The organism is Achromobacter sp. GQ309 (assembly GCF_059759315.1).
In genome coordinates, this window is sequence record NZ_JCAXDP010000002.1 from 56,499 (window position 1) to 897,103 (window position 840,605).

Annotated in this window: 749 protein-coding genes, 1 tRNA gene, 4 pseudogenes, 1 riboswitch and 1 other annotated feature (1 of these 756 only partly in view); of the genes and pseudogenes, 350 read left to right on the forward strand and 404 right to left on the reverse strand. The window is 65.8% G+C overall.

The window, feature by feature from the left end; all coding sequences use genetic code 11:
- The 3 genes from AC6CIE_RS05635 to AC6CIE_RS05645 form a co-directional block, all read left to right on the forward strand.
- On the forward strand, positions 1-869 hold the 3' portion of the coding sequence (locus AC6CIE_RS05635) for a Bug family tripartite tricarboxylate transporter substrate binding protein (RefSeq protein ID WP_175121465.1). 109 nt of this gene lie to the left of the window's left edge; the window shows 869 of its 978 coding nt (coding positions 110-978); its start codon lies off the left edge, out of view; its stop codon occupies positions 867-869.
- A gap of 95 nt (positions 870-964) precedes the next feature.
- A complete protein-coding gene (locus AC6CIE_RS05640) occupies positions 965-1,330 on the forward strand; it encodes a hypothetical protein (protein WP_452000419.1) in 366 nt (121 codons plus the stop codon).
- A 155-nt stretch (positions 1,331-1,485) separates the two neighbouring features.
- Positions 1,486-2,082, forward strand: a complete 597-nt coding sequence (locus tag AC6CIE_RS05645) for a DUF4202 domain-containing protein (protein WP_175136460.1) — start codon at positions 1,486-1,488, stop codon at positions 2,080-2,082.
- An 87-nt stretch (positions 2,083-2,169) separates the two neighbouring features.
- Here AC6CIE_RS05645 and AC6CIE_RS05650 read toward each other — a convergent pair whose 3' ends face one another.
- The 7 genes from AC6CIE_RS05650 to AC6CIE_RS05680 all read right to left on the reverse strand — a co-directional run bounded on the left by AC6CIE_RS05650 (position 2,170) and on the right by AC6CIE_RS05680 (position 8,866).
- On the reverse strand, positions 2,170-2,913 hold the full coding sequence (locus AC6CIE_RS05650) for a ProQ/FinO family protein (RefSeq protein ID WP_452000417.1): 744 nt from the start codon (positions 2,911-2,913) through the stop codon (positions 2,170-2,172).
- Between the two features lie 82 nt (positions 2,914-2,995).
- Complete coding sequence (locus AC6CIE_RS05655; protein WP_452000416.1) at positions 2,996-4,468, reverse strand: hypothetical protein; 1,473 nt, start codon at positions 4,466-4,468, stop codon at positions 2,996-2,998.
- Positions 4,469-4,697: 229 nt separating this feature from the next.
- Positions 4,698-4,919 carry a YMGG-like glycine zipper-containing protein gene (locus tag AC6CIE_RS05660; protein WP_056318016.1) on the reverse strand — a complete coding sequence of 74 codons (222 nt, stop codon included), beginning with the start codon at positions 4,917-4,919 and terminating at the stop codon, positions 4,698-4,700.
- An 8-nt stretch (positions 4,920-4,927) separates the two neighbouring features.
- Positions 4,928-5,317 (reverse strand): hypothetical protein, encoded by a 390-nt coding sequence (locus tag AC6CIE_RS05665; RefSeq protein WP_175121468.1) that lies wholly within the window; start codon positions 5,315-5,317, stop codon positions 4,928-4,930.
- Positions 5,318-5,481: 164 nt separating this feature from the next.
- A complete protein-coding gene (gene hpaI / locus AC6CIE_RS05670; protein ID WP_175121469.1) occupies positions 5,482-6,288 on the reverse strand; it encodes a 4-hydroxy-2-oxoheptanedioate aldolase in 807 nt (268 codons plus the stop codon).
- Positions 6,289-6,313: 25 nt separating this feature from the next.
- Positions 6,314-7,837: a UxaA family hydrolase gene (locus AC6CIE_RS05675; protein ID WP_175121470.1), complete on the reverse strand. Its 1,524-nt coding sequence runs from the start codon at positions 7,835-7,837 to the stop codon at positions 6,314-6,316.
- A gap of 6 nt (positions 7,838-7,843) precedes the next feature.
- Positions 7,844-8,866: a tripartite tricarboxylate transporter substrate binding protein gene (locus AC6CIE_RS05680; RefSeq protein WP_175121471.1), complete on the reverse strand. Its 1,023-nt coding sequence runs from the start codon at positions 8,864-8,866 to the stop codon at positions 7,844-7,846.
- Between the two features lie 142 nt (positions 8,867-9,008).
- On the opposite strand from AC6CIE_RS05680, the gene AC6CIE_RS05685 reads away from it, so the two are divergent.
- On the forward strand, positions 9,009-9,968 hold the full coding sequence (locus AC6CIE_RS05685) for a LysR substrate-binding domain-containing protein (RefSeq protein WP_175121472.1): 960 nt from the start codon (positions 9,009-9,011) through the stop codon (positions 9,966-9,968).
- Positions 9,969-9,993: 25 nt separating this feature from the next.
- Here the strand turns inward: AC6CIE_RS05685 and AC6CIE_RS05690 are convergent, their stop codons facing one another.
- Genes AC6CIE_RS05690 through AC6CIE_RS05725 form a run of 8 tightly spaced genes read right to left on the reverse strand, consistent with a single transcriptional unit; the run spans position 9,994 to position 16,320 of the window.
- The gene (locus AC6CIE_RS05690; protein WP_175121473.1) at positions 9,994-10,995 is read right to left on the reverse strand and encodes a metal ABC transporter solute-binding protein, Zn/Mn family; all 1,002 of its coding nucleotides are present in this window, start codon (positions 10,993-10,995) and stop codon (positions 9,994-9,996) included.
- Positions 10,992-11,897 (reverse strand): metal ABC transporter permease, encoded by a 906-nt coding sequence (locus AC6CIE_RS05695; RefSeq protein ID WP_175121474.1) that lies wholly within the window; start codon positions 11,895-11,897, stop codon positions 10,992-10,994. The genes AC6CIE_RS05690 and AC6CIE_RS05695 overlap by 4 nt, the downstream gene beginning before the upstream one ends.
- Positions 11,894-12,664, reverse strand: coding sequence for a metal ABC transporter ATP-binding protein (locus AC6CIE_RS05700; protein WP_239213696.1), 771 nt, complete (start codon positions 12,662-12,664; stop codon positions 11,894-11,896). Before AC6CIE_RS05700 ends, AC6CIE_RS05695 begins: the two co-directional genes overlap by 4 nt.
- Complete coding sequence (locus AC6CIE_RS05705; protein ID WP_175121475.1) at positions 12,661-13,614, reverse strand: metal ABC transporter substrate-binding protein; 954 nt, start codon at positions 13,612-13,614, stop codon at positions 12,661-12,663. Before AC6CIE_RS05705 ends, AC6CIE_RS05700 begins: the two co-directional genes overlap by 4 nt.
- A gap of 44 nt (positions 13,615-13,658) precedes the next feature.
- Positions 13,659-14,267 (reverse strand): DUF6162 family protein, encoded by a 609-nt coding sequence (locus tag AC6CIE_RS05710; protein WP_175121476.1) that lies wholly within the window; start codon positions 14,265-14,267, stop codon positions 13,659-13,661.
- A gap of 18 nt (positions 14,268-14,285) precedes the next feature.
- The gene (locus tag AC6CIE_RS05715; RefSeq protein ID WP_175121477.1) at positions 14,286-14,612 is read right to left on the reverse strand and encodes a hypothetical protein; all 327 of its coding nucleotides are present in this window, start codon (positions 14,610-14,612) and stop codon (positions 14,286-14,288) included.
- The gene (locus AC6CIE_RS05720; protein WP_175121478.1) at positions 14,609-15,148 is read right to left on the reverse strand and encodes a PA2404 family protein; all 540 of its coding nucleotides are present in this window, start codon (positions 15,146-15,148) and stop codon (positions 14,609-14,611) included. The genes AC6CIE_RS05715 and AC6CIE_RS05720 overlap by 4 nt, the downstream gene beginning before the upstream one ends.
- Entirely contained in the window at positions 15,145-16,320 is a 1,176-nt protein-coding gene (locus AC6CIE_RS05725; RefSeq protein ID WP_175121479.1) for a PepSY-associated TM helix domain-containing protein, read from the reverse strand. Before AC6CIE_RS05725 ends, AC6CIE_RS05720 begins: the two co-directional genes overlap by 4 nt.
- Positions 16,321-16,527: 207 nt before the next feature.
- Between AC6CIE_RS05725 and AC6CIE_RS05730 the strand changes: the two genes are divergently transcribed.
- The 5 genes from AC6CIE_RS05730 to AC6CIE_RS05750 all read left to right on the forward strand — a co-directional run bounded on the left by AC6CIE_RS05730 (position 16,528) and on the right by AC6CIE_RS05750 (position 21,523).
- Entirely contained in the window at positions 16,528-16,992 is a 465-nt protein-coding gene (locus AC6CIE_RS05730) for a DUF2946 family protein (protein ID WP_175121480.1), read from the forward strand.
- A gap of 73 nt (positions 16,993-17,065) precedes the next feature.
- The gene (locus AC6CIE_RS05735) at positions 17,066-18,481 is read left to right on the forward strand and encodes a PepSY-associated TM helix domain-containing protein (RefSeq protein WP_175121481.1); all 1,416 of its coding nucleotides are present in this window, start codon (positions 17,066-17,068) and stop codon (positions 18,479-18,481) included.
- Positions 18,482-18,569: 88 nt separating this feature from the next.
- Positions 18,570-18,983: a DUF2946 family protein gene (locus AC6CIE_RS05740; RefSeq protein WP_175121482.1), complete on the forward strand. Its 414-nt coding sequence runs from the start codon at positions 18,570-18,572 to the stop codon at positions 18,981-18,983.
- A gap of 209 nt (positions 18,984-19,192) precedes the next feature.
- A complete protein-coding gene (locus tag AC6CIE_RS05745; RefSeq protein ID WP_175121483.1) occupies positions 19,193-21,253 on the forward strand; it encodes a TonB-dependent copper receptor in 2,061 nt (686 codons plus the stop codon).
- 72 nt (positions 21,254-21,325) lie between these two features.
- Positions 21,326-21,523, forward strand: coding sequence for a hypothetical protein (locus AC6CIE_RS05750; RefSeq protein WP_175121484.1), 198 nt, complete (start codon positions 21,326-21,328; stop codon positions 21,521-21,523).
- A gap of 37 nt (positions 21,524-21,560) precedes the next feature.
- Here the strand turns inward: AC6CIE_RS05750 and AC6CIE_RS05755 are convergent, their stop codons facing one another.
- Together AC6CIE_RS05755 and ppk2 are read right to left on the reverse strand one after the other, a co-directional pair.
- Positions 21,561-21,815: an RNA-binding protein gene (locus AC6CIE_RS05755; RefSeq protein WP_175121485.1), complete on the reverse strand. Its 255-nt coding sequence runs from the start codon at positions 21,813-21,815 to the stop codon at positions 21,561-21,563.
- A 17-nt stretch (positions 21,816-21,832) separates the two neighbouring features.
- Entirely contained in the window at positions 21,833-22,654 is an 822-nt protein-coding gene (gene ppk2, locus AC6CIE_RS05760; RefSeq protein WP_175121486.1) for a polyphosphate kinase 2, read from the reverse strand.
- 236 nt (positions 22,655-22,890) lie between these two features.
- Here ppk2 and AC6CIE_RS05765 point away from each other — a divergent pair, with 236 nt between their 5' ends.
- From AC6CIE_RS05765 to AC6CIE_RS05800, 8 genes are all read left to right on the forward strand, one after another.
- A complete protein-coding gene (locus AC6CIE_RS05765) occupies positions 22,891-23,136 on the forward strand; it encodes a hypothetical protein (RefSeq protein ID WP_175121487.1) in 246 nt (81 codons plus the stop codon).
- 29 nt (positions 23,137-23,165) lie between these two features.
- On the forward strand, positions 23,166-23,558 hold the full coding sequence (locus tag AC6CIE_RS05770) for a PRC-barrel domain-containing protein (RefSeq protein WP_175121488.1): 393 nt from the start codon (positions 23,166-23,168) through the stop codon (positions 23,556-23,558).
- A gap of 59 nt (positions 23,559-23,617) precedes the next feature.
- Positions 23,618-23,899 carry a hypothetical protein gene (locus AC6CIE_RS05775; protein WP_239213693.1) on the forward strand — a complete coding sequence of 94 codons (282 nt, stop codon included), beginning with the start codon at positions 23,618-23,620 and terminating at the stop codon, positions 23,897-23,899.
- 19 nt (positions 23,900-23,918) lie between these two features.
- Positions 23,919-24,920 (forward strand): non-homologous end joining protein Ku, encoded by a 1,002-nt coding sequence (ku, locus tag AC6CIE_RS05780; RefSeq protein ID WP_175121489.1) that lies wholly within the window; start codon positions 23,919-23,921, stop codon positions 24,918-24,920.
- A gap of 2 nt (positions 24,921-24,922) precedes the next feature.
- Positions 24,923-27,667, forward strand: coding sequence for a DNA ligase D (ligD, locus tag AC6CIE_RS05785; protein WP_498091602.1), 2,745 nt, complete (start codon positions 24,923-24,925; stop codon positions 27,665-27,667).
- 132 nt (positions 27,668-27,799) lie between these two features.
- On the forward strand, positions 27,800-28,345 hold the full coding sequence (locus AC6CIE_RS05790) for a cytochrome b (RefSeq protein WP_246282787.1): 546 nt from the start codon (positions 27,800-27,802) through the stop codon (positions 28,343-28,345).
- 33 nt (positions 28,346-28,378) lie between these two features.
- On the forward strand, positions 28,379-28,618 hold the full coding sequence (locus AC6CIE_RS05795) for a DNA-3-methyladenine glycosylase (RefSeq protein WP_498091604.1): 240 nt from the start codon (positions 28,379-28,381) through the stop codon (positions 28,616-28,618).
- Positions 28,619-28,812: 194 nt separating this feature from the next.
- Complete coding sequence (locus AC6CIE_RS05800) at positions 28,813-29,664, forward strand: symmetrical bis(5'-nucleosyl)-tetraphosphatase (protein ID WP_498091606.1); 852 nt, start codon at positions 28,813-28,815, stop codon at positions 29,662-29,664.
- A gap of 10 nt (positions 29,665-29,674) precedes the next feature.
- Here the strand turns inward: AC6CIE_RS05800 and AC6CIE_RS05805 are convergent, their stop codons facing one another.
- Positions 29,675-29,956, reverse strand: a complete 282-nt coding sequence (locus AC6CIE_RS05805; protein ID WP_498091608.1) for a hypothetical protein — start codon at positions 29,954-29,956, stop codon at positions 29,675-29,677.
- Between the two features lie 214 nt (positions 29,957-30,170).
- Between AC6CIE_RS05805 and AC6CIE_RS05810 the strand changes: the two genes are divergently transcribed.
- Together AC6CIE_RS05810 and AC6CIE_RS05815 are read left to right on the forward strand one after the other, a co-directional pair.
- Entirely contained in the window at positions 30,171-31,610 is a 1,440-nt protein-coding gene (locus AC6CIE_RS05810) for an NAD-dependent succinate-semialdehyde dehydrogenase (protein WP_175121493.1), read from the forward strand.
- 335 nt (positions 31,611-31,945) lie between these two features.
- Positions 31,946-32,569, forward strand: coding sequence for a class I SAM-dependent methyltransferase (locus AC6CIE_RS05815; protein WP_255595738.1), 624 nt, complete (start codon positions 31,946-31,948; stop codon positions 32,567-32,569).
- Positions 32,570-32,639: 70 nt separating this feature from the next.
- Here AC6CIE_RS05815 and AC6CIE_RS05820 read toward each other — a convergent pair whose 3' ends face one another.
- On the reverse strand, positions 32,640-33,362 hold the full coding sequence (locus AC6CIE_RS05820) for a carbonic anhydrase family protein (RefSeq protein ID WP_452000396.1): 723 nt from the start codon (positions 33,360-33,362) through the stop codon (positions 32,640-32,642).
- 268 nt (positions 33,363-33,630) lie between these two features.
- Between AC6CIE_RS05820 and AC6CIE_RS05825 the strand changes: the two genes are divergently transcribed.
- The 8 genes from AC6CIE_RS05825 (at position 33,631) to AC6CIE_RS05860 (ending at position 41,086) form a co-directional block, all read left to right on the forward strand.
- Positions 33,631-33,867 (forward strand): LapA family protein, encoded by a 237-nt coding sequence (locus tag AC6CIE_RS05825; protein WP_175121496.1) that lies wholly within the window; start codon positions 33,631-33,633, stop codon positions 33,865-33,867.
- 77 nt (positions 33,868-33,944) lie between these two features.
- Positions 33,945-34,379, forward strand: coding sequence for a hypothetical protein (locus AC6CIE_RS05830; RefSeq protein WP_175121497.1), 435 nt, complete (start codon positions 33,945-33,947; stop codon positions 34,377-34,379).
- Between the two features lie 40 nt (positions 34,380-34,419).
- Entirely contained in the window at positions 34,420-34,917 is a 498-nt protein-coding gene (locus AC6CIE_RS05835) for an outer membrane lipoprotein (RefSeq protein WP_498091610.1), read from the forward strand.
- A gap of 290 nt (positions 34,918-35,207) precedes the next feature.
- The gene (locus AC6CIE_RS05840) at positions 35,208-35,864 is read left to right on the forward strand and encodes a response regulator transcription factor (RefSeq protein ID WP_218343904.1); all 657 of its coding nucleotides are present in this window, start codon (positions 35,208-35,210) and stop codon (positions 35,862-35,864) included.
- Between the two features lies 1 nt (position 35,865).
- Positions 35,866-37,281, forward strand: coding sequence for an ATP-binding protein (locus AC6CIE_RS05845; RefSeq protein ID WP_498091612.1), 1,416 nt, complete (start codon positions 35,866-35,868; stop codon positions 37,279-37,281).
- 108 nt (positions 37,282-37,389) lie between these two features.
- Positions 37,390-37,809 carry a YgiW/YdeI family stress tolerance OB fold protein gene (locus AC6CIE_RS05850; RefSeq protein WP_498091614.1) on the forward strand — a complete coding sequence of 140 codons (420 nt, stop codon included), beginning with the start codon at positions 37,390-37,392 and terminating at the stop codon, positions 37,807-37,809.
- 130 nt (positions 37,810-37,939) lie between these two features.
- A complete protein-coding gene (gene ribA / locus AC6CIE_RS05855; RefSeq protein WP_255809482.1) occupies positions 37,940-38,521 on the forward strand; it encodes a GTP cyclohydrolase II RibA in 582 nt (193 codons plus the stop codon).
- Between the two features lie 132 nt (positions 38,522-38,653).
- Complete coding sequence (locus AC6CIE_RS05860) at positions 38,654-41,086, forward strand: membrane-bound PQQ-dependent dehydrogenase, glucose/quinate/shikimate family (RefSeq protein WP_498091616.1); 2,433 nt, start codon at positions 38,654-38,656, stop codon at positions 41,084-41,086.
- Between the two features lie 85 nt (positions 41,087-41,171).
- Here the strand turns inward: AC6CIE_RS05860 and AC6CIE_RS05865 are convergent, their stop codons facing one another.
- The 8 genes from AC6CIE_RS05865 to AC6CIE_RS05900 form a co-directional block, all read right to left on the reverse strand.
- Positions 41,172-41,387 carry a hypothetical protein gene (locus tag AC6CIE_RS05865; RefSeq protein ID WP_218343895.1) on the reverse strand — a complete coding sequence of 72 codons (216 nt, stop codon included), beginning with the start codon at positions 41,385-41,387 and terminating at the stop codon, positions 41,172-41,174.
- Between the two features lie 100 nt (positions 41,388-41,487).
- The gene (locus AC6CIE_RS05870; RefSeq protein ID WP_498091617.1) at positions 41,488-42,432 is read right to left on the reverse strand and encodes a 2-hydroxyacid dehydrogenase; all 945 of its coding nucleotides are present in this window, start codon (positions 42,430-42,432) and stop codon (positions 41,488-41,490) included.
- A gap of 19 nt (positions 42,433-42,451) precedes the next feature.
- Entirely contained in the window at positions 42,452-43,153 is a 702-nt protein-coding gene (locus AC6CIE_RS05875) for a GntR family transcriptional regulator (RefSeq protein ID WP_498091618.1), read from the reverse strand.
- A gap of 5 nt (positions 43,154-43,158) precedes the next feature.
- The gene (locus tag AC6CIE_RS05880; RefSeq protein ID WP_498091620.1) at positions 43,159-44,160 is read right to left on the reverse strand and encodes a 5-oxoprolinase subunit C family protein; all 1,002 of its coding nucleotides are present in this window, start codon (positions 44,158-44,160) and stop codon (positions 43,159-43,161) included.
- A complete protein-coding gene (gene pxpB, locus AC6CIE_RS05885; protein WP_498091622.1) occupies positions 44,157-44,921 on the reverse strand; it encodes a 5-oxoprolinase subunit PxpB in 765 nt (254 codons plus the stop codon). Before pxpB ends, AC6CIE_RS05880 begins: the two co-directional genes overlap by 4 nt.
- On the reverse strand, positions 44,921-45,952 hold the full coding sequence (locus AC6CIE_RS05890) for an ABC transporter ATP-binding protein (protein WP_498091624.1): 1,032 nt from the start codon (positions 45,950-45,952) through the stop codon (positions 44,921-44,923). Before AC6CIE_RS05890 ends, pxpB begins: the two co-directional genes overlap by 1 nt.
- A gap of 1 nt (position 45,953) precedes the next feature.
- The gene (locus AC6CIE_RS05895) at positions 45,954-47,660 is read right to left on the reverse strand and encodes an ABC transporter permease subunit (protein ID WP_498091626.1); all 1,707 of its coding nucleotides are present in this window, start codon (positions 47,658-47,660) and stop codon (positions 45,954-45,956) included.
- A 52-nt stretch (positions 47,661-47,712) separates the two neighbouring features.
- Positions 47,713-48,762, reverse strand: a complete 1,050-nt coding sequence (locus AC6CIE_RS05900) for an ABC transporter substrate-binding protein (protein ID WP_286936383.1) — start codon at positions 48,760-48,762, stop codon at positions 47,713-47,715.
- A 145-nt stretch (positions 48,763-48,907) separates the two neighbouring features.
- Between AC6CIE_RS05900 and AC6CIE_RS05905 the strand changes: the two genes are divergently transcribed.
- Positions 48,908-49,684, forward strand: coding sequence for a LamB/YcsF family protein (locus AC6CIE_RS05905; RefSeq protein WP_498091628.1), 777 nt, complete (start codon positions 48,908-48,910; stop codon positions 49,682-49,684).
- Here AC6CIE_RS05905 and AC6CIE_RS05910 read toward each other — a convergent pair.
- Positions 49,678-50,616: a LysR family transcriptional regulator gene (locus AC6CIE_RS05910; protein WP_498091629.1), complete on the reverse strand. Its 939-nt coding sequence runs from the start codon at positions 50,614-50,616 to the stop codon at positions 49,678-49,680. The two genes, AC6CIE_RS05905 and AC6CIE_RS05910, sit on opposite strands and share 7 nt — an antisense overlap.
- Before the next feature lie 293 nt (positions 50,617-50,909).
- On the opposite strand from AC6CIE_RS05910, the gene AC6CIE_RS05915 reads away from it, so the two are divergent.
- The 5 genes from AC6CIE_RS05915 (at position 50,910) to AC6CIE_RS05935 (ending at position 56,470) form a co-directional block, all read left to right on the forward strand.
- Complete coding sequence (locus AC6CIE_RS05915) at positions 50,910-51,899, forward strand: N-carbamoyl-D-amino-acid hydrolase (RefSeq protein ID WP_498091631.1); 990 nt, start codon at positions 50,910-50,912, stop codon at positions 51,897-51,899.
- Positions 51,900-51,934: 35 nt separating this feature from the next.
- Entirely contained in the window at positions 51,935-52,963 is a 1,029-nt protein-coding gene (locus AC6CIE_RS05920) for a threonine ammonia-lyase (RefSeq protein WP_498091633.1), read from the forward strand.
- A 137-nt stretch (positions 52,964-53,100) separates the two neighbouring features.
- A complete protein-coding gene (locus AC6CIE_RS05925) occupies positions 53,101-54,087 on the forward strand; it encodes a Bug family tripartite tricarboxylate transporter substrate binding protein (protein ID WP_498091635.1) in 987 nt (328 codons plus the stop codon).
- Between the two features lie 5 nt (positions 54,088-54,092).
- On the forward strand, positions 54,093-55,547 hold the full coding sequence (locus tag AC6CIE_RS05930) for an N-acyl-D-amino-acid deacylase family protein (protein ID WP_498091637.1): 1,455 nt from the start codon (positions 54,093-54,095) through the stop codon (positions 55,545-55,547).
- 197 nt (positions 55,548-55,744) lie between these two features.
- Positions 55,745-56,470 (forward strand): type 1 glutamine amidotransferase, encoded by a 726-nt coding sequence (locus AC6CIE_RS05935; protein ID WP_175185256.1) that lies wholly within the window; start codon positions 55,745-55,747, stop codon positions 56,468-56,470.
- Between the two features lie 69 nt (positions 56,471-56,539).
- On the opposite strand, the gene AC6CIE_RS05940 is transcribed toward AC6CIE_RS05935, so the two are convergent.
- The 3 genes from AC6CIE_RS05940 to AC6CIE_RS05950 all read right to left on the reverse strand — a co-directional run bounded on the left by AC6CIE_RS05940 (position 56,540) and on the right by AC6CIE_RS05950 (position 59,073).
- On the reverse strand, positions 56,540-57,244 hold the full coding sequence (locus tag AC6CIE_RS05940) for a ribonuclease activity regulator RraA (protein ID WP_175121516.1): 705 nt from the start codon (positions 57,242-57,244) through the stop codon (positions 56,540-56,542).
- A 65-nt stretch (positions 57,245-57,309) separates the two neighbouring features.
- The gene (locus AC6CIE_RS05945; RefSeq protein WP_498091639.1) at positions 57,310-58,245 is read right to left on the reverse strand and encodes a dihydrodipicolinate synthase family protein; all 936 of its coding nucleotides are present in this window, start codon (positions 58,243-58,245) and stop codon (positions 57,310-57,312) included.
- A gap of 42 nt (positions 58,246-58,287) precedes the next feature.
- On the reverse strand, positions 58,288-59,073 hold the full coding sequence (locus tag AC6CIE_RS05950) for an SDR family oxidoreductase (protein ID WP_286936399.1): 786 nt from the start codon (positions 59,071-59,073) through the stop codon (positions 58,288-58,290).
- Positions 59,074-59,351: 278 nt separating this feature from the next.
- Here AC6CIE_RS05950 and AC6CIE_RS05955 point away from each other — a divergent pair, with 278 nt between their 5' ends.
- The 4 genes and pseudogenes from AC6CIE_RS05955 to AC6CIE_RS05970 form a co-directional block, all read left to right on the forward strand.
- Positions 59,352-60,260, forward strand: coding sequence for a LysR substrate-binding domain-containing protein (locus AC6CIE_RS05955; protein ID WP_286896269.1), 909 nt, complete (start codon positions 59,352-59,354; stop codon positions 60,258-60,260).
- Between the two features lie 67 nt (positions 60,261-60,327).
- Positions 60,328-60,654, forward strand: coding sequence for an ArsR/SmtB family transcription factor (locus tag AC6CIE_RS05960; RefSeq protein ID WP_175121987.1), 327 nt, complete (start codon positions 60,328-60,330; stop codon positions 60,652-60,654).
- 39 nt (positions 60,655-60,693) lie between these two features.
- Positions 60,694-61,773, forward strand: coding sequence for an ACR3 family arsenite efflux transporter (gene arsB, locus AC6CIE_RS05965; RefSeq protein ID WP_498091641.1), 1,080 nt, complete (start codon positions 60,694-60,696; stop codon positions 61,771-61,773).
- A 25-nt stretch (positions 61,774-61,798) separates the two neighbouring features.
- Positions 61,799-61,894 (forward strand): annotated as a pseudogene (locus AC6CIE_RS05970) (arsenate reductase); the annotation flags it as partial.
- A 38-nt stretch (positions 61,895-61,932) separates the two neighbouring features.
- Here AC6CIE_RS05970 and AC6CIE_RS05975 read toward each other — a convergent pair.
- The 4 genes from AC6CIE_RS05975 to AC6CIE_RS05990 form a co-directional block, all read right to left on the reverse strand.
- A complete protein-coding gene (locus AC6CIE_RS05975; protein WP_498091643.1) occupies positions 61,933-62,958 on the reverse strand; it encodes an HAD family hydrolase in 1,026 nt (341 codons plus the stop codon).
- 85 nt (positions 62,959-63,043) lie between these two features.
- Positions 63,044-64,186 (reverse strand): formylglycine-generating enzyme family protein, encoded by a 1,143-nt coding sequence (locus AC6CIE_RS05980; RefSeq protein WP_175121521.1) that lies wholly within the window; start codon positions 64,184-64,186, stop codon positions 63,044-63,046.
- 55 nt (positions 64,187-64,241) lie between these two features.
- Positions 64,242-65,564: a tetratricopeptide repeat protein gene (locus AC6CIE_RS05985; RefSeq protein WP_498091645.1), complete on the reverse strand. Its 1,323-nt coding sequence runs from the start codon at positions 65,562-65,564 to the stop codon at positions 64,242-64,244.
- Between the two features lie 144 nt (positions 65,565-65,708).
- Positions 65,709-66,752 (reverse strand): bestrophin-like domain, encoded by a 1,044-nt coding sequence (locus AC6CIE_RS05990; protein WP_498091647.1) that lies wholly within the window; start codon positions 66,750-66,752, stop codon positions 65,709-65,711.
- Positions 66,753-66,863: 111 nt separating this feature from the next.
- Here AC6CIE_RS05990 and AC6CIE_RS05995 point away from each other — a divergent pair, with 111 nt between their 5' ends.
- Both AC6CIE_RS05995 and AC6CIE_RS06000 read left to right on the forward strand, forming a co-directional pair.
- The gene (locus AC6CIE_RS05995) at positions 66,864-68,525 is read left to right on the forward strand and encodes an arylsulfatase (protein WP_175121524.1); all 1,662 of its coding nucleotides are present in this window, start codon (positions 66,864-66,866) and stop codon (positions 68,523-68,525) included.
- 154 nt (positions 68,526-68,679) lie between these two features.
- Positions 68,680-69,615 carry an SMP-30/gluconolactonase/LRE family protein gene (locus tag AC6CIE_RS06000; RefSeq protein WP_498091648.1) on the forward strand — a complete coding sequence of 312 codons (936 nt, stop codon included), beginning with the start codon at positions 68,680-68,682 and terminating at the stop codon, positions 69,613-69,615.
- Between the two features lie 8 nt (positions 69,616-69,623).
- Here the strand turns inward: AC6CIE_RS06000 and AC6CIE_RS06005 are convergent, their stop codons facing one another.
- The gene (locus AC6CIE_RS06005; protein ID WP_175185263.1) at positions 69,624-70,109 is read right to left on the reverse strand and encodes a DUF6644 family protein; all 486 of its coding nucleotides are present in this window, start codon (positions 70,107-70,109) and stop codon (positions 69,624-69,626) included.
- A gap of 13 nt (positions 70,110-70,122) precedes the next feature.
- Complete coding sequence (locus tag AC6CIE_RS06010) at positions 70,123-70,509, reverse strand: DUF6152 family protein (protein WP_498091650.1); 387 nt, start codon at positions 70,507-70,509, stop codon at positions 70,123-70,125.
- 537 nt (positions 70,510-71,046) lie between these two features.
- Here AC6CIE_RS06010 and AC6CIE_RS06015 point away from each other — a divergent pair.
- The 3 genes from AC6CIE_RS06015 (at position 71,047) to AC6CIE_RS06025 (ending at position 73,875) form a co-directional block, all read left to right on the forward strand.
- Positions 71,047-72,396: an APC family permease gene (locus AC6CIE_RS06015; protein WP_175121528.1), complete on the forward strand. Its 1,350-nt coding sequence runs from the start codon at positions 71,047-71,049 to the stop codon at positions 72,394-72,396.
- A 40-nt stretch (positions 72,397-72,436) separates the two neighbouring features.
- Positions 72,437-73,321 (forward strand): SAM-dependent methyltransferase, encoded by an 885-nt coding sequence (locus tag AC6CIE_RS06020; protein ID WP_175121529.1) that lies wholly within the window; start codon positions 72,437-72,439, stop codon positions 73,319-73,321.
- Positions 73,322-73,410: 89 nt separating this feature from the next.
- Positions 73,411-73,875 carry an Rrf2 family transcriptional regulator gene (locus AC6CIE_RS06025; protein WP_286896287.1) on the forward strand — a complete coding sequence of 155 codons (465 nt, stop codon included), beginning with the start codon at positions 73,411-73,413 and terminating at the stop codon, positions 73,873-73,875.
- A gap of 7 nt (positions 73,876-73,882) precedes the next feature.
- Here AC6CIE_RS06025 and AC6CIE_RS06030 read toward each other — a convergent pair whose 3' ends face one another.
- The 7 genes from AC6CIE_RS06030 to AC6CIE_RS06060 all read right to left on the reverse strand — a co-directional run bounded on the left by AC6CIE_RS06030 (position 73,883) and on the right by AC6CIE_RS06060 (position 80,922).
- Positions 73,883-75,190 carry a type II toxin-antitoxin system HipA family toxin gene (locus AC6CIE_RS06030; protein WP_498091652.1) on the reverse strand — a complete coding sequence of 436 codons (1,308 nt, stop codon included), beginning with the start codon at positions 75,188-75,190 and terminating at the stop codon, positions 73,883-73,885.
- Between the two features lie 16 nt (positions 75,191-75,206).
- A complete protein-coding gene (locus AC6CIE_RS06035) occupies positions 75,207-75,551 on the reverse strand; it encodes a helix-turn-helix transcriptional regulator (protein ID WP_175136502.1) in 345 nt (114 codons plus the stop codon).
- Positions 75,552-75,689: 138 nt separating this feature from the next.
- A complete protein-coding gene (locus AC6CIE_RS06040; RefSeq protein WP_498091654.1) occupies positions 75,690-76,631 on the reverse strand; it encodes a S66 peptidase family protein in 942 nt (313 codons plus the stop codon).
- Positions 76,632-76,900: 269 nt separating this feature from the next.
- The gene (locus tag AC6CIE_RS06045; protein WP_495603368.1) at positions 76,901-77,608 is read right to left on the reverse strand and encodes a pseudouridine synthase; all 708 of its coding nucleotides are present in this window, start codon (positions 77,606-77,608) and stop codon (positions 76,901-76,903) included.
- Positions 77,609-78,204: 596 nt separating this feature from the next.
- Positions 78,205-79,281, reverse strand: a complete 1,077-nt coding sequence (gene ydiK / locus AC6CIE_RS06050; RefSeq protein WP_175121533.1) for an AI-2E family transporter YdiK — start codon at positions 79,279-79,281, stop codon at positions 78,205-78,207.
- A 479-nt stretch (positions 79,282-79,760) separates the two neighbouring features.
- The gene (locus AC6CIE_RS06055; protein WP_498091656.1) at positions 79,761-80,117 is read right to left on the reverse strand and encodes a hypothetical protein; all 357 of its coding nucleotides are present in this window, start codon (positions 80,115-80,117) and stop codon (positions 79,761-79,763) included.
- Between the two features lie 37 nt (positions 80,118-80,154).
- Complete coding sequence (locus AC6CIE_RS06060; RefSeq protein ID WP_175121535.1) at positions 80,155-80,922, reverse strand: hypothetical protein; 768 nt, start codon at positions 80,920-80,922, stop codon at positions 80,155-80,157.
- A 137-nt stretch (positions 80,923-81,059) separates the two neighbouring features.
- On the opposite strand from AC6CIE_RS06060, the gene AC6CIE_RS06065 reads away from it, so the two are divergent.
- The 4 genes from AC6CIE_RS06065 (at position 81,060) to AC6CIE_RS06080 (ending at position 89,391) form a co-directional block, all read left to right on the forward strand.
- Positions 81,060-83,876, forward strand: a complete 2,817-nt coding sequence (locus AC6CIE_RS06065; protein WP_498091658.1) for an ATP-binding protein — start codon at positions 81,060-81,062, stop codon at positions 83,874-83,876.
- The gene (locus tag AC6CIE_RS06070) at positions 83,873-85,108 is read left to right on the forward strand and encodes an EAL domain-containing response regulator (protein ID WP_498091660.1); all 1,236 of its coding nucleotides are present in this window, start codon (positions 83,873-83,875) and stop codon (positions 85,106-85,108) included. Before AC6CIE_RS06065 ends, AC6CIE_RS06070 begins: the two co-directional genes overlap by 4 nt.
- A 9-nt stretch (positions 85,109-85,117) precedes the next feature.
- Positions 85,118-88,387 (forward strand): hybrid sensor histidine kinase/response regulator, encoded by a 3,270-nt coding sequence (locus AC6CIE_RS06075; RefSeq protein ID WP_498091662.1) that lies wholly within the window; start codon positions 85,118-85,120, stop codon positions 88,385-88,387.
- A gap of 335 nt (positions 88,388-88,722) precedes the next feature.
- Positions 88,723-89,391: a response regulator gene (locus AC6CIE_RS06080; RefSeq protein WP_175121538.1), complete on the forward strand. Its 669-nt coding sequence runs from the start codon at positions 88,723-88,725 to the stop codon at positions 89,389-89,391.
- Between the two features lie 119 nt (positions 89,392-89,510).
- Here AC6CIE_RS06080 and AC6CIE_RS06085 read toward each other — a convergent pair whose 3' ends face one another.
- Both AC6CIE_RS06085 and poxB read right to left on the reverse strand, forming a co-directional pair.
- The gene (locus AC6CIE_RS06085) at positions 89,511-90,569 is read right to left on the reverse strand and encodes a DNA-binding protein (RefSeq protein WP_498091664.1); all 1,059 of its coding nucleotides are present in this window, start codon (positions 90,567-90,569) and stop codon (positions 89,511-89,513) included.
- Positions 90,570-90,910: 341 nt separating this feature from the next.
- Complete coding sequence (gene poxB / locus AC6CIE_RS06090) at positions 90,911-92,638, reverse strand: ubiquinone-dependent pyruvate dehydrogenase (protein ID WP_498091666.1); 1,728 nt, start codon at positions 92,636-92,638, stop codon at positions 90,911-90,913.
- A gap of 219 nt (positions 92,639-92,857) precedes the next feature.
- On the opposite strand from poxB, the gene AC6CIE_RS06095 reads away from it, so the two are divergent.
- The 3 genes from AC6CIE_RS06095 to AC6CIE_RS06105 all read left to right on the forward strand — a co-directional run bounded on the left by AC6CIE_RS06095 (position 92,858) and on the right by AC6CIE_RS06105 (position 97,665).
- A complete protein-coding gene (locus tag AC6CIE_RS06095) occupies positions 92,858-93,976 on the forward strand; it encodes a site-specific integrase (protein ID WP_438860974.1) in 1,119 nt (372 codons plus the stop codon).
- A gap of 112 nt (positions 93,977-94,088) precedes the next feature.
- Positions 94,089-95,639, forward strand: a complete 1,551-nt coding sequence (locus AC6CIE_RS06100; protein ID WP_175121541.1) for a sensor domain-containing diguanylate cyclase — start codon at positions 94,089-94,091, stop codon at positions 95,637-95,639.
- A gap of 271 nt (positions 95,640-95,910) precedes the next feature.
- On the forward strand, positions 95,911-97,665 hold the full coding sequence (locus AC6CIE_RS06105; RefSeq protein WP_498091668.1) for a GGDEF domain-containing protein: 1,755 nt from the start codon (positions 95,911-95,913) through the stop codon (positions 97,663-97,665).
- A gap of 205 nt (positions 97,666-97,870) precedes the next feature.
- Here AC6CIE_RS06105 and AC6CIE_RS06110 read toward each other — a convergent pair whose 3' ends face one another.
- Positions 97,871-98,026, reverse strand: a complete 156-nt coding sequence (locus tag AC6CIE_RS06110; protein WP_175121543.1) for a hypothetical protein — start codon at positions 98,024-98,026, stop codon at positions 97,871-97,873.
- A 331-nt stretch (positions 98,027-98,357) separates the two neighbouring features.
- Here AC6CIE_RS06110 and AC6CIE_RS06115 point away from each other — a divergent pair, with 331 nt between their 5' ends.
- The 4 genes from AC6CIE_RS06115 to AC6CIE_RS06130 all read left to right on the forward strand — a co-directional run bounded on the left by AC6CIE_RS06115 (position 98,358) and on the right by AC6CIE_RS06130 (position 101,706).
- Complete coding sequence (locus tag AC6CIE_RS06115) at positions 98,358-98,936, forward strand: TetR/AcrR family transcriptional regulator (RefSeq protein WP_175136511.1); 579 nt, start codon at positions 98,358-98,360, stop codon at positions 98,934-98,936.
- Positions 98,937-98,989: 53 nt separating this feature from the next.
- The gene (locus AC6CIE_RS06120) at positions 98,990-99,469 is read left to right on the forward strand and encodes a nuclear transport factor 2 family protein (RefSeq protein ID WP_175121545.1); all 480 of its coding nucleotides are present in this window, start codon (positions 98,990-98,992) and stop codon (positions 99,467-99,469) included.
- A gap of 236 nt (positions 99,470-99,705) precedes the next feature.
- Positions 99,706-100,176: a tripartite tricarboxylate transporter TctB family protein gene (locus AC6CIE_RS06125; protein ID WP_175121546.1), complete on the forward strand. Its 471-nt coding sequence runs from the start codon at positions 99,706-99,708 to the stop codon at positions 100,174-100,176.
- A gap of 3 nt (positions 100,177-100,179) precedes the next feature.
- Positions 100,180-101,706: a tripartite tricarboxylate transporter permease gene (locus AC6CIE_RS06130; protein ID WP_175121547.1), complete on the forward strand. Its 1,527-nt coding sequence runs from the start codon at positions 100,180-100,182 to the stop codon at positions 101,704-101,706.
- Positions 101,707-101,825: 119 nt separating this feature from the next.
- Here the strand turns inward: AC6CIE_RS06130 and AC6CIE_RS06135 are convergent, their stop codons facing one another.
- Both AC6CIE_RS06135 and AC6CIE_RS06140 read right to left on the reverse strand, forming a co-directional pair.
- Positions 101,826-102,272 carry a carboxymuconolactone decarboxylase family protein gene (locus AC6CIE_RS06135; protein ID WP_175121548.1) on the reverse strand — a complete coding sequence of 149 codons (447 nt, stop codon included), beginning with the start codon at positions 102,270-102,272 and terminating at the stop codon, positions 101,826-101,828.
- A 150-nt stretch (positions 102,273-102,422) separates the two neighbouring features.
- Positions 102,423-102,743 (reverse strand): Rdx family protein, encoded by a 321-nt coding sequence (locus AC6CIE_RS06140; RefSeq protein ID WP_175185278.1) that lies wholly within the window; start codon positions 102,741-102,743, stop codon positions 102,423-102,425.
- 87 nt (positions 102,744-102,830) lie between these two features.
- On the opposite strand from AC6CIE_RS06140, the gene AC6CIE_RS06145 reads away from it, so the two are divergent.
- Positions 102,831-104,036 carry a multidrug effflux MFS transporter gene (locus AC6CIE_RS06145; RefSeq protein ID WP_218343806.1) on the forward strand — a complete coding sequence of 402 codons (1,206 nt, stop codon included), beginning with the start codon at positions 102,831-102,833 and terminating at the stop codon, positions 104,034-104,036.
- On the opposite strand, the gene chrA is transcribed toward AC6CIE_RS06145, so the two are convergent.
- Positions 104,033-105,289, reverse strand: coding sequence for a chromate efflux transporter (gene chrA, locus AC6CIE_RS06150; protein WP_175121551.1), 1,257 nt, complete (start codon positions 105,287-105,289; stop codon positions 104,033-104,035). The genes AC6CIE_RS06145 and chrA overlap by 4 nt on opposite strands.
- A gap of 239 nt (positions 105,290-105,528) precedes the next feature.
- Here chrA and AC6CIE_RS06155 point away from each other — a divergent pair, with 239 nt between their 5' ends.
- On the forward strand, positions 105,529-106,008 hold the full coding sequence (locus AC6CIE_RS06155; RefSeq protein ID WP_175121552.1) for a carboxymuconolactone decarboxylase family protein: 480 nt from the start codon (positions 105,529-105,531) through the stop codon (positions 106,006-106,008).
- Positions 106,009-106,029: 21 nt separating this feature from the next.
- Here the strand turns inward: AC6CIE_RS06155 and pdxR (AC6CIE_RS06160) are convergent, their stop codons facing one another.
- Positions 106,030-107,472, reverse strand: a complete 1,443-nt coding sequence (pdxR, locus tag AC6CIE_RS06160) for a MocR-like pyridoxine biosynthesis transcription factor PdxR (protein WP_498091671.1) — start codon at positions 107,470-107,472, stop codon at positions 106,030-106,032.
- A gap of 111 nt (positions 107,473-107,583) precedes the next feature.
- On the opposite strand from pdxR (AC6CIE_RS06160), the gene AC6CIE_RS06165 reads away from it, so the two are divergent.
- The 4 genes from AC6CIE_RS06165 (at position 107,584) to AC6CIE_RS06180 (ending at position 122,991) form a co-directional block, all read left to right on the forward strand.
- Complete coding sequence (locus AC6CIE_RS06165; RefSeq protein WP_175121554.1) at positions 107,584-108,042, forward strand: GNAT family N-acetyltransferase; 459 nt, start codon at positions 107,584-107,586, stop codon at positions 108,040-108,042.
- Positions 108,039-108,677: an FMN-dependent NADH-azoreductase gene (locus AC6CIE_RS06170; RefSeq protein WP_498091673.1), complete on the forward strand. Its 639-nt coding sequence runs from the start codon at positions 108,039-108,041 to the stop codon at positions 108,675-108,677. Before AC6CIE_RS06165 ends, AC6CIE_RS06170 begins: the two co-directional genes overlap by 4 nt.
- 625 nt (positions 108,678-109,302) lie before the next feature.
- Positions 109,303-122,199, forward strand: coding sequence for an autotransporter-associated beta strand repeat-containing protein (locus AC6CIE_RS06175; RefSeq protein WP_498091675.1), 12,897 nt, complete (start codon positions 109,303-109,305; stop codon positions 122,197-122,199).
- Positions 122,200-122,391: 192 nt separating this feature from the next.
- The gene (locus AC6CIE_RS06180) at positions 122,392-122,991 is read left to right on the forward strand and encodes a hypothetical protein (RefSeq protein ID WP_498091677.1); all 600 of its coding nucleotides are present in this window, start codon (positions 122,392-122,394) and stop codon (positions 122,989-122,991) included.
- A 25-nt stretch (positions 122,992-123,016) separates the two neighbouring features.
- Here AC6CIE_RS06180 and AC6CIE_RS06185 read toward each other — a convergent pair whose 3' ends face one another.
- Both AC6CIE_RS06185 and AC6CIE_RS06190 read right to left on the reverse strand, forming a co-directional pair.
- On the reverse strand, positions 123,017-124,594 hold the full coding sequence (locus AC6CIE_RS06185) for a TerC family protein (RefSeq protein ID WP_175185286.1): 1,578 nt from the start codon (positions 124,592-124,594) through the stop codon (positions 123,017-123,019).
- A gap of 395 nt (positions 124,595-124,989) precedes the next feature.
- Positions 124,990-125,397 carry a hypothetical protein gene (locus AC6CIE_RS06190; protein WP_175136519.1) on the reverse strand — a complete coding sequence of 136 codons (408 nt, stop codon included), beginning with the start codon at positions 125,395-125,397 and terminating at the stop codon, positions 124,990-124,992.
- Between the two features lie 113 nt (positions 125,398-125,510).
- Between AC6CIE_RS06190 and AC6CIE_RS06195 the strand changes: the two genes are divergently transcribed.
- The 4 genes from AC6CIE_RS06195 to AC6CIE_RS06210 all read left to right on the forward strand — a co-directional run bounded on the left by AC6CIE_RS06195 (position 125,511) and on the right by AC6CIE_RS06210 (position 130,694).
- Complete coding sequence (locus AC6CIE_RS06195; RefSeq protein ID WP_481144828.1) at positions 125,511-126,269, forward strand: gluconate 2-dehydrogenase subunit 3 family protein; 759 nt, start codon at positions 125,511-125,513, stop codon at positions 126,267-126,269.
- On the forward strand, positions 126,262-128,034 hold the full coding sequence (locus AC6CIE_RS06200; protein ID WP_175136521.1) for a GMC family oxidoreductase: 1,773 nt from the start codon (positions 126,262-126,264) through the stop codon (positions 128,032-128,034). The genes AC6CIE_RS06195 and AC6CIE_RS06200 overlap by 8 nt, the downstream gene beginning before the upstream one ends.
- Positions 128,031-128,960, forward strand: coding sequence for a c-type cytochrome (locus AC6CIE_RS06205; RefSeq protein WP_218343794.1), 930 nt, complete (start codon positions 128,031-128,033; stop codon positions 128,958-128,960). The genes AC6CIE_RS06200 and AC6CIE_RS06205 overlap by 4 nt, the downstream gene beginning before the upstream one ends.
- A gap of 97 nt (positions 128,961-129,057) precedes the next feature.
- Positions 129,058-129,110, forward strand: a sequence feature (sul1 is cis-regulatory element that is thought to sense ions involved in sulfur or methionine metabolism; They are found in Alphaproteobacteria).
- 117 nt (positions 129,111-129,227) lie between these two features.
- Complete coding sequence (locus AC6CIE_RS06210) at positions 129,228-130,694, forward strand: SulP family inorganic anion transporter (RefSeq protein ID WP_498091678.1); 1,467 nt, start codon at positions 129,228-129,230, stop codon at positions 130,692-130,694.
- 47 nt (positions 130,695-130,741) lie between these two features.
- Here the strand turns inward: AC6CIE_RS06210 and AC6CIE_RS06215 are convergent, their stop codons facing one another.
- The 4 genes from AC6CIE_RS06215 to AC6CIE_RS06230 are packed head-to-tail and all read right to left on the reverse strand — an operon-like array spanning position 130,742 to position 135,798.
- On the reverse strand, positions 130,742-132,379 hold the full coding sequence (locus AC6CIE_RS06215) for an ABC transporter ATP-binding protein (RefSeq protein WP_498091680.1): 1,638 nt from the start codon (positions 132,377-132,379) through the stop codon (positions 130,742-130,744).
- Entirely contained in the window at positions 132,376-133,206 is an 831-nt protein-coding gene (locus tag AC6CIE_RS06220) for an ABC transporter permease (protein WP_498091682.1), read from the reverse strand. Before AC6CIE_RS06220 ends, AC6CIE_RS06215 begins: the two co-directional genes overlap by 4 nt.
- Positions 133,207-133,209: 3 nt before the next feature.
- Positions 133,210-134,184, reverse strand: coding sequence for an ABC transporter permease (locus AC6CIE_RS06225; protein WP_239213319.1), 975 nt, complete (start codon positions 134,182-134,184; stop codon positions 133,210-133,212).
- Between the two features lie 9 nt (positions 134,185-134,193).
- Entirely contained in the window at positions 134,194-135,798 is a 1,605-nt protein-coding gene (locus AC6CIE_RS06230; RefSeq protein WP_498091684.1) for an ABC transporter substrate-binding protein, read from the reverse strand.
- Positions 135,799-135,995: 197 nt separating this feature from the next.
- On the opposite strand from AC6CIE_RS06230, the gene AC6CIE_RS06235 reads away from it, so the two are divergent.
- From AC6CIE_RS06235 to AC6CIE_RS06255, 5 genes are read left to right on the forward strand one after another with little or no spacing between them, the layout of a single operon-like run.
- Positions 135,996-136,763, forward strand: coding sequence for an endonuclease/exonuclease/phosphatase family protein (locus AC6CIE_RS06235; RefSeq protein WP_175121567.1), 768 nt, complete (start codon positions 135,996-135,998; stop codon positions 136,761-136,763).
- Positions 136,760-137,950, forward strand: a complete 1,191-nt coding sequence (gene clsB / locus AC6CIE_RS06240) for a cardiolipin synthase ClsB (protein WP_175121568.1) — start codon at positions 136,760-136,762, stop codon at positions 137,948-137,950. The genes AC6CIE_RS06235 and clsB overlap by 4 nt, the downstream gene beginning before the upstream one ends.
- Entirely contained in the window at positions 137,947-138,948 is a 1,002-nt protein-coding gene (locus tag AC6CIE_RS06245; protein WP_175121569.1) for a lysylphosphatidylglycerol synthase domain-containing protein, read from the forward strand. The genes clsB and AC6CIE_RS06245 overlap by 4 nt, the downstream gene beginning before the upstream one ends.
- 8 nt (positions 138,949-138,956) lie before the next feature.
- Positions 138,957-140,087 carry a DUF3182 family protein gene (locus AC6CIE_RS06250; RefSeq protein WP_498091686.1) on the forward strand — a complete coding sequence of 377 codons (1,131 nt, stop codon included), beginning with the start codon at positions 138,957-138,959 and terminating at the stop codon, positions 140,085-140,087.
- Positions 140,074-140,832: an alpha/beta hydrolase family protein gene (locus tag AC6CIE_RS06255; protein ID WP_175121571.1), complete on the forward strand. Its 759-nt coding sequence runs from the start codon at positions 140,074-140,076 to the stop codon at positions 140,830-140,832. The genes AC6CIE_RS06250 and AC6CIE_RS06255 overlap by 14 nt, the downstream gene beginning before the upstream one ends.
- Before the next feature lie 38 nt (positions 140,833-140,870).
- Here AC6CIE_RS06255 and AC6CIE_RS06260 read toward each other — a convergent pair whose 3' ends face one another.
- The 6 genes from AC6CIE_RS06260 to AC6CIE_RS06285 all read right to left on the reverse strand — a co-directional run bounded on the left by AC6CIE_RS06260 (position 140,871) and on the right by AC6CIE_RS06285 (position 145,963).
- The gene (locus AC6CIE_RS06260) at positions 140,871-141,977 is read right to left on the reverse strand and encodes a DUF748 domain-containing protein (protein ID WP_286936452.1); all 1,107 of its coding nucleotides are present in this window, start codon (positions 141,975-141,977) and stop codon (positions 140,871-140,873) included.
- 176 nt (positions 141,978-142,153) lie between these two features.
- Positions 142,154-142,840 carry a PIG-L family deacetylase gene (locus AC6CIE_RS06265; RefSeq protein ID WP_286936453.1) on the reverse strand — a complete coding sequence of 229 codons (687 nt, stop codon included), beginning with the start codon at positions 142,838-142,840 and terminating at the stop codon, positions 142,154-142,156.
- Between the two features lie 37 nt (positions 142,841-142,877).
- Entirely contained in the window at positions 142,878-143,306 is a 429-nt protein-coding gene (locus tag AC6CIE_RS06270) for a PRC-barrel domain-containing protein (protein ID WP_175121574.1), read from the reverse strand.
- Between the two features lie 213 nt (positions 143,307-143,519).
- Positions 143,520-143,861 carry an ElaB/YgaM/YqjD family protein gene (locus AC6CIE_RS06275; RefSeq protein ID WP_175121575.1) on the reverse strand — a complete coding sequence of 114 codons (342 nt, stop codon included), beginning with the start codon at positions 143,859-143,861 and terminating at the stop codon, positions 143,520-143,522.
- 88 nt (positions 143,862-143,949) lie between these two features.
- A complete protein-coding gene (locus AC6CIE_RS06280; protein WP_175121576.1) occupies positions 143,950-144,150 on the reverse strand; it encodes a hypothetical protein in 201 nt (66 codons plus the stop codon).
- A 40-nt stretch (positions 144,151-144,190) separates the two neighbouring features.
- Entirely contained in the window at positions 144,191-145,963 is a 1,773-nt protein-coding gene (locus AC6CIE_RS06285) for a thiamine pyrophosphate-requiring protein (protein WP_498091688.1), read from the reverse strand.
- A 285-nt stretch (positions 145,964-146,248) separates the two neighbouring features.
- On the opposite strand from AC6CIE_RS06285, the gene glgA reads away from it, so the two are divergent.
- Genes glgA through treY form a run of 8 tightly spaced genes read left to right on the forward strand, consistent with a single transcriptional unit; the run spans position 146,249 to position 165,318 of the window.
- Positions 146,249-147,817 (forward strand): glycogen synthase GlgA, encoded by a 1,569-nt coding sequence (gene glgA, locus AC6CIE_RS06290; protein WP_498091689.1) that lies wholly within the window; start codon positions 146,249-146,251, stop codon positions 147,815-147,817.
- A gap of 12 nt (positions 147,818-147,829) precedes the next feature.
- Positions 147,830-151,027, forward strand: a complete 3,198-nt coding sequence (locus tag AC6CIE_RS06295) for an alpha-1,4-glucan--maltose-1-phosphate maltosyltransferase (RefSeq protein WP_498091690.1) — start codon at positions 147,830-147,832, stop codon at positions 151,025-151,027.
- Between the two features lie 17 nt (positions 151,028-151,044).
- Positions 151,045-154,401, forward strand: coding sequence for a maltose alpha-D-glucosyltransferase (gene treS, locus AC6CIE_RS06300; protein WP_498091692.1), 3,357 nt, complete (start codon positions 151,045-151,047; stop codon positions 154,399-154,401).
- Positions 154,398-156,602: a 1,4-alpha-glucan branching protein GlgB gene (glgB, locus tag AC6CIE_RS06305; RefSeq protein ID WP_498091693.1), complete on the forward strand. Its 2,205-nt coding sequence runs from the start codon at positions 154,398-154,400 to the stop codon at positions 156,600-156,602. The genes treS and glgB overlap by 4 nt, the downstream gene beginning before the upstream one ends.
- Before the next feature lie 4 nt (positions 156,603-156,606).
- On the forward strand, positions 156,607-158,718 hold the full coding sequence (gene glgX / locus AC6CIE_RS06310) for a glycogen debranching protein GlgX (RefSeq protein ID WP_286936464.1): 2,112 nt from the start codon (positions 156,607-156,609) through the stop codon (positions 158,716-158,718).
- On the forward strand, positions 158,715-160,502 hold the full coding sequence (gene treZ, locus AC6CIE_RS06315) for a malto-oligosyltrehalose trehalohydrolase (RefSeq protein WP_498091695.1): 1,788 nt from the start codon (positions 158,715-158,717) through the stop codon (positions 160,500-160,502). The genes glgX and treZ overlap by 4 nt, the downstream gene beginning before the upstream one ends.
- A complete protein-coding gene (gene malQ, locus AC6CIE_RS06320) occupies positions 160,499-162,694 on the forward strand; it encodes a 4-alpha-glucanotransferase (RefSeq protein WP_239213339.1) in 2,196 nt (731 codons plus the stop codon). The genes treZ and malQ overlap by 4 nt, the downstream gene beginning before the upstream one ends.
- The gene (gene treY / locus AC6CIE_RS06325) at positions 162,691-165,318 is read left to right on the forward strand and encodes a malto-oligosyltrehalose synthase (RefSeq protein ID WP_498091697.1); all 2,628 of its coding nucleotides are present in this window, start codon (positions 162,691-162,693) and stop codon (positions 165,316-165,318) included. Before malQ ends, treY begins: the two co-directional genes overlap by 4 nt.
- Positions 165,319-165,435: 117 nt before the next feature.
- Here the strand turns inward: treY and AC6CIE_RS06330 are convergent, their stop codons facing one another.
- Both AC6CIE_RS06330 and AC6CIE_RS06335 read right to left on the reverse strand, forming a co-directional pair.
- Positions 165,436-165,612: a hypothetical protein gene (locus AC6CIE_RS06330; RefSeq protein ID WP_175121586.1), complete on the reverse strand. Its 177-nt coding sequence runs from the start codon at positions 165,610-165,612 to the stop codon at positions 165,436-165,438.
- Between the two features lie 163 nt (positions 165,613-165,775).
- Positions 165,776-166,687: an EAL domain-containing protein gene (locus AC6CIE_RS06335; RefSeq protein ID WP_175185308.1), complete on the reverse strand. Its 912-nt coding sequence runs from the start codon at positions 166,685-166,687 to the stop codon at positions 165,776-165,778.
- Between the two features lie 300 nt (positions 166,688-166,987).
- On the opposite strand from AC6CIE_RS06335, the gene AC6CIE_RS06340 reads away from it, so the two are divergent.
- Both AC6CIE_RS06340 and AC6CIE_RS06345 read left to right on the forward strand, forming a co-directional pair.
- Entirely contained in the window at positions 166,988-169,111 is a 2,124-nt protein-coding gene (locus tag AC6CIE_RS06340; RefSeq protein WP_498091699.1) for an FUSC family protein, read from the forward strand.
- 141 nt (positions 169,112-169,252) lie between these two features.
- Entirely contained in the window at positions 169,253-170,089 is an 837-nt protein-coding gene (locus tag AC6CIE_RS06345; RefSeq protein ID WP_175136543.1) for a universal stress protein, read from the forward strand.
- A gap of 115 nt (positions 170,090-170,204) precedes the next feature.
- Here AC6CIE_RS06345 and AC6CIE_RS06350 read toward each other — a convergent pair whose 3' ends face one another.
- The 3 genes from AC6CIE_RS06350 to AC6CIE_RS06360 form a co-directional block, all read right to left on the reverse strand.
- A complete protein-coding gene (locus tag AC6CIE_RS06350) occupies positions 170,205-171,161 on the reverse strand; it encodes a 2-hydroxyacid dehydrogenase (RefSeq protein ID WP_498091701.1) in 957 nt (318 codons plus the stop codon).
- Between the two features lie 180 nt (positions 171,162-171,341).
- Entirely contained in the window at positions 171,342-171,494 is a 153-nt protein-coding gene (locus AC6CIE_RS06355) for a DUF3309 family protein (RefSeq protein ID WP_076520934.1), read from the reverse strand.
- A gap of 46 nt (positions 171,495-171,540) precedes the next feature.
- Positions 171,541-171,705 (reverse strand): hypothetical protein, encoded by a 165-nt coding sequence (locus AC6CIE_RS06360; protein WP_167427925.1) that lies wholly within the window; start codon positions 171,703-171,705, stop codon positions 171,541-171,543.
- Between the two features lie 183 nt (positions 171,706-171,888).
- Between AC6CIE_RS06360 and AC6CIE_RS06365 the strand changes: the two genes are divergently transcribed.
- On the forward strand, positions 171,889-172,941 hold the full coding sequence (locus AC6CIE_RS06365; RefSeq protein WP_498091702.1) for a DNA topoisomerase IB: 1,053 nt from the start codon (positions 171,889-171,891) through the stop codon (positions 172,939-172,941).
- On the opposite strand, the gene AC6CIE_RS06370 is transcribed toward AC6CIE_RS06365, so the two are convergent.
- Positions 172,942-173,193, reverse strand: coding sequence for a hypothetical protein (locus tag AC6CIE_RS06370; protein ID WP_056561187.1), 252 nt, complete (start codon positions 173,191-173,193; stop codon positions 172,942-172,944).
- A 147-nt stretch (positions 173,194-173,340) separates the two neighbouring features.
- Between AC6CIE_RS06370 and AC6CIE_RS06375 the strand changes: the two genes are divergently transcribed.
- The 3 genes from AC6CIE_RS06375 (at position 173,341) to AC6CIE_RS06385 (ending at position 175,059) form a co-directional block, all read left to right on the forward strand.
- Positions 173,341-173,670, forward strand: a complete 330-nt coding sequence (locus AC6CIE_RS06375; protein WP_175136547.1) for a four-helix bundle copper-binding protein — start codon at positions 173,341-173,343, stop codon at positions 173,668-173,670.
- A gap of 95 nt (positions 173,671-173,765) precedes the next feature.
- On the forward strand, positions 173,766-174,086 hold the full coding sequence (locus AC6CIE_RS06380) for an ElaB/YgaM/YqjD family protein (RefSeq protein ID WP_224776797.1): 321 nt from the start codon (positions 173,766-173,768) through the stop codon (positions 174,084-174,086).
- An 82-nt stretch (positions 174,087-174,168) separates the two neighbouring features.
- On the forward strand, positions 174,169-175,059 hold the full coding sequence (locus AC6CIE_RS06385; RefSeq protein ID WP_218343765.1) for an SDR family oxidoreductase: 891 nt from the start codon (positions 174,169-174,171) through the stop codon (positions 175,057-175,059).
- A gap of 72 nt (positions 175,060-175,131) precedes the next feature.
- Here AC6CIE_RS06385 and AC6CIE_RS06390 read toward each other — a convergent pair whose 3' ends face one another.
- Positions 175,132-175,776, reverse strand: coding sequence for a DUF4142 domain-containing protein (locus AC6CIE_RS06390; protein ID WP_498091703.1), 645 nt, complete (start codon positions 175,774-175,776; stop codon positions 175,132-175,134).
- A gap of 7 nt (positions 175,777-175,783) precedes the next feature.
- A complete protein-coding gene (locus tag AC6CIE_RS06395) occupies positions 175,784-176,374 on the reverse strand; it encodes a hypothetical protein (RefSeq protein WP_175121594.1) in 591 nt (196 codons plus the stop codon).
- Between the two features lie 168 nt (positions 176,375-176,542).
- On the opposite strand from AC6CIE_RS06395, the gene AC6CIE_RS06400 reads away from it, so the two are divergent.
- On the forward strand, positions 176,543-176,809 hold the full coding sequence (locus tag AC6CIE_RS06400; RefSeq protein WP_175136549.1) for a hypothetical protein: 267 nt from the start codon (positions 176,543-176,545) through the stop codon (positions 176,807-176,809).
- A gap of 51 nt (positions 176,810-176,860) precedes the next feature.
- Here AC6CIE_RS06400 and AC6CIE_RS06405 read toward each other — a convergent pair whose 3' ends face one another.
- On the reverse strand, positions 176,861-177,076 hold the full coding sequence (locus AC6CIE_RS06405) for a hypothetical protein (RefSeq protein WP_498091704.1): 216 nt from the start codon (positions 177,074-177,076) through the stop codon (positions 176,861-176,863).
- 151 nt (positions 177,077-177,227) lie between these two features.
- Here AC6CIE_RS06405 and AC6CIE_RS06410 point away from each other — a divergent pair, with 151 nt between their 5' ends.
- The gene (locus AC6CIE_RS06410; protein ID WP_175185471.1) at positions 177,228-177,602 is read left to right on the forward strand and encodes a hypothetical protein; all 375 of its coding nucleotides are present in this window, start codon (positions 177,228-177,230) and stop codon (positions 177,600-177,602) included.
- A gap of 6 nt (positions 177,603-177,608) precedes the next feature.
- On the opposite strand, the gene AC6CIE_RS06415 is transcribed toward AC6CIE_RS06410, so the two are convergent.
- The gene (locus tag AC6CIE_RS06415) at positions 177,609-178,994 is read right to left on the reverse strand and encodes a sigma-54-dependent transcriptional regulator (RefSeq protein WP_175136551.1); all 1,386 of its coding nucleotides are present in this window, start codon (positions 178,992-178,994) and stop codon (positions 177,609-177,611) included.
- A gap of 176 nt (positions 178,995-179,170) precedes the next feature.
- On the opposite strand from AC6CIE_RS06415, the gene AC6CIE_RS06420 reads away from it, so the two are divergent.
- A complete protein-coding gene (locus AC6CIE_RS06420; protein WP_281359546.1) occupies positions 179,171-180,175 on the forward strand; it encodes a sigma-54 interaction domain-containing protein in 1,005 nt (334 codons plus the stop codon).
- Positions 180,176-180,332: 157 nt separating this feature from the next.
- The gene (locus AC6CIE_RS06425) at positions 180,333-181,778 is read left to right on the forward strand and encodes an RNA polymerase factor sigma-54 (RefSeq protein ID WP_498091706.1); all 1,446 of its coding nucleotides are present in this window, start codon (positions 180,333-180,335) and stop codon (positions 181,776-181,778) included.
- A gap of 122 nt (positions 181,779-181,900) precedes the next feature.
- Here AC6CIE_RS06425 and AC6CIE_RS06430 read toward each other — a convergent pair whose 3' ends face one another.
- From AC6CIE_RS06430 to AC6CIE_RS06440, 3 genes are all read right to left on the reverse strand, one after another.
- Positions 181,901-182,263, reverse strand: coding sequence for a hypothetical protein (locus AC6CIE_RS06430; RefSeq protein WP_175136553.1), 363 nt, complete (start codon positions 182,261-182,263; stop codon positions 181,901-181,903).
- A 145-nt stretch (positions 182,264-182,408) separates the two neighbouring features.
- Positions 182,409-185,405 carry a GAF domain-containing protein gene (locus tag AC6CIE_RS06435; protein ID WP_218343756.1) on the reverse strand — a complete coding sequence of 999 codons (2,997 nt, stop codon included), beginning with the start codon at positions 185,403-185,405 and terminating at the stop codon, positions 182,409-182,411.
- Positions 185,406-185,504: 99 nt separating this feature from the next.
- Positions 185,505-186,782: an MFS transporter gene (locus AC6CIE_RS06440; RefSeq protein WP_498091707.1), complete on the reverse strand. Its 1,278-nt coding sequence runs from the start codon at positions 186,780-186,782 to the stop codon at positions 185,505-185,507.
- A 104-nt stretch (positions 186,783-186,886) separates the two neighbouring features.
- On the opposite strand from AC6CIE_RS06440, the gene AC6CIE_RS06445 reads away from it, so the two are divergent.
- Together AC6CIE_RS06445 and AC6CIE_RS06450 are read left to right on the forward strand one after the other, a co-directional pair.
- Positions 186,887-187,786, forward strand: a complete 900-nt coding sequence (locus AC6CIE_RS06445; protein WP_498091709.1) for a LysR family transcriptional regulator — start codon at positions 186,887-186,889, stop codon at positions 187,784-187,786.
- A gap of 172 nt (positions 187,787-187,958) precedes the next feature.
- Positions 187,959-189,584, forward strand: a complete 1,626-nt coding sequence (locus AC6CIE_RS06450; protein ID WP_498092108.1) for a mucoidy inhibitor MuiA family protein — start codon at positions 187,959-187,961, stop codon at positions 189,582-189,584.
- 17 nt (positions 189,585-189,601) lie between these two features.
- On the opposite strand, the gene AC6CIE_RS06455 is transcribed toward AC6CIE_RS06450, so the two are convergent.
- Positions 189,602-190,786 (reverse strand): EAL domain-containing response regulator, encoded by a 1,185-nt coding sequence (locus tag AC6CIE_RS06455; RefSeq protein WP_498091710.1) that lies wholly within the window; start codon positions 190,784-190,786, stop codon positions 189,602-189,604.
- Between the two features lie 358 nt (positions 190,787-191,144).
- On the opposite strand from AC6CIE_RS06455, the gene AC6CIE_RS06460 reads away from it, so the two are divergent.
- The 4 genes from AC6CIE_RS06460 (at position 191,145) to AC6CIE_RS06475 (ending at position 194,821) form a co-directional block, all read left to right on the forward strand.
- Positions 191,145-192,278, forward strand: coding sequence for a 3-deoxy-7-phosphoheptulonate synthase (locus AC6CIE_RS06460; protein ID WP_239213366.1), 1,134 nt, complete (start codon positions 191,145-191,147; stop codon positions 192,276-192,278).
- Positions 192,279-192,404: 126 nt separating this feature from the next.
- The gene (locus AC6CIE_RS06465) at positions 192,405-192,899 is read left to right on the forward strand and encodes a hypothetical protein (protein WP_175121604.1); all 495 of its coding nucleotides are present in this window, start codon (positions 192,405-192,407) and stop codon (positions 192,897-192,899) included.
- A 319-nt stretch (positions 192,900-193,218) separates the two neighbouring features.
- Positions 193,219-193,941, forward strand: a complete 723-nt coding sequence (locus tag AC6CIE_RS06470) for a response regulator transcription factor (protein WP_175121605.1) — start codon at positions 193,219-193,221, stop codon at positions 193,939-193,941.
- A 10-nt stretch (positions 193,942-193,951) separates the two neighbouring features.
- On the forward strand, positions 193,952-194,821 hold the full coding sequence (locus tag AC6CIE_RS06475) for an HpcH/HpaI aldolase/citrate lyase family protein (protein WP_498091711.1): 870 nt from the start codon (positions 193,952-193,954) through the stop codon (positions 194,819-194,821).
- Positions 194,822-194,913: 92 nt separating this feature from the next.
- Here AC6CIE_RS06475 and AC6CIE_RS06480 read toward each other — a convergent pair whose 3' ends face one another.
- Positions 194,914-195,042, reverse strand: a complete 129-nt coding sequence (locus AC6CIE_RS06480; RefSeq protein WP_302477431.1) for a hypothetical protein — start codon at positions 195,040-195,042, stop codon at positions 194,914-194,916.
- On the opposite strand from AC6CIE_RS06480, the gene AC6CIE_RS06485 reads away from it, so the two are divergent.
- The 4 genes from AC6CIE_RS06485 to AC6CIE_RS06500 all read left to right on the forward strand — a co-directional run bounded on the left by AC6CIE_RS06485 (position 195,041) and on the right by AC6CIE_RS06500 (position 200,319).
- Positions 195,041-196,672, forward strand: a complete 1,632-nt coding sequence (locus AC6CIE_RS06485) for an ATP-binding cassette domain-containing protein (RefSeq protein ID WP_367352126.1) — start codon at positions 195,041-195,043, stop codon at positions 196,670-196,672. The genes AC6CIE_RS06480 and AC6CIE_RS06485 overlap by 2 nt on opposite strands.
- Before the next feature lie 137 nt (positions 196,673-196,809).
- On the forward strand, positions 196,810-197,679 hold the full coding sequence (gene asd, locus AC6CIE_RS06490) for an archaetidylserine decarboxylase (RefSeq protein ID WP_175121608.1): 870 nt from the start codon (positions 196,810-196,812) through the stop codon (positions 197,677-197,679).
- A 101-nt stretch (positions 197,680-197,780) separates the two neighbouring features.
- On the forward strand, positions 197,781-199,013 hold the full coding sequence (locus tag AC6CIE_RS06495; RefSeq protein WP_498091713.1) for an alpha-hydroxy acid oxidase: 1,233 nt from the start codon (positions 197,781-197,783) through the stop codon (positions 199,011-199,013).
- Between the two features lie 136 nt (positions 199,014-199,149).
- Entirely contained in the window at positions 199,150-200,319 is a 1,170-nt protein-coding gene (locus tag AC6CIE_RS06500; protein WP_498091714.1) for a metallophosphoesterase, read from the forward strand.
- 67 nt (positions 200,320-200,386) lie between these two features.
- On the opposite strand, the gene AC6CIE_RS06505 is transcribed toward AC6CIE_RS06500, so the two are convergent.
- Both AC6CIE_RS06505 and AC6CIE_RS06510 read right to left on the reverse strand, forming a co-directional pair.
- Positions 200,387-200,842 carry an Lrp/AsnC family transcriptional regulator gene (locus tag AC6CIE_RS06505; protein ID WP_056561122.1) on the reverse strand — a complete coding sequence of 152 codons (456 nt, stop codon included), beginning with the start codon at positions 200,840-200,842 and terminating at the stop codon, positions 200,387-200,389.
- Between the two features lie 96 nt (positions 200,843-200,938).
- Positions 200,939-201,730 (reverse strand): MetQ/NlpA family ABC transporter substrate-binding protein, encoded by a 792-nt coding sequence (locus AC6CIE_RS06510; RefSeq protein ID WP_239213423.1) that lies wholly within the window; start codon positions 201,728-201,730, stop codon positions 200,939-200,941.
- A gap of 192 nt (positions 201,731-201,922) precedes the next feature.
- On the opposite strand from AC6CIE_RS06510, the gene rocD reads away from it, so the two are divergent.
- Entirely contained in the window at positions 201,923-203,158 is a 1,236-nt protein-coding gene (gene rocD / locus AC6CIE_RS06515; protein WP_498091716.1) for an ornithine--oxo-acid transaminase, read from the forward strand.
- A gap of 56 nt (positions 203,159-203,214) precedes the next feature.
- The gene (rocF, locus tag AC6CIE_RS06520; protein ID WP_279974090.1) at positions 203,215-204,153 is read left to right on the forward strand and encodes an arginase; all 939 of its coding nucleotides are present in this window, start codon (positions 203,215-203,217) and stop codon (positions 204,151-204,153) included.
- 72 nt (positions 204,154-204,225) lie between these two features.
- Here the strand turns inward: rocF and AC6CIE_RS06525 are convergent, their stop codons facing one another.
- Positions 204,226-204,966, reverse strand: a complete 741-nt coding sequence (locus AC6CIE_RS06525; protein ID WP_175185322.1) for an IclR family transcriptional regulator — start codon at positions 204,964-204,966, stop codon at positions 204,226-204,228.
- A gap of 225 nt (positions 204,967-205,191) precedes the next feature.
- On the opposite strand from AC6CIE_RS06525, the gene AC6CIE_RS06530 reads away from it, so the two are divergent.
- Both AC6CIE_RS06530 and AC6CIE_RS06535 read left to right on the forward strand, forming a co-directional pair.
- Positions 205,192-206,400, forward strand: coding sequence for an ABC transporter substrate-binding protein (locus AC6CIE_RS06530; protein WP_175185323.1), 1,209 nt, complete (start codon positions 205,192-205,194; stop codon positions 206,398-206,400).
- A 67-nt stretch (positions 206,401-206,467) separates the two neighbouring features.
- Positions 206,468-207,529: an alcohol dehydrogenase gene (locus AC6CIE_RS06535; protein ID WP_175136565.1), complete on the forward strand. Its 1,062-nt coding sequence runs from the start codon at positions 206,468-206,470 to the stop codon at positions 207,527-207,529.
- Between the two features lie 86 nt (positions 207,530-207,615).
- Here AC6CIE_RS06535 and AC6CIE_RS06540 read toward each other — a convergent pair whose 3' ends face one another.
- The gene (locus AC6CIE_RS06540; RefSeq protein WP_498091717.1) at positions 207,616-208,128 is read right to left on the reverse strand and encodes an RES family NAD+ phosphorylase; all 513 of its coding nucleotides are present in this window, start codon (positions 208,126-208,128) and stop codon (positions 207,616-207,618) included.
- Entirely contained in the window at positions 208,125-208,595 is a 471-nt protein-coding gene (parS, locus tag AC6CIE_RS06545) for a type II RES/Xre toxin-antitoxin system antitoxin (RefSeq protein WP_175185325.1), read from the reverse strand. Before parS ends, AC6CIE_RS06540 begins: the two co-directional genes overlap by 4 nt.
- Before the next feature lie 242 nt (positions 208,596-208,837).
- Here parS and AC6CIE_RS06550 point away from each other — a divergent pair, with 242 nt between their 5' ends.
- Both AC6CIE_RS06550 and AC6CIE_RS06555 read left to right on the forward strand, forming a co-directional pair.
- Positions 208,838-209,215 (forward strand): DUF423 domain-containing protein, encoded by a 378-nt coding sequence (locus AC6CIE_RS06550; RefSeq protein ID WP_175121616.1) that lies wholly within the window; start codon positions 208,838-208,840, stop codon positions 209,213-209,215.
- 73 nt (positions 209,216-209,288) lie between these two features.
- Positions 209,289-210,197 carry a DMT family transporter gene (locus AC6CIE_RS06555; RefSeq protein WP_175136568.1) on the forward strand — a complete coding sequence of 303 codons (909 nt, stop codon included), beginning with the start codon at positions 209,289-209,291 and terminating at the stop codon, positions 210,195-210,197.
- A gap of 11 nt (positions 210,198-210,208) precedes the next feature.
- Here AC6CIE_RS06555 and AC6CIE_RS06560 read toward each other — a convergent pair whose 3' ends face one another.
- Positions 210,209-210,847 (reverse strand): glutathione S-transferase family protein, encoded by a 639-nt coding sequence (locus AC6CIE_RS06560; RefSeq protein WP_498091719.1) that lies wholly within the window; start codon positions 210,845-210,847, stop codon positions 210,209-210,211.
- 5 nt (positions 210,848-210,852) lie between these two features.
- Positions 210,853-212,016, reverse strand: a complete 1,164-nt coding sequence (locus AC6CIE_RS06565; protein WP_498091721.1) for a PQQ-dependent sugar dehydrogenase — start codon at positions 212,014-212,016, stop codon at positions 210,853-210,855.
- Positions 212,017-212,166: 150 nt separating this feature from the next.
- On the opposite strand from AC6CIE_RS06565, the gene AC6CIE_RS06570 reads away from it, so the two are divergent.
- Entirely contained in the window at positions 212,167-212,778 is a 612-nt protein-coding gene (locus tag AC6CIE_RS06570) for a glutathione binding-like protein (RefSeq protein WP_239213381.1), read from the forward strand.
- A gap of 33 nt (positions 212,779-212,811) precedes the next feature.
- On the opposite strand, the gene AC6CIE_RS06575 is transcribed toward AC6CIE_RS06570, so the two are convergent.
- A complete protein-coding gene (locus AC6CIE_RS06575; RefSeq protein ID WP_498091723.1) occupies positions 212,812-213,768 on the reverse strand; it encodes a LysR family transcriptional regulator in 957 nt (318 codons plus the stop codon).
- 118 nt (positions 213,769-213,886) lie between these two features.
- Here AC6CIE_RS06575 and AC6CIE_RS06580 point away from each other — a divergent pair, with 118 nt between their 5' ends.
- Genes AC6CIE_RS06580 through cuyB form a run of 3 tightly spaced genes read left to right on the forward strand, consistent with a single transcriptional unit; the run spans position 213,887 to position 217,085 of the window.
- Positions 213,887-214,864, forward strand: coding sequence for a Bug family tripartite tricarboxylate transporter substrate binding protein (locus AC6CIE_RS06580; protein ID WP_218343732.1), 978 nt, complete (start codon positions 213,887-213,889; stop codon positions 214,862-214,864).
- A 9-nt stretch (positions 214,865-214,873) separates the two neighbouring features.
- Entirely contained in the window at positions 214,874-216,325 is a 1,452-nt protein-coding gene (locus tag AC6CIE_RS06585) for an N-acyl-D-amino-acid deacylase family protein (protein ID WP_498091724.1), read from the forward strand.
- Positions 216,326-216,341: 16 nt separating this feature from the next.
- On the forward strand, positions 216,342-217,085 hold the full coding sequence (cuyB, locus tag AC6CIE_RS06590; protein ID WP_175121624.1) for a cysteate racemase: 744 nt from the start codon (positions 216,342-216,344) through the stop codon (positions 217,083-217,085).
- 49 nt (positions 217,086-217,134) lie between these two features.
- Here cuyB and AC6CIE_RS06595 read toward each other — a convergent pair whose 3' ends face one another.
- From AC6CIE_RS06595 to AC6CIE_RS06620, 6 genes are all read right to left on the reverse strand, one after another.
- Positions 217,135-217,836 carry an ABC transporter ATP-binding protein gene (locus tag AC6CIE_RS06595; RefSeq protein ID WP_175122001.1) on the reverse strand — a complete coding sequence of 234 codons (702 nt, stop codon included), beginning with the start codon at positions 217,834-217,836 and terminating at the stop codon, positions 217,135-217,137.
- Positions 217,836-218,603, reverse strand: a complete 768-nt coding sequence (gene livG / locus AC6CIE_RS06600) for a high-affinity branched-chain amino acid ABC transporter ATP-binding protein LivG (protein ID WP_175121625.1) — start codon at positions 218,601-218,603, stop codon at positions 217,836-217,838. The genes AC6CIE_RS06595 and livG overlap by 1 nt, the downstream gene beginning before the upstream one ends.
- The gene (locus tag AC6CIE_RS06605) at positions 218,600-219,835 is read right to left on the reverse strand and encodes a high-affinity branched-chain amino acid ABC transporter permease LivM (protein ID WP_175121626.1); all 1,236 of its coding nucleotides are present in this window, start codon (positions 219,833-219,835) and stop codon (positions 218,600-218,602) included. The genes livG and AC6CIE_RS06605 overlap by 4 nt, the downstream gene beginning before the upstream one ends.
- Positions 219,835-220,761, reverse strand: coding sequence for a high-affinity branched-chain amino acid ABC transporter permease LivH (gene livH / locus AC6CIE_RS06610; RefSeq protein WP_175121627.1), 927 nt, complete (start codon positions 220,759-220,761; stop codon positions 219,835-219,837). Before livH ends, AC6CIE_RS06605 begins: the two co-directional genes overlap by 1 nt.
- Before the next feature lie 191 nt (positions 220,762-220,952).
- On the reverse strand, positions 220,953-222,068 hold the full coding sequence (locus AC6CIE_RS06615; RefSeq protein WP_105238831.1) for a high-affinity branched-chain amino acid ABC transporter substrate-binding protein: 1,116 nt from the start codon (positions 222,066-222,068) through the stop codon (positions 220,953-220,955).
- Between the two features lie 470 nt (positions 222,069-222,538).
- Positions 222,539-223,093, reverse strand: coding sequence for a queuosine precursor transporter (locus tag AC6CIE_RS06620; protein ID WP_175121628.1), 555 nt, complete (start codon positions 223,091-223,093; stop codon positions 222,539-222,541).
- A gap of 520 nt (positions 223,094-223,613) precedes the next feature.
- Between AC6CIE_RS06620 and ugpB the strand changes: the two genes are divergently transcribed.
- The 4 genes from ugpB to AC6CIE_RS06640 all read left to right on the forward strand — a co-directional run bounded on the left by ugpB (position 223,614) and on the right by AC6CIE_RS06640 (position 228,045).
- Positions 223,614-224,927, forward strand: a complete 1,314-nt coding sequence (gene ugpB, locus AC6CIE_RS06625; RefSeq protein ID WP_175121629.1) for a sn-glycerol-3-phosphate ABC transporter substrate-binding protein UgpB — start codon at positions 223,614-223,616, stop codon at positions 224,925-224,927.
- A gap of 225 nt (positions 224,928-225,152) precedes the next feature.
- On the forward strand, positions 225,153-226,034 hold the full coding sequence (ugpA, locus tag AC6CIE_RS06630; protein WP_498091726.1) for a sn-glycerol-3-phosphate ABC transporter permease UgpA: 882 nt from the start codon (positions 225,153-225,155) through the stop codon (positions 226,032-226,034).
- A 21-nt stretch (positions 226,035-226,055) separates the two neighbouring features.
- A complete protein-coding gene (gene ugpE, locus AC6CIE_RS06635; protein WP_175121631.1) occupies positions 226,056-226,907 on the forward strand; it encodes a sn-glycerol-3-phosphate ABC transporter permease UgpE in 852 nt (283 codons plus the stop codon).
- Between the two features lie 49 nt (positions 226,908-226,956).
- Entirely contained in the window at positions 226,957-228,045 is a 1,089-nt protein-coding gene (locus AC6CIE_RS06640) for a sn-glycerol-3-phosphate import ATP-binding protein UgpC (protein ID WP_498091728.1), read from the forward strand.
- 181 nt (positions 228,046-228,226) lie between these two features.
- Here the strand turns inward: AC6CIE_RS06640 and AC6CIE_RS06645 are convergent, their stop codons facing one another.
- Positions 228,227-229,354 (reverse strand): branched-chain amino acid ABC transporter substrate-binding protein, encoded by a 1,128-nt coding sequence (locus tag AC6CIE_RS06645; RefSeq protein ID WP_175136576.1) that lies wholly within the window; start codon positions 229,352-229,354, stop codon positions 228,227-228,229.
- Between the two features lie 268 nt (positions 229,355-229,622).
- Here AC6CIE_RS06645 and AC6CIE_RS06650 point away from each other — a divergent pair, with 268 nt between their 5' ends.
- From AC6CIE_RS06650 to AC6CIE_RS06690, 9 genes are all read left to right on the forward strand, one after another.
- Positions 229,623-230,216 carry an RBBP9/YdeN family alpha/beta hydrolase gene (locus AC6CIE_RS06650; RefSeq protein WP_498091729.1) on the forward strand — a complete coding sequence of 198 codons (594 nt, stop codon included), beginning with the start codon at positions 229,623-229,625 and terminating at the stop codon, positions 230,214-230,216.
- A gap of 740 nt (positions 230,217-230,956) precedes the next feature.
- Complete coding sequence (locus AC6CIE_RS06655) at positions 230,957-238,573, forward strand: SDR family NAD(P)-dependent oxidoreductase (protein WP_498091730.1); 7,617 nt, start codon at positions 230,957-230,959, stop codon at positions 238,571-238,573.
- Between the two features lie 7 nt (positions 238,574-238,580).
- Positions 238,581-239,921 (forward strand): aminotransferase class I/II-fold pyridoxal phosphate-dependent enzyme, encoded by a 1,341-nt coding sequence (locus tag AC6CIE_RS06660; protein ID WP_498091732.1) that lies wholly within the window; start codon positions 238,581-238,583, stop codon positions 239,919-239,921.
- A gap of 200 nt (positions 239,922-240,121) precedes the next feature.
- Positions 240,122-241,264 (forward strand): non-hydrolyzing UDP-N-acetylglucosamine 2-epimerase, encoded by a 1,143-nt coding sequence (gene wecB, locus AC6CIE_RS06665; protein ID WP_498091734.1) that lies wholly within the window; start codon positions 240,122-240,124, stop codon positions 241,262-241,264.
- A gap of 96 nt (positions 241,265-241,360) precedes the next feature.
- Entirely contained in the window at positions 241,361-242,215 is an 855-nt protein-coding gene (gene kdsA / locus AC6CIE_RS06670) for a 3-deoxy-8-phosphooctulonate synthase (protein WP_498091736.1), read from the forward strand.
- A 402-nt stretch (positions 242,216-242,617) separates the two neighbouring features.
- Positions 242,618-243,577, forward strand: coding sequence for a KpsF/GutQ family sugar-phosphate isomerase (locus tag AC6CIE_RS06675; protein ID WP_498091738.1), 960 nt, complete (start codon positions 242,618-242,620; stop codon positions 243,575-243,577).
- Between the two features lie 17 nt (positions 243,578-243,594).
- Positions 243,595-245,661: a capsule polysaccharide biogenesis protein gene (locus AC6CIE_RS06680; RefSeq protein WP_498091740.1), complete on the forward strand. Its 2,067-nt coding sequence runs from the start codon at positions 243,595-243,597 to the stop codon at positions 245,659-245,661.
- Between the two features lie 220 nt (positions 245,662-245,881).
- The gene (locus tag AC6CIE_RS06685; RefSeq protein WP_498091742.1) at positions 245,882-246,928 is read left to right on the forward strand and encodes a capsule polysaccharide biogenesis protein; all 1,047 of its coding nucleotides are present in this window, start codon (positions 245,882-245,884) and stop codon (positions 246,926-246,928) included.
- 86 nt (positions 246,929-247,014) lie between these two features.
- A complete protein-coding gene (locus AC6CIE_RS06690) occupies positions 247,015-248,544 on the forward strand; it encodes a hypothetical protein (RefSeq protein ID WP_498091744.1) in 1,530 nt (509 codons plus the stop codon).
- Between the two features lie 575 nt (positions 248,545-249,119).
- Here the strand turns inward: AC6CIE_RS06690 and AC6CIE_RS06695 are convergent.
- From AC6CIE_RS06695 to AC6CIE_RS06755, 13 genes are all read right to left on the reverse strand, one after another.
- On the reverse strand, positions 249,120-250,961 hold the full coding sequence (locus AC6CIE_RS06695) for a glycosyltransferase (RefSeq protein WP_498091745.1): 1,842 nt from the start codon (positions 250,959-250,961) through the stop codon (positions 249,120-249,122).
- Complete coding sequence (locus AC6CIE_RS06700; RefSeq protein ID WP_498091747.1) at positions 250,961-252,457, reverse strand: capsular polysaccharide export protein, LipB/KpsS family; 1,497 nt, start codon at positions 252,455-252,457, stop codon at positions 250,961-250,963. The genes AC6CIE_RS06695 and AC6CIE_RS06700 overlap by 1 nt, the downstream gene beginning before the upstream one ends.
- 83 nt (positions 252,458-252,540) lie before the next feature.
- Positions 252,541-253,197 carry an ABC transporter ATP-binding protein gene (locus AC6CIE_RS06705; protein ID WP_498091748.1) on the reverse strand — a complete coding sequence of 219 codons (657 nt, stop codon included), beginning with the start codon at positions 253,195-253,197 and terminating at the stop codon, positions 252,541-252,543.
- A 6-nt stretch (positions 253,198-253,203) separates the two neighbouring features.
- Positions 253,204-253,965 (reverse strand): ABC transporter permease, encoded by a 762-nt coding sequence (locus tag AC6CIE_RS06710; protein ID WP_498091749.1) that lies wholly within the window; start codon positions 253,963-253,965, stop codon positions 253,204-253,206.
- A 36-nt stretch (positions 253,966-254,001) separates the two neighbouring features.
- Entirely contained in the window at positions 254,002-254,991 is a 990-nt protein-coding gene (locus AC6CIE_RS06715; protein WP_498091751.1) for a polysaccharide biosynthesis/export family protein, read from the reverse strand.
- Positions 254,992-255,123: 132 nt separating this feature from the next.
- The gene (locus AC6CIE_RS06720; RefSeq protein WP_498091752.1) at positions 255,124-256,230 is read right to left on the reverse strand and encodes a KpsE/RkpR family capsule polysaccharide export protein; all 1,107 of its coding nucleotides are present in this window, start codon (positions 256,228-256,230) and stop codon (positions 255,124-255,126) included.
- Between the two features lie 160 nt (positions 256,231-256,390).
- Positions 256,391-258,046 (reverse strand): LTA synthase family protein, encoded by a 1,656-nt coding sequence (locus tag AC6CIE_RS06725; RefSeq protein WP_498091753.1) that lies wholly within the window; start codon positions 258,044-258,046, stop codon positions 256,391-256,393.
- Positions 258,039-258,833 (reverse strand): SDR family NAD(P)-dependent oxidoreductase, encoded by a 795-nt coding sequence (locus tag AC6CIE_RS06730; protein WP_498092110.1) that lies wholly within the window; start codon positions 258,831-258,833, stop codon positions 258,039-258,041. Before AC6CIE_RS06730 ends, AC6CIE_RS06725 begins: the two co-directional genes overlap by 8 nt.
- Before the next feature lie 252 nt (positions 258,834-259,085).
- Complete coding sequence (locus AC6CIE_RS06735) at positions 259,086-259,586, reverse strand: Dps family protein (protein ID WP_175121647.1); 501 nt, start codon at positions 259,584-259,586, stop codon at positions 259,086-259,088.
- A gap of 176 nt (positions 259,587-259,762) precedes the next feature.
- Positions 259,763-260,713 carry a LysR substrate-binding domain-containing protein gene (locus AC6CIE_RS06740; RefSeq protein ID WP_175121648.1) on the reverse strand — a complete coding sequence of 317 codons (951 nt, stop codon included), beginning with the start codon at positions 260,711-260,713 and terminating at the stop codon, positions 259,763-259,765.
- Between the two features lie 78 nt (positions 260,714-260,791).
- Positions 260,792-262,882 carry an ATP-dependent DNA helicase RecG gene (gene recG, locus AC6CIE_RS06745; protein WP_498091755.1) on the reverse strand — a complete coding sequence of 697 codons (2,091 nt, stop codon included), beginning with the start codon at positions 262,880-262,882 and terminating at the stop codon, positions 260,792-260,794.
- 39 nt (positions 262,883-262,921) lie between these two features.
- Positions 262,922-263,308, reverse strand: coding sequence for a Rid family detoxifying hydrolase (locus tag AC6CIE_RS06750; protein ID WP_056561027.1), 387 nt, complete (start codon positions 263,306-263,308; stop codon positions 262,922-262,924).
- Positions 263,309-263,404: 96 nt separating this feature from the next.
- On the reverse strand, positions 263,405-264,331 hold the full coding sequence (locus tag AC6CIE_RS06755) for a LysR family transcriptional regulator (RefSeq protein WP_175185336.1): 927 nt from the start codon (positions 264,329-264,331) through the stop codon (positions 263,405-263,407).
- Positions 264,332-264,427: 96 nt separating this feature from the next.
- On the opposite strand from AC6CIE_RS06755, the gene AC6CIE_RS06760 reads away from it, so the two are divergent.
- Genes AC6CIE_RS06760 through AC6CIE_RS06770 form a run of 3 tightly spaced genes read left to right on the forward strand, consistent with a single transcriptional unit; the run spans position 264,428 to position 267,167 of the window.
- The gene (locus tag AC6CIE_RS06760; protein WP_498091757.1) at positions 264,428-265,786 is read left to right on the forward strand and encodes an acyclic terpene utilization AtuA family protein; all 1,359 of its coding nucleotides are present in this window, start codon (positions 264,428-264,430) and stop codon (positions 265,784-265,786) included.
- A complete protein-coding gene (locus tag AC6CIE_RS06765) occupies positions 265,783-266,166 on the forward strand; it encodes an AtuA-related protein (RefSeq protein WP_218343728.1) in 384 nt (127 codons plus the stop codon). The genes AC6CIE_RS06760 and AC6CIE_RS06765 overlap by 4 nt, the downstream gene beginning before the upstream one ends.
- A 38-nt stretch (positions 266,167-266,204) precedes the next feature.
- Positions 266,205-267,167: a Bug family tripartite tricarboxylate transporter substrate binding protein gene (locus AC6CIE_RS06770; RefSeq protein ID WP_498091759.1), complete on the forward strand. Its 963-nt coding sequence runs from the start codon at positions 266,205-266,207 to the stop codon at positions 267,165-267,167.
- Between the two features lie 81 nt (positions 267,168-267,248).
- Here the strand turns inward: AC6CIE_RS06770 and AC6CIE_RS06775 are convergent, their stop codons facing one another.
- Complete coding sequence (locus AC6CIE_RS06775; protein WP_175121654.1) at positions 267,249-268,025, reverse strand: ferredoxin--NADP reductase; 777 nt, start codon at positions 268,023-268,025, stop codon at positions 267,249-267,251.
- Between the two features lie 346 nt (positions 268,026-268,371).
- Here AC6CIE_RS06775 and AC6CIE_RS06780 point away from each other — a divergent pair, with 346 nt between their 5' ends.
- The 3 genes from AC6CIE_RS06780 to AC6CIE_RS06790 all read left to right on the forward strand — a co-directional run bounded on the left by AC6CIE_RS06780 (position 268,372) and on the right by AC6CIE_RS06790 (position 272,014).
- Positions 268,372-269,415, forward strand: a complete 1,044-nt coding sequence (locus AC6CIE_RS06780; protein ID WP_105238804.1) for a Fe(3+) ABC transporter substrate-binding protein — start codon at positions 268,372-268,374, stop codon at positions 269,413-269,415.
- 146 nt (positions 269,416-269,561) lie between these two features.
- Positions 269,562-271,232, forward strand: coding sequence for an ABC transporter permease (locus AC6CIE_RS06785; protein WP_452000214.1), 1,671 nt, complete (start codon positions 269,562-269,564; stop codon positions 271,230-271,232).
- A gap of 5 nt (positions 271,233-271,237) precedes the next feature.
- Positions 271,238-272,014, forward strand: a complete 777-nt coding sequence (locus AC6CIE_RS06790) for an ABC transporter ATP-binding protein (RefSeq protein WP_218343727.1) — start codon at positions 271,238-271,240, stop codon at positions 272,012-272,014.
- Between the two features lie 63 nt (positions 272,015-272,077).
- Here AC6CIE_RS06790 and AC6CIE_RS06795 read toward each other — a convergent pair whose 3' ends face one another.
- Positions 272,078-273,055 (reverse strand): Bug family tripartite tricarboxylate transporter substrate binding protein, encoded by a 978-nt coding sequence (locus AC6CIE_RS06795; protein ID WP_175121657.1) that lies wholly within the window; start codon positions 273,053-273,055, stop codon positions 272,078-272,080.
- Between the two features lie 207 nt (positions 273,056-273,262).
- On the opposite strand from AC6CIE_RS06795, the gene AC6CIE_RS06800 reads away from it, so the two are divergent.
- Positions 273,263-274,009 carry an SDR family NAD(P)-dependent oxidoreductase gene (locus AC6CIE_RS06800; protein WP_175121658.1) on the forward strand — a complete coding sequence of 249 codons (747 nt, stop codon included), beginning with the start codon at positions 273,263-273,265 and terminating at the stop codon, positions 274,007-274,009.
- 54 nt (positions 274,010-274,063) lie between these two features.
- Positions 274,064-274,528 (forward strand): RidA family protein, encoded by a 465-nt coding sequence (locus AC6CIE_RS06805; RefSeq protein WP_498091761.1) that lies wholly within the window; start codon positions 274,064-274,066, stop codon positions 274,526-274,528.
- A gap of 6 nt (positions 274,529-274,534) precedes the next feature.
- Here AC6CIE_RS06805 and AC6CIE_RS06810 read toward each other — a convergent pair whose 3' ends face one another.
- From AC6CIE_RS06810 to AC6CIE_RS06830, 5 genes are all read right to left on the reverse strand, one after another.
- Positions 274,535-275,440, reverse strand: coding sequence for a LysR family transcriptional regulator (locus AC6CIE_RS06810; RefSeq protein WP_498091763.1), 906 nt, complete (start codon positions 275,438-275,440; stop codon positions 274,535-274,537).
- A gap of 54 nt (positions 275,441-275,494) precedes the next feature.
- On the reverse strand, positions 275,495-276,367 hold the full coding sequence (locus tag AC6CIE_RS06815) for an alpha/beta fold hydrolase (protein ID WP_498091765.1): 873 nt from the start codon (positions 276,365-276,367) through the stop codon (positions 275,495-275,497).
- 231 nt (positions 276,368-276,598) lie between these two features.
- Positions 276,599-277,189 (reverse strand): CGNR zinc finger domain-containing protein, encoded by a 591-nt coding sequence (locus AC6CIE_RS06820; protein WP_498091767.1) that lies wholly within the window; start codon positions 277,187-277,189, stop codon positions 276,599-276,601.
- Between the two features lie 102 nt (positions 277,190-277,291).
- Positions 277,292-278,197, reverse strand: coding sequence for a pirin family protein (locus tag AC6CIE_RS06825; protein ID WP_175136602.1), 906 nt, complete (start codon positions 278,195-278,197; stop codon positions 277,292-277,294).
- 103 nt (positions 278,198-278,300) lie between these two features.
- Complete coding sequence (locus tag AC6CIE_RS06830) at positions 278,301-278,999, reverse strand: pirin family protein (protein ID WP_498091769.1); 699 nt, start codon at positions 278,997-278,999, stop codon at positions 278,301-278,303.
- Positions 279,000-279,180: 181 nt separating this feature from the next.
- On the opposite strand from AC6CIE_RS06830, the gene AC6CIE_RS06835 reads away from it, so the two are divergent.
- A complete protein-coding gene (locus AC6CIE_RS06835) occupies positions 279,181-280,092 on the forward strand; it encodes a LysR family transcriptional regulator (RefSeq protein WP_175121665.1) in 912 nt (303 codons plus the stop codon).
- Positions 280,093-280,164: 72 nt separating this feature from the next.
- Here AC6CIE_RS06835 and ntrC read toward each other — a convergent pair whose 3' ends face one another.
- The 5 genes from ntrC to rdgB form a co-directional block, all read right to left on the reverse strand.
- A complete protein-coding gene (gene ntrC / locus AC6CIE_RS06840) occupies positions 280,165-281,670 on the reverse strand; it encodes a nitrogen regulation protein NR(I) (protein WP_498091771.1) in 1,506 nt (501 codons plus the stop codon).
- Positions 281,670-282,734 carry a nitrogen regulation protein NR(II) gene (gene glnL, locus AC6CIE_RS06845; RefSeq protein ID WP_056560977.1) on the reverse strand — a complete coding sequence of 355 codons (1,065 nt, stop codon included), beginning with the start codon at positions 282,732-282,734 and terminating at the stop codon, positions 281,670-281,672. The genes ntrC and glnL overlap by 1 nt, the downstream gene beginning before the upstream one ends.
- Positions 282,735-282,922: 188 nt before the next feature.
- Complete coding sequence (gene glnA, locus AC6CIE_RS06850; RefSeq protein WP_175136605.1) at positions 282,923-284,335, reverse strand: type I glutamate--ammonia ligase; 1,413 nt, start codon at positions 284,333-284,335, stop codon at positions 282,923-282,925.
- Positions 284,336-284,518: 183 nt separating this feature from the next.
- Complete coding sequence (gene hemW, locus AC6CIE_RS06855; RefSeq protein WP_498091773.1) at positions 284,519-285,739, reverse strand: radical SAM family heme chaperone HemW; 1,221 nt, start codon at positions 285,737-285,739, stop codon at positions 284,519-284,521.
- A gap of 35 nt (positions 285,740-285,774) precedes the next feature.
- Complete coding sequence (gene rdgB, locus AC6CIE_RS06860) at positions 285,775-286,398, reverse strand: RdgB/HAM1 family non-canonical purine NTP pyrophosphatase (protein ID WP_175121668.1); 624 nt, start codon at positions 286,396-286,398, stop codon at positions 285,775-285,777.
- A gap of 202 nt (positions 286,399-286,600) precedes the next feature.
- Between rdgB and AC6CIE_RS06865 the strand changes: the two genes are divergently transcribed.
- Positions 286,601-288,454: an EAL domain-containing protein gene (locus AC6CIE_RS06865; RefSeq protein WP_255595646.1), complete on the forward strand. Its 1,854-nt coding sequence runs from the start codon at positions 286,601-286,603 to the stop codon at positions 288,452-288,454.
- A gap of 150 nt (positions 288,455-288,604) precedes the next feature.
- Here AC6CIE_RS06865 and AC6CIE_RS06870 read toward each other — a convergent pair.
- Positions 288,605-290,134: pseudogene (locus tag AC6CIE_RS06870) on the reverse strand (methyl-accepting chemotaxis protein); the annotation flags it as partial.
- Between the two features lie 136 nt (positions 290,135-290,270).
- Here AC6CIE_RS06870 and AC6CIE_RS06875 point away from each other — a divergent pair.
- Entirely contained in the window at positions 290,271-291,431 is a 1,161-nt protein-coding gene (locus AC6CIE_RS06875; RefSeq protein ID WP_105238791.1) for an acyl-CoA dehydrogenase family protein, read from the forward strand.
- A 16-nt stretch (positions 291,432-291,447) separates the two neighbouring features.
- The gene (locus AC6CIE_RS06880) at positions 291,448-292,821 is read left to right on the forward strand and encodes an MmgE/PrpD family protein (protein ID WP_498091775.1); all 1,374 of its coding nucleotides are present in this window, start codon (positions 291,448-291,450) and stop codon (positions 292,819-292,821) included.
- Positions 292,822-293,043: 222 nt separating this feature from the next.
- Here AC6CIE_RS06880 and rph read toward each other — a convergent pair whose 3' ends face one another.
- Positions 293,044-293,778: a ribonuclease PH gene (rph, locus tag AC6CIE_RS06885; protein ID WP_175136609.1), complete on the reverse strand. Its 735-nt coding sequence runs from the start codon at positions 293,776-293,778 to the stop codon at positions 293,044-293,046.
- Positions 293,779-293,962: 184 nt separating this feature from the next.
- On the opposite strand from rph, the gene AC6CIE_RS06890 reads away from it, so the two are divergent.
- The gene (locus AC6CIE_RS06890) at positions 293,963-294,895 is read left to right on the forward strand and encodes a YicC/YloC family endoribonuclease (RefSeq protein WP_498091777.1); all 933 of its coding nucleotides are present in this window, start codon (positions 293,963-293,965) and stop codon (positions 294,893-294,895) included.
- A 49-nt stretch (positions 294,896-294,944) separates the two neighbouring features.
- Here AC6CIE_RS06890 and AC6CIE_RS06895 read toward each other — a convergent pair whose 3' ends face one another.
- Both AC6CIE_RS06895 and AC6CIE_RS06900 read right to left on the reverse strand, forming a co-directional pair.
- Complete coding sequence (locus tag AC6CIE_RS06895) at positions 294,945-296,504, reverse strand: amino acid permease (RefSeq protein WP_175121672.1); 1,560 nt, start codon at positions 296,502-296,504, stop codon at positions 294,945-294,947.
- A gap of 158 nt (positions 296,505-296,662) precedes the next feature.
- A complete protein-coding gene (locus AC6CIE_RS06900) occupies positions 296,663-298,162 on the reverse strand; it encodes an AMP nucleosidase (RefSeq protein ID WP_370633028.1) in 1,500 nt (499 codons plus the stop codon).
- Positions 298,163-298,530: 368 nt separating this feature from the next.
- Between AC6CIE_RS06900 and AC6CIE_RS06905 the strand changes: the two genes are divergently transcribed.
- The gene (locus AC6CIE_RS06905) at positions 298,531-299,127 is read left to right on the forward strand and encodes a C40 family peptidase (RefSeq protein WP_175121673.1); all 597 of its coding nucleotides are present in this window, start codon (positions 298,531-298,533) and stop codon (positions 299,125-299,127) included.
- A gap of 95 nt (positions 299,128-299,222) precedes the next feature.
- Here the strand turns inward: AC6CIE_RS06905 and AC6CIE_RS06910 are convergent, their stop codons facing one another.
- Positions 299,223-299,993, reverse strand: a complete 771-nt coding sequence (locus AC6CIE_RS06910; RefSeq protein ID WP_175121674.1) for an SDR family oxidoreductase — start codon at positions 299,991-299,993, stop codon at positions 299,223-299,225.
- 256 nt (positions 299,994-300,249) lie between these two features.
- On the opposite strand from AC6CIE_RS06910, the gene gmk reads away from it, so the two are divergent.
- From gmk to AC6CIE_RS06925, 3 genes are read left to right on the forward strand one after another with little or no spacing between them, the layout of a single operon-like run.
- A complete protein-coding gene (gmk, locus tag AC6CIE_RS06915; protein WP_175121675.1) occupies positions 300,250-300,882 on the forward strand; it encodes a guanylate kinase in 633 nt (210 codons plus the stop codon).
- Between the two features lie 44 nt (positions 300,883-300,926).
- Entirely contained in the window at positions 300,927-301,130 is a 204-nt protein-coding gene (rpoZ, locus tag AC6CIE_RS06920) for a DNA-directed RNA polymerase subunit omega (protein ID WP_006219679.1), read from the forward strand.
- 22 nt (positions 301,131-301,152) lie between these two features.
- Positions 301,153-303,447: a RelA/SpoT family protein gene (locus tag AC6CIE_RS06925; protein WP_175121676.1), complete on the forward strand. Its 2,295-nt coding sequence runs from the start codon at positions 301,153-301,155 to the stop codon at positions 303,445-303,447.
- Between the two features lie 67 nt (positions 303,448-303,514).
- Here AC6CIE_RS06925 and glnQ read toward each other — a convergent pair whose 3' ends face one another.
- From glnQ to glnH, 3 genes are all read right to left on the reverse strand, one after another.
- Complete coding sequence (gene glnQ, locus AC6CIE_RS06930; RefSeq protein ID WP_175121677.1) at positions 303,515-304,243, reverse strand: glutamine ABC transporter ATP-binding protein GlnQ; 729 nt, start codon at positions 304,241-304,243, stop codon at positions 303,515-303,517.
- Positions 304,240-304,896: a glutamine ABC transporter permease GlnP gene (glnP, locus tag AC6CIE_RS06935; protein ID WP_175121678.1), complete on the reverse strand. Its 657-nt coding sequence runs from the start codon at positions 304,894-304,896 to the stop codon at positions 304,240-304,242. Before glnP ends, glnQ begins: the two co-directional genes overlap by 4 nt.
- A 165-nt stretch (positions 304,897-305,061) precedes the next feature.
- Positions 305,062-305,814 (reverse strand): glutamine ABC transporter substrate-binding protein GlnH, encoded by a 753-nt coding sequence (glnH, locus tag AC6CIE_RS06940; RefSeq protein WP_175121679.1) that lies wholly within the window; start codon positions 305,812-305,814, stop codon positions 305,062-305,064.
- 168 nt (positions 305,815-305,982) lie between these two features.
- Between glnH and AC6CIE_RS06945 the strand changes: the two genes are divergently transcribed.
- Complete coding sequence (locus AC6CIE_RS06945) at positions 305,983-307,017, forward strand: C45 family autoproteolytic acyltransferase/hydrolase (protein WP_175136613.1); 1,035 nt, start codon at positions 305,983-305,985, stop codon at positions 307,015-307,017.
- A 25-nt stretch (positions 307,018-307,042) separates the two neighbouring features.
- Here the strand turns inward: AC6CIE_RS06945 and AC6CIE_RS06950 are convergent, their stop codons facing one another.
- The 3 genes from AC6CIE_RS06950 to nudC form a co-directional block, all read right to left on the reverse strand.
- Positions 307,043-310,666: a hydantoinase B/oxoprolinase family protein gene (locus AC6CIE_RS06950; protein ID WP_452000200.1), complete on the reverse strand. Its 3,624-nt coding sequence runs from the start codon at positions 310,664-310,666 to the stop codon at positions 307,043-307,045.
- Positions 310,667-310,754: 88 nt separating this feature from the next.
- Positions 310,755-311,264: a winged helix DNA-binding protein gene (locus tag AC6CIE_RS06955; protein ID WP_191578669.1), complete on the reverse strand. Its 510-nt coding sequence runs from the start codon at positions 311,262-311,264 to the stop codon at positions 310,755-310,757.
- Between the two features lie 137 nt (positions 311,265-311,401).
- Positions 311,402-312,172: an NAD(+) diphosphatase gene (nudC, locus tag AC6CIE_RS06960; protein WP_175121683.1), complete on the reverse strand. Its 771-nt coding sequence runs from the start codon at positions 312,170-312,172 to the stop codon at positions 311,402-311,404.
- Between the two features lie 293 nt (positions 312,173-312,465).
- On the opposite strand from nudC, the gene AC6CIE_RS06965 reads away from it, so the two are divergent.
- The 5 genes from AC6CIE_RS06965 (at position 312,466) to AC6CIE_RS06985 (ending at position 318,184) form a co-directional block, all read left to right on the forward strand.
- Complete coding sequence (locus AC6CIE_RS06965; protein ID WP_175121684.1) at positions 312,466-313,440, forward strand: TRAP transporter substrate-binding protein; 975 nt, start codon at positions 312,466-312,468, stop codon at positions 313,438-313,440.
- A gap of 7 nt (positions 313,441-313,447) precedes the next feature.
- On the forward strand, positions 313,448-313,948 hold the full coding sequence (locus tag AC6CIE_RS06970; RefSeq protein ID WP_175121685.1) for a TRAP transporter small permease: 501 nt from the start codon (positions 313,448-313,450) through the stop codon (positions 313,946-313,948).
- A complete protein-coding gene (locus AC6CIE_RS06975) occupies positions 313,941-315,242 on the forward strand; it encodes a TRAP transporter large permease (protein WP_175121686.1) in 1,302 nt (433 codons plus the stop codon). The genes AC6CIE_RS06970 and AC6CIE_RS06975 overlap by 8 nt, the downstream gene beginning before the upstream one ends.
- 332 nt (positions 315,243-315,574) lie before the next feature.
- Positions 315,575-316,645, forward strand: a complete 1,071-nt coding sequence (locus tag AC6CIE_RS06980) for a porin (protein ID WP_218343708.1) — start codon at positions 315,575-315,577, stop codon at positions 316,643-316,645.
- 237 nt (positions 316,646-316,882) lie between these two features.
- Entirely contained in the window at positions 316,883-318,184 is a 1,302-nt protein-coding gene (locus tag AC6CIE_RS06985) for an alpha/beta hydrolase (RefSeq protein ID WP_498091781.1), read from the forward strand.
- Positions 318,185-318,221: 37 nt separating this feature from the next.
- Here the strand turns inward: AC6CIE_RS06985 and AC6CIE_RS06990 are convergent, their stop codons facing one another.
- From AC6CIE_RS06990 to AC6CIE_RS07020, 7 genes are all read right to left on the reverse strand, one after another.
- Positions 318,222-319,028, reverse strand: coding sequence for a putative hydro-lyase (locus AC6CIE_RS06990; protein WP_498091782.1), 807 nt, complete (start codon positions 319,026-319,028; stop codon positions 318,222-318,224).
- 28 nt (positions 319,029-319,056) lie between these two features.
- Positions 319,057-320,406 carry an amidase gene (locus tag AC6CIE_RS06995; protein WP_498092112.1) on the reverse strand — a complete coding sequence of 450 codons (1,350 nt, stop codon included), beginning with the start codon at positions 320,404-320,406 and terminating at the stop codon, positions 319,057-319,059.
- Between the two features lie 90 nt (positions 320,407-320,496).
- A complete protein-coding gene (locus tag AC6CIE_RS07000; protein WP_498091784.1) occupies positions 320,497-321,180 on the reverse strand; it encodes a DUF2848 domain-containing protein in 684 nt (227 codons plus the stop codon).
- A gap of 66 nt (positions 321,181-321,246) precedes the next feature.
- On the reverse strand, positions 321,247-322,530 hold the full coding sequence (locus AC6CIE_RS07005; RefSeq protein WP_218343705.1) for a TRAP transporter large permease: 1,284 nt from the start codon (positions 322,528-322,530) through the stop codon (positions 321,247-321,249).
- The gene (locus AC6CIE_RS07010) at positions 322,527-323,147 is read right to left on the reverse strand and encodes a TRAP transporter small permease subunit (RefSeq protein ID WP_175121692.1); all 621 of its coding nucleotides are present in this window, start codon (positions 323,145-323,147) and stop codon (positions 322,527-322,529) included. Before AC6CIE_RS07010 ends, AC6CIE_RS07005 begins: the two co-directional genes overlap by 4 nt.
- Positions 323,148-323,278: 131 nt before the next feature.
- The gene (locus AC6CIE_RS07015) at positions 323,279-324,325 is read right to left on the reverse strand and encodes a TRAP transporter substrate-binding protein (protein ID WP_498091786.1); all 1,047 of its coding nucleotides are present in this window, start codon (positions 324,323-324,325) and stop codon (positions 323,279-323,281) included.
- A gap of 339 nt (positions 324,326-324,664) precedes the next feature.
- On the reverse strand, positions 324,665-325,552 hold the full coding sequence (locus AC6CIE_RS07020) for a LysR family transcriptional regulator (protein ID WP_175121693.1): 888 nt from the start codon (positions 325,550-325,552) through the stop codon (positions 324,665-324,667).
- Positions 325,553-325,645: 93 nt separating this feature from the next.
- Between AC6CIE_RS07020 and AC6CIE_RS07025 the strand changes: the two genes are divergently transcribed.
- Positions 325,646-326,608 carry a DMT family transporter gene (locus AC6CIE_RS07025; protein WP_218343703.1) on the forward strand — a complete coding sequence of 321 codons (963 nt, stop codon included), beginning with the start codon at positions 325,646-325,648 and terminating at the stop codon, positions 326,606-326,608.
- 118 nt (positions 326,609-326,726) lie between these two features.
- Entirely contained in the window at positions 326,727-327,917 is a 1,191-nt protein-coding gene (fabV, locus tag AC6CIE_RS07030) for an enoyl-ACP reductase FabV (protein WP_191578927.1), read from the forward strand.
- Between the two features lie 66 nt (positions 327,918-327,983).
- Here fabV and AC6CIE_RS07035 read toward each other — a convergent pair whose 3' ends face one another.
- Both AC6CIE_RS07035 and AC6CIE_RS07040 read right to left on the reverse strand, forming a co-directional pair.
- Positions 327,984-328,286 (reverse strand): hypothetical protein, encoded by a 303-nt coding sequence (locus AC6CIE_RS07035; protein ID WP_498091788.1) that lies wholly within the window; start codon positions 328,284-328,286, stop codon positions 327,984-327,986.
- 57 nt (positions 328,287-328,343) lie between these two features.
- Positions 328,344-329,021, reverse strand: a complete 678-nt coding sequence (locus AC6CIE_RS07040; RefSeq protein WP_498091789.1) for an ABC transporter ATP-binding protein — start codon at positions 329,019-329,021, stop codon at positions 328,344-328,346.
- Here AC6CIE_RS07040 and AC6CIE_RS07045 point away from each other — a divergent pair.
- Positions 329,020-329,667, forward strand: a complete 648-nt coding sequence (locus tag AC6CIE_RS07045; RefSeq protein ID WP_175136625.1) for an arylesterase — start codon at positions 329,020-329,022, stop codon at positions 329,665-329,667. The genes AC6CIE_RS07040 and AC6CIE_RS07045 overlap by 2 nt on opposite strands.
- A gap of 16 nt (positions 329,668-329,683) precedes the next feature.
- On the opposite strand, the gene AC6CIE_RS07050 is transcribed toward AC6CIE_RS07045, so the two are convergent.
- The gene (locus AC6CIE_RS07050) at positions 329,684-331,642 is read right to left on the reverse strand and encodes a SurA N-terminal domain-containing protein (protein ID WP_218343698.1); all 1,959 of its coding nucleotides are present in this window, start codon (positions 331,640-331,642) and stop codon (positions 329,684-329,686) included.
- 353 nt (positions 331,643-331,995) lie between these two features.
- Between AC6CIE_RS07050 and AC6CIE_RS07055 the strand changes: the two genes are divergently transcribed.
- From AC6CIE_RS07055 to AC6CIE_RS07065, 3 genes are read left to right on the forward strand one after another with little or no spacing between them, the layout of a single operon-like run.
- Complete coding sequence (locus AC6CIE_RS07055) at positions 331,996-333,321, forward strand: M20/M25/M40 family metallo-hydrolase (protein WP_498091790.1); 1,326 nt, start codon at positions 331,996-331,998, stop codon at positions 333,319-333,321.
- Positions 333,318-334,067 carry a glycerophosphodiester phosphodiesterase gene (ugpQ, locus tag AC6CIE_RS07060; protein WP_175136628.1) on the forward strand — a complete coding sequence of 250 codons (750 nt, stop codon included), beginning with the start codon at positions 333,318-333,320 and terminating at the stop codon, positions 334,065-334,067. Before AC6CIE_RS07055 ends, ugpQ begins: the two co-directional genes overlap by 4 nt.
- Positions 334,068-334,080: 13 nt before the next feature.
- On the forward strand, positions 334,081-334,971 hold the full coding sequence (locus AC6CIE_RS07065) for a 23S rRNA (adenine(2030)-N(6))-methyltransferase RlmJ (protein WP_175121701.1): 891 nt from the start codon (positions 334,081-334,083) through the stop codon (positions 334,969-334,971).
- 175 nt (positions 334,972-335,146) lie between these two features.
- On the opposite strand, the gene AC6CIE_RS07070 is transcribed toward AC6CIE_RS07065, so the two are convergent.
- The 3 genes from AC6CIE_RS07070 to AC6CIE_RS07080 form a co-directional block, all read right to left on the reverse strand.
- Positions 335,147-336,577 (reverse strand): dihydrolipoyl dehydrogenase, encoded by a 1,431-nt coding sequence (locus AC6CIE_RS07070; protein WP_175121702.1) that lies wholly within the window; start codon positions 336,575-336,577, stop codon positions 335,147-335,149.
- A 274-nt stretch (positions 336,578-336,851) separates the two neighbouring features.
- Entirely contained in the window at positions 336,852-337,580 is a 729-nt protein-coding gene (locus AC6CIE_RS07075) for a glutathione peroxidase (protein ID WP_108005634.1), read from the reverse strand.
- A 177-nt stretch (positions 337,581-337,757) separates the two neighbouring features.
- Positions 337,758-337,958 carry a heavy-metal-associated domain-containing protein gene (locus AC6CIE_RS07080; RefSeq protein WP_175185363.1) on the reverse strand — a complete coding sequence of 67 codons (201 nt, stop codon included), beginning with the start codon at positions 337,956-337,958 and terminating at the stop codon, positions 337,758-337,760.
- Positions 337,959-338,109: 151 nt separating this feature from the next.
- Here AC6CIE_RS07080 and AC6CIE_RS07085 point away from each other — a divergent pair, with 151 nt between their 5' ends.
- Both AC6CIE_RS07085 and cueR read left to right on the forward strand, forming a co-directional pair.
- Positions 338,110-340,392 (forward strand): heavy metal translocating P-type ATPase, encoded by a 2,283-nt coding sequence (locus AC6CIE_RS07085; protein ID WP_498091792.1) that lies wholly within the window; start codon positions 338,110-338,112, stop codon positions 340,390-340,392.
- Complete coding sequence (gene cueR / locus AC6CIE_RS07090) at positions 340,389-340,781, forward strand: Cu(I)-responsive transcriptional regulator (RefSeq protein WP_175121705.1); 393 nt, start codon at positions 340,389-340,391, stop codon at positions 340,779-340,781. The genes AC6CIE_RS07085 and cueR overlap by 4 nt, the downstream gene beginning before the upstream one ends.
- A gap of 97 nt (positions 340,782-340,878) precedes the next feature.
- Here the strand turns inward: cueR and rlmD are convergent, their stop codons facing one another.
- From rlmD to surE, 7 genes are all read right to left on the reverse strand, one after another.
- Positions 340,879-342,372 (reverse strand): 23S rRNA (uracil(1939)-C(5))-methyltransferase RlmD, encoded by a 1,494-nt coding sequence (gene rlmD / locus AC6CIE_RS07095; RefSeq protein WP_313067971.1) that lies wholly within the window; start codon positions 342,370-342,372, stop codon positions 340,879-340,881.
- A 158-nt stretch (positions 342,373-342,530) separates the two neighbouring features.
- Entirely contained in the window at positions 342,531-343,283 is a 753-nt protein-coding gene (locus tag AC6CIE_RS07100) for a TorF family putative porin (protein WP_175121707.1), read from the reverse strand.
- 344 nt (positions 343,284-343,627) lie between these two features.
- A complete protein-coding gene (locus AC6CIE_RS07105) occupies positions 343,628-344,296 on the reverse strand; it encodes a hypothetical protein (RefSeq protein WP_498091794.1) in 669 nt (222 codons plus the stop codon).
- A 195-nt stretch (positions 344,297-344,491) separates the two neighbouring features.
- Positions 344,492-345,271, reverse strand: coding sequence for a 3'-5' exonuclease (locus AC6CIE_RS07110; RefSeq protein ID WP_498091795.1), 780 nt, complete (start codon positions 345,269-345,271; stop codon positions 344,492-344,494).
- A complete protein-coding gene (locus AC6CIE_RS07115) occupies positions 345,268-346,128 on the reverse strand; it encodes a peptidoglycan DD-metalloendopeptidase family protein (protein WP_175121710.1) in 861 nt (286 codons plus the stop codon). The genes AC6CIE_RS07110 and AC6CIE_RS07115 overlap by 4 nt, the downstream gene beginning before the upstream one ends.
- A gap of 16 nt (positions 346,129-346,144) precedes the next feature.
- Complete coding sequence (locus AC6CIE_RS07120; RefSeq protein WP_175121711.1) at positions 346,145-346,966, reverse strand: protein-L-isoaspartate(D-aspartate) O-methyltransferase; 822 nt, start codon at positions 346,964-346,966, stop codon at positions 346,145-346,147.
- Positions 346,951-347,709 (reverse strand): 5'/3'-nucleotidase SurE, encoded by a 759-nt coding sequence (gene surE, locus AC6CIE_RS07125; protein WP_175121712.1) that lies wholly within the window; start codon positions 347,707-347,709, stop codon positions 346,951-346,953. The genes AC6CIE_RS07120 and surE overlap by 16 nt, the downstream gene beginning before the upstream one ends.
- A 94-nt stretch (positions 347,710-347,803) precedes the next feature.
- Here surE and plsY point away from each other — a divergent pair, with 94 nt between their 5' ends.
- Positions 347,804-348,442, forward strand: a complete 639-nt coding sequence (gene plsY / locus AC6CIE_RS07130; RefSeq protein WP_175121713.1) for a glycerol-3-phosphate 1-O-acyltransferase PlsY — start codon at positions 347,804-347,806, stop codon at positions 348,440-348,442.
- A 66-nt stretch (positions 348,443-348,508) separates the two neighbouring features.
- Here the strand turns inward: plsY and tsaD are convergent, their stop codons facing one another.
- A complete protein-coding gene (gene tsaD, locus AC6CIE_RS07135) occupies positions 348,509-349,540 on the reverse strand; it encodes a tRNA (adenosine(37)-N6)-threonylcarbamoyltransferase complex transferase subunit TsaD (RefSeq protein WP_218343689.1) in 1,032 nt (343 codons plus the stop codon).
- A gap of 110 nt (positions 349,541-349,650) precedes the next feature.
- On the opposite strand from tsaD, the gene AC6CIE_RS07140 reads away from it, so the two are divergent.
- The gene (locus AC6CIE_RS07140) at positions 349,651-350,943 is read left to right on the forward strand and encodes an NCS2 family permease (RefSeq protein WP_056560820.1); all 1,293 of its coding nucleotides are present in this window, start codon (positions 349,651-349,653) and stop codon (positions 350,941-350,943) included.
- Between the two features lie 58 nt (positions 350,944-351,001).
- Here AC6CIE_RS07140 and AC6CIE_RS07145 read toward each other — a convergent pair whose 3' ends face one another.
- Positions 351,002-351,358: a VOC family protein gene (locus AC6CIE_RS07145; protein WP_498091797.1), complete on the reverse strand. Its 357-nt coding sequence runs from the start codon at positions 351,356-351,358 to the stop codon at positions 351,002-351,004.
- Positions 351,359-351,604: 246 nt separating this feature from the next.
- Between AC6CIE_RS07145 and AC6CIE_RS07150 the strand changes: the two genes are divergently transcribed.
- Both AC6CIE_RS07150 and AC6CIE_RS07155 read left to right on the forward strand, forming a co-directional pair.
- Positions 351,605-352,627: an LLM class flavin-dependent oxidoreductase gene (locus AC6CIE_RS07150; protein ID WP_175121717.1), complete on the forward strand. Its 1,023-nt coding sequence runs from the start codon at positions 351,605-351,607 to the stop codon at positions 352,625-352,627.
- 166 nt (positions 352,628-352,793) lie between these two features.
- Positions 352,794-353,168, forward strand: a complete 375-nt coding sequence (locus AC6CIE_RS07155; RefSeq protein ID WP_006388150.1) for a thioredoxin family protein — start codon at positions 352,794-352,796, stop codon at positions 353,166-353,168.
- 96 nt (positions 353,169-353,264) lie between these two features.
- Here AC6CIE_RS07155 and AC6CIE_RS07160 read toward each other — a convergent pair whose 3' ends face one another.
- From AC6CIE_RS07160 to AC6CIE_RS07240, 17 genes are all read right to left on the reverse strand, one after another.
- Positions 353,265-353,852, reverse strand: a complete 588-nt coding sequence (locus AC6CIE_RS07160) for a YigZ family protein (RefSeq protein WP_495601674.1) — start codon at positions 353,850-353,852, stop codon at positions 353,265-353,267.
- A 108-nt stretch (positions 353,853-353,960) separates the two neighbouring features.
- Positions 353,961-354,767, reverse strand: coding sequence for a transporter substrate-binding domain-containing protein (locus AC6CIE_RS07165; protein WP_286936601.1), 807 nt, complete (start codon positions 354,765-354,767; stop codon positions 353,961-353,963).
- Positions 354,768-354,777: 10 nt separating this feature from the next.
- Positions 354,778-355,551, reverse strand: a complete 774-nt coding sequence (locus tag AC6CIE_RS07170) for an ABC transporter permease (protein WP_175121720.1) — start codon at positions 355,549-355,551, stop codon at positions 354,778-354,780.
- The gene (locus tag AC6CIE_RS07175; protein ID WP_498091799.1) at positions 355,548-356,546 is read right to left on the reverse strand and encodes an ABC transporter substrate-binding protein; all 999 of its coding nucleotides are present in this window, start codon (positions 356,544-356,546) and stop codon (positions 355,548-355,550) included. The genes AC6CIE_RS07170 and AC6CIE_RS07175 overlap by 4 nt, the downstream gene beginning before the upstream one ends.
- A 68-nt stretch (positions 356,547-356,614) precedes the next feature.
- Complete coding sequence (locus AC6CIE_RS07180) at positions 356,615-357,385, reverse strand: ABC transporter ATP-binding protein (protein WP_175121722.1); 771 nt, start codon at positions 357,383-357,385, stop codon at positions 356,615-356,617.
- A 106-nt stretch (positions 357,386-357,491) separates the two neighbouring features.
- Entirely contained in the window at positions 357,492-358,709 is a 1,218-nt protein-coding gene (locus AC6CIE_RS07185) for an MFS transporter (protein WP_498091801.1), read from the reverse strand.
- Between the two features lie 183 nt (positions 358,710-358,892).
- On the reverse strand, positions 358,893-360,497 hold the full coding sequence (locus AC6CIE_RS07190) for an ABC-F family ATPase (RefSeq protein ID WP_498091803.1): 1,605 nt from the start codon (positions 360,495-360,497) through the stop codon (positions 358,893-358,895).
- Positions 360,498-360,658: 161 nt separating this feature from the next.
- Positions 360,659-361,732, reverse strand: a complete 1,074-nt coding sequence (locus AC6CIE_RS07195) for an LD-carboxypeptidase (RefSeq protein WP_481144681.1) — start codon at positions 361,730-361,732, stop codon at positions 360,659-360,661.
- Entirely contained in the window at positions 361,729-362,220 is a 492-nt protein-coding gene (tadA, locus tag AC6CIE_RS07200; protein ID WP_498092114.1) for a tRNA adenosine(34) deaminase TadA, read from the reverse strand. Before tadA ends, AC6CIE_RS07195 begins: the two co-directional genes overlap by 4 nt.
- Positions 362,221-362,230: 10 nt before the next feature.
- Positions 362,231-363,079, reverse strand: a complete 849-nt coding sequence (locus AC6CIE_RS07205) for a haloacid dehalogenase-like hydrolase (RefSeq protein ID WP_175121726.1) — start codon at positions 363,077-363,079, stop codon at positions 362,231-362,233.
- A gap of 148 nt (positions 363,080-363,227) precedes the next feature.
- The gene (locus AC6CIE_RS07210; protein WP_254594272.1) at positions 363,228-363,740 is read right to left on the reverse strand and encodes a hypothetical protein; all 513 of its coding nucleotides are present in this window, start codon (positions 363,738-363,740) and stop codon (positions 363,228-363,230) included.
- 157 nt (positions 363,741-363,897) lie between these two features.
- Positions 363,898-364,239 (reverse strand): monovalent cation/H(+) antiporter subunit G, encoded by a 342-nt coding sequence (gene mnhG / locus AC6CIE_RS07215; protein ID WP_175121727.1) that lies wholly within the window; start codon positions 364,237-364,239, stop codon positions 363,898-363,900.
- The gene (locus AC6CIE_RS07220; protein ID WP_056317324.1) at positions 364,236-364,517 is read right to left on the reverse strand and encodes a K+/H+ antiporter subunit F; all 282 of its coding nucleotides are present in this window, start codon (positions 364,515-364,517) and stop codon (positions 364,236-364,238) included. Before AC6CIE_RS07220 ends, mnhG begins: the two co-directional genes overlap by 4 nt.
- A complete protein-coding gene (locus AC6CIE_RS07225) occupies positions 364,514-364,996 on the reverse strand; it encodes a Na+/H+ antiporter subunit E (protein WP_175121728.1) in 483 nt (160 codons plus the stop codon). The genes AC6CIE_RS07220 and AC6CIE_RS07225 overlap by 4 nt, the downstream gene beginning before the upstream one ends.
- Positions 364,996-366,627 carry a monovalent cation/H+ antiporter subunit D gene (locus AC6CIE_RS07230; protein WP_498091805.1) on the reverse strand — a complete coding sequence of 544 codons (1,632 nt, stop codon included), beginning with the start codon at positions 366,625-366,627 and terminating at the stop codon, positions 364,996-364,998. The genes AC6CIE_RS07225 and AC6CIE_RS07230 overlap by 1 nt, the downstream gene beginning before the upstream one ends.
- Positions 366,624-366,968: a Na+/H+ antiporter subunit C gene (locus tag AC6CIE_RS07235; RefSeq protein WP_175121730.1), complete on the reverse strand. Its 345-nt coding sequence runs from the start codon at positions 366,966-366,968 to the stop codon at positions 366,624-366,626. The genes AC6CIE_RS07230 and AC6CIE_RS07235 overlap by 4 nt, the downstream gene beginning before the upstream one ends.
- A complete protein-coding gene (locus AC6CIE_RS07240; protein ID WP_175136642.1) occupies positions 366,968-369,883 on the reverse strand; it encodes a monovalent cation/H+ antiporter subunit A in 2,916 nt (971 codons plus the stop codon). Before AC6CIE_RS07240 ends, AC6CIE_RS07235 begins: the two co-directional genes overlap by 1 nt.
- 555 nt (positions 369,884-370,438) lie before the next feature.
- Between AC6CIE_RS07240 and AC6CIE_RS07245 the strand changes: the two genes are divergently transcribed.
- Positions 370,439-371,425: a Bug family tripartite tricarboxylate transporter substrate binding protein gene (locus AC6CIE_RS07245; protein WP_498091807.1), complete on the forward strand. Its 987-nt coding sequence runs from the start codon at positions 370,439-370,441 to the stop codon at positions 371,423-371,425.
- Positions 371,426-371,845: 420 nt separating this feature from the next.
- Positions 371,846-372,838 (forward strand): hypothetical protein, encoded by a 993-nt coding sequence (locus tag AC6CIE_RS07250; protein ID WP_498091809.1) that lies wholly within the window; start codon positions 371,846-371,848, stop codon positions 372,836-372,838.
- On the opposite strand, the gene AC6CIE_RS07255 is transcribed toward AC6CIE_RS07250, so the two are convergent.
- From AC6CIE_RS07255 to AC6CIE_RS07270, 4 genes are all read right to left on the reverse strand, one after another.
- Positions 372,768-373,631: a DMT family transporter gene (locus AC6CIE_RS07255; protein ID WP_498091811.1), complete on the reverse strand. Its 864-nt coding sequence runs from the start codon at positions 373,629-373,631 to the stop codon at positions 372,768-372,770. The two genes, AC6CIE_RS07250 and AC6CIE_RS07255, sit on opposite strands and share 71 nt — an antisense overlap.
- 438 nt (positions 373,632-374,069) lie before the next feature.
- Positions 374,070-376,745 (reverse strand): AAA family ATPase, encoded by a 2,676-nt coding sequence (locus tag AC6CIE_RS07260; protein ID WP_498091812.1) that lies wholly within the window; start codon positions 376,743-376,745, stop codon positions 374,070-374,072.
- Positions 376,742-377,869 (reverse strand): metallophosphoesterase family protein, encoded by a 1,128-nt coding sequence (locus AC6CIE_RS07265; protein WP_498091814.1) that lies wholly within the window; start codon positions 377,867-377,869, stop codon positions 376,742-376,744. The genes AC6CIE_RS07260 and AC6CIE_RS07265 overlap by 4 nt, the downstream gene beginning before the upstream one ends.
- Before the next feature lie 223 nt (positions 377,870-378,092).
- Positions 378,093-379,394: a D-amino acid dehydrogenase gene (locus AC6CIE_RS07270; RefSeq protein WP_498091816.1), complete on the reverse strand. Its 1,302-nt coding sequence runs from the start codon at positions 379,392-379,394 to the stop codon at positions 378,093-378,095.
- A 135-nt stretch (positions 379,395-379,529) separates the two neighbouring features.
- Here AC6CIE_RS07270 and AC6CIE_RS07275 point away from each other — a divergent pair, with 135 nt between their 5' ends.
- The 4 genes and pseudogenes from AC6CIE_RS07275 to AC6CIE_RS07290 all read left to right on the forward strand — a co-directional run bounded on the left by AC6CIE_RS07275 (position 379,530) and on the right by AC6CIE_RS07290 (position 381,869).
- Entirely contained in the window at positions 379,530-379,997 is a 468-nt protein-coding gene (locus AC6CIE_RS07275; RefSeq protein ID WP_175121736.1) for an Lrp/AsnC ligand binding domain-containing protein, read from the forward strand.
- Between the two features lie 159 nt (positions 379,998-380,156).
- Positions 380,157-380,745, forward strand: a pseudogene (locus AC6CIE_RS07280) (DUF502 domain-containing protein); the annotation flags it as partial.
- 256 nt (positions 380,746-381,001) lie between these two features.
- Positions 381,002-381,259, forward strand: coding sequence for an RNA-binding S4 domain-containing protein (locus AC6CIE_RS07285; protein ID WP_175121737.1), 258 nt, complete (start codon positions 381,002-381,004; stop codon positions 381,257-381,259).
- A gap of 34 nt (positions 381,260-381,293) precedes the next feature.
- Positions 381,294-381,869, forward strand: a complete 576-nt coding sequence (locus AC6CIE_RS07290; protein ID WP_175121738.1) for a restriction endonuclease — start codon at positions 381,294-381,296, stop codon at positions 381,867-381,869.
- Between the two features lie 14 nt (positions 381,870-381,883).
- On the opposite strand, the gene AC6CIE_RS07295 is transcribed toward AC6CIE_RS07290, so the two are convergent.
- A complete protein-coding gene (locus AC6CIE_RS07295) occupies positions 381,884-382,324 on the reverse strand; it encodes a nuclear transport factor 2 family protein (protein ID WP_239214526.1) in 441 nt (146 codons plus the stop codon).
- A gap of 160 nt (positions 382,325-382,484) precedes the next feature.
- Between AC6CIE_RS07295 and AC6CIE_RS07300 the strand changes: the two genes are divergently transcribed.
- On the forward strand, positions 382,485-382,904 hold the full coding sequence (locus AC6CIE_RS07300) for a DUF2784 domain-containing protein (protein ID WP_498091818.1): 420 nt from the start codon (positions 382,485-382,487) through the stop codon (positions 382,902-382,904).
- A 34-nt stretch (positions 382,905-382,938) separates the two neighbouring features.
- Here the strand turns inward: AC6CIE_RS07300 and AC6CIE_RS07305 are convergent, their stop codons facing one another.
- The 3 genes from AC6CIE_RS07305 to AC6CIE_RS07315 all read right to left on the reverse strand — a co-directional run bounded on the left by AC6CIE_RS07305 (position 382,939) and on the right by AC6CIE_RS07315 (position 386,896).
- A complete protein-coding gene (locus tag AC6CIE_RS07305) occupies positions 382,939-384,066 on the reverse strand; it encodes an acyl-CoA dehydrogenase family protein (RefSeq protein ID WP_498091820.1) in 1,128 nt (375 codons plus the stop codon).
- A 180-nt stretch (positions 384,067-384,246) separates the two neighbouring features.
- The gene (locus tag AC6CIE_RS07310) at positions 384,247-386,067 is read right to left on the reverse strand and encodes a glycoside hydrolase family 15 protein (RefSeq protein ID WP_175136652.1); all 1,821 of its coding nucleotides are present in this window, start codon (positions 386,065-386,067) and stop codon (positions 384,247-384,249) included.
- A gap of 7 nt (positions 386,068-386,074) precedes the next feature.
- A complete protein-coding gene (locus tag AC6CIE_RS07315) occupies positions 386,075-386,896 on the reverse strand; it encodes an SDR family oxidoreductase (protein ID WP_498091821.1) in 822 nt (273 codons plus the stop codon).
- A gap of 272 nt (positions 386,897-387,168) precedes the next feature.
- Between AC6CIE_RS07315 and AC6CIE_RS07320 the strand changes: the two genes are divergently transcribed.
- Together AC6CIE_RS07320 and AC6CIE_RS07325 are read left to right on the forward strand one after the other, a co-directional pair.
- Positions 387,169-388,065, forward strand: a complete 897-nt coding sequence (locus tag AC6CIE_RS07320; RefSeq protein ID WP_452000186.1) for an NAD(P)/FAD-dependent oxidoreductase — start codon at positions 387,169-387,171, stop codon at positions 388,063-388,065.
- Between the two features lie 113 nt (positions 388,066-388,178).
- Positions 388,179-389,234, forward strand: a complete 1,056-nt coding sequence (locus AC6CIE_RS07325; RefSeq protein ID WP_255595886.1) for a sensor domain-containing diguanylate cyclase — start codon at positions 388,179-388,181, stop codon at positions 389,232-389,234.
- Positions 389,235-389,380: 146 nt separating this feature from the next.
- Here AC6CIE_RS07325 and AC6CIE_RS07330 read toward each other — a convergent pair whose 3' ends face one another.
- On the reverse strand, positions 389,381-390,355 hold the full coding sequence (locus tag AC6CIE_RS07330; RefSeq protein WP_498091823.1) for an alpha/beta hydrolase family protein: 975 nt from the start codon (positions 390,353-390,355) through the stop codon (positions 389,381-389,383).
- 143 nt (positions 390,356-390,498) lie between these two features.
- On the opposite strand from AC6CIE_RS07330, the pseudogene AC6CIE_RS07335 reads away from it, so the two are divergent.
- Positions 390,499-391,062, forward strand: a pseudogene (locus tag AC6CIE_RS07335) (aspartate/glutamate racemase family protein); the annotation flags it as partial.
- 124 nt (positions 391,063-391,186) lie between these two features.
- Here the strand turns inward: AC6CIE_RS07335 and AC6CIE_RS07340 are convergent.
- From AC6CIE_RS07340 to AC6CIE_RS07365, 6 genes are all read right to left on the reverse strand, one after another.
- The gene (locus AC6CIE_RS07340) at positions 391,187-392,917 is read right to left on the reverse strand and encodes an ABC transporter substrate-binding protein (RefSeq protein ID WP_175136656.1); all 1,731 of its coding nucleotides are present in this window, start codon (positions 392,915-392,917) and stop codon (positions 391,187-391,189) included.
- A gap of 119 nt (positions 392,918-393,036) precedes the next feature.
- Positions 393,037-393,345 (reverse strand): DUF2160 domain-containing protein, encoded by a 309-nt coding sequence (locus AC6CIE_RS07345; RefSeq protein ID WP_056317261.1) that lies wholly within the window; start codon positions 393,343-393,345, stop codon positions 393,037-393,039.
- 27 nt (positions 393,346-393,372) lie between these two features.
- On the reverse strand, positions 393,373-394,185 hold the full coding sequence (locus AC6CIE_RS07350; RefSeq protein WP_218343667.1) for a carbohydrate ABC transporter permease: 813 nt from the start codon (positions 394,183-394,185) through the stop codon (positions 393,373-393,375).
- Positions 394,178-395,068 carry a carbohydrate ABC transporter permease gene (locus AC6CIE_RS07355; RefSeq protein WP_175121750.1) on the reverse strand — a complete coding sequence of 297 codons (891 nt, stop codon included), beginning with the start codon at positions 395,066-395,068 and terminating at the stop codon, positions 394,178-394,180. Before AC6CIE_RS07355 ends, AC6CIE_RS07350 begins: the two co-directional genes overlap by 8 nt.
- On the reverse strand, positions 395,065-396,153 hold the full coding sequence (locus AC6CIE_RS07360) for an ABC transporter ATP-binding protein (protein ID WP_175136659.1): 1,089 nt from the start codon (positions 396,151-396,153) through the stop codon (positions 395,065-395,067). The genes AC6CIE_RS07355 and AC6CIE_RS07360 overlap by 4 nt, the downstream gene beginning before the upstream one ends.
- Entirely contained in the window at positions 396,153-397,238 is a 1,086-nt protein-coding gene (locus AC6CIE_RS07365; protein ID WP_498091825.1) for an ABC transporter ATP-binding protein, read from the reverse strand. Before AC6CIE_RS07365 ends, AC6CIE_RS07360 begins: the two co-directional genes overlap by 1 nt.
- Before the next feature lie 221 nt (positions 397,239-397,459).
- Between AC6CIE_RS07365 and AC6CIE_RS07370 the strand changes: the two genes are divergently transcribed.
- Both AC6CIE_RS07370 and AC6CIE_RS07375 read left to right on the forward strand, forming a co-directional pair.
- Positions 397,460-398,251, forward strand: coding sequence for a DeoR/GlpR family DNA-binding transcription regulator (locus AC6CIE_RS07370; RefSeq protein ID WP_224776955.1), 792 nt, complete (start codon positions 397,460-397,462; stop codon positions 398,249-398,251).
- A 92-nt stretch (positions 398,252-398,343) separates the two neighbouring features.
- Positions 398,344-399,942: a glycerol-3-phosphate dehydrogenase/oxidase gene (locus tag AC6CIE_RS07375; protein ID WP_498091827.1), complete on the forward strand. Its 1,599-nt coding sequence runs from the start codon at positions 398,344-398,346 to the stop codon at positions 399,940-399,942.
- Between the two features lie 17 nt (positions 399,943-399,959).
- Here AC6CIE_RS07375 and AC6CIE_RS07380 read toward each other — a convergent pair whose 3' ends face one another.
- The 3 genes from AC6CIE_RS07380 to curA form a co-directional block, all read right to left on the reverse strand.
- A complete protein-coding gene (locus tag AC6CIE_RS07380; RefSeq protein WP_175121755.1) occupies positions 399,960-400,559 on the reverse strand; it encodes an HD-GYP domain-containing protein in 600 nt (199 codons plus the stop codon).
- A gap of 144 nt (positions 400,560-400,703) precedes the next feature.
- A complete protein-coding gene (locus tag AC6CIE_RS07385) occupies positions 400,704-401,384 on the reverse strand; it encodes a type 1 glutamine amidotransferase domain-containing protein (RefSeq protein WP_498091828.1) in 681 nt (226 codons plus the stop codon).
- On the reverse strand, positions 401,381-402,430 hold the full coding sequence (gene curA / locus AC6CIE_RS07390) for an NADPH-dependent curcumin/dihydrocurcumin reductase (protein WP_175121757.1): 1,050 nt from the start codon (positions 402,428-402,430) through the stop codon (positions 401,381-401,383). The genes AC6CIE_RS07385 and curA overlap by 4 nt, the downstream gene beginning before the upstream one ends.
- Before the next feature lie 163 nt (positions 402,431-402,593).
- Here curA and AC6CIE_RS07395 point away from each other — a divergent pair, with 163 nt between their 5' ends.
- The 10 genes from AC6CIE_RS07395 (at position 402,594) to AC6CIE_RS07440 (ending at position 412,690) form a co-directional block, all read left to right on the forward strand.
- On the forward strand, positions 402,594-403,346 hold the full coding sequence (locus AC6CIE_RS07395) for a TetR/AcrR family transcriptional regulator (protein ID WP_367352072.1): 753 nt from the start codon (positions 402,594-402,596) through the stop codon (positions 403,344-403,346).
- 2 nt (positions 403,347-403,348) lie between these two features.
- Positions 403,349-404,302, forward strand: a complete 954-nt coding sequence (locus tag AC6CIE_RS07400; RefSeq protein WP_481147242.1) for an HlyD family secretion protein — start codon at positions 403,349-403,351, stop codon at positions 404,300-404,302.
- Positions 404,299-405,246 carry an ABC transporter ATP-binding protein gene (locus AC6CIE_RS07405; RefSeq protein WP_175136667.1) on the forward strand — a complete coding sequence of 316 codons (948 nt, stop codon included), beginning with the start codon at positions 404,299-404,301 and terminating at the stop codon, positions 405,244-405,246. Before AC6CIE_RS07400 ends, AC6CIE_RS07405 begins: the two co-directional genes overlap by 4 nt.
- Positions 405,243-406,388 (forward strand): ABC transporter permease, encoded by a 1,146-nt coding sequence (locus tag AC6CIE_RS07410; protein WP_175121761.1) that lies wholly within the window; start codon positions 405,243-405,245, stop codon positions 406,386-406,388. Before AC6CIE_RS07405 ends, AC6CIE_RS07410 begins: the two co-directional genes overlap by 4 nt.
- A 5-nt stretch (positions 406,389-406,393) precedes the next feature.
- Positions 406,394-407,863 carry an efflux transporter outer membrane subunit gene (locus tag AC6CIE_RS07415; RefSeq protein ID WP_498091830.1) on the forward strand — a complete coding sequence of 490 codons (1,470 nt, stop codon included), beginning with the start codon at positions 406,394-406,396 and terminating at the stop codon, positions 407,861-407,863.
- 132 nt (positions 407,864-407,995) lie between these two features.
- On the forward strand, positions 407,996-408,727 hold the full coding sequence (locus AC6CIE_RS07420; protein ID WP_175185393.1) for a response regulator transcription factor: 732 nt from the start codon (positions 407,996-407,998) through the stop codon (positions 408,725-408,727).
- A 66-nt stretch (positions 408,728-408,793) separates the two neighbouring features.
- Positions 408,794-409,276 carry a YbaK/prolyl-tRNA synthetase associated domain-containing protein gene (locus AC6CIE_RS07425; RefSeq protein ID WP_175185394.1) on the forward strand — a complete coding sequence of 161 codons (483 nt, stop codon included), beginning with the start codon at positions 408,794-408,796 and terminating at the stop codon, positions 409,274-409,276.
- A gap of 23 nt (positions 409,277-409,299) precedes the next feature.
- The gene (locus AC6CIE_RS07430; RefSeq protein ID WP_498091832.1) at positions 409,300-411,324 is read left to right on the forward strand and encodes an FUSC family protein; all 2,025 of its coding nucleotides are present in this window, start codon (positions 409,300-409,302) and stop codon (positions 411,322-411,324) included.
- Between the two features lie 3 nt (positions 411,325-411,327).
- Positions 411,328-412,113: an NRDE family protein gene (locus AC6CIE_RS07435; protein ID WP_498091833.1), complete on the forward strand. Its 786-nt coding sequence runs from the start codon at positions 411,328-411,330 to the stop codon at positions 412,111-412,113.
- A 142-nt stretch (positions 412,114-412,255) separates the two neighbouring features.
- The gene (locus AC6CIE_RS07440; protein ID WP_175121766.1) at positions 412,256-412,690 is read left to right on the forward strand and encodes a carboxypeptidase-like regulatory domain-containing protein; all 435 of its coding nucleotides are present in this window, start codon (positions 412,256-412,258) and stop codon (positions 412,688-412,690) included.
- A 61-nt stretch (positions 412,691-412,751) separates the two neighbouring features.
- Here the strand turns inward: AC6CIE_RS07440 and AC6CIE_RS07445 are convergent, their stop codons facing one another.
- Complete coding sequence (locus AC6CIE_RS07445) at positions 412,752-413,126, reverse strand: MAPEG family protein (RefSeq protein WP_056560668.1); 375 nt, start codon at positions 413,124-413,126, stop codon at positions 412,752-412,754.
- 266 nt (positions 413,127-413,392) lie between these two features.
- Here AC6CIE_RS07445 and AC6CIE_RS07450 point away from each other — a divergent pair, with 266 nt between their 5' ends.
- On the forward strand, positions 413,393-414,229 hold the full coding sequence (locus AC6CIE_RS07450) for a CPBP family intramembrane glutamic endopeptidase (RefSeq protein WP_498091835.1): 837 nt from the start codon (positions 413,393-413,395) through the stop codon (positions 414,227-414,229).
- Positions 414,230-414,241: 12 nt separating this feature from the next.
- On the opposite strand, the gene AC6CIE_RS07455 is transcribed toward AC6CIE_RS07450, so the two are convergent.
- The 4 genes from AC6CIE_RS07455 to arfB form a co-directional block, all read right to left on the reverse strand.
- Positions 414,242-415,297 (reverse strand): alkene reductase, encoded by a 1,056-nt coding sequence (locus tag AC6CIE_RS07455; RefSeq protein ID WP_175121768.1) that lies wholly within the window; start codon positions 415,295-415,297, stop codon positions 414,242-414,244.
- Positions 415,298-415,348: 51 nt separating this feature from the next.
- Positions 415,349-415,696: an ArsR/SmtB family transcription factor gene (locus tag AC6CIE_RS07460; RefSeq protein WP_175136674.1), complete on the reverse strand. Its 348-nt coding sequence runs from the start codon at positions 415,694-415,696 to the stop codon at positions 415,349-415,351.
- Between the two features lie 69 nt (positions 415,697-415,765).
- Positions 415,766-416,488 carry a DUF2238 domain-containing protein gene (locus tag AC6CIE_RS07465; RefSeq protein ID WP_498091837.1) on the reverse strand — a complete coding sequence of 241 codons (723 nt, stop codon included), beginning with the start codon at positions 416,486-416,488 and terminating at the stop codon, positions 415,766-415,768.
- Positions 416,489-416,496: 8 nt separating this feature from the next.
- Positions 416,497-416,913 carry an alternative ribosome rescue aminoacyl-tRNA hydrolase ArfB gene (arfB, locus tag AC6CIE_RS07470; protein WP_175121770.1) on the reverse strand — a complete coding sequence of 139 codons (417 nt, stop codon included), beginning with the start codon at positions 416,911-416,913 and terminating at the stop codon, positions 416,497-416,499.
- A 201-nt stretch (positions 416,914-417,114) separates the two neighbouring features.
- Here arfB and queE point away from each other — a divergent pair, with 201 nt between their 5' ends.
- From queE to AC6CIE_RS07525, 11 genes are all read left to right on the forward strand, one after another.
- Entirely contained in the window at positions 417,115-417,747 is a 633-nt protein-coding gene (queE, locus tag AC6CIE_RS07475) for a 7-carboxy-7-deazaguanine synthase (RefSeq protein ID WP_175121771.1), read from the forward strand.
- 28 nt (positions 417,748-417,775) lie between these two features.
- A complete protein-coding gene (gene queD, locus AC6CIE_RS07480; protein ID WP_056560642.1) occupies positions 417,776-418,219 on the forward strand; it encodes a 6-carboxytetrahydropterin synthase QueD in 444 nt (147 codons plus the stop codon).
- Between the two features lie 152 nt (positions 418,220-418,371).
- Positions 418,372-418,845, forward strand: a complete 474-nt coding sequence (locus tag AC6CIE_RS07485) for a MarR family winged helix-turn-helix transcriptional regulator (RefSeq protein ID WP_175121773.1) — start codon at positions 418,372-418,374, stop codon at positions 418,843-418,845.
- Positions 418,842-420,893, forward strand: coding sequence for an FUSC family protein (locus AC6CIE_RS07490; protein ID WP_498091839.1), 2,052 nt, complete (start codon positions 418,842-418,844; stop codon positions 420,891-420,893). The genes AC6CIE_RS07485 and AC6CIE_RS07490 overlap by 4 nt, the downstream gene beginning before the upstream one ends.
- Positions 420,890-421,102 (forward strand): DUF1656 domain-containing protein, encoded by a 213-nt coding sequence (locus AC6CIE_RS07495; RefSeq protein WP_175121775.1) that lies wholly within the window; start codon positions 420,890-420,892, stop codon positions 421,100-421,102. Before AC6CIE_RS07490 ends, AC6CIE_RS07495 begins: the two co-directional genes overlap by 4 nt.
- A 2-nt stretch (positions 421,103-421,104) precedes the next feature.
- On the forward strand, positions 421,105-422,019 hold the full coding sequence (locus AC6CIE_RS07500) for an efflux RND transporter periplasmic adaptor subunit (protein WP_498091841.1): 915 nt from the start codon (positions 421,105-421,107) through the stop codon (positions 422,017-422,019).
- Between the two features lie 67 nt (positions 422,020-422,086).
- Positions 422,087-423,508 carry an efflux transporter outer membrane subunit gene (locus tag AC6CIE_RS07505; protein ID WP_239214570.1) on the forward strand — a complete coding sequence of 474 codons (1,422 nt, stop codon included), beginning with the start codon at positions 422,087-422,089 and terminating at the stop codon, positions 423,506-423,508.
- Positions 423,509-423,664: 156 nt separating this feature from the next.
- Positions 423,665-424,498, forward strand: coding sequence for a hypothetical protein (locus AC6CIE_RS07510; protein ID WP_498091843.1), 834 nt, complete (start codon positions 423,665-423,667; stop codon positions 424,496-424,498).
- A gap of 13 nt (positions 424,499-424,511) precedes the next feature.
- Positions 424,512-426,236, forward strand: a complete 1,725-nt coding sequence (locus AC6CIE_RS07515) for a thiamine pyrophosphate-binding protein (RefSeq protein WP_498091845.1) — start codon at positions 424,512-424,514, stop codon at positions 426,234-426,236.
- Positions 426,237-426,295: 59 nt separating this feature from the next.
- Positions 426,296-427,273, forward strand: coding sequence for a Bug family tripartite tricarboxylate transporter substrate binding protein (locus AC6CIE_RS07520; protein WP_175121780.1), 978 nt, complete (start codon positions 426,296-426,298; stop codon positions 427,271-427,273).
- 1 nt (position 427,274) lies between these two features.
- On the forward strand, positions 427,275-428,069 hold the full coding sequence (locus AC6CIE_RS07525) for an SDR family NAD(P)-dependent oxidoreductase (protein WP_452000169.1): 795 nt from the start codon (positions 427,275-427,277) through the stop codon (positions 428,067-428,069).
- Between the two features lie 111 nt (positions 428,070-428,180).
- Here AC6CIE_RS07525 and AC6CIE_RS07530 read toward each other — a convergent pair whose 3' ends face one another.
- Positions 428,181-429,005, reverse strand: a complete 825-nt coding sequence (locus tag AC6CIE_RS07530; protein WP_498091847.1) for an IclR family transcriptional regulator — start codon at positions 429,003-429,005, stop codon at positions 428,181-428,183.
- Complete coding sequence (gene ypfH, locus AC6CIE_RS07535; protein WP_498091849.1) at positions 429,005-429,709, reverse strand: esterase; 705 nt, start codon at positions 429,707-429,709, stop codon at positions 429,005-429,007. Before ypfH ends, AC6CIE_RS07530 begins: the two co-directional genes overlap by 1 nt.
- Before the next feature lie 197 nt (positions 429,710-429,906).
- Between ypfH and AC6CIE_RS07540 the strand changes: the two genes are divergently transcribed.
- The 5 genes from AC6CIE_RS07540 (at position 429,907) to AC6CIE_RS07560 (ending at position 437,537) form a co-directional block, all read left to right on the forward strand.
- Positions 429,907-431,400, forward strand: coding sequence for an amino acid permease (locus AC6CIE_RS07540; protein ID WP_498091851.1), 1,494 nt, complete (start codon positions 429,907-429,909; stop codon positions 431,398-431,400).
- Between the two features lie 119 nt (positions 431,401-431,519).
- Positions 431,520-432,224 carry a translesion DNA synthesis-associated protein ImuA gene (gene imuA, locus AC6CIE_RS07545; protein WP_175121783.1) on the forward strand — a complete coding sequence of 235 codons (705 nt, stop codon included), beginning with the start codon at positions 431,520-431,522 and terminating at the stop codon, positions 432,222-432,224.
- Positions 432,154-433,623 (forward strand): Y-family DNA polymerase, encoded by a 1,470-nt coding sequence (locus AC6CIE_RS07550; protein WP_498091853.1) that lies wholly within the window; start codon positions 432,154-432,156, stop codon positions 433,621-433,623. Before imuA ends, AC6CIE_RS07550 begins: the two co-directional genes overlap by 71 nt.
- 1 nt (position 433,624) lies before the next feature.
- Positions 433,625-436,939: an error-prone DNA polymerase gene (locus AC6CIE_RS07555; RefSeq protein WP_498091854.1), complete on the forward strand. Its 3,315-nt coding sequence runs from the start codon at positions 433,625-433,627 to the stop codon at positions 436,937-436,939.
- A 214-nt stretch (positions 436,940-437,153) separates the two neighbouring features.
- Entirely contained in the window at positions 437,154-437,537 is a 384-nt protein-coding gene (locus AC6CIE_RS07560) for an I78 family peptidase inhibitor (protein ID WP_175121786.1), read from the forward strand.
- On the opposite strand, the gene AC6CIE_RS07565 is transcribed toward AC6CIE_RS07560, so the two are convergent.
- The 11 genes from AC6CIE_RS07565 to AC6CIE_RS07615 all read right to left on the reverse strand — a co-directional run bounded on the left by AC6CIE_RS07565 (position 437,534) and on the right by AC6CIE_RS07615 (position 446,170).
- Positions 437,534-438,559, reverse strand: coding sequence for a LysR family transcriptional regulator (locus tag AC6CIE_RS07565; RefSeq protein ID WP_376784665.1), 1,026 nt, complete (start codon positions 438,557-438,559; stop codon positions 437,534-437,536). The genes AC6CIE_RS07560 and AC6CIE_RS07565 overlap by 4 nt on opposite strands.
- Positions 438,560-438,584: 25 nt before the next feature.
- Positions 438,585-439,319: an amino acid ABC transporter ATP-binding protein gene (locus AC6CIE_RS07570; protein WP_175121787.1), complete on the reverse strand. Its 735-nt coding sequence runs from the start codon at positions 439,317-439,319 to the stop codon at positions 438,585-438,587.
- Positions 439,320-439,331: 12 nt separating this feature from the next.
- Complete coding sequence (locus AC6CIE_RS07575) at positions 439,332-440,021, reverse strand: amino acid ABC transporter permease (protein ID WP_175122014.1); 690 nt, start codon at positions 440,019-440,021, stop codon at positions 439,332-439,334.
- Entirely contained in the window at positions 440,014-440,703 is a 690-nt protein-coding gene (locus tag AC6CIE_RS07580; RefSeq protein WP_175121788.1) for an amino acid ABC transporter permease, read from the reverse strand. The genes AC6CIE_RS07575 and AC6CIE_RS07580 overlap by 8 nt, the downstream gene beginning before the upstream one ends.
- A 123-nt stretch (positions 440,704-440,826) precedes the next feature.
- Entirely contained in the window at positions 440,827-441,648 is an 822-nt protein-coding gene (locus AC6CIE_RS07585; protein WP_175121789.1) for an ABC transporter substrate-binding protein, read from the reverse strand.
- A gap of 74 nt (positions 441,649-441,722) precedes the next feature.
- Positions 441,723-442,925, reverse strand: coding sequence for an aminotransferase class I/II-fold pyridoxal phosphate-dependent enzyme (locus AC6CIE_RS07590; protein ID WP_498091855.1), 1,203 nt, complete (start codon positions 442,923-442,925; stop codon positions 441,723-441,725).
- On the reverse strand, positions 442,922-443,602 hold the full coding sequence (locus AC6CIE_RS07595; protein ID WP_498091857.1) for an RraA family protein: 681 nt from the start codon (positions 443,600-443,602) through the stop codon (positions 442,922-442,924). Before AC6CIE_RS07595 ends, AC6CIE_RS07590 begins: the two co-directional genes overlap by 4 nt.
- A gap of 157 nt (positions 443,603-443,759) precedes the next feature.
- A complete protein-coding gene (locus AC6CIE_RS07600) occupies positions 443,760-444,680 on the reverse strand; it encodes a ParB N-terminal domain-containing protein (RefSeq protein WP_498091859.1) in 921 nt (306 codons plus the stop codon).
- Between the two features lie 27 nt (positions 444,681-444,707).
- On the reverse strand, positions 444,708-445,319 hold the full coding sequence (locus tag AC6CIE_RS07605; protein ID WP_175121793.1) for an LON peptidase substrate-binding domain-containing protein: 612 nt from the start codon (positions 445,317-445,319) through the stop codon (positions 444,708-444,710).
- Positions 445,320-445,332: 13 nt separating this feature from the next.
- The gene (locus AC6CIE_RS07610; RefSeq protein ID WP_175121794.1) at positions 445,333-445,740 is read right to left on the reverse strand and encodes a carboxymuconolactone decarboxylase family protein; all 408 of its coding nucleotides are present in this window, start codon (positions 445,738-445,740) and stop codon (positions 445,333-445,335) included.
- Between the two features lie 85 nt (positions 445,741-445,825).
- The gene (locus AC6CIE_RS07615; RefSeq protein WP_498091861.1) at positions 445,826-446,170 is read right to left on the reverse strand and encodes a GFA family protein; all 345 of its coding nucleotides are present in this window, start codon (positions 446,168-446,170) and stop codon (positions 445,826-445,828) included.
- A 121-nt stretch (positions 446,171-446,291) separates the two neighbouring features.
- On the opposite strand from AC6CIE_RS07615, the gene AC6CIE_RS07620 reads away from it, so the two are divergent.
- A complete protein-coding gene (locus AC6CIE_RS07620; RefSeq protein ID WP_175121796.1) occupies positions 446,292-446,720 on the forward strand; it encodes a VOC family protein in 429 nt (142 codons plus the stop codon).
- Between the two features lie 16 nt (positions 446,721-446,736).
- Here the strand turns inward: AC6CIE_RS07620 and AC6CIE_RS07625 are convergent, their stop codons facing one another.
- Positions 446,737-447,591: an IclR family transcriptional regulator gene (locus AC6CIE_RS07625; protein WP_498091863.1), complete on the reverse strand. Its 855-nt coding sequence runs from the start codon at positions 447,589-447,591 to the stop codon at positions 446,737-446,739.
- A 135-nt stretch (positions 447,592-447,726) separates the two neighbouring features.
- Between AC6CIE_RS07625 and AC6CIE_RS07630 the strand changes: the two genes are divergently transcribed.
- Positions 447,727-449,388, forward strand: coding sequence for a GMC family oxidoreductase (locus AC6CIE_RS07630; protein ID WP_498091865.1), 1,662 nt, complete (start codon positions 447,727-447,729; stop codon positions 449,386-449,388).
- A gap of 73 nt (positions 449,389-449,461) precedes the next feature.
- On the forward strand, positions 449,462-450,802 hold the full coding sequence (locus AC6CIE_RS07635; protein ID WP_175121799.1) for an MFS transporter: 1,341 nt from the start codon (positions 449,462-449,464) through the stop codon (positions 450,800-450,802).
- A gap of 78 nt (positions 450,803-450,880) precedes the next feature.
- Here AC6CIE_RS07635 and AC6CIE_RS07640 read toward each other — a convergent pair whose 3' ends face one another.
- The 3 genes from AC6CIE_RS07640 to AC6CIE_RS07650 are packed head-to-tail and all read right to left on the reverse strand — an operon-like array spanning position 450,881 to position 456,700.
- A complete protein-coding gene (locus AC6CIE_RS07640) occupies positions 450,881-452,317 on the reverse strand; it encodes an efflux transporter outer membrane subunit (RefSeq protein WP_498091867.1) in 1,437 nt (478 codons plus the stop codon).
- Between the two features lie 3 nt (positions 452,318-452,320).
- Complete coding sequence (locus AC6CIE_RS07645) at positions 452,321-455,482, reverse strand: multidrug efflux RND transporter permease subunit (RefSeq protein ID WP_481145703.1); 3,162 nt, start codon at positions 455,480-455,482, stop codon at positions 452,321-452,323.
- 39 nt (positions 455,483-455,521) lie between these two features.
- Complete coding sequence (locus AC6CIE_RS07650) at positions 455,522-456,700, reverse strand: efflux RND transporter periplasmic adaptor subunit (RefSeq protein ID WP_498091869.1); 1,179 nt, start codon at positions 456,698-456,700, stop codon at positions 455,522-455,524.
- 211 nt (positions 456,701-456,911) lie between these two features.
- Between AC6CIE_RS07650 and AC6CIE_RS07655 the strand changes: the two genes are divergently transcribed.
- Positions 456,912-457,463 (forward strand): TetR/AcrR family transcriptional regulator, encoded by a 552-nt coding sequence (locus tag AC6CIE_RS07655; protein WP_175121803.1) that lies wholly within the window; start codon positions 456,912-456,914, stop codon positions 457,461-457,463.
- A gap of 45 nt (positions 457,464-457,508) precedes the next feature.
- Here AC6CIE_RS07655 and AC6CIE_RS07660 read toward each other — a convergent pair whose 3' ends face one another.
- The 3 genes from AC6CIE_RS07660 to AC6CIE_RS07670 all read right to left on the reverse strand — a co-directional run bounded on the left by AC6CIE_RS07660 (position 457,509) and on the right by AC6CIE_RS07670 (position 460,899).
- Positions 457,509-458,519: an aldo/keto reductase gene (locus AC6CIE_RS07660; RefSeq protein ID WP_175136701.1), complete on the reverse strand. Its 1,011-nt coding sequence runs from the start codon at positions 458,517-458,519 to the stop codon at positions 457,509-457,511.
- Positions 458,520-458,627: 108 nt separating this feature from the next.
- Positions 458,628-459,680, reverse strand: a complete 1,053-nt coding sequence (locus tag AC6CIE_RS07665; protein WP_175136702.1) for a serine hydrolase domain-containing protein — start codon at positions 459,678-459,680, stop codon at positions 458,628-458,630.
- A gap of 22 nt (positions 459,681-459,702) precedes the next feature.
- Positions 459,703-460,899 carry a pyridoxal-phosphate-dependent aminotransferase family protein gene (locus AC6CIE_RS07670; RefSeq protein ID WP_175136703.1) on the reverse strand — a complete coding sequence of 399 codons (1,197 nt, stop codon included), beginning with the start codon at positions 460,897-460,899 and terminating at the stop codon, positions 459,703-459,705.
- Between the two features lie 200 nt (positions 460,900-461,099).
- Here AC6CIE_RS07670 and AC6CIE_RS07675 point away from each other — a divergent pair, with 200 nt between their 5' ends.
- From AC6CIE_RS07675 to AC6CIE_RS07705, 7 genes are all read left to right on the forward strand, one after another.
- Entirely contained in the window at positions 461,100-461,858 is a 759-nt protein-coding gene (locus tag AC6CIE_RS07675) for a GntR family transcriptional regulator (protein ID WP_175136704.1), read from the forward strand.
- Positions 461,859-461,881: 23 nt separating this feature from the next.
- Entirely contained in the window at positions 461,882-463,468 is a 1,587-nt protein-coding gene (locus tag AC6CIE_RS07680; RefSeq protein WP_175185423.1) for an ABC transporter substrate-binding protein, read from the forward strand.
- A 63-nt stretch (positions 463,469-463,531) separates the two neighbouring features.
- A complete protein-coding gene (locus AC6CIE_RS07685) occupies positions 463,532-464,449 on the forward strand; it encodes an ABC transporter permease (RefSeq protein ID WP_175121809.1) in 918 nt (305 codons plus the stop codon).
- 1 nt (position 464,450) lies between these two features.
- Positions 464,451-465,359 (forward strand): ABC transporter permease, encoded by a 909-nt coding sequence (locus tag AC6CIE_RS07690; RefSeq protein WP_175121810.1) that lies wholly within the window; start codon positions 464,451-464,453, stop codon positions 465,357-465,359.
- 2 nt (positions 465,360-465,361) lie between these two features.
- Complete coding sequence (locus tag AC6CIE_RS07695) at positions 465,362-466,351, forward strand: ABC transporter ATP-binding protein (protein WP_105238664.1); 990 nt, start codon at positions 465,362-465,364, stop codon at positions 466,349-466,351.
- On the forward strand, positions 466,348-467,328 hold the full coding sequence (locus AC6CIE_RS07700) for an ABC transporter ATP-binding protein (protein ID WP_105238663.1): 981 nt from the start codon (positions 466,348-466,350) through the stop codon (positions 467,326-467,328). The genes AC6CIE_RS07695 and AC6CIE_RS07700 overlap by 4 nt, the downstream gene beginning before the upstream one ends.
- Positions 467,325-468,725 carry a M20 family metallopeptidase gene (locus tag AC6CIE_RS07705; protein WP_218343629.1) on the forward strand — a complete coding sequence of 467 codons (1,401 nt, stop codon included), beginning with the start codon at positions 467,325-467,327 and terminating at the stop codon, positions 468,723-468,725. Before AC6CIE_RS07700 ends, AC6CIE_RS07705 begins: the two co-directional genes overlap by 4 nt.
- Here AC6CIE_RS07705 and AC6CIE_RS07710 read toward each other — a convergent pair.
- The 3 genes from AC6CIE_RS07710 to AC6CIE_RS07720 all read right to left on the reverse strand — a co-directional run bounded on the left by AC6CIE_RS07710 (position 468,709) and on the right by AC6CIE_RS07720 (position 471,554).
- Positions 468,709-469,623 carry an MBL fold metallo-hydrolase gene (locus AC6CIE_RS07710; RefSeq protein ID WP_175121813.1) on the reverse strand — a complete coding sequence of 305 codons (915 nt, stop codon included), beginning with the start codon at positions 469,621-469,623 and terminating at the stop codon, positions 468,709-468,711. The genes AC6CIE_RS07705 and AC6CIE_RS07710 overlap by 17 nt on opposite strands.
- 83 nt (positions 469,624-469,706) lie before the next feature.
- Positions 469,707-470,663 carry an alpha/beta fold hydrolase gene (locus tag AC6CIE_RS07715; protein WP_452000155.1) on the reverse strand — a complete coding sequence of 319 codons (957 nt, stop codon included), beginning with the start codon at positions 470,661-470,663 and terminating at the stop codon, positions 469,707-469,709.
- Positions 470,664-470,804: 141 nt separating this feature from the next.
- Entirely contained in the window at positions 470,805-471,554 is a 750-nt protein-coding gene (locus AC6CIE_RS07720) for a hypothetical protein (protein ID WP_452000154.1), read from the reverse strand.
- 117 nt (positions 471,555-471,671) lie between these two features.
- Here AC6CIE_RS07720 and AC6CIE_RS07725 point away from each other — a divergent pair, with 117 nt between their 5' ends.
- Positions 471,672-472,376, forward strand: a complete 705-nt coding sequence (locus tag AC6CIE_RS07725; protein WP_498091872.1) for a hypothetical protein — start codon at positions 471,672-471,674, stop codon at positions 472,374-472,376.
- 90 nt (positions 472,377-472,466) lie between these two features.
- On the opposite strand, the gene AC6CIE_RS07730 is transcribed toward AC6CIE_RS07725, so the two are convergent.
- Entirely contained in the window at positions 472,467-474,920 is a 2,454-nt protein-coding gene (locus AC6CIE_RS07730) for a mechanosensitive ion channel domain-containing protein (RefSeq protein WP_498091874.1), read from the reverse strand.
- A gap of 375 nt (positions 474,921-475,295) precedes the next feature.
- On the opposite strand from AC6CIE_RS07730, the gene AC6CIE_RS07735 reads away from it, so the two are divergent.
- Positions 475,296-476,270 (forward strand): Bug family tripartite tricarboxylate transporter substrate binding protein, encoded by a 975-nt coding sequence (locus AC6CIE_RS07735; RefSeq protein ID WP_498091875.1) that lies wholly within the window; start codon positions 475,296-475,298, stop codon positions 476,268-476,270.
- 14 nt (positions 476,271-476,284) lie between these two features.
- Here the strand turns inward: AC6CIE_RS07735 and AC6CIE_RS07740 are convergent, their stop codons facing one another.
- The gene (locus AC6CIE_RS07740; RefSeq protein WP_498091877.1) at positions 476,285-477,241 is read right to left on the reverse strand and encodes a class I SAM-dependent methyltransferase; all 957 of its coding nucleotides are present in this window, start codon (positions 477,239-477,241) and stop codon (positions 476,285-476,287) included.
- Positions 477,242-477,339: 98 nt separating this feature from the next.
- Positions 477,340-477,954 (reverse strand): TetR/AcrR family transcriptional regulator, encoded by a 615-nt coding sequence (locus AC6CIE_RS07745; protein WP_498091878.1) that lies wholly within the window; start codon positions 477,952-477,954, stop codon positions 477,340-477,342.
- Between the two features lie 225 nt (positions 477,955-478,179).
- Between AC6CIE_RS07745 and AC6CIE_RS07750 the strand changes: the two genes are divergently transcribed.
- Positions 478,180-478,773: a hypothetical protein gene (locus AC6CIE_RS07750; protein ID WP_498091879.1), complete on the forward strand. Its 594-nt coding sequence runs from the start codon at positions 478,180-478,182 to the stop codon at positions 478,771-478,773.
- Between the two features lie 81 nt (positions 478,774-478,854).
- On the opposite strand, the gene AC6CIE_RS07755 is transcribed toward AC6CIE_RS07750, so the two are convergent.
- The 3 genes from AC6CIE_RS07755 to AC6CIE_RS07765 all read right to left on the reverse strand — a co-directional run bounded on the left by AC6CIE_RS07755 (position 478,855) and on the right by AC6CIE_RS07765 (position 481,721).
- Positions 478,855-479,172 (reverse strand): hypothetical protein, encoded by a 318-nt coding sequence (locus AC6CIE_RS07755; RefSeq protein ID WP_498091881.1) that lies wholly within the window; start codon positions 479,170-479,172, stop codon positions 478,855-478,857.
- Positions 479,162-479,668, reverse strand: coding sequence for a 2-thiouracil desulfurase family protein (locus tag AC6CIE_RS07760; protein ID WP_218343620.1), 507 nt, complete (start codon positions 479,666-479,668; stop codon positions 479,162-479,164). Before AC6CIE_RS07760 ends, AC6CIE_RS07755 begins: the two co-directional genes overlap by 11 nt.
- A gap of 145 nt (positions 479,669-479,813) precedes the next feature.
- On the reverse strand, positions 479,814-481,721 hold the full coding sequence (locus tag AC6CIE_RS07765; RefSeq protein ID WP_498092116.1) for an NYN domain-containing protein: 1,908 nt from the start codon (positions 481,719-481,721) through the stop codon (positions 479,814-479,816).
- 120 nt (positions 481,722-481,841) lie between these two features.
- Between AC6CIE_RS07765 and AC6CIE_RS07770 the strand changes: the two genes are divergently transcribed.
- The 11 genes from AC6CIE_RS07770 to AC6CIE_RS07820 all read left to right on the forward strand — a co-directional run bounded on the left by AC6CIE_RS07770 (position 481,842) and on the right by AC6CIE_RS07820 (position 491,414).
- Entirely contained in the window at positions 481,842-482,417 is a 576-nt protein-coding gene (locus AC6CIE_RS07770) for a GNAT family N-acetyltransferase (RefSeq protein WP_218343617.1), read from the forward strand.
- A 180-nt stretch (positions 482,418-482,597) separates the two neighbouring features.
- On the forward strand, positions 482,598-483,536 hold the full coding sequence (locus AC6CIE_RS07775; RefSeq protein WP_367352033.1) for a motility protein A: 939 nt from the start codon (positions 482,598-482,600) through the stop codon (positions 483,534-483,536).
- On the forward strand, positions 483,533-484,621 hold the full coding sequence (locus AC6CIE_RS07780) for an OmpA/MotB family protein (RefSeq protein WP_498091883.1): 1,089 nt from the start codon (positions 483,533-483,535) through the stop codon (positions 484,619-484,621). The genes AC6CIE_RS07775 and AC6CIE_RS07780 overlap by 4 nt, the downstream gene beginning before the upstream one ends.
- A gap of 145 nt (positions 484,622-484,766) precedes the next feature.
- Entirely contained in the window at positions 484,767-485,153 is a 387-nt protein-coding gene (locus tag AC6CIE_RS07785) for a hypothetical protein (RefSeq protein ID WP_175136724.1), read from the forward strand.
- Positions 485,150-485,341, forward strand: a complete 192-nt coding sequence (locus tag AC6CIE_RS07790; RefSeq protein ID WP_175121827.1) for a helix-turn-helix transcriptional regulator — start codon at positions 485,150-485,152, stop codon at positions 485,339-485,341. Before AC6CIE_RS07785 ends, AC6CIE_RS07790 begins: the two co-directional genes overlap by 4 nt.
- A gap of 94 nt (positions 485,342-485,435) precedes the next feature.
- Positions 485,436-485,789, forward strand: a complete 354-nt coding sequence (locus AC6CIE_RS07795; protein ID WP_056570518.1) for a YciI family protein — start codon at positions 485,436-485,438, stop codon at positions 485,787-485,789.
- Positions 485,790-485,932: 143 nt separating this feature from the next.
- Positions 485,933-486,346, forward strand: coding sequence for a YciI family protein (locus AC6CIE_RS07800; RefSeq protein ID WP_175121830.1), 414 nt, complete (start codon positions 485,933-485,935; stop codon positions 486,344-486,346).
- 41 nt (positions 486,347-486,387) lie between these two features.
- Positions 486,388-486,795 carry a VOC family protein gene (locus tag AC6CIE_RS07805; RefSeq protein WP_175121831.1) on the forward strand — a complete coding sequence of 136 codons (408 nt, stop codon included), beginning with the start codon at positions 486,388-486,390 and terminating at the stop codon, positions 486,793-486,795.
- Positions 486,792-488,090 (forward strand): RNA polymerase sigma factor, encoded by a 1,299-nt coding sequence (locus tag AC6CIE_RS07810; RefSeq protein ID WP_367352029.1) that lies wholly within the window; start codon positions 486,792-486,794, stop codon positions 488,088-488,090. Before AC6CIE_RS07805 ends, AC6CIE_RS07810 begins: the two co-directional genes overlap by 4 nt.
- A gap of 106 nt (positions 488,091-488,196) precedes the next feature.
- Positions 488,197-488,844 carry a TetR/AcrR family transcriptional regulator gene (locus AC6CIE_RS07815; RefSeq protein WP_498091885.1) on the forward strand — a complete coding sequence of 216 codons (648 nt, stop codon included), beginning with the start codon at positions 488,197-488,199 and terminating at the stop codon, positions 488,842-488,844.
- On the forward strand, positions 488,841-491,414 hold the full coding sequence (locus AC6CIE_RS07820) for a PEP/pyruvate-binding domain-containing protein (protein ID WP_498091887.1): 2,574 nt from the start codon (positions 488,841-488,843) through the stop codon (positions 491,412-491,414). Before AC6CIE_RS07815 ends, AC6CIE_RS07820 begins: the two co-directional genes overlap by 4 nt.
- Before the next feature lie 6 nt (positions 491,415-491,420).
- Here the strand turns inward: AC6CIE_RS07820 and AC6CIE_RS07825 are convergent, their stop codons facing one another.
- Positions 491,421-492,899 (reverse strand): sensor histidine kinase, encoded by a 1,479-nt coding sequence (locus AC6CIE_RS07825; RefSeq protein WP_367352027.1) that lies wholly within the window; start codon positions 492,897-492,899, stop codon positions 491,421-491,423.
- Positions 492,896-493,615 carry a response regulator transcription factor gene (locus AC6CIE_RS07830; RefSeq protein ID WP_056570500.1) on the reverse strand — a complete coding sequence of 240 codons (720 nt, stop codon included), beginning with the start codon at positions 493,613-493,615 and terminating at the stop codon, positions 492,896-492,898. The genes AC6CIE_RS07825 and AC6CIE_RS07830 overlap by 4 nt, the downstream gene beginning before the upstream one ends.
- Positions 493,616-493,757: 142 nt before the next feature.
- Here AC6CIE_RS07830 and AC6CIE_RS07835 point away from each other — a divergent pair, with 142 nt between their 5' ends.
- The 7 genes from AC6CIE_RS07835 to AC6CIE_RS07865 all read left to right on the forward strand — a co-directional run bounded on the left by AC6CIE_RS07835 (position 493,758) and on the right by AC6CIE_RS07865 (position 499,335).
- Positions 493,758-494,477 carry a cytochrome b/b6 domain-containing protein gene (locus AC6CIE_RS07835; RefSeq protein ID WP_498091888.1) on the forward strand — a complete coding sequence of 240 codons (720 nt, stop codon included), beginning with the start codon at positions 493,758-493,760 and terminating at the stop codon, positions 494,475-494,477.
- A 10-nt stretch (positions 494,478-494,487) separates the two neighbouring features.
- On the forward strand, positions 494,488-495,276 hold the full coding sequence (locus tag AC6CIE_RS07840) for a molybdopterin-dependent oxidoreductase (RefSeq protein ID WP_498091889.1): 789 nt from the start codon (positions 494,488-494,490) through the stop codon (positions 495,274-495,276).
- Between the two features lie 40 nt (positions 495,277-495,316).
- Positions 495,317-495,643, forward strand: coding sequence for a pentapeptide MXKDX repeat protein (locus AC6CIE_RS07845; protein ID WP_498091891.1), 327 nt, complete (start codon positions 495,317-495,319; stop codon positions 495,641-495,643).
- 60 nt (positions 495,644-495,703) lie between these two features.
- Complete coding sequence (gene msrB / locus AC6CIE_RS07850; RefSeq protein ID WP_175136734.1) at positions 495,704-496,213, forward strand: peptide-methionine (R)-S-oxide reductase MsrB; 510 nt, start codon at positions 495,704-495,706, stop codon at positions 496,211-496,213.
- 33 nt (positions 496,214-496,246) lie between these two features.
- Positions 496,247-496,966 (forward strand): peptide-methionine (S)-S-oxide reductase MsrA, encoded by a 720-nt coding sequence (gene msrA / locus AC6CIE_RS07855; protein WP_218343606.1) that lies wholly within the window; start codon positions 496,247-496,249, stop codon positions 496,964-496,966.
- A gap of 185 nt (positions 496,967-497,151) precedes the next feature.
- On the forward strand, positions 497,152-498,267 hold the full coding sequence (locus AC6CIE_RS07860; protein ID WP_498091893.1) for a GGDEF domain-containing protein: 1,116 nt from the start codon (positions 497,152-497,154) through the stop codon (positions 498,265-498,267).
- A gap of 12 nt (positions 498,268-498,279) precedes the next feature.
- On the forward strand, positions 498,280-499,335 hold the full coding sequence (locus AC6CIE_RS07865) for an RNA methyltransferase (protein WP_498091895.1): 1,056 nt from the start codon (positions 498,280-498,282) through the stop codon (positions 499,333-499,335).
- A gap of 54 nt (positions 499,336-499,389) precedes the next feature.
- Here AC6CIE_RS07865 and AC6CIE_RS07870 read toward each other — a convergent pair whose 3' ends face one another.
- Positions 499,390-500,268 (reverse strand): LysR substrate-binding domain-containing protein, encoded by an 879-nt coding sequence (locus AC6CIE_RS07870; RefSeq protein WP_498091896.1) that lies wholly within the window; start codon positions 500,266-500,268, stop codon positions 499,390-499,392.
- A gap of 145 nt (positions 500,269-500,413) precedes the next feature.
- Here AC6CIE_RS07870 and AC6CIE_RS07875 point away from each other — a divergent pair, with 145 nt between their 5' ends.
- Both AC6CIE_RS07875 and AC6CIE_RS07880 read left to right on the forward strand, forming a co-directional pair.
- On the forward strand, positions 500,414-500,809 hold the full coding sequence (locus tag AC6CIE_RS07875) for a RidA family protein (RefSeq protein ID WP_175136739.1): 396 nt from the start codon (positions 500,414-500,416) through the stop codon (positions 500,807-500,809).
- A 1-nt stretch (position 500,810) separates the two neighbouring features.
- Positions 500,811-501,962 (forward strand): NADH:flavin oxidoreductase, encoded by a 1,152-nt coding sequence (locus AC6CIE_RS07880; RefSeq protein ID WP_498091898.1) that lies wholly within the window; start codon positions 500,811-500,813, stop codon positions 501,960-501,962.
- 113 nt (positions 501,963-502,075) lie between these two features.
- On the opposite strand, the gene AC6CIE_RS07885 is transcribed toward AC6CIE_RS07880, so the two are convergent.
- Both AC6CIE_RS07885 and AC6CIE_RS07890 read right to left on the reverse strand, forming a co-directional pair.
- Positions 502,076-503,449, reverse strand: a complete 1,374-nt coding sequence (locus AC6CIE_RS07885) for an amidase (RefSeq protein ID WP_498091900.1) — start codon at positions 503,447-503,449, stop codon at positions 502,076-502,078.
- Positions 503,450-503,506: 57 nt separating this feature from the next.
- Positions 503,507-504,460 carry a tripartite tricarboxylate transporter substrate binding protein gene (locus AC6CIE_RS07890; protein ID WP_498091902.1) on the reverse strand — a complete coding sequence of 318 codons (954 nt, stop codon included), beginning with the start codon at positions 504,458-504,460 and terminating at the stop codon, positions 503,507-503,509.
- 156 nt (positions 504,461-504,616) lie between these two features.
- Between AC6CIE_RS07890 and AC6CIE_RS07895 the strand changes: the two genes are divergently transcribed.
- The 5 genes from AC6CIE_RS07895 to AC6CIE_RS07915 all read left to right on the forward strand — a co-directional run bounded on the left by AC6CIE_RS07895 (position 504,617) and on the right by AC6CIE_RS07915 (position 510,490).
- Positions 504,617-505,498 (forward strand): LysR substrate-binding domain-containing protein, encoded by an 882-nt coding sequence (locus AC6CIE_RS07895; protein ID WP_175136743.1) that lies wholly within the window; start codon positions 504,617-504,619, stop codon positions 505,496-505,498.
- Positions 505,499-505,673: 175 nt separating this feature from the next.
- Positions 505,674-506,174, forward strand: coding sequence for a hypothetical protein (locus AC6CIE_RS07900; RefSeq protein WP_452000131.1), 501 nt, complete (start codon positions 505,674-505,676; stop codon positions 506,172-506,174).
- 174 nt (positions 506,175-506,348) lie between these two features.
- Positions 506,349-506,855 (forward strand): sigma-70 family RNA polymerase sigma factor, encoded by a 507-nt coding sequence (locus tag AC6CIE_RS07905; RefSeq protein ID WP_175121851.1) that lies wholly within the window; start codon positions 506,349-506,351, stop codon positions 506,853-506,855.
- A 47-nt stretch (positions 506,856-506,902) separates the two neighbouring features.
- Positions 506,903-507,937: a FecR domain-containing protein gene (locus tag AC6CIE_RS07910; RefSeq protein ID WP_498091904.1), complete on the forward strand. Its 1,035-nt coding sequence runs from the start codon at positions 506,903-506,905 to the stop codon at positions 507,935-507,937.
- Between the two features lie 135 nt (positions 507,938-508,072).
- Positions 508,073-510,490, forward strand: coding sequence for a TonB-dependent siderophore receptor (locus AC6CIE_RS07915; RefSeq protein ID WP_498091906.1), 2,418 nt, complete (start codon positions 508,073-508,075; stop codon positions 510,488-510,490).
- 51 nt (positions 510,491-510,541) lie between these two features.
- On the opposite strand, the gene AC6CIE_RS07920 is transcribed toward AC6CIE_RS07915, so the two are convergent.
- Positions 510,542-511,339: an AraC family transcriptional regulator gene (locus AC6CIE_RS07920; protein ID WP_279974099.1), complete on the reverse strand. Its 798-nt coding sequence runs from the start codon at positions 511,337-511,339 to the stop codon at positions 510,542-510,544.
- 217 nt (positions 511,340-511,556) lie between these two features.
- Here AC6CIE_RS07920 and AC6CIE_RS07925 point away from each other — a divergent pair, with 217 nt between their 5' ends.
- Genes AC6CIE_RS07925 through AC6CIE_RS07935 form a run of 3 tightly spaced genes read left to right on the forward strand, consistent with a single transcriptional unit; the run spans position 511,557 to position 513,887 of the window.
- Positions 511,557-512,525 carry a Bug family tripartite tricarboxylate transporter substrate binding protein gene (locus tag AC6CIE_RS07925; protein WP_498091908.1) on the forward strand — a complete coding sequence of 323 codons (969 nt, stop codon included), beginning with the start codon at positions 511,557-511,559 and terminating at the stop codon, positions 512,523-512,525.
- Positions 512,518-513,399 (forward strand): PhzF family phenazine biosynthesis protein, encoded by an 882-nt coding sequence (locus AC6CIE_RS07930; protein WP_498091910.1) that lies wholly within the window; start codon positions 512,518-512,520, stop codon positions 513,397-513,399. Before AC6CIE_RS07925 ends, AC6CIE_RS07930 begins: the two co-directional genes overlap by 8 nt.
- On the forward strand, positions 513,387-513,887 hold the full coding sequence (locus tag AC6CIE_RS07935) for a RidA family protein (RefSeq protein WP_498091912.1): 501 nt from the start codon (positions 513,387-513,389) through the stop codon (positions 513,885-513,887). Before AC6CIE_RS07930 ends, AC6CIE_RS07935 begins: the two co-directional genes overlap by 13 nt.
- Positions 513,888-513,976: 89 nt before the next feature.
- On the opposite strand, the gene AC6CIE_RS07940 is transcribed toward AC6CIE_RS07935, so the two are convergent.
- Positions 513,977-514,528, reverse strand: a complete 552-nt coding sequence (locus AC6CIE_RS07940) for a Dps family protein (RefSeq protein WP_175121857.1) — start codon at positions 514,526-514,528, stop codon at positions 513,977-513,979.
- Positions 514,529-514,686: 158 nt separating this feature from the next.
- Between AC6CIE_RS07940 and AC6CIE_RS07945 the strand changes: the two genes are divergently transcribed.
- Entirely contained in the window at positions 514,687-515,865 is a 1,179-nt protein-coding gene (locus AC6CIE_RS07945; RefSeq protein WP_498092118.1) for an MFS transporter, read from the forward strand.
- Between the two features lie 1,215 nt (positions 515,866-517,080).
- Here the strand turns inward: AC6CIE_RS07945 and AC6CIE_RS07950 are convergent.
- Both AC6CIE_RS07950 and AC6CIE_RS07955 read right to left on the reverse strand, forming a co-directional pair.
- A complete protein-coding gene (locus AC6CIE_RS07950) occupies positions 517,081-517,293 on the reverse strand; it encodes a YbdD/YjiX family protein (protein WP_105238611.1) in 213 nt (70 codons plus the stop codon).
- A gap of 21 nt (positions 517,294-517,314) precedes the next feature.
- Complete coding sequence (locus tag AC6CIE_RS07955) at positions 517,315-519,402, reverse strand: carbon starvation CstA family protein (protein WP_498091913.1); 2,088 nt, start codon at positions 519,400-519,402, stop codon at positions 517,315-517,317.
- 314 nt (positions 519,403-519,716) lie between these two features.
- Here AC6CIE_RS07955 and AC6CIE_RS07960 point away from each other — a divergent pair, with 314 nt between their 5' ends.
- The 7 genes from AC6CIE_RS07960 (at position 519,717) to pdxR (AC6CIE_RS07990) (ending at position 527,216) form a co-directional block, all read left to right on the forward strand.
- Complete coding sequence (locus AC6CIE_RS07960; protein WP_498091915.1) at positions 519,717-521,141, forward strand: cache domain-containing protein; 1,425 nt, start codon at positions 519,717-519,719, stop codon at positions 521,139-521,141.
- Entirely contained in the window at positions 521,138-521,794 is a 657-nt protein-coding gene (locus tag AC6CIE_RS07965; protein WP_175121861.1) for a response regulator, read from the forward strand. The genes AC6CIE_RS07960 and AC6CIE_RS07965 overlap by 4 nt, the downstream gene beginning before the upstream one ends.
- A gap of 153 nt (positions 521,795-521,947) precedes the next feature.
- The gene (gene folE, locus AC6CIE_RS07970) at positions 521,948-522,493 is read left to right on the forward strand and encodes a GTP cyclohydrolase I FolE (RefSeq protein WP_056316955.1); all 546 of its coding nucleotides are present in this window, start codon (positions 521,948-521,950) and stop codon (positions 522,491-522,493) included.
- Between the two features lie 279 nt (positions 522,494-522,772).
- Complete coding sequence (gene tauA / locus AC6CIE_RS07975) at positions 522,773-523,801, forward strand: taurine ABC transporter substrate-binding protein (RefSeq protein ID WP_175121862.1); 1,029 nt, start codon at positions 522,773-522,775, stop codon at positions 523,799-523,801.
- Positions 523,802-523,907: 106 nt separating this feature from the next.
- Positions 523,908-524,741 carry a taurine ABC transporter ATP-binding protein gene (locus tag AC6CIE_RS07980; RefSeq protein ID WP_175121863.1) on the forward strand — a complete coding sequence of 278 codons (834 nt, stop codon included), beginning with the start codon at positions 523,908-523,910 and terminating at the stop codon, positions 524,739-524,741.
- On the forward strand, positions 524,734-525,561 hold the full coding sequence (locus AC6CIE_RS07985; RefSeq protein WP_105238604.1) for an ABC transporter permease subunit: 828 nt from the start codon (positions 524,734-524,736) through the stop codon (positions 525,559-525,561). Before AC6CIE_RS07980 ends, AC6CIE_RS07985 begins: the two co-directional genes overlap by 8 nt.
- Positions 525,562-525,671: 110 nt before the next feature.
- Positions 525,672-527,216, forward strand: a complete 1,545-nt coding sequence (gene pdxR / locus AC6CIE_RS07990) for a MocR-like pyridoxine biosynthesis transcription factor PdxR (RefSeq protein ID WP_498091917.1) — start codon at positions 525,672-525,674, stop codon at positions 527,214-527,216.
- Positions 527,217-527,303: 87 nt separating this feature from the next.
- Here the strand turns inward: pdxR (AC6CIE_RS07990) and AC6CIE_RS07995 are convergent, their stop codons facing one another.
- The 11 genes from AC6CIE_RS07995 to xsc form a co-directional block, all read right to left on the reverse strand.
- The gene (locus tag AC6CIE_RS07995) at positions 527,304-528,719 is read right to left on the reverse strand and encodes an NAD(P)/FAD-dependent oxidoreductase (RefSeq protein WP_343738780.1); all 1,416 of its coding nucleotides are present in this window, start codon (positions 528,717-528,719) and stop codon (positions 527,304-527,306) included.
- 8 nt (positions 528,720-528,727) lie between these two features.
- On the reverse strand, positions 528,728-529,120 hold the full coding sequence (locus tag AC6CIE_RS08000; protein WP_175121866.1) for a nuclear transport factor 2 family protein: 393 nt from the start codon (positions 529,118-529,120) through the stop codon (positions 528,728-528,730).
- A 113-nt stretch (positions 529,121-529,233) separates the two neighbouring features.
- The gene (locus tag AC6CIE_RS08005; protein ID WP_498091919.1) at positions 529,234-530,337 is read right to left on the reverse strand and encodes a CobW family GTP-binding protein; all 1,104 of its coding nucleotides are present in this window, start codon (positions 530,335-530,337) and stop codon (positions 529,234-529,236) included.
- Position 530,338: 1 nt separating this feature from the next.
- Positions 530,339-531,994, reverse strand: a complete 1,656-nt coding sequence (locus AC6CIE_RS08010; protein ID WP_498091921.1) for an amidohydrolase — start codon at positions 531,992-531,994, stop codon at positions 530,339-530,341.
- A 79-nt stretch (positions 531,995-532,073) separates the two neighbouring features.
- Complete coding sequence (locus tag AC6CIE_RS08015; RefSeq protein ID WP_498091923.1) at positions 532,074-533,096, reverse strand: ABC transporter ATP-binding protein; 1,023 nt, start codon at positions 533,094-533,096, stop codon at positions 532,074-532,076.
- Positions 533,093-534,094: an ABC transporter ATP-binding protein gene (locus tag AC6CIE_RS08020; protein WP_498091925.1), complete on the reverse strand. Its 1,002-nt coding sequence runs from the start codon at positions 534,092-534,094 to the stop codon at positions 533,093-533,095. Before AC6CIE_RS08020 ends, AC6CIE_RS08015 begins: the two co-directional genes overlap by 4 nt.
- Complete coding sequence (locus AC6CIE_RS08025) at positions 534,091-534,993, reverse strand: ABC transporter permease (protein ID WP_175121871.1); 903 nt, start codon at positions 534,991-534,993, stop codon at positions 534,091-534,093. Before AC6CIE_RS08025 ends, AC6CIE_RS08020 begins: the two co-directional genes overlap by 4 nt.
- Positions 534,990-535,958, reverse strand: a complete 969-nt coding sequence (locus tag AC6CIE_RS08030; RefSeq protein WP_175121872.1) for an ABC transporter permease — start codon at positions 535,956-535,958, stop codon at positions 534,990-534,992. Before AC6CIE_RS08030 ends, AC6CIE_RS08025 begins: the two co-directional genes overlap by 4 nt.
- Positions 535,959-535,969: 11 nt before the next feature.
- On the reverse strand, positions 535,970-537,547 hold the full coding sequence (locus AC6CIE_RS08035; protein ID WP_175139207.1) for an ABC transporter substrate-binding protein: 1,578 nt from the start codon (positions 537,545-537,547) through the stop codon (positions 535,970-535,972).
- A gap of 122 nt (positions 537,548-537,669) precedes the next feature.
- Positions 537,670-538,590: a bifunctional enoyl-CoA hydratase/phosphate acetyltransferase gene (locus AC6CIE_RS08040; RefSeq protein ID WP_175139206.1), complete on the reverse strand. Its 921-nt coding sequence runs from the start codon at positions 538,588-538,590 to the stop codon at positions 537,670-537,672.
- A gap of 99 nt (positions 538,591-538,689) precedes the next feature.
- Positions 538,690-540,501, reverse strand: a complete 1,812-nt coding sequence (gene xsc / locus AC6CIE_RS08045) for a sulfoacetaldehyde acetyltransferase (protein WP_498091927.1) — start codon at positions 540,499-540,501, stop codon at positions 538,690-538,692.
- Positions 540,502-540,662: 161 nt separating this feature from the next.
- On the opposite strand from xsc, the gene AC6CIE_RS08050 reads away from it, so the two are divergent.
- Positions 540,663-541,421, forward strand: coding sequence for an IclR family transcriptional regulator (locus tag AC6CIE_RS08050; RefSeq protein ID WP_175139204.1), 759 nt, complete (start codon positions 540,663-540,665; stop codon positions 541,419-541,421).
- Positions 541,422-541,430: 9 nt separating this feature from the next.
- On the opposite strand, the gene AC6CIE_RS08055 is transcribed toward AC6CIE_RS08050, so the two are convergent.
- Positions 541,431-541,949: a hypothetical protein gene (locus AC6CIE_RS08055; RefSeq protein ID WP_498091929.1), complete on the reverse strand. Its 519-nt coding sequence runs from the start codon at positions 541,947-541,949 to the stop codon at positions 541,431-541,433.
- Between the two features lie 146 nt (positions 541,950-542,095).
- Here AC6CIE_RS08055 and dbpA point away from each other — a divergent pair, with 146 nt between their 5' ends.
- Positions 542,096-543,484 carry an ATP-dependent RNA helicase DbpA gene (gene dbpA, locus AC6CIE_RS08060; protein WP_498091931.1) on the forward strand — a complete coding sequence of 463 codons (1,389 nt, stop codon included), beginning with the start codon at positions 542,096-542,098 and terminating at the stop codon, positions 543,482-543,484.
- A 75-nt stretch (positions 543,485-543,559) separates the two neighbouring features.
- Here the strand turns inward: dbpA and AC6CIE_RS08065 are convergent, their stop codons facing one another.
- Genes AC6CIE_RS08065 through AC6CIE_RS08075 form a run of 3 tightly spaced genes read right to left on the reverse strand, consistent with a single transcriptional unit; the run spans position 543,560 to position 549,908 of the window.
- Complete coding sequence (locus AC6CIE_RS08065; protein WP_498091933.1) at positions 543,560-545,929, reverse strand: DUF6493 family protein; 2,370 nt, start codon at positions 545,927-545,929, stop codon at positions 543,560-543,562.
- Positions 545,930-545,937: 8 nt separating this feature from the next.
- Positions 545,938-548,520 (reverse strand): DUF6493 family protein, encoded by a 2,583-nt coding sequence (locus tag AC6CIE_RS08070; RefSeq protein ID WP_498091935.1) that lies wholly within the window; start codon positions 548,518-548,520, stop codon positions 545,938-545,940.
- On the reverse strand, positions 548,517-549,908 hold the full coding sequence (locus tag AC6CIE_RS08075; protein ID WP_175139199.1) for an SWIM zinc finger family protein: 1,392 nt from the start codon (positions 549,906-549,908) through the stop codon (positions 548,517-548,519). The genes AC6CIE_RS08070 and AC6CIE_RS08075 overlap by 4 nt, the downstream gene beginning before the upstream one ends.
- A 349-nt stretch (positions 549,909-550,257) precedes the next feature.
- Here AC6CIE_RS08075 and AC6CIE_RS08080 point away from each other — a divergent pair, with 349 nt between their 5' ends.
- The 4 genes from AC6CIE_RS08080 to AC6CIE_RS08095 all read left to right on the forward strand — a co-directional run bounded on the left by AC6CIE_RS08080 (position 550,258) and on the right by AC6CIE_RS08095 (position 553,305).
- Entirely contained in the window at positions 550,258-550,665 is a 408-nt protein-coding gene (locus AC6CIE_RS08080) for a DoxX family protein (protein ID WP_175121881.1), read from the forward strand.
- A 268-nt stretch (positions 550,666-550,933) separates the two neighbouring features.
- The gene (locus AC6CIE_RS08085) at positions 550,934-551,101 is read left to right on the forward strand and encodes a hypothetical protein (protein WP_175139197.1); all 168 of its coding nucleotides are present in this window, start codon (positions 550,934-550,936) and stop codon (positions 551,099-551,101) included.
- A 31-nt stretch (positions 551,102-551,132) separates the two neighbouring features.
- A complete protein-coding gene (locus tag AC6CIE_RS08090; protein ID WP_498091937.1) occupies positions 551,133-552,692 on the forward strand; it encodes an adenylate cyclase in 1,560 nt (519 codons plus the stop codon).
- Positions 552,693-552,768: 76 nt separating this feature from the next.
- Positions 552,769-553,305, forward strand: coding sequence for a peroxiredoxin (locus AC6CIE_RS08095; protein ID WP_175121884.1), 537 nt, complete (start codon positions 552,769-552,771; stop codon positions 553,303-553,305).
- A gap of 42 nt (positions 553,306-553,347) precedes the next feature.
- Here AC6CIE_RS08095 and AC6CIE_RS08100 read toward each other — a convergent pair whose 3' ends face one another.
- The gene (locus tag AC6CIE_RS08100) at positions 553,348-554,796 is read right to left on the reverse strand and encodes a CoA transferase (protein ID WP_343738181.1); all 1,449 of its coding nucleotides are present in this window, start codon (positions 554,794-554,796) and stop codon (positions 553,348-553,350) included.
- A 307-nt stretch (positions 554,797-555,103) separates the two neighbouring features.
- Here AC6CIE_RS08100 and phrB point away from each other — a divergent pair, with 307 nt between their 5' ends.
- Both phrB and AC6CIE_RS08110 read left to right on the forward strand, forming a co-directional pair.
- Positions 555,104-556,522: a deoxyribodipyrimidine photo-lyase gene (gene phrB, locus AC6CIE_RS08105; protein ID WP_498091939.1), complete on the forward strand. Its 1,419-nt coding sequence runs from the start codon at positions 555,104-555,106 to the stop codon at positions 556,520-556,522.
- A 94-nt stretch (positions 556,523-556,616) separates the two neighbouring features.
- A complete protein-coding gene (locus tag AC6CIE_RS08110; RefSeq protein ID WP_498091941.1) occupies positions 556,617-557,639 on the forward strand; it encodes a PAS domain-containing protein in 1,023 nt (340 codons plus the stop codon).
- Here the strand turns inward: AC6CIE_RS08110 and AC6CIE_RS08115 are convergent.
- Positions 557,629-557,961 carry a tetratricopeptide repeat protein gene (locus tag AC6CIE_RS08115; protein WP_498091942.1) on the reverse strand — a complete coding sequence of 111 codons (333 nt, stop codon included), beginning with the start codon at positions 557,959-557,961 and terminating at the stop codon, positions 557,629-557,631. The two genes, AC6CIE_RS08110 and AC6CIE_RS08115, sit on opposite strands and share 11 nt — an antisense overlap.
- Positions 557,962-558,119: 158 nt before the next feature.
- Here AC6CIE_RS08115 and AC6CIE_RS08120 point away from each other — a divergent pair, with 158 nt between their 5' ends.
- The gene (locus AC6CIE_RS08120) at positions 558,120-558,611 is read left to right on the forward strand and encodes a glutathione peroxidase (protein ID WP_498091944.1); all 492 of its coding nucleotides are present in this window, start codon (positions 558,120-558,122) and stop codon (positions 558,609-558,611) included.
- On the opposite strand, the gene AC6CIE_RS08125 is transcribed toward AC6CIE_RS08120, so the two are convergent.
- Positions 558,608-559,075 (reverse strand): Lrp/AsnC family transcriptional regulator, encoded by a 468-nt coding sequence (locus AC6CIE_RS08125; protein WP_498091945.1) that lies wholly within the window; start codon positions 559,073-559,075, stop codon positions 558,608-558,610. The two genes, AC6CIE_RS08120 and AC6CIE_RS08125, sit on opposite strands and share 4 nt — an antisense overlap.
- Positions 559,076-559,197: 122 nt before the next feature.
- On the opposite strand from AC6CIE_RS08125, the gene AC6CIE_RS08130 reads away from it, so the two are divergent.
- From AC6CIE_RS08130 to AC6CIE_RS08155, 6 genes are all read left to right on the forward strand, one after another.
- Complete coding sequence (locus tag AC6CIE_RS08130) at positions 559,198-560,103, forward strand: DMT family transporter (RefSeq protein ID WP_175186129.1); 906 nt, start codon at positions 559,198-559,200, stop codon at positions 560,101-560,103.
- 168 nt (positions 560,104-560,271) lie between these two features.
- Positions 560,272-560,970 (forward strand): glutathione S-transferase N-terminal domain-containing protein, encoded by a 699-nt coding sequence (locus tag AC6CIE_RS08135; RefSeq protein ID WP_175186128.1) that lies wholly within the window; start codon positions 560,272-560,274, stop codon positions 560,968-560,970.
- Between the two features lie 17 nt (positions 560,971-560,987).
- The gene (locus AC6CIE_RS08140) at positions 560,988-561,452 is read left to right on the forward strand and encodes a GNAT family N-acetyltransferase (protein WP_367351997.1); all 465 of its coding nucleotides are present in this window, start codon (positions 560,988-560,990) and stop codon (positions 561,450-561,452) included.
- 38 nt (positions 561,453-561,490) lie between these two features.
- Complete coding sequence (gene lplB, locus AC6CIE_RS08145) at positions 561,491-561,766, forward strand: lipoate-protein ligase small subunit (RefSeq protein ID WP_056318682.1); 276 nt, start codon at positions 561,491-561,493, stop codon at positions 561,764-561,766.
- Positions 561,763-562,539: a lipoate--protein ligase family protein gene (locus tag AC6CIE_RS08150; protein WP_498091946.1), complete on the forward strand. Its 777-nt coding sequence runs from the start codon at positions 561,763-561,765 to the stop codon at positions 562,537-562,539. The genes lplB and AC6CIE_RS08150 overlap by 4 nt, the downstream gene beginning before the upstream one ends.
- 28 nt (positions 562,540-562,567) lie before the next feature.
- A complete protein-coding gene (locus AC6CIE_RS08155; protein WP_175121894.1) occupies positions 562,568-563,386 on the forward strand; it encodes an RsiV family protein in 819 nt (272 codons plus the stop codon).
- 187 nt (positions 563,387-563,573) lie between these two features.
- Here the strand turns inward: AC6CIE_RS08155 and AC6CIE_RS08160 are convergent, their stop codons facing one another.
- From AC6CIE_RS08160 to mltG, 11 genes are all read right to left on the reverse strand, one after another.
- Positions 563,574-564,863, reverse strand: coding sequence for a Glu/Leu/Phe/Val family dehydrogenase (locus AC6CIE_RS08160; protein WP_175121895.1), 1,290 nt, complete (start codon positions 564,861-564,863; stop codon positions 563,574-563,576).
- 338 nt (positions 564,864-565,201) lie between these two features.
- Positions 565,202-566,149: a formimidoylglutamase gene (gene hutG, locus AC6CIE_RS08165; RefSeq protein WP_175186126.1), complete on the reverse strand. Its 948-nt coding sequence runs from the start codon at positions 566,147-566,149 to the stop codon at positions 565,202-565,204.
- Positions 566,146-566,934, reverse strand: a complete 789-nt coding sequence (locus AC6CIE_RS08170) for an amino acid ABC transporter ATP-binding protein (protein WP_286898685.1) — start codon at positions 566,932-566,934, stop codon at positions 566,146-566,148. The genes hutG (AC6CIE_RS08165) and AC6CIE_RS08170 overlap by 4 nt, the downstream gene beginning before the upstream one ends.
- Positions 566,931-567,599 (reverse strand): amino acid ABC transporter permease, encoded by a 669-nt coding sequence (locus AC6CIE_RS08175; RefSeq protein ID WP_056570374.1) that lies wholly within the window; start codon positions 567,597-567,599, stop codon positions 566,931-566,933. Before AC6CIE_RS08175 ends, AC6CIE_RS08170 begins: the two co-directional genes overlap by 4 nt.
- Positions 567,596-568,339: a transporter substrate-binding domain-containing protein gene (locus AC6CIE_RS08180; RefSeq protein ID WP_175121897.1), complete on the reverse strand. Its 744-nt coding sequence runs from the start codon at positions 568,337-568,339 to the stop codon at positions 567,596-567,598. The genes AC6CIE_RS08175 and AC6CIE_RS08180 overlap by 4 nt, the downstream gene beginning before the upstream one ends.
- A gap of 126 nt (positions 568,340-568,465) precedes the next feature.
- Entirely contained in the window at positions 568,466-569,206 is a 741-nt protein-coding gene (locus AC6CIE_RS08185; RefSeq protein ID WP_175139186.1) for an IclR family transcriptional regulator, read from the reverse strand.
- A 181-nt stretch (positions 569,207-569,387) separates the two neighbouring features.
- Positions 569,388-570,266, reverse strand: coding sequence for an ankyrin repeat domain-containing protein (locus AC6CIE_RS08190; protein ID WP_175121899.1), 879 nt, complete (start codon positions 570,264-570,266; stop codon positions 569,388-569,390).
- 38 nt (positions 570,267-570,304) lie between these two features.
- Complete coding sequence (locus tag AC6CIE_RS08195; protein ID WP_175121900.1) at positions 570,305-571,075, reverse strand: TatD family hydrolase; 771 nt, start codon at positions 571,073-571,075, stop codon at positions 570,305-570,307.
- 17 nt (positions 571,076-571,092) lie between these two features.
- Positions 571,093-572,142, reverse strand: a complete 1,050-nt coding sequence (holB, locus tag AC6CIE_RS08200; protein WP_427984975.1) for a DNA polymerase III subunit delta' — start codon at positions 572,140-572,142, stop codon at positions 571,093-571,095.
- Complete coding sequence (gene tmk / locus AC6CIE_RS08205; RefSeq protein ID WP_175121902.1) at positions 572,139-572,762, reverse strand: dTMP kinase; 624 nt, start codon at positions 572,760-572,762, stop codon at positions 572,139-572,141. The genes holB and tmk overlap by 4 nt, the downstream gene beginning before the upstream one ends.
- Positions 572,759-573,859 carry an endolytic transglycosylase MltG gene (gene mltG / locus AC6CIE_RS08210; protein ID WP_370647798.1) on the reverse strand — a complete coding sequence of 367 codons (1,101 nt, stop codon included), beginning with the start codon at positions 573,857-573,859 and terminating at the stop codon, positions 572,759-572,761. The genes tmk and mltG overlap by 4 nt, the downstream gene beginning before the upstream one ends.
- Before the next feature lie 159 nt (positions 573,860-574,018).
- On the opposite strand from mltG, the gene ygfZ reads away from it, so the two are divergent.
- A complete protein-coding gene (gene ygfZ, locus AC6CIE_RS08215) occupies positions 574,019-575,017 on the forward strand; it encodes a CAF17-like 4Fe-4S cluster assembly/insertion protein YgfZ (protein ID WP_367351994.1) in 999 nt (332 codons plus the stop codon).
- A 53-nt stretch (positions 575,018-575,070) separates the two neighbouring features.
- Here ygfZ and AC6CIE_RS08220 read toward each other — a convergent pair whose 3' ends face one another.
- From AC6CIE_RS08220 to AC6CIE_RS08250, 7 genes are all read right to left on the reverse strand, one after another.
- Positions 575,071-575,760, reverse strand: a complete 690-nt coding sequence (locus AC6CIE_RS08220; RefSeq protein WP_175121905.1) for a VIT1/CCC1 transporter family protein — start codon at positions 575,758-575,760, stop codon at positions 575,071-575,073.
- Positions 575,761-575,833: 73 nt separating this feature from the next.
- Positions 575,834-576,271: a PaaI family thioesterase gene (locus AC6CIE_RS08225; RefSeq protein WP_175121906.1), complete on the reverse strand. Its 438-nt coding sequence runs from the start codon at positions 576,269-576,271 to the stop codon at positions 575,834-575,836.
- 1 nt (position 576,272) lies between these two features.
- On the reverse strand, positions 576,273-577,163 hold the full coding sequence (gene mmsB, locus AC6CIE_RS08230; RefSeq protein ID WP_175139178.1) for a 3-hydroxyisobutyrate dehydrogenase: 891 nt from the start codon (positions 577,161-577,163) through the stop codon (positions 576,273-576,275).
- 124 nt (positions 577,164-577,287) lie between these two features.
- On the reverse strand, positions 577,288-578,463 hold the full coding sequence (locus AC6CIE_RS08235; protein ID WP_498091949.1) for an enoyl-CoA hydratase/isomerase family protein: 1,176 nt from the start codon (positions 578,461-578,463) through the stop codon (positions 577,288-577,290).
- Positions 578,460-579,614, reverse strand: a complete 1,155-nt coding sequence (locus AC6CIE_RS08240; RefSeq protein WP_175121909.1) for an acyl-CoA dehydrogenase family protein — start codon at positions 579,612-579,614, stop codon at positions 578,460-578,462. Before AC6CIE_RS08240 ends, AC6CIE_RS08235 begins: the two co-directional genes overlap by 4 nt.
- A gap of 261 nt (positions 579,615-579,875) precedes the next feature.
- Positions 579,876-580,223 carry an RnfH family protein gene (locus AC6CIE_RS08245; protein WP_175121910.1) on the reverse strand — a complete coding sequence of 116 codons (348 nt, stop codon included), beginning with the start codon at positions 580,221-580,223 and terminating at the stop codon, positions 579,876-579,878.
- The gene (locus AC6CIE_RS08250) at positions 580,213-580,647 is read right to left on the reverse strand and encodes a type II toxin-antitoxin system RatA family toxin (protein WP_056316825.1); all 435 of its coding nucleotides are present in this window, start codon (positions 580,645-580,647) and stop codon (positions 580,213-580,215) included. The genes AC6CIE_RS08245 and AC6CIE_RS08250 overlap by 11 nt, the downstream gene beginning before the upstream one ends.
- Before the next feature lie 137 nt (positions 580,648-580,784).
- On the opposite strand from AC6CIE_RS08250, the gene smpB reads away from it, so the two are divergent.
- Entirely contained in the window at positions 580,785-581,294 is a 510-nt protein-coding gene (gene smpB, locus AC6CIE_RS08255; protein ID WP_224776897.1) for an SsrA-binding protein SmpB, read from the forward strand.
- 1 nt (position 581,295) lies between these two features.
- On the opposite strand, the gene AC6CIE_RS08260 is transcribed toward smpB, so the two are convergent.
- The 3 genes from AC6CIE_RS08260 to AC6CIE_RS08270 all read right to left on the reverse strand — a co-directional run bounded on the left by AC6CIE_RS08260 (position 581,296) and on the right by AC6CIE_RS08270 (position 583,964).
- A complete protein-coding gene (locus AC6CIE_RS08260; protein ID WP_498091951.1) occupies positions 581,296-582,483 on the reverse strand; it encodes a GGDEF domain-containing protein in 1,188 nt (395 codons plus the stop codon).
- A gap of 26 nt (positions 582,484-582,509) precedes the next feature.
- Entirely contained in the window at positions 582,510-583,436 is a 927-nt protein-coding gene (locus AC6CIE_RS08265; RefSeq protein ID WP_008167745.1) for an SPFH domain-containing protein, read from the reverse strand.
- 96 nt (positions 583,437-583,532) lie between these two features.
- On the reverse strand, positions 583,533-583,964 hold the full coding sequence (locus tag AC6CIE_RS08270) for an NfeD family protein (RefSeq protein ID WP_175139175.1): 432 nt from the start codon (positions 583,962-583,964) through the stop codon (positions 583,533-583,535).
- A gap of 170 nt (positions 583,965-584,134) precedes the next feature.
- Here AC6CIE_RS08270 and AC6CIE_RS08275 point away from each other — a divergent pair, with 170 nt between their 5' ends.
- Entirely contained in the window at positions 584,135-584,875 is a 741-nt protein-coding gene (locus AC6CIE_RS08275; protein WP_498091952.1) for a glutamine amidotransferase, read from the forward strand.
- Positions 584,876-585,011: 136 nt separating this feature from the next.
- A complete protein-coding gene (locus AC6CIE_RS08280) occupies positions 585,012-585,857 on the forward strand; it encodes a bifunctional transcriptional activator/DNA repair enzyme AdaA (protein ID WP_367351990.1) in 846 nt (281 codons plus the stop codon).
- Positions 585,858-585,916: 59 nt separating this feature from the next.
- On the opposite strand, the gene AC6CIE_RS08285 is transcribed toward AC6CIE_RS08280, so the two are convergent.
- The 5 genes from AC6CIE_RS08285 to ppsA form a co-directional block, all read right to left on the reverse strand.
- Positions 585,917-586,912, reverse strand: a complete 996-nt coding sequence (locus tag AC6CIE_RS08285; protein ID WP_498091954.1) for a DUF6708 domain-containing protein — start codon at positions 586,910-586,912, stop codon at positions 585,917-585,919.
- The gene (locus AC6CIE_RS08290) at positions 586,912-589,608 is read right to left on the reverse strand and encodes a T6SS effector BTH_I2691 family protein (protein ID WP_498091956.1); all 2,697 of its coding nucleotides are present in this window, start codon (positions 589,606-589,608) and stop codon (positions 586,912-586,914) included. Before AC6CIE_RS08290 ends, AC6CIE_RS08285 begins: the two co-directional genes overlap by 1 nt.
- Positions 589,521-590,393, reverse strand: a complete 873-nt coding sequence (locus AC6CIE_RS08295) for a DUF4123 domain-containing protein (protein ID WP_498091957.1) — start codon at positions 590,391-590,393, stop codon at positions 589,521-589,523. Before AC6CIE_RS08295 ends, AC6CIE_RS08290 begins: the two co-directional genes overlap by 88 nt.
- A 7-nt stretch (positions 590,394-590,400) precedes the next feature.
- The gene (locus AC6CIE_RS08300) at positions 590,401-592,551 is read right to left on the reverse strand and encodes a type VI secretion system Vgr family protein (protein ID WP_498091959.1); all 2,151 of its coding nucleotides are present in this window, start codon (positions 592,549-592,551) and stop codon (positions 590,401-590,403) included.
- Positions 592,552-592,819: 268 nt separating this feature from the next.
- Positions 592,820-595,186, reverse strand: coding sequence for a phosphoenolpyruvate synthase (ppsA, locus tag AC6CIE_RS08305; protein ID WP_498091960.1), 2,367 nt, complete (start codon positions 595,184-595,186; stop codon positions 592,820-592,822).
- A gap of 215 nt (positions 595,187-595,401) precedes the next feature.
- Here ppsA and ppsR point away from each other — a divergent pair, with 215 nt between their 5' ends.
- Positions 595,402-596,229, forward strand: coding sequence for a posphoenolpyruvate synthetase regulatory kinase/phosphorylase PpsR (ppsR, locus tag AC6CIE_RS08310; protein WP_175121920.1), 828 nt, complete (start codon positions 595,402-595,404; stop codon positions 596,227-596,229).
- Positions 596,230-596,292: 63 nt separating this feature from the next.
- Here ppsR and AC6CIE_RS08315 read toward each other — a convergent pair whose 3' ends face one another.
- From AC6CIE_RS08315 to AC6CIE_RS08395, 17 genes are all read right to left on the reverse strand, one after another.
- The gene (locus AC6CIE_RS08315; RefSeq protein WP_175139170.1) at positions 596,293-597,081 is read right to left on the reverse strand and encodes a TrmH family RNA methyltransferase; all 789 of its coding nucleotides are present in this window, start codon (positions 597,079-597,081) and stop codon (positions 596,293-596,295) included.
- Positions 597,078-597,686 carry a ribonuclease HII gene (rnhB, locus tag AC6CIE_RS08320; RefSeq protein ID WP_498091962.1) on the reverse strand — a complete coding sequence of 203 codons (609 nt, stop codon included), beginning with the start codon at positions 597,684-597,686 and terminating at the stop codon, positions 597,078-597,080. Before rnhB ends, AC6CIE_RS08315 begins: the two co-directional genes overlap by 4 nt.
- Entirely contained in the window at positions 597,673-598,869 is a 1,197-nt protein-coding gene (lpxB, locus tag AC6CIE_RS08325; RefSeq protein ID WP_498091964.1) for a lipid-A-disaccharide synthase, read from the reverse strand. The genes rnhB and lpxB overlap by 14 nt, the downstream gene beginning before the upstream one ends.
- On the reverse strand, positions 598,866-599,660 hold the full coding sequence (lpxA, locus tag AC6CIE_RS08330; protein WP_175121924.1) for an acyl-ACP--UDP-N-acetylglucosamine O-acyltransferase: 795 nt from the start codon (positions 599,658-599,660) through the stop codon (positions 598,866-598,868). Before lpxA ends, lpxB begins: the two co-directional genes overlap by 4 nt.
- Entirely contained in the window at positions 599,661-600,116 is a 456-nt protein-coding gene (gene fabZ, locus AC6CIE_RS08335) for a 3-hydroxyacyl-ACP dehydratase FabZ (RefSeq protein WP_006385190.1), read from the reverse strand.
- Positions 600,117-600,183: 67 nt separating this feature from the next.
- Positions 600,184-601,281, reverse strand: a complete 1,098-nt coding sequence (gene lpxD / locus AC6CIE_RS08340; protein WP_175139166.1) for a UDP-3-O-(3-hydroxymyristoyl)glucosamine N-acyltransferase — start codon at positions 601,279-601,281, stop codon at positions 600,184-600,186.
- Between the two features lie 18 nt (positions 601,282-601,299).
- Entirely contained in the window at positions 601,300-601,860 is a 561-nt protein-coding gene (locus tag AC6CIE_RS08345) for an OmpH/Skp family outer membrane protein (RefSeq protein WP_175121926.1), read from the reverse strand.
- Between the two features lie 109 nt (positions 601,861-601,969).
- A complete protein-coding gene (gene bamA, locus AC6CIE_RS08350; protein ID WP_175121927.1) occupies positions 601,970-604,306 on the reverse strand; it encodes an outer membrane protein assembly factor BamA in 2,337 nt (778 codons plus the stop codon).
- 53 nt (positions 604,307-604,359) lie between these two features.
- Entirely contained in the window at positions 604,360-605,691 is a 1,332-nt protein-coding gene (gene rseP, locus AC6CIE_RS08355) for an RIP metalloprotease RseP (protein WP_498091966.1), read from the reverse strand.
- Positions 605,692-605,733: 42 nt separating this feature from the next.
- Complete coding sequence (locus AC6CIE_RS08360) at positions 605,734-606,933, reverse strand: 1-deoxy-D-xylulose-5-phosphate reductoisomerase (protein ID WP_175121929.1); 1,200 nt, start codon at positions 606,931-606,933, stop codon at positions 605,734-605,736.
- Positions 606,930-607,787 carry a phosphatidate cytidylyltransferase gene (locus tag AC6CIE_RS08365; protein ID WP_175139162.1) on the reverse strand — a complete coding sequence of 286 codons (858 nt, stop codon included), beginning with the start codon at positions 607,785-607,787 and terminating at the stop codon, positions 606,930-606,932. Before AC6CIE_RS08365 ends, AC6CIE_RS08360 begins: the two co-directional genes overlap by 4 nt.
- A 51-nt stretch (positions 607,788-607,838) precedes the next feature.
- Complete coding sequence (gene uppS, locus AC6CIE_RS08370) at positions 607,839-608,603, reverse strand: polyprenyl diphosphate synthase (protein ID WP_175121931.1); 765 nt, start codon at positions 608,601-608,603, stop codon at positions 607,839-607,841.
- A gap of 175 nt (positions 608,604-608,778) precedes the next feature.
- Positions 608,779-609,339, reverse strand: coding sequence for a ribosome recycling factor (gene frr / locus AC6CIE_RS08375; protein ID WP_056316760.1), 561 nt, complete (start codon positions 609,337-609,339; stop codon positions 608,779-608,781).
- A 15-nt stretch (positions 609,340-609,354) separates the two neighbouring features.
- Positions 609,355-610,071, reverse strand: coding sequence for a UMP kinase (gene pyrH / locus AC6CIE_RS08380; protein WP_054425864.1), 717 nt, complete (start codon positions 610,069-610,071; stop codon positions 609,355-609,357).
- 179 nt (positions 610,072-610,250) lie between these two features.
- Positions 610,251-611,129, reverse strand: a complete 879-nt coding sequence (gene tsf, locus AC6CIE_RS08385) for a translation elongation factor Ts (protein ID WP_092582300.1) — start codon at positions 611,127-611,129, stop codon at positions 610,251-610,253.
- 180 nt (positions 611,130-611,309) lie between these two features.
- Positions 611,310-612,059 (reverse strand): 30S ribosomal protein S2, encoded by a 750-nt coding sequence (gene rpsB, locus AC6CIE_RS08390; protein WP_175121932.1) that lies wholly within the window; start codon positions 612,057-612,059, stop codon positions 611,310-611,312.
- A gap of 457 nt (positions 612,060-612,516) precedes the next feature.
- Positions 612,517-612,801 (reverse strand): hypothetical protein, encoded by a 285-nt coding sequence (locus AC6CIE_RS08395; protein ID WP_286936300.1) that lies wholly within the window; start codon positions 612,799-612,801, stop codon positions 612,517-612,519.
- 206 nt (positions 612,802-613,007) lie between these two features.
- On the opposite strand from AC6CIE_RS08395, the gene map reads away from it, so the two are divergent.
- From map to AC6CIE_RS08420, 5 genes are all read left to right on the forward strand, one after another.
- Entirely contained in the window at positions 613,008-613,829 is an 822-nt protein-coding gene (map, locus tag AC6CIE_RS08400) for a type I methionyl aminopeptidase (protein WP_175121933.1), read from the forward strand.
- 15 nt (positions 613,830-613,844) lie between these two features.
- On the forward strand, positions 613,845-616,451 hold the full coding sequence (locus tag AC6CIE_RS08405) for a [protein-PII] uridylyltransferase (protein ID WP_498091968.1): 2,607 nt from the start codon (positions 613,845-613,847) through the stop codon (positions 616,449-616,451).
- A 68-nt stretch (positions 616,452-616,519) separates the two neighbouring features.
- Positions 616,520-617,233: a MarC family protein gene (locus tag AC6CIE_RS08410; protein ID WP_056570280.1), complete on the forward strand. Its 714-nt coding sequence runs from the start codon at positions 616,520-616,522 to the stop codon at positions 617,231-617,233.
- Between the two features lie 49 nt (positions 617,234-617,282).
- Positions 617,283-617,765: a disulfide bond formation protein B gene (locus AC6CIE_RS08415; protein WP_498091970.1), complete on the forward strand. Its 483-nt coding sequence runs from the start codon at positions 617,283-617,285 to the stop codon at positions 617,763-617,765.
- A gap of 17 nt (positions 617,766-617,782) precedes the next feature.
- Entirely contained in the window at positions 617,783-618,304 is a 522-nt protein-coding gene (locus tag AC6CIE_RS08420; protein ID WP_175121936.1) for a M48 metallopeptidase family protein, read from the forward strand.
- Between the two features lie 85 nt (positions 618,305-618,389).
- On the opposite strand, the gene purF is transcribed toward AC6CIE_RS08420, so the two are convergent.
- The 4 genes from purF to folC form a co-directional block, all read right to left on the reverse strand.
- A complete protein-coding gene (purF, locus tag AC6CIE_RS08425) occupies positions 618,390-619,910 on the reverse strand; it encodes an amidophosphoribosyltransferase (RefSeq protein WP_175121937.1) in 1,521 nt (506 codons plus the stop codon).
- A 30-nt stretch (positions 619,911-619,940) separates the two neighbouring features.
- The gene (locus AC6CIE_RS08430) at positions 619,941-620,429 is read right to left on the reverse strand and encodes a CvpA family protein (RefSeq protein ID WP_175186107.1); all 489 of its coding nucleotides are present in this window, start codon (positions 620,427-620,429) and stop codon (positions 619,941-619,943) included.
- Entirely contained in the window at positions 620,429-621,259 is an 831-nt protein-coding gene (locus AC6CIE_RS08435; RefSeq protein ID WP_498091972.1) for an SPOR domain-containing protein, read from the reverse strand. Before AC6CIE_RS08435 ends, AC6CIE_RS08430 begins: the two co-directional genes overlap by 1 nt.
- A 73-nt stretch (positions 621,260-621,332) precedes the next feature.
- On the reverse strand, positions 621,333-622,643 hold the full coding sequence (gene folC / locus AC6CIE_RS08440; RefSeq protein ID WP_175139159.1) for a bifunctional tetrahydrofolate synthase/dihydrofolate synthase: 1,311 nt from the start codon (positions 622,641-622,643) through the stop codon (positions 621,333-621,335).
- 166 nt (positions 622,644-622,809) lie between these two features.
- Between folC and AC6CIE_RS08445 the strand changes: the two genes are divergently transcribed.
- The 4 genes from AC6CIE_RS08445 to AC6CIE_RS08460 all read left to right on the forward strand — a co-directional run bounded on the left by AC6CIE_RS08445 (position 622,810) and on the right by AC6CIE_RS08460 (position 626,659).
- The gene (locus tag AC6CIE_RS08445; protein WP_498091974.1) at positions 622,810-623,226 is read left to right on the forward strand and encodes a cupin domain-containing protein; all 417 of its coding nucleotides are present in this window, start codon (positions 622,810-622,812) and stop codon (positions 623,224-623,226) included.
- A gap of 67 nt (positions 623,227-623,293) precedes the next feature.
- On the forward strand, positions 623,294-624,265 hold the full coding sequence (locus AC6CIE_RS08450) for a Bug family tripartite tricarboxylate transporter substrate binding protein (protein ID WP_191578080.1): 972 nt from the start codon (positions 623,294-623,296) through the stop codon (positions 624,263-624,265).
- Positions 624,262-625,503: a CaiB/BaiF CoA transferase family protein gene (locus AC6CIE_RS08455; RefSeq protein ID WP_498091975.1), complete on the forward strand. Its 1,242-nt coding sequence runs from the start codon at positions 624,262-624,264 to the stop codon at positions 625,501-625,503. Before AC6CIE_RS08450 ends, AC6CIE_RS08455 begins: the two co-directional genes overlap by 4 nt.
- Positions 625,493-626,659 carry an acyl-CoA dehydrogenase family protein gene (locus tag AC6CIE_RS08460; protein WP_175139156.1) on the forward strand — a complete coding sequence of 389 codons (1,167 nt, stop codon included), beginning with the start codon at positions 625,493-625,495 and terminating at the stop codon, positions 626,657-626,659. The genes AC6CIE_RS08455 and AC6CIE_RS08460 overlap by 11 nt, the downstream gene beginning before the upstream one ends.
- 21 nt (positions 626,660-626,680) lie before the next feature.
- On the opposite strand, the gene AC6CIE_RS08465 is transcribed toward AC6CIE_RS08460, so the two are convergent.
- Positions 626,681-627,418 (reverse strand): IclR family transcriptional regulator, encoded by a 738-nt coding sequence (locus AC6CIE_RS08465; RefSeq protein WP_175121945.1) that lies wholly within the window; start codon positions 627,416-627,418, stop codon positions 626,681-626,683.
- Positions 627,419-627,556: 138 nt separating this feature from the next.
- Between AC6CIE_RS08465 and AC6CIE_RS08470 the strand changes: the two genes are divergently transcribed.
- The 7 genes from AC6CIE_RS08470 (at position 627,557) to AC6CIE_RS08500 (ending at position 632,827) form a co-directional block, all read left to right on the forward strand.
- On the forward strand, positions 627,557-627,934 hold the full coding sequence (locus tag AC6CIE_RS08470; protein ID WP_175121946.1) for a flagellar protein FlaG: 378 nt from the start codon (positions 627,557-627,559) through the stop codon (positions 627,932-627,934).
- Between the two features lie 143 nt (positions 627,935-628,077).
- A complete protein-coding gene (gene fliD / locus AC6CIE_RS08475; RefSeq protein ID WP_498091977.1) occupies positions 628,078-629,472 on the forward strand; it encodes a flagellar filament capping protein FliD in 1,395 nt (464 codons plus the stop codon).
- Between the two features lie 20 nt (positions 629,473-629,492).
- Entirely contained in the window at positions 629,493-629,921 is a 429-nt protein-coding gene (fliS, locus tag AC6CIE_RS08480; RefSeq protein WP_175121948.1) for a flagellar export chaperone FliS, read from the forward strand.
- A 47-nt stretch (positions 629,922-629,968) separates the two neighbouring features.
- A complete protein-coding gene (locus AC6CIE_RS08485) occupies positions 629,969-630,319 on the forward strand; it encodes a flagellar protein FliT (RefSeq protein ID WP_175121949.1) in 351 nt (116 codons plus the stop codon).
- The gene (gene fliK / locus AC6CIE_RS08490; protein ID WP_498091979.1) at positions 630,316-631,683 is read left to right on the forward strand and encodes a flagellar hook-length control protein FliK; all 1,368 of its coding nucleotides are present in this window, start codon (positions 630,316-630,318) and stop codon (positions 631,681-631,683) included. The genes AC6CIE_RS08485 and fliK overlap by 4 nt, the downstream gene beginning before the upstream one ends.
- Entirely contained in the window at positions 631,683-632,009 is a 327-nt protein-coding gene (locus tag AC6CIE_RS08495) for an EscU/YscU/HrcU family type III secretion system export apparatus switch protein (RefSeq protein WP_175126254.1), read from the forward strand. The genes fliK and AC6CIE_RS08495 overlap by 1 nt, the downstream gene beginning before the upstream one ends.
- A gap of 14 nt (positions 632,010-632,023) precedes the next feature.
- Entirely contained in the window at positions 632,024-632,827 is an 804-nt protein-coding gene (locus tag AC6CIE_RS08500; protein WP_175139215.1) for a flagellar brake protein, read from the forward strand.
- An 89-nt stretch (positions 632,828-632,916) separates the two neighbouring features.
- On the opposite strand, the gene fliE is transcribed toward AC6CIE_RS08500, so the two are convergent.
- Positions 632,917-633,249, reverse strand: coding sequence for a flagellar hook-basal body complex protein FliE (gene fliE, locus AC6CIE_RS08505; protein ID WP_175126255.1), 333 nt, complete (start codon positions 633,247-633,249; stop codon positions 632,917-632,919).
- 331 nt (positions 633,250-633,580) lie between these two features.
- Here fliE and fliF point away from each other — a divergent pair, with 331 nt between their 5' ends.
- The 13 genes from fliF (at position 633,581) to fliR (ending at position 645,008) form a co-directional block, all read left to right on the forward strand.
- Positions 633,581-635,257 carry a flagellar basal-body MS-ring/collar protein FliF gene (fliF, locus tag AC6CIE_RS08510; protein ID WP_175126256.1) on the forward strand — a complete coding sequence of 559 codons (1,677 nt, stop codon included), beginning with the start codon at positions 633,581-633,583 and terminating at the stop codon, positions 635,255-635,257.
- On the forward strand, positions 635,247-636,257 hold the full coding sequence (fliG, locus tag AC6CIE_RS08515; protein ID WP_175126257.1) for a flagellar motor switch protein FliG: 1,011 nt from the start codon (positions 635,247-635,249) through the stop codon (positions 636,255-636,257). Before fliF ends, fliG begins: the two co-directional genes overlap by 11 nt.
- Complete coding sequence (gene fliH / locus AC6CIE_RS08520; RefSeq protein ID WP_498091981.1) at positions 636,250-636,993, forward strand: flagellar assembly protein FliH; 744 nt, start codon at positions 636,250-636,252, stop codon at positions 636,991-636,993. The genes fliG and fliH overlap by 8 nt, the downstream gene beginning before the upstream one ends.
- 86 nt (positions 636,994-637,079) lie before the next feature.
- Positions 637,080-638,507: a flagellar protein export ATPase FliI gene (fliI, locus tag AC6CIE_RS08525; RefSeq protein ID WP_056318674.1), complete on the forward strand. Its 1,428-nt coding sequence runs from the start codon at positions 637,080-637,082 to the stop codon at positions 638,505-638,507.
- Positions 638,500-638,952: a flagellar export protein FliJ gene (gene fliJ, locus AC6CIE_RS08530; protein ID WP_175126259.1), complete on the forward strand. Its 453-nt coding sequence runs from the start codon at positions 638,500-638,502 to the stop codon at positions 638,950-638,952. Before fliI ends, fliJ begins: the two co-directional genes overlap by 8 nt.
- Before the next feature lie 24 nt (positions 638,953-638,976).
- Positions 638,977-640,362 carry a flagellar hook-length control protein FliK gene (locus AC6CIE_RS08535; protein ID WP_498091983.1) on the forward strand — a complete coding sequence of 462 codons (1,386 nt, stop codon included), beginning with the start codon at positions 638,977-638,979 and terminating at the stop codon, positions 640,360-640,362.
- Positions 640,363-640,531: 169 nt separating this feature from the next.
- Entirely contained in the window at positions 640,532-641,176 is a 645-nt protein-coding gene (gene fliL, locus AC6CIE_RS08540) for a flagellar basal body-associated protein FliL (protein ID WP_175126261.1), read from the forward strand.
- 2 nt (positions 641,177-641,178) lie between these two features.
- A complete protein-coding gene (gene fliM, locus AC6CIE_RS08545) occupies positions 641,179-642,186 on the forward strand; it encodes a flagellar motor switch protein FliM (RefSeq protein ID WP_175126262.1) in 1,008 nt (335 codons plus the stop codon).
- Positions 642,179-642,736, forward strand: coding sequence for a flagellar motor switch protein FliN (gene fliN, locus AC6CIE_RS08550; protein WP_286936275.1), 558 nt, complete (start codon positions 642,179-642,181; stop codon positions 642,734-642,736). Before fliM ends, fliN begins: the two co-directional genes overlap by 8 nt.
- A gap of 11 nt (positions 642,737-642,747) precedes the next feature.
- Positions 642,748-643,071: a flagellar biosynthetic protein FliO gene (fliO, locus tag AC6CIE_RS08555; protein ID WP_056570231.1), complete on the forward strand. Its 324-nt coding sequence runs from the start codon at positions 642,748-642,750 to the stop codon at positions 643,069-643,071.
- Between the two features lie 34 nt (positions 643,072-643,105).
- A complete protein-coding gene (fliP, locus tag AC6CIE_RS08560) occupies positions 643,106-643,897 on the forward strand; it encodes a flagellar type III secretion system pore protein FliP (RefSeq protein WP_370633024.1) in 792 nt (263 codons plus the stop codon).
- An 18-nt stretch (positions 643,898-643,915) separates the two neighbouring features.
- Entirely contained in the window at positions 643,916-644,185 is a 270-nt protein-coding gene (gene fliQ / locus AC6CIE_RS08565) for a flagellar biosynthesis protein FliQ (protein ID WP_008163193.1), read from the forward strand.
- A gap of 34 nt (positions 644,186-644,219) precedes the next feature.
- Positions 644,220-645,008 carry a flagellar biosynthetic protein FliR gene (gene fliR / locus AC6CIE_RS08570; protein ID WP_175126266.1) on the forward strand — a complete coding sequence of 263 codons (789 nt, stop codon included), beginning with the start codon at positions 644,220-644,222 and terminating at the stop codon, positions 645,006-645,008.
- A gap of 75 nt (positions 645,009-645,083) precedes the next feature.
- Here the strand turns inward: fliR and AC6CIE_RS08575 are convergent, their stop codons facing one another.
- The 16 genes from AC6CIE_RS08575 to flgB all read right to left on the reverse strand — a co-directional run bounded on the left by AC6CIE_RS08575 (position 645,084) and on the right by flgB (position 663,869).
- On the reverse strand, positions 645,084-646,679 hold the full coding sequence (locus tag AC6CIE_RS08575) for a methyl-accepting chemotaxis protein (RefSeq protein WP_175139148.1): 1,596 nt from the start codon (positions 646,677-646,679) through the stop codon (positions 645,084-645,086).
- A gap of 243 nt (positions 646,680-646,922) precedes the next feature.
- Entirely contained in the window at positions 646,923-648,647 is a 1,725-nt protein-coding gene (locus AC6CIE_RS08580; RefSeq protein ID WP_175126268.1) for a methyl-accepting chemotaxis protein, read from the reverse strand.
- 137 nt (positions 648,648-648,784) lie between these two features.
- The gene (locus tag AC6CIE_RS08585; protein ID WP_175139214.1) at positions 648,785-649,252 is read right to left on the reverse strand and encodes a hypothetical protein; all 468 of its coding nucleotides are present in this window, start codon (positions 649,250-649,252) and stop codon (positions 648,785-648,787) included.
- A 29-nt stretch (positions 649,253-649,281) separates the two neighbouring features.
- On the reverse strand, positions 649,282-651,153 hold the full coding sequence (locus AC6CIE_RS08590) for a methyl-accepting chemotaxis protein (RefSeq protein ID WP_498091985.1): 1,872 nt from the start codon (positions 651,151-651,153) through the stop codon (positions 649,282-649,284).
- A 102-nt stretch (positions 651,154-651,255) separates the two neighbouring features.
- Positions 651,256-653,112: a methyl-accepting chemotaxis protein gene (locus AC6CIE_RS08595; protein WP_498091987.1), complete on the reverse strand. Its 1,857-nt coding sequence runs from the start codon at positions 653,110-653,112 to the stop codon at positions 651,256-651,258.
- Between the two features lie 141 nt (positions 653,113-653,253).
- Positions 653,254-654,513, reverse strand: coding sequence for a flagellar hook-associated protein FlgL (flgL, locus tag AC6CIE_RS08600; protein WP_498091988.1), 1,260 nt, complete (start codon positions 654,511-654,513; stop codon positions 653,254-653,256).
- Positions 654,514-654,559: 46 nt separating this feature from the next.
- Positions 654,560-656,233, reverse strand: a complete 1,674-nt coding sequence (flgK, locus tag AC6CIE_RS08605) for a flagellar hook-associated protein FlgK (protein WP_175126209.1) — start codon at positions 656,231-656,233, stop codon at positions 654,560-654,562.
- A 73-nt stretch (positions 656,234-656,306) separates the two neighbouring features.
- Positions 656,307-657,284: a flagellar assembly peptidoglycan hydrolase FlgJ gene (flgJ, locus tag AC6CIE_RS08610; protein ID WP_191578098.1), complete on the reverse strand. Its 978-nt coding sequence runs from the start codon at positions 657,282-657,284 to the stop codon at positions 656,307-656,309.
- A 5-nt stretch (positions 657,285-657,289) separates the two neighbouring features.
- The gene (locus AC6CIE_RS08615) at positions 657,290-658,426 is read right to left on the reverse strand and encodes a flagellar basal body P-ring protein FlgI (protein ID WP_279975072.1); all 1,137 of its coding nucleotides are present in this window, start codon (positions 658,424-658,426) and stop codon (positions 657,290-657,292) included.
- A gap of 3 nt (positions 658,427-658,429) precedes the next feature.
- The gene (locus tag AC6CIE_RS08620) at positions 658,430-659,119 is read right to left on the reverse strand and encodes a flagellar basal body L-ring protein FlgH (RefSeq protein WP_498091990.1); all 690 of its coding nucleotides are present in this window, start codon (positions 659,117-659,119) and stop codon (positions 658,430-658,432) included.
- Positions 659,119-659,904: a flagellar basal-body rod protein FlgG gene (gene flgG, locus AC6CIE_RS08625; RefSeq protein ID WP_105238493.1), complete on the reverse strand. Its 786-nt coding sequence runs from the start codon at positions 659,902-659,904 to the stop codon at positions 659,119-659,121. The genes AC6CIE_RS08620 and flgG overlap by 1 nt, the downstream gene beginning before the upstream one ends.
- Before the next feature lie 51 nt (positions 659,905-659,955).
- A complete protein-coding gene (locus AC6CIE_RS08630) occupies positions 659,956-660,720 on the reverse strand; it encodes a flagellar basal body rod protein FlgF (RefSeq protein WP_175126212.1) in 765 nt (254 codons plus the stop codon).
- 38 nt (positions 660,721-660,758) lie between these two features.
- Entirely contained in the window at positions 660,759-662,231 is a 1,473-nt protein-coding gene (locus AC6CIE_RS08635) for a flagellar hook-basal body complex protein (protein ID WP_498091992.1), read from the reverse strand.
- Positions 662,232-662,300: 69 nt separating this feature from the next.
- On the reverse strand, positions 662,301-662,999 hold the full coding sequence (locus tag AC6CIE_RS08640; RefSeq protein WP_175126214.1) for a flagellar hook capping FlgD N-terminal domain-containing protein: 699 nt from the start codon (positions 662,997-662,999) through the stop codon (positions 662,301-662,303).
- Between the two features lie 20 nt (positions 663,000-663,019).
- Complete coding sequence (flgC, locus tag AC6CIE_RS08645; RefSeq protein ID WP_105238489.1) at positions 663,020-663,439, reverse strand: flagellar basal body rod protein FlgC; 420 nt, start codon at positions 663,437-663,439, stop codon at positions 663,020-663,022.
- Positions 663,440-663,461: 22 nt separating this feature from the next.
- On the reverse strand, positions 663,462-663,869 hold the full coding sequence (flgB, locus tag AC6CIE_RS08650) for a flagellar basal body rod protein FlgB (RefSeq protein ID WP_175126215.1): 408 nt from the start codon (positions 663,867-663,869) through the stop codon (positions 663,462-663,464).
- A 178-nt stretch (positions 663,870-664,047) separates the two neighbouring features.
- Between flgB and flgA the strand changes: the two genes are divergently transcribed.
- From flgA to AC6CIE_RS08665, 3 genes are all read left to right on the forward strand, one after another.
- Positions 664,048-664,761, forward strand: a complete 714-nt coding sequence (gene flgA / locus AC6CIE_RS08655; RefSeq protein WP_175186090.1) for a flagellar basal body P-ring formation chaperone FlgA — start codon at positions 664,048-664,050, stop codon at positions 664,759-664,761.
- Between the two features lie 126 nt (positions 664,762-664,887).
- Positions 664,888-665,181: a flagellar biosynthesis anti-sigma factor FlgM gene (gene flgM, locus AC6CIE_RS08660; RefSeq protein ID WP_056570190.1), complete on the forward strand. Its 294-nt coding sequence runs from the start codon at positions 664,888-664,890 to the stop codon at positions 665,179-665,181.
- A 31-nt stretch (positions 665,182-665,212) separates the two neighbouring features.
- On the forward strand, positions 665,213-665,686 hold the full coding sequence (locus AC6CIE_RS08665; RefSeq protein ID WP_175139611.1) for a flagella synthesis protein FlgN: 474 nt from the start codon (positions 665,213-665,215) through the stop codon (positions 665,684-665,686).
- Positions 665,687-665,769: 83 nt separating this feature from the next.
- Here AC6CIE_RS08665 and flhF read toward each other — a convergent pair whose 3' ends face one another.
- The 16 genes from flhF to flhD all read right to left on the reverse strand — a co-directional run bounded on the left by flhF (position 665,770) and on the right by flhD (position 684,849).
- Positions 665,770-668,640: a flagellar biosynthesis GTPase FlhF gene (flhF, locus tag AC6CIE_RS08670; RefSeq protein WP_498091994.1), complete on the reverse strand. Its 2,871-nt coding sequence runs from the start codon at positions 668,638-668,640 to the stop codon at positions 665,770-665,772.
- Entirely contained in the window at positions 668,637-670,757 is a 2,121-nt protein-coding gene (flhA, locus tag AC6CIE_RS08675; protein ID WP_286936259.1) for a flagellar biosynthesis protein FlhA, read from the reverse strand. Before flhA ends, flhF begins: the two co-directional genes overlap by 4 nt.
- 3 nt (positions 670,758-670,760) lie before the next feature.
- Complete coding sequence (gene flhB / locus AC6CIE_RS08680; RefSeq protein ID WP_175126220.1) at positions 670,761-671,915, reverse strand: flagellar biosynthesis protein FlhB; 1,155 nt, start codon at positions 671,913-671,915, stop codon at positions 670,761-670,763.
- 249 nt (positions 671,916-672,164) lie between these two features.
- Entirely contained in the window at positions 672,165-673,712 is a 1,548-nt protein-coding gene (locus AC6CIE_RS08685) for a methyl-accepting chemotaxis protein (protein ID WP_254594347.1), read from the reverse strand.
- A gap of 290 nt (positions 673,713-674,002) precedes the next feature.
- On the reverse strand, positions 674,003-674,635 hold the full coding sequence (gene cheZ, locus AC6CIE_RS08690) for a protein phosphatase CheZ (RefSeq protein WP_056570181.1): 633 nt from the start codon (positions 674,633-674,635) through the stop codon (positions 674,003-674,005).
- A gap of 8 nt (positions 674,636-674,643) precedes the next feature.
- Positions 674,644-675,033, reverse strand: coding sequence for a chemotaxis response regulator CheY (gene cheY / locus AC6CIE_RS08695; RefSeq protein ID WP_056316584.1), 390 nt, complete (start codon positions 675,031-675,033; stop codon positions 674,644-674,646).
- Between the two features lie 51 nt (positions 675,034-675,084).
- Positions 675,085-676,143: a protein-glutamate methylesterase/protein-glutamine glutaminase gene (locus AC6CIE_RS08700; RefSeq protein WP_175126221.1), complete on the reverse strand. Its 1,059-nt coding sequence runs from the start codon at positions 676,141-676,143 to the stop codon at positions 675,085-675,087.
- A 22-nt stretch (positions 676,144-676,165) separates the two neighbouring features.
- Positions 676,166-677,020, reverse strand: a complete 855-nt coding sequence (locus tag AC6CIE_RS08705; RefSeq protein WP_498091997.1) for a CheR family methyltransferase — start codon at positions 677,018-677,020, stop codon at positions 676,166-676,168.
- An 8-nt stretch (positions 677,021-677,028) separates the two neighbouring features.
- The gene (locus tag AC6CIE_RS08710) at positions 677,029-678,732 is read right to left on the reverse strand and encodes a methyl-accepting chemotaxis protein (protein ID WP_175139608.1); all 1,704 of its coding nucleotides are present in this window, start codon (positions 678,730-678,732) and stop codon (positions 677,029-677,031) included.
- 93 nt (positions 678,733-678,825) lie between these two features.
- A complete protein-coding gene (gene cheW, locus AC6CIE_RS08715) occupies positions 678,826-679,326 on the reverse strand; it encodes a chemotaxis protein CheW (RefSeq protein WP_129247084.1) in 501 nt (166 codons plus the stop codon).
- Positions 679,327-679,343: 17 nt separating this feature from the next.
- Positions 679,344-681,515: a chemotaxis protein CheA gene (gene cheA, locus AC6CIE_RS08720; protein ID WP_498091999.1), complete on the reverse strand. Its 2,172-nt coding sequence runs from the start codon at positions 681,513-681,515 to the stop codon at positions 679,344-679,346.
- Positions 681,516-681,543: 28 nt separating this feature from the next.
- Positions 681,544-681,924, reverse strand: coding sequence for a response regulator (locus AC6CIE_RS08725; RefSeq protein WP_175126093.1), 381 nt, complete (start codon positions 681,922-681,924; stop codon positions 681,544-681,546).
- Entirely contained in the window at positions 681,921-682,916 is a 996-nt protein-coding gene (gene motB, locus AC6CIE_RS08730) for a flagellar motor protein MotB (RefSeq protein ID WP_175138974.1), read from the reverse strand. Before motB ends, AC6CIE_RS08725 begins: the two co-directional genes overlap by 4 nt.
- An 11-nt stretch (positions 682,917-682,927) precedes the next feature.
- Positions 682,928-683,797: a flagellar motor stator protein MotA gene (gene motA / locus AC6CIE_RS08735; RefSeq protein ID WP_056570169.1), complete on the reverse strand. Its 870-nt coding sequence runs from the start codon at positions 683,795-683,797 to the stop codon at positions 682,928-682,930.
- A gap of 116 nt (positions 683,798-683,913) precedes the next feature.
- Positions 683,914-684,492, reverse strand: a complete 579-nt coding sequence (gene flhC / locus AC6CIE_RS08740; RefSeq protein ID WP_175126091.1) for a flagellar transcriptional regulator FlhC — start codon at positions 684,490-684,492, stop codon at positions 683,914-683,916.
- A 33-nt stretch (positions 684,493-684,525) separates the two neighbouring features.
- The gene (gene flhD, locus AC6CIE_RS08745; RefSeq protein WP_046806433.1) at positions 684,526-684,849 is read right to left on the reverse strand and encodes a flagellar transcriptional regulator FlhD; all 324 of its coding nucleotides are present in this window, start codon (positions 684,847-684,849) and stop codon (positions 684,526-684,528) included.
- Positions 684,850-685,274: 425 nt separating this feature from the next.
- Between flhD and AC6CIE_RS08750 the strand changes: the two genes are divergently transcribed.
- The 5 genes from AC6CIE_RS08750 (at position 685,275) to AC6CIE_RS08770 (ending at position 691,477) form a co-directional block, all read left to right on the forward strand.
- Complete coding sequence (locus AC6CIE_RS08750) at positions 685,275-686,030, forward strand: RNA polymerase sigma factor FliA (RefSeq protein WP_175186085.1); 756 nt, start codon at positions 685,275-685,277, stop codon at positions 686,028-686,030.
- Positions 686,031-686,234: 204 nt separating this feature from the next.
- Positions 686,235-687,839: a methyltransferase regulatory domain-containing protein gene (locus tag AC6CIE_RS08755; RefSeq protein WP_498092001.1), complete on the forward strand. Its 1,605-nt coding sequence runs from the start codon at positions 686,235-686,237 to the stop codon at positions 687,837-687,839.
- Positions 687,840-688,093: 254 nt separating this feature from the next.
- Complete coding sequence (locus tag AC6CIE_RS08760) at positions 688,094-689,863, forward strand: flagellin N-terminal helical domain-containing protein (RefSeq protein ID WP_498092003.1); 1,770 nt, start codon at positions 688,094-688,096, stop codon at positions 689,861-689,863.
- 417 nt (positions 689,864-690,280) lie between these two features.
- Positions 690,281-691,078: a hypothetical protein gene (locus AC6CIE_RS08765; RefSeq protein ID WP_498092005.1), complete on the forward strand. Its 798-nt coding sequence runs from the start codon at positions 690,281-690,283 to the stop codon at positions 691,076-691,078.
- A 204-nt stretch (positions 691,079-691,282) separates the two neighbouring features.
- The gene (locus tag AC6CIE_RS08770; RefSeq protein ID WP_056316520.1) at positions 691,283-691,477 is read left to right on the forward strand and encodes a putative motility protein; all 195 of its coding nucleotides are present in this window, start codon (positions 691,283-691,285) and stop codon (positions 691,475-691,477) included.
- A 176-nt stretch (positions 691,478-691,653) separates the two neighbouring features.
- On the opposite strand, the gene AC6CIE_RS08775 is transcribed toward AC6CIE_RS08770, so the two are convergent.
- The gene (locus AC6CIE_RS08775; RefSeq protein WP_498092007.1) at positions 691,654-692,157 is read right to left on the reverse strand and encodes a MarR family winged helix-turn-helix transcriptional regulator; all 504 of its coding nucleotides are present in this window, start codon (positions 692,155-692,157) and stop codon (positions 691,654-691,656) included.
- 109 nt (positions 692,158-692,266) lie between these two features.
- Here AC6CIE_RS08775 and AC6CIE_RS08780 point away from each other — a divergent pair, with 109 nt between their 5' ends.
- Entirely contained in the window at positions 692,267-693,454 is a 1,188-nt protein-coding gene (locus AC6CIE_RS08780; RefSeq protein WP_498092009.1) for an MFS transporter, read from the forward strand.
- A 210-nt stretch (positions 693,455-693,664) separates the two neighbouring features.
- Here AC6CIE_RS08780 and lpdA (AC6CIE_RS08785) read toward each other — a convergent pair whose 3' ends face one another.
- From lpdA (AC6CIE_RS08785) to aceE, 3 genes are read right to left on the reverse strand one after another with little or no spacing between them, the layout of a single operon-like run.
- Positions 693,665-695,470 (reverse strand): dihydrolipoyl dehydrogenase, encoded by a 1,806-nt coding sequence (lpdA, locus tag AC6CIE_RS08785; RefSeq protein WP_498092011.1) that lies wholly within the window; start codon positions 695,468-695,470, stop codon positions 693,665-693,667.
- 12 nt (positions 695,471-695,482) lie between these two features.
- Entirely contained in the window at positions 695,483-697,162 is a 1,680-nt protein-coding gene (aceF, locus tag AC6CIE_RS08790; RefSeq protein WP_498092013.1) for a dihydrolipoyllysine-residue acetyltransferase, read from the reverse strand.
- A gap of 12 nt (positions 697,163-697,174) precedes the next feature.
- Positions 697,175-699,883, reverse strand: a complete 2,709-nt coding sequence (gene aceE, locus AC6CIE_RS08795) for a pyruvate dehydrogenase (acetyl-transferring), homodimeric type (protein WP_175138964.1) — start codon at positions 699,881-699,883, stop codon at positions 697,175-697,177.
- Between the two features lie 352 nt (positions 699,884-700,235).
- Between aceE and AC6CIE_RS08800 the strand changes: the two genes are divergently transcribed.
- The 6 genes from AC6CIE_RS08800 (at position 700,236) to AC6CIE_RS08825 (ending at position 706,926) form a co-directional block, all read left to right on the forward strand.
- On the forward strand, positions 700,236-701,990 hold the full coding sequence (locus AC6CIE_RS08800; protein WP_105238467.1) for a PAS domain-containing sensor histidine kinase: 1,755 nt from the start codon (positions 700,236-700,238) through the stop codon (positions 701,988-701,990).
- Entirely contained in the window at positions 701,987-702,613 is a 627-nt protein-coding gene (locus AC6CIE_RS08805; protein ID WP_056570132.1) for a response regulator transcription factor, read from the forward strand. Before AC6CIE_RS08800 ends, AC6CIE_RS08805 begins: the two co-directional genes overlap by 4 nt.
- Positions 702,610-703,461 (forward strand): bifunctional methylenetetrahydrofolate dehydrogenase/methenyltetrahydrofolate cyclohydrolase FolD, encoded by an 852-nt coding sequence (gene folD, locus AC6CIE_RS08810; RefSeq protein ID WP_175126081.1) that lies wholly within the window; start codon positions 702,610-702,612, stop codon positions 703,459-703,461. The genes AC6CIE_RS08805 and folD overlap by 4 nt, the downstream gene beginning before the upstream one ends.
- A 239-nt stretch (positions 703,462-703,700) precedes the next feature.
- A complete protein-coding gene (locus tag AC6CIE_RS08815) occupies positions 703,701-705,767 on the forward strand; it encodes a M3 family metallopeptidase (RefSeq protein ID WP_498092015.1) in 2,067 nt (688 codons plus the stop codon).
- Between the two features lie 180 nt (positions 705,768-705,947).
- Positions 705,948-706,562 (forward strand): SCO family protein, encoded by a 615-nt coding sequence (locus AC6CIE_RS08820; protein WP_175185180.1) that lies wholly within the window; start codon positions 705,948-705,950, stop codon positions 706,560-706,562.
- 112 nt (positions 706,563-706,674) lie between these two features.
- Positions 706,675-706,926, forward strand: a complete 252-nt coding sequence (locus AC6CIE_RS08825) for a GlsB/YeaQ/YmgE family stress response membrane protein (RefSeq protein ID WP_008158223.1) — start codon at positions 706,675-706,677, stop codon at positions 706,924-706,926.
- Positions 706,927-707,052: 126 nt separating this feature from the next.
- On the opposite strand, the gene adeC is transcribed toward AC6CIE_RS08825, so the two are convergent.
- From adeC to AC6CIE_RS08840, 3 genes are read right to left on the reverse strand one after another with little or no spacing between them, the layout of a single operon-like run.
- Positions 707,053-708,531: an AdeC/AdeK/OprM family multidrug efflux complex outer membrane factor gene (adeC, locus tag AC6CIE_RS08830; RefSeq protein WP_286939233.1), complete on the reverse strand. Its 1,479-nt coding sequence runs from the start codon at positions 708,529-708,531 to the stop codon at positions 707,053-707,055.
- Positions 708,531-711,710 carry an efflux RND transporter permease subunit gene (locus AC6CIE_RS08835; RefSeq protein WP_175185178.1) on the reverse strand — a complete coding sequence of 1,060 codons (3,180 nt, stop codon included), beginning with the start codon at positions 711,708-711,710 and terminating at the stop codon, positions 708,531-708,533. The genes adeC and AC6CIE_RS08835 overlap by 1 nt, the downstream gene beginning before the upstream one ends.
- Before the next feature lie 13 nt (positions 711,711-711,723).
- Positions 711,724-712,917, reverse strand: a complete 1,194-nt coding sequence (locus tag AC6CIE_RS08840; protein WP_498092121.1) for an efflux RND transporter periplasmic adaptor subunit — start codon at positions 712,915-712,917, stop codon at positions 711,724-711,726.
- Positions 712,918-713,266: 349 nt separating this feature from the next.
- On the opposite strand from AC6CIE_RS08840, the gene AC6CIE_RS08845 reads away from it, so the two are divergent.
- Entirely contained in the window at positions 713,267-714,178 is a 912-nt protein-coding gene (locus AC6CIE_RS08845; protein ID WP_175126096.1) for a LysR family transcriptional regulator, read from the forward strand.
- Positions 714,179-714,279: 101 nt separating this feature from the next.
- On the opposite strand, the gene AC6CIE_RS08850 is transcribed toward AC6CIE_RS08845, so the two are convergent.
- Positions 714,280-715,011 (reverse strand): pseudouridine synthase, encoded by a 732-nt coding sequence (locus tag AC6CIE_RS08850; protein ID WP_175126076.1) that lies wholly within the window; start codon positions 715,009-715,011, stop codon positions 714,280-714,282.
- 159 nt (positions 715,012-715,170) lie between these two features.
- Here AC6CIE_RS08850 and AC6CIE_RS08855 point away from each other — a divergent pair, with 159 nt between their 5' ends.
- Positions 715,171-715,794, forward strand: a complete 624-nt coding sequence (locus AC6CIE_RS08855; protein ID WP_175138961.1) for a chorismate--pyruvate lyase family protein — start codon at positions 715,171-715,173, stop codon at positions 715,792-715,794.
- A 117-nt stretch (positions 715,795-715,911) separates the two neighbouring features.
- Here AC6CIE_RS08855 and AC6CIE_RS08860 read toward each other — a convergent pair whose 3' ends face one another.
- The 14 genes from AC6CIE_RS08860 to AC6CIE_RS08925 all read right to left on the reverse strand — a co-directional run bounded on the left by AC6CIE_RS08860 (position 715,912) and on the right by AC6CIE_RS08925 (position 731,375).
- Positions 715,912-716,775: an isocitrate lyase/PEP mutase family protein gene (locus tag AC6CIE_RS08860; protein WP_218343511.1), complete on the reverse strand. Its 864-nt coding sequence runs from the start codon at positions 716,773-716,775 to the stop codon at positions 715,912-715,914.
- Between the two features lie 10 nt (positions 716,776-716,785).
- Complete coding sequence (locus AC6CIE_RS08865) at positions 716,786-718,135, reverse strand: FAD-dependent oxidoreductase (protein ID WP_498092018.1); 1,350 nt, start codon at positions 718,133-718,135, stop codon at positions 716,786-716,788.
- Positions 718,136-718,179: 44 nt separating this feature from the next.
- On the reverse strand, positions 718,180-718,788 hold the full coding sequence (locus AC6CIE_RS08870) for a cysteine hydrolase family protein (RefSeq protein ID WP_498092020.1): 609 nt from the start codon (positions 718,786-718,788) through the stop codon (positions 718,180-718,182).
- A gap of 9 nt (positions 718,789-718,797) precedes the next feature.
- The gene (locus tag AC6CIE_RS08875) at positions 718,798-720,846 is read right to left on the reverse strand and encodes a hydantoinase/oxoprolinase family protein (protein ID WP_498092022.1); all 2,049 of its coding nucleotides are present in this window, start codon (positions 720,844-720,846) and stop codon (positions 718,798-718,800) included.
- Positions 720,843-722,513, reverse strand: a complete 1,671-nt coding sequence (locus AC6CIE_RS08880) for a hydantoinase B/oxoprolinase family protein (RefSeq protein ID WP_105238454.1) — start codon at positions 722,511-722,513, stop codon at positions 720,843-720,845. The genes AC6CIE_RS08875 and AC6CIE_RS08880 overlap by 4 nt, the downstream gene beginning before the upstream one ends.
- A 10-nt stretch (positions 722,514-722,523) precedes the next feature.
- The gene (locus AC6CIE_RS08885) at positions 722,524-723,024 is read right to left on the reverse strand and encodes a LeuD/DmdB family oxidoreductase small subunit (protein WP_498092024.1); all 501 of its coding nucleotides are present in this window, start codon (positions 723,022-723,024) and stop codon (positions 722,524-722,526) included.
- Positions 723,021-724,289 carry a 3-isopropylmalate dehydratase large subunit gene (locus AC6CIE_RS08890; protein WP_175126068.1) on the reverse strand — a complete coding sequence of 423 codons (1,269 nt, stop codon included), beginning with the start codon at positions 724,287-724,289 and terminating at the stop codon, positions 723,021-723,023. Before AC6CIE_RS08890 ends, AC6CIE_RS08885 begins: the two co-directional genes overlap by 4 nt.
- A gap of 2 nt (positions 724,290-724,291) precedes the next feature.
- Positions 724,292-725,002 (reverse strand): ABC transporter ATP-binding protein, encoded by a 711-nt coding sequence (locus AC6CIE_RS08895; RefSeq protein WP_175126067.1) that lies wholly within the window; start codon positions 725,000-725,002, stop codon positions 724,292-724,294.
- A complete protein-coding gene (locus AC6CIE_RS08900; RefSeq protein ID WP_056570099.1) occupies positions 724,999-725,754 on the reverse strand; it encodes an ABC transporter ATP-binding protein in 756 nt (251 codons plus the stop codon). Before AC6CIE_RS08900 ends, AC6CIE_RS08895 begins: the two co-directional genes overlap by 4 nt.
- Positions 725,747-726,718 (reverse strand): branched-chain amino acid ABC transporter permease, encoded by a 972-nt coding sequence (locus AC6CIE_RS08905; protein ID WP_498092026.1) that lies wholly within the window; start codon positions 726,716-726,718, stop codon positions 725,747-725,749. Before AC6CIE_RS08905 ends, AC6CIE_RS08900 begins: the two co-directional genes overlap by 8 nt.
- Before the next feature lie 2 nt (positions 726,719-726,720).
- Positions 726,721-727,593, reverse strand: a complete 873-nt coding sequence (locus AC6CIE_RS08910; protein ID WP_175138953.1) for a branched-chain amino acid ABC transporter permease — start codon at positions 727,591-727,593, stop codon at positions 726,721-726,723.
- An 8-nt stretch (positions 727,594-727,601) separates the two neighbouring features.
- Entirely contained in the window at positions 727,602-728,807 is a 1,206-nt protein-coding gene (locus AC6CIE_RS08915) for an ABC transporter substrate-binding protein (protein ID WP_218343504.1), read from the reverse strand.
- 19 nt (positions 728,808-728,826) lie between these two features.
- Positions 728,827-729,624 (reverse strand): GntR family transcriptional regulator, encoded by a 798-nt coding sequence (locus tag AC6CIE_RS08920; protein ID WP_175126063.1) that lies wholly within the window; start codon positions 729,622-729,624, stop codon positions 728,827-728,829.
- Positions 729,625-729,686: 62 nt separating this feature from the next.
- Positions 729,687-731,375, reverse strand: coding sequence for a diguanylate cyclase (locus tag AC6CIE_RS08925; RefSeq protein WP_498092028.1), 1,689 nt, complete (start codon positions 731,373-731,375; stop codon positions 729,687-729,689).
- 47 nt (positions 731,376-731,422) lie between these two features.
- On the opposite strand from AC6CIE_RS08925, the gene AC6CIE_RS08930 reads away from it, so the two are divergent.
- Both AC6CIE_RS08930 and AC6CIE_RS08935 read left to right on the forward strand, forming a co-directional pair.
- On the forward strand, positions 731,423-732,157 hold the full coding sequence (locus AC6CIE_RS08930) for a hypothetical protein (protein ID WP_498092030.1): 735 nt from the start codon (positions 731,423-731,425) through the stop codon (positions 732,155-732,157).
- Positions 732,150-733,274 (forward strand): hypothetical protein, encoded by a 1,125-nt coding sequence (locus AC6CIE_RS08935; protein ID WP_498092032.1) that lies wholly within the window; start codon positions 732,150-732,152, stop codon positions 733,272-733,274. The genes AC6CIE_RS08930 and AC6CIE_RS08935 overlap by 8 nt, the downstream gene beginning before the upstream one ends.
- A 61-nt stretch (positions 733,275-733,335) precedes the next feature.
- On the opposite strand, the gene AC6CIE_RS08940 is transcribed toward AC6CIE_RS08935, so the two are convergent.
- The 4 genes from AC6CIE_RS08940 to AC6CIE_RS08955 all read right to left on the reverse strand — a co-directional run bounded on the left by AC6CIE_RS08940 (position 733,336) and on the right by AC6CIE_RS08955 (position 736,961).
- On the reverse strand, positions 733,336-734,928 hold the full coding sequence (locus AC6CIE_RS08940) for a DHA2 family efflux MFS transporter permease subunit (RefSeq protein ID WP_498092034.1): 1,593 nt from the start codon (positions 734,926-734,928) through the stop codon (positions 733,336-733,338).
- Between the two features lie 19 nt (positions 734,929-734,947).
- On the reverse strand, positions 734,948-735,640 hold the full coding sequence (locus tag AC6CIE_RS08945) for an SDR family oxidoreductase (RefSeq protein WP_279975492.1): 693 nt from the start codon (positions 735,638-735,640) through the stop codon (positions 734,948-734,950).
- Between the two features lie 116 nt (positions 735,641-735,756).
- Entirely contained in the window at positions 735,757-736,350 is a 594-nt protein-coding gene (locus AC6CIE_RS08950; RefSeq protein WP_498092036.1) for a TetR/AcrR family transcriptional regulator, read from the reverse strand.
- Positions 736,351-736,424: 74 nt separating this feature from the next.
- Positions 736,425-736,961 (reverse strand): YaeQ family protein, encoded by a 537-nt coding sequence (locus AC6CIE_RS08955; RefSeq protein WP_175126133.1) that lies wholly within the window; start codon positions 736,959-736,961, stop codon positions 736,425-736,427.
- A 184-nt stretch (positions 736,962-737,145) separates the two neighbouring features.
- Between AC6CIE_RS08955 and AC6CIE_RS08960 the strand changes: the two genes are divergently transcribed.
- Positions 737,146-737,799, forward strand: coding sequence for a LysE family translocator (locus AC6CIE_RS08960; protein ID WP_175126132.1), 654 nt, complete (start codon positions 737,146-737,148; stop codon positions 737,797-737,799).
- Between the two features lie 543 nt (positions 737,800-738,342).
- On the opposite strand, the gene AC6CIE_RS08965 is transcribed toward AC6CIE_RS08960, so the two are convergent.
- From AC6CIE_RS08965 to ggt, 5 genes are all read right to left on the reverse strand, one after another.
- The gene (locus tag AC6CIE_RS08965; RefSeq protein ID WP_279975488.1) at positions 738,343-740,211 is read right to left on the reverse strand and encodes a dipeptide ABC transporter ATP-binding protein; all 1,869 of its coding nucleotides are present in this window, start codon (positions 740,209-740,211) and stop codon (positions 738,343-738,345) included.
- Between the two features lie 14 nt (positions 740,212-740,225).
- Positions 740,226-741,104 (reverse strand): ABC transporter permease, encoded by an 879-nt coding sequence (locus AC6CIE_RS08970; protein WP_175138943.1) that lies wholly within the window; start codon positions 741,102-741,104, stop codon positions 740,226-740,228.
- Complete coding sequence (locus tag AC6CIE_RS08975; RefSeq protein ID WP_056316436.1) at positions 741,101-742,045, reverse strand: ABC transporter permease; 945 nt, start codon at positions 742,043-742,045, stop codon at positions 741,101-741,103. The genes AC6CIE_RS08970 and AC6CIE_RS08975 overlap by 4 nt, the downstream gene beginning before the upstream one ends.
- A 129-nt stretch (positions 742,046-742,174) precedes the next feature.
- The gene (locus AC6CIE_RS08980; RefSeq protein ID WP_175126130.1) at positions 742,175-743,686 is read right to left on the reverse strand and encodes an ABC transporter substrate-binding protein; all 1,512 of its coding nucleotides are present in this window, start codon (positions 743,684-743,686) and stop codon (positions 742,175-742,177) included.
- Positions 743,687-743,733: 47 nt separating this feature from the next.
- Entirely contained in the window at positions 743,734-745,362 is a 1,629-nt protein-coding gene (gene ggt / locus AC6CIE_RS08985) for a gamma-glutamyltransferase (protein WP_498092038.1), read from the reverse strand.
- 93 nt (positions 745,363-745,455) lie between these two features.
- On the opposite strand from ggt, the gene AC6CIE_RS08990 reads away from it, so the two are divergent.
- Complete coding sequence (locus tag AC6CIE_RS08990) at positions 745,456-746,358, forward strand: LysR substrate-binding domain-containing protein (protein WP_498092040.1); 903 nt, start codon at positions 745,456-745,458, stop codon at positions 746,356-746,358.
- 3 nt (positions 746,359-746,361) lie between these two features.
- Here AC6CIE_RS08990 and AC6CIE_RS08995 read toward each other — a convergent pair whose 3' ends face one another.
- From AC6CIE_RS08995 to AC6CIE_RS09005, 3 genes are read right to left on the reverse strand one after another with little or no spacing between them, the layout of a single operon-like run.
- The gene (locus AC6CIE_RS08995) at positions 746,362-748,533 is read right to left on the reverse strand and encodes a phosphocholine-specific phospholipase C (RefSeq protein ID WP_175138942.1); all 2,172 of its coding nucleotides are present in this window, start codon (positions 748,531-748,533) and stop codon (positions 746,362-746,364) included.
- A gap of 35 nt (positions 748,534-748,568) precedes the next feature.
- Entirely contained in the window at positions 748,569-748,763 is a 195-nt protein-coding gene (locus AC6CIE_RS09000; protein ID WP_175126126.1) for a hypothetical protein, read from the reverse strand.
- A 21-nt stretch (positions 748,764-748,784) separates the two neighbouring features.
- A complete protein-coding gene (locus AC6CIE_RS09005; RefSeq protein WP_498092042.1) occupies positions 748,785-750,770 on the reverse strand; it encodes an alkaline phosphatase family protein in 1,986 nt (661 codons plus the stop codon).
- Positions 750,771-751,632: 862 nt separating this feature from the next.
- On the opposite strand from AC6CIE_RS09005, the gene AC6CIE_RS09010 reads away from it, so the two are divergent.
- From AC6CIE_RS09010 to gspN, 10 genes are all read left to right on the forward strand, one after another.
- The gene (locus AC6CIE_RS09010) at positions 751,633-752,076 is read left to right on the forward strand and encodes a hypothetical protein (protein WP_451999973.1); all 444 of its coding nucleotides are present in this window, start codon (positions 751,633-751,635) and stop codon (positions 752,074-752,076) included.
- A gap of 364 nt (positions 752,077-752,440) precedes the next feature.
- Positions 752,441-752,869 carry a type II secretion system major pseudopilin GspG gene (gspG, locus tag AC6CIE_RS09015; RefSeq protein WP_175126123.1) on the forward strand — a complete coding sequence of 143 codons (429 nt, stop codon included), beginning with the start codon at positions 752,441-752,443 and terminating at the stop codon, positions 752,867-752,869.
- Positions 752,841-753,329: a type II secretion system minor pseudopilin GspH gene (gene gspH / locus AC6CIE_RS09020; protein ID WP_451999971.1), complete on the forward strand. Its 489-nt coding sequence runs from the start codon at positions 752,841-752,843 to the stop codon at positions 753,327-753,329. Before gspG ends, gspH begins: the two co-directional genes overlap by 29 nt.
- Before the next feature lie 232 nt (positions 753,330-753,561).
- The gene (gene gspI / locus AC6CIE_RS09025; protein WP_498092123.1) at positions 753,562-753,963 is read left to right on the forward strand and encodes a type II secretion system minor pseudopilin GspI; all 402 of its coding nucleotides are present in this window, start codon (positions 753,562-753,564) and stop codon (positions 753,961-753,963) included.
- Between the two features lie 2 nt (positions 753,964-753,965).
- Positions 753,966-754,571, forward strand: a complete 606-nt coding sequence (locus tag AC6CIE_RS09030; RefSeq protein ID WP_191579435.1) for a type II secretion system protein GspJ — start codon at positions 753,966-753,968, stop codon at positions 754,569-754,571.
- 15 nt (positions 754,572-754,586) lie between these two features.
- Positions 754,587-754,889 carry a hypothetical protein gene (locus AC6CIE_RS09035; RefSeq protein WP_498092129.1) on the forward strand — a complete coding sequence of 101 codons (303 nt, stop codon included), beginning with the start codon at positions 754,587-754,589 and terminating at the stop codon, positions 754,887-754,889.
- The gene (gene gspK / locus AC6CIE_RS09040; protein ID WP_498092125.1) at positions 754,862-755,812 is read left to right on the forward strand and encodes a type II secretion system minor pseudopilin GspK; all 951 of its coding nucleotides are present in this window, start codon (positions 754,862-754,864) and stop codon (positions 755,810-755,812) included. The genes AC6CIE_RS09035 and gspK overlap by 28 nt, the downstream gene beginning before the upstream one ends.
- On the forward strand, positions 755,809-756,801 hold the full coding sequence (gene gspL / locus AC6CIE_RS09045; RefSeq protein ID WP_498092044.1) for a type II secretion system protein GspL: 993 nt from the start codon (positions 755,809-755,811) through the stop codon (positions 756,799-756,801). The genes gspK and gspL overlap by 4 nt, the downstream gene beginning before the upstream one ends.
- Entirely contained in the window at positions 756,798-757,382 is a 585-nt protein-coding gene (locus AC6CIE_RS09050) for a type II secretion system protein M (RefSeq protein WP_498092046.1), read from the forward strand. The genes gspL and AC6CIE_RS09050 overlap by 4 nt, the downstream gene beginning before the upstream one ends.
- 79 nt (positions 757,383-757,461) lie before the next feature.
- Complete coding sequence (gene gspN / locus AC6CIE_RS09055) at positions 757,462-758,226, forward strand: type II secretion system protein N (RefSeq protein ID WP_498092048.1); 765 nt, start codon at positions 757,462-757,464, stop codon at positions 758,224-758,226.
- Positions 758,227-758,443: 217 nt separating this feature from the next.
- Here gspN and AC6CIE_RS09060 read toward each other — a convergent pair whose 3' ends face one another.
- Both AC6CIE_RS09060 and AC6CIE_RS09065 read right to left on the reverse strand, forming a co-directional pair.
- On the reverse strand, positions 758,444-759,640 hold the full coding sequence (locus AC6CIE_RS09060; RefSeq protein ID WP_498092050.1) for an MFS transporter: 1,197 nt from the start codon (positions 759,638-759,640) through the stop codon (positions 758,444-758,446).
- Positions 759,641-759,738: 98 nt separating this feature from the next.
- Complete coding sequence (locus AC6CIE_RS09065) at positions 759,739-760,647, reverse strand: LysR family transcriptional regulator (RefSeq protein ID WP_498092052.1); 909 nt, start codon at positions 760,645-760,647, stop codon at positions 759,739-759,741.
- Between the two features lie 153 nt (positions 760,648-760,800).
- Between AC6CIE_RS09065 and AC6CIE_RS09070 the strand changes: the two genes are divergently transcribed.
- Complete coding sequence (locus tag AC6CIE_RS09070) at positions 760,801-761,937, forward strand: alkene reductase (RefSeq protein ID WP_498092054.1); 1,137 nt, start codon at positions 760,801-760,803, stop codon at positions 761,935-761,937.
- Positions 761,938-762,194: 257 nt separating this feature from the next.
- Here AC6CIE_RS09070 and gspE read toward each other — a convergent pair whose 3' ends face one another.
- Both gspE and gspD read right to left on the reverse strand, forming a co-directional pair.
- Positions 762,195-763,622: a type II secretion system ATPase GspE gene (gene gspE, locus AC6CIE_RS09075; protein ID WP_498092055.1), complete on the reverse strand. Its 1,428-nt coding sequence runs from the start codon at positions 763,620-763,622 to the stop codon at positions 762,195-762,197.
- Complete coding sequence (gspD, locus tag AC6CIE_RS09080; RefSeq protein ID WP_498092057.1) at positions 763,619-766,000, reverse strand: type II secretion system secretin GspD; 2,382 nt, start codon at positions 765,998-766,000, stop codon at positions 763,619-763,621. The genes gspE and gspD overlap by 4 nt, the downstream gene beginning before the upstream one ends.
- Before the next feature lie 176 nt (positions 766,001-766,176).
- Between gspD and gspF the strand changes: the two genes are divergently transcribed.
- Positions 766,177-767,382: a type II secretion system inner membrane protein GspF gene (gene gspF, locus AC6CIE_RS09085; RefSeq protein ID WP_175126113.1), complete on the forward strand. Its 1,206-nt coding sequence runs from the start codon at positions 766,177-766,179 to the stop codon at positions 767,380-767,382.
- A 102-nt stretch (positions 767,383-767,484) separates the two neighbouring features.
- Here the strand turns inward: gspF and AC6CIE_RS09090 are convergent, their stop codons facing one another.
- From AC6CIE_RS09090 to AC6CIE_RS09100, 3 genes are all read right to left on the reverse strand, one after another.
- Positions 767,485-767,823: a P-II family nitrogen regulator gene (locus tag AC6CIE_RS09090; protein ID WP_006386376.1), complete on the reverse strand. Its 339-nt coding sequence runs from the start codon at positions 767,821-767,823 to the stop codon at positions 767,485-767,487.
- Between the two features lie 196 nt (positions 767,824-768,019).
- A complete protein-coding gene (locus AC6CIE_RS09095; protein ID WP_498092059.1) occupies positions 768,020-770,086 on the reverse strand; it encodes an NAD(+) synthase in 2,067 nt (688 codons plus the stop codon).
- A gap of 124 nt (positions 770,087-770,210) precedes the next feature.
- The gene (locus tag AC6CIE_RS09100) at positions 770,211-771,578 is read right to left on the reverse strand and encodes a mechanosensitive ion channel family protein (protein ID WP_175138929.1); all 1,368 of its coding nucleotides are present in this window, start codon (positions 771,576-771,578) and stop codon (positions 770,211-770,213) included.
- Between the two features lie 136 nt (positions 771,579-771,714).
- Here AC6CIE_RS09100 and argH point away from each other — a divergent pair, with 136 nt between their 5' ends.
- Together argH and AC6CIE_RS09110 are read left to right on the forward strand one after the other, a co-directional pair.
- A complete protein-coding gene (gene argH / locus AC6CIE_RS09105; RefSeq protein WP_498092061.1) occupies positions 771,715-773,136 on the forward strand; it encodes an argininosuccinate lyase in 1,422 nt (473 codons plus the stop codon).
- 114 nt (positions 773,137-773,250) lie between these two features.
- Entirely contained in the window at positions 773,251-775,269 is a 2,019-nt protein-coding gene (locus tag AC6CIE_RS09110; protein ID WP_498092063.1) for a PEP/pyruvate-binding domain-containing protein, read from the forward strand.
- Between the two features lie 18 nt (positions 775,270-775,287).
- On the opposite strand, the gene AC6CIE_RS09115 is transcribed toward AC6CIE_RS09110, so the two are convergent.
- Together AC6CIE_RS09115 and AC6CIE_RS09120 are read right to left on the reverse strand one after the other, a co-directional pair.
- Complete coding sequence (locus AC6CIE_RS09115) at positions 775,288-776,265, reverse strand: Bug family tripartite tricarboxylate transporter substrate binding protein (protein WP_286890233.1); 978 nt, start codon at positions 776,263-776,265, stop codon at positions 775,288-775,290.
- A 1-nt stretch (position 776,266) separates the two neighbouring features.
- Positions 776,267-777,541, reverse strand: coding sequence for an amidase (locus AC6CIE_RS09120; protein ID WP_343738683.1), 1,275 nt, complete (start codon positions 777,539-777,541; stop codon positions 776,267-776,269).
- A gap of 32 nt (positions 777,542-777,573) precedes the next feature.
- On the opposite strand from AC6CIE_RS09120, the gene AC6CIE_RS09125 reads away from it, so the two are divergent.
- Positions 777,574-778,542, forward strand: coding sequence for a LysR substrate-binding domain-containing protein (locus AC6CIE_RS09125; protein ID WP_498092064.1), 969 nt, complete (start codon positions 777,574-777,576; stop codon positions 778,540-778,542).
- Positions 778,543-778,564: 22 nt separating this feature from the next.
- Here AC6CIE_RS09125 and lpdA (AC6CIE_RS09130) read toward each other — a convergent pair whose 3' ends face one another.
- The 6 genes from lpdA (AC6CIE_RS09130) to cadR form a co-directional block, all read right to left on the reverse strand.
- Complete coding sequence (lpdA, locus tag AC6CIE_RS09130; protein WP_498092065.1) at positions 778,565-779,968, reverse strand: dihydrolipoyl dehydrogenase; 1,404 nt, start codon at positions 779,966-779,968, stop codon at positions 778,565-778,567.
- Between the two features lie 2 nt (positions 779,969-779,970).
- Positions 779,971-781,419: a dihydrolipoamide acetyltransferase family protein gene (locus AC6CIE_RS09135; protein WP_498092066.1), complete on the reverse strand. Its 1,449-nt coding sequence runs from the start codon at positions 781,417-781,419 to the stop codon at positions 779,971-779,973.
- A 1-nt stretch (position 781,420) separates the two neighbouring features.
- The gene (locus AC6CIE_RS09140) at positions 781,421-782,464 is read right to left on the reverse strand and encodes an alpha-ketoacid dehydrogenase subunit beta (protein WP_175126103.1); all 1,044 of its coding nucleotides are present in this window, start codon (positions 782,462-782,464) and stop codon (positions 781,421-781,423) included.
- A gap of 2 nt (positions 782,465-782,466) precedes the next feature.
- Positions 782,467-783,699, reverse strand: coding sequence for a 3-methyl-2-oxobutanoate dehydrogenase (2-methylpropanoyl-transferring) subunit alpha (locus AC6CIE_RS09145; RefSeq protein WP_105238419.1), 1,233 nt, complete (start codon positions 783,697-783,699; stop codon positions 782,467-782,469).
- Between the two features lie 199 nt (positions 783,700-783,898).
- A complete protein-coding gene (locus AC6CIE_RS09150) occupies positions 783,899-784,492 on the reverse strand; it encodes a nitroreductase family protein (RefSeq protein ID WP_498092068.1) in 594 nt (197 codons plus the stop codon).
- A gap of 104 nt (positions 784,493-784,596) precedes the next feature.
- The gene (gene cadR / locus AC6CIE_RS09155; protein ID WP_498092070.1) at positions 784,597-785,031 is read right to left on the reverse strand and encodes a Cd(II)/Pb(II)-responsive transcriptional regulator; all 435 of its coding nucleotides are present in this window, start codon (positions 785,029-785,031) and stop codon (positions 784,597-784,599) included.
- Positions 785,032-785,128: 97 nt separating this feature from the next.
- Between cadR and AC6CIE_RS09160 the strand changes: the two genes are divergently transcribed.
- From AC6CIE_RS09160 to AC6CIE_RS09180, 5 genes are all read left to right on the forward strand, one after another.
- Complete coding sequence (locus AC6CIE_RS09160) at positions 785,129-787,645, forward strand: heavy metal translocating P-type ATPase (protein ID WP_498092071.1); 2,517 nt, start codon at positions 785,129-785,131, stop codon at positions 787,643-787,645.
- Positions 787,646-787,795: 150 nt separating this feature from the next.
- Positions 787,796-788,695 (forward strand): helix-turn-helix domain-containing protein, encoded by a 900-nt coding sequence (locus tag AC6CIE_RS09165; protein WP_343736756.1) that lies wholly within the window; start codon positions 787,796-787,798, stop codon positions 788,693-788,695.
- Positions 788,696-788,886: 191 nt separating this feature from the next.
- Complete coding sequence (locus AC6CIE_RS09170) at positions 788,887-790,572, forward strand: thiamine pyrophosphate-binding protein (RefSeq protein ID WP_343736755.1); 1,686 nt, start codon at positions 788,887-788,889, stop codon at positions 790,570-790,572.
- A gap of 49 nt (positions 790,573-790,621) precedes the next feature.
- Entirely contained in the window at positions 790,622-791,608 is a 987-nt protein-coding gene (locus tag AC6CIE_RS09175) for a tripartite tricarboxylate transporter substrate binding protein (protein WP_498092073.1), read from the forward strand.
- A 34-nt stretch (positions 791,609-791,642) separates the two neighbouring features.
- Complete coding sequence (locus AC6CIE_RS09180) at positions 791,643-791,960, forward strand: NIPSNAP family protein (RefSeq protein ID WP_056316357.1); 318 nt, start codon at positions 791,643-791,645, stop codon at positions 791,958-791,960.
- Positions 791,961-792,068: 108 nt separating this feature from the next.
- Here AC6CIE_RS09180 and speG read toward each other — a convergent pair whose 3' ends face one another.
- A complete protein-coding gene (gene speG, locus AC6CIE_RS09185; RefSeq protein ID WP_175124181.1) occupies positions 792,069-792,653 on the reverse strand; it encodes a spermidine N1-acetyltransferase in 585 nt (194 codons plus the stop codon).
- A gap of 184 nt (positions 792,654-792,837) precedes the next feature.
- Between speG and AC6CIE_RS09190 the strand changes: the two genes are divergently transcribed.
- On the forward strand, positions 792,838-793,629 hold the full coding sequence (locus AC6CIE_RS09190) for an IclR family transcriptional regulator (RefSeq protein ID WP_175124180.1): 792 nt from the start codon (positions 792,838-792,840) through the stop codon (positions 793,627-793,629).
- 25 nt (positions 793,630-793,654) lie between these two features.
- Here the strand turns inward: AC6CIE_RS09190 and AC6CIE_RS09195 are convergent, their stop codons facing one another.
- The 11 genes from AC6CIE_RS09195 to AC6CIE_RS09245 form a co-directional block, all read right to left on the reverse strand.
- Positions 793,655-795,226, reverse strand: coding sequence for an ABC transporter substrate-binding protein (locus AC6CIE_RS09195; protein ID WP_175138920.1), 1,572 nt, complete (start codon positions 795,224-795,226; stop codon positions 793,655-793,657).
- A gap of 144 nt (positions 795,227-795,370) precedes the next feature.
- Complete coding sequence (locus AC6CIE_RS09200) at positions 795,371-796,573, reverse strand: pyridoxal-phosphate-dependent aminotransferase family protein (protein ID WP_498092075.1); 1,203 nt, start codon at positions 796,571-796,573, stop codon at positions 795,371-795,373.
- A complete protein-coding gene (locus tag AC6CIE_RS09205; protein ID WP_105238407.1) occupies positions 796,570-797,310 on the reverse strand; it encodes a class II aldolase/adducin family protein in 741 nt (246 codons plus the stop codon). Before AC6CIE_RS09205 ends, AC6CIE_RS09200 begins: the two co-directional genes overlap by 4 nt.
- Positions 797,311-797,328: 18 nt before the next feature.
- Positions 797,329-798,036 (reverse strand): FMN-binding negative transcriptional regulator, encoded by a 708-nt coding sequence (locus tag AC6CIE_RS09210; RefSeq protein ID WP_498092077.1) that lies wholly within the window; start codon positions 798,034-798,036, stop codon positions 797,329-797,331.
- Positions 798,037-798,044: 8 nt separating this feature from the next.
- Positions 798,045-799,025 carry an alpha/beta hydrolase fold domain-containing protein gene (locus AC6CIE_RS09215; protein WP_175138918.1) on the reverse strand — a complete coding sequence of 327 codons (981 nt, stop codon included), beginning with the start codon at positions 799,023-799,025 and terminating at the stop codon, positions 798,045-798,047.
- Between the two features lie 48 nt (positions 799,026-799,073).
- Positions 799,074-800,000 (reverse strand): 2-hydroxyacid dehydrogenase, encoded by a 927-nt coding sequence (locus AC6CIE_RS09220; RefSeq protein WP_498092079.1) that lies wholly within the window; start codon positions 799,998-800,000, stop codon positions 799,074-799,076.
- An 11-nt stretch (positions 800,001-800,011) separates the two neighbouring features.
- Positions 800,012-801,664, reverse strand: coding sequence for a dipeptide ABC transporter ATP-binding protein (locus AC6CIE_RS09225; RefSeq protein ID WP_495601805.1), 1,653 nt, complete (start codon positions 801,662-801,664; stop codon positions 800,012-800,014).
- A 5-nt stretch (positions 801,665-801,669) separates the two neighbouring features.
- On the reverse strand, positions 801,670-802,533 hold the full coding sequence (locus AC6CIE_RS09230; protein WP_175138915.1) for an ABC transporter permease: 864 nt from the start codon (positions 802,531-802,533) through the stop codon (positions 801,670-801,672).
- A gap of 8 nt (positions 802,534-802,541) precedes the next feature.
- Positions 802,542-803,483, reverse strand: a complete 942-nt coding sequence (locus AC6CIE_RS09235; protein WP_175185139.1) for an ABC transporter permease — start codon at positions 803,481-803,483, stop codon at positions 802,542-802,544.
- Between the two features lie 18 nt (positions 803,484-803,501).
- The gene (locus tag AC6CIE_RS09240) at positions 803,502-805,085 is read right to left on the reverse strand and encodes an ABC transporter substrate-binding protein (RefSeq protein WP_498092080.1); all 1,584 of its coding nucleotides are present in this window, start codon (positions 805,083-805,085) and stop codon (positions 803,502-803,504) included.
- Positions 805,086-805,144: 59 nt separating this feature from the next.
- Positions 805,145-806,578 (reverse strand): amidase, encoded by a 1,434-nt coding sequence (locus AC6CIE_RS09245; protein WP_367351912.1) that lies wholly within the window; start codon positions 806,576-806,578, stop codon positions 805,145-805,147.
- 305 nt (positions 806,579-806,883) lie between these two features.
- On the opposite strand from AC6CIE_RS09245, the gene AC6CIE_RS09250 reads away from it, so the two are divergent.
- Entirely contained in the window at positions 806,884-808,380 is a 1,497-nt protein-coding gene (locus AC6CIE_RS09250) for a M81 family metallopeptidase (RefSeq protein WP_498092081.1), read from the forward strand.
- A gap of 72 nt (positions 808,381-808,452) precedes the next feature.
- On the opposite strand, the gene AC6CIE_RS09255 is transcribed toward AC6CIE_RS09250, so the two are convergent.
- Both AC6CIE_RS09255 and AC6CIE_RS09260 read right to left on the reverse strand, forming a co-directional pair.
- Positions 808,453-809,157, reverse strand: a complete 705-nt coding sequence (locus AC6CIE_RS09255) for a riboflavin synthase (RefSeq protein WP_056569982.1) — start codon at positions 809,155-809,157, stop codon at positions 808,453-808,455.
- A 140-nt stretch (positions 809,158-809,297) separates the two neighbouring features.
- On the reverse strand, positions 809,298-810,734 hold the full coding sequence (locus AC6CIE_RS09260) for an aldehyde dehydrogenase family protein (RefSeq protein ID WP_175138979.1): 1,437 nt from the start codon (positions 810,732-810,734) through the stop codon (positions 809,298-809,300).
- Positions 810,735-811,025: 291 nt separating this feature from the next.
- Here AC6CIE_RS09260 and AC6CIE_RS09265 point away from each other — a divergent pair, with 291 nt between their 5' ends.
- The 5 genes from AC6CIE_RS09265 (at position 811,026) to AC6CIE_RS09285 (ending at position 814,259) form a co-directional block, all read left to right on the forward strand.
- Positions 811,026-811,829 carry a FadR/GntR family transcriptional regulator gene (locus AC6CIE_RS09265; protein WP_498092083.1) on the forward strand — a complete coding sequence of 268 codons (804 nt, stop codon included), beginning with the start codon at positions 811,026-811,028 and terminating at the stop codon, positions 811,827-811,829.
- A 17-nt stretch (positions 811,830-811,846) separates the two neighbouring features.
- A complete protein-coding gene (locus AC6CIE_RS09270; RefSeq protein WP_498092085.1) occupies positions 811,847-812,629 on the forward strand; it encodes a 3-oxoacyl-ACP reductase in 783 nt (260 codons plus the stop codon).
- 135 nt (positions 812,630-812,764) lie between these two features.
- Positions 812,765-812,986 (forward strand): hypothetical protein, encoded by a 222-nt coding sequence (locus AC6CIE_RS09275; RefSeq protein ID WP_063952506.1) that lies wholly within the window; start codon positions 812,765-812,767, stop codon positions 812,984-812,986.
- Positions 812,987-813,330: 344 nt separating this feature from the next.
- Complete coding sequence (xth, locus tag AC6CIE_RS09280) at positions 813,331-814,113, forward strand: exodeoxyribonuclease III (protein WP_175185134.1); 783 nt, start codon at positions 813,331-813,333, stop codon at positions 814,111-814,113.
- Positions 814,114-814,183: 70 nt separating this feature from the next.
- A tRNA-Ala gene (locus AC6CIE_RS09285) sits at positions 814,184-814,259 on the forward strand.
- 148 nt (positions 814,260-814,407) lie between these two features.
- Here AC6CIE_RS09285 and AC6CIE_RS09290 read toward each other — a convergent pair.
- The 4 genes from AC6CIE_RS09290 to AC6CIE_RS09305 all read right to left on the reverse strand — a co-directional run bounded on the left by AC6CIE_RS09290 (position 814,408) and on the right by AC6CIE_RS09305 (position 818,415).
- Entirely contained in the window at positions 814,408-815,118 is a 711-nt protein-coding gene (locus AC6CIE_RS09290) for a metallophosphoesterase (protein ID WP_498092086.1), read from the reverse strand.
- A 2-nt stretch (positions 815,119-815,120) separates the two neighbouring features.
- Positions 815,121-816,167, reverse strand: a complete 1,047-nt coding sequence (locus AC6CIE_RS09295) for a nucleotidyl transferase AbiEii/AbiGii toxin family protein (RefSeq protein WP_498092088.1) — start codon at positions 816,165-816,167, stop codon at positions 815,121-815,123.
- Positions 816,168-816,193: 26 nt separating this feature from the next.
- Positions 816,194-816,862: a DUF6088 family protein gene (locus tag AC6CIE_RS09300; RefSeq protein ID WP_498092090.1), complete on the reverse strand. Its 669-nt coding sequence runs from the start codon at positions 816,860-816,862 to the stop codon at positions 816,194-816,196.
- Between the two features lie 101 nt (positions 816,863-816,963).
- A complete protein-coding gene (locus AC6CIE_RS09305; protein ID WP_498092092.1) occupies positions 816,964-818,415 on the reverse strand; it encodes a sodium:solute symporter family protein in 1,452 nt (483 codons plus the stop codon).
- Between the two features lie 101 nt (positions 818,416-818,516).
- Positions 818,517-818,623: riboswitch (TPP riboswitch) on the reverse strand.
- Between the two features lie 228 nt (positions 818,624-818,851).
- Between AC6CIE_RS09305 and AC6CIE_RS09310 the strand changes: the two genes are divergently transcribed.
- On the forward strand, positions 818,852-820,138 hold the full coding sequence (locus AC6CIE_RS09310; protein ID WP_175185130.1) for an LLM class flavin-dependent oxidoreductase: 1,287 nt from the start codon (positions 818,852-818,854) through the stop codon (positions 820,136-820,138).
- 32 nt (positions 820,139-820,170) lie between these two features.
- Here AC6CIE_RS09310 and AC6CIE_RS09315 read toward each other — a convergent pair whose 3' ends face one another.
- Complete coding sequence (locus AC6CIE_RS09315) at positions 820,171-820,404, reverse strand: hypothetical protein (protein ID WP_498092094.1); 234 nt, start codon at positions 820,402-820,404, stop codon at positions 820,171-820,173.
- Positions 820,405-820,658: 254 nt separating this feature from the next.
- Positions 820,659-821,342, reverse strand: coding sequence for a MarC family NAAT transporter (locus AC6CIE_RS09320; protein WP_279975433.1), 684 nt, complete (start codon positions 821,340-821,342; stop codon positions 820,659-820,661).
- A 264-nt stretch (positions 821,343-821,606) separates the two neighbouring features.
- Between AC6CIE_RS09320 and hutG (AC6CIE_RS09325) the strand changes: the two genes are divergently transcribed.
- Both hutG (AC6CIE_RS09325) and AC6CIE_RS09330 read left to right on the forward strand, forming a co-directional pair.
- Positions 821,607-822,410 (forward strand): N-formylglutamate deformylase, encoded by an 804-nt coding sequence (gene hutG / locus AC6CIE_RS09325; protein WP_175138903.1) that lies wholly within the window; start codon positions 821,607-821,609, stop codon positions 822,408-822,410.
- A gap of 32 nt (positions 822,411-822,442) precedes the next feature.
- The gene (locus tag AC6CIE_RS09330; RefSeq protein WP_498092096.1) at positions 822,443-823,456 is read left to right on the forward strand and encodes a LysR family transcriptional regulator; all 1,014 of its coding nucleotides are present in this window, start codon (positions 822,443-822,445) and stop codon (positions 823,454-823,456) included.
- 90 nt (positions 823,457-823,546) lie between these two features.
- On the opposite strand, the gene AC6CIE_RS09335 is transcribed toward AC6CIE_RS09330, so the two are convergent.
- The 4 genes from AC6CIE_RS09335 to AC6CIE_RS09350 form a co-directional block, all read right to left on the reverse strand.
- A complete protein-coding gene (locus AC6CIE_RS09335; protein ID WP_481145006.1) occupies positions 823,547-824,479 on the reverse strand; it encodes an electron transfer flavoprotein subunit alpha/FixB family protein in 933 nt (310 codons plus the stop codon).
- Positions 824,479-825,228, reverse strand: a complete 750-nt coding sequence (locus tag AC6CIE_RS09340) for an electron transfer flavoprotein subunit beta/FixA family protein (RefSeq protein ID WP_191577349.1) — start codon at positions 825,226-825,228, stop codon at positions 824,479-824,481. Before AC6CIE_RS09340 ends, AC6CIE_RS09335 begins: the two co-directional genes overlap by 1 nt.
- A gap of 67 nt (positions 825,229-825,295) precedes the next feature.
- Entirely contained in the window at positions 825,296-825,892 is a 597-nt protein-coding gene (locus tag AC6CIE_RS09345; RefSeq protein WP_498092098.1) for a HutD/Ves family protein, read from the reverse strand.
- Complete coding sequence (locus AC6CIE_RS09350; RefSeq protein WP_498092100.1) at positions 825,876-827,063, reverse strand: NAD(P)/FAD-dependent oxidoreductase; 1,188 nt, start codon at positions 827,061-827,063, stop codon at positions 825,876-825,878. Before AC6CIE_RS09350 ends, AC6CIE_RS09345 begins: the two co-directional genes overlap by 17 nt.
- A gap of 204 nt (positions 827,064-827,267) precedes the next feature.
- Between AC6CIE_RS09350 and AC6CIE_RS09355 the strand changes: the two genes are divergently transcribed.
- Genes AC6CIE_RS09355 through AC6CIE_RS09365 form a run of 3 tightly spaced genes read left to right on the forward strand, consistent with a single transcriptional unit; the run spans position 827,268 to position 829,831 of the window.
- Positions 827,268-828,266 carry an aliphatic sulfonate ABC transporter substrate-binding protein gene (locus AC6CIE_RS09355; protein WP_279975427.1) on the forward strand — a complete coding sequence of 333 codons (999 nt, stop codon included), beginning with the start codon at positions 827,268-827,270 and terminating at the stop codon, positions 828,264-828,266.
- A gap of 18 nt (positions 828,267-828,284) precedes the next feature.
- Entirely contained in the window at positions 828,285-829,055 is a 771-nt protein-coding gene (locus tag AC6CIE_RS09360) for an ABC transporter permease (protein ID WP_175124152.1), read from the forward strand.
- Positions 829,043-829,831, forward strand: coding sequence for an ABC transporter ATP-binding protein (locus tag AC6CIE_RS09365; RefSeq protein ID WP_191577345.1), 789 nt, complete (start codon positions 829,043-829,045; stop codon positions 829,829-829,831). The genes AC6CIE_RS09360 and AC6CIE_RS09365 overlap by 13 nt, the downstream gene beginning before the upstream one ends.
- Here AC6CIE_RS09365 and AC6CIE_RS09370 read toward each other — a convergent pair.
- Entirely contained in the window at positions 829,828-830,865 is a 1,038-nt protein-coding gene (locus AC6CIE_RS09370) for a LysR substrate-binding domain-containing protein (RefSeq protein ID WP_498092102.1), read from the reverse strand. The genes AC6CIE_RS09365 and AC6CIE_RS09370 overlap by 4 nt on opposite strands.
- A gap of 93 nt (positions 830,866-830,958) precedes the next feature.
- Between AC6CIE_RS09370 and cydC the strand changes: the two genes are divergently transcribed.
- Entirely contained in the window at positions 830,959-834,567 is a 3,609-nt protein-coding gene (cydC, locus tag AC6CIE_RS09375) for a thiol reductant ABC exporter subunit CydC (protein WP_498092103.1), read from the forward strand.
- A 456-nt stretch (positions 834,568-835,023) separates the two neighbouring features.
- Positions 835,024-836,910 (forward strand): ABC transporter ATP-binding protein, encoded by a 1,887-nt coding sequence (locus AC6CIE_RS09380; protein WP_239214361.1) that lies wholly within the window; start codon positions 835,024-835,026, stop codon positions 836,908-836,910.
- 165 nt (positions 836,911-837,075) lie between these two features.
- On the opposite strand, the gene AC6CIE_RS09385 is transcribed toward AC6CIE_RS09380, so the two are convergent.
- A complete protein-coding gene (locus AC6CIE_RS09385; RefSeq protein ID WP_498092104.1) occupies positions 837,076-837,708 on the reverse strand; it encodes a LysE family translocator in 633 nt (210 codons plus the stop codon).
- A gap of 132 nt (positions 837,709-837,840) precedes the next feature.
- Between AC6CIE_RS09385 and AC6CIE_RS09390 the strand changes: the two genes are divergently transcribed.
- A complete protein-coding gene (locus AC6CIE_RS09390; protein WP_105238374.1) occupies positions 837,841-838,323 on the forward strand; it encodes an Lrp/AsnC family transcriptional regulator in 483 nt (160 codons plus the stop codon).
- A 167-nt stretch (positions 838,324-838,490) separates the two neighbouring features.
- Here AC6CIE_RS09390 and AC6CIE_RS09395 read toward each other — a convergent pair whose 3' ends face one another.
- Positions 838,491-839,165: a DJ-1/PfpI family protein gene (locus AC6CIE_RS09395; RefSeq protein WP_498092106.1), complete on the reverse strand. Its 675-nt coding sequence runs from the start codon at positions 839,163-839,165 to the stop codon at positions 838,491-838,493.
- A 90-nt stretch (positions 839,166-839,255) separates the two neighbouring features.
- Between AC6CIE_RS09395 and AC6CIE_RS09400 the strand changes: the two genes are divergently transcribed.
- Positions 839,256-840,143, forward strand: a complete 888-nt coding sequence (locus tag AC6CIE_RS09400; RefSeq protein WP_498092127.1) for a GlxA family transcriptional regulator — start codon at positions 839,256-839,258, stop codon at positions 840,141-840,143.
- The last annotated feature ends 462 nt before the right edge of the window (positions 840,144-840,605 follow it).

The window sequence follows — 840,605 nt, forward strand, 5'->3', positions numbered from 1 at the left end:
TCGTCGTGCCTTACCCGCCCGGCGGCTCGTCGGACATCATCGCGCGCATCCTGGCGCCCCGGCTCGCCGAAGTGCTCAAGCAGACCGTGGTCGTCGAGAACAAGCCCGGCGCCAACGGCAACCTGGGCGCCGGTCTGGTGGTGCAGTCGGCTAACGAAGGCCACACGGTCCTCTTGTGCGACGTCGGCGCGCTGGCGATCAGCCCGTCCGTCTACACGAAGCTGACCTTTGATCCGTCCAAGGACCTGCGCGCCGTCGGCATGCTGGCGTACTCGCCCCACGTGTTGGCCGTGCATCCCGACGTGAAGGCCAAGACCGTGCAGGATCTGGTCGAGCTGTCCAAGAAAGAACGCATCAACTTCGCCGTCACCGCGATCGGCAGCGCGCCTCACCTGGCGGCCGTCGCGGTTCAGCAGGCCACGGGCGCGCAGTGGGAATACGTGCCGTACAAGGGCGGTTCGCAGGCGGTCACCGACACCATCGGCGGCCAGACGCAGATCATCATGAACGGGCTGCTGGCCACGCTGCCGCACATCAAGTCCGGCAAGCTGCGCGCGATCGCGATTTCCAAGAGCGAACGCATGAAGCTGGTGCCGGACATCCCCACCATCTCCGAGCAGGGCGTGAAGGGCTTTGAGTCCGGCACGTGGCAAGGCGTGATGGCCCCGTCCAACATGACCGACCCGGTGGCGGCCCGCCTGCAGATGCTGATGGCGCAGATCGTCACCCAGCCGGACGTCACGGCGCAGTTGAACGAGCAGGGCGCCGAGATCGTCACCAAGAGCCCGGCCGAACTTGCGCAGTTCTTCAGCAGCGAGCGCGCGCGCTGGGCCAAGGTCGTGGCCAGCACCGACATCCGCCTGGATTGAACGGCGCCGATCCCGCCTTGCTAGGGGCGGGGTTCGGGAGCACACTGGAATTGCGTCCAGGCTTCGGCCTGGACCGATTCCGTGGAGCCCGGTCAATGAAACCCTTGTTTGCCGCGGTGCTGGGAGCCTTGGGTGCGTTGTCGGCGCTGACCGCTGCGCCTGCGCTGGCGCGCGATCCGCTTCCGACGGTGCCATCCCCGCCAACGTCAGCCCGCACCTTGCCGGATACGTGCCTGGGCACCGATTGCCCGCGCATTATTGACCCGGGCAAGATCAATCGGGATTGCCTGGGCACCTCGTGTCCGGGGTCCCGCTATCCGTCGCCGGCGGCAACGCCCACGCGGCCGCAGGATCAGCCCGGGCTGAAGGCGCCCACCCGGACCTGGCTGCCGCCGATGCCGCCCCGGCCGGGTCAGACGCCAATAGGGCCGCTGACGCCCGCGCCGGCGCTGCCGCGATAGTCGCAGGGCGTGCGCATTATTCGTCGCCTTGCGGCGATCACGAAACGGCATGGTCGGCGCACGGCGCCCCAGGCCGCAGGTATGATGGCCTGCTTGCGCCTGTCAATCTCCGCGCCGGCCCACACGCGCCGGGCTTTCCGAAGACACCACACCCCATGAACGACCGCCTGCAGCAGACTCTGCGCCGCTTCGACGACTACAACGCCGCCGACCCCAACACGTTTACCTGGGAAGGCGAATCCTGTCCGCAGGAGCTGTTTCTTGCGCAAAAGCTGCACGAATGGGTCATGAAGCTGGCGCCCGATGCTTCCGAACCGCTGATCCTGGCGTCCCGGTGCCAGCATATCGGCCGCTGGGAAATCGCACGCGCCAGCTATCCCGAAGGCCGCATCGGCTACCTGACGTGGCGCAAGGCGCTGGCACGGCATCACGCCGGCATCGCGCAGGAGATCATGGAGGAAGCAGGCTATCCGCAGGCAGATTGCGAGCGCGTGGCGGCGATCCTGATGAAGCAGGGCATCAAGCAGGATCCGGACGTGCAGGTCATGGAAAACGCGCTGTGCCTGGTGTTCCTGCAATACCAGTACGAGGCCTTTTACCCGGCCCACGAAGACAAGATCGTCGAGATCCTGCGCAAGTCATTGCTGAAGATGGACGGCGCGGGGCATCAGCAGGCCATGACGCTGACCTATTCCGAGAAGGGCATGGGCTACATCAAGCAGGCGCTGGCGGCGCTGGAGCCGGCAGGCTAGATACAGCCGCATCAATGCAGAAAGGCCTGCGCCAGGCCGGGAAACATTGTCCCGGCCTGGCGCAGGCCTGAATTGCTTTTGGCGGGCTTATTCGGACGCTTGGGGCGTGACGTCTGCGGACGTCGCACCGGCGGCCTTCGTGTCGGCGGCTTTCACCTCTGCGGCTTTCACATCCACGGCTTTCACATCAGCGGATGGCACGTCGGCAGGTTGCGTGTCAGGGGCGGCGTCAGCAGCCGGCGCCGGGGTCTGCTCAGCAGCCGTCTGCGCCTTTTTCTCGGCCCGTGCGCGGGCGGCGTTGCGCGACGCGTTGCGAGATGCCATGCGCTTGGCGTGACGCGCTTCGTTGGCGGTCACGGCGCCGGCGGGTTCGCCGTTCAGGTCCACGCGCGGCGCGTCCTCGACCATGCTGGCCCAGTAGCGGCGGCCATCGCACCAGGTCTTGACGGCTTCCTTGATCTGCGCCTCGTCGAGTTGCAGCTGCTCGGCATGTTGCACCACGTCCGCCAGCACGCCCAGCTTGAGCGGCAGCTTGGGCGCGGGGTTCTTGGGGAAAGCCTTGGGAAAGTGACGTTGCAGGCGCGAAATGGCGACGACCACGGGATCGACCGGCGTCTCGCGCTTTTCGGGACGTGGCGCACGCTGGCCCTTGTCGCCGCCTTGCGCGCGCTTTGCCTTGTCGCCGCCTTGCGGACGCGGACCCTTGCCGGCGCCTTGCGGGCGGCGCGGCTTGTCCGTGCCTTGCGGTCGCGATTCGTTCTTCGAGCCTGCCTTGTCAGGCGACTGCTTGATAAGCAATTCCCGGATCGCGGCTAATTGTTCTAGTCCCATGTGCTACACAAAAAAAAGGTTGAGGCGGCGAGCGTATCCGCTGCGCCGCCAGTTGTCGGCCTTTCAGCAGCCCTGAAAACTTCTACCCGGAGATGACCACGAGCAGCGCCAGCGACAGCAGGATGCCGAACGCGGCCAGGGCAAACGGCAGTAGTAGAACATACACGCCGCGTTCTTGCCCCCGTCCATGCGCCAAACCGGCCGCAATCGACATCCGGACCGGCGAAAAAATCCCCATCGACGTGCCCGAGACGTGCAGCAGCGCGGCGGCCGCGGGCACGTTCAGACCGGCCTGAAGCGCTAATGATAGCTGGGAAGACATGAACAGGCTGTTCGGCGCATTGCCGCTGTTGGCCAGAATGCCGAACGCGCCGGCCAGAAGCGGCGTGATCAGGATAGCCCAGTCGCGCAGGCTCGAGAATAATCCATCGGCATACGCCCGGGAAATGCCCGCGCCCGCGAGTACCTCGGCCATCATCGCAAACAGAAAGACGGACATGACGGCATGACGTCCTGTCATCCACGCGGCGCGTGCTTGAGCCCGCAGCGCGCCCGGGTGGCGTTGCCAGGCAGCTATGGCGACCGCGCCCGCGATCAGCCAGCTTCCGGCGTGCAGAAAAGGCATCCAGGCCGGCAGGTCCGGATAAGGCTTGAAATCGGCCACGCCGGCAAGGCCGCGATTCAGGCCGGGGACGAGCCGCGTAGCCACCAGCCAGGCGATGAGGGCGATGTAGGGCAGGGCGCGGCGTGCGGCGTCCAGCGCTTGCCCGCGATCGGGCCTGCGGTCCGCCAGGAAGCGCAGCACGATCAGCGGACCATAGGCTGTCAGCAGCGCCGTTTCCGGTCCCAGCAGTGCGGTCGCTGCCGTCAGCAAGGCCAGGCTCGCGGCCATCCAGCCCGCTTCACGCCCCAGTTCGGCCGCAGGCGCGGACAGCGCCGCGCGTGCGGCAGTGCGCCAGTACAACGCCAGCCACACCCCCATCAGCAGCGCCACGGGCACCATGCTGTAAAGAGCAAGCTGCGTGGCCGGCACCCGCGCGTAGGCCGAGGCCAGCAACGTGCCGCTTCCCATCGCGCCCCACGGGATGAGTGTCTGGCTGAGCAGCGCGAACACCATGGTCTCGCGCGGCTTCAGGCCCAGCGGGCGGATCAGCATCACCGTTCCCAGCATGCCCACGCCGAAGCCCGTGGCGGACTCGGCAAACGGGCCGACCAGGAAACAGGCGAAGAAGAGCAGCCGGCGCCGTGCGAGGGGTTCGAGACGCATGGCGTCCGGCGGATTGCCTGCCGCGCCCTTGCTCATGCCGCCCTGCGCCGCCATCTGCCAGAACAGCAGGCCGCCGAGGATGTAGGGGGTGATGATCCAGCCGATCCAGAGTCCGCGTTCCAGGGCAACGGCCAGTTGCGCCAGCGCGAACGGCGCGGGCGCGGCGAGCAGGGCGATGGGCAGCGCCGCCAGCAGGCCCAGCGCGGCGGCGATGGTCGTGTTGACGCGCCCGCTCGCGATCGCGGCGATCACGGTCAGCGCCGGCAGGGACCACAGCAGGTACATCATGAAAGAAACATCCGCATCGCCCGGGTGAAGTCGCGGCGCAAAGCGTATCAGTCTATGGCCGCAGCGGGTAGCTGTGGCGATGGGCGGCGCGAACGTGGATGACGAAGGCGGCGGGCGGGGTGCAGGCAGGGACGCGGACGTGCAGGCAGACCCCAGACGCAAGAACGCCGGCTGGCGTTTGCACGCGAGCCGGCGTTCGGGGTGACGGGTCAGGTCGGGATTGCGTTGTCTACTGGTTCGCGCCGCGGATGTTGCCGGCGATACCGCCGGCTGCACCGCCAATGGCGGCCCCGGTCCAGGCACTGCCCCCCGCGATGGCGGCAATGCCGGCGCCCGCCGCGGCGCCCATCAAGCCACCCGTGACGGTGCCTTGCTGTTCCTTGGTCATGTTGGTGCATGCGGCCAGCGATGCCATCGCAATGGCCAGGCCTATCGTGCGGATAGTCTTCATGGCGGCTCCTAGGGGGTGCGTTTCGTCTTGGTGGCAGGCACGACGATCTCAAACCAGATCGTCTCCATGACGGGGCGATCCAATTGGCCCGGATTGGCGGCATACCAGCGGTCGATGGTCTCGCGCACCGAGTCCAGCGTCTGGTTCTGAAGGCCCGCGGAGAACTTGGGCACCAGCGTCTGGGTATCCGGCACGGCCCGGCGTTGCTGATAGGCGCGTTCAACCTCAAGCGCATTGGCCACGCCCAGCAGATAGGCCTTCTTGAGGTTGGCGTCGGAATCGGTCCAGTGCTTGCCGGTGATGATCGGGGCGGGGTCCGAGGGGGCGGCCGTGACAGCCGACCCGACAAGCATCGAGAGGGCTACGGTCGCTGGGCCAAGCAGGTGTTTTACTCGCATCGCATCGCTCCTGTTGGGGGAACAAAAGATAGAAAACAACCTTCGCGCGCGATTCGGGCGGGGGGATCGAGATGACCGATCGAAAAGCGGTACCGATCAATTTATGCCTGAATGCGTGGTCATGCAAGACCGGATTACAGGACGGATCGGCCGCTTCGGGATGCTCAATAGGCGGCGGACGGGGCGGGCGCCGCGGCGTTCGGGTCCGCGCAAGAGAAGCTTGCCGCCAGCCGGCGGGCGCTATTTGCGTAAAGCAGCACGTCAACGCCTACCGCCACGAAGGTGCAGCCCAGTTCCAGGTAACGGCGCGCCAGCGCGGGGTCCGATGTCAGGGTGCCGGCTGCTTTGCCGTGTTCGATGATGACTTGCATGGCGCGCTCGATGGCGCTTTGCACGTCCGGATGCCCGGGCCGCCCCCGATACCCCATGGACGCGGCCAGATCGGCCGGCCCGATGAACACGCCATCCACGCCGGGCAACTCGCAGATCGCCTCCAGGTTCGACAGCGCCTGCACCGTTTCCGCCTGCACCAGCAGGCAGATCTCGTCGTCGGCGATTTCCAGGTAGTCCTGACGGGCGCTCCAGCGAGATGCGCGCCCCACGGCGCTGCCCACGCCGCGTATGCCTTGCGGCGGATAGCGGGTCGCGGCCACCAGGGCGCGGGCTTGATCGGCGGTGTCGACCATCGGCACCAGCAGGTTCTTCGCGCCGATGTCCAGCATCTGCTTGATGAGTGCGGTGTCTCCGGCCACCACGCGCACCACGGGCTGGGCGCGGTAGGGCGCGACGCTCTGCAGGGCGGCCAGGGTGCCGCGCAGGTCGTTCGGTGCGTGCTCGCCGTCGATCAGCAGCCAATCGAAGCCTGCCGTGGCGGAAACCTCGGCCAGATAGGGGTCGGCCATCGAGAGCCACAGGCCGACCTGGGCCTGGCGCGCGGCAAGGGCCGTCTTGAAAGGATTGTGTGCGGGCATGCGAGAAGGTTCCTGAAATGACGGGTCAGCTGACGATGCCCAGATGCCAGGGCACGAATTCATGGTTGCCCAGGCCCAGTGCTTCGCTCTTGGTCGGCGCGCCGGAGGCCGCGCGCAGGATATGGTCGAAGATGCGTTGTCCCATCTGTGCGATGTCTACCTCGCCATCGAGCACCGCGCCGCAATTGATGTCCATGTCTTCCACCAGGCGCGCATACATGCTGCTGTTGCTGGCAAGTTTGAGCGTGGGCGCGGGCTTGGAGCCGAACATCGACCCGCGGCCTGTCGTGAAGCAGATCAGGTTGGCGCCGCTGGCGATCTGGCCGGTGACGGCGACGGGGTCGTAGCCGGGCGAATCCATGAAAACCAGGCCTGCGCGGTCGATGGGCTCGGCATATTCATACACGGCCTGCAGCGGCGTCGTGCCGCCTTTCATGGCGGACCCCAGCGATTTCTCGAAAATGTTGGCCAGGCCGCCTTGCTGGTTGCCGTGGCCGACGACGCCGTTGAACTGCGCGTTGTGTCCGGCCGTGTACCTTTCCCACCAGGCCAGCCGGTCCAGCAGTTTCTGGCCCACTTCCGGCGTGACGGCGCGGCGGGTCAGCAGGTATTCCACCCCGTGGATCTCCGGGGTTTCGGACAGGATCGCCGTGCCGCCGTGCCGCACCAGGATGTCCATGGCTGCCCCCAGCGCAGGATTGGCCGTGATGGCGGAGTAGCCGTCCGATCCGCCGCATTCCAGACCGATCTTGAGGTGGCTTGCCGGCACGGGGCTGCGGCGCGCGGCATCGGCCAGCGGCAGCATCTCGTTGATGGCCCGGATGCCGGCCTCGATCGTGGCCCGGGTGCCGCCCGTGTCCTGCATCACGAGCGTACGCACCCGCGCGTCCCCGGCCAGATCCTGCGATTCGATCAGCGCCGACACCTGATTGCGTTCGCAGCCCAGCCCTACGATCAGCACGCCGGCCAGGTTCGGGTGCCGCGCGTAGCCGGCCAGCGTGCGTCGCAGGACGTCGAAATGCTCGCTGGGCGACGACATGCCGCAACCGCTCGTCTGCGCGAACGCCACTACGCCGTCCACGTTGGGAAACGCGGCAAGGCGTTCGGGCGTGAAGTGCTGCGCGATGTGGTGGATGACCGTCGCGGAACAGTTCACCGACGCGAGGATGCCGATGAAATTGCGCGTGCCCACCCGGCCATCCCCCCGAACGTAGCCCTGAAACGTCGCGCGTTCGGCCTCGGGCAGGATGTCGACCGGCCGCACATCGCGGCAGAAGCCCGGATCCCGCTCGAAGTCGGCGAGCGCAAGATTGTGTGCATGCACGTGCTCGCCGGCTTCGATATCGCGCGCGGCCACGCCGATGATCGCGTCGTACTTGCGCACGGGCGTGCCTGCCGGAATCCGGCAGGCCGCAATCTTGTGGCCGCCCGGCACCTGCGCGCGTACCCGCAGGCCCAGCGCCGGGATAGGCATGCCCAAGGCCAGGGCCTCCCGGGCGACCAGCACATTGTCGTTGGCGTGCAGCCGGATCAAGGGATTGGAAGTCACCGGGGATCAGCCTTTCTGCAGCATTTCTTTCAGTTTCAGGCGCGCGATCAGCGCGGTCTCCTGCGCATAGACCGACGCCACATAAGCCTGGTAATCCGGTCCGTCCAGGTACATCACCGGCGCATCGATGCGGTCGGCCACCTGCTTGAAGGCGTCGCTCTTGACCGCAGTGCGGAAGGCCTCGCGCAGCTTGCGCTCGACGGCGGGGTCCAGGCCCTTGGGCGCGCCGATGCCGTTGGGGGCCTCGACCACGACGTCGTAGCCCAGTTCTTTCAGGGTGGGCGCCTCCTTGAAACGCGAGGCGCGCGACTCGCCCCAGGTCGCCAGAAGCCGCAGCTTGCCTGCCTCGACATGCGGCGCCCACGAGCTTGAATCCGCCAGCAGATCGATCTGCCCGCCCAGCACATCCTGCAAAGCGGCCGCGCCGCCCTTGTAGGCAATCGCATTGAAACGCACGCCGGCTGTCATGGCGAACTCTTCCATGCCCACATGCGTCGCGCCGCCGATGCCGGCGTGGCCGTATGTCAGCTTGCCGGGATTGGCCTTTGCGTAAGCCACGACCTCCTGCAACGTCTTGAACGGCGAGCTGGCAAGCACTGCGATGCCGAAGGTCTGGCCCGACGTACGGGCCAAATAAGTCAGCTCGCTGCGCGGATCAAGCTGCAACAGTCCCAATTGCGAGAAACGCGCCACCGAAATGGGAATCTGGCCGATGTTGTAGCCGTCGGGCTGCGCCTGCGACAGCGACTTCGTGCCGATCATGCCCGAGGCGCCCGCGCGGTTCTCCACCACGATGGACTGGCCGAGCACGCCCGACGCTACTTGGCAGAGCGCGCGCATGGACTGGTCCGCGGTGCCGCCGACGGGCCAGGGGCAGATGAAGGTGATGGCGCGCTGCGGATAGTCCGCGGCGCGTGCCAGGCCGGGAGCCAGCAGGCCGGCCGCGCCGGCGCCAGCCATGGCGCCCAGACAGGCGGCGCCCGCCAGGAACCTGCGCCGGTCCCGGTCAGGGGTGGGGATGTGCCTCATGGTTTGTCTCCGATGTGATTATTTTTGTGAGCACCCTCAAGGCTACAAGGCCGCCCGGATCTATTCTCGTGAGCTTATATATAACTATCCAATAGAATTGCCGCATCGATAGATAACAAGTCTGATATGTAAGGACGTTGGTATGGCGCACCTGGACCGCGTGTTCCGCTCAAACCTGAAGCTGCGTCACCTCCAATTGGTGGTGGCGCTGGACGAGTTCCGGCATTTGGGGCGCACGGCCGAGTTCATGGCGGTCAGCCAGCCGGCGGTGTCGCGCATGCTGTCGGAGGTGGAGTCCATGCTGGGTCTCGCGCTGTTTGCGCGGTCCGTGCGCGGCACGGAGCCCACCGACGCGGGCGCTGCAGTGGTGCGCTTTGCGCGCGGCGTGCTGGCGCAGTACGCGCGCACGCGTGATGAGATCGACGCCGCCGCAAGCGGCGCGGCCGGCAAGACGCGGGTGGGGGCGATGGCGGTCGCGTTGCCGGTGCTGCTGGCGCGGGCCGTGCATGCCTTGAAGCTGCGGTCGGCGCGCGCAACCGTCCTGATCGAAGAGGGCGACCTGACCCATCTGCTGCCCAAATTGCGGCTGGGCGAACTGGATCTGTTCGTGGGAAGGCTGGAGCCAGGCTACGCCGCGCCCGATCTGCATGCCGAAGCGTTGTTCGAAGAGCCGATGGTAGTGGTGGCGGCGCCCGGCAGCGACGTGGCAGGCCGCAGCGCACCGGGGTGGGCGGATCTGGCGGCGTTGCCTTGCGTGATGCCGCCACCGTGGGCGTCATTGCGGGTAAAGCTGGAGCAGCAGTTCCATCATCGCGGCCTGCAACCGTCGTCCGATCTGATGGAAACGTCGTCCTACCTGTCTACGCTGACTTTCATTCGTGAGCGCAATGCGGTGGGATTTCTGGCGAAGTCGGCCGCCCGCAGTTTCGAGCGCCAGGGCCTGTGCCGGATCCTGGACGTGCCGTTGGACTTGGCGTTGCCGCCGGTCGGCATCATCACCTTGCGTGAAGCCCGGTTGCCTGCGGCCAGCGCGCACCTCATCGAATGCCTGAAGGGCGAGGCAACGGCGCTGATGGCTGATGCGGCAAACGGCGCCGGTTAGGCCGGCGCCGTTCCCGCGATGGGCTTTACTTCGCGGCGGTGGTCTGGGCTGCGGCGGGCGCCAGCGCCTGCAGGAGCAGCTTGGCGTTGGCCTGCAGGTCGGCAACGGGATCGGCCCCGTCGGTGGCCAGCACGACGGCCTTGGCGCCGCCGGCTTCGATGGCCTGGCGCAGTTCCGGCGTGGGCTCGCGGTGCAGCAGCGCGGCGGCCGCGCCGTTGTCCTTGAGAGTGGCGGTCAGCGCCGCCAGCGTCTCAGGTGTCCAGTCCTTGTCGTCGCGCGCGTTCGTGTCGATCAAATCCAGATTGAACTCGGCAATCAGGTAGGGCAGGCGCTCGGATAGGCTGACGACGGCCACGTTCTCAGCCTGAGCCAATCCGGCCTGGCTGCTGGCGTTCAATTCGACCAGCGTGCGCTTGATCTGCGCCAGGTTCTCGGCGATGCGCTTGTCGTCGGACGGGGACAGGCGCCCCAGATCGGCGGCGACGATGTCGGCCATGCGTCCCAGGTTGACGATGCTGAGCCACGGGTAGGCGGCAAACTGTCCGCCGGGGCGCGTGTCGCTTTGCAGGGCAATGCCGTTCAGCGCACCATCGAGCGGGCGGGCGGCGTCGATTTCGACGATGCGGATGTTGGTGCGCCGCGCGTTGGCGTAGAGCGGATCGTCGGGCCAGATGGAGCGCAGGCCGACCGCGGCGTCCGCCGATGCGGCGGCCTTTTGCAGCGCAGCGCCGCCGCGCCCGCTGAAATACGACGTGAGGCGGGTGGCGGGCAGGTTGGCGGGCGCGGCGCGCTCCACACGGATGGTGCTGCCTTTGGCCAGGCTGTCGGTCAGCGCAAACACGACGGGATGCGCGGCCAGCACGGTGACGCTGCCCGTGGCGGCGGCCGTGGCTTCAGGCTGCGCGGCGCGCGCGGCGCGGCCGGATTTGGCCGCTTCCTGGGCCTGCGCCGTGACGGCGGCGCCCAGCGCGGATGCCAATGCCACGGCCAGGGCGGCGCGGCGCAGGGTGACTGACTTCAAACTCATGCTGCATTTCCTTTCAGGCCGGGGACCAGGCCGCGTGCCAGGGCCGAGATCGCAAACAAAACACCCGCGACCAGAATGATGGCCGCGCCGGATGGGATCGGCAGTTCCAGCTCGATCGGCAACATGATGCCGGCCAGTGTGCTGAACAGCGCGAACAGCACCGACATCGTGAAAAAGCCCTTGAGCGACTGCGCCAGCATCCGCGCCGCAGCCGCCGGAATCACCAGCAGGGCGCCGACCAGAATGGCGCCGATCACCTTGACCGAGGCCACCGTGACCAGCGTCACCAGGATCACGAACAGGTAGTCCATGGCCTTGACAGGCACGCCGCGCACGGCGGCCAGCTGCGGATTGAAGCTCGCCAGCATCAGCCGGTTGTAGTTGGGCAGGGCCAGCGCCAGCGCCAGGATCGCCACGCACGTCAGAACCGACAGGTCGTTGCTGTTGACGGTAAGCACCGAGCCGAACAGCACGTTTTCCAGGATGTGGATGTTGATGCGGCCTGACAGCACGAGCAACAGGCTTGCGCCCAGCGCCAGCGACACCGACAGGAACACGCCAATCAGCGTGTCGGGCGTGAGGCGCGTGCGATTGCTGAGGAAATTGAGCAGGATGCCGAAGATGAGGCAATAGCTGAACAGGCTGCCATACGGCCCGGTGTAGGGCTCGCCCAGCAGGATGCCGATTGCGACGCCGGTCAGCGCGGCATGGCCAACGGCTTCCGAGAAGAACGCAAAGCGCTTGACCACGACCAGCGTGCCCAGGCCGCCCAACACCGGTCCGATGATCAGGCCCGCAAGCAGGGCGTTGATGACGAAGCCGAAGGCCAGCGATTCCGGCAACACGCCGGATTCCGCCGCGCTCTGAATGAGCTGGCGCAGGTTGTCGAAAAAGGCGTTCATGCGGCGCGCTCCTGCGGCTGATTGCCAACGCGCGGCCGGGTTGAAAAGAGCGCAAGCAGGCGGTCGGGCGTCAGCACCTGCGCGGGCGGGCCGTCGCAAAGCACCTGGCGGTTCAGGCCGGTGACGCGATCGGCCAGGCGGCCAACGGCCTCGAGGTCGTGTTCGATCCACAGCACGGTCACGCGCTGCGCGCGCCAACTGTCCAGCAGTTCTTCAAACACGCGCACGCCGGCTTCGTCCAGCGCCGACATGGGTTCGTCCAGCACCACCATCGACGGGCTGGGCACCAGGCCCTGGGCCAGCAGCACGCGCTGGCGCTCGCCGCCCGACAGCGCGCCCATGCGGCGGTTGCGCTTGTCCTGCATGCCAACGCGTTCCAGCGCGTCGCCGATTTCTTTCGATTTCGCGCGCGACAGGCCAAGGAACGCAGGTTTGCGCTGGCACATCGCGGCCATGAAATCGTTGACGGTCATGGGCAGGCCACGATCGAACTCAAGGGCCTGGGGGATGTAGCCGATGACGCCCGCCCGGTCGCCCGGCCACGCCACGCTGAGCTTGCCGCGATGCGGCATCTGGCCCAGCAGCGTCTTGACCAGCGAACTCTTGCCGCCGCCGTTGGGGCCGACCAGCGCATGCACGCTGCCTGCCGCAACGGTAAAGGCGACGTCGCTGAGGATGTCGGTACGGCCGAGCGTCAGGGAGATGTGGTCGAAGGTCAGCGTGGGACCCATTGCGCCGCCCGGGTGAGCTGTCACGGGGCCGGTCACGCGCCGGCCTCTTCGATGGCGCGCACCACGGTGGCCAGGTTCTGCTTCATTTCTTTTTCGAACTGCTCGGGGCTGTATTCGCCATACGAGATGTGCGACAGCGCATACAGCTTCACGCCGGTCTCGCGCTGGATCGTCTCGACATACGCGGACGGGAAGTTAAGCTCGGAGAAGATCACCTTGACGTCCGCCGCGCGCAATTGCTCGATGGTGCCCTTGAGCTGCGCGGGGCTGGGCTCGATGCCGTGCGCCGGTTCCACGACCGCAGTGACTTCCAGGCCGAACTCTCGCAAGAGGTAGTCGTAGGCGCCATGGATCGTGGCCACGCGCAGGTCCGCGTTGGGCGCTTTTGCAAGCTGGCCAAGGGCGTCGGCGCGCAGCTTGCGCAGACGCTGGCCATAGGCGCGTGCATTGGCGGTGTAGGTCTGCGCGTTGGCCGGGTCGATACGGCCCAGTTCGCGTGCAATGGTGTTGATCTGGGCGATCGAGGCGGTGATCGACAGGAACGTGTGCGGATTCACGACCTTGCCGGAATCGCCGCCGCCGCGTGCGGCCATGCCCACGGCCGCCAGCAGCGGCACCTGCGCGTTCGCTTCGATCACGGGGATCTTCGGCGTTTCGCTGGCGGCGATCATGCGGTCCGCAAAGTCGTCATGGCCGATGCCGTTGAGCACCACGACATCCAGGGTGCCGATGCGCTTGATGTCTTCGGCACGCGGCTCGTAGGCGTGCGGATTGAAGCCCACCGGAATCAGCGGCACGACCTCGGCCTTGTCGCCCACGATGTTGGCGACGTAGCTGTAATAGGGATGCAGCGTCACGCCGATCTTCAGGCGCTTGGCCTCTTCGGCGTGGGCGGGCGCGGCGAAGGCGCCGGCCAGCAGCGCCAGCGCGGCGATCGGCGCGGCGCAGCGGCGCAGGAGCTGTGAGAAAGACGAAAAGGCAGACATAAATCCGTAGGCTCGTGTCGGAAGACGAAGGGGGAGGGGCCCGGTCAGGGCTTGTTCTGGCGGGTCACGCCGGCGTCGAACTGAGCGACGACCTGGCGCCAGCCCGCGGCGGCCAGCGCGGCGTCGTCGGTGGCAGCGGGCACGCGGGCCGCGGCATCGCGGGCCAGCCAGACATCGGCTTGGGCGTCCGCGCCATGGTCATGACCATGGCCGTCCTTGGCGTGGCCGTCTTCGGTGCGCAGCAGGAATGATCCGGCCAGCGCAACGTCGGCCGTCTGGCCCACGTATAGCGCCTTACCGCTCTGGCGTTGGAGCCGCCAGGCGTGTCCACCGCGCACGGCGGTGCTGTTGTCCGCCACAAACGGCGGCAGCCCCTGCGCGGCCAGTTCTTCAACCGAAGGCAGCGGCTCGCCGGCCTGCAGCGCGAAGCCGATTTCCTCGTAGGCGACGCGCAGGTCGGCGTAAATGCCTTGTTCGGCGGGCGTCAGGTCGCGCCGCGCATCGATCTGGGTGGCGGCGAGCGGCGCGCTTTCGGGCGGCGCTTCACGCAGGCCGATGTAACCTGCGGCGGCCGCGACGATGACCAGGCAGGCGCCCAGCACCGCCAGCGTCTCGTGTCCGGCGCCCGCGGGTCGGATGACTTGTGTATGCATGCTGCGAAGGGCCGGGGCTTACTGGATGTCGACGTGGTCGATTTCAACGACGTGGCCGGGGCCCGCGTCGAACAGCACGTAGAACTCGCCGTTGGGCCGCTTGAACGACATCTTGGAATCGGCATCCAGCTTGCCCGGCACGATGATCTGTTCATCGTACGAGATCACGTCCATGGTGACGCCGGCGGCGCCGCTGCCGTCGGAGAATCCGCCGGTGCACTGGATCTGTTCCTTGCCATCGGCCTTGCATTCGGCCATGGGGTTGTGCGCCAGGGCGGTGGCGCTGGCGCTCAGCAGCGCGCCCAGCAGGGCAGCGCGAAGGCCGTTAGCGAAAATTGCATTCATCGGGATGCTCCTTGTTTCTTCAGCCACTCGACGGTGGCGGGGGAGGCCATGGCAAGCGGCCAGGCCGCCTGGTGCACCGAACCGTCCCAGCCTTCCGCGGTGACCCAGAGCTCGGCGTCCGGGGCGGTGCGCGGCGGGATCGGCACGGTGGCAAAGGCCCGGTGCGGGCTGCCAAAGAAAATCGAACCTGCGGCACGCAGGCTGCGCGGTTTGCCCACGCGCACGTAGACCGCGCGGATCTGATCCTTGCAGCCTTCGCACTGGGCCATGGTGAAGGTCTTGACCATGCCGGCGGGGTCGGACTGGGGCGGCTCGACCTTCCACTCGGCAAACTTCAACTTCCAGGGACCCACGTCCAGCTCGCCCGCGGGGCGCTGGCCCAGCCCCATCAGCCCGCGCGACAGCGCCAGGTTGTCGAAATACTTCGGGACGTAAATGATGGGCAGGATGAGCAGCAGCGCGCTCAGGTGGAAGCGCCAGCGGCGCCAGAAACTGGGTTTGGCCGCGGCGGCGTCCAGGGTGGCGGTCTTGCTCATTCGGTCACCTCGCGAGCGGCGGTACGGTCTGCGCGGGCAGGGCGCAGGGCTTTGGCAGTGGCTTGCGCGGTGCGCTTGGTCCAGATCAGGAGGCCGCTGAGCGACATCATGGTCAGCAGGAGGCCAAACAGGAACCACACCAGCTTCAGCCAGAAGCCGCCGAAGTCGCCGGTATGCAGCGGCCGCATGGATTCGGTGAAGAACTCCAGGCCGTTGCGGTCGGAGAGGCGGCGCACTTCCTCGACCGCGCCGTTGTACGGATTGATCTTGGCGTACTGGAACATCAGCGGGTACGCGCCGCGGCCCGAGATGGTGATCGGGTCATACGCGTTGCCGGGGAAGAAGACGTGCTGCGTTTCCAGGCCGGGCAGTTCGCGCTCGGCAATGGCAACGATCTCGTCGAGCGGCAGGCGTTTGACGGTTTCGCCGGCGGCGACGGTGGGCACCTGATCGCGGGCTACGACAGCCGGCACGCCCTGGGTCGAAATGGTGGTCGCCGTATCGGACAGGATCGCCTGCGCCAGGAACCAGATCGCGCTGACCGAAATCAGCAGGATGAACCAAACCGACCACAGACCCGACAGGCGGTGGAAGTCGCCCCAGAAAATGCGAGCGCCCTGGCCGACGCGCAGACGCGGCTTCTGGAAATAGGCGCGCCAGAACCGCTTGTAGACCACCAGTCCGGTGATCAGCGACAGCAGCATCGGAATCGACAACAGCGAGACCAGATACCAGCCCCAGCTATAGCCATTGTTGAACGGGATCAGCAGCCAGCCGTGCAGCGCGCGCATGAATTGGCGCAGGTCGAAGTTCAAGGCCGGACCTTGCACGTGGCCGGTGTACGGGTTGACGTAGATCGAGGTGAAGCGTGCGCCCGGATAACCCACGGCGGCCGTCAGGGCAAACTGCGATTCCTCAGGCCAGGACAGGCGCTGAACCGACGCTTCGGGTTCCTGTTTGGCGATGGAGTCCATCAGGGCCTGGTAGCCCATGCGGGGCGTATCGGCATCGGGCGCCTGGGCGCGAACGGCGGGGTTGATGAGCCAGACGATTTCCTGGCTGATGACGGCGATGGTCCCGGTCGCACAGATGAAGAAAAGGAAAATCCAGATTGGCAAGGCCAGCCAACTGTGGACGAGAAACCATAATTTGGAGCGCGATGGCTTGGCCATTCAAAAGCTATCCGGTAGACAGAAGAGGGTTGCCTGGTCCCCATTTAAGGGAGGCGTCAGGCGGAATTCTAGCAATAATAGTTCTCAATTGTCTTAGTCGCCCCTTTGCTCCGGCGCGCCGCGCCGGCGCAAAGCATCCGGAATTGACGGCCCGATGTTTAAAATGCCGGCTTGGCGACGGAATCGGCCGTCGCCCGGAAATCCCGCATGCCCGCCCGATCGTCCTGTCCGTCCTCCCGTCCAGTCTGCGCCGCCACCCTCGTGCGGCTGTTGCTGCTGCTTCTGCTGGTGGTGCGGGCGTTCGTGCCGGTCGGATACATGCCGGACGCGCAGGCGCTGAAGCAGGGACGCCTGGAACTGGGCTTCTGTGCCGCGGGCGGCGGGGTGTTTCCCGGCATGTCGGGCAGGGCCGATGCGCACACTGCCCACACCGATTCCTCTCATGACCACCATGAGCACCACGATTCTTCCCAGCACGTGGGCGCCGGCCAGGAATGTCCGTTCGGGCTGAGCGCACACCCGGCGTTGCTCGTGCCGCCCACCGTCGCGCTGGTTCCTGCCTTGCTCGGCTGGTGGGTGCAGGCGCCCCGACTGACCGACAGTCCGCGGCCGCCCATGCCGGCCGCCGGGCCGCCGCTGGGACAGCGCGCTCCGCCTCGAATCACCGGATGACATCCGTCGCCGTGCGCGCCAAGCGCACGATTGCCGCCTGCTGCAGGCGGCGTCCGTTGTTTTCGAGATCATCATGTCCACCGAGACCCTGGTTAGTCCGGCCGCCTCCACGCGGCCGAGGGCGGCAAGCGGCAGCGCGTTGCTCGCGCTGATCACCCGGCTGCATTTCTATATAGGCCTGTTCGTCGGCCCCTTCATCCTGGTCGCGGCCGTGACCGGCACGCTGTTCGTGCTGACCCCGCAACTGGAAAACCTCATCTACGCCGAGCAGTTGCGCACCACTTCCACGGGCGCGGCGCAACCCCTCGCGGCGCAGGTCCAGGCAGCGCAAAGCCAAGTCGGACCGGGTCCGCGCCTGTTCGCCGTCCGGCCCGCGCCCGGCCCCGGCGAAACCACGCGCGTGATGTTTACGCAGCCCGGCATGGGCGATTCCGAAGCCCGCGCGCTATTTGTGGACCCCGTCACGCTGAAGATCCAGGGCGACATGGTCGTCTACGGCACCAGCGGCACGCTGCCTTTCCGGACCAAGCTGGACTACCTGCACCGCAACCTGATGCTGGGTGACCTGGGCCGCAACTACAGCGAACTGGCGGCGTCGTGGCTCTGGATTGCGACGCTGGGCGGTCTGGTGCTGTGGTTTGCCCGGCGCGGGCGCGACAAGACGTTGGAAGCCCGCAGCCCGCGCCTGCGCGCCCGGCGCTGGCATGGACTGCTGGGGTTGTGGATCGGCATCGGCCTGGTGTTCTTCTCGGCCACCGGGCTGACCTGGTCCAACTGGGCCGGTGCGCGCGTGGACCAATTGCGCGCGCAGTTGGGGTGGATCACGCCGGCGGTGTCGTTGAAACTGCCCGACGCCGGGATGCCCGCCATGGCAGCCATGCCCGAGGGCGGCGAGCATGCCCATCATCATGGCGACCAGCATGACCACGCCGCCATGTCGCCGGCGCCGGACACCGTGCCGGCGGGCTTTGACCGGGTGTTGCAGGCCGCGCGCCAGGGCGGCATCGACAGCAGCCTGCTTGAAATCCGGCCGCCGCGCGGCGCTGGCCAGGCGTGGTTGGTGCGCGAGGTGGACCGCTCCTGGCCCACCCAGGTCGACACCATCGCCGTGGATCCGACCACCTATGCCATCACCAGCCGTGCCGACTTCGACACCTTTCCGCTCATCGCCAAGCTGATCCGCTGGGGCGTGGACATGCACATGGGCATCCTGTTCGGCTGGCCCAATCAACTCCTGATGGCCGCCATTGGCATCGCCCTGACGACGATGATCGTGCTGGGCTACCGGATGTGGTGGCTGCGCCGTCCGGCCGCGGGCGCGACAGGGCAGACGCTGACTCACGCCTGGCGCGAGCTGTCCTGGCCCGGACGGATCGGCGTGGCGGCCATCGCGCTGGCGCTGGGATGGAGCCTGCCGGTGATGGGCGTGAGCCTGGCCGTATTCCTGGTCATTGATGTGTTGCGCTGGGTAGCCGCCAGACGCGCTTGATATGCGTCAACGGGCAGTGCAGATGGGCGCGGGCAGACCGGATTCGGGGCCGGAACCGCGCTACCATCTGCGGCGTCAAGGGGATTTGATGTACACAAGCGCCACTGCTGCCAGACGATGGGTTTCGCTGTTCGCGGCGGCCCTGTTCGTCTTTCAGGCGCTGATTGCCTCTGCGGCACTCGCCGCACCAAGTCCCGCCGGTATGTCGGGCGCCGCCGGCGCCACCACCATCATCTGCACGGCCAGCGGGCCGCGCGTTGTCACCATCGGCATCGAAGGCGCCACGCAAGGCGCCGAGCAGCACAGCGGCGCCATGCCGCATTGCTGCGTCGCCGGCTGCGCCATGTTGGGCGGCGCCACGCTGCCCGGACTGTGGCTGCTTGCCTGGCTGCTGCCTACGCTGGCGCAGCCTGCTACGGCGCCGGCCGCCGACGTTTCTTACTTCTCCAGTGCGCACGCCCGGCTGCAGCAGCAGCCGCGCGCGCCGCCACCCGTCGCCTGACGGCACCTCTCTCAGCATCACCGGTTTGCATCGCGGCGCCCACGGTTGACGGCCGCGCCGCCGGTTAGCGCCTGCTCATATCGCCGCTTTTGGCACGGATCCGTTTGAGGGCCCGGGCGCCGAGGCGCGCCCATGCATGGCCCGTCCGCGCGGGGGCGACGCCCCGATTGCAGATTCCGACTCAGATTCCAAGTTGATCCAGATTCCCTATGCGTAAGCAACCGCAATTCGTCCGCATGACCTGCCTGGCCGCCGCCGTGGCCGCCACATTTTCCGCCGCCGCGCAGCCCATCCAGGACGGCGTAACCACGCTCGATCCCGTTGTCATCATGGGCGTGGCGCCCAGCGCGCCGCTGACCTTCACGACCGATCCGAAGCTCCCGCGCCAGCCGCTGCCAGCCAGTGACGGCACCGACTACCTGAAGACCATTCCCGGCTTTTCGGCCATCCGGAACGGCGGCACCAACGGCGACCCGGTGCTGCGCGGCATGTTCGGTTCCCGCCTGAACATTTTGACCAACGGCACCTCCATGCCCGGCGCCTGCCCGTCGCGGATGGACGCGCCCAGTTCCTATATTTCGCCCGAGAACTTCGACCAGCTCATCGTCATCAAGGGACCGCAGACAGTGCTGTGGGGGCCGGGCGCGTCCGCCGGCACCGTCCGCTTCGACCGCGACACACCCCAGTTCACCGAGCCGGGCGTGCGTTTTGACGGCAGCCTGACCGGCGGCTCGTTCGGGCGCAACGACCAGACGGCGGACCTGACCATCGGCAACGAAAAGGTCTACACCCGGATCACCGCCAACCACTCGCATTCGCAGGACTACAAGGACGGCGACGGCAACACCGTGCCGTCGCGCTGGGACAAATGGAACGCGGATGTCACGCTGGGCTTCACGCCCGATGCGGACACGCTATATGAACTGACCGCCGGCACGGGCGACGGCGAGGCGCGATATGCCGGGCGCGGCATGGACGGCTCGCAATTCAAGCGGGAAAGTTTTGGACTGCGCTTTGAAAAACGTAACCTCGGGCCCGTCCTGAGTCAGGTCGAGGCACAGCTCTATTACAACTACGCGGACCACGTCATGGACAACTACACGCTGCGCGCGCCGGACCCGTCCAGCGCCATGGCGATGGCGATGGCCTCGGACGTGGACCGCGCAACCTGGGGCGGACGTGTCGCCAGCACCTGGAATCTGTCGCAAGACACCAGCCTGGAGGCAGGGATGGACTTCCAGCAAAGCCGCCACCGCGCCCGCAGCGGCTCGGACACCATGTCCTATCGCAGCCAGCCGTGGGTCAAGGACGCCGATTTTTCCAATACGGGTGTCTTTGGCGAATTGACCTGGCGCGCCGCACCGGACAGCCGCGTGATTGGCGGCGCCCGCGTCGACTGGGCGTCCGTCAAGGATTTCCGGCAGACCACCGGCGGCATGATGATGGTCATGCCCAACCCCACGGCGGGCGAACGGCGCAACGACACGCTCCCCAGCGGCTTCCTGCGCTATGAAAAGGATCTGGAATCGCTGCCCGCCACGCTCTATATCGGGCTGGGTCATGTGGAGCGGTTCCCAGACTACTGGGAACTGTTCTCGCCCAAGCGCGGTCCGGCCGGCTCGGTCAACGCCTTCCAGGGCGTCAAGCCGGAAAAGACGACCCAGCTTGATTTTGGCGCCCAGTACAAGACGGAAACGCTGGATGCGTGGTTCTCGGGGTATGCGGGGTACGTGGACGATTTCATTCTGTTCAATTACACGTCCGGCGGGATGATGGGGGCCACCTCGCAGGCGACGAACGTGGATGCCCGGATTTTTGGCGGGGAGTTTGGCGCGTCCTATGCCGTGACGCCGAGCTGGAAGGTGGGCGCCACATTGGCCTACGCCTGGGGCCAGAACCGCAGCGACGGCCGCGCGCTGCCGCAGATTCCGCCGCTGGAGGCCAAGCTCACCGCCGCCTATGACGACGGCACCTGGTCGGCGGGCGCCTTGTGGCGCATCGTCGCCCCGCAAAAACGCTACGCGCTGAACGAAGGCAACGTCGTGGGCAAGGATTTCGGTCCCAGCGCCGGATTTGGCGTGTTTTCCCTTAATGCGGGTTACGTCGTGAACAAGCAGGTTCGGTTGTCGCTGGGCGTGGACAACGTGTTCGACAAGACCTACAGCGAACACCTGAACCTGGCGGGGAATGCCGGATTTGGCTATCCGGCGGGCACGGCGGTGAACGAACCCGGCCGCAGCGTCTGGGCTCGGGTCAGCGTCCGATACTGACCGAAACGGGGTTGGGCACGCTACTTGCTGAAAGGGGGGTGAGGGTCATTCCTTGTCTTATGGAGAAGCATCATGGAAGAGTTCAAGTACACGCCCACCTTGTCCACCCCCCAGCCGATGACAAATGGCGAACGTTGCGCGTTGCGAACGCTTGCTGCGGCGCAGCAACTTTTGCACCCGGATCGTCCGCCGGCCGTCCTGATGTCGACGGTCGAAGCCGAATTGGCCAAATATGTAAAAGATACCTACCGGCCGCGCACGGCTTGGTAAGGCGCCAGGGCGGGGCGCCGCGCACTGACGGCGCCCGTCACGCGATCGGCGCCCGCATCACCAGCGCCGAGATGGTGTGATTTTTCCAGAACATCTGGTGGATACGGGGCAGCAGGGCTTGCAGCTCCGGCTCCGTCACGCCGTCGAACGTGACCAGTACGGCGGGACGATTTCCTTCGCTGGGGACGCGCTTCATGCCGTCCGGCGAAGGAAAGCCGTACTTGACCAGGAACGCCCGGACATCTTCGTCGCTGGTGGTGTCTTCCACCTGATTGATGAGCAGCGCTGCCATGGCGCAACCTCCAGAGGTCAGAATTTTTCGGGCACATACCGGAACGGATGTTCCGGCTGCGTGTAGCCCTTGGGCTTCTGTCGTTTGGGCAGGGTGATTTTTTCCCTGGCGCTGACGGTGTAGGGAATGTGTTCCAGCAGGTGGGTAATGATGTTCAGCCGGATTCGCTTCTTGTCGTCGGATCGTCCGACGTACCAGGGCGAGATCGACGTATCCGACGCCCGGAACATCTCGTCCCGGGCACGCGAGTAGTCGTACCAGCGGCTGTACGAATCCAGGTCCATCTTCGTCAGCTTCCAGGTCTTGCGCGCATCGTTGATGCGCGACTGAAGGCGGCGTGTCTGTTCCGCCTCGGTGACTTCCAGCCAGTATTTGAAGAGCAGGATGCCGGAGTCGATCATCACGCGTTCCACCAGCGGCACGGCTTTCAGAAAGGCGTCGACCTGCGCCTGGCTGCAAAACCCCATCACGCGCTCAACGCCAGCCCGGTTGTACCAGCTGCGGTCGAAGATCACGACTTCGCCCGCCGCGGGCAGGTGTGGCAGGTAGCGCTGCATGTACATCTGGGATTTTTCGCGCTCGGTGGGGGCGGGCAAGGCCACGACGCGAAAGACGCGGGGGCTGACACGCTCGGTCAGCGCCTTGATCGTGCCGCCTTTGCCGGCGCCGTCGCGCCCTTCGAACACGATGCAGACCTTGGCGCCCGTATCGACGACCCATTGCTGCAGCTTGACCAGCTCGACGTGAAGTTGGGCCAGTTCCCTTTCGTACTGCTTATTGGAAAGCTTGCCCGCCTCGGCGGTCTCGGGATTGTCCTTCTGCTTTTTCTTGTCGCCCATCGTCGCGCTCCGGAAGTCTTCCTGCCACGAATGAACGGCGCACGCGGGCGCCACATTTGATCTGAATATATTGCCGATTCAAGGCGGTTTGGGAGCGCGTTACCAATGGAATTATGGTGCCGCAGTCCGCCGCGCCATTGGGTGGTGGTCACCCGACGAAGGCTTCGGGAACGTTATTTGCTGTCGGGGTCCCCGGCCACGTTTCCGCTGGCCGCAGCGAACCTGAGGTGACGAAAATGGAACCAGATCATTCCGTTGGGCAGACATCTTCCCAGGACAACGCCGTAGAGGCGACCTCGACGCCCGACGATCTGCCGGTGCGGCCTGGGGCAGGCTCGCCGAGTACGGGCGGCGCGCCGTCGGTCAAGCCGTCGGATGCCAGCGAGAACACGCAGGGCAACGAAGTCAGCAACGAGGACATGGAGCCATCGGACGCCTCCGAATCCAATCCCGATCCCGCCGACTCGCAACGCACGTCCTGAACACCAAGAGACCCCGAGGAGATCCGATCATGATCGTAAAGACTGCAATGCTGGGCGTGGTTGCGATGCTGGGCGCCGCTGGCGCCGTGTCCACCGGCTGGGCGCAGGGTGCGCCGCAGTCCGTGACCGAAGTGCGAGTCGATGTCGCCAAGGTCGAGGCCGGCTACCGCGCCTCGAAGATCATCGGAGCGACCGTCTACAACGGCAAGAAGGAAAAGATCGGCACCGTGGATGATCTGATCCTCGGCCCGCCCGATTGGGCGCCGTATGCGGTGTTGTCGGTGGGCGGGCTGCTTGGCGTCGGCAATCATCTTGTGACGGTTCCGCTGTCGAAGATGCAGGTCGCCGGCGACCAGTTCCAGCTGCCGGACGCTACGAAGGACACGCTCAAGGCGCTGCCCGAATTCAAGTACGCCAAGTAAACCGGCGCGGGGCAGCACGCTCCGCACCCCATGCCTGATCCACGCCCGCAGGAGGCCACATGCAGATCGAACCCGTCGACGAACCCCGCCGTTACGAATCGCCCTCGCGTTCTTCATTGGTTGCGCAGATCAAGGACATCGACGCCCGCAGGCCGGATTTTCCAGGCGAACACATCATCGTGTTTGGCGTGGGCGTGCTGCTGATGTTGTCCGGCATGCGCAGCCGCACGCTGTTGCGGCGCACCCTGGTCACCGCCGCCGGGACCGCCTTGATCGGCCGGGCGGCAAGCGGGACGGGCGGTATTGCCCGCGTCGCCCGCATCGTCAAGCGCCTGGGCTGATCACGCGCAGGAGACCGTCATGGCAGCAAGAACGATATGGAAAGGAGCGATTTCCTTCGGGCTGGTCCACATTCCCGTGGGCCTGCACACGGCCACGACGGAGTCCGGCGTGGACTTCGACTGGCTGGACAAGCGCTCGATGGACCCGGTTGGTTACAAGCGCATCAACAAGCGCACCGGCAAGGAAATCGACAAGGACAACATCGTGAAGGGCGTGGCGTACGAGGACGGCAAATACGTCATCGTGTCGCCCGAGGAGATAGCCGAGGCCTATCCTCGCACCACGCAGACCATCGAGATCCAGCAGTTCGTGGACGCCGGGGGCGTGTCGTTTGTTTATCTGGAGCGACCCTACTACGTCGCGCCCATCAACAAGGGCCACAAGGTGTACGCCTTGCTCCGGGACACGCTGGTCAAGACAGGAAAGATCGGCATCGCCAAGGTCGTGATCCAGACCAAGCAGCACCTGGCGGCGCTGATTCCGTCAGGCGACGCGCTGGTGCTGAACTTGATGCGCTGGGGCGACGAGGTGAAGTCGGTGGAAGGGCTGGATCTGCCCAAGGCCGGCGCCAAGAACATGACGCCCAGCGCCAGCGAGATGAAGATGGCGAAGATGCTGGTCGACGACATGTCCGGCGAATGGGATCCCGAACAGTACAAGGACGAGTTCAAGGCCGCCGTGATGGAGCTGGTGGAGCAGAAGGCGCGCGCCGGCGAGACCGAAACCGTCATCGAGCCGCAGGAAGCGTCGCCCGCGTATGCGGACAACGTCATTGACCTGACCGAGCTGCTGCAGCGCAGCCTGAAGGGGGGCAAGGGCGGGTCCAAGGCGGCCAAGTCCGACGAAGGCGATGACAAAAAGGCAGCCAAGGTGCCGGCCAAGAAGACGGCGGCCAAGTCGGCCAAGAGCGCAAGCAAGACGGCCAGCAAGTCGGCGAGCAAGGCGACGGGTAAAACCGCCAGCAAGTCGAGTGACAAGAACACCGGCAAGACAACGAGCAAAACGCGCAAGGCGGCCTGACCATGGCTGACACGCTGAAGAAGTACCGCGAAAAGCGCAACTTCGAGATCACGTCGGAACCCGCCGAGGGTGGCGAGGCCAACGAGGATGCCCGCGCCTTCGTCATCCAGAAGCACTGGGCCAGCCGGCTGCACTACGACTTCCGTCTGGAACTGGACGGGGCCATGAAGAGCTGGGCGGTGCCCAAGGGGCCTTGCTACGACCCGGCGGTCAAGCGCATGGCGGTCCAGGTCGAGGATCACCCCATTGCCTACAACCAGTTCGAGGGGCAGATTCCCGAAGGGCAGTACGGCGCCGGCAAGGTCATCATCTGGGACGAAGGCAAGTGGATGCCGGTGGGCGATCCGCGCAAGGGCTATCGCGACGGCCACCTGAAGTTCGACTTGCAGGGCGTGAAGATGCAGGGCCGCTGGGCGCTGATCCGGCTGAAGGGCAAAGAGTCGGAGAAGCAGCCGCCCTGGCTGCTTATCAAGGACCGAGACGATTTCGCGCGGCCCGAGCGGGAATTCAGTGTGGTGGACGAAATGCCGGATAGCGTGGTGCCACTGCGCAAATCTGCGAAGGCCAAGCCGGCAGGCAAGGGCGGCGAGGCGACAGCCAAGCCGAATTCCGCAGCCAAGACGTCGCCTCCCGCAGCGAAATCCCGCGCCAAATCCAAAGCTCCCGCGGAGGCGGCGGCTGACGACCAATCCCAGGATCAGGACGACAACACCGCCGACGATCAGTCCGCGTTGCCCGGTGTAGCCGCCGACTTGCCCGCGCAACTGAAACCCCAGCTCGCCACGCTGGTGGACGGCGTGCCTCAGCATGCGCCGGACTGGCTGTACGAGATGAAATTCGACGGCTACCGGCTCGTCGTCCGGATCGAAGGCGACGATGTCCGGCTGTTTACGCGCAACGGCCACGACTGGAGCGCCAAAATGCCGCATCTGGTCGAAGCCATGCGCGCATTGCCCGCCAAATGGGCGTGGATCGACGGCGAAATCGTGATGCTGGACCGCGAAGGCATTCCGAACTTCCAGTCGCTGCAAAACGCCTTCGACAACGATCGGACACAGGACATCGTGTTCTACGCCTTCGATCTGCCGTTCATCGGGATGCGGGACCTGCGCCAGGAACCGCTGGGTGTGCGTCGGGCCCTGTTGCAGCAACTGATGGACGCTGCCGAAGACGACCAACTGCGATTCAGCGAGGCCCTTGAGGCCGCGCCGTCAGATCTGGTGGCAACCGCGTGCAGGATGGGGCTTGAGGGCATCATGGCCAAGCGCCTGTCGTCCCCGTACGTGTCCCGGCGCAGCGACACCTGGGTCAAGGTCAAGTGCGCCCGGCGTCAGGAGTTTGCGATCGTCGGCTACACGGCGCCCAAGGGCAGCCGGGCCGGGCTGGGCGCGCTGCTGCTCGCGGTCACCGAGCAGGATGGCAGCCTGCGCTATGCCGGCAAGGTTGGCACGGGGTTCGACGACGCAAGTCTGGTGTCCCTGCAGAAGCGTCTGGCGGCCATCGAGACGGACAAGAAGCCGGTCACGAATGCGCCCGCGGCGGGTGGCGTTCGCTGGGTCAAACCCGAACTGATCGCCGAAGTGTCGTTCGGCGAATGGACGAGCGGCGGCCACATCCGTCATTCCGTATTCCGGGGCCTGCGGCAGGACAAGCCGGTGAAGGCGATTTCCCGGGAGAAGGCGGTGCCGGTCGAGGACGTAGACGGCGACAAGGGCAACAGGAAATCCGCTTCGAAGGCGGTGCCTGCTGCCAGATCCGCAGCCAGATCTGCCACGGCATCTGCCGGCACATCAAAGGCATCTTCAAAAGCATCTTCAAAGGCGCCCACACCCGACTCCGATGTCAAAGCCGCGCCCGGCGGCAAAACCAGCCGCGCCAAGGGCGGCAAGCTCACCAATCCGGACCGGGTCATCGAACCGTCCACCAAGCTCACCAAGCTGGATCTCGCGCGCTATTACGGCCTGATCGCGCCGCTGATGCTGGAGCATCTGAAGGGCCGGCCCGTGTCATTCCTGCGCGCGCCCGCCGGCATCCAGGGCGAATTCTTCTTCCAGAAGCATCTGGAAGCCGCGATGCCCGGCGTCAAACCGTTGCCCGCCAAGCTCGATCCGGATCATCCGCCGCTGCTCGAAGTCCCGACCGCAGAGGCCATCATGTCCGCCGTGCAGATGAACGTCGTCGAATTTCACACCTGGAACGCCGTCAAGACGTCCATCGACAAACCGGATCGCATGATGTTCGACCTGGACCCGGGCGAGGGCGTGCCATGGCCGACCATGCAACAGGCCGCCAATCTGGTGCGCGTGCTGCTGCAGGAGATCGGCCTTCAGGCCTGGCTGAAGACCAGCGGCGGCAAAGGGCTGCACGTGGTTGTGCCGCTACGCAAGCAGTACGACTGGGACACGGTAAAGCGGTTTTCCCAGGCGATCGTGCAGCACCTGGCCCGGACGCTGCCGCAACTCTTCGTCGCCAAGAGCGGCCCGAAGAACCGCGTCGGCAAGATCTTTGCGGATTACCTGCGCAACGGGTTCGGGGCGACGACGGTATGCGCGTGGTCCGCGCGGGCGCGGCCCGGTCTGGGCATTTCGGTGCCGGTGACGTGGGACGAGCTGGACAAGCTCACCAGCGGCGCGCACTGGACCATTCAGGATGTGCATTCCCGGCTGGATGCGGGCAACACGCCTTGGGACGACTACGCGCCGCAGTCGCTGACGGCCGCCATGTCGGCGATGGAGTTCGAACCATGATCAGAACGCGTCCACTGCCGTCCTGCTGGCCAGCCGCCATTGCAATTGGTTGCACTCCGCGCCGGGCGCGTTGGCACAATGCCCGGAGCAGGTTTTCCCTTGCGCAGCATGGATCTCCGAAGGAGCCTCCCTATGCCACCCCGCGTCGCCGCCTCAAGCGTGATGGACCACCCGGACGGGTATGGAATCGTCAGCCGCGTCCTGCATTGGCTCATGGCCGTGCTGCTGGCGTGGCAGTTCACCAGCGCGGCGTCGCGGCAGTTTCTGCCGGACACCCCGATCGAGGATTTCTTCTGGGCCTCGCATACCTCGCTTGGCCTGTTGCTGCTGATCCTGGTGCTTGTACGCGGCGCCTGGGCCATCGCCAACTGGGGCAAGCGGCCGGACAGCGGCCTGCTGGCGGGCTTCGGGCATCTTGTCCTGTACCTGATGATGATCGCCATTCCCACGCTGGCGCTGTTGCGCGCCTACGGGCGGGGCAGGGGATATTCTGCCTTCGGCATCCAGATCTTCAGCCCCCGCGACCAGGAGATCGAAGCCCTGGTCGAACTTGGCAACGCCTGGCATGGGCTGTTGGGCTGGACGTTGCTGGCGCTGGCCGCGGGCCACATCACGATGGCCTTCGTGCACCGCAGGGCGGATGGACGGCGGGTCTTGACTCACATGACCAAGGGATGACGGCCGGCGCGGCGGCGGTCACAGGAGGGAATCATGCAGCGCGATGAGCTCTTGGCACTGATGATCTCAGTTTCCGCACCCGCACCCCGTCTGGACGAGTGGGACCGGGTGCTCTCCATCTACGCGGGATACCTGGAAGGCGTCGCGCCCAAGCTGTCTGAAAAGGAATTGGGCAACTTCATCGGCGCCGGCGCCATGTTCTACCGCACGCTGTGCCAGGCGGATTCCTATCGGCAGGAATCCGTCTGGGGGCGCCGCAAGAAGGAGGTTTAGTCCCCAAGGAGGGTTAGTCCCCGGATGCAAATATTTACATGGGCATGGGGCTTGCTGTCCTGCCGGCACGAAACCATTGATTCGTGCCAGGAAATGGCCAGCGAGAAGGACAGAACATGCTACGCAGACGGGTAAGACAGCCAATCCGCCGACATTCCATCACCCCAGCAGCGGCCTTTGCCGACGATTCGCCTTTGGCGGACGACGCAGCCGAAGCACCACGGCCCGCCATCTGGGCGATCGGCGACGTGCATGGCTGTTGTCAGTCGCTGGACGCACTGCTGGCCAGTCCGGAGATCGCGGGCGACCCCAACTGCAGATTCTGGTTCGTCGGCGACCTCGTCAATCGGGGGCCCGAAAACGCGGAGACGCTGCGCCGGGTCATGTCCCTGGGCGACCGCGCCACGGTGGTGCTTGGCAATCATGATCTGCGCGCCCTGGGGGTCGCAGCGGGATGTGTGCGGCCGGACGCCCGCGACACCCTCAACGATCTGTTCGACGCGCCGGATGCAGATGTCCTGCTCGACTGGCTGCGCGCGCTGCCCCTGATCCATGTGCAGGATCGTCACGTCCTGGTGCACGCGGGGCTGTATCCCGGTTGGGACGTGCTGCAAGCCATGGCGCACGCCGGGGAGGTCGAGGCCATGCTTCGGGACAATGACTGGCGCCGTCACCTGCGAACCCTCTTGGGAGCAGCGCCGCTCGCCTGGAACGCCAGGCTGGAAACGCAACTGCGTCTGCGCTTCATCGTCAGCGCGTTCACCCGCATGCGCCTATGCACCCGCAATGGGGCGTTGGCGCCCGGCGCCAAGTCCACGCCGGGGCGCTGGCCCCGCGAGACCCTGCCTTGGTACAACCTGCCGCGACGCGCGGGCGCCGACAAGACCATCGTGTTCGGCCACTGGGCGACGCTGGGCCTGCTGGTGCGGTCGGACGCCGTGTGCCTGGACACGGGCTGTGTGACGGGCGGCCCGCTGACGGCCTATTGTCTTTCCGACCGAAAACTGGTACAGGTGGCGCGCGAGGCGCTCGCCCAGGTTGCCTGACCGCAGCCGGTCACGCGAACAGACGGTAAGCCACGCCCAAGCTGAAGAGCAGCGCCGTGCCGATGGCGTAGAACGCCAGCGACAGCCAGGCGCTCAGCGGCACGCGCGCCGGCGCGTCAGCGTCTGCGGGCAGGGCCGATTGCGGCGCCGTCAGCACTGCTTCATTGGCGGCTTTGGGGCTGAAGCCCGGGCGGGCCACGGCATCCGCGGTGCGGGCAACGGGCGCAATGCCCAGGGAGACAAGGCGGGTGCCGGCGGGAGTCGGCGTCAGAACGGGTTCCGGTGAGCTCATGGGAAGCCTCCGCAGTGGGGTTGGGTAACGAAAGGCGAAACCCCTACAGCAAGCTGCGTGCCCAACTCTTGCCCGTCAGCCGGACGGTCCGATCACGGCCCACTTCCCGTCTCCCGCCCAAAACACTTACGATACGGCAGGCGCCGGGTGTTTATCGCCGCGCTTGCCCGAATCGACTGACACGTGACGGCCGCATTTCAACCACGGAGCATTCATGAACGGTTACCCAGATACTCTTCTCCTGATCGACAACGAATGGCGCGAGGCCCGCGGCGGCGCGCGCATCGACGTCGTCAATCCCGCCACCGGCCAGAAGATCGGCCAGGTGGCCAGCGCCTCCCGCGAGGACCTGGACGCTGCGCTGGCGGCAGCGCAACGCGGCTTCGAGACGTGGCGCGACACCTCCGCCCACGAGCGTTGCGCGGTCATGCGCAAGGCCGCGGTCCTGCTGCGCGAGCGCGCGGACGACGTGGCACGCCTGCTGACGCAGGAACAGGGCAAGCCGCTCGCCGAAGCGCGTGGCGAAGTGCTGGCCGGTGCGGACATCATCGACTGGTTCGCCAACGAAGCGCTGCGCGTCTACGGCCGCATCGTGCCGTCGCGTAATCCCGCCGCCCAGCAATTGGTCATCAAGGAACCGGTCGGCCCCGTCGCCGCGTTTACGCCGTGGAACTTCCCGGTCAACCAGATCGTCCGCAAGCTGGGCGCCGCGCTTGCCACGGGCTGCTCCTTCCTGGTGAAGGCGCCTGAGGAAACCCCGGCCTCGCCGGCCGCGCTGCTCAACTGCTTTGTCGACGCCGGCATCCCGAAGGGCGTTCTGGGCCTGGTGTTTGGCTCGCCGGCCGAGATTTCCAGCTACCTGATCCCGCATCCGATCATCCGCAAGGTCACCTTCACGGGTTCCACGCCGGTCGGCAAGGAGCTGGCCGCATTGGCCGGCCGCCACATGAAGCGCGTCACGATGGAGCTGGGCGGTCACGCCCCGGTGATCGTGGCGGAAGACGCCGATGTCGAACTGGCGGTCAAGGCGTCGGGCGGCGCCAAGTTCCGCAATGCCGGTCAGGTCTGCATCTCGCCGACCCGCTTCCTGGTGCACAAGAACGTCAAGGCCGCCTTCGAGCAGGCCTTCGTGGCCCATGCCGAAAAGCTCAAGCTGGGCGATGGCCTGACCGAAGGCACGACGCTCGGCCCGCTGGCCAACGACCGCCGTCTGGCCGCCATGGACAAGATCGTCAAGAACGCGGCCGAGAAGGGCGCGCGCGTGGCCACCGGTGGTCAGCGCGTGGGCAGCGCAGGCAATTTCTTTGCGCCGACCATCCTGACCGACGTGCCGCTCGAGGCCGATATTTTCAACGAAGAGCCGTTTGGTCCCATCGCGGCCATCCGCAGCTTCGAGAACCTGGACGAAGCCATCCGCGAAGCCAACCGCCTGCCGTTCGGCCTGGCCGCCTATGGTTTCACGCGCTCGATCAAGACGGTGCACGAGCTGTCGCGCCGCCTTGAAGTGGGCATGCTCTGGGTCAACCAGCCCGCAACGCCTTCGGCTGAACTGCCGTTCGGCGGCGTGAAGGATTCCGGCTACGGTTCCGAAGGCGGTCCCGAGGCGCTCGAGGCGTACCTGGTCACCAAGGCCGTCTCGGTCGTGGGCGTCTAAGCCCGCGTCAGACCTCGCCTGACTAGAAACAGGCCGTATCCGGAACACAACCGGTTACGGCCTTTTCATTTGTGCCGTTGATTCGGGTTTTGAGCTGGATTTCTTGTCGGCGGCCATCCTTTAGATGTCTTTCGTCTGGGCGATTGGCGCGGTCGCTCGCATGCCGCAGAATCGGCGCTGCACCATCCGGCGCCTCGCGCGTTGCGATCTTTCGATCCTTTCGCCGTTCTTCATTTGACAGGGTCGCTTACGCACCGTTGCCGGTCGCGCCCGCCGCCCGCAGGTAAGGTCTCCCTGACCATGTCGCCCCGGAGATAGACGTTTCGATGTTTTCCATGTCGCCCCTCAAGACCCTTGCCCGGCACAAGTCCCACGCTGGCCCGGCCATGAACTGGCTGAAGGAACGCAAGCAGTTCGTCAAGGCGCTGCTGTCCAACCCGGCGGCGGTCGGGGCAGTGGCCCCTTCGAGCGCGGCGCTGGCCGCCGCCATCACGGAATCGATTCAGCCCCGAGCCGGTAAGGTCCTCGAACTGGGCTGCGGAACCGGCGTCTTCACCCGGGAGATGCTGCGCAAGGGGATTGCGCCGTCCAGCCTGGTCCTGGTGGAGCAGGACTCCGAAATGAGTTCCAGCCTGCGCAGCCAGTTCCCGGAGGCAGCCGTCCTGCAGGTGCCGGCGCAGGAGCTGTCCCGGGACAGCCATCCGGAGCTTCACGGCATCAGCGCGGCCATCTGCGGTCTGCCCCTACGGAACATGAGCGGCGCGCATCACCATAAGCTGCTGACCGCCGTGTTCGAGGCGATGCCGCCGGGCGGGTCCATGCACTTTTTCACCTATGGCGTGAAGTGTCCGATCTCGGCACGGGTGCTTGAGGATTGCGGCCTGTACGCGCGGCGGGTGCGCTTTGTTCCGATGAACCTGCCGCCGGCCTCGGTATACAGCCTGAGCCGGTTGCCCTGAGGGCAGGGCGGGCGCGCCGCGATCGAGGATCGGTTTGCGCGCCCGACGGGCCGTTTTCGGGCGGGGTCCGCTATGCCAGGAAGGTCAGCATGCCGTTGCTCAGGTCGTACATCGACCCGACGATCTTGATCTTTCCTTCCTTTTCCAGCCCGGCAAGAATCGGGCTGTTCTTGCGGATGGCCTCGACGGTGTGTAGCACATTCGTCCGCGCCACGGCGTCCACGAACTGGCCATTTTTGCCGTTTCGTTCTCCGGTGTACTTCGTCGCCTCGACCGCCGGTTTGATGACGTCCAGCAGGGCGGTCAGATGGCCTAGCTGAACGTTGTCGATCGCCCCGGCCACTGCGCCGCATGCCGTGTGCCCCATCACCAGAATCACCTTGGCGCCCGCCGCCGCGCAGGCGAACTCCATGCTGCCCAGCAGGTCGTTGTTGGAGATGTTGCCGGCGATGCGCCCGTTGAAGGTTTCGCCGATTCCCGTGTCCAGGATGATCTCGGCGGGGGCGCGCGAGTCGATGCAGCTCAGGATCACCGCCGCAGGAAACTGGCCAATGGCGCTGGAACGCTTCTGCGCAAGATAGTCGTGCTTCTGAGGCTTGCCCGCCCGAAAGCGCGCATTGCCCCGTTTCATCATGTCAATCACCTGGTCCGGCGTCATCGCGTCACGCTGCGCCTGCGTCAGTGATGCGGCTGGCGCGTCGCCGGGCGCAAACGCCAGGCCAGCCATCGCCGCCGCGCCAACGCTGGCCTTCAACCAGCCGCGCCGTCCCAGGTCCAGAGGGTGCCCAGCCATGCAACAATCCTTGATCGCTTCCATGAGGTGTCCCCTATAAGCAGCCCACAACGATAGACCGCGGGACGCGGCTATTCGATGATGGGCCGGCCACACATGCCGTTTTTGCGGCGAGAGACATTCTGTTCCTGTTTGCGGCGGCGAACAATGACGGCTGCACGCGGCCCTGTTTTTCTTGTTTTCGCGCCGGATGAGTGGCATAGTTTTTCGCACGACGGGCCCCAGGGTGGCTTCGGGGCGGTTCGACAACGAATACGAAAGGTGCCTCATGCGTTACCTGTACATCGTATTGATCGTGTTGCTCACGGCAATGGTTTTGTCGTTCAAGATCCAGAACTTCGAATCCGTCACGCTGACGCTCTGGACCTCCACCTTCACTTTGCCGGCGTCGGTTCTCGTCATCGGCGTCTACATCCTGGGCATGCTCACAGGCGGCTTTCTGCTCAGCCTGCTGCGTTCCGCCTTCCGAGGGGCAACCGGCCGTCCCGCCGGGCCCACCCCCTGACGATTCCCCAAGCGCCACCCGGCTTGCCGCCATGCGCCCGCAGTCAGGGCGCGAACGCGTACTTAGGAGCAATCCCGATGAAAAGGCTATTCCTTGTCCTGACCACGTGCGTGCTGGCCGGCTGCGCCGGCACGGTCGCAACGAAGAACGACCTGGCAAAGTACGGCACGCCACCCAGCGACGACGACCTGTACCAGTACATGTCGTCGCTGCGCGACACCATGCCGCCGACCCGGTATGTCAGTTATCGCGACAAGGGGTACGCGGAATCTGTGAAAAAGACCACGGTCATAGCGGAGGATGGCAAACCGGTGTCCGCCTGGCAGTACGACTTTGAAGTCGCCGGCTACGACCAGCCTGGCCCCGAGCAGCCGCAGTGGACCGCGCGGCGCGTCGTGTTCTTCAATGGCCGCGCGATAGGCGGTTTCGATGCGAACGGGAAGTTCATGCGCACGAGCGCCCAGCCGCCAGCAGCGGCCGCGCCCGCACCCACGCCGGCGCAGCCGCGCTAGGCCTCGGCATACCCCATTGCGCCGTTCCGGAGAACCCACCATGCAAAAGCCTCAGCAGGCCGCCCCGCGTCGTCCCCTGACCCTTATCGCCGCATCCGGCGTTCTTGGCCTGGCAACCGTCCTTGCCGGTTGCGCCAACCCGTCCGCGTCGTCCCGCGTCTACACCTTCGACCAGGCGCAACGCGCCCAGACCGTCACCCTTGGCTACGTCATCGGCGTGCGGCCCGTCACCATCCAGGCCGCCCAGACCTCGGGCCTGGGCGTCATCGCCGGCGGCGCGCTGGGCGCCGTGACGGGCAGCGCCGTGGGCGGCGGTTCGGGGCGCCGTATCACCACCGTCGGCGGCGCGGTTGGCGGCGCCATGGCAGGCAACGCCATCGAAAACGCCAGCGCTCGCCGGGCAGGGCTGGAAATCACCGTGCGCCTGGATTCGGGCGACGTGCGCGTCATCACGCAGGAGGCAGACGTGCCGATTTCGACCGGCCAACGCGTTCAGATCGTGACGCAGGGCGGCGTGAGCCGCGTGGGCGGGATTTGACGTCGATGTAGTGCCATTCAAACCGTGATTGCCGCTGGATGCGGAGATTAGGCGGCTTATTCTCCGCAAATTTTGCGGAGAATAAATCGCTCGAAGCTCACCACCACCCAATGGGCCGCCATCGCCAACTGTTCGCCCGATACGGCACTGCGCGACATCACCGATCTCCTGAATCGGAACATGCTCCGCAAAGCGGCCGCGGGCGGACGCAGCACGAGCTACGAATTACCGGAATGACGTCCCGCCGCCAGGCTTAAGATTCGCTTCATCCTGTCGCGTATAGTCAGCGCATGCGTATCCTACTGGCCGAAGACGATGTATCCCTGGGCGAGTCGATCGAATCGTGGCTGGAGCTGGACGGCTACGTCGTCGACCGCGTCACGCGCGGCGATCTTGCCGAGACCGCGCTTGCCACGCACGACTATCATTGCGTCCTGATCGACCGCGGGCTGCCCGGCATGACGGGTGACGACCTGCTTCGGCGATTGCGGGCGCGGCGCGACAACGTGCCGGCCATCATGATCACCGCGCGCGACGCGGTGCCCGACCGCATCGAAGGCCTGGATCTGGGTGCGGACGACTATCTGGTCAAACCGTTCGATCTGGAGGAGCTGTCCGCCCGCATCCGCGCCGCCTTGCGCCGCCGCGACGGCAACGCCACGCCGGCGCTGGAACACGGCGGTGTCTCGCTCGACGTGGCCGGCAAGCAGGTCCGTTACCACGGCGCGCAGGTGGAGCTGACGGCGCGGGAGTTCGCCATCCTGCACGCGCTCATCCGCCATCCCGGCCACATCGTGTCCCGCGCGCAACTCGAAGAAGCCCTGTACGGCTGGGGCGACGAAGTCGAAAGCAACACGATCGAAGTGCACATCTACAACCTGCGGCGCAAGCTGGCGGCCGACCTTATCAAGACGGTGCGGCGCCAGGGTTATCGCCTGGCCGACTGACATGCGCTGGCGCAAGAAGACATCCAGGACTCCATCCAACGCCGCGTCGAAGGCCCCGCGCGGCTATTCGCTGCGGCGGCGCCTGATCGGCACGACACTCGGCTCCAGCATCCTGGTCGGACTGGTCAGCACCCTGATCGTGCTGGCCATCGCACGCAAGGAGGTCAACGACGCCTACGACGACTGGCTGGAAGAGGGCGCGCGGCTGGTGCTGGCGCTGGGCGAAGGCAGCATCGGCCGCGTGGCCGGCGAGCGCTCCCCGGCCGACACGCAATCCGCGCTGCGTCTGGACTACCAGCTGGTGTCGCGCACGGGAGAAGTGCTGTTGCGCGGCGAAGACGCGCCCAAGCGGCCGTTCGTGGACCCCGAGCGGCGCGGCGACCGCTATTACGACGTGCGCGCCGACGGCGAGGACTGGCGCGTGTATGTCCGCCACCACGACACGCTGGGGTTTTCGGCACAGGTCGGTCAAGAGATGGACGAACGCACCGATCTGATCTGGGACATGCTCGAATCGCTGGCCTGGCCGCTGGTCGGCCTGTGGGTCCTGTTGGGGCTGATCAACTGGTTTCTGATCTGGCGGCTGCTCAAGCCCCTTGCGCGCATGACGCGCGGCATCGAGGGCAAGTCGCCGACGGACCTGTCGCCCGTGGCCGAGGAGAGCAGGGCGTATGAAGTCCAGTCGATCACGGCGGCGCTGAACCGTCTGCTGGGCCGGCTGGATCATGCGCTGGAAGCCGAGCGGCGCTTCACCGCGGATGCCGCCCACGAACTGCGCACGCCGCTCGCCGCGCTGGCGTCGCGGATCCAGGTGCTGCAACGCAGCCATCCCGCCGAACAGGCGCCGGCGCTTGCCGCCCAGTTGCAACGCCTGCGCGCCGACATGATGCGCACGACCAGCCTGGTCGAAAACCTGCTGCAGCTGGCGCGCCTGGACCCGCAATCGGCCGATGCCATGCCCCGCGAGCGCGTTGAAGTGCCCAGCCTGCTGCAGGACGCCGCCGACGCCTGCGCGCCCACGGCGGCGGCGCAGGGCACTACGATAACGATCGATGCGCGCGAAACGGCACTGGCCGGCAACCGCGATGCGCTTTTTACCGCCTTGCGCAACCTGATCCATAACGCGGTGTCGTACGGCCGCCAAGGCGGCCAGGTGCGGGTCGCTGCCGAACGCGCGGGTCAATACGTCGCGCTCAGTGTGAAGGACGACGGCCCGGGCGTGGCCCCGGCCGATCTCGAGCGCTTGACGCAGCGCTTCTATCGCGTGCTGGGCACCAATGTGCCGGGAAATGGCCTTGGCCTGTCCATCGTCGCGCGCGTGGCGGATATGCACCGCGGGCAATTGCAGTTCGGGCCGGGGCTGGGCGGCCGGGGGCTGGGTGTGACGCTACTTGTGCCCATCGATACGAAGGCGTGACGACATCACGGTCGCATCCGAGCCTAAAGCTAAGGTCTGCTTCATCTTCGGGGCGTCAAATGACGCCATGTTCAACAACGAAGCGCAATCCGCGCAAGGAGCTGCACCATGACCCAGACTACCCGTCGTTCCAAGTTCATCCGCACCTTCCTGGCCAGCGCCGTGCTGGCCGGCGCCGCCGTGGCAGGCGTGGCGCACGCGCAGGGCTACACGGGCCCCAGCACCGGCAAGCCGGCGGCGCAGGGCTATAGCGGCCCCAGCACGGTGGCCGTCACCACGGTCAAGGAATTGCTGGCCAACGGCCGCGATGACCAGAACGCCATCCTGCGTGGCCGGATCGTCTCGCACGACGGCGACGATCACTACACCTTTGACGACGGCACGGGTCAGATCCGCGTCGAAATCGACAACGACGACTTCCCCGCCGGCCAGAAGATCGACGACAAGACTCAGGTCGAGCTGCGCGGCGAACTGGACCGCGATCGCAACAACGTCGAGTTCGATGTGGACAGCGTCCGCGTGATGTAAAGAGCGTGCGGCGGGCGCATACGGTATTCTGTCGGCCTCAAGTCGATACCCGTACCTGTTTGTCGTGAACCCCGTAACGCCCCCCGCCGCGGTCCAGCTGCCCGAAGCCACCATCCGCGCCACCGTCGGGTTGCCCATCCGTCTTGCCGACGGCTCCGAGGCACAGGCGTTGGCGTACAGCTTTCACGGCCTGGCCGACGCTCGCGACCATCTCGCCCTCAAATTCGGGCAACCCGGCCCGCAGCCGCTTGTCCGCCTGCATTCCGAGTGCATGACCGGCGACGTCTTCGGCTCGTTGCGCTGCGACTGCGGCCCGCAACTGCAGGAAGCGTTGCGTCTTATGAGCCAGGAGGGCGGTTACCTGCTGTACCTGCGCCAGGAAGGGCGGGGCATCGGCCTGTATTCCAAGATCGACGCGTACCGGCTGCAGGAATTGGGCTACGACACCTACACCGCCAATCTGGAACTGGGCCACGGCCTGGACGACCGCGACTACACGCCGGCGGCGCAGATGCTGCGGGCGCTGGGCGTCGATGATCTGGAACTGCTGACCAACAATCCCGACAAGCGCACGCAGTTGGAACGCATGGGCATCCGGGTTAGCGGTTGCCGCCTGACAGGGGTTTATCCGAACGAACACAACAAGGGCTATCTGCTGGCCAAGGCGCTGCGCACGCAGCATCGGATCGAGCTCGGCCAGACCGAGGAGTGATGGCCCGCAAGTCCGCTAGCCGCCCCCCGGGCGGCTTTGCTTTTCCCGAATGTAAGGACAAACCCTTATACTCTGGGCCGGTCGATGGGCCGCATTGCCGGCTGCATGGCCGTATCGTGTTTTGGAATTCCTATGAATCAACAACATAAAGACCTGTCCGCGCTCGCAAAAGCGTGGCTGTTTGTGCTGGGCGCGTGCATTCTGGCCGCCGGGCTCTTTTTCGGTTACCACGGCGCTCGCCTGGTGGCCCTGAATGGAAGCTGGTATTTCGTGGTGTGCGGCGTCGTACTTGCCGTCTGCGGCATCCAGATCGCCCGCCGCCGCCCCAATGGCGGCCTGCTTTTCGCGTTGGCGCTGGTCGGCACCGCGATCTGGGCGGTCATCGACGTGGGCCTGCAATTCTGGCCGCTCGTCTCCCGCGTGCTGGTGTTCGTGGGCTTCGGCATCCTGGTCGCGCTGTCGCAGCCGCTGCTGCGCCGGGCACAGAAGCTGCCCGCCAACCCGGCGCCGTCCCGCATTGCGGCCGCCGTGCTGGCGCTGGCCTTTATCGCGACCGTGGCCGGCATGTTCGTGCCGCACGCGCCCGTGTCGCAAGGCGAGACCCTGGCGCTCAAGCCCGTCGCACCCGGCCAGGAACAGAAGGACTGGGCGCACTACGGCAACACCGCCGGCGGCACCCGCTTTGCGGCGCTGGACCAGATCACGCGCGACAACGTGAAGGACCTTGAGGTTGCCTGGACCTACCGCACGGGCGACACCCCCGTCAGCCCCGGTGGCGGCGGTGCCGAAGACCAGCAGACCCCGCTGCAGATCGGCAACCGCGTGTTCCTGTGCACCCCGCACAACAACGTGATTGCGCTGGACGCCACCACGGGCAAGGAACTCTGGAAGGTCGAGATCAACGCCAAGCAGAAGAAGTGGATGCGTTGCCGCGGCCTGGCCTATTTCGATATCGATGCGCCGCTTAAGCAGCCGACCGTCGAAGGCGCGACGCCGGTCAAGGCCGTGAGCCTCGCCGCCGGCGCCGCCTGCCGCCGCCGCATCCTGATGAACAGCGTGACGCCCGAGCTGATCGCGCTGGACGCCGACACCGGCGCCTTCTGCGCCGACTTCGGCGACCAAGGCCGCGTGGACCTGCGCGCCGGCATGGGCAAGGGCGCCGACAAAGGCGAGTATTACCCGACCTCGGCCCCGACGCTGGCCGGCACGACCATCGTCATCGGCGGCCGCGTGGCGGACAACGTCAGCACCGACATGCCTGGCGGCGTGGTGCGCGGTTTCGACGTGGTGACCGGCGAGCTGCGCTGGGCCTTCGATCCGGGCAACCCGGAAGACCAGGCCGCGCCCGCAGACGGCCAGACCTACGTACGCTCGACCCCGAACGTGTGGGCGCCGATGTCGTATGACGCCCAATCGAACACCGTGTTCATGCCGGTTGGCAGCGCCGCGGTGGACCTGTGGGGCGTGAAGCACACCGCGCTTGACCGCAAATACGGCGCCTCCGTGCTGGCCGTCGATGCCAGCACCGGCCGCGAGAAGTGGGTCTACCAGACCGTGCATGACGACCTGTGGGACTTCGACGTCCCGATGCAGCCGTCCTTTGCCGACTTCCCCGTCGACGGCAAGACCGTGCCCGCGCTGGTGTTCGGCACCAAGGCCGGCCAGATCTTCGTGCTGGATCGTCAGACCGGCAAGCCGCTCACCCGCGTCGAAGAACGCAAGGTGCCGGCCGGCAACATCCCCGGCGAAACCTATTCGCCGACCCAGCCGTTCTCGGTCGGCATGCCTTCGATCGGCGCGAACGACATGAAGGAATCGGACATGTGGGGCGCCACGCCGTTCGATCAGCTGCTGTGCCGTATCCACTTCAAGTCCAAGCGCTACACGGGCCTGTTCACGCCGCCTGGCACGGATCCGTCGTTGAACCTGCCCGGCTCGCTGGGCGGCATGAACTGGGGCGGCATCTCGATCGACCCGGTGAACGGCTACCTGTTCATCAACGACATGCGCGTCGGCCTGGAAGTGCAACTGGTCGAAGCCGGCGCCAACGCCAAGAAGAGCGACGGCAATGAAGCCGCCGCCATCCAGGGCCCCGTGGCGCTGTCGGGCACGCCCTACGCGATCAACGCCAAGGTGCGCTTCATGTCGCCGCTGGAGATCCCGTGCCAGGCGCCGCCGTTCGGTACGCTGACCGCCGTGGACCTGAAGACGCAGAAGATGGTCTGGCAGGTGCCGGTCGGCACGGTGCAGGACACCGGTCCCTTCGGCGTCAAGCTGGGTCTGCCGATTCCGATCGGCATGCCCACCATCGGCGGCACGCTCGCCACGCAGGGCGGCCTGGTGTTCATCGCCGCCACGCAGGACTACTACCTGCGCGCGTATGACGCCGGCACGGGCAAGGAAGTGTGGAAGGTCCGCCTGCCGGTCGGCAGCCAGGGCACGCCCATCAGCTACAAGTCGACCGTCGATGGCAAGCAGTACATCGTCATTTCGGCCGGCGGCGCGCGCAACTCGCCGGACCGTGGCGATTATGTGATCGCCTACGCGTTGCCGGGCGAGGTCTGAGCCTTGCGGTAGGTTGAACGCTAGGGCGCTCCACGGAGCGCCCTTTTCGTTGTGGGCGAGGGCAGCGGACGTGGTGCTGCGGGACCTAACCGCTGTGCCGATGCTTGCCGGTCTTGATGAACAGGTCCGAGAAACTTTCCCAGTCCTGCAGGTACACGAACATCTCGCCGTCATCGCCTTCACACAGCGCGGATCCCCGGCTGCTTTCCTCCCAGAATGCGAAGAAGGGAAGCCGGCGGATGTCGTCCAGGCGCACCAGACGGTCTTTCACGATGGGCAGCCCAAAGTAGGTTGTGGTCATATGCCGAGCCTCGATGTTGCGACAGGGAGGAAAAATCTTACCGGCGAAAGCGAACAGCCAAGAAGAGCTAAAGAAGGTAGTGCGCCAGGACTGCTGCGGGTCAACACAATGGCGTGAGCAGCGGCTCGTCGGCGTATAGACGGTCCGTGTTATCCAGGAACATCTGCACCATGGCCTGCATGGCCTCGGGCGACCACCCGGCAACGTGCGGCGTCAACACCACGTTGTGCTGATCAGCAAGGCCCGCAGGCAATTGCGGTTCGCCTTCATAAACATCCAGCGCAGCACCCGCAATCGTCTGCTCGCGCAGCGCGCACTCCAGAGCGGCGGTGTCCACCACGCTGCCGCGCGCGATGTTGATTAGATATCCATTCGCGCCCAGACGCGAAAGGACGCCGGCATCGATCAGGTGGAAGGTCGCGTCGCCACCGGGGATGGCGACCAACAGCACGTCAGACCATTGCGCCAATTCTTCCAGCGTTGAAAAGTAACGATGCGCCGAACCCGTGCGTGGACGGCGGTTGTGGTATCCGATCTGCATTTCGAATGCCTGCGCTCGCAATGCCACTTTTTCGCCAATTCCGCCAAGGCCGACAATGCCCAGCTTCTTGCCCGACACGTTGGGAGGCAGCGGCAACTGGGTGCGCCACACGCCTTGCCGCGTAAGCTGGTCCAGACGCGGAATGCCACGGATAACCGCGATCATCAGGCCCATGGCGTGGTCGGCGACACAACTGTCGTTGGTGCCGGCCCCGTTGGCGACCTTGATGCCGCGCTGCCTGGCGTGATCCAGGTCGATTTTTTCGTAACCGGCGCCCATCGAATACACCAACTTCAAATTGGGCAAGGCGTCCATCTGCTCCGCCGTCAAGCCAATGGCGCCGATGGTCATCACCACCTCAACGCGCGAGGCGTGGTCGGCAATGGCCTGCGCGTACTGCTCTGGCGTCGGCGTGAAGATGACTTCGAAGTGGCGGGCGATCTGGTCGCGGTCGGACTGCGTGACCGGATTCATGATGATGAGTAGAGGCTTTGGGGAAGACATGCTGGGAGGGGAATCCATATCAAATTTCGGTGTGCCGGGCGACCAGACCGACGCGCACGTTGCTCAAGTGGGCTTGCATCGCCGCGCGCGCGCCTTCCGGGTTGCGGTCCACAATAGCCTGCAGGACGGCAATGTGCTCGTCGCAGCCAGGGATCAGCCGCTCCGGCGCGCCATTCTGGTCAAAACATCGCGCCTTGATGCGCAGGTCGTGGATGGCCTGCGCCATCAGCCGGTTGCCGCTAGCCCGGGCGATGCTGTCGTGCAGCAGGTTGTCGACACGATGATTCTCTTCGTGAGTGGCGTGTTGCCGGCGCCGGATCTCTTCGACCTGCTGGAGCAGGGCAGCAGTCTCAGCCGGGGGCATGCGGGTCGCGGCCGCGGCGGCCGCGTCGCCTTCCAGCAATACGCGCATCTGGAAGATTTCCAGGTACTGGCGCAGCGACGGTTCCGGCACGATCAGTTGGCCGCGGGCGGTGCGAACCGCAAAGCCCGCCCCGATCAGCCGGCTCATCGCTTCGCGCAGCGGCGTGCGCGATACGCCGAGCGCGCTGGCGAGCGTGCGCTCCTGCAGCGGCCGGTTAATGGGCAATTTGCCGAGCTGGATCATGTCCAGCATGGTCGAATAGGCCTCTTCGACCAGGTCTCGCGCGTCGGCGGAGGGGGCAGTTGCCGCCTGCCGAAGGTGGGGCGGGGATGCTTCCATGGCGTGCGTGATGGACATGGGGATCAGGGAAAGAGTAGGGGGAAGATGGGAAAGTTCGGATCGGCCCGTAGCGCAGCTTCACGGTCGCGGATCCAATCCAAATAGTCCCGCCAGCGTTGCACGGCCTGCGCCGGTTCCAGCGGCTCGAAGCGCACCCGCTGGCCCGGCCGCATCTGGGCGAGCCGGGGAAGGTCGGCGGAGATCACGGTTGCGATCTTCGGATACCCGCCGGTGGTCTGGCGGTCATTCATGGCAATGAGGGGCTGCCCCGCGCCCGGGATCTGGATGCTGCCTGCCGCAATGGGGTCGGTGATGATGTCGGCGCCCTTGGCGTGCGCGATGGCCGGGCCTTCCAGGCGCAAGCCCATGCGGTCGGACTGAGGCGCCAGGCAATACGTGGCTCCAAGAAAGCGTTCGATTTCAGCCGGTGCAAAGTGGTCCTGCTGCGGCCCGAGCACGATGCCGACGGGCTCGTCCCGGTAGAACCAGCCGGTGTCGCGGGCCGCCAGCCACCGTCGTGGGAAGCGGCTTCGGCTATCGCCCGTGCCGAGCAAGTCGCCTCGCGCCAGCGCACGGCCATCGAGGCCCCCGAGCCGGGCGCGCGTAAGCGTGGACGCGCTGCCCAGGACGGGCGTGACGGCAATGCCGCCACCGACCGCGAGATAGCCGCGAACGCCGCGCTCCAAGGGCCCGATCGTCAATGTGGCCCCCGCTGGCAGACGATGGGACTGCCAAGGAGTCAGGGCGCGCGCGGGCAATGCGCCGGTTGCGGCGATGTGCAGAGTGGCAGTACCAGCGAAAGCGATTGCACAGTCTGCGTCCAGCACCGTCAGCCGGCCGCCCAGCAAGGTGAATTCCAGCGCTGCGGCGTTGGGCGTGTTGCCGACGAGCGCGTTGGCCAGGCGCAGCGCACCCGGATCCATGGCGCCCGATGGCGGCACGCCCATGTGCTCATAACCCGCGCGGCCCAGGTCCTGCACCGTGGTCAGCATCCCGGGCACTTCGACGCGTAGCCGGGCTTTCATGGCCGGACTTCCCTTTGTGGCTGCGGACGGCTGGCGGGATCGTCCTGCTGGGCGGCCAAGTGTTCGAACGCGTCGGCGTCGATTGGCGTGAACACGACCTCGTCGCCAGCTTCGAACAAGAAGGGCTGGGCATGGCGCAGATCAAAACTGCGCCAGGGCGTGCGGCCGATCAGGTGCCATCCGCTGGGCCCGGGCACCGAGGCGATGGCGGTCTGCTGCCCGCCAATGTTGACGCTGCCCGCGGGCGTGTGCGCGCGGGGCATGGCGCGGCGGGGCGTGTGCAGCAGGGGATCGAGGCCCCCTAAATACGCGAATCCGGGCAGGAAACCTACCATGTAGACCCGGTAGACGGGCGCCGTGTGGCGCGCGATGAGCTGCGCGGGGGCCAACTGGTGTAGGTCCGCGAGCGCCTGCAGGTCCATCCCGTGGTCGCCGCCATAGCAGACGGGAACCTCCCAGCGGCGTGGAACGGGCATGGGCGCGCCAGCACAGGCGTCAAGGCTGCGTGCGATCAGGTCGCGCACTGCGCCGTGCCCAATCAGGAGCGGATCGAAGCCCACCGCCAGCGAGCGGTACGCGGGGACCACGCTCGACAAGCCTCGAGTCTTGCGCAAGGCGCTTCGCAGCTTGTGCGCCAGCGCCAGCACCTGTGCGTTCGTGTCGGCGTCGATACGGTCGGCGAACTCGATCAGCAGCGTGCGGTCACCTGCGGGAACGATGCGAGGCACCGGGGAAGGCGTGGAGATTGGCGCGGCGGTCATCATGCTGCGTTGGCGAATTCCATGGCGTCAGCCGGATGAAAACCCCATGTCACGGCCTGGCCCGGCGTGCGCTGAGCCACGTCCTCGTTCAACGGCGCATAGGCCAGGATGATCTTGTCATAGGCTGCGATGAAGACCTTCCAGTGCACGCCGCAGAAGGTCGACGCCACCACTTTTCCCGAATGCCGCTGATCGCCGCCGGCCAGACGGCTGCCCAGGCGCAGATGTTCAGGACGCACGCCCAACACACCGTCGTTGGCGGGCAGGAAATTGCATTCGCCCAGGAAGCCGGCGACGAACGCACTGGCAGGCGTGCGGTACAGGCTCTCCGGTGATCCGGCCTCGACAATGCGGCCCTGTTCCAGGATGACGATGCGATCCGACAGGTTCATAGCCTCTTCCTGGTCATGCGTGACAAAGACGACGGTCAGCCCCAATTCCTGGTGCAGCCGGCGCAATTGAAGCTGGATGGACTGGCGCAGGTTCTTGTCCAGCGCGCCCAGCGGCTCATCCATCAGCAGGATGTCCGGGTTGAACACCAGTGCGCGGGCCAGCGCGACGCGCTGCTGCTGACCGCCCGACAGCGCACCCGGCTTGCGGTCCTGAAGCGGAGCGAGGCTCACCAGATCCAGGGCTTCCAGCACGCGGCGGCGGATGTCTCCATCGTTCAAGCGACGCATGCGCAGCGCAAACGCCACGTTCTCAAACACGCTCATGTGAGGGAAGAGGGCGTAGTTCTGGAACACCATGCCGATGTTGCGATCCGCGATTGGGATGTGCGTGACGTCGCGTCCCCCGATCGTCACCACGCCCGCATCCGGATGTTCGAATCCGGCAATGATCTTGAGCAGCGTGGTCTTGCCAGAGCCGGACGCGCCCAGCAGCGTGCAGAACTCGCCTCGGGCCACGGCCAGGTCGACGTCGGGCAGGGCGACTGAATCGCCATAGCGCTTGTGGATGCCCGCGAGCGTCAGCGGCTTTCCTTGGCTTTCAGGCGGGCGTTGCGGGAGGATGTCGTTAGCGTTATGCATGTCAGTGTTCCTTCTTTTTGCTGATCAGCAGGTTGGCGAGTAGAATGAGTGCCGTTGCGCCGACCAGTAGGCAGGAGGCGGAGATAACGGTGGGATCGAAGTCGTTGGCCAGGCCTTCGAACATCAGTTTTGGGAGGGTGCGGTTGCGTATCGTCGTCAGGAATAGCGCCATGACCACGTCGTCGAAAGAACTGACGAAGGCGAAGACGGCGCCGCCGATCAGGCTGGGGATCAGCGCCGGCAGCATGACCAACCTGAACATCGCGGGCCAGGTGGCGCCCATGCCCAGCGCAGCAAGCTCGAGGCTCGGATCCAGGCTGCGCAGCGCCGCGCGCATGGTGATGTAGACGTACGGCGCGGCCAGCACCGTATGACCAAGGATCACGGCCATGGAGTTCGCGACCCAGCCGACGGGCGCGAACAGGTAGTACAGCGCGACCGCCGTGACGATGGCTGGGACAGACATGGGGACGATGAAGAATGCGTCCAGCCAGCCTTGATGGCGCTTAGCCAATCTGCTGACCCCCAAGGCTGCTGCAGTGCCCAGCGCCGTCGCAAGCAGGGTGACGACGATGGCTATCCGAGTGCTGGACGCCAAGGCGGCCAGCCACTTGCCATCGGTAAAGAAGTTCTCGTACCACCGCAGCCCATAGCTGGGTGGCGGAAAGATGGGGAAGTCCGTCGTGCCGAAACTCATCGGGATGACGACGACGATGGGCAGCAGCAGGAATACGGCGCATATCACGCCCAGCACTGCGGATACCCGGCCGCCCGGCGTGCGTCGATAGCCCGTGTGGTTGCTGCCCTTGCCGGAGCTGGCGCTGATCAGATTGTTCAGGCCGAACAGCCGGTTGAACAGCCACAGCGATAGCAGCACGGTGGCTAGCAGCACGCCAGCCAGGGCCGACGCCAGCCCCCAGTTCAGCTCTTCCGTGATGTTGTGCGAAATCAGTTCGGCAGCCATGCGCTGGGCAGGCCCGCCCATCAGCGACGGCGTGATGTAGTAGCCGACCGCGTTCATGAAGACGATGATGCCGCCCGCAACGGCGCCGGGACTGGTCAGAGGCAGGATGACCCTGCTGAAGATGCCTGCGGATCCTGCACCCAGGCCTTGCGCGGCCTGCACCAGACTGCCGTCCAGGGACCGGAACGAGGCATAGAGCGGTAGCACGACAAAGGGCATGAGCACGTGCGTCATGCCCACCATCACACCGGTGAAGTTATAGAGAAATGCCATCGGCTGGTCCAGAATGCCCACTGTCGTCAGCAGCGTGTTCAACGGCCCGTTCTTGCCCAGCAAGGCGATCCACGCCGATGTGCGCACCAGCGCGCTGGACCAGAAGGGGAGCAGCACCGTGAAGAACAGCACGCGCGCCACCGTGGGCGACACGGTCGCCATCAGGTAGGCCAGCGGATAGCTCAACAGCACGCAGGCCAGCGTGACCGCCGCGGCGATCGTGAACGTGTTGACGAGCACGATGCGGTAGATCGGCGTGTCCAGCAGATGGCGATAGTGGCCCAGCGTCAGTCCGCCGTCCTCTCCCTTGAAACCGTTGCCGAGCAGACCTGCAATCGGGCCGGCAAAGAACAACAGCAGGAAAAGCAGCAGCGGCAGCGCGGCAAGGGCCGCAACGCGGCCGCGCCGGGAGGCGGCGGCCCGGCGCGGTGTGGCGACGGGCAGGGAAAGGGCGTCGGTGCTCGTAGTCATGGCATCTTGGCGCCGGCGCGCACACCGGCGTCTGAGTGAAGAGGCAGAAAGATCAGCGGGCGCGGACCTGGTTGTAGCGTTCGGTGATGGCCGGGCCGTTCGTATCCCAGAACTCCGAATTCAGGAAGATGCTGTTCTTCAGGCGCTCGGTGGTCGACGGCAGACGCTCCAGGCGTTTGGCGTCGATCAGCGGCAGCGCTTGCTCGGTGGTCGGGCCGTACGCGATGTACTTGCTGAATTCGGCCTGGTGCTTGGGCTGGATCATGTAGTTCAGCAGCTTGATGGCCGCGTCTCGATTTGGCGCGCCCTTGACGATGGCGAAGTAGCCGACCTGGGCGATGCTGTCGCCCCAACCCATGGCGATGGGCAGACCTGAATCGATGCCTGCCTGGAAGCGGCCGTTCCAGCCCAGCGCCATCACCACTTCGCCGCTGCCCAGCGCGTTGACCGGTTCCGCGCCGCTCTTCCACCAGCGGGCGACGTGCGGCTTGATCTCGTCGATCTTCTTGAAAGCACGATCCAGGCCTTCAGGGGTGGCCAGCACCTTGTACACGTCGGCAGGCGCGACGCCGTCGGCGATCAGCGCCGCTTCGATCACCGTCGCGGGATCGTCCTGGAGGGTGCGCTTGCCAGGAAACTTCTTCACGTCCCAGAAATCGGCGAACGTGCTGGGCTGAGGCTTGCCGGCAGGGAACGCCTGCGTCGAAAAGCCGATGTTGGTGGAGAAGATTTCGGACGGCACGCCGTAATCGTTGCGGGCATTTGCGATGACGTGGTCCTGGTTGACCATGTCCGGCGTGATCTTCTCGAAGACGCCAAGCTTGATGCCGCGTGTGAGGCGGGCGCTGTTCTCAGTCACCACATCCCACGTGATCGACTTGGTGTCGATCATGGCGCGAATCTTCGCGACCTGCGGATCGGTGTCCTCGTGAACCGTAATGCCGGCCTCCTTGGAAAAGGGCTTGAGCCACGCGTCCCGGATTGCGCCTTGGTAGTTGCCTCCCCAGCTTGCGAAATTGAGCTCGGCCGCTTGTGCGGCGCCCGTGGCCATCGCCAGCGCGGCGGCGACAGTGCACGTGACGTTCTTCCATGTGAAATTCATTGCTTGGACTCCGTTCCATAAGAAAAGCGCGGTGGGCAGACTCGCCCCGATCCAGGGCATTTCGCCTCGGCAAGTCCTTGGCATGCAATTTGCATGCCAACGGTATGCCAAACATTCAAACTCGCCTTTTCTCGGAGTCCTTCAGATGCACGATGTAGACCTCAATTCCGACCTGGGAGAGAGCTTCGGCCACTATAAGATCGGTGCCGACGAGGCCATGCTGGATCTCATCACGTCGGCCAACGTGGCCTGCGGTTTTCACGGTGGTGATGCATCCGTGATGCACCAAACCGCAGCATCCGCCCTAAAGCGGGGCATCGACGTGGGCGCCCATCCGGGCTTCAACGACCTCTGGGGATTTGGACGGCGCAAGATCGTCGGCGACAGCCCGCAGGCTATCGGCGACATGCTCGCGTACCAGATCGCCGCAATGCAGGGCATGGCGCGCGCGGCCGGGCATCGCGTGACGCACGTGAAGGTGCACGGCGCATTGGCCACGCTGGCGTTCGAGGACCGCGCGCTTTCCGAGGCGCTGACCTGGGCGATGCGCACGCTCGATCCGGAACTGGTGCTCGTCTGCACGCCGTACAACGAAACCGAGCGCGCGGCGCGCCGGGCGGGCATCCGCGTGGCCTGCGAGGTCTTCGCCGATCGTCTCTATGGCGACAACGGGCTCACACTGCCGCGCAGCGAGCCGGGCGCCGTCATCCACGATCCGGCCGCGGCGGCTGCGCAGGCGCTGCGCATGGTGCGAGAACAGGCAATCCGCACAGTGGGGGGCAGGGTGGTAGAGATGCCGGTGCACACGATCTGCGTGCACGGTGACAACCCGCAAGGCGTGGAGATTGCGCGCGCGGTGCGCGATGCGTTGCTGGAAGAGGGCGTGCGCCTGCGGCCGATTTCGCAGCTGGACTTTCAGTAGGGCGCGTCTTTTTGCGCTTGCCGGATCAGCGTCTTCAGCACGGTCGCGAAACGCTTCGCCGTGTTGGAGAGCGGGCTGCTGGCCGAATGCAGCAGATGAATGGCATGGCTGAGCGCGGGTTCGGTCGGCAGCAGGATGAAGTCTTTGCGGAAGCTGGGGTGATAGCCGAACGACTCGATCAGCGCCACGCCCACCCCCTGGCGCACCAGCGACAGCGCTTCGGGCGTGGAACGTATTTCGATCTGCGGGTGCACTGACGCCGCTCCCGAATGGAGGAACCGGCTGGCCAGACGTCCGAACGGCGTGTCTGCGCCATAGCCAATGAGCAGATGGCCTTGCAGGTCGTCGGCCCGCAGCCGGCTGCGCACCGCCAGCGGATGACCGCGCGGCACTGCGCACCCCAGCCACCCTTGGCCGATCTCCTCGCTGACGATATTGGCGTTCACCGGCGGGGGCATCGAGGCGATACCGAAATCGGCCTGTCCCAGCAACAGGTGCGGCAGCAGCGCGTCGAAGGCCAGCGGGCGGTAGCGGATGGGCGTATCGGGATGCCGTTCGCGAAACTTCTGGATCGCGTGCGGGATGAGCCATTCGCTGAAGCTGGGGCTGGAAACGAGGCTTACGGCGCCAGCCGAACCCGCGCCCAGCGCGCCCGCCAGATCGTTGAAGCGATTGACGCGGCCGAAGATCTCTTCGGCCTCGACAAAGAGGCGGCGCGCCTCGGGAGTGGGATGCAGACGCCCCTTGACGCGCTCGAACAGCCGGTAGCGCAAACGGTTTTCGGCCGAGGCGAGCAGACGGCTCACGGCGGGTTGCGTCACGGACAGCATGCGACCCGCTTCGCTGAGCGAACCGGTCAGCATCACGGCGTGAAAGACCTCGATCTGGCGAAGCGTCAGCGCTCCGGGCGCAGAGGGAAGGGGGCCGGACATAAGAAAGAGCTCGTGGACGGGAACGCGTTGCCGGCCATTTTATGCCTGGGAAGCGCGGCTGCGTGCACACAACGGACCCGCCATGACCTTTTGCGCGCAACCCATAACTAAATGCACAGTCCCGACGCCGGGTCCGCAAGGCCTGCGTAGCGCACAAAACGCTTTGTTTTCAAGGCTTGGCGAGTCCCGGGTGCGAGCGCCGGACGGGGCATTTCGCTTGGCGGGCCGTCTTTGCGCACCGCCGGCGCCGCGTCATGCTGCGAGCCATATCGCAACCCATCTCAGGATTTTCCATGTCCCGCATCGTCACCGTCGCTGCCGCCCAATTGGGTCCGATCCAACGTTCCGAAGGTCGCGATGTTGCGATCGGCCGCATGATACGGCTGATGGAGCGCGCGCATCAGCGCGGCGCGCAGGTCGTGGTGTTTCCGGAGCTGGCGCTGACGACTTTCTTTCCCCGCTGGTATTGCGAGGACCTGGACGAGGCCGACGCCTGGTTCGAACCCGGCCTGCCGTCACCCGCCACACAGCCGCTGTTCAATGCCATCAAACGCTTCGGCTTGATGGTTTACCTCGGCTACGCCGAACTGGCCTGGGAACCGGACGAGCAGGGCGTGGTGCGCAAGCGCCGGTTCAACACGTCTGTCGTGATCGCGCCAAACGGCGAAATCGTGTTCAAGTACCGCAAGGTCCATTTGCCCGGCCACGCCGAGTTTGCCGAACATCGCCAGGTCCAGCATCTGGAAAAGCGCTACTTCGAAGTAGGCAACCTGGGCTTTCCCGTCGTACGCGCGCCGGTCGCATCCGGTATCGACGCCAATCTGGGCATGCTGATCTGCAATGACCGGCGGTGGCCGGAAGCCTGGCGCGTGCTCGGCCTGCAACAGGTCGAACTGGTGATGCTAGGCTACAACACGCCCAGCCGGAACCAGGACAACCGCGGATTTGAGGCGCACCACCTGAGGGTGCTGCATTCGCATCTGTCCATCCAGGCCGGCTGCTACCAGAACGCCACCTTTGCCGCGGCCGTCGCAAAGGCCGGCACCGAGGACGGCCACGAACTGCTGGGCCATTCCATCATCGTCAATCCGCAGGGCGAGATCATCGCGATGGCTGCGACGTGGGACGACGAGCTGATCGTCGCCGACTGCGACCTGGACTTGTGTGAATTGGGCCGCAGCACGGTCTTCAACTTCGCCAAGCATCGCCGTCCCGAAGCCTATAGCCGGCTGATCGAGCAGACCGGCAGCGTCGCGCCCGCCGTCTGGACGCCGTCCGCCTGATGCGTCCCAATTCTTCTCCCTTGCTGGATAGCTCCATGACCGCGATGCCCCTGCCTCTGACCATCGAACACGAAATGCTCGGCACCCTGCGCGTGCCGGTATACGCCGACGTGACCGCCGCCGCCCAGCGGCTGGCGCCCCATGTGCGCCGTACCATGCTGTTGCGCTCGCCCGTCCTTGATGAACTGGCGCAGGCGCCAGTCTGGCTGAAGCTGGAGAACCTCCAGGTGACGGGTTCGTTCAAGGCCCGTGGCGCGTTCAATGCCTTGCTGAACATGGAGCCAGCCCAACGCGAGCGTGGCGTGGTGGCGTATTCGACCGGCAATCACGGCCAGGCTGTCGCGTGGGCCAGCCGCTGCCTGCGCGTTCCCGCCACCATCGTGATGCCGGTCGACGCGCCGGAAAACAAGGTGGACAAGGCGCTGCGCCATGGCGCCAGGGTCGTGCGCTACGACCGCACTCGCGAAAGCCGCGAAGAGATTGGCATGCGTCTACTGGCCGAAACCGGCGCCACGCTGCTGCCGCCCGGCGACCATCCCGACGTGCTGGCAGCCCAGGGCACGCTGGCGCTGGAAGCCCTGCAGGACCTGCCCGCCGCAGCGCTTGCAAACCTGGGTCTGTTCGCGACGCCGTGCGGCGGCGGAGGCATGGCGGCGGGCTGTTCACTGGTGTTGCGCGAGCTTGCTCCACAAGCCCGGATGGTGGCCGTGGAGCCCCTCGAATTCGACGACACGGTGCGGTCGCTGGCCTCCGGCAAGCGTGAAACCAATCCGGCGGGCGCCAAGACCTTGTGCGACGCGCTGCAGGCTGCGACGCCGGCCGAACTGCCCTATGCGATCAACAGCCGGTCCCTGAGCGCTGCCGTGTCCGTGAGCGACGACGAAGTCGCCGCCGCCATCCGTTTCGCGCTCGAAGAACTGCGCCTGGTGATCGAGCCGGGTGGGGCGGTTGCGCTTGCCGCGTTGCTGGCGGGAAAGCTGTCGGCCGACGGCCGCGATGCGGTCATCGTGCTCTCAGGCGGAAACATCGATCTACCGCTTTTGCGTCAGATCGCCCTGGACTGAGCGCTCGCGCCGCAGTCCGGAACGGCGGGACCCTTTCAGGCCTGCCGAGCAGTAACGGCGCCCATCGGGCGCCTTGCAACCCACGCGGGACGCAGAGCCCGCGCGGATACACCTATAACAGTCCAAGGAAGAAAACCATGTCCACGTATCAAAGCAGCGCCAAGCGCTGGCTCGCGGCCGCGAGCGCAGCATTTACCTTGATGGCGGCGTCCGCCGCGCAGGCCGCTTATCCCGAACATCCGGTCACGATCGTCGTGCCGTTCAATACCGGCACCACGCCCGACCTGGTGTCGCGCCTGCTGGCCGCGGAAATGGCCAAGCAGACGGGCGGCAACTTCGTGGTGCAGAACCGCACCGGCGCGTCGGGCATCATCGGAACCCAAGCGGTAGCGAACGCCGCGCCAGATGGCTACACGATTGGGTTTGCCAACGTCGCTACGCTTGCCATCAATCAAAGCCTCTACGCCAAGCTGCAGTACGACGCCGACAAGCAGTTGGCGCCTGTCGCGCTGACGGGCTCCGTGCAGAATCTGCTGGCCGTGCGCCCCGGCTTGAACGTCAAGAGCGTCGCCGAGCTGATCGCCATGGCCAAGAAGGACCCGGGCAAGCTGGTCGTCGCCTCGGGCGGCAATGGCACCACCGGGCACCTGAGCGCCGCGATGTTCGGCACGATGGCGGGCGTGGAATTCATGCATGTGCCGTACAAGGGCGGTGTCGAAGCGGATCTGGCCGTGCTGCGCGGCGAAGCCGACCTGGTGTTCGACAACATTTCGTCCATCGCGGGTTTCGTGGAGCAGGGCAAGGTCGTGCCGCTGGCCGTCACCGATCTTCAGCGCGATCCGTCGATGCCCAATCTGGCGACGCTGGATGAGCAGGGTCTGAAGGGCTACCGTGCGGTGGCCTGGACCGGGTATGTGGCGCCGGCGGGCACCGATCCGAAGGTGCTGGACTTTCTGAACGCCGCCTTCAACAAGGCCCTGCAATCCCCCGGCGTGCAAGAAAAGCTCAAGAGCATGGCCTATGTGCCGAACATCGGCCCGCGCCAGCAGCTCTTTGAGCGCGCGCACGCGGAGCGCCCGGTCTGGGCTCAGGTGATCCAGCAAGCCAACGTCAAGATTGACTGAATCTTATGAACCACGAACGCTACGACCTGCTGATCCGTGGAGGCACGGTAATTGATGGAACCGGCGCTGACCGCGTCCGGGCCGACGTGGGCGTGAGCGGCGGCCGCATTGCGGCCGTCGGCGACCTGGACGGCGCCACCGCCGATCAGGTGCTGGAGGCGGGCGGCCGGATCGTGTCGCCCGGCTTCATCGATACGCACACCCACGATGACCGCTACCTGTCGATGGATCCCGGCATGCCCGCCAAGCTGAGCCAGGGCGTCACCACGGTCGTGACCGGCAACTGCGGCATCAGCCAGGCACCGTGGCGTCCGGGTTGGCGAGACGAGGTGCCGGCGCCGATCAACCTGCTGGGCAACGAGTTGGCCGACTTCCCGTACGAGACCTTCGGCGCCTACCTGGAAAACCTGGACCGGCATCCGCCCGCCGTGAATGCGGCTTGTCTGGTGGGACACACGTCGCTGCGCGCCGCCGCGATGGCCGACCTGAACCGCCCCGCGACGGCGGCCGAGATCGAACACATGCAGGCCTTGCTTCGCGAAGCCATGGAGAGCGGCGCGATCGGCCTGTCGACCGGCACTGCATATCCTGCGGCCATGCCAGCCACGTTGGATGAACTGATGGCTGTTGCCAGCGTGCTGCGCGAGCATCGCGGGCTTTACGCCAGCCATATCCGCGACGAGGGCGACCGCATCTTCGCCGCGCTGGATGAGGCCTTCGCCGTGGGCGCCGCCGGCGATGCGCCCGTCCTGATCTCGCATCACAAGCTGATCGGTCCACGCAATCATGGCCGCTCGGTTCAAACGCTTGCGCACATCGACAAAGCGGGGCAGGGGCAGAAGGTGGCGCTGGATTGCTATCCCTACGTTGCAGGATCCACCATCCTGCGCAAAGACCGCCTGGCGGTGTCCAGCCGCGTCATCGTGACCAAGTCGGTGCCATATCCCCAGTACGCAGGACGCGATCTGGACGACATCGCGCTTGATATGGGTCTGAGCCCGGAGGACGCGGTCGATGCACTGCAGCCGGCTGGCGCGATCTACTTCATCATGGACGAGACGGACGTCCAGCGCATCCTGGCGTACCCGGGCACAATGATCGGCTCGGACGGCATGCCGCACGATCCCGCGCCGCACCCGCGTCTGTGGGGCACGTTCCCGCGGGTCCTGGGCAATTACTGTCGCGACATCGGATTGTTCACGCTGGAGCAGGCCGTGCACAAGATGACGGACAAGCCCGCCGCTTACTTCCGCCTGCCGCAACGCGGCCGCATCGCGGAGGACTACGCGGCCGATCTCGTCGTGTTCGATGCAAACACCATCGCCGACACCGCAACCTGGTCGTCGCCGACGAGCCAGGCAGTGGGCATCGACTACGTGCTGGTCAACGGCAGCGTTGCGTGGCAGGCGGGAGCCGCCACTGGATCGCGCCGTGGCAAGGTGATTCGGCCGGGCCGCTGAGCACGCATGACCGGCGGTTTGACCGGCTGATTGCCCCGGGACAAAGTGGGCCACGAGGAAGGTCTCTCGTGGTCCTAGCCATATTACGCATAATGTGTATTATGTAAAGTACTAAATAGGCGTTTTTGTCCCGCCACCACGCCGCCATCAGATAAGATGCGCGCCAAGCCTCCCCAACCCATCCCCATCCAGACCCCATGACCCCGCGCGTCGCCATCATCGAAACCATGGAGAACACGCAGCTCGGCCTTCTGCTGAGCGCGCTGAATGAAGCCCAGGCCGACATCACCTGGTTCCGCGTTTATCGCGACGGTCTTGGCGACATTGCCCTTGACGACTTCGACGCCCTGATCGTTCCCGGCGGCTGGCCGAGCGCGCAGGACGATGATCTTTATCCTTACCTGCCCAAACTCGTCGCGCTGATGCGCACATTTGGCGACGCCGGCAAGTCCGTGCTGGGCATCTGCTTAGGTGCGCAGGTGCTGGCCCGCGCCTACGGCGCCGACAACCTGTTGGGAGTGGCGCGGGAGTTCTCCTGGACGCCGCTGACCGTGACGGACGATGGGCGCGCCGATCCGCTGTTTGCCGAATTACATGGCGGCTTCACCAGTTTCCAGTGGCACGTCGACACCTACACCCTGCCCCCGTCCGCCCTCCTTCTGGCCCGATCCGAAATGGTCCAGAATCAGTGTTTCCGCGTGGGGCGGGCAACTTACGGCATGCAGTTCCACTTTGAAGCCAGTGGCGACGTGGTTCACGACTGGACGCGCGGCAATCCCGAGCGGGTCAATCGCATTGCGCCGGGCTGGCTGGAGACCCAGGCGGCCGAGGACCGGGCCCGCTTTGCCGCCGACGCCGACGAAGCCGGCGCGCGGATCGCCCGCGCATTTGTGGCCACCATCGGCCAGCGCGCGCGGACCTGATCGACACCGGCCCGAACAAAAAAGGCGATGCCAGGTTTCCCGGCATCGCCTTTTTGCTTTCACCGAGGGTCAGCGCTTCTTGGACGCCTCGTATTTCGCCTTGTTGGCTTCGTTCGGCGGGTACAGGCCCGGCAGCACGGCGCCATTGTTGACCTCGTCCATGATCCAGCCTTCAAACCGTTCCTGCTCGACGGCGGCGTCAACCACGTCGGCCAGCAGCGCGGCCGGGATGACGACGGCGCCGTCCTGGTCGGCAACGATCACGTCATCGGGAAAAACGGCCACGCCGCCGCAGGCGACGGGCTGCTGCCAATCCACGAACGTCAGGCCGGCCACCGACGGAGGCGCCGCCGCCCCGCTCGCCCAGACGGGCAGCTTGGTTCCCAGTACACCGGCCAGATCGCGCACGACGCCGTCGGTCACCAGTCCCGCGACGCCACGCTTGGCCATGCGGGCGCACAGGATGTCGCCCCAGATGCCGGCGTCTTTCACGCCCATGGCGTCGACCACCGCGATGCAGCCAGAGGGCATCTGTTCGATGGCGCCGCGGCTGGATTTGGGCGAGGACCATGATTCCGGCGTGGCCAGGTCTTCGCGGGCCGGCACGAAGCGCACCGTGAACGCGCGGCCGACGATGCGTTCGAGGCCTTGCGCCAACGGGAAGGCGCCGCGGATCCAGACGTTGCGCAGCCCTTTCTTCAACAAAATGGTGGTCAGTGTTGCCGTCGTGACGCCGGACAGCGCCTTGAAATGAACCTCGTCCGAAACGGTCATGGGTTTTTCTCCCTGTGAAATCAGAATGGGCGCTCAGCGCGCCCGAGCTCGATGCGGCAGATGCCTTAAACCAGATCCCGCGCGCGCGCGTCGCGCTTGCCCAGGCGCGCCAACAGATGATCGACCTCGGTCCGCGCCTGCTTGGTCAGCGCAGCACCCGGCCGGCGTTGCGCCGCACTGGTCAGGATGCCCCGGCGCATCATCACGTATTTGCGCACGGCCAGGCCGACACCCGGCTGCTGTTCGTAGCGCAGCAGCGGCAGGTGCGCATCGAACAGATCATGCGCCTCTTCGGTCCTGCCCTCGCCTACCCATTTGACGAAGTCGCACAGCATGTCGGGAAAGCAGTATCCGGTGTTGGCGCCGTCGGCGCCGCGCGCCATTTCGTAGTCCAGGAACAGGCCGTTGTTCCCGCACAGGATCGAGATATGCCGCATGGCGCCTTCGGCTTCAAAGCGGCGCAGCGCCGAGATCTTCTCCAGGCCCGGCCAGTCTTCGTGCTTGAGCATGACGCACGAAGCCAGATCGGTCACGATCCGCCGGATGACCGTGGGCGCCATCTGCACCGAGAACGTCAGCGGATAGTCCTGCAACACAAACGGAACGTCGTCGCCAATGGCCTCCACCGCCTGGTGGTAGTAGTTGACGATCTGATCGTCGGTGCGCAAGGTGTTGGGCGGCGCGATCATGACGCCGGCCGCGCCACGGTCCATCACCTCGCGCGTGAGCGAACGCATGGAGGCGAAGCCGGGCGCGGACACGCCCACCACGATGGGAATGCCCTGCGATTTGCCGATCACCTGCGAGGCGATTTCCAGGGATTCCGCGAAGTCCAGTTTGGGCGCTTCGCCCAGTTGGCCCAATACGGTCAGGCCGGTCGAGCCGCAAGCCAGATAGAACTCCATCATGCGGTCGATCGAGGCGTGGTCGACGGAACCATCGTCAAAGAACGGCGTCGGGGCGATGGGATATACGCCTTTCGCGTCAGCAGTCAGTTTCATGGTCTGTTTCTTCAAGAAGTGGGTTGAGTCAGGCGTCAGGCCTTAGATGCTTGCGATGAGGCCGCCGTCCACCCGGATCGTCGATCCGGTGATGTAGCTGGCCCGCGCGCTGGCCAGAAACGCAACCGCATCGCCGTATTCCTGCGGGTCACCGTAACGACCCACCGGAATGGCGCTGGTGCTTTCGCGGCTGACGTCCTCTACGCTGCGCCCTTCGCGCTTGGCCCGGGCTTCGTCCAGAAAAGAGATGCGCGCCGTCGCAATGCGGCCCGGCAGCACGATGTTCGACGTGACGCCGTCCTTGCCCACTTCGCGCGCCAGCGTCTTGGACCACCCCACCAGCGACATGCGCAGCGCGTTGGAGATGCCCAGATTCGGAATCGGCGCGATCACGCCCGACGAAGTGCTGGTGATGATGCGGCCCCACTGCCGTTCCCGCATGCCCGGCAGGATGCGATCAGTCAGCTTGATGACGGACAGCACCATGCCTTCAAAATGCTCGCGCCAAAGATCGGCTTGCTGCCCGAAAGACGGCGTGGGCGGCGGGCCGCCGGTGTTGTTGACCAGGATATCGACAGGACCCACGTTGGCCTCGATCCACGCCACCTGGCTGTCAAAGGCGTCCAGTGCACGCAGATCCCATTGCAGGGCAAAGGCAGACAGGCCCTGAGCCTTGATGCCGTCGGCGGTGGCCGTTGCGGCGTCAAGGTTCAGATCGGCGACGACCACCTTGGCGCCTTCGCGCGCCAGCGACTGTGCAATGGCGCTGCCCAGGCCACCGCCGCCGCCCAACACCAGCGCCGTCTTGTCTTTGATACCCAAATCCATCTTTACCTCCGTACGAAAAAAGCTTGATCAGTCAGCGCTGAGCGCTGGCCGGCCTATCTTGACCGCGTCGAGCCACCCTGCGCCTGATGGATCGCAAGGTGAACCATGTAGACCTCATTTTCTTGCCAAAGCGCGTCGCGGAAAAACGGAAAATTGTTGGATAGATCATTCGTTTTATGAATGATTTGCCAGTTGCAACGTATGCGTCTCCCAGCGTGAAAACTGTCAACGCGGGCAATTCCGCTATATTGGGGCCACCATTTTCATGCACGAATTGAATGAACCCGCGCCGCCTCACCCCCTCCATGTCCCTGCTGTTGGCCTTTGAAGCCAGCGCCCGTCATCTGAGCTTTACGCGAGCGGCTACCGAGCTTGCGCTGACGCAAAGCGCGGTTAGCCGGCAGGTGCAGGCGCTGGAGGATCTTCTGGAAGTCGCGCTCTTTCGCCGGGAAAAGCGGCGGATTGTGCTGACCGAGGCGGGCACGGGATACCAGAAAGAACTGGCCGCCGCCCTGCAGCGCATCCGCAGCGCATCGCTTCAGGCGATCTCGCACCGCACTGGCCGAGGCGCCTTCCACCTGGCCGCGTTGCCCACGTTTACGGCCAAGTGGCTGATGCCCAGGCTGCACCGCTTCTATGCGCGCCATCCCGGCATTCTGGTTCACCTGCATTCACGCGTGACGCGCTTCGACCTGGATCTGGCCGGCATCGACGCCGTCATTGCCGTGGGCGATGGCGACTGGCCGGGACTGGTCCCGCATCGGCTGATGAATGAACACGTCATCCCGGTCATCAGCCCCGACATCGCCGCGCGCCAGACCATCCGCAGGCCCGCAGACCTCATCCAGCACGTGCTGCTGCAAGTCGCGGCCCGGCCGGCCGTGTGGCAACGCTGGTTCGAAGCCCACGGCCTGCCCGTGCGCTCGATGCGCTGGGGCGCGCAGTTTGAACTGACAACGCACCTGATCCAGGCGGTGGCGTCGGGCTTGGGCGTGGGGCTGTTGCCGACCTTCCTGGTGGAGGATGAGTTACGGCAAGGCGTGCTGGCGCCCGCATTGGATGAGGAATTCAGCACGGGCGCGGGATACTTTTTCCTTGCGTCGCCAGACAAGTTGGCCATCCCGGCGGTGGCGGCGTTTCGGGATTGGTTGCTGGATGAGAGCGCGGGGGGTGAATTCCCGCGTTGATCTCAAGCGGGCCGCATCCGCGTTCACCACTATTCAACAGTTCAACAATCGTTGTATTATCCGGCGCATGAATGAAGAACATGCCGTGCTCGCCCTCGCCGCCTTGGCCCATTCCCAACGCCTGCGCGTATTCCGCGCCCTGGTCGTCGCCGGACAAGAAGGCCTGACCCCCAGCGTGCTTGCCGACCAGCTTGCCGTGGCGCGCAACACGTTGTCATTCCATCTGAAAGAGCTGGCGCATGCGGGACTGGTCTCCATCGAACAGCAAGGCCGCAACCTGATCTACCGCGCCGACTTTTCCCGCATGAACGGCCTGCTGGGCTATTTGACCGAGCACTGCTGCGCGGGCGCGCCTTGCGCAGTCACCGATCGCGGCGCGTGTGAATCCTGCTGACCCAGCCCCCCTACCTACCGCCCTTCTCTCCTGCAACCCATGCCCTCCACCGCACCCGCCGCACGTCTGGCGCCCCAGCGCCCTTCCATGAGCGTCTTCGAGCGCTATCTCACCTTGTGGGTTGTTCTCTGTATCGTCCTGGGCGTGACATTGGGCCAGGCGGCCCCCGGCGTGTTCCAGGCCATCGGTCGCATGGAAGTCGCCCAGGTCAATTTGCCGGTCGGCATTCTGATCTGGGTGATGATCATCCCGATGCTGCTGAAGGTGGACTTTGGCGCGCTGGATCAGGTCAAGCAACACTGGCGTGGTATCGGCGTGACGCTGTTCATCAATTGGGCAGTCAAGCCGTTCTCCATGGCCTTTCTGGGCTGGCTGTTCATCCGCCACGTTTTCGCCGCCTGGCTGCCGGCCGACGAGCTCGACAGCTACATCGCGGGTCTGATCCTGCTTGCCGCCGCCCCGTGCACGGCAATGGTGTTCGTCTGGAGCCGGCTGACGGGCGGGGATCCGGTTTTCACGCTATCTCAGGTGGCGTTGAACGACACGATCATGGTGTTTGCCTTCGCCCCGGTGGTTGGACTGCTGCTCGGCCTGTCCGCCATCAGCGTGCCGTGGGACACGTTGCTGGTTTCCGTTGGGCTGTACATCGTGGTGCCGGTCATCCTGGCACAGGTGTGGCGCCGCGCGTTGCTGCGGCGCAGTCAGGCGGCGTTCGATGCCGCGTTAGCGCGGATCGGTCCGTTCTCGATGGCCGCCCTGCTGCTGACGCTGGTCCTGCTGTTCGCGTTTCAGGGCGAAGCCATCATCGGGCAGCCCTTGGTGATAGCGATGCTGGCGGTGCCCATTCTGATCCAGGTGTTCTTCAATTCCGGCCTGGCGTACTGGCTCAACCGGCGCGTCGGTGAAAAGCACAGCATCGCGTGCCCGTCCGCGCTGATCGGCGCGTCCAACTTCTTCGAACTCGCGGTCGCAGCTGCGATCAGCCTGTTTGGCTTTCAGTCCGGGGCGGCGCTGGCAACGGTGGTCGGCGTGCTGATCGAGGTCCCCGTCATGCTGCTCGTCGTGCGGATCGTGAATCGGAGCAAGGGCTGGTACGAAGCCGGCGCCACGCGCAACTGACGCTGCGATGGCCATCGGACATGCCATGAGTTCGATCACGATCAATCACAACCCTGCTTGCGGAACCTCCCGCAAAGTCCTTGCGCTCATTCGCAACAGCGGCGAAGCCCCCACCATCGTCTGGCCCGGACGATAGGCGCCGCCGCCCTCCGCTGCGGATCACTGCCAATCCTGCGCGTAGATCCGCTTCCACTCCTTCTCCATATCGACGACCGTCCATCCACTGGCCCGCGCCGCGTCCAGGGCCTTGTCCAGACGACCGACGCTCGAATCCCGGTCGTAGGCCCATTCGCGCTTGGCGTCGGTGTGGTGAACGATGCCGCCGAACCGCTTGCCCGGCCCGGCGGTGGTCCATTGCAGCATCTGCAGGTCGCCGTCCGAGTTGCCGAAGGCCAGTATGGGACGCTTGCCGATGTGACGCTGGATGGCCACGGGTTTGCCGGGGCCGTCGTCGTTGAAGTCCAGCTTCGGCAACCGCATCAGCGCGTACCCGTTGCCGCTTGCCACGAATTCGCTGCCGAACGCCGTGCCGATGACCTGTTCCGGCTGGATGCCGTAGGCCTTCTGCGTCCAGGCCCGCATGAACTCGGTTTCGCCGCCCGACACGATGTAGGTCTTGAAGCCGCGCGCGCGCAGGTAATCCAGCAGCTCCCGCATCGGCACGTACGTCATGCTGTCGTACGGCAGTTTGGTGCGCGGATGGCGCGCGGTTTGCAGCCACTGATCGACGCGCTGCGTGTATTGCGCGACGGGCATGCCGGTGTTGGTCGCCAACACGATTTCCATCATGCCGCGCTCGCCGGACTTGGCCACCGCGGCATGATCGTTCTGCAGCACCGCCATGAACGGCTGACGCGTGGCCCAGTCCGGATGCGATGGCGCCAGCGCGTGGACCTCGTCCATCGAGAACATCACCTGGAAGTAGATCGGCTTTTCGCTCCACAGCGTGCCGTCGTTGTCGAACACGGCGATACGATCTTCCTCGGGCACGAAGTCCGGGCTGCCCGGTTCGGTGACTGCCTTCACGAACGCGACGATGGCCACACGGGATGGCCCGTCGGTCCAGGACGCCAACTCCGCCTGCTTCTGGCGGTCGGACGCGGCGCAGCCGGCCAGCAGGCACACGATGCAGAGCCACATCCTGGCTAGCCGCCGCATGGAGCGATATTGAATCGAAGCTTGCATGACGATCTCCCGAGCGCGCGCATGGCGCGGTGGTGACATCCTTTGAACGATTTCCCCTGTCCGCGCCCCGCACGGCGAACAGGCGTCAACGGCTGGCGATGCTGCCTTGAGACGCCTGCGCCGCCTTCCACTGCTGCGGTGTCATGACGGTGCGAAAGCCGATATGCGACATGGGGTTGAGCGGGTCCGTGCCGCGCCGCGCGCTGGCGCGGTAGCTGATGCAATACGTGTCGCTGCAAAGAAAGGATCCGCCGCGGGTCACGCGCTTGGGCGCCGACACGGGCGTGCCGCCGTCGTCGGGATCAAAGCTGTCGGCGGGTCCGGCCGGGTCCTGCGGCGGCTGGCGGTACTGCGCCTGAAACTTGAAGGCATCCGCGCGATACCAGTCCGACGTCCATTGCCAGACGTTCCCCGCCATGTCGTACAGGCCATAGCCGTTGGGGGCGAAGCTGCCTACCGGCGTGGTGCCGACCTGCACCTTTTCATCCTTGACGACGGGAAACGGCTGCGGCTGCCGGGTGTCCCAGATGTTGGCCATCGCCTTGCCCTGCGGAAGCAGCTCGTTGCCCCACGTATACGTAGCCTGCTCCAGGCCGCCCCGCGCGGCGAACTCCCACTCGGCCTCCGTCGGCAGCCGCTTGCCCGCCCACGTGGCGTAGGCTTGCGCATCCGCGTAAGACACCTGCACGACCGGGTGATCGTCCTTGCCGTCGATGTTGCTGCCCGGCCCCTCGGGGTGCCGCCAGTTTGCGCCCGGAACAAAGCGCCACCAGCGCGAATAGTCGCGCAGCGACACCTCGGTCTCCGTGCCGGTGAACACCATGGCGCCCGCCTGCAAGGCGCTGTCGTCCGGACGCGGCGTGCCAGCCGGAAGCTGGACACGCAGGTCTTCCCAGCGTGGTTTCTGCTCGGCGGTCGTCACATAGCCTGTCGCCTCGACGAAGCGGCGGAACTGCGCGTTGGTGACGTCGTGCACGTCCATCCAGAACCCGCTGACGCGCACTTTGTGCGCCGGGCGCTCGTTCGGCTGGGACATCTGGTGGTCGTTGCCCATCAGGAATTCGTTGCCGGGTATCCAGGCCATCGCCGCCGGTCCCTGCTTGCCGTCTCCCAACGTGATGACGTGCGGCCCCGCCGGTGGCGCGGAGACCACGACATACGCGCCGATCGCGCCTGTCGCGCCCAGTATTGCCACCAACGCCAACCCGATCTTCGCGTGCTTTTTCATGCGCGTTCTCCTTGAAGAGAATCCTTTCGCAATGCAGGCGTATCTTTTGATGCCGTTACAGCGCCGCAGCCCGCGAGGCCAGCTTGCGGTTGCCCTCGCTGTTGGGCTTGAGACTCATGCGTTCGGCGGTCAGCACCTTCGCAAGCGACCGCGCGCCACCACGCAGCGCCGCCTCGACCAGCGTCAGCGCCAACACGTCGCGCTGGGCGTGGCTGCCGCCGAACCGGTGCGCAATCAGGCGCACGTCGCGCAACAGATCCGCGGCCAATGCGTAGTCTTTGCGCGTGAAGGCCACCAGCGCGTGCGCCACCGGCAGCCCCACGTCGCGCGTCATCATCGCGTTGGTGCCGGCGCCCTGAGCGGCGGCTTCCATGGATTCGATCAACGACTGTGCCGCTGCCCCGTCGCCGGCGCCCAGGTAGGCCATCAACGCATGCACATCGTTAAAGGCGTAGTAGCCCGTGCCGCCGCACGCCTGCCAGACTTCGGCAAGCTGCCGCCACCGCCAATCGACATCGATCCCACGCAGCAACAGGCGCCACAGCATGGCCGACGCGTCGATCAGGTCAAGCACCTGCCCGGTGGATGTTTCGCGCAGCCGGTCGTCGTACATGGCAAGCACTTCGGCGATGTCCTCGCGGTCGAGGTGGAACAGGGCCAGGTGCCACCAGTTGTGGATGGACAGCATGTTGTCGCTGAACCAGTCGTCGCGCCGGCCGTTCAGCCAGGCAATGCCCTCGTCCACCCTGCCCTGCATTTCCAGCACATGAGCCACCGCGTGCACGGCCCACGGATCGCGGGGGTTCAGGTCCAGCGCGCGGCGGCCCTGGGCCTCCGCTGCGGCATAGAGATTGGTCTCTTCCAGCCCGAAGGCGTGCATGCCCAGCACGTAGCCGTAGTCGGGCATCTTGCAGGTCCACGCGGGCAGAATGCCGGCCACGCGGTCGCGCAACATGGCCGAGCGGCCAAGCAGGAAGTCGCCGATGTGGCCCACCTGCAGCGCCAGGGTGTCGTGCGGGTAATCCGCAAGGATGTCGGCGTAGCGCCGCAACGCGGTAGAGAAATTGCCGTCGAGCCAGGCGCGCGCCGCCGCCGTATGACGGCGCTCGCGATCATTGGCGATATCGACGAGTGCTTCGGCAGCCTCAACGCTTTCGCGTAGCAGCGGTTCGACGCACTTGTCGCTGGCGGTGATCATCATGCCTGCGCGCAGCAGGTGGCCCATGACGAAGACGGGGTCTTCGGAAAGCGCCCCGTCGATGATGCCCAAGGGATCGCCGTAATAGCCGTGGAACAAGCTTTGCGCCTGTTCGTATGCGGCCATCGACGCCGGTTCATCGCTGGAAACGGGATTGCCCCGCACATCGCTCAGCGCCATGGTGATCTCCCAAAGGGCCGGCCCGCGATGGGCTTCGGAAATATAAGCACGGATGCCGTGTGCCGGCAAAACGCAACTGCGCTAGTGCGACTGCACCGAGTTCGCGGGTATGGGCATACGCCCGCGCTTACCGCAGCCTCGGCGTCACGGGCGGGAAGACGGCGGGTCAACCATCGCCTGGCGTTGCGACACCAGCAACGCGTCGCTCTGGTCGATGCGTATCGTGCCGATTCGTGGAAATTCAAAGTCGATGATGATGTACAGCGCCGCGGTCATGACCAGCGCGTAGATCAGCTCGTGCAGTAGCGTCCCCCGTTGCGTTGCGGCCAGCTTCACGCCCACCAGCCCGGCGCAGATCAGCGCAAGAAACCCCAGGAAAACGTAGGCCGCCATGGGCGGATGCACCTTCTGGGCGGCGACAAGCGCGGTCGCCGCATCGAACATGTCATTCACTGCCTGCACGTACGAGGCCGCCAGCGGCGGCGCAACATCGTCCCGCGCCGCCCCGACGGAGGCCCGCCAGATGTCCATTTGCAGCGCGCTGGCCTTGGCCGCAATTCCGGTCCGCGCATCCAGATCGGCGACATGGCGTTCATAAAGGATCCGTTGATCGACGTAGTGGCGAAATTGCGCCCGCAGCGCCGGCTGCGCAGCGGGAGGCAGCAGATCAACCCGCAGCCATGCCGTGCCGATGGCGTTGACTTCCTGGATCAAGAGATCGCGCCGGTCCGACATACGCTGCGCCGCGCCCGAGAACGTAAACGCGACCAGCAGCCCCAGCAGCGCAAACACCGATGCCTCGATCGCCGCCACCCCTGCCCCGCCGTTCTCCTCAAGTTTTCTGCCCAATCGCTTGCCCATTGCGATGGCGCCAAACAGCGCCACAAAGAACGCCGCCGCCAAGCCTGCCAGGAGAAATGAGTAGTCCATGGGAACCTCGCGAGTGCGATTACCGGAGGAACGTGCGAGCGGTACGCTGGCGCGTCCGGAACGCATCAACGATAAGAGCAACGCGCGCAGGCTGGCAATCGCGCAAGCGCAGTCAACGCGTGATACAGCCGTGCCGGTCCGTGTTGACCAATGCGGCGCACGCATGCAAGCGCATCGCAGAATCTCGTTGACAGGCGGGAAAGGAAGATGAAAATTATTGCAGTTCAAATCCCGCGGACGATGCATGGCGGATTGCAAGTCCCGGACTGCGCGTCCCGGATTGAACACCCCCAAGTACGTAGGCCAATGTGAACCGCACGGTTTGCAGCTTCGTGCGGTTGATTTCACTCTCACACGACGGAGTTGAAAATGGCGACCAAACGAACGCTCACTTGCGGTGCCGCAGCACTTCTCATGGCGGGAGCGGCAATCTGTGCCCCCGCCTCCGCGCAGGATCAGCGCAAACCCAACATCATCCTGCTAGTCTCCGACGACACCGGCCTCGGCGATCTCGGTCCGTATGGCGGCGGCATCGGCCGCGGCATGCCAACGCCGAACATCGACCGGCTCTCTTCCGAAGGCATGACCTTCTTCTCGTTCTACGCGCAACCCAGCTGCACCCCCGGCCGCGCAGCGATGCAGACCGGCCGCATCCCCAATCGCAGCGGCATGACCACCGTGGCCTTTCAAGGCCAGGGCGGCGGCCTGCCGGCGGCCGAATGGACGCTCGGGTCGGTGCTGAAGACCGCCGGCTACAAGACGTTCTTCACGGGCAAATGGCATCTGGGCGAAGCGGACTACGCCTTGCCCAACGCCCAAGGCTACGACGAGATGAAGTATGCGGGCCTCTATCACCTGAACGCTTACACCTACGCGGATCCCACGTGGTTCCCGGACATGCCCGCGGACGTGCGCGAGATGTTCCAGCGCGTCACCAAGGGCGCATTGTCCGGCAACGCCGGCGAAAAGCCGCGCGAGGAGTTCAAGATCAACGGTCAATACGTCGACACGCCCATGGTCAACGGCCGCGAAGGCGTCGTCGGCATTCCGTTCTTTGACCGGTATGTCGAAAAGGCCTCGCTGGACTATCTGGACCGCAACGCCAAGTCCGAGCAGCCGTTCTTCATGAGCATCAACTTCATGAAGGTGCACCAGCCCAACATGCCGGACCCCGACTACATCCATAAGTCCATGTCCAAGAGCAAGTACGCGGATTCGGTCGTGGAACTGGACGCACGGATCGGGCGCATCATGGACAAGATCCGCGAGCTGGGCCTGGACAAGAACACGCTGGTGTTCTACACGACGGACAATGGCGCCTGGCAGGACGTCTACCCCGATGCGGGCTACACCCCGTTGCGCGGCACAAAGGGAACGGTGCGCGAAGGCGGCAACCGGGTCCCCGCGATCGCGTGGATGCCCGGCAAGATCGCCGCGGGCGCCAAAGATCACAGCCTGGTGGGTGGCCTGGATCTGATGGCGACGTTTGCCGCGGTTGCCGGCGTGAAGCTGCCCACGAACGACCGCGAAGACAAGCCGATCATCTTCGACAGCTATGACATGTCGCCCGTCCTTTTTGGCACCGGCAAGTGCGACCGCAAGTCGTGGTTCTACTTCACCGAGAACGAGTTGTCGCCGGGCGCCGTGCGCGTTGCCAACTACAAGGCGGTGTTCAACCTGCGCGGCGACGACGGCGCGGTGACGGGCGGGCTTGCCGTGGACACGAACCTGGGGTGGAAAGGCGCGGAGTCCTATGTTGCGACCGTGCCTCAGGTGTTCGACCTGTGGGCCGACCCGCAGGAGCGTTACGACATCTTCATGAGCAACGTCACGGAGCGAACCTGGACGATGGTCATGATCAACGACGCCGTCGCGCCGCTGATGAAGACGTACATCGACTACCCGCCCCGCAAGATGCAAAGCGAAGGCTATGACGGACCGCTGACCTTGTCCGGCTACGAGCGGTTCCAGTACATCCGCGACAGTCTGGCGAAGGACGGCTTCAAGCTTTCCCTGCCCACTGGAAACTGACGCCGGCACGCCGCGGTTCACCTGATTCGGGTGAACCGCACGGACGCGGGACCCGCCCGGGCAGGCGGCTTGCTGCTACAGGCGGATGGACGCGGCAATTCCATCCCGGCAAGCTAGCCGCCTGCCAGCTTGCGACCCGGCTACAGGAGGTCCCATGTGGGAACCCAGCGAACGCTATCCCGATCCGGCCATTGAGGTGCTGGATCTCCGATTCCGCAATATCCGGCTCAATAACGCGGGCATCGAACGCCTGGCGACCGGTGTCCGCTATGGCGAGGGCCCGATCTGGTTCGGAGACGGCAGGTGCCTGATCTGGAGCGACATCCCCAACAACCGCCTCTTGAAATGGGACGAGGAAACGGGTGCGGTATCGGTGCACCGTCAGCCTTCCGGGTACACGAACGGCAACACGCGCGACCGCCAGGGCCGGCTCGTCAGTTGCGAACATGGCGAGCGGCGCGTGGTGCGGACCGAGTACGACGGCTCAGTGACGGTGCTGGCCGACCGGTTCGAGGGCAAGCGCCTGAATGCGCCGAACGACGTGGTTGTGCGGCGAGATGGATCGATCTGGTTCTCCGATCCGGTATTCGGCATTCTGAGCAACTACGAAGGCTTCAAGGCCGACCCGGAACTTCCGACACACGTCTATCGGCTGGACCCCGGCACCGGGGAGCTGCAGGTCGTGGTCCGGGGCGTCCACAATCCCAACGGTCTGTGTTTTTCGCCGGACGAACGGCTGCTGTATGTCGTGGACAACGGATCTTCTCCTAACCGCATCCTGGTCTACGGGGTTGGAGAGGACGGCACGCTGGATGAAGGGCGCACGTTTGTGGAGGCAAGCGTTGAGGCGATCCCGGACGGCATCCGCTGCGATACCGACGGCAATCTTTGGGCCGGCTGGGGGCCGGGTCCGGAACTGAGCGGCGTGATGGTCTTTGCACCGGACGCCACGGCCATCGGCCGCATCGCCCTGCCCGACCGCTGCGCCAATCTGTGCTTTGGCGGCGCGCGGCGCAACCGGCTGTTCATGGTGACCGGCCAATGCCTGTTTGCGCTGTATGTGAATGCGCAGGGCGTCCCTTACTGCTGACCGGGCCGCTACAGAAACCCGATCCAGCGCCCCGCGATCAGGCATCCCAGCCAAAGCGCCAGCGACGCACCTGCCTGCGCGCGAAGCATCCCGGTTGGCCGGCCGCCGTTTTCGACGCCGGCCCACGCGCGGCCCCGGTGCACGAGCCAGGCGTTGACCGCACCGGCGGCCAGCAGCGCCATCTTCACCAGGAATGCGGGATTTTCCAGATACTCAAGCGGACGCACCGAAAACAGCAACGCGCCCGTCAGCACCGCCAATGCAAGGCCCGTTGCGGCTGTGCGCGCCAGCACCGGCGCCAGAACGGCCAGCGCGTTCGGCTTCAGGATGCCGAGCAGGCGCAGATCCAGCGGCACGATAGACCCGATCAACAGGCCGATGGCGCCAATATGCGCGGCGTTCACCAGCAGATAGAGAACGCCGGACCGGCGCAACCACAGCGCCGGCGGAACGGATTCAAGGTGTTCGAGCGCAAGCCGCAGCAGTTCAGGCATCCGGCGCGGGTGCTCAGGGTTTCTTGATGCGGCTTGGGTAAATGTCGTAGGTCTTTCCGCCCACGGTCACCTGGACGGCCTTCATGCGTTTGGCGGCCGCGTCCTGGTCACGGTTGCCGACGGCGGTGATCGCATCGCCGGGCTTGGCGGAACCTTCCACGAATCCGGCTTCCTTTGTCTGGCTGGGGTTGCCGAGTTCCACCGTCCACACGCCGTCCTTGGCCCGGACCTTGAGCGTGGGGTGCGGCGGGGCGATCTGCACCTGTTCGACCGATCCCTGCAATGTCATTTGTTCGGATTCTGCCCACGACCAGCCGTGGTGCGCCATGGCCGAGGGGACGACGCCGCCGATGGCAGACAGCGCCAGTGCGGCGATCAACGCGCGATGGGAAAGCTTCATGTCGATGCTCCTGAAGTGCGGTGGCTGCCGTTCGTCCGCGCGAAGGCGCAGGCGTGAGCGCGAAAAAGCAGGATAGCAGCCGACTCTTGAGATGGGTGTGAATTTATTTGGCGGTCGGGAGGCGAAAAATCAGCGCTCGAATCCTGAGAATTTACTTCTAAGAATTTACCTTAGCTTGCGGCTGTTCCTTTTTAATTATCTGGTAATTAATCAATAGCTTAACGCCGATTAATGAGATAACGGATGAAGTCGAAATGGCGCCCCGCGTCGCTTGCGCCTGCCGCGTTCACCCAGGAAAACCCTGCGGAACTTTCCCTGTTCGGTAACGGTCGCTTTATGTTCAGGCAATTGTCAGCATATGCCGACATTTGCCCAGAAGCCGTTTCCGCGCGTCCACCCCCGGGAGAATTGCATGTCATTGCTCCGCTCGCGTTTCCTCGCGAATCTGCCCTCCACTTCCACCGCGCGCCCCCCTGATCTCCTTTCTCTCCACGCCCTTTCGCTGCATGCCGATCCATGTCCACGCGGCGTGCAACCATGAGCGCCGTTCCTGACGCCGTGAACAATCGCGCGCCCACCGGCCTGTCGGTCATGGACGCAACCATGGTGCTGGTCGGCGTCGTCATCGGCATCGGCATCTTCGGTTTCCCGCCTCTTGTCGCGCAGCATGCCCATTCAGACGCCATGTATATCGGCCTGTGGTGCGCGGGGGGGCTCGTCATGCTGGTGGGCGCCCTTTGCTATGCCGAACTTGGCTCGGCGTATCCCGGCGCCGGGGGCGAATACCTGTATCTGACCCGGGCTTGGGGTGCGCGCGTTGGGCTGATGTTTGCCTGGGCGCGCTGCTCCGTCATCCAGACGGGGGCGATTGCGGTCGTGGCGTTCATCTACGGCGACTATGCCAACCGGCTGTTGCCACTGGGATCACAAGGGCCGGCCGTGCACGCGGCCATCTCGGTGGTCGTGCTGACGGGCCTGAACATGATCGGCACGCGTTATTCCAAGCGGCTGCAATGGGTCTTTACCCTGCTGACGGTGATCGCCCTGGCCGCGGTGCTGATCGCCTGCCTGACGGCTTCGGGTGGCGAGGCGCTCAAGACCCCGGACCCCGCGCCGCTGTCGGGCAACACCGCAGGCCTGCTGGGCATGGGCATGGTGTTCGTGCTGCTGACCTATGGCGGCTGGAACGAAGCCGCGTACCTCAGTGGCGAACTGCGCGACCCCGGGCGGAATATGAGCCGGGTGCTGCTGATCGGCACGGCGGTCGTCACCGGCGCCTATGTGCTGACCAACATCGCCTTGCTGGAAATCTTTGGCTTGCAGGGGCTCCGCGACACGCCCGCGCTGGGCGCCGAGGTCATGCAGCTTGCGGCCGGCCCCTATGCCGCGGCACTGCTCAGCCTGACCATTTGCGCCACGGCGCTCAGCACCATCAACGGCACCATCATCACCGGCGCGCGGGTGTATTACGCGCTGGGCCGGGACGTGCCGCGGCTGCAGGCGCTTGCCGGCTGGAGCGACCGCAACGAAACGCCGGTCAGCGCGTTGGTGGCCCAGGGACTGATCACGCTGGCGCTGGTGGCGCTGGGCGCCTTCAGCCAGAACAGCGTGCAAACGATGGTGGCGTACACCGCGCCCGTGTTCTGGCTGTTCATGATGCTGGTGGCCGCGTCCGTCTGGCGCCTGCGCCGCCTGGATCCCGATCGCCCCCGGCCCTTCCGCGTGCCGCTCTTTCCGCTGCCTCCCTTGCTGCTGGCGCTGACCTGCGCCGGGCTGGTGGTTTCCAGCGCCATGTACGCCGGCGCCGGCGCCCTGATCGGGTTGGCCGTGCTGGCAGCCGGCGTGCCGCTCATGCGACTGCTCAAGCCCGCCCAGGCCATCGGCTAACTGGTTCTTCCCTGTCCTCTTCGTCCAAGGAACCCTCACCATGCAACGCTCCAACGTACGCTTCAACGCATCTTCCAAGTCCGCGGTTCAGGCGTTCACCCCGCGCCTGCGTCTCGCAATGCTGGCCTCGGCAATGGCATTCGCGCTGTTGGGCGCGAGCGCCGCCATGGCGCAGACCGCCGCGGCGCCCGCCAAGGCCGGGGAACAAAAGGCCTATGTGCCCGACGTCGGCCAGGAAGGCAAGGACGTCATCTGGGTCCCGACCCCGCAAAGTCTCGTGGACAAGATGCTGGACATGGCCAAGGTCACGCCCAAGGACCGGCTGATGGACCTGGGATCGGGCGATGGCCGCACGGTCATCACGGCCGCGCAGCGTGGCCTGACCGCGCAAGGCATCGAGTACAACCCCGACCTGGTCGAGCTGTCGCGCCAGAACGCCAAGCGCGCCGGCGTGGCCGACCGGGCCACCTTTGTGGCGCAGGATCTCTTCACCACAGACCTGTCGCAGGCGGACGTGATCACGATGTTCCTGCTGTCGACCATCAACGAGAAGCTGCGGCCAAAGCTGCTGGAACTGCCGGCCGGCACCCGCGTTGTGTCCAATACGTTCCGCATGGGCGACTGGGAGCCGGACGCCTCCGAGACCGTCACCGAGAACTGCCAGACCTATTGCACGGCGCTGTTGTGGATCGTGCCGGCCAAGGTTCAGGGCAAATGGGATCTGGGCGGCCAGACGCTGCAGCTGGATCAGCACTATCAGGTGCTGTCCGGCAAGCTGGGATCCGTGCCGATCTCGGACGCCCGCCTGGACGGCACGTCGATCACCTTCACCGCCGACGGCGTGCGTTATGCGGGCGTCGTGAACGGCCGCACCATGAGCGGCACCGCCGCCGGCAAGGGCAACTGGCAGGCCAAGCGGAGCTGATCTTCGTGCGTTGGACGTCGCGCGCGGCGCGGCCTTGTGTGGCCGCGTCGCGTTGACCGTCCCCGGCGTCATGCAATAGCATCTGTTGCATGAGAAGAGACAGCAAGCTTTCCGGCGTCCTGCACGTTCTGCTGCATATGGCCGAGCACCCCGGTCCCATGACCTCCGACGACCTGGGCCGCGTCATGCAGACCAACCCCGTGGTGATCCGCCGCATCATGGCCGGCCTGCGAGAGCAGGGTCTGGTCCGCTCCGAAAAAGGCCACGGCGGCGGATGGACGATTTCCTGTGACTTCAACGCAGTGACGTTGCGCGATATCTACGACGCCCTGGGCGCACCGGAGATCTTTGCGATGGGCAATCGCAGCGAGTCGCCGGGATGCCTGGTGGAAGAGGCGGTGAATGCGTCGCTGGACGACGCGTTCGAAGAGGCGCAGCGTCTGCTTCTGGATCGGCTCGGCAAAGTCACGCTGGCCGCCCTGAGCCGCGATTTTCACGCGCGCATGGTGGAACGCGGGCAAGCGTTTGATCCGCAGGCCATCCACGAGGGGTGATCGCCCCCTACTTCCACGGCTGACGCCACGCCATCAACGACGCTTCGACGTGAGCAATTTCGGCCTGCGACATCCCGGCTTCTTCGTAAAATCGCTGGCGCTCGCGCACCACATCCAGGACGCGGTCGATGATCGATCGGGCGGCCGCTTCCGACCGGAGTCCGAAACGCCGGTACTCGGTCAGGCAATTGGCAAAGGTGCTGTCACGGCCCTCAGCACCGATATGCAGGTAATGCCGCGCCGACCCTTCCTGGGTTACCACATCAAACAGCGGCGACATCCGGTAGGTGTGCGCGCCTTCGTCCTTCAGGAAGCCGACGTTCTTCAGGTGATCGTCCGTGTTGTGAACGGCCACGTTCAGGACCATCCGCGCATAGAGCTCCAGCAGATCCTGCACAGGATTCGACGAGATGCGGCGCGCCACGTCGGCCAGCCGCGCGTAGGAATACGTGGCTTTACCGCGCGGCCCGTCCAGCTCGCGCTTGCCGATGTGGACCGACGGGCTGATCAGGGAAGCGCCACTCAGGAAATGCCGCCGCGCAATGACTGGATCCGCCCCTTGCTGGACCGGCAATAGCTCGCGGTCGAACCGGTGCGTCAGCAGCACCGCGCCAAGATGCGTCTGCGCCAGGCGGATCTCGGGCACGTTCAGCCCGATGGCGCGGGCCATCTGCAGGTTGGCGTACTCCACGCGCTGGCGGTCGTAGGACTCGCCCTTGCGGGGAAACTTCGCGATCCACATCTCGCCTTCCGCATCCCGGACGATCGTTTTGGGACGCGCGCCGCCGATATCCCACGAACTACCCAGGATGTCGCGATACAGCCCCTTGGGCTTGATGCCCTGGTCGATGTCAGTCAGCAGGTCCGCCAGGGATTCGAGCTGGCTGACTTCGGGCAGCCGGTAGGTCTTGCGCATGTTGGGCGTCAACTGGCGGGCGCTGAAAAACAGCGCTCCTACGCCCATGCCGCGGCCCTTGAGCAGGACTTCGTTTTCGCTCACCCGGGCGCCCGCATTGTCCACGCGCATCACATTGCGGCCCCAGGCATCCGGCGCGGCATCGAAAATGGCGCCCAGTGTTTGATAGCGGCTTTCGGTGCGGAATGTGGTCGTCGAATCGGTGAGGGGCAGATTCAGCGGGTCCAACGAAAACGCGCGCGGATCGTTCACGTAGGACTGCACATACGTGAACTCGGCAAAAAAATGGTTCTCGTCGGTGTCGTCCAGGGTCAGGATTCCGGCCAACACGGCCTCGCCCCGGATATCCACGTAGACGAAAAGCTCGCTTTCGACGGTTTTATGCTTTTTGGCTGGCACGATGGCGACCGCCGCGTTACAGGCTGGAAGGATCGGCGCGATGCGAATGCTGCGCCTTGCCGCTGCCCCGGGCGGGCCGGCGCATGGCATCCAGCCGCTTGCCGACGCCATCGAGGTCAGGATCTCCCAGCGCGAACAACTGGTCGCCAAAGCCGTACTGCAGCAACGCTTCAAATGCCAGCGCCAGGGATACGCCCCCATCGCCGCGCTCAAGCCGGTTGATGGTCGCTCGCGAAACCCCCATGCGGCTGGCCAGCATCGCTTCTGTTTCGTTGCGGCGCAAGCGCGCGGTGCGGATGCGCGCACCTAGACGAGCCAAAGCTTCGGCCGCCTCGAAACTGGGTTCGATCTTCTTTTTCATGACGCAATAATAGTGCTTTAAACGCGTTAATGCACTATTAATAAGTCAAACTTCTCACGGAGGGAAGTCGCTTTTATAGTGCACAAATGCACCTAATGCGCCATTAATGAGGCAAACCCCTGTCCCGCGGCGCATTCCTCACCGCGTCACGGCCTGATCCAGCCGCAACGCCGCCCGCCCGGTGTCCAGCGTGACGCGCGCGCCCAGCGGCAGGGTCAGATTGGGTTCGCCGTGTCCGCTGGGCCAGCCGGCCAGGACCGGGATGCCGCGCGCGGCAAACTGTTCGATCACCAGCGGATACAGCAGGCTTTGCGCCTGCGCATCCTCCAGATTCGTGCCGATGATGCGGGTGAAATTGCCCACGATCACGCCCTTCAAACCGTCAAACTTGCCGGCGGCGGCCAATTGACTCAATAGCCGGTCCACGCGAGGCAGCGCCTCGTTGACGTCTTCAAAAAACAGAATGGCGTCGCGGGTATCGATCTCGTGCCGGGAGCCGATCAATGCGGCGATGAGCGCCAGGTTTCCGCCGACCAGTCGTCCGCTTGCCGTGCCCGCAACCAGTTCCACCGCCCGTGTATCCGGGGGAGGCTGAATCCAGGCGCCCTGCCCGATCTGCCCGCCCAGCATGGCCAGCAGATGGGATTCAGTGGGCTCGCGCTTGCCCGCGACCAGATCCTGCGCCAGCATCGGCCCGTGAAACGTCACAAAACCGGCGTGGCGCTGCATGGCCAGATGCAGGGCCGTGATGTCGCTGTAGCCGATGAAGGGCTTGGGATGTTGGTGAAGCAACGCGAAATCCAGCTTGTCCAACAGCCGCCATGAGCCGAAACCGCCCTGCAGGCACCACACCGCGCCGATATCCGGCGCGGCAAACGCGGCATGCAAGTCGTCCAGACGCTGGGCGTCGGTACCGGCGAGGTATTCATAGGGGGCGTCGAGCCGCGTGCGCGATGCCGGCATGACCACCGGCACGAAGCCCCGGTCTTCCAGCCATTCCGCGGCAAGATCGCTGGCGTTTGGCGCCGCGGACGCAGGCGCCACAATCGCGACCTTCGCGCCGGGCCGCAGGGCAGGCACGGGTGCGGCCGCCGGTTTCGCGTGAGAAGGCGGCGGCGCGGTGTCGCGCCGTGCGGCGGCATTCTGGGCAGACTGGGATGTGGCGTTTGGTGAACCCTGCCGCCCGCCTGCGCAACCTGCCAGGCCAAAGCCGGCCAGGCAAAGCGCGCCGGCATTGAACAACATCCGTCGACGTCCGGCGTCCGGGGAGCCGCCATCAACGCGCGGCGTGGTCTGCGGATGCGCCGCGAACACAGAATCGGCAATCTGGGAGCTGGTTGGTCCGCCCATCAGAATCGCTCGTAGTCCAGCCGGTAGCGCCATTGTCCCGCGGCAAGGCCTGCCATCGGCAAACGCCCGATCCGCAGACGCCGCAATGCCAGCAAGCGCAAGCCCGCCGCATCGCACACGGCTTCAATGAACCCCGGCGGGGGCGACTTCAGCGCAAAGCGAAGGTGGTTCTCGTTCTGCCAGCTGACCTTCATCGGCGTGGCGGCGCGCCCTTCATAGGCCATGCCGCGCTGCATACGGGCCAAGTCCGCTTCGCTGAGCTTGCCTTCGACATGCGCGATATATTCCTGCTCCACGTGCCGGCCCTCCTCCACCAGCTTGCGGGCCACGGCGTACTCCTGGGAATAGACGACCAGGCCGCTCGCAGCGCGCTCCAGCGGCGTCACCAGCTTGAGCCCATTGAACATGCGTTTCAGGTAGCGCTGGCCCGACCGGTCTCCGGGCATCAGGTTCTCGGGCAGGATGAGGTCGCGCGCCGAGCCGGGCTGGTCGTCGGCATACATGCCGGCCGGCTTGTGGACCAGCACGGTGACCGGACGGCCTTCTTCGAGCCGTGCGCCGGGCAGCAAGCTCACAACCTGAGAGGGCGCGACTCGCAACCCCGGCTCTTCCTGCACTTTGCCGTCGACGGTTACCCAACCGCCTTCGATGTAGCGCTCGGCATCGCCGCGCGAACACGGCAGCTCGGCCGCCAGGCGCTTGGCCAGGCGATCGGTGTTGCTTGCGGCAGCTTGCGCGGAGGGGTTGGAGCGATCGCGGCGTTCGGAAGTGTTTCGCACGGGCCGGGCGGCGGCGCCCTTCGCGCTGGCTTTGGGCCCGCCCGCTTGCGATTTAGCGCCATAGCATTCACCGGGCTTGCGGTCGCTTGCAGCGCGTCCGCTGCTTTGGCGTTCGGTGGCTTTCGGCCCGCCGCTTTTCGCCTCAGTGGCTCGACGTGCTGCTCCCTTGGATTCGATGGCCCTGCGCTCAAACGCGTCAGTCTTTCCGGCGTTGGAGACGCCCCGGCTTTGACCAGCCGGGGCACGCTGGAACGGTTTGCTCGTCGCAGCGGACTCGTCCGATCTCGCCGGACGTGCACTGCGGTTTGCCGCGCTGCGCTTGGCGGGACGAGAGGTCAGCGTGAGCGTGCCGGGCTTGGTGGGCCGCATCGTGTTGCTCATCGTCCCCCCTCCTGATGCAGCGGATTGAAACGGTGAAGGAAAAGGTCAGTCACGCCTGCAGGCGCCAGGAGAGAAAGCATTGTCATCGGTGTTGCCGGGTATTGCGAAAAGCGGGCCACATGGCCCGCACCTTGAGACGGATGTTACGCCCTTTTCTGCCGCGGTCCGTCGGGCGGGTCCACGTTCAAGGCGGCTTCGTCTGGGTAGACGTCTGCGGGCGGCGGCACTTCATCGATCCACGCCTTGAGCAGCGTCGACGTCACCGCCAGAATCACCGGACCAATGAACAATCCGACGATGCCGAAGGCGAACATGCCGCCCAACACGCCGGAAAGTATCAGCAGCATCGACAGGTTCACCCCGCGCTTGATCAGCAGTGGCCGCAGCAGGTTGTCCAGCGTTCCCACCACAATGGCCCAGACCAGCAGCACGGCGGCCGCCAGCTTCATATCGTTCTGGAACAGCCAGGCGACCCCGCCCAGCATGGGCAGAAACGGGCCGAGCTGCGCCAGGCACAGCATCACCATGAGCGCGGTCAGAATCCCCGCCGCAGGCACGCCCGCAATCCAAAGCCCGATGCCGCCCAGCGCCGATTGCACCACGGCGGTCACAACGATGCCTAGCGCCACCGCGCGGATCGCAGACGCGGCCAGCCTGATCGCGGCAACGCCGCGCTGGCCCGCAAGCCGGTTGGCAAAGCGCCGCGCAAAATCGGCCGCAATGTCGCCTTTGCTGTAGAGGATGCCAGCGATGATCACGGTGATCAGCATATGCATCACGAACACGCCGACGATGGCGGCGTGACCGAGCAGCCAGTGCGCGGCGGTGGTCAGGTACGGTTCAATCCGCGCCAGCAACCCGCCAGCGCCCGCGTCCGACAACGTCTGCCACTCCTGGGCGATGCGGGGGCCGGCCAGCGGAATGCTGCCGATCCACGCCGGCGGCGCCAGCAGTGCATAGTCGGGCAGGCTCTTGACGGCCGCCATGATGGCGCCGCCGTGCAGCGCCAGCGTGGAGATCGCCTGATACAACGGCAGCACGATCACGAACAGCAGGATGAGCAGCATTGCCACGGTGGCCAGCCAGCGCCGCCCGCCGCAGTGCCGCTGAATCGAGAGCAACACCGGCCAGGTGGCGACCACGATGGTCGTGGCCCAGATCAGCCCGGGCAGAAAGGGACGCAGGACATACAGGCTGCCGATCATCAAGGCCAAGAGCATGACGATCACAAGCAGAACCCGGGCTATGTCGACGGACTGGCGTGGTATCACCCGCGGCTCCTGGCGGGGCTTTCGCCCCAGGTTGCGGTGGATGCGGACTGGCGGCGCCCGCCCTGCCAGCCATCGCGATCAATCGAATGTATCCGAAATCCGCGCGAAGCTGAATGGGAACATTACTTGCTCGGCTTGCCGCTGCGGCCGGCCGGGTTCGCCGGTCCGGGGCGCAGGCAAACAGTGTGGAGGTGTGCCATGAAAAGCATGGCTTTCGCCGGCGTATTGCTGGCAATCGTGTTGAGCGGCTGCAGTTACATGGATTCTCACCGCTCCGACGGGTCGCACGCCGCGCGCGCAACCCATTCCGACCCCGCCAATTACCATCGGTCTGATTTTGGCGAGCCCAACAACGAACCATTCCAGGGAACTTACCCGGGACGCTGACCCGCCGATGGGCCGAACGTTGCTACCGTCGGGCGCAAGGGCTACGAAATGCCCAGCATCGTGCGAATCCGGCTGCGGATCGCGCCGGAATACGCCCAGCACCAGACCGCGAGGGCCAGCATCGCCACCGTGAAGTAGGCGCGTGCGCCCTCCGGCACGGGATACATTTGCGACAGGGTTGGGAAGGGTTCAAAGCCGATGAAGTCGGTGGCCGCCAGCGTGCTGAAAATCAGGGCCAGCACCGGACCAGTGAACCGAGGGCGCTCGCCCCGAGTCTGGGGGGAAGCAAGAAAGCACCAATGTAACCAGCGTATGAGCTGGATGCCCACGGCGACCAGGGGAATAAGCAGCGCAAGCTGTAGCACCAGCAGCGCCAAAATGACTTGAGTAGGAAGCATGCGCGGATTTTAATCGGATCCGCGGTGTGGCCTTTTTCTATGCCCCCATTTGAAAAGCGCGCCAGCTGGGGCCTGCGCTGGCCAGCCACTCCTGGACATACTGAAGGCTCAAGGCGATTGACAGGGCCTCGCCCTGAAACAGGACGTCGGGCTGCGCGCGGAGCCAGTTGAAGTCGTCGATCCTGCGGATGTCTTGCGCCAAGACCTTCAGGCCTTGGCGTGACGCTTGCCCCAGCAGGCTGAAGAAGCGCTCTTGCAACGGGCGGCGGGTACAGATGCCTTCCGGGATGCCCACCCGCAGGCCCGTGGCGCGAAGTGTGCCGAATGGAACTTGCGCCGAGGGCAGCAGCCGCACGCGTAACGCAGGCTGCAGTTCCTGGTAGCTGTGGAAAAGCGTCGCGCCCTGCGCCAGGCGGTCGCTGAGGGGGACGTTGTACGTGACCTTGGCGCAGGGATAGATGGGCTGGCTGAGCTGCGCTTCTTGCAGCGTGTCACGCAATTGGTCGCCAGCCACGGCGCCAATGCGCAGATCCTGGCACAGCTGCTGCGGAAGCAGGATATCGGAGTGGACGTTGAGCGGATGGTCCATCGACAGCGTTGCCATGCAGCCCGCCGCGCGGAAGATTCGCCCGGCGCGGCGCAAGGCATCTGCCGAAGCGGCATTGGCGAGCAACGCGGAAGTAAGGCGGCTGTGACCGCCGACCAGCGCCATTTCGCGGACAACCCCTTTGGCGTCCAGCACGGGTTGGATTCGTAACGGCTCGCTGACGAGTGAGGCGGATTCGGCCTGGTTGATAGCGTTCATAAGGCGACGAGTTTATGGATCACAATTTCACAAACCAATCGTAAAAGTACGATTTGCGTTGCCATTTGCCCGCGTCATCGGCGCATTTTCAAAGTTTTCTTACATCCGCCGTTTGGGGCCATACCTACGATGGGCGCATGCCTGTCAAGGAATCCAATACCCTCTCGCCAGACGTCCAGCCAGTCCCCCGAGCCCCCACGCTGCTCTTGCATCTCTTCGCCGCCGCATTGCTCGCCTGCATCGCGGCGGCCGCTGCATTTCTGCTCTACTGGTCCTTCACCAGCACGGTTTCCACCTACCGGCGCCAGATGAACGCGGCCGCGTACAACGCGCAGATCTTCTTCGATCAGCGGGAGTCGCTGCTTCGCTCGCTGGCGTCCAGCCTGGTCCGCAACACCGATTCCGCGCCGGCCTCCGAAACGCCGCGTCAGTTTGGCAACACAGGGCAGATCAACGTCTTCCCCCTGCACGAAGGTCCCAACGCCTACGACTGGGCGTTGATTCTCACCCCGCGCGATCTCAACGACATTGCGTTCGCGCAGACGCAACTGCTCTTCAGTTCCGTTCGAAATGGGCAGACCACCTATCTCACGCCCCGCCCCGGCCAACCCGCCGGTCCGGATCACGCCGCGCAATCCTGGCTCGCGCGCAAGCTCGCCGTCGCCAATCCCAACGCTGCGCACGGCGGGCAAAACGCCATCAGTTGGCTCAAGCCTCAGCTGAATAACGCCAAACCCCTGTATCTGTACACGCCTGTCGATGCTTCCACGCCGAACGCCGGATGGATCGGCCTGGAACTCGGCGACATCAACGCGGCCATCGACCCGTCTTCGCTGCAGGGCGGCAGCTACCTCCTGCATGACCAGGATGGCGCGCCCGTCCTGCATAGTCCGGACGACGCGCAAACCCTGGCGGGGCTAAGCCGCTACGCCGGACGCGAGGACTCATTCGGCTTGTGGGGATCCGGCCTGCTACCCCGCTACGTCGTGCTCAGCAAGTCCGTCGGCGAAGACGGCTGGCGGTTGGTCTATTACATGCCGATCAGCCGGATCCTGGATGACGCCGCCTACGCCATCCAGGCCACGCTGGGCGGCGCGCTTCTGCTGTGCGCTGCGGTCATCGTCGGCATTCGGCACATCCGCCGGAAACTCGTCGCCCCCGCCCTGCGCCAGTACGAGGCCCTGGCAGAAAGCGTGTCCCTGAATCGAAGACTGGTCGAAGTCGCGCCCGTGGGCCTGTGTCTCTTGCGCCGGGCAGATGGCATGCCGCTGCTGTCGAACGAACTCGCCAGGGATTGGTTGCTGGAAGACCCCGCACTATTGGCCCGGCTGCTGGCCGACGACGGTCATGGCGCCCAACGCGAATACCCGCTGGACGACGGACGGTGCCTGTACCTGACCTTCGCGCCCATCACCTATCGCGCCGAGGAAGTCATCCTCTGCGGCATCAACGACATCACTGCATTCAAACGGGTCGAGCACTCCATCACCCAGGCCAAGTTGCACGCCGACGCCGCGAACCACGCCAAGACGGTGTTCCTGACCACCATGAGCCACGAGATCCGGACACCGCTGTTCGGCATCCTTGGCACGCTTGAACTGCTTGGCCTGACCGCCATGGACGCCCAGCAGAAGCACTACCTTCATACGATGCAGCAGTCCTCGGCAACCCTGCTCAGCTCCATCAACGACACGCTGGACCTGTCGCGCATCGAGGCCGGCTACCTGAAGCTCGAAACCTCGGAGTTCTCGCCGGTTCAGTTGCTGGACAGCGTCATTGGCACCTATGCGGCGCGCGCCGACGCCAAGGGACTGCACCTGTACGCACTGGCCGATGTGGCCGCGCCGGCGCAAGTTCTGGGCGACTCGACCCGCGTCCGCCAAATCCTCAATAACCTCGTCAACAACGCCATCAAATACACCAGTTCCGGGCAGGTGGTGCTGCGCTTGCAGGTACTCAGCCAGGACGCGCATTTCGCCACCCTGAAATTCCAGGTGGCGGACACCGGCATGGGCATCTCGGCAAAGCACCACGCGCGGCTTTTCGAACCCTACTTCCGTGCTGAATCCGGTGATAACCAGAATGTCCCTGGCACCGGCCTCGGGCTTGCCATATGCCGGCGCCTGTCCGAGATGATGAACGGAACGCTTAGCGCCGTCAGCGAACCCGGCCTGGGCACCAGCATGTCGCTCACCCTGACCCTGCCGCGCGTCGGCGGTGTGCGCACGGACCTGGGTGTGCGGCTGGATTCCAGGCCGGTCTTCGTGCGGGGTGCCAACAACGAGGTGGTCGCGAATCTGTGCCAGTGGTTGCGTCACTGCGGCGCCGTGGCAATGCCCTATAAGACCACCCTCCATGGCCGGCGCGAGGGCAGCGTCCTTGTGGAAACGTGGTCACGCGATTTGACGCCGGCCGTCTGGAGCGGCGCTCGGGTTTTTGCGCAACCCCCGGGCGTTCAGCCGCGGCCGGCTCGCAACACCTGGACGGCCGACAGCCATAGCCTCGCCAGCATCGTCGCGGCGGTCCGGCTGGCGCAGGACAGCGTCGCCACCAAGACGCTTCCCGCGCTGGAGCCGTCGCGAGACGCGCTCGACATGCACCTGCTGGTCGTTGAGGACAACCCGGTCAGTCGTCAAATCCTGCGCGAACAGCTTGAACACCTGGGATGCACGGTGGTTGTGGCGGCAGACGGCAACGACGCGTTGGCACTGCCCGAACTCCCCGAGTTCCACGCCATCCTGACCGACCTGCACATGCCAGAGCTGGACGGCTACGCCCTCACCCGCGCGCTCAGAAGCCAGGGCTACACCCGCCCGATCGTGGGAATCACCGCCAGCGCCTTCACCGAAGACCTGCGGCGCAGCTCGGAAGCCGGCATGAACACCGTGCTGCTCAAACCGCTGGCGATTGCCGCGTTGTGCCAGGCGTTGATGCCGTTCAAGGAAGCCGCATGACGAGAAAGCTGTCGGAGTACAGGGTGCTGATCGTGGACGATCATCCATTTCAATGCGTTCACCTGGCCGACCAGCTCGCTTCGGCCGGATTTGGCCGGGCGGATGTGGCGTCTTGCGCCGAGACCGCCCTGGCCAAGACCGCGCGGCAGCCGTATCACCTGGTGCTGATCGACCTGAACATGGCCGGCATGGATGGCGTGCAATTCATCGACCGGCTGTCCCGGCACGAACAACCTCCCATGCTGGCGATCGTGTCGGCTTGCCTCAAAGGCATCATCAACAGCGTCGCCATGATGGCCAAGGAAAAGGGACTTGCCGTGCTGGGCTCGTTCTCCAAGCCGTTTACCCCGCACCACGCCTCCCAATTGGCCGGCCTGCTCAGCCGCAATCCGCCTGAATCAACGGCACCCACGGAACCGCAACTCGTGCGCCGCACGACGGGCCCCGTATTGGACCGTGCCGCGATCGATAACGCGCTGCATCAGGGGCACCTGCAAGCATGGTTCCAGCCCAAACAATCGCTTGCCACCGGGCGGATCGTGGGCGCTGAGGCGCTGGCGCGGTGGCTGCACCCGGCATTCGGCTGCCTGCCGCCAGACACATTTCTCGCCGCGGTGCGGGCGCACGGGCTGGACAAGGCTCTGCTGCGACATATCCTGGAAGCCGCGCTGAACGCGCACATGCACTGGCGCCAGATGGGCTTTCGGGTGCCCGTCTCCGTCAATTTGCCCACCCAGTGCCTGGACGACCCGGATCTGCCCGACGACCTCGAGGAAATCGTGGCGGCCAAGCGCGTGGCGGCGTCCGAAATCACCTTCGAACTACTCGAGGACGAGACACCGACCATACAAGGCCAATACTATATGGGGGCCAGCCGATTGCGGTTGAAGGGTTTCGGGTTGGCACAGGACGACTTTGGCCGAGGATACAGCTCCATGTACAGCCTGATTTCGACGCCGTTCACCGAACTGAAAATCGACCGCGCCTTTGTCAGTGGCGCGGCACACGACGAAAGCCGGTCGGCGGCGCTGGTGTCTTCGGTACGGCTCGGGCGGCAATTGGGCTTGCAGGTCACCGCCGAAGGCGTGGAAACCGCCCACGATCTCGCGTTCCTCCGCCGCATCGGCTGCGACTGCGTCCAGGGGTATTTCATATCCCCCGCCGTCACCTCCGACCGCTTCAGCCAGATGCTCGCCAGCGAGCGGCAGGCGGCAAATCCTGAGTATCGGTGAGAACCGGCCATGCGAAAGCCCGATACCCCGTTTGCCCGGATCACCCGTACCTCTCGCTGGCTGAATTTCGCCCTCTTCGGCATCTTGCCCTTTGCCCTGGTCCTGGTCGGTGCGCTTTATTGGGGACTGAACCGCATCGTCGAGCAAGAGAGCGATCGTCTGAAGCTCGACTTCTCCATTCTGGTCGGCTACATCCAGGCCCAGGAGCAATTCCTGGGAAAGCTCCGCGCCCACAGCCCCTCGCTGCCCGCCGAAAACCTCTCGACAGAAATCACCCTGCAGGCGACCGACGTGCCAGAGCGTTTCGGCATGCAGCTCTTTGAAGGTCAACATTCCTACGCGGAAATGGCTTTCTCGCTGGCGTGCGAGCAGGCCTCTGACTGCCCCACCGCAGGCCGCCGCCTTGCGAACCTGGGCGAGTTCGTGGCGGACTTCTATTCAAGCTACTGGGCGGCGTCCTACTATCCCGCCTCCACGATCTTCCTGGTCAACCAGTCGGACAGCATCAGCATGAGCGTGCCCGCCGTCGGCGCCGTGTCGGGGTATGAGCGCCTGAGTCCCACCGCTTTCCTGACAGTCACCGACGCCATCAGAACGGAGTTGCGCCGCCTGCAGACGGTCCGCCAACGCCTTATTGATCAAGACCTTCCCGGGCATCGCGACCCTCCCAGATCCGGACGCGTCCATTGGTTCAGGTTGGAAGCGCTTTCCGGCAGCATGCTGGGCCTGCTGTACGCCGACATGCCGCAATCTGTCTGGTCCACGGCACGGGATGGAACGTCTGCCGTCTACGCGGCCACGCAATTCAATCATCAGCGGATCAACATCTTCGAAAAGACCCTGCGCAAGCCGCTGCACGGCGGGTTCTGGCTGACGCACCGCAGCGAGGGGCTGCTGCTCGGAGAACCGCCCGGACCGACCGGAACCAAGGACGGCCTGGAATACACGGCGGAAGGGATCGTGCTGCGTATCACGGACCCGTCGGGAGTTTGGACTGGCACTTATCGCGTCAGTTATGGCGCCTTCTTCCAGGACAACCTTTGGCTGCCCGCCATCGCGGGTCTGCTGATTCTGCTCAGCCTTGGGACCGGCATCATGTCTTCGCGATGGTACAGCCGCCACGTCATCGCCCCGGCCTCGAATGCGCAACGCGACATCGTCGAAAAGGAAGAATTCAGCCGGACATTGATCGAGACCGCACCCGTGGCGCTGTGCGTATTGGCGCGGCCCGGCGGTGAAGTCGTATTCGGCAACAGCCTGGCGCTTCAATGGCTGGGCGCGGAGGCCGGCCGGGAGCTGGACAACTCGCCGCAGACCAACCTGTTCCTGAGGCAGGTGCTCGGCGCAGCCGGTCCGGGCACGATCGCCAGTTTTCAGGCCACGGATGGACGTCCGTTGTACGTGGCCTATGCACCTACCCGCTACAACCACCAGGACGTGGTGTTGTGCGCCTTCTCGGACATCAGCGCCCGCGCGGTCGTTGAGCAGGCCCTGACGGAGGCCAAGCGCGAGGCAGACAGGGCCAACGAAGCAAAATCGACCTTCCTGGCCACGATGAGCCACGAGATCCGAACTCCTCTCTACGGGGTGCTGGGCACGCTGCAACTCATGAGCCTCACCACCTTGGACGCCGAACAGCGTCAGCACCTGGAGCGCATGCAAAGCTCGTCGGCGATCCTGCTGCAGCTCATCAGCGACGTTCTGGACATCACCAAGATCGAAGCCGGGCAACTCGCGCTGGAGTTTTCGGAGTTCAACCCCCGCGAACTGGTCGAAGAATGCACCAACGCCTACGCGGCGATGGCCGAACAGAAGGGGCTGCTGCTCTTTTGCTGCGTGGACGTCGCCGTGCCCGAATGGATGACGGGCGACCCCGTGCGTATCCACCAGATCCTCAGCAACCTGCTCAGCAACGCCATCAAGTTCAGCGACTCCGGGCATGTGATCGTCCGGCTGACAGTGGCGCAAGTGCTGGCCGACCGCACGCATCTACGGCTGCAGGTGGTCGACACGGGGATTGGCATCCCCAAGGAAGGACAGGCGCAGCTTTTTGTGCCGTTCTATCAGATCGACAGCGGCTCACATACCGTGCGCGGCGCTGGCATCGGATTATCCATCTGCGCACGCCTGGCCGGACTGATGGGCACCAGCATCAGTGTCACCAGCGAACTCGGGCTGGGCAGCAGCTTTTCATTGGATTTGCCGCTACAAGTGGCAGCCGGCCAGCCATTCAGCCCGCCCGACTTGAGCGGCCTGACCGTATACGTCCGAAGCCCGCATCACGAACTGTCCGAAAACATCAGCCAGTGGCTGAAACGCTGGGGCGCCAAGGCAGTTCCCGCGCCCGCTCCCCTGCCCGCCGGCACGCCAGACGACATCCTTGTAGATGTCCTGAATCCGGGCAGCGGCAACCTGCACGACTGGGCCGGCCACCACGTGCTGGCCAGCGCAAGCGCCAAGCCACCCACCGCGCGCACCGTCCGGGTCATTGCCAGCATCGAACACATTGCGGCCGGCATCCTGGCCGCGGTTCGCGGAGAACATACCGTGGATCCCGAATCCGACATCAGCGCTTTAGCCCCGCTTGGCCTGTCGATCCTCGTCGCCGAGGACAATCCGATCAATCAGGCGACGCTGCAGCATCAACTCGAACAACTCGGCTGCGAGGTCACCCTGGCGTCCGACGGCGCGGAAGCGCTGATGTTGTGGGGGCTTACGCGTTACGACGTGGTCCTGACCGACGTGAACATGCCGCGCATGAATGGCTATGAACTCGTGAAGGCATTGCGGGCCCAAGGCGCCACCGTTCCCGTCATTGGCGTCACCGCCAACGCCATGCGCGAAGAAGAAGAGCGCTGTCTGGCGGCGGGCATGACCTCCTGGCTGGTCAAGCCCATCAGCCTTTCCACATTGCGACGGCATCTTCAGGGAAGCCGTGCGCCATCGGCTGACATTGCCGACGCCACGGCCCCGCCGCGCGCAACGCGCCAACCCGAGCCCGCGCCGGCCGTGCCGGAAAAGTACCGCGCATTGTTCGTCGATACGATGGAAGCCGATATCGCACAGATGGTCCGGGCCCTCGAAACGAACGACCAACGCTTGTTGAGCCGCACGCTGCACCGGATGCGCGGCGCATTGAGCGTCATGCAAATGACCGCAATCACGGAACGCCTGGAAGCATTGGAGGAGCAGTTGCGCAGCGCCGGGCTGAATGCGGCTGCCCTGGCTGAAAGCCATGCGGTGGTCGAGCTGCTGCGCGATACGCTGGCCCAGGTCTAGCCTTCAAATTCGGACGCCGAACAATCCGATATTGCGCCGATGCCGACTGGCTTTCGAAGCTTGTCTATGTATTGAATGGGTATCGGGCGGTAGATTCAGCGGCTTTCTCAGCAGCCCTGGCCGCCTGCTTCGCGCGTTTTCTGCCTGCAGCCCAACCGTTTCTCCTCGCCTTTTCAGTGGAGTTTGAACATAAAATGGTCACCGACGGACGTACCGAAATTCCTGGCGCTCTCAGCCTGGCGGGGCCAGCCACGGACCGGCTTCCCCGTGCCGTGTCGCAATCCGGACACCCGGGATTACCAGGCGCAGTCGAACATCAACGCGATGGCGGGACCATGATGAAGCTTTCGTCCGATCAGGATGTTCGGATCATCGTCGCCGACGACCATCCCATCATCTCCCTCGCGCTCGCGGATTCCCTGAACGATGTGCCCGGGTTTACGGTGGTGGCCACTGCTCGATCAGGCCTCGAACTCGTCACTGCCGTGCAGGACCATCCCTGCCATCTCATCGTCACCGACTTTTCAATGGCCGCACGGTCCGCGGACGAAGACGGCCTGCGGCTGATTGAGCGATTGCAACGCCTGTTCCCGGAAATTCCCATCGTGGTCTTCACGATGTTGTCCAACAGCGGTATCCTGAACCAGCTTCGCCAGGTGGGCGTGGCGGGAATCGTCAGCAAGGAAGAGCCGATCGATGAGCTGGTGTCCATCTGCGTGCGCGCGCTGAGCGAAAGCGGGCCGATCCTGTCGCACAGCATCAGCCAGCGGCTCAGCCAGAACGACGTGACCATGGGACGTGCCGGCAAGGGAAAGGGGTTGTCGCCAAAAGAGCTGGAGGTGGTGCGGATGTTTGCGCAGGGCCTATCCGTTACCGAGATCGCGCGGCGCCTTCATCGTTCAGTGGCAACCATCGGCACGCAAAAACAGTCGGCGATGCGCAAGTTGAACATCGAGACCAACGCCGAACTGCTCCGGTACGCGGATGAGCAAGGTTTTTCTTGAAGATGAGAAGGCAGCGCCCCGGAAGATTCGGCTTCCGGGGCATCTTTTTCGGTTCTTTCCCGGCACGCTGCTCGCATCGAAATATACGAAATCGGGGCGCGCCATCCACCACGCGCGAATCACAGTCCTTCAGCACGCGCCGCCACTACCGGATCCGCTTGCTGCGAAGGCTGCGCTGGCCTCGGCGTTTCCTGGATTGCCAGCAAGCGGCTCGCCAAATCACCGAACTGGGCGTCTCGCGACTTCAATTGCGCCAACAGATCATTCACCTGCGCGGATGCCGTAGCCAGGCGCTGCGCCAGTTCGGATTCGCGCGCCTGACTGGCCTGTAGCGCATTGGCCGCGGCGACGGCTTCGGTTTGTTGCAGGCGCTGGTCGGCCAACCCCTGCGCCTGCAAGGCGGCCGCCTGCTGTTCGGACGCGCGAAGTTGCGCTTGGGACGCGGCAAGCGCGTCCCGCAGTTGATCTGCCTGTTGCTGGGCGGCGGACAGCGATGCATCCAGGCGGGTTTGCAGGCGCTTTACGCTTCCTCGCTCCGCATCCAGTTCGTTGAGCCATCGCCGCTCGTGGGCAGCGTGGCGCGCTTCCAACGCTGCAATGGCCTGTGCGTGGCGGTCGCGATCCTGTTCGGCGTCAGCCAGCAGCGCCTTGTTGGCGCCGCGTGCGTCCTCCAGGCTGTCCTGCGAGGCGGCTAGCGCCTTGTCTCGCTGGCGCAATTGCGCTTCTGCCGCTTGCAGGCGGGCTTCGGTGGTTGCCAGTTGGGCCGTGGCGACTTTCAACGCTTCCTGCAGGTCGTGCTCGCGCTCAAGCAGTTGCGCTTCGCGCTGTTCCAGCTGCTCGGCTTGCGCCGCAAACCGTTCCCCTTCCCGTGCCAGCTCTTCCCAGCGCTCCTGATAGGCCTGGGCCTGTTCTGCCCTGGCCGCCGCCAGCGCCGCTTCCCAAAAATGCGTCGCCGCTTGTGCAATCGGATCCGGCACGGCAGGCGGTGCAGCGAAAGCGCCCGGATCCTGGATGCGCGCGCCGAGGGCACGAAACCAGGTTTCCAGATGCGGGCTAACTGTGTTGGGGGACCCCCGGCCGATCTTCTGCCGTACCCGCTCGATCGTGGGGCGGGCGCCTTCGAGCAACAGCGCGTCTGCCGCGGTCCAGACATCTGATTCGGTGATTCCAGTGGCCATGTTGATGTTTTGTCGAGTTGGGCGGGGGAATTAGTCACGATAATGGAACCTTATCGCGAGTTGTCTGCAATTTATGTTGTATATCTTACATCGTACGTATGATTTCGTACATTCAACTCGAAAGATATGCGTACTTGCCGCTAGCGCGCAAGTCATCCGGACGTCCGCGCTCTTCGAGACGCTTCTGCCGCAAATATTTGGTGGAACTCGGTTAGTCGCTGAGCAAATCACAAGACAGGCGCGGGCACGAGGCTGCTGCCCCCTTCCCTCGCGATTTCGCAAAAGACCCACTCGGCTAACGCGCCGCGCCCGTCGCCAGAATGTCACCCGTTCGGTTCACCTCACCGCCCCAGATTTGTCCTCGCCAGTTCGATTACCTCGTCGCCCCTGCCATTCATGATGGCCTTCAGCATGTACAGCCCAAATCCCTTGGCCTGTTCGAGCTTTATCTTGGGCGGGACGATCAGCTCTTGCGACGAGGTCAACACATCGACCAGCACCGGGCCGGGATGGGCAAGCGCTTCCTGCAGCGCGGCATCCAGGAATTCGGACGATTCAACCCGGATGCCGCGTACGCCGACGGCCTCGGCCATGGCGGCGAAATTGGGGGTTTGCAGGTCGGTGCCGGTATCCAGGAACCCGGCCGCTTTCATTTCCATGGAGACGAAGCCGAGCGAGCCGTTGTTGAAGACGACGATCTTCACGGGAAGCTGCAACTGCGACAGCGACAGAAAGTCTCCCATCATCATCGTGAACCCACCATCGCCGGACATGGAAATCACCTGCCGACCCGGCGCCGCTGCCTGCGCGCCGATCGCCTGGAGCATCGCGTTGGCCATGGAGCCGTGGTTGAAGGAACCCAGCAAGCGGCGCTTGCCGTTCATGGTGAGATATCTTGCCGCCCATACGGTGGGCGAACCGACTTCCGCCGCAAAGATGGCGTCGTCATCGGCCAATTCGTTGATGCGCCGGGCCAGATACTGGGGATGCAGCGGCCGGCCGGCGGGCGCGGGAGCGGCCAGGTTGTCGAGCTCTTTGCGGGAGTCCCGGTAGTGCCGAAGCGCGGCGTCCAGGAAGGCGCTGTCCTGGCGGTCGTCCAGTTGCTCGAGCAACGCGGCGATGGTCTCGCCCACGTCGCCAGCAATACCCATCGTCAGCGGCGCGCGCCGGCCCAGGGCGCTGGGATCGCGATCGACCTGCACGATCTTTGCGTGTTTGGGATAGAACGGGCGGTACGGAAAATCCGTGCCCAGCATCAGCAGCAGGTCGGCGTTTTCCATTGCGTGATAGCCGGAAGAAAAGCCGATGAAGCCGGTCATGCCGACGTCGCAAGGGTTGTCCCATTCGACGTGCTCTTTGCCGCGCAGCGCATGGATGACAGGAGCCTTGAGCCGCTGGGCCAGCGCGACCACCGCATCATGGCTGCCGGCGCAGCCGCTACCGGCCAGGATCGACACCTTCCCTGCCCCGTTCAGCAGCTGGGCCAGCTTCTTCACCGCCGTCGCGTCCGGGCGGATGTGAGGAGGCGCCGGAGGCTGCGGCCACGAGGCCGGCACGTCCGAAGGCGCTGCAGCGAGCGCCACGTCGCCAGGTATCACCAGGACGGACACGCCTTGCCTGCCGACCGCCGTATTGATGGCGCGGGCCAGTATTCCCGGAAGTTGCGCCGGGTTGGAGACAAGCTCGACGAAGTCGGAGCATTCCTTGAACAGGTCCTGCGGATGGGTTTCCTGGAAATATCCCAACCCGATCTCGGACGACGGAATGTGGGCGGCGATGGCCAGCACCGGGACGCGGCTGCGCTGGCAGTCGAACAGGCCATTGATCAGGTGCAGATTGCCGGGTCCGCAACTGCCGGCGCATACCGCCAGCGTGCCGGTGATGGCAGCTTCTGCGCCGGCGGAGAAAGCCGCGGTTTCCTCGTGGCGGGTGTGCATCCACTCGATCCGGCCCATCCTGCGAAGGCTGTCGTTCAGTCCATTGAGACTGTCGCCTGTCACGCCCCAGATGCGGCGGACGCCAACTTCGGCAAGCACTTTGACAAGATAGTCTGCGACGGTTGCGGCCATGGATTGCTCCTTGAGGGAACGCCGCCGGGACACTTACCGCTACGGTTTGCCCTAGCGTCGGAAGTTGACTTGCGTGCGGGAAATCGTAGCACCGCGCCCGGCGCCATGCGCAACGGCCGGACGCCGGTAGCGCCACGCTCACCGGCTAACATGACGGGATTATTCGACTGTTTTATTACCAAAACCAAAGGGACGGCCAACTGCCGTGGGCGCGGAAACATGAATGATTTGCCTGGCATGGCCCCGGCGCTGACAGCCGCCCTGGCGCCGCTGGATCCGGACACGCTCGACAGCCACGCCGACGCCGCCGTGCGCGACCTGCTGCGCGAAGGCAGTTCGGCCAACACGGCATCAAGCTACCGCGCGGCGATCCGATACTGGTCGGCGTGGTTCGGGTTGCGGTATGGCAAGGCCTTCGCCTTGCCCGTGTCCGAGGCCGCAGTCATTCAATTCGTGGTGGACCACGCGCAACGGTCTTCCGATACCGGCCTGGAGTGGGAGCTGCCGCTGGCTCTGGACCGGGAACTGGTGCGGCTGAAGGCGAAAGGCAAGCTTGGCGCGCCCAGCCTGAACACGCTGCTGCAGCGCTTGTCCGTGCTGTCCAAGGCGCATGAGTTGCTGGGGCACCCGAACCCCTGTCGCGGCGCCGCTGTGCGGGAGCTGGTGTCCAAGACCCGCCGGGCCTATGCCCGCCGCGGCGTGGCGCCCGCCCGCAAAGAGGCGCTGACGCGCGAACCGCTTGAAGCCATGCTGGACACCTGCGACGACTCGTTGCGCGGCAAGCGGGACCGTGCGCTGCTGCTGTTCGCCTGGGCGAGCGGCGGCCGCCGCCGCTCGGAGGTGGTGCGCGCCACGATGGAAAACACCCGCCGCACGGGCGATGGCTATCTTTTTACGATGGCGCATTCCAAAACCAACCAGACGGGCGCCGTCCGGGCGCAGGACCAGAAGCCGATCCTGGGCAAGGCTGCTGAAGCGCTGGCCGACTGGCTGGCAGCCAGCGGCGTTCAGCAAGGGCCGATCTTCAGGCGGGTCCGGCGTGGCGATGTCGTGGGCGAGCCGCTGGCGGCCGCGGCCGTGCGCGACATCGTCCTGGAACGCAGCCGGCTGGCGGGGCTGGACGGCGCGTATTCGGCGCACAGCCTGCGCTCGGGCTTTGTGACGGAAGCCGGCCGGCGCAACGTGCCGCTGGGCGACACCATGGCGATGACCGGCCACGCCAGCGTGGCGACGGTGATGGGGTACTTCCGGGCCGGGGCGGCGGCGCAATCGCCCGCGGCGCGCCTGCTGGACGACCCGCCTGCCCCAGACCTACAGGATCCGCGCAACCTGCCGTAATGCAGGCAGTGACTTTACAATCACTGCGCTCCGGCCCTCGTCCCGACCGATATCCTTCGAATCAACGGTAAGCGCCCGGACGCCTGGCTCGTCCCCTGCCCGTTCCGATCCCATGCAAATCAATCTCCGCGGGCTTGTGCTTGCGCTTACCGTCTTCAGCGCCATCGCCGCCACGGCCAATGCCCTGTATGCAAGCTATCGCGTGCAGCGGGAGCAATTGATCGAGAACACGCTCGAATCGAACCGCGTCTATGCGACGAAGCTGGCCGAAGGCGCGGCCAGTTTTCTGCGATCGGCGCAGCAGCAGTTGGGATACAGCGCCCGGCACATGCCCGATCTGATGGCGTCCCCGGATCGCCTGGCTGCCGAAGTGATGCGCGTGCAGCAACAGACGGACAGCTTCAACTCGGTGGGCGTGGTGGGCGCGGACGGCACCATCCTGGCCACCACGGCGTCTTTCCGCAACTTTCTGGGCGTGCAGGTCGACAGCCCCGGCAGCCGCGCCGCCTTGAGCAAACGCCAGCCCATGATCAGCAAGCCGTACGTGTCCATCGCGGGCAATCTGCTGATCAACGTCACGCACCCGATCTTTTCGAACGACGGCGTCTACATGGGGTACGTCGGGGGCACGATCTACCTGCGTAATGAAAGCGCGTTGAACGAGCTGCTGGGCAAGCATCATTACCACGACGGGTCGTATCTGTATGTGGTGGATGGCGATGGACAGCTTCTCTATCACACCGATCCCGCGCGCGTCGGCGAAATAGTCCTGACGAATCCGGTGGTCGCCTCGGTGATCAAGGGCAATACCGGCGCGATGCGCGTCATCAATACCAAGGGCGTGGACATGCTGGCCGGGTACGCGCCGGTGCCCATCAGCGGTTGGGGCGTGGTGGCGCAGCGCCCCGCCCAGGTCACGCTGGAACCGATCCACGACCTGATCTGGGCGTTGCTGGGCTATGCCGCACCGCTGGCGGTGGCTTTCCTGCTGGCCATCTGGTGGTGCGCCCGCATGATTTCGCTGCCGCTGTCGCAACTGGCCACGAACGTGGAGCATCAGGACGTATCCGTGGCGATGCAGCGCGTGCAGTCGGTGAAAGCCTGGTACTTCGAGGCCGAACGGCTCAAGCGCGCCGTGATGGCCAGCTTCACGAGCCTGCAGGACAAGATCGGCAAACTGAACCTGGCGAGCATCACGGACCCGCTGACCGGGCTGCGCAACCGACGCGGCACGCAGGACGCGGTGGACCAGATGCAGGCCGGCAGCACGCCGTTTTCGGTGGTGGCGCTGGATATCGATCACTTCAAACGCATCAACGATACCTACGGCCACAACGTCGGCGACGAGGTGATTCGCGATATGGCGCAGATCATGCGTGAATGTTCGCGGCCGTCGGACGTGCTGTGCCGCAATGGCGGTGAGGAGTTCCTGATCCTGTTGCCCGGCGTGGCGGCGCGGGAGGCGGTGAATGTGGCCGAGCGGCTGCGGGCGCATATTGCAGAACGGCCATTGCACGGCGCCAACCGCGTGACGGTATCGGCGGGCGTGGCCCAGTGGCCGTCGACGGGGCCGGACGTGGATGAGACGTTCCGGGCGGCCGACGCGGCGTTGTATGTGGCCAAGCAGCAGGGGCGCAATCGCGTCGTCATGCACGAGGCGTGAAGCCCGGCAGGTGAATTCGCCGTGGCGGCGCCAAGCCGCAGCGGCTCGGAATCAGGATCCAAGTGCGCGTTCCAGCAAGAGGCCTGGGCAGATATGACACGAAGACCGGCCGCCGCAAGGTTTCGCAGAAAACCGCAATTAACTGCATTCCAGCGAAATATTCTTGCCCGCACAAATTGAAATCCGGCGGAATCTGCCAAAACCCCAATATCAGCTAGGGCAATTACAGTATTCTGCGCAGCTTCGACTTTGCCTGGACCTGCACGCCGAGATGTTGCGCCCCGCCGTCGCGCCAAAATCCCTGGAACGTCATTTCATCGCGCTGGCTGTAGGCGTGCTGTTGCTGGTGTCGGTTCTTGCCGGCATCCTGCTGTACCAGAACTGGCAGTCGTACGGCGCGGCGTCGCAGGCGCGGCAGGCATTTGCCTCGGTGCGCGCGACGATCCGCGTCATGGAGCGAGCCTCCGCCGAACGAGGCCCCATGAACGCCGCGCTGGGATCTGCCCTGCCCGTGCCGCCGGAGGTCATGGCATCGCTGGCCGCGGCTCGGACACGCACGGACAGCTTGATCGAGGCGCTGCTGGCGCTGCACGCCGGCGCCGACGGCAATGCCAAGCGCGGCGAGATCCGACGCATACGCCTGTCACTAGCCGAAGCGCGCCAGGACGTTGACCGACTGATCGCCGCCCCGCGCGATCAGCGATCCGGCCAGATGCTGTGGGACGCGGTCAGCGCCATGGTGCGCATCATTCCGCAATGGCAGGCGAGCCTGGCCGCCAACGCGGGGCTGGTCATGCGCAGCGAAGCCAATGCGCCCAGCCTGTTGACGCTGGCACTGCTGGCCAGCGAGCTGCGCGAACAGGCCGGCCTGCTCGGTTCCACCTACACGCCCGCTTTAAGCCAGCGCCGGCAGTTGACCGACGAGGAACAGTTCCGTATCGAACGCGTGCTCGGCAGGATCGACGAGTTGCACGCGCTGATCAGGGCTCGGATGGCGACACATCCGGATGTGCGGGCGACCGAGGTGTATGCGCGGATGGAAGCGCGCTACTTTGGCGAAGGCCTGGCCTACCTTGACGATGTGCGCGAGCAGGCATCGCGGCAGTGGGACGAAGCCTCTGTCTCGACTGGCGATCTGGCCGCGGCGTATGTGCCGATGATGGGCGCCATCACCGAATTCCGCGACGTGCTGCTGGACGAGATGGAACGTCACATCGACGCGCACCGCATGTCAGCGGCCCGATTGCTTGCCGTGACCCTGGCGGCGACAGCCCTGCTCGTGGCGGCGCTGGCCGTGGCGCTGGTGCAATTCCGCAAGCGCGTGATCCAGCCTTTTGCACTGGCCACGCGCATCATCGGATCAATCGCCAGCGGGTCGACGCCGGCCAAGATTCCACCGGGCAAATACCATGGCGAAGTCGAGGAGGTCTTCAATGCGCTGCGCGTGTTGAAGGAAAACGCCGCGGCGCGCAAGCGCCTGGAGACGGAGCGCGACCGGCTGATTGCGGACTTGGCGCATACCGCCGAAACGGACTACCTGACGGGATTGTTGAACCGGCGCGCCTTCGAGAAGCGGTTTGAGGCGGCGTGCGCCCATTGGGACGAAAGCCAGCCGATGCTGGCCTTCATCCTGTTCGATATCGACCACTTCAAGACCATCAATGACACGTACGGCCATGCGAGCGGCGACCTGGCGCTCAAGGCCGTGGCCGATCTATGCCGCACAGTCTGGCGTCAGTCAGATGTGGTCGCGCGCGTGGGCGGAGAGGAATTTGCCGTGCTGTGCCGCACGCGCGGCGCGCAGCAGGCGGTGGAGATGGCGGAACGGATGCGTGCAAGCATCGGCGCGAGCACCGTCACGTCGGAAAGCGCCGCCACGTTTGGCCTGACGGCCAGCTTCGGCGTGGCATGCATTTCCTGGAGCCATGCGGAATCCGTCAGCGGCCTTTTCCGTGCCGCTGACGAACTCTTGTATCTGGCGAAATTGAACGGGCGCAATCAGGTCCAGCAACGCACCCTGGGATGACATCGTTTCTGGCGGCCCGGAAGTTTGGTGGCCCAGAAGCTAGACGGCCCAGAAGCTAGACGGCCCAGAAGCTAGACGGCCCAGAAGCTTGACGGCCCAGAAGCTTGACGGCGGCTGGGCCGTCTAGCTTCTGGGCCGATGGGCGATGCGCTCAGCGGATTACCTGACTACTGCTACCTGCAGAGCGGATTGCCCGCTTGCCGGATTACGACTTGACGCGTGAAACGTCGGCCTGCTTGGAGGTCTCGGCGCTACGGGAAGGCGCGTCGTGACGGTCGGACTGCTTGTTGGATTCGGGCGCTTTCCAATTCAGCGGGGGGATCTCGAAGCTTCCCTTCTTGGCAGTCAATTGATGAGTCATAAGCATGCTCCTGGACAGGCACATGGCTTCCCCCGCCGAGCACCATGCACAGATTCTGGCGGGCCATGAATGCCGCGGGTGCGGGGGAGCATTCAGAAAGCAGGCGGCGCCGGGAAGAGGTATCGGCAGTTTTATTGTTTTTTTGCCGATAGATAAAAGATTTTAGCTCAAAGTTGACAGAAATAGCAAGCAGGAGTACCGGATGCCGTTTGCTCGCGGCATCCATTCGATGCCAAGCGGTGCTGGCAACGACTCAAAACTGCGAGTGATTGACTTTGGAGAATGATCGTTCTACCATCTGCCCATTGCAGATAGAACGATCATTCTCCATATGTCCGACACCGCCCTCACCCCCGCTTCCGACGTGCATGAAAAGCTGCTGCGCGCCACCGAACATCTGATCTATGGCGGAGGCATCAATGCCACCGGCATGGACCTCATCGTCAAGACCTCTGGCGTATCCCGCAAGACCATCTACAACCACTACGGCACGAAGGAAGTCCTGGTTGCCGCTGCACTGACGGCCCGCGACGAGCGTTGGATGCAGTGGTTCATCGACGCCACGACCCGCGCGCCCTCGCCGCGAGCGCGCCTTCTGTCCATCTTCGATGCGCTGCGCGAATGGTTCGCGTCGGACGGCTTTCGCGGCTGCGCGTTCATCAACGCCGCCGGCGAAATCGGCGACGCGGACAGCCCGATCCGCGCGGTTGCCCGGCGCCACAAGGAACGTTTGCTTGCCCACGTGCTGTCGCTGGTGCAGGCCGCAGGTCTGCCGCACGCCGATGAGCGCGCGCGCCAATTGCTCGTGCTGATCGACGGTGCGATTGCCGTGGCCATGGTCACGGGCGATGCGTCCATCACCGACAGTGCCGAACGCGCCGCCCAGGCGCTGCTTGACGCGGACCACTGAGTCCGCGTCCTCCACTTGCTTTTTTCACCCCCCCTGTCCATGAGGCCTTTGCCATGACGACCCCCTCCGAAGTCCGCCCGCCCCTTCCCCCCTTCACGCACGAAAGCGCCATCCAGAAAGTGCGCCTGGCCGAAGACGGCTGGAACAGCCGCGATCCCGACAAGGTTTCGCTGGCCTACAGCCTGGACACGCACTGGCGCAACCGCGCCGAGTTCGCAACGAACCGCGAGGAAGCGCGTGCGTTTCTGGCGCGCAAATGGGCGCGCGAGCTGGACTACCGCCTGATCAAGGAGCTGTGGGCCTACAACGGCAACCGCATCGCGGTGCGCTATGCCTACGAATGGCATGACGATTCGGGCAACTGGTTCCGTTCGTATGGCAACGAGAACTGGGAGTTCAACGAAGACGGCCTGATGTTCAACCGCTATGCGTGCATCAACGACATGCCGATCAAGGAAGCGGACCGCAAGTTCCATTGGCCGCTGGGACGCCGTCCCGACGATCATCCGGGGCTGTCGGAACTGGGCCTGTAGTACCCATCAATACGCATGCGCGCATGTGATCCGCATGCGCGCAACGCCCGCTTTTCGCTTGAAAACAGCCTAGGGATTTCCCCCGGTTTCGTGGCGATACGCACACCCGCGCGCAACTTTCGCGAACCTTGAAAGGTGAACGGAAGTTTGGATTTTTAGACTCCCGCATTCATTGCAGTGTCAGCTTTTGTTCAGACCGCAGTCAGACATAAGCACAACAACGGGAGGAAAAGACCATGCAATCAAAAAGCAGCGCCGTACGGCGCGAGGCGTGGGCCGCGGGCACGATGATCGTGCTGGGCCTGGGCGCCATCGCGCAGGCGTCAACCTACACATTGGGAAGCCTTGATCGCATGGGTCCTGGCATGTTCCCCGCGATTCTGGGCGTGCTGCTCGTCCTTCTGGGGCTGGCCATTGCCAAGACGGCGACGTCGCCCGTGGTTGCCGAGGAAGATGCCGAAGAAGTGGCGCCGCCCGAGTGGCGCGGCTGGGGCTGCATCATCGGCGGGTTGCTGTCCTTCATTCTGATCGGCAAGTTCGGCGGCCTGGTGCCGGCGACCTTCGTGCTGGTCTTCATCTCTGCCATGGGCGATCGCCAGCACACCTGGCGCAGCGCAGCCATTCTTGCCGCCGGTGTGACGGTGCTTGGCGTGGCGGTTTTCTCCTGGGCCCTGCAGCTCCAGTTTCCGTTGTTCCGCTGGGGTTGATCCATGGAAATCTTCAATAACCTGATGCACGGGTTCTCTGTCGCGTTCGCGCTGGACAACCTGATGTGGGCCATCTTCGGCGTGTTCATGGGCAACCTGATCGGCGTGCTGCCGGGCATGGGCGTGCTGGCCGCCATTTCGATCCTGCTGCCGCTGACCTACACGATGACGCCCACCGCGGCGTTGGTGATGCTGTCCGGCATCTACTACGGCTCGCAATACGGCGGCGGGATCACGTCGATCATGCTGAACCTGCCGGGCACCGCGTCGCATGCGGTGGCGTGTCTGGACGGCAATCCGCTGGCGCGCAACGGCAAGGCCGGCTCGGCGCTTTTCATGCTGATGTTCTCGTCGTTCTGCGGCGCGTCCGTCGGCATCCTGGCGATGATCCTGTTCTCGCCGCTGCTGGTTGACGTTGCGTTCAAGTTCGGTCCGGCCGAGTACTTCTCGATGATGATGCTGGGCCTGCTGGCCGGCGCCACGCTGGCCAAGGGATCGGCGATCAAGGGCGTGGCGATGGTCGTGGTCGGCCTGCTGCTGGGCGTGGTGGGCACGGACGTCAACACAGGCACGATGCGCTTTCACTTCGGCATCCTGGAACTGTCCGATGGCCTGCAGATCGTGGCGCTGGCCATGGGCCTCTTCGGCGTGGCGGACTTCCTGAAGAACATCAATCGCATCGGCGGCGACAGCAAGGTCACGTCCGCGAAGGTGAGCCTGAAGTCCATGCGTCCGGAAGCCGGCGACATCAAGCAATCGCGCGGCGCGCTGGTGCGCGGCACGGCCATCGGCGCGGCGTTCGGCATCCTGCCGGGCACGGGTCCGACCATTGCGTCGTTCATCTCGTACGCAACGGAAAAGAAGGTTGCAAAGGAACCGCGCCGTTTCGGCCGCGGCGCCATCGAAGGCATCGCCGGTCCGGAAGCGGCCACCAGCGCCTCGACGCAGACCAGCTTCATCCCGACCATGAGCCTGGGCATCCCTGGCGACCCGGTCATGGCGCTGATGCTGGGCGCGCTCATCATCCACGGCATCCAGCCGGGTCCGCAGATGATGATCGAGCACGCCGACATGTTCTGGGGGCTGATCGCCAGTTTCTGGGTCGGCAACGTGCTGCTGCTGCTCTTGAACCTGCCGCTGATCGGCATGTGGGTGCGCCTGTTGACCGTTCCCTTCCGCTATCTTTTCCCTGCCGCGCTGTTCTTTGTCTGCGTGGGGGTCTACAGCACGAACAACAACCTGTTCGACGTGGGGATGGTGACCTTGTTTGGCGCGGCGGGTTACGCGCTGATCCGGCTGCGGTTTGAACCGGCGCCGCTGCTGCTGGGCTTTGTGCTCGGGCCGATGGTGGAAGAAAACTTCCGCCGCGCCCTGCTGCTGTCGCGTGGTGAGCTGTCGATCTTCGTGACGCGGCCCATCAGCCTGGGCTTCATCCTGGCGTGCGTGGGACTGATCGCGTTGCTCGCGGTGTCGGCCCTGCGCGCACGCAAGGCGCGCGAAGCGCTCAAGCACGCGGAGTCTGCTGCGTAACCGCAAGGCAAGTTTCGGGGTAGTGCTGCTTTGGCCGGTCTCGCAAGGACCGGCCTTTTTTTTGCGTATCGCTGGCTGAGCACAAACGCCGCGCACGTCTGGCTGGCGTTGTGGGGCCTTTATGCCTTGGCGGCGACGGGAACCCGGAAGGGAACGCCCAATCGATTGAACGCGTTCATGGCAGCGATCGCGATCGTGAGATCGACCAGGTCCTTGGGCGCGAACGCGGCCGAGGCGGCGGCGTAGGCTTCGTCCGAGGCGTGCGTTTCGCTGACGCGGGTCACTTCCTCCGCCCACGCCAACGCGGCGCGTTCCTGGTCGGAGAACAGGTGGTGAACTTCGTCCCACACGGGCACCAGCGTGATCTTGTCGACCGACATGGTCTTGCGCAGGTCACGGGTGTGCAGGTCGATGCAGTGTGCGCAGCCATTGATCTGCGAGACGCGCAGGAAAACGAGATGCACGAGTTCCGCGGGAAGCGCCGTGCGCTGCGTGACGTAGTGATGGATACCAAAGAGGGCTTTCGCGCCATCGGGAGCGGTTTCTTGCCAGTTCAGGCGGGTCATTCCAATTCCTTTTGCTGTGGTTGATGACCGCAACATTACCCTGCCGCATGCCGGTGCAACAGGGCCAAGAATTGGCGTATTGACTGATCCAAGATGACCGCACCCCGTCCTGGCCAGCGGCATTGCCTACCTTTTCCCGAAGGCGGCCTTTCAGCGTTCGGGTGCGGACGCGTCGCTGCCGCCATGACCGTCGATGTGCCCAAGCGGGCGGCCCGGATCCAGGCGGTCGCGCACGCGCTGCTTCAGCACCTTGGCGTCGGGAAAACCGCCGTCGCGCTTGCGGTCCCAGATCAGGTCGCCGTTGTAGGTGATCTGGAAGATGCCACCTGTACCCGGCTGCAGCGCCACTTCGCCCAGATCGGTCGAAAACGTGGATAGCAGTTCCTGCGCCATCCAGCCGGCGCGCAGCAGCCATTGGCACTGCGTGCAGTAGAGGATGACGATGCGAGGGCGCAAGGCGGGCGGGTTCATGGGAAAGGCATTCTACGCCAGGCCAGCGACGCGCGATCATGGATAATGTCGGGTTTTCCCGGGTCTGCAATGGGCCCAGAGCCTGCAATGAAGTCTGCCTTGACGCCCCGAGGCCAGCGCTGGCTGATCGGTCTTTTGATGGGACTGGTCACGCTTACGCCGATGGCCATCGACATCTACCTGCCCTCCCTGCCCGCCATGGCGCACGCGTTTGACGAGCCCATCGGCGCGCTGCAGGCCAGCATCACGCTTTTCATCTTCGCGGTCGGTCTGGGTCAGGTCTTGATCGGACCGCTTGCCGACCGCTATGGCCGGCGGCCCGTGGCGCTGTGCGGGGCGCTGGCGTATCTGGCGGGCTCCGCGCTGGGCGCGGCGGCGACATCGCTCGACGTGTTCTATGCCGCGCGCATTGTGCAGGGACTTGGCGCGTGTTCCGCGTCGCTGGTGGCGTTTGCCGCCGTCCGCGATTGCTTCAGCCCGGCCGTCGGCGCGCGCGTCTATAGCTATCTGAACGGCGCGCTGTGTACGGTGCCCGCGCTGGCGCCGATGGTGGGCGGCATGCTGGCGCTCCACGCGGGCTGGCGCAGCACGTTCGTGTTCATGGCGGTGTTCGCGCTGGCGTTGGCGGCGCTGCTTGCGCTGCGCTTCGAGGAGACGCGGGCCAAGCAGGCCCACCGCCCGGGCGCGCTGTACAGCCTGCCCCGCTATGCGCCCATCGTTGCCAGCGGCAGGTTCCTGTACTTCGCGTGCTTCGGCATGGCGGGCATGGCCATGATCCTGGTGTTCGTGTCGGCCGCGCCGGTCGTGCTGGTGCAGCAACTCGGCTATTCAGAGCTGGGATTTTCGGCGTGGTTCGGTGGCAATGCGGCCATCAACATCGCCGCCTTCTTCCTGGCGCCGGCATTCATCGCCCGGTATGGCCGCTACACCATGGTGCGCGTCGGCATGACGGCGTTGCTGCTGGCGTCGGCGTTGCATCTGGGGGCATGGCTGTGGGCGCCGCTTTCCGCCTGGATCTTCATGCTGCCGGTGGCGGTGCTGACCGTGGGGTTCTCGCTGGCGTTGGGATCGGGGTTGAGTCTGGCGCTGGAACCGTTCGCGGACCGCGCGGGCACCGCTGCAGCGGTCTACGGGCTGTTCCAGATGAGCGGGTCGGCCGTGATCGCGACCGTCTTGCTCGATAGCGGGATGGCGCCGCAGGCCGCCATGGCGTTGATCGGGGCGGTGATTGTGGCGCCGTTGCTGCTGCTGTCGCCGGCACTGGGCCGGCGGATTGATGCACGCAATGGCTAGACCAGCCAGCCCAGCGACCAGCCGCTGACGGCGGCCAGCAGCACCACCCACACCGGCGACCACCGGCCATAGACCAGCAGCGCAAACAGCAGCAACGCCAGGCCGAAGTCGGCCTTGCCGAGAATCGCGCTGGTCCAGACGGGGTCGTACAGCGCGCCGAGCAGGATGCCGACGACGCTGGCATTCACGCCGGCCACCATATTGCGCACCCCGGGCCGGCGGCGCAACGTATCCCAGAATGGCAGCGCCGCGGCGAGCAGCAAGGCGCCCGGCACGAAGATGACGCACAGCAGCGTCAGGCCGCCCGCCCAGCCGGACAAGGGGCCGGACGACATGGCGCCCAGGAACGCCGCGAAGGTGAACAACGGGCCGGGCATGGCCTGCGCCGCGCCGTATCCGGCCAGAAATTCCGCGTTGGACACCATCCCGGAAGAGACGGACGCGGTTTCGAGCAGCGGCAGCACCACGTGCCCGCCGCCGAAGACCAGGGCGCCGGCGCGGTAGAAGCCGGCGATCTGGCTGGCCAGCGCCCCGTCCGACAGCAGCGCCCACAATGGCAACCCTGCCATCAACGCGGCAAACAGGCCCAGCGACACCAGACCCGCCACGCGCGGCACGCCCGACGAGGCATTGGACAGGACGGGCCGGGGCGGCAATTGCAGGAAGGCCGCGCCGATCACCGCACCCAGCACGACTGCCCCGATCTGCGCCAGCGCCGTGGGCAGCACCACGGTGAGCAATGCGGCGGCGATAGCCAGCGCGGCGCGCGGCCTGTCCGGACAGAGCGATCTGCCCATGCCCCAGACCGCCTGCGCCACGATGGCGACCGCCGCGACCTTCAGGCCATGGATGGCGGCCGATTCGGACAGCCAGCCATAGTGAGCAAGTCCCATGGCAAAGCCGATCAGGGCGAGCGCCGATGGCAGCGTGAATGCGATCCACGCGGCCAGCATGCCGGCCCAGCCGGCCCGGCGCAGGCCGATCGCCATGCCGACCTGGCTGCTGGCGGGGCCTGGCAGAAACTGGCACAACGCGACCAGATCGGAAAACGCGTAGTCATCGAGCCAGCGTCGCCGGTCGACGAATTCAGTGCGGAAGTAACCCAGGTGCGCCACCGGTCCGCCAAAGGACGTCAAGCCCAGGCGCAGGAAGACCAGAAACACTTCAAGGCAGGATCCGCGGCCTGTCTGGGCGCGTGCGCCGGTGGCCGGCTTGCTGTCGACATGTTCGTCATGGGGGGATGGGTGCGGCATCGGCTCGGGCTTCTTGGGAGTCGGGGCGGCGATGTCTTTCGGGCCCCAGTTCCAAGCTTATAGCCGGGCCACGGCCGGGATTCAATCGGATAAATGTCAGGAATTGGCGCTTGCCGCGCCTTGCTCGCGGCGGATCATGGCCCATACCAAAAGCGGATTCATGGCACTTCAGCGTTAGGCTAATCGGCCGCATCATGGTCCGGTCAGTTCAACTTCCATCGCATCAGAAAGGTATGCACATGAGCCAGCGTTTGAATTATTTCCAGGTGTCCGAAGTCCTGTCGAAGAAGTATGTCGATCTGAGCATGGCGCTCAAGAAAACCGCCGTGGTCCAGGAATTGGGAGACCTGGTCGATATCCGCGCCTCGCAGATCAACGGCTGCGGATTCTGCCTGGACATGCACGTAAAGGAAGCGACTATCAAAGGCGAGCGCGCGTTGCGCCTGCATCACGTCGCCATCTGGCGCGAATCGCCGCTTTTCTCGCCCCGTGAACGCGCGGCATTGGAATGGACCGAGGCGCTGACCACCCTGCCCCCTCATGGCGTGCCGGACGCAATCTACGACGCCGTGCGCGCCCAGTTCACGGAAAGCGAGCTCTCGGACCTGACGTTCCGGGTGGTCGCGATCAATGGCTGGAATCGCCTGAACGTCGCCTTCCGCACTGTTCCGGGTTCGGCCGACCAGGCCTTTGGCCTGGACAAGGCGGGCCTGAACTGACCAGCGCTTGCCTTCTGCGATTCACATCAGTTGCAGGATCCGGCGGGCCAGTTGCTCCGCCTGCTCGGCCGACACGATGTTGGTGAAGCTCATGAGCAGGCCGGAGCGCGCATCGGGCGCCGCCGACCAGTGCGACAAGGCTTGCGCATACAGGCCGTGCTGCAGCATGCGCGACGCCAGTTCGCGATCGGTCTGATGGCCTTCCAGGCGCGCCACCAGGTGCATGCCGCCCGGCTGCAAATCGATGCGCAAGCGGGACCCCATCACATCGGTCAATGCTGCCGCCGTGGCGTGGCGCCGTTCGCTGTACAGGCGGCGCATGCGCTGGATGTGACGCGCGAAATGGCCTTCGTTGATGAACGACGTCAGCACGGCCTGCGTCAACGCCGGTGCGCCGCCCGCCAGCAGCATGCACAGGCGCTCGAAACGAGGCACCTGCTCTTCGGGCACGACCAGATAGGCAAGCCGCATACCCGGGAACAGCACCTTGCTGAAGGTGCCCGAGTACAGCACCCGGCCCTGCCGGTCCAGACTTTTCAGCGCGGGCAGCGGACGGCCGACGTAGCGGTACTCGCCGTCGTAGTCGTCTTCCACGATCCACGCGCTGTTGCGTTCGGCCCAGTCCAGCAAGGCTTGGCGCCGGGGCAGCGACAGCGACAGGCTCAGCGGACTTTGATGCGCGGGCGTCACGACGGCCGCCCGGGCCCGCGGCTCCTGCGCGATGCCCGCCTCCACCACCAAACCTTCCGCGTCCACACGCACGGGCACGGCCTGCATCCCGGCCTGCGCCAGCAGCACCCGCGTGGGCGGATAGCCGGGGTCTTCCACCCAGACCGAATCGCCGGGCTTGAAGAGCGCCTGCATGATGAGCTGCATGGTGTTGTTGTAGCCCGACGTGATGAACACCTGGCGCGGCGTGCATTGGATGCCGCGCGCGACCTGCAGGTAAGCCGCCGTGGCGGTCCGCAGCCCAGGCAGTCCGGCGGGATCCGGGTAGCCGAGGTCGGGCGGCTGCATGCCGCGCAGATGCCGCGCGCCCAGCCGCGCCCAGATCTTGCGCGGAAAGGCGTCTAGCGCGGGCAGCCCCATCTGGAATGGCAGCGGCGCGGCCGGCCGCGGCCAGCGATCTTCGACCACTTCGGCGGGCCGGGCCCGGGCCGCCGGGGCCGCCGAGGCCACCGAGACCATTCGCGCGGCGGGTTGCAGGTTGGGTGCGACCACGGTGCCCGCTTGGCCGCGCGCCTGGATGTACCCTTCCGACGCCAGCAGCGAGTAAGCGACTTCAATGGTGCCGCGCGCCACGCCGATTTCCTTGGCGAGCGCGCGTGCCGACGGGATGCGGTCGCCGGGTTTGAGGGCGCCTTCGGCGATGGCGCTACGGAAACGCTCGTAGACCTGCCGGTACAGCGGGAGGCCGGCGGCGTCGGCGACGGTTTGCAGAGCGTCGGGTGTTGCAGGAATCATGGCATAGTCCGTAAGCGCATTTATGGCCCTTCAAATTATGGCATGCGCTTTTTAAGATTCGTACTCACGGTGGGCGTACGTTCAGCGCCCCAACCCCTGAGGGACTGATCCATGCATACATCCTCCACTGAGCCGGCACTGCGCCATCTGGAGACGCCGGAAGAATGGCGGGCTTGCCTGCCGCTGATGCGCGAACTGCGTCCGCATCTGGCCCAGGCGGACGACTTCGTCCAACGCCTGGCCCGGATGCACCAGGAAAACTACCGGCTGCTGGCCGTCATGCGTGACGGCCAGGCGGTGGCGCTGGCGGGATACCGCTATCAGGAAAACCTGATCTATGGGCGCTTCATGTACGTGGACGACCTGGTCGTGGATCCCTCGGCGCGCGGCAGCCGCTGGGGCGCCCGGCTGATCGCCGAACTGGACCAACTCGCTCGCGATGCGGACTGCGACAAGTTTGTGCTCGATACCGGGCTGGGCAACGCGCTGGCGCAACGCTTCTATTTCCGGCAGGGCCTGTTGACCAGCGCCATCCGGTTCAGCAAACCCTTGAAAGGAAGTTCCGAATGAGCATTCTTCGAATTCGCTGCAGCCCGCGGGGGCTCGAGTCCGAAAGCTATCGCCTGTCGCAGCAGATCATCGACCGGCTGACGCGGACGGGTCCGGCCGGCGGCCTGGACGTCGTGGAGTTCGACGCGACCACCCTCACCCATGCGGATGGCGACTACGCGGCTGTGCTGGCGGCGCGAGACGAACCCGAAGCCGACGGACTGGAAAATGGCTCGCTGCTCGCGTCCGGCGATCTGATCCGGATGCTGGACGAGGCCAGCCACGTCGTGCTGGCGACGCCGATGCACAACTTCACCGTGCCCTCCTCGCTGAAAGCGTGGCTGGACCACGTGGTCCGGGTCCGCCACACGTTTCACATCACGCCCCAAGGCAAGGTTGGCCTGCTCGCTGACAGGCCGGTGTATGTCGCGATTTCGTCGGGCGGCGCGTTCAGCGGTGAAGAGGCCCGTCAGCCGGACTTTCTGACGCCGTACCTGCGTCACGTACTGGCGACGATCGGATTGACGCAGGTGACCTTTGTCGCGGTCGAGGGAACGGCCCGGGGCCCGGAATGGCTGGAGGTTGGCCGGGCGCGTGCCCAGGCTGCGCTGGGCACAATTTCGTTCGAAAGAACGTCGGAGGAAGCGCCCGCCTGAGGCCGTTTACGCTTGCTTGCGTTTTGATGCGAACGCCGCACCTGGCAGTCCCGAAATCCCGCCGGATTTCGGGACTTTTCATTTCCGGATTTTGCGCAAAACGAGGCGCGGATTATCAGGCGATTCGCAATTGATTTATCCGAACCCAGCAATTCGCATTCCCGGATCGCCAGATGAAATAACGTGCCGAAGAAATTTCATAGCATCCCGCTGCCGCTATATCGCAGAAATATTTGCGTATTTTCAATGACTTGAGCCACTAAGTTGAATTCAATCCTGCAATCGTATTCAAGTATTTATTTTCCTCATAAATCTGCGAACGATTAAATGTCATTGCGCCGCAACATTATCAATTACCAATAATTCAAATTGAAACATCAGAAACTACACGTAGGTTGCATACAGAGATAATCCGCAATTATGTCGAACTATGTCGTTACGTTTGACGCGAATTGTTTACAGCCGCGACCCTCATTTGCCCCCAACACTGACCCCTATTCAGCGGACGGGACAACAACATCAACCGCCGCCGGGTACCTGAAGTTGCAGCACCGCCTTGTCCGTTTGCGGCTGGTTGATGTGTGCGAAAAACGGGTAAGGCTCCTTCCGTCCCCTGGAGCTGACAATGACATCTGGCCACCGGCATGGCTATTTCCCCGTTCCCCTTCATCTGAACTATGTCTGGCGCGTCCTCGCGCTGCTAATGCTGCCCATGCCAGCCGCGCTGGCATGCACGACGACCGGCGCCAGCATCCTCTGCAATGACGCGTGGACGCTGTTGAATCCGAACACGGTCACCAGCAGCGCCAACGACGTTTCGGTACTGGTGACGCCGGCAGGCCAGTCCTCAGGGCCTTTGGTCGCACTGCCGGGCTCGGCCGCCGTCAAGCTGACCGGCCGCAACACCACGCTCACCAACCAGGGACTGATCGACCCCACGCTGTCCCTGGCGGCGGTCGGCACGTCTGGCGCGATCATGGGCAACGCGTCAAACGCCGGCGCAGTACGCGTCAACAACAGCGGCACGTTGTACGGCGCCGGCCTGTCGGTGCTGGGTCTGCAGGTGCTCACCACGCTGGACGGCGCCGCCCTCTCCCTGCGCAGCAATGCCACGGGCAGCATCAACATCGACAACTCGGGCACGATCGGCCTGAAACCGGGCCTGCTTTCCCTGTCGTTGCTCAATCTCAGCCCCGTCATTGCCGCCTATGGCGGCGCGCCGGTCACCGTGAACAATGCGGCGGGCGGTGTCATCAACGGTCGTGTGGGCCTGGGCCGATCGGCCACCGGCAACAGCTTCGTCAACGCGGGCACGATCAATGGCAGCGTGAGCATGGGGCAAAACAGCACCAACACGTTCACCGCCGTGACCGGGTCAACCATCTCGGCGGGCGGCCCGGACGTGGGCGTCGACCTGGCCGTGGCCGGCCTGGACGTCAGCATCGCGCTGGGCTTTGCCCAGGGCGGCACGGTGGACGGCGGCGCGAACGGCAACAACACGCTGGTGTTGCAAAATCCCGGCGCAACCGGCACCACCGGCACCGGCACGGCAAGCTCGACGGTGTACCGCAACTTCAACAACCTGCGCGTCAATGGCGGCACCTGGACGATCAACGGGCCGTTGGTCAGCGGCCAGACCACGCTGAACGGCGGCCTGGTCAACTTCGACAGCAACACCGCATTCGGCGCTGGCACGCTTGTCGGCAACGGTGGCGCCATTGCGCCGGCCACGTCGGGGCTGTCGTTGGCGAACGCCATCCAGCTCAATGCGGGCGGCCTGGGCGTCCAGGGCACGAACAACATGACGCTGGCCGGCAACATCTCCGGCGCCGGCGCGCTGGACAAGTCCGGCGCGGGCGTCCTGACGCTCAATGGCACGAACACGCACATTGGCGGCGTGCGGCTCGGCGGCGGCGGATTGGCGCTGGGCGGCAACAGCGCGCTGGGATTGGGCGACCTCGTTGTGTACGGCGCGTCGTCGCTGCAGCCCGGCAGCGCCACCAGCCTGTCCAACAACATCGTGCTCGGCGCCGACCTTGCCCTGACCAACCCCTCCGCCCTCACCCTTTCCGGCACGCTGTCGGGCGGCTCGGCGCTGGTCAAGAGCGGCGCCGGCATCCTGACCCTCACGGGTGCGAATTCGCATGCCGAGACGCGCATTAGCGCCGGTGGATTGGTCGTGGGCAACAACACTGCGCTGGGCGCGGGGCCGCTCACCGTCAACGGTGCGGCGACACTGGCCTCATCAACCAGCGTCGCGCTGCAGAACGCGATGGTGTTGAACAATGCACTGACGCTGAACGGCGCCGAAACGCTGACGCTGAACGGGCCGATCAGTGCCGCGGGATCGCTGGTGAAGACCGGGTCTGGGGTGTTGAACCTGAACGGCGCCAACACCTATGCGGGCGGCACCACGCTGGCTGGCGGCACGGTCAACGTGGGCGCGCCCGGCGCCCTCGGCACCGGCGCGGTCACCGTCAGTGGCGCGACCACCCTCGCCGGCTCGGGCGTGGCGTTGGGCAACAACTTTACGCTCAGCAACGCGCTGACCGTGGCTGGCGCCAACAACCTGACGCTCAACGGCACGCTGTCGGGCGCCGGCGGCACACTGGTGAAGACTGGCACCGGGTCCTTGACGCTGAACGGCACCAACAGTTTCGGCGGCGGCACGCTTGCGGCGGGAACGATCATCGCAGGCGCGAACAACGCGCTGGGCACCGGCGTGGTCAACGTGACCGGCGCGGCTGCCGTGGACAGCACTGCGCCCGTCAGCCTGGGCAACCAGTTCGTGCTGGGCGACCGGCTCACCGTGGGCGGCAGCCAGGCGCTGACCCTGGCCGGCGCGCTATCGGGCGGCGGCACGCTGGTCAAGAACGGCAATGCGAACCTGACCTTGTCTGCCGTGAACACGCACTCCGGCGGCGTACTGCTCAACGGGGGCGAGTTGACGCTGGCGAACGCGCAAGGCCTGGGCTCCGGACTGCTTGACGTCCAAGGACCGGCGACGCTGGCCGCGGGCAATCTGACCGTGGACAACAACGTCCGCCTCGGCAACACGCTGGGCATCGCCACCGGCGGACAGGCGTTGAACCTGTCGGGCAACCTGTCCGGCGGCGGAGCCATCGCCTTGAACGACGCCGGCACGTTGACGCTCTCGGGCAACAACACGCATGGCGGCGGGGTCGCGCTGAACGCGGGGACGCTGATCGCCGCGAGCGACACCGCGCTGGGCAGCGGCACACTGGCCGTCGGCGCAGACGCCACGCTGCAGAGCACGGCGGCGCGAAACTTCGTCAACAACGTTGCACTGACCGGCAACCTGACGGTGGCCGGTGCGAACGATGTCGGATTGGCCGGCGCGATTGCCGGACCCGGGCGCGTGGTGATGAACGGCCCGGGCACGCTGACACTGTCGGGCGCCAACACGCATGGCGGCACAACCATCAGCAGCGGCACCGTGCTGGCTGGCGCGGGCAGCCTGGGCGCAAGCGTGCTGAACAACTCGAAACTTGTGATCGGCCAGAACGTGGATGCGACCTACGCGGGCGCGATCAGCGGATCAGGCAGCGTGGATGTGGCGGCCAACGCACAGACGCTGGTGCTGAGCGGCAACAACACATTCACCGGCGGTTTGAATCTGTTGTCCGGCACGGTGGAGACGCGCGGCGGACAAGCGCTGGCTGACAGCGTGGCCGTAAACCTGGGCGCCGGCTCGGTGTTGCGGCTGGCGGACAGCGAGACGTTCGGCTCGCTTGCCGGCGCCGGCCGGCTGGACCTGGGCGCTGGGGCGACGGTGCAGATGGGGCAGGACAACGCCAGTTCGATTTTCGGCGGCGCGCTGACGGGCGCGGGCAATGTGGTCAAGAACGGCACCGGCACGCTGACGCTTACGGGCAACAGCACGCAAAGCGGCTCGTTCGACCTGGTGTCCGGCGGGCTGGACGTGAACGGCAGCCTGGCCAGCACGCAAGTGAATGTGGGCGCCGGCGCGACGCTGGCGGGCTCGGGCGTCCTGAGCGGCGTGACGACGATTGCCTCGGGTGGGGCGCTGTCGGCCACATCAGGCCAGACCCTGACGCTAGGGGGACTGACGCTGAATCAGGGCTCGCAGTTCAACGTGGCGCTGGGCGCGCCGCAGGCCTCGCCGCAGACGCTGGTGCAGGTCAACGGCAATCTGACGCTGGACGGTGACCTGAACGTCACCGACAAGGGCGGCTTTGGTGAAGGCGTATACAGGCTGATCACCTACACCGGCCAGCTCACGGACAACGGGCTGGCGCTGGGATCACTGCCCCCGGGCACCGTGCCGTCGAATCTGCAGATCCAGACCGCCGTGAACCAGCAGGTGAACCTGGTGGTGCAGACCACGGGCAGCAGCGTGCAGTTCTGGAACGGCGCCAAGCAGCTTGCGGATGGCACGCTGGCCGGCGGTGCAGGCACCTGGCAGGCGGGTTCGACCAACTGGACCAATCAGGCTGGCGCGCTGACCCAAAGCTGGGCGGGCAACTTCGCGGTGTTCGGCGGCGCGTCGGGTGGCGCGGTCACCGTGGCCGGCGAACAGGCCGTGACCGGCATGCAGTTCTTCACCGACGGGTACGCGCTGCAAGACGGCGCAATCCGCCTGGCTGAGGGCCCCAACAATTTCCGCGTGGATCCGGCGCTGACCGGCACGGTGAACAGCGTCATCCGTGGCGCTGGCGCGCTGAACAAGCGTGACCAAGGCACGCTGGTGCTGGGCGGCGCGAACGAATACACGGGCGGCACGCAGATCAGCGAAGGCGTGCTGCAAGTCAGTGCCGACAACAACCTGGGCGCGGCGGGCACGGGTCTGGCCTTTGCCGGCGGCACGCTGCGCGTGACCGGCACCGGCTACACCGGCACCTCGCGCGCCATCGACATCGGCGCCGGCGCGGGCTTCGACATCGCCGATGCCGGCAATGTCTTTACCCTGAACCAATCCCTGTCCGGCGCGGGCCGCATCACCAAGTCGGGCGCGGGCACGCTGGCACTGGGCGGCAACAACGCCGGCATCGGCGGCGTGACGCTGGCGGACGGAACGATTGCCGCGGGCAGCAACACGGCATTGGGCTCGGGAGTGCTGAACGTCACGGGCGGCGGCGGACTGAATGCGACAACCGCCGTGACGCTGGCGAACGACGTCGCCATCGGCGCGGGCGCGACGTTGACCAATGCAGGCACGAACGACCTGACGCTGAACGGCGCGGTGTCGGGCGCGACCGGCTCGCTGGCGAAGGCAGGTAGCGGCACGCTGACGCTCGCCGGCAACAACACCTATGGCGGCGGAACGGCGTTGATCGGCGGCGCCATCCGCGTCGGTAGCGACACTGCGCTGGGCACGGGCGCGCTGAACGTAGCCGGCGCGTCCAGTCTGTTGTCCGACGGCACGCATGCGCTGAACAACGGCATCGTGCTGGACGCAGCGCTGACGACCGGCGGGGCCGGCAATCTGACGCTTAACAACACGATCTCGGGCAACGGCACCCTCATCAAGTCGGGCGCGGGCACGCTCACGCTCAACGGCGTGAATGCGTACGCAGCTACACGTTTGGACGGCGGCCGTCTGGTGCTTGGCAACAATGACGCGCTGGGCGCGGGCGCGTTGACCGTCACGGCCGACGCCGCGGTGGACAGCGCCGCCGGCCTGACGCTGGGCAACGCGATCAATGTGGCATCCGGGGCCGATCTGACGCTGGCGCAATCGCAGGACGCCACGCTGCTCGGGACCATCAGCGGCGACGGCGGCCTCATTGCTGGCGGCGTGGGCACCACGTTGACGCTTTCCGGCGCCAACACGTACACGGGCGGTACGCAACTGAACGGTGGCAATCTGCAGTTGGGCCAGAACGGGTCGCTCGGCACCGGCGCCCTCCTCGTCAACGCCGACGCCGGCCTGTCGGGTACGACGGGCGGCCCGGCGTTGAACCTGATCAACGACGCGACGCTGAACGCGGCCCTGAACTTAACCGGAGACCGCGACATCACGCTGAGCGGCGTGGTCGATGGCGCAGGTTCGCTGACCAAGAGCGGCCCATCGACGCTGACGCTTGCCGGTGCAAACACCTATACCGGGGGCACCACGCTGGCCGCAGGCGCCTTGCGCGTTGGAGACGATGCGGCGCTGGGGACCGGCGATCTCACGGTCAACGGCGCGGCCACGCTGGGGTCGACACAGGCCGTGACGCTGGCCAACAACGTCATTCTGGGTCAGGCGCTGAACCTGGATACGACCAACGGACTGCGCTTTGACGGCGAGGTTTCCGGAACCGGCGGTCTTGCCGCCGCCGGCGCGGGCTCGCTGACACTGGCCGGCGCCAATACTTACGCGGGCGGAACGCAGATCGATGGCGGCACGCTGCAGGTCGGCGGCGATTCATCGCTGGGCACCGGCGCCCTGACGATTGGTGGCGCGGCGGTTTTGCAGGGGCTGAGCACGCCGGTGACGCTGGCCAACGCCGTGGCGTTGAACGGCGGCCCGCTGGAAGTGTCGGGCGCGCAGAACGTGACGCTGGCGGGCGACGTGTCCGGCACGGGCGGTCTTGCCAAACTGGGCGCCAACACGCTGACGCTGACGGGCGAGAACACCTATCAAGGCGGGACGACGCTGGGACAAGGCCTGATCGTGGTTGGATCGGACCGGGCGTTGGGCACGGGTGCGCTCACCGTCTCGGGCGATGCGGCGCTTGACACGGCAGCGGCCACGACGCTGGCAAATCAGATCGCACTGGCCGGCGGCGACCTGACCGTGAACGGCAGCCAGGATCTGACGCTGACGGGCGACATCAACGGCGGCAACGCATTGATCAAGAACGGCGGCGCGACACTGACGCTGTCGGGCGATAACGGCTACGCCGGCGGCACGACGCTGTCGGCCGGCACGCTGGTCGCGGGCAGCAGCTCCGCGCTTGGGACGGGCGCGCTGGATGTCACGGGTCGCGCAACGCTATCGGCGGCCGACGGCGTGACGCTGGCCAACGCCGTGGCGCTGACCGACTCGCTGACGGCGGATGGCGCGGGCAACTGGACGCTAGCTGGCGACATTACCGGCAACGGCGCACTGGTCAAGACCGGCGCTGGCACGCTGACGCTGGCCGGCAGCAACAGCTACGCCGGTGGCACGCAGCTCCAGGCCGGCGCCATCACCGGCGACACCGACAGCATCAACGGACCCGTCGTGGCCAGCGCGGGCACCACCCTCACCTTCGATCAAGCCGCCGCGGGCGCCTACGCTGGCGCGCTGTCCGGCGCGGGCAATCTGGAAAAGGCGGGCTTGGGCACGCTGACGCTCGGCGGCAGCAACGCGCTGACCGGTGGCGTCGGCGTCGCGCAAGGCACGCTGGTCACGCAGGGCAACAACCTCTTCGCTTCGGCGTCCGGCGTGCGCATTGACGACGGAGCCACGCTGCAACTGAGCGGCTCCGAATCCATCGCAGCGATTTCCGGCGCGGGCAAGCTGCAGGTGGACGGCAGCCTGGGGCTGGGCGGCGCGGCGGATAGCGTCTTCGGTGGCGATCTGGCCGGCGCGGGCAGCATCGCCAAGACCGGCACCGGCTCGCTGGCGCTGAACGGCGCCAGCAGCCACTCGGGCGTGTTCGACATCAACGGCGGCACGGTGAACCTGGGCGGCACGCTGGCCAGCAACACGGTCAACGTCAACGGCCCGGCCGCCACCCTTACCGGCACCGGCACCGCCAACGGCAACGTGAACGTGAACAACGGCGGCCGGATTGCGGTGAGTTCGGCCGCGCCGGGCGCGCTGACACTCGGGTCGCTGACGCTGGACAACGCGTCCTTCATCGACGCGCAGCTGGGCGCGCCCAACGCGGGCAGCCTCATCAACGTGCACGGCAACGTCGATCTGAACGGCACGCTGAACATCGATGGCACACCTGACTTTGGCGTGGGCGTGTACCGCATCATTGCCTACTCGGGCACGGCGACGTCGATGAACCTGGCGCTGGGCACCCTGCCGCCGGGCGTCATCACGCTGCAGACCAACGTGGCCGGCCAGGTGAACGTCCTGAACGAGTCCCAGGCTGGCGAGATCCAGTTCTGGCAAGGCGGCACGGGCACCTGGGACGCAACGACCCAGAATTGGGCCGACGCCACCGGCACGGCTGGTACGTGGGGCAGCCGCTTCGGCGTCTTTGAAGGCACGGCGGGCACGGTCACGCTGGCCGGCACGCAAGGCTTCCAGGGCCTGCAGTTCTCCACCGATGGCTACACCCTGACCGGCGGCGCGCTGAACGCGCTGCCCGGCAGCGATGGCGTTGCCACCTTGCGCGTCGAACCGTCGATGACGGCAACGCTGGACACGCCCCTCCAGGGGAACACGACCATCGCCAAGCGCGACGGCGGCACCCTGGTCTTTACGCAGGCCAACAGCTACGTCGGCGACACGCGGCTGGAAGGCGGCGTGTTGGAGATCAGCGCGGACGACCAGCTTGGCAACGCCGCCAATCGCGTCGTCTTCGATGGCGGCACGTTGCGCTATGCCAATACCGCGCCCGGCACGACTGCACGGGAGATTGCGCTGGACGGCACAGGCGCCATCGACGTTACCGGCGGCGCGCTTACCGCGGCCGGCACGATATCGGGCGCCGATCCCGTGGCCACGCTCACCAAGACCGGCGCGGGCACGCTGGTGCTGGCAGGCGCCAACACCTACGCGGGCGGGACGGTGCTGCAATACGGCGAGATCAAGGTCGCCTCGAATACGGCACTGGGCACCGGCCTCTTCACGGCGGCCGACGGCACCACCCTGTCGAACGACATCGCCGTCGCGCTGGCGAACGATGTCGCCCTGCAAGGCGGCGTGACGGTCGCGAATGGCGCGGCCATGACGCTGTCCGGCGATGTATCGGGCGCGGGCGGCATCATCAAGACCGGCCCCGGCACCTTGACGTTGTCAGGCGCGAATTCCTACGAAGGCGGCACGCGCCTGAATGCCGGCCAGATTACCGTGGGTGCGCCGGGCGCGCTGGGAACCGGCACGCTGACGGCGGCCAACGGCACGGCGCTGGACGCGTCGGCGCCCGTGGCCCTGGCCAACGACGTGCAGCTTGACGGCACGCTGACCTTGCCGGGCAGCGCCACGCTGACGCTGAACGGCGACATCGGCGGGACTGGCGGCCTCATCAAGAATGGGACGGACACGCTGGCGCTGAACGGCGCAAACAGCTTTCAGGGTGGCGTGGCGCTCAACAGCGGCACGCTCGCGCTGGGCAGCGATACGGCCCTGGGCGTCGGGCGGCTGACCGCGGCCGACGGCACCACGCTCTCGGCCAGCGTCCCGGTCAACGCCAGCAACGCTATCACGCTGGCCGGCACGACGACGATCACCGGCGCCGATTTCGGCCTGTCTGGCGACATCGACGGCGCGGGCGGACTGGTGAAGACCGGCGCCGGCGTGCTGACGCTGTCCGGCGACAACAGCTACCAAGGCGGCACGCAGCTTTCCGGCGGCACGCTTGCCATCGGCAGCGACACCGCCTTGGGCACGGGCGCGCTGACCGCGGCGGGCGGCACCACCCTGCTGGGCCTGGGCGCGGCGCTGACCAACGACGTGCAACTTCAAGGTCCGGTCACCGTGGGCGGCGCGGGCAACCTGGCGCTCAATGGCGTCGTGTCGGGCTCCGGTCCGCTGACCAAGGATGGAACGTCGACGCTGACGCTGGGCAACGCCAACACCTACGACGGGGGCACCGTGCTGGCCGGCGGAACGATCATCGCGGGCAACAACGCCGCACTGGGCACCGGCGGCCTGACCGTCGCGGGTGCGGGCACGCTGCAGGCCGGCGCGCCCGGCATTGCGCTGGGCAATGATATTGGACTTGGCGCGCCACTGACGGTGTCGGGCGTCGACGACCTGACGCTGGCCGGCAACATTGCCGGCCCCGGCAGCCTCATCAAGACCGATGCCTCGACCCTGACGCTGACGGGCCAAAACCAGTACACGGGCGGCACGACGCTGGCGGGCGGCACGCTGATCGGCGACACCAGCAGCCTTACGGGCAACATCGCCACCTCGACGGGCACGTCCGTCGTCTTCAACCAGGCGCCGGGCAGCGGCACGTACGCCGGCGCCATCACCGGCGGCGGTGGACTGGTCAAGGACGGCGCGGGCACGGTCACGCTGACGGGTCCCAATGCCTATACGGGCGGCACGGTAGTCAACGCCGGCACGCTGGCCGGCAACGCCACCAGCCTGCAAGGCAACATCACCGTGGTGGACGGCAGCGCCATCGTGTTCAACCAGAACGGCGCCGACGGCACCTATGCCGGCAACATCAATACGGTCGGCAACAACACCGGCACGCTGACCAAGGACGGCGACGCGTCGCTGACCTTGACCGGCTCCAATAACGTTGGCGGCGGCACCACGGTCAACAGCGGCACGCTGCTGGTCGACGGCACGCTGACCGGTGGCCCCGTCACGATCAACCCCGGCGGCAATCTGGGCGGCTCGGGCTCCGTCGCGGCAGACGTGGAATTGGAGGACAACGCGCGACTGGTGGCAGGCACCCCCGGCAATCCGATCTCGTTTGCGCGCAGCCTGGCGCTGTCCAACGGGACGCAGCTCGACTTCACGCTCGGCACGCCGAATTCGGCCACGACCGCCGTGACGGTGGCCCAGAACCTGCGGCTGGATGGCGTGCTGAACATCACGGACGGCGGCAACCTGGGCACGGGCGTCTACCGCCTGTTTGCCTATGGCGGCACGCTGACGGACAACGGCGTACAGTTCGGCACGCTGCCGTCCAGCCTGGCCACGGCTGACCTGCAACTGCAGAACCAGCCCAACCAGATCAACCTGGTGCTGCAGACGCAACCCGGCGAGATCCAGTTCTGGAACGGCGCCAAGACCACGCCCGACGGCATCATCGCGGGTGGCACCGGCACGTGGAACGCCGCGGGCACCAACTGGACCGACACGGCGGGGACCACCGCCGACCGCTGGAACGGCAAGTACGCGGCTTTCTCGGGCGCGGCGGGCACGGTCACTGTCGAAGGCACGCAGAACGTGACCGGCCTGCAGTTCCTGACCGACGGCTACACGCTGGAACCGGGCACCGCCGGCGCCATCGCGATCGCGCAGGCGCAGACGCCGGTCCGGGTTGAAAGCGGCGCCACTGCCACGATCTCCGCGCCCATCACCGGCGCCGGCGGCATCGAGAAGCTGAACGGCGGCACGCTGGTCCTGGACGGCATCAATACGTACACCGGCAACACCGCCATCCGCAGCGGCGTGCTGGAAGTCAGCGCCGACGAGCAGCTTGGAAACGGCGGCGCCGTGTCGCTGGACGGCGGGACGCTGCGCATCGCGGACTCGGCCTTTGCCACGACGGCGCGCAACATCTCGCTGGATGGCGTGGGCGGCGGCATCGATGTCGTCGCGGCGGGTCAGACCTTCACGCTGAACCAGGCGCTCAACGGCGCCGGGGCGCTCACCAAGCAAGGAGACGGCACGCTGGTGCTGAACGGCGCCAACGGCTACACCGGCGGCACGGTCATTGCCGGCGGCACGCTGGAAGGCAGCAGCACCAGCATCGCCGGCGCGGTCAGCACGGCGGCCGGCACGACGCTGCGTGTGAACCAGTCCGCGGACGGCGTCTTGTCCGGCCCGGTCAGCGGACAGGGCCAATTGGTGAAGGAAGGCGCCGGCGCATTGACGCTGGCCGGCGTGTCGAGCTACAGCGGCGGGACCCAGGTCAATGCCGGCACGCTGATCGGCGACACGTCCAGCCTGCAAGGCGCCATCGCCAACAACGCGGCGCTGGTCTTCAACCAGGGCGCGGACGGCGCGTTCAGCGGGACGTTGTCCGGCAGCGGCAGCCTGGTCAAGCAAGGCAGCGGCACGCTCGCCATCAACGGCAGCCACGCGTACACCGGCAATGCCATGATCGAAGGAGGCACGGTCGTGCTGGGCAGCGCGCAGTCGCCCGCCACGCTGCCCGCGTCCGTCCAGGTCAGCCCCGGCGCCACGCTGGCCGGCACTGGCACCATCGCGGGGCTGGTCAACGCCGGCACGGTCCAAAGCGCGCCCGCTGCGGGCGGCGGCCTGAAGGTCAGCAACAACTTCAGCAATGCCGCCGGCGCCACGCTGGCCGTAAATGTGGGGCCCAGCACGGCCACCAACCTGCACGTGGCCGGCACCGCAACGCTTGACGGCGCATTGCAGGTGACCAACACCGCGCCACTGACCGCAAACAGCGCCTACACGGTGGTGACGGCGGACCAGGGCGTGCAAGGCACCTTCGCCTCGACGGCCCTGCCCCAGCTTGCGTTCCTGGACGGCGCGGTGGTCTACGACCCCAACAACGTCACGGTGACCTTCCAGCGCAACGACACCGGGTTCGAGACGGTGACGGACACGGCGAACCAGAACGCGGTGGCGCAGGCATTGGGACAGATCGATCCGGACTCCCCGCTGTATTCGTCGATCGTGGGATTGAGCCGGGACGAGGCGCCGGAGGCTTTCAAGCAGTTGTCGGGCGACAGTCACGCCTCGTTGTCGTCGGCAATCGTGCGCAGTTCGGAATCGGTGCGGACGCTGCCGCTGAATCACCTGCGCGACAGCCTGCGTAGCGAAGGCCGCGGCCAGGACGGCGCGTGCGGCGAACAAGGCCGCAGCGCGGGCGGCTACGCCGAGCGCTTCTCGTGCCAGCGCAACGTGTGGACCGAGGTGCTGGGCAACTGGCAGAGCCAGGACGGCGACGGCAACGCGCCCAGCTATCGCCAGCGCACCGGCGGCGTGCTGGCCGGCGGCGACATCCGGGTCGGTGACGGCTGGCGCGTGGGCGTTGCGCTGGGCTACCAGGACAGCACGATCTGGCAGGACAGCCGCAATGCCAAGGCGGACGTGGATAGCTACAGCGTCACGGTGTTCGGCGGCAAGTCGTTCGTCCAGCCCAGCGGCAATGCGTGGAACGTCATGGCAGGCGCGGCGTACAGCTGGCAGGACATCGAGACGAAGCGCAACCTGGCCATCGGCGGCGCAAGCCAGGAGCTGAAGGCGGATTACCGCGGCAACACCACGCAGATCTTCGGTGAGCTGGGCTATGCCATGCCGGTCTCACCGAATGCGACCGTCGAACCCTTTGTCGGCGCCGCGTGGATCAAGCAGCGCATGGGCGGCTTCTCGGAAGACGGCGGCTCCGCAGCCCTGTCGGCAGACAGCCAGAGCAACGACATCACCACCACAACGGTCGGCTTGCGCGGCAACCTGGACACGCAGATCGCGGGCGCGCCCGCCCGCCTGCGCGCCACGCTCGGCTGGCGCCACGCCATGGGAGATGTAGACCCCGACCGTACGATGGCCTTCGGTTCGGGTCCGGCGTTCACGGTTGCGGGCACGCCCATCGCCCGCAACGCCGCAGTGGCTGAAGTGGGTGCGGAAGTCGCCGTGTCCAAGAACGCCGCGATCGGCCTGAGCTACCAGGGCCAGTTCGGCAGCGGCAGCCGCGAGAACGCGGGCTTCCTGAACGTGCGCTGGAACTTCTGACGCACGCGGCGCCATCCGGCTGGTATCCGGATGGCGCCTGTCCGACCCGCTGGCGGCCGAGGGCGCAATGCCTTCGGGCGATCCGTTCGGGCCGCATTGACACCCTTGATTTAGGCGCTTTACGCTACCCCGCACTCGTGGTCCAACCGGGCGTGGTTCTGCCCTGGCGCACCAAGGTGCGGGAGGCGCGTCATGACGCTGAGCAGACCTGGCGCATTCGCGTGCGCGTTGCTGATGCTGGCTTTACTGGCGCCGGCCGGCGCGCTGGCCGCATGCAGCGACAAGACCTTGCGCGGGATGTCCGACGCGGGCCGCAGCGTGACCACAATTGCCAAACGCTGTGGCATGAGCGCGGCGGCGGTGAAGGAAAGACTGGGAGCGGGCGACGCGAAAGCCAACCGCGCGCCCGCCGAAACAGTGACGCCGCGCGCGACGCCTGGTGCGGAAACGCGCGCGGCGGCGGCAGGATCCGCCGCGACTTCTGCAGCGCAGTCCGCCGAAAACGCCGCCGAAAAGCCCGCAGCAAAATCCGCGGCAACTGCCGCGACGAGATCCGCGGCAACGGCGGCCACCGCGCCGTCGGCCAGCGCCGCCAAACCGTCGGGCAAGGCGCCGACCGAGCCGCAGAAGCACCCGCCGGGCACCGTGCTGGAGCTTTGCGGATGCTACGGCAGCATGGAATACGGCTTTACCGAGCCGAACGAGCAGTGCGTCAGCGGCTTGGCGGTAGCGACGCGGTGCCCGGGCTATTGCCCGGTGAACCGGTCGCCGTGGCGCCGCATCTGCAGCTGAGGCGGTCGCCCGCCCCGCCCTTCGATCAATCGGCCGCGCTGGCCTGCGGCTGATGCGGCCGCGCATGCACCTGGTCGATGCGCAGCCCGTCACGACGCGTCACCTCAAAGCCCCAGTCGCGCAGCATCACGGTATCGCCCGTTTCCGGGATCCGGCCGCCCGCGCGCAGCAGGCACCCGGCCAGCGTCGCATCGGGATAATCGTCGGCAAGCGCCGGCGCTTCCAGCAGGCGCGCCGCTTCGTCCACGGACAGCCGTCCGCCCAGCAACCACGAACCGTCGGAAAGCTGCAAGGCTTCGGGCTGGTCTTCCTGGTGTTCCGGCATGTCGCCCGCCACCGCTTCCAGCACGTCCATCGGCGTGACCAGGCCTTCGCACACGCCGTGTTCGTCCACGACGATCAGCATGTGATCGCGCGAGGCGCGCAGCTCATCCAGCACCTTCAGCACCGGCGTGGTTTCCATTACGTAGCGCGGTTCGCGCGCCAGTTCCACCAGGTCGATCGGACCGGGGTTCTGCAGCAGCGGCAGCACTTCCTTGAAGTGCAGCACGCCGAGCACGTTGGCCGGGTCGCCCGCGCACAGCGGCAGGCGCGAGTGGCCGGTCGCGAACTTGCGCACGATGACGTCCGGCGTGTCGGCAACGTCCAGCCAGATCATGTCGCCGCGCGGGACCATGATGGAGCGGATGTCGCGCGCGCCGATGGACAGCACGCGTTCGATCATCGAGCTTTCCTCGGGCGCAAAAGCGGGCTCGTCGCCGGCGCCGTCGACCAGCGCCACCACTTCGTCCGCTTGCGACACGGGTTGGCCGGCACGGCCGCCGCGCAAGAGGCGCAGCACGGCCTGCGCCGTGCGTTGACGGCGGCCCAGCGCATGCGTGCCCCGCGCGCGGTTGCGGCGCGCCAACTGGTTGCACAGCTCGATCAGGATCGAGAAGCCGATGGCCGCGTACAGGTAGCCCTTTGGAACATGGAAGCCCAGGCCTTCGGCGACCAGGCTGAAGCCGATCATCAGCAACAGGCCCAGACACAGGATCACGACCGTCGGGTGGCGGCCCACGAAGGCCATCAACGGACGGCTGGCCAGCATCATGACGGCCATCGCTACCACCACGGCGATCATCATGATGCTCAGGTCCTGCACCATGCCCACGGCGGTAATGACCGAGTCCAGCGAGAACACGGCATCCAGCACCACGATCTGCAAAATGACCTGCCAGAACACCGCATGCTGCGGCTTCTGCGCCTGGTCATGGCTGGCGCTGCCTTCGACGCGTTCGTGCAGCTCCATCGTCCCCTTGAAGAGCAGGAACAGGCCGCCCAGGATCAATATCAGGTCGCGTCCGGAAATCTCGGCGCCCATCACTGTGAACAACGGCGCGGTCAACGTGACCACCCACGCAATACTGGCCAGCAGGCCCAGGCGCATCACCAGCGCGAGCGTCAGGCCGATCAGGCGTGCGCGGTTGCGTTGCTCGGGCGGCAGCTTGTCCGCCAGGATCGCAATGAAAACCAGGTTGTCGATACCCAGCACAATTTCAAGCACGACCAGCGTCGCCAGGCCAAGCCAGGCGGTAGGGTCGGACATCCAGTCGAAAATCATCAGGTTTCCACGGAAAACGTAGGCGGACGCGCTAGCGAAGCGCGTCGGCGGGAAGGCGTACTTTCAGTGGCGCGCAGCAGAGACTGCGCAGGCGCGCCGACGGGCACGGCCTGGCGGGGCGGCGCGCGGCCGCCGAGTCGCGGCGTGGCCGCGGAGGCGCTGGGGAATGCGGCGCGCAGGGAGACAACCCTTGCCGCGGCAGTGTGGGGAGAAGATAACGGGCGCCGGCAGATCCGCGGCGCCCTGCTAGGAGGAGGGTCTTCGTTCATAGATGGCGGATGGCTCCAGGCTGCCGGGGCAGCAAAAAGTCGGAATATCCGCCGCGCTCTCTTTCTTACAGGACCCTGAATATTACCTGAATCGGAAATCCACGCGACTAGGGGATGTCACCACCTTCATTGGCCGCGCGGATCCGCCGTGCCGCCAGAACCCGATGACGCGCCCGACCCCGGCATGCCGCCGTGTCCCGTGGACCCCGTATTGCTGCCCGGCGTCCCCTTCGCCCCGCGCGTGTCGGTGCCGGCGTCGTCCTGCCGAGGACTCGATCCGGCACGCGACGCATCGCGCTTGCCGTGATCGCCCTTGTCTCCTTGTTTGGATTGGTGCGGCATGGACTTCTCCTGAGCCGGCGTCTTCGGCGTGCCCGCCTTGCGATCCGGTTGGGTCTGGCTGCCGGTGCGGGTGTCAGGCGTGGTCGTCTGCGCCTGGGCAACTAGCGTTTTTTCAATGCGCTGCGCGGAAACGCTGGTGGCTAGCAAGCCGCTCATCGCCGTAGCGCACAGATACAGAATCGGTTGTTTCATGGTTGCTCCCTCGTCGACAACGGTGACACACTGAGCCCCAGGCCAACGAGCTGACGCGGGATCTCTATTCATCCAGGGGCAAGTCGCGTGCCTGCCTCGCCATGGAGCAAACCATGAGTGATAAACCTGTACCCGGCCGCCGGGGGCTGCTCAAAGCCCTGGCCGTCGGTGTCCCCGGCGCAGCGTGGGCGCCCCGCGCGATAAGCGCCCCGGACCCTGCCTCCCCCACTCCCCATCAAGAAGGTGCCGCCACGGGCGGCGCCGCCAACCGAACGCTCAAATTTTTCAACGCGCAGGAAGCCTTGACGATGGATGCCATCGCCGCGCGCCTGATTCCGGCCGACGACCTGGGGCCGGGCGCCAAGGAAGCCGGCGTGACGCTCTTTCTGGACGGCCAGTTGGCCGGCGCCTGGGGTGCGGGCAGCCAGCTCTACCGGCAAGGCCCGTTTGAACAAGGCACGCCGGAACAGGGCTACCAGCTATCGTTCACGCCGGCCGAGATGTTCCGCCGCGGACTTGCCGCGCTGGACGCCGCCGCGCGCAAGCAGGACGGCAAGCCTTTCGCCGAGCTGGACGCCGCGCGGCAGGACGCCTGGCTGCGCGACATGCAGGAAGGCAAGCCGGATTTTTCGCCATTGCCGTCAGGCGTGTTTTTTCAGGCGCTGCTCGAAGGCACGATCGAAGGCTTCTTTTCCGACCCGCTGTACGGCGGCAACGCCGACATGGTGGGCTGGAAACTGGTGGGATTTCCCGGCGCGTTTGCCTCGTTTTCCAACGATATCGAACGCCACGGCGTGATCTGGGCCGGCCAGCCGGTGTCGATTGCCAACGCCGTGGGCCACAAGATGACGCCGGGAGGCAAGCATGGCTAAAACGCTGCCTGCGGTAGACGTGGCAATCATCGGCGGCGGGTGGACCGGCGCCATCATCGGCAAGGAACTCGCGGCCGCCAAGCAGCGGGTCGTGGTGCTGGAACGGGGCGAGGCGCGTTGGCCCTCGCCCGATTTCCAGGGCCCCAATGTCCACGACGAACTCAAGTACACGCGGCGCCATGAACTGCACCAGGACGCCGCGACGGAAACCTACACGTTCCGCAACAACACGGACCAGAAGGCGCTGCCGATGCGGCGCTGGCAGTTCGCCTACCCCGGCACGCATCTGGGCGGCGCGGGCAATCACTGGTCGGGCGCCTACTACCGCTTCGATCCAACCGACTTCGTCATGCGCAGCCATTACAACGAACGCTATGGCAAGGACATCTTCGACAAGGAGCTGACCTGTCAGGACTGGGGCGTGACGTACGACGAACTCGAGCCCTACTTCGACCGCTTCGACTACCTGATCGGCGCGTCGGGCCAGGCCGGCAACATCAAGGGCGAAAAGCAGGAAGGCGGCAATCCGTTCGAGCCTTGGCGCTCGCGCCCCTACCCCAACCCGCCCATGAAGGTGCCCTACGCGCCCGCGCTGTTCGGCGAGGCCGCGCGCAAGCTGGGCTATCACCCCTACGTGCAGCCGTCCGCGCTCTGTACGCGGCCGTACGTGAACTCCGAAGGCCTGCACATGAGTGCGTGCGTGTACTGCGGGTTCTGTTCGAACTTTGGCTGCGAGCACTTTGCCAAGGCCTCGCCGCAGGTCTGCATTCTGCCCGTGGCCATGAAAATGGAGAACTTCGAAATCCGCACCGGCGCGCACGTGCTGCGCGTGGAGCTGACACCGGACAAGAAGCGCGCCCGCGGCGTGACGTACGTGGACGCGGCCGGCGAAGAAGTCTTTCAGCCCGCGGACATCGTTTTCCTCTGTGCATTCGGCATCAACAACGTGCGCCTGCTGCTGCTGTCCGGCATCGGCAAGCCGTTCGATCCGGTCACGAACACCGGCGTCGTGGGCCGCAACTACACGCACCAGACCACCTCAGGCGTGAATCTGTTTTTCGATGAGTCGGTCAATATCAACCCGTTCATGGGGGCCGGCGCGGTGGCGGTAACGATGGACGACTTCAGCGCCGACAACTTCGACCACGGGCCGGTGGGCTTTGTGGGCGGCGGCTATCTGCAGATCCAGGTGGTCAGCGGCGCGCCCATCGGCTTTCATCCTACGCCCAAGGGCACGCCGTCGTGGGGATCGGAATGGAAGAAGGCCGTCGCGCGCCACTACAACCATGCGGCGAACATCACCATCACGGGCTCGGCGCAGCCGTGGCGCGGCGGCTATCTGAGCCTGGATCCCACGTATAAGGACGCCTGGGGCCTGCCGCTGTTGCGCGTGACCTACGACTTTCCCGACAACGACATCCGCATGTCGGCGTTCCTGACCGAGAAAGGCGATGAGATCGCACGTGCCATGAAGGGCATCGCCCGCACCGAGCCCGGCCCGCGCAAGCGGCCGTTTTCGGCCACGGCCTACCAGTCCACCCACCTGACGGGCGGCGCGGCCATGGGCGATGATCCCAACACCAGCGTCGTCAACCGCTACGGACAGTCGTGGGACGTGCCCAACGTGTTCGTCACGGGCGCGGCTTTGTTTCCGCAAAATTCGGGCTACAACCCGACCGGCACCGTGGGCGCCACCGCCTACTGGATCGTAGAAAAAATCAAGGCGGACTATCTGCGTTCGCCGGGCCCGCTGGTGTCATCATGAGCGAACATCGCAAAGGCATCTTTTTCACCGTCGGGCTGATGATCGCGGTGCCGGTCATCACGCTGGTCGCCACCGGCGTCCAGATGATGGGCGCCGGCGGCGACGAGGCGATCCGGGCTTCCGCCGTGCCGCAGCCGCCGCCACCCGCAGCCAGCCCGGCGCCACAGGTGGCGGCTGGCCAAGCCGCCGCGCCTGCCGCACCGGCAGCAGCACCTTCGGCAACAGGCACAACGCCTGCCGCCCCTGCCGCTCCGGGCGCAGCTCCCGCCCCGATGAAACCCGTGCCCGGACGCAGCGCCACCGATTTCACCGCGTCGCGCCCCGACTGGGAAAAATGGCTGAACGAGGCCGACCCCGAAGCGGGCAAGCAGCTTGCCGCAAACGGCAAACCCGGCGCCGCGGTGCAGGCCTGTGTGGCCTGCCACGGCCCCGCCGGCATCACGCCAACCGGCGGCATCTTCCCCAACCTGGCCGGCCTGCGCAGCGAATATCTGGCCAAGCAACTTGCCGACTTCCGCTCGGGCACCCGCGTGCAGCCGCTGATGAATACGATTGCCCGCGCCCTGACCGAACAGGAAATCGGCCAGGTGGCAGCCTACTACGGCACGCTTGCCGGACCGCCGCTGCACGTGGGCGAGTTTGGCGGCGAGGCCGCCCGCCGGCTGGACGTTGACGGCGACGGCGCTCGCGCGCTGCCCGCCTGCGCCAACTGCCACGGACTGCGCGGCATGGGCGAAGGACCGCTGCTGCCGCGTCTGGCCGGTCAATCGCGCGAGTATTTCACCGATCAGATGAACGCGTTTCGCAATGGCTCGCGCCAGAACGACGACGTGGGCGTGATGCGGGCGTTTTCGCAACGCCTGACCGACGCCGAGATCCAGGCGCTGGCGGCGTACTACGCGGGGCCTGCGCCTGCGCCGCGCTAGTGTCGATGGCGTCATGACGGCGTAACGCCCCAAGGGAGTACAATCGCGTCCGCCGCACCCGCAATGGGTGCGCGGCTGCGACGCTGTCGCGATCCCAGATGGACCCGGCCTGCCGGGTGGCTCGGCCGGGCGCCTATCCCTCGGACAACTCTCAAGCACCACGGGCGTTCGCCCTCATTTGCCATAGTCGGCTGCCGCACTCCGCTGCCGCGCACACCGGCAACGCGACCCACGCCTGGCGCTTGTTCAATTCAGCTTAGCCAATCAATGTCAGTTCTTTCCAAGCTTCGTCGCGACTGGATGGCCAATCCGCGCGCGGACATTCTCTCGGGCGTGCTCGTCGCCCTTGCCCTGATCCCCGAAGCCATCGGCTTTTCCATCATCGCCGGTGTCGACCCTCGCGTCGGCCTGTACGCCTCGTTTTCCATCGCGTTCATCATTGCGTTCATGGGCGGGCGGCCTGGCATGATCTCGGCTGCCACGGCCGCCGTCGCGGTGCTGGTTGCGCCACTGGTGCGCGATCACGGCGTCGGCTACCTGTTTGCCGCGACGGTATTGATGGGTGTCGTGCAGATCGCAGCCGGCTTTTTGCGGCTGGACCTCCTGATGCAATACGTGTCCCGGTCGGTCGTGACTGGCTTCGTCAACGCCCTCGCCATCCTGATCTTCATGGCGCAGTTGCCGCAGCTGATCGGCGTCACGTGGGTGACCTATGCCATGGTGGCCGCCGCGCTGGCCGTCATCTACCTGCTGCCGCGCCTGACCACCGCCGTGCCGTCGCCGCTGATCGCCATCATCGTGATGACGGCTGTTTCCATCTTTGCCGGCCTGGACGTCAACACGGTGGGCGACATGGGCACGCTGCCGTCGGCCCTGCCGTCGTTCGCGATTCCCGACGTGCCCTTCACGCTGGAGACGCTGCGCATCATCCTGCCGTACTCGCTGACGATGGCCGCGGTGGGCCTGCTGGAATCGATGATGACGGCGCAGATCGTGGACGACATGACCGACACGCCCAGCGACAAGCGGCGCGAATGCAAGGGCCAGGGCATCGCCAACCTCGTCACCGGCTTTCTGGGTGGCATGGGAGGCTGCGCCATGATTGGCCAATCGGTCATCAACGTGCGCGCCGGCGGCCGCACGCGGCTGTCGACCTGCGTGGCGGGCGTCTTCCTGCTGTTCCTGATCGTGGCGCTGGGCCCGCTGGTGGCGCAGATTCCGATGCCGGCGCTGGTAGCCGTGATGATCATGGTGTCCATCGGCACCTTCAACTGGCGCTCGCTGCGCAACCTGGGCTCGCATCCGTGGCAGTCGTCGGTGGTCATGCTGGCCACCGTGGCCGTGGTGGTCTGGACGCATGACCTGGCGCGCGGCGTGCTGGTCGGCGTGGTGCTGAGCGGCCTGTTCTTTGCCGGCAAGGTGAAGGGGCTGCTCGACGTGGACGCGTCGCTGTCCGAGGACGGCCGCACGCGCACCTACCGCTATGCCGGCCAGATCTTCTTCGCCTCGGCGTCCCGGTTCTCGGCGGCGATCGACTTCCATGAGGACGTTGAGCGCGTGGTGATCGACTTGTCGGCCGCGCACTTCTGGGACATCTCGGCCGTCGGCGAACTGGACAAGGCGACGCTCAAGCTGCGCCGGGCCGGCCGCCAGGTCGACGTCGTGGGGCTGAACGAGGCCAGCGCGACGCTGGTCGGCCGCTACGCGCAGCCGGGCGCGTCCGCGGGACACTGACCCGGGCCGCGCCTGTCATCTGGCCTAGGTTTCGACGAAGGCCAGGTTCAGGCGGCGAGCCGCGTGACGACCGCGGCCGGATCCCAGCGGCGGCCCGGCACCGCTGCCAGCAGCGCCTGCGTGTAGGGATGGGAGGGATTGGTGAACACGTCGGCGCACACGCCCTCTTCCACGACGCGGCCCGACTTCATGACGGCGATGTGGTCGCAGACCTGTGCGGCCACGCGCAGGTCGTGCGTGATGAAGACGATGGACAGGCCCAGTTGCTCGCGCAGCCGGGCCAGCAGCGCCAGCACCTGCGCCTGCACGGATACGTCCAATGCCGACACCGGTTCATCGGCGATCAGCACTTGCGGCCGCATCGCCAGCGCGCGCGCCAGGCCGACGCGCTGGCGCTGGCCGCCCGAAAACTCGTGCGGAAAGCGCCGCACGGCATCAGGCGACAAGCCCACCAGTTCAAAGAGTTCCTGCGCGCGGGCCAGCGCCTCGCGGCGCGGCGTGCCATGCACGATGGGGCCCTGCGCCACGATCTCGCCGACGCGCTGGCGCGGGTTCAGCGAGCCGTACGGATCCTGGAACACCATCTGCACGCGCTGCGCATGGGCGCGGCGGGCGCGCGCGCCCTTGAACGAGAGCGGCTCGCCGGCCAGCGTAATGTAGCCGCCATCAAGCGGCAGCAGTCCCAGCAGCGTGCGCGCCAGCGTGGACTTGCCCGACCCGCTTTCGCCCACGATGCCCAGTGTGCCGCCGCGCCGCAGCGTCAGCGTCACGTCGTCCACCGCGTTCGTCACACGGCCGGGCCGGCCAAACCAGCCGCGCTTGCGGTAGGTCTTGGACAACCCCTGCGTGGTCAGGATTGCGGGCGCGTTCCCGTCAAGGTCGACGCGGACCGGCGCGGGCGCCAGCGGCGGCACCGCGGCGATGAGTGCGCGGGTGTACGGATGGCGCGGATGTTCCAGCACCTGGTCGGCCGTGCCGCTTTCCACCAGTTCGCCGCGCTGCATGACGGCGACGCGGTCGGCAATCTCGGCCACCACGCCAAAATCGTGCGTAATGAAAAGGACCGCCGTACCCTTGCGGCGCTGCAGGTCGTGGATCAGGTGCAGGATCTGCGCCTGCGTCGTGACGTCCAGCGCGGTCGTCGGTTCGTCGGCAATCAGCAGCGCCGGTTCCAGCGCCAGCGCCATGGCGATCATTGCGCGCTGCCGCTGTCCGCCCGACAGCTCGTGCGGATAGGCGCCCAGCGCCTGCACGGGGTCGGGCAACCGGACGGATTCCAGCAGGTCCAGCGTGCGCTGACGGATCACGGCGCGCGACAGCCGCGTGTGCGTGCGGAACACCTCGGCGATCTGGTCGCCGATGGTGCGCAGCGGATTGAGCGCGGTCATCGGTTCCTGGAAGATCATGCCGATGCGCTGGCCGCGCAGCCGGCGCAGCGCATCGGGCGCAAGCTTCAGCAAGTCCTGCCCTTCCCAGAGCACGCGGCCGGCGCTGGCGTGCACCCCTTGCGGCAGCAGGCCGAGAATCGTGCCGGCCGTCAGCGATTTGCCCGATCCGCTTTCCCCGACGACGCAGACGATCTCGCCCGGGTTGACCGCCAGCGTCAGGCCCTTGAGCGCATGCGGCCGGTCGGCGCCGGGCGGCAGGTCGACGGTAAGGTTTTCGATGCGAAGCAGTTCGGTCATGATCGTTTCAGCCTGGGATTGAGAGCGTCGTTCCCCCCCTGCCCGACCAGCGATATCGCCAGGACGGTCAGCAGGATGGCAATGCCGGGAATGGCGGACACATACCACTGGACCCGGATCACCCCGCGGCCGCCGCCGATGAGGTTGCCCCAGGACGGCACGTTGGGGTCCGACAGGTTCAGAAAGGCCAGCGCGCTTTCCAGGAGGATCGCCGTGGCCATGATGACGCTGGCGTAGACGATCACAGGCGGCAAGGCGTTGGGCAGGATCTCGCGGAAGATGAGGCGCAGGTCGCCCATGCCCAGCGCCCGGCCTGCCTGCACGAACTCGCGGGTCTTGAGCGTCAGGAATTCAGAGCGGGTCAGCCGCGCCACCGGCGGCCACGACACCAGCCCGATCGCCAGCACCACCGTGCGCAGGTCCGAGCCGAACACGGCCACCAGCACCAGCAGCAACAGGAAGTTGGGCAGGATCTGGAAGGCCTCGGTCACGCGCATCAGCAGGTCGTCGGCCAGGCCGCCGTAATAGCCCGCCACGGCGCCCAGCACCATGCCGATCAGCACCGACACGACCGTCGCGGCAAGGCCGATGGCCAGCGTGACGCGCGCCCCGTGCAGAATCTGCGCGGCGATGTCGCGCCCCACTTGATCGGTGCCCAGCAGAAAGCGCGCGTTGTCGCCGGGCCACTGAAGCGGACGGCCGGCCAGACTGAGCGGATTGCGCGGATACCAGAAGTCGGCGCCCAGCGCGGCCGCGCAGACGGCCGCCAGCAGCACAAGGCCCAGCACGGCGACGGGGCTGTGGAAGTAACGGCGTAGCGTTTCCATGGTTCAGCTCCGGACAATGCGCGGGTCAAGCCGCGCATACAGCAGGTCGACGATGAAGTTGATGGCGATCACCAGCAGCGCGGACACGAACACGATGCCCAGCAAGGTGTTCAGGTCGCGCTGCACGACAGATTCGTACGCCAGGCGGCCCAGGCCGGGCAAGGCGAAGACGCTTTCGACCACGACCGACCCGCCCAGCATGGTCCCGGCCTGCAGGCCCAGCAGCGTCACCATCGGCAGCAGCGCATTGCGCAGCATGTGCCGCGCCACGACTGCCGTTTCGCGCAGCCCCTTGGCGCGGGCGGTGCGGATGAAATCGTGCGAGGCCACTTCCAGCATGGATGCGCGCATGATGCGCAGGTAGATGGCCAGGAAGATCAGCGCCAGCGTCGCGGTGGGCAGAATCAGATGCCACGCGATGTCCAGGATGCGGGTCAGGCCCGTGTAGCCGGACGCAATGGTCTCGAACCCGCCGGCCGGCACCCAGTCCAGCCACACCGCGAACACAAAGATGCCCATCAGGCCGAACCAGAACGATGGCGTGGCGCAGAACACCAGCCCCAGCGTCGAGATCAGCCCGTCGGCCCAGCCGTTGACGCGCCGCGCCGCGATGACGCCCAGCGCCATGCCGCCCGCAAAGGCGAATGACAGCGCCGACCCCATCAGCAGCAGGGTCGCCGGCAGGCGCTCGGCGATCACGGCGGCCACCGGCTTGCCGTAGATGGCGGAATAACCCAGGTCCAGATGCGCCAGCCGCCACAGATAGTTGCCAAGGCGCGCGCTGGCCGACTCGTCCAGCTGGTAGTGCGAGCGCATGGCCGCAATGGTGGCGGGGTCGGCGCCACCAATCTGCGCCACCAGTGCGTCGACGGTATCGCCGGGCGCCAGCTGCAGCAGCAGGAACAGGCCCGCCAAGATGATCAGAAGCGCGGGCGCCGCCGCCAGAAGCCGCCGCACCGCAAGAGTCAGGAACCCCATGCCGCGGTCCTAGGCCGACAGCCAGGCGTCATGCCAATCGCTGGACGGCCACCGCGCATTGTTATGGCCGTTCTGCAGCTTCTGGCTGGCCACTGAATAAAACTGGCGTTCGGTCGCCATCCAGATGGGCAGTTCGTCGTTGACGGCCTGCACCCACTCGGCGTACAGCGCGCGGCGGCGGGCTGCGTCGATCTCAGACGCGGCGTCGTCGATCAGCTTGTCCACCTTGTCCGACTGCCAGCCGTACTGGTTTGTCCACGGCGCGCCCGCCGGGCTGCCCGATCGGTACCAGACCGTCGTGGACACCGCCGGGTCGCCGCGGTACTGGTGCCAGCCCGTGGCGATGTCGAAGTTGTGTTCCTTATAGACGGAAGACAGCGCGCCCGCGATGTCGTACTGCACGATCTCGACCTTGATGCCCACGGCTTCCAGCGACTGCTGGATGAAGGTCGCCAGCAGCGGCACGTCTTCGCCGTTCTGGATGGGCACCAGCTTCAGCGCGAAGCGCACGCCGCCGGCGCCGCGCTTGTACCCGGCCTCGTCCAGCAGCGCCTCGGCGCGCTTGACGTCAAACGGATACGGCGGCTTGCTGCCCGCCGGGAAGAAGGCCTCGGACGACGACGGAATGGGACCGGTGGCCGGCTTGCCCAGCCCATACAGGAAGTTCTCGATGAAGAACTCGATGTCGATGGCGTGGACAATGGCGCGGCGCACGCGCACGTCGGCCAGTTCCTTGCGGCGGAAGTTGAATTCCAGCGTGTTGTTGAACACGTTGGCCTCCAGTCCCTTGCTGCGCACCTCGAACTGCGGGTTCTGCTTCAGGCGGTCCAGGTCGGCGAGCGTCAACTGCGAATAGGCGCTGAGCTGAAGCTGGCCGGTTTCCAGCGCGGCCGTGGCGGCCGACTTGTCCGTGATGATGCGCCAGACCACGCGGTCCAGATAAGGCTCGCCCTTGCGCCAGTAATTGGGGTTGCGCTCGGCAATGATGAACTGCCCGCGCTGGTACTGCACGAATTTGAAGGGGCCCGTGCCGACCGGTGCGGTGTTCGCCGGGTTCTCCAGCACGTTGGTGCCTTCGTACAGATGGCGCGGGACGACATAGCCCAGATCGGCCAGCGCGCGCAGCAACAGGTCCAGCGGCATCGGCCGGCTATAGCGGAACACCGCCGTATGCGCGTCGGGCGTATCGACTGCCTCCAGATAGAGCTGCAGGGCGGTGCCGAAATTCAGGTGTTTTTTCCACAGTTCCAGCGCGTTGTACTGGACATCAGCCGACGTGAACGGCTTGCCGTCGTGCCAGGTCACGCCTTCACGCAGCTTGAAGGTGATGGTCCTGCCGTCCGGGTCGGCGGTCCACTCGGTGGCAAGCTGCCCGACGGGTTTGCCGGCCGCATCCAGGTCCACGAGCGATTCGATGATCTTGCTGGTAACGATGTACACGCCGGTCGAGGCGCGCAGCGCCGGATTCAGGATCCGCTGCTCGGACCCAAGGTGCACGTTCAGCACGCCGCCATGACGCGGCGCGGCGGATTGCGCGAAGATCGACGTGGGAAATGCCATCGCGGCGGCAAGCGCCCCGGAAGACAACAGGAAATCGCGGCGGGTGGTGCGCATGTCGGACTCTGGTTCTGCCTGGTTGGAAGCTGCGGATCTTAGGCCTGCGCGACATGGCTTGAGAAATGCTGATTTCTCATTTGCTCATGCGTCCCCCCGTGTCGCTGCCGATAGAACAAGTCGTGTCGTCTCACGTTTCGTTACCTGACAGGCACGCCACTTGCTCAAACCGACGGATCGCATCTGCCGGAGTTTTCATGCCCGCTTCGCATTCCCTCGACACCACGACGCTGACGGTGCTGACGGTCAATACCCACAAGGGCTTTACCAGTTTCAACCGCCGCTTCATGCTGCACGACCTGCGGGAAGCGCTGCGCACCGCAAAGCCGGACGTAGTGTTCCTGCAGGAGGTCCTGGGTGAACATCAGACGCATGCCGGCCGCCACGAGTCATGGCCGGCGCAGTCCCAGTACGAGTTCCTGGCCGACACGCTGTGGACGGACTTTGCCTACGGCCAGAACGCCGTTTATCCGGAAGGTCACCATGGCAATGCCATCCTGTCGCGCTACCCGATCGAAAGTCACCACAACCACGACGTGAGCGTGGACGGCCACGAGGGGCGCGGTCTGCTGCACTGCGTGCTGCGGCCCCCTGCCCTCGCCTCGCCCGTGCATGCGATATGCGTGCATCTGGGCCTGCTCGAGCGTCATCGCGGCGAGCAACTGCGCCGCTTGTGCAAGCTGGTGTCGAACGACGTGCCGGCCGACGACCCGCTGCTGATTGCCGGCGACTTCAACGACTGGCGGCTGCGCGCTGATGCCTTGATGCGCGAGTGCGGGACCTCGGAGGTATTCACCTCGCGGTTGGGCCGGCCCGCGCGGACGTTTCCCGCGCGCTGGCCGCTGCTGCGGCTGGACCGCATCTATGTGCGCAGCGTGCGTGACTGGCAGCCGGTGCCGCTGGCGTCCCGCGTGTGGTCTCGCCTTTCCGATCATGTGCCAATTTGCGCGGAGATTGCGCTATGAACCTGGGCTGGCGCGAAAACAACCGATACACCCTGCTGGAAAACGGCACGGAGTACTTTCCCGCGGTCGTCGAGGCCATTGACTCGGCGGCCAGCGAAGTGCTGGTGGAAACCTTCATCCTGTTCGACGACGTCGTCGGCAAAGAGATCCAGCAGGCCCTCATCCGCGCGGCGCGCCGGGGCGTCAGCGTCGACCTGCTGGTCGACGGTTACGGCTCCGACGAACTGAGTGAGGCCTTCATCGGCGCCATGACCGAGGCCGGCGTGCGCTTTCACGTCTTTGATCCGCGTCCGCGCTTTCTGGGGGTGCGCACGAACGTGTTCCGGCGCATGCACCGCAAGATCGTGGCCGTCGACCGCCAACGCTCCTTCATCGGCGGCATCAACTTTTCCGCGGACCACCTGCCCGATTACGGACCGGAAGCGAAACAGGACTACGCCGTTCTGGTGGAAGGCCCGCTGGCGGCCGACATTGCCGACTACGCGCGCGCGGCGCTCGGCAAGGGCAAGCGCGGACTGCGGCGCCGTCCCGCGCGCATGGATCCCCTCCCTGCCGGCGACGGCGGGGGCCGGCTCGTGGTGCGCGACAACGTCAGTCATCGCAGCGACATTGAACGCTACTACCGCGCGGGCGTGCGCTCGGCACGCTCGGACGTGCTGATTGCCAATGCTTACTTCTTTCCCGGCTACCACCTGCTGCGGGATCTGGTGAAGGCCGCCCGCCGCGGGGTGCGCGTGCGCCTGCTGCTGCAGGGCGAACCCGACGTGCTGGTCGCCCGGCTGGCCGCCTCGATGCTCTACGACTACCTGATGGACAACGGCGTGGAGATCCACGAGTACTGCAAGCAGCCGCTGCACGGCAAGGTGGCGTGCGTGGACGAGGACTGGTCGACGATCGGCTCCAGCAATCTGGACCCCCTGAGTCTTGCGCTCAATCTGGAAGCCAACGTCGTGGTGCGCGACGCGTCGCTGAATGCGGCCCTGCGCAAGAGCCTGGACCGGCTGATTGCAGAGGACTGCCGCCCCGTCGAAATGCCCAAGAACTCGCGGCGACGGTTGCGCCGCCTGTGGCTCGGGGTGGTGGTGTTCCACTTTCTGCGGCGCTTTCCCGCATGGGCCGGCAGCCTCCCGGCGCACAAGCCGCGCCTGCAGACCGTCACGGCGGACACCGGCAGGGAGACGGCATGAAGATCCTGCACTCGTCGCCCATGCGGGCCCTGCGGCGCCGCTGGCCGCGGATCAAGCGCATTCTGCCCGTGCTGGTCCTGATTGTGGTGGCCGGCCTGCTTTACTACTTCGGTCGGTCCGTGGACTGGCCGCAGGTGTGGGTGGCCATGCGCAAGATTCCCGGCCAGACCATTGCCATTGCGGCCGGCCTGGTGGTGGCGGGTTACCTTGCCTATGGCAGCCTGGACCTGCTCGGCAAAAAGTACACACGGCATCACCTGCCCGCGCCCAAGGCGCTGGGCGTGGCCATGTTGAGCTACGCGCTGAACCTGAACCTGGGCGTGCTGGTGGGCGGCCTGGGCGCCCGTCTGCGGCTGTACACCCGGCTGGGCTGCCGCAAGTCTGTGGCGACGCGCGTCGCCCTGTTTGCCGCGGCATCGAACTGGATCGGCTATGCGTGGCTGGCGGGCATCGTGTTCGCCTTGGGCGTGGTGCCGGTGCCGGCAGGCTGGGAAATCGGCTCCGGGATGTTGCGTCTGCTGGGTCTGGCCCTGCTGGCGTTCGGGATCGCCTACGTGGTGACATGCGCGAGGGCCAAGCGCCGCAGCGTCACCTGGATGGGCCACCACATCACCTTGCCGCGCGCCCGCATGGCGGTGGCGCAATGCGCCGTGGCCGCGCTGTCCTGGTCCCTGATGGGCGCCATCTGCTTTGTGCTGTTGCAGGGCAAGGCGAGCTACCCCGCGGTGCTCGGCATCCTGTTGTGCACCAGCTTCGCGTCAGTCATCACCCGCGTGCCCGGCGGCCTGGGCACCACCGAGGCCATCTTCGTGGCCGCGCTGGGTTCGCAGATTCCGCCCACCGAAGTGCTCGGCGCGGCGCTGGCGTACCGCGCGGTGTATGCGCTGGCGCCGTTGTGCCTGGCGCTGGTGGCCTATCCCCTGATCGAGCTGAAACTGGGCATGCGCAAACGCAAGGGAGAAGCCGCTCCCCCCGGTCAGGCTCGCCATCTGCCATGAGGCCCGCCATGAATCGACCCCAACCCGACTCAGCAGGCACCGTCGCCGCCTACCCCCGGCGAACCGGCGCGTCCGAACACGAAATTGCGTCGCAGGAGGCGCTGGCGTTGCGGATCGCGGCATTGCTGGGCCGGCGCTTCGTGCCGGACTTCCGGCCGACCCGCAATCGTGGCGAACCGCCGCCCTACTACGTGCCCGACCGCAGCATCACCAGCCTGGCTCGCGCGAACAAACTGGGCATCACGCGCGCGGCCGACTTGTTTGGCGGGGTGACGCCGCACGCCTTCGTGGCGACCAAATCCATCACCCACGGCGTCGTCGACGCGCAGGCGAAATCGCCGCAGGGCTGGGTTCGCCCGCTGGCCGGCGAGCTGGATGAGGTCGTGTTGCGCGGGTACACCGCGTTCACGCTGGACGATGCGCACCGCGCGGGCGAACGTCTGCTGCAGGCGGGCGCGCTGCGGCTCAAGCCGGCCGACGCCAACGCCGGGCGCGGCCAGGTCGTCGTGCGCAATGCGCAGGAACTGCGCGCTGCGCTGAACGGCCAGGACGCCGTCACCATGCGCCGGCTGGGGCTGGTGCTGGAAGAAGACCTGGCGCAGATCGCGACCTACAGTGTGGGCTGGATCCGCGTGGGCAAGCTGGAAGCGTCGTACGTGGGCACGCAAAGCCTCACCCGGGACAACAACGGCGAGCCGGTGTACGGCGGCTCGGCGCTGACATTCGCGCGCGGTGGGTTCGACGAACTGCGGGCGTTGAACCTGTCTGACGAAGAACGGCAGGCAGTGGACCTGAGCTGCCGCTACGACACGGCCGTATCCACCGCGTATCCCGACTTCTTCGCGTCGCGCCGCAACTACGACGTGGCGATCGGCCAGAATGCCCGCGGCGAGCCCCGCGCGGGCGTGCTCGAGCAATCGTGGCGAGCCGGCGGCGCCAGCATCGCGGAGCTTTCCGCATTGCAGGCCTTCATGCTGTCCCCGTCGCTCAAGTCGGTGTCCGCCTTTACGCGCGAACGCTACGGCGCGGACGAACCGGCGCCCACCTCGGAGCAATACGTGTATCGCGGCGAGGATTCCGCCGTGGGTATGATCACCAAATCGGGGGGCATCCTGGAGGACGACAATGGCCGCCTTTAGCGACCCAATCGACATCGAGGTGGCGGACCAGCGGCTGGCCGGCACCTTTCTCACGCCCGAAAGCAAGGTGCCGGGCGTGCTGTTCATTCACGGCTGGGGCGGCGACCAGAAATTCGACCTGGCCCGCGCCAAGGGCATCGCCGCGCTGGGCTGCGTCTGCCTCACGTTCGACCTGCGCGGCCATGCCGCCACGCAGGCGCAGCAGATGCAGGTCTCGCGCGACGACAACCTGCGCGACGTGATGGCCGCCTACGACCGGCTGGCCGCGCATCCGTCGCTGGACAGCGGCTCGGTGGCCGTGGTTGGCAGCAGCTACGGCGGCTACCTGGCCGCCATCCTGACCGGCCTGCGCCGCGTGCGCTGGCTGGGCCTGCACGTGCCCGCGCTGTACCGCGACGACGAATGGATGCTGCCCAAGAACCAGCTCAACCGCGAGACCCTTCGCGCCTACCGCAACTCCCACATTGAACCCGAAAGCAACCGCGCGCTGTCGTGTTGCGCCAACTTCACGGGCGATGTGCTGATCGTGGAGGCTGAGCACGATGTCTATATCCCGCACTCCACGATCATGAATTACCGGTCGGCGTTTCGCAGGTCGCATTCGCTGACGCACCGCATCCTGGACGGCGCGGACCATGCGCTGACCGACAAGGCCTCGCAGCAGGCCTACACCTCGATCCTGGTGAACTGGGTGACGGAGATGGTGATGGGCGCGCGGGTCGGCCGGGCGCGGCCTGTGCCGTAGCCCCGGCCGGCGGCAACGGCAAGCCGGGCGACGGCAGATCAGGGCTTCGGGCTCAGCATGTCCGACAGCGCGTCGCCAAGTTCCTTGACGGCGCCCGCCACGCCTTCCGCCGCGCCTTCTGCCCCTACCCCGATGGCGTGCCCGAACCCGCGCGCCACCTGCGCGGAAAAGCCGCGCGTGACCGAGAACTTGGGGTTGTCCAGGCTGCCAGCCAGTGCGAATTCAAACCGGATGACTCCGCTCTTGTCCTTCATGGCCGCCAGCACCGCCTTGCGCGGCAATGAAAAGAGGCTGCCGTCGCCGCTGAACTTCAGGTTGTGCAACGCCACGGTGCCCGACGCCTTGAGTTCGCGGCGCGCGATGGCTGTCTTCATGTCCAGGTCCATGGAGCCGCCGGACAGCGAGCCCGCGCCGTTATCGGCCAGATAGGGCGCCGCATGGCGGATATCCATGTTGCGCACCGCCACCGTGATGTCGGCGTCCGCACCGCCCACCACCAGCTTGCCCTTTGCCCGCACGGTGGCCTCGCCGTTGCGGTTGTCTTCGACCTTGCCGGTGAATTCCAGGTCGCTGGCCGTGCCGTCGCCAGGTATCACGACGGGCTGCAGGTGAGCCTGCACGTCCTTGAACGGAATGCGATGCGGCGGCTTGGACACTGCGCCGTCCAGATAATCCAGGCGGCCATCGCGCAGGATGAGCTCGGCCACGCGGATGGGACCGTTGCGCCGGGTCTTGCCATCGCCGTCGCCGGCGCGCAGCGCCGCCTGCAACGCGGGAGAAATCTGCATGTCGCCGTCGGGATTGCGCACCACGGCGAAGTCGAAACCTTCGACGATGATCCGCTTGAACACGGCCTCGCGGCGCAGGAAAGCGGTCCATTCCGGTTCAAGTTCAACGCGCCGGGCACGCGCGCCGGGTTGCCCGGACGCGCCCGGCACGGCGACGTCTGTCAGCACCACCTGATGCAGGCCAACCTGCACGTTGCCGACCTGGCTGCGCGGACCCAGCATGCTGGCGATGCGCTGCTCGACCACGCGGGTGGCGGCCAGCGCCAGCACCGCGACGACCGCGCCAATCAACAGCAAAATCGCCAGGGCGGTACCCCAGCGTGACCGGCCACGCGTGTCGGCTGCGTTCGAACTCATTATGGTTTCCGAAGTTGTAGGGGACGTCGGCGCGAAAGCCGCCGCATGCCTTGCACCATAGCGAGGCGCGGCGGCCGGCGCAACCTGACCATCGTCCGGGATGCGCAATCGTTCATCAATGCTCGATAAGGATGAGACGGTTTGCGGCGCAAGGATGCCTCAATCCGTTCTACGCCTCAAACCTTGTCACGCCGCCACGACAGGCGCCAGTAGCGTTCGGGACGGAAGGCCGACGCGCCTGCCAGCGACATGTCAGGCTGCTGCGCATCGAGCGGATCAAGCGCCAGGCTGCTGCGTGCGGCCAATGCGCGTTGCCGGGCGCGGCCGACGTCAACCTCCGGCCCGACATCCAGCGGCGAGGCCAGGATCCTGCGGCCCAGCAAATCGGCCAGGCGTTGCTGGACGGCCCCCGGCTCGGCCTCCGCGACCTCTTCGTAGGTCACCCACTCCACGCGGTGGAACAGCGCGCGCAGGGTCAGGCAAGCCTCGGACACGCGCACGTGCGCGGCAGTGCACAGTCCAAGCGGCATCAGAACGACACGCGGCCGCAGCGCGGACACTGCCGCGGCCAATGCGCCCGTCAGGCGTCCCTCCTCGCCGCTTTCCAGATACTCGTCGTGCAGTAAATCCATCTGCACGCCCCGCACGCCAAGCAGCGACAAGGCGCGATCGTTGCGGGCCCGGCGGTCAAGAACGGCCTGCCGGCCGTTCTTGACACCGCAGTCGCGGTCCGCCGCGGTGTTCGCTTCGGCCACCAACGGCAAGCCGGAGTACACCGTCAGAACGGTGCTGTCCGGACGCGCGGCGAGCAGCCCCGCACAACTGACGACAGCGTCGTTGAAGCAGGAAGAAACCGCGACCACTCTGCCTTCTCGAAGCATCCCGTCCTCGCTGTCCGGCTTACCAGTACGGGGGTTGGTTGTAGTACTGATGGATGCCGCGCGCCCAGGTCTCGTCCGCCATGCTGGGCCAATTGTCCTTGTCGAACCCCTCCGCGTTCTTGAGCACGTCCTTGTCCACATTCAGCACGAAGCACTTGCGGTCGGTATCCAACGTGAGCGCGCTCCACGGAATGGCGTACAGCTTGTCGCCGATGCCAAGGATGCCGCCGCGCGACAGCACGGCATACGCAATACGGCCGCGTGGCACGTCCACCATGATTTCCTGGATGCTGCCCAGCGTTTCGCCGGCGGGGTTGTACACGTCGTTGCCTTCCAGGGTGCTGGCCGCCATGACTTCCGGTCCGGGTCCGCTTGGATCGCTCTTCGGGCCGCCCACGATCTTGGTTTCACCTTGCGCCTGGCCGGCGCCCGTCAATGGTTGGTTCATGGTGAGTCTCCTTCGATGAATGGTCCGCGTGGCGAACGGCTCGCCACGCGGACCACCATCAAGCAAGCCGTGTGCCAAAGCGGCGGAGTGTTGTCTGCCCGGGACCAGCGCCTGGAGTAGCGGCATTTTTTACATTCGTCCCCACAAAAATGCCGGGGCCGGCCCTGCAGTGCGCAGAGCCGGCCCCGGCGGTGGCGTTGCGCCCGGCGGGCGTTAGCGGCGCTTGCCGTGATCCGACATCATGCAGATGCCGGCCAGCACGCCCAGCAGCACCGCGCCTGCGATGCTCTTCCAGGCGTTTTCATGCACGTAGTCGTCCGTCGCGTGCGATACCTCGCGTGCCCGCGACCACGCGGCGCGTTCCCAGCCGCGTGCCTGATCGCGCGCGGCGTCCAGCCGCTGCTTGAGCTTGTCGCGCGCGGATTCGATTTCGGATCCGCTGTAGCTGGCAGTGCTGCGCAGCAGATCCTCGGTGCCCGAAATCAGGTCACGCATCGTTTGCGAAGACGTGTCCGACGAGTGAAACATATCGCGCAGCCTATCTCGCTTGTTCATGAGTTCTCCTTGAAAAACTGCGGGTCGCTCCCCCCGCGGCACGGCGCACGCGGAGCGCGGCCCGCAGGCCGCATGCCTTGCAGGACCGTCACAGATGGTCGATGCCCGGCGTCTGCTGCGGGTCCAGACCCGGCATGGGATTCGGAATGCTGTCGGGAGGCCAGTTGCCTTTCTCGTCCTTGCCCGTTTCCGGGACATCCGGCTTGGGTTGTTCGGCGGGCGAATGGTCGGGCGTTTGCTGACCGCCCTGCCCGGGCTGTTGGGAACTCGTCCCTCCGGTATTTGCCATGATGTGCCTCCTGAAATGAAAAGATCGTCGGGCCGGCGTGTCAGCCCGCCCACCATTGCTTGATCGTGGCGCGAAGCGCGGCGCCGCCCGAGGCGGCATCTTCCTTGCGCAATGCCTTGAAGTACGCGCCGATCTGTTTGGCCGGAATGTGCGGGGGCAACGGCGGCATCTCGGGATCGGTCACCATCTCCAGCACCACCGGACTTCCTGCTGTCAGGGCGCGGTCCCACGCCGGGCCCACGTCGTCGGGGCTGTCGACCCGGATGCCTTCCAGGCCCAGCATCCGGCCATACTCCGCATACGAAAACTTGGGCAGCCACTGCGAATCCGGAAAACGCGGATCGCCGCCCATCACCCGCTGCTCCCACGTCACCAGGTTCAGGTCACCGTTGTTCAGCACCATGACGACCAGCGTGGGGTTGGTCCAGTCCTTCCAGCGATGGGCGATAGTGATCAGTTCGTTGATGCCCAGCATCTGCATGGCGCCGTCGCCCACCAGCGCGATGACCGGCCTGTCGGGATAGGCCACCTTCGCCGCGATGGCGTACGGCACGCCGCAACCCATCGTGGCCAGCCCGCCCGACACAGATCCCATCATGCCCGCCTGAATGTCGACGTTGCGCGCGTACCAGTTGGCGGCCGAGCCCGAATCGCACGTCAGGATGGTCTGCGGCGGCAGCCGCTTGGACAGCTCCAGGAACGGCCGCTGGGGATTGATCGGCTTGGCGTCGACCATGGCGCGGGCATGCACCGTCTCGCGCCAGGCGGACACCTGCTTTTCTATCCGGTCACGCCAGCGGCGCGCTTTCTTGGGTTCCAGCAGCGGAATCAACGCCTCCAGCGTCAGCCGGCTATCACCCACCAGGCCGATTTCGACGGGATAGCGCAGACTGAGCTTGCGCCCGTCGAGGTCGATCTGCACCGCGCGCGCCTGGCCTTCCGGGGGCAGGAATTCCGCATACGGAAACGACGTCCCCACCATCAATAGCGTGTCGCACTCGTTCATCATGTCCCAGCTGGGCTGCGTGCCCAGCAGGCCGATGGCGCCCGTCACATAAGGCAGGCTGTCCGGCAGCACGGCCTTGCCCAGCAGCGCCTTGGCCACGCCCGCGCCCAGCAGCTCGGCGACCTGGCTGACCTGTTCGCCCGCCTGCAGCGCGCCGGCCCCGACCAGGATCGCCACCTTTTCGCCGCGATTCAGGATGTCGGCGACGTTGCGCAGCGCGTCCGGCCCCGGCACGGCGGCGTGGGATGTGATGCCGATGCCCGTGTGCACCGTGCCGTGCTCGCGCGGCGGCACCGGCACGGCCGGCAGATCCTGCACGTCGTTCGGAAAGATGACGCAGGTGACGCTGCGGCGCTCCAGGGCGATGCGCATGGCGCGATCCACCATGTGACGCGCCTGCTCGGCGGTCGTCGCCATCTGCACGTAGTCGTGCGCGACATCCTTGAACAGGCTGATCAGGTCGACCTCCTGCTGGTAGTCGCCGCCCAGTGCGCTGCGCGCCTGCTGCCCGACCAGCGCAACTACCGGCTGGTGATCCAGCTTGGCGTCGTACAGACCATTGAGCAGGTGGATGGCGCCCGGCCCCGACGTCGCCAGGCACACCCCCACCTGACCGGTGAACTTTGCGTGCGCGCAGGCCATGAATGCCGCGCTTTCCTCGTGACGGGCCTGTATGAATTCCAGCGGCTCCTCGGTGCGGCCGAAGGCGCCGATGAGCCCGTTGATGCCATCGCCGGGGTATCCGTACACCTTGCGCACACCCCACTGCGACAGCCGCTTCAACACGAAGTCCGACACTGTTTCCATACATTTCTCCCGGCGGTCGTCGTTGAAAGCGACTGCATTCAGCAACCGCCGTTCCTGGCCCCGATGGGAATTTGGGGGTCGTGCGCAGATAAAAATTACAAAGCGCTCGGGCGATAGGCGTTGCGCGCGCCGCCTGTCCATCATTTGGATGACAGGTATTTCTGCTGCATTGCGCAATTTTTAGTGCGGGCCATGGTTTGGGCACAGCGCTTGCGTAAGGAGAGGCCTCGGCGTAATCGCGATCGAGTCGCAACTGTCTCGACCGGCCTATCAACTGGAGCAAGCATGGCAAAGACGAGAATCCTGATCGTGGCGGGAGAAGCTTTCCCTCTGGCCAAAACAGGCGGCCTGGGAGATGCGATAACGGGGATGGCGCGCGCGCTGATCGAGGCGCGAATGCCCCTGAGCGTGATGTTGCCCGGGTATCGGGGCGTCAAAGCCAAGCTGAACCGCGTCCGCCAGGTTGCCACGCTGCAGGACCTGCCGGGCGGCCCGGCCGCGCTGCTGGAAGGCAAGTGCCCGCAGTCCGGCATCGACTACCTGATTCTGGAAAACGATGCCCTGTATGACCGCGGCGGCCTGTATGTCGACGAGCACGGCAAGGAACATCCGGACAATGGACTGCGCTACGCGGCGCTGGCGCACGCTGCCGTGCGCGTGGCGGCCGGCCTGCCGGGCGTCATGCGCCCCACACTGGTGCACGCGCACGATTGGCACGCCGGTCTGGTGCCGCTGCTGCTGCGCGCCGCAGACCTGCCGGACGTCAAAAGCGTGATGACCATTCACAACCTCGCGTTCCAGGGCCTGTTCCCGATGGCCCACGCGGACGAGTTCGGGGTGCCGGAATGGGCCCGCAACGATGACGGCGCGCAGGCCTGGGGCCAGCTCAATTTCCTGAAGGCTGGCATCCGCTACGCCGACCGCGTGACGACGGTCAGCCACACGTACGCCCGCGAGATCATGACCCCCGCATTCGGGTGCGGCCTGGACGAGCTGTTGCGCAGCCGTGCGGACGACCTGTTGCCGATTCCGAACGGCATCGACGACGTGCTGTGGAATCCTGCGCGTGATCCGTACCTGCGCAGCCATCGCTATTCCGTCCGCGACCTGACCAACAAGATCCACTGCAAGGCCGCGCTGCAGCGCGAGTTCGGCCTGCGCCCGGATCCGGGCGCGACGCTGATGGGCATGGGCAACCGCCTGACTGAACAGAAAATGGCGGACGTCGCCGTGCACGCGCTGCCGGAAGCGCTGGACCGCCACCCCAACCTGCAGATCGCAATCCTGGGCCAGGGTGACCACCGGCTTGAAGAAGCGTTGCAGGACATCGCCCGGCGCTACCCGGGGCGCTGCAGCACCCACATCGGCTACGACGAGGGCATCGCCCATCGCCTGCACGCGGGGTCCGACATCTTGCTGCACGCCAGCCGCTTCGAGCCTTTCGGCCTGACGCCGCTCTACGCCATGCGCTATGGCACGCTGCCCATCGGGTCGCGCGTTGGCGGCATGGCCGACACCATTCAGGACCCGGGCCCGCGCGCGCCGCTCTCGGCCATGTCATCGGCCACCGGCCTGCTCTTCGAAGGCGACACGCCGCAGGCGATGAGCGCCGCCATCGAGCGCGCAATCGATCTGCGCGCCCACGGCATTCTGTGGCGGCTGATGCAGCGCAACGCGATGAATACCGACTTCGGCTGGCGCGCCGCCGTCAGCCTGTACGCCAGCCTGTACCGGTCGCTGGTCGAGCCGAACTACCGCGATGCAGCGCCCGCCCCTGCCTTGCAGCCGGCCAGCGTTTCCGCCGTCAACCGCCGCCAGCCGCGCACAGGTAGCGCCATGCCAGCCGCCATCTAAGGAGCGACACCGGTGTCCCATCCCGCCGTCCCCGCGCCGTCCCGCGCCCCGATACGTCTTTATCACGCCCGCAACGGCCTGCCGGACGGCGAAGCCGCCGTCCAGGCGCTGAGCAAACGGCTTGCCCAACGCGGCTTCAACGCCGTGCTGGTGCCGGCCCCCTGGCTGACTGGGCCGCAGCCGGGTTCGCTGGCCGCGCAGGACGCCGACACGGCGATGCGGGATGGGCAGGCAACGCCGATCATCGAGTGGTACACGCAGGCCTCGGCGCAATTGTCGGCGCATGGATTGGCGCTGTTCGTGGATGTGATTCTGGACCGCAGCGCGCGCAATGCCGTGGCGGCAACCGCCGCGCCGGGCTGGTACCGCTCGCTGCACGAAGAACCCGCGCGCGATCCGCGGCTGACGCAGGAAGAGCGGGGGGTGCTGCATTTGCCCGAAGGCGCCCTGCCCCCCGGATTTCTGACCGCGTGGACGGAACGTCTGCTGGGCTGGGCCCGTAGCGGCGTGAAAGGGCTGGTTTTCCAGGCGCCCCACCGCTTGCCGGCAGAGGCTTGGCGTGAGTTGGGCGGCGCGCTGCGTGCACAGAATCCCGACGTGCGGCTGCTGGCGTGGACACCCGGTCTGTCGCCCGCGGATCTGGCGGCCTTGCGCGACGCGTCGTTCGACGCGGCGTTCTCGTCGCTGCCGTGGTGGGACTTCAAGTCTTCATGGCTGGCCGAAGAAGACGCGCGGCTGCGCGCCATCGGCGAGGTCATCGCGGCGCCGCCGCAGTCCGGTGCGCTGCGCCCAACGGAGGACGGCAGACGCGCCATCTGGAGCGCGGCCGTCACCGGCGATGGCTTGATGCTGACGGACGAGGACGAACGGCGGCTGCCGGATGTGGAAACGGTGAACGCCTGGTTTGCCGGACCGCGGCTGAAGGGGCCACTGTGCATGCTGGGCGGCCGCGATGGCAGTTGCACGGCGCTGCTGCGCGACGCGGGCGACGGCGCCACGCTGGCGCTGGCGATCAACCCCTCGGCCACCCAGGATGCGGCGATGGACTGGGACGCGCTGGCGCCTATGCTGCCGCCGGCAGATCTCGTGCCGTTCACCCCGCCCACCGGTCTGCAGAATCAGGCCAACGATCTGGCGGGCGGCGAGTGCGCGATGCTGATGTTCCAGCCGACGCAGCCGGTGCGCGACGCCGTGCGCCATCACCGCACCCGGGCCGATGATCTGGCCAACCAGCGCGTCGCGCTGGAGAACATCAGTCCGGCCGTCGATGGCGGGGCCTATCCCGTCAAGACCATTCCGCACGCGCGCATCGTCGTGCAGGCCGACATCTTCATGGACGGCCACGATCAGCTGGCCGCTGAAGTGCGCTGGCGCGCCAAGGACGAGGCCCGTTGGCACACCGTGCCCATGACGCGCGGCCTGAACGACCGCTGGGAGGCCGCCTTCCGGCCGCGCCGCATCGGCGCGCATGAATTCGTCGTCGCCGCCTGGTTCGACGCGTGGCACACATTCACGCATGACATCGAGGTCAAGCACCAGGCCGGCCGCGACCTGAGCCTGGAAGTGCACGAGGGCCTGGCGCTGCTGCGGGATGCCCTGGCGCGGGCGCAGGCGGGCTCACCCGCCGGCGCTGACGCAGAGCCGGTGCGCGAGGCGCTGGCCGCCTTTGCGGACGCCGACCTGGGCAACCCCGTTCCGCCGACGGCCGAGCAAGTCGCCGTGCTGCTCGATCCCGCGCTGGCGCGGGCGATGCACGAACTGGACGACCATCCGTTTGAAGCCGTCACCGCCATTGCCTACCCGGTCTGGGTGGACCGCGTCCAGGCTTGCCATTCAAGCTGGTACGAGCTGTTTCCGCGATCGCAAGCCGCCGAACCCGGGCGCCACGGCACCTTCGACGACGTGATCGCGCGGCTGCCCGACGTGCGCGAGATGGGCTTCGACGTGCTGTACATGCCGCCCATCCATCCGATCGGCCAGCGCAACCGCAAGGGGCGCAACAACAGCCTGCGCGCCGAGCCCGGCGACGTGGGCAGTCCTTACGCCATCGGCGCGCAAAGTGGCGGGCACGACGCGATCGAGCCCGCGCTGGGTACGCTCACGGAGTTCCTGAACCTGGTGGATGCCGCCGCGCAGCACGGCATGGAGATCGCGCTGGACTTTGCCATCCAATGCTCGCCGGACCACCCGTGGCTGGCCCAGCATCCGGACTGGTTCTCGTGGCGGCCCGACGGATCGCTGCGCTACGCCGAGAATCCGCCCAAAAAGTACGAGGACATTGTCAACGTGTCCTTCTATGGCGGGCAGAATCGCCGCGGACGCAAGCTGGGCCTGTGGCGCGCGCTGCGCGACGTGGTGCTGTTCTGGGTGAACCATGGCGTTCGCATCTTCCGCGTCGACAATCCCCACACCAAGCCGCTGCCGTTCTGGCAGTGGCTGATCTGCGAGGTCCAGGCCAAGCACCCGGACGTCATCTTTCTGTCCGAGGCCTTCACGCGCCCGAAGATGATGTACCGCCTGGCGAAGATCGGCTTCACGCAGTCGTACACCTACTTCACGTGGCGCAACGAGCGGGCCGAACTGGAAGCCTATCTGCAGGAGATCTCGTCGCCGCCCGCGGCCGACTTCTTCCGGCCGCATTTCTTTGTGAACACGCCGGACATCAACCCGTTCTTCCTGCAGACCTCGGGACGCCCGGGCTTTCTGATCCGCTCGGCGCTGGCCGCGCTGGGGTCGGGCCTGTGGGGCGTCTACAGCGGCTTCGAGCTTTGCGAAGGCGCGGCGCTGCCGGGCAAGGAAGAGTATCTGGACTCCGAAAAATACGAACTGCGCCAGCGCGACTGGCACGCGCCGGGCAACATCCGCGCCGAAATCACACGCCTGAACCAGATCCGACGCGCCAATCCGGCGTTGCAGACGCATCGCGGCCTGACGCTGACCACCAGCACCAACAACCGTGTGCTCGCGTTCTACAAGTCCACGCCGGGCCACGGCAACGTAGTGCTGGCCGTCATCAGCCTGGATCCGTTCCAGGCGCAGCAGACGCGGGTCGAGGCGCCGTTCTGGCTGTTCGGCGAGGCCGATGCCGGCCAGCTGTCGGCCGAAGACCTGCTGACGGAAACCCGCGAGACCTGGCACGAGAAGCACCGCACGCTGACGCTGACCCCCGACCAACCTTATCGCGTGTGGCGGCTTTCGCTGCACGGATGAAGCCCGCGCCCAACGCCATGATGAGTAAATCCCAACCCATTCAGGACGATCCCCTCTGGTACAAGGACGCCGTCATCTACCAGTTGCACGTCAAATCCTTTTTTGACTCGAACGGCGACGGCGTCGGCGACCTGCCAGGCCTGATCTCCAAGCTGGACTACATCGCCAGCCTGGGGGTCAACACCATCTGGCTGTTGCCCTTCTACCCCTCGCCGCGCCGCGACGACGGCTACGACATCGCCGACTACCGCGGCGTGCATCCGGACTACGGCACCATTGCCGACGTGCGCAAGCTGATCCGGGCCGCGCACGCGCGCGGCCTGCGCATCATCACCGAGCTCGTGGTCAACCATACGTCGGACCAGCACCCGTGGTTTCAACGGGCGCGCGCGGCCAAGCCCGGTTCGGCGGCGCGCAATTTCTATGTGTGGTCCGACAACGACAGGGCTTATGCCGGCACGCGCATCATCTTCTGCGACACCGAAAAGTCGAACTGGACCTGGGACCCGGTGGCCAACGCCTATTTCTGGCACCGCTTCTATTCGCATCAGCCCGACCTGAACTACGACAACCCGCAGGTGCTCAAGGAAGTGCTGTCCGTCATGCGCTATTGGCTGGACATGGGCGTGGATGGTTTGCGCCTGGACGCGGTGCCCTACCTGGTCGAGCGCGAAGGCACCAACAACGAGAACCTGCCCGAGACGCACGACGTGCTCAAGCAGATCCGCGCGGTGATCGAGGCCGAGTATCCGGGCCGCCTGCTGCTGGCCGAAGCCAACCAGTGGCCCGAAGACGCGCAAGAGTATTTCGGCGCGGGCGACGAATGCCACATGTCCTTCCACTTTCCGCTGATGCCGCGGATGTACATGGCGATCGCGCAGGAAGACCGCTTTCCGATCACCGACATCATCCGCCAGACGCCCGACATTCCGCCCACCTGCCAATGGGCCATCTTCCTGCGCAACCACGACGAGTTGACGCTGGAAATGGTGACCAGCCGCGAACGCGATTACCTGTGGAATGTCTATGCCGCCGAGCCGCGCGCCCGGATCAACCTGGGCATCCGCCGCCGCCTGGCGCCGCTGCTCGAGCGTGACCGCCGCCGCGTCGAGCTGATGAACAGCCTGCTGCTGTCGATGCCCGGCACGCCGGTGCTGTATTACGGCGACGAACTGGGCATGGGCGACAACGTGCATCTGGGCGACCGCGACGGTGTACGCACGCCGATGCAATGGTCGCCGGACCGCAATGGCGGTTTCTCTCGCGCCGATCCGGAGCGCCTGCCGCTGCCGGTGTTGATGGGACCCTTGTACGGTTACGAGGCCGTCAACGTCGAGGCGCAGCAGCGCGACCCGCATTCACTGCTGAACTGGACGCGCCGCCTGCTGGCGCAACGCGGCCAAAGCCATGCCTTTGGGCGCGGCACGCTGCGTTTCATCTTTGCCGGCAACCGCAAGATCCTGGCCTACCTGCGGCAATGGGAAGACACCACGATCCTGTGCGTCGCCAACCTGTCGAACGCGGCGCAGCCGGTCGAGCTTCACATGCAGGAGTTCAATGGCCGGGTGCCGGTGGAGATGCTGGGCGGCACGCCCTTCCCCGCCATCGGTGAACTGCCTTACCTGCTGACGTTGCCGCCCTACGGCTTTTACTGGATGGACCTCAGCCAGGACGCCGCGCCGCCCGGATGGCATGCGACGGCGCCCGAACAGATGCCCGAACTGATCACGCTGGTGCTCAAGACGCGCGGTGGCGCGGCGCTGACCGATGCGTCGCGCGCCACGCTGGAACGTGAAATCCTGCCGCAGTATCTGGCGCGCCAGCGCTGGTTTCCCGGCTCCGAACCGCCCTCTCGTGCGCGCCTGGCCTACGCCACCCCGTTCGAATCGGCGGACGGCGAATACTACTGGGCCGAGATCGAGCCCGAGGACGGCGCCAAGGGTATCCGTGCGCAGGCGCCCTTCGTGCTGGTCTGGGACGAAACCGCCGTCATCCAGTACGCGATTGCCCGCGTGCGCCGCGGCGCCGAGGTCGGTGTGCTGGCCGACGCCTTCCTGCAGCCGGGGTTCGTGCGCAGCACGCTCAAGGCCATGCAGGCCGGTGCGGAGCTGGACGGACGCAGCGGCGGCAAGCCGGGCGACAAGCCGGGCGTGATCCGCTTCCTGCCCGAGGCCGGCCTGAAAGACATGGACTTCGATGGCGACGTGGACATGCATTGGTTGTCGGGCGAACAGTCCAACAGCTCGGTCATCGTCGGCAACCAAGTCATCCTGAAGATCATCCGCAGCGTGCAGCCGGGCCTGTCTCCGGAATCGGAAATGACGCGCTACCTGACCCGCGCGGGCTACGGCAACATTCCGCCGCTGCTGGGCGAAGTGCAGCGCATGGACGCCGACGGGATCGTGCATACCTTGGCGGTGGCCCACGGCTACGTGCCCAACGAGGGCGATGCCTGGAGCTGGACGCTGGACTTCCTGAAGCGCACGCTGGCCAACGCGCTGCTGGTGGGGACGTCGCCCGAGGAGTACGAAGAAACGCTGCAGGGCTACGCGGTGATGGCCGCAACCATCGGCGAGCGCCTGGGCCAGATGCACACGGTGCTGGCGGCGCCCACCGATGACGCCGGCTTCCAGTCGCGCCCGGCCAGCGAGGCCGACGCCGAGGCCCGGGCCGAACAGGTGCGCGCGCTGCTGGACCGCGCCGAAAAGAACCTGCGGACTGCGCTCGACAAGCTGGAAGAGCCGTCGCGCGCCTGCGCCGAATGGTTCTTCGAGCATCACGCGCGCCTGGCCGAGCGGGTGTCCGCCATGGCGCAGGCCGAAGCCGGGTCGCCCTGGCTGCGCATCCATGGCGACTTCCACCTGGGCCAGGTGCTGGTCGCGCAGACGGACGCGTACCTCATCGACTTCGAGGGCGAACCGATCAGCAGCCTGGAGGCGCGGCGCGCGCTGGCCTCGCCGTACAAGGACGTGGCCGGCATGCTGCGCTCGTTCGACTACGCGGCGGCATCCATTGCCCGCACCGACCTGATTGGCGGCGCGCATCTGGACGCCAACGCGGGCGCGGACGAGGTGCCGGCGCCGACCGTTGCGCCGGCCGAACAACGCGACGCACTTTTGTCGCGGTTCCGGCAGCAGGCGTGCGCCGCCTTCCTGCAGGGTTACCGCGGCGCGCGCGGTGGAGACCTGGCCGACGGCGCGGACCGCGAGAACACGCTGCTGACGCTGGCGCAGCTTGAAAAGGCCGCCTACGAAGTCAGCTACGAAGCCGCCCACCGTCCGGACTGGATCTCGATTCCGCTGTGCGCCCTGACCGAACTGGCGCGCAGCGTCCTGCTTTCCGCCGCCATCGACGCTGAAGGAAAAACGCCATGAGCGGAGCTCAAACCTCTTCGCCCTCCGCCGATGTGGCGGAGGGTCATATCAACCCGCAGGAACTCACCGCGCTGGCCCACGGGCTGCATGACAATCCGTTCGGCGTGCTGGGCCCGCAGAACGGCTGGCTGCGCGTCTTCGTGCCCGGCGCCTCAAAGGTGGCGGTCCTGGATCCGGACGGCGAACGCACGGCATTGACGGAGCAGGCGCAAGGTCTGTTCATCGGCCGCGTGCCCTACGCGCAGGCGGGTGACGGGTCGTCGTACCGCCTGGCGATCCAATGGCCGGCGGCCGAGCAGATCACCGCGGACCCGTACGCCTTCGGCGCGCTGCTCGACGACACCACGCTGCAACGGCTGGCGCAAGGCGCCTGGCGCGAGGCCGGTGAGGCGCTGGGCGCGCATCTGGTCGAGGTCGACGGCGTCAGCGGCCTTCGCTGCGCGGTCTGGGCGCCCAACGCCCGACGCGTCGCCGTGGCGGGCGACTTCAACGGCTGGGACGCCCGCCGCCATGGCATGCGGCTGCGCCATGCGGCAGGCGTCTGGGAGATCTTCATTCCGGGCGTGCGGCCTGGCGAACGCTACAAGTTCGCGATCACCGACCGCAACGGCAACCAGTTCATGAAGGCCGATCCGATGGCGCGGCGCAGCGAGATGGCGCCGGCCACGGCTTCGATCGTGGACGACCCCGCGCCCTACACCTGGTCCGATGAAGACTGGATGCAGGGACGCGGCGCGCGTCAGTCGCCCGATGCCCCCATCTCCATTTACGAAGTCCACGCCGGGTCCTGGGCAGACTGCGAGTCTGGCGTCTGCGGCTGGGACCAGATGGCCGACAAGCTGCCCGGCTACGCCCGCGCCATGGGGTTCACGCATCTTGAGCTGATGCCGATCATGGAGCATCCGTTCGGCGGCTCGTGGGGCTATCAGCCCCTGGGCATGTTTGCGCCGACCGCGCGCTACGGCCCGCCCGAGGCCTTCGCGCGCTTCATCGACCGCTGCCACGCGGCAGGCATCGGCGTGATTCTGGATTGGGTGCCCGCGCACTTCCCGGACGATGCGCACGGGCTGGCCGCCTTCGACGGCACCTCTCTCTATGAATACGAGGACCCGCGCGAAGGCTATCACCCCGACTGGCACACCATGGTCTACAACCTGGGCCGCAACGAGGTGAAGGCTTTCATGATCGCCAGCGCGATGCATTGGCTGCGGCGGTTTCACATCGACGGGCTGCGGGTGGACGCCGTGGCGTCGATGCTCTACCGCGACTACAGCCGCCAGCCCGGTGAATGGATCCCCAACCGCTATGGCGGCCGCGAAAACCTGGAAGCCGTCCAATTCCTGCAGGAGTTGAACGACACCGTGCGCGCCGAGGTGCCCGACGCGATCATGGTGGCCGAGGAATCGACCGCGTGGCCGGGCGTGACCGCGCCCGTGTCGGAAGGCGGCCTCGGGTTTCACTACAAATGGAACATGGGCTGGATGCACGACACGCTGCGCTATCTGTCGCAGGATCCCATCCATCGCCGCTACCACCACCACGACATCACGTTCGGCATGGTGTATGCCTTCAGCGAGCGCTTCATCCTGCCGCTGTCGCATGACGAAGTGGTGCACGGCAAGGGTTCGCTGCTGGGCAAGATGCCCGGCGACACGCAGACGCGGCTGGCCAATCTGCGCGCGTACTACGGCTTCATGTGGGCGCACCCCGGCAAGAAGCTGCTGTTCATGGGCGGCGAACTGGCCCAGCCCGCCGAATGGAACCACGACGCCACGCTGAACTGGAACCTGCTGGACCACGCCGGCCACCTGGGCATCCAGCGCCTGGTGGCCGACCTGAACCGGCTGTATCGCGACGTGCCGGCGCTGCACGCGCGGGATGCGGACCCGTCAGGTTTCGCGTGGACGATCCTGGACGATCAGGACAACAGCGTCGTCGCCTTCCTGCGCACCGACGGCCAGCAGCAGATGCTGGTGGTGTCGAACTTCACGCCGGTCACCCGGCACGATTACCGCATCGGCGTTCCGCGTGCCGGCCGCTGGGCCGAACGGCTGAACACCGATGCGTCCCACTACGGCGGGTCCGGCCAGGGCAACCAGGGCGGGGCTCACACCGGCGACATGGCTGCCCATGGGCAGCCGCAGGCCCTGTCGCTCATCCTGCCGCCTCTCTCGACCCTCTTCCTGATGCACGAAGGCTGAATCCATGGATCCGTCCCAACTGACCCGTATCACCGGCGGCCAGCCGACACCGCTGGGCGCCACCAGCGACGGCCTCGGCGTGAACTTCGCCGTGTTCTCCGCGCACGCCACCCGCATCGAGCTGTGCATCTTCGACCCCAAGGGCCGCAAGGAATTGCGGCGCTTCGACCTGCCCGAATGCACGGACGAAATCTGGCATGGCTACCTGCCGGATGCGCAGCCCGGCCTGCTGTATGGCTACCGGGCCCACGGCCCGTACGATCCGCAGAACGGGCACCGCTTCAATCCCCACAAGCTGCTGCTGGATCCGTACGCGCGCCAGTTGAGCGGGCCGCTGCACTGGAGCCCCGCCCTGTTTGGCTACCGCATGAATCACTCGCGGGCGGACATGAGCTTTGACCGCCGCGACAGTGCGCCCGCCATGCCCAAGGCCATCGTGGCCGATGAAGTCCCGTTCAACTGGGGCAACAGCAAGGCGCCGTGCACCTCGTGGAACGACACCACCATCTACGAGGTCCACGTGCGCGGCGCCTCGATGCAGCGCGAAGACCTGCGCCAGCCGCTGCGCGGCACCTGCGCCGCCCTGGCCGATCCGCATTTCATCGAACACCTGCAACGGCTCGGTGTGACGGCGGTGGAGCTGCTGCCGGTCTACGCCTTCCTGCAGGACCACTTCCTGACCGAGCGCGGCCTGCGCAATTACTGGGGCTACAGCACCCTGTCGTACTTTGCGCCCGAGCCCGGCTACCTGATGCAGCACCCCAACGAGCTGCGGCTCGCCATCCGCCGCCTGCACGCGGCGGGCATCGAGGTCATCCTGGACGTGGTCTACAACCACACCTGCGAAGGCAACGAGATGGGGCCGACCTTGTCCTGGCGCGGCCTGGACAACGCCAGCTATTACCGCCTGATGCCGGGCGAAGAGCGCTACTACATCAACGACACCGGCTGCGGCAACACGGTCAACATGTCGCACCCTCGCGTGCTGCAGATGGTGACCGACTCGCTGCGCTATTGGGCCACGTCCTACGGCGTGGACGGCTTCCGCTTCGACCTGGGCGTGACGCTGGGTCGCGAGGGCAACGGCTACGACCCCGGCTCTGGGTTCTTTGATGTCATCCTGCAGGACCCGGTCCTGTCCAAGCTCAAGCTCATTTCCGAGCCGTGGGACATCGGCCCCGATGGCTACCAGCTGGGCAACCATCCGCCCGGGTTCGCGGAGTGGAACGACAAGTTCCGCGACACCACCCGCCGCTTCTGGCGCGGTGACGAGGGCATGCGCGGCGATATGGCGGCCCGGCTGTGCGGGTCGCGCGACATCTTCGATCGCCGCCATCGCCGCCCCTGGTCGACCGTCAACTACGTGGCCTCGCACGACGGCTTCACGCTGGCAGACATCGTCAGCTACGACGGCCGCCATAACGAGGCCAACGGCGAGGACGGCAACGACGGCCATTCCGAGAACTTCAGCCACAACTGGGGCGCCGAAGGGCCCACCGACGATCCGCAGATCGTGGAGACGCGCGGCCGCGTGCAGCGCGCGCTGCTGGGATCGGCCATGCTGTCCGACGGCACGCCGATGCTGCTGGCCGGCGACGAATTCGGCAACAGCCAGGAAGGCAACAACAACGCCTACTGCCAGGACAACCCGATTTCGTGGCTGGACTGGACGCAGGCGCAGAGCGACGCCGGCCGCGCGCTCAGCCGCTATGTCGGCCGCCTGACCGCGCTGCGCCGCGCGCATCCCAGCGTGCGCAGCGCCCGCTACGGCGATGCCGGCCAAGAGATCCTGCCGGGCATCCCCGCGATTTCCTGGTTCGACGCTTCCGGCGCGCAGCTGGACGGTCCGGCCTGGGAAGCGGAGCAGGAACGCGTGATGGGCTTGCGGCGTGCCGCGCAGCGCCCCGAAGGCGGCGCCGACGTGACGCTGTTGCTGATGAACCCTACCCACGAAGCGGTCACTTTCACGCTGCCGGAGCCCGCGATCGCCTGGTCGTTGGAGCTGGATTCGGACAAGCCCGCCGCGCCCGCGCCGTGGGACGAGCCGACCGTGACGGTGGCCCCGCATAGCCTGGTCCTGCTGGCCCAGCGTGCGGAACCCGGAGAAGCGCCATGACGCATTCGTATTCCTATGGCGCGATTCCGCTGGAGAGCGGCGTCACGCGCTTCCGGCTGTGGGCGCCCAGCGCCCCGCCCGGTCTCGCGTTGGAGGTCGAGGGCCATCCGCCCATTCCGATGCGCCCCGGCCCGGATGGCTACGCGCAGGCCGACGTGGACTGCGCGCCGGGCACGCGCTACCACTATCGGCTGGACGAGAACACCGTCATGCCCGATCCCGCCTCCCGCCTTCAGGACGGCGACGTGCATGGCGACAGTATCGTCTTGGAGCCTGGCGCCTACCGCTGGCGCCACCCGGAGTGGACCGGCCGTCCGTGGGAAGAAGCGGTCATCTACGAGGTCCACGCGGGTCTGGCCGGCGGCTACGCAGGCCTGATCGCGCGGTTGCCGGAACTGGCGGCCATGGGCATCACCATGCTGGAACTCATGCCCATCGCCGATTTTCCCGGCGAACGGAACTGGGGCTACGACGGCGTGCTGCCGTATGCGCCCGACACCGCATACGGCTCGCCGGACGACCTGAAACAGCTCATCGACGCAGCGCATGGCCACGGCATGGGCGTGATGCTGGACGTGGTCTACAACCACTTCGGGCCGGACGGCAATTATCTGTCCGGCTACGCCGCGCCCTTCTTCCGAACCGACATCGACACGCCGTGGGGCGCCGCCATCGACTTCCGCGAGGAAGCCGTCAGCACGTACTTCAAGGAAAACGCGCTGTACTGGCTGACCGAATACCGCTTCGACGGCCTGCGTCTGGACGCCGTCCACGCCATCGCCGGACACGAGTGGCTGCACGAGCTGGCCCGCTTCGTGCGCGATGGCGTCTCGGCCGAACGCAACGTGCATCTGGTCGTTGAAAACGACGACAACCGCGCCAGCCTGCTGCGCGGCGACTTCGAGGCGCAATGGAACGACGATGCGCACCATGTGCTGCACCATCTGCTGACCGGCGAATCGCGCGGCTATTACGCCGACTACGCCGAGGCGCCCGCGCAGGCGCTGGCCCGCTGCCTGGCCGAGGGCTGGGTATACCAAGGCCAGCCGTCGCCCTATCGCGGCGGCCAGCCACGGGGCGAGCGCAGCGCGGACCTGCCGCCCACCGCCTTCGTGCTGTTCCTGCAAAACCATGACCAGACCGGTAACCGCGCACGCGGCGAACGGCTGACCGCCCTGGTCGACAACACCCAGCGGCTGCGGGCGGCCGTGGCGCTGCAACTGCTGGCGCCGCAAATCCCCTTGATCTTCATGGGCGAGGAACGGGGATCGCGCGCGCCGTTCCTGTACTTCACGAGCCATACCGACCCGGAACTGGCGCAGGCCGTGCGCGACGGCCGACAGCGCGAGTTCTCGGCCTTTCCGGAGTTTGCAGGCGACTCGCCCACCGCGCAGCTGCCCGACCCGAACGACGAATCCACCTACCACGCCAGTTCGCCCTGGCAGGACGAGCCGGATGCGGCCGAGTGGATGCGCGACTATTCCGCGCTACTGCAACTGCGGGCGCGGTCAATTGCGCCGCGCCTGGCGGGTGCGGTCAGCCTGGGTGCCGCGGCGGTCGGCGATCGCAGCGTGTTCGCGCGTTGGGAACTGGCCGACGGCGCCCGCCTGACGGTCTACACCAACCTGGGTCCCATGCCTCAGACCGTCCCGGAATCGCTCATGCCCGGCCCGGATGTGTTCACGACGTTGCTCTTCGAATCACCCGCCGGCGGGCGCGACCGCCTCTCACAAGGCGAGCTGTGCCCGGACTGCACAGTGTGGCTGCTGGAGGAGCCAGCATGAAGCGCGCCAAGGCCGAGCCGGACGGCTTATCCGCATTGGCCCATGACGCCGGCATCGCGGAACACTGGTCGGATGCTCGGCAGCGGCCGCAACAGGTGTCGCCCGATACGTTGCGTGCGCTGCTGGCCGCCATGGACCTGCCGGCCGCCACGGCGCGCGACATCGAGGACAGCCGCCGCCGGCTGGCGGAGCAGGCCGCGGACGCCCTGCCGCCCATGGTGGTGACGCGCTGCAACGCCCGCACCGCATTGCCCAAGACGGCGCGCGGTCCGTATCGCATCCTGTGCGAGTCTGGCCGCATCCTGGACGGCCACCTACAGGCGGGCGCGGACGGCGTGCCCTGCCTGGTTGCGCCTGACGAGCCCGGCTACCACCGGCTGCTGCTGACATCCGCCGAGGCGACGCTGGCGGTTGCCCCGCAAAAGGCGCCCAGCCTGGCCGACCTGACCGGCGCGGCCAGCCCGCGCTGCTGGGGTCTGGCCGCGCAGGTCTACAGCCTGCGCCAGGATGCCCATGCCGCCGTGCCGCGCACGCACGGCTTCGGCGATTTCGGCGCGCTGCGCGAACTGGCGGTGGCCGCCGCGGAGCAAGGCGCCGACATGCTGGCCATCAGCCCCGTCCACGCGATGTATACGGCACAACCCGAGCGCTCCAGCCCGTATTCGCCGTCCAACCGCCTCTTCCTGAACGTGCTGTACGCGGCGCCCGCCTCGGTGCTCGGGCAGGACGCGATGATGCGCGCGCTGTCCGGTGTGGAACCGGCCGAACTCACCGCGTTGGATGGGCTGGATCTCATCGATTGGCCGGCAGCCGCAGCGATCCGGTTGCGGGTGCTGCGCGCGCTGCATGCGGAGTTTGGGCGCAGCGGCGCCGTCAGCCAGCGGGCGCGCTACGCGCAGTTCTGCGAAGACCGCGGCCAGGCGCTGCGCGATCACGCGACCTTCGAAGCACTGCATGCCGCGCAGCGCGCGCCGGACGGCACCATCCCGCCGTGGCAGAAATGGCCGGCCGCCTTGCGCGATCCGGCCTCTTCACAGGTCAGGCGTTTTGCGCAGGACCATCCGCTTGAAGTGGATTTTCATCAGTTCGCGCAGTGGCTCGCAGCAGAAAACCTGGCCGCGGCACACGCGGCCGGCCGCGAGGCCGGCATGCGTCTCGGCCTGCTCGCCGACCTGGCAGTGGGCGCCAGTCCGGACGGCAGCCACGCATGGAGCCGGCAGCCCGACCTGATGCGCGGCATGTCGGTCGGCGCGCCCCCTGACATCTACAACCCGCTTGGACAGGGCTGGGGCCTGACCGCGTTTTCGCCGCGCGCGCTGCACGCGAACGGCTACGCCGCATTCATCGAGATGCTGCGCGCAGTGCTGGCCCACACGGGCGGCGTGCGCATCGATCACATCCTGGGCATGGCGCGGCTGTGGCTGGTGCCGGAAGGCGCGTCGCCCGCCGACGGCGCCTATCTGCGCTACCCGCTGGACGAGATACTGGCGCTGATTGCGCTGGAGGCGTGGCGCCACCGCGCCTGCGCCATCGGCGAGAACCTGGGCACGGTGCCAGAAGGGTTCGACGACCGGTTGAAGGACAACGGCGTGCTTGGCATGAACGTGCTCTGGTTCATGCGCCAGGCGCCGCAAGCGCAGCCGGAAGCGGGGGCCGAAGTTGCGAAGGCGCCGCGCTCCCATGCTGCGGGTGCAGAAGACGTAGGCCCAGACGAAGTGGACGCCGAATCGCCTGCCGGATTCACGCCGCCCGCCGAATGGCCCGAGAACGCCGCCGCCATGACCACCACCCACGACCTGCCGACTCTGCTCGGCTGGTGGGAAGCGCGCGACATCGACTGGCGCGTCAAACTCGATCTGCTGGGCGCCGACGACGACGAGGCCAGCCTGCGCGCCGCCCGCGCGCAGGACCGGGAGATGCTCTGCCGCGCCCTGGACCTCGATGTCGAAGCACCGCCCGACGAGGCGCCGGTCCCAGAGCTGTTGCGCTTCGTGTCGTCCAGCCCCTGCCCGCTGCTGCTGGTGCCGATGGAAGACATCGCCGGCGTGCTGGATCAGCCGAACCTGCCCGGCACCATCGATACCCATCCCAACTGGCGCCAGCGTTTGCCCTTGAGCATCCGCGCGACCTTTGCAGACCCCGCCGCGCAAACCCGCCTGGATGCCGCGCGCGCCGGAAGGAGACAATCTTGAGCACACCGCTAGCCACCGCCCGCCTGCAACTGCATGCAGGATTCACGCTCGATGACGCGTGCGCGCAGGTGGACTATTACGCAGACCTGGGCGTCAGCCATCTGTATCTGTCGCCCATCACGCGCGCGCGCGAGGGCTCCACCCACGGCTACGACGTCATCGACCATGCCGTCGTCAGTCCGGAACTGGGCGGCGAGCCCGCCCTGCTCCGCCTGGCCAGCGCCGCCCGCGCACGCGGCCTGGGCCTGATCGCGGACATCGTGCCCAACCACATGGCGGCGAATCCCGCGAACGCGTGGTGGCGCGACGTGCTGGCCAATGGACCGGCAAGCGCGTTCTCGGGCTACTTCGATATCGAATGGAACCCGCCCGCGCCGGCACTGCGCAACAAGGTGCTGCTGCCGGTGCTGGGCGACCCGTACGGCGCGGCGCTGGAGCACGGCGCCATCACGCCGCAATGGGACACCGGCGCGTCCGCCCCCGAGCTGGACGTGCATGGACAGCGCTTCCCGCTGACGCCATCGTCGGTGCCGCGTGGCGCGGAGCGCCAGGCCTGGCTGCGCGAGCACGACCCGGCTCAGGCCGGCGGGCGTCAGCGCCTGCATGAACTGCTGGAACGCCAGCACTACCGTCTTGCGTGGTGGCGCACGGCGCCGGACCAGATCAACTGGCGGCGCTTCTTTGAGATCAGCGAACTGGTCGGCGTGCGCGTCGAGGACGAAGCCGTGTTCGACGCCGTGCACGCGCTGGTCCTGCGGCTATACGCGCAAGGTGTGCTCGACGGCCTGCGCATCGACCATATCGATGGACTGGCGTCGCCGGGCGGGTATCTGCGCCGGCTGTCGGCGCGGCTTGAACAGGCCAACGCCAACCGCCCCGCGGCGCTGCGCCAGGAGCAGCCCTACCTTGTGATCGAAAAGATCCTGGCGCATGACGAGGCGCTGGACCCGCGCTGGCTGACGGACGGCACCACCGGCTACGACTTCATGGATCAGGTGAGCGCGGTGCTGCACGACCCGCAGGCCGAAGCGCCGCTGCGGGAGTTCTGGCAAACGCTGACCGGCGATGAGCGCGACCCCGCTGAACAGTTGCGCGCAGCGCGGGTGCGCATGCTTGCCCGCCATTTCCCGGCGGAAAGGCAGGCGCTGGTGCGCTGCCTGGAACAGATCGCCGCCCGCGACCTGCGCACGCGCGACTGGACCGCCACGGCGATCGACCGCGCGCTGAGCGCCCTGCTGGCCGCCTTCCCCGTCTACCGCACCTATGCGGAGGACGAGGGCCGCAATCCGGCGGACGCGCAGCAGCGCGAGATCGCGGTCCAGGGCGCGGCGACGGCGATGGCGGCCCGCGAAGGCTCCGCCGACACGACGCTGCTGGCGCAGCTTGCGCAGTGGTTGAACGGCGAAACGGATCACCCCACCGCCCTGCGCCGCTTCCAGCAATTGACGCCGCCGCTGGCCGCCAAGGCGCTGGAAGACACCCTCTTCTACCGATACGGCCCGCTGCTGTCGCGCAACGAGGTTGGCGCGTCGCCGGCCTGCTTCAGCCTGTCTGCCGAGAGCTTCTTCGCCGCCAGCGTCGCCCGCGCGCGGACGCATCCCCGCGCCATGCTGGCCACCGCCACGCACGACCACAAGCGCGGCGAAGATACGCGGATGCGGCTCGCCGTCCTGACCGAAATGCCCGAACGCTGGCAGGAAGCGGCGCGCGGCTGGATAGACGCATTGCCCGGGGGCATCAGCCGCGCAGACCGCTACATGCTCATCCAGACGCTGATCGGCGCCTGGCCCTGCGAATGGCGTGCGGACCCGGCCGACTGGGCGCCCGACGCCCTGCAGCAATGGCTGGACCGGATCGGCCAATGGCAGGAAAAGGCCCTGCGCGAGGCCAAGCTGCACACGAGCTGGACCGATCAGGATCCCACCTACGAAGCCGCCGCGAAAGAATGCCTCGCATGGCTGGGCGGTGATCCCGAAGGCCGCCGCGTGCTGGCCAGCATTGCCGCCTTTGCGCTCGACATTGCGCCAGCCGGGATGGTCAACAGTTTCACGCAGACGCTGCTGCGCAGTACGTTGCCGGGCGTGCCGGATCTTTATCAGGGCACGGATCTGTGGGATTTCAGTCTGGTCGACCCCGACAATCGCCGGCCGGTCGATTACGCCCTGCGCGCCAAGCTGCTCGCGGATGGTTCGCACGACGTAGCGATGGACCTGTCCGAATCGGCCTGGCGCACGGGTGCGGTCAAGCAGGCGTTGATCCACCGGCTGCTGATGGCCCGCCAGCGGGCACCCGAGCCTTTTACGGGCGGTGACTTCCATGCCGTCGCTGCCGTGGGCGCCCGAGCCGATCATGTCCTGTCGTATGTGCGGCAACACGACGGCCAGATCGCCCTCATTGTCGGGGCGCGAACGTGCGCACTGCAATTGACCGGTTATGCGCGCGGCAATGCAGCTGCGGCGCGGGCATTCTGGACCGATACGGCGCTGCGTCTGCCTGCGGGCATCCCTGGTCTCTCGCTGCATGACGCGTTGACGGGACGCCGCGTGCGCGCAGGCGCAGACGGCTTGCTGCCGATCACCGAGCTGCTGCGAGACGGCCCGGCAGTACTCTGCCTGTCGGCCTAGCAAGGCTTTCAGACACAATTCGGCCCCGGACACGTCACGGAGGGAGACGCGGCCGGGGCCGTCAGGCACTACGCATCGAACCGCGCGCTGGTCACGCGGCTAGCGCAGCCAACGCATTTAGCGCTGAGTCTTGTTTTGCTGATTGGAAGACTGACCCTGCTGATTGCGGTCTTTTTCCATCTGCTGACCCGATTGGCCGGGTTGCTGACCCGGTTGGTTGCGGTCCCGGGGATTCTCCTGGGATTGTTGCTTTTGCGGTTGCTTCTGCTGGTCGGGTTGGTTCTGGTTGGCCATTACACGTCTCCTGAATAGAAGCGGAGATATTCCGCACTTATCCTTGAGCAACCGCCGTGCCCAACCCGGTGCGCAGGGGGGAAGCGGGGATGGCTATTTTCGGGGACGGAGGCAGCGGGCGGAATTCCCGCGCCGATCGGTAAAAACTACCCTTGCACAGGCGCTACAGCAAGGTGGAGTGCACAACCGGGCGGCCCGGTTCCGCTTCCTGGCTGGGACCGTCGAACGCATCCAGCCAAGACGACGCATAGGCGGCGGGCGCCGCCAGCGGCTCGCCGCCGTCGCGCTGCGTCCGCAGGCGCATGATCAACTCGTCAAGCGGCATGGGACGGCCCAATGAAAAGCCCTGACCATAGCGGCAGCCGGCCGCACGCAGAGCGGGTATGTCGGCCACGTTCTCCACGCCTTCCGCGACCACGCGCCAGCCCAGGCGGGTCGCCAGCTCCGCAGCCGTGCGCAGAACCTCGAAGGCAACGGCGCTGCGCCGCATGCGCGTGACGAAATACTGGTCGATCTTCACTTCGGACAGGGGAAGCGCGGACAGCAGCTTCAGGGACGCATGGCCGGTGCCGAAGTCGTCCAGACTGACCTCGCAGCCCGCCTCTTCCAGCCGCAGCAGCGACGCGCGCAGCACATCCAGGTCGTGGATGGGCTGGTCTTCGGTCAGTTCGACGCGCACCAGCGACGGGGGCAATTCCGCGGCGCGTACGCGGTCAAGCAGGAAATCCACGCAGCGCAGTTCGGACAGCGTCGTGGCGGGCGCATTGATCGCCAGCGGCACGGCCACGCCGACGCGGCGCAGCGTCTGCAGCGCGTCGATGACCCGCACGCATACGCGTTCAAACAACATGCCGTCCAGCCCCAGCCGGTTCACCGCGGGGATGAAGTCGGCAGGCATGACGATGCCCAGTTGCGGATGTTGCCAGCGCACCAGCGCTTCGGCAGAAACGATGCGACCTGTCAGCAGGTCGACTTGCGGCTGCAACAGTACGCGCAGCCCATCGCGTCCGGTGACCATGGCGGTAATTTCCGCATCGCTGACCACGGGTTGTTGGCAAGACTCGGTATTGATCATCGGCTTGCTCCAGATGCATCCCGACATGTTGCCTGCGCTGTCCGGGCGCAGATCGGGACACGATATTGACGCATTCTGCGCTCTCCACGCCATAAAGTCACACACATGTAACCAACGGTGTTAAGGTGCGCAAATTCATGTTTGGCGCGGGTTTCCGGGCGGCTCGAGTGCCGCTTCGTCCGGCCGTTGTGCCGCGGGTCTCCGCCGCGTGGTGCAATCTCCCGCCCTTGTCTTGTCGACATGGTAGGGTTGCCATCTTTCCGGCCTGCCCAGCCAATTTTTCCGCTGCATTTCATCCGCGTGACTAGTCTGCTTACCCGTTGGCGCGCCTCCCTGCGCAATGTGCTGTGGCTCGATGCCCTGCAAGCCGCCGCCATCAGCGCGGCCCCCGTTATCCTTGCCGTGCTGGTGCACGAACCGCGCCTGGGCTGGACCGCCATCGCCGCGTTCTGGGCCTGCTTCGGCGACCCCGGCGGTCCGCTGCGCAAGCGCGCCGGGTCAATGCTGGCGCTGGGTCTGATCGGCGCCCTGTACTGCCTGCTGGCCAGCGCCAGCGCCTCACATGTCTGGGTGCTGTTGCCGCTGACCTTTGTGTGCTGCACCTTCGGCGGACTGCTGCGCGTGCTGGGCCCCGCCGCCGCCATCGTGGGCACGCTGCTGTCGGCCGGCTTCGTCGTGGCCGCCGAGCTGCCGGCCCCGACGCTCACCGAAAGCCTCTGGTACACGTTGTTCTTCCTGGCGGGCGCGGTGTGGGCAATTTTGATGACGGCGCTCGTCTGGCGCCGCCGGCCCTGGAAGGACGCCACCCATGCGGTCGCCCATTGCTACCGGGGTCTCGCGGACTTTTCCGATGCTCTGGCCCGCATGTATTCCGGCCTTGCGCCGGCCGCGGGGCCGCAGGCCTGGAGCGCCGTCGTCCGCCCGCAGCGCAGCGCCCAACGGGCCGCGCTGGAAGCCGCCCGCGTCCGGATCCGCGAAGTGCTGGACGCCCGCCCGTCGCGCCGGGCCCGCGCGCATCAATTGCTTTACCTGCTGGACAGCGCCGAGGACAGCTTCATTGCGCTGGTCGCCGCCGCCGACCTGCTGGAGTCCAATGCGCCGCGCTGGCTGGGCCGCAGCGCCGGGGCGCACCTGTCGCACGCGCTGCATCGCTACGCCAGCGTCTGCAACGCGATCGCCAGCACGTCCGACGTCAGCGACGCCAAGCAGGCCGAGTGCCTGCGCGAGCGCCTGGCCCACTACAACGCCGGACTGCGCGACCTGCGTGGCGGGGCCATGGCTTATGCGCCGGACTTGGCCTCCGTGGTGCCGGTGCTGGACCGCCTGCTGCACAACGCCCAGGCGGTCACGCAGTCGCTGTTCGATCTGGGCGCGACCCCCGCCGCACCCGCGCACCGCGCCAGCGATGGCACCGGCGCCCGGCAGGCCTGGCGCACGCTGCGCCAGAACCTGCGGTTTGAATCCGATGCCTTCCGCCATGCGCTGCGGGTCGGCGTGGGCGCCACCATTGCCGTGGCGCTGTCCAAGACCTTTGCCGTCAACCACGGCTATTGGATGTCGCTGACGCTGATCTTCATCCTGCAGCCCTACTTTGCGACGACCTGGCAGCGCACTGTCGAGCGGGTGATAGGCAGCGTGGCCGGCGCCATCAGCGCCTCGTTGCTGGGCCTGTTGCTCACGACGCCGCTGTCCGTGGCGCTGGCGGTCCTGCCTATCGCGCTGGGCACGTTTGCCGCGCGCACCGTCCACTACGCGCTGTACACCTTCTTCCTGACGTCGCAGTTCGTGCTGGTCAGCCACATCCAGCAGCCCGAGATCTACGAGCCGACGCTGGCCGCGCTGCGCGCGTTCAACAGCGTGCTGGGCGGCATCCTGGCGCTCTTGGTCGGCTTTCTGGTCTGGCCCGAGAAAGAGCCGCGGCAGCTGGCCGGCGCCCTGGCGCGCGCGTTGCAGCGGCATGCCGATTACGCCCTGGCGCTGGCCCAGGAAAAAAGCGGCGACGCCGCTTCCCGCGACATCGTCGGCCTGCGTCGGCTCGCCTGCCTGTCGGCCGACAACGCCGAGGCGTCGCTCCAGCGGCTGCAGCAGAATCCGGTGCATCGCGACCGTAACGTGGACACCGCCGTGAACCTGCTCAACGCCATGCGCCGCATCACGGCGGCGGGCACCGTGCTGGAGATCCAGCCGGCGCTGCCGCCAGAATCCCCGGCGGCGTCCGCACTGCGGGACTACGGCGCGGTGCTGGCGCACGTGCTGCATCCGGAAGGCTCCGGCCCGGTCCCCGAGGCGCGCGGGATGGCGGTGCCCGCTGTCATTGCCGAAGCCGAACCGGCGCTGGCCGCGCCGCTCGAACGCATCGCACAGCAGGCGCGTCAGATCCGCCAACTGCGCGACCGCGTGCAGCGCGATCCGGCGCCGCAATAGCCGCGTGCAATAGGTGCTTGCAATGGCGGCTTGCATTGAGCCGGCGGGGCGAAACTCCAACCGGCTTGATGCGCATCAATAGAGCGCCCTGGTTAAACGGCAACCATACGGACATGGCTTGTTCAACCAAGGAGGCCCACCATGTACCGCCGCATTTCCGTCCACCTGGACCACGGGTTTGACTGCAAGCGCCGCACCGCGCTGGCGCTGGAACTGGCTAAGCGCCACAAGGCCGAACTGGTGGGGGTCTACGCCAGCTCCGCGCCGCCGCAGTACTACTACGGCGAATCCGTCATGATGTCGCGCACGCTCAACATCATGAAGAACCTGCAGGCTCAGAACCGGGGCGAGGTGCAGAACGCCTTTCTGGAATCCGCCGCCATCGCAGACGTACCGGCCGTCGTCCGCGCCGGAGAATCCTCGCCCAGCGCCACCGTCGCCCTGCACGGCCGCGCCAGCGACCTCATCATCGTCAGCCAGCAAAACCGCGACGATGTCGAGGCCGCCCACGAAAACGAATTCGTCGAACAAACCCTGCTGACCGCCGGGCGCCCCGTCCTGGTGGTGCCGTCCAGCGGCGAATTCCCGGTCGTTGGCGACCGCGTCCTGCTCTGCTGGGACGGCAGCCGCGAAGCCGCCCGCGCACTGGCCGATGCCACCCCGCTGCTGCAAGGCGCCTCGCATGTGGTCGTGCTGACCATGGACGAAGGCGCGGCCACCCGCAACGTCGAATCCATCCCCTTCGAAGATCTGGTCACCTACTTCGTGGCGCACGGCATTTCCGCGCCGGACCACGTGCGCCGCGACATCAAGGGCGTTGGCGTCGGCAGCACCATCCTGAACGCCGCCGCCGATTACAGCGCCGACCTGATTGTCATGGGCGCGTACGGCCACAGCAAATTCCGGGAATGGGCGATGGGCGGCGCCACCGCCTCCATCCTGAAGAGCATGACGGTGCCGATCATGTTTTCGCACTGATGGCGTAGCCCGCATAAACGCCGACGCCGCGTCCACAAAGGGCGCGGCGTCGGCGAATTCAATATCGGCGCATCCGCCGGCGCCATACTCGCGCCGGCAATCGGGCCGCGCGGCATTACGCAGCCACGAGGTTCGCGTCCCGCACCGGCGTCAGCACGGGCTTGCCGGCAAAATGCGCCGTGGCGTTTTCCAGGAACAGCGCCACGGTCGCCGCCACCGCTTCCGGCGAACGCCCTGCGCTGTGCGGCGTCAACACCACGTTGTCCAGCTGCTTGAGCGCATCGGGAATGGTCGGCTCGCCGTCCACCACGTCCAGTCCGGCGCCGGCAATGCGCTTCTCGGCCAGCGCGGCAATCAACGCGTCCGTGTCGACCACGCTGCCGCGCGCGATGTTGATCAGATAACCGTCCGGACCCAACGCCTCCAGCACGCCGGCGTCCACCAGATGATGCGTGCCGGCGCCGCCGGGCGTGGCCACCACCAGAAAATCGGACTCGGCCGCCAGCGCGCGCGGATTGTCGAAATACGTGTAGCCGGACTCAGGACGGGCGCGGCGGTTGTAATACCCCACGCTCATGCCAAAGCCGTTCGCGCCGCGCCGGGCGATTTCCAGGCCGATCGTGCCCAGGCCCAGAATGCCCAGCCGCTTGCCGCTGACCTGCGGGCCCATGAACCCGCTCCAGTGCCCCTGCCGGACCCAGGCGTCAGCCTGTGGCAGCCGGCGCGCGGCGCCCAGCAGCAACGCCATCGCGTGGTCGGCCACGGATACAGCGTTGGCGCCGGGACCATTCGTGACCTCGATGCCACGCGCGTGCGCCGCAGCAAAGTCGATATTTTCATAGCCGACACCCAGCGAGCACACGATGCTCAATTGGGGCAGCGCCGCCATTTCATCGGCGCGCAGGCCGGTGGCGCCGCGCGTCAGGACGGCACGAATCCCGGCGCCGTGGTCCTGGATGGCCTGGGCGCGGGTCTGGTCGGTGGTGGCGAGGATCGGGCGAAAGCCCTGGGATTCGATGACGGGAAGATAGTCCTGAACGCTGTCGATCAGGATCAATAAGGGGATGCTCATGTCGGGCTGCGGGTCTATGTGGGTTGCTGCTGAAACCCGCAGATCTTACGCCCGCCGCGGCGAGCGCGCCAGGACCGGCGCCGGGATGGCCCGCCGATTCGGCGTGTGCCGCCGCGGTCCATCCTGATGCGGCCTGCCAGACGCGCGCACGCGCCCGGCGGCCGTCAGCGCATCAAGGCGCTATATGCGTCCCATCAGCAGCAACACAATGAGCACGATCACGACGATGCCAAGCAGGCCGCTGGGGTAATAGCCCCAGCTACGGCTATGGGGCCACGCAGGCACGGCGCCGATAAGCAGCAGGATCAGGATGATCAGCAGGATGGTCGACATAATGACTCCTTGGTCTTATTGATTCGAGTTGTGTAAGAGCGACGCCTCAAGCGTCTTTCGGCGGCACGATTTCCTTGACCGGCGGGGACAGCGGCGGCAGATCCACGTCCGGCTCATCGGTATCCGGGTCCACGGGCAGGTCGCCCGGCGGCGAGCCGGGCGGAATCGGGTCCGGCTTCGGCGGCACATGTAGTTGCAGGACGGTTTGCATTGCACTCTCCTCTGAAGATTCTCTCGCGGGCGGCGCTGCCGGTCCGGCGGGCGGTTCCGGTAGCACGATTGCCGACAACGCCTTCAGCAAGCGCCGTGCCCAAACCCGCGCGCCGCCCGGCGCGGGGCGTTCGGGAACGCGGCATGCTGGGTCGGGGCGCTACCGCGCGCACCCGGAGATTGAATGAGCACCCGCACGCAAAAGGACCCGGATCCCCTGCCCGTCGAAGAGGCGGCGCTGACCTATATGGACGACACGGAACCCGGCTACACCCGCGTGCGGGTGAATGGCCATACGTTCCACTACCTGGACGAGAAAGGCGCCCGTATCACCAACGAATCGGAAATCCAGCGCATCAACGCGCTGGCAATTCCGCCGGCCTACGAAAACGTGTGGATCTGTCCGTTGAAGGATGGGCACCTGCAGGCCACGGCGCGCGACGCGCGTGGCCGCAAGCAGTACCGCTACCACCCGGATTGGACGGCGGTGCGCGATGCCACGAAGTACAAGAATCTCCTGTCCTTCGGCCATGCCCTGCCGCGCATCCGGCGCCAGGTCGAGCGCGACATGAAGACACCGGGCCTGACGCAGGACAAGGTAATTGCCGTACTGGTGCGCCTGCTGGAGATCACGCTGATCCGCATTGGCGGACGCGAATACGCGCGGGCAAACAAATCCTACGGCCTCACGACGCTGACGCGCCGCCACACCACCGTGGCCGGCAGCCGCTTCCGGTTCCGGTTCCAGGGCAAGAGCGGCGTGGCGCACGATGTCACGGTCACGGACCGGCGGGTCGCCCGCATCATCAAGCAATGCCTCGACATCCCCGGCCAGCAGCTATTTCAATATCTGGATGCGGACGGCGACAAGCGTCCGGTGGATTCGGGCGCGGTCAATGCCTACCTGCGCCACGCGGGCGGCGGGGAATACACCGCGAAACACTATCGCACCTGGGCGGGGTCGGTGATGGCCTATGCCGCGCTGCAGGCGCGTCCCTTCGAGGACGAGCGCCAAGCCAAACAGGAGGCCGTGGACGTCATCAAACAGGTGTCCAAGCGTCTAGCCAATACGCCGGCCGTCTGCCGCGCGTGTTATGTGCATCCGGCGATCATGGAGGCCTACCTGACCGGCACGCTGCCGGCCCGCAAGGCCGCGCCGGCGGGTCCTCGCGGGCTCAGCGCCGACGAGCGGCGCCTGCTCGCTTTCCTTCATGAACAGCAGGCGGCCGATGCGTAATCAGAAGATCGACGAGCGCGCGTTTTTGGCGCGGGGCTGCGGCGCGGAACCGTCGGCCCAGTTCGACTCGGTCTTGTTGTCGACCACTTCACGCTTGTCGCGGGCGGCCTCGTCGGGCGTATCGGCATCGGGTTTGTCCGGTAGATTCGGCACGTCGACGGGACCGCTCGGCGGCAGTATCTTAGCGTTATCCTGCGCGGATTTGTCGGCGCGCGCCGACGGGGTGGATTTGGGTGCGGACGAAGGTTTCATGGTGGTCTCCAGCCAGTGCGAACCTTCATCCTACGGCCCCTCGCCCGCTGGACAAACTGTCAAGACCTTCAAATTGCAAGCGGATGTGCCGCCGAGCGCCCTGCCCTTGTGTGGCTGCACGGCGTCGGCCGTTCACAAGGAGATGCAATGCGAGACCCAAACTTCGAGCAATGTGTGCAAGCCTGCTATGAATGCGCGGTGGCGTGCGACCAGTGCGCCGCCAGCTGCCTGCGGCAGAATCCGGCGCAGCTCAGGGCCTGCATCGCCTTGTGCGTCGACTGCGCGGCAGTCTGCCGGCTATGCGCGGCCCTGCTGGCGCGCGACGGCGAATTTGCGCAAGCGCTGTGCACGGTGTGCGCGCTGGTCTGCGATGCCTGCGCACGCGAGTGTTCCACGCATGAATCCGAAAAGTGCCAGATCTGCGCGGGGGCCTGCATCGCCTGCACGCTGGCATGCCGAGACATGGTCGAGGCGTAAGCCTTGCCCCGCCCCGCGGCCGCCCGGGCCGGCCGCGCCGGCGCATTTTCCGCCCGACAGTCAAGGAGCTTTCGATGGCCACGACGAATACCCCTATGCCTTCCGACTTCCCCGAGAACGGCCCCGACAATCGTGGCGCCTACAGGCGCTCGCGGCATCCGGAAAGCTGGATTGACGAGTTGGAAGCCACGCTCAGCGACAGCTCGGCAACCGACCTTGAGGCCTTGAAGGCGCGCTTGGGCGATCAGCTTCAAGCCACGCGTCAAAGCTTGCGCGACGCGTCCGACAACGCGCATGACCTGATGCGCGAAACCCTGGATTGCACCGAGGAATACATTCACGCGCGCCCCTGGCAGGCAGTCGGGCTGGCGGCGGGTGCGGCGTTTCTGCTCGGCATCATCGTCGGCCGTCAGTAGCCGGTCGGCTCGGTCGCCGGGAACGGCGTTTGCTTGACTCCCGGGCGCAAGGCGCATCCCGCGCCGCCCAATGGGAGAAAACATGAGCACACCCAAGAACGCCCAGACCGGCGACCGCCCGCATCCCACGCCGCCCATGCCAGGCCAGCACCTGGACGAACAGCCAGGCGTTGAAGCCGACATGGTGCTCAAACCGCAGTACCGGGCGCCCGGATACAAAGGCAGCGGCAAGCTTCAGGACAAGGTCGCCATCATCACCGGCGGCGACTCCGGCATTGGCCGCGCGGTGGCCGTCCTGTTTGCGCGCGAAGGCGCTGACGTCGCGGTGCTGTACCTGAACGAACACGAAGACGCCAAGGAGACCAGCCGCGCGGTCGAGGCCGAAGGCCGCCAGTGCCTGCTGATCCCCGGCGACGTGCAGGATTCAGCCTTCTGCAACGAAGCGGTGGCGCAGGTCGTCAAGCATTTCGGCAAGCTCGACATCCTGGTCAATAACGCCGCCTTCCAGCTGCATACCGACACGCTGCCGGAAATCAGCGACGAGAAATGGGACAAGACGCTGCGCACCAACATCACCGGTTATTTCTATATGGCGCGCGCGGCGCTTGAACACCTGAAGACGGGCGACGCCATCATCAACACAGGATCCGTCACGGGCCTGAACGGCAGCGGCAAGCTGCTGGATTACTCGGCGACCAAGGGCGCGATCCATGCGTTTACGCGATCACTCGCATCCAATCTGGCCGAGCAAGGCATCCGCGTGAATGCGGTGGCGCCGGGCCCCGTGTGGACGCCCCTGAATCCGGCCGACCGAAGCGCCGAAGAGATCAAGTCGTTTGGCGAAAAGACGGACCTGAAACGCCCCGCCCAGCCCGAGGAAATCTCGCCGGCCTACGTCTTTCTGGCATCGCCCGAATGCTCGAGCTACATCACGGGCATCGTGCTGCCCATCACCGGCAGCGCGGGCGACTGAGGGACGTGCCCCTGACCGCTCGTACCCTGTAGCGGCCATTCCCCCGCCCCCTGCCGCGCCGTCACCCGGCCTTCACTTTTCCGGCACCACAGAAGCCGGCGCGGCGCGGGACGCCGGGGACACCGGCGGTGCTTCCCCCTTCGGCGCGGGATGGATCTTCTCACCATTGACGGCCGGCTCACGCTGCAGCGCGCGGCTCATCGCATAGTGATCTTTCAGCATCGGCAAGGTGCGGACCGCAAAGTCACGCACCTGCGCGTCTTCTGACGCTTTCGCAGCAGTCTCAAACAGGCGGTTGGCGGTTGCGTGCGCGTCCACGGCGGCCTTCTGGATGTAAAGCTGGTCGAACGACGCACCGGTCAACCCGCCCAGCTCGTGGAGCGTCGCGCGTTCCGGCTCGGCCGGCTGATCCGGGAGCGCCACGTTTTTCGCTGCGGCCAGCGCCTTCAGTTCTTTGTTCACCGCGGTGTGCTGTTCGAGCATCTTCGCCGCAAAAGCGCGCACCTGCGCATCCTGCGCGCGCTTGCCGGCGAGTTCGGCGGCCTGTACTTCAAACATGCCCGAGCCCGACGCCGCCTGCAGAAAGCGGGCGTCGGACGCGTCCAGTTCGGCGGCGTGGCTTACATGGCCAACGCCCGCCAGGACAACCGCGGCGGCCACAGCCGCCAACGAGGGGATGGTAAATGGCTTCATTGTTCTGTCTCCGTGAGCGGCCACTCGGCCTTCAATTCGCGGTGGTCGGCGCTTCGACGCGGCGCGGCGGGTCCAGCGGATCGAAATCCTGCCATTTGCCGTCCTGCCAGCGGCCATTCGCGCGCTCGATGTCCGTGCCGCCTGCCGCGCGCAGAATCTGACGCGCCTGCTGTTCGCGCCCAATATCCACATGCAGCGCCAGCATCACGCCCGCCTGCCGCACCGGCGGATGCGACTTCTCCGGTTCGCCCGGCGCCGTGCGCACGCGTTTCTTGCGGCCGATCACCCACATGGCGCCCGCCAGCGCGCCGATATAAGCGCCCACGCCCGCTGCCGCGATGGTGATGAAGATGGACGCAGCCAATTGCGCTGCGATCACCCCCGCCACCAAGGCGAACACCAGGCCCAGTAGCGACGCGCCGGCGACGGCGCCGAAGTGCCCGCCTTTGGCGTCCGGGTCGGCGACGCGGTCACCGCCCAACGGAAAGCGCCCGTGCTCGCCCGCAATGCTGACGTAGAACGTGTGGATGTCGTCCTCGGTATAGCCCTCGGCAAACAGCTTCTGGGCGGCCAGCGTGGCTTCGTCGAAGGTCTGGAACCGTGCAGCGACAATCAAGGACATGACAATCTCCCGGTAGAAAATTCACCCCTCAGGAGCAACTTCCATACCCGCGCGGCGCCGCTCGGTCCTTGACTGGCAATCGCGGCATGGCGCTTGCTGCAATTCGGCGGCAAATGGCGACGTCCGCGGATGTGTCCTGGACGCGCTTTTCCCAACTTGGAGATCCCCATGCCCCGTATCCCCGACACCGACCTGAACCTTGACGACAGCGGCCGGCCCGACCTGGGCCCCAGCGACTCTTCCGATTCGGCCAGCGACCTGCCGCTGGACCGCCGGCACACCGACAGCGACTCCCAGGCCACCGGCGAACGCGAGAGCGTGGAACCGGACTTCGTGGACGACGACGGTGCAGACGTCGCCACTGATCGCGTCACGGACGCAGACGAAGCCGGCATCTCGCGCGATGCGCCCGATCCGGTCCGCAATGGCGGCTAAGCCCGGGGTCTGCTTCGCGCGGCGCCCGCCGCGCAGCGCGAAGCGCAACGGTCACTTCCCTTCGGGCCGCTTCCCGGGATACTGACCGCCCTCCTCGTACTCGGGCCCTCCGCGGTTAGGCTTCTTGTCCGATTCCCGCTTGTAGGGTTCTTCCTTGTCGGTCGCCTTATCCGCGCCAAACTGGCCGCTCTGGTTCGACGCTTCCGTTTCGTCCTTCGGGGTGTTGGCCTTGGACTTTCCCGGCTGTTGTTCGTGTTGGGTCGTCATGAATGCTCTCCTTGAAACGCGCCCGTCCGAAGATGGCGGACAGGTAGCGGCTCAATGCGCAAGCGCCGTGCCTGAGAAACCTGGGCACGGCACTTGCTCTGCCCCTGGTCGGGTCCGCCAACTACCGGACCACTTTCCCAAGGAGTCAGTCATGAAGCTGTCCAAAACGATTTGCCCCGCTTTCGCCCTGTGCTTTTCGGTCCTCGCCTTCCAGGCCTCCGCGCAGACTGGCGCTGCCGGCGTTCGCACGAACGATCAGATCGACAACCAATACAAGATGGACAAAAAACAATGCGACGGCATGAAGGGCAACCAGAAGGACGTCTGCCAGCAACAGGCCGAAGCCACGCGCGACAAGGCCAAGGCAGACGCCAAGGCCGCCAAGGAAAAGGCCGAAGCCTCGCATGACGCCGCGAAAACGCGCAATGATGCCGACTATAAAGTCGGCAAGGAAAAGTGCGACGCCATGTCCGGTAATGCCAAGGACGCCTGCATGGCAGACCTGAAGACCCGCTACAACAAATAAGCGGGTCTAGGCGGATTCCCGGGACGGTCCGCCCGCCCGGGAATTCTCGCCAGGCAGCGGATAGCCCGCTGCCGCGTATTCCTCAAGACGGTTGTAGAGCGTCTTGGGACTGATGCCCAGCACGGCAGCGGCTTGCTTTTTCACGCCGTTGCAGCGTTCGAGCGTCGCCAGGATAAGACGCCGATCGGCCTCTGCCAGCGTCTCTCCGACAGGCACGCTGACCTGACCGCCAGACGACTCGCCAGCAGGCGAGACCTGCGGCACCAGCATTTCCAGATCCAGCACATCGCCGTCAGCCATGATGAACGCGCGGCGAACAAAATTCTTCAGTTCGCGCACGTTGCCCGGCCATTCGTACTGCTCCAGTGCCGCAGCCGCTTCGGGCGAAAATGCCTTGTTCTTGCCGGATTCTTCGTTGAGCGTCTGCAGGAAGCGCTGCGCCAGAAACTGGATGTCGCTGCCGCGGTCGCGCAGCGCCGGCAGTTCGATGGGAAACACGCTCAGCCGGTAGTACAAGTCTTCGCGCAGCTTGCCTTCCTGCACGGCCTGTTCCGGATTGCGGTTCGTGGCGGCCACCACGCGGATGTCGCAGGCGATTTCGCGATTGGTCCCCACGCGCATGAACTGCCCCGTCTCCAGCACGCGCAACAGCTTGACCTGCAGGTCAAGCGGCATTTCGGTGACTTCATCGAGGAACAGCGTGCCGCCGTCCGCGCGTTCGAAGTAGCCCTTGTGCTGGCGGTCGGCGCCGGTAAAGCTGCCGCGCTCGTGGCCGAACATTTCGCTTTCGATCAAGTTGGGCGAAATCGCGCCGCAGTTGACCGCGATGAACGGCCGCTGGCGGCGCGGGCTGAGTTCGTGGATGGCATGGGCAGCCAGTTCCTTGCCGGTGCCGCTTTCGCCGATGAGCAAGGTGGTGACGGTGGTGGGCGCCACGCGCCCGATCTGGCGGTACAGCGTCTGCATCCGTTCGGACTTGCCGTACAGCTTGCCGAAACGGCCCGGTTCCTCGAAAGGCGTGCCGGGCAGCTCGCCGCCCGAATTCACCATGATGCGCTTGAGGATTTCTTCCAGGCGCTCCATGCAGATCGGCTTGACCAGATAGTCGGTCGCACCCAGGCGCAAGGCCTGGACGGCGTTGTCGACAGTACCGTGGCCGGTCATCACCACGACTTCCGCGCTACTCGCATTAACGTTCTTGAAAATGTCCATGCCGCTGCCGCCCGGCAACCGGACGTCAGTCAGCACCAGGTCGGGCGCTTGCCGTTCGAGCTGGATCAGGGCGTCCTTGACGCTGGCTGCCAGGGCCACCGAAAACCCGCTATCGCGGCCGATTTCGGCCAGTGTTTCTCGTATCGCATCGTCGTCATCGACGATTAGCAGGTGAGGCATGCTATCTCCGTATCCCTTCTATAACGCTCAGAATAGTCACTATGGGGGCGGCCAGTGCAAAAATTTTTCGGATTCCACCAACGTTTTCCAATGCTTGCAACTCGTCGCAATCAGAGAGTAGGCTGCACTCTACGATGCACTTATTGCAGGCCCGCTTCCGGGACTGAGGATCAAGCATGGCTAGTCGAAATACCGCTACGCGCACCACCGCGCCTTCGCCCACTTCCGTGTTCGCCGACACCAGCGGCATGTCGCCGCAGATGCGAAAACTGGGAAACCAGATCGCCCTTGCGGCGGCCACCGATGCAAGCGTGTTCATTATCGGTGAAAGTGGCGCTGGAAAGGAAATCGTAGCGCGGGCCATCCATGATGCGAGCGATCGCCGCGACCAGCCGTTCGTGGCGGTCAACTGCGGCGCGATCAGCGGATCGTTGGCGCATGCCGAACTTTTTGGTCACGAAAAAGGCAGCTTCACCGGCGCCGTGTCCCAGAATGCCGGCTATTTCGAGTTTGCAAGCGGCGGCACATTGTTTCTGGACGAAGTCACCGAAATGCCGCCGGACATGCAGGTGCACTTCCTGCGCGTGCTCGAAGTCGGCACGTATCAACGCGTGGGCGGCACCGACGTGTTGCGCGCCAATGTGCGCGTCATCTGCGCCAGCAACCGCGACCCCGCCGCATCCGTCGCGGACGGCCGGTTGCGTCAGGACTTCCTGCACCGTCTGCTCGTGATTCCGCTGCGCGTGCCGCCGCTGCGCGAGCGCGGCGACGACGCCCTGCTTCTTGCCAAGCAATTCCTGGACACGTTGAATGCGCAGCATGGCACGCAGAAGACGTTTTCGCCGCACATGCTGGAAGCGATCAAGGCGCACGACTGGCCGGGCAACGTGCGTGAACTGCGCAACGTGATCCAGCGCGCCTACATCATGGCCGACACCGAGCTGGACGCCGAGCTGCTCACGCGCAAGCGCGGCCCGAACCAGGCCCAGATGCGCGAAGGCGCGCTGAACTTTCCCGTAGGTATGCCGCTTGGCCGGGCCCAGCGCGAGTTCATCCTGGCCACGCTGGCGCATCATGCCGGCGACAAGCGTCTGGCCGCCGAGACGCTCGGCGTCAGTCTGAAGACGCTGTATAACCGCCTGGACGTCTATGAAAAAGACGAGCCCGAAGCGGCCGCCTGAGCAGTTATTACCATCCCCTTTGTAATACTGTCCCAGCATGCCGCGTTCCCGCCGCGGCTACCCCTCTCAAGTGCGGTTGGCACGTTTTTTGCGTCTATGAAAGGAACGAGCCGCCTTCCGGCGGCTGCCCCTTCAGGAGACTCGATTGGGCCACCCGATGCAAGAACTTCGCCTGCGCCAGCAAATGACGCTGGCGCCGCGTCTGCAACAATCCGTCAAGCTGCTTCAGATGTCGGCGTTGGAGTTCACCACGGCCGTGCAACACGCGCTTGCGACGAACCCTTTTCTCGAAGATCCGGACGAATCGGAGCCCGAGGCGGCCCCGGCTGCGCCCGGCGTCCGCGGTGAGATGACGGAGCAGGCCGACGGACAGTCCGCGCCAGAACCGGTCGCCGCATCCGAAAGCCCGGACATGGATGAACCCCTGCCCGACGCGCCGGCCTATTCCGGTGACTATCCCACGCACGCCCCGTCCGGCGGCGACAGCGATCTGGGCCAATGGGCCTGCGCCAACGTGTCGATGCGTGATCGCCTGTCCTTCGAATTAGGCAACTACCACCTGCAGCCGCGCGACCGCCTGCTGGCTGAATTCATCATCGACGCGCTGGACGACGACGGCTACCTTCGCACCCCGATGGAAAATCTTTGTACGGCCGCCGACGAAGACATCAATCCGATTCCTGACGAAAGCGAATGGATGGCTGCCCTGCGCCTGGTGCAGCAACTGGATGCGCCGGGGATCGCTGCGCGCGATCTGCGCGAATGTCTGACGCTGCAACTGGCGGCGCTGCCCGACGAAGACGACGCCACGCGGGCGCTGGCCCAGCGCATCGTGCAGGACCATCTGGAACGTCTGGGCAAGAACGATTACGCCGGCCTGCGCCGCGCGTTGGCATGTTCGGACGATGCCCTGCGCGACGCCTGCGCGCTGATCCGGCGCCTGGATCCCAAGCCCGGCGGCCGCTACAGTGGCGACGCGCCGGTGTACGTCGTGCCCGATGTGTTTGTCGACAAATGGCAGGGACGCTGGCGCGTGCTGCCCAATCGCAGCGCCATGCCGCGCGCACGTCTGCATAGCGCCTATGCGGACCTCTTCCGCCGCGCCCGGCTGGACGACCGCAGCCCCATGGCGCAAGAGCTGCAGGAGGCGCGCTGGCTGGTGCGAAATGTCGAGCAGCGCTACACCACCATCCAGCGCGTGGCCGAAGCGATCGTGAAGCGCCAGCAGATGTTCTTTGAGTACGGCGAAGTCGCCCTGCGTCCGCTGATGCTGCGCGAAGTCGCCGATGATCTGAACATGCACGAGTCCACGGTGTCGCGGGCCACGGTCAGCAAGTACATGACGACCCCGCGCGGCGTCTTTGAATTCCGCCACTTCTTCTCACGCGAACTCGCAACCGAATCGGGCGGCTCGTGTTCCGCCGCAGCCGTCCGCGCGCTGATCAAGGAAATGGTGGACGCCGAAGACCCGTCCATGCCGCTTTCCGACGTGGCGTTGACGCAGCAACTGGCGTCCAACGGCATTCTTCTCGCCCGCCGCACCGTATCCAAATACCGCGGCCAGTTGCGCGTGCCGCCCGCTGAATTGCGCCGCCAGCACTGAATCGCGGCACCGGCATGAACCGGTGTCGCGATTGCTTGGGCGGGAACGGCATTTAATCCCGACTTGATTTCCGCCCTACAAAAAAAAGGCTTCCTTTCGGAAGCCTTTTTGTGTGGGGCTGCTTACTTGCTGCCGCCCGTGTTCGGATATCCCGGAGGAGGCGCGGCGCCTCCGGCCGGAGTAGCCGGCACATTGTCATTGGCTTCGCGCTTGCGATTGGGCATTTCCGACCCATGCTTGTCGGACTTCATGTGACCGCTCTTGTCCAGATTCGGCGGCGTGGTGCCGGTCTGGGGCGCCGCGTTCGGGGCGGGCGGAATCTGGCCCGGAGGCACCTGGGTGTTGGGCGGCACGGCAGCCCCGTCATTCGGCGTCGTGGACGGCGAGGTCGGGGGCGAGCTGCGGCCCGTGGATTGGGCATAGGCACCGCCGGCGGCAAGGCCGGCAATCATGGCAAACGCGCAAGTCATGGCACGGTATTTCATAGCGTAGCTCCTTCCTTGGTTGAAATGCTTCAACCTAGTCGCAAGCCCCGTGCCTGACCCCCGCTTTATCTACTCCCCCTGCGGTAGTCCGCCATGCGGGGCATTTTTTACCTGCCGTTGAAACACTTGACCGCCTATTTGACCTCTACCCCGCCCGCTGCGGCCCCGCGCTCTCCTCCAGCATCCGCTGCACCCGTTCGCCCAGCGCATCCAGCGAGAACGGCTTGACGATGAGTTCCATGCCGTCCTCCAGGAAACCACCCGCGCTGGCCGCGCTTTCGGCGTAGCCCGTCATGAGCAGCACGCGCAGGCCGGGGTGAGCGACGCGCGCGGCGTCCGCCAACTGCCGGCCGTTCAGGTTGGGCAGGCCAACGTCCGTCACCAGCAGGCTCAGGTTACGCGTGGACGTCACCAGCTCCAGACCTGCCTCCCCGTCGCCGGCCGTCAACACATGCAGGCCCATATCCACCAGCGACTCGCGCACCATTTCGCGCACGTTCGTGTCGTCTTCGACGACGATGACGAAGGCCTGGCCGGCCGACGCCGCTTGCGTGCCGGTCGCCCGCGGCGCATCCGCGGCCTGTTCCGGCACGCCTTGATGGCGAGGCAGGTACAGCCGCACCGACGTCCCGACGCCTACGGCGCTTTCCAGCACGGCACTGCCGCCGGCCTGCTTGGCAAAACCGTAAGTCATGGACAGCCCGAGCCCCGTGCCTTCGCCCAGCGGCTTGGTGGTGAAGAACGGGTCGAAGGCGTGCGCCAGCACATCGGGCGACATCCCGCAGCCCACGTCTGACACCGTGACCTCGACAAACGGGCCCGGCTTGACGCCTGGGCTCTGGCGCAGCGACGCTTCGTCCAGCTGCGTGTTTGCCGCCGCAATGGTCAACACGCCGCCATTGGGCATGGAATCGCAGGCGTTGATCACCAGGTTGAGCATCGCGTTCTCAAACTGGTTCTTGTCGCAATTGATCGGCCACAGGTCCGGGTCCAGATCGAAGACCAGATTCACGCGCTCGCCGGTATACCGATGGAACAGGTCCATCATGGAATGCAGCGTGCCCTCCACGCTGAACGGCTTGGGGTCGATCGGCTGGCGCCGCGAGAAGGTGAGCAGGCGCTGCGTCAGGTGCGCTGCACGGTTCGCTGAATCCATGGCCACCGTGATGAACCGCTGCGCCTGTTCGGGCACGCCGGCAGACAGCTTGCGCTGAATGAGATACAGCGCACCGGTGATGCCCTGGAGCATGTTGTTGAAATCGTGCGCGATGCCGCCGGTCAGGCGTCCCACCGCCTCCATCTTCTGGGCCTGGCGCAATGCATTCTCGGTGTCGGCCAGCGCCTCGGCCTGCGCTTTCAGATCGGAATCATCACGTCCCGCGACGTACAGGCTCTCTTGCGACCACGACATGCTCCACGTGATCCAGCTGTAGCCGCCCTCGCGCCGCAGGACCCGGTTTTCCAGGTGCCGGGCGGGTTGGGTGCCGTCCGCCTGCGCGTGCGGCGACCAGGCGGTGCGCGTCGCGTCCAGGTCGTCCGGGTGGATCAGCTCGGCCAGCCCCATCGACAGAAACTGGTCGGGACTCCAGCCCAGAATGGGTTGCACGGCCGGATTCACGCTGGCAAACCGGCCCCTGCTGTCGATGACGGCCAGCAGCTCGGGAGACATTCGCCAGATGCGATCCCGCTCGGCAATGGCGTGCTCCACCCGCTGCTCCAGCATGCGTGCGTATTGCGAACGCTCGACCGCGTCGCACATCCGTTCGGCGACTTCCTCGATGAACGCCAGATCCGCCGGCTTGAGCCGGCTGCTCGACAAGGGGCGGACCAGCAGCGCACCGCCTTGCCGCGCCCAGCGGCGCATCGGCACGACGATGGCCGACGGGCGGATGTCGCCGCCCTCTTGCGCCACCAGCGGCTGCAGATAGGTCGTGCGCCCCTTGCGGACGGCGTCGAAAAAATCTTCGTCCAGTTGTTCTGTCGCCAGCGCGCCGTGGCTCGCCACATCATGCTCGGAACGCCAGCAGGTCGACACCACCGGCGCCGCGCCGTCGCCGGCCCAGTCCAGAACCGCCACCAGTCCCAGCGACAGGTGCTGACCCAATCCCGCGCAGGCGGTTTCCTCGATGGCCGGCTGCAGATGGAGTTCTCGCATGCGGTCGCCCAGCGCCAGCAGGAAATTCTTGCGATGCTGGCCTTCCCACAGCTCGGTCTCGGCGGCTTTGCGCGCGGTGACGTCAAGAAACAGCGCCATGATGCGATCGGGGCCTTCCTTGCGCGCCCGCGCCTCGTACCACGCATCCTTGGGCGCGGGCACGGCAAATTCAAATTGGGCGGGCTCGCCCGACTCCACGACCTGCGCGAACGTATCCAGGATCTGGCTGGGAACGCCGGGAATCATCTCGCGCAGCGTGTGGCCCAGCGTGTCGCCCTCGCGCATGCCGCTCTGGCGTTCAAAGGCGGGGTTCACCTCCAGAAAGCGGAAGTCGGCGATGCGGCCGTCCTCGCTGCGCAGCGCTTCGGCAAGAAAAAACGCTTCCTGCATGCCGTCGAACATCGCCCGCCAGCGCTCGCCGCTGCGTCGCAAGGCCACGTCCAGCAGATGCCTTTCGATCGCTAACGCCGCGCTACGCGTTACCAGCGCGATCGCGTCGATATCCTGCGCGGTCGGCAGCCGGCATTCTTCGTAGTAATTGGAGAAGACGCCCAACAGCCGTCCGTCTGGCGCCTTGATCGGCGTGGACCAACACGCGCGCAAGCCATTCTCCAAGGCAAGGTCGCGCCACGGCGCCCAACGCGGATCGTTGGCAATATCGTCGGTGTAGACCGGCTTGCCCGAATGCGCTGCCGCGCCCCACGAAGCGGTCATCGGCCCGATGGCTACCCGGTCCACGGCGGCATTGAACGCGTCCGGCAGGCCGGGTGCGGCGCAATGCCGCAATTCGGTTCCTGCGTCGTCCACCACCGCAATGGACGCGCGCAGCGTCACGCTCGACTGCGCCTCGACGGCGTTCAGCACATGTTCCAGTACCTGCCGGATCGGTACGCCGGCAGCTATGCGCTCCAGCATGATGCGTTCGTCTTCCAGACGAGCTAGCGTGTCGGTCCATGGCAGGGACACGCGGTCTTGCTTGGTCAGCATGGTTCCCCCTATCGCAATACAGAATGTATCGCGATAGAAGCGCGCGTGGCGCAACCCTGCGTAACGCGACGCTACCCTTCCCTGAAAAAAGAGGGGAAGTCAGGCGGGACCAGCGGCGCCCGCCGCGGCATGCCGTCCCGTGCGCCAGGCGAGACCCGCGCTGATCACGAGCGCGGCGGCCAGCAACCCGCCCGCCATGGCGGCCACGCCATGCCAGCCGCCGACGGTCCAGAATTGGCCTCCAAGCGCCCCAAGCACGCTCGACCCCACGTAATAGACCAGCAGGTAGAACGAGGCGGCCAGCGCCTTGTAGCCGCGCGCCATCTGCCCGACCCAGCCGCTCGCGACGGCGTGGGCCGCAAAAAAGCCGAAGGTGAAGACGACGATGCCTGCGATCAGCACGGGCAACGCGTTGGAAAGGGTCAACAGCAGGCCCCCCAGGGCAAGGCCGGACGCAGCGGCCAGCATCGCGCCGCGCCCGTGCCGGTCAGCCAGGCGGCCGAACCAGGTCGAGGCGAAGATGCCCACCAGGTAGACGACAAAGATGAACCCGATGAAGGTCTGGCTGAGCGAGAACGGCGGCAGCAGCAGGCGAAAGCCGACATAGTTGTAGACCGCGACGAACGCGCCCATCAGCAGCCCGCCCATGGCGAACAGCGCGCACAGCGGACCATTCTTCAGGTGCGCGCCGGCGCCTTCCCGCACATCCGCCCACACGCCCGCCCATCCCTGGCCCCGGCGTGGCGTGAACCGGCGCGAGGCCGGCAGCAGCCACACAAACAGCAGGGCCGCGATGAGGCCCAGCAATCCGAGCGTGCCCATCGCCGCGCGCCAGCCGAAATGGTCGGACACCAGGCCGGTGATGACCCGTCCCGACAGCCCGCCGAATGCGCTGCCGCTGATGTAAAGCCCCATCGCGAAGCCCAGTGTGCCGGGCTCCACCTCTTCGGCCAGGTAGGCCATGGCCACGGCGGGCACCCCGCCCATCGCCACGCCTTGCAGCGCGCGCAGCGCCAGGAGACTCTGCCAGTCCGGCGCGACGGCCGCGACGGTTCCGAGGACGGCGGAGGCAAACAGGGACCACGCCATGACCCGCTTGCGCGGCAAGGCGGCGGAAAACAGGCCCACAAAGAAGATCGCGATGGCCAGCAACCCCGTGCACAGCGACAGCACCAGGCTGCTCTGCGCAGGCGATACGTTGAACGCATGGGTGAACAGCGGCATCAGCGGCTGCACGCAATACAGGAGGGAGAAGGTGGAAAAACCGGCGGCAAAGAGTGCCCACTGGGCACGGCGCAGTCCCGGCGTACCGCGCGCCAGATATTCGGGCGCCGTGGCGCCGCGTTCGGTTGCGGGACTTGCAGAAGGGGTAGACATCAGGATTCTCGAAAAACACCGGGCTTGAGCCCGTGCATACAAAGTAGACTTTTCCCCTGCATATGTCCAATATATGAAACCCGACCCGTTCATATTTAAAAACGATGGAATTGCGCCACCTGCGTTACTTCACCGCTGTTGCCGAGGAACTGCACTTCACGCGCGCGGCGGCCCGCCTGGGCATCGGTCAACCTCCGCTCAGCCAGCAGATCCAGCAACTGGAACGCGAGATCGGCACGCCGCTGTTCCTGCGCCTGCCCCGGGGCATCGCGCTGACCGAAGCCGGCGCCCAGTTCCTGGACGATGCGCGCGCCATCCTGGCCAGCGCCGACCGCGCCATCGACATGGCCAGACGGCTGGGCCGCGGCGAACGCGGCGCCATCACGGTGGGCTTTACCGCATCGGCCGTATTCCACCCCTACCTGCCCCGTGCCATCCGCGCCTTCCGCGACCGCTATCCCGACGTGCGCATCACCCTGACCGAAAGCAATACCATCTCGCTGCTGCGCGGGCTGCGCGCCGGCGAGGTCGATGTCGCCTTTGTGCGCCCCCCTTACGTGCTGGACGCCGAATTCGAATCCGAGCACGTGCTGGACGAGCCGATGCTGATCGCCCTGCCGCCCGGCCATCCGCTCAGCCGCAAACGTGCCGTTCCCATCGCCGAACTGGCTGACGAGGATTTTGTGCTGTATCCGCGGCCCATCGGCGCGGGCCTGTACGACGCCATCCAGTCCGCCTGCCAGCGTGCCGGCTTTGCGCCGCGCGTCATCCAGGAGGCCCCGCAGATGGCGTCGATCGTGAGTCTGGTGGCGGCGGGCGTCGGCATTTCGATCGTGCCCGCCGCCATGCGGCACATGGGCGCGCAAGGCATCGAGTACCGGCCCATCAAGGGCGATGCCCCGCACGCCCTGCTGGACATGGCGTACCGGCGGCACGACCGATCGGTGGCTGCGGAAAACGCGGTCGGCATGTTGCGGCGGCTGGCGCATCCCGAACGCGATTGAGTTTTCACGAACCAGCCGTATCCCCCTGTCGCGTTTGTCATTTCCTGTAAACCGTCCGGGCGAAGCCGGCGATAGACTCTCGCGCTTGCCGGCGATGCGTCCCCGTGGGAGACCCGCTGTCAGCCGCGTTCAACTTTATAAAGGTGCTCCCGTGAGACGTACCCTTCTGGCCCTGGCTTTTGCGTCGATCCCCGGACTGGCTGCCGCCGCCGCGCTGCCCTCCTCCATCGGCGCCGTCACTGTCTACCAGGATCGCGCCGTCGTCACCCGCGCCGCCAGCAGCGAGCTAGCCGCGGGCGAACACGAGCTGGTGCTGGAAAACCTGCCCGCGTCGCTCCAGGAAAACTCGCTGCAGGTGTCTGCCAAGAGCACCGGCCAGGCCACACTGCTTGACGTCAAGGTCAGCGACGTCTACCAAGCCGCCACCGCCAACGAACGCGTGCGGCAGATCGAGGCGCAGATCGACAAGCTGGTCAGCCGTCAGGCCGCGCTGGACGACGAAGCTGCGGTGCTGGATAACCAGCGCGAACTCATCCTGATGATGCAGCGCGGCGCCACGGAACCGGCCAAGGACGGCGCGCGGCTCACGCTGGACGAACTGAAGGCGATCCAGACCCTCAGCGCCGAGTCGCTGGCCACGACGCTGGCGGGCCTGCGGCGCGTGGCAGAACAAAAGACCGAGCTGGAGCGCGAGATGACGGCGCTGCAAACCCAGCTTGGCCTGGTGCGCGGCGAATCGGGCCGTCGCACGAAGACCGTCACGTTGCGGGTCAACATGGCGCGCGCCGGCAAGCTGGACCTGGCGCTGTCGTATGCGGTGGCGGGCGCACGCTGGACGCCGGCCTACGACGCGCGCCTGCGCCCCGCCGACCGCAATGTGGATCTGGGCTACTTCGGCGTCATCCGCCAGAACACCGGCGAAGACTGGAAGAACGTGAAGCTGACGCTGTCCACCGCCCGGCCGTCCCTGGGCGGCGGCGCGCCGACGCTGCGTCCGTGGATCATCGACGTGGCCGCGCCGCCCCCGCCGCCCCGGCCCGTTGCCGCGCCCGCCCCCGCCGCCGTGCAGGCCGAGATGCACGCCAAGCGCGCGCCGCGCGCCAGTGCGGTGGAAGACAGCGCCGTGCTGCCCGAGCCCGAAGCCGAAGCCATCGATGTCTCGACGGCCCAGGTCCAGAACGCCGCGACCAGCGCGTCGTTCCAGATCAAGAATCCGGCCACGCTGCTGTCGGACAACACCACGCAACGCGTCGCCATCGCAACGACCCAGCTGCCTGCGACCTTGCAATACCAATCCACGCCGGGGCTGCGCGAGACCGTCTACCTGACTGCGCAGGCCAGCAACAACACCGACTTCCCCTTCCTGGCCGGTCCGCTCAATACCTTTCTGGATGACGCGTTCGTGGCCTCAGGCGCCATGAAGGCCGTGATGCCGGGCGAAAAACTGGAGCTGGCCCTCGGCGCCGACGATGGCATTTCCATCAAGCGCCAACTGGTGAACCGCTATACCGAAAGCACCGGTTTCTCGGGCAGCGGCAAGCGCGTCACCTACGAGTACAAGATCACCGTCAAGAACAACAAGGCCACCAAGGAACAGGTGTCCTTCGCCGACCGCCTGCCCATCTCGCGCAACGAGAAGATCGTGGTCAAGCTGCTGTCGCCGTCCGAGCGCGACATCAAGCGCGAGGAAGACGGCAAGCTGGTGTGGGACTGGGAACTTGAGCCGGGCAAGTCGCGCGAGACCGTGCTGAAGTTTTCGGTCGACTATCCGGGTGACGTTGCCGTGTTCGGTCTGTGACGTGCAACCTGTGACCCTCAATGCGTGCGGCAGAACTCGATGAACGCTTCGGGGTCCAGGGGCACGGAGATCCCGTAGCCCTGCGCCACATCGCAACCCAGTTCGCGCAGGAGCTGCACATCGCGCTCCTGCTCGACGCCTTCGGCGACCACGCGCCGGCCCAGCACCCGCCCCATTTCAATCGCGGCCGCCACGACGGCGCGCGAGGCGGGCTCGCGGTGCATATGCACGATGAAGTCGCGGTCGATCTTCAATTCATTGAACGGCATGGCGGAAAAGAGGCGCATGGACGCGATGCCGGCGCCGAAATCGTCCATCGCCAGCTCAAAGCCGCGCACACGTAGAAGGTTCAGCGTCGACGACAGCGCGAGCCAGTCGTTGACCGGCTCATCCTCGGTAAGCTCCACCTTGATCAGCCGTGCGGGCAGTCCCGCCTGCCCTACCTTCTGCTCCAGCAGGCCGGGCAAGTCGCGCGAGCACAGCGTGGACGCCGAGGCGTTGATCGCAATCGGCACGGCGATGTCCTCGTCCTGCATCTGACGCAACACGTTCAGCACGCGGTCGGTGACGCGGCTGAACAGCATGCGGTCCATGCCCAGCCGGTGCGCCGCCGGTACGAAGTCGGCGGCGGAAATGGCGCCCAGCTTCGGATCGATCCAGCGCGACAGCGCCTCGGCCGCGACCACGCGCCCCGTCGACAGGCTGATCTGGGGTTGCAGCACCACGCTCATGCCGGTGCCGGAAAGCAGCGCCTGGCTCAGCGCGGCTTCCATGACTTCACGCCGCACCGACTTGGGTTTGTCCGGCGACGCCGATTCGTCGTCGATGCTGTGCAGCGCATTCTTGATGGCCTGTTGCATCGCCACGCGCGACACGGGCTTGGACAGCGCCTGCGCCGAAGGGCAACCGGCCTGCAGGGCCAGGCGGACATGCGACTGCAGCAGTTCGTCGCTCAGGCTGCTGATCCAGATGATCGGCGGCATGCTTTTCAGGCGCCCCGCGTCCACCAGCCTGCGCAGGTCGTTGGGCAGCCGCGTGCCATCGCCTTCGCCCATCACGATGTCGCTGATCAGCACGTCATGATATTGACGCGTGATCGCGCCGACCGCCTCGATGCTGCTTGCCAAGCCCGCCACGCGGCGATAGCCCAATGCCAGCAGCATGTTCTGCAGGTAGGCGCGTTCGACTGGGTGATCTTCCACGAGAAGAATCCGTCGGGACGCTCCGGCATCGGGTTTTGGCATTGCTGACCGTCCTGGACCTGTATACACGGTAAGAAGCCGCACGCGGCCCCCGCCTGCGCCTGCCGCAAGCCGGTTGCAGCCGGCCAACTGAGAGCGTGAATCAATGCTAAGGCATCCACGCGAAACATGTCTTTATCGATAACGGGTTAATTCAGTTCGTCACCGATAGGCGTAGCCAGCGGCGCCTCCGCCGTCCGGCTCCGTTCATTGGGGCCTGTCCCCGCCGCACGGACTTGCCGCAGCCACCCATCCGCCTCCACCGTCCGCGGGTGCGATAATGGCGGACTTTCCCGCATCTACCGGCACGGAGCTTCTCTTGACCCGCATTGACGACCCCCTGCACGACCGCGAGGTCGGCGCCGCCGACGCCACCCAGGACAACACGCGCACCGACGACACCCGCATCAGCGCCGTGCGCCCGCTGATCTCACCCGCGCTGCTGCAGGATGAATTGCCGGTGTCGGCCGACATCCAGACGCTCGTCGAGCAAAGCCGCGCGCAGATCGCCGACGTGCTGCACGGCCGCGACGACCGGCTGGTGCTGGTGGTGGGCCCCTGCTCCATCCACGACCACGCGCAAGCCATGGAATACGCGCGCAAGCTGCGCGCCGCCGCCGACGAGCACAAGAAAGACCTGCTGATCGTCATGCGCGTCTACTTCGAGAAGCCCCGCACCACCGTCGGCTGGAAGGGCTACATCAACGACCCGCGCCTGGACGGCAGCTTCCGCATCAACGAAGGCCTGCGCCGCGCCCGCGAACTGCTGCTGGACATCAGCGGCCTGGGTCTGCCCATCGCCACGGAATTTCTGGACCTGCTCAGCCCGCAGTACATCGCCGACCTGATCGCGTGGGGCGCCATCGGCGCACGCACCACGGAAAGCCCCAGCCACCGTCAGCTCAGCTCCGGCCTGAGCTGCCCGCTGGGCTTCAAGAACGGCACCGACGGCGGCGTGCAGATCGCGGCCGACGCGATGGTCGCCGCGAGCGCCAAACACGCGTTCATGGGCATGACCAAGATGGGCATGGCCGCCATCTTCGAAACCCGCGGCAACCAGGACACGCACGTAATCCTGCGCGGCGGCAAGCAAGGCCCGAACTACGACGCCGCCAGCGTGCAAGCCTGTTGCGACGCCCTGCGCAAGGCCGGCCAGCGGGAACAGGTCATGATCGACTGCTCGCACGCCAACTCCAACAAGTCGCACGTGCGCCAGATCGACGTGGCCAACGACATTGCCGCCCAACTTGCCCAAGGCGACTCCCGCATCACGGGCGTCATGATCGAAAGCCATCTTGAAGAAGGCCGCCAGGACCTCAAGCCCGGTGAGCCGCTGCGTCATGGCGTCTCCATCACCGACGCCTGCCTGGGCTGGACGCAGACCGAGCCCGTGCTGGCCGCCCTGGCCCTGGCCGTGCGCCAGCGCCGCGAAAAGCTCGCCGCGCGCGGTTGATCGCTGGCGGGTGTCCGGCGCGGGGTAGCCCCCCCGCGCCGCCTGTTACAGCACGCACCTGAAACAATTGGTATCATGCGCGTCTTCGGGGGCCTCGCGCCCCCTCCCGCTTCTTTTCGTTCAGGTATGGATCGTTCTCGCCTTGTAGGGGCCGCACCGGCCCAGTCCGCCCCCATGCGGCACAGCATTTTCATTTACACCGAAGAACAACGCGGCAACCAGATGGTCGAGTCCCGCGTGATCGGCATGATGTCCGACGTGTCCGGGTCGGAAAAACTCATCGTCGTGGAAGACCCGTTTCACGGGCTCAAGTACGTCTACCGCATCGACCACGAGAGCAACAATCTGGACGCGGCCGCCATCACCGAGATCGACGAATCGCGGTTCAACGGCAAGTCCTCGATCGAGATCAATGCCATGTCGTACCGGCTGGGCACCGCGGACAATGCCGTCAAGCTCTTGCGCGGCAAGACGCGCTGGATCCAGGACAAGGGCTCGGTGCTGTCGGTGCTGCTGCAAAATGCTGCTGCGCGCAAAACGCGCTTTGCGCCGGCCCGGATTGAACGCGATCGGATGCGCAAAGTGCCCGAGGGTGTGCCGGTCGAATTACTCCCTTCGTAGGCGGGACGGTATCCACCCCGGTTCTTCTTATCCACAGAATTTGTGGATAAGAAAAACCCAAACGCCCGGCTGATGGCCTTTCGGGCGATGCGCACCGGGCTGCGCAATTTTTGACCAACTGATTTTTCGCTGCCGCCTGGATCGCATCCTTGATCCATGCCGCGCTGCCGCATCGGCGGGAATGATATTCTGCGCGCACGCACGCCAAAGACGTATACCGTCGTCCTCTGATTTTTCCGCGCGATCGCGGCCATTCAAGAATTCACAGCATGACCAGAACACACCTGTTCGCCCCCGGAGCGCCCAAGCGCGCCACACCGTGACGATCATCGTCGTCGACGACCACGGGGATTGGCGCGATTCCATCGCCGAGTACATCCAGGACCTGGGCCTGGACAAGACCATCCTCACCGCAGGCTCGCTGGCCGAGCTTGACGAGCTGTTGCTCACCGTAACGCCCGCGATCCTCGTGCTGGACGCCATGCTGCCGGACGGCGATGGGCTGGCGCGCGTGTCGCATCTGCGCACTTCCTATCCGTCAATGGGCATCATCATGCTCACCGGACGGCTCCTGAGCGAAGACAAGGTGTCGGGCCTGAGCCTGGGCGCCGACCACTACCTGACCAAGCCCGTCAACCTGGCCGAACTCGGCGCCACGCTGGTGTCGCTGTCGCGGCGCCTGCGCGTCGTGCCGGCCGCCGACACAGAGGATGCGCAATCGGACGCCTGGCGCTTCGACCCCGCGCGCCGCACGCTGACCTCGCCCAGTCAGATCAGCGTCGACATCACCGATACCGAAAGCCGCCTGATCGGCGCGCTGATCCAGGCGGCGCCACTGCCGCTGACGCGCGCCCGCCTCGTTGAAGCCCTGGGCGCAAGCGCCGAGGCCTACGACACGCATCGGCTGGACGCCCACATGCATCGGCTGCGGCGCAAGCTGCGCGAGCTGGCCGGTGGCGACCTGGGCATCCGCACCGTCTATGGCGTGGGCTACGTCTGCACCACGCCCGTCACCATCGTCGGCAGCCTGCCCAAACTCTGAGACCGCCCGCATGAACGCTCCTATCCGCCCCCGCCGCTCCGTTCTCTACATGCCCGGCGCCAACGCGCGCGCATTGGACAAGGCACGCACGCTCGACGCGGACGCGCTGATCCTCGACCTGGAAGACGCGGTGGCGCCCGACGCCAAGGCGCAGGCCCGTGCCCAGGTCGCTGCGGCGCTGCGCGAAGGCGGCTACGGACGGCGCGAGTGCATCGTGCGCGTCAACGCGCTGGATACGCCGTGGGGGATGGACGACGTGCGCGCCGTTGCGCAAGCCGGCGCCGATGCCGTGCTGCTGCCCAAGGTCGAATCCCCCGCCCAGTTGGCCGCGCTGGCGCAGGCCCTGGACGCGGCGGGCGCGCCCGTGGATCTGCCATTGTGGGCCATGGCCGAAACACCGCTGGGCTTTCTGCGGCTCGATGCCATCGCTGGCGGCCATGAACGGCTGGCCGCCATCGTCGTCGGTACGTCTGATCTGGTGAAGGATCTGCATGCGCGCCACACGCCGTCGCGCGACGAGACGCTGCTGGCGCGCTCGCTTGCCGTGATGGCAGCACGGGCGCACGGCCTTGCGGTTCTGGATGGCGTCCATCTGGATCTGAACGACGATGCTGGCTTGCAGGACGCCTGCCGGCAAGGACGCGACCAGGGCTTCGATGGCAAGACGCTGATCCATCCGCGCCAGATCGCCGCTGCGAATGCCGCCTTTGCGCCGACGGCAGAAGAGCTCGATACGGCGCGCAAACGGCTGGACGCGTGGCGGGCCGCGCAGGCCGAAGGTAAAGGCGTGGCGGTGGTTGACGGGGCCTTGGTCGAGAACCTGCATGCCAGCGAGGCCGAGCGCGTGCTGGCGCTGGCGGCGGCAATTCAGACGCCGTAGGGGGATGCGGCCGGACCTCCCCGCCCGGACCTCCCCGCCCGGACCTGCCCGGCCGGGTACAATCCCCCCCTTCGTTCGGATTGAGTCCGCTTTCATCCGATCACGTTCGCGCCGGCGCGCATGATGCGCGTGCCATCCCGCCGCGGTTCCTGCTTTCCTGCATACAGCCCCCAGAGGGCGTCTTGCCGCGCGCGCATCGCGCCATCCAGTCCTACATTCATGATCCGCTTCCAACAAGTTTCACTCATGCGCGGCGTCAAGCCGTTGCTCGACAAGGTCGACCTGCTTCTGAACCCCGGCGACAAGATCGGCCTCATCGGCGCCAATGGCGCGGGCAAGTCGAGTCTGTTCGGCCTCTTGCGCGGCACGCTGCACGCGGATCAGGGAGACCTGGACTACCCGGCGTCGTGGCGCGTGGCCCACGTCGCGCAGGAAACCCCTGCGCTGGACCGCCCCGCCATCGAGTACGCGATCGACGGCGACACCACGCTGCGCAAGCTGGAAGCGGAACTGGCCGCGCTGGAAGCCGAGCCTGAAAGCGCCGAAAACGGCCTGCGCATGGGCGAGATCTACGCCGCGCTGGCCGACGCCGATGCCTACACCGTCCATTCGCGCGCCGAGCAGTTGCTGACCGGCCTGGGCTTCACGCAGGCGCAGATGCACCTGCCGCTCACCAGCTTCTCGGGCGGCTGGCGCATGCGACTGAACCTGGCGCAGGCGCTGATGTGCCCGTCCGACCTGCTGCTGCTGGACGAGCCCACCAACCACCTGGATCTGGACGCGATCATCTGGCTGGAAGACTGGCTCAAGCGCTATCCGGGCACGCTCATCGTCATCTCGCACGATCGGGACTTCCTGGACGGCGTGGTGAACGTGATCGTCCACATCGACGAACGCAAGCTCAAACGCTACTCGGGCCATTATTCGTCCTTTGAACGCCAGCGCGCCGCGCAGCTTGAACTGGCGCAGGGCATGATGGAAAAGCAGATGCGCCAGCGCGCGCACCTGCAATCGTTCATTGACCGCTTCAAGGCGCAAGCCAGCAAGGCACGCCAGGCGCAGAGCCGCATCAAGGCTCTGGCCCGCATGGAAGAAGTGGCGCCCCTGCGCGCCGCGGCCGAGTTCTCGTTCGAATTCCGTGAGCCGCTGCGCGCGCCCAATCCGCTGCTGACGATGGACAAGGTCAGCGCGGGCTATCGCATCGAGGACGAGGCCACCGAAGCCGTGTCCGACAAGATCATCGTGTCGGGCATCAACTTCTCGCTGCAGGCGGGCCAGCGCATCGGCCTGTTGGGCATCAACGGCGCGGGCAAGTCGACCTTCATCAAGACCATCGCGGGCGAGATCGAATCGCTGGCCGGCGACACGCAGTTCAACAAGGGATTGTCCATCGGCTACTTCGCGCAGCATCAGGTCGAGATGCTGCGGCACGACGAATCTCCGTTGTGGCACATGACCAAGATTGCGCCGACCGTACGCGAACAGGAACTGCGCAACTTCCTGGGCAGCTTTAACTTCAACGGCACGATGGCCACCAGCTCGATCGCGCCTTTCTCTGGCGGCGAAAAGGCGCGGCTGGCGCTGGCGCTGATCGTGTGGCAACGCCCCAACCTGCTGCTGCTGGACGAACCCACCAACCACCTTGACCTGGAAACGCGCGAGGCGCTGACGGATGCGCTGGCGCAGTTCGAAGGCACGCTGGTGCTGGTGTCGCACGATCGCCATCTGCTGCGCGCCACGACCGACCAGTTCATCATCGTTGCCGACGGCAAGGTCAACCCGTTCGACGGCGACCTGGACGACTACAAGGACTGGCTCTACAAGACCAAGCTGGCGGCCAAGGCGGCCTGAGCGCGTTTTTGCGCGCCGTGCGCGCGCAACCGCGTTACAATCGCGCCGAATTGCCGGACTCCAGCGCCAATCTGGCCCGCACGGCAACCATCAACCACGTCCCGCTGTATGCGGGACGCGTTTTTTTAGCGCCATAGATGCCTATCAAAGACCAACTTTTTCTTGCCAGCCAGTATCTCGCGCCGCACCACCTGGTGTCGCGCTTCTTCGGATACGCATCGGACTGCCGCGAACCCGCGGTGAAGAACTGGATGATCTCGCGTTTCGTCCGCAAGTACGGCGTGAACATGAGCGAGGCGCTGCAAGAAGACCCGTTGGCCTACGACTGCTTCAATGACTTCTTTACGCGTGCGCTGAAAGACGGCGCGCGCCCGCTGGACGAAGAACCTGGCTCGGTGGTGTGTCCGGCCGACGGCGCCATCAGCCAGATGGGCGCGATCGAACAAGGCCGCATCTTTCAGGCCAAGGGCCACAGCTACGGACTCGCGGACCTCCTGGGTGGCGACACCGAGCGCGCCGCGCCGTTCCAGGGCGGCCAGTTCGCCACCATCTACCTGTCGCCCAAGGACTACCATCGCGTTCACATGCCCGTCGCCGGCACGCTGCGCGAAATGATCCACGTGCCCGGGCGCCTCTTCTCCGTCAACCCGCTGACCGCCCGCAACGTGCCGCGCCTGTTCGCGCGCAATGAGCGCGTCGTCTGCATCTTCGACACCGAGCACGGCCCCATGGCCGTGGTGCTGGTGGGCGCGATGATCGTGGCGTCCATCGAAACCGTGTGGGCAGGCCTGGTCACGCCGTTCAAGCGCCGGGTCAAGTCCGTGCGCTACGACGCGGCTGCCCGCGCGCCCATCTTTCTTGAAAAGGGCGCCGAGATGGGCCGCTTCAAGCTGGGTTCCACGGCCATCGTCCTGTTCGGACCCGACAAGATCCGCTGGGCCGACACGCCCTCGGTGACGGGCCCGGTGCGCATGGGCGAGCTGCTGGCGTTGCCCACGCAGGCATAAAGCGCGAAGCCTGTTCGCCAAAAGCGAACAGGCCACTTCAGTTTTATTCGCTTTCTGCGTTCGACGGCCGTTGCTAGATTACGGGCTTTTACCGGCCCGCCATGACTACCACCGCCCTGCCCGCCGCGACCCCTGACGCCGCCTCTGACGCCCTCGCCCGCAAGCTGCCCCGAGCGCTCGGGCGCATGCTGTCCCTGGACGATTTCGAAGCCGCGGCTCGCCGCCGGCTGCCGCGCCCGATCTTCGGCTACATCGCCGGCGCAGCCGAAGACAACCAATCCCTCAAAGGCAACCGCGAAGCCTTCGCGCAGTACGCGTTCACGCCGCGCGTCCTGGTGGATGTCTCCCGCCGCACGCAACAGACCGATCTGTTTGGCCGCACCTACGCGTCGCCCTTCGGCATCGCGCCCATGGGCATCAGCGCGCTGTCGGCTTACCGGGGCGATATCGTGCTGGCGCGCGCGGCGCGCGAGCAGAACGTGCCCGCGATCCTGAGCGGCACCTCGCTGATTCCTCTTGAAGCCGTCATCGCCGAAGCGCCCGGCACCTGGTTCCAGGCCTACCTGCCCGGCGACCCCGCCAGGATCGACGCGCTGATCGAACGCGCCCGGCGCGCGGGCTTCGAAACCCTGGTGCTGACCGTGGACATTCCCGTGTCCGCCAACCGCGAGAACAACGTGCGCACGGGTTTCTCGACGCCGCTCAAGCCCAGTTTGCGCCTGGCCCTGGACGGGCTGGCGCGCCCGCGCTGGCTGGCCGGCACGTTCGTGCGCACGCTGCTGGCGCATGGCATGCCGCACTTCGAGAATTCCTTCGCCACGCGCGGCGCGCCCATCGTCTCCGCCTCGGTGCTGCGCGACTTCACGGCACGCGACCACCTCAGTTGGGAGCACGTGGCGCGCATCCGCCGGCAATGGCCGGGCACACTCGTCATCAAGGGCATCCTGCACCCGCGCGACGCGGCGCTGGCAAGGCAGCATGGTGCCGACGGCATCATCGTGTCCAATCACGGCGCGCGCCAGCTTGATGGCGCCATCTCACCGCTGCGCGCCTTGCCTGGCGTGGTCGCCCAGGCCGGCGCGATGACCGTGATGATGGACAGCGGCGTGCGGCGCGGCGGCGATGTGCTCAAGGCGCTGGCCCTGGGCGCGCGCTGCGTATTCGTGGGCCGCCCCTTCAACTACGCCGCAGCCGTAGGTGGCCAGCAAGGCGTGGCGCATGCCATCGGACTGCTGCGCGCCGAGGTCGACCGCAACATGGCCATGCTGGGCATCAATCGCCTTGACGAGATGGACGCCAGCCTGATCTGCCGGGAAGGCGAACTGCCTGCCTGACGCTGCTTCGCCAGGCCCCCAGGTGCGGTGCCGGCGGACGCGCAGCGCCGCGTTTATCAATCGCGGCGCCGCCGGAGCATAGAATGGCGGTTCCCTGATTCCCTGCGCGTCCGCTGCGACGCGCCCGCCCGCCGCCGTGTCCCTGCGCCAATCCTCATTCTTCCTGCGGTTCCTGACCCTGGGCGCCCTCGCCCATGTGTACGTCGGCGCCCGCCTGATCCCCGACCTGCTGCTTGGTGGCGAAGGCACTGCCGCCGCCATCCTCTTCCTGGTGCTTTCGTGCGTGCTGATCCCGATGGGCATGCTGGCGCGCTCTTCCGTCAATCCGCCTTGGGGCGACCGCATCGCCTGGGTCGGCCTGCTGGCCATGGGACTGTTCTCGTCGCTCTTCGTGTTGACCGTGCTGCGCGACGCGCTGATGCTGCTTCTGTGGCTGGGCAATCTGGCGGCTGGCGCCGATCTGCCCTGGCTCGACCTGCGACGCGCCAGCGCGTGGACGGTCATCGGGCTATCGCTGGCTGGCACGCTGGCGGGCTTCTACAACGCCCGGCGCCGCGCCCGCGTGGTCGACGTGGACGTACCGATCGCCGGCCTGCCGCAAGACCTGGACGGCTTCACCATCGTGCAGATCAGCGACATCCACGTCGGCCCGACCATCAAGCGCCGCTATGTGCAGGCCATTGTCGACGCGGTCAACGAACAGTTGCCCGACATGATCGCCATCACCGGCGACGTGGTGGACGGCAGCGTCGAACAGCTTGCGGCGCAAGCCCGTCCCCTGGGCGATCTGCGCGCACCGTTCGGCGTGTATCTGGTCACCGGCAACCACGAATACTATTCGGGCGCGGGCCCCTGGATCGCTGAATTCCGCCGCCTGGGCCTGCGCGTCCTCTTGAACGAACATGCCGTAATCCATCCGTCGGGCCTGCCTGTGGTGGTGGCCGGCGTCACGGACTTCAGCGCCGGGGCCTTCGATCCGCAGCAGCGCAGCAATCCGCGTGCGGCGCTGGCCAACGCGCCGGCCGACGCCTTTCCGCGCATCCTGCTGGCCCACCAGCCGCGCAGCGCTGCCGCGGCGGAACCGGCGGGCTACACGCTGCAGATCTCCGGCCATACGCATGGCGGGCAATTCTTTCCGTGGGGTTTCTTCGTGCGGTTCCAGCAACCGTTTACGGCGGGGCTGCACCGGTTGGGACAGATGTGGGTCTACACCAGCCGCGGCACCGGCTATTGGGGACCGCCCAAGCGGTTGTGGGCGCCGTCGGAGATCACGCGCCTACGCCTGCGCGCCGCCCCCGCCCGCTGAAGGGCGGGATGCTCTCGAGACGGCCAGCAATCAGGCCGCCTGGGGATGTTGTTCAAGCGGCCAGCAATCATGCCGCCTCAGGCAGCGGCCCGCGCTCCAGATAACTGGTCAGGGCGATATCGCTGGTCGTGTTGGAGATGCCTTCAATCTGGTGGATACGCGCCAGCAGCAATTCCAGCGCCTGGGTATCGCGCACACGCACCTTCAGCAGCATCGCGCTCTTGCCGGTGATGGTGTGGATCTCCTCGACCTCATTCAGCTCGGCCAAGCCCAGCACCTGCTGCGTGATGGTCCAGTTGATCGTGTCGACATGCACGAAGGCCAGCAACGGCCGGCCCATCTTTGCGCCGTCGAGCTTGGCGGCGATGCCCTTGATCAGCCCGTCGCGCTTGAGCCGCTTGACCCGCTCGTGCACCGCGGGCGCCGACAGGTTGAGCTGTTTGCCCAGCTCCGCATAGCTGGGCGTGGCGTCGTCGGCCAACAGCGTCAAGAGTTTCCGGTCGCGGTCATCGAGGTCAGACATTGGAATCAGCTTCGGCGCGCAGCGCGGCCGGCCTTGATGAAAAGGGTTTGTCGGGGCAAACCCTGATTTTATTCCGATTGCCGTCCTGAAACCGCCTTACCAGGGGAACGAAATCAGGTCGCCGTACAGCCGCTTGAGCGTCGCCTTCACTTCGGGCGAGTTCTGATAAATGGCAATGAACTTCAACAGGCGCGGGTCCTGCGCCTTTTCCGGCTTGGCCACCCAGCGGATGGCGTAGCGCCGGATGCTGTCCGGATCGGTATTGTCGAAGGCCAGCCCATCCTTTTCGTTCAGGCCCGCCTGTTTTGCGAACGTCGTGTAGGTGACCGACGCCGTCACGTCGTCGAACGTGCGGGCCGACTGCGATCCTTCGATCTGGACGAACTTGAGCTTCTTGGGATTGGCCACCACGTCCTGCAGGCTGGCCTGGTGTGCGACGCCCGGCTTGAGCGTGATGAGTCCCATCGACTGCAGCAGCAGCAAGGCGCGGCCGGTATTGACCGGGTCGTTCGGCACCGCGATGGTCGCGCCCTCGGGCACCGGATCCCCCTTCTTCAGCTTTTTGGAAAACAGGCCGATGGTGGTCGAATAGCCGTATGCGATGGGCTGCAGGTTGGCGCCGCGGCGCTGGTTGAAGAGTTCAAGAAACGGCGCGTGCTGGAAGAAATTGGCGTCCACCGACCCGTCGGCTACCGCAATGTTGGGCAGCACCCAGTCATTGAATTCCACCAGCTTGACGTCCAACCCTTGCTGCTTGGCCTGCGCGATGGCCAGTTCGGTGGCCTCGTTGGCCACGCTGGCAATCACGCCGATCCGCAGGGGCTGTTCCTGCGCCGCCGCCGGGGCAATCACCGCCAATCCCAGCGCCGCCACCGCGGCGCCGCGCATCAGTCTCTCAAGCAATTGGTGCACAAGCATGTCAGCCATCCACAGAATCGGAACGCCGGACGACGGTCCGGCACAGGCGCTATTGTGCAGCACCCGGCGCGCCGGTCACGGAAAGGCCTTTGTCATGCAATGGCAATGCCAAGCCGCGCCCACGGCGCTAAGATGGCCGCAGTATGCCTTTGGGAGACGTTCATGAGTGCCGTGATGCCCCCCCAACCCAACCCGCAGTCCGCCGCCAGCCGCCGCGACCACATCGAAGACCAGTTGGGCGCGCACAACTACCACCCGCTGGACGTCGTGCTGGCGCGCGGCAGCGGCGTCTGGGTCTACGACGTGGACGGTCGCAAGTACCTGGACTGCCTGGCCGCCTATTCCGCGGTCAACCAGGGCCATTGCCACCCGCGCATCCTGGCGGCCATGACCGAGCAGGCGCAAAAGCTTACCCTGACCTCGCGTGCGTTTCGCCATGACCAGATGGCGGGCTTCTATGAAGACCTGGCGCGCCTGACGGGCGCTCACAAGATCCTGCCCATGAACAGCGGCGCCGAAGCCGTCGAAACGGCCATCAAGGCCGTGCGTAAGTGGGGCTACGAGGTGCGCGGCGTGCCCGAGGGCAAGGCCGAGATCATCGTCTGCGCCAACAATTTCCATGGCCGTACGCTGGGCATCGTGGGGTTTTCGACCGACCCCGACGCCTATGGCCATTACGGCCCGTTCGCACCCGGCTTCAAGGTCGTGCCTTTTGGCGACTTCGAGGCCTTCGACGCCGCCATCAGCGACCGCACGGTCGCGTTCCTGGTCGAACCGATCCAGGGCGAAGCCGGCGTGGTGATGCCGCCGCCCGGGTACTTCAGCCGCGTGCGCCAACGGTGCACGGAACGCGGCATCACGCTGATTCTGGACGAGATCCAGACCGGCCTGGGACGCACGGGCAAGCTGCTGGCCGAGGAGCACGAAGGCATCGAAGCCGACGTCACGCTTATCGGCAAGGCGCTGTCCGGCGGTTTCTATCCCGTGTCCGCCATGCTGTCCAACGCCGACGTGCTGGGCGTGTTCCAGCCCGGTCAACACGGCAGCACCTTTGGCGGCAATCCGCTGGCGTGCGCCATCGCGCGCGCCGCGCTGCGGGTGTTGACCGAGGAAGGCATGATCGAAAATGCGGCCGCCGTGGGAGCGCATTTCCTGGAGCGCCTGCGCAGCCTGCCCGGCCCGGTGCGCGAGGTCCGCGGGCGCGGCCTCATGCTGGCCGTGGAACTGGAGCCGGACGCCGGCGGCGCCCGCCTCTGGTGCGAACGGCTCCAGGCGCGAGGCTTGCTGGTCAAGGACACCCACGGTCATACCCTGCGCCTATCGCCTCCCCTGATCGTCACGCGGGACGAAGTGGATTGGGCGTGCGATCAACTGGCGGCGGTCTTGTCCGCCGCGTGACCCCACGCGCCGCAACGTGAACACTGCAATACGGAGCATGCGAATTGACGAACGCATTGACGAAAACCCCCACCCTGCCCACCCAAGTCACCCTGATCGGCGCACCGACCGACATCGGCGCCGGCGCGCGCGGCGCGTCAATGGGCCCTGAAGCGCTGCGCGTCGCGGACCTGGGGCCGGTCATCGAAGCGCAGGGCTTTCAGGTCCGCGACCGCGGCAACCTGTACGGCCCCGCCAATCCCTGGCTGCCGCCCGTGGACGGCTACCGCCACCTTGAGGAAGTGACCGCGTGGAATCAGGCGGTGCACGATGCCGTGTACGAAGAACTGGCCGAAGGCCGCCTGCCCGTCCTGCTGGGCGGCGACCACAGTCTGGGCATCGGCTCGGTCAGCGCGGTGGCGCGCCACTGCCGTGCCACCGGCAAGAAACTGCGCGTGCTATGGCTGGACGCGCACGCCGACTTCAACACCCATCTGCTCACGCCCACCGGCAACCTGCACGGCATGCCGGTGGCCTGCCTGTGCGGCAATGGTCCCGCGCCGCTGACCGGCATGTCGGGCGAGTTTCCGGACATCGAGCCGTCCTGCGTGCGGCAGATCGGCATCCGCAGCGTGGATCCTGGCGAAAAACGCCTGCTGCACGACGCCGGCCTCGAGGTCTTCGACATGCGGTATCTGGATGAGATGGGCATGCGCGCCACAATGCAGGCCGCCTTGGCCGGGCTGGACGCCGACACGCATCTGCACGTGAGTTTCGACGTGGACTTTCTCGATCCCGAGATCGCGCCGGGCGTGGGCACCACGGTGATGGGCGGCCCCACCTATCGCGAGGCGCAGCTCTGCATGGAGATGATTGCCGACACCGGCCTCATGCGGTCGCTGGACGTAGTGGAACTGAACCCGGCGCTCGACGTGCGCAACCGCACGGCGGAGCTGGCGGTGGATTTGATTGAAAGCCTGTTCGGAAAGTCCACGCTGGTGCGGCGGGGGCCTTGACGCGGGCGGTCGATGACGCGCGGCGCATCGACCGCATCGCTTCCGGCGGCGTAGACCGATGGAAATATTCCCTTATCCCTCGCGATCACGCCGGATCGCCTCGGCCGCGTCGCGCAAATGAATCAGATTTTCCTCGCGCTGCGCCCACACGCGCGGCGTGGGACCTGCCACGCATAGCGCGTACCATTCGCCGCCCAGATCCAGTGCGACGGCCAGCCCCGTGAGGTCCGCGACGCTTTCCCCCACGTTCGAGGCCCAGCCCCGCTCGGCAACCTTGCCCACGTCGGCCAGCAGGGCTTCGCGGGTTGTCAGCGTGCTATCCGTGTAGCGCGTGTATTGCGCCGCCGCCAGGACCTGATCGCGGTCAGCGGCCGGCAGGCGCGCCAGGATGGCTTTGGCAACCGAACTCGTGTGCAGCGGACGTCGTTCGCCGGCGCGCGCCGCATAGTGGACGGGCTGGGTCGACTCGGCCACGTCCAGAAACACGACGGCGCCATCCTGGATCTTGCCCAGCATCACGGTCTCGTTGACGGCATCGCGTAGCGCCAATAACCGCGGCCGCACCAGATCCAGCCACGGGTCGCCCGCGAGAATCTGCGCCGCCAGCCCGTGCAGCTTGCCGGTGGGGTAATACCCGGCGCGGCGCCTGACCTCGTACAGATACCCCCGAGCCACCAAGGTGCGCACCAGTGCCAGACAGCTCGACATCGGCGCGCCCAGCCCCTGGGCCAGCTCGGTCAGCGGCATGGGCCGCTTCGTCTGCGCAAACAGCTCCAGCAACTCCAGCGTGCGAGCGACAAGCTTGACTTCCACGGCGTCAGCCCTCCTTCGTGGCAATGCGTATTTGGCACCCGGACTAGGGTGTTCCACCGTGTTGACTTTTCATGTGCAGGTACCTAAATTCTTGCACAGGAATTTGCATTCACCAATGTGAAATACATTTCAGCCGGCTGGAGCACCGGCGCCCGCCTACCCGAGTTGCCGCGTCATCCATAACGTTCAATAAAACGGTCCGCTTCAGGGCTGGGAGACAGAAAGATGCGTATCAAACCCGTGTTGGCGGCTCTGGCCGCCACCTTGGCCGCCTGCGCGGCCCAAGCCCAGTCCGACGTCGTGCGGCTGGGCGTGTCCAACGACCGTTCCGGCATTTACTCCGACCTTGGCGGCCTCGGGTCCGAGACCGCCGTGCGCATGGCCGTGGAGGATTTCGGCGGCAAGGTGGCCGGCAAGACCGTCGAAGTCGTCGGTGCGGACAACCAGAACAAGGCCGACGTGGCGTCCGCGCTGGTGCGCCGCTGGTTCGACACGCAGAATCTGGTCGCGGTGGTGGACGGCGGCGCCAGCTCGGCCGGCCTGGCCGCCCAGGGCGTGGCGCGCGAAAAAGGCGGCACCGCGCTGATCAGCGGCGGTTTTGCCGGGGACTTCAGCGGCAAGCAATGCAGCAACCTCAGCACGCAATGGGCGCCGGATACCTATGCGCTGGCCAACGCCGTGGTCAAGAGCGTCGTCGAGAGCGGCGGCAAGAGCTGGTACTTCATCACCACCGATTACGTCTTCGGCAAATCGCTGGAAAGCAACGCGTCACGCTTCGTCGAGGCCGCGGGCGGCAAGGTCGTGGGCAGCACGCGCCATCCGCTGGGCGCGATGGACTTTGCGTCGTTCCTCATCCAGGCGCAGTCATCCAAGTCCGACGTCGTGGGCCTGGCCAGCGCCGGCGGCGATCTGGTCAACCTCATCAAGCAGGCGCAGGAGTTCGGCCTGGCGGGCGGCAAGCAGCGGATGCTGACGTTCCTGACCTTTATCAACGACGTCCATGCAATGGGGCTGCCCGTTGCGCAGGGGCTGACCTTCCCCACCGGCTTCTATTGGGATGCCGACGAGGACACCCGCGCCTGGACCCAGCGCTGGCAAAAGAAGATGGGCGTCACGCGCGCCCCCTCCATCGTCCAGGCCCTGAGCTACGTGGCCACCACGCATTACCTGCAGGCCGCGCAGGCCGCCGGCACCTTCGATGCCGCGGTGGTCAACCAGAAAATGCGCGAATTGCCCATCACCACCAAACTGATCAAGAATGCCCGGGTGCGCCCCGAAGATGGCCGCGTCATCATGGACCTGTACCTGGTCGAGGTGAAAAAGCCCGCCGAGTCCAAGCATCCGAACGATTACTACCGCATCCTGTCCACGGTGCCCGGCGAAAAGGTCTTCGTGTCGCTCGCCGACAGCGAATGCCCGCTGGTCAAGAAATAGGTCACGCCCGGCGCGCCGGATTCCGGTCCGGCCGCAGGGTGCAGGCAATTACATAAAGGAGACAACCATGAAGTGCTATTGCGTCGTCAATTTCCGCGAACCGCTGCAGGAAATGGACCAGCCCACCCCCACGCCGCAAGGGACGCAGGTCCTGCTCAAGGTCCGCGCGGCCGGCGTGTGCCACAGCGATATCCACTTGTGGGAAGGCGGCTACGACCTGGGCCAGGGCCGGACCCTGTCGCTCAAGGACCGTGGCGTGTCGCTGCCGCTGACCATGGGCCATGAAACGGTGGGCGCCGTCGTGGCGGCCGGCCCCGACGCGCAGGGCCTGGCCACCGACCGCAATTACCTCGTCTATCCGTGGATCGGCTGCGGCAAGTGCCCGTCGTGCATGGCCGGCATGGAAAACCACTGCACCGCGCCGGCCTGCCTGGGCGTCCACCGCGCCGGCGGCTACGCGGACCACATCGTCGTGCCGCATCCGCGCTACCTCATCGACATCGGCGACCTGGATCCCGCGCAGATCGCGCCTTACGCGTGCTCAGGGCTCACCACGTACTCCGCGTTGCAGAAGATCGGCGCAGACATCTACCGCGAGCATCCCGTCGTGATCTTCGGCGCGGGAGGCCTGGGCCTGATGAGTCTGACGCTGATCAAGGCGCTGGGTGGCGCGGGCGCCATCGTGGTCGACATCGACCCCGCCAAGCGCCAGGCGGCGCTGGATGCGGGCGCGCTGGCGGCCATCGACGGCGCCGCCCCGGACGCCGCGCAGCAGATCATGCAGGCGGCGGGGGGCAAGCCGGTGCGGGCCGCGATCGATCTGGTCGGCGCACCGGCCACCACCTCGCTGGCGTTCGACTTCCTGACCAAGGGCGGCAAGCTCATCATCGTTGGCCTGTTCGGCGGCGGCTCCACCTGGCCCATCGCCTTGATTCCGATGAAGGCCCTGTCCATCATCGGCAGCTACGTGGGCAACCTGGCCGAACTGAAGGAACTGATGGAACTGGTGCGGGCGGGCAAGGTGCCGCCGATGCCCGTCCACCGCCACGCATTGGCCGAGGCGGACAGCGTGCTGGCCTCGCTGCGCGAAGGCAAGGTCGTGGGCCGGGCGGTGTTGACGGTTGATTGAAGCTTTTGCGGCGATTGCGACTGAACGCGCCCGGCAGCGGGCGCGTTCTTTTTGACGCCTGATTTTTCACGCCTGCCTTTGGACGCCTACGCCGGCCGCAACCGCGGATCGTAGACGAAGCGTTCGCGCCGCACCACCACGATATCCTCGGCGTCCGGATGCGCCGGATTGATCAGGAAATTGCAGTCCGGCACGCCGCGATACGGCACGATCGCGCTGGGCAGTTCCAGCAGCGCCGACACCCCCGACGCCACCCAGTTGTCGCCCACGGCCTGCGACGCTTCGGCAAAGGGCACCGCGTCCCAGAACGGATAATCGTCCTGCAGTTGCGCCAGCGACAGTGACTGGCGCGCCTCGAAGATGCCATTGGGCACGGCCAGTTCAATCAGGTAGCGGTTGGCGTGCTCGGACGCGCGCGCCGCAAAATGCACCACCGTTTCCAGCACGGCCAGCGCCACGCTGGCCGAGGCATACACCACCGGCGTACCCGGGCTGTTGTAGCGTCCGCCCACCGCGGCCGCCCCGGCGCCGGAGAGGTCGTCCGCCCGGTACTTGCCCGCCGTGGTGCCAATGCGCCAGAGCGAAACGTAATCGGTCATGCGTAGACGCCCGCGGCGGCGCGGGCCAGCGTGTCTTCGACGATGCGGCTGCTGGCATCCGACGTCAGCAGCGACAGCGGCTTGACGTTGCCCAGCGCCGGCACGGGCGTGTTCAGCCACAGCACCGCTTCCGCGTCGCTGCCCAGCACCTGACGGGCGACGCGCACCACGCGGGCGACGCGGGCAAGCCGGTCGGATTCACCGAGCGGCAGCGCCTGCCCTTCGCGCGTCCAGCGCGACAGCGACGCCGCCTTGACCTCCGTGATCGCCATGATTTCCGACTTGGGCACCTGCAGGTAATCGGCGGCATCGTCGACCATCTGCGCGGGCAGTCCACGGTGCACATCCCGCGCAATATCGGTCAGCGGACTGTCGATCAGGCCGCGAAAAAGCTGCCTGGGGCGCGGCGGGCGCTTGGTGGAGGCGCCGCGCTTGGCGGGCGATTTGTCAGTCAGCGCGATGGTCATGATCTGCTCCGGGCGCCGCGTGGACGAAGCGAAAGCCGGAGAAACCGGCCAGACTTGCACGGCGGCTGAATTACCAAATTGAATTTATAATATCCCATTTGGAAATCGGCTTGCAAGGCGGCCGTTGCCGAGCCGGCTGCGGGCCGCGCTTTGCCATCGTCCGCGGCCCCGTCATGCACCATATTTGGGCCTATCATAGGCGGCGGCAAATTCGCCCCTCGCATTTCTCTCAAGGACACGCAATGACGGACCGGCAGCTCACCATACTCGCGGCGATCAACCTCATGGTGGCGGTGGGCGCCGGGGCATTCGGCGCGCATGGCCTCAAGCGCATCCTGACGCCAGAACTGCTGGCCGTCTGGCAGACCGGCGTCATGTACCACCTGGTCCACGCCCTGGGCATCTTCATCATCGCGTTGCTGGGCGCCCGCTTCGGGTCGCCGCTGCTGTCGGCCGCCGGCGTCGTCATGTTCGTCGGCATCGTGCTGTTTTCGGGCAGCCTGTACCTGCTGACGCTGACCGGCACCCGCTGGCTCGGCGCGGTGACGCCGTTCGGCGGAACGGCCTTCCTGGCCGCGTGGGCGATGGTCGCCATTGCCGCCTACCGCGCGCAGAGCTGAAAGCCCTTCCCGATCTTCACCTATCCGTTCTTCACCCTCCGGCGGCAGGAACCGCCGCCCTTGCAGGTTTCAGATGTCCCCAAGCACCGCATTACCCGCCGTCCGTGAACATTCCGCCGCCGCAGGCATCGCCTGCGTGGCGGGCGGCATCTTCTTTCTGACGCTCAGCGACGCCAATGCCAAATGGCTGGGCGCCAGCTACAACCCGCTGCAGATCCTCTTTCTGCGCGCGCTGATCGCGCTGCCCTTCGTGACCGCGCTGGCCTTGTGGCTGGGCGGACGCCGTGTGTTGCGCACGACGCATCCCGGCCTGCACCTGACGCGCGGCGCCATCAACGTGGTCTCGGCCTGTTGCTTCTATCTGGGATTGCAGGCGCTGCCGCTGGCCGAGGCCACCGCCATCGCGTTCGCCGCGCCGCTGTTCGTCACGGCGCTGTCGGTGCTGATCCTGAAGGAACGCGTGGACGGCAAACGCTGGCTGGCGGTGCTGGCAGGCTTTGCCGGCGTGCTGATCGTGGTTCGCCCTGGCACGCAGGCATTCCAGGCCGCCACCCTGCTGCCGCTGACTACAGCCCTGCTCTACGCGGTCATGATGATCACCGCGCGCGGCATCAACCGCGCAGAAGGCATGCTGACCACCACTTTCTACATCGTGTTGGGACAACTGGTGTGCAGCGCGATCGGATTGCCGTGGGTGTGGCGCGCGCCGGCCATGGAAGACCTGCCCTATTTTGGCGGCGTGGCGCTGTTCAGCACGTTGGGCCTGGCGCTCATCACGCAGGGATTCCGCATCGGGCCCGCGTCTGTCGTGGCGCCTTTCGACTACACGGGTCTGGTCTGGGCCACGATCCTGGGATGGATCTTCTGGCGCGAGGCGCCCGACGCGTATGCGTACCTGGGCGCCGTTTTCATTGCCGGCAGCGGCGTGTACATCGCCGTGCGCGAAGCGCGCGGCAAATCGCGCCGGCGTGCCGCCACCTGAAGCTGCCCGCGTTATTCGGTGGGCGGCGGAAAGTGCCGCCCCAACACCCGGGCCACGTTCGGTTCCAATGCTGCTTCGCGGGCGACCGCGGTCAATGCCGGACACATCGCGCTGAACCACGACGGGCCGGGACGCCAATGCGTCATGACCGTCACATAAAGGTCCAGCGCTGAAAAACGCCGCCCCAGCATGTGCGGCGCGCCGGCCTGGCGTTCCAGCTCCTGCCACAGCTCGGCGCGGCGCGTGTGGACCCGTTCGCGCAGCAGGTCCACCGCATCGCCTGGCGTCGTCCACTGCGCGGGATCGTCGCCGTACGTGAAGGTCGGGTAGACCGCCGCCACGACCCGCACCAGCAGGTTCAGAAAGCGCGCCCGTTCCGGCTTGTCCGGCGCGGGGGCAAGACCGGCCTGCGGCGCCAGGTCGTTCAGATGCAGGATCATCGCCGCGCTCTCGGTCATGACCTCGCCGTCGGGCAGGATCAGCGTGGGCACCTGCCCCAGCGGATTCAGATGCAGCAGCCGGTCCCGCTCGGGACCGGGCTTCAGGTACGGCACGTCCGTCAGGACGTGCGGCACATTGGCCAGCACCAGCGCCATCTCGACAATGGCGGAGCCGCACCCCGCGGACCCGATGAGCTCATAGGTCTTCATGACGGTCACCCTCCTGTTTCGGCCGGCGCCACCCGCAGCAGTTCGCCCGGGGAAGCGTCCGTCAGCACATACACATAACCGTCCGGCCCCTGCCGCACGTCGCGGATCCGGCGCTTGCGGTCGACCAGCAGCCTTTCCTTCTCGACCACGTTTTTGCCGTCGACGGTCAGGCGGATCAGGTTCTGGTTACCCAGCGCGCCGATGAAGAGCGAATTGCGCCAGGCCGGAAAGCGATCGGCGTCATAGAACGCCATGCCGCTGATGGCGGGCGATTTCGGCCACCAGTAGACCGGAGGCTCCATGCCCGGCAGCGTCTCGCCCTTGGCTTCCGGAATCTTCAGACCCGAATAGTTGATGCCGTAGGTCGCCAGCGGCCAGCCATAGTTCTTGCCCGGCTGCACCACGTTGATCTCGTCGCCGCCGCGCGGCCCGTGTTCGTTTTCCCAGAGCTCGCCGGTCCAGGGATTGAGCGCCATGCCTTGCGGATTGCGATGGCCGTACGACCAGATCTCGGGCCGCGCGCCCTGCTTGCCCACGAAGGGGTTGTCGTCAGGCAGCGCGCCGTCGGCCTTGAGCCGCACGACCTTGCCCTGCAGCTTGTCCAGGTCCTGCGCGGTTGGCCGCTGGTTGTTCTCGCCCAGCGCAATGTAGAGGTAACCCTTGCCGTCAAACACCAGGCGCGAGCCGAAATGCAGTCCGGACGACAGCTTGGGTTCCTGGCGGAAGATGACCTTGAAGTCTTCAAGTCGGCTGGCATCGTCGGCCAGCCGGCCGCGTCCCACGGCCGTGCCGCTCTTGTCGCCGTCCGACTCCGCATACGACAGATACACGTAGCGGTCGGTCGCAAAGTTTGGCGAGAGCGCCACGTCCAGCAGACCGCCCTGGCCGCGCGCGGCCACCTTGGGCACGCCGGTCAGCGGCTTGGACAACCCGCCGGGCGTACGCAACAGCCGCAGATTCCCGGGACGCTCGGTGATCAGGATGCCGCCGTCGGGCAGGAACGCCATGGACCACGGATGATCCAGGCCGCCGACAACCGGCATCACGCGCGCAGGCGCCGAGGGCGGTTCCTGCGATGCTTGCGCGATGGCGGGCGCAGCGGCGAAGGCCAGGGTCAAGGACAAGAGAAAGGGGATCGCGCGCGTGCTCGCGGCGGTGCGTGACTGCATGGACATCTCCGGCGGCGACAGATTGAAAAGCGGGCGCGGAAGGCATGACAGAGAGACGCGGGACCACTCGCGAATGGCATACCCGGTTGGCGTACCATAGCGCCCACGGACGGGAGCTCTCCCGTTCTTCCTTCCAGGAGTCTCCGACAGATGAAACTGTACTACATGCCCGGCGCGTGCTCGCTCGCTTCCCATATCGTGCTCGAATGGATCGGCAAGCCGTATGAAACGCACAAGCTCAGCCGCGAGGCGCTCAAGGAGCCCGAGTTTCTGCGGATCAATCCGATGGGCGCCGTGCCGGCGCTGACCGATGGCGACTGGACCCTGACGCAGAACGTATCCATTCTGGAGTATCTGGCCGAACAGGCGCCCGAAAGCACGCTGCTGGGCGACGGCTCCGCACGTTCGCGCGCCGAAGTGCGCCGCTGGGTCGGCTTCATCAATTCCGACGTCCACAAGACGTTCTCGCTGCTGTTCGGCGCGCAGCGTTATTTGAAGGACGAAGGCGCGCAGAAGGAACTGGCCGCATCGGCCTCGGCGCTGCTGACCAAGCTGTTCGCGCAACTGGACACGCAACTGGCCGGCAAGCAGTACCTGGCGGGCGCCGCGCCTTCGGTTGCCGATGCCTACCTGTACGTCGTGCTGCGCTGGGCGCACGCCAAGGAAGTTGACCTGACCGGCCTTTCCAACCTGTCCGCGTTCTTCGAGCGCATGCAGGCCAACGCCGGCGTCAAGGCCGCGCTGCAGGCCGAAGGGCTGTAAGGGTCTGCGCTGCCCCGCTGATGCCCGGAAGCCCTATTCCGGTGTCACGCCGGGCAGCGCCTCGCTCTCAAGGATCTTCTTGACGGCGGCCAGAAAGCGCCGCGCCAGCAGGGGCGGCGCACTCAGGTTGGAATGCGTCGCCCATATCTCAACGCTGGCCTCGGGCGTGATCGGACGCAGCACCATGTGCGCGGCCTGGTCCGGCGTAACGCACCAGGCATCCACCAGCGCCGGGCCCAAGCCCTGCTGCACGAAGGAACAGGCGGTCACGGGCGAATGCACCTCGATCGCCGCCGCGCAGTGCGGACCTTCACCGAAGAACGGCTGCAGCGCGCGTCCCAGCGGCGTATCGCGGGGATAGCCGATCCACGCCGCCGACGAAAAGTCCTCCGGCCGCACCGCGTCGTGGCTGGCAAGCGGATGCCCGGGCGGGAGCACGCACACCACCGGCACCCGCGCCAGCCGGACCGACGTCAGGTTCGGATGATCCGGCGGCTGCATGGAAATGCCGATGTCTGCCTGTCCCGACAGAAAGTACGCCGCAAGTTCGTCGAACGTCACGCTGCGGTAATCGACGCGCGCGCCCGCATTGCGACCGCGAAACCGCTCGAGCGCCATGGGGATCAGGCGCTGCCCGAAACTGGCGCTTGCCACGATCTTCAGCATGCCCGCGCCGGACTGCCCCAGGCTGGCGGCCAGGTCGTTCACGCGCTGGATGCCGCCGTACACCTGCTCGACCTCGGCATATAGACGCCGCGCCTCGGCCGTAGGGGACAGCCGGCTCTTGACGCGCTCGAACAGCCGATAGCCCAGACGGCTTTCCGTGAGGGCAAGCACCCGGCTCACAGCCGGCTGCGACACGTGCAGCATGCGCCCCGCCCCGCTGATCGAGCCGGCCATCATGATGGCGCGGAACACCTCGATCTGGCGCAGGTTCAGCGGCCGCCCGGCGCTCGGCCCGGCCTCGTCGGCATACGCATCGGGTTCCATTTCTTCCCCTTTTCCAATAACGAGGGATTATAGGTTTGAGACATTTTTCGATGACGCAGTGCCGCATGGCCGGGTGTAATCTGCCCGCTCCACAAAACAAAACCAGGGGAAATCCACCATGCGCAGCACGCTCCTTCGCAGTCTTTCCATGGCGGCGCTCAGCGTCGTCTTCGCCGGCGCCGCCTCGGCCGCCGGCTATCCCGACAAGCCCATCACTTTCGTGGTCCCGTCTGCCGCCGGCGGCTCGCCTGACGTGCTGTCGCGCCTGATCACCACGCAGATTGCCCGCGACACCGGCGCAACGATGGTCATCGAAAACCGCCCGGGCGCCGCCGGCAACATCGGCATCGCGCTTATCAAGCGCGCAGCGCCGGATGGCTACACGGTCGGCTACGGCAACATCAACACGCTCGCGGTGAACCGCTCGCTGTTCAAGCGCCTGCCTTACGACGTGGACAAGGACCTGACGCCCGTCGCGCACATGTTCGACCTGTACAACGCCCTGATCGTCCCGGCCGACTCGCCCGTCACCAGCGTGCAGGACCTGATCGACCGAGCCCGCAAGGAGCCGGGCCGCTTGTCGTATGGCGCATCGGGCGTCGGCACTACCGGCCACATGGGCGGCGAACTCTTCAAGAGCATGGCCAAGCTGGACGTGATGTTCATCCCCTACAACGGCGGCCCCGCCGCCATCCAGGATCTGCTGGGCGGCCGCCTGGACTACCTGTTCGTCAACACCTCCGAGGCCGCGCCGCTGGTCAAGAGCGGCAAGGTCCGCGCCATCGGCGTCAGCAGCCTGAAGCGCCTGGCGCTGATGCCCGACGTGCCCACGCTGGACGAGTCCGGCCTGAAGGGTTACGAGACAGTCGCCTGGGGCGGCGTGGTGGCGCCCAAGGGCACACCCGACGACGTGGTGGCCACGCTGAACGCCGCCATCCAGAAAGCGCTGCAAGCGCCGGAAGTGCGCCAGGGCCTGGCAACGCTGGGCGCCGAACCGGCCACCGGCTCACCCGCCGACTTCAAGCAGCTGATCGATCGCGAAACCGCCAAGTGGCAGCAGATCATCGACAACGCCGGCATCGAAAAACTCGACTGAGCACGCTTCATGACGGCAGACACCTTGCAGGCTGACTTCATCGTCGCGGGCGCCACGCTCATCGACGGCTCGGGCGGGCCCGCCACCCAGGGCGACCTGGCCGTGCGCGGCGGACGCATCGCGGCGGTGGGCAGCTTTGCCCGTCCCGCCGGCGTGCCGGTCATCGACGGCCGGGGCCAGGTTCTGGCGCCGGGCTTCATCGACTCGCACACCCACGACGACGGCTACCTGCTCGCGCATCCCGACATGCTGCCCAAGGTGTCGCAAGGCATCACCACGGTCGTCACCGGCAACTGCGGGATCAGCCTGGCGCCCCTGGCGCGCACGCAGATCCCGCAGCCGCTCGACCTGCTGGGTCCGCCGGCGCTGTTCCGCTTTGGCACCTTCCGCGCCTGGATGGACGCCCTGCGCGACACGCCGGCCGCGGTCAACGTGATTCCGCTGGTGGGCCACACCACCCTGCGCGTCGCCGTCATGGACGACACTTCGCGCGCGGCCAACGACGCGGAACGGGCCGCCATGCGCGACCTGATGCAGGAAGCGCTGGATGCCGGCGCGTTCGGCGTGTCGACCGGCACCTTCTATCCGCCGGCCAGCGCCGCGCCCACGGACGAGATCATCGACGTGTGCCAGCCGCTGCGCGGCCGCGCCGGCATCTATGCCACGCACCTGCGCGACGAGGCCGACCACATCGTGCCCGCCATGGAAGAGGCCCTGCTCATCGGACGCGAAACCGACTCCCGCGTGGTGTTCTCGCATCACAAGCTGGCGGGCGAACGCAATCACGGCCGCACCCGCGAAACGCTGGACCTCATCAGTCGCGCCGCGGCGGCGCAGCCGGTCTGCCTGGACTGCCATCCCTATCCGGCCACCTCGACCATGCTGCGGCTGGACCGCGCGCGGCTGGCCAGCCGCACGATGATCACGTGGTCCACGGGCTACCCCGAGGCCACGGGCCGTGACTTCAGTGACGTCATGGCCGAACTTGGCCTGGACGACGAAGCCGCGGTCGCCCGGCTGGCTCCGGCCGGCGCCATCTATTTCCTGATGGACCCGGCGGACGTCAAACGCATCTTTGCCCATCCGCTGACCATGGTCGGCTCGGACGGCCTGCCCTTCGACCCGCATCCGCACCCCCGTCAATGGGGCACGTTCACCAACGTGCTGCGCACCATGGTGCGCGAGCAGAACCTGCTGTCGCTCGAATCCGCCATCCACAAGATGACCGGGTTGGCCGCCGCCCAGTACGGCGTCGCCGGGCGCGGCCTGCTCCGGGAGGGGTATCATGCTGACCTGGTGCTGTTCGATCCCGCCACCGTCACCGACGTGGCCACTTTTTCAGCGCCCATTCAGGCAAGCCGGGGCATCCACGCCGTGTGGGTCAACGGCAGGCAGGTCTGGGACGGGGAAAGGACGGGCACCGAACGCCCGGGCCAGGTCCTGACGCCCGGTGATGCATGAGCACGGAGTACTTAAAGTGAAGACGTTTTCCCAGGGCTGCTACCTGGGTGTATTGGGCGGAATGGGCCCCATGGCCGGCGCGGCCTTTGCCCTCCGCCTGGCGGCGCTGACGCCCGCCACGGTTGACCAGCAACACATCCCCACCCTGCTGCGCAACGATCCCCGTATTCCCGACCGTTCCAGCGCCTACATGGCCGGCGGCGAGAATCCCCTGCCCCACATGGTCGATGGCGTGCGCTTCCTGGAACAGGCCGGCGCCCAGCTCATCGCCATCCCGTGCAACACCGCCCACCTGTGGTTCGACGACATCGCCGCGTCCACGCGTCTGCCGGTGCTGCACATCATCGAAGCGGTCATCGAAGACCTGCGCCGCCTTGGCCTGCCCAGCGGCCGCATCGGCCTGATGGGCACCGCCGCCACGCTCAAGCTCGGCCTCTACCAGCGTCACCTTGAAGCACAAGGCTACGAGTGCATCGTGCCTGACGACGACGAAGTCGAACGCTTCTGCATGGGCTCGATCCGCGCGGTCAAGGGCAACCAGCTCGAAGACGCCTTTGCGCCCGCCGCCGAATGCATCGCCCGCCTTAAGGCCCGCGGCGCCGACGCCGTCGTGCTCGGCTGCACGGAACTGCCCCTGGCGGTCCCGCACGCCCTGCGCCCCAGCCTCGGCGTGACCCTCACGGACTCCATCGACGCCCTCGCCCGCGCCGCCATCGCGCACTACCAGGCCGACCAGCCGGCCGAACGCATCGCCGCGTAAAAAAAAGGGCGCATCTTTCGATGCGCCCACTTCCTTCGCGGGGAAGAGGTCAACCGCCCAGGTACGCCTTGCGGACCTTGTCGTTGACCAGCAGGTTGGCGCCGGTGTCCTGCAGGACCACGCGGCCGTTTTCCAGCACGTAACCGCGGTCCGCCACGCCCAGCGCCTTGTTGGCATTCTGCTCGACCAGGAACACGGTCACGCCCTGCTCCCGGATCTCGCGGATGATGTCGAAGATCTGGGCGATCACCAGCGGGGCCAGGCCCAGCGTCGGTTCGTCCAGCAGCAAGAGGCGCGGCCGGGTCATCAGCGCGCGGCCAATGGCCAGCATCTGCTGTTCGCCGCCCGACATCAGGCCGGCGCGCTGGCTGGCGCGTTCCTTCAAGCGCGGGAACAGCCCGTAGACGTGGTCGATGCCGGCCTCGATCTCGTCGCGCTTGGAAAAGAAGCCGCCCATCATCAGGTTCTCGGCGACCGTCAGGTCCTTGAACACGCGCCGCCCTTCAGGCGAAATGGCGATGCCACTGCGCATGATGTGGTGCGTGTCCTTGTTCGTGATGTCCTCGCCTTCGAACGTGATCTTACCTTCGCGCGCCCGAGGATTGCCGCAAACGGTCATCAGCAGCGTCGTCTTGCCCGCTCCGTTCGCGCCGATCAGCGTGACGATCTCGCCCTGGTTGACGTCCACCGACACGCCGTTCAACGCCTGGATGGCGCCATAGTACGTGTGTATGTTTTCCAGCTTCAGCATCATTCCTCCCCCAGGTACGCCTTGATGACGCGCTCGTCGTTGCGCACCTGCTCGGGGGTGCCGGTCGTGATGGGCTTGCCGTGTTCCATGACCAAAATGCGGTCCGAAATGCCCATGATCAGGCTCATGTCGTGCTCGATCAGCAGCACGGCCACGCCGAATTCGCGGCGAAGCTGGTCGATGAGCGATTGCAGATCGCGCTTTTCCTGAGGATTCAGGCCGGCCGCCGGCTCGTCCAGCATCAGCAGACGCGGCTTGGTGATCATGCAGCGCGCGATCTCCAGGCGCCGCTGGTGGCCGTAAGCCAGATTGCCGGCTTCACGGTTGGCGAACTCGCGCAGGCCCATGAAATCCAGCCACTGCGCCGCGCGCGACAGCGCCTCGGATTCGGACTGGCGGTAGCCGCGGGTCTTGAGCAGGCCGGGCAGCAGGCGCGATTCCACCTGCGTATGCTGCGCGACCAGCAGGTTTTCCAGCACCGTCAGCTGCTTGAACAGGCGCACGTTCTGGAACGTGCGCACCAGCCCGTGGCGCGCCACCTTGTGGCTGGCAAGACCCGTGATGGGCTTGCCGTCCATGATGATTTCACCGGCGGTCGGCGCGTAAAAGCCGCCCACGCAGTTGAACACGGTGGTCTTGCCCGCCCCGTTCGGGCCGATGATGGCAAAGACCTCGTCGGACATGACCTCGAAACCCACGCTATCGACGGCCAGGAGGCCGCCGAACCGCATGGTCAGGCCGGAAACTTTCAGCAATGCCTCGCTCATTTAGCCAGCTCCACGTGGGGACGCTTCATGGGCAACAACCCCTGCGGACGCCACATCATCATCAATACCATCACCAGACCGAACATCAGCATCCGGTACTCGGCGAACTCGCGCGCCAGTTCGGGCAGCACGGTCAGCAGGATGGCAGCGAGGATCACACCGACCTGCGAACCCATGCCGCCCAGCACCACGATGGCCAGGATCAGCGCGGACTCGATGAACGTGAAGGACTCCGGATTCACCATGCCCTGGCGCGCCGCGAAGAACGCGCCGCCAAAGCCGGCGAACATGGCGCCCAGCGTGAACGCGGACAGCTTGATGCGGGTGGGATTCAGGCCCAGCGAACGGCAGGCGATCTCGTCTTCGCGCAGCGCCTCCCAGGCGCGGCCGACCGGCATGCGGATCAGGCGCGTGGACACGAACAGCGTCACCAGCGCAAGCAGCAGCGCCATCATGTACAGGTAGATCACCATGTCCTGGTTCTGGAACGTCAGCCCGAAGAACTCATGGAACGTGGTGCCACCCTCGGTGCTGGGCCGGCGCGTCATTTCCAGGCCGAAGAACGTGGGCTTCGGAATCCCGGAAATGCCGTCCGGACCGCCGGTGACCTGGTTCAGGTTGATCAGCAGCAGGCGGATGATTTCACCGAAGCCCAGCGTCACGATGGCCAGGTAATCGCCGCGCAGCCGCAGCACCGGAAAGCCCAGCACGAATCCGAACAGCGCCGACATCGCACCGGCAAACGGCAGCGCTTCCCAGAAGCTCCAGCCGCCCCAGTGATAGAGCAACGCGTAGGTATAGGCGCCGACGGCGTAAAAGCCGACGAAGCCCAGATCCAGCAGCCCGGCAAAGCCCACCACGATGTTCAGGCCCAGGCCCAGCATCACGTAGATCAGCACCAGCGTGGCGATGTCCACCGAACTGCGGCCCGCGAAGAACGGCCAGATCACCGCAATGGCAAGCAGCAGCACCATCAGCGGCTTGTGGTTGCGGGCCGGCGCCGACGACAGCGTGGGCAGGCCGGTCTTGAGCTTCTTGAACGGAATGGCAAGCCACGGACGCAGCAGCTGGAACACGAACACCACCGCCGCGGCCAGCGCCACCAGCGACCAGTTCGACTCCATCGACGTGCGCGCACCCTGGCGGATGAGCTGCAGACCGAAGACCGGGGTGACGATGACCGCCGTCAGCACGGCCGCCATCGTGGCGTTTTTGAGATTGTTGGTCGACATCAGACTTTTTCCACCTCAGGTTTGCCCAGCAGCCCGGTGGGACGGAACAGCAGAATCAGGACCAGCAGCGAGAACGCCACGATGTCCTTGTACTGCGACGATATGTAGGCCGCCGCAAAGGTTTCCGCCAGGCCCAGCAGCACGCCGCCCAGCATGGCGCCGGGGATGCTGCCGATGCCGCCGAGCACCGCCGCCGTGAAGGCCTTGATGCCGGCCAGGAAGCCGATGAAGGGATTGAGTTTGCCGATGGTGATGGCGATCAGCACACCGCCGACCGCCGCCAGGATCGCACCCATCACGAACGTGAACGAGATCACGCGGTTGGTATCGATGCCCAGCAGGTTGGCCATGTGCATGTCCTGCGAGCAGGCGCGCGATGCGCGGCCCATACGGGAATACTTGATGAACAGCGTCAGCGCGATCATCAGCACCACCGTCACCACGATGATCATCAGGCGCGAGTACGGCACCGTCACATCGAAGTCCGAGCCCATGTGGAACTGCATGGCGCCGGACACCAGCGAGGGCACGGCCATGTCGCGCGCGCCCTGGCCGAGGGCCACCCAGTTCTGCAGGAAGATCGACATACCGATGGCGGAGATCAGCGCCACCAGTCGGGGACTGCCGCGCACCGGACGGTACGCCACGCGTTCGACCGAAAAGCCGTAGATGCCGGTCACCGTGATGGCGACAAGCAGCATGGCCGCGATGATGAACGGGGTCGGCAAACCGCTGTTGGTGCCGATCGCCGTCAAGGTGACCAGGCCCACGTAGGCGCCGATCATATAGATTTCGCCGTGGGCGAAATTGATCATACCGATGATGCCGTAGACCATTGTGTAGCCGATGGCAATCAGCGCATAGATCGCTCCCAGGGACAATCCGTTGAAGAATTGCTGGGTAAGTTGGGGTATGAGGTCGGACATGATTCCATTGCTCCAAATAGTTCCGGCTCCGGTAGTGAGACCCGGAGCCGGAAACCTGGGCGTATTTTATAAGGGCCTGCCGGCGCCGCCTTGCCGGCCGCACAGCGCTTTTGGCGCATCGCTACGCGGATTTCGGCAAGACGGAGACAGCAGGCCCTACACGCCGGCAACACGCCGGCGGGATCGCGAGTTTACAGCTGGGTCTTCTTTCCGTCCTTGTCCCACTTATAGACGGCGAACTCAAAGTCCTTCAGATCGCCCTTGGCATCGTATTCGACCTTGCCGATGCCCGTATTGAACGTGGTTTTGTGCATGTAGTCGGCAACCTTGGCCGGATCTTCGCCGACAGCGTTGATGCTGTCCGCCAGGATCTGGACCGCGGCGTAGGCCGGCATCTGGAAGGCGCCGTCCGGATCGCGCTTGGCGTCCTTGAAGGCCTTGACGATGCTTTCGTTGCCCGGCAGCTTGGTGAAGTCGGCCGGCAGCGTGACCAGCAGGCCGTCGATAGCCGGACCGGCGATGGCCACCAGATCCTGGTTGGCCGTGCCTTCCGGACCCATGAACTGGACCTTCAGGCCCTGTTCACGCGCCTGGCGCAGCAGCAGGCCCAGCTCGGGGTGGTAGCCGCCGAAGTAGACCAGGTCCACGCCCGAGGACTTCAGCTTGGTGATGATGGCCGAGTAATCGCTGTCGCCGACGTTGATGCCTTCAAACAGCGCGACGTTGACCTTTTCCTTGGCCAGCGCGTCCTTGACCTGCGTGGCCACGCCCGAGCCGTAGGTCTGCTTGTCGTGCAGCACGGCAACCTTCTGCGGCTTCAAGGTCTTGGCGATGTAGCCGGCGGCGTACGGACCCTGCTGGTCGTCGCGGCCGATCGTGCGGAAGAAGAAGTGCGGCTTGATCGTGTCGGTGACCAGCGGCGACGTGGCGCCCGGGGTGATGCCGACGATGCCCTCTTCCTCGTAGACCTTCACGGCGGCGACCGTGACGCCCGAGCACGCATGGGCCACGGCGAACTTGGCGCCGGAGTTGACCACGCGGTTGGCGGCGGGCACGGCCTGCTTGGGTTCGCAGCCGTCGTCGATCAGGATCGGCTCGAGCTTCTTGCCCTTGACGCCGCCCTTGGCGTTGATGGTCTCGATGGCGGTCAGCGCGCCGGCCTGGATCTGGTCGCCGTATTGGGTGTTGGGACCGGTCATGGGCTGGGGAATGCCGATCTTGATCGTGTCGGCGGCGTGCGCGGCGCCAGCCAAGGCAAGTGCCCCAAGCGCCATGGCTACCGGGGTAAGGCGATTCAGAAACTTCATGCGGAGTTCTCCAGCGAGGTTTTGAGCGGCTCTGTCCAACACGGTTTATCGGGAGAGTACCCCTACGTCCGCATTGCCCGTCGCCGGCTTCTTGGGCAAAAACACGGTGTGGGCGGTATTCTGAAAGCAAGCCGTCATACTGTCACTGCGTGTAATCCCCAATATTTCAGGCGGGGCTTTTATTCGTGACGGATAGGCCGCGTAGTGCCGTGAATTCGTTGGAGAAATCGCAATTCCGGCTACGTTGTCTGCTGGCGCTTTTCCGGGATTTATGGTTGGGCGATTAATACCGAGTGGATTAATACGGTGTTTAAACTCGCATTTAAATACAGTGCTTACGCGGGACTTACTACATGCCGCGGAAAGGCCTCAGAAATAATGTCCGGCGCATTAATGAAAAACGCGCGCCCTGCTGAGATCAGCATCGGACGCGCGCATTCATTACGCCGCGAAGGCGGGTTCAAGTTCGGCTAGGCGTTTGCAGGCTTTGCCAGATTCCACATCAAGGCACGGAATGGCGCCAGCATGCTGATATTGACGACCAGCTTGATCGCCAGATCGCCCAGCATCCATGTGACCCACGGCGCCCCGGTAGCGGCGAATGCCACGCTGAAGAACACCGCCGTATCCAATATGGCGCCCAGCACGCCCGACGCCAGCGGCGCGCGCCACCAGCGCTGGTCGCGCAGGCGGTCGAACACCTGGATGTCGACGAGCTGCGCACATATATAAGCCAGCCCCGACGCCAACGCGATTCGCGGCGACGCCACCCAGACCGACACCGCCAGTGCGGCGGCAAAGCCAAACCACACCACGCGCCGGGCGGCGGCCGGGCCGAATCGCCGGTTGAGAACATCGGTGACCAGGAAAGCCACCGGATACGACAGCCCGCCCCATGTCAGCCAGTCATTGAGCGGCACCTGGACCAGGATATTGGAACCCACCACGACGGCCAGCATGCACAGCACCGAAATGCCGAACTGCAGGCGCGTCATGGCGGGAAAGCGCACAGCGGACGGTTTCATTTGAGACCCGCCTCGGCCGCGCCGCGCGCCCGTCCGGCGCTCGCCATGCGCGTCATCGGCCCGTCAATGCGCGACGAATGACGTCTCCAAGCCGCAACACCTTGCATGTTCCGTGTCGCGCCGGCGAACAGCCCGCCAGCATACGCGCGCGGGGCGCCACAAACCCGCACACCGGCCGTGTCACGGCCCTGCCCGGCACCGCGCGCTTGCTCGTTTATGTCAATGACATGAACGCCCCGCACGGCGCATACTTTGGCAGCCGCGCGCGAGGCCGTCGCAGGCGGCCGTCTGCCCGCGCCGGTGAACGCAATCGAAAGTTCGTTTTCCATAGGCGGCGATTGTAAACGGTCGGCTCCCTGCGGATAGCGCGGCGAAATGTTCGTTCGCGCCTGAAACGCGCAATTTGACAGGCGCAGGGAGTGATGTGAAAGTCACGGTTTTGTCACAAACAATTCATAAGGTGTCGTGTTTCATGCGGCCGGACAACCCGTTCGCAACACGCCCAACTGGAGAACCCTTTATGCGATCCCATCGTATTGCACTGACCTTTGCCGCCATCATGACGGCTTTCGCCGGCGCTTCCGCGCAAGCAGCCACCGAGATCCAGTTCTGGCATTCGATGGAAGGCGCCCTGGGCGACCGCGTCAACGGCCTGGTCGAGGAATTCAACAAGCAGAACCCCGACTACCAGGTCAAGGCCATCTACAAGGGCAATTACGGTGAATCCATGAACGCCGGCATCGCCGCGTTCCGCGCCGGCAACGCGCCGGACATCCTGCAGGTCTTCGAAGTCGGCACCGCCACCATGATGTACGCCAAGGGCGCCATCAAGCCGGTGCAACAGATGTCCGAAGAAGCCGGCAACCCGATCGATCCCAAGGAATTCATCGGCGCCGTGGCCGGCTACTACTCGTCGGCCGACGGCAAACTGGTGTCGATGCCGTTCAACAGCTCGACCGTCGTCTTCTACTACAACAAGGACGCCTTCAAGAAGGCTGGCCTGGACGCCGACAATCCCCCCAAGACCTGGGAAGAACTGGCCGCCGCCGGCCAGAAGCTGAAGGCCGCTGGCCAGGAATGCGGCTACACCACGTCGTGGCCGTCGTGGACCCAGCTCGAGACCTTCTCGGCCTGGCACAACGTGCCGTACGCCACCAAAGACAACGGTTTCGGCGGCCTGGATGCGCGCATCGCCATCAACACCCCGCTGCACGTGCGTCACCTGGAAAACCTGGCCAAGCTCGGCAAGGAAGGCATCTTCATGTACGGCGGGCGCGGCGACGAGCCGAACTCGCTGTTCATCAGCGGCAAGTGCGCCATGATCACCGGTTCGTCCGGCCTGCGCGCCAACATCGCCAAGAACGCCAAGTTCGAATTCGGCACCTCGACGCTGCCCTACTACGCCGACGTGCAAGGCGCGCCGCAGAACACCATCATCGGCGGCGCCTCGCTGTGGGTCTTTGCCAACAAGAAGCCCGAAACCTACAAGGGCGTGACCGCGTTCTTCAAGTTCCTGGCCAGCCCCGAAATCGCCGCCCGCTGGCACCAGCAGACCGGCTACGTGCCCGTCACCAAGGCCGCCTACGAGCTGACCAAGAAGGAAGGCTTCTACGACAAGAACCCGGGCACCGAAGTTGGCGTCAAGCAATTGAACGTCGAAACCACCGCCCAATCGCGCGGCCTGCGTCTTGGCTTCCTGCCCCAGATCCGCGAAATCGAGGATGCTGAAATCGAACGCATCGTCTCGGGCAAGGTTGCTCCCAAGGACGGCGCCGAGAACATCGTCAAGCGCGGCAACGAGCTGCTGGAAAAGTTCGAGAAGAGTGTAAAGTAACGCCCTTTCGCGCGACTTGACCGCCGCCTTGTCAATCAGCATTTTCCATGTTGCGACAAGGACATACGAGGCTTAAAGCCCTGGTTTTTCAGGGGCTTTAAGCCTATCGTGCTTTTTATGAGTGCCGGTGCTTTCGGGCTCCGGGCGCCACGCGCGACATGCGCGCTGGCGGTTTCAGGCGGCGGTTATTTCAACCGCCGCTTTTCTGTACCTTGGGTTCCCCCTATGGAAAAACGCGTTGTATTCGGGCACAAGACCTTGCCCTATCTGCTGCTCCTGCCGCAGCTGATCATTACCGTGGTGTTCTTCTTCCTGCCCGCCGGACAAGCCATGTGGCAGTCCATGCGCCTTGAAGATCCCTTCGGTCTGTCCTCGCAGTTCGTCGGCCTGGACAACTTCATAGAACTGTTCTCGCAACAGAGCTACCTGGATTCCTTCCGCGTCACCGCCGTTTTCTCGGTGCTGGTGGCCGGCGTTGGCCTTGGCGTGTCGCTGGTGCTGGCTGTGATGGCCGACCGCGTGATCCGCGGCGCCGGGCTCTACAAGACCCTGCTCATCTGGCCGTATGCCGTGGCGCCCGCCGTCGTCGGCGTGCTGTGGCTGTTCCTGTTCTCGCCGTCGGTCGGCATCCTGGCCGTGGCCCTGCGCAAATCGGGCGTGGACTGGAATCCCCGCCTGGACGGCAACCAGGCGATGACCCTGGTGATCATCGCGGCCGTCTGGAAGCAGGTGTCGTACAACTTCCTGTTCTTCCTGGCCGGCCTGCAATCGATCCCGCGCTCGCTCATCGAAGCCGCCGCGATCGACGGCGCCAGCCCCGCGCGCCGCTTCTGGACCATCGTCTTCCCGCTGCTGTCGCCCACCACGTTCTTCCTGCTGGTGGTCAACATCATCTACGCCTTCTTCGACACGTTTGCCGTGATCGACACGACGACGCAAGGCGGCCCGGGCACGGCGACCTCGATCCTGGTCTACAAGGTGTACAGCGACGGCTTCCGCGGTCTGGACCTCGGTTCGTCCGCCGCCCAGTCCGTCGTCCTGATGTTCATTGTGGTTGCCTTGACGGTCGTACAGTTCCGGTACGTCGACCGCAAAGTGCAGTATTGATTTTGTCCGAGGCTGATAACAATGGTTGAACGCCGTCCCTGGCTGGATATTCTGGCCCACGTCATTCTGCTTTGCGGCGTGGCGATGGTGGCATTTCCGCTTTACGTCACTTTCGTCGCGTCCACCCAGACCGCGCAGGAAGTTGCTCAGGCGCCGATGTCCCTGATTCCCGGTCCGCATTTCGTGGACAACTACATGCAGGCGCTTTTTGGCGGTTCGTCAGGCGGCTCGTCGGGCGCGCCCGTCGGCCGCATGATGTACGTGAGCCTGATCATGGCGCTGGCAATCTCGATCGGCAAGATCGCGATCTCGCTGCTGTCGGCTTTTGCGGTCGTGTACTTCCGCTTTCCGGGCCGCATGTTCTTTTTCTGGATGATCTTCGTCACGCTCATGCTGCCGGTCGAAGTCCGCATCGCGCCCACCTACAAGGTCGTGGCCGATCTGGGCCTGCTCAACAGCTACGCGGGCCTGACCCTGCCGCTGATCGCGTCCGCCACGGCCACGTTCCTGTTCCGCCAGTTCTTCCTGACGGTGCCGGACGAGCTGATCGAGGCTGCGCGTATCGACGGCGCCGGTCCCGTGCGCTTCTTCTTTGACGTGCTGCTGCCCTTGTCCAAGACCAGCATCGCCGCGCTGTTCGTGATTCAGTTCATCTACGGCTGGAACCAATATCTGTGGCCCCTGCTGGTCACCACGCAGGAAGACATGTACCCCGTCGTCATCGGCATCAAGCGGATGATCAGCGGCGGCGACAGCGTGACCGAATGGAACATCACCATGGCCACCGCCATGCTCGCGATGATCCCGCCGGCGCTGGTCGTCATCCTGATGCAGAAATGGTTCGTCAAGGGTCTGGTCGACACTGAGAAGTGATCGCGCCCATCCCTCGCCTACCGAAAACGACTTCGAACACGAATATCTCATGGCTACTCTCAGCTTCCGCAACGTCAAGAAAACCTATGCCGGCAACGTGCCGGTCATCCATGGCATCGACATGGACGTCAAGGACGGTGAATTCATCGTCATCGTCGGCCCGTCGGGCTGCGGCAAATCCACGCTGATGCGCATGGTCGCCGGCCTGGAAACCGTGACCAGCGGCGACATCGTCATCGACGACAAGGTCGTCAACAACCTGGAACCCGCCGAGCGAGACATCGCCATGGTGTTCCAGAACTACGCGCTCTACCCGCACATGACCGTGTTCGAGAACATGGCCTATGGCTTGAAGATCCGCAAATTCTCCAAGGACGAGATCAAGAAGCGCGTCGACATCGCCGCGCACATCCTGGAACTGGGTCACCTGCTGGACCGCCGTCCGCGCGCGCTTTCGGGCGGCCAGCGCCAGCGCGTCGCGATGGGCCGCGCCATCGTGCGTGAACCCAAGGTGTTCCTGTTCGACGAGCCGCTGTCCAACCTGGACGCCAAGCTGCGCGTGGCGATGCGTCTGGAAATCATGAAGCTGCATCGCCGCCTGGGCACGACCAGCCTGTACGTGACGCACGATCAGGTCGAGGCCATGACGCTGGCGCACCGCATGATCGTCATGTATCAGGGCGTTCCCGAGCAGATCGGCACCCCGATGGAAGTGTTTGAAAAGCCCGCCTCGACATTCGTCGCCGGCTTCATCGGCTCGCCCCCGATGAACCTGATGGAAGTCCAGGTCGCTGGCGACGGCACGGTGCAGACCGCCGACGGCAACCAGCTCGAGATCTCGCCGCTGCAGGTTCCCTCGCAGGTCCGCGGCCGCAAGATCATCATGGGCATGCGCCCCGAGCACATGCTGCTGAACACCCAGGGCATTCCCGCCGAAGTCGAAATGGTCGAGACGTTGGGTTCCGAGCAACTCGTGCACGCCCGCTGCGGCAAGAGCACGCTGGTCGTGCGCTGCACGACGCGCCAGCTTTCCGAGTCGTCCGCCAAGGTCGGCATGCAGGTCAACGTGGGCCCGGACGGCCGCCATCCCCTGCACTGGTTCGAGGCCGACACCGGCCGCCGCGTCCAGGGCCTGTAAGTCGGCGGGGCGTCAGCCCCCTGCCCCGCGCCCCGCAAAAACAAACCGGGCCGCAAGCTGATCGCTTGCGGCCCGGTTCTCTTTTGCAGCGCCTGATGCGTGTGGCCGGATGCGCTGCATCCGACACGCGCCGCCGTTCGTTCGCGTGAAGCGGGCCGGAATCGGCCCGCCGCCCGGTGATTTACTTGTAAACGGTCTTGGAACCATCCTTGTGCCAGGTGAACACGTCGAACTGGAAGTTCGTCAGGTCACCCTGCTTGTTCCACGACACCTTGCCGATCGGCGTGTCGAAGGAATTGGCGTGCAAGTACTTGGCCACCTTGGTGGGATCGTCCGAGCCCGCGCCCTTGATGCCGTCTGCGATGACTTGCGTAGCCGCGTAAGCGGTCATCTGGAACGCGCCGCTGGGATTGCGCTTCTTGGCTTCGAACGCCTTGACGATGTCGGCGTTGGCGGCGTTCTGCGTGAAGTCGGCCGGCAGCGTCAGCAGCATGCCTTCGACGGCGTCGCCCGCGATGGCGTTGATGTCCGGGTTGCCCGTGCCTTCCGGACCCATCCACTTGGCCTTCACGCCCTGCTCGGCCGCCTGGCGCAGCAGCAGGCCCATTTCGGGGTGGTAGCCGCCGTAGTAGACGAAATCCACGCCCTGGCTCTTGAGCTTGGTGATGACCGCCGAGTAGTCGCTGTCACCCGCGTTGATGCCTTCGAACACGGCAACGGCCACGCCGCCCTTTTCCAGGTCGTTCTTGACCGCGGTGGCGATGCCCTGGCCGTACGACTGCTTGTCGTGCAGCACGGCGACCTTCTTGGGCTTGATCTTGTCGAGGATGAACTTGGCGGCGGCGGGACCTTGCTGGTCGTCACGGCCAATGGTGCGGAAGATGAACTCGTAGTTCTTGCCGTCGGTCAGTGCCGGCGACGTGGCCGACGGGGTCACCATGACCACGCCTTCGTTGTTGTAGATGTCGGCGGCGGCAATGGTGGCGCCCGAGCACACGTGGCCCACGACGAAACCGATCTTGCTGTTGACGACGCGGTTGGCGGCGTTGGGACCCTGCTTGGGTTCGCAGCCGTCGTCGATGACCACGGTTTCCAGCTTTTTGCCATTGATGCCGCCGGCGGCGTTGATGCGCTCGACCGCGGTATCGACCCCTTCACGGACCATATCGCCATACTGCGTGACCGCGCCGGTGGTGGGGCCGACGACGCCGATCTTGATGGTCTGCGCGTGCGCGGCCGCGCCAAACGTCAAACCAGCGGCGACGCCCAGCGCTGCGATGACCGGGGTCAGACGGAAAACTGGCTTCATGAGTGGACTCCTCGAATGACTTTTAATCGTTGATCCATCAACGGGCTGACGGCCGGAAACGTAGATGTCATGCCCGTTGGCGGTGCATTTGCCCGGCAAGCATACACTGAAATTTCGCGGCTTTTGGGCCGGGTTGGCGCAGGGTTTTCCGGGGTTTTTTTATTGCACCGCGGCATGATTCGCACCGCCGGCCTTATTCCGAACGCCGTATATGCAAAAGACCATTAATTCGTTTGAGTTACTAAACGGCGGCGGCATCATGTGCCGCATGAGACTCCAACCGATAATCGTCCCGGGCTGGAAAAACTCCGGCCCCGACCACTGGCAGTCCCGGTGGCAGGCCCTGTTGCCCAACGCCCGGCGCATCGAGCAGCACGACTGGGAAAATCCCCGCGCGGCCGATTGGATATCCCGTCTGACCGCCGAGGTCGACGAAGCCCGCAGCCCGGTCCTGCTCGTCGCGCACAGCCTCGGCTGCCTGATCAGCGCCGCCCTGCCCGTGCCCTTGCGCGCCAAGGTCGCCGGCGCGCTGCTGGTCGCGCCCGCCGACGTCGAACGCGCCGACCTGCCCGAATGCCTGCGCGCCTTCGCGCCCATTTCGCGCCAGCCGCTGCCTTTCCAAAGCGTGGTGGTTGCCAGCGACAACGATCCCTATTGCACGCTGGAACGCGCGCGCGTCTTCGCGGCGGACTGGGGAAGCCGTGTCGTCGTCCTGCCCGGCGCCGGTCATATCAATGCGGAAAGCGGCCTGGACGACTGGCCGCAGGGGCTGAAACTGCTGGGCGCGCTGCGCCGCAGAGCGTCGTGGCGAATTCCGCCGCCGGCCAAACGCATTCCGCCGATTCCGGTGTACGACTTGTAGATTGATTGCGACGGGCGGCGCGCCACCTTCGCACGCCTCCTGGACGTAGCGGCACGGTGTTCACCGGCCCCAATTTCGGCGCGCACAGCGGTCAGGTAATAGGTCGTCACATAATGCGACTTGGCGCTTCACACATTAACGAACCAATTCGCGCCCGCACTGCTTGCTCAATCGCCATTCCCGCCCCGCTGTGAATCGTTTTGATCGATTTAGAGCAAATTTCGTTACAGTCCGATTGGTAAGCTGTCGCGCCTTGATAACTCGTACGCAAGAGGCGCCGTTTCGAGTTAATGCTGTGCAGGGTAAATCGCACGTATCGACACTGGTTCGGACAAATCCGACACATATAGTAAAATGGCCGCCTTATCTAAATGTTACGGCGGCTGCGACGCCCCCAACCCGCTTACATTTTGATTGAAGCGCGGAAGGCAGGGTCGCGATACCGGCAAGGCCGCCACAAAAAAACGAAAATGCAGAGCAATCTCATTACGCTTGGACGCCATCTGCGCCGAGCGCGCGCAAGCATCGTCACCCTGCCTCCCCACGCTGGCCGGAGTTGTCCGCTCATCCTGGGATCCACTGCCCGCGCCTGAACGCTGGCCCGGGCCATCCCATTCCCCCTGATCGTGTACGGCGGACACGCCGGTCATAAGTCTGATTCAGCATGCTGAATCAGACTTCACACCCATCGCATTCAGCTCAACACCCGCCGCCTTCCGGTCGGCCCAGAAGGACTCCGCATGCGTAAGCGCGTTGCCATTATCGGACTTTCGTTCCGATTCCCCAGCACCACCAATGACAGTTATTGGCCTGCTCTGCTGGAAGGCCGCGACCTGGTTACCCGAGTCGACGAGGATCGTTGGTCTGCGGACGCCTATCTGCATCCCGCAAAGGACCACCCCGGCACCGCCTACACTTTCGCCGCCGGCTCCATCGGAGACGTCTCGGGGTTCGATGCCGGATTCTTCGGCATTTCTCCGCGCGAGGCAGCGCTCATGGATCCGCAGCAGCGCCTGCTGCTGGAAATGAGTTGGGAAGCGGTGGAGCACGCCGGCGTTCCCGCATCGACACTGCGCGGTTCCGACTGTGGCGTCTACATCGGGATTGCCAGCTCGGATTACGCCTATCGCATTGCCGAAGATCTGGGCGCCGTCGACGCGTCGATGGCCACCGGCAACACCGCCAGCATCGCCGCCAATCGCCTGTCGTACTTCCTGGACCTGCGAGGCCCCAGCATTGCGATGGACACCGCATGTTCGTCGTCGCTGGTCGCCTTTCATCAGGCGTGCCGTGCCATTCAATCGGGCGAATGCAGCCAGGCGCTGGCCGGTGGCGTCAGCCTGCACCTGCATCCCTACGGATTCATTACGTTCTCCAAGGCGTCCATGCTGTCACCGCGCGGCCGCTGCAACGTCTTCGACGCCTCGGGCGACGGCTACGTCCGTTCGGAAGGCGGCGGCATGTTTCTGCTCAAGGACTACGACCAGGCCATCGCCGACGGCGACAACATCCTGGCGGTAGTCGCGGGAACGGCCGTCAATACCGATGGCCGCAAATCTGGCCTGACCGTTCCCAGCGCCGACGCGCAAGCGGCCCTGATGCGGCAGGCCTATGAGCAGGCTGGCATCTCGCCCGCCGAGATCGACTACCTGGAAGCGCACGGCACCGGCACCGCAGTCGGTGACCCGATCGAGACCCGCGCCATCGGGTTGGCCCTGGCCCAGCAACGGAGCAAAGAAGCACCGTTGCCAATCGGCTCCGTGAAAAGCAATCTCGGCCACCTGGAGGCCGCCTCCGGCGTCGCCGGGCTGGTCAAGGCGCTGTACGTGCTGCGCCACCGCGAGGTGCCCGCCACCATCGGCATCAAGACGCTCAATCCCAGGATCGAGTTCCAGGATTGGAATTTGGACGTCGTCACCCAGAACCGCAAGCTGCGGCCTGCCGGCAAACTGATCGTCGGCGTGAACTCGTTCGGCTTCGGCGGCGCCAACGCCCACGTGATCCTGGAAAGCGCCCCGCCGCGCGGCGCGGCCACCGAAGGGAAGATGGCCAAGACGGCCCCGATCCCGGTCGTGGTGTCGGGCAAATCCGTCCCCGCGTTGCGGGCCGCGGCCGCCGACATGGCCGAGGCCCTGCGCGGCCAGCCAGCCAAGTTCCTCTACAACGCGGCTTACCACGCCGCCATGCGCCGCGATTGGCACAACGAGCGCGCCGTGGTGTTCGGCACGCAGTGCAACGCCGTGGCTGACGTGCTCCAGCAGTTCGCGGAAAGCGGAGAGGCTAACGCCCACGTCGTTGCTGGCAGCGTTGTACCGGAGGCCAGCGGCCCGGTGCTGGTGTATTCGGGCAACGGTTCGCAATGGACCAATATGGGGCGTCGGCTGCTGGCCGATCCCGTGTTCGCCACCGCCGTCGACGAAGTGGACGCGCTCTTCTCCGCATACGCCGATTTCTCGCTGCGCAAGGAACTGGCCGGCGAGAACGGATCCAACCGCTACGAACGCACCGAAGTCGCCCAACCCGCCTTGTTCGCGCTTCAGGTGGGCATCACCCGCATGCTGGCGCAGCGCGGCGTCGTGCCGTGCGCCGTCATCGGCCATAGCGTCGGCGAAGTCGCTGCCGCGTGGGCGTGTGGCGCGCTGACCCTGGCCGACGCCGTCCACGTCATCTTCCAGCGCAGCCGCCTGCAAGGTCAGACCCGGGGACTCGGCCGCATGACGGCTGTGGGGATCAGCGGCGAGGAAGCCCTGGCGCTGATCGCCCAGCACAACCTGGGCGCAAGCGTCTGCGTCGCCGGCTTCAACAGCAGCCGTGGCGCCACCTTGGCCGGTTCGCCGGATGCGCTTGGCGTACTGGAAGCCGCGCTGGCCGCGCAATCCCTGTTCCATCGTCGCCTGGATCTGGACTACGCCTTTCACAGCCCGGCCATGGACAGCATCGAGGCCGGCATCCGCGAATCGCTGGCAGACATTCAACCGCGCGCGGGCGAAGTGCCCTTCTATTCCACCGTTACCGGCACGCTGCTGGACGGCGCGGAACTCAACGCTGGCTACTGGTGGCGCAACGTGCGCGAGGCCGTGCGCTTCGAGCAAGCCGCGAATGTCCTGGCCGCCGAAGGCCGCAACGTCTACGTCGAAGTCGGCCCGCACCCGGTGCTGCGGTCCTACTTGAACGACACGCTCAAGACTGCCGACATGCAGGGCCGTGTCCTCAGCACCGCCACGCGCGGCGGCGACGATCCGGAAAAGATCTGGAACGCTGCCGGCCAAGTCATTGTCAGCGGCGGCCAACTGGACCTGCAGTCGCTCTTCCCGTGGGTTGGCCCGTTCGTCGACCTGCCGACCTATCCCTGGCAACGCGAGCGCCACTGGCACCCGGTCACCTCGGAATCCCTGGGCCAGCTCACACGACGCCTGGCGCACCCGCTGCTGGGTTACACCATGCCGCAGCATGAGCACAGCTGGGAAAACCAGCTCGACACGCAATCCCATCCCGCGCTGGCTGACCACGTCGTCGGCGACGCGGTCGTTTTCCCTGGCACCGGTTTTGCGGAGATCGCCCTTGCCGCCGCGCTGCGGTGGCAAGCCGGCAGCGCAGACTGCGCCGAACTCGAAGATCTGGAAATCCACGCCCCACTGCTGCTCAACGCCGCGCCCAGCAAATTGCTGCGGCTGCATCTCGACGACAGCGACGGCCGTTTCCGCATCAACGCGAAGGACACCGGCAGCACGGAACCGTGGGTCAGGCACGCCAGTGGCCGCCTGCTGCGCGAACCGCGCCTGACGCGCCTGACGCAGGCTGAACTGACGCTACCCGATCGCGCACCCGACTTTACGGGCGACAGCCACACTGCGCTGACTTGCGCCGTGGGGCTGGATTACGGCCCGGCTTTCCGCGCCGTCAGCCACGGCTGGATCGAATCCGCGACCAGCGCGCTCGCCGTGCTTGAACCCGACGCCTCTCTCGCCACGGAACTGCGCGCGACGCACCTGCATCCGGCGCTGCTCGACTGCACCTTCCAGCTCATCATCCAGCTGCTTCGGAACGACCCCGCGATGGGCCTGGGCATCGCCTACGTGCCGTCGAAGATCGGCCGTCTGAGCCTGCGCGCCAACGCCGGCCAGCCCGCCGCCGCACGCGTGCGGCTGGAACGCCGCGCCCCGCATTCGCTCACCGCGAGTTTCGAGATCTACAACGCGGAAGGCATGCAGATCGCCGCCGTCGAACAGGCGCGCTTTCGCAGCATCCGCCTGCGCAAGGCGGCAGCCGACCACCTCAGCTTCCTTGACACGGTCGCCATCCCGCGCCCACACGCCCCGTTCGGCGCCAATCCGGTCAGCCATGAAGGCCTTCGCGCCGCGCTCGCAGGCGCCGTTGCCGAATGCAAGGCTGGCGGGGCGCATGCGCGCTACGCGGACGAAGTCGACCCGCTGCTGGAAAGTCTGTGCGACAGCTTCGCAGTGGACGCGCTGCGCGTCATCGCTCCCGACGGCAAGCATGTGCCGCAGGCGCTGATCACCGAACTGGGCCGTCACGCGCCGGAATCCGCGCCGCTGCTGCAGAACGTCATCGGCCGGCTGACGTCGGCTGGTCACATCGACGTGCGGGCCTCGGGCATCGACTTGCCTGCCGATGACGGCGAAGGCGCCGCTTCAGACATCTGGAACACGCTGCTGCGCGAATATCCTGACTACGCGCAAATCGTCCACGCGGTCGGACGCGTCGGCTTGCACCTGCCTGCCCTGCTGCGTGGCGAAGCGGCCGTCGATCAGATCTGCCCACGCGCCACCACCCCTGCCACCATCCTGCGCAGCCTGCTGGGAGCCGCCAGCGGTCAACGCCTGGGACTCGCGCTGCGCGCCGTGCTCGAACAGGCGCTGGCGGCACGCCTGCCTGGCCAGCGCCTTGCCGTCATGGAGGTCGGCCAGTCCGCGCCGCTGTTCAACTTCAGCTGCTGCGACGCGCTCGACTTCAATGTGGCCGATTACTGCTTTGCTTCGACCGATGCCGACATGCTGGACCACGTCGGCCACCAGCAATCCGAGCGCTATCCCAACGCCCGCATCGAGCGCATCGCCAAGGACGGCGATGCCGCCGTTGCGCGTTGCGACCTGGTTATCTTCCACTGCCACTTCGACACGCTTGAAGCCGCCCGCGCTGCACTCAAGCACGCCCGCGCCAGCCTGCGGGCGGGCGGCGAGCTGGTGTTCTGCGGCGCCCATCCTGCCACGTGGGCGGACTTCGTTTTCGGCGGCCACCCCCAGTGGTGGCAGGCCAGCGAACAAGGCGAACAGCTTTCCACGCAGCAACCCGCCCGCTTCTGGCAAGAAGAGCTGCTGGCGCTCGGCCTGCAATGCGATGCGCCGCTGGGCTTCACGGATTCGCTCGCGACCGGCGCCTACCTGCTGACCGCCCGCCTCGACGTCGCCCTGGCCGCCGCCCCGGCACAACCTGCGGCCACCACGCCTGCGCGCTGGCTAATTCTGGCCGACCGGAATCCCGAGCATGGCGCTTTCCTGGCGCAGTCCCTGGAAGCCAGCCTCAGTGCAGCCGGCCATCAGGTCCGCCTTGTGACCGACGCTGCGCCTGATGCCCTCGACGCCCTGCTTGCCGGCGACGCGTCGGCACCGGTGGCACACATCGTGCACCTGGCCGGCCTCGCCTGGGCGGATGCGCACGAAACGCCAGACGAGCTGCTTGCCAAGCAGACGCGCCGCTGCGCGATGGCGGCCGCCACCATCCAGGCGTGCGAGCGCACGCAGGTGCCTGCCACCGTCTGGCTCATCACGGCGGATGCCGCGCAGTACCTGCGCGAGGCGCCGCAAGCCGCTGGCATGCACGCGCTGAACGACGCCTCGCTGTGGGGCTACGGTCGCACGCTGGCCAATGAGGCGTCGAACTACCGCATCCGCATGGTCGACGTGCCGCTGGCCCAGGCCGGCCAGATGGCCGACGCCCTAACGCGAGAATTGACGTCCGTGGATGATGAGGACGAAATCCTCCTCGCGCCGGATGGCGAACGCTACGTGCCGCGCCTGCGACTCGCCGCGCGTCCGGCTCCGCAAACGGCACAAGACGCCGACGCGCAAGCCGTGCGCCTGGGTTTCGAGTTTCCGGGTCAGCTGCGCAACCTGCGCTGGGAATCGTGCCCCGCGCCGGCCCCGACCGGCGACGAGCTCGAAGTACGCATCGAAGCCACCGGCCTGAACTTCCGCGACGTCATGTACGCGCTGGGTCTGCTGTCCGACGAAGCGATCGAGAACGGCTTTGCCGGCCCTACCCTGGGCCTCGAATTCTCCGGTACGGTCACCCGCGTCGGACCCGATGCCTCGGGCTACAGCGTCGGCGACGCTGTGGTGGGCTTCGGACCCGCCAGCTTTGGCGACCGCGTGCTGACCCGTCCCAGCGCCATCTCGCACATTCCCGACGGCTTCTCGTTCGAGGCCGCCGCCACCATTCCCAGCACCTTCTTCACGGTTTACTACGCGCTGCAGCACCTGGCGCGCCTCGAAGAAGGCGAGAAGATCCTGATTCACGGCGCCGCGGGCGGGGTCGGCATCGCGGCCATCCAGTTCGCCCAATGCCTGGGCGCCGAGATCTACGCCACCGCCGGCTCCGACGAGAAACGCGACCTCCTGCGCTTGCTGGGCGTGCGTCACATCTACGACTCGCGCTCCCTGTCCTACGCCGACGAGATCCTGGCCGACACCGGCGGACGCGGCGTGGATGTCGTTTTGAACTCCCTGGCCGGCGAAGCCATCAACCGCAACCTGCGCGTGCTCAAGCCGTTTGGCCGCTTCCTTGAACTGGGCAAACGCGATTTCTACGAGAACACGCGCATCGGGCTGCGTCCGTTCCGCAACAACATCAGCTACTTCGGCATCGACGCCGACCAACTGATGAACGAGCGGCCCGACCTCACGCAGCGGCTGTTCGGCGAGATGATGGCCCTGTTCCGCCAGGGTGCACTGCACCCGCTGCCCTACACCGTCTTTGACGCCAACGACATCGTCGACGCCTTCCGCTACATGCAGCAGGCGCGACAGATCGGCAAGATCGTCGTCACCTACCGCAACGGCATCAGCGGCGTGCATCATCCTGTTGCGCCGGCCACCGACGGCTTGGCACTGCCGGCCGACGCCACGTATCTCGTCACGGGCGGACTGGGCGGATTCGGCTTGCGAACCGCGCAGTGGCTGGCCGAGCGCGGCGCACGCAACCTCGTCCTGATCAGCCGCAGCGGCCCCGCCAGCGAAACCGCCCAGGCGGCCATCGCGGCATTCGAAGCCCAGGGCGTACGCGTCCACGCCGCCGCCTGCGACGTCACCGACCGGGCCGCGCTGGCCAGCCTGCTGCAGGAAACTGCAGCCACGCTTCCGCCGCTCAAGGGCGTGGTCCACGCCGCAGTGGTCATCGACGACGGCCTCGCCCGCAGCGCCACGCCCGAACAGATCCAGCGCACGCTGGCCGCCAAAGTGCTGGGCGCCCAGCACCTGCACGACCTCACGCGTGCTCTGCCCCTGGACCTGTTCATCTTCTACTCGTCGGCCACCACCCTGTTCGGCAACCCGGGGCAGAGCAACTACGTTGCCGCCAACGCCTGGCTCGAACGTCTGGCCGCGCAGCGCCGCGCCGAAGGCCTGCCCGCCACCTGCGTGCGCTGGGGCGCCATCGACGATGTCGGCTTCCTGGCCCGCAACGAGAAAATCAAGGACGCCCTCCAGAGCCGGATGGGCGGCGGCGCCCTCGCGTCCCACGTCGCGCTGGACGCGCTGGAGGCCATGCTGGTGTCCGACGCATCCGGACTGGGCGTGCTGGAACTGGACTGGCGCGCATTGAGCCGCTTCCTTCCTTCGGCCGGTCTGCCCAAGTTCTCGGACATCGCCCGCCGCAGCGCCGATGCGGGCGAGGACGATGGCAGCGCGGACGACATCGCGCAACTGCTTGCGACGCTCGACGACGAGGCCCTGCACGAACGCTTCACCGAAATGCTCAAGGCAGAGATCGGGGAAATCCTCCGCGTCGCGCCCGACAAGATCGAAGCCACCCGGTCGGTCTATGACCTGGGCCTCGATTCGCTGATGGGCGTGGAACTGGTGGTCGCGCTGGAGAACCGCTTCGGCATCCGCCTGCCCGTCATGGCGCTGAGCGAAAGCCCCACCCCGGCCAAACTCGCCGAGAAGCTCGTGCTCCTTTTGCGCGACGAACACGACGCCGACGCCGCAGACGCCGTCACCGTCAGCGTGCAACAGGTGGTCGCGAGCCACGCCGCGGAGGTCACTTCCAGCTCGGTCACGGAGTTCGTCGATGAGATCAAACTTAGCGGAAGCCTTTCCAAGCAACGCATGATCCAGTAGGACTGAAGTGAGCACCGTAAAGAAGCTGCCCGGCCTTGCCGCCGGCATCAAGGACAGACTCATCCAGCAGGCGCTGGAGCGCAAGCTTCGCCAAGCGGCCGAGCCTGGCGCGCACGCGCTTGCGCGTCCCGCCGAAAAGAAAGCCGAGATCCCTGAGGAACACTATCGGTTCCACCTGCATCCCGGCTATCAGCAACTGCGCATCATCAACGATGGCGCCAGTCGCCTGGGCGTGAAGAACCCCTTCTTCAAACTGCACGAAGGCACCGCCGGCGCGCGCACGCAGATCGATGGCAACGGCTACATCAACTACGCCAGCTACAACTACCTGAACATGTCCGGCGACCCGGCCGTGATCGCCGCAGCCAAGGCCGCCATCGATCGCTACGGCACGTCGGTGTCCGCCAGCCGCCTGGTCTCGGGCGAACGACCCGTGCACCGCGAACTGGAAGCTGAACTTGCGGCGCTGTACGGCGTGGACGACGCGATCACCTTCGTCAGCGGCCACGCCACCAACGTTTCCACGATCGGCTACCTCTTCGGCCCGCGTGACCTAGTCCTGCATGACGAACTGATCCACAACAGCGTACTGCAAGGCATCCAGCTGTCAGGCGCCCGCCGCCTGCCCTTCCGCCACAACGACTGGGAAGCGCTCGACGCCATCCTGCACGATCAACGGCACCAGTTCGAACGCGTGCTGATCGTGCTGGAAGGCATCTACAGCATGGACGGGGATTACCCCGACCTGCCTCGTTTCGTTGAAGTCAAACAACGCCATCGCGCCTTCCTGATGGTGGATGAAGCGCATTCGCTCGGCGTAATGGGCGCGCGTGGCTACGGCATCCGTGAGCATTTCGGAATGGACGGCAAGGACGTCGATATCTGGATGGGGACGCTGAGCAAGACGCTGGCTGGCTGCGGCGGGTATATCGCCGGTGAAACGGCGCTGGTCGAGCATTTGAAGTTCTTGGCGCCGGGGTTTTTGTACAGCGTGGGGATGCCGCCGACGGTGGCGGCTGCGTCACTGGCGGCGTTGCGGCGGATGAAGGAAATGCCGGATCGCGTGGCGACCTTGCAGGCGCGGGGGAAGTTTTTTTTGGAGCAGGCGAAGGCGGCGGGGATTGATACCGGAACGAGTACCGGGTTGGCGGTGGTGCCGGCGATTACGGGGAGTTCGTTGAAGGCGACGCGGGTATCTGCAGAACTGTTCAAACACGGAATTAACGTGCAGCCGATTCTTTATCCGGCGGTTCCTGAAAAGGCGGCTCGCCTACGCTTCTTTATCGCTTGTCAACACACCGAAGAACAACTGAAGCATACCGTCGCCTTGCTGCGCCAGGAAATATGAAACCGCTTTCGAGAAGGAAGCTATAAAACGGCCTTCATAAAGTGTGTGCTTGACTAACGTTAATTCTGAGAACAGGTTCGACCTGTTTTTCAGCGCAGTCGGCATATCCTTCAGCCATTAATTTCCAACCGCTGCAGCAAACCGCAGTCTTTCAAATAATTTCGCATCAAGAGACCTCCCGTTTTTGGAATTCGTCATTCATGAAAGTTCTCACCGTATTCGGAACGCGGCCCGAAGCAATCAAAATGGCGCCGGTTGTCGCAGCGCTTAAAGCACATAGCGACATCGACTCTCGCGTTTGTGTCACAGGCCAGCATCGCCACATGCTTGATCAAGTGCTCCAACTGTTCAACATTGAACCCGATTATGACTTGAACATCATGCGTCCTGGGCAAGACTTGTTTTCTGTCACGGCTCTAGTACTTGAAGGCATGCGTGGCGTATTGCAGGAATACCGTCCTGACTATGTCCTCGTGCACGGCGACACAACCACAACCCTAGCGGCATCGCTGGCGGCGTTTTACGCAAGAATTTTCGTCGGGCACGTCGAAGCTGGGCTCAGAACTCGTAATCTTTATTCCCCTTGGCCGGAAGAGGCCAACCGACAGATTACGGGGACGCTTGCGACGCTTCATTTCGCGCCTACCGAACAGTCGCGTCGAAACTTGCTGAAAGAACAGAAGTCGGATGGAACTATCCTGGTTACAGGCAACACCGTAATCGATGCACTGCTCGCCGTGCAATCCAAAGTCGAATCGAACGAGCAGTTGCACAGAGCCCTACACACGCAATATCCCTTTCTGAACGGCGGCAAGCGAATAGTGCTGATCACGGGGCACCGTCGGGAAAACTTTGGCGCCGGCTTTGAAGCGATTTGCAATGCAGTTCGTCAACTATCGCTTCGATATCCGGAAATGCAGTACGTGTATCCCGTGCACCTGAATCCGAACGTACGCGAGCCAGTAAACCGTCTACTACGCGATTTAAATAATGTGCACCTCATTGAACCGTTAGAGTATGAACAATTCGTCTATTTTATGACGAAAAGCTTTATTATCCTCACCGATTCCGGCGGCATACAAGAAGAGGCTCCGTCCCTGGGTAAACCTGTGCTGGTCATGCGAGACACTACCGAACGACCTGAAGCTGTGGTGGCCGGCACAGTGCGCATGGTCGGAACAGACTCTTCGCGCATAGTAGAAGCGGTAAGCGATCTGACCGATAACGAAGATTCATATCAAAAAATGGCATACGCACACAATCCCTATGGCGATGGCCACGCTTCCCCTCGGATTGTGGAAGCCCTACTTAAGCACTTTCGAAATGATCAGCGCCCGATATGAAGTGGACCTAAGAGTTGGGGTAATGAACTCGAGTCATGTCAGACCGGCGACCGGCCTTCGAAAGCCATAGAAGACCAAGAACAGATGGAGTAATTAATGATTTCACGCGTTGTCAAAGTATGTGATGGCATCCAATTAGGCAATGACCTGCCATTTGTCCTATTTGGAGGAATCAATGTGCTTGAGTCGAAAGACCTTGCCCTGCAAGCATGCGCTGAGTATGTCCGAGTAACCAAGAAGCTGGGCATTCCGTATGTGTTTAAGGCTAGTTTCGACAAAGCCAACAGGTCATCTATCCATTCATACCGCGGACCCGGGTTGGATGAAGGCATGCGGATCTTCGAAGCTGTTAAAGCAGAGTTCAGCGTCCCCATCATTACGGACATTCATGAGCCCTGGCAAGCGGACATCGTCGCGTCGGTCGCAGACGTGCTGCAATTACCCGCATTCTTGGCACGGCAGACCGATCTAGTGGTCGCAATGGCGAAAACGGGTAAAACTATCAACATTAAGAAACCACAATTCTTAAGCCCATCGCAAATGAGCCTCATCGTAGAAAAATTCCACGAAGCTCATAACGATAATCTCATCCTGTGCGACCGTGGCACCTGCTTTGGCTATGACAACCTAATTGTGGATATGCTCGGATTTGGGGTGATGAAACAGACATGCCTCAATATTCCCATTATTTTCGATGTTACTCACGCCCTCCAACAAAGGGATCCGGGCGGAGCAGCATCGGGAGGGCGCCGTGCTCAGAGTGCCGAACTCGCTCGTTCAGCCCTGGCCCTCGGTTTGGCCGGGTTGTTCCTGGAGTCCCATCCCGAGCCAAACAGCGCTAAATGCGACGGTCCGAGCGCCTTGCCACTGGAGCACCTGGAAGCATATTTGACGCAATTGAAGGCTGTGGACGATCTAGTCAAGAGTTTCCCGCCACTAGTAATTGTTTAAGCTTGGCCGACCGTCGCGTGCCAGGACTATAGGGGCCTGGGCGACATCGTACTCTATTGCTAGCCCCTGCCGCAGCCGGGAACGGCGGCCTAGCTTTACCCAATAGAGGTCGTCCGCCTCAGTCTAGCGAGAAGATAGCCGCATCCCCGCCAAACGGCCTGAACTTATCCATACCCTGGTTTCTCGTAGCGCAGTGGCTCTGCCGGTTGAAAAGGCCATTCAACATGAAGCAAGTTGATATTTAGCTTAAGCGACTCGCAGTTCTCAAGGCTGACCGCAATTGCGCATCAATCAGATTGAGTATGCGCCGACGAGGGCGAGCTTCTACGAGTGCCTCGTAGCGTCGCGAATAATCGCAATCGTATATCTACTATCCAAATAAAAGATTAGGTGGAAGTTAACATGGACTATCTTGACACTGCGAAAGGCGTAATTGCTACAGAAATCGATGCGCTCCAGCAAATGAGCAATCGTTTGGATGGCAACTTCGAAAGAGTCGTAGAGAGCATCCTTAACATGAAGGGCCGCCTCGTCGTTGTCGGCATGGGCAAATCAGGCATTATCGGCAAGAAAATCGCCGCCACGCTCGCATCAACTGGAACGCCATCATTTTCAGTTCATCCAGGCGAGGCCTTTCATGGTGACTTGGGTATGATTCGGCCGATCGATATCGCGCTGATGATCTCGAACAGCGGCGAAACTGAGGAACTTATCCGCTTGTTGCCCTTCCTTCAGTTCCAACAGAACCTGATCATAGCGATGACTGGCAACATGGGATCCACACTCGCCAAAAACGCCAGCATTGCCCTTGATATATCCGTCCCAAGCGAAGCCTGCGCCAATAATCTGGCACCGACTAGTTCTACTACCGCAACATTAGCGATGGGCGACGCCCTCGCCGTTGTTCTTTCGAGCGCTCGCGGTTTCCAACCGGAAGATTTCGCCCGATTTCACCCTGGGGGAAGCTTGGGACGAAAGCTCTTGACGCGTATAGCAGACGTTATGCACTCTCGTGCGCTTCCGTTCTGCGCGCATGATTCGAGTTTTCGCGACGTGATCCAAACAATTACTCGGGGCCGATTGGGCCTAGCAATTGTCATGAAGGGAACTAGTCTTTGCGGCATTATCACCGACGGAGATATTCGAAGAGCCTTCGAGAAAGAAGGTGATCCTTCCACACTGGTCGCAGCCGATCTAATGACGACCACCCCCAAAACCATTGATCAATCCGAGCGACTAGTCGAAGCCGAAGAGCTCATGAACGAACAGAAAATTAAAGAACTGATCGTAGTTGATGAGAATCACAATGTAGTCGGGGTGCTACAAATATTCGACGTAGACCAAGCAGAAACCAATCAATAACATCAAGGCCACTGCTCGTGTTAATCGGAACCTTTTCCCGCAACCTCGCCCAACTCCCCGGTCTGGCATCAATGCTAGGTGATTCTGTCGTTCACCTGCGAACTTCGAGATCCGTCACCAGCAAGAACATTCACGCCATCGCGGGTTGGGGATTGCGTCCCTCCACGCACAAGCCTCGCGCACTTGCCGCGAAACTCACGCTTCCTTTTATTTCTCTTGAGGATGGATTTCTTAGATCGCACGGGACAGGACCTGAATATCCAACTTTGTCCCTCGTGGTGGATCCTATTGGAATCTACTACGCGGCGGATAGACCTTCAGCCCTAGAGAAACTACTCGAATCCGACACTGATGTTCTCTCGGGAGTGGGCAGCGGCCACGCCGAAGCGCGATTTCGTGTCGTTTCGGACGGACTGAGTAAATATAATGCCGCACCGGATGCTTCCTCCGGCATTTTCTTCGGAAAAGAGCGACGCATTTTAGTTGTAGATCAGACGAAGGGCGACTCCAGCGTTTCCTATGGGCTGGCCAGTGCTGAATCCTTCGCCAAAATGCTCGCCGCTGCGCGAAATGAAAATCCGGACGCAGTTATATATGTAAAGACGCATCCGGAAGTCAGCAACGGAGCAAAGCAAGGCTATCTCGGAACCGTGCCATCGGACCCAGACACCGTGCTCCTCCGTGATTCCATAAGTCCTGCGAGTCTTTTTCCATTTATGGATAGAGTGTATGTTGTGACTTCGCAAATGGGCTTTGAAGCACTACTGCATAACGTTCCAGTTACATGTTTCGGTATGCCGTGGTATGCAGGATGGGGGTGCACCGATGATCGCCAACGCTGCTCACGACGAACGCGAGGGCGATCTGTCGACGAGCTTTTCGCAGCCGCGTACATGCATTACACGCGTTATCTGCATCCAGAGACACACCAGCGCGGTACCATTTTTGATGTCATAGAATGGTTGAGCCTGCAACGCAGGATGCACAGCCCATCCCACACTCGAACCGTCGCGATAGGCTATCGGCGCTGGAAAGCAGAGAACGTCAAGAGATTCCTCGGCGGAGGGTACCGTAGAGTGCAATTTGTGCCCGACATAAAGGCGGCAGAGAAGCTGGAAATTAAGCAAACAGACCGAATTGTCGCGTGGGGCGCTGCTCCGTCAGAAGAAGTAATTTTACTAGCGCAAAAAACTGGCGCATCTCTTCTTCGCATGGAGGACGGATTCATTCGTTCTATTGGTCTCGGGTCGGATTTCATTGCACCTCATTCCCTTGTAATTGACAGCCGGGGTCTATATTTCGACGCTAGGCAACCGAGCGATCTGGAACACCTCTTAAACCATAAGGTCTTCACCGAACGCGATATACAACGCGCCACAAGGGTTCGAGCGCTTATCGTAGAAAATCAGCTCACTAAGTATAATATTGAGTCTCACAAGCCTCCCACTTGGCGTACAGAGGGTCGTCGCACAGTTTTGGTACCCGGACAAGTGGAAGATGACGCATCCATCAAATTTGGCTCCGGGTTATTCAAGAGCAATCTCTCGCTCTTGCGCGCAGCACGCGAAGCTTGCCCTAACGATTACCTAGTGTATAAACCACATCCAGACGTCCTGGTGCGCAATAGAAAGGGGAGCATACACAGAAGCGACGCTCTGTTATTTGCGGATACCATTGAAACCGAAGCGTCAATTGTCAGTTGTATCGAAGCATCCGCTGAAGTCCACACCATGACTTCATTAAGTGGATTTGATGCCTTATTGCGAGGAAAATCTGTCGTAGTCTACGGAAGTCCATTTTACTCCGGCTGGGGATTAACTGAAGACAAGGCCCCCGTTCAGCGTCGTTTAAGGAAATTGACTCTGGATGAGCTAATTGCCGGCGCTATGTTGCATTACCCGATCTATTGGGACTGGACCTTAAATGGCTTCACTTCCTGCGAAGCCGCCATTCAGCAATTGATTCATAAACGTGCTGAACTAATCGCCAGCGGCAATCTATCCACAGTCCGGAAAACATACCTTAGCCGCCAATTTCACAAACTGAAGCTCTGGGCGAAGGCCGGCTTCGTACTTAATCGGTAAGTTCTTAATAGGGGAAATCCGGTCACCTCGACGGCATTTCTCAAGTTTCTCAATGCACATGAAACAAAATTTTTTGTTCTTGCAAGGTGTGTGCTCGCCATTCTTTCCACGACTAGCAGTCGCGCTTCGCGAACTTGGCCACACAGTAAGGAAGGTAAATTTTACTGTCGGAGACGCAGTATATTGGCGGAAGGGAAATGCGATTGGCTATCGAGGCCCTATGCAGCGATTAAGCCAATTTTATCTCGGCGAATTCCGTGAGCACAATATATCTGACATTGTTCTTTTTGGGGATTGCAGGCCGGTCCACCGACCAGCCATAGACGCGGCCAAAAATTCGGGCATTAGAGTACACGTTTTTGAAGAAGGATATTTCCGCCCCTTTTGGATCACGTTGGAGCGGACTGGCGTGAACGCTAACTCTTCCCTCTCTAAAGAACCGCAATGGTACAGGGATGAGGCTCTTAGCGTTCCTCATTATGACAACGGCGCATCCTTCGCTTCTCCCTTCTGGAAGCGCGCCGCCTTTGATATTGGCTACAACTTCTGGGCAGGCTTGAACTTCCTAGTTCATCCGGGCGTGCAAAGTCACGTTCCCTATTCGCCACTTACTGAATACTTGGGATATCTGAAACGTGGCATGCGGGTCTGGATACAGGACCATAAATCTCGAAGGATTGAAAGACGATTGATAACGGAGTCTGAAAAGAACCCGTTTTATCTTCTGCCATTGCAATTGGCAAATGATGCGCAGATCGTGCATCACTCACCATATGGCAGCATGTGTGACGCCATGTTCGAAACTGTTGAGTCTTTCGCCAAACACGCGCCTCTCGACGCACGCCTAGCAGTGAAGATTCATCCCCTCGACCCAGGTTTAGTAAACTACCAAAGAGAGCTACTAATAATTTCGAAGCGCCTCAATCTTACCGATCGAGTGTTTTTTCTTGAAAGTGGAAACCTCCCTGCCCTACTCTCAAAAGCGGCTGGACTCGTTACGGTAAATAGTACCGTCGGCGGTTCGGCATTAGTTCATGGCTGTCCAACGATTACCCTTGGTAAAGCCATTTACGATCTGCCTGGTCTGACGTTTCAACAAGGTCTCGATAAATTCTGGCTCCATCGTACAAAACCAGATGCGAAACTATTTCGAAGTTTCCGCGATGTTGTTGTACATCGATCACAGATTAACGGTGGGTTCTATTCTAGACAGGCAATTAAACTCGCTGTCCGGAATTCAATACCGCGGTTGGTTCAGGGGAACTAGGAATCAAGTTTGAACCTTGGCATGATCAGCCCATGCGAGGAACTCCCTGTTATCTTCGCGTGCCCCATCAACAAAAATAAGACCCCATGTTAGATCAGATGACATCGGCAGATAAGGCGATTTCTGCATCCGCAGGACTTCCAAAATTTGACCTTACAGAAGTACTTAAAAAGCATCAAATTATCGAGCAAGGCAAGAAACTACTATATGTTCCGCTGAAGGGCTGTGCTTCAAGCCAATTATTGATTGTGATGAGCACGCACAATCAAGGGTCAAACTATCTTGCGATGCGAACTTTTCTGGAGGACCAGAAGTATGATCTCCTGTTCGTTACAGATCCATCGAACACATGGTACCTAGATGGGGATTATGGTGAGACTTTTGGGAAAATCTTCAAAATCTACACGGAAAAGTACAAGCCGGAGAACGTATTCTTTTTTGGTTCGTCTATGTCTGGGTACGGCGCCATCCTTCATGCGCTCAGATTGAATGCGAACGCCATTGCGGCCAATCCTCAGATTAGTCTGGACATGACTCGGGAGCATTCTTGGCCCGAGTTGCGGGAGCACATAACCGACCTAGCTGGCAGGCATATAAACATAGACGAAGTTGCTGACGACCTCTGGCAGGATTCGGTAGTTTATATTGTGCACGGCCATTTTGAAATGGACGTGTTAAATGTGAATCTACTTTCTAATGCCAGGGTTTCAAGTAAGAAACTGATCGTGCAGACGCTCGATATTGACAACCACTCATTCCCATTCGGAAGAGAGATCGGGAACGTATACGATGTTGTCACTCTCGCCACTCTTTACAGAAATATAGTCAACGTCGGACATATAGAACAGAAATTTCTTGAGCGAGACGGAGCACTTTTCAATCAGCGTAGGAAAGAGCTTCAAAAAAATAGCAAGCAGGATCCTATGCGGAGTTTTGACGCCGACGGTCAAGTCCTTTGGCAGTTGAGACATCAATACGAAACACCAGGTCGCGTCGTTTTTTTCTCCAACATTGGCCATTATTCCAATGATCGACTGTGTGGAGCGCACTGCATATTTGATGGACGACGTTGGAGCCTCGTTTCTCCAAGCTTGTCGATTAGCGATAATCTGATTGCTCCCGACAGCACCATTATTGACGGAACCGTTGTAAACCCCAAGAACGATCAGTTCATCAATACGAATTGGAAGGTCAGAACCCACGAAACCGCAGAGATGAAGATTTCTGGAAGCCTCAATTATCTAGACATTGATCTTCAAAAAATTGAAACGAATAACATTTTCTTAAATCTTTCCATTTTACCGGATGCTAAGACGTGCAGCGAGATTTCTGGGAAATACCTAACGCTTAGCGCGGACGTCTACACTTCGAATGGAGATGCTGTTTTTTCACTGGGCGGTTTTGGTAACAGCGGCTATCATCACACCAATTCAGCAAAGGCCCAGGCCAACAAATGGTCCTCACTGACTGTAATGGAGGCTTTCCCCTCTATCGTTGATGAGCATCGGGATAGATTGTTTGTTCGCATAAACGTCGGCATTGATACACAACCCAAACGAGTGCGGGTTGCTAATCTGCGGCTAGTGCTAGGATATTTTCCGATGGGATTCTCTTGAGGTTCTAGCATTGCGGCTTGCTATGACTACCTCCTCGAATAAAATGAGGCGCTGGCGGGTGGAAGAATTATTTGAGTTCACCCAACAAGAACCGAACCATAAAAGCATCCGCTCCTGTGTCGGTCCGTGCTCCAAGCAACTCTTCAAACGCAACCAGGCCGTGAGGGCATTGGAAAAGGCGAGCTGGAGCGGTGCCGTGGGTCATAAGTACGATTAGGCGCAGCACGATTGACCTGTACGAGCTCTCCCCCTCCTTTCAAGACCCTCTGCTACACCCCAAAGCTCCTAGTCTGAGCTTAGGTGCGCTTCTACGGGCATACGCACTGGTCAAGTGCGCGCACCCATTAAACATTTGCGGAACGCCCAGCGCTGGAACCCTCAACCTCGACGGCTTGCGCAGGCCTCACAAGACTAACGCCTTCCAAGTGCCGCTCCCCTGAGCACTCAAACAAATACTCATACTCGTTCGGAAGCATATCTGTTCCCAAATACTGCGTGGAATGGGTACGCTAGCATGATTAGGCTGTCGCATACGTAATTCTTATAGAGTTATCCCGATTCCACGCCATATGAACTTACGGCTTTATTGCTATGGCCAGATCGGCAATTCTCCTTACCCAGGCGTCCGTGGTTAAATCAACAACACGGGAGCGCGAAATCGCCACGTCTTCGGCCGAGCGCCCATTTTTATAAAGGTCGGCCACAGCATTTACCGCTAATTCAGTTTCGGCAATATGCCACTTCTTGTCATAATCAAAGATTGCACACCCATTTGTACCTTCCAAATGCCTGCCAAGGAATTGGACTACGCCAACATTGGTGCTAATCACCTTTACGCCCAGCGACAGAGCCTCAATGGCGCTGACAGGACCACCTTCACATCTAGCCGTGATAAGTAGCGCATCCATTATTCCGTATACGGACGGATAATCTTCATAGCTGATATTTTTATCGCGCGCGTAGTAGACGTGATCTACACCGTAGCGCTCCAGCGACTCGACAAGGTGTTCCCAGTTTTGACCGACGATATGCAATTCGAAAGGAACATTCAAGCTTTTCAGTCGCAATGCGATATCCAGCAGGATATCCCCTCCCTTCCGATACCCCTTCGGCTCAGACATACGGCTCTTACTAAGCTGCCCCTTATCAAGCGTGCCGTAAGCCCGACCGACAAACCCTAACTTCAGCTTGACTCCCGCCTCGACACCAGAGTTCTTATGGTGCCTTTCGTTAAAAAGCTTATGATCGTAGCCAATCGGAACAAACTCGAAGTTGGACTTGTTCGCAATATTGTGGCTCGGACCATAGCACTCTTCAAACTCGCATACGCCAACCACCCTGTTGACCATGCGCAAGCTACGAGCTAGGCGTTGAGAGTCGAACTGATATAGAGGCTCGTAACAAGTTCCATGATGAATGGCTACCGAACGACGCAAGATATCCTCGATTTCGCAGTTTTTTCCACTATCCTCGTCAAAACCACGCTGGTAAGTCGCGGAAATTTCCTTATGTGTCTTTCCATCCAGCAGGGCCTCATAATGCCAGAGCTCCTGCGGCCGCATCCAGATATATGATTTGGCATTGCGTAGCGGAAAATCCGAAAACACGCATCCGACCGCCTCAAACCGGCGGACTAAATCCAAAAACAAGTAGGTTGGGCGAAAGCAAACTATGTTGACGACATGTCTGGAAACTTCTTTGACATCGCCCTCTCCAGCAAGCTTTCGGAGAAGAAGCGCAAAGTCTTGCACCCTTATTGGATTACGATAAACACCGGTCGGAGATTCGCCCCCATCGGTTGCAATCGCCTTCAATATGTCCGAAGCAGGACGATATACTTCCAGCCCGTCCTTATAGATGGCTGCGAACATATCGGCATTTGGCTTAAGAAATCGCAACTCAACGCCGATTTCCGAAAACCGTTCAGCATACGACTGTACAGGTGAGTTTATATTCCCGTAGAAAACGTACAATCTGGATGGAATTTCGGCGCCGTCCAGCAAATCAGAATATAAGCAGTCAAGGGAGCTCACGTCCGTAACTGGCCACTTTCGACCAGCATCCGCTTCCGGAAGGGCAGGAACAATCCATCCGAGCTCCGTAACGTGATTTAGCTTATCTACTCCGCCGTTGCCCCCAATCAGAACTACAAATTCTGCTCGAGCAATAACCGAAAACCAATTTGCCCAGTTCTTTCTCCCATCCAATACAAGACCAAAACGTCGCCCCTGGTCCTTTGATAACCGCTCCTCAATATTATCCGTTATATTGGTTAGAATGGGAAAAGTCGTCGACTCAAGCTTGGAGAATGTGCTGGTAACGGTGAAGAGGTCGGCGACATCTGGAAAGAAAAGCGGAAAGAACGGAGATTCGTAATCCGTCGCGCATGAATGATCGACAAATATAGTTCTGGGCATTATAGAATTTTCCTACCTATGAATCTCAAGACGGCGTGCTTGCTATCTAGACAATACCCGCGAGGGTCTTTCTTAAACTTGCGCCAAAGCCTAGTCTTTCTGCCTGCCGATACAATTCCGGCGCCCCCGCCCGTCTTAACTTTTGAAACTGTAGGCCTTATGCCGGGACTAGATGTTGCGCTGCTTTCAACAGGTTTAGGTAAAGCGATCTGACGAGCTGCAGCGTTTGGATCCCGAACTTTTATGTCGAGATTGGAAAATAACCTTCTGACCTTCTCAATCTCTCCATACCCGATCAAATGTTCAAACGCAGCATTGAGAAACGCAGCATACGCGCTCAACATCTCTTCAGAATAGTCGAGTGACTCAACCACATCACGAAGTTGCGTGACCTCTGTCAGGTCAATAGTAAACCCCCTATTGCCGTAGAAGGCTCCGCCGAAACATATCAGCGGCTTCGCATGCGATGCTACTTCCAACCCGGACTGCGAGTTAAGCGTGATTGCGAAGCGGCAACCAGATATCAACCCGGGCAATGAAAAATCTTCTACGATGTGAAAGCGCTTTCGAAGGTCGTGCGGCAACCGTTCACGAAAATCTTTCATCGCATCAAAAGTGCTGACTGACGCACCTTTGTTCTTCATCCTTTCATAAGGATGCACTTTCATAACCACAGGATCATTGTTGAACTCTAGTAGTTCAGCAATTACCTTTTTATAAAATCCTATCGAATTCTTCCACTTGTTCGACGAAGAAAATATGGAGAAATCATTTGGAACTTGCGCAAGCACCAACGCATAATTCCTGATTTTATAAGAAGTAAACGCGGGTTGAGCCACGTTCCTGTTACGTTGCGAGTATAGCTTTCGCCATGCCTCAGAATAGGGACTGGATACCCGCTGGTTCAGCGCGTCGGTAAATCGCTTACTTCTCAAGAAGCTCGAATTTGGAATTGACGAATAACGAGGTTCTAGATAGAAATCATGCCCAGTGAAGAAATGTTCAGCCACAAATCCAGGAATCGCCCTCTTCCTGGCAATCGCCAAAAATGCCTTAACGTAGATTAGATTTCCGCCAAAACATATGGCAGCGACAGGCTTGATCTTGCTGAAAAGTTGATCCCAGTAATTAAGCCAGAAACACACTGCCGCTCTGCAAGCTCTGACCTCATCGGGAAAGCTCTCCCCGATTAGCTGAGAAAAATCATGCTTAGATTGGTTATCCGACAAACTCCAATCTTTATGTAGAGCGTAGGCGCCAAACAGTTCATCCTCCAGGCATTCGTTCAGGTCTATGCCTAGATATTCAACATCTTTCGACTCAGCAACATACCGAAATTCAGCAGAAAATGCAGAATAGCTGTAGTTTCCCCAAGCCTTTTTCAGCTCAGCATTGTGCTCATCAAAATGATACTCAACATTCTGTCCGTCCAGAAAGTCAAATAACGCTGGGAAATTCTCTCTTTTAAAATTAACTTTATCCGAAAAAATAATCACGAGGATTCTCTTACAAGGCTATTTACAATTTACGTAGAGAAGCTCCGCGCAGACACTTCCCACTTTCAAAGTAATCTATATATTTACGTGGCGGAGTATGCGGCTATACCCTCTTCGACATCATCATAGCGAATAAGCATTCCGTTTTTTAGGAGGAGCACCATGTCACACATGGTTCTAACCTGACTCATTCCGTGGGTGACTAGTAGAACATTGGCCCGACCAACTCTTTCTTTGAAAGCATCCGCAGCTTTTTTCTTGAAGTGTGCGTCCCCGACAGACATAGCTTCGTCCACTAAGTAGTAATCAAAATCGAACGCCAAGCTGAGACCGAAGGCGACCCGTCCGCGCATGCCGGAAGAATACGTATTGACTGGTTGGTCGAAGTACTCGCCAATCTCGGCAAATTCCTTCACGTATCTAACGACCTCAGCCATTTTTTCGTCGACCGCGCCATAGACACGGGCAACAAATTTCACATTCTGGCGTCCGGTCAATGAGCCTTGAAAACCACCACTCAAACCTACCGGCCACGATATTGATTTATTGGTCACAATACGCCCAGCATCTGGCGAATCCTGTCCGCCCAATAGGCGCATCAATGTGGATTTGCCTGCACCGTTTCGACCGATAATCGCAACGTTCTTTCCGGATGGAATATCCATCGATAAATCGCGAAAGACATATTTTCGGCCTTGGTTGGTCCGATAGGATTTAGTCACTGAAACTAGCTGGATCATAGAACGTCAAATCGCCTGCAATTGCTGCCGCCGAGACCGATAGGCCGTAACACCCAAGAACAGGATCACAAGCGTCACAGAGCCTGCGTAGTAAAAATCGATTCCATCAATTTTGGGATAATAGGAGAATGTTGCCTCCCTGATTCCGTCAATAATGTGTAAGTACGGATTCCACCATAGATACAACCTCATAGACTCGGGAACGACCCATAAAGGCATTATCACGCCAGATAAAAAATACAACGGCATATAGCTCAACTTGATCAAATTCTTGATTTCTGGAATCGCTTCCCCGATGACGCAGTAAATAAGCGCAAGACCGAGCGACAACAAAATTCCAACAATGAGCAAGCTAATGAACTTCAGGGGCTCAGCTATGAGAATGTCGTGTCCACCCCAAAACCCGAGAGCCAGAATTATTAAGACATAGACGCAGCACATCAATGCTACTTCAGAGATGGCTCTTGCTAAGATTGTGTCTATAGGTTTGATCTGCCGATATGCAAACAGGGCCTTGTTCGCAGCTATAGCTTCCATTCCCTTTAGCGCGATGTTCTTGAACAGCAGAAACGGAACGATTCCGGTAACCCAGAATATCAATAGATCAGGTCCGTAGTTCACGCGAGCGCCTCGAATCACTACAAAAACTGTTAGCAGCACGGCGATATGCGCCAATGGTTCAAAAATGAACCAAAAGGCGCCCAGACGATTAATTCCAAAGCGCCCTCTTACCTCGCGCAGCACGAGCGCGAATAAGACGGCACGCATAATCTCTGTAGGCGATCGTTTTGAATACATATAGGCTCAGAAACTTTCGATCGCTCGACCCAGGACAAGTACTTGCACGATAGGCGAAATGATTTTCTGCCATTCGTAAACCGCAGCGTTGGTCACATACACCGCGTCTTCCGGCTGAACCAAGAACTGCCTTGCCAAGAACATCGCTGCCGGCTGCTTCAAATTCAATCGGAAAACTTGAGCAGAGGTTTTCGTATCCGTAGAAGATGGATCTTTTGATTCCACCAATCGGAATACGAACACTCCAGCCGCATCGGCCTTGGCTTCACTGAGTCCCTTAACGCTGCCCAAAACCTCCAGTAAGCTGGGGTTATTTGAGGGTAGGTCGTGCAGCCCCGGATCTCCAACCGCCCCCATAGCCACGAAACGCTTACGTGCCCTCTCCAAGACCACCTCCGCACCGGCAGGTAATATCTGGTTTCTACCGGAGAGAAGATCCTCGTAATTGAAGTGATATGACTTATTGCCGGTTCTCACTACAACCCGAATGAGATGTGGCTCGAGCACTGGGCCACCCGCGCGGTTAATTGCATCCAACAGGGTCAAAGGCCCCTGCAGCGCAGAAAATCTACCTGGAGTCTTCACAGCGCCGGCTACCAACACCGAGCCTGAAAGATCTCCTGTCAGGGAAACCTGAACTTGGGGATCGCTCGTGACCCCCCTTAGCTTCCTTCGAATCAACGCCTCAACTTCGCTCAGCGTCTTCTTGACGACACGTTCTCGCCCAACATAGGGCAGGGAAATTGTGCCCTTACTGTCAATCCTGACATTTTCGAAAACAGTGCCGCCGGCAGCCAAGGGCGCAAATAAAGCGCCCTCGATGCCCGAATCGGCAATCATAATTCGTAGCACATCGCCGGGTACAAGATGAACGTCGGGAACAGAAGGCAATGCGACCGCGCTGCTCAACTTCGGTTCTGGCGGACGCATATAGGGTGCAATGGTGTCCGCGCTGAGGTCGATCAATGTGTAATTTTGACTTTCATCGCTGTTCATGACTGCGTAGCGTGAGGGCCCAGCTGAAGACAACAAACTTCCGCAACCAGCCAGGAGCAACGGTACGCAAAGTGCCATTACGCGCAGGGAAAAGCGAGGTGAATTGGCGTGCATTATCAGAAGAAATAAGAGTTAATCGCGATGGTCTTCAATGGTGGCAACGACAAACCGTGCTATTCCGTAAAACAGCAGCAGCGCAATAAATACTGTGATCAGGTTGTACAAACGCTCGGGGTATATCGCCTTATCCGGGACGTTAGGAGAAACCACAGTCACAAGGCTCCGAAGTTTTTTGCTTGCTTCAATTCGAGCCGACTCTACTGAACTTACCGCGAACTTGTATGCCTCCTCAGCAATTGCAGCGTCAATGGTAAGATTCCGGTATCGCGAAGCCACGACGTTGAGCTTGTCCCCGCCCTTCTGGGAAACCAGGCGCTGGATTTCCGAAGCCAACTGTTGTTCCAAAGCGTGGATGCGATTTTTTTGCTGTCGCACTTGCGGAGTGTCAGCGTTAAGCGTGGCCGCCAACCCTTTAAGCACCGTCCTTTCCTTCGTCAAATTGGCCTCAAGCTCAACGATGATGTCTGCCCTCGCTTTTGCTGTAGCCTCTGCATCAAGAAGATTATTGCTGCTTTGAAAAGCCAGCATGTCCTCTCGCCGCTCTTCGTAAGCAACACGGGCTTTAGCCAGTTCACTTTGAGCAAACGCCATCTGCTCACGGGCCATACGATGCGATAGCTCGTTCACAAATCTCTCACTCTCGCCAAGCATGACTTTTAAAACTTTTTCGGCAAAGGCGGAATCGAATGCTTGGACACTAACGCTCAATAGGCCGGTCTGCTCGTCGAAATGCGCTGTCACCATGCGACGATAGTATTCGAGCAAATCCTCACGTTGGGCATCGCTCGGCAGCCAATACAATAAATCGTGCCAACGTCCAGCGTAATGCTCTGACCACTTAAGCTTGGCCTGCAGAACATTAAGCATGTCCTGCGAAGTCAAAAACTCTCGAAGATATAGTGTCTCTTCCCGGGACGTCGGATTCAGACCGCTCAGCATGACAGCAAGCCCCGGAACTTGTGGCGTTTCGTTATTGCCGACCTGCCGGACGGCAACTTGGGCTACGCTGACGTACCTGTCCAACGCGAAGAAACTGTAATAAACGACCGCCAGAACCAGGGGTATTCCAACGAGCCACAGAAAAAGGCGTTTCGACTTCAGTTTTTGAAGAGTTATCATTTATTTGTAAAAACCATGCAAATGAACAGTGTCGGCTCTACTTTTTATTCGCTAATACTGTTTGTTCATGTAGCAGCTTAGATATTGATATCGTACTTTCAATTGCTCATGAATCGTTACGTACCGCATTGTATCGCTTGGGTCGGAACTGAGCCTAGAATCACATCATTCCTTCGAGGGAGACGGTACTTCTCGTCGAGGCAAGTCGTGCGGCGTTGTTACCGGGATGCATTCCCGCCATGCTTAAAAGTGTGGATCCCAGCGACGCGATATCTCTAGACGTCTCTTCATTCACTTGTTCTCGGTTGTCGGACCGCCACGTTAAGTAGTCAGTCGTTCCATGTGCTTTACCCAACTTTTGATATACGTCCGACATGATGGGCACATGGTCACCGAAGATGCATAAGTTGACAGGCCGCGATCTATTCAGAATCTGTTGCCTAAGCTCCCCAAACATTGCATCCGCATTGAGCAAATGTCTCGCGTATGCGACCAACTCTTGACACCCTTCGGGCATAGGGCCTTTGAAGACGGCCGCCACATCAGATGAATCCACATTCTCCCAATGCAGCGGCCCGTGGTTCTCCATCGTGATCACATGGACATACGTAGGCTGCTCTGCGTCTTGCAGCAACACATTTGCCACGTACTCCCCCAATGCCCGATCCCCTACGTAAGCCCCTTCCCGCTTCGCATTCTGGAACGCCTCAATGTCAATGAACTCATCGAATCCCAACAGCGGCATTATTTGATCTCTACGATAGAAGCTGCGGTGGTACGGATGAACGCACACCGTGCGGTAGCCCAAGCTCCGCAGGTAGGAAGCGATAGTCGGGAAGCCTTGCCCTGCTAGCTTGCGGTAAGGGTTGTACTGATGTACGCCCAAAGTCCTTTCGGGCAATCCACTGAGGAACGCAAACTCAGTGCGGACGGTGTTCGCCCCCCATGCGGGGACTTCCAATTGACCGTGCGCGATCGCCTCCGACTTAAGCAAATCGAAATTGGCCAGGAGGTCCCGGCGAAGCAAATCGGGATATGCCCTTCGGACATCGAAGAAGGATTCGCTCTGTATTACAACGATGTCGGGCATCGGGGCCGGCAGCGATGCTGGCGACCTGGCATTCGCAAATGGAGCTTCTGCGCGCAACTCCGCACTAGATTGACGTTCGCTGCGCCCATAAGCCCAGAGAGCGGAGATCAACCCTATGCGTCGCAGATCCCGTGACGCGTCAAACGCGACGGAATTCATTTTGCCGGACGCTATCGCAAGAAAGAGCCCACCAGCGACAAGTGCAAAAGTATGGGTAAAGAACGGCACCGCGGGCGCAATTGGGTCGAACATGTGCTCCTGTGGCAATTCCGCGAACGACACCAACCATATACCGGCGCCTGCCGTGATCGAGTCCTCGAGAACCAAACCCGCCCAAAGCGCTGCGCCGTACCCTCCCCCGGCTGCCAGCGCCCGAGCCACGCCGAAGAAAGGCAAATATAGTCTCGGGTGCCTAATCGCGTCCGTGAAGTACTCAAAGTCCGGGTAAACGAATGGCTCCCGAAGGGCGCGATACTTTGCATTGCTGACCAAGACGATGAGCAATTGAACTGCCAACACATTAAAAACCCCGAAGTATGGTCGCCTGAAGAGTGCTAACTCCAACGCAAAAGCCAACGTCCAGACTCCCACGTGCACTGCGTTGGCCGCAGCGGGCCGGCGCCACGGGGCAACGGGGCGCGGCGTCAGCATGGCCTCAATCACCCACGACAAGGCCAACCCCATCAAATACGGCGGCAGCAGCGGTATCCAAAACGCCTCAATCACCGTAACCCACCCTCTTCAATATCCATCCGGACACCGCGGGGTGAATCACCGACAGCAGAAAGCACCCCAAATTCAAAGGAAACGGAAAGCTGATACGAGCGCGATTGGCTTGCAGTCCACGGCGGATCACCCGGGCTGCCTTGTCCGCCTTCCACAAGAACGGTTTGGGGCCGGGCATGTCGAAGCACATCTGTGATTCAACGTAGCCGGGCATGATGACGTTGAAGCGGATGCCAGCTTCCGCAAGCGCATCACGCATGGCTTCGCCATACACCTTGACGGCGGCTTTGCTTGCGCTATAGCTGGGGGTTTCGGGCAGGCCGCGCCAGGCGGCCAGTGAGCTGACGAGGGCTATCTGACCGAAACCTCGGTTGCGCATGGCCGGCAGCACGCCGTGCACCGTGGCAAACACCGCCTTGACGTTAACGTCGAGCAGCCGGTGCACATCCTGCCAATCCTCGCCTTGGCGCTCGGGTCCGGTGTTGATGTTGACGCCCGCATTGGCGATGACGAGTTCCGGCATCTCGGCCTCGGAGATGGCGGCCAGCCAGGACATCAAGGCGTCGTGATCGCGTACGTCGCATTCATGCGTGACGACTCGCGCGCCGTGCTGCTCGCAGGCTTGCCGCAGCTCGGCAAGGCGGGCACTGTTGCGCCCCTGCATAATGATGGTCTTGGCGCCATACGCCGCATACTCCAGCGCCAGCGCGCCGCCAATGCCGCCGGTGGCTCCGGTGATCAGCACGCATCTTGGGGATCCGGGTTCGCGAACTACGGTACGACTCATGACCTGCCTGTCCAGACGGGTCCCGAGCGCAGGTTTTCGGATGCTCGCTGATGGCAAACTGGCGCGCGGAGCCGACGCGGCGTAACCGCGGCAAAAGCGAGGATGACAGAAGGTGGCGTCTGGGGCGTTATCTGTGGCACGTCGTATAGACATGGCCGCCTTGCGGCGGCCATTGTCGGTGTTCACAAAGATCCGGCCGTCCCCCCTTGCGGGTGAGACGGCCGGCCATTGTATGCGAAGTTAAGAAATTTATTACTGCAGCAGGCTGCGCAGCATCCACGCGTTCTTTTCATGCACGTCCAGACGCTGCGTCAGCAGGTCGGCCGTGGGCTGGTCGTTGGCGGCGTCGGCCTTTTCGAAGGCTGCGCGGGCGGTCTTGGCGACGGATTCGTTGCCGTCCACCAGCAGGCGCACCATTTCCAGCGCGTCCGGCACGGTTTCCGGTTCAGAGATCGACGACAGCTTGGCGTATTCGCGATACGTGCCCGGCGCGTAGTGGCCCAGCGCGCGGATACGCTCGGCGATGCTGTCCAGCGCGTTCCATTCTTCGGTGTACTGCGTCATGAACATCTGATGCAGCGTGTTGAACATGGGCCCCGTGACGTTCCAGTGGAAGTTGTGCGTCATCAGGTACAGCGTGTATGAATCGGCCAGCAACTTGGACAGTTCGCCGGTAACCGCGGCGCGGTCCTTGTCCGAAATACCGATGTTGATGCGCGGAACGCTCGAGGTCTTCTTGGTGGACTTGGCCATTGCTAGCTCCTATGGAAAAAGGCGAAATTAGAATACCACTGCAAACACGACAGAACAGGCGTTGTGGAGGCGCCGTTCTCACGATGGGCTGCGACCAATTGACGCGGTGCGAGGGGCCCGTCTTACGCAAGGACGCCCACGCAAATCCGCGCCGGCCATTGGCCGTCGTTTAGCGTTCAATCTTGCACGGCCGCCGCTTCACCGGCCAACATCTTCACGCCCGGCAGCTCGCATTCATAGACGGCCTGCGCCAGCGCTTCGATCGCCGCCAGGCGCGGGAAGCTGCGCCGCCATGCAAGGACGACGCGGCGCTCGGGCACATGGCCTTCGAACGGCAGATAGCGCAACAGGCTGTTGGAGGGCGGGTTTTCGGGGACGGCGGTGACCGGAAGCACGGTGACGCCGATGCCGGCCGCGACCATGTGGCGGATGGTTTCGAGCGAGGAGCCTTCGAAGGTGCGCTGGATGCCATCGCTAGCGGCCGAGAAGCGCGACAGTTCGGGACAGACTTCAAGCACCTGATCGCGGAAGCAATGCCCGCTGCCCAGCAGCAGCATGGTCTGCTGTTTCAGGTCCTGGGCGTCGATGGACTTGCGCTGCGCGAGTTCATGGTCGTTGGGCACGGCCACGACGAAGGGCTCGTCGTAGAGCGGCTGCATGACCAGGCCGGCTTCGGGCAGCGGCAAGGCCATGATGGCGCAGTCGATCTCGCCCTGGCGCAGCAGTTCGACGAGACGGACGGTGAAGTTTTCCTGCAGCAGGAGAGGCATCTGCGGCGTACGGCCGATCTGCACGGGCACCAGCTTGGGCAGCAGGTAGGGTCCGATGGTGTGGATCACGCCAACGCGTAGCGGGCCAGCCAGCGGATCGTGGCCCTGCCGGGCGATCTCCTTGATGCTGGCGCTTTCCTCGAGCACCTTCTGCGCCTGCGCGACGATGCGCTGGCCGATGGGCGTCACGCCGACTTCGGAGCCGCCGCGTTCGAACAGGGTCACGCCCAGTTCGTCCTCGAGCTTGCGGATGGCCACGGACAGCGTCGGCTGGCTGACGAAACAGGCCTCGGCCGCGCGGCCAAAGTGCCGCTCGCGGGCGACGGCGACGATGTACTTGAGTTCGGTGAGAGTCATGGTGGACTACGCCCCCGGGGTTACGCGCCGGCCCGATGGCCGGCGCTTGAGGATTCAAGAGAGTGGATGGGCCGCATGTCAGGTGCGCAGGAAGTCTTCGCGGCCACGCATCCAGCGGGCCAGATGGGCCTCGACGACGGCGGGATGTTCGGCGCGCAACCACACGGCAGCGTCGCGCGCGTCTTCGGCGATCGCGGCGTCGGTCTCCAGGTCGGCAAAGCGCAGGAGCGCCATGCCCGACTGACGTGTACCCAGGAATTCACCGGGGCCGCGCTGTTCCAGGTCGCGCCGGGCGATCTCGAAGCCGTCGGACGTTTCGAACATGGCACGCAGCCGTTCGCGCGCAACCTGCGAAAGCGGCGTCTGGTAGAGCAGCACGCACACGGACTCGGCCGTGCCCCGCCCCACGCGCCCGCGCAACTGGTGAAGCTGGGCAAGGCCGAAGCGCTCGGCGTGTTCAATCACCATCAGCGACGCATTCGGCACGTCCACGCCGACTTCAATGACGGTCGTGGCGACGAGCAGGTCGATGTCGCCGTCGCGGAATGCCTGCATCACGGCGGCCTTCTCGGCCTGCGGCAGGCGGCCGTGCACCAGTCCGATCCGCAGGTCCGGCAGATCGGTCCGCATGCCTTCGTAGGTGTCGACGGCGGTTTGCAATTCGAGGGCTTCGCTTTCCTCGACCAGCGGACAGACCCAATAAGCCTGCTGGCCGCCGCGCGCGGCCTGCGCGATATGGGCGATAACCTCTTCTCGCCGCGCGTCCGAGACCAGCTTGGTCACGACGGGGCTGCGGCCGGGTGGCAACTCGTCGATCACGGACACGTCCAGATCGGCGAAAAAAGTCATGGCGAGCGTGCGCGGAATGGGCGTGGCGCTCATGTTGAGCTGATGGGGCACGATGCGGCCGCGCACGGTTTCGCCCTTGCGCGTCAGTGCAAGACGCTGGCCGACGCCAAAGCGATGCTGTTCGTCGACGATGGACAGGCCCAGCCGGTGGAACTCGACGTGATCCTGGATCAGCGCCTGCGTGCCGACCACAAGCTGCACGCTGCCGTCGGCAGCGGCGGCCGCGGCTTCGCGCCGGGCCTTCGCGGTCAGGCTGCCGCTCAACCACGCGACGTTCACGCCCAGGGGGGAAAGCCAGGACACCAGCTTACGAAAGTGCTGCTCGGCCAGGATTTCCGTGGGCGCCATCAGCGCCACTTGCGCCCCGCCCGCAATGGCCTGCGCCGCCGCGATGGCCGCCACGACGGTCTTGCCGCTGCCCACGTCGCCCTGCAGCAGCCGGTGCATGGGATACGGCTTGGCCAGATCCGCCGAGATTTCCTCCACGACGCGCTGCTGCGCACCAGTCAGCTTGAACGGCAGTGTTTCGTACAGCCGTGCGACCAGCCCGCCTGCGCCGTTCTGCACCGGCAGCGATTCGGCTTCCTTGACGCGGCGTGCCGCACGCGCGGCGGCGAGCGAGAGCTGCTGCGCAAGCAGCTCATCGAACTTGATGCGGCGCCATGCGGGATGCACGCGATCCATCAAGGCCTGTTCGGATTCGCCCTGCGCGGGCGTGTGCAGCGCGCGGATGGCGGGCTCGAACGGCGGCAGGTCGTAGCGCGCGCGAGCCTCCTCGGGCAGCGTGTCGGATAGGTCAGCAGTATTCAGCGCCTGTGCAATGGCGCGCCGCAAGGCCGGCTGAGGCAGCCCTTCGGTAGTGGGATAAACGGGGGTGAGAGCAGTCGGCAGCGGCGAATCCGCATTGGTCAGCCGCGGATGCACCATCTCGCGACCGAACAGCCCGCCACGCACTTCGCCGCGGGCGCGCAGGCGCTTGCCCACGGTCACTTGTTTTTGCTGGCTGGGATAGAAGTTCAGCCAGCGCAATTGCAGTTCGCCGCTGTCGTCCGCCAACGTGGCGGTAAGCTGGCGGCGCGGCCGGTACAGGACTTCGGATTTGGTGATCTCGCCTTCGACCTGGCCGGCAAAGCCGGGGCGCAGCGCGCTGATCGGGATGACGCGTGTTTCGTCTTCGTAGCGCAGCGGCAGGTGCAGCACGAAGTCCTCGGGCAGCACCAAACCCAGGTTACGAAGCTTGCGCTCCGTATCCGTCATCGGTTTGCCGGCGCCGTTCTTGTCGGCGCCGGTACGCTTGGAGGCCACGGCTGCGGCCGGCATGTAGAAACGAACCCCTGAAATGAAACGTCCGGGCGCGCCTTACAGGACCATGATGGCTTCGACTTCGAACTGTGCGCCCTTGGGCAGGCTGGCCACGCCGATCGTGGAGCGCGCCGGGAACGGCTGGGGGATGATCTCGGCCATGATGGCGTTGGCCGCCGTGAACTTGCCCAGGTCGGTCAGGAACAGCGTGAGCTTGACCACGTTTTCCAGCGTGCCGCCTGCAGCCTTGATGACTTCCTGCATGTTGGCAAACGCCTGACGCACCTGCGCGTCGAAGTTTTCAGAGACCAGGTCGCCGGTGCCAGGCTCCAGGCCGATCTGGCCCGAGAGATAGACAGTCTTGGTGCCGCTGACGGCAACCGCTTGCGAGTAAGGGCCGACGGCGGCGGGCGCGGTGTCGGTATGAATGATTTGCTTGCTCATGGGCGGAATCCTTCTGGTGACGGATAGAAGCTACAACTATCGGAGTTTATCCAGCAATAGACTTTTGCGAAAGTAGCGGTTCGCCGTAAAGAGGGTTTAGGACTGATCCTGCGCAGCCGGCGGATGCCCTGCCCCGCCGATATCGCCACGATGCGCAATCAGCAGTTCGGCCAGTGCCTGCGCGGCCACGGACAGGCTGCGTCCTTTACGGCGCACCAGATACAGCGGCCGCGTCAGGGCGCGGCCCGCCAAAGGTACGACGCGCAGATCGGCGCTGCGGAAATGAAAAAGCGTCATCGCGGGTACGACCGACACACCCAGCCCCGCACGCACAAGACCCGTGACGGTCGCCAGATGCTCGACCTCGAAAACCGGCAGCGGCGCCTCGGCGCCCAGCGCTTCGTCCAGATGTTTGCGCACACTGCTGCCGCGCGCAAGCTGGATGATCGGATGCCGCAGCACGTCGCGCAGCCGCACGCGAGGCTGGTCCGCCAAAGGATGGTCCACGCGGCACACCAGAAAGTAGCGATCGGCATGCAGGAATTCGCTATCCAGATCGGTCATGTCAGGCCGCCTCGAGGCCACGGCAAAATCGGCCACCCCACTCTGCACCATGTCCAGGCAAGGATCGAGCAAGGCGTCCCGCAGGTCCAGCACGATGCCAGGATGATCTTGCCGGAAGCGCGCCAGCAGATCCGGCAGCCAGCCCGCCGCAAGCGACGGCAGCGCGGCCAGCGTCACCCTGCCCCGCCGGCGGTCCGCCATATCCCGCAAATCGCCCATTGCAAGGTCCATGTCCGCCAGCAGGCGCCGCGCGGTCGCGTCCAGCACGCGGCCTTCGGCAGTCAGCTCGACGTGCCGCGTGCTGCGATCAAAGAGCCGGACGCCGGCACTGTCTTCCAGCGAACGGATCAACGCGCTGAAGGCCGGCTGCGTCAGGTGGCAGCGCTGCGCGGCACGCGTGAAGTGCCGTTCATCGGCAAGCGCCACGAAGGCACGCAATTGGCGGGACGATAGATTCATGGCTTTCTTGTATTAATCAATCCGATTTTTCTATTTTACGGATGATCGTGCCTTGCCTATAGTCGTCCCAACCCGTTGAACGCGCCTGGACTGCTCATGCCTCAATCTCCCTTGCTTATCGGCTGCGCCTCCGGATTTTCCGGCGATCGCACCGATGGCGCCGCGGCCGTGGTCCGCACCTTGGCCGCCCAAGGCGGCGGCACGCTGATCTTCGAGACGCTGGCTGAGCGGACGCTGGCACTGGCGCAGCTTGCGCGCAACGACGATCCTAACCGCGGCTATGAACCCCTGCTGGACGAACTGGTGGGTCCGGTCCTGGGCGACTGCCTGCGCCACGGCATCAACATCGTCAGCAATTTCGGCGCGGCCAATCCGCCCGCCGCCGCGCGCCGTATTGCCGAGCTGGCGCGTGAACAAGGCTTGCCGGTTCCGCGCATCGCTGTCGTGTATGGCGACGCGCTGAACGGCGCCGAGCATCGCGACCTGCTGGCGCATCGACTGGGCGCCGCACTGGACGGCCTGGACATCGTGAGCGCCACTGCCTATCTGGGCGCCACCGAAATCGCCGAGGCGCTGGCCGCCGGCGCGCAGATCGTCGTGGCCGGCCGCGTGGCCGACCCGTCGCTGACCCTGGGACCGGCACTGGCGCACTTCGGCTGGGATCCCGCCGACTGGCCGCGTCTGGGACGTGCCACCATGGCCGGCCATATGCTCGAATGCGGGCTGCAGGTGACCGGCGGCTATTTCTGCGTGCCGGGGCTGAAAGAAGTGCCGGACGTCCATGCGGCCGGTTTCCCCATCGCCGAGATCCAGGCCGACGGCGAATTCGTGATCGGCAAGGCTGATGGCACCGGCGGCGCCGTAGACGCGCGCACGGTAAAAGAACAATTGCTGTACGAAGTCCACGATCCGGCGCGGTATCTGACTCCCGACGTGGTGGCGGACCTGAGCCAGGCGCGTGTCGTCGAACTGGGCGGCAACCGGGTTGCGGTCCATGGCATTACGGGTCACGCCCGGCCCGACGAACTGAAGGTGAACGTCTGCTATCGCGGCGGCTGGCTGGCTGAAGCGGAGATTTCATATGCAGGCGTGCAGGCCGAAGCCCGAGCACGGCTCGCGGCAGATATCGTCCAGAAGCGCCTGGGCGCCGACTACAAGCTGCGCGCGGACCTGATCGGCGCGATCAGCATCCTGGGCGACGACGCGGGCGGGATGCGCCGCGCGCTGCCCGACAGCCACGCCCGCGACGTGCGGCTGCGTCTGGCCACCGAAAACGCCGATCGCGCGCAGGCCGAACGGGTATTGCGCGAAGTGACCGCGCTCTATACCTGCGGCCCGGCCGGCGGCGGCGGCGTGCGCACTGCGCTGCGCCCGCGCTTGAACATGATGTCCTGCACCATTCCCCGCGAAGCCGTAAAGAGCGGCTGGAACTTCCTGGAGGAGATCGCGCCATGAACCAGACTTTGCTCGCCGTGCCGCTGTACCGGCTGGCCCACAGCCGATCCGGGGACAAGGGAGATATCTCCAACCTGAGCCTCATCGCCTGGGATCCCGAATGCTATGACGTGCTGGCCGCGCAAGTGACCGAAGCGCGCGTCGCACAGTGGTTCGCGTACCGCCATCCGAAACGTGTGACACGCTATGCGCTGCCAATGCTCAACGCAATGAATTTCGTGCTGGAGGGCGTGCTGGACGGCGGCGTCAATGACGCGCTGAACCTCGACACGCACGGCAAGAGCCTGTCTTTCAGATTGCTGGACATGACGGTGGAGGTCAGCGCAGCGCTGGCGAGCCGTCTGCCAGACATACCTGGCGACCGTCCCGCGGCCGCCTGATTTGCAGTTCCGATAAAAAAACACCACAGGAGACACACATGCGCATCGCTACCAAGGGCCGGCTGGCCCTGCTGTTGGCCGCCGCCCTGCCCCTTTCGGCCATGGCGCAATTCCCGACCAAGCCCATCACCTTCATCGTCCCGTTCGCTGCCGGCAGCGCCACCGATCAGATCGGCCGCGCCATCGGCCAGGGCGTCACCGAACAGACCGGCCAAGCCGTCGTCATCGAGAACAAGCCCGGCGCCAGCGCGATGATCGGCGCGGCAGCCGGCGCGCGCGCAACGCCCGACGGCTACACGGTCCTGATCACCACCAACACCACGCATGCAGCCAACGAGCACCTGTACAAATCGTTGACCTACGATCCCGTCAAGGATTTCTCGCCCCTCACGCTGCTGGGCAAGGGCGGACAGATCATGGTCGTAAATCCCAGTTCGCCCGCCAAGACGGTGGGCGACTTCCTGGCCCAGGCCAAGCAGTCGCCGGGCAAGCTGAGCTTTGGCAGCGGCAGCTCCAGCAGCCGCATCGCTGGTGAACTGCTGCAGCAGATGGCCAACGTGCAACTGCTGCACGTGCCCTACAAGAGCAATCCGCTCGCCGTCACCGACCTGCTGGGCGGCCAGATCGACATGATGATCACCGATACCGCCACGGGCTTGCCGCAGGTCAAGTCCGGCAAGCTGCGCGCGCTGGGCGTCACGGGCCAGGCGCGTTCGCCGCTGGCGCCCGACGTGCCGACCATTTCGGAGGCTGGCGTGCCCGGCTATGAGATGGGCTACTGGTTTGCCGCCTATGCGCCGGCCGGCACACCGCCCGACGTGGTCAAGCGCCTGAACGAATTGCTGGTCAACGCCACCAAGGCCAAGCCCGCTCAGCAGTTCTACGCGCAGACCGGCACGGACGCGGCGTCGTCGACCCCCGACGAGCTGGCAAAGTTCCAGCAAGCGGAATCGAAGAAGTGGGGCGACATCATCAAGAAGGCGGGCATTCAGCCGGAGTGATTCACACTAGGCGCACCAAAGCAAAAAACCCATCGCTTGCGATGGGTTTTTTTTTGAACCAGAAAGCCGGAACCGCTTGGCTTATTTGTCCACGAAGGCGCGCTCGACGACGTAGTCGCCCGGCTGGCCCACGCCCGGCGACACCGCGAAGCCACGGCTATCGAGCATGGCGCTGATGTCAGCCAGCATGTGCGGGCTGCCGCAGATCATGGCGCGATCGGTTTCGGGGTTGATTTGCGGAATGCCGATGTCGGCGCACAGCTTGCCGTTTTCGAGCAGTTCGGTGATGCGGCCTTGATTGCGGAAAGGTTCGCGCGTCACGGTGGGGTAGTAGACCAGCTTGTCGCGCACGATGTCGCCGAAGAATTCGTTGTTCGGCAGTTCGTTTTCGATGTAGTTGGCGTAAGCCAGTTCACTGACCCAGCGCACGCCGTGCACCAGGATGACCTTGTCGAAGCGTTCGTAGACGTCCGGGTCCTTGATGATGCTCATGAAGGGCGCGAGGCCGGTGCCGGTGCCGAACAGGAACAGATGCTTGCCGGGCTTGAGGTCGTCGACGACCAGGGTACCGACCGGCTTGCGGCTGACGAGGATGGTGTCGCCTTCTTTCAAGTGCTGCAGGCGCGACGTGAGCGGGCCGTTCTGCACCTTGATGCTGAGGAATTCGAGGTTTTCTTCGTAGTTGGCGCTGGCGATGCTGTAGGCCCGCAGCAGCGGCTTGCCTTCAACTTCGAGGCCGATCATCACGAAGTGGCCGTTGTGGAACCGCAAGGCCGAATCACGCGTCGTGGTGAAGGAAAACAGGGTGTCGTTCCAGTGGTGCACGCTTAGTACGCGCTCAGTGTTGAAAGCAGCCATGTCGTATTCAGTAAGGGCGGATCGTGGTCGGGCGAAGCCCGGCTGTGCCGCGAGGTCATTCCGAACCGCAAAAAAAAGGCCGCGGTCGGCATTAGGGTTGTCCCTATTCTACAGGGTCTTGATGATAACTGCTCTCATTATTCCGTAATACCCTTATTCCAGTTTGACGGGGATCAACGTCTTGAACCCAACGCTTACTGCTAGTTGAACGGCGCAATGCTTCCTGTTATTGTCGCGTTCTCACTTGATAATCATTTTCGTTACCAGACCGTTTTTCGCAATGGCGCCTCCAATTAAGGCGGGGCCGTGCGGCAACACTCGTTTCGGCCCTAGCTGGAGTTCCTTCATGATCAAGCGTCCCCAATTGAATTCCCTGCTGCGCGCGCTGGCGCTCGCCGGCGCCGCTGCCTTCACCGTGTCGGCCAACGCCGCCGAGGAAGTCAGCCTGTACACCACCCGGGAACCCAAGTTGATCCAGCCGCTGCTGGATGCTTTCACCAAGGAAAGCGGCATCAAGGTCAACACCGTCTTCGTCAAGGACGGTCTGCTGGAACGCGTCAAGGCTGAAGGCGCCAAGTCGCCCGCCGATGTGCTGATGACGGTGGATATCGGCAACCTGCTGGATCTGGTGGACGGCGGCGTGACGCAGTCGGTCAAGTCCGACACGCTGAATTCGGTCATTCCCGCCAACCTGCGCGGCGCCGATGGCAAATGGTACGCCCTGTCGCTGCGCGACCGCGTGCTGTATGTCGAAAAGGACCTGAAGCTGGAATCCTTCCGCTACGAAGATCTGGCCGATCCCAAGTGGAAGGGCAAGGTCTGCATCCGTTCCGGCCAGCACCCCTACAACACCGCGCTGGTCGCTTCCATGATCGCGCATGACGGCGCCGAGGCCACCGAAAAATGGCTGCGCGGCGTCAAGGCCAACCTGGCCCGCAAGGCCGCCGGCGGCGACCGCGACGTGGCGCGCGACATCCTGGGCGGCATCTGCGACATCGGCCTGGCCAACGCCTACTATGTCGGCCACATGAAGAACGCCGAGCCCGGCACCGACGCGCGCAAGTGGGGCGATGCCATCAAGGTCATCCGCCCGACCTTCGCCAATGCCAAGAGCGGCGGCACGCACGTGAACGTCAGCGGCGCGGCCGTCGCGGCGCACGCTCCCAACAAGGCCAACGCGGTCAAGCTGCTGGACTTCCTGGTGTCGGAACCGGCCCAAGCCCTGTACGCGCAGGCCAACTACGAATACCCCGTCCGCAAGGGCGTGAAGCTGGACCCGGTGATCGCAAGCTTCGGCGAACTGAAGGTCGATCCCCTGCCCTTGACCGAGATCGCCAAGCATCGCAAGCAAGCCAGCGAACTGGTCGACAAGGTCGGCTTCGACAACTGATAAGCTGCCGGACCGCCGTACCTTCGGGCATGGCGTGACCTTGATGCAGTGACACGCGAGCGCCCGGCACCGGGCGCAACGCGTAGGGCCTGTTCCCGCTTTTCCGGGGGAACAGGCCTTGCCATTGATGCAACCGACTTTGAAGCATGCACACACAATCCTTGCCCACGCCGCTGCGGCTGCGCTGGTCTGAACGCGGAACCGGCTGGCTGGTTGGCGCGGCCCTGATCGCGCTGGCGGTGCTGGCGCCGGTACTGACGCTCGGCTGGTGGGCGATGGGCGGCAGCCTGGAACACTGGCAGCATCTGGCCAGCTATGTACTGCCGCAGGCCTTCGCGAATACCGTCATGCTGCTGGCCGGAGTGGGCATCGTCGTGACCTTGCTTGGCACCGGCGCCGCATGGCTCGTGACCGCGTATGAGTTTCCCACGCGCCGGATCCTGACCTGGGCGCTCCTGCTGCCGCTGGCGGTGCCCACCTACATCATCGCGTTTGCCTACCTGGACCTGCTGCACCCCATCGGGCCCATCCAGTCGGCGATCCGCGCCATGCTCGGCTTCGACAGCCCGCGCCAATTCCGCCTGCCCGACCTGCGCTCCATCTACGGCGCGATCTTTGTCCTGGGCTTCGTGCTGTACCCCTATGTCTACCTGAGCACCCGTGTCATGTTCATGACGCAGGCCGCCAGCCTGCTCGAAGCTGCCCGCACGTTGGGCGCGGGCCGCGTGGCGGTGTTCTGCCGTGTCGCCCTGCCCCTGGCCCGTCCCGCGATCGTGGTGGGCGTGAGCCTGGCACTGCTCGAGACCCTGAACGATATCGGGGCCTCCGAATTTCTTGGCGTGCAAACGCTGACCGTCTCCGTCTACACCACCTGGGTCACCCGTTCAGACCTGGCTGGCGCCGCGCAGATTGCGCTGACCATGCTCGCGATTGTCATCGGGCTGATTCTGCTGGAACGCCACGGCCGCAAGCGGCAGCGCTACGCCAACACGCAGCGCATGCGCCCGATGCAGCCGCGTCGGCTGCGTGGCGCGGCGGCTGCCGTCGCGGCCGTGCTGGGCTGGATTCCCGTCCTGATCGGGTTTGTTGCGCCGGCGCTGTATCTGGTCGTTGAAACCTACAAGCGGCTTCATCTGGTGGGCGGTGTGTCGGACCAGTTGATCGGCGGCCTGAGCAACACCCTGATCGTCGCGTCAAGCGCCACGGTGGTCACTCTGCTCTGCGGGCTGATCGTTGCGTGGGCGGGCCGCACCCTGCGCGAAAGCGCCGGCTTCAATCCGGGCCGCGCCTGCGCGCGCATCGCCAGTCTGGGCTATGCGGTGCCTGGCACGGTGCTGGCCATCGGCCTGCTGACCCCCTTCGTGTGGATCGACACCGCGGTCGCACGGGTGTTCGGCGGCACGGGCCTGTTCCTGATGGGCTCGATGGGCGCACTGGTGTGCGCCTATGCGATCCGCTTCCTGGCGATTTCCACCGGGGCGCTCGAAGCCGGCCTGGCTCGCATCCCGCCGTCCTTGGAACAAGCGTCGCGCCTGCTTGGCGAAACCTCCGGCGGCACGTTGCGCCGCGTCCACCTGCCGTTGCTGCGGCCCGCGCTGGCCGCGAGCGCGCTGCTGGTGTTCGTGGACGCCATGAAGGAACTGCCCGCCACCCTGCTGCTGCGCCCCATGAATTTTGACACCCTGGCCACGTGGCTTTATGCGGAAGCCGCGCGCGGCACGTATGAAGAAGGCGCCGTGGCCGCGCTGGCCATCGTGCTGGCCGGCCTGCTGCCGGTCATTCTGCTGGCGCGCACCAATCTGAAAATGGGACATTGATCATCGTGCCCGATCTGCTAGAAATCGACCACATCTCCCTGGCCTACGACACACCCGCTGGTTTGAAACCCATCGTGCAGGACCTGTCGCTGGGCCTGCCTGCCGGCCACATCGGCTGCCTGCTGGGCGAGTCCGGCTGCGGCAAGACCACCGTGTTGCGCGCCATTGCCGGCTTCGAGCCGGTGCGCGCCGGCCGCATCCTGCTGGACGGCACGGTGATCTCGTCGCCCACCGAACAGGTCGCGCCCGAGCTGCGCCGCGTGGGCATGATGTTCCAGGACTACGCGCTGTTTCCGCACCTGACCGTGGCGCTGAATGTGGCGTTCGGATTGCGCAAGCTGCCGCGTCCGGACCGCGCCCGCCGCGTCGAAGAAATGTTGGAACTTGTCGGCCTGGCACACGCCGCCAACAGCTATCCGCATGAGATTTCCGGCGGCCAGCAGCAACGTGTGGCCCTGGCCCGCGCGCTTGCGCCCTCGCCCGACCTGTTGCTGCTGGACGAACCGTTCTCAAACCTGGATGTGGACACGCGCGAGCGGTTGGCCTTCGAGGTGCGCGAGATTTTGAAAACCACAGGCCACACCGCGATCCTGGTCACGCACAACCAGGCCGAAGCGTTCGCGATCGCCGACCGCATCGGGGTGATGGCCAAGGGCCGCATCGCGCAATGGGATACGCCCTACAACTTGCACCACAATCCGGCCGACACCTTCGTGCGCGACTTCATCCGCCGGGAAGCGCTTGAAGAACAGCGCGAACAGGCGCTGGCGCGCGGCCGGTAGCGGGACCTGCGAGGCCCGCGCGGACCTCGGCGCCCCCGCGTCCCGCAAGCCCCGCACAGCAGATCAATCCGCCGACAGCTTCACCTTCTGCGACAAGGCCTTGAAGGCCTCGTGCTGGCTTTGGGTCAGCCGCTCGACTTCCTGCGGCGACGAGCCATAAGGCATGAAGCCGGCCTTCTCCAGCTTGTCCTTGACGTCCGGCATCGCAAGCGCCGCCTGGAAGGCGTCGCTCAGCACGCGCGTCACGTCGGGCGACATGCCGGCCGGCCCATAGACCGCGAACCACGGATCCACGACCGCGCCCGAATACCCCAGTTCGGCCAGCGTCGGCACGTCGGGCAACGCCGGCGCGCGCTTGCTGCCGGTGACCGCCAGCGCGCGGACCTTGCCCGCATTGATGTGCGGCAGCGACGCGGGCAGGTTGTCGAACATGACCGGCAAGTGTCCGCCCAGCAGATCGTTCAACGCCTGGGCGCTGCCCTTGTAGGGCACGTGCTGCATCCCGGCCCCGGTCAACTGGTCGAACATCACCCCCGCCAGGTGCATGGAGGTGCCCGTGCCGGGCGTGCCGTACGACGTATTGGGATTCGCCTTGGCGTACGCGACCAGGTCCTTGACACTGTCCACCTTCACCGACGGGCCCACCTCCAGCACCACGGAAGACGCCCCCAGCATGCTGATGCCTGTGAAATCCTTGGTCGGATCGAACGGCATTTTCGGGTACACGAACGGATTGAGCGCGTTCGTGGATATCGCGCCGAAGCCGATGACGTAGCCGTCCGGCGCGGCCTTGGCGACGGCGTCCATGCCGATGTTGCCGCCCGCCCCGGGACGGTTCTCGACGATGACCGGCTGCCCGAGTTTCTCGGCCACCTTCTGGCCCGCCGTACGCGCGACCAGGTCGGTCGTGCCGCCCGCGGTGTACGGCACGATGAAGGTGATGGGCTTGGCCGGATAGCCGGCGGCGTGCGCGGGCACGGCGCCCTGGATCAACGCCAGCGCGGCCAGGCCGCGCAGCGCATTGTGGGTGTAGCGATGCATGATGTCTCCCTCCCGTTTGTCGTTATGCACGGGTAGCGCATCTTATCGCCGGACAGCGGCGTCGCACAGCGCGATCCGCCTCGCTTATTCCGCCAGGTATCAATTCATGTTCCGCCGCGGGCGTTTATCGCCTGCGCGCCCGCTCCTATAGTTCGTCTCACTGTCTGAGCGCGCAGGCACCCTCAAATGCCAAACCGGAGTATTGAAATGTCGAATAAGACTGTAGTGATCACGGGCGCGTCCAGCGGAATCGGATTTGCCCTGGCGCAGGAATACCTGCGCCGCGGCGACAACGTGGTGGGCAACGCCCGCAGCCAGGAAGGCCTGAACGCCGCCGCCGAGCGCCTGGCTAAGGAAGGCCTGGGCCTGCCCGACCGCTTCCTGGCCGTGGCCGGCGACATCGCCCTGGCCAGCACTGCCCGCGATATCGTGCGCCAGGCCACCGAGCGGTTCGGCCGCATCGACGTGCTGGTCAACAATGCGGGGATCTTCATTCCCAAGCCCCTGGGCGACTACACCGACGAAGACCTGGACCGCATCATCGATACGAACCTGAAGGGCTTCTTCCACATCACCCAGCAGGCCGCCGCGCACATGTCGGAATACCGCGACGGCCACATCGTCAACATCACGGCCAGCATCGCCATGCAGCCCAGCAGCCGCGTCCCGGCGCTGCTGCCCGTGCTGATCAAGGGCGGCCTGAATCACGCCACGCGGGCGTTGGCAATAGAACTGTCTGACCGGAACATCCGCGTCAACGCGGTGGCGCCCGGCATCATCGAGACGCCGATGCACGATCCGGCCACGTTCGGCTTCCTGAATTCGTTGCAGCCTGCCGGCCGCATGGGCAAGGTGGACGACATTGTCGGTGCGGTTACCTATCTGACCGATTCGGCCTACACCACCGGCGCGATCCTTCCGGTCGATGGCGGCGCCGCTGCAGGTCATTGGTAGCATCACCACGACCGCCCGCCGCGCGGCGGGCGTCCTCACCTCGAGAGACCCACCATGTCCATTGAAGTCAGACTGACCGAACTTGGCCTGATCCTTCCCCCCGCGCCCCAGCCGCTGGGCCAGTACACCGCCGTCAGCCAGGCGGGCGACCTGCTGTTCATCTCGGGCCAATTGCCGTTGCGCGACGGGCGCGTGGTGTGGCAGGGCCGCGTCGGCGTGGAGCTGACCGTTGACCAGGGCCGGCAGGCCGCGGAACTGGCCGCGCTGAACGTGCTGGCGCAGATCCGCCAGCACACCGGCAGCTTCGACCGGCTGGACCACCTTGTCCGCGTCGAGGGTTATGTCGCCAGCGCCCCGGGCTTTCTGGATCAGCCCGCCGTGCTGGATGGCGCGTCCGGCCTGTTTGCACGGGTGCTGGGCGAGAAGGCCGGCCACGCGCGCACCGCCAATTCGGTTTCGCAGCAGCCAGGCAACGCGGCAGTGATCCTGGTGGTGATCGCGCAGTTGAAAGGCGTCTGACTCCGCTCAGTCCGCCAGCTTGTCGACCAGGAAATCGACGAACGCCCGCACACGGCGCGATATGTGCCGGGCATGCGGGTACAACAACACGAACGGCCGGGTGCTGCCGCCATGTTGCTGCAGCACCTCGGTCAGCCTGCCCGCGCGCAGATCGTCTTCGACCACGAAGCGATACGTCTGAAAGAGGCCGGCGCCCGCACGGGCCAGCGTCACGCCGCCCAGTACATCCTCGGCCGTGCCATAGGCGCCGTCGGTCACGATGTCGACCGCTTCGCCCTCCACCTGAAATGTCCACGGAATGCGCCGCCCGCTGCTAGGCCGGTCGAACTGGATGCAGTCGTGCGCAGCCAGATCCTCCAGCGTTTGCGGCGTGCCGCGCCGGCGCAGGTAATCCGGCGCGCCGACCACCACCAGTTCCGCGTCCTCCAACTTGCGCGCGATCAGCGCCGAGTCGTCGGGCGCGCGCCCGCGCACCGACAGGTCGTAACCGTCATCGGCGAAATCGACATTGCGGTTGCTGATGTGGACGTGCACGTCCACGTTGGGATACTTGTCGCGAAATGCGGGCAGCAGCGGCAGAACGCGGTAATGCGCATACGGCGTCGGCAGGCTGATGCGCAGCCGCCCGGCCGCGCCCTGCCCGCCCACCTGGCGTTCGGCGTCGACCAATTGCGCAATGGCGGGGCGCACCTGCTCGAAGTAGGCACGCCCTTCGTCGCTAAGCCGGATATGCCGCGTGCTGCGCACGAACAGCCGAATGCCCAGCCGCGCCTCCAGCCGCGAGACGCTGCGGCTGACGGCTGCCGGCGTGACGCCCGCAGCATTGGCGGCGGCCGTGAAACTGCTGAGTTCCGCAGCCAGGCAGAACATCTCGATGCTGCCCAGCTGCAGGTCGTCAAAGTGGCGCGTCATGCGGGCTCCTGCCGTGAAATCCGGCCGGGGCAACCATCAGGCCGCCCCCGCCGGTCAGCGCCCCAACACATCGATGATGCGCTGGGCGATGTAGTGGCCGTGAGTTTCCAGCGCGAAGTGGCCGGTGTCCAGCAGTTCAACCACGGCATCCGGGTTGTCGCGGCGATAGGCCTCGGCGCCCGGCGGAATGAAGAACGGATCGTTGCGGCCCCAGATCGCCAGCGTGGGCACCTGGGCCTGGCGGAAGAACGCCTGGAAGGCGGGGTATTGCGTCAGGTTGTTCGCGTAGTCCAGGAACAGGTCGAGCTGAATGTCCTTGTTGCCCGGCCGTTCAAGCAGGGCCGCGTCCAGCGTATAGCCTTCGGGCGCGACGCTGTCCGGGTCGGCCACGCCGTGCACATACTGCCACTTGGTGCCTTCGAAGTTCAGGATGGCATCGTGAATGGTCTGGCGGTTTGCGGGCGACGGGTCGTTCCAATAGGCGCGGATGGGGGCCCACGCGTCGCCCAGGCCGTCGAGGTACGCGTTGCCGTTCTGCGAAACCAGACCGGTGACCCGCTCGGGGTGCGCCACCGCCAGCCGCAAGCCGGTCGGCGCGCCGTAGTCGAAGAAATACATCGCGTAGCGGGTCAGCCCCAGTTCGTCGACAAACGCTTCCAGCGACTTGGCCAGATTGTCGAAGGTGTAGCGGTAGCCGCGCTCGGCCGGAACCTCGGTAAAGCCGAATCCGGGCAGATCGGGCGCGATGACGCGAAAGTGTTGGGCAAGTTGCGGGATGACGTTGCGGAACTGATGCGAAGACGTGGGAAAGCCGTGCAGCAGCAAAAGCACGGGAGCCTGCGGGTCGCCGGCTTCGCGATAGAAGAAGCGCAGGCCGTCGGCTTGCGCATGGCGGTAATGGACGGTGTTGTCGGGGTGGGCAGTCATGAGGATCTCCGGTATTCGGGCAAGGAATGACGATGGGATTTCGAAGCTTCACGGCACAGTCTACGCATTTTAAGTAACCTGTCAATAGCCGTGTTACCGGTTACTCAACATCGAATCGGCGTGTAATGCGGTGCTGGAATGTGGCGGTGCGGGCCGCCCGGCTCCCACATCCTCCCGACGCCAACAATGAAAAAGCCCGGCATAAGCCGGGCTGAGAACCATCGATCGTTGTCATTTCGCCTTGGCACTGGCGTCGGCGGCCTCGCGCTGCCGGAACGCCGCCACCTTGTGCCGGTTGCCGCACAGCGCCATGCTGCACCACCGCCGCTTGTGCGACCGCGTCCTGTCGTAGAACCACAGCGAGCACGCATCGCTTTCGCACTTGCGCACCAATCCAAAATCGCCATACGCGAGCAGGTCGGCCGCCGCCTCGGCCACCGGCAGCAACCACTGTGCTGCGGTTTGCGAGGGATAAAGGCGCGACACCACCAGGCTGCCATCGTCTGCCGGCGCAAGCTCGAGGTGACTGCCCCCCGCCGCCAGGGCGCGATTCAACGCGGAAAGCGCCAAGGGCGCGTGCGCCTTGCGCTGGGCGACCAATTCCCGGACGGTTTCGCGCAGGCCGCGGGCGCTTTCCAGCAGACCGGCCGGCGCGGGGCCCTGCGCGGCGGCGAATCCCGCCAGCGCCAGCCAGCCCGCCACGTCCGCGTCCGATTGCCATCGGTCGACCGGGCCGGCGCTACTCTGCTCGACGGTGTTGATCAGATCCAGGGCGACGTGGTCGCCCAGTTGGCGGAATTCGGGTGCGTGGCTGGTGTTCATGATGATCTCCGGCGCCAGTGTAACCCTCAAAAATAAACAATAAAAGTTACACGATCATGAGGGGCATTACACCCCCCATCACGCATTGTCATCCCGTCCCGCTCAGGCGCGGGCTTCCGGGAGCGGGATGTACTCGGTCTCATCGCCCGGCACGATCTGATCGAACCGCGTGCGTTGCCAATCCTGCTTGGCCTGTTCGATGCGGTCTTTGCTGCTGGACACGAAGTTCCACCACACGAAGCGCGGGCCGTCGAGCGGCTCGCCGCCCAGCACCGCGAACCGCGCGGCCGTCCTGGCACGGATTTGCACCGGTTTGCCCGGGGCGAACACGACCAGGCGCCCGCTTTCGTACGTCTGGCCGTCGATTTCGACCTCGCCCTGCGCCAGATAGGCGGCGCGCTCTTCATGTTCGGCCGGCAGCACCGTGGTCGCGCCTGCCTGCAGTTGCAGGTCGCCATAGAACAGGGGCGACAGCGTCTTGACCGAGGAGGTCTTGCCGAACAGCGAACCGGCCACGACCTGGGCGCGCACGCCCTCGCCTTCGATCACCGGCTGCGCGTCCAGCCCGTAGTGCGTGAACCCCGGATCGGTCTCTTCGTGCGCCTTGGGCAGCCCGACCCAGATCTGCAGGCCACAGAGGCGCTGCGGCGCAAGCCGGCTTTCCGGCGAGGAACGTTCGGAATGGACGATGCCCCGACCGGCGGTCATCCAGTTCACTTCGCCCGGCAGAATGGTCTGCGTGTGACCCGCGCCGTCGCGGTGGACCATGGAACCTTCGTACAGGTACGTCACGGTGGACAGGCCGATGTGCGGATGGGGACGCACGTCGATGCCGGCGCCAACGTCGAAGTCCGCCGGTCCCATCTGGTCCAGGAAGACGAACGGACCGACGCTGCGGCGCTGCATGGAAGGAATGGCGCGGCGGACGGAAAACCCGCCCAAGTCGCTGGTGCGCGGCACCACAACGGTTTCGATCTGGCTTTCGCCGGCTTGGGACAGGGTCGACATGGTGCAATGCTCCGCAATGGGTAGGCCTGGGGCCATCTTAATGGCCTCGCGGCCGGTATTGTGTGAAACCGGGCGGATTCCAGGATCCGCCCGGCAGTTGGCGTCAGGCCAGGTCGAAGACCAGCACTTCGGCGTCCTTGCCGTCCGACACCTCGACGCTGGCGGCGTCGGTGATCGCCACGGCGTCGCCGGCATTCAGCGCGGCGCCGTTGACCGTCACGCTGCCGCGGGCCACGTGGACCCAGGCGCGGCGGCCGGCAGCCAGCGGCAGCGAGGCCGACTCGTCGCCGTCGAACAGACCGGCGTACAGACGGGCGTCCTGATGGATCGTCATCGATCCGTCAGCGCCGTCGCCCGTCACCAGGGCTTGCAGACGGCCGCGCTTTTGCTCATCGCTGAAGGCGCGCTCTTCGTATTCCGGCGCGATGCCGGTCACGTTCGGCTCGATCCAGATCTGCAGCATGTGCGTTTCGGCATCGGGACGCGGGTTGAACTCGGAGTGCATCACGCCGCGGCCGGCGCTCATGCGCTGGACGTTGCCCGGCTGGATTTCCGAACCGCTGCCCATGCTGTCCTTGTGGGCGATGGCGCCGTCCAGCACGTAGGTGATGATCTCCATGTCCCGGTGGCCGTGCGTGCCGAAGCCGCGGCCGGCCGCGATGCGGTCGTCGTTGATGACACGCAGCGCGCCGAAGCCCATGTGAGCCGGGTCGTAGTAGTTGGCAAAGGAGAAGGTGTGGAACGAATCAAGCCATCCGTGGTTGGCATGACCCCGTTCTGCAGCGCGGCGAATCGTAAGCATCTTGAACTCCTGTTTCAATAATATGAATGATCAGGGGGTGCATCCTGGCTGGCTTTCTGCCTTGCCGTTTGTCTGCATCCCCGGCATGAGTGGTATTCTGCGCGCCTTGCCCCTCGGTTTTGGCGCTATATTTTGATGACTTCGTTCAAATTATTTGAATACCCACATTTCGCGCTCTGACATGCAGCCCATCACCCCGGAACTTCTTGTCCTTGTCGACGCGATCGCACGCCACGGCAGCTTTGCCAAGGCGGCGCGCGAACTGGGCAAGGTGCCCTCCGCCGTCACCTACTCCATCCGCAAGCTCGAAGACGGCTTGGACGTGCTGCTGTTCGACCGCTCGGGGCACCGCGCGCTGCTGACCCCGGCGGGCGAAGCGCTGCTCAAGGATGGGCGGCATCTGTTGCAATCGCTGGACGAGCTGGCCAGCCGGGTCAAGCGCATTGCCACGGGATGGGAAGTGCAACTGCGCATCGCCGTCAGTGCCGTGATTCCGTGGCGGCCCATCTACGACCTGATCGACGAATTCCATGCGGTGGGCAGCGCCACGACGCTGCGCTTTAGCACGGAAGTGCTGAGCGGCAACTGGGATGCCTTGACCTCCGGCCGCGCCGACCTGGTGATCGGCGCGGGCGCGGCGGGCGAACCCACGGGCCCGTATCGTTCACAAGCGATCGGCGTGATGCAGTTCGGATTCTGCGTGGCGGCGAATCACCCGCTGGCCTCATTGCCGCAGCCGCTCAGCCGCGCGGACATCACGCGTTACTGCGCCGTGGTGATTGCCGATACCTCGCGCAACCTGCCCGTGCAGTCGCGCGGCATCCTGTCGGAGCAGCCGACGCTGGTGATGCCGTCGATGCAGGCCAAGATCGACGCGCAGGTGCGCGGCCTGGGCTGCGGCTATCTGCCGCTGACGCTGGCCGCGCCTTACCTTGCGCAAGGGTTGCTGGTGGTGTGCGAAACGGATGAAGGCATGTCCCTGACGGAACACGTGGCGTACGCGTGGCGGGCGGAGCCGCCCGGCGAGGCCATGAAGTGGTGGCTGCAGAAACTGAAGTCGCCGCGCCTGTGCGAAAGCCTGCTCGGCTTGTAGGCCGGCCCGAGCCCACATGCGCTCGGGTCCGGCGTCCGGAACCGGCCCACTGCCGGGCCGGCGCCGGATCGGTTACTCGTCTTCGATACCCAGCTCGCGCAGCTTGCGCGTGATGGTGTTGCGGCCGATCCCCAGGCGCGAGGCGGCTTCCACGCGACGGCCCCGGCTGGCATCCAGCGCGCTTTGCAGCAGGATCTTCTCGAACTGGCGCGTCAGTGTCGCCATGACTGCGGGTTCGCCGCGCTCCAGTCGGTACTGCGCATCGCGCAGCAGCGAATCCTGCCAATTGCGCGGCGCGCCGTCCTCAGCCGGTTCCGCAGCGTAGGCGCCCGACTGCACCACCGTACCCACGCCAGCCGTCGGCGTTGCGGACCGCATGGGCGCGGATCCGGGCTGCGGCTGATGTTCCATGGCCCGGATTTCAGGCGGCAGGTCGATACGATCCACTGTCTGGCCCGGCGCCATCACCGTCAGCCAGTGGCAGAAGTTTTCCAGCTGGCGCACGTTGCCCGGGAAGTCGAACTTGGTCAGCACGGCCAGCGCCTCGGGCGTCAGCCGTTTGACGGGCACGCCCAGCGTGCGCGCACTGGCGGTCAGGAAGTGCTGAGCCAGCGCGGGAATATCCTCGACCCGCTCGCGCAGCGGCGGCAGCCGCAGGCGGATCACGTTCAGGCGGTGAAACAGGTCTTCGCGGAAGAGGCCCTGCTCGACCCGCTGCTCCAGCGGCTGGTGCGTGGCGGCCACGATGCGCACGTCCACGCGCACGGGCTGCGCGCCGCCGACGCGGTAAAAGCTGCCCTCGGCCAGCACGCGTAGCAGTCGCGTCTGCAACTCGATCGGCATGTCGCCGATTTCGTCCAGGAACAGCGTGCCGCCATGCGCCTCTTCGAAGCGGCCGCGGCGCAGGTTATTGGCGCCCGTGAATGCGCCGCGCTCGTGGCCGAACAGTTCGGCCTCCAGCAGATCGCGCGGGATGGCCGCGGCGTTCAGCGCCACGAACGGGCCGCTGGCGCGCACGCCGTGGCCGTGCAGCGCGCGGGCCACGAGTTCCTTGCCGGTGCCGGACTCGCCGGTGATCAGGACGGTGACCTTGGACTGCGCCAGCCGGCCGATCGCGCGAAAGACTTCCTGCATGGCGGTGGACGACGATTGCGTCATCATCCAGCGCTCGTTGTTCTGCGCCGCTTCGCCCTGCCCGTCCGGGCTTTCGGGTTGGGCCGATTCCTGCATGGCGCGCTGGATCAGCGCGACGGCCTCGTTCACGTCGAACGGCTTGGCCAGATAATCGAACGCGCCGCCCTGGAAGGCGGAAACGGTGCTGTCCAGATCCGCAAACGCGGTCATCACGATGACCGGCAGACCGGGATGCCGCTCTTTCAGTTGGCGCAACAGCTCCAGGCCGTTGCCGCCGGGCATGCGGATATCCGACACCAGCGCCACGGGCGTTTCACGCGAAAGCGCCTCGAGCACGTCGGCCGATTGGGAAAAGCTGCGGGTGGGGACGCCAGCGCGGGCCAGGGCCTTTTCGAGGACCCAGCGGATGGCCTGGTCGTCGTCGACGATCCATACGGGTTTCATCAGTTTGCGGGCTCCATCGGGAGGACCAGGCGAAACTCGGTGCGCCCCGGTCGGGATTCAAATTCGATGATGCCGCCGTGCTGTTGCACGAAGTCCTGCGCCAGGCTCAAGCCCAGGCCGGTACCGCCAGCCCTGGCCGTGACCAGCGGGTGGAAGATGCGGTCACGGATGTGGTCCGGCACGCCCGGACCGTTGTCGATGATGGACAGCACGAGCGCCAGGCGGTGCTGCCGGTGCGCCAGCATGACCTGCCGCGCTACGCGGGTGCGCAGCGTCACCACGCCGGGTTCGGTCTGCGGGCCTTGCGGACGCGCCACCAGTTCCTGCGCGGCGTTGCGCGCCACGTTGAGCACGGCCTGCATCAGGCGGGCGGCGTCGCCCTTCAGGTCCGGCACCGAGGCGTCGTAGTCGCGCTGGATCGTGACGTCGTTGCGGAACTCGGCCTGGATCAGCGCGCAGACGCGCTCGCAGATTTCATGGATGTTCACCGGCCGCGCATTGAGCGGCACACGTTGCGGGCCGCTCAGGCGGTCCACCAGCGCCTGCAGGCGGTCGGCTTCGGAAATGATGACCTGGGTGTATTCGGCCAGGGCTGCGCTGGGCAGCTCGGCTTCCAGCAGTTGCGCGGCGCCGCGCAGCCCGCCCAGGGGATTCTTGACTTCATGCGCCAGGTTGCGCAGCAGTTCGCGGTGGGCTTCGATCTCGTCCACCAGCCGGTGGTTGCGGTCGGCCAGCACGCGCTGCTCGATTTCGCGGGTCTCGATCAGCACCGGCCAACGCTGGCCGGTCAGTCCCACGGTGGTCACGGCGACTTCCACGGATTCGGCGGCGCGGCGCAACGAGGCCAGTTGCCTCACGTCGGCGTACCTGCCGCCCGCGGCGCGGTCGATGGATGACTGGATATTCTCGGGGTTGTCGAACAGGGTGGCGGCGGAATGCCCGCCCAGTTGCTTGCGCGAGCGGCCGAACAGGTCCTCGGCGGCGGCGTTGGCGTATTCGATGTGGCCGCGCTCGTTGACCAGGAAGACTGACGTGGCTAGCAGATCGAGAGCTTCAACATTCATTTTCAACGTACCCGAATGGACAGGGGAAAGCGGAACGCGTCCGCGACGGGCGCGCCAACCCGGCGCCCTGCCCGCCGGCGCGGGGCCGGGCGGGCAATTCGTCGGGCGGCTACCTGGTGGTGCGCGTGGTGTGTAAGCCGTGCTTCTGCCTACCTCATCGCGCTCCCCCCAGCCACGGCCTCAAACCATCAGAGGCTGTAGTACATGTCGAATTCGACCGGGTGCGTCGTCATGCGCAGACGCGTCACATCGGCCATCTTCAGGTCGATGTAGGCGTTGATCATGTCGTTGCTGAACACGCCGCCACGGGTCAGGAACTCGCGATCCTTGTCCAGGGATTCCAGCGCTTCTTCCAGCGAGGCGCAGACGGTCGGGATCTTCGCGTCTTCTTCCGGCGGCAGGTCGTACAGGTTCTTGTCGGCCGGATCGCCCGGGTGGATCTTGTTCTGGACGCCGTCCAGGCCGGCCATCATCAGGGCCGAGAAAGCCAGGTACGGGTTGGCCAGGGGGTCCGGGAAGCGCGCTTCGACGCGGCGGCCCTTCGGGTTACCGACGTACGGAATGCGGATCGAAGCCGAACGGTTGCGGGCCGAGTAGGCCAGCTTCACGGGCGCTTCGAAGTGCGGGACCAGACGCTTGTACGAGTTCGTGCCCGGGTTGGTGATGGCGTTCAGGGCTTTGGCGTGCTTGATGATGCCGCCGATGTAGTACAGGGCGAATTCGGACAGGCCGGCGTAGCCGTTGCCCGCGAACAGGTTCTGGCCGTCCTTCCAGATGGACTGGTGGACGTGCATGCCGGAGCCGTTGTCGCCAACGATGGGCTTGGGCATGAACGTGGCGGTCTTGCCGTAGGCATGGGCCACGTTGTGCACGACGTACTTGACGATCTGGGTCCAGTCGGCGCGCTGCACCAGCGTGCTGAACTTGGTGCCGATTTCGAGCTGGCCGGGAGCAGCCACTTCGTGGTGATGCACTTCAACCGGCACGCCCATCTGTTCCATCAGCAGGCACATTTCCGAACGCATGTCCTGGAACGAATCGACCGGCGGAACGGGGAAGTAGCCGCCCTTCACGCCCGGACGGTGGCCGGTGTTGCCACCTTCGAATTCCAGGCCGGTCGACCACGGGGCTTCTTCGGACTTGATCTTGACGAACGTGCCCGACATGTCGGTGTTCCAGGTCACGCCGTCGAACACGAAGAATTCGGGTTCCGGACCGAAGTAGGCGGTGTCGCCCAGGCCGGAGGACTTCAGGTAGGCTTCAGCGCGCTTGGCCAGCGAGCGCGGGTCACGGTCATAGCCCTTCAGGTCCGACGGTTCGACCACGTCGCACGACAGGATCAGGGTCGGCTCTTCGCGGAACGGATCCAGGTTGGCGGTGGCGCAGTCGGGGATGAGGAGCATGTCGGAGGCTTCGATGCCCTTCCAGCCCGGGATCGACGAACCGTCGAAAGCCTGCCCGCTTTCCAGCTTGTCTTCATCGATAGCGGTGGTGGGCACGGAAACGTGGTGCTCACGGCCAACCGTATCGGTAAAGCGGAAATCCACGAATTTCACTTCGTTATCGGCGATCTGTTTCAGGACGTCTTTCGGGCTTGCCATGTCATCTCCATTAGATAAAAGGGTCGAGGGCTTTGCCCGTCGACTGGCATAAAAGAGGGAAGCAATAAGCGTGCCAGGTTTAGCCCCGGTATTCCCGGGGGGAGGTACGTCAGTCTTGGGGCAATGTAGCACCATAGTGGTGCAAAAGATGGGGCATGATCGCCCCATCTTGGTGCTTGCACCTTACAGGAACATTTCCTGAAGGTCATTGAGGAAGCGCCAGCCCAGGGGCGTCGCGCGCAGGCGCGTGGGATCGGCGTCGAGCAGGCCCCGTTTCGAGGCTGCCTCCAATTGGTGCGCAATGACGGCAAGCGACAAACCGGTGCGTTCATTGAACGCCGTAGCCGCCACGCCGTCCTTCAGGCGCAGGGCGTTGAGCATGAACTCGAACGGCAGCTCGTCCGGCCCGACCTGCCGGCTCTCGGCCAGATGGCTGCCGTCGCGCGCCATGGCGGCCTGCATCCACGAATCCGGACTGCGCAGCCGCGCTTCGCGCACGATGCGGTCATGAAACGAGAGCTTGCCGTGCGCGCCGGGGCCGATGCCCAGGTAGTCTCCGAACTCCCAGTAATTCATGTTGTGGCGGCAGCGGGCGCCCGGTTTGGCGTAGGCCGATACTTCGTAGCGCGCAAGTCCCGCCGCCGCCAGCTCGGCTTCCACCGCGTCCTGCATGGCGGCGCTCGTGTCGTCGTCCGGCAAGTCTTCAGGCGGAAACTTCGCGAAGACCGTGTTCGGCTCCATCGTCAGGTGATACAGCGACAGGTGCTCGGTGCCGAACGAAATCGCCTGCCGCAGATCGGCCGTACAGGCCTCCAGCGTCTGGCCGGGCAAGGCGAACATCATGTCCAGATTGACGCGGGCTGCCGCCTGCTGCGCCATCTCGATGGCCGCGCGCGCCTGGTTGGCATCGTGAATGCGGCCCAGCTTCTTCAACTGCACATCGTCAAAGCTCTGGATGCCCAGCGAGAACCGCGTGACGCCGCTGGCCGCATAGTCACGGAACCTGCCCGCCTCGGCCGTGCCGGGGTTGGCCTCCATCGTGATTTCGGCATCAGGCCACAGGTTCAGGTACGCCCGCAGCATTGCCAGCAGCTCGTCCAGGCCGGCCACCGACAACAGGCTGGGCGTGCCGCCGCCGATGAAGACGGAAATGACCTGCCTGCCCCAGATGGACGGCAGCGACTGCTCGAGGTCGCTGCGCAGCGCATCCAGATAGGCGCGTTCGGGAATCTCGCCCGGCGCGGCGTGCGAGTTGAAATCGCAGTACGGGCACTTGCGCACGCACCACGGCACGTGGACGTAGACCGACAGCGGCGGCAGGCTGGTCAGCGTGGCGCCTGCGGGAACAACGAGGCGCGACTTGGTCGCGCCCATATCGTTGCGGATGGGAATGGTGATGGACATGCGAAAAAATTCCTGGCGCCTTGGCGGCGCCTTGGTCAAGCGTGGCTCAGCTTGCTGAGCAGCTCGCGCAGCGCCCGGGCGCGATGGCTGACCCGGTTCTTTTCGTCGGGATCCAGCGACGCGGCGGTCAGCGCCATGTCGGGCAGGTAGAAGTGCGGATCGTAGCCAAAGCCGTTGGCGCCTTCGGGCACGTCGATGATCTCGCCGTGCCACAGGCCTTCGCCGATCAGCGGACGGGGGTCGTTCTCGGAACGCACCAGCGCCAGGACCGCCACATACCAGGCGCTGCGGTCGGCGACGGACGCCAGATTGCGCACCAGCAGTGCGTTGTTGGCTGCATCGGACTTTTCGCCGCCGTTCATCTTGGCATAGCGCGCCGAATACACGCCCGGCGCGCCGTCCAGCGCGGCCACGCACAGGCCCGAGTCGTCCGCCAACGCGGGCAATCCGGTCAGGCGACTGGCATGGCGGGCTTTGGCCAGCGCGTTTTCCACGAACGTGACGTGCGGCTCTTCGGCTTCCGGCACGCCGAGGTCGCCCTGCGGCACCAGCTCGATGCCCAGCGGCGCGAACAAGGCGGAAAACTCGCGCAGCTTGCCGGCGTTATTGGACGCCAGGACAACACGGCGCAGGGAGTCGGGAATCTTGGGGGAAGTCATAGGCCGGATTGTATAGGGCGAGGCCGGCGGCGGGCGGGCATCCCACGATGTTGGCGTGGGTACCACGTACGTGAGAATTCGTTGTTGACACGGATGTAACAGCGACTGAAGATTGCACGTCACGACATGGCGCAACAACGCAGACATAATTTGTTGTCAATATGACCGATCTTGTCACTGATCGTATCTCAATGCCCCGGCGATGAACTCCATTCACGCTTTGCCACGGCCCGCCGCGGCCCGCGCTCCGCTCAATCCTCCCGGCGGCGCGCCCGCGCACGCCAGCCTGGCTGGCATTCTGCGCGAAAGATTATTGCGGCCGCGCTTCCAGCCTGTGGTCGACCTGTCGCACAGCCGCATTTACGGCCACGAAAGCCTCATCCGCGGTCCCGCCGACACCCCCCTGCACTTTCCCGACGCCCTGTTCGCCGAAGCGCGACGCCAGGGGCTGCACCCGCAGCTTGAACTGGCCAGCTTCCGCGCGGGCGCACGCGGGTTCGAACAGAACGACGCTGCGGGCAAGCTGTTCCTGAACCTGTCCGGCTCCGCCCTGCTCCATTACTGGACCCTCTGGGGCCACGACATGCCAGGCAGGCTGCTTAAGGACTGCGCGCTGGAACCGGCCAGCATCGTCGTCGAACTGACCGAGCAGGATCCGCTGTCGGACCGCATGGGCGAACTGCACAACGCCTTTGCCTGCCTGCGCGAGGCCGGCATGCGCATCGCGCTCGACGACTACGGCGTCGGTAATTCCAACCTGCAGCTCTGGGCCGAAACCCAGCCCGAGCTGGTCAAGATTGACCGCTATTTCTTTGACGGCATCGGCCACGACGAGCGCAAGCAGAACATGGTGCGTGCCATCCTGAAGGTGGCGCAGCACCTGGGCACGTCGGTCATCGCCGAAGGCATCGAAACCGCCGAGGACCTTGCCGTCGTGCGCGAGCTGGACATCCGCTACGCGCAGGGCTGGTTCCTGGGGATGCCCGACGAAACCCTGCTGACCGAACTGACCCCGCCCCTGCGCGACTCGCTGCGCTCGCGCACGTCGGCGCCGGTGTCGCAGCGCGCCGCCGGCGGCACGGCCATCAGTCTGCGGGTCGAGGCCCCCGCCGCGCTCCTGACCAAGCACACCAACGACGACGTACATCGCCTCTTCATCGAGCACAAGAACCTGCACGCGGTGGCAGTGGTCGATGCCGACAACCGGCCGGTCGGCATCATCAACCGGCGGGACTTCTCCGAACACTACGCGCAGCGCTACACGCGCGAGCTCTTCGGCCGCGACGCCTGCTCGACCTTCATGAACGCCGAGCCGGTGCTGGTGGACGTGAACGTGTCGATCGACCAGCTGAGTCACGTGCTGATTTCCGAGGACCAGCGCTACCTGATGGACGGGCTGATCATCACGCGCGACGGCCGCTATGACGGCCTGGCCACGGGCGAAACCCTGGTGCGCTCGGTGACCGAGATGCGTATCGAGGCGGCGCGCTACGCCAATCCACTGACGTCCCTGCCCGGCAATATCCCCATCAGCCGGCACATTGCCACGCTGCTGGAAGACGCCGCGGACTTCACGATCTGCTACGGGGACCTGAACAACTTCAAGCCCTTCAACGACGTCTACGGCTACTGGCGCGGCGACGACATGATCATGCTGACCGCCGACGTCATCAAACGCCATTGCGACCCGCAGCGCGATTTCGTGGGGCATGTGGGCGGCGACGACTTCGTGGTGCTGCTGCGCAGTCCGGACTGGATGACGCGCATCGAGCGCATCATTGCCGAATTCAACGAGGGCGCCATGGCCCTGTACGACGAACAGGGCCGCCGCAACGGGGGCATCGAGGCCGAAGACCGTTACGGCGTGCCGCGCTTCTTTCCGTTCGTGACGCTGGGCGTGGGCGCCCTGACCGTCACGCCCTCGTTATGCGAGCGCATCCGCCCTGAGGACATCGCCTCGGCGGCTGCCCATGTCAAGCACAAGGTCAAGCACGGGAACCTGTCGCTCGTGGCCGAGCGCTACACGGGCGCCATCCTGCCGCAGCTCACCGGCTGAGGCTTCGCGCGCCGCCGCCTGCGCGCCCTCTGCAATCTGGAATTTGGCCACGGCCCGGCGCAGTCCCTGCGCCTGGGCTTCCAGCGCCGCCGCAGCGGCCGCCGTCTGTTCGACCATGGCGGCCGTTTCCTGCGTGGACCGCTCGATATCGGCCACCGCATCGTTCACCGAGGCAATGCCGGACGCCTGTTCGGCGGTGGCGCTGGAAATCTCGTTCACGATCTGCGTCACACGGTCCACGGAAGCCACCATATCGCGCATGGTGTCGCCCGCCAGGTTCACGTGACGCACGCCCGCATCCACGCGCGCGGCCGAGTCTTCGATCAGGCCCTTGATCTCGCGCGCCGCCTGGGCGCTGCGCTGCGCGAGCGACCGCACTTCCCCCGCCACGACGGCAAAACCCTTGCCCTGCTCGCCCGCGCGCGCCGCTTCCACGGCCGCGTTGAGCGCCAGGATGTTGGTCTGGAACGCAATGCTGTCCACCACGCCCACGATCTCGCCGATGCGCCGCGCGCTGTCGGCGATGCCCTGCATGCTGTGCACCACTTCGTCGACGGCCTGGCCGCCGCGCTGCGCCAACTGCGTCGCGCTGACCGCTTGCCGGCTGGCCAGGTCCGCGTTGCCGGCGGTCATTTGCACGGTGTGCGCCAGCTGCGTCATGTTGGCCGACGCTTCCTGCAGCGAGCCCGCCTGCCGGGCCGCGCGGTCCGACATGTCCGCGCCGCCGGCCGCGATTTCGCCGGCGCCGGTATGGATCTCTTCGACGCCCAGGCGCACCGACGCGACCGCGGTCGACAGCCCTGTTTGCATCCGGCGCATGGCCGAATACAGCACGCCGATCTCGTTGTCGCCGCGCTGCGTGATCGCGCCGGTCAGATCGCCGTCCGCGATGCGGTCAAAGTGCGCCCCCGCCTCGTTCAGCGGCCACACGATGCTGCGGCGGAATCCCAGCCGGATCAGGATCGCCAGCACCAGGACGAAACCCAGCACGGCGGCCGCCACCACGATCACACGCTCCAGGGTGCGGCTTGCGCCGGCCACCGCCTCCTGCCCGTGTTCGCGGGCGTAGGCTTGGTAGGCCTCGACCTGCTTCACATAGCCCGCGCCACTGGCGGGCAGCGCCTTGTCCGTCAGCCGGTTGACCTCGATGCCGTTCCAGCCCTGGATCGCCTTGCTCATCGGCGCAAGCGTCTGGTCCGCAAAGGCGGCATAGGCCGTCAGCACCTGGCCGAACAGCGGCGCGCCCTGGGCACTGTCGTCGGGATTGGCGCGCAGGCGCGCCAGACTGGCGGCGGCCTGCTTGAGCAGCCCATCGGCCTGGGCCAGCGACGCGTTGCGCGCGTCTTCCAGCCCGCCTTCCATCGCCGTCTTGGCGTCGGTCAGCGCCGCGCGCGCCTGAAACAGCCGGCTGGTCATATCCGCGAGATCACTCGCCCTTTCGATGCTGCCCCGGCCCAGGGCCTCGATATCGGCGCGGTTGTCGCGCAAGACCGTGATACCCGCCGCCGCAGCGACAGCGAACAGCACGACGAACAACGCAAGAATGGCCGATAGCGCCGTCGTGACTCTCAGATTTTTCCGCATATCCATCCGTGTATAGCCTTGGCCGCCTTCGCGGCAGTGCCACGGATTATGGAGATGCAGTTTGGCAATTTCTTGACACAACCTTGGCGGAAACATGACGCACAGCGGTCATGAAGGTGCGCTTTTGCGTTCAGGAACCCCGTATTAATGATTCGTGAATTGGCACCTGGCCGCCCTTGCGGCACATTCGATCCTGTACCGAACCATTCCTTCACATAGAACAGTCAGCCACATGCACCAAGCCTCCCACGCCTACCAGGACATCCGCGAAGCCGTGCGCGACCTCTGCGCGCAATTCCCCTCCGAATATTTCCGCAAGGTCGACGAAGAGCGCGGCTACCCCGAGGACTTCGTCCGCGCCCTCACCGAAGCCGGCTGGCTGGCGGCGCTGATCCCGCAGGAATACGGCGGCTCGGGCCTGGGGCTGACCGAAGCCTCGGTCATCATGGAAGAAATCAACCGCAGCGGCGGCAACTCCGGCGCCTGCCACGGCCAGATGTACAACATGGGCACGCTGCTGCGCCACGGCTCCGAAGCCCAGAAGCGAGAATACCTGCCCCGCATCGCCGCCGGCGAACTGCGCCTGCAGTCGATGGGCGTCACCGAACCCACCACCGGCACCGACACCACCAAGATAAAGACCACCGCCGTCAAGCGCGGCGACCGCTATGTCATCAATGGGCAGAAGGTCTGGATCTCTCGGGTGCAGCATTCGGACCTGATGATTCTGCTGGCGCGCACCACGCCGCTGGATCAGGTCACGCGCAAGTCCGAAGGCATGTCGATCTTCCTGGTTGACCTGCACCACGCGGTCAAGCACGGCATGTCGATCCGCCCGATCCCCAACATGGTCAACCACGAGACCAACGAGCTCTTCTTCGACAACCTGGAAATCCCCGAAGAAAACCTGATCGGCGAAGAAGGCAAGGGTTTCAAGTACATCCTGGATGGCCTGAACGCCGAGCGCACGCTGATCGCCGCCGAGTGCATCGGCGACGGCTACTGGTTTGTCGACAAGGTCACCGCCTACGCGAAGGAACGCGTGGTGTTCGGCCGCCCCATCGGCCAGAACCAGGGCGTGCAGTTCCCCATTGCGCGCGCGCACATCAACGTCGAAGCGGCCAGCCTGATGCGCTACGAGGCCTGCCGGCTGTTCGATGCCCACGAGCCCTGCGGCGCCCAGGCCAACATGGCCAAGCTGCTGGCGGCGGACGCATCCTGGGAAGCCGCCAACGCCTGCCTGCAGTTCCATGGCGGCTTCGGCTTTGCCAATGAATACGACGTCGAACGCAAGTTCCGCGAGACGCGCCTTTACCAGGTGGCGCCCATCTCGACCAACCTGATCCTGTCGTACGTCGCCGAACACATCCTGGGCCTGCCCCGCTCCTTCTGACACGCCATTTTCCGACATGACCGCAGACAAAGACACCCCGCACCTGAGCGCCGAACTCGCGGCCTTTGCCGCCAACCTGCGCTACGAAGACATTCCCGCCCCGGTGCTGCGCCGCGCCGAAGACCTGCTGCTCGACTGCCTGGCCTCCATCCTGGCCGGCGCGTCGGCCCGCGCAGTCCAGGCGATCGACCGCTATGCCGTCGCGATGGGGCCGGCGGATGGTCCCAGTGAAGTCCTGATCACCCGCCGCCGCACCACGCCGCTCTTTGCCGCCATGGTCAACGCGGCCGCCGCGCACGTGGTCGAACAGGACGACGTGCACAACGGCTCGGTCTTTCACCCGGCGGCCGTGGTGTTTCCGCCTGCCCTGGCCGTGGCGCAGTCGCTGGGCTCCTCGGGCCGCGATCTGCTCACCGCCGCCGTGGCCGGCTACGAGGTCGGCATTCGCGTCGGCGAGTTTCTGGGCCGCTCGCACTACAAGATCTTCCACACCACCGGCACGGCTGGCACGCTGGCCGCCGCGGTCACCACTGGCCGGCTGCTGGGCCTGTCCCCTGAACAGATGCTGCACGCGCTGGGCTCGGCCGGCACGCAAGCGGCGGGTCTGTGGGAATTCCTGCGCGACGCCGCCGATTCCAAGCAATTGCACACCGCCAAGGCGGCCGCAGACGGCATCACCGCGGCTTACTTGGCGCGCGAAGGGTTCACCGGCGCGCGCCACATCCTGGAAGGCCCGCAGGGCATGGCGGCCGGCATGTCCACCGACGCCGACCCCAGCCGGCTGTGCGACCGCCTGGGACAGCGCTGGGCGCTGGCCGAAACCTCGTTCAAGTTCCATGCCTCGTGCCGCCACACGCATCCGGCCGCCGACGCGCTGCAGCAGGCGCTGCGCGACAACCACCTGACCGAGGACGACGTCGAACGCGTCGTGGCGCACGTCCACCAGGGCGCCATCGACGTTCTTGGTCCGGTTGTGAATCCGCAGACCGTCCACCAGTCGAAGTTTTCGATGGGCACGGTGCTGGCGCTGATCGCGCGACAAGGCCGCGCCGGTCTGGCGGAATTTGACGCGGGCCTCGACGACCCGGGCGTCGCCGCCTTCCGCGGGAAAGTGGAAATGGCGCTCGACCCCGAAGTCGACGGCGCCTACCCGCAACGCTGGATCGGCAAGGTCACGGTGTACACCCGCGACGGCCGCGTGCTGCATGGCCGCGTCGACGAACCCAAGGGCGACCCGGGCAACACGCTCAGCCGCCCCGAAATCGAGGACAAGACGCTCAGCCTGGGCAGGTACGCCGATGCGGCGACGGAACAGGAACTGCGTGGATTGATTGCGACGATCTGGGGGCTTGAAAAAGTAGGCAAGGTGGAGGCGCTGTTGCCGAAGTAACTCGCGAATGCCTGAAACTCAGGCACAAAAAAAGCCGCATCTGCGGCTTTTTTTGCATTGTGGCTACGCTGCAAGTGTCTGCGGCAGAAGTCTGACACCCTGCGGGCACATCCGTCAGTTGCTGCAGGTGCCTGACACCTTACAGACACATCCATCAGCTGGCGGTTATCTCACTAAGGTGTCAGACACCGGATTCGCACGACGGACCAGGCGCCACACAGCTCACGCCAGCGCGGCGCGCTGGGCCTTCACCAGGTTGGCAATCCCGTTTTCCGCCAGCACCAGCATCGTGTCCAGCTCAGCCCGCGTGAACGTCGCGCCCTCGCCCGTGCCCTGCACTTCCACGAATGCGCCGCTGCCCGTCATGATGACGTTCACGTCGGCGTCGCAGGCCGAATCTTCCGGGTAGTCCAGATCCAGCACCGCCTGGCCGTTGACCAGGCCCACCGACACCGCAGCGACGGCGTCGCGGATCGGATTGGTGGCCAGATCGCCACGTTTCATCAGCAGACCAACCGCGTCGGCCGCCGCGACCCAGGCGCCCGTGATGCTGGCGCAGCGCGTGCCGCCGTCGGCCTGCAGCACGTCGCAATCAAGGTGCAGCGTGCGTTCGCCCAGCGCCTTCATGTCGAACACCGCCCGCAAACTGCGTCCGATCAGGCGCTGGATCTCCTGCGTGCGGCCGCTCTGCTTGCCGCGCGCGGCCTCGCGGTCGCCGCGCGTGTGCGTGGCCCGCGGCAACATGCCGTATTCAGCCGTTACCCAGCCTTCGCCCTTGCCCTTCAGAAAAGGCGGTACCTTGTCCAGGACGCTTGCCGTGCAAAGCACATGGGTGTCGCCCGCCTTCACCAGCACGGAGCCTTCGGCGTATCGCGTAAAGCCACGCTCCAGGCTGAACGGACGCAATTGGTCGGCGGCGCGGCCCGACGGCCGGACATTCGTGGGGATGGTGGTCACAACTGGCTCCAGACTTGGCTTAGATTCGCGGCATTGTACGGGCAGGCGTCACAAGACAATCTCGCTTGGAGTATCCTGCCGCGATGTATCCGGTTGAAAACACAGACCCGCTGCCCAGGACCTGGGCGCCGCGGGCCCCGGCGCAACCGGCTCCTATTCCAAGAATCACCAGGACACGCACACCATGATCCGCAGCATGACCGCCTTCGGCAACGCCCGAGCAGACTTAGAACAAGGCACTCTCGCCATAGAACTGCGCAGCGTCAACAGCCGCTTTCTCGACCTGTATTTCCGTCTTCCCGACGAACTGCGCCACGTGGAAACGCCCCTGCGCGAGCTGCTGACCACCAACCTGGCCCGCGGCAAGGTCGAAATCCGCGTGTCCTTCACCCGTGCGGCCAACGCCGACCTGTCCAAGCTGGATCCCGCCTGGCTCGACAGCCTGGCCGAACAGCTGCAGGCCGCACGCCGCATCATTCCGGACATCGCGTCCCCGCGTCTGGCCGAACTGTTCAACTGGCCCGGCCAGCGCGGCAACGACGCCCTGGACCCGCAGATCTGGGGCGCCGCGTGCCTGCAGGCCGCGCAGCAGGCCCTGACCCAGCTTCAGGAAGGCCGCGAGCGCGAAGGCGAACGCCTGGCCGGCATGATGCGCGAATGCGCCGATGGCGTCGCGCGCGTCGTGGACGTCGTGCAGGCGCATCTGCCGCAATTGCTGGCTGACCACCGCGAGCGCCAGGCCGCCAAGCTGCGCGAAAGCGTCGAATCCGCATTCCCCGGCGGATTCACGCACATTTCCGGCGCGGAACTGTCCGAACGCCTGTCGCAGGAAGCCAACCTCTTTGCCCTGCGCATCGACGTGGCCGAAGAACTGTCCCGCCTGCGCTCGCACCTGGAAGAACTGCGTCACCTGCTGTCCGACGGCGGCGGCAAGCCCGCGGCCGGCAAGAAGAACGCCGGCAGCGCGGGCAAGCGCCTGGATTTCCTGTTCCAGGAAATGAACCGCGAAGCCAACACGCTGGGTTCCAAGGCCGGCAGCATGGAAGTCACCCGCGCCGCCATGGACCTGAAGCTGCTGATCGAGCAGATGCGCGAGCAGGCGCAGAACATCGAGTAAGGGGCGCGGCGCCCGCGGGGGTTGCTACCCCCGCCTGGCGGCCACCCTGTTAGCGGCTCTCGCCCGTCGCCGGCTCGCCCCGCAGGGCCGAATCCAGGTATTCGCTACGGGCGCGCGCGTCCGGAAAACGCATGTCGCGATAGCTGACAAAGCGCGATCCGCGCGTCAGGCGGTAGCCGGCCCAGATCAGCAAAAAGAGCGGAATGCCGATGTAGGTGGCGACCACGCCGCCCCACTGGATCTTGTCCTCCAGGAACGCCTGGTAGTTCTGACCCAAGGTGATGATCAGGCACAGCACGAACGCGAAGATCGGACCGAAGGGGAAGAACGGGGACACATACGGCAGATCCGCCAGGCTGTTGCCCTGCTTCACGTAACCCCGCCGGAACCGGTAATGGCTGATGGCAATGCCCAGCCACGCAATGAACCCGGTCATCCCCGACGTATTGAGCAGCCAGATATAGACGTCGTTGGGACTGAAAAGGAAGGTGAAAAAGCACAGCGCCGCGACGACGGTGGTGGCCAGCAGCGCCCACAGGGGCACGCCGCTACGCGAAATCCGGCCGAAGATCCGCGGCGCCTTGCCTTCGCGCGCCAGGCTGTAGAGCATGCGCGTGGCCGCATACATGCCCGAATTGCCGGCGGACAGCACCGACGTCAGCACCACGGCGTTCATCACGGAGGCCGCACCCAACAGTCCCGCGCGTTCGAAGATCAGCGCGAACGGGCTGACGCTGATGTCCTCGACATCGTTGCGCAGCAGGTGCGGGTCGGTATAGGGAATCAAGAGGCCGATGACCAGGATCGCCGCCACGTAGAACAGCAGAATGCGCCAGAACACCTGGCGCACCGCGCGCGGCAGATTGCGGGCCGGATCCTTGGATTCTCCTGCGGCAATGCCGATCAGTTCGGTGCCCTGGAACGAAAATCCCACCACCATCGCCACGCCGATCAGCGCAGCAAAGCCGCCTGCGAAGGGCGCGTCGCCCACCGTCCAGTTGGCCAGCCCGCCCGTCTCGCCACCGCGGATGATGCCCAGCAGCATCATCACGCCCATGGTGACGAAGGCCAGCACCGCAATCACCTTGATCAGCGCAAACCAGAATTCGGCCTCGCCGAACCCGCGGGCGGACATCGCGTTCAGTCCGAAAGTGATGGCCAGGAACAGCGCGCTCCAATAGAAGCCGGGCACGTCGGGAAACCAGTACGCCATGACGAGCTGCGCCGCGACCAGGTCGACCGCCACCGTCACCGCCCAGTTGTACCAATAGTTCCACCCGAGCGCGAAGCCGAAGCCGTCTTCGACATAGCGCGCGCCATAGGTCGAGAACGAACCGGACACCGGCATGGCGGCCGCCAGTTCGCCCAGGCTGGTCATCAGGAAATAGACCATGATGCCGATCAGCACATAGCCCAGCAGCGCACCGCCGGGGCCGGCCTTGGCGATGGTCGCGCCCGACGCCACAAAGAGTCCGGTGCCGATGGACCCGCCGACCGCGATCATGGTCAGGTGGCGCGCCGACAGCGTGCGCCGCAATTCGGACGGCCTGTCCGCCTGCGCGTTGCGCGTGCCGCCTGAGCGACGGTCATCGTGTTCCGATGGTGCCAAAATGCGTTCCTTCACGTCTGGATGGCGCTCGCGCAATTCGCTGCGAACGCCCTGGGATTACCGAGCAACGCGCGAGAATAGCGCAATCGGCCCCGACATGAAAAATGGCCGGGAGCTGGGGACGGATTCGCCCCGGAGCCCTCCCGGCAGCGGCCGTCTTATTGAAACGCCGTTTCCATGAACGTGCGCAGCTTGCGCGAATGCAGCCGCTCCGGCGGCATGTCGCGCAGCCGCTCCAGCGCCCGGATGCCGATTTCCAGATGCTGGTTGACCTGACGCCGGTAAAAAGCGCTGGCCATGCCGGGCAGTTTCAATTCGCCGTGCAGCGGCTTGTCCGACACGCACAGCAAGGTGCCGTAAGGCACCCGGAAACGGAATCCGTTGGCCGCGATCGTGGCCGATTCCATGTCCAGCGCAATCGCGCGCGACTGGGCAAAGCGTTCCACCAGATCGACGTGGTCGCGCAACTCCCAGTTGCGGTTGTCGATTGTCGCCACGGTGCCCGTGCGCATGATGCGCTTCAGGTCCCAACCGGACAGCCCGGCCACTTCTTCGACCGCCTGCTCCAGCGCCACCTGCACTTCCGCCAACGCCGGCACGGGCACCCAAGTGGGCAGATCGTCATCCAGCACGTGGTCTTCACGGACATAGCCGTGCGCCAGGACGTAGTCGCCCAGGCGCTGGGAATCTCGCAGGCCGGCGCAATGGCCAAGCATCAGCCACGCGTGCGGACGCAGCACGGCGATGTGGTCGGTGATCGTCTTGGCGTTAGACGGCCCGACGCCGATGTTGACCAACGTGATGCCGGAGTGATCGCCGCGCACCAGGTGGTAAGCCGGCATCTGCGGCAAGCGCACGGCCTGGGCCTCGTCGCCCGGACCGCTTTCGCCGCGGCGCGTGATGCGGTTGCCGGGCTCGACCAGCATTTCGTAGTCTTCGTTGCCGCTGGACATCAGGGCGCGGGCCCGGGCGCAGAACTCGTCGACATAGAACTGGTAGTTGGTGAACAGCACGAAATTCTGGAAGTGCGTGGGCGCCGTCGAGGTGTAGTGCTGCAGCCGGTGCAGCGAATAATCCACGCGCTGCGCGGTAAACGGCGCCAGCGGCTTGGGTTCGCCTTCCTTGCCGCGCCACGATCCGTTCACGATGGCGTCGTCGGTGACCGCCAGATCCGGCACGTCGAACAGGTCGCGCAGCGGGCGCTTGAGCGCCTCGAGGTGCTCGCCTTCCACGTAGGCGCCCTCGGGAAACGCGAAATGCAGCGGAATCGGGGAATCCGACTCGCCCACTTCGACCGCCACCCGATGGTTCTGCAACAACTGGCCGATCTGCTCGATCAGGTAATCGCGAAACAGGACCGGCTGTGTGATGGTGGTCTGGTAGTAACCCGGTTCGGCCACGTGACCATAGGAAAGCCGGGTGTCGATGGGATCGTAGGTTTCCACGACGATGCGGATGGCCGGGTAGTAGGCGCGGAATCGCGCGCTGCCATTGCCCGTGCCCTTCAGGACCTCGCGAAACGCGGTACGCAGGAACGCCGTATTGCGCGCATAGATTTCCGCCAGCCGGTCTACGGCGGACAACGCGTCCTGGAAGGGTTCAAACGGCAGGGCCTCAGGCCGGTTCATGGACGACAAAGGGTGTACTGCGTTCATCATTGAGCTTTACTCCGCCTTCTTATCTGTCTTTTCTGGCATCGGCTTTGCGCAACGGCAATACCGAGGGCCGATGCGGTCGATTATGCCCGAGGCGTTGGGCAATGAAATGTCATCAGGGCCGCCGTCGTGGCTATCGCACACAACGGCCCGCGCGTACGCGATTTCTGATGAGCCTGTTACGTGGCGCGGTGGGCGCACGGTAACAACAGGCCGGCGATTATGCTGCATTGCACTACAAATGTAATGAAACATTATTACACTATAATCTTGAGGCGTTTCTTGCTTTCTGCCTGGAAACCGCTCCCCTTTCCGCCGGCTTGCCTCATAGGCAAAGCCATGCCGCCCACTCCGATTTCTGAAGTGACGTAATGACGCCGCCCACGCGAAAGTTTCGCTTTACCCAATTCCGCACGCCCGCATTTCTGTCAGCGCCCCTGCTGGCCCTGACGCTCTCCTGGATTCCTGGCGCCGCCCAAGCCTCGCTGGCCGCCGAACAAGCCCGCCCCACCCTCAGCGGCTTAAGCCTTGCGCAAGAGCCCACCGTCCTGACGCTGCGCGAGCGCGTCGTGCAGGCCGGCCTGGAGGCCATCGGCACGCCCTACAGCTGGGGCGGCGATGACGCCGACGGCTTCGATTGCAGCGGGCTCGTCCTGTATGTCTACCGCGAAATCGCGGGCCTGGAGCTGCCGCGCACCGCGCGCGCCCAGCGCAGCGAAGGCAAGACCGTGTCCGCCAAGAAGGAACTGCGCCCCGGTGATCTGGTGTTCTTCGCCACCCGTGGACGCGGCGTCACCTCGCACGTCGGCATCTATATTGGCCAGAACAAGTTCGTTCATGCCCCCCGCCGCGGCACCAAGGTGCGCGTCGACGACATGAAGACGGCCTACTGGTCCAAACGTTACCTGGGCGCCCGCGCCTATCTGGATACCCCGCCCAAGCAACTGCTTGCTCAGGCCTCGCGCTAAGCGCAAGGCCGGCGGACGGCGCCCGGCGGGCGCCTGGGGATGAACGCAAAAACGCCGGCACGCTTGTGCCGGCGGTTTCGTTCCTTAAATGACGCTCAGCCTCGACCCACGAACGGCATGTTGGTGGCCATGAGCGTCATGAATTGCACGTTGGCGTCCAGCGGCAGACGGGCCATTGCGGCCACGGCCTGCGCTACGTGCGCAACGTCCATGCGCGGTTCGACCTTGGTGCTGCCATCGGCCTGCAGGATGCCGGCAGCCATGCGCTCAGTCATTTCCGTGGCAGCGTTGCCGATATCGATCTGGCCGCATGCAATGTTGTACGCTCGGCAATCCAGGGAGATCGACTTGGTCAGCCCGGTCACCGCGTGCTTGGTGGCGGTATAGGCAATGGAAAACGGCCGCGGCGCGTGCGAGGAAATCGAGCCGTTGTTGATGATGCGGCCGCCTCGCGGGTTCTGCGCTTTCATGATGCGGATCGCAGCCTGCGCGCACAGGAACATGCCCGTCAGGTTGGTGTCGACGACTTCGCGCCACACGGCAACCGGCAATTCCTCGATCGGCACGGCCGGCGCGCCGCGCCCGGCGTTGTTGAACAGCACGTCCAGGCGGCCGTATTCGCGCTGGGCGGTATCGAAGAGATCGCGGACTGCCTGCTCGTCGGATACGTCCGTGGGCACGACGAGTGCCCGCAGACCGTCTTCCCCGGCAGCCGTCCGGGTGGCTTCCAGGGGCTCACGCCGGCGGCCCGCCAGCACGACCCGGTAACCCTGCGCCAGGAATTCCAGCGCGACTGCGCGGCCAATGCCGGTGCCGGCGCCCGTAACCAGGGCGACGCGGGGCGGATCGATCTCGTTCGTGTTCATCGGATTCTCCGTCTTATGAATGCGCGAAATCCTACCCGAATCGTCTTACGGATGCTGCAAGCGAAGGTTCCAGGCGCGACACACTTTCTACATTCCCGCCAAAGGGATGACCAGCCCGTCGTGCCCCGCACACGGCGGGCCGGCCGCCTGGGTTCAACGTCGGCCCGACACGGATTCACGCGTTGCCGGAGCGCGCGGCCAACCGCGCGATTTGCTATTCTTCGAGTCTCAGCATCACAGCCGGTCACATTCATTCATGCACGCCACTCCCGGAAACGTCTTCATGGTCGTCGCGCCCAGCGGCGCCGGCAAGTCCAGCCTCGTGAAGGCCCTGCTTGCCCAGGACTCCTCCATCCTGCTTTCCATTTCCTGCACGACGCGCGCGCCCCGCCCCGGCGAAGAAGACGGCCGCGAGTACCGGTTCGTGTCGATCGACGATTTCAAGCGCATGCGCGAAGCGCAGAACCTGCTGGAATGGGCCGAAGTCCACGGCAATTTCTATGGCACGCCCCGCGACCGCATCGACGAGGCGACCAGCCAGGGACGTGACGTGCTGCTGGAAATCGACTGGCAAGGCGCGCGCCAGGTGAAGCAGCGTTTTCCGCGCGCGATCGGCATTTTCGTGCTGCCCCCGTCCATCGACGAGCTCGAAAGCCGCCTCAAGGCGCGCGGCCAGGACGAGCCCCAAGTCATCGCCCGCCGGCTGATGGCCGCAGGCGGCGAAATCGCCCATGCGCCTGAATGCGAATATGTTATTATTAATCAAGAATTTAGCGTAGCCCTGTCGGAGCTGACCCAAATCGTCAGCGCCGCACGGCTGCGTTTTTCGTCTCAGGCCGCCCGTCACGCCGAGTTGTTTGCGCAACTTGGCATCCCGGCTGAACACTGAGCCGAACGCATTCTCCCCATCATCCATCAGCACCAGGTGTCCTAATGGCTCGCATCACTGTCGAAGACTGTCTGAATCAAATCCCCAATCGTTTCAAGCTCACGCTGGCCGCGACCTACCGCGCCCGTGAATTGGCGCAAGGCCACGCCCCGCGCCTGGACAGCAAGGACAAGCCCACGGTCACGGCCCTGCGCGAAATCGCTGGCGGACTCACCGGCGTGGAAATGCTGCGTAAAGTTCCCACCTGATACGCTCCGGGGGGCTGCAAGCATGGCTTTTCCCGGGCTGAAGTACGCTTCATCTGGTCTGCTTGCCGCACTACGTGCCGGCTCCCGTCTCGGGCGCCGCACGGGCAAGAAAGACAAGAATTCCCCCACGCCACCGTCCGTCGCCGCGCAAGAAGCGGCGGACGCGACCGGATCCCCGGTCGCCTCGCTGGCGCCGCTGACCGAAATCATCGGCAGCTATCTCGACAAGAATGATGTAGAGCGCGTGCGCGAAGCCTACCGCTTTGCGGACCAGGCGCACCTGGGCCAGTTCCGCGCCAGCGGCTCGCCCTACATCTCTCATCCCATCGCCGTCACCGAAATCTGCGCGGGCTGGAAGCTCGACGTCAACGCGCTGTCTGCCGCCCTGCTGCACGATGTGATGGAAGACCAGGGCATCGCCAAGCACGAGCTGGCCGAGAAATTCGGTCCGGAAGTCGCCGAGCTGGTCGATGGCCTGTCCAAGCTGGACCGCCTGGACTTCGCCACCAAGGCCGAACAACAGGCAGAGAGCTTCCGCAAGATGCTGCTGGCGATGGCGCGCGACGTGCGCGTCATCCTCATCAAGCTGGCCGACCGGCTGCACAACATGCGCACGCTGGACGCGGTCAATCCCGAAAAGCGCCGCCGCATCGCCCGCGAAACCTTGGACATCTATGCGCCCATCGCGCATCGGCTCGGCCTGAACCTGCTGTTCCGCGAACTGCAGGACCTGTGCTTTGCCGCGATGCACCCGAACCGCTACCAGGTGCTGTACAAGGCCGTCCTGGCTGCGCGCGGCAATCGCCGCGAGGTCATCACCAAGATCGCCGACTCCGTACGGGCCGCCCTGCCCGCCGCCGGCATCGAGGCCGAAGTCAGCGGCCGCGAAAAGACGCTGTTCGGCATCTACCGCAAGATGGTCGACCAGAAAAAGTCCTTCTCGGACGTGCTGGACATCTACGGTTTCCGCATCGTGGTCCACACGCTGCCCGAGTGCTATCTGGCGCTGGGAACGCTGCATCAGCTGTTCCGCCCGGTGCCCGGCAAGTTCAAGGACTACATCGCCATCCCCAAGGTGAACGGCTATCAGTCCCTGCACACGACGCTGGTCGGCCCCTACGGCACGCCGGTCGAGTTCCAGTTCCGAACGCGCGACATGCACCACGTCGCCGAGGAAGGCGTCGCCTCGCACTGGCTGTACAAGGGCGCGGACCTGACGCTCAACGATCTGCAGAAGCGCACGCACCAGTGGCTGCAATCGCTGCTGGACATCCAGAGCCAGACCGGCGATTCAGGCGAATTCCTCGAGCACGTCAAGGTCGACCTGTTCCCGGACGCCGTGTACGTTTTTACGCCGCGCGGCAAGATCATTTCGCTGCCCCGCGGCGCCACGCCCGTCGACTTCGCCTACGCGATTCACACCGACATCGGCAATCAGGCCGTCGCGGCCAAGGTCAATGGCGAGTTCGTGCCGCTGCGCACCGAACTGAGCAGCGGCGACACCGTGGAAATCGTCACGTCGCCGGCCTCGCGCCCCAATGCGCAATGGCTGAACTATGTGCGCACCGGCCGGGCGCGTTCTGAAATCCGCCACTACCTGCGTACCGTCAAGTACGAAGAGTCGGTGGCCTTCGGCGAACGCTTGCTGGCCCAGGCAATGCAGGAATTGCACATGCCTTTGCCCGCCACCGACGACCCGGGCTGGCAAAAGCTGGCGCGCAGCACCGGCGCCAGTTCGCGCGAGGAAATTTTGGCCGACATCGGACTGGGCAAGCGGCTTGCCGCAGTGGTTGCCCGCCGCTTTGCGCCGGAGCACCAACTGGTCGCCACCACGGCCGCCGCGGTCGACGAACTGACCTCGGCGCGCAGCGCCCCCATCCTGATCCAGGGCAACGAAGGCCAGGCGGTGCAGCTGGCGCCTTGCTGCGGTCCGCTGCCCGGCGATCCCATCGTGGCCGGAATGCGCATGGGTCACGGCCTGGTGGTGCACACGGCCGATTGCCCCGTCGCGTTGCGCCAGCGCCTGCGCGAACCCGAGCGGTGGATCAACGTGGGCTGGGACGCGCAGACCGCCAAGCATCTGGCGACGCGTCTGGACATCGTCACGCGCAATGAACGCGGCGTGTTGGGACGGCTGGCAGCGGAAGTCACCGCCGCCGACGCCAATATCATGCATGTCACGATGCACGACGACGCCGTGTCCACCGTGTCGCTGCACCTGACCATCCAGGTCGACAGCCGCAAGCATCTGGCCCAGGTCATCCGCGCCATCCGGCACGTGCCGCAGGTGCAGAAGATCGTCCGCGTGAAGGGCTGAGGCCCTCCTTTCCGCGCACACCAAAAAAGGCGTCCGGCCACAAGCCGGACGCCTTTTTTACGTCACGTCAGGTCACGTGCTGCAGAAAGTCCTTCAAGCGCTGGCTGGGCGGATTGCTGAGCAGCTCCTCCGGCGGACCATCATGAGCGATCTTGCCGGCATCGATGAAGATCAGCCGGCTGCCGACCTTGCGCGCGAATTCCATCTCGTGCGTGACGACCACCATCGTCATCCCCTCCTCGGCCAGGTCGCGCATGACCTTCAGCACTTCGTGACGCAGCTCGGGATCCAGCGCAGACGTGGGCTCGTCGAACAACATCAGCTTGGGCATGATCGCCAGCGCGCGGGCAATTGCCACACGCTGCTGCTGCCCCCCGGACAGTTCCGAAGGGTAGTGATTCATGCGTTCGGCCAGCCCCACCTTTGCCAGCAACCCCTGAGCAAGCTGACGGGCCTCGTCGCGGCTCTGACCCCGGGTGTGGACGGGTCCGAACATGACGTTTTCCAGTGCCGTCATCTGCGGGAACAGATTGAACTGCTGGAACACCATGCCCGCCTCGCGCCGGATCTCGCGTACGGTGGCCGGGTCGCCTTTCACACTGAGGCCATCGACCAGCAGGTCGCCGTCGTTGATCGTCTCCAGCACGTTGATGCAACGCAGGAAGGTGGACTTGCCCGAGCCTGAAGGCCCGACCACCACCACGACCTCGCCAGCATCGATGTTGAGCGAGATGCCGTTCAGCACCGTCGAGTCGCCAAAGCGTTTGGTGACGTTATGAAATTCAACCATGCTCATATGATGCGCATCCTCTTTTCGACCAGATGCAGGGTCAATGCCATCAGCCCGGTGAGGATCAGATAGATGATCGCCACGGCGGACCAGATTTCGACCGCCCGGAAATTGCTGGCCATGATTTCCTGCCCTTGACGGGTCAGTTCCGCCACGCCGATCACGATGAACAGCGACGAGTCCTTAAGGCTGATGATGCACTGGTTGCCCAGGGGCGGAATCATGCGCCGGAACGCAACGGGACCAATGATGTGCAGCAGGATCTTGTGAAACGGCAGGCCCATCGCCTGCCCTGCTTCCTTCAGGCCCTTATGGACCGACAGCAGCGCCCCCCGCACGATCTCCGAGATGTACGCCCCCGAGTTGATGATGAGGGTGGCGATCGCCGCGAATTCGGCGTCGACCCGGATGTCTGCCAGCAGCGGCAGCGCAAAGTAGATGAACATGACCTGCACCACGATCGGCGTGCCGCGGATGACCGCGACATAGACCTGCGCGATGCCCGACAAGATCGCGTTCCCGTAGGCCCGCGTCACGCCCGACAGCGCCCCGAGCAGAAAGCCGCCCGCCAGGCCCCAGAACGTGATCTTGATGGTCATGAGCGTACCCGTCAGCAGATTGGGTAACGCTTCCTCGATGACAGCCCAGTCAAACTCCACGATCTTCCCCCTATGGCGCGCAGCGGCGCGCCCGCATCATGGCGGACGCGCCTCGCGGTCGGGAGCGGTGGCGCTTGCCACCACCGAATCCGGCAACGCGCCGGACCCGGTCCTTCACCGCGGCTTACACGGCGCGTCCGTGAAAAGTGCCGCTTGCCGAGCCGATCAGGGCTTCTTGCCGAACCACTTGGTGTAGATCGCGTCGTACTCGCCGCTGGCCTTCAGGTTGGCGAGCGCCTTGTTCACCTCGGGGACCAGTTCGCTGCCCTTCGGGAAGGCAATGCCGTAGAAGTCGCCGCTCTTGACCGAGCCGACCACCTTCACGCGACCCTTGCCGGCCGTATTGGCGTAATACTGGACGTTCGGCGTGTCGTGGACGGCGGCATCGACCCGGCCGGTAGCCAGTTCAAGGTACGCGTTGTCGATGTTGGGGAACAGCTTGAGCTTGGCGTCCGGCACCTGGGCCTTCAGGAAGTCCACGGTCGCGGTGCCCGTCTTGACGGCGACGGTCTTGCCGGCCAGGGACTTGGCGTCCTTGATGTCGGTGTTCTTTTCGCCCACCAGGATGGCCAGGCCGCTTTCGTAGTAGGGATCCGAGAAGTCGATGACCTTCTTGCGGTCGTCGCGGATCGTGATGCCCGCCAGCGCGGCGTCGATGTTCTTGGTCTGCAGGCCGGGAATGATGCCGGCGAAGTCCATCGGTTGCAGCTTGTACTTGAGGTTGAGTTCCTTCGCGATGGCCGCCCACAGGTCGACGTCGAAGCCGACGTACGTGTTGCCCTGCTTGAATTCGAACGGCACGAAAGCGGTATCGGTGGCCACCACCAATTCCCTGCCCTGGGCCTGAGCGGCCGACGCGGCGCCGAACAGGGTCAGGGACAGGCCCACCATAGCGGCGGCGACTTTACGTTTGATCATGAAACTCTCCTCTTGGGGAGCGCCAGGCACCCCGGGCTTGTTGTAAGGGCATGATTCCTGGGCCGCGCCGGGTTCGCCGGCGCAACTTATCGACGATCTTAACGCATCGGATGGAGCCCGGCGGAACGGCAGACCCCGTACAATCCGCGAGACATCCGGAGGTTTTCGATGGCCTGCAAATACGTACGCATCGCTGGAAACCGCCGCCAGGTCGGCGTGGCGCTGGGCAAGCTGGCCCGTCCCATCATGGGCTCCTATCTGGAACAGAGCGGCACCTGGGAAGCCCTGCGCCCGTGGCGCGGTCATCCTTTCGTCGACGAGCTGGCGCAGCAGACGCAGGCCGCCCTGCCCGAGATCTGGGAAGAATTCGAAGGTTTGGCCGAAGGCCTGCGCATGCCGCTCAAGGACGTGCTGCTATGGCATTGCCGAGGCGATCTGCTGCACAGCACCACGGATGGCTGCACGTCGGCCGCCCTGCGCACCGCCGACGGCACGCGCTGGATCGGCCACAACGAGGACGGCGACCCCTATCTGTATGGCCGCTGCCATCTGGTGGACGTGGCGCTGGACGACGCGCCGGGTTATCTCAGCTTCTATTACCCGGGTTCCCTGCCCGGCCACACCTTCGCCGCCAATCGCGTGGGCCTGGTGCAAACCATCAACAACCTGCGTACCCGGCAGCGCCATGCGGGCGTGCCCCGCATGTTCGCGGCGCGCGCGGTCCTGGACTGCACGACGCTGGACGAGGCGGTGGCGCTGCTGCACGACCTGCCCCACGCCGGCGGTTTTCATCACACGCTGGGCGCGGCGTCGGACCCGCGCCTGCTCAGCGCCGAGGTCACGCCGGGTTCGGTGTCCATTCAGGAGATCGGCCGGCGCTACGGCCACGCCAACCACATGGTGCACGCGGCCACCCGCGGCCAGGCGCAGATCGTCACCGATTCGTCGCGGGCGCGGCAGAACCGGATCGAAGGCCTGGTGGATGGATGGCTGCCGGAGTCAGGCAGCGCCGACATGCTGGCTGCCCTGCTGGATACCGAGGGCAAGCTGCCGATCCTGCGGACCGCCAAGGACGATCCCGACGACGAGAACACCTTGGCGACGGCGATGTTCGAAATCACCGATGAGGCGGTCGTCCTGCGCGTCTACGACCGTAAGGCACGCGCCGATATCGCGCTGGACGTGATGTCCGATCCCGAGTGATCGGGACCGGACATCCTGGCGTGCATCACTGCGCGCCGTAACCGCCGCCTCCGGGCGTTTCCACCACGAAGACATCGCCCGGACGCAGTTGCGCGCTGTCCTGCGGACCGAGTTCCTCGATGGTGCCGTCCACGCGTTCAACCGTGTTGCGGCCCATGGCGCCCGGCTCGCCGCCCGCCAGACCAAACGGCGCGTAACGCCGGTTGTTCGACAGGATGGCCGCGGTCATGTCTTCCAGGAAGCGGATGCGGCGTATGCCGCCGTCGCCGCCGGGATACCGGCCCTTGCCGCCCGAGCCCTTGCGAATCTCGTAGGACTCCAGACGGACCGGGAAGCGGAACTCCAGCACTTCCGGATCGGTCAGGCGCGAGTTGGTCATGTGCGCCTGAACGACCGACGTACCCGCAAACCCTTCGTCCTGGGGACCCGCCGCGTCGATGCGCACCGGACCCGCACCCGTGCCGCCCGAGATGGTCTCGTAGTACTGATGGCGCGCGTTGCCGAACGTGAAGTTGTTCATGGTGCCCTGGCTGGCGGCCAGCACGCCCAGCGCGCCATACAGCGCGTTGACGATGCACATGGACGTTTCCACGTTGCCCGCGACCACCGAAGCCGGCGGGTTCGGACGCAGCATCGAGCCTTCCGGCACGATGATGGACAGCGGCACCAGACAGCCGTCGTTCAGCGGGATGTCGTCGTTGACCATCGTGCGGAACACATACAGCACGGCGGCCACGGCGATCGCGCCCGGCGCGTTGAAGTTGTTGTCCAGCTGCGCCGAGGTGCCCGTAAAGTCGACCACCGCGCTGCGCGCTTCGGTGTCCACCCGTACGGCCACGCGAATCACCGCGCCGTTGTCCAGCGGGTATTCGTAGCTGCCGTCCTTCAGCACCGAGATCACGCGACGCACGGCCTCTTCGGCGTTGTCCTGCACGTGGCCCATGTAGGCGCGCACGACATCCAGGCCGAAGTGATCGCACATGCGCAAGAGTTCCTGCACGCCCTTTTCGTTGGCGGCGATCTGCGCGTGCATGTCGGCGATGTTCTGATCCGGGTTGCGCGCCGGCCAGCGGCCCGATCCCAGGATCCCGCGCGCGGCCGCTTCGCGGAACTCGCCGTCCTTGACGAGCTGGAAGTTCGTGAACAGCACGCCTTCGTCTTCGACCGTCTTGGAATCCGGCGGCATCGAGCCGGGCGTGGTGCCGCCGATGTCGGCGTGGTGGCCGCGCGATCCCACGTAGAACAGGATCTCGCGCCCCGCCTTGTCGAACACCGGCGTGATGACCGTGACGTCAGGCAAGTGCGTGCCGCCGTGGTACGGATCGTTCACGACGTACGCGTCGCCGGGCCTCATCTTGCCGGCATTGGCGTTCATGACCGTGCGCACGGACTCGCCCATGGAACCCAGGTGCACCGGCATGTGCGGCGCGTTGGCGATCAGGCGGGCCTGCGCGTCGAAGATGGCGCAAGAGAAGTCCAGGCGTTCCTTGATGTTGACCGAGTACGCCGTGTTCTGCAGGCGGTAGCCCATCTGCTCGGCGATCGACATGAAGAGGTTGTTGAAGACCTCGAGCATGACGGGATCCGCCTGCGTGCCGACCTTGCGCTGCTCGCGGCGCGCTTCCACGCGGCGGATCACGAAGTGATCCTGCGCCGTAAGTTCGGCCTGCCAGCCCGGCTCGACGACCGTGGTCTGGTTGGGCTCGGAAATGATCGCGGGGCCTGCAACCACATCGCCGCCGGCCATGTCTTCACGCACATAAAGCGGCGTGTCGCGCCAGGCGCCGGCGCTGTACATGCTGACCACGCGGCGGGCTGTCAGCGCGCCTTCGCGGGTGCGCGACGTGGACGCTTCGCCAACGCGCTCACCGCCGCCCGTCGCCTCGACCGAGATGGTCTCGACCACGAGTTCGCGGTTGGGCATCAGGAATGAATAGCGCTGGCGGTAGGCGGCTTCGAAGTCGCGGCGCGCCTGATCCAGGTCCGAGTACGCCACTTCCAGCGCGGTGTCGGTGCCGCGGTACTTCAGGTGGAGGCGGCGCTGCACCGTGATGTCGGCTTCGGCGACGTGCTGGCGGCGCAGTTCGCCGACCGCCTGGCCCGCCAGAACATCCAGTTCGTCCTTCAACTCGCCCATCAGGCTCGCGTCCAGCACCTTCTCGACCGTCTTCTGGCGCATGTCGGTCTGATCCGCCAGCCCCATGCCATAGGCCGACAGCACGCCGCCCAGCGGGTGCGCGAACACTGTCGTCATGCCCAGCGCGTCGGCCACCAGGCAGGCGTGCTGTCCGCCCGCGCCGCCGAACACGGTCAGCGCGTATTCGGTGACATCATGGCCGCGCTGCACCGAGATGCGCTTGATGGCTTCTGCCATGTTGCCCACGGCGATCTCGAGAAAGCCTTCGGCAAGCTGCTCGGGGGACATCTCGCGGCCCGTGGCGGCGCGCACTTCATCAGCCATCGCGGAAAAGCGTTCGACCACGGCGTCGCGGTCCAGGGCCTCGTTGGCATCGGGACCGAACACCTTGGGGAAGAAATCGGGCTGGATCTTGCCCAGGAGGACGTTGCAGTCCGTCACCGCCAGCGGACCGCCGCGGCGGTAGCACGCCGGTCCCGGATTGGCGCCCGCGGAATCGGGGCCGACGCGCAGCCGCGCGCCGTCGAAATGCAGGATCGAGCCGCCACCGGCTGCGACCGTATGGATGCTCATCATCGGCGCGCGCATGCGCACGCCGGCCACCTGGGTTTCGAATTCGCGTTCGAACTCGCCCGCGTAGTGCGACACGTCGGTGGACGTGCCGCCCATGTCAAAGCCGATCACCTTCGGGAAGCCGGCGATTTCACTGGTGCGCACCATGCCGACGATGCCGCCGGCCGGGCCCGAGAGAATCGCGTCCTTGCCGCGGAAGCGGTGCGCGTCGGTCAGGCCGCCGCTGGACTGCATGAACATGAGCCGGATACCCGGCAGTTCGCCGGCCACCTGATCGACGTAGCGCTTCAGGATGGGCGACAGGTAGGCGTCCACCACGGTCGTGTCGCCGCGCGAGACGAACTTGATCAGCGGGCTGACCTCGTGCGACACAGACACCTGGGTAAAGCCGATCTCGTTGGCGATGCGCGCGGCCTGCTGTTCGTGGCCGGTGGCGTGCCAGGCGTGCATGAAGACGATGGCGACCGCGCGGATGCCGTCGTCGTACGCGGCCTGCATGTCGCGGCGCAGCGCGGCTTCGTCCAGCGGCTGGATGACCTCGCCGTCCGCTGCGACGCGCTCGTCCGCCTCGACCACGGATTCGTACAGCATCTCGGGCAGCAGCACGTTGCGGTCGAAAAGCCGCGGGCGGTTCTGGTAGGCGATGCGCAGCGCATCGCGGAAACCGCGCGTCGTGACGAGCAAGGTGCGTTCGCCCTTGCGCTCGAGCAGCGCGTTGGTGGCCACCGTGGTGCCCATCTTCACGCACTCGACCTGGTCGGCGGGCACCGGCTGGCCGGGAGCGATGCCCAGCAGCTTGCGGATGCCGGCCACTGCGGCGTCGCGGTACTGCTCGGGGTTTTCCGACAGCATCTTTGCGGTGGTGGTCGTGCCATCGGGACGGCGCGCCACGATGTCGGTGAAGGTGCCCCCACGGTCAATCCAGAATTGCCACTTCATAGGTGTCCTTGAAAACAAGAGACCGCCGGAGCGCGTTCGGCCACGGTCGGGTTGCTGACAGATCGGGGCGTTGCCCCGCATGTTGGGTTCAGAGAGATGTCGCGGCGCGGGCCGCCTGGTCGTACAGGCCGGATAGCGCGCGCAGCGTGTGCGCCAGTTGCCGGCTGAATTCCAGACCGCCGCCGCCCGGGCCATCCAGGCCCGCGGTCAGGCATTGCTCGCGGATTTCGCCGTAGCGCTTGAGAATCGCCGCGCCCTCGGGCGTGACGCTGTAGAAGACTTCCTTGCTGCTGCGTTCGCCGCGCACCACGCCCAGCCGATCCAATTTCTTTAGCGCATAGCTGACGATGTGCGTGTCTTCGACGTTGAGCGTGAAGCAGATGTCGGCCAGCTTCTTGGGCCGCTCGCGGTGGTAGACGTGGTGAAACACCATCACATCAGTGGGCGTCAGATCGGGCAGGCCTGCGGCCGCCATGCACCGCACCGTCCAGCGGTCGAATGCGTGGCTGGCGATCATGAGGCCGAACTCCACCTCGGATAAATCGGGCGCGCTGCCGCCGGCAAGATGCGCCGACGAGGCAATCAGAGTGGGGGTCATAGGGGCGGACGGCGAGGTTTGACTGAGCGAAATACTAATAATTTATCTACATTTCATCAATAAAAAATACTCGGATGCCGCAAAAAATCCCTCGTTTCGAGGGAATACCCCTACCGCACGGGCGGCGCCGCGGGCACTTACGGTGCGGTCCACCCCATGGGCAGATTGGCCCGGATCAGCCAGCCCGCGATGGAAATGCGGGCCGCGATGTCGGGCATCTCGTCGCCCGGGCCGAACCAACGGGCGTCGGCGATTTCGTCTTCCTGGATGCGGATGTCGCCTGACACGTAGTCCGCGGTGAACGCGACCATGAGCGAATGCGGGAACGGCCACGGCTGACTGCCGAAATATTGCAGATTGCCGACCTTGAGGCCGACTTCTTCAAAGACCTCGCGATGGACCGTCTGTTCGATGCTTTCGCCCGGTTCCACAAAGCCGGCCAGCGCCGTGTAGCGCGCCGCTGGCCCATTGGCATGGCGCGCCAGCAGGATGCTGTCGCCCTTGCGGATAAGGACCATCATGGCCGGCGAGATGCGCGGATACGCGGACAGGCCGCAGGCCGGGCAGCGCAGGCAGAATTCGTGCGCCACACGTTCGGCGGGCGTGCCGCAGGCGCCGCAGAACCGGTGGGTGCGCGCCCATTCGGCGATCTGATAGGCTCGGCCGGCCAGCGCCATGCCTTCGTCGTCGAATACGCCGAAGAGCGAACGCAGCTTCTTGAAGGCGTAGCCTTCGGGCGCTTCGAGGCCGGGGTCGACGCAGACCGTGCGATACGGCGACCCGGTTTCCATCCAGACCGGCTGCAGAGCCGCAGCCGCCAAGCCAATGCGTTCACACAACGCCGCATCCGGCAACACGCTGGACGATGCTTCGACCAGCAACTCATCACGGCGAAAAACGAAATTCACGCGACCCTCTTCACCACATCTGCGATTCCGCAATCTTAGAAGAAAAAAATGCGCGCCGGATGGCTTGCCATCAGCGCGCAACACAAACTTCGCGGGGTCATTGAACCTTCAACCAATGAACAACAACTCCCCCTAGGAATTACCCGTAATGCGGCGATTTCCCGCGCTCTGTTACCGCACAGCAACATAGAATGGCACGGCATTCAGGCGGCGCGACGCGGCGCCGCGCTTTCTTTTTTTCGCAATGCCTATCGGGTCAGACCCGTCTTCATCATTCGCAAAGAAGGACCACCATGTACAAGAAAATCTCGCTGTTGACCGGCAGCATCGTCCTGGCATTCAGCGCGGGCGCACAGGCCCAGACCAAGTGGGATCTGCCCAGCGCCTACCCGGCCAGCAACTTCCACGTCGAGAACCTGACGACCTTCATCAAGGACGTCGATTCCCTGTCGCAAGGCAAGCTCAAGATCACGCTGCACAACAATGCCTCGCTGTACAAGGCGCCTGAAATCAAGCGCGCGGTGCAAGGCAACCAGGCGCAGATCGGCGAAATCCTGCTGACCAACTTTGCCAACGAAGACCCGATCTACGAACTGGACGGCCTGCCCTTCCTGGCCACCGGCTACGACGCGTCGTTCAAGCTGTATCAGGCCCAGAAGCCGTTCCTGGAAAAGAAGCTGGCCTCGCAAGGCATGACGCTGCTGTATGCGGTGGCATGGCCGCCCCAAGGCATCTTCGCCAACAAGGACATCAAGCAGATCAACGACATGAAGGGCCTGAAGTGGCGCGCTTACAGCCCCGTCACGGCCAAGATCGCCGAACTGGTCGGCGCGCAGCCCGTGACCGTGCAGCAGGCCGAACTGGCCCAGGCGCTCGCCACCGGCGTGATCGACTCGTACATGTCGTCGGCGTCCACCGGCTACGACACCAAGACGTACGAGTACATCAAGAAGTTCTACGACACCCAGGCCTGGCTGCCCAAGAACGCCATCATCGTGAACAAGAAGGCATTCGACGCGCTGGATCCCGCCACGCAGGAAGCGCTGAAGAAAGCCGGCGCGCAGGCCGAGGAACGCGGCTGGAAGCTGTCGCAGGAAAAGAACAAGTGGTACCAGGCCGAGCTTGCCAAGAACGGCATGGAAACCATCCAGCCCACGGTCGAGCTCAAGGAAGGCCTGAGCGTGATCGGCAAGCGCATGCTTGAAGACTGGCTCAAAAAGGCCGGTGCGGACGGCCAGGCCATGATCGACGCCTACAAGAAGCAGTGATATCGCCATGCGCCGTTTTCTAGATAGCCTGTACGGCGCGGCCGGCCTGCTGGCCGGCCTGTGCACGATAGGTGTGCTCGTCTCGGTGCTGGCGGCGATCATCGCCCGCCAGCTTAGCTTCAACATACCCGGCACGGACGCCTATGCCGGGTATTTCATGGCCGCTGCGGGCTTCCTTGCGCTTGCCAGCACCTTCAAGCACGGTGAACACATCCGTGTGACGCTGCTGCTCAATTCGCTGAATCCCGCTGGCAGCCGCCGTCTGGACATTTTCGCGTTGGCCGTCGGCTGCCTGCTGGCTGCCGCCTTCGCCTTCTTCAGCATCAAACTGACCTACGACTCCTGGCTGTTCAACGACGTGTCCACGTCGAACGACGCCACGCCGCTCTGGATCCCGCAAACGACCATGGCCGTCGGCACCGTCCTGTTCTTCGTCGCCCTGGTCGATGAACTGGTCCGCCGTTCGCGCGGCGTCGCCGCCGCCACTTCGCAGCAAACCCATGAATGAACTTCTCGTCATTACCTTATTGGTCGTTTCGATCTTCGTCCTGCTTGGCTGCGGGGTCTGGGTCGGCCTGACGCTGGCGGGCACCGCGTGGATCGGCATGGAGATCTTCTCCAGCCGGCCCGCCGGCGACGCCATGGCCGTCACGATCTGGGGTGCCTCGTCCAGCTGGACGCTGACCGCCCTGCCGCTCTTTCTGTGGATGGGCGAGATCCTGTTCCGCACGCGGCTGTCCGAAGACCTGTTCAAGGGGCTCGCGCCCTGGCTGAACCGGCTGCCGGGCCGCCTCTTGCACACGAACGTGATCGGTTGCGCGATCTTTGCCGCCGTGTCGGGCTCGTCCGCGGCCACCTGCGCCACGGTCGGCAAGATGACCATCCCCGAGCTGACGCGCCGCGGCTACCCCGAGGAGAAGATCCTCGGCACGCTGTCCGGCGCCGGCACGCTGGGCCTGCTCATTCCGCCCTCGATCATCATGATCGTGTACGGGGTGGCGGCCGATGTCTCGATCGCCAAGCTGTTCATCGCCGGCATCATTCCGGGCATCCTGCTCGCCTTGCTGTTCAGCGGCTACATCGCCTGGTGGGCCATCCGCAATCCCGGACAAGTGCCGGCGGCGGATCCCGGCCTGACCTTCATGCAGAAGCTGTCCCGCTCACGCCACCTGATCCCGGTGCTGCTCCTGATCGGCGCGGTGCTGGGCTCGATCTACACCGGCATCGCCACCGCCACGGAAGCGGCGGCGGTGGGCGTGGTGGGCGCGCTGATCCTGTCGGCGCTGCAGGGATCGCTGAACGGCTCGACGTTCATGCAGTCGCTGCTGGGCGCCACCCGGCTGTACTGCATGATTGCCCTGATCCTGGCGGGTGCGCAGTTCCTCACGCTGGCGATGGGCTATATCGGCCTGCCGCGCGCGCTGGCGGAATGGATCGGCGGATTGGGCCTGTCGCAGTTCGGCCTGATCATGGCGTTGATGGTGTTCTTCATCATCCTGGGCTGCTTCCTGGACGGCATCTCGATCGTGGTGCTGACCATGGGCGTGCTGTTGCCGACGGTGCAGGCCGCGGGCATCGACCTGATCTGGTTCGGCATCTTCATCGTGTTCGTGGTGGAAATGGCACAGATCACGCCGCCGGTGGGGTTCAACCTGTTTGTGCTGTCCGGCATGAGCGGACGTGAACTGCCCTACATCGCGCGCGCATCGCTGCCGATGTTCTTCCTGATGATCGCGGCCGTGCTGCTGCTCTATGCGGTGCCTGGCATCGCCACCTGGCTGCCGCTGCACATGACGCTGTAACGTCGCGCTGACGCCACAAAAACCCCGTTCCCGCGAACGGGGTTTTTTCTTTTCAGTTCGCCCGTCAACGGGGCGGCGCGGGTTTATCGGCCTGTAAACCCGGGAAAACGCCGAATATTTTCGATATTCGCCATCCCCCAACTTACTTAGAATCCCCAGTCGCTCGTGTCCGGCAACGGCACGGCGCATTTCTGCAAGCTGGCCTCTGCTCCGGACCCGCGCCAACCCTGGCGTCGGTGCAGCGGCCAGGCATCCGGCCAACCGCCGGGCGCAGCAAGCCAAGCCACAAGCGCGGCGCAACCACAAATCAGCTACACCTGGAGGAGTCCAACATGAAGCGCATCACCTTATCGCTGGCTGCGGCCGGCCTTGGCCTGGCCGCCGGCGCGGCAAGCGCCGAAACCAGCGTCACCCTGTACGGCATCGCCGACGTCAGCATCCGCTACCTGAGCACCAGCTCGGGCGCCGTGGGCGAAGACGGCAGCCGCATCTCCATGGAAAACGGCGCCATCTCCAACAGCCGCTGGGGCCTGCGCGGCTCCGAAGACCTGGGCAACGGCAACCGCGCCTTCTTCCGCCTGGAAAATGGCATCAATCTGCAGAACGGCCGGGGATCGGACACGTCCAAGGCCTTCAGCCGCCTGGCTTATGTCGGCCTGGACGGCGGCAGCATCGGCACGCTGACCCTGGGTCTGCAGAACACCCCCATGTTCGACCTGCTGGCCGACTACTTCGACCCGCTGACCGTCGGCAACTACGAACAGAACGCCTGGCTGCCCGCCGCCATGTCGCGCGTGCGCACCAACAACATGACCAAATACGCCAACACGTTCGGCAATCTGGCCGTGGTGGCATCCTGGGCAAACGGCGACGACTGGGAAGACCGCAAGGCGGGCCAGCAGTACGGCGCCAGCCTGCGCTACACGATCGGCCAGCTTGGCCTGGGCGCCGCGTGGCAGCAAACCTATGCCGCCACCGATTCCGACGAGCGCCAGCGCGCCTGGAACCTGAACGCGTCCTATCAGTTCGAGTCGGCCAAGGTCTTCGCGGGTTACTTCAACGGCCGCGATGAAACGGGCTGGGTCAACGGCGTCATGGGCGGCACCACTACCGCCAGCCTGGACCGCAAGGACAACGGCTACTTCGCCGGCGTGACCTGGCAGGCCACCCCGCGCTGGGCCATCACGGGCGCCGCGTACTACGACCGCAGCGAGAACGTGGTCGTCGAAGGCGACAAGGGCAAGCGCTATGCGCTGGTCGCCGTGGCCGAATACTCGCTGTCGAAGCGCTCGCAACTGTACGGCACCGTCGACTGGAACAAGGTCAGCGATGCCGCCAGCGGCGAAATCGCGGGCAAGAGCAACCAGTTCGGCGCGGCCGTGGGCTACCGCCACATTTTCTAACCCTGTTCCCCCCAAACGCGGGCCCCCTCACGGGCCGGCGCTTGACCCCGCCGCCCCGCGTCCCCAACCGGGGCGGCGCCCCTCCCCGCATCCCCCGGCAGTCTCTCCCCCCACGGCGGCATTCGCAGCCGCGCCACACGTTTTCCCTCCCCCTTGATCGCCGCCGGAACCACGGCGACAATCCTCGCGTCCCTTCGCCGATTCGCGCCAACCCCCAACACGCACCGGGCCCATCGCATGCGCTTTCTCGAAGCCCGCTCACTTGCGTCGCCGCTATGCCCGTGGTGGGCCGCCCGCGCCGTCCTGGCGGCGTGCTTGACGGCGCTGTTGGCCGCCTGCTCCTCGCCCGTGCAGTTGATGCCCACCCCGGTCAAGTTCACGACCGGCCAGGTAGAGCCGTTTGCGCACAAGACCGCGCTCGACGGCACGTCGATTCCCCTGCTCTACGCCACCAACCGCGCCGTCTTCCTGGAATCGCGCCAGCCGTTCTATTCGATCTTTCCGAGTGACACGCTGCGCATGGGTGTGGCCAAAGTGCAGATTGGCGACGGGACGCTGGACTGGGATCAATTGCGCCAGCTTTCGGCCTCGGGCAGCCAGCGTGGCCGGCCGGTACTAAGCCTGGAGCGCATGGAGGAGCTTGTCGCCCTCACCCCGCAAAGCGATGCGGAGACGTCTCCTGAGGCCCAGGCCTACTTCGCGCTAATCAACGACGCCCTGGCGGTCAGCCGGCACCGCGACCTGATCGTCTATGTGCACGGCTTCAACAATGCCGTATGGCGCGGCACCGCGCAGGCCGCGCAGTTTCATCACTTTACGGGCCGGCAGGCGGTCGTCCTTGCTTTTCTGTGGCCGTCCGCCGGCAGTCTGCTGTCCTACGCCACGGATGTCCGCACCGCGCGGGCATCGGTGCCCGCCTTCGCGCGCCTGTTGGAACTGCTCGCGCGCAACACGAATGCCGAGCACATCAACGTGCTGGCGTTCAGCGCGGGCGCGCGCATCGCCAGTGAAGGGCTTGCCACCCTGGCGCAGCCCCGCGAAGGCGAAAGCCGCGAGGCATTGCGCGCGCGGCTGCGCCTGGGCCAGATCTATTTTGCGGCGCCCGACGAGGACACCTACCGGTTCGTGACGGACCTGCGGCAGTACATTGACCTGACCGAACGCGTGAGCCTGGGCGCCAATCTGGGTGATCGCGCCTTGCGTTTCGCGGCGCGCCACCAGCGGGCGTCACGGGCCGGGCGTCCCGATGCGGACGATCTGACCGAGGAGCAGGTGGATTTCGTCAACGCCGCCTCGCAGCGGCTGAACTTTGACATGATCTGGGTCGATCCGCGCGCCATCCCCGATCTGAATCGCCGCGCCCACAGCTTCTGGTTCGGCAACGCGTGGGTCAGCAGCGACGTGCTGATGCAGTTCCTGTGGCACAAGGCGCCGGCCGAGCGCGGACTGCAGGAAGGCTTTACGCAGCAAGGCATGCGCTTCTGGACCTTTCCGCCCGACTACGACCAGCGCGTGAACGCGCTTATGCAACAGCGCTGACGCCCCGCCGACAAACCACCCTCGGGCCGCGCCCGGATCAGAACACCGCCATGCGGCTGTTGATGAGGTCGGTGACCAGCATGTGGCCGGGCGCATGCGTGATGCAGAATTCCGGCCGCACCGCCGCCACCACCGATTGCGGCGTCACGCCGCACGCCCAGAACACCGGCATTTCGCCAGGGCGGATCTCCACGGGATCGCCGTAATCGGGGGCATCGATATCCGCGATGCCGATGAGCGACGGATCGCCAATGTGAACAGGCGCGCCATGCACCGACGGGAACCGCGACGTCACCTGGATAGCCCGGATCGCGTCGGCGGCCTTGAGGGGCCGCATCGACACCACCAGCGGACCGCCGAACACGCCAGCCGGCTGCGTTGCGATGTTGGTGCGGTACATGGGCACATTGCTGCCCTGCTCGATGTGACGCACGGGCAGGCCGTTGTCCAGCATCGCCTCCTCGAAAGAGAACGAGCAGCCGATCAGGAACGACACGAGGTCGTCGCGCCACAGGTCGCGCACGTCCGTCGGCTCCGCCACGAGTTCGCCGTCCTTCCAGACGCGGTAACGCGGGATGTCGGTGCGGATGTCGATGTCCGCGCCCAGCTCCGGCAACGTCGGGTCACCTGGCTCGGACATGGCCAGCAAGGGGCACGGTTTGGGATTGCGCTGGCAGAAGTGCAGGAAATCCGCCGCCAGCGCGCGCGGCAAAATCGCCAGGTTGGCCTGAACGTGCCCAGGCGCCAGATTCGCCGTGGGACCCGTCAGGCGCCCGCTGCGGGCATCCAGCCGCGCCTGGCGGGCGAGCGCGAGGCTGGTTCTAACGTTATCGGCGTCTGGCATGGGTTCTCTCGTTGCAGGTAAGCGCCGCTCAGCGCGCGGCGAACAGGTCTTCGACCGACAGGCCGATGCCCAGGACGCGGCGGTCCGCGCCATTGCTGGCCGCGATCATCAGGCCTACGGGCGCCGTGCCCGCCGCGTGGCAGGGCAAGGACAGCGCGCAGCCGTCCAGGAAATTGATGAGGGTGGGATTGCGCAGGATGAGTCCGTTGGCGGCGTAGTAGGCTTCGTCGGAACCCTGCAGGTCCGCGACCGGCGGCGCCACGATGGGCGTCGTGGGCATGATCAGCGCGTCGTAACCGGCAATGCGGTGGTCCACAGCGGCTACCCACGCCTCGCGCGCATCGAGCAGTTCGATGTAATCGGCCGCCGTCATATCCTGGCCGCGCATGATGCGCGAGACAACGCGCGGGTCGTAACGCTTGCCCGCGCGCGCGATCAGGTCGCGGTGCCAGGCCCAGGCCTCGGCGGCGGTGAAACCGCCCTTGCTGTTGATGGCGGCCAGTTCGGCGAATTCAGGAATCTCGATCCGGTCGATCAGCGCACCGGCGTCCTCCAGCCGTTGCACCGCCGCCGCGAAGGTGTCGGAGACATGCTTGTCCATGGCGTCCAGCGCCAGCGTCGTCGGAATGGCCAGACGCAGGCCACGCACGGGCAGCGCCTGCGGCAAGGGACCCGCGTCGCCCGACAGGATGGCGTCGAGTTCGGCGCAGCAGCGTACGCTGGCGGCGATGGGGCCGATGGAATCCAGATTGGCCGACAGCGGCAGCACGCCCTGCATGGACACCCGCCAGGCGCTGGGCTTGAACCCGGCCAGACCGCACAGGGCGGCAGGAATGCGCACGGAGCCGCCCGTATCCGACCCGATGCCCGCGACGGCCATGCCGTCCGCAACCGACACCGCCGCACCGGACGACGAGCCGCCGGGAATACGGCCGGTGGCGCGGTCGTACGGGTTCAGCGGCGTGCCGTAGTGGGGATTGATGCCCAGGCCCGAATACGCGAATTCGGTCATATTGGTGCGGCCGATGATGACGGCGCCCGCAGCAATCAGGCGCTGCACGACCTCGGCATTCGCTTCGGCCGCCGGCTCGCCTTCGCGCGCCACGGAACCGGCCATCGTGGTCTCGCCCGCGATGTCGAACAGATCCTTGATGCTGATGGGCAACCCGTCGATCGCGGACCGCACGATGCCGGCCGTGCGCAGCGTGTCCGACGCGCGCGCCTGCGCCAGCGCCGAATCGGCATAGAGCTTAGTGAAGGCGCGAGCGCCCTCGCCCGCCGGATCCTGAGCCCGCGCCAGCGCGGCTTCGGTCAATGCGACGGAGGTGCTGCGGCCCTCACGCAGGGCCGAGGTCAGATCATTCAGGGTCGAAACCATCATTGTCCTAATGCCGCCTGGCGGCGTAAGTGTTCGGACGGACGCCTTCGCGGGGAACGCGCCCGGATTCAGCGCCGAGCGTGGCGGCCATCAGGCGACCACGGGCAGCGACTCGACATGATAGCGGTGGCGCAGCGTGCGGTTCAGGCGCGGATCGTGCAGTTCCATCGTGAAATCCGCGGCCGGGCGGATGCCGCCGATGGCGGCCACCGTGCCGCAGGTCATGCCCGCGCCTTCCGGCAGCACGGCGGCGCCGCCCGTGTAGCCCGCGATCAGGTCCTGCGGCGTGCGCAACGTGGACAGCGGTCCTTCCTGGTACAGCACCTTTTCGCCGTTCTCAACGATATAGGCGCGGATGATCAGCTCGTCCCAGTGCCCCGCCACGTCCGCAAGCCGCCAGGCTTCGGCGCCCACGGGCTTCACGCAGACCTGCTTGGACATCGCCACGCTGACGGTCTCCAGCTTGCGGTCGGTATGGTCGGACGCGATGCTGACGTACATCTCGCCGTCAACGGCAAAGACAAACGTCTCGACCTCGCCCGACGATTCCTCGCCCAGCGCCTGCACGTTGGCCGACTGCGTAAGCTGGTTCTCGGCGATGCGGTAGTACAGCGGCACGCTGCTCGGACGCGGCACGCCAATGGCGGCCAGTTCCTCGATGTGGTGTTCAATGGCAGCCATGTCACGCCCGGCCCAGCCCGCCACGATCACGCTGTTGAAGGCCACTTCCACCTGGCGGGGATTGGCGTCGTCGATCTTGAATACGGCTTTCATATCAGTCCTGCGAAGAAGGAGTGGGAAGCGGCGCGGCCGACGGGCCGCGCCGGAATCAAAGAGTCATCAACCGAAGACGCGCGGCAACCACAGCGCGATGTCGGGCCAGAACGCCAGCAGCGCCAGCATCACGAACATGGCCGCCACGAACGGCAGGCTGCCGACGATCACGGCGCTCATCGAGCCGCTCTTGCGCAGGCTTTGCACGACGAACAGGTTCAGGCCCACGGGCGGCGTGATGAGGGCGGCCTCGACCAGCACGATGATGACGATGCCCAGCCAGATCGGGTCATAGCCCAGGCCGATCATGATGGGCGCCACGATGGGGATCGTCGTGATCATCATCGACAGCGTTTCCATGAAGCAGCCCAGCACCAGATAGAAGATCACCACGATCAGCAGCATCCAGCCGGGGGACAGGCCGAGGCCGGTGATCGACTTGGTCAGCGCATCGGTCAGGCCCGTCGCCGACATGACGAAGTTCAGGAAGCTGGCGGCAATGACGATCAGCATGATCATGGCCGTGGACCGCATCGTGCCCTCCATCACCTCGCGCAGCATCGACCACGTCAGGCGGCGGAACCACGCGGCCAGGATGAATGCGCCCAGCACGCCCAGCGCGGCGGCCTCGGTCGGCGTTGCCAGGCCCGCGTAGATCGATCCGACCACCAGGAAGAAGATGCCCAGCGGCGGCGCCAGATGCACGAGGCTGGCGATCCGTTCGCCCCACGTTGCGTGGATCTTCTTCCCGCCCCACGACGGTTTGGCCACGCAGGCGATCACGACGGTCAGCATGAACAGCGCCGCCATCGCGAACCCGGGGATGATGCCGGCCAGGTACAGCTTGGGCACCGACGAGTTCGTCAGCACGCCATAGATGACCAGGTTGATCGATGGCGGGATCAGGATGCCCAGCGTGCCGCCCGCGGCAAGGCTGCCGAGAAACAGGGGCTCGTTGTAGCCGTACTTGCGGATTTGCGGAATGGCGACGGTGCCGACGGTGGCAGCCGTTGCCACGCTGGAGCCGGAGGTTGCCGAGAACAGCGTCGAGGCGCCGATGTTCGCGTGCATCAATCCGCCCGGCAGCCACGACAGCCACAGGCTCATCGCGCTGTACATGCGTTCGGCAAAGCCGGCGCGCAACAAGACCTCTCCCAGCATGATGAACAGCGGAATCGCGACCAGCAGGAATTCGTTGTTAGAACTCCAGGAGATCTCGCCAATGGCGCGCGTCAGCGGCAACATCGAGAACATCGGGTCAAGGATCAGGCCCAGGACGCCAAGCGCAGCGCCCACGGGGATCGACAGGCCGATCAGGACCAGCAGCAGTGTCAAAGCGGTGGCAATCATGCGGCTTCTCCCTTCACCATGCGCTCGCCCGCGGCGGCTTCCTCGTCAGCCTCTTCCTGCGCCGAACGCACGCCGCAGATCTGCTTGACCAGTTCGATATCGCCCGTGACGAGCGCGGCGGATGCCCGCGCCAGCATCAGCGCGACCGTGATGCACATCCATGCCAGACCCAGCACCCACAATCCCTGTGGAATCCACAGTGGCGTGGCGAGCGGCGTGTTGGCCGCGGACTTCTGCGTCCAGGACGTCACCACCACGTCGTACGCGTAATACGTCAGAAACACCATGAAGACGGCCAGCGCCACCATGGAAATCCAGTCCAGCACGGCCGACAGGCGCACGGGCAAATATTGATAGAGCACGTCGACGCGCACGTTGGCGCGCTGCAGCGTGGCAAACGCCAGCGCCCAGGAGGTGCTGATGGCAAACGCGTAGCTGGACAGTTCGTCCGCGCCCCCGGTCGTGAAACCCAGGAACTTGCGGGCCAGCACGTCGAAAGAGATCAGCAGCACGCTGGCCACGGTCAGGGCGCCGCCGGCCCATACGGCAGCGCGGGAAAAGCTTTCCGCGCGCCGCAACAGGCCGCCGAGCAGACGGAAGTGTTCGGTTTGAGTCATGAATGGAACCTCAGGTGGCACGGCCTGCCATCGCGTGCGGGCGCCGCGGACCTCATGCCAAGGTCACGGACCACCGCGCGCCATCACCGGCCGGAATCTGCACCGGCCCACGGGCCGGTGCATCCTGGCGTTTACTTGCTGGCGGTCAGGTTCAGCGTCTTGCCGACCGTGGCATTCCAGTCCTTCACGCACTGCGCCGAGCAGCGGGCGGCCCACTTGGGCAGGACGGCCTCTTGCGCCACCTTCTTGAGCAGCGCCTTGTCGGCGTCGGAGGGTTGCACCAGGACCATCTTGCCCTTGACCGGGAACGGGCACGCGGCCGCGCCGGTGTTGCAGTCATAGCCTTCCTGCGTCTGGCGCGCGGCGGCATCCCAGATGTTGTCGACCAGCGTCTTGACGTTGTCCTGCAGGAACGTGCGCACCTTCGGATCAAGCTTGTCCCAGGCCTTCTGGTTGACGGCATGGATTTGCTGGTTCCAGTTGATCGGCAGCGCCACCAGGTGCGTCGACACCTCGTACCACTTGGCGGAGTAGCCCGACAGCGAGCCCGTGATGGCGCAATCGACCACCTTGTTCTGCAGCGCGGGAACGACTTCGCCGAAGGCCATCGTCACGCTCGAACCGCCCAGTGCTTCGACAAATTCGGCCGTGGTGCGGCTGCTGGTGCGGACCTTCTTGCCCTTGATGTCGGCCAGGCCCTTGATCTCGGCATTGCAGAACAGCACCTGCGCCGGGTAGGTGGAGATGCCCAGCAGCTTGACGTTGTTGCCTTCGCCGTACAGCTTGGCGTAGACGGGCTCGAAGGCTTCGGTCACGGCGCGCGCGGTCTTGACGTCGGGCGCGAGGCCAGCCAGGTCGATGGCTTCGTTGATCGGGTTGTCGCTGGCAAAGTAGGACAGCGTGGCGGTGCCGAATTCGATGACGCCCTGCGACATCAGGCGCAGCAGCTCGGGCCCCTTCAAGCCCATTTCATTGAAGCCCTTGATCTCCGCCGTGACCTGTCCCTTGGACTGCTCGGGAATGGTCTTGGTCCAGAACGGCTTTTCGTAGTCGTTGTAGGCGGTCAGGTTGGACAGGCCGCCCACGATCTTCAAGTGGGTCTTGGGAAGGTCCTGGGCGTGGACGGCGCCGGCCAGAAAGCTGGCGGCGATGGCGGCAAAAGCAAGGGACTTCTTCATGGAAAAACTCCTGGCTGCGGGATCGTGTGCCGCGCGCGGGATCCCGTTGTCCTGGTTGCGCGCCGGTAGGAATCGGTGGTCTCGGATGTGTATCCAGCCGCTACTCCGTTATGAGCGCCATTGCAGCGTCAGGGGCGGCGAGCGTCCAATCGTAAGTTCCGATGTGGGGGTATAAATATTTTTTGGGTCTCGCGGCGTGCGGCGGCGCCAATCCGCGCAAACGACGCATCGGCGCGGCTTTGCGGCCGACGGGCAATCGCGGCGGCACCCTTCCCGCTTATGCAACAAGCAATCCGCGACGCCGCCCGCTCGGGAAAACACCTACGGCCAAATTGCCGGTCAGGTCTGCGCGGCAACCTTCTGCGCCATCTGCGCGATGACGCGCACGGCATGGCTGTCCGGCCCTTGCACCCACGTGGCGGTGAAGCTCAACTCGGGCAGCGGATCAGCCTGCACCTGCAGAATGCGCAACTCGCCCCGCGCCAGCTCCTTGCCCAGAAACACGGGCGCGATCACGCTGGTGCCGATGGCGTCCTGCGTCATCCGCACCACCATGGACATCGAGGCGCTGCCATACATGCGCGGCGACGTGACACCCGCACGGGTCAGCATGTCGCGCACCACGCGGTACGGCGAACTATTGGAGGGATACGTGATGATCGGCAGCTTGCCGATCGTTGCAAGCGTCAGGGGCTCGGGCCCCAGATCGAGCAGCGGACTGGCGACCCACGCCAGCGGATAGGTGCACAGCGGCAGATTCTCGACCCGTGCCTCAAGCACCGGCCCCATCAGAAACGCCAGATCGATCTGGCGCGACATCAGGTGCGAGCGCAGCACATGCGTGGTATCGACTTCGATTTCCAGCACCAGCGCGGGATACGTCGCGTGGATCAGTTCAATGAGCGCGGGCAGCCAGGTCTGCACGATGGTCTCGGCCACGCCGATGCGCACGGTTCCCGACATGACGTTCTGCTCGCGCGCGGCTTCGAACATGTCGCGCCGCACCTGCAGCATGCGCTCGGCATGCGACAGCAGTTCGTGTCCCTTGGCGGTCAGCTTGACGCCGCGCGCATCACGCTCGAACAGCTTGACGCCCAGGTCGGCTTCAAGCGAAGCGATGCGCTGCGAGACGGCGGGTTGCGTGGTGTTGAGTTTGTCGGACGCGGCGCGAAAGCTGCCCAGCGTGGCGACCCAGAAAAACGTTTCGACGTTGCGTAGTTCTATCATTGGCCTTTTCCCCCGGCGCGATGAGCGTATCATGTCAGCCGCCCATCGCCCCAAAGGCGCCATGCCTCGTGCACGCTGAAAGGAGTACCCTCCATGTCCCCGGCCGATAACGGTCGCCCGCGCTCCGGCGCGTCCGCCGCGCGCGGCCCGATGATCGGTGTGCTGCTGCTGGTGCTGTCGATGTGGACCCTGTCGTGCCTGGACGCGAGCGGCAAGTGGGTCATGGACGCGGGCGTACCTTTGCTCGTGCTGTCGTGGTTCCGTTACGCCATCCACCTGGTGCTCGTGCTGGCGCTTGTGCTGCCCGCGCGCGGCATGGGCGTGTTGCGCAGCACCAAGCCGCGCGAGCAGCTCATCCGCGGCGGCTCGATGTTCCTGGCCACACTCATGTTCTTCACGACGCTGAGCTACATCCCCCAGGCCGAGGCCACGTCCATCAATTTCCTGGCGCCGTTGCTCGTGCTGTCGCTGGCGCCCTGGATCCTGAAGGAACCCGCGCGCATGTCACGCTTTGTCGCGGCGGGCATCGCCTTTGTCGGCGTGCTGATCGTCATCCGCCCCGGCGGCGGCTTGCATCCGGTGGGCACGATCTTCGGCCTGCTGACGGCCTGTTGCTTCACGGCCCAGTTCATCGCCACACGCCGCGTCGCCGGCGACGACCCCTTCACCTCGCTGATCTGGAGCGGTGCGGTGGGCACGATCTGCCTGACCCTTGCCCTGCCCTTCATCCTGCCGCCCGCCCTGCCGTTCCTGCAGGCCTTGTCGGCGTTCGACTGGGCCGTGCTGATCTCCACCGGCATCACGGGCTGCGTGGGCCACCTGTTCCAGATCGCCGCCTATCGCCGCGCGCCGGCGTCCACGCTGGCGCCGTTCATCTACCTGCAGATCATCAGCGCCACGTCCGTGGGCTGGCTGGTATGGGGCCATTTTCCCGACCCGCTGACCTGGCTGGGCATCGCCATCATCTGCGCCAGCGGCGTGGGGATCGGCATGATCGAATGGCGCCGGGGCCGCGCGCAAAGCGCCGCGGCGGCGCGGGCTGCCCGCGGCACGTAAGCCCGGCGTTGAACGGCGACAGATTCGAAATCGCGGGCCGGCCGCCTCCCGTACAATGCGCTTCGCCTGATGCCCATTCCCGCATCCGTCCCTGGCGTATTCCCAACAAGAGGCTCCCATGATCATCAAGCCCCGCGTGCGCGGTTTCATCTGCGTCACCACCCATCCTGCCGGCTGCGAAGCCAACGTGAAGCAACAGATCGACTACGTGAAGGCGCAAGGACCGGTGCCCGGGGGGCCCAAGCGCGTGTTGATCCTGGGCGCGTCGACGGGGTATGGGCTGGCCGCACGCATCAGCGCGGCCTTTGCCTGTGGCGCGCAGACGCTGGGCGTCTTCTTCGAACGGCCGGGCGACGCCGCCAAGCCGGGCACTCCGGGCTGGTACAACAGCGCCGCGTTCCACAAGTTTGCCGAGGCCGAAGGCCTGTACGCCAAGAGCATCAACGGCGACGCCTTTTCCGATGAGATCAAGCAAAAGACCATCGCCGCCATCAAGGCGGACCTGGGTCAGGTCGATCAGGTCATCTACAGCCTCGCGGCCCCGCGACGCACGCACCCGAAGACGGGCCAGGTCTACACCTCCACGCTCAAGCCCATCGGCAAATCCGTGACCTTGCGCGGCCTGGACACCGACAAGGAGCTTATCAAGGACGGCGTGCTGGAACCCGCCTCGCAAGATGAAATCGACGCCACCGTCGCCGTGATGGGCGGCGAAGACTGGCAGATGTGGATCGACGCGCTGCTGGAGGCCGGCGTGCTGGCGGACGGCGCCACCACCACGGCCTTTACCTATCTGGGCGAAAAGATCACGCACGACGTCTACTGGAACGGGTCCATCGGCGCGGCCAAAAAAGACCTGGACCAGCGCGTGCTGGACATCCGGGCCAAGCTTTCGGAACACGGGGGCGACGCGCGCGTGTCGGTGCTCAAGGCAGTGGTCACGCAGGCAAGCTCGGCCATCCCGATGATGCCGCTGTACCTGTCCCTGCTCTTTAAGGTCATGAAGGAAGACGGCACGCACGAAGGCTGCATCGAGCAGGTGTATGGGCTGTATCGCGACAGCCTGTGCGGCCCGTCGCCCATCCTGGACGACGAAGGTCGGCTGCGCGCCGACTACAAGGAACTGGACCCGAAGGTGCAGGCGCGGGTGCAGGCGCTGTGGGATCAGGTCGATACGGACAGCCTCTATGCGCTGACCGATTTTGCTGGCTACAAGCGCGATTTCCTGCGGCTGTTCGGGTTTGAAATCGACGGCGTCGATTATGCGGCCGACGTCGATCCGGTCGTAGAGATCCGCAATCTGGGGTGAACGCGGGGCGGCCGTGCCGACCGCGCGTTGCTCGTGCTGTCCCGGCGCACCGGGACGGCGCCATTCCTACAGGTATTCCAGCGTCACCAGATAGCGCTTGCCTGAGGCTTGCGCTTCGGCATTGGCCGCGGGCACTTCCCGCACGGAGGTTTTGACCCGCGGCGCCGGATCCACGGCGCGGGCCCGGAATTCAGGCGCGCAAGCTACGCGGGGGAGTCCACCGGCGCTTGCCGGCGTCACACGCGGCATGCACCCTGCCGGCTCCACAATGCCACCGACAAAGCGGATGACACCACCGCTCGCGCCGGCAACGGCGGGCGCCAGCAATGCAACAACCAAGAACGCATGGATGGATGTACGGGCAGACATGGCAACTCCTTGAGTTAGCCTACTCCCGTACATTTGCGACAGCAATGGGTATTCGTCTCACTCGTCCGTGACCATGCGGCCCGCCGCCAGCACCAGTTGCCGCCCGCAGCGCGCCGCCAGTTGCGGATCGTGCGTGACCAGCACCAGCGTCGTCCCGTGCTCGCGGTGCAGGTCGAACATCAGATCGATGACCGTCACGCCGGTTGCGGCATCCAGGCTGCCGGTGGGCTCGTCGGCAAACAGCAGGTCCGGCTGCACGACAAACGCACGGGCCAGCGACACGCGCTGCTGTTCGCCGCCCGACAGCGTGCGCGGATAGTGGTGCAGGCGCGCGCCCAGCCCCACCCGTTCCAGCATGGCCTGCGCGGCCTCGCGCGCGGATTGGCCGGCCAGCTCCAGCGGCAGCATCACGTTTTCCAGCGCGGTCAGGTTGGGCAGCAACTGGAAGGACTGGAACACGAAGCCGACGTGATTGGCCCGCAGGCGCGCGCGGCCGTCTTCGTCCAGGGCGAACAGGTCCTGCCCGGCAAGGTGTACGCTGCCCACGCTGGGAACATCCAGACCGGCCAGCAGTCCCAGCAGAGTCGACTTGCCCGAGCCCGAGCTGCCCGTGATGGCCACGGCGCTGCCCGCCGCGACCGTAAAATCAATTCCTTCCAGGATAGAAAGCGATCCACCGGCATCGGCCACCCGCTTGCCCAGCCCTTTCACCACGATTGAGTTATTGCTATCCATGCGCCTATTTTCCCGTCTGCTTCTTGTGACTGCCTTCGCGACCGCCGCGGCGGCGCCCGCCCACGCTCAGACCGCCGCGGCGCCCCAGGGTTCCACGCCGCGCACCGTGCTGGTGGTGGGCGATAGCCTGTCCGCCGAATACGGCATCAAACGCGGCACGGGCTGGGTGCCCCTGCTGTCCGCGAGGATCTCAGAACAATACCCGAAGTTCCAGGTCGTCAATGCCAGCATCAGCGGCGACACGACCAGCGGCGGCGTTGCCCGCCTGCCCGCCCTGCTGCGCCAGCATGCGCCGGCGGTCGTGGTGCTGGAGCTGGGCGCCAACGACGCGTTGCGCGGCCTGCCCCTGAACATGACCGAGCAAAACCTGCGGACCATGACCCAGGCGGCGCGCAAGGCCGATGCCGAGGTGCTGATCGTCGGAATGCAGATTCCGCCCAATTACGGACGGGACTACGCCCAACGCTTTGCCGCGGTTTTTTCCAATGTGGCCAAAAACGAAAACGCCCGGCTCGTGCCCTTCCTGATGGAAGGTATCGCGACGAACCGGGCGATGTTTCAGGCTGACGGCATCCACCCTAACGAGGATGCCCAGCCTCAATTGCTGGACAACGTGTGGCCGGCGCTGCGGCCCATGTTGAACTGACTATCTGACAGGGCGATCAACCCGCGGCCTGGGCCTGATCGCCGCGGATGACATCCGCGGCGGCGGGCGTGACGTTCACCTCGTACTGCTGGCGCAGCATGCGGATCAAAGCCTCGTTTTCGGCTTGGCCCCATGCACCCGACAGTTGCTGCGCCAGGCGCTCCATGTCGGCGGCATCGGACTTGCCGGCTTCCACCTTTTCCAGACGCACCAGCGTGTAGTCCACGCCGGACTGCACGCCCGTGAAGGCCGGCAGCGTGGCCGACGGCAGGCGCATCACGGCGTCCAGCACCGGGCGCGACAGATCCTGGGGATTCTGGCGCGTCACACTGATGGCCGGGCCGAAGCCTTCGGGCGTCGCGGCGGGATCAGCCTTGGCGGCCGCCAGGGCCGCCTCGCCGGCCTTCTTGGCGGCTTCGGCGGAGCGCTCGTCGAGCAGCTTGGCGCGAATGACTTCGCTGACCTTGTCCAGCGGCGGCACGTGGGCCGGTTCAACGGAGGCAACGCGCACGGCCAGCATCGTGTCGGGCGCGAGTTCGATCACACCGGAATTCTGCTTTTCGCGCAGCACGTCGGGCGAGAACAGCACCTGGCGCACGCGCGGGTTGTCCAGCAGCGCGGCGTCGGGGCTGTCGGCGGCGGAGCCCGGACCGGCCTTCTCGGCGGGCAGCAGGCCTTCGCGGGTGACGCCGGAAGCGGTGCGCAGCTTCAGGCCGACGGCGTCGGCAGCCGGTTGCAGGCTGTCGCGCTGGTCGTAGACCTGCTTGTTCAGCTGGCTGGCCATCTCGGAAAAACGCTGCGCGGCGATCTGCTTGCGGACTTCTGCGGTGATCTGGTCCTTGACCTCGGCCAGCGGCTTGACGGCGCCCGGGCTGATTTCCGTGACCTTGACGATGTGCAGGCCGAACGGGCTTTCGACCACGCCGGACACCTGGTTCTGGGCCAGGCCGAAGATGGCCTTGTCCAACGGGCCGGGCTGCGCACCCGGGGCAATCCAGCCCAGGTCACCGCCCTTGGCGGCCGAGCCGGCGTCCTGCGAATTCTTGGCAGCCAGTTCGGCGAACTTGGCGGGATCGGCAGCGGCCTGCTTGGCGATGTCTTCGGCCTTGGCGCGCGCGGCCTTGCGGGCGTCTTCGCCCGACGGCAGCTCGATGAAGATGTGGCTGGCGCGGCGGCGCTCGGGCTGACCAAAGCGGTTCTTGTTCTGTTCGTAATACGAAGCCAGGTCCTCGTCCTTGACCTGCACGCCTTGCGTGGCGGCGGCTTCGTCCAGCACCAGGTATTGCACCTGCACCTGTTCCGGCACCTGCAATTGCTGCTTGTTGGCGTCGTACCAGGCCTGGATGTCAGCCGGGTTCACGGTGACTTGCGAGCGGAAGTCGGCGGCGGAGAAGTTGCGCAGTTGCACGGTGCGGGCCTGGGTCAGCGCCGATTCCACGGCGGCGACCACTTCGGCCGGCGCGCGGGCCGATTCGCCGACGGGCTCGAGCACACGGGCGATGGCCAGGTCGCGGCGCAGGCCGGCTTCAAACGACGTCGGCGACATGCCCTGCGCGGCCAGCACCTGGCGATAGCGTTCGGGCGAGAAGCGGCCGTTATCCTGGACTTCCGGGATGGCGGCGATCGTGTTGCGCAGCGTCTCGTCGGACACCGAGAAACGGTTGTCGGCGGCCACGTTGGCGAGCAGGCGCTGGTTGATGAGCTGGTTCAGCAGGCCTTCACGCAGGGCGGGCGTATCGATCACGGCCGGATCGAACTGGGCGCCCAGGCGCTGGCGGAACTGGTCAAGCTGGTTGCGGTGCGCCTGATCAAACTCGGCGCGGGAAATCGGCTGGCCAGCCACCGTCGCCAGCTCGGGCTCCCGACTCATGAAGCTGTCATAGCCTTGAATCCCGACCAGGAAGAAGGAAGGCACGATCAAGATCAGCAGGATGAACTGCATCCAGCGCCGATGGCTGCGAATAAATTCGAACATGGAATCCCTGTTGCCGCGCTCCGGGGGTAGACGCCCGGGGCCGCACGAAAACGCATAAAAAAAGGCGAAGTCGATTCGCCTCTATTCCCATACCGGTTCAAACCGGGTTCAGCGGGCGGATTTTACCATTTCTCATTCATTGCGCGGCCATTGTCCAAGCCAACGGGCAATGCGCGGCGTCGTGGACCATCCGTCCCCACGGAGGACGAGGTCCGTCAACCCGGGAATCCCCCATTACCGCCCCCGCCCCGCGCTCGTATCGTGGACCTGGGGTTAGCCCGCAGATCGAGGGCCGCCCTGCCAGGCCGGCACAAGGCCGGTTCCCCTTCCCGCGCGCAAAAAGGTCACCCACGATGCCGTTCATGCCTTCCCGCCTCCCGTTGCTGAAGTCCTGTGTCGCTTTGATGTTTCTGAGCTGCGCCCACGCCGCGCAGGCGGCCCCGGTGGCCAATGTGCTGGAGGCGGCCAAGGGCCAGCAGCAGGCCATGCTCGATACCATGCGGGATCTGGTGAATATCGAGTCCGGCAGCAAGGATGTCGAAGGCGTTGAACGCATCGCCGAACTGATCCGCGACCGGCTCAAGGAACTGGGCGGCACCGTCGAGATCATTGCGCCTACCGACGTGTTCCGGCTGGACGACACCCCCGAGAAGGTCGGGCCGATGGTCCACGCGGAGTTCAAGGGCGGCGGCAGCAAGAAGATCATGCTGATCGCCCACATGGACACGGTGTACCGCAACGGCATGTTGAAGGACCAGCCGTTCCGGATCGACGGCGACAAGGCCTATGGCCTGGGCATTGCCGACGACAAGCACGGCGTGGCGGCCATCCTGCACACCATCGCGCTCCTGAAAACACTGCAGTTTGCCGACTACGGCACGCTGACGGTGCTGATCAACGGGGACGAAGAGATCAGCTCGCCCGGCGCGCGCAGCACCATCACCCGCCTGGGCGCCGATCAGGATGCGGTCATTTCGTTCGAGGGCGGCGGCATGGAACCGCGCCTGACGCTGGCCACCAGCGGCATCGGCGCGGCGTACCTGACCGTGCAGGGCAAGACCTCGCACGCAGGCGCCCGGCCGGAGGGCGGCGTCAATGCGCTCTACGAGCTGTCGCACCAGCTCCTGCAGCTGGACGATCTTTCCAAGCCCGACGAGGGGCTGAAGCTGAACTGGACCGTCGCCCAGGCAGGCACCAACCGCAACGTCATTCCGGGACTGGCCACCGCCCAGGGCGACGCGCGGGCGCTGCGCGTATCCGACTTCGACGCCCTGGCGCGCACGCTGGAGGAACGCATCCAGAAGAAACTGCTGCCCGAGTCCAAGGTCAGCGTGAAGTTCGAGGTCCGCCGCCCGCCGCTGGAGGCGACTGCGGCGTCGCGCGCCCTGGCCCAGCACGGCGTGGAGGTCTACCAGGAGCTCGACCTGCCGCTGAAGGTGGTGGACCGGGCCAGCGGCGGCGGCACGGACGCGGCCTTTGCGGCGCTGAAGGCCCGCGGACCCGTCATCGAGGGCATGGGACTGAGCGGATTCGGCGCGCATTCGAATGACGCCGAGTACATCCTGGTCAACAGCATCGTGCCGCGCCTGTATCTGGCCACGCGCATGATCATGGACGTGTCGCAGAACAAGGTATCCTTGCAACCTGTCCCAAAAGAACCCCAAAGCAGCACCAAATGACCGCAAACCTTCCCTCCTGGCCTTACTCCCGCCACATCGCGCACCGCGGTGGCGGCCGTCTGGCGCCGGAGAACACGCTGGCCGCCATGCGCGTCGGCGCCGAACACGGCTTCACCATGTTTGAGTACGACGTGAAGCTCAGCAGCGACAACGTGCTGGTGCTGATGCACGACGACGACGTCGACCGCACCTCGAACGGCAAAGGCCCTGCCGCCGCCAAGACCTACGCCGAACTGGCGCAGCTTGATTTCGGCAGTTGGCATTCGGCGGCCTACGCCGGCGAACCGCTCCCCACCTTTGCCGCCGTCGCCCGCTACACGCTGGCCAACGGCATTGCCAGCAACGTCGAGATCAAGCCCTGCCCCGGCCGCGAAGCCGAAACCGGCCGCGCCGTCGCCCTGGCGGCCCGCGAACTGTGGCAAGGCGCCGGCACCGCGCCGCTGTTGTCCTCGTTTGCCGAAGAAGCCTTGGAAGCCGCCCGCCAGGCCGCTCCCGAATTGCCGCGCGCCCTGCTCGTGGAAAAGGTGCCCGCCGACTGGCGCGAACGCCTTGCCAAATATGAATGCGTGGCGCTGAACATCAACCAGAAGGACGCCACCCGCGAACTGATCGACGCCGTGCACGCCGCCGGCTACCGCATCGCGGCCTGGACCGTCAACGACCCCGAGCGCGCGCGCCTGCTGCTCGACTGGGGCATCGACGGCATTTTCACCGACGAGCTGGCCGCCATCCGGCCCGCCGCCTGAGGCAGAAAGCCCCGTGTTCAGCTACCGCCACGCCTTTCACGCCGGCAACCATGCCGACGTGCTCAAACACGCCATCCTGGTCCATACCCTGGACTACTTCAACAAGAAAGACGCCCCGTACTGGGTCATCGACACCCATGCGGGCGCCGGCCTCTACAGCCTGGACAGCGACTGGGCAGCCAAGACGTCCGAGTTCGCGGACGGCATCGGCCGCCTGTGGGAAGCGCAGGATCTGCCGCCGCTGCTGGCCGATTACGTTGCGCGCATCCGCGACTACAACACCAACGGCCGGCTGCGCCGCTATCCGGGCTCGCCGTGGCTGACGCTGGACGCGCTGCGCCCCTCCGACCGCCTGCGCCTGTTCGAGATGCATCCCACCGAAATCGACACGCTGGTCGGCAACCTGGAGCACCAGGGCCGCGCAGCGCAGCGCCAGACCACGATCTACGGCGACGACGGTTTCGAGGGCATCAAGGCGCTGCTGCCGCCGCCCACGCGACGCGGCATGGTGCTGATCGACCCGTCGTATGAGGACAAGCACGACTATCGGCGCACGCTCCTCACCGTGAAGGAGTGCATCAAGCGCTTTGCCACCGGCACGTATGCCATCTGGTATCCGCTGGTGCAACGCCGCGAGGCCAGCGAGATGGCGCGCCATTTCGAAAACCTGAAGGTCAAGAGCTGGCTGCACGCCACCCTGACCGTCAAGAAGGCGACCATCGATGGTTACGGCCTGCACGGCAGCGGGATGTTCCTCATCAACCCGCCCTGGACGCTGCACGACGCGCTGAAACAGGCCATGCCGTATCTGGCGCGCGAACTGGCGCAGGACGAACGCGCAGGCTTCACGCTGCAATACCGCGAGAACCCGTTCCCAGTGCCGAAGAAGCAATCGGACGACTGACGCCCTGCCCCGCGCCGGGGCAATGCGGCCGCGCCGACGACAAAGGGCCGCGCCTTCATGGCGCGGCCCTTTTTTTGCGATCGCGATCCTATGAGGTCCGCGACCCTTTTACGTCAGCGACCCTTTCAGGTCAGCGACCCTTTTTGCGTCCGCGACCCGCTCACGTCTGCGGCGCTCAGACCGTTTCGACGTCGGCCTGGCGCATCGCTTCCTGCGCCAGCGCCAGCTTCGACGCGGCATCGCGCAGCGCGGTGCGCAGGCCTTCCTCGATCACCGGGTGGTAGAACGGCATTTCCAGCATGCGCGCCACCGTGAGCTCCTGCTGCACGGCCCACGCCAGCAAGTGACCGATGTGCTCCGCGCTGGGTCCGATCATCTCGGCGCCCAGGAAGCGGCCCGTTTCAATATCGGCGTAAACATGCAGCATGCCGCGGTTCTTCAGCATGACGCGCGAACGGCCCTGGTCGCTGAAATCCACTGCACCGGTAACGAACGTGCCCGGCACCAGCTTGGCGTGACCTGCGCCGACCAGCGCGATCTGCGGATCCGAAAAGACCACGCCCAGCGGCGCACGGCGCAATCCCTCGCGCACTTCCGGGAAGCGCGCCGCGTTCTCGCCCGCAATGCGGCCTTCGTCGGCGGCCTCGTGCAGGAGCGGCGCGTCGGCGTTGGCGTCGCCGGCAATGAAGATCGGCGAGCTGCCCGCCTGCATCGTCAGCCGGTCAAACTGCGGCACGCCTTGCGCGTTGAGCGCCAGCGACGTGTTTTCCAGACCAAGACCATCGACGTTGGGACGGCGGCCCGTGGCGACCAGCGCGTAGTCGAAGCGCTCGGTGCGCTCGCTGTTGTCCAGCGCCACGTAACGCACTTCCACCTCGTCGCCGACGCGGCTGGTTTCCAGGACGCGGGCATCGGTGTCCAGATAGAACTCGCGCTGAAAGATCTTGCGGGCAGTTTGCCGCACCTGCGGATCGCTGATGCCGCCCAGGCTGCCGCTCATGCCGAACACGCGAACTTCCACGCCCAGCCGGGCAAGCGCCTGACCAAGCTCCAGCCCGATCACGCCGGGCCCGAAAACCGCCACGCGATTAGGCAGGTCGTCCCACGCGAACACGTCATCGTTCACAACGAGGCGATCGCCCAGCGCGCGGAAAGGCGGCGGCACGGACGGCCGCGAGCCGGTGGCGATCACGACACGCGAGGCCTGGATTTCGGTGTGGTCATCCACACGCAGCACGGTGTCGGACACGAATTTCGCGTAGCCGCGCACCTTGTCTTCGGCCGGAATGTTTTCCACGCCGTCGACAACGAAACCCACAAAGCGGTCGCGCTCGCGCTTGACGCGGTCCATGACCTCGGCGCCGTCGACCGTGATCTCTCCGCCGACATGCACGCCGAACGCATCGGTGTGCGCCGCCGCGTGCGCCGCCTCGGCGGCCGCGATCAGCAGCTTGGACGGCATGCAGCCGACGCGGGCGCAGGTCGTGCCGTAAGGACCGCCTTCGATAAGCAGCGCGCGCTTGCCCGCCGCCTTGGCGGCTCGGTAAGCAGCCAGGCCTGCGGTGCCGGCGCCGATGACAGCAATGTCGGTATGCAGCGTCTTCATGATTGGGAGTCCCCCGTGGTCGCGTAATGATCAGAATGTGAAGGCAAATTCCGCCTTGTTGCGTGCCCTCGAGGCAAACGCCGTCCTGCGCCCTGATTGCGGACGCACGGCGCCCGCACAAGGGCGCAAAAGAAGGGAAACTTGCGGGAGTAGCGCGGCGGCTACGTTGCCGGCCCTTGCGCCGGAGCGCGCGGCGGCCAGTGCGGAATCAACCGCCGCGCGTCCGGGCGACCGGGGGGGGGCCATGCCCCTGCCCGGCCGTCTCGCCGGTCTATCAGGCGAAGTGCGCCTTCAGGTCTTCCAGGCCGCCGATCAGGGCGCCGTTGATGAACACCTGCGGGGCCGTGCCCTTGCCGGACACTGCGCCGATCACGCGGCCACGGACCTTGTTTTCCAGCGGGATCTCGATCGGGGCGTAGCCCTTGCTGTCCAGCAGCGCCTTGGCTTCGACGCAGAACGGGCAGCCGGGCTTGGAGAACACCACGACCTGGTCAGGCTTCTTGGCGGACGGCGCGAAGTGAGCCAGCATGGTGTCGGCGTCCGACACTTCAAACGGATCGCCTTCCTTTTCCGGCTCGATGAACATCTTTTCGACGACACCGTCCTTGACCAGCATGGAATAGCGCCAGCTGCGCTTGCCGAAGCCCAGGTCGCTCTTGTCGACGAGCATGCCCATGCCTTCGGTGAAGGCGCCGTTGCCGTCGGGCAGCAGCGTGATGTTGGCCGATTCCTGGTCCTTGGCCCATTCGTTCATGACGAAGGTGTCGTTGACCGACACGCAGACGATGCTATCGACGCCGGCGGCGAAGAACGCGGGAGCCAGTTCGTTGTAGCGCGGCAGGTGGGTGGACGAGCAGGTCGGCGTGAAAGCGCCGGGAAGCGAGAAGACCACGACCGTCTTGTTCTTGAACAGGTCGTCGGTCGTGACCTTCTTCCACGTGTTGTCCTCACGAACGGGGAACGTCACATTCGGAACACGTTGGCCTTCGCGGTTTTGCAGCATTCGATTCTCTCCTTGGTTTGATAACTTAAGTGGCGGGTTTCTGGCCCGCCATGAAAAGAATCATACATCTCGACTATCAATTAATCCAATTTAATTAACTTAATTGATCGATAGCTTTTGGCGATTACTAAATGTTTTGCGAAAGACCGAAGCTATCACAAAGCCGCGTTCGCGTCCTCAGACGCGGGCCGGCTCGTAACCCGCGTCGCGGATGGCGGCTTCTACCTTGTCGGCCTGGTCGGTGCCGGTGATGGTGACGCGATGCGTGGGCAGATCCACGGCGACCACGGCGCCCGGGACAGCCTCGTTGACGGCGCCGGTGATGGTCTTGACGCAATGGCCGCAGGTCATGTCGGGCACTTGGAAAGCGATGCTCATAGTTTTCTCCAAAAGTTGACGGCGGCGCTTGAGCCACCATGTCGGGCAGGTTAAACGTTCCCATCATGTCAAGGTCAAGCGTAGAATGGCGCTTGACCTTCCCACGATGGGAAGGATGAAACTGGGCGCTCCCATCCAGATCGAGATAGTCATGCACGCAGCACGCTCGTCCTCATTTTCCGAATTGGAACTCGCCATCGAAGGCATGACCTGCGCATCATGCGTCAAGCGCGTGGAAAAAGCGCTGGCGAATGTTCCCGGCGTTGCGCAGGCGCAAGTGAACCTTGCAACCGAGCGCGCGCGGGTCTCCTTCGACCCCACTGCTGCCGAGCCGCAGGCGCTCGTCGCGGCCGTCGGCAAGATGGGCTATGAGGCGCGCCCGATCGCCGCCCAGGATGACCATGCCGAGCGGCAGTCCGAAGCCCGCGACGCCGAGGCGCACCGCCTGCAACGTGCATTCATCGCCGCGCTGGTCCTGACGCTGCCGGTGTTTGCGCTGGAGATGGGATCGCACCTGATTCCCGCCATGCACCATTGGGTGATGGAAACGATTGGCCGGCAAAACAGCTGGCTGCTGCAGTTTGTACTGACCACCGCCGTGCTGGTCTGGCCGGGCCGGCAGTTCTTCACCAAGGGGCTTGTGGCGCTGTGGCGCCGCGCGCCCGAAATGAATTCGCTGGTGGCGCTGGGCGCGGGCGCGGCCTGGGGCTATTCGGTTGTCGCCACGTTTGCGCCGGGCTTGCTGCCGGACGCGGCGCGCAACGTCTATTTTGAAGCTGCCGCCGTCATCGTCACGCTGATCCTGCTGGGCCGCATGCTGGAAGCCCGGGCCAAGGGCAAGACGGGCGCGGCCATCAAGCGGCTGATCGGGCTACAGCCGCGCACAGCGCGCGTGCTGCGCGACGGCCAGGCGCAGGACATCGAGATCGAACGCGTGCGCACGGGTGACATCGTGATGGTGCGGCCGGGCGAGAAGATTCCGCTAGACGGCGACATCATCGAAGGCAGCTCGTACGTCGACGAATCCATGCTGACGGGCGAGCCCGTGCCCGTGGAAAAGCAGCCGGGCATGCAGGCCACCGGCGGAACGCTGAACACGTCCGGCAGCTTCACGTTGCGCGTCACGCACACGGGCGCGGACACCATGCTGGCCCGGATCATCCGCATGGTCGAAGCGGCCCAGGGCGCGCGGCTGCCAATCCAGGCGATGGTGGACCAGGTGACCGCATGGTTTGTGCCGGCGGTCATGGCGGCCGCCCTGCTCACCTTCCTGACGTGGTTCTTCATGGGCCCCGAACCGGCGCTATCCCATGCGCTGGTCAACGCGGTGGCCGTGCTGATCATCGCCTGCCCGTGCGCCATGGGGCTGGCCACGCCCACGTCCATCATGGTGGGCACCGGGCGCGCCGCCGAAATGGGCGTGCTGTTCCGGCAGGGCGATGCGTTGCAGACGCTGCGCGACGTCAACGTCGTGGCCTTCGACAAGACGGGCACCCTGACGTTGGGCAAGCCCACACTCACCGAACTGGAGCCCTCGCCGGGCCAGGATCCGCAGCAGGTCCTGCAGTGGGTGGCGTCAGTGCAGGCGCGCTCTGAGCATCCCATCGCGCTGGCCATCGTGGCCGCGGCTGCCGAACGCAAGATTGAACTGCTTCCCGCCGAAAACTTTGCCGCCATTACCGGCGCCGGCGTCGAGGCCACGGTGGCGGGCCGCAAAGTGCTGGCGGGCGCAGCGCGTCTGATGGCCGAACGTGGCGTCGACGTCAGCGCATTCGGCGCACGCGCCGCCGACTGGGGCAACGAAGGCAAGACGCCGATCTACGTCGCCATCGACGGCCAGGCGGGCGCCATGATCGCCGTGACGGACCCGGTCAAGCCCTCGGCCGTCTCCGCCATCGCCGCGCTGCACGCGCAAGGCCTGAAGACCGCCATGATCACGGGCGACAACCGCCACACCGCGCAGGCGGTCGCGCGCCAGTTGGGCATCGATGAAGTGCGCGCCGAGGTGCTGCCGGACGGCAAGGTCGAGGCTATCGCGACGCTGCGCGAAGGCGGCCGCAAGGTGGCGTTCGTGGGCGACGGCATCAACGATGCCCCCGCACTGGCCGCAGCCGACACCGGCATCGCGATCGGCACCGGCACGGACGTGGCGATCGAGGCAGCGTCCGTCGTGCTGATGGCCGACGACCTGCACGGCGTGCCCAACGCCATTGCGCTCAGCCGTGCCACGCTGGCCAACATCCGCCAAAACCTGTTCTGGGCGTTCGCCTACAACGCGGCGCTGATTCCCCTGGCCGCGGGCGCGCTGTATCCGGCCTTCGGTCTGTCGCTGTCGCCGATCTTTGCGGCGGGCGCGATGGCGCTGTCCAGCGTCTTCGTGCTGGGCAATGCGCTGCGCCTGAAGGCATTTCGCCCCCACGGGAGGCAAGCATGAACATCGGACAAGCCGCCAAGCAATCCGGCATCTCGGCCAAGATGATCCGCTATTACGAAAGCATCGGCCTGATCAGCCCCGCCGTGCGCACCGATTCCGGCTACCGCGTGTACAGCGATCATGACGTGCACACGCTGCGCTTCGTGCGCCGCGCGCGCGATCTGGGGTTTTCGGTGGAGCAGATGAACGAGCTGCTGGCGCTCTGGCAGGACCGCAGCCGAGCCAGCGCAGACGTCAAGCGCATTGCGCTTGAGCACGTTGAGGAGCTAGAGCGCAAGGCGGAGGCGCTGCGCGAGATGGCCGCCACGCTCAAGCATCTGGCGCAGCATTGCCATGGCGACGAGCGGCCCGACTGCCCCATTCTGGAGAACCTGGGCTGCTCGCACTGACGACACGCGGCGGAAGTTTTCCGGCCGCGGGATGACGCCCGGCGCGGGAGACGCCCGCCGCGGGCTCGCCCGCCGCGGGTGCGCCCGCCGCTGCTTTTTACTGGTCTGCCTGCGCCTCGGCGGCGACACGGGCCTCGTAAGCTTCGGTGGCAGCCTGCTTGGCTGCCGCCTTTTCAGCCGCCGCGGCCAGCTTGGCTTCCTCGGCGGCCGCCGCATCGGCCGCTGCCTGGATCGCGCGCTGACGAGCGCGTTCCTTCGCCTCCCGCACACCCTCGGCATCCAGCGTTTCGAATACGGCGATCGATTCCACATGGCCCGTGTGCGGGAACATGTTGATCACGCCGGCGCTCTTGAGCACGTAGCCGCCTTCGTGGACCAGGATGGATGCGTCTCGCGCCAAGGTGCCGGGATTACAGGACACATAGACGATGCGGCGCGGCCGCTCTTCGTACGTGAGATCGGACAGCGCCTGCGACACGGCGTGGGCGCCTTCGCGCGGAGGATCGATCAGCATGCGGTCGAAGTAGCCCAGGCTGCGCAGCCAGGTCGCGTCGACTTCAAAGAGGTTCAGCGTGGCAAAGCTGGTGCGCTCGCCCAGGCCGTGGCGCGACGCCGCATCGAAGGCGCGGTCGGTCAGCGCCTTGCTGCCTTCCACGCCCACGGCCTCGCGGCCCTGCGTGGCCAGCGGCAACGTAAAGTTGCCCAAGCCACAGAACAGATCCGCCACGCGGTCGGTAGGCTGCACGTCCAGCAGTTTGAGCGCGCGGGACACCATTGCGCGGTTGATGGCGTGGTTGACCTGCGTGAAGTCGGTGGGCCGGTACGGCATGCGCAGGCCGAACTCCGGCATGGTGTAGGACAGCGCATCGTTGTGCTCGCGCTCCAGCGCGTGCACCGTTTCCGGACCCTTGGACTGCAGCCACCATTGCACGTTGTGCTTGGCCGCGAAGGCGCGCAGGATGGCGATGTCGCCGTCGGTCAGCGGCAGCAGATGGCGGAGCACCAGCGCCGTCACGCCTTCGCCGAGCGCCACCTCGATCTGAGGCATGCGGTCAGGGGCGGACATGGACGCGATCATTTCGCGCAGCGGGATCAACAGATCGCTGACGTGGCGCGGCAACACATGGCATTCGCGCATGTCGGCCACAAAGCTGCTCTTGCGTTCGTGAAAGCCCACGAGCACCCCGCCCTTCTTGGGCACCACGCGCACCGACAGGCGCGCGCGATAACGGTAGCCCCAGGTCGGCCCCTGCAGCGGCGGCAGGATCAGCGCCGGGCGCAGCTTGCCGACATGCCAGAACGTGTCTTCGAGCGCGCGCTGCTTGATCGCCACCTGCGTGGTGGGCTCCAGATGCTGCATGGCACAGCCGCCACAGACGCCGAAATGCGGGCAGCGGGGTTCCACGCGTTGCGAGGAGGGACGCAGCACCTCGTCGACACGGGCGGTTTCATAGGAAGGCTTGCGGCGCAACGTGACCGCGGTGACCCGTTCGCCCGGCAAGGCGCCTTCCACGAAAATGACTTTCCCGTCGCGGCGGGCGATCCCCCTGGCTTCCAGGTCCAGGGATTCGATACTCAAAACGTCAGACATCTCACGCAGTCCAGAATTGCACGCAACCCGTGATTGTAGAAGGACTTCGCGATTTACCGGAAATCGGGTTTGATGGGGCCGGAGCGGCCCGCACCACGCCGCGTGGCGCTGCGCCCCGCGCGGGTAAAAAAGGGGCTGTTCAGGCGCCGCCACGGATATCAGAACGAGCGCGCCACCGAGAAGACGGCGCCGATACGGCCCGACGGGTGACCGTACTTGGTGGGCAGCCAGTTGTCCTTGGTGGCGCCGACGGCCGCCAGACCGAGGATCCAGCCCTTCAGGTCCTTGGTCACGCCCACCTTGTAGTCGACGTAATGGCCGATCGAGTCGCCGTCCATGTTGGTCTGGTTCTTGAGCTTCTGGTAGCCCAGATGGCCCAGCAGTCCCCAGCCGTCGCCCAGGTCGAATGTGGCCGTGCCGTCCAGGTACCAGGTGCCCTTGCTGTCCGGCGTGCTGAAAAAGTCGCTGGGCGTGTACGAATACTTGAGGCTGTAGTTGCCGTAGGACGCGCCCAGGTAGAGGTCCGTGTTGTTGTAGTTCCCGCCCTTGGGGGAACTGGAGCCGGGATAGTAGTAATGCAGCACGCCCGCATCCAGCGTGAAGCCGCCGCCCACGTCACCCTTCCAGCCGCCGTAGAAATCCATTTCCAGGTTGCCGTCGGTGAACACGAAGCTGGAGACGTTGGAGTTCCAGTTGCCCAGGTAGAAGCCCGAACTGTGGTTCAGGTCAAAGCCCAACTGAACGGCGGGACGGAAGTCGGTCTGCGAATAGCCGCGGAAGCGGTAATCGCTGACTATGGTCGCGTTACCGCTGAGCGAAAAGCCGCCACCCAGATCGGTGGGTTCGGCTTGCGCCACACCTGCAAAACAAGCGGCAAGCGCGAGGGGCAAGGCTAGCAACGTCTTATTCATGGTGCGAAGGTCCTGATCGGATAGTCGAAAGAGCGGACGGCGCGCGGCGCATCCGGCTGGCCGGCTTGTGCAGGTAAAGCCGGCTCAAATCCCTTCAAGCAATGTCCGTGCCAGGTTTCAGCGCCAGCGTACGGCCTGCCGCAGTGTCCTTCGGGCGCTGGCAATGCACCATCCTGGTGCCCTCTTATGGGGCGCGGCCAAGGCCCATGCGTCAAAACGGGGAAATCCGGCCTGGCCCCGCCTGGAAAACAAACACCCCGGCACGCGGGAAGCGTGTCGGAGTGCTGTTCAAGCGGAGCGTTGCTCCGCTTTGCGGCCAGTGTGATGGCCTAGGACTTGCCGGCTCAGTTGGCCTGGGGCGCGGCAGGCGGCGGGGGCGGCGGGACGTCGCCGGCAGCCGGCGGAGGCGGCGGCATGCCGGGACGACCGTCGGCGCCGCGCATGCCGGGGCGACCCTTGCCGTCCGCGCGGGCTTCCATCTTGGCGTGGCGCTCGGCCATGCGGGCTTCGCGCTCCTTGACGATCTTGGTCACCTGGCCGCGTTGCGTGTCGTTCAGGCTATCCCAGACGGCCAGCCATTGGTCGCGCACCTGCTTGGCTTGCGGGCCGAACGCGTCGCGGCGCTTTTCCGACTGCTCGATGAGCGCGCGGGGATCCAGCTTGCCGCTGTCCAGCTGCGACTTGAGCAGGTCATGGCGCGTACCGCGGTCGGCGCGCATCGCTTCGTGCAGGCTGCGCTGCCCTTCCTGGGCGGTCTTGAACAGGGCCTCCTGTTTGGCGTCGAGCTTGAGCTCGGCGACCTGGGCCTTGGAGACGGGGCCCAGACCGGGGATCAGCAGGCCGTCGCGCATGCCCTTGTGGAAACCACCGCCGCGATGGCCTTCGTGCATGGCGGCCGGACCGCCCTCGGCGGGAGGAAGCGGCGCAGCCATTGCGGAGCCAGCCGCGAAACCGCTCGACGCGGCGACGATAGCAAGGACGGCCAGATTGGAGCGGATAGCGAATCGGGACATGGATGTCTCCTGAAAGTGAAGAAAGCGAGGCCATTGTGCGATCCGCCTGGTTTCATCCAGGTTTCGTTTACGGCCGTCTTGTTTCAGTCGATTGCTTGCCCGCCAGACGCGAGAACGGGGCCATGCAGGCCCCGTCGGTATCCCCTGACCCGTGCGCATTGGCAAGGATTCAGGCTGGCTGGCCGCCCGCGCAGATCAGCCCGCGTCCCAGGCCACCATGTATTCCTTCCAGTGCGGCGCATCGCTGGCCGAGAGCGTGTCGCGCACCAGCGCGATTTCGGTCTCGTAGGCGGTGCGGTCGAGTTCACCGCGCAGGAAGCGGAAGCGGCAATACACCAGCCACGTATTGACCACGTCGGTTTCACAGTACGCGCGCACTTCGTCGGCGCGGCCCGTGCTCCAGGCCTCCCAGACCTTGCTGCCGTCCATGCCGAGCTTGCCGGGAAAGCCGCACAGCTTGGCAAGTTCGTCGAGCGGCGCGTTGGCGCGGCCGTTGTACTTGGCCAGCACGTCCATCAGATCGATGTGACGGTTGTGATAGCGCGAAATGTAGTTGTTGAACTTGAAATCGCGGTCTTCTTCGCCCATGTCCCAGTAGCGCGGCGCGGGCACACCCTGGATCAGGCTGCGGTAATGCAGGACGGGCAGGTCAAAGCCCGAGCCGTTCCAGCTGACGAGCTTGGGCGTATAGCGTTCGATGGTCTTGAAGAAGCCCGCGAGCAAGGCCGCTTCGGGATCGTCCGGCTGGCCCAGCGTCTTGACGCGAAAGCCCTGGTCGTCACGGAATACGCACCCTACCACCGCGACCTTGTGCAGATGCAGCGGCAGGAAGTCGTGGCCCACGGCCTCACGCCGCGCGGTCAGCGCGCGCTCGACCACTTCGTGGTCCGGCACGTCGGCGCCCCAGCCGTTGAGCTTGCGCAGCCCGTCGGCGTCAGGGATGGTCTCGAGGTCGAATACCAGGGTGGGCGTCATTTGGGCGGCAGGTATTGCATCGGATCCACCGGCGTACCCTGGCGGCGGATTTCAAAGTGCAGACGCGGCGACGTCGTGTCGCTCTGACCGAGTTCAGCGATCTTGGCCCCGCGCTTGACCGTCTGGCCGGTCTTCACGAGCAGCGCACGGTTGTGCGCGTAGGCCGTGATGAAGCCGTTCTGGTGCTCGACGATGATGAGGTTGCCCAGGCCGCGCACGCCATTGCCGCTGTACTTGACCAGGCCATCCGCCGCGGCGGTGATCGGGTCGCCCAGCGCGCCGGCGATGTCGATGCCCTTGCTGCTGGCATTGAACGCCTGCACGATCTGGCCGTTGGCCGGCCAGGCCCAGTTGATGACGCCCGCATCCGCCGCGCGCGTGGCCGGCTTGGTGTCGACGGGCGCCGGCGCCGGCGTGGGCGTGGCATCAGGTGCGGGCGTGGTGGCCGCGGGAGTTTCGGGTTGGTCAAGCGGACGCGGTTGCGGCCGGTTGCTGGCAATCGGCGCGGTCTGCGCGCCGCCGCCGGTGGCGCCGCCGGACATGCGCAGCACCTGCCCCACCGAGATCTGGTTGGGGTCGCTGATGTTGTTCCAGCGCTTGATGTTTTCGATGTCGACGTTGTTGGCGCGGGCGATCTTGTAGAGCGTGTCGCCCGGCTTGACCACATAGCTGCCGGACGTGGCCGTCGGCGCGGGTTGCCCGCCGGTCATGTCGACCACCGGGGCACGAGTACCTTTGGATGCGCAGCCGGCCAGGATGGCGAGGCTGAGAACCCCCACTGCGAAGAGCGGGCGGCGAAGACGCGTCATGGACGCGCCCAAATTCATATCGGTCAGTTGCAACTGCCCGTTGAGCATACGTTTCTCCTGTCGCTCAAGATTGTATTCCGGACCGTAGCGGCACAAAGCGCACGGCCTCTAGTTCGGTTCTTTTCCAGCTTGCCGCGCCCGTGCGTTCGATCAGAACCAGGCGCTGGTTCGAGCCCCCTTCGGGAGCGATGAGACGGCCTCCCGGAGCAAGCTGCGTCAGCAGCGCTTGCGGGATGGCCAGACCTGCGGCAGCCACAACGATAGCATCGAACGGCGCCACGCCGGGCAGCCCCAAAGTGCCGTCTCCATAGATGAGCCGGATCCTTGTAGTGAGCCGCAAGGCGCGTAGATGCTCGCGCGCCAGCTCGTACAGCCCGCGTATGCGTTCGATGGTGTGAACGTCGCGCACGAACTGCGCGAGCACCGCGGCCTGGTATCCGCAACCGGCGCCGACCTCGAGCACACGGGTAGGCGCGCGGTCTTCGCAAGCAGCCGCGATCATACGCGCCACAACCCACGGCTGGGAAATGGTTTGCGAGTGACCGATGGGCAACGCGGCGTCTTCGTACGCGCGGCTGGCAAGGGCCTCGTCTACAAACAGATGGCGCGGTACTGCGGCCATGGCATTCAGCACGCGTTCGTCGGTGATGCCCTGCGAGCGCAGACGCTGCACCATGGCCTGGCGCAAGCGTTCGGAGTTCAGGCCAAGGTTGCTGCCCGCTTGCGGCACGGGCGTCTGCGCCTGCCGCTGCAAGGTGGCGGCCGAGATGCGCGTGTTGCTGTTGGCCGGCGTGTAACCCGGGCCGAGTCGGCCGGCGTCGTGGCGGGCCGGGCTGCTGCGGCCGGCGCCGGGCGTGATGTCCGGCTGGCTTATGCGTTTGCGCATAGCGGCTCTGCCCAGGTGCGGATCTCGTCAAGCTGGCTGTGCTGGGTCAGGTCCAGACGTAACGGGGTGACGGACACGATGCCCTGCTCGACGGCGTGAAAGTCCGTGCCGGGCGTGGCGTCGGCGGCCAGACCGACCGGTCCGATCCAGTAGACCGTGTCGCCATAGGGCGTGGTGGTGCGCACGACCGGTTGCGACGGATGCCGCTTGCCCAGCCGCGTGACCGCAAACCCGTGCATGTCTTCAAAACGGCGGCTCGGGATATTGACGTTGAGCAGCACCGGCGCGGCGAGCGGCTGGGCCAGATGGCGCTCGACGACCAGACGGGCGGCGCGTGCGGCCGAGTCGATGTGCTCCCAGCCCTTTTCCGCCAGCGAGAACGCGATGGCGGGGATGCCGAACAGATAGCCTTCGCTGGCGGCGGCGACGGTGCCCGAATAGAGGGTGTCGTCGCCCATGTTGGCGCCGTTGTTGATGCCCGACACGACCAGGTCGGGGCGCGTATCCATCAGGCCGGTCAGCGCGACGTGCACGCAATCGGACGGCGTGCCGTTGACCGCGATGAAGCCGTTTGAAGCGGTGCGCACCGACAGCGGCCGGTTCAGCGTGAGCGAGTTGGAGGCGCCGCTGTGGTTGGTCTCGGGCGCGACGACGGTCAGATCGCCCAGCCCTTCCAGCGCGGCGACCAGCGCTTCCAGGCCAGGGGCCGAATAGCCATCATCGTTCGAAACCAGAATTCGCATTGTGCATCCGAAAGAAAATAAAACGCGGGTGACGTGGCGGATTGTACCCGCGGTAGAATCCGCAGCCACTACTACAACAACGGACTCCCCTTCCATGGCGATAACCGAACCCTCCCTGGCATTTACCGTCGCGCTCGTCGTGCTGGCCTACCTGATCGGCTCCGTGCCCTTCGCCGTGGTGGTCAGCAAGCTGATGGGTCTGCAAGACCCCCGCAGCTATGGGTCCAAGAACCCCGGAGCAACCAACGTGCTGCGCACCGGCAACAAGACCGCCGCCGCGCTGACGCTATTGGGGGACGCCGCCAAGGGATGGTTCGCGATCTGGCTGGCCGAGAAGCTGGCGCCCGGCATCGGCCCCGTCGCCCTCGCCTGCGTGGCGCTGGCCGCCTTCATCGGCCACCTCTACCCCGTGTTCCTGGGTTTCAAGGGCGGCAAGGGCGTGGCGACCGCGCTGGGCGTGCTGGTGGCCATCCAGCCCTGGCTGGCCGTCGCCACCGCGGCAACCTGGCTGATCATCGCCATTTTCTTTCGCTATTCGTCGCTGGCTTCGCTGGTGGCCGCGTTCTTCGCCCCGGTGTACTACGTATTTGGATCCGGGTTGGCCTGGCAGGCGCAGCCGGCGCTGGGCGTGGCGCTGGCGATCATCGGCATCCTGCTGTTCTACCGTCACCGCGCCAATATCGCCCGGCTGATCCAGGGCACCGAAAGCCGGATCGGCAGCAAGAAGAAGTAATCCCCCCGCGATGGGCGGATGAGAGGGGTGGAAAAAAAGCGGGCGGCCTGGCCGCCCGATTTCATTTCAGGCGATATCGGCCAGATCCCAGCGCGGCTTGACCGTGAAGCTATGGGCGCTGGCGTCCAGCGTGGCCAATCCGGCCTTCACCCGTTCGGCGGCCGCGAACGCGATCATGGCGCCGTTGTCGGTGCACAGTTCCAGCGGCGGGAAGTATGCGCGGGCCTTGAGCGGCTTGAGCGCGGCATCGAGCTTGGCGCGCAGAAGCTGGTTGGCCCCCACGCCGCCGGCCACGACCAGGCGGCGCAGCCCGGTCTGTTTCAGCGCGCGGATGGACTTGGCCGCCAGCACCTCGACGATGGCCGCCTGCGTAGCGGCGGCAAGGTCCGCGCGGGTCTGTTCGTCCAGGCCGCCATTCTGTTCGGCCGCCTTGACTCGGGTCAGCACGGCGGTTTTCAAGCCGCTGAAACTGAAGTCCAGGTCACCGCTGTGCAACATGGGGCGCGGCAGGTCGAAGCGCGAGGCGTCGCCGCTGCCGGCCAGCCGGGACAGCGCGGGTCCACCCGGGTAGCCCAGGCCCATGAGCTTGGCGGATTTGTCGAAGGCCTCGCCCGCGGCGTCGTCCAGGGTTTCGCCCAGCAGCTCGTAGCGACCCACGCCGTCCACGCGCATGAGCTGGGTATGGCCGCCTGAGACCAGCAAGGCAATGAAGGGAAACTCGGGCCGGGGATCAGCCAGCATCGGCGACAGCAGATGGCCTTCGAGGTGATGGATGCCGATGGCAGGCAGGCCGCGCGACCAGGCGAACGACTGCGCCACGCTGGCGCCGACCAGCAAGGCGCCGGCGAGACCGGGCCCGGCCGTATAGGCCACGGCGCCGATGTCGGACATCTGCAGACCCGCGTCCTGCAGCACCTGGCGGGTCAGCGGCACCACGCGGCGGATGTGGTCGCGCGAGGCAAGTTCCGGCACCACGCCCCCGTATTCCTGGTGCATGGCGATCTGGGTATGCAGCGCGTGCGCAAGCAGGCCGCGTTCCGTACAGACGGCTGCGACGCCGGTTTCGTCGCAGGAGCTTTCAAAGCCGAGAATGATCATGGCGGCAGAGTTTACAACTGATGCGAAAATACGCGGGTTCTTGACTGGGACGGGGCTTTCCGCCCCGCCCGCCACAACCTGAAAATCCTGCAAAAACCCTGGGGACTCGAATGCTGGAGAAGCTATTCAAGCTGCGTGAGCACGGCACGACCGCAAGAACGGAAGTCGTGGCCGGCCTGACGACATTCCTGACGATGTCGTACATCATCTTCGTCAATCCTGACATCCTGTCCTCGACGGGCATGGACCGCGACGCGGTCTTTGTTGCCACCTGCCTGGCCGCCGCGCTGGGCTCGCTGGTGATGGCGTTCATCGCCAACTGGCCGATCGGCATGGCGCCCGGCATGGGGCTGAACGCCTTCTTTGCCTTCACCGTGGTCAAGACCATGGGTTACACCTGGGAGCAGGCGCTGGGTGCGGTGTTCATCTCGGGCATCATCTTCCTGTTCCTGACGATATCCGGCATCCGGGTCTGGCTGGTCAAAGGCATCCCGCATTCGCTGCGCAGTGCCATTGCGGCCGGCATCGGGCTGTTTCTGGCCATTATCGCGCTATCCAGCGCGGGCATCGTGGTCGCCCATCCGGCCACCAAGGTCACGCTGGGCAACCTCACCACGCACGGTCCACTCTTTGCCATCCTGGGCTTTTTCGTGATCGCGTCGCTGGATGCGCTGCGCGTGCGTGGCGCCATCCTGATCGGCATCATCGTGGTCACGGTGCTGTCGATGGTGATGGGCTACAACGAGTTCAAAGGCATCTTTTCGGCGCCGCCCAGCCTGTCGCCTACCCTCTTCAAGCTCGACATCATGGGCGCGCTGCATTCCGGCTTCGTGCACGTGATTCTGGTGTTCGTGCTGGTGGAAGTGTTTGACGCCACCGGCACGCTGGTGGGCGTGGCCAAGCGCGCGGGCCTGGTGCCTGAAGACCGGCCCAATCGCCTGGGCCGCGCGCTGTTCGCGGACAGCACCGCCATCGTGGCCGGTTCGATGCTGGGCACCAGCAGCACCACCGCCTACGTCGAAAGCGCCTCCGGCGTGCAGGCTGGCGGACGCACCGGCATGACTGCACTGATCGTGGGCCTGCTGTTCCTGGCCGCGCTGTTCATCTCGCCGCTGGCGGGCGCCGTGCCGGCCTACGCCACCGCACCCGCCCTGCTCTACGTCGCCGGCCTGATGATGCGCGAACTCATCGACATCGACTGGAACGACGTCTGCGAAGCCACGCCGGCCGCGCTGACCGCGCTGGTCATGCCGTTCACGTACTCGATCGCCAACGGCATTGCCTTCGGCTTCATCAGCTACGTGGTGCTCAAGACCGCCACAGGCAAGATGCGCGACGTGCACCCGGCCACGTGGCTCGTGGCCGTGCTGTTCGTGATCCGCTACGCGTTCTTCCCTGAATAGTCAGGCTGACACGCTGTTCGCCCAGAACCGCCGCAGGCCATGCCTTGCGGCGGTTTTTTCATTTGGCGGCCGTCCACACCGCCAGTTCGTAGCCGTCGAGGTCCGTGAAATGGAAGCGGCTGCCGCCCGGAAACGTGAACTCGTCGCGGCTGATGCGACCGCCCGCGGCCGTGATGCGTTGCCGGGTTGCGGCCAGGTCGTCGCCGTACAGGATCACAAGCGGACCGCCCGGCCGCACCGCTTCACCCGTCGTGAAGCCGCCCGTCAGCCGGCCATCGGTGAATTCCGAATACGTGGGACCGTAATCCGTGAACGTCCATCCGAAGACGTCGCCATAGAACCGCTTGCTGCGCGCGATGTCCGCGACGTTGAATTCGATGTTGTCGATGCGGTGGTTCTGGCCGCTGGCGCCCATGCGCGTCTCCTTTGGTTGAATGGCAAATGTTGAATGGCCAATGCGCGGCCATTCCAGGCCGCGTTCGTGCTTGCTATTGTAGGGATCGGAAAAATCAATCAACCCGGCCAAGGGCATGGTTGCTGGCGGGCGCGGTTGAATTCGCCGATACACTCCCCATGTAGATCAGCATATGGAGTACATTTTGCGCCCTTCCCCTTTCATTACCGCGCTGCCGGCCTGTCATGACGCAGCGGAGGCGCACGCATGAGCGCCCTGGCGAATATCCCCTTTTCCGTGCTGGACCTGGCCCCCATTGTGCAGGGCCGCGATGCCGCAGACGCGTTCCGCAATACGGTCGCCCTGGCGCAGCATGTCGAGCAACTGGGCTACAACCGCTTCTGGTTGGCCGAGCACCACAACATCAACGGCATCGCCAGCAGCGCCACGGCTGTGCTGATCGGCCATGTGGCCGGCCACACGCGCACGCTGCGCGTCGGCTCGGGCGGCGTCATGCTGCCCAACCACGCGCCGCTGATCATCGCAGAACAGTTCGGCACGCTCGAGACCCTGTACCCCGGCCGCATCGACCTGGGCCTGGGCCGCGCACCCGGCAGCGACGGCGCCACGCAACAGGCGCTGCGCCGCAGCCCGCGCAGCGGTCTTGAGTTCCCGGCCCTGGTCGAGGAGTTGCGCGGCTTTCTGGCCCCCTCGCGCCCCGGCCAGCCTGTGCGCGCCATCCCCGGCGAAGGCCTGGATGTGCCGATCTGGCTGCTGGGTTCCAGCGACTTCAGCGCGCGCATGGCGGCTGAACTTGGCCTGCCCTTCTCGTTTGCCGGGCATTTCTCGCCGGAAGGCATGGCCGCGATGCGCTTGTACCGTCACTTGTTCAAGCCTTCCGAGACGCTGGCGCGCCCCTATTCGATGATCGGCGTGCCCGTCATTGCCGCCGAAACCGACGAGGCCGCGCGGTTCCAGTCGACCACGCAGCAACTGAAGTTCCTGTCGCTCGTGCGCGGCCATCGCCTGCAATTGCAGCCGCCGGTCGAAAGCATGGACGGCGTGTGGAACGAATGGGAGCGCGAGGCGGTCAATCAGAGATTGGGCGCTTCGATCGTGGGCGGACCGGACACCGTCAAGCGGGAACTCGAAGCCCTGGTCGCGGAAACGCAGGCCGACGAGGTCATGATCGTGTCCGACTTCTACGACATCGCAGACCGCCTGCGTTCTTTCGAGATCGTCGCCTCGCTGAAAAATGGCGCAGGCGTCTCCACGAAATCGGCGGCCTGAGGGCCGTATTCTGCGCCATTGACGGCGCCAACCATTGCGACGCGGCCTGGACCGGCTCTACTATGGGCTTTCAAGGCCTGGCAATACGCGTCGCCGCATCAGCGCCGGGGCAGGCCCCCGGTGTCTCCGCCACCGCTTTTCGCCGCCCACGCGGCAAGGATTTCTTATGAGTATTGTTGAACTCACCAAAGACAGCTTCCAGGAAGCCATCACGCCCGACGGCACCCTCATCGTCGACTTCTGGGCGCCCTGGTGCGGCCCGTGCCGTGGTTTCGCGCCGGTGTTCGAACAGGCCGCCACCGAGCATCCGGACGTCACGTTCGCCAAGGTGAATACCGACGTCGAGCAGGAACTGGCCGGCGCGCTGGGCATCCGCTCGATTCCGACGCTGATGGTCTTCCGCGAAAAGGTCCTGCTGTTCTCGCAACCCGGCGCCTTGTCCGGCGGTCAATTGAATGAACTGCTCGCCAAGATCAAGGAAGTGGACATGGAAAAGGTCCACCAGGAAATCGCCGCAGCGCAAGACAGCCAGGACGCGTAAAACCGCAAGGGGCCCGGATCGGGCCCCTTCCTTTTGCACCGGGACATTTGCTTCCCGGACGCCGCTGCGCGGCAGGCCGGTGCGGACGCTGGCAGGCTACGAAACGACTTCCCACGCGGACCGGCCGCGCGTGATGTTCGCAGCAGTGACTTCCAATTCAGTCAGCGCCACACGCGGCACCGTAAACGTGAGCGTGACGCCGTCCGCGTTGTAGTCTTCCTGCAAGATCGCGGCGCCTGCCTGGGCCAACCGCGATTTCAACAGCGCCATCTCGCCAAAGCCGCAGGCGCAGCGCACCGTTGCCATGTCGACGATTTCCGTGCGCTCGCCCAACCGCAGGCAATTGGCTGCGCATCCGCCGTAAGCGCGCACCAGTCCGCCCGCGCCGAGCTTGATTCCCCCGTACCAGCGCACGACCAATACCGCCACGCGGTCCATGTCCTGGCCTTCGATGGCTTGCAGGATCGGCCTGCCCGCGGTGCCGCCGGGTTCGCCATCATCATTGAAGCGATACTCCTGTCCGATGCGGTAGGCCCAGCAGTTGTGCGTGGCCTCGGGGTCGCTGTGCTCGGCAAAGAAGCGCATGGCGTCGTCGATCGTGGCGACCGGCGCGGCATACGCGGCAAAGCGGCTTTTCTTGATGTCTTCCTGGTAGGTGCAGGGAGCGGTCAGCGTGTGCGTCATGCCCGGCATTGTAAGTGCGCGGATCGGCAGGCGATGCGGCCTGCTCGGCCCGGCCTGCTCGGATGCGGCCTGCGCGGCCCGGCCTGCGCGGCGCCGACCGGCCGCGCATCAGCCGTGGCAGTCCGGGACTTCCTGATCCAGATAGACGTCGAACGCGACGTCGCGCGCCCATTTCGTGGTCATGGCCTTCCAGGCGCCGGCGCGGTCCCAGGCCCGCATCTCTTGTCCGAGCCACGCGCGCGAGGCCTCGTCCTGCGCGGGCAGCAGCCACACGCGCTCCTGGCGTGCGCCATCCGGCGTCAGCGTCGAGGAGAACTTCTTCCATTCCGGAAAGCGCATCAGCGGCTCCCAGACGGCATCGTCGACCAGACCGATGTCGCACTCGCCTTCGCGCACGGCGACGAGCGCGTCCGAGGGCACGCGATACGTCTTGACGGTTGCGCCCCAGCTTTGCGCCAGGGCTTGCGCCTGCGTGGCGGCTTCGGCCATGCAGACGCTGCGGCCCTGCACGTCGGCGGGCTTGCGCATCCGCGTGTCGGTGCGGATCACGGCCTTGGGCCGTGCCGCATAGCCGGTGGCTTGTACCGCGACGGTCTGCGGCTGTCCGTCGGCGCGGTCCGCAAGCACCAGATCCACCTCGCCTGCCTTCAGCGCCCGGGCGGCGTCAGCGGCCGGCAACTGGACCAGCCGCACGGGCAGCTTCAGGCTGGCGCCCAGCTTGTCGGTGATGGCGGCGTCCAGGCCTTCGGGCGTGCGGATCTTCGCCCCCGCGACCGGCGGCGGCGCCAGATACGGCACGCCCACGACCAGCTCACCGCGCGCCCGCGCCGCCGGAAAGGTCTCCGGCTGCGCCTGCGCGAAGCCCGCGAGCAGCAGGCCCGCGGCAAGGACGAATGGACGCATGCGGGACATCATGATGACAACGTCAGACGTATTGGTAACGCAGCAAACGATGCTTGAGGTTTTCAAGCACGAACTGGTCGATCAACGCAGCCAGCACGGCGATCACGAGGATGTTGGTCATGACGCCGGTCATGTCCGCGATTTCGCCCGAGTACGCCAGCGACCGGCCCAGCCCCTTGCCGAACCCGATCAGCATTTCGGCCGAGATCAGCGCCCGCCAGGCGTTGCCGAACGCCAACTGCGCGCCGGTGATGAGCTCGGGCATGACCGCCGGCAGGTACACCCGCTTGATCAGCCCCCAGCGCGTCGCGCCCATGACGCGCGCCGCCGACACGTGCACGCGCTGCACGGATTCGGTGGCGTTCATCACGCTGAGCGCGGCCGGGAAGAACGCCGACAGCGCCACGACCACGATGATGGGCGTATTGCCAAAGCCCATCACGATGAGAAACAGCGGCACCCACGCGATGGACGGGATCGACTGCAGGATGACGATGGCGCTGCGCAGGACTTCGCGGAAGAAGAACAGCACGGCCGCCACGAGGCCGAAGCCCACGCCGGCGGCCAGCGCCAGCCCGTAGCCCGCGCCCAGCCGCCCCAGCGTGCCCATGAGGCTCTGGTGGAACGACTGCTTGCCCAGGTCTTCGAACAGCCGCTCGACGACGGCGGGCACGCCCGGCATCAGGAAGTCGGGCAGCGCGAACGCGGCCAGTTGCCACAGCGCCAGGATGAACAGGACGCCCAAAACGCCCGCAAGATGCTTGCGGGCGCCGGTCACACGGGTAGATGCGCTCAAAGCTTGCGAGCCTCTTGCCAGGACAGGTCGACGATGCTGGAGACGTCGTACGGCTTGCCGTCGCGCGTCTTGAGCGAACCCTGGGCCTGCAGGATGTCAGCGATTTCCTGCATGCGCGCCGTGTCCTTCTCCGTCAGCTTGGGCGTGAACACCTGCGTGCTGATGGCCTCGGAAATGACGGTTTCGCGCGGCAGCTCGCCGCGAGTCAACGTCTTGAGCGTGGGCTCGGCGATGAAGTACGACGCGATCAGCTTGGATGCCTGCGCCGGTTCCTTCTGCAGCAGCGTGATGGCCTGGTTCTGGGCGTCCAGCGCCTTCCAGACATCGTCCTTGCGCTTGGCCAGCGTTTCGCCCGAGGTGATGACGACCATGCACGGGAACGGCCACGCCTGCCCCACTTCGTAGATCTGCTTGACCGGCGCGACCAGTTGCGCGATGCGGTCGTAGGGTTCGAACAGGAAGGCGGCGTCAACACGCTTGCCCACCAGCGACTGCACGGCCACTGCCGGGCTCACGCCCATGACGTTCACGTCGTCAGCCGAAAGATTGCCCTGCTTGAGCACGACGCCCTTCAGGACCACGTCGGCGGTGCTGCCTTCGGCCTGCGAGGCCAGCGTCTTGCCCTTCAGGCCTGCGATGTCCTTGATGCCGGAATCGTCACGCACGATCAGCGAGTGATAGCCCTGCTGCGCACCGCCCACCACCTTCAGGTCAGCGCCCTTGGAGGCCCAGGCGACCGCGTTGGTGAAGCCGAGCACGCCGATGTCGAGCTGGCCGCCGACGATTGCCTTGATGAGATCGGTGCCCGATTTGAATTCGATCAGCTCGGAATCCAGGCCGGCCTTCTTGTAGTAGCCGCCCTCTTGCGCGACGATCGCCTGCGCGTCGTCCATCACGCGCAGGTAGCCCACGCGGAACTTCTCGGCAGCCATCGCGGGGGCAGCCGCCAGCAGCGCCGCGGCCAGCGGCAGGGACAACCATTGCTTCAGTTTCATCAGAAGAGCTCCAGGAAATTCGATAAGCGGCCGCGCCCGGGCGGCCGTGGGTATTTGGGGGAAGAAGGTCAGGCGGCCAGCGCGATGTCGGCGTGCGCGTCCGAACCGCCGACGCCGATGCCCAACAGGCGCAGGATTTCGCGCTTCTCGGTGGCAAGGTCGGACAGGTCGTGCGTCTTGACGCGGTGGGCCAGGTTGAATTCGCGCAGCACCCGCGCCGGACGCGGGCTGAAGACGACGATGCGATCGGCCAGGAACAGGGCCTCGTCGACGTCGTGGGTCACCAGCAGCACCGTCGGCTTTTCCTGCGCGATGAGCTGGCGCAGCACATCCTGCAGGCTCAGGCGGGTCAGCGCGTCCAGTGCGCCGAAGGGTTCGTCCATCAGCATGGTCTGGGGCTGGGCGATGAACGCGCGGGCCAGCGCAGCGCGCTGGCGCATGCCGCCGGAGACCTGATGGGGATAGTAGTGTTCGAAGCCTTCAAGGCTGACGCGCGCCAGCCATTCGCGTGCGGCTTCGCGGGCGCGCTTTTTGGGCGTGTTCTGAAATTCCAGCGCCAGCGCCACGTTGTCTTCCAGCGTCAGCCAGGGATACAGGGCGTGTTCCTGGAACACCAGCGTGCGGCTGGGATTCGGTCCCGTGACCTTGTCGCCGTCGGCCAGCACGCTGCCCTGCGTGGGCATTTCGAGCCCGGCGGCCAGATGCAGCAAGGTGGACTTGCCGCAACCCGAGGGGCCGACCAGCGCAACCAGCTCGCCGGTCTTGAATTCACTGGTGAAGCCGTCGACGACGGGCAGGTCGCCAAAATGCTTGTGGACGTGGTCGAAAGTCAGGTTCATGGAACGAATCGTCAGCGCGCGTGAAAACGAGCCTCAAATCTAACAATTCGTTATATGAATCCAAACGATCAATATCGAATGTCTTTACTTCTTTTAGTAATAACGATCAGACCGTCGCCGGCAGCCTGCCGGCCGCCCGCTGCAGTCCGAACGCAATGACGAAGCCCAGCGTGACGCACAGGGACGCGGCCAGGAAGATCGCGGGGTAGCCGAAGCCGCTGGAGATGTAGCCCGCGATCGGGCCGGTCACGCCCAGCGCCAGGTCCAGGAAGGCCGAATAGGCGCCCAGCGCCGCGCCGCGGCTGCCGGCCGGCACGCGCGCCACGGCCTCGACGCCGATGGCCGGGAACACCAGCGCGAAGCCGCAGCCGGTCAGCGCGGCGCCCAGCAGCGCCATGCCCGGGTTGGGCGCCAGCCACAACAGCAACAGACCGGCCGCTTCCACCACGAACGACACCTGCGCGACCCGGAATCCGCCAAAGCGGGTGATGGTGCCGGCGAACAGCAGGCGCACGCCAATGAAAGCGCCGCCGAACGCACTGAGCGCGCTTGCGGCGCCGTCCCACGAGACGCTGGCGTAATACAGCGCGACGAAGGCGGCCAGCGTGCCGAAGCCGACCGACCCCAGACCCAGCGCCACGCCGTGCGGGAACACGCGCAGCACCACACTCTTGAAAGCCATGCGGTGCCCGCCCACGATGGCGACGGCCGGCCGGATCATGGCAAGACCCAGTCCGGCCAATCCCAGCAACAGCACCGCGCCGCCCAGTGCGCCCATGCTCCAGTGCTTTTCAAGCTGCACGCCCAGCGGCGCGCCCAGCGCCAGCGCGCCATAGGTGGCGATGCCGTTCCAGGATATGACGCGGGCGGTATGCAGCGGCCCTACCCGCGCGATGGCCCAGGTGGCCGAGCCGGTGCCGACCCAGCTCTCGCCGAATCCCAACGCCAGACGACTGAGGATGATTGCCGCCAGGCTGAGCCACGCGGTGCGTTCAAAGGCGTAGGCGAGCAGCAGAAAGATGCCGCTGATTGCGCAGGCCGCCATGCCGATGACGACGGTCTGCTTCGGGCCGACCGTATCGGCCATGCGGCCGGCGTGCGAGCGGCTGAGCAAGGTCGCCACGTACTGCACGCTGATCGCCAGGCCGGCCAGCACGGATCCGTATCCCAGGTTGCCGTGCACATAACCCGGCAGCACGGCCAGCGGCAGGCCGATGGCCAGGTAGCAGATGAAGGTGAAGAAGGCGATGGCAACGATGCGGGCCGTCAGGGTGAACGTGCCGATCTGCGCGCCATCAGGCGCGTCATGCAAAGAGGGAGACATGTGGGGACAAAAAGAAGCCTGGCCGGACAGCCGCCAGGGTCGGGCCCGATGATAGCGCAGCGCAGATTGCGCCCGGCTGAACAGGTGGCCATCGCGGCCCGGCGGACTACATGGCGCGCGGCCGTGGCGCAAATGAGAAAGCGGCGCACGAACCCGTGCGCCGCTTCATGACCCGCCGCGGAATCAGGCCTCGATGCCGCGCGAGGACAGGTAGTCTTCGTAGCCGCCGCGGTAGTCGACGATTTCGCCGGTGGGCAGGATCTCGATCACGCGCGTGGCCAGGCCGGACACGAATTCACGGTCATGCGACACGAACACCAGCGTGCCTTCGTACTTTTCCAGCGCGAACTGCAGCGACTCGATCGATTCCATGTCCAGGTGGTTGGTGGGCTCGTCGAGCAGCATCACGTTGTGCCGGCCCAGCATCAGGCGGCCGAAGGTCATGCGGTTCTTTTCGCCGCCGGACAGCACCTTGGGGGCCTTGGGCAGGTCGTCAGCCGAGAACAGCAGGCGGCCCAGCACCGAACGGATCGACTGGTCGTCGTCGCCCGGCTGGCGGTGGTCGCCCATCCAGTCCAGCAGATTGATGTCGGTTTGCTGGAACTGGTCGGACACGTCCTGCGCCATGTAGCCGAGGTCGGCGTTGTCCGACCACTTCACCGTGCCCGAATCGGGTTGCAGGTCCTGCGCCAGGAGGCGCAGCAGCGTGGTCTTGCCGACGCCGTTGGCGCCGATGATGGCGATCTTTTCGCCGGCGTCGACCATGGCCGAGAACTTGGTGATGACGGGCGCGTCGTAGGCCTTGGTCAGGTTTTCGACAGTGACGGCCAGGCGGTGCATGACCTTGCTTTGCTCGAACCGGATGTACGGGTTCTGGCGCGACGAGGGTTTGACCACGACCTGGTCGGCCTTGATGCGGTCGATCTGCTTCAGGCGCGAGGTGGCCTGACGTGACTTGGACTTGTTGGCCGCGAAACGGCGGACAAAGTCCTGCAGTTCGGCGACGCGTTCCTTGGCCTTGGCGTTGTTGGCCACCAGGCGCTCGCGGGCCTGGGTGGAAGCCAGCATGTAGTCGTCGTAATTGCCGGCGTAGATGCGGATTTCACCGTAATCCACGTCAGCCATGTGCGTGCACACCTGGTTCAGGAAGTGACGATCGTGGCTGATGATGATCATCGTGCTCTGATAGCCGTTGAGCACGTTTTCCAGCCAACGGATCGTGTTGATGTCCAGGTTGTTGGTGGGTTCGTCCAGCAGCAGCACGTCGGGGTTCGAGAACAGCGCCTGCGCCAGCAGCACGCGCAGCTTCCAGCCCGGCGCGACTCCGCGCATCGGCAGGTTGTGCTGGTCGACCGCGATTTCCAGGCCCAGCAGCAGCTCGCCCGCGCGGGCTTCGGCGGTGTAGCCGTCGTATTCCGCGAACTTGGCTTCCAGATCGGCCGCGCGCATGTAATCGTCTTCGGTCGCCTCCGGGTTGGCGTAGATCGCGTCACGCTCGGACATGGCGTCCCACATTTCGGTGTGGCCCATCATCACGACGTCCAGCACGCGCACGTCTTCAAACGCGAACTGGTCCTGGCGCAGCTTGCCCAGGCGCACGCCGGGTTCAAGCGCGACGTTGCCGCCGGAGGGTTCCAGGTCGCCGCCGATGATCTTCATGAACGTAGACTTGCCGGACCCATTGGCCCCGATCAGCCCGTACCGGTTGCCTTCCCCGAACTTGACGCTGACGTTCTCGAAAAGGGGCTTGGGACCGAACTGGATGGTGAGATTGGCGGTGGATATCACGGTGTATCTACGTTTGAAGGCGCCCGAAAGCGCATGCGGGAAAACCTGCTAGTGTAGCAAACGGGCTGCGGCCCTTATTTATATTGGCGAGAGCGGCGCTGCTGGAGCGCCGGACCGCCCGCCCCCCGGAGCGCCAGACCGCCGGACCGCCAGACCGGGGATCAGTGGTGATGCTCGTCCAGCACCAGATGCGCGAGGCCCTTTTCGGTGGCGATGCCGACCTTCTGGCCGATGGGCAAGGTGGCTTTGGTGGCGACATGGCCGTACGGCAGACCGGTAATGACCGGCACCTTGACCGTCTTGCGCAGCCAGGCCACGACCTCGTGCAGATCGTACCCCTTGTCGTGCGGCGCCAGCTTGTATTCGGTGAAACGGCCCAGGACGATGGCCTTCTGGCGAGCCAGGATGCCGGCCTGCCAAAGCTGGATCAGCATGCGCTCGACGCGGTACGGATGCTCGGCCACGTCTTCCAGGAACAGGATGCCGCCGCGAATCTTCGGCATGTACGGCGTGCCCAGCAGCGAGGTCAGCATCGCAAGGTTGCCGCCCCACAGGATGCCGCGCGCGTCGACCGGGTCGGCGTCCTGGGTTTCGAAGCTGAGGATCTCCAGCTCGCCGCGCATCACTTCGCCGAACAGCGCTTCGGTCAGGTCATCGACCTTTTTGCCGCCGAAATCCTGGACCGCGGTGGCGCCCGTGTAGCTGACCGCGCCGGTCTGCGCCAGCAGCGCCAGATTGAACGCCGTGAAATCGCTCATGCCGACAAAGCGCTTGCCGCTGTCGGCCATGGCCTTCCAGTCGATGGCGTGCAGCAACCGGCCCAGCCCGTAGCCGCCACGCGTCACCATGACGATCGGCAGCTTCTGCTTCGTGGCGCGGGTCAGGCTGGCCAGGCGCTGGGCGTCCGTCCCGGCGAACCGTTGATGCTCGGCCAGCGCCGTGCGGTCCAGCGCGGTCTTGAAGCCCTGTTGCGCCAGCCGTTCAAGCGCCAGCGTCACGGTGGCGGGGTCGCGCACGGCGGACGACGGGGAAATCAGGTAGATGCCGCGGGCGTCCGGCTGGGGACCGTGATGGTGCGCGTGGTCGTGGCCATGATCGTGGTCGTGACCGCATGCGTCGCCGCAGTCCGGGCCGTGATCGTGCGGGTGATCGTGCGCCGGGGTGGTTGCGGCCTTGGCGCGGCGCGCCTTGGCGGCGGGCTTGGCAGCGGACTTGGCGGCTTTGGGGGTACTCATGCGATGGATTCCTTGGCGCGGCGTTCGCGGAAGAACCGGCGCAGCAGGTCGCCGCAGGGTTCGGCCAGCACGCCGCCGGTGACTGAAGTGTGATGGTTGAGCTTGGGCACGGACCCGACGTCCAGCACGCTGCCGCAGGCCCCGGTCTTGGGGTCGTATGCGCCGAACACCACGCGCGCAAGGCGCGCATGCAGCATGGCGCCGATGCACATCACGCACGGTTCCAGCGTGACGTAGACGGTGATGCCGGGCAGCCGGTAGTTCTCAAGCTGGCGTGCGGCGCCGCGCAGGGCGACGATCTCGGCGTGCGCCGTGGGATCGTGGTCGATGATGGTGCGGTTGTAGCCCCGCCCCAGGATGTCGCCCTGGGCCGACACGACCAGCGCGCCCACCGGCACCTCGTCGATGTCGTAGGCGGCCTGAGCCTGTTCCAGGGCCAGGGTCATGAAACGCGCGTCCTGCTCGGTCCAGCGCGGCACTGCGTCCATCGGGGCCAACTCAGCCACGGTACACCCGCGATTTCAGCGCGATGCGGCCCGCCAGGCTGGTGACCGCTTCTTCGAGCCATTGATACAACTCGGCCTCTTCGTCGTAGCGGGCCTGGTTCAGGTTGGACACGCGCCCTTCTTCGATGAAGCCCCAGGCGCGGCTGCGCTTGTCGCGATGCTTGGGATCCCAGACCCCAAAGGCAAAGCCGCCGGCACGGCGGATCAGCGAAAAGCACGGAATGTCGGTGTACCCGTCGCCCACGAAGACCATCTGGTCGAACGGGATGCGCAGCCGGTCCTCGGGCACCTTGCGGTTGACCTCGAACGGCTTGTTGCGGAATTCGCGGCCGATGATGCCCTTCTGGATGTGGAACAGGTAGCGAGTCTTGTCGGTAAAGCTGACGACGCGCCGCGGAAACGCGATGCCGCCGTCCTCACCATAGACGAATTCGGACGCCCAGATTTCGGTGAATTCATGCGCGATGGGCGTTGAGCGCACCACGTCGCCGATGCCGCTCGAGATGAGATAGAACTCGAGCTGCACCTGCGGGTGCTCGGCCCGGACCGCGGCGCGCAGACGCTGGAACAGCGTGGCCACGCCATCGTGCAGATCCAGGCGCGCGCCCCAATCTTTCAGGCGCTGCTGCGTGATGAGGCCGTGCCGTCCCTGCCGGGACAGTTCGATCATCTTATAGAGATAGGCCGGCACGGGATCCCAGTCCTGCTGAAACAGCAGGGGATCGACCTCTTCCTTCCAGAACGAGGCCGTGTCCACGCCGATGCTGTCCAGGAAACCGGACGTGCTGTCCGAGGCCAGCGTGTCGTCGAAATCGAAAATCAGGGCGATGACGTCGGACATGAATATGCGTGAAAAGAGGCGACAGCCGCCATTTTGCCTGAATGCGGCAGCGGCTGCGCCTGAGGAGCAGCGCGGTGCATCACGCAGCGCCCTGCTTCACCGTCGCTTCATGCGCTTTGAGTCATGCGCCCTGGTTCGGAGCAACGCCTTACTGGCGGATCGGCGCGGTCATCGTTCCCGTGCCGGGAGCGGGCGCCATGCCTGGTGCGGGAGCCATGCCCGGAGCCGGGGCCATGCCCGGCGCGGGGGCCATGCCCGGGGCCGTGCCTGCGGGCACCTGGATCACGGTCTCGCGCAGCACGCCGCCGCCCTGCACGCTGCCGCGCACGTTACCCGGCGCGGTCATTTGCGTGACGCAATTCTGGCGCTGGGTTTCGGGCAGACGGTTGCAGCGCGCCACCATGTTCTGCTGCAGTTGTTCGGGGCTTTCTTCGCGGAGATTCTGGCGGCTGCGCTCCTGGCGCGCCGCGCCGGCTTCGCGCAGGCAGGCATCCAGCGCTTGCCCGGTCCTGCCGCTTTTGCAGGCGGCGACGTCCTGCTGATAGCTGGACTGCGCCGAGGCGCCGGAAGATTGCGCTTGAACCGCGCCAGCGGCGAGCATCAGGCCGGCGGTGCAGAGAATGGCAGCAAGGCGCTTCGAAGGCATGGGAACAGTATTCATGGTCAGCTCCTTATGAAGAGATTGAACCCGGACGGCGCGGTATCAACCGCGCCGCCAACTGACCTCACTATCCCATGACCGCGCGATGGGGGACATAACTAGCGACGTGAATTCGTAAGGTTACGTTTCAACGTCAGCAAACAGGGACGGCCCGAAATCAGCGCGCGTCTTTGTCCGCTTCCGCCTTGGTGAGGCGGTTGCGGTACGTGGCTGCGCGCATCAGCAACATGGCCGTGACAGGCGACGAAACAATCAGCAGCAGCGTGATGATGACCTCGTGAAACACCGGGCGCGCAGACAGCGCCGAGAACACCAGGATGGAAGACGCCAGCACGCAGGCGCAGCCCATCGTGTTGCCCAGCGTGGGGGCATGGATGCGCGACTGGAAGGTGCGGAAACGCAGCAACCCGGCCGAGCCGGTCACGGCCAGCAGTCCGCCCAGCACCAGCAGAATGGTGGCGGGGATACCGGCCCACAGGGGGATATCGACTTCCATCATGGCTCGATGACCTCACCGCGCAACAGAAAGCGCGCCATGGCGGTAGAGCCCACAAAGCCGAACAGCGCGATCAGCAGCGCGATGTCGAAGTACACCGACGTGCCGGACCGGATACCGAACACCAGCATCGTCAGCATGCCGTTGATGTACAGCGTATCCAGGGCCAGGACGCGGTCCTGGGCGGTGGGGCCGCGCAAGAGGCGGATGGTGGCGAACACCATGCCCAGCGCAAAGCAGAGCAAGGCAAAGGATGCCGCCCAATACAGTACGGAATTCATTCGAACATCTCCATCAACGGGCGCTCGTAGCGCTGCTGCACCAGTTCGATCCACTCGTCTTCGTTTTGCAGATCGAGCACATGCAGTTTCAGCGCGTGGTCTTCAGTCAGGCTCACCCAGACCGTGCCGGGCGTGTAGGTGACGATGCAGGCCAGCATCGCCAGACCATGCGGGTCGCGCATGGTGAGCGGGATCAGGATGAATCCCGGCGAGAACTCATTGCGGCGCGGATTGAGGATCAGCCGCGCGACCGCGATGTTGGACTTGATGATGTCCCACGTCACGTGCAGGAAAAGCGGGATCACCTTCCACAGGTGGCGCGGCCGTGCATGCAGCGGGCGCAGGCGCGAGGCGGCCCACGTGAACCACAGCGCCAGCGCGATACCCAGGGCGATCTGCCCCGGCGACACGCTTTCATTGAGGAGCAGCCACAGTGCAAACAGCAACGTGGGCAGGATCAGGAAGTAAAGGCGGCGCATCAGCTTCCTCCCCTGACGCCGCGCACGGTCTGCGCGGACATGACGGCGTCGATATACGACGCGGGCTGGTCGAGCGAACGGGCGGCGTCGTCCAGGTAGGCCGACACGGGACCCGCGCCGGCGGCCAGGCCCACGCACAGCAACACCAGCACGGCGACCGGGCCTGCCTCGATCACGCGCAGGCGCGGCGTGCTGCGGTCGTCGCTGGCCCAGAAGATACGGATGCCGGTGCGGCCCAGGCCGATCAGGCCCGCCAGGCCCGACACCAGCACGGCGGCCACGAGCAGCCAGGCGTCCATCGGCGGCGCCGACTCGGTGGCGGCCGACACCGCTGCCGACAACAGCGAGAACTTGGCGACAAAGCCGGACAGTGGCGGCAGGCCGGTCACCAGCAACGCGCAGGAAATGAAGGCCAGGCCCAGGAACGCCATTGCCGCGGGAATCGCCACGCCGACGACATCGTCGGAACGGTTCACAGAGGTTGGGTCGTCCAGGTCGAAGGCATCGAGCGTGACCGCCAGCACGTTCGCGCCGAAGCTGCGGGTGCGTTCGATCAGTTCGGCCAGCAGGAAGAACGCGCCCGTGGTCAGCACCGAGCTGATCAGGTAGAAGAGCGCGGGACCCGTGAGCGTCACGCCCGGCATGCCCAACGCGGTCAGCAACGTGCCGGCCGACACGATGACGCAGTAGCCGACCATTTTTTCCAGCTGCTGGGTCGCCAGCAGGCCCAGGGCGCCAAACAGCAGCGTGGCCAGTCCGGCGGCAAACATCCAGTCCAGGCTGAAGGCGGCGGGCGCGCCGGTCGGCAGCAGCAGCGAGCCGATGCGCAACAGCGCGTAGATGCCGACCTTGGTCATGATGGAGAACATGGCCGCGATCGGTGCACCGGCCGAACCATACCCTTTGACCAGCCAGAAGTTGAGCGGCCAGGCCCCTGCCTTGACCAGGAAGGCCACGCCGAGGATGGCGGCGCCAGCCTCGAACAGCATGCGTTCGGCGCCTGCCAGATTGCCTGCGCGCAGGGCCAGGTCCGCCATGTTGAGCGTGCCCGTCACGCCGTAGATCAGCGCAATGCTGATCAGCAGCAGGAACGAGGCCACCAGGTTCACGGCGATGTACTGAAGGCCCGCGCTAACGCGCGCCACGCCGGACCCGTGCAGCAGCAGGCCGTAGGACGCCGCCAGCAGCACTTCGAAGAACACGAACAGGTTGAACAGGTCGCCGGTCAGGAAGGCCCCATTCAGGCCCATCAGCAGGAACTGGAACAGCGAATGGAAATGCACGCCGGCGCGGTCCCAGCGGGCCAGCGCGTAGACCAGCGTGGCCAGACCGAGTACGGCCGTCAGCGTCAGCATGACGGCGGCCAGGCGGTCGACGACCAGTACGATGCCGAACGGCGCGGGCCAGTCGCCCACCAGGTAGGCCCCTACCCCGTTTTCCCAGACGCCGGGCACGCCCCCGCCGGCCACGACCAGCAAGGCGATCGCGGCCGCCAACTGGGCAAGCGTCGACAGAAGCGCGACCCCGCCACGCGCGTAGCGGCTGGTGTCGGCGAACAGCAGCATCGCTGCGCCCGCGACCAGCGGAATGATGATGGGCAGGACAGGAAGGTGTTGAAGCCAGAAACTCAAGATTGGGACTCCCGTCCATCAACGTGGTCGGTACCCGTGAGGCCCCGCGAGGCGAGCAGCACAACCAGGAACAACGCGGTGGTGGCAAAGCCGATGACGATGGCGGTCAGCACCAGCGCCTGCGGCAGCGGATCCGCATACCACGAAGGATCATGCGCCATGGAAGGATCCACCACCGGCGGCCTGCCGGACGTGAGCCGACCCATGCCGAAGATGAAGAGGTTCACCGCGTAGGAGACCAGCGACAGGCCCATGATGAACTGGAACGTCCGGGGCCGCAGCAGCAGCCACACGCCCGAGCCCGCCAGCACGCCGATTGCGGCAGCGTATATCAATTCCATCAGGCTTCTCCTGTTTGAACGGCGGCCGCCTGGAGCTCGGCGGCGGCCTTGCGTTGCGCGCGCAGCGATTGGTGGGCAAGCGCCACCAGCACCAGCACGGTGGATCCGACGACCAGCATGTAGACGCCCAGATCAAAAAGCAGCACGCTGGACACGTGGACGTGACCAATCAGCGGCAGCGCGACGTCCCAGGCCAGCGCGGCAAGGAACGGCTTGTAGGCCAGCCATGCGCTCACGGCGGCAATGCCGGCGGACAGCAGCCCGATGCCGATCCAGTTCTGGGGATTCAGGCGGCTGCGGGATTCGACCCAATACACCCCGCCCACCATGTATTGCAGGATGACGGAGGTGGCGAAGATGAGGCCGCCCACGAAACCGCCGCCGGGCTGGTTGTGGCCGCGCAAGAGGAAATACACGGAGATCAGCGCGGCGATCGGCAGCAGCAGGCGCACCAGCACCGCGGGCACCATCATCGAGCCTGCGGGCACCGGAGACTTGATGTCGGGCGCGTCCGGGATGCCGCCGTCCTGATCCATCTGCTGGCGCGGAATGTCCGCGCTCTCGGCGGCTGGACGGAAGCGGCGCAACAGCGCGTAGACGGTCAGCGCCACGATGCCCAGCACCGTGATTTCGCCGAACGTATCGAAGCCGCGGAAGTCCACGAGGATAACATTGACGACGTTGGTGCCGCCGCCGTCAGGCAGCGCGCGATCCACGAAATAGGACGAAATGGGATTGGTCTGCGGCCGCGCCAGCACCGAATAGGCCAGCGCGGACATGCCCGTGCCGGCGGCGACTGCCAGCAGCAGATCGCGCAGACGGCGGCCGCGTGCCTGCAGCGTGGCTTTCAGGCTTTCCTCGTCGTCCTGCACGATGCGGCGAGGCAGCCAGCGCAGGCCCAGCAACAACAGCACCAGCGTCACGACCTCGACAGACAGCTGCGTCAGCGCCAGATCGGGCGCGGAGAACCAGACGAAGGTCAGGCAGGTGATCAGCCCTGCCCCGCCCGCCAGCGCCAGGGAGGCCAAGCGGTGGTACTTGGCCTGGAACGCGGCGGCCAGGGCGCAGGTGCCGCCCACGATCCACAGCAAGGCGAAAACCGGATCGACCGGCGTCAGGCGCACGGCGCCGTCCAGCCAGCCGCCGGCGCGCAGCGGCAGCCACGCGACGAACAGCGTGCCCACCAGGATCAGCACCATCTGGACCTGCAGGCGCGTGGACGACACCCAGCGCAGCAGCCATGCGGCGGCGACGCTGGAGCCATCGAGCAGCGCTTCGAAGGTGCGGCGGCCGTCAAGGCGGTAGATGAACGGCACCCGGCCCGGATTGGCGCGCTGATGCGCGCGCAGGGCCAGGTACAGCAGCACGCCTGCGGTAGTGGCGACCAGGCTCATCGCCAGCGGAAGATTGAAACCGTGCCAGACGGCCAGGCTGTAGTCGGGCATGTTCTCGCCCAGGATGCTCTGCGCCGCAGTGGCCAGGAACGGGCCGACGGTCAGGCTGGGAACGATGCCCACCAACAGGCACATCATGACAAGCAATGCGCTGGGCAACAGCATCCAGCGCGGCGGCTCGTGGGGCTCGCGCGGCAGGTCGGTGGCCGGGGGGCCGAAGAACACCTGCAGGATGAAACGCAGCGAATAGGCGACGCTGAATGCGCCGGCGATCGTGGCGAGCAGCGGCAGGCCAAGCTGGACGTAGCGGTCGGCACTGACGAAGGTGGTTTCCGCAAAGAACATTTCCTTGGACAGGAAACCGTTCAGCAGCGGCACGCCCGCCATCGAAGCCGCGGCCACCATCGCCAGCGTGGCCGTGATGGGCATTGCCTTATACAGGCCGGACAGCCGGCCCAGGTCGCGCGTGCCGGTTTCGTGGTCGACCACGCCCGCCGCCATGAAGAGCGACGCCTTGAACGTGGCGTGGTTGATCATGTGGAAGATGGCGGCCACCAGCGCCAACGTGCTGTTCAGACCCAGCAGCAGCGTGATGAGGCCCAGATGGCTGATCGTGGAATACGCCAGCACGCCCTTCATGTCCTGCTGGAAGATGGCCGCGTAGGCGCCCAGCACCAGGGTGATGAGACCCAGCCCGCCGATGATCCAGAACCACTCGTCGGTGCCAGACAGCACGGGCCAGAAGCGCGCCAGCAGGAAAACGCCTGCTTTGACCATCGTGGCCGAGTGCAGATAGGCGGACACCGGCGTGGGCGCGGCCATGGCGTTGGGCAGCCAGAAATGGAACGGGAATTGCGCGCTCTTGGTCAGCGCGCCCAGCGCCACCAGCACCAGGACGGCCGGATACCAGGGGTCGGCGCGGACCAGGTCGCCCGACGCCAGGACGCGGTCCATGTCATAGCTGCCGACGATATGGCCCAGGATCAGCACGCCGGCCAGCAGACAGAGACCGCCCGCCCCGGTGACCGTCAGCGCCATGCGCGCGCCCCGGCGCGCGTCCAGACGGTGGTGCCAGTAGGCGATCAGCATGAACGACGCCAGGCTGGTCATTTCCCAGAATAGAACCAGCTGGATCAGGTTGCCCGAGAGCACCACGCCGAGCATGGCGCCCATGAAGGCCTGGAAGAAGGAAAAGAAGCGCGGGACCGGGTCTTCCGGCGACATGTAATAGCGCGCGTACAACACGACCAGCGCGCCCATGCCGGAGACGATCAGCGCAAAGAGCCACGCGTAGCCGTCCATGCGCAGGGTGAATTGCAGACCCAGGGCGGGCGCCCAAGGCATGTCGGCCCGTATGACGCCGCCGTTGGCGACGTCCGGATAGAGCGTCGCGATCAGAACCACGCACGCGAGGGCGATGAGGCCAGCCAACCACGCCTCGGCGTTGCGGGCGTTGGAAGGCAGCAGCGCGGCGCACAGGCTGCCGGCGAACGGCAGAGCGAGGATCAGGATCAGCGACATGGCGTTCCGAAAATGTCCGGGCCCCCTCCCGCCAGCGCAGGGCAGCGAGAGACGAAACAGACCGGGGATTGAAAAACGGACGGAACCCTTGGCCCGGTGCGTCGCTGCACTACACGTTGCCCCGAGGGGTCATCAACCAACGCCAATTGAACGGCGCAGACAGAAACAAACGCAATAGCTTTCTTGCAAGACCGGGCAAGAATCTCAGCCGAAAAATATCAGATTCTTGTAAGTTATGCAGGGATTTATGTACGTACCCAGCTAATGACAGCAAGATGACTGCGCAGCGATTGCGCATCGAAAGCTTCTCAATTTGTGTTCAACTGCCTGTCAGACTGACTTTTTCCTGTAACTTCTGTCATCTCCGCGCTTTTTAGGAACACGTTAGAAATTTTGCGATTTCTCATGACAGGGACAATCCCGAGTTGACCATGGGGACATACCTGTGTGGAATGCGGCCACGAGGCGTTGGCTTGCGACACCCCGGCAATGCGCGCCTCACCGAAGCTGGCCCGGCAAGATGGCCGGCTCGGAACAACAATATGGAGAAGACTCTTGAACGTGTTGTCACATGCCAAGGCCGTCCTGGCCGCCGCCATCGCTGGCGCCTGCCTGACCTCCGCTGCCCAGGCCGCAGATCCCTACCCCAATAAACCCATCCGCCTGATCGTCCCGTTTGCCGCCGGCGGCACCACCGATATCGTGGCGCGCGTCGTGGCCGAGGGCCTGGGCCGTGAACTCGGCCAGCCCGTGGTCGTGGAAAACCGCGCCGGCGGCGGCGGCTCCATCGGCGCCGACGCCCTGGTGCGCTCTGCCAACGACGGTTACACGCTGGGCGTGGCCACGGTCAGCACCATGGCCACCAATCCGGCCACGAACTCCAAGAACCCGTACAACCCGCTCAAGGACTTCACGCCCATCACCAACATGGTGAACGTGCCCAACGTCATGACGGTCAACCCGAGCGTGCCCGCCAAGACCCTGGCCGAATTCATCACCCTGCTCAAGAACAACCCCGGCAAGTACAGCTATGCGTCGTCGGGCGCGGGCGGCATCAGCCACCTGGACGGCGAGCTGTTCAAGTCGCTGACCAAGACCGACATGGTTCACGTTCCTTACCGCGGATCGGGTCCGGCGCTGAACGACGTGATCGCCGGCCAGGTGAACGTCCAGTTCGACAACCTGCCCTCCTCCATGCCGCACATCCAGGCGGGCAAGCTGCGCGCGCTGGCCGTGGCGGCGCCCAAGCGCCTGCCCGCCCTGCCGGACGTGCCGACGTTCGCCGAGGGTGGCCTGCCCGACATGGACAACATGGCCTGGTACGGCCTGGTGGCGCCCGCCGGCACGCCGCAAGCCGTGGTCGACCGCGTGCACGCCGCGGCGGTCAAGGCCTTGAAGGATCCGAAGATCGCCCAGCGCCTGGCCGACGGCGGATCGATCGTGGACGGCAACACGCCGGCCGAGTACGCCGCACAGATCAAGCGCGAACTTGAACTGCGCCAGCGCATCGCCAAGGACCGCAACATCGTCCTGACGAACTGATCGCAACCTGACGAGCGGGGCGCGGGCCGGCGGTTTGCGGTTGGCGCCCCGCTTTGCATTCGTCCCCGCTTGACGGCAATTGCCCCGGTGGTAGCATCTGCCCCGTGCAATCCGATATATCTTCCCTTCCCTGCGTCACCTGCGCTCTCTGCGCCCTGCGCTCAACGCTGTTGAGTTCGCAGGAGGTCGCCGCGCGTTCCGCTTACGCGCGGTCCAAGCCCGGCTAATCGCCCGCCTCTCCCCATTCTGATTTTTGCTCCGGCCCGTTGCCGGCTGCCTGCGCACATCCGCGCGTCCTGCAGCCTGAAACCGGCCGGCGGGCGCACTGCCGCGTGGCGGGCGCTCGTCCCCATTTCGCCGCTCGCACGCCCTTTCCGGCTTGCGCGGCCGCCACGCACCGCACCTTTTCGATTCAGCGCCATGCAACTCACCAAAAAATTCGTCAAAGCCAAGAACCCGTGCGCGGGCGGCTACAAATGGTTCCTGCGCGACCACAACGGACAGGGGGACTATCAGGCTGTGCTCGATGCCCTGGTCGCCGACGGCCGCGTCGGCGACGCCTGCTGGCTGCTGGACCAGTTTGGTCCGACCGACGCCGTGTTGCGGCTGGATACGCTGGATGCCACCGCCATCGTGTTTGCCGGGACGCTTGAAGTCCGCATGGGGATCAATGTGGACACGGTGGTGCGCGCGGGACGCAGCCTCATCACGGGCGGCGGCATTCGCGCCGGCGAGTCGATCGTGGCGGGTGAAAACATCACCGCCGGCGGCAACATCGCCAGCGGCGGGAACCTGCGCGCCGGCGGCGACGTGGCGGCTGACTGGGGAATCGAGATTGCGACGCACCTGGATTGCGGCGGCAATGTGCGCGCCAAGTGGGACATCTGCGCCGGACAGGACCTGGCCGTGACCGGCCACCTGCATGCCGGCCAGGACATCAACACGCAAGGCGCCATCAAGTGCGGTCAAGGCATCAAGGCAGGCGGCGGCGTGACCGCGGAGCAGGAAATCAATGCCGGTTGCGGCATTCAGGCGGGCGGATCCATTCAGTCGGGCGAACACCTCGCCTGCGGGTGGGGCTTGATCGCCGGCGAGGACATCCGCGCCGAGGGCGCGATCCGCGCGGGCGAAGGCGCGCAGGCGGCCGGCGTCATCGAGGCGGGCGCGGGACACGGCGTCTACGCCGGACTGAGCGTGCGGCTGGACGCGTGGGATCTGTGTGCGCGGGTGGTCGCCCAATCCCGCCCGGCACAGTTGGTCAGCGGGCATTGGGCGGGACCGGACGGCGCGACGAGCGCCGGCTCCACGCCCCCTGACCCGCCGTGGAACGGGTGGATGGATGTCAGGGCGTCGCGGGATGGCGTAACACCAGCATCAACCCTGTCAGGATCGCGGCCATGCCAGCCAGGCTGAGCGCCGGCAAGCGATTGCCCAGAATCAGGTAGTCCAGCGCCGCTGTGCCCACCGGCACCAGATAGAACAGGCTGGTCACGTTGACGAGGTTGCCCGCCTGGATCATGCGGTAGAACAGCAGCGTGGCGCCGACTGAAATCACGAGGCCCATCCAGATCAACGGCACGATGAAGCCGACGCTCCAGTCGGCGTGCAGCGGCTGGAATGGTGCGAACAGCAGGCAGAGCACCAGACTGATCGCGTACTGCAACGGCATCACGTCCATCGGCGGTTGCTGGACGCGCTTTTGCAGCAAGGCGCCGCCCGTCATGCTGGCCAGCGCCGCGCAGGCGTACGCGATGCCCGCGACGGACAAACGCGTCAGCGCGATGCTCTGATAGACGACCAGCACCAGCCCCGCGAGCGCCAGGCAGAGTCCCGCCAGACGCGCCGGCGCAAAGCGGCGCTCCGTCAGCGCCAGCGTCAGGATGGGCTGCGCGCCCAGCAATGTCGCCAGCACGCCAGGCGTCACGCCGTGGTCCAGCGCCAGCAGATAGCAGATGGAATAGCTGCCGATCAGCAGCGCGCCTGTCGCGGCGACCTGCATGCGGGTGCCGGTCTGCGGCAACCAACGTCCCCGCCTCGCGCAGATCAGCAGCAGCACCGCCAGCGCAAGCAGGAAGCGGAACAAAAGAAAGCCGAAGGCGGAGGCATGCGACAGCCCCCACTTGGCAAAGATCGCGCCGCCGCTCCACAGCAGCACGAACAAGGTGGTGGACGCGTGGGCAGTCCACGCGCGTCGGATGTTGGACATGAGGTATCACCTGTCTGAATGGGGTGCAGACTCCCGCCCGGGGCGCGATAACGCGCGCCCATGTGCGCGCGCGGCGGGCGACGTCAATGCGTCATGCTCGCGGGGCGGCGCTGGAGTTCAGGCGGGAGACGGAAATGCGGCGGGTCAGCCTAGGACGGCTGACACAGGCGGATGCGCGCCCGACACGACGCCGCGAGGCGGCGATGCGGGCGGCGGCGCCGCGTTCTTGACAGGAGACACCGCCGGCGGAGCGCCGGCGGAGAAGGACGCCGATACACGCGCGCACGCGAGACCCGCGCGGACGGCGCGGGCAAGCATGGCGAAAGGCGTGTAAGCAGGCATCCGCGCAGACTACCGGCGCCGGGCCGCAGCGTCAAGCATCGGCGGTTGTGGCCGCGCTGCTTCCCGGCACCGAGGCGCCGGAACCGGGCCGGTGCGCTAACCAATCCTGCGCTGCTCCACCCCCATGTCGCGCCATGCCTCGCCGTGGCACGTAAACATCAGGATCTGATGGCGGGTCGCGGCGTCGAACAGCGCGCGCTTCATGAAGTCGCGCCGGGCGTCGTCGGTGTGGACCAGCGCGTCGTCAAGCAGCAGCAAGGTGGGCCGGCCGGCCTCTTGCAGCAGATCGGCGTAGGCGAACCGCGCCAGGATGCCGAGCTGTTCCCGCGTACCGAAGCTGAGGGCGTCCAGCGCGTCTTCGCCATCGCCCCGGCGCAGCGCCGTGGGCAGCAGCGCATCGTCCAGGCGCAGCGCGGCGTCGGGAAAGAGCAGCGCCAGATAGTGGTTGAGCCGGCGGGCGAGCGGCGCTTGCAGGCGTTGCGTGGCGACGGCGCGTTTGTCGGCCAACAGCTTTTGCAGCAGGTCCAGCGCGGCGGCGCGCCGTGCGAATTCGTCGCGGCGCCGTTGCAGACGCTCGCAGGCTGCCTGCGCTTCGGACATGCGTTCGCCCAGGCCTTGCGCACCGGCCTGGTCCAGCTTGCCCTGCAATTGCAGGATGTCGCCGTGCCGCTTGTGCTGGGCGTCACGTTCGATGGCGGCGGATTTTTCAAACCGCTGCACGTCCTGTTCCGCGAGTTCGGGCCGGTGTTCAGCCAGCGAGGCCCGAGCCTCGCGTACGCGCAGTTCGAGCTGGTCGTGGGCGCTGCGAACTTCGGCAAGGCGGCCGGCGCGGGCGTGGCGTTGCGCCGTGCGTTCGTCGGATTGCAGTTCTGCGCTCCGGGCGGCAGCCTGCCCTTCCAGCAACTGCGCACGGGCTGTGTCGGCGTCCAGCGCGCGCTGCGCATCAGCGACTGCCTTTTCCGCCTGCGCCGCAACGGCTTCGGCCTCGCGCAGGGCCTGCACGGCGTCGGGCAGATCGTCATCGCTTGTGTCGGGAACGATGCCGGCATCTGCGTCACCAACCCGAATGCCGTCTTCGGTTTCCTGCACAGGCGGCAGCTTGGACAGCCTTTCCTGCAACTGCGCCAGCCGCGCCAGAGCCTCGTCGCGCTGGGTGCGCAGCGCATCCACGCCGCGGGGCGCATGAATGCTCAGCGTCTTGCGCATGCCTTCGAGTTCGCGCTGCAGCGCGTTGTAGCGCGCGTGCCGCTGTTCGGCATCGGCCAGGGTGTCGACCCCCGCCCGCTTGAGCAACGCGGCGCTTGCCGACTCCGCGCGCGCCAGTTCGCGCTGCAAGGCCGGCAGGTCTTGTCCGCCCGGCTCGATTTGCAGGCGCCCCACACCGGGCAGATCGAGTTCGGCCGCGGCCGTAAGCAGGACTTCGCCCGCGCCGCTGACGGCCTTGCCGTCCAGCAGCGCCTGCGCGCCGGCATCGAGCCGGTACCGCAAGCGCGTCGCGACCGCTTGCTGCTGCAACTGCAGATTTCCAAGTTCGCGGCCGGCCTTGCGCAGCGCCTCGATTTCAGCATCGGATATTTCGAGTTGGACCGCTTCTGTGCGCAATGCCGAACCTTGCTGGATCAGGTGGGTGGCTGCGACCAGGGCGCCGTCCAGGCGTTCGATTTCGGGGGTGAGCTGCGCAAGCTGCCGGTCCAGGTCGCGGCGGTCCGCCAGCGCCTGAAGCCGCGCTACGCGCCGGCGCGCGGCCTCGACTGCGGCGGCATGCGATTGCCGCTGCTGCAACGCGCGCGCCAGCGGTTCCTGCATCGCCTGCACATGGGCGTGCGCCGCGCGCGCATCCCGAAGCAGCGCCTGGTAATCGGCTTCGTCCTGTTGATCGCGGCGGACCTGATCCTGCAGCAATGCAAGGGTCTGGGCGGCCTGCGCCTGTTCGCGTTGCAGTCCGTCGAAGGCTTCACGCTCCTTGGCCAGTGCGGCAAGGCGCGCGCGGGCCTGGACAGCCTTGGCCTCGAAATCCTTCCAGGGTTGCGCGGCCTGGGCGCGTTCATGTTCGCGCCGCAGTTCGGCCAGGCGATCGACGTCGGCGTTGAGCTGGGCCATGGCCTGCCCGCATTCGTCGCGTTCGGACAAGGCGCGCGCGAGCGCGTCTTCGGCGTCCTTGTAGCTGCCCTTGGGACGGCCGTTGCGGGCGTCCAGCAGCGCGGCGCGCTCGGCCGACACGCGCTCGAACAGCCGGTCGCCGTCTCCGGAGGCCAGCTCGCCGGAGAGCTGCGTCAGCGCATCGCGCAGATGCGAGCCCGCAAAGCCGGCGGCTTCGTGCAGGTTCTGGCCGTCGCCTTGGCGGATCCATAGCAGGCCCGGTACGCCAGCCAGGTCAGGTTTGCTTTGGCCGCGCCCGGGCATTTCAAACCCCAGCAAACCGGCCAGCGCGTTTTCGGCTTCTTCGCCGTCCAGCCGCTGCGCGCCGTCGTCCACCACGAGCTCGCAGCGGGCCTTGGACAGGAACTGCTTTTTCAGGACGTAGGCGTGATCCGCGTGCGTGAAGGCCACTTCAACGCTGGGGCGCGCGCCGGATTCGCCGCGCGGCGCCAGGTCTGCGACCTTGCTGGTGCTGTAGCGTTCAAGGAAGGCGGCTCGGATGGCGGCCGCGACCGTGCTTTTGCCGGCCTCGTTGGGGCCGACAAAGAGGTTCAGGCCGTCTTGCAGTCCGTCCAGCGACAGCGGCTGGCGGAACTTGCGGAATTCTTCGAGGGCGATGCGGGAGATCTTCATTTGGCGGCTCCCGGCGTGGCGGTTTCGCGCTGGAACCGCAGCAGCAGGCGCAAGGCCTCGCTGGCCACGGCGGACTGGTCTTCGTCCGCCTGCAACGCCTGCAGTTGTGCGGCGACCTCGCCCACGTAGCCGCTGGCGCGCAATTCGGCCAGGTCAGCTTCGTCGGGTTCCAGGCGCACGCCGGACAAGTCCGGCAGCAAGGCCCGCACCTGCGCGGCGGCCTCGGCCACTGCCTTTTGCAGCGCATCCCAGGTTTCGAGGTTGACGTGCCCCTGCACGTCCAGGCGCAGCACGTCGTCTGACCGCAACGCCGCCATGCGTTCGGCCAGCGCCTGGGCATCGGTGGGCAGGCTAAGAGTTTCGGTCCAGGCGGACCAGCGGTACTTGCCGGTTGCAATGCGTTCGACCACGGGTGCGGCGCCCGGCGCGTCGATGCGCACGTCCAGGACATAACCGGGCTCGTTGCCGCGAAAGCGGTCCTGTTCCGGCGTGCCGGCATACCAGGTGCGTGTGTCAATGGACAGACAGCCGTGCCAATCGCCCAGCGCCAGATAGTCAAGACTGGCGCGGTCCGCGCGGTCGGGCGCAATGGGATTGGTGGCGTCGATCGTGTCGGGCAGGCGGCCGGCAACGCTGCCATGGGCGAGGCCCACGCGTATGCGCCCGGGCGGCGTTTCGAGCGTGTCGAAAGCCTGGGTGACGTCGTCGTAGGTGTGGCGTTGCGTAAGCGGCGCGGCAAGCACAGCGAGGTTGGCGTCCGGCAGGTCCACCACGCCGGTGGCAAGCGGCACATGCACGTTGGCCGGAATGCAGCCCAGATGCATGGCGCGGCTCCAGACGCTGTCGGCAAGGGCCGCGTCGTGGTTGCCGGCGATCATTACCCAAGGCCCCGTGTAGCCGGCCATGGCGGCAAAGAGGCGGCGGATGCTGCGATCGGACACGGCCTGCGTGTCGAAGACGTCTCCGGCGACCAGCACGGCATCCACGCGGCGCTCGGCGGCCAGCGTGGCGATGCGCGCGACGACCTCGAAACGGGCCTCGGCGAGCATGGCGGCATCGTCGGTTTCAAACTGGCCGTATTGGCGGCCGATCTGCCAGTCGGCAGTGTGCAGGAAATGGGTCATGCGGCGATTTTGGCATAAAGCAACGAGCCGTTTCGCGCACAGCGTGCGCAATTCAGCGCACTCAAGAACATCGCGGGCCGCATGGAAGCGGCCCGGCGGGTGTGCGTCCTACTGGCCGTGCAAGCGCCAGATCAGGCGCAGGCCGGTGAGACGCAGTTCAGACGCGATTCGAGGCGCGGATCACGCAACCCAAGCACGCCTCGAGGTGCAGCTTAAGTCCTGCTCAAGCGCCCTTGCCGTCCAGCACCAGTTGCTGGCGGGACGCCGCGCTGCGATCGTAGCGCGACAACCCGAGCCCGTCGGTGCTGATGGCGGGGCGCTGGCCCATGACGAGATCTGCGACCAGCTTGCCGGAACCGCAAGCCATGGTCCAGCCCAGCGTGCCGTGGCCGGTGTTCAGGTAGAGGTTGCTGTAGCGGGTGGCGCCGACGACCGGCGTGCTGTCCGGCGTCATGGGACGCAGGCCGGTCCAGAACTCGGCCTGGGCCACGTGGCCGCTGCCGGGGAACAGATCGTTGACCACCAGTTCCAGCGTCTTGCGGCGGGCGTCCTTCAGGCGCAGGTCGAAGCCGGACAATTCGGCCATGCCGCCCACGCGGATCCGCTGGTCAAAGCGCGTGACGGCGACCTTGTAGGTTTCGTCCAGCACCGTCGACACCGGCGCGGCGGCCTCGTCCTTCATGGGAATGGTCAGGGAGTAGCCCTTGACCGGATACACCGGCAGGTCCAGGCCGAGGGGCTCGAGAAAACCGCGGGTGTAGCTGCCGAAGGCGGCCACATAGCGGTCGGCCGTGAGGACTTCGTTGCCGACGCGCACGCCGGTGATCTGGCCGCCGGCGGTGTTCAGGCCCGTGACGCTTTGGCCAAAACGGAATTCAACGCCCAGTGCGGCCGCCATGTCGGCCAGGCGGCGGGTGAAAAGCTGGCAGTCGCCGGTTTCATCATTGGGCAGGCGCAGGCCGCCGGTGAGCTTGTGCGCGGAGTTGGCGAGCGCGGGCTCGGCCGTGACGAGACGGTGGCGGTCCAGCAATTCGTAGGGAACGCCCACCTCTTCGAGCACGGCGATGTCGCGGCGCGCGGCTTCCATCTGGGCTTCGGTGCGGAACAGCTGGAGCGTGCCGCGCGCGCGCTCTTCGTAGTGGATGCCGGTGGCGGCGCGCAGTTCACGCAGGCAGTCGCGGCTGTACTCGGACAGGCGCAGCATGCGTTCCTTGTTGACGGCGTAGCGGTCGGCCGAGCAGTTGGCCAGCATGGCGGCCATCCATTTGAGCTGGAACAGGCTGCCGTCCAGGCGGATCGCCAGCGGCGCATGTTTCTTGAAGAGCCATTTGATCGCCTTGAGCGGAATGCCGGGCGCGGCCCAGGGCGTGGAATAGCCCGGCGACACCTGTCCGGCATTGGCGTAGCTGGTCTCCTGCGCCGCGGCCGGCTGGCGGTCCAGTACGGTCACTTTGGCGCCCTGCCGGGCCAGGTAATAGGCGGTGGTGGTGCCGATGACGCCGCTGCCGAGGACGATCACATGCATGATTCTTTCCGGTATTTGGATTTGTCTGGGAATTTCGGTAGTCTATGACCCCTTCAGCAGTGAAAAACACTGAAGATTTTCCTAGGGCAGTGGTTTTTCTCGGGCCAACCTTGTTTTTCGACCGGCGTTAGTGAAATGCGCGACCTCGACCGAATTGACCTCAAAATCCTCGACATCCTTCAGCGCGAAGGCCGGATTTCGGTCACGGAATTGGCCGAGCGCGTGAGCCTGTCGGCCACCCCCTGCTCCGACCGCGTCAAGCGCATGGAGCGCGAAGGCGTCATCACGGGTTACCATGCGCGCGTCAACCCGGCGGCGCTCGGCAAGAATCTGCTTGTCTTCCTGGAGATCAAGCTGTCGGCCAAGTCGGGCGACGTCTTCGACAAGGTCAAGCAGGAACTGCTGTACGTGCCCGAGGTCATGGAATGCCACCTGGTGTCGGGCGAATTCGACTACCTGGTCAAGGCGCGCCTGTCTGAAATGAATGAATACCGCCGTCTTCTGGGCGAAATCCTGAAGCGGCTGCCCGCGTCCGCCGAGTCTCACAGCTACATCGTGATGGAGGAGATCAAGGAGACGCTCTTCCTGCCGGTGGACCGCTAGGGCCTGTTCACACTAAAAGAAGGGATGCGCCGCGCCCGGCCAGGGGCGCCCGGCTAGGGGCGCCCGCCTTGTTACCGATAATTCCTGCGGCGGCTGCTATGCTGCGGCCCTCCCCGGCGAGCCGATGCGCTCGTCCGACCCTAATTTTTGCTCTTGCCCATGACCCGTCTTTATAAATACTTCTTCCGCGGCCTGATCACCGTCCTGCCGCTGGCGCTGACGATCTACCTGCTGTACCTCTTTCTGGCCTGGACGGAAGGCGTGGCGCTGACGTTCCTGCGCCCGTTCATCGGCGGCTTCTATGTGCCGGGCATGGGCCTGGCGCTGGGCATCCTGGGGATTCTGGCCATCGGCTACCTGGTGTCCAAGCAGCGCGTGCAGCGTTTCCTGACGCTGGTCGAGATGCCCTTCACCAATTTGCCGGTGGTCAAGAGCATCTATTCGTCGCTCAAGAGCTTTGCGGATTACTTCTCCCCCAGTTCCAAGAACACGGCCCAGCAGGTCGTTGTCCTGCGCATCCCGGGCCAGCAGCTTGAGCTGGTGGGTCTGGTGACGCGCCGCGGCACCGATGGCCTGCCCGAGGGATTCACCCAGGGCGATCGTGTCGCCGTCTACCTGCCGATGGGCTACATGATTGGCGGCTATACCGTGTTCGTGCCGCAGGAATGGGTGCAGCCCATCCAGATGTCGGTCGAGGAAGCCATGCGCTCGTCGCTGATCGCCTGGATGGCGCGGGCAGAAACCGGCGGCATCCGCCCCGTGCCGACGGCCAGCCCGGACGCGGCCGCGGATAAGCCGGTGGCTCATCCGGTGTCTCAGCCGGCCGCCCAGCCCGGGGGCCAAACCGCCGGCTCGTCCGTTTCCCCGTCCGTCGCCCCGGCCGTCTCCCCGTCCGTCGCGCCGCCCGCAGACCAGCCCGCCGCTACCGGAAACCCGGCCAACCCGGCCAATCCGCGCACCCCCGGCAACGGCCCCGCCTGACCTCGATTTACCGAAGCACTTCCATGTCCATCATCGAATTCACGCTTGCCGAAGGCAGCCCCTACATTGAAATCAATCAGCTGCTGAAGGCGACCGGCGTCGTCGACAGCGGCGGCGCCGGCAAAATGCTGGTGGCCGACGGCCAGGTCAGCGTCGGCGGCGTAGTCGAAACGCGCAAGACGGCCAAGATCCGCGATGGTCAGATCGTCACCTGCGGCGGCGTGCGCATCGTGGTCCGCGCCTTTGCCGGCGGCCACGACGACAACGGCGACAGCGCCTGACTTCCCTGTTGATCCCACCACGCCGCGAGCTGCCATGAAATTCAAGATGTCCCAGAACTCCATCTTTGCCGTGCTGCTGCGCTCGCCGTGGTGGATGAGCGCCGGCGTGGCCGTGCTGCTGAGCGCGGGCGGCTTTGCCGCGCTGCCGCTGGAGTATGCCGCGATGGGCGTCTTTGCCGCGGTGCCGTTTGCCGTGATTTCGATCATGGCCGCCTACAAGCAGCTGCGCGCGCCGTCCGGCGCCCGCGTGCAGGCGGTGACCGAAACCGTTGCCGCCATGTCGTGGGCAGACTTTTCAAAGACCGTCGAAGCCGGTTTCCGCCGCGACGGCTGTGAGGTCGAGCGCCTGCAGGCGCCCGGCGCCGATTTCGCGCTGAGCAAGGACGGCCACGTGGCCATCGTCAGCGCCAAGCGTTGGAAAGCCGCCAGAAACGGCGTGGAACCGCTGCGCGAACTGCAGGCCGTGCGCGAAAAGCGCGGCGCCCGCGAAGCCATCTACATCGCGCTGGGCGACGTGTCCGACAACGCCTTGCAATACGCCAAGGCGCAGGGCGTCTCCCTGATGACCGCGCCGGAACTGACCAAGCTGCTGCGCGACCTGAAGGTCTGATAGCCCCTGCGGTTTCAGACCACCATCACCGAACTGGCCGCGATGACGCGCCACGCCCCTGCCGTGGCACCAGGCGTCGCGCGGGCCGCCTCACCTGCCCCCTCACCCGCCGCAGCGCCCGCCCCCGAATCCGGCGCCCAGGTTCGCATGAACCGGAACGTGCCGTTGGCCGGCACGCCGTTGTAGCTGCCCGCGATGCGGGCCAGCACCGACACCACCGCGCAATCCGCGCGCGGCAGGATGCACTGTTCGGACAGGTCCAGCGCGTGGATCTTCAGCAATCCGCCGCGGTGCGCATCCAGGTCATCCTCGCGCGTGACGGTCCAGCCCATGTGATTGACGAACAGCAGGTCCGGATGCAGCAGCGCTTCCAGCGCGGCGATGTCCGAGGACAGCATGGCCTGGCGCAGCCGTTCCTCGGCGTCCTGTATGGCGGCGGTGATCGAAGCGTGCATGGCGTGGGTTCCGGGAGTATCTTGGATTGAACACGCCCGCATTCTATTCGGTCACGAGGCGTCTTGCCTTGTTGCCAATGCCGCGCACGCCACGTGCGGGCATACGCTTTAATGCACCTCCCGCCGGTTTGCGGCGCCCCGCCATTTACCCATTTCAAAGATGACCTATCGCATCCTTGCCGACCTCGTGCTGGTCATACATGGCCTGTTTGTCGCGTTCGTGGTGTTCGGCGGCCTGCTGGCGCTGTGGAAACCGCGCATGGCGTTCTGGCACCTGCCGGCGCTGGCGTGGGGTGCGATGGTGATCGGCATGGGCTGGATCTGTCCGCTGACGCCGCTGGAAGTGTCGCTGCGCGAACGCGCGGGGCAGGAAGGCTACGCGGGCGGCTTCATCGAGCACTACGTGCTGGGCATCATCTACCCCGAGGGCATCACGCGGGCGACGCAGATGCTGCTGGCGGCGGTGCTGATCGTGGGCAACATCGTCGTCTATGCCGTGTGGGCGCGCCGCCGGGCCGATGTGCGCCGCGCGGCTGCGGCGACTGCCCAAGCGCGGCAGTCCGTACAGGGCCGCTCCTGAACAACGCGAACCGCCCCACCCCTGCCCCGCGCCGCTACAGGCTGCGCGCGATCACCAGGCGCTGGATGTCGCTGGTGCCCTCGTAGATCTGGCAGACGCGCACATCGCGATAAATGCGCTCGACCGGAAAATCCTTCAGGTAGCCATAACCGCCCAGCGTCTGAATCGCCGCCGAGCAGACCTTTTCAGCCATCTCGGACGCGAACAGCTTGGCCATGGACGCCTCGGTCAATGCCGGCCTGCCCGCTTCGCGCAAGGCCGCGGCGTGCAGCACCATCTGGCGGGCCGCGTGGATCTGCGTCGCCATGTCCGCCAGGCGAAACGACACGGCCTGGTGTTCGATGATGGGTTTGCCGAAGGCTAGTCGATCGCGGGCGTAGTCGCGCGCGCATTCGAAGGCCGCCCGCGCCATGCCCACCGACTGCGACGCAATGCCGATGCGCCCGCCTTCCAGGTTGGACAAGGCGATCTTGTAGCCCTCGCCTTCTTCGCCCAGGCGCCACGCCACCGGGATGCGCATGTCTTCAAATGCGATCTGGCAGGTGTCGGACGCGTGCTGGCCAAGCTTGTCTTCCACGCGCAGCACCTTGTAGCCCGGCGTATCGGTGGGGACGATGAACGCCGAGATGCCGCGCTTGCCCGCGTCGGGGTCGGTGACCGCGAACACGATGACCGTCTGCCCGTTGCGCCCGGACGTGATGAACTGCTTGGCGCCATTGAGGATGTAGTGGTCGCCGTCGCGCCGCGCGCGGGTATGCAGGCTGCTGGCGTCGGAGCCGGCCTGCGGTTCGGTCAGCGCGAATGCGCCGATGTGTTCGCCACGCGCCAAGGGCCGCAGGAACTGCGCCTTCTGGTCGTCGTTGCCGAACTTCAGGATGGGCATGCAGCCGACCGAGTTGTGCACGCTCATGATGGTGGAGCAGGCGCCGCTGCCCGCGGCGATTTCTTCCAGCGCCACCGCGTACGAGATATAGCCGCTGTCGTTGCCATCCCACGCTTCCGGCACCAGCATGCCGAAAAAGCCCAGCTGCGCCATTTCGGCGATGGCGTCGGCGGGATAGTGGTGTTCGCGATCCCAGCGTTCGGCATTGGGCGCCAGGCGCTCCTGCGCAAACCGGCGCGCCATCTCCTGGACGCTTTGCTGTTCGTCGGTCAAAAGCATGCTTGTCTCTCCTGATGCGGCGGGCCGTCGATCGAGCCGCTGCGCGCGTTCTTTGTGGTGTGCATGACCGGCGCCGGGCGGGCGGCGCCGTGTGATTGCGAGAATACACCGGCGCGGGCCCCGGCCGGCGCGCGTTGTGCAACGCCCGCTGTGCGCCCTTTAAGCCCGCGCGGCCCGTCCCTACGCCCGGGGCGCGTCCTGTTCCGCACGCTGCTGCGCCGGTCCCATGGCGCGGCTCAGGTTGTAGGCCGTGTTCACCAGGCCGATATGCGAAAAACCCTGCGGAAAGTTGCCCACCAGGCGGCGGCGCACGACGTCGTACTCTTCCGACAGCAGCCCCAGGTCGTTGCGCAGGGACAGCAGACGGTCGAAAAGCCGCTCCGCATCGCCCAGCCGGCCCTGCATGACGTAGGCGTCCGCCAGCCAGAAACTGCACGCCAGGAAGACGCCCTCCTCGCCCTCCAGCCCGTCGTCGGTATCCTCGACCGAATAGCGGCGCAGCAGACCGCCGTGCATGAGTTCGCGTTCGATCGCGTGCACGGTGCCCGCCACGCGCGGATCGCTTGCCGGCAGAAAGCCCACCTGCGGGATCAGCAGCAGGCTCGCGTCCAGCGCCGGCGATCCGTAACTCTGCACGAAGCAGCCGCGGGTGCGATCGTAGCCATGCTCGCAGATGTCCTTGTGGATGCGTTCGCGCAGCCGGCGCCAGGCATCGACCGGCCCCTTCAGGCCCCAGCGCTCGCAGGCCTTGACCGCCCGGTCGAACGCCACCCAGCACATCACGCGCGAATGCGTGAAGGCGCGCCGTTCGCCCCGGACTTCCCAGATCCCGTGGTCCAGTTCGCGCCAGCGCTGCTCCAGCGGCTTGAGCAGCACGTTCTGCAGGCGCCAGGCTTCGGCCAGCGGCGCCAGGTCCGCGACGCGGGCGGCGTAGAGCGTATCAATGAGTTCGCCGTAGATGTCGAGCTGGCTCTGCCCCGCCGCGCCATTGCCCCGGCGCACCGGCTGGCTGCCTTCGTAGCCGGGCAGCCACGGAATCTCCAGCTCGGGCAGCCAGCGATCGCCCGCGATGCCATACATGATCTGCAGCTGGTCGGGATGACCGGCCACCGCGCGCAGCAGCCATTGGCGCCACGCCTCGGCCTCTTCGCGATAGCCGGCGTTGAGCAAGGCGTACAGCGTCAGCGCCGAGTCGCGCAGCCAGCAATGGCGGTAGTCCCAATTGCGGCTGCCGCCCAGCGCTTCTGGCAGCGACGTGGTGGGCGCCGCGATGATCCCGCCCGTCGGCTGAAACGTCAGCAGCTTCAGCGTGATCAGCGAACGCACCACGGCGTCACGACGCCCGTCGCCCGGTCCGTCCCAATGGCAGCGTTTGGCCCATTCCTGCCACCACGACACGGTGCGGTCCATGCTTTCGACGCGGTCCGGCACGAACCGGGGCGTACGGTGCGAGCGGTGATAGGACAGCGTGAACGGCACGACGCGGCCAGGATGCAGCGAGAAACGCGCCGTGGTTTTCATGTCGTGGCCTTCGAGCTCGATGGGCGTATGCAGCTCGACCGCGTCCGGGCCCGCGATGGCGTTCAGGCCATAATCGCGCCGCCGCACCCACGGCACGCTCTGGCCGTAGTTGAAGCGCAGGATCAGCTCCATGTCCATCTGCACATGGCCGGATTCGCCGCGCACGATGCGCACCACGTCCACGCGCTCGTCGTCATCGCTGAGCGGCATGAAGTCGTACACCAGCACCGAGCCCGTACGGGTCTCGAAGCGTGTCTCCAGCACCGCCGTGTCGGGCACATAGCGGCGGGACGTCGACTTGATCTTGCCGTGCGGCGCGATCAGCCAGCGCCCGTGCCGCTGGTCGCCCAGCAAGGCGGCAAAGCACGCGGGCGAATCGAAATGCGGCAAGCACAGCCAGTCGATCGAGCCGTCGCGCGCCACCAGCGCGGCGGACAGCATGTTGCCGATGAGTCCGTAGTCTTCCAGGGGTTTGGACATGCGCGCCTCAGCCCGCGCCGCGGAATTCGGGGTATAGCGTCATGCCGCCGTCCACGAAGAGCGTGGTGCCGGTGACGTAGTCGGACGCATCGCTGGCCAGCCACACGGCCGCCTGTGCGATGTCCTCGGGCTCGCCGATCCGGCCGTAGGGGATGAGTTCCAGCAGCTTGGCCAGCGCCTGCGGGGTGTCCCACGCTGGCTGGTTGATCGCGGTGCGGATGGCGCCGGGCGCAATGGAGTTGACCCGGATGCGGTCGGGCGCCAGCTCCTGCGCCAGGGATTTCATCAGCAGCGAAATGCCGCCCTTGGACGCGGCGTAGTTCACCTGGAACGCCCAGGGGATCACTTCGTGCACCGAGCTGATGAAGAGGATGTTGCCCACCGAGCGGTTCTGGCAGGAGGGATCGGGCGGCTGCGTCTTGAAGGCTCGGGCCGCCGCACGGGCGCACAGGAAGTGGCCGGTCAGGTTCACGTCGATCACGCGCTGCCAGTCTGCGAGCGTCATGTCGGCAATCGGCGACGGATGCTCAACCCCCGCGTTGTTGACCAGGATGTCCACCCGTCCGAAGTGCTGCACGGCCTGCTCGAACAGATGGTCAACGTCGGCCTCGCGGCTGATGTCTGCCGCGGCTGCGACCGCCGTCCCGCCGGTACGCTGGATCGATTCCACCACCGCCGCGCCGCGGGCTTGGGAGTCTCCGCCCGCCCGGTGGTTCACCACCACTCGCGCTCCCGCTTCGGCAAGGCCTATTGCGATGGCGCGCCCAATGCCTGAAGACGCGCCTGTCACCACGGCCACGCGGCCGTTCAGGTCAGTCGTGTGCTGCATGCCAGTCTCCTTGGCGGCCGGCGTGTGGCCGGGCTGCCGGTATAGAGGGTTTCAGGGTAGTCCCGCCCGGGGGGCCGGCGCAACCCGGCGGCGGGAGGATGCCGCTACGCGCAGGGTTTTCGCTGGACCGCCCCATGCGGCGGGGCGCTCTGCTGCAAGCGGCATTCCTGCCCGCGATCACGCAATACGCAACAACATAGGTTGCATAAGATCGCATGCGCTTCTATCATGCAACTTATCAAGTATCGTAACCACCGCGTGAGGGTCTCACCATGCACTACGACGTCATCATCATCGGCGGCAGCTTTGCCGGCCTGTCCGCTGCCATGCAACTGGCGCGCGCCCGCCGGCGGGTGTTGCTGGTCGACGCGGCCAAACCCCGCAACCGCTATGCCGCGCACGCGCACGGTTTTCTTGGGCAGGACGGCGTGCCGCCGCACGAGATCGTAGCCACCGCCCGCGCGCAACTTGCCCGCTATCCGACCGTTGCCTTCCTGGACGGCGAGGCGGTCCAGGCCCAGCCGCAAGATGGCGGATTCGGCATCGTCATGGCGGACGGCAAGCAGGTACGCGGCGCGCGCCTGATCCTGGCCACCGGCATGCGCGACGAATTGCCGCCGCTGCCTGGACTTGAGGAACGCTGGGGGCAGACGGTGCTGCACTGCCCGTACTGCCATGGCTACGAAGTCGCAGGCAATCCGCTGGGCGTGCTGGCCGCGCATCCGATGTCCGCCCATCAGGCGATGATGCTGCCCGACTGGGGGCCGACCACGTATTTCACGCAGGATCAATTCGAACCTTCGCCAGAAGACGCGCAGCATCTCGCCGCGCGTGGCGTCCACATCGAGCGCACGCCGGTAGTCGCGCTGCTGGGCGCAGCGCCCGCCCTGGACGGCGTTGTGCTGGCCGATGGACGCGAGGTGCCGCTGCGCGCGCTGTTCGTCGCCAGCCGCGCACACATGGCCAGTCCGCTTGCGGATCAGCTGGGATGCGCGTTCGACGAAGGGCCGCTGGGACCCGTGATCCGCGTGGACGATCTGAAGCAGACCACGGTGCCCGGCGTGTACGCCGCCGGCGACGCGTCCACACCGATGTCCAACGCCACGCTGGCCAGCGCCTCCGGCGTCATGGCCGGCGTCTGCGCGCACCGGTCGCTGGTCATGGCGTAAGCAGTCTTTGGCCTGAACCCCAGGCCGTGCATAATGGCGGGATTGGCGGCCCGGCCTCCGGCATGGAGCACGGGCCGCAAGTTCATCCGACAACGAATCCAGGAGCAGCCGTGCTGGATCCCATCCTCGCCGAACTTTCCACCACCTTGCCCGCTGCCAAGTCGGTCGAGCAGTTGACCCGCCCGCTGCTGGACATGCTGGGCGCCGTCACCGGACTTGAATCCACCTACCTCACCGCCATCGACCTCAAGGCCGACCTGCAGCATGTGCGCTACGCGCGCAACGTGGGGCAGCTGCAGATACCGGAAGGACTGTCCGTGCCCTGGGACGACACGCTGTGCAAGCGCGCGCTGGACGAAGGCCGCATGTGCACCAGCGACGTGTCGCAATGCTGGCCGGATTCAGACGCGGCCCGGCAATTGGGCATCCAGACCTACGTCAGCGCGCCGGTGCGCGCCGATGACGGCGCCCTGTACGGCACGCTGTGCGCCGCCAGCGCCCGGCGGCACGACATCAGCCCGCAGGCCGAAGCGGTGCTGAAGCTTTTTTCCAGCGTGATCGCCAGCTTCATCGAACGCGAAATGCTCGTTGAACAGTTGCACTCGGCAAACGTGCAGCTCATGTCCTATGCGCTGACCGACACGCTGACGGGCCTGCCCAATCGGCGTGCCGTCTATGAGGCGCTGGACCGGCTGCTGGCGCGCGCCGTGCGCGAAAACGGCAGCGTGCTGGTCGGCGTCATCGATCTGGATGGTTTCAAGAGCATCAACGACACGTACGGCCACCAGGCGGGCGACCTCTTTCTGCAGGAAGTCTCGCGGCGCATGGCGGCGGCGCTGCGCGGGTCGGACATGCTGGGACGCGTGGGTGGCGACGAATTCGTGCTCATCGGGCCCGGCCCCGCGCTGACGGGCAAACGTGCCGACGAAGGCGGCGTGAGCCAACAGGCCGAGCCCGACGAGGCCGCCCGAGCGATGGAAGAACGCGTCCTGGCCGCCTCCATGGGCCGTTATCGGCTGGGCGACGCCACCGTGGCCTACGAAGGCGCCAGCGCCGGCGTCGTGGCGCTGGACCCCGCGGGCCTGGACGCGGAGGCTGCCGTCCGACTGGCCGATACCCGCATGTATGAAATCAAGCACGCGCGCCGGGCGGCGCGCGTCATTCACTGATCGACCGCGCGGCGCATTTACCGTTGAAGCGGCGGCGCGCGACCGTTCTCCGATGCGCCGGCGCGCTCGCTCCGGAAAGCGCGGATGCGCGGCTGCTCCTTTGGGACGCGGATGCGCGGCCGTTCCTTTGGAACGCGAATGCGCGGCTATTGCAGCCGCGCCTTGAAGAACGCCGTCACCTGGGCGTTCAGTTCACGATGAAACGCCAGCCGATCAGTACCCGCCTCGTCGCGGCAGATGCCGGGCAGCGCCTCGGCCTGTTCAGGCGAGCACGGCGCCAGAAACGCGTAATGCCCCGCGCCCGCAGCCACCCGAAAATCCGGCGTGGCGCCCAGGGCCTGGCGCACGGCTTCGACGCTGGCCGGGCTGCCCCCTTCGCCGCCCCGCTCCGACGCCCATAGCTGAATGGGTAGCGTCACGCGCTTGAGCGCATCGCCCGGAAACACGTTGAGCGGATCGGCAATGACCGCCGCCTTGATGCGTGGCTCCGCCGGATAGGGTTGCTGCGGCACCTTCCCGGCTGCGATGTCGCGGCACATCGGCAGCGACGGCTGGTCAGCGCAGATCGCCAGCCCCGCCGCCAGATCCGGCGCCGCGCCGGCCAGCACCAGGCCCGTATACCCGCCGCGGGAAAAACCGAAGAAGCCGATCCTATCGGAATCGATCCTTGCCTTGTCCGGCCACGCGCCAGTCATGTAGTCGATCAGCCGGCGCATTTCGCGGGGCCGGGTGGAAAAGATCGACAAATATCCCTGCCGCGATTTGTCCTGCGCGTTGTCGCCCACGTGGTTGATCGCCGCCACCACGAAGCCGGCATCGGCCAGCGCGGCCGCGGTGTCGTGGTGGCTGAGATACGAGCCCGCCGAGCCGTGCGACATGACGATGAGCGGATAGCGGCCTTCCGGTAGCTTGCAGCCCTGCACCCCTTCAATGGCGACGCGGCCCACCTTGATTTCGCCCGCGGGTTCGGCGCACGGTGTCCAGACCGCGCCTTGCAGGCCGGGGCCGTTCTGGTCCATCGGCAGGTTCAGGCGCTGGAAGCCGGCGGCTTGCGCCGCACCACCAGAAAGCGCCAGGACGGCAGGAATCAGAACGTGCAGGAATTTCAGGGCGTAGGTCATGCGGGAAAGTTGAAGATGAGCGTTGAATCGATTTGTCGCGCGCAGGGTACCGGCAATACCAGTACTCGGGCTTGTCTTGTTGCCGTTTTCAGCCGGCACCAGAATGCCGCTTCGACATTCACGAAGCCCCAAGGTTTTACCCCATGCTGATTTCCTTGTTGCACACCATCGACAGCAATCCGGCGATTTTCGAGCAGGCGGCCCGCGACGCGGGATTGGCCGCCGACGCGCTGCGCCATGCCGTGCGGCCGGCGTTCAGGCTTGCCGTTGATCAGGCTCGGGCCACGGCCAGCGCGATACCCGGCAGCGTGCAGGACGACATCACGGCGGCGTTGCAGGACTTGGCGGCCGGCGCGGACGCCGTGATTGTCACATGCGCCACGCTCGGTCCCGTCGTTGACGGCATCACGGGGATAGGCGCCCCCGTTATCCGCGCGGATGAGGCGCTGGCGCACGCGGCGGCTCGTGCAGGCGCCCGCATCGTGGTGCTGTGCGCCGTCGAATCCACCCTCGCGGCTAATCGCGCGCTGTTCGAACGCCATGCGCGACCGGTCAACGCCGCGGTCGACGTGCGTCTGGTGCCCCTCGCGTGGGATCTGTTCAAGCGCGGCGAGACGGCTGCATGTCTTACTACCGTCGCGCAAGCGGCCCGCGACGCCCAGGAAGGCGGCGCGGACGTGGTGGCATTTGCCCATCCGTGGATGGCGGGCGCCGCCAGCGCCCTGCCCGCGGAGTGCCGTCCCCTGGACGGCGCCTCCGCATCCTTGGCGCTGGCGGCGCGGTTGACGGCGCCCGTTGGTGGCGAAGTTGGTGGCGCCCTGAGCCTGCCGCTTACCTCACCTTCCCTGCCTTCCACGCCGACAGCAGCTGCTCATAGGGAATCGTCTCGCCCTTCGGCTTTTCATTGGCCAACTTCTTCCAAGGCGCGTGCTGATCCGACAGCCACTTGCTCGGATCGCTCTTGGGGTTGAGCTTCGGCGCGCACTGCGCCATGCCCGCCCGTTCAAGCCGCGCCATCACCTGATCCATTTCGTTGGCCAGGTTGTCCATCGCGGCCTGCGGGGTCTTTTCCCCTGTGACCGCGGTGGCGACGTTCTTCCACCAGAGCTGCGCGAGCTTCGGATAGTCCGGCACGTTGGTGCCGGTGGGCGTCCACGCCACGCGCGCGGGACTGCGGTAGAACTCGATCAGGCCGCCGTAGTTGGCCGCGTTCTTGGTGAAGAACTCGCTGTTGATGTCGCTATCGCGGATGAAGGTCAGGCCGGTAATGGACTTTTTGAGCGACACCGATTTGGACGTGACGAACTGCGCATACAGCCACGCGGCCGCCATCTTGTCGGGGTTGGTGGACTTGAAGAAGGTCCACGAGCCCACGTCCTGGTAGCCGTTCTGCATGCCGTCCTTCCAGTACGGGCCGTACGGCGACGGGGCCATGCGCCACTTCGGCGTGCCATCGTCGTTCACGACGGGCAGCCCCTTCTTGGTCATGTCGGCGGTGAAAGCCGTGTACCAGAAGATCTGCTGGGCGATCTGGCCCTGCGCGGGCACGGGGCCCGCTTCCGAGAAGGTCATGCCCATGGCCTGCTGCGGCGCGAACTTCTTCATCCAGTCGATGTACTTGGTCAGCGCGTACACGGCGGCCGGGCTGTTCGTGGCCCCGCCGCGCGACACGGACGCGCCGACCGGCGTGCACTTGTCGTCAGCCACGCGGATGCCCCATTCGTCCACAGGCATGCCGTTGGGCAGGCCCTTGTCGGCCGCGCCCGCCATCGACAGCCACGCATCGGTGAAGCGCCAGCCCAGCGACGGATCCTTCTTGCCGTAGTCCATGTGGCCGTAGACGCGCTTGCCGTCGATCTCCTTGACGTCGTTCGAGAAGAACGTGGCGATGTCTTCGTACGCCGACCAGTTGGTGGGCACGCCCAGTTCATAGCCGTACTTGGCCTTGAATTTTTCCTTCAGGTCCGGCCGCGCGAACCAGTCGGCGCGGAACCAGTACACGTTGGCGAACTGCTGGTCCGGCAACTGATACAGCTTGCCGTCGGGCGCGGTGGTGAACTTGGTGCCGATGAAGTCCTTCAGGTCCAGATCGGGATTGGTCCATTCCTTGCCGGCCCCGGCCATGTAGTCGGACAGCGGCAGGATGGCGCCGTAACGGTAGTGGGTGCCAATCAGGTCGGAATCGGAGATCCAGCCGTCGTAGATGGACTTGCCGGACTGCATGGACGTCTGCAGCTTTTCGACGACGTCGCCTTCCTGGATGAGGTCGTGATTGACCTTGATGCCAGTGATTTCGGCAAAGGCCTTGGCCAGCACCTTGGACTCGTACTCGTGCGTGGTGATGGTTTCGGACACCACGCTGACTTCATTGACGCCCTTGGCCTTGAGCTTGGCCGCAGCGTCGATGAACCATTTCATTTCGGCCATCTGCTGTTCCTTGGACAGCGACGAAGGCTGGAACTCCGAATCGACCCACTTCTTTGCCTCCGGCTCGCCGGCCCAAGCCCCTGACGTTCCGATCAGGGCGATAGCGGCCGCCATGGCGTGCATGCGCAATTTCATGACCTGTCTCCTCGATAAGTCTTCCCCTATCGTGCTGCGGACTGCTGGCCGGGGAAGACGCTGGCCGATAGTCCTTTACCTGACTGCCCGAAACCAACGAAGGGTCTGGCGCCCTTCTCTCACCCTTTTTTCATGATGAACGCCAGCAGCAGCATGGACAGCACGAAGCTGATCCATACCGATGGCGGCTGATCCAGCGAAAACCACTCGACCGCCTTCTGGCCGAACCCCAGAAACGCCAGGTTCAGCCACGCCGCGGCCATCAGGCCGATGAACAGCCGGTCGCCGCGCGTGGTGCGCAGGGGCAGAAATCCCTTGCGCTCCTGCGTAGGCGACTTCAGTTCCCAGATCGTCATGCCCACCAGCATCAGCACGATGCAGCTGAAGAACACGGCAACCGGGGTGGTCCACACCATCCAGCTGAACATGGGCACGCCCTCCTGTAGTCCCGATGCCTACACGCGGCCCATCGCGAAGCCCTTCGCGATGTAGTGCCGAACGAACCAGATGACGATGCCGCCCGGCACGATGGTCAGCACGCCCGCGGCCGCCAGCACCCCCCAATCCATGCCGGATGCCGATACGGTGCGCGTCATGGTCGCGACGATGGGCTTGGCGTTGACAGACGTGAGTGTGCGCGCCAGCAGCAGCTCCACCCAGCTGAACATGAAGCAGAAGAACGCCGCCACGCCCACGCCCGACTTGATGAGCGGCAGGAAGATCGTCAGGAAAAAGCGCGGAAACGAGTACCCGTCCACATAGGCGGTCTCATCGATCTCGCGCGGCACGCCGGACATGAAGCCTTCCAGGATCCACACCGCCAGCGGCACGTTGAACACCAGGTGCGCCAGCGCCACCGCCAGGTGCGTGTCCATCAGGCCGAACGAGCTATAGAGCTGGAAGAACGGCAGCAGGAATACCGCCGGCGGCGTCATGCGGTTGGTGAGCAGCCAGAAGAACACGTGCTTGTCGCCGATGAATCGGTAACGCGAGAACGCATAGGCAGCCGGCAGCGCCACGGCCAGCGAGACGACCGTGTTGATGACGACGTAGATCAGCGAATTGATGTAGCCGGAATACCAGGCCGGGTCGGTGAAGATGGTGCGGTAGTGCTCGAACGTGAAGTCGCGCGGCCAGAGCGTCAGCGTGCTGACGATCTCGGTGTTCGACTTGAACGACATGTTCAGCATCCAGTACAGCGGCAGGATGGCGAACACCAGATACAGCGTCAGAAAGGCGCCGCGCCACCAGGAGGATTTCTCACGCATTGCCCCGCTCCTCGTCGAAACCGCCCGTGGTGCCCGCGCGCTGCATCCAGTTGTAGAGAATGAAGCAAAGCAGCAGGATGATCAGGAAGTAGATGATCGAAAACGCCGCGGCCGGGCCCAGGTCGAACTGCCCCACCGCCTTTTGCGTCAGGTACTGCGACAGGAAGGTCGTGGCGTTGCCCGGGCCGCCGCCGGTCAGCACGAACGGCTCGGTGTAGATCATGAAGCTGTCCATGAACCGCAGCAGCACCGCAATCATCAACACGCCGCGCATCTTGGGCAGCTGGATGTACCGGAACACGGCAAAGCGCGAGGCGCCGTCGATCCGCGCGGCCTGGTAGTAGGCGTCCGGAATGGCGCGCAGCCCCGCGTAGCACAGCAGCGCAACCAGCGGCGTCCAGTGCCACACGTCCATGACCAGCACCGTGACCCAGGCGTCGACGTCGTTGCCCGTGTAGTTGTAGTCCACGCCCAGCCAGGACAACGTGGCGCCGAGCAGCCCGATGTCGGTGCGGCCGAACACCTGCCAGATGGTGCCCACCACGTTCCACGGAATCAGCAGCGACAGCGCGATGATCACCAGCACGGCCGACGCGCGCCAGCCGCTGGCCGGCATCGACAGCGCCAGCAGGATGCCCAGCGGAATCTGGATCAGCAGCACCGCAAACGAAAACCCGATCTGCCGGAACAGCGCGCCGTGCAGTTCCTCGTCCTGCAGCACCGCGGCGAACCACTCGGTGCCGACGAACACGCGGCGCTCGGGCGAGATGATGTCCTGCACCGAATAATTGACGATGGTCATCAGCGGCAGGATGGCCGAGAACGCCACGCACAGCACAACCGGCATGACCAGGAACCAGGCCCGGTGATCGGTGGGTTTCATCGGATCAGTTCCTCGTCGCGGTAGAAGCAGGTGTGCGGGTTGAGCACGGTCAGCCACACCGTGGCGTCCTTGCCGCCGGCCACGACGTTGCTGCCCAGGCGGGCGCGCACCGGCGTGCCTTCAAAGTCAGCCACCAGCAGCGTGTAGGTGCCCACGTCCTGCACGCGTTCCACGCGCATGGGCACCGCGCCAGCCGTCCCGGGATCGGTCACGCGCAGGTATTCCGGCCGCACGCCCAGCTTGACGGGGCCCGCGCCTTCCAGCTTGACGGCCAGCTCGGCCGGCACGCCTTGCAACCGGTGCTGGCCCACCCTCAGCGCGCCGTCGCGCCACTGCGCCGGCAGGAAGTTCATGCCCGGCGACCCGATGAAATGGCCCACGAAGGTGTGCGCGGGCCGTTCGAACAGATCATCCGCGCTGCCCACCTGCACGGCGCGGCCGCGCGCCATGACCATCACCTGGTCTGCGAAGGTCAGCGCTTCGGTCTGGTCATGCGTCACGTAGATCAGCGTCAGCTTGAATTCGTGATGAATCTCCTTGAGCTTGCGGCGCAATTCCCACTTGAGCTGCGGGTCGATCACGGTAAGCGGTTCGTCAAAGAGAATCGCGGACACGTCGCTGCGCACCAGGCCGCGGCCCAGCGAGATCTTCTGCTTGGCATCCGCCGTCAGCCCGCTGGCCCGGCGGTCCAGCACGTTGGACATTTCCAACATTTCGGCGATGCGGCCCACGCGCTCGCGGATGCGATCGGGCGCAACGCCCCGGTTGCGCAGCGGAAACGCCAGGTTCTCCGCGACCGTCATGGTGTCGTACACCACCGGAAACTGAAACACCTGCGCGATGTTGCGCGCCTGCGGGGTCTTGTCGGTGACGTCCTGCCCGTCGAACAGGATGCGCCCGTGCGAGGGTCGCAACAGGCCAGACACGCAGTTGAGCAGCGTCGTCTTGCCGCAGCCGGAGGGCCCGAGCAAAGCATAGGCCCCGCCGTCGCGGAAGGTGAACTGCAGCGGCAGCAGGGCGTAGTCGTCGTCGGACTTGGGATGGGCGACATACGAATGGGACAGGTCCAGCTCGATCTGCGCCATCAGGCCACCTCCCCCGCGCCGGCCGGCTGCCGGGGCGCCGCGAGCAGCGCGCCATCCGGGCCAAATGCGTAGGTCTGCGCGGGGTCGAAATACAGCCGCACATGCTCGTCAAGCGTGTACCGGTGCACGCCGGGCAGTTGGGCGACCACGTCGCCCGCAGCCGTCTCGGCATGGACAAAGGTGTCGGACCCGGAGATCTCGGCCAGCTTGACCCGGCCGGGCAGCTCGACGTGACCGGGCCGCGAGTCCACATCCAGCGCGCCGGCGCGCAGACCGGCCGTGATATCGGCGTCCGCGCCCGCCGGCAGCGCGCGATCTACCGCCACGCCGCCCTGCAGCACGAACCCGCCGTTATGGCGGCGGGCGGCGAACAGGTTCATGGGCGGGTCGCTGAAGGCGCGTGCCACGCGGATCGAATTGGGCCGGTGAAAAACCTCGGCCGTTGGGCCGTATTGCAGCAGTTCGCCCGCGTCCAGAACGGCGGTGTGGCCGCCGAGCAACAGCGCCTCGCCCGGTTCGGTGGTGGCGTAGACCACGGTCGACCGCCCCTGCGCGAACAATTCCGAGAGTTCGTCGCGCAATTCCTCGCGCAGTTTGTAGTCCAGGTTGACCAGCGGCTCGTCCAGCAGGATCAGCGGCGCATCCTTGGCCAGCGCCCGCGCCAGCGCCACCCGCTGCTGCTGCCCGCCCGACAGTTCGGACGGATAGCGGTCCAGCAGATGGTCGATGTGCAGCCGCGCCGCCATGGCGTGGACTTTTTCACGCGTGTCGCGCTCGCCGCGCAGCTTGAGCGGCGAGGCGATGTTGTCGTAGACCGACATGGACGGATAGTTGATGAACTGCTGGTAGACCATCGCCACGTTGCGCTGGCGGACGGGCACGCCGGTGACGTCGGCGCCGTCGACCCGCACGTGGCCCTCGGAAGGCCGGTCCAGCCCGGCCATGATGCGCATCAGCGAGGTCTTGCCGGCCAGGGTGGCCCCCAGCAGGACGGTCATGGCTCCCGGAACCGGGGCCAGGCTCATGGGATACAGGTGCGTCTGCGAGCCGGCCCGCAAAGCTATCCCGTCCAAGGTCAGCTGCATCTAGTCTCCTCAACCTACTTATACGTCCCTGTTTTCTACGGACTTCGGTATTCGGCACAGCGTCCCAGCTTGCGCGCCCCCACGTTCCCGCGCGGGCGCAACACGATGAGCATACTCTTTCAGATGGCTTTCGTTTTTTGTGCGTTTTACTGAAGAAGCGAACAAAAAACAATCTTGCGGTGCGTCATTATTTTTCGCTTTTGTTGTTTTATCATTCGAACATGACACTGAATCCACGACAGAGCGCGCTGATCGAAATGGTGCGGGCCCAGGGCTCGGCCTCGATCGAAGAGCTTGCCAAACGTTTCGACGTCACGCTGCAGACCGTGCGGCGGGATGTCAACATCCTTTCGGAAGCCGGCCTCTTGTCGCGCTTTCATGGCGGGGTGCGCATTGAAGCCTCCACCATCGAGAACATCGCCTACCGCAAGCGCCAGGGGCTGCACGCCGCGGGCAAGCAGCGCATCGCCGAAGCCGTGGCCCGCGCCGTGCCGGACGGCTGTTCGCTGATCCTGAACATCGGCACCACGACCGAAGCCATTGCGCGCGCGCTGCTGCGCCATCGCGGACTGCGCGTCATCACGAACAACCTGCACGTGGCCGACATCCTGTCCGACAACCCGGATTGCGAAGTCATCGTCGCCGGCGGCGTGGTGCGCTCGCGCGACCGCGGCATCGTCGGCGAAGCCACGATGGACTTCATCCGCCAGTTCAAGGTCGACATCGGCCTGATCGGCATTTCGGGCATCGAGGCCGACGGCACCCTGCGCGACTACGACTTCCGCGAAGTGCGCGTGGCGCGCACGATCATCGAGCAGTCGCGCGAGGTCTGGCTGGCCGCCGACAGCAGCAAGTTCAAGCGCCAGGCCATGGTGGAACTGGCGCATATCTCGCAGATCGACCGCTTCTTCACCGACGCGCATCCGCAGGAACCGCTGGCACAAGTGTTGCTGGACGCCGGCGTGCGCTGCGACGTCGCCGCCGCGCCGCACGTCCCCAAACCTACACCCTGACCCGAGCGCCGCCGCGGACGCATCGTCCGCGCAAGCCCCGCCGGCAAACACATCGACGCATTTACCTCGCGGCCCTGCCGCCCTAAAAGAACATGAACCAACCCCTCGCCTCCGTCACCCCGCCCGACCGCAGCCGTCTTCTGAACACGCTGGACAACACGCATTCCTGGGACGTCATCGTCATCGGCGGCGGCGCAACCGGCCTGGGCACGGCGGTCGACGCCGCCGCGCGCGGCTACCGGACGCTGCTGATCGAAGGCGCCGACTTCGCCAAGGGCACGTCCAGCAAGGCCACCAAGCTGGTGCACGGCGGCGTGCGCTATCTGGCGCAAGGCAACGTCAGCCTGGTGCGCGAGGCCCTGCATGAACGCGGCCTGCTCAACCGCAACGCGCCGCACCTGGTGTGGCCGTTGGGCTTTGTGGTGCCGGCCTACACGATGCTGGACCAGCCGTTCTATGGCATCGGCCTGAAGATGTACGACATGCTGGCCGGCAAGCTGAACCTGTCGCCCAGCCGCTGGCTGTCGCGCCGTGAAACGCTGGCCAACGCCCCGACCCTTGCGGAAACCGTCAGCGGGCGCAGCCTGAAGGGCGGCGTGCTGTACTACGACGGCCAGTTCGACGACGCGCGCCTGGCCATGAGCCTGATGCGCACGCTGTTCGACCTGGGCGGCACGGCAGTCAACTACGTGCGCGCCACGGGCCTGACCACCACCAACGGCAAGGTCGACGGCGTGACCGCACAGGACGCGATCGGCGGCGCGTCGTTCACGCTGCGCGCGCGCTGCGTGGTCAACGCCACCGGCGTGTGGGTGGACGGCGTGCGCCGCATGGAAGACAAGAACGCGCAGACGATGGTCGCGCCCAGCCAGGGCGTGCACCTGACGCTGCCGCAGGATTTCCTGCCCGGAAAGCGTGCCGTGCTGATTCCCAAGACCGACGATGGCCGCGTGCTGTTCGTGGTGCCGTGGAACGGCCACACCATCGTCGGCACCACCGACACGCCGCGCCAGGACCTGCCGCTGGATCCGGACGCCGGCGCGCAAGACGTGGATTTCATCCTGAGCACCGCCGCGCGCTATCTCAGCCGCAAGCCGACGCGCGATGACGTGACCAGCGTCTGGGCCGGCCTGCGTCCGCTGGTCAAGGCGACCGGCGAAGCCTCCACCAAGAAGCTGTCGCGCGAGCACACGATTCTGGTGTCCAAGGCCGGCCTCGTGACGGTCACCGGTGGCAAGTGGACGACGTACCGCCGCATGGCGCAGGACGTGGTCGACACCGCCATCCAGCATCAGTTGCTGACGCAGGCCTCGTGCCGCACCGAATCGCTGCCGCTGCATGGCGCCAATGGTCTTGCACCGTCGCAGGAACACGCCGGCACGCCGGACAGCTACTACGGCAGCGATCTGGCGACGTTGCAGGCGTTGCCCGGCGCGCAGCGCATGCTGGTCAAGGCCAGCGGCCTGACCGAAGCGCACGTGCGTTTTGCGGCGCGCTTTGAACTGGCGCGCAGCGCCGAGGACGTGTTGGCGCGCCGCAACCGCGCGCTGTTCCTGGATGCCGAGGCCGCGATGCTGGCCGCGCCGGAAGTGGCCCGCATCCTGGCCGAGGAACTGGGCCACGACGCGGCCTGGCAGCAGCGCACATTGCAGGACCTGGCCACCGTTGCGGCGACCTATCGCCTGAAGTAATTCGCTACGGTAAACCGCTACGGCACGCGCAGGCGGCTTTCCCGGATCAACGATTCGAACACGCGCAGCAGGTCGGGATCGAACTTCGATCCCGACTCCTGGTTCAGGATGTCCATGATCTGCGTGTGCGAGCGCGCCGGATGGTAGGGCCGCGTGTCGCCAAGCGCGTCATAGGAATCGGCCACCGAGATGATCCGCGCATGCAGCGGGATGGCGTGGCCAGCAAGGCCGTCCGGATAACCGGAGCCATCGACATGCTCGTGATGGTGCCGCACCGCCAGCGCAATGGCTTCGCGCTGCGGCATCGCGGTCTGCATGATGAGGGCAGCGCCCGCCGCGGCATGCGCCTTCATGATTTCCCAGTCTTCCCATACCAGCCGGTGCGGGCTGTGCAGCACACGATCGGGCGTGGCGATCTTGCCCACGTCGTGAAGCCGCGCGGCCACGGCAATGACGTCCACCTCGTGCTCGGCCAGTCCACAGGCTTCGGCCAGCGCCACGCTCAGCGCAGCCACTCTATTGCAATGCCGGCCGGTGGCCGGGTCACGCGCCTGTATCGCGGCAAAGAGCGCCGCTTCATAGGATCCTGCGGATATGTCGGGTACGTCGGGGGGCATTGGAAAACTGCGCGCCGCAATGGCATAGCGGCGCGCGCATATCGGAAAGCCGGAATTCTGACACAATTCGCAACGATGTCCGGCCGCCGCGCGTCTGGCGCGCGAGCCGGGCTTCGCCTTCCTGCTGTTGTGCCGTGACGGCGTTCAGTCCTTCAGGCGTTCCAGCAGCGCCTTGGCTACGCCCACCGACGAGCCGGGATTCTGCCCCGTGATGAGCAGGCCGTCGCTGACCACATGCGACTGCCAGTCCGGCCCGCTGCTGTACAGCCCGCCCAGCTTTTTCAGCTCGTCTTCCACCAGGAACGGCACCACATCGGTCAACTGCACGGCGGCTTCTTCCGCATTGGAAAAGCCCGTGACCTGCCTGCCCTGCACCAGCGGCTTGCCGTCGGCGGTCTTGGCATGGCGCAGCACGCCGGGCGCATGGCACACGGCCGAGACCGGCTTGCCCGCGGCCAGCATGGTCTCGATCAGCGCCACCGATTTGGCGTCCTCGGCCAGGTCCCACAGCGGGCCGTGACCGCCCGGGTAGAAGACCGCGTCGTAATCCGACGCCTGCACGTCGGACAGCCGGCGCGTGGACGCCAAAACGCGCTGCGCGTCCGCGTCTTTCTGGAAGCGGCGCGTGTGGTCGGTCTGCGCGTCAGGATCGTCGCTCTTGGGATCCAGCGGCGGCTGGCCGCCCAGCGGCGAGGCCAGCGTGATCTTCGCGCCCGCGTCCAGGAACGCGTAGTACGGCGCCGCAAACTCTTCCAGCCAGAAACCCGTCTTGCGGCCCGTGTTGCCCAGCGTGTCGTGGGAAGTCAGCACGATCAGGATGTTCATGTAGCGCTCCATTCGTCAGGGCCGACGCGCACAATGCGCTTGCCGGCGTTTTCACCCTTGAGCAGCCCGATCAGCCCGCGCGGGGCGTTCTCCAGGCCGTCGACCACGTCTTCACGGTACTTGATGCGTCCTTGCTTGATGAGGTCCTGCATGGCCTCGCGGAATTCGCCGTAGCGATGCGCGTATTCGTTGAAGATGATGAAGCCCTGCATCCGCAGCCGCTTCGTCAGGATGGTGCGCATCAGCAGCGCCAGGCGGTCCGGGCCCTCGGGCTGGCTGGTGGCGTTGTAGGCCGAGATCAGGCCGCACACCGGGATACGCGCACGCGGGTTCAGCAAGGGCAGCACGGCATCGAAGACCGCGCCGCCGACGTTTTCGAAGTACACGTCGATGCCTTGTGGCGCCGCCTTTGCCAGGCGCCCGGGCAGGTCCGGCTGACGGTGGTCCACGCATTCGTCAAAGCCCAGTTCCTCGACCACGTAGCGGCACTTGTCCGGCCCGCCCGCAATGCCGACGACCCTGCAGCCGTGGATCTTGGCGATCTGGCCGACCACTGCGCCGACCGCGCCGCTGGCCGCGGCGACCACAACCGTTTCACCGGCCTTGGGCTCGCCGATGTCCAGCAGCCCCATGTAGCCGGTGAAGCCCGGCATGCCCAGCACGCCCAGCGACCACGACGGGTTTTCGGGATTGGCGCCCAGGCGCAACAGGCCGGCGCCGTCGGACACCGCGAAATCCTGCCAGCCGGTCTGCGCCAGGACCCACTCGCCGACCTGGAACTGCGGATTGTTGGAGGCGTGGACGCGGGTGACCGTGCCGCCTACCATCGGCTCACCGATCTGCACCGGCTCGGCATAGGACGGCGCGTCGCTCATGCGGCCGCGCATGTAGGGGTCGAGCGACAGATAGACGGTGCGCAGCAACACCTGGCCCGGTCCCGGTTGAGGGATGTCGCCGGTTTCCAGGCGGAAGTCGGCATCGGTGGGTTCGCCGTGCGGCCGGGCGGCCAGCACGATGCGGCGGTTGGTGGATGCGGATTGCGGCATGAGGTTCGGTCTCCTTCGTAGCGCCGGCCGGGCCTTGCGGACAACCCCGGGCGGCAGGTTGGGGAACCGGCCCATTACACCACCCATGGCCGCGCGGCCGGCTTGAAACCCTGTTGATCGAACCCTCTTTTAATTAATTAAGTCTTTAATTAGAATCTGCCGCATGTCTTCCCCCACTCGCCTTCCCGCCCGCCGACCCGGCCGCCCGCCCCGTCCGGACAACGCCGCCGCCCGCGCCAATCTCCTGGATCTGGCCACGCAATTGTTCGCCGCCCAGGGCGTCGCCGCCACCACCATCGCCAACATTGCGCAGCGTGCGGGCGTGACGCCGGCGATGCTGCATTACTACTTCAAGAGCCGGGATCAGTTGATCGACGCGGTGGTGCTGGAACGGATCGTGCCCGTGATCGGATTTGTGTGGGCGCCCGTGCCGCTGGAGGGCGGTGGGGCCGTCATCGACGGGGCTCCCGCCTCCGGGCCCGGCGCATCGCCCGACCCGGCCGCCGCCGCCCGCGGTTTCATCACCGAAGTGGTCGGCCGCGTGGTGCAAAGCGCCACGGAAAAGCCCTGGCTGCCGTCGTTGTGGATGCACGAGGTCGTCAACGAAGGCGGCCAGTTGCGAGATCGCGTGCTGCGCCATCTGCCGTCGGACCGGCTGCAGGCGTTCGCGGGCCTCATCGCCGAATGCCAGCGCCGCGGCGCCATCACGCCGGGCGTGGAACCGCGCCTCGTGTTCCTTTCCATCCTGGGCCTGACACTGTTGCCGCTTGCCACGTCCAACCTGTGGCGCCGCATCTGGCAGGACGACCCGGTGGCGCAGTCGATCGATAACGAGGCGATTGCGGCCCACGCCATCGCCATGCTGACCGGCGGCCTGTTCGCGCCGTCTCTACCCTCCCCGACTCCAGGACGCTGACCATGCGCACCTTACGCCGCCTGTCCGCCCCCCTCGCCTTGCTGCCGCTGTTCGGCTGCGGCAATAACGACCAGCCGTTCTATCAGGGCTATGTCGAAGGCGATTACGTGTATGTCGCCTCGTCCGAACCGGGCCGCCTGGACACCCTGGCGGTGCGGCGCGGCCAGCAGGTCGATGCCAACCAGCCGCTGTACGCACTGGACGCCACACGCGAGGCCGCGGCACGCGATCAGGCGCAGGCAGAAGCGGCATCGGCGCGCGCGCAACTGGAGGACATCGCCACCGGCAAGCGGGCGCCGGAGGTCGACGTCAGCCTGGCGCAATTGGCGCAGGCGCAGGCCGCCAGCCGCCGGTCCGCGGCGCAACTGGCCCGCGACAATGCGCAGTTCCGCATCGGCGGCATCGCGCGCTCGCAGTTGGACGACAGCCGCGAACAGGCGCAGTCGGACGCGGCGCGCGTGCGCGAACTTCAGGCGCAGGTCGAGGTAAACCGGCTGCCCGGCCGCGACGAGGCCCGCCGCGCGCAGGCCTCCCAGGTGGAGGCCGCCGACGCCGCGCTGGCGCAGGCCGAGTGGACGTTGAACCAGAAGCAGCTGGCCGCGCCGGCCGCCGGGCGGATCTTCGACACCATGTACCGCGTAGGCGAATGGGTGCCGGCCGGCAGTCCGGTCGTGAGCCTGCTGCCGCCCGGCAACATCAAGGTGCGGTTCTTCGTGCCGGAGACGGTGGTCGGGTCGCTGAAGATCGGCCAGCAGGCCACGCTGCGCTGCGACGGCTGCGGCGATCCGATCCCCGTGCGCATCGACTACGTGTCTGACCAGGCCGAATACACGCCGCCGGTCATCTACAGCCGCGAAAGCCGCAGCAAGCTGGTGTACATGGTGGAGGCCCGCCCCGCCCCCGACCAGGCGGCGCGGCTGCATCCGGGTCAGCCGGTGGAGGCGACGCTGCCATGAACGCGCCCGACGCCGGCGGCAACGTCATCGACGTACGCGGCCTGAATAAGCACTTCGGCAACAAGCATGTCGTGAACGACGTGTCGCTGCAGGTTCGCGAAGGCGAGATCTTCGGGTTTCTGGGGCCCAACGGCAGCGGCAAAACGACCTGCATCCGCCTCATGTGCGGCCTGCTCACGCCGGATTCCGGCAGCGGCACATGCCTGGGCTACGACATCCTGCGCGACAGCGCCGAGATCAAGCGCAATGTCGGCTACATGACGCAGAAGTTCTCGTACTGGGAGGACCTGACCATCCGCGAGAACCTGGACTTTGTCGCGCGCATGTACGGCATGCCGCAGCGCAAGGAAGCCGTGGACCGCGCCCTGCAGGACCTCGGGCTGCAGACGCGCGCCGGGCAATTGACGGGATCCTTGTCAGGCGGGTGGAAGCAGCGCCTGGCGCTGGCCGCCTGCCTGCTCCACCAGCCCCGCCTGTTGCTGCTGGACGAACCCACGGCTGGCGTGGACCCGACGGCGCGGCGCGATTTCTGGGAGCAGCTGCACGAACTGGCGGCGCGTGGCATCTCGGTGCTGGTCAGTACGCATTACATGGACGAGGCCGAACGCTGCCACAAGCTGGCCTACATCTCGTACGGCAAGCTGCTGACGCAAGGCACCGCCGACGAGGTCATAGCCGAGCAGCAACTGACCACCTGGGCGATCCACGGCGTCAACCTGGTGCCGTTGGGCCAGCAACTGCGCAGTGCGCCCGGCGTTGACCAGACGGTCGCGTTCGGATCCGCGCTGCACGTCAGCGGCCGGGACGCGGCCACGCTGGAAAGCACGCTGCGCGCGGCGATCGCGGGCCAGGATCTGCGCCTGGAACGCATCGACACCAGCCTGGAGGACGTCTTCATCTACCTGATGAACCGGTCCACCGACAACTTCGCGGGCCAGCCATGACCGCGCGCCTGAACGGCTTTTCGTGGTCGCGCTGGTGGAGCATGGTGCTCAAGGAGTTCCTGCAGCTGCGCCGCGACCGCATTACCTTCGGCATGATCGTGGGCCTGCCGATCATGCAGCTCGCGCTCTTCGGTTATGCCATCAACACCGATCCGCGCCAGATGCCCACCGCCATCATCGCGGCGGACCACAGCCCGTTCACGCGCAGCTTCATCGCGGCGATGCGGTCGTCGGACTACTTTCACATCGTCGAGGAGCTGGACACCGAAGAAGCGGGCCGCGCCGCGCTGGCGCAGGGCCGCGTGCTGTTCGTCGTGACCATTCCGCCGGATTTCACGCGCAGCCTGCTGCGCGGCGAACGCCCGGCGCTGCTGATCGAAGCCGACGCCACAGATCCCATGGCGACGGGCATGGCGCTGGGCGCGGCCACGCAGCTGACGCAGGCCGTCGCGCAAAAGGATCTGACCGGACCGCTTGCCAGTCTGGCGGGCGGCCAGCCGCCTTTCGACGTGCGCATCCATCAGCTCTACAACGAAGAGCAGATCTCGCAATACAACACCGTGCCGGGGCTGATGGGCGTGATCCTGACGATGACGCTGGTGATGATGACCGGGCTGGCGATGACCCGCGAGCGCGAACGCGGCACCATGGAAAACCTGCTGGCGATGCCGGTGCGGCCGATCGAGGTGATGACGGGCAAGATCGTGCCGTACATCGCCATCGGGTTGATCCAGGCCAGCATCATTCTCGCGGCGGCGCATTTCGTCTTCCACGTGCCGATCATGGGCAGCCTGCTGTCCGTGTACCTGGCCGCGCTGCTGTTCGTCGCGGCGAACCTGACCGTCGGCATCACGCTGTCGTCGCTGGCGCAGAACCAGCTGCAGGCGATGCAGCTGACCATGTTCTATTTCCTGCCGAACATGCTGCTGTCCGGCTTCATGTTTCCGTTCCAGGGCATGCCGATGTGGGCGCAGCACCTGGGCAACCTGCTGCCGCTGACGTATTTCAACCGGCTGATCCGCGGCATCCTGCTCAAGGGCAACGGCTGGTGGGACCTGTGGCCGAACATCTGGCCCCTGATGCTGTTCACCGTCATCGTCATGACCGCCGCCGTGAAGTTCTACCGCCGCACCCTGGATTGAAGCCCATGTCCCGCCCCCCCTTCATGCCCGCTTCCCGCCCCCTGTTCTCGATGGCGCTGTGCGCGCTGCTGTCGGCCTGCGCGGTCGGCCCCGACTTCGATACGCCCGCCGCGCCGGACGTTGCAGCCTATACGCCAAACGGGCAGGACGGGCTGCCTGCGGGCCAGCAGCGTCTGCAAGCGGGCGCCGACATTCCCGCGCAGTGGTGGCAATTGTTCCGGTCGGACGCGCTGGACCGGCTGGTGCGGCAGGCGCTGGACGCCAGCCCCACACTGGAAGAAGCGCGTGCGCGCTTGCGGCAGGCGCAGGAAGACCTGGCCGCGGACACCGGCGGGCGCATGCTGCCCGCGGTGGACGGCAATCTGTCGGCGGCGCGCAAGAAGGTCGATCCCGCCGCCTACGGCGTGCCGGTGGCCGAGCCGCCCCCGCCTTTCACGCTGTACAACGCCTCGATCGACGTGTCCTACACGCTGGACGTGTTCGGCGCCAACCGCCGCGCGCTGGAAAGCCTGGCCGCCCAAACGGATTACCAGGCGCATGAACTGCAGGCGGCGCGCATGTCGCTGGCGGCCAACGTGGTCACCGCCGCCATCCGCCAGGCGGATCTGGCCGAGCGGCTGACCGCCACACGCGACCTGTTGGCGGCGCAAGTCAGCCAGCAGGACATCATGCGCAAGCGCCTGGACGCCGGGGGCATTGCCCTGGCCGATCTGCGCAATCAGGAGCTGCTGGTCGCGCAGACCCGCGCCACCGTGCCGCCGCTGGAATACCAACTTGCGCAGGTGACCCACCAGCTTGCTACCTACCTGGGCGTGCTGCCCGCCGCCCTGCAATCGCCGCCGCTGCGCCTGGCGGACCTGACGCTGCCGCCCGACGTTCCGACCGGCGTGCCATCGGGGCTGACGCGCCAGCGGCCCGACATCCTGGCGGCCGAAGCCCTGTGGCGCAAGGCGTCGGCCGACGTGGGCGTGGCCACGGCCAACCTGTATCCGCAGTTCACGCTGACCGCCAGTTTCGGTTCGCAGCGCACGGGCGTGAACGAACTGTCAGACGGCGTCAACGTGTGGAACCTGGGACTCGGGCTGGTTCAGCCTCTTTTTCATGGTGGCGAACTGCGGGCCCGCAAGCGCTCGGCGGAAGCGGCGTATGACGCTGCCGCCGCATCATTTCGCCAGACGGTGCTTGACGGCTTTCGCCAGGTGGCCGATGCGTTGCGCGCGCTGCAGACGGACGGTGACGCCTTCGCGGCCTACGACGATGCGTGGCGCCGCGCAGACGAGGCCGAACGCATCGCGGCGGGCCGCTACCAGGCCGGCGGCATCAGCCACCTGAGCCTCCTGGACAGCCAGCGGCAGGTGTTGCAGACCAGGATTTCGCGCATCGAAGCGGATGCCGCGCGCTACACCGACACGGCGGCGCTGTTACAAGCGCTGGGCGGCGGCTGGTGGAATGAGGCGGTTGCTCCCGCCCCGTAAGCCCGCAAAACGCGCTCTGCGCGGCCATGTCCGAGAATTCGGGTAGGAAAGTGTCGTTGTGCGGGGCTTGGGAAAGCGCGGTATCCCCTCATCATGCAAGCGCTCAAGCTGCATGATGTTTACAACGATTTCATGAATGACCTATTAGACCTGATCGTCTTCGCGCCCGACGCCGGCCAGCGCGTCCGCCGTAGCGACGAACTGGCCGAAATGGGGTTCTCGCCGCGCCCCTGCGAAGACTCCAACGGACTGTTCCGCCTGTTTCAGGCCCGCCGCACCCCGCTGCTCGTGATGCAGGCCGAGTTCACCGATCTCTGCATGGCCGTCGCAGGTCTGCGCGCCATGGACACCACCGCCGGCATCGTTGCCATTTCCGCCTTCGATACCCCTGAGAACCGAATCCTCGGCCTGCATTGCGGCGCCGACGCCTGTTTTTCTCCCGAGGTCGTCACCGGCGAAATCGCCGCAGCCCTGCAGGCGCTGGTGCGCCGGGTCCCCACCACCGCCAACCGCCGCGGGGCGGCCGAGGCCGATGCCCGGCCCGCGCCGCCGCCCGTGGCGTCCGCCGAGCCGACCGGCAAGTGGCAATTCCTGGACGCCGCCTGGACGCTGGTCAGCCCCCAGGGCAGACGCCTGGCGCTGACCCAGGCCGAGCGCGAGTTCCTGCTCAAACTGACCGGCGCGCCGGACAAGCGCATGCCGCGCGGCGATCCACCTGGCATCGACCCGCATTCCGGCCGCGAATCCATGCGCCGCACGGACGTCGTCGTCAGCCGCCTGCGGCGCAAGGCGCAGGACGTCGACGTGGAACTGCCCATTCGCACCGTCTGGGGCTGGGGCTACGCGTTCACCGGGGAAATCTGACGCGCGGCGGGCGTATGATTCCGCGTACAGGGCCGACTCCCGGCCCGCCTCTGCCCCATCCGTCCCATGGAAGTCTTTGAACGCCTGCAAGCCCTGCTCATCCAGAATCAGGCGCGCTACCGCCTGCTCGAACACGCTGCCGCCGGCAAGTCCGTCGAAGTGGCCGCCATCCGCGGCACCGAGGTCAGCCAGGGCGCCAAGGCGCTGGTCTGCCGCGTGAAGATCTCGTCCAACCAGCGCAAGAACGTGCTCGCCGTCTTTCCGGCGGACAAACAGGCCGACCTGGACGCCATCGCGCGGGCGGCGGGCGGCAAGAAGGCGTCGCTGGCCTCGCAGGACCTGGCACGTGAACTCACGGGCTGCGAGATCGGCGCCATCCCGCCCTTCAGCTTCAATCCCGACCTGACGCTGCTGGTGGATCCCAGCCTGCGCGAGCGCCACGACGAAATCGTGTTCAACGCCGGGCGCCTGGACGCGTCCATCCTCCTGAACACCGACGACTACTTCCGCCTGGCCGCGCCCGACGAGGCGCCGCTGATCAAGGCCTGACCGGCGCCGCCCATGAGGCCACCTTGTCCCGCCCTTTGATGACCCACGGCGCGCGCGCCTCCAACATGCGCTGGCTGATGAGCCTGGCGCACATGGAGCCGTCGCCGGTCAACCCCTGGGTGATGCTGCGCGCCGCCCTGGCCATCGGCCTGCCGACCGCGGTGGGCATGGCGCTGGACCAGGGTGCGGCGGCCGCGCTGGTGGCGCTGGGCGCGCTGCCCGCCATCACGGGCGACAACGGCGGCCCCTACCGCAACCGCGCGCTTTCCATCGGTTCCACGGTGTTCGGCGGCGCGTTCGGTTATCTGCTGGGCAACCTGATGTCCGGCCACGGCCTGTGGACGTCTGCCGGCATGACGCTGCTGGTGCTGGCGGCCAGCCTGGTCGGCACCTTCAACAACATCGCCGCGGTCGCGACGCTGCAATTTGCCACGTATGTCATCGTCGGCTCCAGCTTGACGCCCACGCTGCCGCCCTGGCTGCCGCCGGTGCTGGTGGGCGTGGGCGGCCTGTTCGGGCTGGCGCTGACGCTGTCCGGCTGGGTCGTCAACCCGATCGCGCCGGAGCGGGCCGCCGTGGCGCAGGCCTACCGCAAGCTGGCGGCGATGTTCGCGGCCATCGGCACGTCTCGGGTGATGGCCGCGCGCCGCGACATGGAAGCCGCCATGGCCACGGCCTACGACACCGTCCTGGCCGCGCGGGGCCGGTCGGCGGGTCCGTCGCCCAGACTGGCGCGGCTGGCCGCACAGTTGCAGGCCTGCACGCCGCTAACCAACGCCGCGCTGGCGCTGGCGCGCGCCGGCCGCGTGTTGCCGGACGAATGTGCCCGGGTCATGAACCATCTGGCCGACCGGGTCGAAAACGATGCGCCACCGGACGCCCGCGACGACATCGCCGCGCTGCACCGCGCCGGCATGCCGCAGTTGGCCGAGGCGCTGGAACAGGTGCAGCCGCTGCTGCACGGCGCGCGGGCCAGCCAGGCCAACCAGGGCGCCGGGGCCACGGAAGCCATCCAGGCCACCGAGGCCGACGCCTTCGCCACCCTGCAGCCCGCACCGGCGCGCACGCCGTGGCGGGTGCTGATCCGCACGTACCGGCCCGGGCCGACGACGGTCCGTTACCTGGTCCGGTTGGGCCTGTGCCTCGTCGCCGCCGAGGCCGTCGCCCTGGCGGCCGCGCTGCCGCGGTCCTACTGGGTGCCGCTGATCGTCGTGGTGGTGTTCAAGCCCAACTTCGGCTCGGTGTTCGCCCGCGCGCTGCAAAGCTGCGCGGGCAGCGTGGTCGGCGTGGCGATCAGCGCCACCGTGCTTGCGCTGGATCGTGGCGGTCTGGCCAGCCTGCTCACCGTTGCTGCGCTGGCCGCGTTGCTGCCGTGGTCGATACGGCGCAACTACGGGCTGTTCTCGGCGATTCTGGTGCCGATCCTCATGCTGCTGATCGGGGCGCTGCAGCCGGGAAGCTGGGCCATTGCGCTGGCGCGGCTGATCGATGTGGGGGTTGCGGCGGCCATTGTGCTGCTGGTGGGCTACCTGCCGTGGATCCGCATCGAACGCAGCAACCTGGACCATGCCGTTTCCGCCGCCACGTCCACGCTGGCGGCCTACCTGAACACCGTCTTCCAGACCGACCCCGGCAACCGGCATGACCTGCGCGCCCGCGCCTACGCGCGCCTGTCAGACCTGCGCATCGCCCTGCAGCGCGGGCTGTCCGAACCCCGGCTGGTCAGCCGCCGCGCATTGGCTTGGTGGCCGGTGGAAGTCGCACTGGAACGCGTGGCCAACGCGATTTCGGACACGGCCTGGTCGCAGCCTGCCGGTCAAGACGCGCCCGCAGCCGCGCAGGTCGCCCAATTGGCCGCCGAGCTGGACAGCATTGCCGCCGCCGTCGAACAAGGCCTGCCCGTGCCCGCCGCCCCCATCGTGGCGCCATCACCGGCGCTGCGGGACGTCGCCGCCGAAATCGAATCCCTGCGCGTCACGCTGGCCGGCCCCGACTTCACGGCAACGCCCGGCCGCCCCGCCGCCCCTTCCCCCCTTCATCAGGTCTGAATCATGTGTCTTGCCGTACTGGCTCTGCATACGCTGCCCGGCATCCCCGTGCTGATCGCCGCGAACCGCGACGAATTTCATGCGCGTCCCACCCTTCCCGCGGCGCAATGGCCCGACGCGCCAGCCATCTACGCCGGGCGCGATGGTCAGGCGGGCGGCACCTGGATGGGCGCAACCGTTCAGGGGCGCTATGCGCTGGTCACCAACTTCCGCGAGCCCGGCCGGCATCTGGACAACGCCCCTTCGCGCGGCGCGCTGGTCGAGGACTTTCTGCGCGGCGAAATGACGCCGCAGGCCTACCTTGAGACGGTGCACGCCATGGACCAGGCGTACAACGGCTTCAATCTGATCGTGGGCGACACGCGGCAGGCGTGGTATCTGAGCAATCGCGACGGCGGGCCGCGTGCGTTGGACCCCGGCATCTACGCCCTGTCCAACCATCTGCTGGACACGCCCTGGCCCAAACTGGCGCGCACGAAGGCGGCGTTCTCGGCCGTGCTGGAACATCCGTCGCAGCCCGACCTGCCCGCGCTGTTTACCGCGCTTGGCGACCGCAGCCCGGCGGACGACGCCGACCTGCCCGCCACCGGCCTGCCCTTGGCGCGCGAACGCCTCTTGAGCAGCCCGTTCATCGTCAGCCCGGAATATGGCACGCGCAGTTCCAGCGTCATGGCGCTGCACAGCGACGGCGCCGGCGAACTGGAGGAACGGCGGTTCGCCCCGGACGGCTCGGTCAGCGGCGTCAGCCACCTGACGTTTTCCTGGCAGGCGGCCGGCGGCGGCGTGTGATGCGCGGCGCCTGATACAAACGGTTGATTTCCGAGGCGGACGGACGCGAACTCGCCTTGCGCGCGCACGTCGAATGGTTGCAAGCTACCGGCGGAGGCAGCCACAACGCGCTGCCACGCCGGTTTTTCTGCAGGAGAACTCCATGAACAAACGTTTTGAACGCTGCACGATCGCCGCCGCCATGACCCTGGGCACCTTTGCTTTAGCGGGTGTCCTGTCCACCGCCCAAGCGGCCATGCCGCCCGTGCAGCACCAGGGCGCTATCGAATATGTCAGCGGCGGCATCGGCATCGACGAATCCGAATCCATGAAAGCCGCGTCCAGCAGTTATCCGCTGGCATTGACCTTTGCTGCACAACGCGGCGGCAAGGCCGATTACGTCGCCGACGTGACCGTCGCGATCCGGGATGCGCAGGGCAAGGCCGTGTTGCAGACGACCGCGCAGGGGCCCTACATGCTGGTGAAGCTGCCGGCGGGCAACTACCGCATCTCGGCCACGTTTGATGGCAAGGCGCAGGAGCGCGAGGTCACCGTGCAAGGGTCGGGCACCGCGCGCGCCATGTTCGAGTGGAAGTGATGGCACTTAGGCGCGGCTGATACGGCCGCGCCCCCTATCCTGTTCAAAGGCGCCGGACGCGTCAGACGCCCGCGAACAGGATCGCAATGACAAAGCCCACGCCCGCCGTCCAGACCAGCGAGCGCAGCGCGCCCCAGTTCGCCAGGTACATCGCCAGATAGCCCAGCCGCGTGCCCAGCCAGCACGCCATCAGCGTCGCGACGTGCGCGGGGGACGCCTGGTTATACAGCGCAAACAGCACGGCGGCGTAGAAGAACGGCAGCGCCTCGAAGGTGTTGACCTGCGCGGCGTTGGCACGCGCGCGCCAACCCTCCTGCCGGGCCAGCCAGGCCCGCGGGTCGTTGTTGTCGAATTTCTTGCCGCCTGCCTTGGCGATGATCGTGGACACGAACGGCAGCAGCGCCGCCGCCAACATCAACCACGCGATTGTCTTCATTCCTGACTCCATTGCTGCCGGCTTGATGTCCGCCGGACGCGCGGGGCGTGTGCCGCCGCTGCCGCATGGTCGCCTGAAAAGCGGGGGAAGGCAAAGGCGCAGTGGGGGGCTCGGGCGGCACGAGTGGCGCCGCCAGCGTTGGAGCTGAAGTTGGCGTTGGCGTTGGCCGCATCAAACTCGCCGGCGTCGAAAGCGCCAAGGTTGGCGAAGACCGCGCTTACACTCGGTCCTTTGCGATTGCCGCCCGCCTGTCGATGCCGCCTGTCATGCCCTGGTTTGCCCTGTTCCTGGCCGCCGCCTTGCTATGGCCGCCCTGCACGCGCCGCTGGGCGCTTGCCCCGCTGACGCTGACATGGGTCTGGGCATTGGCCGACGGATCGGTCGACCTCATTGCGCTCGCATGGCCCGCGTTGCTGCTGATTGCCGCGGCGCTGGTGCGATCCCACGCGGGGCCGGCCGCGCGCATGGCCGGGCACGGACTCTTCGTGATCCTGGCCGTGCTGCTCTTTGCACATCTGCTGCCCGGGTTTCACAACCTGCGCGTGATTGATCCCGCGCCGCTCAGTCCGGATGCAGTTCCTTTCAGCATGTACCTGAATCTGGACAAACCGCTCGTGGGCTTCTGGGTGGTGCTGGTGTTGGCGCCGCCCATGGCCGCGGCCCATGCGCGTCTGAGCTTGCAGGCGGCGATCCTCGCCTGCGCAGCCGCGGTGGCGGTCTGCCTGGGATTGGCGCTGGCACTGGGCGTGGTGGCATGGGCGCCAAAGTGGCCGGCCTCAGGCTGGATCTGGCTGATCAACAACGCCTTGCTGGTGACGCTGGCGGAAGAGGCGCTGTTCCGAGGTTATGTGCAGCAACGCCTGGCGCAGTGGTGGCGCCATCGCGCATGGGGCGCGTGGGCGGCGGTGGCCGTGGCGGCCGTGCTGTTCGGATTGGCCCATTACGCGGGCGGTTGGCAGTGGATGCTGCTGGCTGGCCTGGCGGGTACGGCGTATGGCGCGGCCTATCGTTACGGCGGTTTGGGCGCCGCCGTGCTGGCGCATCTGGGCTTGAACGCGGCCCACTTCGGATTGTTCACCTATCCGATGCGCGCCGCGTTCTGAAAGGCCGCCGCTTCAGGCCGCCAGCGCCGGATAGTCCGTATACCCTTCAGGACCCGAGGCGTAGAAGGTGGCCGGATTCGGCGTATTCAGCGGGGCCTTGCGCGCCAGGCGCTCGGCCAGGTCGGGCGTGGCGATGTACGGCACGCCAAACGCCACGGCGTCCACCTTGCCGGCCGCGATGGCGGCCTCGGCGGTGTCGCGCGTGTAGCCTTCGTTGCCGATATAAACGCCGCCGAACTCGGCCTTGATCATCGGCGCCAGGCTGTCGGGCGCTTCGTGTTCGCGGGCGCAAATGAACGCGATGCCGCGCTTGCCCAGTTCACGCGCCACGTAGCCGAACAGGCCCGGCAGATCCGAGTCACCCATGTCGTGGGCATCGGCGCGCGGCGACAGATGCACGCCGACGCGGCCCGCGCCCCACACCGCCACGCAGGCGTCGACCACTTCCAGCAGCAGCCGCGCGCGGTTTTCGATGGAACCGCCGTATTGGTCCGTGCGATGGTTGGTGCTGTCCTGCAGGAACTGATCCAGCAGGTAGCCATTGGCGGCATGCACCTCGACGCCGTCAAAACCCGCTTCCTTCGCCATCTTCGCGCCGTGGCGGTAGGCTTCGACCACGCCGGGGATCTCTTCGGTTTCCAGCGCGCGCGGCGTCACGTATTCGCGCTTGGGGCGGACGTGGCTGACGTGGCCCTTGGCGGCGATGGCGCTGGGCGCGACCGGCAGTTCGCCGTCCAGGAACATCGGGTCGGAAATGCGGCCCACGTGCCAGAGCTGCGCGACGATCAGGCTGCCCTTGCCGTGCACGGCGTCAACCACCTTGCGCCACCCCTTGACCTGCTCCGGCGACCAGAGCCCAGGCGTGTCGGCATAGCCCACGCCCTGCGGCGTGACCGCCGTGGCTTCCGTCAGGATCAGGCCGGCGCCCGAACGCTGGGTGTAATACTCGACCATCAGGTCGTTCGGCACGCGGCCGGCGCTGGCGCGTTGGCGCGTCAGCGGCGCCATCACGACGCGGTTGCGCAGGGTCAGGTCCCCGACTTTCAGCGGTTCAAACAGGGGGTTCATGCAAAATCCTTTCGTCCCGGCAATGGGGCGCTTGCGGGTATGGCAGACGGGCTACATATCCAGATTCAATTGCCGCAGAAATGCGGCAATCACGGGTTCATTGCGACGGAAAAAGACCCACTGCCCCACCTTGGTCGCCGAAATCAGGCCGGCGCGCTGCAACACGGCCAGATGCGACGAGACCGTCGACTGGGACAGGCCGCAGCGATCATCGATGTGGCCCGCGCACACCCCGTGTTCGAAGGTGTGGCCCGGACGCTCCTCGAAATACGCATGCGGCGTCTTCAGCCAGGCCAGGATGTCGCGGCGAACCGGATTGGCCAGCGCCTTGAGGATGGCGTCGGCGTCGATCGCGAGTTGCGCGGCGTTCTGGTCGGAGGGTGAGGAAGTTGCGGTCATATTGGTATATCGCAATTTATCGAATCATATATCGGGTTTATCCGATATATCGTCATGCCCCTGTTGCAATCAAGGATTTGGGGTGCCGGTCGTGCGGTCCTGCGGCAGGCTATCTGGCCGGCGGCTCTCCGGCTTCAGGCTATCGGCCCAGTCACGGGCAAGGTCGCGCTGTGCCTTCCAGTTGACCAGCGCCGTGATGGCCATGGCAATCACCGCGCCCAGCGCTGCCAGCGCCATGTCCTTCTGCGCGTCCCAGATGTCGCCCTGCGTGCCCAGGTAGGCCGCCCCCAAGTCTCCGCCAAAGAACTCCGCGGCGCCCCACTCGATCAGTTCGTAGAGCGCCGAGGTCGACAGCGTCACGTCCATCGGCAGGAAGTACGCCCAAAAGCCCCGCACCTCGGCCACCCGCAGGAAGATCTCGCGGATCGGATAGGCCAGCAGCAGCCCATACGAAAAATGCACGACGCGGTCGAAATTGTTGCGTTCCCACCCGAGCACGCTGTTCAGGGTGCGGCCGGTCAAGGCGCGCCACCAGTCGTCGTACGGCACGAGCGAATACGTGTAGTGCGCGCCCACCGTGTGCAAGCACAGGAACAGAAAGATCAGCGTGTATGACACCCGCGAAAACACGAACGCCCGCCGCGTGGCAAACAGCACGGCGCCCAGTCCCAGCACCAGCGCGTTCTCCAGCGCCCAGGCCGAGCGGTCATGCGGATTGATGGCCAGCGCCACCCAGATGACGGCAAACACGCCGGCCAGCGTGACCAGATAGCGGCGGCGCGCGTCGGCCATGGTGCGTCCTAGTCGCCCTGCACCCGGCCGCGCAGCCGCTTGACCTCGCCATGCAGCACCTTGCGCTGCACGCGGCGGCGTTGCGACGAGCGCGTCGGCTTGGTGGGGCGGCGCGGCTTGTCGACCTGGATGGCTGATCGCACCATGCCCACCAGCCGTTCGATGGCCTCGGCACGGTTCTTTTCCTGGCTGCGGAAGGATTGCGATTTGATGACGATCACGCCCTCTTTCGAGATGCGGTGGTCGTTGACGGCGCACAACGCATCCTGCACCTCGGGCGGCAGGCGGGAAGCGCGCACATCGAAGCGCAGGTGGACGGCGCTGGACACCTTGTTGACGTTCTGCCCGCCCGCGCCCTGGGCGCGAATCATGGTGAAGGTCAGGTCGCGCTCGTCGATGAAAAGCGAATCTTGGACGTGAAACATAGGCGGGAAGTCTACAGGGCCGGCCGTCTTCCTGCACCCGGCGGTTGAAACCGCTGGATCCGCGGTTTGGCGCCACACGGCGGCCATGCGCCGCCCGGCGGCGGACCCGTCTTGCAGGGTCTTTCGGCGGATATCGGCCGCGCCAAGTAAAATAGTGCGCTTTTGCTCGAATTCCGTGGCGCCCTGCCGCCCGCATCTCCTATGACTTACTCCGCCAAAGAAATCTTCAAGACCCTGCAAGGCGAAGGCGCCCACGCAGGCCGCGCGGCGGTATTCTGCCGGTTTGCGGGCTGTAATCTGTGGACCGGCCGCGAAAGCGACCGTGCCAGCGCCGCCTGCACCTTCTGCGACACCGATTTCATCGGCACCGACGGCGACGGCGGCGGCAAGTTCGCCACGGCCGAATTGCTGGCCGACGCCATTGCCGCGGCCTGGGGCCCGGACGCTGGCAACCGCTACGTGGTCTTTACGGGCGGCGAGCCGCTGCTGCAACTGGACGCGCCGCTGCTCGACGCGATCCACGCCCGCGGCTTTACCGTCGCCATCGAAACCAACGGCACGATCAAGCCGCCCGCCGGCATCGACTGGATCTGCGTCAGCCCCAAGGGGACGGCCCCGGTCGTGATCGAACGCGGCAATGAGCTCAAGCTGGTCTATCCGCAGCTCAACGCCCTGCCCGACGCCTTCGCGCACCTGGATTTCGAGCATTTTTTCCTGCAACCCATGGACGGACCGGCGCGCGCAGCCAACACCGAGCAGGCCGTTCAATACTGCATGCAGCATCCGCAATGGCGGCTCAGCCTGCAAACCCACAAATACATAGGCATTCCATGATTTACCCCCACGCCTTGCGGAGCACGCGATGATTTCCGTGACCCGCAGGCTCGAGTTCGACGCCGGCCACCGCATCCCCGACCACCGCAGCCAGTGCCGCAATCTGCACGGCCACCGCTATGTGCTGGAAATCACGCTGACGGGCGACATCGTGCAGGCGCCCGGCGAGTCCGACAACGGCATGGTCATGGACTTCTCCGAGATCAAGCACATCGCCAAGACGCATATCGTGGACGTCTGGGACCATGCGTTCCTGGTCTACGAAGGCGACGACGCCGTGCGCGGCTTTCTGGATACCCTGCCCGGCCACAAGACCGTCGTGCTGGACCGGATTCCCACCGCTGAAAACCTGGCCACCATCGTTTTCGAGACGCTGGCGCCGCAATACCACGGCCACTACGGCGCCGAACTGCGCTTGACGCGCGTGCGACTGTACGAAACGCCGAACTGCTGGGCCGACTGCAACGGTTGATCCCCGATAGCGCATGAAGGCGGGCTTCGGGCCCGCCTTCAGTTTTCCACCCACGGAAAACCGCACTGCCATCTTCCCAATTGAAAGAATCTATCGCGATAGTCGCCATTTTCAATCATTAGTAAGCTAATAGATAGGATACAATCGAATTCATGCTTACTCCATCCGACTCCCAGCTCATGGCCACCACCGCCAACCTGATGGTGCTGTCGCGCGCCTACCGCGGCGCCGCCGATAAAGCGCTCGCCGACTACGGCCTTTCTCAAGCGACTGCGTGGCCCGTCATTCTGGCCGGCCGTCTTGGCGACGGAGTTCGCCAAGGCGCGCTGGCCGAAGCTTTGGGCGTCGAAGGCCCCTCCCTTGTGCGCGTGCTGGATCAACTGGTGGCCGCCGGCCTGATGGAACGGCGCGAAGACCCCCACGATCGCCGCGCACGCACCCTGCACCTGACCGAAGCCGGCCACGCGCTGCGCGCGCAGGTCGAAGACGTGCTCGTTGAACTGCGCCGCCGCATCTTTCACGACGTCAGCGAATCCGATCTGCAAGCCTGCCTGCGCGTGTTCGACGCCATGAAGGTGTCGCTGGGCCGCAGCGGCGCCGGTGCGCAAGAGGACGCCCGGCCATGAAACTGCCCAACGTCCGCGAAACCATCTTCTCGCTCAAGAGCTACCTGAGCGCCATCATGGCGCTCTATCTGGCTTACAGCATTGGTTTGCCGCGTCCGTTCTGGGCCATGACCACCGCCTACGTCGTGGCGCAGCCCTGGTCCGGCGCGGTGCGTTCCAAGGCGCTGTACCGTCTGGTCGGCACCTTCTTCGGGTCGGCGGCCACCGTGTACATGGTGCCGCGGCTGTCGAACTCGCCCGTCGTCATGACCGGCGCGATGGTGCTGTGGGTGGGCGCCTGCCTGTACATGTCGGTGCTGGACCGCACGCCGCGGTCCTATCTGTTCATGCTGGCCGGCTACACCGCCGCGATGATCGGCTTTCCCAGCGTCACCGACCCTTCCCTGGTGTTCGACACGGCGCTGGCACGTGTCGAGGAAATCAGCCTGGGCATCGTGTGCGCCACGTTGATCCACAGCATCGTGCTGCCGCGCGGCCTGGCGCCCGCGCTGACGCTGCAATTGGACAAAGCCGTGCGCGATGCGCGCAACTGGATGCACGACACGCTCAGCGGCAAGACGGCCGAACAGCGCGACAAGGACCGCCGCGAGCTGGCCAACGACATCACGCAACTGCGCCTCTTATCCACCCACGTTCCCTTCGACACCAGCAACCTGCGCTGGACCGCGGGCGCCGTGCGCGCCATGCAGGACCAGATCGCAGCGCTGACGCCGGCCGTGTCCGCCGTCGAAGACCGTATGCGCGCCTTGCAGGCCAATGGACAGCCGCTGCCCGAACCCGTTCAGGCGCTGCTGTCTGATATCTCGGAATGGATCAACGCCGGCCCGCAGGCCTCGCACGAGACCGCCGTCCAGTTGCGCGCCGCCGTGACGCGTCTGACGCCCGGCATCGACAGCCGCTCCACGTGGCGCGACGCGCTGCTGGCCAGCCTGATGGCTCGCCTGCGCGAACTGATCGACACCTATGACGAATGCCTGGCGCTGCGCCGTGACATCCGGGCCGGGCTGCAGGGCGCGCCGGTTCGCGCCCCGCGCACGACCCGCGATCCAAACTCGGCGCTGCACCGCGACCACGGCATGGCGCTGCTGTCGGCGCTGGCCGCGGCGCTGGCGATTTCGGTCTGCTGCCTCTTCTGGATCGGCACGGCCTGGAGCAACGGCGCCACCGCCGCGCTGATGGCCGCGATCTTCAGCTGCTTCTTTGCGTCGCAGGACAATCCCGTGCCGGGCATCATGCAGTTCCTGACCTACACGGTGTATTCCATTCCGCTGTCGGCGCTGTATCTGCTGGGCATCATGCCGGCCATCCATTCGTTTGAGATGCTCGCGCTGTCCATGCTGCCCACCGCCTTCGTGCTGGGCGTGTTCATTGCCCGCCCGGCCAGCACCGGCAAGGCCATGGCCATGCTGTTCGGGTTCCTGGGCACGATGGCGCTGCAGGACACCAACACCGCCGACGTCGTGTCGTTCATCGACACGCAGGTTGCACAGTGCATGGGCGTGGCCACGGCCGCGATCATCGCCGCCATCTTCCGCACCGTCAGCGTCGACTGGAGCGCGCGCCGCATCCAGGCCGCCAACTGGAAGGAACTGGCGACGCTGGCCAGTTCGCGCCGCGCGCCGTCGCGCCACACGTACACCGCCCGCATGCTGGACCGCATCGGCCTGTTGCAGCCGCGCCTGGCGCTGGCAAAACGGCCCGATGATCTGGTGGCCGCCGACGCGCTGAAGGACCTGCGCGTGGGCCGCGACATCACCGAGCTGCAGCGGGCCCGCCGCCATCTGCCGATGGCCGAGCCCATGATCCAGCCGGTGCTGAACAGCCTGGCGCAGTTCTTCAAGATCCGTTCGTCGGGCCGCATGCAGGACAAGACGCCGGAGTTCCTGGCGCAGATCGATCGCGCGCTGAGCAGTGTGGCCGCCACCCCGCAAGGCCCGCATGCGCGCGACCGCGCCGTGGTGGCGCTGGTCGGCATCCGCCGCGCCTTCTTTCCCGACGCGCCCGACTATCAACCCGCCCATCCGACCCTGGAGGGCCAAGCATCATGATTGGCGAATTCAATCTCTACGGCATTTATTTCCCCTGGCTGCTCGTGCTGGGCGTCGTCACCCTGGCCGTGGCCTGGGGCGTGCGCCGCGTGCTGGCGCGCGCCGGGCTGTATCGCCTGGTGTGGCACCCCGCGCTGTTTGACCTGGCGCTGTTCGTGGTGCTGCTGTACGGCGTCTCCCTCATTTCCCCTTATTTTCTTCAGAGATAGGTATGAAACTCCCCAATGCCCTTCGCCCTGCTGCTATCGGCAAGTTCGCAGTGACGGCTGTCGTCGCCGCCGCCGCCGCTTACGCCGGCTGGCAGCTTTGGGATCACTATGAAGTCGAGCCCTGGACGCGCGATGGCCGCGTCAAGGCCTATGTGGTGCAGGTGGCGCCCGACGTCTCCGGCCTGGTGACCAGCGTGCCCGTGCACGACAACCAGGACGTGAAGGCCGGCGACCTGCTGTTCGAAATCGATCGCGCCCGCTTCCAGTTGGCGTTCGACCAGGCGCAGGCCTCGGTCCGTTCGCAGCAGGTGGCGCACGACCAGGCGCTGCGCGACGCCAAGCGCAACCGCTCGCTGGGCCAGCTTGTCGCGGCCGAAGCGGTGGAACAAAGCCAGACCAAGGTGCAGCAGACCGAAGCCGCGCTAGCGCAGGCGCAGGTGCAACTGAACACCGCCCGTCTGAATCTGGAACGCAGCCGCGTCGTGGCCGCCAGCGATGGCCGCATCACCAACCTGGACCTGCGCGCGGGCTCTTACGCTACCGCCGGCCACGGCGTGATGGCGCTGGTGGACGCCGGTTCGTTCTACGTCGAAGGCTACTTCGAAGAAACCAAGCTGCCCGGCATCCACGAAGGCGACCCCGTCACCGTGACGCTGATGGGCGAACCGCGTCACATCCGCGGCCACGTCGAAAGCATCGCCCTGGGTATCGCGGACCGCGACCGCAGCACCGGCGCCAATCTGCTGCCCAACGTGAACCCGACCTTCAACTGGGTCCGTCTTGCGCAACGCATCCCGGTGCGCGTGAAGATCGACGAGGTGCCCGAAGGCGTACGCCTGGTCGCCGGCCAGACCGCCACGGTGTCGGTGGACGACCGCCCGCCCCAGTCCGCCGCCGCCGCGCCCCACGCGTCCTGACGGGACGCAGAACCACTTTTCTCCGAAAAACTCCGCAATTTCTTATCGACGCCAAGCCGTACCTGCCATGAAAACCAGACTCCTCCTTCCGCTGACGCTGGCCCTCGCGCTGGCCGGATGCGCCTCCGTGGGCCCCGACTACAAGGTGCCGCCGGAGGCCGTCTCCCAGCGGCCGAGCGCGCAATCCTCCTTTATGGAGGCGCAGGCCGGCGTGTATCGGCAAGAGGAAGTCCCCGGCCACTGGTGGCGCCTGTACAACGACCCCGTGCTGGATGGTCTGGTGGAAAAGGCCCTGGCCGCAAACACCGACCTGCGCGTGGCCAGCGCCAATCTGGAACGCGCGCAGGCCGCGGTGCAGGAAACGAAGGCGCAACAACAGCCGACGATCGGCGTCAATGCCTCGCCCACGTTCGGCCACGTTTCCGGCTTGCAGGAACTGCAACCCGGCATCGATCCGCCCAATCGCTGGTCGTACTCCACCGGCGCCAGCGTGTCGTATCAGCTGGACCTTTTCGGCCAGATCCGCCGCGCCGTGGAAGCCTCCACCGGCGACGCGCAGGCCGCCCAAGCCGCCTATGACGCCACCCGCGTCACGGTCGCGGCCGAGACCGCGCGCGCCTACGCCAACATGTGCGCGGCAGGCATGCAGCTTGCGTCGGCGCAGCATTCCGTGCAGGTGCAGAAGGAATCGGTCGACGCCGTCAGCCGCCTGCAACGCGCGGGGCGCGGCACCGCGCTGGACGTCACGCGGGCGCGCAGCCAGCTCGAACAATTGCAGGCCAATCTGCCGCCGTTCCAGGCGCAGCAGCGCACCGCGCTGTACCGTCTGGCTGCATTGACCGGCCAGACGCCGGGCCAGATTCCGCAAGCCCTGCTGCAATGCGCCAGCGCCCCCAAGCTGACCGAAACCATCCCCGTCGGCGACGGCGCCGAACTGCTGCGCCGCCGTCCCGACATCCGTCAGGCCGAACGGACGCTGGCCGCCTCCACCGCCCGCATCGGCGTGGCCACGGCCGATCTGTACCCGAAGATCACGCTGGGCCTGTCCGCCGCTTCGGGCGGCCCGGCCGCCATGTTCGGCGATCGCGGCACGTTCAGCTGGAGCGTAGGCCCGCTGATCTCGTGGACCGTTCCCAACACCGGCGCCGCGCAGGCCCGCATCGCCGAAGCCGAAGCCAACACCAAGGCCGCGGCCGCGCGTTTCGATGCGGCCGTGCTGAACGCCTTGCGCGAAACCGAAAGCGCGCTGGTCGTCTATGCCCGCCAGCTGGACCGCGACACGGCCCTGCGCGCGGCCCGCGACCAAAGCGCCGAAGCGGCCTCGCAGGCGCGCCGCCTGTTCCAGTACGGCAAGACGGATTACCTGACCGTGCTGGACGCCGAGCGCACGCTGGCCAGCAATGAAAGCGCGCTGGCCGCATCGCAGGCGGATCTGAGCAGCGACCAGATTGCCTTGTTCCTGGCGCTGGGCGGCGGCTGGGAGAAGTAGCCCGCCAAAAATTGATTTCCATATTATGGGGATGACATTGATCTCCCCAAACCCCCGCTCCTAGAATCGTCTCAAGCCAATAACTACATCAGACGATTCGACGGCATCGCGCCGGCCATGCCAACGCGATACTCGAGGACGGGGACAATTCATAATATGGAACAACCTGCAAGCGCCGGCGACGCGCGCGTGCTGGACAGCATCACCAAGCTCACGCCGCAGGATGCCGGACGCGTGGTGATCGCCGGGTCGCATGGCGGCAGCTATGCCGCCTACTGCGCGGCGCGCGGTGGCGTGCTGGCCGTCGTCCTGAACGACGCCGGCGTGGGCTGGATGCGTGCCGGCATTGCTGGCCTGGACGACCTGCAACGCTGGGGCGTACCCGCCGCCACCGCAAGCTATCAAAGCTGCCGCATCGGCGATGGCGCGGACATGGCGCGGCACGGCGTCCTCAGCTTTGTCAACGCGCTGGCGCAAGAGCTGGGCTGCAAAGCGGGTATGCCAGTGGCCGAGGCCGCCTCGCGGCTGGCGCGCGCGTCGCGCAGCGCCCGTCCGCCCGCCGACGTCAAGGAATCCCGCACGGTATTCAAGACAGGCCCGGACGGCGCGCCGCTGGTGATCGGCGCCGACTCCGTCTCGCTGGTCGACTCCCGCGACGACGGTCTCATCGCCATCACGGCCTCGCACGGGGAGCGGCTGGCGGGCCTGCAATCGGACGGTGTCCGCGCGTCTCCGCGCCTCGTCACGTTCAACGACGCGGGCATCGGCAAGGACAGCGCCGGCATCGGCCGCCTGCCTTTGCTGGACCAACGCGGCATTGCCGCCTTGACCGTATCCGCGCAAACCGCCCGCATCGGCGACGCCCGTTCCTGCTACGAGGAAGGGACCATTTCTTCTGCCAACGCCCGCGCCCGAAACCTGGGCTGCCGCGTCGGCACGCCGCTCAAAACCTTCATCGACGCCCTGCTGACCGGGCGCGACCCCTACTAGGAGCATCACCCGCATGTCCGAAAAACTGGAAATCACCGGCGGCGAAGCCATCGCCCGCATGTTCGCGGCGCACGACGTCGGCCTGATGTTCGGCATGGGCGGCTTTCAACTGCTGCCTTTCTATGACGCGGCGCGCCGCCTGAAGCTGAATCACAACCTGATCAACGACGAGCGCTGCGCGGTGTTTGCCGCCGACGCCTATACCAAGGTCAGCGGCCGTCCCGGCGTGTGCGACGCGACGCTGGGTCCGGGCGCGACCAATCTGGTGACCGGCCTGGCCGAAGCCTACAACGCCGGCACCGCGCTGGTCGCGCTGGTCGGCGACGCGCACCGGATGCACGCGTGGAAGAATATGACGCAGGAAGCCCGGCAACTGGAAGTGCTGCGCCCAGTCGTGAAAGACGTGCTGCGCGTGGAGATGGTCGAGCGCATTCCCGAGCTGGTGCGGCGCGCGTTTGCCGTGGCGACCAGCGGACGGCCCGGCCCCGTGGTGCTGGACGTGCCCGAGGACATCGCGCACGCCGTCCATGCCTTTGACGCCGGCGACTTTTATTCCAGCCCCAACTACCGGCGCTCGCCCGCGCTGCGCTGCCGGCCATCGGCCGAGGACGTGGCCCAAGCCGCCAGCATGCTGGCCGGCGCCGCCCGCCCGCTGATGCTGTGCGGCGGCGGCGTACACATCAGCGATGCGGCCGAGACGGTCCAGGCCTTCGCCCGCAAGTTCGGCATCCCCGTCGCCCATACCATGAGCGGCAAGGGCGCGATCGCCTGCAACGACCCGCTGAACGCGGGGCTGTTCGGCCGCTACAGCCGCATTGCCAACGACCTGATCGCCAAGTCCGATTGCCTGTTCGTCGTCGGCTGCAAACTGGGCGAGGTGGCGACGCGCCGCTACGACCTGCTGGCCGCCGGCGCGCCGATCATTCATCTGGACATCGTGGCCGAAGAATTCGACCGCACCACCACGCCCGCCCTGCGGCTGTGGGGCGACGTGCGCGCGACGCTGGATGACCTGGACACGCGCCTGGCCGCCCACGGCGAGCACGCGCGCCAGAACTACGTGGACGAGGTCGGCCAGGCCATGCACGCATGGCGCGAATCCGTGAACGCCAAGCTGACGTCGGCCGACCGGCCCGTCGGCATGGCGCGGCTGCTGCACGAGATCAACGCCTCGCTGCCGGAAGACGGCATTCTGGTCGCGGACGGCGGCTTCGCGGCGCACTGGGGCGGCCTGCTGTTCGACACCAAGCGCGCGGGCCGCGGCTTCGTGCCGGATCGCGGCTTTGCTTCCATCGGCTACGGCATCCCCGGCGCCATCGGCGCAGCCGCGGCGGCGCCGGGACGCCAGGTGGTCAGCCTGACCGGCGACGGCGGCTGCAACATGTCGCTGGGCGAACTGGAAACCGCGGTGCGCATGAAGCTCGCCTTTACGCTCGTGGTGGTCAACAACGCGGCCTCGGGGTACATCAAGGCGCTGCAGCATCTGATGTACGGCGCGGGCAGCTACCAGTCTTCGGACCTGGTCGACACCAATTACGCCAATGTGGCGCGCGCGCTGGGCTGCCATGGCATCCGCGTCGAAGACCCCGCAGAGCTGCCGGCCGCGCTGGCAGAGGCGTATGCCTGCAAGGACCGTCCCACCATCCTGGACGTGGTGGTCACGCGCGACCCCGCGCACATGCTGCCGGGCGTGGACAGCCGGGCGGCCAAGATCAAGCCGGGCGACCGCATCGCCTGACGGCGGCGCGCAACGCCCGGTTCAAGACACAACAAAATCAAGCAAGGAGACAACCCATCATGAAGCGCAGAACCTGGATCAAGCTGGCGGCCGCCGCTGCAACGCTGTCGCTGGCGGGCGCCGCCGCGGCGCAGGCCACCTACCCCGACCGCCCCATCCGCCTGATCGTGCCCTTCCCGCCCGGCGGCACGTCCGACGTGGTCGGCCGCATCTTTGCCGAGGCGCTGGCCAAGCAGATCGGCCAGCCGGTCGTGGTGGAGAACCGGGGTGGCGCGGGCGGCACCGTCGGCAGCCGCGCCGTGGCCTCGGCCGCGCCGGACGGTTATACGCTTCTGCTGGGCACGTCCAGCACCAACGGCACCAACCCCGCCGTGTACAAGAACCTGCCCTACGACGCGGTGAAGGACTTCACGCCGGTCACGCAGATCATCCGCGTGCCGGGCGTGATCGTGGTGAACAAGAACTTTCCCGCCAAGGACTATGCGTCGTTCACCGCCTTGATCAAGGGCGCGCCCGGCAAGTATTCCTATGCCTCGTCGGGCAATGGCGGCGCCACGCACATGGCGATGGAATACTACAAGTCGCTGTCCGGCCTGGACATGATGCACGTGCCTTACCGTGGCACCGGCCCCGCGCTGAACGACGTGATCGCCGGCCAGGTGCCCATCCTGTGGGATACGGCGGCGTCGTCCATGGCGCACATCCAGTCGGGCAGTCTGCGCCCGATCGTGGTGGCCGCCAAATCGCGCCTGCCGCAATTGCCCGACGTGCCCACCTTTGCTGAAGTCGGCCTGCCCGATTACGACGCAGAAATGTGGAACGGCCTGCTGGCCCCCGCGGGCCTGCCGAAAGACGTGCTGGCCAAGCTGAACGACGCATCCCGCAAGGCGTTGGCCGACAAGGACGTGCAGGCCAAGTACGCGGGGGTTGGCGCGTATGTGGTCGCCGACAAGCCCGAGGCCTTTGCCGCGATGATCCAGGACGACGTGGCCAAGTGGAAGAAGGTGGCCGACTTCGCCCACATCTCGGCGGAATGACATGGGCGAGCGGCTGAAGGACAAGGTGGCGCTGGTGTTTGGCGCGGGGTCGTCGGGGCCGGGCTGGGGCAACGGCAAGGCCGCGGCGGCGCTGTATGCGCGTGAAGGCGCGCGGGTCTTCGCGGTGGACGTCAGGGAGGACGCCGCGCGCGAAACCTGCGCCATCATCGAGGCCGAGGGCGGCCGTTGCCAGGCGTTGACCGCGGACGTAACGGACTCCACGCAGATCCAGGCCGCGGTCGCCGCCGTGCTGGCGGCCGCCGGACGCATCGACGTGCTGCACAACAACGTGGGCATCACCGAAATGGGCGATCCCATCGAGGCCAGCGAGGAAAGCTGGCATCGCGTGCTGGACACCAACCTGACCGGCGTGTTCCTGACCTGCAAGCATGTGCTGCCCGCCATGCTGGCGCAGGGCTCAGGCAGCATCGTCAACATTTCGTCGCTGGCGTCGATTCAGGTCAATTCGTATCCGTACACCTCGTACTACGCGGCCAAGGCGGGGCTGAACCATCTGACGCGGTCGCTGGCGGTGCGCTATGCGCCGGACAATATCCGCGTGAACGCCGTGCTGCCCGGCGTCATCGACACGCCGTTGATCTACAAGCAGATTGCGGGGCAATTCGACGATGTCGAGGAAATGCGGCGGCGGCGCAATGCCGCCAGTCCGATGGGGCGGATGGGGGATGCGTGGGATGTCGCGCATGCCGCGCTGTTCCTGGCGAGCGACGAGGCCAAGTACATCACCGGCGTCTGCCTGCCGGTAGACGGCGGCAAGGCCTGCGCGGGGCGTTGACGCGGCGGGCCGGGGCGTTGACGCGGCGGGCGCGCGGCTTTTTGCCGAGGCGCCGGCTGCGCAGCGTTTCCTGACGGGCCAGGTGCGGGACTTCCGTTCGCCCGGCAGCGATCAGAAGCGCGGGGCCAGGTCCGCGGACAATTCCGAAGCCGCCCGCTGCAACGCGGCCACCACGTCCGCGAGGCGCGCGCCGGACAGGCGCGAACGGATCGCCGCCACGCTCAGCGCCGCCACCACGTGCTGCTCGCGGTCGAACACCGGCACGCCCACGCCTAGCATGTCGGGAATGATGCGGCCCGGGTTGAGCGCGTAGCCGTTCTTGCGCGCGGCGGCGATGTCTTCGCGCAGCATGTCGGTGGACGGCAGATCGGGCGCGGCGCTGGCGTCGTAGCGCGCCAGTACGCGGTCGATATCGTCGTTGGGCAGGAATGCCAGCAGCGCCAGGCTGCCCGCCCCCACGCCCAGCGGGCGGCGGTGGCCGACTTCCAGCGTCAGGATCTTGATGGGAAAGTCGCCCGTCTTGCGGTCCACGCAGACCGCTTCGTGTCCCGACCGCACCGACAGGAAGCTGGTGTCGCCCGTGGACTGCGCAAGGCGGAGCACGGCGGATTCGGCGATGGCCTTGATGCCGTGCCGGCTTTCGGCGGCCAGCCCCAGGATGTAGGACTCGCGGCCCAGGCTGTAGGTCTTGAGCCGCGGATTGAGCGACAGAAAGCCTTCCTGCAGCAAGGCCGACAGCATGCGGTGCGCGGTGGGCGGCGTCAGGCCGACGTCACGCACCACATCCGTCAGACCGACGCCGCGCGCGGGTGCCGCCCCGACGTATTTAAGGATGCGCAGCACGCGGAAGATGCTTTGCGCGCCGCCGACGGCTTCGGCCGCGCGTTGCTGCGCGGGCGCGGAGGCTTTCGCGCCGGTCGTGGCAGATGCCGCCATCAATGCACCGTCGTCCCGTCCGGCGGCGTCTGGTTCAGGCCCAGCGCGGCCTCCCAACTGCGCAGCGGCACGCAGGTCTGCAGGCGGACGATGGCGCGCTGGATCAGGGCGGGATGCAATTCGTGACCGACGTGGGTGGCGATGTCGATGGTGGAGTCGCCGTGCAGTTCGGCCAGGCGTGCCTGCGCGGCCTGCGCCTGCGACACGCTCATGACCGCGTCGTCGGCGCCGTGCAGCAGATGAATCGTGGTGTACAACGGGGCGTTCTTGGGCAGTTGCGCATAGCGTCCCGAGAACGCGATGACGCGGCCGGCCATGCCGTCGTGCGCCTGCACCAGTTCCAGCGCCATGATGGCGCCCTGCGAAAAGCCGGCCACCGCGGTGTCGGACTGCAGCAGGCCGAAACGCGCCTGGGCGTGCCGCACATAGGTTTCCAGCTGCGGCATGGCCTGGGCCACGCGCTCGGCGCGGTTGTCTTCGGTGACGCCGCGCACGGAGAACCACTGCCGGCCCGCCCCGCCGCCATCAAAGGCCTCGAAACCTTCGGGGATCAGCACGGCCGCCGTCGGAAAGGCCGCGCGCACCGCCTGGGCCAGGGGCTCCAGGCTGGCGGGCGATCCGCCCACGCCGTGCAGCAGGATGAAGAGCTGGCGCACGTCGACGCCCGGGTCGGGAAGAAATTCGATAGAACTGGAAGACGCCATGAAACTGCTCCGTGCTGGCCTGGGACGGTGGGACTGCGCCCCGATTGCCGCATTGTAAAATGCGCCGCGCCTGGCATCGCACCTACGACGCCGGGCTTTTTTGCACGCCGCCCCGCGCTTGCCCGCAACGACGGGCGCCCGCCGTTGGCAATGTCCAGCGCCGGCGATGCCCGGCGGTGGCCACCACACGCCTTGTCATGCACACACCGAACATCGAGTCGGGCGCCGCCGCGCCTGTCAGCAACACTACCGGCGACACCGCCGGCAACAATCAGCTGCACCGCGTGCTGAAGGCACGCCACCTCACGATGATAGCGCTGGGCGGGGCCATCGGCACCGGCCTGTTCGTCGCTTCCGGCGCGGCCATCGCGCAGGCGGGCCCCGGCGGCGCGCTGATGGTCTACCTGGTGATCGGCCTGATGGTGTACTTCATCATGACCAGCCTGGGCGAGCTGGCCACCTTCATGCCGGTGTCGGGTTCGTTCTGCACGTATGCGTCGCGCTACGTGGATCCGGGTTTCGGCTTTGCGCTGGGCTGGAACTTCTGGGTCAGCTGGGCCACGGTCGTGGCGGTGGACGTCGTGGCGGCGCAGCTCGTTATGGCGTACTGGCTGCCGGACACGCCAGGCTGGATATGGAGCGTGGCGTTCCTGGCGCTGACCTTCGGGTTGAACGCTTTCTCGGCGCGCAGCTTCGGCGAGGCGGAATACTGGTTCGCCATCATCAAGGTGGTGGCGGTGCTGTGCTTCATCGTGGTGGGCGTGGCGATGCTGGCCGGCATCATCCACGGCGGCGGACCGGTGGGACTGGACAACTGGAAGGTGGGCGACGCGCCCTTCGTCGGCAACGCGGCGACGTGGGTGGGCGTGGCGATGGTGGTGGCCTACTCCTTTCAGGGCACCGAACTGGTGGGCGTGGCGGCCGGCGAGTCCGAAAACCCCCGGCGCAACGTGCCCCGCGCGATCAACAGCGTCTTCTGGCGCATCCTGCTGTTCTATGTGCTGGCCATCCTGATCATCGGCCTCTTGGTGCCCTACACCGATCCGCAACTGCTGCGCAACGAGGTCGAGGACATCGCGGTCAGCCCCTTCACGCTGGTGTTCGAGCACGCGGGCCTGCTGTCCGCGGCCACGGTGATGAACGCGGTGATCCTGACGTCCGTGCTGTCGGCCGGCAATTCGGGCATGTATGCGGCGACGCGGATGCTGTTCAACATGGCGGCCGAGGGCCAGGCGCCGGCGATCTTCAAGCGTCTGACCCCGCGCGGCGTGCCGCTGTATGCGCTGCTGGCCACGACGCTGCTGGCTTGCCTGTGCCTGTTCAGCGTGGTGTACAGCCCGAAGGCGGTGTACATCTGGCTGCTCAATTTTGCGGGCATGACGGAATTCATCGTGTGGCTGAGCATCGCGGTCAGCCACTACCGCTTCCGCCAGGGCTACGTGAAGCACGGTTACGACACGGCCGACCTGCCCTACAAGGCGGGACTCTTTCCGTTCGGGCCGCTGCTGGCCTTCGTGCTGTGCCTGGTGGTCACGCTGGGACAGAACTATCAGGCGTTCCTTGAAGAACGCATCGACTGGATCGGCGTGGTGTCGACGTACCTGGCCATTCCGCTGTTCCTGGGACTGTGGATCGGCCACCGGCTGCTGCGCGGCTCGCGGTGGGTGAAGTACCAGGACATGCGGTTCTAGCACTTTTCGGGGACACATTCGGGACACATTCGGGGGCACTTTTCGATACGTCCGCCCGGCGCAAAGCCCGGTACAATACTGTACATTCATACAGGTATTGAGCGCCGGGCGCTTTCGCCATGCAGTCCCCCGAACAGATCCATCCCGCGTTGTGGCGCGCCACGCAGTTGGCCAAAGGCGCCGCACGCACCCTGCCAACCGGGCACGCGGCGCTGTCAGCCGAACTGCCGGATAACGGCTGGCCGCTCGGATCGCTCGTTGAACTGCTCACCCCCCATCCCGGCATCGGAGAAATCCGCCTGCTGCGTCCCGCGCTGGCCCAACTGGAAACCCGTCGTCCCATTGCCCTGGTGCAGCCGCCGCACGTGCCGCACATCGCCAGCTGGATGAGCTGGCGGCTGGATCCCCGGCAACTGCTGTGGGTGGCGCCCGAAAAGCCGGTCGACGCGCTGTGGGCCAGCGAACAGATCCTGAAAAACGCCAGTTGCGGCGCGCTGATCTGCTGGCTGCCCCACGTGCGCCCCGAATCCCTGCGCCGCCTGCATCTGGCCGCCCAGGCCAGCGACCTGCTGTTCATCGCCGTGCGCCCGTCCCGCGCCGCGCAGACCGCCACGCCCGCCGCCTTGCGGCTGGCGCTGGCGCCCGCGCCCGGCGGCCTGTCCGTTCATATCCTGAAGCGCCGGGGGCCCGTCTGCGACACCCCGCTGTACGTAGGCCTGGAGCCCGGCGCGCTTACCCCCTCTTCTCCCCGCCATGCGCCTCTGGATCGCCGCCTACCTGCGCTGCCTGCCGCTGGACGCCATACGCCCGCACTGGCCGCATGACCACGAGGCGTTCGCCGTTCTGGATCAGGAACGGGTCGCCGCCCTGACCCCCGCCGCCCGCCAGGCCGGCGTGACGCCCGGCATGCGCCGCGCGGGCGCGGCGGCCATCGCCCCCGGCGTGGAACTGCTGCCCCGCAATGCGCTGGCCGAGGCCGACGCCCTGCACGGCGCGGCGCTGGCCCTCTTGCAGTACACCCCGGAAATCGCCCTGGTCGACGGCGACACCGTGCTGCTGAACGTGGGCGCCAGCCTGATGTTCTTCCGCGGGCCGCGCGCGCTGAGCCGGCGGGTGGCCGCCACGCTGCGCGCGCTGGATCTGCGGGTGTCGCTGGGCATGGCGCCCACGGCCAAGGGCGCCTGGCTGCTCGCGCGGCGCGCCGGCCGGCGCGTGCCCCGGCGCACCCTGAAGCTGCCCACCCTGGCGCGGCGGCTCGATGCCCTGCCGCTGTCGCTGCTGCCCCAGGCGCAAGACCGCCGCAACTGGCTGGACGACATCGGCTGCCACACGCTGGCGCACCTGCGCGCCCTGCCGCGCGGGGGGCTGCAGCGGCGCAGCGCGCCCGATCTGTTGCAGGCGCTGGACGCCGCCTACGGCCAGGTGCCCGAACTCTATCGCTGGCTCGAACCGCCCAACCAGTTTTCGCGGCGGATCGAACTCATGGACTACATGGAGAACACCGACGCCGTGCTGGCCGTGGCGGGCCGGCTGGCCGAGCAGCTGGGCGGCTGGCTGACCGCCCGGCAACTGGCCGTGCGGCGCGTGGTGCTCAGCATGGACCACGAACGCGGCCGCCACGCCCGCCCGCCCACCGAACTTGAAGTGGCCCTGGCCCAGCCCATCTGGCAGGCGCCGCAGCTGCTGCATCTGCTGCGCGAAAAACTCAACCACTTCACGCTGGAAGCCCCCGTCATCGCCGTGACGCTGCACGCGCCCGACACCGTCGAGCAGCCCGCGGCCAGCACCACCCTGTTCCCCGAACCGGGCGGCACCGCCGCCGACCACGCGCGGCTGCTGGACCTGCTGGTGGCGCGGCTGGGCCGCGACCGGGTGCGCCATGCCCAGCCCACCGCCGACCACCGTCCCGAAGCCGCCAATTCCTGGGGCGATGCGCTGGCCGCGCCCGAACGTCCCGCCCCCCTGCCGCCGCTGCTCGACCGGCCGTTCTGGCTGCTGGAAACCCCGCAGCCCCTCAAGCTGTCCGGCCATCGCCCCCACTACGCCGGCCAGGCGCTGCGGCTGATGCGCGGCCCCGAACGCATCGAAAGCGGCTGGTGGGACCCCGCCCTGACCGTGCGCGATTACTTCGTCGCCGAAGACGCGGCGGGCGCGCGCTACTGGATCTACCGCGAGCGCGACGCCGAGGACGCGCGCTGGTTCCTGCACGGACTGTACGCCTGACATGCGCATGGACGACGACGCCCCCGATCCCCTGGACCCGGCCGAGGTCCTGGCCCAGCTGCCCGGCTACGCCGAGCTGCAATGCCAGTCCAATTTTTCGTTCCTGCAAGGCGCCTCGCATCCCGAAGAACTGACCGCGCGGGCGGCCGAACTCGGTTACGCCGCGCTGGCCCTGACCGACGAATGCTCGCTGGCCGGCGTCGTGCGCGCCCACACCGAAGCCAAGACCCTCAAGCTGCCGCTCATCGTGGGCGCCACGTTCCAGCTGCGCGCCGCGCCCGACGCAGCTCCACTGGGGCTGACGCTGCTGGCGCAGACGCGCGAAGGCTACGGCAACCTGTCTGAATTCATCACGCTGGGCCGCACCCGGGCGCCCAAGGGCGAATACCGGCTTTCCCCGCAAGACCTTGCCGATCCGCCCGCCGGCCACGCGCACCTGCGCAGTCTGCCGGAATGCCTGGCCATCCTGACGCCCGCCTACGGCACCGACGCCGACCGCATGGCCGACCAGGCGCGCTGGCTGGCGCGCGTCTTTCCGGGGCGCGCGTGGGTGGGACTGAACCTGCTGCACCAGTCGCGCGACGACCTGCACCGCGCCGCCGTCGAACACGCAGCCCAGGTCTCGCAATTGCCGATCGTGGCGGTCGGCCAGGTGCAGATGCATGTCCGGTCGCGCAAGCCGCTGCACGACACGCTGACCGGCATCCGCACCCGCCAGCAGGTGTCGCAATGCGGCTACGAACTGTCGGGCAATGCCGAACAGCACCTGCGCAGCCGCATGCGGCTGGCCAGCCTGTATCCGCCCGACGCGCTGGCGCAGACCCTGGCGGTGGCGCGCCGCTGCACGTTTTCGCTGGACGAGCTGCATTACGAATATCCCGACGAGATCGTGCCGCCCGGCCACACGCCCGCCAGCTATCTGCGCCAGGAAACGCTGGCCGGGGCGGACCGACGCTTTCCCCAGGGCGTGCCCGACAGCGTGACGGCGCAGATCGACAAGGAACTGGATCTCATCGCGGACCTCAACTACGAGGCCTACTTCCTGACCGTCTACGACATCGTGCAGTTCGCCCGCAACGCCGGCATCCTGTGCCAGGGCCGGGGCTCGGCCGCCAATTCCGCCGTCTGCTATTGCCTGGGCATCACGGCGGTGGACCCGCAGCGCGGCAACAACCTGTTCGAACGCTTCATCAGCAAGGAACGCAACGAACCGCCCGACATCGACGTCGACTTCGAACATCAACGCCGCGAAGAAGTCATCCAGTACATCTACGGCAAATACGGCCGCGACCGCGCCGCCCTGACCGGGGTGGTCATCTCGTACCGGCCGCGCAGCGTGCTGCGCGATACGGGGCGCGCGCTGGGCGTGGACCCGGGCGTCATCGACGCCGTGGCCCGCGCGCACCAGTGGTGGGACGGCAAGAAGGAAATGCTGCGCACGCTGGGCGCCTGCGGCCTGGACCCGGAATCCCAGGTGGCGCGCCAGTGGGCATCGCTGGCGCAGACCATGATGGGCTTTCCGCGCCACCTGTCGCAGCACCCGGGCGGCTTCGTCATTTCACGCGGCAAGCTCTCGCGCCTGGTGCCCATCGAGAACGCCGCCATGGAAGACCGCAGCGTCGTGCAATGGGACAAGGACGATCTGGACGCCCTGAAGCTGCTCAAGGTCGACGTCCTGGCGCTGGGCATGCTGTCGGCCCTGCGCCGCACACTTGAACTGGCCAGCCAGCGCCGCGGCCGGCCGCTCGCCCTGCAGGACATCCCGGAAGGCGACGTGCCCACCTACGACATGATCTGCGACGCCGACACCATTGGCGTCTTCCAGATCGAATCGCGCGCCCAGATGACGATGCTGCCGCGCCTGCGGCCGCGCGAATACTACGACCTGGTGGTGCAGGTGGCGATCGTGCGCCCCGGACCGATCCAGGGGGGCATGGTCCACCCCTACCTGCGGCGCCGCCAGGGCAAGGAGGACGAAACCTACCCCAGCGAAAAAGTGCGCGGCGTGCTCAGCCGCACCATGGGCGTGCCCATCTTCCAGGAACAGGTCATGCAGATCGCCGTCGTGGCCGCCGGTTTTTCGCCCGGCGAGGCCGATCAGCTACGCCGGTCGATGGCGGCCTGGCGGCGCAAGGGCGGCGTGGACAAGTTCCGCGTCAAGCTGGTGGGCGGGCTGCTGGCGCACGGCTACACGCTGGACTTCGCCGAAGCCCTGTTCCGCCAGGTGGAAGGGTTTGGCGAATACGGCTTTCCGGAAAGCCATGCCGCCAGCTTCGCCCTGCTGGCGTATGCCAGCTCCTGGCTCAAGCGCCACGAACCGGAGGCCTTTCTGGCCGCCCTGCTCAATTCCCAGCCCATGGGGTTCTACGCACCCGCCCAACTGGTGCAGGATGCGCGCCGCCACGGCGTCTGCGTGCTGCCCGCCGACGTGACGGTAAGCGGCTGGGATTCGGTGCTGGAAACGCTGCCCGACGGGCATCCGGGCGCCCGCCGCCGCCCCCACCCCCACGCGCCGTCCGCAGAGGCGCCGGGCGTCGCCACGCCGGACGTCGATACGCCGGGCGTCGATACGCCGGGCGTCGCCACGCCGGGCGTCCCCACGCCCCGCCCCGCCGTGCGGCTGGGACTCAGCCTGCTGCAGGGCATGCGCGAGGACGCCGCCCGCCGCATCGAGGCCGCGCGGGCCGACGCCCCCTTTGCCAACACCGCCGACCTGGCCCGCCGCGCCGGCCTGAACCGCCACGACCTGAACGCGCTGGCCGCGGGCGACGCGCTGCGTACCCTGGCCGGCCACCGGCGCCAGGCCAGTTGGGAAGCCGCCGCCAGCGTACAAAGCCGCGACCTGCTGCGGGACGCCGAGATCGTGGAAACCCAGGCCCCGCAGCTGTCCGCCCCGTCGGAGAGCCAGACCGTGGCCGCCGACTACCGCAGCGTCGGCCTGACGCTGCACAGCCATCCGGTATCGCTGCTGCGCCCCCAACTGGCCGCGCGCAACTTCCAGCCCGCCTCGGTGCTGAACGACTATCCCAACAAGCGGGTCGCGCGCGCCTGCGGCATCGTCACCGTGCGCCAGCGCCCCCAGACCTCCAAGGGCGTCATCTTCGTCACCCTCGAAGACGAGACCGGCCCGGTCAACGTGGTGGTCCGCCCCGACCTGATCGAACGCCAGCGCCGCGAGCTGCTGGGCGCCACCCTGCTGGGGGTGTTCGGGTCCTGGCAAAGTGTGGACGGGGTGCGCCACCTGATCGCGCAGCGGCTGGTGGACATGTCCGACCTCCTGGGCGGGCTGACGTCGCAGAGCCGCGATTTCCATTGAGGATGCGGGAGCAACTTGACGGAGTCTGACACCCTTGAAGCACCCTTCAAGCCTGAAGACCGTCCATACGGGTGTCAGACACCTGGCGAACACCTGACGCGCGCCCAGCCGCCCGCCGCTGTTGCCCGGTTGCACATGCCCGCCGCGCCTTGAGCACAGCGCGTCGCCGCTGGTCTATCATGGCTTTTTGTCCGCTCGTTGTAAGGAGTCCTACATGATCCGCAAGCTGATCCCCTTCCTGCTGGTTGCCAGCCTGGCTGCGTGCGCCAATACCGGCGGTTCGCGTACGTCCAGCGCGCCGGCCTCCAGCTCCTCGAGCGCATCCTCTTCATCGAGCACCGGCGCCGGCTCTTCCTACGGTTCGTCCTCGGCCATGCCCGGCAGCAGCACCGGCAAGACCTGCGACGCCGGCCCGCTGCAATCGCAGATCGGTCAGAAAGCCACGCCGTCCGTCATGGAAGACCTGCGCACGCGCAGCGGCAGCGCCACAGCGCGCATGCTGCGTCCGGGCCAGCTGGTCACCATGGAATACAACAACACCCGCCTGAACCTCATCGTGGACGACAAGGACGTGATGACGGCGATCCGCTGCGGTTAAGCGCGCCGGCCGGCCGGATTCCCATCCGGCAAGCCGCCTTCCCCTGCCTCGATGGGCCGCGCCGCCGGCGGCACATGGGGCAGGAAGGCCCCCGCCACCTCGAACGCGCATTCCTCGCGCGCAATGTCGATCACCCGGGATACGACCGGATTGACGATGTTCTTTTTGTGCACCGCGTAGTAATTGATGGTCGGCAGGTCCGGCTGCACATTCAACTGGCACAGCGCCCCGCGCGCCACCAGCGGCGCAAAGTACGCGCCCGGCAGGTAACTGATCCCCAATCCCAGCATCGTCAGCTGCGCCATCATGCCCAGGCTGTTGCAGGTCAGCACACGCTTGACCGGCATCCCCTGTTCCGCGAACCATGCGTCGTACAGATGCGATAGCGCGGAATTGGTGGGCTGCGAGATCACCGGATACGGCGCCAGATCCTGCGGCGTCAACGCGGCAGCGACATCGATGTCCAGCGCCGGACTCGCCATCCAGACATTGGTGACCGCCCCCAGGTGCGTGCAATCGTACTGGTAGCCCCAGAACGGGCCGGGCATGATCGCCAGATCCAGTTCGTCCTGCTCCAGCCGTTCATAGAGCGTGATGCCGCCATCGATCTCGGGCATCAACTGCACGCGGGGGTAGCGCTGGCTGATCTGCTTGATCAGCCCGGCCAGCCAGGTCATGCCCACCAGTTCCGTCACGCCCAGACGCACCACGCCTTCGAAGCTGGCCGGATCGGCCATGTTCTGCACGATGCGGCTGTTCAGCTCCAGCATCTGGCTGGCCAGCTCGAACAGCTTGCGGCCCTGCGGGGTCATCAGGAGTTTCTTGGCGCGCCGCTCGAACAGGGGCGCGCCGGCAAAGGCCTCGAGTTCCCCCACCCGTTTGGCCACGGCCGATTGGGTGGTGTGCAGCTTGCGCGACGACGCGCTGAAGCTGCCCAGTTCGGAACTCCAGTAAAAGGCCTCCAATTGCTTGAGGGTGTACATCGCCGCGGTCGAAGAAAAGCGCATGGAAACCCCAGACATTACCACCGCGGACGATCGGCGCGGATCAACCCCGCGGATGCAGGATGTCCGCCAGGAAGCGCTGCGCGCGCGGATGCGCCGGCGCGCTGAAGAAGCGCTCGGGCGTATCCATCTCCAGGATTTCGCCCGCGTCCATGAACACCACGCGGTCGCAGACGTCGCGCGCAAAGCCCATTTCATGCGTCACGCACACCATCGTCATGCCGTCCTTGGCCAGGCCCTTCATCACCTGAAGCACCTCGCCCACCATTTCCGGATCCAGCGCGCTGGTCGGCTCGTCGAACAACATGACGGGCGGTTGCAGCGCCAGCGCGCGCGCGATCGCCACGCGCTGCTGCTGCCCGCCCGACAGCGATCCCGGATAGGCATCGATCTTGTGCGCCAATCCCACGCGGTCAAGCAGGCTGCGCGCCAGCTCCACAGCTTCCTTGCGGGGCTGCTTGCGGATGTTCACGGGCGCGAAGATCACGTTTTCCAGCACGCTCATGTGCGGAAACAGGTTGAACTGCTGGAACACGAAGCCGATCTTCTGGCGCAGCGCGTTCAGGTTGGCGCCCTTGCCGTAGATATCCGCGCCGTCGATCAGGATGCGGCCCTTTTCGATGGGTTCCAGGCGGTTGATCGTGCGGATCATCGTGGACTTGCCGGACCCCGAGGGTCCGCACACCACCAGCACCTCGCCGCGCGCCACCGACAGGTCCACATCCTTGAGCACATGATGCTCGCCGTACCACTTGTTCACTTTCTCGAGTTTGATCATGTTTTTGTTCCTTTAAGCCATGGCCCGCGTGCGGCGGATGCGCAGGTCCAGCCAGCTCAAGCCACGGCTCAGGCTGAAGCACACGATGAAGTAGATGATGGCCAGAATGCCGAACACCTGCAGCGGCTGGGTCAGCACCAGGTTGTTGACCTGGTTGGCGGCAAACGTCAGCTCGTTGACGCTGATGACGTAGCCCAGCGAGGTTTCCTTGACGGTGGACACGAACTGGCTGGTCATGCTGGGCAGCACGTTGAACAGCGCCTGCGGCAGCACCACCTTGCGCATCGTCGTCCAGTAGCCCACGCCCAGCGAGCGCGAGGCCTCGATCTGCCCGCGCGGCACCGCCTCGATACCCGAACGGATGACCTCGGACAGGTAGGCGCTTTCGTACACCACCAGGGCAAAGATCAGCGTCCAGAAGCCGCTGACCACCTGGCCGGTGATCTTGGGCACCACGAAGTAGGCCCAGAAAATCAGCATCAGCAGCGGCATGCCGCGCACCACATTGACCAGCGCCTTGCTGGCCGTGCGCAGCCACCCGTAGGGACTCACCCTGGCCAGCGCGATCAAGAGCGCCAGCGGCAGGGACATCGCCAGACCCAGCGCGGCCAGGATGAGCGTCAGTGCCAGTCCGCCGAGCGGACCGTTGGGGTATTGGCCCACCAGCAGCGTGGGCCAGTATTGCATCAGGAGATCAAGCACCATGGCCTCCGCGGTTCAGACGATAACGGGCGTAGATGCGCGATCCGAGCGCCATGATGAGGAACGATCCCAGCAGGTACATGATCGTCGCCGCGCCGAAGGTGGCGAAGGTGCGGTAGGTCTCGTTCTCGATTTCCCGCGCCTGGTAGGTCAGCTCCATCACACCGATCGCCATAGCCACGCTGGTGTTCTTGAAGAGCAGCAGCGCGCGTCCGACCAGCGGCGGAATGGAGATGCGCAGCGCCTGCGGCACGATGACGAAGCGCATGCATTGCAGGTAGCTGGCGCCCAGCGCGCGGGCAGCCTCGAACTGGGTGCCGGGAATGGCGCGCAGCCCGCTGCGGATGTCTTCGGCGATGTAGGCGGCCGACCCCAGCGCCAGCGCGATCGCGGCCAGCGACATTTCGGCGTTGTGCGCATACAGCCACATGCGGAATCCTTCGGGCAGCAGCTCGGGCATGCCGAAGTACCAGAACAGCACCTGCACCAGCAGCGGCACATTGCGGTGGTATTCCACATAGGCGTCGACCACCCAGCGGCATGGCGCCAGGTTGGTGGCGCGCACCACCACCAGCGTCACCGCGATGGAAAACGCCATCACCCATGCAACAAGAAACAGTTGCACGGTGACCGCCATGCCGCTGAGCAGCAGCTGGTATTGGGAAGCGTCTAGAAAGCTCATAAACCTGTCAATCTCCTGCGTTCGGGCGTGCAACGCCAAGCATCACGGCTTCCCGCGCATCGCCTTGCAAGACGCGGGAAGCCGTGACGGATACTGGCGAACGGCAGCGCTCGGATCGACCCCTTAGCCGGCGATCGGGCCGATTTTGAAGCCGCGCTCCAGCTTGTAGGGGGTGTCGGGGCCAAACCACTTGTCGAACAGCTTGGCAGCCGCGCCCGAGGTTTCGGCCTCGTCCAGCGCCTGATTCACCGTTTCCAGGAATCGCGGCTCGGACTTGCGCACGCCCAGGCCCCACGGCTCATCGAACACGGCCTTGCCGATAACAGTGACGGGCGCGGTGGGCGGGCTTTGCAGCACCAGTCGCGCCAGCACCAGCTCCGACGCAAACTGCGCGTCCACCTTCTTCTGCTGCAGCGCCAGGTACGTGGCCGAGCTGTCGCCGTAGCCGATCACCTGCGACTTGTCGAGAATGCGCTTGATCTCGCGCTCGGAGCTGGAACCCTTGGTCGCGCCGATGCGGCGGCCGTTCAGGGCTTCGATCGAGTCCAGGCCCGAATCCTTGCGCACCATCAGCTTTTGCGGGCTGACGTAGTACGCGTGGCTGAAGGCGATCTGCTGCGCGCGGTCGGGCGAATAGCCCAGGTTGGCCGCCAGGATGTCCACGCGCCCTTCGTTCAGTTCCGGCACGCGCGCCGCCACCGACAGCAGCTTGTAGTTGACCTTGACGCCCAGCTTGTCCGCGACGAGCTTGCACACGTCCACGTCATAGCCCACCAGCTGGCGCGTCGCGCCGTCCTGGAAGCTGAACGGCTGCGACGTGCCCAGCGTGCCGCAAACCAGCTCGCCGCGCGCCTTGATGTCGTCAAGCTGGTCGGCGTGGGCAATTCCGCCTGCGGCCAGCGAAGCCAGGGCGAGGCTGGCGGCGATGAGAGTGTGACGCTTCATGGTTCATTCCCCTTGAATGGTTGTTAGGTGTACAGACTGGCGATGACGCCGTATGGGTGCGAAAGCGTGGCCCGTCAGGCCAGCTTGGCGCAGGCCTCGCGGATGGCCGCGCATCCCTGCCGGATATCGTCCAGCGAGGCGGCAAACGACAACCGGAACGTGCCGGGCGCGCCGTAGGCATGGCCGTCGATAACCGCCACGCCGGCTTCGCGCAGCAGGTAGTGCGTGAGGTCCGTGTCGCTGGCGATCACGTCGCCGGCCGGCGTCTTCTTGCCCAAGAGGCCCGAGCAGTCCGGAAAGACATAGAACGCGCCCTGCGGCACGACGATGTCCAGGCCCGGCGCGCCGGACAATTCGGCGATCGCCAGGTCGCGGCGCTCGCGGAACACTTTGGCGAATTCAACAACGCAGTCCTGCGGCCCCGTCAGCGCTTCCAGCGCGGCCGCCTGGCTGACCGACGAGGCGCCCGATGTGCTTTGCGACTGCAGGATCGCCATTGCCTTAATCAGTTCATCGGGACCAGCGCCGTAGCCGATGCGCCAGCCCGTCATGGCATAGGCCTTGGACACGCCATTGACGACCAGCGTGCGGGCGGCCAGTTCCGGCGCCACTTGCAGCGGATGCACCGTCGGCTCGCCGGTGAAGTTCAGGCGCGCGTAGATGTCGTCGGTCATCAGCCAGACGTGCGGATGACGCGCAAGGACCTCGGTCAGACCACGCAGTTCGTCCGCGCTGTAGACCGAGCCCGTCGGGTTGCTGGGGGCATTCATCATCAGCCACTTGGTGCGGGGCGTGATGGCGCGTTCCAGCGCGTCGGGGGTCACCTTGTAATCGGTGGCGGGCGACGTTTCCACGGCCACCGGCACGCCGCCGTTGACCAGGACCATGTCCGGGTACGACACCCAGAACGGCGCGGGGATCAGCACTTCGTCGCCGTCGTTCAGCGTCGCGGCCAGGCCATTGAAGATCACCTGCTTGGCGCCGGTGCTGACGATGACGCGCGATGCCGGGTATTCCACGCCGGTCGCTTCCCGCAGATGGGCGGCTGCGGCCTTGCGCAGGGCCACGGTGCCCTGCGCCGGCGGGTACTTGGTTTCGCCGCGGTTCATGGCGGCGGTGGCGGCCTGGCGGATGTGTTCGGGCGTCGAAAAATCCGGTTCGCCGATGGTCAGGTCGATGATGCGGCGGCCCTGCTCGCGCAGTTCCGCAATGATGGCGCGCGCGGCGACGCTGGGCGACAGCTTGATGCGCTTGATGCGGTCGGCAACGATGCTCATTTTGCCGCTCCCATCTTTTCCGCCAGCGTCTTTTCCAGCCACGGCTTGGTGTACGTGCCGGCGCGCAGCTTTTCCTTGGCCACGACTTCGTCGGCTTCCTTCTTCAGCGCCAGCGCCAGCACGGCGCTGGCGTGTTCGGCGGGAATCACCACCACGCCGTCGGCATCGCCCACGACCACGTCGCCGGGATTGACCACCTGGCCGCCGACCGACACGGGCACGTTGATCTCGCCCGGGCCGTCCTTGTAGGGCCCCTTGTGCGACACGTCGCGCGCAAAGCAGCCGAATTCGCCCTGGGCGAACACGTCCGCATCGCGCACCGCGCCGTCGATCACGAAGCCTTCGATGCCGCGCGACTGCGCATCCATCATCATCAGTTCGCCAACCAGCGCGTTGCTGGTGTCGCCCGAGCCGTCCACGACGATCACGTCGCCCGCGCCGCCCAGCGAAATCGCCTTGTGGATCATCAGGTTATCGCCCGGACGGGTCTTGACCGTGAGGGCCACGCCCACCGTACGGCGCGCGCCGTTATGCAGCGGACGCAGGCCCGACACGCCGTACAGGCGATTCATGCAGTCGCTGATCTGGGCCGAGCCGATGCTGGCAAAACCGGCCAGCACGTCGGCGGCGACGGCCGTCTCGGGCCGGGAAAGAATGCGATATCCGATGGGATTCATAAGGAAAGTCAGGTGTGAATGCAGGAAGCGTTGAAGCGAACCTGCATTACAAAGCCGCGCAAGCCTTTCCTCAAAACGATATAAATTCCCAGCGATCCACGAATTTTTTTCGTGGATTATGCGGCTTAAGGGTTATCCCTTATTCCTGCATCGATACTCAATCATCCCCGCTGCCGGATCCGCTGCGGGCTTCCGACAACGCGACAGTCAGGTGCATGACCTTCTTCTTGAGCTGGTCGCGTTCATCGGTCAGCTTGGCCAGCAACTGGCGCAGCCGCGCGATTTCCGCCGGCATGTCCGCGATGTTTTCAATAGGTTCTTCCGGCGGCGCCTCGCGCGGCGGCGGCGCCTTGGCCTGCCGGACCTCCCGGGCGGCCTGCTGCAGTTCCTTGCGTCCGCCTGCAACGGCGGCGGTCTGCCGTTCGGCCGGCAGCGACGCCACGGCCGCCGCGGCGTTGATGGAGATGGCGCCTTCCTTCACCGCCCGCACCAGTTCCGGCGCCGCGGACTTCTGGATCTTTTCGATCTGATTGAGGGTATTGCTGCTGATGCGGGCGGCGCGCGCCAGCGCCTGGCGGCTGGGGACGGCGGGCTTCCAATCGGGATTGGCATGCCCGCGCATCGGCGCGGCGCTGGCCCCGGGCGCGTCCTCGTCCCAAGGCGGGGAATCGTCCGCCGGCGTACCGTCGACCGGCGATCCTTGGCCGCCGCCGTCCTGCCCACCTTCGGCCACGGCTCCCGCTTGCGGGCCGGTGCGCGCCAGCAGGATTTCCTTCTTGCGAAGCGCCAACACCCCGCGCTGGAAGTCCGACACGCTGCGCCGGCCCAGATGGTTCTCGATCATCCACAGATGCACGTCGTCCATGGACTTGAAGTGCGGATGCTGAATCGTCTGGAACGGGATGTTGTGCTTGACGCAGATGGCGTAACGGTTGTGCCCGTCGATCAGCAGGTCGCCCCACAGGACCAGGGCGTCGCGGCACCCCTCGGCCAGCAGGCTGCGCTCCAGCGCAGCGTGTTCGTCCTCGGTCAGCGGGTCTATATAGGCACGCAGGCCTTCGTCTACTCTGATTTCCATGGTGTCCAAATAAAGTCGGGCGGCGCCCTACGCCAGCCCCTGTCCGCGCAGCACGTCCTGGATCGCGGCCAGGCGCGCCACCGGGTCGGTCAGGCCCAGCAGTGTCGCCTTGTCGTCCGGGGGCAGCGGCAAGAGTTCGCACCAGCGGTTTGCCACCCAGCCGCAATCGTCCAGCCGGAACGGCGGCGCCAGCGGCATTCTTTCGGCGGGCACGCCGTCCTGCTGCCACTGCGCCACCAGGCGCCCCAGCGCATCGGCGCTGGCCTGCATGGCCGCGGGCACGGGCGTGGGCGGGTCATCGGCAATGGGCTCGGCCTCGCCCATCCAAAGGCCGTATTTTGCCACCTCGCTGGACCGCAGCCTAAAGCGCGAGGTGCCCCGGCACCGGATTTCCAGCAAGGCCGGCATGGGCGCCTCCCAGGTTTCGACCCGCGCCATGGTGCCCACGGGCGACAGCGTCTCGACGCCCTCGGGCGAGCGGACCTCGCTGCCGGCCAACAGGCCCACGATGCCGAACTCGGTGTTGTCGGCGATGCTGCGCCGGATCATGTCCAGATAGCGGACCTCGAAGATGCGCAGATGCACCACGCCCGCGGGAAACAGCGCATTGGACAGCGGAAACAAGGGAATCAGCGACATGGCCGCCTCCTGGTCATTTCACGTGGAAGGCATCGTCCACGGGCACCTGCAGCGCCGTCGCCAGCGCGTTGGTCTGCGACGCCATCGCCATCACCGCCAGCAGTTCGGCGTGCTGGCCATCGGTCATGCCCTTGGCCCGGGCCGAGGCCGTGTGGGAATGGACGCAATACGAGCAGCCATTGGCGGTGGACACCGCGATGTAGATCATTTCACGCACCAGCGGCGAGAGCTCGCCCTCGGCCATCATCACCGTCTTGAGCTGCTCCCAGACGCTGCGCATCCGCGGGGGATCGTTGGCCAGCGCCCGCCAGAAGTTGTTGACGAAGTCCGACTTGCGCGTGGCGCGGATGTCCTCGAACACCGCCCATGCCTCGGGACTTCTGCGGATCTCGTCATCGCTCAGCAGCCTTACCGTGCTCATTGCCCCTCTCCATCGTGAAAAAACACATCGGCCCACCGCATCGCGGCGGCCCCCTTTTGATCCGTTCAGGAACGCAGCCGGCCGCTCAGGTGTTGCGGCCGTCGTACGGAATGCGGGTCAGCGTATTCAGGTCGACGTTTTCCAGGCAACGCACGTTGACCGCAGCCGTTTCCTTGCCTTCTGCCCCGACCCCGAACCCGAAGGGCGCACAGCCGCAGTTGGCGCAGAAATGGTGCGAGATCACGTGTTTGTTGAAGGTATACGTCGACATGGCCTGCGTGGAGGACGTGATGCGCAGGGCGGCGCGCGGCACGAACCACAGCAGATAGCCCTTGCGGCTGCAGTGCGAGCAGTTGCATTCCAACACCTGCGACAAATCGCCATCGACTTCATAGGCGATCTGTCCGCAGTGGCAGCTTCCTAGTTGCATGGATTGTCTCCCGGCCGTAATCGGATCAGACTCCCATCATAGGCCTGCCCCGCCCGCCTTGCCCATGCGGACGCACCGCACCCCAGCCCCAACCCCACCCCCGGCCACGCACGGAGCCATCATGCCCCAGTTATCCGCATACCTCAGTTTTGACGGCAACTGCGCCGAGGCCATGCGCTTTTACGAACGCGTGCTGGGCGGCCGCCTTGACGCGCTGGTCCGCTACGCCGATGCGCCGCCCGATGCCGCCATGCCGGTGCTGTCGGACGAGGACGCCGGGCGCATCATGTACGCCCGCCTGACGCTGGACGAACAGACCTTGCTGGGCAGCGACGCCACCGCCGGCCATCCCTACCCCGGCAACCGTGGGGTAGCGCTGGCGCTGGTGTATCCCACCGTATCGGACGCACATCGCGTGTTCGAGCATCTGGCCGAAGGCGGCAGCGTCACGATGCCGCTGCAAAAGACCTTCTGGGCCGAAGCCTACGGCGCGCTGGTCGACCGGTATGGCACGCGGTGGATGGTAAGCGGCGGCCGCATGAGCCACTGAGCGCCCCGCACCCTTCCTAACCGCCCGGCCGGTGCGCCGCCAGCACGTCGTGCAGCGACTGCGCGGCGCCTTGCAGCACCGGCACCGCACGCAACAGATCGTCCAGCATCACCCGCGCGGTCGGCGCGTGGCAGGCCACAGCCGCCACCACGCGGTCCTCGCCATCGCGCACCGGCACCGCCACCGCGCTCATGCCGCGCACGAACTCCTCGTTGTCGATGCCGATGCCGCGCACGGCCAGCCGCTCCAGCTCGGCGTCCAGCTTGGCCGGGTCGGTGAACGTGCGCGGCGTATTGCGCGTAAGCGGCAGACGCGCCAGCACGTGGCTGCGCTCAAGGCGGTTCATCGACGCCAGAAACAGCTTGCCGCTGGCCGTGCAATGCATGGGCACGTGGCTGCCCACGGCAAAGAACAGGCGTAGGGGCTCGGACGTCTCGACGCGTTCCATGTAGACGACCTGGTCGCCGTCCGGCGCGGTCAGGTTGCACGTTTCGCCCAACGTGCCCACCAGCTTGGTCAGCACCGCGCGGCATGCGCGCGTGAAGGCGCTGGCGCGCAGCGTAGCCAGCGCCAGCGCTGTCGCCTGCGGCCCCGTCACGAAGCCGTTTTCAGTCGGGGTGGCGGCCACAAAGCCCGCGCGCTGCATGGCCGCCAAGAGGCGCATCAGCGTGGTCTTGGGCATGTCGAGCCGTTGCGCCAACTGCGCGAGCGTGGGCGGATGCTGCGCGCGGGCCAGGTGATCCAGCACCAGCAATGCCCGCAGCGAACGGGCGGCTTCCTGGTGCCCGCCGCTGTCATCGGACCGGCCGTTGACAGCCTGTTCCGATGCTGCACTGCGATTTTGAAACCGACGCTGCATGTTCTGTTCCATTTGTCTGCCCCAGCGCGTGTTGTGCTTTGTTCTGTGTGCGCGCTTCCTAGAATCGCCTCAGATGCCGGCCTGGTCCGCATTGCGGAGCGCGAGCCGGTCGGACCTGCCGAACAATATAAGGGAGACCGCGCGGATATGTCCGATACCGTCGATTACATCGTGGTGGGCGCCGGCTCGGCCGGATGCGTGATGGCGAACCGGTTGAGTGCGGACGGCGCGCACTCGGTGTGCCTGCTGGAGGCCGGTCCCAAGGACACCTATCCGTGGATCCACATTCCGATCGGCTACGGCAAGACGATGTTCCACAAGGTGGTGAACTGGGGCTTCTACACGGACCCGGATCCCAACATGCTGGACCGGCGCATCTACTGGCCGCGCGGCCGCACGCTGGGCGGATCCAGCGCCATCAACGGCCTCATCTACATCCGCGGACAGCGCGAAGACTACGATGCGTGGGCGGGGGCCGGCAACGCGGGCTGGGGCTGGGACGACTGCCTGCCGTGGTTTCGCAAGCTGGAGAACAACGACCTGGGACCCGGCCCCACCCGCGGTACCGAGGGTCCGCTGAACGCCACGTCCATCAAGACGCCGCATCCGCTGGTGGAAGCGCTGATCGCCGCCGCGGGCAAGCTGGGCGTGCCGCACGTGCGCGACTTCAATAGCGGCGACCAGGAGGGCGTGGGCTATTACCAGCTGACCACGCGCAACGGCCGCCGCTGCTCCACCGCCGTGGCTTACCTGCGCCCCGCGCAAGACCGCCCCAACCTGCGCATCGAGACCGATGCGCACGCGATGGGCGTACTGTTCGAAGGCAGCCGCGCCTGCGGCGTGCGCTACCGGCAAGGCGGCCAGGTCCGCACGCTGCGCGCCCGGCGCGAAGTCGTGCTGTGCGCGGGCGCCCTGCAATCGCCGCAACTGCTTCAGCTATCCGGCGTCGGGCCCGCCAGCCTGCTGCGCGAGTTCGGCATCGGCGTCGTGCGCGACCTGCCCGGCGTGGGCGAAAACCTGCAGGATCATCTTCAGATCCGCCTGATCTACGAGACCACCCGCCCCATCACCACCAACGACCAGTTGCGCAGCCTGACCGGCCGGGTGCGCATGGGGCTGCAATGGCTGCTGCTGCGCAGCGGGCCGCTGGCCGTGGGCATCAATCAGGGCGGTCTTTTCTGCCGCGTCGATCCGGCCAGCCGCACGCCCGACACCCAGTTCCATTTCGCGACCCTGTCCGCCGACATGGCGGGCGGCAAGGTGCATCCGTTTTCCGGCTGCACCTATTCGGTGTGCCAGTTGCGCCCGACCTCGCGCGGCCGGGTGCGCCTGCGCAGCACGGACCCGTTCGAGGCGCCGTCCATGCAGCCCAATTACCTGTCGACGGACCTGGACCGCCGCATGGCGGTGGCCGCCGTGCGGTATGCGCGCCAGGTCGCCGCGACCGAGCCGCTGGCCGGCCTGATGAAACGTGAGTTCCGGCCCGGCCCGGACGTGCACACGGACGACGAGATCCTGCATTTCTGCCGCGAGTATGGCGCCACCATCTTCCACCCGTCAGGCACGGCGAAGATGGGACCGCGCAGCGATCCGCTGGCCGTCGTGGACGAGCGCCTGCGCGTGCACGGGGTGTCGGCGCTGCGCGTGGTGGATTGCTCGATCATGCCCACGCTGGTTTCGGGCAACACCAACGCGCCGGTCGTGATGCTGGCCGAGCGCGCGGCGGATTTCATGCTGCAGGACGTGCGGCAGGCGCGCGCGCAAGTCCTGCGCACGCCCGCCCGGATGGAGATGACGGACCCCGGCTAGGAAACCCATATCGCAGACAGACCCGGCCGCGGCAGCGCAGATTGCCAGGCCGACCCACCAAAGGAGACTGGACATGGCCAAGCAAAACGAAGCGGCGGTGCGCAAAGTCGTCACCGCCTCGCTGATCGGCGCCACCATCGAGTGGTACGACTTTTTCCTGTATGGCGTCGTCGCCGGCATCGTATTCAACAAGCTGTACTTTCCCACCGGGGACCCACTGGTCTCGACCATGCTGGCGTACACGACGTTCGCCGTCGGCTTCGTCACGCGCCCGCTGGGCGGGCTGATCTTCGGCCATTTCGGCGACCGCATCGGCAGAAAGAGCATGCTGGTGATGACGCTGATGATCATGGGCATCGCCACCTTCCTGATCGGTCTGGTGCCCACGTACGACATGATCGGCATCTGGGCGCCGATCCTGCTGCTTCTTTTGCGCGTGTTCCAGGGCATCGGGCTGGGCGGCGAATGGGGCGGCGCGGTACTCATGGCCTATGAATACGCGCCACCGGAGAAAAAAGGCTTTTACGCGTCGTTGCCGCAGATCGGGCTGGCGATCGGGCTGTGCCTGGCGTCGGGTACGGTGGCGCTGCTGTCCGTCCTGCTGACCGACGAACAATTCATGGCGTGGGGATGGCGCATCGCCTTCCTGGCGTCCGCCGCCATGGTGGCCGTCGGCATGTACATCCGGCTCAACATCAAGGAAACGCCGGAGTTCACCGCGGTCAAAGCGCAGAACGCCGAAAGCCGCATCCCGTTCATGGACATGATGCGGCGCTATCCCGGCAACGTCGTCAAGGGCATGGGCGCGCGCTACATCGACGGCGTGTTCTTCAACGTCTTTGGCGTGTTCTCGATCTCGTTCCTGACGCAGTCGGTCAAGATCACGCGGACCGAGGCGTTGATCGGGGTGATGGCGGCGGCGCTGGTGATGTGCTTCTTCATCCCCTTCTTCGGCCGCCTGTCCGACCGCATCGGCCGCACGCGCGTGTACTTCTGGGGATCGCTCATCACCGCCGCGGCGTCGTTCCCCGGCTTCTGGATGATGATCAACAGCGGCGGCAACGTGATGCTGATCTGGCTGGCCATCATCATTCCGTTCGGGATCCTGTATGCCGCCATCTACGGCCCGGAGGCCGCGCTGTTCTGCGAGCTGTTTGACGCCAAGGTGCGCTACACCGGCATCTCGTTCGTCTATCAGTTCTCGGGCATCTTCGCGTCCGGCATCACGCCCATCATTGCCACCGCCCTGCTCAAGACGGGCGGCGGGCAGCCGTGGCTGATCTGCCTGTACGTGCTCTTCGCGGGCGTGGTGTCGGCGTTCTGCGCGTGGCTGATCGGGCGCGGCAAGCAGCCGGTGGAACTGGACGGCGCGGGTCAGCCGTCCATGCCGCGGGCAGGGCTGCGCAAGGCGTAGCCGGCGGGCGGGCCCCGATGGGCGGCGCGCGCAGGGGCCCGGGCCGTCGCCGTTCGGGTTCGGCGCGGCCCGCCCCGCTCAGTCCAGCGCCGCCTGCGGCGGCTGCTGGGCCGGCCAGCCGCCCCCCAGCGCCTTGAACAGCGTCGCCAGCGCCGCCTGGCGCTGGGCGCTGACGTCGATATAGGCGATCTGATCCGTGTACGCGCTGCGCTGCGCGTCCAGATAACGCAGATGACTGTCGACGCCGCCGCGATAGCGCGCCTCGGACAACTGCATGGCGATCTGGCTGGATTGCGCCAGCGCCAGGCGCGAGGCCTCTTCGCGGCGCAGCGTCTCGGTGGCCACCAGCGCGTCGGACACCTCGCGGAACGCCGTCTGGATCGTCTTTTCATACTGCGCCACGGCGATGTCCTTGCGCACGGTGGCCAAATCCAGATTGGCCACATTGCGCCCGCCGGCAAAGATCGGCATCGTGATCTGCGGCGTGAACGACCAGGCACGCTGGCCGGATTCAAACAAGCCCGACAGGTCCGCGCTGGAACTGCCGAACAGCCCGGTCAGTGAAATGCTGGGAAAGAACGCCGCCCGCGCCGCGCCGATGCTGGCGTTGCGCGACTGCAACTGATGTTCGGCGGCCAGGATGTCCGGCCGATTTTCCAACAGCGCCGACGGCGCCCCCGCCGCGATCTCCTGCACCAGCATCGGGGCATCGGCCGTACGCACCGGCAGGTACGGCGACAGGTCGCTGATCCCCACCAGCAGGCCGAGCGCATTCCCGGCCTGGCGGACCTCGCGGTCCATGCGTTCCTGTTCCGCGCGCGACTGCTCGGTCAGGCCCAGCGCTTCCTGGTAGTCCAGCGCCGTCGCCGTGCCCGCCTGGCGGCGCTTGACGATCAGCTCCAGCGACGCCTCGCGGCTGGCGAGGGTCTGGCGCGTGACATCCAGGCGGCGTTGCGCGCTGTCGCGGGCCACATAGGCCTGAATCACCTCGGCCACCAGGCTGATCTGCGCGCTGCGCGCCGTGGCCTCGGTCGACAGGTACTCCTGCAACGCCGCGTCCGACAGGCTGCGCACGCGGCCGAACAGGTCCAGTTCAAAGGCGGTGAGGCCCAGGCCGGCCTGGTAGCTGCTTTGCACCGCCGACTCGCCGGTGGTGTTCAGGTCGCCGGGGACGCGCTGGCGCGTGCCCGTGCCCTGCGCATCGATGCCGGGCAGCCGGTCGGCCCGCGTGATCTGATACTGCGCCCGGGCCGCCTCGATGTTGAGCAGCGACTGGCGCAGGTCGCGATTGTTGGCCAGCGACAGCTCGACCAGCTTGCGCAAGGCGTCGTCCGTGACGAAGGACTGCCAGTCCAGCGTCGCCGCCGCGGATTCGCCGGGGCCGGTCGATGCCAGGCTCCAGTTGTCACCGACGGGGGACGCCGGACGTTCGTAGACAGGCGCCAGCGAGCAGCCCGCGAGCGCCACGGTCAGCAGCAGCGCGGACATCCGCAGGGGAAAGAAGGTCTGCAACATGAATTACTCCTGCACCGTGCGCGGCGTGGCATCGGGGGTAGGCGAGGACTTGGGCGAGTCTTTGCCCCGCTTGCGCTGCACCAGCGACAGCACCCACACGAAGAAGATCGGGACGAAGATCACGCCCAGCAGCGTGGCGGTCAGCATGCCGCCGATCACGCCCACGCCCAGCGCGCGCTGGCTGGCCGCGCCCGCGCCGGAGGCCAGGGCCAGCGGCACGACGCCCAGGATGAACGCCAGCGACGTCATGACGATGGGACGGAAGCGCAGCTTGGCGGCCTGGATGGCGGCGTCGGCCAGCGAATGCCCCTGTTCGCGCAGGCTCTTGGCAAACTCCACGATCAGGATGGCATTCTTGGCCGCCAGCCCGATGATGGTGATGAGCCCCACCTTGAAATACACGTCGTTCGGCATGCCCAGCACCGTCACCGCCAGCACCGACCCCAGCGCGCCGATCGGCACGATCAGCATCACGGACGCCGGAATCGACCAGCTTTCATACAGCGCAACCATCAGCAGGAACACCACCAGGAACGCCAGCGCAAACAGCATGGGCGCCTGCGAGCCGGCGAACTTCTCCTGGTACGACAGGCCCGTCCACTCGTAACCGATGCCTTCGGGCAGCCCCGCCACGATGCGCTCGATCTCGGCCATCGCCTGGCCGGTGCTGCTGCCGGGCATCGCGTCGCCCGCGATCTTGAAGGCCGGATAGCCGTTGTAGCGGGAGATCTGCACGGGGCCGTTCTCCCAGTCCGTCTTGACGAACGCGCTGAGCGGAACCATGCCGCCCGTTTTGTTGGGCACGTTCAGTTGCAGGATGCTTTCCGGCGTCATGCGGTCACGTACGTCGGCCTGCACCACCACGCGCTGCAGTCGTCCGGCGTTGGCAAAGTCATTGACCGTGGCCGACCCATAGGCGGCAGAGATCGCCGTGCTGATGACGTCAAAGCCCACGCCCAGCGCCTCGGCCTTCTCGCGGTCGATGTCCAGGCGCAACTGCGGCGCGTCGGCCAGGCCTTCCATCATGGCGTAGGCGATCACGGGCGAGCTGTTGGCCTGGGCCAGCAACTGGTTGCGAGCGTCGGTCAGCGCCGCACGGCCCAGTCCGCCCCGGTCCTGCAACCGCAGCGCGAAGCCGCCCGAGTTGCCCAGGCCTTCGATGGGCGGCGGGTTGACGGCCATGACCGCGCCGTCGTCGATCACTGCAAATTTCGCGTTCACGCTATCCGCCACGTCGGTGGCCGATTGGCCCTTGCCGCGCTCGGACCAGTCCTTGAGCGTCGGGAACGCAATGCCCGCGTTCTGGCCGGTGCCCGAAAAGCTGAATCCCATGACGGTGAAGGCGTCGCCCATCGCGTCCAGCGACAGCAGGTGCTGTTCGACGTCGGCCACCACCTTGTCGGTGCGCATGTGCGTTGCGCCCGGCGGCAGTTGGACGTCAACGATGACGTAGCCCTGATCTTCCGGCGGAACGAACGATTCGGGCACGCGCACGTACAGCACGGCCAGCACCGCGACGATGGCCGCGTAGATGACCATGTAGCGGCCCGTGCGGCGCACCAGGCGCGTATTCAGCGCCTCGAAGCGGCCTGTCAGGCGGTTGAAGACGCGGTTGAACCAGCCGAAGAAGCCCTTCTTTTCGTCGTGATGGCCCTTGGGGATGGGCTTGAGGAACGTGGCGCACAGGGCCGGCGTGAACGTCAGGGCCAGGAAGCCCGAGAACAGGATCGACACGGCCAGCGACAGCGAGAACTGCTGATAGATCACACCGACGGAACCGCTCATGAAGGCCAGCGGCAGGAACACCGCCGACAGCACCAGCGTGATGCCGACGATGGCGCCGGACACCTGCTCCATGGCCTTGACCGTGGCTTCGCGCGGCGACAGCCCCTCCTCGGCCATGATGCGTTCGACGTTCTCGACCACGACGATGGCGTCGTCCACCAGAATGCCGATGGCCAGCACCATGCCGAACATGGTCATCATGTTGACCGAGAAGCCCAGCACCGACATCACCGCAAACGTGCCCAGCAGACACACCGGCACCACGATCGTCGGAATCAGCGTGTAGCGGAAGTTCTGCAGGAACAGGAACATCACCAGGAAGACCAGCACCATCGCTTCCAGCAGCGTGTGCACCACCTTCGTGATAGCCACGCTGACGAACTTGGACGTGTCGAACGGCACCGAATATTCAACGTCCTCGGGGAACGAGGCCGACAATTCTTCCAGGCGCGCGTTCACGGCCTTGACGGTGTCGATGGCGTTGGCGCCCGGCGCAAGCTGCACCGCCGCACCCACCGACTTCTTGCCGTTCAGGCGCGTTTCAAAGTCGTAGCTCTGGCGTCCCACTTCCAGACGCGCTACGTCAGCCAGGCGCACGGACGAGCCGTCCGGGTTGGCGCGCAGCACGATGCGCCCGAATTCGTCCGGATTGTCCAGCGTGCCCTTCACGGCCAGCGTCGCGGTCAGCTCCTGCTCGGGCGCGCCGGGGCGGCTGCCGAAACTGCCGGCCGGCACCTGCACGTTCTGCGCGGCAATCGCGGCGTTGACATCGGCCACCGACAAGCCCAGGCCCAGCAGCTTCTGCGGGTCGATCCACACGCGCATGGCGGCTTCGGCGCCAAAGAACTGCACCTTGCCCACGCCGTTCACGCGGCGGATTTCGTTGTTGATGTGGCGTGCGGCGTAGTCGGACAGACCGACCACGTCCTTGTGCGCGTCATCGCCCTTGTACGTCAGGGCGTAGATCATCAGGAAGTTCGAGCTGGCCTGCTCGACCTGCAGACCCTGCTGCGTCACGGCGGACGGCAGACGCGCCTCGGCCTTCTTGATGCGGTTCTGCACGTCCACCTGCGCCAGGTCGGGGTCCGTGCCCGGCTGGAACGTGACGGTGATTTCGGCGCTGCCGCTCGAGCTGCTGGACGACTCGTAATACAGCATGTTCTTCGCGCCGTTCAGCTCTTCCTCGATGACGCTGGTCACCGAATCGACCAGCACCGTCGCGGACGCGCCCGGATAGGTGGCGGCGATGGTCACCTGCGGCGGCGCGACCACCGGAAACTGCGACACGGGCAGCGACGGAATCGCCAGCAGCCCCGCGAGCGAGATGAAGATGGCCACCACCCAGGCGAAATTGGGGCGGCCAATGAAAAACTTGGACATGGTCTAACCTCGGATTTGCGCGCGGTTCATGAGGGCCGCTTATTGCTTGGCGGGCGCGGCGGCATCGCCGGCGGCGGCCACCTTGGGCTCGTTCACCGGCGTCACGCTGACTTTCTGGCCGGGCACGGCGGCGCTGACGCCGCCCACGATCACCCGGTCGCCGGGGGCCAGGCCCTCGGTGATGTGCCAATCGCCGCCGCGCATCGTGCCGGTCTGCACCGCGCGGGTCTCCACGACGTCGTCCGCGCCGACCACCAGCACCTGCGGCTTGCCATCGGTGCTGCGCGTGACGGCGCGCTGCGGCACCAGGATCGCCTCCGGGTCCACGCCTTGATGCGTGCGCACTCGCACATACATGCCCGGCAGCAGCAGCACGTCGGGGTTGGCGAACTCACCGCGCAATGCCACCTGGCCGGTGCTGCGGTCCACGGCAATGTCCGAGAACAGGAGGCGCCCTTCGCGCTGCTGGTCGGTGCCGTCGATCGTGATGGAGATGCTGGCGCCCTCGCCTTCGCCCAGGCTGCCGTTCTGCATGGCCGCGCGCATGCGCAGCATATCGCCGACGGGCTGGTTGAAGTCCACGTAAACCGGGTCCAGTTGCTGGATCGTCGCCATCGGCGTGGCCTCGTTCTGGCCCACCAGCGCGCCTTCGGTCACTTGCGCGCGTCCGATGCGGCCCGAAATGGGCGCCTTCACGGTGGCGTAGTCCAGATTGAGCTGCGCGGTCTCGACATCGGCCTGGGCCGAGCGGCGCGCGGCCAACGCGCTCTTGAGGGTGGTGTTGGCCGTGTCGAAGTCCTGCTGACTGACGGCTTCGATCTTGACCAGGGGCGTGTAGCGCTTGACCACGGCCTGTGCGTCGGACACGGCGGCCTGGGCCTTGGCCAGCTCGCCTTCCGCACGTGACAAGGCCGCCTTGAACGGCGCCGGGTCAATGCGGAACAACACGTCGCCGGCCTTGACGTCCGCACCTTCCACGAAGTTGCGGCTCAGCACGATGCCGGCCACGCGGGCACGGACCTCGGCCACGCGCATGGGTTCGACCCGGCCGGGCAGCTCGCTGATCAGCGTGTAGCGCTGGGGTTGCACCGCCACCGCCTGGACCGGACGCGGCCCCGCCGCCTGCGGCTCACCGCCATCGGACCCGCCGCAACCGGCCAAGCCGATTGCCGTTGCCAACACCGCCAGGGGCAGCCGCCATGCTTGATTGACCTTCATTCACTACCCCCGCGCTGCGCGTTCTGAATTCAAAGAGACGCCGATGCTACCTGAAAGGATGATTTGAATCAATATTGATTCATTTGCTGCTTTCAGACTTAAATCTGACGACTCACAAGTCTTTACTTGATAAATTCGCGGAAGTTTGTACAAAGTGAATCTCCCGTGATCCAATACCGGCCCAGGGATAACCACAAATGGGGAGGAGGCAATGTCTGAAGAGGCAGGCCACGAACGGCTGCTGGTCGCGTTGGCGTTGGCGATGGTGGATCAGCCGCGCGCAACCTTGCAGGAGCTGGCCAAGGCCGTCGGCGTCAGCAAGGCGACCTTGTACCGGTTCTGCAAGACCCGGGATCAGCTGGTGCTGCGCCTGATGACGCATTGCGCGCAGGTCATGAAGCAGGCACTGGCGGATTCGCACCTGGACACCGCCCCGCCCCGCACGGCGCTGCGCAGCCTGATCGAACAGCACCTGGCGCACAAGGAATTGACGGCGTTCCTGATCTACAACTGGAAGCCCGACACGGAACTTGAGCCGGACATCATGAACAGCTGGTCCGGCTATCAGGAAACCCTGGATGCATTCTTTTTGCGTGGTCAGCGCGAAGGCGCGTTCCGCGTGGACATGACCGCCGCCGCGCTCAGCGAGCTCCTGATCGGAATCATCACCAGCATGGTGGACGCCGAGCGGCGCGGCCGGATTGCGCGGATGGGCATCGCGCAGGTGGCCGAACAGATGATGCTGCACGGCATCTCGGCCTAGCTCGCGGCTGTGCGGAGGTGACGCGGGGCAAGGCCCCGCACCTGCTTACGCTGCCGTCACCGGACGGCCATAAAACGGATAGTTGGGATCGTTGTAGCCGTGCGCCGAGGCATGGCCCGGCGTCACCCACTCGTTCACGACCGTTTCGTCCTCGGGCGTGATCGTCACGTCCAGCGCCGCGTAGTAATCGTCCATCTGCGCCAGCGTACGCGGACCCGCGATAACGGCAGTGATCACCGGATTGGCCAGCACCCACGCCGTTGCGAAATGGCCCGGCTGCACGCCGCGCGCGGCGCTGTGCTGCACCAGCTTCTGCGCGATCTGCAGCGATTCCTCGCGGAATTCGGTCGCCAGGATGCGGCGGTCGCCGCGTCCGGCGCGCGTATCCGCCGCGGGCGCCTGGCCCGGCAGGTACTTGCCCGTCAGCACGCCACGCGCGATCGGGCTGTACGGCACCACGCCCAACCCGTAATGCTTGCATGCGGGCAGTATCTCGACTTCCGGCCCGCGGTTCAGCATGTTGTAGTACGGCTGGCACACCACCGGTTGCGGCACGCCCAGCTTTTCGCATAGACGCATCACCTCGGCGATGCGCCAGCCGCGAAAGTTCGACAGCCCGAAGCTGCGCAGCTTGCCCGCGCGGATCAGGTCGCCCAGCGCCCACAGCGCTTCTTCCAGGTTTTCTTCGTGATAGTCGCGGTGCAGGTACAGGATGTCCATGAAATCCGTGCCCATGCGCGACAGGCTCTGCTCCACCCCGCGGATCAGCCACTGGCGCGAGTAATGCGCCAGGTTCGGCCCCTTGCCGACCGGATTGCCGATCTTGCTGGCCAGCACCCAGTCGTGGCGCTGCCCCTTGAGCAGCTTGCCCACGACCTCTTCCGACCGGCCTTCGTTGTAGACGTCGGCGGTATCGATGAAATTCAGGCCGTGATCGCGTGCCGACGCAACGATTCGCGCGGCCTCGTCATCAGGCGTCTGCTCTCCGAACATCATCGTGCCCAGGCAGAGCGGCGACACCCGGAGATTGCTGGTTCCCAGTCGGCGGTAATTCATGGCGTGGTTCCTTGATCGGATGAAGGGATAAGGCGTGGCCGCGCGTCACCGCGCAGCCGAACGCCACATCTTGCCCGAAAAAACCTGACATGCCGCAAAACCTGGGAGTTACACACCCGCATCCACCGCCGCCAGGATCTTCCCGAACAGCGCGTCCGCATGGGCCGAATTCAGCCAGCGCACGATCACGACCATCTTGCGTTCCGGTTCCACCCACGTGAACGAGCTGCCCGCGCCCACGCCGAAGAAGCTGGACGACGGCACGCTGGGAAACACCTTGCCTTCGTGGTTCAGCCAGATCAGATAGCCGTAGTACGGGGCGATGTCGCACGGGGTGCGCATCGCCTGCAGCCATTCGCGCGACAGGATCTGCTTACCATTGGCCTGACCGTCGTTCAGCAGCATCTGGCCGATCAGCGCCTGGTCCTTGGCGCTGATGGACATGCCGCCGCCCCAGTGCGAGCCGCCGGGCACCGACGGCATGCGCTGGCCGTCGATCTCGACCCAGGCATTGTCGTAGCCGACCCATTGCCAATCCTCGCTGCAGCCGATAGGCCGCGTGACGGCCTCGCGGAACACTTCCGGCAACGGCTTGCGGAACAGATGCAGCAACGCGTACGACAGCTGATTGATGCGGACATCGTTGTATTCCCAATACGTGCCGGGTTCCTGCAGCGGACGCGCATCGCCCTTCTTGCCGTCCGGCGGCACGCCAAAGGTGACCGCGCGATAGCGGTCCGCCTGGTCCGACACGCCAAAGCGTTCGCCTTCCCATTCGCTGGTCTGCTGCAGCAGATGGCGCCACGTGATCGACGCATTGCGGCCTTCGTCAAAGCCGATGCCCGGCACGCGCTTGCCGACGGGCTCGTCCACGTCCGGCAGCAGGCCGCGGTCATGCGCCACGCCGGCCAGGATGGCCAGGTACAGCTTGGCGACGCTGAACGTCAGGTCAGCGCGGTCCGGCTCGCCCCACTCGGCCACCGTCTTGCCGTCCACCACGACCACGCCGGACACCGGCCCGCGGTCATGGATGGGGCCGAGCAGGCGGTTCCAGGGCGGCGGATCGTTCAGGTGCACGCCAAAATTGCCTTTGACGCTGCGGTCCCAGGTCGATTCGTGGTCGTTGGCGAACTGGATCGCCTGCTGCATGAGCGTATTCATCGGTTCCCTCGTTGTTGTGTGTTCATTGCCCCGCGCTTTGTGGCGCGCGGGTCAGATATTCCATGGCCGCCTGCAACCCGCCCGAGCGGTGCGGGACGCCGGCCGCGGCCAGCCCCATCTCCACGCCCGCCAGCGTGCCGCACAGCGTCAGATCGTTGAAGTGGCCCAGATGGCCGATGCGGAAGATGCGGTCGGACAGTTTGCCCAGCCCCTGCCCCAACGACATGTCGAAGCGGTCCAGGATGACCTTGCGCAGCGCGTCGGCGCTGTGGCCGTCAGGCATCAGCACGGCGGTCAGCGCCGGACTGTGCGCGGCCGGGTCCACGCTCAGCAGCTCCAGCCCCCAGCCCGCCACCGCCAGGCGCGTGGCGCGGGCATGGCGTTCGTGACGCGCGAACACCTGCGGCAGCCCTTCAGCCGCCAACATGGCCAGCGCTTCATGCAGGCCGTACAGCAGGTTGGTCGACGGCGTGTACGGAAAATAGCCCTTCGCATTGGGCCCGAGCATCTCGCGCCAATCCCAGTACGACCGCGGCAGACGCGCGGTCTCGGCCGCCGCCAGCGCGCGCGGCCCCACCGCGTTGAACGACAGGCCCGGCGGCAGCATCAGCCCTTTCTGCGAACCGGCCACCGTCACGTCCACGCCCCATTCGTCGTGGCGGTAATCGATGGACCCGAGCGAAGAAATCGTGTCGACCATCAACAGCGCCGGATGACCGGCCTGGTCGATCGCGGCGCGCACCGCGGCGATGTCGCTGGTGACGCCGGTGGAGGTCTCGTTGTGCACCACGCACACCGCCTTGATGCGGTGCTGCGTATCTTCCGAAAGCCGCGCGCCAATCACGCCGGCATCGACCGGATGACGCCAGTCACCCTCGATGTAATCCACTTCCAGCCCCAGCCGCCCGGCAAGCTTGCGCCACAGGCTGGCGAAGTGGCCGGTCTCGACCATCAGCACGCGATCGCCCGGCGACAGCGTGTTGACTAGCGCAGCTTCCCACGCGCCGGTGCCCGACGCCGGAAAGATCACGACGGGCGACTCGGTCTGGAAGATGTGCTTCAGGCCCGACAGCACCGCCTTGCCGAGTTCACCGAACTCCGGTCCGCGGTGATCGATGGTGGGCAGGTCGATGGCGCGCAGGACCCGGTCGGGCACGTTGGTGGGACCGGGAATCTGCAGGAAATGCCGGCCGGACGGGTGGGTGTTCAGCGTGAGCATGCGTGGCCCCAATGTGGACGGTTTGTATACCAAGGCGGCTTTGCGCGGCGGTCAGGCAGCGTGGGGCGGCCTGGCGGACTTGCGGCATGCGTCACTCTATCCCATTGTTTTTACGTCGATAACCTAGGGTATACACCCATCAAAACCACCGTGAAGACAGGTTTATAGTCTGCGAAAACAAGGGGAATTTTTGTATACCAATGCGCAGCGATCCTAGCTTCTTGCCGGATCATGCCGAGGCCGTTGCCTCGTCCGATCTCACGCCCGATTCCGCCCCGACGGCCGTTCGCGCCGCCGGCGACGGGCGCACGCTGGCGGCATCGGCGGCCGGATCGCTACGCGAACGCATCATCCAGGGCGAGTTCCCGCCCGGCACCCGGCTGAACGAACGCGCCCTGTGCGATTTGCTGGGCGTGTCGCGCACCCCGCTGCGCGAGGCCTTCCGCCTGCTGGCCGCCGAAGGCCTGGTGCAGATCGAACCGAACCGCGGCGCGCAGGTGGTGGCGCTGTCGGATGCCAACATCCGCGAGGCCTTCGAAGTGATCGGCGGCCTGGAGGCCATGTCGTGCCGGTTTGCGTGCGAGCGCGCGACGGACGTCGAGATCGCCGAGATCCGCGCGCTGACCTACGAAATGATGGCCAGCCACGCGCGCCACGATCTGCCGACGTACTTTCGCGTCAACCGCGAGATCCACGAACGCATCAGCCTGGCCGCGCACAACAGTTTGCTCAAACAGCTTTACGACGCGCAGAACGCACGGATCCAGAACCTGCGCTTCGTCTCGAACGAAGACCGGCAGAAATGGGATCTGGCGATGCGCGAACACATAGAAATGGCGGAGGCCCTTGCCGCGCGCGACGCGGACCGGCTGGCAGCCATCATGCGGCAGCACCTGCAGCGCAAATGCGACGCGGCGCTCAAGAGCCGGAGCGAGACGATAGATACGCAACACATGTAGTGTCATCAAGAGGAGCCTTCACCATGGCTGATAGTCGCTTCACACCTTGCTGCTTCACCCCCGCTACCCCTGCGCTGTCCTCCCGCCGTTCCACCCCGCTCAAGGCCCTGGCCGCCGCCCTGCTCGCCTGCGCCGCGTTCGCCACCCAACCGGCGCTTGCCGGCAAGAAAGACGACACCCTGCGCATGGCCTACGACCAGGCGCCGGAAAGCGTCGACCCGTACTTCAACAACGTGCGCATCGGCGTCATCATTGCCGCCAACGTGTGGGACACCCTGCTCTACCGCGACCCCGTCACCAATGAGTACAAGGGCCAGCTTGCCAAGAGCTGGAAGCAGGTCGACGACAAGACCATGGAGTTCGAGCTGCGCGAAGGCGTCAAATTCCACAACGGTGAAGAGTTCGACGCAGACTCCGTGGTCTACACGCTGAACTACGTGGCCGATCCGAAGAACAAGGCCGTCACGCAACAGAACGTGTCTTGGATCGACAAGGTCGAGAAGATCGACAAGTACAAGGTGCGCCTGACCACCAAAGAGCCCTTCCCCGGCGCCAAGGAATACCTGTCCACCACGGCCGCCATTCACCCGGCGAAGTATTACCAGGAGGTCGGCCCCAAGGGCATGAACGCCAAGCCCGTGGGCTCGGGTCCGTACAAGGTCGTCGACTACCAGCCCGGCAAGTCCATCACGCTGGAACGCAACGCCGACTACTTCAAGGATTCGCCCAAGGCGCAGCCCAAGATCGGCAAGGTCGTCATCCGCTTCATCCCCGACCGCCAGACGCAGATGGCCGAAGTCATCTCGGGCGGCGAAGACCTGATCATGAGCGTGCCCAAGGACCAGGCTGAACAGCTGGGCGGCATGCCGAACCTGCAGATGGTCACGGGCAACACCATGCGCATCGTGTTCATGCAGATGAACATCCTGGAAGGCACGCCCGCGCCACAACTGAAGGACGAGCGCGTGCGCCGCGCGATCATCCACGCCATCGACCGCGAATCCATGCTCAAGAACATCGTGGGCGAAGGCGGCGGGCTCATCAACACCATCTGCACGCCGTCGCAGGTGGGCTGCACGCAGGAAGGCGCGCCGACCTACAAGTACGATCCGGCGCAGGCCAAGAAGCTGCTGGCCGAAGCGGGCTACCCGAATGGCTTTGACATCGACATCGTCGCGTACCGCGAACGCAACCAGACCGAAGCCATCATCAACTACCTGCAGGCCGTCGGCATCCGCGCCAAGCTGAACTTCCTGCAGTACGCCGCGATGCGCGACATGATCCGCGCGAACAAGGCGTCGCTCACGCACCAGACGTGGGGCTCGAACCTGGTGAACGACGTGTCGGCGTCCACGCCGGTGTATTTCGCCTTCGGCAGCGACGACATCACGCGCGACCCGAAGGTGCGCGACCTGCTCAAGAAGGGCGATACCACCATCGAACCCGGGCCGCGCAAGGCTGCCTACAAGGAGGCGCTGGACATCATCGCGGAAAAGGCCTACGCCGTTCCCCTGTGGACGCTGCCCGCCTACTACGTCGCCACCAAGGACGTGAACTTCAAGCCCTACTCGGACGAGCTGGTGCGCTTCTGGGACATGAGCTGGAAGTAAGGCGCGGTCCGCGCCGGGCGGGCTTCGCAATCGCCCGGCGCTGCTGAACAGAGAGGAAGTCCTATGCTTTATTTCACGCTGAGGCGCCTGGGGCTGGCGGCGCTGGTGGCGCTGACCGTGTCGATCCTGGCGTTCCTGCTGCTGCACCTGTCGGGCGACCCGGCGCTGGCGCTGGCCGGCGAAGGCGCGCGGCAGGCCGACATCGACATGATCCGCAAGACCTACGGCCTGGACCGCCCGATCATCGTCCAGTACGCCGACTGGCTCTGGCACATCCTGCAGGGCGACTTCGGGACGTCGGTGTACTTCAAGACCGAGGCCGGACCGCTGATCCTGTCCAAGCTGGCGACCACGCTGAAGCTGGGGATGGCGGCGCTGGCGTTTGCGCTGTGCATCTCGATTCCGCTGGGCGTGCTGGCCGCGCTGTACAAAGGCAGCCTGATCGACCGGGTCTGTCTGGCGATCGCGGTGCTGGGCCAGGCGCTGCCGAACTTCTTCTTTGCGCTGATCCTGATCATGCTGTTCTCGATCTCGCTGCGCATCCTGCCGGTGTCGGGCAGCGGCACGTGGCAGCACTTCGTCATGCCTGCGATCGCGCTGGGCTATTACGTCGCGCCGGCGTTCATGCGCCTGATCCGCGCCGGCATGATCGAGGTGCTGAGCGCCGACTACATCCGCACCGCGCGGGCCAAGGGGCTGCCCGCCCGCAAGGTCATCTTCAAGCACGCCCTGCGCAACGCCATCGTGCCGGTGGTCGCGCTGGCCGCCGTGCAGCTGGGCTACCTGCTGGGCGGCTCGGTGGTCATCGAGACCATCTTCGCGCTGGACGGCCTGGGGTATCTGGCCTATCAGAGCATCACCTACAAGGACTATCCGGTCATGCAGCTGATCGTGCTGCTGCTGTCGGTGCTGTATGTGCTGCTGACGCTTGCCGCCGATGTGGCCAACGCGTGGCTCGATCCGCGCATCCGGGTGTCCTGACATGAACACGCCTACGCTCACCCCCGCCACCCCCGCCGCAGCCCCGCTGGAACTGTCCGCGTCCACGCTGCGCTGGCGCCGCCTGCGGCGCAACAAGGCGCTGCTGGCCGGCGGCGGCATCCTCTTCGTCATCGTGCTGATCGCGCTGCTGGCGCCGTGGATCTCGCCTCACGATCCCTATTTCCAGGATCTGGCCTACCGCACCGCCCCGCCCGTCTGGTACGAAAAAGGCACCTGGCTGCACCCGCTGGGCACCGACCAGCTGGGACGCGACTATATGTCGCGCCTGTTCTACGGCGCACGTATCTCGCTCTTGATCGGCATCAGCGTCGCGCTCATCTCGGGCCTGATCGGCACGGCGATGGGCATGGCGGCCGGCTACTTTGGCGGCAAGGTCGACATGGCCGTGTCGTTCCTCATCACCACGCGCCTGTCCATGCCGGTGATCCTGGTGGCGCTGGCCACCGTGGCCATCGTCGGCGGCTCGCTGTGGGTGGTGATCCTGGTGCTGGGCCTGCTCAAGTGGGACCGCTACGCAGTCGTGATGCGCAGCGCCACGCAGCAGGTGCGCTCGCTGGAGTACGTGGCTGCCGCGCAGGCCGCCGGCGCCAGCACCTGGCGCATCGTCTGGGGCGAGGTCCTGCCCAATGTCGTGCCGCAGCTCATCGTGATCGCCACGCTGGAGGCCGCCAGCGCGATCCTGCTGGAAGCCTCGCTGTCCTTCCTGGGCCTGGGCGTCCAACCGCCGCTGCCGTCGTGGGGCTTGATGATCTCCGAGGCCAAGGCCTACATGTTCTTCTCGTTCTGGCTGATCGCCATTCCCGGGTCGGCGCTGGCGCTCTTGATCTTCGCGATCAACCTGGCCGGCGACGGACTGCATCAACTCCTGACGCCTGAAGAGAGGGCCTGAGCATGAACGGCACCGATATCGTCCTGGACGTCCAGGGTTTGACCGTCGACATCGCCACACCACGCGGGCCGCTGCACGCGGTGCGCGACGTGTCGTTCCAGGTCAAGCGCGGCGAAACGCTGTGCCTCGTGGGGGAATCGGGCTGCGGCAAGTCCATGACCTCGCTGGCCATCATGGGTCTCTTGCCCAAGGCCGCCCGGCGCAGCACGCGCCGGCTGGCGGTGCTGGGCGAAGATCTGTCAAAAGCCCGCGGGCGGCGCGTCAACGCGTTGCGCGGCAGCAAGATGGCAATGATCTTTCAAGAGCCCATGACGGCGCTCAACCCCGCCTACGCCATTGGCGAACAGCTCACCGAACACTACATCCACCACTGCAAGGCGAGCAGCCAGCAGGCGCGGGACCGCGCGGTGGAACTGCTGGAAAAGGTCGGCATCGCCTCGGCCGGCCAGCGGCTGGGGCAGTATCCCCATCAGTTGTCCGGCGGACTGCGGCAGCGCGTGATGATCGCGATGGCGCTCATGTGCGGCCCTGAGCTCTTGATCGCCGACGAGCCCAGCACCGCGCTGGACGTCACGATCCAGGCGCAGATCCTGCGGCTGCTGGCCGACCTGCAGGCGGAACTGGGCATCGCGATGGTGCTGATCACCCACGATCTGGGCGTCGTCGCGCGCATCGCGCGGCAGGTGGCCGTGATGTATGCGGGGCAGATCGTCGAGGAAGGCCCCGTCGCCGACATCTTTGCGACGCCGCATCACCCCTACACGCAAGGGCTGCTGGGCTGTATCCCCGTGCCTGGTCGCACGGCGCCGGGCGAAGCGCTGGGCACCATACCCGGCGTGGTGCCGTCGCTGGTCGGTGACTTGCGCGGCTGCGCCTTTGCCGACCGCTGCCGCTACGCGCAGCCGCAATGCCGGCAGGCCGTTCCCGTCCACGGCCAGGCGACTGGCCAGCAATGGCGCTGCATCCTCAGCGCCGAAGGAGTCCCGGCATGAGCGCGCTGCTGCAAGCCGATGGCGTCAGCCGCCAATTCACGGTGCGCGCCGGCATGTTCCGTCCGCGAAGCACGCTGCACGCGGTCAATGGCGTGGACCTGGCGGTTGACCGGGGCGCGGTGCTGGGCATTGTGGGCGAGTCCGGCTGCGGCAAGTCCACCCTCGCGCGCATGCTGCTGGGGCTGACGCCGCCGACCGAAGGCGCCATCCGCCTCGACGGCCAGGACATCCGGCAGATGGACCGGCGCGCCCTCGCCCGGCGCGTGCAGCCCATCTTCCAGGACCCGTATTCGTCGCTGAATCCGCGCCGCTCGATTGCGTCGATCGTGTCGCTGCCGCTGGAGGTGCATGGCATCCCGAACCCGAAGATGCACAAGGCGATCGACATGCTCGAGCGCGTGGGCCTGCCGCCGCGGCTGGCCCACAACACGCCCGGGCAGCTGTCCGGCGGCCAGCGCCAGCGCGTGGCCATTGCGCGCGCGCTGGTCATGCAGCCCGAGCTCGTCATCTGCGACGAACCCACCTCCGCGCTGGACGTGTCGGTGCAGGCGCAGATCATGAACCTGCTGATGGATCTGCGCCGCGACTTCAACCTGACGTATGTGTTCATCAGCCACAACCTGGCGGTGGTCGAACACATCGCCACCCACGTGGCCGTGATGTACCTGGGCCGCGTGGTCGAGTCGGCGCCCACCGCCCGGCTCTTTCACGACCCGCGCCATCCGTACACGCAGGCGCTGCTGGCGTCGGTGCTGACGCCCGAACCCGGGCTGGGCATCCCCGACATGGGGCTGGGCCTGTCGTTCCCCGACCCGCTGCACCCGCCGTCCGGCTGCCCGTTCCATCCGCGGTGCCAGCACGCGATGGCGCAATGCAAGACCGAACGGCCCGCATTGACCGTGCGGGAAGGCGCGCTGGTCGCCTGTCACCTCTATCCGCCCGTCCCCTCGACTTCCAATGGAGCCACCCAGCCATGACCCGCGCACACGCCATCGCCCAGGCGGAACACTGCTTTGATTCCGGCGCCTTCCGCACGCTGTTGGCGCGCCGATTGGCGCTGCCCACGGAAAGCCAGAACCCCGAACGCGCCGCCGTGCTGGCGGACTATCTGCAGGACGAGATCCGTCCGGCGTTCGAGGCCCTGGGATTCACCTGCCGCACCCTGACGCATCCGAAGGCGCTGGCGCCGTTCCTGTACGCCGAACGCATCGAGGACCCGGCCCTGCCCACGGTGCTGGGCTACGGGCACGGCGATGTGATTCGTGGTCTGGAACGGGAATGGAAGGAAGGCCTGTCGCCGTGGTCGCTGACCGAGGCCGAAGGCCGCTGGTACGGCCGCGGCATTGCCGACAACAAGGGCCAGCACACCATCAACATGGAGGCGCTGCGGCTGGTGCTGGAGACGCGCGGCAAGCTCGGCTTCAACGCCAAGTACCTGATCGAGATGGGCGAGGAAACCGGCTCGATGGGGCTGCGCGAACTCTGCACCGAGCACCGCGACCTGCTGGCCGCCGACCTGCTGATCGCCTCGGACGGCCCGCGCCTGAGCGCCAACCGTCCCACCATCTTCCTGGGCGCGCGCGGCAGTCTGAATTTCGACCTCACGATCGAGGCACGCGCCGGCGGACATCATTCGGGCAACTGGGGCGGACTGATCTCCAATCCCGGCCTGCAGCTGGCCCACGCGATCGCCAGCATCGCCTCGCCCGTTGGCCAGATCCGCATCCCGGAATGGGTGCCGAAGGAACTGCCGCCGGCCGTGCGGCGCGCGCTGGCCGACTGCCAGGTCGACGGCGGCACGGACGGCCCCGAGATCGAACCGGATTGGGGCGAGCCCGGTCTGTCGCCCGCCGAACGCGTGTTCGGCTGGTGCTCATTCGAGGTGCTGGCCTACAAGACCGGCAACCCCGACACCCCCGTCAACGCGATCCCGCCGCGCGCGTGGGCACGCTGCCAGTTGCGCTTCGTGGTGGGCGTCGACCCGGACGACCTGATTCCGGCCCTGCGCCGCCATCTGGACAGCCATGGCTTTCCGATGGTGAAGATCTCGCTGACGCGCGAATCCATGTTCCGCGCGACCCGCATCGACCCGGATGACGCCTGGGTGCGCTGGGCCGTGGACTCGCTGGAACGCACCTCTGGTCAGAAGACCGCGCTGCTGCCCAACCTGGGCGGCTCGCTGCCCAACGACATCTTCACCGACGTGTTGGGCCTGCGCACGATCTGGGTGCCGCACTCGTACCCCGGCTGCTCGCAGCACGCGCCCAACGAGCACCTGCCGCCGGAGCTGCTGCGGCAGGCGCTGGGGTTGATGACCGGGCTGTACTGGGACCTCGGCGCGGGCGGCACGCCGGAGATCAGAAGTCCCAGATGACCGGCACCCAACGGAACGCGTTGCCTTCCACGGCGACGCGTCCCACCGAGGGGAACGGCAGGTGCGCCGCCACGAGCAGACCCTTGTTTTCGGCCAGTTCGTTGAACAGCGCGAAGCGCACGCGGGCCGATTCCTCGGGGTCGTGTTCAAAGCCGTTGTGCCATTCGGGATGGTCGAAGGCCACCGGAAACACGGCATCGCCGGCGAACGTCAGGCGCTCGCCACCGGAGATCAGGTCGACGACACAGTGGCCGGGCGTGTGGCCGCCGGTATGGCGCACGATGACGCCCGGCGCCACTTCGTGGCGGTCCTCGAAGACGCGGATCTGATCGCGGTACGTTTCATAGAAGCTGGTTGCCGTCGAGCGCAGCACGGCGGGCACCGGCTTGGGCATGACCGTCTGCGAAAAATCCGGCGAGGTCCAGAACGCGACTTCAGTCGCATTGACGTGGATGCGCACATCTTTGCGCAGGCGCTCCTTCACGCCGGGGACCAGCAGGCCGCCCACGTGGTCCATGTGCATGTGGGTGATGATGACGTCCGTCACGGACTCCAGCGGAATGCCGGCCGATTGCAGGCGCTGCGGGAACTGGCCCGCGCGCGGAAAGCCCGAGAACTGGCCGCCCAGCCCCGCGTCGATGAGGATGGTCTGGTCACCGCTGCGCGCGACCATCACGTTCAGCGGCCAATCGAAGGCGTCCGGCGGCATGAACATGTGATCGAGCCAGTTGGCCAGATCGGCCGGGTCGGCATTGGTGGCCATCGTCGACGTGGGCAGCGGCAACACGCCGTCGCTGACGACCAGCGCATCGATATCGCCCACCTGCACGGCGTAGCGGGATGGCACCAGATCGATGGCCTGGTGGGTGATGGGGTCCAAAGTGTCTGCGGAAAACATGGCGGAATCTCCTTGAAGGCGGCCGGTTGGGCCGGCCGGAAACCGGCGCCCTCGCGCCGGGTTGTTGCGGGGCGGCGCGTGCGTCAGCCGCGCAGGAAAGCCAGCAGGTCAGCGTTGATGCGGTCCTGCAGGGTGGCCGTCAGGCCGTGCGGGGCGCCGGGGTAATAGATCGCCTGCGCGTTCTTCACCAGACGCACAGCCTTCTTGGCCGAGTCGTGGATCGGCACGATCTGGTCGTCTTCGCCGTGCATGAACAACGTGGGCACGTCGATCTTCTTCAGGTCTTCGGTGAAATCCGTTTCCGAGAACGCCTTGACGCACTCGTAGGCGTTCTGCTGGCCGCTCTGCATGCTCCAGAGCCAGAACTGGTCCAGCTGGCCCTGCGACACCTTCGACCCCGGGCGATTGGCGCCGTAGAACGGCACGGCCAGATCCTTGTAGAACTGCGAGCGGTCGCCCGCCACGCCGTCGCGGATGCCGTCGAATACCGATAGCGGCAGGCCTTCCGGATTGGCGGCCGACTTCAGCATCACCGGCGGCACCGCGCCGATCAGCACAGCGCGCGACACGCGCTTCGTGCCGTGCCGGCCGATATAGCGCGCCACTTCGCCGCCGCCGGTGGAGTGGCCCACCATCGCGATGCTCTTGACGTCCAGCGCCTCGATCAACTGCGCCAGATCGTCGGCGTAGGTGTCCATGTCGTTGCCGTTGGACGGCTGCGAAGAACGCCCATGGCCGCGACGGTCATGCGCAATCACGCGAAAACCATTGCGCGCCAGGAAGTGCAGTTGTCCGTCCCACGCATCCGCGTTCAGCGGCCAGCCGTGCGAGAACGTAACGACCGGGCCGGCGCCCCAGTCCTTGTAGTACAGCGTCGTGCCGTCTTTCGTGACGAAGGTGTTGCTGTTCATGGGAGTGCTCCGTTGGGGTTGGGAATTGCGCTGCGGGGCTGCTTGTGCGCCGATGGCAAAGGCGCTGCCAGCCAGGAGCGCGCTGCCGGCAAGCAGCGTGCGCCGGGCGGCGTTATACGAGTCGTTCATGGGGATCCTCAAGGTCGGAAGAGACAGTGAGGGCATCGTAGGACTGCGCCCGCGAGCGCGGTAGACACGGCGCGGGAAGCACGATGTTGTGCGATGCGCACCAATGCCGGCGGGAGGTTGCCGGCGTGCGCGAGACAGGCGCTAATCGGGCAGCGCCGAATCCCGATACGCCACGGCGATCATCGCCGTCAGCACGAAGGTCATGGCGACGCACGCCACTGCGCCCAACACGCCCTGCAGCGCCTGCACGCCCACGTAGTCATACATCAGCGGGAGCAGATCGTTGGTGGCATGCGCGGCCAGGACCAGCAACACCAGGAACCCCAGCATCAACGGCCAGCGTGGATAACGCATCGCGGCGCGCACCGCGCCAAAGCCATATTCGCCGGTGACCGCGACGCGTGGCAGGCTTATGCCGTACACGGCCAGCCCGTACAGCACCGGCACCCACACCACCACCAGCAACGCGAACAGCACGCCGTAGAACAGCGGTTCGTTGGCGCCGCCCATCAGCATGTACAGCACATACGGCAGATCGCCGGTGGCGCGCGCAAGCGCCATGACGCCAACCACCAGCCCGCCCAGCAGCACGAGATGCCGGGATTCCGGGTTGCCGCCGCGCGGCGCGGCCGCATGCGCGGTCTCGCCAAGCAGGATGACTCGATGCCAGGCGTAGGTGGTGCGCGCGAGGGCGATCAGGCAGACGAGCGCCAGCGCGAGGATCAGCCAATCCACAAGCCCGTACAGCCGGGACGTCATCAGCGCAAACGGCAACGTCAGCGTGAACACGGCCAGTGACCACGGCGCGGCGGCCAGCATGGCGCGGCCGTGCTGCCTGATGACGCCCACTGTCGCGGCGATGAAACGACCTGCTCCGGGTTTGCTGGACACGAGACTCCCTTGCTCAGAAATGATGGTGCTCGTTTATACCGCACGCCGCTTGTTCTCCCGATCCCCTGTCGCGTATCTCGGTTACCCTTGCGGACCTTTTCTTTCTACCGAGTCTTCATGAAGTCGCTTCCCCTTGCATTGGCTGCAATTACCACCGCCCTGCTGCCCACGTTGGCGCACGCCGCGTACACGCCCACCGAGATTGAACGGGCGGTGCTCGAGTACGGCATACGCGAAGAACATGATGCCTTGCTCCGGGCCGACTGGCGCCTGCTGGGCCGGATGATGGACATATCGCGTGTGGACCCCGCGGATATCTCGGACATGTACGCCAAGGGTCCGACGGACAAGGCGCCGGCCGTGATCGAAGATTCCTTCGTGTTCAAGGCGACGATCGATGCGGCAGCGGCGAAGGCCGGCGTCGTGACGTTCGCCGGCACCCGCGGGGCCACCGTCCGCGCCACGCTGCCGGCAGGCGCGAAGCCCGCCAACGACCTGATGTTGACCTGCGCCAAGCTGGCCTTTGCCGATGGCGTCGCCACGTTCTCGCAGTGCCAGAACTGGACGCCCGTCGCCGAGAAGACCGTTGCGGATTTTCGCGCCGACATCGCCGAATTCCTGCAAGGCAAGCCCGCGAAGAAGTACGTGGCCAAGTTCGTGATCGACTACTTCGTCGTCGCGGGCGACATGCCGGCCAAGGCCGGCTGCCCCGACGACCGCAAGGCCTGCGACGAGGCGATCCGCAAGACCGACATGACGCGCGCGGGCTATCAGGCCGTGACGGAGCGCCTGAACGCGGCGGGCGTGCAGACCGGGCGGTAAGCCTTTCAGGCCATTCCTGCGTGCCCTCCATTGCGGGCGCGCAGGCAGCCGCCACACAGGCGGCGCCCAGCGTCACTAGTCCCGAGGCGTTCAGCTGCGGCCGGGCTCCGTCCTGGCCGCAGCGGCGTTGGCCTGCGTTTCGGCCTGTACTTCGGCCTCCGCCTCGGCCTCGGCCCGAGCCTCCAGCTCATTGCCCAGCACCTCGGCCGAATCCTCGTTGCTGGCTTCCGGCTTCAGGCGGCGGCGCGTATGGCCCGCGGCGCGCGCGCTGTCGCCCTCGTCCGCACGCTCGGCCTGCACGTGCACATTGGCCGCAGGCGCGTAGCCGCGCTTGTCCTGACCGAAGTAGACCACCGTGTGCGGGTACGGCAGCTCGATGCCTGCGGCGTCGAAGTGCTTCTTGAGCAGGCGGTTGTAGCCGCGCTGCACCGCCCACTGCATGCCCGGCGTGGTCTTGATGAGGATGCGGATGGTCACGCCCTTGTCGTTGACCGCCGTGACGCCCGCCACCGTCATGTCTTCCAGGATCTCCGGTCCAAGCACCGAATCGGTCATCAGCTCGGCAAACGCCGCACGCAGATGCTCGATGGCGTCGTCCACGCTTTCGCGGTGGGCAATCGTGTATTCACCCAGGTGATACGAGAAATCGCGCATGTGGTTGGCCACCACGTCCACCGACGAGAACGGCACCAGATGGTAGCCGCCGTCCAGCGTGCGGATGCCGACCGAGCGGATGGTCATCTTCTCGACCGTGCCGAACACGCCGGCCACCTGCACCACGTCGTTCTCGTTCATCCCGTTCTCAAGCTGGATGAAGACGCCGGTGATGATGTCCTGCACCAGCTTCTGCGCACCAAAACCGATGGCCAGACCGACCACGCCAGCACCCGCGATCAGCGGGCCGACGTCGATGCCGATCTGCGACAGCAGCACCATCAGCGTCATCGTCACAATGACGATCAGCGCAGCGTTGCGGAACAGCGCCAGCAGCGTGCGTTCGCGCGCGCTGGGCATGCCACGCTCTTCGCTTTGGCTGAGGCGATGCTCGATGATGCTGGCGATCACCGTCCAGGCCAGCATGGCGATCATCAGGACGATCACGATGTTCAGCACCACCTTGATCGCGGCGGCGCCCGCGTCCGACGCCAGCCAGCGCGACAGGTCAAAGGCCTGCCACGCGTCCAGGATCAGCAGCACGATGATGATGCGGATGATCCAGCCAACCACCTTCAGCGCAGCCGGCACGTACGCGTTGACGCGTGCCTCCAGCAGCGGCAAGCGCCGCCGCAGGTCGTCCGACAGGCGGATCGGCTTGGCCAGCACCGCGTTCAGCAGCAGGATCAGCAGGCTGCCCACGCCGATGACCAGCAGCGTCTGCGCCGTGGCGCGCGCCATGAACGGCAGCGCATCGGTCGGGTCGACCTGGCTGACCACAAGCAGGATCGTGAAATAGAGGATGCCCAGCACGTGCCAGATGCGCGACAGCAGCCGCAGCCGGGATCCCATGAATGTGGCCGCGCCCGCGGCCCGGCGGTCCAGCCGTTCGCGGACCGCCTGCCGGTTATGCCAGATGACGCGTACGGCGTAGATGTACACCGCCAGCATGATGAGCATCGTAGTCAGCCGGCCCAGCGCCGGCGACAGCGCTGCCGCCATCACGGGTCCGACCACCAGCGTGCCGTAACCCGCAGCCGCCACGATGCGCACCAGCCACGCGTTCCAGTACTTCGCCAGTTCGTCCGACATCGGCAACAAGCGCAGATGCGGATGGCGCACGGCGAACACCGTGCGGATCAGCACCTTCACAATCTCCACCGCCACGAAGGCCTGCAGGAACAGCGAGGCCAGTCCATCCAGCGTGCCGCGCCCCGGCGTGCTCCACAGCGCCGCCGCGCCGCCTGCCATGGCGGCCAGCAAGACGACGGCGACGTCGATCGCCAGCGCACCCACGATCGCGCCCGCGCGGCGGGTCAGCACCTTCATGGAAGCCGGCTTGCCCCGGACGGGGACCGACCCGGTTTCGCAACCGTGCTCGGCCACCCAGCGGTCGATCCGCGTATAGATGCGCATGGCGATCATGCGCAGCAGGATGAAGGCGATGATGGTGGCCGCGGCAGCCAGCGCCAGCGGCAGCAACGCGCTGCGCGCCGTGCCGCTGTCCATGCGCAGATTCTGGCCCGAGGCCAGCGCGCGCATGTCGTCAACGCCCTGCCCCATGTCGGCCGCGACCCCGGTCAGGAACTGCTGAACGCCATTGGCCATGCGCTCTTGCAACGTCGGCTCGGCGGGGGTGGCGGGCGTCGGTTTCGCCGTCGCGGTCTTGGCTGGCGTAGCGCCAGCGGCGGCCGGTTTGTCACTGGCCGCCTGCGCGCGCAGCTGGTCGATCAGGGCTTGGCGCGCTTGGGGGTTGTCCAGCAGATCGGCCAGCGCGGCGGGCGTCAACGCCGAGGCCGCGGGGGCCGGCTCAGCCGCCGCCGCGGGGGTCAGCAGCGGAAAAGCTGCCATGGCCGGAGCGTGCCAGAGGATCGATAAACAACTCAACATCGCTGCCAACAGCCAGGCCGCCAGCCAGGGCCTTTCCCGTCTGCGCCGCCAGGAGACGGCGGCATGGTGGCGGGAGTGAAGGGATCGGGATGCTGTCGTTGCGGATCGAACCACTAATAAATCTCCTGTGCGATCAGGGCATGGACGCCATAGGTAAAAAGAGAAGCCGGCGACTACGGGAGACCCGGCTTGGGCAAAGGGCACATGATAAAGCCCCTGCTCTGTCCCCTTTTGCGGCGGCCTGCGCTTATCGCTGGAAGCAATAAACAAGCGGCGATTAATTCGTTGGTCCGGACGGCTTGAGTGTTTAGAGTCCAACGCCGCCATGCCCGCGCCGCATTCCGACAGGCGCGCGCCCAACCACGAGTCCGCTTCATGACCCCCCGATTCCAAGCTGCACGCCGCAACACCCTGCTCGCCCTTGCTCTGGCCGTCACCGGCATGGGCGCCGCGCAGGCCGACCAACGCGTCATCCGCATCGTCGTGCCCTACGGCACCGGCGCAGTCCAGGACACCATCGCCCGCGCGATCGGTGACGAACTGGGCCGCGCGCTGGACGCCTCCATCGTGATCGAAAACCGCGCCGGCGCCGGCGGCACCGTGGGCACCGCCCAGGTCGCCCGCGCCAAGCCCGACGGCAACACCCTGGTGCTTGCCGCCGCCAGCCACAACATCGCCGGGTATCTGTATAAGAACCTCAGCTACGACCCCTACAAGGACTTCACGGGTGTCGCCTACATCGGCAACACCGGCTACATCATCCTTGCGTCCGCCTCGCTGAACGCCAAGAACACCGCCGAATTCATCCAGGCCGTCAAAGCCAAACCCGGCGCTTTCGATTACGCGTCGGCCGGCAACGGCAGCGCCTCGCACCTGGGGATGGCGTCGTTCCTGACCGCCGCCGGCGCGCAGATGCAGCACATCCCCATGAAGTCCACCGGCGACGCCGTGACCGAACTGCTCGCCGGCCGCGTCCAGGCCGTCACCGCCGCCACCATCGGCGTGACCGCCTATCGCAACGACCCGCGCGTCACGTTCCTGGCCTACACCGGCAAGACCCGTTCACGCTTCGCGCCGGATCTTCCCACCGTTGCCGAAAGCGGCCTGCCCGGCTACGCCTTCGATTCCTGGCTCGGTTTGCTCGCCCCGGCGGGCATCGCAGCCGCGGACCGTGACCAGATCAATGCCGCGGTCAACAAGGTGCTGGCCGATCCGAAGGTGCAAGCGCGATTGGCTTCGCTGGGCGTCGAAGCTGAAGCTAAGTCTGCCGCGCAGTTTCAGGAGTTGCTGAAGGCGGATTTTGAAGCGGCAGGAAAGGTGGTGAGCGCTTCCGGGGCGCGGGTGGAGTAGACCCTGATTCTTCGTTAAGCCAAGGTGTCGATCAAGCGCTGCAAACGCTGAATCGTGTCATCTAGCTCCAACACCAAAAAATTGGCGGGCGAAATCACGCCCGCCGTTTCATAGAAATCGCCTTGCCGTGTCGTCTTATCCGCATACTCGCGTGCCACCACCAGATCCGGGGAAGTCACGCCTTTTGCGTCAAGGTGTGCAACCTGCTTCTTCAAATAGTCGATCTGGGCGGTCAAGTGTTGATGCGGATCGGCACCCGAAGCCACCGGTCCGGTTTCGGGTCGCACGGGGCACGGCTTTACCGGTTCAAGGGTGTACACGATCTGTTCCACGACATTGGTCATGGAACAGCGGGCTTCAAAACGTGCCTGTTCGTCCAGATCCCGATAGGCCGGGAAATAGAAGAACGAAATCTTGCGGGTCTTGAATTCGATGCCCAATTCGCTATTGGCCGAATAGCGCAGGCCCCAGTGGGGACAGCTGGGGGTCTGATACTGATACTTGGGCAACGCGTCCGTATCAACGTCCGATGAAAAGAACCGGAACGTATGCTCGTTAAAGCATATGTTGTTGTTGTGAAATGGATTGGCGAAATTTGCGGTCGTGGTGAAGTAGGGAACGACCAGTTTGAATTGGCCTTCGGGTTTCAAAACCCGATAGACCTCGCTCAGGACATTGAAAAACCCGTCAAGGGTCAAGTGCTCAAGAGCGTGTGAAGAAAACGCGAAGTCAATGCTGTTGTCTTCGAACGGAAGCTTTTCCTTGTTCAGATCCAGCACGATATCCGCGTCGCTCATGGCCGAGAAATCGATACCTATCGAGCCGGCCATCTTTTTGCGACCGCATCCAATATCTATGGAATTCATATATTTGCCCAGATCAAATCTGTTGGAATCGACCGCCGGAGGGTGCGAGGCATCGTTGTCGCGCCAACAACCATCCCACGGACACTGCAGGAAGCGTACCCACATTTTGTGACGCCTAAGCGATCACATGATGCATCCCACTGCAGGGGGCCGTCGTCCTCACACGCCCGGTTGGCGCCCAGGCGGATGATGCAAAGGACGTTTCAAGCTTCGGGTCGCCGACGCATCCCGTCGAGCAATAAATCCGTAATGAACTCCGCCACCGCCTGCTGCCTGGCCGCGTCGGGCAGCAGCCGAGCGAAACGTTCGATGATGGCAATGAGCGACTGACCGAACCACTCGGGCGAAATCTCCGGGCGGAATAGTCCCGCCTGCTGCTCCGACCGGACGTTCTCGGCGATCAGGATCACCAGCTCGTCTTTCAGCGCCTCGGCCGCCTCGGCCTGGAAGAAGCCGATGCGCGTGAGATTTGGATCTTCCTGCAGGATGGCAAGCAACGTCCCGATACCCTGCCGGATGCGGTTGACCAGCGCTTCGCCCTGCAGGTGGCCCGGCAGGCGGGCCTCGCTGATCGCCCGGCGCAGCCGCTGCGCGAATAGCCCCACCAGCTCGTCGTAGGCCGCTTGCTTGCTGGTGAAGTATTGATAGAACACGGGCTGGGTCACGCCGGCGCGGGCAACGATGTCGCTGACGCGGGTGTGCTGGAATCCCCGTTCGGCGAATTCGGCCGCGGCGACGGCCAGGAGTTGTAGCCGGGTGCGTTCGCCCTTGGTGAGGCGCCTGTCCTGCGATGCCGAAGTGGGTAGTGCCATGCTCATCGCGGAAAAATACTACCTATCCTCGCTTTCCGCCACTGCAACAAGCGCAAATTGCCACACTTCGGTCCAGGCGACCGTTCCCGCTTAGCGTCTTGTCACAGTACTGAAATCAGTTGAAATCCCCGTATCGCTTGAGACACCTAATCCGCGCGCCCCAGCAGTAAAGTACGTCTATCGTCCGGCGGCTGGCACAGTGCCGCCGCCGGATGGCTCAGGAGCAAGATCATGAAGCGGTTTACAGGCCGGGTGGCCATTGCGGCGTTGGCGCTGGCGGTTGCTGGCGCGCCGGCAGTGGCTGGCGGGCGTGGCGGAAATTGGGGCGGCCATGGAGGGGGTTATGGCGGCGGCTATCACCACTATCACGGCGGCGGTGGGAGCAGTTCCAGCGGCTGGTGGATCGGCGGCGCCTTTGCACTGGCGACGGTCGGGCTGCTGCTGGCGGCCAATTCGGGGCCGTCCTATGTGCAGACCGGGGTTTACTCGTCGGGGGTGGGCTACACGAGCCCGCCGCTGTACGGCGCCCCCGTGTACGGCACGACGGTCTATGAAGCCGCGCCGGTCTACACCGCCCCGGTTTACGAAGCGCCGCCCGTTGCCTATTCCACACCAGTGCCCCAGTACGCGCCCGTACAGTACGAGTCCGCGCCCCCGGTCAATGTCGCCCAGGCGAACGCCACCACCGACTGCCAGCGTTGGGCCATGAACCAGAGCGGTTACGATCCTGCCACCATCACCCAGTGGACCACCCAGATCATGGTGGATACGTATAACCGCGCGCTGGATTCCTGCATGACCAGCCGCGGATATCGCGCCAACTGAGAGGCGTGATCGCGGGTTTCGCCGGCTGACCTCACGCGCCGGCTCGCACGTGCAGCATGCCGGCGCGCCGGCCGCCGCGCTTCAGCGGCGCCAGCCGCGCCAGGCAAATATCACGCCGGCGGCCAGGAGCAGACCGGCCGGCAGCACCCAGACAAAACCTGAGTCCGTATAGACGACCTGTTCAATAGGATCGTAGTAGCGGCCCAACTCGTTGAATTCCCACCGCAGGTACTGCGCGTACCAGGCGTAGAAGCAGACGGCGGACAGGGCCAGGCTTAGCAGCGCGGCCACGCGGGCAAACATGACACTGCGATGGGTGCGAACGGCCCCCTTCCAGGCCAGGTAACCGCATCCGGCCACCCCGGCCAACACCATCCAGCCGCCAATCTCAGCGAGCATCATCCGCCTCCAGTTCGGCCAGGAATGCCGCCGCGTCGGCCCACTGATGCTCGCTGAAGACGTGCACCCCCGCGCCGCGCAGCAATTGCGCGGTCACGCCCATGCCGGGCTGACGGCGGCCCGCGAAATGGCCGTCGTAGACGTAACTGCTGCCGCAGGACGGACTGCCCTCTTTCAGGACGGCCATACGAATCCCTCGCGCTTGCGCTGCCGCCAGCGCCTCGTGCGCGCCGCGCACGAAAGGCGCCGTCACGTCGTCGCCCGTCACCGCCACGACACGGGCACGGCCCGCCAACACCGAAGCGGCGTTTTCGCCCGGGTCGATCTCCGCCGGGGGCCGCGGGATCGGCATGCCGCCCGCCACCTCGGGACAGACGGCCACGACACGGCCTTCTTCCCGCCAGCGCGCCAGGATGGCATCGCCATGGGGCACGCCGCGTCCGTCGTAACGCACGGGGTTGCCCAGGAGGCAGGAACTGATCAGAACACGATGCATGGGCAGATGAAATCGGTAGATGAGCGGCCGCGGGCGGCGCGGCCCGGCAGGTGACACCAGCCGGCCCCGCAAGCAAACGACGCACGAGGCGCCGTCTGAAGCGTTCGTCAGTGCTGCCTGACGGCGGGCCGGGCCGATCGCGACGTCAAGCCGCGTCGGTTTTCTTCGCGGTCTTGCGCGGCGCCGTCTTGCGGGCCGTTGTCTTGCGCGCCGCTGTCTTGCGCGCCGGTTCAGGGGCCGGGGCGGTCTCGGCGGCGGGCGCCGCCAGCGTTTCCGCTTGGGCCGACGGGCTCTCCGATTTGGATGGCGCCTTGGCCGTGGTCTTGCGGGCACGGCGGGCGGGTTTGGCGGCGGACTTTGCGGAAGCAGCGTCGGAAGCGGTTTCGGAGGCGGCCCGGGAAGTCACATCCGACCGGGATCCGGCAGCCGATCGCGTCGCGCCGGCGAAGGGATCTGGCGCCTCGCCCCGGCGTTCGCGTTCGGTGTTGGCCGGCGGCGCGACGAACGTCCACTCGGCCACATTCACCACCGGCGGCGGACCGGAGACCAGCGCCGACTGCGGCGGCGGGGGCACCGGACGCTTGAAGGCGGGCGGAGCCACGTCTTCGCGCTGGCGAGCCGGCGCCTGCCCCTCGGACGACGTCTGCCTTTCGGACGAAGCCAGCCCCTCGGACGAAACCTGCGCGCCGGACGAACCCTGCCGTTCCGCCTGAGCCCGCGTTTCGGGCGCCCCCTGCCCTTCAGAAGCCCCCCGCCCCTCAACCGAACCTCGCGGCTGACCGGCTCCTTCCAACGACTCCGCATGACTCGACGGCCGGGCATCATCACCCGCCCTCGCGCCCCGACCACGGCGGCCCGAGCGACCCTGACGGCCGTTATCCGACTGTCTGGCGCTGCGCGCCTGCGGCGAGCCGCCGGCAGCATCGCCGCCAGCAACCTGACCCGGCGTCTCCAACACATCCACTACGGTGCCCTCTTCCGTCTGCTGCGGCGCGTCGGGTTGTTTCCACGCATCCGCAGCCTCGGCGAATCCATCCGGCGAGGCGGTCACGGCATCTTCCCGCTCAGTGCCTTCGCCGTGCGAGCCCGCCGTCCGACCGCCCGCCGTCTTGCGTCCGCCACGCGATTTACGTGTGTTCCGGCCGCCAGCGCCCGGCGCGTCAGTGGCATCGGCCACCCCATCTGCCGCCCCGCCATGCGCCTCGCCAACCTGGGCAGAGGATGCCTCGCCCGAGCCATCACGATAGACATACGTACCCGACTTCTCTTCGCGCCCGACCTCCAGGAACCCGCGCGACTGGGCCTCTTCCAGCAGATTGCCGAACGCGCGGAAGCCATAGTAGGACTCGTTGAAATCCGGTTTGCGGCGCTTCAAGGCGTCTTTCAGGGCCGATGCCCAGATCTTGCCGCTGTCGCCGCGTTCGGCCATCAGCGCCTCGAACGTTTCGACCACCATCTCGACCGCCCGCGTCTTGCGCGCGTCCTGCTCTTCCTTGCGGCGGCGCTCCTCGTCGGGCGAGCGGCGCTGGGCGCTAACGCCGCGATTGTCGCGGCGCGCCTCGGCGGTGCGCTGGCCTTCACGGGCCAGATCGTCATAGAAAATGAATTCGTCGCAGTTGGCGATCAGCAGGTCGGACGTGGATTGTTTGACGCCCACGCCGATGACCTTCTTGTTGTTCTCGCGGAGCTTGGACACGAGCGGTGAAAAGTCGGAGTCGCCGCTGATGATGACGAAGGTGTTGACGTGGGACTTGGTATAGCAGAAGTCCAGCGCGTCCACGACCAGGCGGATGTCCGCCGAGTTCTTGCCGGACTGGCGCACGTGCGGGATTTCGATCAGCTCGAAATTGGCCTCGTGCATCGGCGCCTTGAATTCCTTGTACCGCTCCCAATCGCAATACGCCTTCTTGACGACGATGCTGCCTTTGAGGAGCAGGCGCTCGAGCACCGGCCGGATGTCGAACTTCTGGAATTTGGTGTCGCGCACACCCAGCGCCACGTTCTCGAAGTCGCAGAAAAGCGCCATGCTGACGTTTTCGTTGGGGTTGTTCATGTTCTCTCCAATGCCGCGGTCGGAAGGCCAGGCCCAGGCAATGCCCGGCCTTACACCGCCAGAATTCGCCCATGATATACATTTCCGCTTGGTCTCCCCCTTCATCCGCCCCGAGCCGCCATGACCGACACCCAGCCGCCGCCCGAACTCGTCACCGACCGACTGGTGCTGCGCCCCCTGTCCCTGGACGACGCCGACGCCATCCAGCGCACGTTTGCCCAATGGGAGGTCGTGCGCTTTCTGGCCGACAAGGTGCCTTGGCCGTATCCCGACGATGGCGCGCGCCAATTCCTGCAACACGCCGCCCTGCCCGCCATGCGCCGCGGGACGCAATGGCATTGGTCGGTGCGCACGCGGGCGCAGCCTGACCAGCTGATCGGCGTCGTCAGCCTGATGGACGACGAGCCCGGCAATAACCGCGGATTCTGGCTGGATCCGGCGCATCAAGGGCGGGGTTACATGACCGAAGCCAGCGCGGCCGTCACGGCCTACTGGTTCAACGTGCTGGGCAAACCGGTGCTGCGCGCGCCCAAGGCCATCGCCAACACCGCGTCGCGGCGGATCTCGGAAAGCAGCGGCATGCGGCTGGTGGGCACCGAGGAACGCGGCTTCGTCAGCGGCCGGCATCCCGCCGAGATCTGGGAGATCACCCGCGAGGAATGGTTGGCGCAGCAGGACGCCACGCGGCAAGCCTAGGCCGTCCCCGATTTGCGCCCGCGAATCGTCGGCGCGCCGCCCGCCTGACTGCCCGATTAAGCCGGCGCTTACCGCCTATTTCGCCCCGCTTTCCGGCCAATTGACCGGCGCTTGCGCTGGCTAGAATTCCCGACAATCCGGCATTCCGCGCGTGGGATGCCATGTTTTCGGGCAAGATCCATGAATCCGTCTACCGTCATCGGCGCCGTTGTCGGCCTGCTCACCCTGATCATCGTGGTGGCACTGTCCGCCAACGACACCAGCCTGTACTTCAACCTGCCGGGCCTGGCGATCGTGCTGGGCGGCACCTGCGCCGCGCTGTTCATTGCGTACCCGCTGCAGGAAGTGGTGCGCGTGTTCAAACTGGTGCGCACGGTGTTCCGCAACGACCAGCACGACCAGCAGCGCGACATCGAGGAACTGGTGTCGATGGCGCAGCTCTGGATGAACGCCGACGTCCACAAGGTCGAGCACGAGCTCAAGAAGGTCTCGAACCCGTTCCTGCGCACGGGCGTGCAGCTCATCATCGACAACACGCCTGAAGACCAGATCATCGAACTGCTGAAGTGGCGCGTCGCCCGCCTGCGCGCCCGTGAGCAGGCCGAGGCCCAGATGTTCCGCGTCATGGCCACCTTTGCGCCCGCCTTCGGGATGCTGGGCACGCTGGTTGGCCTGATCAACCTGATGGCCGTCCTGGGCGATGGCAGCATGCAGACCATCGGCCAGCAGCTGGCCATCGGCCTGATGACGACGTTCTACGGCATCCTGCTCGCCAACCTGATCTGCAAGCCGATCGCGCTGAAGCTGGAACGCCGTACGGCGCGTCGCGTGGAATCGATGAACATGGTGCTGCAAGGCATTTCGATGATGTGCGAGAAGCGCGGTCCGGCCATGGTGCGCGAGACCTTGAATTCCTTCGTCATGCACGTCGAAGACGAAATCTACGACGGCGGCGCCGACGCCAAGCCCAAGACCAAGACGGAAGGCCAGGTCAAGCCCGGCGCAACTGCGCCGGCCGCCGGAGCGCCGACCGCCGGAGCGCCGGCCGCCGGCTCGCCCGCCCGCGCCACCGCAGCCGCCTCCGTCTCCATCGCCCGCCCCGCTTCCGCGCGTCAATGAGCCTGATTTCCCCTTCCCTTGCGCAGCGGATCGAGCAGGCCCGCCAGGCGCAACTGCGCGCGCAGAAGGCGTCGGCGGCGAGCGCCTGGCGCCCTAGCGACAGCGACCGCCAGGACCGCTATGCGCGCTGGCACGTCGAAGACGCCGTCGAGCAGGATTCCGAGAATTGGCTGCTGAGCTATCTGGACCTCATCACGCTGCTGCTCGCGATGCTGGTCGTCATGCTGGCCGTCGCCATGTACGGCGGCGGCTCCGGTAAATCCGGCCAGCCCGTCGAGCTGGTCGGTACGCTGGGCGCCAGCGGCCTGCCCAAGTACGACGGCGAGTATTCGGAACTCGAAACCGTGCAGATCCCGGCAAGCTGGTCCGCGCAGCCCACGCCCGCGCCGGCCCTCGCCGCGGCCGCGCCCGCGCTGGCCGAAGACGAAGTTGTCGTGGCTGACGCCGCCCCGCCGCTGACCGCCCCGTCCAAGGAATCGCTGGGCCTGGCGGACCTGGGCAATTCGGTGGACGTGATCGTCAACGAGCAGTCGGTCAGCTTTCGCATCAGCAACGAACTGCTGTTCGCTTCCGGCCAAGCCACGCTCAGCACCGCCGGCCTGGACGTGATCAAGCGCCTGGCCGGCATCCTCAACAAGAACGACTACCAGGTCTCAGTTGAAGGCCACAGCGATCCCGTGCCGATCCTGACCAAGCAGTTCGCGTCGAACTGGGAGCTGTCCAGCAGCCGTGCCACCAGCGTGTTGCGTGAGCTGGTGCGCGATGGCGTGACGCCGCAGCGGCTGCGCGCGGTGGGCTACGCGGAAACGCGCCCGATCGAGTCCAACGACACGGCAGCCGGCCGCGCGGCAAACCGCCGCGTCGAGCTCATCATGGACATCACGCCGCCGCAGGCCAAGACCGCCGCCGCTCCGCAGGCGCCCGCCGCGGGCAAACCGGCCACCGCGCCGCAAGCGGCCGCCCCCGCGGGCACACCGTCCAAGCCGGCGGCAACGCCGTCCACGGCGAAGGCGGCCACACCGGACCCCAAAGCGCCTGCGAACGCCATGACGGCGCCCGCGCCCGCCACCCCGGCGCAATCCTGATCCGCGATTCCTTCCCTTGAAAAACCGGCGCAAGCCGGTTTTTTATTGCCCGCTTGCCGCATTTTCGTGATGTAAAGGACGCTTGACATGCCGCCGCACGGCCGCCAGAATGTCAAGCACGCTTTACATCAACAAGGGCATTCCCATGAATCAACTCCAGGCCAAGCGCCGCTATTTCAAGGAACTGGGCTTCTCGATGGCGCTGTATGCCGTACTTCTGGCCGGCGCGCTGTGGCTCAGCCTCGACATGCAGCCCGGCGCCCTGCGCACCGTCGTGCTGCTCACGCCCATGCTGGCGTTTCTGCTGGCGCTGCGAGCCGTCGTGCGCGCCGTGCGCCAGTCCGACGAATTCATCCGCAAGACCACGCTGGAACACCTGGCCATTGCCGCCGCCGTCACCGCCGGGGTCACGTTCACGTATGGCTTTCTGGAAATCGCCGGCTTTCCCAAACTGAGCATGTTCGTGGTCTGGCCGCTGATGGGCGGCGTCTGGGCGTTCACCACCATCGTCGACACGCTGCGCCATCGATGAAAAACTGCATCCGCGAATTGCGCGCCGAGCGCGGCTGGAGCCAGGCCGCGCTGGCCGAACGGCTGGACGTCTCGCGTCAGACCGTCAACGCCATCGAGACCGGCCGATACGATCCGAGCCTGCCGCTCGCCTTCGCCATCGCCCGCGTGTTTGAAACATCCATCGAATCGATCTTTCAGGAAGGCTAAGGCGCAATTTCCGGCATGGCGCCGACGCGGGGATCGGCGTTAACCTAGCGGACCCGCCGTTCGCGGCGACCGCAGTCCCCAAGCGGGAGTCCCCATGCCCTACATGCTGCTGATCGTTGAACCGGTGGGCCAGCGCGCCCAGCGCACGCCCGAGGAAGGCCGCGAGGCCTATGCGCAGATGGTGCGCTACGCCGAATCCCTGCAGTCGCGCGGCCTGCTCACGCGCGCCGAATCCCTCAAGTCCGATGCGGAAAGCGTGCGCCTGCGCGTGCGCGACGGGGAACGCCAACTGATGGACGGCCCCTACGCCGAGGCCAAGGAAATGATCGGCGGATTCTTCCTTCTGACCTGCGAGTCGCGCGAAGAAGCGTTGGCCCTGGCCGCCGAATGCCCGGCCGCGCAATGGGCCACGGTCGAAGTCCGGGAGTTGGGGCCCTGCTTCATGTAGGGCGAGGGCACGCGAGTCGGCGTGCCGCCGACTCAGTATTTACCCTGATCACCGCATGTTGTTGTCGATCTGGCGCGCTGCCGTTCGTCGTCTCTGTACAAGCGCCCCTTTCGGCCTTGCTATCCCTCCCCTGGAGACCTCAGATGCGATTCATGATCATCGTCCGGGCCACGCCCGACAGCGAAGCCGGCAAGATGCCGGACGACAGCCTGCTTGCCTCGATGGCGACCTATCACGAAGCCCTGGTCAAGGCCGGCGTGTTGCTGGACGCCAACGGCCTGCACCCGACGTCCAAAGGTTGGCGCGTGCGGTACGACGGCAGCGGCGAACGCAAGCTGCTTGACGGGCCGTTTGCCGAAACCAAGGAACTGATCGCCGGCTACACGATGATCCAGGTGCGTTCCCGGGAAGAGGCAATGCAATGGGCAATGCGCTTTCCGACCCCCTTCCCCGGGCAGGACTGCGAGATCGAGGTGCGCCAGGTATTCGAGCTGGACGACTTCGAGCCCAGCAAGGAAGTCGAGCGCTTCCGCCAGATGCCGACGCCGAACGTCTGATTTCCCTGCGCACCACCCCGAACAATCAAGCGAGACACGCCATGCACAAGCAGATCTTCGTCAACCTGCCCATCAACGACATGCAGAAGTCCCAGGCATTCTTCAAGAAACTGGGCTACAGCTTCAACCCCGACTTCACCAACGACCAGGGCGCCTGCATGGTCGTCGGCGACAACCTTTACGTGATGCTGCTGGTGAAGGATTTCTTCCAGAGCTTTACCGGCAAGCCGGTGGCGGACGCCACGCAGACCACGGAAGTGCTGGTCTGCCTGTCCTGCGAAAGCCGAGCCGAGATCGACGACCTGGTGGCGCGGGCCGTCGCCGCGGGCGGCACGGCGCCGCGCGCGCCGCAGGACCACGGCTTCATGTACGCGCACGGGTTCGAGGACCTGGATGGGCACATCTGGGAGTTCGCCTACATGGTTCCCGGCGAAGCGACCGGCGCATGACGCAGGCGGCCACGCATCGCGCCATCGAGGCGGTCTGGCGGATCGAGGCCGCCAGCGTCATCGCGGGGGTGGCGCGCCTGGTGCGCGACGTGGGGCTGGCCGAAGAGCTGGCCCAGGATGCGCTGGTTGCGGCGCTGGAGCGCTGGCCCCAGACGGGCGTGCCGGACAATCCCGGAGCATGGCTCATGACCACCGCCAAGAACCGTGCGCGTGACCGGCTTCGGCTGGATGCGCTGCACACCCGCAAGCACGAGCAGATCGGCCACGAGCTGGAAGCCTTGCAGGCCGACGTGGAGCCCGACTTCGTCGACGCGCTGGATGCGGCGCGCCAGGACGACATCGGCGACGATCTGCTGCGGCTGGTCTTCACCGCCTGCCATCCGCTGTTGTCCACCGAGGCCCGCGTGGCGCTGACGCTGCGCCTCTTGGGCGGGCTGACGACGGCCGAGATCGCGCGCGCGTTCCTGGCATCGGAATCGACCATCGCGCAGCGCATCGTGCGCGCCAAACGCACGCTGTCCGCCGCCAATGTGCCCTTCGAGGTGCCCTCGGCCGCCGACCGCGCGCCGCGTCTGGCCTCGGTGCTGGAAGTCATCTATCTGATCTTCAACGAAGGCTATTCCGCGACCTCGGGCGATGACTGGATGCGGCCGGGCCTGTGCGACGAAGCGCTGCGCCTGGGCCGCATTCTGGCGGAATTGACGCCGTCGGAGCCTGAGGTGCATGGTCTGGTCGCCCTGATGGAACTGCAGGCGTCGCGCCTGCATGCGCGCACCGATGCCGAGGGCCGGCCGGTGCTGCTGATGGAACAGGACCGTCGCCGCTGGGATCCGCTGCTGATCCGGCGCGGGCTGGCGGCGCTGGACCGGGCCGATGCGCTGGGCGGCGCGCGTGGGCCGTATGCGCTGCAGGCCGGCTTGGCTGCCTGTCACGCGCGGGCCCGTACGCCCGGGGAAACCGACTGGATGCGGATCGTGACGCTGTACGATGCGCTCGCCCAGGCGGCGCCGTCACCTGTGGTCGCGCTGAACCGCGCCGTCGCGATCGGCATGGCCTTCGGCCCGCAGGCCGGCCTGGATCTGGCTGACCAGTTGGCGTCGGAGCCCTCGCTGGCGAACTATCACTGGCTGCCCAGCGTGCGCGCCGACCTGCTGGCCAGGCTGGGCCGCAAGGCCGAAGCCCGCGCAGAATTCGAACGCGCGGCCGGCATGACCCGCAACGCCCGCGAACGCGAGCTGCTGCTGGCGCGCGCGCGGGAAATGTCCGGGGAAACGGGCGACGTCAGCGGCGATTGAGGGAGCCGGACGCTGCCTCGGGCCCGACCGCCTGGCGCCGTTTCAAAACACCAAATTATTAGACGACGTATAATTTTTAACGTCGTTTAATTATTTTGGTTTGATCATGCCCGACTCCCATCTCCTCCTGCCCGGCGCGGACCCCACCGACATCGGCCGCCGCGAACGCAAGCGCCAGCAGACGGTGGACCATCTGACACAGACCGCCTGGCGCCTGTTCGAAGCCCTCGGTTACGACGCCGTTACGATGGAGCAGATTGCCGCGCAGGCCGACGTGTCCAAGGGCACGCTCTACAACCACTTTCCCGTCAAGGAGGCGCTGCTGGCGCAACGCTTCCACGGCGAGCTGGCCGGGTCGCTGACGACGCTATGGCCCGCGCTTCAAGTCCTGCCCACCTTCGCCGAACGGCTGACGCGGCTGCTGCACGCATCGGCGGATTGGGCCGAATCGCACCGCGCTTACCTTGGCCCTTATCTGCGTTACCGCTTCGCCACCATGCAGGCGGGCACGCAGAACGACGAGCGCCATTCGCGTAGCGGCCTGCACCGTGTGTTTGCCGCGCTGATCCAGAACGCCCAGGCCGCCAATCAGGCCAGGTCCGACATGGACGCCGAACTGCTCGCCCATCATCTTCAGTTCCTTTACCTGGGTGCCCTGCTGCGCTGGCTGGACCAGCCCGGCGCGTCGCTTCAGCAGGAATTCGACGCCGCCATCACCCTGTTCGTGCACGGTATTGCCGGGAGCGCGGCATGACCGCCCTGGTGCTGGACTGGCCGGCCGCGGCGCAGGCCGGTCCGCAAGCGGCGGGCGGCAAGGGCTGGCAGTTGGGCCGCATGGCGCAATTTGGCGTGCCGGTGCCCGACGGCTTCGTGCTGGCGGCGCAGGCCAGCGCCGGGCACCGGCCCGGCCAGGACGTGCCGCCGGCCATCATGCAAGCGCTGCGCCAGGCGTTGCATGAACGCGGCTGGCTGGACCGTCCCCTTGCGTTGCGCTCGTCGGCGCCGCAAGAAGATTCCGCCGGCGCGTCATTCGCCGGCATCCATCTGTCCTGCCTTAACGTGCGCGGACCCGATGCCGCCGAGCAGGCGCTTGGACGTATCTGGGATTCGCTATGGACGCCGCAGGCGCAGGCTTACCGGCAGCGCCTTGGCCTGCCGATCGACGGCGCGGGCGGCATGGCGGTCGTCGTCATGCCGATGATCGAAGCACAGGCGTCGGGCATCGCCTTCACCCTCGACCCCGCCACGGGCCGCCACGACGAGATGGTCATCCACGCCAACTGGGGCCTGGGCGAATCGCTTGTGAACGGCGAGGCGGAAGGCGACGAATACCGCCTGCGCGAAGACTATCTGCGCCAAGCCTGGCCGGTCGTCTCGCGGCGCATCGGCGCGAAACGTCTCGCCACGCAGCCCGCCGCCAGCGGCGCAGGCACACAGTTGACCGACACGCCCGCCGCCCGCGCTGCGAAAGCCGTGCTGACCGACGCGCAGGCTGAGACGCTGGGCGACATTGCCCGCGACGCCGCCCGCGCATTGGACTACAGCGGCGCGGCGTACGACCTTGAATGGGCCTGGGACGGCGACCGGTTCTGGATCGTGCAGGCGCGCCCGGTGACCGCGTCGGCGCGCCACACCTATCCCGCGCTGCACGACCAGCCGGATTACTGGTCGCGCGGCAACACCCGCGAGGTCCTGCCGCAAGCCATGTCAGCCCTGGAATGGGACGCGGGCCGCGTCATGGCCCAGCGTATGCTGACCTGCGGCTTCGAGTTGAGCGGTTACCGCACGCTCCCCGGCGTGCCCCTCGCCGCACTGTTCCAGGGGCGCGCCTATCTGAATGCCTCGGTCATCCAATGGGTCGGCCATGACGCGCTGGGCGTCAGTCCGCGCGACATGAACGCGTTGCTGGGCGGCCCGCAGCCCGAGATCCTTGTGCCGCCGGTCACCGCCATGCAGCGGCTGCGGCACGGCCTGCGCATCGTGCGCTATCTGCGCCGGGCCGCGCCGCTGCGCCGCCAGGCCGCCACCGACCTGCCCGGGCTTCTGGCCCGCGCCCAGGATTGGCTGGATGCGCCGCTGCCCGCCTCCGACGCCGCGCTGGGCGCGCAGTTGCGCGAACAGTTCCAGACCGTCCTGGCCGCGGACCAATTGTTCTTCTTGCAGGGTTCAGGCGGCGGTGCGCTGTCCAAGCTGCTCGACATGGTGGAAAAAGCCGCGCCCGGCGAAGGCCACGCGCTGACCGCTGCGCTGATGGCGGGCGGCGATCCCAGCGTCACGGCGCAGCAGGGTTATGCGCTCATGGCGCTGGCGCAATTGGCCGAGCAGGACGCCGAGGCGCTCGCATGGCTGCGCGGGCCCAACCGCGACGATGCCGCGTGGGGAACGGCACTGCCCAAAGACAGTCCGTTCAGGAACGCCTTTGCCAACTTCCTGCATCGCTACGGCCACCGTGCCGTCTACGAGACCTACCTGCGCAATCCGCGCTGGCGCGAGGCGCCCGGTTATCTGCTGGACAGCATCCTGAACCTGATCGGCGCCGATCCCGCCGCCCTGCGCGCCCGTCAGGACGACGCCGCGCGGCAGGCATGGCAACGCGTGCGCCGCGCGTTGCCGTTCTGGCAGCGCCTGCTCGCCGCCAAGCTGCTCGCGGCATCCCGCCTGGAAGGCAACCAGCGCGAGGCCGCGCGCAGTGTGCTCGTGGCGTATCTGGCCGCGGCCCGCAAGCACGCGCTGGAATTGGGACGGCGCAACGCTGGCCCGGACGGACTCGCGAACGCCGACGACATCTTTCATCTGAACGCGGCCGAGCTCTTTGCGCTGGCGGATGGCCGGATGGATGCCTCTGCGCTGGGACGGCGCGCCGCGGCCCGGCGGGCGCAATTGCAGGACTGGACCGCGCTGCCGGACCTTGACGTCATCACCGAATTCGCAAGCCAGATTACGCCGCCGTCCCAGCCGCAACCCCGGTCCGGAGCGGCCGCATCGCAAGATTCGTGGCGCGGCACCCCGGTGGCGGGCGGACGCGCACGCGGCCGCGCGTTCGTGGCGCGCACGCCGGACGAAGGCCTGTCCATGCCCGCCGGCGGCATTCTGGTCGCGGCGTCTTCCGACCCCGCGTGGACGCCCCTTTTCCTGCGCGCGGGCGCTGTCGTGATGGAAGTCGGCGGATATCTGTCGCACGCCGCCATCGTGGCACGCGAATTCGGCGTGCCGGCCGTCGTCAGCGTCCACGGGGTTCTGCATGGGGTCGCCACCGGCGACATGCTGGAAGTCGATGCCGTGAAAGGCGTAGTCACCCGGCTGCGGGAGGAGGCCCCGGACTGAACCCGCCTACCCTTGCGTCGCCGTCGCCAGTTCGAACTGAAACACCGCCCCGCCCCCTGCTGCGTCCACCAGCCGGATTTCGCTCTGGTGCAGCTGCAGAATCCGCTGCACGATGACCAGTCCCAGTCCGCCGGCCTCGCCCGGCCCGCGGTTCAGCGCCGACGCCCGCGTGAACAGCCCGGCGCGCAACGCCTGCGGAATGCCCGTCCCCGAATCGCTGACCTGCACCTGCACCCGGTTGCGCGACAGGCCAAGCTGCAATGCAATCTGTCCGCCCGGCGGGCTATGCCGGATCGCGTTATCCAGCAGGTTCGTCAGCACGCGTTCGATCAGCCCCAGGTCCGCGCGCACCGGCGGCAGCGCCTGCGCAATGTCCGTGGTCAGATGCTGCTGACGCGCCTCGGCCGCCAGCTCGAACTTCTGCATCACGTCCTGCACCAGTTCCGGCAGCGAAAACGTCTCGGGTTCCAGGCGCACCAGGCCAGACTCCAGCCGCGCCAGTTCGAAGAGTTCCTGCGCCAGCCGGCCGACCTTGCGGCTTTGCGCCAGCGCGATGTCCAGATAGCGGCGGCGTTCGGCGGGATCAAGCGCCTCATCCTTTAAACGCAGCGTTTCCAGATAGCCATGCAGCGACGTCAGCGGCGTGCGCAGGTCGTGCGAAATATTGGCGACCAGATCGCGGCGCTGCTGGTCCTGCCGCGTCAGCTCGCGCCACTGATCCGAGATCCGCCGGCCCATCTGCGCAAACGTGCGCCGCAGCACCGCGATCTCGTCGCCGTTGCGCGCCGATTGGTCCGCCGGCTGTTCCAGCGCGGCCAGCGCCTGGCCGTCGTCGCCGTCAAAGGCGCGCACCGCTCGCGTCAGCGACCGCAACGGCCGCGTGATGAGCGCAAACGCCGCCAGCCCCGCCACCAGCCCCAGCAAGGCCACCAGCGCAATCGACCACAGCGTCGTGCGCAGCACCGACGTGCGCGACACGTCCATCGCCAGCGCATCATGCGCCTGGCCCTGCAACACCACGTAGACATACCCCTGTTCGCGGCCATCCACGCGCACCGGCGCCGCGCTGAACACCTTTTGCGCGTCAAGGCTGCGCGGATCGTCCCCCGTGATGGGCAGCATGCCGCCGGCCAGCAGCCGCTTGACCGGCGCCAGGTCGACGCGATCACGCTTGATCTGCCCGGGCGGCGCGGCGTCGCCGACGATACGGCCATCGTTGGACAGCAGATAGACCTCGACCGCCGGGTTCACCGTCATCAGCATGTCGAACATCGAGCGCACGGCATCCGGCTTCCAGCCGCCCGCATCCATCAGTTCGGTGGACCCCGCGATGTGCTGCGCCAGGCCGCTGGACAGCCGCTGCACGACCTCCTGCTCGTAGCGCGAGTTGGCCGCGATCTGCAGCCACGCGGACGCGCCGCAGCACGCCAACAGCAGCAGCGCAAAGACGCCGGACAGGCGCTGGGTCAACGTGAATCGCTTCATGGCTGCACCCCGGGCGCCGCCGCGAACTTGTAGCCGCGGCCCCAGACCGTCAGGATGCGCTGCGGGTTGGACGGGTCGGCCTCGATCTTGGTGCGCAGCCGGTTGATGTGGGTGTTGACCGTGTGCTCATAGCCTTCGTGCTGATAGCCCCACACCTGATTCAGCAGGTCCATGCGCGAAAACACCTTGTCCGGATGCCGCGCAAAGAAATGCAGCAGATCGAACTCGCGCGGCGTCAGGTCCAGCCGGCGGGCGTCGACATCGACCGTGCGGGCGATCGGATCGATCGACACGCCATGCACGGCCAGGCTGCCGGCGTCCTGGCGCGCATTACGTTCGATGGCATCACTGCGGCGCAGCAGCGCCCGCACGCGCGCCACCAGCTCCAGCATCGAGAACGGCTTGGCCAGATAGTCGTCCGCGCCCAGTTCCAGGCCCAGGATGCGGTGCACCTCGCTGGAGCGGGCGCTGGTGATGATGATGGGGATGTAGCGCGCCATCGCGCGCGCCCGCTTGCAGATTTCCAGGCCGTCGATGCCGGGCAGCATCAGGTCCAGCACCAGCGCGTCCCAGCCGCCTTCTTCAAGCAGGCGCATGCCCTCGTTGCCGTCGGCCGCGTGCTCGACCGCGTAGCCCTCGTCGCGCAGATGCAGGCGCAGCAGTTCCGCGATGTGGGCGTCGTCTTCAACTATCAGTACGCGGCGGGGCGTATCCATGGGGCAACCTGGGGCGTGATCAATGCGCCTATTGTCGCCAATCGGCGCGGGGCAAAGTTAACGATTAATTTAACTTTGCGTGAGGACTTCGGTATGGGCCAGGAGGAAGAATGCCTCCATCGACAGCCCACCGGAGACCGCCATGCTGGCCCGACCCGCCCTCAACAATACGCCGCTTGCCCCGCCGGTGTCCGCGCTGTCGCCCGCTGCGCCACCGTCCACCGCCGCCGAGTCCGACGCGAAAAAACGGACCAGCCAGCCGGCGCCTCCGGCTATTTCTCCCGTCATCCATCCCCGCTGGCTGCGCGTGACGCACTGGTTGAACGCGTTGGCCGTCGTCGTCATGGTCATGAGCGGCTGGCGCATCTACAACGCCGCGCCATTCTTTGATTTCACCTTTCCCAACGGCATCACGCTGGGCGGGTGGCTGGGCGGCGCGCTGCAATGGCACTTTGCCGGCATGTGGCTGCTGTTTGCCAATGGCCTGCTCTACCTGGCGCTGAACGTCGCCACCGGCCGCCTGTGGCGCAAATTCCTGCCGGTCAGCCCTGGCGGCGTAGCGCGCGACCTGCTGGCCGCGCTGCGCGGCAGGCTCTCGCACGCCGACCCGCGCCGCTACAACCACGTCCAGCGCCTGGCCTACCTCTTCGTGATGGCCGACATCGCCGTGCTGATCCTGTCCGGACTCGTGCTGTGGAAGTCCGTGCAATTCGACCTGCTGCGCGACCTGATGGGCGGCTATGAAGCCGCACGGCGCGTGCATTTCTTCGCGATGGCCCTGCTGGCCGGCTTCGTCGCCGTGCACCTGGCGATGGTCGCCCTGGTGCCCCGCAGCCTGCTCACCATGATCCGCGGCAAATAAGGAACCTCGCATGTCTGAAAAACGCCGCCTTTTCTTGGGTCTGGACGCCCCCGCCATCCTGCGCGAAGCCGGAAAGCTGCTGGACAAGCGCGTCGAGCAGCCCTCGCGCCGCGCCTTTCTGCGCCGCGGTTTGACGCTGGGCGGCCTGGCCATGCTGTCCGGGTGCTCGCTGTCCGACGACGAAAGCGTCGAACAGGCGCTCTCGGCCGTCTCCCGCTTCAACGACCGCGTGCAGGGCTGGATCTTCGACCCGGCCAAGCTCGCGCCGACCTATCCCGAATCCATGATCACCCGGCCGTTTCCCTTCAATGCCTTCTACGGCATCGACGACGTGCCCCAGGTGGACGAGGCATCGTTCCGGCTAGAGGTCACCGGCATGGTGGCCGACAAGCGCGGCTGGCGGCTGGACGAACTGCGCGCCATGGCGCAAGTCGATCAAGTCACGCGGCACATCTGCGTCGAAGGCTGGAGCGCCATCGGCAAATGGGGCGGCGTGCCGTTCTCGGCATTCCTCAAGCGCGTGGGCGCCGACCTGTCGGCCAAATACGTCGGCTTCAAGTGCGCCGACGACTACTACACCAGCATCGACATGCCCACCGCGCTGCACCCGCAGACCATCCTGGCCCTCACGTACGACGGCCGGACGCTGCCCCCCGAATACGGCTTCCCCATGAAGCTGCGCATGCCCACCAAGCTTGGCTACAAGAACCCCAAGCACATCCAGGCGATTTTCGTCACCAACACCTACCCGGGCGGTTACTGGGAGGACCAGGGCTACAACTGGTTCGGCGGCAGCTAGGTGATTTCCCGCTTTTTTTCACTATCAAAAGGAACGCATCATGAACAAACTCACCACCGCCGCATTGTCCGTGTGCCTGGCCCTCGGCGCCACGGCCGCTTACGCTGCCGACACCATGGGCAAGGAAGGCATGAGCAAAAGCGGCATGTCCAAGGAAGCGCCGGCGCAGGACGGGATGAAGAAGGACGGCATGTCGCACGACGGCATGAAGAAGGATTCGATGTCGCGCGATGGCATGTCCAAGGGGTCGATGTCGAAGGATTCCAAGTCCCGGGATTCGATGTCGAAAGGGTCGATGTCCAAGGACGGCATGTCGAAAGGCGGCATGTCGAAGGACGGGATGAGCAAGGACGGCATGCAGAAGTAACGCTCGCGCCGGGGCCGCGCCCGCCGGCCCCCGGCTCGAACCATTCGCACGGAACTCGCCATGAACCTCACACGCAGACATTTCCTTGGCCTGGGCGGCGCCGCGGCAGCCGCCGTGGGCATCGCCCCGCTGCTGGTCACGCGCAGCGGCCCGGCACAAGCCGCCACGCCCGCGGCCAGCTTTCCCTACACCCTCACCGACGCCCAATGGCAAGAGCGCCTGACGCGCGAGCAATACCAGGTGCTGCGCCGCGACGGCACGGAACGGCCGTACTCAAGCCCGCTCAACGACGAACACCGCAACGGCACCTTCGCCTGCGCGGGCTGCGAACACCCCTTGTTCTCGTCGTCCACCAAGTTCGATAGCGGCACCGGCTGGCCCAGCTTTTGGCAGCCCCTGCCCGGCGCCGTCGGCGAGACCCGCGACCGCAGCTTCGGGATGACCCGCACCGCCGTGCATTGCGCCAACTGCGGCGGCCACCTGGGACACGTGTTCGACGACGGACCTCGACCCACCGGCCTGCGCTACTGCATGAACGGCGTGGCCATGACCTTCGCCCCGCAAGCCTGATCCGCCACCGCATCGCTACAAGGACCCGACATCATGTCCAAGCACCCCACCCTCCGCCGTCTCTGCGCCGCACTTGCCACTGCGGGCGGCCTGATCGCCTCGACTGCTGCGTCCGCCGCCGAACGCGCCTTCATCATCCCCCCGCCCGCTGCGGAGCAGCCCGCTAATGCTTCCGCGGCGCCCGCCACACAGGAGAAAGCCGTCATTGCCGGCGGCTGCTTCTGGGGCGTGCAGGCGGTCTTCCAACACGTCAAGGGCGTCAGCAACGCCGTCTCGGGCTACGCCGGCGGCCAGGCCAACACCGCCAACTACAACGCGGTCAGCAGCGGCCGGACCGGCCATGCGGAAGCGGTGGAAATCACCTATGACCCCGAACAGGTCAGCTACGGGCAACTGTTGCAGATCTATTTCTCGGTCGCGCATGATCCCACCCAGCTCAACCGCCAGGGGCCGGATCACGGCACGCAATACCGATCCGCCGTGTTTCCCGCCAACGACAGCCAGCGCAAGGTGGCCGAGGCCTATATCGCGCAGTTGAACAAATCGGGGGTGTATCCGAAGCCGCTGGCAACCACCATCGAACCGCTGCAGGCGTTTTATCCGGCTGAGGACTATCACCAGGACTATCTGGTGCGCAATCCGAACAGCATGTACATCGTGATCAACGATGTGCCCAAGGTGGAGAACCTGGCGAAGACGTTTCCGGATGCATGGCGGGACAAGCCGGTGCTGGTGAGCGCGAAGGACAGATAGCGCTGGGGGGAAGCGCAGGCGCCCCGGGCCGGCCCTATCGTAAACTTCAGCCACTTTGGGATACGGAGGGCGGCCTGCGGAGGTCGCCCTTCGGACACCGTTAACTCTCGAAATTTGGCCCGCGCGCAAGACGCGCCGCCGCTTCGCCCGAGGCCCCGATGGTAGGTTCGCAAGTCCGAGTGACGTTGTCATTGATCGCGCCAGCACTGCTGCTGATCTTCGGACTTACCTTCCTTGCCATCTGGTTCTTCTTCCAGCGCAAACGCTTCCTGCTGCACCTTGCCGCAGGCTGTATGACATTTGCCTGTGGGGCGATTTCACAAGTCCTGTACGTGCCCCGCGACACGGGTCTCAATGCGCTCGTCTCGGGTTTTCTATACACGGCTGCAGGATGTCTGGTGGTGCAGGGCGTTCTCGATCGCGCACGCATTCGCGTGCCCTGGGCCGCATTTGGCCTGTATGCGGCGGCCATCATGGGCGCGCTCTGGTACTTCTTCTATATCGATCGCAACCTGCTTGTCCGCGTTTATGTGCTGAATGCGGGCTTCGGATTGCTGTTCTGCTTTGCCGCGTGGCGCATGCGGCGATCTTCGCGTCAGCGTCCGGTCGACAAGGCGCTTTTCTTTGTCGTGTTGCTTTTCGGCCTGCATTTTCTGCCGCGCACACTGCTGAGTATGGGGACGCTGGCGCCACAAGGCGCCCTTGCCTTTGCCGACTCGCCGTTTTGGCAGATGTTGCAGCTTTCGCTTGCGGTATTCAGCGTCGCGCTGGCGCTCACGCTGCTGGTTGCGATCGCCGTCGACGCCATTGACGAGGTCCGCAAGGAAGGCGACAAGGATTGGCTGACCGGCGTCTATAACCGGCGGGGCTTCGAAGCGCGCGTCCGATCGCACATATCGAATGGCAACGCTGCGGTGGCGCTCATCGTCTGCGATGTCGACAACTTCAAACGCATCAACGACCTGCATGGCCACCAAAGCGGAGACAACGTGCTCAGGCAAGTGGCCAAGGCCCTCAACGACGCGGTGCGCAAGCACGACGTGCTCGGGCGCATTGGCGGCGAGGAATTCGGCATCTTCCTGCCGGCCACCGAGCCGCCCGAGGCCCTGCGCTGCGCGGAGCGCCTGCGCGCAGCCGTTGAACAGAGCGTGCGGGATCCGAGCGACGAAGCGCCAGTCACGATCAGCGCGGGCGTGGCGCACACGGATCGCGCCGAGTCCTGGGAGGTCATGTATCGGCGGGCTGACGCCAAACTGTATCAAGCCAAGCGGGCGGGCCGGAACCGGGTCGAGGCAGAGTAAAATCCGCCCCCCATGCGCTTTTCCGACTTCACCCATCGTCTCGCCGCTCTTGGCGCCCTGCCCGTTCACCGTGGGCGGGTCGTGCGCGTCTGGTTGAACGGGCAAGCGCTCGACACCGGCACCCGGCGGCGTAGCCCCGAACACTTCCTGCCTCTGGCTCTACGTGACGCCATCCCCGAGGTGACGGCGGAACTGGACGGTCTTGCCCGGATCCGCTCCGAACACGCGGGCAGCGACGGCTCGCGATTGCTTGTCGAACTGGCCGACGGGCAGATGGTGGAAAGCGTGCTGTTGCCGCGCGATGGCCTGTGCGTTTCCACGCAGGTTGGCTGTGCGGTCGGCTGCCGCTTCTGCATGACCGGCAAGAGCGGGCTGATCCGTCAGGTCACGAGCATGGAAATCCTTGCCCAGGTCGTGCTGGCGCGGCGTCAGCGTGCGGTGAAGAAGGTTGTCTTCATGGGCATGGGCGAACCCGCGCACAACCTGGACAATGTGCTCGAAGCCATCGACCTGCTCGGCACGGAAGGCAATATCGGCCACAAGAACCTCGTGTTCTCGACCGTGGGCGATCAGCGGGTGTTCGACGCCCTGCCGAAACAACGCGTCAAACCGGCGCTGGCGCTGTCGCTGCACACGACCAAGGCCGACCTGCGCGCACAGCTGCTGCCGCGCGCGCCAAAAATCGCGCCTGAAGCCCTGATTGAACTGGGCGAGCAATACGCTCGCGACACGGATTACCCGATCCAGTATCAATGGACGCTGCTCAAGGGCATCAACGACGGCGACGACGAACTCGATGCCGTCGTACGTCTGCTCAAGGGCAAGTACGGTGTGCTGAACGTCATCCCGTTCAATAGCCTCGAGGGCGATGACTACCAGCGCCCTGATGCCGAGCGCATCCGCCAGATCGTCCGCCATCTGCACGGCCGTGGCGTCCTGGCCAAGGTCAGGAACAGCGCCGGGCAGGACGTGGACGGCGGCTGTGGCCAGTTGCGCGCGCGTGCTGTGGGCGCGGCGCAGGTGGTTGAGCTGCGCCGCAAGCCGGCGTCAGTTGCCCACGCAACATAAATCCTTGCGCGCGCCTGCGACACGCTCCACGCAAGTCAGGCCGGAAAGGGGCCTTCACACCTGCGCCCGCAGCCACCCCGCCACCGCCTGCACGGCCACCGACGCGTCCCGCTCCCCAAACATCGCCAGGTGATACGTATGCCCCTCGATCTCGGGCCCGAACGGCTGCACCAGATGCCCTGCCCGCAGCTCATCGTCCACCAGCGCCAGGCTGACCAACGCAATTCCGTGCCCCGCCACCGCCGCCTGTATGGCGTGCCCTTCATCTGAAAACCGCAACTGCCCGGCCTCGGGCGGCAGCGGACGCCCGGCCAGCGCAAACCAGCGCTCCCACGTCGGGTTTTCGGGTTGCGCGCGTTTCCAGTCGAAGCGGATCAGCGGCACCCGCGCCAGATCGTCCGGCGAGACAACGCCCAGGCGCGGATTGGCGACCGGTCCGAATCGATCGGTGAACAACGGCTGCGTCACCAGCCCGGGATACGGACCCCGCCCATACCGGATCGCGATATCAACCGAGGACGAGCGCAGATCGACAAGGTCGTCGCTCGCCTGCAATTGCAGGTCGATGTCGGGATGCTGGCGGCGGAAATCGGCCATGCGCGGCACCAGCCACTTCACGGTGAAGGCATTGGTGGCCGAGATGCTGACCTGCGCCCGCGTGCGCTGTTGCGTCAGCCGCGCCAAGGTCGCCTCGAACTTGTCGAAGCCGTCGCGCAGCACGGGATATAGCTGCGACCCGGTTTCGGTCAACGTGACCTTGCGCACCTGGCGATCGAACAGCGCGAGACCCGTCCCGGCTTCAAGCGCGCGGATCTGATGACTGACGGCAGTCGGGGTGACGGCAAGTTCCTCGGCGGCGGCCTTGAAGCTGCCCAGACGGGCGGCGGCTTCGAAGGCGCGCAGCGCAGAGAGCGGAAGGGATCGGCGTTGCATGGGCGGCTGCCTATGGATGAATTTTTCTCGTCTTATAGCTGACAAACGAACCTTTGTCACCGATTCGTCACCACCCTACATTGTCTTCACTCACCGGCACCCCACTCCCCCAATCCCGCCGGCCATAGATGAAGGAATTCGCATCATGCTCAAACAAGTCATCACGCAGCCCGACAACTACGCGCCTTTCCTGCTGTCGCAAGGCATCCAGTTCGGCAATCTGCTCTTCATTTCGGGTCAGGCAGGCGCCGCCGACGACGGGAAGATCGTGGACGGCGGCTTTCTGGCGCAAGGCGAGCAAGCCTTCCAGAACCTGCGCCGCGCACTGGAAGCCGGCGGTTCCAGCTTGAAAGACGTCATCAAGGTCACGATCTTTGTCACCGACATGGGGCATTTCGACGACGTGGTGGCGCTGCGCCGCAAGTTCTTCTCGGCGCCCTACCCAGCCGACACCATTGCCGAAATCAAGGCCCTGTACGATCCGGCCGCGATGATCGAGATCGAAGCCATCGCGGCGGTCCGCCAACCGGAGGGCCAGTGACATGACCACGCTCGACAATCGTCTGCAGACCGACGCGCCGACGCTTCCCGCCATGCTGTTCAAGCCGCTGCGCGTGGGCGCGCTGAACCTGCCCAACCGGCTGGCCGTCGCGCCCATGACACGCGTCAGCGCCACGGCGGACGGCCGAGCCACGGCGCAGATGGCCGACTACTACGAGGCTTTCGCCGCTGGCGGCTTTGGCCTGGTGATCACCGAAGGCATCTATACGGACAAGGCGCATGCGCAGGGCTACCTGTTCCAGCCCGGTCTGGCGGACGATGCGCAGCGTGAGGCATGGCGACCCGTGGTGGATCGTGTGCATGCGCGGGGTGGACGCATCATTGCGCAGCTGATGCATGCGGGCGCGCTGTCGCAGGGCAATCCGCATCGGTCCCGGACCAAGGGACCTTCGGCCGTGCAGCCGGCGGGACAGCAGATGACCTTCTACCGCGGCCAAGGGCCTTACCGGATGCCGGAAGCGATGACGATCGATGAGATTGCCGAGGCGGTCGACGGCTTTGCGCAGGCGGCGCGCCGGGCGCAGGCGGCGGGATTCGACGGCGTGGAGATACACGGCGCCAACGGCTATCTGCTTGATCAGTTCCTCACTGCCCACACCAACCTGCGCGAGGATCGCTACGGCGGCAGCGTGGAAAACCGCCTGCGTCTGACCTTGGACGTGATCCAGGCGGTGCGGCAGTCGACGACAGCGGACTTTGTCGTGGGCGTGCGCAGTTCGCAGGGCAAGGTCAACGACTTCACCCACAAGTGGACGGGCGGCCAGGACGAGGCCGCGCGGATCTTCAGCACGTTGGGCACGCAGCCCGTCGATTACCTGCACACCACCGAGTTCGAGGCCTGGCGCCCCGCATTCGGCGAGGCCGGTCCAAGCCTGGCGGCGCTGGCGCGCAAGCATGTCCCGGTGCCGGTGCTGGCCAATGGTTCGTTGCATGACGCCACGCGGGCCGAAGGCCTGATCGCCCGGGAGGAGGCGGACTTCGTTTCGTTGGGACGCGGCGCGCTCACGCATGCCGACTGGCCGGTCAGACTGCGCACCGGCCAGCCACAGCAGGAATTCGACCGGGGCCTGCTTGCGCCGATTGCCGACCTGGACAACGCGGTCCGCCATCGCGCGCAGGCTCGGGCTGCGTGATCAGCCGGCGAGATCCCGTGGACGAGATCAGTCGGCGAGACAGGTCGGCGTGATCAATCGCTCACGCCGGCCGGGTCTGCTTGCCGCGCCGACCCGGCCCGGCCGGCAGCGGCTCAGCGCGCAGGCCGCAATGACTGATGGATCCACGTCCCGATGCCGGTGATCGCGGCATCGCCATGCGCCATCCCCATCACCTGCAACCCCAGCGGCAAGCCATCGACGGCCATCAGCGGCACGTTGATCGCGGGCGCGCCCAGCAGTGACGACGCGCACGCAAAGGAAACGTCGCCCGTCGGGTATTTGCTGTCGCGGATGTCCGCCGCGATGGGCGCCGCGCCGCAGGCATTCAGGCTGACGAGCGCATCGCACTGCGTGGCCAGCGCCGCCAGGCACTGGCGCGCGTGTTCACGCAGCAGCAGGCATTCGCGGTACTCGGCCAGCGTCATGCCGCGGCCGCTTTCCAGTTGCCGCACCAGGCTGGGACCCAGCGTGTTCGGATGGTTGGCGACCAGATTGGCCAATGACCAGCGCTGCTCCCACGAGATCAGCCGCAGCGACAGGGGCGCCGCTTGCGAGATGGCGCGCTCCAGCGCGTCGACCAGCAGCGAATCGCCGCGCCGGAGGATCGTCACGCCCTGCCCGGACAGCTTGTCCAGGCTGGCCTCGAACGCCGCACGGGCATTTGGTTCCGCGCGCGCCCAGCCCTCCGTTTCCAGCGCGACCAGCCGCGTGGGCTTTTGGGCTGCCGGCGGATGCAGCGGACCATACAGGCCCGGATGTCCCGGGTCGCCGCCCGCGCGCTGGGCGATTTCAGCGGCCGCCGTCCACATGTCCTCGACGGAATTGGCGTGGATGCCGATATGGGCCTGGCTCAGCCCGAGCCGCTCGCCGCGATTGAGCGCGCCGAAGGTCGGCTTCAAGGCCCAGTTGCCGTTGTAGCTGGCGGGCCGCAGGACGGAGCCCACGAGCTGCGAGCCGATGGCCATGGGCACCATATTGGCGCCCACGACGGCGGCCGACCCGCTGGACGAGCCGCCCGGCGTGCGGCGGGGATCAAACGGATTGGTCGTCGGACCGGGGTCGAGAAACCCCAGCGCCGTGGTGACCGTCTTGCCAAGAATGATCGCGCCGGCATCGCGCAGCGCGCGCACGACGGCGCTGTCGTTCTTGGGGAAGTTGCCGTCAAAGGCGGCGCAGCCCATCTGCGTCGGCATGTCGCGCGTTTCGATCAGGTCCTTGATGCCAACGGGCATGCCGTCGATTGCCGAAAGCGGACGGCCGTCTCGGTAGCGCTGGGCGCTGGCGTCGGCCGCGGCGCGCGCGCCCTCCTCGTTCAGGACGACCCAGCCCTTGAGCTGGCCCTCCCGCGTGGCGATCACCTCCAGGCAGCGTTCCAGGTAGTCCCGTGGCGTGTCGCGGCGGTCGGCAAAGTTGGCGCGGGCGTCATGAAACGTCAGCGCGGTGTGGGTGCTGGGATCGTAGGTCAAGGTGTGGCTCCGGTGGTCTTATTCGCGGCATTAATTCGCTGCATTTATTCGCTGCATTTATTCGCTGCTTTTGATGCCGAGGCTCCGAATCAATGCGCTCCATCGGGCATATTCGGCGCGGAAGAACGTATCGAATTCGGCCGGCGTGCCCGGCTGCACCAGCAGATTGATGCCCTTTAAGCGCTCCTGGATCGCGGGTTCGGCCAGCACCTCGTTCAGGTCGCGGTTGATCTTCAGCTTGATGTCGTCGGGAAGGCCGGCGGGCGCAAACAGTCCGTACCAGGCCTCCAGGCGCAGGCCGGGCAAGCCGGCTTCGGGCGCATCGGGCACGGCGGGCAGCGCTTCCAGACGCTGCGGCGACGCCACGGCGTAGGCGTTGAGCTTGCCGCCTTTCACATGGTTGATGACGTTGCCCGACGCGAACTGCACCAGAAGATCGACCTCGCCACCGATAGCGGCCATCGAGGCTTCGAGCGCGCCCCGGTAAGGCACGTGCATCACGTCCACACCGGCCTCGCGCTTGAAGATCTCGGTGAACAGCTGCAGCGACGAACCTGAGCCGTTGGACGCGTAGGTGTACTTGCCCGGTTCGGCGCGGAAGCGTTTGATCAGCGTGGCCAGATCGGCATCGTCGATGCCGGGCCGGGTCAGGACCAGGACCGGCAGGCTGCCGATCTTGCCGATGCGCGCCAGGCCATTTTCGACATCCAGCTTGGCATTCGGATTCAAGGCGGGCAGCGTGGCCAGTTCGTTGAAGGTCAGCATCAAGGTGTAGCCATCGGGCTTCGCGCGGGCCACGTAGTCGGCGCCGATGAGGGTGCCCGCGCCCGGCTTGTTCTCCACCACGACGGCTTGGCCCCAGCGCTGCGCAAGCCGCGGGCCGATGAGGCGGGCAAGGATGTCGGCGGTGCCGCCGGGCGTGGTCGGCACCACGATGCTGACGGGCCGCTGCGGATAGTCGGCCGCCGCCACAGTTCCGGCCAGCGCCGCGGCGCCGCAGAGGGCAGCCATTCCAATCCGTCGAACCAACGTTCTGAACATGAATTTCCCCTTGTGCTGTTCTTGGCCGCGAACTCAGGCGGCCGTGCCATCTTGGGCGCTTGCGGGGCGGGGTTCAAACGACTTTATCTATGGCACACTTAACTTTTTGTTAACCGAACCGCCGCGATGACCGCCCTGCCTCCGCTCAATGCGCTGCGCTGTTTCGAGGTCGTCGGCCGCCTGGGCAGCATCACCAGCGCGGCCGAGGAACTCAGCGTGACGCCCGCCGCCGTCAGCCGGCAGATCCGCCTGCTGGAGGAACACCTGGGGCTCCGCCTGTTCCTGCGCCAGCACCGCCGCATCGTGCTGACCACCATGGGCGCGGGGTATCACGCCGATATCGCGCGGCTGTTCGGCGGGCTGCAGCGCGCAACGTCCGAACTGGGCGAGCGCTCGCGCCGGCGCCAGTTCGTCATCAAGGCGCCGCACAGCGTGGCCATGCGCTGGCTGCTTCCGCGCCTTTCCGGATTTCACCGCCAATATCCCGACATCGACGTCAAGCTCCACACCGCCGTGGACCCGCCGGATTTCGAGCGCGAGGAAGTCGACGCCGGCATCTGCATGGGCGACGGGCGCTGGCGGGGCCTCGTCAGCTACAAGCTGATGGTCAATGAATTGCTGCCGGTCTGCATCCCCGACAAATGCGCCCGGCTGCGCACACCCGCCGACCTGAAAGGCGAGATCCTGCTGCATACGCTGGCCCGGCCCGACTACTGGGAGATCTGGCTGCGGGCGGCCGGCCTGACAGAGATCGATGTATCGCGCGGTTTGCGCTACGAGTCGTCCGCGCTGGCGTACGAGGCCGCGTTGGAAGGGTATGGCGTGGCCATCGCGCAAAAGCCGCTGGTGCAGAAGGAACTGGACGAAGGCCGGCTGGTTGCGCCGTTCGGCCTGACCGTGGATCTGGGCGCGCAAAGCTATTACTTCGTGCTGCCACCCGAGGATTACCGCAGGCCGTCGCCGGAACTCACGCAGTTTCGCGCCTGGGCCGCGTCGTGCGCGATCTAGCGGGCGCGGCAGGGCGTAGCGTACGGGCGCAATCGCCGCGCCGCGCCCCGGCCTGCGTGACAACCGTGCCACCCGTGCCGCCCGCCCTGCCCGCGCAGTAGGCTACAGTGCAGGGTCGCCCTCAAGGCCCGCGGCGTCATCGCCGCGCATCAACGAATTCAGGAGCAGTACCGCAGTGAACGACACTTCCACGCCGGACACCGGCATTTCCGACGCACCCAAGGAACAGGAAGCTAGGCTCTGGCGCGACGACGGCTGGACCGCGCGCGTCATCAAGAACGAAGACGACGACGGCTGGGCCGTCGAAATGACGCTGGACGGACAGGCCGAGCCCGCGCTGGTCGGCCCGTGGACCATGGGCCGCGACAAGAAGAACCCCAAGCCGCTCGACGCGCCGGCCTTCCACACCCTGGTCAAGACGGCCAACGAAGTCCTGCGCCGCCACGAGCAGCAATTGCACGCCACGCTGCACAAAAGCGTGAAGATCGACACCGACGAAGGTCGCCTGACCATCAAGCTGGACATCGTGCCCGACGAGGACGAGCCCTATGCCACGCTCAGCGCCTACGACGAATTCGGCGATCAGCTCGCGCAGATCCGCGTGCCGCCGACGTACAAGCTGAACGTGCAGCGGGCGTCGGAATGGGCGGCGGGCGGCTTCGCCAGGCAGAGCTGATATTCCCGGCCTGTGAAGACTCCGCCCGAGCACGCGCCACAGCGTGCTCAAGCGGGCGGCTGCCGGGTAGTGAGCTGCCGCTTGTCGTCACATCGCGGCTTCTCTTAGAATGCGGATGATTCTCATTTTTCACGGTGCCGGGATTCTCCAGCCCCGCGACGCGCTGGAGGCAGAATGTCCGCGACTGAGTTTGCAGTGCCGCAACAGGGCATCGATGTCCTGTACGCGAATCACCATGGCTGGCTGAAAGGATGGCTGCGGCGGCGGCTGGGAAATTCATCCGATGCTGCCGATCTTGCGCACGACACCTTCATGCGCCTGCTGGTCCGCGGCGACACCGTCGAGGTGCGCGAGCCGCGCGCGCTGCTCACCACCGTGGCCCAAGGCGTGGTGTCCAATTTCATGCGGCGCCGCAGGATCGAAGAAGCCTACCTGGCCACCCTGGCCGACCTGCCCGAGCTTGAAACGCCCGGCCCCGAAACGCGCGCCATCCTGCTTGAAACCCTGGTCGAACTGGACCGCCGCCTGGATACGTTGGCCGCTCCCGTGCGCCGGGCGTTCCTGCTGTCTCAGTTGGAAGGCATGAAGCAGGCCGACATCGCCGCCACGCTGAACGTCTCCCTGGCCACCGTGCAGCGCTATATCGCTAAGGCCGCGCACCTTTGCTTCTTCGGCGCCTGAGCATCGGCACGGCCGCAGCCGCCTGTATCAAGAACGCCCCCTTACCCATGCCCAACTCGCCCGCGGACTCAAGCCCGACGGCCTTCCCCCAGCTTGAGGGCCCGCCATTGCCCGCCAGCGTCAGTCTGCGCGCCGTGGACTGGCTGGTCGCCCTGCAGGCGCCCGACGCCAGCGACGCCACGCGCGAGGCCTGCCGGCGCTGGCGCGAGGCAGACCCCGACCACGAGCGCGCCTGGCGGCACATCGAGACCTTTGGCCAGCAGTTGCGCGGATTGAACACGCCGCTCGTACGCGGCGCGCTGACGCGCGAGGGCCGGAACCGTCCCGCGCGGCGCCAGGCCGTCAAGGCGCTGGCGGTGGCGCTGTTTGCCGGCGGCGGCGCCTGGCTGGCGCGCGATAACCTGTGGCGCGGCTGGCTGGACTGGCAGTCCGATCACCACACTGCAGCCGGAGAACGCACGAGCATCCTGCTGGCCGACGCCAGCCGCATCGACCTGGACACGGCAAGCGCCATCGATGTCCGGTTTGACGGCTCGCAGCGCCTGGTCCGCCTGCTGCACGGCCAGATCCTGATCGCCACCGCGCCCGACCCGGCATCCCGGGCAGGGCGCCCTGCCCGTCCTTTTCTGGTGGAAACGGCGCAAGGCCGCGTACGCGCCCTGGGCACACGCTACAGCGTGCGCCAGTTCCCTGGCCGCAGCCACGTCGCGGTGTTCGAGGGCGCCGTGGAGATCCGCCCCGAACACCAGGCGGATGCGCCGCGCGTCATTCACGCGGGCGAACAGGCGTCGTTCACCCGCGACGCCGTCGGCGCCACGCGGGTGGCGGACCCGCGCGATGCGTCATGGTCCGTGGGCATGCTGGTCGCGCAGGACATGCCGCTGTCCGACTTCATTGCGGAGCTTGCCCGTTATGTGCCCGGCCGGCTGGCCTGCGACCCCGCTGCCGGCCGCCTGAAGGTCTCGGGCATCTATCCGCTGGACGACACCGACCGGGTGCTGGACATGCTGCGCCGGACGCATCCGATCGAGGTCGACCAGGTGACGCGCTATTGGATCACCGTGCGCCTGCGTGACGCCTAGCGCCGCGCAGGCCGCCTCGACTCGCCGCGCTATTCATCGACCCCAAAAATTTTTCGCGCCAACATGAGGGGTTTCCGTTTCCCAAGTGGCAAACCTAATAGAAGCCACATTTTTTCACCGGAAACCGGACCTATCATGCCCCCCCGTCAGTCTCGGCGCGCCGCGCGCCTCATCGCACGCAATACCCTCGCGCTGGCGGCAAGCCGCGCCCTCTGGCTCACGGCATCGGGCATCGCCCTGTCGGCCGGAACGGATGCCGTACAAGCCCAGACCCAGGCCCAGACCAGCGCGAAAAGCTACGCGATCGCCGCCGGATCGCTGGAAAGCGCCCTGACCCGCTACGCTCTCGAAAGCGGGTTGATGTTGTCCTATTCGGCCACCGACATCGCGGGCAAGCGCAGTCCCGGCTTGCAGGGCACTTTTGACGCGCCCGAGGCGCTGGCCAGGCTGCTGGCCGGCACCGGACTGGCTGCCCGGCCACAGCCGAATGGCGGCTACATCCTGCGTCCGGTGCCCGGCAGTCAGCCGGGCCAGGACGCCGCGCAGACCCTGCCCGCGGTGACGGTGACGGGCGTTGCCGAGGAATCCGCTTTCGGCCCGGTGCAAGGATTTGTGGCCCGGCGCAGCGCAACCGCCACCAAGACGGACACGGCGCTGCACGAAACGCCCCAGTCCGTATCGGTGATTCCGCGCGACCAGGTTGTCGCGCAGGCGGCGGACTCGCTGGACCAGGCACTGGGCTACACCGCCAGCGTCCAGTCGCTGGAAGGCGGGGCGCTCAGGCACATCGGCACGGGTTTTACGATCCGTGGCTTCAACGTGACCGGCGCGGCTCCGTTGTACCTGAACGGCACCAAGTTCCCCATCAACTCGCTCAGTGGCGCCATCGAGCCCTACAACTTCGAACGCATCGAGCTGCTGAAGGGGCCGGCCTCGATCCTGTACGGCCAGGCCGCACCCGGCGGCATCATCAACCTGGTCAGCAAGCGCCCCACGGCGGAGCCGCTGCGCGAGCTCGAATTGCAGACCGGAAGCTGGAACAAGAAGCAAATTGCGATGGACCTGGGCGGTCCGGTCACCGAGGACGGCAATGTCCGCTATCGCCTGACCGGACTGGCGCGCAACAGCGACAGCATGGTCGACTACATCAACAACGACCGCACCTCGCTGGCCGGCGCGCTGGAGTGGCAGATCAGCGATGCCACGCTGATCACGTTCCTGGCCAGCTACAGCCGCACCGATAGCCCGTACGATGTGGGCAAACCCCTGGAAGGCACCCTGCTGCCCAACCCCAACGGCCGCATTTCGCGCTCGCGCTTCGTTGGCGAACCGGACTTCGACCGCTATGTCACAAAGGGCGCCACGCTAGGCTACCTGCTCGAACACAAGCTGAACGACGACTGGAAGGTGCGCCAGAATCTGCTGACCTACAAGCAGCGGGCCGACAATCAGTACGCCGGGGTGGACACGCGCGTGGACGCATCGGACCCGGCCCTGGCCACCCGCTATGCCCTGACGCGGTACGACACCGACAAGGGTCTGGCCGTGGACAACCAGTTGCTGGGCAAGCTGCGCCACGGCAGCTTTGAACACACGCTGCTGTTCGGCATCGACTGGAGCAAGAACGAGTTCTCGCGCGCCCAGAAATCCGGCTCCATCGCGCCGCTGAACCTGTACCACCCCGTCTATGGCGCCCGACCGGACCTCGGCCCCACCGGTTATGGCGAAGACAGCACGCGCCAACTGGGCTTCTACGCGCAGGACCAGATCAAGTTCAACGAACGCTGGATCGCGCTGCTGGGCGGGCGCTACGACTCCGTGCGTACCGAGTCGACCCCGGGCACGGGCGCACAGAACTCCCACGCCGTCACGCCGCGCGTCGGCCTGATGTATCTGTTCGACAACGGCTTGGCACCCTACTACAGCTACAGCAAGTCGTTCCAACCCGTGACGGGACTGGACTTCGCCGCCAATCCCTTCAAGCCGACCACGGGTGTGCAGCACGAGATCGGATTGAAGTACGAACCCAAGGGCGTAGATGCGTCGATCACGTTCGCGCTCTACGAAATCACCCAACGCAATGTCCTGACCAGCGACCCCAATCACGTGGGCTTCCTGGTGCAGACAGGCGAAGTCCGCTCGAAAGGCGCGGAAATCGAGGCCCGGGCCAGCCTGAACCGGCAACTGGACCTGGTGGCCGCCCTGGCAACGACGGACGCGCGCGTGGTCAAAAGCCATTTCGGCAACGAAGGAGCGCGGCCCGAATCGGTTCCTCGCAACATGGCATCGCTCTGGATGGACTACCGGTTTTCGTCCGTGCCGGGCCTGAGCGCGGGCGTGGGCGTGCGCTATGTGGGCCGCCAGGAAATCAACGAAATGCCGATACCGTCGTACACCACGTATGACGCCGCAGTGCGCTATCAACTGGACAAGTGGCAGTTCGCGCTGAACGTGAAGAACCTGGCCAACAAGACCTACGTGGCCGCGTGCCCCTACACCTGCTATTACGGCGACGAGCGCAACATCACGCTGACGGCGCGCGTCAATTGGTAGGCCGCGTTCGTGTGGTAAACCGGGATCCGCGCCGCCCCGCTGCCTGCCCGTTCAGGATTGCGTGGCGATGCCGGTTTCTGATGAAGGATCGACCGCGCGCAGCAGCCGGCCCAGGTGGCCGCTGCTGGAAAAACCCAGTTCGGCGCTGACCCTTGCCGCCGGTTCGCCCATCGCGAGCCGCTGGCGCGCGGCCTGCGCCAGGACCATGCGGCGCAATGAAATCGGAGACTGGCCGTAGGTCTCCATGCAGGCGCGCTGCAGCGTACGGGTGGTCGCGCCGAGCACGCTGGCCGAATCGGCGATCGCCGGCAACGGCTGCCCCGCTTCCAGCCGCTCGCGCAACAGTTCCAGCCATTGCCGCGCCAGCGGTAGCGGCGCCTGCGGCGTAATGATCTGGCCGTGGATCCGGTGCGTCGCATCCAGTTGGGTGATCAATGCCTCCACCAGCATCGGCAACGCCGACGCCGACAATGCCGGCTTCCAGAGCGCATCCAGCATGGCCTGCGCCGCGCCATCCAATTGCAGCACGCCCCCCGCCCGGCAGGCCCGAAGCAATTCCGGGGCCAGATAGAGTTCGCCATGCTGTTGCGAGATGCTTTCGGCGCGCGTGCTGTGCTCGACATGAGACGGCAGCAGCAACGCCTGGCCCCGCACCAGCCGGCAACGGCGGCGGGCGCCGGCCTCGTCCCGCCAGGCGCTGTCCAGGGCGCCGGCCCGCGGCCAAAGCAGCATGGCGCAGTCGTGCTCATGCCAATGGAAGGCATAGCGCGGCTGCCGGCTGGCCGCCAGGGCGAAACCGGTCTGGGCGATGAGGTCCTGTTTGGAGGAAAGCGGGACGGAACGCGACATGGGGAGTGCGGGCGTGTGGTGCGCTGGGCGTTGCCCGGCAGCGGCAAGATTGGGCGTTGGGCCAGTATCGGCGCGCGGCCGTTTTCATGCAAGCCCGGCGCGGGCGCGTGGTTTCCCTTGTCGCGCTTGGGATCGGCTACTGTCGCGTCGCGGTTCGCCGCCAGCTCGGCCGCTGCCTACGATCTGGGTCATTCAACAAACACACAAGGGGAAATCCATGATTCGCACACTTCCGTCGGCGTTGCTGTCCGCCGCCCTGCTTACCCTGCCGCTGGCCAGCGCCCTGGCTCAACCCGCCTGGCCGGACAAGCCGATCACGCTGATCGTCCCCTTCCCGGCCGGCGGCGGCACGGATCTGGTGGTGCGCACGCTGCAGCCGGCGTTGACGCGCGAATTGAAGCAGACCGTGATCATCCAGAACGCCGGCGGCGCGGGCGGCACCGTGGGTTCGGGCCAGGCCGCACGCGCCAAGCCGGACGGCTACACCGCGCTGGCCGTCACGACCAGCACCACCGCGCTTGCCGCCCACCTGTACAAGAACCTGCCGTACAAGCCGGCCCAGGATTTCGATTACATCGGCTTTATCGGCACGTCGCCCTATGTGCTGGCCGTGCAGCCGGCCCTGAAGGCGGCCACACTTGCTGAAGTGGTCGGCGCGTTGAAAGCGCGCTCCGTCGGCACGTATGCGTCGGTGGGCGCCGGTACGGTGTCGCACCTGCTGGGCGAGATGTTCAAGAAGGACGAGAAACTGGACCTGACGCACGTTCCCTACCGTGGCGCGGCGCCCGCCTACACGGATCTGATCGGCGGTCAGGTCGACATCATGTTCGATAACCCCGTGGGCCTGGCGCCCTTCGTGCAGAGCGGCAAGCTGATTGCGGTGGCGACCACCAGCGGTACCCCCATCCTGCCCAACGTCCCCACCTTCGCGGCCCAAGGCATGCCGGCCTACACGCAATCGCTCTGGTACGGCCTGGCCTTTCCCAAGGGCACGCCGCCGGCCATCGTGGAAAAGATGAACGTTGCCTTGAATACGGTGCTGCGGGACCCGGCCATTGCCGCCGACCTGGCCGCCAAGGGCGTGGACGTCAAACCCGGCACGGCAGAGGCGCTGACCCAAACCGTCTCACAAGACCTCGCCTTCTGGGGCGACCTCATCACCAAGACCGGAGTCCAGTTTGACTGACCTTCACCCCAACCTCATCCTCGCCCAGCCTCCCGCCGGCCAGGCGGCCCTGCTGCGCGTATTCGTCGATCCGTCCCAACCCCTGCAAGGCGGAAATCCGGTGCCGTTGGTGCTTGACGCGCGCGGCATGTCGGCGGCCGACATGCAGGCGCTGGCCGCGCATCACTGCCACGAGTCGTCCTTCGTAGTGCCGGCCGACCGCGATGACCACCTGTGCCAACTGCGATTCTTCGTGCCCGGCCACGAAATGGAGATGTGCGGCCACGCGACCGTGGGGACGCTCTGGGCGCTGCGGCAATGGCAACGCTGGAGCACGCCGCGCGCCCGCGTTCAGACCCTGAGCGGCAGCGTGGACATCGAATGGGACGAGGCTGGCAATCGCGCCTGGGTGTCGCAACCTGCCGTCGCCACATCCGCGCTCACGCCCGCGCAGTGCCGCGCGATCGCCACCGTGCTGCGTATCGACCCCGACTTGCCGGGCCTGCACATGATCAATGCCAGCACCAGCCGCGTAAAGACGTTGGTGCGATTGCCGACAGTGGCCGACCTGGATGCCTTGGCGCCGGACTTCGATGCGATGCGGGACATCTGTGAAGCCATCGGCTCAACCGGCCTCTACCCTTATGCGCTGAGCGCGGACGGCGCCAGCGCGCGGCAATTTCCCAAGGCGTCCGGCTACCCCGAGGATGCCGCCACCGGCATCGCCGCCGCAGCCTTGTGGGGTTACCTGAACGAGACGGGCAGCGTGCCGGCGGACGGGGTATACACGGTCCGCCAAGGCGTGGCCATGGGCTCGCCGTCGGCGATCCAGTTGCGCCGGCGCGCGGACGCCCCCGGCTGTTGGCTGAGCGGCGAGACGCAATGGATACGGTGACCGCTGGCGGCACGCCCGACTCGCGGCTGGCTGCGGCCGGCTGGCGCCTGCCTGCGGCGCCCGTTCCGCGCGGCGCCTATGCGCCCTACCACTTGGCGGCACTGACCGGCGCAACACTGGTCTGCATCAGCGGCCAGGCCAGCCGGCGGGACGGCACACCGATCGTGGGGATATGCCGGCCTGGCGCCGATCTGGACGCCGCCCGCGCCGCCTGTGCACACGCGGCGCTGAGGGCGCTGAGCGCCCTGCGCGAAGCCTGCGGCGGCAATTTGGACCGCGTGCGCGCCGTGCTGCAATTGCGCGGCTATCTGCGCAGCGAGGCGGAATTTGAAGACCACAGTGCGGTGCTGGACGGTGCATCAGCAGTGCTGGAAGCGGCATTCCCGCATATGCCGCGTCCGGCACGCAGTGCGGTGGGAGTAACCAGCCTGCCCGGCCGCAGTTGGGCGGAAATCGAAATCAGCGCGCTGCTGGACGACCGCGGCTGACCCGCCAAGCCAACCCGCCCGCGCTGTCGGGCGGGCGGCACTGATACGACGATAACGGTACGGCTGCCCCGCCGCTTCGGCGGCCAGACTCAATGCCCCGTCGCGTCACCCTGACGACTGGCTTCGAACAGGAACCACGTGCGCCGCTCGGTCTCGTCGATCCAGTTTTCGATCAGGCTGGAACTGGCGATGTCGCGATGCTCGTCGGTGACGTTGTGGGCTTCGCGCAGCGCGGCCGCCAGGACCTTGTTGTCTTCGCGCAGTTCGGCCAGCATGTCCAGCGGCTGCACGTAGTCGGCGTCGTTGTCGGCAATGCGCTGCGACCGCGAAATATGCCCGATGGACCGCAGCGTGGTGCCGCCAATCTTGCGGATGCGTTCGGCGAGGGGGTCGGTCATGGCGAACAGCTGATCACCCTGCTCGTCCAGCAGCAGGTGGTAGTCCCGAAAGTGGGGACCGCTGATGTGCCAATGAAAGTTCTTGGTCTTCAGATACAGCGCGAACACGTCGGCCAGTATCTGGTTCAGCGCGGCGGAGATATCTCGGGTGGCCTCAGCGGCGAGGTCGGTGGGCGTCGCCAGCGGCGCCTTGCGGCGGTCCTTCAGCGCCTTGGTGGTCTTCTCATTCAGTTTCTTGGCCATGAATCGCAGCTTTTGATTAGAAATCGGAAAACACGTTCGCGGCGCACTTGCAGCCGGCCGCGAGGCACAGCGTAAATCTCCGGCTGCGCTTTGCCAATGGCCGGCACAACGAAGGAGTATGCTACGCCGCTTCGCATCTCCCAGCTTCCCTCACCACCATGCGCGGCAATCCCGACGCCAGGCAAGGCGCCATCGCGTTGCACGGGTTCTATTTCCTGTACTACGGCTTGCAGGGCGTAAGCATCCCGTTTCTGCCGTTGTGGTTCGCGAGCCGGGGACTGGACCCGGCGCTGATCGGGCTGATCGTCGCCACGTCGTTCCTGCCCAAAATCCTGTCGACGCCGATCGTGGCGCACGTGGCGGACCAGACAGGCCGCGCCCATGCGTTGATCGCGTCGGCGCTGGCGGCATCGCTGGCGCTTTTCCTGTGTTACCCGTTCAGCCAGAGTTCAGCTTGGCTGCTGGCAATCACGTTGCTGCTGAACGCGGTGTTTCCCGCCGTCCTGCCGCTGATGGACCGGATGGCGATTGCAAGCGGGCGGGGACAAGGCAATTCCTATACGGTGATGCGCGCGTGCGGGTCGCTGGGATTTGCGACGGTGACGGTGGCGGGCGGCTATCTGATCAAGACGTTCGACACGGACTGGGTGATGTGGCTGTCGATCCTGCTGATCGTCGCGTGCCTGGCGTGCGTGCGCCTGTTGCCGAGGGCAGCACGGCCGGCGGCGGTTGACGCCCCCGTCGATCGCGTACGCCTGCCGATGCGAGAGGTCCTGCGCGACCGCCCTTTGTTGATGTGCATCGCGGCCGCGTCGCTGGTGCAGGCGAGCAATGGCTTTCTGTATTCGTACTCCACGCTGCATTGGACCGCGAACGGGTTGTCGACGGCGATGATCTCGCTGCTGTGGGTGGTGGGGGTGACCAGCGAAGTTCTGTTCTTTTTTCTAGCGCCGCGCATTTTGGCTCGCACGGGTGCGCAATGGCTGATTCTGACATCGGCCGTCATGACCGCCATTCGCTGGACGGGACTGTCCGCCACCACGGATCCTGCGATTATCGCGGGCCTGCAATTGCTGCAATGCTTCACCCTGGCGGGCAACAACGCCGCGATCATGTGGTACATCACTCGCCGCGTACCGGCGGCATGCAAAACGTCCGCCATCGCCCTCTACGCCATGCTTTCAGGCGGCGTCTTCATGTTCGCCAGCATCCAGCTGGGCGGCGCTTTGTACCGGGCCTATGCACCTGGCGGATTCCTGGTCATGGCGATATGCGCTGCCGGAGCAGTGCCGCTGGTGATTTATTCGGAGAAGCTGCGGGAGCGGAGTACGGAGTGACGGCAGTATCTTTTTCGAGATTTCTATATCTACGCATGTGATTTTTTGGTTTGTGTTTTTGGGGTTTGACGGGTGCGGATTGCTGGCGATGGTCGGCGTTCTTGGGACGCCCGGCGCGGCGTGGGCCTGGGGTGGGCGGGGCTCCGATTGCGGTCCGGAGCCTTCGCTCCGGACTGCCCCGTGCTCAACCTCGTCCGCCTTCGGCTCCCTTCGGTTTCCGCCGGGCGCATCTAAACGCCCCGCCCACCCCAGGCCCACGCCACACCGGGCTCGAATTGCTTGATCTTTGCGGGCGCTGGGGCGAGTTGGGTTCTTTAGGTTCTTGCATACGGCGGGGTGGTCGAGAAGCGTCTTGCGGTGCCCGCCCCCGGGCGGCCGCGCGGGCGGCCTTCGTGGGCTTACGCGCTGTCTTACGTCGTGGCGATGACGCTTCGCGTGTCGCGGCTTCTGGGCGAGGTGTCTGACACCCTCGTGAGATGGGCGTCATGCTGAGTTCACCTCCACAGGGTGTCAGACACCGGCAGCAGCAACCACCGGCTCATTTGTAAGACTGATTCGGGTGTCTGACACCGGCAGCAGCACCCCCGGCACATTTGTAAGACTGATTCGGGTGTCTGACACCCGAATCATCAGCGCCATTTCATCTGCTATCCATTAATCGTCAAGTGAGCTCCAGTGCCCGGGCGGCGCGCGTACGGGTCGGCAAGCTGACATTGACCGTCGCCGCGCGCCGCCCATCACCGCGCCCTCCCCGCATTGGAGCGCCCTTTAGCAATCACCTCCCCGCCAGCGCGCAAGCGCACACCGCCCCGACGTCCCACCGCCCATATGCCGGGTTGCCGCCGTCCGGGCGGCAGCAACCCGGCGACCCCGCAGATCTCCTGCCCTGCACACAGGTCTTGTAGCGCGCAAACCAAAGACCCTGGTAGCACGGCGTCGCGGTCACCGGGGAGGCGAGCGCCGTCGATGCGCCCGAGGGAATCTGAAGGCAGTCGCCGAAGGCGACAACGAAGATGACGACGGGGGAGTCCGGAGCGAAGGCTCCGGACCGCAATCGTGGGCGATCGCCTCCCCGGTGACCGCGGCGTCGGGCGACCTACGAAGTCCGTAACGCCCACGAAAAACCTGACGCTACGAAGTCAGCGACGCCCCAGAAAAAACCAACGTCCAAACAAAAAAAGGCCCTGCATCAGCAAGGCCTTCCATCCAAAACACTCAGCAGCACCCAATCCGCTTCTTCCCCCCGTATCGCGCCTCCTGGCGCTCCCGGAAGAAATCCTCATAGCTCATTGGCTCCTGCTCAGGATGCGTCCGCCGCATATGCTCGACATACGTCTCGTAATCCGGCACGCCCACCATCAACCGGAGCGTCTGCCCCAGATACCGGCCGGCGGCGCCGGCCGCTGAAGTCATATTGCTGAACAGCATGCGGCTTCTCCTGGATGAAGGTCAGTCCGCGCCAGCCGCAGCGGCTGCGGGCAGCGATTCGTAAGGCGTTTCGCGGGACGTCGGCTTGTTCACGTTGCGGGCGCGCTGCACCGACTTCAAGCCGAACACCACGATGCTCACCACGACAAAGATGAAGATCGCGCACAACCCGGCGTTGATGTAGTCGTTCATCACCACCCGCGACATCTCGCCCAGCGACTTCGCCGGCGCCAGCACCTTGCCTTCGGCAATCGCGGCGTTGTACTTGTCGGCGTGGGCCAGGAAGCTCACGCGCGGGTCCGAATGGAACAGCTTCTGCAGACCGGCCGTCAGCGTGCAAGCCAGCAGCCAGAGCGTCGGCAGCACCGTCACCCACGCATAGCGGTCGCGCTTCATCTTAAACAGCACCACCGTGCCCAGCGTCAGCGCAATCGCGGCCAGCATCTGGTTGGCGATGCCGAAGAGCGGCCACAGCGTGTTGATGCCGCCCAGCGGATCCACCACGCCCTGATACAGGAAGTAGCCCCACGCCGCCACGCACAGGCCCGTGGCGATCAGGTTGGCCGGCAGCGAATCCGTGCGCTTGAGCGACGGCGCGAACGTGCCCAGCAGATCCTGCAGCATGAAGCGGCCCGCGCGGGTGCCGGCGTCAACGGCCGTCAGGATGAACAGCGCTTCGAACAGGATGGCGAAGTGATACCAGAACGCCATCATGCCCGGACCGCCCAGCGCCTGATGCAGGATGTGGGCCATGCCCACCGCCAGCGTCGGGGCGCCGCCGGCGCGCGAGATGATCGTGCTTTCGCCTACGTCCTTGGCCGTCTGCACCAGATCGGCCGGCGTGATCACGAAGCCCCAGCTCGACACCACCTGGGCGACCTGCTCAGGCGACGTGCCGATCACGGCCGCCGGGCTGTTCATTGCGTAGTAGATGCCCGGCTCGATCACGCAAGCCGCGACCAGCGCCATGATGGCGACGAACGATTCCATCAGCATGCCGCCGTAACCGATGTAGCGGGCCTGGGTTTCGTTCTCGATCAGCTTGGGCGTCGTGCCCGAGGAGATCAGCGCGTGAAAGCCCGACACCGCGCCGCAGGCGATGGTGATGAAGAGGAACGGGAACAGGTTGCCCGACCACACCGGACCGGTGCCGTCGACGAACTGCGTCAGCGCGGGCATCTTCAGTTCGGGGGCCACGACCACGATGCCGATCGCCAGACCGACGATCGTGCCGATCTTCAGGAAGGTCGACAGGTAGTCACGCGGGGCCAGCAGCAGCCACACGGGCAGCACCGAGGCGATGAAGCCGTAGACGATCAGGATCCAGGTCAGGCCCTTGCCGTCGAAATCGAACATCGGGCCGATGACCGGATGCGCGGCCACGTCCTGACCGAACGTGATGGCCGCCATCAGGCCGACGAAGCCGATGATGGAAACTTCGCCGATCTTGCCCGGACGGATGTAGCGCAGGTACACGCCCATGAAGAGCGCGATGGGAATGGTCGCGGCCACCGTGAAGGTGCCCCACGGCGAGTGCGTCAGCGCCTTCACGACGATCAGCGCCAGCACGGCCAGGATGATGACCATGATCATGAACGCGCCGAACAGCGCGATCACGCCCGGGATCTTGCCCAGTTCCGACTTGACCAGGTCGCCCAGCGAGCGGCCGTCGCGGCGGGTCGAGATGAAGAGGATCGTGAAGTCCTGCACGGCGCCGGCGAACACGACGCCGGCCAGGATCCACAGCATGCCGGGCAGGTAGCCCATCTGCGCGGCCAGCACCGGTCCGACCAGGGGGCCCGCGCCGGCGATGGCGGCAAAGTGGTGGCCGAACAGCACGTGCTTGTTGGTGGGCACGTAGTCCAGGCCGTCGTTGTACTTCCAGGCCGGCGTCATGCGCGTCGGGTCAAGCTGGAAGACCTTGCGCGCGATGAAGCGGCTGTAGTAACGGTAGGCGATGAGATAGACGCAGACGGCGGCAATCACCACCCATAGCGCGTTGATGGTCTCCCCTCTGGCCAGCGCCACGGTGCCCAGCGCAAACGCGCCCAGTACCGCAACCGCCAGCCAGACCAGGTGCTGACCCAGTCCCTTACTGCTGGTGTGCATAAGTGCTCCTCTTGCCTCCCGCCATGCTCTTGGCGTGAAACGCTTTTTTCGTCCCGCGGAAGGCAGACTCATTGTTGTGGGGTGGCGGACGCACGCGTCCGCGCTGCGTCAGGTCGACGCGGGCGCCAGTATTGCGCTCTGGCCATCGCGCCAACAAGCGCGGAACTACGCAAGCGAGCTACGTGTTACTACGTCATGCGCCGCAGCAAATTTCCGTGGAAACCGTAAAATCTCCGAACTTTCCGCGTTCCCGCCTCGATACCCTTCCGGTTGATGCGTCGCAGCAAATTCGCTTCGGCCTGATACAAATCCTTATGAAGCTGCGTCTCAAAATCTTGCTGCTTGCGGCAGTCCCGCTGCTGGTGGCCGTCGCCGCCATCACGGTCGCCGTCTACGTGCAGGGATTGCAGTTGGCGCAGCGCGAAAAACAGGTGGTCGAAACCGCCTGGCTCGCCAGCAAGGAAGGCGAGCTGCGCCATTACGTGAACCTGGCGTACAGCGCCATCGCGCCGCTGCAGGCCGCAGGCGACGACGCGGCGACGCGCCAGCGCGCGCTGGACCTGCTGGCGCAGATGGAGTTCGGCCACGACGGCTATTTCTTCGTCTATGACCTGCAGGGCCGGAATCTGATGCATCCGCGCCAGCCCGAGCTGGTCGGGCAAGACCTTTGGAACCTGCGCGACACCAAGGGCCAGGCCGTCATCCAGAACCTGCTGACGGCCGCCCGGCGCGGCGGGCAGCAAGGCGAGGTGGTGCATTACCTCTGGGAAAAACCGTCCACCAACCAGACCGTTGAAAAGCTCGGGTACGTGGTGGTGCTGGAACGCTGGGGCTGGATGCTGGGCACCGGCATCTACCTGGACGACGTGCAAGAGGCCCTGGTGCGCATCGACGCCGCGGCGCAGGCCAATATCCGCGACATGTTCGCGTGGGTGGCGGGCATTGCGGCTGTATCCATCCTGGGCGTGGCCGCCTGTGGTCTGGCCCTCAATATCAGCGACCATCGCCAGTCCGACGCCAAGCTGCGGCTGATGGCGCGCCAGATCGTGCGGTCGCAGGAAGACGAGCGCGCCCGCCTGTCGCGGGAACTGCACGACGGCATCAGCCAGGTGCTGGTGTCGGTAAAACTGTCGCTGGAGGCCGCCCGCGAGCGGCTGCGCCAGTCGCACTCGGACGATTCGCGCGCGCTTGCGCACATCGACACGCCGCTGGGCGGCGCGCTGGACCGTCTGAACATGGCGGTGGGCGAGGTCCGCCGCATTTCGCACAATCTGCGCCCCACCCTGCTCGATGACCTGGGCCTGCCCGCCGCGTTGGAGCATCTGGGCCGGGAATTCGCCATCCGCCCCGAGGACGGCGCCCCGCCGCTGGCGGTGGACCTGCACACGGTCGGCCAGCCAGTGAAGCTGCCCGACGCCTACGCGACGGCGCTGTTCCGCGTGACGCAAGAGGCGCTGACCAACGTCATGCGCCATGCCGGCGCCACGCGCGCGGATCTGACGCTGGCGTATTCGGCGCGCGATTTGCGCCTGACCGTCACCGATGACGGCTGCGGCTTTGACGACGCCGAGGTCCAGCAGGACCCGCATCGCGGCATCGGCCTGCGCAACATGCGCGAACGCATGAGCGCGCTGTCCGGCACCCTGACCTTTCATTCCACCGCGCAAGGCACGACCTTGCAGGCCTGGCTTCCCCTGCCGCCTCCCGGCGGCCCCCATCCGACGCCTCCCCAAGCATGATCGACAAACCCGACGCCGTCCGCCTTCTGCTGATCGATGACCACCCCCTGGTGCGCGACGGCCTGCGCCTGCGCCTTGAAACCGTGCCGACGTTGCGGGTAGTAGGTGAAGCCAGCAACGCCGCCGCCGCGCAGGCTTTTCTGGCCGCCTGCATGGCTGAGGATCCGCAGGGCGGCACCCTGCCCCATCTGGCGCTGATGGACCTGAACATGCCCGGCGTCGGCGGCCTGGAGCTGACGGCGCTGCTGCACGAGCGCTATCCGCAGATCGCGGTGCTGGTGCTGTCCATGCACGACAACCCCGAGTACATGGTGCAGGCGGTCAAGGCCGGCGCCCGCGGCTATCTGCTCAAGGACGAGCCCGCGCAGGAGATCATCACCGCCATCGACGCCGTCATGGCCGGCCGCAGCTATTTCAGCGCTGCAGCGGCCGTGCGGCTGTCGCAGGCCAGCGCCCTGGCCACGTTGCTGACGCACCGCGAGCGCGACGTGCTGCGCCACATCGCCGACGGCCATGCCAACAAGCAGATTGCGCAGACGCTGGGATTGTCGGTGCGCACCGTCGAGACGCACCGCCTGAACATCAAGCGCAAGCTGGGCATCGACGGACAGGCCGAACTCATCAAGTACGCGGTCGAAAACCGAGGCGTCTGAACGCGGGAAATACCCCCACACGCCACGGGTAAGCCCGCGGTCCGCCTGCCGCGCTGAGGTAGACTTGCGACACCTACGCATTACGCCCAGCGTTACGCCACGCATCACCCTTTGCATCACTGCGCGCCAGAGGGCGCGCCGCCAGGAGTCCCCATGTCATTGGAAAAGCACTACACCGCCATTCTCGAAGCACTAGGGGAAGATCCGTCCCGCGAAGGGCTGGCCGACACGCCGGCCCGCGCCGCCAAGGCCATGCGCCACCTGTGCCGCGGCTACGACCAGAACCTGGAAGAAATCGTCAACGGGGCGCTGTTCACGTCGGACACGCGCGAGATCGTCCTGGTCAAGAACATCGAGCTGTACTCGCTGTGCGAGCACCACATGCTGCCCTTCATCGGCAAGGCGCACGTGGCCTACCTGCCGGCCGGCAAGGTGCTGGGCCTGTCCAAGGTGGCCCGCATCGTCGAGATGTACGCGCGCCGCCTCCAGATTCAGGAAAACCTCAGCCGCCAGGTGGCTGAAGCCGTGCAAAGCGTCACCGGCGCGGCTGGCGTTGCGGTCGTGATCGAGGCGCAGCACATGTGCATGATGATGCGCGGCGTCGAAAAGCAGAATTCCTCCATGGTCACGTCGGTGATGCTGGGCGAATTCCACGAAAACCCGTCCACGCGTGCGGAGTTTCTCAGCCTGATCCGCTGATCGGTGTCTGACACCCTGGTGGCACAGCCGTGATCTGACGGCGCTCTCTGCAGGTGTCAGACACCTTGCCAGCCATCTCATCCTTTTGGCGCATATCGCGGGCCCGCCCGCTGCGACGACGATGCCCGTTCGGGCATTGGCGGCGCAGCCGGCGGGCCCGGTTGCTTTTGGCACCTACTGATCCGGACATCTGGCCCTAGCGTTCTGGTCCCATCCGGGCAAACTGGCACCAGCAAGCCGGTCGCGCCGGGGCGCGGCCGTTCTCTCCCGGAGATCTCCATGAACGCGATATACCGCCTGATTCGCCGCTGCACCCTGGCCGGCCTGGCCGCCGCGCTACTGGCTGCGCCCGCCTACGCGCAGACCAAACTCGTGGTGGGCTACCAGCTCATCGTCGGGCCGTTCCTGTCCGCCATCGCGGACGGCAGTTTCGACAAGGCCCTGAAAGAGGCCGGCTACCAGGTGGACTGGCGCCAGTTCACCTCGGGCGGCGACATCTCGACCGCCCTGGCCTCGGGCAACGTGCCGGTCGGCGTGCTGGGATCGACCGGGATCACCTCGGCCGCCACACGCGGCGTGGACATGCAGCTCTTCTGGATCCTGGACAACATCGGCAAATCCGAAGCGCTGGTGGCGCGCAACGGCTCCGGCATCAACAGCACCGCAGACCTGAAAGGCAAGCGCATTGCCACGCCGTTTGTGTCGACGTCGCACTTTCACTTGCTGGTCGGGCTTGAGCAGGTGTGGAAGGTGCCGCCGCGCGACGTGCGCATCCTGAACATGCAGCCGCCGCAGATCGTGGCCGCCTGGCAGCGCGGCGACATCGACGCCGCCTACGTCTGGCCGCCCGCGCTGACCGAGATCGCCAAGACCGGCAAGATCATCGCCGACTCCGAACAGATCGGCGCGGCCAGCGTGCCGACCTTCGACGGCATCGTGGTGGACAAGGCCTGGGCGCAGAAGAACCCGAAGTTCATGGCCGCCTTCACGGGCGTGCTGGCCAAGTCCTACGCTGACTACCGCGCCAACAGCGCCAAGTGGACGGCGGATTCGCCGCAGGTCAAGGGCATCGTCAAGCTGATTGGCGGCAAGCCGGAGGACATCGTCGAGGCACTGGGCCTCCTGGTCTTCCCGACGGTGGAAGAACAGGCCTCCAAGACCTGGCTGGGCGGCGGCAAGGACTCGGGCGCCGCGCGCGCCTTCGCGGCCAGCGCCAAATTCCTGAAGGACCAGAAGCAGATCGACAAGGCACTGGACGACTACAGCCCGTTCGTGACGGACCAGTACGCGAAGGCGGCCGCGAAGTAATTCACGCGACCCGTCCGACCCGGCCCGGCGCCACCCCGGCGCCGGCCGCAGCGCGAAGACGAGGCCGGCTGCCGAAGGCCTCGCCACAACGATCAGGGGGAACAGCATGACCATGCAGTCCACATCCGCCGCGCAGCGCCTGTGCGCGGAAGGCGTCAGCGTCACCTATCCCGGCCTGCACGACAGCGGCCCCGTCATCGCGCTGCACGACGTCAACCTGACCATCCAGCCCGGCGAATTCGTCGTCGCGCTGGGAGCATCAGGCTGCGGCAAGACCACATTGCTCAGCCTGCTGGCGGGCTTTCTGTCGCCGACCGAGGGCGAGATCACGCTGGGCGGAAACCCCATCGTCGGGCCGGGCGCCGACCGCGGCGTGGTGTTCCAGAAGCACGCCCTGCTGCCCTGGCTGAACGTGCTGGAAAACACCGAATTCGGCCTGAAGCTGCAAGGCGTGGACAAGGAGACCCGACGTGCGCGCGCCCGCCGCAATCTTGAACTGGTGGGCCTGCAGGATTTTCACCGGCACATGATCTACCAGCTGTCGGGCGGCATGCAGCAGCGCGTGGGCATCGCGCGCGCGCTGACCTGCGACCCCGCCATGCTGCTGATGGACGAGCCCATGGCCGCGCTGGACGCGCTGACCCGGGAAACCATCCAGGAGCTGCTGCTGGATATCTGGCGGCAGACCAACAAGATGTTTTTCTTCATCACCCACAGCGTGGAAGAAGCGCTCTTCCTGGGATCGCGGCTGATCGTCATGTCGCCGCGCCCGGGCCGGATCACGCACACGTTCGAGCCGGCCTTCAACCGGCGCTACCTGGAGACCCGCGATGGCCGTGGCATCAAATCCAGTCCCGACTTCATCGCCATGCGAGAAGAAGTCCTCGGCATCATCTACGGGGACGAGCGCGCCGCCTCCCCGCACGCCCTCCATGCCTAAGCGCCGCATCGGCCACACGCCGGCGGCGCCGGGCAAGGTTTACGGGGCGCCGGGCGCGGGCTACAGCGGGCACATCAGCCTGCTGACCAGCCTGGCGCTGATCGCGCTGTGGTTCCTGGTGACCAGCGCCGGCTGGGTGCGGCCGCTGTTCCTGCCATCGCCCATCGCGGTGTACGACAAATTCGTCTTCGCCATGACCGAAGGCGTGGCCAACTCCACGCTGACCGAGCACGCGCTCGCCAGCCTGGGCCGCGTGTTCGGCGCGTTCTTCCTGGCGTGTGTCACGGCGATTCCGGTCGGCATCCTGATGGGCGTGAACCGCTACGCGCGCGGCGTCTTCGATCCGCCGATCGAGTTCTACCGCCCGCTGCCGCCGCTCGCTTATCTGCCGCTCATCATCATCTGGTTCGGCATCGGCGAATTCCCGAAGATCCTGCTGATCTACCTGGCCATCTTCGCGCCCATGGCGATCGCCGCGCGCGCGGGCGTACGGTCGGTGTCGATCGAACAGATACACGCCGCCTATGCCATGGGCGGGACCAGCCGCCAGATCGTCTGGCACGTCATCCTGAAGGCGGCCATGCCGGAAATCTTCACGGGCATGCGCATCGGTATCGGGGTCGGCTGGACGACGCTGGTCGCCGCCGAGATGGTGGCGGCCGACCGGGGCCTGGGCTTCATGGTGCTGAACGCCGCGCAGTTCCTGGCCAGCGACACGGTCATTATGGGCATCATCGTGATCGGGCTGTTCGCGTTCGCCTTCGACCTTCTGGTGCGTTACCTGGAACGCTTCGCCATCCCGTGGAAGGGACGAATCTGACAGGGCAATCCCGCATTCCTTCCCCCATCCGGCTCCTTTATTCTGAGACTCGGACACCCCGGGCGCGGCAGCGCGGCGCCCGTGAGGTCCGCAGTCAAAAGGAGCCAGCCATGTCCAGCCAGGCCTCGATGCTCAAGCCTGTGTTGTGGGAACGCCTGTTCGAAAAGGCCAGTGCGCCCAACCTCAGCCTGCAGGGGCGCGTGCGCCAGATGCTGGTGTCGGCCATCCTGAGCGGCCACCTGCCGCCCGGCATGCCGGTGCCGTCCAGCCGCTACCTCGCCGACCAGTTGCGCATCGCGCGCAATACCGTGGTGTTTGCGTACCAGCAACTCGTGTGCGAAGGGTATCTGGTGTCGCGCGAACGCAGCGGCCACTTCGTCAGCGATACCGTCATGGAAGGCCACTCGGGTCCCGCGACGGACGCTTCACCGGCGGACGCGCCCGAAACCGGTGGCGTGCGCTGGGAAGAGCGTCTGCGCTTTCGCCCCTCGCGGCAACGCAACATCACCAAGCCCCGCGACTGGCAGAAACAGCCCTATCCCTTCGTCTACGGCCAGTTCGACCAAGACCTGTTCCCTACCGCCGAATGGCGCGAATGCTGCATCAAGGCGCTGTCGGTGCTGGACATCCGCAGCTGGGCGCCGGACCTCATCACGCATGACGACCCCGCGCTCATCGAACAGATCCGCACGCAGGTGCTGCCGCGCCGCGGCGTGTGGGCCGACGCCGAGGAAATCGTCATCACGGTCGGCGCGCAGCACGCGCTTTATCTGCTGGCGGATCTGCTGGTGAACGAGGACACCGTGGTCGGCATGGAAGATCCGGGCTATCCGGACGCGCGCAACATCTTCGCCAGTCACACGCGCCATCTGCTGCCGCTGCCCGTGGACGAACAGGGGCTGCGCACGGGGACGCAACTGCTCGGATGCGATTACCTGTTCGTCACGCCGGGCCATCAGTGTCCGACTACCGTCACGCTGTCCATGGAGCGCCGCACCTCCCTGCTGGCAATGGCGCGGCAGGCCGACAGCCTCATCATCGAAGACGACTTCGAAAGCGAAAGCCGCTGGGGCGAAGGCGCCATCCCCGCGCTGAAAAGCCTGGACCGGGACGGCCGCGTGATCTACGTGGGCAGCCTGGCCAAGTCCTTCGCGCCGGGCCTGCGCATCGGCTACATCGTCGCGCCGCGCGAGCTGGCCGCCGAACTGCGCGCGCTGCGCCGCCTGATGCTGCGCCACCCGTCCGCGTACATCCAGCGCGCGTTCTCGCTGTTCATCTCGCTGGGGCATCACCATTCGCTGCTGCGCCGCCAGTCGCAGGCTTACCAGAAGCGCGGCGCCGAACTGGCGCAGGCGTTGGCGCGGCACCTGCCGGACTTCACGGCCATTCCCATCACCGGTTCGTCATCGTGCTGGCTGCAGGGGCCGCCGTGGCTCAATGCGGCGGCGCTGTCCGAAGCCGCGCTGGCTGAGGGCGTGGTGGTCGAACCGGGGGATGTGTTCTTCATGGACGGCGCCAACGCGCCGCGGAACTTCCTGCGCGTGGGGTTTACGTCGATCCGGCCGGAGCACATCGAACCGGGTATTGCGCGGCTAGCAAAGGTGGTGGACGCGCAGCGGCGGGTGGCGCAGGATCTCGTGCTGGACGGTGTCTGACACCCGAATCAGTCCTACGTTTTGACGGGGTGTCTGACACCTCAATCAGTCCTGCAAGTCTTGAAGGTGCCAGAGGCCCGCGTACTGCTACAGCAATTCGTCCCTTAAGTAGTACCAGCGGTACAACAACCCCTGACCAATGCGGCGGAATGGCGCGAAGAGATGTCCGGGAAGAGGCGTGTCGTAGATCGGCAGGTTCCACGCGATCCCATCCTTGCCCATCATCCGTTGCGCCAGCCGCCTGCCGGCATGCGCCGAGAATGCCACGCCGTTGCCGCCATAGCCGAAGGCGTAATACACCTGCTGCGCGGGATCCGGTTGCGTGACGCGCGGCATCATGTCGTGGCTGACGTCCACCCAGCCCCACCACGAATACGCCACGTCCACACCGCGCAGCGCCGGGAACTTGCGGGCGAGGCCCTCGCGCAGCAGCGCTAGGTGGCGCGGGTTTTCGGCGTCTGCGCCGCGTAGCGCGCTGCGGCTGCCGATCTGCATGCGGCCGTCGGGCAGCAGGCGGTAGTAGAAGCGCAGCGTGCGCGTGTCGGTGATGAACACCGTGCTTTTCAACCCCGCCGCCTCGCGTTCCTCGGCCGACAGCACGCGCGTGACCATCGAATTGGACAGCACCGGCATGATGCGGTTGTCCAGCAGCCGGTTGACGCCCTGCGCGGTGTAGCCGCCGGTGGCGAAGGCCACGCGCTGGGCGCGCACCGTGCCGCCGGGGGTTTGCAGCCGGTACATGCCGTTTTCCACGCGCCAGCCCAGCACGGGGCTGGACGGATGGATGCGCACGCCCAGCGCCCGCGCCTGCCGCAGATAACCGTACGCAAGCTTGAGCGGATGCACGCCGACACCGTCGGGCTCGTGCATGGCGCCCACCGCCTCGCGATCATCCACATACCGTTCGTGCAATTCGGCGCGGCTGAGCATCTTGGTGTCGTAACCGAAGACGTCGTGCATCACGCGCGCTTCGTTCTGCAGGAAGGCCATCTTCTTCTGGCGATGCGCCGTGTACAGATGGCCGCCGGGCTGCGCGTCGCAGTCCACCTGCGCGACCAGGCTCTTCCAATACTCGAAGCCTTCGCGGATCTCCGCGTCCAGGCGTTTGGCCGTGTCCAGCCCCCAGCGTTCGATCCACTGCGAGCGGTACAGGCGCCCCGACGCATTCTGCCCCTGGCCGCCATTGCGGCTGGTGCACCCCCACACCGCGCGGTTGGCCTCCAGCACGACGGCCTTCACGCCAAAATCGCGTGCCAGCGCCAGCGCCGCCGACAAGCCCGTGAAGCCGGAGCCGACAATCACCACGTCAGCGTCGATGTCGCCGCGGATCGGCCCGTCGTCCTCGGGCGGTGCGCCGGCCGTCGCGACCCAGTAGGTGGGCGCGTAGTCCTGGCCCTGTCCGGGCGGCGATACCAGCGGATCGTAGGCCGGGTTGTAGGCGTTGATGGCGGCGCCGGACGCGGGCGCCGGGCGGGAGATGCCGGCCGACATTTGCGTATCCATGATGGCGGCTAGGCACGTGCCGGCAAGGCGGGACGCTGCTTGCGGAACGCGTTCTTCACCTGGATCTTGCCGTCCTTGAACGTGAACACGTCCACCATGTCGGCCTCCACCCGCGAGCCGTCCGCCGCCGTGCCGCGGAACGTGGACTCGGAGACGCCGCGATCGCCGGCCACCCAGTGCCGGCCGTTCTCCCATTGCGCGTCCGGGAAGTTCTTCCAGGCCGCGGCAAAGGCCGCGCGCACCGCTTCCGGGCCGGCATGGCGGCTGCCGTACTGTTCGGGGCCGCCGACGGTCTCGAACACGCAGTCTTCGCTCATGAATGACATCAGGGCGTCGATATCGTGCCGGTTCCAGGCGGCCGCAAACTCGGCCAGCATTTCCACGGTGACGGTCTGTTGCATTGCCTACCCTCCTTCGCTGGCGCGGCGCGAGATGCGTCCACGCTGAACCCTCAAGGTACGTGCGCGGCGTGCGCGCCGGTAGGACCAGACGCGGGGAATCGCTTGCACCAGAACTAGCGCGGCGGCACGGCGTGGGCCGCGTCCAGGGTGACGTCGACATTGATGTCGTGCAGCGCCGCCCGGTCCAGAAGCGTCGCGATTACCGGCATGTTGGTGACGCCGCGCATACCAATCACGACCAGCGAGGGTTCGCATCGATCAGCCGGCGCGCGCGCCTGCGTGTCAAAGCGCACGCGCCGTCCCGCGAATTGCACCAGCACCCAACCGTGCCGGCTGGTGCGGACCCAGCCCTTGGCGCGCAGCACGTCGCGGGGCAACTGCTTCAGGCGCTCGGCGAGCATGTCGGCGTCCAGTAACGCGGGGGCTCGCCATAGCCCGGTTTGGAACGGATGGGCGGGATCGGACGGGTCGACGTGGCGCGGCATGTGTCCGCCCACGCGAACGCCGCCGAGCTCGTCGCCGTGGGCGCCGACAACGCGGCCGCCATGGCCGTGTCCGCAGATAGCACCATCGCCGTGCCTGTCGCCATGGCCGCAACCATGCTCCGCCTCATGCCCGCTTGCCGTCCCCTCAACCGCGCCGATCAACACCCCCAAATCCACCCGCCCCTCACACGCCCGCACCACGGGCGCGCCGCCGCTAGCCTCGCGCAGCCAGTCCTGCACTGCCGCCAGCGCATCCGGCGCCACCAGATCGATCTTGTTCAACACCAGCAAATCCGCCGCGCGAAGCTGCCGCTGCACCGTATCGGCCAACAGCGGATCCGCCGCCACCTCGCGGATGGCCCCCGCATCGACCAGCACCACCACGCTCTCCAGTTGCAGCAGCGGATCGGCCATCCCCACCTGCGCGATGCGACCGGGATCAGATACGCCACTCGCCTCGATGACAATCCATTCGGGCAACGGATCCAGCGCCAGCACACGCGCCAGCGCATCATCCATTCCGCCCGCCATCGAGCAGCAGACGCAACCGTTGGCCAGCCGGATCACGTTGTCGGCGCGATCCGCGATAAGGCCCGCGTCGATGTCCACGGGCCCGAAGTCATTGACCAGCACCGCCGCGCGGCGCGCGCTGGCGGTCAGCACATGATTCAGCAAGGTGGTCTTGCCTGCGCCCAGAAAGCCGCCCACCACCGTCAGCGGAATGCGCGCCACGTCACGCCTCCCGCAGCGGCAGCGGACGCCCGCCGATGACCGTGCCCAGCACCTTCAGGTCCTTTAGGGATTCTGGCGCGGCCTCGGACGGATCGTCCGCCAGCACGCAGAAGTCCGCGTACTTGCCGACCTCAATCGAGCCCACCAGATGGTCCATATGCAGCGTGTACGCGGCGCCCAGCGTGATAGCGTGCAGGGCGGCGTCGACGCCAATGCGCTCGGACTCGCCCAGCACGCGGCCCGAGGCCGTCTGCCGGTTCACCGCGCACCATGCCGTGAACAGCGGCCCAAGCGGCGTGATGGGCGCATCGGAATGGATGGCGTACGGCACCCCTGCGCGCGCCGCCGACGCGCAGGCGTCCATGCGGTTGGCGCGGTCCGGTCCCATCGTCAACGCGTAGTGGGCGTCGCCCCAGTAGTAGATGTGGTTTGCGAAAAGGTTCACGCACATGCCCAGGCTCGCCATCCGGCGGAACTGGGCGGCGTCGGCCATCTGGCAATGCTGCAAGGTGTGGCGATGGTCGCGCCGCGGCGTGCGCTGCAACGCGCGGTCCACGGCTTCAATCGCAAGCTGCGTGGCCTCGTCGCCGTTGGTGTGGATGTGAAGCTGCGCGCCGGCGTCGTGATAGGTCTGCACCATCGCATCCAGTTCGGACGGCGCGATGACCCAGATGCCGTTGGGCGCGCCGTTGAAGTATCCCGGCCAGCGCACGCGTGCCGTGAAGCCCTGGATCGATCCATCGACCACCAGCTTCACCATGCCCAGATGCAGCTTGCCGTGATTCAGCCGCCGCGCGGCCGCCAGCTTTTCCAGGCAGCCCGCCGCGTTGCCCGCGTAGGTCAGCGCCGAGGCCGCGGGCACGATGCGCACCGGATAATCCAGCTCACCCGTCACCCGCGCCAGCGTCGCCAAGCCTTCATCATTCAACTCATTGACCAGGTCCGTCGCGGTGGTCACGCCGGCCCACTGTGCCACCTTGCCGAACATCCGCAGCCCTTCTTCCGTCAGGCCCACCGTCCGGAACGGGCTGCCGATCAGCCGCATGACCGGGAACATGGCCGCAAATTCGCAGAGCTCGCCGCTGGGTCTTCCATCATCGAGCCGCGTCACGCCCTCGATGTCGGTGTCGCGATCGATGCCCGCCCGAGCCAGCATGGGCGAGTTGACGTTCATGAGGTGCATGCTGGCGTGCATGACCACGATGGGCCGCTGCGCCGACACGGCGTCCAGGTCATGAATGCTCATGCGGTCGCCGCCGAAGAAGATGGGATCGAAGCCCCAGCCGATCAGCGTCTCACCCTGCGCCAGCGCGCCCTCTGCATCCCGAAGCCGCGCCGCCACTTCCGCGAAGCTTTTCAGGCCGGACCAGAGCTTGCCGTCCGGACCGCGCCGGTCATAAAAGCCCACGTAGACGAACTTCCACATGCCGCCCTCGGGCAGATGGCAATGGCCTTCCACCAGGCCCGGCATCAGCACGCTGTCCGCGAAGCGTTCATCGACTTCTGCCGGCCCCCAGCCGGCCAGATCCTCCCGGCTGCCCACGCCAAGAATGCGGCCATCGCGCACGGCAACATGCGTGGCGCGCGGCTGCGCGGGGTTCATGGTCAGGATGGATCGGGCGACATAAAGCGTCGTGGAGCCGGAAGGCTGGGTCATCGGGGTTCCTTGTAAGTCGGTGAATTCGGTACGCGCGCGCCGGCATGCGCAAATCGATGCGCGCACATCGGCAAGCCCGTCAGCCTTGCAACGGCGACACCGTCACGCCATCGCGCGTCTCGACAAAATGACAGGCCACGTGATGCGCCGGCGCCACCTCGCGCAGTTCAGGTTCACGGGTGGAACACAGCGCTTGCGCGGCCGGACATCGCCCCGCGAAGCGGCAGCCGGGCGGCGGATTGACCGGGCTGGGTGGATCGCCGGTCAGCCTGACGCGGCGCGCCGCCGTTTCGCGGCCGCCCTTGACCGTTGGCACGGCAGACATCAGCGCCACGCTGTACGGATGCAGCGGCCGCGAGAAAAACGCCCGCCGCGAGGCCCGCTCGATGATCTTGCCCAGATACATCACGGCGATGTCGTCGCACACGTGCTCCACCACCGCCATGTCGTGCGAGATGAAAAGAAACGACTGCCCCTGTTCGCGCTGGATGCGCCGCAGCAGATTCAGGATCTGCGCGCGGATCGCGATGTCCAGCGCCGACACAGGCTCATCGCAGACGATCAGGTCCGGCGCGCTGGCCAGCGCCCGCGCGATATTCAGCCGCTGGCGCTGCCCGCCGGAAAACTGGTGCGGAAACAGTTGCCGCTGTTCGGGCCGCAGCCCCACCAGTTCGAACATCAGCGCCACGCGCGCCTCGCGGCCGCCGGGCGGGTCGATGCCCATCAGGTCCAGCGGCGTGCGCACGATCTCCTCGGCGCGCTGGCGCGGATTGAGCGACGAGTACGGATCCTGGAACACCAGTTGCAGGCGCCGCCGCATCCGCCGCAGCGCCGAACCGCGCATCGCGGTCAGATCGCTGCCGTCGAAGTGAATGCTGCCCCCCGTGGGGTCCGCCAGCCGCAGCACCGACAGCGCCGTGGTGGTCTTGCCCGAACCCGACTCGCCCACGATGGCCAGCGTGCGGCCGCGCTCCAGGTCGAACGACACGCCGTCCACCGCCCGCACCACCATCGGCTTGCCATCGCGTCCGCGCCCGCCCACCGGAAAATGCACCGACAGGTCGCGCACCGACAACAGGGATGACGATTGCGCCTGGCTCATTGCGATGCCTCCGGGTAAAGCCAACAGGACACGCCCTGACCGCCATCCAGCACGGTCATGGGCGGAAACTCGCGGCTGCAACGCGCCATGGCGCGGTTGCAGCGGTCAACGAACGGGCAGCCGACGCCACGCTCCCACACGGACGGCACCACGCCCGGAATCTCGGGCAGGTCGGGCCGCACGTCATCGGGTTCGCGGTCCAGTTCGGGCAGGCAGGCGATCAGGCCCTGCGTGTACGGATGGCGCGGCTGCGCCAGGATCTGGCCGACGCTGCCCTGCTCCACCACCCGCCCGCCGTACATCACCACCACGCGGTCCGCCATCTCGGACACCGCGCCCATGTCGTGCGTGATCAGCAGCACGGCGGTGCCGCGGCGCGCCTGCTGCTCGCGCAACAGGTCGAAGATCTGCGCCTGTACCGTCACGTCCAGCGCGGTGGTGGGCTCGTCGGCGATGAGCACGTCCGGGTCGCACGCCAACGCAATCGCGATCATCACCCGCTGCCGCATGCCGCCGGAAAGCTGGTGCGGATAATCGTCCACGCGGCGCTCCGGCATCGGGATGCCCACGGACTTGAGCATCTCGATGGCGCGCTCGCGAGCGTCGCGCTTGGACAGTCCTTGATGCAGGCGCAGCGGCTCGCCGATCTGGTCGCCCACCGTGTACACCGGATTGAGCGCCGTCATCGGCTCCTGGAAGATCATCGAAATGTTGTTGCCCCGCACCCGGCGCATCGCCTCGTCATCGTGCATCGCGAGGTCGGCGCCGCGCAGGCGCACGTGGCCCGCGCCCACGCGCGCCAGCGGCGGAATCAGCCGCATGATGGCCAGCGCCGTCATGCTCTTGCCGCAGCCGGATTCTCCGACCAGGCACAGCGTTTCGCCTGGACGCAGGTCGAAGCTCACGTCGCTCAGCACTTCGGCCGCCCGTCCGCGCGTGCGGAATTCCAGGCTCAGGCCGTCCACTTCCAGCACGGGGGCCATGTCGGCGGCGTTCATGCCCGGCCTCGCGACGTTGGATTGAGCGCGTCGTTCAGACCGTCGCCAATCAGGCTGACGGCCAGCACGGTCAGGAAGATGGCTGCGCCGGGCAGCGTCACCGCCCACCAGGCGGTCAGGATGTAGGGGCGGTTGCTGCCGATCATCAAGCCCCAGCTCATCACATTGGGATCGCCCAAGCCAAGAAACGACAGCCCTGCCTCGAACAGGATCGCCGTGCCGATGGCCAGCGTGGCCGACACGATCAGCGGCGCCAAAGCGTTCGGCAGGATGACGCGCCAGATGATGCGCGCGTCTCCGGCGCCGATCACGCGCTCGGCAAGGACATACTCGCGCCGCTTGAGCCGCAGGAACTCGCCGCGCGCCAGCCGCGCCGTGCCGGTCCAGCTCACCACGCCGATGGCGACTGCGATGGTGGCGAGCGACGGGCTGAACAGCGTCACCAGCACCATCGCAAAGAGCAAGGTGGGCAGCACCTGAAAAAACTCGGTGATGCGCATCAGCGTTTCATCGACCCAGCCGCCGTAATAGCCCGCCAGCGCGCCAACGGTGATGCCGATGGCCATGGACAGCACCGCCGCCACCACGCCCACCAGCAACGTTGCGCGGCCGCCGTAGATCATGCCGGTCAGCACGTCGCGGCCCAGGTAGTCGGATCCCAGCAGCAGCTCGCCGCCGGGCGGCTCCATGGGCGCCGCGGCGATTTCAAACGGGTCGGCGTGCATCAGCATCGGCCCGAAGATCGTGATGGCCAGGATCGTCGCCAGCAGCAGTACGCCGGCCAGCGCGCTGGGGTTGCGCGCGAACACGCGCAGCGCCTCATAGGTTGGCCGGGGCGGCGGCTTGGGCCGGGCGTCGGCGCCGGCGGCGCCGGGCAGCGCAATGGGTGCGGGTCTCATGATGTCTTGATCCGGGGATCGATCAGGCGATACGCCAGATCGGTAAGCTGGTTCATCACCACGACCAGCAACGAGGCAAAGAGCAGGATGCCGAGCAGCGTCGGATAATCACGGCGCAGCACGGAGTCGAACGCCAAGCGTCCCAATCCGGGCCAGTTGAAGACCGTCTCCACCAGAATCGCCCCGGCCAGCACGTTGCCAAACTGCAGGCCCAGCATGGTCACCACCGGCAGCACCCCGTTGCGCAGCGCGTGCTTGTACAGCACGGTGTTCTCGGGCAGCCCCTTGGCGCGCGCGGTGCGGATGTAATCGGCCTGCAACGCGTCCATGACGCTGGCCCGCGCCAGCCGGCTGTATTGCGCCAGGTACACGAAGGCCAGCGTAAAGGCGGGCAGCACCAGGTGATGCAGCACGTCCAGCGCGCCCGCCCAGCCATCCTGCGGACCGCCCGCCGACCGCATGTCCGACACCGGGAAGATCGGCCACACCGAGGCAAACAGGATGATGAGGATGATGCCGGTCCAGAACACCGGCGCCGAATAGCCCACGACCGACAGCAGCGTGATGCCTTGCGACAGCAGCCCATTGGGCTTGCGGGCGGCCAGTGTGCCCAGCAGCGTGCCGATCAGGAACGCCACCGTCACCGACGTCACCACCAGCAGCAGCGTGGCGGGCACGCGGTCCCAGATCAGCTGGGCGACCGGCACGTTGAAGAAGTAGGAGTAGCCCAGGTCGCCGCGCACGACCTGCCCCAGGTAGATGCCCAGCTGCGTGAGGAACGGCTTGTCCAGCCCATACTGCACCCGCAGCTGGGCGCGCAGTTCTTCGCTGATCCCGCCCATCGACCCCGCGATGGTTTCCACGGGGTCGCCCGGCGAAATATGAATCAGCAGAAAGTTCAGCGTCACCACGGCCAGCAGCAGGATCGCGGCGTAGACCAGGCGGCGCGAGAGATATCGCAGCATGTCGGCTCCCGCTACTGCACGGAGGTTTCATCCAGCGGCGACAGCAGGCCCCAAATGCCGGACGGCAGACCCTGCACCTTCTTGGACGACAGCGTGTGGTACGGAATGACGGTCAGGAAGTCGATCGGCACGTCCTCGGTCACCAGGCGCTGGAATTCCCCGTACAGCGCGCGGCGCTTGTCCGCGTCTGTCTCGGTGCCCGCCTGTTCCAGCAGCGCATCGACCTTCGGATTCTTGTAGGACTGCGTGTTGGTCCAGATGATGTCGCGGATGTTGGACGACATGTACGTGCGATGCACGCCGATGACCGGATCGCCCCAGTTGAAGACGATGTCTGTGGTCATGTCGAAGTCCTTGCCGGCGATGCGCTTGGCCCAGGTCGGAAAATCCGGCGACGCGCGCACCTGCACGTTGATGCCCACCTTCTTCAGCTGGCTGCGCAGGTATTCCGCGACGTTCTTGCCCTGCACGTCGCTGCCCGGCATGTAGTCCACCGTGAGCGTCATGCGCTCGCCCTTGCCGTCTTTCTTGAAGCCGGCCTCGTCCAGCAGCTTTTCCGCCTGCTTCAGGTCCAGCGGGTACTTCTTCACGTCGTCGCTGGCGAAGGGGCTGGTGCCCACGATGGGGCCGTGCGCCGGCGCGGCAAAGCCGGCGTTCAGGGCCTTCGTGATGAAACCCTTGTCGGTCGCGTAGGCGATGGCCTGGCGCACCCGCACGTCGTCCAGCGGCTTGCGCGCCGTATTGAATGCCAGCCAGCTCAGGGCGCCGATGCCTTCATAGCCTTTGTTCGTCATGACGATGGACGGATTGTCCTTGGCGCGGCGCAGGATCGTCGGCTCGGTCATGAACGGCAGCGCGCCGATGTCGCCGCGCTCCAGCCCGATCAGCAGATTGGTCGCATCGGGATTGATCTTGACCACCACGCGGTCCAGCAGCGGCTTGCCCTTGATGAAGAACTTGTCGAAGCGTTCCAGCACGATCTCCTGGCCCGGCTTGAATTCCTTGAAGATGAACGGCCCGGAACCCACCACGTTCGCGGAGTTGCGCGGGTGCGTCTTCAAGTCCTGGCCGTCGCCGTAGATGTGCTTGGGCAGCACGGGCATCAGCGCCGGCGACAGCGCCAGCAGAATGGCCGGATGCGGCTTGCTCATGCGCAGCACGGCGGTGCGCGCGTCGGGCGTTTCCACACTGTCGACAGGCGCGAACATCGTCTGGAACGGATGGTTCTGCTTGACCGCCATGATCGAAAACGCCACGTCCTCGGACGTCACGGGCTTGCCGTCATGAAAGATCGCGTCGCCGCGCAGGTGCAGCGTCAGCGACTTGCCGTCCGGCGCCAGTTCCCACGACTCGGCCAGGTAAGGCTGCGGATTCCAGTCGGCGTCGTAGCGCAGCGGACTGGCAAAGAGCTGCGCACTGGGCAGCGCGGTGGCGGTGCCCGATTGCACTGCGCCGTTCAGATGCCGGGGCACCTGCGTGGAGCCGATGACAAGCGTGCCGCCGGCCTTGGGTGCATCCGCCGCGGCGGCGCCCCCCGCCATTGCAAACACTGACAGAATCGTGGCCAGGCCTAGTCTTGCGCTGCGCATGTGCTACCCCTTTGATGTTGTCGCGTGAACCATTCATGGATGGCTTGCGGTCTAGCGTAGTCATCCCCCGGATGCGCGCTTAGTACCAAACCGCCAGACTTGGTGGTGCCAGGCTCCCGCTGTCAACTGCCCAGCGCGTGCGCGTACAGCGCTGCGACGGCGCAACTGTTGACGCGTGCCTCCATGGAGTCGGACCGGCTCGTCAGCAGCACCGGTACGCGCGTGCCCAGCACCAGGCCCGCCGCGCCGGCGCCCGCCAGCCACGTGAGTTCCTTGTAGAGCATGTTGCCGGCCTCGATGTCCGGCACGAGCAGGATGTCCGCGTCTCCCGCCACGCGCGACACGATCCCCTTCTGGTCGGCTGCTTCGCGCGAGATCGCGTTGTCGAACGCAAGCGGTCCGTCGATATCGCCGCCGCGGATCTGCGACCGGTCCGCCATCTTGGACAGCGCCGCGGCATCCAGCGTGGCCGGCATCGCCGGATTCACCGATTCGGTGGCGCACAGCACGGCCACCTTCGGCCGCTCCACGCCCAGCGCGCGCGCCAGGTCGATCGCGTTCTGCGCGATGTCCGCCTTTTCCTGCAGCGACGGCGCGATGTTGACGGCCGCATCCGTCAGGATCAGCAGCTTCGGATAGGCCGCCACCGCCATCACGAAAGCGTGGCTGATGCGCCGGTTGGTGCGCAGTCCCGATTCGCGCGTCACCACCGCGGACATGAAATGGTCGGTGTGCAGGCTGCCCTTCATCAGCATGCTGACCGCGCCATCGCGCGCCAATGCCGCGGCGGCGCGGGCGGCCAGCAGTTCGTCGTCCGGCGTGTCGATGATTTCCATCGAGCCCGCACGCAGGCCTTCCTGCGCCATCAGCGCGGCGATGCGGCCGGCCGGCCCAACCAGCACCGGCTCGATGTAGCCGGCCTCGCTGGCCTGCACGGCGGCGCGCACGCTGACGGGACAGAGCGGATACGCCACCGCGGTGCGCAGCCGCCCGGCCGCCAGCGCGGCGACGCGCAGCGGCTCGAACAAACGGTCGAAAGCCATGTCTTCGCTCCTGCCGCGGCCGCGCGTGCGGCGGCCGGGTGAATGACCGGCGCGGATCAGGACGACAGAACTCGCCCCGATCCGCGCCGCGCGCGCCCGTCAGCGTCCGACCGGGTCGATCGGCAGCGGCACCTCGCCCGCCTGGAACGGCTGGTTCACGTACTTGCGGTACTTGTCCAGGAAGCGCACCGGCTGCTTGAGCGCATCGCGGCGGAACGGATCCCCCAGTTCCTGGCTGACCATCATTTCCAGCACAGTCGTCTTGCCTTCCAGCTGCGCCTGGCACGCGGCCTGCAACGCCGCGCCGACCTGGTCCGCATGTTCCACGCGGATGCCTTCGGCGCCCATGGCCCGCGCCAGCTCCGAGAAATTCGGATTGAGCAGGTTGCTGCCGACGAAACGGCGGCCGTAGAAGTCCACCTGGTTCTTTTTCTCGGCGCCCCACTGGCCGTTGTGAAACACCACCGCGGTCACCGGGATCTGCTCGCGCACGCAGGTCAGCAGTTCCTGGAAGCTCATGCACCAGGCGCCGTCGCCCACGTAGGCCACCGCCGGGCGGTCGGGCCGGCCAAGTTTGGCGCCGATCAGCGCGGGCAGCGCATAGCCGCAATTGCCGAAGCTCATGGCCGCGAGCATGGAATTGGGCTCGTCAAAACGCAGGTAGCTGTTGGACACCGAGCAGATGTTGCCGATGTCGGTGGACACCATCACGTGCTTGGGCATCGCGCGTTCCAGCTCGCGCAGCATGCGGCGCGGGTGCATGCGGCCGCCGCCCTGCTCGATGATGTCCAGGCTCCAGTCGTCGCGCTCGTGCGACCAGCTGTCCAGCTCCTGTTCCCACTCGGCCTTCTGGGCGGCGATCTCGCTGGCGCGTCCTTCCTTGGTGCGCGTGCAGGCTACATCGCGTGCCTGCAACCGGGCCGTCAACGCGGCGGCGGCCGGCTTGGCGTCGCCGCAGATGCCCACCGACACCGGGCGCACCAGGCCCAGCATGCGGTGGTCGGCGTCGACCTGGATGATGCGCGCGTTCTGCGGCCAGTATTCCAGGCCATGCTGCGGCAAGGTGCCGAAGGGCCCCAGCCGCGTGCCCAGCGCCAGCACCACGTCCGCCTGCGACAAGAGCTTCATCCCCGCCTTGGCGCCCTGGTAACCCAGCGGGCCGCACCACAGCGGGTGACTGGCCGGGAAGGCGTCGTTGTGCAGATAGCTGGTGACGACAGGCGCGCCCAGCAGCTCGGCTAGCGCCACGCATTCGGCCTGGCCCTCCGAAAACAGCACGCCGCCGCCCGCCACGATGACCGGAAACTTCGCCTCGGCCAGCATGCGCGCCGCGGCGTCCAGATCCTCTTCGGATCCCGGCCCGCGGCGGATTCGGCGCGGCTCCGGGATGGCCACGTCGATCTCGCCGTAGAAATAGTCGCGCGGAATGTTCAGCTGCGCGGGGCCGCGTTCGGCCATCGCATTGTCGAACGCCTTGGCGGTGAACTCCGCCATGCGATCCGGCCGGTTCACGTGCGCCTGGTATTTGGTGATGCGCGAAAAAATCGGAAGCTGCTCGGTCTCCTGGAAGCCGCCCAGCCCCATGCCCGACGTGCCGGTCTCGGGCGTGATCGCCACGACCGGGCTGTGCGCCCAGTAGGCGGCCGCCACGCCGGTCACGAAGTTGGTGATGCCGGGGCCGTTTTGTGCAATGCACACGCCGTGCCGGCCGGTCACGCGCGAATAGCCGTCGGCCATATGCGCCGCGCCCTGCTCGTGCACCGTCGGCACAAAGCGGATGCCGGCCGCGGGAAACAGGTCCAGCGCATCCATGAAGGCCGAACCGACGATGCCGAAGACATCCTTGACGCCCTGCGCGACCAGCGTCTCGACAAACGCTTCGCTGGGGGTCATGTGTTGCTTGCTGCTCATGGTCTCTCTCCTGGCGGGCCGGCGCTTGTCCGATTGCTGATTGGCCGGTGTGATCCGATACTGCGCCAGAAACCCGCGGCTTCCCACCCCCGGGCGTTCCATTTTCTGCAGTTTCTGTGCGAGGATGGGCAGCCGATCGCTGAAATCTCAATTATTGAAAGATGAAAGACGAATCCTCCGCCGCCCTGCGCGCGCTGACCTTGCTGGAACAGGTGGCGCGCTCGGCCCAGCCCGTGTCGCTGGCCGAACTGACCGAGGCCACCGGCCTGCCCAAACCCTCCGTGCTCCGGATCCTGTCGCGTCTGGTCGATGCCGGCATGCTGCTGCGCGAGCCCGCCGGTAAAAGCTATGTCAGCGGCCCGCGCCTGGGTGCGCTGGCCCGCGACACGCTGCTCAATTCGCCTTTGCGCGGCGAGCGCCATCGGATCCTGGACAGCCTGGTCGACGAAATCGGCGAGACCTGCAACTGCACCATGCTCGACGGCGACGAGGTCATCTACCTGGACCGCGTGGAAACCGCCTGGCCGCTGCGCGTCAACCTGCAATCCGGATCGCGCGTGCCGCTGCACTGTTCGGCCAGCGGCAAGCTGTTCCTGGCCTACATGCGCCGTGAAACCCGCCAGCGCATGCTGGCCGCCGCGCAACTGCCGCGCTACACGCCTAACACGCTGTGCGATGTGGCATCGCTGGAAGAAGAGCTGCGGGTCATCAAAAAGGAAGGCGCCAGCTTCGACCGGGAGGAATTCCTGCTGGGCATCGTCTGCATGGCGGTGCCCATTCTGCACGGGTCGCGGGCGATTGCGGCCGTGGCGCTGCACGCGCCGGTGGCCAGGTTGTCGATCGATGGCGCCCGGGCGTGGCTGCCGCGGATGCAGGAGGCGGCGCGGGCGCTGGCGGGGACGTATGAGGCGTCCGCGTAACGCCGTTAATCAGCCGTCGCGGTCCTTGTTTGCGACGCCCGATTGCGCGCGCTCCTGACGGCGGTTACGTGCCCCTTCAATCTTCGCAAGCAGCGGCTGCTTCTTCTGGATGACGATTTCCAGGTAGCGTTCCCGGGGCAGGACAAGCCTGATGACGGTGGGCAGCGCCTCGTAGGCGCGCTCCAGCACATCCTTGACCATCGCGTCGTCCTTGAGCTTTTCGGCCGAGACGCTGAGCAGCCCGTCGACCGTCACGCGCTCGATCGTCTGCCAATGCTGTTCGACGAGCGCGCTGCCTTTCTCTGCCGTGGCGCCGGCCAGCTCGCGCCCCTTTTCGGCCGTGGCACCTGCCAGTTCCCTGCCCCTTTCCGCCGTGGCGCCCGCCAACTCAAGGCCCTTGGCCCGCGCACTCGCCGCGGCATCGCCCAACTGGGCTTTTGAGCTTTCGAGCGCGCCTGCCGTGCGGCTGGTCAGCGCCTTTGCCTTGACGGCTGCGCCTTCCCGTAGCGCCTTCAATTTGTCGAACATGATCCACCCTGACGTCGATTGCTTGTTGTGATCGGGTCAGGCCCGCCCCGCAGCCGGCCATGCCCGTCGGCAGATCATACCCACTCAGGCTTTACACTAGCGCGCAACTCAGCCTTTTTCCGATCCCTTGCGGGATCCGCCCCGCCGTGACCGACACCGCCTTTTCCTCCCTCCCCCTCCTGCCGCCCCTGCTCGAAAACCTGAAAACCCTGGGTTTCGAACAGATGACGCCGATCCAGGCGCAGGCCCTGCCGCTGATTCTTGAACGGCGCGACGTGATCGCGCAGGCCAAGACCGGCAGCGGCAAGACCGCCGCGTTCGGCCTGGGCGTGCTGCAGAACCTGGACGTGAACCGCCTGGTCCCGCAAGGGCTGGTGGTTTGCCCCACCCGCGAACTGGCCGACCAGGTCGCGCAAGAGCTGCGGCGGCTGGCGCGCCTGATTCCCAACGTCAAGATCCTGACGCTGTGCGGCGGCGCCGCAGCCCGGCCGCAGGCCGAATCGCTGGCCCGCGGCACGCATCTGGTTGTGGGCACGCCCGGCCGCATCCAGGACCACCTGGAACGCGGCAGCCTGGGCCTGTCGGGGCTGAATACGCTGGTGCTGGACGAAGCCGACCGCATGGTGGACATGGGCTTTTACGACGACATCGTCGCCATCGCCTCGCACTGCCCCGCCAAGCGCCAGACGCTGCTGTTCTCGGCCACCTACCCCGACAACATCCGCAAGCTCAGCGCGCGGTTCCTGCGCAACCCGGCCGAGGTCAAGGTCGAGGCGCAGCACGACGCCAGCCGCATCGAGCAGATTTTCTACGAGATCAACGAAGGCGAACGCCTGGACGCGGTGGCAAAGCTGCTGGCGCATTTCCGGCCGGTGTCCACGCTGGCTTTCTGCAACACCAAGATCCGCAGCCACGATCTGGTGGAACGCCTGCAGGCCGAAGGCATCAGCGCGCAGGCGCTCAACGGCGACCTGGAACAGCGCGAACGCGACGAAATCCTGATTCAGTTCGCCAACCAGAGCTGCGCCGTGCTGGTCGCCACCGACGTGGCCGCGCGCGGGCTGGACATCCAGAACCTGGGCGCGGTCATCAACGTGGACGTGACCAAGGACACCGAGGTCCACGTGCACCGCATCGGCCGCAGCGGCCGTGGCGATCAAAAGGGACTGGCGCTCAGCCTGTGTTCGCCCGAGGAAATGCGCTGGGCCAACCTGATCGAGCAATACCAGGGCGCGCCGCTGAAATGGGGCGACCTCAAATCGCTTCGCCCCAAGGCCGACCGCCCGCTACGCGCCCCCATGGTCACGCTGAGCATCCAGGGCGGCAAGAAGGACAAGCTGCGTCCCGGCGACCTGCTGGGCGCGCTGACCGGCGACGGCGGCCTGACGTTCGAGCAGGTCGGCAAGATCAACATCACCGAGTTCAACTCGTACGTGGCCCTGGACCGGCAGATCGCCAAGCAGGCGTTCTCGCGCATTTCCAACAGCAACATCAAGGGACGGCGCTTTCGCATGCGCTTTCTGGAAGAGTTCTGAACGCATTGCTGCCGAAGCGGATTGAAGGCGGGTTTACACCTTGGCGTTCTTTCCGCCCGGCGGGCACTGACAGCGCTATGGCGTCTTCAGCGCCAACAACGCCTTGGCGGCCTTGGCGGCGGCGGACGTGCCGGTAAAGCCCGCCAGCCAGCCGCGCAGTTCCGCGTCCGCAACCGGATGCGCATGGCGCAGCGACTCATCCAGCAACACCGTGAGCAACGATCCGATACCGCGTGCTTTGTGATCCAGGTGGGGCAACAGGCCGCCCAGCACAGCGATGACGGCAGCAGGCGCCAGCGTCGCCGCGTCGGTGAAGGACGCCGCCCAGCGCGTGAGTACGATCGCCGGCGCGCAGGCGGCGTAGGCTTGCGCCGCGACCGTTGCGTCCACGCGATGCGGGATCACGGCCGCAAAGACTTCCACCGCTTGCGCGCGCACCTCGGCCTGCTTGGCCGACATTCCCAGGGCCAGCAACTGGACCGTTTCCAGCTGCCAGACGCCCGGATGCACGGCCAGGACGCGTAAGACGGCAGGCGCCCGATGCTCGGCCTCATCGCCCGCCGCCGCGTTCATGATCTCCACGCTGGCCACGGCCAGCGGCAGGGTCGATGCCGGATTGGCCAGGCCGAGTTCGGCGCAGACCAGCGCGTGGGCGTCGACGCCTTCGTGGTGCTGCGGCGGGCGTGACGGAATCAGCGCTGGCTGCGTGGCCGTCGGCGCCTCGGCCGGCTCGGCATGGACCACCGGACTCCACCACACCCACTGCGGCGAGCCATCGGCCTTCAATGCGCTCGATCCGCGGCTGCGCCACTCGATCCGCACCGAATCGGTGACCTGCGGCCCCGCGCCGCCGGTCGCCTCGACCACCCTCGCGCGGTCTTCGGGATGTACGCGCAACAAGGCCTGCACGAGATCCACCGGGAGCGGCGCGCCGCTGTCCCTGCCTGCCGCGAATCGGGCCAGCAGGACATCGGCGTCGATCCAGCCCTGCGTGTCGGTGGGCGTGGCCAGCAGCGGCCGGCGCGGCGCCCTGCCTTGAACGATCTCGACCACCTCGCGCAGGCGGGTAATGAAGCTGGGCAGGAGGGACGATTGCTCGGCGCTCGGCAGCGGCTGGGGTTCGCCCACGTTCTCATACACCCACTCGCCGTTGACGACTTGGCTGGTGGTTTTCTGCCAATACTTTTGCGGCAGGAATGGGGCCTTGGGATCGTGCGCCGCCAGCAGCAGTGCCGCCGCGTAGTGCTGGGCGTCGCGCTCCGCCAGTTGGCGTGCGCGCTTGGCCAAGGGCGCGACGGTGGCAGCCACTTGTCCGGACGTTGCCAGCCACGCCAGCGCCAGCTCGAATTCCAGCACGTCGGCGGGCGCTTCCAGCAGCGCCGCATAGCGTTCAAGGGCGTCAGTGTCGGTCCACGGGCGCAGCGGCCCGGGCGAGGGCAAGCCGGTCGGCATGTTTGACGGGAGATGCGCATGGGCGCCTTCCGCGGCCCCATCCGGCAGCAGGACGGCCACCGCCGGCGCCAGCGCGTTGCGCTGCTGCTGCGCCAGGTCTGTCCGCCCCAGCTTCGCAAGAGCCTTCACCGCCGCTCGCTGGACGTCGGCATGCGGATGCGCGAGGCCCAAGGCCAGCGCCTGCGCCACGGATTCGGGTTCGGCACGCGCCTGCGCGCCCAGCGCCTCCAGGAGGCGCACCACAGACACCGCCGCGGCCTTCGAACCCGAGAAAGCGCCGCCGCAGGCGTCCACGAAAGGCGCGGCGTCGAGCAGACCCTGCTTGTGCAGCGCTTCGAACTGCTTCACGGCCAGCGCGACCGTGGCCGTGATCGGCGAGCCTAGACTCTGGCGGAGCAGCGGCTGGTCCGCCGCTGCCTCGTCGGGCGCGGGGGCCAGCGTTACGTACAGACGCGAGAACCAGCCGGCGCGATAGGCGGAGAAATCCCGGTTGAGCGCCTCCAGGCAGCTGCGCAGCACGCGCCGACGATCCAGCGTGCCTTCGTTGGCCAGCAGCACGACCGTGTTGTGCCAGTTCAATTCCTCACGCGAGAACTTGTCGATGTTCGCCAGCGAGATCTCGCCGCCGCCCTCCACCTCGAAGATGCGCCAGAACGCCCCATCGCGCAGCGCATGATCGTGGCGCAGCATGAAGAGGCGCACTTCCTGTTCCCGCCGTCCGCCCAGCCCGCCGACCATCGCCAGCACGTAGTCATCCGTAGGGTCGACCTGCAGCCCGTTGAATAGCTCGTTCAGGCGGATCGGCAAAAAATTCGGGCGCTGGGACCAGCCCTGCGCCATCTCGCGCAAGCGTTTGGGCGAGGCCTGCACCGCGCGCATGTCTTCCGACTGCACGCCCAGCATGGCGTCGTACAGCGTGCGCAACGTTGCGCCCTCCTCGATCAGCCGCGCCGTATCGCGGTAGAAGTCCCAGAGGTTTTTGTAGGGGGTCATGCGAGGGGCTATCCTTCGAGAGATCGCTGCGCGGCGGCAGCGGCGGTTGTGGCCAACGGCGTCACGCGCGGCGCGACGGCTTCCAGACTGCGCAGGGTTACCGCCAGCACGGACGCGCCCTTGCGCCGCGCCGCCAGCGTGGCGGGCAAGACGATCGGCATACCGTAGTCGTTGGACAGGCGCGCAGCCAGTTCGATGAGCTTGCCGGCCTGGGCCAGCGGCTTGCCTTCGGCATCGAGCAATTGCGGCAGCAGCGCCTCCAGCGTCTGGAGCGCGCGGCAGCCGGTGATCGCGCTGATGGATGCGGCGTCGGCCAACGTCTGCGCGAGCCGTCCGGCCAGGGCGAAGCCCTGCGCCAGATGCGCCGCGATCTGCGCGGCGAACGGCTCGGGGTCCAGTAAACCGGCGTCGGCCAGCCGCGCGATTGCCTCAGCCGCCTGCGCGCGCTGTTCGGTCATCTTCGCCGATGCGGCCAGCGCCAAGGCCGAGTACACGGGCTCGCCGGGCGGCAACCGGGACGCGCCCAGCGCCGTCAGCAGTGGCCCCAGGCCGCGCACGTTGATGACCTGCACCGCCGCGCACAACATCGGATGGAAATGCGCGGCCAACGTGTCGGGGTTGGATTGCAGCAGCCAGGCCGTCCATTGCACGACCTGGTCGTAGCCATCCTGCTCGCGCGCCTCCTGTGCGCGGAAAGTGAATTCAGCGGGCACGTCCCCGACATCGAGGGCCGGCGACGCGGAGGCCGCGGCGTCTGTCGCCATCCAGAACGGCTTGGCGCCATCGCCCAGCACGGCCAGGTCGCGCGAAAACGTGCCATCGCCCGGCTCGGCAAGCACGCGCTCCCACCCGACGCGCTGCGCGGGGACGGGCGCCGGCGGGCGGAACGGCGTGCCCTGCGCCCGGCTCGACCGCAGGTCGTGAAAGACGCCGGCCAGCAAGGCCAGCGGCGAATGCGTCGGCAGGTATTGGTAGCCCCAGCGGGAAGTCCAGGTTTCATCGGCCTTCCAGTCGCCAGTCTCTGCGTCGTAGCGGCTGCTGGAGACCGTTTGTTCTTGCAAAGCCACGCCGACGGGATCCGGCTTACCCGCGATGGCCACGACGTACCGGGCATAGCCTCGAAAACTGACGTTTTCCCGGCCCAGCAGCGCGGCGGCCAGCAGGCGGCGCGGCGACGCGTCGCGTTCCTCCCACACCGACTCGATGATCTCGGCGGCGCGGTGTTGCAATGCTTCAGGCAACGATTGGTGCGGACGGACGGCCAGGTAATCGAAGATGCGCGGCAAGTCGGCGCCGTGTCCTGTGCCCTCGAACTGCGCCGCGATCAGCGCGTGTAATTCCTCGTCGCCGCAGATGCCGGGCGCTTGCTCGGGGAGATCCGGCAGCGGCTTGCGGCGCGGCGCCGGCATCGTGATCGCCTGCGATGCACAGTCGCCGCCAACCTTGGCGCGCGCTTGACCGTGCGCCTGACCGCTGGCCTCGGCCGGCTGCGTTTCGCGGGATGGCGTCACCAGCTTGCGCGCCAGCGACGCCAGGTCCAACGGCATGCCGTCCAGCGCGTCGCCCACGATCCGCGAGACGCGATCCTGCTGGCCGGCATCTGTCTTTAGCGCCGCAAACAGCCCGAGCTGGGCCTTGACGAGCTTCTTTTCCGAACGGGTCAAAACGGCGGACCCGGCCTCGATCATCGCGTCCACATCCAACTGTCCGGTGGCGCGCTTGAGCATGTCCAGCGCCAGTCCGACCGCGGTGCTGGGCGCCGTGCCCAGCACCGCAAAGTACGTGTGCTGGCGGGTCGCGATCTCATGCGAGGCCGGATCGGCCAGGCGATGCATGCGCAAATACCACGCAATGGTCTTCGCTGGAAAATCGCGCAGCAGCGCTTCCAACGATTCGGCGAGCAGACGGTCGCGGAACGCGGGGGTGTCCTGGCAAAGCGTGAGGACGGCGGCGTCCCAGGCGGGCCCGGTGCGCTCCATGAGCAGGTAATCGGCGCCCATGCCCTCAACCCGGAACAGGGCCCAGAACTCGCGCTCGATCTGATCGGGGTTGGCCTGCAGATAGGCGGCCATGCACTTGCCATGATCCACGTCCAGCTGTCCGTCCCCGCCGATGGCGCTGAGCTGTTGCACGAAACAGCGCAGATAAGGCATGGATAACGGCGCATCGCCGTCCAACCGGACCAGCGCGTGGCATACCGGCCAGGCCAGATCCTCGGCCCACCAGCGCTGCTCCGCCAGCAGCTCGACGAACGCGGCGCGCCACGGCGCGTCCCGGCCCGCCGCGGCTTCGGTGACAGCCGGCGCCATCTCGACGTGTCGCCCGGCATATTCGCGCTTGCGCACCATGTCCGCGGGCGCCAGCGTGTCCGCCACGAGCTTGGGCTTGCCCAACGCCGCCAACACAAAGCACGCCCGGGGCGTGGGACCTTCCGCGCTGAACAGGCGGGATGGCGGCAAGGTCTTGGCCAGCGCGGCGCGATCCTCTTCGTTCGCGCCATCCAGTGCGCGCGCAAAAGACGCAAAATCCGCCGCGTCGCCGCCGGCGGCCTCGCGCATCGCCGCACGGCGTTCGGTCAGGCAGAGGGTCATGCGTCGGCTCCAGATGCATTAAGCGGGTCAAGAAACAGGCGTACCGCCAGCGTGTGCTTGCAGGGCCCGCGCGTGCCTTGATATTTGGCGTGCCAAGGGCAGGTGCAGCGGTCCAGGACAGGCTCGGCGCCCAGCGCAACCCGGTAGCGCTGCTGCGCCGACTGCACGGAGTACTGCCCCTCGCCTTCCCGCTGGACGCCACCGCCGGCCACCAGCTTGCGTGCGTCGGCAAGCCGCGGATGCAGCGTATCGAGCAGGCCCGCCTGCACCGGCAGCGGTCGATGGAAATACGCGCCGGCTGCCAGATCGAAGCCCACCTGGCCGGAAGACGCCAGCACGCTCAGCGCGGACAGGATCTGCGATTCCGGCAGCAGAGCCCGCTTGGCCAGCCGCGCAATATCGATGCGCGGCTCGAAAGCCAGCAACGTCGATACGAACGCCGCATCCTCATTCGCATCTGCGCCCGCGACCCGATGCAGCACCGCCCCCTCGCCCGAGAATCCGCGCGATTTCTCCGGGCTGAGGCCCAGCGTGACCCGCGCACCCGGCAGCTCCAGCACCCAGGCGCTGGCTAGCGGCAACGCCCCTGCCGCCACATCGGCGCCATACGCGCGCAGCGCCGTGGCATGTCGCAGCAAGGGTTCCAGGACGCGCAGCCGTTCCGGCCCCGCCACGCAGACCGCGCCGGGCGTGGCCTGCGTGGCCAGCCGTAGCGAACGGGCAGCCTGCGTCGCCCACATCACGGTCTTGGTCGCCGACGACCGCGGCAAAGCCTGCACGAACTGACGCAAGGCCGGCCCCGTCAGCGCGTGGCGGCACGCCATGTCCGCCGACAGCATCTGCGTCTCGGCAAAGCCTTTGAGCCAGCGCGCGGGCAGCGGCACTTTCTCTTCGACGATCTCACCCGCCTGCGTCGTCACCCGTAACGCATCGCTACCCACGTTCAGGTGCAGGGCCTCCGACGGGCGCAGCCCCGCCAGCGCCTGGCGCAACGGCGGATTCACGTCCACGTTGGTGACGCCTGCCGCCAGGTGCGTGGCGTCCAGCGCCGCCGCGTCCACGTCCAGGCGCGCATACACGCCGCAGCACACGCTGAAGGACTCGAACCGCAGGCCCTCGGGCGTGGACGTCACGACCGGATCCGCCGCCCGCAGCACCGCCGCCAGCGTGTTTGGCGGCACGTAGAAGCGCGTGCGCGCCACCCGCGCCAGCATCAGCAGCGCTTGCGCCACCACGGCGGGCTGCGCGACGAATCCGGAGAAGAAGAAGGGATGCGCCACCGCGCCCGACGGCGCAAGACCACCGCTGGTGGTCAGGTTGAGGTCGGCCCGGCCCTGCCGCTGGGCGATGTCGGAGGGGGCAAGATAGGCGTAGGCCAGCTCCGTCATGCTGTATGGCTCCTGGACTGCGGCGGGACGCGGCGCGGCTCCTTTGCCGTCAAAGGCAGGGACGAATACGGGCGATCTGGCTGGGGCGCACGCCTGCCGCAGGGGGTCAGCGCCCATGAGACTTTCAGCTGCTTGTTCATTGGGGACACATCTTAACTGGCCTGGGCAGGCGCCCGGCCACCGACTGCGCGCAAAGCTTGTGGGTTTTACACCGGCTTTGCCATAATGGCGCCGCCTGTACGCCCGTATGCTGGATTTTTCGAATGTGCGGCGGGCACGGAACCAAAGGCAAGCGGTGCGTTCCAACTCGGCGCACTGTCCCCCTTAACCATCAAAAGAGAAACTCACCATGATCAAGTCCGATGACACCGGCAAGCTGATCCTGCGCCTGACCCTCGGTATTCTGATTCTGCTCCATGGCCTGGCCAAACTGACCGGCGGCGGCGTCGGCGGCATCAGCGGCATGCTGTCCTCCCACGGCTTGCCCGGGTTCCTGGCCTACGGCGTCTACGTGGGCGAAATCATTGCCCCTGTCCTGCTGATCATCGGCGTCTACACGCGTCTGGGCGGTCTGATCATCGCCATCAACATGGTTGTCGCCATCCTGCTGGCGCACAGCGGCAGCATTGCCAGCATGACCAACAACGGCGGCTGGGCGCTTGAACTGCAAGGCATGTTCCTCTTCACCGGACTGGCCATCGCCTTCATGGGCGCCGGCCGTTTCAGCCTGGCCGGCAACGGCGGACGCTGGAACTGACCTTACGTCGCGCCCGCGCGCATTGCCGCGGGCGATCAAGGCACAGGGGGACCGCATCATGCGGTCCCTTTCTTTTTGCGACGCAAATCACGCGTGTCCGCAGACATTGATACGAACGACATCGACCGTCACGCAGGCGCAATCACTGGTCACGCGAAAGCTGTTTCGGAACGATTACAGTCCCGAACTCGACCCCGCGGCCGTGGCCTAATCCCTATGAGCGCAGGAAAGGCGTATCTCGCGCCTTGCGCCCGGCGGGAGCCGAAATATGAAGAAGCTTGTGTTGTTGTTGATAGCGATGGCCAGTGCCCTGAGCGGCTGCGTGGTTGTGCCGGCCCGGCCGGCCTACTACCGGCCCGCGCCGGTCTATTACACGCCGCATTATTACTACTACCCGGCGTATCCCGCCCCGCATTATTACTATCGCGGCTATTGACCCGCGGACCTGCTGCGCAAAGGACATTCTCATGAACCCATCCTTCCAGATCGCCCGCTTGCGCCCCCTGGCCACTGCTGCGCTCCTGGCGGCCAGCGCGGCCGCTGCCGCGCAGAACGTCTATTCCACGCAGCAGGTGCCGGCTCCATCCGGCGCGAACGTCTATTCCACGCAGCAGGCGCCGGCACCATCCACCTATCAGCCCGGGTACGACGACGGCGACCCCGCCAACGCAAACCTCGCATTGGTCGACCGCAGTCCCGAACCGCCCCCGCCCCTGCCCGTCTATGTGCAGCCGCCCGCCCCGGCCGATGGCTATATGTGGGTACCCGGCTACTGGAGCCGCAACCGCTACGGCTTTTTCTGGGTCCCGGGCGCGTGGGTGCTGGCGCCGTATCAGGGTGCGCTCTGGACGCCAGGATACTGGGGCTTTTCCAACGGCGTGTATCTCTGGAACCCGGGCTACTGGGGGCCCCATGTGGGCTTTTATGGCGGCATCAACTATGGCTTCGGCTATACCGGCCTGGGGTATGTCGGCGGCTACTGGAAGCGCGACCGCTTCTACTACAACCGGTCCGTCACGAACGTGAACGTTACGCGCGTGACCAACGTCTACCACCGCGACATCATCGTCAACAATGTGGACAACCGCCGTGTCAGCTATCACGGCGGACCTCAAGGTGTGCGTCGCAACGCCGACCCGCGTGAACTGGCCGCGCGCCGCGACCGCCATTCCGGCCCCACGGACGTGCAACGCGGCTACATCCGCGATGCGGGCGGCAACCGTGCGCAGTTCTATGAACACAACAAGGGACGGCCGCCTCAGGCATACCTGGATCATGCTGACAACGGCAGACCAGGTCGGGATGGCAGGAATGCGCAAGGCCGTCCCGACAGCGGCCCCACCGCAGTCCAGCGGAGCTTGGGGCTGACGGATGATCGGGGCCGCGACGGTCGGCCGCAAGGGCCGTCGCCGCAGGACCGCCTGCCGCAGGACCGCCTGCCGCAGGACCGCCAGCAGCAAGCGCGTGACCAGCAGGCCCGTGACCAGCTCGTCCGCGATCAACTCAAGAACGACCAGCGGCGGCAGCAACAGGTCCGTGAGCAGGACAACCGCAACCGCCTGCAGAACGACGCCCAGGCCCAACAGCAGCTCAGGCAGCAGCAGATGCGGGACCAGCAGGCGCGCCAGCAACTGCAGCGTGACCAACAGAACCAGCAGGATCTGCGCGATCGGCGGCAACAGGAACAACAGGCGCGCCAGCAGCGCGATCACGATGACCGGGCCAGGCAGATGGCGCGCGACCGGCAGGAGCACGAGCAACAGGCGCGGCAGGAGCGGCAGGAGCGGCAACGTGACCAGCAGCAGTTGCTCCAGCAATCCAGACAGCAACAGCAACGCGATCAGCAGTCTCAGCAAGCCCGCCAACAGCAGCAGCAACAGCTGATTCAGACCCGACAGCAACAACAGCGTGATCAGCAGGCCCAGCAGGCTCGGCAACAGCAGCAGCAGCGGGATGCCCAGCAATCCCGCCCGCCCTCCGTGCGCGACCAGCTCAAGGGCAATGGGCGCGGGCCTGATGGCGGCTGAACTGGACCCTCGTTCGCCTCGCCGCTACAGTAGGCAGCTTGCCGCGGCATTTCCGCGGTCCCGATAGGAGACACCCATGAAGCGCATTGCCCCCTGGATCCTGGTCTGCGGCCTGATGGCCGGGACGTCGGCGCACGCGGCACTTCCCGTGGGCGCAGCCGCGCCGGACTTCAGCGTGCCCGCCTCGCTGGGCGGCAACGAATACACGTTCAAGCTGAACGAAGCGCTCAAGCAAGGCCCGGTGGTGCTGTATTTCTTCCCAGCGGCATTCACGCAGGGCTGCACCATCGAAGCCCACAACTTTGCCGAAGCCACCGACGAATACAAGGCGCTGGGCGCCACCGTCGTCGGCGTCTCCACCGACAACATCGACACGCTCAAGAAGTTTTCCGTCAGCGAATGCCGCAACAAATTTGCCGTCGCGGCAGACAGCGACGGCAAGGTGATGAAGGCGTATGACGCTGTGCACGACAGGCGGCCCGAGTATGCGCAGCGCGTGTCGTACGTGATCTCGCCCGAAGGCAAGATCCTGTATGAATTCACAGACATGAGTCCCGAATCGCACGTGGCGAACACGATGCGGGCGCTGCGGGACTGGAAGGCAAAGCAGTAGGACGGCAGCGCGCAAACAAGATACGCGCGCCGCCTGTCCGCTTTAATTGAACGGCCAGACCGTCGGGTGCGTGCCCGGGGGGCTGGACGGGCGGATCCATCGCGCCGGCGTCTCCGAAAAGCGCGCCGCATGGCGCACGGCGACCAGTTCACCAAAGCCGGACGGCGACGTCTCCATCAGTCCGTCAAATCCAGGCATCGCACAGTCCAACCCGCCGTCCACCCGGCCCAGGCCGCGCAGCCAGTGCGCCGTCTGAGCAAGCGACACGCGCACGTGCCAGCTGCCGCCTTCGGTCGCCTGACGCGCCAGCGCCACCTGCGCGCCGAACGCCATCAGATAACCGGACGCATGATCCAGGATCTGCATGGGCAGCGCTTTGGGCGCGGCCTGGCCGGCCGCCAGCGCTTCCGCGTGGTTGAAGCCCGTGGCCGTCTGCACCAGGGAATCGAAGCCGCGGCGGTTCGCCCACGGGCCCGTCGTGCCATACGCACTAAGCGACACATAGACGATGCCGGGCCGGATGCGCGCCGCATCCTGCGGACCGAAGCCCAGCGCGGACATCCCGCCCGGCCGGTAGCCCTGCACAAAGATGTGCGCGCTGCGCAGCAGGTTGCCCAGCGCGATGCGCCCATCGGCCGTGTCCAGGTCGGCCAGCACAGACAGCTTGCCGCGGCTGGTGTCAATGATGTTGTCGATGTTGGGCAGTTGCGGACTGTTGACCAGCATGACGTCCGCGCCGTAAGCCGCCAGCGCCCGGCCGCAAACCGGACCGGCGATGATGCGCGTCAGGTCCAGCACACGGATGTCCTGCAACGGACGCGCGTTCTGCGCGTACTTGGGCAGCGGGCGCGGGTCGGCCTCGCCGATGCGTTCGATGGTCAGCAGCGGCTGCGCCGCGACGGCCTGCCCTTGCGGGTGGCGGTCCCATTCCTCGAAAGAGCGCATGGCTGACACGACCATGCCGGCATCGGCAGCAACCTGTTCAAAATCCAGCGCCTTCCAGCGGCTCAGCGCGCGCTCCACGGCCTCGCGCGTCGCGCCGTCGCCGGTCGGGCAGCCCAGCAACGCCAGCGCCCCGTCGCGGTGGTGCGCGAAATTGGCGTGGATGCGCACCCAGCCGCCGTCGCCGCAGCGATAGACACCCGTAATCGGATCCCAGATGTTGGGCGTGACCCCGTTGATCGTGAAGTGGCTGCGGCACTCCTGCGCCGCGTGCAGCATGTCGACGCTGACCTGCTGCCGCGCGCCGCCGCGCAAATGCCAGACCTCGGCAGCGGCCAGCGCCGCGGCCGCCATGCTGGCCTGCGCGGCGGTACCCACCGCGAACGAGGAGGGGACGACAGGGTCCGCGCCCGTCAGCACCACGTGCTCCAGCGACTCGCCCGGCAAATCGACCGATTGCCAGAGCTTCTGCAAGACATCCCGGGTCGTCTTGCCGGCGGGTGTTCGTCCCTTCAGAAAGGACGGGCGAAAGTCCATCAGATTTCCCATAGCGTTTGCCTGCTTTAGTCGTTTATTTGCATTACATGGCGCGCCCCACCCTGCGTCAATACGCCCCGCGCGCCAGCGTGTTTCGGGGTTTGACGGCAGAATCCGGCCCGCCGGCCTCCCGCAGGCCTGCCCGCCGCTGCCCCTCGCGCGGGCCCGGCGCAGCGGGTTGCACCGCAACACCCGTCACATCTCCTCGTAGTTTTTACATCGGCTTCCAAGCGCCGCCCGCCGGGGGCAGGGGCAGGCACAGGATAGAATCGCAGCCTCGCCGGCCCGCCCGCCCGGCCCGTCTCCTGGAGCCCTTCCGATGAATACGCTGCTCTGGCTGCGCACCGACCTGCGCATGCACGACAACGCCGCGCTGGCCGCGGCGGCCGAGGCCGGCACGGTCACCGCCCTATTCCTAGCCGCCCCGGGTCAATGGCGGCAGCATGGCGATTCCCCGGCCAAGGTGGATTTCTGGCTGCGCAATCTGCGTGAGCTGTCCCGGGACCTGGCGCAAGCCGGCATTCCCCTGAAGCTGGTGACCGTGGACGACTGGCGCCACGCGCCGCGCGCCTTGGCCGGGTTCTGCCAGGAGCACGCGATCGAACAGGTCCATGCCAACGCCGAATGGGGCATCAACGAGCGGCGCCGCGACGACGCGGTCGCAAGCGCCCTGGCGGACATCGGCGTCGACTGGACCCTGCACCATGGCGCAACGCTGCTGCGTCCCGGCACCGTGCTCAACGGCAAGGGCGAGTGCTACCGCGTCTACACGCCCTACGCCCGCACCTGCCGCGAGCGACTGCGCAGCGCGCCGCTGCGTCCCATCCCCGCGCCGCGCGCTCAGACGCCGCCGCGCTGGCAGGCCGATCCGCTGCCGGAATCGTTCAAGGGGTTCGACGCGCCCAATGACGCCGTGCGGGCGCTGTGGCCGGCGGGGGAAACCGCGGCCAGCGACCGTCTGGCCGCATTTGCCGACGACGCCATCTTTGCGTACAAGGACGAGCGCGACTTTCCGTCGCTGCCCGCAACCAGTTGCCTGTCGCCCTACCTGGCCGCGGGCGTCCTGTCGCCGGGGCAGGCGCTACGCGCCGCGCTGGCGGCCAACCAGGGTGAGATCGACAGCGGCAAGGCCGGCGCCGCCACCTGGATCAACGAACTGCTATGGCGCGAGTTCTACCAGCACCTGCTGGCCGCCTTTCCCGCCCTGTCCATGCACCGGCCCATGAAGCCGGAAACCGCCGCCGTGCCGTGGCGCGACGCGCCCGACGACCTGGCGGCCTGGCAGCAGGGCAAGACCGGCATCCCGATTGTGGACGCCGCCATGCGCCAGATGCTGGCGCTGGGCTGGATGCACAACCGGCTGCGCATGGTGACGGCCATGTTCCTGTCCAAGAATCTACTGATCGACTGGCGTCTGGGCGAAGCGTGGTTCATGAGCCAGCTCGTGGACGGCGACCTGGCCGCCAACAACGGCGGCTGGCAATGGAGCGCCTCGACGGGCGCCGACGCCGTGCCCTATTTCCGCGTCTTCAATCCGTTGTCGCAATCGCGCAGGTTCGATCCGCGCGGCGTGTTCCTGCGCGAATGGCTGCCCGAGCTGGCGCACCTGGACGACAAGGCGATCCACGATCCCAACCCGATGGAGCGCGCCGCCGCAGGCTATCCCGAGCCGATCGTCGACCTGGCGCAAAGCCGGTTGCGCGCGCTGGAAGCCTTCGGCAACCTGCCCGCCGCCTGAGGGGCGTTGAACCCTGAGCGGCGTTGACGTACGTCATTGCCGCCGCCGCGGCAGTCCCCGATCATGCCCTCGCCCATCACAGGACGAGCAACGCATGCGCAACAATCAGCCGGTCAATGACCGGGAATATGTACTACGCGACGAGCAATACCTGATCTCCCGCACCGATTCCCGCGGCCGGATCATCTATGCGAATCCGGCCTTTATCGAGGTCAGCGGCTTCTCGCGCGAGGAACTGGTCGGCGCGCCCCACAACATCGTCCGCCACCCGGACATGCCGCCCGCCGCCTTCGACGACCTGTGGCGCACCATTCAGCGCGGCGAACCGTGGACGGGCATGGTCAAGAATCGCCGCAAGGACGGCGGCTTTTATTGGGTGCTGGCCAATGTCACGCCCATCATCGAGCGCGGCGTGACGGTCTGCTACGCCTCGGTTCGCGTCAAGCCGACACGCGCGCAGATCGAGGCCGCGCAAGCCGCCTACGACAGGCTGCGGACCGCCACCGCGCCAGGCATCCGCCTGCACGGCGGCCAGGTCCAGCCCACCGGGCTGCGCGGCGTCCTGGCACGGCTGACGCGCGGGCGGCTGACCGGCGTGCGCGCCCGCATGCTGGCATGGGCGGTGCTGTCGTCCTTCCTTTTCCTGGCCGCGGCCGGCGCGGCGATCTACGGTCTGCACACGCGCCTGCCCCCCGAGGCATTGGCCTTTGCCGCGGCGTTGACCGCGGGCGGGGTCGCCCTGATCTTTGCGGCGGGCTGGGGCTTTGCCCGGTCCATCGCCGGGCAGCTGGGGTCGGCAACCGACTTCACGCGCCAGATCGCGGCGGGCAACCTGAGCGCGCCGCTTCCCGACGCCCTGCCCCGGGACGAAATCGGCGAGCTGAAGTTCTCCCTGGAAGTCATGCGCAAGAGCCTCGTCAGCATCACCCGCGACGTGCACGCCGGCATCGACGCCGTAAGCCGCACGATCACCGAAACCGATAGCGCCGCGCAGGACAACACCGCGCGTGCCGAGCTGGCCTCACAGGCCGTGGAAAACCTGCGCACCGATGGCGCCCGGTTGCGTGACGCCATCGAAGTGTTCCGCGTGTCCGCCACCGGCGCGTTCAGGCGCTAGCGGCCGCTTCCTTATCCAGGCGCTTGATGAACACCTGCAACTCCTTGACGACCTGCTGGTCGCCCCGCGCCTGAGCCGCTTGCAATCCGGACTCCCAGGCGGCACGCGCGCCGGGCTTGTCGCCCAGCCCGAGGCAGGCCTTGCCAAGCCATTTCCAGGCGACGGAATACGTGGGATCAAACGCCAGCGCCGCGCGCAGATGCGTGGAGGCTTCGGCATAGCTTTCCTGCTCCGCATAAGCCTTGCCCAGCGAATACCGCAGCAGCAGGTTGTCCGTGCCCTTGGCCAGCATCGCCTCAAGCCGCTCGATCATTCCTTCCATGCGGGGCTCCTCTCATCTCTGATCTTCAGCAACACCGCATCATAGAACCGGCATGGCCTCGCGGCGCCAAAGCCCCCACGCCCCTGTCCGGCGCTACACTCGCAGGTCTGCCCCGCGCCCGCGCCGCCGCGCACGGACGCCCGATTTCAGGAGCCCGCATGAGCACGATCCATGATTTCTCCGCCCGCGCCATCGACGGCACGGAACAGTCTCTAGAAGCGTACCGCGGCCGCGTGCTGCTGGTGGTGAACGTCGCGTCCAAATGCGGATTCACACCGCAATATGCGGGCCTCGAGGATCTTTACCGGTCGTTCCACGACGACGGACTGACCGTGCTGGGTTTTCCGTGCGACCAGTTCGGCCACCAAGAGCCCGGCGACGAGGCCGAGATCCAGAGTTTTTGCAGCACCCAGTACGACATCACTTTCCCGCTGTTCGCCAAGATTGACGTCAACGGCGCAAACGCCCACCCGCTGTACCAGTGGCTCAAGGGCGAGAAGCCCGGCGTCTTCGGCACTGAAGGCATCAAGTGGAACTTCACCAAGTTCCTGGTCGGGCGCGACGGCCGCGTCATCAAGCGGTATGCGCCCACCGACACGCCGGCCAGCCTGCGCGAGGACATCGAGAAGGCCCTGTCCGCCCCCGTCTAACGCAGCGGCGGCAGCCGCCTGCGCACCGTGTGCGCCTTGACGATGGCGGTGTTGGTCTCGGCAAATTCGGTCACGCGCTCCAATATGCCGTCCAGATGCGTGATCGACCTGAGCACCATGCGGGCGATGAAGCAGTCATCGCCCGTCACCTTGTCGCACTCCACGAATTCCGGAATCTGCTGGATCAGGCCTTCCACGTGGCGCAACTGCCCGGGCAGCGGCCGGATGCGCACAATGGCCTCCAGCGTATAACCCAGCGCCACCGGATCCACATCCAGCGTGTACGCGCGAATCACCCCCGACTCTTCAAGCCGCCGCATGCGGTCCGCGACGCTAGGCGCGGACATGCCGACCTGCCGCGCCAGATCGGCCGTGGTGGTGCGCGCATTGGCCGACAGCATCTCCACCAGACGGCGGTCGATTCCGTCCAGGACCGGACTTTCATTTTTTAGGTAGTTCTGCATAAATTCCACCCAAAGCAAGGTTGAATCGCGAAAGTGCCACCGCAAGATCATATAAGCAGATTGAACTGCCTGGGATAATTTCTCCATCAAATTCCTGGCCAGACGGCCCTTGGAGAACCATCATGATCCCCTCAACCGAACGCACCGGCCTCCTGCAGATGGCAGCCGCCATGACCCTGTCGGGCACCCTGGGCGTTTTCGTACTGGAGTCCGGGCAAAGTGCCTGGAACGTCGTCTTCTTTCGCTGTGTGTTCGGGGCGCTCTCGCTCTTTCTGTACTGCTGGGCGCGCGGCCTGCTCAAGCCCGGTCTTTTCACCGCGAAAACACTGGCCCTGGCGCTGATCGCCGGCGCGGCGCTGGTGCTGAACTGGGTGCTGCTGTTCTCGGCCTACCGCCTGGCGTCCATTTCGCTGGCCACCGCCGTCTACAACGTGCAGCCGTTTTTCCTGATCGGTCTGGGCGTGCTGTTCCTCGGCGAACGTCCTTCGCGCGGCAAGGTCGCCTGGTCGCTCGTGGCCTTTGCGGGCCTGCTGCTGGTGCTGCGTCTGGGCGACACCGGCGCGGCGGGCGGCGGCGCGTATCTCTCGGGGCTGATGCTGGGACTGGGCGCGGCCGCGCTCTATGGCATCACGGCCATCATCGTGAAGCGCCTGAAGGGCATCCCGCCGCAAGTGCTGGCGCTGGTGCAGGTGACGCTGGGCGCGGTCATGCTGCTGCCCATGGCGGACTTTAACGCCCTGCCCGCGCAGCCCGTGCAATGGGGCTATCTGGTGGCGCTGGGCCTCATCCATACCTGCCTGATGTACATCCTGATGTACTCGGCCATCCAGAAGCTGCCCACCACCTCCACCGCCGCGCTCAGCTTCATCTATCCCGCGGTCGCCATCCTGCTGGACTTCGTGGTCTACGGCCATCGCATGGATGCGACGCAGGTGGCGGGCGTGGCGCTGATCTTCCTGGCCGCTGCCGCCGTCAGCCTGAACTGGAACTGGCGCCTGCCGCGCAGCCCGCGGGCCGGTGCAGTCTGAACAGGCGGCATGGCCGGGGTCTTGCCCGCAGGAACTGTGGAGGCAGCCTGCAGGCAAACCCGCACCCGGTCCCCGGTTATTCAGGCGTGCGTCCGGTTCGCGCCGCTATCATGGCCCTTCCCATCCGCGGGCGGCTGCCCGCGGCGCCATGATGAACAGGACACTCCCATGATCGATCTCTATTACTGGACTACCCCCAACGGTCACAAGATCACGATGTTCCTCGAAGAGACCGGGCTGCCGTACAAGATCCACCCGGTCAACATCGGCCGCGGCGACCAGTTCAAACCCGAATTCCTGGCCATCGCGCCCAACAACCGCATCCCCGCCATCGTCGACCAGGCCCCTGCCGATGGCGGCGCGCCGATTCCGTTGTTCGAATCAGGCGCCATCCTGCAGTACCTGGCCGAAAAGACTGGCAAGTTCCTGCCCGCCGACGTGCGCGGCCGCGCCGAAGTGTCGCAATGGCTCTTCTGGCAGATGGGCGGCCTGGGTCCCATGGCCGGCCAGAACCACCACTTCTCGGGCTATGCGCAGGAACGCATCGCCTACGCCATCGATCGCTACGTCAACGAAACCAATCGCCTGTACGGCGTGCTGAACAAACGGTTGGCCGACCGCGAATTCGTCGCCGGCGACTATTCCATCGCCGACATGGCGGCCTACCCGTGGATCGTGCCGCACGCCAAGCAGGGCCAGGACCTGAACGACTTTCCGCACCTCAAGCGCTGGTTCGACACGATCCGCGCGCGCCCCGCGACGCAACGCGCGTACGCGCTGGCCGACACGGTCAACACCACGCCCCCGCTCAGCGACGACGAAGCGCGCCGCATCCTGTTCGGCCAGACCGCCCAACACGTCCGCTAACGCCCAAGGAGCGTGCCATGAACGCACCGCAACGCGTCTTTCGCCGCGCGCGCGCGGCCGATCTGCCTGCCATCGTGGCCATGCTGGCCGATGACGACCTGGGCGCCGGTCGCGAGGACGCCTCCGTCCCGCTGAACCCGCGCTATGTCGCGGCCTTCGCGGCAATTGAGCAGGATTCCAACCAATTCCTGGCCGTGGTTGAGCAGGATTCACAACTGGTGGGCTGTTTGCAGTTATCGTTCATACCCGGCCTGTCGCGGCTGGGCCTGTGGCGGGGCCAGATCGAAAGCGTGCGCATCGCGTCGGCGTTCCGCGGCGCGGGCCTGGGCCGCGCCATGTTCGAATGGGCCATCGAACAGTGCCGCAGCCAGGGCTGCGGGCTGGTCCAGCTCACCACGGACCGTGCGCGCCCCGATGCGCGCCGGTTCTACGAAAGCCTGGGTTTCAAGGCCAGCCACGATGGCATGAAGCTCAGCCTGTAACGTCTGATTCTGATTTTCGAAAGGAGCGCCCAATGCCCTTGCATGGCGAATACAAAGTCCCCGGCGGCAAACTGGTGGTCGCGGATCTGGAAGTGCGCGATGGCCGCCTGGCCGACGTGCGCATCAGCGGCGACTTTTTTCTTGAGCCGCCCGAAGCGCTTGAAGCCATCAACCGCGGCCTGAACGGCATGCCCGCGGACGCCGGCGAACTGGAACTCGCGGTGGCCGTGCAATCGGCCCTGCCGGCCGACGCCGAAATGTTCGGCTTCTCGGCCGAAGCCATCGCCGTGGTGCTGCGGAGGGCGCTGGCATGAGCCGTACCGACTGGAACGACTACGACTGGCAACTGATCCACGAAGGCCCGCAGCCGCCCGCGCTGCACATGGCGCTGGACGCAGTCATTACCGACGAAGTGGGCGCCGGCCAGCGGCCGCCCACGCTGCGCATCTGGGAATGGTCGGCGCCGGCCGTCGTGATTGGCCGCTTTCAATCGCTGAAGAACGAAGTCGATCCGGACGGCGCTGCGCGCCACGGCATCGAGGTGGTGCGCCGCGTGAGCGGTGGCGGCGCGATGTTCATCGAGCCGGGCAACTCCATTACCTATTCGCTGAGCGCTCCGCAGGCGCTGGTCCACGGCATGAGCTTCCAGGAGTCATACGCCTTCCTGGACGCCTGGGTGCTGACCGCGCTGCAAGGCCTGGGGATCAAGGCCTGGTATCAGCCGCTGAACGACATCGCCTCCGACATCGGCAAGATCGGCGGCGCGGCGCAGGCCCGCCGCGCGGGCGCCGTGCTGCATCACGTCACCATGTCCTACGACATCGACGCCGACAAGATGGTCGAAGTCCTGCGCATCGGCCGCGAGAAGCTTTCCGACAAGGGCACCACCAGCGCCAAGAAGCGCGTTGACCCCCTGCGCACGCAGACCGGGCTGGCGCGCGAGGTCATCATCGACCGCATGGTGGAAACTTTCGCCGGCCTGCATCGTCTGACCCCGGGCAGCGTAGGCAGCGAAACGCTGGCGCGCGCCCAGGCGCAGGCGGACGAAAAGTTCTCCCGCGCCGAGTGGTCAGGCGTCGTACCCTGACGGCGCCTCGGTTATTGGAGGTAATTGCATGAGTCGCACATTCACGCCGCCCGGCGCGATACGCGGTCTGATCCTGGGCGCCGCCCTGCTGGCCATCGCCGGCTGCAGCAGCACGCCCCCGTCGAACATCACGTTGGCCGATTCCAACGCGCAATCTTCAGCCACGCCCCAAAAGGTGGGCGACCTGTCCACCGAGCGCATCAAGTGGGCCGCCAGCAAGCCGGGCTGCGAGGGCGACTGCCCGCGCATCGAGATCGACAGCGTGGCCTTCCCGGGCATCCCGAAGCTGACGGCGCTGGTGGACCACGTTCTCGCCTACATGACCGGCACCGACGCCAACCGGCGTGGCCCCTACGACACGCTGTCGGAATACACGAAGTATTTCTGGTCCACGGCGCGCCCGCGCGACGCGACCTACTTCAAAGCCAGCGTGAAGGACACGGTCGGCGACATCGTTGCCATCGAACTGCATACGGAGCAGTACCTGACCGGCGCCGCGCACGGCATTCCGGCCACGCAATATCTGAACTGGGAGCGCAGCCGCGGCCGCGTCATGAGCCTGGACGAAGCGCTGATCCCGGGGCGGCGCGCCGAATACGTCGCGGCCCTGCAGCGTGCGCACGCAAAGTGGCTGACCGGCAACCCGGACGCCAAGCGCGACCCGGCGGCGTACAACAAGATGTGGCCGTTCCAGGAAAGCGACAACTTCGCGCTGACGCGGGACGGCATCGTGGTCAAGTACGACGCCTATTCCATCGCGCCGTATTCGCACGGCGAGCCTGAGTTGGCGATTTCGTACCAGGATCTGCGCGGCATCCTTAAGCCGGAGCTGCTGCCGGCGTCGTAAAGCCCCCGCGGCGGCCGGCTTCATGAATCCACGGCCCGGGCCGGCCTCCGCAAACGAAAATGCCGGGCATCCGCCCGGCATTTTTTTGCGCCACAAATAGGAATCGCCCCTTGCGGAGCGATTCCTTTTTTTTGTCTCTCTCTGCCTCCTCGACGATGCGCCTGCGGGCGCAACGCCGATTCAGTCTTTACGGATACAGACCGCGCACCTGGCGGGCCTGCAGGATCCGCGTGCAAGCCACGATGAACGCGGCGGTGCGCAGCGTCACCTTGTGCTCGCGCGACACCTGCGCCACCGCGGCGTAGGCCTCGCGCATCAGGCGTTCGAGGCGCTGGTTGATCTCTTCTTCGCTCCAGAAGAAGCTGGAGAAGTCCTGCACCCATTCAAAGTAGCTGACCGTCACGCCGCCGGCGTTGGCCAGCACGTCCGGCACGACGTAGACGCCGTTCTCGGCCAGGATGTCGTCCGCTTCCGGGGTCGTCGGGCCGTTGGCGCCTTCGACCACGATCTTGGCGCGCACCTTGGCGGCGTTGTCGACGGTGATCTGGCTTTCCAGGGCTGCCGGGATCAGGAATTCGGTTTCCAGCGTCCAGAACTCAGCCTTGTCCAGCGCCTGGCCGCCCGAGAAGCCGCCCACGCCGCCCGTCTGCGACACGTGCGACAGCAGCTTGTGCACGTCCAGGCCAGCCGCGTTGTGCACGGTGCCGGTGTGATCCTGCGCGGCAATGACCTTGGCGCCGGCTTCATGGAACAGGCGGGCGGCGGTGCCGCCCACGTTGCCGAAGCCCTGCACGACGACGCGCGCGCCGGCCACATCGATGTTCCGGTCGCGCGCGGCTTCGCACGCCACGACAAACACGCCGCGGCCGGTGGCCTCGACGCGGCCCAGGCTGCCGCCCAGCGCGATCGGCTTGCCGGTGACCACGCCCGTGGCGGTGGCGCCTTCATTCATGGAGTACGTGTCCATCATCCAGGCCATGGTCTGGGCGTTGGTGTTCACGTCAGGGGCGGGAATGTCCTTGGACGGTCCGATGATGACGCCGATTTCGCTGGTGTAGCGGCGCGTCATGCGTTCAAGTTCCGAGGCGGAGAGCTTGCGCGGGTCGACACGGATGCCGCCCTTGGCGCCGCCGTACGGCAGGTTGACCGCCGCGTTCTTGACCGACATCCAGGCGGCCAGCGCCATCACTTCGGACAGCGTTACGTCCTGGTGGAAACGCACACCACCCTTGCCCGGACCGCGCGACACGTTGTGCTGCACACGGTAGCCCTCGAAGTGGGCGATGGTGCCGTTGTCCAGTTCGATCGGCACATCGACGATCAGCGAGCGCTTCGGACGCTTCAGCGTCTCGACCCACCGGCTCAGGGAACCGAGGTACGGCGTGACCCGGTCGACTTGTTGCAGGTAATTACCCCAAGGGCCGAGGTCCTCGGCATTCAGATAAGACGGCAAGGCATGGGTGGGAGTTTGAGACATGAGCATGCTCTCCTGACAAAGTTGCGCCATTTTATCCACGAAAGTTATAGCGTCCCTATTTAAAGTTTAAATATTTTAAATAGGGACACATTAACGTTGCGGATACCGAACGGGTCGCAGGCGGGCCCGGAAGCTGCACCTATCCTAAGCCGCGAAATTGGCGGCGTCCAGCCTGCGGCCGGGATACTCGGGGCGAAAAAAAGGCGGCCTCGTTTGGAAGACCGCCCTTTACATCCACGCCTACCTTGCAGACCCCCCCGGTGTCGGACACCGGGGTAAGGCGCGCTTTCACGGTGTGCCACCGAAGCAAAGGCGTCGGACACCTCTGCCGCGCCGAGTCACACCGACAGCAACTGCCACGCCAGACGCGCCGCCGCCCGCGCGCCATGGCCGTCGACGTCGAACTTGGGGTTGAACTCCGCCAAGTCCGCCAATCGGAGCTTGCCGCTCGCCTTGACCCGCAGGACGATTTCCTCGATCACGGCCATCGGCACGCCATAAGGCGCCGGCGCGGACACCCCCGGCATCACGCCGGCGGGCAGCACGTCCAGATCGATCGTCAGATACACGTGCTGCGCCTTGGCCAGCAGTGCGTCCACGTCGGCCAGACGGGCTTCCAGATGCCGTTCCTGCATGTCGCGGTCTTCGATCCACACGGCCCCGATTTCCGCGGCGCGGGCATAGAGCGCTGGCGTGTTGGCCAGCCGCGAGACGCCCAGGCAGGCGTATTGCAGCTCACGCCCGCGTGCCTCGCTGTCTGTCGCGATCTGGTCGAACGGGGTGCCGGAACTGCCGGGACGGCCCGTGCGCAGATCGAAGTGCGCATCCAGATTCAGCACCAGCACGGCGCCCGCGTCGCCGCGCGCGTCCAGCCAGCGGGCCAGTCCCTGGAAACTGCCCCAGGCGATTTCATGGCCGCCACCCAGGACGACCGGGCGCGCGCCCCGCCCCATCAGTTCGGCCAGACGCAGGCCCAGGCGTTCCTGCGCGTCTTCCAGCTTGTCGCCGTGGCAGTCGACGTCGCCGGCATCCAGCAGGCGCGTCAGCCCATGCGCTGGAAGGCCCGCCAGATACTTGCGGATGCCCGCAGGCCCCGCGGCGGCGCCCACCCGGCCCTGATTGCGCGCCACGCCCGCATCGCAGGCAAAGCCCAGCAGCACCGCCTCGCCCATCTCGCCCTGCCCCGCTTCGGCCTCGACGATGTGCGCGAGCCGGCGGGTGTCGCCCTGCTCGGCGCTGTCGTCGCGTGCCTTCCAGAGGCTCTTGTCCAGTTTCGGCGCGCTCATGCTGCGGCTCCCGGACCGGCGCTCAGGACCGCCTGCAGGAATTCGCGGGTGCGGGCTTCGCGCGGCTCGCTGAAAATCACCTCCGGCGGCCCGGATTCCAGGATGACACCGCCGTCCATCACGGCCACCACGTCCGCCACATCACGGGCAAAACCCATCTCGTGCGTCACGACCATCATCGTCATGCCTTCGCGGGCCAGCAGCTTCATGACCTGCAGCACTTCGCCGACCAGCTCCGGGTCCAGCGCCGAGGTCGGCTCGTCGAACAGCATGACCTGCGGCTGCATGGCCAGCGCGCGCGCAATGGCCACGCGCTGCTTCTGACCGCCGGACAGGCTGGCGGGCATGGCCGCCATCTTCTGCGACAGCCCCACCTTGTTGAGCAGGTCCGCCGCCAACGCATTGGCCTGTTCGCGGCCCATGCCCAGCAGCGTGCGGGGCCCGACGGTCACGTTGTCCAGCACCGACAGATGCGGGAACAGATTGAAGCCCTGAAACACCATGCCCACCTGCGTGCGCAACTGGTTCAGTTCGGCTTCTGGCAACATCGCCCCGTCTTCCTGCAGCGTCTGGCCGCAGATATCGACCGTGCCGCGCTGGGCGACTTCCAGCCCGTTGCAGCAACGCAGCAAGGTGCTCTTGCCCGAGCCGCTGGGCCCGATGACCACCACCACCTGCGACTTCAGCACATCGAAATCGATGCCGCGCAGGACGGCGTGATCGCCGTAGGACTTGTGCAGGCCGCGGATGCGGATCATTTCCTGACCTTCGATGACGAGGCTCATTGCACCATCCCTCCCGCGCGCAGACGATGCTCGATCTTGCGCAAAATCACCATGGCGGTCGTGGTCAGCGCCAGATAGATCAAAGCCACCACCAGGTAGGTTTCCAGCGATCGATATGACACGCTGATGATCTTCTGCCCTTCGTGCATCAGATCGTGAATGGTCAACAGCGAGACCAGCGCCGAGTTCTTGATGAGCGCGATGAACTCGTTGCCCAGCGGCGGAATCATGCGCACGAATGCCTGCGGCAGGATGATGATGCGCATCGCCTGGCCGGACGACATGCCCAACGAGCGCGCCGCCTCCGTCTGGCCGCGATCCACCGACTGGATCGCGCCCCGCACGATCTCCGACACGTAGGCCCCGGAATACATACCCAGGCCCAGCACGCCGCAGGCGAACGCCGGGAGCGTCACGCCGAACTGCGGCAGGCCGAAGAACCAGATGAACAACTGCACCAGCAGCGGCGTGCCCCGGAAGAACAACAGGTACGTGCTGCACAGGTGGTACGTGATGCGGCGCTGCGGGTTGAGGCGGCCGATCCCGACCAGCAGCCCCATCACGCAGCCCAGCAGCAAGGCGCCGGCGGTCACCTCGATGGTGACCAGCGCGCCCCGCATCAGCGCGTCGAAGTCGGCGAAGACGGGTGAAAATTCCAGGTTCATTTCGCGGGCGCCTCGAACCATTTGTTCACGATGGCCTGGTAGCTGCCATCGGCCTTCAGCTTTTGCAGCGCGGCGTTCAGGTCGCGCGTGAGCTCAGGCTTGTTCTTGGGCACGGCGATGCCATAGTCCTCGGTCGTGACCTGATCGTTCAGCACGGTCAGGCCGTTGGTGCTCTGCGCGAACAGCTTGGCCGCGGGCTTGCCCGTCACCGCGGCATCGGCGCGGCCGATCTGCACCAGATTGAACATCTCCTGGTTCTTCTCGACTTCCACGCGCTGCACCTTCGGGAAATGCTCTTTCAGGTAGTTCACCGACTTCGTGCCGACCTGCACCGACACCTTGCGGCCATCCAGATCCTTGATCGACTTGACGGGGCCGTCGGCCTTGGTCAGGACCACCAGGCCGCCCGCGTAGTACGGATCGGTGAAATCGACGACCTTGCTGCGCTCGGGCGTGATGTAGATGGCGGACACCGCGATGTCGGCGCGGCCGGCCTGCAGCGCCGGAATCAGGCCCTTGAAGTCGATGTCGATCCATTCAACCTTCTTGCCCATCGCGCCGGCCAGCGCTTCGACCAGCTCGATGTCAAAGCCGGTGCGCTTGCCGTCCTTGACGAATTCCATCGGCGGGAAGGTGGCGTCGGTGACGGCGCGGATCGTTTCCTGGGCGTGCGCGGCGCCGGCGGCCCAGGCGAGGCTCAGGGTCAGGGCGGCGGACAGCAGGGTGCGGCGAGTGGTCATGGTGGGGTCCTATGGAGGTGGGTGCGACAGGTGGTACGACGGTGGGTACGACGATCGTTGCGGCTAGGTACGGGCTAAGCGATGAAGCAGGTGAAACAGGTATTCGATAAGGCGGACGACACGGCGTCAGGCGGCCTTCAGGCGCTCCGAGATGCGGCGGGCGGCCGCGAGGGTCATCTCGATCAGCGCGTCCGGATGCTGCGCGGCGCGGGTGGACGGCGCCATCAGCGTGATCGAGGCCACGGCCTGGTTTGCCCGTTGAAAGATCGGCACGCTCACGCCCCAGACGCCGGCGTCGACTTCGCTGTCGGTCACGGCATAGCCCTGCGCGCGGATGGCCTCCAGCTCGCCGGTCAGGCGGGCGGCATCCACGCCGGCTTCATCGGCCAGGTAGGTCAGCGCGGCCTGCAGGCGGGCCTGCGGCATGAACGCCAGCAGCGACTTGGCCGACGCGCCGCGCGCCAGCGGCAGCCCGCGGCCCTTGGTGAACGAGCAGCGCAGCGGATGCTGGCTTTCCACCATGTCCAGGCACACGGCCTGGTCCTTCACGGCGACGAGCAGGCCGATGGTCTCGCCGGACGACGCGGCCAGCGCGGCCATGTCGGGTTGCGCTTCGTGAATCAGGAACGACGACTGGTCAAAGCCCCAGGCGAGCTGCACGCACAGCGGGCCGGGTCCGTACTCGCCTTCGTGTTCGGCGACAAATCCCCAGCGCTTGAGGAGCGCGATCTGCCGGTAGAGCGTGCTCTGCGCCAGGCCCGTTTTTTCGGCCAGCGCGGCAATGCTGAGCGGGCCGTCGTGCCGGGCCAGGGTGGCCAGCACATACAGGACGCGATCCGCGCCCGCCCCGACAGACGATTCCGACATGAAGATTCAACTCCCAGCAATATGGGAGCGAGATTATCAATTTGTGGCGGTTTCACTTCTAATTTTTCCCATCGATTGAGAATCGCAAGGGAAAACCCCGAAATCCGGGCGCAAAAAAACCCGCCGCGAGGCGGGTTTTGATGGGCCGGCAGCGGGACGTTTCCGCATCTGCCGGCGATCGTCACGGCGCGGGGGGCTTCTCGTAATCCGACAGCCCGACGCCGGAGACGCCCTTCACACCACCACCGGGCGCCGCAGCGGCCGGCGCCGGCGCCGACGGGGCCGCAGGCGCTGGAACCGCCGCCGGCGCCTCAGCCGCCGGCGCGGTATCCGCTTGCTGGGGCGCGCCCTGCGCCGCTGCGCGGCGTTTGCGCCTGGCGTCCTCTTCCTTCTTGACCAAGGCCGTCAGCTCGGCGGCGAGCGACGCCGACTTGCCCGTGGCCGCCCACGCGGCGGCGTCCTGTCCCTTCGTGTCCTGCGTGGTGACGTCGGCGCCGGCCTTGAGCAGCAGCTCCACCATGGGCTTGCGGCCGGACAGCGCCGCCATCATCAGCGGCGTCTCGCCATTGGGCGCGGGCGCATTGACCATGGCCTTGTTCGCCAGCAGCAGCCGCGCCATTTCCATCTGCCCCTTGGACGCGGCGTAATGCAGCGGCGTCCAGCCCAGGCGGTTGACCTGCGCGCCACGGGCGATCAGCTTCTTGGCGCGTTCAGTTTGCCCAGCAATGGCCAGGTACATCAGCGGCGTCTCGCCCGCCGGGTTCTCGGCGTTGACGTCGGTGCGCTTGTCCGCGGCCAGCACGTCGAAGACGTTCCAGGCGTTGTCCACGACCGCGCGCATGATGGCCGGCTGGCCGTTCTTGTAGCGCACGTTGGGATCCGAGCCTTGCGCCAGCAGATCCTTGATGTCGTCGGGATAATCGTTGGCGACGTAGACCCACCAATCGGCGGGATTGGCGGCCTGCGCCGCGGGTGCGGCCAGGCCGATGGCCAGCGCCAGTAGACCGGCGCGGCCGCATGACAGTAAGGCTTGATGGGCGGAGGCGATGCGGATGGCCATGGCTGTCCTCGGATGCAAATTCAGTGAATCGGGATGACCTATTTCTTGATCTTGCTGAACAGCTTGAAGAAATTGTCGGTAGATGCGCGCGCGACCTCGGCCGCCGTGATACCGCGCAGGTCCGCGATCTTTTCGGCCACGTGGATCACCTTGGACGGATCATTGAGCTTGCCGCGGAACGGCACCGGCGCCAGGTACGGCGAGTCGGTTTCGATCAGCAACCGGTCCAGCGGGACCTTGGCGGCCACTTCGTGCACGATCTGCGCGTTCTTGAACGTGACGATGCCGGACAGCGAAATGTAGAAGTTCTGGTCCAGCGCGGCCTGCGCCACTTCCCAGGTCTCGGTGAAGCAGTGCATTACGCCGCCCGCCTCGGCCGCCTTTTCCTCGGCCAGCATGCGCACGGTGTCCTCAGCGGACGACCGGGTGTGTACGATGAGCGGCAGGCCCGCGTCGCGCGCGGCGCGGATGTGGCGGCGGAAACGTTCGCGCTGCCAGTCCAGCGGCTCGGACAGCCGGTAGTAGTCCAGCCCGGTTTCGCCAATGGCCACGACCTTGGGATGCTCGGCCAGGCGCACCAGTTCTTCGGCCGTGGGGTCCGGCGTATCTTCGTAATCGGGGTGCACGCCCACCGACGCCCACAGGCGCGGCTCGGGCTCGACCAGCGACATCAGGCCGGGCCATTCCGGCATGTTGACGCTGACGACCAGCGCGTGCGTGACTTGATTGGCGGTCATGCGGTCAAGAATGGCCGGCAGATCGTTGGCAAGCTCGGGAAAATTCAGATGACAGTGTGAATCGACGTACATGGAGAGTCTGGTAGGGCTTACGCCTGGCAGGATAGCACCACGCGTTGCAGGGTGGCGTGGGCGAAAAGCTTGGCGTTCAGGGGGTGCGTGGCCAGCGCGCGCTGGCGCGTCAGCCAGCGGGCCGATTCGGCCACGCGGGCGGGATTGATACGGGCGGCAACCTGCGCCACACCGGCTTGCAGCGACGGGAAATAGCGCACCGGCGCGCCCGCGCTGGCCAGCATCAGATCGGTGTAGAGCCTTTGCAAGGCATCGATCCATTCAGCCGCCGCCACCTTTTCCAGGGATTCGGCCAGCGTGCCGACATCGGGCGTCTGGCCCTTGGACAACGGATTGACCAACTGGCCCAGCCACGCCGGACAGGCGGATTCGCCCGATTGCGCCAACCGCAATGCCGCCAGCGGCGCGCCGCCTGCGGCAGCCAGCCATTCGCGCGCCGGTTCCACGTTCTGGTCGCGCAACCATTGCAGCGCCGTATCCGCATCGGGCGCGGGCAGCGGCAGCCGGCGGCAGCGCGACACAAGCGTGGGCAGCAACCGGTCCGGCGCGTCCGCGACCAGCAGGAAGACGGTATGGGGAGGCGGTTCTTCCAGCACCTTGAGCAAGGCGTTCGATGACACGACGTTCAGCGCATGGGCGGGATACAGCAGCGCCACGCGCCAGCCGCCACGGTGCGTGGCGGTGTTGAACCAGGACTCCAGCGAGCGGATCTGGTCGATACGGATTTCCTTGGAGGGCGCGCGCTTGGCGGCGCCCGCCGCCGGCTCGGCGTCTTCGGCCTGTTCGGCCGCGTCCGCGCCCTCTTCCACGGCAACCGCCTCGGGGCGGATACGGCGCAGGTCCGGGTGATTGCCGCTGGCGAACCAGTTGCAGGCCGCGCAGTGGCCGCACGCCAGCCCGTTCTCGGGCGTCTCGCACAGCAGGCTGGCTGCCGCCGCGATGGCGAAATCCAGCTTGCCGATGCCGGCCAGCCCGTGCACCAGCCAGGCATGCGCGAACCGGTCACGATTGCCCAGCCACGCACGGGCCGTCTCCATCTGCCAGGGGTGAAACTGGGGCGCGCTCATGCAGGAACGGCCAACAGCTCGCGCAGGCCCGCCTCGAGGTCTGCGCGGATCTGGGCGATGGAACGGGTGGAATCGACGACGCGGATGCGGTCGGGATCGGCCTTGGCGCGGGCATGGTAGGCCTCACGGGTGCGCTCGAAGAACGCCGCGCCTTCGCGCTCGAAGCGGTCGGGCTCGCGCGCATCGGCCAGCCGCGCCCGCGCGACTTCAAGCGGCACGTCGAACAGCCAGGTCCGATCAGGACGGCCGGCGCGCATCCAGTCTTCCAGGACCGCCACGCGCTCGGCGCCCAGGCCGCGGCCGCCGCCCTGATAGGCGTAGCTGGCGTCGGTGTAGCGGTCGCAGACGACCCACGCGCCGCGCGCAATCGCCGGCTCAATGACCTGGCGGGCGTGTTCGCAACGGGCGGCAAACATCAGCAGCGTTTCGGTGTCCAGCCCCATGGCATCGTTCAGCACCAGCGCGCGCAGTTTTTCGCCAAGCGGTGTGCCGCCCGGCTCGCGGGTGGACACGACCTCAAGGCCCTGCCCCCGCAGGAAATCCGCGATCCAGTCGGTGTGCGTGCTTTTGCCCGCGCCGTCCACGCCCTCCAGCGTAATGAAGCGTCCGCGTGAGGTCATTGATCTTGTCCTTGTGCTGATTCGGGTTCGGGGTCGGCCGGCGCGGCGGCGGGCGCGGGGGTTGGCGTAGGCGTGGGTGCGGGCGTGGCGCGCTGGCCCTGACCCAGAATGTAGCGGGCGACGTTGCGGTTGTGCTCGGACAGATTGGCCGAGAACTCGCTGGTGCCGTTGCCGCGCGAGACGAAATACAGGAACTTGTGCTGTTCAGGCTGCACGGCGGCCAGCAAGGCGGCGCGGCCCGGCGCGGCGATCGGCGTGGGCGGCAGGCCCGGACGCGTGTAGGTGTTCCAGGGCGTGTCGGTCTGCAGGTCGCGCTTGCGGATGCGGCCCTGGTAGGCCTCGCCCATGCCGTAGATCACGGTCGGGTCGGTCTGCAGCAACATGCCGATCTTCAGCCGGTTGGTGAACACGCCCGACACGCGGCGGCGCTCCGGACCGTGGCCGGTTTCCTTCTCGATGATCGACGCCAGGACCAGCGCTTCATAGGGCGTGGCGACGGCCACGTCGGATTGGCGCTTGTCCCAGGTGTCGTTCAGGATGCGCTGGCCTTCCTGGTAGGCGCGGCGCAGCAGGTCAAAGTCGGTGCTGCCCGGCGTGAAGATATAGGTGTCGGGGAAGAACAGACCTTCAGGGTGCTTGATGCTCGAGCCCAGCCGCTCCAGCAAGTCTTCGTCGCTGACGCCGTCCAGCGTCTGCTTGACGTCCGGGTTGTCGCGCAGCGCCTGGCGGATCTGGCGATAGGTCCAGCCTTCCAGGAACGTGATCTGGCGCTGGGTCATGTCGCCGCGCGCCAGGCGTTCGAGCAGCAGCCACGGCGTATCGCCATTGATCGCCTGATAGCCGCCCGCCTTCATCAGCTTGTCGCGTTCAGACAGACGCGCCATCCACACGAAACCGGGCTCCCACATCGGCACGCCGGCCGCGTTGAGCGCGCGCGCGACGGTGCGCGGACTGCTGCCCGGATCCACCACAAAGTCGATCTTGTCGGCCGCCAGCGTCATCGGGCGGTGCATCCACATGTAGGCAGCGCCCACCGCGCCGCCAACGGCCAGAACGATGAGCAGCAGGAACCACAGGACGAAATTTCGGAGTCGCATCTTCATAAGTGTCGGAAGTTTAATGGATCGCGGGCCTTGCCCGGGACACAACCGGGGCCGGATGGCGCGGCGCGCCCCTTTGCCCATCGGGGACATGGCCAGCCCGTGCCGGGATCGGGGCTATCATCAGCACTTTGATGACGCGATAACCCCGCCGCCATGCACGCCTATTACGCTTCGATTCCCGTCCGCGCCGAAGGTTGCGCCCAATGCGCCCCGCTGGAAGATCTGACGGTCTTCACCGCCGCCGGCGCCGACGCCCTCACCTTTCTGCACGGCCAGCTCACGCAGGACGTGACCGGTCTGCCCCCGGACGCCGCCCGCCTGGCCGGCTATTGCACCGCCAAGGGCCGCCTGCTGGCCACGCTGGTCATGTGGCGCGGCGCGGGCGATGCCGATGACGCACCCCAGTTCTACGGCATGGTCCGGCAGGACCTGTCCCAGGCCCTCATCAAGCGCCTGTCCATGTTCGTGCTGCGCGCCAAGGTCAAGCTGGCCGCCGCGCCGCTGCACGTGGCCGGTGTGCAGGCCACCTCGGAACAGGCCGCCGCGCTGGAAGCCCTGACGGGCACGTTGCCGCGCGCCACCTGGCAGCGCGCGGACCTGCCGTCCGGCACGTGGATCGTCGCGCCGTCGGCCGACGACCGCCTGCGCTGGTGGTGGATCGCCTCGGACGCGCAGCTGGAACAATCCGGCGCGCTCACGCAGGCGCTGGGACTGGCGCCGGCCGCGCACTGGCATGCAGGAGACCTGGCGGCCGGCATTCCCTGGATTGCCGCCGCCACGCAGGATGTCTTCATTCCACAAACGGTCAATCTGGACCTGATCCAGGGCGTCAGCTTCACCAAGGGCTGTTATCCCGGCCAGGAAGTCGTGGCGCGCAGCCACTACCGGGGCACCGTCAAACGGCGCATGGCTTACGGCACCATTGCCGACGCCGGCCTGAAAGTCCCGGCGCTCGCGGGGGTGGATGTGTTCGACGCCGCGCAGCCCGGCGAAGCCATTGGCCGCGTGGTGCAGGCCGCCACCGACGCGGGTGTCGTGTCGGTGCTGTTCGAAACCACGCTGGCCGCGCTGCCCGAAGGCGATCTGCGTCTGGCCAGCGCCGACGGTCCCCGCATCGCGGCGGCGCCGCTGCCGTACTCGATCAATCCCTGATCCTTCCGGGCCTGCCGCGCAGAAGCCCGCGCGCGCAGGCCTGGCAGCCATCGTCAGACCGCCACCCCGAACAACGCCCCCACGCCGGCCGTCACGGCCATCGCCGCCGCGCCCAGCACGGTGACGCGCAACGCGGCGGGCAGCTTGGGCGCACCGCCCGCCTTCGCGGCCATCGTGCCCAGTGCCGCCAGACAGCACACCGACGCGCCGATGACCCAGCCGATCAGGTGCGGTCCGGGCGACACCGCCGCCACCGCCAGCGGCACTGCGGCGCCGCCGGCAAACGACGCGGCCGAGGCCAGGGCCGCCTGCACCGGCCGCGCACGGTTGTGCAACGAGATGCCCAGTTCGTCGCGCGCGTGCGCGTCCAGCGCGTCGTGGCTGGTGAGCTGGCGCGCCACCTGTTCCGCCAGATCGCGCGTCAACCCCCGGGCCACATAAATGTCCACCAGTTCGGCCAGCTCTTCGCCGGAATTGCGCTTGAGCGAGCGTTGTTCCATGCGCAGGTCGGCGGCTTCGGTGTCGGCCTGGGTGCGCACCGACACGTATTCGCCCGCCGCCATCGACAAGGCGCCGGCCACGAGGCCCGCCAGTCCGGAAGTCAGAATTGCGCCATGCGAGGCCTGGGCCGCGGCAACGCCGGTGATGAGGCTGGCTGTCGAGACGATGCCGTCGTTGGCGCCCAGCACCGCGGCGCGCAGCCAGTTGCTGCGGAAAATTCGATGATGTTCTTTTGCTGGCATTGCCGGAAAACCCATGCGAGGCGCGACAGACGCGAGGCGCGCCAGGCATGGCCCGGCGCGCCCCGCGCGGAGTTCATCGCGGCGTCACGCGCACCGCGGTCAGCAAGCCTATCACGCACAGCGTGGCGTGTTCGCCGTCGTAGGCATGCATTTCCACCTGGCAGACCGAAAGACGCTTGCCCGGCTTGACCACACGCCCGCTCGCGACAAAACGATCACCCTTTGCGGGCGCCAGGAAGTTCATTTTGAACTCCGACGTCAGCACGTCCTCGCCCGGTCCGAACAGCGTGAACGCGGCATAGCCGCCCGCACTGTCGGCAATGGTGGTGGAAATGCCCGCGTGCAGAAAGCCGTTCTGCTGGCACAGGTCGGCGCGGTAAGGCAGAACGATGTCCACCCTGCCCGGCTCGACCGTGTCCAACTTGGCGCCCAGCAGCGCCATGATGCTTTGCTGGCTGAAACTGGCCTGGACCCGCGAGGCCGGGTCCACAGCGGCGTTGGACGGCGTCACGTCAGTCCTGCTCGCGCTTGACCAGGTTGACGATGCTGGAAAAGTCCAGCTTGCCGGAGCCGCCGCCGCTGTGCAGCGAATACAGATTGCGCGCCAGCTCGCCCAGCGGAATCGAGGCACGCGCCGACAGCGCCGCCTCGGCCGCCAGGCCCAGATCCTTGAGCATCAGGTCCACGCCAAAGCCGCCGGCATAGCCCTTGGACGCCGGCGCATGCTCCATGACGCCCGGCCACGGGTTGTAGAGTTCGGTCGCCCAGTTGCGCCCCGAGCTCTTGGCGATGATGTCCGACAGCACCTTGGGATCAAGACCGTTGGCCACGCCAAGCGCCAGCGCCTCGGACGTGCCGGCCATCAGGATGCCGAGCAGCATGTTGTTGCAGATCTTGGCCACCTGCCCCGCGCCTGCCGGGCCCGCATGGAAGATGTTCTTGCCCATTTTCTCGAGCACGGGTCGCGCACGTTCCAGCGAGGCTTCGGCGCCGCCCACGATGAAGGTCAGCGTGCCCGCGGCCGCGCCGCCCGTGCCGCCCGAGACCGGCGCGTCGATCATGGCAATGCCGCGCGCCTCGGCCGCCTGGGCCACCTTGCGCGCCGAATCCGGCGCGATCGTGCTGCATTCGATGACCAGCGCGCTCGAGGCGATCTTGCCGAGCAGATCCTGATCCAGGTACAGGCCCTCGACGTGCTTGCTGGCCGGCAGCATCGAGATCACGACCTCGGCCCCTTCGACCGCTTCCGACGCGGACGCCGCCGCCGTCGCGCCGGCGTCGGTCAGCAGCTTGATGGCCGCCGGCACCAGGTCAAACACCTTCAGGCTGTGGCCGGCCTTGACCAGGTTCAATGCCATGGGCGCGCCCATGTTGCCCAAACCGATAAACGCGATGCTGCTCATGATGTCTTGTCTCCTGTTGCTATTGCTGTAGGTATGGATTCATCGTGACCTGCGAAACTGCGTGACCTGCGTGACGGGCAGAAGCCAAGGGCCGGCTGGCGGGCCGGCCTCTATCAGCGACCGATCAGCGCCCTTCCTGCCCCAGATCGGCCAGCGGATGCGGCTCGCCCTCAGGCCAGGGTTCCTCAAAGAACTTCTGCACCCAGGCGTCGGTGGCCATGTCGATGACGGCCGGGTTCCAGCGCGGGTTCTTGTCCTTGTCGACCAGCAACGCGCGAATGCCCTCGGCAAAATCGCCATGCGCGGTGCATGCCAGCGCGGCGATGTACTCGACGCGGAACACGTCATCCAGCGACCGCAGGCGCGTGCGCTGCTGCAGCGCGAACGCCAGCCGCACCGATCCGGGCGAGCCCGCCAGCATGGTCTTGGCGGCGCGCGACAGCCACAGATCCTCGTGGTCCTTCAGGAAGGACAGTTCCTCGTAGATGTCGTCCAGCCGGTTGCCGTTGCACAGGTTGTTGACGACAAACGAGTGCTGGCGCAGCGGGCCGGGTTCCAGCGGCGTGGCCGGCTCAAGGGCGGTCAGCGCGCGGCGCAACAGGCCGTCGTTGATGGAGCGCGGCGGAATGGCGTCTTCGGCGGCGCCTGCGGCCTGCCCAGCCCACGGCTGCTGCTCCAGCGACGACAGCAGCGCGGGCCAGTCCGCGCTGTTCAGGCGGAAGTCCGCCAGCCCCGCAAAGAAGGCGTCGGACGTGTTCAACTGCGCGCCCGTCAGCGCCAGGAACACACCGCTGCGGCCCGGCATACGGTTCAGCAGCCAGCTTCCGCCCACGTCCGGGAACAGCCCGATCGACACTTCCGGCATGGCCAGGCGTGAGGTCTCGCTGACGACGCGGTGGCTGGCGCCCATCATCAGGCCAATGCCGCCGCCCATGACGATGCCGTGGCCCCAGCACAGCACGGGCTTCGGATAGGTGTGAATGCGATAGTCCAGCCGGTATTCGCGTTCGAAGAAGGTGCGCGCGTAAGTGTTGCTCCAGCCGGGCTTGCCCGCGTTCTCTTGCATGCTGCGGTACAGGCCGTGCAGATCGCCGCCGGCGCAGAACGCCTTGTCGCCCGCGCCTTGCAGCACCACCAATGCCACACCGGGATCCCGCGCCCACGCTTCCAGACGGTCAGCCAGCAGGTCCACCATCTCGAGCGACAGGCCGTTCAGCGTTTGCGGCGCATTCAGCGTCGCAATGCCGAAACGCATTCCATTGGCAGCGGATCTTTCTTCGAACAGCACCGGTGCATTCATCTTATGTCGGCTCCTTTTTCCAACAATTGGCGGGCAATGATCACGCGCATGATCTCGTTGGTGCCCTCCAGAATCTGATGAACGCGAGTATCGCGCACCAGACGCTCCAAGGGATAGTCTTTCAGGTAACCATAACCACCATGGATCTGTTGCGCGTCCAGGCAGATCTGGAAGCCCATGTCGGTGGCAAAGCGCTTGGCCATCGCGCAATAGGTGGACGCGTCAGCCGCGCCTGCGTCCAGCTTGCAGGCTGCAAGCCGCACCATCTGGCGCGCCGCGACCAGGTGGGTGGCCATGTCCGCGAGCTTGAATTGCAATGCCTGGAATTCCGCCAGGCGGCGGTTGAACTGACGGCGCTCATCCATGTAACGACGGGCAGCGTCCAGCGCCCCTTGTGCGGCGCCCACCGAGCACGTGCCGATATTGATCCGGCCGCCGTCCAGGCCCTTCATGGCGATCTTGAAGCCTTCGCCTTCCACGCCCAGCATGTTGGCGGCCGGCACGCGGACGTTTTCAAAGGTGATGGGGCGCGTGGACTGGCTGTTCCAGCCCATCTTCTCTTCCTTGCGGCCGTAGCCGATGCCCTCGCTGTCGGCCGGAATCGCGAAGGCGCTGATGCCCGCGGCGCCCTCGCCGCCGGTGCGGGCCATCACGACCAGCAGGTCGGTGTCGCCGCCTCCGGAGATGAAGGCCTTGGCCCCGTTGACGATGTAGCTGTCGCCGTCGCGCTGCGCTCGGGTGGCAAGCGATGCCGCGTCGGAACCGGCGCCCGGCTCCGTCAGGCAATACGAGGCCAGCTTTTCGCCGCTGGCGAGCAGAGGACCCCAGGCGTCTCGCAGGCCCGGCTGGCCCCACTTGCCCACCATCCAGGTCGCCATGTTGTGTATCGTCAGGAACGCCGTGGTGGACGGATCCACCGCCGCCATTTCCTCGAACACCAGCGTGGCATCCAGTCGCGGCAGACCCAGGCCGCCGATGTCTTCGCTGGCGTAGATTGCGCAAAAGCCCATTTCGCCCGCCCGGGCGAAGGCTTCGCGGGGGAAGATACCCTCGGCATCCCAGCGCGCGGCGTGGGGAGCCAGTTCGCCCTCTGCGTAATCGCGCGCGGCCTGCGCAAACGCGCGCTGCTCGTCGGTCAGTTCCAAGTCCACAGCCTGTCTCCTGTTGTAGTCGGTATTGTCTGGTGGCGTTGCTGCCGTCTCGTGAACGCCAGCCCGCCGATTTTGACATGACGTTGACGTAAACGTAAACGGACACCCGGCTTAATGTTACGCCCGAAGCGGCCGGGCGTTTTGTCTTGTTGACGACAATGTGCGGAGACGGCCGGCGGCGACGGCCGCCAGCAGGGAAACAGGGCGACGCGCCACGGCGGTGTCACGCCGGGGTGGCGATCAGGGCGTCAGTGCAGCGCGCTACAGCAGCCCCGCCGGCCTGACGCGCCCATTGCGGGCGGTCTTGGTGCGGCGGTGCTCGGCGCGGCGGCGGCGCGATTCCTTGGGGTCGAAGGTCAGCCCGCGATAGATTTCCACGCGGTCACCATCGGCCAGACGCGCGTGCGGCTCGGTGGCGCGGCCAAACACGCCCACGCCCCGTTCCCATGGTTTGACCACAGGAAACGCCTGCGCAAATCCGCTGGCGGCCAGCGCGTCTTCGACCGTCGCACCGTCGGGCAGGCGCACTTCCCGTTGCCACGCGTGGCCGGGCAAGGCGTAGCAGACGACGACGCCGATCTGCCCTGCCGCGGACGCCTCACTCGCCATACTTGGCCTGCGCGCGCTTGGTGAAGGAATCAATGAAGCTGGTCGCAATGCGGTTGAAGACCGGCCCCACCACCATCTCCAACGGCCGGTTCGAGAACGCATATTCCATGGTGAACAGGACCTTGCAGGCGTCTTCGGCCAGCGGCTGGAACACCCAATGGCCCACCAGGCTGGAGAACGGGCCATCCACGAGTTCCAAGTCGATCCGCTCGGGATAGACGTGGGTATTGCGCGTGGTGAAGCGTTGCTTCATGCCCGCAAAGGAAATCAGGATGGAGGCCTGCATGCCGTGTTCGTCGCGGGTCTGCACCTCGGCGCCGCCACACCACGGCATGAACTCGGGGTACTTCTCCACGTCGGCGACCAGGTCGAACATCTGGGCGGCGCTGTAAGGCACCAGGACGGATCGTTGTACTTTGTGCATCGACTATCGCAAATGGCTAGAATGGCAAGATTTTACCGGCACAGCGCTTTGTGGGCCTAAATGGGCCGAAACACTGGACCAGCACATCGCGCAGAATAACGAGCAATCCCCGTTCGCAACAACCCGCAATCGGCCGGATAGCCAGATTCGCAGAATCCCAGCAAGAAGGCTTTATGAGCATTATCGACAACCGCAAGGCCACGCACGACTATTTCATCGAAGACCGCTACGAGGCCGGCCTTGTCCTGCAAGGCTGGGAAGTCAAGGCGATCCGGGACGGCCGCGTGCAGCTCAAGGAAAGCTACGTCATCGTGCGCGATGGCGAACTCTTCCTGCTCGGCATGCACGTCAGCCCCCTGCCCACGGCCTCCACGCACATCCACCCGGACGCCATGCGCACGCGCAAGCTGCTGCTCAAGGCCGAAGAAATCAGCAAGCTCATCGGCAAGGTCGAGCAGCGCGGCTACACGCTGGTGCCGCTGAACCTGCACTACAAGAACGGACGCATCAAGCTGGATTTCGCGCTGGGCCGCGGCAAGAAGCAGTTCGACAAGCGCGACACCGCGCGTGAAAAAGACTGGGCGCGCGAAAAAGAACGCATCATGAAGCACGACACCCGCGCCCCCCGCCGCAGCAAGGACGACTGATCTACGCGGCCACCGGCAGCGCCGGGCGCTCGGCCTCGTGGCCGGGGCCCACGATGCGGTTGCGACCTGCCGACTTGGCCGCATAAAGCTTGCGGTCGGCCCGCTCAAACAGCACCTGCAGGTTCTCGCCGGGAATCCAGTCTTCCACACCCGCACTGAACGTATACGAAATCGTGCTGCCGCCGTGCGCACACGGCGTGCGCCGCACAGAATCCAGCAGCCGCTCGGCCACCTCCAGCACCGCGTCGCTGCGCATGTCCGCAAACAGCACGCAGAACTCCTCGCCACCCACCCGGCCCACGTGATCGCCGGTACGCAGCGTAGCCGTTGCCAGCAGGCCAAAATGGCGCAGCACCGCATCGCCGGCTGCGTGGCCGTGCGTATCGTTGATGCGCTTGAAATGATCGATGTCCAGCAGCAGCAAGGTCAGCGGACGGCGCATGCGCAGGGCCTGGGCGCAATAGCGCTCGGCCTGCAACCACCACGCCTTGCGCGACATCAGACCCGTCAGGAAGTCAGTACTGGCCTCTTGTTCGCGATCAGCCAGCATGCGGTCGTGGATGATCATGATGGTGCCCAGCGTCAGGCAAGGCATGATCAGTACCCCCAGCGTCAGGAAGGCGACGCTCCACAAGGTGGGCTCCAGAAAGGCCGACACCATGTCCAGCTCGACCAGGTAAACCGCCGCACGAAGCGCGCAGACCGAGGCGGAGATCAGCGTCACCACCCACACGAAACGGTAGCTGTAGCGTGAGCGGTGCGCCGGCATGTTGCGCTGGACGACGATGGCCACGGCCAGCATGAAGCCCATCTGCAGCAGCGACATCGCCACGATGCGCGGCCCCACCTGCCAATCCACGTACGTATAGACCGCCACGACCGACAGCGCGGCCACGCAGCCCAGCGTCATCAGATGCCGGGGCACCGTCAGCCCGAGCAGCCGGCGCACGCCGGCATAGTACGCACAGAGGGCAAGCGCGATGGCCGTATTGGGCACCAGGATGGACGCCCACAGCGGCGCCTTGGTGCTCTGCAGCGCAAAAGTAGAAAACGCCAACAGCGTGAGCAGGTTGGCGCGGATGGTTTCGCGAATGCCGGCCATGCCGCTGCGCGCCAGCGACCCCAGCACGCAAAGGGAAAGCACTCCCGCCAGCGCTGCTATCAGAAGCAAATTAACGGGAGCGATCATGGGCGGGCGCGCCGCAAGGCGCGGTATCAGGTGTTGCGCGTGGACTTCACGATGGTCATGGCGGAGGCGATCATGCCGCCGACGTCGGACAGGTTGGCCGGCAGGATGAGCGTGTTGCCTTCCTTGGCCACGTTGCCGAACGCCTCGACGTAACGCTCGGCGACCTTCAGGTTCACGGCTTCCATGCCGCCCGGCTGGCGCACGGCATCGGCAACCTGCGTGATGGCCTTGGCGGTGGCTTCGGCGATCGCCAACACCGCGGCGGCCTCGCCCTGCGCCTGGTTGATCTGCGCCTGCTTCTCGCCCTCGGAACGCGCAATGGCGGCTTCACGTTCGCCGGTGGCGATGTTGATCTGTTCCTGACGGCGGCCTTCGGAGGCGGCGATCAGCGCGCGCTTCTCGCGTTCGGCGGTGATCTGTGCCTGCATCGAGCGCAGGATTTCATTGGGCGGCGTCAGGTCCTTGATTTCGTAGCGCAGCACCTTCACACCCCAGTTCAGCGCCGCCTCGTCCAGCGAAGACACGATGTTGCTGTTGATGGAATCGCGCTCTTCAAAGGTGCGGTCCAGTTCCATCTTGCCGATGACCGAGCGCAGGGTCGTCTGGGCCAGCTGCGTGATCGCCGAAATGTAGTTGGACGAACCGTACGACGCGCGCATCGGGTCGGTGACCTGGAAGTACAGCACGCCGTCGACCTGAAGCTGCGTATTGTCGCGCGTGATGCAGACCTGGCTGGGCACGTCCAGCGGAATTTCCTTCAGCGAATGCTTGTAGGCCACGCGTTCGATAAAGGGAATCACGAATCCGGCGCCCGGCGACAGGACGCGGTCAAACTTGCCCAGCCGTTCGACCACCCAGGCATGCTGCTGCGGCACGATGGCGATCGCCTTGACGACGATCAGGATTGCCAGAGCAACGATGACGAGCAGCACGATGGTTGAAGTATCGATCATGGTGTGAAGCCTCTTTTCGAGTGGGTGCGCTGGCCTGCCCCGCCATGCCGGCCAGGGTTCCAGCGTTTGCCCGCGGCGCTGCGCGGGCGCGTTCTGCTATGTCGAGCCGCCGCGCTTGGGAGTAAGCACGAGAATCGAGCCGCGCAATTCAGTAATGGTGTGTTCGCCGGGCTGGGCGGCATGTCCCTTGGCCAGTTCAGCCTGCCAATGTGCGCCGCGGTACCAGACGCGCGTCGACCCGCTGTCGGACCAGGCCTCGACCGTGACAGTCTGGCCTATGTCCAGAATGACGTCTGCGTTGCGGGCGGAGTTGACCTCGCGCTTTTTCAGCACCCGGGTTTTGCGCAGCACCAGAAGTCCCAGCAGCAGCACGACGCCGCACGCCACCAGCTCCCATTGCAGGCCCGCATTCAGCCAGGCGGCAATACCGCCGGCGGCCAGACCCAAGGCCACGAGCAGCAAATAGAAGGTTCCTGTCGCCAGCTCACCAATGAGGGCCAGCGCGGCCAATCCCAGCCAAATCCACATAGTCTCGAGAATCGTCTGTAAGGATGAGTATCTGAGCGGATTGTACGTATTTCCGGGACGGAGCGGGAATTGCCGTGCGCCGACGGGAACATTTTCGCTGGATTATGATGTGCCCCTGGCGCGCCGGGTCGCGGGACCTTCGCGCCGCCCTTATTCACCCACACGCTTTTATGACCGCTGCAACTTCTTCTGCTCTCCCCGTCCTGATCCTGCATACCGGCGATCCGGACGACACGCTCAAAAGCCAGTTCGGCGGCTATGCCGAACAAATCGTGCAGGCGGCCGGACTGACCCCCAGCGCCGTCGACATCGTCACGGTCTACGAAGGCCAGCGTCCGCAGGCGCCCTCCAGCTACCGCGCCGCTTTGATTACCGGTTCGCCCGCCATGGTCTCCGACAAGGAACCCTGGAGCGAAGACACCGCCGCCTGGCTGCGCGAGGCCCTGGAAGCCGGCCTGCCCATGTTTGGCGTCTGCTACGGCCATCAATTGCTGGCGCACGCGTTCGGCGGCAAGGTCGGCTACAACCCCGCCGGCCGCGAAGTCGGCACCCAGACGGTCGAATTGCTGCCGACGGCCGGCGGCGATCAGCTCATGGCCGGCGTGCCGACCACCTTCCCCGCCCAGATGCTCCACGCGCAGACCGTACTGCAGCTGCCCGCGGGCGCGGCCGTGCTGGCGCGCTCGGACCTGGACGAGCACCAGATGATCCGCATCGGCCGCAACGTCTTTTCCACCCAATTCCACCCCGAGTTCGGCCCGGACTTCATCCGGGCCCACCTTGAACGCTATGGCCGCCGCTACGCAGCCGAAAACCTCGACGTGCCGGGGCTGTCCGCCAACGTGCGCGCGACGCCCGTGGCGGCCGGCCTGCTGCGCCGGTTCCTGGAAACCTACGCGCCCGGCGCCTGACGCCTGCGCCCGCGGCTCCGCCGGCAATGCGGAGACCGCCGGCGGCGACAGCCGCAACAAGCGGAGTGCGCAGGCCGGCCAGCCTTGAGACCATAGCGCCAAGCGTACGAAATCACGCAAGAGCCAGGAGTCCCTTATGAGCCCCGCCGCCGCCCCCTTGAGCAAACAGCACGCCGCCGCCGTGGAGCGCGCCTGCCGCGCCCTGGAAGCCGACCAGCCGCCCGATCTGTCGGCGCTGGCCGAACAGGCCGGCATGAGCCGCTTCCATTTCCACCGCATTTTCAAGGCCGCCACGGGCATCACGCCCAAGGCATATGCCAACGCCCTGCGGGCCAGCCGCGCCCGCCAGCGCCTGGAAGACAGCGCCAGCGTCACCGACGCCATGTACGACGCCGGCTTCAATTCAAGCGGACGCTTCTACGAAGCCGCCCCCGCCATCCTGGGCATGACGCCCACCGCGTTCCGCAAGAACGGCGAAGGCGTGGACATCCGGTTCGCGGTGGCGCAGTGCTCGCTGGGCGCACTGCTGGTGGCCGCCAGCAGCACCGGCATCTGCGAAATCGCGCTGGACGAGGACCCGGACCGATTGGTCCAGAATCTGCAGGACCGCTTCCACGCCGCGAAACTGATCGGCGCCGACCCCCGGTTCGAAAGCTGGGTGGCGGACGTGGTCGGCTTTGTCGAAGATCCTTCGCGCGGCCTGGACCTGCCGCTGGACGTGCGCGGCACGGCATTCCAGCGCAAGGTCTGGGAGGCGCTGTGCGAGATCCCGCTCGGCGAAACCGCCACCTACTCCGAAGTGGCCGAACGCATCGGCGCACCCGCCGCTGTACGCGCCGTCGCCCGCGCCTGCGCCACCAACAACATCGCGCTGGCCATCCCCTGCCACCGCGTGGTGCGCACGGACGGATCGCTGGCGGGCTACCGCTGGGGCATTGACCGCAAGCGCGAACTCATTGCCCGCGAAGCGCGGGCCGCCTGATCTGTGCGCGGCCTGATCTGGGCCCCAGACCCCTCGGTGCGCTAAAAGCAGCTTCGGGATTATCGTCCCGCCTCTTCGATGTCGCGGGGAAATCTGGGCTCATAGCACAGCAGCAGCGAAAGCCAGTGGCCGGCAGCATGGATCAAGATAGCGGGCAACATCAATAGGTTCGCTACGACAAACACCCATAAGCGGCTGTGGCGCAGGAACTGAGTGTCCAAGCCCCAGGCCGCCTTGAACGAAAGCCAGGGCCAGGGGAACTTGTTGATAAGCCTTTTCGGCGCAGGCGCGGCAGCGGGGCCGTCCTCCATGTAGCGGCGGATGTACTCCCAAAACGCGACGAGCTCGCTGGCATTGCGAGTAGGTTTACCCACGAAAGTGACTTCGATGTTATCGGTAGGAGTTCCCTGCAAATCCACACCATCGCCCCGATCCCAAACCAGAATGACAAAACCTCCGGTGCCCTCCAGTTCGCTCATGCCTTTGTCCATAAGTACCTCGGTCTTATCCCAATCCATGATACGGATGCCGCCTAGATGCTCGGGGCGTAGCAAGTAAACCTTGCGGGTAGCTCGGTTGAAACGAACGATGATGCGACGAGCGGTGAGGGCTTCCAACCGAAAATACCGTAATGTGTATTTTAAGAAAATACATAGGACCGCAAACCAGAGCACCGGAAAAAGTATCAGGAAAAAGTAATCCTCACCATCCAGTGGCAAATCATCATAGTAGCCATGACCTTGACGGATGTAGTCCACGGACACGATCACGGTACGCAAGCACGCGTAGATCAGAAACCCATAAATCCATCCTAAAAATGCGGTGATTACTCCTCTCTTCTCATCGTTTGGCGTGCGAAGATCCATAGCCGAGTCGGTCAAGGCATATACCGACTCATTGTCGTAGACGTCGCTGCAAACACACTCGCCAACACCTTCGGGAGCATGAATTTCTGCCTGCCCCGGCTGGCGTTGTTGCTTGCCCAATTCTTCAGTCGCTTCCTCGTAGCTCATCAAATTTCGCGACCACTGAAAACCGCGCTCCAATAAATACATCAGTACACTGCCTTCACTGAACGTTGCATGAGTTCGATCTCCATTTCTTCTGTCGCCACTGGACCGTTGCGGCGGTTTTTACGAAACGAGCAGTGATCCAGAAATAGTTCCAGAGCATCAGGAAGGATATATATTTCAACCGCAGCAAAAGCCAAGATCGCGAGATTCACGCTCAGGAATATGCGGAGCATCAAGACCATCCGGCCAGCCAGGGCTGTTGACAGCCTGGAGCCCGCGTTGAGCGCACGCCCTAACATTCGACTGGTTCCATACCTTCGCGATAAATGCTCCAAGTAAGCGCCCGCCGCACCCATCCCGACCGCAACGGACAGTGTGGCTGCACCTAGCTGGGCGCTAGCCCGCAAAAAGTAAAAGCCAGCTATCGAGAATCTTCTGAAGACGAAATTTTTATTGAAGTCTTGGAAGTCATAGGTTGCCCCGACTAGCGAAGCTGCGCCAGCCAAGATCCCCGCCGTCAAGCGAAGGCCACTGCGGAATACCTTGGCACCTTGCTGCACAGCAGCGCTGCCACTTTTCTCCGCAAAGCTCACCGCGCCCGCCCCCACTTCGAAACCCGTTGCAGTTAGCGCCACCAGCGCCGCGACAATCTCCACATACTCCTTGCTTCGCTTGTTTTCCGCCGTCAGTCTGTTGTACAGGTTCCACATTTCCAAGAAGACCAGAGTGCTTCCAATGCGGATTTCAGTCATTGGACCTTTTGCTCCCGTCCGCAGGGCCTCCTCGAACTGACGACTGGCGGAGCGGCCCATGCGTACCATTGACCCTCGGCTCAGTTCCTTGCCGTTCCGCAATTCGAGGCGATAATGCTGCGCGTATCGACCCAGGCGCGCGAGCAGCACTGACGCCGCCAGCTTGTTGAATGAGGCGTCCACAATGGCGGCAGCAGTCTTGCCTTGGAACATTGAGTTGCCTAGTGTGTTGATCAGCATCGCACCGCCGACCAAGTAGCCGGACGGTGGACCTCCGCCCGTTGAGGCATCTGCCATCGAATCGAGCATGGCGTGGCTCTTTTCGTAAAGATCCGCCAGCTTCTTTAGTCGGTTCTGCAACGCGACGGGGTCGACGGATTTCAGCGTCTCGCGCTCGCCGAAAAGTCGATTCACTTCGCTTTCCATGCTCTCCTGGTTATGCGCCAACGACCGCCAGAACAGGTTTTCTCTGGATATCCCCGCTTTGCGCCAGCGATCAAGCAGTTCCTCGCCAACCGCCGTGGCATTCATGCCGGCGATAGCCTTTCCCATTTGGTCTTCAAATAGCAAGGCCTGCTCGGTATCGTTGCGGTCAAATGTATCGAGCGCGGCGAGAAGCGGTTCGCTCTGCAGCCAGAGAAGGTGGTCCGAGGCCCGCGCGTCTTTGGCCGCGTCCGCCTTATCGACTTCTTCCCGATAGCGCTTCAGGAAATCCTGACGCATTTCCTCATCGATGTAGTCGGCGTACTTACTCCAACTTTTGGCACGGCGCTCCTTGGCGGCGGCTTCCTGAACTTGCCGTTGATGCTGCGGATTGCGAAAGTTGATGAAATCACCCCGCGATTGCAAAGTCATGTGGTTGTTGCTCATCTCGTACCCGCGATCCGAGTAACGCACGCCGTAGTTCTGCTGCTCCTTGTAATAGAGTTTCTCGGCTTCGTCCTCTACCAGTTTCCTGATGTTTTCAATGCCGAAAGCGATCGTGAACTTGCGATGGTTGGTAAGCTTTTCGTTGTCCTCGTACGCCATGAATGCATCGAGTGCGTCGACACTCGCATTGCGCCAGGCGTTCAGTTCCTGAGTAATGCCGAGAGCGTCCTCTACGACGATGGCCGCACCACGGAACCGATTGTGCGCGGCCGTGGGCCGCATTTCAGCCTGGGTCGCCTGCAGCGGTGGCGCAAGAATATTGAACGCCTGCGTTTTGAGCAGCGTACTCAATCTGGGCTGGTTTACAGCCGCGAAGTCGGCAACGCAATCAAGCTGATCAAAAGTCAGCACGCCGTCTTGCGAGCGGACACAATCCATTTCTTCGGGAGGCAGCGACGCAAGTTTGGCGATATCCACCGAGACCAACTTATCCCTGCTTGCCGGGAGCGAGCGATATCTGCGCAGCGTTTCCTTGGTCAAAGGGCATGGGCTAAAGAGCAGGCGAAGATCCTTGATGTCGTCTACGTCATGGACTTTGAACATCCACTTCCAGCCGGTGTATGCATCCATGATGCCCTGCCCCGCGGCGGGTTTCGGCTCCCACGGCTCGTCGGCATTCATATAGGCGAGGGTTCCGGCTTCCGATACCCGGTACTGGCTGTGCCATTCATAGGTCCCCGCGCTCACGCGCTGCACAAGGACGTACAGGAATCCCTGACGCAGCGGGCGTATGGCGTAAGTTGATTCGCTCAGACTGCCCACTCTGCGTGGCTTATTCAAATGCTCGGGCAAGGACGGAAGGAGTTTGCGCCGTTCGGGGCTACCTCCCACGGCGCAATACCGTAGCGGAAGTATCGTGAAGGTGCGAGTGCAAGTTACCTCCGCCCCGCGATTCAAGATTCCATCGAGAAGCGTGCGATTCTCTGCACACGCATTAAAGGTGTCGTTCCAATCGAACATTGACGTCCTCAACCATTTTCTCTGCGCATGCGCACTTGCAGCGCCTGCGCCAGGGGTTCTCGCAGCGCTTTCGCCTCGTGCAATGCGTCGTTCCATGCCGGAGAACCTTCGAGCGCCTTGCCTTGCAACGCCATCAAGGTCACGTAGTCGATTCGGTCGCTCTGTCGGCTCAGACCGATGCGATCCGCTTGAGCTAACAAGTCATGTACGAGTCCAAGCCGGGTGCCATGGCAGTTTTCGCGGTCGCCCTTCTCTTCAAGCGGCGCCCGAAGCTGGTCCGCCAGACGGTACGTGAGCGGGTCGCCCGCAAGCGCCTCCCAGCATGACTCGTCCAATTGAATAACTGGCGTGCGATACGGCTTGGTCGAACCGTGACCTGTAAAGTGTTTCCAGGCCTTGCGCTCTCGGTGGGGAAATACCAGCCACCATGATCGGACCGGCGCCAGCCAGTCCGAGATTCCCGGGAGATCCTGGCGCGCATGAAGCACGGGAAAGGCCAATTCCGTGTGAAAGCGCAGCAAATAAGTAGCGCCATCCGGGCCCTTCGCTGTCGTGGCATGGCCAAGGTGCTCGGCCAACTGAGGCGGCGACATGGCACTGGTCAGCCAGACGCAAACTGCGTCTCCGGCAATGCCAGCAACGTCGCAGAGAAAGTCGTACTGTCCTTGCAGGTTGTTCTGGGCGGAAGGCGTGAACAACCATGGGCCAATCTCGCGGAGATTCTCCAACTCTCGCTGCTGCAGTAGCGGCCAACCGGAGAATCGCTCCATCAGGTGCCTTCGGACATCAGCCTTCATGCGAGCCATTTCGATGATGGCTGTCAGCCCATGATCGGGGAGCTGGCGCAGTTCGTTTACAACGCTTTCAGAAAATGGATTCATGTGTGGCCTATCCACCGAACCGCACGACGCTGCGGCCTTCTGCGATGGCTTTCAGCAGGCATCCCACACAAACGGGTTCGCCGGGTTCCGGCGTGCCGTTGACGGAGATAGAGTTCGTGCCGCCACCGGGCTTTTGATTCATCGGACCCTCGATCAGAATGGCGACCCCATCAAGCGTGATACCTGACGCGTCGATTCGGATGGTTCCCCCCGGCCCCTTGATAGTCAGGCTCTCTGCCGCTTGGCTCTCAAAAACCTTCGTGCGCTGCCGGATCGCCTGCCCCGCCTGCAGTTCCGAGTGCCCCTCGACCGTATGCTCCTGGTGTCCGCCTATACTCACCCAATGATTCGCTGCGGTCTTGTCGCGGCGGTGGTTGCCCACTTCCTCGGTGCGGTCCTTGGCGGTGTGGACGATGTGATTGCGCCCCACGGTCAAACAGTCATCCCGCCCTATGTCATGCCGCCGGTCCTGGCCGATGTTGACCTGTTCGTCGTTGCCCACCGTCTCCATGCGGTCGTGGCCGATGATGATGGTTTCATCGTTCTCGACCTGCTCGCTGCGGTCATGGCCCACGAACGTCGACTCGTCGTTGTTGACGTGGATGTTCTGGTCCTTCTGCGCATGGACGTAGATTTCTTCCTGGTCCTTCTCATATTCAAAACGCAGTTCGTTGTACCCCTCGCCCTTGTGGGTCTTGCTCTTGATCGTCATCCGCGTCTTATGTCGCGGCAGTTCGTAGGGCGGCAATTGCAGGCGGTTATAGGCGCGGCCGGTGATCACAGGCTGGTCCGGATCCCCATCGAAGTAAGAGACGATGACATCCTGCCCAATGCGCGGGATGGCCATGTGCCCCCAGGTCGCGCCGGCGATGTCCTGTGAAACGCGGATCCAGCAGGAGCTGCGTTCGTCCTCCTTGCCGAGCCGATCCCACGGGAACTGGACCTTCACCCGGCCGTACTCATCGGTATAGATCTCTTCATTGGGCGGGCCGACCACCATGGCGTTCTGCGGGCCATCGATGCGGGGCCTGCGTAGTGGTTCTGCCCGCCACTCGGCGTCGTCCGGGACCAGTTCGGCTTCGTAGCTGTAGTGCGTACCCATCTGGGCTTGTGCGCTTTCCTCGGCCTGACTCGTGTGTTGGATGCCCCGGTGGACAATGCGTACCGGACGCCAGCCGCGGTTCAGGTCTTCGCGCGGATGATCGGCGAGGGTGAATGAAATGCCTGGCTGGAGCCGCGGGTCATCGCCTTCAACGAAGGCGACGCGCGAATCGCGGCGATGGCCGCGCAGACGGTTCTCGGCGAAGGGCTTGCCGGCTTCGTCGAACTTGGCCCGAGCGGGATAGTCGTAGCGCTCGTAACGGCGGCCTTGATGGTCCAGATCTCGGCCATCGCGGCTGTGCTGGTGGGTGTAGCGCGGATGGTGAAAGGTGTAGTCGCGCTGGGTCTGGCGCGCGGTGCGCACGTTCTCGGTGTACGAGAAGCGGCGCAGCGCTGGCCGCGGCTGGTTGCCGCCGGGCGTGGGGTTGTACTGAACCGGTTCATCACCGACGCGGCCATGGATGAACAGGCGGTCGCTGTGGATCAGCTTATGGCCCTCGGCGGTATGGCGGAAGGAGTAGAAAAAGCCTTCGTCGCGCATGATGCGCTCGACGAAGTGATAGTCGGTGTCGCCGGCCTGCACGCAGTACTCGCGCGCCTGGTGTTCGGTGGTGCGGCGCTGCTCGTAATCCTGGTTGAGGCCATGCGCCTTGAGCACCGCCTCAGCGATCTGCGGGACGCTTTGCGACTGGAAGATGCGCCAGTCGGAACTTAGCTTCAGACGCGCGAGGCGCGGCTCGACGATGGCGGAATAGCGCGTGCGCCGAAAGCCCGTGTCTCCCTGGACGAACGACGAGACCGCGCCGTGCACGTAGCGCACGGGCTTGGAGCCGCGCCAGATCGTAAGCAACGCGGCGCGGTCCAGCACTACGCCGAAATCGATGGCGGAATTGGCGCTGGCCAGGTCCACTTCCAGCAGGAAGGTCTCGGACAACCCTTCCTGCAGCGTAAATTCGACGACTTCAAATGACTCGTCGCCAATGGTGAAAGTGAACCGCAGATCGGATTGGGTAGGAATGACGTGCTCCCGCAGCGACAGACCTTTCGCACTTGCCATGAGCGCGCGGTCCGCCTATGGAAACGCGTCCGCTGCAAATGAAGAATTTCGCAATGGACGCGAATGGAATACGGGGTCCATTACGTCACACGATCCAATCTATAGATATCAGAAGACTCTTACTTTGATCGGGGGCATCTGAAGAGAGCATTCGTCGCCGAGGCTCGACGAGCACTTTTCCATTAGCGCGGCTGCGCCCCATTCCCACGCCGTATAAAAAAAGCCCCGCGTCCCATAAGGACGCGGGGCTTTCCCTTCAACCGGCCAATCAGTTCTTGGCCAGACGCTGCCACGTATCGACAACGGTGTCCGGATTCAGCGACATCGACAGGATGCCTTCGTCCTTCAGCCACTGCGCGAAGTCCGGATGGTCGCTGGGGCCTTGGCCGCAGATACCCACGTACTTCTTGGCGGCCAGGCAAGCCTTGATTGCACGGCGCAGCATGAACTTGACAGCTTCGTCGCGCTCGTCGAAGTCGGCGGCCAAGAGTTCCATGCCCGAGTCGCGGTCCAGGCCCAGCGTGAGCTGGGTCATGTCGTTCGAGCCGATGGAGAAGCCATCGAAGTACTGCAGGAATTCGTCGGCCAAAATGGCGTTGGACGGAACCTCGCACATCATGATCAGCTTCAGGCCGTTTTCGCCGCGCGCCAGGCCGTGCTTCGCAAGCAGGTTCACGACCTTCTCGGCCTGACCCAGCGTGCGCACGAACGGCACCATGATTTCGACGTTCGTCAGGCCCATTTCATCGCGCACCTTCTTGAGCGCTTCGCATTCCATGCGGAAGCACTCGGCGAAGTCTTCGGCGATGTAGCGCGACGCGCCGCGGAAGCCCAGCATGGGGTTCTCTTCCTCGGGCTCGTAGCGCGAGCCGCCGACCAGCTTGCGGTACTCGTTGGACTTGAAGTCCGACATGCGCACGATGACCGGCTTGGGATAGAAGGCGGCGGCGATGGTCGCCACGCCTTCAGCCATCTTCTCGACGAAGAAGGCGCGCGGGCTGGCATGGCCGCGGGCGGCCGATTCCACGGCCTTCTTCAGCTCGCCGTCCACGTTCGGGTAGTCCAGGACCGCCTTCGGGTGGATGCCGATGTTGTTGTTGATGATGAATTCCAGGCGAGCCAGGCCGACGCCGCCGTTCGGAATCTGGGCGAAGTCGAACGCCAGTTGGGGGTTGCCCACGTTCATCATGATCTTCAGATCGATGGCGGGCATGTCGCCGCGGCGCACTTCCTCGACCTCGGTTTCGATCAGGCCGTCATAGATGCGGCCTTCGTCGCCTTCGGCGCACGACACGGTCACGGCCTGGCCTTCCTTGAGCAGGTCGGTCGCGTTGCCGCAGCCCACCACCGCCGGAATGCCCAGCTCACGCGCGATGATCGCGGCGTGGCACGTGCGGCCGCCGCGGTTCGTCACGATGGCCGAGGCGCGCTTCATCACGGGCTCCCAGTTGGGATCCGTCATGTCGGTGACCAGGACGTCGCCCGGCTGGACCTTGTCCATGTCGGAGATGTCGCCCACCACGCGCACCGGACCCGAACCGATCTTCTGGCCGATGGCACGGCCGGTGATCAGGACCTGGCCGGTCGCCTTCAGGCGGAAGCGCTGCTGCACGTCATTGACGCCCTGCTGCGACTTCACGGTTTCCGGACGCGCCTGCAGGATGTAGATCTTGCCGTCGATGCCGTCGCGGCCCCACTCGATGTCCATCGGACGCTGGTAGTGCTTTTCGATGATGACGGCGTAGCGGGCCAGTTCGTTGACCTCGTCGTCGGTCAGCGAGTAGCGGTTGCGCTCGGACACCGGCACATCCACCGTGCGCACGGCACGACCTTCGGGGCGCTCGGGATCGAATTCCATCTTGATCAGCTTGGAGCCGATACGGCGGCCGACGATGGGATAGTGGCCCTGTTCCAGCGTGGGCTTGAAGACGTAGAACTCGTCGGGGTTGACGGCGCCCTGCACGACGGTTTCGCCCAGACCATACGAGGACGTGATGAACACGACGTCCTGGAAGCCCGATTCGGTGTCGATGGTGAACATGACGCCGGCGCTGCCCTTGTCGGAACGCACCATGCGCTGGATGCCGGCCGACAAGGCGACGTCGGCGTGGGCGTAGCCCTTGTGCACGCGATAGGAAATGGCGCGGTCGTTGTACAGCGACGCGAACACGTGGCGGATCTTGTCCAGCACGTCATCGATGCCCACGACGTTCAGGAAGGTTTCCTGCTGGCCGGCGAACGAGGCGTCGGGCAGGTCTTCGGCCGTGGCGGAGGAGCGCACGGCAAACGAGCCCTTGCCGTCAGCATCGAGCTTGGCAAAGGCTTCGCGGATCTGCGATTCGAACTCGGGCGAGAACGGCGCGTCGACGATCCATTGGCGAATCTGCGCGCCGGCGGTGGCCAGTTCGCGCACGTCTTCGGGATTCAGCGTGGTCAGGCGTTCGGCGATCCGCTTGTCCAGGCCGGAGGCCTTCAGGAAGTCGCGGAAGGCGTCAGCGGTCGTGGCAAAGCCGCCCGGCACGCGGACACCCGCGCCAGACAGCTGGCTGATCATTTCGCCAAGAGATGCGTTCTTGCCTCCTACCGAGTCCACGTCCGTCATGCGGAGCTGCTCGAACAAAACAACATACGACATTGAAGTCACCTTTTACAATGGAATGAAAGCGAGTTTGGTCAATGGCTGAATCGTGCTGTTTTTGATGCCGGAAAAACCGCGTTTTCCGGCCTTCACAGAGCCGATTTCAGACGCTGACCAAACTGGCCTTGGACCGCCCTTGGGGTGACTTATAGGGGCCTGATTGTACTCGGTGGAGTACGTCCGGCCATCTGCCTGGTTGGAATTTTTTACACATGACATCTACCCCTATCGTACGCACGGTATACATCGTTTCCGACAGTACCGGCATCACCGCGGAAACGTTCAGCCAGTCCGTGCTTTCGCAGTTCGAAGAGGTCAATTTCAAGCCCATCCGGCTGCCCTTCGTGGACACGCTGGAAAAGGCTGCGGAAGTCGCCATGCGGATCGACCGGAGCGCCCAGGACGCTGGTGTCCCGCCCATCGTTTTCAGCACCCTGGTCAACCCGGAAATCCTGGCCCGCGTTCGACAGGCGAACGGAATTTTCCTGGATCTGTTCGGCACGTTCGTCAGCCACATCGAGCAGGCGCTGGGGTTGAAGTCCAGCCATTCCATCGGCCGGTCGCATATGCAGGCCAACTCGGAAAAATACCGGAACCGGATCGACGCCATCAACTTCAGCCTGGCGCATGACGACGGCCAGTTCGTGAACCAGCTCGATCAGGCCGACGTGATCCTGGTCGGGGTCTCGCGCTGCGGCAAGACGCCCACCAGCCTGTATCTGGCCATGCAGTACGCCATCAAGGCCGCCAACTTCCCGTTGACGCCGGACGACTTCGAACGCGGCACCCTGCCCTCCACCATTGCGCCGCACCGCGCCAAGCTGTTCGGCCTGTCGATCCAGCCGGAACGCCTGGCGGAAGTCCGCAACGAACGCCGCCCCAACAGCCGCTACGCCCAACTGGAACAATGCCGCTACGAAGTGGCGGAAGCCGAACGCATGATGCGTCGCGAGGGCATTTCCTGGCTGTCCAGCACCACGAAGTCGATCGAAGAGATCGCCACCACGGTGCTGCAGGAAGTTGGACTGGATCGGGGATAAGGCAGAGGGGCTGGCCAAAGCCAGCCCTTCAGTGGGGCGAAAGGCGGCGCGCCTCGCGCCGGCTCAGCGGCGAAGGCGCGCGCTGCTCTGCCGGCGCTGCTCGAACAGGCAGATCGCCGCGGCGGCGCCGACGTTCAGCGACTCCACGGCCGCGGCGTCATGCGGAATGCGTACCTTCAGGCTGGCGGCCGCCAGCAGCGCCGGCGCCACGCCCTGGCCTTCGTGGCCAAAAATCCATGCGCACTGTTCAGGCAGGCGGTCCGCGAAAAGATCGCGCGAGCCGTCCAGGGCGGTCGCCACCAGCGGCACGCGCAGGCGGGGCAGCAGAGCCTCCAGGTCGGCGTGCTCGTGGATCTCGAGGGCAAAGTGCGCGCCTTGGCCACTGCGCAGCACCTTGGGCGACCACGCCGCCGCCGTCCCTGTTGCCAGGAACACGCGCTTGATGCCCGCTGCGGCGGACGTGCGCAACAGCGTACCCACGTTGCCGGGATCCTGGATACGGTCAAACAGGACGCAGGTTTCATCGACCTGCGCAGGCAGCGCCGGAACGGGCGGCGTGACCAGGAAGGCAACGCCCTGCCCGCTTTCCACCGCGGCCACGGCGTGCATCAGCCGCGCGTCCAGCGCGAGGCTGACGTTGTCCGGCACGGCCGCGGCAAGCGCGGCGATATCGGGCTGGGACAGGCGGTCCGCGTCGAAGATCGCCCGATCCGGCGGGCCGTAATGTTGCAGCCAGGCCTGACACAGATGAACACCGTCCAGCAGCACGGGTGCGCCGCGCTTACCGGCCGTGCCGGCCAGCTTGACCAGCGCCTTGACCGCCGGGTTGTCCCGGGAACTGATGTGCTTCATGAAACCAGGCCGAAAGCCTTGATGGGAGCAAAGCTGCGCCGGTGTTCGGCGCACGGGCCGTGCTCGCGCAGCCGTTGCAGATGCAGCGCCGTGCCATAGCCCTTGTGCTGATCGAACGCGTACTGCGGATACAACGTATGCAGGCGCAGCAGGTCCGCGTCGCGAGCGGTCTTGGCAAGAATGGAGGCAGCCGAGATGGCAGGTACAAGCGCGTCGCCCTTGATGACGGTTTGCACGGTACAGCGCAGCTTGGGCGCCTGATTGCCGTCCACCAGGGCCAGTTGCGGCATGGTGGCCAGGCCTTGAACGGCGCGCTGCATGGCCAGCATGGTGGCGCGCAGGATATTCAGGCTGTCGATTTCGGCGACGGTGGCGCTGGCGATGCACCAGGCAAGCGCCCGTTCCTTGATCTGCAGGGCCAGTTCTTCGCGGCGGACCGCGGTCAGGACCTTGGAATCGGCCAGCCCGTCGATGAATCGTGACGGATCAAGAATGACGGCGGCCGCGTAGACCTCGCCTGCCAGTGGGCCGCGGCCAGCCTCGTCAACGCCTGCGGTCAGCAACGCAGGCTGCTCGGGCGCCACGAAAAGCTCAGGCTGCTCCATCGGCCACCTCCAGGATCGCCTGCGCGGCCAGCGCCGGCGTATCGCGCAACAGGTCTTGGTGCATGGCGGTAAAGCGCGCCTCCACGCGTGCGATGAGCGCGTCGTCGGTCAACGCCTGCCAAGTCGCTTCGGCCAGTTTATCGGGCGTCGCGTCGTCCTGCAAAAGCTCAGGGACAACAAAGTCACGCAGCAGCACGTTGGGCAGACCCACCCACGGCAGGTACGGGCGCTGCTGGCCGGACTTCCAGGCCATGATGCGCCGCATCCACGGCGACAACACGTAGGAAATGACCATGGGCCGCTTGAACAGCGCCGTCTCGAGCGTAGCGGTGCCGCTGGCGACGAGGACCGCCGTGGCGGCTTCCATGACGGACCAGGCCACCGGCGCCTTACGGTCGCCGCCCTCGCCGTGCAGGTCCTGCGCGGTGACGCAGCGCAGGCCGGGCACCGGATGCTGCGCCAGCATTTCAAGGAATTCTGCCCGCCGCTGGTCATTGACCATGGGCACGATGCACTGCAAGGCCGGATCTTTCTTCAGCAGTTGCTGGGCGGCCTGCAGGAAGCGCGGCGCCAGCAGGCGGATCTCGGACGACCGGCTGCCGGGCAGGATCGCCAGCACGCGGGCGTTCTGGTCGATACCCAGGCGTTCGCGGGCGGCGGCGCGGTCAGGCTGCATCGGCACGGCGCCGGCCAGCGGATGGCCCACGTACGTAACCGGAATGCCTTCTTTGCGGTAGATCTCTTCCTCGAACGGAAACAGCACCAGCATGTGCGATACCGATTCGCGGATCTTGTGAATGCGTTCGTAGCGCCACGCCCAGATCGAGGGCCCAACGAAATGCACCGTCGGCGTACCCGCCTGCCGCAACTGATGCTCAAGGCGCAGGTTGAAATCGGGCGCGTCGATGCCGACGAACACAGCGGGCGGCTCGGCCAGCCAGCGGCGTTTGACGTCGCGGTAGGTGGCCAGCAGGCTGGGCAGGCGCTTGAGCGCGTCCACGTAACCGAACACGGTCAGCGCGTGCATCGGGTGCCAGGCTTCAAAATCACGGGCCTGCATCTGCGGCCCGCCGATACCCTCGCAACGCACGCCGTTGTCGCGCGCTTGCAGACCGGCAATGATGCGCCCGGCCAGCAGGTCGCCCGAAGGCTCGCCGGCCACCATGCCGATCCGGGTGCTCATGGGCGGATGATGCCGCGGGAGGCGACGTCCAGGAAGTCCAGCAACGTCTGCAGGTGTTCCGCAGCTTCGGGGATGGCCTGCTGGCGGTCGCGCAATTCGGCGCGTGCCGCGTCCAGGGACAGGCCCCGGCGGTAGATGATCTTGTAGGCTTCGCGCAGGGCCGAAATGGAGGTGGCGGAAAAACCGCGACGCTTCAGGCCTTCGACGTTTACGCCCACCGGACGGCACGGGTTGCCGGCGGCCAGGACGAACGGCGGGGTGTCCTGCATAAGCGAGCTGTTGCCGCCCGTCATGGTGTGCGCGCCCACGCGCGAGAACTGGTGCACGCCGGTCAGGCCGCCGATGATTGCCCAGTCGCCCACGTGCACGTGGCCGCCAAGCTGCACCGAGTTGGCCAGGATCGTGTGGCTGCCGATGTGGCAGTCATGGGCCACGTGAACGTAGGCCATGATCCAGTTATCGTCGCCCAACGTCGTTTCGCCGCCGTCTTGCGTGGTGCCGGTGTTCAGCGTGACAAATTCGCGGACCGTGTTGCGGTCGCCGATGGTCAGCCGGGTGGGCTCGCCCGCGTACTTCTTGTCCTGCGGCATGCCGCCGATGGAGCAGTACCGGTAGAACCGGTTGTCGCGACCGATGGTGGTCACGCCGTCGATCATGCAGTACGGGCCGATTTCGGTCCCCGCACCGACGGTCACATCGGGCCCCACCACTGCGAACGGGCCGATGACCGCGGTCGGGTCGATTTTTGCCGCCGGATCGACAACAGCGGTGGGATGGATGTTTCCTGCCATTTACTCTTCCAGGCTGCGAATCGCGCACATCAGCTTGGCCGACGCCACTTCCTGGCCATCGACGGTCGCGCGTGCTTGATACTTACAGATGCTGCGGCTCAGGCGTTCAGCTTCAACCTCGATACGCAGTTGGTCGCCCGGAACGACGGGACGGCGGAAGCGCGCGCCATCGATGCCGACCAGGTAATAGGCGGTCTTGGCGCCTTCGCACTTGAGGCCGCCGTTCTCGTCCGTGAAGGAGAACAGCGCTGAGGCCTGGGCCATGGCTTCAACGATGAGCACGCCCGGCATCACCGGATGGTGAGGAAAGTGACCGTTGAAAAACGGCTCGTTGATCGAGACGTTCTTGATGGCGACGATGGACTTGCCAGGCACCATTTCCACAACACGGTCAATCAGCAGCATCGGGTAGCGATGCGGCAGCCTCTCCATGATCCCCTTGATGTCGAGTTCCATTTTTCTCTGCGTTCCTGCGAAATTAAATAAGGTGGCGGCGCGCGCGCGCCAGGGCGGCGAACGCGCCCTAGTCCTTTTCCAGCGTGCGCAAACGGCGGCGCAATTGCGCCAACTGTTGTATCACGGCGGCGTTGCGCTGCCATTCGCCATGCTCCGCGTACGGGAAGACCCCGGTATAGCGGCCAGGCTTGGAAATATTGGACGTCACAGCCGTGCCGCCCGAGATATGCACGTCGTCGCCCAGCACCAGATGGCCCGAAAGCATCGCGGCGCCACCGATGGTGCAGCGCTCGCCGATGGTCGTGGAGCCTGCCACCCCGACGCACGCCGCCATCGCGGTATGCGCGCCGATGCGGCAGTTGTGGCCGATCATGATCTGGTTGTCGAGCTTCACGCCGTCAGCCAGAACGGTGTCTTCGAGTGCGCCTCGATCGACGGTTGTGTTGGCGCCGATTTCGACGTCGTCGCCAAGGGACACGCCGCCAAACTGCGGAATCTTGCCCCAGGCGCCCTTGCCCAGCGAAGGATCCGGCGCAAAGCCGAAGCCGTCGGCGCCAAGCACCGATCCGCTATGCAGGATGACCCGGGCGCCGATCTTCACACCTTCGTACAGCGTGACGTTGGCATGCAGCCGGCCGTCGGGACCGATGGACGAACCAGCGCCGATGACGCAACCCGGACCCAGCACCGTGCCGCGCCCGATGCGCACGCCAGCTTCGACGACGCAATTGGGGCCGACGCGCACACCCTCTTCGATGATGGCGTCTGGCGCGACCACGGCGGAGGGATGCGTATCTGCGGGCAAGGCGGGTCTGCGGGCAGTGTCAAACCACTGCGCGACGCGCGCGTAAAGCAGATAGGGATGCTTGCAGACGACCAATGCGAACGGTGGCCGGTCGGTGCCCTGGGCCTCAAGCGCCTCGGCGACGTCGGGAGAGACGATGACCGCCCCTGCTCCGGTTGCGCCAAGCTGGCTTTGATAGCGGGGGTTGGACAGGAAAGAGATTTCCTGAGGACCGGCCGAAGACAGGGTCCCGATGCCGCAGACCCGCATGGGGTCTGCGCCGGGAACCGCACTGATACGCCAGTCCATACCCTGGGTATTGGCGGCGCTCAACATTGCTTCGAGTGTCGGCGCGCGGGCAAGATCCAGTAAAACCGGCATGACTAGACGGGTATCGCTTTACTTGCCCAGGCTCTGAATCACCTTGTCGGTGATGTCGATGCGGGGGTTGACCGTCACTGCGTCCTGGATGATCAGGTCGTAGTTTTCCTGTTCGGCGATACGCTTGATGGCGTCATTGGCCTTGGACACGATGCCCGAGAATTCTTCGTTGCGGCGGCGGTTGAAGTCTTCCTGGAATTCGCGGCGCTTGCGCTGCAGGTCGGTGTCCAGGTTGGCCAGTTCGCGCTGGCGCTTGACGCGGTCGGATTCAGACAGGACGGGCGCGTCCTTGTCGAACTTCTCGGCTTGCGAGCGCAGGCTGTTGTTCAGGCGTTGGAGTTCGTCGTCGCGCTTCTTGAATTCGGCTTCGATCTTGCTCTGGGCAGTCTTGGCCGGACCCGATTCGCGCAGGATGCGTTCGGTATTGACGAAACCGATCTTGGTGTTTTGCGCTTGGGCGGGGATCGCGGCAGCCGAACCGAGAATGAGCGCACCCACCAGGGCAATGGAGCCGCCCAGCTTGCCACGGCGCTTCGCGCCCAGCGTCTTCGATGATTTAAGTGCGAAATCAGACATCATGAAAATCTCACCTTCCAGTAAGGCAAAGCCAAAGTGTGTATTGTGCCACTAAACAGCAAGGACGCTGGGCCGGTGGGCCCTGCCCTTGTTTTCAAGAGTAACGCCTCGCTTAGAATCCGGTCCCGATCTGGAACTGGAAGCTTTGCTTGTCGTCGCCCGGCTTGGAATTGAGCGGCCGCGCATAAGACAACTGCAGCGGACCCATCGGCGATTGCCAGGACAGGCCCACGCCCGCCGAGAAACGCCAGCCGCACGGATCTTCGACCTCGGTATTGTCCCGGCCGCCCGTGCAGGAGAGGCCGCTGCCTGCCGACACCTGACCGGCGTCGCTGAAAATGAACCAACGCAACGTGCGGTCCTTGGACGCGCCCGGGAACGGCAGGTAGAGCTGCGCGTTTGCCACGATGCGGCGCGTGCCGCCCAGGTAGTCGCCCGTCTTGACGTCGCGCGGACCCAGCGACGAGCCTTCATAGCCGCGGACGGTGCCGATACCGCCGGCATAGACGTTCTTGATGACCGGGTAATCGTTGCTGCCGTAGCTCCGGCCCCAATCAACCATGCCGTTGAGCGCCAGCGTGTACGAGCCGCCCAGCGGCACGTAGTACTGCTGCTGCGCCGTCAGCATGGTGTATTGCAGGTCGACGGTCGACAGGTCGGCCTTCAGGCGCGTGTACGAACCCTTGGTCGGCGCCAGCGCGCTGTCACGCGTGTCCTTGGACCAGCCGGCGCTGAAAATCACCGAATTGGTCGAATCGCCATACTGGTCGACGAAGTGCTCGTAGGCCGCCGGCGAGTTGTTGTACAGGTCGATCTGGTTGCGTTCGAAGTTGGCGCCCAGGAAGACGCGGTCATACTCCGAGATCGGGATACCGAAGTTCATGCCGAGGCCCATGGCCTTGACGCGGTAGTCACCGTCGTTGTTGTTCCAGGGCTCGGTCACGCGGTAGTACGCGGACGTGGTGCGGCTGATGCCGTCCTTGGTCCAGTACGGATCGGTGTGCGACAGCACCACCGCGCGGTTCGTCTTGCTGGTGTTCAGTTGCAGCGTGAGGTTGGTGCCGCTGCCGAAGACGTTGTCTTCGCTGATGCCAGCCGACAGAATCGCCTTTTCGGACGAGCCGTAGCCCACGCCCAGGTTGATCATGCCGGTGGGCTTTTCCTTCACGTCGACGTTGACGTCGACCTGGTCGGGCGAGCCCGGGACCGGATCGGTCTTGACGTTGACGTCGCTGAAGTAGCCCAGGCGGTCGACGCGGTCGCGCGAAGTCTTGATGTCGGCGGCGTCGTACCAGGCGGCTTCCTGCTGGCGCATTTCGCGGCGCACGACTTCGTCGCGGGTACGGGTGTTGCCGCCGATCTGGATGCGGCGCACATAGACGCGGCGGCTCGGATCAACGTAGAAGGTCAGGTCGGCTTCGTGCTTGGCGCGGTCGAGCTGCGGGTTCGGGTTGACGTTGGCGAACGCGTAGCCCAGTTCACCCAGGTAGTCGGTGATCGCCTTGGCGGAATCGTTGGTCTTGGCGGCCGAGAAGGTCTCGCCAGCCTTGATCTGCACCAGGTCGTTGATTTCCTTGTCCAGGCCCAGCAGGTTGCCCGCCAGCTTTACGCTGCGCACCTTGTAGGGCTCGCCTTCATGGACGGTGATCGTGATGCGGATATCCTTGCGGTCCGGCGAAATGGTGACTTGCGGCGGCTCGACCGAGAACTCAAGGTAACCCTGATCCAGGTAGAACGAGCGCAGGCGTTCGAGGTCGCCCTCGAGCTTTTCGCGCGAGTATTTGTCGGTATCCGTGTACCAGGTCAGCCAGCCTGGGGTGGTGAGCTTGAATTCGTCCAGCAGATCGCTTTCGGAGAAGGCTTTATTGCCGACGAAACGAATCTCCTGGATGCGGGCGACCGAGCCCTCGAACACATCGAAACTGACGCCGACGCGATTGCGCGGCAGCGGCGTGACGGTGGAGGTGACTTCGACGCCGTACTTGCCCTTGGACAGATACTGCTGTTTCAGTTCGTATTCAGCGCGCTCGAGCATGGAGCGGTCGAAAATGCGGCCTTCCGCAAAACCGACCTGGGCGAGCGACGTGGTGATCGCCTTGGAGTCGAACTCGCGCATGCCGTTGAAATTAACGGAGGCGATGGTCGGACGTTCCTGGACGACCACGACGACGACATTATTGTCCGTCTGGATCTGAACGTCGGTGAAAAAGCCCGTGCCATACAAGCGGCGAATGGCTTCGGTGGCTTCTTCTTCGGTGAATTTCTCGCCGACTTTGACGGGAAGATAACCAAAGACGGTGCCGGCATCGGTTCGTTGAATACCCTCTACGCGGATATCCCGCACGACAAAGGGTTCGAAGGCGTGGGCCAAGGCCGGCAACATCAATGCGGCGGCAACGAGACCCGGCAGTACACCCTTTTTGTGTTGAAACATCCGGCGAAAAGACATCCTTGAGTATCCTCGGTCGTGCAAATGGCGGGGGATTTTATGCTAAATCGCGTTCAAGTGAACAAACGCGTGAAATCGTTGAACAGCGCAAGCCCCATAAGGCTCGCCAATATGCCTATGCCAGCGCGTTGTCCGATGTCGATCCATCTGGCAGGCGGGGGGCTGCCCCGCACAATTTCGACGAGATAGTACAGCAGATGGCCACCATCCAGCATAGGAATGGGAAGCAAATTTAAAACGCCAAGGCTGATACTGATCAATGCGATATAGGCGATATACGCAACAATGCCAATCCGGGCGGTCTGGCCGGCATAGTCGGCAATCGTGACCGGACCGCTGACATTGCGCCACGACACGTCGCCCGTCACCATCCTGCCCATCATGCGCAGCGAAAACCAGGCGGTATCCCAGGTGCGGACGGCGCCGCGCCACAGGCTATCGAAGACGCCATAGCGCACCGTCACCATCGGCACGTTGCCGCCCAGCTGCACGCCGACGCGGCCGATCTCCTGGCCGTTGACGACTTCGGGGCGAGGCGTGACGTTCAGGGTGATGCTGGCGCCGTCGCGCACCACGGTAAGCGCAAGCGGCTTCCCGGCGCTTTCCTGGATCTGCTTGACGAGTGCGCCGGTATCAGGGGCCGGCTGGCGATTCACGGCCACGACCAGATCGCCGGCGCGCAAGCCCGCGGCCTGCCCTTCACCGCCGTCGATCACGGCGCGCACAGCGGGCTTGGGTTGAGCCAGACGAACACCAGCGGCGGCGAGCGGGTCGCCCTCGGCCGGGTCCATCGTGTTGGGGGGAAGGTCGAGTTCGCGCTGCTGAACGGCGCCGGACGGGGTGCTGACCTCGATGCTGGCGCGCCCACCGGTGGACATCACGTCCATCAGGCGCCAGCGGGCGTCGGACCACGATGCGACTTCCTGGCCGTCGATGGCCAGGATGCGATCGCCGCCCAGCAGACCCGCGCGGGCGGCAGGCGTCTCGGCGGCGGGCGGCGCGATGATGGCGACGGGCTCCTCGGTGCCGGCCATATTCAGGCCCGCATACAGAAACACCGCAAGTATCAGATTGAAGATGGGACCGGCCGCCACGATGGCGATGCGCTGCCCGACCGGCTTGGTGTTGAACGCCGACGCCGCCACCGCGGGCGAAGCCCCGGGCGGCGCGTCGTCCAGCATCTTGACGTAACCGCCGAGCGGCAGGGCGGAAACCGCCCATTCGGTGCCGTGCCGGTCGGTGCGGCGCAGGATGACCTTGCCAAAGCCGACTGAGAAACGCAGGACCTTCACGCCACACAGGCGGGCAACCCAATAGTGCCCAAGCTCATGGAAAATGATCAGTGAGCCAAGCGCTACGGCAAAGGCCAGCAGGGTGAAAAGCATGGGGTCGGAATCTAGGAAATCAGAGGCAGGCGCGGCCCGCTATCAGGCCAGTCCGAGGTTGCCCGAAAAGGCGCGCGCCTCGGCGTCAAGCGCAAGTACGTCGTCAAGACTGCTGAGCGTAACAGATGCCTGCCGTGCTTGCCACTCGAGCGCCGCCTCGATGACCCGCGGAATCCAGGTATAGGCAAGCCGGCCTTCCAGGAAGGCGTCGACCGCAACTTCATTCGCGGCGTTGAGCGCCACGCAGGCGCCCTGCCCCGCCCGCATTGCGGCGAACGAATGGGCCAGGCAAGGAAAGCGGGTCAGATCCGGCTTTTCAAAGTCGAGCCGGCCATGGCGGGTCAGGTCCAGCGGACCGACGCCGCTCTCGATGCGATCGGGGAATCCAAGACCGTAGGCAATGGGCGTGCGCATGTCGGGCTGTCCCAACTGCGCGAGAACGGAGCCGTCGTCGTACTCAACCATTGAATGGACGACGCTCTGCGGGTGCACCACCACGTCGATCCGATCGGCGGGCATTGCGAACAGCCAATGGGCTTCGATGACCTCGAGGCCTTTGTTCAGCATGGTGGCCGAGTCGACGGAGATCTTGCGGCCCATGCTCCAGTTGGGATGGGCGCAAGCTTGCTCGGGGGTGACGTCGTGCAGGTCTTCGAGATCGCGCCCGCGGAACGGGCCGCCCGACGCGGTCAGCAACAGGCGCCGCACACCCTTTGCCGGACTATGCGGCGCATCGGCGCGACCTTGGTGCGGCAAGCACTGGAAGATGGCGTTGTGTTCGCTATCGATAGGCAGCAGTTCGGCGCCGTTATCGCGGATTGCCTGCATGAACAGTGTGCCGGCGGCAACCAGCGCCTCTTTGTTGGCCAGCAGTACGCGCTTGCCTGCACGCGCGGCGGCCAGTGCAGACGGCAAGCCTGCGGCGCCGACGATGGCGGCCATGACGGCGTCGCATTGGGGATCCGCGGCCGTGTCGGCCAGCGCCTGCGCGCCGACGCGGATCTCGGGCATGGGCTGTCCGCCCGGCCACGCGTCGATGAATTTCTGACGGGCGGCGGTATCCGGCACCACCACGACGGCAGCCCGGCTGGCTAACGCCTGCTCGGCAAGGCGCTGCATCCGGCTGTGCGCCGACAGCGCATAAACCGCCATCCGCTCCGGGTGGCGAGCAATTACGTCCAGCGTGCTTTCACCGATGGATCCGGTTGATCCCAGCACGACGACACGTTGAAAAGCCGTCAAAACAAAACTCCAGACAAAAGTAGCGCGAACGGCGCGACGGGCAGGATCGCATCGATGCGGTCATACACACCGCCATGGCCAGGCAAGAGCGTGCTGGAATCCTTGCGGCCCGCGCGTCGCTTGAGCAGCGACTCGAACAGGTCTCCCACAATGGACAGCACGCCCAGAACAGCGGCGATCGGCAATGCAAGCCAGAAGGTCCAGCGTTCGACCAGGGCATGACCGAAGGTGCCGTCCCACAGGCTGGACAGGCCAATCCACACCACCGCGCCCAGGACGCCGGCAATGGCGCCTTCAATGGTCTTGCCGGGACTCACGCGCGGAGCCAGTTTACGCTTGCCGAAGGCCCGGCCGGCAAAATATGCCGCAATATCAGCCACCCAGACGAGGGCGAGGAGGGACACGACGAACACCGCGCCGCGCGCCACGTACATCTGGGCCAGAACCGCCCAGGCGGCAAACGCGGCCGGCACGGAGAAGACCGACCAGGCCAGGCTGGCCGGCGGCGCATCGGAACGCCCGCGCACCACGGCGGTCACGCCGCCGAACAGCCAGACGGCCGAGACGGCAGGAACCAGGTAGCGCAGCACCCAGCCCGGATCGCCGGCGCCGCTACGGTCGCCCGCCAGCCAGGCCGAGGTCAGCACCAGCATGCCGGCGAACAGCAGCACGGCCACGCCGATGGAAATGACGGGGGATGGCGGTTGCGGCAGCGTCAGGCGCAGCCACTCCCAATTGGCGCAGGCGGCCGCAAGGGCCAGCAACGCGACGAACCACCATGGATTGGCGCTCGCCATGGCGGCGGCCAGAATGGCCAACAAAACGACGGCGGTAACGATACGCTGGCCCAGCATGTGACGGTCTCCTCTTGTGCTGCCTGGAAAGACGCGCGCGTCGCGATCAGCCTATTTGGCGGCGGCTTCGCTGACTTGGGCGCTGGTGCGGCCGAAGCGGCGCTCGCGCGTGCGGTACCAATCAAAGGCGGCCATGAGTTCATTGGCGCCGAAATCCGGCCAATAGCGATCCGTGAAGTAGAACTCCGCGTACGCCATCTGCCAGATCAGGAAATTGGAAATGCGCTGTTCGCCGCCGGTGCGGATGAACAGGTCGGGCTCGGGAGCCCATGCCATGGAAAGATGCCTGGAAAGGCGCTCTTCGTCCACCCGGTCAGGGTGCGCCGCGAGGTCGGGCTCGGCCGCCAGCATGGCTCGGGTGGCTTGCAGGATGTCCCAACGGCCGCCGTAGTTGGCGGCGACAGTCAGGTGCAGCCGGTCGTTGTGCGCGGTGCGTTCCTGGGCAGCGGCGATGAGCTCGCGCAGGCGCGGCTCGAAGGCGCTCAGGTCGCCGATCACGTGCAGACGCACGCCCTGCTCTTGCAGCTTGCCGACTTCACGCTCAAGCGCCTGCACGAACAGGCGCATCAGCAGCGAGACCTCTTCGGCCGGGCGACGCCAGTTCTCGGAACTGAACGCGAACAACGTCAGGTAACGCACGCCTGCGCGTCCGCAGGCCTCGACCACGCGCCGGACGGCCTGCACGCCCTTGGCATGCCCGGCAGTGCGAGGCAGCAGGCGCCGCGTCGCCCAGCGTCCGTTGCCATCCATGATGATGGCGACGTGCTCGGGGATGTCACGGATATCGGGGACCGCCTGAGTCGAACTGGTTGCCATTAGTTTGGGGACTGCGCGCGGCGGACCGGCGAAAAAGACGAATACGGGAAAAAACCTGCGCCGTCGATTCCATCGCTACGAGGAAGTACCGCGAGGCAATGGACGGGACGGCGCATGTGCAATGAAATCCTGACGCCACGCGGGCCGCAATGCGGCGCCTCGTGGCGTGCTGGGATTATACGGTCATGATTTCGGCTTCTTTCTGGACGACCATCTTGTCGATGTCGGCGACGGCGCGATCCGTCAGCTTCTGGACGTCATCTTGCGAACGACGCTCGTCGTCCTCGGAGATTTCCTTGTCCTTGACCAGCTTCTTGAGCGCTTCGTTGGCCTCGCGGCGCAGGTTCCGCACCGCGATCTTGGCGTCTTCGCCTTCGCTGCGCACGACCTTGGTCAGGTCGCGGCGGCGCTCTTCGGTCAGCGCGGGCATCGGCACGCGGATCGTGTCGCCCATGGAGATGGGGTTCAGACCCAGGTCCGACTCACGGATGGCCTTTTCGATCGGGCCGGCCATGTGCTTTTCGTACGGCTGCAGGCTGATGGTGCGGGCGTCGACCAGGTTCACGTTGGCGACCTGGCCCACCGGCACGGGCGAACCGTAGTATTCGACCTGCACGTGGTCCAGGATGCCGGTGTGGGCGCGGCCCGTGCGGATCTTGGCCAGGTTGGTCTTGAGCGTATCAAGCGACTTGGCCATTCTGGCCTCGGCGGATTTGCGGATTTCTGCTGCGCTCATGGAATTTCCTTTTCTTTAAACGTGTACCAACGTGCCTTCGTCCTCGCCGCTCACGACTCGCTTGAGCGCGCCGGACTTATTGATCGAAAACACCTTGATCGGCAGTTTCTGGTCGCGGCACAGCGCAAAGGCGGTGGCGTCCATGACTTCCAGACGGCGGACGATCGCCTCGTCGAAGCTGATGCGCGCGTAGCGCGTTGCGGTGGGATCCTTGTTGGGATCCGCGCTGTAGATGCCGTCCACCTTGGTGGCCTTCAGCACGATCTCCGCGCCGATCTCGGCGCCGCGCAGTGCCGCAGCCGTATCGGTGGTGAAGAAGGGGTTGCCGGTGCCCGCGGCGAAGATCACGACCTTGCCCTCTTCGAGGTAACGCAAAGCCTTCGGCCGGATGTAGGGCTCGACGACCTGATCGATATTCAGCGCGGATTGTACCCGGGTGTCGATACCCTTGTGCTTGAGCGCGTCTTGCAGCGCAAGCGCGTTCATGATGGTGGCCATCATGCCCATGTAGTCGGCGGTCGCGCGGTCCATGCCCTGCGCACCCGGGGCGACGCCACGGAAGATGTTGCCTCCGCCGATGACGATGGCCAGTTCGACGCCCGTGGCGGCGACTTCAGCGATCTCATCGGTCATACGGACGATGGTGGAGCGATTGATGCCGAATGCATCGTCGCCCATCAGCGCCTCGCCGGAAAGTTTGAGAAGAACCCGTTTGTATGCCCTGCTGCTCATAGGTGATATCCCGAAGAACAATCCGACGAAAGTGTAAGTCAAGAATGGGGTTGACCCCCAGCGCCGCGCCCGCGAGGCGGGTTGGGCACCCCCGAGGCGTCTGCCTTTGGGGGCCCATGCGGCGAAAAAGGCCGGACTAGAATTTAATCTAGCGCCGGCCTTTAAGCACTACCTAGAGGTCAGGCGGCGCCAGCGGCGGCGGCGGCAACCTCAGCGGCAAAGTCGCTGGTCTTCTTCTCGATACCTTCGCCGACGACGAACAGCACGAACTTGCTGATCGACGCGCCCTTTTCCTTCAGGTGCTGTTCGACCGTGTGCTTGTCGCTCTTGACGAAGGGCTGCGACAGCAGCGTCACTTCCTTCAGGAACTTCACGACCGAGCCTTCCACCATCTTGGCGACGATGTCGGCCGGCTTGCCGGATTCAGCGGCCTTCTGCTCGGCAACCGAGCGCTCCGCAGCGATGTCGGCCGGGTTCACGCCGTCGGCGTTCAGGGCCTTGGGCTTGGTGGCGGCGATGTGCATCGCCAGGTCCTTGCCCACTTCTTCGGCGCCGGTGTATTCGACCAGCACGCCGATCTTGCCGCCGTGCACGTAGCTGGCCAGCGAGTTGGCGGTCTCGATGCGCTCGAAGCGGCGGATCGAGATGTTTTCGCCGATCTTGCCGATCAGGGCGGTGCGGGTGGTTTCGACAGTGCCTTCACCGTACGGCAGCGCCGACAGCGCGGCGACGTCGGCCGGGTTCTGCGTCGCGACCAGTTCGGCCAGCTTGTTCACGAAGCCGACGAAGTCGTCGTTCTTGGCGACGAAGTCGGTTTCGCAGTTGATTTCGATGACGGCGCCCTTCTTGGCGTCGGCGGAGATGAACAGACCGATCAGGCCTTCGGCGGTGACGCGGGCAGCAGCCTTGCTGGCCTTGTTGCCCAGCTTGACGCGCAGGATTTCCTCGGCGCGGGCCAGGTCACCTTCGGCTTCCGTCAGGGCCTTCTTGCATTCCATCATGGGCGCGTCAGTCTTTTCGCGCAGTTCCTTGACCAGGGCAGCGGTAATTTCAGCCATGTTTGCTCCAAATTTTGCTAAGACACGCCCCGGCGGGCCGGGGCTGTGATTTGATTCGATGGGACGCCCGCACTGGGCGGGCCTGGAAGATGGGAGCCCAGCTTCGCAGCGCCGGCGGGGCGGAAACGGGCCGGTTTCGGCACCGCTTCCAGACCTTACCCGCCGGACATGACAACCGGCTTAGGCCTGGTTGTCTTGAACTTCGACGAACTCTTCCTGACCTTCGCCCAGTTCTTCGACCAGACCGTTCAGGTTTTGCTCGCGGCCTTCCAGGACGGCGTCGGCGATGCCCTTGGCGTACAGCGCGATGGCCTTGGCCGAGTCGTCGTTGCCGGGGATGACGTAGTCGATACCTTCGGGCGAGTGGTTGGTGTCAACCACGGCGACCACGGGGATGCCCAGCGTCTTGGCTTCGGCGATGGCGATCTTGTGGTAGCCGACGTCGATCACGAACATGGCATCAGGCAGACCGTTCATGTCCTTGATGCCGCCGATCGACTTGTTCAGCTTGTCCAGTTCGCGTTGGAACAGCAGGCCTTCCTTCTTGATCATGCGCTCGGCGCCGCCTTCGGCGACAACGGCTTCCATGTCCTTCAGGCGCTTGACCGAGGTCTTGACCGTCTTGAAGTTGGTCAGCATGCCGCCGAGCCAGCGGGCGTCGACGAAGGGCATGCCGCAACGGGCGGCTTCAGCGGCGACCAGCTCGCGAGCGGCGCGCTTCGTGCCGACGAACAGGATGTTGCCGCCGCGAGCAGCCAGCTGCTTCACGAACTTGGTGGCTTCCTGGTACTTATCAACCGTCTTTTCGAGGTTGATGATGTGAATCTTGTTGCGGTGGCCGAAGATGTACTGCGACATCTTGGGGTTCCAGTAACGGGTCTGGTGACCAAAGTGGACACCCGCTTCCAGCATTTCGCGCATCAAAGACATTTAATTCTCCAAGGGTTGGTTTCTTGCGCCGCACCTGCATCAGCATCCTGCTGACACCCTGGGTGGTGTTGCGCGCGATTTCCCGCAAAAACGCGGGATGACAAAAATTTTAACCGGGCCGGCCGATCACTGCCGCAATAACTACGACGCTCCAGGCGTGTTGCCTGTAGCGGCGCGCCTTTAACGACTTCTACTACGCTGCCGCGATAAACCCAGACGGCCGCCACACGACAAGAGACTTGCATTGCGTCTGTCCGACACTCCAGGAGTTTCCTGGAAGTTTCTTCAAGACGCACCCGGAATTGTTTTGTTGGCGGCGAAATCCAGTTCTTCGCGAACGTGGCCGCTAGGCCCGCCCGCGCATCAGGCCGCTGTGGCAGTTCTTAAGGACCCCTTTCAGGATGCGCTTTTCAGCACACGCTTTTCAGCAGACGCTTCTAAGCACGATTCCAAGAACTTAATCCAGCGCCCATACCGAACCTGCATCGCCGCTCGAAAACACTTCCGGGCTTGCAAGCACACCGCGCCCAGCCAGTGTCAGCATCCATGCCCCAAGCGCCATGCCAAAAGCTTCATGCCCTAAGCGCATCCAGCCGGATTTCCGTTTGTCGCCCATTTTTTCCTCAACACCAGCAGCCTGCCCGAATTCGCTCCACAACCTTCGCTTGCGGTGAAACTTCAGGGCTTGCCACGGGATCTCAAGAAAGAACCGCGCGAAACCAGATTTCCTGCCGGTGTGCACTAGAACCTCTGCTCTAGACCTGTGCTCTGGACCCAAAGGCCAGCACCCGCCGGGTTTGGCTGGGAGCCGGGATGTTCCCACCCTGACGGATGTTCTTGTCCTGACTCTTCTTGCCGGTAACCCGATTGCTCCCCAAATTTTTAGGGAAGCCTATAATTCTACTATTCTTTCAAGCAGACATTCAAGCGACTCGTCGCAAGCATTCCATGGGCACAATCACCAATCCGGCCGACCTGGCCAAGATGCGCGCCGCCTGCCAGGACGCCGCCAAAGTTCTCGATTTCATCACCCCGCACGTCAAGCCGGGGGTCACCACGGGCGAACTCGACCGCCTGTGCCTGGAATACCTGACCGACGAGCTCAAGGTGAAGTCCGCCACGGTCGGCTATGCGCCCCCGGGCTACCCGCCCTTCCCCGGCGCCATCTGTACCTCGGTCAACCATCAGGTGTGTCACGGCATCCCGGGCGACAAGGTCCTGAAAAACGGGGACTCATTGAACATCGACGTCACCATCATCAAGGATGGCTGGTTTGGCGACACGAGCCGGATGTACGCGGTGGGCGAGCAGTCCATTCTGTCCCGGCGCCTGTCCGACATCACGTTCGAGTGCATGTGGAAAGGCATCCAGCAGGTCAAGAACGGCGCCACGCTGGGCGACATCGGCAATGCGATCCAGAAGCACGCCGAATCGAACGGCTTCTCGGTGGTGCGCGAATTCTGCGGCCACGGCATCGGCGAACGCTTCCATGAAGACCCGCAGGTGCTGCACTACGGCAAGCCCGGCACGGGCGTGAAGCTGGTGACCGGCATGCTGTTCACCATCGAGCCCATGATCAACGCCGGACGCCGCGAGATCCGCCAACTGGCCGACGGCTGGACCGTCGTCACCCGCGACCACAGCCTGTCCGCGCAATGGGAACACGCCGTCTGCGTGACGGAAACCGGCTACGAGGTCCTGACCCTCTCGCCCGGCATGCCCCAGCCGCCCGCGTTCATCACCGAACCCATCGTCATTCCCGCCGTCTGAAGCCCGCAGCCACCCATGACCGCCGAAATCCTTACCAAGCTGCGCGAACGCATCCAGGAATCCCGGCGGGCCGCGGTGGCCCAGTTCCGGGAACACGAACGGCCGGACATCCTGCTGACCGAATTGCGACGCATCGTGGATGCCGCCCTGCGGGATCTGGTCAAGCATTGTCCGCTGCCGATCGGCGCCACGCTGGCTGCCGTGGGCGGTTATGGCCGTGGCGAGCTCTACCCTCATTCCGACGTCGACCTGCTGATCCTGCTGCCCCACGCCCCGACGCCGGACGAAGAAAGCGCGATCGAAAAACTGGTGGCTTCGCTGTGGGATCTGGGACTGGAGCCCGGCCACAGCGTGCGCACCATCGAGGATTGCGAGCGCGAGGCGGACGCGGACATCACCGTGGAAACCGCGCTGCTGGAATCCCGCTGGCTGGCCGGCAGCCGCGTGCTGATGCGCAAATTCGATGCCGCGACCAAGTCCCGGCTTGATCCGCAGGCGTTCTTTCTGGCCAAGCGCGTCGAAATGCAGCAGCGCCATTCGCGCTACCACGACACCCCGTACGCGCTGGAGCCCAATTGCAAGGAATCGCCGGGCGGCTTGCGCGATCTGCAGGTCATTCTATGGATGGCGCGTGCAGCCGGTTTCGGCAACAACTGGCGCTCGGTGGCGCAGGCGGGGCTGCTGACCTCGTCCGAGGCGCGCGACCTGCGCAAGGCCGAGCAGGCTTTCAAGCGCCTGCGCATTGAACTGCATCTGCTGGCCAATCGGCGCGAAGACCGGGTGCTGTTCGATCTGCAGCCCGCGCTGGCCGAGGTCTACGGCATCCACGCCACCGCCACGCGGCGGGGCAGCGAACTGCTGATGCAGCGCTACTACTGGGCGGCGCGGCTCGTGACGCAGTTGAACGGCATCCTGGTGCAGAACATCGAGGAACGGCTGTTCCCGCGCCCGGACAGCGACGCGCGCGACATCGATGACGATTTCCGCAACCTGCGCGACCGCCTGGACATCATTCGGGACGACGGCTTCGAGCGCAATCCCACGCTGCTGCTGCGCGCCTTCCTGGTGATGCAGCAGCACCCCGAGCTGACCGGCATGTCGGCGCGCACGCTGCGCGCCATCTGGCATTCGCGTCACCGCATCGACGCGCAGTTCCGCCGCAACCCGGTCAACCGCAAGCTGTTCCTGCAGATCCTGCAGCAGCCGCGCGGCATCGTCCACGAACTGCGGCGCATGACCATGCTGAACATCCTGCCGCGTTATCTGCCGGTGTTCCGCCGCATCGTGGGCCAGATGCAGCACGACCTTTTCCATGCCTATACGGTGGACCAGCACACGCTCGCGGTGGTGCGCAACCTGCGCCGATTCACCATGCCCGAGCACGCGCAGGAATATCCGCTGGCCAGCCAGCTGATCGCCGGCCTGGACCGGCACTGGCTGCTGTACGTGGCGGCGCTGTTTCATGACATCGCCAAGGGCCGCGGCGGCGATCATTCCGAACTGGGTGCGCGCGAAGTGCGTAAGTTCGCAGCGGATCACGGCATGGACCCGGAAGACGCGAAACTGGTCGAGTTTTTGGTGCGTCAGCATCTGCTGATGTCGGCGGTGGCGCAAAAGCGCGACCTCTCCGACCCCGACGTCGTGCAGGAATTCGCCGCCACGGTGAAGGACGAGCGCCATCTGACCGCGCTGTATCTGCTGACGGTGGCGGACATTCGCGGCACCAGCCCCAAGGTCTGGAACGCCTGGAAGGGCAAGCTGCTGGAAGACCTGTACAAGCTGACGCTGGCGGCGCTGGGCGGCGCCCATGCCGACGCGCACACCGTGCTGGCCGAGCGCAAGGAAGAAGCAGCGCGGCTGACCCGGCTGGCCGGCCTGCGCGACGACGCGCGCGAGGCGTTCTGGAATCAGCTCGACGTGGCGTATTTCCTGCGCCATGACGCGTCCGACATCGCCTGGCACACGCGCCACCTGTATCACCAGGTCGCGCCGGCCAAAGCCGTGGTCAAGGCGCGCCCCACCGAACAGGGTGAAGGCCTGCAGATCATGGTCTACACGCGCGACGCCCCCGATCTATTTGTCGCCATTTGCGGTTATTTCGACGCCAAGTCGCTGTCCATTCAGGACGCGCGCATCCACACGACCCGCCATGGCTGGGCGCTGGACAGCTTCATCGTTCTGCTGCCGGAGGGCGCCAGCGACCTGCGGGCGCAGGCCACGCTGGTCGAACACGAACTTGCCGAACGCCTGAAGGATCCGCAGGCGGCCGCGCAGGCCCAGCCCGGCCGCGGCGGTTGGTACGGTCGTGGCCGGCAGTCCCGCGTGTCTCGCGTGTTTCCGGTCATGCCCCAGGCCGAACTGCAGCCGGACGAGCGCAGCACGTCATGGCGCCTGTCCGTCACGGCGACCGACCGCCCCGGGCTGCTGCACGCCCTGGCGCGCGTCTTTGCGCGCCACGAGATCAACCTGCTCATGGCCAAGATCATGACGCTGGGCGACCGCGTGGAAGACGTGTTCATTGTGGATGGATCCGCACTGGCGCGCCCCCGCAGCCAGATGCAGTTCGAACGCGACATCCTTGACGCGCTGTCGGGCGACGAGGCCCAGCAGCGCGCTGCCTGACCTGGCATCGCCAGACCCGGCCCGGACCGCATACAATCCGGGTTTTCGGCCAGGCGATGCTTGCTCACATGCAGCTCAACGACTATCTGCGCATTTTCGGTGGCAGCTTTTTCTTCGCACTGGCCACCCTGCTGCCGTTCCTGAATCCGCCTGCGATCGCCCCCATCTTTCTTTCGCTGACCGAGGGCGCGTCCTCGGCCACGCGGGTGGTGCTGGCCAAGCGGGTCGCGATCAACGTGTGCCTGATGCTGATCGTGGCCATGGTGGCGGGCAACGTGCTCCTCAGTTTTTTCGGCATCTCGCTGTCCATCGTGCGCGTGGGCGGGGGCATGCTGGTGATCGCCAGCGCCTGGCGGCTGGTGAACTCGCCAGATGCCGACACCGAGCGGGTGGCGCGCATGGCCGAATCGTTCACGCCCGAGATGGCGAAGGCGCGCGCGTTCTATCCGCTGACCTTCCCCATCAGTTGCGGCCCCGGCTCCATCGCGGCCGCCATCACGGTGGGCGTCTCGCTGCGGGACACGAACCACGCATGGAGCCTGGTGCGGCTGGCGGGGTCCATTCCCGGCATCATCGTCGTGTCCCTGACGCTTTACGTCTGCCTGCGCTTTGCGGCGCAGATGCTGCATCGCCTGGGCGATAACGGCACGGCGGTCTTCATGCGGCTATCGGCCTTCATCATGCTGTGTCTCGGGGTGCAGATTTTCTGGGAAGGCGCGCGGGAACTGCTCCTGAGCGTGCTGACGCAAGTGATGCAACCAATTCCCGTCCCGAAGGCCTAAGCAAGTCCGGCCGCCGCGCCGGCTTCGTCCAACTCATTCCAACGCAACAATGACCTCTCGCTCAGAACGCCTGCTCCGCCTGATCGCCCTCTTCTCCTTCGGCGCGGTGGGCATCGCCCTCGTTTCCCAGCACGTCTTCGACATGCCGCCCTGCGCCTGGTGCGTGATGCAGCGCCTGATCTATCTGGTGATCGGCGTCGCCGCGCTGATCGGCGGCTTTGGCGGCGGACGCGCGCTGACGCGCATTTGCGGCTTTCTTGCTGCCCTCTTGTCGCTGTCCGGCATCGTAGCCGCCTGGTATCAGTACAGCGTTGCCGCCAACATGCTGTCGTGCGACCAGACGTTTGCCGACCGCCTCATGACCGGCATCGGGCTGGAAAGCGCCATTCCGCCGCTGTTCGGCATCTATGCCACCTGCATGGACGCCAAGGTGCCGGTGCTGGGCGTCGAGTACGCCCTGTGGAGCCTGGCGCTATTCGTGATCCTGTTCTTCATGGCCCTGCCAGTGGTGTTCCGGCGCGGCCACGCCTGAGCCGGCCGCTTCGATCCGTGCAGACGCTGAAATACCTGACCGGCTACCCGGAACCGCTGCTGGCGCAAGCGCAAAAGCTGCTGGACCAGGACAAGCTGGGCGCGGCCCTGCTTGCCCGGTATCCAGGTGGCGCGCACGAAGTGCGCACCGACAAGGCGCTGTACCAGTACGTGACGGACCTGAAGAACGCCTACATGCGCAACGGCGACCAGATCAACAAGGTGGCCTTCGACAGCAAGATCCACGTGATCCAGCATGCGCTGGGCCAGCACACCTATATCTCGCGCGTGCAGGGCGGCAAGCTGAAGGCCAAGCACGAGATCCGGGTGGCGACGCTGTTCAAGAACGTGCCCGCGGAATTCCTGAAGATGATCACCGTGCACGAACTGGCTCACCTGAAGGAAAAGGACCACAACAAGGCGTTCTACAACATGTGCCTGCGCATGGAGCCGCATTACCATCAATACGAGTTCGACCTGCGGCTGTACCTCACGCATCTCGAGGCCACGCGCACGCCGCTATGGGAAGCGCAGGGCTAGCCATTGCCTGCGGCGCTGCCCCGCCGACGAAAAAAATGCCGTCCCGAGGGACGGCATTTTTGTCTGCGCGAAACGCCGGGAGAAATCAGGCGTCGTCGGACGTGTAGCCCATGTTGAAGCGCAGACCGCCCGCGTCTTCGTCCTTGCCGGGCTCGGAGCGCGACTGCCCCAGGCGGGCCAGGTACTCGGGCGTGATGTCGCCGGTGATGTACTGGCCGTCGAAGCACGAGGCCTCGAAGCGCGTCAGCTTGGGGTTGATGTCGCGGACCGCCTGCTGCATATCGTGCAGGTCCTGGTAGACCAGGCTGTCGGCGCCGATCGCGCGGGCGATTTCCTCGTCCGTACGGCCGGTGGCGATCAGTTCGCTTTGCGTGGGCATGTCGATGCCGTACACGTTGGGGAAGCGCACCGGAGGCGCGGCCGAGGCGAAGTACACCTTGTTGGCGCCGGCGGCGCGGGCCATGTCGACGATTTCGCGGCTGGTCGTGCCGCGCACGATGGAGTCGTCCACCAGCAGCACGTTCTTGCCCTTGAATTCCATGCCAATGGCATTGAGCTTCTGGCGCACCGACTTACGGCGCACGGCCTGGCCCGGCATGATGAACGTACGGCCCACGTAGCGGTTCTTGATGAGTCCTTCGCGGTAGTCCAGGTTCAGACGCGCGGCCAGCTGCATGGCGGCCGGTCGCGAGGAATCGGGAATCGGCATGACGACGTCGATGTCGCCCAGGCGCATGTTGCGCGCAACCTTGTCGGCCAGGTATTCACCCATGCGCAGACGCGCGTCGTACACCGACACGCCGTCGATCATCGAATCGGGGCGGGCGAAGTAGACGTACTCGAAAATGCACGGCACGAGCTGGGGGTTGTCGGCGCACTGGCGGGCGACCATGCGGCCGTCCAGGTCGATGAACACGGCTTCGCCAGGTTCGACGTCGCGCACGAAGGTGAAACCGCTGCCTTCGAGGGCCACGGATTCCGAGGCCGCCATCCATTCCACGCCTTCTTCGGTCTCCTGGCGGCCGATGCACAGCGGACGGATGCCGTTGGGATCGCGGAAGGCGAGCAGGCCGTAACCGGAAATCTGGGCCACGACGGCATAGGCGCCGCGCACGCGCTTGTGCAGGGCGGCAACCGCGCGGAACATCGCGTCATCGTCCAGCGACACGCCGTTGGCGGCCGATTGCAGCTCGTGCGCCAGCACGTTCAGGAGGACTTCGGAATCGGAGTTCGTGTTGATGTGGCGGCGGTCGACGCGATAGAGCGATTCGCGCAATTCGCGCCAGTTGGTCAGGTTGCCGTTGTGGGACAACATGATGCCGAACGGGGCGTTGACGTAGAAAGGCTGGGCCTCTTCTTCGCTGGCGCTGGAGCCTGCGGTGGGGTAGCGGACCTGGCCGACGCCGGACGTGCCGGGCAGCGCGCGCATGTTGCGCGTGCGGAACACGTCGCGCACCAGGCCGTGCGCCTTGTACATATTGAACTGGTTGCCTTGCGACGTCGCAATGCCCGCGGCGTCCTGCCCGCGATGCTGCAACAGCAGCAAGCTGTCATAGAGCAGCTGGTTGACCGGCCCGCGCCCGATGACCCCTACGATTCCACACATGGTGAGATTTCCTGGTTGATTTGAAGCTAATCAGTACGGCAGCCACGTCGCCAGGGTTGGCGGCAGCCACGTCTTGATATGTTTGATGGCCTCGATGGCCGAATGCGAAAACATGGCGTCCTGCCACCATGGCTCTTGCGGCAGCGGCGTATACCCTGCGGCGGCGACCAGCGCCAGCACAATCAATAGACCACGGGCCAGCCCGAACATTCCGCCCAGGCCGTGATCGGCCGGGCTGAGTCCGGTGCTGCGGATCAGGGCGGCAAGCGTCATATTGACCAACCCCACGCCGAGCAACACGATAATGAACACCGCCGCGTAGGAGACTCCCATGCGCAGCAGCGTCGTTTCAATATAGGGCTCCAGCCAGGTATAGACCGTGGGACCCCACCAGATCGCGGCCACAAAGGCCAGTAGATAGGCGACCAGCGACAGCACCTCTTTGAGCAGGCCGCGCACCAGGCCCAGCACACCCGATACCGCCAGGATGGCCAGCACGACGAAGTCGAAGCCGGTCACTATTGGGCGGCGATGAAACCATTGTCATAGCCCAGCGTGCGCAACCGCGCCTGGGCCGCCTGAGCCGCCTCGCGCGACGGGAACGGGCCCACGCGCAGACGGTACTGCTGCTTGCCATTGATGGTGGCCTGCTCGACAAATGCGTTGGTGACCCCGGCCTGATGCAGCTTGCCGCGGCGCGACTGGGCGTCTTCCGAGGTGGTGTACGCGGCGATCTGAAGCACGAAGTTGCCCTTGGAAGCAGCCGGCTTGGGCGTGTCGGGCTTGGGCGCGGACGCCGGGGCGTTACGACCTTCGAGCAGCGCCAGGGCGCGCGCGCCGTCGTCCGAGCGCGTCTCGGGCTTGGGCGGCGTCGTGGGCTTGGCCGGCTCGGGCTTGGGTTTGACCTCGGGCTTGGGCGGCGTGACCGGCGGCACGGCAGGCGTGGCCGGCTGCGTGGCGGGCGGCGTGGTGTGGGTCGTAGCAGGCGGCGTGCTGGACGCGGCGGCCACCGGCGGCACGGACGTCACGCCAGGCGGCGTGGGAACGGCGGCAGGGTCGGTGGGCGAGGAAGGCTCGGTCGGTGCGGCGGCCTGGGGTTCGGAGACCTGCGGCTGGAACGGCGTATTGCGTTCCGGCACCTTGATGGGAATGTTGTCGTCGACCTGCGTGGGCTGCGAATCGAGCACCATGGGAAGGACGATGACGGCTGCCAGCACCAGCGCTACTGCGCCCGCAAGCCTGCGACGCGCGCGGCCACGCAACTCGGCGGCCTGGACCTCGCTTGGCACGGCAGCCCGTTTGGAGGTCTGCGCCTGCTCGGCGGGATCTTTGCGTTTGAAAAAACCCATGGAAGAGAATTCCTTGCGGCGCCTTGCGGCATTGAGGCGGCGCGGCCGCCATGACGCGAATGGCCCGATTTGCCTATGCCTTGCGACCCAGAGCCTGCAAAACGGAGGCTACGGTGAGAAACGATCCGAATATCACGATTCTATCATTCTCCCCTGCCCGTTCGCGCGCTGCGGCAAAGGCCTGGGCGGGATCGGCGTAGGCCTGGATGCCGGGGGCTTCGCTGCCGGCGGGCAGCGGCGGGAGCGCCGCCGCGACCTGATCCGCGAGCGCCTGACCGGCCGTGCCGCGCGGTCCCGGAAGGCCGGCGCAATACCAGTAATCGATCCGGGAGCCCATCTTGGCCACCACCCCGGCGAGGTCCTTGTCGTTCAGCATGCCGAACACCGCGTGGGTGTAGGGATGAAAGCCCATGTTGTCGAGGTTTTGCGCCAGCACGGCCGCGGCGTGCGGGTTGTGCGCGACGTCGAGGATTACCGTGGGCTGACCCGGCAGGATCTGGAAGCGGCCCGGCAGCGAGGCCTGCAACAGCCCCAATCGAACGGCCTGCTGCTGCACGGGCAGGCGGTCGCGCACGGATTCCAGCGCGGCCAGCGCCGCCGAGGCGTTGAGCAGTTGGTTGGCGCCGCGCAGGGCCGGATAGGCCATCGCGCTGCGGCGCTGTTCGCGACCGCCGTAGGCCCACTGCTGGCGGTCGCCGGAATAGTTGTAGTCGCGTCCGAACAGCCACAGGTCTGCACCGATGGCTTCGACGTGATCCAGCAGCGACTGCGGGGGGACGGGATCGCTGCAGATGGCCGGCCGGCCGCTGCGGTAGATGTGGGCTTTTTCGAAGCCGATTTTTTCGCGCGTGTCGCCCAGCCAGTCGGTGTGGTCCAGGTCGACGCTGGTGACGATGGAGACGTCGGCATCGACGATGTTGACGGCATCCAGGCGTCCGCCCAGGCCGACTTCTAGCACCACCGCGTCCAGCCGAGACTGCGAGAAGAGGCGCAGAATGGCCAGCGTGGTGAATTCAAAATAAGTCAGCGACACATCGCCGCGCGCGGCTTCGACGGCCTGGAACTGCGTGATGAGGTCTTGGTCGGAGGCGATCTGGCCGTTGACGCGGGCACGCTCGTTGAAGTCGATGAGGTGCGGCGAGGTGTACAGGCCCACCTTGTAGCCAGCCGCAAGCAGGATGGCCTCGAGCATGGCACAGGTGGAACCCTTGCCGTTGGTGCCGCCGACCACGAATTTGATGCCGGGCAGCGTCAGTTGCATGCGGTCCGCGACCTGGCGCACCCGGTCCAGCCCCATGTCGATCGCCGTGGCGTGGATGGACTCCAGGTACTGCAGCCAATCGGACAGGTTGGCGGCGGCGTCAGGCGTGCGGACAGAAGACATGAGGCGGGTTCGCGAAAGGAAATCAGCCTTCGATTTTAGCAGCGTGTGCCCGGTGTTTTCCCTAATCCCCTAGGGCGCGGCACGGTATCCGCGGGCAAAAAGTGCTTGCCCATGTTTTTTTCATACGTAAAAATAAATTCATGTATGGAAAATAAAAGGAAGAGACATGACGCAGCGTTCGACTCCCAAATGGCTTGTTCGTGAAGCTGACGTACCGGGCTACAGCCCCGCCAATCACACCGGCACCCTCAACCGCCGGCTGATCAGCCCGGAAACCGTCGGCGCCCGCGGCGTGGAAGTGTTGCTGGGGGTGATCGAAAAGGGCAAGGGCGCCCTGCCGCACGCGCATCCCGGCATCGAACAGGTCTGTTACCTGATTTCGGGCACCGCCCGCGCGCAGGTGCAGGACGAATGGGCCGACATGGCCCCCGGCGACTGCTGCTACTTCCCCCCGGACATCCCCCACGTCTTCACGGTGACGAGCGACGAACCGGCCCGGCTGCTGGTGATCTACACGCCCCCGTATGAAGAATCCCCCGATCGCGTGATCCGCGACTTTCCGGCGCCACCCACAGCCGCTTGACGCGGCGTTTGCGCAGGCAGCGGCCGCGAGAGCCGCGCCTCATTACATAAATACAGGAGACACACCCATGCAATCCCTACGCCTGCTGGGCGCCGCGCTGGTCAGCGGCGCCGCCTTGATGGCGGCTGGCCCCGCCCATGCCGCCGATTACCCCAACAAACCCATCACCCTGGTGGTGCCCTTCCCCGCCGGATCGGGCACGGACGCCGTGGGACGGATCTTCGGCGCCGAGTTGTCGACCCTGCTGGGTCAGCAGGTCGTGGTGGAGAACAAGCCGGGCGCCAATGCGACGATCGCGGCCAACTACGTGGCCCGCGCCAAACCGGACGGCTACACGCTGTTCGTCACCACCAACACCTCCCATTCGGCCGCTCCCTGGCTGATGAAGAACGTGCCGTATGACCCGGTCAAGGACTTCACCCCGATTGCGCGCGGCGGCAACCTGCCCTTCATCCTGGTCGTGAATCCCAAGCGCCCCTGGAAGACGGTGGGCGACCTGGTGGCCGACGCCAAGAAGAATCCTGGCCGCATCACCTACGCCAGCGGCAACAGCACCGGCATCGTCGCGGGCGCCACGCTGGCCAACCGCGCCAAGATCGACATCCTGCATGTGCCCTACAAAGGCACGCCGCAGAGCCTGACCGACGTGGTCGGCGGACAGGTGGACTTCATGTTCACGGACCTGACCTCTGGCCTGCCCTTCGTGCAATCGGGCCAGTTGCGCGCCCTGGCCGTCTCCACCGCGGAGCGCAGCGCCATCGTGCCCGACCTGCCTTCGATGGCCGAAGCGGGCGTGCCGGACTTCGATTTGAACTCCTGGAACGGCTACTTCGGCCCCGCAGGCATGCCGCCCGAGATCGTGGCCAAGCTGAATGCGGCCATCAACCAGATCGTGGCAAAGCCCGACGTGAAAAAACGCCTGGCGGGACTGGGGTTTGACGCCTTCTCGAGCACGCCCGAAGCCTTCGCGCAGTTTGTTGGCGAACAGCGCGACCTGTGGGGCAAGCTGATCCGTGACGCGGGGATCGAGCAGCAATGATCGACCAGCCCCTGCCTGAAACGCCGGTTGCCGGGCCGCTGGCCGGCGTGCGCATCCTGGATCTGAGCTCGGTGGTGATGGGGCCATACGCAACCCAGGTCCTGGCGGACCTGGGCGCGGACGTCATCAAGGTGGAGTCGCCGGCGGGGGACAACATGCGGGCCGTCGGCCCCATGCGCAACCCCGGCATGGGGCACCTCTACCTGCACCTGAACCGCAACAAGCGCTCGATCGTGCTGGACTTGAAAACCCCCGAAGGCCTTGAAGCCTGCCTGAAACTGGCCGAAAGCTGCGACGCCCTGCTCTACAACATCCGCCCGCAAGCGATGGCGCGGCTGGGCCTGTCGTATGAAGCCGTCACGGCGCGCAATCCGCGCATCGTCTACGTGGGCGCCTATGGGTTCGGCGAGGGTGGCCCCTATGCCGGCCGCCCCGCCTACGACGACCTGATCCAGGGGCAGACCGGCATTGCCGCGCTGTCCGCGCAGCAAAGCGGCGACGTGCCGCGCTACGCGCCGCTGACCCTGGCGGATCGGGCGGTGGGCCTGCACGTCGGCATTGCGCTGGTGTCCGCGGTGCTGAGCGCCCGGACGCTGGGCCGCGGACAGCCGGTGGAGATTCCGATGTTCGAGGGCATGGCGCACATGGTGCTGGGCGACCACCTGGGCGGATCGACCTTCGAGCCGCCGATGGGACCCACCGGTTACGCGCGCCTCTTGGCGCCGCATCGCCGGCCGTACGCGACGGCGGACGGCTACATCTGCCTGCTGATCTACAACGACAAGCACTGGCGCAATTTCTTTGAACTGATCGGGCGGCCGGAGCTGTCGCAGGACCCGCGTTTCAGCACCCATGGCGCCCGCGCCGCGCACATCAGCGAGGTCTATGCCTTCGTGGCCGAGGTGATCGCCACCCGCCCCAGCGACGACTGGCTCCGCGAGCTGGCGCGCGCCGATATTCCAGCCTCGCAGCTCTACACCATCGACGGCCTGATCCAGGACGAGCACCTGACCGCGACCGGTTTCATCCAGGAAATGGACCACCCCTCGGAAGGCCGCATCCGCACCACCGGGACGCTCGGCCGCTACGCCGGCACGCCGACCTCGATACGCCGCCCCGCCCCGCGGCTGGGCGAGCACAGCCGCGAGGTGCTTGCCGAAGCGGGCTATGGACAGGAACAGATCGACGCCATGCTTGCCCGTGGCATTACCCAGGACGGAAACAACGATGGACTTTGAATTCACCCCGGAACAACTGGCGTTGCGCGACGCCGTTTCCCGCATCTGCGAACGCTATCCCGACGAATACTGGCTGGAACGCGACCGCGAAGGCGGCTTTCCGGAACCGCTGCACGCCGACCTGGCGCGCGACGGCTGGCTGGGCATCGCCATGCCGCAGGAATACGGCGGCGCGGGCCTGGGCATGACCGAAGCCGCGCTGATGATGCAGACCATCGCGGCGTCGGGCGCCGGCTTCACGGGCGCCTCGGCCGTCCACATGAACATCTTCGGGCTGAATCCGGTGGTGGTGTTTGGCACCGACGAGCAGCGCGGCCGCTGGCTTGAACCGCTGATCGCCGGCCGGGAAAAAGCCTGCTTTGCGGTCACCGAGCCCGACGCGGGGCTGGACACGACCAAGCTGAGCACCCGCGCCGTGCGCCAGGGCGACGAATACATCGTGCATGGCCGCAAGATCTGGATTTCGACCGCGCAGGTGGCCAGCAAGATGTTGCTGCTGGCGCGCACCACCCCGCTGTCCGAGGTGGAAAAGCCCACGCAGGGCCTGTCGCTCTTCTACACCGACCTGGACCGCGAAAAGATCGAGGTGCGGGAGATCGAGAAGATGGGCCGCAAGGCCGTGGATTCGAACATGCTGTTCATTGACGGCCTGCGGATTCCGGTCGCCGACCGCATCGGCGAGGAAGGCCGTGGCTTTGAATACATCCTGCACGGCCTGAACCCCGAGCGCATCCTGATCGCCGCCGAAGCGGTAGGGATCGGGCGCGCCGCGCTGGACCGGGCCGTCAAGTACGCGGGCGAACGCACCGTGTTCGGACGCCCCATCGGCAAAAACCAGGGCATCCAGCATCCGCTCGCCCAGGCCTGGATGCAGCTGGAGGCCGCGGACCTGATGGTGTTCAAGGCAGCCAGCCTGTACGACGCGGGCAAGCCGTGCGGCCCCGCCGCCAATTCGGCAAAGTACCTGGCGGCCGAGGCCGGCTACAACGCCTGCCAGACGGCAGTGATGACGCTGGGCGGCATGGGGTATGCCAAGGAGTACCACGTGGAGCGGCTGCTGCGCGAAAGCTTCATCCCGCGCATCGCGCCGGTCAGCCCGCAGCTCATCATGTGCTTCATCGCGGAAAAGGTGCTGGGGCTGCCCAAGTCGTATTGAGCGGACGGCGGCAGGCGCGGTTCAGGCCTGCTGCTCCAGTCCCGTGCACGCCGCCCGCAGGATGCGGGCGTAGGTTTCCTGTTCAGGCTCGATCCGGTAGATCGGGCCGCCCACCGAAATGGCGTAGTGCTCGCCGGACAGCGTGACCGGCCAGGCAATCGCGCCCACGTCGGCAATGGACTCGCCGCTGTTCATGAACCACCCCCGCTGCCGCGCGGCGTCCAGGTCCGCCAGCAGCGCCTCGCGGGTGACGAGGGTCCGGTCGTTGTAGCGGGTCATGGGGATATCCGCCAGCAAGGCGTCACGGGCCGGCTCGTCCAGCAGCGACAGCAGCGCCTTTCCCAGCGAATTTGCGTGAACATCCTTGAACTCGCCTGCAACAGGCGCGTATCGGATCGTATGCGGCGAATCCAGCACATCCAGATAGACAACGCGGCCATCCGGCGACAGTTTGGCGAAGACCACGGTTTCGCGGGTGGCGTCCCTTAATTCGACAAGACTGGGATAGACGCGATCCAGAACGGGATCTGCCCGGGCGATGCGCTGGGCCATGGCGAGCAGCCGGCCTGTCGGGTAATAGCCCTGGCGGCGGCCCGTTTCATAGAGGTAGCCCAGGCTGGTCAGCGTGCGGATCAGCGCCAGGCAGCTGGACACGGGCACATCGAGCAACCGGGCCAATTCCGACAAGGGCAGCGCGCGTTTCTCGCGGGCGAAGGTTTCGATGATTTCGATAACTCGCAACGCCGTCTTGACACTCATTGCCCGATCCAGACTCTTAGCACGTGAACCATCCATTTGCGCAAGGCTAAAGTTCCCTGCGAGGGTGCCGTTATGGTAACTGAGAATTTCCTGAAAACAGCGCGTTCTCCGAGACGCCCCCTCGCCGTTGGAGTGATCATGGCCGTAACCCCGTTAGCCCCCGCAGCGTTCGCGTCGTTACCGGTTTCGACCGTTATCGCCACGCCCGACCCTGCTGCCACCGCCACGCCGGCGCCCGCGACCACCGACAGCAGCGCCTCCGGCGGCGCCACGTCCGACCAGGCGAATTCGCAAAAAATGCCCCTGGATAAGGCGCTGGACGAGATCAACGAACAGATGAAGGCCTGGTCGACCCAGCTTCAGTTCGAAATCGACCCGAATGTGCACCAGGTGGTGGTGTCGGTGATCGATGCGGAGTCGGGAGACGTCCTGCGCACCATCCCCAGCGAAGCGGTGCTGAAGATCGCCAAGATGATCGTGAACATGCAAGGGAACGGTATCAAGACGTCGGCCTGATCCGGCACTTAAAACACCGTTCGCCAAGATTGACGCGCGGCCCGGTGAGAGAACCGCCGAATTAGGCCCGCCTTATGCCTTTACCCGGCCAATAGCCGGGATCACATTTTTGTCAGAATTGCATCGCTAGGAAGGAATTTCACATGGCCACCATTACCAACCTCGGTTCGAATTCAGGCTTGCCCCTCGAGGACATCCTCTCGAAGCTGGAAGCCGCCGAGGAAAAGAGGCTGCAGCAGTACACCGTACGGCAGACCAGCTTCGAGACCCGCGTTACGGCGTTCGGCCAGCTCAAGAGCGCCGTGGAAGCCGTGCAGAAGGCTGCCGCCGCGCTCGGCAAGCCCGAGACGCTGGGCGCCGTGAAAGGCAGCGTGACCGGCGGCGACGCCCTGACCGCGACCGTGGCCGCCGAAGGCGCCGTGGCCGGCGAGTACACGATCAACGTGAAGAACGTTGCCACTTCCCAGACCCTGCAATCGGGTGCAGTTGCGGACCGCAAGGCATCCAACGGCGCCACGGGTTCGTTTGAGGTCGAACTGGCCAATGGCAAGAAGAAAACTGTCGACCTGAAAGGCGACACGTCGCTCAACGGCATCGTCAAAGCCATCAATGCGGACGATACGCTGGGCGTGCGTGCCACCGTCATCACCGACGGCGATGGACCGGATGCCAAGAGCTATCTGATGCTGTCCGCGAAAGACACCGGCGTCCAGGCTTCCGTGAAGTCCATTACCGTGACGGGTGACGACAAGCTCAAGAACATCCTTAGCTATAGCAGCACCGATGCAGCCAATAGCAAATTGACGGCCACCGACGCCGTCGACGCCGAAATCGACATCAACGGCATCACGATCAAGAGCGGCACGAACAACATTTCGACCGCCATCGACGGCGTCACGCTCAACCTGTCCTCGAAGACGGAAGACGGCAAGCCGATCAAGCTGAAGCTGGAAAGCGACCCCTCGGTGGCCAGCAAAGCCATCCAGAGCTTCGTCACCGCCTACAACACGCTGCAGACGACGATCAAGAACCTGACGGCCTTCGACGCCGCCGCCGCCACCAATCAGCCGCTGACCGGCGACGGCACGACGCGCGCCATCCAGTCGTCCCTGGCGGGTGCGCTGCAGGTGCTGTCGGGCGAAGGCTCCCTGCGTTCGCTGGCCGACCTGGGCATCACGACCAACCCGCAGACGCGCCAGCTCACGCTGGACCAGACCAAGCTGGACAAGGCACTGTCCACGAACGGCGCCGACGTCTCGCGCTTGCTGACCGGCACGAACGGCCTGGCCGCCAATTTCGAAAAGGCCACGAAGGACATCCTGAGCGACACCGGTTCGATCAAGACCAAGACCGACGGCCTGGCCAAATCGATCGCCACCGTGAAAGACCAGTACACGCGCGCCAAGGCAGCCGGTGAAGCCCAGCTCGAGCTGATGCGCGCCCAGTTCGTCCAATTGGACAAATTCGTTGCGCAGCAATCGGTCACGGCCAACTATCTGACGCAGCAATTCGCGGCCATGAACAAGTCGTCGAAGTGATAACCGAGAAGATGCATTAAATGACGTACGCCGCGCGCCGCCCCACAGGCTCATACTCTGCCCGCTCCTACGCCGATATCGGCCTGGAGACCCAAGTGATGAGCGCCACGCCGGAAAGGCTGATCACCCTGCTTTACCAGGGTGCGCGCGCGGCAATCGGACAAGCGCGCCTGCACATGCAGGAAGGTCGCGTCGCCGAACGCGGGACAGCTATCACCAAGGCAATCAAGATCGTCGACGAGGGCCTGAAGATGGGCCTGAACATGGAAGCCGGCGGCGACATCGCCGCCAACCTGAGCCGGTTGTACGACTACATCGTCCGCACGCTGCTCATGGCAAACCTTAAAGCGGACGTCGAGCAGCTCGACATCGCAGACCGCCTGCTGGCGGACCTTTCCGACGCCTGGCAGACCTCCATCGATCGGCCTGCCCCGGACGCAACGCTTTGATGGCCCCCACAACGACTATTGCCAGCCATCGCTCGCCCGAGATTTCTATGACGTCGCTCACCCAGTACTCCGCCATCCTGGAACAGTATCAGGAGATCGCCCAATCAACGGGCGAGATGTTGACGGCCGCCCAGGCCGGCGACTGGGACACCGCGCTTGTGCACGGTCAGCTCTACTGTGAACAGGTCGAACGCCTGCGGCATGCCGAGCCGTCCAGTCCGCTGGACGAGGCCGGCCGCAGCATGAAATACGACCTGCTTGTGCGCATTCTTGAAAACGATGCCATGACGCGTGATCTGGCGCTGCCCCAGTTGGCGCGGCTGGGCGAACTGCTGGGACGCATGAAGCGCCAGCAGACCCTGCTGTCGGCCTACGGCAACCAGGCGTCTGACCAATGAGCATCGGTCCCGCCGCGCTTGGCAACGTCCTGGTGCAGCGGTTGGACGCCGTGCTGGGCACGACGATGTCCGCCGCGAACGCCAACCAGATTTCCGGCGCGCGGCCGGACGCGGTCAGCCAGCCTGGCAGCCCGGAGAAGGCCGGGCCGTCGGACGGCTCCGCGCGCGATACCCGGCAAGGCATACAGACTGGCGGCGCCCGAGGCGACCGCCAGAATACTGTTGTCGACCCCAAAACCGCCGCCGCGCTGGCGCTGGCCGCGCGCGGCCTGGTCACCAGCAGCGACACCACGGCCTCGGCGCCGACCACATTGGGCACGACCGCGCGCACCATCCTTGCCCTGCTCGCGCAGTACCCCGAAGCGGCCCCGGCCGTGCAGGGACGCGCGCCGCTGTGGAGCGCCGACGCGCAGGGCGGACAGCAGGCGGGCGGTGCAGCCACCGGCGGCCAACCCGCCCCGGCCCAATCGGGTCAGCCCGCGCAGGCAGGTCAGCCCGGCCAGCCCGCCGCGGCGACGACCACCCCGCTTCCGGCTTCGACCACCCTGCCGGCTGGCGCCCCTGCCGCCGCGCCGTCGGCCACCGCAGCCGCCGACGCCGCCAACGCCAAGCCGGGCGCCGGGCACCCGGCGGGCCAGGCCGGTGGCGCGAAAGGGGCCGAAGCCGCAACGCATGCCTCGCTGGCCGCAGGCGGCCCGTCCGCCCGCGCGCTGGGCCAGGCGTTGCGCACTGCCCTGCAGACCAGCGGGCTCTTTTACGAATCGCATCTGACCGACATGGTCTTCGGTCGCAAGAACCCGGCCACACTGGAAAACGAACCCCAGGCCAGGATGTCGCGCGACACCGCCGCGCACGCCAGCACCCAGGCACGCAGCCGCGGCGAAGCCGCCGGCGCCAGCCGCTCCGGTGCCGGCGCAGATGCGCCCTCGGCCTCGGGAACGTCGTCTTCATCGTCCACGCCCGGCGCGCCGATCACCGGCATCCATCAGGATCTGACCGTGCTGGTGCGCCAGCAACTGGACGTGCTGGCCAACCAGACACTGAACTGGCAAGGCGAAGCCTGGCCCGGCACCCCGATGGAGTGGGAAGTCGAGCGCGACCCCTACGGCGAGGACCGCGAATCGGCCGTGCCGACCTGGGCCACGCGCGTGAAGCTGGACCTGCCGCGCCTGGGCCTGGTCGACGCCCGCCTGAACCTGGCCGGAGACCAGATCGTGCTGCAGCTGATTGCGCCGCACAGCGCGGCCGAGATCAACGATTCGTCGGACATGCTACGCTCGCGCCTGTTGGCCGCCGGGCTGACCCTGAGCAATCTGACCGTGAACGTGGTTGAACCCCGTCTCGTCATCCCCAACGATTTCTGATGAACACCCCTCCCTCCCCCGCGGACGCCGGCCCGAACGCCAACCGTAACGCGGCGGTCGCCATTTCGTACGACGAAAGCGACGGCGCGCCGCGCGTGGTCGCCAAGGGCTATGGCCAGTTGGCGGACACGATCGTCCGGGCGGCCGAGGAAAACGGGCTGTACGTGCACGAATCGCGCGAACTGGTGGGTCTGCTCATGCAGGTCGACCTGGACGCACATATTCCTCCCCAACTCTATGTCGCGGTGGCAGAATTGCTCGCCTGGCTGTACCGCCTGGAATCGCGCGACATCCCCCAGGCCGCGCGGCCCGAAATCTCTACCTAAGGACGATCACCGTGTTGGATGCCGCCGATCCGGAATTCCTGCTGACCCGGCCGGAAGACATGCGCTCAGCGCTCTTCGAGCTGACGCACCCCGACAGCCACATCCTGGTGCGCGACGCCGCGGACCGGGAGATCGCCGTGCTGATCCTGGGCGCCGACAAGCAGACCCGCCAGTTCTTCTGGCGGCCGCGCGACTACGACGGCGCGGACTTTGAACAGTCCGACAGCATGGGTCTGCTCAGCGGCACGACCTTCCACTTCAATGCCACCGCCTATGGCGGCGTGCAGATCCGCTTCCGCATCCAGCGCCCGGAAGTCATCCATTTCGATGACGGCAGCGCGGCGCTGATGTCGCCCTTCCCTGATCGCCTTGCCCGCATCCAGCGCCGCAAGATGTTCCGCGCCTCGATGATCTCCAGCGCCAGCCGCTGTCTGGCCACGTGGCAACCGGCGCCCGCGGACAAGCCCGTGGGCTTTACCGTGCGCGACATCTCGGTGGACGGCGTGGGCTTGCGCGTGGGTCTGGCGGTGGGCGAGCTGCCCGAGCGCGGCGCGGTGATGGAAGACGTTGAGCTGGATTTCGGCGAACTTGGCAAACTGAGCGCCGACCTGGAAGTGCGCAACATCTATCCGGTATCGGGGCAGCCCATGGCCTCGGCCGAAGGCAGCAGCGACGGCGAAGCGCCCAAGCACGTGTCGCTGACGGGCGAGCCGCCGGTCAGCCATGTGGGCGCGCTGTTCATGAACCTGAACGCGCGCCAGGAGAACTGGCTGCAGCAGGTGGTGTGGCGCCTGGAGAAAGGCGCGCAGCGCAACTGACGGCGCGCTGCCGGAAGGCGCAACCCAAAGGGCGCGACTGAAACGCAAAAGGCCTTCCCGCGGGAAGGCCTTTGTACAAGTCGTGGGCCTTACACGGCCATCGACGAGATTTCCTTGTAGGCCGCCACCAGCTTGTTGCGCACCTGGACCGCCGTCTGGAAGCCAAGGCTTGCCTTCTGCAGGTCGATCATGACGTCGTTCAAGGAAATATCGGGAGCGCCCAGCTCGAAGGCCTTGGCCTGATTGCTGGCCGCGTTCTGCGCGGCGGTCACGCGACGGATGGAGCGCTGCAGTTCCGCGGCAAAACCGTCGGGTTGCGCCACGGCGTCGCCGGCGCCCAGATTACCGGTCTCCGCCTTGCTCACGACCGCGCGCATCTGCTGGAGCATGCCTTCGATGCCGGACAAGCCTGATACAGCCATTACCTATTCCTTGCTGGTGGGGGATTACGCCAAAGTGCACACGCAGCGTAACGCCGATCGGACCGGTCCATAGCCGACAAGAACCGCCAAAAAACCCGACATTTCAACGAATGCGGACACCCCTTGCCGGGGATACGGCCCCGCTTTGCGCCTCGTCATCGACATAGGGCTTAAGTAACGCCAAAAAACGGCTGTTTTCATCGATTGGGATTGCTGTCTCAGGGGCAATAATCCACGCTCTCCCCAGACCAGAAGCACGTTGCATGTGTAATCGGCCCTACCCAGACATGAAGTCATTTTCCCTGCTCCGCGAAGCCAGCGGGAGCCGTCAATGAATCAGCAGGCTACCCTGAGCTCGTCGCTTCTGGCCAAGTTCCCCGTGCTGGAACGGGTCCGTGCGCTTCCCAAGCCCGTCCTGATCGGCGCCGCCGCAGCCCTCGTCGCGGTGATCGTCGCCGTGGCCATGTGGAGCAGCGAACCGAAATACAAGGTGCTGTTCTCGAACCTGGACGACCGCGATGGCGGCGCCATCGTGACCGCCCTGGGCTCGATGAACGTGCCCTACCGCTACAACGAAAACGGCACCGCGCTGCTCGTGCCGGCCGACCGCGTCTATGACGCCCGGCTGCAGCTTGCATCGCAAGGCTTGCCGCGCGGCGGTTCCGTCGGCTTCGAGCTGATGGACAACGCCCGCTTCGGCGCCAGCCAGTTTGCCGAACAGATCAACTACCAGCGCGGTCTGGAGGGCGAGCTGGCCCGTTCGATCGAAGCCATGCACACCGTGCAGCACGCCCGCGTCCACCTGGCCATGCCGCGCCAGTCGCTGTTCGTGCGCGAGCGCCAGGCGCCCACCGCCTCCGTGCTGCTGAATCTGTACCCGGGCCGCAGCCTGAGCGATGCCCAGGTTTCCGCGATCTCGTGGCTGGTGGCTTCCAGCGTGCCGGAACTGACCGCCGAAAGCGTGTCCATCGTCGACCAGAACGGCCGCCTGCTGTCCTCCCCGCTGGGTGAAGGCCGCGGCATGGACGCCGATCAGCTTCGCTTCGTGCGCGAGATCGAGCAGCGTACCGTCGAACGCATCCTCACCATCCTGAATCCCCTGGTCGGCCCCGGCAACGTGCACGCCCAGGCCACGGCGGACGTCGACTTCTCGCGCCGCGAGGAAACGTCCGAGGTCTATCGTCCCAACCAGGAACCTGGCCAGGCCGCCGTGCGCAGCCAGCAGACCAGCGATTCCACGCAGCGCGGCGTCGGCCCCGCTCAGGGCGTGCCCGGCGCGCTGTCGAACCAGGCCCCCGCCAACGCGCAGGCGCCCATCGCCAATCCGCCGCAGCAACAGCCGCCCCGTCCCGGCCAGCCGCCGCAGGCCAACGCGCAGCAGCAGCAACAACAGCAGCAACAGACCGGCACCCAGGCTGCCGCCGCCAACCTGAACGAACGCCGCGACGCGACGACGAACTACGAAGTCGACCGCACCATCAGCCACATCAAGCAGCCGACGGGCAACCTCAAGCGCATGTCGGTGGCCGTGGTCGTGAACTACGTGCGCGACAAGGACGGCGAACTGCAGGCCCTGCCGCCCGAGGAACTGAACAAGCTGACCAACCTGGTGCGCGAAGCCATGGGCTATTCGGAAGGCCGCGGCGACTCGCTCAACCTGGTCAACAGCCAGTTCAACGACGGCCCGCCGCCCCTGCCGATGTGGCGCGATCCGGAAATGATCTCGCTGTTCAAGACGATCCTGCTCTGGCTGGTCGGTGGCGTCCTGGCCCTGTGGCTGTACCGCAAGATTCGCCGCTCGGTCACCGAGTACCTGTACCCGCCGGTGGATCCGGAGCAGGCCGAAGCCGAGCGCGCCGAAGCCGCCCGCGAAGCGCAGGACCTGGCCCGCGCCAAGGAAACCGACCGCTATCAGGACAACCTTGAGCGCGCACGCACCATGGCCAACAAGGATCCGCGCGCCGTCGCGATGGTCCTGCGCACCTGGATGACCAAAGATGAAAAATGATTCCCTGCCGATGGACGGCATGACGCGCAGCGCCGTCCTGATGATGTCGCTGGGCGAAGACGCCGCGGCTGAAGTGTTCAAGTACCTGAGCGCCCGAGAAGTCCAGCAGGTCGGCGCCGCGATGGCCAGCCTGAAACAGGTCACGCGCAACGACGTCGCCGTCGTGCTGGAGGAGTTCCGCCTGGAAGCCGACCAGTTCATGGCCGTGACGCTGGGCTCGGACGACTACATCCGCAGCGTGCTGACCAAGGCGCTGGGCAGCGATCGCGCCGCCGGCCTGATCGAAGACATTCTGGAAGCCGGCGACGGCGGCAGCGGCATCGATGCGCTGAACTGGCTGGATCCGAACACCGTGGCCGAACTGATCGGCGACGAGCACCCGCAGATCATCGCGACCATCCTGGTTCACCTGGAGCGCGACCGCGCGGCCGGCGTGCTGGCCCTGCTGACCGACCGCCTGCGCAACGACGTGATGCTGCGTATCGCCACGTTCGGCGGCGTGCAGCCGGCGGCGTTGTCGGAGCTGACCGAAGTGCTGAACTCCGTGCTGGCTGGCCAGGGCGCCAAGCGCAGCAAGATGGGCGGCGTGCGCACCGCGGCCGAGATCCTGAACATGATGAACTCGACGCAGGAAGAGACCGTGGTCGCCAGCCTGCGCGAACGCGACAACGACCTGGCGCAGAAGATCATCGACGAGATGTTCGTCTTCGACAACCTGCTCGACGTCGAGGACCGCGCCATCCAGCTCATCCTCAAGGAAATCGACAACGACACGCTCATGGTCGCGCTCAAGGGCGCCCAGGAAGAGCTGCGCGCCAAGTTCCTGCGCAACATGTCCAGCCGTGCGGCCGAAATGCTGCGCGAGGACCTGGAAGCCCAGGGTCCGATCCGCATGTCGAAGGTCGAGACCGAACAGAAGAAGATCCTGCAGATCGCGCGCCGCCTGGCGGAAAGCGGCCAGATCGTGCTGGGCAATTCCGGAGACGACGCGTATGTCTGAAGCGGACAACGGCGCGGCGACGCTCATCTCGCGCAGCGCCGCCTGGCGTCGCTGGCAGATGCTGTCGTTCGACGAGCCGGCGCCCGTCGAAGTCGAACCCGAGCCCGAACCCGATCCGGGTCCCGATCCCGCCGTGGTGATGGCGCAGTTGCGCGCCCAGACCATCGCGGAAGGTCACGAGGAAGGCTTGGCGCGCGGTCACGCCGCGGGCATGGAAGCCGGCCAGCAGGCGGGCTACGAGGCCGGCCTTGCCGCCGGCCGCGAAGCCGGTCATGCGGAAGGCCTGGCCCAGGGCCGCGAACAGGGCGCCGCCGAAGCGCAACGCCTGCACACGCTGGTCGAAGCCTGCGCGGTGTCGATCGGCGCGCTGGAAGAAAAGATGGGACAGAGCCTCTTGACGCTGGCCCTGGACATCGCCCAGCAAGTGGTCCGCACTACCCTCGCGGAACAGCCCGAGACAGTGGTGAACGCGGTTCGCGACGTTCTGCACATCAATCCGACGGCCGGCGGCCAGATGCGCCTGTGGGCCAATCCGGAAGATATCGAACTGATCCGCCTGCACCTGGCCGACGAACTGAAAGAAGGCCATTGGCGCGTGCTGGCCGATGAATCCATCCTGCGCGGCGGCTGCCGTGCCGAGACGCCGTTCGGCGACATCGACGCCACCCTGCAGACCCGCTGGCGCCGCGTGGCCGCCTCGCTCGGCCGCAACGCAACCTGGGAGGAGCCGGTGTGAACGGCAATCCGGCCTCCGAGCAATCCGGCCAGGCGCCCCTCGCGGGCGCCGCAGCCGCTTCCGCGGCGACCAAGCCGACCGCGCCCGTGCTCGACCGCTGGCAGACGCAGCTTGAGATCGGCTCGATCCGCGCGGCGTCCACCGATCCGTGGCTGGTCAGCGGCAAGATCACGCGGGCCACGGGCCTGGTGCTGCACGCCACCGGCCTGCGCCTGCCCGTCGGCGCCGCCGCCCGTATCGAGATCGCGCGCGGCCATGACCATTGGGCCGACGCCGAAGTCGTGGGTTTTGACGGCCACACGCTGTACCTGATGCCGCAGGCCGATATTTCCGGCCTGCCGCCCGGCGCGCGCGTCGTGCCCGGCGAACCGCCCGTGCAGCGCCAGATTCCGCTGCCGCGCAAGGCCGAACTGAACGGCAACGCCAAGCCCCAGCTTGGCCGCCACCTGCCCGTCGGCAACGCGCTGCTTGGCCGCGTGCTGGATGGCGCCGGCCGCCCGCTGGACGGACTGGGTCCGCTGACGGGCGCCGAACTGGCCCCCCTGTCCGCCCAGCCGATCAACCCGCTGTCGCGCGCGCCCATCGATACGGTGCTGGACACCGGCGTGCGCGCCATCAACGGTCTGCTGACCGTCGGCCGCGGCCAGCGCATGGGTCTGTTCGCAGGATCCGGCGTGGGTAAATCGGTGCTGCTGGGCATGATGGCCCGCTACACCAAGGCCGACGTCATCGTCGTCGGACTGATCGGCGAGCGGGGCCGCGAAGTCAAGGAATTCATCGAGCACAACCTGGGTCCCGAAGGCCTGGCGCGTTCGGTCGTCGTGGCCGCACCGGCCGACGTGTCGGCGCTGCTGCGCCTGCAGGGCGCCGCCTATGCGACGCGCCTGGCCGAACACTTCCGCGACCAGGGCCTGGACGTGCTGCTGATCATGGACTCGCTGACCCGCTACGCAATGGCGCAACGGGAAATCGCGCTGGCCATCGGCGAACCGCCCGCCACCAAGGGTTATCCGCCGTCGGTGTTTGCCAAGCTGCCGACGCTGGTGGAACGCGCGGGCATGGGCGCGCCCGGTCCGTCCGGCAAGGCAGGCTCCATCACGGCGTTCTACACCGTGCTGGCCGAAGGCGACGACCAGCAGGACCCGATCGCCGACTCGGCGCGCGCCATTCTGGACGGTCACGTCGTGCTGTCGCGGCACCTGGCCGAATCGGGCCACTACCCCGCCATCGACATCGAAGCGTCGATCTCGCGGGCAATGACTTCGCTCATCACGCCGCAGCAGTTCTCCATCGTGCGCCGCTTCAAGCAAAGCCTGTCGCGCTACCAGCGCAACCGCGACCTCATCGCCGTGGGCGCGTACGCCGCCGGCAACGACCCGCAGCTGGACGACGCCATCGCGCGCTACCCGCGCCTGGAAGCCTTCCTGCAGCAGGACATCGGCGAGAACGTCGGCTACGAAGACGCCGTCAATCAATTGCGAGCCAGTTTCGAATCACGGGACACCTATGCCTAGCCAACTGCCTCTGGACATGCTGATCAACCTGGCCAAGGAGAGCACGGACGAAGCCGCGCGCCTGCTGGGCCGGCTGACCGCCGAACGCAGCAATGCGCAGCGCCAGCTTTCCATGCTGCACGACTACCGCCAGGACTACCTCGAGCGCCTTCAGACGGCGATGACGAGCGGCATGGCGGCCAGCGACTGCCACAACTATCAGCGATTCATCGGCACGCTGGACGACGCGATCGGCCAGCAGCAAGGCGTGCTGCGCCAGGCCGAGGAAAACCTGTCCAAGGGCCAGCTCTACTGGCAGCAGGAAAAGCGCAAGCTCAACTCCTACGATGCCCTGGCGCAGCGCGAGCAGCGCGCCCAGGCCCTCGTGGAATCGCGCCGCGAACAGCGCGCCAACGACGAATACTCCGCCCGCCTGGTCCAGCGCCAGGCCAGCGGCATGCATTAAGCAGTTCCTCACAGGAAGCCCCAGATGACCGCTCCCCTGCCCTTGACCTTGCTCGCACCGGCCGCCCCGGCGTCGCCCAACGACGCGCTCGGCGCCAAACCGGCTGCCGCGGACAAGAAAGATAAAGGCCCCTCGTTTTCGGACGTGCTGGCGCAAAAGCGTCCAGCGCAGCAGCAGCCCAACCAGTCCGCCGACGCACGGCCCGCGAACGGCAACAGCAAGACGCCGTCCAAGGACGGCAAAGCCAGCGATCCGGCCAGCACGGCCGAAGGCGCAGCCGCCGGCGCCATCAATGATGCGGTGCAGACCGCCGCCCAGGCCGAAGCCGGCGCGCTCGCCGTCGCCGCACAACAGCCGGTGGCCGCCTCTGACCTGCCGCAACAGGCATTGGAGATTGCGGCCCAGGCCGCCGAGCAGGTGCAGCTCGCGCGCGGCAATGCCGCTGCCGCCGCCAGCGCCATGAATCAGGGCGCCGCCATGCTGACGGCCGCGCTGAACGCCGCCGACACGCTGGTGCCGCAGGCCGCTCAGCAGACACCGGCAGCCGCGACCGCCGGTCAGGCGCAGGCCGCCGCCGCGCAGATCGCCCGCGAAGCCGAAGCCGCGCTGCCGGTCGTCACTGCCGCCGTCAAGCCGGGCTCCGCGCCGGTTGCCCAGGCGCCCGTCGACGCCAAGGCAACGGTCAAGGCCGACGCCCCGAAGGCCGCCCTGGACCTGCCGCTGCCGCGCGTCGCGCGCGACATGCCCGCCGACCAGAAGGAAGCCGCTCCGGCGCTGCCCGCCCACGTTGCCGACGAAGAGCAGCCCGACCTGCTGGCCGGCTCGGCCCCGCAATTCCAGGCGCCGCAGCATGGCGCCAATCCGCAGGAAGCGCTGGCCCACGCGCTGGCCGCCGCCACGCAACGCCAGGCGCTGCCGGTCGTCAACCAGGCCGCCATCGCGCAGCCCATCGTTCCCGTCGTCATGCAAGTGGCCACGCCGGTCGGCGCCACCCACTGGGGCACCGAACTTGGCCAGCAGATGGTCATGATGAGCAACAACGTGCGCCAGGGCATGCAGACCGCCGAACTGCGGCTGGATCCGCCGGACCTCGGTCCGCTGCGCGTCAGCCTGAACCTGGCGGACGGCGTGGCCAGCGCCTCGTTCGTGTCGGCGCATGCGTCGGTACGCCAGGCGATCGAAGTCGCCATTCCGCAGTTACAGCAGGCGCTCGCCCAGGCCGGCATCTCGCTGGGCCAAACCAGCGTGGGTGAACAAGCCGCGCAGCAGGAATTCGCGCAACAGAACGGCAACGGCTCGCAGCGTCAGCAAGGCGGCGGCGTCGCCGTGGCGGACAGCGGGCCAGATGCCGCGCAACCCGCCGTGACGGCGTCGCGCAACGCCAACGCATTGGTCGACACGTTCGCGTAATGATCCGGCGGCCCGTGTCCGGCAACGGATGCGGGCAGTGCAGCAATAGCTTGAGATACGCGGCTTTCGCCCTGTTTTTCGCCTCCAAGCGGCGGCGTGAATTCGGGCAGAATGCTTTCATCCACTAAGAATCCGTTTTCACCAGCGGCAAACACGCATCGAACTCCAGATGGCGACAATCAAACCCATTCCCGCGCCGGCGCGCGACGCGAAGTCCTCCGGCGGCATTGGCCGCATCCTTCGGCCGCTGCTGGCGATCCTGGTGCTGCTGCTGGTTGCCGCGGCCAGCGCCGGCGCGACCTGGTTCATCACGCAGCGTCTGCAGCAACCGCAAGGCGGCGCTCCGGTGCAGCTTGGCGTGGGCCAGGTGCCTGGCGGCCAACCCGGCCAGCCGGGTCAGCCCGGTCAGGCCGGCGGCGTGCAAGGCCAGCCCGGCCAAGGCCCGCAGGCCACGCCGACGACCTTCGTCGCGCCGTCTGCCACCCCGATCGCCGTGCCCGCGCCGATCTTCGTGCCGATCGAAGCCTTCACCGTCACGCTGCAGAACGCGGACACGGAACGCATCATGCACGTCGGCCTGACCCTGCGCGTGAGCGACGAACAGACCCGCACGCGCCTGGAAAAGTACATGCCCGAAGTGCGCAGCCGCATCCTGATGGTGCTGTCGTCGCAATCGCCCACCGCGGTGCAGACGCAGCAAGGCAAGACCGACATGATCACGGCCATCAAGCAGGCGGTGAACCGCCCCTTCTCGCCCCTGCCTGACGGCCAGTACGTGACCGACGTGCTGTTCACGGCGTTCGTGGTGCAATAAGCATGGCCTACGAGGCATTTCTTTCGCAGGACGAAGTCGATGCGCTGCTAGCCGGCGTCACCGGCGAGAGCGATAGTAAAAAGGAATCCGACGGCCAGAACGGCGGTGCGCGTGCCTACGACCTGAGCTCGCCAGAGCGTGTCGTGCGCCGCCGCATGCAGACGCTGGAGCTCATCAACGAGCGGTTTGCGCGCAACATGCGCAACGTGCTGCTGAACTTCATGCGCCGCAGCGCCGACATCACCGTCGGCTCGATCAAGATCCAGAAGTACGCGGACTTCGAACGCAACCTGCCGGTTCCCAGCAATCTGAACATGATTCAGATGAAGCCGCTGCGCGGCACGGCGCTTTTTACGTACGACCCGAACCTGGTGTTCCTGGTCATCGACAGCCTGTTCGGCGGCGATGGCCGCTACCACACGCGCGTCGAAGGCCGGGACTTCACCACCACCGAACAGCGCATCATCCGGCGCCTGCTCAACCTGACCCTGGAAAGCTACGGCAAGTCCTGGGATCCCGTCTACCCGATCGAGTTCGAATACGTCCGCTCGGAGATGCACACCAAGTTCGCCAGCATCACCGGCAACAACGAAGTGGTGGTGGTCTCCTCGTTCCACATCGAATTCGGCGCAACCGGCGGCGACCTGAACATCTGCCTGCCCTACTCCATGATCGAGCCGGTGCGCGATCTGCTGACGCGCCCGCTGCAGGAAACGACGCTCGAGGAAGTGGATCAGCGCTGGTCGCAGCAGCTTTCCCGCCAGGTGCGCAGCGCGGACATCGACGTGGTCGCGGAATTTGCCCGCATCCCGTCGTCGATCCGCGAACTGATGAGCCTGAAGGTCGGCGACGTCCTTCCGGTGGACGTGCCTGAAACCGTCATCGCCCACGTCGACGGCGTGCCGCTGATGGAATGCGGCTACGGCGTTTTCAACGGCCAATACGCCTTGCGCGTACAAAACCTGTTTACCCACGATACAGAACCCAACGAGGCCTCTGACCATGACTGACAAGAACGAGCCCGGCACTGGCTCGTCCCCGGCCGACGACTGGGCCGACGCGCTCGCCGAACAATCCCGCGCCAACCCGCCCACGCAAGCCGACGGTCTGAAGCCGCAGGACGACTGGGCTGCCGCGATGGCCGAACAGGCTGCCGCGCCCGCTGCGCCCTCTGCCGCGGCGCCCGCCGCCGCTCCTGCCCCGGCCCCGGCTCCCGCCGCGGCGCCGGCCGCCACGGCCTCGGCCGCCGCATCCGTGTTCAAGCCGCTGGCCGGCGCCACGTCCGGCCAAGGCACCGACATCGACCTGATCATGGACGTTCCCGTCCAGCTGACGGTTGAGCTTGGCCGCACCCGCCTGACCATCAAGAACCTGCTCCAGCTGGGCCAGGGCTCGGTGGTGGAACTGGACGGCCTGGCCGGCGAACCGATGGACATCTTCGTCAACGGCTACCTGATCGCCCAGGGCGAAGTCGTGGTCGTCGAAGAAAAGTACGGCATCCGCCTGACCGACATCATCACCCCGTCCGAGCGGATCAACCGCTTGAACAACCGTCGTTGACCCCTGGCGCCATGACCGAACCTGCCCTGCTGCGCGTCATCATCGGCCTTGTGCTGGTGGTGGCCGCCATCCTGGCCGCGGCGTGGCTTGCCAAGCGCGCCGGACTGGTCCAGCGCGGCGGCGGCAACGTGCTGCGCCAGGTTGCCAGCATGCCGGTCGGTCCGCGCCAAAGCGTCGTCGTCGTCGAGATCGAAGACACCTGGCTGGTGGTGGGCGTTGGCCCGAACCAGCTCACCACCCTGCATACCCTGCCCGCCGGCCAGTTGCCGGAGGGTTCGCCTCTGCCCACGGCCGCCTTCGCGGCCAAGCTGGGCCAGGCACTCAAGCGCCGCTAGGGCTCAACGCCCCGGCGCGAATCAAGCGATACCCATGAGTTTGCCTACCCGCACGACTACCGCCCGCGCCGCCCAGCGCGCGCTGCCCATGCTGGCCGCCGCCGCGGTGCTGGGCCTGGCCTTTTTCCCGGCCGGCGTGGTGGCGCAGGCCACGCTGCCCGCGCTGACGGCCACGCCGGGCGCGAATGGCTCGCAGACCTACTCGCTCAGCATGCAGACCATGCTGCTGATGACGTCGCTGTCGTTCCTGCCGGCGGCGCTGCTGATGATGACGGGCTTCACACGCATCATCATCGTGCTGGGCCTGTTGCGCAGCGCGATGGGCACGGCCATGTCGCCGCCCAACCACGTGCTGATCGGCCTGGCGCTGTTCCTGACCTTCTATACGATGTCGCCGGTGTTCGACAAGATCTACACCGACGCCTACAAGCCCTTGTCCGAAGGCACGATCCAGTTCGAGGCCGCGGTCGAACGCGCCGCGAATCCGCTGCGCACCTTCATGCTGCACCAGACACGCGAGAACGACCTGGCGCTCTTTGCCAACCTGGCCAAGCAGCCCGCGCTGGAAGACCCCTCGCAGGTGCCGATGCGCATCCTGGTGCCGGCCTTCATCACGAGCGAACTGAAGACCGCCTTCCAGATCGGCTTCACGATCTTCATTCCCTTCCTCATCATCGACCTGGTGGTTGCCAGCGTCCTGATGGCATTGGGCATGATGATGGTGCCGCCCGTCACCGTGGCGCTGCCCTTCAAGCTGATGCTGTTCGTGCTGGCCGACGGCTGGAACCTGCTCATGGGCTCGCTGGCCCAGAGCTTCTACCAGTAACGCCGCAAGGAGATCGCCATGACCGCTGAAACCGTCATGACCATGACCTACCAGGCGATGAAGATCGTCCTGGCGATGGCCGGTCCCCTTCTGCTCGTCACGCTGGTCGTGGGTCTGGTCATCAGCATCTTCCAGGCCGCCACGCAGATCAACGAAATGACGTTGTCGTTCATTCCGAAGCTGCTGGCCATGTGCGGCGTGCTGGTGCTGCTGGGCCCCTGGCTGATCGGCGTCATGGTCGACTACATCCGGCAGCTTATCGGCCAGATCCCCATGCTGGTGTCCTGAGCGGCGCCGGCCGCCGGACACGGGTTGCGACGCCATGTTCTCTTTTACGCTCGAGCAGCTGAACGGCTGGGTCGGCCAGTTCCTCTGGCCGTTCGTGCGTATTCTCGCGCTCGTGGGCACCGCGCCGCTCTTCTCCGAATCGCTTATCCCCGTCAAGGTCAAGGTGGGACTGTCGTTCGTCCTGGCCGTGGCGATCAGCCCGGCCCTGGATCCCATGCCACCCGTCGCCCCTGGTTCCTACGCCGGCCTCTGGATGGTGATGCAGCAGGTGCTGATCGGCATCGCCATGGGGTTCACCATGCGCATCGTATTCGCAGCGGTGCAGACGGCCGGTGAATTCGTGGGCCTGCAGATGGGCCTGTCGTTCGCCTCGTTCTTCGATCCCAGCTCGGGCGCCAACACCGCCGTGCTGTCGCGCATTTTCAACATCGTCGCGATGCTGACCTTCCTGGCGCTGGATGGGCATCTGCTGGTGCTGGCGGCGCTGGTGCGGTCATTCGACACGCTGCCCATCGCCATGATCCAACTGCACCAGAACGGCTGGGGCGCAGTCGTGGAATGGGGCAAGACGATCTTCGTGTCGGGCCTGCTGCTGGCGCTGCCGCTGATTTGCGCCCTGCTCACCATCAACCTGGCCATGGGCATCCTGAACCGTGCCGCCCAGCAGCTTTCCGTGTTCGCGGTGGGCTTTCCCGTCACGCTCATCGTCGGCGTGACGATCCTGGCGATCGTGCTGCCCCACGCCGGGCCGTTCCTGGAGTCGTTGTTCGAATCGGGGCTGACGGCGATGAGCCGTGTGGTGGATGCGCTGGCTGGGCGGTAACCGCCCGCCGCCAGCAGGCCTGCAATCGGGCGTGACCGCGGGCCCCGGCCCCGCCGCCCGCCGCCCGCAACTCGATCAGTGCTGTCCCACCACGCGGAAGACGCGGATGGTCTCACGCAGCGCGCCCGACTGATTGCCCAGCTGCGTCACCGCGCCGCCCAGTTCCTGCACGAGTGCCGTGTTCTGCACGGTCATCACGTCCATTTGCGAGACCGCGGTATCCACCTGTTCGATGCCGGTTGACTGTTCCTGCGAGGCGCGCGAGATCTCGCCGATGATGGCCGTGACGCGGTGAACGGCATCCACGATCTCCTGCATGGTCGCCCCGGCCTGCTCCGCCTGCGCCGAGCCTTCGGTCACGCGGTCCACCGAGTCCTCGATCAGCGTCTTCACTTCCTTGGCGGCCTGGGCGCTCTTTTGCGCCAGGCTGCGCACTTCGCCCGCCACCACCGCGAAGCCCTTGCCGGACTCGCCGGCCCGGGCGGCTTCCACCGCGGCGTTCAGCGCCAGGATGTTGGTCTGGAAGGCGATGCCTTCGATGATGGTGACGATATCGGCGATCTTGCGCGAGCTGTCCGAGATGCCGTGCATGGTGTTGACCACCTGCCCGACGGCCACGCCGCCGCGCCGCGCCACGTCCATGCTGCTGGCGGCCAGATCGTTGGCCTGCCGCGCATTGTCGGCGTTCTGGCGCACCGTGGACGTCAGTTGCTGCATGCTGGCGGCCGTCTGCTGCAGCGACGCCGCCTGCCCTTCCGTGCGGCCGGCCAGTTCCTGGTTGCCCCGGGCGATGTCCACCGCGGCGTGCGTCGTGCCCTCGATGCCGCGATAGACGTCTTGGGCAATGCCGATCAGGCTCTTGCGCATGACCTCCAGCGAAAACTTCAGGCTGCCCACCTCGTCATCCGATTCCGGCACGATCTGCGTGGTCAGGTTGCCCGCAGCCACCTGACGTGCCATGTTCGCCGCGTCTCGCATCGGGTCCAGCAGCGAACGCGACAGGCTCCAGCCCATCGCGTAGATGGCGACGATGCCCAGCCCGATCGCGCCACAACCCAGCGCCGCGCCCAACGGGCTCAGGCTGGGCCAATTGGCATGCAGGCCATACGCGCCCGCGGCGCCGACGATGGCCGACGACAGCGTGGCGTGGCGCAGCATGCGGCTGCGCACGCCAGGCCGAAACGGGAACGCCAGCAGGTCCAGGCCGCTGCGCCAGCCGGCGCGCACGGGCCGGCCGTGCAGGATGCGCACGCCCTTGGCCGTGCCCTCGCGCATGCGCGCGTACAGCGCTTCGGCCATCTCGATCTGTTCTTCCGACGGCTGCACGCGCACGGACGAATAGGCCACGACTTCGCCGTTCTCGACAATGGGCGTGGCATTGGCCAGCACCCAGTAGTAGCCGCCATCCTTGCGGCGGTTCTTGACCACGCCGAGCCAGGATTCCCCGGCCTCCAGGGTCTCCCAGAGATCCGCGTAGGCCTCCGGCGGCATGTCGGGATGGCGCACGATGTTGTGCGCCTTGCCGATGAGCTCTTCGCGGGTGAAGCCGCTGACCTCGACAAAGGCCGGATTGGCGTAGACGATGCGGCCCTTGGTGTCCGTGCGCGAGATCAGGTACTGGTCCTCGCGCAGCTTGGTTTCCACATTGGTGACGGGTAGATTGACACGCATGGTTTGTCTCCAGCTGGCGTCCGATCCCCCGGCCACCGTTGATTACTCTGTTTTCGTCCTGAAAATTCAGGCGTTGACATTATTTACGGTCATAAAGCGGAAAACTTAACGTGCTTATGATTTCCATCAACGCACGCATAACCGTCCGATATGGAACAAGCGCATCCGCGGATCGCTGGCCTGCAAAAAAGCCGCGCCCGATCCCGCATCTGCAGGATCGGGCGCGGCCCGGGATAACGACGATCAGTTCAGCGACGGCGCGGCATACCCGCCCAGCTGGTGCGCCGGCACTTCAATCACTTCGCCGGCATTGATCTTGAACACAGCAACCGCTTCGGCCAGGCGCTGCGCCTGTTCCTGCAGCGAGCCGGCGGCGGCCGCAGCCTCTTCCACCAGCGCCGCGTTCTGCTGCGTCACTTCGTCCATCTGCGACACCGCGCGGTTGACCTGGTCGATACCGCTGGACTGCTCTTCGGACGCCGCCGAGATCTCGCCCATGATGTCGGTCACGCGCTTCACCGAGGCAACGATCTCCTGCATCGTCGCGCCGGCGCGTTGCACCTGCTGCGAACCCGCGCCGACCTTGGACACCGAGTCCTCGATCAGGCCCTTGATCTCCTTGGCGGCCTGGGCGCTGCGCTGCGCCAGCGAGCGCACTTCGCCCGCCACCACCGCAAAGCCCTTCCCCTGCTCGCCCGCTCGCGCGGCTTCCACCGCGGCGTTCAGCGCCAGGATGTTGGTCTGGAACGCGATGCCGTCAATGACCGACACGATTTCCGAGATCTTGCGCGAGCTGGCCGAAATGCCTTCCATGGTGTTGACCACTTCCGACACCGCCGAACCACCGCGCTCGGCCACGTCCGACGCGCTGGCCGCCAACTGGTTGGCCTGGCGGGCGTTGTCCGCGTTCTGCTTCACGGTCGACGCCAGCTCTTCCATCGAGGCAGCGGTCTCTTCCAGCGAGGCGGCCTGCTCTTCCGTGCGGCTGGACAGGTCCGTGTTGCCGGCCGAGATTTCACGCGAACCGACGGTGATCTCGTCCACGCCACGGCGCACCGTCGACACGGTGCGCGTCAGGCTTTCCTGCATGCGCTTGAGAGCGGCGAACAGTTGGCCGATTTCGTTGTGCGAACGCACTTCCACGCGGCCCGTCAGGTCGCCCGCGGCAATCTTGTCAAAGTGCTGACCGGCTTCGACCAAGGGGCGCACCACCAGGCGGCCGAACAGGATGCGGGCAAGCACCATCAGCAGCAGCGCCAGCGCAACCGCGATGCCGACGGCGATCATGGCCAGGTTGAAATTGGCCTCGGCCTGTTCGATCGTTTCACGCTGCTGGTCGGCGATGTACTTGTCGAACTGGCCGATCGCCTCGATGAAGGCCGCACTGCGAGGCGTGCCGTATTCGTTGTTCACCATGTAGAACGTCGAATAGTCTTCGCTGCGCAGGGCTTCGACCATCGTGTCCACGCCGTCGTCGATGTACGAGCGATAGCGGCGCACAAGGTTCATCGACAACTGGCGGCCAGTGTCGTCCTCGAGCATGTTCTTCTGGAAATCGGCGAAGCGGCTGCGCACACCCGTCAACAGGTCCGTCGCGCCCTTGAGCGAAGCGGCCGCGTCACGCGCGGAGTTCTCGCCGCTGCCCCAGCCGGATTCCTGCAGGTGGCGCGCGGCCACCATCAGGCTCACGCGGGCGCGCAGCATGTCGCTGTTGATGATTTCGACCTGCTTGGCCCGCGCCGTCAGCGCGTTGACCTCGCGGATCGATTCATAGTTGCTCTGCAGGAAGTACGCGGCCAGGCCGCCCACCGCCGCGATCAGCAACGCGAAAAACGCCATCACCCACAGCAGCATCGTGCCAACGCGCGCATCGCGCAGCCTCAGTTTGCGCTTGACCTTGGGTGCGCGCGCGGCTTTTTTCTTGCCGGCCTTGCCGGCTTTACCACCGGATTCGAGACTCGCTTCCATTTATTTCCCCATCCCTCAGGAACTGCTCTGACCAAATGAAAAACCACCCTGTGGACATGCCCTGTTACACAGGGGATGCACTCAGGGCGACGAACACCGGGCATGTGACGCCCGATGTCTTCTGCCGAACTGCAGGGCTATTTGCCCTGCGGCGCCAGACCGGCCGGTTCACCCGGGCCCGGAATGTAGATCGTTTGCACCTCGGGTTCCATCGCAGGTTGTGCCCAGTCCTGCGTCAAGGCAGGCGCGGGGGCAGGCCCCAGCAACTTCTGGCGTTCCCAAGGTTCCAGCAGAATATTGGTGCTGTCGACGAGCCGCATCAGCCGGCCATCGGGGCCGAACTGCAGCAGCGCTTCCTTACGGCTGTACAGGCCGTCGGTGACAAAGGTGATTTTGTGGAACCAGAGCGCCAGCACGGTGCCGTCGCTCTGTTTGAATTGTTGGGCAGGCGGGGCGGTCAGCGCACGCGCGGCCTCTTCCATGGTCGTCTGCCCGGGCGTCAGGGTCGACAGCTTGCTCGGGTCGAAGTTGTGACCCGTTGCCGCACAGCCAGCGACAAGGGCCGCAATCGCGGCCGCTGCCAGAAGATGTAGATAACCTCGCATACCCTGCCTATATGCCGGCGGCGCCGGCGTCAGAAAGATTCCCAATCGTCGTCCGAAGGCGCCTGCCGCCGGCTTGCAGCCGGTGCTGGCGCGGGCTTCGAAACGTCCTTTGCCGCGGGCGCCGGACGCGTCGCGGCGGGCTTGCGCGGCGGGCGCGTTGCCGTGGCGCCGGCGGCCGGTTCCGGCTTGGCGCGGGCGGTGTGTGTCAGGCGCACGGCGGCGGCGGGCTTGGCGGCCGGCGCGGCGGCTTGGGGCGCCACCTCGGGCTCGGGCGCCGGTGCGGCCACGCGGGCAGCCGGCCGATGCTGCTGCGCCAACTGGCGTGCCGGCACTTCGATGACTTCGCCTGCATTGATCTTGAATACGGCCACCGCTTCGGCCAGGCGCTGCGCCTGATCCTGCAGCGAGCCTGCCGCGGCGGCGGCCTCTTCGACCAGCGCCGCGTTCTGCTGCGTCACTTCGTCCATCTGCGCGACGGCGCGGTTGACCTGGTCGATGCCGCTGGACTGCTCGTCGGAGGCCGCCGAGATCTCGCCCATGATGTCCGTCACGCGTTTCACGGAAGCGACGATCTCCTGCATCGTCGCGCCGGCGCGTTCGACCTGCTGCGAACCGGCGCCGACCTTGGACACCGAGTCCTCAATCAGGCCCTTGATCTCCTTGGCTGCCTGGGCGCTGCGCTGCGCCAGCGAGCGCACTTCGCCGGCCACCACCGCAAAGCCCTTGCCCTGCTCGCCCGCACGCGCGGCTTCCACCGCGGCGTTCAGCGCCAGGATGTTGGTCTGGAATGCGATGCCGTCGATGACCGACACGATTTCCGAGATCTTGCGCGAGCTGGCCGAAATGCCTTCCATGGTGTTGACCACTTCCGACACCGCCGAACCACCGCGCTCGGCCACGTCGGACGCGCTGGCCGCCAGCTGATTGGCCTGGCGCGCGTTGTCCGCGTTCTGCTTCACGGTCGAGGCCAGTTGCTCCATCGACGCGGCGGTCTCTTCCAGCGAGGCGGCCTGCTCTTCGGTGCGGCTGGACAGGTCCGTGTTGCCCGCCGAGATTTCACGCGAACCGACGTTGATTTCATCCACGCCGCGGCGCACCGCGGACACGGTGCGCGCCAGGCTTTCCTGCATGCGCTTGACGGCCGCCATCAGGGCGCCGATTTCGTTGGTGGAGTTGACGTCCACGCGTACGGTCAGGTCGCCTGCGGCGATCTTGTCGAAGCTTTCGCCCACAACGCGCAGCGGACGCAGCACGACGCGATTCATGAACAGGAACGCGCCCAGCGACACCACCAGGATCAGCACCGCCAGACCGATGTAGACAAAGGTCATCGTCGAGGCCTGTGCGCGCGACGACTTCACCATCTCTTCGCTGAAATTGTTGATGTTGGCGGCAAAGTCCGTGAGCTGCTTGAAGAACAGGCCGCTGGCGGCGCCCGCCTTCGTATTCTTGAGCGACAGGTAGGTCGCGGCGTCGCCCTTGTCCAGGGCGGCCATCATGCCTTCCAGGGAGTCGGCAAAGCCAGTGAAAGCGGACAGCAGGTCGCCTTCGGACTTCCGGCCGATCTCGGTCGTCTTCGGAATCGCCTTGAAGGTCTCCATCTTCTTCTTGGCGTCCGCGATCAGCTGCTGGACGATGCGGGAGTTTTCGGCGGCGCCGCTCGCGTCGCCTGCGGCGCGCTGGGCAGCGGCGATGTCGGCGCGCACAGTGGCGCGCAGCATCTGCGTGTACGAGTCCTTGATCAGATTGCTCTGCTGGACGCTCAGGGAATCCAAGGTGTTGATCGCCCGGGCATTGGACTGCATGCTGTTCCAACCCAGGACAATGGCAACGAGCGCGGCCAAGGCGACTGCCAATTGGGCCAGCATCAAGCCGGTGCGCACCTTCAGATTGCTAAACATTTACGTAGTTCCGGTAATCGTGCTGGCGGCGCTCTCCTGGCCGTCAGCACGTAAAAGGGATTTTCTCTACTGCCTGTTCAATGCACTGGCGGAACGGGTCCGTCAGAAGGACTCCCAATCGTCATCCGCGGGCGGCGGACGGCGCGAGGCGGGCTTGGGCGCCGCCGCGGCAACGTCCGCGGCATCCGCAGTGCGCGTGGCCGGCCGGCGCAGCGGGCGCGCGGCGGTCGCGCCCGCCGGCTTGGGCCGGGCAACCTGGGTCAGACGGGGTGCGGGCGCGGGCGCGGCCTTGGCGGCGGGCTCGGGCTGAGCAGCCGGCGCGGCGGCTTCCTGCGCGGGCTTGGGCGCGGGCATCCGCGGCGCACTGCGTTCCTGCGCCAGTTGGCGCGCGGGCACTTCGATGACTTCGCCAGCGTTGATCTTGAACACGGCAACCGCTTCGGCCAGGCGCTGCGCCTGTTCCTGCAGCGAGCCGGCGGCGGCCGCGGCCTCTTCCACCAGCGCCGCGTTCTGCTGCGTCACCTCGTCCATCTGCGACACGGCGCGGTTGACCTGATCAATACCGCTGGACTGCTCTTCGGACGCCGCCGAGATCTCGCCCATGATGTCCGTCACGCGCTTCACCGACGACACGATCTCCTGCATCGTGGAACCGGCGCGTTCGACCTGCTGCGAACCCGCGCCGACCTTGGACACCGAGTCCTCGATCAGGCCCTTGATTTCCTTGGCCGCCTGAGCGCTGCGCTGCGCCAGCGAGCGCACTTCGCCCGCCACCACGGCAAAGCCCTTGCCCTGTTCGCCAGCACGTGCGGCTTCCACCGCAGCGTTCAGCGCCAGGATGTTGGTCTGGAACGCAATGCCGTCGATGACAGACACGATCTCCGAGATCTTGCGCGAACTGGCGGAGATCTCCTGCATCGTGTTGACCACTTCCGACACGGCCGAACCGCCGCGTTCAGCCACGTCAGACGCGCTCGCCGCCAACTGATTGGCCTGGCGGGCGTTGTCCGCGTTCTGTTTCACGGTCGAGGCCAGCTCTTCCATCGAGGCGGCGGTCTCTTCCAGCGAAGCAGCCTGCTGCTCCGTGCGGCTGGACAGGTCTGTGTTGCCCGCGGAAATTTCACGCGCGCCAACGTTGATTTCTTCGACGCCGCGGCGCACCGTGGCCACCGTGCGGGTCAGGCTTTCCTGCATGCGCTTGATGGCGCCAAACAGGTGACCGATTTCGTTGGTGCTGCGCACTTCGATACGGCCGGTGAAATCGCCAGCGGAAATCTTCTCGAAGTGGTCGCCGGCTTCGTGCAACGGACGCAGCACGGTGCGGTTGATGAAGATCCAGCAGCCCAGCGCCAGCACCAGAGCGATGGCCAGCATCACAATGGTCACCATGCGCGAAATGTTGTGGTCGGCTTCCGCCTGCGCGATGAGCTCGTCCGTGCGCGTGTCCGTGAACTGCAGCACGTTGTTGACGGCCTCGCGGAACGCGGTGTTGGCAGCGCCGCCGGCGTCGTTCAGATCCAGGTAGTCCTGGATGGCCAGGTTCGCCAGCGCGGCGGCCTGGCGGCGGTAGACGTCGTCGAACTGCTTGTAGGCGGCTTCCAGCTTGGCGACGAGGTCTTCCGAGCCTGCCATGCGCGGCGCCTTGCGGAACGAGTCGAACAGCCTTTGACCATCGGCCATGAGCGCATCGGCACGCTTGGCTTGCGACGTCGATTGTTCGGTCTTGCCCTGCTGCATGTCCATCAGCGAATTGGCCAGCAACAGACGGCCGCGCAGGAAGGTGCTGTAGGCACGCTGCAGTTGCGTCGCCTGGTTGGCATAGGCCTCGTTGACCTGCGCCAGCTTGTCGCTGCCGGAATTCAACCCCATCCACGCCACACCGTTCGAAATGAACATGGCGCCCGTGAAGAGCAACAGCACCAGGATGATGCAGGTGCGAACTTTTAAATTACCAAGCATGAAATATCCGAGCGTTAAGCAACGAAAAACGACACAACCTACCCTACACGCACTACGGACGCCCCGGCCCCGGGCCGGCAGCGTCCGAAAAGTGCGCCACCCGCGGCGCGCGCAAACGGCGCCGCGCAGATAACTACCGCATCACTTGCGGCTGAACAGGCTGGAACCCTGGATGGTCATGAACGCGGCCGAGGCCGCCTGCAATGCCACCTGGCGCAGCGCGAGCTGGCTGGCGCCGGCGTAGTAGTCCAGGTCTTCCAGATCCGACAGCGACTTCGAATACGACAGGCCCTTTTGCGTGCCGGTGGCGTCCAGCGCCTCCAGCTCGTTCAGGCGGGCGCCCACCGACGCACCCACGGTCAGGATGTTGTCGTAGTTGGACGCAAGCTTCTTGTTCGCCGTCGCCAGTTCGTTGTTCAGACGGGCCAGCGCCTTCTCGTCGCCCGCGATGGGCGAATCCAGCACCTTGATGAGGCTATCCAGCGTGTTGAACAGATCCACATCGGCCGACTGAATGCTTTCGACGTCGATCACGTCGCCGTTCTCCGGCGTGCCCTTGACGACCACAGCAACGCCGCCGAAGTCGATGCTGGCGCCTTCCTTGTATTCGGTGGGGCCGGCCGGCGGCGCGGGCGTGGTCACCGGCGGCACGGGCGGATTGGCGTTGGGGTCGGTCGTGATGACGCGATAACCCATGTTGCCCGTGGCGGGATCGGCCTCGAACTGCAGGCTGAAGCTCTTGCCGATGTTGGCGCTGCCCGGCGTGACCGAGACGGTGCCGAACTGCGCGGTGCCCGTGTTGTTGTCATTTGCCGTGCTGACATAGGCGGTCGAACCCGGGTTGGCGCGATTGAAAACGTCGCTGCCCAGATCGCTGGTCGACAACTGGCGCGATTGGTCGACCTGCACGGTGCGCTCACCGGTGGCGCCGCTGAAAACGACCTTGCCCGTGGCGTCCTGCGCGTAAGGCACCACGCTGCCTTCGTAACCGGAGAACAGATACTGGCCGTTGCCGTCGGTGCTGTTGGCAAGACCCAGCAGCGCATCGCGAGCGCTCTTCAACGCGGTCGACAGGGCCTGGCGATCGCTGTCGGCGAACGTGCCGTTGCCGGCCTGGACGACGCGCGTGCGCACGTCCTGCAGCGCGGTGGTGATCGAATCCAGAACGTTGGCTTCCTGGCCGAGGTTGGTCTTTGCCGTGTTGCGGTTCAGGCCATACGTCGTGTTCATGCTCTGCGTCTGCGCGACGCCGATCGACAGGGAAGCCGACAGCGGATCGTCCGCGGGGGTCAGGAACTTGCGGCCGCTGCCAACCTGTTCGACCAGGCGATTCATGTCGGATTCCTGAGCGAGAACGCCGCTCAGTCCGTTCGTGTACATCATCGTGGTGCTCAGACGCATGGTGCAGCTCCGTAATGCTTTCTAGTATTCACAATCAACGTTCTGATCAGCCGCGCAGGCCCAACAGCGTGTCAAAAATGGTGCTCGCCACATCGATGATGCGGGCGCTGGCCTGGTATTGCTCCTGGTACAGCGACAGGCTTACGTATTCTTCGTTCAGGTTCACGCCCGACACCGCCTGCTGGGCAGCGGTCGTCTGCTTGATCAGGTTGACCTGCGCCGTGGCGGCCGTCTTGATCTGCTGCGTCTGCACGCCGACCGTGTTCACGACCTGCGCGAACATGTCGTTGATGCTCATCGTGCCGTGGCCCAGCACCTTGCTGGTCTGCAGCTGCGCCAGCTTCAGCGCGTTCTTGCCGTTGGCATCGCCGCCCTCCAGATCCGCCGCGGCAACCTTGTCCGGATCGGTGATCAGAACGTTGATGTCGCGGGCCGCGTTACGCGTCGGCGACAGCGACCACTTGTCGCCGGCCTGGGGCGGCGCATTGATGGTCAGCGTCACGCCCATCTCGCTTTCGAGGTTCAGCGTTGCGGTGGGCGGGGTGCCGGTAGCCGGACCGTTGTAGACCTGCGAGCCTTCCGGCATGCGCACGACCTGGTAGTTGGTGCCGTCGAACGAGATCTCGTAGTCCTTGGCATTGACGTTTGCCAGGTCGGTGAATTCACCCGAGATCTGCGCGTTGCTCTTGTTTGCCGAATTGGGCACACCTTGCGGCGAACCGATACTGAAGAAGTCCGTGCCCGGATTGCCGCCCTGGTCCAGACCCTCTTTGTGCTGCTCGTTGAACGACAGCGCCAGACCGACGGCCATCTGGCCCAGCTGGTTCTGCATGACGTCCAGCGACGAGGCGCGGAACTGCAGCAGGCCGCCCAGCTTGCCGCCGGTGACTTCGCTGTCTTGCATCTCGACCGCGATGGTCTTGCCGGTGCCCGCGGGCAGCGTATAGGCAATGACCGTGCGGCCCGCGTCCGAGGCCGACGGAACGGCCTGCAGCGGGTAAAGCGTGTTGCCCGACAGCAGCGACTGGCCGCCCTTCGTGAGCGAGATGCTGATCTTGTCGCCCTGCTCGTAGGTCGTGATGCCGATGAGCTGGTTCAGTTCCATGACGGCCTGGTCGCGCTGGTCGAGCAGATCGTTGGGAGGGCTGCCGCCGGCCTTGCCGGCCGCCAGGGAAATCTGCTGGTTCAGGTCGTCGATGCGGGTCAGGTAGCTGTTGACCTGGTCGACCGTGGTGCTGATCTGGGTGTTCAGGCCTTCACGCTGCTTCTGCATTTCCGAGTAGGCGGAGCGGATCTGCGTCGTCAGGCTGTTGGCCTGGCCGAGCAGGTCGGCGCGCGCTGCGGGGTCCGCCGGCTTGCTGGCCACCGTGTTCATGCTGGTGAAGAAGTTGGTCAGGCCCGGGGCGATGCCAACCGTGCGGTCGGAGAACAGGTTGTTGATCTGCGAAACCTGGTCGAGCTGCGCCTGGAGCTGGGCGCCGCTGCCGTTTGCGCCGACGAGCTGCTTGTACAGGAAGCTGTCGTAGCTGCGCACGACGGTGTCAACCTGGACGCCACGGCCGATGTAGCCGTTGGAGGTCGCTTGCGCGCCCGCCGTCGAGGTCATGACGCGTTGGCGGTTGTAGCCGACCGTGGTGGCATTGTTGATGTTGTGGCCGGTGGTTGCCAGGCCGGCTTGCGCCGCGTTCAACCCGCCCAGTGCCGTTTTGTACAAATTCATGCTGACAATGCCCCGTATGTAACCGCAGCTGTTATCTCTGGATACCCCGTTTACGGCAGGAGATCACCCAAATTTAGAGTCCTTCCAACATCCGCCGTGAATTTTCCACGTTGGATGCCGCGCCCCGCAGCTGCCCCATGATGCCGATGAGCTTCTGGGCATAGCGCGGGTCGGTCGCGTAGCCCGCGTCCTGGATCCGGCGGGCCGCCTCGATCTCGTTGCGGGCCGTCGTCACGCTCTCGTACCGCGGGCTGTTGCCGATCAGGCGGGCGTAGTCGGCGAACGATTCCTCGTACGACGCGTAGGCCCGGAACGGCTGCGTCACCTTGCGGGCGACGCCGTCTTCGTATTCGGTGGTCAGCACGTTGACGACCTTGCCCTTCCAGCTCGAACCTGCCTTGATGCCGAACAGGTTGAAGCTGGTGCTGCCGTCCTCATGCTTGATTTCGCGCTTGCCCCAGCCGGATTCCAGCGCCGCCTGGCCCATGATCAGACGGGCCGGCACGCCGCTTTGCTGCGACGCCAGGTTGGCGGCGCGCGACATCTTGGACACGAAGTCGACCACGTGCTCGGGCGCGCCTTCCGCCGCAGCCAGCGCGCGGTCGGCCGGCCGGTTGTTGCGCATGACGTTCAGCAGCGCCGACACTTCACGCGAGCCGCCGGTCTGGAAGTCCAGATCGCCGCCCTGCCCGATGCGTTTGATCGCTTCGTCCGGGATCTCGCCGGGTTTGCCCTGCTGCATCTGCGCCAGGATCGCCTGCGACAGGCCGATGCCGGGCGAGGCCAGGTGCAGGGCCAGTTGCTCGTCCGCCATGGACTGCAGCATCTGCGTCTGCTGGGAATCGAACAGCCCTTCTTTGGGCGTGGCCTCGCGCATGCGCTTGACCATCATCTGCAGGAACAGCGCTTCGAACTGCTTGGCGACCTGCTTCTGCTGCTCGGTGCCGGCCGGGTCCTTCTTGACGTCACGCTTCAGGTCCGACAGGCGGCCCATGTCGAAGACCGAATCCTGCCGGGCGCTGCCGCGTGCCGCGTCGTTGGTGTAAGCCATGGCCGTCAGATGATCTCAAGTTCGGCGCGCAAGGCGCCCGCGGTCTTCATCGCCTGCAGGATGGCCAGCAGGTCCTGCGGCGTGGCGCCCAGGGCGTTCAGGCCCTTGACCACGTCGGCCAGGTTGGCGCTGGTGCTCACGCGCTGCAGCGAGCCGTTGTCCTGCCGCACTTCGATCTGGGTATTGGGCACCACCACCGTCTGGCCCTGCGTGAACGGCGTGTCCGGCTGAACGACCTCGTTCTGGCGGTTGATGATGACCGACAGGTTGCCGTGCGCCACGGCGGCCTCTTCGATCATGACCGTTCGGTTCATGACGACCGAGCCGGTGCGGGCGTTGATGATGACCTTGGCGACCGTCGGCGCGCGCGTGACCTGCAGGTCTTCCATCTGCGACAGGAAGCGGGCCTGCGAGCCCTGTTCCATGGGCGTGCGCACCTGGATGACGCGGCCGTCCAGCGCCGTGGCCGTGCCCTGTCCGAACTGGCGGTTCAGGGCCGTCGCCACGTTCTGCGCCGTGCCGAAGTCGGTATTGTTCAGTTCGACATGCACGTAGCCGTCGCGGGCAAACGTGGTCGGCACGCCGCGCTCGACGATGGCGCCCGCGCTGATGCGGCCGCCGTTCAACTGGTTGATCTGCACACTGGAACCGCCCGCAGACGCGCCGGCGCCGCCGACCAGGATGTTGCCCTGGGCAATGGCGTAGACCTGGCTGTCCGCGCCCTTGAGCGGCGTCATCAGCAGCGTGCCGCCGCGCAGGCTCTTGGCGTTACCCATGGACGAGACCACCACGTCCAGCGTCTGGCCGGGCCGCGCGAATGCCGGCAAGGTCGTCGTGACCATGACGGCGGCCACGTTCTTCAATTGCATGTTGCTGCCGGCGGGCACCGTGATGCCCAGCTGCGACAGCATATTGGTCAGGCTCTGCTGCGTGAATGGCGTCTGGCGCACCTGGTCGCCGCTGCCGTCCAGGCCCACGACCAGGCCGTAGCCGATGAGCTGGTTGCCCCGGACGCCCTGGATGCTGGCCAGATCCTTGAGCCGTTCGGCGTGCGCCGCACCGGCGCCCGCGGCCAGCCCGACGGCCACGCACACCCGCGCCATCAGGGACAGCAAGGTGGATATCGGAGTCTGTTGTTTCATGATTTAGAACGGCGAAGCGATCAGGAAGAAGCGTTGCAGCCAGCCCATGGTCTGGACTTCGTCCATGACGCCCTTGCTGCGGTATTCGATGCGCGCGTCGGCCACTTGCGTGGACGACACGCTGTTCGTGCCCGTGATGGAGCGCGGATCGACCACGCCGGCAAAGCGCACGTACTCGCTGCCGCGGTTGATGGCGATCTGCTTTTCCCCGGCGACCTGCAGGTTGCCGTTGGACATCACGCCCACCACCGTGGTCGTGATGGTGCCGGTGAAGGCATTGTTGGCGCTGCTGTCGCCCTTGCCCTGCGACACATTCCCGCCATTGGCTTCGGTGTTCAGGTTGGCGTTCGCCCAGCTGTCCATGAAGGACGGCGCCGCGGCGATGCCCAGCGTGGTCGAGCCGCTGCGATTGGTATTCGTCGCCACGTTCTTGGACGCGTTGGTGCGCTCGTTCAGCACGATCGTGACGATGTCGCCGACATTGCGGGGCCGGCGGTCTTCGAACAGCGGGTAATTGCCGTAAGTCGTGGGCTGGTAGATGGAGCCCGTGGGCTGCGCCATGGGCATCGGCGGCGGCGGCGGGGCCGCCGTCGTCGGCCCGGTCACGATGGGTTCGGGCGGGATCATGGCGCAACCAGCCGCCAGCAGAGCCAGCGCAGACGCAAGTACCAGGCGCAGGACAGACATGAGCATCACAGTTGGGTCAGGCGGGCCAGCATTTCGTCCGACGTCTTGACGGCCTTGCTGTTCATTTCGTAGGCGCGCTGCGTCGTGATCATGTTGACCAGCTCTTCAGCGACGTTGACGTTGGACGTTTCGACGTACTTCTGCATGATCGAACCCGCGCCGTCCACACCGGGCTGCAGCAGGTTCGCCGGACCCGACGAGTCGGTTTCCAGGTACAGGTTTTCGCCGATGCTTTGCAGGCCGGTCGGGTTGATGAACGTGGCGATCTGCAGCTGGCCGATCTGCACGTTGATGCCGGCGGCGCCGGGCTGCGTCACCGAGACCATGCCGTCGGTGCCGATGGTGATGGACAGCGCGTTGTCCGGCACGTTGATCGGCGGCTGGATGACGTAGCCGCTGACGGTGACGAGCTGGCCGTTCTGGTCGCGCTGCAGCGCGCCGTCACGCGTATAGGCCTGCGTGCCGTCGGGCAGTTCAACCGGCAGGAAGCCGCGGCCGTTGATCGCCACGTCCATTTCGCTGCCGGTGTTGTTCAGGTTGCCGTCCGAGTGGATGCGCTCGGTGGCGGCCACGCGCGCGCCGGTGCCCAGCTGCAGGCCCGACGGCAGTTGCGTGGCATCGCCCACCTGGGCGCCAGGCTGGCGCAGCGTCTGGTACATCAGGTCCTGGAACACGGCACGGCCGCGCTTGAACCCGTTGGTGGAGACGTTGGCCAAGTTGTTGGAAATCACGTCCATGGAGGTCTGCTGACCTTCCAGGCCCGTCTTGGCGATCCACAGCGAACGCATCATGATGAAAGACTCCGGTGCCGCGGCCTGGCCGCGAACTAAATGTTATTTAAATCAGGCGCTTACGGACAGAATGCCGTTGGCGCGTTCCGCGTTGCGGTCCGACTGCTGAATCACCTGCATCTGCTGCTCGAAGCGGCGGGCGTTTTCGATCATGCCCACCATCGACGCCATGGGATTGGTGTTGCTGCCTTCCAGCACGCCCGACAACAGGCGAAGGGCGGGGTCGGCGGGCACCGGCGGTGCGGGCTGGCCGTTGACCGGCGCCATGCGGAAGACGCCGTCGTCGCCGTGCACCAACTGCTTGTTGTCCGGGTTGACCAGCTTCAGGCGGCCCAGGTTCAGGATGTTGTTCGGCGCGTCGCCGGCGCCCAGCGCCGTGATCGTGCCGTCCGACGTGATGGTCAGCGCGGCCTGGTCGGGCACGTCGATGGGACCGCCCTGGTCCGACAGGACCGGCTGGCCCAGCGACGTCTGCAGCAGGCCGTTGATGCCGACCTGCAGGCTGCCCGCGCGGGTATAGGCCTCGCCTTGCGGCGTCTGCACCGCAATCCAGCCGTTCTCGCTGGCCAGCGCCACGTCCAGGCCGCGGCCCGTGGTCTGCATGGTGCCCATCTCGAAGCTGTTGCCGGGCGTGGACGCCACCGTCGAAACACGCGTAGGCAGGCTCACCCCGTCCGTCACGGGAACCGAGCGGTACAGCGCAATCTGCTCGCGAAAGCCCGCCGTGTTCACGTTGGCCATATTGTTGGAGAGCGCGGCCTGATGCTCCGTGATCCGCGCTGCGCCATTCATGGCGGTGTAGATGATTCTGTCCATTGCCTATTCCGTCGGTGTCGTCGCTTGCCCAGCGGGCATTACTTCAGGTTCATCAGGACTTGCATGATTTCGTCCTGGGTCTTGATGGTCTGCGAATTGGCCTGGTAGGTGCGCTGGGCAATGATCATGTTGACCAGCTCCTTGCTCATGTCCACGTTGGACGCTTCGGTCGCCTGACCCACCACCGTCGACATGCTGTTGGTGCCGGGCTGGCCCAGGATCGGCTGGCCGGAAGCCGCCGTTTCCTTCCAGGCGTTGTTGCCCACGGGCTGCAGGCCCTGCAGGTTCGAGAAGTCGGCCAGCACCAGCGTGCCCACGATCTGGGTTTCGCCGTTGGTGTAGCTGGCGACCAGGCTGCCGTCGCTGCTGATGTTGATGCCGCTGAACTCACCGGACGTGTAGCCGTCGGGCTTGGCAACCAGCTTGTAGTTGCTGCCGTACTGGGTCGTGCCGGTGTAGTTGATGGCGACGTTCAGCGGATCGGCCGGGGTGGTCGTGCCGCCGGGCTGGGCGAAGGTCAGGTTCACGATCGGCGCGCTGGTCAGCGTGCCGGCGTTGTTGAACGTGAACTGCGTGGGGTTGCCCCAGGTGCCGCCGGCTTCGGTGGTGGGCGCCATGGCCTGGCCGTCCATCGTGTAGTAGACGTCGTACACGCTGGTGCCTGCCGTCGCCTCACGCTTGACGAAGTACTGCATCACCTGGTGCGAGTTGCCCAGGGAGTCGAACACCGTCATGGGCGAGGCGTTCGTGTAGGTGCTGGAGATCTTGGGATCGAACGGTTTGCCGATCTCGATGACGGCGGCGGTGAACTCTTCATAACCGGGAATGGCGGTCAGGTCCTGCGTCACCTCGCCACCCGGACCAACGTTGATCGTAGTGGTGCCATCCGTAATCGCACCGGCAGGGACGACCCCACCCCCGCTAAAGCTAAGCGTGGCGACCCCCGTCGCGTTACGCGTGAAGGTGTAGTCGACCCCGTCGAACGTAAAGCTGCCCGGTTCCAGCGGCGACGTCTCGGTGTCGACCTGATAGATGACCTTGGCGTTGGCATCCAGGTTGGCCACGGTGGTTGCGCTGGTCGTCGCCTGCGGCGCGACGTTGGCGGTCGGCAGTTGCAGTTCGACCGGATTCGCACCAATCGCGCCGGCCGGGTAACCGGTCAGGCGATAGCCCTGCGCGTTCACGATGAAGTTGTTCTTGTCGACGAGGAACTCGCCGTTGCGCGTGTACATGACCGAGCCGCTCTGGTCGGTCACGCGGAACATGCCCTTCGCGCCGTCGATGGCGATGTCGTATTCGCCGCCGCCGCCCGTCACGGAACCGACCGTGAAGCGCTGGTTGATGGCCGAGACCTTGACGCCCAGGCCCACGCGCGAGCTGGCGTAAACGTCAGCGAACGATGCGGTGGCCGACTTGAAGCCGACGGTGCCCGAGTTGGCGATGTTGTTGCCGATGACGTCCAGGTTCTGCGCAGCGGCGTTCAAGCCGCTCAATCCTTGTCCGAAGCCCATGTTTACTCTCGCTAATCTTTAGTGGAAAAGCCGCCGCCCGTGCGCCGGCACCAATTCATATCCGCCCGTTCAGGCGCCGATCACCTTGCGCACGTCCAGCATGCTGGTCTGGCCGTCCAGGCCCAGATCCAGACGCAGGCCGTTGGTGGAGTACGCCACGCTCTTCACGTTGCCGTAGCTCAATACTTCCGAGTTCACCTTCGCGCCCTCGGCGTCGGTCGCCAGCACGGACACGTTGTACGCGCCCGGTTCCAGCGCCACGCCGGCGTCGTTCTTGCCATCCCATTCCAGCGTGTACACGCCGTTCTTCTGCTCGCCCAGCTCGATGGTGCGCACAACTGCACCGTTCGAATCCGAGATGCGGACCTGGACCTTGGCGGCGTCGCCCTGCAGATCCAAACCGTAGGGCGTGACCACGCGGTCCGCGGGGTTGGCGCTGTCGACACCGACCTTGACCTTCGTGCCCGGGATCAGGACGCCCTTGCCGATCATCGACACGGCGTTCATCGACTGGGACACGTCGATCTGGCCGCTGATGGCCAGCATGGTGTTCTTCAGGTTGGTGATGCCTTCCACCGTGGAAATCTGCGCCAGTTGCGACGTCAGCTCCGCGTTCTGCATCGGGTTCAGCGGATCCTGGTTCTTGAGCTGCGTGACCAGCAGCTTCAGGAACTGGTCCTGCAGGCCCTGCGCGGTGCTCGCGCTGTTGGCGCCGGTTTGCGCCAGGCCCATGGCCGTGGTGCTCGTGGTTTGGTCGACGGTGGTCATGGATAGACTCTGGCTGGAAATTAGGATTGACCGATGGTCAGCGTCTTCTGCATCAACGCCTTGGCGGTGTTGAGGACCTCGACGTTGGCCTGGTAGGACCGCGATGCCGCGATCATGTTGACCGTTTCGGCCACCGGATCGACGTTGGGCATGCTGATGTAGCCCTGCGCGTCAGCCAGGGGGTGTTTGGGGTCATAGACCATCTTCAGGGGCGACTGGTCCTGGACCACGCCGGCCACGCGAACGCCGCCGATCTCCTGGCCCAGCGCCTGGCCCGCGGCCGGGTTGACCTGGAACACGACCTGGCGGGCGCGGTAAGGCTGGCCATCCGGGCCGACCACACTGTCGGCGTTGGCCATGTTGCTGGCCGCCACGTTCATGCGCTGCGACTGCGCGCTCAACGCCGAACCGGCGATATCGAAAATGCTCAACAAGGACATTGCCTGTTGCTCCCTTTAAAGATCAATCCTGGATGGCGGTCTGCAGCCCGCGGATACGGTTGGAGATCAGCTGCATCGTGCTCTGGTAATGCAGGGTGTTGTCGGCGAACTGCACGCGCTCGATGTCCATGTCCACCGTGTTGCCGTCCATGCTGGGCTGGTACGGCAGGCGGTACAGCAGATCCGTCGGGCCCTGCGACACGGCCTTGGCCGGAATGTGGCGGGCCGACGTCAGCTTGAGCGACGTGTCGGGCAGGCGCATCGTGCCTTCCATGGCGCTTTGCATCGCGGCCTTGAAGTCGATGTCGCGCGCCTTGTAGTTGGGCGTGTCGGCGTTGGCGATGTTCGAGGAAAGCACTTCCTGGCGCTGCGCGCGCAGTGCCAAAGCCTGCTGGTAGAACCGGAAATCTTCGTTGAGCCTGTCGAGCATCGTGGCGCCTTGAATTCGTTGCAGATCAGATAAAGCGAGGGACGCCGGACGCACCGTTATCCCATTGGATGACGGCATGATAGGGGCCGGACCTGTAACACAATCAGCCAAACAACCCGTCATTTCTCATCCAATTCACGTATTGCCGAAAGCCGCCCACTTCTACAATTCATCCATCATGAAAATCTCCGCAAGACTCCTTCTCGCGCGCGCCGGCATCGCCGCCCTGCTCCTGGCCTCGGCAAGCGCCGTCCAGGCACAGGCCGCGGCCACCCAGGCCCCGGAAGCGATCATCATTGCGGCGCAGACCTATCTGCAGGAACAACTGGCCTCCCTGCCCGGCGAGGCGTCCATCGCCATCGACCCGCCGCGCACCGACCGCCTGACGCCGTGCGATGACCTGACGCCCTTCCTGCCGTCCGGCATGAAGCTGCGGTCGCGCATGACTGTCGGCGTGCGCTGCAACTCGGCCAAAGGCTGGACCGCCTACGTGCAGGCCTCCGTCAGCGTGGCCGGCCACTATTACGTCGCCTCGCGCCTGATCGCCGCCGGCCAGGCCCTGACCCCGGCGGATCTGGACGCCCGCGAGGGCGATCTGGTCACCCTGCCCCCCAACGCCATCACCGACCCGCAGGCGGTCGCCGGCATGACCGCCGCCTTCCGCATCAACGCCGGCCAGCCGATCCGCAGCTCGTCGCTGCGCAACGCCCAGTCGGTGCAGCGCGGCACGAACGTGCGGATCAACGCGCGCGGCAACGGTTTCATGGTCAGCAGCGAAGGCGAAGCCATGGGCAACGCGGCCCCCGGCGCCGTCGTCCAGGTGCGCACCGCGGGCGGCCAGGTGGTCAGCGGCGTCGTCCGGAACGCCACGCTGGTGGAAATTCAGCTATAGACCTGTTACAAATCGCGTTGCGCCTGGCTCGCATATACCCTAAAGTTCCTCCGGCCCTTGTCGTTACAGAGACATAAGTAGGCGGATCCGTCGCAAACCGACCCAGGACGCCCTGCGGAGAAAACCTTGAAAATCAATTCGACCACCAACCGGCCCCTCGCGGCCGACGCCGTCGGTGCCCGCGCCGAGTCCGCGGTCAGTCAAGCGTATGGCGCCGGCAGCGCCACCGGATCGAGCAGCTCGCAAGTCGCGCTGAGCTCGGCGTCGCGCAAGATGCTGGCCATGCAGGACGGCTCGAACGACATCAACGTCGAGCGTGTCGCCGCCATTCGCGCCGCGATCGCCTCCGGGCAGCTCAAGATCGACACCGGCCGCATCGCCGACAGCCTGATCGCCAGCGCCCGAGACCTGCTGAAATAGCCCGTCCCTTCCCTCTATTGAGCCGTCTGTCATGAGCCTCGTCGATTCCCTGCAATCCTGCATGAAGCAGGAAGACACCCTGATCTCCGAGTTCTCCTCGATCCTCGAGGAAGAAACCGAGGTCCTGGTCAGCCAGGGCAGCGTCGAAACGCTGAACCAGATCACCGAGCGCAAGCGCGGCATCGCGCAGCAACTGGTCGACCTCAGCCAGACGCGCGACAACCTGCTCAACGAAATCGGCCTGCCCGCGGGCCACGTCGGCACCGAACAGGCCGCCGCGCAGTATCCGCAGTTGTCCGGCGTGTGGCAGGCCCTGCTGACCAAGTCGGCCTCCGCCAGCGAAATCAACATGCGCAATGGCGCCCTGATCGACGTGCATCTGCGCTACACCCAGCAATCGCTGGACGCCCTGCGCAATGTCGGCGTCGGCAGCGCCTCGACGTACGACGCGCAAGGCCGCGGCGCCCGCAGCGCCCCGGGCCGCCGGCCGATCGTGGCGGGCTGACGCCTTTTCCGATCTCCTGCGGCATAAAAAAAACGGCGTGCATGGCACGCCGTTTTTTGTTTCCGCGAGACGGGGTCGCGGCCTTACGCCCCGCCCGTCATCTCCAGCAGCGCGAACATCTTCAGCAGCGCCACCGGCAGCATCTTGCCCGACAGCTTGCGCTCGGTGCCCACGATGCCTGACAACGGACCACGCACGACGTCAGCCGCCGGCGAATGCGCCAGCTGCCAGCATGCCGCGCCAAGCTGCCCGGCCATCAGCGACTGTCGCGCCAGCGTATGGGCGCCATCGACGGCGGGCACCGCCTGCCAGGCATTGGCCATGTAACGGAACGCCGCCTTGGCCTCCTCCTGCAGGACGAGCCAGCGCGCGATCGTCGCGGCGTCCGCCTGCGACGCCGGCAGGTTCGTCGCGCCGAACAACTGGCCCGCGACCTCGCCGGAGACCGTGTCGATCAGCCGCGCGCAGATGAGGCGGACGCTGACGCCCTGCCCCTTGCCCGGCAGCACGACTTCAGTGCCGGAGGCCCACAGCGCCAGCGGCGCGGTCTTGGCGCCCGGCGCCGGGCGCAGGCCCGGCATGTCGCCGGGCTGGCCGACGGGCAGGTAACCCACGCTCTTGCCGACGGCATTCAGGTTGGTCGGGCATTCGTCCTGGATCACGCGCGTGCCACCTGCGCAACGCGCTACCCAGGACACGCCCTGCTCGCTCAACGGCTGCCATAGCGCAACGGTGCCGGCCTCCAGCATGTGGACCAGCGGCAAGGACGACAGGCGCTCGCCCAGCCACTGCACGCGAGCCTGCAAGGCCGCCGCCGGGTCCGGCTGGGCCGGCGCGGCGGGCGCAAACGAACTCAACATGCCATGCGGCAGCGCGAGCTGCTGCGCGGGCGCGGCCAGTGCGGCGCCGCGGTCGCTCATCAACAGCGCGCCCATCAGCGCGCCGCCGGGCAAGGCCTCGCCCTTCATGGCGGTCTTGCCGTGCATCACGAGCAGGTTGCGGCTGCACGCAGCGGAAAATTCACGGCGCACCATCGCCAGTGGCTCATCGCCCAGCGCGGCCAGGCTGGCGCCCGCGCCGTCGCCGACGTACTCGCGCCAGGCGGTGCGCGATTGCAGGCACGCCGGGTCGCTGTCCAGCCACGAAATGGTGTCGTCCAGGTTCTGTGCTGCTGCGATCGACGCCGCACCGCCCTGCTGCGGCAGGATGGCCGAGGCCAGCAACTGGCGGCGGCGCGCCGGGTCCACGGCGTCCGGTTCGCGCGACGACGACACCAGCGACGCCAGGTCGGCCTCGCTCGGGGTGTACAGTGCGCGGGCGCGCTCGACCATCGAGAACGCGCGGTCGATCAGCACGTCCGCGCGGGCCAGTTCCATGTGCTCGGGCACCTTCTGGCCGACGGACATGTAATGGATCGGCAGGCGGTGGCGGATGGCGGTGTCGAGCGCCGCGCCCAGGCGGGTGGCTTCGTCCAGCTTGGTGATGATGCAGCCGGCCACATCTTCGCCCACGCCATTGCGATAGGCGTGCGCCACCTCGTCCAGCGTGTCGCCCTGGCTGGCGGCGTTGAGCACCAGCAGCCGGCGAACGGGCTTGCCGGCGTTGCACAGCATCGACGCCTGCTCGGCCACCAGGCGGTCGCGCTGGCTGATGCCGGTAGTGTCGATCAGCACGATCTTGCGGTTGCCCAGTTCGGCCAGAATGCGGCGCAGCTCGCCGGCATCGCGCACCGAGTGCGCCGGCACGCCCATCAGGCGGCCGTAGATCTGCAATTGTTCCAGCGCGCCGATCCGGAACAGGTCGGTCGTCAGCATGGCGACCTGCTCCCGGCCTTCGCGGGCCACGCAACGGGCGGCCAGCTTGGCCAGCGTCGTGGTCTTGCCCACGCCCGTGGGGCCGACCAGCGCATACACGCCGCCGGCCAGGAATTCGTCTTCGGAACGCACCACCGGCAGGTGGGTCACCAGTTCATTACGCGCCCAGCTCTGCGCAGCCTCGGTGGAGAGGCCTTGCGGCAGGCGCTCGACCAGCGTGCGGACCAGTTTGGTGCTGAAGCCGGCATCCAGCAGGCTGCGGAACAGCGCGGCGCCCGCGGGCTCGCGGCCCGGACCTTGGCGGCCGCCCCACAGCAGCCCGTCCATGCGGGTTTCCAGCGCGCCGCGCAAGGCGCTGATGGCGTCCTGCAGACCGGCGGCCGTATCGGCCGGCAGATTCGCGGGCGGCAAGCCCTGCGGCGGACGCACCGGGGCATCGGGCATGCGGCCCATGGGCGGCGCGGCATGCAGCATGGCCGGTTGCGGCGGCGCTGCCGGCGCCATGACGGGCGCCTGCACGGGTGCGGGCGGCGCGGCGTAGCCTTGGGGCGCGTGATAGGCGGTGGCGGGCGCAGCGGCCATGGCGGCTGCGGGCGCGGCGGTGGCCATGCGCTCGGGCATGGCGGGAGCTGGCGGCGTCATGCGGACTGCCGGCGCAAGCGGCGGCAGCTCGACGCGTACCGGTGCGGCCGGCTGAGGTGCGGCCGCCGTCGGTGCAACCGAAACCGGCTGCGGTGCAGCGGGTACGAATTCTGCCGGCGACGGTTCAATCTCCGGCTGCGCCGACGCCGCGTACGCGGATTGATAAGCGGCAATGGATCGCGCCGGCGGCGCGTACCCGGCTGGCGGCACGGGCGGCATGGCAGCCGGCGCAACCTGCGGCCGCGCCATTCCGGCCGGTGCGCCGAACGACGGCGCCGCGGGCTGACGTTCCGGCGCGGGCGGCGCATAGGCCGGCGCTTCGCGCGGCGGCGTCTGCTGCTGCGGCGCGTCGTCAAAGGCGCCATCAACGGTGGCCAGCACCTCGATGCCGCCCTCGACGCTGCGGTTCGACACGATCAGCGCGTCCGGCCCCAAGGCCTCGCGCACCTGACGCATCACGTCACGGGTGTTTGCCCCGTAAAAGCGGCTGATCTTCATTGCCCATTGCTCCCGCCGATCAGCGCCGTCACGCGGACGATGCGCTCATCGGGAATTTCCGTATTCGACAACACGCCAAGCTGCGGCAGATGATGCCGCAGGAAGCGCGACAGCGGCGCGCGCAGCACCGGCGACACCAGCAGCACCGGCGCATTGCCCTGCGACTCCTGCCGTTCAACCGCCGCCTGCGCCTCGCGCAGCAGCGTGTCGGCCAGCCCCGGCTCCAGGCCGCCGCTGGTCGTCATGGCCTGCGACAGCACGCGTTCCAGCTTCACGTCCAGGCCGATCACCCGCAGCTCGCCCTCGCCGGGGAACCATTGCTGCGTGATGGCGCGGCCAAGCGCGCGGCGCGTCAGCGCGATCAGCTCGTTGATGTCCGGCTGGCCGCCCGATCCGGCGGCCATCGCCGCCAGACGCGGGCCATGCTCGGACAGCGTATCGATGATGGTGCGCATGTCGCGGATCGGCACTTCTTCCGACAGCAGACCCTGCAGCACCTTCTGCAGCGCGGTGAGCGACAGCGTCTTGGGCACCAGGTCCTCGACCAGCTTCGGCGCGTCGCGGCCGATGCGATCCAGCAGCTGTTGCACTTCCTGGCGGCCCAACAGGTTCGAGCCGTGGCGATGCATCAGGTGATTCAGGTGCGTGGCCACCACAGTGCCCGCATCCACCACCGTGTAGCCGGCGACCTGGGCCTGATCGCGCAGCGAGCTGTCGATCCACAGCGCCGGCAGGCCGAACGCCGGATCGGTCGTCGGCGTGCCCTTGATCTGCATGGTCACGCCGCCCGGGTCGATGGCCAGCCACTGGCCCGGCATCGCGACCCCCGTGCCCACTTCCACGCCGGACAGCAGGATGCGGTAATCGTTGGGCTTGAGTTCCAGGTTGTCGCGGATGTGCACGACCGGCGGCAAAAACCCCACGTCCTGCGCAAACTTCTTGCGCAGGCTGCGGATGCGGTGAAGCAGCTCGCCGTTCTGCGCGTGGTCCACCAGCGGAATCAGGCGGTAGCCCACTTCCAGCCCCAGCTGGTCCACCATCGATACGTCTTCCCAGCTTGCCTCGGCAGCCGCGGCCTGCGCCTGGGTGATCGCCTGCGGCGGTATCTCCTCGGCGGCCACGGCGGCGGCCTTCTTGCGTTTGAGCAGCGCCCAGCCGCCCCAGCCCAGCGCGCCGGCCAGCGTCAGGAACGCGATGTGGGGCATGTTGGGGATGAGGCCCATGATGCCGATGATGCCGGCGGTCAGGAACAGCACGCTCGGGTTGGAGAACAGCTGGCTGATGATCTGCTGGCCGATGTCCTGGTCGGTCGACACACGCGACACGACCACGCCGGCGGCGGTGGAGATCACCAGCGCGGGGATCTGGGCAACCAGGCCGTCACCGATGGTCAGCAGCGTGTAGACGCGGCCGGCTTCGCCCATGGACATGTCGTGCTGCGCCACGCCGACGACCAGGCCGCCGATGATGTTGATCGCCATGATCAAGAGGCCGGCGATGGCGTCGCCGCGCACGAACTTGGAGGCGCCGTCCATCGAGCCGAAGAAGTCCGATTCCTGCGAGACTTCCGACCGGCGCTTGCGCGCCTCGTCTTCGCCGATCAGGCCGGCGTTCAGGTCCGCGTCGATCGCCATCTGCTTGCCGGGCATGGCGTCCAGGGTGAAGCGCGCGCCCACTTCCGCGATACGGCCCGCACCCTTGGTGATGACGATGAAGTTGATGATGGTCAGGATGATGAAGACGATGATCCCGACCGCGAAGTTGCCGCCCACCAGGAAGTGCCCGAAGGCCTCGATCACCTTGCCCGCGGCGTCCGGGCCCGTGTGACCGTGCAGCAGCACGACCCGGGTGGACGCGACGTTCAGCGACAGGCGCAGCAGCGTCGCGAACAGCAGGACGGCCGGGAACGCGGCAAAGTCCAGCGGCTTGCGCGTGAACATGGCCACCAGCAGGATCATCACGGACAACGCAATGTTGAAGGTGAACAGCAAGTCCAGCAGGAACGTGGGCAGGGGCAGCACCATCATGCCCAGCACCATCACGATCAGGATGGGACCCGCCAGCAGCCGCGCGTGCGTGCCGCCGTTATTCTTCAACATGGTGAGCAGAGCGCTCATTCCTTAAACTCCTTGTGCTGCGGTTTTTGCCTGCGGGTCCAGTTCGGCTGGCACGTTCAACTTCGTGGGGGCCGGGGGTTCAAGCCCCCAACCCGAGCGCCAGGATCGTAGCTGGAATACCCATGCCAGCACTTCCGCCACCGCGGTATACAGCTCGGCCGGGATTTCTTGTCCCAGCTCGACGTGTTGATGCAATGCGCGCGCCAACGGCGGCGCTTCCAATGTGGGAATCTTGTTTTCGGCGGCCAGCTCGCGGATCTTCGCGGCGATCAGGCCCGTGCCCTTGGCCAGCACGCGCGGCGCGCCGCCCTTCGATTCGTCGTACTTCAGCGCCACCGCATAGTGCGTCGGGTTGGTCACCACGACGTCGGCCTTCGGCACCTCGGACATCATGCGCCGGCGGGCCGCCTGACGCTGCTGCTGCCGGATGCGCGCCTTCACATGCGGATCGCCTTCGCTTTCCTTGTGCTCCTGGCGCACGTCTTCCTTGGACATCCGCAGCTTCTTCAGATGGCTCCAGATCTGCCAGGGCACGTCCAGCATGACGATGATGAGCAGCGACGCCACGATGAAGGCGCAGCACATCGCCACCAGGGTCAGCGCCTTGGTCAGCGCGGCCGACGGCGCCACGTGCATCAGCCCCATCATGTCGTCGTGATAGCGCCAGATGACCCAGACCGCCACGCCGCCCACCAGCAGCGCCTTGGCCAGCGCCTTGATCAGCTCCACCACCGTCTGCGACGAAAACATGCGCTTCAAGCCGGCCAGCGGGCTGAGCTTCGAAAAATTGGGCGTCAGCGGCTTGGTCGAAATCACCAGGCCGCCCAGCACCACGCTCGACAGCACTGCAACCACCGCCAGCAGACCGAAGATCGGCAGCAGCACCAGCAGCGCATGGCCGAAACCGCTTACCGCCTGCTCGACCATGACCCCGGGATCCAGCGCGACGCGCTGATCGAAGGCCAGCCCGTTGCGCAGCACGCCGCTCAGGCCCCTGTACAGCGACCCGCCTCCCGCCCAGATCGCGGCGACACCGACGGCCAGCATCATGAACGTGCCCAGTTCCCGGGAACGCGCAATCTGCCCCTCCTCGCGCGCCTTTTCCAGGCGCCTGGGAGAGGCGGCTTCGGTTTTCTCGAGGTCGCTTTCTTCGGACATGCTCTACGGGATCGTTGCGGCTCGCTGACGTGGAATGCAAGCCGCCCGCCGAGATTCTAGGAGGCGCGGGGGGTTGGCGATATGCCAAGAAACGGGGGGAAAGCGGCGCTATTCCCGGATGCGCCGCCGGCTGCCGGGCAGCCCCCCTTGGCGGCGCCTTCAGCCCGCCGCTTCAACTTGCCACATCAAGCCGCGCCATCAAGCCGCGCCATCAAGCCGCAACATGAACGCCCGCGTGACGCCACCCCGTCAACCCGCCACCGGCGCCGCCCGTCCCCCGGCGCCCTGCCCGTCCACGATCGCCTGGAAACGCGCGTAATCCAGCCCGATGCGCACGGCGCCCCAGTGTTCCGGCCCCAGATAAATGGGCAGGGAAATGTCGTTGACGATCTCGCCGGTATCCCGCGAATACGTCTGGAACAACTGCGCGCCCGTGTTGGCAGCCAGCCGGGCGCCCACGGGATCGTCAAAGATCCGCTTGTTGCGCACCCGGACGATGTCGACCTTCGGATCGCCGGTCGGCGCCAGCGAAAATCGGCTGTTGTGCGCGGGTGCGTAACCCCGGTTGTCCACCAGGATCGTGTAGATCGCGCCGGGCACCGCCTGCAGCACACTGTCGAGCAGGCGCGTCAGCGGCTCGTCGATGGCCCGGTCATACGCCGTGTGATACCGCGGCGGCTCGCTGCCGGGAATGCGCTGGTAGTGGCGGTCGAACACGTCGACACCGCGCCGCCGGGCATCGTGCAGCAGTCCGGCCGCCGCGTCCGCAAACGCCTCCAGCGACGCCGACAGGCTGTCGAACGCGGTATCGCCGGTGCGCATGTCGGCCAGCACCTCCTGCACGCTTTCGGTCTGGCGGCGGATGCGGTCGATCTCGCCCGACATGCTGCCGACCCGTTCCAGCACGTCCGCGCTCAACGCCGCGATGCGCCCCACCTCCTGGCTCATGCCGTGATTGGTGGCGTCGACCTCGCCAATCGCCTGGACCACTTCACCCACCTGCCGGTTCATGCTGTCGAAGTCGCGCACGAAGCGCTCGAATCCGTCACAGGTGCGGTTCAGCACCGCGCCCGACGCGTCCACATCCTCGCGCAGCGTGCCGGTCTGGCGCTGGGTGGATTCGACCAGGTCCAGCATCTCTGAGGTATGGCGGCCGATGTCGCCGGTGGCGGTGTTGACGCGTTCGGCCAGACGGCCGACCTCGCTGGCCACCACCGCAAAGCCTCGGCCCGCATCCCCTGCCCTGGCCGCCTCGACGCCCGCGTTCAACGCGAGCAACTGGGTCTGCAGCGCAATGCCTTTGATTGCCTGGCTGATGTCGCCCACTGATTTCGCGCGGGCGGCCAGTTGCCCCACCACTTCGGTAAAAGCCGCCATCTCTTGCGTCATGCGGTCGACGCGCGTCTTGACCTCGGTCAGCTCCGCCAGCGCCTGCTCTGCGGCATGCAGGTTCTGGCCGGACACGGCGGCGATTTCGCGGGCATGCGTGGAGGTGGATGCCGACAGGTCAGCGATCTGCGCGCCGCTGGCGGCAAGCGCGTCGGCGGCCCTGGCCTGCTCGCGCGCCAGCAGCGAACAGCGCCCCGCCTGGAACTGCGTGCGCGCCGCGTTCAGCGCGATCTCGATGCTGGACTGGCGCACCGTCATGACCCGCACGCGGATCTGCGCCAGAAAACGGTACAGCGGCCAGGCGGCCGGACTGAAAGACAGGGCGCGCTCCGACAGCATCGCGTCGCCGCGATTGAGCCGACGCAACAAGCCCCACATGCCGCCCAGGCGGAATACGGATCTGGCCATGATGAACCTCCTCTCCCTGGCCCGGACCGCCTGCTTTGGGCATCCGTGGCCTGACGCGCTAGGCGCGCCTTGTCTCGCGCTGCAAGGCCCCGATTATTGTTGGCAGGAGTCTATCGGGCGGGTCGCGTTTGCGCTCTTAGGGAATACGTCATGCGGACGAGGCGGCAAAGACGGCCAAGTGCGGCAGGCAGCCGCAAGGACGCAGCGCGCGCGGGTGTCAGACACCAGGGCCATGCGGGTGTCTGACACCGGGGCAATGTCCGGGAGCGGACATCGCCCGAGGGCCGGGCTTAGAAGCCCAGGCTGGCCAGCAGGTCGTCGACCTGGTCCTGGCTGGTGACCACGTCGGTCTTGCCTTGCGGGTTGATCTGCGGACCGTTGAGCAGGCTGTTGGCTTCATCGCGGCGCTCTTGCGGCACGTTGTCCAGCAGCACCTGCAGCAGTTCGCGTTCGATCGCGCCCACCACGTCCATCATGCGCATGATGACCTGGCCCGTGAGGTCCTGGAAATCCTGCGCCATGATGATTTCCATCAGCTTGGACTGCGTCTGCTGCGTCTGCTTGGGCACGTCGGCCAGGAAGGCGCGCGTGTCCTGCACCAGTTCGCGCGCTTCAGGCATCTCCAGCGGCTGGTCGTACCATTGCTGCCAGCGGCTATCCAGCGCCTGGGCCGAACGCGACATGTTGTCCTGGATCGGACCGGCCTGCTCGGTGGCGTTGAGCACGCGGTTGGCGGCCTGCTCGGTCATCTGCGCCACGTACCGCAGGCGGTCGCGCGCATCGGGGATTGCATTGGCGGCGTCCTTGATCGCTTGATCCAGGCCCAGTTCGCGCATGCTGTCGCGCAGCATGCGGGTGAGCGAGGCGATGCGATGGATCAGGTCGGGCGACTCTGCCGGGTCAACTGTTTCCGTCGAGCTCATCGCACACCTCACCCGCCAATTTTCTCGAAGATCTTGTTCAGCTTTTCCTCCAGCGTTGCCGCGGTGAAAGGCTTGACCACGTAACCGTTGGCGCCGGCCTGGGCTGCGGCAACGATGTTTTCCTTCTTGGCTTCTGCCGTCACCATCAGCACCGGCAGCGAGGCCAGCGATGCGTCGGCGCGGATCTGCTTGAGCATCTCCAGACCGTCCAGGTTGGGCATGTTCCAGTCGGACACCACGAACTGGAAGCCGCCGTTGCGCAGCTTCTCCAGGCCAATGGCGCCGTCCTCGGCCTCATCCACGTTTTCGAAACCCAGCTCCTTGAGCAGGTTGCGGATGATCCGCCGCATGGTGGGGAAGTCATCCACCACCAGAATCTTCAGGCCCTTGTCTACCATCTTTCACTCCAGAAAAAATTTGCTTGAGACCGATCGTGGCGTCAGTCCGCGTTAAACGCGGTGCCCACGGTCGCCCAGGCGAGTCAGAATGCGTTCGCTCATCGCCGACAACGGCACCACTTCACTTGCAGCCCCGATGGCAATGGCCTCGCGAGGCATGCCAAAGACCACGCAGCTTGCTTCGTCCTGCGCGATCGTGTGCGCGCCCGCCCGGTGCATGGCCAGCATGCCGGTGGCGCCATCCTTGCCCATGCCCGTCAGGATCACGCCGATGGCGTTCTTGCCCGCCGCCACGGCCGCGGAATTGAACAGCACGTCCACGGACGGACGGTGGCGGTTGACCGGTTCGCTGGCTTCCAGCTCGATGACGTAGTTGGCGCCACTGCGGCCCAACCGCATGTGCATCTCGCCGCCCGGCGCCAGGTACACGTGGCCCGGCAGCACGCGCTCGCCGTGCACGGCCTCGCGCACGGTCACGGCGCACAGCGCGTCCAGGCGCTGCGCGAACGACCGCGTGAAGCCGGCCGGCATGTGCTGCGTGATCAGGATCGCGGGGCTGTCCGGCGGCAGCGGCTGCAGGACTTCGCGGATGGCTTCGGTGCCGCCGGTGGACGCGCCCACGATGACCAGCTTTTCCGAGCTGGACAGCGGACGGCGCAGCATGGGCGCCGGCGCGGCTGCCGCCGCATGGGGCGTGGGCGCGCGCAGCTTGGCGCGCGACGCGGCGCGGATCTTGTCGGCAATGAGTTCCGTGTATTCGAGCAGGCCGTCGCGAATGCCCAGCTTGGGCTTGGTCACGAAGTCGATGGCGCCCAGTTCCAGCGCGCGCAGCGTGATTTCGCCACCACGCTCGGTCAGCGACGACACCATCACGACCGGCATCGGACGCAGGCGCATCAGCTTTTCCAGGAAATCCAGCCCGTCCATGCGGGGCATTTCCACGTCCAGCGTCAGCACGTCGGGGTTGTGACGCTTGATCAGGTCGCGCGCGACCAGCGGATCGGGTGCGGTCGCAACCACTTCCATATCCGGCTGGCTATTGATGATTTCGGTCATCAAGCCGCGCACAAGCGCGGAGTCATCCACACACAAAACGCTTATTTTCTTCATCTTGTTTGCTGCCCTGGCCCGTTCAGGCCTTATTTGCGCATTCGTAGACTGTCTGCCCGCGCAGACGGAAATCCCGGCTGATGTACGTGAAGTTCTCGGAGTGGCCGGCAAACAGCAGGCCGCCCGGCTTCATGAGGGGCACGAACCGCTCCAGGATCTTGGCCTGGGTCGGCTTGTCGAAATAGATCATGATGTTGCGGCAGAAGATCACGTCGAACTTTTCGGTGATCCCCCACGACGGCGACAAGAGGTTCAGCGTCTCGTATCGCACCATCTCGGCGATCTCGGGCCGCACCCGCACATGCCCTTCGTTCGCGCCGCGTCCTTTCAGGAAGAAGCGGCGCAGGCGCTCGCTTTCCATCTTCGCGACGCGTTCGTTCGGATAGACGCCCGTGCGCGCCCGGTTCAGCACGCTGGTGTCGATGTCGGTAGCCAGCACGGTCGAGCCGGCGGCCCGCGGGCCCAGGGCTTCGGTCAGCGTAATGGCGATCGAGTACGGCTCTTCGCCCGTCGAGGCTGCGCAACACCACGCCGAAACGGGTCCCCCGCGCTTCTTCGCGAAGTCCGCCAGGATCGGAAAGTGATGCGATTCACGAAAGAACGCGGTCAGGTTCGTCGTGAGCGCGTTGATGAAGTCTTCCCACTCCGCGGCGTCGGGCTCGTTCTCCAGGCTGTCCAGATAACTGCCGAAATCCTGCCCGCCCAACGCCCGCAGGCGGCGCGCAAGGCGGCTGTAGACCATCTCGCGCTTGTGCGTGCCGAGCGAAATGCCGGCGCGCGCGTGGATCATCTTGCGGACGCGGGAAAAATCCGCGTCACGGAAATCAAACTGGCGGTCCACCGAAATGGACGGGGCCGTATTCGCCGAAGTTGCCACGCGTATCCTCAGCGTCCCAGAGCAGGCGCATCGGGCGCATGCAGGCGGGCGTCGTCATAGGTGGCGTGCACCGATGACAGCCGATGCGCCGGCACTTCGATGACCTCGCCCGTATTGATCTTGAACACGGCCACCGCTTCGGCCAGGCGCTGCGCCTGTTCCTGCAGCGAGCCCGCGGCGGCAGCCGCCTCTTCCACCAGCGCCGCGTTCTGTTGCGTCACTTCGTCCATCTGCGACACGGCCCGGTTCACCTGGTCGATGCCGCTGGATTGTTCTTCGGACGCTGCCGAGATCTCGCCCATGATGTCCGTCACGCGCTTCACCGAGGCCACGATTTCCTGCATCGTGGAGCCGGCGCGTTCGACCTGCTGAGAACCCGCGCCCACCTTGGTCACGGAGTCTTCGATCAGGCCCTTGATTTCCTTGGCGGCCTGGGCGCTGCGCTGCGCCAGCGAACGCACTTCGCCCGCCACTACCGCAAAACCCTTGCCCTGCTCACCGGCGCGCGCGGCTTCCACCGCCGCGTTCAGCGCCAGGATGTTCGTCTGGAATGCGATGCCGTCGATCACCGACACGATTTCCGAGATCTTGCGCGAGCTGGCCGAGATGCCTTCCATGGTGTGCACCACTTCCGACACCGCCGCGCCGCCGCGCTCGGCCACGTCAGACGCGCTGGCGGCCAGCTGGTTGGCCTGGCGGGCGTTGTCCGCGTTCTGCTTGACGGTCGACGCCAGCTCTTCCATCGAGGCGGCGGTCTCTTCCAGCGAAGCGGCCTGTTGCTCCGTGCGGCTGGACAGGTCCGTGTTGCCCGCCGCGATCTCATGCGAGCCCACGTTGATTTCATCGACGCCGCGGCGCACCGAGGCCACCGTGCGCGTCAGGCTTTCCTGCATGCGCTTGAGCGCCGCGAACAGCTGGCCGATTTCATTGGTGTTGCTGGCTTCCACGCGAGCCGTCAGGTCGCCGCCGGCAATGCGGTCGAAATGGTGGCCGGCTTCCTTCAGCGGCTGCAGCACGCGGCGGCGCAGGAAGACGTAGGTAGCGAACACCAGCAGCGCCGCGATGATGCCGCCGGCGCTGACGGCCATCAGCACAAACTGGTAGCGCACTTGCGCCACTTCGAACGCGTCCGTCATCTTGCTGGCGCGCCAAAAGTCAAAGCCTTCGACGGCGCGCGCAAAGCGGCCTTCCAGGGCGTCCTGCACCTTCTGGATCTGCGTCTGGTAAGCCGGCATGTCGGCCTTTTCCAGCGCGGCGACCAACGGTGCGACACCCTGCTGCACCAGCGCCGCATAGGAGTCGTCGATCTCCTTCAGGGCCTCGGCGGCTTCGGCCGGCCGTGGCAGGGTCTTGAAGAAATCGAACTCGGCCTGGCCCTTGTTCAGCGACGCCTTGGCACGTTCCAGCAGGCCGGCGGCCTCGCTGGACAGACCTTGCGCCAGCAGGGTCGGCTGACCGACGCTGCGCACGATGTCCGCATAGTTCAGGGTCGCGGCACGGGCCAGGCCGTTCAGCGTGTCCTTGTGGCTCAGCACGACGCGGTTGACGGCGTCGTTCAATTCCTGCGATTGCTTGATCTCGGCCAGTGTCCCATTGCTGATGCGCAACGACAACACGCCCAGCGCGGCACCAATCACCAACATGAATGAGAAGAACGCCAGCACCCACAACAGGCTGCTGCGTATCGTCATGTTCGCGAAAAACTTGCGCATCACAAGAACCATCCCTTGACTGCAATCGTTAAAGGAAAGCGCCACATCGCGATCAATATGGCGCCTTTACCCCGCATTCCGGCCAGACTCCGATCAGGAGGCGACCTTCTCCACCAGCGCCATTTCGTCGCTGGTCATCAGCTTTTCGATGTCCACCAGGATCAGCATGCGCTCATCCACGGTGCCCAGGCCCGTCAGGTACTCGGTCGACAGCGTGGCGCCGAACTCGGGCGCCGGACGAACCTGGCCCGAGTTGAGCATCAGCACGTCCGACACGCCGTCCACCACGATGCCGACGACGCGGCGGTCGAGGTTGAGGATGATGACGACGGTCTGCTCGTTGTAGTCGACGCGGCCCAGGTTGAACTTGATGCGCAGGTCGACGATCGGCACGATGATGCCTCGCAGGTTCGTCACGCCCTTGATGAACGGCGGGACGTTTGCGATGCGGGTGACCGTGTCGGCGTCGTAGCCGCGGATTTCCTGCACCTTCAGGATGTCGATCCCGTACTCTTCGTCGCCCAGCGTGAAGACCAGGAACTCGCTGCCGACATCTTCATTGCGCGCGGCTTGCGCTTGCGGTTTGGCTGCCATGATTTTTTAGTGCTCCATCAATTCAGAACGGCTTCGGGCTGCGACCAGCGCTCCCGGTTGGCGCGCGCGAGCGCAAATACGTCGACAATCAGGGCCACGCTGCCATCGCCAAGAATGGTGGCGGCGGAAATGCCCGGGACCTTGCGGTAATTCGATTCCAGATTCTTGACCACCACCTGATGCTGTCCGATCAGGTGATCGACCAGCAGCGCAAAGCGCCGGTCCTCGGCCTGCATGATGACGGCGATCGCCTGCGTGGGATCGGTCTGGGCCTCGCCCACCGAGAACACGCGGTGCATCTCGACCAGCGGCAGGTATTCGCCGCGCACGTGCATGACGCGCTCGTTGCCGGCAACCGAGTAGATCTGGTCGTTGGTGGGCTGCAGCGATTCGGTGACGTGGTTCAGCGGCAGGATGAAGGTTTCTTCACCGACGCGCACCGACATGCCGTCCAGAATGGCCAGGGTCAACGGCAGCACGATGCGGGTCGTGGTGCCGTTGCCCGGCTCGCACGACAGCTGCACGTGGCCGCCCATGTCCTGGATGTTCCGGCGCACGACGTCCATGCCCACGCCGCGGCCGGAAATGTCCGTGACCTTTTCGGCCGTGGAGAAACCGGGAGCAAAAATCAGCTGCCAGATCTCGTCGTCGGGCGAGTTTTCGTTGACGGCCAGGCCTTGCGCCATGGCCTTCTTCAGAATCTTTTCGCGGCTCAGGCCACCACCGTCGTCGCTGACTTCGATGACGATGTTGCCGCCGTTGTGCTGCGCGGACAGCACCAGCTGGCCAACCGGATCCTTGCCGGCGGCGATACGCTTTTCGGGCGTTTCGATGCCGTGGTCCAAGCTGTTGCGCACCAGGTGGGTCAGCGGATCGATGATGCGTTCGATCAGGCTCTTGTCCAGCTCGGTCGCGCGGCCGTACGTTTGCAGTTCGATCTGCTTGCCCATCTTGCCGGCGATATCGCGCACCAGGCGCGGGAAGCGGCTGAACACGTAATCCATCGGCATCATGCGGATCGACATGACGGCTTCCTGCAGATCGCGCGCATTGCGCTCCAACTGCTCCATGCCGTTCAGCAGGCGATCGTGCAGCACCGGATCCAGCGTGGAGGCGGTCTGCGCCAGCATGGCCTGCGTGATGACCAGTTCGCCAACCAGGTTGATGACCTGGTCGACTTTTTCAACGCCGACGCGGATCGAGGTCGATTCCTTGTCTGCGTGGGCGGCGGCGGAAGCGGCCGGTCGGGCGGCGGCACGGGCGGCCGGCGCGGCAGCGTCGGCTGCCGCTGCAACGTCGGCAGCGGGCGCTTCCGGCGCAGCCGGGGCCGCGGCCGGCGCGGCAACCGGCGCGGCTTGCGCGGCAGGCGCCGCTTCGGCCGCCACGGGCGTGGCGTCGCCGCTTGCCGGCGCTGCCTCGCGGGCGATGTTCAGTTGGTCGCCATCGACGATGAAGCAGCACACGGCCTCGATGTCTTCCGGCGTGCAGGTGCTATCCACCCAGACCGTCAGCACGCCATTGGCGCGTTCGCTCGCCTTGACGGTGCCCAGGTTGCCCATCTCTTCGAGCAGGGACGCGGCATCCTTGTCGGAAACTTTGGTGATGCGTACACGCAGCGGCAGGCCGCCGGCTTGCTCGCTGGTGGCGGCGGCCGGCGCGGCGGCTTCGACCGGTGCGACGGGCGCGGGCGCCTGCTGCACGGGTGCGGGCGCCGGGGCCGCGACCGGCGCAGCAACGGGTGCAGGCGCAGCGGGCGCGGGCGCGGGCGCGGCGGCCGCGGCGGGATCCTTATGCTCCAGCGCAAGCTGCCTCAATACGGCGCAAATACGCTCAAACACGGCATCATCGGGCTCTTCGGAGGCCCGATAGGCATCCAGTTGGCTTTTGAGCACGTCTTTCGTTTCCAAGAAAATATCAATCATGTCCGTGCGCAGCGCCATTTCGCCACGCCGGATCGCGTCCAGAAGGTTCTCAAGCAGATGGGTCGTGCCCGCCAGCTGGTTGAAACAGCCGAACGTCGCCGCACCGCCCTTGATCGAATGTGCCGCGCGGAAAATGGCGTTGAGCTGCTCGATGTCGGGCGCGCCCACATCGAGCTCGAGCAACAGCTGCTCCATTTGCGCGAGCAGCTCGTCCGCCTCGTCGAAAAAGGTCTCGTAAAACTGACTGAGGTCCAAACCAGAACTCATGACCCGTACGCCTTTCTAAATGAACCTGCTACGCGCCGGCCTGCTCGTCGAGCAGCTCGGTCGCCAATTCCACCAGCACATCGGGATCCACCGGCTTGGAAAGCCAGCCGCAAACACCCAGATCCCGGGCTGCCATCTTGCTGTCCACGTCGTCCTCGGTGGTCAGCACCAGCACCGGCACATCCATGTACCGGTCCTCTTCGCGCAACCCCTGGATCAACTCCAGACCGCCCTTCACCGGCATGTTCCAGTCGCTGACGACCAGATCCACCGGGTTGGCCATCGCCACCTCCAGCGCTTCCTGGCCGTTGCAAGCCGTCAACACGTTCCAGCCTGCGCCGGTCAGCGTCGCCTGCACGATCATCCGCATGGTCGTGGAATCATCCGCCACGAGTATCGTTGCCGTCATTGTTGTCGAACCCCTTCAGCGGGCGGGATGTTCTCCGCCTCGCCCTGCTTGGTTGCCGTTGCGGCCTGGCTGGCGGCTTGCACCGCCTGCACGGCCGTCCCCACCTCGCGCGCATCCTTGGCGCTCAAATCCGCGGCTGCGGCGTTCTCGCTTTCGATGCGCTTCTGGGTGCTTTGGTTGAGCACCACCAGGCTGATGCGTCTATTAACGGCTGCATACGGATCATCTTTAACCAGACTCATGCTGGAAGACAGACCCTGGATGCGCATGACCTTGCTTTCGTTCATGCCGCCCGCCACCAATTCCTGGCGCGAAGCGTTTGCGCGGTCGGCCGACAGCTCCCAGTTGCTATAGGCGCGTTCGCCGCGCGCATACTGCGACGCGTCGGTATGACCCGAGATGCTGACTTTGTTGGGCAGTTCGTTCAGCACCGGCCCCAGCTCGCGCAGGATGTCGCGCATGTACGGCTGCACTTCGGCGCGGCCGGTCGCGAACATCGGGCGGTTCTGGTTGTCGATGATCTGAATGCGCAGGCCTTCGGTCGTCAGATCGATCAGGAGCTGCGGCCGGAAGGATTTCAGGACCGGGCTCGTCTCGATGACGTTTTCGAGGCGCTTCTTGAGGTTTTCGAGACGATGCTGCTCGCGGCGCTCGGCGTCGCCCATCGGCTGGGACTCGACCCGGTTGCCCTGGCCGCGGCGCACGTCGCCCTCGCTGCGCAGCGGGTCCTGCCCGCCGCCCGGCACGGCGCTCGTTTCAGCCGAACTGCTGGGCCCGCCCGTGATGGCGACGCGCAGCGGCATGCGGAAATATTCCGCGATGCCCTTCAGTTCTTCCTTCGGCACGATGCTGACCAGCCACATCACCAGGAAGAACGCCATCATTGCCGTGATGAAGTCGGCGTACGCGATCTTCCAGCTGCCCCCGTGGTGCCCGCCGCCCTTGACCTTCTTGCGGCGGATCACCACACGGTGATTATTTACCGTGCTCATGGCCCGCTCCGTCAGGCCTTGCCAGTCGACTTGGTCTGGCGGACGTGCTCTTCCAGCTCACCGAAGGTAGGCCGGACCGCCGAGAACAGCACCTTGCGGCCGAATTCCACCGCGAGCTGGGGCGGGTAACCGTTCATGCTGGCCAGCAGCGTCGTCTTGATGCATTCGAGCACCTTCATGGCTTCATCGGTGCGGCGTTCCACGCGGGAGGCCAGCGGACCCACAAAGCCGTACGCCAGCAAAATACCCAGGAACGTGCCGACCATCGCCTTGGAGATCAAATCACCCAGAATGGCGGGCGGCTGATCCACGGCGGCCAGCGCCTTGATCACACCCAGCACCGCGGCCACGATACCGAAAGCAGGCAGGCCGTCGGCCATCTGCTGCAGCGCATGCGCCGGCACTTCGCGCTCGTGGCGGTAGGTTTCGATTTCCTCGTCCATGAGCGTTTCGATTTCGAACGAGCTCATGTTGCCGCTGATCATGATGCGCAGGTAGTCCGTAATGAACTCCATGAGCTTCTCGTCTTTGGCGATACGGGGATACTCGCTGAAGATCGGGCTGGAGCCCGGGTCCTCGATATGCGATTCGATGGCCATCAGGCCCTCACGGCGCGCCTTGTTCAGCAGCACATACAGGAGCGCCATCAGCTCCATGTACACGTCCTTGCCGTAGCGCGAGCTCTTGAGCGCGTCGGGAAGCGCCTTCTTGACCAGCATCAGCGACTTCTTGCTGTTGCCCGCCAGGAACGCCCCGAATGCCGCGCCGAAGATCAGCGTCAGCTCGAAGGGCTGGTAAAGCGCGCCCATGTGTCCGCCCAGCGCCATGAAGCTGCCGACGACCGACACGATCACCACAAGAAAACCGATAACAATCAACACAACGGGCCCCTGCCAACGAAGTCTATAACTTGCGTCAATGATCCCCTGTCCCCCCTGCCCCAAAAAGGCGGGTTAGGGGGTGTTTTCCAGGGCTTTTGATGTATTTGGACGCCCGATCAGGTCGGAGCGGCGGTCGCAATGGGGGCTGAACGGCTGCCGGCGCGTGCTTTGGCCGCCGCGCGGGTCTTGCCGGCGCGAGGTGGCGGACGGCAGATGGCGCACACGAAATCGGACTGCGGATCGTGGGCGTGGGCGATGAAATGGCCGCCGCATTGCCGGCACGCAGATAGCTGCAACATGCCGCTGTCGAAGAATCGCACCAGCATCCACGCCCGGGTAAAGCTCAGGACGGGCTCGGCATCCGCGGTTTCCTGCCCCGCGTTTTCGAGATACAGGCGATACGCATCGATGGTGGCGCGTATGCCCTTGCTGGTGGTGCGCGTATTCAGGAACGAATACACGTTATAGAAGAGAGAGGAATGAATATTCGGCAGCCAGGTCATGAACCAGTCAACCGAAAAAGGCAGCATGCCCTTGGGTGGCGAGCAGCCGCGGATTTCGCGATACAGGCGGGCGAGGCGATCATGGCTGAGGCTTGTTTCAGCCTCAAGCACCTGAAGGCGCGCGCCCAGCGTAATCATGGAGCTAGCAAGCAGAATGTCGTCCGCTTCCTGGGAAACGCTCTTGGAGGCCATTACAGGTGTATCCGAGTGGAATTCGCGAGGCCGTCAGGCCAGTTCTTCGACAGGCTGCTTGGCGAGCAGGATGGTTGCATGCGCTTGTTGCAGCGCACCACCCAGAACGTCGTGAGTCAGCGCGGACAGCAGGCTGTAATCATCAAAGCGGAAACGGCACAGCAGCGAGCTGGAGCTGGCCAGTTTCACCAATTGCGCCGGCGAAAGGCGCATGAGAATGTCAGCGACTTCGTTACTGAAACCCAGGCGGAACATCGATGCGGCGAAATCGTCCCGCAACATGCGCTGAGCCAGTAACAGATATGACAGATTCACTTCGCGAATGTCTGCCAGCAAAGAATTTTCGACTTGTTGCACGCCGTACTCCCTATCCCTATCCCACCCGAGGGGCTTGATTACCCATAGCGCAGGCAACGATTGTTACCTGACTGCTTGCTGCATCCTGTTTTTATGCGAAATGTATCATTTTTTCGCAAATTAAGTAAAATTTACCACAGGTGATGTCATTTTCTATGACTTATATGACAAATCTTTGTTGATGTTGCGCAACGTGCCTTTCTAGACACACCTTGACATACAAGTTCGTGACAAATTTTCGCCAATTTGCCAAATAAGCATTCAAAACGTTGCGTACTTCCTGAAATGAACGGCGCCCCATTGCCGACAATGCCAACTTAGCGACTCTTAGGATTCGCCCGCCTTACCGTAGCCGCGCTTGTCGACAATGTCGCGAATTGGCAACACGACCGCGCTTCACGATGGACTCCGCCAGAATTCCCGCAATGCCCCACGCAGATGACAGCCTGGTCGAATACGCGCCGCTAGTTCGGAAGCTGGCTTTGCAATTGCTCGCCCGGCTTCCCGCCAGCGTCGAACTCGACGACTTGATACAAGCCGGCATGATCGGCCTGCTCGATGCCGTCCGCCGCTATCAGGAAACCGCGGACGCGCAATTTGAGACCTACGCCACGACGCGCATCCGTGGCGCGATGCTCGACGAGCTTCGCGGCCAGGACTGGTTGCCGCGCAGCGTACGCACGAAGGCCCGCAAGATCGAACAGGCGATCCAGTTTCTGGAACAGCGTTTGATGCGCGCGCCGACTGAGGCCGAGATCGCAGCGCAGCTTGAACTGCCGCTGGATGAATACCAGTCGCTGCTGCACGACGCGCAAGGCGTGCAGATCGTGCATTACGAAGATTTCACGACTGAACCCGATTCGGCGTCGGGGCAGGCGGATTGGTCTGCGACGTTGAATCACGGGGCGCCGAGTGGGAATCCGCTGGATTCGCTCTTGGCCGGGGATTTCCGGCAGGCGTTGGTGCATGCGATTGACGCCCTGCCCGATCGGGAGAAGCTGCTGCTGTCGTTGTGTTACGAGCAGGGGCTGAATCTGAAGGAAATCGGGGCGATCATGAATGTGACCGAGGCGCGGGTGTGCCAGCTGCGGTCGCAGGCGACGGCGCGGATCCGGGCTCGGTTGAAGGATCAGGCCTGGCAGGAGTTGCCCCAGGAGGGGCAGATCGCGCAGATTATTTGAATGGACGCGGCAAACGAATACTTGCCGCAGCCCCGCCTCACGCGTGTGACGACAGCCAGTCGTCCTCACCGCCAAAACGCCGAAAAATTGGCGTTATTTCAGCTAATTGACGCACAGGCCCACTGTTAGGCTACCGCCACGCTCCCGTTTAGCCTTTCGGGCTGGCGCGTCAAGCGCAGCCTCATCCATGCCTTGGAATCTCTGATGACCCAAAACACTGAGCTCGTGCAAGCAATTGCCGACGCGTACGACGACACTCCCTACGAATCCAATGCGTTCGCGTTGACGGCGCCCGGCCACTTGCGTGCCGTCGCCGCACTCTACGGCCTGAATGCCCCCGCCGTGGAAAACGCCAGGGTGCTGGAACTGGGATGTGCCGCTGGGGGCAATCTGCTTCCGTTTGCGGTCGCTCACCCGAACGCGCACGCACTGGGCATTGACCTATCCACGCAGCAAATCGAATCCGGACAAGCCGTCGTCAAGGCAATGGGGCTGCGGAACCTCGAATTGCGTGCGATGAGCATCACGGAAATCACCAAGGACCTTGGGCAATTCGACTACATCATTGCGCATGGCGTATTCAGCTGGGTGCCGCCTGAGGTCCGCGAGGCGATTCTGCGCGTTTGCCGGGAAAACCTCGCGCCTGAAGGCATTGCCTATATCAGCTACAACACCTATCCCGGCTGGAAAGCATCGGATGTGGTTCGGGACGCCATGATCCTGAACAGCTATGGCGCGCAGACGCCGCAAGAGCGCCTGACCCGCGCCAAGGACGTGCTCGGCATGCTGGAACACGGGCTGTCCCAGGGCAACCCCCTTCGCAGCGCCTTGCAGCAGGCTGTACAACAGCTCCGGAAGCAGTCCGACTACTACCTGATGCACGAGCATCTGGAAGCGGTCAATTCACCTTGCTACTTCCTGGAGTTCGCCGCCGCGGCCCAGCAGGCGGGCCTTGCGTATCTGGCCGATTCCGAGCCGCAATCCACCATTGCGTCCAACTATGGCGGCAATGTCGCTATCCTGCATAATGCGCTGTCCGCGGATGCTCCCCGGGAAATGCGAGAGCAGTACCTGGACTTTGCCGTCGGAAGGCAATTTCGCAAGAGCCTGCTGGTGCATGCCGAGCGGGCGGAAGCCATCTTGCGCATCCCCGAGGCCAATGCATTCAAGAATATGCGCTTTGGAGCGCGGTTGGAACTGGTGGCCCGGCCTGCCGGTGCGGCATCCAAGGAGCGCCGTTTTCAAAGCGTGCGGGGAGCAGGCATCACCACGAGCGAATCCACCTTTGTCACGTTGGCGGATGCCCTGCGACAAGCCTGGCCCCATGCGCTGCCTTTTGCAGATCTGCTGGAAGCCATACGCCCCAAGGCGAAAAAGTCCCTCTCCCCCGAACAACTGGAAGACCTGGTGCTGAATCATCTCGTCGTCATCTTGAACGCAGGTGCGCTCGAGTATCGGCATGAAGAGATTGGCTATTCAGCAATAGCCGCCAAGCCCACATGGATTCCGGGCATCGAGCGCCTGCAACATTTGACGGCCAATGGCGCGCTGCCCGTCGGTCTTTACAACCTCTGGCACCACCGCACGCAATTGCCCTTGGACGAAACGAGCCAGTTTGTCGTCCGGCAGATTGACGGCAGGGCGTCTGTTGCCGATTTGCGCACCCGCCTGCGCGACGCGCTCGCAAGCGGCCAGGTGTCGCCCCCGTCTGGCAAATCGCTCAAACGGGTCCGCAACCTGGATCCGGTGGCACAGAAGCTGGTGGCCGACGCCCTCACCGCCCTGCGCAACCAAGGCCTCCTGGTTTAGTTTTCATCTGGGCCCCATGGCTTCGGATGTCGCGGCGCTCACACAATACGACGCCCCGCGGCGCCCGAACTCGGAACCTGCAGTGAAAAGGCAAATAATCACGGAATCCAAAAATTTGCCCTAAAGAATGTTTAGGCCCTGTCGTTATCCTGGCAACGGAAGAGATTCAGCAAGATCGTAGCTACCTCACCGTTACAGTTTGGGCGGCCTAGCTGCCCGGTTTGAAGAAGCCTTTCTCTCTTGGGAGCCTAAACATGGCTGCAGTCATCAATACCAACTACTTGTCGCTCGTTGCTCAGAACAACCTGAACAAGTCGCAATCCGCCCTGGGTACCGCCATTGAACGCCTGTCGTCGGGCCTGCGCATCAACAGCGCCAAGGACGACGCCGCCGGTATGGCCATTGCCAACCGCTTCACCGCGAACGTCAAGGGCCTGACCCAAGCCGCTCGTAACGCCAACGACGGTATCTCGCTGGCCCAGACGACGGAAGGCGCCGCCTCCGAAGTCAACACCCACCTGCAGCGCATCCGCGAACTGAGCGTGCAAGCATCGAACGGCAGCTACTCGCAAGAACAGCTGGATTCGATGCAGGACGAAATCAACCAGCGCCTGTCGGACATCAACCGTATCTCGGAACAAACCGACTTCAACGGCGTGAAGGTCCTGTCCGACTCCGCCAAGCCGCTGACGCTGCAAGTTGGCGCAAATGATGGCGAAACGATCACCCTGAATCTGACGGAAATCAGCGCAAAGACGCTGGGCCTGGAAGGCTTCAACGTGAATGGTTCGGGCGTGACGCAGAACCGTTCGGCAAACATTAATGATCTGACCGGTCCTAACGTCAGCACGAAGGAAGTCGACGGTACGACTGATCTGCCGGCGAATCAGTACGAAGTCACGACCAAGAATACCAAGGCCACGGTCGCGGACGTGCTGGGCAAGTTCCAAGACGGCGACAAGATTGCAGTTACCGCTGGCAAGACTTACACGTTCAACGCTGCGGCCGGCAACTTCACCTACACCGAAGTTAAGGCCGCAGGCACTATCGAAACAGCTCTTAAGGACAAAATCGGTTCCGAGCCAGTTAGCGGCACGTACAAGAATACGAATCAGTCCGTCGATATCAAAATCGCTTCCGATGGAAAAATTACTGACGTCAACGGAAATGCGCTGTTTTGGGACGCCACTAACGGCAACCTTTCGGCCACTGATAACAGCGGTACGGCTACTCCTCTCGCGCAAGCTACGCTCGCGAATGTCACCGGCTTCATGGGCAACACTGCGGGCGAGCGTAGCGGAGTTGAACTGAGCGTTGGTGGCACCACCTACAAGGGCCAAGCCGCCGGTACAGCAGATATCGCCTACCAGACGACGGCTACCACGGATCAAGTGTTGACGGCGCTGGGCACCGGCGCGGCCACGATTACGATGGGTTCCGGCATTCAGTCGGCTACGCTTGACGTGACCGGTGGCAATACCGTCACCCAAAACGACGGCACCGATGATAACGTTCTGCATGTCGATGCCAAGGGCGATTTGACGACCGTTGAAAAAATCGTTCAGCGCTTCCAATTCGATCAACTCACCGGCAAGGTGATCGCGATCGCCGGTGGCGACACGTATAAGAACGACGGTACTGACAGCAACGCTCAGTCGCTCGATCCGAATGCCGCCCTGCTCGGCAAGGAACTGAAGATCGACTCCAAAGGCAAGATGACGTTCGAAACGGAAAGCGCCGGCGGCAAGACCACCGACCCGCTGAAGACGCTGGACGCCGCCTTCACGAAGCTCGACAAGCTGACCGGCGAACTCGGTGCCGTGCAGAACCGTCTGGAATCGACGATCGCCAACCTGAACAACGTGGTCAACAACCTCTCCAACGCTCGTTCGCGTATTCAAGACGCCGACTACGCCACGGAAGTGTCGAACATGTCCAAGGCTCAGATCCTGCAACAGGCTGGCACCTCGGTTCTGGCTCAAGCCAACCAAGTGCCGCAAAGCGTGCTGTCGCTGCTGCGTTAATCACGCCGCAACGCCTGACGGTTGGGCAGGATCTGGTCGCAAGACCTCCCTGCCCGCCTTCCTCGCACCGGGTGCTTCGCACCTGGTCGAACAGACAAGCCGGCTCACGCCGGCTTGTTTCTTTTCAGGTCGCGGATTCTTCCGCCATGCGCAGTGGTGGCACGCGAGAACGCTCGCCGTACCAGGCGCCGAGGCATCCCCCCGCGCACCGCCGCTCGGATCGCCGATCTCACGCGAAGCCGCCTTTTTCCGGCCCTATTCCCTCATTGCCTCCATCAGTCCATCGCGCATAATTGCGACCGCACGCCTTTGTATCCATATTTTTCACCCATGACCGCCACGCCTCCCGATCCACTCGCTACGCAGCACGACAGCACGCCGGATCCAGATGACCAGGGGCCTGCGGACTTGCAGACCATGCGTCTGCGCGAAGAAAACCGCGCCTTGCGGGAATTGCTGGCTGCGCAGGTGCAGGCATCCCTGCCCCGCAACGAGCCCGGATGGTTCAAGCGTTTGTGCTGGTGGTTGATATCAGCGCCGGGAGCGGCGCTTGTGGGGTGGCGAGGCCTGTTAGGCCGCGACGAGGGTGAACCCATCACGCGCCGGCGCCTCGGATGCGCAACGGTGACCGTGGTTTATACCCTCGCCATCTATGGCGCCCTGGTGTTGCTCGTGGTGTCGTGGAACTCACCGAATAGCGCGACGTCGGGAACGACCGCCGCCAGTCCGGTGCGCGTGCCGCTGACACCTCAGCCGCCCTTGTCGTCGGGTGTGGATGCTGCCGCCAATGGTGGCGCATCAGCATCGGGCGGCGCGCAGTCGGAACGGCCTTCCGAGCCCGCGCCATCGTCCCCGGAGACGGTGGTTTCCACATCGGTCGAACCCGATCCCAAACCCGCAACGCCGGCCGCAGCCGACGCCGCACCCTCCATCACTGCGCCATCAGAACGAGGCAGTTCCGCCGCCCCTGAACGCGTCCCTGCGCCGGTTTCTTCGGCAGAACCCGCCCCGGCCGCGCCGCAGTCCACACTGCGCATCACCGAGATTCCCGCGCCGGATCCCATGGCGTGGGTTGCTGTATTGGACGGCGAACTCGCGCAATGCGCGGAACTCGGCTTCTTCGAACGTCCCGAATGCGCGTGGGCCGCCCGCAAGCAGTACTGCGAACCCAATCAAGGCTGGGGCAAAGTGAAGGAATGCCCGGCGCAGCCGTAGCCCGCCATGACCGCACGTGGCACAGGCCGATGCCGCCGTAGCGAGCAAAGACCTTACCTGTCACATGCCCGCCACGATCCCCCGCCACAATGCACTGCGCCTCGCGATCATTGCGAAATGTTTTGCATCATTCGATTGGCGTGCCCCATAATGCGACTTGCTTCGGCCGTTGATCCGGCCTCACATCACCAGGACACCTAGACCATGGATGCTTCCGTCAACAACACCGTCAATTCCGCCCTGGCCTTGCGCGACGCGAACCTCATGATGGAAGTGCAGGCATCGGTGACGAAGAAGGCGATCAATGCGCAAGCCGACTCGGTCGCCACGCTGTTGCAATCGCTGCCGGTGCTGGCAATCGACGGCACGCTGGGTTCGCGCATCAACACCCACGCCTGAATTCAAACCGCGCGGCGACCGGCCGCAACGGGATGCAAGGCAGATAAGCCGCCCACGGGCGGCTTTTTCAATTGGACGGCTGTTCGTCGGGTCAGGACAACATCTACGACGCGCATCGCGCGAGGGATGCCGGCGTCTGTATGGCTTGCGACGACTGCGCCAGAGCCGCCGCCCGCTCAATCCGCCGGCTTACGCTCCAACCCCACAATCAGCTTCGCCAGCAACCCATCCAGTTGCGCCTGCTCCTTGTGCGTCAACGACGCCATCGCCTGCTGTTCATTCGCCACATGCAACGGCAGCAGCTTATCGATGAGCGCCAGGCCCGCCGGCGTAAGCCGCACCAGCGTGCTGCGCCGGTCGTTCGGAGACGGCACACGTTCGATGAGGCCTTTTCGTTCAAGACGATCCAGCCGGCTCGTCATCGCGCCTGACGACAGCATCAGGCCCTCGTGCAGATCAGTGGGTGTCATGGCGTACGGATTGCCTGACCGCCTCAACGTGGCGATGACGTCAAACTCCCCTTGGTGCAATTCGAACTGCGCTGCCAGCGGCAGGAACCAGTTGCGCTCCAGCAGATGCGTGGCTTGCAGCAGTCGCCCGACCAGCGCCATCACGTTGGCGTCGATGTCAGGACGTTCGCGCTGCCACTCTTCCTGCGCGCGCCGTGCACGGTCATTCATGGTTGTCTCTACATGAAGCTATTTACATTGGCAGCCATGATATCCCGTTGCCGAATGCACCGCGCCGTCTATATACTTCGACATCAAATAACTTGATGTCGAGATATCAATGACGCGCGTGAGGTTACGCCCCTTGTTTGCCATCGTCGCCATCGTGGCCGTGGCGTTGAATCTGCGGCCCGCGCTGGCGGCCATCGGGCCGTTGCTGGACATGATCCAGGCGGCCACCGGCGCGACCAACACGCAGGCCAGCCTGCTGACGACCTTGCCCGTGTTCGTCATGGGGATCTGCGCACTCGCGGGCGGGCGCCTCAACAAATACCTGAATGAACGCACCGGGATTGCACTGGGCATGGCGCTGGTGGCCCTTGCTTGCGCCGCGCGCTATGCCGGGACGCAGACCTACGGGTTGCTGCTGACGGCGGTGTTGGCGGGCGTCGGCATTGCGCTGGTGCAGACCTTGCTGCCTGCCTTTATCAAGCGCAATTTCGCGCATGACATGGGACGCGTGTTCGGCTTGTACACCACCGGCATCATGGCGGGCGCGGCCGTAGCGGCGGCTAGCGCCGCGGGGCTTGCGGGTAGTTTCGGGTGGCCCGCCGCATTGGCATTCTGGAGCGTGCCCGCGCTGCTGGCGCTGCCGTTGTGGCTCAACGCAGCGCAAGGTCGCGCCGACGCATCATCGTCCCTGCACCGCACGGCTCGCACTGCACCACGCAGCTTCTGGCGCAATCTGCGGGCATGGGAGCTGATGCTGTTCTTTGGCATCGGCACCGGCGCCTACACGCTGGTGCTGGCGTGGTTGCCGCCGTTCTACACCGGTCTCGGGTGGGAACCTTCCGCCGCCGGTTTTCTGCTGGGCGGCCTGACGCTTGCCGAGGTGATGGCGGGTCTGGCCGTGTCGGCGTGGATCGGCCGCTTTCCGGATCGCCGCAAGCCGCTGGCCGCCGTGCTGACCATTCTGATCTGCGGACTGACATGCCTGATCCTTGCCCCGCTCAAGTTGGCGCTGCTGGCGTGCCTGCTGCTTGGCATCGGAATCGGCGCGCTGTTTCCGTTGTCGCTGATCGTGGCGATGGACCACCTGGACGATCCGGCACAAGCGGGCATGCTGGCGGCGTTCGTGCAAGGCGGCGGCTACTTGATTGCGAGCTTCATGCCATTGCTGGCGGGCATCCTGCGCGACCGGTTTTCCAGCCTGACCGAGGCCTGGATCGTGATGCTGGCCGGCGCCGTCATGCTGCTGGCGCTGGCCCTGCGGTTTTCGCCCGCTTCGTATCGACGGATCGACGCCTGAGCGCGCGCCCCTGCCCCGCCCATACATAGGCAGCCGCCCCGCAAACAGCCTACGCACAGCGCTGGCACGTACAGCGTCTGCACAGACAGCCCTCGCATAAGAAACGCCTGGGCAAACAGCACACACATCCACAACGCCCGCGCATAAAAAAGCGCCGCCCCCTCAAAAAGGGGCGGCGCTTTTATTGCAACCGCAGCAAGCCGCGGCGCGTTACTTCTTCTTCATCGGCGGCAAGTCGGTGCAGACGCCTTCGGCGACTTCCGCGGCCATGCCCACCGATTCACCCAGCGTCGGGTGCGGGTGGATGGTCTTGGCGATGTCGACGACGTCGGCGCCCATTTCCACGGCCAGCGCCAGTTCGCTGATCAGGTCGCCCGCATGGGTGCCCACGATGCTGCCGCCCAGGATGCGATGCGTTTCGGCGTCGAAGATGAGCTTGGTGAAGCCCTCGTCGCGGCCGTTGGCGATGGCGCGGCCCGAGGCTGCCCACGGGAACACGCCCTTCTCGATCTTGATGCCCTGCTTCTTGGCTTCTTCCTCGGTCAGGCCGACCCACGCCACTTCCGGATCGGTGTAGGCCACCGACGGAATGACGCGTGCGTCGAAGAAGGACTTCTGGCCGGCGGCGGCTTCGGCGGCGACGTGGCCTTCATGCACGGCCTTGTGGGCGAGCATGGGTTGGCCGACGATGTCGCCGATGGCGTAGATGTGCGGCACGTTGGTGCGCATCTGGCGGTCAACCTCGATGAAACCGCGGTCGGTGACGGCGATGCCCGCCTTGTCGGCGCCGATCTTCTTGCCGTTGGGGCTGCGGCCGACGGCTTGCAGCACCAGGTCGTAGCGTTGCGGTTCCTTGGGTGCGCCCTCGCCTTCGAAGGTGACGTAGATGCCGTCCTTCTTCGCTTCGGCGCCCACCGTCTTGGTCTTCAACATGATGTTGTCGAAGCGGTAGGCGTTCTTCTTCTGCCACACCTTGACCAGGTCGCGGTCGGCGCCCTGCATCAGGCCGTCCAGCATTTCCACGACATCCAGGCGCGCGCCCAGCGTCGAGTACACCGTGCCCATTTCCAGGCCGATGATGCCGCCGCCAATGATCAGCATCTTCTTGGGCACTTCACGCAGCAGCAAGGCGCCGGTGGAGTCGACGATGCGCTCGTCCTGGGGCAGGAACGGCAGCTTCACCGACTGGCTGCCGGCGGCGATGATGGCCTGCTTGAAACGCAGGGTCTGGGTCTTGCCGTCGGCGCCCTTGACGGTCAGGTGGTTGGCATCCGCGAATTCGCCCACGCCCGTCACCACGGTGACCTTGCGCGCCTTGGCCATGCCGGCCAGGCCGCCGGTCAGCTTGGCGACCACGCTGTCCTTGTAGCCGCGCAGCTTGTCCAGGTCGATCTTGGGCTCGCCGAAGCTGATGCCGTGGGCAGCCAGTTCGCGGGCTTCGTCGATGATGGCGGCGTTGTGCAGCAGCGCCTTGGACGGGATGCAGCCCACGTTCAGGCAGACGCCGCCCAGCGTGCTGTAGCGTTCGACCAGGACCACGGACAGGCCCAGGTCGGCGGCGCGGAAGGCGGCGGAATAGCCGCCGGGGCCCGCGCCCAGCACCAGCATGTCGTATTCGCCGTCGGCCGAACCGCTGTAGGTGGCGGCGGCGGGCGCTGCAGCCTTGGCGGCAGGCGCGTCGGCCTTGGGGGCTTCCGGCTTGGAAGCGTCCTTGGAGGCCGGCTTGGATTCAGTCTTGGGAGCCTCTTCCTTGGCGGCGCCGGCGTCAGCACCCGAGGCCGCTTCAACTTCCAGCACGACCGCGCCTTCGGCGACCTTGTCGCCGACCTTAACGGCGATGGACTTGACCACGCCGCCTTGCGACGCCGGGATTTCCATCGAGGCCTTGTCGGACTCAACCGTGATCAGGCTCTGTTCCGCCTTGATCGTGTCGCCCACGGCCACCAGCACCTCGATGACTTCCACTTCCTTGAAGTCGCCGATGTCCGGCACTTTGATTTGAACGGTATTGCTCATAGGGCTCCCCGTTTACAGCGCGATGCGGCGGAAGTCGGCCAGCAGCGCACCCAGATAGGCGTTAAAGCGCGCGGCCGCGGCGCCGTCGATGACGCGGTGGTCGTAGGACAGCGACAGCGGCACGATCAGGCGCGGCACGAACTGCTTGCCGTCCCACACAGGCTTGTGCGACGAGCGCGACACACCCAGGATCGCGACTTCAGGCGCGTTGATGATGGGCGTGAACGAGGTGCCCCCGATGCCGCCGAGCGACGAGATCGAGAAGCAGCCGCCCTGCATTTCGGCGGGCGAGATCTTGCCGTCGCGCGCCTTCTTGGACAGGTCGGTCATTTCCTGGGCGATCTGCAGGATGCCCTTCTTGTCGGCATCGCGGATCACGGGCACCACCAGCCCGTTAGGCGTGTCGGCGGCAAAGCCGATGTGGTAGTACTGCTTGAGCACCAGGTTGTCGCCGTCCAGCGAGGCGTTGAACTCGGGGAATTTCTTCAGGGCCGCAACCACGGCCTTGATCAGGAAGGCCAGCATCGTGACCTTGATGCCCGACTTCTCGTTTTCCTTGTTCAGCGTGACGCGCAGCGCTTCCAGGTCGGTGATGTCCGCTTCGTCGTTGTTGGTGACGTGCGGGATCATGACCCAGTTGCGGTGCAGGTTCGCGCCCGAGATTTTCTTGATGCGCGACAGCGGCTTGGCTTCGATCGGGCCGAACTTGGTGAAGTCGACCTTCGGCCACGGCAAGAGGCCCAGCGCGGCGCCATCGGCCGAACCACCGGCAGCAGCGGCCGCCGGCGCAGCCGACAGGGCCTGCTTGACGTAACCGCGCACGTCGTCGGCGGTAATGCGTTCCTTGGGACCCGATCCCTTGACCTTGGACAGGTTCACGCCCAGTTCGCGCGCAAACTTGCGCACGGACGGCGACGCGTGGGGCAGCTGGCCGGGCTTGAGGTTGGCGTCTTCCAGCGCGGCGGCGGGGGCCGGACGCGAGGCGGGCGCGGCAGCCTGCGCGGGCGCCGATTCTGCCTTGGCTTCCGGCTTTGCAGCCGGGGCCGGCGCAGCGTCGGACTTCGCGGCCGGGGCGGCAGCGGCTTGCGCGCCGCCTTCCACCACCACCACGATCGAGCCCTTGGCGACCTTGTCGCCAACCTTGACCTTCACTTCCTTGACCACGCCGCCTTGCGAGGCCGGGATCTCCATCGAGGCCTTGTCGGACTCGACGGTGATCAGGCTTTGCTCGGCCTTGATGGTGTCGCCGACCGCGACCATGACTTCGATGACTTCGACTTCCTTGAAGTCGCCGATGTCCGGCACTTCGATCTCGACCGGGCCGCTGGAGGCAGCCGGCGCGGGCGCCGAGGCCTCGGCCTCGGGCGCGGCGGCTGCGGCCTGCTTGGGCTCTTCCTTGGCGGCCGGTTTGGATTCAGCCTTGGGGGCCTCTTCCTTGGCGGCGCCAGCGTCGGCCGCTTCCACTTCCAGCACGACCGCGCCTTCGGCGACCTTGTCGCCGACCTTCACGGCGATGGACTTGACCACGCCGCCTTGCGACGCGGGGATTTCCATCGAGGCCTTGTCGGATTCGACCGTGATCAGGCTTTGTTCCGCCTTGATCGTGTCGCCCACGGCAACCAGCACTTCAATGACTTCCACTTCCTTGAAGTCGCCGATGTCGGGAACCTTGATTTGCACGATGTTGCTCATGTCTCTTTACCCTCAGGCGTATTGCGGGTTGGCTTTGTTCGGATTGATGCCGTACTTCTTGATGGCTTCGGCCACCTTGGCAACCGGCACCTTGCCTTCGTCGGCCAGCGCGCGCAAGGCGGCGACGACGACGAAGTGGCGATCCACTTCGAAGTGCTCGCGCAGCTTGGCGCGGAAATCCGAGCGGCCGAAACCATCGGTGCCCAGCACCTTGTATTCGCGGCCCTTGGGCACGAACGGACGGATCTGGTCCGCAAAGAGCTTCATGTAGTCGGTCGACGCGATGATCGGGCCTTCCGTCTTGGCCAGCTGTTCCGTGACGTAAGCGACCTGCGGCTTCTTCTCGTCGGGGTGCAGCATGTTGTGGCGTTCGGCGTCCAGGCCGTTGCGGCGCAGCTCGGTGAAGCTGGTGACGCTCCAGAGGTCGGAAGCGACATCCCAGTCGGCAGCCAGCAGTTCCTGCGCAGCCATGACTTCGCGCAGGATGGTGCCCGAACCCATGAGCTGCACGCGGTTCTTGCCCTTGCCGTGCGACTTGAGCTTGTACATGCCCTTGATGATGCCTTCCTCGTCGCCCTTGGTCAGACCGGGCTGCGGGTAGTTTTCGTTCATCACCGTCAGGTAGTAGTAGACGTTTTCCTGGTCTTCCACCATGCGCTTCAGACCGTGCTGGATGATCACGGCGAGCTCATGACCGAACGTCGGGTCGTACGACACGCAGTTCGGGATGGTCGAGGCCAGGATGTGGCTGTGGCCGTCTTCGTGCTGCAGGCCTTCGCCGTTCAGCGTCGTGCGGCCGGCAGTGCCGCCCAGCAGGAAGCCGCGCGCCTGCATGTCGCCGGCAGCCCAGGCCAGGTCGCCGATACGCTGGAACCCGAACATCGAGTAGTAGATGAAGAACGGGATCATGATGCGGTTGTTCGAGGAGTACGACGTGGCCGCCGCAATCCACGAGCTCATCGCGCCCGCTTCGTTGATGCCTTCCTGCAGAAGCTGGCCGTCAGCCGCTTCCTTGTAGTACATGACCTGGTCCTTGTCGACCGGGGTGTACTTCTGGCCTTCCGGCGCGTAGATGCCGATCTGGCGGAACAGGCCTTCCATGCCGAAGGTGCGCGATTCGTCGGCCAGGATCGGCACGACGCGCGGACCCAGTTCCTTGTCGCGCAGCACCTGGTTCAGGATGCGCACGAAGGCTTGGGTGGTCGAGATTTCGCGGCCTTCCGCGGTGGGCTCCAGCACGGCTTTGAAGGCGTCCAGCGCGGGGGCCTTCAGTTGCTCGTCGGCCTTGGCGCGGCGGCGCGGCAGGTAGCCGCCCAGCGCGGCGCGGCGCTCGTGCAGGTACTTCATTTCGGGCGAATCTTCGGCCGGCTTGAAGTACGGCAGATCAGCCAGCTTGTCGTCCGGGATCGGGATGCCGAAGCGGTCGCGGAATTCGCGGATGGAATCCAGTTCCAGCTTCTTTTGCTGGTGGGTCGGGTTCTTGGCCTGGCCGACGTGGCCCATGCCGTAGCCCTTGATGGTCTTGGCCAGGATGACGGTCGGCTGGCCGGTGTGGTCGGTGGCCGACTTGAAGGCCGCGTACACCTTGTGGGGATCATGGCCGCCACGGTTCAGGCGCCAGATGTCCTCGTCGCTCATGCGCGACACGGCTTCCAGCAGCTTGGGGTGCTTGCCGAAGAAATGTTCGCGGACGAACTTGCCGTCGTTGGCCTTGTACGCCTGGTACTCGCCGTCGACGGTTTCTTCCATGATCTGGCGCAGGATGCCTTCCTTGTCGTGCGCAAGCAGCGGATCCCAGTAGCCGCCCCAGATCAGCTTGATGACGTTCCAGCCCGAACCGCGGAAGTCGCCTTCCAGTTCCTGGATGATCTTGCCGTTGCCGCGCACCGGGCCGTCCAGGCGCTGCAGGTTGCAGTTGATGACGAAGATCAGGTTGTCGAGCTTTTCACGGGCCGCGAGAGCGATGGCGCCCAGCGACTCGGGTTCGTCCATTTCGCCGTCGCCGCAGAACACCCAGACCTTGCGGTTGCTGGTGTCGGCGATGCCGCGGGCGTGCAGGTACTTCAGGAAGCGGGCCTGGTAGATGGCCATCAGCGGGCCCAGGCCCATCGACACCGTCGGGAACTGCCAGAAGTCCGGCATCAGCTTCGGATGCGGGTACGAGGACAGGCCCTTGCCGTCCACTTCCTGGCGGAAGTGGTTCAGCTGGTCTTCGGTCAGGCGGCCTTCAAGGTAGGCGCGGCCGTACATGCCGGGCGAGGTGTGGCCCTGGAAGTAGACCAGGTCGCCGCCGTGGCCTTCGTCTTCAGCGTGCCAGAAGTGGTTCTGGCCGCAGCCGATCATGGTGGCCAGCGAGGCGAACGACGCGATGTGACCGCCCAGGTCGCCGCCATCGGGCGGGTTGTGCTTGTTGGCCTTGACCACCATGGCCATGGCGTTCCAGCGCACGTACGAGCGGATGCGCGTTTCCAGTTCCAGGTTGCCCGGGTGCGCCGGCTCCAGGCCGGGGGGAATCGTGTTGACGTAAGCGGTATTGGGCGAGAACGGGATGTGAGCGCCGGAGCGACGGGCTTCGTCGATCAGGCGTTCCAGCAGGTAATGGGCGCGCTGCGGTCCTTCGCGATCAAGGACGGCTGCCAGGGCTTCGAGCCACTCCTGGGTTTCAAGGGTGTCTTCGTCGTTGGCGGCCTGAACGGCGCCAGCCTGGGCGTTAGAGGACATCGTGTGTCTCCTGTTGGGGTTCGTCGTGACCACACACCCGCTTATTGATCTACTCGCGGACATTGCATGGTAGCCGGGATCATCCGGGCTACCATGCAATGCATGGGGTCGGGGTGTTCAAAGGACCTGCCAGGGGCGGGTTTCCTGTCAGGCGGCATTCTAAGAAAGAAGATTAACCGGTCGCAAGGAAAATTTCATGTTGCGGTACGGCATTTCATAATGCGGAAAGTTGAACAGAAGCTGAATCGCTGAACGCCATACTTTTTACGGTCTAGGCCGAATGGTGGACTTGATTCCCGGCAATTCCCTCCCAACACGCACTAAAATGCGCGGTCTACCGGCCCCGAATTCCATGTCCAGCGCGCCCAAGTCCAACATACCCACGCCTTTCCACGACCACGCCCGCACCCGGCGGCGCGGGGTGTACTGGGTCACGCCCGCCATGGTGCTGATCCTCTATATCTGTGTGATGGCGGTGTTCTTCTGGCTGCAGCGCATCCATGACGACAGTGTCATGTTTGTCACGATAGACCAGGAGCTGCGTCAGCAACGCCTGATCTGGGTCGTGCTGGCGCTGTCCTGCGTCATTGTCATCAGCCTGCTCATGCTGTGGCGATACACCCGCTTCCGGTCCACCGCCGAGGCCGCGCTCATTGCCGAAACGGGTTTTCGGCGCGCCATGGAAAATTCCATGTCCACGGGCATGCGCGTGCTCGACATGGAGGGCCGCATTGCCTACGTGAACCCCGCCTTCTGCCGGATGATCGGCTGGAACGAGGCCGACCTGATCGGCCGCAGCCCCCCCTTCCCTTATTGGGTGCCGGGTCGCCACGAACAGCACCAGCACACGCTGGACGTGCTGATGTCGGGCAAGACGCCCAGCAGCGGCCTGGAGGTCGAGGCGCAGCGGCGCGACGGCTCGCGCTTCACGGCGCGCATGTATGTGTCCCCGTTGCTGGACCCTAATGGCAACCAGATCGGCTGGATGACGTCCATGACGGACATCACCGAGCCCAAGCGCATCCGCGAGGCCCTGACCGCCGCGCACGAGCGCTTCATGACCGTGCTGGAAGGCCTGGACGACGCCATCTCGGTCACGGCCGACACCCACGACGGGCTGGAACTGCTGTTCGCCAACCGCACGTACCGCCGCGTGTTCGGCGCGCAGACCGGCGGCCACGACGAACTGCTGGCCGGCCGCCGCGGCCGCTTCACCGACGAATCGGTCGAGGTCTTTGCGCCGTCGGTGCAGCGCTGGTTTGAAGTGCACCACCGCATGCTGGCCTGGACGGACGGCCGCCGCGTGCGCATGCAGGTGGCGCGCGACATCACCGAGCGCCGCGGCCACGAGGAAGCGTCGCGTGTTCAGCAGGAAAAGATCCAGCTCACCAGCCGCCTGACCACGATGGGGGAAATGGCCTCGTCGCTGGCGCACGAGCTGAACCAGCCGCTGACGGCCATCGCCAACTACAGCATGGGCGCGGTGGCGCTGGTCAAGGCCGGCCACACCAGTCCCAACATGCTGCTGCCCGCGCTGGAAAAGGCCGCGTCCCAGGCCGAGCGAGCCGGCAAGATCATCAGCCGCATCCGCGAATTCGTGAAGCGCAGCGAGCCGCGCCGCCAGCGCGTCGCCATCGGCCGCATCGTCGACAACGCCATCGGCTTTGCCGAAATCGACGCCCGCAAGCGCCGCATCCGCATCGACAGCTTCGTGCCGTCCAACGCGCCCGACGTCCTGGCCGACCCCATCCTGATCGAACAGGTGTTGCTGAACCTGCTCAAGAACGGACTGGAAGCCATGGAAAAGAGCGAGTCCGACGAGCTTAAGGTTGCCGTAATTCTTCACGAGCAGCATATCGAGGTGGCCGTGGTCGACCGCGGCCACGGCCTTGCCGAACCCGAGCGCCTGTTCGAACCGTTCTTCAGCACCAAGTCGCAGGGCCTGGGCATGGGGCTGAACATCTGCCGTACCATTATCGAATCGCATCACGGCCGCCTGTGGGCTGACCCCAATCCCGCCGGCGGTACTATCTTCCGCTTCACCCTGCCCTGCGCTGCCACCCAGACGCAGGCCCAGAACGATCAGTCCGAGGAGTTGCACGCATGAACACGCCCCACCTGTCGAGCACGGTATTCATTGTCGATGACGACGAAGCGGTCCGCGATTCGCTGCGCTGGCTGCTGGAAGCCAATGGATACCGCGTTCGCGCCTACGCCAGCGGCGAGTCCTTCCTGGAAGACTACGACGCCAGCCAGATCGGCGTGCTGATCGCCGACGTGCGCATGCCCGGCATGAGCGGCCTGGAGCTGCAGGAACAGCTCATCATCCGCAATGCGCCGCTGCCCATCGTGTTCATCACGGGCCACGGCGACGTGCCGATGGCGGTGTCCACCATGAAGAAAGGCGCCGTCGACTTCCTGGAAAAGCCGTTCAACGAATCCGACCTGCGCGAAATCGTGGCGCGCATGCTGGAGCAGGCCACGCAGCGCGTGAGCAAGCACCAGGCCCAGAAGGACCACGAAGCCATGCTGGCCCGCCTGACCGCGCGCGAGCAACAGGTGCTGGAGCGCATCGTCGCCGGCCGCTTGAACAAGCAGATCGCCGACGACCTGGGCATCAGCATCAAGACCGTCGAGGCGCACCGCGCCAACATTATGGAAAAACTTGAAGTGACCACCGTTGCAGATTTGATGAAAGTGGCCTTGGCCAAACCCGAGGCACACGCATGACCGCAAGGATTATTGACGGCGCGGCCCTTTCGCAGCGCATTCGCGAAGAAGTCGCCCAGCGTGTTTCGGCTTTGGCCGAAAAAGGCACCCGCCCCGGCCTTGCCGTCGTGCTGGTCGGCGCGGACCCCGCCTCGCAGGTGTACGTGCGCAACAAGGTCGCGGCCTGCGAAAAGGCCGGACTGCATTCCGTGAAAGAGCAATACCCGGCCGAGATGACCGAGGCCGAACTGCTGGCCCGCATCGACGTGCTGAACCAGGATCCCAGCATCCACGGCATTCTGGTGCAGTTGCCCCTGCCCAAGCACATGGACGCCCACAAGGTCATCGAGGCCATCGCGGCCGAGAAGGACGTTGACGGCTTCCATATCAGCAACGCGGGCCTGCTCATGACCGGGCAGCCGCTGTTCCGTCCCTGCACGCCGTACGGCGTGATGAAGATGCTGGAATCGGAAGGCGTGACGCTGCGCGGCGCTGAGGCCGTCATCGTCGGCGCCAGCAACATCGTGGGCAAGCCCATGGCCATGCTGCTGCTGCAGGCCGGCGCCACCATCACGATCTGCAACTCCAAGACGCGCGACCTGGCGGCCCAGACCCGCCGCGCCGACGTGCTGGTTGTCGCCACCGGCAAGCCCGGCATGATCGACGGCTCGATGATCAAGCCGGGCGCCGTCGTCATCGACGTGGGCATCAACCGCGGCGCCGACGGCAAGCTGTGCGGCGACGTGGACTTTGCTTCCGCCAAGGAAGTGGCCGGCGCGATCACGCCCGTGCCGGGCGGCGTGGGTCCGATGACCATCGCCATGCTGCTGGTCAATACGGTCGAAGCGGCCGAACGCGCTGCCGGGTAAAGCGTAGACCTCGGTGTCTGACACCCGTGTGAGATGCACTTCAGCTTGGACGGGTGCCTCAGGGGTGTCAGACACCTGCCGCGAATTGGTGACGAACACCATCCGGTCCTCGGCGCCGCCGGGCATGGCGCCATCCCCTTGGTCAGGCCTTGCGTTCAGGCCGATCGCCCTCACCTGATCCTTATCGCCTTCGCCGGCGCGCCTGACGCGCCGCCTGCCACTCATCAGCCGGTAACACCATGACCCAGAACCCCCTGCTCGCTCCCGTGTCCGAACTGGTCGATTACGCGGCCGTCAAACCCGCGCACATCGTGCCCGCCGTCGAGGAACTGCTGGGCATTGCCCGCAAGGCCGTCGACCACGCCGCCGACCCCGCGCTCGCGCCCACCTGGGAAGCCGTGGCCGAGCCCCTGGACACCGCGTCCGAGCGCCTGTGGCGCGCCTGGTCGGTGGCTGGCCACCTGAATGCCGTGGTCAACACGCCCGAACTGCGCGAGGCCTATAACGCCGCCCTGCCGCTGGTCACCGAGTTTTCGACCTGGGTCGGCCTGCACGAAGGCCTGTACAAGCAATACCAGCGGCTGGCTGCCGCACCCGACTTCGCGTCCTGGTCGCCGGTGCGCCGCCGCATCGTCGAAATGGCCTTGCGCGATTTCCGCCTGAGCGGCGTCGAACTGCAAGGCGCCGACCGCGAACGCTATGCCGCGATTTCCGACCGCGAGGCGCAGGCGTCGCAGAAGTTTTCTGAAAACGTGCTGGATTCCATCGATGCGTGGTCGCTGATCGTTGAAGACGAAAACCGCCTGGCCGGCGTTCCGGCGGACGTGATTGCCGCCGCGCGCGCCGCAGCCGAGGAAGACGGCAAGGCCGGCTGGAAGCTCACGCTGAAGATGCCCTGCTACCTGCCCGTCATGCAGTACGCGAAGGACCGCTCGCTGCGCGAGGCGCTGTACCGTGGCTACGGCACGGTCGCGTCCGAACAGGGCGACGCCAAGTTCGACAACTCCCCGCTGATCGAAGAACTGCTGGCGCTGCGCGCCGAGGAATCGGGCCTGCTGGGCCTGGGCACCTTCGCCGCGCTGCGCCTGCAGACGCGCATGGCCCGCGACGCCAAGGAAGTCACCGTGTTTCTGCGCGACCTGGCCGCCCGCGCCAAACCGTACGCGCAGCGGGATCTGGCGGAACTTACCGCCTACGCCACCGGCGAGCTGGGGCTGGACAGCCTGCAGCCCTGGGACGTGGCCTACGCCTCGGAACGCCTGCGTGAATCGCGCTACGCGTATTCCGAAGACGAGGTGAAGCAATACTTCACCGAACCGCGCGTGCTGGCGGGCCTGTTTGACGTCATCCAGACCCTGTTCGGCGTGCGCCTGACGGAAACGCCCGTGTCGTCCTGGCATGGCGACGTGCGCGGTGTGCGGGTCGAAAGCCCCGAAGGCGCGCTGATCGGCCACCTTTATCTGGACCTGTACGCGCGCGCCGGCAAGCAGAACGGCGCCTGGGTCGACAGCGAGCGTACGCGCCGCGTCGTGGCCGGCAAGGTGCAGACGCCGATCGCGTACCTGACCTGCAATTTCTCGCGTCCCAACGGCGACCGTCCGGCCGTGCTGACACACGACGACGTCATCACCCTCTTCCACGAAACCGGCCACGCGCTGCACGCGCTGCTGTCCGAAGTCGACGAGCCCGGCGCCGCGGCGTTTGCCAGCGTGGAATGGGACGCCATCGAACTGCCCTCGCAGTTCATGGAGAACTTCTGCTGGGAATGGGCCGTGGTGCAGAAGCTGTCGGCGCACGTGGACACCGGCGAGCCGCTGCCGCGCGCGCTCTACGACCGCCTGGTCGCCGCCCGCAATTACCAGAGCGGCATGCAGACCGTGCGCCAGATTGAATTCGCGCTGTTCGACATGCTGATGCACGATCGCAGCAAGGGCGCGTCGATTTCCGAGGTGCTGGCGCTGTTGCAGGAAGTGCGCAAGGAAGTTGCCGTGCTGTTCCCGCCCGAATGGCATCGCCTGCCGCACGCCTTCTCGCACCTGTTCGCGGGTGGTTATGGCGCGGGCTACTACAGCTACAAGTGGGCCGAAGTGCTGTCGGCGGATGCGTACGAGGCCTTCGAGGAAGCCGCCGCCAGGCAGGCCGGCAACGCGCTGGGCACGCTGGATCCGGAGACGGGTGCGCGCTTCCGCCGCGAAGTGCTGGCCGTCGGCGGCTCGCGCCCGGCGGCCGAATCGTTCGCCGCATTCCGCGGCCGCGCGCCGCGCATTGACGCGCTGCTGCGTCATAGCGGGATGACGGCGAGCTGATGGCGATGTCAGACACCTGACGCCTGTCGCACGCCGCGCCTGCCAAGACGGCCCGCCATCGCGCGGGCCGTTTTTTTGCTCCGGACTTGCGCGGGCACAAGGCATGGCGGCCGTATGCCACTCTCCTCAGATCCTGCAGGTAGAATCCGAAAGGTTTACCCCCTTCCGGCTACTGGACCCATGCGACACCTGATTCCCGGCCGCTTCTTTCGCGGACTGCTGCTGAGCTTGTGTGTGTTTCTTGCCGCCTGCGGCGACAGGAACGTGGACTGGACGCTTTACAACGTCAAGGGCCACCTGCCCGACCTGAAGTTCTCGCTGCCCGGCGCGGGCGGCAAGACGGTCAGCAGCGACGACCTGAAGGGCAAGACGGTGCTGCTGTTTTTCGGCTACGCCAGTTGCCCGGACATCTGCCCGACGACCATGGCGCAGCTGACCGCGGTGCTGCAGAACCTGGGCGACAAGGCCAAGGACGTGCGCATCCTGTTCGTCAGCGTGGACCCGCACCGCGACACGCCGGACATCCTGCAGGCCTACGTCAACGCCTTCAACAACAACGCCATTGGCGTGACGGGCAACGAACGGCAGGTGGCTGACCTGGCGCGCCGCTATCGCGTGGCCTACCAGATCGAAAAGCCCCGGCCGGGTGACGACGCCGACATGTACGAGGTGACGCACAGCCGCGGCGTGTACATCTTCGACAAGGACGGCAAGGCGCGCCTGCTGGCCTCAGACACCGACAGCATCGAGACGCTGACCAAGGACGTGCGCCAGCTCATCGACCTGACCTCCTGACGCGGCGCGCTGGTCCGCACACCAGTTGTTACAACGGTGGCGTACGGGGTGCGGGTATCCGTGGGTATCATCGATCCACTTCGCCCCCTTTTCCCTAGTAAGGAGTACGCGCATGAGCATCATCATCATGATCATCGTCGGGTTCATCGTGGGTCTGATCGCCCGCGCCATCATGCCCGGGGACCAGAACATGGGGATCATCATGACCACCATTCTGGGCATCATCGGCGCCGTCGTTGCCGGCTTCCTCGGCCAGTCGCTGGGGTGGTACCAGCCCGGCGAACCCGCTGGCTGGATCGGATCCGTGGTCGGCGCGATCATCGTGCTGTTCGTGGTGGGCCTGATCGCCAAGAAGCGCACCTGACGTCTGCGTCCTGCATGCAAAGAAAAACGGGCCGATCGCGAGATCGGCCCGTTTTGCATTGCAGGCGCCAGGAATGGCCCTATAAGCAGCCCATAAGCGGCGCCCAGCGCGCCGCTCCTGGTAGCGTCAGCCCGCCGGCGTGACCGGCGCAGCAGGCGCCGCCGCCGTACGTTCCGTCCACCCGCCGCCCAGCACCTTGTACAGCGTGACCAGATTGGTCAGACGCGCCAGACGCGTGTCGACCAGCGCCTGCTGCGAGGTATAGAGCGAGCGCTGCGAATCCAGCACGCTCAGGTAGTCGTCGATGCCCTGCCGGAAACGTTGCTCCGACGCGTCATACGCGCGCTGATTGGCGTCCACCAGCAGGCGTTGGGCCTGGATCTGCTCGTCCAGCGTGCCGCGGCCGGCCAGCGCATCCGCGACTTCGCGGAAACCCGTCTGGATCGACTTTTCGTACTGGGCCACCTGGATGTTCTTCTGCACTTTCGCCAGGTCCAGCCCCGCCAGCAGCGAGCCGCCCGCGAAGATCGGCACGGTGATCTGGGGCACGAAGCTCCACGCCCCCGAACCGCCGTCGAACAAGCCGCCCAGGCTGGCGCTGGCGGTGCCGGCCGAACCCGTCAGGCTGATGGTCGGGAAGAATGCCGCACGCGCCGCGCCGATGTTGGCGTTGGCGCCCTTGAGCTGATGCTCTGCCGCGCGGATGTCCGGGCGGCGGGTCAGCAGGTCGGACGGCAGGCCGGCGGGCAGCGTGGTCGGCAGCATGCTGTCGTCCAGCTTGACTGCGTTGTCCAACGCCGTGGCCATCTGCGGCGACAGCGGCTGACCGACCAGCAGCACGAGCGCATTGCGGTCCTGCGCGGCCTGGCGCGTGTATTGCGACAGGTTGCGTTGGGCCGTGCGCAGCGAGACTTCGGCCTGGCTCAGGTCCAGCGCCGTGGACAGGCCCTGGTCGTAGCTCTGCTTGGTCAGGTTGTAGGAATCTTCCTGGCTCTTGAGCGTGTCGCGCGTCAGGCTGAGCAGCTCCTGATCCGCGCGCAGCGTCAGGTAAGCATTCGCCACCTCGGCGATCAGCGTGAGCTGCGTCGCCGTGCGCGTCTCGTCCAGCGCCAGGTAGGATTCCAGCGCCTGATCGCTCAGGCTGCGGATGCGGCCGAAGAGGTCCAGTTCCCAGGCGGATATGGCAGCGCCAACCTGATAGCTGTGGCTGGTGGTGGCCTGGCCGCTGGGCGACAGGTCGGCCGGCGTGCGCTGGGCAGAGCCCTGCCCGGCCACGCCGATGCTGGGCGCCAGGTCGGCGCGCTGGATGCGGTACTGCGCGCGCGCGGCCTCGACGTTCAGCGCCGCCACCCGCAGGTCGCGGTTGTTGACGAGCGACTGCTCGATCAGCTGTTGCAGCAGCGGATCGCCGAAAAAGTCGCGCCAGCCGATGTCGGCCACGGCCATGCCGCCCGGCGCGGCCGCCTGGGCCGCGTTGTAGGCGGCGCCCGTGGGATACGCGGCGTCGATGGGCGCATCGGGACGCTCGTACGTGGGGGCCAGCGAGCAGCCCGCCAGGGCCGCCGCCAGGGATACAGACAGCAAGGTTCTCATCTGGAGTTTCATTACGGTTGACCCTCCGCCGGCACGTCGTGCGGCCCCTTGGCGCTGGTGTCGTGCTTGTCGACGTTTTCGCTCATGCGCTTGACCTTGAACACGCGCAGCATGATGACGAAGAAGGCCGGGACGAAGAAGATGGCCAGGAACGTGCCGGTCAGCATGCCGCCGATCACGCCCGTGCCGATGGCGTTCTGGCTGCCCGAGCCCGCACCGCTGGAAATCGCCAGCGGGGTCACGCCCAGGATGAACGCCAGGGACGTCATCAGGATGGGACGCAGACGCTGACGGGCGGCGTGGATGGCCGACTCGGTCAGGCTGGCGCCCGCTTCATAGTGCTCCTTCGCGAACTCCACGATCAGGATGGCGTTTTTGGCCGCCAGCCCGATTGTCGTCAAGAGACCCACCTGGAAGAACACGTCGTTGGACAGACCACGCAGCAGCGTCGCCAGCAGCGCGCCGATGATCCCCAGCGGCACCACCAGCATGACCGCGGACGGAATGGTCCAGCTTTCATAGAGCGCCGCCAGGCACAGGAACACCACGATGAGCGAGATCGCGTACAGCGCGGGCGCCTGGGCGCCGGACAGGCGTTCTTCGAACGACAGGCCGGTCCATTCGAAACCGACGCCGACCGGCAACTTGGCCGCCAGGCGTTCCATTTCTTCCATGGCTGCGCCCGAGCTGTAGCCCGGCGCCGCCTGGCCCTGGATGTTGTACGACGGCACACCGTTGTAGCGGTTCAGCTTCTGCGGACCGAAGCTCCACGTTGCGCTGGAGAACGCCGAGAACGGGACCATGTCGCCATCCTTGTTGCGCACGTACCATTTGTTCAGGTCTTCCGGCAGCATGCGCGAGGATGCCTCGCCCTGCGCGAACACCTTCTTGACGCGGCCACGGTCGATGAAGTCGTTGACGTACGACGAACCCCATGCGGTGGCGAGCGTGCTGTTGATGTCCGACACGGCCACGCCCAGGGCGCGGGCCTTTTCGCGGTCGATGTCCAGCTGGTACTGCGGCGCGTCTTCGATGCCGTTGGGACGCACGCCCGCCAGCACCGGGCTCTTGCCGGCCTCGCCCAGCAACTGGTTGCGCGCGGCAAGCAGCTTCTCGTGGCCCACGCCGGCACGGTCCATCAGCTGGAAGTCAAAGCCGGTGACGTTGCCCAGTTCCATGACGGAAGGCGGCGGCACGACGAACAGTTGCGCGCGGCGTTCCGTCTTGGCGAAGTGCGCGTTGGCGCGCCCCGCCACGGCGGCAGCCTTCAGGCTGGCGTCGCCGCGCTCTTCCCAGTCGCGCAGCTTGATGAACAGGATGGACGCGTTCTGGCCGCGGCCGCCGAAGTTGAAGCCGTTGACCGCGAACACCGAGGTGACGGCGTCCTTTTCTTCGGTCAGCAGGTACTTGGTGGCGTCGTCGATGACGGCCTTGGTGGCTTCAGCGGTGGCGCCGGCCGGCGTCTGGATCTGGGCGAACAGGATGCCCTGGTCTTCGGCCGGCAGGAACGCGGTCGGGATGCGGGTGAACATCCAGCCCATCGCGATGACCAGCGCCAGGTAGACGACCATCAGGCGCTTGGTGCGGTTCAGGCCGCGGGCGACGGTATTGGCGTAACCGTTGCTGCTGCGCTCGAACGTGCGGTTGAACCAGCCGAAAAAGCCCTTCTTGGCGCCGTGATGGCCCTTCGGAATGGGCTTGAGCAGCGTCGCGCAAAGCGCCGGCGTGAACACGATGGCGACGATCACGGACAGCACCATCGAGGACACGATCGTGATCGAGAACTGCCGGTAGATCACGCCCGTGGAGCCGCCGAAGAACGCCATCGGCACGAACACGGCCGCCAGCACCATCGCGATGCCGATCAGGGCGCCGGTGATCTGGCTCATGGATTTGCGTGTCGCCTGCTTGGGCGTGAGCCCCTCTTCGGCCATCACCCGCTCGACGTTTTCGACCACCACGATGGCGTCGTCAACGAGCAGGCCGATGGCCAGCACCATCCCGAACATCGTCAAGGTGTTGATGGAATAGCCGAACGCCGCCAGCACGCCGAACGTGCCCAGCAGCACCACCGGCACGGCCAGCGTGGGAATGATGGTGGCGCGGAAGTTCTGCAGGAAGAGATACATCACCAGGAACACCAGGATGATGGCTTCGACCAGCGTCTTGAACACTTCATGGATCGACAGGCTGACGAACGGCGTCGTGTCGTACGGATAGACGACGTCCATGCCCGGCGGGAAATACGGCTTGAGGTTGTTGATGGTGTCGCGCACCGCCTGCGCCGTGTCCAGCGCGTTGGCGCCCGGCGCCAGCTTGATGGCCAGGCCGGAAGCGGGATTGCCGTTGTAGAAGCTGTCGATGGCGTAGGTCTGGCCGCCCAGTTCGATGCGCGAGACATCACGCAGGCGCACCTGCGAACCGTCGGAATTGACCTTCAGCAGGATCTGGCCGAAGTCCTCGGCCGTCTGCAGGCGCGACGGGCCGATGATGGTGGCGTTGAGCTGCTGGCCGCGCACGGACGGCAGGCCGCCCAATTGCCCGGACGAGACCTGGACGTTCTGTTCCTTGATGGCGGTGGTGACGTCGACCGTGGTCAGCCCGTAATTGACGAGCTTGGCCGGGTCCAGCCAGATCCGCATCGCGTACTGCGAGCCGAAAAGCTGGAAGTCGCCCACGCCCTGCGTACGGCTGATGGGATCCTGGACGTACGACGCGACGTAGTCGGCCAGGTCGTCCTTGGTCATCGTGCCGTCGGTGGACACGAAGCCGGCCACGATCAGGAAGTTCTTCGTGGCCTTGGTGACGCGGATGCCCTGCTGCTGCACTTCCTGCGGCAGAAGCGGCTGCGCCAGCGCTAGCTTGTTCTGGACCTGCACCTGCGCGGTGTCGGGGTTGGTGCCCTGCTTGAAGGTCAGCGTGATGGACATGCTGCCGTCGGAGTTGCTTTCCGACGAGATGTACTGCAGGCCGTCAAGACCGTTCATCTGCTGCTCGATCACCTGCACCACGGTGTCCTGCACGGTCTGCGCGGACGCGCCCGGGTAGGTCACCGCGATGCCGATGGCGGGCGGCGCGATGTTGGGGTACTGGGCGACCGGAAGCTGCAGGATGGACAGCGCGCCGGCCAGCATCAGCACGATCGCGATCACCCAGGCAAAAACCGGCCTGTCGATAAAAAACTTTGCCATGCGTGGCTCCTGATTACTGCTTGGCCAGCGCGGCGGGGGCAGCGGCCCCCTGCGCATTGGCCGCTTGCGGCTGGGCCTTGGCGCCGGCTTCGGTGGCAACCACTTCAACGCCGGGGCGGACCATCTGCAGGCCTTCCACGATCACGCGGTCGCCGGCGGCCAGGCCGTCGGTGACGAGCCACTTGTCGCCGATGGCGCGGTCGGTCTTCAGGTCGCGCAGTTCGACCTGGTTCTTGGCGTTGACGACAAGCGCCGTCGGCTGGCCGCGCTGATTGCGCGTCACGCCGCGTTGCGGCACCAGCAGGCCGTCGGCGGCCACGCCGTCAGCTAGGCGCGCACGCACGAACATGCCGGGCAACAGACGCCGGTCGGGGTTGGGGAACACGGCGCGCAGCGTGATCGAGCCGGTGCCCGGGTCCACGGTCACTTCGGAGAACTGCAGCTTGCCGGACTCTTTGTATTGCGAGCCGTCTTCCAGCGTCAGCGTGACCTGCGCGGCCTGCTCGCCGTCCAGCTTCTTGAGCTGGCCGGTGGCCAGCGCGTCCTGCAGGCGCAGGAGCTGCACGCTGGACTGCGTGACGTCGACGTAGATGGGGTCGATCTGCTGCACCGCGGCAAGTGCGCTGGTCTGGTTGGCGGTCACGAGCGCGCCTTCGGTCACGGCCGAGCGGCCGATGATGCCGTCGATCGGCGACAAGACCTTGGTGTAGACGAGATTGATGCGGGCCGTGTCCAGCGCCGCCTTGGCCGACAGCACGTCGGCGGCGGCCTGATCGCGCGAGGCGACGGCATTGTCGTAGGTCTGCTGACTGACCGCGCGGGTGGCGACCAGCGGCTTGTAGCGCTCGGCCAGCAGGGCGGCGGTCTTTTGCTGCGCCTGGGCGCGAGCCAGCGCGGCCTTCTGGCTGTCGACGTTGGCTTGGTAAAGAGCGGGATCGATCTGATAGAGCTGTTCGCCCGCCTTGACCTCGCCGCCCTCGGTAAAGAGGCGCTTCTGGACGATGCCGTTGACCTGCGGGCGGACCTCGGCGACGCGGAACGCAGAGGTGCGGCCGGGCAGTTCGGTAGTCAGGGAAACGGGCTGCGTCGCCAATGTGACGACCGTCACTTGCGGCTTGCCGCCCTGAGGCGCCTCTTGCTTCTTGCCGCAGGCGGCCAGTGTGAGGGCCGATGCCGTCAGCGCGACAACGGCCGCACCGCGCCACATAGCGCTTTTCTTATTCATAGATTGCATTCCCGATTTCAATAAAGGTAGCCCCACGCCGCGCATGCGCCGCGTGCCTGATAGCCGTGAAAGGCCGTTTTGCCTGGGGCGATTCTGCGAAGAACATCAGCCCGTCGGACCGTCTTGGCGCGGTCCGTGGCGTTCGACCTGGGTGGATTCGCGTAGAACACGCAAGGCTGGACATTTATCGCATTGCTGCATTGCAGAACTCGCATTCTGAGTTATCCCGCTTTAGAAACAAAGGGGCATGTTGAGAAAACATCATTCCATTTATGGGACAATCGTGCGATCCGCACTGTGACAAAATCGCGCCATGAAACGCCTACAGGGAATGGAACTCTTCGTCGAGGTCGCCAAAACGCACAGTTTTAGCCGCGCTGCGGCAACGCTGGGCGTCCCCAAGTCGACCTTGTCTCGCCAGGTGGCCGAATTGGAGCGGTCCGTGGGGTTGCGGCTGCTCAGCCGCACCACGCGCAAGGTGGAACTGACCGATGCCGGCCGGCTGTATTTCGAACGCTGCCAGCGCATCGTGGCCGAAGCGCAGATCGCCCATGAAGAATTGCAGAAGCTGGTCGACACGCCCACCGGGCCGCTGCGGGTCAACATGCCCGCGGATTTCGGCACGGATTTCCTGGCTGAGTCGTTCATGGAGTTCTCCCGGCGCTATCCCGATGTGACGTTTTTCCTGGACCTCGCGAACCCGGACCACGCGTCTCGCGTGTTCCAGACCTGCGACGTGTCGATCGAAATCGGCGACCTGCCCGATTCGACCCAGATTGCAAGACTGCTGGGCATGCTGCCTGCCTACCTGTATGCCTCGCGCGATTACCTGGAAAAGCACGGTGAACCGAGGCATCCCAGCGACCTGACCCGGCACGAGTGCATCGAGTTCCGCGCGGAAGGCGCAGGCCGCGTGACGCGCTGGCCGCTTACGAACGGCGAGCAGCACATCGAGTTCACGCCGGGCAACCGGTTTTCCGTCAACGGCGTCGCCATGGCCCGGCGCCTGGCCATGCTGGGCGCGGGCATCGCGGTGCTGGTGGGTGGTCAGATGTCGGAACAGCAGTCAGGCCAGTTGCAGCGCGTACTGCCCGATTGGCAGTTGGGACCGTTTCCGGTGCATGCGGTCACGGAGACGCGGCTGCTGCCCGCCAAAACGCGGATCTTCATCGAATTCCTGATGGAGCGCCTGGGCAGCCACTGGCAAGCGAAGGATACGCCCGGTTTCATGAAATCCCGCTGAGATCGAAACCGACTGAAAAACCCTTCGGACGCTGACAAGTGTTGTCGAGTCAGGTGACCAATGCTGCGAGCGGTGTCTCGCTGTCGGTGTCAGACACCAACTCAGAACGATTCGTCGTCGCGCAAGTAACGCCATTGGCCCAGGGGCAGATCGCCCAGCGCCACACGGCCGATGCGTACGCGTTTCAGGCCGATCACCTTCAGGCCCACCAGTTCGCACATGCGGCGGATCTGGCGTTTTTTGCCTTCGCGCAGCACGAAACGCAGTTGATCGTGGTTCTGCCAGCGCACCTGCGCGCGCTTGAGCGGTTTGCCGTCCAGCGATAGTCCGTGGTTCAGCAGGGCCAGGCCGTTGTCGGACAGCTCGCCCTGAACGCGGACCAGATATTCCTTGTCGACCGTGGAGTCTTCGCCGATCAGCTGCTTGGCGACGCGGCCGTCCTGCGTGAGGACGAGGAGTCCTTGCGAATCGATGTCCAGGCGGCCAGCGACCGCCAGGCCTTCGAGGTGCGCGCGTTCGAAGCGCTGCGGGGCGCGGTCGTTGGCGAAGCGGGAGCGGGAATCGATCAGGGCGACGGCCGGCGTGTAGCCTTTTTCGGCCTGGCCGGAGACATAGCCCACGGGCTTGTTGATGAGGATGGTGACGCGGGAAGTCTGGCGCGCATGCGCCGCGCGCTCCAGCGTGATTTCCTGGTCCGGATAGGCCCGCGCGCCCAATTCGGACACGACGACGCCGTCGACGCGGACCCAGCCGCGCTCGATATAGCTGTCCGCCTCGCGGCGGGAACAGAGTCCGCGCTCGGACATGAGCTTGGAGATACGTACTTTTTCCATGGGCGGTATTGTATGCGGGTCGGCCGGTGCGGACCTCCAGTGCAGAGGCCCAGTGCAGTCGGCCGGTGCGGCCGTCCAGCGCGGAACGGCCAGCGTCCCCTGCCCTGCGGCATTGCGACGCAGACGGCCTTTGGGCGGGGCTTGGCATAATACGCAGCCATGACGAAGCAACCCGCAGCCCATCGCCCCCCTCTCGCCGCTGGCTGGCTGGCGCAAGCCCCGGCCATTCTGTCGCCCGCCCAACGCCACTGGCTGTTCCGGCCGGGCGCGCTTACCGCTGGTCTCCGCCAGGTCGGGCAGGTGCGTCTGCGGGTGTTGGCCGAGTACGCCGACGGCGCGCCGGCTGACGAGGCGCGTGCGATGCGCATTGCGCCGGGCTCTCCGGTGTGGATCCGCGAGGTGTTGATGTCCGTGAACGGCGTGGACAGCGTGCCGGCGCGCAGCCTGACGCCGCTGACCGCGTCGCACGGCGCCTGGCAAGGGATGCGGCGCCTGTTGACCCGGCCGTTGGCCGACATGCTGTATCACGACAGTACGGTCATCCGGTCACCGTTCGCGTGCCGCCGCCTGGCCTCGCCCGTGCCGTTCCATGCCACCGCCTCGGACGTTCTTCCGCCGGAGGCACGCGCGCTGCAGGCCGGCCGGATCTGGGCGCGGCGCTCGGTGTTCTGGCGCCAGGGCCAGCCGCTGCTCGTGGCCGAGTGCTTCCTGCCGGACTTCTGGGATTTGATCGCCGGCCAGCCCGTGCCGCCGCTCGTGCCGCACCAGCGCACGCCGCGTTAAGGCGGGCTTGCTGAATTCGGGCCGTTGCGTAGACGTTCAGTCCACGCGGCGACCCGCTACTGCCGCACCCGCTCGCACCGTCCCGATACCGGAATCCTGCCCCGGCAGCCAGCGGGTTCAGCCCTCGTACCGCCGCCCCTGCTCCAGCAGTTCCGGCGTGCCGATCACGTCATTCAATCCATCGAAATCCAGCATCCTGTCCTTCCACGGCCCCGTCGTTCCGTGCTCGCGCAGGCTGCCGTAGTAGCCCTGCAGCGTGTGCGCGACCGCGCGCGCCGTGCCGCCCGGGAAGATGACGATGCGAAATCCCGCTGCGGCGAGCGCGCCCGCGTCCTGCACCGGGGTCTTGCCGCCCTCCACCATGTTCGCCAGCAGCGGCACACGCGCTGCGAAGCGGTCGCACGCGGCGCGCATCTGTTCCGGCGTGCGCAGCGCCTCGATGAAGAGCGCGTCCGCGCCGGCTTCAAGATAGGCCTCGGCGCGGTCCAGCGCCGCGTCCAGGCCTTCGGAGGCCAGCGCATCCGTGCGCGCCAGGATCAGCGTGGATGCGTTGACCCGCGCATCAACGGCGGCGCGCAGCTTGCCGCACATCTCAGCGGCGGGAATCACGCTCTTGCCGTCCAGGTGGCCGCAGCGCTTGGGAAAGGTCTGGTCCTCAAGCTGGATCATCGCGGCGCCCGCGCGCTCGAAGCCACGCACGGTGCGCTGGGTGTTCAGCGCGTTGCCGAAGCCCGTGTCCGCGTCCACGATCACCGCGGCCGACACGCGTTCGGCGATACGGGCTAGCGTGTCTTCGACTTCGGTGTAGGTGGTCAGACCGATGTCCGAGCGGCCGAGCCGCGTGTAGGCGATGGACGCGCCCGACAGGTACAGCGCGGTAAAGCCCGCCTGCTCGGCCACCAGCGCCGACAAAGCGTCGTAGACGCCGGGGGCCAGCACCGTGCCGGCCGCCAATTGCGCTTTCAAGTTCTGTGTTTGCATCTGGGGTTTCCTAATCCAGGCGGCGCCCGAGCAGCGCCGCCGCGGTGCCCGCGGCGATATGGCCGCCGGCCACCGCGCTGAGCAAGCCGTTGCCGGACAGATAGCCCGACACGTCGTTGCCCGATACGCCACGGGCGGCCCCGCCCGCAGCCAGCAGGTTGGGCAGCGCCCGGCCTGCGTTGTCCAGGACGCGGCATTGCGCGTCGATGTCCAATCCGCCTTGTGTGTGAAAGAGCGCGCCCGTCACCTTGATCGCGTGGTACGGCGCCTGCAGCGTGCGCTCGAAGCGTCGTCCCTGCGGGTCCGGCGCGCCGGGACGGACCGCGTCCAGCGTCTGGCCCAGCACGTCCGGATCGCAACCGATCAGCGCGGCCAGCGCCGCCACGTCGCCGCACGTCTTCAATGCCTGGCCTTGCTCGGCCTGCACGAAGTCGGGAAAGCCGCGCGCCAGGGCGAGTGTGCGGTCGTCAAAGACATTCCAGGCCACCGAATCCGGCTGCGCCAGCACGTGGACCGCGGCCTCGGAATAACCGTGCGTCTCGTCGTGAAAGCGGCGGCCCTCGCGATTGATCTGCACGCCGCCGTCCATCATCACCGCCCAGGAAATCAGCGCGCCCTGCGGCGTGGCCCAGGAGCCGTGGCCCTGGTAGCCGCCCAGGTCCGCAAGGCGCGCGCCCAGTTGCGTGCCCCACTGGATGGCGCTGCCGTCGTTGCCGACGTGGCCGCCATAGACGGCCTCGCGCATCGCGGGCAGGTACTCGCCGACCATCGCGGCGTTGCCGCCAAAGCCGTTGCAGGCCAGCAGCAGGACATCGCAGCCGATCACGTCGACCGAGCCGTCCGGGCGTTCGCAGCCGACGGCGGTCACGCGGCCGGCGTCGTCCGTCCAGATCTCGCGCGCCAGCGCGCGGGTCAGCAGATAGGCGCCGGCCTCGGTGGCGGCGCGTTCCAGGGCCGCGACCAGCGCCGCGCCGGTGCGCTCGGGCAGCGTGTGCATGCGCCGCGCGGTGTGGCCGGGGTACAGGAACCCGTCCAGCACTTCGAAACGCAGGCCATGCGAGGCAAGCCCGTCCATGGCCGCGGCGGCCGCGCCGGCGTAGGCAGCCACCAATTCAGGTGAGGCCGTGCCGTGCGCCTTGGCCTGGATGTCGGCGGCAAAGCGCGCCGCGTCATCCTCGATGCACGCTGCCCGCTGCACGGCAGAACCGGCCGCGGGAATGAAGCCCGACGACAGCGCAGTGGATCCGCTGGGCACGGCATCGCGTTCGATCAGCACCGTCTCGATCCCGGCGCTGGCCAGGCGCAGCGCGGCGGTCAGGCCGCAGGCGCCCGCGCCGATGATGGCGACCGGCACGTGCATGGCGTCTGCGCCGGGCGTAACGCCCCGTCTGACGATTGGCGCACTCACGACTTCAGCCTGTCCAGCACGTCCTGGCACGTCACCACGTCGGCCACCGTGCGCAGATCCGCCAGCGCAGCTTCGTGCATCGCAGGCGTGGGCGCGGCGCAGCCGTCGGCCAGCACCGTCACGTGATAGTCGCGCATGTGGGCGTCGCGCACCGTGCTGGCAACGCCGCCGTTGGTGACGATGCCCGCCACCACCACGCTGGAAATGCCCGCGCGCCGCAGCACCCAGTCCAGCTGCGTGTTGAAGAAAGCCGAATACGCGACCTTCCAGACCGACACGTCGACCAGCCCGTCCAGCTCGGCCACGTTGGCCTGCCCTGTTGAACCGGCCACGAAGTCGCCGCGGCGCAGGAACGGGCGCAATTGCTTGAGATGCGGCGAGATCATGGGCTCGCCGTGCGCGTCGGGCCACAGCGTGAACTGGCTGGCGGCCACGAAGCCGCCCTGCCCTTTCAGCGCGCGGGCCACGGGCGCCACGCGCGCCGGCAAGGCTCTGGCCTGCGGGCTGACCGCGCCGCCGCGGTCATAGGCGCCGCCCGGCGCCAGGAAGCCGTTCTGCAGGTCGATGATGACCAGCGCGGTCGTGCGGGGATCGAAGGCGTGCATGGCGGGCTCCTACGATGCGGTGCGGGCGAAGAGCATGTTGCCCAGGGAATCGACGCGGCCCGCGAAGCCGGGCTCGATCCAGATGGTGGTGTCGGGCTGCTCGAGGATGGCGGGTCCCGCCACCTCAGCGCCGACCGGCAGGTCCAGGCGTGCGTAGCGCACGGCGTCGTGCCATTGCCCGGCGTGAAAGACCCGCTGGGCGCCCAGTGCCTCGGGCATGGCCGTGCTGGTCGGCGCCAGCAAGGCCAGATCGAACTTGGGGCGCTGGCCGATGCGGGCATAGCGCAGATTCAGGATGCGGACCGGAATGCCGGTCAGGCTGCGGCCGAAAGCGGCCTGGTAGGCGCGGTCGAACGCGCAGGCGATGCCGTCGCGGGTGAGGTCCGCGCGGCCCACTTCCACGCGCACGGTGTGGCTCTGGCCTACATACAGCATGTCCAGTTCAATGCTTTCGCGGATGCCCTCGAAGGACACGCCCGCCGAATCCAGACGCGCCTGGCACGCGTGCGCCAGCCCGTCGATGCGGGCCAGCAGGTCGGCCGCATCAAGCGCGTTCAGCGCCACGTTCAGGGTCTGCACGCCGTCGTGGCGCATGTCGGCCATGACGCAGCCCAGCGCCGAGGTCACGCCCGGATAGCGCGGGACGATGCCGTGGGCGGCGTCCACCTCGTTCATCATGGCGCACACATGCAGCGCGCCGCCGCCGCCGAACGGCATGTAGGCGAACTTGCGCGGATCGTGGCCGCGTTCGATGGAGACGACGCGGATCGCGCCCGCCATCTTGGCGTTGGCCACGGTCAGGATGGCCTCCGCCGCGGCGTGGACGTCCAGGCCCAGCGGGCGCGCGACGTGCTCGTCAATGGCGGCGCGCGCCAGCTCGACGTCCATCTTGGCCAGAAGGCCGCCACCCAGCGGACGTTCCGCAGCGATGCGGCCCAGCAGCACGTTGGCGTCGGTAACCGTGGGGCGGGTGTTGCCGCGGCCGTAGCAGGCCGGGCCGGGGATGCTGCCCGCGGATTCCGGGCCGACCTGCAGCAGGCCGCCGGCGTCCACGCTGGCGATCGAGCCGCCGCCCGCGCCGATGGTCTCGATCTGGATCATCGGGGCGCGCACGACCATGCCGAAGTCGATGGCGGTCTGCGCCGACAGCGAGGCCTCGCCCTCGGCCACCAGCGACACGTCGAACGAGGTGCCGCCCATGTCGCCTGTGACCACGTTAGGAAAGCCTGCGGCGCGCGCAATGGCCGCGCAGGCGATGACGCCGGCTGCAGGACCCGACAACGCGGTGCGCACGGGCACGTCGCACGCCGTCTGGCGCGACATGACGCCGCCATTGCTCTGCACCACCAGCAGCTCGCCTTCGAAGCCGTGCTGCTGCAGGTCCGATTCCAGCCGGGTCAAGTAGCTGCCCACCACGGGCTGCAGCGCCGCGTTCAGCACAGCCGTCGAGCAGCGCTCGAATTCGCGGATCTCGGGCAGCACCTCGGTGGCGGCGGTGACGTTGCCGTTGGGCCAGATGGACCGCACGCGAGCCGCGGCCTGGGCCTCATTCACCGGATTGGCGTAGGCATTGACGAAGAAGACGCAGACCGCGTCGCAGCCCGCTTCCAGCAGCGCGCGCGCCGCGGCCTCGACCTGGTCCAGATCGACGGGCGTGTGCAGCGCGCCGTCGGCCAGCACGCGCTCGCGCACTTCCAGCCGCAGGTCGCGCGGCACCACGGGTTCATAGTTGCCGCGCAGGCCCCACGTTTGCGGCCGGTCGCGCCGGCGCATTTCCAGCACGTCGCGAAAGCCTTCGGTCGTGATGATGCCGGTGCGCGCCACCTTGCGCTCCAGCAGCGCGTTGGTGCCCACGGTGGTGCCGTGCACGATGGTCGCGATGTCGCTAGCGCCGTCAGCCACCCGCGCAATGCCGTTCATGAAGCCGCGCGCTTCCTCGCCGCGCGTGGACGGCACCTTGACCACGCGGGCGCTGCCGCCCGCCTCGTCCAGCACGAACAGATCCGTGAACGTGCCGCCCACGTCCACGCCCACCACCAAACCTTGCGCCGCGCTCATGCCGACTGCTCCTTCTGAATGTCGCTCACATAGCCCATCTTGCGGTCGTGCTCGCGCGCCGCGGCATCGCGCCGCGCGGGCTCGCCGTAGCCGCCGCCGCCCGGGGTTTCCAGGCGCACGCGGTCGCCGCGTTGCAACCGGATGCCCAGCATCTTCGAGCTCATGGGCGGGGACTGCCACTGGCCGTCCTGCTGATAGCGGAAGACGTTCAGCGCGGCCTGGCCGCCGCCCGCGATGCCCTTGGGCGCGCTGCGGCCGCGTTCGCCGAAGATGAAGGCTTCGGCGCTGTCTTCCAGCAATTCGATTTCATAGATGGCGCCCAGGCCGCCCCGGTGCGCGCCGTCGCCCGCCGAATCCGGCCGCAGCGCCCATTGCGTGAAGCGCACGGGATACGCAGCTTCCAGAATTTCCAGCGGCGGAATGGTGGCGGTGGAGATCGGCGCGTTGCCGTGGCTCAGGCCGTCGCCGTCCGAATGCCCGCCGTGGCCGCCGCCGAAGAAGCTGAACATGACCCAGCGCTGGCCTTTGCGGGCGGCGTCGCTGCGGTAGCCGGCGATCGACAGCGCATTGATCGTGCCGTAGGCCTGCGCCATCGCGCGGTCCGGCGCGGCCTGAGCCATGGCGCAGAAGATCACGTCGATCATGCGCAGGATGGTTTCGGTGTAGCCGCCCACCGGACGCGGGCGGTCGGCCGAGATCACCAGGCCGTCTGGCAGCGTCACGTCCACAGCGTCCAGCACGCCGGCGTTGGCCGGCACGTCCGGAAACAGGTGCTTGAGCGCCACGTAGCAGGCCGCGATGGCCGTGGCGCGCGAGATATTGACCGGACCCGCGCAGGCCGGCGACGTGCCGGTGAAGTCCAGCCCCAGCCGGTCGCCGGCGATGGTGAGCTTGAGCGCAATGCGCAGCGGCGCGTCGCGCACGCCGTCGTTGTCCAGCATGTCCTCAAAGGCGTATTCGCCATCCGGCAGGCGGGCGATGTGGTCGCGCATCAGGCGGCGCGCGCGTTCGCGCAGCGTGTCCAGGGACTCCAGCACCGTGGCGTCGCCGTATTCGTCGAGCAGGCCGTCCAGACGCCGCGCACCCAGTTCCAGCGCGGCCAGCTGGCCGTTCAGGTCGCCCCACAGGCTGTCGGGCAGACGCGTGTTCGCCTTCAGGATGGCCAGCACGTCCTGGTCCAGCACGCCGGCGCGCACGATCCGCACGGGCGGGATCTGCACGGCTTCCTGCCAGCACTCGGTGGCGGCCGGGTTGTAGTTGCCGGGCACCGCGCCGCCCACGTCGTGCCAGTGGGCCGCGGACGCCAGAAAGCAGAACAGCTTGCCGCCGCGGAACACCGGCTTGACCAGCTTGAAGTCGTTGGCGTGCGTGCCACCCTCGTACGGATCGTTGAACAGCCACACGTCGCCGTCCGTCATGCCGCCGCGCTCGGCCGCAGTCTTGGCCGCCGCCTTTACCGCGAACGCCATCGCGCCCACGAAGACGGGCAGGCCCGACTTGCCCTGGATCAGCGTGGCGCCGGTGGCGGCGTCGTACATGCCGTGGCAGGCGTCATGGGCCTCGGCAATGATGGGGTTGAACGCGCTGCGGTACAGCGTCGCGTCCATTTCGTCGGCGATCTGTTCCAGGCGGCCCTTCAGGACCGCCAGGGTAACGGGGTCAAGCATGATGTTGTTCCTAAGAGGTTTGACGCTGTTTCAGCAGATTCAGCAGTCCGCCGGCCTGCACCATGTCAAGCAGAAAGCCGGGCACGGTCTCGCACTGCAACTCGTCGGGCGTGCTCCCGGGGCGGCCGATGCGGCCGGCGACCGGGTCGAACGTGATGCCCTCGCCCTCGGCCAGAGACTCGGCCTGGCTGCACGTCAGCAGCAGGAGGCCCACGTTAAAGGCGTTGCGGAAATACAGCCCGTTGAAGGACGGCGCGATCACGGCAGCCACGCCCAGGCGCACGAGGGCGGCCGCGGCCTGCTCGCGCGACGAGCCGATGCCGAAGTTGGGGCCGGCCACCAGCACGTCGCCCGGCTGCACCTGCCCGGCGAAGTCCGGACGGACGCGTTGCAGGCAGTGGCGCGCGATTTCGTCGATGCCGAATTTCATGTAAGCGCCCGGCGCCAGCGCATCGGTGTCGATGTCCGCGCCCACGCGCCAGACGCGATGCGTCGTGGTGTCTGCATTCATGCCAGGAACTCCCGGGGGTCGGCAACGCGCCCCGCCACGGCCGAGGCCGCCACCGTGTACGGCGAGGCCAGGTAGACCTGTGCGGTCTCCGACCCCATGCGCCCCTTGAAATTGCGCGCGGTGGTGGCGATGACGCTGGCGCCGTCCGGAATGGACCCGCCATAGCCCGCACAGGCGCCGCACGACGTGGCCAGCACCTGGGCGCCGGCGTCGCGCAGCACCTGCATGACGCCTTCGCGGTCGGCCTGATCCTGATCCTGCCGGCTGGCCGGCGCGACCATCAGTTGCATGCCGTCCGCCAGACGGCGGCCGCGCAGCACGGTGGCTGCGGCGCGCAGGTCTTCCAGCTTGGCGCCGGTGCATGCGCCGATGTAGGCCACCTGCACCGGCACGTCGCTATAGGTGTCCACGCCGCGCGCGTTGGCCGGGCTGTGCGGCGCGGCAACCTGCGGGGCCAGCGCGGCGGCATCGAACTCGTGCCACTCGGCATCGGCGTCGCGGTCGCTCTGCCAGCGGGCCAGATCCAGTTCCTCGGTCACGCCCGCCTCCCGCAGCCAGGCTGCGGTGGTCTCGTCCGGCGCGATGAGCCCCACTTGCGAACCGAGTTCCGCGCTCATGTTCGACAGCGTCATGCGCTCCTGCATGGACAGCGCGCGCACGGCCTCGCCGCAGAATTCCACCGCCTGATAGCGCCCGCCGTTCATGCCGTAGCGGCCGATCATGTGCAGCATCATGTCCTTGGCCGTGACGCCGGCGGCCAGTTGGCCGCGCCAATGCATCATCAGCGTCTTGGGCACCTTGACCCAAATCTGGCCGGTGACCGCCACGCCCAGCATCTCGGTGCTGCCGATGCCGAACATGTAGGCCCCGAACGCGCCGCCGGTCGGCGAATGCGAATCGCCGCCCACGCAGAACATGCCGGGCCGGATGTGTCCGTGCTGTGGCACCACCACGTGGCAGATACCGACGGAGTCATACACGTTGGGTAGTTGCTGCTCCGCCGCCCAGTCGCGTGCAATGCGCACGATGCGGCGCGATTCGTCGTCGGATTCCGGCACGTAGTGGTCAATGACCAGCACGATCCGCGACGGGTCCCACAGCGTGGCGCCCAGCTCTTCCAGCATGGGCTTCAAGCGCCGCGGACCGCTGGAATCGTGGAACATCGCCAGATCAACCGCACAGGTCACGATTTCGCCCTCGGCCACCGTCTCACGCCCGCAGGCGGCGGCGATCAGCTTCTGGGCCAGGGTTTGAGGCTGGGCCATGATTACATCCCCAGATAGGCGCGGCGCACGTCGTCGCTGGCCAGCAGGTCGGGACAGCTGCCGCTGTACCGCACGGCGCCGTTTTCCAGCACATAGGCCCGCTGTCCCGTTTCCAGGGACTGACCCACGTTCTGCTCGACCAGCAGAATCGCCAGTCCGTCGCCGTGCAACCGCTTGATGAGGCCGAACAATTCCTCGACCATCAGCGGCGACAGGCCAAGCGAGGGTTCGTCGAGGATCAACAGGCGCGGCTCGGCCATGAGGCCGCGGCCGATTGCCAGCATTTGCTGTTCCCCGCCCGACATCGTGCCGGCCAACTGGTCCAGGCGTTCCCGCAGGCGCGGGAAAATGTCGAGCACCTTGTCCAGATTCTGCGCACGGCGTTCGCGCGCCCGGGTGAAGGAGCCCAGCTCCAGGTTTTCGCGCACGCTCAGGTTCGGGAAAACGCGGCGGCCCTCGGGCACCTGGATCAGGCCGGCCTGCACCACCTGACGGTAATGGCGGCCGGTCAGATCCTGGCCCTCGAAGCGCACCGTACCGCCCCACGGCCTGCACAGGCCGCATACCGTGTTGTTCAGCGTGGATTTGCCCGCGCCATTGCTGCCCAGCAGCACCACGATCTCGCCGGCCTGCACGTCCAGGTCCACGCCGCGCAGCACTTCCATGCGACCGTAGCCTGCCCGCAGGCCCTTGACCTCCAGCAGCGCGCTCATGCCGGGGCTCCCTGCGCGGCCAGCCGGGCCGCCGCGCCGTGGCCCAGATAGGCCTCGACCACCTTGGGATCGCGCGTGACCTCGCCGGGTGTGCCCGCCGCGATCAACCGGCCCTGCGCCAGCACCCACACGTGCTCGGCCAGGCTCATCACGGCGCGCATCACGTGTTCGATCATCAATACGGTGACGCCATCGTCCACCAGTTTCTTCACCACCGGAATCATCTCGTCGATCTCACTGGGATTCAGGCCCGCCAGCACCTCGTCCAGCAGCAAGAGGCGCGGCCGGGTGGCCAGCGCGCGCGCCAGTTCCAGGCGCTTGCGTCCGGCCACCGTCAGGTCGGCCGCCGGCTTGTCCAGCGAAGCCTGCAGGTTGACGCGCGCGGCCACGGCCTCGGCCGCGGCCAGCGCCTCGTCGCGATCCGCCAGACGCAGGTGCGCGCCCACGGCAATGTTCTGGCGCACCGTCTGCGCGCCGAACGGCTGCACGATCTGGAAGGTGCGGGTCAGGCCAAGCCGCGCGGATTCGTGCGGCGCCTGGCCCGTGATGTCCTGCCCGGCAAAGTGCACGGAGCCGGAACCGGGTTTCAGAAAGCCCGACAGCAGGCCGAACAGCGTGGTCTTGCCCGCGCCGTTGGGGCCGACCAGCGCGGTGAGCGAACCTTGCGGCACGTCCAGGCTGACGTCCTGCACGGCCTTCAGGCCGCCGAAGGTGATGGAGAGGTTGCGCGCTTGCAGCAGGATCTCAGACACGGGCGCGCTCCTTCATTTTGAACAGGCGGCCCAGCGACTGACCGCCGCCGGTAATGCCGCGCGGCATGAACATCACGATGAGGATCAGCACCACGCCGTAGATGACCATGCTGATGCCCGGCAGCTCGCCGAACAGGTTGCGGGTCAGGTCGGCCAGCGCATGCAGCGTCACCGCGCCCAGCAAAGGGCCCCACAGCGTGCCCATGCCCCCGACGATGGCGCCGACCAGCGCCTCCACCGACACGGCCGAGCCGAAAGCAATGCCCGGATCGATGTATTGGAAGACCTGCACGTAGAAGGCGCCGGCCACGCTCATGAAGGCCGCCGACAGCGCGATGCCGCCCAGCTTCACGCGCAGCGGATTCACGCCGATGGCGCGCGCCGCGTCCTCGTTGTCGCGCACGGCCTGCAAGTAGGCGCCGAAGCACGAATGGCGCAGCCACGCGGTCACCAGCAGCGCCAGCAGCACGAAGGCGAGCAGCAGATAGATGTAGCCGCGGCGCGAGCCGAACTGCATGTTGGCCACGCCTTCCTGCAGCGGCACCATCAGTCCCACGCCGCCGCCCGTGAACGACGCCGACAACGCCAGAATGCGGAAGACTTCAGCGAATGCCAGCGTGACCAGCGCGAAGTACGAGCCCTTCAGCCCGTAACGGAACGTCAGCCCGCCCACCGCCACGCCGACCAGCGCGCCCAGCGCGATGGCCCCGGGCAGCACCAGCCACGGATTCAGGCCCAGGTTGAGCTGGCCCAGCGCCTGCGCATACGCGCCGACACCGAAGAACAGCGCATGGCCGAACGACAACTGACCGCCATACCCGCCCAGAATGTTCCAGGCCTGCGACAGCAGGGCCGCGTACAGCGACATCATCACGAACGTCAGCAGCACGCCCGACTGGGACAGCGCGGCCACGGCCACCAGCACCACCCCGAACAGCGCGATTGCGCAAAGATCCCGTTTCATCCTCAGCCCCTCGCCCCGAACAGCCCCTGCGGGCGAAACAGCAGCACCGCGATGAAGATCGCGAAGATGCCCATCTGGCCCAGCGAGTCGCCCAGGAACAGGCCTCCGATGGACTCCACCACGCCGATCAGCAGTCCGCCAACCAGCGCCCCCACGAAACTGCCCATGCCGCCCAGCACCACGATGGTGAAGGCGACCAGCACGAAACCGCTGCCCACCTGCGGATTGACGTAGTACGCGGGCAAGAGGAAACACGCCGCCGCGCCCAGGCACGCCATGCCGATGCCGAACGACAGGGCGTAGACCTTTTCAACGTCGATGCCCATGAGCTTGGCGCCCTGCTTTTCCCGGGCGACGGCGCGGATCGCGCGGCCCAGGTCGGTGCTGCGGATGATCCAGAACAGCACCGCCGCCACCGCCAGCGCGCCGCAGAACGCGATGACCTTGGGCAGCGCAATCATGGCCGGGCCAATCTCTACCGTGGACAGCGTGTACGCCGTGTCGATGCTGCGCGTGTCGGACTTGAACCAGACCAGCGCCAGGTTCTCCAGCACGATCGCCAGGCCCAGCGTGACCAGCAGGATGTTCTCGTCCTTGCCGTGGCTGGCGCGATTGATGACGAGGCGCTGCAAGGCGTAGCCCAGCACGAACATGCCGGCCACCACCAGCGGCAAGGCGGCGTAGGGGTCGATGCCCAGCCGGTCCTTGAGCAGGTAGACGGCGTACAGCGCCACCATGAGCGCCGCGCCGTGGGCGAAGTTGATGATGTGCAGCACCCCGTAGATCAGGGTCAGGCCCAGCGCGATGAGCGCGTAGACCGCGCCCGTCGTCAGGCCGTTCAGCACCGAGGAAAAGAGGATGGCGGGATCGAGCATGGGTCTGGTCAGGCCTTCAGCGGAAACACGGCGTCGGCCTGGCGGTATTCGGCCGGGAAGATCACCTTGATGTCGCCCCCGATCACCTGCGTCAGCAGCGGCTGCGCGCCGGTGTTCTGGCCGTTGACGAACTTGGTCGGGCCGTAGGGCATCAGGTTGTCCTGGAAGGTGCTGGCCGCCAGCGCGTCGATGATCGCGGCGCGGTCGGCGGACTTGGCGCGTTCCAGCGCGTCGGCCAGCAGCAGCATCGCGGTGTAGGTCATGAAGACCTCGTAGCTGAAGTACGCGCCCTTCTCTTCCACGCGGGCCTTCAGCGGCGCGACGCGCGCGTCCTTGGGGTTGAACCAGTGGTTGCAGTCGATGATGCCGTTGGCGATGTCCGGGAATTCCTTCAGGAACTTGTAGCTGGACGCCGCCCCGCCCAGGACCGAGTAGATGGCCTTGGGCTGCACCTTCTGCTGCTTCATCGCGCGCAGCAGCAAGGCGTATTCGTTGTAGTAGTTGGCCGGAATCACGATGTCCGGGTTCACCGACCGCATGCGCAGCACGATGTTGTTGAAGTCGCGCGTGGGGTTCGGGTGCTTGACGATCTCTTTGACCTCGAAGCCGTGCTGCGGCAGCGACTTGGCCAGCAGCGCCGCCGTGCCCGTGCCGAACAGCGAGTCCTCGTGCACGATCATGACGGTCTTGGCCGGCTTGCCGGCGGCGTCGTTCAGCGCGGCCAGGTCCAGGATGGCGCGTTCGCTACAGGCGCGATAGCCCGGGCCAAAGCGGAACGTGTTCTTCAGGCCGCGCTCGACGATCTGGTCGGCCACGCCCACGTCCACCACGTGCGGCAGGTTGTACTTGGCCGCGGTCTGCGTCGTCGCCAGGCAGATCGCCGACGCATACGCGCCCACGATGGCCGACACGCCCGCCTCGTTCATCTTTTCCACTTCGGCCGAACCTGCCTCGGGACGCGATTGCGCATCGCCCAGCACTGCCTGCAGCGGCGCGCCGCCCAGCGACTTGATGCCGCCCGCCTTGTTGATGTCCTCGATGGCCAGCAGCGCGCCCAGGCGGCATTGCTGGCCCGAATACGCCAGCGCACCGGTCACCGGATGCAGCACGCCGACCTTGATGGGCGTGGCGCCCTGCGACCGGGCCACCCACGGGGCGGACACGAGGGCCGCGGCGGCGGCGGATTGGTAGAGGAAAGTGCGGCGCGAATTCATGGGCGAATCTCCGAAGGGTTCAATGGAATTGGGCCGACAGCTCTTCGCTGACCCAGACCTTGGCGTCGATGCTGCCGACGCGCGATAGCTGCAACTGATATTGGTAGCGGTCGGGCCGGTACAGGCCCTGCAGCAATTGCACGGGCCGGTCGCCGACGTCGCGCACCAGGCGCGTCACCGCCAGCAAGGCAGAGCCCACCGACACGTCCAGATGGCGCGCGACCTGCGCATCTGCCAGGCGTGCGGAAATGGTCTGCGTGGCGCCGCCAAACTCCACGCCGGCCGCTTCCAGCAGCATCAGCAGCGGCTCGCGCTCGAGGTCTTCACGCGTGAAATCGGCCACGGACTGCGGCACGTAGGTGGTGATGTGGGACAGCGGCCCCGCGTCGGTGCTGCGCACCCGCAGGCTCTTGTGCACGGGCGTGCCGGACGGAATGTGCAGCGCCTCGGCCACCGTGGGCGGCGCAAACACCAGCGTGCTGTCCAGCACCTGCACGGACGTGCGCAGGCCCATGTTGACGATGTTCTCCAGAAGACCGGTCAGGTGCGCCTTCTGTTGCGCGCTGGGGGCCGCCGCGGCGTGGGCGCTGGGTGCGCCGCGCAGGGGCCAGGTGCCCAGGCCGGGCCGGCGCGTCACCAGCCCGTCCGCGACCAGCATCTCCATTGCCTTGCGGATGGTGATGCGCGCCACGTCGAACTGGTCCGCCAGCGCATGCTCTCCGGGCACGCCGTCCTGATCGAACCGCCCCTCCTGCAATTGCTCGCGCAGGACGAGATAGATCTGGTGGTACTTCGGAAGTGGTAATGAGGTTCCCATGACGGGAACTCTAGGGGTGTCCTAATGTACGGTCAATGGAACAAATGGCTGGACGGGTTGTTCTATCGGGAAAACACCGACTCGATCCGATTGCGTCCCCGCTGCTTGGCGTAATACAGCGCGCGGTCGCTGCGGCTGAGCGCCAGCTCGGCATCGTCGTCCTTGGTGTGGAGGGCGGAAATCCCGATGCTGACGGTCAGCGGAATGTGCCGCCCTTCCGACAGATAGGGCGTATCGGCGATGCGGCGCTGCACGTTGCGGGCAAAGACGCGGGCGCGTTCGATGTCGGTATCGGGCAGCACAACGGCAAATTCTTCTCCGCCGATGCGCCCCACCAGGTCGATCTCGCGCAACTGCGTGCGCAGCATGCTCGCAAAATGCTGCAGCACACCATCACCGATGGCGTGGCCCCAGGTGTCGTTGATGTGCTTGAAATGATCCAGGTCGCACATCAGTACGGCCGATCCCAGCCCGCCGTGACCCTTGATCCGCGCCAGCTCCGCGGCGATGCGCGACATGAAATGGCGGCGGTTGGGCAGGGTTGTCAGCGCGTCGGTCGCGGCCAGCTCGCGCAGTTCGAGTTCGGCCCGCTTGCGGTCGGTGATGTCGGTGACGAAGCCGTGCCAGACCACGCCGCTGTCTGCGTCCCGCCTTGGACTCGCGTCGCCCTGCCGCCAGCGCACGCCCTGCAGCGGCAGGCACACGCGGAACTCCACATGCCAGGGGGTTCGCGCCGCCGCCGCGGCCTGCAGGGATGCGCGGTAGACAGGCAAGTCTTCCGGATGGATCCGCTGTTCGACGGCGGTAGTGCTGGCCCGCACGTCGTCTGCGGTGAGTTCGAACATGTCCCAGATGCCCGCGCTGACGTACGAGAAACGCGATCCGCCCTCGGGCAACGGCCGGCATTGGAAGACCAGACCGGGCACCGCGTCGGTCAGGTTGACGACAAGGTCCGCCGTGCGCTGGAGCCTTTCGGACATGGCGCGCACGGCGCTGATGTCGGTCGTGGTGCCCACCATGCGCAGCGCCCTGCCCGATTCGTCGCGGCTGACCACCTTGCCGCGGCTGCAAATCCATTTGTAGCTGCCATCCTTGCACCGGATGCGGTGTTCGACTTCGTAGCTGTCGGTCTTGCCGTCGAAGTGATCCTGCATCGCGGCCCGCACATAGACCAGGTCGTCCGGGTGCAAGCGGGTATAGGCGTCCTCGATGCGTGTGGTGAGTTCGGATTCGCCATAGCCCAGCAAAGCCTTCCAGCCGGGCGAATAAGTGATCTCCCCGGTCACCACATTGCGGTCCCACACCCCCGTGCCGCTGCCCGCGATAGCCAGCGACAGCTTGCGGGCCTCATCGCGCCAGGTGTCTTCGTCGGCGCGTTCGCACGCCAGCGCGTGGCGCTTTTCGACGGCCGTGGCCGCCAGGCTGGCGAAGTCCTGCAGAGCCTTGCGGTCTTCATCTGAGAATTCGCGCGCCTGCCCGTGCCCGAGACGGAATACGCCGAGGAGGCGCCCATCTGCGGCGCGCACCGGAAGTTCGAAGGACCACGAACTTCGGCCACCGGCGCAGGCCGGGCCGGCTGCCGCCTGCCACACGCCATCCGCATCGGTGCAAACGATGGCTGCCAGATCCACGTCAAACATCCGGCAGGCCAGGCGCGCCAGCTTGTCCAGCGGGCCGTCCGGATCGCGCTGCGCGACGCCGGCGGCATCGACCGGCGATGGGATTGGGGACACATCACCGGTAGCGGGCATGTCAGAACCTGATCAATACGGCATTCATCGATACAGCTTGGCGCAACGTGGCTGACATTCTGTCACGGTTCGCACCAAAAATGCATCATTTCGGCAGATATGATCGCGGGCCTATGAGACCCCTTATTTCCGTAACGTTGCCGTGCTGGCGACCTCGCTGGAAGGCCGCGCTGACGTATCCGCTCTGGCTTGCCGCCGCAGCGGCGCTGATGGCTTTCCAGTCCGCCATCGCGGCTGCGCAGCCCTTCGATCGCCACGCGGAAAACGTGCGCTACCAGCAATGGCTGAGCGAATTCCGGGAAGATCTGCGCCGGCTTCGGCCATCGGCCGGTGGGCAGCCGGGGGACATCGACGCCCTGTTTGCCGGAACGGTCGTGCCCGGTTCGCGCGCCGCGGCGTTGCTGGAAAAACTGGCGGCAGCCCAGCCGGGCGGCACATCCGGCGAAATCCATTTCGTGGGCATCCGGCGCGTCTTCCTCGCCGCGCTGTCCGACGCCGTCGTGGCGGGCGACGGCGGGATCTATCCCGAAACGCAACCGGCGTTTCAGCACCCTGCGCTACGCGTACGGTACGTACATGTGGACGGTGGCGGGCGCCTGGAACGCTACTTCAACGACCCCGAGGTCTTCAAGCCCTACCGGCTGCCGGCACCGGGCGTATTCGCCCGCAACGCGTATCCGTTCCTGCTGTTCGAGGAACGCGATGGAAAACTGCGCCTGGGCGGCGTATCCAGGGAATTCTGGGATCTCGTGACGTTCATGGACGCGCTGCAATATGCGTGATCGTCTTGGCCGCATCGCATTTGGCGCGGCGTTGGCCTCGGCCTCGGTGATGCACGCCGACCCGGCCCTGGCGGCCTGCGGTCCTGCGGACGCGGGGTTTTCCGAATCCGGCGCTTTGACCGCGGTTCGCGTTTCCGTCGATGTGACGCAATCGCGCGTCCTGCTGGGCCGTCAGGGCGAACGCGTCGCCACGCAGCCGCAACCGGTCTGGCTGACCGCGTCCGGCGATCCGCACCCGCGCACCTGGATGGACAAGGTGGACTGGACCGCCTATCGCGTGGGTGACGGCGAGGGTGCGGCCCACGCGCAACTGCTTTTCGACGCCGACGGCCGGCTTTGCCGGGTCCAGCACCTGGACCCGCGGGCTTTGGGAACGCCCACGGTATCCGGCGGCCATGCGTTCGAGTACGGCGCTGACGGGTCCCTGTTGCGCGTGGCCGAGTACACGCGCACGCAGGGCGCGGCCTACACGCTCGTCGGACAGGTCTGCCTGCAGCACGATGCGCACGGCGCACTGCAGGCATTTATCGCCGGGTCTTGCGGCGAGGCGATGGACGCGGCCCCCGGGCGGCGCTACGTACGCGAGGCATCCGGCAGGCTGCTGCGTGTCATCGACGCCACCGCCAACGAATCCGTCGCGGTGCAAACCTACGATGAACAAGGCCGGCCCGCCGCGCGCTATGTGCGGCGGCAGTCTCCATTCACGTCGCCGGATGGCCACGACGATCCCGGGGCGTATGCGGAACCCGGGGCCCTGCGGGACCGCCTGCACGTAATCGAGCGCGACGCGCTGTCGCGGTTGTCGACCGACGTGGCCGGCAATGCATGGCGCATCGTGCGCCTTCAGGAAGACATCGCTTTGGACGACGATGACATGGTGTCTTGGGATCCGGGCAGCCAGACGGTGCTGGCCGAGGGCGTAACCGGCGACCAGGGTCAATGTGCGCTCGATCCCGCCGCGCAGCAGAAGGTCTGGAAGGCCATGCAGGACGAGCCCGGGCGGATTCTCTGGTACACCGACCCGATGAGCCGGTTGGTGCTGGTGCCGGCCATGCCGGCCGCGACGTGGCGGGCATGCACGGACCCCGCGAACGTGTCGCGGAACGCCTGCCTGTAAACCGCAGGCGCGGAGCGTCCGTCACGGAACGCTGGCCGCGCCTGCCTGGCGCCATCGCGCGTTACGCGGACCTGGGCCGGGTATCCACTGGCAGGCACAGCAGCGCCGTCAACAGCGCCAGCCCCACGTGCGCGGTGTAGATCGGCGAGAAATCCGCGTGACTGGCGACGCCGTGCCCCAGCAGCAGCACCGTGATCGCCACGCCCAGCACGCCGCCCACCTGGCGCGTCGCCTGGTTCACCGCGCTGCCCACCGCGTAATGCTGCGCCGGCAGCCGGTTCACCGCCGCTCCCGACAGCGACGGCAGCACCATGCCCACGCCGATGCCGCTCAGCAGCAGACCGGGCAGCCATTCGGTCAGATAGGCGGGCTCCGCGCCCGGCACCAGCAGAAACCACAACCCGCTTGCCGCGTACACCAGCGCGCCGCCCACCAGAAACGGCCGATGCCCCATCCGCGCCGCCAGCCGGCCGGTGATGATCGCCGTCGGCATCACGAGCAGCGGACCCGGCGTCACCGCCAGCCCGGCGCGCGGCAGGCTGTAATGCCACACGCCCGTCATGTAGAAGAAGAACGCGAAGAACATCATGGCAAAAGCAATGCCGAAGCTCAGCGTCGCCAGGTTCACGTAGCGGTAGGTCCGGTGCTTGAACAGGGCCAGATCCACCAGCGGATGCGGCGTCACGCGCGCCCAGGCCACGAAGGCGATCAGCGCCATCACACCCACCGCCGCCGCGATCGCCAGTTCGCTGCGCTGCCACGTCGGCGATTCCGATTGCACGATGGCCAGGGCCACTGCCCCGACGCCCACCATCAGCAGCGCCATGCCCACGCCGTCCACCCGGCGGCGCGCGTCCGGTTTCACCGACTCCTTCAGCATCCCCGCGCCGAACCACAGTGACACCGCGCCCAGCGGCAGGTTGATGTAGAACGCCCACGGCCATCCCGCCACATCCACCACGAACGCGCCCAGGCTGGGACCCACCGCCGCCGCCAATCCGCCCACCGCGCCCCACAGGCTGACCGCGACCGACCGCTTCGACGCCGGAAAGGCTGCCAACACGATCGACAGCGACGCCGGCGTCAAGAGTGCCGCGCCCACCGCCTGCAGCACCCGCGCGGCGATCAGCCACTGTTCCGTCGCCGCCAGCCCGCAGGCCGCCGACGCCGCCAGAAACAGCAGCACCCCGCCCATGAACATGCGCTTGCGGCCATGCGTGTCTGCCAGTCCGCCTGACGGGATCAGCATGGCGGCAAAGACCACCGTGTAGGCATTGAGCACCCAGGACATGTCCGCGGCCGAGGCCGCCGGGAATCCTTCGCGCAGCGCGCCGAACGCCGCGAACAGCATCGTGCTGTCCAGCGACACCAGGAAGACGGCGATGCTGGCGATCCAGAAAATTGGCCAGGGGGATGCGTGCGGGGCGCTGGCGGCGTGCCCGGGCGCGGTCGCCGGGACGGGGCCGGTTGCGGCGTGGCCGGACGCGGTCGCCGGGGCGGGGCCGGTTGCGGCGTGCCCGGGCTCGGTCGCCGGGACGGGGACGGTTGCGACAGCCGCGCCGGCGTTAACGGCGTCAGCTCGCAAGGCTGCACCGCCCAATGCGGCGCCCGAGCCTGCTTCGGAAGCGCGGGCTGAAGTGGAGTGGTTACGCATGTCGGCCTGGCCCTCGCGCTTACAGATAGACCGCCGGGGTGGCGGTCAGCCCCTGCTTGACCTGGCGGGTCCGCTCGTCGGCCAGCACTTCCTGCTCGCCGGCTTCCAGCGCATCAAACGCCTGGCTCACGATGGCCTGCGGCGTGGACTTGGGGGCATCGATGCCCTTGGTCAGGTCGGTGTCCACGAACCCCATGTGCAGTCCGAGCACCTGCGTGTTCTGGCCCCGCAGCTCCTGGCGCAGCCCGTTCGTCAGCGCCCAGGCCGCGGACTTGCTCATCCCGTACACCCCCAGCACCGGGTTGTTCACCCAGCTCGCGATCGACAGGACATTCAGGATCGCCCCGCCGCCATTCGCGGCCAGCGCCGGTGCAAACGCCTGCGACACCAACAGCGGCCCAAACAGATTCACGTCCAGATGCCGGCGCGCCGACTCCACGCTGCCCGGCGCCAGAAACCCGCCGAAGTCCGCGATACCCGCATTGTTGATCACCAGCGTCACGTCCTTCGCCAACTCCGCCGCAGCCGCCACGTCTTGCGCGCGCGTCACGTCCAGCTTGACCGGCACCACGCCTTCCAGCGTGATCGAAGACGGATCACGCGCGGCGGCGTACACCTTGCGGGCCCCGCGGGCCAGCGCCTCGCGGGCAAAAGTCAGACCCAGGCCGCGATTGGCCCCGGTGATGAAAACAACGGCGTTCTTGAGTTCCATGATCGGTATTCCTAAAAGTGATGTGTGGGTATGAGTCAGCTTTGGCACGACTAAATATGATGACCATCATATTTAAGGACAGCAAAATGGCCGCGCAACGCGGCCAGAAAAATCATTCAGTGAGAGACTGCGGCGCCCTCGTGGTCGTACTGCGCCAGAACGGCGTGACGGGCAGACGCCAGGACTGCGCGTCCGCTCGGGTTATCGCCCAACGCCCGGGCCAGCTGCAACGCGCCCACGAGCGTACTGAGCACCGCCGCCGCCGCGTGTTCATCCACCTGAGCCGGCAGCACCTGTTGCACCGCTTCCAGCAACCGCTGCACCCGGCCGGCGGCCGCCTCGCGCACATCATCCGACTGGCGGGGAATCTCTGACGCCAACGCCGCCACCGGGCACCCCCGTTCGCAGCCGGTCAGATGCGCATCGCTGAGATAGGCTTCCACCCAGGCGCGCAACGGACTGGCGCCCTCGGCGCGGCGCCGCGCCATGCTCTGAGACAACCGCGCCGCGCCATCCTGCCCCGCACGCTCCATCGCCGCCGCCAGCAACGCGTCGCGCGACGGGAAATGCGCATAGAAGCCGCCGTGCGTCAGCCCGGCTTCTTTCATGATGTCCGCGACGCCCACCCCCGAATACCCCGCGCGCCGGATCGCGCGGGCAGCTGCATCAACAATGCGTTCGTGGGATTGTTCCTTGCGGGAGGCGGACATGATCGCAACACCGAAATATGATGGTCGTCATATTACGCCCGCAATATTCCAGGGTGCAAGCCCCGGCCCCGTTTTCAGCGCCAAGCTTCCGGCTCGATGGTCACTTCGCCCTTTTCCGCCGAGAAATACACCACGCCGTCCGAGATATTGGCGTTCAGCTGCATCGTGCGCTCGGCCAGCTTGCCCAACGCCTTCGACTGTTCCGAAGGCAGATTCACCACCTTCAGATTGCGCGTGCGCTCCAGCTTATTGCGTACCCCATCCCACCAGATCTTGCTGGCCGACCCGCCATAGCAATACACGATCACCTCATCGGCGCGGCCACAGGCACGCAGAATCCGGCGCTCTTCAGGCTGGCCCACTTCGATCCACAGCTTGATCTCCCCGGTCAGATCCTTCACCCAAAGATCCGGCTCATCCGTCTCGCTGAGCCCCTTCGTGAACGCCAGTTCCTCCTGCGCGTGCATCGCAAACGCCAAGAGCCGAACCATCATGCGCTCGTCCGTCTCGGACGGATGACGCGCCACGGTAAGCCCGTGGCTGCCGTAATAGTGGCGATCGGTATCGGCGACGTTCAGGTCGGCCTTGTAGATGGTGGCGCGCAGGGCCATGGCGTAAGTCCGTTCAAAAGCGAATTGCAGGAAGGCCGCCATGATAACCGGGCGGTGCGGGCGTCAAGGCGGCTGTGCCGAGTCGGCATCCCCCCGACCTCATAGCAGTCAGGCGCCGCGACCGGCGTTACACTTGCCGGGCGCCCGCAACCCCAGCCGGCAACGCCCTCAAGACCCGCCCGCCATGACCGCCACAGCCGCCCTCCTAGCCTTCACCCTGGCCGCCGCCATCCTGACCATCACCCCCGGCCTGGACAACGCCCTCGTGCTACGCACCGCCGCCGTCGAAGGCAGCCGCCGCGCGCTCATGGCCGGATTGGGCATCAGCGCCGGCTGCCTGCTATGGGGCGCCATCGCGGCATTCGGACTCGGCTCGCTGCTGGCCGTGTCCACGTTGGCTTACGACACCTTGCGCATCTGCGCTGCGATCTACCTGTTCTATCTGGGCGTCAAGCTGCTGTGGAGCACGCGTTCCCGCCGCAAAGCCGCGACGGCGTCGCCCTCCGGCATCCTGGCCACCCCCGCCCGCCCCAGCACATCCGCCACCGGCTGGTTCGTGCGCGGCTGCCTTACCAACGCCCTGAACCCCAAGGTCGGCGTCTTCTACATCACGTTCCTGCCGCAATTCATCCCCGCTGGCGCCGACGTGCTGCGCTTCAGCCTGCTGCTCGCCACGGTCCACGCGATCGTCGGAATGCTGTGGTTCGTCCTTCTGGTAGCCGCCACCCGGCCTCTGGCGCGCTGGCTTTCCCGCCCCGCAGTCACCCGCGGCCTGGACCGTGTGACCGGGGCGGTGTTCATTGCGTTTGGGTTGAGGTTGGCGCTGGAGAAACGCTGATTCAAAGGCTTGAAGCGACGCTGGCGCTTCGATGGGTGTCAGACACCCGGGAAGGCCAGCTGCAATACCACACCCATCTCGTAGGGGTGTCAGACACCCGAGAGCGGCGCGGGCGCGCACAGGCGTCTAACGGCAAACACCCCCCCACCAGCGCGCAGCGTCATCACCACGACGCAAGACACCCAAACGCCAAAGAAGGCCGCCCGCGCGGCCGATTTTGGCGACCCCGCAAGACCTTCGCCCCACCCCTCCCGAGGCAAGAACGCAAGAACCCAACTCGCCCCGCCACCCGACGCCAGCAACTCACGGAGCGGCTGGTGACGGGACGGGTGCGAGCGAGGGGCGTCGATGCGCCCAAGGGAATCCGAAGGCAGGCGCCGAAGGGCGCCAACGAGGATGACGCAGGGGCCGTCCGGAGCGAAGGCTCCAGACCGCAATCGTGGCCCCTCGCTCGCACCCGGCCCGGCGCCGGCCGCGTCTCAAGAACCCCGACCGCCGCAAGCAGCAACAGCAATAACAGCAGCAGCAGCAAAAACCGCCGCCTCAATAAACCCCAATCGCATGCCGAGCCACAAAATGCCCATCCCCCACGGCAACCAACGGCTCCACCAACGGCTCATCCCCAATCTTGCGCATCGGACTAGGAATCTCATCCACCAGCAGCGACCGCTCCCGATGCCGCCGCTGCGGATCCGCGATCGGCACCGCCGCCATCAGCTTCTTCGTATAAGGATGCTGCGGATTTTCAAAGATAGCCCGCCGAGGCCCGATCTCAACGATCTGCCCCAGATACATCACCGCGACCCGATGGCTGACCCGCTCCACCACCGCCATGTCATGCGAGATAAACAAAAACGAAACACCCAACTCACGCTGCAAATCCAGCAGCAGATTCACGATCTGCGCCTGAATCGACACATCCAGCGCCGACACCGACTCATCCGCAATCACCACCTTCGGATTCAACGCCAACGCCCGCGCGATGCAGATCCGCTGACGCTGCCCGCCCGAGAACTCGTGCGGATAGCGATCGATCATCTCAGGCAGCAGCCCGCATTTATCCATCAGCCAGCGCACCCGCTCCTGCGCCTCTTTACCGCGCGCCACCTTGTGGATCAGCAACGGCTCCATGATCGAATAGCCCACCGTCATCCGCGGATCCAGAGACGCAAACGGATCCTGGAAGATGAACTGGATATGCTGGCGCAGCGTCTGCATCGCACTGCCCCGCAACGCCCCGATATTCTTGCCGTCGAATTCAATGGACCCGCTCTTGCTCTTGACCAGCTGCAGCAAAGAACGGCCAGTCGTCGTCTTCCCGCACCCAGACTCGCCCACCAGCGACAGCGTCTCGCCCGGATACAGGTCGAAGCTGACCTTCTCGACCGCATGCACCCGCTTCTGCACCCGGCCCAGAATGCCGCCGGTAATGTCGAAGCTGGTCGTCAGATCCCGCACCTTCAGCACAGGACCATTCTCGCGCCGCACCGTAGACGGCGCCGCCACCGGCGTGTCCACCAGCCGCGCCGGATCCGGCACCCGCACCGCCTCGTCCACCTTCAACAGCGGAAACGGCGCCGGCTCGTCCGTGCCCTGCATCGCCCCCAGCCGCGGCACCGCCGACAGCAGCGCCCGCGTGTAGGCATGCTGCGGACGCGCAAAGATCTCGTCCGAACCGCCCTCTTCCACCTTGTCGCCCCGGTACATCACCAGCACCCGGTCCGCCACTTCCGCCACCACGCCCATGTCGTGCGTGATGAAGATCACGCCCATGTCCATTTCTTCCTGGAGCTGGCGGATCAGTTGCAGGATCTGCGCCTGGATGGTGACGTCGAGCGCGGTCGTCGGCTCGTCGGCGATCAGCAATTGCGGCTTGCACGACAGCGCCATCGCGATCATCACGCGCTGGCGCATCCCGCCCGACAACTGGTGCGGATAGCGGTCCAGAATGGCGCGCGCCTCCGGGATGCGCACCCGTTCCAGCATGCGCAGCGTTTCCGCCCGCGCCGCCGCCGCGTCCAGCCCCTGATGCAGCTGCAGGGCCTCGGCGATCTGATTGCCCGCCGTAAAGCTGGGGTTCAGCGACGTCATCGGCTCCTGGAAGATCATCGCCACGTCCGCGCCGCGCACGCGCTGCAGCGTCGAATCGGGCGCGCTGACCAGATCCAGCACCTCGCCGCTACGCCGGCGCAGCAGCATTCCGCCATTGGCGATGTGCCCGCCGCCATACTCGACCAGCCGCATCAGCGCCAGCGACGTCACCGACTTGCCGGAGCCCGACTCGCCCACGATGGCCAGCGTCTCGCCGCGGTTCACGTGAAAGGAAACATTGCGCACCGCTTCCACGGTGCGTTCGGGCGTTTTGAACCGCACCGTCAGGTCATTGACCTGTACGACACGGTTGGAATCCATGGTTGCCATATCGATTACTTTTCCTGACGCGGATCGAGCGCGTCACGCAGCCCGTCACCCAGCAGATTGAAGCCCAGCACCACCAGGAAAATGGCCGATCCGGGGAAGATCGACATCCAGGGCGCCTGGGTCATGAAGTTCTTGGCCGTGTTCAGCATCGAGCCCCACGACGGCGTCGGCGGCTGCAGGCCCAGGCCCAGGAAGGACAGGCTGGCCTCGGCGATGATGGCCGTGGCGATCGTGATGGTGGCCTGCACGATCAGCGGCGGCATCACGTTGGGGAACACGTGCCGACCGATGATGCGCAGGTCGGACGCGCCCAGCGCGCGGGCGCTCTGCACGTAGTCCTCGTTCTTGACCGCCAGCACCTGCCCGCGCGTCAGCCGGATGAACTTGGGCGCGGCGGACACGCCGATGGCGATCATCGCGTTGGTCAGGCTGGGTCCCAAAAAGGCGGCCAGCGCAATCGCCAGGATCAGGAAGGGAATGGCCAGGAGCGCCTCGGTGGCGCGGGAGATGAAGCTGTCCGTCCAGCCGCCGAAGTAGCCCGCGGCCAGGCCGAACGGCACGCCCACGATCAGCGCGATCAGCACCGACACCAGGCCCGCCATCAGCGAGGCGCGTGCGCCGTACACCATGCGGCTGTAGATGTCGCGGCCCAGCTCGTCCGTACCCAGCCAATGCGCCGCGGACGGCGCCTTGCGGATGGTGGTGAAGCTGGTCTGCAGGGGATCCTGACTGACGATGAACGGGGCCAGAATGGCCACCACCACGAAGAACAGCACGATGCCCAGGCCGAGCATCGCGATGCGGTTGCGTTTGAATTTGGCCCACGCGCGATTGCGGCTGCGGGGCGGCGTGACGGCTGCGGCCGTTGCAGGAATTGCGCTCATGAGTGCCTCAGGCGGGGATTGACCAGGATGTACAGGATGTCGGCCAGCAGGTTCATCAGGATGAAGCCCACCGCCACGCAGAGCACCACGCCCTGCACCACCGCGTAGTCGCGGGTGAACACCGCATCGACCACCAGCTTGCCGAAGCCCGGAATCGTGAAGACCTGCTCGGTCAGCACGGCGCCCGCCAGCAGTTCGCCGAACAGCAGCGTCACCAGCGTGACGATCGGCATCAGCGCATTGCGCAGCGCATGGCGCAGCACCACGCTGCGCGGCGACACGCCCTTGGCGCGGGCGGTGCGCACGTAATCCGCCGACAGCGCTTCCAGCATGGAAGACCGCGTATGCCGCATCAGATACGCCGCGATCGCCGTGGACAGCACCAGCGACGGCATCAGCATCGTCTTGATCGACAGCCAGAAGTCTTCAGACGGCGACACGTAGCCCGAGGCCGGCAGCAACTTCCACTGCACCGACACCACCATGATGAGGATGATGCCCAGCCAGAAGTTGGGAATGGACATGCCGGATAACGCCGCGATGTTGGCGCCCATTTCGACGGGCTTGCCTTTACGCACCGCGGCGATGATGCCCATGGGGATGCCCACCAGCAGCGCGAAGAACATCGCCATGGCCGCCAGTTGCAGGGTAACGGGCAGCTTTTGCGCGATCAGCGTCGTGACGGGCACGTCGGTGCGCAGGGACTTGCCCAGATCGCCTTGCAGGACCTGCCCGGCCCAGGCCGCGTACTGCATCGGCAACGGGTCGTTCAGGCGGTATTTGTCGCGCAGGTAGTCCAGGACGGCCGGGTCGCGCTCTTCGCCGGCCAGGGTCAGCACCGGATCGCCGGGCAGGATTTTCTGCAGCATGAACACGATCATCGACACCAATATCAGTGTCGGGATCGCGACGATCACGCGGCGCAAGATGAGTTTAAGCATGTGGGAAACCGTAAGACAGGAACGACGGACGGCGCCGGCCGGACAGGGCCCGATGCGCGTCCGCCGCAAACGACAACCGGACGCGCAAGGCGCGTCCGGCGGGCGCGGCGGGCATTCGCCGCCCCAACATTACTTCTGCGCGAACGTCACGCCCTTGAGCCGGATCATACCGTCCGGATAGGGCGTGAAGCCCTGGACCTTCTTGCCCATCACGAAGGGCCACGGCTGGTAGTAGTTGTACACGCCGGGCAGTTCGTCCTGGATGATGGCCTGCGCCTGGTCGTAAATGGCCTTGCGCTTGGCTTCGTCCGGGACTGTGCGAGCCTGGTTCAGCAGCTTGTCGACTTCCGGATTGCAGTAGTGACCGTCGTTCAGTGCGCCCTTGCAGGTGACGAACGCGTGGATGTTGCCGTCGGGATCGACCCGGCCGGACCACCCCAGCATCACGATCTGGAAGTTGCCGCCCGAGGCTTCCTTTTGGAGCGCCGCGTATTCGGTCGGGCGCAGCGACAGGTCAAAGCCCGCCTCGGCAGCCATGGCCTGGACGATTTCGGCGATGGACGAGGTGGTGGTGTTGTTGCCAAACACCAGCTCGGCCTTCACGCGGTCAACGCCCGCCTGCTTGAGCAGGCTCTTGGCCTTGGCCACGTCGCGCTGGGTGACCGGGAATTTGTCGCTGTGATAGGGGCTGGCGGGCGGGAACGGCTGCTGCGCGGGTTCGAAGATGCCGCCGCCGGCCACTTCGTTGATGGCGTTGCGATCGATGGCGTACTGGAACGCCTGGCGCACCAGCTTGTTCTTGAACGGGTTGTCTTCGGCGCGCTTGCCGTTGCCCACGTTGAACATGAACTGCTGGAAGCCCAGGCCCGCAACCGGCGCGAACGTCAGGCTGGCGTCGTTCTTGACCTGCGGCGCGTCGGACGGATTCAGGCGTTCGAGCATGTCCAGGTCGCCGGCGCGCAGGTTGGACAGGCGCACGGTGGTGTCCGGGATGGGCAGGAAGGTCACGCGCTTGAACGCGTAGTCCTTGGCGCCGTAGTACTGGTCGAATTTTTCCAGGACGATGCGGTCGTTCTGGATGCGCTCGACGAATTTGTACGGGCCCGAGCAGATGGGCTTGCGGCCCACGGCGGCGACGTCGTCCGAGAAGGTCTTGGGCGACAGCATCATGCCGGCGCGGTCGGACAGTTGCGCGAGCAGCGTGGCGTCCGGTTCCTTCAGGGTCAGCACCAGCGTGGTGGCGTCGGGCGCGTCGACCTTGGCCACCGAGCGCAGTTCGCCCTTGCGCAGGCTGTCCGGCAGGCTCATGGCGCGGTCCAGGTTGGCCTTGGCCGCGGCCGCGTCAAACTTGGTGCCGTCGTGGAACAGCGCGTCGTCGCGCAGCTTGAAGGTCAGCACCTTGTTGTCGTCGCTGAACGACCACGAGGTGGCCAGTTGCGGCACGAAGTGCAGTTTGGGATCGATGTCCACCAGCTTGTCGCACAGCGACGTGAACACGATGCGGCCCACGTAGGTGCGGGCGCGGTGCGGATCCAGGACATCGGGATCTTCCTGCAGGCCGATCCGGATGTTCTGGGCGCTGGCGGCGCCGGCGGCCAGCGCCAGCAGGCTGGCGCCGAAGGTCATGGTCAAGCGTTTCATTGTGTTTATTCCCCTTGTTGCTGCATTTGCCGGTATCAGGAACCGCTTTAGAAACCCACCGCCTGGCCGTCGCGACGGCTGTCGCTGGCGGCGACGTAGCCCAGTTCGTTGTCGCTTTCGGCCATGCGCCAGATGAACTGGCCAGCGCCGAAGTCCATGTAGGGATCGTCAACGGATTTCAGAGCATGGCCCAGATCCTTCAGACCTGCAATCGTCGAGGCCTTCATATTGGTCTCGATATCCAGCGTGAAGTCGCGGTTGACCTTCCAGCGCGGGGCGCAGCACGCGGCTTGCGGGTTCTGGTGGTAGTCGATCATGCGGACGACCGTCTGCATGTGGCCCTGGGGCTGCATGTCGCCGCCCATGACGCCAAAGCTCATGACCGGCTTGCCGCCGCGCGTCAGGAAGCCCGGGATGATGGTGTGGAACGGGCGCTTGCCGCCTTCGACCACGTTGGCCGACTTGGGATCCATCGAGAAACCCACGCCGCGGTTCTGCATGCTGATGCCGGTGCCCGGCACGACCACGCCCGATCCGAAGCCCATGTAGTTGGACTGGATGAACGAGATCATCATGCCGTTTTCGTCGGCGGCGGTCAGGTAGATGGTGCCGCCCGCGTGCGGACGGCCGGCTTCGAAATGGGTGGCCTGGTCCAGACGGATCAGCTTGGCGCGGCTGTCCAGGTAGGCGTCCGACAGCATCTGTTCGGGCGTGACCTGCATGGCGCGCGGGTCGGCCACGTACTTGTACAGGTCGGCGAAGGCCAGCTTCATGGCTTCGATCTGGATGTGCTGCGATTGCACCGAATCCACGGGGATATGGGCCATGTCAAAGCGTTCGACGATGCCCAGCGCGATCAGCGCGGCGATGCCCTGCCCGTTCGGCGGGATTTCGTGCAGCTCGTAGCCGCGATACGACTTGGAGATGGGCTTGACCCATTCCGGGCGGTAGCCGCGCAGGTCTTCCAGCGTCATTGCGCCGCCGCATTCCTTGCTGAAGGCGGCGATGCGCTCGGCCAGCTCGCCTTCGTAGAAGTCGCGGCCCTTGGATTCGGCGATGCGGCGCAGCGTGTTGGCGGCGTCGGGGAAACGGAAGTGCTCGCCGACCTTGGGCGCGCGGCCTTCGGGCAGGAAGGCCTGGGCGTAGCCGGGCTGCGACTTCAGTTCTTCGGCGGCGGCAGCCCACTTGTGCGCCACCACGGGCGGCACGGCGTAGCCGCGCTCGGCGATCTCGATGGCGGGTTCAAACAGCTGTTCGAACGGCAGCTTGCCCAGCTTTTCATGCAGCGCGGCCCAGCCGGCCACCACGCCGGGGACCGTGACCGAGTCCCAGCCGCGCTTGGGCTGGATGGCCAGGCCGTTGTCGCCGGTGCCGTATTTGCGCTTGAAGTATTCAGTGTTCCAGGCGGCGGGCGCGACGCCCGACGAGTTCAGGCCGTGCAGCTCCTTGCCGTCCCACACGATGGCAAAGCAGTCGCCGCCCAGGCCGCACGAGACCGGTTCGACCAGGACGATCGTGGCTGCGGCCGCGATGGCGGCGTCCACGGCGTTGCCGCCCTTGAGCAGCATGCGCAGCCCCGCCTGGGCCGCCAGCGGGTGCGACGTGGAGACCACGTTGCGGGCGAACAGCGGGATGCGAACGGAAGGATACGGGTTGGCCCAGTCGAAGGTTTTCATGTGGCGGGTCTCTTAACGGTTAAGCGGGCGAAGTTACTCTCGTGCTTTAATTAAATCAATTTGATTTTTTGTTCCGTCATAAAAGAATTTTTTATGAGTACGATCCGATTTCTGCGCACGTTTCTGGCGGTCGCGCACCACGGTTCCTTCTCCGAGGCCGCCGAGCAGGTCGCCCTGACGCAGGCAGCCGTGAGCTTTCAGATGCGGTCGCTTGAAGCCGAGCTGGGACGAGAACTCTTCGACCGCAGCGGGCGCCTGGCCATCCTGAACGCGGCCGGGCGCGAATTGCTGCCCGAAATCAAGCACTTGCTGGATTTATACGACAGACTCAGGCGTCCGAGCACCGCGCCCGGCGAATTGGCCGGATCGGTGTCGGTGGGCAGCATCGTGTCCTGCATGGGCACGCTGTCCAAGGTCATCTCGGGGCTGAAGAAGGCCCACCCCAAGCTGGACGTGCGCATTCTGTCGGGCAAGGCCAGCGAACTGGCGGGCAAGGTGGAGGACGGCGAGCTGGACGCCGCGTTCCTGGTGGAAGCCGGCCGCAAGATGGCCAGCACGCGCTGGACGCCGCTATATGAAGAACAGATGGTGGTGATCGCGCCGCGTTCTGCAGCCGGCCAGGACGCACGCGAGGTGCTGGCGGGCAATCCATTCCTGCGCTTTGACCGGACCCAGCGCACCGGGCTGCAGATCGACCGCCTGCTGCGGCGCATGGCGGTGCCGGTCAACGACTTCCTGGAACTGAACGCCATCGAGACGCTGGTGGAACTGGTGCGCCAGGAGGTCGGTGTGACGCTGCTGCCGCTGATCAACGGCGCGAACTGGCAGCACAGCCCGGAACTGCGGATTTTTTATCTGCCTGAGGACCTGGGGCCCCTGTCGCGCTCCATCGGGATGCTGGAACGCCGCGAGCATGCCCGCCACGGCATCACGGCGGCGATCTGCGAAGCGTGCGCGCAGGCTTTCCGCGCACGCGAACCGCAAACCGCCGCGTGAGGCTTACTCGGCCATGGCCGGGTCGGTCACGGACGCCTTGCCCGTTTCGATGCGGCCGGCAAAGCGGCGCAGCCACGACGGATCCTCGGCCAATCGCACCGTGAAGTCGTACCAGGCATGGCTGCCGGCCAGCGCCCAGTGCTGCTCGACCTGCCCGCCCGCCGGGACCGTGAACGTCCAGCGTTCGTGGTTGGCGTAATAGGCGTTGGGCGTCACCTCGAACGTGCACGTCGTCTTGCCGGCGTTGATGAAGCTGACGTAGACGTCGCCGTTGGCGATGTCGTAGCAGACGCGGATCTCGGCATCCTGCTGCGCCGTGCGGTCATGCGCCAGGTCGCCCGCGAAATGGCGGTGCCAGCCGTTGGGGCCCAGCACCCACAGGTCGTACTTGCCGCCATCGGCGGCCGTGTCCCAGCTGCCTTCCAACTGCTTGTCCGGCTCGACCGTGTAGCGGCGCGGCAGGCGATCCAGATGCAGGCGGTCGTAGACGTGGAACACCGCGGCCTGCTTTCCCGTGTTCGAGAACACCAGCCACATGTTGCCGGTGCCCGGCTGGCTGCGGCCGCTGGTGTGCAGTTCGTACGGCAAGGCGCGGGAGTTGCGCACGCCCTTTTCCTGGATGCCCTTGGCCTGCGTGGACGGATCCGGCAGCGGCACGGCCGTCAACGCCTGCTGGGCGGCGCGCTCCTGGTCTGCCTCCGAGCGGGTCAGGATGTCGAGGCCCGACAGCTTCTCGTCGTTGGGCGTCGCGAAGTTGAAAGCCGAGGTCAGGTCGCCCAGCACGGCGCGGCGCCACGGGCTGATGTTCTCTTCCTTGACGCCGAAGCGGGCTTCCAGAAAGCGCAGCACGGACGTGTGGTCGAACGCCTGGGAATTGACCCAGCCGCCACGGCTCCACGGCGACACGACGTACATCGGCACGCGCGGGCCGGGGCCGTAGACGCGATTGTCGGCGGCGTCCTGGGCGGACGCGTGCGTGTGGCGTTCCAGGTCGGTGTTGACCGTGGAAGCGCCGGCCATCGAGCCGTCGGCGTTCAGCGACGGCGCAGCGGGCGGCGGCACGTGGTCGAAGTAGCCGTCGTTCTCGTCGAAGTTGATGAGCAGGACGGTCTTGCTCCAGACGTCCGGATTGGCGGTCAGCGCGTCCAGCGTTTCCTGGATGTACCAGGCGCCCTGCACGGGGCTGGACGGGCCGGGGTGTTCTGAATAATTGGCAGGCGCGACGATCCAGGAAACCTGCGGCAGCGTGCCGTTCAGGGCGTCATCGCGCAGGGCCTGCAGGAAGCCGCCGTCGGGCATGGTGTTGGCCGTGCCCTTGTAGAGCGGGTTGGCCGCGTCCATGCTGGGCGTCCAGGCCGGGTACGGCGCACCGTTGCTGCCGTTGCCGGCCAGTTCGTTTGCGCGGCGGTACTGCTGAAAACCGGCCAGGGGGTTGTCGCCGAAGTTTTCGGGCAGGTTCTGATAGACCTTCCAGGTGACGCCGTTTTCCTGCAGGCGTTCGGGATACGTCTTCCAGGTCCAGCCGATGTTCGAGGCGCCCAGGCTGTCCCACTGGTTGCGGGTGGACGGGCCATTGCCCTGCGCCAGCGGGTCGTTGGTGCCGGTCCAGTGGAACAGGCGGTTGGTGTTGGTGCCGCCGTGCGTCGAACAGTGGTAGGCATCGCACAGGGTGAAGGCGTCGGCCAGCGCAAACTGGAACTCCACTTCCTTTTCGCGGTAGTAGCCCATGGACTGGTTCTGCTTGTAGCGCGGCCATTGGTCCATGCGGCCGCCGTCCCAGGCCATCTGGGCGTCGACATAGTCGTGGGGCGTGCCGGCCACGCGCTGGGCGTTGCCCTGGGTGCTGTCCAGGTGATACGGCATGACGACGCGCGTGCCGTTGGTCTGTTCCCAGACGGAGCGGTTCTGCGGCAGCGGAATGGTGATGCGGTCGCCAAAGCCGCGCACGCCCTTGAACGTGCCGAAGTACATGTCGAACGAGCGGTTTTCCTGCATGAGGATGACCACGTGCTCGACGTCGTTGATGGTGCCGGTGCGGTTGTTGGCGGGGATGGCCAGCGCGCGGCGGATGGCGGGCGGGAACATCGACAGCGCGGTCAGCCCGGCAGTGGAGGCGGCGGCGTTGCGCAGGAACCGGCGCTTGCCGGCGTGGATCGTGTCTTTTTCGGACTTCACGGATGCTTTTCCTATGGGTCTACAAGAAGCGCGGCTCAGGGCGCGCAACGCAGTTCGGGCTTGGCGGGCGGCGGCGGCGCGGGCGTCTCGGGCTGGGTGGGAGTGCCCGGGTCGGTGGGGGTGCCGGCGTCGTCATCGTCGTCGCCGCCACCGCAGGCGGCCAGGGTGGCGGTCAGCATCAGCACCGCGCCGGCGCGCAGGAAACCGCGCAAAATCATGGACTTGCTCATGGGGTATCTATCCTTGGGACATCAGGGAAACAGTTCGGAGACGGACTTGCCGGACAGGGCGAGGGATTTCACTTCTTCCTCGGTCAACGCGCGCGACCAGAAAGCGAGGTCGTCAAAAATCATGGTGTACGGGCCCTTGGTGCCGGCGCAGCAGATGCCGTAGGTGCCCTTGCCGTCTTCGTTCAGGCCGATATGCGGCCCGAAGATGCCGGCGATCTGGGTCAGGTCGACGCCCGGGTTGGCGGTGGACGTGACGTTGCGCACGAAACCCAGTTCGCTGTCGTAGCGGTAGGCGGTCATCGTGCGGGCCGTCTTGTCGATGGTCATGGCGATGTAGACGGGTTTGTTGGCCGTGAACTTGACGCCGTTGATGTCGGCGCGTTTGCCGCCGCCGGCGACGTTGAAGCGCAGCTCGGGGCCGGCCCATTGGGCGATGGTGATGCCGGGGTTGCCGCCGGAGTTGTAGTCTTTGTTGCCTACGATGGATCGGTCGTTGGCGGTGCCGTCGGACTGATACCAGAAGCCGATGGTGAAGGCCTGGACGCTGTCCATGAGGCCTGCGGGGTAGTCGAGCTTGAAGGCGCCCAGGGCCGCCGTGCCGCGTTCGTTCCGGAAGCTTTTGCCGTACACGCCGGGGTCGGCGTAGGCCGGGGCCTGCGCACCGTCGAACGGGGTGATTGCGCCGCCGCCCGCGGCCTTGTCGGTCACGTCGCCTTCGAAGGGGAAGAACATGGTCAGGCCGGTGCGCAGCGAGGCGAGCAGCGGAACCGGTTTGGCGTAGACGACCGAGGCGCGCGCGGCGCTGACGGCGCGGCCGGCGGAGACGCTGTATGCCAGCTCGTGCACGCCTTCGGTGTCGAAGGTGAAGCCGGTGTCGACGTATTCGGTGGCGGTGCCGGGCAGGCGCGCGACTTCTTTGCCGTCGCGGCTGACGACGATGTCGCCGGCGGGTTCGCCGACGCGCACCCAGCTGACGGTGACGCTCTTGTTGTCCATGGCGGTGCGGGTGGCGACGCGGCGCAGCGCAAGCGGTTCGGAGAGCGCGGTGCCGGCCATGTCGTAGGCGTCCGCTTGGGGCAATGCAGCCAGGTGCGAGAGGACGGTGGGCGCGACGTCGGCGGCGCTGGGCAGCGCGTACCAATTGGTGTCCCAGACGCCGTCAAACGAAGCGTCATCGGCGCTGCCGCCGAGCAGGGACGGTTGATTGGCGGCGAGGAGGATGGTTTTGTTGGAGGAGAACGGCAGGCCGTCGCTGCCGCCGGTTTTGTCGAGGCCGTGGCTGGACGCGACGACCATGAGCCAGTTTTCGTTGGGATGGGCGGCGCGGCGGTCGGCCAGTTGCTTGGTCAGCACACCCAGGGCGGCGTCGGTCTGGCGAATGACGGCTTCGTAGGTGGTGCCGAAGCCGTCTTCGGCGGCGGCGCGTTCGGGCGCGGCGAATTGGGCGACGACGAGGTCGTAGCCTTCGGCGATGCGGTCGCGGGTTTGGGAGGCGACGCAGTCGTCTTGGCCGGCGCAGTCGGTCAGCGTCTGGACGTAGCCGGCGTCGCGGTCGGTGCTTAAGAGGCCGGCCAGCAGCGGCGAGTTGAAGGCGCCGGCGGTGCGCGCTTCTGGCTGCGCGGTCTTGATGCGTTGGAAGAGGCTGGGGGCTTTCATGCCCTGGCCTTGTGCGTTGGAGCGCACGCCGTGGACGTCGGCCCATTGCCCGGTAAGCAAGGTGGCCCAGCCGGGCGCGGTCAGCGTGGGCTGTTGGGTCACGGTGCCGGTGACGCCGCCGGTCCAGGCGCGGGTGACGGTCAGTTGGCTCAGGTTGGGGAGCGTGTTGTCGGCGGCGCCGCGGCGCAGCGCGTCGTAGGTGAGGCCGTCTACGCCGACGAACAGCACTTTGTCGACGCGCGCCTCGCCGGGCGTTGTCACGGGGGGCTGGGTCGGAGGTTCCACTGGGGCCTCGTCGTCATCGTCATCGCCGCCTCCACAGCCGGCCAATACGCTGGTCGCCAGCAACATGGCGCACCATCTTCTCCAATTCAATGTCTGCATTGCTTCTCTTCTCTTTTTCATGAAGGGGGTCTTACGCTGGGCGACATGGTGGCGATCGAACGTGAAAGACCCGTGAAGCAAAGGAGAGAAACGTTGATTGCTGAATCAGGATTCTTTTGCGTATGGGGCAATGCCGGGGGGCTTTTTGGATGGGTCGGTTGCTTGTTGGGCAAGGGAGGGGGTGGATTTTTGGCGGCCGGAGGCGCGGTGATGCTGGGTGTCTGACGCCGGTGAGGCGTCTGGGTCGGTGGGGCCCGGGCGTTGAGTTCTTGAGGCGTCCGGCACGGTGGCGGCCCGGGGCGCGCGGGGCCACGATTGCGGTCCGGAGCCTTCGCTCCGGACTGCCCCGTCGTCATCGTCGTTGTCGCCTTCGGCGCCTGCCTTCCGATTCCCTCGGGCTTATCGACGCCCCGCGCACCCCGGGCCGCCACCGCACCGGACTCGAGCAGTTCAAGCTTGCCGGGCGGCGGGACGGTCAGCGTGCTTGGCGTTCTGTTGGAGATGTGCCCGGGTTAGAAGCGGCTTGCGGGGCCCGTCCACGTTCGGCCGCGCGGGCGGCCTCCGGGGACTTACGCTGCGTCTTGCGTCGTGGCGATGACGCTTCGCGTGTGGCGGGAGATTCACGGGTGTCTGGCGACGTTGGCGGTGATCACCGCGCCTGGTGTCTGACACCCGCTGAGACGTCGCGGCAAGCCAACGAGCATTTGCCGCGGGAGTCTCCCCAGGTGTCTGACACCGTCGTATTGCTACCGTCTGGTTGCTGCTATTGCATTGCTGTCATGAAACGCCGCTATAGTCGGCCGCGTCTTGTTGCCCTTGCCTGAATGCCATGCCTTTGTCCTTGCGCCTGCCCCTGCCCTCCGCGCCAGCCGCGCTGCGCGTCCTCGCCGTGCTGGCCTTTGCCGCGGGGCTTGGGGTGTGGGCGTCGATCCTGCTTGCGCCGCAGCCCGGCCCCCTGCCCCCGGCCGTCTCCGCGGCTGCGCCGCGCGCGGCCGATAACACGCCGGTGGCGTTGTGGTTCGGCAAGGATGAGGCTATGCGTACGCAGATAACCGTGCTGGGCGTGATCGCGGCCGGCCCCGACGGCGCGGCGGTGTTGAGCGTGGACGGCGGACCGCCGCTGGCGTGGCGGGCCGGCGCGGAAGTGGCGCCGGGGATCGTGCTGCGCGACATTGCGGCGGATGCCGTGACGGTCGAACAGTCGGGCCGCGCAAGCCGACTGGCGGCGCCGGCGGCCCAGGATGCGCCGGGCGGGATCACGCGGGAAAAGTAGGCGTGGGACGGGTCCGCGACGCATGAGCCAATGACAGACGGCAGGCTGGCAACGCTGCGCGTCCTGACGAACGTTCTATGGAATCGGCGGTTCTTGAACCTGCATCTCGTGAACTAGCAGCCCGTGAATGTTCGGCTTGCGACTTAGCAGCTTGTGACTTAGCAGCTTGTGACTTAGCACCTTGTGACTTAGCAGCTTGTAACTCAGCAGCTTGTGACTCAGCAGCTCGTGAATCAGCATCTAGTAATTCAGCAGCTAGTGACAAAGTCGCGCAAGACGAACGGGGCGATCTCCCGGCGTGCGCATTACTGTCATATTTCATGTCCACAATCCCGGGCTTCAACAGATAGACCGGAGTTGCAAAGTGCGTCAGTTACCGCGCGGGCTTGCCCGCCAGCAGGGCTTCACCCTCATCGAGATCATGGTGGTGATTGTGATCATGGGGATTCTGGCCGCGCTGGTGGTGCCGCGTGTCCTCGATCGCCCCGACCAGGCGCGCCAGGCCGCTGCCCGTCAGGACATCGGCGGCATCATGCAGGCGCTGAAGCTGTATCGCCTGGACAATGGCCGCTATCCCACTACTGCGCAGGGCCTGCGGGCGCTGGCGCAAAAGCCTGATGGCGTGGCCAACTGGCGCGGTTATCTGGACAAGCTGCCCAACGATCCGTGGGGCCACCCCTATCAATACCTGAGCCCCGGCGTCAAAGGCGACGTCGACGTCTTCTCGTTTGGCGCCGACAACAAGCCCGGCGGAGAAAGCGGCGATGCCGACATCGGTTCCTGGGACCTCTGAGCGCGGTTTCACGCTGGTCGAAGTTTTGGTAGTGCTGGTGATCGTGGCCATTGCCGCGAGCATGGTGAGCCTGTCTGTCGGCCGGGGCGACAACCGCTTGCGGGCTGATGCCGAGCGTCTGGCCGATGCGTTTACGGTGGCGCAGAGCGAAGCGCGCAGCGATGGACGCAACATACGCTGGCTGGCGAACGGCCAGGGCTGGTCGTTCGAGCGCGCGGGCCGTTCGGTGGGCCCCACGGCGCAGGACGATATTTCCGTGCCTGTCGACCGATTGGAAAGCGATGAGGTGCTGCGGCCGCAGTCGTGGTCGGCCGCGCCGGTGCAATGGCGGTTGGATCCGGACCGCCCGCTGATCTTCAATACCGAATGGGTTGCCGCGCCGATGACGCTGACACTGAGCGCAGCGGATGCGCACGTGACGCTGCAACGCGACGCTGCGGGGCGCTATGAGATTCGCTGAGATGGCTTCCGAGGTGGCCGCGGGTGAAGTCGTCAATGAGGCTGTTGATGATGCTGTCGATGACACTTTCGGTCTGCCTGTTAATGAAGCCGTCGATGAAGCGGTCGTTGAAGCGGTCGATGAAGCCGTCGATGACGCCGTCGACAAAGCCAGCAATGCCGCCGCCGGTGACGCCCGCCACGGCAACGCCGGGGACTCTGCCCCAGGCGCCAGCGGCCAAGCTCACCCAAGCGTGGCGGGCGCCGCGTTTCGCCGTCCGCGCAACCGCGAGCGCGGTTTCACGCTGATCGAAGTGCTGGTCGCGCTGGCGATCATCGCCGTGGCGATGGGCGCGGCGCTGCGCGCCACCGGCGTGATGGCGGCGAACAACCGCGCGCTGCAGGACAAGACGCTGGCGTTGCTGGCCGCGCAGAATGCGCTGACGCAATTGCGACTGGAACAGGCCCTGCCGCGCGCCGGCACGCAGATGGTGCCGTGTCCGCAAGGCGGCCTGGCGCTGCAATGTGAACTGGTGTTCACCAATTCCATGAACCGAAGCTTCCGGCAGGTGGCGGTGAAGGTCCACGACACCGCGTCTCCCCGCGATGGCGCGATCCTGCTGCAGCTCGACGGGCTGTTGTCCAGCCTGCGATGACGATGCGCCGTTCTCCACAATCGCAGGCCGGCTTCACGCTGATCGAGGTGCTGGTCGCCCTGGCGCTGATGGCGCTTGTCAGCCTGATGGCTTGGCGCGGACTGGCCAGCGTGTCGGGCGCGCGCGATCTGATCGCTGCGCAGGCCGAGGACACGGATGCGATTGTGCGCACGCTGGGTCAGATGGCACGGGACGTGGAGTTGTCGTACACGGGTCCCGCCTTTGATTCGCCGGGACTGGACGCGGTGGCGTTCACGACGGGCTTGCGGCTGCTGCCGCGCGCGGCGGGCGGGCAGACGCTGGAGATTTTGCGTCCCGATCCGGATGGCAACGGATTGTGGCAGCGCATTCAATGGCAGGTGCGCCGCGACGGTTTGTGGCGGGTGGGCGGACCGTCCGCGCAGCGCAGCCCGTTGCCTGCGGCGAATGACGGCGTGCTGTTGCTGCCGGGCGTGCGGTCGCTCGCGCTGCGCGCTTGGGTGCCGGGCGTGGGCTGGGCGGACGCCAACGCCTCGTTTGCCGCCGCGCCTAGCGGTCTGGAGATCGCGTTTGAACGCGGGGTGCCGGGCGACCTGCGGCGCTATACGCGCGTCCTGGAGCTGCCATGAGCCGGGTGGTCATTCATGGAACTGGCAGAGGTGGCGCGCGCGGCGCAAGGGGCGCAATGGGCGCAATTGGCGCATCTGGCGCATCTGGCGCATCTGCTGCATCTGCTGCATCTGCTGCATCTGCTGCATCCGCTACATCTGCTGCATCCGCGGCATCTGCTGCATCTGCCGCATCTGCTGCCTCTGCTGCATCTGCTGCATCTGGCGCACGCAACGCACAAGACCCAGCCGCCGCGCGCTACACCCCCACCGCGCTCCGCCAACGCGGCGCGGCGGTCGTCAGCGCGCTCATCGTTGTCGCAATCGTGGCCGCGCTGACGACCAGTCTGTTTCAGCGGCAGACTGCCAGCACACGCCGCGTGGAAAATGAACTGGCGCGGGTGCAGGCGCGCGCGATGCTGGCGGGCGGGATCGACTGGGCGCGCCTAGTGATACGCGACCACGGCCGGCGCGAGCCCACCACCCGCGGCGACCAGATCTGGGCCACGCCGGTGCTGGACACCCGCATCGAACGTCCGGGCGACGATCGCGTGGCGGTGTTTTCTGGCGGTGTGCAGGACGAACAGGGTAAGTACAACCTCTACAACCTGGCGCGCAACGGCGTGCCGCAACCGGAGCAGGAAGAAATCCTGCGGCGTCTGCTGGGCGTGCTGGAACTGCCCGATACGCTGGCCGCGCGGATCGTCGACATCGTCGCGTCGGCGCAGCCGCCCGCGCTGGCGGCGAATGCCTCGAACACCGGCCCTGACGCCGCCCCTAACTCCACCCCTAACGCCACCCCAGACACCGCCCCGAACACCGCCGCGCGGCCCGGCCCGCAGGCGCGCGCGCCGCTGCCGCGCGGGGTCGACGAAGTGGCCGCCCTGCTGGGGCTGGAGCCGCCGATGCGCAATGCGCTGCGGCGCACGATGACGCTGCTGCCTTCGGCCACCACGGTCAACGTCAACACCGCGCCCGCCGAGGTTATCGCGGCGCTGGTGCCGGGGCTGTCGCTGGCGCAGGCGCGCGCAATGGCGGGCGAGCGCGATCGCGGCAACTGGTTCAACAACACGGGCGATTTCGCCAATCGGCTGGCGGGCACGGGCGTGAAGACGCCCGCCCCGTCGGTCTCCACCAACAGCGGCTGGTTCCTGGCCAGCGGCACCGTGGTCTACGAACGGGCGCGCGTCTCCATGCAGGCGCTGATGCGCAGCGCCCCGCCGGCCGCGCCCGAAACCATCTGGACGAGAGAAACACCTTGAAGAACACCCTGCGCATCGCCCTGCCCGCGCTGGAGGAATTTGGCGCCGATTCGCCGCTGCCCTACGCGTGGTTCGACCGGCGCGGCCGCTGCGTGCGGCAAGGCGAGCTGGCGCTGCGCGCGCTCGGAAACGCCTGGCCACAGGCCATGTGCGAAGCCGTGCTGCATCCTGCCGACGTCATCGCCGCGACGGTGCAGATCCCTGCGGTGGCGCGCGCGCATTTTGGCGCGGCCGTGCGCGGTGCGCTGGAACCGCTGGTGCTGAGCGATCTGGATAGTCTGGCGATCGGGTACGGCACACGTGCCACGGACGGCTCCGTGCCGCTGGCGTGGTCGCCGCGTGAACCGGTTCGTCGTGCTTGGGGACTGCTCAGCCAGCAAGGGCTGCGCGTGCGCGCGCTGATCGCGCCGCAGGCGCTGGCGCCGGCCACGGATGCGCCCTTGCGCGATCCCGCGGATCCGCGCTGGCACGCGCCCTCGCCCGCATGGTCGCTGGCGATGCCACAGCTTGCCCCGGTCAGCGTGTCGCGCTGGCAGCCGGTGTGGCGCTGGGGCGCGCTGGCCGCCGTGGTGTGGATTGCGGGACTGAATATCTACGCGGCGCAGTTGCGCGGCGAGGCCGACGCCTTGCAGCGCGGCATGCACGATCAGGTGCTGGCGGCCTTTCCCAACGTACCGGTCGTGCTGGACCCGGCGCGTCAGGCGCAGCAAGGGCTGGACGCGTTGCAGGCCAACCGCGGCGCCGCCAGCGCGGGCGACTTCCTGCCGCTGGCGCGCGCAGCCGCGCAGGCCCTGCCCTTTGCGGCCGACAAGGTCGCGCACCTGACCTACGCCGATCAGGCGCTGACGTTGCAGCTGGCGGACGCTGGCCCGCAGGCACAACGCGTCGCCGAAACCCCCGCACTGATCCAGCAGGCCGCCGCTTTGGGGCTGAAGCTGGAACGCGGCGACACCGACAACACCTGGCGCATCGTGCGCAGCCAACCATGAAACCGCTTTACCGACTTCAAGCCGCGTGGCAGGCCGCGCGCAAACCCGTGGACCCGGCGCTCGCGCGCGCCCGCCAACGCTATCAGGCGCTGGCCCCGCGCGAACGGCGCCTCGTCACCGGAGCCGCCTTGCTGCTGGGCGCGGCGATCGGCTTCGTCACCCTGATCGAACCCGCCCTGAACACCGTGCGCAAGCTGCAGGCCGAGCTGCCGGGGCTGCGCACCCAGGCCGCCACCGTCGCCGACCTGACCGCGCAAGCCGCCGCCCTGCGCCAGCGCAGCGCCGCGCCTGCGGGCGCGATGCCCAGCACGGCGGAACTGGCGGCAAGCCTGGAACGCGCCGGCCTGCCCGCGGGGCCATGGAAGCTGGCGGATGCGGAAGGCGGTGGCGTGGAACTGTCGCTGGACCAGGCGCCGTCGTCGGCGCTGATGCGCTGGCTGGACGGTGCGGGACGCGACTGGGGGCTGGCGATCTCGCAAGTGGACCTGACGCGCGCCGCGAACGCCAATGGACGGCCGCTGCCGGGCCTGGTCAACGGCAAGGTCGTGCTGCTGCCGCCGCAGGCGGCGGGGAGCCGGTGATGGTCGTGAAGATTCTCTTGGACCGCGCGGCAGGCCTGCAGAGGGTTGGCACGGTGTGCGCCGCAATCGGGAGCGACTCATGCCTGTGAAGCTTCCCTCGCGCCGCGTCGCAGGACTGTGCTTCGCCGGCGTCCTATGCGCCGCCGCCGCGGGCGCCGCTGTGCTGCCCGCGCGCTGGGTGTTGGCGTTCTTGCCAGACGACGCGCCGGTCACACTGGCCGACGCCAGCGGGACGCTGTGGCGCGGCAGCGCCTGGGTCGCACTGGGCGCCCAAGGCGCGCGCCGCGTGCTGCCGCAACCGGTGCAATGGCAATGGCGCTGGGACACGCTGGCGCTCGACATCTCGCATCCCTGGCTGCAGGGCACCTTACGCGCGCGCCCCGGGTGGAACGGCCTGGCGCTGCCTGCGTCGTCCCTGCGCGTGCCCGCGACGGTCCTGCCCGCGCTCGGCGCGCCTTGGAATACGTTGTCGCCGCAAGGCATGCTGGAGATCAGCTGGCAGCCCCTGAGCCTGGGCGCCCCGCTTCCCCCCGGCCCGGCCGTTGACCTGCGCTGGCGCAACGCGGCAACTGCGCTCTCGCCCATCACACCGGTGGGCACCTACTTGTTGCGCGCGCAAGGCGGAAAGAGCGGCGCGACGCTGGTCCTCAGCACGGAAAGCGGCCTGCTCGACGTGAAGGGCCAGGGCGGCACGGGCCCGCGCGGTTTGAACTTTCAGGGTGAGGTCACGTTCGCTCGATCGGCCAGCGAAGCCGACCGCGCCGCGCTGGACGGCCTGATGTCGACGCTAGGCCGCCGATCAGGCGACACGGTGACGTTCAGCGTGGGGAAATCGGCGCGTTAAATGTCGAAGTTCATTGAACTGGGTAGCTGATCGAGTCCATCACATCACGATGCTCTCCAATCCCAGCCCCCTCGCGCACCCTAAAACGGCGGTGAGCCAGACCCGGGCGACCAACGACCACTACCGGTCAGGAACGGAATTTCCCAGTGCTCGGCCATTCCTCCAAATTTGGCCGTCGATAAGCCTATCAGCGGGCCCGCTCACCGCGATCATTAAATTAATGAGTTTTCAGCCAGCGACTGATGACGACGGCGGTCGCCGCCGCAATCGTTGCCGCAGAGGCACCCACGACCGCAATACTAGCGACGCCCCACCATGCGATGCTGGCTCCACCAAGAACTGCGCCCAGGGCGATGCCGCCGTTGGCGGCGGAGACGTTAATTGTTCCCGCCAGCGCCTGCGCGTGGGGAGCTGACTTCATGACTCGGATCTGGCAAATGGGATAAAGGGCCGTGTTTGCAATGCCCCAAACCCCCAACGCGATTGCCAAGCAGACGTTCTGCCTGGCAAAAAACATAGTGGCTAGCATACCGATGGCAAGAACGACGCTAAAAATTGCGGTGCTGGCGAGCGGCTTGCGGTCCACCCACAAGCCGCCCAGCCAGTTCCCCACGAGGCCCACGGCACCAAAGCCCATCAACCACCACCCAACGTTGGCCGAAGGCACAAGCGCCACCTTCTCCAACAGTTCGGCCAAGTAGGTGTAGCCCGTAAACATCGCGGTGAAGACGGCAATCGACAGCGCCACATTTGCCAAGAAGGCGGGATCACGAAGGATCCGAGCCTGCTGAGCAAGCGCGACTCGTTTGCCCGCAGCCAGCGCAGGCATGAGGAAATGCAGCAGCACCGCAATCAGCGCCGATAAGAGTGCCAAGGCCCAGAAGGCGCCTCGCCACCCGATAGCATCGCCCGCGACAGTACCCAGCGGAATGCCCAATAGCATGGCCGCGGAAATACCCAGGTAAACGGTAGAAACTGCTCTCCCCGCTCGTTCCGGCCCCGCCAACTGGGCTGCGGTTTCACTGGCCGTGCCCCAGAACACGGGTAATGCAAGCGCCGGCACGACGCGGGCGATGGCCAATATCCAGACATTCGGCGCCAACGCCGCCACGGCGTTGGATACAGCGAAAAGAACGAGCACCGCCATAAACATGCGCTTGCGTTCTACGTGTGCAAGCCATGCGGTTAGCGGCGGGCCAAAGAGCATTACGACGACCGCGAATAGAGTAACAAGCTGACCAGCCGTGGCGACGGAGATTGAAAGGTCGCGCGCCAAGGCCGGCAATAGCCCCACCATCAAAAACTCGGTTGTGACGATTACGAACGCTGCGATCGCGAGGATATATGTGGATGCGGCGCCAGCTCGCGCAGCGTGTCCCGGTTGTTGTGGGACCGTGGTGGATGAAGATGACATTTTTCGGCCAGAGGGGTTTTCAAGCCTTGCATCTTATTAAGTCCTAGATTTCTCATGTTGGACACTTATTCCACCTATTTCATCCCTTAAGTCCGAAATCAGATCCGCAGCCTATCCCCGAAGTAAGTCAGCAAGGCATCCACTTTGGGCAACAACTGTCGACTCCTCTGCCACAGAAGGTATAGAGGCAAGCCATCCACAGCCATTGACGGAAAAACCTGCACCAATTCGCCACGGGCTAACCGATCCTCAATGAGCCATGTGGATAGTTGGGCCACGCCAAATCCCTGGACCACCGCTTCGACCCACGAGTCAGCGCTACCGACCTCAAGCTTTGCCGCTGGATGGCAGTGTTCGACAGGTGCATCACCCTGCTGAAGGAACCATGGGCTGGGCGTGCCATCCGGCCGCCGGTAAAGCACGGCATCGAGCCTCTCCAGGGCACTGACGTCGTTCGCCATCTCTCCCACCCGCTCCAGATATTTCGGCGCGCAGCAGAATATGCGCCGCTCCCGACCAAGGTAGCGGTACCCGACCGGCGTCGGCCACGTCTCTGCGCCGCCGATACGCACGGCGACGTCGACGCCATCTTCCACCAGATCCACAAATCGATCGGTAAACGAAACCTGCGGCTGGACGTTGGGAAACGCGCGCATGAAGTCAAAAATGACGGGCATCACAGCCAGGCGGCCGTAAGTTGCCGGCAGGTCGATCCGCAGCTTTCCTACAGGATCCGTATCGTCGGCTTTGAGCACGTGCTCAGCCTCTTCAAGCTCCCCGAGCACCCTCTGACATGTTCTATAGAACGCCTGGCCGGCGTCGGTCAAAGAGAGACTGCGCGTGGTGCGCTCAAACAATCGGACTCCAAGCCGCGATTCCAGGCGAGCCACCGCCTTTCCCACGGCAGAGTTTGTCAAGTTCAAACGATCAGCTGCAGCCGTAAAGCTGCCTGCATTTGCAACCGACACGAAAACGTCTATGCCTTTCAGGCGTTCAGAGGAATACATGTTTATGGAAATTGGTTCCGAAGAATAGGTAAATACTATCCGTATTCGTCTGCGATTTCCTCAATAAGATTTGGCTTCGCCCCTCGACGGCTTAAAGCACTAAAGCCTTCTTTCCGCGCCTATCCAATCGCGCAACGGCACTTAGGAATCAACATGACCAGAATCTTTGAACCCTATGACATGGGCCCAATCAAACTACGCAACCGCATTGTGATGGCGCCGCTGACGCGATCACGTGCACCCGAGGACATTGCCGATGAGCGGGTAGCGCTGTATTACGCCCAACGGGCCACGGCAGGACTGATCGTCAGCGAGGGAACACCGATTTCGAGAGAAGGCCAAGGCTACCTCTTCAATCCCGGCATCTTCACCGAAGAACAGATTGCCGGGTGGCGCTTGGTGACAAACTCGGTCCGCGCAAACGGCGGCCGAATGTTCGCGCAGATCTGGCACGTCGGCCGGGTATCTCACCCGTCCATTCAGAATGACGGCGCCTTGCCGGTCAGCGCGAGTTCCAAGACACCGGTCGGCGCAAAGGCTTTCGGCTATGACGAGTTCGGGGCACCTGGCCTAGTCGATCCGCCAGCCCCGCGCCAGCTCGCGACCTCCGAGATTCCTCGCATCGTGCAGCAGTTCGCTCAGGCTGCGGCCAATGCCGTAAACGCCGGCTTTGACGGAGTCGAAATTCATGGCGCGAACGGGTATCTGTTTGAGCAATTCCTAAACCCTTTGGTCAACGACCGCACCGACGCGTACTCGGCTGCGTCCATGGATAACCGCCTACGCTTCACGTTGGACGTGATAGACGCCGTAGTAGAGCGCATCGGTGCGCAGCGAGTGGGCATCCGAATCTCGCCCTACGGCCAATTGTTCGATATGCCGTTGTATCCGGAGATTGATGCAACTTACACCCGTCTGATTCAGGAAATCGGCAAGCGAAAATTGGCATACGTTCACTTGATGGATCAAAGCGGCTTCGCCGTCGGAGACACCACTATTGACGACGGCGCCGCGACGGGGTTCAGATCGCTGCTAAGCACTTTCAAGTCATATCTGCCCCAAACCAGCCTGATCCTGGCTGGGGGCATGACCCGGGACCGGGCGGAGTTCCTCATCGCTAATGGCGTCATAGACCTCGCAGCGTTCGGCACCCCCTTCATCAGCAATCCCGACTTGGTCGCGCGTCTGCAAAACGGTTGGCCACTCACGCCGCCTGACCGCGCGACCTTCTACGGTGGTGGAGCAGAAGGCTACGTGGACTATGAAGCCTACTCTCCCGATGACGCCTAGGACGTTAAAGCGAAACCTCGGTTTTGGGCCGAAAGCTGTCGGCCGCTCAACCGACATTCCGCCCACTTACAGGCCAAGTTCGGTGAACCAATCTCAAGTTGGATGAACTTCGACATCAAGGGCGGCGACGGGCAGGAGAAGGTGTCAGACACCCGGGGAAGGCCTGCACAATAGGAAGGCCAACTCACCCGGGTGTCTGACACCGGGCAGAGTTTGTAGAACGAAGTGAGGTGTCCGACGCCAAGCAACTGCCAGCGTTACGCGTCCCGCGTCACCCGCAAAATTTCCTCCGGCGACGTCTGCCCCGCATCAACCCACCGCTGTCCGTCCTCGCGCATGCTGCGCATCCCCGACGCAGCCGCGGCGCGGCGCAGTTCGCGTTCGTCGCGACCTTCGTGGATCAAACGGCGGGCCTCGTCGTCAACCGTGAACAGCTCGTGGATGCCCGAACGGCCGCTGTAGCCGGTATGGTTGCAGGCCTCGCAGCCCACGGGGTGGAACATCTGCACGCCGTCCAGCATTGACGGCGCCTTGCAAGCGGGACATAGCTTGCGCACCAGGCGTTGCGCCAGCACGCCCAGCAACGACGACGCCAGCAGAAACGGTTCTACGCCCATGTCCGTCAGGCGGGTGACCGCCGACACGGAGTCGTTGGTGTGCAGCGTGGCCAGCACCAGGTGGCCCGTCAGCGACGCCTGCACCGCAATCTGCGCAGTTTCCAGGTCGCGGATTTCGCCGATCATGATGACGTCCGGGTCCTGGCGCAGGATGGCGCGTAAGGCCAGCGCGAAGCTCATGTCGATCTTGGCGTTGACCTGCGTCTGGCTGATGCCGGCCAGGTCGTATTCGATGGGGTCTTCCACCGTCAGGATGTTGCTGGTGGAAGCGTCCAGACGGCTCAGCGCCGCGTACAAGGTGGTGGTCTTGCCGCTGCCGGTCGGGCCAGTCACCAGCACGATGCCGTGCGGCTGGCGGATCAGGCGGTCCAGCTGTGACAGCACGCCGGGGCTCATGCCCAGCTTTTCCAGTTGCAGGCGTCCCGCTTCCTTGTCCAGCAGACGCAGCACGGCGCGTTCGCCATGGCCGGTCGGCAGCGTGGACACGCGCACGTCGATCGGCCGGCCGCCCACGCGCAGCGCGATGCGGCCGTCCTGCGGCAGGCGTTTTTCGGCGATGTCCAGGTGCGCCATGATCTTGATGCGCGAGATCAGCGCGGCATGCAGCGCCTTGCGCGGGGACACCACATCGCGCAACGTTCCGTCGACGCGGTAGCGGACCACGGAATGCGTTTCGAAGGGTTCGATGTGAATGTCGCTGGCGCCGTCGCGCGCGGCCTGCGCGAACAGCGCGTTGATCATGCGGATCACGGGCGCGTCGTCCTGCGCTTCGAGCAGGTCCGCCACCTCGGGCATGTCCTGCATCAGGCGGTCCAGGTCGATCTCGTTTTCCGCCACGCCCATGACCGACGCCGCGTCTTCCGAGTGGCTGTAGGCCGCGGTCAGCAGCGTCTCCAGCGCTTCGTCGTCGATCTGCGTGAGGCCGATATCGCCGTGGCAGCGCCGGATTTCGCGCACGGCCCATTCGGGCGTGCGCGGACTGACCGTCAGTTGCGCCTGCCCACCGCGCAGCGAGAGCACCGCGCGCTGCGCGCGAGCCCAGGCGTAGGGCAAGGGGTGCGCGCTCATAGCAGCTTCTCGGGGTCCACCGCCACCGTCATCATGACCGGCCGCGGCGCGCGGATGGGCTGCTGCGCGGGCGCGGGCGGCGCGCCGGGATACTGGCGCACCGCAAAGGTCTCCACCGTGGTGGGCGGCGGGCGGCGCAGCGTTTGCGCCTGCTGTTCAGGACGAAGATCGTAGGCGTTGTTCGACACCGACGGCGCGGAACCCGGCAGCGGCAGGATCGGCGCCTGCATGTCCGGCAGCGCCCAATGATCGCGCGGCTGCACGGCGCCCTGCGCGCGGCGCATGTAGTCGTAGCGGTCCATCGTGACGCTGGCGCTGCGGTTGGCGTCGCGCACCACGTAGGGACGCAGGAACACCATCAGGTTGGTCTTGGTGCGCTTGCGCGTGTCGTAGCGGAACAGCGAACCGATCACGGGCAGCGAGCCCAGGCCCGGCACGCTGTTGGACGTCAGCGTCACGTTGTCTTCCAGCAGGCCGCCCAGCACGATGATCTGGCCGTCGTCGATCAGCACGCTGGTGTCGATGGCGCGTTTGTTGGTGACGATGCCGGTCGTGGGGGTCGAGCGGCTTTCGTCGATGCTGCTGACTTCCTGGTAGATGTCGAGCTTGACCGCGCCGCCTTCGGAGATCTGAGGTCGGATGTTGAGCTTGAGGCCCACGTCCTCGCGTTCGATCGTCTGGAACGGGTTCGAGCTGCCGTTGCTGCCCGAGGTCACGTACTGCCCCGTCACGAACGGCACCGTCTTGCCCACCAGGATGCTGGCCGACTGGTTGTCCAGCGTCAGCAAGTTGGGCGTGGACAGGATGTTGGCTTCGCCGGTGTTCTGCATGGCGCGCGCCAGCACGCCCAGGTTGATGACTTCGTTGCCCAGCACATCCACAGTCCCCTTCACCACGCCCAGGCTCAGACCGCCGCCCAGCGCGTCGATGGACGTCGGGCCGTTGCCGGTGATGCCGCTGCCGCCCAGGTTCGTGCCGCCGATGAAGCTGGTGCCATTACCGTTGATGTTGCCGGCGCCGGTCATCCACTGGATGCCGAATTCCGCGGCCTTTTCCTCGCTGACTTCGACGATCAGGCTTTCCACCAGCACCTGCGCGCGGCGCTGGTCCAACTGGTCGATCACTTCACGCAGGCTGCGGTACAGCGGCTCAGGCGCGGAGATGATGAGCGAGTTGGTGGCGGGGTCCGCCTGGATGGTGGCCCCGCCCGCGGAATACGACACGGCTTGCGACGAGTTGTCTTCGCGCGCGATGCGCTCCTGTTCGCCGGACAGGCCGCCGCGGGATGAGCCCGACTGGCTGGACATGCCCAGCCCGGCCTGGTTGGATGTGCTGCTGGCGGTGTTCTGCGTGCGCGCGCCGCCCTGCGAGCCGCCGGTGCTGCTGCTGGCGCCGGGGGCCGCGCCGGGCGCGGAATTGGCCTGGCCCGTCAGCAGTCCGCCCAGCACCTCGGCGATGCGCGTGGCCTGCGCGTTGCGCATGTAGACCACGTGCAGGTTGCCCGCGCGGTTCTGCTGCGCATCCAGCTTCTGGATCAGCTCGCGCGCAAGACGTGTGCGGGCCGGGCTGCCCGAGCGCACCAGCACGCTGTTGCTGCGCGGATCCGCCACGATGGCGATGCGCTGCGTCGGATCGCTGCTCTGCGTGTCCAGCAACTGCGAGGCCAGGATGGCGATGTCGGTGGCGATGGCCGACTGCACCGGCACGACGTCGGTGTCCATCGAACTGGGCACGTCGATGCGCGCGATGACGGCGGCAATGCGTTCCAGGTTGTCGGCGTAGTCCGTCACGACCAGCGTGTTGTTGCCGGGGTACGCGTTGATCGGGTTGTTGGGCGGCACCATGGGGCGCAGCACCGGCACGAGGTTCGCGGCGTTCTCGTACTTGAGCGGAAACACGCGCGTCAGCATTTCGCCGCTGTTGCCGCCGCTTTTGGCAAAGGCCGACACGGGCACGGGCGCCCTGCCGCTCGCAGCGGTCGCGGCGCCCGCCGGACGGGCACCGCCCACGCCCGGGCCACCCACGACAGCGCTGCCTTGCAGCTTGGCGTCGGCCTCGGGCACCACGCGCGTCACGCCGTCGACATCGACGATGGCAAAGCCCTGCAACCGCAGCGCGCCCGTCAGCATGGAGAGCGCCTGCGCGCTATCCACGGGCCGGTCCGACACCAGCGTGAGCTTGCCCTTGACGCGAGGGTCCACCAGGAAGTTGCGCTGCGTGAACAGGGACAGCGCGCGCAACACTGCGGGGATGTCCGTGTCGACGAAGTTCAGGCTGACGCGGTTGTCCGCCTGTTGTGCATGAGCCGTGCTGGCGGCGGGTCCGAGTTGGCTTGCGGCAAGCAGGAAGGCGAGGCTGAATTGCGCGATGTGACGCATGACGAAATAGTTGCCCGAGACGTGAAATCGTTTGAGAAAACGGGAAAGCGCGTCGGAGTATACGGGGTGTGACTGCAACACTACGGTCATATTTCCAAGGCAAGGTAACGGGCTGGAAACCCTTTAAATTCGGGGCTCTTGGCGATTTCGGCAGGTGCTTCCGCTTTATTACAGTCATGCCTTCCTTTCGCTATGAAGCCACCGACGCGCTCGGCAAAATCGTGCGCGGCACGATCGACGCCGACTCCGAGCGCGGCGCCCGCAACCAGTTGCGCGGGCGTGGTCTGTTGCCGCTGTCGACCTCGCTGGCGGCGCGCGCCGAAGGCATGGGCGCGGCGCTGCGCACGCGCCTGTCGGACGCGGACCTTGCGTGGCTGACACGCCAGCTCGCCAGCCTGCTGGCCGCGCGGCTGCCGCTGGATGCGGCGCTCAGCGCCACGCTCGAACAGGCCGAAAAAAAGCACATCGCCGCCACGTTAGGCGGCGTGCGCGACGACGTACGCGCCGGCCATCGCCTGTCGGCCGCATTGGCCTCGCGGCCGCGCGACTTTCCCGAGATCTACCGCGCGCTGATCGGCGCGGGCGAGGAATCGGGCGACCTGGCGCAGGTGATGGAAAAGCTGGCCGACTACATCGAGGAACGCAACACCCTGCGCAGCAAGGTCATGACGGCGTTCATCTACCCGGCGGTGGTGGCCAGCGTGTCGGTGGTCATCGTCATCTTCCTGCTGGGCTATGTGGTGCCGCAGGTGGTGTCGGCCTTCAGCCAGGCCAAGCAGGAACTGCCGCTGCTGACGCGCGTGATGCTGGGCCTTTCGGACTACGTGCGCGAATGGGGCGCCGTGACCGGCATCGCCATCGTCGCGGTCATCGCGTTGTGGCGCTACACGCTGCGCGCGCCGGCCGCGCGGCGGGCCTGGCATGCGCGCGTGCTGCGGCTGCCGCTGGCCGGTCGATTCGTGCTGGGCGTGAATGCCGCGCGCTTCGCGTCCACGCTTGCCATCCTGTCGGGCAGCGGCGTGGCCCTGCTGACCGCGCTGGAGGCGGCGCGCCGCACGCTCAGCAACGATGTGCTGCGCCTGGCGGTGGACGAAGCCGCCGCGCGGGTGCGCGAAGGCGCTGCGCTGTCGTCATCGCTCGGCGCGCAGAAGGTCTTTCCGTCGCTGCTGGTGCACCTGATCGCCAGCGGCGAAAAGACCGGCCGCCTGCCCGAGCTGTTGGACCGCGGCGCGCAGAACCTGTCGCGCGACCTGGAACGGCGCGCGATGGCGATGACGGCGCTGTTGGAGCCGGCGCTGATATTGCTGATGGGGGGATTTGTCCTGCTGATCGTGCTGGCGGTGATGATGCCGATCCTGGAGATGAACCAGTTGATCAGGTAGGGATGCGGGCCGCGGAAATACGGGCGGCAGGGGTACGGGTCAAATCGATGCGACCCGAATGGATACGGGCCGCACCATGGCGCGGCCCGCGAAATACAGGAATCAGAGCGCCTCTTCGTCGCTCTCGCCGGTGCGGATGCGGATGGCCTGCTCCACCGGGGTCACGAAGATTTTGCCGTCGCCGATCTTGCCGGTGCGCGCGGCCTTGACGACCGCTTCGATGGCGGCTTCGACCTGGTCGTCCGGCAAGACGACCTCAACGCGGATCTTGGGCAGGAAGTCGACCACGTATTCGGCGCCGCGATAGAGTTCGGTGTGGCCCTTCTGGCGGCCGAATCCCTTGACTTCGGTGACGGTCAGCCCGCTGACGCCGACTTCCGCCAGCGCCTCGCGGACTTCGTCGAGCTTGAAGGGTTTGATGATGGCGGTGACTTGTTTCACGTTGGTCGTCCTGGGTTTTTGATGTGTTGCGTCGCCCTGCCGCGCTGCCGATCGTCTTGTCGGGCGGGCGCCGGGCGCAATGGTTAAGAGAATAACACCGGGCAGGCGCGGCTGCGGCTCCGGAGAAACGCGCGCTGGCCCTGCCCCGCAGCGCGCCCCGCTTGCCGCCGCCCCAACTTGGTGCGCGGCAACGCCGTCAGCCCTTGGGCGTCTCGTCGGGAATGGTGTCGGCCTCGCGCATCCAGACCACCGATTCCGAGTCACTGGGCGCGCGCCAGTCGCCGCGCGGCGACAGCGAACCGCCGGAACCCACCTTCGGCGCGTTCGGGATGCAGGTGCGCTTGAACTGGCTGGTCCGGAAGAATTTGTCCAGGAAGATCTTCAAGTTGCGCTTGATAGCGGCCAGATCGTACTGGTTGCGGGCCACGTGCCCGGCTTCGGGCCAGGCGCCGGCCTCGCGGTCGCGCCAGGCCGTCCACGACAGGAACGCGACCTTGGTCGGCGCAAAGCCGTAGCGCAGCGTGTAGTACAGGTTGAAATCCTGCAATTCATAAGGACCGATGGACGCTTCGCTCTTTTGCTCGGGCTTGTCGTCCGCGCCCCCCGGCACCAGCTCGGGGCTGACGTCCGTGCCCAGCACGTCCAGCAGCACCTGCGCGCCGTCGTCGCCCAGACGACCCGATTCGGCGACCCAGCGCACCAGGTGCGTGATCAGCGTCTTGGGCACGCTGGCGTTCACGCTGTAGTGCGACATGTGATCGCCCACGCCGTACGTGCACCAACCCAGGGCAAGCTCGCTCAGGTCGCCGGTGCCAATGACGATGGCGTTGCTGAAGTTGGCCAGGCGGAACAGGTGGTTGGTGCGCTCGCCCGCCTGCACGTTCTCGAACGTGATGTCGTAGACCGGTTCGCCGTTGGCATAGGGATGGCCCAGGTCTTTGAGCATCTGCAGGCAGCTGGGGCGGATATCGATTTCGGACGCCGTGCAGCCCACCACCGCCATCAGGCGGCGCGCCTGCTGCAGCGTGCGGGTGCTGGTGGCAAAGCCCGGCATCGTGACGGCTAGGATGTTTGAGCGCGGCAGGTCCAGCGCGTCCATGGCCTTGGCGCAGACCAGCAGCGCGTGCGTGGAATCCAGCCCGCCCGAAATGCCGATGACCACCTTCTTCATGCCGCTGGCGGACAGCCGCTGCGCCAGCGCCTGCACCTGGATGTTGTAGACCTCCTGGCAGCGCGCGTCGCGGCGCTGTGGGTCGGCCGGCACATACGGGAAGCGCGCCACGCGGCGTTCGAGCGGCAGTTCGGTGTCTTCCAGCGGCGGATTCACCGGCACCGCCACGCGGCGGAACTTGCGCACCTCGTCCTGATGGCGGCGCACCGACTGGCCGAAGGTGCTCTGGCGCATGCGCTCGCGCGACAGGCGTTCCAGGTCGACGTCCGAGAACAGCAGATGGGAATGGTTCAGGAAGCGTTCGGATTCGGCCAGCAGTTCGCCGTTTTCATAGATGAGCGCCTGGCCGTCCCACGCCAGATCCGTCGAGGATTCGCCCCGCCCGGCCGACGTGTACATATAGGCCGACAGGCAGCGCGCCGACTGCTGCGAGACCAACTGGTGGCGGTATGCGGACTTGCCGACGACGATGTTGGAGGCCGACAGGTTGACCAGCACCGTGGCGCCGGCCAGCGCGGCAAACGACGACGGGGGAATCGGCACCCAGACGTCTTCGCAGATTTCGACGTGGAACTGGAACAGCGGCAGCTTTTCCATTTGGAACAGCAGTTCGGCGCCAAACGGGACCGTCTGGCCCAGCAGGTCGATCTGCGCGTCGATGGCGCAATCGGCGGCGCTGAACTGGCGGGCTTCGTAGAACTCGCCGTAATTGGGCAGATAGGTCTTGGGCACCACCCCGAGAATGCGTCCGCCGGCCGCCACCACGGCGCAGTTGAACAACTGGTGGGCAACACGCAACGGCGCGCCGACGACGATGGCGATATCCAGATCGGCCGTGGCCTCGACCACTTGCGCCAGCGCGGCTTCGCAGGCGTCCAGCAGGGCCTTCTGGTGAAAGAGGTCGTCGCAGGTGTAGGCCGACAGGCCCAGTTCGGGAAACGCCGCCAGCACCGCGCCGCCCTGGGCGGCCTGCTGCGCCAGCGCAATCGTCTGCGCGGCGTTGAAGGCGGGATCGGCGACCCGGCACTCGGGCACGCCGACCGCGACCCGGGCGAAGCCGTGGGAATACAGGTTGAAGAACGGGTTCGACATCGGGGATTTCGCCTGGAGTTTCGCTGGGGGTTTTGCCTGGGGCCCGGGAGTTCGTAGGCCCTGGAAACAACCGCCGGATTATCTCACGGCCCTCTGGCGGCGGCGTGCCTCCGCACCCTTGTCCCTAGCGCGGCATCTTGCCGTCCGTCAGCCCCCGCTCGAACGGCAGGGCCGCGTCGCCGTCCACGACAGGCCCCTGCCGGTCGCGCTCGGCGGACAGCGCCGCCTGGATGGCGCTGTCGCGCAGGTAACTGCCCATCGCGCCGATGTCCGCCCCGGACGGCTGCTGGTACAGGCGCAGGCCCAGTTCCGGCAGGATCGCCAGGAGATGGTCGAAGACGTCGCCCTGGATGCGTTCGTATTCGACCCAGGCGGTCACGGCGGTAAAGCAATAGACCTCTACCGGAATGCCCTCGGACGTGGGCTCCATCATGCGCACCATCATCGCCATGTCCTGGCGGATCTCGGGATTCTGCTTCAGGTAAGCCAGCGCGTAGGCGCGCAGCGTGCCGATGTTGGTCAGCCGGCGCCGGTTGGCCGGCACGCTGGCCAGTTCGCCCAGCGTCTGGTTGGCCTGGACGATGTCCTGGGTCTTGGTCTGCAGGTAGTCGTGCAGCAGCCGGAACTTCATCAGGCGCTGCGGCTCGTCGTCGGCCAGGAATCGCACGCTGGCGGCGTCGATGCGGATGGTGCGCTTGATGCGCCGGCCGCCCGATTCGAACATATGCCGGTAGTTGCGGTAGCTTTCCGAGAACAGCTTGTAGGTCGGCACCGTGGTGACGGTGTTGTCCCAGTTCTGCACCTTGACGGTATGCAGGGCGATGTCCTTGACGAAGCCGTCGGCGTTGCATTGCGGCATCTCGATCCAGTCGCCGATGCGCAGCATGTCGTTGCTGGTGAGCTGCGTGCTGGCCACCAGCGACAGCAGCGTGTCCTTGAACACCAGCAGCAGTACCGCGGACAGCGCGCCCAGGCCCGAGATCATCCACAACGGCGACCGGTCGATCAGGATGGAAAGCACCAGAACGGTGCATACCGCCGCAAGAATCAGCTTGCCAATCTGGATGTAGCCCTTGATGGAGCGGGTCTGCGCGCGGGTCGTGGCCGAATAGGTGTCCTGCCAGGCGCTCAGCACGCCCGAAAACGCAATGAACACGCAGATCCAGGCGCCCGCGTGCGCCAGCCGGCCGACGATGCTGACCGCCCGTTCGGCATGGGGCACCAGGTCGATGCCCACGGACACCACTGCAAACGGCACGGCGTACCAAAGGTTCTGATACGCCCGGCGGCGCTGCAGCGCCTTGTCCCAGTCGACGCGGCCGCTGGCGACCAGCAGCCGGTGGGCCAGCAAGAGGACGACGCGGGCGACGACCCACTGCACGAACAACGCGGTCAGGATAAGCACGCCGATCCCGATCAGCGTCTGCGCCCAGATCTCCCGCGGCATGTGGGTATCAAGTTGGGTGACTAGCTCTTCCCATTCCAGGGGCATGGATCCGTACTCGCTTTTCAGGTCTTGAAACTAACCGGGGATTATCCGACAACTCGCCCTGTCCGCGGGTTCCGGCCCCGCATATCCGGCCCCGGCATTACCCGGCGCGGCGCGAGGCCCTATAATCCCGGCCATCATGGCAAAGACTCCCTCCCCCGATCAAAACCAGTTCGCCAACAAGGCGCAGGCCTGGTCCGCCCGGTTCTCCGAGCCGGTTTCCGAACTCGTCAAACGCTACACGGCGTCCGTGGATTTCGACAAGCGCCTGGCGCGCCACGACATCCAGGGCTCGCTCGCGCACGCGGACATGCTGGCCGCCCAGGGCATCATCGGCGCCCAGGATCTGGCCGACATCCAGCGCGGCATGACCCAGATCCTGTCCGAAATCGACGCCGGCTCGTTCCAGTGGCTGCTCGACCTGGAAGACGTCCACCTGAACATCGAAAAGCGCCTGGTGGAACTGGTGGGCGACGCGGGCAAGCGCCTGCACACCGGCCGTTCGCGCAACGACCAGGTCGCCACCGACATCCGTCTGTGGCTCCGTGACGAAATCGACACGCTGCAGATCTTGCTGCGCCAGCTGCGCCACGCGCTGGCCACGGTCGCGCTGGAAAACGCCGGCACCATCATGCCGGGCTTCACGCACCTGCAAGTGGCCCAGCCCGTCACCTTCGGCCATCACCTGCTGGCGTACGCCGAAATGTTCGGCCGTGACGCCGAGCGCCTGGCCGATTGCCGCCGCCGCGTGAACCGCCTGCCGCTGGGCGCCGCCGCCCTGGCCGGCACGTCGTTCCCCATCGACCGCGAACGCGTCGCCAAGACCCTGGGTTTTGAAGGCGTGTGCCGCAATTCGCTGGACGCCGTCTCCGACCGCGACTTCGCCATCGAATTCTGCGCCGCCGGCGCGCTGATCATGACGCACGTCTCGCGCCTGTCCGAAGAGCTGGTGCTCTGGATGAGCCCGCGCGTGGGCTTCATCGACCTGGCCGACCGCTTCTGCACCGGCAGTTCGATCATGCCGCAGAAAAAGAACCCCGACGTGCCTGAGCTTGCCCGCGGCAAGACCGGCCGCGTCAACGGCAATCTGGTCGCCCTGCTGACCCTGATGAAGGGCCAGCCCCTGGCCTACAACAAGGACAACCAGGAAGACAAGGAAGGCCTGTTCGACACCGCCGACACGCTGCGCGACACGCTGACGATCTTCGCGGACATGGCCGGCGGCATCAAGGTCAAGGCCGACAACATGCGCGCCGCTGCGCTGCAAGGCTTTGCCACCGCCACCGATCTGGCCGACTACCTGGTCAAGCGCGGGGTGCCCTTCCGCGACGCCCACGAAGTCGTGGCCCACGCCGTGCGGGATTGCGAACAGCGCGGCTGCGATCTGGCCGACCTGTCCACCGCCGAACTCACGGCCTACCACCCCAGCATCAGCGAAGACGTGCATCAGGTGCTGACGCTGGAAGGTTCGGTTGCCGCGCGCAAGCATGTGGGCGGCACCGCTCCGGAGCGCGTGGCTGAAGAAGCCCAGCGCGTTCTGGCGGAAACGGCGGAAGGCTGATTGCCGCTGCGGGTAGTAGCTTGACTGCAAGGCCCCCTTTTTTGGGGGCCTTGTTGTTTTCTGCAGCGCGGCGAGCCGATATGATGGCGCCTTCGCCGTTCTGTCCCCCAGACCATGTCCCTCGCGCGCGTGCCGCTCAAGCCTTTTGCTCCGCTACGCATGTCCGTGGCTGTACTGGCCGCTTCCGCGCTGCTGGCTGGCGTCGGTGTGCCGCCAGCCCACGCCCAAACCGCCCGCAAACCCTCCCCCTACGAAAACGGCCGCCCCCTGCGCCCCGACGAGGTCGAGGCGCGCAAGGCGGAGGACGCGCGTTGGGGAGGCCCGCGGTTCCTGGGGAAGATCCAGACCCGGACCGAATTCGATCAACTGGCGCGGGTCTACAACGCCGGCACGCCGCTTGAGATTCCGCATGTGCTTTTTGTCATCGACCGCCAGCGCGCGGATCGCATCTATTACCTGCACACGCCCCGGTATGGGCTGCACGAGACGTTCGCGCGTGAGCGGCGTCTGCTGTCCGACAAGGCCAAGCTGATCGCGCAGTACAAGGATCCGAACCGGCGTCTGCTGTTCGGCACGCTGAGCTGGCAGAACGGCCTGCCGGGCTACACGTTTGAATTCTGGGAAGGCGATCTGCTGACGCCGGAACTGCTGACCCTGACCGCGCAGCGGCTGGCGGCCACGTTCTACGAACCGCTGCGTTTCAAGAGCAACTCCACCTTGCAGGAGCAGACGGCGCAGCGCGCCGGGATGGATGTTGTCACGCAAGAGGCGCTGCTGCGCGAGCAGACCTTCCTGCCGCTGAATACGGGGCGCGCGCAGGGCCGGCTGCGCATCGTCAAATCCGTGGACGAGACGCCTGACCTGTCGCCCACCGACATTGTGGTGCTGGACGAGGTGCCCGTCGCGCTGACGCCCGTGGCCGGACTGGTCACGCAGCGGCCGTCGACCCTGCTCTCGCACGTGAACCTGCTGGCCAAGGGCTGGCGCATTCCCAATGCCTATGTGCGGGACGCCGTGGCGGCGTTGCACGAGCATGACGGCCAGTGGGTCGAGCTGACCGTGGAAAACAACGGCTATAGGGTGCAACGCATTGCACAGCCTGCGGTCAATGCCAACCAAGCGGCAACGACGCCCGCAAAAGCCGCCACGCCGCTACCCAAACCCGATCTGTCGGTGCGCGCCGTCAAGCCGCTGTCTGGCATGACCACGCGCGACAGCCGCTATTGCGGCGTCAAGGCGGCGAACCTGGGCGCGTTGAAGTCCGTGCTGCCGCCCGCGGCCAGCGTGCCGGACGGCTTCTGCATTCCATTTGCCCAGTACGCGGCGTTCATGGACAAGCTGGGCGTGCCTGCCCGCTTGGCGGCGCTGGAACAACGGGCCGACTTCGCGTCCGACGCCAATGTGCGGCGCGCGGAACTGGCCAAGCTGCGCCAGGACATCGCCGACGCACCGCCCGATGCGCTGTCCGCCGACTGGCTCGCCCGCTGGAAAAAGCAGCTGGGCGGCCGCGGCGTCTTCGTGCGCAGCTCGTCCAATTCCGAAGACCTGCCGGGCTTCAGCGGTGCGGGCCTGTACACCACCGTGCCGAACGTCACGCAGGCCGACGCGCTGGCCCGGGCCGTGCAGACGGTGTGGGCGTCGGTCTACAACTTCGAGGCCTACGAAGCGCGCCGCGCCGCGGGCTTCAACCAGGACGCGGTGGTCATGGCCGTGCTGGTGCAACTGGCCGCGGCGTCGGACAGTTCGGGCGTCATGATCACGCGCGATCCCTTCGACGCCTCACGCCGCCATGTCACGTACTTGTCCGCCAAGCGCGGGCTGGGCATCAAGGTGGTGGAAGGCAAGCGCCAGGCCGAGCAGGTCATGTATTCAAGCTGGTCCAAGGCCGTACAGGTGCTGAGCCGATCGGCCGAGGACACGCAGCTCGTGGCCGCTGCAAGTGGCGGCGTACGAGAAGTGCCCATCGAGGGCGCCAGGCAGGTGCTGAATGACGCGCTGGTCGCGCGCCTGGCCGCCGTGGGACGGCAGGTGAAGAAGTGGCTGGGAAATGCGGACCAGGACATCGAATGGGCCGTGCAAGGCGATGAGATCCTGATCCTGCAGGCGCGGCCGTACATTGACGGCGGCCGGTAATGCATCACAAATACCAGATCAGTCCGGCGCGGCGCCCGACGCCTGCACAATCTGCTTCCATTGCATGAATTCAGCCTGTTGGCGAGCGGCCAGCTCCGCCGGGCCGTCGTGCATCATCGTGACCCCCAACTGATCGAATTTCGTTTTCAGAGCGGGATCGGCCATGACCTTGCGGATCGCCTGATGTAGCCGGGCGACTGCGCTCTCGGGCACATCCTTCGCGCCATAGAATGCCACCCACAGGTCACCCGTAAAACCGGGAATGAACTCATTGATGGCGGGGACATCGGGCAACAGCGGGTTTCTTGCGGCGCTGCTGACGCCCAGCGCGCGCAGCTTGCCGGCTTTGATGCTCTCCAATGCGGACGGCAGGCTGGCGAAAAGCATTGGCACCTGGTTGCCCATGACGTCGGCCATCGCGGGCGACACGCCGCGGTACGGAACATGCTGCATGCGCAGTCCGCCAAGTTCGTTCAGCATGACGCCCAGCAGGTGATTCAAGGTGCCCGCCCCCGCCGAGGCGTACGGGTACGTATCCGGACTGGCCTTGACCAGCGCCATGAATTCATTCATGTCCTTCGCCGGAAACGCCGGATTCACGCACAGGACATTGGGCACTTCGCCCACGGCCGCGATCGGCGCGAAATCCTTGATGGGGTCAAACTTTGCGTCTTTATAGACCCAGGGAACGATCAGCTGGTTGCTGTTCGCGGTGAACAGCACGGTGTAGCCATCTTGAGGCTCACGCAGAAACGCCTGGGTGCCCACCACCCCGCCCGCGCCGGGCTTGTTGATCACGATCACTGGCTGGCCCAGTTCCGGGCCCAGTTTTTCGGCCATGATGCGGGCCACGATATCCACGGTGCCGCCCGCCGCTGTGGGCACGACGATATTGACCGGCCGGTTGGGGTATTCACCCGCGGCCCGCGCGGCGCCCGAGACGGCTGCGGCCGCGCACAGCGCCACCAGCGCTTGCTTCAGTAACTTGAACCCCATGTCATTCCCCTTGCTGTGTCAGCAGATGATGTAGTTGTCGGCCCATGGCGAGCAACCTGCGGTCGTCTCCCCAATTGCCGACCAGTTGCATGCCAATGGGCAAACCTGCCCGGTTGAAAGCGGTCGGCAGGTGCAGGCATGGCCATCCCAACACCGACCAGATCTTGTTGAAGACGCCATCGCCTGTATGGCTCAGCCCCTTGGGCGCTGGCCCCGGCGTGCTGGGCGTCAGGATCAGATCCGCGCCGCCATAGCGCGCACGCCAGCCATGCCGCAGCGACGCCTGCACCGCGAGCATTTCGCGGTACTCCCCGGCGCCGATGGCCAGGCCGTGCGCCACGGCCTGCCGCAGGGCCGAACTCACGCGATCCCCAATTTGCGCCACCACCGGCATCAGGCTGCGCGCAAACTCGTAGTGCATGATGATGTCGTGCGCTCGCAGCAGCAGGACCGTTTCCGCGGCCGATTCCACGGGTTCACAGTGCACGCCATGCGCATGCCACGCTTTGCATGCGCGGGCGATTTCCCGCTGGCTTTCCGGGCACAGCGCGGCATTGGGATTGTCCAGTTGCACCGCGATCGTCAGCGACCGCGCCGGCGCCTCGTCAGCGTGCCCGTCGGCGATCAGCACTTGGGCGATCGCCTCCGCATCCTCGACGGAGTTCGAATACCAGCCGATGGTGTCCAGCGATTCGCATGTCAGCTTCATGCCATCCCGGAACACCTGGCCGAAGCCGGGTTTGAAGCCCACCACGCCGCAGAATGCCGCAGGCCGGATCATCGACCCGCCGGTCTGCGTGCCCAGCGCTGCGGGCACCATGCCGGCGGCGACCGCAGCCGCCGAGCCGCTGGAGGAACCGCCCGGTGTATGTCCCAGCGCATGCGGGTTGCGTGTGGGCCCCGGCGTCCTGAAGGCGAACTCCGCCGTCACCGTCTTGCCCACCGGCACGGCCCCTGCAGCGCGCAGCATCCCCACACAGCACGCGTCGAACCGGGCAGCGCCGCCGGCCAGGTCTGGCACGCCGAAGCCGGTGGGCATGCCCGCCACGTCGATCACGTCCTTGACCCCGATCGGCACGCCAGCCAACACGCCCTCTATACCAGCCGGCGCTTCAAGCGCTTCCGGGTCCGCCGTATGGCACCAGGCGCGGATGGCGCTGTCCTGCTCGCCGATAGCCCTCAAGCTGGCGCGCGCGGCCGCCAGCGGTGCCACCTCGCCCGCGCGGACGCGACGAGATAGCGCTTGGACAGAAGGGGAATAAGGTGCGACAGGCATGGTGTATTCCAGCAAACGGCTGAACAGCTTCGATGCCGAATCTTAGGAATACAATTAATCCATGTCCAATATGTAATTTGGCATCAATTATGTCGAAATCAGAATTAATCTTCCTGGACGGCCGATTGCTGGTCCTGTTTTGCACGCTGGCCGAGGAACTGCATTTCGCCCGGGCTGCGGCGCGCCTGTTCATGACACAGCCGCCGCTCACCCAGCAGATCAAACGGCTGGAAACGCTGGTCGGCGTGGCCTTGTTCGAACGGACGACGCGCTCGGTCAAATTGACGCCCGCCGGCGAGATCATGTACGAGCGAGCGCGGCGGATTTCCGCTGATACCCAGTTGATGTTGCGCCAGGCGCGCCGTACGGCGCGCGGCGAGACCGGCTCGCTCGTCATTGGCATCACGCCCAGCGCCGCCAGTTCGCCCCTGGTGTCGGCGCTTAGCCACTACCGCGACGCGCACCCGGAAGTCCGGATCGACCTGCGCGAAATGAACTCGGTGGACATGGACCCCGCACTGCGTTCGCGAATCGTGGATGTCGCCCTGATGCGTCCGCACCCGCTGGACGCCGATATCCAGACCGCGGTCGTTCACGAAGAGCCCCTGTGCGTGGCGCTGCGTCACGACCACCTGCTGGCAAACCAGCGCGACGTATCGCTGCAGGAGCTTCTGGAGTTCCCCATGGTGGGCTATCGGCAGGACATCTCACCCTACTTCCGCAGCATGATCCAACGGCTTTTTGCACGCGCGCAACTCAAGCCATTGATCGCGCAGGAAAGCGTCATCCCCACCCTGCTGACGCTGGTGGAGGCCGGCGTCGGACCGGCGATCGTGCCCCAATCCTTGAGCCGGATGCGCCCGGATTCGCTGCGTTTTTTGCCGCTGCGCGATATCGCAGGCGAAAAAGCGCAGATCGTGCTCGCCGCGATGCGGGACCAAAGCAATCCGGCCCTGGAGGGATTTGCAGCGGCGCTGGCGCATTCCGGCTCACGCCGCTAAGCGCCAGCCCTTCCGGCGGGCGCTAGATATGCAACGCGTGCCCCAGCGCCTTGAGCGCGGCCTCCTGCACTGCCTCGCCCAACGTGGGATGCGCGTGGATCGTGCCCGCCACGTCTTCCAGCGTCGCGCCCATTTCCAGCGACTGCCCGAACGCCGTCGACAGCTCCGACACCGCGCGCCCCACCGCCTGCCAGCCAACAATCAGATGGTTGTCGCGCCGGGCCACCACGCGCACGAAGCCGTCGGTGGATTCCAGCGTCATGGCGCGGCCGTTGGCGGCAAAGGGGAATGCCGCCGTCACGCAATCCAGCCCGGCGCTTTCGGCCTCCTGCGGCGACAGGCCTGCGACCACGACCTCGGGGTCCGTGAAGCACACGGCAGGAATGGACGCCGGCTGGAAGTGGCGGCGCTTGCCCGCCACCAGTTCGGCCACCATCTCGCCCTGCGCCATCGCGCGGTGCGCCAGCATGGGCTCGCCTGCGATGTCGCCAATGGCCCAGACATCGCGCATCGACGTGCGGCACTGGTCGTCGATGCGCAACGCGTTGCCTTTGCGATCGAGCTGCAGGCTTTCCAGTCCCCAGCCTTGCGTGCGCGGGCGGCGTCCCACCGAGATCAGCACGCGGTCGGCGGGCAACAGCGTTTCGGCGCCGCTGGCGTCCTGCACGCGCACCGCGTCGCCCTTGCCGTTCAGGCCTAGCACCTTGCGACCCAGATGCAGCGCCACGCCCATCTTGCCTAGCGCGGCCGCGACGGGCTTGGTGAGTTCGGCGTCGTAGGTCGGCAGGATGCGGTCCTGCGCCTCGACGACGGCGACTTCTGCGCCCAGCTTGCGGTACACGGTGCCGAGTTCCAGCCCAATGTAGCCGCCGCCCACCACGACCAGTTGCTTCGGGATGCTGGTGGGCGACAGCGCCTCGGTGGATGACACCACCATTCCGCCGAATGGCATGGACGGCAGCGGCGTGGGTTCGGATCCCGCCGCCAGCAGCAGGTGTTCGCACTGGATGCGGATGCGGCCCGCCTCAGGCGTTTCGACTTCGGCGGTCTTGCCATCCAGCAGCGTGGCCCAGCCGCGCACCACTTCCACGCCGTTCTTCTTGAGCAGCGCGCCGACGCCGCCCGTCAGCTTGCCGACGATGCCGTCTTTCCAGGCCACGGTCTTGGCGATGTCGATGCGTGGCGCGTCGACCGCGATGCCCAGCGCCGATTCGCCGGCGTAGTGACGCGCCTTGTCGAATTCCTCGGCTGCGTGGATCAGGGCCTTGGACGGGATGCAGCCGATGTTCAGGCAGGTGCCGCCCAACTGCGCGCCCTCGACCAGGATGGTGGGCACGCCCAGTTGCCCGGCGCGGATGGCGGCCACGTAGCCGCCGGGGCCGCCGCCGATCACCAGCAATGTCGTTGTCTTTGTGATATGGCTCATGCTTACTCCACGAAAAGCAGCGCGGGTTGTTCCAGCAGCGCGCGCACGGCCTGGATGAAGCGCGCCGCGTCCATGCCGTCCACCACGCGGTGGTCGAAGGACGACGACAGGTTCATCAGCTTGCGCGCCACCACGGCGCCATTGCGGAAGGCGGGGCGTTCGACGATGCGGTTCACGCCCACGATGCCGACCTCGGGATGATTGATCACCGGCGTGGTGACGATGCCGCCCAAGGGACCGAGGCTGGTGATGGTGATGGTCGAGCCTGACAGTTCGTCGCGCCCGGCCGAGCCGCTGCGCACCGCCTGCGCCAGCCGCGTGATCTCGGCCGCCATGGACCAGAGATCGCGAGCCTCGGCATGACGCATCACCGGCACCATCAGGCCGCCGTCGCTTTGCGTGGCGATGCCGATGTGCACCGCGCCGTAGCGCGTCACGACGCCGGCCTCGTCGTCGTAGCGCGCGTTGATCTGCGGAAAATCGCGCAGCGCCACGACCATTGCGCGGGCCAGAAGCGGCAGCAGCGTCAGTTTGCCGCGCTGCTCGCCCCATTTGGCGTTGAGCTGCACGCGCAGGTCTTCGAGCTCGGTCACGTCGATTTCCTCGACGTAGCTGAAGTGCGGGATGCGGCGCTTGGATTCGGCCATCTTCTGCGCGATCTTCCTGCGCAGCCCGATGACGGGCACGGCGTCTTCGTCGTTGCGTTCGGCGTAGGCCGAGCCGGCGCGGGCGTTGCTGGCCGAGCCCTGCCCTTGCAGCCAGGCGTCCAGGTCTTCATGCAGGATGCGGCCGGCCGGGCCGCTGCCTTGCACGTAGCGCAGTTCGACGCCCAGATCCCACGCGCGCTTGCGCACGGCGGGTGAGGCCAGCGGCTTTTCGCCGGGCTGGCGGATGGTCGCGGGCGCGCCGCCGGGTTGACGTGCTGCCGGCGACTTGGCCGACGCCGACGTGGAGCCGGATGCGGATGCGGACGCGGATGTGGATGCGGACGCGGATGCCGATGCCGATGACGGGGTCGACGACTTGGCCGGCGTGGAAGTTGCGGGCGTCGCTACGCCGGGCGTCGTTACGCCAGACGCCGCAGCGCCACTTTCCACCAAACTCGGACCGCCTGCCCGCTGCGCCCCGTCCGCAGCAATCCCCTCACCCGCAGGCACAGCCGCCTTCGCCGCCGGCGCCGCCGCAGCGCCCGCCTTCACATTCCCTTCGCCTTCGACTTCCAGCCGGATCAGCTCGCCGCCCACGGCCATCACCTGGCCAACATCCCCGCCCAGCGAAATCACCTTGCCGACCACCGGCGACGGAATTTCGACCGTGGCCTTGTCCGTCATGACGTCGGCCAGCGGCTGGTCCTCGGCGACGGTGTCGCCCACCTTGACGTGCCAGCCCACCAGCTCGACCTCTGCGATGCCTTCGCCGATGTCGGGCATCTTGATGATATGAATCCCCATGTCATGCCTCCATCGCGCGTTTGAACGCTTCGCCGACCCGGCGCGGGCCGGGGAAGTACGCCCACTCCTGCGCGTGCGGATAGGGAGTGTCCCAACCGGTCACGCGCTCGACGGGCGCCTCCAGATGATGGAAGCAGTGTTCCTGCACCAGGGAAATCAGTTCCGCGCCAAAGCCGCAGGTGCGCGTGGCTTCGTGCACGACCACGCAGCGCCCGGTCTTCTTGACCGAGTTGACGATGGCGTCCAGATCCAGGGGCCAGAGGCTGCGCAGGTCGATGACCTCGGCGTCGATGCCGGTCTCTTCGGCCGCGGTCAGCGACACGTGCACGGTGGTGCCGTAGGTCAGCACCGTCAGTTCCGAACCCGGACGCACGATGGCGGCCGATTCCAGCGGCACGGTGTAGTAGCCGGTGGGCACGACGCTGCCCGGGCGGCCGGTCCACGGCGTAACCGGGCGGTCATGGTGCCCGTCGAACGGGCCGTTGTAGAGGCGCTTGGGTTCCAGGAAGATCACCGGATCGTCGTTCTCGATGGCGGCGATCAGCAGGCCTTTCGCGTCGTACGGATTGGACGGCATCACCGTGCGCAGCCCGCAGACCTGCGTAAACATGGCCTCGGGGCTCTGGCTGTGCGTTTGCCCGCCGTAGATGCCGCCGCCGCAAGGCATGCGGATGGTCATGGGCGCAATGAACTCGCCCACCGAGCGGTAGCGCAGGCGCGCGGCTTCAGACACGATCTGGTCCGAGGCCGGATAGAAGTAGTCGGCGAACTGGATCTCGCACACGGGCCGCAGCCCGTACGCGCCCATGCCCACCGCCACGCCGACGATGCCGCCTTCGGAGATGGGGGTGTCGAACACGCGCGAGCTGCCGTACTTGGCCTGCAGTCCTTCGGTGCAGCGGAACACGCCGCCAAAGTAGCCCACGTCCTGCCCGAACACCACGACGTTGTTGTCGCGCTCAAGCATGACATCCATGGCCGAGCGCAAAGCCTGGATCATGGTCATCGGCGCCGAGGCCGGACCAGCGTTGTTATCGATTGCCATGGTCAGACTCCGAGCTGCTGGCGCTGCCGGCGCAGATGCTCCGGCATGTCCTTGTACACGTCTTCAAAAATGCTGGCGGCGCTGGGGACGTGGCCGTCCACCAAAGTGCCGTAGCTCTCGGCTTCCTTCTGGGCCGCCAGGATCTCGGCGTCGAGTTCGGCGCGGACCGCGTCGTGCTCGGCGTCGGACCAGATGCCCAACAGGATGAGGTGTTTCTTGAAGCGCTCGATCGGGTCGCCCAGGGGGAAGTGGCTCCAGTCGTCACCAGGACGGTACTTGGTGGGATCGTCGGAGGTGGAGTGCGGACCGGCCCGGTAGGTCACCCACTCGATCAGCGTCGGGCCGAGATTGCGGCGCGCGCGTTCGGCGGCCCAGATCGACGCGGAATAGACCGCCAGGAAATCGTTGCCGTCCACCCGCAGCGACGCGATGCCGCAGCCCACGCCGCGGCCCGCGAAGGTCGCGCCCTCGCCGCCGGCGATCGCCTGGAAGGTGGAGATGGCCCACTGGTTGTTGACCACGTTCAGGATGACGGGCGCGCGGTAGACGTGCGCGAAGGTCAGCGCGGTATGGAAGTCGGCTTCGGCGGTGGCGCCGTCGCCGATCCAGGCCGAGGCAATGCGGGTGTCGCCCTTGATGGCCGAGGCCATGGCCCAGCCCACCGCCTGGATGAACTGCGTGGCCAGGTTGCCCGAAATCGTGAAGAAGCCGTTTTCGCGGTCGGAATACATGACCGGAAGCTGGCGGCCCTTGAGCGGGTCGCGCTCGTTGGACATGAGCTGGCACATCATCGTCACCAGCGACACGTCGCGCGACAACAGGATGCTTTGCTGGCGATAGGTGGGAAAGCACATATCCCCCTTTTCCAGCGCCATGGCGTGGGCGGTGCCGATGGCCTCTTCGCCCAGGCTCTGCATGTAGAACGAGATCTTCTTCTTGCGCTGCGCGGTCAGCATGCGCCCATCGAAGATGCGCGTCTTGAGCATCGCCCGCATGCCGGCGCGCAGCAGGTCGTGGCTGATCTCAGGCGCCCACGGGCCGACGGCGCGGCCGTGCTCGTCGATGACGCGGACCAGGCTGTAGGCCAGTGGACCGGTGTCGACCGCGGCAACATCAATGGGGGGTTTGGGCACCTCGCCCGGTGGCGAAAGATGCAGATAGGAGAAGTCTGTCTTGCAACCCGGTCGCCCTGTCGGCTCGGGGACGTGCAACTTCAGCGGCCCATATTGGCTCATGTATTGTCTCCACGCTTGATCGTGTCATGCGTTTTCTTCCTACCAAGGCGTTGCCAGAGGCGTGTGACCTCGGACTCTGCCGTCGACGGCTTGCGCCCGGGGATACTTGGGCAAAGCCGTTGACGAGATTAGCACAGGGGACAGGGCCGATGAGCGGGCCGCGCGGCCTTTTGGGGCCGCATTGGACTGAGGGTTTTCCTCAGGCGGCGCCGGTCCATTCCGTGACGAATTCACGGTAGTCCGGACGCTTGGCGGACGGCACCGCGCACGCGGGCGTGCCGACGGCCAAAAAGCCCAGGAAGCGGTAATCCAGCGAGTCCAGGCCCAGCGCGTCCTGCACGTCTTCAACGTACGTGCCCAGGCCGGTGCTCCAGAACGCGGCGTAGCCCAGCATGTGGACGGCGTTCAGGATGTTCATCACCGAGCAGCCAGCGGCCAGCAGCTGTTCCTGTTCAGGGATCTTGGTGTTGCCGTGGGCGATTTTCTGAGCCACGGCGATGAACAGCGGCACGCTGGCCATCCATTCGCGGACCGACTTTTCCTTTTCGGGCGTCATGCGCGGGTCGCCGCTGCGCTTGACGGCGTCAAGCGCCATGTCCGCCAGCTTGCCGATGGCCTCGCCCTGGATCACGACATAGCGCCACGGACGCAGCGCGCCGTGATCGGGCGCAGACATGGCGGCCTGCAGGATCTGTTCGAGTTCGTCGGGTTTGGGCGCCGGCGCCCGCAGGAACTTGAAGGAGCGGCGCGAGGTCAGGGCGTGGAGCGGCGTGGCGGTCTGGTTTACGGTCATTGATCGATGCGCAAATGGGAAAGAAACAGATTCTCATAGTACGCGATGACGTCTGACCGGTCGCTGATCCCCCGGACTGCAACAAGGACATCCCGGCGGTGCGCTCAGCCCAGGTGGGTGTGCCGCTCCTGCCGCTCTTCGACCTGCATTTCGCTCAGCCCGTGCAGGATGCCGCAATCGTCCGAGTCGGGCCTCGCCGACACGCAGCGCTGGCGCAAGTCGCTCAATTGGGCTTTCAGCTGCATCAGTTCGGCGATGCGCTCGTCGACATGCGAGATGTGCTCGTCGAACAGCTTGTTGATGGGGCCGCAACCGGTGCGATGGTTGTCGGCCACGGACAGGATGGCGCGGATTTCGTCCTGCGTCATGTCCAGCGCGCGGCAGTTGCGGATGAGGCGCAGGCGCTCCAGATGCATCTGGCCATAGGTGCGGTAGTTGTTCAACCCGCGCTCCGGGGCGGGCAGCAGCCCCTCTTTTTCGTAATACCTGACGGTTTCGACCGTGGTGCCGGCCGCCGTGGCCAATTCGCCGATACGCATCGCTGCCTCCCGGATCCGATCCGATGATTAGGGGTTGACCCTATAGTAACTCCAAGGTGTGGAATTGCGTCATCAGCTTATTTGAAGGGTCAAGCGGATGTCTTTACCTCCGGTCAAAGAACACAAACATCAGTCGGGCAAGCACGGCGGCGCCTGCTGCGGTGGCGGACACTCGCCTGCGCCGGTCGCCGTCGCGCAAATTGAGACGCCAGGCGATGACGCCTGCTGCGGCCACGAACATCCGAAGGCGGCGGGCGAGGCCCCCTCGCGTGGGCATGATGCGCACGCGGGTCACGACCACAGCCACGGGCACGATGCCCACACCGGCCACGATCACGGTCACCGCCACGGCCATGGCAGCGAACATGGCGCCGACGCCTGCTGCGCGCCCGCTGCCGCAGCCCTGGCTGCCCAGGACGATTCCTGCTGCGGCCACGCGCATGGCGATGCCGTTCTGCAGCCGGCCGCCGCCGCGACGCTCACCGCCGGCCCCGGCCAGCTGCTGGCGCGCCTGCGCATCGGCCAGATGGATTGCCCCACCGAGGAAACGCTGATCCGCAAGAAGCTCGCCGGCGTGGACGGCGTGCATGCGCTGGACTTCAACCTGATGCAGCGCATCCTGACCGTGGTTCACGCCGACGGCGCGCTGGACCGCATCATCGCAGCCATCAAATCGCTGGACATGACGCCCGAGCCCCTGGCCGACGGCGCGGCGGCCGCGCCCGCCCCCGCCGCCAAGGCGGTGAACTGGTGGCTGATCGGCGGCGCGGGCGTGCTGGCGGCGCTGTCCGAGTTCTCGCATTTTGCCGGCGGCCCGTTGCTGCTGACCGCGGCACTGGCCGTGGCCGCCATCCTGGCCTGCGGGGTCAGCACCTATCGCAAGGGCTGGATTGCCGTGCGCAACGGCAACCTGAACATCAACGCGCTGATGAGCATCGCCGTCACCGGCGCCGTGCTGATCGGCCAATGGCCCGAAGCGGCCATGGTGATGTTCCTGTTCAACGTGGCCGAACTGATCGAAGCCCGCTCGCTGGACCGCGCGCGCAACGCCGTGCGCGGCCTCCTGGACCTGGCGCCCGACACCGCTACCCTGCGCCAGCCGGACGGCACTTGGGCGGAAGTGCCCGCCGCGTCGCTGCAGCCGGGCGGCATCGTGCGCGTGCGGCCGGGCGAGCGCATTGCCGCAGACGGCATCGTCGTGAACGGCACATCGGCCGTGGACCAGTCGCCCATTACGGGCGAAAGCCTGCCCGTCGAAAAAGCCCAGGACGATCCGGTGTTCGCGGCCACCATCAATACCTCCGGGTCCTTTGAATACCGCGTGACCGCCGCGGCCGGCAACACGACGCTGGCGCGCATCATCCACGCGGTGGAACAGGCGCAGGGCGCGCGCGCGCCCACGCAGCGCTTCATCGACCGGTTCTCGCGCATCTACACGCCTGCCGTCGTGGCCGTCGCGGCGGCCGTGGCCGTGCTGCCGCCGCTGCTGTGGGGCCAGCCGTGGTTCGACGCCATCTACCGCGCGCTGGCGCTGTTGATCATCGCCTGCCCATGCGCGCTGGTGATTTCCACACCCGTCAGCATCGTCAGCGGCCTGACCGCCGCCTCGCGCCGCGGCATCCTCATCAAGGGCGGCGTCTATCTTGAAGAAGGGCGCAACCTGAAATGGCTGGCGCTGGACAAGACCGGCACGCTGACGCACGGCAAGCCGGTGCAGACCGATCTGCAGGACTGGGACGCCCCGGCGCAGAATCCCCACCCCGCCGCCCTGATCGCCGCCAGCCTGGCCGCCCGCTCTGACCACCCCGTGTCGCTGGCCGTGGCCAACGCTGCGCGCGACGCCGGCAGCGCGCTGCTCGAGGTCGACGCCTTCACCGCCCTGCCCGGCCGCGGCGTCAGCGGTCAGGTCGACGGCCAGACATATCACCTGGGCAACCGCCGCCTGATGCGCGAGCTGGGCGTTTCCAGCGATGCGCTCGATGCCCGCTTTGATGAACTGGAAAGCCAGGGCAAGAGCGTCATCGCGCTGTCCGACGGCAGCCGCGTGCTGGCGCTGGCGGCCGTGGCCGATACGGTCAAGCCCACCAGCGCCCAGGCCATCGCCGACCTGCACGGGCTGGGCGTGCGTACGCTGATGCTGACCGGCGACAACACGCCGACCGCGCAAGCCATCGCGCGTCAGGTCGGCATCGACGAAGCGCGCGGCGACCAGCTGCCCGAGGACAAGCTGAGCGCCATTGAAGGCAAGCTTGCGCCGGACGTGCGGGTCGGCATGGTGGGCGACGGCATCAACGACGCGCCCGCGCTGGCCCGCGCCGACATCGGCTTTGCGATGGGCGCGGCCGGCACCGGCACGGCCATCGAGACCGCCGACGTGGCGCTGATGGACGACGACCTGCGCAAGATCGGCACCTTCCTGCGCCTGTCTCGTGCAACGCATCGTGTGCTGGTTCAGAACATCGCGCTGGCGCTGGGCATCAAGGTGGTGTTCCTGGCGCTGGCCGTGACAGGCCACGCGACGCTGTGGATGGCGGTGTTTGCCGACGTGGGCGCGAGCCTGCTGGTGGTGGCCAACGGCCTGCGGCTGCTGCGCGCCTCTCCGGCCAGCCGCTGAACGGAACGGCGGGCGGCGCCGAGGCCGGCCAACGCGCTGGCTGCGGCGGGCAGCGCCGAACTGGCACCGCCGCGCCGCAGCCTCCACCGCGATTGCCCGTATGATGGCGAAAAACAGAGCCGCCCCGCGCGCCATCAAGGAGACTCCCGCTTGTCCGCAGGTTCGCATTCGCCCATCCCGGAAACGTTTCCCACCTTTGAATCATCGGATTTCTCGGGAGAGGGATCTTTTTATTTCGACCTCGTGCGCCTGCAGGATCACGACGACATTCCGCGCGGTTTCCTGCACCGGCACCGCTATTACCATCTGCTGTGGATGACCGAGGCGCAGGGCACCCACCTGCTCGACTTCGAGCAGCACGCGGTGCGCGACCACTCGGTCTTCTTCCTGTCCCCGGGCCAGATTCACGCGTGGACGTCGTCGGTGAAACCCAGCGGCTACGTCATGAACATCAGCACCGAATTCTTCGCGCAGATGTTCCCGCGCGCGGACGACATCGCCAAGTTTCCGTTCTTTCACCTGGCGGGCGGCCCGCCCGTGATCTACCTGACCCGCGAGCAGCACGACGCCATGCTGCCGCTGCTGGCCGAGATCGAACGCGAAACGCGCGACCGGCAGACGGGCCGGTTTGACGTGGTGCGCTCGTACCTGCTGATCCTCCTGACGCAGCTTCGCCGCCTGTATCCGGCCGACGAACGCGAGACCGCCGCCGGTCCCAGTTACTCGCTGGCCAAGCGCTTCACCATGCTGATCGAAGAGCATTACCTGGACTTCTCGGCTATCCGCCAGTACGCCGACGCCCTGTGCGTCAGCGAGCGCCAGCTCAACGACGCGGTCAAGCGCAGCGTGGGGCGCACCGCCAGCCAGCTCGTGCAGGAGCGCATTGCGCTGGAGGCCAAGCGGCTGCTGTGCAACACGGACTTGAGCATCGCCGAGATCGGATTCCAGCTGAACATCGAGGACCCGGCTTACTTCACGCGCTTTTTCAAGAAGCACACGGCCTGCACCCCGGGCGACTTCCGCAAGAAGTACTACCGCCCCATCGAATGACGACCCCGTCGGATGGCAGCCGTAATGAATGACGGCGCCGTCGGATGACGGCCATACCGAATGGCGGCCGCGTCGCCCGCCCCGCAAAAAAGTGCAAAACAAGCTCTGATCTGTCCTAACGCGCCCTGACCCGGGCTGCGTAAAGTTCATCCGGACTCAACCCGCCGCGCTGCGGCCAGATTGAAACTGCGATGAATGACACTTCGACATTGATGACGGGCGGCCAGCATGTGGTGCGGGCCTTGCTGGAACACGGCGTGGACACCGTATTCGGCGTGCCCGGCGAGAGCTATTTGGACGTCCTGGACGCACTGTATGCGCACCGCGAGCAGATCCGCCTGGTGTCCTGCCGGCATGAAGGCGCGGCGGCATTCATGGCCGAAGCGCACGGCAAGCTGACCGGCCGGCCCGGCATCTGCATGGTGACGCGCGGCCCCGGCGCCACCAACGCCAGCATCGGCGTGCAGACCGCGTTCCAGGATTCCACCCCGATGATCGTGCTGGTGGGCCAGGTCGGCAACGACATGGTCGAGCGCGAGGCCTTCCAGGAAATCGACTACCGCCGCATGTTCGGCCAGTTCACGAAGTGGGTGGCGCAGATCGACAGCGCCGCGCGCGTCACTGAATACCTGAACCGCGCCTTTTCCGTCGCCACGTCCGGCCGCCCCGGCCCCGTGGTGCTGGCGCTGCCCGAGGACATGCTGACGGACGTCGCCCCGGCCCTGTCCTGCGGCGCGATCCAGGTGCCGCAGGCCTACCCGGCGCCCGACGCGATGGCCGGCATGCGCACGCTGCTTGCCAACGCGCAGCGTCCCCTGCTGATCGCCGGCGGTTCCGGCTGGACGGACGCGGGGCTGGCAAGCCTGACCCGCTTTGCCGAACTGAACGGCCTGCCGGTCGCGTGCTCGTTCCGCCGCCAGGACCTGTTCGACAACCACCACGCGCAGTACGTCGGCGAAGTCGGCATCGGCGTGAACCCGGAACTGGCCGAGGCCGTGCGCCAGGCCGACGTCATCCTGGCCGTGGGCGCGCGGCTGGGTGAGATGGTGACGGGCGGCTATACCCTGCTGCAATCGCCGGTGCCCAGCCAGACGCTGATCCATGTGCTGGCCAGCGCCGAAGAGCTGGGCCGCGTGTATCAACCCGCCCTCAAGATCCAGTCCGGCATGGATGCCTTTGCGGCGTCGGCGGCGGAACTGACGCCCGTGGATGCGACGCCGTGGCGCGACTGGACGCAGACGCTGCGCGGCAACTACCTGCGCTACACCGAGCTGCCCGCCGCGCGCGGAGACATGGACCCGGCGCGCGTCATTGCCACGCTGCGCGACCAGCTCGACCCGAGCGCCATTCTGACCAACGGCGCGGGCAACTACAGCGCCTGGGCGCATCGCTACTACCGCTTCAGCCAACCGCGCACGCAATTGGCGCCCACCAGCGGCGCCATGGGTTACGGCGTGCCCGCGGCCATCGCGGCCAAGCTACGACACCCCGAGCGCCAGGTGATCTGCCTGGCGGGCGACGGCTGCTTCCTGATGACCTCGCAGGAACTGGCCACCGTGAAGCAGCACCAGCTGGGCATCGTCTTCATCGTGTTCAACAACGGCATGTACGGCACGATCCGCATGCACCAGGAGGTGCACTACCCCGGCCGCACCATCGGCACGGACCTGTGCAACCCGGACTTCGTGGCCTACGCCCAATCGTTCGGCGTGACGGCCGAACGCGTGGACACCCATGAAGCGTTCGGCCCCGCGTTGGCGCGTGCGCTGGACAGCGGTTCCCCCTATCTGATCGAACTCAGTCTGGACCCCGAGGTGATCACGCCCCGGGCCACGTTGACGAGCCTGCGCGAAAAGGCGCGCACCGCCGGCGCCTGACAGATCAGGCGCGGCGTTTACATAAAAAAATCCAACACTGGAGAGAGACATGACCACAACCCTGACCCCACGCCGCCTGGCGGCCGCCTTCCTGATGACCGCCGCCTCGCTGGGCGCGGCCGCAACGGCTGCCGCGGCTGATTTCCCCGAGCGCCCCCTGCGCATCATCGTGCCGTTCGCCGCAGGCGGCGCCACCGACGTCATCGCCCGCACCGTGGCGCAGTCCATGTCCACCCGGCTGGGCCAGCCCGTCGTGGTGGAAAACAAGGCCGGCGCCAACGGCAACATCGGCGCCGTCATGGCGGCCCGTTCCGAAGCCGACGGCTACACGCTGCTGATGGCCACGTCCAGCCACGCCATCAACGCCTCGCTCTATCACAAGCTGGACTACAACCTGACGCGTGACTTCGCCGGCCTGTCGAACCTGGCCTCGGTGCCGCTGGTGCTGGTGGTGAACCCGTCCGTGCCGGCCAAGACGCCGCAGGAACTGGCCGACTACGCCAAGGCCAACGGCAACCGCGTGAACTACGCGTCCGGCGGCACCGGCACGGCTTCGCACCTGGCGGGCGCGCAATTCAATTCGCTGGCCGGCGCGCAGATGACGCACGTGCCGTACAAGGGCGGCGCGCAGGCGCTCAACGACCTCATGGGCGGACAGGTCCAGATCATGTTCGCCAACCTGCCCGAGGTGCTGTCGCAGGTGCAGGCAGGCCGCCTCACCCCCATCGCCGTTACCGGCACGCAGCGCCACGCCGCCCTGCCCAACGTGCCCGCGTTTTCCGAGACGGCCTACACGGCCATGAACGCGCGCTCGTGGTTCGGCCTGTTCGTGCCGGCCGCCACGCCCGCGCCCGTGGTGGAAAAACTGTCCAAGGCCATCACCGACGGCATCGCCGATCCGTCCGTGCAGGACAAGCTCAAGGGCCTGGGCGCCGACCCGGTGGGCGATGGTCACACCGCCTTCCAGAAATACGTCAACACGGAAGTGGAACGCTGGAGCGTGCTGGTCAAGCAGTCCGGCGCCACCGCCGACTGACACCCGTTTTTGCAACCGCCATCAAGGATTCATCATGCTTTACGACGTACGTACCTACACCTGCCGCGCCGGCACCATCAAGAAGCACCTGGCGCTGTATGCCGAACACGGCTACGAGGTGCAGAGCCGCCATCTAGGCAAGCCGCTCGCCTACATGCAGACCGAGACGGGCAATGTCAACACCTACATGCACATCTGGGTCTATGACAGCGCCGCCGACCGCGAAGCCAAGCGCCAGGCGCTGCAGAAGGATCCGGCCTGGGCGACCTATCTGACCAAAAGCGCCGAGGCCGGCTACCTGATCAGCCAGGAAAACCGCCTGATGACGCCGACGGCATTCTTCAAGCCCTGATGTAAAACGCCGCCCCGCGCATGAAGCGCGGGGCGGCGCGATGGTTCAAAATTCGTTCGGCGAAGGCCGCGGCGTGTGATGCCGCGGCCTTCGCCTTTGCAGGCGGCGTCAGCCCGCCTGGTCTTCCTGCGGCCAGTCCCGCAGCACGGGCGCGTCCGGCGCGCCCGGTCCCACGTCGCGCAGATGGTCGTGCTGCAACAGCGCCATGCGGTAGGCATCGCGGTACGCGCCGTTGGAAAAGAACTCTTCCTTGAGCAGGCCTTCGATCTGGAAGCCGCAGCGCTCGTACACGTGGACGGCAGCGGTATTGTCCTTGTCCACCACCAGATACACCTTATGCAGGTTCAGCACGCGGAACGCGTAGCCCACCGCAATGCGCGTAGCGGCCTTGGCGTAGCCGCGGCCCTGGTAGCTGGGCGCGATGATGATCTGGAATTCGGCGCGGCGGTGGATGTAGTCGATCTCGACCAGTTCGACCAGCCCGGCCGGCTGCCCGGTGTCGTGCTCGATGATGAAACGCCGCTCGTTCTGGTCATGCAGGTGGCGGTCGTACAGAGCCACGAGTTCGTCATAGGCCTCGTAGGGCTCTTCGAACCAGTAGCGCATGATGACGTCGTTATTGTTGATCTTGTGCACAAAGTGCAGGTCGCCGCGTTCGAGCGGGCGTAGTTTGATATCGGATGCGACCGACATAGATACCTCGAAATGACCGCTGGGGTGCGGCCATTCTATGTCAAGCCCACGGGTCCTGCGTTCAGGAAACCGTTGCCGGTTTGCGAGCACATAAGTATCTCTAGGAAATACCTAAGAATCTTTATAAAATCCCTGATTTCCCCGCCCGCCGCGGACGCCCACCGCCCACTTTTCTGCGAGTCCCATGAGCCGTCCCGACCCTCTCTTCGTTCAATCCCTGGCCAAAGGCTTCGAACTGCTGGAAGCCTTTGCCCAACGCCCGTCCACCATGAGCATGAACGAACTCATGGAAATCACGGGATTCGACCGCAGCACCACGCAGCGCATGACGCACACGCTGGTCACGTTGGGGTATCTGGAACGCGGCGCCGGTGGCAAGGGCTATACGCCGGGCAAGAAGATCCTGCAGCGCAGCTTTGACTACATGCGCAGCGTGCCGCTGCTGGAACGCGCCACCCCGCTCATCGCCGAGATGCAGCGCGAAACCAATGAGCGCGTGGAACTGAGCCTGTTCGACGACCTGTACATCATTTTTGCGCTGCGCCGCCAGACCAAGCGTCAGACTTTCAGCAGCACGCTGGCCGGCCGCGCCCTGCCGATGGTGCAGACGGCCGGGGGCCGGGCCATCATGTCCCACCTGCCCGAAGAGGAAGTCGAGGACATCCTGGCGCGGTCCAAGGACATGCCGCTTGCCACGATTCCAAGCACCCCAAAGACCGACAACGATCCGGACCGCATCCGGGGCCTGGTTCAGCAGGCGCGCCAGGACGGCTATGCCACCGCGATCGAAGAAAGCATGCTGGGCGAGCTGAACCTGGCCGCCGCCATCCTGGATCATCGCCACCGGCCGGTGGCAGCCATCCAGATCGCGGGGCTGGTGTCCGAATGGGCCTCGCCGGCGGAATTTGCGCGGCGTTATTCGCCGCTGCTGCTGACTGCGGCGCGGGGGCTGAGCGGCAAGGTCGGCCTGTCCTGACCGCCCTGCCCGCCGCCCCAACCCGTTACTTGCCCCGCCAGAACAACGGCAACGGCGCGGCCACCATGCCGTCGAACTTCTTGTCGTAGGCCTTGAACTCCGAATAGCCGCCCAGCGGCACGAACATCACCTGTTCATAGGCGCGCTGCTGGATCTCGGCGGCGACACGCTTTTGCGCATCCAATCCCGTCACCGACTCGAACTCGGCGCGCAGGCGCTGGATGGTGTCGTCCCGGGTCCAGCCCGGATAACCGCCCTCGCCCCGCCCATCCAGATTGGCGTTCACGATGGGGTTGAGCAGGTCCATGCTGGTCAGGCTGGAATGGAAGATGCTCCAGCCGCCGTCGGCCAGCGGCGCGTCCTTGCTGCGCCGCGACAGCAGCGTGGCCCAGTCCATCGACTGCACTTCCACGTTCATGCCGATACTGCGCAGGGCCTGCGCGGTGACGGGCGCCAGCGTGGACAGGCTGCGCACGTCGGTGGGATGCAGGACGACGATCTTCTCGCCGGCATAGCCGCTGTCCTTGAGCAACGCCCGCGCCTGCGCCAGATTGGCGGGTTTGGTTTGCGTGGCGCCGGCTTCGGTCTGGTAGGCCGAGATGCAGCTCAACATGGCGCCGCACAGCTTGTAATAGGCGGGATCCCCCAGCGACGCATCCAGGTAGTCGGCCTGGTACAGCGCGGCCAGCACGGCGCGGCGCACCTTCACGTTGTCCAGCGGCGGCTGCTTCCAGTTCATGCGGAGCGTGTAGGTTTCCGAAGCGTCGCCATAGCTTTGCACTGTCAGGGTCTTCACGCCATCCAGTTGCGGCAGCAGGTCGGGCGCCACGTTCTCGACAAAGTCGATCTCGCCCTGGCGCAGCGCGTTCACCGCGGTCTGCGCGTCCGGCACGTTGACGACGTCGATCCGGTCGAACATGGCGACCTTGCCGCCGGCGAAGCGGCTGGCGGGCTCCTTGCGCGGCACGTAGTCCGCGTTTTTCACATACGCGGCCTTCACGCCCGCCTGGAACTCGGCCTGCACGAACTTGTACGGGCCGGAGCCGACGGTTTCCTTGATGGCTTCGGACGGCGGCGTCGCCGCGATGCGCCGCGGCATGATGAACGGCACCGGCGAACCCGGTTTGGCCAACGCGTCCAGCAGCAGTCCGTACGGCTTGGTGAGCACGATGCGGAAGGTGTCGGCGGACGGGCTGTCCATGCTTTGGGTGACGGCGGACAGGCGCGAACCGATGGGATCGCGCTGCGCCCAGCGCTTGAGCGACGCCACCACGTCTTCGCCGGTGACCGGCGCGCCGTCGTGGAACTTCAGGCCTGGCCGCAACGTGAACACGTAGGTCAGCTGGTCCGGCGAAACCGTCCACGATTCGACCATCTGCGGCTGCGGGCGCGAGGCCGCGTCCAGCGAAAACAGCGTGTCGTACACCATGTACCCGTGATTGCGCGTGATGTACGCATTGGTCAGGACGGGGTCCAGCACACGCAACGGCGCGTGCATGACCACCTTGGCATTGACCGGCTCGGCCTGGGCCGGGCAAAGGGGAACCGCCACCGCGAGGACGGCCAGGGCGGCCGCCGCAAAACCACGTTGTCTCATCGTCTTATCCCGATTCAAGGTGAAGAAGAAATGGCGGCCGCGTCCGGGCCGCGTCTGAAAGCCGTTTCAGGGTTTCGTATCAGTCTTGCGTTTCAGTCTGGTGTTTCAGTCGTGCGATTCCGTCCTGCGCTTCAGTCTTGCGATTCACTCCTGCAGCGCCTTCACGGCCCCCTGCAGCGCCCCGTCGCCCACGGGAATCCCGCACGCCCGCAGCGCGGCATCTACCCCGCCCAGCGCGCCCAGGATCATGGCGGGATGCACGTCGCCCAGGTGACCGATGCGGAACATCCGTCCTGCAAGCGGCCCCAGCCCGCCCGCCACCGCAACGTGGAAGCGTTCGCGCGCAACGGTTCGCATCGCCTCGACGTCCACGCCGTCGGCGACCGAAATGGTCGTGACCGACACCGCGCGCGCCGCGGGGTCTTCAACGAACAGCTTCAACGCGCCGCCTTGCGACCACGCATTCACCGCCGCATGCACCGCATTCGCCACGCGCCGATGCCGGGCAAACACGGCCTCCTCGCCTTCGGCCGCAATCAGATCCAGCGCTGCCCGCATGCCTGCCAGCAAACTTTGCGGCGGCGTGCCGCAAAACTTGCGGTAGAGCAGATCGCTCTTGCGCTTGGCCCAGTCCCAATAGGCGCGCGGCGTGGGATTGGCCTGCGCGGCCCGCATCGCGCGCGCGTCCACTGCGGTGAAGGACAGCCCCGGCGGTCCCATCAGCGCCTTCTGCGACGCGCCGATCGCCACGTTGACGCCCCACTCGTCCATGCGGAACGGCGTGGCGCCCAAGGATGCGATTACATCGGCCACCAGCAGCGCCGGATGGCCGCTGGCGTCCATGGCCCGGCGCACCGCCGCAATGTCGCTGGTCACGCCGCTGGCCGTGTCGGTGTGCACGGCAAAGACGGCGGCAATGCGGTGCGCCGTGTCGGCGCGCAGCGCCGCCTCGATCGCGGCCGGATCCAGCGCCTGTCCCGGGCGGGTCGGCGTGCGCAGGGCCGTGGCGCCCATCGCCTCGGCATGCACGGCCCACGCTTCCGCGAAATGGCCGCTCCCCGCCACCAGCACCTGCGCGCCGGGCGCGACCAGATTGGCAATGGTGGCTTCCCAGGCGCCGTGGCCGTTGGCGGCATACATCAGGACGTCCGCGTGCCGGGTGCCCAGCAGGCGGGCAAGGCCCGCCTCGCAATCTGCGACCAGCTCGGCCAGCCGCGGATCGGACAGATCCATGCATTGGCGGCCCATGGCCTCGCGCACCGCATCCGGCACATGCGTCGGGCCGGGTGTATGCAGGAATTGCGGACCGGCCAATGCGGCGCGGGGTGTCGTCAGGCTGTCTTTCATTCGATTGTCTCCAGGTCCGGCTCCAGCAGGCGCCGCGCGGCGGTCCATACCCGCTGCGTGTAGATCGGGGCGGTGGGCCGTTCAAACTGGCTCGCGGTGCGTTCGCACACCGCCTCCGACGGGAATACCAGCGGCGCGCCGGCCGATTGGGCCTTGACCTGCGCCTGGCAGGCGCGCTCCAGGTAATAGATGTTGACGAAGGCCTCCGCCACCGACGATCCGGCCGCCAGCAGGCCGTGGTTGCGCAGGATCATGGCCTTGTGCCGGCCAAGGCTGGCGACCAGGCTTTCGCGCTCTTCCAGGTCCAGCGCGATGCCCTGGTAATCGTGATAGCCCAGCCGGTTGTAGAAGCGCAGCGCATGCTGCGTGATCGGCAACAGGCCATCGCGCTGGCACGCCACGGCGATGCCGTCGGCGGTATGCGTATGCACCACGCACGCCAGATCGTGGCGCGCGGCATGCACCGCCGAATGAATGGTGAAGCCGGCCGCGTTGACCAGCTGGCTGTCGGCGTCACCGGGATCGACCGGATTGCCGTCCAGGTCGATCTTCACCAGGTCCTGCGGGCGCATTTCGTGAAACAGCACGCCGTAGCGGTTGATGAGGAAATGGTGTTTGGTGCCCGGCACCCGCGCGCTGATGTGGGTGTCGATCAGATCGGTCATGCGAAAGTGCGCGACTAGACGGTACAAGGCCGCCAGTTCGTCGCGCACGCGGGCTTCGGTAGGTTCTTGCATGATGAGGCTCCGGTTTCTTCAGGCGTTGTTCGGCGCGTGACCGGCGACGTGGGTCGCCACATCAGCCGGCAAATCCGATGCGAGATCCGACGCAAGATCCGCTGCCAGATCGGGCTGCGCGCGAATCAACCGGGCTATCGCCACGCTCCCCGCGTCGCCGCGCCGTTCCAGCTGGCGGATCACGCCCACGCGGTCGGCCACCGATTTGTCCTGGTTCAGCTTCATCTTTCCTTCCAGCCCGGCAATCGGAATCTCCAGCGCCGCGATCGCCTTCAGGCGCGGGGCCGTCAGGGTCTCGGGCATGTCCGGAAAGCGCCACGCGCCGCCCAGCGGCGTGTCGTAGCACGCCACCGTCTCCGTCAGCACCGCGCGGATGGCCTCGGGCGCCTCGATCAGCCGCGGCGTGCCGCGCGCGTGAACGGCGGTGTAGTTCCACGTCGGGAAGGTCTGCTGGTTGACATACCAGCTGGGCGAAATGAACGCGTGCGGGCCCTGGAACAGCACCAGCGCTTGCGCGCCGTCCTGCAGGTCGCGCCACTGCGGATTCGCGCGCGCCAGATGGGTGACCAGCGTTCCGCGCCCGCCATCGTCGCGCAGCAGGAACGGCAGGTGCGTGGCGTTCGCGCCGGCCGCGCCCACAGTCACCAGGGTGGCGAAACTGTGCGCGCGCATGAACGCGTGCAGGACGCCGATATCGGCTTCGGCATAGGCCGGCGGGGTATACATGTCGCCCCCTAGGCCTTGGCGTGCAGCCAGCGCGCCGTGTCGTCGAAGGCTTCGCCCGCGACCGCGGCAATAGAGACCGCCTCCAGGAAGCTGTGCGCGGTGCCGGGATACACCTTCGACGCGACGTCCACGCCGGCCTCGCGCAGCTTGCGCTCCAGTTCGATGCTGTCGTCATGCAGCGGATCGCACTCGGTGACCACCAGCCACGCCGGCGGCAGGCCTTTCAGGTCGGCGCGCAGGATGTCCACGCGCGGATCGAAGAAGTCCTTGCCGTGGCGGATGTGCATGCCGCGGAACCAGATCATCATGTGCAGCGACAGGCCGTATTCGCCGGCGCCGTAGCGCACGACCGAATTGCGGAACAGGTTGCTGCCAAAGCCGCCGTAGTTCAGCACCAGCCCCTTGATGAGCGGCAAGCCTTCATCGCGCAGCGTCAGCGCCGTGCCCATCGACAGGTTGGCGCCGGCCGAATCGCCGCCCACGAAGATCTGGCCGGCATCGATGTCCAGCTCGCCCGCCGACGCGGCAACCCAGCGCAGCACGTCCACGCATTCTTCCAGCGGCTGCGGGAACTTGGCTTCGGGCGCGCGGGTGTAGTCCACCCCCACCACCACGACCCCGGCGCGTTCGGCGTATTCGCGCATCACGCGGTCATGCGTGTCGATGCTGAACAGCACGAAGCCGCCGCCGTGGATGTACATGAACGCGCCCGGCAGCCGGCGCTGCGCGGGGTAATAGACCCGCACGCGCACGGGCCCGTGACGCGTGGCCACCTGATGTTCCATCGTGCGCGCCATCTGCGGGCCGCCCTGGGCCCACGGCAGGCGCACCTTCTCGGCATTGGCGCGGCCCTGTTCGATGGACAGGGTGTCGCGGCGCGGATACTGCGACGCGTCCGCCGCCATGCGCCGCAGGAATTCGGCGATCTGCGGGTCCAGAGGCGCAGGCGTGCCGGTCGGAATGGTGAACGCGGGATCTTCGAAATGCATGGAATGTCTCGTCTTGGGTTGGCAATCGGAAAACGGGGTATCGCGGCGTCAATAACCGCGCGACAGGTCGACTGTGTGGGCCAGGGACTCGCCCTGCCCCAGCCGGCGGATGTTGGCCACGACCTGCTCGGCCACGGTGCCCGGCGACGGCATGGTCGCCATGTGCGGGGTGACGATCACGCCGGGCGTGGACCACAGCGGATCAGCGGGATCCAGCGGTTCCTGCGCGAACACGTCAAGCACGGCCCCGCGCAGTTGCCCGCGCGCCAGGGCGTCGATCAGGTCGGCCGCGACCAGGTGTTCGCCCCGGCCGCAATTGACCACCGCCGCGCCTTGCGGCAGCGCGTCGAAGGTGCGGCGGTTCAGGATGCCGCGCGTAGCGTCGGTCAGCGGCACCAGGCACACCAGCACGTCGGTGTTGGCCAGGAAATCGTCAAAGGCGTCCTCGCCGGCATAAACGCGCACCCCGTCGATGTCCCGCGGGGTGCGCGACCAGCCGTTGACCGGATAGCCCATTCCGGGCAGCACGGCGGCAATGGCGCCGCCCAGTTCGCCCAGGCCCATCAGGCCGATCCGGCACTGCGACGCCGGCGTCTGCGGCGGCCGGCTCCAGCGCGCGGCACGCTGGTTGGACAGCGCCAGGTCCAGCTTGCGGTGAAACGTCAGCACGCACCACAGCACGTACTGCAGCATGCCTTGGGCCAACTGCGGATCGACCACGCGGCAGACCGGCAGCCCGCGCGTGCGCTGGCCGTCCAGCAGGTTGTCCACGCCGGCGGCGATGCTGTGGATCAGTTTCAGGTTGGGCATGTCGTCGTACACGCCCACGGGCGGGTTCCAGCAGACCGCCACGTCGGCATGCAGGCTGCGCGGGTCCGGCCAGACGGCGACGTCCAGCTCGGGCGCCAGTCCCTGCAACAAAGGCTGAAAGTAGGAAAGATTGGCCGATCGGCTCAACAAGGCAACGCGTGTCATCGGGGTTTCCTTCAAGCGCCGGCCAATGCCAGTCCGGCCGGGGGCCGGCTGCCCAACCCGTCCTTGCCGGGAATGGCGGCCAGCAGTTCCTGGGTATAGCTGCTTCCGGGCCGCGTGAAGATCTGCTCGGCAGGGCCGATCTCCATGACGCGGCCACGCTGCATGACGGCGATGCGATGGCACAGCCGGGCGGCCACGCGCAGGTCGTGGGTGATGAAGATCATGCTCAGGTTCAGTTGCGCGCGGATCCGCTCGAGCAGATCCAGAATCTGCGCCTGCACGGACACGTCCAGCGCCGACACCGCCTCGTCCGCGATCAGGATCTCCGGCTCCATCATCAGCGCCCGCGCGATCGAAATCCGCTGGCGCTGTCCGCCGGAAAACTCATGCGGATAGCGCTTGAGCGCGCTGGCATCGATGCTGACCAGCGCCAGCATGTCGCGCATCCGCGCCTGCACGCGGGCCGGGTCTTCGCCATAGTTCAGCGGCCCTTCGGACAGCGTGGCCTCGATGGTCAGGCGCGGGTTGAAGGACCGATAAGGGTCCTGGAACACCATCTGAATCCGCTTGCACCACTGGCGCCACGCTGCGCGCGACAGGTTCGACACGTCCTCGCCATTCATGACGATGCGGCCAGACGTGGGACGCGCGAAGTGCGCCAGACACCGGCCCAGCGTCGTCTTGCCCGAGCCGGACTCGCCGACGATGCCCAGCGTTTCGCCGCGCGCCAGCGACAGCGACACGCCGTCCAGTGCGTTGACCTCGCGCCGCTTGGACCGGAACAGGCTGGACGTCACGAAGCGCATGCCCAGGTTTTCGACCGAAATGACCGGGTCGCCCTCGGCCAGCGGCGCACCGGCGCCGAACTTGCCCTTGGGCACCGCGTCGATCAGCTTGCGGGTATAGGGATGCTGCGGATTCGCCAGCACGTCGGCGGCGGCGCCGGCCTCCACGATGCGGCCGTGCTGCATCACGATCACGCGGTCCGCGATCTCGGCCACCACGTCGAAGTCGTGCGTGATGAACAGGATGCCGGTGTCGTGGCGCTCGCGCAGGCCGTGCAGCAGCCGCAGCACCTGCGCCTGCGACGTCACGTCCAGCGCGGTGGTCGGCTCGTCGGCGATGATCAGCGCCGGCTCCATCGCCAGTGCCATCGCGATCATCACCCGCTGGCGCTGCCCGCCCGACAACTGGTGCGGAAAGGCGTGGCGCAGGGTTTCGGGAGCAGGCAGCCGCATGTCGGTCAGCAACGCCAGCACGCGCTGGTCGACCTCGCGGCGCGACAGCGACGGGCCATGGAACTGGAAGATCTCGGCGATCTGATCGCCTACCTGCATCAGCGGGTTCAGGGCTGTCATGGGCTCCTGAAAGATCATGGCCATCCGGTCGCCGCGCAGCGCGCGCAGCTCAGCCAACGAGGCGTGCGTAATGTCGCGGCCGGACAGCAGAATCTGCCCGCTCTCCAGCTTGAGCACGTTCTTGGGCAAGAGGCCCATCACCGCGCTGGCCGTGACGGACTTGCCTGAGCCCGATTCGCCGACGATGCACACGATTTCGCGCGGGCTGACGGTGAGCGCGATGCCCTCGGCGGCGTAACGCCGGTCGCCGGCGCCGGGCAGGCTGACCTTCAGGTCGCGGATTTCCAGAATGGGAGGTGAGGACATCGGCTTCAACCCTTGCGTTGGCGCGCCATGCGCGGGTCCAGGCGATCACGCAGCGCGTCGCCGAACAGGTTCACGGACAGGATCAGCAGCGCCAGGAAGACGCCCGGAAACAGGACGATCCACGGCGCGCGCTGGAAGAACGGGCGGCCCTCGGAAATGATGCTGCCCAGGCTGGGGATCTCGGGCGGAAAGCCCAGGCCCAGGAAGCCCAGCACGGCTTCGATCAGAATGGCCGAGGCGCAGATGAACGTGGCCTGCACCACCAGCGGGTTGATCGTGCTGGGCAGGACATGGCGCCACAGCACGCGCCAGGTCGCCGTGCCCATGCCCAGCGACGCTTCGACGTAAGGTTCTTCGCGCACCGACAGCACCACGCTGCGCACCAGCCGCGCCACACGCGGAATCTCGGGGATGGCGATGGCCGTCACCATCGTGGGAATGGTCGCGCCGCCCAGCGCCACCATGGCGATGGCCAGCAGCAGGCCTGGGATGGCCATGATGCCGTCGATGATGCGCATCACCACCGCGTCCAGCTGGCGGAAATAGCCTGCCAGAAGGCCCAGCAGCAGCCCGGCGCACACCGAGATCACGCTGACCAGCGCCGCCAGCGTGATCGACAGCCGTCCGCCGTACAGCACGCGGGAGAACAGGTCGCGGCCCAGCGAATCGGTGCCCAGCCAGTATTCGGCGCTGACCGGCTTGAGCCGCATGCGGGGCGCCAGCGCGGCGGGGTCATGCCAGGTGATCAGCGGCGCCAGCATGGCCAGCCCCACCAGCGCCACCAGCAGCGCCAACCCGGTGAACATCATGGGATCGCGCGTCAGCGCGGGCCAGAAGGAACGGGGACGATCCAGAGCAGTTGTGGTCATGTCCGGCCTCAGTAGCGGATGCGCGGATCGAGCACGACATACAGCAGGTCGATCGCCAGGTTGATGAAGACATACACGAACGAGAAGAACAGGATCGTGCCCTGCACCACCGGATAGTCGCGCGCCAGCACGGCGTCGACGATCAGGCGTCCCACGCCGGGGATGTTGAAGATGGTCTCGGTGACGACCACCCCGCTGATCAGCGTGGTGAGCGCCAGCCCGATGACGGTGACGATGGGCACCGCGGCGTTGCGCAGGGCGTGGCGGTACAGCACGTAGCGTTCGGGCACACCCTTGGCGCGTGCCGTGCGCACGAAGTCTTCGCCCAGCACTTCCAGCATGCTGCCGCGCGTGATGCGGGTGATCAGCGCCACGAACACCGTTGCCAGCGTGATGGTGGGCAACGCCATGTGGTACAGAAACGTCCCGAACCCCGACGCCAACCCCGCGTAGCCCTGCACCGGAAACCAGTTCAGCTTCACCGAGAACGCCAGGATCAGCAGATAGCCCACCACGAACGCCGGCACCGAAAACGCCAGCACCGTGACCGCCAGCGTGACGCGGTCGAACAGCCCCTTGTGCCACCACGCCGAAAACACGCCCAGCGGAATCGCGGCAAAGATGGTGAGCAGGATCGCGCAGATGGCCAGCGCCATCGTCGGCCCCAGCCGCTGGCCGATCAGCGTGGTCACCGGGTCCTTAGAAATGATCGAGGAACCCAGGTCGCCTTGGAGCAGCGCGCCCATCGCCAGGGCGTATTGCGTGGGCAGCGGGCGGTCCAGGCCCATCTCGGCGCGGACCTGCGCCACGGCTTCCTCGCTGGCCATGTCGCCGGCGATGACGCGGGCGGGGTCGCCCGGCGCCAGCCGCAACAGCAGGAACACCACGGTGGCCACCACCAGCATCACGGGGATGGCGGCCAGCACGCGCTTGAAGATCAGATTGAGCATGATGGAGATCCCTTCCCGCTACTTGGGCGAGGTCCAGAAGAGCGGAATCGGCGCATCGACCATGTCCGCGAACTTGGCGTTGTAGCCCTTGAACTTGGAGTACCCGCCCAGCGGCACGTACATCACCTGTTCATAGTTGCGGCGCTGGATGGCCTGGGCCAGTTCGCGGCGTTCGTCCTCGGTGCGCGCGGCGGCGAAGCGGCTGCGCAGCTCGTCCATGACGGCGTCGTGCGTCCAGCCGGGGTACGTGGAATCCGCGCGCCCGTCCAGGTTGGGATTGCCCACCGCAGAGATCAGATCCAGGCTGGACATGTTGGACTGGAAGATGCTCCAGCCGCCCTGATCCACGCCCTCTTTCTTGCTGCGGCGGCTGAGCAGCGTGGCCCAGTCCATCGACTGGATCTCGACGTTCATGCCGATGCTGCGCAGCGCCTGCGCCGTGACGGGCGCGATGTTGGCGAAGATGGGCAGGTCGGTCGGATGCAGCACCACCACCTTTTCGCCGGCGTAGCCGCTTTCCTTCAGCAGCTTGCGGGCGTTTGCCAGGTCCGGCGGGTTGATCTGCGTGGCGCCTTCTTCGGACGCGTAGGGCGACACGCAGGTCAGCACCGCCCCGCACACCTGGTAGACGTCCGGATCGCCGATCTGCGCGTCCAGGTAGTCCGCTTCATACAGGGCGGCCAGCGCCGCGCGGCGCACCTTCACGTTATTGAACGGCGCCTGCAGCCAGTTCATCCGCAAGGTGAACATGTTGGAGTTCTTGCCGTAGGACTTGAGCGCGATGCCCTTGGCGTCCTTCAACTGCGGCATCAGGTCGGGCGGCACGTCCTCCAGGAAGTCGATCTCGCCGTTGCGCAGCGCGTTCACCGCGGTCTGGCTGTCGGGGATGTTCAGGAGTTCCAGCCGGTCCACCGTGACGACCTTGCCGCCCGCGAACGCACTGGCCGGCTCTTTGCGCGGCACGTAGCCGTCGAACTTTATATAGGTGGCTTTCACGCCGGCCTGGAAATCAGCCTGCACGAACTTGTAGGGGCCCGATCCGATCGTCTCGCTGATCGCCTGCGAGGCCGGCGCGGAGGCGATGCGCTTGGGCATGATGAACGGCACCGGCGAGCTTTCCTTGGCCAGCGATTCCAGCACCAGTCCGTAGGGCGCCTTGAGCTTGAGCGTGAAGGTGTCGGCGCCCGTCGCGGCGAGTTCGGCGGTGGCGTTCTTCAGGCGGTTGCCGATCGTCGCGTCGCCCGCCTGCCAGCGCTGCAGGGACGCGACCACGTCTTCAGCCGTGACCGGCGCGCCGTCATGGAACACCAGTCCGGGGCGCAATTTGAAGACATAGTTCATGCCGTCTTCGGACACCGTCCACGACTCCACCATCTGCGGCTGCGGATGGCCTGACGCGTCCATCGAGAACAACGTGTCGTAGACCAGATAGCCGTGGTTGCGGGTGACGTAGGCCGACGTGAGGATCGGGTCCAGCACGCGCAGCGGCGCGTGCATCACGAACCTGGCGGTGGTCTCGGCCTGGCTGGCGGCGGGCACGGCGGCCAGCGGCGCGGCTGCGGCCAGGAACAGTGCTGCGGAAAACAGAAAGGATCGCTTCATTACTTCCCCTTTATGGTTTGGTCCGGCGCCGGCGGCGTGCCGGCGGGCCTTGATGCGGATCAGGGCAGCAGGATCTGCCGCCCCGTCCAGGGCGCGGCGCGTTCCAGCTCGGCCGCCAGGCGCAGGATCTGGTCCTCGCGTCCGAAGTGCCCGATGAGCTGGCTGGCCACCGGTACCCCTGATTCCGTCCAGTCCAGCGGCAGGCTGGCCGCCGGCTGGCCCGAGGCGTTGATCACCGCCAGGAAGGTCGCATAGCGCGACACCTTTTCGCGGAACGCCCAGAATTCGCCCTCTAGCGCCAGGTCGCCCAGCTTGGCGGGCAGTTGCGCCAGCGTGGGCGTCAGCACCAGATCGACGTCCGTCATGGCCGACTCGATCGCGCGGCCGATCGCATGGAAGCGGTTGATCGAATCCACGTATTGCGTGGCGGTCAGTTCGCGGCCCACCGACAGGCCGTCGCGGATGACCGGCTCCAGGTCGTCGTCGCGCAGCTCGCGGCCGCGGATTGCCAGGCGTGCCTGCACGGCCAGCACGATGTTCGTGGCCAGCACGGTGCCGTGGGCACGGACGAATCCCGAATAGTCCAGGTCCGGCAACGGCGCGTCGACGACCTCGTGTCCCAGTTCCCGGCACAGGCGGGCCGTGCGTTCGACGGCGGCCAGGCATTCCGGCGCGATGGGGATGCCGTTCCAGGCCTGGCGCCACACGGCGATGCGCAGGGGCTCGCGGCGTTGCTCGCGCACCGAATCCAGATACGAGCCCGGCGCGGGCGGCGCGGCGTAGGGCGACCCCGGCGCATAGCCGCTGATCCCGTCCATCGCCGCCGCCGTATCGCGCACGCTGCGCGTCAGCACGCCTTCGCAGGCCATGCCGCCCCATCCTTCGCCGCGCGCCGGACCCATCGGCACGCGGCCACGGCTGGGCTTTAAGCCAAACACGCCGCAGCAGGCAGCCGGGATGCGGATCGACCCGCCACCATCGCTGCCGTGTGCCACCGGCACGATGCCTGCCGCCACTGCGACCGCGGCGCCGCCGCTGGAACCGCCGACCGACCGGTCCAGCGCCCGCGGGTTCAGCGTGGCGCCGCCGTTGCGGCGCGCCTCGGTGGACGGTCCCATGCACAGTTCCGATACCGTGGTCCGTGCGAACGGGATCAGTCCCGACGCTTCGAAGCGCTGGGCCAACGTCGCGTCGAACGCGTATTCCGTGTCGTCAAACAGTGCCGAACCCAGGCTGGACGGAAAGCGCACGCTCGGCAGACCCGAATCCTTGAGCAGAAACGGGATGCCGCGGAACAGGCCGCGCTCGGTCCAGCCGCCGGCCAATTTACGGCCCGTTTCAGGCTGCACGTAGGTCAGCGCGTTCAATGGCGCGCCGCGTTCTTCAGCCAACTGCAATGCGCATTCCATCAGCTCGGCCGGCGTCACCTGTCCGCGCGCCAGCAGCCCCGCCAACGCCAATCCGTCCTGCCCTTCGTACTCGTCTGTCCGCATGACTTCCCTGCAACCTTGATGCGCCTGGGTGGCCGGCGCGATAGCCCGCATCCGATTCGATGCCCTGCTTTTGCCGCCTACTTTTAGGTATTGTTTAGCAATACCGATGTAGTTCATAAAAATATTCTAAGCGAGCAACTTCGGGGCACGCAACGCGCGATGCATCAGGGATTTCCCGCGATGGCGGGCTTGTCGAGACGTTGGCGCGATGTGCCGCGGACATCGGTATTGCCGATCGCAGCGCCGCCCCCAATAATTTCCGCACGCTCGAATTCCCCTCCTCTCATCGGCAAGGAAATACGCTCATGCACATCCTGGTTGCTGGCTTCCAGCACGAGACCAACACCTTCGCGCCCTCCAAGGCGGGCTACGACAACTTCGTGCGCGGCGAAGGATTTCCCGCGATGGTGCGGGGCGCGGACATGCTGGCGCTGCGCGAGGTCAACATTCCGGCCGGCGGCTTTATCAACGAGGTGGCCGCGGAAGGCCACACCGTGCAGACCGTGATCTGGGCAGGCGCCAGCCCGTCTGCCCATGTGACGCGCGACGCTTACGAACGCATCGCCGGCGAGATCCTGGACGCGGTGCGGGCGGGCGGCTTTGACGCCGTCTATCTGGACCTGCACGGCGCCATGGTCACGGAACATCTGGACGATGGCGAAGGCGAACTGCTTGCCGGCGTGCGCGAGATCGTGGGATCGGACGTGCCGGTGGTCGCCAGCCTGGATCTGCACGCGAATGTCACCGCGCAGATGCTGCAAAGCGCCGACGGCCTGGTGGCATTCCGCACCTATCCGCACGTGGACATGGCCGACACCGGCGTGCTGGCCGCGCGGCTGCTCATGGCGCGCATGCAGGCCGGCGGCAAATGGACCCGCAGCGAACGCCGCCTGCCCTTCCTGATTCCCATCAACGGCATGTGCACGATGCTCGAACCCTCGCAGGGCGTGTATGCCTTACTGGGTGAACTGGAACAGACGCCCGGCGTCGCCTCCGTCTCCTTCGCGCCGGGCTTTCCCGCCGCGGATTTCCCGGAGTGCGGGCCGGTGGTGTGGGCCTACGGCACGGACGCCGCCGCGGTCGAGCAGGTCACGGAATCGCTGTATGCGCGCGTGCTGGCGCTGGAACCCGAGTGGTCGCCGGACTTTCTGGAACCGGCCGAGGCGGTGCGCCGCGCGCAGGCCCTGGCCGCGGAAGCGACGCGGCCCATCGTCATTGCGGACACGCAGGACAACCCCGGCGCGGGCGGTGACGCCAACACCACCGGCATGCTGCGCGCGCTGGTGGAAGCGGACGCGCAGAACGCCGCACTGGGCTTGCTGTACGACCCCGACGTGGTGCGTCAGGCAACAGCGGCAGGCGTCGGCGCGACCGTCGCGCTCAAGCTGGGCGGTCAGTCCGGCGTCACGGGCGACGCGGCCTTTGAAGGCGAATTCGTGGTCGAGGCGCTATCCGATGGCAAGCTGCGCTTTGACGGACCGATGATGAACGGCATGGACGTCGACCTGGGCGGGACGGCCACACTGCGGATCGGCGGCGTGCGGGTGGTGGTCAGCGCCGGCAAGGCGCAGATGCTGGACCGCAACCTGTTCCGCGTCGGCGGCGTGCAGCCTGAGGAAACGGGGATATTGGTGGTGAAAAGCTCGGTGCATTTCCGGGCCGACTTCCAACCCATCGCGCACGAGGTGCTGGTGGCCAAGGCGCCCGGCCCGATGCAGGCCGATCCCGCGGATCTGCCATGGACGCGTCTGGCGCCCGGGATGCGGGTGCGGCCGCAGGGGCGGCCGTTTGCGGCAGCGTGAAAACGGCATGGCCGGCGCAAAGGCGCCGGCCATGCTGACGAAGGCGGCCATCGTGGCCGCTATCAATCGGTATTACTTCAGCTTGCCCTGCGGGCTGACGAAGTCTTCCAGCGTCAGTCCCTTTTCCTTCAGGATCGCCTCCAGTAGCGGTTGCAGCTTGCCCAGGCTTTCCTGAACGGTCTCGCGCACGGTGTCGACGATGACCTGCGTGCTGCGCTCGATCTCGATGTTGACCGCGTCGCCCACCTGTTTGTCCTCGAAGACCGTCATGCGGCGCGTCTCGGGAATCAGCCAGACCTCGAACCAGCCTTCGGCGCGGTTCACTTCCGACACGGTCAGGCTGGCGCCGTTGATGGCGATGTAGCCCTTGGCGAACACGTATTTGCGGAAGGCCTCGGGAATGCTGAAGCGCATCAGGCGATTGGTGTCCGACGACTTCACCATCAGCACCTGCGACGTGAAGTCCACGTGGCCCGACAACGGATGGCCGCCGATCTCGGCGCCGTCCTTGGCCGCGCGCTCTACATTCGCGCTGTCGCCCTCGCCATAACTGCCCAGCGTGGTGATCGCCAGGCTTTGCAGCATGACGTCGAACGTGGCCTGGTTTTCGGACAGGATTTCCGTGACGGTCAGGCAGACGCCGTCCGTCGACACGCTGGCGCCGATGGCCAAGTCAGTGCAGAAACCAGGGGGGAAATCCAGCGTGAAGGTGCGCAGGCCTTCGCGATCCGCGATCTTTGCGATCTTCGCGGTGCCTTGAACAATACCGGTGAACATACGGATCCTGAATGCGGGGCGGCAGGCCCCGGAAGCAAAACATCAACGTTAACCGATATTTTGTCCGGGTCCTTGCTGGGGGCCGCTGCCCGGGCCATTGCCCGGGTCATTGCGCGGACGCGCCGCCCGCCGCGCCGGGATCAGTGGCGGATCGCGATGGTCTTCAGGCTGGTGAAGCCGTACAGCGCCTCAAAGCCCTTCTCGCGGCCGTAGCCCGACTGGCGCGAACCGCCGAACGGCAGTTCCACGCCGCCGCCCGCGCCGTAGTTGTTGACGAACACCTGGCCGGCGCGCAGCTTGCGGGCCAAGCGCATCTGGCGACCGCCGTCGCGCGTCCACACGCCCGCCACCAGGCCATACAGCGTGCCGTTGGCGATTTCCAGGGCTTCTTCCTCGGTGTCGAACACCATGGCGGCCAGCACCGGGCCGAAGACTTCTTCCTGCGCCAGGCGGCTGTCGGGCGGCACATCGCGGAACAGCACGGGCGTCTGATAGAAGCCGGCCTCGGGCGTGCCGTCCTTCAGCTTGCCGCGCGCGGCGACCTTCATGCCTTGCGCCTCGGCTTCGGCCAGGAAGCCGCGCACGCGGTCCTGCTGGCGCGCGTTGATCAGCGGACCGACATCCAGGTCCGCCGCCGCCGGTCCGGTCACCGTCGCGGAAAACGCGTCCGACAGGCGCTTGAGCACGGTTTCGTACACGCCGCGCTGGATCAGCACGCGGCTGCCGGCCGAGCACGTCTGGCCGGCGTTCTGGATGATCGCGCCCAGCAGCACCGGCATCGCGGCGTCCAGGTCGGCGTCGTCGAACACGATCTGCGGCGACTTGCCGCCCAGTTCCAGCGTGACGGGCACGTGGTTCTCGGCAGCGGCGTGCGCGACCATCTTGCCGGTCTGCGGCGAGCCCGTGAACGAGATGTGGTCGATGCCCGGATGCGCGGACAGCGCAGCGCCGGCCTCATGGCCGTAGCCCGTGACGATGTTCAGCGCGCCGGCGGGCAGGCCGACTTCGGCGGCGATCTCGGCCAGCTTCAGGAGCGACAGGCAGGCATCTTCAGCCGGCTTGACCACGCACGCGTTGCCCGCCGCCAGCGCCGCGCCGACGCTGCGGCCGAAGATCTGCAGGGGGTAGTTCCACGGCACGATGTGGCCGGTGACGCCATGCGGCTCGCGCACCGTCAGCACGGTGAATCCCGGCGTGTACGGAATGGTCTCGCCATGCAGCTTGTCGACCGCGCCGGCATAGAACTCGAAATAGCGCGCCACGGCGGCGGCATCGGCGCGCGCCTGCTTGATGGGCTTGCCCGTGTCGGCCGATTCCAGCTGCGCCAGTTCCTCCTGGCGGTCCAGCAGCGCAAAGGCAATCTTCATCAGCAGGCGGCTGCGGACGGCGGGCGCCATCTGGCCCCACTCGCCTTCGAACGCCTGGCGCGCGGCCTGCACGGCACGGTCCACGTCGGCCTCGTTCGAGCGGGCCAGTTCCTCGAAAGGCTTGCCATCGGACGGGTTCAGGACGGGAATGGTTTCACCGGTGGCCGCGGCCACCCATTGGTTGGCGATAAAGTTCTTCTGAGTCACGATGTGCGGAGTAAAGTAGCGGCCGAACGGCCGGTTGGGGGAAGCTGCATGTCTCGGTGCGCTTGCCGGCAGCTGGGCCGGCCGCGCCGCCGGCGCGTCGTGCGCGCGGGCGTTGTGGTTTGAATGGCAAGGTACGGGAGGCCTCCGCAACTTGTCAATTGAAATGACAGCTTTAATCCCAACCTTCAGGATATTTTTCTGGATGATCGGGTTATCCCTAATATTTCAGGGGCTTAGCGGCCCACCGGTTAGTCATGCCGCATGACAACCTGTCCCTACTTGAAGGAGCGCCCGATGAGCAACGTACGTGACCCGCAGCTTGAATCGCTGCTGGCCGCGGCTACCCGCCCCCGTCCCGAACTGGACGTGCTGGCCGAGGTGGCGTCAGGCCTGGGCTATGTCCGCGCCGAGCGCTTTGCCGAGCGCGTCTACGAAAGCCTGTTCTACGCGATCGCCACCGGCAAGATCGCCCCCGGCAACAAGCTGCCCACCGAACTGGAACTGGCCGCGCTCTTTGAAGTGTCGCGGCCCGTCGTGCGCCAGGCGCTGGACCGGCTGCGTGATGACCAGCTTGTGGACTCGATCCGCGGATCGGGCTCCTACGTGAAGTCCAAACCGGACCTGATGGGCGGCATGCCCGCCGTGGACCCCGCGCGCCGCGTGGGCCACATCCTGGAAGGCCTGGAACTGCGCATGGTGATCGAGCCCGAATGCGCGCACCTGGCCGCACTGCGCCGCACACCCGAAGACCTGCAGGAAATGGACCGCATGCTGACCGGCTACGAAGAGGCCGACGCGTCCGGCGCCATCGCGCACCATCACGACTATGGCTTTCACCGCGCCATTGCCACGGCCACGGGCAACCAGCGCTTCGTGCAGGTGCTCAAGTCCCTGGAATACGACGTGAGCCACGCCGTGAACGTCATGCGCCATCTGGTCCACAGCGAACCCTGGAAGCGCACGCGCGCCGCCATCGACGAACACCGCCACATCTACAAACTGATCCGCGATCAGGATGCCGAGGGCGCGCGCAACGTCATGCGCGCGCATATCGAAAAAGCCCGCAGCCGCATGCTCAACAGCGGCTCGGAACATTGAGCAGGAAGCCGTACCCCATGTCATCGCAACGCCCGCAACTGAACCTGAACCAGCAACTCGTCATCGTCACCGGCGCCAGCCGCGGCTTGGGCGCCGCCATCGCGCAGGCCTTCCTGCGTGAAGGCGCCAAGGTCGTCATCAACTATCTGAACAGCACAGAGCGCGCCGAGGCGCTGGCGGCTTCCGCCCCGGACCGCGCCCTGGCCGTGCAGGCCGACGTGCGCGACCCCGCCGCCGTCGCCGCCCTGGTCGCCCGCGCCAGCCAGCACTTTGGCCAGCCGGTCAGCACCATCGTCAACAACGCCCTGCCCGCTTTCCAGTTCAACGGCGACGCCCGCCCCCACGCCGACACGCTGGACTGGGCGCAGATGAACGCCCAGATCGAAGGCAGCGTGCGCGCGGCGCTCAACACCACGCAGGCCGCCCTGCCCGGCATGCGCGCCGCCGGCGGCGGCCGCATCATCAACGTCGGCACCAACCTGGTCCAGAACCCGGTCGTGCCGTACCACGACTACACCGCTGCCAAGGCCGCACTGCTCGCCTTCACCCGCACGCTGTCCCACGAACTGGGCGCGGACGGCATCACCGTCAACATGGTGTCCGGCGGCCTGCTGCGCACCACCGACGCCTCGGCCGCCACCCCCGACGCCGTCTTCGACATGATCGCCGCCGGCACCCCGCTGCGCGAAGTCACCACGCCAGAGCAATTTGCGGATGCCGTGCTGTTCTTCGCCAGCCCCTGGTCGCGTGCGGTGACCGGGCAGAACCTGATTGTCGACGGCGGATTGGTGAAGGGTTGATCGGCTCGAGGGCTGGCAGGTGTAAGAACCGGCCGGCATAAAGGGCTGACCGTCACTCCGGGTTGCCCCTTGGATGGCCCCAAAGCGTCGTGTGTTACGGTGGACCGGCAAATCCACCGCAACCCAGGAGGCAAGATGAAGACACAGATCAGTTATCGAAAGCTCGACGGCAGCGACGGCGTGGCGCTGGTCAATGGCGGGATTTCCGACAGCCAGCAGGCGAAGCAGGAGCTGGCGAATTGGCTGGACCTGCCGGCGGCGGACGCGGCGGGCGGAAATCCGGACGATGTCGACGGCCGGCTGCGGCGCGGGGGAATCGAGCCGGGATCGGTTGAGTTCAATCACATCAGCGAATAGCAAAAGCCAAAACCCCGATTCGCAGGAATCGGGGTTTTTGTTTGTGCGTGTCTGACACCTTGCGGCGGCGGTGGAGCTTCGCTGGCCGGTGTCTGACACCCAATGAGACGCTGCCCCGAACTGGCGATCGCCTCCCGCGGGTGTCAGACACCCAATATGCGCAGGCCGGGCAAAAAAGCGCGTCATGGCGGCGCGGTATCATTCCGCATCTGCATGGGGCGGCCTCGCCCCCCCCCCGAATTGCTCTCGTTTCAACGACGCCATCGAAGCCGGATTTGAAGCCCTCGGCCCGTCACGCCGACGCGATGCCGCGAGAGCCGCGTAAACAAACATCTGAACAAAACATGAAACTCGCCACCTGGAACGTCAACTCCCTGAACGTGCGCCTGCAACAGGTCCTCGACTGGCTCGCCGCCAATCCCGTCGACGTGCTGTGCATCCAGGAGCTCAAGCTCACCGACGACAAGTTCCCCGAGGCGGCATTCAAGGAAGCCGGCTACCACGCCGTGTGGGCCGGCCAGAAAACCTATAACGGCGTCGCCATCATTTCCCGCGTGCCCGGCACGACGATGGTGCGCAACATCCCCGGCTTTGAAGACCCGCAGCAGCGCGTCCTGGCCCTGACCTTCCCCAGCCCCGAAGGCGACGTGCGCGTCGTCTGCGCCTACTGCCCCAACGGCCAGTCGGTTGGGTCAGACAAGTACGCGTACAAGCTGGAATGGTTTGAAGCCATGCGCAAATGGCTGGCTGAAGAGATCAAGCAATTTCCCCGCCTGGCCGTGCTGGGCGACTACAACGTCGCGCCCGCCGACGAAGACGTGCACAACCCCGAAAAGTGGGAAGGCCAGGTCCTGGTGTCCGAACCCGAACGTCAGGCGTTGCGCTCGCTGATCGACGTGGGCCTGACCGACTCGTTCCGCCTGTTCGAGCAGCCGGAAAAGTCGTTCACGTGGTGGGATTACCGCCAATTCGCGTTCCGCCGCAACGCCGGCCTGCGCATCGACCACGTGCTGCTGTCCGCCCCGCTGGTCAAGCGTTGCACCGCCTGCGTGATCGACAAGGAACCGCGCCGCAACGAGCAACCGTCGGACCACGCGCCGGTCATCGCCACGCTCGCATTTGTCTGAAAAATATCGGCGCCGGCGCGTGTTGCGCAGCCGGGGGGAATTCCTGTATATTTCTGGTCTTGCTTGATTTGGGGCGGTAGCTCAGCTGGGAGAGCGTCGCGTTCGCAATGCGAAGGTCGGGAGTTCGATCCTCCTCCGCTCCACCAAATTCCAGACGGAAAAGCCTTGGACACTTTTGTGTGCCAAGGCTTTTTTGTTTCTGCAGGCTGGATGTCTACGGCCCGTAGGTGGAACCTACAGCCCGCCTATGGAACGGCAATATTTGTACGGCAAGTGCGACGGCGCTAGGCCGTTTCACCGGCAAGGCTTCAACGTGTGCAGATCCAGCAGCGTGAACCGCCCCCCGTCCTGCCAACCTCCCGTGTCGATGTAATACACATTGCCCAACTGCGCCGGCTTGCGCAGCGTCATGTGCCCGTGGACCACCGCACGGACGTTTCGGACAGGTTTGGCATATTGCATTCGATAGCGGTCGATGGACCACAGGCACGCGTGTTCATCATCCAGACTGAAACCGGCGCCGTGAATGGCTTGCCAATCGTCATAGGGAAAATCGGCATGCACCAGACCGACGACACCGCCCGGCGTTTCCACCTCGATGGCCAACGGCAAGGCATTCAGGCATGTAGCGATGCGGACCTGGGTGTCGCCATCGCACGCGTCCAGCCATTCGCCGCCATGGAGGCGATGATCCACGTCGGGAATGGGGTTGTTCATGGCGCGCCGCCACGTCATGAGGTCGTGATTCCCGCAGATCGCGTGAAACCAGGGGCGCTCCAGCCAAGCCAGCACCTCGGCGGACTCTGGCCCGCGATCGACGAGATCGCCGACGGCGAACAAGCGGTCATGCTCGGGGGAAAACCGGGCTGCGGCAAGCGCGGCTTCAAGCCGGCCGAAATGGCCGTGTATGTCGCCGACGGCAAGGTCGCGGCCTTTGGTGTTTAGACCAAAGCGCTCTACACGCAGATTTCCGGACCTTTGAGCTGCTTCCATGCGGCTTTTCACCCTTACCCTTCCCTGGCGTTGAGGCGCTGTTCCAGCGCCCCAATGGATTGCAACACATCTTGGATCTCGGGCAGCGCACCGAAGACCATTCCTCCCATCGCCACGTAATCGCGCGCTAGCGATTCGCTCATGGGCTGCGACGGGGCCAAAGTGAAAGAGCCGCGCTGCGCCAGGTCCAGCCCCAGATCGCCACTGCCGAAGAACATCCGCGCGTGCAGCGCGCAGTCCTGAGCCAAATCCTGGCCGGCCAACCACGCACTGATGTCCGGGTGCTGCAATAGGCGGTGGATGTCGTAAAAGTGACGCGAGACCCGCTGCCCGCCCTGGCGTAACTCCCCCCGGCGGTCATGCCATTGGCGCGCCCCGTGCAAGATGATGATCTTGTCCCAAAACGTGCGCTCGGGCTTAACGGTTGTGACGTCGCGCACCGCCATGTCCAGATCGGCCAAATCGTCAGCGATATAAGGAATGACGGTGGCCGACTCGTGCGGGTCCAACGCCGACTTGGCGCCTGCCTCAATCTTTACAGCGGAACGAATGTAGTCGCCCTCCGCAGACGTCACGGCGGGATACCAGAACAGCAACGTCTGCCGGTCGGGATCTTCAAGGTCCAGCTCGACACGGAATTGGTCGGTGGGCATGATCCGATTTGCAATCTCGCCCAAATGCACTGCCATCACCTCGGCAATGTACTGCCGGCAGGCGTCGCGGATGCGATTGAGACGGACGCGGCGTTGTTTGCCGCTCAAGGCGTGGAGGTCCGACACCTCGATCGGCTCGCCGATATCCTGGCGAAACACCGTAATGTCTATGTCCTCGGAAAAGCGCGAAATCAGTCCGAATGATTTGGATAGGGACGTGCCGCCCTTGAACAGCAAACGCGGCCCATTGGACGGCAAGCCGTTGAACAGGGCATCCAGAACCCAGCACACCCAGAAGTCTTTTTCGACATGTTGAACGGCGGTGCCCAAACGCGCGGCCGTGGTCAGAAACAAGCCGCGACGCTCTGCGCCGCTCGCCTGAATGACCGTCTGGAAATTCAAATTCATGCCGAGGTCCCACTGCGCGATTGGCGCTATCTGGAGACCGTCATTGTCTCCTCGTGCGCACCTACCTGTGGAGCGCAACCGGGCAATTCTCGGACCAAATCCTGCATCCACGCGGGCAAGGTGCTGAATCCCGCCGATATGTCTTGGCGAATGGCAGCTCCTTGAGGAGAGTCTGCCAGGATGGCAGACAGCCGTTTGAGGATGTTGGGTTTGTTGGCGGGCAAAGTGTCTTTGAGCCAGTGCAACGCCTGCACAACGCGCATTGCAGGCCTTCCGGCCCAAAACAAACGGCTTGGAGCAGTGAGCTTGAACTGAATCACCAGATTGTCGAACCGGATGGCCCGCCGGCGAGCATCGGTATGAATCGTGACGTGCGCGGGCACGGCATGAGTCAGTCCCAGATCGTTCGCGGCGGTCATGCCATCGACCAGCAAACGCAACTGATCCCGACGGGCGATCGCATCCAGCACCGCGCGATAGTCCGGGACTGCGGCCTTTTTCGTCAGGCTGTTTACTCTGGGCCGGTCATACAACCCACGGTCGATCCGGCGCAATTTCCCCGCGGCAGCAAGGCGCTGCAGCGCCTTGTCCACCGCGTCGCGGCCACCCAGGTGGGCGAAGTCAGCCGCGCCCCAGACATGGCCGGGCCTGGCGGCCTCCATGCTGGCCACAATCTGAGTCTTGATATCGTTCATAGGGCATCCTTGTCCGATATTTGTATATCTTTTTCGGACAGACGGCAAATCTGTCCGAAATTTGTAGGCCAATTTCGGACGGTGTGATTACTACGCCCCCCTCAAACCGTCTCCTTATCCAACCGCCGCACCGCCGCGCTCAGCGTCGAGAAATCAAACTCCTTCCGTCCGCGCATCACCCGCCGGATCAGCACGGTCGTTACCACCGGCACAAACGCCGCCAGCAGGAACGATTCCAGCAGGAAGGTCGGCTTATCCCCCGGCGCGGGGAAGAAGAAAAGGCCGGCGATCAGCCCCGTGATGGTGGCCGTGGTCGCCGTGAATCCATCGTGCTTGCGGCTGAAAAGCCCGTAAAACACCGGGAAGGCGGCGGCCGAGCACAGCAGGTCGGCCAGCAGGAACAGGTACAGCACGCTGTAGCCTTGCGACGCCACGATCATCACGGGGATCGCCATCAGCAGCACCAGCCACCGCGCCAGGCGCTTCATGGTGGCGCCGCCGGCGTTGGGCATCAGGCGGCGCAGGTCGACCGCAATGATGCTGGACACCGCGCTGATGGCGGTGTCGGCGGTGCTCATGACCAGGGACAGGCCCAGCGGAATCAGGGCAATGACGAACCACGCCGGGGCGTGCGGCATGATGACGCTGAACAGCGCGATCGAGCTGTCGCCCTCGGGCGCCAACCCGACAAACGCCAGGCCGAACAGGCCCATCAAAAAGATGAAAGGCGCCACCAGCACGCCGCCCAGCAGAAAGCCGTTGCGCATCGTGCGGGTGTCGCGGGCGGCGTAGATGCGTTGCCAGTTGCCCTGGTGGAAGATGCCGGTCAGCAGGATCGCGACAAAGAAGGTCAGCCCGGCCTTCACGCCCACCGGATCGGTCAGGTCCAGCAGTTGCGGGGCCTTGGCCTGCAGCGCTTCGATGGTCGGCAATGCGCCGCCAGCCGCCTGCCAGCCGACCACGCACAGCACCACCAGCAGCGGCACGATGATCATCATCTGCACCTGATCGGTAAAGATGGACGAGCGCAGGCCGCCGTAGGTCGTGTAGAGCAAAGTCGTCCCCATCACGATGGCCGCGGTGGCCCACAGGGGCACGGGCGCCAGCATCGCGACCAGCTTGGCAATCGCCGTGACCTCGGCCGACAGTGCGATGAACAGGTAGAACAGCATGATGAAGAGCGCCAGGCCGTACATGGGCCGGCCGTAGCGCGCCATCAGGAACTCGGTCAGCGTGTGGCCGTGCGGAATCAGTTCGCGCATGCGCCGGCCCAGCGGAATCATGACCAGGCGCGGCGACATCGACCCGAGCGCGTAGCCGATCACGGCGGCCAGCCCGCCCCAGGTTGCGGCCTGCGCCGGCGAAAAGAGAATCCATGCGCCCAGCGTGGACGCCATCAGCGTCAGGATCGTGCCAAACGACCCCTGGCTGTTGCGCGCGACGATGTAGTCTTCCAGGGTGCCGCGCTTGCGCCGGGTGTACAGCACGCTGGCCACGGCGAAGCCGCCCGAGAACAGCAGCAGCCATACCAGGGCGGTGGTTTGGGTCAACATGAAGGTCGGTCCTCCCGCGGGCGGCCTGAGGCCGGACGCGTAACGCGGCGGCCCGCCGTCAGGGAGGCCGCGAGATGAATGGAATCAGGGAGGGCGCGCGAGAGACTTGCGGAGTCCTTCCCTTCGCCGGCATTACCCGGATCAGGTTCAAAGGGTTACCGCATAGACGCGGAATCTCAGCCCGTACAGGGCTCCCCCAGGAATTGCCGCAAGGTTAGGAGAGCAGCGCGGCGATGTCAACGCGCGGCGTGAGAAACGTTGGGCCGGGTATGCCGGGCAGGCGCCGCGGCCGCGCAAGCCCCGCCGACCGCAACGGCGCCCGCCCGCCGTTTTATGCTAAGTTCGCCCGCTTGCGGCACCCGCGGGCGTGCCGGACGCGGCAATCAATGACGCAATTGATGACGCAACTGATGAAGCAATCGACGAGCTGATCGCCATGATGCACCTGAACCTGTTCATTTTCGGCTGCGGCCACCATCGCGCGGCCTGGCGCCACCCGGACTCGGCGGCCGAGCGGCTGGGCGACATCAGCTACTACGAAAGCCTGGCCCGCACGGCCGAGCGCGGCAAGCTCGACGCCATTTTCTTTGCCGACGGCCAGTCGATGGACAACATCGGCGACGGGCCACGCTGGTATCTTGAACCGCTCACCACGATGGCCGCGATCGCCCGCGCCACCACCCGCATCGGCCTGATCAGCACGGTGTCCAGCACGTTCTTCACGCCCTTTCATGCGGCGCGCATGGTGGCCTCGCTGGATCACATTTCCGGCGGCCGCATGGGCTGGAACGTGGTGACCTCGATGTTCGATGCCGAGGCGCGCAATCACGGTTACGAAGCCATGCCCGGCCACGACTGGCGCTACGCGCGCGCCGAGGAATTTGTCGACGTTGCGCTGAGGCTGTTCGACTCGTGGGACGACGACGCGCTGGTCATCGACCGCAACGGCCACTTCGGCGTGCCGGACCGCCTGCACAAGATAGATCACCATGGCGAACACTTTCTGGTGGACGGCCCGCTTACCGTGCCGCGACCGCCGCAGGGGCATCCGGTGCTGTTCCAGGCGGGCGCCTCGGATCAGGGCCGCGATCTGGCGGCGCGCCGCGCGGAAGCCATCTATGCCGTGGCCTACGACTTGCCCGCCGCGCAGTCCTATTACCGCGACATCAAGCAACGTGTCCGGGCCGCTGGCCGCGACGCGTTCGTGCCCATCATGCCGGGCCTCGTGACCTATGTCGGCTCGACCGAAGCCGAGGCCCGCGCCAAGCAGCGCGAATTGGACGAACTCCTGCCCGCGGACGCCTCATTGCGCCAACTTGGCACGTTCGTCCTGCAGGATTGTTCGGGCTGGGAACTGGACGCGCCCGTGCCGCCCCTGCCCCCGCTGTCCGAGTTCACCGGCCCCAAAGGCCGTTACGGCACCATCCTGCGCATCATCGAAACCGAGCAGCCCACCGTGCGCCAGTTGCTCGGCCGGCTGGCCGCGGGCGGCGGGCACTGCACGATGGTGGGCACACCGGAGCAGATCGCGGACCGGATGGAACATTGGTTCAGGAACGAAGGCGCCGACGGCTTCAACCTGATGCCCCCGTCACTGCCGGGCGGCATCGACGACTTTGTGGAGCAGGTGGTGCCGGTGCTGCAACAGCGCGGGCTGTTCCGTAAGGACTACGAACACGCCACGCTGCGCGGACATCTGGGCCTGGAACGACCGGGCCGCTGAGAGGGCAGACGCCGGACCGATACGCGTGGCGATCAGCTTGTCTGGGTCAATGGTTCGCGTTCGGTTTCGGGGACACGCGGCCGGGCAGCCGGTTGCGGCCGGCGAGCACGGGTGGCGATCCAGTCGTAAAGGTGAACGCCCGGCTCGCGCATCAAGGCGGTGACTACGCCGCTGACCACCAGCCCCAACACGATCAAGGGTAGCCAGGCCATCATGACGCACGCTTGCAGATTGCGGCGGCCGTACCGCAGGAGCTTGATCGGCACTTCGGCGCGCCGACCACGATGGATTCGCGGGCTACCGCGCACTGCCTGATCTTGTCTTCAATGATGTTGCACATACAAAAACTGCCGTCGCGGGCAAGCATGACTGCCCACGGCGAAAAATCAAAAATGTAATGTAGCGTAGATTATGTTTCTACAAGCTTCACGAAACGGGGTGAAATCAAAATCCGCGTGACTTTATGAACTGCCCGGCGCAGCGCAGGCATGCATGGACGGAACGCCTGACCCTATGCCCGCTACACGTTGGGAAACTTCTCCACGATCTCCAACACGCCGTTGATGACGAACTGCACGCCCATGCAGACCAGCAGGAATCCCATCACGCGTGAGATCGCCTCGACACCGCTCTTGCCGATGACGGCGACGATGCGACCCGCGAAATGCAGGCAGACCCAGAACAAGAGCCCCAGCAGCGCAAACACGATGACCGGGGCCACGCCCACCACCCAACGCGCATAGTCCGGTGCAATGGCCGAATCGACCGACGACGCGCCACTGATGATCATGGCGATCGTGCCGGGTCCCGCCGTGCCGGGCAGCGCAAGGGGCACGAATGCGATGTTGGGGCTCTGGCGCTCCTGCGCGTCGGCCGCGGCCTCGGCCTCCAGGGCGCGCGGCTGGTCCGACGGAAACAGCATGCTGAAGCCGATGCTGACCACGATCAGTCCGCCCGCAATGCGCAGGCCGGGGATGGAAATGCCGAAGGTGTGCATCAGCAGCGCGCCGGCGTAGTAGGTCACCAGCATGATCCCGACCACGTAGAACGCCGCCTGGGTCACCTGCTTCTGCCGTTCCTTGAACGGTATCTGCTGGCCAAGCGACAGCAGCAGCGTCATGGACGTCAGCGGATTGGCCAGCGGCAGCATCAGCGCCAGACCCAGGCTGACGAGCTTGCCCAGTTGAATCAGTTCATCAATCATGTCCGCTCGCTAGAGTGTGCGCGCCGTCTACTCTACCTCACGCGGCCCCGCAGCTCGGTCCACGAGCCGCGGCTGACCAGCGCGACCCAGAACGCCCCTCACCGTGACCACGCCGCGGCCATCGCCATGAGCATCGGCGCGGCTAATCATCAGCATCCATTAAACTGATGCAATTCCCGCAGCGGGCCGTGCTGCCTAGCATACAAGCGCCCGTTGCCTGCGGCTCTGCCGCGGCGCATTGCCATTGCCACCCGGAGTTTCCTCTTGACCGACCTCTTCCAATTCAGCCGCGGCACCGCCCCGCTGCTGATCTCCATTCCCCACCTCGGCAGCCAGATTCCCGACGCGCAGCGTCCGCACATGACGGACGTTGCCCTGCAATCCGGCGACACCGACTGGCATCTGGACACCCTGTACCAGTTCGCCCAGGCGTTGGGCGCGTCCGTGCTGGGCGCGCGCTATTCGCGTTACGTGGTCGACCTGAACCGCCCGCCCAACGACGAAAGCCTGTATCCCGGGCAGACCAAGACCGGCCTGTGCCCCACCCAGGCCTTTCGCGGCGATGCGCTTTACCAGAACGACGCTGTGCTGACCGACGCGGAACGCGCCCAGCGCCTGGAGGCGTACTGGAAGCCCTATCACGCCAAGCTGCAAGAAGAAATCGACCGCATAAAGGCCGAGCACGGCACGGTGCTGCTATGGGAAGCCCACTCTATCGCCAGCGTGCTGCCGCGCCTTTTTGAGGGCAAGCTGCCCGACCTCAACATCGGCACGTCCGACGGCGCTTCCTGCGCGCCCGATATCCTGGCCGCCGTGCATGAACAGTTGAACGGCTGCAAGGATTACACCTGGGCCGTCAATGGCCGTTTCAAGGGCGGCTACATCACGCGCCACTACGGTTCGCCGGCTGACAACGTGCACGCCATCCAGCTCGAGATGTGCCAGTCCACCTACATGGACGAAACATACCCGTACGGCTATCGCCCCGATCTGGCCGACAAGGTCATTCCGGTGGTCGAAGGCATGGTGACTGCCGCGCTGCGCCAGACCACCGCGCGCCAGCGCTAAGCCTTGTTGAAACGCCGCCGGACGCCCACGCCATGAACCGCTTTTCGTTCACCAGCACGGAAAACTATCCGGAATGGAGCCTGCTGTTGACGTGGGTGGCGGTGGTGGAAGCGGCGTCGGTCTCGGGCGCGGCGCGGCTGTTGGGTTTTTCGCAGGCGGCCGTGTCGCAGCGGATCAAGCAGCTTGAAGCCGCCATGTCGACCGAACTGCTGGACCGCAGCACCCGCCCTGCCCGGCCCACGCCGGCTGGCGAACTGCTGTTCGAACACGCCGCGCGGCTGCTGGCGCAGGCCGGCGACATGACGGAAAGCGTGCGCAACCTTAGCCGGGCCAAGCGCAACTTCGTGCGCTTCGGCTGCGTGGACTCGTTTGCCGGCACGCTGGGACCGACCCTGATCCACGGCCTGTCCGGCGCGTCGCGCCAGATCCGGCTGTGGTCGGGCATCACGCCCGTACTGGACAAGCAGCTGGAAGACCGGCAGCTAGACCTCGTCGTCACCACCAGCGCATCGGCAGGAAAGCCCACCATCCGCAAGTACAGTCTGTTCAGCGAGCCCTACGTGCTGATCGTGCCGCGCTCGATGAGCATGGACAGGATCAACACACTGAAGGAGCTGGGCCAGCGCGCCCAGTTCATCCGCTATAGCGCGCGTTCGTTCATCGGCGCCGAGATCGACCGGCTGGTCGAGTCGCACGGCGTGATGATCGAGCGTACCTACGAATTCGACAATACCGATCCGCTGCTCAGCCTGGTCACGGCCGGGCTGGGCTTTGGCATCAGCACGCCGCTGTGCATCTGGCAGTCGCGCCATTTTTTGGACCAGTTGCGCGTCCTGCCGCTGGCGCCCTTCCTGGGCGCGGCGCGAGCCGACGATCCCGCGCTGTCGCGCACGCTGTATCTGGCCGCGCGCCAGCAGGAGGTGGGCAAGCTGCCCGCCGAGGCGCGCGACGTGATCCTGATGGCGATGGAGCGCCTGATCCAGAAAGAACTGGCCCCGGCGCTGGGGCTGCCGCCGGCCACGCTGTGGCGCAGCCTGCGGCGTTGACGTAAAGCCCGCGGCGCCCCGAACGCGGTGTTCGGCAGCGAAGGGCTGCCTGCGGCGTTGGCGCGTTCTGCGGCGCCAACGCCGCTTCCATCACGGCAGCGAGGACGTCAGCGCCGGCACGGCTTCGAACAGGTCGCCCACCAGCCCGTAATCCGCCACGCCGAAGATCGGCGCGTCGCCGTCCTTGTTGATGGCGACGATGACCTTGGAATCCTTCATGCCCGCCAGATGCTGGATCGCGCCCGAAATCCCGACGGCCACGTACAGGTCCGGCGCGACGATCTTGCCGGTCTGGCCGACCTGCCAGTCGTTCGGCGCATAACCCGCGTCGACAGCGGCGCGCGAGGCGCCCAGCGCCGCGCCCAGCTTTTCGGCCAGGGGATCGAGCAGCTTGAAGTTTTCCGCGCTACCCAGGCCGCGTCCGCCCGACACCACGGCGCGCGCGCCGCCCAGGTCGGGGCGTTCTGACACCGCGATCTCGCGGCTGATGAATCGCGACAAGCCCGCCGCCGTCACGGCCTCGACCGCTTCCACCGTGGCGCTGCCGCCGTCGCCAGACACCGGATCAAATGCCGTGGGACGGATCGTGGCCACGACCACCGGATAACCGCTCTTGACCGTCGCGATCGCGTTGCCGGCGTAGATCGGACGCTTGAACGTGTCCGGCGCCAGCACGTCGATGACGTCCGACACCTGCGCCACGTCGAGCAAGGCGGCGATGCGCGGCGCCACGCTCTTGCCCTGCGCCGTCGCGGCCAGGAAGACGTGCGAGTAGCCGGCGGCCGCCGCCACGGCCTGCGCGGCCACGGCTTCCGGCAGGCCATCGGCAAGCTGCGGCGCCTGCGCCAGCAGCACCTTTGCCACCCCGGCGACCCGTGCAGCCGCCTCGGCCACCGGCTGCGCGCCCTCGCCCGCGACCAGTACGTGGACCGGCATGTCCAGCCTGCCCGCGGCAGAAATGGCGTTGAGCGTGGCGCCATTCAGCGCCCGATTATCGTGTTCGGCAATAACAAGGACAGTCATCAGATCACCTTGGCTTCGTTCTTCAGTTTGTCGACCAGCGCGGCCACGTCGGCAACCTTGATGCCGGGTGCGCGCGCTGCCGGCTCTTCGACGCGCAGCGTCTGCAGGCGGGAAACCGGGTCCACGCCCAGCGCGTCCGGCGTTTCCACATCCAGCGGCTTCTTCTTGGCCTTCATGATGTTGGGCAACGTGACATAGCGCGGCTCGTTCAGGCGCAGGTCTGCCGTCACAATGGCAGGCAGCGTCAGTTCCACCACTTCCAGGCCGCCGTCCACCTCGCGCGTCACGCGCGCCGTGCCGTCGCCGATGGCGATGGCGCTGGCGTTGGTGGCCTGCGGCCAGCCCAGCAGGGCCGCCAGCATCTGGCCGGTCTGGCACGCGTCGTCGTCGATGGCCTGCTTGCCCAGGATCACCAGCGCAGGCGCTTCCTTGACCACGACGGCGCGCAGCAGCTTGGCGACTTCCAGCGGCTGCAAGGCGGCATCCGTCTGCACCAGCACGCCGCGGTCGGCGCCGATGGCCAGCGCGGTGCGCAACGTCTCCTGCGACTGCGCCGTGCCGCACGACACGGCCACGACTTCAGCCGCCGCGCCCTGCTCTTTCAGGCGCACGGCCGCCTCGACGGCGATTTCATCGAACGGGTTCATCGACATCTTCACGTTGCCGATGTCCACGCCGCTCTGGTCGGCCTTGACGCGCACGTTGACGTTGTAGTCAACCACGCGCTTGACCGCGGCAAGTACCTTCATGGAAACACTCCTGAGTGAAAGGAATCAACGGACGCCCCGGGTTGTGACTGGGACGGCTGTAGTTTGGTCAGTCCGGGAAGCTTTTCTGGACGGTGATGTCCAGGATCACGGTGAAGTCGGTTTGCGTGGCTGGGGCGCCGGGGGTGGCGACGCCCGGCGTGTCGACGCCCGGCATTTCCACGCCGCGCGTCATCTCGTATGCCTCCGCCGTCACCCGCACCCGCGTAACCTCGAGTCCGTCCGAGCCGGCCGGCAACGCGCCGACCTCGCAGCAACCGGACGCCGACCCCGAACAGGTCACCGACGCCCTCGCTCCGCCGCGCAAGACAAAGAGATTCAGCACCTGCACCGGTCCGCCCACCAACGTGGATTGCCGCAACGCATCGCCGCCAAACACCGCCGGTTCACGCAGCCGCAATGGCACGGCCACACCCTCGCCTTGCAGCATCACGCCCTCGCCCGCCAGCACGACCGACACGCGGTCATACCCGGGAAACCGTGAATAAGGCCCGTCACGTTCGATATCGGCGATGCTGACGCGCCAGCGCCCGGCCGGATCCGCCGCCAGCGTGCGCGTGACACCCCCGCCGTTCTTCCACGGCTCGGGCGGCAGCGCCAACCAGCTGGCTTGCACCGGACCGCGCGGATCAGGAGACTGCGCCAAGGCCGTACTTCCCGGTCAACAGTGCGCCGCGCTGAAAGCGCCCCAATTCGTAAGGCGTGAGCGACACGTCGGTCGCCAGACCCAGCGCTTCTTGGGCCAGCACGCGGCCCACGGTGGGCGACAGCTTGAAGCCGTGGCCTGAAAACCCAAAGCCCACGATCAGCCCTTCGACCCCCGGCACACGGCCCAGCACGGGGTTCCAGTCGGGCGTCACGTCGTAGACACCGGTCCACGACGATGCCAGTCCGGCGGCCTCATACGCGGGGAAGCGGTCCGCCACCTGCGCGCCCACCTCGGCCACGTAATCCAGCGGAATGTCGCCCTGCTCGGCGTCGCTCTTTTGCAGCGCCTCGCCGACGATGCCTTCGCTGACCAGCATCTGGTTGCCGCCATAGCTACGGCAATACAGCATGCCGGGCGAGGCCAGGTCCTTGAAGACCGGCATCGAATACGTATAGGGCGCCGCGTCGCACTCCAGCGCCAGCACGGCGTGGCGCTCCGGCACGACGGGCATGGTCACGCCGGTCCAGCCGGCAAGTTCCGGCGTCCAGATGTTCTGCGTGCTGATGACGAGCGGCGCGCTGTAGTCGCCTTCGGACGTCACCACGCCCGTTACGCGCCCGTTGTCGATGATCAGGCGCTGGACGTTGACGTTTTCGCGGATGGTGACGCCGCGGCGGCGGGCGCCGCGCGCAAAGCTGGTGGCCACCAGATACGCGTCCGCAAAGCCCGCCTCGGGCTCATAGCCGATCAGCGCGGCGTTGTCGAAGGACGCAATGGGCAGCAGCTCACGCGCCTGCGCGGCATTCAGCAATTCCAGCGCGATGCCCTGCGCCTGCTGCTGCGCCAGCGCGCCGCGTAGCGGTTCCAGCTTGTCGTCGTCGGCGGCGGTGATCAGGTAGCCGCACTTGACCAGGCCGCACGAGGCCTCTTCGTCGCCCAGATAGCTGGCGAAATTGTTGAACACGCTCCACGAACGCTGGGCCAGCTCCACGTTCTCGCGCACGGAATAATGCGTGCGCAGGATGCCGGACGACTGCGACGTGGTGCCCGCGCCGATGGTCTCGCGGTCCAGCACCAGCACGTTCTTCGCGCCGAGTTCGGCCAGGTGAAACGCCACCGAACTGCCGATCACGCCGGCACCAATCACGATCACGTCAAAACTTTTCACGACAAGGCTCCAAGGACAAGTGCGGCGAGTGTGGACCCGCCGTTTCGGAGCTGAAGAAATTTAAGCGCCGCTGATGTTGACCATCGCCGCTCCTTATATTCATGCCGCCGCCAGGCGCTCGGGCGAAAGTCTCGTCTGCCGCACCCCAGAGTGCCGGCGACATGGAATCTATCGGTCAATCTACATTCAAAGTAGGGGAAAAATATGAACATGAATCGCCGCGCCATGCTGGTGCGCACCGCTGCACTTGCGGGCGCAAGCGCCCTGGGATTTCCGATGATCGGCCGCGCCGCCGGCGCGTCCTACACCTATGGCGGCTCGGCCTGGCTGGGCCATTACTCCGCCTACATCGCGATGAAGACGGGGCTGTTCGCCAAGCAGGGTCTGGACATCAAGTGGCAGAGCTTTGCCACGTCGTCGGACCGCATGAGCGCGGTGATGGCGGGCAACGTCGATCTGGCGGGCACCGGCGTGGTGTCGTCGCTGGCGCTGATGGCCGCGGGCGCGCGCCAGTTTCAGGTCATCGCCACCCCCAACAACTTCGGCCGTGCCGAAGGCGTGCTGGTGCGCGACAACGTCAAATCCGTTGCCGACCTGAAGGGCAAGAAGATCGGCGTCACGTACGCCTCCAGCGCCCACGTGCTGCTGCTGGACGTGCTGCGCCAGGCCGGCCTGAATCCCGATCGCGATGTCTCAATCATCAACCTGCCCGCGACCAACCTGCTGTCTGCCTACCAGGGCAACCAGATCGACGCGGCCGTGGCCTGGACGCCGGCGTTTGACCGCATCAAGGCCGTGCCGGGCACGCATGTGCTGCTGGACGACACCGCGTTCTCGCTCTACAAGCAATACGCCATCACCCCCGGACCCGACGTGCTGCTGACGCACGCCAAGCTGGGCAAGGAAAATCCGGACGCCGTGCGCAAGTTCCTGCAGGCGGTGTTCCAGGCCAACGCCATGCTGACGAACCAGCCCGAGGAAGCGGCCGGCGTGCTGCTGGAACTGACCGGGCTGTCTAAGGACGAGCAGCTGGCCGTCATCAAGCAGACGCAGTGGTATTCGGCTGAAGACCAGAAAGCGCTGATGATCGAGCCCGGCAACTTCGTGAACGGCATGCAGAAGCTGGCCGAGATGCTGGTGTCGCTCAAGCAGATCGACCGCGCGCCCACCGTCAAGGACTGGGTCCAGTCCTCGTACCTCTAAGCTCGGGACAGTCTGCCTATGTCCACACGTTCGTCATCCCGCGAAACGCGCCTGCTCTGGGTCAGCGTGTTTTCGCTGCTGGGTTTTCTGCTGATGTGGGAAGGCCTGTGCCGTGCCGGCGCGGTCGACCCCATCTTCCTGCCCGCGCCGTCCCAGGTCTTGGCGCGCGCGCTTTCCATGTCCGACCAGGGCACGCTGTTCTACAACGTGCTGGCCTCCACGCGCCGCGTCATGGTGGGCTTTCTGGCTGCCGTGATCGTGGCGATTCCCCTGGGCATCCTGCTGGGCACGTCGAAGGTGGCGCGCGCCGTCTTCGATCCCATCATCTCGTTCCTGCGCCCCCTGCCATCCATGAGCTGGATTCCGCTGTCGCTGCTGTGGTTCGGCATCACCGAAACGCAGAAGTACAGCATCGTGTTCATGGGATCCTTCGTGCCCGCGTTGCTGTACGTGATGGAGGCCTCGCGCAGCATCGACCCCGTGTTGGTGCGCGCCGCGCGCAACCTGGGCGCCAACCGCTGGCAGGTCATGCGCGAGGTGCTGTTTCCGGGCTGTCTGCCGCAGATCCTGTCGGGCATGAAGATCATCCTGGGCCTGTCCTGGACCTGCGTGATCTCGGCCGAGCTGGTGGCGTCCAAGGAAGGCCTGGGCTTCATGATCATGAACGGCAAGGAATTCTTCCAGACCGACACCGTAGTGCTGGGCATGGTACTGATCAGTTTCACCGTGCTGGTGACCGATCTGTGTTTGCGGCTTCTTGAACGATGGGTGCTGGCATGGCAGCGATGAACGACACGATGATCCGGCTGACGGACGTCTCCAAGGCCTACGGCGAAGTGCCGGTGCTGGACAAGGTCAACCTGGAGGTCAAACGCGGAGAATTCCTGGTGCTGCTGGGCGCCTCGGGCTGCGGCAAATCGACACTGCTGAACCTGATGGCAGGCTTCATCACGCCCAACACCGGGTCGGTGGAGATCAACGGCAAAAAGGTCACCGACGTGACCGCCGCCTGCGGCATGGTGTTCCAGCAGTACGCGCTGTTTCCGTGGCGCACGGTGCAGGAGAACGTGGAGTTCGGCCTGAAGATGCGCGGCATGTCGCGCCAGGAGCGCGCGCCGATCGCCCGCAAGTTCATCGAGATGGTGGGCCTGAAGCACGCGGCGGACAAGTATCCGCACGCGCTGTCGGGCGGGATGAAGCAGCGCGTGTCGATTGCGCGCGTGCTGGCCAACGACCCGGACGTGATGCTGTTCGACGAGCCGTTCGCGGCGCTTGATGCGATGACCCGGCAGGTGCTGCAGGACCAATTGCTGTCGATCTACGAGCAGAGCGGCAAGACCATCGTCTTCATCACGCACTCCATCGACGAGGCGCTGACCCTGTCGACGCGCATGGCCGTCATGGGTTCCAAGCCCGGCCGCATCGTGCAGGACATCCAGAACGACCTGCCGCATCCGCGCAGCGCGGACGTGCAGTTGTCGCCGCGATTCGTGGAACTGAAGCGGGCGATCTGGGAGCGCGTGCAGGAGGAAGTAACGCGCAGCATGGAGTTGACGGCCGATTAACCGCGCCGCGTGCGCGATCCGGCTGGACGATCTTGATGCTCGGCGTGAACGTCAGGCGGGGCAAGGCTGCCGAATAGGCCGTCGAGGCTTTGCCACGCGCCTGTGCTGCGGCCTTCCTCGGCCAGAAACTCCACCAGCGCAGGCAATGACGGATCCATCGGCCGGTTGGCGTGGATGCGCATGACATAGCCCCACGAGCCCGGCATGCGCAGATGCGGCATCAGCGGCACCAGCCGGCCGCTCGCCAGATCTTCGTCGATCAGCGGCGCGCGGCCCAGCGCGATACCCACCCCTGCCGCCGCGGCGGCCACCACGGTGCTCAAGCCGCTCAGCACCATCGGATCCTGCCAATCATCCGGCGCAATCCCCAGCCGGGGTCCCCACGTGCGCCAATCGGTCTCCGGGCTGTCGATGTGCTTTTCTTCCAGCCAGCGGTGGCGCAGGAACACGCGCGGGTCATTGCGGTCGGCCTCGGGCACCAGCGCCGGACTGCATACCGGCACCACGGTCTCGGTCATGAGCGGAATGTCGCCCGGCGCCGCAATGTGCGGCCCCATCGCGCGCACGTGCAGGAAGGCCAGGTCGATGTCCTGGGTTTTCCAGGCTGGATCCTGGCTGGCGTGCAGATACACCTGGATGTCGATGTCCGGATGCAGTTCGATGAAGCGGCCGATGCGCGGCGCCAGCCACAGCGCGGCCAGCGACGGGTTGGCGGACACGTTCAGGGTGTAGCGCCGCTTGCCGCGGGCGCTGGCCCGGACATTGCGGCAGGCGGTTTCCAATAGGGTCAAGGCCTGTTGTACGGAAGCCAGCAACGCAGCACCCGCCTCGGTGGTTTCAGCGCGCCGCACGGTGCCGCCCCGGCGCAGCAGCGAGGTTCCCAAGTCGGCTTCCAGCGCCCGCAACTGATGGCTGACTGCGCTTTTCGTGACGTTGAGCTCGGCAGCCGCGCGGCTCAGGCTGCCCAGGCGGGCCACGGCTTCGAAGGCGCGCAACGCGGCCAGCGGCGGCGTGCGGGTAGAGGAATCGGACATCGGTTGAGTTTATCTCAACCCTTGATTGAAAATTCATCGCTTTCGCGCGCGCGCCGGATCGGGGACGATGCAGGCTCTGGATGGAGTAATGCTATGTATTTCGATTCGAGGCTGTGGCGTCTGACCGAGGGTCTGCGTGCCGGCATGGCAGGCGGCATCTTTCTGGGCCTGTTGGCGCTGGCGGCCGGGATTGCGCGGTACGTGTTCCTGGGACAGTTGCTCGCACGCGTGTTCGACGGGGCGCCGTGGCAGGAATGGGCAATGCCGGCGCTATGCGTGGCGGCCATGGTGCTGCTGCGGGCGTTGCTGGACGACTGGCGCACGGTGCAGGCCAACCGCACATCCGCTGCCATCCAGCACACGCTGCGCGCGAAGCTGTATGACCGCATCGTCGCGTTGGGACCGGCATGGTTCGCCAACCAGCGCACGGGCGGCGTCATGCTGACCGTGGTGGACGGCGTCGAACAGTTGCAGACCTTCTTCGGACAGTATCTGCCGCAGGTCGCCATCGCGGCCGCCGCACCCTTTGCCATCTTTGCCGTCATCGCGTTCTGGGACGTGCCGACCGCCCTCGTCTTCCTGGCCGCCGCGCTTTTCGCGCTGTTCGGGCCGATGGCGGTGCACATGCTGGACCGCCGTGCCAGCCTGGCGCGCAGCCGGTCGCTCAACGAATTCGGTGAAGAGTTCCTGGACGCGGTCCAGGGCCTGCCCACGCTCAAGTCGTATGGCCAGGGCAAGGCCTGGGGCGAGCGGCTTGCCGCCCGCGCGCGCAGTCTGTCCGACAACACGTTCTGGGTGCTGTCCGTCAGCCTGCTGACGCGCGGCATCAGCGACCTGGGCGTGGCGCTGGGCGCCGCGCTGGCGCTGACGCTGGGCGCCTGGCGCGTGACCGCCGGCGACATGAGCGTCGAGGCGCTCTTGATCGTGCTGATGGCGGGCACCGAGATTTTCCGCCCGCTGCGCGATCTGCGCGCGGTGCTGCACCGGGGCATGCTGGGCCAGTCGGCCGCCGCCAGCATTCACGCGTTGATGGATGCACAGCCGCTGACGCCCGCCCCCGACGCGCGCGCCGCGCAAGCGGGCCCTGCGCGCCTGGCGCCGACCATCGAGTTCGACGACGTCGCCTTTTCGTACACGCCCGAACGCGCCGCCCACCGCGGCCTGGCGTTCCGCATTGCGGCGGGCGAACGGGTCGGCGTGGTCGGCCCCAGCGGCGCGGGTAAATCCACCATCGTGCGGCTTCTGCTGCGCGAATGCGTGCCGCAATCCGGCGCGGTCCGCGTGGGCGGGCACGACGTCAACGCGCTGGACACGCAGTTCCTCTTGTCACACATCGCGCTGGTCAGCCAGGACATCACGCTATTTCACGGCACCATCGACGACAACCTGCGGCTGGGCCGCCCCGACGCAACGCTTGATGAGGTGCGCGCCGCCGCCCGCGCCGCCAACATCGACGACTTCATCATGGCGCTGCCGGACGGCTACGCCACGCGCATTGGCGAGCGCGGCCTGCAATTGTCGGGCGGCCAGCGCCAGCGCGTGGCGATCGCCCGCGCCCTGCTGCGCGACGCGCCCATCCTGATCCTGGACGAGGCGCTTTCGTCGGTCGACACCGAGAACGAGGCGCTGATCCAGCAGGCGCTGGACCGCCTCATGGCCGGCCGCACGACGCTGATCCTGGCGCACCGGCTGGCCAGCGTAATCGGCGCGGACCGCATCCTGGTGCTGGACCAGGGCCGCGTGGCCGAAGCCGGACCGCATGCCGACCTGATGCGCGAGAAAGGGCTGTACTACCGCCTGATGCACGAACAGGCGGCCGCGCACCGCAACCCGGCCGCCGGCTCCCTGCCCTCGGCACAGCAGGCGGCGGGCGATCCCGCCGCTGAGCCCGACGACGGCAACGCGCCCGGTCCGGCCCTGCGGTCGCTGGACGCGGATGCCGGTCACGTCGGCTGGCGCGCCACACTGGGCACCCTGCTGTCGGTGGTGCGCCCATGGCGCGGCACGCTCATCGCGACCATTCTGCTGGGCGTGGCGCGTGTCGCCGCCTTCATCGGCGTGGGCGTGTTCAGCGCCCTGATCGTGGCCGCCATCCGCGACGGCGGCGATACCACCGCGCTGATCGTCGGCCTGCTGATCGCCGCGCCGCTGGCCGCGCTATTCCACTGGCTGGAATCGTGGCTGGCGCATGCGATGGCCTATCAGCTTCTGGCCGACATGCGCGTCAAGCTCTACGACAAGCTGGAACGGCTGGCGCCCGCGTATCTGCTGCAACGCCGCTCTGGCGATCTGGTCGCGCTGGCCACGCAGGACGTGGAGATGGTCGAGTATTTCTACGCCCACACCATCGCGCCGGCCATCGTGTCCGTGCTGGTGCCGTTGTCCGTGCTGGGTTTCCTGGGGTTCTACAGTTGGCCGGTGGCGCTGGCGCTGCTGCCGTTCCTGGCCTATGCGCTGGTCTCTCCCGTGCGCGGCCGGCGCCGCGTCGATGCGTTGGGCGACAAGGCTCGCGAGGCGCTGGGTGAAATGAGCGCTCACACCACCGACACCATCCAGGGCCTGGCCGACCTGACCGCCTTCCAGGCGACGGGCCGGCGCCGCGATCAGTTCTTGAAGGTCGCCGATCACTATCGGGCGCGGCGCTTAGCCATCCTGCGCGACCTGTCCCGCCAGACGGCCTGGTTTGAAATTGCGATGGGCTTGGGCGGACTTGCGGTGGCTGTCGTGGGCGCGCTGCAGGTGCAGGCCGGTACGCTGGCGGCCGGCATGCTGCCGCTGCTGGTGCTGATCGCGCTGGCGACGTTCCTGCCGGTGTCCGAGATCTCGCAGGTCAGCCGGCAACTGGCCGACACCATCGCCGCCACGCGCCGCCTGCACGTGGTGGCCAACGAACCCGAACCGGTCGTGGATGGCCCCCTGCCCGCGCCGGTGGCGCCGCATGGCCTGTCGCTCGCGTTCGAGCGCGTCAGCTTCGCCTACCCCGGCAAGCGCCAGGACACGCTGCGGCAGCTTAGCTTCACCGCGCCCGCCGGCGCCACGGTGGCGATCGTCGGCGCCTCGGGCGCGGGCAAGAGCACGGTGGCGAGCCTGTTGCTGCGCTTCTGGGATCCCCGCGAAGGCGCAGTCAAGCTGGACGGCGTGGACGTGCGCCAACTCCAGCTCGACGGCCTGCGCGAGCGCGTGGCGCTGGTCACACAAGATACGTATCTGTTCAACGACACGCTCGAAGGCAACATCCGGCTGGCGCGTCCCGAGGCCAGCCGCGAAGATCTGATGCGTGCACTGGAACAGGCGGCGCTGGCCGACTTCTTGCAGCGTCTGCCCGAGGGGCTGGCGACGCGCGTGGGCGAACGCGGCATGCAGTTGTCGGGCGGTCAGCGGCAGCGCATCTCGATTGCGCGCGCCTTCTTGAAGAACGCGCCGGTGCTGATCCTGGACGAAGCCACGTCGCATCTGGACACGCTGTCGGAAATGCAGGTCCGCGGCGCGCTCGACGTGCTGATGCGCCACCGCACGACGCTGGTGATTGCGCATCGCCTGTCCACCATTCGCGACGCCGACCTGATCCTGGTGCTGGACCGCGGCACGCTGGCCGAGTCCGGCACGCACGACCAACTGCTGCGCAAGCAAGGCGTGTATGCGCGGCTGGCAAGCCATCAGGGCGGGTATACCGCTGCGGGCGCGGCATCGCTGCCCGGCTAGCACGGCGGTCGCGCCGCTCGTTGTGCCCGCTGATCCGCTGCGATCGTCTTGATCGCAGCGTTTGCGGCGCATGCAGCGTCGGGCGCATTTGCCCCATCCGCCGCGTTGAAAAAAACCGACATCGCATTCTGTCCCCACGCGCGGCCCGTTGATTCGCCTACATCACTTGGATAGAATCGGCAATTCGGGCCTCGCGCCCATTTCCTTTTTTCCCCTCACCCACCGACAGGGAGGCCGCATGATGTACCCCATGCCGAACGCCGTCCCGCGCGTGTCCCCGCGACGCCATTAAGTCGTCGCCCGCGCGGCACCATCGCCAGTTCCGTACTTGGCGACCGGTCCGCCGTGCCCATTTGAACCCTTAACGCAGTTGCCAGCGCCCCTTCCGGCGCACGGCGTGTTTTTCCTCTTTCCTTACAAGGAACCTGGCGTGTGCTTTGCCGCCAGGCCATGGCAATGGCTAGAAAAAAAATCGATTTTCGAGGACAAGCCTTCAAGGATGTCCTGGGCTTTACCTTCCGCTATTGGGGCCGGCAGCCGCTGCGCATCGTCGTGATCGTGGCGCTGGCGCTGCTGTCCGCCGTGGCCGACGTGCTGACCCCGATGTACGCCGGCCGCCTGGTCGACGCCGTGGCATCGGGCGCGGCCGGCGACCAGCTTGCCTGGACCGCCGCCATCACCGCCTTCTGGCTACTGGTTGCGCTAGGCGTAGGCGGGACGCTGCTGCGCCAGGCGGTGTTCCAGAACATCATCACCTTCACGCTGAAGATGATGAACGGCATCGCCTCGAATGCCTTCTATCGCGTACAGCGCTTTTCGACCGACTGGCATGCCAACAGCTTCGCGGGCTCGACAGTGCGCAAAATCACGCGCGGCATGTGGGCGGTGGACCTGCTCAATGACACGTTGCTGGTGGCGCTGCTGCCGTCGGTCGTCATGCTGGTGGGCGCCACCGCGCTGCTGGGCGCGCACTGGCCGCTGATGGGGCTGGTCGTGGGCCTGGGTTCGGTGCTCTACATCGCCGTCACCGCTACGCTGTCGCTGGCGTACGTGGCGCCCGCGGCGCGCCTGGGCAATGCCTGGGATACGCGCATGGGCGGCGCGCTGGCCGATGCGGTCAGCTGCAACGCCGTGGTCAAGGCCTTTGGCGCGGAGACGCGTGAAGAAGCGCGGCTGGACCGCGTCATCGACAAGTGGCGCCGCCGCACGCGCCGCACCTGGATCCGCGCCACGTTCAACGGCGGCATCCAGGGCGCGATGCTCGTCGCCATGCAGGCCTCGATCCTGGGCGCATCGCTGCTGCTGTGGTCGCGCAACCAGGCCAGCGTGGGCGACATCACGTTCACGCTGACCATGTTCTTTGTGCTCCAAGGCTATCTGCGGGACGTGGGCATGCACATCCGCAACCTGCAGCGCTCGGTCAACGACATGGAGGAACTGGTATCGCTGGAAAAGCAGCCGCTGGGCGTGGAAGACCGGCCGGGCGCGGGCGACATTGCGGTGACGGCAGGCGAGATCCGCTTCGAAGACGTGACGTTCCGCTACGGCGCGCACAACGTCGCGCTGTACGACCGGTTCTCGGTGCGCATCGCGCCGGGCGAACGGGTGGGCCTGGTCGGCCACTCGGGTTCGGGCAAGACGACGTTCATCAAGCTGATCCAGCGCCTGTACGACGTGAACGGCGGCCGCATCACCATCGACGGGCAGGACATCGCCCAGGTGAAGCAGGCGTCGCTGCGCGGGCAGATCGCGATCGTGCAGCAGGAGCCCGTGCTGTTTCACCGGACGCTGGCGGAAAACATCGCCTATGCCCGCCCCGGCGCGTCGCAGGCCGACATCGAGCAGGCGGCCCGGCTGGCCAGTGCGCATGACTTCATCATGGCGCTGCCCAAGGGCTACGAGACGCTGGTCGGTGAACGCGGCGTGAAGCTGTCCGGCGGCGAACGCCAACGCGTGGCGATTGCGCGGGCGTTCCTGGCGGACGCGCCGATCCTCATCCTGGACGAAGCCACGTCCAGCCTGGACAGCGAAAGCGAGGTGCTGATCCAGCGCGCGATGGACCGCCTGATGGAAGGCCGCACGACGCTGGTCGTAGCGCACCGCCTGTCGACAGTCCGGGCCCTGGACCGCCTGCTGGTGATGGACCATGGCCGCGTGATCGAAGAAGGCAGCCACGACGCGCTGATCCGCCTGAAGGGCGGCCTGTACCGGCGCCTGTTCGAGCGCCAGGCGCTGGAGCTGACCAAGGGACTGGATCCCGCGGAACTGCTGGAAGACGGCGCCGTCCCGCCGCCCGCCAAGGCTGACGAGGTCGACGCAGCGTCGTTCGCCTTCGGCAAGTAACGCAGGTGCGGTGCTAAGCAATAAGGCCCGGTGCAATAAGGCCCGGCGCGATTGCGCGCCGGGCCTTATTTTGTTGCGGATTTCGACGCATAGGGCCGGTGTCTGACACCTCATTTGGTCTTACAAAACCATGGATGTCCGACTCCCCACAAGGTGCCGCGCACCTCAGGCCGGGCGATTGGCGAAGGTCAGGCGCAGGCCGAAGCCGATCAGGGCGGTGCCGAAGACCAAGCTCTGGATCTTTTGTGCGCGCGGGCTGGCGGACATCCAGCGGCCTACCGCGCCGCCCGCCAGCGCGCACAACACGTCGAACGTCAGGCCCAATCCGACGAGGATGACGCCCAGCACCGCAAACTGCTGGCCAATCGGGCCGCGCTCCGGCGACACAAACTGCGGCAGGAGCACCGAGCAGAACAGCAAGGCCTTGGGGTTGAGCACATTGGTGAGCACGCCGCTCATCAGCGCGGGTCCCCAGCCTGCATGTCGCGGCGCGGCCTCCCCGTCCAAGGGCGGAACGGCAAGCGGCGCGCGCAAGAGACGGATCCCCAGCCAAACCAGATAGCAGCCGCCCACCGTGCGCGCCGCGTCGAACGCCCACGGGTGCGTCTTGAACAAGGCCGCCAGACCCAGCGCGGCCAGCGACACGTGCGCCGCACGTGCAATAGCCAAGCCCGCCGCCACCGCCAGCGCCTGCCCGCGACCGCGCAGCAGACCGGTTTCCAGCAGAAGGATCATGTCCGGCCCGGGCACCACGTACACAATCAGCAAGGCTCCCAGAAACAACGCCATATCGGCCATGACCGCGCTCCACCGCAAGATTTCAATGGCGAGATTCTAGAAAAAAGGGGCTGGCATGTGCTTGCCATTCTTGCCAAGTCGGATACCATTCCTGGCACAACCCACCAACCCAAGCCTGAATTCCACACATCTATGCCAAAACGCCAACTCGACGCCTACGACCGCCGGATTCTGGAGGCGCTGCAGAAGAACGGCCGGCTCACTAACGTGGAGCTGGCGGACCAGATCGGCCTGTCGCCCTCGCCCTGCTTGCGGCGCGTGCGGATGATGGAAGAAGCCGGCGTCATCCAGGGCTACGAAGCGCGGCTGGATCCGCACGAGGTCGGATTAGGACTGACGGTATTCGTGGGCGTGAAGGTCGAGCGCCACCACGAGCGCGACGCCGAAATGTTCCGCAACGAGGTCAGCGCGCTGCCGGAAGTGATCGCCGCGCATCTGGTGTCCGGCGAGTCCGACTTCCTGTTGCAGGTCGTGGTGCCCGACCTGCGCGGATACGAGCAGTTCCTGCTGCATACCCTGCTGAAACTGCCCGGCGTTAAGGACATCCGCAGCAACTTCGCGATCCAGACGGTCAAGCCGCAGAGCCCGCTGCCGCTGGACCATCTGGGGCGGTGAGCGGCGCAGCGATAAAGGCTGTGCCCCCCCCTCTTCAAAGGCAGGGCCACCGCTGTGACGGCATGAACTTCGCCGCCACGGCATCGCCATCGTCGCGCCACCTCACCCCCGCGGCATGGCCGCCGCCGATACGGCCGAATCGCCGCCCTCTTGCCATGTTCACCGCCTCACCGCATGGCCGCCGCCGCCCGATCCACGGCCGCGCTGCGTCGCTCGAAACGCGCCTGCGACATCGCCAGATAGCGCTCCCCAATCGCTGGCTCGGACGTCTTGGGCGTGCCGCCCGGAAACGGCGGCTTCGGATCGTATTCGATCTGCAACTGGATCAGCTTGGCGACATCCTCGCCGCACAGCGACGCCACCACCTTCAGCCCCATGTCGATCCCCGACGTCACGCCGCCGGCCGTGAACACATTGCCGTCCACACACAGGCGCTCGTCGCTCGGCGTGGCCCCAAAGCGCGCCAGCAGTTCCCGCGCCCGCCAGTGGCTGGACGCCCGCTTGCCCCGCAGCAGCCCGGCCGCGCCCAGCAGCAGCGATCCCGTGCAGATACCGAACAGGTATTTGGCGCCCTGCCCCTGCCTGCGGGTGAAATCCACCCACGCCGGATCGACGATGGCGTCGTCCGTGCCAGGTCCGCCCGGCACGACCAGCAGGTCGCAAGGCGGCGCCGAGTCGATCGTTTGCGTAGGCACGAAGCGCAAGCCCCGGTCGCAGCGCACCGGCTCCATCGTTTTTGCGACAAAATCCACGGTAAATCCCGGCGCGTTCGCCAGCACTTCGTACGGCCCGGTCATATCCAGCTGAGTCAGCCCTTCGAACAAAACGATATTCACCTTCATGACGTTGCTCCCATGAAAACGCCAGAACCCAGCATAGGCGAACGCGCGCCGCGCGGTGCGCCAGAAAACGCGCCAATCGCGCCACAACGCGTGCTGTTCGTGCTGTATGACGGCTTCCAGCCGCTGGACCTGGCCGGACCGTGGCAGGCGTTCAGCTCGGCCAACGAAGAATCGGGCCGCCAGCTATATGCCTTGAACACGATCGCGGCATCGCCGGTGGTGACCACCTGGGAACAAGGGCTGCGCATGCAAGTGGACGGCACCTTCGAAGCGGACGACGACGCGCCCATCGACATGCTGCTGGTGCCCGGCGGCCCCGGCGTGGATCGCGCCGCGACGCACGGTGAAACCCGCGCCTGGCTACGCCGCCGCGACGCCGGCACACGCCGCACCAGCAGCGTCTGCACGGGCGCATTCGTCCTGGCCGCCGCCGGCCTGCTCGATGGCCGCGCCGTCACCACGCACTGGCGCTCCGCCGACCGGCTGCGCAAGCTTTACCCGGGACTGCGCGTCGACGACGACCGCATCTTCATCGAAAGCGGCAAATACTGGACCTCCGCGGGCGTCACAGCCGGCATCGACCTGGCGCTGGCGCTGATCGAACGCGACTTCGGCGCCGCGCTGTCCCAGCAGGTCGCGCGGCGGCTGGTGGTCTTCATGCGCCGCAACGGGGACCAACGCCAGTACAGCCAGACGCTGCGGCTGCAGGACCGCGTGGCCGCCCCATTCCGCGAACTGGTCGAAAAAATGGAAGCACGCCTGTCGGCCCGCTGGTCGGTGGACGACATGGCCGACGCCTGCGGCATGTCGCGGCGCACCTTCCAGCGCAAGTTCGCAGCACACTTCGGCGTCGCGCCGACCGAAGTGCTGCGGCGTCTGCGCGAAGAGCGCGCCGGTGCCTTGGAGGGCGCGGGGAAGATGACGAGGAAGGCCGTCGAGCAACACGTGGGTCCGGTGTTCAAGCGTCCGCGGCAGTAGTGGCAAGGCCGCGTGTCAGCAGCTATGACGGCAAGGCTGTGTTCGATCTTCGTAGGTCGCCCGACGCCGCGGTCCCGGTGGGCACGAGCGCCCACGATTGCGGTCCGGAGCCTTCGCTCGGGACGTGCCTAGGCGGCCCCCCCCTTCGTCATCTTCGTCCGCCTTTGGATCCCTTCAGATTCCCTCGGGCGCATCGACGGCGCTCGTGCCCACCGGGACCGCGACGCCGTGCTGCGAGGGTCTTTGGTTTGGGGCGCTTCAAGACCTGTGGTCAGGGCAGGAGATCTGCGAGGCCGCCGGGTTGCTGCCGCCCGGACGGCGGCAACCCGGCATTGGGTCGGTGGGACGTCGTGGCGGTGTGCGCTTGCGCGCTGGTGGGGGTTGGTTTGCTAGCGGCTCGTCGTCACGGCGGGAGGGGCTGTGATGGGCGGCGCCGCTTGAAGTAGCGAGACCGTCCGCCGC

What these genes read in the sequence shown, in the direction of transcription:
- AC6CIE_RS05640 (WP_452000419.1), top strand. Translation starts at nt 965, where the DNA reads ATGAAACCCTTGTTTGCCGCGGTGCTGGGAGCCTTGGGTGCGTTGTCG.
- AC6CIE_RS05645 (WP_175136460.1), top strand. Translation starts at nt 1,486, where the DNA reads ATGAACGACCGCCTGCAGCAGACTCTGCGCCGCTTCGACGACTACAAC.
- AC6CIE_RS05650 (WP_452000417.1), bottom strand. Translation starts at nt 2,913, where the DNA reads ATGGGACTAGAACAATTAGCCGCGATCCGGGAATTGCTTATCAAGCAG.
- AC6CIE_RS05655 (WP_452000416.1), bottom strand. Translation starts at nt 4,468, where the DNA reads ATGATGTACCTGCTGTGGTCCCTGCCGGCGCTGACCGTGATCGCCGCG.
- AC6CIE_RS05660 (WP_056318016.1), bottom strand. Translation starts at nt 4,919, where the DNA reads ATGAAGACTATCCGCACGATAGGCCTGGCCATTGCGATGGCATCGCTG.
- AC6CIE_RS05665 (WP_175121468.1), bottom strand. Translation starts at nt 5,317, where the DNA reads ATGCGAGTAAAACACCTGCTTGGCCCAGCGACCGTAGCCCTCTCGATG.
- hpaI (WP_175121469.1), bottom strand. Translation starts at nt 6,288, where the DNA reads ATGCCCGCACACAATCCTTTCAAGACGGCCCTTGCCGCGCGCCAGGCC.
- AC6CIE_RS05680 (WP_175121471.1), bottom strand. Translation starts at nt 8,866, where the DNA reads ATGAGGCACATCCCCACCCCTGACCGGGACCGGCGCAGGTTCCTGGCG.
- AC6CIE_RS05685 (WP_175121472.1), top strand. Translation starts at nt 9,009, where the DNA reads ATGGCGCACCTGGACCGCGTGTTCCGCTCAAACCTGAAGCTGCGTCAC.
- AC6CIE_RS05690 (WP_175121473.1), bottom strand. Translation starts at nt 10,995, where the DNA reads ATGAGTTTGAAGTCAGTCACCCTGCGCCGCGCCGCCCTGGCCGTGGCA.
- AC6CIE_RS05695 (WP_175121474.1), bottom strand. Translation starts at nt 11,897, where the DNA reads ATGAACGCCTTTTTCGACAACCTGCGCCAGCTCATTCAGAGCGCGGCG.
- AC6CIE_RS05705 (WP_175121475.1), bottom strand. Translation starts at nt 13,614, where the DNA reads ATGTCTGCCTTTTCGTCTTTCTCACAGCTCCTGCGCCGCTGCGCCGCG.
- AC6CIE_RS05710 (WP_175121476.1), bottom strand. Translation starts at nt 14,267, where the DNA reads ATGCATACACAAGTCATCCGACCCGCGGGCGCCGGACACGAGACGCTG.
- AC6CIE_RS05715 (WP_175121477.1), bottom strand. Translation starts at nt 14,612, where the DNA reads ATGAATGCAATTTTCGCTAACGGCCTTCGCGCTGCCCTGCTGGGCGCG.
- AC6CIE_RS05720 (WP_175121478.1), bottom strand. Translation starts at nt 15,148, where the DNA reads ATGAGCAAGACCGCCACCCTGGACGCCGCCGCGGCCAAACCCAGTTTC.
- AC6CIE_RS05725 (WP_175121479.1), bottom strand. Translation starts at nt 16,320, where the DNA reads ATGGCCAAGCCATCGCGCTCCAAATTATGGTTTCTCGTCCACAGTTGG.
- AC6CIE_RS05730 (WP_175121480.1), top strand. Translation starts at nt 16,528, where the DNA reads ATGCCCGCCCGATCGTCCTGTCCGTCCTCCCGTCCAGTCTGCGCCGCC.
- AC6CIE_RS05735 (WP_175121481.1), top strand. Translation starts at nt 17,066, where the DNA reads ATGTCCACCGAGACCCTGGTTAGTCCGGCCGCCTCCACGCGGCCGAGG.
- AC6CIE_RS05740 (WP_175121482.1), top strand. Translation starts at nt 18,570, where the DNA reads ATGTACACAAGCGCCACTGCTGCCAGACGATGGGTTTCGCTGTTCGCG.
- AC6CIE_RS05745 (WP_175121483.1), top strand. Translation starts at nt 19,193, where the DNA reads ATGCGTAAGCAACCGCAATTCGTCCGCATGACCTGCCTGGCCGCCGCC.
- AC6CIE_RS05750 (WP_175121484.1), top strand. Translation starts at nt 21,326, where the DNA reads ATGGAAGAGTTCAAGTACACGCCCACCTTGTCCACCCCCCAGCCGATG.
- AC6CIE_RS05755 (WP_175121485.1), bottom strand. Translation starts at nt 21,815, where the DNA reads ATGGCAGCGCTGCTCATCAATCAGGTGGAAGACACCACCAGCGACGAA.
- ppk2 (WP_175121486.1), bottom strand. Translation starts at nt 22,654, where the DNA reads ATGGGCGACAAGAAAAAGCAGAAGGACAATCCCGAGACCGCCGAGGCG.
- AC6CIE_RS05765 (WP_175121487.1), top strand. Translation starts at nt 22,891, where the DNA reads ATGGAACCAGATCATTCCGTTGGGCAGACATCTTCCCAGGACAACGCC.
- AC6CIE_RS05770 (WP_175121488.1), top strand. Translation starts at nt 23,166, where the DNA reads ATGATCGTAAAGACTGCAATGCTGGGCGTGGTTGCGATGCTGGGCGCC.
- AC6CIE_RS05775 (WP_239213693.1), top strand. Translation starts at nt 23,618, where the DNA reads ATGCAGATCGAACCCGTCGACGAACCCCGCCGTTACGAATCGCCCTCG.
- ku (WP_175121489.1), top strand. Translation starts at nt 23,919, where the DNA reads ATGGCAGCAAGAACGATATGGAAAGGAGCGATTTCCTTCGGGCTGGTC.
- ligD (WP_498091602.1), top strand. Translation starts at nt 24,923, where the DNA reads ATGGCTGACACGCTGAAGAAGTACCGCGAAAAGCGCAACTTCGAGATC.
- AC6CIE_RS05790 (WP_246282787.1), top strand. Translation starts at nt 27,800, where the DNA reads ATGCCACCCCGCGTCGCCGCCTCAAGCGTGATGGACCACCCGGACGGG.
- AC6CIE_RS05795 (WP_498091604.1), top strand. Translation starts at nt 28,379, where the DNA reads ATGCAGCGCGATGAGCTCTTGGCACTGATGATCTCAGTTTCCGCACCC.
- AC6CIE_RS05805 (WP_498091608.1), bottom strand. Translation starts at nt 29,956, where the DNA reads ATGAGCTCACCGGAACCCGTTCTGACGCCGACTCCCGCCGGCACCCGC.
- AC6CIE_RS05810 (WP_175121493.1), top strand. Translation starts at nt 30,171, where the DNA reads ATGAACGGTTACCCAGATACTCTTCTCCTGATCGACAACGAATGGCGC.
- AC6CIE_RS05815 (WP_255595738.1), top strand. Translation starts at nt 31,946, where the DNA reads ATGTCGCCCCTCAAGACCCTTGCCCGGCACAAGTCCCACGCTGGCCCG.
- AC6CIE_RS05820 (WP_452000396.1), bottom strand. Translation starts at nt 33,362, where the DNA reads ATGGCTGGGCACCCTCTGGACCTGGGACGGCGCGGCTGGTTGAAGGCC.
- AC6CIE_RS05825 (WP_175121496.1), top strand. Translation starts at nt 33,631, where the DNA reads ATGCGTTACCTGTACATCGTATTGATCGTGTTGCTCACGGCAATGGTT.
- AC6CIE_RS05830 (WP_175121497.1), top strand. Translation starts at nt 33,945, where the DNA reads ATGAAAAGGCTATTCCTTGTCCTGACCACGTGCGTGCTGGCCGGCTGC.
- AC6CIE_RS05835 (WP_498091610.1), top strand. Translation starts at nt 34,420, where the DNA reads ATGCAAAAGCCTCAGCAGGCCGCCCCGCGTCGTCCCCTGACCCTTATC.
- AC6CIE_RS05840 (WP_218343904.1), top strand. Translation starts at nt 35,208, where the DNA reads ATGCGTATCCTACTGGCCGAAGACGATGTATCCCTGGGCGAGTCGATC.
- AC6CIE_RS05845 (WP_498091612.1), top strand. Translation starts at nt 35,866, where the DNA reads ATGCGCTGGCGCAAGAAGACATCCAGGACTCCATCCAACGCCGCGTCG.
- AC6CIE_RS05850 (WP_498091614.1), top strand. Translation starts at nt 37,390, where the DNA reads ATGACCCAGACTACCCGTCGTTCCAAGTTCATCCGCACCTTCCTGGCC.
- AC6CIE_RS05860 (WP_498091616.1), top strand. Translation starts at nt 38,654, where the DNA reads ATGAATCAACAACATAAAGACCTGTCCGCGCTCGCAAAAGCGTGGCTG.
- AC6CIE_RS05865 (WP_218343895.1), bottom strand. Translation starts at nt 41,387, where the DNA reads ATGACCACAACCTACTTTGGGCTGCCCATCGTGAAAGACCGTCTGGTG.
- AC6CIE_RS05870 (WP_498091617.1), bottom strand. Translation starts at nt 42,432, where the DNA reads ATGTCTTCCCCAAAGCCTCTACTCATCATCATGAATCCGGTCACGCAG.
- AC6CIE_RS05875 (WP_498091618.1), bottom strand. Translation starts at nt 43,153, where the DNA reads ATGTCCATCACGCACGCCATGGAAGCATCCCCGCCCCACCTTCGGCAG.
- AC6CIE_RS05880 (WP_498091620.1), bottom strand. Translation starts at nt 44,160, where the DNA reads ATGAAAGCCCGGCTACGCGTCGAAGTGCCCGGGATGCTGACCACGGTG.
- pxpB (WP_498091622.1), bottom strand. Translation starts at nt 44,921, where the DNA reads ATGACCGCCGCGCCAATCTCCACGCCTTCCCCGGTGCCTCGCATCGTT.
- AC6CIE_RS05890 (WP_498091624.1), bottom strand. Translation starts at nt 45,952, where the DNA reads ATGCATAACGCTAACGACATCCTCCCGCAACGCCCGCCTGAAAGCCAA.
- AC6CIE_RS05895 (WP_498091626.1), bottom strand. Translation starts at nt 47,660, where the DNA reads ATGACTACGAGCACCGACGCCCTTTCCCTGCCCGTCGCCACACCGCGC.
- AC6CIE_RS05900 (WP_286936383.1), bottom strand. Translation starts at nt 48,762, where the DNA reads ATGAATTTCACATGGAAGAACGTCACGTGCACTGTCGCCGCCGCGCTG.
- AC6CIE_RS05905 (WP_498091628.1), top strand. Translation starts at nt 48,908, where the DNA reads ATGCACGATGTAGACCTCAATTCCGACCTGGGAGAGAGCTTCGGCCAC.
- AC6CIE_RS05910 (WP_498091629.1), bottom strand. Translation starts at nt 50,616, where the DNA reads ATGTCCGGCCCCCTTCCCTCTGCGCCCGGAGCGCTGACGCTTCGCCAG.
- AC6CIE_RS05915 (WP_498091631.1), top strand. Translation starts at nt 50,910, where the DNA reads ATGTCCCGCATCGTCACCGTCGCTGCCGCCCAATTGGGTCCGATCCAA.
- AC6CIE_RS05920 (WP_498091633.1), top strand. Translation starts at nt 51,935, where the DNA reads ATGACCGCGATGCCCCTGCCTCTGACCATCGAACACGAAATGCTCGGC.
- AC6CIE_RS05925 (WP_498091635.1), top strand. Translation starts at nt 53,101, where the DNA reads ATGTCCACGTATCAAAGCAGCGCCAAGCGCTGGCTCGCGGCCGCGAGC.
- AC6CIE_RS05930 (WP_498091637.1), top strand. Translation starts at nt 54,093, where the DNA reads ATGAACCACGAACGCTACGACCTGCTGATCCGTGGAGGCACGGTAATT.
- AC6CIE_RS05935 (WP_175185256.1), top strand. Translation starts at nt 55,745, where the DNA reads ATGACCCCGCGCGTCGCCATCATCGAAACCATGGAGAACACGCAGCTC.
- AC6CIE_RS05940 (WP_175121516.1), bottom strand. Translation starts at nt 57,244, where the DNA reads ATGACCGTTTCGGACGAGGTTCATTTCAAGGCGCTGTCCGGCGTCACG.
- AC6CIE_RS05945 (WP_498091639.1), bottom strand. Translation starts at nt 58,245, where the DNA reads ATGAAACTGACTGCTGACGCGAAAGGCGTATATCCCATCGCCCCGACG.
- AC6CIE_RS05950 (WP_286936399.1), bottom strand. Translation starts at nt 59,073, where the DNA reads ATGGATTTGGGTATCAAAGACAAGACGGCGCTGGTGTTGGGCGGCGGC.
- AC6CIE_RS05955 (WP_286896269.1), top strand. Translation starts at nt 59,352, where the DNA reads ATGAACCCGCGCCGCCTCACCCCCTCCATGTCCCTGCTGTTGGCCTTT.
- AC6CIE_RS05960 (WP_175121987.1), top strand. Translation starts at nt 60,328, where the DNA reads ATGAATGAAGAACATGCCGTGCTCGCCCTCGCCGCCTTGGCCCATTCC.
- arsB (WP_498091641.1), top strand. Translation starts at nt 60,694, where the DNA reads ATGCCCTCCACCGCACCCGCCGCACGTCTGGCGCCCCAGCGCCCTTCC.
- AC6CIE_RS05975 (WP_498091643.1), bottom strand. Translation starts at nt 62,958, where the DNA reads ATGCAAGCTTCGATTCAATATCGCTCCATGCGGCGGCTAGCCAGGATG.
- AC6CIE_RS05980 (WP_175121521.1), bottom strand. Translation starts at nt 64,186, where the DNA reads ATGAAAAAGCACGCGAAGATCGGGTTGGCGTTGGTGGCAATACTGGGC.
- AC6CIE_RS05985 (WP_498091645.1), bottom strand. Translation starts at nt 65,564, where the DNA reads ATGGCGCTGAGCGATGTGCGGGGCAATCCCGTTTCCAGCGATGAACCG.
- AC6CIE_RS05995 (WP_175121524.1), top strand. Translation starts at nt 66,864, where the DNA reads ATGGCGACCAAACGAACGCTCACTTGCGGTGCCGCAGCACTTCTCATG.
- AC6CIE_RS06000 (WP_498091648.1), top strand. Translation starts at nt 68,680, where the DNA reads ATGTGGGAACCCAGCGAACGCTATCCCGATCCGGCCATTGAGGTGCTG.
- AC6CIE_RS06005 (WP_175185263.1), bottom strand. Translation starts at nt 70,109, where the DNA reads ATGCCTGAACTGCTGCGGCTTGCGCTCGAACACCTTGAATCCGTTCCG.
- AC6CIE_RS06010 (WP_498091650.1), bottom strand. Translation starts at nt 70,509, where the DNA reads ATGAAGCTTTCCCATCGCGCGTTGATCGCCGCACTGGCGCTGTCTGCC.
- AC6CIE_RS06015 (WP_175121528.1), top strand. Translation starts at nt 71,047, where the DNA reads ATGAGCGCCGTTCCTGACGCCGTGAACAATCGCGCGCCCACCGGCCTG.
- AC6CIE_RS06020 (WP_175121529.1), top strand. Translation starts at nt 72,437, where the DNA reads ATGCAACGCTCCAACGTACGCTTCAACGCATCTTCCAAGTCCGCGGTT.
- AC6CIE_RS06025 (WP_286896287.1), top strand. Translation starts at nt 73,411, where the DNA reads ATGAGAAGAGACAGCAAGCTTTCCGGCGTCCTGCACGTTCTGCTGCAT.
- AC6CIE_RS06035 (WP_175136502.1), bottom strand. Translation starts at nt 75,551, where the DNA reads ATGAAAAAGAAGATCGAACCCAGTTTCGAGGCGGCCGAAGCTTTGGCT.
- ydiK (WP_175121533.1), bottom strand. Translation starts at nt 79,281, where the DNA reads ATGCTCTTGGCCTTGATGATCGGCAGCCTGTATGTCCTGCGTCCCTTT.
- AC6CIE_RS06055 (WP_498091656.1), bottom strand. Translation starts at nt 80,117, where the DNA reads ATGCTTCCTACTCAAGTCATTTTGGCGCTGCTGGTGCTACAGCTTGCG.
- AC6CIE_RS06060 (WP_175121535.1), bottom strand. Translation starts at nt 80,922, where the DNA reads ATGAACGCTATCAACCAGGCCGAATCCGCCTCACTCGTCAGCGAGCCG.
- AC6CIE_RS06065 (WP_498091658.1), top strand. Translation starts at nt 81,060, where the DNA reads ATGCCTGTCAAGGAATCCAATACCCTCTCGCCAGACGTCCAGCCAGTC.
- AC6CIE_RS06070 (WP_498091660.1), top strand. Translation starts at nt 83,873, where the DNA reads ATGACGAGAAAGCTGTCGGAGTACAGGGTGCTGATCGTGGACGATCAT.
- AC6CIE_RS06075 (WP_498091662.1), top strand. Translation starts at nt 85,118, where the DNA reads ATGCGAAAGCCCGATACCCCGTTTGCCCGGATCACCCGTACCTCTCGC.
- AC6CIE_RS06080 (WP_175121538.1), top strand. Translation starts at nt 88,723, where the DNA reads ATGATGAAGCTTTCGTCCGATCAGGATGTTCGGATCATCGTCGCCGAC.
- AC6CIE_RS06085 (WP_498091664.1), bottom strand. Translation starts at nt 90,569, where the DNA reads ATGGCCACTGGAATCACCGAATCAGATGTCTGGACCGCGGCAGACGCG.
- poxB (WP_498091666.1), bottom strand. Translation starts at nt 92,638, where the DNA reads ATGGCCGCAACCGTCGCAGACTATCTTGTCAAAGTGCTTGCCGAAGTT.
- AC6CIE_RS06095 (WP_438860974.1), top strand. Translation starts at nt 92,858, where the DNA reads ATGAATGATTTGCCTGGCATGGCCCCGGCGCTGACAGCCGCCCTGGCG.
- AC6CIE_RS06100 (WP_175121541.1), top strand. Translation starts at nt 94,089, where the DNA reads ATGCAAATCAATCTCCGCGGGCTTGTGCTTGCGCTTACCGTCTTCAGC.
- AC6CIE_RS06105 (WP_498091668.1), top strand. Translation starts at nt 95,911, where the DNA reads ATGTTGCGCCCCGCCGTCGCGCCAAAATCCCTGGAACGTCATTTCATC.
- AC6CIE_RS06110 (WP_175121543.1), bottom strand. Translation starts at nt 98,026, where the DNA reads ATGACTCATCAATTGACTGCCAAGAAGGGAAGCTTCGAGATCCCCCCG.
- AC6CIE_RS06115 (WP_175136511.1), top strand. Translation starts at nt 98,358, where the DNA reads ATGTCCGACACCGCCCTCACCCCCGCTTCCGACGTGCATGAAAAGCTG.
- AC6CIE_RS06120 (WP_175121545.1), top strand. Translation starts at nt 98,990, where the DNA reads ATGACGACCCCCTCCGAAGTCCGCCCGCCCCTTCCCCCCTTCACGCAC.
- AC6CIE_RS06125 (WP_175121546.1), top strand. Translation starts at nt 99,706, where the DNA reads ATGCAATCAAAAAGCAGCGCCGTACGGCGCGAGGCGTGGGCCGCGGGC.
- AC6CIE_RS06130 (WP_175121547.1), top strand. Translation starts at nt 100,180, where the DNA reads ATGGAAATCTTCAATAACCTGATGCACGGGTTCTCTGTCGCGTTCGCG.
- AC6CIE_RS06135 (WP_175121548.1), bottom strand. Translation starts at nt 102,272, where the DNA reads ATGACCCGCCTGAACTGGCAAGAAACCGCTCCCGATGGCGCGAAAGCC.
- AC6CIE_RS06140 (WP_175185278.1), bottom strand. Translation starts at nt 102,743, where the DNA reads ATGAACCCGCCCGCCTTGCGCCCTCGCATCGTCATCCTCTACTGCACG.
- AC6CIE_RS06145 (WP_218343806.1), top strand. Translation starts at nt 102,831, where the DNA reads ATGAAGTCTGCCTTGACGCCCCGAGGCCAGCGCTGGCTGATCGGTCTT.
- chrA (WP_175121551.1), bottom strand. Translation starts at nt 105,289, where the DNA reads ATGCCGCACCCATCCCCCCATGACGAACATGTCGACAGCAAGCCGGCC.
- AC6CIE_RS06155 (WP_175121552.1), top strand. Translation starts at nt 105,529, where the DNA reads ATGAGCCAGCGTTTGAATTATTTCCAGGTGTCCGAAGTCCTGTCGAAG.
- pdxR (WP_498091671.1), bottom strand. Translation starts at nt 107,472, where the DNA reads ATGATTCCTGCAACACCCGACGCTCTGCAAACCGTCGCCGACGCCGCC.
- AC6CIE_RS06165 (WP_175121554.1), top strand. Translation starts at nt 107,584, where the DNA reads ATGCATACATCCTCCACTGAGCCGGCACTGCGCCATCTGGAGACGCCG.
- AC6CIE_RS06170 (WP_498091673.1), top strand. Translation starts at nt 108,039, where the DNA reads ATGAGCATTCTTCGAATTCGCTGCAGCCCGCGGGGGCTCGAGTCCGAA.
- AC6CIE_RS06175 (WP_498091675.1), top strand. Translation starts at nt 109,303, where the DNA reads ATGACATCTGGCCACCGGCATGGCTATTTCCCCGTTCCCCTTCATCTG.
- AC6CIE_RS06180 (WP_498091677.1), top strand. Translation starts at nt 122,392, where the DNA reads ATGACGCTGAGCAGACCTGGCGCATTCGCGTGCGCGTTGCTGATGCTG.
- AC6CIE_RS06185 (WP_175185286.1), bottom strand. Translation starts at nt 124,594, where the DNA reads ATGATTTTCGACTGGATGTCCGACCCTACCGCCTGGCTTGGCCTGGCG.
- AC6CIE_RS06190 (WP_175136519.1), bottom strand. Translation starts at nt 125,397, where the DNA reads ATGAAACAACCGATTCTGTATCTGTGCGCTACGGCGATGAGCGGCTTG.
- AC6CIE_RS06195 (WP_481144828.1), top strand. Translation starts at nt 125,511, where the DNA reads ATGAGTGATAAACCTGTACCCGGCCGCCGGGGGCTGCTCAAAGCCCTG.
- AC6CIE_RS06200 (WP_175136521.1), top strand. Translation starts at nt 126,262, where the DNA reads ATGGCTAAAACGCTGCCTGCGGTAGACGTGGCAATCATCGGCGGCGGG.
- AC6CIE_RS06205 (WP_218343794.1), top strand. Translation starts at nt 128,031, where the DNA reads ATGAGCGAACATCGCAAAGGCATCTTTTTCACCGTCGGGCTGATGATC.
- AC6CIE_RS06210 (WP_498091678.1), top strand. Translation starts at nt 129,228, where the DNA reads ATGTCAGTTCTTTCCAAGCTTCGTCGCGACTGGATGGCCAATCCGCGC.
- AC6CIE_RS06215 (WP_498091680.1), bottom strand. Translation starts at nt 132,379, where the DNA reads ATGACCGAACTGCTTCGCATCGAAAACCTTACCGTCGACCTGCCGCCC.
- AC6CIE_RS06220 (WP_498091682.1), bottom strand. Translation starts at nt 133,206, where the DNA reads ATGGAAACGCTACGCCGTTACTTCCACAGCCCCGTCGCCGTGCTGGGC.
- AC6CIE_RS06225 (WP_239213319.1), bottom strand. Translation starts at nt 134,184, where the DNA reads ATGGGGTTCCTGACTCTTGCGGTGCGGCGGCTTCTGGCGGCGGCGCCC.
- AC6CIE_RS06230 (WP_498091684.1), bottom strand. Translation starts at nt 135,798, where the DNA reads ATGCGCACCACCCGCCGCGATTTCCTGTTGTCTTCCGGGGCGCTTGCC.
- AC6CIE_RS06235 (WP_175121567.1), top strand. Translation starts at nt 135,996, where the DNA reads ATGCCCGCTTCGCATTCCCTCGACACCACGACGCTGACGGTGCTGACG.
- clsB (WP_175121568.1), top strand. Translation starts at nt 136,760, where the DNA reads ATGAACCTGGGCTGGCGCGAAAACAACCGATACACCCTGCTGGAAAAC.
- AC6CIE_RS06245 (WP_175121569.1), top strand. Translation starts at nt 137,947, where the DNA reads ATGAAGATCCTGCACTCGTCGCCCATGCGGGCCCTGCGGCGCCGCTGG.
- AC6CIE_RS06250 (WP_498091686.1), top strand. Translation starts at nt 138,957, where the DNA reads ATGAATCGACCCCAACCCGACTCAGCAGGCACCGTCGCCGCCTACCCC.
- AC6CIE_RS06255 (WP_175121571.1), top strand. Translation starts at nt 140,074, where the DNA reads ATGGCCGCCTTTAGCGACCCAATCGACATCGAGGTGGCGGACCAGCGG.
- AC6CIE_RS06260 (WP_286936452.1), bottom strand. Translation starts at nt 141,977, where the DNA reads ATGAGTTCGAACGCAGCCGACACGCGTGGCCGGTCACGCTGGGGTACC.
- AC6CIE_RS06270 (WP_175121574.1), bottom strand. Translation starts at nt 143,306, where the DNA reads ATGAACCAACCATTGACGGGCGCCGGCCAGGCGCAAGGTGAAACCAAG.
- AC6CIE_RS06275 (WP_175121575.1), bottom strand. Translation starts at nt 143,861, where the DNA reads ATGAACAAGCGAGATAGGCTGCGCGATATGTTTCACTCGTCGGACACG.
- AC6CIE_RS06280 (WP_175121576.1), bottom strand. Translation starts at nt 144,150, where the DNA reads ATGGCAAATACCGGAGGGACGAGTTCCCAACAGCCCGGGCAGGGCGGT.
- AC6CIE_RS06285 (WP_498091688.1), bottom strand. Translation starts at nt 145,963, where the DNA reads ATGGAAACAGTGTCGGACTTCGTGTTGAAGCGGCTGTCGCAGTGGGGT.
- glgA (WP_498091689.1), top strand. Translation starts at nt 146,249, where the DNA reads ATGGCAAAGACGAGAATCCTGATCGTGGCGGGAGAAGCTTTCCCTCTG.
- treS (WP_498091692.1), top strand. Translation starts at nt 151,045, where the DNA reads ATGATGAGTAAATCCCAACCCATTCAGGACGATCCCCTCTGGTACAAG.
- glgB (WP_498091693.1), top strand. Translation starts at nt 154,398, where the DNA reads ATGAGCGGAGCTCAAACCTCTTCGCCCTCCGCCGATGTGGCGGAGGGT.
- glgX (WP_286936464.1), top strand. Translation starts at nt 156,607, where the DNA reads ATGGATCCGTCCCAACTGACCCGTATCACCGGCGGCCAGCCGACACCG.
- treZ (WP_498091695.1), top strand. Translation starts at nt 158,715, where the DNA reads ATGACGCATTCGTATTCCTATGGCGCGATTCCGCTGGAGAGCGGCGTC.
- malQ (WP_239213339.1), top strand. Translation starts at nt 160,499, where the DNA reads ATGAAGCGCGCCAAGGCCGAGCCGGACGGCTTATCCGCATTGGCCCAT.
- AC6CIE_RS06330 (WP_175121586.1), bottom strand. Translation starts at nt 165,612, where the DNA reads ATGGCCAACCAGAACCAACCCGACCAGCAGAAGCAACCGCAAAAGCAA.
- AC6CIE_RS06335 (WP_175185308.1), bottom strand. Translation starts at nt 166,687, where the DNA reads ATGATCAATACCGAGTCTTGCCAACAACCCGTGGTCAGCGATGCGGAA.
- AC6CIE_RS06345 (WP_175136543.1), top strand. Translation starts at nt 169,253, where the DNA reads ATGTACCGCCGCATTTCCGTCCACCTGGACCACGGGTTTGACTGCAAG.
- AC6CIE_RS06350 (WP_498091701.1), bottom strand. Translation starts at nt 171,161, where the DNA reads ATGAGCATCCCCTTATTGATCCTGATCGACAGCGTTCAGGACTATCTT.
- AC6CIE_RS06355 (WP_076520934.1), bottom strand. Translation starts at nt 171,494, where the DNA reads ATGTCGACCATCCTGCTGATCATCCTGATCCTGCTGCTTATCGGCGCC.
- AC6CIE_RS06360 (WP_167427925.1), bottom strand. Translation starts at nt 171,705, where the DNA reads ATGCAAACCGTCCTGCAACTACATGTGCCGCCGAAGCCGGACCCGATT.
- AC6CIE_RS06365 (WP_498091702.1), top strand. Translation starts at nt 171,889, where the DNA reads ATGAGCACCCGCACGCAAAAGGACCCGGATCCCCTGCCCGTCGAAGAG.
- AC6CIE_RS06370 (WP_056561187.1), bottom strand. Translation starts at nt 173,193, where the DNA reads ATGAAACCTTCGTCCGCACCCAAATCCACCCCGTCGGCGCGCGCCGAC.
- AC6CIE_RS06375 (WP_175136547.1), top strand. Translation starts at nt 173,341, where the DNA reads ATGCGAGACCCAAACTTCGAGCAATGTGTGCAAGCCTGCTATGAATGC.
- AC6CIE_RS06380 (WP_224776797.1), top strand. Translation starts at nt 173,766, where the DNA reads ATGCCTTCCGACTTCCCCGAGAACGGCCCCGACAATCGTGGCGCCTAC.
- AC6CIE_RS06385 (WP_218343765.1), top strand. Translation starts at nt 174,169, where the DNA reads ATGAGCACACCCAAGAACGCCCAGACCGGCGACCGCCCGCATCCCACG.
- AC6CIE_RS06395 (WP_175121594.1), bottom strand. Translation starts at nt 176,374, where the DNA reads ATGTCCTTGATTGTCGCTGCACGGTTCCAGACCTTCGACGAAGCCACG.
- AC6CIE_RS06400 (WP_175136549.1), top strand. Translation starts at nt 176,543, where the DNA reads ATGCCCCGTATCCCCGACACCGACCTGAACCTTGACGACAGCGGCCGG.
- AC6CIE_RS06405 (WP_498091704.1), bottom strand. Translation starts at nt 177,076, where the DNA reads ATGACGACCCAACACGAACAACAGCCGGGAAAGTCCAAGGCCAACACC.
- AC6CIE_RS06410 (WP_175185471.1), top strand. Translation starts at nt 177,228, where the DNA reads ATGAAGCTGTCCAAAACGATTTGCCCCGCTTTCGCCCTGTGCTTTTCG.
- AC6CIE_RS06415 (WP_175136551.1), bottom strand. Translation starts at nt 178,994, where the DNA reads ATGCCTCACCTGCTAATCGTCGATGACGACGATGCGATACGAGAAACA.
- AC6CIE_RS06420 (WP_281359546.1), top strand. Translation starts at nt 179,171, where the DNA reads ATGGCTAGTCGAAATACCGCTACGCGCACCACCGCGCCTTCGCCCACT.
- AC6CIE_RS06425 (WP_498091706.1), top strand. Translation starts at nt 180,333, where the DNA reads ATGCAAGAACTTCGCCTGCGCCAGCAAATGACGCTGGCGCCGCGTCTG.
- AC6CIE_RS06430 (WP_175136553.1), bottom strand. Translation starts at nt 182,263, where the DNA reads ATGAAATACCGTGCCATGACTTGCGCGTTTGCCATGATTGCCGGCCTT.
- AC6CIE_RS06435 (WP_218343756.1), bottom strand. Translation starts at nt 185,405, where the DNA reads ATGCTGACCAAGCAAGACCGCGTGTCCCTGCCATGGACCGACACGCTA.
- AC6CIE_RS06440 (WP_498091707.1), bottom strand. Translation starts at nt 186,782, where the DNA reads ATGTCTACCCCTTCTGCAAGTCCCGCAACCGAACGCGGCGCCACGGCG.
- AC6CIE_RS06445 (WP_498091709.1), top strand. Translation starts at nt 186,887, where the DNA reads ATGGAATTGCGCCACCTGCGTTACTTCACCGCTGTTGCCGAGGAACTG.
- AC6CIE_RS06465 (WP_175121604.1), top strand. Translation starts at nt 192,405, where the DNA reads ATGGATCGTTCTCGCCTTGTAGGGGCCGCACCGGCCCAGTCCGCCCCC.
- AC6CIE_RS06475 (WP_498091711.1), top strand. Translation starts at nt 193,952, where the DNA reads ATGAACGCTCCTATCCGCCCCCGCCGCTCCGTTCTCTACATGCCCGGC.
- AC6CIE_RS06485 (WP_367352126.1), top strand. Translation starts at nt 195,041, where the DNA reads ATGATCCGCTTCCAACAAGTTTCACTCATGCGCGGCGTCAAGCCGTTG.
- AC6CIE_RS06480 (WP_302477431.1), bottom strand. Translation starts at nt 195,042, where the DNA reads ATGAATGTAGGACTGGATGGCGCGATGCGCGCGCGGCAAGACGCCCTC.
- asd (WP_175121608.1), top strand. Translation starts at nt 196,810, where the DNA reads ATGCCTATCAAAGACCAACTTTTTCTTGCCAGCCAGTATCTCGCGCCG.
- AC6CIE_RS06495 (WP_498091713.1), top strand. Translation starts at nt 197,781, where the DNA reads ATGACTACCACCGCCCTGCCCGCCGCGACCCCTGACGCCGCCTCTGAC.
- AC6CIE_RS06505 (WP_056561122.1), bottom strand. Translation starts at nt 200,842, where the DNA reads ATGTCTGACCTCGATGACCGCGACCGGAAACTCTTGACGCTGTTGGCC.
- AC6CIE_RS06510 (WP_239213423.1), bottom strand. Translation starts at nt 201,730, where the DNA reads ATGCGCGGCGCCGCGGTGGCGGCGCTGGGATTGGCGGTGATTGCCCCG.
- rocD (WP_498091716.1), top strand. Translation starts at nt 201,923, where the DNA reads ATGAGTGCCGTGATGCCCCCCCAACCCAACCCGCAGTCCGCCGCCAGC.
- AC6CIE_RS06530 (WP_175185323.1), top strand. Translation starts at nt 205,192, where the DNA reads ATGCGTATCAAACCCGTGTTGGCGGCTCTGGCCGCCACCTTGGCCGCC.
- AC6CIE_RS06535 (WP_175136565.1), top strand. Translation starts at nt 206,468, where the DNA reads ATGAAGTGCTATTGCGTCGTCAATTTCCGCGAACCGCTGCAGGAAATG.
- AC6CIE_RS06540 (WP_498091717.1), bottom strand. Translation starts at nt 208,128, where the DNA reads ATGACCGATTACGTTTCGCTCTGGCGCATTGGCACCACGGCGGGCAAG.
- parS (WP_175185325.1), bottom strand. Translation starts at nt 208,595, where the DNA reads ATGACCATCGCGCTGACTGACAAATCGCCCGCCAAGCGCGGCGCCTCC.
- AC6CIE_RS06550 (WP_175121616.1), top strand. Translation starts at nt 208,838, where the DNA reads ATGACGGACCGGCAGCTCACCATACTCGCGGCGATCAACCTCATGGTG.
- AC6CIE_RS06555 (WP_175136568.1), top strand. Translation starts at nt 209,289, where the DNA reads ATGTCCCCAAGCACCGCATTACCCGCCGTCCGTGAACATTCCGCCGCC.
- AC6CIE_RS06560 (WP_498091719.1), bottom strand. Translation starts at nt 210,847, where the DNA reads ATGAAGACCTATGAGCTCATCGGGTCCGCGGGGTGCGGCTCCGCCATT.
- AC6CIE_RS06565 (WP_498091721.1), bottom strand. Translation starts at nt 212,016, where the DNA reads ATGCAGTCACGCACCGCCGCGAGCACGCGCGCGATCCCCTTTCTCTTG.
- AC6CIE_RS06570 (WP_239213381.1), top strand. Translation starts at nt 212,167, where the DNA reads ATGAAACTGTACTACATGCCCGGCGCGTGCTCGCTCGCTTCCCATATC.
- AC6CIE_RS06575 (WP_498091723.1), bottom strand. Translation starts at nt 213,768, where the DNA reads ATGGAACCCGATGCGTATGCCGACGAGGCCGGGCCGAGCGCCGGGCGG.
- AC6CIE_RS06580 (WP_218343732.1), top strand. Translation starts at nt 213,887, where the DNA reads ATGCGCAGCACGCTCCTTCGCAGTCTTTCCATGGCGGCGCTCAGCGTC.
- AC6CIE_RS06585 (WP_498091724.1), top strand. Translation starts at nt 214,874, where the DNA reads ATGACGGCAGACACCTTGCAGGCTGACTTCATCGTCGCGGGCGCCACG.
- AC6CIE_RS06595 (WP_175122001.1), bottom strand. Translation starts at nt 217,836, where the DNA reads ATGCTGAAGCTGGAAAACATACACACGTACTATGGCGCCATCCAGGCG.
- livG (WP_175121625.1), bottom strand. Translation starts at nt 218,603, where the DNA reads ATGAGCGAGGCATTGCTGAAAGTTTCCGGCCTGACCATGCGGTTCGGC.
- AC6CIE_RS06605 (WP_175121626.1), bottom strand. Translation starts at nt 219,835, where the DNA reads ATGTCGACCAACAATCTCAAAAACGCCACGATGGCGGCCGTGCTGACG.
- livH (WP_175121627.1), bottom strand. Translation starts at nt 220,761, where the DNA reads ATGTCCGACCTCATACCCCAACTTACCCAGCAATTCTTCAACGGATTG.
- AC6CIE_RS06615 (WP_105238831.1), bottom strand. Translation starts at nt 222,068, where the DNA reads ATGAAGTTTCTGAATCGCCTTACCCCGGTAGCCATGGCGCTTGGGGCA.
- AC6CIE_RS06620 (WP_175121628.1), bottom strand. Translation starts at nt 223,093, where the DNA reads ATGAAACCGTCCGCTGTGCGCTTTCCCGCCATGACGCGCCTGCAGTTC.
- ugpB (WP_175121629.1), top strand. Translation starts at nt 223,614, where the DNA reads ATGCGATCCCATCGTATTGCACTGACCTTTGCCGCCATCATGACGGCT.
- ugpA (WP_498091726.1), top strand. Translation starts at nt 225,153, where the DNA reads ATGGAAAAACGCGTTGTATTCGGGCACAAGACCTTGCCCTATCTGCTG.
- ugpE (WP_175121631.1), top strand. Translation starts at nt 226,056, where the DNA reads ATGGTTGAACGCCGTCCCTGGCTGGATATTCTGGCCCACGTCATTCTG.
- AC6CIE_RS06640 (WP_498091728.1), top strand. Translation starts at nt 226,957, where the DNA reads ATGGCTACTCTCAGCTTCCGCAACGTCAAGAAAACCTATGCCGGCAAC.
- AC6CIE_RS06645 (WP_175136576.1), bottom strand. Translation starts at nt 229,354, where the DNA reads ATGAAGCCAGTTTTCCGTCTGACCCCGGTCATCGCAGCGCTGGGCGTC.
- AC6CIE_RS06650 (WP_498091729.1), top strand. Translation starts at nt 229,623, where the DNA reads ATGAGACTCCAACCGATAATCGTCCCGGGCTGGAAAAACTCCGGCCCC.
- AC6CIE_RS06655 (WP_498091730.1), top strand. Translation starts at nt 230,957, where the DNA reads ATGCGTAAGCGCGTTGCCATTATCGGACTTTCGTTCCGATTCCCCAGC.
- wecB (WP_498091734.1), top strand. Translation starts at nt 240,122, where the DNA reads ATGAAAGTTCTCACCGTATTCGGAACGCGGCCCGAAGCAATCAAAATG.
- kdsA (WP_498091736.1), top strand. Translation starts at nt 241,361, where the DNA reads ATGATTTCACGCGTTGTCAAAGTATGTGATGGCATCCAATTAGGCAAT.
- AC6CIE_RS06675 (WP_498091738.1), top strand. Translation starts at nt 242,618, where the DNA reads ATGGACTATCTTGACACTGCGAAAGGCGTAATTGCTACAGAAATCGAT.
- AC6CIE_RS06685 (WP_498091742.1), top strand. Translation starts at nt 245,882, where the DNA reads ATGCAGCGATTAAGCCAATTTTATCTCGGCGAATTCCGTGAGCACAAT.
- AC6CIE_RS06690 (WP_498091744.1), top strand. Translation starts at nt 247,015, where the DNA reads ATGTTAGATCAGATGACATCGGCAGATAAGGCGATTTCTGCATCCGCA.
- AC6CIE_RS06695 (WP_498091745.1), bottom strand. Translation starts at nt 250,961, where the DNA reads ATGCCCAGAACTATATTTGTCGATCATTCATGCGCGACGGATTACGAA.
- AC6CIE_RS06705 (WP_498091748.1), bottom strand. Translation starts at nt 253,197, where the DNA reads ATGATCCAGCTAGTTTCAGTGACTAAATCCTATCGGACCAACCAAGGC.
- AC6CIE_RS06710 (WP_498091749.1), bottom strand. Translation starts at nt 253,965, where the DNA reads ATGCGTGCCGTCTTATTCGCGCTCGTGCTGCGCGAGGTAAGAGGGCGC.
- AC6CIE_RS06715 (WP_498091751.1), bottom strand. Translation starts at nt 254,991, where the DNA reads ATGAACAGCGATGAAAGTCAAAATTACACATTGATCGACCTCAGCGCG.
- AC6CIE_RS06720 (WP_498091752.1), bottom strand. Translation starts at nt 256,230, where the DNA reads ATGATAACTCTTCAAAAACTGAAGTCGAAACGCCTTTTTCTGTGGCTC.
- AC6CIE_RS06730 (WP_498092110.1), bottom strand. Translation starts at nt 258,833, where the DNA reads ATGAGTCGTACCGTAGTTCGCGAACCCGGATCCCCAAGATGCGTGCTG.
- AC6CIE_RS06735 (WP_175121647.1), bottom strand. Translation starts at nt 259,586, where the DNA reads ATGGCCAAGTCCACCAAGAAGACCTCGAGCGTTCCGCGCATCAACATC.
- AC6CIE_RS06740 (WP_175121648.1), bottom strand. Translation starts at nt 260,713, where the DNA reads ATGACTCTCACCGAACTCAAGTACATCGTCGCCGTCGCCCGCGAGCGG.
- recG (WP_498091755.1), bottom strand. Translation starts at nt 262,882, where the DNA reads ATGCCGGCCGCAGCCGTGGCCTCCAAGCGTACCGGCGCCGACAAGAAC.
- AC6CIE_RS06750 (WP_056561027.1), bottom strand. Translation starts at nt 263,308, where the DNA reads ATGAGCAAGCAAATCATTCATACCGACACCGCGCCCGCCGCCGTCGGC.
- AC6CIE_RS06755 (WP_175185336.1), bottom strand. Translation starts at nt 264,331, where the DNA reads ATGAATCTATCGTCCCGCCAATTGCGTGCCTTCGTGGCGCTTGCCGAT.
- AC6CIE_RS06760 (WP_498091757.1), top strand. Translation starts at nt 264,428, where the DNA reads ATGCCTCAATCTCCCTTGCTTATCGGCTGCGCCTCCGGATTTTCCGGC.
- AC6CIE_RS06765 (WP_218343728.1), top strand. Translation starts at nt 265,783, where the DNA reads ATGAACCAGACTTTGCTCGCCGTGCCGCTGTACCGGCTGGCCCACAGC.
- AC6CIE_RS06770 (WP_498091759.1), top strand. Translation starts at nt 266,205, where the DNA reads ATGCGCATCGCTACCAAGGGCCGGCTGGCCCTGCTGTTGGCCGCCGCC.
- AC6CIE_RS06775 (WP_175121654.1), bottom strand. Translation starts at nt 268,025, where the DNA reads ATGGCTGCTTTCAACACTGAGCGCGTACTAAGCGTGCACCACTGGAAC.
- AC6CIE_RS06780 (WP_105238804.1), top strand. Translation starts at nt 268,372, where the DNA reads ATGATCAAGCGTCCCCAATTGAATTCCCTGCTGCGCGCGCTGGCGCTC.
- AC6CIE_RS06785 (WP_452000214.1), top strand. Translation starts at nt 269,562, where the DNA reads ATGCACACACAATCCTTGCCCACGCCGCTGCGGCTGCGCTGGTCTGAA.
- AC6CIE_RS06795 (WP_175121657.1), bottom strand. Translation starts at nt 273,055, where the DNA reads ATGCATCGCTACACCCACAATGCGCTGCGCGGCCTGGCCGCGCTGGCG.
- AC6CIE_RS06800 (WP_175121658.1), top strand. Translation starts at nt 273,263, where the DNA reads ATGTCGAATAAGACTGTAGTGATCACGGGCGCGTCCAGCGGAATCGGA.
- AC6CIE_RS06805 (WP_498091761.1), top strand. Translation starts at nt 274,064, where the DNA reads ATGTCCATTGAAGTCAGACTGACCGAACTTGGCCTGATCCTTCCCCCC.
- AC6CIE_RS06810 (WP_498091763.1), bottom strand. Translation starts at nt 275,440, where the DNA reads ATGACGCGCCACTTTGACGACCTGCAGCTGGGCAGCATCGAGATGTTC.
- AC6CIE_RS06815 (WP_498091765.1), bottom strand. Translation starts at nt 276,367, where the DNA reads ATGACTGCCCACCCCGACAACACCGTCCATTACCGCCATGCGCAAGCC.
- AC6CIE_RS06820 (WP_498091767.1), bottom strand. Translation starts at nt 277,189, where the DNA reads ATGAACACCAGCCACGCACCCGAATTCCGCCAACTGGGCGACCACGTC.
- AC6CIE_RS06825 (WP_175136602.1), bottom strand. Translation starts at nt 278,197, where the DNA reads ATGTCGACCCTGTCCCAAGCCGGCGAAAGCCAGATCGAAACCGTTGTG.
- AC6CIE_RS06830 (WP_498091769.1), bottom strand. Translation starts at nt 278,999, where the DNA reads ATGCTTACGATTCGCCGCGCTGCAGAACGGGGTCATGCCAACCACGGA.
- AC6CIE_RS06835 (WP_175121665.1), top strand. Translation starts at nt 279,181, where the DNA reads ATGCAGCCCATCACCCCGGAACTTCTTGTCCTTGTCGACGCGATCGCA.
- ntrC (WP_498091771.1), bottom strand. Translation starts at nt 281,670, where the DNA reads ATGAAACCCGTATGGATCGTCGACGACGACCAGGCCATCCGCTGGGTC.
- glnL (WP_056560977.1), bottom strand. Translation starts at nt 282,734, where the DNA reads ATGAATGTTGAAGCTCTCGATCTGCTAGCCACGTCAGTCTTCCTGGTC.
- glnA (WP_175136605.1), bottom strand. Translation starts at nt 284,335, where the DNA reads ATGGCAAGCCCGAAAGACGTCCTGAAACAGATCGCCGATAACGAAGTG.
- hemW (WP_498091773.1), bottom strand. Translation starts at nt 285,739, where the DNA reads ATGTCCATCACCATTCCCATCCGCAACGATATGGGCGCGACCAAGTCG.
- rdgB (WP_175121668.1), bottom strand. Translation starts at nt 286,398, where the DNA reads ATGACTTCCCCCAAGATTCCCGACTCCCTGCGCCGTGTTGTCCTGGCG.
- AC6CIE_RS06865 (WP_255595646.1), top strand. Translation starts at nt 286,601, where the DNA reads ATGAACTCCATTCACGCTTTGCCACGGCCCGCCGCGGCCCGCGCTCCG.
- AC6CIE_RS06875 (WP_105238791.1), top strand. Translation starts at nt 290,271, where the DNA reads ATGCACCAAGCCTCCCACGCCTACCAGGACATCCGCGAAGCCGTGCGC.
- AC6CIE_RS06880 (WP_498091775.1), top strand. Translation starts at nt 291,448, where the DNA reads ATGACCGCAGACAAAGACACCCCGCACCTGAGCGCCGAACTCGCGGCC.
- AC6CIE_RS06890 (WP_498091777.1), top strand. Translation starts at nt 293,963, where the DNA reads ATGATCCGCAGCATGACCGCCTTCGGCAACGCCCGAGCAGACTTAGAA.
- AC6CIE_RS06900 (WP_370633028.1), bottom strand. Translation starts at nt 298,162, where the DNA reads ATGATGAACGCAGTACACCCTTTGTCGTCCATGAACCGGCCTGAGGCC.
- AC6CIE_RS06905 (WP_175121673.1), top strand. Translation starts at nt 298,531, where the DNA reads ATGACGCCGCCCACGCGAAAGTTTCGCTTTACCCAATTCCGCACGCCC.
- AC6CIE_RS06910 (WP_175121674.1), bottom strand. Translation starts at nt 299,993, where the DNA reads ATGAACACGAACGAGATCGATCCGCCCCGCGTCGCCCTGGTTACGGGC.
- gmk (WP_175121675.1), top strand. Translation starts at nt 300,250, where the DNA reads ATGCACGCCACTCCCGGAAACGTCTTCATGGTCGTCGCGCCCAGCGGC.
- rpoZ (WP_006219679.1), top strand. Translation starts at nt 300,927, where the DNA reads ATGGCTCGCATCACTGTCGAAGACTGTCTGAATCAAATCCCCAATCGT.
- AC6CIE_RS06925 (WP_175121676.1), top strand. Translation starts at nt 301,153, where the DNA reads ATGGCTTTTCCCGGGCTGAAGTACGCTTCATCTGGTCTGCTTGCCGCA.
- glnQ (WP_175121677.1), bottom strand. Translation starts at nt 304,243, where the DNA reads ATGAGCATGGTTGAATTTCATAACGTCACCAAACGCTTTGGCGACTCG.
- glnH (WP_175121679.1), bottom strand. Translation starts at nt 305,814, where the DNA reads ATGATCAAACGTAAAGTCGCCGCCGCTATGGTGGGCCTGTCCCTGACC.
- AC6CIE_RS06945 (WP_175136613.1), top strand. Translation starts at nt 305,983, where the DNA reads ATGGCCTGCAAATACGTACGCATCGCTGGAAACCGCCGCCAGGTCGGC.
- AC6CIE_RS06950 (WP_452000200.1), bottom strand. Translation starts at nt 310,666, where the DNA reads ATGAAGTGGCAATTCTGGATTGACCGTGGGGGCACCTTCACCGACATC.
- AC6CIE_RS06955 (WP_191578669.1), bottom strand. Translation starts at nt 311,264, where the DNA reads ATGACCCCCACTCTGATTGCCTCGTCGGCGCATCTTGCCGGCGGCAGC.
- AC6CIE_RS06965 (WP_175121684.1), top strand. Translation starts at nt 312,466, where the DNA reads ATGTACAAGAAAATCTCGCTGTTGACCGGCAGCATCGTCCTGGCATTC.
- AC6CIE_RS06970 (WP_175121685.1), top strand. Translation starts at nt 313,448, where the DNA reads ATGCGCCGTTTTCTAGATAGCCTGTACGGCGCGGCCGGCCTGCTGGCC.
- AC6CIE_RS06975 (WP_175121686.1), top strand. Translation starts at nt 313,941, where the DNA reads ATGAATGAACTTCTCGTCATTACCTTATTGGTCGTTTCGATCTTCGTC.
- AC6CIE_RS06980 (WP_218343708.1), top strand. Translation starts at nt 315,575, where the DNA reads ATGAAGCGCATCACCTTATCGCTGGCTGCGGCCGGCCTTGGCCTGGCC.
- AC6CIE_RS06985 (WP_498091781.1), top strand. Translation starts at nt 316,883, where the DNA reads ATGCGCTTTCTCGAAGCCCGCTCACTTGCGTCGCCGCTATGCCCGTGG.
- AC6CIE_RS06990 (WP_498091782.1), bottom strand. Translation starts at nt 319,028, where the DNA reads ATGCCAGACGCCGATAACGTTAGAACCAGCCTCGCGCTCGCCCGCCAG.
- AC6CIE_RS06995 (WP_498092112.1), bottom strand. Translation starts at nt 320,406, where the DNA reads ATGGTTTCGACCCTGAATGATCTGACCTCGGCCCTGCGTGAGGGCCGC.
- AC6CIE_RS07000 (WP_498091784.1), bottom strand. Translation starts at nt 321,180, where the DNA reads ATGAAAGCCGTATTCAAGATCGACGACGCCAATCCCCGCCAGGTGGAA.
- AC6CIE_RS07005 (WP_218343705.1), bottom strand. Translation starts at nt 322,530, where the DNA reads ATGATTGCCACCGCTTTGACACTGCTGCTGGTCCTGATCGGCCTGTCG.
- AC6CIE_RS07010 (WP_175121692.1), bottom strand. Translation starts at nt 323,147, where the DNA reads ATGACTCAAACCGAACACTTCCGTCTGCTCGGCGGCCTGTTGCGGCGC.
- AC6CIE_RS07015 (WP_498091786.1), bottom strand. Translation starts at nt 324,325, where the DNA reads ATGAAGAAGTCCCTTGCTTTTGCCGCCATCGCCGCCAGCTTTCTGGCC.
- AC6CIE_RS07020 (WP_175121693.1), bottom strand. Translation starts at nt 325,552, where the DNA reads ATGATAGAACTACGCAACGTCGAAACGTTTTTCTGGGTCGCCACGCTG.
- AC6CIE_RS07025 (WP_218343703.1), top strand. Translation starts at nt 325,646, where the DNA reads ATGTCCCCGGCCGATAACGGTCGCCCGCGCTCCGGCGCGTCCGCCGCG.
- fabV (WP_191578927.1), top strand. Translation starts at nt 326,727, where the DNA reads ATGATCATCAAGCCCCGCGTGCGCGGTTTCATCTGCGTCACCACCCAT.
- AC6CIE_RS07035 (WP_498091788.1), bottom strand. Translation starts at nt 328,286, where the DNA reads ATGTCTGCCCGTACATCCATCCATGCGTTCTTGGTTGTTGCATTGCTG.
- AC6CIE_RS07045 (WP_175136625.1), top strand. Translation starts at nt 329,020, where the DNA reads ATGCGCCTATTTTCCCGTCTGCTTCTTGTGACTGCCTTCGCGACCGCC.
- AC6CIE_RS07040 (WP_498091789.1), bottom strand. Translation starts at nt 329,021, where the DNA reads ATGGATAGCAATAACTCAATCGTGGTGAAAGGGCTGGGCAAGCGGGTG.
- AC6CIE_RS07050 (WP_218343698.1), bottom strand. Translation starts at nt 331,642, where the DNA reads ATGTTCGAATTTATTCGCAGCCATCGGCGCTGGATGCAGTTCATCCTG.
- AC6CIE_RS07055 (WP_498091790.1), top strand. Translation starts at nt 331,996, where the DNA reads ATGCCGTTCATGCCTTCCCGCCTCCCGTTGCTGAAGTCCTGTGTCGCT.
- ugpQ (WP_175136628.1), top strand. Translation starts at nt 333,318, where the DNA reads ATGACCGCAAACCTTCCCTCCTGGCCTTACTCCCGCCACATCGCGCAC.
- AC6CIE_RS07070 (WP_175121702.1), bottom strand. Translation starts at nt 336,577, where the DNA reads ATGAAGACGCTGCATACCGACATTGCTGTCATCGGCGCCGGCACCGCA.
- AC6CIE_RS07075 (WP_108005634.1), bottom strand. Translation starts at nt 337,580, where the DNA reads ATGCTGCAAAACCGCGAAGGCCAACGTGTTCCGAATGTGACGTTCCCC.
- AC6CIE_RS07080 (WP_175185363.1), bottom strand. Translation starts at nt 337,958, where the DNA reads ATGAGCATCGCTTTCCAAGTGCCCGACATGACCTGCGGCCATTGCGTC.
- AC6CIE_RS07085 (WP_498091792.1), top strand. Translation starts at nt 338,110, where the DNA reads ATGCACGCAGCACGCTCGTCCTCATTTTCCGAATTGGAACTCGCCATC.
- cueR (WP_175121705.1), top strand. Translation starts at nt 340,389, where the DNA reads ATGAACATCGGACAAGCCGCCAAGCAATCCGGCATCTCGGCCAAGATG.
- rlmD (WP_313067971.1), bottom strand. Translation starts at nt 342,372, where the DNA reads ATGTCTGACGTTTTGAGTATCGAATCCCTGGACCTGGAAGCCAGGGGG.
- AC6CIE_RS07100 (WP_175121707.1), bottom strand. Translation starts at nt 343,283, where the DNA reads ATGAATAAGACGTTGCTAGCCTTGCCCCTCGCGCTTGCCGCTTGTTTT.
- AC6CIE_RS07105 (WP_498091794.1), bottom strand. Translation starts at nt 344,296, where the DNA reads ATGTCCCGATTCGCTATCCGCTCCAATCTGGCCGTCCTTGCTATCGTC.
- AC6CIE_RS07110 (WP_498091795.1), bottom strand. Translation starts at nt 345,271, where the DNA reads ATGACGCCCACCCTGGTATTCGACCTCGAGACCATCCCTGACGCCGAC.
- AC6CIE_RS07115 (WP_175121710.1), bottom strand. Translation starts at nt 346,128, where the DNA reads ATGCTCAACGGGCAGTTGCAACTGACCGATATGAATTTGGGCGCGTCC.
- AC6CIE_RS07120 (WP_175121711.1), bottom strand. Translation starts at nt 346,966, where the DNA reads ATGCGCAAACGCATAAGCCAGCCGGACATCACGCCCGGCGCCGGCCGC.
- surE (WP_175121712.1), bottom strand. Translation starts at nt 347,709, where the DNA reads ATGCGAATTCTGGTTTCGAACGATGATGGCTATTCGGCCCCTGGCCTG.
- plsY (WP_175121713.1), top strand. Translation starts at nt 347,804, where the DNA reads ATGGCGATAACCGAACCCTCCCTGGCATTTACCGTCGCGCTCGTCGTG.
- tsaD (WP_218343689.1), bottom strand. Translation starts at nt 349,540, where the DNA reads ATGATCATTCTCGGCTTTGAAAGCTCCTGCGACGAAACCGGCGTCGCA.
- AC6CIE_RS07140 (WP_056560820.1), top strand. Translation starts at nt 349,651, where the DNA reads ATGCTGGAGAAGCTATTCAAGCTGCGTGAGCACGGCACGACCGCAAGA.
- AC6CIE_RS07145 (WP_498091797.1), bottom strand. Translation starts at nt 351,358, where the DNA reads ATGGGCGCCAGCGGCCAGAACCACCGCATCGACAACATCGAATTCAAC.
- AC6CIE_RS07150 (WP_175121717.1), top strand. Translation starts at nt 351,605, where the DNA reads ATGAGCGCCCTGGCGAATATCCCCTTTTCCGTGCTGGACCTGGCCCCC.
- AC6CIE_RS07155 (WP_006388150.1), top strand. Translation starts at nt 352,794, where the DNA reads ATGAGTATTGTTGAACTCACCAAAGACAGCTTCCAGGAAGCCATCACG.
- AC6CIE_RS07160 (WP_495601674.1), bottom strand. Translation starts at nt 353,852, where the DNA reads ATGACGCACACGCTGACCGCTCCCTGCACCTACCAGGAAGACATCAAG.
- AC6CIE_RS07165 (WP_286936601.1), bottom strand. Translation starts at nt 354,767, where the DNA reads ATGATGTCCCGCATGCGTCCATTCGTCCTTGCCGCGGGCCTGCTGCTC.
- AC6CIE_RS07175 (WP_498091799.1), bottom strand. Translation starts at nt 356,546, where the DNA reads ATGAAACTGAAGCAATGGTTGTCCCTGCCGCTGGCCGCGGCGCTGCTG.
- AC6CIE_RS07180 (WP_175121722.1), bottom strand. Translation starts at nt 357,385, where the DNA reads ATGAACCTGACTTTCGACCACGTCCACAAGCATTTTGGCGACCTGCCC.
- AC6CIE_RS07185 (WP_498091801.1), bottom strand. Translation starts at nt 358,709, where the DNA reads ATGTCTCCCTCTTTGCATGACGCGCCTGATGGCGCGCAGATCGGCACG.
- AC6CIE_RS07195 (WP_481144681.1), bottom strand. Translation starts at nt 361,732, where the DNA reads ATGAGTACCCCCAAAGCCGCCAAGTCCGCTGCCAAGCCCGCCGCCAAG.
- tadA (WP_498092114.1), bottom strand. Translation starts at nt 362,220, where the DNA reads ATGGACGCAGTGCCGCGCTGGACCGAGCAGGACGCGCGTTTCATGACC.
- AC6CIE_RS07205 (WP_175121726.1), bottom strand. Translation starts at nt 363,079, where the DNA reads ATGTCCGACGTCATCGCCCTGATTTTCGATTTCGACGACACGCTGGCC.
- AC6CIE_RS07210 (WP_254594272.1), bottom strand. Translation starts at nt 363,740, where the DNA reads ATGAATACTGTTCCCATGCCTTCGAAGCGCCTTGCTGCCATTCTCTGC.
- mnhG (WP_175121727.1), bottom strand. Translation starts at nt 364,239, where the DNA reads ATGATGGAAGTCGATATCCCCCTGTGGGCCGGTATCCCCGCCACCATT.
- AC6CIE_RS07220 (WP_056317324.1), bottom strand. Translation starts at nt 364,517, where the DNA reads ATGAATTCCGTACTGTATTGGGCGGCATCCTTTGCCTTGCTCTGCTTT.
- AC6CIE_RS07225 (WP_175121728.1), bottom strand. Translation starts at nt 364,996, where the DNA reads ATGCGCCGCCTTTACTTCCTGATCCTGCCCACGTTGCTGTTTGCACTG.
- AC6CIE_RS07235 (WP_175121730.1), bottom strand. Translation starts at nt 366,968, where the DNA reads ATGGAATTGATATACGCTGCCGCAATCGGCGTGCTGGCGGGCTCGGGC.
- AC6CIE_RS07240 (WP_175136642.1), bottom strand. Translation starts at nt 369,883, where the DNA reads ATGTCGCTGATCCTGATCCTCGCTCTGCCGTTCGCCGGCAGCCTGTGC.
- AC6CIE_RS07250 (WP_498091809.1), top strand. Translation starts at nt 371,846, where the DNA reads ATGCAACTCACCAAAAAATTCGTCAAAGCCAAGAACCCGTGCGCGGGC.
- AC6CIE_RS07255 (WP_498091811.1), bottom strand. Translation starts at nt 373,631, where the DNA reads ATGTCCAACATCCGACGCGCGTGGACTGCCCACGCGTCCACCACCTTG.
- AC6CIE_RS07260 (WP_498091812.1), bottom strand. Translation starts at nt 376,745, where the DNA reads ATGAAGATCTCCCGCATCGCCCTCGAAGAATTCCGCAAGTTCCGCCAG.
- AC6CIE_RS07265 (WP_498091814.1), bottom strand. Translation starts at nt 377,869, where the DNA reads ATGACCCATTTCCTGCACACTGCCGACTGGCAGATCGGCCGCCAATAC.
- AC6CIE_RS07270 (WP_498091816.1), bottom strand. Translation starts at nt 379,394, where the DNA reads ATGCATGTGATCGTCCTCGGCAGCGGCGTCATCGGCACCACCACCGCC.
- AC6CIE_RS07275 (WP_175121736.1), top strand. Translation starts at nt 379,530, where the DNA reads ATGCGCGACCTCGACCGAATTGACCTCAAAATCCTCGACATCCTTCAG.
- AC6CIE_RS07285 (WP_175121737.1), top strand. Translation starts at nt 381,002, where the DNA reads ATGTCCATCATCGAATTCACGCTTGCCGAAGGCAGCCCCTACATTGAA.
- AC6CIE_RS07290 (WP_175121738.1), top strand. Translation starts at nt 381,294, where the DNA reads ATGAAATTCAAGATGTCCCAGAACTCCATCTTTGCCGTGCTGCTGCGC.
- AC6CIE_RS07295 (WP_239214526.1), bottom strand. Translation starts at nt 382,324, where the DNA reads ATGCACGCTTCGATCACCGCCGCCATACAGGACGCCGAGGAACGGCTG.
- AC6CIE_RS07300 (WP_498091818.1), top strand. Translation starts at nt 382,485, where the DNA reads ATGACCTATCGCATCCTTGCCGACCTCGTGCTGGTCATACATGGCCTG.
- AC6CIE_RS07305 (WP_498091820.1), bottom strand. Translation starts at nt 384,066, where the DNA reads ATGCTTTTGACCGACGAACAGCAAAGCGTCCAGGAGATGGCGCGCCGG.
- AC6CIE_RS07310 (WP_175136652.1), bottom strand. Translation starts at nt 386,067, where the DNA reads ATGTCCAAACCCCTGGAAGACTACGGACTCATCGGCAACATGCTGTCC.
- AC6CIE_RS07315 (WP_498091821.1), bottom strand. Translation starts at nt 386,896, where the DNA reads ATGCAGCACACGACTGACCTGAACGGCCGCGTGGCCGTGGTGACAGGC.
- AC6CIE_RS07320 (WP_452000186.1), top strand. Translation starts at nt 387,169, where the DNA reads ATGCACTACGACGTCATCATCATCGGCGGCAGCTTTGCCGGCCTGTCC.
- AC6CIE_RS07330 (WP_498091823.1), bottom strand. Translation starts at nt 390,355, where the DNA reads ATGACCTACGCCCTGAAATTCCTGCACGTTCTGATTCCTGCCGTCCTG.
- AC6CIE_RS07340 (WP_175136656.1), bottom strand. Translation starts at nt 392,917, where the DNA reads ATGAAATTGCGCATGCACGCCATGGCGGCCGCTATCGCCCTGATCGGA.
- AC6CIE_RS07345 (WP_056317261.1), bottom strand. Translation starts at nt 393,345, where the DNA reads ATGTTCAGCTGGATGGTGTGGACCACCCCGGTTGCCGTGTTCTTCAGC.
- AC6CIE_RS07350 (WP_218343667.1), bottom strand. Translation starts at nt 394,185, where the DNA reads ATGCGTGAGAAATCCTCCTGGTGGCGCGGCGCCTTTCTGACGCTGTAT.
- AC6CIE_RS07355 (WP_175121750.1), bottom strand. Translation starts at nt 395,068, where the DNA reads ATGAAACCCACCGATCACCGGGCCTGGTTCCTGGTCATGCCGGTTGTG.
- AC6CIE_RS07360 (WP_175136659.1), bottom strand. Translation starts at nt 396,153, where the DNA reads ATGGCGCAGATCGAGCTGGACCTGTCCCATTCGTATGTCGCCCATCCC.
- AC6CIE_RS07365 (WP_498091825.1), bottom strand. Translation starts at nt 397,238, where the DNA reads ATGCAGCTGACCTTGGACGGGATAGCTTTGCGGGCCGGCTCGCAGACG.
- AC6CIE_RS07370 (WP_224776955.1), top strand. Translation starts at nt 397,460, where the DNA reads ATGACACTGAATCCACGACAGAGCGCGCTGATCGAAATGGTGCGGGCC.
- AC6CIE_RS07375 (WP_498091827.1), top strand. Translation starts at nt 398,344, where the DNA reads ATGAACCAACCCCTCGCCTCCGTCACCCCGCCCGACCGCAGCCGTCTT.
- AC6CIE_RS07380 (WP_175121755.1), bottom strand. Translation starts at nt 400,559, where the DNA reads ATGCCCCCCGACGTACCCGACATATCCGCAGGATCCTATGAAGCGGCG.
- AC6CIE_RS07385 (WP_498091828.1), bottom strand. Translation starts at nt 401,384, where the DNA reads ATGAACATCCTGATCGTGCTGACTTCCCACGACACGCTGGGCAACACG.
- curA (WP_175121757.1), bottom strand. Translation starts at nt 402,430, where the DNA reads ATGCCGCAATCCGCATCCACCAACCGCCGCATCGTGCTGGCCGCCCGG.
- AC6CIE_RS07395 (WP_367352072.1), top strand. Translation starts at nt 402,594, where the DNA reads ATGTCTTCCCCCACTCGCCTTCCCGCCCGCCGACCCGGCCGCCCGCCC.
- AC6CIE_RS07400 (WP_481147242.1), top strand. Translation starts at nt 403,349, where the DNA reads ATGCGCACCTTACGCCGCCTGTCCGCCCCCCTCGCCTTGCTGCCGCTG.
- AC6CIE_RS07405 (WP_175136667.1), top strand. Translation starts at nt 404,299, where the DNA reads ATGAACGCGCCCGACGCCGGCGGCAACGTCATCGACGTACGCGGCCTG.
- AC6CIE_RS07410 (WP_175121761.1), top strand. Translation starts at nt 405,243, where the DNA reads ATGACCGCGCGCCTGAACGGCTTTTCGTGGTCGCGCTGGTGGAGCATG.
- AC6CIE_RS07415 (WP_498091830.1), top strand. Translation starts at nt 406,394, where the DNA reads ATGTCCCGCCCCCCCTTCATGCCCGCTTCCCGCCCCCTGTTCTCGATG.
- AC6CIE_RS07420 (WP_175185393.1), top strand. Translation starts at nt 407,996, where the DNA reads ATGAATGACCTATTAGACCTGATCGTCTTCGCGCCCGACGCCGGCCAG.
- AC6CIE_RS07425 (WP_175185394.1), top strand. Translation starts at nt 408,794, where the DNA reads ATGGAAGTCTTTGAACGCCTGCAAGCCCTGCTCATCCAGAATCAGGCG.
- AC6CIE_RS07435 (WP_498091833.1), top strand. Translation starts at nt 411,328, where the DNA reads ATGTGTCTTGCCGTACTGGCTCTGCATACGCTGCCCGGCATCCCCGTG.
- AC6CIE_RS07440 (WP_175121766.1), top strand. Translation starts at nt 412,256, where the DNA reads ATGAACAAACGTTTTGAACGCTGCACGATCGCCGCCGCCATGACCCTG.
- AC6CIE_RS07445 (WP_056560668.1), bottom strand. Translation starts at nt 413,126, where the DNA reads ATGAAGACAATCGCGTGGTTGATGTTGGCGGCGGCGCTGCTGCCGTTC.
- AC6CIE_RS07450 (WP_498091835.1), top strand. Translation starts at nt 413,393, where the DNA reads ATGCCCTGGTTTGCCCTGTTCCTGGCCGCCGCCTTGCTATGGCCGCCC.
- AC6CIE_RS07455 (WP_175121768.1), bottom strand. Translation starts at nt 415,297, where the DNA reads ATGAACCCCCTGTTTGAACCGCTGAAAGTCGGGGACCTGACCCTGCGC.
- AC6CIE_RS07460 (WP_175136674.1), bottom strand. Translation starts at nt 415,696, where the DNA reads ATGACCGCAACTTCCTCACCCTCCGACCAGAACGCCGCGCAACTCGCG.
- AC6CIE_RS07465 (WP_498091837.1), bottom strand. Translation starts at nt 416,488, where the DNA reads ATGGCCGACGCGCGCCGCCGCTATCTGGTCACGCTGGCCGGCGTGTTT.
- arfB (WP_175121770.1), bottom strand. Translation starts at nt 416,913, where the DNA reads ATGTTTCACGTCCAAGATTCGCTTTTCATCGACGAGCGCGACCTGACC.
- queE (WP_175121771.1), top strand. Translation starts at nt 417,115, where the DNA reads ATGACTTACTCCGCCAAAGAAATCTTCAAGACCCTGCAAGGCGAAGGC.
- queD (WP_056560642.1), top strand. Translation starts at nt 417,776, where the DNA reads ATGATTTCCGTGACCCGCAGGCTCGAGTTCGACGCCGGCCACCGCATC.
- AC6CIE_RS07485 (WP_175121773.1), top strand. Translation starts at nt 418,372, where the DNA reads ATGCTTACTCCATCCGACTCCCAGCTCATGGCCACCACCGCCAACCTG.
- AC6CIE_RS07490 (WP_498091839.1), top strand. Translation starts at nt 418,842, where the DNA reads ATGAAACTGCCCAACGTCCGCGAAACCATCTTCTCGCTCAAGAGCTAC.
- AC6CIE_RS07495 (WP_175121775.1), top strand. Translation starts at nt 420,890, where the DNA reads ATGATTGGCGAATTCAATCTCTACGGCATTTATTTCCCCTGGCTGCTC.
- AC6CIE_RS07500 (WP_498091841.1), top strand. Translation starts at nt 421,105, where the DNA reads ATGAAACTCCCCAATGCCCTTCGCCCTGCTGCTATCGGCAAGTTCGCA.
- AC6CIE_RS07505 (WP_239214570.1), top strand. Translation starts at nt 422,087, where the DNA reads ATGAAAACCAGACTCCTCCTTCCGCTGACGCTGGCCCTCGCGCTGGCC.
- AC6CIE_RS07510 (WP_498091843.1), top strand. Translation starts at nt 423,665, where the DNA reads ATGGAACAACCTGCAAGCGCCGGCGACGCGCGCGTGCTGGACAGCATC.
- AC6CIE_RS07515 (WP_498091845.1), top strand. Translation starts at nt 424,512, where the DNA reads ATGTCCGAAAAACTGGAAATCACCGGCGGCGAAGCCATCGCCCGCATG.
- AC6CIE_RS07520 (WP_175121780.1), top strand. Translation starts at nt 426,296, where the DNA reads ATGAAGCGCAGAACCTGGATCAAGCTGGCGGCCGCCGCTGCAACGCTG.
- AC6CIE_RS07525 (WP_452000169.1), top strand. Translation starts at nt 427,275, where the DNA reads ATGGGCGAGCGGCTGAAGGACAAGGTGGCGCTGGTGTTTGGCGCGGGG.
- AC6CIE_RS07530 (WP_498091847.1), bottom strand. Translation starts at nt 429,005, where the DNA reads ATGGCGGCATCTGCCACGACCGGCGCGAAAGCCTCCGCGCCCGCGCAG.
- ypfH (WP_498091849.1), bottom strand. Translation starts at nt 429,709, where the DNA reads ATGGCGTCTTCCAGTTCTATCGAATTTCTTCCCGACCCGGGCGTCGAC.
- AC6CIE_RS07540 (WP_498091851.1), top strand. Translation starts at nt 429,907, where the DNA reads ATGCACACACCGAACATCGAGTCGGGCGCCGCCGCGCCTGTCAGCAAC.
- imuA (WP_175121783.1), top strand. Translation starts at nt 431,520, where the DNA reads ATGCAGTCCCCCGAACAGATCCATCCCGCGTTGTGGCGCGCCACGCAG.
- AC6CIE_RS07550 (WP_498091853.1), top strand. Translation starts at nt 432,154, where the DNA reads ATGCGCCTCTGGATCGCCGCCTACCTGCGCTGCCTGCCGCTGGACGCC.
- AC6CIE_RS07555 (WP_498091854.1), top strand. Translation starts at nt 433,625, where the DNA reads ATGCGCATGGACGACGACGCCCCCGATCCCCTGGACCCGGCCGAGGTC.
- AC6CIE_RS07560 (WP_175121786.1), top strand. Translation starts at nt 437,154, where the DNA reads ATGATCCGCAAGCTGATCCCCTTCCTGCTGGTTGCCAGCCTGGCTGCG.
- AC6CIE_RS07565 (WP_376784665.1), bottom strand. Translation starts at nt 438,559, where the DNA reads ATGTCTGGGGTTTCCATGCGCTTTTCTTCGACCGCGGCGATGTACACC.
- AC6CIE_RS07570 (WP_175121787.1), bottom strand. Translation starts at nt 439,319, where the DNA reads ATGATCAAACTCGAGAAAGTGAACAAGTGGTACGGCGAGCATCATGTG.
- AC6CIE_RS07580 (WP_175121788.1), bottom strand. Translation starts at nt 440,703, where the DNA reads ATGAGCTTTCTAGACGCTTCCCAATACCAGCTGCTGCTCAGCGGCATG.
- AC6CIE_RS07585 (WP_175121789.1), bottom strand. Translation starts at nt 441,648, where the DNA reads ATGAAGCGTCACACTCTCATCGCCGCCAGCCTCGCCCTGGCTTCGCTG.
- AC6CIE_RS07590 (WP_498091855.1), bottom strand. Translation starts at nt 442,925, where the DNA reads ATGAGCATCGTTGCCGACCGCATCAAGCGCATCAAGCTGTCGCCCAGC.
- AC6CIE_RS07595 (WP_498091857.1), bottom strand. Translation starts at nt 443,602, where the DNA reads ATGAATCCCATCGGATATCGCATTCTTTCCCGGCCCGAGACGGCCGTC.
- AC6CIE_RS07600 (WP_498091859.1), bottom strand. Translation starts at nt 444,680, where the DNA reads ATGGAAATCAGAGTAGACGAAGGCCTGCGTGCCTATATAGACCCGCTG.
- AC6CIE_RS07605 (WP_175121793.1), bottom strand. Translation starts at nt 445,319, where the DNA reads ATGTCGCTGATTCCCTTGTTTCCGCTGTCCAATGCGCTGTTTCCCGCG.
- AC6CIE_RS07610 (WP_175121794.1), bottom strand. Translation starts at nt 445,740, where the DNA reads ATGAGCACGGTAAGGCTGCTGAGCGATGACGAGATCCGCAGAAGTCCC.
- AC6CIE_RS07615 (WP_498091861.1), bottom strand. Translation starts at nt 446,170, where the DNA reads ATGCAACTAGGAAGCTGCCACTGCGGACAGATCGCCTATGAAGTCGAT.
- AC6CIE_RS07620 (WP_175121796.1), top strand. Translation starts at nt 446,292, where the DNA reads ATGCCCCAGTTATCCGCATACCTCAGTTTTGACGGCAACTGCGCCGAG.
- AC6CIE_RS07625 (WP_498091863.1), bottom strand. Translation starts at nt 447,591, where the DNA reads ATGGAACAGAACATGCAGCGTCGGTTTCAAAATCGCAGTGCAGCATCG.
- AC6CIE_RS07630 (WP_498091865.1), top strand. Translation starts at nt 447,727, where the DNA reads ATGTCCGATACCGTCGATTACATCGTGGTGGGCGCCGGCTCGGCCGGA.
- AC6CIE_RS07635 (WP_175121799.1), top strand. Translation starts at nt 449,462, where the DNA reads ATGGCCAAGCAAAACGAAGCGGCGGTGCGCAAAGTCGTCACCGCCTCG.
- AC6CIE_RS07640 (WP_498091867.1), bottom strand. Translation starts at nt 452,317, where the DNA reads ATGTTGCAGACCTTCTTTCCCCTGCGGATGTCCGCGCTGCTGCTGACC.
- AC6CIE_RS07645 (WP_481145703.1), bottom strand. Translation starts at nt 455,482, where the DNA reads ATGTCCAAGTTTTTCATTGGCCGCCCCAATTTCGCCTGGGTGGTGGCC.
- AC6CIE_RS07650 (WP_498091869.1), bottom strand. Translation starts at nt 456,700, where the DNA reads ATGAAGGTCAATCAAGCATGGCGGCTGCCCCTGGCGGTGTTGGCAACG.
- AC6CIE_RS07655 (WP_175121803.1), top strand. Translation starts at nt 456,912, where the DNA reads ATGTCTGAAGAGGCAGGCCACGAACGGCTGCTGGTCGCGTTGGCGTTG.
- AC6CIE_RS07660 (WP_175136701.1), bottom strand. Translation starts at nt 458,519, where the DNA reads ATGAATTACCGCCGACTGGGAACCAGCAATCTCCGGGTGTCGCCGCTC.
- AC6CIE_RS07665 (WP_175136702.1), bottom strand. Translation starts at nt 459,680, where the DNA reads ATGAATACGCTCATGCAGCAGGCGATCCAGTTCGCCAACGACCACGAA.
- AC6CIE_RS07670 (WP_175136703.1), bottom strand. Translation starts at nt 460,899, where the DNA reads ATGCTCACGCTGAACACCCACCCGTCCGGCCGGCATTTCCTGCAGATT.
- AC6CIE_RS07675 (WP_175136704.1), top strand. Translation starts at nt 461,100, where the DNA reads ATGCGCAGCGATCCTAGCTTCTTGCCGGATCATGCCGAGGCCGTTGCC.
- AC6CIE_RS07680 (WP_175185423.1), top strand. Translation starts at nt 461,882, where the DNA reads ATGGCTGATAGTCGCTTCACACCTTGCTGCTTCACCCCCGCTACCCCT.
- AC6CIE_RS07685 (WP_175121809.1), top strand. Translation starts at nt 463,532, where the DNA reads ATGCTTTATTTCACGCTGAGGCGCCTGGGGCTGGCGGCGCTGGTGGCG.
- AC6CIE_RS07690 (WP_175121810.1), top strand. Translation starts at nt 464,451, where the DNA reads ATGAACACGCCTACGCTCACCCCCGCCACCCCCGCCGCAGCCCCGCTG.
- AC6CIE_RS07695 (WP_105238664.1), top strand. Translation starts at nt 465,362, where the DNA reads ATGAACGGCACCGATATCGTCCTGGACGTCCAGGGTTTGACCGTCGAC.
- AC6CIE_RS07700 (WP_105238663.1), top strand. Translation starts at nt 466,348, where the DNA reads ATGAGCGCGCTGCTGCAAGCCGATGGCGTCAGCCGCCAATTCACGGTG.
- AC6CIE_RS07705 (WP_218343629.1), top strand. Translation starts at nt 467,325, where the DNA reads ATGACCCGCGCACACGCCATCGCCCAGGCGGAACACTGCTTTGATTCC.
- AC6CIE_RS07710 (WP_175121813.1), bottom strand. Translation starts at nt 469,623, where the DNA reads ATGTTTTCCGCAGACACTTTGGACCCCATCACCCACCAGGCCATCGAT.
- AC6CIE_RS07715 (WP_452000155.1), bottom strand. Translation starts at nt 470,663, where the DNA reads ATGAACGACTCGTATAACGCCGCCCGGCGCACGCTGCTTGCCGGCAGC.
- AC6CIE_RS07725 (WP_498091872.1), top strand. Translation starts at nt 471,672, where the DNA reads ATGAAGTCGCTTCCCCTTGCATTGGCTGCAATTACCACCGCCCTGCTG.
- AC6CIE_RS07730 (WP_498091874.1), bottom strand. Translation starts at nt 474,920, where the DNA reads ATGTTGAGTTGTTTATCGATCCTCTGGCACGCTCCGGCCATGGCAGCT.
- AC6CIE_RS07735 (WP_498091875.1), top strand. Translation starts at nt 475,296, where the DNA reads ATGACCCCCCGATTCCAAGCTGCACGCCGCAACACCCTGCTCGCCCTT.
- AC6CIE_RS07740 (WP_498091877.1), bottom strand. Translation starts at nt 477,241, where the DNA reads ATGTGGGTACGCTTCCTGCAGTGTCCGTGGGATGGTTGTTGGCGCGAC.
- AC6CIE_RS07745 (WP_498091878.1), bottom strand. Translation starts at nt 477,954, where the DNA reads ATGAGCATGGCACTACCCACTTCGGCATCGCAGGACAGGCGCCTCACC.
- AC6CIE_RS07750 (WP_498091879.1), top strand. Translation starts at nt 478,180, where the DNA reads ATGAAGCGGTTTACAGGCCGGGTGGCCATTGCGGCGTTGGCGCTGGCG.
- AC6CIE_RS07755 (WP_498091881.1), bottom strand. Translation starts at nt 479,172, where the DNA reads ATGCTCGCTGAGATTGGCGGCTGGATGGTGTTGGCCGGGGTGGCCGGA.
- AC6CIE_RS07760 (WP_218343620.1), bottom strand. Translation starts at nt 479,668, where the DNA reads ATGCATCGTGTTCTGATCAGTTCCTGCCTCCTGGGCAACCCCGTGCGT.
- AC6CIE_RS07765 (WP_498092116.1), bottom strand. Translation starts at nt 481,721, where the DNA reads ATGAACAACCCCAACGAAAACGTCAGCATGGCGCTTTTCTGCGACTTC.
- AC6CIE_RS07770 (WP_218343617.1), top strand. Translation starts at nt 481,842, where the DNA reads ATGACCGACACCCAGCCGCCGCCCGAACTCGTCACCGACCGACTGGTG.
- AC6CIE_RS07775 (WP_367352033.1), top strand. Translation starts at nt 482,598, where the DNA reads ATGAATCCGTCTACCGTCATCGGCGCCGTTGTCGGCCTGCTCACCCTG.
- AC6CIE_RS07780 (WP_498091883.1), top strand. Translation starts at nt 483,533, where the DNA reads ATGAGCCTGATTTCCCCTTCCCTTGCGCAGCGGATCGAGCAGGCCCGC.
- AC6CIE_RS07785 (WP_175136724.1), top strand. Translation starts at nt 484,767, where the DNA reads ATGAATCAACTCCAGGCCAAGCGCCGCTATTTCAAGGAACTGGGCTTC.
- AC6CIE_RS07790 (WP_175121827.1), top strand. Translation starts at nt 485,150, where the DNA reads ATGAAAAACTGCATCCGCGAATTGCGCGCCGAGCGCGGCTGGAGCCAG.
- AC6CIE_RS07795 (WP_056570518.1), top strand. Translation starts at nt 485,436, where the DNA reads ATGCCCTACATGCTGCTGATCGTTGAACCGGTGGGCCAGCGCGCCCAG.
- AC6CIE_RS07800 (WP_175121830.1), top strand. Translation starts at nt 485,933, where the DNA reads ATGCGATTCATGATCATCGTCCGGGCCACGCCCGACAGCGAAGCCGGC.
- AC6CIE_RS07805 (WP_175121831.1), top strand. Translation starts at nt 486,388, where the DNA reads ATGCACAAGCAGATCTTCGTCAACCTGCCCATCAACGACATGCAGAAG.
- AC6CIE_RS07810 (WP_367352029.1), top strand. Translation starts at nt 486,792, where the DNA reads ATGACGCAGGCGGCCACGCATCGCGCCATCGAGGCGGTCTGGCGGATC.
- AC6CIE_RS07815 (WP_498091885.1), top strand. Translation starts at nt 488,197, where the DNA reads ATGCCCGACTCCCATCTCCTCCTGCCCGGCGCGGACCCCACCGACATC.
- AC6CIE_RS07820 (WP_498091887.1), top strand. Translation starts at nt 488,841, where the DNA reads ATGACCGCCCTGGTGCTGGACTGGCCGGCCGCGGCGCAGGCCGGTCCG.
- AC6CIE_RS07825 (WP_367352027.1), bottom strand. Translation starts at nt 492,899, where the DNA reads ATGAAGCGATTCACGTTGACCCAGCGCCTGTCCGGCGTCTTTGCGCTG.
- AC6CIE_RS07830 (WP_056570500.1), bottom strand. Translation starts at nt 493,615, where the DNA reads ATGGATACGCCCCGCCGCGTACTGATAGTTGAAGACGACGCCCACATC.
- AC6CIE_RS07835 (WP_498091888.1), top strand. Translation starts at nt 493,758, where the DNA reads ATGCTGGCCCGACCCGCCCTCAACAATACGCCGCTTGCCCCGCCGGTG.
- AC6CIE_RS07840 (WP_498091889.1), top strand. Translation starts at nt 494,488, where the DNA reads ATGTCTGAAAAACGCCGCCTTTTCTTGGGTCTGGACGCCCCCGCCATC.
- AC6CIE_RS07845 (WP_498091891.1), top strand. Translation starts at nt 495,317, where the DNA reads ATGAACAAACTCACCACCGCCGCATTGTCCGTGTGCCTGGCCCTCGGC.
- msrB (WP_175136734.1), top strand. Translation starts at nt 495,704, where the DNA reads ATGAACCTCACACGCAGACATTTCCTTGGCCTGGGCGGCGCCGCGGCA.
- msrA (WP_218343606.1), top strand. Translation starts at nt 496,247, where the DNA reads ATGTCCAAGCACCCCACCCTCCGCCGTCTCTGCGCCGCACTTGCCACT.
- AC6CIE_RS07865 (WP_498091895.1), top strand. Translation starts at nt 498,280, where the DNA reads ATGCGCTTTTCCGACTTCACCCATCGTCTCGCCGCTCTTGGCGCCCTG.
- AC6CIE_RS07870 (WP_498091896.1), bottom strand. Translation starts at nt 500,268, where the DNA reads ATGCAACGCCGATCCCTTCCGCTCTCTGCGCTGCGCGCCTTCGAAGCC.
- AC6CIE_RS07875 (WP_175136739.1), top strand. Translation starts at nt 500,414, where the DNA reads ATGCTCAAACAAGTCATCACGCAGCCCGACAACTACGCGCCTTTCCTG.
- AC6CIE_RS07880 (WP_498091898.1), top strand. Translation starts at nt 500,811, where the DNA reads ATGACCACGCTCGACAATCGTCTGCAGACCGACGCGCCGACGCTTCCC.
- AC6CIE_RS07890 (WP_498091902.1), bottom strand. Translation starts at nt 504,460, where the DNA reads ATGGCTGCCCTCTGCGGCGCCGCGGCGCTGGCCGGAACTGTGGCGGCG.
- AC6CIE_RS07895 (WP_175136743.1), top strand. Translation starts at nt 504,617, where the DNA reads ATGACCGCCCTGCCTCCGCTCAATGCGCTGCGCTGTTTCGAGGTCGTC.
- AC6CIE_RS07905 (WP_175121851.1), top strand. Translation starts at nt 506,349, where the DNA reads ATGTCCGCGACTGAGTTTGCAGTGCCGCAACAGGGCATCGATGTCCTG.
- AC6CIE_RS07910 (WP_498091904.1), top strand. Translation starts at nt 506,903, where the DNA reads ATGCCCAACTCGCCCGCGGACTCAAGCCCGACGGCCTTCCCCCAGCTT.
- AC6CIE_RS07915 (WP_498091906.1), top strand. Translation starts at nt 508,073, where the DNA reads ATGCCCCCCCGTCAGTCTCGGCGCGCCGCGCGCCTCATCGCACGCAAT.
- AC6CIE_RS07920 (WP_279974099.1), bottom strand. Translation starts at nt 511,339, where the DNA reads ATGTCGCGTTCCGTCCCGCTTTCCTCCAAACAGGACCTCATCGCCCAG.
- AC6CIE_RS07925 (WP_498091908.1), top strand. Translation starts at nt 511,557, where the DNA reads ATGATTCGCACACTTCCGTCGGCGTTGCTGTCCGCCGCCCTGCTTACC.
- AC6CIE_RS07935 (WP_498091912.1), top strand. Translation starts at nt 513,387, where the DNA reads ATGGATACGGTGACCGCTGGCGGCACGCCCGACTCGCGGCTGGCTGCG.
- AC6CIE_RS07940 (WP_175121857.1), bottom strand. Translation starts at nt 514,528, where the DNA reads ATGGCCAAGAAACTGAATGAGAAGACCACCAAGGCGCTGAAGGACCGC.
- AC6CIE_RS07945 (WP_498092118.1), top strand. Translation starts at nt 514,687, where the DNA reads ATGCGCGGCAATCCCGACGCCAGGCAAGGCGCCATCGCGTTGCACGGG.
- AC6CIE_RS07950 (WP_105238611.1), bottom strand. Translation starts at nt 517,293, where the DNA reads ATGCTGTTCAGCAATATGACTTCAGCGGCCGGCGCCGCCGGCCGGTAT.
- AC6CIE_RS07955 (WP_498091913.1), bottom strand. Translation starts at nt 519,402, where the DNA reads ATGCACACCAGCAGTAAGGGACTGGGTCAGCACCTGGTCTGGCTGGCG.
- AC6CIE_RS07960 (WP_498091915.1), top strand. Translation starts at nt 519,717, where the DNA reads ATGAAGCTGCGTCTCAAAATCTTGCTGCTTGCGGCAGTCCCGCTGCTG.
- AC6CIE_RS07965 (WP_175121861.1), top strand. Translation starts at nt 521,138, where the DNA reads ATGATCGACAAACCCGACGCCGTCCGCCTTCTGCTGATCGATGACCAC.
- folE (WP_056316955.1), top strand. Translation starts at nt 521,948, where the DNA reads ATGTCATTGGAAAAGCACTACACCGCCATTCTCGAAGCACTAGGGGAA.
- tauA (WP_175121862.1), top strand. Translation starts at nt 522,773, where the DNA reads ATGAACGCGATATACCGCCTGATTCGCCGCTGCACCCTGGCCGGCCTG.
- AC6CIE_RS07980 (WP_175121863.1), top strand. Translation starts at nt 523,908, where the DNA reads ATGACCATGCAGTCCACATCCGCCGCGCAGCGCCTGTGCGCGGAAGGC.
- AC6CIE_RS07985 (WP_105238604.1), top strand. Translation starts at nt 524,734, where the DNA reads ATGCCTAAGCGCCGCATCGGCCACACGCCGGCGGCGCCGGGCAAGGTT.
- pdxR (WP_498091917.1), top strand. Translation starts at nt 525,672, where the DNA reads ATGTCCAGCCAGGCCTCGATGCTCAAGCCTGTGTTGTGGGAACGCCTG.
- AC6CIE_RS07995 (WP_343738780.1), bottom strand. Translation starts at nt 528,719, where the DNA reads ATGGATACGCAAATGTCGGCCGGCATCTCCCGCCCGGCGCCCGCGTCC.
- AC6CIE_RS08000 (WP_175121866.1), bottom strand. Translation starts at nt 529,120, where the DNA reads ATGCAACAGACCGTCACCGTGGAAATGCTGGCCGAGTTTGCGGCCGCC.
- AC6CIE_RS08010 (WP_498091921.1), bottom strand. Translation starts at nt 531,994, where the DNA reads ATGACCCAGCCTTCCGGCTCCACGACGCTTTATGTCGCCCGATCCATC.
- AC6CIE_RS08015 (WP_498091923.1), bottom strand. Translation starts at nt 533,096, where the DNA reads ATGAGCCAGGCGCAATCGTCATCCCTGTTGTCGGTGCGCGACCTGTCG.
- AC6CIE_RS08020 (WP_498091925.1), bottom strand. Translation starts at nt 534,094, where the DNA reads ATGAACGCCGCCGACATGGCCCCCGTGCTGGAAGTGGACGGCCTGAGC.
- AC6CIE_RS08025 (WP_175121871.1), bottom strand. Translation starts at nt 534,993, where the DNA reads ATGAGACCCGCACCCATTGCGCTGCCCGGCGCCGCCGGCGCCGACGCC.
- AC6CIE_RS08030 (WP_175121872.1), bottom strand. Translation starts at nt 535,958, where the DNA reads ATGCTGCGATATCTCTCGCGCCGCCTGGTCTACGCCGCGATCCTGCTG.
- AC6CIE_RS08035 (WP_175139207.1), bottom strand. Translation starts at nt 537,547, where the DNA reads ATGCGCAGCGCAAGACTAGGCCTGGCCACGATTCTGTCAGTGTTTGCA.
- AC6CIE_RS08040 (WP_175139206.1), bottom strand. Translation starts at nt 538,590, where the DNA reads ATGGCTTTCGACCGTTTGTTCGAGCCGCTGCGCGTCGCCGCGCTGGCG.
- xsc (WP_498091927.1), bottom strand. Translation starts at nt 540,501, where the DNA reads ATGAGCAGCAAGCAACACATGACCCCCAGCGAAGCGTTTGTCGAGACG.
- AC6CIE_RS08050 (WP_175139204.1), top strand. Translation starts at nt 540,663, where the DNA reads ATGAAAGACGAATCCTCCGCCGCCCTGCGCGCGCTGACCTTGCTGGAA.
- AC6CIE_RS08055 (WP_498091929.1), bottom strand. Translation starts at nt 541,949, where the DNA reads ATGTTCGACAAATTGAAGGCGCTACGGGAAGGCGCAGCCGTCAAGGCA.
- AC6CIE_RS08065 (WP_498091933.1), bottom strand. Translation starts at nt 545,929, where the DNA reads ATGACCCCCTACAAAAACCTCTGGGACTTCTACCGCGATACGGCGCGG.
- AC6CIE_RS08070 (WP_498091935.1), bottom strand. Translation starts at nt 548,520, where the DNA reads ATGACCCTCTGCCTGACCGAACGCCGTGCGGCGATGCGCGAGGCCGCC.
- AC6CIE_RS08075 (WP_175139199.1), bottom strand. Translation starts at nt 549,908, where the DNA reads ATGACGGAGCTGGCCTACGCCTATCTTGCCCCCTCCGACATCGCCCAG.
- AC6CIE_RS08080 (WP_175121881.1), top strand. Translation starts at nt 550,258, where the DNA reads ATGATCAAGTCCGATGACACCGGCAAGCTGATCCTGCGCCTGACCCTC.
- AC6CIE_RS08085 (WP_175139197.1), top strand. Translation starts at nt 550,934, where the DNA reads ATGAAGAAGCTTGTGTTGTTGTTGATAGCGATGGCCAGTGCCCTGAGC.
- AC6CIE_RS08090 (WP_498091937.1), top strand. Translation starts at nt 551,133, where the DNA reads ATGAACCCATCCTTCCAGATCGCCCGCTTGCGCCCCCTGGCCACTGCT.
- AC6CIE_RS08095 (WP_175121884.1), top strand. Translation starts at nt 552,769, where the DNA reads ATGAAGCGCATTGCCCCCTGGATCCTGGTCTGCGGCCTGATGGCCGGG.
- AC6CIE_RS08100 (WP_343738181.1), bottom strand. Translation starts at nt 554,796, where the DNA reads ATGGGAAATCTGATGGACTTTCGCCCGTCCTTTCTGAAGGGACGAACA.
- phrB (WP_498091939.1), top strand. Translation starts at nt 555,104, where the DNA reads ATGAATACGCTGCTCTGGCTGCGCACCGACCTGCGCATGCACGACAAC.
- AC6CIE_RS08110 (WP_498091941.1), top strand. Translation starts at nt 556,617, where the DNA reads ATGCGCAACAATCAGCCGGTCAATGACCGGGAATATGTACTACGCGAC.
- AC6CIE_RS08115 (WP_498091942.1), bottom strand. Translation starts at nt 557,961, where the DNA reads ATGGAAGGAATGATCGAGCGGCTTGAGGCGATGCTGGCCAAGGGCACG.
- AC6CIE_RS08120 (WP_498091944.1), top strand. Translation starts at nt 558,120, where the DNA reads ATGAGCACGATCCATGATTTCTCCGCCCGCGCCATCGACGGCACGGAA.
- AC6CIE_RS08125 (WP_498091945.1), bottom strand. Translation starts at nt 559,075, where the DNA reads ATGCAGAACTACCTAAAAAATGAAAGTCCGGTCCTGGACGGAATCGAC.
- AC6CIE_RS08130 (WP_175186129.1), top strand. Translation starts at nt 559,198, where the DNA reads ATGATCCCCTCAACCGAACGCACCGGCCTCCTGCAGATGGCAGCCGCC.
- AC6CIE_RS08135 (WP_175186128.1), top strand. Translation starts at nt 560,272, where the DNA reads ATGATCGATCTCTATTACTGGACTACCCCCAACGGTCACAAGATCACG.
- AC6CIE_RS08140 (WP_367351997.1), top strand. Translation starts at nt 560,988, where the DNA reads ATGAACGCACCGCAACGCGTCTTTCGCCGCGCGCGCGCGGCCGATCTG.
- AC6CIE_RS08150 (WP_498091946.1), top strand. Translation starts at nt 561,763, where the DNA reads ATGAGCCGTACCGACTGGAACGACTACGACTGGCAACTGATCCACGAA.
- AC6CIE_RS08155 (WP_175121894.1), top strand. Translation starts at nt 562,568, where the DNA reads ATGAGTCGCACATTCACGCCGCCCGGCGCGATACGCGGTCTGATCCTG.
- AC6CIE_RS08160 (WP_175121895.1), bottom strand. Translation starts at nt 564,863, where the DNA reads ATGTCTCAAACTCCCACCCATGCCTTGCCGTCTTATCTGAATGCCGAG.
- hutG (WP_175186126.1), bottom strand. Translation starts at nt 566,149, where the DNA reads ATGAGCGCGCCGAAACTGGACAAGAGCCTCTGGAAGGCACGCGACGAC.
- AC6CIE_RS08170 (WP_286898685.1), bottom strand. Translation starts at nt 566,934, where the DNA reads ATGAGCCTCGTCATCGAAGGTCAGGAAATGATCCGCATCCGCGGCCTG.
- AC6CIE_RS08175 (WP_056570374.1), bottom strand. Translation starts at nt 567,599, where the DNA reads ATGAACCTGGAATTTTCACCCGTCTTCGCCGACTTCGACGCGCTGATG.
- AC6CIE_RS08180 (WP_175121897.1), bottom strand. Translation starts at nt 568,339, where the DNA reads ATGACCACTCGCCGCACCCTGCTGTCCGCCGCCCTGACCCTGAGCCTC.
- AC6CIE_RS08185 (WP_175139186.1), bottom strand. Translation starts at nt 569,206, where the DNA reads ATGTCGGAATCGTCTGTCGGGGCGGGCGCGGATCGCGTCCTGTATGTG.
- AC6CIE_RS08190 (WP_175121899.1), bottom strand. Translation starts at nt 570,266, where the DNA reads ATGGCCATCCGCATCGCCTCCGCCCATCAAGCCTTACTGTCATGCGGC.
- AC6CIE_RS08195 (WP_175121900.1), bottom strand. Translation starts at nt 571,075, where the DNA reads ATGTACGTCGATTCACACTGTCATCTGAATTTTCCCGAGCTTGCCAAC.
- holB (WP_427984975.1), bottom strand. Translation starts at nt 572,142, where the DNA reads ATGAGCGCGCCCCAGTTTCACCCCTGGCAGATGGAGACGGCCCGTGCG.
- tmk (WP_175121902.1), bottom strand. Translation starts at nt 572,762, where the DNA reads ATGACCTCACGCGGACGCTTCATTACGCTGGAGGGCGTGGACGGCGCG.
- mltG (WP_370647798.1), bottom strand. Translation starts at nt 573,859, where the DNA reads ATGCGACTCCGAAATTTCGTCCTGTGGTTCCTGCTGCTCATCGTTCTG.
- ygfZ (WP_367351994.1), top strand. Translation starts at nt 574,019, where the DNA reads ATGCACGCCTATTACGCTTCGATTCCCGTCCGCGCCGAAGGTTGCGCC.
- AC6CIE_RS08220 (WP_175121905.1), bottom strand. Translation starts at nt 575,760, where the DNA reads ATGCCAGCAAAAGAACATCATCGAATTTTCCGCAGCAACTGGCTGCGC.
- mmsB (WP_175139178.1), bottom strand. Translation starts at nt 577,163, where the DNA reads ATGAGCAGCATCGCGTTTATCGGTTTGGGCAACATGGGCGCGCCCATG.
- AC6CIE_RS08235 (WP_498091949.1), bottom strand. Translation starts at nt 578,463, where the DNA reads ATGAATGCACCGGTGCTGTTCGAAGAAAGATCCGCTGCCAATGGAATG.
- AC6CIE_RS08245 (WP_175121910.1), bottom strand. Translation starts at nt 580,223, where the DNA reads ATGGCGAGTGAGGCGTCCGCGGCAGGGCAGATCGGCGTCGTCGTCTGC.
- AC6CIE_RS08250 (WP_056316825.1), bottom strand. Translation starts at nt 580,647, where the DNA reads ATGCACAAAGTACAACGATCCGTCCTGGTGCCTTACAGCGCCGCCCAG.
- AC6CIE_RS08260 (WP_498091951.1), bottom strand. Translation starts at nt 582,483, where the DNA reads ATGATCGCTCCCGTTAATTTGCTTCTGATAGCAGCGCTGGCGGGAGTG.
- AC6CIE_RS08265 (WP_008167745.1), bottom strand. Translation starts at nt 583,436, where the DNA reads ATGATCGATACTTCAACCATCGTGCTGCTCGTCATCGTTGCTCTGGCA.
- AC6CIE_RS08270 (WP_175139175.1), bottom strand. Translation starts at nt 583,964, where the DNA reads ATGTGGATTTGGCTGGGATTGGCCGCGCTGGCCCTCATTGGTGAGCTG.
- AC6CIE_RS08275 (WP_498091952.1), top strand. Translation starts at nt 584,135, where the DNA reads ATGACCGCTGCAACTTCTTCTGCTCTCCCCGTCCTGATCCTGCATACC.
- AC6CIE_RS08280 (WP_367351990.1), top strand. Translation starts at nt 585,012, where the DNA reads ATGAGCCCCGCCGCCGCCCCCTTGAGCAAACAGCACGCCGCCGCCGTG.
- AC6CIE_RS08285 (WP_498091954.1), bottom strand. Translation starts at nt 586,912, where the DNA reads ATGTATTTATTGGAGCGCGGTTTTCAGTGGTCGCGAAATTTGATGAGC.
- AC6CIE_RS08290 (WP_498091956.1), bottom strand. Translation starts at nt 589,608, where the DNA reads ATGGAACGACGCATTGCACGAGGCGAAAGCGCTGCGAGAACCCCTGGC.
- AC6CIE_RS08295 (WP_498091957.1), bottom strand. Translation starts at nt 590,393, where the DNA reads ATGAATCCATTTTCTGAAAGCGTTGTAAACGAACTGCGCCAGCTCCCC.
- AC6CIE_RS08300 (WP_498091959.1), bottom strand. Translation starts at nt 592,551, where the DNA reads ATGGCAAGTGCGAAAGGTCTGTCGCTGCGGGAGCACGTCATTCCTACC.
- ppsA (WP_498091960.1), bottom strand. Translation starts at nt 595,186, where the DNA reads ATGTCGTATGTTGTTTTGTTCGAGCAGCTCCGCATGACGGACGTGGAC.
- ppsR (WP_175121920.1), top strand. Translation starts at nt 595,402, where the DNA reads ATGACATCTACCCCTATCGTACGCACGGTATACATCGTTTCCGACAGT.
- AC6CIE_RS08315 (WP_175139170.1), bottom strand. Translation starts at nt 597,081, where the DNA reads ATGAAGCACATCAGTTCCCGGGACAACCCGGCGGTCAAGGCGCTGGTC.
- rnhB (WP_498091962.1), bottom strand. Translation starts at nt 597,686, where the DNA reads ATGGAGCAGCCTGAGCTTTTCGTGGCGCCCGAGCAGCCTGCGTTGCTG.
- lpxB (WP_498091964.1), bottom strand. Translation starts at nt 598,869, where the DNA reads ATGAGCACCCGGATCGGCATGGTGGCCGGCGAGCCTTCGGGCGACCTG.
- lpxA (WP_175121924.1), bottom strand. Translation starts at nt 599,660, where the DNA reads ATGGCAGGAAACATCCATCCCACCGCTGTTGTCGATCCGGCGGCAAAA.
- fabZ (WP_006385190.1), bottom strand. Translation starts at nt 600,116, where the DNA reads ATGGAACTCGACATCAAGGGGATCATGGAGAGGCTGCCGCATCGCTAC.
- lpxD (WP_175139166.1), bottom strand. Translation starts at nt 601,281, where the DNA reads ATGCCGGTTTTACTGGATCTTGCCCGCGCGCCGACACTCGAAGCAATG.
- AC6CIE_RS08345 (WP_175121926.1), bottom strand. Translation starts at nt 601,860, where the DNA reads ATGATGTCTGATTTCGCACTTAAATCATCGAAGACGCTGGGCGCGAAG.
- bamA (WP_175121927.1), bottom strand. Translation starts at nt 604,306, where the DNA reads ATGTCTTTTCGCCGGATGTTTCAACACAAAAAGGGTGTACTGCCGGGT.
- rseP (WP_498091966.1), bottom strand. Translation starts at nt 605,691, where the DNA reads ATGCTTTTCACCCTGCTGGCCTTTGCCGTAGCGCTTGGCTCACTGATC.
- AC6CIE_RS08365 (WP_175139162.1), bottom strand. Translation starts at nt 607,787, where the DNA reads ATGCTGGGCCAGCGTATCGTTACCGCCGTCGTTTTGTTGGCCATTCTG.
- uppS (WP_175121931.1), bottom strand. Translation starts at nt 608,603, where the DNA reads ATGGCAACCAGTTCGACTCAGGCGGTCCCCGATATCCGTGACATCCCC.
- frr (WP_056316760.1), bottom strand. Translation starts at nt 609,339, where the DNA reads ATGAGCGCAGCAGAAATCCGCAAATCCGCCGAGGCCAGAATGGCCAAG.
- pyrH (WP_054425864.1), bottom strand. Translation starts at nt 610,071, where the DNA reads ATGAGCAGCAGGGCATACAAACGGGTTCTTCTCAAACTTTCCGGCGAG.
- tsf (WP_092582300.1), bottom strand. Translation starts at nt 611,129, where the DNA reads ATGGCTGAAATTACCGCTGCCCTGGTCAAGGAACTGCGCGAAAAGACT.
- rpsB (WP_175121932.1), bottom strand. Translation starts at nt 612,059, where the DNA reads ATGTCTTTGATGCGCGAAATGCTGGAAGCGGGTGTCCACTTTGGTCAC.
- map (WP_175121933.1), top strand. Translation starts at nt 613,008, where the DNA reads ATGGGCACAATCACCAATCCGGCCGACCTGGCCAAGATGCGCGCCGCC.
- AC6CIE_RS08405 (WP_498091968.1), top strand. Translation starts at nt 613,845, where the DNA reads ATGACCGCCGAAATCCTTACCAAGCTGCGCGAACGCATCCAGGAATCC.
- AC6CIE_RS08410 (WP_056570280.1), top strand. Translation starts at nt 616,520, where the DNA reads ATGCAGCTCAACGACTATCTGCGCATTTTCGGTGGCAGCTTTTTCTTC.
- AC6CIE_RS08415 (WP_498091970.1), top strand. Translation starts at nt 617,283, where the DNA reads ATGACCTCTCGCTCAGAACGCCTGCTCCGCCTGATCGCCCTCTTCTCC.
- purF (WP_175121937.1), bottom strand. Translation starts at nt 619,910, where the DNA reads ATGTGTGGAATCGTAGGGGTCATCGGGCGCGGGCCGGTCAACCAGCTG.
- AC6CIE_RS08435 (WP_498091972.1), bottom strand. Translation starts at nt 621,259, where the DNA reads ATGGGTTTTTTCAAACGCAAAGATCCCGCCGAGCAGGCGCAGACCTCC.
- folC (WP_175139159.1), bottom strand. Translation starts at nt 622,643, where the DNA reads ATGTCTTCTGTCCGCACGCCTGACGCCGCCGCCAACCTGTCCGATTGG.
- AC6CIE_RS08445 (WP_498091974.1), top strand. Translation starts at nt 622,810, where the DNA reads ATGACGCAGCGTTCGACTCCCAAATGGCTTGTTCGTGAAGCTGACGTA.
- AC6CIE_RS08450 (WP_191578080.1), top strand. Translation starts at nt 623,294, where the DNA reads ATGCAATCCCTACGCCTGCTGGGCGCCGCGCTGGTCAGCGGCGCCGCC.
- AC6CIE_RS08455 (WP_498091975.1), top strand. Translation starts at nt 624,262, where the DNA reads ATGATCGACCAGCCCCTGCCTGAAACGCCGGTTGCCGGGCCGCTGGCC.
- AC6CIE_RS08460 (WP_175139156.1), top strand. Translation starts at nt 625,493, where the DNA reads ATGGACTTTGAATTCACCCCGGAACAACTGGCGTTGCGCGACGCCGTT.
- AC6CIE_RS08465 (WP_175121945.1), bottom strand. Translation starts at nt 627,418, where the DNA reads ATGAGTGTCAAGACGGCGTTGCGAGTTATCGAAATCATCGAAACCTTC.
- AC6CIE_RS08470 (WP_175121946.1), top strand. Translation starts at nt 627,557, where the DNA reads ATGGCCGTAACCCCGTTAGCCCCCGCAGCGTTCGCGTCGTTACCGGTT.
- fliD (WP_498091977.1), top strand. Translation starts at nt 628,078, where the DNA reads ATGGCCACCATTACCAACCTCGGTTCGAATTCAGGCTTGCCCCTCGAG.
- fliS (WP_175121948.1), top strand. Translation starts at nt 629,493, where the DNA reads ATGACGTACGCCGCGCGCCGCCCCACAGGCTCATACTCTGCCCGCTCC.
- AC6CIE_RS08485 (WP_175121949.1), top strand. Translation starts at nt 629,969, where the DNA reads ATGACGTCGCTCACCCAGTACTCCGCCATCCTGGAACAGTATCAGGAG.
- fliK (WP_498091979.1), top strand. Translation starts at nt 630,316, where the DNA reads ATGAGCATCGGTCCCGCCGCGCTTGGCAACGTCCTGGTGCAGCGGTTG.
- AC6CIE_RS08495 (WP_175126254.1), top strand. Translation starts at nt 631,683, where the DNA reads ATGAACACCCCTCCCTCCCCCGCGGACGCCGGCCCGAACGCCAACCGT.
- fliE (WP_175126255.1), bottom strand. Translation starts at nt 633,249, where the DNA reads ATGGCTGTATCAGGCTTGTCCGGCATCGAAGGCATGCTCCAGCAGATG.
- fliF (WP_175126256.1), top strand. Translation starts at nt 633,581, where the DNA reads ATGAATCAGCAGGCTACCCTGAGCTCGTCGCTTCTGGCCAAGTTCCCC.
- fliG (WP_175126257.1), top strand. Translation starts at nt 635,247, where the DNA reads ATGAAAAATGATTCCCTGCCGATGGACGGCATGACGCGCAGCGCCGTC.
- fliH (WP_498091981.1), top strand. Translation starts at nt 636,250, where the DNA reads ATGTCTGAAGCGGACAACGGCGCGGCGACGCTCATCTCGCGCAGCGCC.
- fliJ (WP_175126259.1), top strand. Translation starts at nt 638,500, where the DNA reads ATGCCTAGCCAACTGCCTCTGGACATGCTGATCAACCTGGCCAAGGAG.
- AC6CIE_RS08535 (WP_498091983.1), top strand. Translation starts at nt 638,977, where the DNA reads ATGACCGCTCCCCTGCCCTTGACCTTGCTCGCACCGGCCGCCCCGGCG.
- fliL (WP_175126261.1), top strand. Translation starts at nt 640,532, where the DNA reads ATGGCGACAATCAAACCCATTCCCGCGCCGGCGCGCGACGCGAAGTCC.
- fliM (WP_175126262.1), top strand. Translation starts at nt 641,179, where the DNA reads ATGGCCTACGAGGCATTTCTTTCGCAGGACGAAGTCGATGCGCTGCTA.
- fliN (WP_286936275.1), top strand. Translation starts at nt 642,179, where the DNA reads ATGACTGACAAGAACGAGCCCGGCACTGGCTCGTCCCCGGCCGACGAC.
- fliO (WP_056570231.1), top strand. Translation starts at nt 642,748, where the DNA reads ATGACCGAACCTGCCCTGCTGCGCGTCATCATCGGCCTTGTGCTGGTG.
- fliP (WP_370633024.1), top strand. Translation starts at nt 643,106, where the DNA reads ATGAGTTTGCCTACCCGCACGACTACCGCCCGCGCCGCCCAGCGCGCG.
- fliQ (WP_008163193.1), top strand. Translation starts at nt 643,916, where the DNA reads ATGACCGCTGAAACCGTCATGACCATGACCTACCAGGCGATGAAGATC.
- fliR (WP_175126266.1), top strand. Translation starts at nt 644,220, where the DNA reads ATGTTCTCTTTTACGCTCGAGCAGCTGAACGGCTGGGTCGGCCAGTTC.
- AC6CIE_RS08575 (WP_175139148.1), bottom strand. Translation starts at nt 646,679, where the DNA reads ATGCGTGTCAATCTACCCGTCACCAATGTGGAAACCAAGCTGCGCGAG.
- AC6CIE_RS08580 (WP_175126268.1), bottom strand. Translation starts at nt 648,647, where the DNA reads ATGGAAGCGAGTCTCGAATCCGGTGGTAAAGCCGGCAAGGCCGGCAAG.
- AC6CIE_RS08585 (WP_175139214.1), bottom strand. Translation starts at nt 649,252, where the DNA reads ATGCGAGGTTATCTACATCTTCTGGCAGCGGCCGCGATTGCGGCCCTT.
- AC6CIE_RS08590 (WP_498091985.1), bottom strand. Translation starts at nt 651,153, where the DNA reads ATGTTTAGCAATCTGAAGGTGCGCACCGGCTTGATGCTGGCCCAATTG.
- AC6CIE_RS08595 (WP_498091987.1), bottom strand. Translation starts at nt 653,112, where the DNA reads ATGCTTGGTAATTTAAAAGTTCGCACCTGCATCATCCTGGTGCTGTTG.
- flgL (WP_498091988.1), bottom strand. Translation starts at nt 654,513, where the DNA reads ATGCGTCTGAGCACCACGATGATGTACACGAACGGACTGAGCGGCGTT.
- flgK (WP_175126209.1), bottom strand. Translation starts at nt 656,233, where the DNA reads ATGAATTTGTACAAAACGGCACTGGGCGGGTTGAACGCGGCGCAAGCC.
- flgJ (WP_191578098.1), bottom strand. Translation starts at nt 657,284, where the DNA reads ATGGCTTACACCAACGACGCGGCACGCGGCAGCGCCCGGCAGGATTCG.
- AC6CIE_RS08615 (WP_279975072.1), bottom strand. Translation starts at nt 658,426, where the DNA reads ATGAAACAACAGACTCCGATATCCACCTTGCTGTCCCTGATGGCGCGG.
- AC6CIE_RS08620 (WP_498091990.1), bottom strand. Translation starts at nt 659,119, where the DNA reads ATGCTCATGTCTGTCCTGCGCCTGGTACTTGCGTCTGCGCTGGCTCTG.
- flgG (WP_105238493.1), bottom strand. Translation starts at nt 659,904, where the DNA reads ATGATGCGTTCGCTGTGGATCGCCAAGACGGGCCTGGAAGGTCAGCAG.
- AC6CIE_RS08630 (WP_175126212.1), bottom strand. Translation starts at nt 660,720, where the DNA reads ATGGACAGAATCATCTACACCGCCATGAATGGCGCAGCGCGGATCACG.
- AC6CIE_RS08635 (WP_498091992.1), bottom strand. Translation starts at nt 662,231, where the DNA reads ATGGGCTTCGGACAAGGATTGAGCGGCTTGAACGCCGCTGCGCAGAAC.
- AC6CIE_RS08640 (WP_175126214.1), bottom strand. Translation starts at nt 662,999, where the DNA reads ATGACCACCGTCGACCAAACCACGAGCACCACGGCCATGGGCCTGGCG.
- flgC (WP_105238489.1), bottom strand. Translation starts at nt 663,439, where the DNA reads ATGTCCTTGTTGAGCATTTTCGATATCGCCGGTTCGGCGTTGAGCGCG.
- flgB (WP_175126215.1), bottom strand. Translation starts at nt 663,869, where the DNA reads ATGCTCGACAGGCTCAACGAAGATTTCCGGTTCTACCAGCAGGCTTTG.
- flgA (WP_175186090.1), top strand. Translation starts at nt 664,048, where the DNA reads ATGAAAATCTCCGCAAGACTCCTTCTCGCGCGCGCCGGCATCGCCGCC.
- AC6CIE_RS08665 (WP_175139611.1), top strand. Translation starts at nt 665,213, where the DNA reads ATGAGCCTCGTCGATTCCCTGCAATCCTGCATGAAGCAGGAAGACACC.
- flhF (WP_498091994.1), bottom strand. Translation starts at nt 668,640, where the DNA reads ATGAAGATCAGCCGCTTTTACGGGGCAAACACCCGTGACGTGATGCGT.
- flhA (WP_286936259.1), bottom strand. Translation starts at nt 670,757, where the DNA reads ATGAGCGCTCTGCTCACCATGTTGAAGAATAACGGCGGCACGCACGCG.
- flhB (WP_175126220.1), bottom strand. Translation starts at nt 671,915, where the DNA reads ATGTCCGAAGAAAGCGACCTCGAGAAAACCGAAGCCGCCTCTCCCAGG.
- AC6CIE_RS08685 (WP_254594347.1), bottom strand. Translation starts at nt 673,712, where the DNA reads ATGGCCAGATCCGTATTCCGCCTGGGCGGCATGTGGGGCTTGTTGCGT.
- cheZ (WP_056570181.1), bottom strand. Translation starts at nt 674,635, where the DNA reads ATGAGCTCGACGGAAACAGTTGACCCGGCAGAGTCGCCCGACCTGATC.
- cheY (WP_056316584.1), bottom strand. Translation starts at nt 675,033, where the DNA reads ATGGTAGACAAGGGCCTGAAGATTCTGGTGGTGGATGACTTCCCCACC.
- AC6CIE_RS08700 (WP_175126221.1), bottom strand. Translation starts at nt 676,143, where the DNA reads ATGAAGAAAATAAGCGTTTTGTGTGTGGATGACTCCGCGCTTGTGCGC.
- AC6CIE_RS08710 (WP_175139608.1), bottom strand. Translation starts at nt 678,732, where the DNA reads ATGCGCAAGTTTTTCGCGAACATGACGATACGCAGCAGCCTGTTGTGG.
- cheW (WP_129247084.1), bottom strand. Translation starts at nt 679,326, where the DNA reads ATGGCAGCCAAACCGCAAGCGCAAGCCGCGCGCAATGAAGATGTCGGC.
- cheA (WP_498091999.1), bottom strand. Translation starts at nt 681,515, where the DNA reads ATGAGTTCTGGTTTGGACCTCAGTCAGTTTTACGAGACCTTTTTCGAC.
- AC6CIE_RS08725 (WP_175126093.1), bottom strand. Translation starts at nt 681,924, where the DNA reads ATGACGGCAACGATACTCGTGGCGGATGATTCCACGACCATGCGGATG.
- motB (WP_175138974.1), bottom strand. Translation starts at nt 682,916, where the DNA reads ATGAGCACGGTAAATAATCACCGTGTGGTGATCCGCCGCAAGAAGGTC.
- flhC (WP_175126091.1), bottom strand. Translation starts at nt 684,492, where the DNA reads ATGGCCTCCAAGAGCGTTTCCCAGGAAGCGGACGACATTCTGCTTGCT.
- AC6CIE_RS08750 (WP_175186085.1), top strand. Translation starts at nt 685,275, where the DNA reads ATGCCCCACGCAGATGACAGCCTGGTCGAATACGCGCCGCTAGTTCGG.
- AC6CIE_RS08755 (WP_498092001.1), top strand. Translation starts at nt 686,235, where the DNA reads ATGACCCAAAACACTGAGCTCGTGCAAGCAATTGCCGACGCGTACGAC.
- AC6CIE_RS08760 (WP_498092003.1), top strand. Translation starts at nt 688,094, where the DNA reads ATGGCTGCAGTCATCAATACCAACTACTTGTCGCTCGTTGCTCAGAAC.
- AC6CIE_RS08765 (WP_498092005.1), top strand. Translation starts at nt 690,281, where the DNA reads ATGCGTCTGCGCGAAGAAAACCGCGCCTTGCGGGAATTGCTGGCTGCG.
- AC6CIE_RS08770 (WP_056316520.1), top strand. Translation starts at nt 691,283, where the DNA reads ATGGATGCTTCCGTCAACAACACCGTCAATTCCGCCCTGGCCTTGCGC.
- AC6CIE_RS08775 (WP_498092007.1), bottom strand. Translation starts at nt 692,157, where the DNA reads ATGAATGACCGTGCACGGCGCGCGCAGGAAGAGTGGCAGCGCGAACGT.
- AC6CIE_RS08780 (WP_498092009.1), top strand. Translation starts at nt 692,267, where the DNA reads ATGACGCGCGTGAGGTTACGCCCCTTGTTTGCCATCGTCGCCATCGTG.
- lpdA (WP_498092011.1), bottom strand. Translation starts at nt 695,470, where the DNA reads ATGAGCAATACCGTTCAAATCAAAGTGCCGGACATCGGCGACTTCAAG.
- aceF (WP_498092013.1), bottom strand. Translation starts at nt 697,162, where the DNA reads ATGAGCAACATCGTGCAAATCAAGGTTCCCGACATCGGCGACTTCAAG.
- aceE (WP_175138964.1), bottom strand. Translation starts at nt 699,883, where the DNA reads ATGTCCTCTAACGCCCAGGCTGGCGCCGTTCAGGCCGCCAACGACGAA.
- AC6CIE_RS08800 (WP_105238467.1), top strand. Translation starts at nt 700,236, where the DNA reads ATGTCCAGCGCGCCCAAGTCCAACATACCCACGCCTTTCCACGACCAC.
- AC6CIE_RS08805 (WP_056570132.1), top strand. Translation starts at nt 701,987, where the DNA reads ATGAACACGCCCCACCTGTCGAGCACGGTATTCATTGTCGATGACGAC.
- folD (WP_175126081.1), top strand. Translation starts at nt 702,610, where the DNA reads ATGACCGCAAGGATTATTGACGGCGCGGCCCTTTCGCAGCGCATTCGC.
- AC6CIE_RS08815 (WP_498092015.1), top strand. Translation starts at nt 703,701, where the DNA reads ATGACCCAGAACCCCCTGCTCGCTCCCGTGTCCGAACTGGTCGATTAC.
- AC6CIE_RS08820 (WP_175185180.1), top strand. Translation starts at nt 705,948, where the DNA reads ATGCGACACCTGATTCCCGGCCGCTTCTTTCGCGGACTGCTGCTGAGC.
- AC6CIE_RS08825 (WP_008158223.1), top strand. Translation starts at nt 706,675, where the DNA reads ATGAGCATCATCATCATGATCATCGTCGGGTTCATCGTGGGTCTGATC.
- adeC (WP_286939233.1), bottom strand. Translation starts at nt 708,531, where the DNA reads ATGAAACTCCAGATGAGAACCTTGCTGTCTGTATCCCTGGCGGCGGCC.
- AC6CIE_RS08835 (WP_175185178.1), bottom strand. Translation starts at nt 711,710, where the DNA reads ATGGCAAAGTTTTTTATCGACAGGCCGGTTTTTGCCTGGGTGATCGCG.
- AC6CIE_RS08840 (WP_498092121.1), bottom strand. Translation starts at nt 712,917, where the DNA reads ATGTGGCGCGGTGCGGCCGTTGTCGCGCTGACGGCATCGGCCCTCACA.
- AC6CIE_RS08845 (WP_175126096.1), top strand. Translation starts at nt 713,267, where the DNA reads ATGGAACTCTTCGTCGAGGTCGCCAAAACGCACAGTTTTAGCCGCGCT.
- AC6CIE_RS08850 (WP_175126076.1), bottom strand. Translation starts at nt 715,011, where the DNA reads ATGGAAAAAGTACGTATCTCCAAGCTCATGTCCGAGCGCGGACTCTGT.
- AC6CIE_RS08855 (WP_175138961.1), top strand. Translation starts at nt 715,171, where the DNA reads ATGACGAAGCAACCCGCAGCCCATCGCCCCCCTCTCGCCGCTGGCTGG.
- AC6CIE_RS08860 (WP_218343511.1), bottom strand. Translation starts at nt 716,775, where the DNA reads ATGCAAACACAGAACTTGAAAGCGCAATTGGCGGCCGGCACGGTGCTG.
- AC6CIE_RS08865 (WP_498092018.1), bottom strand. Translation starts at nt 718,135, where the DNA reads ATGCACGTGCCGGTCGCCATCATCGGCGCGGGCGCCTGCGGCCTGACC.
- AC6CIE_RS08870 (WP_498092020.1), bottom strand. Translation starts at nt 718,788, where the DNA reads ATGCACGCCTTCGATCCCCGCACGACCGCGCTGGTCATCATCGACCTG.
- AC6CIE_RS08875 (WP_498092022.1), bottom strand. Translation starts at nt 720,846, where the DNA reads ATGAGCGCGGCGCAAGGTTTGGTGGTGGGCGTGGACGTGGGCGGCACG.
- AC6CIE_RS08880 (WP_105238454.1), bottom strand. Translation starts at nt 722,513, where the DNA reads ATGCTTGACCCCGTTACCCTGGCGGTCCTGAAGGGCCGCCTGGAACAG.
- AC6CIE_RS08885 (WP_498092024.1), bottom strand. Translation starts at nt 723,024, where the DNA reads ATGAATGCAGACACCACGACGCATCGCGTCTGGCGCGTGGGCGCGGAC.
- AC6CIE_RS08890 (WP_175126068.1), bottom strand. Translation starts at nt 724,289, where the DNA reads ATGGCCCAGCCTCAAACCCTGGCCCAGAAGCTGATCGCCGCCGCCTGC.
- AC6CIE_RS08895 (WP_175126067.1), bottom strand. Translation starts at nt 725,002, where the DNA reads ATGAGCGCGCTGCTGGAGGTCAAGGGCCTGCGGGCAGGCTACGGTCGC.
- AC6CIE_RS08905 (WP_498092026.1), bottom strand. Translation starts at nt 726,718, where the DNA reads ATGAAACGGGATCTTTGCGCAATCGCGCTGTTCGGGGTGGTGCTGGTG.
- AC6CIE_RS08910 (WP_175138953.1), bottom strand. Translation starts at nt 727,593, where the DNA reads ATGCTCGATCCCGCCATCCTCTTTTCCTCGGTGCTGAACGGCCTGACG.
- AC6CIE_RS08915 (WP_218343504.1), bottom strand. Translation starts at nt 728,807, where the DNA reads ATGAATTCGCGCCGCACTTTCCTCTACCAATCCGCCGCCGCCGCGGCC.
- AC6CIE_RS08920 (WP_175126063.1), bottom strand. Translation starts at nt 729,624, where the DNA reads ATGGGAACCTCATTACCACTTCCGAAGTACCACCAGATCTATCTCGTC.
- AC6CIE_RS08925 (WP_498092028.1), bottom strand. Translation starts at nt 731,375, where the DNA reads ATGCCCGCTACCGGTGATGTGTCCCCAATCCCATCGCCGGTCGATGCC.
- AC6CIE_RS08935 (WP_498092032.1), top strand. Translation starts at nt 732,150, where the DNA reads ATGCGTGATCGTCTTGGCCGCATCGCATTTGGCGCGGCGTTGGCCTCG.
- AC6CIE_RS08940 (WP_498092034.1), bottom strand. Translation starts at nt 734,928, where the DNA reads ATGCGTAACCACTCCACTTCAGCCCGCGCTTCCGAAGCAGGCTCGGGC.
- AC6CIE_RS08945 (WP_279975492.1), bottom strand. Translation starts at nt 735,640, where the DNA reads ATGGAACTCAAGAACGCCGTTGTTTTCATCACCGGGGCCAATCGCGGC.
- AC6CIE_RS08950 (WP_498092036.1), bottom strand. Translation starts at nt 736,350, where the DNA reads ATGTCCGCCTCCCGCAAGGAACAATCCCACGAACGCATTGTTGATGCA.
- AC6CIE_RS08955 (WP_175126133.1), bottom strand. Translation starts at nt 736,961, where the DNA reads ATGGCCCTGCGCGCCACCATCTACAAGGCCGACCTGAACGTCGCCGAT.
- AC6CIE_RS08960 (WP_175126132.1), top strand. Translation starts at nt 737,146, where the DNA reads ATGACCGCCACAGCCGCCCTCCTAGCCTTCACCCTGGCCGCCGCCATC.
- AC6CIE_RS08965 (WP_279975488.1), bottom strand. Translation starts at nt 740,211, where the DNA reads ATGGATTCCAACCGTGTCGTACAGGTCAATGACCTGACGGTGCGGTTC.
- AC6CIE_RS08970 (WP_175138943.1), bottom strand. Translation starts at nt 741,104, where the DNA reads ATGAGCGCAATTCCTGCAACGGCCGCAGCCGTCACGCCGCCCCGCAGC.
- AC6CIE_RS08975 (WP_056316436.1), bottom strand. Translation starts at nt 742,045, where the DNA reads ATGCTTAAACTCATCTTGCGCCGCGTGATCGTCGCGATCCCGACACTG.
- AC6CIE_RS08980 (WP_175126130.1), bottom strand. Translation starts at nt 743,686, where the DNA reads ATGAAACGCTTGACCATGACCTTCGGCGCCAGCCTGCTGGCGCTGGCC.
- ggt (WP_498092038.1), bottom strand. Translation starts at nt 745,362, where the DNA reads ATGAAAACCTTCGACTGGGCCAACCCGTATCCTTCCGTTCGCATCCCG.
- AC6CIE_RS08990 (WP_498092040.1), top strand. Translation starts at nt 745,456, where the DNA reads ATGAGTACGATCCGATTTCTGCGCACGTTTCTGGCGGTCGCGCACCAC.
- AC6CIE_RS09000 (WP_175126126.1), bottom strand. Translation starts at nt 748,763, where the DNA reads ATGAGCAAGTCCATGATTTTGCGCGGTTTCCTGCGCGCCGGCGCGGTG.
- AC6CIE_RS09005 (WP_498092042.1), bottom strand. Translation starts at nt 750,770, where the DNA reads ATGTTGCTGGCGACCAGCGTATTGGCCGGCTGTGGAGGCGGCGATGAC.
- AC6CIE_RS09010 (WP_451999973.1), top strand. Translation starts at nt 751,633, where the DNA reads ATGCCTTTGTCCTTGCGCCTGCCCCTGCCCTCCGCGCCAGCCGCGCTG.
- gspH (WP_451999971.1), top strand. Translation starts at nt 752,841, where the DNA reads ATGCCGACATCGGTTCCTGGGACCTCTGAGCGCGGTTTCACGCTGGTC.
- AC6CIE_RS09030 (WP_191579435.1), top strand. Translation starts at nt 753,966, where the DNA reads ATGCGCCGTTCTCCACAATCGCAGGCCGGCTTCACGCTGATCGAGGTG.
- AC6CIE_RS09035 (WP_498092129.1), top strand. Translation starts at nt 754,587, where the DNA reads ATGGAACTGGCAGAGGTGGCGCGCGCGGCGCAAGGGGCGCAATGGGCG.
- AC6CIE_RS09050 (WP_498092046.1), top strand. Translation starts at nt 756,798, where the DNA reads ATGAAACCGCTTTACCGACTTCAAGCCGCGTGGCAGGCCGCGCGCAAA.
- gspN (WP_498092048.1), top strand. Translation starts at nt 757,462, where the DNA reads ATGCCTGTGAAGCTTCCCTCGCGCCGCGTCGCAGGACTGTGCTTCGCC.
- AC6CIE_RS09060 (WP_498092050.1), bottom strand. Translation starts at nt 759,640, where the DNA reads ATGTCATCTTCATCCACCACGGTCCCACAACAACCGGGACACGCTGCG.
- AC6CIE_RS09065 (WP_498092052.1), bottom strand. Translation starts at nt 760,647, where the DNA reads ATGTATTCCTCTGAACGCCTGAAAGGCATAGACGTTTTCGTGTCGGTT.
- AC6CIE_RS09070 (WP_498092054.1), top strand. Translation starts at nt 760,801, where the DNA reads ATGACCAGAATCTTTGAACCCTATGACATGGGCCCAATCAAACTACGC.
- gspE (WP_498092055.1), bottom strand. Translation starts at nt 763,622, where the DNA reads ATGAGCGCGCACCCCTTGCCCTACGCCTGGGCTCGCGCGCAGCGCGCG.
- gspD (WP_498092057.1), bottom strand. Translation starts at nt 766,000, where the DNA reads ATGCGTCACATCGCGCAATTCAGCCTCGCCTTCCTGCTTGCCGCAAGC.
- gspF (WP_175126113.1), top strand. Translation starts at nt 766,177, where the DNA reads ATGCCTTCCTTTCGCTATGAAGCCACCGACGCGCTCGGCAAAATCGTG.
- AC6CIE_RS09095 (WP_498092059.1), bottom strand. Translation starts at nt 770,086, where the DNA reads ATGTCGAACCCGTTCTTCAACCTGTATTCCCACGGCTTCGCCCGGGTC.
- AC6CIE_RS09100 (WP_175138929.1), bottom strand. Translation starts at nt 771,578, where the DNA reads ATGCCCCTGGAATGGGAAGAGCTAGTCACCCAACTTGATACCCACATG.
- argH (WP_498092061.1), top strand. Translation starts at nt 771,715, where the DNA reads ATGGCAAAGACTCCCTCCCCCGATCAAAACCAGTTCGCCAACAAGGCG.
- AC6CIE_RS09110 (WP_498092063.1), top strand. Translation starts at nt 773,251, where the DNA reads ATGTCCCTCGCGCGCGTGCCGCTCAAGCCTTTTGCTCCGCTACGCATG.
- AC6CIE_RS09115 (WP_286890233.1), bottom strand. Translation starts at nt 776,265, where the DNA reads ATGGGGTTCAAGTTACTGAAGCAAGCGCTGGTGGCGCTGTGCGCGGCC.
- AC6CIE_RS09120 (WP_343738683.1), bottom strand. Translation starts at nt 777,541, where the DNA reads ATGCCTGTCGCACCTTATTCCCCTTCTGTCCAAGCGCTATCTCGTCGC.
- AC6CIE_RS09125 (WP_498092064.1), top strand. Translation starts at nt 777,574, where the DNA reads ATGCCGAATCTTAGGAATACAATTAATCCATGTCCAATATGTAATTTG.
- lpdA (WP_498092065.1), bottom strand. Translation starts at nt 779,968, where the DNA reads ATGAGCCATATCACAAAGACAACGACATTGCTGGTGATCGGCGGCGGC.
- AC6CIE_RS09135 (WP_498092066.1), bottom strand. Translation starts at nt 781,419, where the DNA reads ATGGGGATTCATATCATCAAGATGCCCGACATCGGCGAAGGCATCGCA.
- AC6CIE_RS09140 (WP_175126103.1), bottom strand. Translation starts at nt 782,464, where the DNA reads ATGGCAATCGATAACAACGCTGGTCCGGCCTCGGCGCCGATGACCATG.
- AC6CIE_RS09145 (WP_105238419.1), bottom strand. Translation starts at nt 783,699, where the DNA reads ATGAGCCAATATGGGCCGCTGAAGTTGCACGTCCCCGAGCCGACAGGG.
- AC6CIE_RS09150 (WP_498092068.1), bottom strand. Translation starts at nt 784,492, where the DNA reads ATGACCGTAAACCAGACCGCCACGCCGCTCCACGCCCTGACCTCGCGC.
- cadR (WP_498092070.1), bottom strand. Translation starts at nt 785,031, where the DNA reads ATGCGTATCGGCGAATTGGCCACGGCGGCCGGCACCACGGTCGAAACC.
- AC6CIE_RS09160 (WP_498092071.1), top strand. Translation starts at nt 785,129, where the DNA reads ATGTCTTTACCTCCGGTCAAAGAACACAAACATCAGTCGGGCAAGCAC.
- AC6CIE_RS09170 (WP_343736755.1), top strand. Translation starts at nt 788,887, where the DNA reads ATGAATGACACTTCGACATTGATGACGGGCGGCCAGCATGTGGTGCGG.
- AC6CIE_RS09175 (WP_498092073.1), top strand. Translation starts at nt 790,622, where the DNA reads ATGACCACAACCCTGACCCCACGCCGCCTGGCGGCCGCCTTCCTGATG.
- AC6CIE_RS09180 (WP_056316357.1), top strand. Translation starts at nt 791,643, where the DNA reads ATGCTTTACGACGTACGTACCTACACCTGCCGCGCCGGCACCATCAAG.
- speG (WP_175124181.1), bottom strand. Translation starts at nt 792,653, where the DNA reads ATGTCGGTCGCATCCGATATCAAACTACGCCCGCTCGAACGCGGCGAC.
- AC6CIE_RS09190 (WP_175124180.1), top strand. Translation starts at nt 792,838, where the DNA reads ATGAGCCGTCCCGACCCTCTCTTCGTTCAATCCCTGGCCAAAGGCTTC.
- AC6CIE_RS09195 (WP_175138920.1), bottom strand. Translation starts at nt 795,226, where the DNA reads ATGAGACAACGTGGTTTTGCGGCGGCCGCCCTGGCCGTCCTCGCGGTG.
- AC6CIE_RS09200 (WP_498092075.1), bottom strand. Translation starts at nt 796,573, where the DNA reads ATGAAAGACAGCCTGACGACACCCCGCGCCGCATTGGCCGGTCCGCAA.
- AC6CIE_RS09205 (WP_105238407.1), bottom strand. Translation starts at nt 797,310, where the DNA reads ATGCAAGAACCTACCGAAGCCCGCGTGCGCGACGAACTGGCGGCCTTG.
- AC6CIE_RS09210 (WP_498092077.1), bottom strand. Translation starts at nt 798,036, where the DNA reads ATGTATACCCCGCCGGCCTATGCCGAAGCCGATATCGGCGTCCTGCAC.
- AC6CIE_RS09215 (WP_175138918.1), bottom strand. Translation starts at nt 799,025, where the DNA reads ATGCATTTCGAAGATCCCGCGTTCACCATTCCGACCGGCACGCCTGCG.
- AC6CIE_RS09220 (WP_498092079.1), bottom strand. Translation starts at nt 800,000, where the DNA reads ATGACACGCGTTGCCTTGTTGAGCCGATCGGCCAATCTTTCCTACTTT.
- AC6CIE_RS09225 (WP_495601805.1), bottom strand. Translation starts at nt 801,664, where the DNA reads ATGTCCTCACCTCCCATTCTGGAAATCCGCGACCTGAAGGTCAGCCTG.
- AC6CIE_RS09230 (WP_175138915.1), bottom strand. Translation starts at nt 802,533, where the DNA reads ATGACCACAACTGCTCTGGATCGTCCCCGTTCCTTCTGGCCCGCGCTG.
- AC6CIE_RS09235 (WP_175185139.1), bottom strand. Translation starts at nt 803,483, where the DNA reads ATGCTCAATCTGATCTTCAAGCGCGTGCTGGCCGCCATCCCCGTGATG.
- AC6CIE_RS09240 (WP_498092080.1), bottom strand. Translation starts at nt 805,085, where the DNA reads ATGAAGCGATCCTTTCTGTTTTCCGCAGCACTGTTCCTGGCCGCAGCC.
- AC6CIE_RS09245 (WP_367351912.1), bottom strand. Translation starts at nt 806,578, where the DNA reads ATGCGGACAGACGAGTACGAAGGGCAGGACGGATTGGCGTTGGCGGGG.
- AC6CIE_RS09250 (WP_498092081.1), top strand. Translation starts at nt 806,884, where the DNA reads ATGCACATCCTGGTTGCTGGCTTCCAGCACGAGACCAACACCTTCGCG.
- AC6CIE_RS09255 (WP_056569982.1), bottom strand. Translation starts at nt 809,157, where the DNA reads ATGTTCACCGGTATTGTTCAAGGCACCGCGAAGATCGCAAAGATCGCG.
- AC6CIE_RS09265 (WP_498092083.1), top strand. Translation starts at nt 811,026, where the DNA reads ATGAGCAACGTACGTGACCCGCAGCTTGAATCGCTGCTGGCCGCGGCT.
- AC6CIE_RS09270 (WP_498092085.1), top strand. Translation starts at nt 811,847, where the DNA reads ATGTCATCGCAACGCCCGCAACTGAACCTGAACCAGCAACTCGTCATC.
- AC6CIE_RS09275 (WP_063952506.1), top strand. Translation starts at nt 812,765, where the DNA reads ATGAAGACACAGATCAGTTATCGAAAGCTCGACGGCAGCGACGGCGTG.
- xth (WP_175185134.1), top strand. Translation starts at nt 813,331, where the DNA reads ATGAAACTCGCCACCTGGAACGTCAACTCCCTGAACGTGCGCCTGCAA.
- AC6CIE_RS09295 (WP_498092088.1), bottom strand. Translation starts at nt 816,167, where the DNA reads ATGAATTTGAATTTCCAGACGGTCATTCAGGCGAGCGGCGCAGAGCGT.
- AC6CIE_RS09300 (WP_498092090.1), bottom strand. Translation starts at nt 816,862, where the DNA reads ATGAACGATATCAAGACTCAGATTGTGGCCAGCATGGAGGCCGCCAGG.
- AC6CIE_RS09305 (WP_498092092.1), bottom strand. Translation starts at nt 818,415, where the DNA reads ATGTTGACCCAAACCACCGCCCTGGTATGGCTGCTGCTGTTCTCGGGC.
- AC6CIE_RS09310 (WP_175185130.1), top strand. Translation starts at nt 818,852, where the DNA reads ATGATGCACCTGAACCTGTTCATTTTCGGCTGCGGCCACCATCGCGCG.
- AC6CIE_RS09320 (WP_279975433.1), bottom strand. Translation starts at nt 821,342, where the DNA reads ATGATTGATGAACTGATTCAACTGGGCAAGCTCGTCAGCCTGGGTCTG.
- AC6CIE_RS09330 (WP_498092096.1), top strand. Translation starts at nt 822,443, where the DNA reads ATGAACCGCTTTTCGTTCACCAGCACGGAAAACTATCCGGAATGGAGC.
- AC6CIE_RS09335 (WP_481145006.1), bottom strand. Translation starts at nt 824,479, where the DNA reads ATGACTGTCCTTGTTATTGCCGAACACGATAATCGGGCGCTGAATGGC.
- AC6CIE_RS09340 (WP_191577349.1), bottom strand. Translation starts at nt 825,228, where the DNA reads ATGAAGGTACTTGCCGCGGTCAAGCGCGTGGTTGACTACAACGTCAAC.
- AC6CIE_RS09355 (WP_279975427.1), top strand. Translation starts at nt 827,268, where the DNA reads ATGAACATGAATCGCCGCGCCATGCTGGTGCGCACCGCTGCACTTGCG.
- AC6CIE_RS09360 (WP_175124152.1), top strand. Translation starts at nt 828,285, where the DNA reads ATGTCCACACGTTCGTCATCCCGCGAAACGCGCCTGCTCTGGGTCAGC.
- AC6CIE_RS09365 (WP_191577345.1), top strand. Translation starts at nt 829,043, where the DNA reads ATGGCAGCGATGAACGACACGATGATCCGGCTGACGGACGTCTCCAAG.
- AC6CIE_RS09370 (WP_498092102.1), bottom strand. Translation starts at nt 830,865, where the DNA reads ATGTCCGATTCCTCTACCCGCACGCCGCCGCTGGCCGCGTTGCGCGCC.
- cydC (WP_498092103.1), top strand. Translation starts at nt 830,959, where the DNA reads ATGTATTTCGATTCGAGGCTGTGGCGTCTGACCGAGGGTCTGCGTGCC.
- AC6CIE_RS09380 (WP_239214361.1), top strand. Translation starts at nt 835,024, where the DNA reads ATGGCTAGAAAAAAAATCGATTTTCGAGGACAAGCCTTCAAGGATGTC.
- AC6CIE_RS09385 (WP_498092104.1), bottom strand. Translation starts at nt 837,708, where the DNA reads ATGGCCGATATGGCGTTGTTTCTGGGAGCCTTGCTGATTGTGTACGTG.
- AC6CIE_RS09390 (WP_105238374.1), top strand. Translation starts at nt 837,841, where the DNA reads ATGCCAAAACGCCAACTCGACGCCTACGACCGCCGGATTCTGGAGGCG.
- AC6CIE_RS09395 (WP_498092106.1), bottom strand. Translation starts at nt 839,165, where the DNA reads ATGAAGGTGAATATCGTTTTGTTCGAAGGGCTGACTCAGCTGGATATG.